Annotated in this window: 856 protein-coding genes, 3 tRNA genes, 3 rRNA genes, 10 pseudogenes, 2 CRISPR repeat arrays and 3 riboswitches (2 of these 877 only partly in view); of the genes and pseudogenes, 528 read left to right on the forward strand and 344 right to left on the reverse strand. The window is 67.7% G+C overall.

Going from position 1 to position 915,365, the window contains the following annotated elements:
* On the reverse strand, positions 1-327 hold the beginning of the coding sequence (locus tag H0264_RS16620; protein ID WP_181584801.1) for a UTP--glucose-1-phosphate uridylyltransferase. The gene continues 552 nt to the left of window position 1, outside the view; the window shows 327 of its 879 coding nt (coding positions 1-327); the start codon lies at positions 325-327; the stop codon falls past the left edge of the window.
* Positions 328-470: 143 nt separating this feature from the next.
* Here H0264_RS16620 and H0264_RS16625 point away from each other — a divergent pair, with 143 nt between their 5' ends.
* The 3 genes from H0264_RS16625 to H0264_RS16635 all read left to right on the forward strand — a co-directional run bounded on the left by H0264_RS16625 (position 471) and on the right by H0264_RS16635 (position 5,883).
* On the forward strand, positions 471-1,796 hold the full coding sequence (locus H0264_RS16625; protein ID WP_181585604.1) for a DNA polymerase IV: 1,326 nt from the start codon (positions 471-473) through the stop codon (positions 1,794-1,796).
* 197 nt (positions 1,797-1,993) lie between these two features.
* Positions 1,994-2,500 carry a WKL family lipoprotein gene (locus H0264_RS16630; RefSeq protein WP_181584802.1) on the forward strand — a complete coding sequence of 169 codons (507 nt, stop codon included), beginning with the start codon at positions 1,994-1,996 and terminating at the stop codon, positions 2,498-2,500.
* Positions 2,501-2,583: 83 nt separating this feature from the next.
* A complete protein-coding gene (locus H0264_RS16635) occupies positions 2,584-5,883 on the forward strand; it encodes an arabinosyltransferase domain-containing protein (RefSeq protein ID WP_181584803.1) in 3,300 nt (1,099 codons plus the stop codon).
* Positions 5,884-5,957: 74 nt separating this feature from the next.
* Here the strand turns inward: H0264_RS16635 and H0264_RS16640 are convergent, their stop codons facing one another.
* The 3 genes from H0264_RS16640 to H0264_RS16650 all read right to left on the reverse strand — a co-directional run bounded on the left by H0264_RS16640 (position 5,958) and on the right by H0264_RS16650 (position 8,137).
* Positions 5,958-6,428 (reverse strand): VOC family protein, encoded by a 471-nt coding sequence (locus H0264_RS16640; protein WP_181584804.1) that lies wholly within the window; start codon positions 6,426-6,428, stop codon positions 5,958-5,960.
* A 77-nt stretch (positions 6,429-6,505) separates the two neighbouring features.
* Positions 6,506-7,231 carry a hypothetical protein gene (locus H0264_RS16645; RefSeq protein ID WP_181584805.1) on the reverse strand — a complete coding sequence of 242 codons (726 nt, stop codon included), beginning with the start codon at positions 7,229-7,231 and terminating at the stop codon, positions 6,506-6,508.
* A gap of 15 nt (positions 7,232-7,246) precedes the next feature.
* On the reverse strand, positions 7,247-8,137 hold the full coding sequence (locus tag H0264_RS16650) for a hypothetical protein (protein WP_181584806.1): 891 nt from the start codon (positions 8,135-8,137) through the stop codon (positions 7,247-7,249).
* A 193-nt stretch (positions 8,138-8,330) separates the two neighbouring features.
* Between H0264_RS16650 and lspA the strand changes: the two genes are divergently transcribed.
* The 4 genes from lspA (at position 8,331) to H0264_RS16670 (ending at position 11,171) form a co-directional block, all read left to right on the forward strand.
* A complete protein-coding gene (gene lspA / locus H0264_RS16655; RefSeq protein WP_181584807.1) occupies positions 8,331-8,975 on the forward strand; it encodes a signal peptidase II in 645 nt (214 codons plus the stop codon).
* On the forward strand, positions 8,972-9,898 hold the full coding sequence (locus tag H0264_RS16660; protein WP_181584808.1) for an RluA family pseudouridine synthase: 927 nt from the start codon (positions 8,972-8,974) through the stop codon (positions 9,896-9,898). Before lspA ends, H0264_RS16660 begins: the two co-directional genes overlap by 4 nt.
* A 24-nt stretch (positions 9,899-9,922) precedes the next feature.
* Positions 9,923-10,570: a hypothetical protein gene (locus H0264_RS16665; RefSeq protein ID WP_181584809.1), complete on the forward strand. Its 648-nt coding sequence runs from the start codon at positions 9,923-9,925 to the stop codon at positions 10,568-10,570.
* Positions 10,571-10,661: 91 nt separating this feature from the next.
* A complete protein-coding gene (locus H0264_RS16670) occupies positions 10,662-11,171 on the forward strand; it encodes an SRPBCC family protein (protein ID WP_181584810.1) in 510 nt (169 codons plus the stop codon).
* Positions 11,172-11,175: 4 nt separating this feature from the next.
* On the opposite strand, the gene H0264_RS16675 is transcribed toward H0264_RS16670, so the two are convergent.
* Complete coding sequence (locus tag H0264_RS16675) at positions 11,176-11,751, reverse strand: winged helix-turn-helix transcriptional regulator (RefSeq protein WP_181584811.1); 576 nt, start codon at positions 11,749-11,751, stop codon at positions 11,176-11,178.
* 86 nt (positions 11,752-11,837) lie between these two features.
* Between H0264_RS16675 and H0264_RS16680 the strand changes: the two genes are divergently transcribed.
* The 4 genes from H0264_RS16680 (at position 11,838) to H0264_RS16695 (ending at position 16,138) form a co-directional block, all read left to right on the forward strand.
* Complete coding sequence (locus H0264_RS16680; protein ID WP_276313998.1) at positions 11,838-13,055, forward strand: pyridoxal phosphate-dependent aminotransferase; 1,218 nt, start codon at positions 11,838-11,840, stop codon at positions 13,053-13,055.
* A gap of 115 nt (positions 13,056-13,170) precedes the next feature.
* The gene (locus H0264_RS16685; RefSeq protein ID WP_181584812.1) at positions 13,171-14,082 is read left to right on the forward strand and encodes an ADP-ribosylglycohydrolase family protein; all 912 of its coding nucleotides are present in this window, start codon (positions 13,171-13,173) and stop codon (positions 14,080-14,082) included.
* Positions 14,083-14,096: 14 nt separating this feature from the next.
* Positions 14,097-14,975 carry an ABC transporter ATP-binding protein gene (locus H0264_RS16690; protein ID WP_181584813.1) on the forward strand — a complete coding sequence of 293 codons (879 nt, stop codon included), beginning with the start codon at positions 14,097-14,099 and terminating at the stop codon, positions 14,973-14,975.
* On the forward strand, positions 14,972-16,138 hold the full coding sequence (locus H0264_RS16695) for an ABC transporter permease (RefSeq protein ID WP_181584814.1): 1,167 nt from the start codon (positions 14,972-14,974) through the stop codon (positions 16,136-16,138). Before H0264_RS16690 ends, H0264_RS16695 begins: the two co-directional genes overlap by 4 nt.
* 17 nt (positions 16,139-16,155) lie before the next feature.
* Here H0264_RS16695 and H0264_RS16700 read toward each other — a convergent pair whose 3' ends face one another.
* Both H0264_RS16700 and H0264_RS16705 read right to left on the reverse strand, forming a co-directional pair.
* Complete coding sequence (locus H0264_RS16700) at positions 16,156-16,998, reverse strand: PhzF family phenazine biosynthesis protein (RefSeq protein WP_181584815.1); 843 nt, start codon at positions 16,996-16,998, stop codon at positions 16,156-16,158.
* A 149-nt stretch (positions 16,999-17,147) separates the two neighbouring features.
* Positions 17,148-19,586 (reverse strand): cation-translocating P-type ATPase, encoded by a 2,439-nt coding sequence (locus H0264_RS16705; protein ID WP_181584816.1) that lies wholly within the window; start codon positions 19,584-19,586, stop codon positions 17,148-17,150.
* A 231-nt stretch (positions 19,587-19,817) separates the two neighbouring features.
* Here H0264_RS16705 and rarD point away from each other — a divergent pair, with 231 nt between their 5' ends.
* Entirely contained in the window at positions 19,818-20,687 is an 870-nt protein-coding gene (gene rarD, locus H0264_RS16710) for an EamA family transporter RarD (RefSeq protein ID WP_181585606.1), read from the forward strand.
* A 24-nt stretch (positions 20,688-20,711) separates the two neighbouring features.
* Here the strand turns inward: rarD and H0264_RS16715 are convergent, their stop codons facing one another.
* From H0264_RS16715 to H0264_RS16725, 3 genes are read right to left on the reverse strand one after another with little or no spacing between them, the layout of a single operon-like run.
* Positions 20,712-21,764, reverse strand: coding sequence for an ABC transporter substrate-binding protein (locus H0264_RS16715; RefSeq protein WP_244976208.1), 1,053 nt, complete (start codon positions 21,762-21,764; stop codon positions 20,712-20,714).
* Positions 21,765-21,766: 2 nt separating this feature from the next.
* A complete protein-coding gene (locus H0264_RS16720) occupies positions 21,767-22,654 on the reverse strand; it encodes an ABC transporter permease (protein WP_181584818.1) in 888 nt (295 codons plus the stop codon).
* On the reverse strand, positions 22,644-23,486 hold the full coding sequence (locus H0264_RS16725; RefSeq protein WP_220139995.1) for an ABC transporter ATP-binding protein: 843 nt from the start codon (positions 23,484-23,486) through the stop codon (positions 22,644-22,646). Before H0264_RS16725 ends, H0264_RS16720 begins: the two co-directional genes overlap by 11 nt.
* Before the next feature lie 159 nt (positions 23,487-23,645).
* On the opposite strand from H0264_RS16725, the gene H0264_RS16730 reads away from it, so the two are divergent.
* From H0264_RS16730 to H0264_RS16745, 4 genes are all read left to right on the forward strand, one after another.
* The gene (locus H0264_RS16730; protein WP_244976209.1) at positions 23,646-25,475 is read left to right on the forward strand and encodes a sensor histidine kinase; all 1,830 of its coding nucleotides are present in this window, start codon (positions 23,646-23,648) and stop codon (positions 25,473-25,475) included.
* Entirely contained in the window at positions 25,457-26,143 is a 687-nt protein-coding gene (locus H0264_RS16735) for a response regulator (protein ID WP_181584821.1), read from the forward strand. Before H0264_RS16730 ends, H0264_RS16735 begins: the two co-directional genes overlap by 19 nt.
* 86 nt (positions 26,144-26,229) lie before the next feature.
* Positions 26,230-26,436 carry a hypothetical protein gene (locus H0264_RS16740; protein ID WP_181584822.1) on the forward strand — a complete coding sequence of 69 codons (207 nt, stop codon included), beginning with the start codon at positions 26,230-26,232 and terminating at the stop codon, positions 26,434-26,436.
* 149 nt (positions 26,437-26,585) lie between these two features.
* Positions 26,586-26,987, forward strand: a complete 402-nt coding sequence (locus H0264_RS16745; protein ID WP_181585607.1) for a VOC family protein — start codon at positions 26,586-26,588, stop codon at positions 26,985-26,987.
* A gap of 57 nt (positions 26,988-27,044) precedes the next feature.
* On the opposite strand, the gene H0264_RS16750 is transcribed toward H0264_RS16745, so the two are convergent.
* Both H0264_RS16750 and H0264_RS16755 read right to left on the reverse strand, forming a co-directional pair.
* A complete protein-coding gene (locus H0264_RS16750) occupies positions 27,045-27,662 on the reverse strand; it encodes a class I SAM-dependent methyltransferase (RefSeq protein WP_181584823.1) in 618 nt (205 codons plus the stop codon).
* 56 nt (positions 27,663-27,718) lie between these two features.
* Entirely contained in the window at positions 27,719-28,846 is a 1,128-nt protein-coding gene (locus H0264_RS16755) for an alpha/beta hydrolase family protein (RefSeq protein WP_181584824.1), read from the reverse strand.
* A 148-nt stretch (positions 28,847-28,994) separates the two neighbouring features.
* Between H0264_RS16755 and H0264_RS16760 the strand changes: the two genes are divergently transcribed.
* The 3 genes from H0264_RS16760 (at position 28,995) to H0264_RS16770 (ending at position 35,149) form a co-directional block, all read left to right on the forward strand.
* On the forward strand, positions 28,995-30,245 hold the full coding sequence (locus tag H0264_RS16760) for a serine hydrolase domain-containing protein (RefSeq protein WP_181584825.1): 1,251 nt from the start codon (positions 28,995-28,997) through the stop codon (positions 30,243-30,245).
* Positions 30,246-30,390: 145 nt separating this feature from the next.
* Positions 30,391-33,939, forward strand: coding sequence for a DNA polymerase III subunit alpha (dnaE, locus tag H0264_RS16765; RefSeq protein WP_181584826.1), 3,549 nt, complete (start codon positions 30,391-30,393; stop codon positions 33,937-33,939).
* A 46-nt stretch (positions 33,940-33,985) separates the two neighbouring features.
* On the forward strand, positions 33,986-35,149 hold the full coding sequence (locus H0264_RS16770; RefSeq protein ID WP_231086552.1) for a beta-mannosidase: 1,164 nt from the start codon (positions 33,986-33,988) through the stop codon (positions 35,147-35,149).
* Here H0264_RS16770 and H0264_RS16775 read toward each other — a convergent pair.
* The 6 genes from H0264_RS16775 to H0264_RS16800 form a co-directional block, all read right to left on the reverse strand.
* Positions 35,146-36,864 carry an ArnT family glycosyltransferase gene (locus H0264_RS16775; RefSeq protein ID WP_181584827.1) on the reverse strand — a complete coding sequence of 573 codons (1,719 nt, stop codon included), beginning with the start codon at positions 36,862-36,864 and terminating at the stop codon, positions 35,146-35,148. The two genes, H0264_RS16770 and H0264_RS16775, sit on opposite strands and share 4 nt — an antisense overlap.
* Positions 36,861-38,333 carry a glycosyltransferase gene (locus tag H0264_RS16780; protein ID WP_181584828.1) on the reverse strand — a complete coding sequence of 491 codons (1,473 nt, stop codon included), beginning with the start codon at positions 38,331-38,333 and terminating at the stop codon, positions 36,861-36,863. Before H0264_RS16780 ends, H0264_RS16775 begins: the two co-directional genes overlap by 4 nt.
* On the reverse strand, positions 38,330-39,835 hold the full coding sequence (locus H0264_RS16785) for a hypothetical protein (RefSeq protein WP_181584829.1): 1,506 nt from the start codon (positions 39,833-39,835) through the stop codon (positions 38,330-38,332). The genes H0264_RS16780 and H0264_RS16785 overlap by 4 nt, the downstream gene beginning before the upstream one ends.
* Positions 39,836-39,871: 36 nt before the next feature.
* The gene (locus tag H0264_RS16790; RefSeq protein ID WP_181584830.1) at positions 39,872-41,845 is read right to left on the reverse strand and encodes a hypothetical protein; all 1,974 of its coding nucleotides are present in this window, start codon (positions 41,843-41,845) and stop codon (positions 39,872-39,874) included.
* 40 nt (positions 41,846-41,885) lie between these two features.
* A complete protein-coding gene (locus H0264_RS16795; protein WP_231086547.1) occupies positions 41,886-42,500 on the reverse strand; it encodes an MspA family porin in 615 nt (204 codons plus the stop codon).
* Between the two features lie 68 nt (positions 42,501-42,568).
* Positions 42,569-42,784 (reverse strand): hypothetical protein, encoded by a 216-nt coding sequence (locus H0264_RS16800; protein WP_181584831.1) that lies wholly within the window; start codon positions 42,782-42,784, stop codon positions 42,569-42,571.
* A gap of 97 nt (positions 42,785-42,881) precedes the next feature.
* Between H0264_RS16800 and H0264_RS16805 the strand changes: the two genes are divergently transcribed.
* Positions 42,882-43,319, forward strand: a complete 438-nt coding sequence (locus H0264_RS16805; protein ID WP_181584832.1) for a nitroreductase family deazaflavin-dependent oxidoreductase — start codon at positions 42,882-42,884, stop codon at positions 43,317-43,319.
* A 67-nt stretch (positions 43,320-43,386) separates the two neighbouring features.
* On the opposite strand, the gene H0264_RS16810 is transcribed toward H0264_RS16805, so the two are convergent.
* Positions 43,387-43,752 (reverse strand): hypothetical protein, encoded by a 366-nt coding sequence (locus H0264_RS16810; protein ID WP_181584833.1) that lies wholly within the window; start codon positions 43,750-43,752, stop codon positions 43,387-43,389.
* A 220-nt stretch (positions 43,753-43,972) separates the two neighbouring features.
* Here H0264_RS16810 and ilvA (H0264_RS16815) point away from each other — a divergent pair, with 220 nt between their 5' ends.
* Positions 43,973-45,337 carry a threonine ammonia-lyase IlvA gene (gene ilvA, locus H0264_RS16815; RefSeq protein WP_181584834.1) on the forward strand — a complete coding sequence of 455 codons (1,365 nt, stop codon included), beginning with the start codon at positions 43,973-43,975 and terminating at the stop codon, positions 45,335-45,337.
* A 45-nt stretch (positions 45,338-45,382) separates the two neighbouring features.
* On the opposite strand, the gene H0264_RS16820 is transcribed toward ilvA (H0264_RS16815), so the two are convergent.
* Positions 45,383-46,060 carry a response regulator transcription factor gene (locus H0264_RS16820; protein ID WP_181584835.1) on the reverse strand — a complete coding sequence of 226 codons (678 nt, stop codon included), beginning with the start codon at positions 46,058-46,060 and terminating at the stop codon, positions 45,383-45,385.
* A gap of 188 nt (positions 46,061-46,248) precedes the next feature.
* Here H0264_RS16820 and H0264_RS16825 point away from each other — a divergent pair, with 188 nt between their 5' ends.
* Entirely contained in the window at positions 46,249-47,445 is a 1,197-nt protein-coding gene (locus tag H0264_RS16825) for a DUF2235 domain-containing protein (protein ID WP_181584836.1), read from the forward strand.
* Here the strand turns inward: H0264_RS16825 and treY are convergent.
* The 3 genes from treY to H0264_RS16840 are packed head-to-tail and all read right to left on the reverse strand — an operon-like array spanning position 47,442 to position 52,615.
* A complete protein-coding gene (treY, locus tag H0264_RS16830) occupies positions 47,442-49,850 on the reverse strand; it encodes a malto-oligosyltrehalose synthase (RefSeq protein ID WP_181585610.1) in 2,409 nt (802 codons plus the stop codon). The two genes, H0264_RS16825 and treY, sit on opposite strands and share 4 nt — an antisense overlap.
* Before the next feature lie 11 nt (positions 49,851-49,861).
* Complete coding sequence (gene glgX, locus H0264_RS16835) at positions 49,862-52,000, reverse strand: glycogen debranching protein GlgX (RefSeq protein ID WP_181584837.1); 2,139 nt, start codon at positions 51,998-52,000, stop codon at positions 49,862-49,864.
* Between the two features lie 48 nt (positions 52,001-52,048).
* Positions 52,049-52,615 (reverse strand): cupin domain-containing protein, encoded by a 567-nt coding sequence (locus tag H0264_RS16840; RefSeq protein ID WP_181584838.1) that lies wholly within the window; start codon positions 52,613-52,615, stop codon positions 52,049-52,051.
* Positions 52,616-52,644: 29 nt separating this feature from the next.
* Between H0264_RS16840 and H0264_RS16845 the strand changes: the two genes are divergently transcribed.
* Positions 52,645-53,124, forward strand: a complete 480-nt coding sequence (locus H0264_RS16845) for a MarR family winged helix-turn-helix transcriptional regulator (RefSeq protein WP_231086542.1) — start codon at positions 52,645-52,647, stop codon at positions 53,122-53,124.
* 149 nt (positions 53,125-53,273) lie between these two features.
* Here the strand turns inward: H0264_RS16845 and H0264_RS16850 are convergent, their stop codons facing one another.
* Positions 53,274-54,242, reverse strand: coding sequence for a bifunctional helix-turn-helix transcriptional regulator/GNAT family N-acetyltransferase (locus H0264_RS16850; protein WP_181584839.1), 969 nt, complete (start codon positions 54,240-54,242; stop codon positions 53,274-53,276).
* 228 nt (positions 54,243-54,470) lie between these two features.
* On the opposite strand from H0264_RS16850, the gene H0264_RS16855 reads away from it, so the two are divergent.
* The gene (locus H0264_RS16855) at positions 54,471-55,739 is read left to right on the forward strand and encodes an adenosylmethionine--8-amino-7-oxononanoate transaminase (protein WP_181584840.1); all 1,269 of its coding nucleotides are present in this window, start codon (positions 54,471-54,473) and stop codon (positions 55,737-55,739) included.
* A 39-nt stretch (positions 55,740-55,778) separates the two neighbouring features.
* Here H0264_RS16855 and H0264_RS16860 read toward each other — a convergent pair whose 3' ends face one another.
* Positions 55,779-56,093 carry a hypothetical protein gene (locus H0264_RS16860; protein WP_181584841.1) on the reverse strand — a complete coding sequence of 105 codons (315 nt, stop codon included), beginning with the start codon at positions 56,091-56,093 and terminating at the stop codon, positions 55,779-55,781.
* Between the two features lie 80 nt (positions 56,094-56,173).
* Here H0264_RS16860 and H0264_RS16865 point away from each other — a divergent pair, with 80 nt between their 5' ends.
* The 6 genes from H0264_RS16865 (at position 56,174) to H0264_RS16890 (ending at position 62,561) form a co-directional block, all read left to right on the forward strand.
* On the forward strand, positions 56,174-57,370 hold the full coding sequence (locus H0264_RS16865; RefSeq protein ID WP_181584842.1) for an 8-amino-7-oxononanoate synthase: 1,197 nt from the start codon (positions 56,174-56,176) through the stop codon (positions 57,368-57,370).
* The gene (bioD, locus tag H0264_RS16870; RefSeq protein WP_181584843.1) at positions 57,367-58,056 is read left to right on the forward strand and encodes a dethiobiotin synthase; all 690 of its coding nucleotides are present in this window, start codon (positions 57,367-57,369) and stop codon (positions 58,054-58,056) included. Before H0264_RS16865 ends, bioD begins: the two co-directional genes overlap by 4 nt.
* Before the next feature lie 205 nt (positions 58,057-58,261).
* Positions 58,262-59,482: a DUF1800 domain-containing protein gene (locus tag H0264_RS16875; protein ID WP_181584844.1), complete on the forward strand. Its 1,221-nt coding sequence runs from the start codon at positions 58,262-58,264 to the stop codon at positions 59,480-59,482.
* A 19-nt stretch (positions 59,483-59,501) separates the two neighbouring features.
* Positions 59,502-60,755, forward strand: a complete 1,254-nt coding sequence (locus H0264_RS16880; RefSeq protein ID WP_181584845.1) for a DUF1501 domain-containing protein — start codon at positions 59,502-59,504, stop codon at positions 60,753-60,755.
* A gap of 36 nt (positions 60,756-60,791) precedes the next feature.
* Complete coding sequence (locus H0264_RS16885) at positions 60,792-61,283, forward strand: SRPBCC domain-containing protein (RefSeq protein WP_181584846.1); 492 nt, start codon at positions 60,792-60,794, stop codon at positions 61,281-61,283.
* 117 nt (positions 61,284-61,400) lie between these two features.
* Entirely contained in the window at positions 61,401-62,561 is a 1,161-nt protein-coding gene (locus H0264_RS16890; protein ID WP_231086531.1) for an alpha/beta fold hydrolase, read from the forward strand.
* 21 nt (positions 62,562-62,582) lie between these two features.
* On the opposite strand, the gene H0264_RS16895 is transcribed toward H0264_RS16890, so the two are convergent.
* From H0264_RS16895 to H0264_RS16910, 4 genes are all read right to left on the reverse strand, one after another.
* Positions 62,583-63,617, reverse strand: coding sequence for an ABC transporter substrate-binding protein (locus H0264_RS16895; RefSeq protein WP_181584847.1), 1,035 nt, complete (start codon positions 63,615-63,617; stop codon positions 62,583-62,585).
* Entirely contained in the window at positions 63,614-64,324 is a 711-nt protein-coding gene (locus H0264_RS16900) for an ABC transporter ATP-binding protein (protein ID WP_244976211.1), read from the reverse strand. Before H0264_RS16900 ends, H0264_RS16895 begins: the two co-directional genes overlap by 4 nt.
* Before the next feature lie 71 nt (positions 64,325-64,395).
* Complete coding sequence (locus tag H0264_RS16905) at positions 64,396-65,427, reverse strand: FecCD family ABC transporter permease (protein WP_181584849.1); 1,032 nt, start codon at positions 65,425-65,427, stop codon at positions 64,396-64,398.
* A 34-nt stretch (positions 65,428-65,461) separates the two neighbouring features.
* Positions 65,462-65,587: riboswitch (cobalamin riboswitch) on the reverse strand.
* 91 nt (positions 65,588-65,678) lie between these two features.
* Positions 65,679-66,263: a TetR/AcrR family transcriptional regulator C-terminal domain-containing protein gene (locus H0264_RS16910; RefSeq protein ID WP_181584850.1), complete on the reverse strand. Its 585-nt coding sequence runs from the start codon at positions 66,261-66,263 to the stop codon at positions 65,679-65,681.
* 103 nt (positions 66,264-66,366) lie between these two features.
* Here H0264_RS16910 and bioB point away from each other — a divergent pair, with 103 nt between their 5' ends.
* The 4 genes from bioB (at position 66,367) to H0264_RS16930 (ending at position 68,655) form a co-directional block, all read left to right on the forward strand.
* Entirely contained in the window at positions 66,367-67,404 is a 1,038-nt protein-coding gene (bioB, locus tag H0264_RS16915; RefSeq protein WP_181584851.1) for a biotin synthase BioB, read from the forward strand.
* A 17-nt stretch (positions 67,405-67,421) separates the two neighbouring features.
* A complete protein-coding gene (bsaP, locus tag H0264_RS16920) occupies positions 67,422-67,649 on the forward strand; it encodes a biotin synthase auxiliary protein BsaP (protein WP_231086527.1) in 228 nt (75 codons plus the stop codon).
* Entirely contained in the window at positions 67,649-68,371 is a 723-nt protein-coding gene (locus H0264_RS16925; protein WP_231086525.1) for a DUF2567 domain-containing protein, read from the forward strand. Before bsaP ends, H0264_RS16925 begins: the two co-directional genes overlap by 1 nt.
* 101 nt (positions 68,372-68,472) lie before the next feature.
* The gene (locus tag H0264_RS16930; protein WP_181584852.1) at positions 68,473-68,655 is read left to right on the forward strand and encodes a hypothetical protein; all 183 of its coding nucleotides are present in this window, start codon (positions 68,473-68,475) and stop codon (positions 68,653-68,655) included.
* A 119-nt stretch (positions 68,656-68,774) separates the two neighbouring features.
* Here H0264_RS16930 and H0264_RS16935 read toward each other — a convergent pair whose 3' ends face one another.
* Both H0264_RS16935 and H0264_RS16940 read right to left on the reverse strand, forming a co-directional pair.
* Positions 68,775-68,978 carry a DUF5988 family protein gene (locus H0264_RS16935; protein ID WP_181584853.1) on the reverse strand — a complete coding sequence of 68 codons (204 nt, stop codon included), beginning with the start codon at positions 68,976-68,978 and terminating at the stop codon, positions 68,775-68,777.
* Between the two features lie 41 nt (positions 68,979-69,019).
* A complete protein-coding gene (locus H0264_RS16940) occupies positions 69,020-69,841 on the reverse strand; it encodes an NUDIX hydrolase (RefSeq protein ID WP_231086523.1) in 822 nt (273 codons plus the stop codon).
* 78 nt (positions 69,842-69,919) lie between these two features.
* Between H0264_RS16940 and nadA the strand changes: the two genes are divergently transcribed.
* The 3 genes from nadA to nadC all read left to right on the forward strand — a co-directional run bounded on the left by nadA (position 69,920) and on the right by nadC (position 73,560).
* Positions 69,920-70,957 (forward strand): quinolinate synthase NadA, encoded by a 1,038-nt coding sequence (gene nadA / locus H0264_RS16945; protein ID WP_181584854.1) that lies wholly within the window; start codon positions 69,920-69,922, stop codon positions 70,955-70,957.
* Positions 70,958-71,036: 79 nt separating this feature from the next.
* Positions 71,037-72,665: an L-aspartate oxidase gene (locus tag H0264_RS16950; protein WP_181584855.1), complete on the forward strand. Its 1,629-nt coding sequence runs from the start codon at positions 71,037-71,039 to the stop codon at positions 72,663-72,665.
* 34 nt (positions 72,666-72,699) lie between these two features.
* Positions 72,700-73,560 carry a carboxylating nicotinate-nucleotide diphosphorylase gene (nadC, locus tag H0264_RS16955; RefSeq protein WP_181584856.1) on the forward strand — a complete coding sequence of 287 codons (861 nt, stop codon included), beginning with the start codon at positions 72,700-72,702 and terminating at the stop codon, positions 73,558-73,560.
* 40 nt (positions 73,561-73,600) lie between these two features.
* Here the strand turns inward: nadC and H0264_RS16960 are convergent, their stop codons facing one another.
* From H0264_RS16960 to H0264_RS16980, 5 genes are all read right to left on the reverse strand, one after another.
* Positions 73,601-73,780, reverse strand: coding sequence for a hypothetical protein (locus H0264_RS16960; RefSeq protein ID WP_181584857.1), 180 nt, complete (start codon positions 73,778-73,780; stop codon positions 73,601-73,603).
* Positions 73,781-73,862: 82 nt separating this feature from the next.
* Positions 73,863-74,348, reverse strand: a complete 486-nt coding sequence (locus H0264_RS16965; protein ID WP_181584858.1) for a tellurite resistance TerB family protein — start codon at positions 74,346-74,348, stop codon at positions 73,863-73,865.
* Between the two features lie 134 nt (positions 74,349-74,482).
* Positions 74,483-74,776, reverse strand: coding sequence for a DUF2798 domain-containing protein (locus tag H0264_RS16970; RefSeq protein WP_181584859.1), 294 nt, complete (start codon positions 74,774-74,776; stop codon positions 74,483-74,485).
* A gap of 215 nt (positions 74,777-74,991) precedes the next feature.
* On the reverse strand, positions 74,992-76,170 hold the full coding sequence (locus tag H0264_RS16975; RefSeq protein ID WP_181584860.1) for a winged helix DNA-binding domain-containing protein: 1,179 nt from the start codon (positions 76,168-76,170) through the stop codon (positions 74,992-74,994).
* A gap of 88 nt (positions 76,171-76,258) precedes the next feature.
* The gene (locus H0264_RS16980) at positions 76,259-76,696 is read right to left on the reverse strand and encodes a MarR family winged helix-turn-helix transcriptional regulator (RefSeq protein ID WP_181584861.1); all 438 of its coding nucleotides are present in this window, start codon (positions 76,694-76,696) and stop codon (positions 76,259-76,261) included.
* A gap of 132 nt (positions 76,697-76,828) precedes the next feature.
* Here H0264_RS16980 and H0264_RS16985 point away from each other — a divergent pair, with 132 nt between their 5' ends.
* The gene (locus H0264_RS16985; RefSeq protein WP_181584862.1) at positions 76,829-78,232 is read left to right on the forward strand and encodes an MFS transporter; all 1,404 of its coding nucleotides are present in this window, start codon (positions 76,829-76,831) and stop codon (positions 78,230-78,232) included.
* Between the two features lie 4 nt (positions 78,233-78,236).
* Here the strand turns inward: H0264_RS16985 and H0264_RS16990 are convergent, their stop codons facing one another.
* Positions 78,237-80,726, reverse strand: a complete 2,490-nt coding sequence (locus H0264_RS16990) for an FtsX-like permease family protein (protein WP_181584863.1) — start codon at positions 80,724-80,726, stop codon at positions 78,237-78,239.
* A 105-nt stretch (positions 80,727-80,831) separates the two neighbouring features.
* On the opposite strand from H0264_RS16990, the gene H0264_RS16995 reads away from it, so the two are divergent.
* From H0264_RS16995 to H0264_RS17010, 4 genes are all read left to right on the forward strand, one after another.
* Complete coding sequence (locus H0264_RS16995; RefSeq protein ID WP_181584864.1) at positions 80,832-81,776, forward strand: NAD-dependent epimerase/dehydratase family protein; 945 nt, start codon at positions 80,832-80,834, stop codon at positions 81,774-81,776.
* 101 nt (positions 81,777-81,877) lie between these two features.
* Positions 81,878-82,750: an arylamine N-acetyltransferase family protein gene (locus tag H0264_RS17000; protein WP_181584865.1), complete on the forward strand. Its 873-nt coding sequence runs from the start codon at positions 81,878-81,880 to the stop codon at positions 82,748-82,750.
* 238 nt (positions 82,751-82,988) lie between these two features.
* A complete protein-coding gene (locus H0264_RS17005) occupies positions 82,989-84,596 on the forward strand; it encodes a serine/threonine-protein kinase (RefSeq protein WP_181584866.1) in 1,608 nt (535 codons plus the stop codon).
* A 71-nt stretch (positions 84,597-84,667) separates the two neighbouring features.
* Complete coding sequence (locus H0264_RS17010) at positions 84,668-85,270, forward strand: maleylpyruvate isomerase family mycothiol-dependent enzyme (protein WP_231086516.1); 603 nt, start codon at positions 84,668-84,670, stop codon at positions 85,268-85,270.
* 6 nt (positions 85,271-85,276) lie between these two features.
* Here H0264_RS17010 and H0264_RS17015 read toward each other — a convergent pair whose 3' ends face one another.
* Positions 85,277-86,128: a helix-turn-helix transcriptional regulator gene (locus H0264_RS17015; RefSeq protein WP_181584867.1), complete on the reverse strand. Its 852-nt coding sequence runs from the start codon at positions 86,126-86,128 to the stop codon at positions 85,277-85,279.
* A gap of 143 nt (positions 86,129-86,271) precedes the next feature.
* Here H0264_RS17015 and H0264_RS17020 point away from each other — a divergent pair, with 143 nt between their 5' ends.
* From H0264_RS17020 to yidC, 4 genes are all read left to right on the forward strand, one after another.
* Positions 86,272-87,306: an aldo/keto reductase gene (locus H0264_RS17020; RefSeq protein ID WP_181584868.1), complete on the forward strand. Its 1,035-nt coding sequence runs from the start codon at positions 86,272-86,274 to the stop codon at positions 87,304-87,306.
* Between the two features lie 37 nt (positions 87,307-87,343).
* Positions 87,344-87,631, forward strand: a complete 288-nt coding sequence (locus H0264_RS17025) for a putative quinol monooxygenase (RefSeq protein WP_181584869.1) — start codon at positions 87,344-87,346, stop codon at positions 87,629-87,631.
* A gap of 143 nt (positions 87,632-87,774) precedes the next feature.
* The gene (locus tag H0264_RS17030; protein WP_181585617.1) at positions 87,775-88,068 is read left to right on the forward strand and encodes a DUF6412 domain-containing protein; all 294 of its coding nucleotides are present in this window, start codon (positions 87,775-87,777) and stop codon (positions 88,066-88,068) included.
* Between the two features lie 88 nt (positions 88,069-88,156).
* Entirely contained in the window at positions 88,157-88,918 is a 762-nt protein-coding gene (yidC, locus tag H0264_RS17035) for a membrane protein insertase YidC (protein WP_181584870.1), read from the forward strand.
* Between the two features lie 34 nt (positions 88,919-88,952).
* On the opposite strand, the gene H0264_RS17040 is transcribed toward yidC, so the two are convergent.
* Both H0264_RS17040 and H0264_RS17045 read right to left on the reverse strand, forming a co-directional pair.
* On the reverse strand, positions 88,953-90,050 hold the full coding sequence (locus tag H0264_RS17040) for a BTAD domain-containing putative transcriptional regulator (RefSeq protein WP_181584871.1): 1,098 nt from the start codon (positions 90,048-90,050) through the stop codon (positions 88,953-88,955).
* A 127-nt stretch (positions 90,051-90,177) separates the two neighbouring features.
* Positions 90,178-91,329, reverse strand: a complete 1,152-nt coding sequence (locus H0264_RS17045) for a BTAD domain-containing putative transcriptional regulator (protein WP_220139996.1) — start codon at positions 91,327-91,329, stop codon at positions 90,178-90,180.
* A 204-nt stretch (positions 91,330-91,533) separates the two neighbouring features.
* Here H0264_RS17045 and H0264_RS17050 point away from each other — a divergent pair, with 204 nt between their 5' ends.
* Positions 91,534-92,562, forward strand: a complete 1,029-nt coding sequence (locus tag H0264_RS17050; RefSeq protein ID WP_181584873.1) for a helix-turn-helix transcriptional regulator — start codon at positions 91,534-91,536, stop codon at positions 92,560-92,562.
* A 28-nt stretch (positions 92,563-92,590) separates the two neighbouring features.
* On the opposite strand, the gene H0264_RS17055 is transcribed toward H0264_RS17050, so the two are convergent.
* On the reverse strand, positions 92,591-93,241 hold the full coding sequence (locus tag H0264_RS17055) for a chymotrypsin family serine protease (protein ID WP_181584874.1): 651 nt from the start codon (positions 93,239-93,241) through the stop codon (positions 92,591-92,593).
* Positions 93,242-93,319: 78 nt separating this feature from the next.
* Entirely contained in the window at positions 93,320-93,559 is a 240-nt protein-coding gene (locus H0264_RS17060; protein ID WP_181584875.1) for a hypothetical protein, read from the reverse strand.
* Positions 93,560-93,912: 353 nt separating this feature from the next.
* Here H0264_RS17060 and H0264_RS17065 point away from each other — a divergent pair, with 353 nt between their 5' ends.
* The 6 genes from H0264_RS17065 to H0264_RS17090 all read left to right on the forward strand — a co-directional run bounded on the left by H0264_RS17065 (position 93,913) and on the right by H0264_RS17090 (position 99,579).
* Entirely contained in the window at positions 93,913-95,208 is a 1,296-nt protein-coding gene (locus tag H0264_RS17065) for a serine/threonine-protein kinase (RefSeq protein ID WP_181584876.1), read from the forward strand.
* Positions 95,209-95,323: 115 nt separating this feature from the next.
* The gene (gene hisD, locus H0264_RS17070; RefSeq protein ID WP_181584877.1) at positions 95,324-96,661 is read left to right on the forward strand and encodes a histidinol dehydrogenase; all 1,338 of its coding nucleotides are present in this window, start codon (positions 95,324-95,326) and stop codon (positions 96,659-96,661) included.
* Positions 96,658-97,788 (forward strand): histidinol-phosphate transaminase, encoded by a 1,131-nt coding sequence (locus tag H0264_RS17075; RefSeq protein WP_181584878.1) that lies wholly within the window; start codon positions 96,658-96,660, stop codon positions 97,786-97,788. Before hisD ends, H0264_RS17075 begins: the two co-directional genes overlap by 4 nt.
* Positions 97,785-98,402 (forward strand): imidazoleglycerol-phosphate dehydratase HisB, encoded by a 618-nt coding sequence (hisB, locus tag H0264_RS17080; RefSeq protein WP_181584879.1) that lies wholly within the window; start codon positions 97,785-97,787, stop codon positions 98,400-98,402. The genes H0264_RS17075 and hisB overlap by 4 nt, the downstream gene beginning before the upstream one ends.
* Positions 98,399-99,037 carry an imidazole glycerol phosphate synthase subunit HisH gene (gene hisH / locus H0264_RS17085; protein WP_181584880.1) on the forward strand — a complete coding sequence of 213 codons (639 nt, stop codon included), beginning with the start codon at positions 98,399-98,401 and terminating at the stop codon, positions 99,035-99,037. The genes hisB and hisH overlap by 4 nt, the downstream gene beginning before the upstream one ends.
* Positions 99,038-99,129: 92 nt before the next feature.
* Complete coding sequence (locus H0264_RS17090; RefSeq protein WP_181584881.1) at positions 99,130-99,579, forward strand: MarR family winged helix-turn-helix transcriptional regulator; 450 nt, start codon at positions 99,130-99,132, stop codon at positions 99,577-99,579.
* Positions 99,580-99,584: 5 nt separating this feature from the next.
* Here H0264_RS17090 and H0264_RS17095 read toward each other — a convergent pair whose 3' ends face one another.
* From H0264_RS17095 to H0264_RS17130, 8 genes are all read right to left on the reverse strand, one after another.
* Complete coding sequence (locus H0264_RS17095) at positions 99,585-99,899, reverse strand: hypothetical protein (protein ID WP_181584882.1); 315 nt, start codon at positions 99,897-99,899, stop codon at positions 99,585-99,587.
* Positions 99,892-100,107 (reverse strand): hypothetical protein, encoded by a 216-nt coding sequence (locus tag H0264_RS17100; RefSeq protein WP_181584883.1) that lies wholly within the window; start codon positions 100,105-100,107, stop codon positions 99,892-99,894. Before H0264_RS17100 ends, H0264_RS17095 begins: the two co-directional genes overlap by 8 nt.
* Before the next feature lie 36 nt (positions 100,108-100,143).
* Positions 100,144-100,989, reverse strand: a complete 846-nt coding sequence (locus H0264_RS17105; RefSeq protein WP_181584884.1) for a cytochrome c biogenesis CcdA family protein — start codon at positions 100,987-100,989, stop codon at positions 100,144-100,146.
* The gene (locus tag H0264_RS17110; protein ID WP_181584885.1) at positions 100,989-101,771 is read right to left on the reverse strand and encodes a DsbA family protein; all 783 of its coding nucleotides are present in this window, start codon (positions 101,769-101,771) and stop codon (positions 100,989-100,991) included. Before H0264_RS17110 ends, H0264_RS17105 begins: the two co-directional genes overlap by 1 nt.
* A 119-nt stretch (positions 101,772-101,890) precedes the next feature.
* On the reverse strand, positions 101,891-102,313 hold the full coding sequence (locus H0264_RS17115; protein WP_181584886.1) for a hypothetical protein: 423 nt from the start codon (positions 102,311-102,313) through the stop codon (positions 101,891-101,893).
* 176 nt (positions 102,314-102,489) lie between these two features.
* Complete coding sequence (locus tag H0264_RS17120) at positions 102,490-103,023, reverse strand: hypothetical protein (protein WP_181584887.1); 534 nt, start codon at positions 103,021-103,023, stop codon at positions 102,490-102,492.
* Between the two features lie 32 nt (positions 103,024-103,055).
* Entirely contained in the window at positions 103,056-103,793 is a 738-nt protein-coding gene (locus H0264_RS17125) for a hypothetical protein (RefSeq protein ID WP_181584888.1), read from the reverse strand.
* 15 nt (positions 103,794-103,808) lie between these two features.
* Positions 103,809-104,165, reverse strand: coding sequence for a hypothetical protein (locus H0264_RS17130; protein WP_181584889.1), 357 nt, complete (start codon positions 104,163-104,165; stop codon positions 103,809-103,811).
* A 114-nt stretch (positions 104,166-104,279) separates the two neighbouring features.
* On the opposite strand from H0264_RS17130, the gene H0264_RS17135 reads away from it, so the two are divergent.
* Genes H0264_RS17135 through hisF form a run of 5 tightly spaced genes read left to right on the forward strand, consistent with a single transcriptional unit; the run spans position 104,280 to position 108,196 of the window.
* A complete protein-coding gene (locus H0264_RS17135; RefSeq protein ID WP_181584890.1) occupies positions 104,280-105,212 on the forward strand; it encodes a hypothetical protein in 933 nt (310 codons plus the stop codon).
* The gene (locus H0264_RS17140) at positions 105,205-105,822 is read left to right on the forward strand and encodes a hypothetical protein (protein WP_181584891.1); all 618 of its coding nucleotides are present in this window, start codon (positions 105,205-105,207) and stop codon (positions 105,820-105,822) included. Before H0264_RS17135 ends, H0264_RS17140 begins: the two co-directional genes overlap by 8 nt.
* 48 nt (positions 105,823-105,870) lie before the next feature.
* On the forward strand, positions 105,871-106,602 hold the full coding sequence (priA, locus tag H0264_RS17145; protein WP_181584892.1) for a bifunctional 1-(5-phosphoribosyl)-5-((5-phosphoribosylamino)methylideneamino)imidazole-4-carboxamide isomerase/phosphoribosylanthranilate isomerase PriA: 732 nt from the start codon (positions 105,871-105,873) through the stop codon (positions 106,600-106,602).
* Between the two features lie 5 nt (positions 106,603-106,607).
* The gene (locus tag H0264_RS17150) at positions 106,608-107,426 is read left to right on the forward strand and encodes an inositol monophosphatase family protein (RefSeq protein ID WP_181584893.1); all 819 of its coding nucleotides are present in this window, start codon (positions 106,608-106,610) and stop codon (positions 107,424-107,426) included.
* Positions 107,423-108,196, forward strand: a complete 774-nt coding sequence (gene hisF / locus H0264_RS17155; protein WP_181584894.1) for an imidazole glycerol phosphate synthase subunit HisF — start codon at positions 107,423-107,425, stop codon at positions 108,194-108,196. Before H0264_RS17150 ends, hisF begins: the two co-directional genes overlap by 4 nt.
* Position 108,197: 1 nt before the next feature.
* On the opposite strand, the gene mgtA is transcribed toward hisF, so the two are convergent.
* The 3 genes from mgtA to H0264_RS17170 form a co-directional block, all read right to left on the reverse strand.
* Complete coding sequence (mgtA, locus tag H0264_RS17160; RefSeq protein WP_244976212.1) at positions 108,198-110,942, reverse strand: magnesium-translocating P-type ATPase; 2,745 nt, start codon at positions 110,940-110,942, stop codon at positions 108,198-108,200.
* 10 nt (positions 110,943-110,952) lie between these two features.
* Entirely contained in the window at positions 110,953-111,735 is a 783-nt protein-coding gene (locus H0264_RS17165; RefSeq protein WP_181584895.1) for a DUF8020 domain-containing protein, read from the reverse strand.
* 89 nt (positions 111,736-111,824) lie between these two features.
* Positions 111,825-111,968 carry a hypothetical protein gene (locus H0264_RS17170; RefSeq protein WP_181584896.1) on the reverse strand — a complete coding sequence of 48 codons (144 nt, stop codon included), beginning with the start codon at positions 111,966-111,968 and terminating at the stop codon, positions 111,825-111,827.
* A 294-nt stretch (positions 111,969-112,262) separates the two neighbouring features.
* Positions 112,263-112,437, reverse strand: a riboswitch (M-box (ykoK) riboswitch).
* A gap of 64 nt (positions 112,438-112,501) precedes the next feature.
* On the opposite strand from H0264_RS17170, the gene hisI reads away from it, so the two are divergent.
* The gene (gene hisI, locus H0264_RS17175) at positions 112,502-112,849 is read left to right on the forward strand and encodes a phosphoribosyl-AMP cyclohydrolase (protein ID WP_181584897.1); all 348 of its coding nucleotides are present in this window, start codon (positions 112,502-112,504) and stop codon (positions 112,847-112,849) included.
* Positions 112,850-112,867: 18 nt separating this feature from the next.
* Here the strand turns inward: hisI and H0264_RS17180 are convergent, their stop codons facing one another.
* From H0264_RS17180 to H0264_RS17200, 5 genes are all read right to left on the reverse strand, one after another.
* Positions 112,868-113,314, reverse strand: coding sequence for a MarR family winged helix-turn-helix transcriptional regulator (locus H0264_RS17180; protein WP_181584898.1), 447 nt, complete (start codon positions 113,312-113,314; stop codon positions 112,868-112,870).
* 225 nt (positions 113,315-113,539) lie between these two features.
* The gene (locus tag H0264_RS17185) at positions 113,540-114,151 is read right to left on the reverse strand and encodes a permease (protein ID WP_231086504.1); all 612 of its coding nucleotides are present in this window, start codon (positions 114,149-114,151) and stop codon (positions 113,540-113,542) included.
* A gap of 59 nt (positions 114,152-114,210) precedes the next feature.
* Positions 114,211-114,501: a hypothetical protein gene (locus H0264_RS17190; protein WP_181584899.1), complete on the reverse strand. Its 291-nt coding sequence runs from the start codon at positions 114,499-114,501 to the stop codon at positions 114,211-114,213.
* Positions 114,501-114,959 (reverse strand): peroxiredoxin, encoded by a 459-nt coding sequence (locus H0264_RS17195; RefSeq protein WP_181584900.1) that lies wholly within the window; start codon positions 114,957-114,959, stop codon positions 114,501-114,503. The genes H0264_RS17190 and H0264_RS17195 overlap by 1 nt, the downstream gene beginning before the upstream one ends.
* A gap of 93 nt (positions 114,960-115,052) precedes the next feature.
* Complete coding sequence (locus H0264_RS17200) at positions 115,053-115,259, reverse strand: hypothetical protein (RefSeq protein WP_231086503.1); 207 nt, start codon at positions 115,257-115,259, stop codon at positions 115,053-115,055.
* Positions 115,260-115,532: 273 nt separating this feature from the next.
* On the opposite strand from H0264_RS17200, the gene H0264_RS17205 reads away from it, so the two are divergent.
* From H0264_RS17205 to H0264_RS17260, 12 genes are all read left to right on the forward strand, one after another.
* Positions 115,533-117,077: an anthranilate synthase component I gene (locus H0264_RS17205; RefSeq protein WP_181584902.1), complete on the forward strand. Its 1,545-nt coding sequence runs from the start codon at positions 115,533-115,535 to the stop codon at positions 117,075-117,077.
* Positions 117,074-118,096 carry a TIGR02234 family membrane protein gene (locus tag H0264_RS17210; protein ID WP_181584903.1) on the forward strand — a complete coding sequence of 341 codons (1,023 nt, stop codon included), beginning with the start codon at positions 117,074-117,076 and terminating at the stop codon, positions 118,094-118,096. Before H0264_RS17205 ends, H0264_RS17210 begins: the two co-directional genes overlap by 4 nt.
* 150 nt (positions 118,097-118,246) lie before the next feature.
* Positions 118,247-119,065, forward strand: a complete 819-nt coding sequence (gene trpC, locus H0264_RS17215; RefSeq protein WP_181584904.1) for an indole-3-glycerol phosphate synthase TrpC — start codon at positions 118,247-118,249, stop codon at positions 119,063-119,065.
* A gap of 8 nt (positions 119,066-119,073) precedes the next feature.
* Positions 119,074-120,357, forward strand: a complete 1,284-nt coding sequence (gene trpB, locus H0264_RS17220; RefSeq protein ID WP_420832070.1) for a tryptophan synthase subunit beta — start codon at positions 119,074-119,076, stop codon at positions 120,355-120,357.
* A complete protein-coding gene (trpA, locus tag H0264_RS17225; protein WP_181584905.1) occupies positions 120,354-121,154 on the forward strand; it encodes a tryptophan synthase subunit alpha in 801 nt (266 codons plus the stop codon). Before trpB ends, trpA begins: the two co-directional genes overlap by 4 nt.
* 61 nt (positions 121,155-121,215) lie before the next feature.
* Complete coding sequence (locus H0264_RS17230; RefSeq protein ID WP_181584906.1) at positions 121,216-121,422, forward strand: hypothetical protein; 207 nt, start codon at positions 121,216-121,218, stop codon at positions 121,420-121,422.
* A gap of 90 nt (positions 121,423-121,512) precedes the next feature.
* The gene (glpT, locus tag H0264_RS17235) at positions 121,513-122,907 is read left to right on the forward strand and encodes a glycerol-3-phosphate transporter (RefSeq protein ID WP_220139997.1); all 1,395 of its coding nucleotides are present in this window, start codon (positions 121,513-121,515) and stop codon (positions 122,905-122,907) included.
* A 26-nt stretch (positions 122,908-122,933) separates the two neighbouring features.
* Positions 122,934-124,094 carry a prolipoprotein diacylglyceryl transferase gene (gene lgt, locus H0264_RS17240; RefSeq protein ID WP_181584908.1) on the forward strand — a complete coding sequence of 387 codons (1,161 nt, stop codon included), beginning with the start codon at positions 122,934-122,936 and terminating at the stop codon, positions 124,092-124,094.
* 140 nt (positions 124,095-124,234) lie between these two features.
* Complete coding sequence (locus tag H0264_RS17245) at positions 124,235-124,990, forward strand: amino acid ABC transporter substrate-binding protein (RefSeq protein ID WP_181584909.1); 756 nt, start codon at positions 124,235-124,237, stop codon at positions 124,988-124,990.
* 7 nt (positions 124,991-124,997) lie between these two features.
* Complete coding sequence (locus tag H0264_RS17250) at positions 124,998-125,690, forward strand: amino acid ABC transporter permease (protein ID WP_181584910.1); 693 nt, start codon at positions 124,998-125,000, stop codon at positions 125,688-125,690.
* 90 nt (positions 125,691-125,780) lie between these two features.
* Entirely contained in the window at positions 125,781-127,202 is a 1,422-nt protein-coding gene (gene pyk / locus H0264_RS17255) for a pyruvate kinase (protein WP_181584911.1), read from the forward strand.
* 30 nt (positions 127,203-127,232) lie between these two features.
* Positions 127,233-128,144, forward strand: a complete 912-nt coding sequence (locus H0264_RS17260; RefSeq protein WP_231087043.1) for an acyl-CoA thioesterase — start codon at positions 127,233-127,235, stop codon at positions 128,142-128,144.
* Between the two features lie 56 nt (positions 128,145-128,200).
* On the opposite strand, the gene H0264_RS17265 is transcribed toward H0264_RS17260, so the two are convergent.
* From H0264_RS17265 to H0264_RS17275, 3 genes are all read right to left on the reverse strand, one after another.
* The gene (locus tag H0264_RS17265; RefSeq protein ID WP_181584913.1) at positions 128,201-128,602 is read right to left on the reverse strand and encodes a hypothetical protein; all 402 of its coding nucleotides are present in this window, start codon (positions 128,600-128,602) and stop codon (positions 128,201-128,203) included.
* A gap of 132 nt (positions 128,603-128,734) precedes the next feature.
* Entirely contained in the window at positions 128,735-129,421 is a 687-nt protein-coding gene (locus tag H0264_RS17270; RefSeq protein WP_181584914.1) for an arsenate reductase/protein-tyrosine-phosphatase family protein, read from the reverse strand.
* Between the two features lie 77 nt (positions 129,422-129,498).
* Entirely contained in the window at positions 129,499-130,137 is a 639-nt protein-coding gene (locus tag H0264_RS17275) for a monooxygenase family protein (RefSeq protein WP_181584915.1), read from the reverse strand.
* Positions 130,138-130,306: 169 nt separating this feature from the next.
* Here H0264_RS17275 and H0264_RS17280 point away from each other — a divergent pair, with 169 nt between their 5' ends.
* Positions 130,307-131,089, forward strand: a complete 783-nt coding sequence (locus H0264_RS17280; protein WP_220139998.1) for a ferritin-like domain-containing protein — start codon at positions 130,307-130,309, stop codon at positions 131,087-131,089.
* Positions 131,090-131,143: 54 nt separating this feature from the next.
* On the forward strand, positions 131,144-131,959 hold the full coding sequence (locus H0264_RS17285; protein ID WP_231086497.1) for a thioesterase family protein: 816 nt from the start codon (positions 131,144-131,146) through the stop codon (positions 131,957-131,959).
* A gap of 66 nt (positions 131,960-132,025) precedes the next feature.
* On the opposite strand, the gene H0264_RS17290 is transcribed toward H0264_RS17285, so the two are convergent.
* Positions 132,026-132,109, reverse strand: a tRNA-Leu gene (locus tag H0264_RS17290).
* A gap of 219 nt (positions 132,110-132,328) precedes the next feature.
* Here H0264_RS17290 and H0264_RS17295 point away from each other — a divergent pair.
* From H0264_RS17295 to H0264_RS17320, 6 genes are all read left to right on the forward strand, one after another.
* A complete protein-coding gene (locus tag H0264_RS17295) occupies positions 132,329-132,955 on the forward strand; it encodes an ANTAR domain-containing response regulator (protein WP_181584916.1) in 627 nt (208 codons plus the stop codon).
* A 221-nt stretch (positions 132,956-133,176) separates the two neighbouring features.
* On the forward strand, positions 133,177-134,397 hold the full coding sequence (locus tag H0264_RS17300; RefSeq protein WP_231086496.1) for a branched-chain amino acid ABC transporter substrate-binding protein: 1,221 nt from the start codon (positions 133,177-133,179) through the stop codon (positions 134,395-134,397).
* 92 nt (positions 134,398-134,489) lie between these two features.
* On the forward strand, positions 134,490-135,539 hold the full coding sequence (locus H0264_RS17305; protein ID WP_181584917.1) for a branched-chain amino acid ABC transporter permease: 1,050 nt from the start codon (positions 134,490-134,492) through the stop codon (positions 135,537-135,539).
* The gene (locus H0264_RS17310) at positions 135,536-136,774 is read left to right on the forward strand and encodes a branched-chain amino acid ABC transporter permease (RefSeq protein WP_181584918.1); all 1,239 of its coding nucleotides are present in this window, start codon (positions 135,536-135,538) and stop codon (positions 136,772-136,774) included. Before H0264_RS17305 ends, H0264_RS17310 begins: the two co-directional genes overlap by 4 nt.
* Positions 136,771-137,742: an ABC transporter ATP-binding protein gene (locus H0264_RS17315; protein ID WP_181584919.1), complete on the forward strand. Its 972-nt coding sequence runs from the start codon at positions 136,771-136,773 to the stop codon at positions 137,740-137,742. Before H0264_RS17310 ends, H0264_RS17315 begins: the two co-directional genes overlap by 4 nt.
* Positions 137,739-138,485: an ABC transporter ATP-binding protein gene (locus H0264_RS17320; RefSeq protein ID WP_181584920.1), complete on the forward strand. Its 747-nt coding sequence runs from the start codon at positions 137,739-137,741 to the stop codon at positions 138,483-138,485. Before H0264_RS17315 ends, H0264_RS17320 begins: the two co-directional genes overlap by 4 nt.
* A gap of 97 nt (positions 138,486-138,582) precedes the next feature.
* Here the strand turns inward: H0264_RS17320 and H0264_RS17325 are convergent, their stop codons facing one another.
* The 4 genes from H0264_RS17325 to H0264_RS17340 all read right to left on the reverse strand — a co-directional run bounded on the left by H0264_RS17325 (position 138,583) and on the right by H0264_RS17340 (position 141,859).
* Entirely contained in the window at positions 138,583-139,065 is a 483-nt protein-coding gene (locus H0264_RS17325; RefSeq protein WP_181584921.1) for a hypothetical protein, read from the reverse strand.
* A gap of 429 nt (positions 139,066-139,494) precedes the next feature.
* Positions 139,495-139,881: a RidA family protein gene (locus H0264_RS17330; protein WP_181584922.1), complete on the reverse strand. Its 387-nt coding sequence runs from the start codon at positions 139,879-139,881 to the stop codon at positions 139,495-139,497.
* Between the two features lie 121 nt (positions 139,882-140,002).
* Positions 140,003-140,075, reverse strand: a tRNA-Trp gene (locus tag H0264_RS17335).
* A gap of 122 nt (positions 140,076-140,197) precedes the next feature.
* Positions 140,198-141,859 (reverse strand): MAC/perforin domain-containing protein, encoded by a 1,662-nt coding sequence (locus tag H0264_RS17340; protein WP_181584923.1) that lies wholly within the window; start codon positions 141,857-141,859, stop codon positions 140,198-140,200.
* A gap of 192 nt (positions 141,860-142,051) precedes the next feature.
* Between H0264_RS17340 and polA the strand changes: the two genes are divergently transcribed.
* Positions 142,052-144,787, forward strand: a complete 2,736-nt coding sequence (polA, locus tag H0264_RS17345; protein WP_181584924.1) for a DNA polymerase I — start codon at positions 142,052-142,054, stop codon at positions 144,785-144,787.
* A gap of 157 nt (positions 144,788-144,944) precedes the next feature.
* Here the strand turns inward: polA and H0264_RS17350 are convergent, their stop codons facing one another.
* A complete protein-coding gene (locus H0264_RS17350; protein ID WP_181584925.1) occupies positions 144,945-145,277 on the reverse strand; it encodes a four-helix bundle copper-binding protein in 333 nt (110 codons plus the stop codon).
* A gap of 419 nt (positions 145,278-145,696) precedes the next feature.
* On the opposite strand from H0264_RS17350, the gene H0264_RS17355 reads away from it, so the two are divergent.
* Positions 145,697-146,119, forward strand: a complete 423-nt coding sequence (locus H0264_RS17355) for an alpha-isopropylmalate synthase regulatory domain-containing protein (RefSeq protein WP_181584926.1) — start codon at positions 145,697-145,699, stop codon at positions 146,117-146,119.
* Between the two features lie 61 nt (positions 146,120-146,180).
* On the opposite strand, the gene trxA is transcribed toward H0264_RS17355, so the two are convergent.
* Together trxA and H0264_RS17365 are read right to left on the reverse strand one after the other, a co-directional pair.
* Positions 146,181-146,546 carry a thioredoxin gene (trxA, locus tag H0264_RS17360; RefSeq protein ID WP_181584927.1) on the reverse strand — a complete coding sequence of 122 codons (366 nt, stop codon included), beginning with the start codon at positions 146,544-146,546 and terminating at the stop codon, positions 146,181-146,183.
* A 58-nt stretch (positions 146,547-146,604) separates the two neighbouring features.
* A complete protein-coding gene (locus H0264_RS17365; RefSeq protein WP_181584928.1) occupies positions 146,605-147,105 on the reverse strand; it encodes a 2'-5' RNA ligase family protein in 501 nt (166 codons plus the stop codon).
* A 123-nt stretch (positions 147,106-147,228) separates the two neighbouring features.
* Between H0264_RS17365 and H0264_RS17370 the strand changes: the two genes are divergently transcribed.
* From H0264_RS17370 to H0264_RS17385, 4 genes are all read left to right on the forward strand, one after another.
* Positions 147,229-148,314 (forward strand): isocitrate/isopropylmalate dehydrogenase family protein, encoded by a 1,086-nt coding sequence (locus tag H0264_RS17370; protein WP_181584929.1) that lies wholly within the window; start codon positions 147,229-147,231, stop codon positions 148,312-148,314.
* A gap of 168 nt (positions 148,315-148,482) precedes the next feature.
* Positions 148,483-149,364 (forward strand): ABC transporter substrate-binding protein, encoded by an 882-nt coding sequence (locus tag H0264_RS17375; protein WP_181585622.1) that lies wholly within the window; start codon positions 148,483-148,485, stop codon positions 149,362-149,364.
* 6 nt (positions 149,365-149,370) lie between these two features.
* A complete protein-coding gene (locus H0264_RS17380; protein WP_181584930.1) occupies positions 149,371-150,324 on the forward strand; it encodes an amino acid ABC transporter permease in 954 nt (317 codons plus the stop codon).
* Between the two features lie 41 nt (positions 150,325-150,365).
* Positions 150,366-151,118 carry an amino acid ABC transporter ATP-binding protein gene (locus H0264_RS17385; protein WP_181585623.1) on the forward strand — a complete coding sequence of 251 codons (753 nt, stop codon included), beginning with the start codon at positions 150,366-150,368 and terminating at the stop codon, positions 151,116-151,118.
* 12 nt (positions 151,119-151,130) lie between these two features.
* Here the strand turns inward: H0264_RS17385 and H0264_RS17390 are convergent, their stop codons facing one another.
* The 4 genes from H0264_RS17390 to H0264_RS17405 all read right to left on the reverse strand — a co-directional run bounded on the left by H0264_RS17390 (position 151,131) and on the right by H0264_RS17405 (position 155,385).
* Positions 151,131-152,552, reverse strand: coding sequence for a hypothetical protein (locus H0264_RS17390; RefSeq protein ID WP_181584931.1), 1,422 nt, complete (start codon positions 152,550-152,552; stop codon positions 151,131-151,133).
* A gap of 281 nt (positions 152,553-152,833) precedes the next feature.
* Complete coding sequence (locus H0264_RS17395; protein ID WP_181584932.1) at positions 152,834-154,051, reverse strand: DUF7937 domain-containing protein; 1,218 nt, start codon at positions 154,049-154,051, stop codon at positions 152,834-152,836.
* A gap of 66 nt (positions 154,052-154,117) precedes the next feature.
* The gene (locus tag H0264_RS17400; RefSeq protein WP_181584933.1) at positions 154,118-154,957 is read right to left on the reverse strand and encodes an alpha/beta fold hydrolase; all 840 of its coding nucleotides are present in this window, start codon (positions 154,955-154,957) and stop codon (positions 154,118-154,120) included.
* Positions 154,954-155,385: a helix-turn-helix domain-containing protein gene (locus H0264_RS17405; protein WP_181584934.1), complete on the reverse strand. Its 432-nt coding sequence runs from the start codon at positions 155,383-155,385 to the stop codon at positions 154,954-154,956. Before H0264_RS17405 ends, H0264_RS17400 begins: the two co-directional genes overlap by 4 nt.
* Positions 155,386-155,529: 144 nt before the next feature.
* Here H0264_RS17405 and H0264_RS17410 point away from each other — a divergent pair, with 144 nt between their 5' ends.
* The gene (locus H0264_RS17410) at positions 155,530-156,003 is read left to right on the forward strand and encodes a DUF4383 domain-containing protein (RefSeq protein ID WP_181584935.1); all 474 of its coding nucleotides are present in this window, start codon (positions 155,530-155,532) and stop codon (positions 156,001-156,003) included.
* A 10-nt stretch (positions 156,004-156,013) separates the two neighbouring features.
* On the opposite strand, the gene H0264_RS17415 is transcribed toward H0264_RS17410, so the two are convergent.
* Positions 156,014-156,925, reverse strand: a complete 912-nt coding sequence (locus tag H0264_RS17415; RefSeq protein ID WP_181584936.1) for a LysR family transcriptional regulator — start codon at positions 156,923-156,925, stop codon at positions 156,014-156,016.
* 71 nt (positions 156,926-156,996) lie between these two features.
* On the opposite strand from H0264_RS17415, the gene H0264_RS17420 reads away from it, so the two are divergent.
* From H0264_RS17420 to H0264_RS17430, 3 genes are all read left to right on the forward strand, one after another.
* A complete protein-coding gene (locus H0264_RS17420; RefSeq protein WP_181584937.1) occupies positions 156,997-158,367 on the forward strand; it encodes an FAD-binding oxidoreductase in 1,371 nt (456 codons plus the stop codon).
* 123 nt (positions 158,368-158,490) lie between these two features.
* Positions 158,491-159,375 (forward strand): SPFH domain-containing protein, encoded by an 885-nt coding sequence (locus tag H0264_RS17425; protein ID WP_181584938.1) that lies wholly within the window; start codon positions 158,491-158,493, stop codon positions 159,373-159,375.
* Complete coding sequence (locus tag H0264_RS17430; RefSeq protein WP_181584939.1) at positions 159,375-159,533, forward strand: type II toxin-antitoxin system antitoxin; 159 nt, start codon at positions 159,375-159,377, stop codon at positions 159,531-159,533. The genes H0264_RS17425 and H0264_RS17430 overlap by 1 nt, the downstream gene beginning before the upstream one ends.
* 141 nt (positions 159,534-159,674) lie before the next feature.
* Here H0264_RS17430 and H0264_RS17435 read toward each other — a convergent pair whose 3' ends face one another.
* Both H0264_RS17435 and H0264_RS17440 read right to left on the reverse strand, forming a co-directional pair.
* A complete protein-coding gene (locus H0264_RS17435) occupies positions 159,675-161,240 on the reverse strand; it encodes a serine/threonine-protein kinase (RefSeq protein WP_231086486.1) in 1,566 nt (521 codons plus the stop codon).
* 39 nt (positions 161,241-161,279) lie between these two features.
* The gene (locus H0264_RS17440) at positions 161,280-162,152 is read right to left on the reverse strand and encodes a class I SAM-dependent methyltransferase (RefSeq protein WP_181584940.1); all 873 of its coding nucleotides are present in this window, start codon (positions 162,150-162,152) and stop codon (positions 161,280-161,282) included.
* 284 nt (positions 162,153-162,436) lie between these two features.
* Between H0264_RS17440 and rpsA the strand changes: the two genes are divergently transcribed.
* The 3 genes from rpsA (at position 162,437) to H0264_RS17455 (ending at position 165,036) form a co-directional block, all read left to right on the forward strand.
* Positions 162,437-163,900 (forward strand): 30S ribosomal protein S1, encoded by a 1,464-nt coding sequence (rpsA, locus tag H0264_RS17445; protein WP_181584941.1) that lies wholly within the window; start codon positions 162,437-162,439, stop codon positions 163,898-163,900.
* Positions 163,901-164,007: 107 nt separating this feature from the next.
* On the forward strand, positions 164,008-164,376 hold the full coding sequence (locus H0264_RS17450) for a DUF5655 domain-containing protein (protein ID WP_181584942.1): 369 nt from the start codon (positions 164,008-164,010) through the stop codon (positions 164,374-164,376).
* Between the two features lie 27 nt (positions 164,377-164,403).
* On the forward strand, positions 164,404-165,036 hold the full coding sequence (locus H0264_RS17455; protein WP_181584943.1) for a TetR/AcrR family transcriptional regulator: 633 nt from the start codon (positions 164,404-164,406) through the stop codon (positions 165,034-165,036).
* Here the strand turns inward: H0264_RS17455 and H0264_RS17460 are convergent.
* Both H0264_RS17460 and H0264_RS17465 read right to left on the reverse strand, forming a co-directional pair.
* On the reverse strand, positions 164,982-167,246 hold the full coding sequence (locus H0264_RS17460) for an MMPL family transporter (protein ID WP_181584944.1): 2,265 nt from the start codon (positions 167,244-167,246) through the stop codon (positions 164,982-164,984). The genes H0264_RS17455 and H0264_RS17460 overlap by 55 nt on opposite strands.
* Positions 167,247-167,467: 221 nt before the next feature.
* On the reverse strand, positions 167,468-167,680 hold the full coding sequence (locus H0264_RS17465; protein WP_181584945.1) for a hypothetical protein: 213 nt from the start codon (positions 167,678-167,680) through the stop codon (positions 167,468-167,470).
* Positions 167,681-167,980: 300 nt separating this feature from the next.
* Here H0264_RS17465 and coaE point away from each other — a divergent pair.
* A pseudogene (gene coaE, locus H0264_RS17470) lies at positions 167,981-168,919 on the forward strand (dephospho-CoA kinase); the annotation flags it as partial.
* Between the two features lie 37 nt (positions 168,920-168,956).
* On the opposite strand, the gene H0264_RS17475 reads toward coaE, so the two are convergent.
* The gene (locus tag H0264_RS17475) at positions 168,957-169,481 is read right to left on the reverse strand and encodes a ribonuclease FAU-1 family protein (RefSeq protein ID WP_181584947.1); all 525 of its coding nucleotides are present in this window, start codon (positions 169,479-169,481) and stop codon (positions 168,957-168,959) included.
* A gap of 181 nt (positions 169,482-169,662) precedes the next feature.
* On the opposite strand from H0264_RS17475, the gene H0264_RS17480 reads away from it, so the two are divergent.
* Entirely contained in the window at positions 169,663-170,085 is a 423-nt protein-coding gene (locus H0264_RS17480; protein WP_181584948.1) for a hypothetical protein, read from the forward strand.
* An 87-nt stretch (positions 170,086-170,172) separates the two neighbouring features.
* On the opposite strand, the gene H0264_RS17485 is transcribed toward H0264_RS17480, so the two are convergent.
* The gene (locus H0264_RS17485) at positions 170,173-170,757 is read right to left on the reverse strand and encodes a ribonuclease FAU-1 family protein (protein ID WP_181584949.1); all 585 of its coding nucleotides are present in this window, start codon (positions 170,755-170,757) and stop codon (positions 170,173-170,175) included.
* A 320-nt stretch (positions 170,758-171,077) separates the two neighbouring features.
* Here H0264_RS17485 and uvrB point away from each other — a divergent pair, with 320 nt between their 5' ends.
* Entirely contained in the window at positions 171,078-173,243 is a 2,166-nt protein-coding gene (gene uvrB, locus H0264_RS17490; protein WP_181584950.1) for an excinuclease ABC subunit UvrB, read from the forward strand.
* A gap of 53 nt (positions 173,244-173,296) precedes the next feature.
* On the opposite strand, the gene H0264_RS17495 is transcribed toward uvrB, so the two are convergent.
* Positions 173,297-173,764 (reverse strand): VOC family protein, encoded by a 468-nt coding sequence (locus tag H0264_RS17495; protein ID WP_181584951.1) that lies wholly within the window; start codon positions 173,762-173,764, stop codon positions 173,297-173,299.
* 55 nt (positions 173,765-173,819) lie between these two features.
* Between H0264_RS17495 and H0264_RS17500 the strand changes: the two genes are divergently transcribed.
* Positions 173,820-174,686 carry a helix-turn-helix domain-containing protein gene (locus H0264_RS17500; RefSeq protein ID WP_181584952.1) on the forward strand — a complete coding sequence of 289 codons (867 nt, stop codon included), beginning with the start codon at positions 173,820-173,822 and terminating at the stop codon, positions 174,684-174,686.
* 332 nt (positions 174,687-175,018) lie between these two features.
* Positions 175,019-175,471 (forward strand): universal stress protein, encoded by a 453-nt coding sequence (locus tag H0264_RS17505; RefSeq protein WP_181584953.1) that lies wholly within the window; start codon positions 175,019-175,021, stop codon positions 175,469-175,471.
* A gap of 63 nt (positions 175,472-175,534) precedes the next feature.
* Here H0264_RS17505 and H0264_RS17510 read toward each other — a convergent pair whose 3' ends face one another.
* The 3 genes from H0264_RS17510 to H0264_RS17520 form a co-directional block, all read right to left on the reverse strand.
* Positions 175,535-175,768, reverse strand: a complete 234-nt coding sequence (locus H0264_RS17510) for a hypothetical protein (RefSeq protein ID WP_181584954.1) — start codon at positions 175,766-175,768, stop codon at positions 175,535-175,537.
* Between the two features lie 13 nt (positions 175,769-175,781).
* Positions 175,782-176,339 (reverse strand): dihydrofolate reductase family protein, encoded by a 558-nt coding sequence (locus H0264_RS17515; protein WP_181584955.1) that lies wholly within the window; start codon positions 176,337-176,339, stop codon positions 175,782-175,784.
* An 83-nt stretch (positions 176,340-176,422) separates the two neighbouring features.
* A complete protein-coding gene (locus H0264_RS17520) occupies positions 176,423-177,316 on the reverse strand; it encodes a LysR family transcriptional regulator (RefSeq protein ID WP_181584956.1) in 894 nt (297 codons plus the stop codon).
* A 108-nt stretch (positions 177,317-177,424) separates the two neighbouring features.
* Here H0264_RS17520 and H0264_RS17525 point away from each other — a divergent pair, with 108 nt between their 5' ends.
* A complete protein-coding gene (locus H0264_RS17525; protein WP_220139999.1) occupies positions 177,425-177,946 on the forward strand; it encodes a dihydrofolate reductase family protein in 522 nt (173 codons plus the stop codon).
* Here H0264_RS17525 and H0264_RS17530 read toward each other — a convergent pair.
* On the reverse strand, positions 177,939-180,230 hold the full coding sequence (locus tag H0264_RS17530; protein WP_244976263.1) for a HelD family protein: 2,292 nt from the start codon (positions 180,228-180,230) through the stop codon (positions 177,939-177,941). The genes H0264_RS17525 and H0264_RS17530 overlap by 8 nt on opposite strands.
* Positions 180,231-180,356: 126 nt before the next feature.
* Positions 180,357-181,694, reverse strand: a complete 1,338-nt coding sequence (locus H0264_RS17535; protein ID WP_244976213.1) for a diguanylate cyclase domain-containing protein — start codon at positions 181,692-181,694, stop codon at positions 180,357-180,359.
* A 213-nt stretch (positions 181,695-181,907) separates the two neighbouring features.
* On the opposite strand from H0264_RS17535, the gene H0264_RS17540 reads away from it, so the two are divergent.
* Entirely contained in the window at positions 181,908-183,053 is a 1,146-nt protein-coding gene (locus tag H0264_RS17540) for a beta-ketoacyl synthase N-terminal-like domain-containing protein (protein ID WP_181584959.1), read from the forward strand.
* 93 nt (positions 183,054-183,146) lie between these two features.
* On the opposite strand, the gene H0264_RS17545 is transcribed toward H0264_RS17540, so the two are convergent.
* A complete protein-coding gene (locus H0264_RS17545) occupies positions 183,147-184,877 on the reverse strand; it encodes a sensor histidine kinase (protein WP_181584960.1) in 1,731 nt (576 codons plus the stop codon).
* Positions 184,878-185,126: 249 nt separating this feature from the next.
* On the opposite strand from H0264_RS17545, the gene H0264_RS17550 reads away from it, so the two are divergent.
* Together H0264_RS17550 and uvrA are read left to right on the forward strand one after the other, a co-directional pair.
* A complete protein-coding gene (locus tag H0264_RS17550) occupies positions 185,127-185,954 on the forward strand; it encodes a sigma 54 modulation/S30EA ribosomal C-terminal domain-containing protein (RefSeq protein WP_181584961.1) in 828 nt (275 codons plus the stop codon).
* A 121-nt stretch (positions 185,955-186,075) separates the two neighbouring features.
* On the forward strand, positions 186,076-189,087 hold the full coding sequence (gene uvrA, locus H0264_RS17555) for an excinuclease ABC subunit UvrA (protein WP_181584962.1): 3,012 nt from the start codon (positions 186,076-186,078) through the stop codon (positions 189,085-189,087).
* A 75-nt stretch (positions 189,088-189,162) separates the two neighbouring features.
* On the opposite strand, the gene H0264_RS17560 is transcribed toward uvrA, so the two are convergent.
* Together H0264_RS17560 and H0264_RS17565 are read right to left on the reverse strand one after the other, a co-directional pair.
* Positions 189,163-189,378 (reverse strand): hypothetical protein, encoded by a 216-nt coding sequence (locus tag H0264_RS17560; protein ID WP_181584963.1) that lies wholly within the window; start codon positions 189,376-189,378, stop codon positions 189,163-189,165.
* A 42-nt stretch (positions 189,379-189,420) separates the two neighbouring features.
* Positions 189,421-190,020 (reverse strand): TetR/AcrR family transcriptional regulator, encoded by a 600-nt coding sequence (locus tag H0264_RS17565; protein WP_220140000.1) that lies wholly within the window; start codon positions 190,018-190,020, stop codon positions 189,421-189,423.
* Positions 190,021-190,136: 116 nt separating this feature from the next.
* Here H0264_RS17565 and H0264_RS17570 point away from each other — a divergent pair, with 116 nt between their 5' ends.
* Both H0264_RS17570 and H0264_RS17575 read left to right on the forward strand, forming a co-directional pair.
* Positions 190,137-190,913 carry an alpha/beta fold hydrolase gene (locus tag H0264_RS17570; RefSeq protein WP_181584964.1) on the forward strand — a complete coding sequence of 259 codons (777 nt, stop codon included), beginning with the start codon at positions 190,137-190,139 and terminating at the stop codon, positions 190,911-190,913.
* A 61-nt stretch (positions 190,914-190,974) separates the two neighbouring features.
* Positions 190,975-192,171: an MFS transporter gene (locus tag H0264_RS17575; protein WP_220140001.1), complete on the forward strand. Its 1,197-nt coding sequence runs from the start codon at positions 190,975-190,977 to the stop codon at positions 192,169-192,171.
* On the opposite strand, the gene H0264_RS17580 is transcribed toward H0264_RS17575, so the two are convergent.
* The 6 genes from H0264_RS17580 to H0264_RS17605 form a co-directional block, all read right to left on the reverse strand.
* Positions 192,125-192,904 (reverse strand): SDR family NAD(P)-dependent oxidoreductase, encoded by a 780-nt coding sequence (locus H0264_RS17580; RefSeq protein ID WP_181584966.1) that lies wholly within the window; start codon positions 192,902-192,904, stop codon positions 192,125-192,127. The two genes, H0264_RS17575 and H0264_RS17580, sit on opposite strands and share 47 nt — an antisense overlap.
* Positions 192,905-192,978: 74 nt before the next feature.
* A complete protein-coding gene (locus H0264_RS17585; RefSeq protein ID WP_231086465.1) occupies positions 192,979-193,830 on the reverse strand; it encodes a helix-turn-helix transcriptional regulator in 852 nt (283 codons plus the stop codon).
* A gap of 75 nt (positions 193,831-193,905) precedes the next feature.
* Positions 193,906-195,852 (reverse strand): ATP-binding cassette domain-containing protein, encoded by a 1,947-nt coding sequence (locus H0264_RS17590; RefSeq protein WP_181584968.1) that lies wholly within the window; start codon positions 195,850-195,852, stop codon positions 193,906-193,908.
* A 37-nt stretch (positions 195,853-195,889) separates the two neighbouring features.
* Complete coding sequence (locus H0264_RS17595) at positions 195,890-197,062, reverse strand: type III polyketide synthase (RefSeq protein ID WP_181585627.1); 1,173 nt, start codon at positions 197,060-197,062, stop codon at positions 195,890-195,892.
* 117 nt (positions 197,063-197,179) lie between these two features.
* Positions 197,180-198,646, reverse strand: coding sequence for a cytochrome b5 domain-containing protein (locus H0264_RS17600; RefSeq protein ID WP_181584969.1), 1,467 nt, complete (start codon positions 198,644-198,646; stop codon positions 197,180-197,182).
* Positions 198,647-198,906: 260 nt separating this feature from the next.
* Entirely contained in the window at positions 198,907-199,746 is an 840-nt protein-coding gene (locus tag H0264_RS17605) for an LppX_LprAFG lipoprotein (protein ID WP_181584970.1), read from the reverse strand.
* Positions 199,747-200,424: 678 nt separating this feature from the next.
* Here H0264_RS17605 and H0264_RS17610 point away from each other — a divergent pair.
* Together H0264_RS17610 and H0264_RS17615 are read left to right on the forward strand one after the other, a co-directional pair.
* On the forward strand, positions 200,425-201,804 hold the full coding sequence (locus H0264_RS17610; protein WP_181584971.1) for an SWIM zinc finger family protein: 1,380 nt from the start codon (positions 200,425-200,427) through the stop codon (positions 201,802-201,804).
* A gap of 198 nt (positions 201,805-202,002) precedes the next feature.
* Entirely contained in the window at positions 202,003-204,606 is a 2,604-nt protein-coding gene (locus tag H0264_RS17615) for a DUF7824 domain-containing protein (RefSeq protein ID WP_181584972.1), read from the forward strand.
* Positions 204,607-204,705: 99 nt separating this feature from the next.
* Here the strand turns inward: H0264_RS17615 and H0264_RS17620 are convergent, their stop codons facing one another.
* A complete protein-coding gene (locus tag H0264_RS17620) occupies positions 204,706-205,077 on the reverse strand; it encodes a DUF1844 domain-containing protein (RefSeq protein WP_181584973.1) in 372 nt (123 codons plus the stop codon).
* A 351-nt stretch (positions 205,078-205,428) separates the two neighbouring features.
* Here H0264_RS17620 and infC point away from each other — a divergent pair, with 351 nt between their 5' ends.
* From infC to H0264_RS17640, 4 genes are all read left to right on the forward strand, one after another.
* Positions 205,429-206,097: a translation initiation factor IF-3 gene (gene infC / locus H0264_RS17625; RefSeq protein ID WP_420832071.1), complete on the forward strand. Its 669-nt coding sequence runs from the start codon at positions 205,429-205,431 to the stop codon at positions 206,095-206,097.
* 64 nt (positions 206,098-206,161) lie between these two features.
* On the forward strand, positions 206,162-206,356 hold the full coding sequence (rpmI, locus tag H0264_RS17630; RefSeq protein ID WP_033090982.1) for a 50S ribosomal protein L35: 195 nt from the start codon (positions 206,162-206,164) through the stop codon (positions 206,354-206,356).
* Positions 206,357-206,453: 97 nt separating this feature from the next.
* A complete protein-coding gene (gene rplT, locus H0264_RS17635; RefSeq protein WP_181584975.1) occupies positions 206,454-206,834 on the forward strand; it encodes a 50S ribosomal protein L20 in 381 nt (126 codons plus the stop codon).
* Between the two features lie 34 nt (positions 206,835-206,868).
* Positions 206,869-207,666, forward strand: coding sequence for a TrmH family RNA methyltransferase (locus H0264_RS17640; protein ID WP_181584976.1), 798 nt, complete (start codon positions 206,869-206,871; stop codon positions 207,664-207,666).
* 122 nt (positions 207,667-207,788) lie between these two features.
* On the opposite strand, the gene H0264_RS17645 is transcribed toward H0264_RS17640, so the two are convergent.
* Entirely contained in the window at positions 207,789-208,361 is a 573-nt protein-coding gene (locus H0264_RS17645) for a TetR/AcrR family transcriptional regulator (protein ID WP_181584977.1), read from the reverse strand.
* A 100-nt stretch (positions 208,362-208,461) separates the two neighbouring features.
* On the opposite strand from H0264_RS17645, the gene H0264_RS17650 reads away from it, so the two are divergent.
* Complete coding sequence (locus H0264_RS17650) at positions 208,462-209,916, forward strand: DHA2 family efflux MFS transporter permease subunit (protein WP_181584978.1); 1,455 nt, start codon at positions 208,462-208,464, stop codon at positions 209,914-209,916.
* Positions 209,917-209,995: 79 nt separating this feature from the next.
* Positions 209,996-210,523, forward strand: coding sequence for a DoxX family protein (locus tag H0264_RS17655; RefSeq protein ID WP_220140002.1), 528 nt, complete (start codon positions 209,996-209,998; stop codon positions 210,521-210,523).
* A gap of 184 nt (positions 210,524-210,707) precedes the next feature.
* Here the strand turns inward: H0264_RS17655 and H0264_RS17660 are convergent, their stop codons facing one another.
* Positions 210,708-211,091: a winged helix-turn-helix transcriptional regulator gene (locus H0264_RS17660; RefSeq protein WP_181584979.1), complete on the reverse strand. Its 384-nt coding sequence runs from the start codon at positions 211,089-211,091 to the stop codon at positions 210,708-210,710.
* 69 nt (positions 211,092-211,160) lie between these two features.
* Between H0264_RS17660 and H0264_RS17665 the strand changes: the two genes are divergently transcribed.
* The 9 genes from H0264_RS17665 to H0264_RS17705 all read left to right on the forward strand — a co-directional run bounded on the left by H0264_RS17665 (position 211,161) and on the right by H0264_RS17705 (position 220,979).
* Complete coding sequence (locus H0264_RS17665; RefSeq protein WP_181584980.1) at positions 211,161-211,826, forward strand: nitroreductase family protein; 666 nt, start codon at positions 211,161-211,163, stop codon at positions 211,824-211,826.
* 153 nt (positions 211,827-211,979) lie between these two features.
* Positions 211,980-212,795, forward strand: coding sequence for a potassium channel family protein (locus tag H0264_RS17670; RefSeq protein WP_181584981.1), 816 nt, complete (start codon positions 211,980-211,982; stop codon positions 212,793-212,795).
* A 97-nt stretch (positions 212,796-212,892) separates the two neighbouring features.
* Positions 212,893-213,954 (forward strand): phenylalanine--tRNA ligase subunit alpha, encoded by a 1,062-nt coding sequence (gene pheS, locus H0264_RS17675; RefSeq protein ID WP_181584982.1) that lies wholly within the window; start codon positions 212,893-212,895, stop codon positions 213,952-213,954.
* A 35-nt stretch (positions 213,955-213,989) separates the two neighbouring features.
* Positions 213,990-216,491, forward strand: a complete 2,502-nt coding sequence (gene pheT, locus H0264_RS17680; protein ID WP_181584983.1) for a phenylalanine--tRNA ligase subunit beta — start codon at positions 213,990-213,992, stop codon at positions 216,489-216,491.
* Positions 216,492-216,951: 460 nt separating this feature from the next.
* Positions 216,952-217,683 carry an alpha/beta hydrolase gene (locus H0264_RS17685; protein ID WP_244976214.1) on the forward strand — a complete coding sequence of 244 codons (732 nt, stop codon included), beginning with the start codon at positions 216,952-216,954 and terminating at the stop codon, positions 217,681-217,683.
* Between the two features lie 54 nt (positions 217,684-217,737).
* A complete protein-coding gene (locus H0264_RS17690; RefSeq protein WP_181584985.1) occupies positions 217,738-218,247 on the forward strand; it encodes a PspA/IM30 family protein in 510 nt (169 codons plus the stop codon).
* A gap of 39 nt (positions 218,248-218,286) precedes the next feature.
* Positions 218,287-219,324, forward strand: a complete 1,038-nt coding sequence (locus tag H0264_RS17695; protein ID WP_181584986.1) for a hypothetical protein — start codon at positions 218,287-218,289, stop codon at positions 219,322-219,324.
* A 149-nt stretch (positions 219,325-219,473) separates the two neighbouring features.
* The gene (locus H0264_RS17700) at positions 219,474-219,839 is read left to right on the forward strand and encodes a DUF6188 family protein (RefSeq protein ID WP_181584987.1); all 366 of its coding nucleotides are present in this window, start codon (positions 219,474-219,476) and stop codon (positions 219,837-219,839) included.
* A gap of 420 nt (positions 219,840-220,259) precedes the next feature.
* A complete protein-coding gene (locus tag H0264_RS17705) occupies positions 220,260-220,979 on the forward strand; it encodes a helix-turn-helix domain-containing protein (protein ID WP_181584988.1) in 720 nt (239 codons plus the stop codon).
* A 4-nt stretch (positions 220,980-220,983) separates the two neighbouring features.
* Here the strand turns inward: H0264_RS17705 and H0264_RS17710 are convergent, their stop codons facing one another.
* Both H0264_RS17710 and H0264_RS17715 read right to left on the reverse strand, forming a co-directional pair.
* A complete protein-coding gene (locus H0264_RS17710) occupies positions 220,984-221,484 on the reverse strand; it encodes a nitroreductase/quinone reductase family protein (protein WP_181584989.1) in 501 nt (166 codons plus the stop codon).
* A gap of 88 nt (positions 221,485-221,572) precedes the next feature.
* Positions 221,573-223,171 carry an LCP family protein gene (locus tag H0264_RS17715; RefSeq protein WP_181584990.1) on the reverse strand — a complete coding sequence of 533 codons (1,599 nt, stop codon included), beginning with the start codon at positions 223,169-223,171 and terminating at the stop codon, positions 221,573-221,575.
* A gap of 154 nt (positions 223,172-223,325) precedes the next feature.
* On the opposite strand from H0264_RS17715, the gene argC reads away from it, so the two are divergent.
* The 6 genes from argC to H0264_RS17745 are packed head-to-tail and all read left to right on the forward strand — an operon-like array spanning position 223,326 to position 229,143.
* A complete protein-coding gene (argC, locus tag H0264_RS17720; RefSeq protein ID WP_181584991.1) occupies positions 223,326-224,384 on the forward strand; it encodes an N-acetyl-gamma-glutamyl-phosphate reductase in 1,059 nt (352 codons plus the stop codon).
* Positions 224,339-225,592 (forward strand): bifunctional glutamate N-acetyltransferase/amino-acid acetyltransferase ArgJ, encoded by a 1,254-nt coding sequence (argJ, locus tag H0264_RS17725; RefSeq protein WP_420832096.1) that lies wholly within the window; start codon positions 224,339-224,341, stop codon positions 225,590-225,592. Before argC ends, argJ begins: the two co-directional genes overlap by 46 nt.
* Positions 225,589-226,488 carry an acetylglutamate kinase gene (gene argB / locus H0264_RS17730; RefSeq protein WP_181584993.1) on the forward strand — a complete coding sequence of 300 codons (900 nt, stop codon included), beginning with the start codon at positions 225,589-225,591 and terminating at the stop codon, positions 226,486-226,488. Before argJ ends, argB begins: the two co-directional genes overlap by 4 nt.
* Positions 226,485-227,681 carry an acetylornithine transaminase gene (locus tag H0264_RS17735; RefSeq protein WP_181584994.1) on the forward strand — a complete coding sequence of 399 codons (1,197 nt, stop codon included), beginning with the start codon at positions 226,485-226,487 and terminating at the stop codon, positions 227,679-227,681. The genes argB and H0264_RS17735 overlap by 4 nt, the downstream gene beginning before the upstream one ends.
* Positions 227,678-228,622, forward strand: a complete 945-nt coding sequence (argF, locus tag H0264_RS17740) for an ornithine carbamoyltransferase (RefSeq protein WP_181584995.1) — start codon at positions 227,678-227,680, stop codon at positions 228,620-228,622. Before H0264_RS17735 ends, argF begins: the two co-directional genes overlap by 4 nt.
* Positions 228,619-229,143, forward strand: coding sequence for an arginine repressor (locus H0264_RS17745; protein ID WP_181584996.1), 525 nt, complete (start codon positions 228,619-228,621; stop codon positions 229,141-229,143). The genes argF and H0264_RS17745 overlap by 4 nt, the downstream gene beginning before the upstream one ends.
* 67 nt (positions 229,144-229,210) lie before the next feature.
* On the opposite strand, the gene H0264_RS17750 is transcribed toward H0264_RS17745, so the two are convergent.
* The gene (locus tag H0264_RS17750; protein WP_420832097.1) at positions 229,211-230,041 is read right to left on the reverse strand and encodes an HD domain-containing protein; all 831 of its coding nucleotides are present in this window, start codon (positions 230,039-230,041) and stop codon (positions 229,211-229,213) included.
* Between the two features lie 30 nt (positions 230,042-230,071).
* Here H0264_RS17750 and H0264_RS17755 point away from each other — a divergent pair, with 30 nt between their 5' ends.
* Both H0264_RS17755 and H0264_RS17760 read left to right on the forward strand, forming a co-directional pair.
* Positions 230,072-231,016, forward strand: a complete 945-nt coding sequence (locus H0264_RS17755; protein ID WP_181584998.1) for a GlxA family transcriptional regulator — start codon at positions 230,072-230,074, stop codon at positions 231,014-231,016.
* A gap of 303 nt (positions 231,017-231,319) precedes the next feature.
* Positions 231,320-232,000, forward strand: coding sequence for a hypothetical protein (locus H0264_RS17760; RefSeq protein ID WP_181584999.1), 681 nt, complete (start codon positions 231,320-231,322; stop codon positions 231,998-232,000).
* A gap of 77 nt (positions 232,001-232,077) precedes the next feature.
* On the opposite strand, the gene H0264_RS17765 is transcribed toward H0264_RS17760, so the two are convergent.
* A complete protein-coding gene (locus H0264_RS17765) occupies positions 232,078-232,908 on the reverse strand; it encodes an NAD(P)H-binding protein (RefSeq protein ID WP_181585000.1) in 831 nt (276 codons plus the stop codon).
* A 125-nt stretch (positions 232,909-233,033) separates the two neighbouring features.
* Here H0264_RS17765 and H0264_RS17770 point away from each other — a divergent pair, with 125 nt between their 5' ends.
* Positions 233,034-233,525, forward strand: a complete 492-nt coding sequence (locus H0264_RS17770; protein ID WP_181585001.1) for a GtrA family protein — start codon at positions 233,034-233,036, stop codon at positions 233,523-233,525.
* Here the strand turns inward: H0264_RS17770 and H0264_RS17775 are convergent.
* The 3 genes from H0264_RS17775 to H0264_RS17785 all read right to left on the reverse strand — a co-directional run bounded on the left by H0264_RS17775 (position 233,506) and on the right by H0264_RS17785 (position 235,228).
* Complete coding sequence (locus H0264_RS17775; RefSeq protein WP_181585002.1) at positions 233,506-234,150, reverse strand: disulfide bond formation protein B; 645 nt, start codon at positions 234,148-234,150, stop codon at positions 233,506-233,508. The two genes, H0264_RS17770 and H0264_RS17775, sit on opposite strands and share 20 nt — an antisense overlap.
* A 28-nt stretch (positions 234,151-234,178) precedes the next feature.
* A complete protein-coding gene (locus tag H0264_RS17780) occupies positions 234,179-234,340 on the reverse strand; it encodes a hypothetical protein (RefSeq protein ID WP_181585003.1) in 162 nt (53 codons plus the stop codon).
* A gap of 117 nt (positions 234,341-234,457) precedes the next feature.
* On the reverse strand, positions 234,458-235,228 hold the full coding sequence (locus H0264_RS17785; protein ID WP_181585004.1) for a helix-turn-helix transcriptional regulator: 771 nt from the start codon (positions 235,226-235,228) through the stop codon (positions 234,458-234,460).
* Positions 235,229-235,456: 228 nt separating this feature from the next.
* On the opposite strand from H0264_RS17785, the gene H0264_RS17790 reads away from it, so the two are divergent.
* The 4 genes from H0264_RS17790 (at position 235,457) to H0264_RS17805 (ending at position 239,421) form a co-directional block, all read left to right on the forward strand.
* Positions 235,457-236,656: an argininosuccinate synthase gene (locus H0264_RS17790; RefSeq protein ID WP_181585005.1), complete on the forward strand. Its 1,200-nt coding sequence runs from the start codon at positions 235,457-235,459 to the stop codon at positions 236,654-236,656.
* A gap of 36 nt (positions 236,657-236,692) precedes the next feature.
* Complete coding sequence (locus tag H0264_RS17795) at positions 236,693-237,604, forward strand: class I SAM-dependent methyltransferase (RefSeq protein ID WP_231086436.1); 912 nt, start codon at positions 236,693-236,695, stop codon at positions 237,602-237,604.
* On the forward strand, positions 237,601-239,022 hold the full coding sequence (argH, locus tag H0264_RS17800) for an argininosuccinate lyase (RefSeq protein ID WP_181585006.1): 1,422 nt from the start codon (positions 237,601-237,603) through the stop codon (positions 239,020-239,022). The genes H0264_RS17795 and argH overlap by 4 nt, the downstream gene beginning before the upstream one ends.
* 114 nt (positions 239,023-239,136) lie before the next feature.
* Positions 239,137-239,421 carry a putative quinol monooxygenase gene (locus H0264_RS17805; RefSeq protein ID WP_181585007.1) on the forward strand — a complete coding sequence of 95 codons (285 nt, stop codon included), beginning with the start codon at positions 239,137-239,139 and terminating at the stop codon, positions 239,419-239,421.
* Between the two features lie 93 nt (positions 239,422-239,514).
* On the opposite strand, the gene H0264_RS17810 is transcribed toward H0264_RS17805, so the two are convergent.
* Both H0264_RS17810 and H0264_RS17815 read right to left on the reverse strand, forming a co-directional pair.
* The gene (locus H0264_RS17810; RefSeq protein WP_181585008.1) at positions 239,515-240,432 is read right to left on the reverse strand and encodes a zinc-binding dehydrogenase; all 918 of its coding nucleotides are present in this window, start codon (positions 240,430-240,432) and stop codon (positions 239,515-239,517) included.
* Between the two features lie 47 nt (positions 240,433-240,479).
* On the reverse strand, positions 240,480-243,752 hold the full coding sequence (locus H0264_RS17815) for an ATP-binding protein (RefSeq protein ID WP_181585009.1): 3,273 nt from the start codon (positions 243,750-243,752) through the stop codon (positions 240,480-240,482).
* A 117-nt stretch (positions 243,753-243,869) separates the two neighbouring features.
* Between H0264_RS17815 and H0264_RS17820 the strand changes: the two genes are divergently transcribed.
* Positions 243,870-244,511, forward strand: a complete 642-nt coding sequence (locus H0264_RS17820; protein ID WP_181585010.1) for a hemerythrin domain-containing protein — start codon at positions 243,870-243,872, stop codon at positions 244,509-244,511.
* Positions 244,512-244,539: 28 nt separating this feature from the next.
* A complete protein-coding gene (locus H0264_RS17825; protein WP_181585011.1) occupies positions 244,540-244,917 on the forward strand; it encodes a DUF4267 domain-containing protein in 378 nt (125 codons plus the stop codon).
* Positions 244,918-245,144: 227 nt separating this feature from the next.
* On the opposite strand, the gene H0264_RS38295 is transcribed toward H0264_RS17825, so the two are convergent.
* Together H0264_RS38295 and H0264_RS17835 are read right to left on the reverse strand one after the other, a co-directional pair.
* Positions 245,145-245,399, reverse strand: coding sequence for a hypothetical protein (locus H0264_RS38295; protein ID WP_220140003.1), 255 nt, complete (start codon positions 245,397-245,399; stop codon positions 245,145-245,147).
* A gap of 34 nt (positions 245,400-245,433) precedes the next feature.
* On the reverse strand, positions 245,434-245,844 hold the full coding sequence (locus H0264_RS17835; RefSeq protein WP_181585012.1) for an SRPBCC family protein: 411 nt from the start codon (positions 245,842-245,844) through the stop codon (positions 245,434-245,436).
* A 633-nt stretch (positions 245,845-246,477) separates the two neighbouring features.
* Between H0264_RS17835 and H0264_RS17840 the strand changes: the two genes are divergently transcribed.
* Positions 246,478-247,086, forward strand: coding sequence for a hypothetical protein (locus H0264_RS17840; protein WP_181585013.1), 609 nt, complete (start codon positions 246,478-246,480; stop codon positions 247,084-247,086).
* 17 nt (positions 247,087-247,103) lie between these two features.
* Here the strand turns inward: H0264_RS17840 and H0264_RS17845 are convergent, their stop codons facing one another.
* On the reverse strand, positions 247,104-247,280 hold the full coding sequence (locus H0264_RS17845) for a hypothetical protein (protein WP_181585014.1): 177 nt from the start codon (positions 247,278-247,280) through the stop codon (positions 247,104-247,106).
* Positions 247,281-247,548: 268 nt separating this feature from the next.
* Between H0264_RS17845 and H0264_RS17850 the strand changes: the two genes are divergently transcribed.
* Positions 247,549-247,872: a DMT family transporter gene (locus tag H0264_RS17850; protein WP_181585015.1), complete on the forward strand. Its 324-nt coding sequence runs from the start codon at positions 247,549-247,551 to the stop codon at positions 247,870-247,872.
* Positions 247,873-247,889: 17 nt separating this feature from the next.
* Here H0264_RS17850 and ilvA (H0264_RS17855) read toward each other — a convergent pair whose 3' ends face one another.
* A complete protein-coding gene (gene ilvA / locus H0264_RS17855) occupies positions 247,890-249,113 on the reverse strand; it encodes a threonine ammonia-lyase (RefSeq protein WP_231086432.1) in 1,224 nt (407 codons plus the stop codon).
* 87 nt (positions 249,114-249,200) lie between these two features.
* Here ilvA (H0264_RS17855) and H0264_RS17860 point away from each other — a divergent pair, with 87 nt between their 5' ends.
* The 5 genes from H0264_RS17860 to H0264_RS17880 all read left to right on the forward strand — a co-directional run bounded on the left by H0264_RS17860 (position 249,201) and on the right by H0264_RS17880 (position 252,604).
* Entirely contained in the window at positions 249,201-249,695 is a 495-nt protein-coding gene (locus H0264_RS17860; RefSeq protein WP_181585016.1) for a pyridoxamine 5'-phosphate oxidase family protein, read from the forward strand.
* Positions 249,692-250,138, forward strand: coding sequence for a hypothetical protein (locus H0264_RS17865; protein ID WP_181585017.1), 447 nt, complete (start codon positions 249,692-249,694; stop codon positions 250,136-250,138). The genes H0264_RS17860 and H0264_RS17865 overlap by 4 nt, the downstream gene beginning before the upstream one ends.
* Before the next feature lie 158 nt (positions 250,139-250,296).
* Positions 250,297-250,773, forward strand: coding sequence for a hypothetical protein (locus H0264_RS17870; RefSeq protein ID WP_220140004.1), 477 nt, complete (start codon positions 250,297-250,299; stop codon positions 250,771-250,773).
* 136 nt (positions 250,774-250,909) lie between these two features.
* Positions 250,910-251,368: an RrF2 family transcriptional regulator gene (locus H0264_RS17875; protein ID WP_181585019.1), complete on the forward strand. Its 459-nt coding sequence runs from the start codon at positions 250,910-250,912 to the stop codon at positions 251,366-251,368.
* 9 nt (positions 251,369-251,377) lie between these two features.
* Complete coding sequence (locus H0264_RS17880; protein WP_181585020.1) at positions 251,378-252,604, forward strand: globin domain-containing protein; 1,227 nt, start codon at positions 251,378-251,380, stop codon at positions 252,602-252,604.
* A 111-nt stretch (positions 252,605-252,715) separates the two neighbouring features.
* Here H0264_RS17880 and idi read toward each other — a convergent pair whose 3' ends face one another.
* The 3 genes from idi to H0264_RS17895 all read right to left on the reverse strand — a co-directional run bounded on the left by idi (position 252,716) and on the right by H0264_RS17895 (position 255,837).
* Entirely contained in the window at positions 252,716-253,288 is a 573-nt protein-coding gene (gene idi, locus H0264_RS17885; RefSeq protein WP_231086428.1) for an isopentenyl-diphosphate Delta-isomerase, read from the reverse strand.
* Positions 253,285-254,157 (reverse strand): geranyl diphosphate 2-C-methyltransferase, encoded by an 873-nt coding sequence (locus H0264_RS17890; protein ID WP_181585021.1) that lies wholly within the window; start codon positions 254,155-254,157, stop codon positions 253,285-253,287. The genes idi and H0264_RS17890 overlap by 4 nt, the downstream gene beginning before the upstream one ends.
* A 273-nt stretch (positions 254,158-254,430) precedes the next feature.
* On the reverse strand, positions 254,431-255,837 hold the full coding sequence (locus tag H0264_RS17895) for a family 2B encapsulin nanocompartment shell protein (protein WP_181585022.1): 1,407 nt from the start codon (positions 255,835-255,837) through the stop codon (positions 254,431-254,433).
* A 503-nt stretch (positions 255,838-256,340) separates the two neighbouring features.
* Between H0264_RS17895 and H0264_RS17900 the strand changes: the two genes are divergently transcribed.
* A complete protein-coding gene (locus H0264_RS17900; RefSeq protein WP_276514546.1) occupies positions 256,341-259,286 on the forward strand; it encodes an acyl-CoA synthetase in 2,946 nt (981 codons plus the stop codon).
* A 94-nt stretch (positions 259,287-259,380) separates the two neighbouring features.
* Here the strand turns inward: H0264_RS17900 and rffA are convergent, their stop codons facing one another.
* Positions 259,381-260,520 (reverse strand): dTDP-4-amino-4,6-dideoxygalactose transaminase, encoded by a 1,140-nt coding sequence (gene rffA / locus H0264_RS17905; protein ID WP_181585024.1) that lies wholly within the window; start codon positions 260,518-260,520, stop codon positions 259,381-259,383.
* Positions 260,521-260,723: 203 nt separating this feature from the next.
* On the opposite strand from rffA, the gene H0264_RS17910 reads away from it, so the two are divergent.
* The 3 genes from H0264_RS17910 to H0264_RS17920 all read left to right on the forward strand — a co-directional run bounded on the left by H0264_RS17910 (position 260,724) and on the right by H0264_RS17920 (position 264,180).
* Positions 260,724-263,012 carry a hypothetical protein gene (locus H0264_RS17910; protein WP_244976265.1) on the forward strand — a complete coding sequence of 763 codons (2,289 nt, stop codon included), beginning with the start codon at positions 260,724-260,726 and terminating at the stop codon, positions 263,010-263,012.
* Positions 263,013-263,059: 47 nt separating this feature from the next.
* Entirely contained in the window at positions 263,060-263,491 is a 432-nt protein-coding gene (locus tag H0264_RS17915; protein WP_181585632.1) for a GtrA family protein, read from the forward strand.
* Positions 263,492-263,580: 89 nt separating this feature from the next.
* Complete coding sequence (locus H0264_RS17920; RefSeq protein ID WP_181585025.1) at positions 263,581-264,180, forward strand: class I SAM-dependent methyltransferase; 600 nt, start codon at positions 263,581-263,583, stop codon at positions 264,178-264,180.
* Here H0264_RS17920 and H0264_RS17925 read toward each other — a convergent pair.
* Positions 264,137-265,240 carry a glycosyltransferase gene (locus tag H0264_RS17925; protein ID WP_181585026.1) on the reverse strand — a complete coding sequence of 368 codons (1,104 nt, stop codon included), beginning with the start codon at positions 265,238-265,240 and terminating at the stop codon, positions 264,137-264,139. The genes H0264_RS17920 and H0264_RS17925 overlap by 44 nt on opposite strands.
* Before the next feature lie 279 nt (positions 265,241-265,519).
* Here H0264_RS17925 and H0264_RS17930 point away from each other — a divergent pair, with 279 nt between their 5' ends.
* A complete protein-coding gene (locus H0264_RS17930) occupies positions 265,520-267,736 on the forward strand; it encodes a hypothetical protein (protein ID WP_244976266.1) in 2,217 nt (738 codons plus the stop codon).
* Positions 267,737-267,789: 53 nt separating this feature from the next.
* Positions 267,790-268,011, forward strand: a complete 222-nt coding sequence (locus H0264_RS17935) for a Trm112 family protein (RefSeq protein WP_181585027.1) — start codon at positions 267,790-267,792, stop codon at positions 268,009-268,011.
* A 66-nt stretch (positions 268,012-268,077) separates the two neighbouring features.
* Here H0264_RS17935 and H0264_RS17940 read toward each other — a convergent pair whose 3' ends face one another.
* From H0264_RS17940 to H0264_RS17955, 4 genes are all read right to left on the reverse strand, one after another.
* Positions 268,078-268,677, reverse strand: a complete 600-nt coding sequence (locus H0264_RS17940; RefSeq protein ID WP_181585028.1) for a TetR/AcrR family transcriptional regulator — start codon at positions 268,675-268,677, stop codon at positions 268,078-268,080.
* Positions 268,674-269,465, reverse strand: a complete 792-nt coding sequence (locus tag H0264_RS17945) for an ABC transporter permease (protein WP_231086416.1) — start codon at positions 269,463-269,465, stop codon at positions 268,674-268,676. Before H0264_RS17945 ends, H0264_RS17940 begins: the two co-directional genes overlap by 4 nt.
* Positions 269,462-270,193: an ABC transporter ATP-binding protein gene (locus H0264_RS17950; RefSeq protein WP_181585029.1), complete on the reverse strand. Its 732-nt coding sequence runs from the start codon at positions 270,191-270,193 to the stop codon at positions 269,462-269,464. The genes H0264_RS17945 and H0264_RS17950 overlap by 4 nt, the downstream gene beginning before the upstream one ends.
* 113 nt (positions 270,194-270,306) lie before the next feature.
* Entirely contained in the window at positions 270,307-271,830 is a 1,524-nt protein-coding gene (locus tag H0264_RS17955) for a multicopper oxidase family protein (RefSeq protein WP_181585030.1), read from the reverse strand.
* 438 nt (positions 271,831-272,268) lie between these two features.
* Here H0264_RS17955 and H0264_RS17960 point away from each other — a divergent pair, with 438 nt between their 5' ends.
* Positions 272,269-273,327 (forward strand): NAD-dependent epimerase/dehydratase family protein, encoded by a 1,059-nt coding sequence (locus tag H0264_RS17960; protein WP_181585031.1) that lies wholly within the window; start codon positions 272,269-272,271, stop codon positions 273,325-273,327.
* Between the two features lie 24 nt (positions 273,328-273,351).
* Here the strand turns inward: H0264_RS17960 and H0264_RS17965 are convergent, their stop codons facing one another.
* The 3 genes and pseudogenes from H0264_RS17965 to H0264_RS17975 form a co-directional block, all read right to left on the reverse strand.
* The gene (locus H0264_RS17965) at positions 273,352-274,389 is read right to left on the reverse strand and encodes a sensor histidine kinase (protein ID WP_181585032.1); all 1,038 of its coding nucleotides are present in this window, start codon (positions 274,387-274,389) and stop codon (positions 273,352-273,354) included.
* Positions 274,379-275,077, reverse strand: a complete 699-nt coding sequence (locus H0264_RS17970) for a response regulator transcription factor (protein ID WP_181585033.1) — start codon at positions 275,075-275,077, stop codon at positions 274,379-274,381. The genes H0264_RS17965 and H0264_RS17970 overlap by 11 nt, the downstream gene beginning before the upstream one ends.
* 551 nt (positions 275,078-275,628) lie before the next feature.
* A pseudogene (locus tag H0264_RS17975) lies at positions 275,629-276,717 on the reverse strand (hypothetical protein); the annotation flags it as partial.
* A gap of 161 nt (positions 276,718-276,878) precedes the next feature.
* Here H0264_RS17975 and H0264_RS17980 point away from each other — a divergent pair.
* The 6 genes from H0264_RS17980 to H0264_RS18005 all read left to right on the forward strand — a co-directional run bounded on the left by H0264_RS17980 (position 276,879) and on the right by H0264_RS18005 (position 282,077).
* Positions 276,879-277,544: a glycosyltransferase family 2 protein gene (locus H0264_RS17980; protein ID WP_181585035.1), complete on the forward strand. Its 666-nt coding sequence runs from the start codon at positions 276,879-276,881 to the stop codon at positions 277,542-277,544.
* Between the two features lie 218 nt (positions 277,545-277,762).
* Complete coding sequence (locus H0264_RS17985) at positions 277,763-278,518, forward strand: TIGR04282 family arsenosugar biosynthesis glycosyltransferase (RefSeq protein WP_231086410.1); 756 nt, start codon at positions 277,763-277,765, stop codon at positions 278,516-278,518.
* Positions 278,515-279,705: a molybdopterin-dependent oxidoreductase gene (locus tag H0264_RS17990; RefSeq protein ID WP_181585037.1), complete on the forward strand. Its 1,191-nt coding sequence runs from the start codon at positions 278,515-278,517 to the stop codon at positions 279,703-279,705. The genes H0264_RS17985 and H0264_RS17990 overlap by 4 nt, the downstream gene beginning before the upstream one ends.
* Positions 279,702-280,130: a hypothetical protein gene (locus tag H0264_RS17995; RefSeq protein WP_181585038.1), complete on the forward strand. Its 429-nt coding sequence runs from the start codon at positions 279,702-279,704 to the stop codon at positions 280,128-280,130. The genes H0264_RS17990 and H0264_RS17995 overlap by 4 nt, the downstream gene beginning before the upstream one ends.
* A complete protein-coding gene (locus tag H0264_RS18000) occupies positions 280,130-280,834 on the forward strand; it encodes a flavodoxin family protein (protein ID WP_181585039.1) in 705 nt (234 codons plus the stop codon). Before H0264_RS17995 ends, H0264_RS18000 begins: the two co-directional genes overlap by 1 nt.
* 49 nt (positions 280,835-280,883) lie before the next feature.
* Complete coding sequence (locus H0264_RS18005; protein WP_181585040.1) at positions 280,884-282,077, forward strand: low temperature requirement protein A; 1,194 nt, start codon at positions 280,884-280,886, stop codon at positions 282,075-282,077.
* 22 nt (positions 282,078-282,099) lie between these two features.
* Here H0264_RS18005 and H0264_RS18010 read toward each other — a convergent pair whose 3' ends face one another.
* Positions 282,100-282,819: a DsbA family oxidoreductase gene (locus H0264_RS18010; protein WP_181585041.1), complete on the reverse strand. Its 720-nt coding sequence runs from the start codon at positions 282,817-282,819 to the stop codon at positions 282,100-282,102.
* A 176-nt stretch (positions 282,820-282,995) separates the two neighbouring features.
* Here H0264_RS18010 and H0264_RS18015 point away from each other — a divergent pair, with 176 nt between their 5' ends.
* From H0264_RS18015 to H0264_RS38635, 4 genes and pseudogenes are all read left to right on the forward strand, one after another.
* Positions 282,996-284,168, forward strand: coding sequence for an NAD(P)/FAD-dependent oxidoreductase (locus H0264_RS18015; protein ID WP_181585042.1), 1,173 nt, complete (start codon positions 282,996-282,998; stop codon positions 284,166-284,168).
* Between the two features lie 84 nt (positions 284,169-284,252).
* Positions 284,253-285,182, forward strand: coding sequence for an RNA polymerase sigma-70 factor (locus tag H0264_RS18020; RefSeq protein ID WP_181585043.1), 930 nt, complete (start codon positions 284,253-284,255; stop codon positions 285,180-285,182).
* A 33-nt stretch (positions 285,183-285,215) separates the two neighbouring features.
* A complete protein-coding gene (locus H0264_RS18025) occupies positions 285,216-285,839 on the forward strand; it encodes a DNA-3-methyladenine glycosylase (RefSeq protein ID WP_181585044.1) in 624 nt (207 codons plus the stop codon).
* 55 nt (positions 285,840-285,894) lie between these two features.
* A pseudogene (locus H0264_RS38635) lies at positions 285,895-286,344 on the forward strand (Clp protease N-terminal domain-containing protein); the annotation flags it as partial.
* Between the two features lie 26 nt (positions 286,345-286,370).
* Here the strand turns inward: H0264_RS38635 and H0264_RS18030 are convergent.
* Positions 286,371-287,825, reverse strand: coding sequence for a 2-isopropylmalate synthase (locus tag H0264_RS18030; RefSeq protein WP_244976215.1), 1,455 nt, complete (start codon positions 287,823-287,825; stop codon positions 286,371-286,373).
* A gap of 251 nt (positions 287,826-288,076) precedes the next feature.
* On the opposite strand from H0264_RS18030, the gene H0264_RS18035 reads away from it, so the two are divergent.
* Complete coding sequence (locus H0264_RS18035) at positions 288,077-288,748, forward strand: FadR/GntR family transcriptional regulator (RefSeq protein ID WP_181585046.1); 672 nt, start codon at positions 288,077-288,079, stop codon at positions 288,746-288,748.
* Between the two features lie 220 nt (positions 288,749-288,968).
* Here the strand turns inward: H0264_RS18035 and H0264_RS18040 are convergent, their stop codons facing one another.
* A complete protein-coding gene (locus H0264_RS18040) occupies positions 288,969-290,585 on the reverse strand; it encodes an immunity 49 family protein (protein WP_181585047.1) in 1,617 nt (538 codons plus the stop codon).
* 62 nt (positions 290,586-290,647) lie between these two features.
* Here H0264_RS18040 and tyrS point away from each other — a divergent pair, with 62 nt between their 5' ends.
* From tyrS to H0264_RS18075, 6 genes and pseudogenes are all read left to right on the forward strand, one after another.
* Positions 290,648-291,931: a tyrosine--tRNA ligase gene (gene tyrS / locus H0264_RS18045; protein WP_181585048.1), complete on the forward strand. Its 1,284-nt coding sequence runs from the start codon at positions 290,648-290,650 to the stop codon at positions 291,929-291,931.
* A 570-nt stretch (positions 291,932-292,501) separates the two neighbouring features.
* A 16S ribosomal RNA gene (locus H0264_RS18050) occupies positions 292,502-294,018 on the forward strand.
* 318 nt (positions 294,019-294,336) lie between these two features.
* A 23S ribosomal RNA gene (locus tag H0264_RS18055) occupies positions 294,337-297,442 on the forward strand.
* A gap of 149 nt (positions 297,443-297,591) precedes the next feature.
* Positions 297,592-297,708: ribosomal RNA gene (gene rrf, locus H0264_RS18060) — 5S ribosomal RNA — on the forward strand.
* The 16S, 23S and 5S rRNA genes sit together here, the layout of an rRNA operon.
* Before the next feature lie 932 nt (positions 297,709-298,640).
* Positions 298,641-299,615, forward strand: a pseudogene (locus tag H0264_RS18070) (tetratricopeptide repeat protein); the annotation flags it as partial.
* 235 nt (positions 299,616-299,850) lie between these two features.
* Positions 299,851-300,756, forward strand: coding sequence for an HAD-IIA family hydrolase (locus H0264_RS18075; protein WP_181585051.1), 906 nt, complete (start codon positions 299,851-299,853; stop codon positions 300,754-300,756).
* A gap of 13 nt (positions 300,757-300,769) precedes the next feature.
* Here H0264_RS18075 and H0264_RS18080 read toward each other — a convergent pair whose 3' ends face one another.
* Positions 300,770-301,525, reverse strand: a complete 756-nt coding sequence (locus tag H0264_RS18080; RefSeq protein WP_181585052.1) for a class I SAM-dependent methyltransferase — start codon at positions 301,523-301,525, stop codon at positions 300,770-300,772.
* A gap of 217 nt (positions 301,526-301,742) precedes the next feature.
* Here H0264_RS18080 and H0264_RS18085 point away from each other — a divergent pair, with 217 nt between their 5' ends.
* From H0264_RS18085 to recN, 4 genes are read left to right on the forward strand one after another with little or no spacing between them, the layout of a single operon-like run.
* On the forward strand, positions 301,743-301,949 hold the full coding sequence (locus H0264_RS18085; RefSeq protein ID WP_231086401.1) for a hypothetical protein: 207 nt from the start codon (positions 301,743-301,745) through the stop codon (positions 301,947-301,949).
* Between the two features lies 1 nt (position 301,950).
* Positions 301,951-302,808 carry a TlyA family RNA methyltransferase gene (locus tag H0264_RS18090; protein WP_181585054.1) on the forward strand — a complete coding sequence of 286 codons (858 nt, stop codon included), beginning with the start codon at positions 301,951-301,953 and terminating at the stop codon, positions 302,806-302,808.
* Positions 302,809-302,831: 23 nt separating this feature from the next.
* Complete coding sequence (locus H0264_RS18095; RefSeq protein ID WP_420832098.1) at positions 302,832-303,836, forward strand: NAD kinase; 1,005 nt, start codon at positions 302,832-302,834, stop codon at positions 303,834-303,836.
* Entirely contained in the window at positions 303,814-305,586 is a 1,773-nt protein-coding gene (gene recN / locus H0264_RS18100) for a DNA repair protein RecN (RefSeq protein WP_181585055.1), read from the forward strand. Before H0264_RS18095 ends, recN begins: the two co-directional genes overlap by 23 nt.
* Before the next feature lie 97 nt (positions 305,587-305,683).
* Here recN and H0264_RS18105 read toward each other — a convergent pair whose 3' ends face one another.
* Positions 305,684-306,340: a TetR/AcrR family transcriptional regulator gene (locus H0264_RS18105; RefSeq protein WP_181585056.1), complete on the reverse strand. Its 657-nt coding sequence runs from the start codon at positions 306,338-306,340 to the stop codon at positions 305,684-305,686.
* Positions 306,341-306,383: 43 nt separating this feature from the next.
* On the opposite strand from H0264_RS18105, the gene H0264_RS18110 reads away from it, so the two are divergent.
* On the forward strand, positions 306,384-306,800 hold the full coding sequence (locus H0264_RS18110) for an ester cyclase (RefSeq protein ID WP_181585057.1): 417 nt from the start codon (positions 306,384-306,386) through the stop codon (positions 306,798-306,800).
* A gap of 135 nt (positions 306,801-306,935) precedes the next feature.
* Positions 306,936-307,187, forward strand: a complete 252-nt coding sequence (locus H0264_RS18115; protein WP_181585058.1) for a hypothetical protein — start codon at positions 306,936-306,938, stop codon at positions 307,185-307,187.
* Positions 307,188-307,249: 62 nt separating this feature from the next.
* Here H0264_RS18115 and H0264_RS18120 read toward each other — a convergent pair whose 3' ends face one another.
* Positions 307,250-307,669 (reverse strand): SRPBCC family protein, encoded by a 420-nt coding sequence (locus H0264_RS18120; RefSeq protein ID WP_181585059.1) that lies wholly within the window; start codon positions 307,667-307,669, stop codon positions 307,250-307,252.
* 168 nt (positions 307,670-307,837) lie between these two features.
* Between H0264_RS18120 and steA the strand changes: the two genes are divergently transcribed.
* The 4 genes from steA (at position 307,838) to H0264_RS18140 (ending at position 312,469) form a co-directional block, all read left to right on the forward strand.
* Entirely contained in the window at positions 307,838-309,049 is a 1,212-nt protein-coding gene (gene steA / locus H0264_RS18125; RefSeq protein WP_181585060.1) for a putative cytokinetic ring protein SteA, read from the forward strand.
* Positions 309,050-309,055: 6 nt separating this feature from the next.
* Positions 309,056-309,976 (forward strand): copper transporter, encoded by a 921-nt coding sequence (locus tag H0264_RS18130; RefSeq protein WP_181585061.1) that lies wholly within the window; start codon positions 309,056-309,058, stop codon positions 309,974-309,976.
* A gap of 76 nt (positions 309,977-310,052) precedes the next feature.
* Entirely contained in the window at positions 310,053-311,780 is a 1,728-nt protein-coding gene (locus H0264_RS18135) for a CTP synthase (protein WP_181585062.1), read from the forward strand.
* A 50-nt stretch (positions 311,781-311,830) separates the two neighbouring features.
* Positions 311,831-312,469: an NUDIX domain-containing protein gene (locus tag H0264_RS18140; RefSeq protein ID WP_181585636.1), complete on the forward strand. Its 639-nt coding sequence runs from the start codon at positions 311,831-311,833 to the stop codon at positions 312,467-312,469.
* 75 nt (positions 312,470-312,544) lie between these two features.
* Here H0264_RS18140 and H0264_RS18145 read toward each other — a convergent pair whose 3' ends face one another.
* Positions 312,545-312,985: a pyridoxamine 5'-phosphate oxidase family protein gene (locus H0264_RS18145; RefSeq protein ID WP_181585063.1), complete on the reverse strand. Its 441-nt coding sequence runs from the start codon at positions 312,983-312,985 to the stop codon at positions 312,545-312,547.
* A gap of 149 nt (positions 312,986-313,134) precedes the next feature.
* Between H0264_RS18145 and xerD the strand changes: the two genes are divergently transcribed.
* The 9 genes from xerD to H0264_RS38640 all read left to right on the forward strand — a co-directional run bounded on the left by xerD (position 313,135) and on the right by H0264_RS38640 (position 325,580).
* Positions 313,135-314,055, forward strand: coding sequence for a site-specific tyrosine recombinase XerD (gene xerD / locus H0264_RS18150; RefSeq protein ID WP_181585637.1), 921 nt, complete (start codon positions 313,135-313,137; stop codon positions 314,053-314,055).
* Between the two features lie 190 nt (positions 314,056-314,245).
* Positions 314,246-315,142 carry a ParA family protein gene (locus H0264_RS18155; protein WP_244976267.1) on the forward strand — a complete coding sequence of 299 codons (897 nt, stop codon included), beginning with the start codon at positions 314,246-314,248 and terminating at the stop codon, positions 315,140-315,142.
* Positions 315,143-315,282: 140 nt separating this feature from the next.
* The gene (locus H0264_RS18160; protein WP_181585638.1) at positions 315,283-316,173 is read left to right on the forward strand and encodes a segregation and condensation protein A; all 891 of its coding nucleotides are present in this window, start codon (positions 315,283-315,285) and stop codon (positions 316,171-316,173) included.
* Positions 316,170-316,907, forward strand: a complete 738-nt coding sequence (gene scpB, locus H0264_RS18165) for an SMC-Scp complex subunit ScpB (RefSeq protein WP_181585065.1) — start codon at positions 316,170-316,172, stop codon at positions 316,905-316,907. Before H0264_RS18160 ends, scpB begins: the two co-directional genes overlap by 4 nt.
* Before the next feature lie 780 nt (positions 316,908-317,687).
* Complete coding sequence (locus H0264_RS18170) at positions 317,688-318,506, forward strand: pseudouridine synthase (protein ID WP_338040155.1); 819 nt, start codon at positions 317,688-317,690, stop codon at positions 318,504-318,506.
* Between the two features lie 65 nt (positions 318,507-318,571).
* On the forward strand, positions 318,572-319,240 hold the full coding sequence (cmk, locus tag H0264_RS18175) for a (d)CMP kinase (protein ID WP_181585640.1): 669 nt from the start codon (positions 318,572-318,574) through the stop codon (positions 319,238-319,240).
* A complete protein-coding gene (der, locus tag H0264_RS18180; protein ID WP_181585066.1) occupies positions 319,237-320,649 on the forward strand; it encodes a ribosome biogenesis GTPase Der in 1,413 nt (470 codons plus the stop codon). Before cmk ends, der begins: the two co-directional genes overlap by 4 nt.
* A 191-nt stretch (positions 320,650-320,840) precedes the next feature.
* On the forward strand, positions 320,841-323,078 hold the full coding sequence (locus H0264_RS18185) for a bifunctional serine/threonine-protein kinase/ABC transporter substrate-binding protein (protein WP_181585067.1): 2,238 nt from the start codon (positions 320,841-320,843) through the stop codon (positions 323,076-323,078).
* A gap of 120 nt (positions 323,079-323,198) precedes the next feature.
* Positions 323,199-325,580 carry a bifunctional serine/threonine-protein kinase/ABC transporter substrate-binding protein gene (locus H0264_RS38640; RefSeq protein WP_231086388.1) on the forward strand — a complete coding sequence of 794 codons (2,382 nt, stop codon included), beginning with the start codon at positions 323,199-323,201 and terminating at the stop codon, positions 325,578-325,580.
* A 7-nt stretch (positions 325,581-325,587) separates the two neighbouring features.
* Here the strand turns inward: H0264_RS38640 and H0264_RS18200 are convergent, their stop codons facing one another.
* Positions 325,588-326,319, reverse strand: a complete 732-nt coding sequence (locus tag H0264_RS18200; RefSeq protein WP_181585068.1) for a TetR/AcrR family transcriptional regulator — start codon at positions 326,317-326,319, stop codon at positions 325,588-325,590.
* A gap of 105 nt (positions 326,320-326,424) precedes the next feature.
* Here H0264_RS18200 and H0264_RS18205 point away from each other — a divergent pair, with 105 nt between their 5' ends.
* From H0264_RS18205 to H0264_RS18220, 4 genes are all read left to right on the forward strand, one after another.
* Complete coding sequence (locus tag H0264_RS18205) at positions 326,425-327,375, forward strand: ATP-binding cassette domain-containing protein (protein WP_181585069.1); 951 nt, start codon at positions 326,425-326,427, stop codon at positions 327,373-327,375.
* Complete coding sequence (locus H0264_RS18210) at positions 327,372-328,139, forward strand: ABC transporter permease (RefSeq protein WP_420832072.1); 768 nt, start codon at positions 327,372-327,374, stop codon at positions 328,137-328,139. Before H0264_RS18205 ends, H0264_RS18210 begins: the two co-directional genes overlap by 4 nt.
* Before the next feature lie 364 nt (positions 328,140-328,503).
* On the forward strand, positions 328,504-329,352 hold the full coding sequence (locus H0264_RS18215; RefSeq protein ID WP_181585070.1) for a lysophospholipid acyltransferase family protein: 849 nt from the start codon (positions 328,504-328,506) through the stop codon (positions 329,350-329,352).
* A 124-nt stretch (positions 329,353-329,476) separates the two neighbouring features.
* A complete protein-coding gene (locus tag H0264_RS18220) occupies positions 329,477-330,343 on the forward strand; it encodes a hypothetical protein (protein ID WP_181585071.1) in 867 nt (288 codons plus the stop codon).
* A gap of 39 nt (positions 330,344-330,382) precedes the next feature.
* On the opposite strand, the gene H0264_RS18225 is transcribed toward H0264_RS18220, so the two are convergent.
* Entirely contained in the window at positions 330,383-332,824 is a 2,442-nt protein-coding gene (locus H0264_RS18225) for a phosphoketolase family protein (protein WP_181585643.1), read from the reverse strand.
* 188 nt (positions 332,825-333,012) lie between these two features.
* On the opposite strand from H0264_RS18225, the gene H0264_RS18230 reads away from it, so the two are divergent.
* A complete protein-coding gene (locus tag H0264_RS18230; RefSeq protein WP_181585072.1) occupies positions 333,013-333,840 on the forward strand; it encodes an aldo/keto reductase in 828 nt (275 codons plus the stop codon).
* 6 nt (positions 333,841-333,846) lie between these two features.
* On the opposite strand, the gene H0264_RS18235 is transcribed toward H0264_RS18230, so the two are convergent.
* Entirely contained in the window at positions 333,847-334,491 is a 645-nt protein-coding gene (locus H0264_RS18235; RefSeq protein WP_181585073.1) for a pentapeptide repeat-containing protein, read from the reverse strand.
* A gap of 247 nt (positions 334,492-334,738) precedes the next feature.
* On the opposite strand from H0264_RS18235, the gene H0264_RS18240 reads away from it, so the two are divergent.
* From H0264_RS18240 to H0264_RS18345, 22 genes are all read left to right on the forward strand, one after another.
* A complete protein-coding gene (locus H0264_RS18240; RefSeq protein ID WP_181585074.1) occupies positions 334,739-334,978 on the forward strand; it encodes a hypothetical protein in 240 nt (79 codons plus the stop codon).
* 137 nt (positions 334,979-335,115) lie between these two features.
* Positions 335,116-336,750: a right-handed parallel beta-helix repeat-containing protein gene (locus H0264_RS18245; protein WP_181585075.1), complete on the forward strand. Its 1,635-nt coding sequence runs from the start codon at positions 335,116-335,118 to the stop codon at positions 336,748-336,750.
* Positions 336,747-338,708 (forward strand): molybdopterin-containing oxidoreductase family protein, encoded by a 1,962-nt coding sequence (locus tag H0264_RS18250; protein ID WP_181585076.1) that lies wholly within the window; start codon positions 336,747-336,749, stop codon positions 338,706-338,708. The genes H0264_RS18245 and H0264_RS18250 overlap by 4 nt, the downstream gene beginning before the upstream one ends.
* A 95-nt stretch (positions 338,709-338,803) precedes the next feature.
* A complete protein-coding gene (locus H0264_RS18255) occupies positions 338,804-339,145 on the forward strand; it encodes an NADH-quinone oxidoreductase subunit A (RefSeq protein ID WP_181585077.1) in 342 nt (113 codons plus the stop codon).
* Positions 339,136-340,383 (forward strand): hypothetical protein, encoded by a 1,248-nt coding sequence (locus tag H0264_RS18260; RefSeq protein ID WP_181585078.1) that lies wholly within the window; start codon positions 339,136-339,138, stop codon positions 340,381-340,383. The genes H0264_RS18255 and H0264_RS18260 overlap by 10 nt, the downstream gene beginning before the upstream one ends.
* Positions 340,376-341,323, forward strand: coding sequence for an NADH-quinone oxidoreductase subunit H (locus H0264_RS18265; protein WP_231086381.1), 948 nt, complete (start codon positions 340,376-340,378; stop codon positions 341,321-341,323). Before H0264_RS18260 ends, H0264_RS18265 begins: the two co-directional genes overlap by 8 nt.
* A 10-nt stretch (positions 341,324-341,333) precedes the next feature.
* Positions 341,334-341,897, forward strand: coding sequence for an NADH-quinone oxidoreductase subunit J (locus H0264_RS18270; protein ID WP_181585079.1), 564 nt, complete (start codon positions 341,334-341,336; stop codon positions 341,895-341,897).
* The gene (nuoK, locus tag H0264_RS18275; RefSeq protein ID WP_181585080.1) at positions 341,894-342,196 is read left to right on the forward strand and encodes an NADH-quinone oxidoreductase subunit NuoK; all 303 of its coding nucleotides are present in this window, start codon (positions 341,894-341,896) and stop codon (positions 342,194-342,196) included. The genes H0264_RS18270 and nuoK overlap by 4 nt, the downstream gene beginning before the upstream one ends.
* Before the next feature lie 16 nt (positions 342,197-342,212).
* Entirely contained in the window at positions 342,213-344,090 is a 1,878-nt protein-coding gene (locus tag H0264_RS18280; protein WP_220140005.1) for a proton-conducting transporter transmembrane domain-containing protein, read from the forward strand.
* A 31-nt stretch (positions 344,091-344,121) separates the two neighbouring features.
* A complete protein-coding gene (locus H0264_RS18285; RefSeq protein ID WP_181585645.1) occupies positions 344,122-345,615 on the forward strand; it encodes a complex I subunit 4 family protein in 1,494 nt (497 codons plus the stop codon).
* Position 345,616: 1 nt separating this feature from the next.
* A complete protein-coding gene (locus H0264_RS18290; RefSeq protein ID WP_244976217.1) occupies positions 345,617-347,059 on the forward strand; it encodes an NADH-quinone oxidoreductase subunit N in 1,443 nt (480 codons plus the stop codon).
* A 112-nt stretch (positions 347,060-347,171) separates the two neighbouring features.
* Positions 347,172-348,215, forward strand: coding sequence for a multicopper oxidase domain-containing protein (locus H0264_RS18295; RefSeq protein WP_181585082.1), 1,044 nt, complete (start codon positions 347,172-347,174; stop codon positions 348,213-348,215).
* Positions 348,215-349,405, forward strand: a complete 1,191-nt coding sequence (locus tag H0264_RS18300; protein ID WP_244976218.1) for a ZIP family metal transporter — start codon at positions 348,215-348,217, stop codon at positions 349,403-349,405. The genes H0264_RS18295 and H0264_RS18300 overlap by 1 nt, the downstream gene beginning before the upstream one ends.
* Positions 349,406-349,415: 10 nt before the next feature.
* Positions 349,416-349,808, forward strand: coding sequence for a Rieske (2Fe-2S) protein (locus H0264_RS18305; RefSeq protein ID WP_181585083.1), 393 nt, complete (start codon positions 349,416-349,418; stop codon positions 349,806-349,808).
* Between the two features lie 134 nt (positions 349,809-349,942).
* The gene (gene gvpJ / locus H0264_RS18310) at positions 349,943-350,455 is read left to right on the forward strand and encodes a gas vesicle protein GvpJ (protein WP_181585084.1); all 513 of its coding nucleotides are present in this window, start codon (positions 349,943-349,945) and stop codon (positions 350,453-350,455) included.
* Entirely contained in the window at positions 350,452-351,234 is a 783-nt protein-coding gene (locus tag H0264_RS18315; RefSeq protein WP_181585085.1) for a GvpL/GvpF family gas vesicle protein, read from the forward strand. Before gvpJ ends, H0264_RS18315 begins: the two co-directional genes overlap by 4 nt.
* Entirely contained in the window at positions 351,231-351,455 is a 225-nt protein-coding gene (locus H0264_RS18320) for a gas vesicle protein GvpG (RefSeq protein WP_181585086.1), read from the forward strand. The genes H0264_RS18315 and H0264_RS18320 overlap by 4 nt, the downstream gene beginning before the upstream one ends.
* 5 nt (positions 351,456-351,460) lie before the next feature.
* Positions 351,461-351,772, forward strand: coding sequence for a gas vesicle protein GvpO (gene gvpO, locus H0264_RS18325; protein WP_181585087.1), 312 nt, complete (start codon positions 351,461-351,463; stop codon positions 351,770-351,772).
* Positions 351,769-352,152: a gas vesicle protein gene (locus tag H0264_RS18330; RefSeq protein WP_181585088.1), complete on the forward strand. Its 384-nt coding sequence runs from the start codon at positions 351,769-351,771 to the stop codon at positions 352,150-352,152. The genes gvpO and H0264_RS18330 overlap by 4 nt, the downstream gene beginning before the upstream one ends.
* Positions 352,145-353,038 (forward strand): GvpL/GvpF family gas vesicle protein, encoded by an 894-nt coding sequence (locus H0264_RS18335; RefSeq protein ID WP_231086369.1) that lies wholly within the window; start codon positions 352,145-352,147, stop codon positions 353,036-353,038. Before H0264_RS18330 ends, H0264_RS18335 begins: the two co-directional genes overlap by 8 nt.
* Positions 353,035-353,316 carry a gas vesicle protein gene (locus tag H0264_RS18340; RefSeq protein ID WP_181585089.1) on the forward strand — a complete coding sequence of 94 codons (282 nt, stop codon included), beginning with the start codon at positions 353,035-353,037 and terminating at the stop codon, positions 353,314-353,316. Before H0264_RS18335 ends, H0264_RS18340 begins: the two co-directional genes overlap by 4 nt.
* A complete protein-coding gene (locus H0264_RS18345) occupies positions 353,282-353,587 on the forward strand; it encodes a gas vesicle protein K (protein ID WP_181585090.1) in 306 nt (101 codons plus the stop codon). Before H0264_RS18340 ends, H0264_RS18345 begins: the two co-directional genes overlap by 35 nt.
* A gap of 82 nt (positions 353,588-353,669) precedes the next feature.
* On the opposite strand, the gene H0264_RS18350 is transcribed toward H0264_RS18345, so the two are convergent.
* Entirely contained in the window at positions 353,670-354,062 is a 393-nt protein-coding gene (locus H0264_RS18350; RefSeq protein WP_181585091.1) for a phage holin family protein, read from the reverse strand.
* A gap of 129 nt (positions 354,063-354,191) precedes the next feature.
* Between H0264_RS18350 and H0264_RS18355 the strand changes: the two genes are divergently transcribed.
* Positions 354,192-354,845, forward strand: a complete 654-nt coding sequence (locus tag H0264_RS18355) for a hypothetical protein (RefSeq protein ID WP_181585092.1) — start codon at positions 354,192-354,194, stop codon at positions 354,843-354,845.
* A gap of 7 nt (positions 354,846-354,852) precedes the next feature.
* On the opposite strand, the gene H0264_RS18360 is transcribed toward H0264_RS18355, so the two are convergent.
* A complete protein-coding gene (locus H0264_RS18360; RefSeq protein WP_181585093.1) occupies positions 354,853-355,776 on the reverse strand; it encodes an oxygenase MpaB family protein in 924 nt (307 codons plus the stop codon).
* Between the two features lie 287 nt (positions 355,777-356,063).
* On the opposite strand from H0264_RS18360, the gene H0264_RS18365 reads away from it, so the two are divergent.
* From H0264_RS18365 to dnaN, 4 genes are all read left to right on the forward strand, one after another.
* Entirely contained in the window at positions 356,064-356,867 is an 804-nt protein-coding gene (locus tag H0264_RS18365; RefSeq protein WP_181585094.1) for a hypothetical protein, read from the forward strand.
* 129 nt (positions 356,868-356,996) lie between these two features.
* Positions 356,997-358,400: a lipase family protein gene (locus H0264_RS18370; RefSeq protein WP_244976219.1), complete on the forward strand. Its 1,404-nt coding sequence runs from the start codon at positions 356,997-356,999 to the stop codon at positions 358,398-358,400.
* Positions 358,401-358,462: 62 nt separating this feature from the next.
* Positions 358,463-358,831: a hypothetical protein gene (locus H0264_RS18375; RefSeq protein ID WP_181585095.1), complete on the forward strand. Its 369-nt coding sequence runs from the start codon at positions 358,463-358,465 to the stop codon at positions 358,829-358,831.
* The gene (dnaN, locus tag H0264_RS18380) at positions 358,831-359,949 is read left to right on the forward strand and encodes a DNA polymerase III subunit beta (protein ID WP_181585096.1); all 1,119 of its coding nucleotides are present in this window, start codon (positions 358,831-358,833) and stop codon (positions 359,947-359,949) included. The genes H0264_RS18375 and dnaN overlap by 1 nt, the downstream gene beginning before the upstream one ends.
* Before the next feature lie 4 nt (positions 359,950-359,953).
* On the opposite strand, the gene H0264_RS18385 is transcribed toward dnaN, so the two are convergent.
* Together H0264_RS18385 and H0264_RS18390 are read right to left on the reverse strand one after the other, a co-directional pair.
* Positions 359,954-361,231, reverse strand: coding sequence for a zinc-dependent alcohol dehydrogenase (locus tag H0264_RS18385; RefSeq protein WP_420832099.1), 1,278 nt, complete (start codon positions 361,229-361,231; stop codon positions 359,954-359,956).
* A 78-nt stretch (positions 361,232-361,309) separates the two neighbouring features.
* Positions 361,310-362,911, reverse strand: a complete 1,602-nt coding sequence (locus tag H0264_RS18390) for a lipase family protein (protein WP_181585097.1) — start codon at positions 362,909-362,911, stop codon at positions 361,310-361,312.
* Between the two features lie 279 nt (positions 362,912-363,190).
* Between H0264_RS18390 and H0264_RS18395 the strand changes: the two genes are divergently transcribed.
* Positions 363,191-364,309 (forward strand): epoxide hydrolase family protein, encoded by a 1,119-nt coding sequence (locus H0264_RS18395; protein WP_181585098.1) that lies wholly within the window; start codon positions 363,191-363,193, stop codon positions 364,307-364,309.
* A gap of 77 nt (positions 364,310-364,386) precedes the next feature.
* Here H0264_RS18395 and H0264_RS18400 read toward each other — a convergent pair whose 3' ends face one another.
* The 5 genes from H0264_RS18400 to H0264_RS38645 form a co-directional block, all read right to left on the reverse strand.
* Positions 364,387-364,932 carry an AMIN-like domain-containing (lipo)protein gene (locus H0264_RS18400; RefSeq protein WP_181585099.1) on the reverse strand — a complete coding sequence of 182 codons (546 nt, stop codon included), beginning with the start codon at positions 364,930-364,932 and terminating at the stop codon, positions 364,387-364,389.
* A gap of 296 nt (positions 364,933-365,228) precedes the next feature.
* Entirely contained in the window at positions 365,229-366,110 is an 882-nt protein-coding gene (locus H0264_RS18405; protein ID WP_181585100.1) for a hypothetical protein, read from the reverse strand.
* A complete protein-coding gene (locus tag H0264_RS18410) occupies positions 366,097-367,185 on the reverse strand; it encodes a hypothetical protein (protein ID WP_181585101.1) in 1,089 nt (362 codons plus the stop codon). Before H0264_RS18410 ends, H0264_RS18405 begins: the two co-directional genes overlap by 14 nt.
* A 2-nt stretch (positions 367,186-367,187) precedes the next feature.
* Positions 367,188-367,481, reverse strand: a complete 294-nt coding sequence (locus tag H0264_RS18415; RefSeq protein ID WP_181585102.1) for a hypothetical protein — start codon at positions 367,479-367,481, stop codon at positions 367,188-367,190.
* The gene (locus H0264_RS38645; protein ID WP_244976221.1) at positions 367,478-367,825 is read right to left on the reverse strand and encodes an SAV_915 family protein; all 348 of its coding nucleotides are present in this window, start codon (positions 367,823-367,825) and stop codon (positions 367,478-367,480) included. Before H0264_RS38645 ends, H0264_RS18415 begins: the two co-directional genes overlap by 4 nt.
* 806 nt (positions 367,826-368,631) lie before the next feature.
* On the opposite strand from H0264_RS38645, the gene H0264_RS18425 reads away from it, so the two are divergent.
* The gene (locus H0264_RS18425) at positions 368,632-369,042 is read left to right on the forward strand and encodes a hypothetical protein (RefSeq protein WP_220140006.1); all 411 of its coding nucleotides are present in this window, start codon (positions 368,632-368,634) and stop codon (positions 369,040-369,042) included.
* Positions 369,043-369,089: 47 nt separating this feature from the next.
* Here the strand turns inward: H0264_RS18425 and istB are convergent, their stop codons facing one another.
* Both istB and istA read right to left on the reverse strand, forming a co-directional pair.
* Positions 369,090-369,887, reverse strand: coding sequence for an IS21-like element helper ATPase IstB (istB, locus tag H0264_RS18430; RefSeq protein WP_181585104.1), 798 nt, complete (start codon positions 369,885-369,887; stop codon positions 369,090-369,092).
* Positions 369,887-371,116: pseudogene (gene istA, locus H0264_RS18435) on the reverse strand (IS21 family transposase). The gene istB and the pseudogene istA overlap by 1 nt, the downstream one beginning before the upstream one ends.
* 180 nt (positions 371,117-371,296) lie before the next feature.
* On the opposite strand from istA, the gene H0264_RS38650 reads away from it, so the two are divergent.
* From H0264_RS38650 to cas2, 9 genes are all read left to right on the forward strand, one after another.
* Positions 371,297-371,470 carry an HAD hydrolase-like protein gene (locus H0264_RS38650; protein WP_244976222.1) on the forward strand — a complete coding sequence of 58 codons (174 nt, stop codon included), beginning with the start codon at positions 371,297-371,299 and terminating at the stop codon, positions 371,468-371,470.
* A 1,316-nt stretch (positions 371,471-372,786) separates the two neighbouring features.
* Positions 372,787-375,024, forward strand: coding sequence for a CRISPR-associated helicase Cas3' (cas3, locus tag H0264_RS18445; RefSeq protein ID WP_181585105.1), 2,238 nt, complete (start codon positions 372,787-372,789; stop codon positions 375,022-375,024).
* A gap of 36 nt (positions 375,025-375,060) precedes the next feature.
* A protein-coding gene (locus H0264_RS18450; RefSeq protein ID WP_420831994.1) for an IS3 family transposase occupies positions 375,061-376,325 on the forward strand; the annotation gives its coding sequence in 2 pieces (ribosomal slippage) (positions 375,061-375,343 and positions 375,343-376,325; 1,266 coding nt in all).
* Positions 376,326-376,659: 334 nt separating this feature from the next.
* Positions 376,660-377,779: direct repeats of the CRISPR family, unit length 37 nt; unit sequence GCGGCGCCGGACCTCCGGGTCCGGCGAGAATCTCAAC.
* A 565-nt stretch (positions 377,780-378,344) separates the two neighbouring features.
* Positions 378,345-378,977, forward strand: a complete 633-nt coding sequence (gene cas5c, locus H0264_RS18455; protein ID WP_220140007.1) for a type I-C CRISPR-associated protein Cas5c — start codon at positions 378,345-378,347, stop codon at positions 378,975-378,977.
* Positions 378,978-380,849 carry a type I-C CRISPR-associated protein Cas8c/Csd1 gene (locus H0264_RS18460; protein ID WP_181585107.1) on the forward strand — a complete coding sequence of 624 codons (1,872 nt, stop codon included), beginning with the start codon at positions 378,978-378,980 and terminating at the stop codon, positions 380,847-380,849.
* 33 nt (positions 380,850-380,882) lie between these two features.
* Entirely contained in the window at positions 380,883-381,839 is a 957-nt protein-coding gene (gene cas7c, locus H0264_RS18465; protein WP_181585108.1) for a type I-C CRISPR-associated protein Cas7/Csd2, read from the forward strand.
* Between the two features lie 39 nt (positions 381,840-381,878).
* Positions 381,879-382,475 (forward strand): CRISPR-associated protein Cas4, encoded by a 597-nt coding sequence (cas4, locus tag H0264_RS18470; RefSeq protein ID WP_220140008.1) that lies wholly within the window; start codon positions 381,879-381,881, stop codon positions 382,473-382,475.
* Positions 382,472-383,488 (forward strand): type I-C CRISPR-associated endonuclease Cas1c, encoded by a 1,017-nt coding sequence (gene cas1c, locus H0264_RS18475; RefSeq protein WP_181585110.1) that lies wholly within the window; start codon positions 382,472-382,474, stop codon positions 383,486-383,488. The genes cas4 and cas1c overlap by 4 nt, the downstream gene beginning before the upstream one ends.
* Entirely contained in the window at positions 383,489-383,779 is a 291-nt protein-coding gene (gene cas2, locus H0264_RS18480) for a CRISPR-associated endonuclease Cas2 (RefSeq protein ID WP_181585111.1), read from the forward strand. It begins immediately after the preceding gene.
* A gap of 137 nt (positions 383,780-383,916) precedes the next feature.
* Positions 383,917-385,763: direct repeats of the CRISPR family, unit length 37 nt; unit sequence GCGGCGCCGGACCTCCGGGTCCGGCGAGAATCTCAAC.
* Between the two features lie 745 nt (positions 385,764-386,508).
* Here the strand turns inward: cas2 and H0264_RS18485 are convergent.
* Entirely contained in the window at positions 386,509-387,192 is a 684-nt protein-coding gene (locus tag H0264_RS18485) for a hypothetical protein (RefSeq protein ID WP_181585112.1), read from the reverse strand.
* A 280-nt stretch (positions 387,193-387,472) separates the two neighbouring features.
* Here H0264_RS18485 and H0264_RS18490 point away from each other — a divergent pair, with 280 nt between their 5' ends.
* The 4 genes from H0264_RS18490 to H0264_RS18505 all read left to right on the forward strand — a co-directional run bounded on the left by H0264_RS18490 (position 387,473) and on the right by H0264_RS18505 (position 391,663).
* Positions 387,473-388,615 (forward strand): competence protein CoiA family protein, encoded by a 1,143-nt coding sequence (locus H0264_RS18490; RefSeq protein WP_181585113.1) that lies wholly within the window; start codon positions 387,473-387,475, stop codon positions 388,613-388,615.
* 34 nt (positions 388,616-388,649) lie between these two features.
* Positions 388,650-388,832, forward strand: a complete 183-nt coding sequence (locus tag H0264_RS18495) for a hypothetical protein (protein ID WP_181585114.1) — start codon at positions 388,650-388,652, stop codon at positions 388,830-388,832.
* 63 nt (positions 388,833-388,895) lie between these two features.
* Positions 388,896-390,008, forward strand: a complete 1,113-nt coding sequence (locus tag H0264_RS18500; RefSeq protein ID WP_181585115.1) for an AcrVA2 family anti-CRISPR protein — start codon at positions 388,896-388,898, stop codon at positions 390,006-390,008.
* 356 nt (positions 390,009-390,364) lie between these two features.
* Positions 390,365-391,663 carry an NsdA family TPR-like regulatory protein gene (locus tag H0264_RS18505; protein ID WP_181585116.1) on the forward strand — a complete coding sequence of 433 codons (1,299 nt, stop codon included), beginning with the start codon at positions 390,365-390,367 and terminating at the stop codon, positions 391,661-391,663.
* On the opposite strand, the gene H0264_RS18510 is transcribed toward H0264_RS18505, so the two are convergent.
* Positions 391,656-392,258, reverse strand: a complete 603-nt coding sequence (locus H0264_RS18510; protein ID WP_181585117.1) for a 2'-5' RNA ligase family protein — start codon at positions 392,256-392,258, stop codon at positions 391,656-391,658. The two genes, H0264_RS18505 and H0264_RS18510, sit on opposite strands and share 8 nt — an antisense overlap.
* A gap of 283 nt (positions 392,259-392,541) precedes the next feature.
* Between H0264_RS18510 and H0264_RS18515 the strand changes: the two genes are divergently transcribed.
* The 26 genes from H0264_RS18515 to H0264_RS18640 all read left to right on the forward strand — a co-directional run bounded on the left by H0264_RS18515 (position 392,542) and on the right by H0264_RS18640 (position 413,587).
* On the forward strand, positions 392,542-392,751 hold the full coding sequence (locus H0264_RS18515) for a helix-turn-helix domain-containing protein (RefSeq protein ID WP_244976223.1): 210 nt from the start codon (positions 392,542-392,544) through the stop codon (positions 392,749-392,751).
* A gap of 235 nt (positions 392,752-392,986) precedes the next feature.
* The gene (locus tag H0264_RS18520) at positions 392,987-393,205 is read left to right on the forward strand and encodes a hypothetical protein (protein WP_220140009.1); all 219 of its coding nucleotides are present in this window, start codon (positions 392,987-392,989) and stop codon (positions 393,203-393,205) included.
* Entirely contained in the window at positions 393,202-393,549 is a 348-nt protein-coding gene (locus tag H0264_RS18525; RefSeq protein ID WP_181585119.1) for a hypothetical protein, read from the forward strand. The genes H0264_RS18520 and H0264_RS18525 overlap by 4 nt, the downstream gene beginning before the upstream one ends.
* On the forward strand, positions 393,546-394,235 hold the full coding sequence (locus H0264_RS18530; RefSeq protein ID WP_181585120.1) for a hypothetical protein: 690 nt from the start codon (positions 393,546-393,548) through the stop codon (positions 394,233-394,235). Before H0264_RS18525 ends, H0264_RS18530 begins: the two co-directional genes overlap by 4 nt.
* 4 nt (positions 394,236-394,239) lie before the next feature.
* Positions 394,240-395,082, forward strand: coding sequence for a hypothetical protein (locus H0264_RS18535; RefSeq protein ID WP_181585121.1), 843 nt, complete (start codon positions 394,240-394,242; stop codon positions 395,080-395,082).
* Complete coding sequence (locus H0264_RS18540; RefSeq protein ID WP_181585122.1) at positions 395,079-395,474, forward strand: hypothetical protein; 396 nt, start codon at positions 395,079-395,081, stop codon at positions 395,472-395,474. The genes H0264_RS18535 and H0264_RS18540 overlap by 4 nt, the downstream gene beginning before the upstream one ends.
* The gene (locus H0264_RS18545) at positions 395,471-395,911 is read left to right on the forward strand and encodes an RRQRL motif-containing zinc-binding protein (protein ID WP_181585123.1); all 441 of its coding nucleotides are present in this window, start codon (positions 395,471-395,473) and stop codon (positions 395,909-395,911) included. Before H0264_RS18540 ends, H0264_RS18545 begins: the two co-directional genes overlap by 4 nt.
* A complete protein-coding gene (locus H0264_RS18550) occupies positions 395,908-396,858 on the forward strand; it encodes a co-chaperone DjlA (protein WP_181585124.1) in 951 nt (316 codons plus the stop codon). The genes H0264_RS18545 and H0264_RS18550 overlap by 4 nt, the downstream gene beginning before the upstream one ends.
* Positions 396,855-397,937, forward strand: a complete 1,083-nt coding sequence (locus H0264_RS18555; protein WP_181585125.1) for a hypothetical protein — start codon at positions 396,855-396,857, stop codon at positions 397,935-397,937. The genes H0264_RS18550 and H0264_RS18555 overlap by 4 nt, the downstream gene beginning before the upstream one ends.
* The gene (locus tag H0264_RS18560; RefSeq protein WP_181585126.1) at positions 397,934-399,952 is read left to right on the forward strand and encodes a P-loop NTPase family protein; all 2,019 of its coding nucleotides are present in this window, start codon (positions 397,934-397,936) and stop codon (positions 399,950-399,952) included. The genes H0264_RS18555 and H0264_RS18560 overlap by 4 nt, the downstream gene beginning before the upstream one ends.
* 42 nt (positions 399,953-399,994) lie before the next feature.
* Positions 399,995-400,525, forward strand: coding sequence for a hypothetical protein (locus H0264_RS18565; RefSeq protein ID WP_181585127.1), 531 nt, complete (start codon positions 399,995-399,997; stop codon positions 400,523-400,525).
* Between the two features lie 34 nt (positions 400,526-400,559).
* Positions 400,560-401,168, forward strand: coding sequence for a hypothetical protein (locus H0264_RS18570; RefSeq protein WP_181585128.1), 609 nt, complete (start codon positions 400,560-400,562; stop codon positions 401,166-401,168).
* A 29-nt stretch (positions 401,169-401,197) separates the two neighbouring features.
* Positions 401,198-401,566, forward strand: a complete 369-nt coding sequence (locus tag H0264_RS18575) for a hypothetical protein (protein WP_181585129.1) — start codon at positions 401,198-401,200, stop codon at positions 401,564-401,566.
* 36 nt (positions 401,567-401,602) lie between these two features.
* Positions 401,603-402,046 carry a hypothetical protein gene (locus tag H0264_RS18580; protein WP_181585130.1) on the forward strand — a complete coding sequence of 148 codons (444 nt, stop codon included), beginning with the start codon at positions 401,603-401,605 and terminating at the stop codon, positions 402,044-402,046.
* Between the two features lie 37 nt (positions 402,047-402,083).
* On the forward strand, positions 402,084-403,613 hold the full coding sequence (locus tag H0264_RS18585; protein ID WP_181585131.1) for a hypothetical protein: 1,530 nt from the start codon (positions 402,084-402,086) through the stop codon (positions 403,611-403,613).
* Positions 403,610-403,999 (forward strand): hypothetical protein, encoded by a 390-nt coding sequence (locus H0264_RS18590; RefSeq protein WP_181585132.1) that lies wholly within the window; start codon positions 403,610-403,612, stop codon positions 403,997-403,999. The genes H0264_RS18585 and H0264_RS18590 overlap by 4 nt, the downstream gene beginning before the upstream one ends.
* 5 nt (positions 404,000-404,004) lie before the next feature.
* Positions 404,005-404,373: a hypothetical protein gene (locus H0264_RS18595; RefSeq protein ID WP_181585133.1), complete on the forward strand. Its 369-nt coding sequence runs from the start codon at positions 404,005-404,007 to the stop codon at positions 404,371-404,373.
* Between the two features lie 5 nt (positions 404,374-404,378).
* A complete protein-coding gene (locus H0264_RS18600; protein ID WP_181585134.1) occupies positions 404,379-405,386 on the forward strand; it encodes a hypothetical protein in 1,008 nt (335 codons plus the stop codon).
* Positions 405,387-405,426: 40 nt separating this feature from the next.
* On the forward strand, positions 405,427-405,840 hold the full coding sequence (locus tag H0264_RS18605; RefSeq protein WP_181585135.1) for a hypothetical protein: 414 nt from the start codon (positions 405,427-405,429) through the stop codon (positions 405,838-405,840).
* Positions 405,837-406,985 carry a helix-turn-helix domain-containing protein gene (locus tag H0264_RS18610; RefSeq protein WP_181585136.1) on the forward strand — a complete coding sequence of 383 codons (1,149 nt, stop codon included), beginning with the start codon at positions 405,837-405,839 and terminating at the stop codon, positions 406,983-406,985. The genes H0264_RS18605 and H0264_RS18610 overlap by 4 nt, the downstream gene beginning before the upstream one ends.
* The gene (locus H0264_RS18615; protein WP_181585137.1) at positions 406,982-408,601 is read left to right on the forward strand and encodes a DNA cytosine methyltransferase; all 1,620 of its coding nucleotides are present in this window, start codon (positions 406,982-406,984) and stop codon (positions 408,599-408,601) included. Before H0264_RS18610 ends, H0264_RS18615 begins: the two co-directional genes overlap by 4 nt.
* 70 nt (positions 408,602-408,671) lie before the next feature.
* A complete protein-coding gene (locus tag H0264_RS18620) occupies positions 408,672-409,190 on the forward strand; it encodes an ASCH domain-containing protein (protein ID WP_181585138.1) in 519 nt (172 codons plus the stop codon).
* A 14-nt stretch (positions 409,191-409,204) separates the two neighbouring features.
* Complete coding sequence (locus H0264_RS18625; RefSeq protein ID WP_181585139.1) at positions 409,205-409,414, forward strand: helix-turn-helix domain-containing protein; 210 nt, start codon at positions 409,205-409,207, stop codon at positions 409,412-409,414.
* The gene (locus H0264_RS18630; RefSeq protein WP_181585140.1) at positions 409,414-410,685 is read left to right on the forward strand and encodes a tyrosine-type recombinase/integrase; all 1,272 of its coding nucleotides are present in this window, start codon (positions 409,414-409,416) and stop codon (positions 410,683-410,685) included. Before H0264_RS18625 ends, H0264_RS18630 begins: the two co-directional genes overlap by 1 nt.
* A 629-nt stretch (positions 410,686-411,314) precedes the next feature.
* Positions 411,315-412,049, forward strand: a complete 735-nt coding sequence (locus H0264_RS18635) for a hypothetical protein (RefSeq protein ID WP_181585141.1) — start codon at positions 411,315-411,317, stop codon at positions 412,047-412,049.
* Entirely contained in the window at positions 412,046-413,587 is a 1,542-nt protein-coding gene (locus H0264_RS18640; RefSeq protein WP_181585142.1) for a hypothetical protein, read from the forward strand. Before H0264_RS18635 ends, H0264_RS18640 begins: the two co-directional genes overlap by 4 nt.
* A gap of 389 nt (positions 413,588-413,976) precedes the next feature.
* On the opposite strand, the gene H0264_RS18645 is transcribed toward H0264_RS18640, so the two are convergent.
* Positions 413,977-414,117, reverse strand: a complete 141-nt coding sequence (locus tag H0264_RS18645) for a hypothetical protein (RefSeq protein ID WP_181585143.1) — start codon at positions 414,115-414,117, stop codon at positions 413,977-413,979.
* A gap of 236 nt (positions 414,118-414,353) precedes the next feature.
* On the opposite strand from H0264_RS18645, the gene H0264_RS18650 reads away from it, so the two are divergent.
* On the forward strand, positions 414,354-414,554 hold the full coding sequence (locus H0264_RS18650) for a hypothetical protein (RefSeq protein ID WP_181585144.1): 201 nt from the start codon (positions 414,354-414,356) through the stop codon (positions 414,552-414,554).
* A 332-nt stretch (positions 414,555-414,886) separates the two neighbouring features.
* On the forward strand, positions 414,887-415,747 hold the full coding sequence (locus H0264_RS18655; RefSeq protein ID WP_181585145.1) for a pentapeptide repeat-containing protein: 861 nt from the start codon (positions 414,887-414,889) through the stop codon (positions 415,745-415,747).
* A gap of 201 nt (positions 415,748-415,948) precedes the next feature.
* Here the strand turns inward: H0264_RS18655 and H0264_RS18660 are convergent, their stop codons facing one another.
* Positions 415,949-416,527, reverse strand: a complete 579-nt coding sequence (locus H0264_RS18660; protein WP_181585146.1) for a hypothetical protein — start codon at positions 416,525-416,527, stop codon at positions 415,949-415,951.
* Positions 416,528-417,274: 747 nt separating this feature from the next.
* Here H0264_RS18660 and H0264_RS18665 point away from each other — a divergent pair.
* Entirely contained in the window at positions 417,275-418,459 is a 1,185-nt protein-coding gene (locus tag H0264_RS18665; protein WP_181585147.1) for an NsdA family TPR-like regulatory protein, read from the forward strand.
* Position 418,460: 1 nt separating this feature from the next.
* On the opposite strand, the gene H0264_RS18670 is transcribed toward H0264_RS18665, so the two are convergent.
* Positions 418,461-419,171 (reverse strand): creatininase family protein, encoded by a 711-nt coding sequence (locus tag H0264_RS18670; protein WP_231086342.1) that lies wholly within the window; start codon positions 419,169-419,171, stop codon positions 418,461-418,463.
* Positions 419,172-419,353: 182 nt separating this feature from the next.
* Here H0264_RS18670 and H0264_RS18675 point away from each other — a divergent pair, with 182 nt between their 5' ends.
* The 25 genes from H0264_RS18675 to H0264_RS18795 are packed head-to-tail and all read left to right on the forward strand — an operon-like array spanning position 419,354 to position 434,687.
* The gene (locus H0264_RS18675) at positions 419,354-419,596 is read left to right on the forward strand and encodes a helix-turn-helix domain-containing protein (RefSeq protein WP_244976224.1); all 243 of its coding nucleotides are present in this window, start codon (positions 419,354-419,356) and stop codon (positions 419,594-419,596) included.
* Positions 419,593-419,745, forward strand: a complete 153-nt coding sequence (locus H0264_RS18680) for a hypothetical protein (RefSeq protein ID WP_181585149.1) — start codon at positions 419,593-419,595, stop codon at positions 419,743-419,745. The genes H0264_RS18675 and H0264_RS18680 overlap by 4 nt, the downstream gene beginning before the upstream one ends.
* Positions 419,742-420,038 carry a hypothetical protein gene (locus H0264_RS18685; RefSeq protein ID WP_181585150.1) on the forward strand — a complete coding sequence of 99 codons (297 nt, stop codon included), beginning with the start codon at positions 419,742-419,744 and terminating at the stop codon, positions 420,036-420,038. Before H0264_RS18680 ends, H0264_RS18685 begins: the two co-directional genes overlap by 4 nt.
* Entirely contained in the window at positions 420,035-420,298 is a 264-nt protein-coding gene (locus H0264_RS18690; protein ID WP_181585151.1) for a hypothetical protein, read from the forward strand. Before H0264_RS18685 ends, H0264_RS18690 begins: the two co-directional genes overlap by 4 nt.
* Positions 420,295-420,627, forward strand: coding sequence for a hypothetical protein (locus tag H0264_RS18695; RefSeq protein ID WP_181585152.1), 333 nt, complete (start codon positions 420,295-420,297; stop codon positions 420,625-420,627). The genes H0264_RS18690 and H0264_RS18695 overlap by 4 nt, the downstream gene beginning before the upstream one ends.
* Positions 420,624-421,019: a hypothetical protein gene (locus H0264_RS18700; protein WP_181585153.1), complete on the forward strand. Its 396-nt coding sequence runs from the start codon at positions 420,624-420,626 to the stop codon at positions 421,017-421,019. Before H0264_RS18695 ends, H0264_RS18700 begins: the two co-directional genes overlap by 4 nt.
* Positions 421,016-421,504, forward strand: a complete 489-nt coding sequence (locus tag H0264_RS18705; protein ID WP_181585154.1) for a GIY-YIG nuclease family protein — start codon at positions 421,016-421,018, stop codon at positions 421,502-421,504. Before H0264_RS18700 ends, H0264_RS18705 begins: the two co-directional genes overlap by 4 nt.
* Positions 421,501-422,580, forward strand: coding sequence for a hypothetical protein (locus H0264_RS18710; protein WP_181585155.1), 1,080 nt, complete (start codon positions 421,501-421,503; stop codon positions 422,578-422,580). The genes H0264_RS18705 and H0264_RS18710 overlap by 4 nt, the downstream gene beginning before the upstream one ends.
* A complete protein-coding gene (locus H0264_RS18715) occupies positions 422,577-424,622 on the forward strand; it encodes a type IV secretory system conjugative DNA transfer family protein (protein ID WP_181585156.1) in 2,046 nt (681 codons plus the stop codon). Before H0264_RS18710 ends, H0264_RS18715 begins: the two co-directional genes overlap by 4 nt.
* 27 nt (positions 424,623-424,649) lie before the next feature.
* Entirely contained in the window at positions 424,650-425,246 is a 597-nt protein-coding gene (locus H0264_RS18720; protein ID WP_181585157.1) for a hypothetical protein, read from the forward strand.
* A gap of 26 nt (positions 425,247-425,272) precedes the next feature.
* The gene (locus H0264_RS18725; RefSeq protein ID WP_181585158.1) at positions 425,273-425,782 is read left to right on the forward strand and encodes a hypothetical protein; all 510 of its coding nucleotides are present in this window, start codon (positions 425,273-425,275) and stop codon (positions 425,780-425,782) included.
* Positions 425,779-426,294 carry a WhiB family transcriptional regulator gene (locus H0264_RS18730; protein ID WP_181585159.1) on the forward strand — a complete coding sequence of 172 codons (516 nt, stop codon included), beginning with the start codon at positions 425,779-425,781 and terminating at the stop codon, positions 426,292-426,294. The genes H0264_RS18725 and H0264_RS18730 overlap by 4 nt, the downstream gene beginning before the upstream one ends.
* Positions 426,294-426,545, forward strand: a complete 252-nt coding sequence (locus H0264_RS18735) for a hypothetical protein (RefSeq protein ID WP_181585160.1) — start codon at positions 426,294-426,296, stop codon at positions 426,543-426,545. Before H0264_RS18730 ends, H0264_RS18735 begins: the two co-directional genes overlap by 1 nt.
* On the forward strand, positions 426,542-426,895 hold the full coding sequence (locus tag H0264_RS18740) for a hypothetical protein (protein ID WP_181585161.1): 354 nt from the start codon (positions 426,542-426,544) through the stop codon (positions 426,893-426,895). The genes H0264_RS18735 and H0264_RS18740 overlap by 4 nt, the downstream gene beginning before the upstream one ends.
* The gene (locus tag H0264_RS18745) at positions 426,892-427,476 is read left to right on the forward strand and encodes a hypothetical protein (RefSeq protein WP_181585162.1); all 585 of its coding nucleotides are present in this window, start codon (positions 426,892-426,894) and stop codon (positions 427,474-427,476) included. Before H0264_RS18740 ends, H0264_RS18745 begins: the two co-directional genes overlap by 4 nt.
* 6 nt (positions 427,477-427,482) lie before the next feature.
* Positions 427,483-427,851 (forward strand): hypothetical protein, encoded by a 369-nt coding sequence (locus H0264_RS18750; protein ID WP_181585163.1) that lies wholly within the window; start codon positions 427,483-427,485, stop codon positions 427,849-427,851.
* 38 nt (positions 427,852-427,889) lie between these two features.
* Entirely contained in the window at positions 427,890-429,731 is a 1,842-nt protein-coding gene (locus H0264_RS18755) for a hypothetical protein (RefSeq protein ID WP_181585164.1), read from the forward strand.
* 7 nt (positions 429,732-429,738) lie between these two features.
* A complete protein-coding gene (locus tag H0264_RS18760) occupies positions 429,739-430,131 on the forward strand; it encodes a hypothetical protein (RefSeq protein ID WP_181585165.1) in 393 nt (130 codons plus the stop codon).
* Between the two features lie 3 nt (positions 430,132-430,134).
* Positions 430,135-430,587, forward strand: a complete 453-nt coding sequence (locus tag H0264_RS18765; protein WP_181585166.1) for a hypothetical protein — start codon at positions 430,135-430,137, stop codon at positions 430,585-430,587.
* A 6-nt stretch (positions 430,588-430,593) separates the two neighbouring features.
* The gene (locus tag H0264_RS18770; RefSeq protein ID WP_181585167.1) at positions 430,594-431,580 is read left to right on the forward strand and encodes a toprim domain-containing protein; all 987 of its coding nucleotides are present in this window, start codon (positions 430,594-430,596) and stop codon (positions 431,578-431,580) included.
* Positions 431,581-431,616: 36 nt separating this feature from the next.
* A complete protein-coding gene (locus H0264_RS18775) occupies positions 431,617-432,030 on the forward strand; it encodes a hypothetical protein (RefSeq protein ID WP_181585168.1) in 414 nt (137 codons plus the stop codon).
* A complete protein-coding gene (locus H0264_RS18780) occupies positions 432,030-432,266 on the forward strand; it encodes a hypothetical protein (protein ID WP_181585169.1) in 237 nt (78 codons plus the stop codon). Before H0264_RS18775 ends, H0264_RS18780 begins: the two co-directional genes overlap by 1 nt.
* A gap of 2 nt (positions 432,267-432,268) precedes the next feature.
* Entirely contained in the window at positions 432,269-433,204 is a 936-nt protein-coding gene (locus H0264_RS18785) for a DUF2637 domain-containing protein (RefSeq protein ID WP_181585170.1), read from the forward strand.
* Positions 433,192-433,416 (forward strand): helix-turn-helix domain-containing protein, encoded by a 225-nt coding sequence (locus H0264_RS18790; RefSeq protein WP_231086332.1) that lies wholly within the window; start codon positions 433,192-433,194, stop codon positions 433,414-433,416. The genes H0264_RS18785 and H0264_RS18790 overlap by 13 nt, the downstream gene beginning before the upstream one ends.
* Entirely contained in the window at positions 433,416-434,687 is a 1,272-nt protein-coding gene (locus H0264_RS18795; protein ID WP_181585171.1) for a tyrosine-type recombinase/integrase, read from the forward strand. The genes H0264_RS18790 and H0264_RS18795 overlap by 1 nt, the downstream gene beginning before the upstream one ends.
* 38 nt (positions 434,688-434,725) lie before the next feature.
* Here the strand turns inward: H0264_RS18795 and H0264_RS18800 are convergent.
* Together H0264_RS18800 and H0264_RS18805 are read right to left on the reverse strand one after the other, a co-directional pair.
* Positions 434,726-434,802, reverse strand: a tRNA-Pro gene (locus H0264_RS18800).
* Positions 434,803-434,915: 113 nt separating this feature from the next.
* A complete protein-coding gene (locus tag H0264_RS18805) occupies positions 434,916-436,364 on the reverse strand; it encodes a sugar porter family MFS transporter (RefSeq protein WP_244976225.1) in 1,449 nt (482 codons plus the stop codon).
* A 194-nt stretch (positions 436,365-436,558) separates the two neighbouring features.
* On the opposite strand from H0264_RS18805, the gene H0264_RS18810 reads away from it, so the two are divergent.
* Together H0264_RS18810 and H0264_RS18815 are read left to right on the forward strand one after the other, a co-directional pair.
* Entirely contained in the window at positions 436,559-436,996 is a 438-nt protein-coding gene (locus tag H0264_RS18810) for a DUF2505 domain-containing protein (protein ID WP_276514552.1), read from the forward strand.
* A 42-nt stretch (positions 436,997-437,038) separates the two neighbouring features.
* On the forward strand, positions 437,039-438,013 hold the full coding sequence (locus H0264_RS18815) for an NAD(P)H-dependent flavin oxidoreductase (RefSeq protein ID WP_181578748.1): 975 nt from the start codon (positions 437,039-437,041) through the stop codon (positions 438,011-438,013).
* Between the two features lie 41 nt (positions 438,014-438,054).
* On the opposite strand, the gene H0264_RS18820 is transcribed toward H0264_RS18815, so the two are convergent.
* On the reverse strand, positions 438,055-438,978 hold the full coding sequence (locus H0264_RS18820) for a LysR family transcriptional regulator (RefSeq protein ID WP_244975870.1): 924 nt from the start codon (positions 438,976-438,978) through the stop codon (positions 438,055-438,057).
* Positions 438,979-439,117: 139 nt separating this feature from the next.
* Between H0264_RS18820 and H0264_RS18825 the strand changes: the two genes are divergently transcribed.
* From H0264_RS18825 to H0264_RS18835, 3 genes are read left to right on the forward strand one after another with little or no spacing between them, the layout of a single operon-like run.
* Positions 439,118-440,509 carry an MFS transporter gene (locus tag H0264_RS18825; protein WP_181578750.1) on the forward strand — a complete coding sequence of 464 codons (1,392 nt, stop codon included), beginning with the start codon at positions 439,118-439,120 and terminating at the stop codon, positions 440,507-440,509.
* Complete coding sequence (locus H0264_RS18830) at positions 440,506-441,255, forward strand: 3-hydroxybutyrate dehydrogenase (protein ID WP_181578751.1); 750 nt, start codon at positions 440,506-440,508, stop codon at positions 441,253-441,255. The genes H0264_RS18825 and H0264_RS18830 overlap by 4 nt, the downstream gene beginning before the upstream one ends.
* Positions 441,252-443,219, forward strand: a complete 1,968-nt coding sequence (locus H0264_RS18835; protein ID WP_244975871.1) for an acetoacetate--CoA ligase — start codon at positions 441,252-441,254, stop codon at positions 443,217-443,219. The genes H0264_RS18830 and H0264_RS18835 overlap by 4 nt, the downstream gene beginning before the upstream one ends.
* Here H0264_RS18835 and H0264_RS18840 read toward each other — a convergent pair.
* On the reverse strand, positions 443,186-443,785 hold the full coding sequence (locus tag H0264_RS18840) for a TetR/AcrR family transcriptional regulator (RefSeq protein WP_181578753.1): 600 nt from the start codon (positions 443,783-443,785) through the stop codon (positions 443,186-443,188). The two genes, H0264_RS18835 and H0264_RS18840, sit on opposite strands and share 34 nt — an antisense overlap.
* A 148-nt stretch (positions 443,786-443,933) precedes the next feature.
* On the opposite strand from H0264_RS18840, the gene H0264_RS18845 reads away from it, so the two are divergent.
* The 3 genes from H0264_RS18845 (at position 443,934) to H0264_RS18855 (ending at position 448,479) form a co-directional block, all read left to right on the forward strand.
* Entirely contained in the window at positions 443,934-444,776 is an 843-nt protein-coding gene (locus H0264_RS18845; RefSeq protein ID WP_181578754.1) for an alpha/beta fold hydrolase, read from the forward strand.
* Positions 444,773-447,148 carry a glycoside hydrolase family 3 protein gene (locus tag H0264_RS18850; RefSeq protein WP_181578755.1) on the forward strand — a complete coding sequence of 792 codons (2,376 nt, stop codon included), beginning with the start codon at positions 444,773-444,775 and terminating at the stop codon, positions 447,146-447,148. Before H0264_RS18845 ends, H0264_RS18850 begins: the two co-directional genes overlap by 4 nt.
* Before the next feature lie 92 nt (positions 447,149-447,240).
* Positions 447,241-448,479 (forward strand): MFS transporter, encoded by a 1,239-nt coding sequence (locus tag H0264_RS18855; RefSeq protein ID WP_220139790.1) that lies wholly within the window; start codon positions 447,241-447,243, stop codon positions 448,477-448,479.
* Positions 448,480-448,483: 4 nt separating this feature from the next.
* Here the strand turns inward: H0264_RS18855 and H0264_RS18860 are convergent, their stop codons facing one another.
* The 4 genes from H0264_RS18860 to H0264_RS18875 form a co-directional block, all read right to left on the reverse strand.
* Positions 448,484-449,155, reverse strand: a complete 672-nt coding sequence (locus tag H0264_RS18860) for an FHA domain-containing protein (RefSeq protein WP_181578756.1) — start codon at positions 449,153-449,155, stop codon at positions 448,484-448,486.
* The gene (locus H0264_RS18865; RefSeq protein ID WP_231086312.1) at positions 449,155-450,513 is read right to left on the reverse strand and encodes a VWA domain-containing protein; all 1,359 of its coding nucleotides are present in this window, start codon (positions 450,511-450,513) and stop codon (positions 449,155-449,157) included. The genes H0264_RS18860 and H0264_RS18865 overlap by 1 nt, the downstream gene beginning before the upstream one ends.
* Positions 450,510-451,556, reverse strand: a complete 1,047-nt coding sequence (locus tag H0264_RS18870; RefSeq protein WP_181578757.1) for a PP2C family protein-serine/threonine phosphatase — start codon at positions 451,554-451,556, stop codon at positions 450,510-450,512. Before H0264_RS18870 ends, H0264_RS18865 begins: the two co-directional genes overlap by 4 nt.
* Positions 451,557-451,621: 65 nt before the next feature.
* A complete protein-coding gene (locus H0264_RS18875; RefSeq protein ID WP_420831977.1) occupies positions 451,622-453,661 on the reverse strand; it encodes a serine/threonine-protein kinase in 2,040 nt (679 codons plus the stop codon).
* Between H0264_RS18875 and H0264_RS38655 the strand changes: the two genes are divergently transcribed.
* Complete coding sequence (locus H0264_RS38655) at positions 453,642-454,010, forward strand: hypothetical protein (protein ID WP_244976321.1); 369 nt, start codon at positions 453,642-453,644, stop codon at positions 454,008-454,010. The genes H0264_RS18875 and H0264_RS38655 overlap by 20 nt on opposite strands.
* On the opposite strand, the gene H0264_RS18880 is transcribed toward H0264_RS38655, so the two are convergent.
* Genes H0264_RS18880 through H0264_RS18890 form a run of 3 tightly spaced genes read right to left on the reverse strand, consistent with a single transcriptional unit; the run spans position 453,979 to position 457,427 of the window.
* Entirely contained in the window at positions 453,979-455,160 is a 1,182-nt protein-coding gene (locus H0264_RS18880) for a hypothetical protein (protein WP_181578759.1), read from the reverse strand. The genes H0264_RS38655 and H0264_RS18880 overlap by 32 nt on opposite strands.
* A 6-nt stretch (positions 455,161-455,166) precedes the next feature.
* Positions 455,167-456,159: a glutamate ABC transporter substrate-binding protein gene (locus tag H0264_RS18885; RefSeq protein ID WP_231086308.1), complete on the reverse strand. Its 993-nt coding sequence runs from the start codon at positions 456,157-456,159 to the stop codon at positions 455,167-455,169.
* Positions 456,156-457,427 carry a hypothetical protein gene (locus H0264_RS18890; RefSeq protein ID WP_231086307.1) on the reverse strand — a complete coding sequence of 424 codons (1,272 nt, stop codon included), beginning with the start codon at positions 457,425-457,427 and terminating at the stop codon, positions 456,156-456,158. Before H0264_RS18890 ends, H0264_RS18885 begins: the two co-directional genes overlap by 4 nt.
* Before the next feature lie 562 nt (positions 457,428-457,989).
* Between H0264_RS18890 and H0264_RS18895 the strand changes: the two genes are divergently transcribed.
* A complete protein-coding gene (locus H0264_RS18895) occupies positions 457,990-458,457 on the forward strand; it encodes a helix-turn-helix domain-containing protein (RefSeq protein ID WP_181578760.1) in 468 nt (155 codons plus the stop codon).
* Positions 458,458-458,517: 60 nt separating this feature from the next.
* Here the strand turns inward: H0264_RS18895 and H0264_RS18900 are convergent, their stop codons facing one another.
* Positions 458,518-459,108 carry a hydrolase gene (locus H0264_RS18900; RefSeq protein WP_181578761.1) on the reverse strand — a complete coding sequence of 197 codons (591 nt, stop codon included), beginning with the start codon at positions 459,106-459,108 and terminating at the stop codon, positions 458,518-458,520.
* A gap of 34 nt (positions 459,109-459,142) precedes the next feature.
* Positions 459,143-459,595 (reverse strand): MarR family winged helix-turn-helix transcriptional regulator, encoded by a 453-nt coding sequence (locus tag H0264_RS18905; RefSeq protein WP_181578762.1) that lies wholly within the window; start codon positions 459,593-459,595, stop codon positions 459,143-459,145.
* 65 nt (positions 459,596-459,660) lie between these two features.
* Here H0264_RS18905 and H0264_RS38660 point away from each other — a divergent pair.
* From H0264_RS38660 to H0264_RS18925, 5 genes and pseudogenes are all read left to right on the forward strand, one after another.
* Positions 459,661-460,608, forward strand: a pseudogene (locus H0264_RS38660) (FUSC family protein); the annotation flags it as partial.
* Positions 460,609-460,643: 35 nt separating this feature from the next.
* A complete protein-coding gene (locus H0264_RS18910) occupies positions 460,644-461,201 on the forward strand; it encodes a sugar O-acetyltransferase (RefSeq protein WP_181578763.1) in 558 nt (185 codons plus the stop codon).
* A 49-nt stretch (positions 461,202-461,250) separates the two neighbouring features.
* Entirely contained in the window at positions 461,251-461,898 is a 648-nt protein-coding gene (locus H0264_RS18915) for a TetR/AcrR family transcriptional regulator (RefSeq protein ID WP_181578764.1), read from the forward strand.
* A 152-nt stretch (positions 461,899-462,050) separates the two neighbouring features.
* Positions 462,051-463,193 (forward strand): esterase/lipase family protein, encoded by a 1,143-nt coding sequence (locus H0264_RS18920; RefSeq protein WP_181578765.1) that lies wholly within the window; start codon positions 462,051-462,053, stop codon positions 463,191-463,193.
* A 25-nt stretch (positions 463,194-463,218) separates the two neighbouring features.
* Complete coding sequence (locus tag H0264_RS18925; RefSeq protein ID WP_244975872.1) at positions 463,219-464,541, forward strand: lipase family protein; 1,323 nt, start codon at positions 463,219-463,221, stop codon at positions 464,539-464,541.
* A 20-nt stretch (positions 464,542-464,561) separates the two neighbouring features.
* Here the strand turns inward: H0264_RS18925 and H0264_RS18930 are convergent.
* The 3 genes and pseudogenes from H0264_RS18930 to H0264_RS18940 all read right to left on the reverse strand — a co-directional run.
* Positions 464,562-465,752 (reverse strand): annotated as a pseudogene (locus H0264_RS18930) (PucR family transcriptional regulator); the annotation flags it as partial.
* A 166-nt stretch (positions 465,753-465,918) separates the two neighbouring features.
* Positions 465,919-466,368: a (4Fe-4S)-binding protein gene (locus H0264_RS18935; RefSeq protein ID WP_181578766.1), complete on the reverse strand. Its 450-nt coding sequence runs from the start codon at positions 466,366-466,368 to the stop codon at positions 465,919-465,921.
* A gap of 107 nt (positions 466,369-466,475) precedes the next feature.
* The gene (locus H0264_RS18940) at positions 466,476-467,636 is read right to left on the reverse strand and encodes an epoxide hydrolase family protein (protein WP_181578767.1); all 1,161 of its coding nucleotides are present in this window, start codon (positions 467,634-467,636) and stop codon (positions 466,476-466,478) included.
* 101 nt (positions 467,637-467,737) lie between these two features.
* Between H0264_RS18940 and H0264_RS18945 the strand changes: the two genes are divergently transcribed.
* Together H0264_RS18945 and H0264_RS18950 are read left to right on the forward strand one after the other, a co-directional pair.
* Positions 467,738-470,656: a helix-turn-helix transcriptional regulator gene (locus tag H0264_RS18945; protein WP_181578768.1), complete on the forward strand. Its 2,919-nt coding sequence runs from the start codon at positions 467,738-467,740 to the stop codon at positions 470,654-470,656.
* Positions 470,657-470,944: 288 nt separating this feature from the next.
* Complete coding sequence (locus H0264_RS18950; protein ID WP_181578769.1) at positions 470,945-472,318, forward strand: hypothetical protein; 1,374 nt, start codon at positions 470,945-470,947, stop codon at positions 472,316-472,318.
* 3 nt (positions 472,319-472,321) lie between these two features.
* Here H0264_RS18950 and H0264_RS18955 read toward each other — a convergent pair whose 3' ends face one another.
* Positions 472,322-473,323, reverse strand: coding sequence for a sigma-70 family RNA polymerase sigma factor (locus tag H0264_RS18955; RefSeq protein ID WP_420832100.1), 1,002 nt, complete (start codon positions 473,321-473,323; stop codon positions 472,322-472,324).
* Positions 473,324-473,389: 66 nt separating this feature from the next.
* Here H0264_RS18955 and H0264_RS18960 point away from each other — a divergent pair, with 66 nt between their 5' ends.
* Positions 473,390-473,794, forward strand: coding sequence for an SgcJ/EcaC family oxidoreductase (locus H0264_RS18960; protein WP_181578771.1), 405 nt, complete (start codon positions 473,390-473,392; stop codon positions 473,792-473,794).
* A gap of 54 nt (positions 473,795-473,848) precedes the next feature.
* Here the strand turns inward: H0264_RS18960 and H0264_RS18965 are convergent, their stop codons facing one another.
* The 4 genes from H0264_RS18965 to H0264_RS18980 all read right to left on the reverse strand — a co-directional run bounded on the left by H0264_RS18965 (position 473,849) and on the right by H0264_RS18980 (position 479,023).
* On the reverse strand, positions 473,849-474,358 hold the full coding sequence (locus H0264_RS18965) for a L,D-transpeptidase (RefSeq protein WP_181578772.1): 510 nt from the start codon (positions 474,356-474,358) through the stop codon (positions 473,849-473,851).
* 240 nt (positions 474,359-474,598) lie between these two features.
* Positions 474,599-475,768: an MCE family protein gene (locus H0264_RS18970; protein ID WP_231086294.1), complete on the reverse strand. Its 1,170-nt coding sequence runs from the start codon at positions 475,766-475,768 to the stop codon at positions 474,599-474,601.
* 110 nt (positions 475,769-475,878) lie between these two features.
* On the reverse strand, positions 475,879-476,073 hold the full coding sequence (locus tag H0264_RS18975; RefSeq protein ID WP_181578773.1) for a hypothetical protein: 195 nt from the start codon (positions 476,071-476,073) through the stop codon (positions 475,879-475,881).
* 79 nt (positions 476,074-476,152) lie between these two features.
* Positions 476,153-479,023: an AfsR/SARP family transcriptional regulator gene (locus H0264_RS18980; protein WP_181578774.1), complete on the reverse strand. Its 2,871-nt coding sequence runs from the start codon at positions 479,021-479,023 to the stop codon at positions 476,153-476,155.
* 137 nt (positions 479,024-479,160) lie between these two features.
* On the opposite strand from H0264_RS18980, the gene H0264_RS18985 reads away from it, so the two are divergent.
* The 8 genes from H0264_RS18985 to H0264_RS19015 all read left to right on the forward strand — a co-directional run bounded on the left by H0264_RS18985 (position 479,161) and on the right by H0264_RS19015 (position 486,263).
* A complete protein-coding gene (locus H0264_RS18985; RefSeq protein WP_181578775.1) occupies positions 479,161-480,567 on the forward strand; it encodes an MFS transporter in 1,407 nt (468 codons plus the stop codon).
* 36 nt (positions 480,568-480,603) lie between these two features.
* On the forward strand, positions 480,604-480,726 hold the full coding sequence (locus H0264_RS39035) for a hypothetical protein (protein WP_276313995.1): 123 nt from the start codon (positions 480,604-480,606) through the stop codon (positions 480,724-480,726).
* A 92-nt stretch (positions 480,727-480,818) separates the two neighbouring features.
* The gene (tuf, locus tag H0264_RS18990; protein WP_181578776.1) at positions 480,819-481,994 is read left to right on the forward strand and encodes an elongation factor Tu; all 1,176 of its coding nucleotides are present in this window, start codon (positions 480,819-480,821) and stop codon (positions 481,992-481,994) included.
* Positions 481,995-482,115: 121 nt separating this feature from the next.
* On the forward strand, positions 482,116-482,592 hold the full coding sequence (locus tag H0264_RS18995; protein ID WP_181578777.1) for a hypothetical protein: 477 nt from the start codon (positions 482,116-482,118) through the stop codon (positions 482,590-482,592).
* 122 nt (positions 482,593-482,714) lie between these two features.
* A complete protein-coding gene (locus tag H0264_RS19000; RefSeq protein WP_181578778.1) occupies positions 482,715-483,242 on the forward strand; it encodes an RNA polymerase sigma factor in 528 nt (175 codons plus the stop codon).
* Positions 483,239-483,982, forward strand: coding sequence for an FHA domain-containing protein (locus tag H0264_RS19005; protein ID WP_181578779.1), 744 nt, complete (start codon positions 483,239-483,241; stop codon positions 483,980-483,982). The genes H0264_RS19000 and H0264_RS19005 overlap by 4 nt, the downstream gene beginning before the upstream one ends.
* Before the next feature lie 114 nt (positions 483,983-484,096).
* Entirely contained in the window at positions 484,097-485,062 is a 966-nt protein-coding gene (locus tag H0264_RS19010) for a purine-nucleoside phosphorylase (protein ID WP_181578780.1), read from the forward strand.
* Positions 485,063-485,102: 40 nt separating this feature from the next.
* Positions 485,103-486,263, forward strand: coding sequence for an acyl-CoA dehydrogenase family protein (locus tag H0264_RS19015; RefSeq protein ID WP_181578781.1), 1,161 nt, complete (start codon positions 485,103-485,105; stop codon positions 486,261-486,263).
* On the opposite strand, the gene H0264_RS19020 is transcribed toward H0264_RS19015, so the two are convergent.
* The 9 genes from H0264_RS19020 to H0264_RS19060 are packed head-to-tail and all read right to left on the reverse strand — an operon-like array spanning position 486,256 to position 494,836.
* A complete protein-coding gene (locus tag H0264_RS19020; protein WP_244975873.1) occupies positions 486,256-486,882 on the reverse strand; it encodes a hypothetical protein in 627 nt (208 codons plus the stop codon). The genes H0264_RS19015 and H0264_RS19020 overlap by 8 nt on opposite strands.
* A 19-nt stretch (positions 486,883-486,901) precedes the next feature.
* Positions 486,902-487,876 carry an MlaD family protein gene (locus H0264_RS19025; RefSeq protein WP_181578782.1) on the reverse strand — a complete coding sequence of 325 codons (975 nt, stop codon included), beginning with the start codon at positions 487,874-487,876 and terminating at the stop codon, positions 486,902-486,904.
* On the reverse strand, positions 487,873-488,928 hold the full coding sequence (locus H0264_RS19030) for an MlaD family protein (protein WP_181578783.1): 1,056 nt from the start codon (positions 488,926-488,928) through the stop codon (positions 487,873-487,875). Before H0264_RS19030 ends, H0264_RS19025 begins: the two co-directional genes overlap by 4 nt.
* Positions 488,925-490,025 carry an MlaD family protein gene (locus H0264_RS19035; RefSeq protein ID WP_181578784.1) on the reverse strand — a complete coding sequence of 367 codons (1,101 nt, stop codon included), beginning with the start codon at positions 490,023-490,025 and terminating at the stop codon, positions 488,925-488,927. Before H0264_RS19035 ends, H0264_RS19030 begins: the two co-directional genes overlap by 4 nt.
* A 1-nt stretch (position 490,026) precedes the next feature.
* Positions 490,027-491,085 carry an MlaD family protein gene (locus H0264_RS19040; protein WP_181578785.1) on the reverse strand — a complete coding sequence of 353 codons (1,059 nt, stop codon included), beginning with the start codon at positions 491,083-491,085 and terminating at the stop codon, positions 490,027-490,029.
* Entirely contained in the window at positions 491,073-492,095 is a 1,023-nt protein-coding gene (locus H0264_RS19045; protein WP_231086285.1) for an MlaD family protein, read from the reverse strand. Before H0264_RS19045 ends, H0264_RS19040 begins: the two co-directional genes overlap by 13 nt.
* Positions 492,092-493,120, reverse strand: coding sequence for an MlaD family protein (locus H0264_RS19050; protein ID WP_181578786.1), 1,029 nt, complete (start codon positions 493,118-493,120; stop codon positions 492,092-492,094). The genes H0264_RS19045 and H0264_RS19050 overlap by 4 nt, the downstream gene beginning before the upstream one ends.
* Before the next feature lie 4 nt (positions 493,121-493,124).
* The gene (locus H0264_RS19055) at positions 493,125-493,991 is read right to left on the reverse strand and encodes an ABC transporter permease (protein WP_181578787.1); all 867 of its coding nucleotides are present in this window, start codon (positions 493,989-493,991) and stop codon (positions 493,125-493,127) included.
* On the reverse strand, positions 493,991-494,836 hold the full coding sequence (locus H0264_RS19060; RefSeq protein ID WP_181578788.1) for an MlaE family ABC transporter permease: 846 nt from the start codon (positions 494,834-494,836) through the stop codon (positions 493,991-493,993). Before H0264_RS19060 ends, H0264_RS19055 begins: the two co-directional genes overlap by 1 nt.
* Before the next feature lie 426 nt (positions 494,837-495,262).
* Between H0264_RS19060 and H0264_RS19065 the strand changes: the two genes are divergently transcribed.
* Both H0264_RS19065 and H0264_RS19070 read left to right on the forward strand, forming a co-directional pair.
* On the forward strand, positions 495,263-495,880 hold the full coding sequence (locus H0264_RS19065) for a TetR/AcrR family transcriptional regulator (protein ID WP_181578789.1): 618 nt from the start codon (positions 495,263-495,265) through the stop codon (positions 495,878-495,880).
* A gap of 3 nt (positions 495,881-495,883) precedes the next feature.
* The gene (locus H0264_RS19070) at positions 495,884-496,516 is read left to right on the forward strand and encodes a TetR/AcrR family transcriptional regulator (RefSeq protein ID WP_181578790.1); all 633 of its coding nucleotides are present in this window, start codon (positions 495,884-495,886) and stop codon (positions 496,514-496,516) included.
* Positions 496,517-496,534: 18 nt separating this feature from the next.
* Here the strand turns inward: H0264_RS19070 and H0264_RS19075 are convergent, their stop codons facing one another.
* The 3 genes from H0264_RS19075 to H0264_RS19085 form a co-directional block, all read right to left on the reverse strand.
* Positions 496,535-497,365, reverse strand: coding sequence for an SDR family oxidoreductase (locus H0264_RS19075; RefSeq protein ID WP_181578791.1), 831 nt, complete (start codon positions 497,363-497,365; stop codon positions 496,535-496,537).
* A 10-nt stretch (positions 497,366-497,375) separates the two neighbouring features.
* Entirely contained in the window at positions 497,376-497,555 is a 180-nt protein-coding gene (locus H0264_RS19080) for a hypothetical protein (RefSeq protein ID WP_181578792.1), read from the reverse strand.
* Between the two features lie 182 nt (positions 497,556-497,737).
* Entirely contained in the window at positions 497,738-498,577 is an 840-nt protein-coding gene (locus tag H0264_RS19085) for a hypothetical protein (protein ID WP_220139792.1), read from the reverse strand.
* Between the two features lie 199 nt (positions 498,578-498,776).
* On the opposite strand from H0264_RS19085, the gene H0264_RS19090 reads away from it, so the two are divergent.
* Entirely contained in the window at positions 498,777-499,820 is a 1,044-nt protein-coding gene (locus H0264_RS19090) for an AraC family transcriptional regulator (protein WP_181578793.1), read from the forward strand.
* On the opposite strand, the gene H0264_RS19095 is transcribed toward H0264_RS19090, so the two are convergent.
* The 3 genes from H0264_RS19095 to H0264_RS19105 form a co-directional block, all read right to left on the reverse strand.
* On the reverse strand, positions 499,817-500,647 hold the full coding sequence (locus H0264_RS19095) for an alpha/beta fold hydrolase (protein ID WP_181578794.1): 831 nt from the start codon (positions 500,645-500,647) through the stop codon (positions 499,817-499,819). The genes H0264_RS19090 and H0264_RS19095 overlap by 4 nt on opposite strands.
* 147 nt (positions 500,648-500,794) lie before the next feature.
* A complete protein-coding gene (locus tag H0264_RS19100) occupies positions 500,795-501,838 on the reverse strand; it encodes an NAD-dependent epimerase/dehydratase family protein (RefSeq protein ID WP_181578795.1) in 1,044 nt (347 codons plus the stop codon).
* Positions 501,835-503,514, reverse strand: coding sequence for a fatty acid CoA ligase family protein (locus H0264_RS19105; protein ID WP_181578796.1), 1,680 nt, complete (start codon positions 503,512-503,514; stop codon positions 501,835-501,837). Before H0264_RS19105 ends, H0264_RS19100 begins: the two co-directional genes overlap by 4 nt.
* Positions 503,515-503,977: 463 nt before the next feature.
* Between H0264_RS19105 and H0264_RS19110 the strand changes: the two genes are divergently transcribed.
* From H0264_RS19110 to H0264_RS19125, 4 genes are all read left to right on the forward strand, one after another.
* A complete protein-coding gene (locus tag H0264_RS19110) occupies positions 503,978-505,024 on the forward strand; it encodes a 3-oxoacyl-ACP synthase III family protein (RefSeq protein ID WP_181578797.1) in 1,047 nt (348 codons plus the stop codon).
* A gap of 4 nt (positions 505,025-505,028) precedes the next feature.
* Positions 505,029-505,970: a beta-ketoacyl-[acyl-carrier-protein] synthase family protein gene (locus H0264_RS19115; RefSeq protein ID WP_181578798.1), complete on the forward strand. Its 942-nt coding sequence runs from the start codon at positions 505,029-505,031 to the stop codon at positions 505,968-505,970.
* 245 nt (positions 505,971-506,215) lie between these two features.
* On the forward strand, positions 506,216-508,270 hold the full coding sequence (locus H0264_RS19120) for a helix-turn-helix transcriptional regulator (protein ID WP_181578799.1): 2,055 nt from the start codon (positions 506,216-506,218) through the stop codon (positions 508,268-508,270).
* A gap of 27 nt (positions 508,271-508,297) precedes the next feature.
* Complete coding sequence (locus H0264_RS19125; protein ID WP_181578800.1) at positions 508,298-509,644, forward strand: lipase family protein; 1,347 nt, start codon at positions 508,298-508,300, stop codon at positions 509,642-509,644.
* Here H0264_RS19125 and H0264_RS19130 read toward each other — a convergent pair.
* Both H0264_RS19130 and H0264_RS19135 read right to left on the reverse strand, forming a co-directional pair.
* Positions 509,628-510,998 (reverse strand): HAMP domain-containing sensor histidine kinase, encoded by a 1,371-nt coding sequence (locus H0264_RS19130; RefSeq protein WP_181578801.1) that lies wholly within the window; start codon positions 510,996-510,998, stop codon positions 509,628-509,630. The two genes, H0264_RS19125 and H0264_RS19130, sit on opposite strands and share 17 nt — an antisense overlap.
* Entirely contained in the window at positions 510,995-511,657 is a 663-nt protein-coding gene (locus H0264_RS19135; protein WP_244975874.1) for a response regulator transcription factor, read from the reverse strand. Before H0264_RS19135 ends, H0264_RS19130 begins: the two co-directional genes overlap by 4 nt.
* 75 nt (positions 511,658-511,732) lie before the next feature.
* On the opposite strand from H0264_RS19135, the gene H0264_RS19140 reads away from it, so the two are divergent.
* From H0264_RS19140 to H0264_RS19150, 3 genes are all read left to right on the forward strand, one after another.
* Positions 511,733-513,679: a glycoside hydrolase gene (locus H0264_RS19140; RefSeq protein WP_181578802.1), complete on the forward strand. Its 1,947-nt coding sequence runs from the start codon at positions 511,733-511,735 to the stop codon at positions 513,677-513,679.
* Positions 513,680-513,774: 95 nt separating this feature from the next.
* Complete coding sequence (locus H0264_RS19145; RefSeq protein ID WP_181578803.1) at positions 513,775-514,659, forward strand: endonuclease/exonuclease/phosphatase family protein; 885 nt, start codon at positions 513,775-513,777, stop codon at positions 514,657-514,659.
* Between the two features lie 114 nt (positions 514,660-514,773).
* A complete protein-coding gene (locus H0264_RS19150) occupies positions 514,774-516,954 on the forward strand; it encodes an MMPL family transporter (RefSeq protein ID WP_181578804.1) in 2,181 nt (726 codons plus the stop codon).
* Positions 516,955-517,113: 159 nt separating this feature from the next.
* On the opposite strand, the gene H0264_RS19155 is transcribed toward H0264_RS19150, so the two are convergent.
* The 3 genes from H0264_RS19155 to H0264_RS19165 form a co-directional block, all read right to left on the reverse strand.
* On the reverse strand, positions 517,114-518,565 hold the full coding sequence (locus tag H0264_RS19155) for an ABC1 kinase family protein (protein WP_181578805.1): 1,452 nt from the start codon (positions 518,563-518,565) through the stop codon (positions 517,114-517,116).
* Between the two features lie 128 nt (positions 518,566-518,693).
* Entirely contained in the window at positions 518,694-519,491 is a 798-nt protein-coding gene (locus H0264_RS19160; protein ID WP_181578806.1) for an ACT domain-containing protein, read from the reverse strand.
* Between the two features lie 165 nt (positions 519,492-519,656).
* Entirely contained in the window at positions 519,657-519,992 is a 336-nt protein-coding gene (locus H0264_RS19165) for a TfoX/Sxy family protein (protein ID WP_181578807.1), read from the reverse strand.
* A 114-nt stretch (positions 519,993-520,106) separates the two neighbouring features.
* Between H0264_RS19165 and H0264_RS19170 the strand changes: the two genes are divergently transcribed.
* Positions 520,107-521,207 carry a glutamate--cysteine ligase 2 gene (locus H0264_RS19170; protein ID WP_181578808.1) on the forward strand — a complete coding sequence of 367 codons (1,101 nt, stop codon included), beginning with the start codon at positions 520,107-520,109 and terminating at the stop codon, positions 521,205-521,207.
* A 9-nt stretch (positions 521,208-521,216) separates the two neighbouring features.
* On the opposite strand, the gene H0264_RS19175 is transcribed toward H0264_RS19170, so the two are convergent.
* From H0264_RS19175 to H0264_RS19200, 6 genes are all read right to left on the reverse strand, one after another.
* Positions 521,217-522,059 (reverse strand): LppU/SCO3897 family protein, encoded by an 843-nt coding sequence (locus H0264_RS19175; RefSeq protein ID WP_181578809.1) that lies wholly within the window; start codon positions 522,057-522,059, stop codon positions 521,217-521,219.
* Positions 522,060-522,130: 71 nt separating this feature from the next.
* Positions 522,131-523,150, reverse strand: a complete 1,020-nt coding sequence (locus H0264_RS19180; protein ID WP_181578810.1) for an alpha/beta hydrolase — start codon at positions 523,148-523,150, stop codon at positions 522,131-522,133.
* Positions 523,151-523,272: 122 nt separating this feature from the next.
* Positions 523,273-524,733 (reverse strand): hypothetical protein, encoded by a 1,461-nt coding sequence (locus H0264_RS19185; RefSeq protein ID WP_220139793.1) that lies wholly within the window; start codon positions 524,731-524,733, stop codon positions 523,273-523,275.
* 160 nt (positions 524,734-524,893) lie between these two features.
* The gene (locus H0264_RS19190) at positions 524,894-525,520 is read right to left on the reverse strand and encodes an MBL fold metallo-hydrolase (protein ID WP_181578812.1); all 627 of its coding nucleotides are present in this window, start codon (positions 525,518-525,520) and stop codon (positions 524,894-524,896) included.
* Positions 525,520-526,605: an S-(hydroxymethyl)mycothiol dehydrogenase gene (locus H0264_RS19195; RefSeq protein WP_181578813.1), complete on the reverse strand. Its 1,086-nt coding sequence runs from the start codon at positions 526,603-526,605 to the stop codon at positions 525,520-525,522. The genes H0264_RS19190 and H0264_RS19195 overlap by 1 nt, the downstream gene beginning before the upstream one ends.
* Positions 526,606-526,814: 209 nt before the next feature.
* The gene (locus H0264_RS19200) at positions 526,815-527,693 is read right to left on the reverse strand and encodes a LysR family transcriptional regulator ArgP (protein WP_181578814.1); all 879 of its coding nucleotides are present in this window, start codon (positions 527,691-527,693) and stop codon (positions 526,815-526,817) included.
* Positions 527,694-527,766: 73 nt separating this feature from the next.
* On the opposite strand from H0264_RS19200, the gene H0264_RS19205 reads away from it, so the two are divergent.
* Positions 527,767-528,384, forward strand: a complete 618-nt coding sequence (locus H0264_RS19205; RefSeq protein ID WP_181578815.1) for a LysE/ArgO family amino acid transporter — start codon at positions 527,767-527,769, stop codon at positions 528,382-528,384.
* A gap of 3 nt (positions 528,385-528,387) precedes the next feature.
* On the opposite strand, the gene H0264_RS19210 is transcribed toward H0264_RS19205, so the two are convergent.
* Both H0264_RS19210 and H0264_RS19215 read right to left on the reverse strand, forming a co-directional pair.
* Positions 528,388-529,398, reverse strand: a complete 1,011-nt coding sequence (locus tag H0264_RS19210) for a Gfo/Idh/MocA family protein (protein ID WP_181578816.1) — start codon at positions 529,396-529,398, stop codon at positions 528,388-528,390.
* 13 nt (positions 529,399-529,411) lie between these two features.
* Positions 529,412-530,416 (reverse strand): LacI family DNA-binding transcriptional regulator, encoded by a 1,005-nt coding sequence (locus H0264_RS19215; RefSeq protein WP_181578817.1) that lies wholly within the window; start codon positions 530,414-530,416, stop codon positions 529,412-529,414.
* Positions 530,417-530,697: 281 nt separating this feature from the next.
* On the opposite strand from H0264_RS19215, the gene H0264_RS19220 reads away from it, so the two are divergent.
* The 18 genes from H0264_RS19220 (at position 530,698) to H0264_RS19305 (ending at position 551,696) form a co-directional block, all read left to right on the forward strand.
* Entirely contained in the window at positions 530,698-531,591 is an 894-nt protein-coding gene (locus H0264_RS19220; protein WP_181578818.1) for a TIM barrel protein, read from the forward strand.
* 46 nt (positions 531,592-531,637) lie between these two features.
* Positions 531,638-532,627: a sugar ABC transporter substrate-binding protein gene (locus H0264_RS19225; protein ID WP_181578819.1), complete on the forward strand. Its 990-nt coding sequence runs from the start codon at positions 531,638-531,640 to the stop codon at positions 532,625-532,627.
* A 20-nt stretch (positions 532,628-532,647) separates the two neighbouring features.
* The gene (locus tag H0264_RS19230) at positions 532,648-533,697 is read left to right on the forward strand and encodes an ABC transporter permease (protein WP_181578820.1); all 1,050 of its coding nucleotides are present in this window, start codon (positions 532,648-532,650) and stop codon (positions 533,695-533,697) included.
* Positions 533,694-534,476 (forward strand): ATP-binding cassette domain-containing protein, encoded by a 783-nt coding sequence (locus H0264_RS19235; protein ID WP_181578821.1) that lies wholly within the window; start codon positions 533,694-533,696, stop codon positions 534,474-534,476. Before H0264_RS19230 ends, H0264_RS19235 begins: the two co-directional genes overlap by 4 nt.
* Complete coding sequence (gene iolC, locus H0264_RS19240) at positions 534,473-535,411, forward strand: 5-dehydro-2-deoxygluconokinase (RefSeq protein WP_181578822.1); 939 nt, start codon at positions 534,473-534,475, stop codon at positions 535,409-535,411. The genes H0264_RS19235 and iolC overlap by 4 nt, the downstream gene beginning before the upstream one ends.
* A complete protein-coding gene (locus H0264_RS19245) occupies positions 535,408-536,343 on the forward strand; it encodes a Cgl0159 family (beta/alpha)8-fold protein (RefSeq protein WP_181578823.1) in 936 nt (311 codons plus the stop codon). The genes iolC and H0264_RS19245 overlap by 4 nt, the downstream gene beginning before the upstream one ends.
* Positions 536,340-537,236, forward strand: coding sequence for a 5-deoxy-glucuronate isomerase (gene iolB, locus H0264_RS19250; protein WP_181578824.1), 897 nt, complete (start codon positions 536,340-536,342; stop codon positions 537,234-537,236). Before H0264_RS19245 ends, iolB begins: the two co-directional genes overlap by 4 nt.
* A complete protein-coding gene (gene iolD, locus H0264_RS19255; protein WP_181578825.1) occupies positions 537,227-539,074 on the forward strand; it encodes a 3D-(3,5/4)-trihydroxycyclohexane-1,2-dione acylhydrolase (decyclizing) in 1,848 nt (615 codons plus the stop codon). The genes iolB and iolD overlap by 10 nt, the downstream gene beginning before the upstream one ends.
* Before the next feature lie 8 nt (positions 539,075-539,082).
* Positions 539,083-539,241 carry a hypothetical protein gene (locus H0264_RS19260; protein ID WP_181578826.1) on the forward strand — a complete coding sequence of 53 codons (159 nt, stop codon included), beginning with the start codon at positions 539,083-539,085 and terminating at the stop codon, positions 539,239-539,241.
* Between the two features lie 39 nt (positions 539,242-539,280).
* Positions 539,281-540,102: a PCRF domain-containing protein gene (locus tag H0264_RS19265; protein WP_231087016.1), complete on the forward strand. Its 822-nt coding sequence runs from the start codon at positions 539,281-539,283 to the stop codon at positions 540,100-540,102.
* Positions 540,103-540,263: 161 nt separating this feature from the next.
* Positions 540,264-541,763: a hypothetical protein gene (locus H0264_RS19270; protein WP_181578828.1), complete on the forward strand. Its 1,500-nt coding sequence runs from the start codon at positions 540,264-540,266 to the stop codon at positions 541,761-541,763.
* A gap of 110 nt (positions 541,764-541,873) precedes the next feature.
* A complete protein-coding gene (locus H0264_RS19275; RefSeq protein ID WP_181578829.1) occupies positions 541,874-543,841 on the forward strand; it encodes an MFS transporter in 1,968 nt (655 codons plus the stop codon).
* Between the two features lie 56 nt (positions 543,842-543,897).
* Positions 543,898-544,854 (forward strand): winged helix-turn-helix transcriptional regulator, encoded by a 957-nt coding sequence (locus H0264_RS19280; RefSeq protein ID WP_244975875.1) that lies wholly within the window; start codon positions 543,898-543,900, stop codon positions 544,852-544,854.
* Positions 544,855-544,939: 85 nt separating this feature from the next.
* Positions 544,940-546,400 carry a carotenoid oxygenase family protein gene (locus H0264_RS19285; RefSeq protein WP_181578830.1) on the forward strand — a complete coding sequence of 487 codons (1,461 nt, stop codon included), beginning with the start codon at positions 544,940-544,942 and terminating at the stop codon, positions 546,398-546,400.
* Between the two features lie 14 nt (positions 546,401-546,414).
* Complete coding sequence (locus tag H0264_RS19290) at positions 546,415-547,497, forward strand: LLM class F420-dependent oxidoreductase (protein ID WP_244975876.1); 1,083 nt, start codon at positions 546,415-546,417, stop codon at positions 547,495-547,497.
* Positions 547,490-548,674: a thiolase family protein gene (locus H0264_RS19295; protein ID WP_181578831.1), complete on the forward strand. Its 1,185-nt coding sequence runs from the start codon at positions 547,490-547,492 to the stop codon at positions 548,672-548,674. Before H0264_RS19290 ends, H0264_RS19295 begins: the two co-directional genes overlap by 8 nt.
* 42 nt (positions 548,675-548,716) lie before the next feature.
* Positions 548,717-550,453, forward strand: coding sequence for a class I adenylate-forming enzyme family protein (locus H0264_RS19300; RefSeq protein WP_181578832.1), 1,737 nt, complete (start codon positions 548,717-548,719; stop codon positions 550,451-550,453).
* 22 nt (positions 550,454-550,475) lie between these two features.
* Positions 550,476-551,696, forward strand: coding sequence for an acetyl-CoA acetyltransferase (locus H0264_RS19305; RefSeq protein ID WP_181578833.1), 1,221 nt, complete (start codon positions 550,476-550,478; stop codon positions 551,694-551,696).
* Positions 551,697-551,728: 32 nt separating this feature from the next.
* Here H0264_RS19305 and H0264_RS19310 read toward each other — a convergent pair whose 3' ends face one another.
* The 3 genes from H0264_RS19310 to ilvD all read right to left on the reverse strand — a co-directional run bounded on the left by H0264_RS19310 (position 551,729) and on the right by ilvD (position 555,427).
* On the reverse strand, positions 551,729-552,493 hold the full coding sequence (locus H0264_RS19310) for a glucose 1-dehydrogenase (protein WP_181578834.1): 765 nt from the start codon (positions 552,491-552,493) through the stop codon (positions 551,729-551,731).
* 91 nt (positions 552,494-552,584) lie between these two features.
* On the reverse strand, positions 552,585-553,430 hold the full coding sequence (locus H0264_RS19315) for a helix-turn-helix transcriptional regulator (protein WP_181578835.1): 846 nt from the start codon (positions 553,428-553,430) through the stop codon (positions 552,585-552,587).
* Between the two features lie 143 nt (positions 553,431-553,573).
* Positions 553,574-555,427, reverse strand: a complete 1,854-nt coding sequence (gene ilvD, locus H0264_RS19320; RefSeq protein WP_181578836.1) for a dihydroxy-acid dehydratase — start codon at positions 555,425-555,427, stop codon at positions 553,574-553,576.
* Between the two features lie 109 nt (positions 555,428-555,536).
* Between ilvD and H0264_RS19325 the strand changes: the two genes are divergently transcribed.
* Complete coding sequence (locus H0264_RS19325; RefSeq protein ID WP_231086233.1) at positions 555,537-556,133, forward strand: TetR/AcrR family transcriptional regulator; 597 nt, start codon at positions 555,537-555,539, stop codon at positions 556,131-556,133.
* Positions 556,134-556,232: 99 nt separating this feature from the next.
* Here the strand turns inward: H0264_RS19325 and H0264_RS19330 are convergent, their stop codons facing one another.
* On the reverse strand, positions 556,233-557,081 hold the full coding sequence (locus H0264_RS19330; protein WP_181578837.1) for an NAD-dependent protein deacetylase: 849 nt from the start codon (positions 557,079-557,081) through the stop codon (positions 556,233-556,235).
* A 129-nt stretch (positions 557,082-557,210) separates the two neighbouring features.
* Between H0264_RS19330 and H0264_RS19335 the strand changes: the two genes are divergently transcribed.
* Positions 557,211-558,011 (forward strand): SDR family oxidoreductase, encoded by an 801-nt coding sequence (locus H0264_RS19335; protein WP_181578838.1) that lies wholly within the window; start codon positions 557,211-557,213, stop codon positions 558,009-558,011.
* Between the two features lie 3 nt (positions 558,012-558,014).
* Here the strand turns inward: H0264_RS19335 and H0264_RS19340 are convergent, their stop codons facing one another.
* Complete coding sequence (locus H0264_RS19340; protein ID WP_220139794.1) at positions 558,015-559,007, reverse strand: 1-aminocyclopropane-1-carboxylate deaminase/D-cysteine desulfhydrase; 993 nt, start codon at positions 559,005-559,007, stop codon at positions 558,015-558,017.
* Between the two features lie 67 nt (positions 559,008-559,074).
* Here H0264_RS19340 and H0264_RS19345 point away from each other — a divergent pair, with 67 nt between their 5' ends.
* From H0264_RS19345 to H0264_RS19355, 3 genes are all read left to right on the forward strand, one after another.
* The gene (locus H0264_RS19345) at positions 559,075-559,923 is read left to right on the forward strand and encodes a Gmad2 immunoglobulin-like domain-containing protein (RefSeq protein WP_244975877.1); all 849 of its coding nucleotides are present in this window, start codon (positions 559,075-559,077) and stop codon (positions 559,921-559,923) included.
* Positions 559,924-560,035: 112 nt separating this feature from the next.
* Positions 560,036-560,899, forward strand: a complete 864-nt coding sequence (locus H0264_RS19350) for an SDR family oxidoreductase (RefSeq protein WP_181578840.1) — start codon at positions 560,036-560,038, stop codon at positions 560,897-560,899.
* A 22-nt stretch (positions 560,900-560,921) separates the two neighbouring features.
* Positions 560,922-562,259: a phytoene desaturase family protein gene (locus H0264_RS19355; RefSeq protein ID WP_181578841.1), complete on the forward strand. Its 1,338-nt coding sequence runs from the start codon at positions 560,922-560,924 to the stop codon at positions 562,257-562,259.
* On the opposite strand, the gene H0264_RS19360 is transcribed toward H0264_RS19355, so the two are convergent.
* A complete protein-coding gene (locus tag H0264_RS19360) occupies positions 562,230-562,877 on the reverse strand; it encodes a TetR/AcrR family transcriptional regulator (RefSeq protein WP_181578842.1) in 648 nt (215 codons plus the stop codon). The genes H0264_RS19355 and H0264_RS19360 overlap by 30 nt on opposite strands.
* Positions 562,878-562,971: 94 nt before the next feature.
* On the opposite strand from H0264_RS19360, the gene H0264_RS19365 reads away from it, so the two are divergent.
* Positions 562,972-564,435: a cytochrome P450 gene (locus tag H0264_RS19365; protein WP_181578843.1), complete on the forward strand. Its 1,464-nt coding sequence runs from the start codon at positions 562,972-562,974 to the stop codon at positions 564,433-564,435.
* Here H0264_RS19365 and H0264_RS19370 read toward each other — a convergent pair whose 3' ends face one another.
* Positions 564,436-565,443 carry a TY-Chap domain-containing protein gene (locus H0264_RS19370; RefSeq protein WP_181578844.1) on the reverse strand — a complete coding sequence of 336 codons (1,008 nt, stop codon included), beginning with the start codon at positions 565,441-565,443 and terminating at the stop codon, positions 564,436-564,438.
* A gap of 123 nt (positions 565,444-565,566) precedes the next feature.
* Between H0264_RS19370 and H0264_RS19375 the strand changes: the two genes are divergently transcribed.
* Positions 565,567-566,358, forward strand: coding sequence for a phosphatidylethanolamine N-methyltransferase family domain-containing protein (locus H0264_RS19375; RefSeq protein WP_181578845.1), 792 nt, complete (start codon positions 565,567-565,569; stop codon positions 566,356-566,358).
* A 17-nt stretch (positions 566,359-566,375) separates the two neighbouring features.
* Here the strand turns inward: H0264_RS19375 and H0264_RS19380 are convergent, their stop codons facing one another.
* The 3 genes from H0264_RS19380 to H0264_RS19390 all read right to left on the reverse strand — a co-directional run bounded on the left by H0264_RS19380 (position 566,376) and on the right by H0264_RS19390 (position 569,427).
* Complete coding sequence (locus tag H0264_RS19380; protein ID WP_181578846.1) at positions 566,376-567,647, reverse strand: sensor domain-containing diguanylate cyclase; 1,272 nt, start codon at positions 567,645-567,647, stop codon at positions 566,376-566,378.
* Between the two features lie 31 nt (positions 567,648-567,678).
* Positions 567,679-568,488, reverse strand: coding sequence for an SAM-dependent methyltransferase (locus H0264_RS19385; RefSeq protein WP_181578847.1), 810 nt, complete (start codon positions 568,486-568,488; stop codon positions 567,679-567,681).
* Positions 568,489-568,650: 162 nt separating this feature from the next.
* Positions 568,651-569,427, reverse strand: a complete 777-nt coding sequence (locus H0264_RS19390) for a M50 family metallopeptidase (protein WP_231086221.1) — start codon at positions 569,425-569,427, stop codon at positions 568,651-568,653.
* A gap of 142 nt (positions 569,428-569,569) precedes the next feature.
* On the opposite strand from H0264_RS19390, the gene H0264_RS19395 reads away from it, so the two are divergent.
* Positions 569,570-570,172: an Rv1733c family protein gene (locus tag H0264_RS19395; RefSeq protein ID WP_181578848.1), complete on the forward strand. Its 603-nt coding sequence runs from the start codon at positions 569,570-569,572 to the stop codon at positions 570,170-570,172.
* Positions 570,173-570,290: 118 nt separating this feature from the next.
* On the opposite strand, the gene H0264_RS19400 is transcribed toward H0264_RS19395, so the two are convergent.
* The 3 genes from H0264_RS19400 to H0264_RS19410 form a co-directional block, all read right to left on the reverse strand.
* Positions 570,291-571,205: a 2-hydroxyacid dehydrogenase gene (locus H0264_RS19400; RefSeq protein WP_181578849.1), complete on the reverse strand. Its 915-nt coding sequence runs from the start codon at positions 571,203-571,205 to the stop codon at positions 570,291-570,293.
* Positions 571,206-571,271: 66 nt separating this feature from the next.
* Entirely contained in the window at positions 571,272-571,427 is a 156-nt protein-coding gene (locus H0264_RS19405; RefSeq protein ID WP_181578850.1) for a DUF6131 family protein, read from the reverse strand.
* Positions 571,428-571,491: 64 nt separating this feature from the next.
* The gene (locus tag H0264_RS19410) at positions 571,492-571,968 is read right to left on the reverse strand and encodes a hypothetical protein (RefSeq protein ID WP_181578851.1); all 477 of its coding nucleotides are present in this window, start codon (positions 571,966-571,968) and stop codon (positions 571,492-571,494) included.
* Between the two features lie 136 nt (positions 571,969-572,104).
* Here H0264_RS19410 and H0264_RS19415 point away from each other — a divergent pair, with 136 nt between their 5' ends.
* From H0264_RS19415 to H0264_RS19435, 5 genes are all read left to right on the forward strand, one after another.
* Positions 572,105-572,296: a hypothetical protein gene (locus H0264_RS19415; protein WP_181578852.1), complete on the forward strand. Its 192-nt coding sequence runs from the start codon at positions 572,105-572,107 to the stop codon at positions 572,294-572,296.
* Positions 572,297-572,463: 167 nt separating this feature from the next.
* On the forward strand, positions 572,464-573,441 hold the full coding sequence (gene ligD / locus H0264_RS19420; RefSeq protein ID WP_244975878.1) for a non-homologous end-joining DNA ligase: 978 nt from the start codon (positions 572,464-572,466) through the stop codon (positions 573,439-573,441).
* Between the two features lie 181 nt (positions 573,442-573,622).
* Positions 573,623-574,042 (forward strand): pyridoxamine 5'-phosphate oxidase family protein, encoded by a 420-nt coding sequence (locus H0264_RS19425; RefSeq protein ID WP_181578853.1) that lies wholly within the window; start codon positions 573,623-573,625, stop codon positions 574,040-574,042.
* 182 nt (positions 574,043-574,224) lie between these two features.
* Entirely contained in the window at positions 574,225-575,637 is a 1,413-nt protein-coding gene (locus H0264_RS19430; RefSeq protein WP_181578854.1) for an amino acid permease, read from the forward strand.
* 268 nt (positions 575,638-575,905) lie between these two features.
* Positions 575,906-577,282: a hydroxysqualene dehydroxylase gene (locus tag H0264_RS19435; protein WP_181578855.1), complete on the forward strand. Its 1,377-nt coding sequence runs from the start codon at positions 575,906-575,908 to the stop codon at positions 577,280-577,282.
* A gap of 33 nt (positions 577,283-577,315) precedes the next feature.
* On the opposite strand, the gene H0264_RS19440 is transcribed toward H0264_RS19435, so the two are convergent.
* On the reverse strand, positions 577,316-577,960 hold the full coding sequence (locus H0264_RS19440; protein ID WP_181578856.1) for a TetR/AcrR family transcriptional regulator: 645 nt from the start codon (positions 577,958-577,960) through the stop codon (positions 577,316-577,318).
* A gap of 194 nt (positions 577,961-578,154) precedes the next feature.
* On the opposite strand from H0264_RS19440, the gene H0264_RS19445 reads away from it, so the two are divergent.
* Positions 578,155-579,171 (forward strand): oxygenase MpaB family protein, encoded by a 1,017-nt coding sequence (locus H0264_RS19445; protein ID WP_181578857.1) that lies wholly within the window; start codon positions 578,155-578,157, stop codon positions 579,169-579,171.
* 5 nt (positions 579,172-579,176) lie between these two features.
* Positions 579,177-580,529 (forward strand): oxygenase MpaB family protein, encoded by a 1,353-nt coding sequence (locus H0264_RS19450; protein ID WP_181578858.1) that lies wholly within the window; start codon positions 579,177-579,179, stop codon positions 580,527-580,529.
* Positions 580,530-580,541: 12 nt separating this feature from the next.
* On the opposite strand, the gene H0264_RS19455 is transcribed toward H0264_RS19450, so the two are convergent.
* A complete protein-coding gene (locus H0264_RS19455) occupies positions 580,542-580,892 on the reverse strand; it encodes a hypothetical protein (protein WP_181578859.1) in 351 nt (116 codons plus the stop codon).
* Between the two features lie 154 nt (positions 580,893-581,046).
* Between H0264_RS19455 and H0264_RS19460 the strand changes: the two genes are divergently transcribed.
* Complete coding sequence (locus H0264_RS19460) at positions 581,047-581,688, forward strand: LysE family translocator (protein WP_181578860.1); 642 nt, start codon at positions 581,047-581,049, stop codon at positions 581,686-581,688.
* Between the two features lie 41 nt (positions 581,689-581,729).
* Here H0264_RS19460 and H0264_RS19465 read toward each other — a convergent pair whose 3' ends face one another.
* Positions 581,730-582,503: an SDR family oxidoreductase gene (locus H0264_RS19465; protein ID WP_181578861.1), complete on the reverse strand. Its 774-nt coding sequence runs from the start codon at positions 582,501-582,503 to the stop codon at positions 581,730-581,732.
* Between the two features lie 56 nt (positions 582,504-582,559).
* Between H0264_RS19465 and H0264_RS19470 the strand changes: the two genes are divergently transcribed.
* From H0264_RS19470 to H0264_RS19480, 3 genes are all read left to right on the forward strand, one after another.
* Positions 582,560-582,916: a winged helix-turn-helix transcriptional regulator gene (locus H0264_RS19470; protein ID WP_231086202.1), complete on the forward strand. Its 357-nt coding sequence runs from the start codon at positions 582,560-582,562 to the stop codon at positions 582,914-582,916.
* A gap of 7 nt (positions 582,917-582,923) precedes the next feature.
* A complete protein-coding gene (locus H0264_RS19475; RefSeq protein ID WP_181578862.1) occupies positions 582,924-583,646 on the forward strand; it encodes a polysaccharide deacetylase family protein in 723 nt (240 codons plus the stop codon).
* A gap of 92 nt (positions 583,647-583,738) precedes the next feature.
* Positions 583,739-584,515 carry a GntR family transcriptional regulator gene (locus tag H0264_RS19480; RefSeq protein WP_181578863.1) on the forward strand — a complete coding sequence of 259 codons (777 nt, stop codon included), beginning with the start codon at positions 583,739-583,741 and terminating at the stop codon, positions 584,513-584,515.
* A gap of 17 nt (positions 584,516-584,532) precedes the next feature.
* On the opposite strand, the gene H0264_RS19485 is transcribed toward H0264_RS19480, so the two are convergent.
* Together H0264_RS19485 and H0264_RS19490 are read right to left on the reverse strand one after the other, a co-directional pair.
* Entirely contained in the window at positions 584,533-584,820 is a 288-nt protein-coding gene (locus H0264_RS19485; RefSeq protein ID WP_181578864.1) for a hypothetical protein, read from the reverse strand.
* Positions 584,821-584,900: 80 nt separating this feature from the next.
* The gene (locus H0264_RS19490; protein WP_181586136.1) at positions 584,901-585,077 is read right to left on the reverse strand and encodes a hypothetical protein; all 177 of its coding nucleotides are present in this window, start codon (positions 585,075-585,077) and stop codon (positions 584,901-584,903) included.
* A gap of 498 nt (positions 585,078-585,575) precedes the next feature.
* On the opposite strand from H0264_RS19490, the gene H0264_RS19495 reads away from it, so the two are divergent.
* Together H0264_RS19495 and H0264_RS19500 are read left to right on the forward strand one after the other, a co-directional pair.
* Positions 585,576-585,806 carry a DUF397 domain-containing protein gene (locus tag H0264_RS19495; protein WP_181578865.1) on the forward strand — a complete coding sequence of 77 codons (231 nt, stop codon included), beginning with the start codon at positions 585,576-585,578 and terminating at the stop codon, positions 585,804-585,806.
* 89 nt (positions 585,807-585,895) lie between these two features.
* Positions 585,896-586,780, forward strand: coding sequence for a helix-turn-helix domain-containing protein (locus tag H0264_RS19500; RefSeq protein WP_181578866.1), 885 nt, complete (start codon positions 585,896-585,898; stop codon positions 586,778-586,780).
* A 175-nt stretch (positions 586,781-586,955) separates the two neighbouring features.
* On the opposite strand, the gene H0264_RS19505 is transcribed toward H0264_RS19500, so the two are convergent.
* The 7 genes from H0264_RS19505 to H0264_RS19535 all read right to left on the reverse strand — a co-directional run bounded on the left by H0264_RS19505 (position 586,956) and on the right by H0264_RS19535 (position 591,916).
* Entirely contained in the window at positions 586,956-587,204 is a 249-nt protein-coding gene (locus H0264_RS19505; RefSeq protein ID WP_181578867.1) for a hypothetical protein, read from the reverse strand.
* Between the two features lie 235 nt (positions 587,205-587,439).
* Entirely contained in the window at positions 587,440-587,775 is a 336-nt protein-coding gene (locus H0264_RS19510; protein WP_181578868.1) for a hypothetical protein, read from the reverse strand.
* 10 nt (positions 587,776-587,785) lie between these two features.
* The gene (locus H0264_RS19515; RefSeq protein ID WP_181578869.1) at positions 587,786-588,214 is read right to left on the reverse strand and encodes a hypothetical protein; all 429 of its coding nucleotides are present in this window, start codon (positions 588,212-588,214) and stop codon (positions 587,786-587,788) included.
* Entirely contained in the window at positions 588,201-588,536 is a 336-nt protein-coding gene (locus H0264_RS19520) for a hypothetical protein (protein WP_420831978.1), read from the reverse strand. The genes H0264_RS19515 and H0264_RS19520 overlap by 14 nt, the downstream gene beginning before the upstream one ends.
* Positions 588,537-588,634: 98 nt before the next feature.
* Positions 588,635-589,375, reverse strand: coding sequence for a metallophosphoesterase family protein (locus H0264_RS19525; protein WP_181585673.1), 741 nt, complete (start codon positions 589,373-589,375; stop codon positions 588,635-588,637).
* Positions 589,376-589,464: 89 nt separating this feature from the next.
* The gene (locus tag H0264_RS19530) at positions 589,465-590,307 is read right to left on the reverse strand and encodes a BON domain-containing protein (protein ID WP_181585674.1); all 843 of its coding nucleotides are present in this window, start codon (positions 590,305-590,307) and stop codon (positions 589,465-589,467) included.
* Positions 590,308-590,335: 28 nt separating this feature from the next.
* Positions 590,336-591,916, reverse strand: coding sequence for an FAD-dependent oxidoreductase (locus H0264_RS19535; RefSeq protein WP_181578871.1), 1,581 nt, complete (start codon positions 591,914-591,916; stop codon positions 590,336-590,338).
* 91 nt (positions 591,917-592,007) lie between these two features.
* On the opposite strand from H0264_RS19535, the gene H0264_RS19540 reads away from it, so the two are divergent.
* The 7 genes from H0264_RS19540 to H0264_RS19570 all read left to right on the forward strand — a co-directional run bounded on the left by H0264_RS19540 (position 592,008) and on the right by H0264_RS19570 (position 597,017).
* Positions 592,008-592,517: a DUF6328 family protein gene (locus tag H0264_RS19540; protein ID WP_231086185.1), complete on the forward strand. Its 510-nt coding sequence runs from the start codon at positions 592,008-592,010 to the stop codon at positions 592,515-592,517.
* A gap of 87 nt (positions 592,518-592,604) precedes the next feature.
* Positions 592,605-592,856, forward strand: coding sequence for a microaggregate-binding protein 1 (gene mbp1 / locus H0264_RS19545; RefSeq protein ID WP_181578873.1), 252 nt, complete (start codon positions 592,605-592,607; stop codon positions 592,854-592,856).
* A gap of 281 nt (positions 592,857-593,137) precedes the next feature.
* Complete coding sequence (locus H0264_RS19550) at positions 593,138-594,004, forward strand: acyl-CoA thioesterase domain-containing protein (protein ID WP_231086183.1); 867 nt, start codon at positions 593,138-593,140, stop codon at positions 594,002-594,004.
* Positions 594,005-594,494: 490 nt separating this feature from the next.
* Entirely contained in the window at positions 594,495-594,800 is a 306-nt protein-coding gene (locus tag H0264_RS19555; RefSeq protein ID WP_181578874.1) for an STAS domain-containing protein, read from the forward strand.
* Positions 594,801-594,886: 86 nt separating this feature from the next.
* Positions 594,887-595,564, forward strand: a complete 678-nt coding sequence (locus H0264_RS19560; protein WP_181578875.1) for a PAS and ANTAR domain-containing protein — start codon at positions 594,887-594,889, stop codon at positions 595,562-595,564.
* A 222-nt stretch (positions 595,565-595,786) separates the two neighbouring features.
* Positions 595,787-596,218, forward strand: coding sequence for an ATP-binding protein (locus H0264_RS19565; protein ID WP_181578876.1), 432 nt, complete (start codon positions 595,787-595,789; stop codon positions 596,216-596,218).
* On the forward strand, positions 596,208-597,017 hold the full coding sequence (locus H0264_RS19570) for a SigB/SigF/SigG family RNA polymerase sigma factor (protein ID WP_181578877.1): 810 nt from the start codon (positions 596,208-596,210) through the stop codon (positions 597,015-597,017). The genes H0264_RS19565 and H0264_RS19570 overlap by 11 nt, the downstream gene beginning before the upstream one ends.
* 345 nt (positions 597,018-597,362) lie before the next feature.
* On the opposite strand, the gene H0264_RS19575 is transcribed toward H0264_RS19570, so the two are convergent.
* Positions 597,363-598,427 carry a baeRF2 domain-containing protein gene (locus H0264_RS19575; protein WP_181578878.1) on the reverse strand — a complete coding sequence of 355 codons (1,065 nt, stop codon included), beginning with the start codon at positions 598,425-598,427 and terminating at the stop codon, positions 597,363-597,365.
* A 277-nt stretch (positions 598,428-598,704) separates the two neighbouring features.
* Between H0264_RS19575 and H0264_RS19580 the strand changes: the two genes are divergently transcribed.
* Positions 598,705-600,144 (forward strand): lipase family protein, encoded by a 1,440-nt coding sequence (locus H0264_RS19580; protein ID WP_244975879.1) that lies wholly within the window; start codon positions 598,705-598,707, stop codon positions 600,142-600,144.
* A 152-nt stretch (positions 600,145-600,296) separates the two neighbouring features.
* Here H0264_RS19580 and H0264_RS19585 read toward each other — a convergent pair whose 3' ends face one another.
* Positions 600,297-601,847 carry an acyl-CoA carboxylase subunit beta gene (locus tag H0264_RS19585; protein ID WP_181578879.1) on the reverse strand — a complete coding sequence of 517 codons (1,551 nt, stop codon included), beginning with the start codon at positions 601,845-601,847 and terminating at the stop codon, positions 600,297-600,299.
* 297 nt (positions 601,848-602,144) lie between these two features.
* On the opposite strand from H0264_RS19585, the gene H0264_RS19590 reads away from it, so the two are divergent.
* Positions 602,145-603,506: an ABC1 kinase family protein gene (locus H0264_RS19590; protein ID WP_181578880.1), complete on the forward strand. Its 1,362-nt coding sequence runs from the start codon at positions 602,145-602,147 to the stop codon at positions 603,504-603,506.
* 20 nt (positions 603,507-603,526) lie between these two features.
* Here the strand turns inward: H0264_RS19590 and H0264_RS19595 are convergent, their stop codons facing one another.
* The 3 genes from H0264_RS19595 to H0264_RS19605 all read right to left on the reverse strand — a co-directional run bounded on the left by H0264_RS19595 (position 603,527) and on the right by H0264_RS19605 (position 607,102).
* Positions 603,527-605,227, reverse strand: a complete 1,701-nt coding sequence (locus H0264_RS19595) for an FUSC family protein (RefSeq protein ID WP_181578881.1) — start codon at positions 605,225-605,227, stop codon at positions 603,527-603,529.
* Positions 605,228-605,282: 55 nt separating this feature from the next.
* Positions 605,283-606,377, reverse strand: coding sequence for a tellurite resistance/C4-dicarboxylate transporter family protein (locus H0264_RS19600; protein WP_338040083.1), 1,095 nt, complete (start codon positions 606,375-606,377; stop codon positions 605,283-605,285).
* Positions 606,378-606,484: 107 nt separating this feature from the next.
* On the reverse strand, positions 606,485-607,102 hold the full coding sequence (locus tag H0264_RS19605; RefSeq protein WP_181578883.1) for a TetR/AcrR family transcriptional regulator: 618 nt from the start codon (positions 607,100-607,102) through the stop codon (positions 606,485-606,487).
* A 219-nt stretch (positions 607,103-607,321) separates the two neighbouring features.
* Here H0264_RS19605 and H0264_RS19610 point away from each other — a divergent pair, with 219 nt between their 5' ends.
* From H0264_RS19610 to H0264_RS19665, 12 genes are all read left to right on the forward strand, one after another.
* Positions 607,322-608,488 (forward strand): lipase family protein, encoded by a 1,167-nt coding sequence (locus H0264_RS19610; RefSeq protein WP_181578884.1) that lies wholly within the window; start codon positions 607,322-607,324, stop codon positions 608,486-608,488.
* Between the two features lie 363 nt (positions 608,489-608,851).
* The gene (locus H0264_RS19615) at positions 608,852-609,730 is read left to right on the forward strand and encodes an MlaE family ABC transporter permease (RefSeq protein ID WP_420832101.1); all 879 of its coding nucleotides are present in this window, start codon (positions 608,852-608,854) and stop codon (positions 609,728-609,730) included.
* Entirely contained in the window at positions 609,730-610,599 is an 870-nt protein-coding gene (locus H0264_RS19620) for an MlaE family ABC transporter permease (protein WP_181578886.1), read from the forward strand. Before H0264_RS19615 ends, H0264_RS19620 begins: the two co-directional genes overlap by 1 nt.
* 3 nt (positions 610,600-610,602) lie before the next feature.
* Positions 610,603-611,646, forward strand: a complete 1,044-nt coding sequence (locus tag H0264_RS19625) for an MlaD family protein (RefSeq protein ID WP_181578887.1) — start codon at positions 610,603-610,605, stop codon at positions 611,644-611,646.
* Complete coding sequence (locus H0264_RS19630) at positions 611,643-612,650, forward strand: MlaD family protein (RefSeq protein WP_181578888.1); 1,008 nt, start codon at positions 611,643-611,645, stop codon at positions 612,648-612,650. Before H0264_RS19625 ends, H0264_RS19630 begins: the two co-directional genes overlap by 4 nt.
* Positions 612,647-613,660, forward strand: a complete 1,014-nt coding sequence (locus H0264_RS19635; RefSeq protein WP_181578889.1) for an MlaD family protein — start codon at positions 612,647-612,649, stop codon at positions 613,658-613,660. The genes H0264_RS19630 and H0264_RS19635 overlap by 4 nt, the downstream gene beginning before the upstream one ends.
* A complete protein-coding gene (locus tag H0264_RS19640; RefSeq protein WP_181578890.1) occupies positions 613,660-614,604 on the forward strand; it encodes an MCE family protein in 945 nt (314 codons plus the stop codon). The genes H0264_RS19635 and H0264_RS19640 overlap by 1 nt, the downstream gene beginning before the upstream one ends.
* Entirely contained in the window at positions 614,601-615,620 is a 1,020-nt protein-coding gene (locus H0264_RS19645; RefSeq protein WP_181578891.1) for an MlaD family protein, read from the forward strand. The genes H0264_RS19640 and H0264_RS19645 overlap by 4 nt, the downstream gene beginning before the upstream one ends.
* Positions 615,617-616,585 (forward strand): MlaD family protein, encoded by a 969-nt coding sequence (locus tag H0264_RS19650; RefSeq protein WP_181578892.1) that lies wholly within the window; start codon positions 615,617-615,619, stop codon positions 616,583-616,585. The genes H0264_RS19645 and H0264_RS19650 overlap by 4 nt, the downstream gene beginning before the upstream one ends.
* A gap of 236 nt (positions 616,586-616,821) precedes the next feature.
* On the forward strand, positions 616,822-617,358 hold the full coding sequence (locus tag H0264_RS19655; RefSeq protein ID WP_181578893.1) for a hypothetical protein: 537 nt from the start codon (positions 616,822-616,824) through the stop codon (positions 617,356-617,358).
* A 59-nt stretch (positions 617,359-617,417) separates the two neighbouring features.
* Positions 617,418-617,996, forward strand: a complete 579-nt coding sequence (locus H0264_RS19660; protein ID WP_276514554.1) for a TetR/AcrR family transcriptional regulator — start codon at positions 617,418-617,420, stop codon at positions 617,994-617,996.
* Positions 617,993-618,640: a TetR/AcrR family transcriptional regulator gene (locus H0264_RS19665; RefSeq protein WP_181578894.1), complete on the forward strand. Its 648-nt coding sequence runs from the start codon at positions 617,993-617,995 to the stop codon at positions 618,638-618,640. Before H0264_RS19660 ends, H0264_RS19665 begins: the two co-directional genes overlap by 4 nt.
* Here H0264_RS19665 and H0264_RS19670 read toward each other — a convergent pair.
* The 4 genes from H0264_RS19670 to H0264_RS19685 all read right to left on the reverse strand — a co-directional run bounded on the left by H0264_RS19670 (position 618,635) and on the right by H0264_RS19685 (position 622,646).
* Positions 618,635-620,140 carry a methionine--tRNA ligase gene (locus H0264_RS19670; protein ID WP_181578895.1) on the reverse strand — a complete coding sequence of 502 codons (1,506 nt, stop codon included), beginning with the start codon at positions 620,138-620,140 and terminating at the stop codon, positions 618,635-618,637. The genes H0264_RS19665 and H0264_RS19670 overlap by 6 nt on opposite strands.
* A gap of 165 nt (positions 620,141-620,305) precedes the next feature.
* A complete protein-coding gene (locus H0264_RS19675) occupies positions 620,306-621,304 on the reverse strand; it encodes a TIGR03557 family F420-dependent LLM class oxidoreductase (RefSeq protein WP_181585678.1) in 999 nt (332 codons plus the stop codon).
* An 83-nt stretch (positions 621,305-621,387) separates the two neighbouring features.
* Complete coding sequence (locus H0264_RS19680) at positions 621,388-621,720, reverse strand: hypothetical protein (protein ID WP_181578896.1); 333 nt, start codon at positions 621,718-621,720, stop codon at positions 621,388-621,390.
* Between the two features lie 32 nt (positions 621,721-621,752).
* Positions 621,753-622,646 carry a cyclopropane mycolic acid synthase family methyltransferase gene (locus H0264_RS19685; RefSeq protein ID WP_181578897.1) on the reverse strand — a complete coding sequence of 298 codons (894 nt, stop codon included), beginning with the start codon at positions 622,644-622,646 and terminating at the stop codon, positions 621,753-621,755.
* Between the two features lie 247 nt (positions 622,647-622,893).
* Here H0264_RS19685 and H0264_RS19690 point away from each other — a divergent pair, with 247 nt between their 5' ends.
* Both H0264_RS19690 and H0264_RS19695 read left to right on the forward strand, forming a co-directional pair.
* On the forward strand, positions 622,894-623,751 hold the full coding sequence (locus H0264_RS19690) for an expansin EXLX1 family cellulose-binding protein (RefSeq protein ID WP_181578898.1): 858 nt from the start codon (positions 622,894-622,896) through the stop codon (positions 623,749-623,751).
* 206 nt (positions 623,752-623,957) lie between these two features.
* The gene (locus H0264_RS19695) at positions 623,958-624,788 is read left to right on the forward strand and encodes an alpha/beta fold hydrolase (protein ID WP_231086164.1); all 831 of its coding nucleotides are present in this window, start codon (positions 623,958-623,960) and stop codon (positions 624,786-624,788) included.
* On the opposite strand, the gene H0264_RS19700 is transcribed toward H0264_RS19695, so the two are convergent.
* Positions 624,763-626,166 carry a WS/DGAT/MGAT family O-acyltransferase gene (locus tag H0264_RS19700; RefSeq protein WP_181578900.1) on the reverse strand — a complete coding sequence of 468 codons (1,404 nt, stop codon included), beginning with the start codon at positions 626,164-626,166 and terminating at the stop codon, positions 624,763-624,765. The two genes, H0264_RS19695 and H0264_RS19700, sit on opposite strands and share 26 nt — an antisense overlap.
* Positions 626,167-626,434: 268 nt before the next feature.
* Between H0264_RS19700 and H0264_RS19705 the strand changes: the two genes are divergently transcribed.
* A complete protein-coding gene (locus H0264_RS19705; RefSeq protein ID WP_181578901.1) occupies positions 626,435-627,109 on the forward strand; it encodes a cutinase family protein in 675 nt (224 codons plus the stop codon).
* On the opposite strand, the gene H0264_RS19710 is transcribed toward H0264_RS19705, so the two are convergent.
* From H0264_RS19710 to H0264_RS19720, 3 genes are all read right to left on the reverse strand, one after another.
* The gene (locus H0264_RS19710; RefSeq protein WP_181578902.1) at positions 627,058-627,945 is read right to left on the reverse strand and encodes a hypothetical protein; all 888 of its coding nucleotides are present in this window, start codon (positions 627,943-627,945) and stop codon (positions 627,058-627,060) included. The two genes, H0264_RS19705 and H0264_RS19710, sit on opposite strands and share 52 nt — an antisense overlap.
* A gap of 1,181 nt (positions 627,946-629,126) precedes the next feature.
* Positions 629,127-630,755: an HNH endonuclease signature motif containing protein gene (locus H0264_RS19715; protein ID WP_181578903.1), complete on the reverse strand. Its 1,629-nt coding sequence runs from the start codon at positions 630,753-630,755 to the stop codon at positions 629,127-629,129.
* A 513-nt stretch (positions 630,756-631,268) separates the two neighbouring features.
* Positions 631,269-633,326, reverse strand: coding sequence for an SDR family oxidoreductase (locus tag H0264_RS19720; RefSeq protein WP_181578904.1), 2,058 nt, complete (start codon positions 633,324-633,326; stop codon positions 631,269-631,271).
* Positions 633,327-633,696: 370 nt separating this feature from the next.
* Between H0264_RS19720 and H0264_RS19725 the strand changes: the two genes are divergently transcribed.
* Positions 633,697-634,248: a Uma2 family endonuclease gene (locus H0264_RS19725; protein ID WP_181578905.1), complete on the forward strand. Its 552-nt coding sequence runs from the start codon at positions 633,697-633,699 to the stop codon at positions 634,246-634,248.
* Between the two features lie 32 nt (positions 634,249-634,280).
* Here H0264_RS19725 and H0264_RS19730 read toward each other — a convergent pair whose 3' ends face one another.
* From H0264_RS19730 to H0264_RS19745, 4 genes are all read right to left on the reverse strand, one after another.
* Entirely contained in the window at positions 634,281-635,141 is an 861-nt protein-coding gene (locus H0264_RS19730; protein ID WP_181578906.1) for an amidohydrolase family protein, read from the reverse strand.
* A gap of 12 nt (positions 635,142-635,153) precedes the next feature.
* Entirely contained in the window at positions 635,154-635,939 is a 786-nt protein-coding gene (locus tag H0264_RS19735) for an SDR family NAD(P)-dependent oxidoreductase (RefSeq protein ID WP_220139795.1), read from the reverse strand.
* A gap of 116 nt (positions 635,940-636,055) precedes the next feature.
* A complete protein-coding gene (locus H0264_RS19740; protein ID WP_181578908.1) occupies positions 636,056-637,375 on the reverse strand; it encodes a glutamate-1-semialdehyde 2,1-aminomutase in 1,320 nt (439 codons plus the stop codon).
* A 30-nt stretch (positions 637,376-637,405) separates the two neighbouring features.
* Positions 637,406-638,599 (reverse strand): DUF7373 family lipoprotein, encoded by a 1,194-nt coding sequence (locus H0264_RS19745; RefSeq protein WP_181578909.1) that lies wholly within the window; start codon positions 638,597-638,599, stop codon positions 637,406-637,408.
* Between the two features lie 95 nt (positions 638,600-638,694).
* Here H0264_RS19745 and H0264_RS19750 point away from each other — a divergent pair, with 95 nt between their 5' ends.
* From H0264_RS19750 to H0264_RS19760, 3 genes are all read left to right on the forward strand, one after another.
* Positions 638,695-640,302 (forward strand): serine/threonine-protein kinase, encoded by a 1,608-nt coding sequence (locus H0264_RS19750; protein ID WP_181578910.1) that lies wholly within the window; start codon positions 638,695-638,697, stop codon positions 640,300-640,302.
* A gap of 181 nt (positions 640,303-640,483) precedes the next feature.
* The gene (locus tag H0264_RS19755) at positions 640,484-641,614 is read left to right on the forward strand and encodes a serine hydrolase domain-containing protein (RefSeq protein WP_181578911.1); all 1,131 of its coding nucleotides are present in this window, start codon (positions 640,484-640,486) and stop codon (positions 641,612-641,614) included.
* Positions 641,615-641,653: 39 nt separating this feature from the next.
* The gene (locus H0264_RS19760; RefSeq protein ID WP_181578912.1) at positions 641,654-642,451 is read left to right on the forward strand and encodes a glycosyltransferase family 2 protein; all 798 of its coding nucleotides are present in this window, start codon (positions 641,654-641,656) and stop codon (positions 642,449-642,451) included.
* On the opposite strand, the gene H0264_RS19765 is transcribed toward H0264_RS19760, so the two are convergent.
* Together H0264_RS19765 and H0264_RS19770 are read right to left on the reverse strand one after the other, a co-directional pair.
* A complete protein-coding gene (locus H0264_RS19765) occupies positions 642,423-643,049 on the reverse strand; it encodes an MspA family porin (RefSeq protein ID WP_231086150.1) in 627 nt (208 codons plus the stop codon). The two genes, H0264_RS19760 and H0264_RS19765, sit on opposite strands and share 29 nt — an antisense overlap.
* A gap of 265 nt (positions 643,050-643,314) precedes the next feature.
* Positions 643,315-644,454: a class I SAM-dependent methyltransferase gene (locus H0264_RS19770; protein ID WP_181578913.1), complete on the reverse strand. Its 1,140-nt coding sequence runs from the start codon at positions 644,452-644,454 to the stop codon at positions 643,315-643,317.
* A 14-nt stretch (positions 644,455-644,468) separates the two neighbouring features.
* On the opposite strand from H0264_RS19770, the gene H0264_RS19775 reads away from it, so the two are divergent.
* Positions 644,469-645,056, forward strand: a complete 588-nt coding sequence (locus tag H0264_RS19775; RefSeq protein WP_181578914.1) for a dTDP-4-dehydrorhamnose 3,5-epimerase family protein — start codon at positions 644,469-644,471, stop codon at positions 645,054-645,056.
* Here the strand turns inward: H0264_RS19775 and H0264_RS19780 are convergent.
* From H0264_RS19780 to H0264_RS19795, 4 genes are read right to left on the reverse strand one after another with little or no spacing between them, the layout of a single operon-like run.
* Positions 645,040-646,068: an NAD-dependent epimerase/dehydratase family protein gene (locus H0264_RS19780; RefSeq protein ID WP_181578915.1), complete on the reverse strand. Its 1,029-nt coding sequence runs from the start codon at positions 646,066-646,068 to the stop codon at positions 645,040-645,042. The genes H0264_RS19775 and H0264_RS19780 overlap by 17 nt on opposite strands.
* 42 nt (positions 646,069-646,110) lie before the next feature.
* Positions 646,111-646,761 (reverse strand): PIG-L deacetylase family protein, encoded by a 651-nt coding sequence (locus tag H0264_RS19785; RefSeq protein WP_181578916.1) that lies wholly within the window; start codon positions 646,759-646,761, stop codon positions 646,111-646,113.
* Between the two features lie 3 nt (positions 646,762-646,764).
* Positions 646,765-647,574, reverse strand: coding sequence for a sugar phosphate nucleotidyltransferase (locus tag H0264_RS19790; RefSeq protein ID WP_181578917.1), 810 nt, complete (start codon positions 647,572-647,574; stop codon positions 646,765-646,767).
* Positions 647,571-648,806 (reverse strand): class I SAM-dependent methyltransferase, encoded by a 1,236-nt coding sequence (locus tag H0264_RS19795; protein ID WP_181578918.1) that lies wholly within the window; start codon positions 648,804-648,806, stop codon positions 647,571-647,573. The genes H0264_RS19790 and H0264_RS19795 overlap by 4 nt, the downstream gene beginning before the upstream one ends.
* A 643-nt stretch (positions 648,807-649,449) precedes the next feature.
* Between H0264_RS19795 and H0264_RS19800 the strand changes: the two genes are divergently transcribed.
* Entirely contained in the window at positions 649,450-649,830 is a 381-nt protein-coding gene (locus H0264_RS19800; protein WP_181578919.1) for a sugar transferase, read from the forward strand.
* 52 nt (positions 649,831-649,882) lie between these two features.
* A complete protein-coding gene (locus H0264_RS19805) occupies positions 649,883-650,776 on the forward strand; it encodes an ATP-grasp domain-containing protein (RefSeq protein WP_181578920.1) in 894 nt (297 codons plus the stop codon).
* On the opposite strand, the gene H0264_RS19810 is transcribed toward H0264_RS19805, so the two are convergent.
* The 4 genes from H0264_RS19810 to H0264_RS19825 form a co-directional block, all read right to left on the reverse strand.
* Complete coding sequence (locus H0264_RS19810) at positions 650,745-651,578, reverse strand: polysaccharide lyase family 20 protein (RefSeq protein WP_181578921.1); 834 nt, start codon at positions 651,576-651,578, stop codon at positions 650,745-650,747. The genes H0264_RS19805 and H0264_RS19810 overlap by 32 nt on opposite strands.
* An 8-nt stretch (positions 651,579-651,586) precedes the next feature.
* Positions 651,587-652,582: an NAD-dependent epimerase/dehydratase family protein gene (locus H0264_RS19815; protein WP_181578922.1), complete on the reverse strand. Its 996-nt coding sequence runs from the start codon at positions 652,580-652,582 to the stop codon at positions 651,587-651,589.
* A 43-nt stretch (positions 652,583-652,625) separates the two neighbouring features.
* Complete coding sequence (locus tag H0264_RS19820; RefSeq protein ID WP_181578923.1) at positions 652,626-653,783, reverse strand: glycosyltransferase family 4 protein; 1,158 nt, start codon at positions 653,781-653,783, stop codon at positions 652,626-652,628.
* Between the two features lie 74 nt (positions 653,784-653,857).
* Positions 653,858-655,105: a GNAT family N-acetyltransferase gene (locus H0264_RS19825; protein WP_181578924.1), complete on the reverse strand. Its 1,248-nt coding sequence runs from the start codon at positions 655,103-655,105 to the stop codon at positions 653,858-653,860.
* A gap of 155 nt (positions 655,106-655,260) precedes the next feature.
* Between H0264_RS19825 and H0264_RS19830 the strand changes: the two genes are divergently transcribed.
* The 3 genes from H0264_RS19830 to H0264_RS19840 are packed head-to-tail and all read left to right on the forward strand — an operon-like array spanning position 655,261 to position 660,034.
* Positions 655,261-656,703, forward strand: coding sequence for a polysaccharide pyruvyl transferase family protein (locus tag H0264_RS19830; protein WP_181578925.1), 1,443 nt, complete (start codon positions 655,261-655,263; stop codon positions 656,701-656,703).
* Positions 656,704-656,747: 44 nt separating this feature from the next.
* Positions 656,748-658,616, forward strand: coding sequence for an oligosaccharide flippase family protein (locus H0264_RS19835; RefSeq protein ID WP_181578926.1), 1,869 nt, complete (start codon positions 656,748-656,750; stop codon positions 658,614-658,616).
* On the forward strand, positions 658,613-660,034 hold the full coding sequence (locus H0264_RS19840; RefSeq protein ID WP_181578927.1) for a P-loop NTPase family protein: 1,422 nt from the start codon (positions 658,613-658,615) through the stop codon (positions 660,032-660,034). The genes H0264_RS19835 and H0264_RS19840 overlap by 4 nt, the downstream gene beginning before the upstream one ends.
* Here H0264_RS19840 and H0264_RS19845 read toward each other — a convergent pair.
* Positions 660,025-660,639 (reverse strand): AMIN-like domain-containing (lipo)protein, encoded by a 615-nt coding sequence (locus H0264_RS19845; protein ID WP_181578928.1) that lies wholly within the window; start codon positions 660,637-660,639, stop codon positions 660,025-660,027. The genes H0264_RS19840 and H0264_RS19845 overlap by 10 nt on opposite strands.
* Positions 660,640-660,812: 173 nt before the next feature.
* On the opposite strand from H0264_RS19845, the gene H0264_RS19850 reads away from it, so the two are divergent.
* From H0264_RS19850 to H0264_RS19860, 3 genes are read left to right on the forward strand one after another with little or no spacing between them, the layout of a single operon-like run.
* Entirely contained in the window at positions 660,813-661,880 is a 1,068-nt protein-coding gene (locus H0264_RS19850; protein WP_181578929.1) for a glycosyltransferase family 4 protein, read from the forward strand.
* On the forward strand, positions 661,877-662,998 hold the full coding sequence (locus tag H0264_RS19855; protein ID WP_181578930.1) for a glycosyltransferase: 1,122 nt from the start codon (positions 661,877-661,879) through the stop codon (positions 662,996-662,998). The genes H0264_RS19850 and H0264_RS19855 overlap by 4 nt, the downstream gene beginning before the upstream one ends.
* Positions 662,995-664,197 (forward strand): glycosyltransferase family 4 protein, encoded by a 1,203-nt coding sequence (locus H0264_RS19860; protein ID WP_181578931.1) that lies wholly within the window; start codon positions 662,995-662,997, stop codon positions 664,195-664,197. Before H0264_RS19855 ends, H0264_RS19860 begins: the two co-directional genes overlap by 4 nt.
* Here the strand turns inward: H0264_RS19860 and H0264_RS19865 are convergent.
* Genes H0264_RS19865 through H0264_RS19875 form a run of 3 tightly spaced genes read right to left on the reverse strand, consistent with a single transcriptional unit; the run spans position 664,161 to position 668,565 of the window.
* Positions 664,161-665,729: an O-antigen ligase family protein gene (locus H0264_RS19865; RefSeq protein ID WP_181578932.1), complete on the reverse strand. Its 1,569-nt coding sequence runs from the start codon at positions 665,727-665,729 to the stop codon at positions 664,161-664,163. The genes H0264_RS19860 and H0264_RS19865 overlap by 37 nt on opposite strands.
* Positions 665,726-667,234 (reverse strand): P-loop NTPase family protein, encoded by a 1,509-nt coding sequence (locus tag H0264_RS19870; protein ID WP_181578933.1) that lies wholly within the window; start codon positions 667,232-667,234, stop codon positions 665,726-665,728. The genes H0264_RS19865 and H0264_RS19870 overlap by 4 nt, the downstream gene beginning before the upstream one ends.
* A complete protein-coding gene (locus H0264_RS19875) occupies positions 667,231-668,565 on the reverse strand; it encodes a phenylacetate--CoA ligase family protein (RefSeq protein WP_181578934.1) in 1,335 nt (444 codons plus the stop codon). The genes H0264_RS19870 and H0264_RS19875 overlap by 4 nt, the downstream gene beginning before the upstream one ends.
* Before the next feature lie 181 nt (positions 668,566-668,746).
* On the opposite strand from H0264_RS19875, the gene H0264_RS19880 reads away from it, so the two are divergent.
* From H0264_RS19880 to H0264_RS19895, 4 genes are read left to right on the forward strand one after another with little or no spacing between them, the layout of a single operon-like run.
* Positions 668,747-670,096, forward strand: a complete 1,350-nt coding sequence (locus tag H0264_RS19880) for a nucleotide sugar dehydrogenase (protein ID WP_244975881.1) — start codon at positions 668,747-668,749, stop codon at positions 670,094-670,096.
* An 8-nt stretch (positions 670,097-670,104) separates the two neighbouring features.
* Positions 670,105-671,124, forward strand: a complete 1,020-nt coding sequence (locus H0264_RS19885; RefSeq protein ID WP_181578935.1) for a glycosyltransferase family 2 protein — start codon at positions 670,105-670,107, stop codon at positions 671,122-671,124.
* A complete protein-coding gene (locus H0264_RS19890) occupies positions 671,121-672,653 on the forward strand; it encodes a lipopolysaccharide biosynthesis protein (RefSeq protein WP_181578936.1) in 1,533 nt (510 codons plus the stop codon). Before H0264_RS19885 ends, H0264_RS19890 begins: the two co-directional genes overlap by 4 nt.
* Positions 672,650-673,198 (forward strand): YdcF family protein, encoded by a 549-nt coding sequence (locus tag H0264_RS19895; protein ID WP_244975882.1) that lies wholly within the window; start codon positions 672,650-672,652, stop codon positions 673,196-673,198. The genes H0264_RS19890 and H0264_RS19895 overlap by 4 nt, the downstream gene beginning before the upstream one ends.
* On the opposite strand, the gene H0264_RS38665 is transcribed toward H0264_RS19895, so the two are convergent.
* Positions 673,167-675,515 carry a heparinase II/III family protein gene (locus tag H0264_RS38665; protein ID WP_244975883.1) on the reverse strand — a complete coding sequence of 783 codons (2,349 nt, stop codon included), beginning with the start codon at positions 675,513-675,515 and terminating at the stop codon, positions 673,167-673,169. The genes H0264_RS19895 and H0264_RS38665 overlap by 32 nt on opposite strands.
* Positions 675,516-675,666: 151 nt before the next feature.
* Here H0264_RS38665 and H0264_RS19905 point away from each other — a divergent pair, with 151 nt between their 5' ends.
* Positions 675,667-676,245 (forward strand): serine acetyltransferase, encoded by a 579-nt coding sequence (locus H0264_RS19905; protein WP_181578937.1) that lies wholly within the window; start codon positions 675,667-675,669, stop codon positions 676,243-676,245.
* Positions 676,246-676,335: 90 nt separating this feature from the next.
* The gene (gene asnB, locus H0264_RS19910; RefSeq protein ID WP_244975884.1) at positions 676,336-678,234 is read left to right on the forward strand and encodes an asparagine synthase (glutamine-hydrolyzing); all 1,899 of its coding nucleotides are present in this window, start codon (positions 676,336-676,338) and stop codon (positions 678,232-678,234) included.
* Here the strand turns inward: asnB and H0264_RS19915 are convergent.
* A complete protein-coding gene (locus tag H0264_RS19915; protein WP_181578938.1) occupies positions 678,202-679,713 on the reverse strand; it encodes a sugar transferase in 1,512 nt (503 codons plus the stop codon). The two genes, asnB and H0264_RS19915, sit on opposite strands and share 33 nt — an antisense overlap.
* Positions 679,714-680,051: 338 nt before the next feature.
* On the opposite strand from H0264_RS19915, the gene H0264_RS19920 reads away from it, so the two are divergent.
* On the forward strand, positions 680,052-681,287 hold the full coding sequence (locus H0264_RS19920; RefSeq protein WP_181578939.1) for a cytochrome P450: 1,236 nt from the start codon (positions 680,052-680,054) through the stop codon (positions 681,285-681,287).
* A 31-nt stretch (positions 681,288-681,318) separates the two neighbouring features.
* Entirely contained in the window at positions 681,319-682,047 is a 729-nt protein-coding gene (locus H0264_RS19925; RefSeq protein WP_181578940.1) for a TetR/AcrR family transcriptional regulator, read from the forward strand.
* A 7-nt stretch (positions 682,048-682,054) separates the two neighbouring features.
* Here H0264_RS19925 and H0264_RS38300 read toward each other — a convergent pair whose 3' ends face one another.
* Positions 682,055-682,687, reverse strand: coding sequence for a hypothetical protein (locus H0264_RS38300; RefSeq protein WP_220139797.1), 633 nt, complete (start codon positions 682,685-682,687; stop codon positions 682,055-682,057).
* Positions 682,688-682,871: 184 nt separating this feature from the next.
* On the opposite strand from H0264_RS38300, the gene H0264_RS19935 reads away from it, so the two are divergent.
* Both H0264_RS19935 and H0264_RS38670 read left to right on the forward strand, forming a co-directional pair.
* The gene (locus tag H0264_RS19935) at positions 682,872-683,813 is read left to right on the forward strand and encodes a helix-turn-helix domain-containing protein (RefSeq protein WP_181578942.1); all 942 of its coding nucleotides are present in this window, start codon (positions 682,872-682,874) and stop codon (positions 683,811-683,813) included.
* Positions 683,810-684,139 (forward strand): annotated as a pseudogene (locus H0264_RS38670) (hypothetical protein); the annotation flags it as partial. The gene H0264_RS19935 and the pseudogene H0264_RS38670, both read left to right, overlap by 4 nt.
* 45 nt (positions 684,140-684,184) lie before the next feature.
* Here the strand turns inward: H0264_RS38670 and H0264_RS19940 are convergent.
* Entirely contained in the window at positions 684,185-686,092 is a 1,908-nt protein-coding gene (locus H0264_RS19940; RefSeq protein WP_181578943.1) for an acyl-CoA dehydrogenase family protein, read from the reverse strand.
* Between the two features lie 134 nt (positions 686,093-686,226).
* Here H0264_RS19940 and H0264_RS19945 point away from each other — a divergent pair, with 134 nt between their 5' ends.
* Both H0264_RS19945 and H0264_RS19950 read left to right on the forward strand, forming a co-directional pair.
* A complete protein-coding gene (locus H0264_RS19945) occupies positions 686,227-687,618 on the forward strand; it encodes a threonine/serine exporter family protein (RefSeq protein ID WP_181585684.1) in 1,392 nt (463 codons plus the stop codon).
* Positions 687,615-688,259, forward strand: coding sequence for a phosphatase PAP2 family protein (locus H0264_RS19950; protein ID WP_181578944.1), 645 nt, complete (start codon positions 687,615-687,617; stop codon positions 688,257-688,259). The genes H0264_RS19945 and H0264_RS19950 overlap by 4 nt, the downstream gene beginning before the upstream one ends.
* On the opposite strand, the gene H0264_RS19955 is transcribed toward H0264_RS19950, so the two are convergent.
* The 3 genes from H0264_RS19955 to H0264_RS19965 form a co-directional block, all read right to left on the reverse strand.
* Positions 688,225-689,178: an NERD domain-containing protein gene (locus H0264_RS19955; RefSeq protein ID WP_231086098.1), complete on the reverse strand. Its 954-nt coding sequence runs from the start codon at positions 689,176-689,178 to the stop codon at positions 688,225-688,227. The genes H0264_RS19950 and H0264_RS19955 overlap by 35 nt on opposite strands.
* 61 nt (positions 689,179-689,239) lie before the next feature.
* Positions 689,240-690,565 carry a DUF2252 domain-containing protein gene (locus H0264_RS19960; RefSeq protein ID WP_181585686.1) on the reverse strand — a complete coding sequence of 442 codons (1,326 nt, stop codon included), beginning with the start codon at positions 690,563-690,565 and terminating at the stop codon, positions 689,240-689,242.
* Positions 690,566-690,666: 101 nt separating this feature from the next.
* Complete coding sequence (locus H0264_RS19965; RefSeq protein ID WP_181578945.1) at positions 690,667-692,373, reverse strand: GMC oxidoreductase; 1,707 nt, start codon at positions 692,371-692,373, stop codon at positions 690,667-690,669.
* Between the two features lie 154 nt (positions 692,374-692,527).
* Between H0264_RS19965 and H0264_RS19970 the strand changes: the two genes are divergently transcribed.
* The 7 genes from H0264_RS19970 (at position 692,528) to gcvP (ending at position 699,694) form a co-directional block, all read left to right on the forward strand.
* A complete protein-coding gene (locus tag H0264_RS19970) occupies positions 692,528-693,139 on the forward strand; it encodes a CDP-alcohol phosphatidyltransferase family protein (RefSeq protein WP_276514499.1) in 612 nt (203 codons plus the stop codon).
* A gap of 69 nt (positions 693,140-693,208) precedes the next feature.
* The gene (gene gcvH / locus H0264_RS19975) at positions 693,209-693,607 is read left to right on the forward strand and encodes a glycine cleavage system protein GcvH (protein WP_181578946.1); all 399 of its coding nucleotides are present in this window, start codon (positions 693,209-693,211) and stop codon (positions 693,605-693,607) included.
* Positions 693,608-693,752: 145 nt separating this feature from the next.
* Positions 693,753-694,220 (forward strand): oxoglutarate dehydrogenase inhibitor Odhl, encoded by a 468-nt coding sequence (odhI, locus tag H0264_RS19980; protein ID WP_181578947.1) that lies wholly within the window; start codon positions 693,753-693,755, stop codon positions 694,218-694,220.
* An 11-nt stretch (positions 694,221-694,231) separates the two neighbouring features.
* On the forward strand, positions 694,232-695,086 hold the full coding sequence (gene ftsR, locus H0264_RS19985; RefSeq protein ID WP_420831979.1) for a transcriptional regulator FtsR: 855 nt from the start codon (positions 694,232-694,234) through the stop codon (positions 695,084-695,086).
* A gap of 79 nt (positions 695,087-695,165) precedes the next feature.
* The gene (locus tag H0264_RS19990) at positions 695,166-695,639 is read left to right on the forward strand and encodes a bifunctional nuclease family protein (protein ID WP_181578948.1); all 474 of its coding nucleotides are present in this window, start codon (positions 695,166-695,168) and stop codon (positions 695,637-695,639) included.
* A 231-nt stretch (positions 695,640-695,870) separates the two neighbouring features.
* Positions 695,871-696,437 (forward strand): MerR family transcriptional regulator, encoded by a 567-nt coding sequence (locus H0264_RS19995; protein ID WP_181578949.1) that lies wholly within the window; start codon positions 695,871-695,873, stop codon positions 696,435-696,437.
* 258 nt (positions 696,438-696,695) lie between these two features.
* Positions 696,696-696,806: riboswitch (glycine riboswitch) on the forward strand.
* Positions 696,807-696,859: 53 nt separating this feature from the next.
* Positions 696,860-699,694, forward strand: a complete 2,835-nt coding sequence (gene gcvP, locus H0264_RS20000; RefSeq protein ID WP_420832102.1) for an aminomethyl-transferring glycine dehydrogenase — start codon at positions 696,860-696,862, stop codon at positions 699,692-699,694.
* Between the two features lie 83 nt (positions 699,695-699,777).
* Here gcvP and H0264_RS20005 read toward each other — a convergent pair whose 3' ends face one another.
* From H0264_RS20005 to H0264_RS20035, 7 genes are all read right to left on the reverse strand, one after another.
* On the reverse strand, positions 699,778-701,997 hold the full coding sequence (locus tag H0264_RS20005) for a WD40 repeat domain-containing serine/threonine protein kinase (RefSeq protein WP_276514500.1): 2,220 nt from the start codon (positions 701,995-701,997) through the stop codon (positions 699,778-699,780).
* A 177-nt stretch (positions 701,998-702,174) separates the two neighbouring features.
* Complete coding sequence (locus H0264_RS20010) at positions 702,175-702,591, reverse strand: DUF7144 family membrane protein (protein WP_181578952.1); 417 nt, start codon at positions 702,589-702,591, stop codon at positions 702,175-702,177.
* A 91-nt stretch (positions 702,592-702,682) separates the two neighbouring features.
* On the reverse strand, positions 702,683-704,356 hold the full coding sequence (locus tag H0264_RS20015; protein WP_181578953.1) for a VWA domain-containing protein: 1,674 nt from the start codon (positions 704,354-704,356) through the stop codon (positions 702,683-702,685).
* 100 nt (positions 704,357-704,456) lie between these two features.
* Positions 704,457-704,723, reverse strand: a complete 267-nt coding sequence (locus tag H0264_RS20020; protein WP_181578954.1) for a WhiB family transcriptional regulator — start codon at positions 704,721-704,723, stop codon at positions 704,457-704,459.
* Between the two features lie 34 nt (positions 704,724-704,757).
* A complete protein-coding gene (locus H0264_RS20025; protein ID WP_181578955.1) occupies positions 704,758-705,303 on the reverse strand; it encodes an HNH endonuclease in 546 nt (181 codons plus the stop codon).
* Between the two features lie 597 nt (positions 705,304-705,900).
* Complete coding sequence (locus tag H0264_RS20030) at positions 705,901-706,500, reverse strand: hypothetical protein (RefSeq protein WP_181578956.1); 600 nt, start codon at positions 706,498-706,500, stop codon at positions 705,901-705,903.
* 148 nt (positions 706,501-706,648) lie between these two features.
* Complete coding sequence (locus H0264_RS20035) at positions 706,649-708,847, reverse strand: malate synthase G (RefSeq protein ID WP_181578957.1); 2,199 nt, start codon at positions 708,845-708,847, stop codon at positions 706,649-706,651.
* Between the two features lie 194 nt (positions 708,848-709,041).
* On the opposite strand from H0264_RS20035, the gene H0264_RS20040 reads away from it, so the two are divergent.
* The 4 genes from H0264_RS20040 (at position 709,042) to H0264_RS20055 (ending at position 712,368) form a co-directional block, all read left to right on the forward strand.
* A complete protein-coding gene (locus tag H0264_RS20040) occupies positions 709,042-709,788 on the forward strand; it encodes an SDR family NAD(P)-dependent oxidoreductase (RefSeq protein ID WP_181578958.1) in 747 nt (248 codons plus the stop codon).
* On the forward strand, positions 709,785-710,414 hold the full coding sequence (locus tag H0264_RS20045; protein ID WP_231086089.1) for a TetR/AcrR family transcriptional regulator: 630 nt from the start codon (positions 709,785-709,787) through the stop codon (positions 710,412-710,414). The genes H0264_RS20040 and H0264_RS20045 overlap by 4 nt, the downstream gene beginning before the upstream one ends.
* 10 nt (positions 710,415-710,424) lie before the next feature.
* Positions 710,425-711,714, forward strand: a complete 1,290-nt coding sequence (locus H0264_RS20050; protein ID WP_181578959.1) for an acyl-CoA dehydrogenase family protein — start codon at positions 710,425-710,427, stop codon at positions 711,712-711,714.
* Positions 711,715-711,834: 120 nt separating this feature from the next.
* Entirely contained in the window at positions 711,835-712,368 is a 534-nt protein-coding gene (locus tag H0264_RS20055) for a DM13 domain-containing protein (protein WP_181578960.1), read from the forward strand.
* Here H0264_RS20055 and H0264_RS20060 read toward each other — a convergent pair.
* On the reverse strand, positions 712,365-713,318 hold the full coding sequence (locus H0264_RS20060; protein WP_181578961.1) for a GlxA family transcriptional regulator: 954 nt from the start codon (positions 713,316-713,318) through the stop codon (positions 712,365-712,367). The two genes, H0264_RS20055 and H0264_RS20060, sit on opposite strands and share 4 nt — an antisense overlap.
* 84 nt (positions 713,319-713,402) lie before the next feature.
* On the opposite strand from H0264_RS20060, the gene H0264_RS20065 reads away from it, so the two are divergent.
* Together H0264_RS20065 and H0264_RS20070 are read left to right on the forward strand one after the other, a co-directional pair.
* Positions 713,403-714,038 carry an HD domain-containing protein gene (locus tag H0264_RS20065; RefSeq protein ID WP_181578962.1) on the forward strand — a complete coding sequence of 212 codons (636 nt, stop codon included), beginning with the start codon at positions 713,403-713,405 and terminating at the stop codon, positions 714,036-714,038.
* 134 nt (positions 714,039-714,172) lie between these two features.
* Positions 714,173-715,396: an NAD(P)/FAD-dependent oxidoreductase gene (locus H0264_RS20070; RefSeq protein ID WP_276514555.1), complete on the forward strand. Its 1,224-nt coding sequence runs from the start codon at positions 714,173-714,175 to the stop codon at positions 715,394-715,396.
* A 4-nt stretch (positions 715,397-715,400) separates the two neighbouring features.
* Here the strand turns inward: H0264_RS20070 and H0264_RS20075 are convergent, their stop codons facing one another.
* The 5 genes from H0264_RS20075 to H0264_RS20095 form a co-directional block, all read right to left on the reverse strand.
* Positions 715,401-716,138, reverse strand: a complete 738-nt coding sequence (locus H0264_RS20075) for a PaaI family thioesterase (protein ID WP_181578964.1) — start codon at positions 716,136-716,138, stop codon at positions 715,401-715,403.
* Positions 716,139-716,348: 210 nt separating this feature from the next.
* Positions 716,349-717,179, reverse strand: coding sequence for a 3-methyladenine DNA glycosylase (locus H0264_RS20080; RefSeq protein WP_231086078.1), 831 nt, complete (start codon positions 717,177-717,179; stop codon positions 716,349-716,351).
* A 74-nt stretch (positions 717,180-717,253) separates the two neighbouring features.
* Positions 717,254-718,318: a hemolysin family protein gene (locus H0264_RS20085; protein WP_181578966.1), complete on the reverse strand. Its 1,065-nt coding sequence runs from the start codon at positions 718,316-718,318 to the stop codon at positions 717,254-717,256.
* Positions 718,311-719,681: a hemolysin family protein gene (locus tag H0264_RS20090; protein WP_181578967.1), complete on the reverse strand. Its 1,371-nt coding sequence runs from the start codon at positions 719,679-719,681 to the stop codon at positions 718,311-718,313. The genes H0264_RS20085 and H0264_RS20090 overlap by 8 nt, the downstream gene beginning before the upstream one ends.
* 277 nt (positions 719,682-719,958) lie before the next feature.
* Complete coding sequence (locus tag H0264_RS20095) at positions 719,959-721,395, reverse strand: GuaB1 family IMP dehydrogenase-related protein (protein WP_181578968.1); 1,437 nt, start codon at positions 721,393-721,395, stop codon at positions 719,959-719,961.
* 259 nt (positions 721,396-721,654) lie between these two features.
* On the opposite strand from H0264_RS20095, the gene H0264_RS20100 reads away from it, so the two are divergent.
* The 3 genes from H0264_RS20100 to H0264_RS20110 all read left to right on the forward strand — a co-directional run bounded on the left by H0264_RS20100 (position 721,655) and on the right by H0264_RS20110 (position 723,855).
* Entirely contained in the window at positions 721,655-722,095 is a 441-nt protein-coding gene (locus tag H0264_RS20100) for a nuclear transport factor 2 family protein (RefSeq protein WP_181578969.1), read from the forward strand.
* A 136-nt stretch (positions 722,096-722,231) separates the two neighbouring features.
* Entirely contained in the window at positions 722,232-722,999 is a 768-nt protein-coding gene (locus H0264_RS20105; protein WP_181578970.1) for a helix-turn-helix domain-containing protein, read from the forward strand.
* A gap of 100 nt (positions 723,000-723,099) precedes the next feature.
* Positions 723,100-723,855, forward strand: a complete 756-nt coding sequence (locus tag H0264_RS20110; RefSeq protein ID WP_181578971.1) for a helix-turn-helix domain-containing protein — start codon at positions 723,100-723,102, stop codon at positions 723,853-723,855.
* A gap of 273 nt (positions 723,856-724,128) precedes the next feature.
* On the opposite strand, the gene H0264_RS20115 is transcribed toward H0264_RS20110, so the two are convergent.
* From H0264_RS20115 to H0264_RS20140, 6 genes are all read right to left on the reverse strand, one after another.
* Positions 724,129-725,559, reverse strand: coding sequence for a DEAD/DEAH box helicase (locus H0264_RS20115; protein ID WP_181578972.1), 1,431 nt, complete (start codon positions 725,557-725,559; stop codon positions 724,129-724,131).
* Positions 725,552-726,493 carry a M56 family metallopeptidase gene (locus H0264_RS20120; protein ID WP_181578973.1) on the reverse strand — a complete coding sequence of 314 codons (942 nt, stop codon included), beginning with the start codon at positions 726,491-726,493 and terminating at the stop codon, positions 725,552-725,554. Before H0264_RS20120 ends, H0264_RS20115 begins: the two co-directional genes overlap by 8 nt.
* A gap of 43 nt (positions 726,494-726,536) precedes the next feature.
* Positions 726,537-726,938, reverse strand: a complete 402-nt coding sequence (locus H0264_RS20125) for a BlaI/MecI/CopY family transcriptional regulator (protein WP_181578974.1) — start codon at positions 726,936-726,938, stop codon at positions 726,537-726,539.
* Positions 726,939-727,045: 107 nt separating this feature from the next.
* A complete protein-coding gene (locus H0264_RS20130) occupies positions 727,046-727,882 on the reverse strand; it encodes an ABC transporter ATP-binding protein (protein ID WP_181578975.1) in 837 nt (278 codons plus the stop codon).
* Entirely contained in the window at positions 727,879-728,997 is a 1,119-nt protein-coding gene (locus tag H0264_RS20135) for a FecCD family ABC transporter permease (RefSeq protein WP_231086070.1), read from the reverse strand. Before H0264_RS20135 ends, H0264_RS20130 begins: the two co-directional genes overlap by 4 nt.
* Positions 728,994-730,031, reverse strand: a complete 1,038-nt coding sequence (locus tag H0264_RS20140) for a FecCD family ABC transporter permease (RefSeq protein ID WP_181578976.1) — start codon at positions 730,029-730,031, stop codon at positions 728,994-728,996. Before H0264_RS20140 ends, H0264_RS20135 begins: the two co-directional genes overlap by 4 nt.
* Before the next feature lie 217 nt (positions 730,032-730,248).
* Here H0264_RS20140 and H0264_RS20145 point away from each other — a divergent pair, with 217 nt between their 5' ends.
* From H0264_RS20145 to H0264_RS20180, 8 genes are all read left to right on the forward strand, one after another.
* Positions 730,249-730,839, forward strand: a complete 591-nt coding sequence (locus H0264_RS20145) for a hypothetical protein (RefSeq protein WP_231086068.1) — start codon at positions 730,249-730,251, stop codon at positions 730,837-730,839.
* Positions 730,840-730,983: 144 nt separating this feature from the next.
* On the forward strand, positions 730,984-731,430 hold the full coding sequence (locus H0264_RS20150; protein ID WP_181578978.1) for a PaaI family thioesterase: 447 nt from the start codon (positions 730,984-730,986) through the stop codon (positions 731,428-731,430).
* A 101-nt stretch (positions 731,431-731,531) separates the two neighbouring features.
* Positions 731,532-731,834, forward strand: a complete 303-nt coding sequence (locus tag H0264_RS20155; protein ID WP_181578979.1) for an urease subunit gamma — start codon at positions 731,532-731,534, stop codon at positions 731,832-731,834.
* 9 nt (positions 731,835-731,843) lie between these two features.
* Positions 731,844-732,179 carry an urease subunit beta gene (locus tag H0264_RS20160; protein ID WP_181578980.1) on the forward strand — a complete coding sequence of 112 codons (336 nt, stop codon included), beginning with the start codon at positions 731,844-731,846 and terminating at the stop codon, positions 732,177-732,179.
* Entirely contained in the window at positions 732,179-733,900 is a 1,722-nt protein-coding gene (locus tag H0264_RS20165) for an urease subunit alpha (RefSeq protein WP_181578981.1), read from the forward strand. Before H0264_RS20160 ends, H0264_RS20165 begins: the two co-directional genes overlap by 1 nt.
* A gap of 81 nt (positions 733,901-733,981) precedes the next feature.
* Positions 733,982-734,650: an O-methyltransferase gene (locus H0264_RS20170; RefSeq protein ID WP_181578982.1), complete on the forward strand. Its 669-nt coding sequence runs from the start codon at positions 733,982-733,984 to the stop codon at positions 734,648-734,650.
* A gap of 122 nt (positions 734,651-734,772) precedes the next feature.
* Entirely contained in the window at positions 734,773-735,030 is a 258-nt protein-coding gene (locus H0264_RS20175) for a hypothetical protein (RefSeq protein WP_181578983.1), read from the forward strand.
* Between the two features lie 16 nt (positions 735,031-735,046).
* Positions 735,047-735,457: a YchJ family protein gene (locus tag H0264_RS20180; protein WP_181578984.1), complete on the forward strand. Its 411-nt coding sequence runs from the start codon at positions 735,047-735,049 to the stop codon at positions 735,455-735,457.
* Positions 735,458-735,460: 3 nt separating this feature from the next.
* Here H0264_RS20180 and H0264_RS39040 read toward each other — a convergent pair whose 3' ends face one another.
* Together H0264_RS39040 and H0264_RS20190 are read right to left on the reverse strand one after the other, a co-directional pair.
* Positions 735,461-736,234, reverse strand: coding sequence for a VOC family protein (locus H0264_RS39040; RefSeq protein WP_181578985.1), 774 nt, complete (start codon positions 736,232-736,234; stop codon positions 735,461-735,463).
* 108 nt (positions 736,235-736,342) lie between these two features.
* Complete coding sequence (locus H0264_RS20190) at positions 736,343-737,011, reverse strand: TetR/AcrR family transcriptional regulator (protein WP_181578986.1); 669 nt, start codon at positions 737,009-737,011, stop codon at positions 736,343-736,345.
* Positions 737,012-737,142: 131 nt separating this feature from the next.
* Between H0264_RS20190 and H0264_RS20195 the strand changes: the two genes are divergently transcribed.
* Positions 737,143-738,642, forward strand: a complete 1,500-nt coding sequence (locus H0264_RS20195) for an MFS transporter (RefSeq protein ID WP_181578987.1) — start codon at positions 737,143-737,145, stop codon at positions 738,640-738,642.
* A 6-nt stretch (positions 738,643-738,648) separates the two neighbouring features.
* Here H0264_RS20195 and H0264_RS20200 read toward each other — a convergent pair whose 3' ends face one another.
* Entirely contained in the window at positions 738,649-739,668 is a 1,020-nt protein-coding gene (locus H0264_RS20200; RefSeq protein ID WP_181578988.1) for a hypothetical protein, read from the reverse strand.
* Positions 739,669-739,782: 114 nt separating this feature from the next.
* Here H0264_RS20200 and H0264_RS20205 point away from each other — a divergent pair, with 114 nt between their 5' ends.
* Positions 739,783-740,673 (forward strand): SDR family NAD(P)-dependent oxidoreductase, encoded by an 891-nt coding sequence (locus H0264_RS20205; protein WP_181578989.1) that lies wholly within the window; start codon positions 739,783-739,785, stop codon positions 740,671-740,673.
* Here H0264_RS20205 and H0264_RS20210 read toward each other — a convergent pair.
* A complete protein-coding gene (locus tag H0264_RS20210) occupies positions 740,648-741,664 on the reverse strand; it encodes a zinc-binding dehydrogenase (RefSeq protein WP_181578990.1) in 1,017 nt (338 codons plus the stop codon). The two genes, H0264_RS20205 and H0264_RS20210, sit on opposite strands and share 26 nt — an antisense overlap.
* A gap of 132 nt (positions 741,665-741,796) precedes the next feature.
* On the opposite strand from H0264_RS20210, the gene H0264_RS20215 reads away from it, so the two are divergent.
* The 3 genes from H0264_RS20215 to H0264_RS20225 all read left to right on the forward strand — a co-directional run bounded on the left by H0264_RS20215 (position 741,797) and on the right by H0264_RS20225 (position 744,179).
* Complete coding sequence (locus H0264_RS20215; protein ID WP_181578991.1) at positions 741,797-742,429, forward strand: urease accessory protein UreF; 633 nt, start codon at positions 741,797-741,799, stop codon at positions 742,427-742,429.
* A 341-nt stretch (positions 742,430-742,770) separates the two neighbouring features.
* Positions 742,771-743,490 (forward strand): urease accessory protein UreG, encoded by a 720-nt coding sequence (gene ureG, locus H0264_RS20220; protein WP_181578992.1) that lies wholly within the window; start codon positions 742,771-742,773, stop codon positions 743,488-743,490.
* A 38-nt stretch (positions 743,491-743,528) separates the two neighbouring features.
* Positions 743,529-744,179 (forward strand): urease accessory protein UreD, encoded by a 651-nt coding sequence (locus H0264_RS20225; RefSeq protein ID WP_181578993.1) that lies wholly within the window; start codon positions 743,529-743,531, stop codon positions 744,177-744,179.
* A 153-nt stretch (positions 744,180-744,332) separates the two neighbouring features.
* Here the strand turns inward: H0264_RS20225 and H0264_RS20230 are convergent, their stop codons facing one another.
* The 5 genes from H0264_RS20230 to H0264_RS20250 form a co-directional block, all read right to left on the reverse strand.
* The gene (locus H0264_RS20230) at positions 744,333-745,106 is read right to left on the reverse strand and encodes a hypothetical protein (RefSeq protein WP_231086049.1); all 774 of its coding nucleotides are present in this window, start codon (positions 745,104-745,106) and stop codon (positions 744,333-744,335) included.
* A gap of 253 nt (positions 745,107-745,359) precedes the next feature.
* The gene (locus H0264_RS20235; protein WP_181578994.1) at positions 745,360-746,373 is read right to left on the reverse strand and encodes a hypothetical protein; all 1,014 of its coding nucleotides are present in this window, start codon (positions 746,371-746,373) and stop codon (positions 745,360-745,362) included.
* A 110-nt stretch (positions 746,374-746,483) separates the two neighbouring features.
* Positions 746,484-747,911 carry an NAD(P)/FAD-dependent oxidoreductase gene (locus tag H0264_RS20240; protein WP_181578995.1) on the reverse strand — a complete coding sequence of 476 codons (1,428 nt, stop codon included), beginning with the start codon at positions 747,909-747,911 and terminating at the stop codon, positions 746,484-746,486.
* Positions 747,912-748,100: 189 nt separating this feature from the next.
* Positions 748,101-748,973: a serine hydrolase gene (locus H0264_RS20245; RefSeq protein ID WP_181585692.1), complete on the reverse strand. Its 873-nt coding sequence runs from the start codon at positions 748,971-748,973 to the stop codon at positions 748,101-748,103.
* A 145-nt stretch (positions 748,974-749,118) separates the two neighbouring features.
* The gene (locus H0264_RS20250; protein WP_181578996.1) at positions 749,119-749,325 is read right to left on the reverse strand and encodes a hypothetical protein; all 207 of its coding nucleotides are present in this window, start codon (positions 749,323-749,325) and stop codon (positions 749,119-749,121) included.
* A gap of 173 nt (positions 749,326-749,498) precedes the next feature.
* Between H0264_RS20250 and recC the strand changes: the two genes are divergently transcribed.
* From recC to recD, 3 genes are all read left to right on the forward strand, one after another.
* Positions 749,499-752,894 carry an exodeoxyribonuclease V subunit gamma gene (gene recC, locus H0264_RS20255; RefSeq protein WP_181585693.1) on the forward strand — a complete coding sequence of 1,132 codons (3,396 nt, stop codon included), beginning with the start codon at positions 749,499-749,501 and terminating at the stop codon, positions 752,892-752,894.
* A 43-nt stretch (positions 752,895-752,937) separates the two neighbouring features.
* Entirely contained in the window at positions 752,938-756,771 is a 3,834-nt protein-coding gene (locus tag H0264_RS20260) for a UvrD-helicase domain-containing protein (protein WP_244975886.1), read from the forward strand.
* 112 nt (positions 756,772-756,883) lie between these two features.
* Positions 756,884-758,791 carry an exodeoxyribonuclease V subunit alpha gene (gene recD / locus H0264_RS20265; protein WP_181578997.1) on the forward strand — a complete coding sequence of 636 codons (1,908 nt, stop codon included), beginning with the start codon at positions 756,884-756,886 and terminating at the stop codon, positions 758,789-758,791.
* Between the two features lie 4 nt (positions 758,792-758,795).
* On the opposite strand, the gene H0264_RS20270 is transcribed toward recD, so the two are convergent.
* Positions 758,796-759,005 (reverse strand): hypothetical protein, encoded by a 210-nt coding sequence (locus H0264_RS20270; protein ID WP_181578998.1) that lies wholly within the window; start codon positions 759,003-759,005, stop codon positions 758,796-758,798.
* An 81-nt stretch (positions 759,006-759,086) separates the two neighbouring features.
* Between H0264_RS20270 and H0264_RS20275 the strand changes: the two genes are divergently transcribed.
* Positions 759,087-759,932: an alpha/beta fold hydrolase gene (locus H0264_RS20275; protein ID WP_181578999.1), complete on the forward strand. Its 846-nt coding sequence runs from the start codon at positions 759,087-759,089 to the stop codon at positions 759,930-759,932.
* A 72-nt stretch (positions 759,933-760,004) separates the two neighbouring features.
* Complete coding sequence (locus H0264_RS20280) at positions 760,005-761,468, forward strand: flavin-containing monooxygenase (protein ID WP_181579000.1); 1,464 nt, start codon at positions 760,005-760,007, stop codon at positions 761,466-761,468.
* On the opposite strand, the gene hutC is transcribed toward H0264_RS20280, so the two are convergent.
* A complete protein-coding gene (gene hutC / locus H0264_RS20285) occupies positions 761,458-762,204 on the reverse strand; it encodes a histidine utilization repressor (RefSeq protein WP_181579001.1) in 747 nt (248 codons plus the stop codon). The two genes, H0264_RS20280 and hutC, sit on opposite strands and share 11 nt — an antisense overlap.
* A gap of 198 nt (positions 762,205-762,402) precedes the next feature.
* Between hutC and hutU the strand changes: the two genes are divergently transcribed.
* The 5 genes from hutU to H0264_RS20310 all read left to right on the forward strand — a co-directional run bounded on the left by hutU (position 762,403) and on the right by H0264_RS20310 (position 768,386).
* Positions 762,403-764,079, forward strand: coding sequence for a urocanate hydratase (gene hutU, locus H0264_RS20290; RefSeq protein WP_181585695.1), 1,677 nt, complete (start codon positions 762,403-762,405; stop codon positions 764,077-764,079).
* Positions 764,080-764,128: 49 nt separating this feature from the next.
* Entirely contained in the window at positions 764,129-765,559 is a 1,431-nt protein-coding gene (locus H0264_RS20295; protein WP_181579002.1) for a purine-cytosine permease family protein, read from the forward strand.
* Between the two features lie 11 nt (positions 765,560-765,570).
* Positions 765,571-766,746: an imidazolonepropionase gene (gene hutI, locus H0264_RS20300; protein ID WP_181579003.1), complete on the forward strand. Its 1,176-nt coding sequence runs from the start codon at positions 765,571-765,573 to the stop codon at positions 766,744-766,746.
* 319 nt (positions 766,747-767,065) lie between these two features.
* Positions 767,066-768,028 carry a formimidoylglutamase gene (hutG, locus tag H0264_RS20305; protein ID WP_181579004.1) on the forward strand — a complete coding sequence of 321 codons (963 nt, stop codon included), beginning with the start codon at positions 767,066-767,068 and terminating at the stop codon, positions 768,026-768,028.
* A 31-nt stretch (positions 768,029-768,059) separates the two neighbouring features.
* Positions 768,060-768,386 carry a hypothetical protein gene (locus H0264_RS20310; protein ID WP_181579005.1) on the forward strand — a complete coding sequence of 109 codons (327 nt, stop codon included), beginning with the start codon at positions 768,060-768,062 and terminating at the stop codon, positions 768,384-768,386.
* 16 nt (positions 768,387-768,402) lie between these two features.
* Here the strand turns inward: H0264_RS20310 and H0264_RS20315 are convergent, their stop codons facing one another.
* Positions 768,403-769,098 (reverse strand): TetR/AcrR family transcriptional regulator, encoded by a 696-nt coding sequence (locus H0264_RS20315; RefSeq protein ID WP_181579006.1) that lies wholly within the window; start codon positions 769,096-769,098, stop codon positions 768,403-768,405.
* A gap of 129 nt (positions 769,099-769,227) precedes the next feature.
* Here H0264_RS20315 and H0264_RS20320 point away from each other — a divergent pair, with 129 nt between their 5' ends.
* The 3 genes from H0264_RS20320 (at position 769,228) to H0264_RS20330 (ending at position 772,282) form a co-directional block, all read left to right on the forward strand.
* Positions 769,228-770,817 carry a succinic semialdehyde dehydrogenase gene (locus H0264_RS20320; RefSeq protein ID WP_181579007.1) on the forward strand — a complete coding sequence of 530 codons (1,590 nt, stop codon included), beginning with the start codon at positions 769,228-769,230 and terminating at the stop codon, positions 770,815-770,817.
* A gap of 40 nt (positions 770,818-770,857) precedes the next feature.
* On the forward strand, positions 770,858-771,682 hold the full coding sequence (locus tag H0264_RS20325) for an SDR family NAD(P)-dependent oxidoreductase (protein ID WP_181579008.1): 825 nt from the start codon (positions 770,858-770,860) through the stop codon (positions 771,680-771,682).
* A 138-nt stretch (positions 771,683-771,820) separates the two neighbouring features.
* Positions 771,821-772,282, forward strand: a complete 462-nt coding sequence (locus H0264_RS20330) for a hypothetical protein (RefSeq protein ID WP_181579009.1) — start codon at positions 771,821-771,823, stop codon at positions 772,280-772,282.
* On the opposite strand, the gene helR is transcribed toward H0264_RS20330, so the two are convergent.
* The 3 genes from helR to H0264_RS20345 all read right to left on the reverse strand — a co-directional run bounded on the left by helR (position 772,254) and on the right by H0264_RS20345 (position 776,129).
* Positions 772,254-774,443 carry an RNA polymerase recycling motor ATPase HelR gene (gene helR, locus H0264_RS20335; RefSeq protein ID WP_181579010.1) on the reverse strand — a complete coding sequence of 730 codons (2,190 nt, stop codon included), beginning with the start codon at positions 774,441-774,443 and terminating at the stop codon, positions 772,254-772,256. The two genes, H0264_RS20330 and helR, sit on opposite strands and share 29 nt — an antisense overlap.
* Positions 774,444-774,585: 142 nt before the next feature.
* Positions 774,586-775,284 (reverse strand): HAD family hydrolase, encoded by a 699-nt coding sequence (locus H0264_RS20340; RefSeq protein ID WP_181579011.1) that lies wholly within the window; start codon positions 775,282-775,284, stop codon positions 774,586-774,588.
* Between the two features lie 26 nt (positions 775,285-775,310).
* A complete protein-coding gene (locus tag H0264_RS20345; RefSeq protein WP_181579012.1) occupies positions 775,311-776,129 on the reverse strand; it encodes a putative protein N(5)-glutamine methyltransferase in 819 nt (272 codons plus the stop codon).
* 170 nt (positions 776,130-776,299) lie between these two features.
* Between H0264_RS20345 and H0264_RS20350 the strand changes: the two genes are divergently transcribed.
* Together H0264_RS20350 and H0264_RS20355 are read left to right on the forward strand one after the other, a co-directional pair.
* Positions 776,300-777,436, forward strand: a complete 1,137-nt coding sequence (locus tag H0264_RS20350; protein WP_181579013.1) for an agmatine deiminase family protein — start codon at positions 776,300-776,302, stop codon at positions 777,434-777,436.
* A gap of 18 nt (positions 777,437-777,454) precedes the next feature.
* Complete coding sequence (locus tag H0264_RS20355) at positions 777,455-778,033, forward strand: TetR/AcrR family transcriptional regulator (protein WP_181579014.1); 579 nt, start codon at positions 777,455-777,457, stop codon at positions 778,031-778,033.
* Between the two features lie 77 nt (positions 778,034-778,110).
* Here the strand turns inward: H0264_RS20355 and H0264_RS20360 are convergent, their stop codons facing one another.
* Positions 778,111-778,974, reverse strand: a complete 864-nt coding sequence (locus tag H0264_RS20360; protein ID WP_181579015.1) for a YdcF family protein — start codon at positions 778,972-778,974, stop codon at positions 778,111-778,113.
* Between the two features lie 223 nt (positions 778,975-779,197).
* Here H0264_RS20360 and H0264_RS20365 point away from each other — a divergent pair, with 223 nt between their 5' ends.
* Positions 779,198-780,049: a bifunctional 5,10-methylenetetrahydrofolate dehydrogenase/5,10-methenyltetrahydrofolate cyclohydrolase gene (locus H0264_RS20365; RefSeq protein WP_181579016.1), complete on the forward strand. Its 852-nt coding sequence runs from the start codon at positions 779,198-779,200 to the stop codon at positions 780,047-780,049.
* A gap of 203 nt (positions 780,050-780,252) precedes the next feature.
* Here H0264_RS20365 and H0264_RS20370 read toward each other — a convergent pair whose 3' ends face one another.
* Positions 780,253-781,002 carry a L,D-transpeptidase gene (locus tag H0264_RS20370; RefSeq protein ID WP_181579017.1) on the reverse strand — a complete coding sequence of 250 codons (750 nt, stop codon included), beginning with the start codon at positions 781,000-781,002 and terminating at the stop codon, positions 780,253-780,255.
* A 132-nt stretch (positions 781,003-781,134) separates the two neighbouring features.
* The gene (locus tag H0264_RS20375) at positions 781,135-781,785 is read right to left on the reverse strand and encodes a cyclodeaminase/cyclohydrolase family protein (protein WP_181579018.1); all 651 of its coding nucleotides are present in this window, start codon (positions 781,783-781,785) and stop codon (positions 781,135-781,137) included.
* A gap of 187 nt (positions 781,786-781,972) precedes the next feature.
* On the opposite strand from H0264_RS20375, the gene H0264_RS20380 reads away from it, so the two are divergent.
* Positions 781,973-783,013, forward strand: a complete 1,041-nt coding sequence (locus H0264_RS20380) for an LLM class F420-dependent oxidoreductase (protein ID WP_181579019.1) — start codon at positions 781,973-781,975, stop codon at positions 783,011-783,013.
* A gap of 138 nt (positions 783,014-783,151) precedes the next feature.
* On the opposite strand, the gene H0264_RS20385 is transcribed toward H0264_RS20380, so the two are convergent.
* From H0264_RS20385 to H0264_RS39335, 11 genes and pseudogenes are all read right to left on the reverse strand, one after another.
* On the reverse strand, positions 783,152-783,487 hold the full coding sequence (locus H0264_RS20385) for an STAS domain-containing protein (RefSeq protein ID WP_181585696.1): 336 nt from the start codon (positions 783,485-783,487) through the stop codon (positions 783,152-783,154).
* Between the two features lie 194 nt (positions 783,488-783,681).
* Positions 783,682-786,066 (reverse strand): SpoIIE family protein phosphatase, encoded by a 2,385-nt coding sequence (locus H0264_RS20390; RefSeq protein ID WP_181579020.1) that lies wholly within the window; start codon positions 786,064-786,066, stop codon positions 783,682-783,684.
* A complete protein-coding gene (locus H0264_RS39045) occupies positions 786,063-786,191 on the reverse strand; it encodes a hypothetical protein (RefSeq protein WP_276514501.1) in 129 nt (42 codons plus the stop codon). The genes H0264_RS20390 and H0264_RS39045 overlap by 4 nt, the downstream gene beginning before the upstream one ends.
* A 16-nt stretch (positions 786,192-786,207) precedes the next feature.
* Positions 786,208-786,864, reverse strand: a complete 657-nt coding sequence (locus tag H0264_RS20395) for a SpoIIE family protein phosphatase (RefSeq protein ID WP_181579021.1) — start codon at positions 786,862-786,864, stop codon at positions 786,208-786,210.
* On the reverse strand, positions 786,857-787,270 hold the full coding sequence (locus H0264_RS20400; protein ID WP_181579022.1) for an ATP-binding protein: 414 nt from the start codon (positions 787,268-787,270) through the stop codon (positions 786,857-786,859). Before H0264_RS20400 ends, H0264_RS20395 begins: the two co-directional genes overlap by 8 nt.
* On the reverse strand, positions 787,260-787,649 hold the full coding sequence (locus tag H0264_RS20405; RefSeq protein WP_181579023.1) for an STAS domain-containing protein: 390 nt from the start codon (positions 787,647-787,649) through the stop codon (positions 787,260-787,262). Before H0264_RS20405 ends, H0264_RS20400 begins: the two co-directional genes overlap by 11 nt.
* A 15-nt stretch (positions 787,650-787,664) precedes the next feature.
* The gene (locus H0264_RS20410) at positions 787,665-788,558 is read right to left on the reverse strand and encodes an STAS domain-containing protein (RefSeq protein ID WP_181579024.1); all 894 of its coding nucleotides are present in this window, start codon (positions 788,556-788,558) and stop codon (positions 787,665-787,667) included.
* Positions 788,559-788,751: 193 nt separating this feature from the next.
* Positions 788,752-789,228: a MarR family winged helix-turn-helix transcriptional regulator gene (locus H0264_RS20415; protein ID WP_181579025.1), complete on the reverse strand. Its 477-nt coding sequence runs from the start codon at positions 789,226-789,228 to the stop codon at positions 788,752-788,754.
* Positions 789,229-789,337: 109 nt separating this feature from the next.
* Positions 789,338-789,523: a hypothetical protein gene (locus tag H0264_RS20420; RefSeq protein ID WP_181579026.1), complete on the reverse strand. Its 186-nt coding sequence runs from the start codon at positions 789,521-789,523 to the stop codon at positions 789,338-789,340.
* Positions 789,524-789,546: 23 nt separating this feature from the next.
* Positions 789,547-790,164, reverse strand: a complete 618-nt coding sequence (locus H0264_RS20425; protein ID WP_231085995.1) for a DUF5753 domain-containing protein — start codon at positions 790,162-790,164, stop codon at positions 789,547-789,549.
* A gap of 90 nt (positions 790,165-790,254) precedes the next feature.
* Positions 790,255-790,446 (reverse strand): annotated as a pseudogene (locus tag H0264_RS39335) (helix-turn-helix domain-containing protein); the annotation flags it as partial.
* Between the two features lie 293 nt (positions 790,447-790,739).
* Between H0264_RS39335 and H0264_RS20430 the strand changes: the two are divergent.
* Positions 790,740-792,416 (forward strand): fumarate hydratase, encoded by a 1,677-nt coding sequence (locus H0264_RS20430; RefSeq protein WP_181579028.1) that lies wholly within the window; start codon positions 790,740-790,742, stop codon positions 792,414-792,416.
* Between the two features lie 16 nt (positions 792,417-792,432).
* Positions 792,433-793,083 (forward strand): M15 family metallopeptidase, encoded by a 651-nt coding sequence (locus H0264_RS20435; protein WP_338040085.1) that lies wholly within the window; start codon positions 792,433-792,435, stop codon positions 793,081-793,083.
* A 29-nt stretch (positions 793,084-793,112) separates the two neighbouring features.
* Here the strand turns inward: H0264_RS20435 and H0264_RS20440 are convergent, their stop codons facing one another.
* Positions 793,113-794,576: a serine/threonine-protein kinase gene (locus H0264_RS20440; RefSeq protein WP_181579029.1), complete on the reverse strand. Its 1,464-nt coding sequence runs from the start codon at positions 794,574-794,576 to the stop codon at positions 793,113-793,115.
* Positions 794,577-794,716: 140 nt separating this feature from the next.
* Positions 794,717-796,777, reverse strand: coding sequence for an MMPL family transporter (locus H0264_RS20445; RefSeq protein ID WP_220139798.1), 2,061 nt, complete (start codon positions 796,775-796,777; stop codon positions 794,717-794,719).
* Positions 796,778-796,916: 139 nt separating this feature from the next.
* Between H0264_RS20445 and H0264_RS20450 the strand changes: the two genes are divergently transcribed.
* From H0264_RS20450 to H0264_RS20470, 5 genes are all read left to right on the forward strand, one after another.
* Complete coding sequence (locus H0264_RS20450) at positions 796,917-798,095, forward strand: sensor histidine kinase (protein ID WP_181579031.1); 1,179 nt, start codon at positions 796,917-796,919, stop codon at positions 798,093-798,095.
* Positions 798,092-798,748, forward strand: a complete 657-nt coding sequence (locus H0264_RS20455) for a response regulator (protein WP_181579032.1) — start codon at positions 798,092-798,094, stop codon at positions 798,746-798,748. The genes H0264_RS20450 and H0264_RS20455 overlap by 4 nt, the downstream gene beginning before the upstream one ends.
* 225 nt (positions 798,749-798,973) lie before the next feature.
* Positions 798,974-799,240, forward strand: a complete 267-nt coding sequence (locus H0264_RS20460) for a hypothetical protein (protein ID WP_181579033.1) — start codon at positions 798,974-798,976, stop codon at positions 799,238-799,240.
* Between the two features lie 92 nt (positions 799,241-799,332).
* Positions 799,333-802,290: a tetratricopeptide repeat protein gene (locus H0264_RS20465; protein ID WP_181579034.1), complete on the forward strand. Its 2,958-nt coding sequence runs from the start codon at positions 799,333-799,335 to the stop codon at positions 802,288-802,290.
* A 418-nt stretch (positions 802,291-802,708) separates the two neighbouring features.
* The gene (locus H0264_RS20470; protein ID WP_181579035.1) at positions 802,709-805,765 is read left to right on the forward strand and encodes an ATP-binding protein; all 3,057 of its coding nucleotides are present in this window, start codon (positions 802,709-802,711) and stop codon (positions 805,763-805,765) included.
* 241 nt (positions 805,766-806,006) lie between these two features.
* Here H0264_RS20470 and H0264_RS20475 read toward each other — a convergent pair whose 3' ends face one another.
* The 6 genes from H0264_RS20475 to H0264_RS20500 all read right to left on the reverse strand — a co-directional run bounded on the left by H0264_RS20475 (position 806,007) and on the right by H0264_RS20500 (position 817,348).
* Entirely contained in the window at positions 806,007-807,227 is a 1,221-nt protein-coding gene (locus tag H0264_RS20475) for a hypothetical protein (RefSeq protein WP_181579036.1), read from the reverse strand.
* 173 nt (positions 807,228-807,400) lie between these two features.
* Positions 807,401-811,900: an SbcC/MukB-like Walker B domain-containing protein gene (locus H0264_RS20480; RefSeq protein WP_181579037.1), complete on the reverse strand. Its 4,500-nt coding sequence runs from the start codon at positions 811,898-811,900 to the stop codon at positions 807,401-807,403.
* Positions 811,900-813,309: a TIGR02678 family protein gene (locus H0264_RS20485; protein WP_181579038.1), complete on the reverse strand. Its 1,410-nt coding sequence runs from the start codon at positions 813,307-813,309 to the stop codon at positions 811,900-811,902. Before H0264_RS20485 ends, H0264_RS20480 begins: the two co-directional genes overlap by 1 nt.
* Positions 813,309-814,874, reverse strand: coding sequence for a TIGR02677 family protein (locus tag H0264_RS20490; protein WP_420832103.1), 1,566 nt, complete (start codon positions 814,872-814,874; stop codon positions 813,309-813,311). Before H0264_RS20490 ends, H0264_RS20485 begins: the two co-directional genes overlap by 1 nt.
* 307 nt (positions 814,875-815,181) lie before the next feature.
* Positions 815,182-815,955 carry a DUF2127 domain-containing protein gene (locus tag H0264_RS20495; RefSeq protein WP_181579040.1) on the reverse strand — a complete coding sequence of 258 codons (774 nt, stop codon included), beginning with the start codon at positions 815,953-815,955 and terminating at the stop codon, positions 815,182-815,184.
* A gap of 25 nt (positions 815,956-815,980) precedes the next feature.
* Positions 815,981-817,348, reverse strand: coding sequence for a helix-turn-helix domain-containing protein (locus H0264_RS20500; protein ID WP_338040086.1), 1,368 nt, complete (start codon positions 817,346-817,348; stop codon positions 815,981-815,983).
* Between the two features lie 16 nt (positions 817,349-817,364).
* Here H0264_RS20500 and H0264_RS20505 point away from each other — a divergent pair, with 16 nt between their 5' ends.
* Positions 817,365-817,670, forward strand: coding sequence for a hypothetical protein (locus H0264_RS20505; protein ID WP_181579041.1), 306 nt, complete (start codon positions 817,365-817,367; stop codon positions 817,668-817,670).
* On the opposite strand, the gene H0264_RS38690 is transcribed toward H0264_RS20505, so the two are convergent.
* Positions 817,572-820,370 (reverse strand): AMP-binding protein, encoded by a 2,799-nt coding sequence (locus H0264_RS38690; protein ID WP_244975887.1) that lies wholly within the window; start codon positions 820,368-820,370, stop codon positions 817,572-817,574. The genes H0264_RS20505 and H0264_RS38690 overlap by 99 nt on opposite strands.
* A gap of 71 nt (positions 820,371-820,441) precedes the next feature.
* Positions 820,442-821,335, reverse strand: a complete 894-nt coding sequence (locus H0264_RS20520) for a PAC2 family protein (RefSeq protein WP_181579042.1) — start codon at positions 821,333-821,335, stop codon at positions 820,442-820,444.
* A 217-nt stretch (positions 821,336-821,552) separates the two neighbouring features.
* On the opposite strand from H0264_RS20520, the gene metH reads away from it, so the two are divergent.
* From metH to H0264_RS20540, 4 genes are all read left to right on the forward strand, one after another.
* On the forward strand, positions 821,553-825,131 hold the full coding sequence (gene metH / locus H0264_RS20525) for a methionine synthase (RefSeq protein ID WP_181579043.1): 3,579 nt from the start codon (positions 821,553-821,555) through the stop codon (positions 825,129-825,131).
* A gap of 78 nt (positions 825,132-825,209) precedes the next feature.
* Positions 825,210-826,985: a serine/threonine-protein kinase gene (locus H0264_RS20530; RefSeq protein WP_181579044.1), complete on the forward strand. Its 1,776-nt coding sequence runs from the start codon at positions 825,210-825,212 to the stop codon at positions 826,983-826,985.
* Between the two features lie 81 nt (positions 826,986-827,066).
* Positions 827,067-827,750, forward strand: a complete 684-nt coding sequence (locus tag H0264_RS20535) for an HAD family hydrolase (RefSeq protein ID WP_276514502.1) — start codon at positions 827,067-827,069, stop codon at positions 827,748-827,750.
* Positions 827,751-827,767: 17 nt separating this feature from the next.
* The gene (locus H0264_RS20540) at positions 827,768-828,130 is read left to right on the forward strand and encodes an MmcQ/YjbR family DNA-binding protein (protein WP_181579045.1); all 363 of its coding nucleotides are present in this window, start codon (positions 827,768-827,770) and stop codon (positions 828,128-828,130) included.
* Here H0264_RS20540 and H0264_RS20545 read toward each other — a convergent pair.
* Complete coding sequence (locus tag H0264_RS20545) at positions 828,073-829,038, reverse strand: toprim domain-containing protein (RefSeq protein ID WP_181579046.1); 966 nt, start codon at positions 829,036-829,038, stop codon at positions 828,073-828,075. The two genes, H0264_RS20540 and H0264_RS20545, sit on opposite strands and share 58 nt — an antisense overlap.
* A 216-nt stretch (positions 829,039-829,254) precedes the next feature.
* On the opposite strand from H0264_RS20545, the gene H0264_RS20550 reads away from it, so the two are divergent.
* From H0264_RS20550 to H0264_RS20585, 8 genes are all read left to right on the forward strand, one after another.
* Entirely contained in the window at positions 829,255-830,157 is a 903-nt protein-coding gene (locus H0264_RS20550) for a HalD/BesD family halogenase (RefSeq protein ID WP_231085966.1), read from the forward strand.
* 117 nt (positions 830,158-830,274) lie between these two features.
* Positions 830,275-831,636, forward strand: coding sequence for an NAD(P)/FAD-dependent oxidoreductase (locus tag H0264_RS20555; protein WP_181579047.1), 1,362 nt, complete (start codon positions 830,275-830,277; stop codon positions 831,634-831,636).
* A gap of 198 nt (positions 831,637-831,834) precedes the next feature.
* Positions 831,835-832,659, forward strand: coding sequence for a class I SAM-dependent methyltransferase (locus tag H0264_RS20560; RefSeq protein WP_181579048.1), 825 nt, complete (start codon positions 831,835-831,837; stop codon positions 832,657-832,659).
* Positions 832,656-834,461 carry a choline/carnitine O-acyltransferase gene (locus tag H0264_RS20565; protein WP_181579049.1) on the forward strand — a complete coding sequence of 602 codons (1,806 nt, stop codon included), beginning with the start codon at positions 832,656-832,658 and terminating at the stop codon, positions 834,459-834,461. Before H0264_RS20560 ends, H0264_RS20565 begins: the two co-directional genes overlap by 4 nt.
* Before the next feature lie 199 nt (positions 834,462-834,660).
* Positions 834,661-835,242 carry a TerD family protein gene (locus tag H0264_RS20570; RefSeq protein ID WP_181579050.1) on the forward strand — a complete coding sequence of 194 codons (582 nt, stop codon included), beginning with the start codon at positions 834,661-834,663 and terminating at the stop codon, positions 835,240-835,242.
* A gap of 92 nt (positions 835,243-835,334) precedes the next feature.
* Positions 835,335-835,598: a phosphoribosyl-ATP diphosphatase gene (locus tag H0264_RS20575; RefSeq protein WP_181579051.1), complete on the forward strand. Its 264-nt coding sequence runs from the start codon at positions 835,335-835,337 to the stop codon at positions 835,596-835,598.
* A 96-nt stretch (positions 835,599-835,694) separates the two neighbouring features.
* Complete coding sequence (gene hisG, locus H0264_RS20580) at positions 835,695-836,546, forward strand: ATP phosphoribosyltransferase (RefSeq protein WP_181579052.1); 852 nt, start codon at positions 835,695-835,697, stop codon at positions 836,544-836,546.
* A 170-nt stretch (positions 836,547-836,716) separates the two neighbouring features.
* Complete coding sequence (locus H0264_RS20585; RefSeq protein ID WP_181579053.1) at positions 836,717-837,901, forward strand: hypothetical protein; 1,185 nt, start codon at positions 836,717-836,719, stop codon at positions 837,899-837,901.
* Positions 837,902-837,903: 2 nt separating this feature from the next.
* Here the strand turns inward: H0264_RS20585 and H0264_RS20590 are convergent, their stop codons facing one another.
* Together H0264_RS20590 and H0264_RS20595 are read right to left on the reverse strand one after the other, a co-directional pair.
* A complete protein-coding gene (locus tag H0264_RS20590; RefSeq protein ID WP_181579054.1) occupies positions 837,904-838,491 on the reverse strand; it encodes a TIGR03086 family metal-binding protein in 588 nt (195 codons plus the stop codon).
* Positions 838,492-838,557: 66 nt separating this feature from the next.
* Positions 838,558-839,433, reverse strand: coding sequence for a RecB family exonuclease (locus H0264_RS20595; protein WP_181579055.1), 876 nt, complete (start codon positions 839,431-839,433; stop codon positions 838,558-838,560).
* A gap of 90 nt (positions 839,434-839,523) precedes the next feature.
* On the opposite strand from H0264_RS20595, the gene H0264_RS20600 reads away from it, so the two are divergent.
* Positions 839,524-840,357, forward strand: a complete 834-nt coding sequence (locus H0264_RS20600; protein WP_181579056.1) for a tRNA (adenine-N1)-methyltransferase — start codon at positions 839,524-839,526, stop codon at positions 840,355-840,357.
* A 136-nt stretch (positions 840,358-840,493) separates the two neighbouring features.
* On the opposite strand, the gene H0264_RS20605 is transcribed toward H0264_RS20600, so the two are convergent.
* Entirely contained in the window at positions 840,494-840,961 is a 468-nt protein-coding gene (locus H0264_RS20605; RefSeq protein ID WP_231085949.1) for a WKL family lipoprotein, read from the reverse strand.
* 242 nt (positions 840,962-841,203) lie between these two features.
* On the opposite strand from H0264_RS20605, the gene arc reads away from it, so the two are divergent.
* From arc to H0264_RS20625, 4 genes are all read left to right on the forward strand, one after another.
* Positions 841,204-842,964, forward strand: a complete 1,761-nt coding sequence (arc, locus tag H0264_RS20610; RefSeq protein ID WP_181579058.1) for a proteasome ATPase — start codon at positions 841,204-841,206, stop codon at positions 842,962-842,964.
* Between the two features lie 133 nt (positions 842,965-843,097).
* Positions 843,098-844,618, forward strand: a complete 1,521-nt coding sequence (locus H0264_RS20615) for a serine/threonine-protein kinase (protein WP_181579059.1) — start codon at positions 843,098-843,100, stop codon at positions 844,616-844,618.
* 10 nt (positions 844,619-844,628) lie between these two features.
* Positions 844,629-845,870, forward strand: a complete 1,242-nt coding sequence (locus tag H0264_RS20620; protein WP_181579060.1) for a DUF7373 family lipoprotein — start codon at positions 844,629-844,631, stop codon at positions 845,868-845,870.
* Positions 845,867-847,372, forward strand: coding sequence for a serine/threonine-protein kinase (locus tag H0264_RS20625; RefSeq protein WP_244975888.1), 1,506 nt, complete (start codon positions 845,867-845,869; stop codon positions 847,370-847,372). Before H0264_RS20620 ends, H0264_RS20625 begins: the two co-directional genes overlap by 4 nt.
* A gap of 12 nt (positions 847,373-847,384) precedes the next feature.
* On the opposite strand, the gene H0264_RS20630 is transcribed toward H0264_RS20625, so the two are convergent.
* Together H0264_RS20630 and H0264_RS20635 are read right to left on the reverse strand one after the other, a co-directional pair.
* On the reverse strand, positions 847,385-847,585 hold the full coding sequence (locus H0264_RS20630) for a hypothetical protein (RefSeq protein WP_181579061.1): 201 nt from the start codon (positions 847,583-847,585) through the stop codon (positions 847,385-847,387).
* A gap of 44 nt (positions 847,586-847,629) precedes the next feature.
* Positions 847,630-848,064 carry a MarR family winged helix-turn-helix transcriptional regulator gene (locus H0264_RS20635; protein ID WP_181579062.1) on the reverse strand — a complete coding sequence of 145 codons (435 nt, stop codon included), beginning with the start codon at positions 848,062-848,064 and terminating at the stop codon, positions 847,630-847,632.
* An 86-nt stretch (positions 848,065-848,150) separates the two neighbouring features.
* On the opposite strand from H0264_RS20635, the gene H0264_RS20640 reads away from it, so the two are divergent.
* Entirely contained in the window at positions 848,151-849,911 is a 1,761-nt protein-coding gene (locus tag H0264_RS20640; protein ID WP_181579063.1) for an ABC transporter ATP-binding protein, read from the forward strand.
* Positions 849,912-849,918: 7 nt separating this feature from the next.
* Here the strand turns inward: H0264_RS20640 and H0264_RS20645 are convergent, their stop codons facing one another.
* Positions 849,919-850,323 (reverse strand): hypothetical protein, encoded by a 405-nt coding sequence (locus H0264_RS20645; RefSeq protein WP_181579064.1) that lies wholly within the window; start codon positions 850,321-850,323, stop codon positions 849,919-849,921.
* Positions 850,324-850,520: 197 nt separating this feature from the next.
* Positions 850,521-851,978 (reverse strand): aminotransferase-like domain-containing protein, encoded by a 1,458-nt coding sequence (locus tag H0264_RS20650; RefSeq protein WP_244975889.1) that lies wholly within the window; start codon positions 851,976-851,978, stop codon positions 850,521-850,523.
* Between the two features lie 122 nt (positions 851,979-852,100).
* Here H0264_RS20650 and H0264_RS20655 point away from each other — a divergent pair, with 122 nt between their 5' ends.
* The 8 genes from H0264_RS20655 to H0264_RS20690 all read left to right on the forward strand — a co-directional run bounded on the left by H0264_RS20655 (position 852,101) and on the right by H0264_RS20690 (position 860,053).
* A complete protein-coding gene (locus H0264_RS20655; protein ID WP_181579065.1) occupies positions 852,101-852,937 on the forward strand; it encodes a nitrilase-related carbon-nitrogen hydrolase in 837 nt (278 codons plus the stop codon).
* Entirely contained in the window at positions 852,934-854,355 is a 1,422-nt protein-coding gene (gene hydA, locus H0264_RS20660) for a dihydropyrimidinase (RefSeq protein WP_181579066.1), read from the forward strand. Before H0264_RS20655 ends, hydA begins: the two co-directional genes overlap by 4 nt.
* Positions 854,356-854,389: 34 nt before the next feature.
* A complete protein-coding gene (locus H0264_RS20665; RefSeq protein ID WP_181579067.1) occupies positions 854,390-855,427 on the forward strand; it encodes a TIGR03842 family LLM class F420-dependent oxidoreductase in 1,038 nt (345 codons plus the stop codon).
* Positions 855,428-855,510: 83 nt separating this feature from the next.
* Positions 855,511-856,407, forward strand: coding sequence for an ABC transporter permease (locus H0264_RS20670; protein ID WP_244975890.1), 897 nt, complete (start codon positions 855,511-855,513; stop codon positions 856,405-856,407).
* Positions 856,408-856,418: 11 nt separating this feature from the next.
* Complete coding sequence (locus H0264_RS20675; protein ID WP_244975891.1) at positions 856,419-857,360, forward strand: ABC transporter ATP-binding protein; 942 nt, start codon at positions 856,419-856,421, stop codon at positions 857,358-857,360.
* Entirely contained in the window at positions 857,357-858,130 is a 774-nt protein-coding gene (locus tag H0264_RS20680) for an ABC transporter permease (RefSeq protein ID WP_181579069.1), read from the forward strand. The genes H0264_RS20675 and H0264_RS20680 overlap by 4 nt, the downstream gene beginning before the upstream one ends.
* Entirely contained in the window at positions 858,127-859,263 is a 1,137-nt protein-coding gene (locus H0264_RS20685; protein ID WP_181579070.1) for an ABC transporter substrate-binding protein, read from the forward strand. Before H0264_RS20680 ends, H0264_RS20685 begins: the two co-directional genes overlap by 4 nt.
* A 109-nt stretch (positions 859,264-859,372) precedes the next feature.
* Complete coding sequence (locus H0264_RS20690; RefSeq protein WP_181579071.1) at positions 859,373-860,053, forward strand: TIGR00266 family protein; 681 nt, start codon at positions 859,373-859,375, stop codon at positions 860,051-860,053.
* Positions 860,054-860,390: 337 nt separating this feature from the next.
* Here H0264_RS20690 and H0264_RS20695 read toward each other — a convergent pair whose 3' ends face one another.
* Complete coding sequence (locus H0264_RS20695) at positions 860,391-860,909, reverse strand: NUDIX hydrolase (RefSeq protein ID WP_181579072.1); 519 nt, start codon at positions 860,907-860,909, stop codon at positions 860,391-860,393.
* 100 nt (positions 860,910-861,009) lie between these two features.
* On the opposite strand from H0264_RS20695, the gene H0264_RS20700 reads away from it, so the two are divergent.
* Positions 861,010-861,393, forward strand: coding sequence for a nitroreductase family deazaflavin-dependent oxidoreductase (locus H0264_RS20700; RefSeq protein ID WP_181579073.1), 384 nt, complete (start codon positions 861,010-861,012; stop codon positions 861,391-861,393).
* Here H0264_RS20700 and H0264_RS20705 read toward each other — a convergent pair.
* Positions 861,380-861,883: a nitroreductase/quinone reductase family protein gene (locus tag H0264_RS20705; RefSeq protein WP_181579074.1), complete on the reverse strand. Its 504-nt coding sequence runs from the start codon at positions 861,881-861,883 to the stop codon at positions 861,380-861,382. The genes H0264_RS20700 and H0264_RS20705 overlap by 14 nt on opposite strands.
* Before the next feature lie 249 nt (positions 861,884-862,132).
* Here H0264_RS20705 and H0264_RS20710 point away from each other — a divergent pair, with 249 nt between their 5' ends.
* Both H0264_RS20710 and H0264_RS20715 read left to right on the forward strand, forming a co-directional pair.
* Positions 862,133-863,011: a metal-dependent hydrolase gene (locus H0264_RS20710; RefSeq protein ID WP_181579075.1), complete on the forward strand. Its 879-nt coding sequence runs from the start codon at positions 862,133-862,135 to the stop codon at positions 863,009-863,011.
* Positions 863,008-864,153, forward strand: a pseudogene (locus H0264_RS20715) (PDR/VanB family oxidoreductase); the annotation flags it as partial. The gene H0264_RS20710 and the pseudogene H0264_RS20715, both read left to right, overlap by 4 nt.
* 83 nt (positions 864,154-864,236) lie before the next feature.
* On the opposite strand, the gene H0264_RS20720 reads toward H0264_RS20715, so the two are convergent.
* The 5 genes from H0264_RS20720 to H0264_RS20740 form a co-directional block, all read right to left on the reverse strand.
* Positions 864,237-866,015 (reverse strand): SDR family oxidoreductase, encoded by a 1,779-nt coding sequence (locus H0264_RS20720; RefSeq protein ID WP_181579076.1) that lies wholly within the window; start codon positions 866,013-866,015, stop codon positions 864,237-864,239.
* A gap of 111 nt (positions 866,016-866,126) precedes the next feature.
* Positions 866,127-868,184, reverse strand: coding sequence for a CocE/NonD family hydrolase (locus H0264_RS20725; protein ID WP_181579077.1), 2,058 nt, complete (start codon positions 868,182-868,184; stop codon positions 866,127-866,129).
* A gap of 222 nt (positions 868,185-868,406) precedes the next feature.
* Positions 868,407-869,612 carry a PucR family transcriptional regulator gene (locus H0264_RS20730; protein WP_181579078.1) on the reverse strand — a complete coding sequence of 402 codons (1,206 nt, stop codon included), beginning with the start codon at positions 869,610-869,612 and terminating at the stop codon, positions 868,407-868,409.
* A 10-nt stretch (positions 869,613-869,622) separates the two neighbouring features.
* Positions 869,623-871,419, reverse strand: coding sequence for an AMP-dependent synthetase/ligase (locus H0264_RS20735; RefSeq protein ID WP_244975892.1), 1,797 nt, complete (start codon positions 871,417-871,419; stop codon positions 869,623-869,625).
* An 83-nt stretch (positions 871,420-871,502) separates the two neighbouring features.
* Positions 871,503-873,053 carry an amino acid permease gene (locus H0264_RS20740; RefSeq protein WP_181579079.1) on the reverse strand — a complete coding sequence of 517 codons (1,551 nt, stop codon included), beginning with the start codon at positions 873,051-873,053 and terminating at the stop codon, positions 871,503-871,505.
* A 227-nt stretch (positions 873,054-873,280) separates the two neighbouring features.
* On the opposite strand from H0264_RS20740, the gene glnA reads away from it, so the two are divergent.
* On the forward strand, positions 873,281-874,717 hold the full coding sequence (glnA, locus tag H0264_RS20745; protein ID WP_181579080.1) for a type I glutamate--ammonia ligase: 1,437 nt from the start codon (positions 873,281-873,283) through the stop codon (positions 874,715-874,717).
* Here glnA and H0264_RS20750 read toward each other — a convergent pair whose 3' ends face one another.
* Entirely contained in the window at positions 874,718-875,536 is an 819-nt protein-coding gene (locus tag H0264_RS20750; RefSeq protein ID WP_181579081.1) for an alpha/beta fold hydrolase, read from the reverse strand.
* A 105-nt stretch (positions 875,537-875,641) separates the two neighbouring features.
* On the opposite strand from H0264_RS20750, the gene H0264_RS20755 reads away from it, so the two are divergent.
* On the forward strand, positions 875,642-876,466 hold the full coding sequence (locus tag H0264_RS20755) for a helix-turn-helix domain-containing protein (protein WP_244975893.1): 825 nt from the start codon (positions 875,642-875,644) through the stop codon (positions 876,464-876,466).
* Positions 876,467-876,499: 33 nt separating this feature from the next.
* Here H0264_RS20755 and H0264_RS20760 read toward each other — a convergent pair whose 3' ends face one another.
* Positions 876,500-876,706, reverse strand: coding sequence for a hypothetical protein (locus H0264_RS20760; RefSeq protein WP_181579082.1), 207 nt, complete (start codon positions 876,704-876,706; stop codon positions 876,500-876,502).
* A 136-nt stretch (positions 876,707-876,842) separates the two neighbouring features.
* Here H0264_RS20760 and H0264_RS20765 point away from each other — a divergent pair, with 136 nt between their 5' ends.
* The 3 genes from H0264_RS20765 (at position 876,843) to H0264_RS20775 (ending at position 880,070) form a co-directional block, all read left to right on the forward strand.
* Positions 876,843-877,739, forward strand: coding sequence for a bile acid:sodium symporter family protein (locus H0264_RS20765; RefSeq protein ID WP_244975894.1), 897 nt, complete (start codon positions 876,843-876,845; stop codon positions 877,737-877,739).
* Between the two features lie 57 nt (positions 877,740-877,796).
* Positions 877,797-878,156, forward strand: a complete 360-nt coding sequence (locus H0264_RS20770) for a nuclear transport factor 2 family protein (protein WP_181579083.1) — start codon at positions 877,797-877,799, stop codon at positions 878,154-878,156.
* 153 nt (positions 878,157-878,309) lie between these two features.
* Positions 878,310-880,070 (forward strand): hypothetical protein, encoded by a 1,761-nt coding sequence (locus H0264_RS20775; protein WP_181579084.1) that lies wholly within the window; start codon positions 878,310-878,312, stop codon positions 880,068-880,070.
* Here the strand turns inward: H0264_RS20775 and H0264_RS20780 are convergent.
* Positions 880,044-880,460 carry a MerR family transcriptional regulator gene (locus H0264_RS20780; RefSeq protein WP_181579085.1) on the reverse strand — a complete coding sequence of 139 codons (417 nt, stop codon included), beginning with the start codon at positions 880,458-880,460 and terminating at the stop codon, positions 880,044-880,046. The genes H0264_RS20775 and H0264_RS20780 overlap by 27 nt on opposite strands.
* 58 nt (positions 880,461-880,518) lie before the next feature.
* On the opposite strand from H0264_RS20780, the gene H0264_RS20785 reads away from it, so the two are divergent.
* Positions 880,519-881,709: an MFS transporter gene (locus H0264_RS20785; RefSeq protein WP_181579086.1), complete on the forward strand. Its 1,191-nt coding sequence runs from the start codon at positions 880,519-880,521 to the stop codon at positions 881,707-881,709.
* Positions 881,710-881,731: 22 nt separating this feature from the next.
* Positions 881,732-882,094 (forward strand): arsenate reductase family protein, encoded by a 363-nt coding sequence (locus H0264_RS20790; RefSeq protein WP_181579087.1) that lies wholly within the window; start codon positions 881,732-881,734, stop codon positions 882,092-882,094.
* A gap of 16 nt (positions 882,095-882,110) precedes the next feature.
* On the opposite strand, the gene H0264_RS20795 is transcribed toward H0264_RS20790, so the two are convergent.
* Positions 882,111-882,566, reverse strand: a complete 456-nt coding sequence (locus H0264_RS20795; RefSeq protein ID WP_181579088.1) for a nitroreductase family deazaflavin-dependent oxidoreductase — start codon at positions 882,564-882,566, stop codon at positions 882,111-882,113.
* A 125-nt stretch (positions 882,567-882,691) separates the two neighbouring features.
* Here H0264_RS20795 and H0264_RS20800 point away from each other — a divergent pair, with 125 nt between their 5' ends.
* Positions 882,692-883,381 carry a TetR/AcrR family transcriptional regulator gene (locus tag H0264_RS20800; protein ID WP_181579089.1) on the forward strand — a complete coding sequence of 230 codons (690 nt, stop codon included), beginning with the start codon at positions 882,692-882,694 and terminating at the stop codon, positions 883,379-883,381.
* Here the strand turns inward: H0264_RS20800 and H0264_RS20805 are convergent.
* Complete coding sequence (locus tag H0264_RS20805) at positions 883,378-883,731, reverse strand: DUF4873 domain-containing protein (RefSeq protein ID WP_231085924.1); 354 nt, start codon at positions 883,729-883,731, stop codon at positions 883,378-883,380. The genes H0264_RS20800 and H0264_RS20805 overlap by 4 nt on opposite strands.
* Entirely contained in the window at positions 883,728-884,627 is a 900-nt protein-coding gene (locus tag H0264_RS20810; protein WP_181579090.1) for an AurF N-oxygenase family protein, read from the reverse strand. Before H0264_RS20810 ends, H0264_RS20805 begins: the two co-directional genes overlap by 4 nt.
* Before the next feature lie 89 nt (positions 884,628-884,716).
* Between H0264_RS20810 and H0264_RS20815 the strand changes: the two genes are divergently transcribed.
* Together H0264_RS20815 and H0264_RS20820 are read left to right on the forward strand one after the other, a co-directional pair.
* On the forward strand, positions 884,717-885,433 hold the full coding sequence (locus H0264_RS20815; RefSeq protein WP_420831980.1) for a TetR/AcrR family transcriptional regulator: 717 nt from the start codon (positions 884,717-884,719) through the stop codon (positions 885,431-885,433).
* A 109-nt stretch (positions 885,434-885,542) separates the two neighbouring features.
* The gene (locus tag H0264_RS20820) at positions 885,543-886,814 is read left to right on the forward strand and encodes a hypothetical protein (protein WP_181579091.1); all 1,272 of its coding nucleotides are present in this window, start codon (positions 885,543-885,545) and stop codon (positions 886,812-886,814) included.
* A gap of 14 nt (positions 886,815-886,828) precedes the next feature.
* Here the strand turns inward: H0264_RS20820 and H0264_RS20825 are convergent, their stop codons facing one another.
* A complete protein-coding gene (locus tag H0264_RS20825; protein ID WP_181579092.1) occupies positions 886,829-888,094 on the reverse strand; it encodes a DUF418 domain-containing protein in 1,266 nt (421 codons plus the stop codon).
* Between the two features lie 143 nt (positions 888,095-888,237).
* Between H0264_RS20825 and dop the strand changes: the two genes are divergently transcribed.
* The 15 genes from dop to H0264_RS20900 all read left to right on the forward strand — a co-directional run bounded on the left by dop (position 888,238) and on the right by H0264_RS20900 (position 904,994).
* Positions 888,238-889,737: a depupylase/deamidase Dop gene (gene dop / locus H0264_RS20830; protein ID WP_181579093.1), complete on the forward strand. Its 1,500-nt coding sequence runs from the start codon at positions 888,238-888,240 to the stop codon at positions 889,735-889,737.
* A gap of 98 nt (positions 889,738-889,835) precedes the next feature.
* Positions 889,836-890,645 carry an AraC family transcriptional regulator gene (locus H0264_RS20835; protein WP_181579094.1) on the forward strand — a complete coding sequence of 270 codons (810 nt, stop codon included), beginning with the start codon at positions 889,836-889,838 and terminating at the stop codon, positions 890,643-890,645.
* Between the two features lie 315 nt (positions 890,646-890,960).
* A complete protein-coding gene (locus H0264_RS20840; RefSeq protein ID WP_181579095.1) occupies positions 890,961-892,502 on the forward strand; it encodes an L-lactate permease in 1,542 nt (513 codons plus the stop codon).
* Positions 892,503-892,693: 191 nt separating this feature from the next.
* Positions 892,694-892,888, forward strand: coding sequence for a ubiquitin-like protein Pup (locus H0264_RS20845; protein WP_067536347.1), 195 nt, complete (start codon positions 892,694-892,696; stop codon positions 892,886-892,888).
* Positions 892,889-892,914: 26 nt separating this feature from the next.
* Positions 892,915-893,733 (forward strand): proteasome subunit beta, encoded by an 819-nt coding sequence (gene prcB, locus H0264_RS20850; RefSeq protein ID WP_181585711.1) that lies wholly within the window; start codon positions 892,915-892,917, stop codon positions 893,731-893,733.
* Positions 893,730-894,503: a proteasome subunit alpha gene (gene prcA / locus H0264_RS20855; protein ID WP_181579096.1), complete on the forward strand. Its 774-nt coding sequence runs from the start codon at positions 893,730-893,732 to the stop codon at positions 894,501-894,503. The genes prcB and prcA overlap by 4 nt, the downstream gene beginning before the upstream one ends.
* Before the next feature lie 185 nt (positions 894,504-894,688).
* The gene (pafA, locus tag H0264_RS20860) at positions 894,689-896,047 is read left to right on the forward strand and encodes a Pup--protein ligase (RefSeq protein WP_181579097.1); all 1,359 of its coding nucleotides are present in this window, start codon (positions 894,689-894,691) and stop codon (positions 896,045-896,047) included.
* A gap of 258 nt (positions 896,048-896,305) precedes the next feature.
* Positions 896,306-897,298 carry a helix-turn-helix transcriptional regulator gene (locus H0264_RS20865; RefSeq protein ID WP_181579098.1) on the forward strand — a complete coding sequence of 331 codons (993 nt, stop codon included), beginning with the start codon at positions 896,306-896,308 and terminating at the stop codon, positions 897,296-897,298.
* 104 nt (positions 897,299-897,402) lie between these two features.
* On the forward strand, positions 897,403-898,377 hold the full coding sequence (locus tag H0264_RS20870) for a helix-turn-helix transcriptional regulator (protein ID WP_181585712.1): 975 nt from the start codon (positions 897,403-897,405) through the stop codon (positions 898,375-898,377).
* 29 nt (positions 898,378-898,406) lie between these two features.
* Positions 898,407-899,429, forward strand: a complete 1,023-nt coding sequence (locus H0264_RS20875; RefSeq protein ID WP_181585713.1) for a 2-dehydropantoate 2-reductase — start codon at positions 898,407-898,409, stop codon at positions 899,427-899,429.
* A gap of 86 nt (positions 899,430-899,515) precedes the next feature.
* Positions 899,516-899,779: a Sec-independent protein translocase subunit TatA gene (tatA, locus tag H0264_RS20880; RefSeq protein ID WP_181579099.1), complete on the forward strand. Its 264-nt coding sequence runs from the start codon at positions 899,516-899,518 to the stop codon at positions 899,777-899,779.
* 104 nt (positions 899,780-899,883) lie between these two features.
* On the forward strand, positions 899,884-900,873 hold the full coding sequence (gene tatC, locus H0264_RS20885) for a twin-arginine translocase subunit TatC (RefSeq protein ID WP_181585714.1): 990 nt from the start codon (positions 899,884-899,886) through the stop codon (positions 900,871-900,873).
* Positions 900,874-900,876: 3 nt separating this feature from the next.
* Positions 900,877-903,567 (forward strand): DEAD/DEAH box helicase, encoded by a 2,691-nt coding sequence (locus H0264_RS20890; protein ID WP_181579100.1) that lies wholly within the window; start codon positions 900,877-900,879, stop codon positions 903,565-903,567.
* 112 nt (positions 903,568-903,679) lie between these two features.
* Entirely contained in the window at positions 903,680-904,432 is a 753-nt protein-coding gene (locus tag H0264_RS20895) for a DUF4333 domain-containing protein (RefSeq protein WP_181579101.1), read from the forward strand.
* 199 nt (positions 904,433-904,631) lie between these two features.
* Positions 904,632-904,994, forward strand: a complete 363-nt coding sequence (locus H0264_RS20900; protein WP_181579102.1) for a hypothetical protein — start codon at positions 904,632-904,634, stop codon at positions 904,992-904,994.
* A 43-nt stretch (positions 904,995-905,037) separates the two neighbouring features.
* Here H0264_RS20900 and H0264_RS20905 read toward each other — a convergent pair whose 3' ends face one another.
* Entirely contained in the window at positions 905,038-906,012 is a 975-nt protein-coding gene (locus tag H0264_RS20905) for a 5'-3' exonuclease (protein WP_181579103.1), read from the reverse strand.
* A gap of 121 nt (positions 906,013-906,133) precedes the next feature.
* Between H0264_RS20905 and H0264_RS20910 the strand changes: the two genes are divergently transcribed.
* Positions 906,134-907,261: a M24 family metallopeptidase gene (locus H0264_RS20910; RefSeq protein ID WP_181579104.1), complete on the forward strand. Its 1,128-nt coding sequence runs from the start codon at positions 906,134-906,136 to the stop codon at positions 907,259-907,261.
* Here the strand turns inward: H0264_RS20910 and H0264_RS20915 are convergent.
* Both H0264_RS20915 and H0264_RS20920 read right to left on the reverse strand, forming a co-directional pair.
* On the reverse strand, positions 907,252-908,397 hold the full coding sequence (locus H0264_RS20915; RefSeq protein ID WP_181579105.1) for a serine hydrolase domain-containing protein: 1,146 nt from the start codon (positions 908,395-908,397) through the stop codon (positions 907,252-907,254). The genes H0264_RS20910 and H0264_RS20915 overlap by 10 nt on opposite strands.
* 119 nt (positions 908,398-908,516) lie before the next feature.
* Positions 908,517-908,939, reverse strand: a complete 423-nt coding sequence (locus H0264_RS20920) for a PPOX class F420-dependent oxidoreductase (RefSeq protein WP_181579106.1) — start codon at positions 908,937-908,939, stop codon at positions 908,517-908,519.
* Positions 908,940-909,038: 99 nt separating this feature from the next.
* Here H0264_RS20920 and H0264_RS20925 point away from each other — a divergent pair, with 99 nt between their 5' ends.
* The 7 genes from H0264_RS20925 to H0264_RS20955 form a co-directional block, all read left to right on the forward strand.
* On the forward strand, positions 909,039-909,800 hold the full coding sequence (locus H0264_RS20925; RefSeq protein WP_181579107.1) for a decaprenylphospho-beta-D-erythro-pentofuranosid-2-ulose 2-reductase: 762 nt from the start codon (positions 909,039-909,041) through the stop codon (positions 909,798-909,800).
* A gap of 74 nt (positions 909,801-909,874) precedes the next feature.
* Complete coding sequence (gene cbiE / locus H0264_RS20930) at positions 909,875-911,089, forward strand: precorrin-6y C5,15-methyltransferase (decarboxylating) subunit CbiE (protein ID WP_220140068.1); 1,215 nt, start codon at positions 909,875-909,877, stop codon at positions 911,087-911,089.
* Positions 911,090-911,243: 154 nt separating this feature from the next.
* The gene (locus tag H0264_RS20935; protein ID WP_181579109.1) at positions 911,244-911,852 is read left to right on the forward strand and encodes a DUF8020 domain-containing protein; all 609 of its coding nucleotides are present in this window, start codon (positions 911,244-911,246) and stop codon (positions 911,850-911,852) included.
* Entirely contained in the window at positions 911,849-912,583 is a 735-nt protein-coding gene (locus tag H0264_RS20940; RefSeq protein WP_181585715.1) for a cobalt-precorrin-6A reductase, read from the forward strand. The genes H0264_RS20935 and H0264_RS20940 overlap by 4 nt, the downstream gene beginning before the upstream one ends.
* 121 nt (positions 912,584-912,704) lie before the next feature.
* Positions 912,705-913,403, forward strand: a complete 699-nt coding sequence (locus H0264_RS20945; protein ID WP_181579110.1) for a DUF8020 domain-containing protein — start codon at positions 912,705-912,707, stop codon at positions 913,401-913,403.
* A gap of 30 nt (positions 913,404-913,433) precedes the next feature.
* A complete protein-coding gene (locus H0264_RS20950) occupies positions 913,434-914,339 on the forward strand; it encodes an ABC transporter ATP-binding protein (RefSeq protein ID WP_181579111.1) in 906 nt (301 codons plus the stop codon).
* Positions 914,336-915,365, forward strand: partial view of a FecCD family ABC transporter permease gene (locus tag H0264_RS20955; protein ID WP_244975895.1) — the 5' portion only. The gene runs 197 nt beyond the window's last position; only the first 1,030 of its 1,227 coding nucleotides appear in the window; it begins with the start codon at positions 914,336-914,338; its stop codon lies beyond the right edge, outside the window. Before H0264_RS20950 ends, H0264_RS20955 begins: the two co-directional genes overlap by 4 nt.

Consider the following 915,365-nt stretch of genomic DNA (forward strand, 5'->3'; position numbering starts at 1 on the left):
GGGGCCGTGCTGGTCGAGGTAGGTGATGTGGCCGAGGCGGCCCAGTTCGTAGACCTCTTCCACGGCGTCGGCGTAGGCGGCCTTGCCGTCGGCGCGCAGCTGCGCGACCAGTTGCGGATTGGGCCGGAAGTGGTCCTGGATCAAGGACTTTCCGGCGCTGACCACGATCGTGATATCGGTGATGCCGGAGGCGACCAGTTCGCGCACGGTGTGCTCGATGACCGGTTTGTCGCCGACCGGGAGCATCTCCTTGGGAATCGCCTTGGTCAGCGGCAGCAGCCGGGAGCCGATACCTGCGGCCGGGATCACGGCCTTGCGAATCGTCATGATCCGATCATCACATACCTCAACAGACGTACTTGTCGGTAGTCGCGCGTACATTGCCCACTGTGGACACCTCTGCCGATAGCAAAGTCGCTGGTCGCAGCGCTGTCGCCGGTGGCGGCGGGCGCTGGGTGATCCACATCGACATGGATGCTTTCTTCGCCTCGGTCGAGCAGCTGACCCGGCCGACCCTGCGCGGGCGGCCCGTCCTGGTGGGCGGCATGGGCGGGCGCGGCGTGGTGGCGGGGGCGAGTTACGAGGCGCGGGTGTTCGGGGCCCGCTCGGCCATGCCCATGCATCAGGCCAAACGCCTGGTGGGGGTGACCGGCGTGGTGATTCCGCCGCGCGGTGCGGTGTACTCCGAGCTCAGCGGGCAGGTCTTCGACACGCTGCGCGAGCGCATTCCGATCCTGGAGACGCTGTCGTTCGACGAAGCCTTCGGCGAGCCCGCGGAATTGGCCGGTGCGACACCCGAGCAGGTGCTGAGTTTCTGCGAGGCGCTGCGCCGCGCGGTGCGCGAGCGCACCGGCCTGGTGGCCTCGGTGGGTGCGGGCAGCGGCAAGCAGCTGGCCAAGATCGCCTCCGGTCTCGCCAAACCCGATGGGGTGCGGGTGATTTCGCGTGCCGAGCAGCAGGGTTTCCTGTCCGCGCTGCCGGTGCGCAAGCTCTGGGGCGTCGGCCCGGTCGCCGAAAGCCGTTTGCGCACACTGGGTATCGAGACCGTGGGGGCGTTCGCGGCGCTGCCCGAGTCCGAGGCGGCCTCGATTCTCGGCAGCAGCCTGGGCATCGCGCTGCACCGGCTGGCGCGCGGCATCGACGATCGGCCGGTCGCCGAACGCGCGGAGGCCAAGCAGATCAGCGCCGAGACCACCTACGAGACCGATATCGTCACCCTCGCCCAGCTGCGCCCGGCCATCGATGCCATGGCGGCCTCGGCGCACCGGCGGCTCACCCAGGACGGCCGGGCCGCCCGCACGGTGGTGCTCAAGCTGAAGAAAGCGGATATGAGCATCGTGACCCGCTCGTCCACGCTGCCGTACGCCACCGAGGATCTGACCACGCTCACCGCGGCGGCGCAGCGCTCGGCGCTGGATCCGGTCGAGCTGGGCCCGATTCGTCTGGTGGGCGTGGGTTTCGCGGGTTTGTCGGAGATTCGGCAGGAGTCGCTCTTTCCGGAACTGGACCAAACCGTCGAGGCCAACGAATCGGTCTCGGAGGAGCCGACTTTGGGGCTGGCGCTCGGCCCGGAACCGGTGGTGCCGCCGCCGACCCGCTCCTACACCACCCAGACCTGGTACCCGGGATTGGATGTCGCGCACCCGGAATTCGGGCACGGCTGGGTGCAGGGCTCGGGCCACGGGCGTGTCACCGTCCGCTTCGAGACCCGCAGCACCGGTCCCGGCCCCGCCCGCACCTTCGCGGCCGACGATCCGGGCCTGACCCGCGCGGATCCGCTCGACAGCCTGCGCTGAGATCCGGCCATGGCGCACCGGCGAATTGAGAAGCCCGTGCACGAATTATGAGGATTCGGACTGAAAGTGCGTCCGCGGCGGTTTCCGAGTCGGATTTCCGCGTATCTCGTTGGTAGTGTCGGGCACCGTGCAGCGCCGCCCCTCTGTGGCGCCTGTCTCGTAGTCCAGGGACCTACTCGAACGCAAAGGACGAGCAGTTGAAGCTTCAGAAGACCGGACGTATCGCGGTTGCCACGCTGGCCATCGTCACCGCCCTCGGGCTCTCCGCGTGTGGTGAGGGTGACAAGAAGGAAACGAAGCCGAAGGCCACCACCTCGAAGACCACCGCGGCCACCGCCCCGCAGGGCAACCTGCCGGCCGTGCCCACCGCGGCGGACCTCAACGCGGAACTGCAGAAGGCGCTGGATCCGAACGTTCCGAACGATCAGAAGCTGGACATGATGCAGGGCGTCTCCGCCGACCCCACCCTGCCGCAGCGGCTGACCGAGGCCTACCAGCAGAACAACGCCACCATCACGGTCACCGGCGTCACCGATCTGGGCAACGGCACCATCACCGCCGACGCCGACGCCTCCATCAACGGCGGCCAGCCGCAGAAGATGGTCGTGCCGTTCGTGGCCGAGGACGGCAAGTGGAAGGTCCAGAAGGAGTGGATCTGCAACACCCTCTCGCTGGCCAACCAGACCTCCCCGGCCTGCGCCTAGCAGACGCTCGCGGGCCCGTCATCCACCGCGGATGACGGGCCCCACAGGGTTTTGTCAGGTTTGCCCCCTTACTATCTCCCGTCGTGACCGACGTGTTGGAGAGGGCGGAGAACGAAGCCGCCGGAAGTGCCGAGCCGGACCCCGCGAGACCGCGCAACAGGGGATGGGAACGGCCGCTCGCCCTGTTCGCCGGTCTGATCGCCTTCCTGGCCGCGCTGGCGGTGCCCTTCCTGCCCGTCCGCATGGACCAGACCACCATTTCGTGGCCGCAGGGCGGGTCGGCGCAGAGCATCGAGGCGCCGCTGGTCTCCTACGCGCCGCTGAGCTTCGACGCCACCATCCCGTATTCGGCTGTGGCGCAGGTGGGTTCGCAAGGCGGGACGGTGCTGGCCAGCACACCCGACGGCGCGCCCGATCGCTGGCGCTACGGCTTCATGGCATGGGTCGAGCCGGAGAAGACCGCCGACGACGGCACGGTGCAGCCCGCTCGATTCGAGGCGGTGCTGCGGGACCAGTCGCTGGTCAGCGTGCCGCTGGCGGAACTGAGCCCGGAATCCACGCTGATCGTGCACGCGGGCATGACGCAGGCGACCGCGGAACTCACCGGCAGCACGGTCGCGCCGGTGACCCTCGACGGTGACTATCGGCCACAGTTGGTCGGCATCTACAGCGATCTGAAGTCCGCCGACGGGGCCACGGCCACCGCACAGGTCGACAGCCGCTTCTCCTCGACCCCGGCGCTGCTCAAGCGCATCGCCATCTGGACGGCGATCCTCGGCACGCTGATCGCGCTCTACGCGCTGTTCCGGCTCGATCGCCGCGACGGCCGCCGGACCCGCCGGTTCCTGCCGCGCCGGTGGTGGCGGCCGCAGCCGGTCGACGCCGTGGTGCTGGGCACGCTGGTGCTCTGGCATTTCATCGGGGCCACCACCGCCGACGACGGGTACCTCTTCGGCATGGGCCGCGCCTCGATTCCATCGGGCTACATGGCCAACTACTTCGCCTACTTCGGCGTGCCGGAGAACCCGGTCGGCCTGTACCACTCGCTGTTCGGGTACCTGGCGCTGATCACCCCGGCCAGCCCGTTCGTGCGACTGCCCGCGCTGCTGGCGGGCATCATCTCCTGGCTGGTGATCAGCCGCGAGGTGATTCCCCGTCTGGGAACGCGTATTTCGCGCAACCGCGTCGCGGTGTGGACCGGCGGCCTGGGCTTCCTGGCGGTGTGGCTGCCCTATAACAACGGCCTGCGACCCGAAGCGGCCGTGGCGATTTCGGTGCTGCTGACCTGGGTGTCGGTGGAGCGAGCCATTGCCACGCGACGGCTGCTGCCCTACGCGGTCGCGGCCATGATCGGCGGATTCGCCTGCACCGCAGGACCTTCGGGTCTGATCTGCCTCGCGCCGCTGCTGGCCGGCATCCGACCCATGTGGCGGATTCTGGACCAGCGGGCGAGCGCGCTGAGCAAGCCGGTGCCCGCGGACGCCGGATTCTGGACCGTGCTGCGCACCCGTTTCGGCGCGTACCTGACGCTGCTCGCCCCGGTGGCCGCGGCCGGAACCGTGGTGCTGGTGGCGGCCTTCGGCGATCAGACCCTCGCGGCCATGTTCGAGATGTCGCGCGTGCACGACATCGTCGGCCCGAATGTGAAGTGGTACGACGAATATCTGCGCTACCAGTACCTGTTCATGCCCACCATCGACGGCTCGGTGGCGCGGCGCTTCGGCATGTTCATGTTCTGGCTCGGCCTGGCGGTGTGCGCACTCGTGCTGCTGCGCAAGGGCGGTCGCATTCCGTTCACCGCCGCCGGGCCGGTGCGCCGCCTGCTGGGCACCAGCGTGGGCGTCATCCTGCTCATGATGACCACGCCCACCAAGTGGACCCACCACAATGGCGTCTACGCCGGGCTCGCCGGATGCGTCGCGGTGGTGGCCGCGGTGGCGGTCGGACCGCGGGTCATGCGGTCGCCGCGCAATCGCGCGCTGTTCGCCGCCATCGTGGCCTTCCTGCTGGCGATCACGTTCTCCAGCATCAATGGCTGGTGGTACGTGTCGAACTGGGGCATCCCGTGGAACGACAAGCCGGTCGTGCTGGCCGGATACGGTGTGAACAAGCTGCTGCTGGTGCTGGCGCTGGCCCTGCTCGCGCTGGCCGGATGGTTCCATGTGCGCGCGCCGGAACCCGGTACGCCGCACCGTATTTCCCGGGGCGGCTGGCGGCTGGTGGCCATTCCGCCGCTGACGGTGGTGGCCGCGTTCATGGTGCTGTTCGAGGTGGGCTCGCTCGCCAAGGGCGCGGTGTCGCAGTACCCCGGTTTCTCGCTGGCCAAGTCGAATGTCGACGCGGTGCTGGGCAAGCCGTGCGGTATCGCCAATGACGTGCTGGTCGAGACCGATCCGAACGCGGGCATGCTGGCCCCGTTGACCGGTGATGCCGCCGCCACCTTCGCCGCCGACGCCTCCGGTTTCGTGCCCGGCGGCGTGGCTCCGGATCTGAAGGCCGACGACGAGGTCGACAGCAGCGCCATCGTCTCCGCGCTCAACAGCGCCGAGAAGGACGAGTCGGCCGGAACCACCACGGCCGCACTGCCGTTCGGGCTGAACCCGGCCACCACGCCGGTGCTCGGCAGCTACGGCACGACCGAGTCGGCGGCGAGCCTCACCACCGGCTGGTACCGGCTGCCCGGGGCCGAGGGGCGCGACGGCATCATCGCGATCACCGCGGCCGGCCGGGTGCGCTCGGTCGATCCGCATGGTGCGGTCACTGCCGGCCAGTCCGTCGAGATCGAGTACGGCACAGTCGATTCCACGGGTGCGGTGCGGGAGCTGGGCAGCGTCGCGCCCATCGATATCGGCCCGTCTCCGACGTGGCGGAACCTGCGGGTGCCGTTCACCGATATCCCGGCCGAGGCCACGGTGATCCGCCTGGTGGCCATCGATCGCGATCAGAACCCCAAGCAGTGGGTGGCGCTCACCCCGCCGCGCGTCCCGCAGACCCGCACTCTGCAGCAGGTCGTCGGCTCCGACGCGCCCGTGCTGCTGGATTGGGCTGTGGGGCTACAGGTTCCGTGCCAGCGGCCGTACGAGCACCACGACGGCATCGCCGAGACGCCGCAGTGGCGCATCCTGCCCGACCGGGGCGGGGCCAAGGACACCAACCTGTGGCAGAACCACGACAGCGGCGGCCCGCTGGGCTGGAGTTCGCTGCTGCTGCGCCCGCAGACCGTGGCCACCTACCTGGACAAGTCCTGGCGCACGGATTGGGGTGAGCTGCAACGGTTCTCGCGCATCGACGATTCCGCCGTCCCGGCGCGCCCGACGGTGACCACCGAGGATCGCTCCGGGCTGTGGAGCCCGGGTCCGATCAACGTGCTCGGCTGGCGCTGACGGCGATCCGCACCCGTTTCGGCATTGAAGCGGGTGCGGAGGTTGTGGCGGCAGAACCGCTTACGCGGTACGGGTTACGCTGTGCCGCCCTGTAGTGCGGCCATGCGCTTGTCCATCTCCTCCGGGCTGACATCCTCGACGTGGGTGGCGACCGACCAGCGGTGGCCCCACGGGTCCTCGAAGGTGGCGACCCGGTCGCCGTAGAACTCGGTGGTCGGGGCCCGCAGATCCTTGGCTCCGGCCGCGACCGCGGCGGCGTGCACGGCGTCGCAGTCCTCGACGTAGGTGTAGAGGGTGACCGGGGTGCCGCCGACCCCCTTGGGGTCGAGGATGCCGAGCTCGGGCGCGGGTTCGCCGAGCATGAGCACGGAATCGCCGAACTGCAGTTCAGCGTGGATGACCTTGCCGTCCGGCCCCGGCATGCGGAATCTCTCGGCCGCGCCGAACACGCGCTTGTAGAAATCGATGGCGTGCGCGGCCCCGTCGATGGCGAGCGCCGTGCAGACGGTCGGGTAGCCCTCGGGAATGGGTTTGACATCGGACATCGGAAACCTCCGATCGAATGTGTCGGACGTCTCGAAACTACGCCGGGGGTCCGACAGCTGTGCGCCGATGTCCAGCCCTATGAACCGGTTGCGGCCCGCAGTTTCGCCACCTGTTCGGCGGTGAGCGCGCTCAGCCGCTGGGGATCGGGCTCCGTCGCGCCGGACATGGCGATCTGCACCACCGTGGACCCCACCATGGTCAGGCTGACCGCGGTGTAGAGCGTGAAGCCCTGACTCGAGGTCTGCACCCGGAACGCGGTCGAGGCGTCCCCGGCCTGCGGCTGCTCCAGCCCGCCCAGCCGGAAGTCCACGGCCACATTGTCGGCGTCCTTGCCGGAGAACGTCGTACACCCCTGCAACAGTGACTGCACCTGCGAAAACGCCTGTGCCGCCGCGCCGTTCGCATACGACGCGGCATCGATGTCGACACTCTCGAAATCCGGTCCGCTGAACTGCGCCACGGCCTGCGACACCGCGCCGGGAGCCTGTTCGCCCACGGGCGACAGCACTTTCGCGCACTGCGCCGGGTCGGTGGCCGCGCCCGCGCCGGTGACGGTGCCCGGCGGCGGATCGTTGAGCGCGATGTACCCGTCGGGCAGCTTGGTCTCGTCCAGCAGGCTGTTGCGCAGCGGGACATCGGTCAAGGGCACCGCATTCGCCAGCGTCGGCGGCCGCACGGTCGGTTGCAGCGCCGGCAGCGTCTCGGCGGGCTCGTCGGAGCCGCAGGCCGAGACGGTCACGGCCACCAGGCCGGCCAGTGCCGCGAGCGCGCCGCGGCCGGGAAGGGTTCTGCTCAGCGCCACATCAGGCACTGTAGTTCACGCCCCCCACTGCACCTGGGTGCGCAGCGTCTGGCGTAGCGTCACCGCGCTGTTGGGATCCCGGTAGGTCTGATTGCCGCCGACCTCTACCGAGCCCGAAACCGGCAGGGGCAGACCGAGATCGACGGTGATGTCGCCCTCACCGTGCATGAGGTAGTCGACGATCTCCAGCTGCCCGGCCTGATTGGGCAGCTGCCACACCGTGGTTTTCGGCGTCTGCACCACATTCAGGTGGATGGTCAGCAGGCTGCCCTCGCGATGGATCAGCGTGGCCGTGGTCACCTGATCCAGGGGCACACTGCCCGAGACCTGCTGGCGCACCGTCCACACCGCGCCCACCCCGACGGCCTCGTCCGGGAAGCAGATCGACTGGTACACCGCCTGATAGAAGGACTGCTCCAGGGCGGCGCGCGCGGCATCGGAGGTGGCGGGTTTGGGGGCGAGCCGCAGCGCGGTGATCGCGCCGAGTTCGCTGATGTCGAAGCCCGCGCGCGAACCGTCCAGTGGCAGCAGCGCTTTGGCCAGCGCCGGATCGGGGGAGGTGACGCTGCCCAGGGTCAGCTGCACATCGTCGTCACCGGCCTCGGCGGTGAGCGGGATGGTGATGCTCGGCGGTGAGAAGTCGCGCACCGCCTGCGCATTGATCTGCTGCTCGATGTGGTGGTCGGTGGTCAGCGTGACCTGCTGGGTGGTGCCCGGGGCCACCACGGGCCGCAGGGCCGTGCGCGGCGCCGCACCGCTGTCGAGGATCGTGGTGGTGACGGCCGAGATCGGCACCGTGACCCCTTCGCCCATCCCGACGAGGGGATCGGCGCCGTCGGCGTCGGTGGTCGAATCCGACCCGTCGCCGCAGCCGGCCCCGAACGCGGACAGGGCGACCGCCAGCATGACGAGCAGGACACTGGATCTCGCGCCGCGCGAGCCGGATCGCGATCGACCGGATGAACCGGTGCAGGGTGCGGTGGCGTTCGCCGAGCTGGGGGATGAAGACAACACCGTCACGTCGAACAGGTTACGGCCCGATCCTGATAATCAGCTGGGATGCGAGCGGTTCGCAGGCGCCGGATCGCGATAAGGAAAGATGTCCGGTGTGAGTACCGACCGGCCGCGCGAATCGGGCGCAGACGAACCAGCCGACCAGGCCCCAGCCGAGGAGGCGGCGCAGACCGATCCGCAGGCGGTCGAGCAGGTGGCCGAGGATCAGCCGCCGCGTCGTCTGCGGACGGTGTTGATCCTGGCCGCGGTGCTGCTGGGCCTGGATCTGCTGACCAAGTGCATCGTGGTCGCGACCATGACGCCGGGGCAGCCCATCTATCTGATCGGGCATTGGGCGCGCCTGAGCCTGGTGCGCAATCCCGGTGCGGCCTTCTCCATGGCGACCGGCATGACCTGGCTGCTGACGCTGATCGCGGCCGCGGTGGTGATCGGTGTCATCCGCATCGGCCGCACGCTGCGGTCGCTGCCGTGGGCGATCGGGCTGGGCATGGTGCTCGGCGGCGCGCTGGGCAATCTGATCGACCGGCTGTTCCGCGCGCCGGGACCGCTGCAGGGGCATGTGGTCGATTTCGTGGCGATCGGCTGGTGGCCGGTGTTCAATGTCGCCGATTCGGCGATCGTGTGCGGTGCGATTCTGCTGGTGGCGCTGACGCTGTTCGGGTTCGAACCCGACGGCACGCGGGCGCACAAGCATGAGGAGGACGAGACTTCGGAGGAGAAGACCAAATGAGGGAAACGCGCTCGATGCCGGTGCCGGACGGGCTCGACGGGATGCGGGTGGACGCGGGATTGTCGCGGCTGCTCGGACTTTCGCGAACCGCGGTGGCATCCATGGCGGAGGAGGGTTCGGTTCAGCTGGACGGGGTGGCCGCCGGGAAGTCCGATCGGCTGACCGCGGGTTCCTGGCTGGAGGTCGAATTCCCCGAGCCCAAGCGCGAACTCACCGTCGAGGCGACGCCCGTGGACGGGATGAAGATCCTGTACGCCGACGACGACATCGTGGCCGTGGACAAGCCGGTCGGCGTGGCCGCGCACACCGGCGTGGGCTGGACCGGGCCGACGGTGGTCGGCGGGCTGGCCGCCATGGGCTACCGCATCTCCACCTCCGGCGCGCACGAACGGCAGGGCATCGTGCACCGGCTGGACGTCGGCACCTCCGGTGTCATGGTGGTGGCGCAGTCCGAGCACGCGTACACCGTCCTCAAGCGGGCGTTCAAGCAGCGCACCGTGGACAAGCGGTATCACGCTCTGGTGCAAGGGCATCCGGATCCGAGCAGCGGCACCATCGACGCCCCGATCGGGCGGGCGCGCGGCAACGACTGGAAGTTCGCGGTGACCGCCGACGGGCGGCCCTCGGTCACGCACTACGACACCGTCGAGGCGTTCCAGGCGGCGAGCCTGCTCGACATCCACCTGGAAACCGGTCGCACACACCAGATTCGCGTGCACTTCTCCGCCATCCGGCATCCCTGCTGCGGTGACCTCACCTACGGCGCGGATCCGCGGCTGGCCGAACGGCTGGGCCTGGAACGGCAGTGGCTGCACGCCCGTCAGCTCGGGTTCAACCATCCGGCCGACGGCCGCTGGGTGGAGATAACCAGTGAGTACCCCGCCGATCTGGAGAACGCGCTCGACGTCCTGCGAGCGCACTGACCCTTGAACCTCCAATCGAAGAGTGTGCGCCGGGCCGGGATCGCGGTGGCCGCCGTGGTTTTCGCGGTTCTCGTCCTGGTGCTGGGCTGGGCGTTCCCGCCGAAGCCCGCGGTGATCTCCACGGATCGGCTGGGTCCGGAAAACGGTGAGCCCGTTGCCGACTACCTGACCTTCGCGCGGGAAACCCTGCAGGGCAGCGACTCCGGGAAGCACTGGGCGCTGATGTCGTTCGGCTCCGGCATCACCGCCGCGCGGATTCCGGAATTCACGGCCGGACTGCGGGTTTCGCGGGTGCTGTACCACGTGCCGCTGGATCGGGTGGCCACGCCGGTGATTACGGTCGTGGTGCCGTCGAATCCGGCGGTGGCGGCGGCCTCGCAGACGGCCGCCGCCGATATGGTCGCCGCCACGCAGGCGTTCAGCGAACGCTCGAACCGCACCAATGCCGTTGTCGCCGCACGGCTTCGCGGCAATTGCGCCTGCCTGGTCGGCCTGGTGCTGCACGGCACGCTCCCCGAACTCCGCTCGCTGGCCGCGCTTCCCGGTGTGCGCGCGGTCGAGGCGCTGCCCGCCGACGCGTCGGCCGGTGTGTTCGCGGTGGCTCCGCTGCTGCCCGAGCACGCGGAGTACGTGAAGCCCGGACCCGACGACGGACCGGTGCCGGACAACTGAAGCCGGGCCTTGACAGCCGGTGACCGCTGCGCCGATTCTGTCTCAGACGATACTGTGAAAAACGGTATGGCTGCCGGAATCGGGTTGTCGCATGCTCAGCAGAATCAAACGTCCCACCGCGGTGGTGCGCACGCACACGCCCGACGGGTTGCACGACGAGTACTCCCTGTTCATTTCGGCTCCGCCGGAACGGCTCTGGGACCTCGTCTCGGACATCACCCGCATGGGCCGCTGGAGCCCGGAGAATCGCGCCGGAGTCTGGCTCAGCCGATCCCGCACCCCGGTCCCGGGCGCGTGGTTCGTGGGCGTGAACCGCATCGGTCCGGTGGTGTGGGCGACCCCGTGCCAGATCACCGTCGTCGAGCCCGATCGCCATTTCGAATTCCAGGTGCACGGGATCGGCACCCGCTGGGGCTACCGGCTGCAACCGGCCTCGGGTGGCACGCTCGTCACCGAATATCGCCGATGGCCCGACACCGCACTGCTTCTCAAGCTCTTGAAGGTGTCGGGACCGCTCGGCAAGCCACGCGACAACCTCGCCCTGCACGGGTTACAGCAGTCACTGCACAGGCTGCGGGAGATCGCCGAGGCCCGGCCCTAGGAACTCATCGAGCGGTGGCGGCCTCGGCGAGGGGCCGGACGCCCGTGGCCACATCGATCGCGGCGGTGAGGTCGAGGTGCAGTTCCAGATCCGGTGCGGCGGCGGGGCCGTCGTAGTGCGTGATGCCGGTGTCGTTCACCACGTAGTGCAGCACGGTGTCGCCGATGTGGATGGTGGCGGTGCCCTCGGGAAGCACCTGCGCCACAGCGCGTCCCAGCGGCAGCGCGAACCAGTGGGCGCGCACGGCGTCGGTGGCGCGGCGCTCGCCGAGCAGGGGAGTGCCCCAGGTGGAGAGCGAGTCGAGGACCGGGCGCAGGGTCAGGCCGGTGGCGGTGAGCTCGTAGACCGCGGTGGCGGCGCGGGTGCCGGTGCGGCCGCGGGTCAGGATGCCTTCGCGTTCCAGGTCTTTGAGGCGGGCGGCGAGCATATCGGTGCTGATGCCGGGTAGGTCGGCGAACAGGTCGCTGTAACGGCGTGGACCGGAACACAATTCGCGCACCACCAGCAGGCTCCAGCGGTCGCCGACAATGTCGAGGGCCCGGCTGACGGCGCAGTAGTGGTCGTAGCTTCGACGTGGCACGATCCCACTGTAACGAATCGCTTGGAAATTCCAAGTGCAAACTTGGAAATTCCAAGTAGAGTGTGCGGCAACCGGAACGAGAAGGGATGGCCATGCAGGTCAAACAGTCCAGCAAGCTGGCGGGTGTGTCGTACGAGATCCGGGGACCGGTCGCGGAGCACGCCGCACGGCTGGAGGCCGAGGGCCATCACGTCGTCAAACTCAACACCGGCAACCCGCTGCCCTTCGGCTTCGAAGCGCCCGCGGAGATCCTGCAGGACATCATCCGCAATCTGCCGGCCTCGAGCGGCTACGGCCCGTCGAAGGGCCTGCTGTCGGCGCGGCGCGCGGTGGTGCAGTACTACCAGACCCTCGGGCTGACCGATGTGGACGTCGAGGAGGTCTTCATCGGCAACGGCGTCTCCGAACTCATCATGATGGCCATGACCGCGCTGCTGGAGAACGGCGACGAAGTCCTCGTTCCCGCACCGGATTTCCCGCTCTGGACGGCCGCGACCGCGCTCAACGGCGGCCGTCCGGTGCACTACATCTGCGACGAGTCCTCGGACTGGTATCCGGATGTGGCCGATATCGAGGCCAAGATCACCGACCGCACCCGCGCCATCGTGATCATCAACCCGAACAATCCCACCGGCGCGGTCTACCCGCCCGAGGTGCTGCGCCAGATTCTCGAGGTCGCCCGCCGGCACAGTCTCGTGGTGTTCTCCGACGAGATCTACGACAAGATCCGCTACGACGGCAGCGCCCACGTCGCCACGGCCTCGCTCGCGCCGGATCTGCTGTGCCTGACCTTCTCCGGGCTGTCCAAGGCGTACCGGTGCGCCGGGTTCCGGTCCGGCTGGCTGGTGGTGTCGGGGCCGACCCAGCACGCCGAGAACTACCTCGAGGGCCTGACCATGCTGGCCGGACTCCGGCTGAGCGCGAATGTGCCCGCGCAGCAGGCGATTCAGGCCGCGCTCGGCGGGCATCAGAGCATCTACGATCTGACCCTGCCCGGCGGCCGGCTGCGCGAGCAGCGCGACCGGGCGTGGGAGGCGCTCAATGCCATTCCGGGCGTCTCGTGCGTGAAGCCGCAGGGCGCGCTGTACGCCTTCCCGCGAATCGACCTGGACAAGTACAGGATTCACGACGACGAACAGTTCGTGCTGGATCTGCTGCTGCAGGAGAAGATCCACATCGTGCAGGGCACCGGCTTCAATTGGCCCCGCCCCGACCACTTCCGGATCGTGACGCTGCCGCACGCCGACGACCTGGAGGCCATCATCGAGCGGATCGGCCGCTTCCTGGCCACGTACCGGCAGTAGCAGCGGCCTCCGGCCGGTTTCCGCCCGCGACACCCCCGGGCGGGTACCGGACGTCCGCCCTGCTCGGAATGTGGAACAGTGGAGTCCGCAACTCATCGAGGAAAGGGCGGGATCGATGGATTTGAGCGCGGAGCAGGCCGACCGGGCGGCCGGGGTGCTGCTGGGCACGGCGGCGGGGGACGCGCTGGGCGCAGGGTACGAGTTCACGCATCCGCGTCCGGAGGTCGTCATCGACATGATCGGCGGGGGCGCGTTCAACTGGGCGCCGGGGGAGTGGACCGACGACACCGCCATGGCCATCGCCATCGCCCGCGCGGGGGCGGAAGCCGGAAATCTGCACGAGGAATCCGGATTGGACGCCGTCGCAGCGGAATTCGTGCGCTGGTGGGATTCCGAGCCGCCGGATGTGGGCAATCAGACCGCGCAGATCCTGCAGTGGCGCTCCACCTCCGGTCGCGAAATGCAGGTCCACGCCCACGAATTGGGCGGCCTCAAGGCCGGCAACGGCTCGCTCATGCGCACCGCGCCGGTGGCGCTGGCCTACCTCGGCGACGAAATGCTGTGCAAGAAGGCCGCCGCGCTGGTGAGTTCGCTGACGCACTACGACGAGCAGGCCATCGGCGCCTGCAAACTGTGGACCCTCGCCATCCGGCACGCCGTGCTGTACGGCACGTACGACGGTGTGCGGGAATCGCTTTCGCTGGTAGACGCCGGCTTCTGGGGCCCGCTGCTGGACCGGGCCGAGACCGGTTCGCCGGAGGACTTCCCCAAGAACGGCTGGGTGGTGCACGCCCTGCAGACCGCCTGGTGGGCCATTACGAACGCCGAAACACTGCCCGGGGCACTGGAACTGGCGGTGCGCGCGGGCGGCGACACCGACACCACGGCCGCCATCGCGGGCGGGCTGCTGGGCGCGCGCTGGGGCGCCTCGGCCATTCCGCAGCGCTGGCGCGACCTGCTGCACGGCTACCCGGGGTATCGCGCCGACGACCTGCTCGCTCTCACCGATCGACTGACCGCGCTCTGAGACAAGGGGTTTCGATGTTGGAAGTCGTTCATCTGACCCGCCGTTTCGGCGACAATATCGCCGTGAACGAGGTGTCGTTCACCGTCGCGCCGGGCGCGCTGACCGGATTCGTCGGCGGCAACGGCGCGGGCAAGACCACCACCATGCGCATGATCATGGGCGTGCTGGCCGTGCACGGCGGCGAGATCCACTGGGAGAACCGGCCGGTGACCTTCGAGGATCGGCGCACCTTCGGCTACATGCCCGAGGAACGCGGCCTGTATCCCAAGCAGCCGCTGCTCGACCAGCTCGTGTATCTGGCCCGGCTGCGCGGACTTTCGGCCGGTGACGCCCGCCGCCGGGCGAGCGAGTTGCTGGAGCGCTTCGATCTGGGCGACCGCGCCAAGGATAAGCTGGAGTCGCTGTCGCTGGGCAATCAGCAGCGGGTGCAGATCGCGGCCGCCGTGATCGCGCAGCCGTCGCTGCTGATTCTGGACGAGCCGTTCTCCGGCCTGGATCCCACCGCCATCGACGCCATGGCCGATCTGCTCAGAGAGTATGCGGGACAGGGTGTTCCGGTGCTGTTCTCCTCGCACCAGCTGGATCTGGTGGAGCGGCTCTGCGACGACCTGGTGATCCTGGCCAAGGGCCGGGTCGTCGCCAGCGGTGCGGTGAAGGAGCTGGCGGGTAATGGCCCGGCCCGCTATCGACTCGTCTTCGACGGCGATCCGGGCTGGCTGGCGGGCTTCGGCGGGGTGCGCGTCCTCGAGGTGGACGGCGCGAGCATTCTGCTGGAGCTGACCGGCGCGACCATCGACGACCTGCTCACCGCCGCGCTGGGGCACGGCTCGGTGCGGGAGTTCGCCCCGGTGCGGCAATCGGTTTCGGAAATCTACCGGGAGGTGACGGCATGACCGGCGCGTGGCGCATCGTCGCCGAACGCGAGATCTCGGTGAAGCTGCGCGACCGCAACTTCATCGTCTCCACGCTCATCACCATCGTGGCCATTGTGGCGTCGCTGGCCATCAGCGGCATCGTGGCGAACCGGACCGAGCACATCTCGGTCGCGGTCAGCGGCACCGATTCCGGCCAGGTGGTCATGACGGCCAATGACCTGGCCGAGCAGGCCCGCAAGAAGGTCGATTTCACCGCCATGGCGGCCGTCGACGAGGCCACCGTGGAGCAGCGGGTGCGCGACGGCGACGCCGACGTCGGCCTGGTCCCGGCCGCGGGCGGCTGGCGGCTGATCGGCAAGACCGGCGAGAACGAGAACGCCTCCACCTATCTGGGCGGCGCGGTGCGTCAGATTGCCCTGCAGCGCAATGCGACTGCCGCCGGCACCTCCCTCGACCAGCTGGCGAGCGGCTCCGCGGTCACCTACGACGTCCTCGACGAGGGCGCGGTCGACACTGGCCTGGCCAAGGTGGTGGCCTTCATCATCGCCTTCCTCTTCTACCTGGCCTCGCTGCTGTTCGGCATGTCCATCGCGCAGAGCGTCATCGAGGAGAAGCAGAACCGCATCGTGGAAATCCTGGCGAGCGCGATCCCCGTGCGCCAGTTGCTGATCGGCAAGGTGGTGGGCAACACCATCATGGCCTTCGCCCAGCTGGCCGCCTTCGTCTGCGCCGGCCTGATCGGCCTGGCGGCCACCGGAAAATCCGCGCAGCTCGGCCAGATCGGCAGCGCCGCAGCCTGGTTCATCATCTTCTTCGTGGTCGGCTTCCTGGCCCTGGCCAGCCTCTGGGCGGTGGCGGGCGCCCTGGCCACCCGCACCGAGGACCTGCAGTCCACCTCGACTCCGCTGTCCATCCTCATCATGGCCGTCCTCTTCGCGGGAATCTTCCTCTCCGGCAAGGCCCTGACCATCGCGTCGTACGTCCCCATCGTCTCCACCGTGGCCATGCCCAGCCGCATCGCCGAAGGCACGGCGGCCTGGTGGGAACCCATCCCGGCCCTGCTGATCACCGCGGCCTTCACCTACGCCGTCGTCATGATCGCCGAAAAGCTCTACCGCCGCTCCCTCATGCAGACCCAGTCCCGCCTCACCCTCCGCCAGGCCCTGGCGGTCGAGGACTGATCGGTGCGCCTGGCCGATCAGTCCTTCGGGGCCGGATCGGCCAGGCGCACAACGCCGTCCAGGTAGCGGCGGCAGCGGCCGGACAGCCGGACGCGGTCGCCGGACAGGGTGCAGCGCAACGCGCCGCCGCGTTTGGAGAGCTGGCGGGCGGTGAGGCTGGTGCGGCCGAGTTCGCGGCTCCACAGGGGCGTGAGCTGGGCGTGGGCGGAGCCGGTGACGGGGTCTTCGGGGATGCCCTGGCCGGGGGCGAAGAAGCGGGAGACGAAATCGCTGGATTCGCCTGCGGCGGTGAGGATGACGCCGCGGTGCAGGGTGGGGAAGGCACCGAAGTCGGGGCGGGCGTCGCGGACCTCGAGTTCGGAGGTGACCATGAGGACTATGTCGGTGCCGTCGTAGACGCGCAGCGGGCGGACGCCGAGGGCGTGCGCGAGGGTTTGCGGAATATCGTCGTGCACATCGATTTCCACCGAGGTGGCGGTGGGGAGGTCGAGGACGAGATTGTCGTGGTCGCGGTCCACCCGCAGCCAGCCGGAGCGGGTGTAGAAGTGCACGCGGTCGGCGCCGGGATGCATGTCGTCGAGGATTTGCGCGGCGGCGGCGAGGGTGGCGTGGCCGCACAGGTCGACCTCGACGGTGGGGGTGAACCAGCGCAGGTGGAAGGCGGGCGAGTTGTCCGGCGGCGCACCGGCGTCCGGTGGCAGGGCCGAGGTGTAGAAGGCGGTTTCGGCGAGGTTGTTCTCCTCGGCGAGGCGCTGCAGCAGGTCGTCCGGTAGCCAGGACAGGAGCGGCATGACCGCGGCGGGGTTTCCGGAGAACGGTTCGTCGGCGAACGCGTCGATCTGATGCAGGAGGACCTCCATGACGCTGAAGGTACCCGGCATTTCAATGTCTGCCCAGGACAAGACAGTTCACGGCGAGCCAAACCATGCGACCAGTTGGATTGTGCGAGAACGGCGGCCACACCCGAGGGGGTGCGACCGCCGTTTCAGAATTCCGTGTCAGGCGTGAATCAGACCTTTTCCAAGGGCTTTTCGCCCGGCGAGCTCGGCAGCAGATGTGGGGTCTCGCCCTGCATGCGCGCACTCACCCACCACGCCACCTCGACCAGCACAATGCCGATACCGCCCAGTATGAACGCGGTGGTGGTGAGCGCCACGTTCGACGGATCCAGCTTGAAGAACTCGCGGGTGAACGGCAGCGAGAACAGAATCAGGTATCCCGCAACGGAACCCGAGACCAGCAGGATCTTCCACCAGTTCCACGGCCGCGCCACGATCGCCAGCACCCACACCGCGATGATCAGCAGCGTGATGAGCGCGGTCGTGCCCGCCTGCACCTTCTCCGTCTGCGAGGCATCCGGACCCTCGTAGGCGAACAGGTAGGAGATGAAGGTCATGACACCGATGACCAAACCGGAAGGTATGGCCAAGCGCATGACGCGACCGACGAAACCGCTGCGCGCGCGTTCATTGTTCGGCGCCAGCGACAGGATGAACGCCGGAATGCCGATGGTGAACCAGGCCGCGATCGTCACGTGCCGTGGCAGGAACGGATAGCCGATGGCCTCGTAGTGGAAGATCTGCGAACCCACGCCGGCGATGCCGATCAGGAACGCCAGCACCACCGAGTACACGGTCTTGGTGAGGAACAGGTTGGAGACCCGCTCGATATTGCCGATCACCCGGCGGCCCTCGCCGACCACGTACGGCAGCGTCGCGAACTTGTTGTCCAGCAACACGATCTGCGCCACCGCGCGGGTGGCCGGGCTGCCCGAGCCCATGGCGACGCCGATATCGGCATCCTTGAGCGCGAGCACGTCGTTGACGCCGTCGCCGGTCATGGCGACGGTGTGACCGCGCGACTGCAGCGCTCCGACCATGGCCCGCTTCTGATCCGGGCGCACCCGGCCGAAGACGGTGTCGTGGTCGAGCACATCGGCGAGCTCGTTCTGATCGGTGGGCAGGGTGCGGGCGTCCACCGGATGGTCGCCGCCCGCCATGCCCAGCGAGGTCGCCACCGCGCCGACCGAGACGGCATTGTCGCCGGAGATGACCTTGGTCGAAACGCCCTGCGAGGCAAAGTATTCCAGGGTGCCCTTGGCGTCGGGGCGCACCTTCTGCTCCAGGATCACCAGCGCGGCCGGGGTGACGGTGCCGGGCGCATCGGCCGCGTCCACGGCGCGGTCGCTGCTGGCCAGCAGTAGCACGCGCAGGCCCTTGGAGCCGATTTCCTGTGCGAGAGCGGCGGTTTCGGAGGCCGGATCGAGCAGCACATCGGGCGCGCCGATGAGCCAGTTGCCGTGCTCGCCGAAGGAGAAGCCACTCCACTTCTTGGCCGAGGAGAACGGCGCGACCCCGGTCGGCTTCCAGCCGGGGGAGTCCGGCAGCGCCTCGGCAATGGCCGAGATGCTCGCATTGGGCCGCGGATCGTTGGCCGCCAGCGCCGCCAGAACCTGGTCCAGCGCAATACCATTGGTGTCGGCGATCGGCTTGATCTCGGACAGCCGCATGCCGTTCTCGGTGAGCGTGCCCGTCTTGTCGGCGCACACCACGTCCACGCGCGCCAGGCCCTCGATCGCGGGCAGTTCCTGCACCAGGCACTTGCGCTGCCCCAGCCGCACCACGCCCACCGCGAAGGCGATGGAGGTCATCAGCACCAGGCCCTCGGGCACCATGGGCACCAGCGCCGCCACCATGCCGTTGACGGCGGGCCGCCAGGACTCCTTGCTCGACACCAGCTGGTTGTAGATCGACAGCAGGCCCGCCGGAATCAGCAGGTAGGTAATGACTTTCAGAATGGTGTCGATGCCGTTGCGCAGCTCCGACTTCACCAGCGTGAACTTGCTGGCCTCGTCGGCGAGCTTGGCCGCGTAGGCGTCCTTGCCGACCTTGGTGGCCCGGTACGCGCCGCTGCCGGACACCACGAAGCTGCCCGACATGACCTGCGCCGCAATGCCTTTGTCGATGGGGTCGGCCTCACCGGTGAGCAGCGACTCGTCGACCTCGAGGAGTTCGGCCTCCACCACCTCGCCGTCGACCACGATCTGATCGCCGGGGCCGAGCTCGATGATGTCGTCGAGCACGACCTCCTGCGGCGCGACCGCGGTGGCCTTGCCCTCACGCCGCACCACCGGCTTGGCCTGGCCGACAATGGCGAGCTGGTCGAGGGTCCGCTTGGCCCGGACCTCCTGGATGATGCCCACCGCGCTGTTGGCGACGATCAGCAGCCCGAACATCCCGTCGATGATCGATCCGGTCGCCATGACGAGGATGAACAGCACGCCCAGAATCGCATTGATGCGGGTGAACACATTCGCGCGCACAATGTCGCGCACGGACCGGCTGGCCCGTTCCGGCACATCGTTGGTGAGACCGTCCCGGCGACGCTGCTCGACCTCGGCCGAGGTCAATCCGGTCGGTGGGCTCGCGGCCTGCGCGGTGATCGACATGACCGACAGCCTAGAGGGCGTGCGGGAAAATGCAGGTAGGCGACGCTAATCCGAGCTGCCGGTCCGCCGGATCCGGCCATAACGGCAAACTAGTTTCACCTGGTAACAATCTCACGCTACGGTTGGTCGGTGAGTGAGGCAGCTGCGAGTCCGGGTGGTGCGGGAGCGAACGCGGCGGCCGAAGCCGTCGGGGTCGCCGAGCCCCCGCCCGCCGCCAGGTCCGGACAGAATGTGGGCGTCGGATTCGGCGTCGGCGCGTACTTCATCTGGGGTTCCTTCCCCGCCTTCTTCGGCCTGCTGACCTTCGCCAGCCCGATCGAGGTGCTGGCCGAACGCATCCTGTGGACGCTGGTCGCCTCCCTGCTGGCCCTGCTCGTGGCCGGGCGGCTGCGCGAAATGCTGCGCATCGACTGGCGCACCTGGCGGCTGGCCGCCGCGGCCTCGCTGGCCATCGCCATCAACTGGGGCGTCTACGTCTACGCGGTGATGTCCGGCCACGTCGTGGAGGCCGCCCTCGGCTACTTCATCAACCCGCTGGTGACGGTCGCCTTCGGTGTCTTGATCTTTCGTGAGCGCCTGCGCCGATGGCAGTGGGCCGCACTCGGTTTGGGCGCGCTGGCGGTGGTGGTCCTCACCGTCGACTACGGTCGCCCGCCCTGGATCGCCTTGATCCTGGCCTGTTCCTTCGCCTCCTACGGCCTGATCAAGAAGGTGATCGGTCTGGACGCCCTGCCCGGCCTGGCCGCCGAGGGCATCTCCGCCGCGCCGTTCGCCGTGATCGCCGTGGTCGTGCTCGCCCTCACCGGCGACATCACCTTCGGCTCCAGCCTCGCGCACACCGCGCTGCTCATGTCCACCGGCCCGGTCACCCTGGTCCCGCTGGTGCTGTTCGCCCTGGCCGCACCCCGAGTCCCGCTGTCCACCATGGGAATCCTGCAGTACCTCACCCCGGCGCTACAGCTGTCCTGGGGCGTCTGGGTCGTGCACGAATACATGCCCGCCTCCCGCTGGGCCGGCTTCGGCCTGATCTGGCTGGCCCTGGCCGTCTTCACCTTCGACGCGCTGCGCCGGGCACGCCGAAGCCCGCGCACCCCCTCATGAGTGCGCGGGCTCCGGAATCGGTTGTTACTGCGCGGGCAGCCGCAGCGCCTGTTCGACGAACTGATTGGTGTAGGTGGCGTCCAGCTCGATGCGGTCGGCGACCGGTTTCACATTGCGGGAGTACTGGCCCAGGATGCGCAGAACATTCTCCGCGCCTTCGCGTTTCATGAGCCCGTCACCGTTGAACATGACGATCGAGTCGCGCACGGACTTGATGTAGAGGTCCGGATTGCCGCCCGCGTACTGCGAGGGCATCTTCGCGGCGATCTCCTCCGGGGTGTGCGACTTGATCCACTGGAGCGTCTGAACGAAGGCATTGGCCAGCTTCTGGACGATCTCCGGATGCGAATCGACTGTCTCGCAGCGCATGTAGAGCGAGGCGGCGGGGTAGAGGCCGCCCAGGGCCGCGCGGGTGCCCTGCTCGTTGCGCATATCGATGAGGACTTCGGCCTCACCCGAGGTCACCATTTTGGCGACGGTGGGGTCGGTGGTCATGCCCGCGTCGATGCCGTCGTGGTTCATGCCGGCGATGAAGGTCTGTCCCGCACCGACTTTCACGCGGGTGTAGTCGGAGGTGTTCAGGCCCGCCTGGCCGGCCAGCGCCTGGGTGAGGAAGTCGGTCGACGAACCCAGCGACGTGACACCGAGATTGCGGCCCTTGAAGTCGGCGGGGGACTTGATGGTGGCGGCATCCTGCTTGGACACCAGTTCCACCTCGCCCGGCACGTCCGCGAACTGCACCACCGTCTTGATGCACTGATCCTTGGCCTGCAGGTCGATGGTGTGGTCGTAGAAGCCGACCACGGCCTGGACATCGCCTGTCAGCAAGGCGGTTTCGGCGTTCGCGCCGGACTGTTCGCCCAGCAGCTTCACGTCGATGTCATTGGCTTCGAAGTTGCCGAGCTGCTGGGTGAGCATGGCGGGCAGGTAGATGACCTTCTCCAGGCCGCCGACCATGATGGTGATCTGCGGACGGCCGTCCTTGACCGGAATGCTGCGGGAATCACGACAGCCGGTGGCCAGCAGCAGCGAGCTCACGGCCAGCAGCACCACGGCAATGTGCTTGCGATACTTCACGATCACACCCCGTGATTCGAGCCGGCCTGCGACGGACGCCATTTCAGCAGCCGGTTCTCGGCCATGCCGATCAGCCACTCCGCCACCAGCGCCACCACGGTGATGATGATCATGCCCGCGTAGATGCCGGCCGCGTCGAAGGTGCCCTGCGCGTTCGAGATGAGCAGACCCAAACCCTTGCTGGCGCCGGCGTATTCGCCGACCACCGCGCCGATGAGCGCGAAACCGAAGGCGGTGTGCAGCGAGGACAGGATCCAGGTGGTGGCGCTCGGCAGCACGATGGAGGTCAGCACCTGCCGCCGCGACGCGCCCAGGATGCGCGCGTTGTTGATGACATTGCCGTCCACCTCGCGAGCGCCGGTGAAGGCATTGAAGAACACCGCGAAGAACACCAGCACCACCACGGTGGCGACCTTGGAACTCAGGCCCAGGCCGAACCAGATGATGAACAGCGAGGCCAGCACGATGCGCGGAACCGCGTTGAGCGCCTTGATGAACGGGGCCAGCACATCGGCCCAGTAGCGGCTGCGGCCCAGCAGCACGCCCAGCACGACACCGGCCACGGTGCCGATGGCGAAGCCCAGCACGGCCTCCTGCACGGTCGTGTAGAGCTGGAGCCAGATGGACCCGAATTGCGTTCCCTCGGTGAACCATTCGACCAGGCGCTGCCAGATGAGCGACGGCTTGGAGTAGAAGAACGGGTCGATCCACAGGCTGGCGGTGAGCTCCCAGGAGCCCAGCCACAGCGCCACCAGCAGCGCCCGCAGACCCCACGTCCGCGCCTTGGCCCTGCGCGCGTTGTTGCGCACCCGCGCGAGGATCTGCTCCTCGGTCTCCACCTCGAATTCCGGTGCGGCGGTGGCGATCTTGCTCATGGTGTCAAGCGACACGGGAGGCTCCCTTCTTGCGCGCCGCCTCGACCTCATCGCGCAGCGTTTCCCAGATTTCCTTGTAGAGATCGCGGAACTCCTCGGTGAGCCGGACCTCCTCGACATTGCGCGGGCGCTCCAGCGTGACGCGGAAATCACCGCACACGGTGGCCGGGCTCGCGGTCATGACCACCACGCGGTCGGCCAGCACAATGGCCTCCTCGAGATCGTGGGTCACGAAGATGACCGCGGCGTTCGTCCCGGACCACACGCGCAGCAGCTCGTCCTGCATGAGCTGGCGGGTCTGCACGTCGAGCGCGCTGAACGGCTCGTCCATGAGGATGATCTCGGGCTCGTTCACCAGGGTCTGGGCCAGCGCGACGCGTTTGCGCATACCGCCGGACAGCTGATGCGGGTAGTAGCCCTCGAATCCGCCGAGGCCGACCGTGCGCACCCAGCGCCCGGCGCGTTCGCGGGCCTCCTTCTTGCCGATGCCCCGGAAGTGCGGGCCCAGCGCGACATTGTCGAGGACCGTCTTCCACGGCAGCACGGCATCCTGCTGGAACATGTAGCCGATGCCGTCCGGGATGCCACGCACATCGCTGCCGCGCACCAGGGTGCGTCCGGCCGAGGCGGGTTCCAGGCCCGACACCAGCGACAGGGTGGTGGACTTGCCGCAGCCGGTCGGGCCGACCACGGCGACGAACTCGCCCGGGGCGACCGTGAAGTTCAGGTCGCGCACGGCGGTGTGGATGCCACCGTTCGTACCCGGGAAACGCTTTGTCGCACCGCGCAGTTCGATCAGCGGCGCACCGCCCGATTCGATCAACGGCGTGCCGTTGGGGTTGGTCATTGCTGCTCCTGTTTCCGTGCCGTTCATGCGGCGTTGGACAGAAGCTACGTGGCCCGGGTCACACTGCACCCCCTTGTGTGCGCTACCCGCACAAGCGGCAATTCCGACGTTTTGCTCGTTCTGCTCATGGGTTTGCGGGCGGGTGGCTACACTGTGGCCGTGCTTTCGCTCGGCCCCCGCTCCGTCCGGCTCCGGACCCAGATCGTGCTCCTGCAGATCGCCGTGGTGGGCCTGACCCTCGGATTGGCATTCGGGGTATTCGCGTATGTGGGCGGGCAGCGGCTGTCGGACGAGTACGGGCAGCGGGCACTGGCCATCGCACGCACCGTCGCCTCGGATCCGGATGTGCGGGCGCGGGTGACGCGGTATGCGGAGACGCCCTTGGTCGCCGGGCCGGAACTCCGGAACGAGCTGGCGAGCGGGGAACTCGCGGCCATCGCCGACGATGCCCGCATGCGCACCGGCGCACTATTCGTGGTGATCACCGACGATGCCGGCATCCGCCTGGCGCATCCGGACCATGCCCGGCTGGGGGAGAAGGTGAGCACCGACCCGTCCCGCGCGCTGGCCGGAGACGAGGTCATCATCCAGGAGCACGGCACCCTCGGTGAATCGGTCCGCGCGAAAGTCCCTGTGCTGGAACCGGCTACGCCCGGGGTGGACGATGCCCGGGTCGTGGGCGAGGTGAGCGTCGGCATCTCCACCACCGCGGTCCGCACCCAGCTCATGGGCGATCTGCGCCGCGCGGGCCTGCTGATCGGCGGCGCACTGCTTGCCGGTATCGCCGGGTCAGTGTTGCTGGCCCGTCGCTGGCATGGTTTGACCCTCGGCCTGGAGCCCTCCGAACTGGCCGAACTGGTCCGCGAGCAGGACGCCGTCCTGCACGGCATCGGCGAGGGCGTGGTCGCCGCAGACTCCGCCTGGCGGGTCACCGTGGTCAACGATGAGGCGCGCCGCCTGCTCGGCACAGACCCCGCTCCCGGCGCGCCGGTCGCCGAAATCGGTCTGACGCCAAGGATTCTGGAAGCCTTCCGCGCCGCCGACGGACACCCCGTCCAAGCCGCGGTAGGGGAGCGCATCGTCGTGGTAACCGCCCGCAGCGTCCACCGCGACGGCCGCCCCCTGGGTGCGGTCCTCAGCGTCCGCGACCGCACCGACGTGGAATCCCTGACCCGCCAACTGGATGCGGTCCAGTCCATGAGCACCGTCCTGCGCGCCCAGCGCCACGAATTCGCCAACCGCCTGCACCTGCTCAGCGGCTTGCTGCACACCGGCCGCCCCGACGAGGCCGCCCACTACCTCGGCGAACTCCTCGGCTCCGGCCCCCTTGGCGCGGCCCTGCCCGGCATCGACGCCATCCGCGACCCCTACCTGCAGGCCTTCCTGTCCGCCAAGGCCGCCCACGCCCGCGAACAGGGTGTACAGCTGCGGCTCGGCCCCAACACCTGGGTCGACGCGAATCTCGTTGCGCCGGTGGATGTCACGACCGTGCTCGGCAACCTCCTCGACAATGCAATCCACGCCGCGCGCACCGGTCGGCCGGGTTCGGGCGGCTCCGGGGTAGTCGGAATCGAGGAGGGTCCCGTGGGTGACGACGCGCAGCGGATGCCACACAGCGGGGCGGGAGCCGGCCCCGCTCGCCCCGCTTACCCCGCCGTCGCTGACGCGGTGGTCGAGCTGGAGATGGTGCAGGAGGCCGGAACGCTGCACATCGTGGTGCTCGACAGCGGGCCGGGTGTCGCTTCCGAGGTAGTGGATTCGCTGTTCACGGAAGGTGTTTCGACCAATCCGGGGCACGGTGTCCCGGGCGGGCGCGGGGTGGGGCTGGCGCTCACCCGGCAGGTGGCGCGGGCGCTGGGCGGTGAGGTGCGGCTGGCCGATCCGGGCGGGTCGGTCGGAGTCGAGAAGTCTTTGGCGGGAGCGGAATTCATCGCCGTCCTGCCCGATGTACTGACAGAGGGAGAACCGGCGTGGGCCGAGGAGATCTGAACGTTCTGGTGGTCGACGATGACTTCCGGGTGGCCAACCTGCACGCCGGAATCGTCTCGGCGCTACCGGGTTTCACGGTCGGGGCGACGGTGAACACGCTGGCCGCGGCCCGCGCCGCCATAGCGGAATCGGACTTCGATCTGGCTCTGGTGGACGTCTACCTGCCCGACGGCTCCGGGGTCGAGCTGGTCCGCGAGATCCGCTTCGACGCCATGATGCTCACCGCCGCAACCGAATCCGAGACGGTGCGGGCCGCGCTGTCGGCGGGTGCGCTCGGCTATCTGGTGAAGCCGTTCGACCACGCCGCCCTGGCCGCTCGCCTGGCGGGATACGCCCGTTACCGCCGCATTCTCGCCGACCCCGAGGTGAGTGCCGTCGACGTCGATGCCGCGCTGGCCGCCCTGCGCCCGGCGGCCAGCGCCACCGGCCCCTCCGCCCAGTCCGCGCCGCCGGTACAGTCGCCTACGAAAGACCTTGTCCTGCAAGCTGTCCGAGGTTCCCACGATCCCATGTCGGCGGCGCAGGTCTCGGCCGCCATCGGCATCTCCCGGGCCACCGCGCAGCGCTACCTGGCCGCCCTGGTGGGCGCGGGCAGCCTGCGCATGCAACTGCGCTACGGCAGCACGGGCCGCCCGGAACAGGAGTATTCGGCTGGTCCCGCCCGGTAACGCGGGCTTGTCTGAAATGTATTTAGTTCACTAAGTTGCGGTCGGGCGGTCGCACTGTCCCAACCGTCCGGGAAGGAATGACCCTCATGCGTAATCGTTTCCGTGCCGGTGTCCTCGCCGCCACCCTGCTCCTGGCCCCGCTCGCCGCCACCGCCACCGCCGCCGCCGCCGTCCCGCTGGAGCCCGCCGCCCCCGCCGAGCCCGTCGCCACCGTCTGCGTCCAGCAGTGGCCCGACAGCCTGATCTGCCTGCTGACCTCCTTCTCGGCCGACTCCGGCACCGCCAAGAAGTAGTCCCGAACGCCAACTCGCCTGTGGCACTTCACACATGCGGGTTGGCGAACCCCGCGGACTTTGGCTAACTTCGAAGGCGTGGCGATGCTCCTGTCGGCCGACTTGTACCGGTCCAGGGTCGGCGTCGTCACGACCACAGGAGAATTCCACTGTCCATCCAGTTCAACCACACCATCGTCGGATGCACCAACAACCAGGATTCCGCAAGATTCTGGGCAGACATCCTCGGGTTGGAGGTGGGAGATCAATGGGGTCCGTTCATTCCGATCACCGCCGCCAACGGCGTGACCTTCGATTTCGCGAACACCCCACCGGACCTCCCCGGCGGCATCCAACCCCAGCACTACGCCTTCCTGGTCTCGGAAGCCGAATTCGATGCGGCCCTGAAGAAGATCCAGGATTCCGGCCGAACCTACTGGGCCGACCCGCGCATGCAGGGCGTCAATGAAATCAACACCAACGACGGCGGCCGGGGCGTCTACTTCCAAGACCCCTCCGGCCACTTCATGGAGCTGATCACCGTCCCGTACGGTGGCTGGCCGCAAACGTAGTTCGCACGAAAGACATGTGCTCGGGGTCCATGGAGGCCCCGGGCACATGCCGCGCGATCAGGCCGAGACCGCGACGGCGACCGTCATGGCGGACCAGGGTTTGGGCGCGCCGGGCTGGTAGAACCGATCGGCCTCGCGGAGCTCGAATCCGGCCTCGCGGACCAGAGTCGGCATGTCGCGGTTGAGGTGGCAGCCGCCCGCCACGGCCTTCTGGACCGGGTTGATGCGGTGCTGCCAGGTCTGCACCTTCGGGTCGGGAGCCAGGCCGTGCTCCACGAAATGCAGGGTGCCGCCGGGAATCAGGACTCGGCGCAGTTCCCGCAGGGCCGCAGCGACATCCGGAATGGTGCACAGCGTCCAGGTGGACAGGGCCGAGTCGAAGGTGTCGTCGTCGAAGGGGAGGGCTTGGCCGTCCAGCCCGGCGCGTTCGATGGGGACGGTCGCGGTGGCGAGGCGGTCGGCGGCCATCTTCCAGCCGAGGCCGGCGGGGTCGATGGCGCTGACCGAGGTCACCGAGGCCGGATAGAAGGGGATATTGCGGCCCGAGCCGAAGCCGATCTCGACGACGCGGCCGTGCAGGTCGGTGCAGGCACGCCGGCGCAGCGGATCCATGATTCGGTTGCCGCAGGCCAGGTCGACCAGCCGGGGGAGGACGCGATCTTCGTAGATACCCACGCCCTCCACTGTCCCAACCCGGGCAGGCCGAGGCCAGTGTCAAATTCACAAATCGGTCAGCGCGTGGTGGGGAAGCGCTGGGTGAGCCAGGCCGTCACGTAGTCCAGCACCACCGGATCGATGGTGGTGTCGATGAAGGCGTACTCGGAGGGAACGCCCTTGTCGGCCGGTTGCAGCAGATGGTTGAGGCCGTCGAAGACGTGCACGTCGGCGTCCGGCCCGGCGGCCAGCAGGGTGCGCATGGGGCCTTCGCTCTGCTCGGCCGGGACCTGGAGATCCTTGCCGCCGTAGATGGCGAGGACCGGCACCCGCAGGGCCGAAAGCGCCGGGGCGGGATCGTAATTGACGAGTCCGGCCATATACGGGGAGGCCATGTCGTCGATGGTTTCGGCCGGGGCGCGCTGCTCCACCGGCAGGCTCTCGTTGTGTCCCTGCGCGTAGCTGCGCGCGCCCTCCAGGTCGCCGATGCGCAGCATATTGGTCAGGCCGGAGAGGAAGCCGATCTCGTCGGAGACCTCCTCGGGTGTCGCGCCCTCGGCCGCGAGGATCAGCTGGGTCTGCTCCAGCAGCACCTCCGAACCCGGAACCGCCGGTCCCGCAAGCAGAATCGTGAAGGCGACCCCGCTGTCGGCTCGCGAGGCGTAGAGCGGCGCGAGATACCCGCCCTCGCTGTGTCCCAGCAATCCGATGCGGTCGCCGTCGATCTCCGGGCGGCCGCGCAGGTAGGCGAGGCCCGCGCCGATATCGCTGCTCAGCTCCTGATAGCTGGAGTGCGCGAGGGTGCCGCCGGTGCCGCCGACCCCGCGATCATCGGTGCGCAGCACCGCGTATCCCGCGCGGGTCAGCGTGTCCGCGAGCAGCAGAAAAGGCTTGTGCCCCAGGATCTCCTCATTGCGGTCCTGTGGCCCGCTGCCTGTCACCAGCAGCACCGCCGGATGCTTTCCACCGGAGTCCGGCCGGGTCAGCGTGCCCGCGATGGTCAGATCGCCATTGTGAAAACTGACCTCCTCGGAGGTGTACGGCCACGGTGGTTTCGGCTCCTGCGGTCGTGGCGGCCACTGCTTCGGATTCTCGCTCTGGGTGGCGGCGGGCGGGGATGTCGTCGTCTCCTGCGGGGACTGTGAGCATCCCGAGACCAGGGCGACGGCGAACAGGATCGGCAGCAGCGATCGCGGCGCGCGCATATTCCCAGACTACGCATCACGATTGCGTGCGGGTCGCGTAACGTCGTCGTCACCGCCCGGCACCTTGTCATAACCACTCGGTCGGCGGTCATAACTCTGGGCACGCGTCCATTGCCGGGTGCGCGAATGCGCTCGTACCGTGGATTTCGTGAGCAAAGTCGCTTCCTCCCCGGCCCTCGCGGATCTGCCCACCGGAGTGGGTGGTTACGCCGCCGCCGAATTCGGCCCGCTGGTACGCACTTTCGCGCGGCGACTGGGGGGCCGGCCGGGCGCGGGAGCCGGGCTCACGGTACTTCGGCACGGGGAACCGCTGGTCGAGGTCTGGGCCGGTGAAGCCGGTCCGGCCCGGCCGTGGACGGCCGACACCGGTTCGGTGGTCTTCTCCGCCACCAAAGGCGTTGCGGCGACGGTCATTCACCGTCTGGCCAATCGCGGGCTTATCGACTACGACGCTCCGGTGGCCGCGTACTGGCCCGAATTCGGGGCGAACGGCAAGGCGAAAATCACCGTCCGCCAGATGCTTTCCCATCGTTCGGGTTTGTCAGGTTTGCCGGAGATCGCCGCCGGTCTCGACGAGGTGCTCGACCACCGCCTCATGGAGGAGCGTCTCGCCGCGGCGAAACCCGATCGCCTGCTGGGCGTTCCGGCCTATCACGCGCTCACCTACGGCTGGCTGCTGGCCGGTCTGGCGCGCGCCGTCACCGGCCGCGGCATGCGCGAACTGTTCCGCAGCGAGATCGCCGAACCGCTCGGCACCGACGGCATCCACCTGGGCCGCCCGCCCGCCGGCTCCAGCACCACCGCCGCCACCCTGCTCGGCAATCGCCTGGCCCTGGTCGGCACCGACTACGCCGCGCTGTTCCTCGGCCACTCCTACAGCCTGCCCGGCGCGCTCGGCGCGCTGGCGCGCTGCCTGTTCCTGCCCGGCCTCGAAATCCTCGTCGAGGGTGACGAACCCGCCGTCCTCGACACCGAGCTCCCCGCGGGCAATGGCGTCTGCACCGCCACCGGCCTGGCGACCATGTACGGCGCACTCGCCAATGGCGGCATGGCCGGCGGCCGCCGCTACCTGTCCGAGCAGACCCTCAGGTCCATGCGCCGCATCGAGACCTACCGCCTCGATCACTCCCTGCTCTACGCCCCGATGCTGTGGCACATGGGCTATCACTCGCTCCCGATTCCGGGCGCGCATGCGGGCTTCGGACATGTCGGGCTCGGCGGCTCCTTCGGCTGGGCCGAACCGCGCCTGGGCCTCTCGGTCGGGCTCGTCCACAATCGTTTGTCCATGACCGGCCTGGTCACGGATCAAATGGCGTCGGCGTGGGTGCTGCCGCTGGTGGTGCGGGGCGCCCGCGCGGCGCGTCGCACCACCACCCGCGCCGAGCAGCGCGCGGCCTAGGCGCGGGGAATCCGGCGCGCGAAATCCCATGCACAGCGGGCACTTCAGTGACCTTGGCCACGACACGCCCGACGCCACGCCGTGTCACCAGTTGCGACGCGTGGCGCGCGTAAAAGTGGTCGGTGGGGCCGCCTAGTATGGCTGGGTGTCGTCATCGGGATCATTCGTTCACCTGCACAATCACACCGAGTACTCGATGCTCGACGGCGCGGCGAAGATCACGCCTCTGTTCAAAGAGGCGAACCGGCTGGGCATGACCGCCGTCGGCATGACCGACCACGGCAATATGTACGGCGCCTCCGAGTTCTACAACTCCGCCAAGAAGAACGGCATCAAGCCGATCATCGGCATCGAGGCCTACATCGCGCCGGAATCGCGGTTCAACACCAAGCGTGTGCAGTGGGGCGACCCGTCGCAGAAGAGCGACGACGTGTCCGGTTCCGGTGCGTACACGCATATGACGATGGTGGCGGAGAACGCGACCGGTCTGCGCAACCTGTTCAAGCTGTCGTCGCTGGCGTCGATCGAGGGCCAGCTCGGCAAGTGGGCGCGTATGGACGCCGACATCATCGCCGAGCACGCCGCCGGCATCATCGCCACCACCGGCTGCCCCTCGGGCGAGGTGCAGACCCGCCTGCGCCTGGGCCACGAGCGCGAGGCCCTCGAAGCCGCGGCCAAGTGGCAGGAGATCTTCGGCCCGGAGAACTTCTTCCTCGAGATCATGGACCATGGCCTGTCCATCGAGCGCCGGGTGCGCGAGGGCCTGCTCGAGGTCGGCAAGAAGCTGGGCATTCCGCCGCTGGCCACCAACGACTGCCACTACGTGCACGAACACGACGCCGCCAATCACGAGGCGCTGCTGTGCATCCAGACCGGCAAGACCCTCTCGGATCCGACCCGCTTCAAGTTCGACGGCTCCGGCTACTACCTCAAATCCGCCGAGGAGATGCGCGCCATCTGGGACGCGGAGGTCCCCGGCGCGTGCGACAACACGGTCCTCATCGGCGAGCGCGTCCAGTCCTACGACGACGTCTGGGCGCACCGCGACCGCATGCCCATCTTCCCGGTCCCCGAGGGCGAGACGCAGGCCAGCTGGCTGCGCCACGAGGTGATGAAGGGCCTGGACCGCCGTTTCCCCAATGGCGTTCCGCCCGAATACATCACGCGCGCCGACTACGAGATCGACGTCGTCAACGAGATGGGCTTCCCGGCCTACTTCCTCATCGTCGCCGACCTCATCACCTACGCGCGTTCGGTCGGCATCAATGTCGGCCCGGGTCGAGGTTCGGCGGCCGGTTCGCTGGTCGCCTACGCCATGGGCATCACCAATATCGACCCGATCCCGCACGGCCTGCTGTTCGAGCGATTCCTCAATCCCGAGCGCGTGTCCATGCCCGATATCGATATCGACTTCGACGATCGCCGGCGCGGTGAAATGGTCCGCTACGCCACCGAGAAGTGGGGCAGCGATCGGGTCGCCCAGGTGATCACCTTCGGCACCATTAAAACCAAAGCGGCGCTGAAGGACTCGGCCCGCGTCCAGTTCGGCCAGCCCGGCTTCGCCATCGCCGATCAGATCTCCAAGGCGCTGCCGCCGCCGATCATGGCCAAGGACATTCCGCTGTCGGGCATCATGGATCCCGAGCACGAGCGGTACAAGGAAGCCGCCGAGGTCCGGGAGCTCATCAACACCAACCCGGACGTCAACAAGATCTACGAGACCGCGCGCGGCCTCGAGGGCCTGATCCGCAATGCCGGCGTGCACGCCTGCGCGGTCATCATGTCCTCCGAACCGCTCACCGACGCCATCCCGGTGTGGAAGCGGGCGCAGGACGGCGCCATCATCACCGGCTGGGACTACCCGAGCTGTGAGGCCATCGGCCTGTTGAAGATGGACTTCCTGGGTCTGCGCAACCTCACCGTCATCGGTGACTGCCTGCAGAACATGAAGGCCAACCGCGGCATCGACCTCGACCTCGACACGCTGCCGCTGGAGGACAAGGCCACCTACGAATTGCTCGCGCGCGGCGACACTCTCGGCGTGTTCCAGCTCGACGGTGGCGCCATGCGCGACCTGCTGCGCCGCATGCAGCCCACCGGGTTCGAGGACATCGTGGCCGTGCTCGCGCTGTACCGCCCCGGCCCCATGGGCATGAACGCCCACAATGACTACGCCGACCGCAAGAACGGGCGGCAAGAGGTCAAGCCCATCCACCCGGAGCTGGAAGAACCGCTCAAGGACATCCTGCGTGATACCTACGGCCTGATCGTGTATCAGGAGCAGATCATGCAGATCGCGCAGAAGGTGGCCGGGTACTCGCTCGGCCGAGCAGACATTCTGCGCCGCGCCATGGGTAAGAAGAAGGCCGAAGTCCTCGAGGCCGAATTCGAAGGCTTCGAGAAGGGCATGATGGAGAACGGCTTCTCCAAGCCCGCCATCAAGGCGCTGTGGGACACGATTCTTCCGTTCGCCGGATACGCGTTCAACAAGTCGCATGCCGCCGGCTACGGTCTGGTCTCCTTCTGGACCGCGTACCTCAAGGCCAACTATCCCGCCGAGTACATGGCCGGTCTGCTCACCTCCGTCGGTGACGACAAGGACAAGGCCGCCGTCTACCTGGCCGACTGCCGCCGCCTGGGTATCCAGGTGCTGCCCCCCGACGTCAACGAGTCCGAACTCGAATTCGCCTCCGTCGGCAACGACATTCGCTTCGGTATGGGCGCGGTGCGCAATGTCGGCGCGAACGTGGTGGCCTCGATCATCCAGGCGCGCAAGGAGAAGTCGAAGTTCACCGACTTCTCCGACTACCTGAACAAGATCGACGCCGTGGCCTGCTCCAAGAAGGTCGCCGAATCCCTCATCAAGGCAGGCGCTTTCGACTCGCTCGGGCATCCGCGCAAGGGCCTCATGCTGGTGCACTCCGACGCCATCGACGCGGTCATGTCGACCAAGAAGGCGGAGGCCATCGGCCAGTTCGACCTCTTCGGCGGCCTCGACGACGGCGACGATTCGGTGGCCAGCGTCTTCAATGTGAAGGTGCCCGACGAGGAATGGGACACCAAACACAAGCTCGCGCTCGAACGGGAAATGCTGGGCCTCTACGTGTCCGGGCATCCGCTGCACGGCGTCGAGCACGTGCTGTCCAACCAGTCCGACACCTCGATCCCGACCATTCTGGAAGGCGACGTCAAGGACGGCGCGCAGGTGACCGTCGGCGGCATCCTCTCCACGGTGACCCGGCGCATCAACAAGAACGGTCTGGCCTGGGCATCGTGTCAGCTGGAGGATCTGTCCGGCGGCATCGAGGTGCTGTTCTTCCCGCAGTCCTACTCGGTGTACGGCATGGATGTGGTCGAGGACGCCATCGTGCTGGTGAAGGCGCGCGTCAGCATGCGCGACGACCGCGTCTCGCTCATCGCCAATGACCTTGTGGTGCCGGATCTTTCGCATATCGGCGTGGAGAAGCCGGTATCGGTCACCATCCCGACCCGCCTGTGCACGCCGGACAAGATCGGCGCGCTCAAGCGCGTGCTGTCCAGCCATCCGGGCACCGCGAACGTGCACATCCGCCACGTCGGTTCGCGCGAGCGCACCACGGTATTGAAGGTGGCCGACAATCTGCGGGTGTCGCCGTCCTCGGCGCTCATGGGCGATTTGAAGGCGCTACTCGGCCCCGGCTGCATGGCGGGCTAGTCCGGCCTCCCCGGAATCCGCTGGTCACAGCGGTAGGGTGCTGATCATGGCGGCCCTACCGCGTGTGCGCAGTCTCGCCGTTCTGCTGGCCGTCACCGCGATGGTGGCGACGGCGTGTGCGGATCCGCCGCATTCGGTGCTCACCACCTCCGCCCGGCAGGCTCCGCCGATGGGCGGCCCGCCGTCCGCCGAGGCGGTGGTCAGCGCCTCAGCGGAGGGCCTGCGTCTGCGCGGGGAACCGTGGTGGCCTTCGGGATTCAACGGCCCGCAGCTGGCGACGGACTATTCGATCAACTTCGGCTGCGGCGCGGAGGTGGACCTCGACGCTTTCTTCAGCAAGGTGCCGCAGCATGCGCTGACCCGCTTCGCCCTGTTCCAGTCCTTCGTGGTCGACAAGAACACCGGCGAACTGAATTTCGCAGCCGCCGACCGGGTTTTCGCGGCGGCCGAGAAATACGGCCGGATCATTCTGCCGGTGCTGTCCGATCAGGCGGGACAGTGCGGCAACGAGATCTTCAAACAGCGCCAGTGGTACGTGGACGGCTGGCGCAAAACCGTCGAAGTGCCGGGGCGTTCGGTCATGAGCTTCGCGGACTGGGTGCGCACCGCCGTGCAACGCTGGCGTGGTTCCCCGGTGCTGGCGGGCTGGGAACTGGTCGGCGAACCCGAACCCAGCAACTGCACCGGCAGCAGTTGCGAACTGCGCCACCGCACCTGCCCGTCCGATGCCCCGCAGGTGCTGCGCACGTTCATGGACGACGCGGGAGCACTGGTCCGTGAGCTGGACCCGCATCGGCTCATCTACGCCGGATTCGTGGGCGGCAGCCAATGCGGGATCGCGCGCGACGCCTTCCGCTATGTCAGCGAGTCACCCGGGATCGACGTGGTGGAGTTCCACGACTATTCCGAGGACGGCAATCCGCTGCCCGGCGGCCCCAACAACGGCCTGGCCCGGCGCATCGCCCTGGCGAAGGAGATCGGAAAGCCGCTGCTGGTGGCCGAACTCGGCGAATACGGCGGTTCCTGCGAAACCTTGGACGATCGTCGCGACATCGTGGACCGCCGCATCACCGGCCAGCGCGAGGCGGGCACCGCGGGCGCGCTGATCTGGGCATTCGTCCCCGACCCCCGGCTCGACCAATGCACCTACGACGTCGGCCCGGAGGACCCGCTGTGGGGTCTGGTGGCCGCCAAGTCCACGCTGGGCTAGCTGCCGATCACCCGGTACAGCCGCCAGTTCGGCTGTCCGGCACCATCATTGGGGATCTCCAGAGCCAGAGTGGCGATCTGCGCACCGTTCTCGTAGATCGTCGGGTAGCGCCGATTGAGCGCATCGGAGGTGCCGCGCCCGGTATTGGGAACGGTGAGCAGATAGATCACCCCGTGTTCGGCGGGTGCGTTGAGGGTGCGCACGAAATCGCGATCGGAGGGAATGACGAAGCGCTGCGGGTGTTTCGAGGCGACCTGCACGGCGAAGCCGTACACGGTATCCATGACGATGGACCCCGGCGGCAGGTCCATGGCGTCGAGATGGTCGGCGATCCGGCGTTCGGTGGAGAACGTGGCGGCGATACGCGCCTGATCCAGATGCTTGTCGGAGACATTGTCCGGATCCGGGAACAGCACCTCGGTCACTGCGTACTCCTGCACGGCCAGCAGCTGATCGTCCATGCCGCGCGCGGTGATCGGCAGCGACGCCAGCAGCAGCACGCTCACGGCCACCGCGCTCGCCGCCGCACTCGGTGCGGTGCGTTCCCGCGTCATCGCCATGTGTTCGGCGTGTTCGCCGAGTCGTCGGGACGGAGGCAGGCCCCGCGCCGGAATCAGCAGGAACGCGAGGATCGCGGTCAACGGGATGGCCGCCACATAGAACCGCAGGAAGGCGAAGGTGGAGCCGCTCGCGTAACTCAGCGCCTGGAAGCCGAGCACCGATCCGCACAACAGCATCGGCACCAGCGGCACCGGATCACGGCGGCGCACCGCGAGCGCACCGGTGATCGGCAGCAGCAGCGGCAGCGTCGGCGCGAGGATCAGCGTGGCCGCGATCGAGTACTGCACCGCCTCGAACGGATGGCTCGGCGGCTGCGCCCCGGACTGCGCCAGGATCGCGGTATTGCCGTACTGCGAGGTGAACTGCTGGAATGCCTGCCCGGTGATGAGCCAGCTGGTGCCCGCCCACACCACGAACGCCAGCACCGACGGCGCGGCGACCAGCACCAGATCCATTGCCGCCCCGCTGAATCGATGCTCCTCGGCCCGCCGCCGCCGATAGCTCAGCACGAAGACGACGATCCCGGCGACCGCGGCCGGTGCGAGCGCGTCGTAGCGGGTCAGATACCCGAGACCGAGCGCGAGACCGCAGGCCACCAGATCGTGCACGCCGTCGGTGCGCACCCAGCGCATGAGCCGCCGCACCGCCCAGCACAGGCAGAACAGGAACAGCGCCTCGCTCATTCCGTTGCCGCCGTAGAAGATCACCATCGGATTCAGCGCGAACACCCCGGTCACCACGCCGCACAACCAGGCCGGCGCACCGCGATCGGTGCCGACACCCCAGATCATGACGACCGCGCCGGCCATGAACAGCGAGGTCATCAGCACACCCGATAGACCCCACCGGGTGATCCCCGGGAACCACGGCTCGAAGGCCACGAACGGCAGCTGCGCCAGCGAGGTGAGCGGGGTGAAGACGAATCCGATGGCAGACAGGTGCGGATCCCGGCTGAACAGCGCCGATTCCGTGGCCGACACCCGGCTCAGCGCGTCGCCCATGAGATACCCGCGCCCGGCGGTCAGGAATGTTCCGGTCGCCAGGTACAGCAGCGCGGAACCGGCGAAGATCCAGCGCGGCACCCTCGACCGACGCCGGTTCCCGGCCGCCACGGCGATGCCGGGCCGCTCCGCTTCGACTGTGCCGCTGGTCATTCCGCGCCCTCCGTGGCATTGCCCAGACCGTGGAAGGTCTTCTCCCAGTAGGACGGATTGCGCAGCAGCTGCCAGCATCCCTTGGCCGAGGCGATCGCCATGAGCAGCCAGTACAGCGGGGAGGTGAGGCAGGCCACCAGCAGATCGGGCCGTCCGTTCTCCCGGCAGGCGACCATGTTCATGTACACCGTCGCCGCGTTCCCCAGCACCAGGGCCAGCAGCGCGGGGAAGTAGACCGCGGCCGGGAACATCGCCTCGATCACGCGGGGCTGCCCCAGAATCCAGGCCAGCGTCACGAACCAGAACACCAGATTGAGGCAGGCGATGATCGGCGTCCCGGCCAGGATGAGCGTGAAGCGCAGGAAGCTCACCGCGCCGAGCTCACGCCACAGCGCGACCGGCCGGCGCACATGCACCAGCCAGCTCTGCAGATAGCCCTTGTACCACCGGGAGCGCTGCCGGATCCAGTTGATGGCGTCCGGGTTGGCCTCCTCGAGCGTGACGGAATCGATGACGGCCGTGGCATATCCGCGTGCCGCGATCCGCACGCCCAGATCCGCGTCCTCGGTGACATTGTGCGGATCCCAGGCCCCGATGGACACCAGCACGCTGCGCCGGAAGTGATTGGAGGTGCCGCCCAGCGGAATCGGTGCGTTGCTGCGCATCAGCCCCGGCAGCAAGAAGCTGAACCACAGCCCGTAGTCCATGGTGAACCAGGCGGTGAGCAGGTTCTGCCGGGCATTGTGGAAAGCCAGTTTGGCCTGTACACACACCACCGAGCGCGGCAATGTCGCGAAGGCCGCCACCACCCGGCGCAGCTGCAGCGGATCCGGAATGTCCTCGGCATCGTAGATGGTGACGAAATCACCGGTGGCGGCGTGCAATCCGTAGTTGCAGGCTTTGGGTTTGGTGCGCGGATCGGCGGCGGGCACCAGCACGATGGTGATGTGCTCACTGCCCGGTTCGCCGATGCCGGCCCGCCGGGCGGCTTCGATGGTGGGGGTGTCGTCCTCCTCGAGCAGCAGCAGCGCCTGCATCCTGTCGCGCGGATACTCCAGGCCGTTGAGGGCGGCGATGAGATCGCCCACCACTTCGGGTTCGCCGTAGGCCGGGACCAGGATGGTGTAGGCGGGCAGTTCGGATTCCGGTATGGCGCGGGCGGTCTCGTCGTCGATGGTCAGGATGGCGTCGCGGGCCATGCCGCGCGCGAAGATCACCACGCGGTCCACCATGACCGCGGTGTAGCCCAGGGTGCACACCGCCATCACCGCGATGAGCGTCGGCATGGGGAACACGACCGCGCACACCACGGTCAGCACTGCCACCGCGATCGCCGTATTCCGTTGCCAGGGCAGGAAAGCCACCGACGCCGAGGCCATGGGGTCGTGGTCGCGCAGTCCGCGCACCGCCGCACGCAGGGCGCGCTCACGTTCGCCGGGGGTGGCCAGGCCGGGGAGTTCGCTCGTCATCCGCCCGCTCCGATCCGCACGATCTCGCGTGCCACCGCGGTGAGCATGTCCTGGTCCTTGTGCTGGGTCCCCGGGTCGCCGGTGTCGCCCTCCGGGTCGAGGTCCACGGCGCTGCCGCGCAGGGTCTGGTGCAGCAGGTTCTCGAAGGTGCCGATCACCGAGGGTTCCGGTTGCGGGAACTTGGCGTCGGGCAGATGGTTGTCCGCGGCGATGAGGCTGATCCGCTCGATGCCACGGCTGCCGCGCCAGGTCCAGCTCAGCCAGGTCCAGCTCAGCAGCTGCCGATCGTCGAGCACGGTGTTGAGCCGGGCGCTCACCCCGTGGCCGAGGTCGATGCGCACCGGCGCGCTGATGCGCGGCTGGGCGAGCCGGTACATGACGAATTCCGGGTATCGGCCGATGGTTTCGGCGTCCTCGGAGCGCACGATGTCGACCATGATCCGGCGTCGCCGGGATTCCTTGTCCCAGGCCGGATTACCGCGCTGGGCCTGCCACTGCTGGCGCACCCACGAGGTGTTGTGGCCGAAATAGCGTGGTGCCCAAGGGTATGCGCGCTCATTGAGCATTCGCCAGCCGGGTGCGACGGCCGGGGACTCGGCGACGATCAGCCCCGGGACGTCGGCGACCGGCGTGATGTACTCGTGCGGCAGGTCGATCAGCATCACCGCCGCGGTCGCCGCCAGGACGGTCGCCACGGCGCTGCGGGACCGGGCAGCGGTCGCGGGATTGACCGGCCGGTCCAGCGGCTTCAGGGTGGACCAGTCGCGCTGGTAGAGGTACATGATCAGCGCCGAGCCCGTGATCGCCGAACAGGCCGGGACCATCTGGTAGGCGAACAGCGGTGCGTCGCGGAACCAGGTTCGGATCACCAGCAGCACCACACCGCCCACCGCCAGCGCGAGCAGCGCGGCGACCAGTCCGCGCCGCCAGGTGCGGCCCCCGGCGATCGCCGCCGCCCCGGCGGTGAACAACACCAGGCCCGCGCCGCTGGCGATCCGGTCGCCGCCCAGGGTGATGACCACCTCGAGGTTCAGCAGCGGAATGGATCCGATGAGGACCAGCAGCCAGGCCGGCCAGAACCGGAAGACCGGCCGCAGCCCGAACAGCAGCACGCAGAGGCTCATCAGGAACAGCGGCACCGCGACCAGATCCAGATGGAAAACCTCGTATTCGTAGCGGTAGCGCTGTACCAGCAGCCCCAGGATCGCCACCGAACTCGACAGCAGTAGCAGGCCGACGATGATGTCGGCCTGCCGGTCGTGGATGGGCAGTTCGTTGCGACGCCGCAGCGCGATGCCGATCGCCGCGAACCCGCCCAGCACCGGCATCAAGAAGATGTACCCGATGCCGGAGCCCTGTTGTACGTCCTCGATGAGCTCGTGCAACAGATTCCAGAACGCCGCGACCGTGCAGACCACCACCAGCACCGCGCGCAGGATGGTCAGCCACGGGATATGGCGTTCCGGCGCGCGGGGTTCCGCGACGGTGTCGGTATCGGTCACGGCCGGTTCACCTCCTCGGCGACGCGCAGCGCGGGATCAGTGGGAACGCCTGCGCTGCAACAGGATCGCGATCCCGGTGAGCACGCCGATGAGCAGGACCGCGCCGCCCACCAGGGCCACCGTGCGCGCCACGGGAATGCCGTCGTCCTGCGGGGCGGCCGCCGCGAGTCCCTCGGGACCGTCGGCCGGGTCGAAGAATTCCGGTTCGCGGTCCCCAGCCTGCAGCAGTACCGGACCGGTCAGCTGGAAGGACCGGTCCGGATCGGCGACCAGCCAGTCCAGCACACGGTCCAGATGTTCGGGGGCTCCGGTGGAGGTGGCCACCACGATCGTGCGCTGGTTGTTCCAGGTGGCCTGGAGCGAACCGAAGTTCAACGGCGGTGACAGGTCGATGGTGGTCTTCAGATAGGCGTCGTCACCGTAGATGGTTAGGGTGTCGCCGCTGCGCGCCAGTGGCAGGGTGATGGAGTCGGGTACCGCGCCGCCGGGGGCGATGAGCACCGCCGGGAGCGTCCCGCCCGCCGCGTCGCCGAAGGAGACCAGTTCGGGTCGCAGCGGGACCGCGGTCAGGCGCTGCAGGGCGATGAGAACCCGTGCGGCGCGGACGGTATCGGTGAAGTCCTGGGTCTGCAGGCCCACCTGGACCCGGGGCAGCAGCGCCTGCGGCAGCGCGCCCAGCCCGCCCGGCACCGGCGGTGCGGACAGCGTGCTCTGCACCTCGCCCTCGGGATCGATGGTCAGGGTGACAGGCTGTTCCAGTCCGCATCCGTGGGTGAGGCCCGCTTGCTGCAGGGTGACGGTGACCGTGGTGGTGCGGCTGAGCAGCTCGTTCGGAATGCTCACCCACTGAGCGAATTGCCCGGACGGATCCACCGGCCAGGCCGCGATCTGCCGGTCACCGACCGCCACGCTCAACTGCCCGTTCAAGGTTTCCGGCAGTGGAGTGTGGTTGCCGTACAGGTTGATTCGCACATTCTGTGACGGCCGCCCGAGCCGCGTCTGATCGATGGTGAAGGCCACCCGCACGTATCCGATGGCGGTGGCGCTGAGCTGGTTCTGTCCCAGCGCCCCCAGCGAGGTGGATTCCGGGGCCAGTTGCGGTGCGGCGGGCAGTCCGATGGCGGTGGCGTCGGTGCCGAGTGCGGCCCGCGCCAGATCGCTGGTGAGCAGCCGCATCTGGACCGGCATCGACTTCTCGTCCCCGGACACGGTCAGCAGCGGCGCGGGCCCACCGGCCAGCCGCAGCGCCGCGTCATCGGCTTCCTGGATCGCGATCTGCCGCTCCAGGAAGGCCGGGGGATGATCGGGAAGCGTTGCGCCGGAATCGAATCGGCGGATATCGATGGTGACCGCCCGATTCGCGTAGCGCGCGGTCACCGCCGTCACCAGTTGCAGTGCCGCCGCCGATTCGGTCTTCGACGGATTCGCGGGCAGGTACACGGTGAGCCGATCCAGCACCGCCGGAAGGAACTCCGCCACGGTGGTGGGCTGAGCCTCCTCGCCGAAATAGAGGACGGCCGCATCGGTGAGCGTCATGGGCTGCCCGGTCCAGTCCTCCGGGCAGATGCCTGGTTCCGGCAGTAGCGAGGAGCTCAGGGTGACCGCCACCGCGTCCCCCTTCACCTCTGCGCCGGCCAGGGAAATGCGCAGGGGTGCACGGGGATCCGACGGCAGATTCACCCGATCCAGCAGTCGCTGCCCGGACCGCGCCTCCAGCGTGCCGCGCGAGAGCGTCGGCGGCAGTTGGACGGTCCCGACGACGGCGGCCGGCGCCAGCCCCGGCAGGATCGGCAGCGTGAGCGTGACCTCGTGCACCCGCCCCGGGAACTGCAATGCGGTGCCCAGACCCAGACTCCGCAGCGACAGCGCGTGCTCGGCGGGCTCGGCCATGGCGGTGACCGGCGCGGTCACCGTGATGACGGCGGCCGCCAGCCCCAGCAGCGCCAGGCTCGGTCGGCGTCGGACGCCGTGGACGCGCGGTTTCAGCACACGCAGGGCGCGCAGGATCATCGCGGAGCTCCTGAGCTATGTCGGTGGGCGCGGATCCGCCCTACAGCCAAGTGGGTTCGCCGAACACCGCGCCGCTGTCGTCGACCGCGGGGGATTTCGTGAAGAGATAGGTGTAGTGCCGGATGGCCACCGGTCCGGTGCACTGATTGACGATGATGTGGAAGTCCCGGATGACGATCTGCCCCGCGCCGGAGACGATCTCCTTCTCGGCGACCGGCACCTCTTTCACCTCACCGGCGGTGAGGTTCAGTGTCGCAACGGGATTGGGGTTCGCGCCGAGGGCGAGATTGGGTGCGCCGTCACCCAGCGGGATGGTGGCGCCGAGCGTCAGGTCGGGGGTGACGCCGATGGTGCCGGCGCCGGTGTTGACCGCGCACCCCACGTGATAGCCGGTCTTGAGGGTGCCGGTGAAGGGTCCGGCGAGCTGTCCGTAGGCGATATTGCTGACCAGCGCCTCACGGGTGGTGCCCACCATATTGAGTGGCGCGAGCCGGTTGATGATCTCCTCGCGATGGCCGACCGTGAAACTGCCGTTCACCGTTTGATAGATGCGTTCGTGCGGTGGCAGGGGTTCGACTTCGGCATGCGCCGACGCGGGATACAGGAAGGTGGCCCCGGTAATGAACAGGCTGAAAATTCCGAGTTTGCTGTCCACCAGCAAAGGGTAGTAGCCGACACGTATCAATCATCGGAGGACACGCTGTGCTCGGAACGGGCGCGGATTCAGCCGCGGGCGAGGCCGATCATCCAGCGCAGGGTGGCCACGGTGGCGGCCGCCAGCACGGCGAGCTGCGCGGAACCGGTGACGAGGGCCAGGACGAGCAGGGTCGCGGTGGCCAGGCCGAGGGCTTCGAGTTTGAATACCGGCCAGGCGGTACCCGCGATATCGACAGCGCGCGGGGCGCTCCGAACCGTCTTCTGCGGGTGAACCAGGGCCATGCGGTAAGGCTACCCGCGCACGAGAAGTTCGGGCAACCGAACTCTGTGCCGCTGTGGTGCAGGGAACAAGATCGCAGCCGCCGGTGTTCACCCGGTCATGCCACTAACCGGAGAGTACGAACCCAGCACTACCGACTGGGCCCGTGAACAGGCCGAGAAGTTCGAGGCATCCAATGGTGCCGAGGCCAACACCATGCAGGGCAAGCCGATCATTCTGCTCACCACGCGCGGCGCCAAATCCGGCAAACTCCGCAAGACCCCCCTCATGCGGGTCGAGCACAATGGCGAATACGCGGTCGTCGCCTCCCTCGGCGGCGCCCCCAAGCACCCGGTCTGGTACTGGAACATCAAGGCCGACCCGCACGTCGACCTCCGCGACGGCGCCGTCGTCAAGGACTACGACGCCCGCGAGGTCACCGGCGACGAAAAGGCCCTCTGGTGGAAGCGCGCCGTCGAAGTCTGGCCCGCCTACGACGACTACACCAAGAAGACCACCCGAGAAATCCCGGTCTTCGTCCTCACTCCCCGCGACTGACCTACCCGTGAATACGAAAATGCCCCGGCTGCAAGGCAACCGGGGCATTTTCGTATTCACCCGTGGATCAGGGAAGGACCTGGGGGACGGCGTCGGGGGCGATCGCGCCGGTGGCGAGGCCGACGACGGTGCCGATGATGCCCCAGTTGATGGCGCCGGAGAGGGCCGCGGAGCCGACCGCCGCGGAACCGATGCCGGGGATGATGAGCAGCGGGGAGGTCATGAGCGCGCCTACGCCCGCACCGGCCGCGGCGCCGATGCCCGCACCCGCGGCGGCGCCGTTGGCCAGCGGGTCGTGGTTCTGGGCGTTCGGGTCGGTGGCAACCGGCTCCAGGTTCAGCGGAGCGGCGGAGGCGGTGGCAGCAGCGGCGCCGGCGCCGGTGGCCAGTGCGGCGGTCAGCAGCGTGATGGCCAGGGGCTTGCGAAACATCATGAAACGTCAGCTCTTTCGGATTTCGGATGCGAGGAACACCGACGCTAGCTGCGGATTTGCTGCTTGGGCAAAACGGAGGCGATCCCTCCCCAGCGCGCTTTAGGTCAGATGACCAGCTCGGGTGCGCACTGTGAAACCCGCCACGCGGGCCGCGCCGTGACCATCTCAGGCCCTGGGATAATCGGCGCTGCCGACAGGCGGTGACACGCCCCCGGCTAGCATGTACCGGGTGTCTGATCCGCTTGTTGTAGCTGAGAAAGTGTCCGGTCCGCTGCCTGAACTGAGCGCGGACGAGATCGACGCGGCCGCCAAGCGAATTTCCGACATTATCGAGCCGACGCCGTTGCAGCGGATCGCACGGCTGTCGGCGCTGACCGGGGCTGAGGTCTACCTCAAGCGGGAGGACCTCACCGCCGTGCGCAGCTACAAGTTGCGCGGGGCGTACAACCTCATCGTTCAGCTGACCGCCGCCGAGCGGGCCGCCGGCGTGGTGGCCGCCAGCGCCGGAAACCACGCACAGGGTGTGGCTTTCGCGTGCAAGGCCATGGGCATCACCGGCCGCATCTACGTGCCGACCACCACCCCGAAGCAGAAACGCGACCGAATCCGCGTGCACGGCGGCGAATTCGTGCAACTCATCGCCACCGGCGACACCTACGATGCCGCCGCCGCGGCCGCCGCCGCGGACGTGGAGCGCACCGGCGCGACCATGGTGCCGCCGTTCGACGATCCGCGCACCGCGGCCGGCCAGGGCACCATTGCCGCCGAATTCCTCGAACAGCTCGGCCGCGCGCCGGATCTGGTGATCGTGCCGGTGGGCGGCGGCGGCTGCCTGGCCGGTATCGGCACCTATCTGCGCGAGCGTTCGCCCGGCACCGCCATCCTCGGTGTGGAACCGGCGGGTGCGGCCTCCATGACGGCCGCGCTGGTCGCCGGGGGACCGGTGACGCTGCCGGAGATCGACCCGTTCGTGGATGGCGCGTCGGTCAAGCGCATCGGCGCGGTGCCGTATCAGGCGGTGTCGCGCTTCGGTGGCCAGGTGCGCTCGCACGCCTCGCTGCCTTTGCTGACCACCACCGAATCCGCTTCGGGTGCAGCCTCTTTCCGCATGATGCACGTCGACGAGGGCGCCATCTGCACCACCATGCTGGAGCTGTACCAGAACGAGGGCATCGTCGCCGAGCCCGCGGGTGCGCTGTCGGTGACGGCGCTGCACGAGCTCGAGATCGAACCCGGCTCGACCGTGGTGTGCCTGCTGTCCGGCGGCAACAACGATGTCTCCCGCTACGGCGAGGTCATCGAGCGCTCGCTGGTGCATCAGGGTCTGAAGCACTATTTCCTGGTGGACTTCCCGCAGGAGCCGGGTGCGCTGCGCCGCTTCCTGGACGAGGTGCTGGGCCCCGACGACGACATCACCGTGTTCGAATACGTCAAGCGCAACAACCGGGAAACCGGTGCGGCGCTGGTCGGTATCGAGCTGGGCACGCCGTCCGGTCTGGAGCCGCTGCTCAAGCGCATGGACCAGGCGCCGATCCAGTGCGAGCGGCTGGATCCGAATTCCCCGGCCTACCGCTATCTGACCTGAGCGTCGACGAACAGCGAAGGCCCCGAACCGAGTTCGGGGCCTTCGTCATGCCTGCAGCAGATAACCCTCGTCCGTGGCGTCGATGAGCCGGGGTGCGCCCAGCTTGCGTTCCAGCCGCGCCACCGTCTCCGCGATGGAGTCCGCCGGGGTGTGCGCCTCGGGGCAGTATTCGACCATCTCGGTGGCGCTGACCCGGGTGCCCACCCGGGTGGCCAGCAGTTCCAGCGCACAGAATTCTCGCGCCGACACGGTGAGCAGCACGCCGCCGCGCAGCACCCGCCGCCGCACCCGGTCCACCACCACATCGCCGACGGTGAGGATCGGGGAGGGCCGGGTGCGCCGCGTGCACAGCGCCCGCACCCGCGCCGACAGTTCGCTCAGCGAAAACGGTTTGGCCAGGAAGTCGTCCGCGCCGCTGAGGTAGCCGGCGGCGCGATCGGCCGGGCTGTCGCGCGCGGTGATGACCAGCGCGGGCGTCTGCCCGCCCGATTCCCGTTGCCGCCGAATGAGATCCAGCCCGTCGCCGTCGGGCAGCCCGCGATCGATGACCAGGCAGTCGTAGCGATGGCGGCCGAACCGCAGGCCCGCGTCGGCGAGGTTACGGGTGAGATCGACGGTGAATCCGGCGTCGCGCAGACCGATGGCGACCTGCTCGCCCAGCCGGTCGTCGTCCTCGCACACCAGCACCCAGACGCTGCGGGCGGTTGTTCCATCGTCGGACATGAGACCACACTGCCACAGCGATCATGAACGAATCATGAGCGATCGCGGATCGGCCGGCATGCGTTAACAGCCGCGGAATCGGTCCGATTCGCCGCGTTTCGCGGGTTAACGAATACGCGCGCCGCCGCCGATGATTCGAGTAGTCCACTACGCGTGAAACCGAACAGTCTGGGCGGGAGGCTCGTTTCATGAAAAGGCTGGTGGTGTGTTGCGACGGCACATGGAAAGCCGAATCCAGCAACACCGTATCGAATATCGTGAAAATCGCGCAGACGGTCTGCCTCACCGGCAAGGACCGCGACGGTAAAACCGTCGAGCAGCGTGTCTACTACATTTCCGGGCCCGGGGCCCGCGGGTTCACCACCGATCGGCTGCTGGGCGGGGCATTCGGACTGGGCCTCGAGGCCAATCTGTCCGCGGCGTACTGGCAACTGGCCCTGAACTGGGAACCCGGCGACGAGATCTTCATCTTCGGCTTCAGCCGCGGCGCGTACACCGCCCGCAGCCTGGCCGGAATGATCAATCGCCTCGGCATCCTCACCTACGACGCCTTCATCAAGGAGAAATATCCGGAGGCGCTGCAGATCTACCACACCAAGAAAAAAGATCCCGATGCGCCGGACCCGCCGGAATGGGCGGAATTCCGGAAGGCCAACTGCTATCCGGATCCGGTGAAAGTGAACTTCCTGGGAGTGTTCGACACGGTCGGTGCGATGGGCATTCCCGGGATCACCGCCTGGCGGCACCGTTTCCACGATGTGCGTCTTTCCCGCATCGTGCACTGTGCCCGCCAGGCGCTGGCTCTCGACGAGCGCCGCCGCAACTTCGAGCCCTGCCTGTGGGAGGTGCCGGTCGAGTTGCAGGAGAAGTACTACCGCACCGATCGCGTCAAGCAGGTCTGGTTCGAGGGCGTGCACAGCGATATCGGCGGCGGGTACCGCGAATGCGGGCTGTCGGATATCACCCTGCGCTGGATGGTCGCCGAAGCCGAGCGGGAGGGGCTGGCCTTCGATCATTCGCGGCTGGCGTCCCTGCTGGGCCTGTGCGAGCCGGAACCGAAGCACAGCAAGCGTCATGATTCGCTGAAGGTCGCGTTCCTGTGCCTCAACGCCATTCGCATGCTGCGCCATCCGCGCAACCCGCGTTTCCACTGGGATTCCTGGCGGCGGGTGTTCGCGAGCGGGGACCAGAACAGCTATCTGGCGTCCACGGCCGTGAAGGCCGAGAACTACCATCCGGCCAATCTGGTCCGGCTCGAGGGGCAGCCCATGCCGGTGTTCCGGATCGAGGACACGCACTTCCCGCCGCTGCACGCCGCGCCGGAGATCGTGCCGAGCCCGGAGCGCGGCGGGCGCCCGGAGGAGGACGACGAGACCGCGGCCTAGCGCACCAGCAGGGCGATGGGCAGGCGGGCGAACAGTTTCTCCAGCCGGGCGCGGCCGGAGAAGGTGTGGCCCGTCAGCCGATCGGTCCAATGTCCCTGCGGCAGATCGAGCACCGTGTCGCCCCAGCCGCCGGCCTCGTCCAGCCGGATCGAGTGCCGGGTGGCGGCGACGATCACCTCCGGGGTCTCCCCGGTGCGCCCGCGCGCGAAGGAGACCAGATGCTGGGCCTGGTCGCCCACGGCGAACAGCGGGGCGTAGCTGCCGCCGACGAAGCATTCGGGGCGTTCGCGGCGCAGCCACAGCGCATAGGCCACGATCCACATCTTCACCGCGCCGGACGAATCCAGATCCGGTGTGCCGGTGAGGGATTGCAGCAGCAGCGTGCGATGGGTGAAGTCGACCGGGCGGCGATTGTCGGGGTCGACGAGCGAGTCCTCCCACAGTTCGCAGCCCTGATAGATGTCGGGGATGCCGGGCCCGCACAGTTGCAGCAGCTTCTGCGCCAGCGAGTCGGACCAGGCGTGCGGTGCGAGATCGTCGACCAGTTCCGCCAATTCGGCGCCCACCGGCCCGTCGATAACGCTGTCGATCCAGCGGTGCACGGCCGTCTCGAAGTCGACATCCGGTTCCTCCCAGGAGGATCGGGTCCCGGCCTCGCGAACGGCCTTCTCCGCGAACAGGTGCAGGCGTTCCCGGAAGCCGGGCACGGTGGCGGCGGGCCGCCGGTCGGCGGGCCAGACGCCGAACATGTTCTGCAGCAGGAACAGTGTGGTCGCGCCGTCGGGGCCGGGCGCGATGTCGTTCCACGCGCTGACCGCCCGCGCCCAGATGTCGGGCACCTGGGAGAGGATGCCGATGCGGGCGCGCACATCCTCGCCGCGCTTGGTGTCGTGCGTGGACAGGGCGGTCATGGTGGCGGGCCAGCGGGTGGCGCGTTCGGCATTGGCGAGATGGAATTCGATGAGCGACAGGCCGAATCGGGCCGGGTCCGCGCCCATCTCCTGTAGCGACACCAGGCGGGCGGCGCGGTAGAACATGGTGTCCTCCACCGCTTTCGCGCTCATGGCCCCGCCGAGCTGGTGGAAGCGCACGGCCGCTTCACCATTGGCGGCGAGTGCGGTCACCAGCACCTGCAGCGGCGCGGTGAGTTCGCTATTGCGCCGCGCCACCTCCGCCACCACGGCGGCCACCATGCCCGCCAGCGGCGTGTAGTCGGTGCGGTACACCGGCAGGAACGACAGCACCTCGATGGTGGCGTTGGTGAGCGCCATGGAGTCGCAATTCTCCGCGCGCGCATCACGTTTCAGCGCCGCGACGAGTCTGCGCGTCTCCGGCACCAGCATGGTCTCGGCCACCGCGCGCTTGATGCGATGCTCGTGCTCGGTGAACCAGGCGCGGTCGCTGCCGTGCCCGGTGAACTGCCGCGACAGCTCGGTGAGCTGCTTCTCGCCGTCCGGATCGATGAGCACGCCACCGAGGTCGGCGAGGGCGTCGTAGCCGGTGGTGCCGTCGATGGGCAGGGTGGCGTCCAGGGGTTCGCGATTGGACAGCACCTTCTCGATGACCAGCAGCCGCTGTGGTCCGATGAGGGCGCGCAGCCGCGCGAGATACGCTGCGGGCCGGGCCAATCCGTCCGGATGGTCGACACGGACGCCGTCGATGAGATCGTGTTCGCACCACGCCGCGAGTTCGCGGTGGGTGATCTCGAAGACCTCGGATTCCTCCTGCCGCAGCGCGGCCAGCCCGCCGACGGTGAAGTAGCGCCGATATCCGCACAGCCCGGATTTCCAGTTCACCAGCCGATAGTGCTGTTTGTCGTGGATGCGCAGCGCGTTCTCGCCCTCGGTGCCGGGTGCGATGGGGAAGCGCATATCGTGCAGGGCCAGCATGGGTTCGGGCCCGCTGCGGTCCACGGTCAGCGCCGCCGGATCGTTCTCATTGGCCAGCACCGGCAGCGCGATGCGCCCGCCCGCGCCGTTGCCGGAACTCCAGTCGATATCGAAGAAGTGCGCGTACTGGGATTTGCGGCCCAGCCGCAGCACATCCCACCACCACGGGTTCTGCCGCGGATCGGCCACGCCCACATGATTGGGCACCAGATCCACGATCAATCCCATGCCGCGGCTGCGCACCTCGTCGGAGAGGGCCTTGAGCCCGGCCGGGCCGCCCAGTCCCGCCGACACGCTGGTCGGGTCGGTGATGTCGTAGCCGTGCGTGGACCCGCGCGCGGCGGTCAGCACCGGCGACAGGTACAGGTGCGAAATGCCCAGCTGCTGTAGATATTCGGCGATGGCGCGGGCATCGGCGAAGGTCAGCGCGTCGGGCCGCAGCTGCAATCGGTAGGTGCTGCGGACCGGCGTGGGCCGGGTGAGGGCGTCGGTGCGATGTTCGGGCGTGCTGGTCATGGCTTTCTCGATCATGCCGTACGCCGCAGGACGAGCAGGCAGCGTGCGGGGACTTCGATGGTGGCGGAGGCGGGGATGCGCAGGTCGGTGCCGTTCGGGTCGGGGGCCGGGCGGCCGGTGGGGGTGGAGCAGTCCAGCGCCGGCGTCCAGGCCGGGCCGTGCGCGGGGTCGGGCAGGGTGAACGCCAGGGCGGCGTCGTGGGCGTTGAAGCAGAGCAGGAACGAGTCGTCGGTGATGGTCTCGCCGCGCGGGCCGGGTTCGCGGATGCCGTCGCCATTGAGGAAGACGGTGAGCGAGCGGCCGAAGCCGGTTTCCCAGTCGGCGTCGGTCATGGCGGCGCCGCCGGGGGTGAACCAGGCGATGTCGTCGGGGTGGTCGTGGGTGGGGGCGGGGCAGCCGTCGAAGAAGCGGCGGCGGCGGAAGACCGGGTGCGCGGCGCGCAAAGCCACTGCGCGGGAGGTGAATTCGAGCAGGTCCGCATTGGTGTGCAGCAGTGACCAGTCCATCCAGGTGAGCGGGGAGTCCTGGCAGTAGGCATTGTTGTTGCCCCGCTGGGTGCGGCCCAGTTCGTCGCCGTGCAGCAGCATCGGGGTGCCCTGGGACAGCAGCAGGGTGGCGAGCAGATTGCGAGATTGCTTGGCGCGCAGGGCCAGTACGTCCGGGTCGGTGGTGGGGCCTTCCACGCCGCAGTTCCAGGAGCGGTTGTAGTTCTCCCCGTCGTGGCCGCCCTCGCCGTTGGCCTCGTTGTGTTTCTCGTTGTAGGACACCAGATCCGCGAGGGTGAAGCCGTCGTGCGCGGTCACGAAGTTGATGCTCGCCGAGGGCCGCCGTCCGGTGGCCTCGTACAGGTCCGAGGAGCCGGTGAGCCGGGAGGCGAACTCGCCCAGGGTGGCCGGTTGCCCGCGCCAGTAGTCCCGCACGGTGTCACGGTATTTCCCGTTCCATTCGGTCCAGGCGACCGGGAAGTTGCCCACCTGGTAGCCGCCCTCGCCCACATCCCACGGTTCGGCGATGAGTTTCACCTGGCTCACCACCGGATCCTGGTGCACCAGATCGAAGAAGGTGGCCAGCCGGTCGACATCGTGCAGTTCGCGGGCCAGGGTGGCGGCCAGATCGAAGCGGAAGCCGTCGACGTGCATGTCGAGCACCCAGTAGCGCAGCGAGTCCATGATCATCTGAAGCGTGTGCGGATGCTGCACATTGAGGCTGTTGCCGGTGCCGGTGTAGTCCATGTAGTGCTGCGGATCATTGTCCACCAGACGGTAATACGCGGCATTGTCGATGCCGCGGAAGTTCAGCGTCGGCCCGAACTCATTGCCCTCGGCGGTGTGGTTGTAGACCACGTCGAGGATCACCTCGATACCAGCGGCGTGGAAGGCGCGCACCATGGCCTTGAATTCGGTGACCGCCGCACCCGGCGTGCGGCTCGCCGCGTATTCGGCATGCGGCGCGAAATATCCGAAGCTGTTGTACCCCCAGTAGTTTCGCAGTCCGCGATCCAGCAGGATGCGGTCGTGCAGGAACTGGTGCACGGGCATGAGTTCGACGGCGGTCACGCCCAGGGTTCTCAGATGCCCGATGATGGCCGGGTGCGCCATGCCCGCGAAGGTGCCGCGTAGTTCCGGCGGCACGTCCGGGTGGGTCATGGTCATGCCCTTCACATGGGCCTCGTAGATGACCGTCTCGTGGTAGGGCCGCCGCGGCGCGCGATCGTCCGCCCAGTCGAAGAACGGATTGATCACCACCCCGGTCATGGTGTGGCCCAGGGTGTTCTGGCCGTAGTTGTACGGGGCCACATCGCTGCCGAACGATCCGGTGAAGGCTTTCCCGTACGGGTCCAGCAGCAGCTTGCTCGGATCGCAGCGCAGGCCGCGCGCCGGATCGAACGGCCCGTGCACCCGATACCCGTACCGCTGGCCCGGCCCGATCCCCGGCAGGTAGGCGTGCCACACATAGCCGTCCACCTCGTCGAGCGGAATGCGCGTCTCGCGCCAGTCCTCCTCGATCAGGCACAGTTCCACGCGCCGGGCCACTTCGGAGAACAGCGAGAAATTGGTGCCCGCGCCGTCGTAGCTCGCGCCCAGCGGGTACGCCGTTCCCGGCCAGACACCGAGCGGTGCCGGAGCCGGGGGCGTGGAGGGCGCAGCCATGCCAAGACCCTATCGGCCCCGCTGGCGACCCCGATGCGGTGGGCGGAGCTACCGGTTTCGCGCACCCGCCGGGGTCCGGCCGGAGTGCTCCGGTAACCAGCGGCGTTCGTATCCGAGGCGGCGGGCCAGGCGGGCGAGTCCGCCCAGGACCACGCGCTGCGCGCCGGCCGGCAGGCCGCCGAGGTAGCCGTCTTGGTAATCCCACAGCAGTGCCAGCGCCAGCGGATCACGCGGCACCCCGGCGCTCGTCGTCTTCCCGGCGGCGTCGAGGGCGTGCCAGAGCTCGAACATCTGCCAGTGCCGCAGTGGCGGGCGGACGGTGTGATCGATGATCGTGCCGGGTTTCTCGCTCCAGAACCCGTGCACCGTCCCGGCGGCGGCTTCGGCCGAATCGCCTGCGTGCACAACGGTTTCCACGCCATCGATGCGGAAGCGCAGGCGGCCCTTGCGCACCGTCCAGCGCTCGGCCAGCACCGGATGCCAGTGCGGCCCGGCCTGCCGCTGCGCGCGCGGCAGCACATGTTCGAGCCGCAGGTAGGGACCGGCCTCGTCGACCCCTTCCTCGACGAAGGTCACCCGGTGTCCGCTGTGGAAAGTCAGTGTGCGCCTGTGCATGCGTCAAATATGAAGGTAACCTTCCTATCGTGTCAATAACCCGTGAGACCGGTCCGGACGCCGGAGCCAGCCTGCTGAAATTGCTCGTCCAGACCACGCGCGCCGTCGAACTCGACCTCAACGAACGTCTGCGCGCCGAGCTGGACTCGAGCCTGCGCCCCGCCCACTACGCGGTGTTCCGCCACCTCGACCCCGCCGGTTCCCGCATCACCGCCCTCGCCGAAGCGGCGGGCATGACGCAGCAGTCCATGGGGGAGTTGGTGACTCACCTCGAGGGCTGCGGCTACGTCGAACGGCAGGTGGACCCGGCCGACAAGCGCGCCCGGCTGGTGATGCTCACCGAGCGGGGCCGGGAAGCGCTCGTGGTCGCCGCGGCCGGAGTCGCCGACATCGAGAGGCGGCTGAGCAGGGCACTGGGGCGCGAGGGCCTCACGGCGCTGCGCTCGCTCCTGGCCCGAGCCGGGAAAACCCTTACCGCCGAGGACGATCAGCCTCGTCGCTCGCGTTGACGCACAACCGCACTCGTCATTCCGGCGCGCTTTCGGCCGGAATCCACCACGACCAGGCGGCGACCACTGTGTGGATCCCGGCTGAAAGCATGCCGGGATGACGGGGGTGGTGGGATGACAGGGGTGGCGAGCCGATCACTGTTGCGGGATCAGGGCAACGCGCGCTGCCAGGTTTGGCCGACGAGGTCGACGCCGAAACTGTGGTGCGGGTTCGCGGCGGTGAGTTCGAAACCCGTGCGTTCGTAGATGCGGCGGGCGGAGGCGAGGACGTCGTTGGTCCACAGGACCATGCGCTGGTAGCCGGCCGCGGTGGCGAAGCGGAGGCATTCGTCCACCAGGGCGGTGCCGACGCCGAGGCCGCGGGCGGTCGGTTCGACCAGGAGCAGGCGCAGGCGGGCGGTGGTGTCGTCCTCGCGCACGCAGTAGACGCAGCCCACCGGTTCGCCCTGGTATTCGGCGATCCAGGCGCGTTCTCGTTGCGGGTCATGGGAATTCAGGAATTCGGCGACGATGTGGGCGACCAGGGCCTCGTAGTCGGCGTTCCAGCCGAACTCGGCGGCGTAGAGGGCGGCATTGCGCTGGATCACCCAGCCGTGCTCACCGGGGCGGGGCGCGCGCACGGTGACGCGGGCCGGATCCGGTTCGGGGGCGTCGAGGATCTGCTCGATGGTGCGCATGGCGCCGACGAGCCGGGTGCGGGTGTCGGGGGAGTGCGGGTCGAGCAGTTCGCCCACCTGTTCGTGGGAGCGGCGGTCGAGTTCGGCGAAGGCGTCGCGCCCCAGCTCGGTGAGGGCGACCAACTGCCGCCTGCCGTCGGTCTCGGAGCGGGTGCGCGTCACCAGGCCCTTGGTTTCGAAGCGGGTCAGGATGCGGCTGAGGTAACCCGCGTCCAGATCCAGATCGCGCCGCAGGCCCACGACTTCCGCGGCCCCGAAGTTGGCCAGTTCGAAGAGGATTCGCGCTTCGGTGAGCGTGTACTCGGTGCCGACCAGCCCGCCGCGCAGCACACCGATGACGCGGGTGTAGCGGCGGTTGAAATCGCGGACAGCCGCGATGTGGTCGATGTCGACCTCGGCGGCGGGTGCCGCGCCGGTGTCAGGGGTGGTGCTGGATGCCATGCCGGGCTCCCATCCTTCGACCGAATCCTTTGACTGAGTCAAAGGTTACCTCGCGGCGGCCGATCGCGGACCGCTTCGAAGGATTTCCCGCGTTCGGCCGGGATGACGGATCGGCAGCTCCGGTGATAACTTGAACGGCGTTCAAGCGCGCCCCGTAACGGGGGCCGGGGGCAGCGCCACCGATTCCGGGGGTCCGGGGGCGGAGCCCCTGGGAAAAAGGAGGACTCCGTGGCATTGAGCCCCGAGCAGATCAGCGCCATCGACGCGGCGCATGTGTGGCATCCCTACGGCGGGTTTCCCGCAACCACCGAGCCGCTGGTGGTGGCGTCGGCGTCGGGCACCCGGCTCACCCTGGCCGACGGGCGGGAGCTGATCGACGGGATGAGTTCGTGGTGGGCGGCCGTGCACGGATACCGGCATCCGGTGCTCGATGCGGCGCTGCTCGAGCAGTCGCAGCGGATGAGTCACGTGATGTTCGGCGGGCTCACCCACGAACCGGCCGCGCGGCTGGCGCAGCTGCTGGTGGAGCTCACGCCGGCCGGGCTGGAGAAGGTGTTCCTCTGCGACTCCGGATCGGTGTCGGTGGAGGTCGCGGTGAAGATGTGCCTGCAATACCAGCGCGCGGCGGGGCGGCCGGAGAAGCGGCGGCTGCTCACCTGGCGCGGCGGGTATCACGGCGACACGTTCACGCCCATGAGCGTGTGCGATCCCGAGGGCGGCATGCACTCGCTGTGGAACGACGTGCTGGCCGATCAGGTCTTCGTGCCCGCGCCGCCGAAAGACTATGAGCCGGAATATGTTTCGCAGCTGGAACAGGCCATGGCCGGGCATGCGGGGGAGTTGGCGGCCGTCATCGTCGAGCCCGTGGTGCAGGGGGCGGGCGGCATGCGCTTCCACGATCCGCGCTACCTGAGCGAGCTGCGCCGGCTCTGCGACGAGCATGACGTGCTACTGGTCTTCGACGAGATCGCCACCGGATTCGGGCGCACCGGAACGCTTTTCGCGGCCGAACAGGCCGGGGTGAGCCCGGATGTGATGTGTGTGGGCAAGGCGTTGACGGGTGGCTACATGACCCTGGCCGCCGCGCTGTGCACGCCGGTGATCGCCGAGACCATCAGCCGCGAGCACGGCGGGCTCATGCACGGGCCCACCTTCATGGGCAATCCGCTCGCCTGTGCCGTCGCGGTGGCCTCGATCGAACTGCTGCTCTCGCGCGACTGGCGGGGTGAAGTCGGGCGCATCGCAAGCGAACTCGCGGAGGGGCTGGCACCCGCGCGGGAACTGCCGGGCGTGACCGAGGTCCGGGTGTTCGGGGCCATCGGCGTCATCGAACTCGATCATCCGGTGGATATGCGCAAAACCACCCATGCCGCAGTCGAATCGGGCGTGTGGCTGCGGCCGTTCCGCAACCTCGTCTACTGCATGCCGCCGTTCATCAGCAGCAGTGACGATGTGCGGCGGATCGCCGCGGCCATGGTGGCGGCGGCCGCCGTGTGAGCTCGCCGTGGCGTGGACCCGGTTCCGGGAGCGCCGCGCTCAGCGGCTGGCGCGTTTGTCGCGCACCCGATCGGGGTGATTCTCGCTGTCCGACAGCACTTCCCAGACGCGGAACAGGCAGTGGTATTCGTCGGACCAGCCCTTGGCGATCAACATGAAGGTGTCGCCGTCGCGCAGCAGGGTGCGGCGGCTGATCAACTTCGGATGATCGGGAATGAATTTCGACACGAGGTCGGGCACCTTGGCCAAAGCCTGCTCGCGGGTGCCCATCACCTCGGTGAGAATTTTGGGGGACCAGGTTTTGCTGTCGCCGAAACCGGTCGTCTGCTCGACCACTATCGCCCACCGTGGCATCGCGCAGCCTCCCTTCCCTCTTCAGCATAATCCCGTCACACCAGTGCTTCCTGAACGCTGTTCAAGTATGCTGCTCGGCTGTGAGTGCTGATCCCTTGAGCTGGCTCGACGAGCGGGCCGCCGAACGCGTCGACGCCGGACTGCGCCGCCAACTGCGGGCGCGGACACCGGAATCGGCGAGCATCGACCTGGCATCCAACGACTACCTGGGGCTGGTCCGCCATCCCGAGGTCATCGCGGGTGCGGTCGAGGCGGTCACCAAGTGGGGTGCGGGGTCCACCGGCTCGCGCCTGGTCACCGGAACCACCACCGAACACGAACTCCTGGAAGCCGAACTCGCCGATTTCGTCGGCGCCGAAGCCGGGCTGGTGTTCGCTTCCGGCTATGCCGCGAATCTAGGGGCGGTGACAGCGCTCGTCGGCCGGGGCGGACTCGTGGTGTCGGACGCGGGCAGTCACGCCTCGCTCGTCGACGCCTGCCGCCTGTCGCGCGCCCGGGTGGAGGTGGCCCCGCATCAGGATGTGGCGGCCGTCGACCGCCTGCTCGGCGAGCGCACCGAGGAACGCGCCCTGGTCCTCACCGACTCGGTCTTCAGCGCCGACGGCGATCTCGCGCCGCTGGCAGAACTGCATCGAGTAACGCGGGCGCAGGGCGCGGTGCTGCTCGTCGACGAGGCGCACGGCCTCGGCGTGCGCGGCACCGGCGGCCGCGGTCTGGTCCAGGAGGCGGGCCTGGCCGGCGAACCCGACGTGGTCATCACCGCGACGCTCTCCAAAGCCTTTGCCGCCCAAGGCGGTGCGGTCCTCGCCAGCGAACGCGTCCGCGCCCACCTCATCGACGCCGCCCGCACCTTCATCTTCGACACCGGCCTGGCCCCCGCCGCCGTCGGGGCCGCCCGCGCCGCCCTCCGCCTGCTCCGCGCCGAACCCGACATGGCCGCCCGCGTCCTGGCCCGCGCCACCGACCTGGCCCGCATAGCCGGTGTCCCGCAACCGGATTCGGCGGTGGTCTCGGTGGTCCTCGGCGAAGCCCAGGTCGCCTACGACGCCGCCCAAGCCTGTCGCGCCCGCGGCCTGTCGGTCGGCTGCTTCCGCCCACCCTCGGTTCCCGAAGGCACCTCCCGCCTGCGCCTGACGGCCCGCGCCAACCTCACCGAGAACGAATTATCCACCATCGCAACGATTCTCACCGAAGTGCTGGCCGAGGCCCGTGGCGCGAACAGCAGCACACACGATGCGGCCGGCGCGCCCGGGACGCGGGAGGCGGCCGCGCGATGACCTTGCTCTTCATCACGGGTACGTCCACGGACGTCGGCAAGACGATCGTCACCGCCGCCCTCGCGGCGACGGCCCGCGCGATGGGGGCCGAGGTTGCCGTATGCAAACCCGCCCAAACCGGCATCGCCCCGGGCGAACCCGGCGATCTCGCGGTGATCGAGCGCCTCAGCGGCGTCACCCGCACTGTGGAGCTGGCCCGCTACCCCGACCCCCTCGCCCCCGACACGGCAGCCCGCCGCTGCGGCCAACCCCTCTTGACGCTCGCGGAGACCGCTGCGGCCATCGACGCGTGCGCCGACGCCGACCTCACCCTGGTCGAAGGCGCGGGCGGACTGCTCGTGCGCATGGGCGAATTCACCCTCCTCGACCTGGCCCAGAAAATGAATGCCCCGGTGCTGCTGGTCGCGGCGGCCGGACTCGGCACCCTCAACCACAGCGAACTCACCACGCGCGCCCTGCAATCCGCCGGCGTCCGCTGCGCTGGTCTTGTCATCGGCTCGTGGCCCGCACAGCCCGATCTCGCCTCCGAGTGCAACCGCACCGACCTCCCTGCCGTCACCGGCGTCGATCTGATCGGCAGTGTCCCCGCCGGTGCGGGCAGCCGGTCCCCGTCCGCCTTCGCCCAGGCCGCGACAGGATGGTTTTCGCCGGAGTGGGTGGCCGAATTCCTGCGCCCCGCATCGTGACTCCGCCCATGTGGCTGGTGGCGAGTTCGCCGAATCCGGCGGTCGTCACGACCCGGCGGACAATCGCGGCCGCTGCTGGAACGTGTGGCGCGACTCGGCGGATTCACCCTGGCGGTGGGCACGGTCTGCGGTGGGGTGACATTTTCTCGCATGGCGTATCGGTCGTGCGGGTGAAAAGCGGGCGGGGGCGTGCCACTCTAGTGGCATGAGCGAGCTTGCCGCTGTGGCGCATGTGCTGCGGCGCACGACTTTCGGGCCGTTTCCGGGGATGACGGAGGCGTTCGCGGGGCGGGAGATCGGGGGTGTCATCGATGCCGTGGTGGGGGCCGCGGCATTGGTGCCGGAGACGCCGGTCTTCGACGGGGATTACGGGGATCGGGCGGATGGGCCGGTGGCGCGGTGGCTGACGCTCATGCGCGATCCCAAGGCGGGGTTGCACGAGAAGATGGTGTGGTTCTGGCACGGGCATTTCGCCACCAGTTATTCGAAGGTGGACACCTGGGATCTGATGTGGCAGCAGCATCTGGTGCTGCGGCGGTACGCGCTGGGGAACTTCCGGGAATTCGCGCACGCCATGGTGATCGACGGGGCCATGCTGCAGTGGCTGGACGGGGCGGGTTCGGTCGCGGAGGCGCCCAATGAGAATCACGCGCGCGAGCTCATGGAGTTGTTCACCGTCGGGCGGGGGATCTACTCGCAGGAGGATGTGAAGCAGGCGGCGGTCGCCATGTCCGGCTGGGATGTGAGCGAGGACGGGGTGGTGCAGTTCTCCAAGGATGACGGGAATCAGCGTGCGGTGCAGTATCTCGGGAAGCCGGTGACCACCGCGCACGATGTGGTGGACGTGGTGTGCGATCGGCCCGAGTGCGCGCGTTTCATCGCCGCCAAGTTGCACCGATATCTGGTGGGGGACAAGCCTTCCGAGGAGCGGCTCACCGAATTGGCGGGCGTCTTCACGGCCGCGAAGCTGGAGATCAAGCCATTGGTGGAGGCGATCCTGCGGCATCCGAGCTTCGAGGCGTCCGTGCACGCCCGGCCCCGGTATCCGGTCGAATGGGTCACGGCCGCCATGGGTGTGGTCGGGGTCGACGATCCCATCGCCGCCTTCTACGCCATGACCGATCTCGGGCAGTCGCCGTTCTATCCGCCCAATGTGGCCGGGTGGCCGCCGGGTGGTGGCTGGCTCGACGCGGGTGCGGCGCTGGCGCGCGCCGGGCTGGTCGTGCACGCGCCCGCCATTCCGGAACTCGCCGCTGCCACCGATCCCGTGGCCGCCGCCTTCAAGCGCGCCGGGATCTACGCGCCGACCGCCGCCACCGAAACCGCCGCCCGCGACCTGGCTTTCGCGCTGCGCCACGAACCGTCGGTGGCGGCGACCGCGGTGCTCACCCTGATACTCACCGCCCCCGAGTTCACACTCGCCTGACGCCCCGAGGACAACCGAGATGGTCACTGTGAATCGACGCACCGCGTTGCGGGCCGGGCTGGGCGCGAGCGCGGTCGCCGTGGTCGCGGGCGTGGTGGCGCACGACCTGAGCAACGAGGAGGTGCCGCAACCCGGCCCGACGCCGCCGGCCCTGCGCGCCGCCGCCCCGGACAAACGCAAACTGCTCGTGATCGAAATGGCCGGTGGCAGTGACGGTTTGTCCATGACCGTGCCCTACACCGACTCCCGCTACCGGGATCTGCGGCCTGCCACCGCCATTGCCGCCAAGGACGTACACCCCATCGACGGCGCCCTCGGCTTCCACCCGAATCTCGCGCAGCTGGCGGCGGGCGGCGCGTCGGTGATTCCGGGCGTCGGCATCGCCAAACCCGATATGTCGCACTTCGAAATGCTGCACCGCTGGCAGACCGGTGACCCCGACGGCGGCGCCCGCACCACCACCGGCTTCCTGGGCCGCCTGTGCGACCAGCTCGGCGACGCCACCACGCCCGCCGTCGGCGTCGCGCTGGGCCTGGGTTCGGGTCAGGCGCTGGCCTGCGAACGCGTCACCACCCTGTCCGTGGATCCCGCGACGGACGGCCTGTTCCCGCTGTTCGAGGACGAGAACATTCGCGCCGCCTGGCTGGCCGCCCAGCGCGCCATGGCGCACCCGGACCGCGCCGACGCCCCGCTGTACGCCGCCTCCCGCGCGGGAAGCGCTGCGGCCCTGCGCTTCTCGGATGTGGCCGCCACCCTCTCGCCCGCCGCCGACGGCTACCCCACCAGTGACCTCGGCGTCCAATTGCGCTTGGCCGCACGCCTTCTCGCCGACGAGAACCACGGCCTGCGAGTCGTGCACGTCCCCATGGGCGCCGACTTCGACACCCACGACAAACACCCCACCCGCTATGTCGAACTCATGAAGGATCTCGACGCCTGCCTGGCCGCCTTCCGCGCCGACCTGGCCGCCCGCGGCATCGCCGACCGCGTACTCATCGCCGCCTACAGCGAATTCGGCCGCCGCGTCCCGGAGAACAACTCCGACGGCCTCGACCACGGTTCGGCCGGCACCGCACTGCTGCTCGGCCCCACCCATCCCGGCGTCTTCGGCGAACTGCCTTCGCTGCGTGATCTCGACGCCGACGACAATCTGCGCGCCACCGTCAATATGACCGAGTACTACGCCACCATCGCCGAGGAGTGGTTCGGCATTCCCGCGAGCGAGGTGCTGCTCGGCGCGCCACGCCCCATTTCGGGCATCGTCGCGGTATGACCGCCGTGCCGGTTCGCCCGGCGTAGTCTGGCGCACGTGACCACAACCCACGTCGAGTGGTTCGTGAGCACGTCCCGCCCGAATGTCTTTCGCGCCCTGCTGGATGCGCGCTCGGTGCGCACCTGGATGGTCCCCGACGGTATGACCAGCCGCATCCACGAGTTCGACCCCCGGGTGGGCGGACGCTTCCGAATCTCGCTCACATACGACCTGCCGGACCAGACCGGCAAGACCACCGCGCACACCGACACCTTCCACGGGCATTTCGTGCGCGTCGTCCCCGACACCGAGGTGGCGCAGGTCGTCGAATTCGAAACCGACGACCCGAATCTGCAGGGCGAGATGGCGATCACCTACTCGCTGTCGGATGCCCCCGGTGGCTGCCGGGTCGTCGCCCGCCACGAGAACCTGCCGCCCGGACTCTCCCCGGAAGACAACGAGACCGGCTTCCGCATGTCGCTGGCCAAACTCGCCGGGCTCGCGGAGAAGGCGGCCGCGCAGTCGGAGATGCGTCACAGCGGCGACTGAATTCACGCGGGCCGGGTAATTCACCGGGTACGTCCAGAACTCAGACGCTCTGCCGACCGCGGCCGCGCGTGCCCGTCCCGGAGCGGCACCCGGCCGGGCGCGGGAGGCGGACGGGAGGTGGGTCAGCCTGTGCTGCCGGAATATCCGAACCCCTCGGCCGTGTCCGAATACGACGACCGGCGGCGCGTGGCGCGACTGCGCGAGACCCGGGCCGGGCACGGCTGGGTGCGCGGGCGGAGAACCCGGTTGCTGCTGTTGCGCGGCAGCGTGATTCCGCTGGTGCTGCTGGTGCTGTTCGCGGTGTACCTGGGCGCTGATGTCGCGCCGGAGCGGGAGCGGCTGGCGCGCACCGAACCGGCGGTGGTGCCCGTCGCGGGGCCGTCGGATGCGCGGGCCGGTGATACCGCCGTCTTCGATCTGGTCGGGCTGGGGGTGCTCGATGCCACCGATACCGCGCGGGCGCTGCCCTCGCTCGCGCGGCTCGGGTCGGTGTGGGCGGTGCGCTACGACAATTCGGGTATCGACACCAAGGTGATCGCGGACCTCATCGTGAAGGTGACCGAGGCGGCCAAGGCCCCCAATGTGGTTCTGGCCGGGCACAGTATGGGCGGGGTGATCGCACTGGAGATCGCCGAGCACCTGCACGTGGAGAGCACGCGCAGGGTGGTCGGGGTGATCCTGGATTGCACACCGGTGGATCTGCACGCGGTGCGCGCCGAGAGCCGCGATCAAGGCGAGGAGTTACTGCGCTGGACCGGCTGGGTGCCGGGTGCGCGGGAGAGCCGGCTGCTGCGGCTGGCCGCGGAAACCTATGCGCGGCACGAGCGTTTCGTCGGCGGGCCGCACGGGGTGCGCTGGGATCGATTCCGGCAAGCCCTGAAAGAGGTGCTGCGGGACAAGATCCTGAACACCGACGCCGCCAGCAACGGTCTGATCGAGGCGCAGTTCAAGGCGATCGTCGCCGGTGGCGCGGTGGACGATCTGCGCACCCTGGCCAAACCGGTGAACGGGAAGCCGCGCCCCGCAATAGTTTTCATCCGACCCAGGGAGGCGACCCAGGATCCGATCGTGGATGTCGAGTACTCCCATCGCGCCCTGATCGAGCGGGTGGGCGGCGTGGACGGAACCCTGCTGGTGGTCACCACCCGGCACACCCGCCACGCCAACCCGATTCAGGAACCGCGCGAATACAACACGGTCATCGAACAGCAGATCGTGCCGTTCATCCGCCTGGTGCAACGGGATTCGGCCGCTCCGACCGCGACCGCCGGGCGCTGACGCGGACTGTCGCAGCAGCGCTCAGCGAACGGCATCGTCGAAGGCGGGACGGATGCCCGAGGCCGGCACCAGATTCCACTTCTCCAGCTGCACTCGAACCTGTTCCGCCGCATCGATATTGAGCGGCCCGCTGGTCCACAGCGCATACGGCAGGTTCAGGAACCGCCCCTCGGTCACGGCCCGCAGATTCGCGATCCCGGGCTTGCCGCGCAGCAGGTCGACCTTCTGCTGGAAGGTCTGCGGCGGATAGTCGACGAACACGATGGCATCCGGGTCGGCCGCCGCGAGCCGCTCCCACGACACCGCCGTCCAGGTGTCGTCCACATCCTCGAGTGCGTTGCGCGCTCCCGCCGCATCCAGAATCGCCTGTGGCGCACCGAATTTACCGCTGGAGAAAATGGTGTCCGAGCCGCTGTCGAACAGGAAGATCGTGGGTTTGCGCACCGGCTGCGGCGCGAGGCGCAGTGCGGTGACCCGATGGCCGATATCGTCGTTCACTGCCGCCGCCCGGTCGCCGCGCCCGGTAATGGCCCCCAGATCGGTGAGATCGGTCCGCAAGGCCGTCCAGGCATCGGTGATCCCTCGCTCCCCATCGGCCTGCCGGCAACTCTCGGTCAGCACATAGGGCGCGACTCCCGCCGCCCGCAGCGAATCCGGCGTCAGATTGGCGGCCTCGCTGTACCCGTAATTCCACCCCGCCACCATCACGTCCGGCCGCTGCGCCAGCACCGTCTCCCGCGAAGGATATTCCGGCGAAACAGAATTCAGCTCATCCACCACATCCCCGTAATGCCTGCGCAGCGTCTCCGCATCCCGCTTCACACTCGACACCGCCGCCACCTGATCCTGCGCCCCCAGCGCGAGCACCATGGAGATCAGATTCCCGTCATTGACGAACATCCGCTGCGCCGGCGACGGAAACTTCTGCTCCACACCACAATTGGCGATGGTCAGATCGCCCTTGGCGGCCTCGGTCGTGCCGCAGGCCGCCAAGGTGGTAACCGCGACCGCGGCGGCGAGGATCCGGGGTAGATGTCGCAAGTGCTTGCCTTTCATGTCAGAGCAGCGCTGATGAGCAGATGGGGAATGCCGGTGTCCGGATGCGGAACCCGCGCGGCGTGCACGCCGAACACCTCGGTGACGACTTCGGTCCGCAGGGCGATGCCGGGCGGCTCCAGCGGATTCGCCCGCCCGTCGTGCAGGACGAGCACCCGATCGCAGTAGCGGTCGGCCAGCGCCAGATCGTGCAGGTTCATGACGACCGTGCGATCGAGATCCCGTGCCAGCGTCAGCAATTCGAGCTGATGAGTAATGTCGAGATGATTGGTGGGCTCATCCAGGAGTAGCAGCGGCGTCTCCTGTACCAGCGCCCGTGCCAGCAGCACGCGCTGCCGTTCGCCGCCGGAGAGCCGATTCACCGGTCGTCCCGCGAACCCCGCCAGATCCACTGCGGCCAGCGCCGCTTCGACGGCCGCCCGCTCCTGCGCTCCGCCCGCGCCCCACGGCGGCAGGTACGGTGTCCGCCCCAGCGCCACGACCTCCCCAGCCAGCAGATCTGCCGGTGGCTGCTCGTCCTGCGTCACCAACGCGAGCGCCCGAGCGCGACGCCGAGCCGAAAGTCCGTGCACCGCCTGCCCGTTCACCAGAACCGCACCGGCCACCGGCCGAATCAACCCCGCGATCGTCCGCATGAGCGTGGTCTTCCCGCTCCCGTTCGGTCCGACGATCCCGATCGTCTCCCCGTGCCGCACAGTGAAATTCACTCCGCTGAGCACCGTTCGACGCCCGGCGGCGCAAACGAGTTCCCGCGCTTCGAGCGCTGCGTCCCGGCCGCTCATGCTGCTCCGAAGCGGTAGCGACGGCGGCCCATGAGGAGCAGGAAGGCGGGGGCGCCGATGAGGCCGGTGAGGACGCCTACCGGGATTTCGGTGGGGCGGACCAGGATTCGGGTGGCCGCGTCGGCGACGACCAGGAACAGAGCGCCGCACAGCGCGCAGGCCGGGAGGAGGCTGCGATGGCGCGGGCCGACCAGCAGCCGGGCGGCGTGGGGGACCACCAGGCCGACGAAGCCGATGCCGCCGGAGACGGCCACCAGCACGCCGACGAGTACCGCCAGCAGGATGAAGAGGGCGATTCGCAGCTCGCGCACCGGGATTCCGAGGGAGGCAGCGGTGTCCGCGCCGAGGCTGAGGGCGTCGAGCCAGCTTGCCGCCGCGAACAGGGCCACGGCGCTGAGCGCTACCACGGTGGCGGGCAGGGCGATTCGGGTCCAGTCCGCGCCCGCGAGGCTGCCGAGCAGCCAGAACAGGACGGACTGGGCGGCTGCGGGGTCGGTGCTGCGGAAGATCATGTAGCTGCTCAGGGCGGCGAACATGGAGCCGAGGACCGTGCCGGTGAGGACCAGGCGCAGCGGGGTCAGGCCGCCCTGGGCTACGGCGATGAGGAAGACCGCCGCCGCTGCCGCGAGGGCGCCGGTCAACGCTCCGGCCGAAAGGGCCCACAGCCCAGCGGAAGCGAAGGCGCCGGAGGTGATGACCGCTGCCGCGCCGACGCCCGCGCCGGAGGAGACGCCCAGCAGGTACGGGTCTGCGAGGGGGTTGCGGACCAGGGTCTGCATGGCGGCTCCGGCGACCGCGAGGCCCGCACCGACGATGGCCGCGAGCAGGGTGCGCGGGACGCGCAGCTGCCAGATGATGGTGTCGAGGCCGAGATTCTCGGGCGCGAGCCCGGTGGCGCGGCGGTACAGCACGTCCACGACCTGGTGCACCGGCACGGTTTCCGCGCCGAAGCCGGTGGCCGCCACCATGGCGGCAACCAGCAGTAGCCCGAGTACGGGCAGGGCGATCGATGTCCGGGTACGGCTCATCGATGGAGCTCCTTGGGCAAGTCGCGGCCTCTCCAGAGATCTTGCGCGGCAGGGGAGGTCTGACTCTCGGCTTCGACAAGCCGATCACAGTGGCGCGACCGTTCCGGATTCACACCGGATTCCCGCACCTGCCGAATTGACCTGCCGGACTCTACCGGTCGGTCTGTGCGGCAACACCAGGCCCTACCTTATTGAAAATGATCGTCAATAAGGTAGCAGTAGGTTGCCGTGTGATTGCGGGCTGGTCGCGCTCAGCGAATGCGCGATCCCAGCAGGTGCCGTACGCCGGACACGAACAGCTGCAACCCGAAGTCGAAGCGATCGCTCGTGTTCACGGTGTCGTAGAGCGGCGAATCCGCTTCCGCCAGTGCGCCCGCCGAATCCATCTGGATGCGCGACTGCTCGTCCACGGTCTGGCCGAGCACGTAGTACAGCAGGGTGAAGGCCGCCGAATCGGCTTCCTCCCTGGTCATTCCGGCCCGAATGGCCGCACTGGCCAGCCGCTCCCGGCCTTTCGAGGTGGTGAGCCGGGAAGCGTAAGTGGCGGAGACCAATTCGGCCCCGTCGCGGTAGGCGAGCAGGCATGAGCGCAGCCGATGCGCCAATTCGGTGATCTGCTTGGACCATTCGGTGGCGTCGATCGGATCCTCCATGGGCGCGAGAATGCGGTCGGCCACGGCGCCCAGCAGCGCCTGCTTGTTCGGGAAGTGCCAGTACAGTGCGCCCGGCTGCACGTGCAGGGAGGTGGCGAGGCGGCGCATGGTCAGGTCGGCGAGGCCGTACTGGTCGAGAATGGCGATGGCTCCGTCGACCACGTCCGTGCGGTGCAGTTGCACTTGAAAACCCGACCCTTCGTGTTCCGGCTCACTTGCTGCTAGCCTACCCTGAACACCGTTCAAGTTGCTCGGCCACGTCGGCCGGACGAAGGGATTCGTGGCAATGACCCAGGCAGCCGTGTCCACCGGGGCCGACATCCAAGCAGGCGGAGACATTCTGGCCATCGCTCGCGAGCAGGTGCTCGAGCGCGGTGTCGGACTGACCCAGGACCAGACCCTCGAGGTGCTGCGGCTCGGCGACGACCGGCTCGAGGAGCTGCTCGGCCTCGCCCACGACGTGCGCATGAAGTGGTGCGGTCCCGAGGTCGAGGTCGAGGGCATCATCTCGCTCAAGACCGGCGGCTGCCCGGAGGACTGCCACTTCTGTTCGCAGTCCGGTCTTTTCCAGTCGCCCGTGCGCGCCGCCTGGCTCGACATCCCCTCGCTGGTCGAGGCCGCCAAGCAGACCGCCAAGACCGGCGCCACCGAGTTCTGCATCGTGGCCGCCGTGCGCGGCCCGGACGAGCGCCTCATGGCGCAGGTCGCCGCGGGCGTGGAGGCCATCCGCAACGAGGTCGACATCCAGGTCGCCTGCTCGCTCGGCATGCTCAACCAGGAGCAGGTCGATCAGCTGGCCGCCATGGGCGTGCACCGCTACAACCACAATCTCGAGACCGCGCGCTCGCACTTCCCGAACGTGGTCACCACGCACACCTACGACGAGCGCTGGGACACCCTGCGCATGGTGCGCGAGGCCGGCATGGAGGTGTGCTCCGGCGGCATCCTCGGCATGGGCGAGTCGCTCGAGCAGCGCGCCGAATTCGCCGCCCAGCTGGCCGAATTGGAGCCCGACGAGGTTCCGCTGAACTTCCTCAATCCGCGCCCCGGCACCCCCTTCGGCGACCTCGAGGTGCTGCCGGCCGCCGACGCCCTGCGCGCCGTCGCCGCCTTCCGCCTGGCGCTGCCGCGCACCATCCTGCGCTTCGCCGGCGGTCGTGAGATCACCCTCGGCGACCTCGGCGCCAAGCAGGGCATCCTCGGCGGCATCAATGCCGTCATCGTCGGCAACTATCTGACCACCCTCGGCCGCCCCGCCGAAGCGGATCTCGATCTGCTGGGCGAGCTGAAGATGCCCATCAAGGCGCTCAACGAAACCCTGTGATGGGTACTGTGTTCGACATGAGCGAGCGGTTCGACATGAGCGAGCGCTACAACCCGTTCACGGGGAAGCGAGTGGTTGCCGGACTCGATGATCCGGTGCCGGCCGCCGCGGCGCTGGGGCTGGAGCCGCCGCGCTTCTGCGAACAGTGCGGGCGTCGCATGATCGTGCAGGTGAGCCCCGACGGCTGGTGGGCGAAATGCTCGCGGCACGGGGTGCTCGACTCCACGATGCTGGAACGGCGCTAGTGGCAAGCACCATGGCGCCCGCCGAACCGTCCGGACTACGTGAGGTGCTCGCCCGCGAACTGCGGGCGGGCGCCGTGGTTTTCGCCGTGCTCGGTGTGGTGAGCGCGCTCGCGGGGGTGGCGTGGGCGTATCTCGCCCCGGCCGAACGGCTGCTCGTGGTCGAACCCGATCGCGGGGCGGCCCTCACCGGGGAGAGCGCGCATCGATTCGATGCCGCAGCCATTTTCGTGCTCATCGGCCTGGTGACGGCCGTGCTCACCACCGCCGCGGCCTGGCGGTGGCGGCGGGTGCGCGGGCCCATCCTGCTGCTGTCGATGCTCGCCGGATCACTGGTGGGCGCGAACCTCATGCGATTGGTGGGGGAGGCGGTCGCCGAGCAACTCCACACGCGCCCGGAGCATCCGGCCGTGCACAGCATCGTGGAATTCGCGCCGACCATCGAAGGCTGGCCGTTCCTGCTGGTGCAGCCGCTGGTGGCCGCGCTGCTGGTGCTGATCCTGGCCTCGCTCAGCACCTCCGACGATCTCGGCACCGGGGAATACCTGCCGTTCGGCAAGATTCGCCCCGACCCGCCCGCCTGGGCGCCGCCGCCGTTCGAATCCCAGATCAGCTTCGGGCCGTACTACGGGCCGGGAGCCAATGGCGGAGCCCCGCAACCGGCCGGTCCGCGAGAACCGGTGGTGCCGTTCGAGAATCCGGTGCAGGAGCCCGGCGGGCGCTGAGCGCCGCCAGTGGTCCGGCGGGAAGAAATTCGGTGGCAGTGGCGCTGTAGCTGCTTGTACGGTGACGCGTCGACACACCGTGAAGCCCAGGGGGACCACCGATGAAAACCGCAGCACGAGGCGAGCGCGCCGCCGCTGCCGCAAACGCTGCGGCCGGCGAGCGCCCCGATCTCGCCGCCTGGCGGCAGCGCCACGAGCTACGCCGCTCCAATGCGGCGCAACCGATTCCGAGCGCGCGCAAATACCGCCGCACCACCAAACACCGCAAGCGCGAACAGGATTGAGCCCGCCCCCGTCATCCCGGCGCGCTTTTGGCCGGGATCGACACGGATAGCGTGCGTTGCTCTATGGATCCCGGCCAAAAGCATGCCGGGATGACGAGCGGGGTGGGGGCGCGCAGCCGCTATTCGGCGACCTTCGTCCGTCCGGACCACTCGTAGACGCGCAGCGTGCCCTGCGGTGTGTCTTCCTCCCGTGCCGTGGCCTGGAAATGCTCGTAGCCATTGCGATGGGAGATCTTGATCTCCGGTTCCGAAGTGATCGGGACTATGCGTTCGGGCAGATCATTGGGTCCACCCACCAGAATTGCCTTGGCTGTGAGTGCCATGCCCCGAGTATCCGCCGCGAAATCGTCGCTCCGGGCGGGAATCAGGTGGGAGGGCGGAGAGCCGCGAACTCGTCGGTGACGCGGATTTCGGAATCGGTGAAGCGGTAGACGGCGGCGGGCCGTCCGCCCGCGCGGCCGGGGGAGGCGGTGGCCCCGGTCGGGGTGATCACCTTGCGGCGGGACAGGACTCGTTGCAGGTTGGTGGTGTCCACGTCGTAACCCAGTGCGGCGCAGTAGATTTCCCGCAGCGTGGACATGGTGAAGCGTTCCGGCGCGAGGGCGAAGGCGATGTTCGTGTAGGACAGTTTCGCGGCCAGCCGGGTGCGGGCGTGCTCGACGATGCCGCCGTGGTCGAAGGACATGTGCGGCAGCGCCGAGACCGGATGCCAGCGGGTGTCCGGCGGCAGTTCCGGTTCGGCGGTGAGCGGCACCAGGCCCAGGTATGCCGAGGCGATGCGGCGTGGCGGGTCGGGCAGCCGGTGCGGGTCGCTGAACACCGAAAGCTGTTCCAGGTGTGTCAATTCGCGCACGTCGACCTTCTCCGCGAGCTGGCGCGCGGCCGAGGCGTCGAGGTCCTCGTCGTCGCGCAGCCGCCCGCCCGGCAGCGACCAGGTGCCGATCGCGGGTTCGAGCGCGCGCTCCCACAGCAGGACCGCCAATTCGGTGCGTTCCCCCGGCCCGGAGCGTCGGCCGAGATCATCGCGTCTGGCGGCCGCATTTTTCTGAGCTGAACCGGGATTCGCATGCCGTGTACCACTGTCCGAGGGGGTGAAAACGCTCTCACCTGCGGTGTAGGTGTCTGGGAAGCGTCGAACCTGGAACACCGCGGTGAGCGTTTCGTGGATGGTGCTACTATGGGCCACGTTTTCGATTCTAAGTCGAAAACCGGTTGTATGCGAATCGGCGATGTTGCCGGACCGCATGAGAGAAGGAGCCATGCCATGGCTGCACTAGGTGCGACGATGACCCTCGCGGAGCAGATCGCGGACGGGCCGTCGGGATACACGGGCGTCGAGGCCACCCCCGACTGGGCGGCCGAGATCAAGCGACTGGCGCGCGAACGCAATGCCACCATCCTGGCGCACAACTACCAGCTGCCGGAGATCCAGGACATCGCCGACCATGTGGGCGACTCCCTGGCCCTGTCCCGGATCGCCGCCGAAGCGCCCGAGGACACCATCGTGTTCTGCGGCGTGCACTTCATGGCCGAGACCGCCAAGATCCTCAGCCCCGAGAAGACGGTCCTGATCCCCGATCAGCGCGCCGGCTGCTCGCTGGCCGATTCCATCACCGCCGACGAACTGCGCGCCTGGAAGGACGAACACCCCGGCGCGCTCGTGGTCTCCTACGTGAACACCACCGCCGCGGTGAAGGCCCTCACCGACATCTGCTGCACCTCCTCCAATGCCGTCGACGTGGTCGCCTCCATCGACCCCGACCGCGAGGTGCTGTTCCTGCCGGACCAGTTCCTGGGCGCGCACGTCAAGCGCGTCACCGGCCGCGAGAACATGCACATCTGGATGGGCGAGTGCCACGTGCACGCCGGCATCAATGGCGACGAGCTCAACGAGCAGGCCCGCACCCACCCGGATGCCGAGCTGTTCGTGCACCCCGAATGCGGCTGCGCCACCTCGGCGCTGTACCTGGCCGGCGCGGGCGAGTTCCCGGCCGACCGCGTGCACATCCTGTCCACCGGCGGCATGATCGACGCCGCCAAGGCCGCGAAGTCCAAGGAAGTCCTGGTGGCCACCGAGGTCGGCATGCTCCACCAGCTCCGCAAGGCGGCCCCCGGCATCGACTTCCAGGCCGTCAACGACCGCGCCTCCTGCAAGTACATGAAGATGATCACCCCCGCCGCCCTGCTCCGCTGCCTGGTGGAGAACCGCGACGAGGTCCACGTCGATCTCGAAACCGCCGCCCTGGCCCGCAATTCGGTCCAGCGCATGATCGAGATCGGCAACCCGGGCGGCGGAGAATAACCCGCTTCCATCGGACCGACCCATTCGCGTCCCCGCCGCTGCCTCCAACCCGGGCAGTCCGCAGGGAGGGAGACAATCGATGAATATCTCGATCCAGTGGGAAGCCGAAGCCGATCTCGTGGTGATCGGTGGTGGGGTGGCCGGACTGACGGCAGCCCGGACCGCCTCGCTGCGCGGGCTGCGGGTGCTGACGCTGAGCAAGGGCGGGCCCACCGACACATCCACGCAGTACGCGCAGGGCGGGATCGCCGTCGTTGCGCCGCACGGGGATTCGGTGGAATCGCATGTGCAGGACACCGTGGTCGCGGGAGCCGGGCTCTGTGATGCGGAGGCGGTGCGGTCCATTGTCGAAGGTGGGGTCGAGGCTGTTGCGGCGTTGACCGATCTGGGGGCCGTGTTCGATCTCGGGCGGGACGGGGAGGTGTCGCGGACCCGGGAGGGCGGGCACAGTACTCGGCGGATCATCCATGCCGGTGGTGATGCCACGGGAGCCGAGGTGCAGCGGGCGTTGAATGCCGCCGGGCTGCCGGTGATCTTCGGGGCCGCGGTGGTGGAGATCGTGACCGGGCCCGATGGGGTGCGGGGCGTTGTCGCGGTGTCGGACAAGGGGTTCGGGGTCGTGCACGCGCCCGCCGTGCTGCTGGCCACCGGTGGGCTCGGGCAGTTGTACGCGTGCAGCACCAACCCGGCCGGGGCGACCGCGGACGGGGTGGCGCTGGCGCTGCGGGCCGGGGCCGTGGTCGCGGATCTGGAGTTCGTGCAGTTCCATCCGACCGTGCTGTTCTCGCCCGGCGGGGTGGGGCGGCGGCCGCTGATCAGTGAGGCCGTGCGCGGCGAGGGCGCGGTACTGGTGGATTCCCAGGGGAATTCGGTCACCGCCGGAGTGCACGAGCGTGGGGATCTCGCGCCTCGTGACATCGTCTCGCGTGCGATCCACGCCCGCATGGCACAGCTGGGCACCGATCACGTCTATCTGGACGCGCGGTCGATCGACGGGTTCGCGCAACGGTTTCCGACCATCACCGCGTCCTGCCTGGACGCGGGCCTCGACCCGACCTCGGCGCTCATTCCGGTCGCGCCCGCCGCGCACTATCAATGCGGTGGCGTCGTCACCGACACCCACGGCCGCACAACGGTTCCCGGCCTCTACGCGGCGGGGGAGGTGGCGCGCACCGGCCTGCACGGCGCGAATCGCCTCGCCTCCAACAGCCTGCTCGAAGGTCTCGTGGTCGGCGGGCGCGCCGGTGTCGCGGCGGCCGAACGACTCGGGGCCGCCGCCCGCATCACCGAGGCCGGTCCGATGCGTCTGCCGCGCGCCGACCGGAAACTCTTGCAGGAGCTCATGACCCGGCACGCGTCCGTGGTGCGCGACGGCGACGGCCTGCGCGGCGGCGTACTCCGCCTGATGGGCATGCTCACCGATGGCGAAGCCGACGCCGAGACCACACCGCGCACCGATGCGGCAGCGGTGATCCGCAATCTGGAGGACTCCGCGCTCACGCTGACCGCCCGCGCCCTGCTGGTCGCCGCGGCCGCGCGCACCGAAAGCCGTGGCTGCCATACACGTTCGGACCATCCGGAGCCGCGCGAGGACCAGCGGCGCAGCATCACCGTGCGCCTGGGTTCCGATGGCCGCCCCAAACTCGTCACCGATGGTTCGACGGTCACCGCGCCGTGGATCCGGACCACCTTGCGGTCCGCCTCGTGAACAACGCTTCCATGCTCACTGAAGGAGTGCAGTAGTGGCTCTCGATTCCAGTCTCGATCGCGACGAGGTGGTCGCGCTCATTCGTACCGCCCTCGACGAGGACCTGCGGTATGGGCCCGATATCACCACGGTCGCAACGGTTCCCGCGGATGCGACGGCCAAGGCCGCCATGGTGTCGCGGCAGCCGGGCACGGTCGCGGGTCTCGATGTGGGGCTGCTGGTGCTCGACGAGGTTGTCGGCGCGGGCAATTACGAGGTGACCGATCGGGTGGCCGACGGCACGCGGGTGCGGCCGGGTGACACCGTGCTCAGCGTGAACGCACCGACGCGCGAATTGCTCACGGCCGAGCGGACTCTGCTCAATATCGTCTGCCATCTGTCCGGGATCGCCACGGCGACCTCGGCGTGGGTGGACGCGGTGGAGGGCACCGAGTGCCGGATTCGGGACAGTCGCAAGACACTGCCGGGACTGCGGGCGTTGCAGAAGTACGCGGTGCGGGTCGGCGGCGGCGTGAATCACCGCATGGGACTCGGTGATGCGGCGCTCATCAAGGACAACCACGTGGTGGCCGCCGGGTCGGTGGTGGCGGCGCTGCGGGCGGTGCGGGAACTGAATCCGGAGATCGAATGCGAGGTCGAGGTGGACAGCCTCGAGCAGCTCGATGCCGTGCTTGCCGAGGATGTGCAGCTGGTGTTGCTCGACAATTTCCCGCTGTGGATGACGCAGGCCGCCGTGCAACGCCGCAATACTCGCTCGCCGGGAACGAAACTCGAATCCTCGGGCGGTCTTTCGCTCGATATGGCGGCGGATTATGCCCGCACCGGCGTCGACTACCTGGCCGTGGGCGCGCTCACCCATTCGGTCACGGTGCTCGATCTCGGATTGGATATGTGAGTTTCGTCCGGATTCAAGGGAATTCAGCGCACGTGGTGTTTCAGCGTTCGTAGTACGTCGGCTCGGCCACCCAGCCGGTGCCACCGCACGTCGAACACCACACCACGTTCCCGTTCACGAATCCCGCCGTGCCGGTGGCGTCGCAGAAGACGCAGTACCGCCACCCTCTATTCGGGGCATACGTGTCGAAAAGGATATTCAGGAACCCTTGAATTGCCATGACAGCACCCCTCGCTCGGACGCCAAACGAACCAAGGGTGCGTCACGAGCAGGGGTTATGTCCAGCGGCTGTTAGAGGGGGTTTACAACCCGAATTCCTGCGGATCCAGATGCAGCACCTGGCAGGCTTCCTTCACCGCGGCGATTTCCTGGGCGTCGAAATTGCCGTCGGCATTGCCGATCATGATGCCCATCTGCACGACAGCCCTTGCCTCCGTGGACTTTCCGGTCGCCTTGGCGATCTGCTGCATCACATAGGCGCGCCCGAAAGCCGGGTCCATGGTGATCCGATTGCAGTTGTCCTCGAACAGGGTTCGCAGCTCGTCGGTCGGGAAGTGCTGCAGCACCGGGTCGGCGCCGATGAGCTGCGCCACCCGCATGCGCTCCTGCGGATCGATCCCGCCGTCCGCCGCGGCCACCAGCGCGCAGATGCCCATGGTGGCATCCCGGAAGGTGCCGCCGCGCAGCTCGTTCCGCTTGGCCAGCAGCTGCTCACGCCACTTGGGCGCGCTCTCCAGCAACCGGCTGATCGACGTGGCATTGGAAATCAGGCGGTTGAGGAAGGCCATGACACACTCCGACTCGATATTTCGGACTGACAACCCCCGTGTCCGCGCCCGAACTGTGTTCTGTACGCCAGAACCCTAACAGCCTGCCGCCCGGTAGGGGCAGCGTATTCCCGCCCCTGCGCGGACAATCGGATTCACTGCTCCGGCGACGGCCGGGCACCCGGCATATCCACCAGTGCCGCGGTCAGCCGGCGCACCAGCGGCAGCATGAGCAACAGCGTGGGAAACGCGATCACCCAGGAGATGCCCCAGGCCCGCAACCACAGCGGCGGGAAATCGGCGTGGACCCCATTGCCGCTGATCGTGCTGATGCACGACACCACACAGGTCATGAGAATCGACAGCAGCAGCGGCAGGATCACCGGCGCGAAGCGGGCAGGCAGCTTGCGCGATCCGGCAGTGCGCGAGAACAGGATTCGAGAAGTCATGAGAACTCCGTAAGCGTATGCACGACAACCGATTCCGCGAATGCGAAACCAGGCGCGTTGAATGGCGTTAACGCTTACGGCGACAACGGTCGCAGCCCCGATGCTAGGCGACGGCGCGGAAACCGGGCAAGGGCCGGGCAATGCGACCCCTGCCACTGGCAGTGCTGGCACCGGCGGTCTCGCCGACGGTGCGGGGTCGGGGAGACGCGGTGGTTTCAGGCGGTGAGCTCGCGCTCGAGTGGGGTCCGGAAGCGGGGGATGGGGCGCACCTCGCCGTACCAGTCGGTCATGCGGGCGGCCTCGGCTTCGATGAGGGTCTCCGCGTCGGAGCCGACGTCTTCCAGTAGCCGCCAGGCGATCTCGCCGTCGGTGCGCTGGGCCCAGCCGCCGACGATGCGGCCGTTCCACCAGATGGTCGGGCCGACATTGCCATTGCGGTCGAACAGGGCGGGGGCGTGCGGGCCGAGGTACCAGTCGCGGGACTGCCAGCCCATCGGGGTGGGGTCGAGGGCGGGGAGCAGCGCGGCCCAGGGTTCGGGTGCGGCGACCGGTTCGAGGTCGTCGGCGAGCACGAGGCCCGTGGTGCCGTCCAGATCCACTTCGGCCACCTCGAGTTTCGCGAGGGTCTTCTTGACTTCGCCGAGCGTCCAGCCAGTCCACCATTTGATATCGCTGACCGGGGCGGGGCCGAAGGCGTACAGCCATTTCCGCACCAGCTCGGCCCGTGCGGCCTCGGCCGTCAGGGCCGGAATGCCGTCGGGCAGCCAGGATTCGATGGGGGACCAGGTGTACTGGCTGCTCGACCAGCTGCCATTGGGCCGGCCGCGCACGATCCGCCCCTCCGCGCCGAGCGTGACCAGCACCCACGTGGTGATATTGGTCGGTTTCGAATACGGCTTGCCCGGTGCGGTGTCCACCTGGGTGCGCAGCCGGGGCACGTCCTTGCTCAACTGCGCTCCGGTGGCACTGCCCCGCGCCAGCAGCGCATCGTGCGTCTCCCGCTCCACCTCGGCCAGCCAGGACTGGACATCCCCGTCGACCGCGCCGGCCTGTTCTATGTAGCGCCCGTAGGTCTTTCGCTGCTTCTCGGCCAGCGCGTCCGCGCACGATGCCTGAAGCGCCGGCACCAGCTCGATGGGGGCCACGAACATGGTGCGCCGCATGGCCAGCATGCGCAGCAGCGTCCGATCCTCGTACAGCGCCTTCTCCACGTGGCCGGGTTCGGTGGTGCGACTGCGCGCCGCGACCGACAGGAACACTGTGGCCGGATCGGTGGCGTGCAGCACCACGAGGGAGCGGACGATCTCGCCGACCTCGTCGCTGCGAGACTCGTACGCGAGCCGGTGTCGCAATGCCAGCCGGGCCCGTCGCTCCGCCACATCCATCGAACGCATGCGCGAATCCTAGCCCGCCGCTACGACACCGAACGATCTTTCACGGGCGTGCCCGCACATCGCGGATCCGGTGCGTCCGCTGCGGTGTTCAGCGTCGCCGGTTGTCGACATTGCTGGTCAGGGTGGTCAGCAAGGCGGGAAGTTCCGCCACGGTCCGGGCCGGCAGGCCGGCCACGGTCTCCTCGGCCAGATCGCACCACAGTTCTTTGACCCGCTCGGCCAGTTCCTTGCCGCTGTCGGTGAGTTCGACGATGCTGGCCCGTTTGTCGGTCGGGGCGGGGCTGCGGCGGATGTGGCCGGAGGCTTCGAGTTTGCGCGTCATGAGGGTGACGCTGGGGGGTTCGCAGCCGAGTGCTCCGCTGAGCTGCGCCTGGATCATCGGCCCGGTCCGGTCGAGCTCGAGCAGCAGCGCCTCCTGGCCGGTGTGCAGTCCGAGTGGCGCCAATAGTGCTGCGGCCCTTGCCCGGTGGCGCAGGCTCAGCAGCCGGATGGCCTGGTTGAGGGCGTCTGCTTGCGCGAAGTCCACATGCTCTCCTTGACAGATTAGTTACGCGCATAACATTATGCGGATAACTAATTCTAGCAATCCACGAGCCGCCCCGGGCGCATCGAACGGCCGCGCGCCGCCGATGTGCGCGCGGGACGGCAAGGAGCGAGCATGACCCGCATCAGCGCCGAGACTCCCCGGCACACAACACATTCCGGCCGTGCACGACTGGTTCTGGCGCTGGCCTGCGCCTGTCAGTTCATGGTCATCCTGGACTCGTCGATCGTGAACGTCGCGCTGCCCTCGGTGCAGCGCGACCTCGGGTTCACCGCCACGGGACTGGCCTGGGTGGTCGACGGATACCTGCTCACCTTCGCCGGCTTCATGCTGCTGGGCGGGCGGGCCGCCGACCTGTTCGGACACCGGCGCATGCTCATCGGCGGGCTGGCGGTGTTCTCGGCGGCCAGCCTCGTCGGCGGACTGGCCACCACCGCCGAGGTGCTGGTGGCGGCCCGCATCGTGCAGGGGATCGGAGCCGCGGTGCTGGCCCCGGCGACGCTGGCGGTGATCAATACCGGATTCACCGAAACCCTCGCGCGGGCAAAGGCATTCGGGGCGTGGTCGGCCGCCGGCGGGGTCGGCGGGATGGCCGGGGCCATCGCCGGTGGAGCCATCACGACCGGACTGTCGTGGCGCTGGGTGTTCCTGATCAATGTGCCGATCGGTGCGGTATTGATCGCGGTGGCCCTGCTGTCGCTGTCCGGCTCGGGGTCCGCTCGCTCGGAATCGCTCGATGTGCTCGGCGCGGTCACCGGAACCGCCGGGCTCGCCGCGCTCATCTTCGGCGTCATGCGGAGCGCCGAGTACGCCTGGACCTCGGCGCCGGTCGCAGGGCCGGTCGGTGCGGGAATTCTGCTGCTGGCCGGGTTCACCGTCGTGGAGGCCCGTTTCGCCGCCAGGCCGCTCATGCCGCTGCGGTTGTTCCGTATCCGGCGGGTGGCCGTCGGCAGCGCGATGCTGCTCGTGTTCGGCGGCATCGCCATCGCCATGTGGTACTTCACCTCGCTGTTCCTCCAGAATGTGCTGGGCTACAGCGCATTGCGCACCGGGCTGGGCCAAACCCCCGCGGCGATCACGTTCATGGCGGTCGCGCGGGTGTCCGCGGCCCTGTTGCCGCGCACCGGCGCTCGGCCACTGATCCTGGCCGGAAGTGCCTGTTTCCTCACGGGATTCGGCTGGCTCGCGCAGGCCGGGGCCGACAGTGGTTATCTCACCGGCATTCTCGGTCCCACCCTGCTGATCGCGATCGGCATCGGACTGACCTTCCCCACCCTCATGGCCGTGGCGACCGCCGACGCCCCGGCGGGCGATGCGGGCATTGTCGGTGGCATGGCCGGCACCGCCAATCAGGTTGGCGGGTCGATAGGTTTGGCGATTCTCGCGACGGTGGCCGGTGCGGCCGCAGACGCCGACGCGGCAGCCCTCGCCGATGGGTACGGCCTGGTCTTCACCCTGGCGGCCGCGCTCGCCGTGCTGATCGCACTGCTCGGCCTGCTGCTGCCGAGACGCGATTGACCGTCTAGTCGGCGCTCACCGCGTCCACGATCTCCAGGCGGGCGGCCCGCAGCGCCGGCGGGATCGAGCCGAGCAGACTCAAAACCAGTGCGGCGACGGTGAATACGAGCAGGATCGGCCCGGGCCGGGCGGTGATCTCGACGCCGAGCATATCGGTGGCGAGCAGGGTGTAGACGAACTCGTTGATCAACCCGAGCACCAGGCCCAGGGTCGCGCCGACCAGACCGATCCCGGCCGCCTCCAGCAGAATCATGCGCAGTGCGAACTTGCGGGAGGAGCCGACCGCCCGCAGGATGCCGAGTTCCCGGCGGCGTTCCAGCAGCGCCAGCATGAGGGTGTTGAGCAGGGCGGTGGCGGCGATGAACGCCACGATCACCATCATGGCGCGCGCCAGAGCCATGGCCTGCTTGATCGAGGAGCTGATGCCGTCGAGCGCCTGCTCGCCCGAGTACACGTGCAGGCCGGGCGGCAGCGCTTGCTCCAGCGCGCCCCGCAGCTGCCCGAGATCGGTGCCGGGCTGTGCGTGGATCTGCAAGGTCGTATTGCCGGAGCGCTCGAACCAGTCCCGCATGAGCGTGAGGCTCATGGCCACCGTGCCGCCCAGCGCCGAAAAGTACGGCACGATATCGACGACCTCGATCTGCTTGGCGCCCTTCGGCGTCTGCACCGTCACCCGGTCGCCGGTCGTCACCTGCATGTTCCGCGCCATATCGCGCGAGAACACCACCCCGTCACCGGCCGCCACCCGACGTGCCGACTCCGCGCTCAACGCCCGGTAGATGGGGACATTGCCGTCCGAAGTCACCCCGTAGACAAGGGCTTTGGTGCCGCCGAAGGTCGCCCACGCCATCTGGCCCTCGACCACCTTCGCCACCCCGGGCACCGCGGCGGCGCGTTCGAGCGCATCCGGCGGCAGGAGTTCGGTCGGGGTCATGTCGGCGGGGGTGGTGGCCACCCAGAAGTCATTGTCGGCCAGGCTCGCGAAGGTGTCGCGCGCACCGTGCACGGCATCGTCATTGGAGGCGGTGACGGTGACCGTCAGACTGACGGCGATGGTGATCGTCATGAGCGTGGCCCACACCCGCCGTGGCGCGCGTTCGATATTCACCGCCGCCAGCACGCCCGCCGCGCCGAAGCGCCGGGTCAGCGCGGCCGCGGCCCCGACCAGCAGACCGGTCGCGAGGAAGGCCAGGCAGATCTGCGCCCCGAGCGTGAAACCCAGGGCCACAGCGGAATACAGGCCGAGATCGGAGCGGGCGACGACCACCGCCGCGGCGATCATCGCGACCGCCCCCACCGCCGCCACGATGCGCAATCCGCGCGACACCGCATCGGCACGGGACACGCCCACCGGGGCCAGCGCCTCGACCGGCGAGACTCGATACACCTGGCGGGACGCCATCGCCGACGCCCCGACACTGGTCACCACCGACGCCACGATCGCCACGGGCACGGCGTACCAGGGCAGCAGGTATTCCAGTCGCGCGTCCACCATTTGGACGACCGCCGGCGGCAAGCCCTTGACCGCGTACTTGCCCACCTGAATGCCGATCAGCGCACCCACCGTGCCGCCCACCAGCCCCAGCAGCGCCGCCTCCGCCAGCACATCGCGCACGATGGTCTGCTTGCGCCCGCCGATGGCGCGCAGCATGGACACCACCGGACGGCGTTGCGCCAGCGACATACTCATGACGTTGTAGACCAGGAACGCCGCCACCGCGACGGCGATGGTGGCGCTCATGACCGACATGAACCGCATCATGGTGATCGAATTCCCGGACTGCGCGGCCCGTGCACTCGGATCGGCCACCAGCGCCCGCCCGGCCACCGCCGTGTTCACCGCCGAACGCAGTTGCGCCACATCGGTTCCCGGCGCGGCCACGATCAGGACGGAGTCGAGCTGCCCGGCGCGTCCGGCGATCTTCTGCGCCAGCGGCAGGGGAGCGGCCACGAACAGCCCGCCGTTGAGCCGGGCGGCGCGCTCGTCGTCGAGCACCGCGGCGACGGTCACCTCCACCTGCCCCAGTTGGAACACTTCCCCTTTCGCGCGGTCCACCCCCGGACCGACCAGGACCCCATTGCGCACCGACGTCAGCGCCGCCACGGCGTCGCCCTGGATGGAGCTCTGCAGCGAGCTGTCCAGGGCGGAGCCGGACGGGTCCACCCCGAGCACCAGCGTGCGATCCCGGCCCTGGCCCACGCTGGTGCGCAGCATGGGCACCGCCGTGGCCACACCCGGCACCTGCGCCACCTCCGCGCGCACGGTCTGCGGGAATCCGGCATCGGTGACGCCCGAAACCTCCAGGGCCGCAGTGCCCGCCAGCCCGGAGGTCAGCCGGTCCACGGACCCGGTGAGCGATCCGGAGAGCCCCAGCACGGCCACCGTCAACGCCGCGGCCACCGCGACCACCACCGTGGTCGCCGCTGTCCGCCCCCAATGCGTCGCGAATTCACGAACCGTGAACAGTCGCAGACGATCCCACAGCGCGATCATCTGTCGAGGCTATGTGTCTCGGACAGGCCCTGTCCACTATTCCGTGTAGTAGACATGCGCGCTACCCTCGGCATGGATCTGTACTGCGAAACGGGGTGGAACGCAATGAGGATCATCGTCGCGGGCGCGACCGGCGCCATCGGCCGGCCGCTGGTAGCGGCGCTGCGCCGCAATGGGCACGAGGTGCTCGCCCTCACGCGCGGCGGGCGCAGCGCGGAACTGGTGCGAGCGCTCGGGGGCACCCCGATCATCGCGAACGTGCTCGAGCGCGAGGACCTGCTGCGCGCCGCCGACGGTCTCGCCGCCGACGCGGTCATTCACGAGCTCACCGCGTACAGGCATTCCCCGCCCACGCACTACCGCAGCCCGGGTCTGTTGCGCACCAACGCATTGCGCGGCACCGGCAGCCGCAACCTCGTCGAGTTCGCCGTGAACGTCGGGGCGGCACGGTATCTCACGCAGTCGCTGATCGTCGGTTACGGAATCCGTGATCACGGACCGGAACTCGTCACCGAGCAGGAGGGATTCGGCCGCGCCCAGGGTGATGCCAACGACCCGTTCCTGTCGGCCCTGTACGAGGCCGAGGAGTGGGCCTGGCGGGCGGCCGGAATCGACGGGATCGCCTTGCGCTACGGGGTTTTCTACGGCCCCGGCGCTTCGGACATGTTCGTGCGGGCGCTGAAATTGCGCATGCTGCCCCTGCCCAGGATCGGCACCGGCAGTATCGGTGTCGTGCACATCGAGGATGCCGCGGCCGCCACCGTGGCCGCGCTCGAGAACGGCCGGGCCGGACAGGCTTACAACATCGTCGACGACGAGCCCGTCACCTGGGAGGCCCTGTTCGACGCCATGGCCGAGACGGTCGGCGCCCGCCGGCCCCTGCGCGTCCCCGCCCGCGTCCTGCGCCACGGCTCGCCGCTGGCCGCCGCACAGATGCTCGACATGTCGCTGCGCGTCTCCAATGTCAAGGCACGCGCCGAGCTCGGCTGGAAACCCCGCTATCCCAGCTATCGCGAAGGGCTCGCCACCCTGGCGTCCGCACCGCGCTGACCAGCGGGCATGCTGGGTCCGGAACATGTTGGCGCCGAGCCGGGTTGCCCGGAGCGGGAGCGAGCGGCGGCGCTCGCGGTGATCATGGAGCGGAGACAGTGATGACGACACCGGTGGACCCGTCCTACACCTGGAACGGCGGCGAGCTGGACCTGGACGCCTACCTCGCGCGGATCGGCTTCACCGGTGAGCGCACGCCCACCCTGGCCACCCTGCGCGCCCTGCAGTACGCACACGTCACCGAGCTCCCGTTCGAGAATCTGGAGATCATTCTCGGCCGCGGCATTCCGCTCGATCTGGAGTCCTTGCAGGACAAGATGATCCGGCGCCGGCGCGGCGGCTACTGCTACGAGAACGTGGGCTTGTTCGCCGCCGCGCTGGAGCGGCTCGGCTTCGGTGTGACCGGTCTGGCCGCGCGGGTCTCCATGGGAGCCACCGGACTTCGGCCCGCCACCCACGCCATCCTGCGCGTCACCACCGCCGACGACGACCGCGCCTGGCTGTGCGATGTGGGCTTCGGCGCGGGTCCGCTGGAACCCATCGAACTGGTCGCCTCGGACGGCGAATTCTCGCTCGGCGCATGGCGATACCGGCTCGAGCGCGGCACCGACGCGCTCGGCGCGGACCTCTGGACGCTGTACCAGTTCGGCCGTGACGGCTGGATCGACCGGCACAGCTTCCCGCTCACGCCGCAGTACCGCACCGATTACGTGGTGGGGAACCACTTCGTGTCCACTTCGCCCCGTTCGCCGTTCACGACACGCCCGTTCGTGCAGCGTTTTCTGCCGGAGGCGCACCACGTGCTCGACGGCACCACCTGGACCGTCGAATACCCGGACGGCGGCAGCGAGGTCCGCGAACTCGAGGCGGCCGAGCTGCCGAAGGTGCTCGCGGAGGTCTTCGACATCGATCTCGACGAGGCCGACGCGGCCGTCCTGGCGCGCGGAGGGTGGGTTGTGAGCAAGCCGAGCTAAGAAAACCCTTTGGTTTGTTTGCTGGCTAATAATCAGCCCTGACCAGCACATACCTCTGGGGTGTCACGTCAAGGTCACATAAATGGGGGCTGGATCTCACCGAGATCTCGCTCATATCTCACGCTGACGTCGGCGCGACGGCCGATGCCCGCTACACTCGTGCGGGGAAACACGCGGGCAACCGCGTCGTCACAGTCGTCTCGGAGAACTTCGGAGTAGTGCCATCGAAACCGGCCAAGTGATCGCAGGGCATTACCGCCTGGTCGAACGGATTGGTAGCGGCGGCACAGGTGTCGTCTGGCGAGCCGTCGATCAACGGCTCGAACGTTCCGTGGCGATCAAGCAGATCCTCACCCAGCCGAGCCTGTCGCCGGCCGATAAAGACATCGTCCGCCAGCGCGCAGCGCGCGAGGCGCGCAATGCCGCGCGCTTCCAGCACCCCAATGCCATCGTCGTGTTCGACATCACCGAACACGAGGGCGACCCGTGCCTGGTGATGGAATATCTGCCCTCGCAGAGCCTCGCGGTGGTGCTTTCCGCGCAAGGGACCTTGCCGCTGCCGCAGGTCGCGCGCATCGGCGAACAGGTCGCCTCGGCGCTGATCGCCGCGCACCGCGCCGGCATCGTGCATCGCGATGTGAAGCCGGGCAATATCCTGCTCGGCGACAACGGGGCGGTGAAGATCACCGACTTCGGCATCGCCAAATCCAAGGGCGATGTCACTCTCACGGCCACCGGACTCATCTCCGGCACCGCCGCCTACCTCGCCCCCGAGGTCGCGCGCGGCGCCGAACCCACCCCGGCCGCCGATGTCTTCGCCCTGGGCGCCACCCTCTTCCACGCGCTGGAAGGCGAACCGCCCTACGGCACCAACCCGAATCCGCTGGCCCTGCTCTACGCGGCGGCCAACGGTCAGATCAGCGAACCCCGCAATGCGGGCCCGCTGTCGGATCTGCTGCTCGGCCTGCTGGCCTTCGAACCCGAAGACCGCCCGAGCATGTACGACGTCCGCGACGCCATGGCCGAATTCGCCGAGGTCGGACCGGACGCCGAGGCCACCCGCGTGCTGGCCCACCGTCGCGCGGCCCCCGGTGGCCCGCGCACTCCGCAGCCCGCGCCGCCGCGTCCGGTCGCGCCGCAGCGTCAGGCCACCCGGCAGATGGAACGCCGCCCGGCGGAGAACATCGACATTCCCACCGGCGCCATGAGCGCGGCCATGCTGGAGACCCCGCCGCCGCAGCGCCCCGCGTCCAACCCGCCGACCCGGCACCATGCCCCGGCCCCCGACCTGGATGACGAGCCCGCTCCGCGCAGCCGCAAGTTCATCTGGATCGCGGTCGCGGCCGTCGCCGCCGTGATCGCCGGTGTCGCCATCGCGCTGTCCTCCTCGGGCGGTGGCTCGAACGACAATGGCGCACAAGGCGGTTCGACCACCTCGTCGTCCACCGGGTCCACCTCGACCACCAAGGGCAGCAATGCGGCGCTCGGCCAGACCAAGAGCGTCGGCGATGCCGATGTGCTGGGCGCGGCGAACATGATCGACAGCGATTTCTACGGTCAGCTGGTCAATCTCAACTTCTCCGCCGCCTGGGAACGGCTGACCCCGGCCGCACAGAAGGTGTACGGCAGCGAGCAGGCGTTCTCGGATTACTGGAAGGCCAACCGGATCACCGGCTACAGCACCATCGGCGGTGCGCGGGGCTCCGGCACCACCACCAATTCCGATGGCTCCGTGGACATGATGATCGGCAGCGTGACCGCGGGCAGCTCCTCGAAGAGCAATATTCAACTGCGCGTGGTGAACTCCGCCAGCGGCCTGCTCATCGACAGCGACACCAAGCTCTGAACGGATTTCGGCGGTAGGTGCGGGCTCTCCGCATCTACCGCGAAAACCGCTGGGGTGATTAGGTGTTTGGTATGAACGTGCGTCAGTTGCTGGGGGAGGAGCGCGCGGAGCTGGTCGAACTGCTTCGCTCGCTGAGTGACGAACAATGGGCGACGCCGTCGCTGTGCGCGGGGTGGAGTGTGCGGGATGTGGTGTGCCACCTGCAGACCGATACCGTCTCACTCGGTAGCTATGCGCTGCTGAGCCTGCGCAACCCATCGGTGGATCGCACCAACAAGGCTCTCGTCGAACAGTTCCGGCAGCAGCCGACCACCGTGCTGGTCGATCGGCTGGCCGCGGCGCACGGCTGGTTCACCCGGCTGCTGCCCGGAATCGCCCTGTCCGACATGTTCGTGCACCAGCAGGACATTCGCCGACCGCTCGGCCTCGAACGCAAGGTGCCCGCAGAGCGGCTGCTCGCCGTACTCGGCAACCCGGACCCGTTCGCTTTCCCGTGGCGCAATACCCGTGGATTGCGCTGGGAGGCAACGGATGTCGACTGGTCCAAGGGATCCGGCCCGCTGGTCCGGGGACCGGGTGAGGCGCTGGCGCTGGCCATGGTGGGCCGGCCCGTCGCGCTCGCGGACCTGACCGGCGACGGGGTTCCGGAGTTGCGCCGCCGCATCGGCGGCTGAGCGGAACTAGCCGACGGTCGTGGTGTCGGCCACCCAGCGGGCCAGCAGCTGAAGCGCTGTGGCGCTGGGGGATTCGGGCTCCACGGTGTGGGCGATCAGCGCCTGGTCGGGGTCGTCGGGGAGGCGGAGCGTTTCGAAGCCCAGGTCCAGGCGGCCCACGACCGGGTGGAGATAGACGTAGCGGCCGTGGGTCTTGTCCTTGAGTTCGTGGCGGTCCCACAGGCGGCGGAACTCCGGATCCCGCTGGTGCAGTTCGTCGATGAGCGCGGCAATGGCCTCGTCGGCGGGGTTGCGGGAGGCGTCCAGGCGCAGGTAGGCGACCACGTCGGCGGCCTTGGCGGGCCAGTCCTCGTAGAGTTCGCGCATCCCCTCGTCGAGGAAGATGAGGCGGGCCAGATTGCGGTCAGCGGGAGCCAGGGCGGCGAAATCGGTGATGAGCGCGGCGGCCAGGCGATTCCAGGCCAGCACGGTGGTGCCGCGGCCGACAATGTAGGACGGGACGTCCGAGGCGGAGTCCAACAGGCGGCGCAGGCCGGGGCGGACCTGCTGCTCGGCCGCCGGTTCCTCGCCGGTCCAGGGGCGGGCCAGGCGGTAGAGATGGTCGCGCTCGAGGGGATTCAGCCTGAGGGCGCGGGCCACCGCGTCCAGGACCGATTCCGAGAAGTGCAGGGTGCGGCCCTGTTCCAAGCGCACATAGTGGTCGACGCTCACCCCGGCCAGCAGCGCCAGCTCTTCGCGGCGCAACCCCGGAACGCGACGGCGGGCCCCGTGATCGACGAGCCCCACCTCCTGCGGGGACAGCCGGGCACGGCGGGAGCGCAGGAATTCACCGAGTTCGGCGCGACGGTCCAAGGTCATGTGACCAAGTATCCCGAACGGGTTCGACGCTCATCCTGGTCATGCCGTGCCCAGGCTCGCGCGGCACTGTTTACCCCGCTTGCGGACAGCGAAAGTAGTGGTCACAGCCGGAACCGATCCCGGCACCGGAACAGGAGTTTCGCATGACCACCACTCGTCCCTTCGGTGACACCGGCATGGACATCACCCCGCTCGGCCTCGGCACCTGGGTGATCGCCGGACAGGGCTGGGAGTACTCGTGGGGCGCCACCGAGGACGCCGAATCCATCGCCGCCATCCGGCACGCGGTGGACCGCGGGCTCAACTGGCTCGACACCGCGCCCGCCTACGGCCTCGGACACGCCGAGACACTCGTGGGCAAGGCACTGGCCGACATCCCGGACTCGGAGCGGCCCTACATCTTCACCAAGACCGGGCTCATCTGGGAGGACGGCGACGACCGGCAGGGCCCGCCGCGCCGCATCATGCGGCCGGAGGCGGTGCGCGCCGAACTCGAGGCGTCGCTGCGGCGGCTGCGGGTCGAGCAGGTAGACCTGCTGCAGGTGCACTGGCCCGACACCGGCGCCGTCTTCGTCTACCAGGAAGACGGCGAGGTCTCCGCCGAGGCCACCCCGCTGGAGGAATACTGGCAGGTCATGGCCGACCTGAAGAAGGAGGGCAAGGTGCGCGCCATCGGCCTGTCCAATCATGATGCGGCGCAACTGGAGATCGCCGAATCCATCGCCCACGTGGACGCGATTCAGCCGCCCTTCTCCGCCATCAACCGGGGCGCGGCGCCCGAAATCGCCTGGGCGCGTGCGCACGACACCGGCGTGATCGTGTACTCGCCGCTGCACTCGGGCCTGCTGTCGGGAGCCTTCACCGCCGACCGCGTCCTCGCCGCCGACGACTGGCGTTCCCGCACTGCCGATTTCACCACCGCCCTGCCCGCCAACCTGGCCCTGGTCGACGCCATCCGCCCGATCGCGGCCCGGCACGGCGTGAGCGTCGCCGAAGTCGTACTGGCCTGGACCACCTCCTGGTCGGGCATTACGGGAGCCATTGTGGGAGCCCGCAATCCGGGCCAGATCGACGGCTGGGCCGACGCGGGCACCCTCACCCTGACCGCCGCCGACCTGGACGAGATCGCCACCGCCATCACCACCACCGGCGCAGGCACCGGTCCCGTTCGCCCCTGATTCACCGAACGCCACTCAACCACAAGGATTTCCCTCCATGTCCTTGCACGTCGTCGCCGAACTCCGCGCCCGCCCCGGCCAGGAGGACCGCCTGCGCACCGCGCTGGAAGCCATGATCGAGCCCTCCCTGGCCGAACCCGGCTGCCTCTCCTACCAGCCCTTCACCAACCCCAACGACCCCACCCACATGGTGGTCGTCGAAGAGTGGACGGCCGCGCAAGCCCTCGAAGACCACTTCACCACCCCCCACTTCCGGCACATCGCCAAGGTCCTCGAAGACATCCTCGGTGAGCCCATGATCATCCGCCGCCTCGTCGCCGAATAACCCGGCGGTCCCACATCCCAACTCGCCACCCCACAGCACGGATCGAGGCTGTGGGGTGGCGATTCGGGATGTGCGGTCAGGGGATTCCGCGGGTTCGGCGCGAGCGCGGTGCGAGCGGGGGCGGTAGTGTCGTGGGCGTGATCATGCGGATGAATTCGGGTGCGCTGCCGGTGGCGGCGCTGCTCGTGTCCGTGTGGGGGCTCATTTTCCTGGCGGCGGAGCCCAATTCGCTGGTGGTGCTGGGGGCGACGATTCTGGTCGCGGTGACCGCTGCCACACTGCTCGCGCCGCGGGGGCGGTTGCTCGCGGTGGTGGCCGTCAATTCCGGGCCGCCGGAATCGGCCAGTCGGCGGCGGCGTGGGGATTATTTGCGGCAGAGCAATCCGGATACGGCGGGGCGGCCGCGGCCGCGAGCGCCCGGGGTGCTGCTCGCCTGATCTCGCGGTGGATTGCGGGGTTGGGCTGATGCTGCCCTGAATCCCTTTCGCCCGCCGCTGTGCGGGCGCCTCGCAGTGAGGTTCCCCCGTGCTCGATTTCGTTTATTACCCCGTGTCCGCTGTGCTGTGGGTGTGGCACACGGCTTTCGCGTCCATGCTCGGTGCGGCCAGCAGTCTGGCGTGGGTGCTGGCCATTGTTTTTCTCGTCATGACCTTGCGGGCACTGCTGTTGAAGCCGTTCCTCGCGACCGTGCGTTTTCAGCGCTCGCTCACGAAAATGCAGCCGCAGTTGCAGGAGATCAAGCGCAAGTATCCGAATGATCTGCAGCGGCAGAGCGTGGAAATGCAGAAGGTGCAGCGCGAACACGGGGTGAGCCTGCTGGGCGGGTGCCTGCCGCCGCTCGCGCAGGGACTCGTGTTCTTCGGGCTGTTCCATGTGCTGCGTTCGTTCAAGAGCGCCGATACCGCCAACTACGTGTTCTCCGCCGATCAGGTCCAGTCGTTCCTGCAGGCGAAACTGTTCGGCGCGCCCCTGGTGTCCACGCTGATCGATGCGGGCCTGTTCAGTTCGGTTGCCGCCGTGGCGATTCCACTGGCGGTGATCGCGGCCATCGCCACCCATTTCACCGCCCGCTTCTCGATCGCGCGCCAGCGGGAATCGGGAGCCGAGGAAACCCAGCAGGTGCGCATCATGAACACCCTGTCGCTGTGGATTTTCCCGATCGGCGCGCTCGTGTCCGGAGTCATCCTCCCGGTCGGCATCCTGCTGTACTTCGTCACCCAGAACGCCTGGACCTTCGCGCAACAGCACCTGGTCTACCGCCGCATGGATGAGAAAACCGCGGTGTGAGATCTTCCGGATCGACGAGCGCGTCGAGTACCGATCAGCCGGTCTTTTCGAAACGCAGTGTGGTGGAACCTATCCCGAGCAGGTCGCCATCGGTGAGGGCGGCATGTCCGAGGATCTGGCCGCCGTTGACGTACACCCCGTTCACCGATCCCAGATCGTGTATCACCACCCCGGCCGCGCGCACCACCAGCCGGGCGTGGGCGCGGCTGACGCGGGGATCGTCGAGCACCAGGTCATTGTTGCGGTCGCGGCCGATGCGCAGCCCGCGCGCGGGCACCTCGAGGACGCGACCGTCCGGAAGGCGCAGGGCCGCGGTGGAATCGGCGTCGGTGGCCGCGGTCTCGGTGCGGCCGGACGGTGGCCGGGGTGCGGCGGGCGGGCGCTGGTGCAGGATCGCGTCGCGCAGGGCGTCGGTCTCGGGGTCGGTGTCCAGGCCCAGGTCTTCGGCGAGCCGTCGCCGGATCAGGTGGTAGGCCTCGAGGGCTTCGCCGGGGCGGCCGGCCGCGTACAGCGCGCGGATGAGCCGCTGCCATACGCCCTCGTGCAACGGGTGCGCGGTTGCCGCCGCCGCCAGTTCGGCGGTGACGGAATCGCCTCGGCCGCAGGCTGTTTCCGCATCGGCGCGGGCCAGTACGACGGTCAGGCGGCGCTCGGTGAGATCGGCGGCGAGCCGGTCGGCGAAGCCGAGGCCGCGCAGTCCCGCGACCGGGTCGCCGTGCCATTCGTCGAGCGCCTCGGTGAAACAGCGGGACGCGGTCGCGTGGTCGCCCTGTGCGACGGCGGCCAGGCCGGCGGTCCGCGCGCGCTCGAATCGCCCGATATCGCAGTCCTCGTCGGCGATGTCGAGGAGATAGCAGCCATTGGCCACGGTTTGCAGGACGGTCGCGTCGTCGACTCCGGCGTTCCGCAGTTCCCGGCGTAGCACCGAGAGGTATCCGTGCAGTCCGCCCGCGGCATTGCCGGGCGGCTGCCCATCCCAGATGGCGTCGATGAGTACCCGAGCGGCCACTCCGCTGCGCCGGTTCACCGTCAAGATCGCCAGCAGCGCTTGTGGTTTCGGCCCGCCGGTGGACAGCGGACGGCCGTCCACGGCCAGCCGCACCGCTCCCAGGAGCTCGATATTCAATCCCACCCGAACCACCGCAACAGATTCCGCAGCCGATCGGACCCGATTCCGGACCGCAGCGCCGGATTCGCGCCCACGCTGATGATATCGGGCGTGCCGGGCCGGTACCTCGAGTCCGGGATCGGAGCGGCGCTCAGCAGGCGGCGTCGAATCGCGCCGCGGTGTGCCGCGTGCCGGCGCCGAGGCTCTCGACCCGAAGACAGGTGCCGCCGAGCGCGATCACATCCCCTTCGGAAACCCGTGCGCTGCCGGGGATCTGGTCGCCGTTGACATACACCCCGTTCGTCGAGGCCAGGTCGTGGATGACCAGTCCGGCGCAGCGCACTACGAGCCGGGCGTGGGTGCGGCTCACCCGGGTGTCGTCGAGCACCAGGTCATTGTCGGCGCCGCGCCCGATGCGCAGGCCGCGCTCGGTGATCTCGACGGTTCGCCCGTCCGGCCCCCGCAGCGCGGCGATCGGGGCGGAGCCGGAGCCGAGGGTCGCGGTGTGCCGGGACGCGGGCTGTGGTGGCAGCGGCGGTCGCCGGTGCACGATGGCGTCGCGCAGCGCATCGGTTTCCGGATCCGGGTCCGCGCCCAGTTCCTCGGCGAGATTACGGCGGATGCGGTGGTAGACGGCCAGTCCGTCGGCGTGCCGGCCGGACGCGTGCAGGGCCCGGATCAGACGCTGCCACAACCCTTCTCGCAGTGGATGCGCGGCGGCCAGCGCGGTGAGTTCGTCGAGCACCGACGTGGCGTGGCCGCGCGCGAATTCGGCGTCGGCGCGGGCGGTGACCACACTGAGCCGCCACTCTGTGACATCGACGGCGAAACGCTCGGCGAAGGCGATGCCGTGCAATCCGGCCAGCGGTTCACCGCTCCACTGCGCGAGCGCGGTGGTGAAGTCGGCGGTCGCCGCGGCGTGGTCGCCGCGGGCGGCGGCGACCATGCCCGCGCTGCGGGAGTGTTCGAATCTGCCGATATCGCACTGGTCGTCGGCGATATCGAGGCGGTAGCAGCCGGCCGCGACGGTGCGCAGCACGGTGCCCGGATCGGCTCCCGCGCTTCGCAGTTCGCGGCGCAGCGCCGCCACGTAGCCGTGCAGGCCGGCCATGGCGCGGCCGGGCGGCTCGTCGTCCCAGATGGTGTCCACCAGCAGCGGTGCGGACACCCCGCGCCGCCGGTTGATGGTCAGCATTGCCAGCAGTACCTGTGGTTTGCGTCCGCGCACGGGAACGGGCCGGCCGTTCACCGTCAACTGGACGGGGCCCAACAGTCGAATATCCAGGTCCGTCACGGTCACCACGCTCTAGTTCTAGGCATCTACAGGATGACACAAGCGTCGATGCCACGGGAGAGGCAGCGAAGCCCAGAAAATATCCACAGTTCCAGAATCGTCCCAGCGGACTTCAAGATTCGTGCTCTACGGTGAGGCGGCTCGGGGATGGAGGAAACTTCCGCGGAGGGAACCTGAGATGCTGCCGATACCCCTGCCCGTGGCCGGTGCGCGATGACCGCCACGCTGCAACGCTTTTCACTGCTGATCACCGCGATCCACGACGCCGGCACCGATCCCGGGCGCTGGGACGAGGTGATCGCCGACATCACAACCGCTTTCGGCACGGTGGCCGGATTCCTCGTCATTGCCGACCCGGCCGGTGGGCGACATTCGGTGCACGCCTGCGGAATCGGCGGGCAGGAACTCCGCGACCGGATCGACGGCCTGGCCGAGCGGATGGCCCGGCACCCGGTTCGCGGCCTCGCCGACGCTGAGTTCGAGACGCCGCCGACGCCGTCCGGCCCGCTGGCCGCCCGGCTCAGCGCTGACCCGCCCTGGTCCTGGATCTGCCTGGAATCGGTTGACTCGCAGTCCGATTCAGACGCCCGAACGCTGCTGAACGCCCTGGTTCCACACCTCGTGCAGGCGCTGCGCACCCGGTCGCGACTGGCCGAGCTGGCCTGGGAACGCACGCTCGCGCTGGCGACCCTGGAGAAGGCCCGCCACGGAATCCTGATCGTCGCCCCGGACACGGCGCTGATCTTCGCCAACTCCCGGGCCGCGGATCTCACCGCCGATCTGGACGGGCTGGCCGTCGACGCGTTCGGGCGCCTGCGCGCCACCTCGCCGGCCGCGCAGCCGCGACTGCACCGGCTGATCGCCGATGCCGCCGGTCCGGCGGGCATGAGTGGCAGTCTCGCGCTCACGCGCCCCTCGGTGAAGCGGCCCTTGACGATTCACGCCGGACCCCTCGACGGTCAGCCCCAGCATCGGGCGGTGCTGCTGCTGGTGTTCGATCCGGAGCACGATCCGGGACTGCCGCCCACGACCCTGCACGAGCTGTACGGATTGACCGAAACCGAGAGCCTGGTCGCCCGAGGGGTGTTGCGCGGCGACGGATTGCCCGCCGTCGCCGCACAGCTGTGCGTGTCCCTGAGCACCGCACGGACCCATCTACAGCACATCTTCGTCAAGACCGGCACTCACCGGCAGGCGGAGCTGGTGCGGTTACTGGCGACGGTCGCGCTTGCGGCACAGTAATTTTCGCGTTCCCGCGAAGTGCGTGAGGTCAGACCGGCCGGAACCCGGCTCCCACCCCGCCGCGAGCATCGACATCACCGACGACGGTGCTGAAATTGACACCCACCTCGGGGCCCAGGCACGGGGTCGAGAGGTAGCCGTTCACCATCCCCACCAGGGTCGTGCCGACCACCACCGGCCCGCCGGAGTCGCCGACGATCACGCAGATCTGGGTGAATGTCCATGTCTGCGTGGCGAACAGGTCGCCGTACACCAGGCCGCAGGTGTGCCCGGTGGTGCGGCCCTGTTTGCAAGCTATCGCCGGAAATTGCGCGGGCAGGCCATATCCGGAAATCGTGGTCGCGCCGATTCGATTCACCGGTGTCACCAGTTGCTCGTCGAATTCGATCACGGCGTAATCCAATTCGGGATTGGTGAAGGAAATGGCGCCGAGTGTGCCGGCCTCGCGGTCGGCCTCGGAGGCGATGCCGGCGCCCGGCGTCCCGCAGTGCGCGGCGGTGAAGCCGACCATTCGGCCGCGTGCGTCCCAGCCGATGGTGGTCAGCGTGCACAGCGCACCGTCGTCGAGGACGATGCCCGAGCCGCCGCCCAGCACCGCCGGGTCGGCCGCCCGCGCACTCCCGGCCGACGTCCACGCCATACCGATCGCCGCGATCAGCATCAGGAATCTGCCCACCATGACTGTCTCCAAAATGTGTGTGCGCCAAGAATTCCGGCGCACCCCACACCGGATGCGAGAGCGCGCCGGTCATATCGATCAGACCACACAGAGGGGGAACAGAATCGGGATTGTGAACAGTACTATCTGGCATGTATTGACCGCACCCGGAATGGTGAGGAACGGCGACAGCACCGCGGGCTCCACCTCGACACCCTGCACGGGCGCGACGGGCGCGGGTTCCGCCGCGGGCGCGGCGGCCGCGACTCCCGTGCCGACCGCGATCAGCGGTGCGCATGCCAGCGCCGCGACGGTCGCCCGGAACTTATTGTTGCTCATGACTTTCTCCTGACTGTTTGCGAATCACGCGATGCGGCCGGCCGCATCGGCCGGATTCCACACGAACAGCACAGCATCGGCGGGCCGGGAAAGTCCTCCCCCGAACACATGAAATACGGTTCCAGAAAAATTCGAGCGCACTTCGAGTTTCGCGCTCTACGGTTGCCGCCGGAGAAAGAACTTCGCGAGGACCGGCCGTCGCTGCAGGGCGACCGGCGCCGTATCGGGCCGGTGTCGGCAGGCCGGCCCGATACGGGTCGCGCGCGAAATCTTCGGCTACTCTCCGGATTTCGCGTACCACCACCCGCCTGCGGTCGGATTATCGATACAGGACCGCAGGAGGGGAGAGGCGTATGCCCGCGCGGGAACTGATCGCCGGAACCGTCTTCGCCGAGCACCTGATCACCGGCTTCCTCGGATCGGGCGGCATGGGCACGGTGTACACGGCCAGGCATCCGCGGCTGCCGCGCACGGTCGCACTCAAGATCCTGGATCCGGTGCTGAACGAAAACCAGCGCTTCTCCGCCCGTTTCGATCGCGAAGCGGATCTGGTCGCCCGCCTCGACCACCCGAATATCGTGGACGTCTACGACCGCGGCATCGAGGACGGCACGCCCTGGGTGTCCATGCGCTACGTCTCCGGCGGCGATGTCGGGCAGCTGCTGCGCCGGCATCGCGGCGGGCTGTCGGCCCAGCGCGCCGTGCACATTGTCGCCGAGGTCGCCAAGGGGCTCGATCACGCACACGAGCAGGGCATCGTGCACCGGGATGTGAAGCCCGCCAATATCTTCCTCGCCGAGGACGATCGGGTGCTGATCGGCGACTTCGGCATCGCCCGCAGCGCGGCGCGGGCGGTGACCCTCACCACCGGCCCGATCGCGCTGACGCCCGCGTACGCCGCGCCCGAACAGCTGGCCGGGGGCCAGGCCGATCGCCGGACCGACGTGTACGCGCTCGGGGTGACGCTGCACGAACTGCTCACCGGCAGCCTGATCGGTTCGGGCGTGCCGGCGACGCCGCCCTCCCCGCGCCTGGCGGCCGTCATCGCCACCGCCACCTCCTACGATCCGGCCATGCGATACGGCAGCTGCGGTGCGCTCGCGGCCGCCGCCACGGCCGCGCTGACGAAGGACCGCGCCCGGCGGATTCCGTGGCTCCCACTCGCCGCCGTCGTATTGGTGGTGGTGGCCGTTGCGGCCGGGGTGATCGCCCTGCCGCGCGGTGGTGACCCGCAGGCGCAGCCGGTGCCCTCGATCGTGCGGTTCGAGATCCCCACGAGCCTGCCGCTGCTGTGCCCGGTGCCCTATCTGAAATCCGATCGGGGAGCCGTCGCCTTCTGCACCCAATTCGACGACGCGGCCAACCTCGTCCGCTGGGGCAGCTATTTCCCGGTGACCGGGGAATGGTTCCCGCAGGGGCCCTACACACCGGTCGACCGCGCCGAACGGATCGAGCCGCAGCTCGACGGCACGCTGTTCGTCGGCGTCGGCTTCGTCCGCAATGAGGCGACCGGTCGGGTCGCGGGAGCGGGCCACCGCTACAGTGCCGCGCACGATGAGGGCGAGTTCGCGCTCGGCCACGTCAGCGACGGGCTGTCGACGGCGTCCCCGCGTATGGCGGTCTGCCCCGCCGACCTGTCCGAGTGCTGACCAGGTCTGACAGATAACCGCTGGCATCGACCCGATAGGCTGGTAGCCGGTCGCGGGCGTACTCATCGTTCGCCCGACCTCGACGAATCAGCACAGACAAGGACAACACAGCGCTATGACCAGCCGCATCGAGCTCGCCCGCGTGGATCTGCGCGGACGTACGCCCACTGCCGCCGAACTCCGGGCGGCGCTGCCGCGCGGCGGCGTCGACGTGGACTCGGTGCTGCATCACGTGCGGCCGGTCGTGGAGGCCATCCGCGATCGGGGCGTCGAGGCGGCGCAGGAATTCAGCCTGAAGTTCGACGGGGTGGCGCCGCAGAGCGTGCGCGTCCCGGCGGCCGAGCTGGACAAGGCTCTCGCCGAACTGGATCCGGCGGTGCGCGCCGCGCTCGAGGTCGCCATCGAACGCACCCGCAAGGTGCACGCGGATCAGCGGCGCACCGACAAGACCACCGAGGTGGTGCCCGGCGGCACCGTCACCGAGCGGTGGGTGCCGGTCGAGCGGGTCGGGCTGTACGTGCCGGGCGGCAATGCCGTCTACCCGTCCTCGGTTGTCATGAATGTGGTTCCGGCGCAGGCCGCGGGCGTGGAGTCGCTGGTGGTGGCCTCGCCGCCGCAGGCTCAGTTCGACGGACTGCCGCACCCGACGATTCTCGCGGCCGCCAAACTGCTCGGCGTCACCGAGGTGTGGGCGGTCGGCGGGGCGCAGGCCGTGGCGCTGCTGTCCTACGGCGGCACCGATACCGATGGCGCGCAACTGGAACCGGTCGACATGATCACCGGGCCCGGCAATATCTATGTGACGGCCGCGAAACGCTTGTGCCGCGGCCTGGTCGGCATCGACGCCGAGGCCGGGCCGACCGAGATCGCGATTCTGGCCGACGCCACCGCCGATCCGGCGCATGTGGCCGCCGACCTCATCTCGCAGGCCGAACACGATGTGCTGGCCGCCAGCGTGCTGGTGACCGACAGCGTGGAACTCGCCGACGCCGTGGATGCCGCGCTCAGCGCGCAGATGACGGTGGTCAAGCACCACGATCGCGTCGCGGAAGCCCTGTCCGGCAAGCAGTCCGGCACCGTGCTGGTGGACGATATCGATCAGGGACTGCGCGTGGTCAACGCCTACGCCGCCGAGCACCTGGAGATCCAGACCGCCGACGCCTCGGCCGTGGCCGCCCGAGTGCGCAGTGCCGGAGCGGTTTTCGTGGGCGCGTGGTCGCCGGTGTCGCTGGGCGACTACTGCGCGGGCTCCAATCACGTGCTGCCGACCGCCGGATGCGCCCGGCACTCCTCGGGGTTGAGCGTGCAGACCTTCCTGCGCGGCATCCACGTGGTCGACTACTCCGAGCAGGCGCTGCAGGATGTCGCCGGACACGTGGTGGCGCTGGCCAATGCCGAGGATCTGCCCGCGCACGGTCAGGCCGTGCAGGTGCGGTTCGGAGCGCTGTCGTGAACGCTGTGACAGTTCCGGGCTCGGCCATCTCGCTCGACGATCTGCCGCTGCGCGACAACCTGCGCGGCAAGAGCCCGTACGGCGCACCGCAATTGACGGTGCCCGTGCAGCTCAATACCAACGAGAATCCGCATCCGCCGAGCCGGGCCCTCGTCGACGATGTCGCCGAGTCCGTGCGCGCGGCGGCCGCCGACCTGCACCGCTACCCGGACCGCGATGCCGTGGCCCTGCGCAGCGATCTGGCCGCCTACCTCACCCGGCAGACCGGCGTGACGCTGGATGTGTCGAATGTGTGGGCCGCCAATGGATCCAACGAAATCCTGCAGCAACTGCTGCAGGCGTTCGGCGGACCCGGCCGCAGCGCACTGGGTTTCGTGCCGTCGTACTCGATGCACCCGATCATCTCCGAGGGCATCGACACCGAATGGATCGAAGCCAAGCGCAATGGCGACTTCTCCCTCGACGTCGACTACGCGGTAGCGGTGATCCACGAGCGCCGCCCCGACGTGGTGTTCGTGACCAGCCCCAATAACCCGACCGGCCACAGCATTCCGCTCGCCGATCTGGAACGCATCCTCGACGCCGCCCCCGGCATCGTGGTGGTCGACGAGGCGTACGGGGAGTTCTCGAACGCACCGAGCGCCATCGCGCTCATCGACCGGTACCCGGCGAAAGTCGTTGTCTCCCGCACCATGTCGAAGGCGTTCGCCTTCGCCGGCGGACGCCTCGGCTACCTGGCCGCCGCACCCGCCGTGATCGACGCGCTGCTGCTGGTGCGCCTGCCGTATCACCTGTCGGTGGTCACCCAGGCCGCCGCCCGCGCCGCCCTGCGGCACGCCGACGAAACCCTCGGTAGCGTCGCCGAACTCGCCGCCCAGCGCGATCGGGTGGCGGAAGCCCTGCGCGGCATGGGATTCCACGTGATTCCCTCCGACGCCAACTTCATCCTGTTCGGCCACTTCGAGAATTCCGGCCGGGCCTGGCAGCGGTATCTGGACGACGGCGTGCTCATTCGCGACGTCGGCATTCCCGGCTACCTGCGCGCCACCATCGGCCTGGCCGCCGAGAACGACGAATTCCTGCGCGTCAGCGCGACTTTGGCAGCCGAGGAGCTGATCGCTGCATGACCGACCGTATCGCCCGGGTGGAACGCACCACCAAGGAATCCAGCATCGTCGTCGAGATCAACCTCGACGGCACCGGCAAGACCGACATCTCCACCGGCGTGCCCTTCTACGACCACATGCTGACGGCCTTCGGCCAGCACGGCAGCTTCGACCTGACCGTGCAGGCCAAGGGCGACATCGAGATCGAAGCCCACCACACGGTCGAGGACACCGCCATCGTCATCGGTCAGGCGCTGGCGCAGGCGCTGGGCGACAAGAAGGGCATCCGCCGTTTCGGCGACTCCTTCATCCCCATGGACGAAACCCTCGCCCAGGCCATCGTCGACGTGTCCGGCCGCCCGTACTGCGTGCACACCGGCGAACCGGAGCACCTGCTGCACACCGTGATTCCCTCGGCCGGGCCGGGCGCGTCCTACTCGACCGTGCTCAATCGCCATGTGTTCGAGTCGATCGCGCTCAATGCCCGCATCGCCCTGCACGTGCGCGTGCTCTACGGCCGCGACCAGCACCACATCACCGAAGCCGAATTCAAGGCGGTGGCACGGGCTTTGCGCGCCGCCGTCGAACACGATCCGCGCGTGACCGGCGTGCCGTCCACCAAGGGGACGCTATGAGCAAGAAGATCGCCCTGCTGGACTACGGCTCCGGCAACCTGCACTCCGCCGCTCGTGCGCTGGCCCGCACCGGCGCGGATGTCACCGTCACCGCCGATCCCGAAATCGCTTTGAACGCCGACGGTCTCGTGGTCCCCGGCGTCGGCGCGTACGCCGCATGCATGGCCGGACTGAAGGCCGTGCGTGGTGACCGCATCATCGGCAAGCGGCTCTCCGGCGGCCGTCCCGTGCTCGGCATCTGCGTGGGCATGCAGATCCTGTTCGAGCGCGGCGTCGAATTCGGCGTCGAAACCGAAGGCTGTGCCGAATGGCCCGGCGTCGTCGAACGCCTGGATGCCCCCGTGCTGCCGCACATGGGCTGGAACACGGTGAAGGCGCCCGAGGACAGCGTCCTGTTCGCGGGCATGGATGCCGACACTCGCTTCTACTTCGTTCACTCCTACGCCGCGCAGACCTGGGCGTGGGAGCCGGACGGCGGCAGCCAGATCGCCCCGGCCAAGCTGACCTGGGCCGAACACGGCGTCCCGTTCCTGGCGGCCGTCGAGAACGGTCCCTTGAGCGCCACCCAGTTCCACCCGGAGAAGTCCGGCGACGCCGGCGCCCACCTGCTCCGCAACTGGGTCGAATCCCTCTGACGATCGCTTCCCTGCGCTCCGGATGTGATCCGGTCGTTCGCACAGTGAAACCCTCACCGCCGGTGGGGGTTTCACTCGTTTACAGTGCTCCCATGGAGTTCGCTCACACCGGAGCGTCCGGCAGACTGCGCGCCCTGCCCACCCGCCTCGTCGGCCAGGTCGCCCTCATCGCCCACCGCGCCACGGACAAAGCCTTGGCCGACACCGGTTCCCGCCGCTACCACTACGCCATCCTCGCCACCCTCGACGAAGCCGGCCCCCTCAGCCAAGCCGAGGTGGGCCGCCGCACCGGCATAGACCGCAGCGACATAGTCGCCGCAGTCAACGACCTGTCCACGCGCGGCCTGGCAGCCCGCACCCCCGACCCCACCGACCGCCGCCGCAATATCCTCACCCTCACCGCGGCCGGCCACACCCACCTCGACGACCTCGACGCCCGCCTGGAATCCGCCCAATCCGAATTCCTCCCCGGCTTCAGCCCCGCCGAACGCGCCACCCTCGTCCTCACCCTCACCCGCATCCTCGACGCCCACACCCCCTGAGGTCGTCAGAGGTCGAAGCGGGCGCGGAGGGCGATCTTGACTTCCTCCAGGGAGCCTTCGGCCAGGCGGGCCTGGCGGGCCACGAAGTACTCCTTGGGGAGGGCGGCCAGTTCGTGGATGGCTATGACGTAGTCGCCGGGGAGGCGGACGGTCAGGAGTTCCAGGGAGGGCGGGACGTCTCGGGCCTCGCGGACCAGGGCGCAGAGGACCGTGGGGCGGAGTCTGGTGACAGCGTCGGAGTCGACGATGATCACCGAGAACTCCTGCCCGGACGGGGTGCGGACGCGCCAGAGTTCGCCTTGGGCAGCGGGTTCAGTCATCGAGGTTCGGCAGCGATCCCTCGCGGGTGAACGAGGTGTCGGGGCCGCCGCGCTCGGCCTCGAAGGCGGCGAGCTTGCGCAGGTCGTCCTCGAGGATGCGCTGGCGGACCGCCCGAGCGATGTACTCGCTCTGTTTTCCCTCGCCGGCAACCTTTTTCAGCCGCACCGCGAGCTCGTCGGGCAGGAGGACGGTTACCTTCGTGGCCATACGTACGATCGTACGTCCATAGCCGGTGTCTCTCAATCAGTCTCGGGCACCGGCTTCGGTGCGATTTCCGCGCAGGAGCCGCACCGACACCCAGGCCAGCGCGACCACCCCGAGTAGCAGGAGCAGCGTGGTGTCGGGGATGGCGTCGCCGATGCTCAGAACCTTGGTCTCCAAGGTGAATTCGCGGTCGGTGCCGATCGAACCGAGCAGCGCCGAGGTGCTGTTCGAGGTCAGGAACAGCACGCCGAGGAGAATGAAGAACGCACCCGAGATGAGGCTGGTCGTATGCAGGTGCACGCGGCCGACGGTGATGGCCCGGCCGCGCAACCAGCGGCGACGGCCCAGATCGCAGCGATCCCACAGCAGGGCCAGCGCGAACAGCGGCATCGCCATGCCCAGCGCGTAGACGGCGAGCAGGGAAGCGCCGTGCAGCGGAGAACTGCTCAGGGCCGCCACGGTGAGAATCGAACCCAGGATCGGCCCGGTGCAGAAGCCGGACAGGCCGTAGACCATGCCCAGCAGGTAGACGCCCGCGGCATTCTCCGAGCGGCCGTGCCGCGCGGCCCAGCGTTGCGCGAAACCGAATTGGAAACCGCGGCCGAGGATTTGGAGCACACCCAGCGCAATGATGGTCCAGCCGCCGATGGTCACGATCAGTTCGCGGTGACGCGTGAGCACCGCGCCGATCAGCGATCCGGCCGCGCCCAGCGGCACCAGGGTGGTGCACAGGCCGAGATAGAACGCGCTGGTCCGGCTGACCAGTTTGCCGGGCGAATCGAAGGAGTATGCGAAGAAGCTGGGCAGCAGCAGGGCGCTGCACGGGCTCAGCAGCGCCAGCAGGCCGCCGAGAAACGCTGCGGTGTAACCGATTCCGGAGCCCATCACTTGCTCGCCGCCGACGCTTCCCGCAGCGCGGATTCGATGACGGCCGTCATCTGCTCCACCGGGCGCGCGCCCAGCACCGGGCGGCCGTTGATCAGGAACGCCGGAGTCGAGTTGACGCCGATGTTCATGGCCTCGTTGATATCGGTGGTCACCGCCGCGCGGGCCCGGTCCGAATTCATATCCGCCCGGAACTTCTCGATATCGGCGACTCCGGCCTGCCCGGCCCACTCCACCATGCGATCCACGGTGTACCCGCCGGTGTTCTTCTTGGCCGGCGCATTGGCGAACAGCAGATCGTGCATCTCCCAGAACCGGCCCTGCTGCCCGGCCGCCCAGGCCGCGCGCGCCGCCAGCTCCGACTCCTCACCGAACAGTGCGAGATTGCGCCACTCGATCCGCAATTGGCCGCTCGCAAGGTATTTCGACACCAGCTGCGGTTCGATGTGCTCGGCGAACTGCTTGCAGTACGGGCACTGGAAATCGGAGTACTCGACCATCACCACCGGCGCGTCGGCCGCACCCCGGCCCAGCGGATCGGCGGCATCGCGCCGCGCCAGCGCCGCCAGCTGCTTGATCACCTCATCCTGAGCGGAACTCGTCGCCCCGGCGGCCTGCGTGCTGTCGTCGGACTTCCCGCCCACCAGCTGCGAAATGGCGAACACGAGCAGCACCACCGCGGCGAACGCGGCCGCCACGGCCCCGGCCTTGCGGATCGGAAAACCGGTGGGAACCGGTGCGGGAGCGGACTTTCGGGTACGACGATTCGAACGATCGGACATCAGCGCGAATACTCCTGACTGGGCGCGCCACAGCGAAGGGTGGCGCGAATTGCGAACTGAGACATGACAGATCCCGGCCCGAACCCTCATCGGTGAGGGCGTCGGCGCCGAGAAGTCGTCTAAATCCGCAGAACCGTAGTCAGATCCAAGGCCGGAGCCGGTGGCCCCACCGTGCCCACCGGCACGAACAGCGCGGCCTGCGGGCACACCCCGATCACCGAACCGGGCGCGTCGAACACCGCGAACGACAGCCGCACATCGTCTCGATGCGGCACGGTCGCCTGCACCGGGCCCACCGGCGAATCCGGCGCCTTCCGGCAACTCGGCGCTTTCGCCGTCGGGGCCGTAACCAGGTCGGCATCCCCCGCGGCCATCGCGGTGGTGGAGGCGGGCGCCGACCCGAAACTCGCCGCTCGCTCGCCCACGGTGCACAGCACCACGAGCCCGGCGACCAGCCCGATGATCGCCAGCACCGCGCCCCCGAACAGCGTGTGTACACGCTGCGGCGACGGGCGGCGAAGCGACCCGGGTCGGAAATTCACGCCGCCGAGTGTACGGGACCGCCCCTACTCGGTCCGTCCACCCGCGCCCGAATCGGCACGCCCGTCCCACCTGCCGCGGGTGTCGGCCCACGGCTGAGTTCCGGTCGTCCCGGAGTCGACCCGAGTCGGGGAGCTCTTGCCGTCACGGGCCGACCGGTGACGGCAAGCCCGTGCTGTCACGGCGTCGACCAGCAGGCCGGCTCCGCGGCGGACGGATCGGACAGACAGAACTGGATGAGGTTGGGCAGTGACCCGGGACCGGCGGCAGGCAGCTTCCACGGCACGGCCGGGCTCGACACCGCGCCTGCCCGTGCGCACGAATTCTCGAATCCGGTCTGGCCCCAGGTGGCGGTCAGATAGCCGGATTCGGCTCGGGCCCAGAAGTATTGGGTGCCGTTCGCGTCCGCCGACCACACCCGGGCGCGGGCGGCGCCGGCGGTGAGATCGGTGATCGTCCAGCCGCCGGACAGCGGTTGGTCGATCACGGCCGGGTCGGTCAGCACACAACCGGAGGAGTCGACGGGCTGAGCGTCAGCCGACGACAATACGGCCGAGGTGGTTGCCGGTGCCGAATCGGTGGCCGGGGCAGTGGTGGCTGGGCTGGTGGTCACGACCTGTACGCCGTCCGGCAGCTGGTCCGTGGTGCACGCGGCGGTGACGATCGAGGCCGCCACCGCCACGGCGACGGTCAGCCCGCGATGCGCTGACATGTGTGAATCATGATGTGCGGTAGTGCTTTCTGTCAGTAGTGCGAGGGCGGATAGCCGCCCGGTTGGATGGGGGACAGGGACGGTTCCGGAATGATCCGGAACAGGTAGTCGGTGGTGTGCTCGGGCGCGAACCAGTCGCCGCTGCGCGGGTTGTAGACCGCGTGGTCCCGCCCGCAGTAGACGAGCGTCTCCCACACCTGGACGCGCAGGCCGGCGCGCCCGCGGGCCTCGATCTTGGATTGATCCGATGCGGTCGCCTCCTCGTCCAGATGGTCCGCGATGCGGCGCGAGAGCGGAACCCCGATGCCGCCCACCACCGCCGGGAAACACAGTGCGCCCAGGACGAATCCGAAGAATCCGTCCGCTACGAGCAGGCCCAGCAGCAGGCAGAGGGCGGTCAGCGCCCACGTACCCACGGTCAGCGGGGTGCTGAGCGGATGCCTGGTCAGATAGGCGTAGCGGCGGTCCAGGAACTCCACGTCACCCAGGGTCTCGGCGAGACCGGTGCTTTCGACGCCCTGCTGGGACATCGACCCCGACATGTGCGTCGAACTCGAGCCGCGCATGGTGGACGTGCCACTGGTGAAAGCGCCGGGCAGCAGGGAGCCGGAGCTCCGCACGCTGCCCGAGCTCTTGCCCTTCAGATCGAAACTCGTTGTCCCACCGAGGTGCAACTCCGAGACCGAACTGCTGTAGCGCACATCGTTCTGCAGGATGGCGCGAATGGTGCGGGCCTGATCGAGCAGCCCGCAGCGGGGGCAGGGATTCATCCGAGATGCCCGGCCTCACACGTGCTTCACGTCGGAGCAGTGGCTCTGGTCGTTGAACCAGCAGAGCTTCGCACCCCAGATGCGCGGATACTTGCGGCGGTCGTAGGTGAACTGGCGGGTCTCGCCGTCGGCCTTCTTGATCGACAACCACTCCGGATTGTCGCGGCCGTCCATGTAGAGGAGCAGGGACGCGCCGTCGGTGGTGCCGCGCGACACCCACGCCCACCCGGTGTCGGGATCGATATCGGCCCAGCGGCCACCGTCCCAGCCGAAGTCGGCGCGCGCCGAGGCGGGGCCGGCGCCGAGCGCGGTGCCCAGGAACGCGGAGGTGGCGAGGACGGTCAGCAGCAGCGGCCGGATGTGTTTTCTCATGCCGATGATGGAAGCAGCGCGGACTGGCCCGGACCTGTGCAGAACTCTGCCGATGCCCTATGGAAGTCGTTGCGGCCTGCGGTTTTTCGTGACCATGCCATAGGATTCCGAGCTGTGGTCGAAGGTTCGATTCCGCCGGAGCTGGCGCGGCTGTGCACCCAGGCCGAAGCCGTCGAGGATGTGCGCGGATTCGGGGAATTGCTCGCCGCGGCAGCGGATCTGGCCGATGTGTCCCGTGGCGACGCGGTCCGCGAACTGGGCGGCACCAGCAGCGTCTACCAATGGTTCCGCGGCGAGACCCTGCCCGGAAAACGCAAAACCGCCCACCTGCTCGCCGCCTATCTCGCCCGCGCCCTGGAGGACCGATTCCCCCACGCCGACACCGAGATCGGCGAACTGATCCTCGCCGCCTGGGACACCGCGCGGGCTGGCACGCGGCGTCGGCAGGCCGACCGCGGTCGTGCCCTCACCCGAGACCCGGCCACCCGGATCACGCCGGAGGCGGCACCGCCCCGCCGCGGACTCCGGCGGGCCGCGCTCGTCGTGGCGCTGGTTATCCTCGGCGCCGCAGTCGGATTCGCAGTGACCCGCGCGATGGTCGTGGTGACGCGTGGGCCCGTACCGCCCTGTGCGGAGGCCGTGGCGGCGCATCATTCCGGTGGCTTCGTGCAGTTGAACATCGGCTACGGCCCGCCGGGGGATCCGATGGCATCCCAGCGGGTCGAACTGCGCGTGCAGAAGATCGACGACCGATCGGATTGGGCCGATGCCGACTGGATCGCGTACGCCCATCTCGTGCAACAGGTTTCCGACCGCGACGAGGTCTGGATGGATTGGCGCGGCGACGAGGACGGCGACGGAACCGTCGAAACCTACCGCTGCCCGGCCGAACTGGTGAACCAGCGCTGGCAGACGCCCGGTATCCGCGCTCGCGACGCCTACGGCGAACGCCGCTGGTTCCGTGCCTGCGCCGCCGTGCCCGAGGAGCTCGCCGTGGCCGGCCGCTCACGCAACAACTGCACCGGGTGGGAGCGCCCCGATGACTGAGCACACCCCGCAGCGGCCGAACCTTGCTCAGCGTCTCCGGCTGCAAAACCTGAAGCGCCTGCGGCTCGCGGATCTGGAGCGCCTGCGGCTGGGGCGGCGGCACATCCTCGCCCTGCTGACCGGGATCCTGCTCGGCATTACCGGCGGTCTGGTCTGGGACTACCGTCCCACCGTCGACCACGTCCCGGCCGACTCGCCGCTCATGGCGTATCCGCAGTGCGGCGAGCAGCTCACGCCCGATCCGGCGATCACGCCGTCGATAGAACTGTTCTCCACCGCCTTCGGCACCCCCATCCGCGATCGTCGCGTCGAACTCCGCTCGCAGCGGCATCCCGTGCACGGCCCCATCGTGTGGGCCGAGGTGGTCGCCTCCACCAGTGACCTCGACCGGGTCTGGCTCGATTGGAGCTACGTCCGCGACGCCGAGGATCATTCGCTGTGGCAGGACTGCGCGCAGCCGATCACCATGGGCCGCGCCACCCCGGCCCTGAAGGTTTTCGACGACCGCGGCCGCTCCCGCTGGTTCCGGGCCTGCGGGCAGGTGCCGCCGCAGGATCGGGGCGCACGGCCCTCGGGCAGCTACTGCACCGAGTGGGGCCGGCCTTTCTGACATCGGGGCGAAAACGGATGACCTGCCGGTAACTACTAAGATGCTCCCGTGAGTCTTGTGCTGCTACCCGCCGTCGATGTCGCCAATGGTGAGGCCGTGCGCCTCGTGCAGGGAGAGGCGGGCAGCGAAACCAGTTACGGTTCGCCGCGGGACGCCGCCCTGGCCTGGCAGAACGCCGGGGCGGAGTGGGTGCATCTGGTGGATCTGGATGCCGCGTTCGGCAAGGGCTCCAATCGTGCACTGATCGAGCAGGTCGTCGGCGAACTCGATGTGAAAGTCGAGCTGTCGGGCGGTATCCGCGATGACGAGTCGCTGAAGGCGGCCCTCGCGACCGGCTGCGCGCGCGTGAACATCGGCACCGCGGCCATCGAGAATCCGGAGTGGTGCGCTCGCGCCATCGGCGAGTACGGCGAGCGCATCGCGGTCGGACTGGATGTGAAACTCATCGACGGTGAATGGCGGCTGCGGGGACGCGGCTGGGTCACCGACGGCGGCGACCTGTGGGAGGTCCTGGAACGCCTCGAGCGCGACGGCTGCTCCCGCTACGTGGTCACCGATGTGGGCAAGGACGGCACGCTGACCGGACCGAACCTGGATCTGCTGGCCCAGGTCGCCAATGCCGCCGAAGCGCCGGTCATCGCCTCCGGCGGCGTCTCCACCCTCGACGACCTGCGCGCCATCTCGACCCTCGTCGACGAGGGCGTGGAGGGCGCGATCATCGGCAAGGCGCTGTACGCGGGACGGTTCACGCTGCCCGAGGCGCTCGCGGCGGTGCGATAGCCCTGATGGCCGCCGAACTCGCCGAGCTGCTCGACATCGCCAAGGACGTACTCGACGGCGCCGCACCACGTTTCGTGGAAGGCATCGGCGCGCCGAGTGCGGTTCAGAAGGGGCGCAACGACTTCGCCACCGAACTGGATCTCGAACTCGAGCGGACCATCTCGCAGCAGCTGCGCGAGCGCACCGGATTCCCGGTACACGGCGAGGAATTCGGCGGCCCCCAGCTCACCACCGGCACCGCGTGGGTGCTCGATCCCATCGACGGAACCTTCAACTACTCCGCGGGACACCCGCTGTCGGGCATGCTGCTGGCGCTGGTACGCGAGGGCGTGCCGGTGATCGGACTGACCTGGCTGCCCGCGCTCAACCAGCGCTACTCGGCCACCGTCGAGGGCCCGGTGTACTTGAACGGGCAGCCGCTGCCGCGCCTGGAGCAGGCCAAGCTGGGCAACTCCATGATCGGCTTCGGCTCCTTCAATATCGATGGCGCGGGCCGTATTCCGGGCATCTTCCGCTTCAATCTGCTGGGTGCGCTCAGCCGCCTGTCGGGCCGGGTGCGCATGCACGGCTCCACCGGAATCGATCTGGCGTTCACCGCATCCGGCGTCCTGGGTGGCGCCGTGGTGTTCGGCCATCACCCGTGGGACAACGCCGCCGGGGTCGCGCTGGTGCGGGCCGCGGGCGGCGTCGTCACCGACCTGCTGGGCCGCGACTGGACCATCGAATCCGGTTCGGTGCTGGCCGCCGCGCCCGGCGTGCACGAGGAACTACTGGACCTGATCGGCGAGACCGCCGACCACGTCCGAGGAGAGGTAGAGCAATGACACTGGCAGTGCGCGTGATCCCGTGCCTGGATGTCGACGCCGGCCGCGTGGTCAAGGGCGTCAACTTCGAAAACCTCAGGGACGCGGGCGATCCCGTCGAACTGGCCGCCACCTACGACGCGCAGGGCGCCGATGAGCTCACCTTCCTCGATGTCACCGCCTCCACCGGCGACCGCGGCACCATGATCGACGTGGTGACCCGCACCGCCGAACAGATCTTCATCCCGCTCACCGTCGGCGGCGGCGTGCGCACCGTCGAGGACGTGGACCGGCTGCTGCGCGCGGGCGCGGACAAGGTGTCGGTGAACACCGCCGCCATCGCCCGCCCGGAGGTGCTGCGCGAAATGTCGGAGCGCTTCGGCTCGCAGTGCATTGTGCTCTCGGTCGACGCCCGCACCGTGCCCGAGGGCCAGGAACCCACGCCGTCCGGCTGGGAGGTCACCACGCACGGCGGCAAGCGCGGCACCGGCATCGACGCCGTCGAATGGGCCGTGCGCGGCGCCGAACTGGGTGTCGGCGAGATCCTGCTCAACTCCATGGACGCCGACGGCACCAAGGCCGGCTTCGACCTCACCATGATCCGCGCGGTGCGGGCCGCCGTCACCGTGCCGGTCATCGCCTCGGGCGGCGCGGGCAAAGTCGGCGACTTCGCCCCCGCCGTCCAGGCCGGCGCCGACGCGGTGCTGGCGGCCAGCGTCTTCCACTTCGGTGATCTCACCATCGGTCAGGTCAAGGACGCCATGCGGACCGAGGGCATCACCGTCCGCTGATTCACAGCCACCGGTGGAACTTGCGGATGTAGAGCGTCTTCGCCAGCTGCGCCACACAGCAGTAGCTGAGCAGTGTCAGCACCAGCCACGGGAAGTAGGTCAGCGGCAGCGCCTGCATCTGCAAGGTGCTCGCCAGCGGCGAGAACGGCAGCCAGATGCCGATGGCCATGATCGTGCCGGTGGTGAGCATGACCGGCATGGCCGCCCGCGACTGGATGAACGGGATCTTCTGCGTCCGGATCATGTGCACGATCAAGGTCTGCGACAGCAAACCCTCGATGAACCAACCGGATTGGAACAGCGTCTGATGTTCCGGGCTGTTGGCCTGGAACACGAACCACATGAGCGCGAAGGTCGTCATATCGAAGATCGAGCTGGTCGGCCCGATGCACACCATGAACCGGCCCAGATCCCTGGCATTCCACTTCTGCGGCTTGCGCAGATACTCCGGATCCATCCGATCCCACGGAATCGTGAGCTGTGAGATGTCGTAGAGCAGGTTCTGCACCAGCAGGTGCACCGCCAGCATGGGCTGAAACGGCAGGAACGCCGAGGCCACCAGCACCGAGAACACATTGCCGAAATTCGACGACGCGGTCATCTTGATGTACTTCATGGTGTTGCCGAAGGTCTGACGGCCCATGAGCACACCGCGCTCGAGGACCATGAGGTCCTTCTCCAGCAGAATGATGTCGGCCGATTCCTTGGCGATGTCCACGGCCGTGTCCACGGAGATGCCCACATCGGCGTCCCGCAGCGCCGCGGCATCATTGATACCGTCGCCGAGGAAACCCACTGTGCGGCCCTGTGATTGCAGCGCCCGCACGATGCGCGCCTTCTGCACCGGATTGATCTTCGCGAAAAGCGTTGTCCGCGCGACCAGTTCGGGCAGATCCTCATCGGCGGTCAGATCCAGCACGGTGCCGGTCACCACCTCGCCGACATCGATGCCGACATCCGCGCACACCCGCGCCGCCACCAGATCGTTGTCACCGGTGACCACCTTCACCGCAACGCCATTGTCCGCCAGCGCTTTCAACGCCGACGCCGCGTCCTGCTTGGGCGGATCGAGGAAGGCGAGGAAGCCGATCAGCGTCATCTCGGACTCGTCGGTGACGGCGTAGGTATCCCGCACCGGCACCGCCTTGGTGGCCACCGCGAGCACGCGCAGGCCCTCCCGATTATTGGCCTCCGCGATGCCGATGACCTTCTCGCGCATTTCCGGGGTGAGCGGAATCGGCATATCGCGGTCGAGGGCGTACCCGCACAGTGCGATGACCTCCTCCACCGCGCCCTTGCAGATCAGCTGATTCTCGTTCTCGTGCCCGAGATTGTCGCTGACCACCACCGACATGCGCCGTCGCACGAAATCGAACGGGATCTCGTCGACCAGCCGGAAGCGGCTCTCGATCACCACCTCCTCGGCCTCGTCCACCCGGTCCATGACCGCGCGATCCATGAGATTGCGCAGACCGGTCTGGAAGTGGCTGTTCAGGTAGGCGCACTGGAGCACCTCGTCATCGAGCCGGCCGTGAATATCCAGGTACCGGTCCAACACGATGCGGTCCTCGGTGAGCGTGCCGGTCTTGTCCGTGCACAGCACATCCATGCCGCCCAGATTCTGAATGGCATTGAGCCGCTTGACCACAACCTTGCGCTTCGACATGGCCATCGCGCCCTTGGCCAGATTCGCGGTCACCACCACCGGCAGCATCTCCGGGGTCAGACCCACCGCCACGGCCACCGCGAACAGGAACGCCGAGGCCCAATCGCCCTGATTGAGGCCATTGATGACGAAGACGATCGGGACCATCACCATCATGAAGCGGATCAGCAGGAAGCTGACCTTCTTCACCCCGGTGTCGAACGCGGTCTCCGGATTCGCGCCCACAATTCCGTCGGCCATGGACCCGAAATAGGTTTCGGACCCGGTCGCCACGACCACGCCGATACCGGTGCCGGAGGTCACCGAGGTGCCCATCAGCACCATATTGTCGGCCTCGGCGGGATTGCCGCGCACCACGCCGGCGCCGTCGCCGGAGACGGTGTCGGCCTTCTCCACCGGCAGTGATTCACCGGTGAGGGCGGCCTGGCTGAGCATCAGATCCTTGGCCGCGATGAGCCGCATATCCGCCGGCACCATATCTCCGGCCGCCAGCTGCACGATATCGCCCGGGACCACCCCGGTCATGGGGATCTCCGTTGCCGGACAGCGGGGTTCGGTCTCATTGCGCCGGAAGACGGCGGCCGTGGTGGTGACCAGCTTGGCGAGCGCCTCGGCGGCCTTGGTGGAGCGGAACTCCTGCCAGAATCGGATCACCGTGCTGATGGTGATCATGGTGGTGATGGTGATGACGCCCTCGAGATCCTCGGTCAGATAGAGGACCACATCCAGGAACAGCAGCACCAGGATGAACGGATTCCAGAATGCCTTGGCCAGCTGCACGATCCAGTGCGGCACCTGCTCGTGCGCGATCTGATTCTTGCCGTACTGCAGCAGCCGCAGTGCGGCCTCCTCGTGCGTGAGGCCCTCGCGCACCGTATCCAGGTCGCGCAGCACCTGTTTGGCGGGCTGCACGCTGATACCGGTGAGCTTGGTCCCCACCGCGCGGGTCTGTGATTCGAGTTCGGCGGCCTTGCGGTCCCGGCGGCTGGGCCGCTTGCCCTCAGGGGGCAGCCCCGGCGGTGGCGCCAGGGGCAGGGGAGTGGACATGGTCATGAGGTACTCCTCGCGAAGGGTGCGCATGACGGGCTCATCAGGCGACGGCGGTCAGGTCGGTGGGTGCGGCCGGAACCGCCTCGGGCGCAGGAGGATTCGCCATGGTCGTGAAGAACTTGACAGCGGCGGCGAGGGCCACCGGACCGCCCACGGCGATGGTGCCCGCGATGACGCCGAGCCCGGCCCCGGCCACGATCCCCGCCAGGCAACCCCCTGCGGCCCCTGGAAGGAAGATCGGCGGCATGAGTGCGGCCCCGACGACCGCACCTGCCACACACCCGATGCCGGCGCCGATGATCGACCCGATCAGGCTGCCGATCATGGTCCCGAGCGTCAGTTCATTGACCGCCGCCTGGACGGCCGAGTCGAAATTCTCGGTCGCCGGATCGGCGATCTGCGCGGCGGCGGGAACCGCGGCGCCCGGGTCGGCATCGGACGCGGCCGCGGGCAGCGCGGTCGCCGCCTCCGTGCCCGGCGTCAGAATCGCTGTGTCGCCGTCGATTCGAGCGGCGATCGGGAAGATCTTGTCGTCGAGCCCATACCGTAGGGCGACCGCTGAAACGATGGTGCCGTGGTCGTCGAGGACCTGCAGCATGCCGTCGCGGACGGTCAGCGACCCGGCCGCGGTGCGCAGGATCACCGAGCCGTCCCGGATCTGCGCGGTGAACGGTATTCCGGGCGAGTTGTTCTGTGCCGCAGTGAGTTCCGGTCCGAACAAGGGTGCGGCTGAGGCGTCGGGTCCGGTGTTCACCAGGACGGTTGCGGTGAACGCGGCGATACCGAGACAGGCGAGCCTGGTCTTCGGGCTGATCGTGAACATGATTGGTACTTCCTGTTTTCCGGCGGATCGCGCCGTGCGCATGCAGAAGCGGGCCGTCGTGCGGCCGTGGAAATGTCGTTCGGGGCGCGCTACCGGTGCGTGTGCACGCCCAGCGAGGCGCTGATGATGGCCGGTGGGGTGTGGCTCGCCAGCAGGTTGGCGCGCTCTTCCGGCGTCAGATTCCGGCGGGCCCAGAGGCGGCCGATGAAGCGGGTTGCGATCGTGTAGGTCATGAGAAAACCTCCGAATTCACGCCGCGACCTACCGGCCGAATACGTTTCGAAGCGAAATTGCGCACGACTCGACGGACAAGTGCCGTGAATTCGGCAATTGCCATGGAGAATTGCGCCGACGCGAAAACGATTCAGCGGGAATGCAGGCCGCGGCACGGCGAGAGAATGCAGTCGAATGCACTCGGATAGGGACTGTCACCGGTCTTCAACTGTGGTACTCACCTCCTGGCGGCCAGGGCGCACGGGGACGCCGGCATGCTGCACACAGGGGTTGGACCACGGCAAAGAGCCTGGTGGGCACCCCTCTCGTCAGAGTTTCGGCACTACACGACGTGTCCCGGCCGGGGCCGGGAAGCCACTTTGGGTTATCCCTTAATCCGGGAAAACCTGTCCTAACCTTGGGCGTCTCTCGACGTCGTCAGATCAGTGGCCTGTGTTCGTGTAGGAGCCTCACCTATCGAGGTGCTTGGAACGGAATCGATAATGCTGCACCCGCGCGGATAAGTCAAGAAAGAACCCTGTATAACAGAAGTATGAGCCTGGACCCCGCAATCTCCGCCCGCCTCAAGCGCAATGCGGACGGCCTCTTCGCCGCCGTCGCGCAGGAGAAGAGCACCGGGGATGTGCTCATGATGGCCTGGATGGACGACGAAGCCCTCGCGCGCACCCTCGAAACCCGCAAGGGCACATACTATTCGCGCTCGCGGCAGCAGTACTGGGTCAAGGGCGAGACCTCCGGCCACACCCAGTATGTGCATGAGGTCCGTCTCGACTGCGACGGCGACACGGTGCTGTTGATCGTCGATCAGGAGGGCGCGGCCTGCCACACCGGCACCCACACCTGCTTCGACACGGATGTGCTGCTCGCCGAAACGGACTGAGCCGCAAGCACTCCGGCGCTAGCTGAGCCCGTCGTGGGAGATGGGCCGGCTGGAACGCCCGTTCCCCCGGGAGATTCCGCGTTCCATCTGCGCCACCATGGTCTCGCCGAGCTCGAGCAGCTGCTTGGTCTGCTCCTTGTCGAGCCCGTCGAAGACGAGGTTGCGCACGCACTCGAGGTAGCCGGGCTGCGCCTCGGTCACCTTCCGGAATCCGGTCTCGGTGAGCACGGCCTGTGCCCCGCGCCGCCCCGGGATGGTGACGCGTTGCGCCCACCCCAGTCGTTCCAGCTTCGACACCACATGCGAAAGCCGCGATAGCGATGCGTTTGCCTTTTTGGCAAGCTCGCTCAGTTGCAACCGGTGCCCTGGTTCTTCGGACAGCAGAGTCATCACGAAGAATTCGAAATGGGTAATCCCGGACTCCCGTTGGAGTTGGGTATCCAGGGCAGCTGGAAGTCGTGTCATCAGCGCGATGACGGTACGCCAAGCTCGCTGTTCAATCGGATTCAACCACTTGGTCACCGTGCGCGCCCTCTCGTAGCAGCCGGGTGACAGGTTGTGCTCGCCGGTTCGGCGTGCGGCGGAACATCAACAACGAGTCACCCGCAAAACAAAGTTTGCCACGATTTCGCTCGGCCGTCACGATGTTGCTGAATGACGTGACATCGATCACGCGTGTCGTGTGGCGTTTCAGTACGCGCCGGGGTCCTGTGACGGCTCGGGCTTTTCCGTTGCCACGCGCTGCTTTTCCTGTTCCATGCGCTGTTTCGCGGCACGATGTTTGCGGAATCGCCTGCGCACCAACAGAAATGCGACCAGGAGGAACAGGACGGCGGAGACGATGGCCCCGGTCAGCACCGCGCCGCGAAATGCCGGTGCGTCGACATCGAGAATGCGCTCACCCGCGTGCGCGGCATTGCTGTTCCCGGCCACGATGGCCAGGGTCAACAAATTCGGCACTGCCGCAACAACTGCCAGCACCACGGCGGCGCCCGCAATAAACGGACCGCCCCGTTTCCGCCAGGTCATTCCGGCCAGCAGTAGCAGCAAAAGTGGCACAAGCGTACAGAGCACGCCCATCACGAGCCCGTACCAAATGCCCTTGGAAAAACTGCCCGAGACCATTTCGGCGATGCGCTGCGCCCACCATCGCGGCAGGAATGCGGCCAGAATCAGATACGTCACCCACAAAATCACTGCCAGCAACACCAGGGCAATGATCCGATTGCGCCACGTGACGAATGTCGACCGCTTCTGCTCCGGCACGTCCGCGCCGGGCGTGATGTCGCTGGGCGTAGTCATTCGCCCAGCGTAGGCCCGCGCCCGCGGCACCACGGTGTGCGCCACTCCGGACGTTCCGGTTACGAACCAGCGATCAGCAGATCCGCGGCGTCGAAATCGGTCACCCGCGGCGGTTGCGGGAAGCCGCCGCCACCCAGGCTCGCCACGGCGGGGAAGAACACCGCCTGGTTGAAGGCATCGAGCTGATCCTTGCGCTCCCACACCTGCACGACCTGCCAGCCACCCTCGACGGGCCCGGCCGTGAACAGGATTCGCCCCGCTGGCGGGGCGTACTCCCCGAGCGCATCGCCGATCGCCCGATAGTGGGCCTCGGTCCCGCCCGGGAAGAACGCCAGTCGCACGAAGGTCATCAGCCGCGGTTCTTCAGGAATTCGAGGGCGTCGTCGGCGTGCACGGCGGCGCGCATCTCGCTCGAAATGACCTTGGCGACGGTGCGATCCGGGTCGATCACGAAGGTGGTGCGCTTGACCGGGACGATCGCGCCCAGCAGGCCGCGCTTCACCCCGAACTCGGCGGCCACCTTCGCGCCGGGATCGGACAGCACCGGATAGTTCAGCCCCTGCTTCTCGGCGAAGCCGGACTGCGTGTCCACCGAGTCGGCGCTGATGCCCACGCAGCTCGCACCCAGGGCCTTGAATTCGCTTGCCAGATCCCGGAAGTGGCACGCCTCGGCGGTGCACACGGGGGTATTGGCGGCGGGGTAGAAGAACAGCACCACGGGGCCGTCGGCGAGCAGGGAATCGAGGGTGCGCTTGGTGCCGGTCTGGTCGGCGAGCTCGAAGTTGGGAGCGATCTGGCCAGGCTTCATACAGCGCACAGTACGGGACGGTCTCGATCAGTGAATCGTCCCGTGGGCGGACACGGCGGTCCGCCCACGGGACGATCGAGCCACAACACCGGATCAGACGCCGATGAGCGCGGCGACCTCCGGGTTCTTGATCTCCATGACATCGAGGATGCCGTGCGCCCGCAGGAACGGCTTCAGCTCCCGGATGCGATCGGTGTGCTCGGCGTACTCATCCGGGAAGCTGCGCGGATCGAGCGCTTCCAGGGCCTTGACATAGGTGACGAACGAGGCGATGGCGCTGTACTTGCTGCCGGCGTTCATATTCATCATCCGCGGCGGCTGGCCGGGGTGGCTCCCCGGGGCGACCTGCGGAGCTGCGTGCCGTGGACCCTCCGGTGCGACCGGTTGCGAGGGGTACATCTGTGTAGAACTCCTCTCGTATCGGGATACCGCGTGCGACCTCTCCTGCACTGCCGAGAGGCAGATTGCCGCGAGTGTAGTGATGACCGCATCGTCTATTCGCAGCAGAGGGGGGTTCGGCTGGGGGAGGAGAGCGATTTAGATACCGAGAGTCCGGCCTGGAATGATGGGTGGATGCACGGCGCATCCACTACCTCCACCACCTCCCGCGAACAGTTCCGTGTACTCGCGGCCGATCACCGGGTCGTGCCGGTGATTCGAAAGGTGTTGGCGGACTCGGAGACTCCCCTGTCGGCCTACCGCAAGCTGGCCGCGGACCGGGCGGGAACCTTCCTGCTGGAATCCGCGGAAAACGGGCGGTCATGGTCGCGATGGTCGTTCATCGGGGCCGGGGCGCCCAGTGCGCTCACGGTCGTCGACGGTGAGGCGGCCTGGCTGGGACAGACGCCGGCCGACGCGCCATCGGGTGGCGACCCGCTGCTCGCACTGCGCGAGACGTTGCAGGTGCTGCGCACCGAGCGGCTGCCCGGATTGCCGCCCTTGACCGGTGGCATGGTCGGGTATCTCGGGTACGACGCGGTGCGGCGCATGGAACGGCTGCCGTCGATCGCCGCCGATGATCTCGAGCTGCCGGAGATGGTGCTGCTGCTGGCCACCGATCTCGCGGCCTTCGATCACCACGAGGGCGCGATCACGCTCATCGCCAATGCCGTCAACTGGAACGGCACCGATGAACATGTGGACGCGGCGTACGACGACGCGGTGGCGCGGCTCGACCGGATGACCGAGGCGCTCGCCGCGCCGGCCGACTCGACGGTGTCGGTGTTCGATCGGCCCGAACCCAACTTCCGCCGCCAGCGCACCTCCGAGGAATTCGGGGCGGGCGTGCGGCGGCTGGTCAAGGAGATCGAGGCGGGCGAGGCCTTCCAGGTGGTGCTGTCGCAGCGCTTCGAAATGGAATACGGCGGAACGGCTCTCGATCTCTACCGCATGCTGCGCGCCTCGAATCCGAGCCCGTACATGTACCTCATGCACATTCCGGACGGGTCCGGCGGCACCGCGTTCTCCATCGTCGGCTCCAGCCCGGAATCCCTGGTGACGGTGAAGGACGGCGTGGCCACCACGCATCCCATCGCGGGCACCCGCTGGCGCGGGGCCACCGAGGAGGACGATCTGCTCCTCGAGAAGGGCCTGCTCGCCGACGAGAAGGAGAACGCCGAGCACCTCATGCTCGTCGACCTCGGCCGCAACGACCTCGGCCGGGTGTGTGAGCCCGGCACCGTGCGCGTCACCGAATACCGGCACATCGAGCGCTACAGCCACGTCATGCACCTGGTCTCCACGGTGTCGGGCCGCCTCGCCCCCGGCAAGGTCGCCCTCGACGCCGTGCAGGCGTGCTTCCCGGCGGGCACGCTCTCGGGTGCGCCCAAGGTCCGCGCCATGGAGTTGATCGAGGAACTCGAACCCACTCGCCGCGGCATCTACGGCGGCGTGGTCGGTTATCTCGACTTCGCCGGCGACGCCGACACGGCGATCTGCATCCGCACCGCGCTGCTCAAGAACGGCACCGCCTACGTGCAGGCGGGTGCGGGCGTGGTTGCCGACTCCGACCCGGACTACGAGGACGTCGAATCCCGCAACAAGGCCATGGCGGTGCTCAAGGCCGTGGCCGCCGCGGAAACGGTGCGCGCCTTCCGGCCCAACGGTGACGGGCAATGAGCGAGAGCGACCCGGATCGGCCCCCGAAAACCGCTGCGGCGCAGCACAACCCCGACGACTCCGGGAGCGCCGCCGGGGGCGCAGCGGATACCGCGCGCGTCACCCCGGCAGCCGTCGACCGCGAGCGGGAAACCGTTGCCGCACAGATCGATACCGATGTCGAATCCGGCCCCGAGGGGATCCGGCAGCGTGCGTTGGAAGCCGACCTGCGGGAGGCGGAGGCCAATGCCGCGCAGGCCGAGGCCGACGCGGCGGCCGCCGAAATCGACGCCGCCGGGGCGCGCCGCAGGCCGGTGGTGGCGGCGTTGCTGCTGGCCGTCGCGGCAGGATTGCTGTGGGTGTCCTCGCGGATGACGTGGGTGAGCTTCGACGTCGTCGGCGAGGTCGGCGACGCGCGGACGATGCGCGACGAAACACTCGATGGCGGCGAGTGGTTCGGGGCGCTGACGCCGCTGGCATTGGCCTTGCTGGCGACGGTCGCGGCGGTATTCGCCACCCGCGGCTGGTTCCGGCGACTCGTCGGCGTGATCGTCGGGGTGCTGGCCGCGGTGGCGGCGGTCCCGGCATACGCGCTCCTCAGAGGTGAGGGACGGACCGCCGAACGCGCCGCGACACTGGCCGATCTCAGATCGTGGGAAGTCGCCGAGAAGATCCAGACCTCGGCCTTCCCGGCGTGGCTGTCCATCGCCGGTGCGCTGGCGGCGTTCGCGGCGGCGCTGCTGCTGGTGCGCATGCCCGTGGAGGCCGTCAAGGCCCCCGGCAAGTACGACAATCCGGCGGCCCGGAAGGCGGCTGCGACGGACGCCGTGGCCGCCGCAGCGGCCGATCGCGGTACCGAAGCTCACGCGGAGGCGCGGGACACGATCTCCGGGTCACAGCGTGGCTCACGAGACCAGTTGTCCGGCCGGGTGCTGTGGGACGCCCTCGACGAAGGTGTCGATCCGACCGACGATGAAACCAATCGCGGTGCCGCACACGATGATCCAGGTAGCGGGGGAGTGGGCGACCGAGCCCGCTGAACAGGGGTCGCGGCCGACGCCGCTCGCGGTTCCGCCCCCGCCGTCACAGGCGGGAACATAGCCATTTACTCTTTATCAGCATCGGTGAGACAGCACCTGGGGGGACTCTCAGGTAGCAAGTCACGTCTCCCCAGAAAGGATTCGAGCCAGATGACGGTACTCGACTCGATTCTCGACGGGGTCCGCGCGGATGTGGCCGCACGGGAAGCCCTCCTGGATTTCCAGGCAGTCAAGAAGGCCGCGGCGGCGGCCCCTTCGCCGCGTGACGGCAAGGCGGCCCTGCACTCGGACGGCATCGGCGTCATCGCCGAGGTGAAGCGGGCCAGCCCGTCCAAGGGCTCCCTGGCCGACATTCCGGACCCGGCCGTCCTGGCCCGTGCGTACGAGGACGGCGGCGCGCGCATCATCAGCGTGCTCACCGAGGAGCGGCGCTTCAAGGGCTCGCTCGCGGATCTCGACGCGGTGCGCAAGGTCGTGGACATCCCGATCCTGCGCAAGGACTTCATTGTCGGCCCGTACCAGATCCACGAGGCCCGCGCGCACGGCGCGGACGTGATCCTGCTGATCGTGGCCGCCCTGGATCAGGACACGCTGTCGGCGCTCATCGACCGCACCGAATCGCTCGGCATGACCGCACTCGTCGAGGTGCACACCGAGGAGGAGGCCGACCGCGCCCTCGAGGCCGGCGCCACCGTGATCGGCGTGAACGCCCGCAATCTCAAGACCCTCGAGGTGGATCGGGATGTGTTCGCGCGCATCGCTCCCGGCCTGCCGTCGGACGTGATCCGCGTGGCCGAATCCGGCATTCGCGGCACCGCCGACCTGCTGGCCTACGCCGGCGCCGGCGCGGACGCCGTGCTCGTCGGCGAGGGCCTGGTGACCAGTGGAGACCCGCGCGCCGCGGTGGCCGAACTGGTGACCGCCGGAACCCATCCGTCCTGCCCCAAGCCGGTGCGCCGGGGTCGGTGAAAGAACTGATGACGCAGACCAAGGACGCCCTCGGCAAGAACGCTTCGCTCCCGCGGATGAGCGAGGGCATCGCGAACAAATCGCACGAACCCGACCTCGGCGGCCACTTCGGCGTCTACGGCGGACGGCACGTGCCCGAGGCGCTCATGGCCGTGATCGAAGAGGTCACCGCCGAATACGACAAGTGCCGGGTCGACCCGAACTTCCTGGACGAGCTGGACCGCCTGCAGCGTGACTACACCGGGCGTCCCTCGCCGGTGTTCGAATGCAAGAACCTGGCCCAGCACGCCGGTGGCGCGCGCATCTTCCTCAAGCGGGAAGACCTGAACCACACCGGTTCTCACAAAATCAACAATGTGCTCGGGCAGGTGCTGCTGGCCAAGCGCATGGGCAAGACCCGCGTGATCGCGGAAACCGGTGCGGGACAGCACGGTGTCGCCACGGCCACCGCGTGCGCGCTGCTCGGCATCGAGTGCGTGATCTACATGGGCGCGGTCGACACCGCGCGGCAGGCGCTGAACGTGGCCCGCATGCGGCTGCTCGGCGCCGAAGTCGTCAGTGTGACAACGGGTTCGCAGACGCTGAAGGACGCCATCAACGAGGCGCTGCGCGACTGGGTCACCAATGCCGACCGCACCTACTACTGCTTCGGCACCGCTGCGGGCCCGCATCCGTTCCCGCTCATGGTGCGCGACTTCCAGCGTGTGGTGGGGCTGGAGGCGCGGGTGCAGATCCAGGCGCACGCCGGGCGGCTGCCCGACGCCGTAACCGCCTGTGTCGGTGGCGGGTCCAATGCCATCGGCATCTTCCACGCCTTCATCGACGATCCGGGCGTGCGGCTCATCGGTTACGAGGCCGCGGGCGACGGTGTCGAAACCGGTCGCCACGCCGCCACTTTCACCGGTGGCACGCCGGGCGCGTTCCAGGGCGCGTACTCGTACCTGCTGCAGGACGAGGACGGGCAGACCATCGAATCCCATTCCATCTCCGCGGGATTGGACTACCCGGGCGTCGGCCCGGAGCACGCCTACCTCAAGGACACCGGGCGGGCCGAGTACTACCCGATCACCGACACCGAGGCCATGGACGCGCTCATGCTGCTCTCGCGCGCCGAGGGCATCATCCCGGCCATCGAGTCGGCGCACGCGGTCGCGGGTGCGGTCAAGCTGGGTAAGGAATTGGGCGAGGGCGCAATCATTCTGGTGAGCCTGTCCGGTCGCGGCGACAAGGACATGGACACCGCCGCCCGCTGGTTCGGGCTGTTCGACAAGCCGGAGGAGCAAGCCCAGTGAGCCAGCAGTCCCGACTCGCCAACACCTTCGCGGCCTGCCGCGAGGAGAACCGCGCCGCGCTCATCGGCTACCTGCCCGCCGGCTACCCGGATGTGCAGGGCTCCATCGACGTCTGCCGCACCATGGTCGAAAATGGTTGCGACATCATCGAAGTCGGCATCGCCTACTCCGATCCGGTGATGGACGGCCCCACCATCCAGCACGCCACCGAGCAGGCGCTCGCGAACGGCGTGCGGGTGCGCGACGTGTTCAAGGTCGTGGAGGCCATCTCCCAGGCCGGCGGCAAGGCCGTCGTCATGACCTACTGGAACCCGGTGCTCAAGTACGGCGTCGACAGCTTCTCGCGTGACCTCGCGGCGGCGGGCGGCCTCGGACTCATCACCCCGAACCTGATCCCGGAAGAGGCCGACGACTGGTTCGTGGCGTCCTCCACGCACAACCTGGACCGCATCTTCCTGGTGGCTCCCTCCTCCACCGAAGAGCGTCTGGTGAAGACCCTCGAGGCCAGCCGCGGCTTCGTCTACGCGGCCTCCACCATGGGCGTCACCGGTGCACGCGATCAGGTGTCCTCGCTGGCCCCGGCCCTGTGCGCCCGCGTCCGCGCGCACTCCGACATCCCGATCGGCGTCGGCCTGGGTGTGCGCAGCGGCGCGCAGGCAGCCGAAATCGCCTCCTACGCAGACGGTGTCATCGTCGGCTCCGCCCTGGTGACCGCCGCAGGCGAGGGCCTGGGCGCGGTGGCCCAGCTGACCGAGGAACTCGCGCTGGGCGTGCGCTCGGCGACCGTCGCTTCCTGATTAGCTGAAAAGGTAAGGGCGCGCATCGAACTCGATGCGCGCCCGTACCGTATGCCCCGGTATGCGTAGCAATCTCTCCACCGCTCTCGCGATCGTGGCCGGTCTCGCGATCGTTGCGGGCTTCTACTTCCTGGGTCGGCTGCTGTCGATCAACCTGATCGGCATCATCGGGATCCTCTATGCGCTGACGATGGTGGGCGGGGGCATCCTGCGCTGGCGGCGCGGCCGTAAGGCAACCGATGGGCTAACGAACAGTTCGCCGCAGTAAAACCGCTTGTAGAGCGGTATTAGGCGTCATAGCGACGCGGTTTGCGCATTCAGGCAATTCTCAGTTACGGTCGGGAACCGGCCCTCGACGATGAGGTCCCTCGACTGGGAGGCCGGAATGCTCAGCATCCTCGCGCCCGCGCCCCACCGGGAGCGGTTGCCCGAGAAGGACATCGACCCGCTCTACAGGCGGCTGCGGTGGCAGATCTTCATCGGCATCTTCTTCGGCTATGCCGCCTACTATCTGGTCCGCAAGAACTTCGCGCTGGCCATCCCGTATCTGACGGGCGCGGAGGGTGATTCCGGGTACCACTACTCGAACGGCCAGATGGGCCTTGTGCTTTCGGCCATCTCGCTGGCGTACGGCATCTCCAAGTTCGTCATGGGCTCGGTGTCGGACCGCGCCAATCCGCGCGTGTTCCTGCCGCTGGGCCTGGTGCTGTCGGCGGCGGTCATGCTGTTCATGGGCTTCGTGGACTGGTCGACCTCGAGCGTGCTCGTCATGTGGCTGCTGCTGTTCGCGTGTGGCTGGTTCCAGGGCATGGGCTGGCCGCCCTCGGGTCGCACCATGGTGCACTGGTGGTCGCAGAAGGAGCGCGGCACCATCGTGTCGGTCTGGAACACCGCGCACAATGTCGGCGGTGGCCTGCCGCCGCTGCTGTTCCTGCTCGGCATGGCCTGGTTCCACGACTGGCGTTCGGCCTTCTACATGCCGGCGTTCTGCGCGATCGTGGTGGCCGTCATCGCCTACCTCCTCATGCGCGACACCCCGCAGTCGGTGGGCCTGCCGCCGGTCGAGGAGTACAAGAACGACTACCCGCCGGACTATTCGGCCAAGGACGAGATCGAGCTGACGGCGAAGGAGATCTTCACCCGCTACATCCTGCCGAACAAGCTGCTCTGGTTCATCGCGCTCGCGAACGTCTTCGTCTACCTCGTGCGCTACGGCGTGCTGGACTGGTCGCCGACCTTCCTGCGCGTGGAGAAGGGCTTCAGCCTCGACAAGTCCTCGTGGTCGTATTTCCTCTACGAGTACGCCGGCATCCCCGGCACGCTGCTCGCAGGATGGATGTCGGACAAGGTGTTTCGCGGTAATCGCGGCGCCACGGGTGTGTTCTTCATGATCCTGGTGACCATCGCCGTCGGACTGTTCTGGTGGACCACCAGCCCCGGCCTGATCATGATCTGCATGATCACGATCGGCTTCCTCATCTACGGCCCGGTCATGCTGATCGGCCTGCACGCGCTCGAATTGGTCTCGAAGAAGGCCGCGGGCACCGCCGCCGGCTTCACCGGACTGTTCGGCTACCTGCTCGGTTCGGTCGCCGCCAGCGCCGTCATCGGCTACATCGTCGACCACCTCGGCTGGAACTGGGGCTTCGGGCTGCTGTTCGCGGGATCCATCGCCGCGGTGCTGCTTCTGCTGCTCACCACGGTCACCGAGAACAAACACAAGGAGCAACTGGAGTTGGCCGAAGCCAAGTAGCCGCGGACTTCCGCTAAGTTGGCACCGTGACCAACGTGCTGGCCTACATTCCCAGTCCACCTCGCGGCGTCTGGTACATCGGGGGATTCCCGTTGCGCGCCTACGCCCTGTTCATCATTCTCGGCATCATCGCCGCCATCTGGTGGGGCGAGAAGCGGTGGCAGCAGCGCGGCGGGCAGTCCGGCATGGTGCTCGACGTGGCCATGTTCGCGGTGCCGTTCGGGTTGATCGGTGGCCGGCTGTATCACGTGGCCACCGACTGGCAGAAGTACTTCGGCGCGAACGCCAAGCCGGATGCGCACTGGTGGGCCATCTGGGAGGGCGGCCTCGGCATCTGGGGCGCGGTGCTGCTGGGTGCGGTGGGCGCCTGGATCGGCTGCCGGGTGTATCGAATTCCCTTGCCTGCCTTCGGTGATGCCATTGCGCCGGGCATTCTGCTGGCGCAGGGCATCGGGCGGCTGGGCAACTACTTCAATCAGGAGTTGTACGGGCGCGAGACCACGCTGCCGTGGGGTCTGGAGATCTACACCCGCGTCGATCCGGGCACCGGGCGGCCTTCGCCGATGAACGGCGTGTCCAATGACGTGGTCGAGAAGATCGTGCAGCCGACCTTCCTGTACGAGCTGCTGTGGAACCTGCTGGGCGTGGCGATCCTGATCTACGTGGACCGCAAGTTCCGCATCGGGCACGGGCGGTTGTTCGCGCTGTACGTGGCCATCTACTGCTTCGGCCGGTTCTTCGTGGAGCTGCTGCGCGACGACGAGGCCACGCAGATCGCGGGCATCCGGATCAACTCGTTCACCTCGGCGATCGTATTCCTGGGCGCTGTCGCCTATTTCCTGTTCGCGACCAAGGGGCGGGAGACCGCCGAGCAGGTGCGGGCGGGCGTCGAGCGGCCGTGGCCGTGGCAGTTCGCGCAGCTGCGCGCCTACGGTGCGGCGGGAAGCGCTGCGGCCGTGGCGGAATCGGCCTCGGCCACCACCGAGACCGACGGCGACGAGACAGAAGCGGCGGATCCGGACGAGACGAAGGCCGCGGACGACGAGGACTCGGATGCCGAGGATCCGAAGCCCGGCGACGCGAAGTCCGGGGCCGCCAAGGCCGACGAGGCGAAGGCCGCCGACGAGTCGGAGCCCGCAGCGCTGACCAAGTCCGACTCCGGCGAGTCGGGTAAAGCCGAGTCCTGACGTTCCGCCTATCATCACGTCGCGGTCAGCACAAGATTTGCGCGCGACGTGATGATTGCTGTCCTGTCCAGTTTGTTTACGGCGTACCCTGTACCGGTTGTCTGTCGCGTGGCCGGTCCACGCTCGAGGAGAGGTGTTCCGTGCGTCGTCGTAAGCTTTTCGCCGCCGTGCTCGCTGTGGCTGCCACCGTCGGACTGGCCGCCTGCGGCAGCAATGACGACCCCAATGTCCTGAAGGTCGGCACCGAGGGCACCTACTCGCCGTACTCCTACCAGGACAACGGCCAGCTCACCGGCTACGACGTCGAGGTCATCAAGGCCGTCGGCGACAAGATCGGCCGCAAGGTCGAATTCGTGCAGACCCCGTGGGACGCCATCTTCGCCGGGCTCGAGTCCAAGCGCTTCGATCTGGTCGCCAACCAGGTGACCATCAATCCCGAACGCGAGCAGAAGTATTCGCTGTCGCAGCCGTACACCACCTCCGAGGGTGTCATCATCACCAAGACCGGCAATACCGCCATCAAGACGCTGGCCGATCTGAGCGGCAAGACCTGCGCCCAGTCCACCACCAGCAACTGGTCGAAGGTCGCCTCCGGCGCGGGCTGCAAGGTCGAGGGCGTCGAAGGTTTCGTGCAGGCCATCCAGCTGCTCAAGACCGGTCGCGTGGACGCCTCGGTCAATGATTCGCTCGCGGTCGCCGACTACACCACCAAGAACGGCCAGGGTGATGTGCAGGTCGCCGGCAAGACCGGTGAGACCAGCAAGATGGCCTTCGCCGCCCGCAAGGATTCGCAGGCGCTGACCGACCAGATCAACAAGGCCCTCGACGAACTGCGCGCCGACGGCACCCTGGCGCGGATCTCCGAGAAGTACTTCGGATACGACGTCAGCAAGTGATCTCCGGATGCTGAACGCCATCCAGGACTTCTTCCACGGCCCCACCTGGGAGCTCATCGAGCGCAATCTCGTGCCCATGCTGCGGGCCACCGTGGAGATGACGCTGCCGCTCACCGCGATCAGCTTCGCCATCGGATTGGTCATCGCGCTGTTCGTCGCGCTGGCCCGCATGTCGAAGCTGTGGCCGGTGTCGGCGGCGGCACGGTTCTACATCTCGATCATTCGCGGCACCCCTTTGCTGGTGCAGCTGTTCATCGTGTTCTATGCGCTGCCGCAGTTCCAGATCGTCATCGATCCGTTCCCGGCCGCCGTCATCGCCTTCAGCCTCAATGTGGGCGGCTATGCGGCGGAAGTCATTCGCGCGGCGATTCTTTCGGTGGCGCACGGGCAGTGGGAAGCCTCGTACGCGGTCGGCATGAGCTACGCGCAAACCCTGCGGTTGATCATTCTCCCGCAGGCGTCGCGCATTGCTGTTCCGCCGCTGTCGAATACGTTGATCTCGCTCGTGAAGGACACCTCACTGGCGTCCACGATCCTCGTGACGGAGTTGCTGCGCACCGCCCAGCTGGCCGCCGCACCCACATTCGACTTCTTCGCGCTCTACGGCGTCGCGGCGATCTACTACTGGGTGATCTGCCTGATCCTGGGCTTCGGGCAAACCCGGCTGGAGACCCGCCTGGCCCGCCACGTCGCCCGCTGACCGGCTGTTTGTTGAACGGAATGTGTATATCTTTCCGAAGTGCGTGTGCCCGTTCAGCGGGACATATGTCACAGGTCTAGGGTTGTCCACGTGATGCGACGGACGAAGATTGTGTGCACTCTCGGACCAGCTGTGTCGTCCGAGGACCGAATTCGTGAACTCGTCGAGAGCGGTATGGACGTGGCGCGGCTGAACTTCAGCCACGGCGAGCACTCCGACCACGCGGAGAATTACAAGAAGGTGCGCGCGGCCAGTGATCATCTGGGTCGCGCCGTCGGCATTCTGGCCGATCTGCAGGGCCCCAAGATCCGGCTCGGCCGGTTCATCGAGGGCAAGACCGTATGGGCGACGGGTGAGGAAATCCGCATCACCGTCGACGACGTCGAAGGCACCCACGACCGCGTCTCGACCACCTACAAGGAACTGGCCAAGGACGCCAAGGCCGGCGACCGGCTGCTCGTCGACGACGGCAAGGTCGGGCTGACCGTGATCCGCGTCGACGGCAACGATGTCGTGTGCCGCGTGACCGAGGGCGGCCCGGTCTCCAACAACAAGGGCGTTTCGCTGCCGGGCATGGACGTGTCCGTTCCGGCCCTGTCCGACAAGGACATCGAAGACCTGAAGTTCGCGCTCGCACTGGGCGTCGACTTCATCGCGCTGTCGTTCGTGCGCTCGCCGTCGGATGTCGAGCTGGTGCACGAGATCATGGATCAGGCCGGGCGACGCGTGCCGGTGATCGGCAAGCTCGAAAAGCCGGAAGCCATCGACAATCTGGAGGCCATCGTGCTGGCCTTCGACGCGGTCATGGTGGCGCGTGGCGACCTGGGTGTGGAACTTCCCCTCGAGCAGGTGCCGCTGGTGCAGAAGCGCGCGATCCAGATGGCGCGCGAGAACGCCAAGCCGGTCATCGTGGCCACCCAGATGCTGGAATCCATGATCACCAACTCGCGCCCGACCCGCGCCGAGGCCTCCGACGTGGCGAACGCGGTGCTCGACGGCGCGGACGCGGTCATGCTCTCGGGTGAGACCTCCGTCGGCGAATACCCGATCGAGGCCGTGCGCACCATGGCCCGCATCGTGCACGCCGTGGAATCCGAATCCTCCACGCGGGTACCGCCTTTGACCCACGTGCCGCGCACCAAGCGCGGCGTCATCTCCTACGCCGCCCGCGATATCGGCGAGCGGCTCAATGCCAAGGCGCTGGTCGCGTTCACGCAGTCCGGTGACACGGTGCGCCGCCTGGCGCGGCTGCACACCCCGCTGCCGCTGCTGGCCTTCACACCGCAGGCGGAGATCCGCAGCCAGCTCGCATTGACCTGGGGCACCGAGACTTTCATCGTGCCGCCGGTCAAGGACACCGACGAGATGATCCATCAGGTCGACAATGCGCTGCTGTCCATCGGGCGCTACAACAAAGGCGACCTCGTGGTCATCGTGGCCGGCTCGCCGCCGGGTACTGTCGGTTCCACCAATCTGATCCACGTGCACCGGATCGGCGAAGAGGACCACTAGAACGAGGAGGACCACCGGGTGAGTGCGTCTCTGGAGACGGAATCGGCGGCAGGACCCGTCGATCCCGAGGGTGTCGGGCTATCCGACGATCTGCGGGTGCTGCTGCGCCTGCTCGATCTCGAGGAGCACGGTCCCGATATCTTCATCGGCCACCACCCGGACAAGGTCTGGTCCAGAACCTTCGGCGGGCAGCTCGTCGCGCAGGCCATCATCGCGGCCGGGCGCACGGTCGGCCCGGGGCGTCCGGTGCATGCGGTCAACGCGCATTTCGTGCGCGGCGGCGACACCAAGAAGCCGATCGAATACCACGTCGACCGGCATCGGGACGGGCGCTCGTTCGCCAATCGCACGGTGACCGCGTATCAGGACGGGCAGGAGCTGTTCGTCATGCTCGCGGCCTTCCAGGACTACGGCAAGGGCCTCGAGCACGGCGTGCCGCTGCCCGATGTGCCGGATCCGGAGGGGCTGCCGCGGGTGGAGGAATCCTTCGCCGGGCTCGAGGACAAGCTCGAAATGTTCGTCAAGGCACCGCATCCCATCGACATGCGGTACACGAACGATCCCGCCTGGATCCTCAAGGACAAGGGCGGCACGCTCGACTACAACCGGGTGTGGATGCGCACCGACGGGCCGCTGCCCGAGGACCCGATGATTCACGTTGCGGCGCTGGCGTATTCGTCGGACACCACGGTGCTGGATTCGATCATCACCACGCACGGGCTGTCGTGGGGGCACGATCGGATTCTCGCGGCGACGGTGAACCACTCCATCTGGTTCCACCGGCCGTTCCGGTTCGACGAGTGGGCGCTGTACGCGACCGAGTCGCCGGTGGCGTCCGGTTCGCGTGGTCTGGCGCGCGGGCATTTCTATTCGCGCACCGGTGAACTGCTCGCGACCACGGTGCAGGAAGGCGTGATCCGGCACTTCCCGGCGCGCGGCTGACCAAGACTTCACTCCAGGCCGTACCCCGCGTGGGTGCGGCCTGCGGTGTCTCCGCCTCAGATCAGTTCGCGGTTCTCTTCGAGTTCGAAGTTCTCGCGCTGCAGGGCGTGCACGATGTAGGGGATCGGCTCGCCCGCGCCGAGCTCGAGTACGAGGCGCTGCTCCAGCCGGGCGATACCGGCCTTCGTCAGCTGCCGCGACTCGCCGACCAGGCTGAGTGCGATCTCGAAGGTGCGTCGTTCGCCCGGATCGACGGCTGGATGATCCAGCCGCCACTGGGTTTCGAGCACGGTGTGCGCGGGATCGTCCACTTCGACCGGAAGCGTGAACCGCCACGCGAAGATATCGCGATCGGCCACGTACTCGTCGACCACGCGGCATACGGTGCGCACGACGCGATCGAGGGTCTGCGGTGTCCCGAAAACATGGAGCGAAACATCCGAAATCCGTTTCGGCATGTCTGAGTCCTGTTCGTGTGTCGAACCACGGCGGTGTGTTGTCCGTCCGCGGGGAGTGTAATCCCTTACCGGACCAAGCGGGCAGACAGTGGCATTGACACGCGGTGTTCGCTTCGGCGCGGCGGCGCGAATTCAGCCCGCCGACGACTCGGGCCGAGGCGCCGACTTGCGCTCCGGCCGAGGCGATTCCGCGGCATGAGCGGCGGATTCCGCACGGCCGCCGGGCAGTACGAGCAGGGCGGGACGCCGGTCGCCGGCCTCATCGGCGGCGGGGCGAGGGTGGATGGTGGCCTGCGGATGCTGATGCGCGTGCAGGGCCAGCAGCAGCGGGACGAGCGCCTCGGCGATGCGGTCGCCGACCTCGCAGAAGGCGTGCGGGGACAGGCCCACCGGATCGGAGATGTTCTCCCGGCCCACATACGCGAGATCGTCACGGGCGGCGTGCAACCCGACCACCGAGCGCGCACCGCTCACCTTCGCGATGCGGTACGCCTCGAGCAGCGTGAAGGTGCGGGGGAGGGCCTCGGGCACGAGATCGCGCACCTGGTCGCGGATCTGCTCGGTCATGGCCAGCACCAGATCGGCGCGGTGCACCATATCCGGTTTCAGGCGGCGGGCCCGGAAGTCGTCGGCATTGCCGCCCAGGCCCTCGATCGTCTGTGCCGCAAGGGGTTCCACCGGAAAGCCCACCAGTGCGCGCACACCCGCGCTTTCGGCGGTGAGCTCCTGTAGTCCGTGGTCAGCGGCTACCGCGAGCGTGAGGCGCTCGGCAATGACAGATCGGCAAACATTCCCGCTGCACACGAACAGCACATGCATGGGCACAACATAGGGCTTGGAATTGCTCGCCGAAATACTTCTGTGACCGAATCACAGGTTTGGAACGGGATGTTCATTCACTGGTTCGGAACCGGTCGCCTGTCGTTCGCTCCCGGGTCCGCGAGCGCGGACTCGCAGCAGGTCAAGGCCCCTGGAATATGCGCATGCTGTTGCGGCGCCGCATGATTCATATTCGCCGGGGGTTGGTCATTGCTTTCCTCATAGTAAGTGGATTCGTCTATTACCGGAGCGAATTCCGGTGTGGCGCCGCGCACTCGGCCGCGCGTGGAGAACAACCGCCCGCGCGCGGGAACGGTCGGCGCGAAGCGCGCCAATCCGGCCGTCGGCCCCATATCGTCGTACACCGAATCGATGCCGCCGCGCGCGAAATACGCTTCGTGCCAGAATCCGGTGCCGCCGGAATCGCGCAGAAAATCCCGCCACCAGATGCGGTGCGGTTCCGACCGCGTCCACCGTTCGAGCGAATCGAGATCGCGCCAATACTGCCGGGCGCCCCAGTGCGGCGGGAACATCGACCACACCACGTCCTCGTGCAGCAGCAGCCCGTCGGGTTTGTCGGCATGCGATCGGTACAGTTTCGGCCCAACCCCGAGCAGGCGCAGGATGCCGCGCGGCTTGCGCACCCGCATACCCAGCAGAATGACGACCAGGTCCGGATATTCGGACAGGTCGGCGGTCAGCCTGTTCACCCGCATTCCAGCCTCCGCGTGATGTGCTCGTTCTGAGCGGATGTACGAGTCAGCCTACGCCGCGGTTCGGATTCACACGGAATCTCCACAATGGCCGCCACTGCCGTCCACACTCCGTTCCTAGGCTCGGACCGGATGCCGGGACCGACCGGCCGGGGTGGAGCAGGAGGCCGCAGTGCACGAAACCGTCGAATTCTCGCGATGGACAACCGAATTCGAGGCCAAGGTGGCGGCCCGCGCGGCCACGGGAGACCCGGATTGGGCGTGCGGGGCGAGGCTGGATCCCGCGGTGGTCCGCAGTGTGCAGCGATTCCAGGTGGGGGAGTCCGGCGATGGGGCCAACCTGATGGCCAAGGCCGAACAGGCCGGTGACCCCGTCTACGCGGCGGCGGTGCGACTGTTCATCGCCGAGGAACGCAACCACGCCCGGCTGCTGGCCTGCCTGCTCGAGGCGGCGGGTGAGCCCACCATCGCGGCCCACTGGGTCGACGCCGTCTTCGTCCGCCTGCGCCGCGCCCTGGGCCTGCGCCTGGAACTCATGGTCCTCACCATCGCCGAGGTCGTCGCCCTGCGCTACTACCGCGCCCTGCGCGACGGCACATCCGATCCGCTCACCACCCGCGTGGCGGCCCTCATCCTGGACGACGAACGCCGCCACGTCCCCTTCCACTGCCAGCGCCTGCGCGCCGCCTTCGCCACAACCCCGCGCCCCGCCCGGGTTGCCGCGGGCCTGGCCTGGTGGGTGATCCTGCTCGGCGCGGTTCTGGTGGTCGCCGCCGACCACGGCCCCGCCCTGCGCGTATTGGGCGTCTCCCGAACGGTTTTCGCGCGCGATGTGATCGGCCTGTTCCGCGGTGTGCGCCGCAGCGTCACTCGAAGCCGGCGGCGGCATACGACCGGGCCGCTGCGTCGGTGGGCCGCCGGCGGCCATCGGCCGGACCCGGCCCTTCCGCAGTGAACTGAAACGTGTTCTACTTTTCACTGATCTTGAACCGAGAGAAGTGAGACGGTCGTGGCATTCTTCACGCTGGTCGACGGACAGTACATGGCAACCGATTTCGCGGTGAGCGCCTGGTCCCGCAGCCAAATCGCCGGTACTTCGGTGTGCGCGTTGCTCGCCCGCGGCCTGGAAACCCACACCCCCGGACCGGGTTTCATTCCCGCCCGCTTCACCACCGACCTGTTCCGCCCGGTCCTCACCGACCCCATCGAGCTGCGCACCGCGGTGGTCCGCGACGGCAACCGAGTCCGCGTCGTCGACGCCGAGATCATCCAGCACGGCGAGATCCGCTCCCGCGCCACCGTCATGTACCTGGCCGTGGCCGACCAGCCCCCGGGCGAAGTCTGGCAGCCCACCCACACCCTCCCGGTCCCCGACCGCCGCCTCGACTCGCCCGAGGGAAACCCGCCCCTGTTCAAATCCGGCGACCTCGAATGGACAGGCGACTTCGCCTCCGGCGTCAACAGCGAACGAAAATGCGCCTGGCACAACGTCCCACCCGTCGTAGCGGGCGACCCCGTAACCCCCTTCCAGCGCGCCGCCTTCGTAGGCGACACCACCAACCTGGTCTGCAACTGGGGAACCGCGGGCGTCGGCTACATCAACAGCGACGTCACCGTCACCCTCACCCGCCTGCCCGAAGGCCCGGAACTGGGCATCCAGGCCCGAGACCACTTCTCCGCCAACGGCATAGCGACAGCGAGCGCCACCCTCTACGACCGCACCGGCCCCCTGGGAACGAGCCTCGTCAACGGCATCTCCAATGCCCGCCGCCAGGTGGACCTCGCCGCCTTCGCTGAAGAACGCTCCTTCGCCACCCAGCGCTGATACGGCCGACCGGCCGCCGAAACAACAATGGCGGGCATGATCTTCCGATCATGCCCGCCATTTCAGTGCCGAGTGTGGGACTTGAACCCACACGTCCTTTCGGACAACGGTTTTTGAGACCGTCGCGTCTGCCTGTTCCGCCAACTCGGCGCACCGGGTTCGAATCATAGCGGGTGTTGGGCGCTGGAACTAAATCGAGGGGCCGGGACGCGACACGGGTTGTGATACTGGTCGGTTTGCGCTGGGTAGATGGGTTGTGAGCGCGGGTGGACGGTACTCTTTGGTTACTCGGGTGCGTGCCGATCCGTCGAGGGTGGCTTCGGACCGGGATGCGTCGGGTGTTGGTATCGGAGCGACAGGGGTTCATCTATGGGAACGACAGCAGGGGGCGGTTCTAAGCGGGATGCCGCGGCGTCCGCCCCCAAGCGGGTGGTGGTTGCCGAGGACGAGGCGCTCATCCGGATGGATCTGGTGGAGATGCTCTCCGAAGAGGGGTATCTGGTGGTGGGTGAGGCGGGCGACGGTCAGCAGGCCGTGGACCTCGCCGAGGAGTTGCGTCCGGATCTGGTGATCATGGACGTGAAGATGCCGCGCCGGGACGGGATCGACGCCGCCGCCGAGATCGCGTCGAAACGCCTTGCGCCGGTGGTCATTCTGACCGCTTTCAGTCAGCGGGATCTGGTCGAGCGGGCGCGCGACGCGGGGGCGATGGCGTACCTGGTGAAGCCGTTCACGAAATCGGATCTGGTGCCGGCCATCGAATTGGCGGCCAGCCGATTCCACGAGATCACCGCCCTCGAAGGTGAAGTCGCGAATCTTTCCGAGCGGCTCGAAACCCGCAAGCTGGTCGAGCGTGCCAAGGGTGTGCTGATGCAGACTCAGGGTCTCTCGGAACCGCAGGCGTTCAAGTGGATTCAGCGCACCGCCATGGATCGCCGCACGACGATGAAGGCCGTCGCGGAGGTTGTATTGGAGAATCTGGCTCCCAAGTCCTGATAGCCGGATTCGATAACCGAATCGTTGCCCAGTGTGGGTTCGGTGGGTTAACTCCACCGAAACACGCTGGGCAAATTCGTTTGTTGCGATGTCACATGAATGATGCGAATGTGATGCGGAGCTAACGTTGCAGGGATATGTTCTGGTCGGGCCGATAGATGAGGCGGCCTCCCCGGCTGGCCGGGGAGCACAGAACATAGAGGTGAATCGTGCTTGGTTCAATGACGCGCACGACCCTGCGGCAGTCCCGCACGGCGCGAGCGATGGTCATCGGCGCGGCAGCGGCAATCGTGCTGGCGGGTTGTAGCAGCAAGTCCGACGACGACAAGGGTTCGGGCAGCAACCTGAACATCAAGCCGGTGGTGCAGATCGACACGTCCGGCAAGGAGGTGCCCGCCGGCACCACCAGCACCGCGGCCGACCCCGCGGGTGACGGCAAGGCCACCTGCAAGCCCCAGACCATTGCCATGGCGGGCCCGCTCACCGGCCCGAACTCCGCACTCGGCATCAACATCATCATGGGTGTCGAGCTGGCGCTGAAGCAGCACAACACGGCCAACCCCAACTGCCAGGTGACCGTCAAGCGCTTCGACACCGAGGGCAACCCGCAGAAGGCCACCCAGGTCATCCCGACGATCATCAACGATCAGTCGATCTCCGCCCTGATCGGCCCCACCTTCTCCGGTGAGACCAAGGCGACCGGCCAGATCCTCAGCGATGCCGGCCTGCCCACGCTGACCGCGTCGGCCACCAACGCCACCCTCACCACCAATGGCTGGAAGACCTTCTTCCGCGGCCTGGCCAATGACGACCTGCAGGGTCCGGCCGTGGCCAAGTACCTGACCGGTGCGGCCGGCTTCAAGAAGATCTGCGTCGCCCAGGACAACACCGAATACGGCACCGGCCTGGCCCGCGCCGTCACCGAGGGCCTCGGCGCGGCCGCCGACCCGGCCTGCTCGGTGCAGGTGAAGGAGGGCGACAAGGACTTCGCCGCCGCCGTCTCCAAGCTGAAGGGCGCCGCCCCCGACGCCATCTTCTACGCCGGCTACTACGCCGAGGCCGCCCCGTTCGTGAACCAGCTGCGCTCCAGCGGCGTCACCGCGACCTTCGTCTCTGCGGACGGCACCAATGATCCGCAGTTCGTGCGACAGGGTGGCGACGCCACCAAGGACGCGCTGCTGTCCTGCCCGTGTGGTCCGGCTCCGGAGAAGTTCACCGCCGACTACGAGGCGCTCAACGGCCAGGCTCCCGGCGTGTACTCGGTCGAGGGCTACGACCTCACCACCATCGTGCTGAAGGCCATCGACTCCGGAAAGACCTCGCGCGCCGACATTCTCGACTTCGTCCGCAGCTACGACGGAGCCGGGCTGGCACGCCAGTACAAGTGGAGCGAGAGCGGTGAACTCACCTCTGCTCTGATCTGGATGTACAAGGTCCAGTAGGACAACGGAATTCGCGAGCAGCGTGCGCTGCCGGGCGCGGAGACCCCGCCGCCCGCCGGCGCACGCTGCTGGCTCGATGGCGAGAGTAACGAATGACTGTAACCGCGCTGGCCGACTCGGCCGTGCTCGCCGGTTCGATCGGGTTCGACGTACAGGGACTCTTCGACCGGTTCTGGGATCTGACCGTGGAGGGATTGACCTACGGGTCGATCTACGCGCTGGTGGCCGTCGGCTACACGCTGGTCTACGGTGTGCTGCGACTGATCAACTTCGCGCATTCGGAAATCTTCATGCTGGGATTGTTCGGCCAGTATGTGGGATTGATGCTGCTCGGATTCGATCCCCGCGGCAATGCCTACAACCAGGGCATGTTCCTGACCATCCTGTATCTCGGCCTGGCCATGCTGATCGGCATGGCGATATCGGGCGGCGCCGCATTGGGATTGGAGCGCGTGGCCTATCGGCCGCTGCGCAAACGCGGAGCCAGACCGCTCAGCTTCCTGATCACCGCGATCGGCATGTCGTTCGTCATCCAGGAATTCGTGCACTACGTGCTGCCGGAGATCAGTGACGCGCTGGGACTCGCGCGCCTGGGCGGCAACAACGCGCAGGAGAAGATCAAGCTGGTGGAGGCCAAGGAACAGTTCAATCTGTTCGGCGCCTCGGTCACCAATGTCACGCTGATCATCATCTTCGCCGCGGTGGTTCTCGCCGCGACCACCGAAATCCTCATCAACAGAACGAAATTCGGGCGTGGCATTCGCGCAGTCGCGCAGGACCCGGACACCGCCACGCTGATGGGCGTCTCGCGCGAGAAGGTCATCATGCTGACCTTCCTCATCGGCGGCGTGCTGGCCGGTGCGGCCGCGCTGCTGTTCAGCCTGCGGGTGCCCGAGGGCATCATGTACACGAGCGGATTCGTGCTCGGCATCAAGGCTTTCAGTGCCGCCGTGCTCGGCGGTATCGGCAATCTGCGCGGTGCGCTGCTGGGCGGGCTGCTGCTGGGCGTCGCGGAAATGTACGGCCAGGCCCTGTTCGGTGAGGCCTGGCGCGATGTGGTCGCCTTCGTGCTGCTGGTCGCGGTTCTCATGATCCGGCCCACCGGCATTCTGGGGGAGAGCCTCGGAAAGGCGCGGGTATGACGACGACACAGGACAAATGGCCGGCCAAACCCACTGCGCCGCAACGCGATATGCGCGGCGTGGGGGATGCGATCCGCAGTTGGTGGGACGGGCTGTCGCGGCCCATGCAGTGGGCCGTGGGCGTGCCCGCGCTGATCGTGCTGGCGCTGCTGCCGCTGTACCCGCCGCCCGGACTCGACACTCCCGGATACAGTTTCGGGCTGGTCATGGCGCAGTTCGCCATGTTCGCGCTGATCGCGCTGGGCTTGAATGTCGTTGTGGGGCAGGCGGGTCTGCTCGACCTCGGGTATGTCGGCTTCTACGCGGTCGGCGCGTACACGGTCGGTCTGCTCACCAGCCCGGAGAGCCCGTGGCACAAGACCGACGGCGTGTTCTCCTCGGAGTGGGCGTGGCTGGCGTGCGTGCCCTTGGCGGTGGCGCTCACCGCGTTCTCCGGATTGATTCTCGGTACCCCCACCCTGCGTCTGCGCGGTGACTATCTGGCCATCGTGACATTGGGTTTCGGTGAGATCGTGCGCCTGCTCGCCGACAATCTCGGCGAGGTCACCAATGGCAGCCTCGGGCTGTCGGGCATCGCCTACCCGCGGCTCGGCGAATCCGAGGAGCTGCCGGGCGGATACTTCTCCTCCGGCCATTTCGGTGACCCCGAGAGCTCGAACCTGTTGGACAAGGCCAACAATGGCGTGTGGTGGTACTGGCTGGCCTTCGTGCTGGTGATCCTGGTGCTGCTGATCGTCGGCAATCTGGAGCGCAGCCGCGTCGGCCGCGCCTGGGTCGCCATTCGCGAGGACGAGGACGCCGCCGAGATCATGGGCGTGCCCACCTTCAAGTTCAAGCTGTGGGCGTTCATGATCGGCGCGGGCATCGGCGGGCTGTCGGGTGCGATCTACGCCGGGCAGGTGCAGTTCGTGAATCCGCCGGTGTTCAACATCATCAACTCGATGCTGTTCCTGTGTGCGGTCGTCATCGGCGGCTCCGGCAACAAGCTCGGTGTCATCATGGGCGCGTTCCTGATCGCCTGGCTGCCCATCCGGCTGCGCTCGGTGGAGGTCGCCGGGACGTCCCTCGGCGACTACAAATATCTGATGTTCGGCATCGTGCTGGTCGTCATGATGATCTTCCGGCCGCAGGGTTTGTTCCCGGTCCGGCAGAAACTGCTCACTTACGGCCGGCAGATCACCCGCGCGGTGCGCAGGCCGGGCCAAGACGCGGGGACGACAGGAGCTCAGCAATGACCGGGCCGGGCGCGGGTGGCGCGCTGTTCGACAACGAAGACATGCGGGCCGGGTACACCGCCCCGCCGGAAGAGGAAACCAGCGCGGGCACGGTCGACGTGACCGAGGTGCTGCCGGTGCTCTCCGATGCGTCCGTGGTCGCGGATGTCGTTGCGCCGCACCGGGAAATCGAGACCGCCGTCGGCGAGCCCCTGCTGCGCACCGACGGACTGACGGTGAAATTCGGTGGTCTCACCGCCCTGGACGATGTGACCTTCGAGATCCGCCGCGGCGAGATCCTCGGGCTCATCGGCCCCAACGGCGCGGGCAAGACCACCTGCTTCAACGCCATCACCGGCGTGTACCGGCCGGCGGCGGGCACCGTCTACTTCGACGGCAAACCGCTCACCACCTTCAAACGCAATCAGATCACCCGGCTCGGCATTGCCCGCACCTTCCAGAACATTCGCTTGTTCGGGGAGATGACGGCGCTCGAGAACGTGGTCGTCGGCACCGACGCCCGGCACAAGACCTCGGTTCCCGGCGCGGTGTTCCGCACCGCCCGGCATCGCCGCGAGGAACACGACGCCATCGAAAGAGGCATGGCGCTGCTGGAATTCGTCGGAATCGCCCCGCGCGCGGTGGAGAAGGCCCGCAACCTCTCCTACGGCGATCAGCGCCGCCTGGAGATCGCCCGCGCGCTCGCCACCGAACCGAAACTGCTGTGCCTGGACGAACCCGCCGCGGGCTTCAACCCCAGCGAGAAGTCCGCCCTCATGGATCTGATCCGCAAGATCCGCGACGACGGCTTCACCGTGCTGCTCATCGAACACGACATGCGCCTGGTCATGGGTGTCACCGACCGCATCGTCGTGCTCGAGTTCGGCCGCAAGATCGCCGACGGCCTCCCCACCGAGATCCGCGAGAACCCGAAGGTCATCGCCGCCTACCTGGGCGTCCCCGACGAGGAAGAGGGTGAAGCCCCATGACATCACTCGAGAAGAAGTCGTCCACCCCCCTCCTCGAAGTCGAGGACATGGTGGTCAACTACGGCAGAATCCAAGCCCTGCACGGCATTTCCCTGTCGGTCAGCGAAGGTGAACTGGTAACCCTGCTCGGCGCCAACGGCGCCGGCAAAACCACCACCATGCGCGCCCTCTCCGGCCTCCTCCCCCTGAGCGGCGGCCGAATCCTCTTCCAGGGCAAAGACATAACCCGCGTGAAAGCCCACGACCGAGTAACCCTGGGCCTGATCCAGGCCCCGGAAGGCCGAGGCATCTTCCCGGGTATGACAGTCCAGGAAAACCTCGACATGGGCTGCTACGCCCGCACCTTCAAACAGAAATCCGAATACAAGGAAACCCTCGACTGGGTCCTCTCCCTCTTCCCCCGAGTAGCCGAACGCCGCACCCAGGTGGGCGGCACCCTCTCCGGCGGCGAACAACAAATGGTGGCCATCGCCCGCTCCCTCATGGCCCGCCCCAAACTCCTCCTGCTGGACGAGCCGTCAATGGGCCTGGCCCCCATGGTGATTCAACAGATCTTCCGAATCATCGCCGACATCAACGCCCAGGGCACCACAGTCCTGCTCGTAGAACAGAACGCCCAACAGGCCCTGACCCGCAGCCACCGTGCCTACATCCTGGAAACAGGCGAGGTAACCAAAACCGGCCCCGGCCGAGAACTCCTCCACGACCCCGCCGTCAAATCCGCCTACCTCGGCGTCGGCTGACCCACCGGCCTGAGCCCACACTTTCGTTCATTTTTCTGCCAATCCGGCCAGAAATCCCCGAATAGTGTTGGCCCAGGCCGGATCCGGTGCGCAACCCTCAACGTTCGGCCAGCCATGCCTCGACGACCCCGGCAGTCTCTCTGGACCAGAATCCGGTGAACGGCCGACTGCCGTCGAGATCGCACAGATGAAGGAACGCGCTCTCGGTATCGAGCCCGGCCCACTGATCGAGGAACGGGCCCAGATCAACTCCGGTGACGGCGATCGAGCACAGCACTGTCTCGATTCCCACTTGTGCCGGGTACGTGGCGAGCGTGTGCAGCCACCAGGAGTACAGAAACTCGGTCACAGCCTGCTTCTCGAGAGAGTATTGGAATTCGTCCACGCCACCCCAGGTGGTCATGGCCTTCGCCGCGTACCGGGCAAGCTGATCGGGAGCCAGTTCGCTGACCGGCACCGCCGGCAGACAGCTGTCCGCACCGGGTTCGACGCAGTGCGGGCAACCATCCACGACGGCAGGACGCGGCACTCGCGCGAAAACCTCGTACAGGCGCTGCTGAGCGTCCGTGTGGACCGTCATCTGCTGACCGTAACCGGACCCTGGTATTCCTCCGCTTTCCACCACCGGTGAATACCATTCGCACAGAGGGCCCTGGCGGAATCCCCCGTGTCGTTCAGCCCCGTAATGCTGAGCCAGACCAAGGCGCCCTGCGCGCGGCAGTCTCCCGAGATCCTGCGTTCCCTCTCGTCGATATCCTCGCCCTCGATCCGGTACGGGGAGAACCCGGTCACCCGGTAGTCCGCAGTCGCCGAGACGCAGGGCACGATCCAGAATTGTGCCGCTTTCTCACCTGGCGCAACGCCTACACAGTCTCCGGCCCCTACGCTGGAAATCGGCTTCCCGCTGTACATTCCGCAATCCACGCGTAGTGCGAAAACCGCGGTCGCAGCCAGGATGAGCACCGTCCCGATCGTCACCACGCGACCTCGCGTATTCCGGTCTTCCTCGTCAGGCGGCCGCGATAGCCTCGATCTCGACCAGCCAGTCATTGTCCAATGTCGCGGCCACGATCGAGGTGGTGGGGATGACACGCCCATTCAAGGCGGCTACGCGGGCCTCGGCATTGGTTTCGGCGTAGGCGGCGTCTCGGAGGTATGCGGTGGTGCGGACGATATTGTCGACGGTCATGTCCGCGGCGGCGAGGATCCGCCGGATGTTGGACCAGATCAGGTCGAGTTGGTCTTCCAGTGTCGCGCCCGGCCGACCGGTGGGGTCCAGGCCCATGGTGCCGGAGATGAACAGGAATCGGCTGGCATCGCGCACCTCGTGGGCATGGATGTAGTCGCCGGTGGCGGGGTAGACGCCGTCGGTGGGGTTGTGCGGTATCAGGTCCATCCCGTCGATCCTGCCATGATCGATTGAGCCGCAGCAGATTTCGCTGTCTTCGGGGAGGCGCCCGCTGGAAAGACTGCGGGCCGGGCGCTCGGTGATCGAGTGCCCGGCCCGGAGCCGTTTGCAGGGGCGACAGGACTTGAACCTGCAACCTGCGGTTTTGGAGACCGCTGCTCTGCCAGTTGAGCTACGCCCCTTGGCGTGGCGTCACGCTACCAGGTGACGGCGCGGGAGCGAAATCCGTTTTCCGGCAAGGCGTTGGGGTCCGGCGTCGAGCGGGGCGAATGCACTGATCAACGCCGGGTTTGCCCGAGCGGGGTCAGGGGCGGCGCTTCGGGGCGTGCTCCTTGTCGCGGCCGCGCGGCGGCTTGTGGCCGTGTCCCGGGTGCTGTGGTTGTTCGGGAGGCATGGGTTCGGCTTCGGCGATGGAGCCGATGGTGTGCTCCTTGCTGATCGCGTTGGCGGTGCGCGCGTAGGTGAGGGCGACCACCGAGGCGTTCATGTTGAAGTAGTAGGGCTCGTTGAGCCAGTCATTGGGGGAGTAGACGGCCTGGAGTAGTTCGAGTGCCATTCCCGGTGCCGCGCCCTGTCTGCCCACGACGACATAGCAGGCCGAGCCGGCCTTGTCGGGGTAGCCGATGAATTTCTTCCAGCCGGCCATGGTGGCTCCGATGCTGAGCAGCCAGTGCTGGAAATCCTGGGACGGATAGTTCAGGAGGTCGATGGCGAAACCGCTCACGGCCGCCACATAGCCGCGAGCGGTGACGGCATTCAGATCGTTCATCATCGTGGTATAGATGGACGGGTCGGGGGACAGCGAATTCGGTTCGTAGGTCTGGTAATACAGGTGGGACATGATCGGTTCGAAGGTCAGTTGATCGAACAACGCCAGCTGATATCCGCCGACCGGTGCCGCCTGTCCGGGAGCCACCACGGTGGGCGGCGGCGGGGTCACCGGCGGGTTCGGTACCGCCACATTGCCATTGGCGAGAATGCCCCACCCCGTGAGCACATTGCCGCCGCCCGGCGCTTTGCCCTGCGCGTAATCGGTGGAGGCGTAGGTGAAGATCGCGCCATTGGTGTAGGCCTCCAGGGCTTCTGACACCGCCGACGCCTGATCGCCGGAGAACAATACGTTCAGCGGCCGCAGTTCGTACTCGACGGCGGCGGGATTCTTCATCAACTCTTTGGACCAGGCATCGAATTGGACCGAGTCCGAGGAGCCGTAGCCGGGGGTCAGCGAGTTCAGCAGGCTGATGTCACCCCCGGTGGCATTGACCGTGACGATCCGGCTGTCGGCCCACGTCTTGCCCAGGGTGTCCCACTCGGTCTGCGATTCGGCCTTGCTGGAGACGAAGACGGCGTTGTACTCCAGCGTCACGTTCGCCCGCACGGTTTCCTCGTTGGAGGAGTACAGGGTTTGCACGGCCTCGTAGTAGTCGAGGCTGCCACCCACGGTCACCTGTGTCACCAGATGTGTTCCCCACTTGCGGAATACGGTGAAGAACTTCTCCTGATTCTGCGGCGTGAAGGTGGCGGGCAGGTTCGCCACATCCGGGTCGTTCTTGAAATCCGAGCTGACCCATTGCGACGAGGTGTGGTTGACATTCAGCTTCCACGCCGTGAAGTCGGCTTCGAAAATGCAGTAGTAGTACGACTGGTCGGTTGTTTCCGTCTTTTTGTAGGCAAGATCGAATTGCGCGCTGCATCCGCCGTAGGACGCCTGCACCCCCGCCTTCTGTGAAAAGTGCGATTGGAACTGTTCGATCGTGTTGTACACGTAGGAGGAACCCGTGGTGTGCGTGAACTCCACCGGCCCGGCATTGTCCGGAACCGAATAGACGGTCCCGGTCGGCGGGTATTCCCAGGTCCTGGTATCGGGACCGAGATCGATTATCTGGTCCATCAACGAGTTGGCGCTGTACTCACCGAGAATATTGAATCCGCGTCCGATGGCGGTCGCGCCGGGTATCAACGACATGGTGTGTTCCTTCCGTTGCCGTCCCCACGGAAAGGGTACGGCTGCGCCGCCGAGACCTGTTGCGCTATAAATGATTTCGGAAAGTTTTCATGATTAACCGAAAAGTGGATCCAGGTTCGCCGGAGGAGGTCCGGCGGCGAGCCCGCGCGCCCGGTGCGCGCGGTTGTCGGTGGTCGTGGCTAGGCTCTGTGCGTGACCTCAGCCTCTACCGATCAGCGTCCGAGTGTCCTGTCTGCCTCCGGCTCCGGTGAGCAGCCCACGTTGCTGCTGCTGGACGGGCATTCGCTGGCCTACCGCGCGTTCTACGCGCTGCCGGCGGAGAACTTCAAGACCGCGGGCGGCCAGACCACCAACGCGGTGTACGGGTTCACCGCGATGTTGATCAACCTGCTGCGCGACGAGAAGCCCACCCATGTGGCCGCGGCGTTCGATGTGAGCCGCAAGACCTTCCGCACCGAGGCGTACCCGGAGTACAAGGCCAACCGCATCACCACGCCGGACGAGTTCCGCGGTCAGGTGGAGATCACCCAGGAAGTGCTGGGGGCACTGGGCATTCCGGTCATGGCCATCGACGGCTACGAGGCCGACGACGTCATCGCCACCCTCACCACGCAGGCCGTGCCAGAGGGCTTCCGGGTCCTGATCGTCACCGGCGACCGCGACTCCCTGCAGTTGGTCAATGACAACGTCACCGTGCTGTACCCGAAGAAGGGCGTCTCCGAGCTCACCCGCTTCACCCCCGCCGCGGTCGAGGAGAAGTACGGCCTGACCCCGCAGCAGTACCCCGATTTCGCGGCCCTGCGCGGCGACCCGTCCGACAACCTGCCCGGCATCCCCGGCGTGGGGGAGAAGACCGCCGCCAAATGGGTCCGCGAGTACGGCAGCCTCGAAACGCTCGTCGATCAGGTCGACAAGGTCAAGGGCAAGGTCGGAGATGCCTTGCGCGCCAACCTGTCCAGCGTCGTGCTGAACCGTCAGCTCACCGAGATGGTGAAGGACGTCCCGCTCCCGTACACGCCCGAGCAACTGGGCGTGCAGCCGTGGAACCGCGAGAAGATCCACTCCCTGTTCGACGAGCTGGAGTTCCGTGTCCTGCGTGACCGCCTCTTCGACACCCTCGCCCCCGTGGAGCCCGAAGCCGAGTCCGGCTTCGAGATCAGCGGCAGCGCCCTGGCCGCCGGCACGGTAGCCGACTGGCTGGCCGAACACGCCAAATCCGGTGTGCGCCATGGCGTCTCCGTGGTCGGCGTCGGCTCGCCCGTCCACGGCGACGTGCAGGCCATCGCCCTGGCCGCCGCCGACGGTGAGGGCGCCTATATCGACGTCCACACCCTGACCCCCGAGGACGAGAAGGCGCTCGGCGCCTGGCTCGCCGACCCCGAGACCGCGAAAGCCTTGCACGAGGCCAAGTCCGCCATGCACGCCCTGCGTGGCCGCGGCTGGGTCCTCGGCGGCCTCACCAGCGACACCGCCCTCGCCGCCTATCTGATCCTCCCCGGCCAGCGCACCTTCAACCTCGAAGACCTCTCCCTGCGCTACCTGAGCCGCGAGTTGCGCGTGGACAATGCCGGCGAGACCCAGCTGTCCCTGCTCGACGACGAAGACCAGGTCGACGCCGAGGTCGCGAATGCCCAGATGTTGCGCGCCCGAGCCGTTTTCGATCTCGCCGACGCCTTCGACACCGAACTCGACCGCATCGAATCCACCGCCCTGCTCGGCGATATGGAACTCCCGCTCCTGAGCGTCCTCGCCGACCTGGAGCACGCCGGCATCGCCGTCGACGCCGCGCAGCTCGAGGAACTCCAGCGCCAGTTCGCCGACCGCGTGGCCGATGCCGCCAATTCCGCGTACGGCGTGATCGGCAAACAGATCAATCTCGGCTCGCCCAAACAGCTCCAGGTGGTCCTGTTCGATGAACTCGACATGCCGAAAACCAAGCGCACCAAAACCGGCTACACCACCGACGCCGACGCGCTGGAGAGCCTCTACGAGAAGACTCAGCACCCGTTCCTGCAGCACCTGCTGGAACACCGCGACGCCACCCGCCTGAAGGTCACCGTCGACGGCCTGCTGAAGTCGGTGGCCGACGACGGCCGCATCCACACCACCTTCAACCAGACGGTCGCAGCCACCGGCCGCCTCTCCTCGACCGAGCCGAATCTCCAGAACATCCCGATCCGCACCGACACCGGCCGCCGCATCCGTGACACCTTCGTGGTCGGCCCCGGCTACGAGTCGCTCATGACCGCCGACTACAGCCAGATCGAAATGCGGATCATGGCCCACCTGTCGAAGGACGAGGGCCTGATCGAGGCTTTCAATTCCGGCGAGGACCTGCACAACTTCGTGGCCTCCAAGGCCTTCGACATCCCCATCGCCGACGTCGACCCCGAACTGCGCCGCCGCATCAAGGCCATGTCGTACGGTCTCGCCTACGGCCTGTCCGCCTACGGCCTGTCCCAGCAGTTGAAGATCAGCGCCGACGAGGCGAAGGTCCAAATGGACATCTACTTCAACCGCTTCGGCGCCATCCGCGACTACCTCCAAGACGCCGTGGACAAGGCCCGCAAAACCGGCTACACCGAAACCCTCTTTGGCCGCCGCCGCTACCTGCCCGACCTCGACTCGTCCAACCGCCAACGCCGCGAGGCGGCCGAACGCATGGCCCTCAACGCCCCCATCCAGGGCACGGCCGCCGACATCATCAAGGTCGCCATGATCGACACCCAGCGCGCCATCCGCGACGCGGGCCTCGAGTCCCGCATGCTCCTCCAAATCCACGACGAACTCGTCTTCGAGGTAGCCCCCGGCGAACGCGAAGCCCTGGAATCCCTTGCCCGAGAACACATGTCCAACGCCATAGAACTCTCCGTCCCCTTGGAGGTCTCGGTAGGCGTAGGCCGCAGCTGGGACGCCGCAGCCCACTAACAACAAGATCACCAGGACCTGATGGCGGGTAGCTCTCGCGAAATGCCGCCACCAGGTCCTGCTGATCTCTGTTCGTGATCTCGAGAACGGAACCACAGCCAGTCTTCCCGCCGGAACGGGACTTTTCCGCCCGCCCACCAGAGCTCCATGATCTTGCTCAGCGCGCGAATTGCCCCACGAGGTCGGCGCTGAGGTCTGCGGCGGCGCGGCAGGCGTTGGCGCAGGCCACCTCTCCCAGGCGTTCGCAGGTATCGGCGGTGCGCGAGCACACTTCCGCGGCCAATTCGCACAGACTGGAAGTCCACGTCGAATGCCGGTCGAGCATGTCGCCGGCGAGTCGGCAGACGTCGGCGCAATCCATCAGGGCGGTGATATGGGTTCGGGCGGCGTGATTTCCGCCCTTGTCGATGGATTCGCCCACTTGCCGGATGCAGCTGCGGTGGCAGCCGAGCAATGCGTTGATGGTGCTCTGAAGCTTCGGATCGGTCATCGCGATACTCCTCGGACAGTCCGGATGGTCCGGTATTCACTGAGAGTTGGCGCGAGCGTCTGGCAGCGGTGTTCATTGTGTCATCCCGGCGTGGCGTGGGCTCCGCCACACGGTAGGTGACCTGCGGCGAAGTTACTCGTGGGTCGATTGCGAATATGGTTGCCAATGCGTGGGTCTGCCCCTATGCTCGGTGCCGTGCCGAATCCCGCCCACAGCCGCAGCGCAGTGCTTCGTGTCGCCGACCGCGACCGCGCCGCGCTCATTCCGCTTACCGCGATGGTGGCTGCTGTGCGAGTACTCGTAGTTCTCCGCCGTAGCGGGGTCTGATTCGGACCGGCCCCTCGCTGCGGCCGTTTGAACTCTTTTTGCGCTGGTCCCCTCTGCCAAATTCTGGGAAGAAGTCGGGAAGACCTAGTTCAATGACCATCACACTCGATACACACACGTTCATCGCCGCTGCCCCCAAGAGCCTGAAGGCCGAAAGCACCGGCATGACCCCCGCCGAGTTCTACGACCGGTACTGCGGACACGCGGGCCCGATCAAACTCGGCGAATACACCCACCGCCGCGCCGCCGAATTCACCGCGACCCTCGAATTCGCCGGCCACCTCCGCACGGTGACCGCCACCGGAAGCCCCGTCGCGGCCCTGACCTCGGCCCTCTACGACGAGGGCTATCCGGTCGAAATCCTCCAGTTCCACCAGCGCCGCACCGAATCCGGCATGGCCACCTTCGTCCAGTGCGAATTCAACGGCCGCCGCGGCTGGGGCGCCGCCATCGCCGACGACAGCGCGGAATCCACTGTCCGCGCCATGATCGCCGGTATCAACTCGCTCGGCTGACCCAAAACGAATGCGCCGCAACCCTTCTGGGTCGCGGCGCATTCGGTGTGCGCGGGAGCGCTCAGGCCTGCTGCTGCTCGGCGAGCTGCTTGCGGACGTCGTCCATGTCGAGGGCCTTCACCTGGGTGATGAGGTCTTCGAGGGCGGCGGGCGGAAGGGCGCCGGGCTGGGCGAAGACGAGGACGCCCTCGCGGAAGGCCATGATGGTCGGGATCGAGCGAATGTTCGCGGCGGCGGCGAGTCCCTGCTGGTCCTCGGTGTCGACCTTGCCGTGCACCACATCGGGGTGCTTGTCCGAGGAGGCTTCGAAGGTGGGGGCGAAGGAGCGGCAGGGGCCGCACCACGAGGCCCAGAAGTCGACCAGTACGACGTCGTTGCTGGTGACCGTTTCGTCGAAGTTCTGCTCGGTCAGGGTCTGGGTGGCCATGGCATCCTCTCGTGTCGTCTTGTGCCCGGTCCAACACCGGGCGGTTCGGTTGTGTTCCCTAGGCGACCGGCCACTCGAGCCGCCGATCTCCGTCCCACCGCCGGATACCCACAACCGTAGCCCGGTAGTCCCGATCGGACCCGACCGCGTCCAGTGCGGCCTGCAACTGTCCCTCCCGCAAACGACGAGCAAGCGTCACATGCGGGGTCCAGGCATCGGGACGCAGATTGGTGGGGATTCCCGGGCAGGCCGCGATCACCTCGAAGATCTTGTGCTGCAAGGTCAATAGCTCGGCGGAGGGCACCACCGCGCGCACCAGGATCGGCGAGCGCGCGCCGAACACCAGCAGGCCGCCCAGTCGAAGCGGGAATGGCTGAAATCCCTGTTGCCCCAAGGTTTTATCGAGTCGAGGCCAGATCTCCTGGGCGACCGCCACGGTGATGTGCGGCCGATGGGCCGGTGACGGCGCGTGCAATCCGGCCGCCGCCAGCGTCTGCCACTGACGGTGAATCTCCGCCTCGCTCGTCTCGTCGAGGATCAGTTCGACCGACTGCACCACCGCCGCAAACCTCCCGAATCACCCATAACGGGCATTGTCCCGAGTCGCCACCCAGGTCTCGAATTGTGCTCCGGAGTGTGCCGCCGTGTTGCGGACAGCGCCCGATACGCGAGGATATCCGGCATGAGCAACACCGAGACCCGGCTTCGGCTGGGCCTGATCGAAGGCGACGGCATCGGGCCGGAGATAGTGCGAGCCACCCGCGACGTGGTGGACGAGGCACTGAAGGTATTGGAGCTGCCGCCCGTCGAATGGGTGCCGCTCCTCATCGGCCACGCCGCCATCGCCGAGTTCGGCGACCCCATGCCCGAGCAGACCCTGAAGGCCCTCGCCGGCCTCGACGCCTGGATCATGGGCCCGCACGACAATGCCTCCTACGCCCCCGAGTATCGCGCCGGACTGCCGCCCGCCGGCGCGGTCCGCAAACGCTTCGGCCTCTACGCGAACATCCGCTGGGCGCGCACACATCCGGATGTGCGGTCGGTGGCCGACGAGATGGATCTGATCATCGTCCGGGAGAACAGCGAGGGCCTCTACGCCGACCGAAACATGTTCGCCGGCTCCGGGGAGTTCCAGCCGACCGCCGACACCGCGCTCGCCGTAGGCGTTTTCACCCATGGGGCCATCGAACGCATTGCGCACCAGGCGTTCCGGATCGCGACCCGGCGCCGCAAGAAGGTCACCATCGTGCACAAGGCGAACGTGCTGCCCATGACCATGGGCATGTTCCGAGACGTGTGCTACGAAGTGGCCGAACAGTATCCGGACGTGGAAACCCGCGACGAGCACGTGGACGCCATGACCGCCCTGCTGGTCCGCAATCCGGCCGACTTCGACGTCATCGTGACCGAGAACCTGTTCGGCGACATCCTCTCCGATCTGGCCGGCGAACTGAGCGGTTCGCTCGGCATGGCCGCCTCCCTCAACAGCTCGGACACCCAGGCCATGGCCCAGGCCGTGCACGGTGCGGCCCCTACGCTCGCCGGCCACAATCGCGCCAATCCGGTGGCCATGCTGCTGTCGGCGGTGGGCATGCTGCGCTGGCTCGGCACCCGTGACGTGCACAGTGCGCTCTACCGTCTGGCGGACCGAATTGAACACGCAGTAGCGGAGACGTTGCGGGCTGGTGTAGCTACGTCGGATTTGGGTGGGTTAGCATCTACGACCGAATTCACCGAGCAGGTGCGGGCACGGCTGCACCGCTGGTGAGCGCACTTCCGGGTCCGGGCGTGTATCGGCGTTGCTGCAAGGTATCGCCGATTAATGTTCGGTAACCGGCCCGCATGGACCGACCGACTCGCCTACATTTCAAACGGCGGGCGGCATCCGGATGTCGCGCACCCGAACTGTGGAGGACCTGTGTCTGTTCGTATTTCAATGCGCGGGCGTGCCGCGCGCGCCCTGTGTGTGATCGCCGGCGGCGCGCTCGCGCTGACCGCGTGTACCAGCAACACCGAGGGCGGCGACGATGTCGCCAAGGTCGAGGTCGCGAAGGTCGAAACCATCGCGGCCAAGGTCCCGGACGCCATCAAGCAGTCCGGCAAGCTGGTCGTCGGCGTGAACGTGCCGTATCAGCCGAACGAGTTCAAGAACGCGGACGGCAAGATCGTCGGCTTCGACGTGGACCTGATGGACGCGGTCGCCAAGGTGCTCGGCCTGACGGCCGACTACCGTGAATCCGACTTCGAGAAGATCATTCCGTCCATCGAGACGGGCACCTACAACGTCGGCATGTCCTCGTTCACCGACACCAAGGAACGCGAGAAGACCGTCGACTTCGTGACCTACTTCCAGGTCGGCACCCAGTGGGCGCAGCAGAAGGGCAAGGCGGTCGATCCGGACAATGCCTGCGGTAAGCGAGTCGCGGTGCAGCGCACCACCGTTCAGGACACCGACGAGATCCCGGCCAAGAGCGCCAAGTGCGTCGCCGAGGGCAAGCCGGAGATCGTGAAGGTCGCCTACGACGAGCAGTCCCAGGCCGCGACCGCGCTGGTGCAGGGACAGGTCGACGCCATGTCCGCCGACCTGCCGGTGACCATCTACGCCGTGGACCAGAACAAGGACACCATCGAGACCACCGGCAAGATGTTCGACTCCGCGCCGTACGGCTGGCCGGTGCAGAAGGGCTCCGCGCTCGGACCGGTGCTGCAGGAGGCCGTCCAGTATCTGATGGACAACGGCCAGGCCCGCAAGATCGCCGAGAACTGGAACGTCGCGGCCGGCGTGATCACCAAGTCCGTCATCAACGGAGCGCAGTAACCGCACATGTCGCAAGACGAGACCAAGCCCGCGGCTTCCACCCCCGCGGTCGCGACCGAATCCGAGCCCGAGCCGATCAAAGCGATTCCGCTGCGACGGCCGGGCCGGTGGATCGCGGCCGCGGTGATCCTGGTGCTGCTGGGGCTGTTCCTGTGGGGCGCCAAGACCAACCCGGCCTACCACTGGGACACCTACTGGAAGTATCTGCGCGACGCGCGAATCGCCAAGGGCGCGTTGGTGACCCTGGAACTGACCGTGCTCGCCATGACCATCGGCGTGGTGCTGGGCGTGGTGCTGGCGGTCATGCGGCTGTCGCCGAATCCGGTGCTGCGGTCGGTGTCGTGGGCGTACCTGTGGATCTTCCGCGGGACGCCGGTCTACGTGCAGTTGGTGTTCTGGGGCCTGTTCCCGTCGCTGTACAAGACGATCACCGTCGGTGTGCCGTTCGGCCCGTCGCTGGCGGATTTCGATGTGCAGGGCTGGCAGGCTCCGTTCTTCTTCGCCATGCTCGGCCTCGGTCTGAACGAGGCCGCGTACATGGCCGAAATCGTCCGTGCCGGAATCAATTCCGTGGGTGAGGGGCAGCGGGAGGCGTCGACCGCGCTGGGCATGTCGTGGGCGCAGACCATGCGGCGCACCGTGCTGCCGCAGGCCATGCGGGTGATCATCCCGCCGACCGGCAACGAACTCATCTCCATGCTGAAGACGACCTCGCTGGTGACCGCCATCCCGCTCACCACCGACCTGTACGGGCGGGCGCGCGACATCTACAGCGTGAACTTCCAGCCGATCCCGCTGCTGCTGGTGGCCGCCACCTGGTACCTGGCCATCACCAGCGTGCTCATGGTCGGCCAGTTCTACCTGGAGCGGTACTACTCGCGCGGTATGTCGAAGAAGCTGACCGGCAAGCAGCTCAAGGCCATGGCTTCGATGCAGCGCTCGGCGTTGGGAGACCAGTGAGCATCGAAACAAGCAAGGCCGCAATGGTTTCGGATACGCCGATGGTGCGCGCCGACAAGGTGTGCAAGAACTTCGGCTCGGTCAAGGTGCTCAAGGGCATCACGCTGGAGGTGAAGCGCGGCGAGGTGCTGTGCCTGATCGGCCCCTCCGGTTCGGGCAAGTCCACCTTCCTGCGCTGCATCAATCACCTGGAGCAGGTGAACGCCGGACGGCTGTACGTGGACGGTGAGCTCGTCGGCTACCGCGAGAAGGGCGACAAGCTCTACGAACTGCATCCGCGCGAGGCGGCTCGGCAGCGTCGCGATATCGGCATGGTGTTCCAGCACTTCAACCTCTTCCCGCACCGGACGGTCCTCGAGAACATCATCGAGGCGCCCACCCAGGTGAAGAAGATCAAGAAGGCCGACGCCGTGACCCGCGCCAAGGAGCTGCTGGCGCGAGTCGGGTTGGCGGACAAGGCCGATGCGTATCCGGCGCAGCTGTCCGGCGGGCAGCAGCAGCGGGTCGCCATCGCGCGGGCGCTGGCCATGGATCCCAAACTCATGCTCTTCGACGAGCCGACCTCCGCGCTGGATCCGGAGCTCGTCGGCGAGGTGCTCGGCGTCATGCGGGAACTCGCGCAGTCGGGCATGACCATGGTGGTCGTGACGCACGAAATGGGCTTCGCCCGCGAGGTGGCCGATCAGCTGGTGTTCATGGACGGCGGCGTCGTGGTCGAATCCGGGAATCCGCGCGAAGTGCTGGCCAACCCGCAGCACGATCGCACCAAAGCGTTCCTGTCGCGAATTCTCTAGCCGGTCAACGGCTTACGCCTCCGGCCCCGCCGTCTGCTGCCAGGGTTCCTCCTGGACCAGCTGCGGCGGGGCCGGAGGCGTCTGCGGCGGAGCGGCGTAGGTCTGTGGTGCGGGGTGGGCCGGATACTGTTGCGGCGCCGGGTAATACGGCTGCCCGGCGGCGGGAGGCCAGGTGGTGGCGGGAATCTCCAGCTCGCGCTGGGCGGCGAGGCTGGAAATGGCTGCGGCCCAGGCTGTCACGGTGGCGACCGTGAGCACCCAGAAGCCGGGACCCAGTGACTCGGTGAGCAGGTCTGCCAGGCTCAGGTTTACCGATTCCGTGTCGCAGACGACGGCGAGCGGTGCGCCGACCGCCAGGCCCGACACGAACACGGCGAGCCCCCGTACCTGGCGGAATTTGACGGGAAGCCTGGAGAACAGTGCGAACGCCATTGCGATCGAGAGGGTTGCGGTGAGGGTCAGGACCGGTCCCTGCCAGGTGAGGGCCGACTCGTCCTCGCCGGTGAAGCCCCAGGCGTTGCTCTTTTCCAGCAGGTCCAGCAGCGAGCCGGTGATTGTCAGTGCTGCCGCCAGTAGTAGCAGTACGCCCGTCACACCATCCGCTGCCCGACCCGGCCGCGGCATCCCGATCGCTCGGCGGTGGGCGAGCAATAGGATCGGCAAGGTGATCGCCGCCAGGACGGCCATGCAGACCAGTAGCCAGAATCCGGGCCCCACGGTGCTCTCGAACAGGAACTCTTCGTCCATTTCCGCGCTGTCGTAGGACTTCACGTAGACGACAAGTGCGGCCACCAGTGCCAGCGTCACGCCCAGGGTGATCCCGGCGGCCAGATACCCGATACCGCGGGCGCCCGCCCGCCGCCCGCCCCCGGCCGCCAGCATCACCCCGCCCATCAGCGCGACCACCGCGGCCAGGGTGATCGCCACCCCGATCACCTGCGGGGTGTCATCGGCCCCGCCGCCGAAATGCCACGCACTCCAGGTCAGCGACATCTGTATATCCAGGAACGCCTCGTCGAACTCCACCAGCGGCAGGAAGGACGCGGGCACACCGAGCGCCGCGATCGACAGCAGCAGCGCCCCGGCCAGCCGGCCCAGAGCTGCACTGCCCGGCGAATTGCCCGGCGTCCCTTGGCCGATCGGCGCAACCTGGCCCGCCGGCAGGCCCGGCATCCCGGGGTGACTCGGCGGGCCCGGATTGATCCCACCCGGCGAATAGCCCGCGCCCGGCGTGCCGGAGGGTGCGGGTCCGCCCGGAAACGAATTGCCGCCGGTCGATCCGGGCGCCGCTGCGGGACCGGGCGGGTAGGGCGGACCGGGTTGATATGAGCCGCCCGGATAGGGGCCGGGCGCAGGGCCGGGCCGGGGACCGTCGGCAGGCCGGAGCGGTTCGTACGGATGCGGGTACGTTCCGGGGCCTTCCATCTCGCTCACACTGCGACCCTAGCCGGGATGTGCACCCGACAGGTCCATCCCGGTGTCCCGGTGATTCGCTTCGCGATCGTGGGGAGCGTGCGTGACGGCGCGCCGTCCGGAGTTCGCGACGTGACAGCTCCGGAAACCGGGAGTGGTTGCGTCACTGGCTGATTCGACACCTCACCGCAGGGCGACCAGCGGTCGAGGGCGAGCCGGATACCCGGACTTCCCCTCGGAACAGTTGTGGCGCTCGGCGGTTCGGCCGGGAGCTCCACCCGCCTGCGATGGGTTTCGAGACTTCAGTGCGCGGGACCGCCGGTGGGTGGCGGATAGCCGCCCTGCTGACCCGGGAACTGTTGTGGAGCCTGATATCCGGGTTGCGGTTGTCCGGGGTAGGACTGCTGCTGGACCGGAAAGTGCTGCTGCTGAGCCGGATACGGATGTGGTTGAGCGGAGAGCTGCTGGTACGGCCGGCCGGAGTTGGGGTGGTGCGGTGAGAACGGTTGCCCGCCAGGGATTTGCGGTGTCGGGGGATCGGTGGGAGCGGGGATGGCCAGGACGGCGGTGAAGGTGGCGGCCAGCGACAGCAGGGTGGCGATGATGAGGACCCAGTAGCCGGGGCCGAGGTCGCTCTTCTCGGCCGAGTCGGCGAAGAGGTCGCTGGAGGTGTCCAGGACAACGGTGAGGGTGGTGCCGATGCTGAGGGCGGCGGCTGCTACCGCCAGGCGGTGGAGCAGGGCGGTGCGGGCGGCCAGGGGAGTGAGCAGGAGCAGGGCGATCGGTGCGGCCACCAGGGTGCTCGCGGCGAGGGCCGCGCCTTGCCAGCTGTTGTTTTCCTGGTCCAGGTACTTGGTTCCCCAGGTGGTGACCTCGATGACGCCGCCGCCGGTCAGTTTCAGGAAGGAGCCGGTGATCGCCACGATGGCCGACAGGAGCAGCAGGGTGCCCGCGATCGCGTCCCGGGAACGGTCGGGCGGGCCGGGGACGGCGCGGTCGGCGGCCAGGCCGGTTGCCAGTGCGGCCAGGGCGACCACCATCGCGAAGACCGACAGCCAGTAGCCGGCGCCGTGGGTGGCCTCCATGTTGGAGACCTCGGGGGCGGTGCTGCTCAGGACGGTGGTGAGGGCGACGCCGGAACCCAGTGCCGCGGAAAAGGTTCCGAGAATCCGTACCGCACGGCTGCGGGCCGCGAAACCGGCGAGCAGCAGGACGCCCGCGATCAGCGCGGTGATGGCGGCGAGGGTGAGGGCGACGCCGAGCCACTGCAGAACCGTGGTGGCGCCGGTGGTGCCGGAGAGTTTCATCTGCCAGGCCGTGGTGCGGGTCGAGAACTCGGTGCCCAGCAGGGTTTGGGACTGGATCTGCAGTGGCAGCAGCGTGGCCGCGAGCAACAGCGATCCGGTCAGTGCCAGCAGTCCCCCCGACACCCGGCTCAGCGCCGAGTGCCTCGGACCACCGGGCGGCTGACCGGAACCGTACGGGTTCGAAAACGGATCAGGGCCAGGAAAATTGGTCACCTGTCGCACCCTAGGGGATCGGTGACGCCGGTGCGTGCGCCCCGGCCACGGCCCCGGGCGTACGGCTCATGAGCGCAGGAACTTCTCCACGGTTGCGGTCTGCCCGAGCACGGCATGACCGACCTCGGGAAGCAGTTCGACGGTGGCGTCCGGAACGGATTCGGTTATGCGACGGGCAGTTTCGGCGGAGTCGAGCATGACGTCGCGGCCGCCGACGAGCACCAGCACCGGCATGGCCAGCGTGCGCAGCCGGGCGTCGGAGAAGATCGGCAGGCGTTCGGTGCGCGGCTTGAAATGCGTGAACGTCAGCACCACCTCGTCGAGGATCGGCTCCAGATGCTCGGCATCGAGGCCGGTGACCAGCCGGGTGGTGCGGCGCAGGTGGTCGCGGCCGGTGAGGCGCATGAGCAGGGCCTTGAACAGCCAGCCGTAGCGCTGTCTGCCGACGCCGCCGGGGCACAGCAGGGCCAGCCGGGTGATGCGGCCGGGGCGGCGGATGGCGTAATCCAGTGCGTGCCAGCCGCCCAGCGACATGCCGACCAGGGCGGTCTCCGAAATTCCCAGGCCCGCAAGGACATCGTCGAGCCACAGCGCGATGGCATCGGTGCCCAGCGTGGGGCGCGACGGGGCGCTGCCACCGGGCTCGCCGACGATATCCACCGAGTAGGTGCGGAAATGCCGTGCCCAGGAAGCGATGTCGCCCATCCAGTTGGTCGAGTTCGCGCCCGAACCGTGCAGCAGCACCAGCGGCGGTGCGTCCTGCGGTCCGGAGATCAGGACGAAGGTGTCGCCCTCCCGGGTGGGGATATGTCGTTCCTCCGCGGGAACGGGCCAGTGGCGCAGCATTTCCCGGTAGTGCTGTCGCACCGCCTGCGCGCCGGCCTCCGATTTGTAGATCGTGCTCATGACGCGAGCACCCCCTCCACGTATTCGAGCAGCCGGGCCGTATCGCCCACACCGCCGACGACAATGACCTTCAGCCGCGCGCGTTCGCGATCGTGCATGGTCTGGATGCGCAGCGGCTGATCCTCCGGGTCGCGATTGTGGGCCGCGCCGGTCAGCAGGGTGGTGATCCGATCGGCGGTCGCGGGATCGATGGCGTCGATCTCGATGATGCTCGACACCTCCGAAAAGCGTTCCCGGGCAGTGGATTCGCGTGCGGAGTCCGGTACCGGCAGGCCGGTGAAGGCTTCCAGGTCCGCCTGTGCGATGCGGTACTGCTTGCCGATGCGCACGGCCGCGAGTTTGCCATCGCGCACGTAACCGCGGACGGTCCGGACGTGCAGGCCGAGGCGTTCGGCTACTTCCTCCACTGAATACAGTCGATCACTCACGCAAACTACCGTAAACGACTCTATTGAGGCACTGCAATAGGTAACGATAGGGAAGTTTGAGTGACCATACTCATGGCCTTCCGCTTGATCTTCGTATCAACTACATTGCGTAGTAGAAATACCGAACAGGTGGGAGGTGTCGCGATGAGCGCACATTCGGTAGCCCGGCGTCGAATCACGCCGGCGCAGTGGAGTTTTCTGCAGTGGGCCGTTCTGGTCGTGGGGGTGGTCCACATCGTCTGGGCCATTGTCGGCTGGATCGCCGAACCCAGCTTCGGGATCGGCGAGCACGCACACGCCACCCCGGTGGCCGGCATGGACTACAACGGCTGGCACGCGGTGGCCGGCCTGCTGCTGTTCACCCCGGCCTTGCTCGCCGCGACCCGGAAATCCTGGTCGGCGTGGTACTGCCTCGCGGCCGGCCTCGGCGGCGGACTGGTGGTCGGCGTGTGGGCATTGTTCTCGGAGCGAGTGCTGATCTTCACCTTCCCGAACCACACCACCGACGCGATCATGCACCTGCTCACCGGCGCGCTGCTGCTGGCGCTGGTCGCGGTTCAGGTGGCCCGGGACGGCGATCTGCGAGAGACGCTGGGGCTGCGGGCCGCTGCCGTCTGAATCCGCGAGTTCACCTGGCGGCGGGTGTCTTCCAGCGCGTGAACGCGATGCGCATCTGCCCCAGAAGCACTTTCGCGGCCGGTGAGCTCGGGCGGTCGGTGCGCCAGATGAGCGCGAGCCGGCCGCGCAGCTCCGGCTCGATGTCGATGGTCCGGACACCGAAGGACGTCGCGTCCGCGGGTGGGAGCGCCGGGACGATGGCGACACCCAGTCCGCGCGCCGCCAGTTGCAGCAGCAGGGTGGGGGCTCCGGCCTCGTAGGCGATATCCGGCACGGATCCGGCTGCGGTGCAGGCGCTTTCGAAGCGTCCGCGAATACCGGTCCCGGCCGGGAGGCAGATGAGCGGATACTCGCACAATTCGGCGACGGTGGTTGTGGCGCCGAAGCGATCGTCGTCCAGGGCCACCGCGGCCACCACATGGGTGTCGAGCACGACCTCGACGCCGAAGCCGGGATCGACCGTCTCGGTGGCCAGGCCGACCAGTGCGACATCCAGATCGCCGCGCGTCAGCGCCGCCAGCATGTGCTCGGAGGTGTCCTCGGTGAGGCTGATGCCGACCTGCGGATGGTCGTCGTGGAAGTCCGCGAGCACGGACGCGATATCGAAATTGTCGACCGCCGCGCCGGTGATGAGCCCGACCCGGACCTGACCGCGCAGCAGGCCGGTGAACTCGTCCACGGTGTGGGTGATCCGTTCGGCGGCGGCCAGGGCGGCGCGGGCGTGCGGGAGGACCGCCTCGCCGACCGGCGTCAGCGTGACCGACCGGGTCGAGCGATCCAGGAGTGGTTGTCCCAGTTCGCGTTCCAGCTGACGGATCTGGGCGCTGAGACCGGGCTGAGCCAGATGCAGGCGGGCGGCCGCGCGGGTGAAATTGGCCTCCTCGGCGACGGTGACGAAGTATCGCAGCTGACGCAGCTCCATAACTATTGATTCTAGAACCAATAAAAACTATCTGTTGGAGTTCTCAATCCGAGCGCGGCAGAGTCGTAGACATGACGACGACAGCGCACACGAACATCGAACTTCCCGCCACCACCGGCCCGGTCTTCCGGCCCGGCGACGCCGGGTACGACAGCGAAATCGCCGGATTCCAAACCGCTTACACGCATCGGCCCGCGCTGGTCGTGGCCGCGGCGCACGCCGAGGATGTGCGGTCCGCCGTGGAATACGCGGCGCGGCACGGACTTCCGGTCGCCGTGCAGGCCACCGGGCACGGGCTCGCGGTGGCGGCCGACGGCGGCGTTCTCGTCAATACCCGTCGTATGACCGACATTCGGATCGATCCGGTCGCTCGCACCGCCCGCGTCGCCGCCGGCGTGCAGGCGGGCGCGCTCATCGACGCCGCCGTCGCACACGGACTCGCGCCGCTCAACGGATCCTCGAACTCGGTCGGCGTGGTCGGCTACACCCTCGGCGGCGGTCTGGGCCTGCTCGCCCGCGAATTCGGTTATGCCGCAGACCATGTGCGCGCCATCGAGCTCGTCACCGCCGACGGCCGGCTGCGCCGGCTGGTGCCCGGCGACGAACTGTTCGGCGCGGTCCTGGGCACCGGAGGCAACTTCGGCGTGGTGACCGCGCTCGAACTGGACCTGGTTCCGGTCACCCACGTCTACGGTGGGCAGCTCACCTTCGACACCCGCCTGGTCGAACCGGCCATGGAGGCGTGGCGACTGTGGACCCAGGACCTGCCCGACGAGATGACCTCGGCTTTCTCCACCATCCAGATGCCGGATCTGCCGCAGCTGCCGCCGCATCTGCGCGGCCGATACACCGCGACCGTCAATATCGCCTACACCGGTTCCGAGGCCGAGGGCGAACGCCTGGTCGCTCCGCTGCGGGCCGTCGGCGAGCGCATGAACGACGACCTGCGCGTCATGCCGTACGCGGAAACCCATGCCATCTACCGGGATCCGGCCGATCCGCACCCGTACACCGCCACCAACGCCCTGCTGCGCGAACTGCCCGCCGATGCCAGCGACGCCTTCCTGGAGATCACCGGCCCGAACTCCGGCAGCCCGGTCGTGGCCGGATTCCGGCACCTCGGCGGCGCACTGCGCCGCCCCGGTCCGGCCGGTGTCGCCGTGGACCACCGCGCGGCCGAATACGTGGCCCGCGCCATCACCCTGCCCGGCCCGGCCAGCCCCGCGCAGGTGCGCGAGCGCCTCGCCGGGATCCAGGAAGCTCTGTCCCCGTGGACCATCGGCCACAGCCTGAACTTCCTCTACGGCGGCGGCCAGTTCGCCGATGAAGCCCAGACCCGGGCGATCTACGCCCCGGAAACCTACGACCGGCTCGGCGCATTGAAGTCGAAGTACGACGCACGCAACATGTTCCGCTTCAACCGCAATATCCGCCCGAACTGACCCGCCGCCCTGTCTCGAGGGGTTCGGGCGCAGCCCCTGAGAGCCCCACCGAGAGTGGGTGCTCCCCGCGAGAGTCGGAGTCTGCTATCGTAGTGATATCACTTCAATATCGGGAGGATAGTCATGGAGCTTCGTCCGGCCTATCGGAAGAACGGGTTCCTCATGCTGTTGACCCTGTTCGCGCTGATCGTCATCGCGGGCGCGGCGGCGGCATTCGGCATCGGCCAGGCGTCGGATACCGGCAATGCCGCCTACGGCGTGCTGGTGGCCGTGGCCGTCGTGGTGGGTGTGGCCGCCCTGCTGGGCCTGAGCGGCCTGGTGGTCGTCAACCCGAACGAGGCGCGGGTGATCCAGTTCTTCGGCCGCTACATCGGATCGGTGAGCGATCCCGGGTTCTTCTGGGTGGTGCCGCTCACCGACCGGCGTCGAATCTCGTTGCGGGTGCGCAACTTCGAGACCCAGAAGCTGAAGGTCAACGACGCCGACGGCAATCCGGTGGAGATCGCCGCGGTGGTCGTCTACAAGGTGGTCGACAGCTACAACGCCGCCTTCGCCGTGGACGACTACGAGCAGTACGTGGAAACCCAATCCGAGGCCGCCGTAAGGCATCTGGCCACCGTGCACCCCTACGACGCACACGACGCCGGCCGCACCAGCCTGCGCGACGGCGCCGAGATCGCCGAGGAGCTCACCACCGAACTGCGCGAGCGCACCGCCATGGCGGGCATCGACGTGGTCGAGGCGCGCATCACCCACCTGGCCTACGCCCCGGAGATCGCCCAGGCCATGCTGGTTCGCCAGCAGGCCGCGCAGGTGGTGGCCGCCCGCACCAAGATCGTCGAGGGTGCGGTGGGTATGGTCGGCCTGGCCCTGGAACGCCTCGCGGCGGAGGGCATGGTCGAACTGGACGAGGAGCGTAAGGCGGCGATGGTGTCCAACCTGCTGGTCGTGCTGTGTGGTGATCGCCCCACCCAGCCCGTGGTCAACGCCGGATCGCTGTACTCGTAATGGTCAAGCGCGAGCCGAAGAAGGTGCTGCTGCGGCTCGACCCGGCCGTCCACGAAGCGCTCGCCAAATGGGCGGCCGACGATCTTCGCAGCATCAATGCGCAAATCGAATTCGCACTCCGCCTGGCGCTGAAACAGGCCGGTAGAGAACCGAAATAGGCAACCACCGCGCCGGAATGACGACCCCCTCGTCATTCCGGCGCGCTTTTGGCCGGAATCCACGCGGTGGGTGTGGATCCCGGCCAAAAGCATGCCGGGATGACGGAAGATGATCTCAGGCCGGGATGACGGCGCTGATGCTCAGGACGTCAGTTCGGCGCTGTCGATCAGGAAGGTGTCTCCGCTGCGGACCAGTTGGGCGCGGCGGGTTTCGGTGCCGGTGCGGCCGTCCTTGTACTTGAAGTCCAGCCGGTAGGTGACCGTCAGGGTGGCGGGATCGGCCACCGTCTCGGAGATGTTTACGGAATCGACTGTCTTCCAGAATGATTCGTAGCCGGCGTAACCGCCGACGTAATTCTGGTAGCGCGGGGTCAGTCGGTCCCAGGCGGCGGCCGTGCCGCCCGGCAGCAGGCTGTAGTGCCCCTTCACGAAGGTCACCATCTCGTTCGCCGAGGGTGGAGCGGTGGTCGTCGTGGTGGGTGGCTTGCTGGTCGTGGTCGGCGGCGTGCTGCCGGGTGTGCCGGTCGGTCCCGGGTTCACCGGGCCGCTGGTGCCGGGAGCGGTCGGCGGCGCGGTGCTCCCGGGGGCCGCCGAATGCGGCGGCTGGGCCGCTGTGTCGCCGTTCTGCGTCGATTTCGTGTTCAGGACCAGCGACACCGCCGCAACCGCGACGACGAGCACCGCGACCGCGGTGGCCGCGGCCCACATGAGCGCGTTCAGTGAGCGTTTCGCCGGATCCGGCCCGGGGTGCGGCGGGGGAGCGGATTCCCGGCCGATGGTGGTGTTGCCGGTCCAGCCCGCTGGGCGCGACGGTCGCGGCGTGTGCGCGGACGGTACCGGAATGCGTTGGGTGGCAGCGGTTCCCGGATACTCCGGGGCGGCGCCCGCGGATCCGGGATGCAGGGCGTGGCGGGCGGCGGCGGCCAGGGCGCCCGCGGTGGGGTAGCGCTCCTCCGGCTTCTTCGCCATGCCGCGCGCGATCACCTCGTCGAAGGCCGCGGGCACCGTTCCGGTGGTGAAGGACGGGCGCGGCGGCGGGGCCGACAGGTGCGCCGCGATCTGCCGCTCGACGCTGGTGCCCGGGAACGGTTTCGAGCCGGTCATGCACTCGTAGAGCACGCAGGCCAGCGAATACACATCGGCGCGGGCGTCGTAGGAGCCGTGCTCGAGGCGTTCGGGCGCCATGTAGGCGAAGGTGCCGATGGCTGCGCCCGAGGTGGTGAGTCCCGCGTCGCCGTCGCCCAGCGCGATGCCGAAGTCGATGAGGTACGCGAAACCGTTTGCGGTGGTGAGGATATTGGACGGTTTCACATCCCGGTGCACCAGCCCCGCCTGATGTGCGGCGTCCAGTGCGGCGGCGATCTGCGCGGTGTAGTCCACCGACATCGCGGGCGAGAGCGCCCCGTGTTCGGTGAGCACCGTGCCGAGATCGGTGCCCTCGACCAGGCGCATGTCGAGGAACAGGCGCCCGTCGATCTCCCCGTACCCGTGGATGGGAATGATGTGCGGTTCGTTCAACCGCGCCGCGGCCTGCGCCTCCCGCCGGAATCGCTCCCGGTAGGTGGGGTCGTGCGCCAGTTCCGGGGGCAGCACTTTGAGCGCGACGATCCGGTCGGTGCCGGTGTCGTACGCGCGATAGACCTGCCCCATACCGCCCGCCCCGAGCAGTCCGAGCAATCGGTAGCGGCCGAACGGACTTCCCTCCACCCCTGTAGCCCTATCACAGGACAGGGCGCGACGTCAGGGTCAGTTCGGTTTCTCGGTGACGAAAATCGCTGTACCGGGGAAGATTTCGCCGCGCAGCGGACTCCACTGGCCCCATTCGCGATCCAGCCATTCCGGCCAGTCCGGTTCGATGACATCGGTCAGCACCAGTCCGGCGCTCACGATCTCGCGCACCCGGTCCCCGATGGTGCGGTGGTGTTCCACATAGGTGGCCTCGCCGTCGCCGTCCAGCTCCACATACGGCGTGCGGTCGAAGTAGGGGATGGTCGCGCGCAGTCCCTCCGGTCCCGGATCGTCGGGAAAGATCCACCGCATCGGATGATTCACCGAGAACACCCAGCGACCACCCGGCTTGAGCACGCGTGCCACCTCGCGCATCACCTGCGCCGAGTCGGCCACGAACGGCACCGCACCGAAGGCCGAACACGCCAGATCGAAGGATTCGTCCGCGAACGGCAACTCCTCGGCGCCGGCCTGCACCAGCGGCACCCGCGGCCCGCCGGCGTCCATGGCCGCGAGGCCGCGCTCGAGCATCTGCCTCGACAGATCCAATCCGACCGGATGCGCGCCGTGCGCCGCCAGCCACCGCGAGCACGGCGCCGAACCGCAGCCGATCTCCAGGATCACCTTGTCCTCGATATCGCCCAGCAAATGCCAGTCGCCCTCGTGCAATCCCTCCGGGCACCAGATGAACTCGCCCGCGGGCGAATCCACGCCGAGGAAGTCGGCGTGCGTCTCGTGGTAGGCGGCGGCGTCCGCGTCCCACCACTTGCGGCTGGCCCGCTGACTGGCCTGCGAATCGACCTTGGTACGGGCCACTCCCACGGTTCCGAGCAGGGCGTTCGCCTCAGCATGGCGGGTATCGTCGGAGGTGGCGCGCTGATCTTCGGACATGGCGTCACCCTATCGACCCGCACGGGGGGACCCGTGTTTGCTTGGTACAACACACGTCGCGTACGCTGTTTTCCGCGAGTGTCTTCTGTACTCGGTTTCTTGCAAGCCGGTTAGAGCAGACAATCGTGCTGTGAGTCCCGCATGCTTACCAGGGCAGCGTTGTGCTCCGTCGCAGCGATGTGCTGTTGCATGGCCAACGTTAGTTCCATCGCTGTGAGTTCGCAGCAATACCGAAAGTCCACATGTCCACTACCGACCACAATCCGTCCGGAGCCTCCCAACACATGCCCACCACCGTGACCTCGCCGCAGGTAGCCGTCAACGACATCGGCTCTGCCGAGGACTTCCTCGCCGCCATCGACAAGACCATCAAGTACTTCAACGACGGCGACATCGTCGAAGGAACCATCGTCAAGGTCGATCGGGACGAGGTCCTTCTCGACATCGGTTACAAGACCGAAGGCGTCATCCCGTCTCGCGAACTGTCCATCAAGCACGATGTCGACCCGGCCGAGGTCGTTTCCGTGGGCGATGAGGTCGAGGCCCTCGTTCTCACCAAGGAGGACAAGGAAGGCCGCCTGATCCTGTCGAAGAAGCGTGCTCAGTACGAGCGGGCTTGGGGCACGATCGAGGAGCTCAAGGAGCGTGACGAGGCCGTCAAGGGCACCGTCATCGAGGTCGTCAAGGGCGGCCTGATCCTGGACATCGGTCTGCGCGGCTTCCTCCCGGCTTCGCTGGTCGAGATGCGCCGTGTCCGCGACCTCCAGCCGTACGTCGGCAAGGAGATCGAGGCCAAGATCATCGAGCTCGACAAGAACCGCAACAACGTGGTGCTGTCGCGTCGCGCCTGGCTCGAGCAGACCCAGTCCGAGGTCCGCAGCGAGTTCCTGCACCAGCTGCAGAAGGGCCAGGTCCGCAAGGGTGTGGTCTCCTCCATCGTCAACTTCGGTGCCTTCGTGGACCTGGGTGGCGTGGACGGTCTGGTGCACGTCTCCGAGCTGTCCTGGAAGCACATCGACCACCCGTCCGAGGTTGTCGAGGTCGGCAACGAGGTCACCGTCGAGGTTCTCGACGTCGATCTCGACCGCGAGCGTGTCTCCCTGTCGCTCAAGGCGACCCAGGAAGACCCGTGGCGTCAGTTCGCCCGCACCCACGCCATCGGCCAGATCGTGCCCGGTAAGGTCACCAAGCTGGTTCCGTTCGGTGCGTTCGTGCGCGTCGAAGAGGGCATCGAGGGCCTCGTCCACATCTCCGAGCTGGCCGAGCGCCACGTCGAGGTGCCGGACCAGGTCGTGGCCGTCGGCGACGACGCCATGGTCAAGGTCATCGACATCGACCTCGAGCGTCGCCGCATCTCGCTGTCGCTGAAGCAGGCGAACGAGGACTACACCTCCGAGTTCGACCCGTCGAAGTACGGCATGGCCGACAGCTACGACGACCAGGGCAACTACATCTTCCCCGAGGGCTTCGACTCCGAGACCAACGAATGGCTCGAGGGCTTCGAGAAGCAGCGTGAAGAGTGGGAGACCCGGTACGCCGAGGCCGAGCGTCGCCACAAGATGCACACCGCTCAGATGGAGAAGATGGCGGCCGACGCCGCGGCCGAGGCTGCCAACGGCGGCCCGTCCAACTACTCCTCGGAGAGCGGCTCGCAGGCTGCGGCCTCGTCCTCCGAGCCGGCCGGTGGCTCGCTCGCGAGCGACGCCCAGCTGGCCGCGCTGCGCGAGAAGCTGTCGGGCAACGCCTGATTCGCTGCTCCCGCGGTAACGCGTAAGCGATAGAAAAGCCCCCGGGTCCGGATGGACCCGGGGGCTTTTCCGTTCTTCCCGGGGTCGTGCGGCGTACCGTGACAACCATGGCCGATGTCGCGCAGACGGTGGACGAGTTCTTCGCCGGGTCCGCCGCCGGGATCGCCATCGCCGAGGCGGTGCGCGGGGCAATCGACGCTATCGGACCGGCGGATATGCGAATCACCAAGAGCCAGATCGGATTTCGGCGAAAGCGGGCGTTCGCGCAGCTCTGGAAACCCGGGCAGTACCTGAAGTCCGAGGTACCCGCTGTGCTCACGCTGGAGCTACCGCACGAACTGGATTCGAAACGGTTCAAGGAAGTCGCACACCCCGCCGACCGGCACTGGACCCACCACCTCGAACTGGTCGCGGCGGGCGAGGTGGACGACGAGGTGCGCGGCTGGCTCGCGGAAGCCTATGCCGCGGCCGGGTGAATCGTCCCCGGTATTCTCGAAGCTGATATGTCCCAGTCCTCCGTGAAATCCCCGGTCTCCCTGTGGGAGAAACGCAAGGTCGAGGCCATGAGCCGTATCCAGCGGGTGGCGTTGGAACTGTTCGATCGGCACGGGTACCGCGAGGTCACCGTGGAGCGGGTCGCCGCAGCGGCGGGCGTGTCGCCGAGTTCGATCTACCGGTACTTCGGGACCAAGGAGATGCTGGTCCTCTACGACGAAGTCGATCCCGAAGTCCTGGAGGTGCTCCGCGAGGCGGGCAACGGCGAAACGCTGGAGCTCGGCGAACTGATCGCGATCGCGCGCGCCCTGGCTCCGGTCGTCGCCGACAGCATCATCACCGCGGATGTCGAGCGGCGCACCCGGCAGCGGATGCAGTATGTGCGGGCCATCCCCGAGGTGCGGGACCGGCAGGTGCTGCAGATGCGTGCCATGGAGGAACAGTTCCAGCTGCTGTTCGCCCAGCGCAGCGGCCGCGACGCCAATGATCTGGTGATCCGGGTCGCGGCCGCCACCGCCATCTGGGGCTGCATGGCGGCGCTGGACCATTGGGCGGGAACGGATTTCGAGCGCCCGCTGCGTGCGGTCTACGGCGAGGTGCTGGAATCCGTGGTCGCGGCGCTCACCGCCATCGTCGGCTGAGTTCGGCGCGCGCCGAGCTTCGGCAGCCACCAGTTCCAGCGGCCGAAGAGCTGCATGAAGGCGGGCACCAGGATCAGTCGCACGATGATCGCGTCGATGGCCACGGCCACCCCGAGCGCGAAACCGATCTGCTTCAGCTCGAGGACGTCGGCGGTGAGGAAGCTCGCGAACACCGCCACCATGATGGCCGCCGCGGCGGTGATGGGACGGGCGGTGCGCTGCAAGCCTTCTGCCACCGCAGCGGCATTGTCCGGATCGCGATCCCACGCCTCCTTCATGCGTCGCACCAGGAACACCTCGTAATCCATGGAGAGGCCGAACAATACGGCGAACACCAGCATCGGCAGGTACACCTGCAGGAAGCCCGAGGAGTGGATGCCGAGCAGTGAACCGCCGACGCCGTGCTGGAAGACCGCGACCGTGAGGCCGAGGGCCGCACCGGTGGCCAGCAGGTTCATCACGATCGCCTTGAGCGCCAGCACGATACTGCGGAACGCGAACACCAGGAAAATGAGCGAGACCGCGAGCACCAGCGCGATCACCCAGGGGAAGCGGTCGGTGATGCGCTCGGAGATGTCGGCGAAGCTGGCCGGCACGCCGCCCACCGATACTTCGGCGGACTCGACACCGCTTGCGGTGGAACGAATGTCGGCGGTCAGGTCGGCGGCGGCGGTGGAATCGAAGGAGTCCTTCGGGATGACCATGGCCAGCATGCGGCCGTCCAGCTGCTGCGGCACCACCTGTGCGATGCGCGGATCCCGCGACAGTTCGGCGACGAAACGGTTCGCCTCCACGAAACCGTTGCCGGACAACGGCGTATCCTCCGGCCCGGTGACCACCACCTGGATGGGCGAGAGCAGACCCGGCCCGAAATTGTCGCGCACCAGCTGGGTCGCCTGCCCGGACGGGCGGTCCGCCAGCGAGCCCAGGCCCATGTCGATGCCGTAGCGGATGCCGCCGATCGGCAGCGCCGCCAGCACCAGCAGCAGCACCCCGAGGCCGCCGAACAGCACCGGCCGGCCCATGACGGTGTGCGCCCAGCGGGTCCAGCCGCTGCTCACGGTGGCGGGCTGGGTTTCGGCCGGCCGCCAGCGCGCGGGCAGCGCACCGCGATTGATCGCCGGGCCCAGCGCCGCCAGGATCGCGGGCAGCAGGGTGAAGGCCGCGGTGAGGGTGGCGACGGCCGCGGTCACCACGCCGATGGCGATGCCGTTGAGCATGGGGATGCCGACGGTCACCAGCGCGCACAGCGAGATCATCACAATGAGCCCGGAGACCAGGATGGTGCGCCCGGTGGTGTTCATGGTCGTGCCGACGGCGGCATGAATCTCGGTGCGCGCCTTGCGGTCCCGGACTCCGCGCCGGGTGAGCTCCTCATTGAACCGGCTCACCAGGAACATGCCGTAGTCGATGGCGGCGCCGGTGCAGATCATGGTGGCGATGGACAGCACCAGCGAATCGAAGGTCAGGAACGCGGTCAGCCCGAACAGCAATCCGATCGCCACCGCCAGCCCGGCGACGGTCACCGCCATGGGAATGGTGGCCGCCAGCACCGCGCCGAGTGCCATCACCAGCACGACCGCCGCGATGGGCAGGCCGATGCTCTCACCGCGCTGCAGGTCGGCGGTCTCGGTCTGCATGAGATCGGATTGGATGGCGGAGAATCCGGTGGCGGCGGCACTCACACCCGAATCGGTGGCGGCGGCCAGCGCCTGCTGCAGCCGGTCGGCCACCGCGACCCGGTCGGACATGGACCCGTCCAGTCCGACGATGCCGAACGCGGTGTGGCGGTCGGCCGAGATCTGCAGGGCCGCATTGCCTTCGAACGGCCCGATGGCTCCGGCGACGCCCTCGGTGCCGCGCGCGGCGGTGAGCGCGCTGTCGACGGCGGCGCGGAATTCGGGGGAGTCCGCCGTGTACTGCGCGGAATGGAAGACGATGAGATCCTGCTCCGCCCCGAACTGTGAGAAGTGTTCGGCCACCAGCTGTTCCACGCGACTCGAGTCGGAACCCGCAATGGTGTAGTCAGGTGCGCCGAGCCGGTCGTGCAGAGCCGGGAACGCGGCCGCGCACACCGCCACCAGAACCAGCCACAGCCCGATGACGAGCCGATGATGTCGCGCCATGACGACGCCGCAGCGCCCGAGCGCCCCTAGGCGTTCGGGCGCTTGTGCTGCTTCGGGCCGCTCGGGCACCGCGGATCGTGTCATCGTCCCCTCCGAGGTCGAATACCTGATAGTGACTTTCAGGTATTGCCGCCCAGCCTAGGAGTCGCCGCATACACCTGCAAGGGACTGTCAGGAATCCGCCGGAGCGCAGGGTTCGACCGCCGATCCGGACCTGGTCCGTTCGGCCGGTTACGGCATCGTCTGACCGCACACAACAATGGCCCGGTCCGGACGGACCGAGCCACGGGGGCGGTGCAGGCGGATCAGCTTGCGGTGGCGGGCACCCAGTGGACGGCGGCAGCGGCGGAGCGTTTTCGCATGGCCGCGAAGCTGTGCCGGGCGGGGCTGATGAGGGTGGTGAACCATGAACGGCGGTGCTCGGCCAGCGCCGCCGCGACGGCGGGAATCTCGATGCAATGCACCGTGCCCGCCAGGCCCAGACGGTGCCGACCCGTCTGGATGTTTCTGGTGCCCAATGAACTTCCTTCTCTTGCGTGATACCGGCCTAGGATCGCCTGCGGCGAACCTTAGCCGAACAAAAGTGTGCGACACCGTATTTTGCGCGACATTCGCCCTGGCGTGTCGGAATGTTGCCGACATGCGGTCCGTATTGGCGGAAAAAGTTGCGGAAAGGTCTCGTGAAAATCACGGAATGAGAAAGGTGATCGGCTGGGAGGTGAATTCGCCTGTGCGAGTGGGTAATCAGACTTTTCCGCCGTTGAGCTCTTGTCATGGCCCCTGTGCAAGCCACGAATCCGGTTTGCGAGACTGTGGGAATGTTGCGAGTTGGTCTCACCGGAGGCATGGGAGCGGGCAAATCCACCGTGGCGCGGATTCTGTCCGAACGGGGTGCCGTCCTGGTGGATAGCGATGTCATCGCCCGCGAGGTGGTGGCCCCCGGAACCGAGGGACTGGCCGCGCTCGTGGCCGCCTTCGGCGCGGAGATCCTGGCCGCGGACGGCAGCCTCGACCGGCCGGCGCTGGCCGCCCGGGCCTTCGCCAGTGACGAGGCGCGCGCCACGCTCAATGGCATCACGCATCCGCTGGTCGGCCAGCGCACCGCCGAGCTCATCGCGGCCGCCCCCGCGGAGGCCATTGTGGTGCAGGACATTCCGCTGCTGGTGGAGAACGGCCTGGGACCGTTCATGAATCTGGTGGTGATCGTGGACGCCGCCGAGGAGACCCGCGTCGCGCGGCTGGTGGAGTTCCGCGGCATCGACGAGGCCGACGCGCGCGCCCGCATCGCCGCGCAGGCGACCGATGAGCAACGCCGGGCCGCCGCCGATGTCCTGCTCGACAACAATGGCGCAAACGGGACGATCGACGCCGAGGTGCACCGGCTGTGGGAGGAGCGGCTCATTCCCTTCGAACGCAATCTGCGCACCCGCACGCCCGCCGCCCGGCCCGCCGAACTGCCGGTGGTGGACGCGAATCCGGAGTGGCCCGCACAGGCGCGCCGATTGATCGCGCGGCTCCAGGTGGCCTGCGGCGCGGACGCGCAGCGCATCGAGCACATCGGCCCGACTTCCGTCGGCGGCAAGCCCACCGAGGACGTCCTCGACATCCAGATCGTCGTGGCCGACGCCGCCACCGCCGAGGGCCTGCGAGATCGCCTGGCGGACGCCGGTTTTCCGCGCGTCACCGCGGCGGGGGAGCCGGGCCTGGAATGGCGGCACGCCAATGCCGATCCGGGCCGGGCCGTGAATGTGATTGTGGTGGCGGCGGACTGAGCCCGCCGCGTCCTCTCCGGCGCTAGCGCCAGGTCAGCTTGATGCCGTGCGCGGCCAGCCACGCCTCGAGGCTGTGGCCGTGTGCCGCAAGGCCGTCGATGGTGGCGGTGGCGGTTTCGATGGCCCGCTGCGCCTGCGGCAGCTCCAGGTAACCGGCGGCGTGGGCGGCGAGAAGTTCGTCCACATCCAGTAATTCGACGTCGCGGCCGGTGCGCACCACCAGATCGAGGTAGTGGTCCACGGACCGCCAGGTCGTGGCGTCGACCTGTGCGAACTCGCCGATGTCGAGGTAGTAGTCCTGATCGCGCAGGTCCGCCGGCGTGAAGTGGAAGACCGTGACGCGCAGCGACAGGCTTGGCAGCAGCCAGGATTCGATGTAGTGGAATTCCGGGTGATCCGACTGCCGGGCCATGTACAGGCCCCACGGTTCGACCTGATAGTGCTCGACCTCGCGCACGAAGCCCTTGGGATCGACATTGGTCAGCTTGTCGACATGGAAGTACTCCACCTTGGGCGGGTGCAGGTGCACCGCGGGCGCCTGAGTCATGTTCTCAGCATCGCTGTTCGGGCGGCAGTCGTCCAGCGAACTGTGGCCGAGTCGGCAGGCAGAGCGCACGCTGAATATTTGCCGGAGGAATCTTCGTCAAAACCGCAATGTGAAACATAGGCTTCCGTTACGGTGCGGCTATCCACAGTTGCGTGGGTGGCACAACTAAGGGAAGTACAGGATGAAGGTACAGAAGGCCCGCGCCAGCCGGGTCGGGATCGGCGTGACGACCTTCGGCGCGATGGCCGCGACCATCGTGCTCGCGGCGCCGCAGGCCGGTGCGTGGGTCGGAAACCTCGAGGTGTCCGGCTCCGGTCACAAGGCCGGCTGCCAGTACACGATCACCGCCTCCGTCGAGGTCGACCGGCTCTCCACGGTGAAGTTCACCGACAATGGCGTCGACATTCCGGGCAGCCCGGTCAGCCCCTCGCTGCTGAGCAACAAGGTGACCATCAAGTGGACCCCGTCCACCGCGGGCGCCCACAAGATCGAGGCCCGGCAGATCCTGATCAGCGACTCCATCACCGTGCAGGTGGCGGAGAACACCAGCTCGGGCAGCAGCTCCTGCGGACTGGGCGGCCTGATCCCCAGCCTCTCCGGCTAGGACGGAAGGTCCTTCGGGACGGCGAAAGCCGCTCGGCCCGTGCGCAAGTGGGCCGAGCGGCTTTTTCGATTCCAGGGGTGGTCGGGCTCAGAGCCAGGTGAGCTGGACGCCCTGCAGCGCCAGCCAGCGATCCACATCGTGGTCGCAGCCGGCGATGCCGTCCACCACGGCCGCGGCGCGTTCGATGGCGCGATGGGTCTGCACGGTGTCGAAGTGCCCGGCGGCATGGGCGGCGAGCAGTTCGTCGATGCCGAGCAGTTCGGGCGCCTGGCCGGGGCGGGCCACCACATGCAGATAGTGCGCCTCGGCGCGCCACTTCTTGGACTCGACCGGACCGAACTCGCCGATATCGAGGTAGTAGGTCTGCCCGCGGTCGTGGCCGGGGCGCAGGTGGTAGACCGTCACCCGCAGCGAAAGTGCGGGCAGGAGCCAGGATTCGATGTAGTGGAAGCGTGGATTATCCACTTTGCGTTCCATGTACAGGCCCCACGACTCGGCGTGCAACCGCTCGACCGGATGCAGGTAGCCGTGGTGGTCGGTCCAGGACAGTTCGGCCAGATTGAAGAATTCGAGTCTGGGCTTGTGCGGGGCCGACGGATGCGAATTGCCTTTGATTCTGCCCGGATCCACTCCATTGAGGGAATTCCGCTGCGGCGCATGGAGACCTGTCATCACCCTCGCCCTTCTCGACTTTGTCCGACCGCCGAAGTCAGGTTACACCCGGTATCGGGGTTGTGAACCCTCGTGAGCGAACCGGAATTCGAGTGTCGCCCGGTGGACATTCGCATCAAGATCATTGCAAGAAAGGGTGTTTCATACGACCGACCAGAATGTAAAAGAGATCATCGTTCGACGATGCCCGCCACCGGGGGTGCGGGCCCGTGCGGCGGCCGGGTGCGGGAACCACGCGGAGTGCATCTCGCCGACCGCGCACGGGAGACCTCGCGGACGGCGCACGGAATCTGTCGGTGGTGCGGCCTAGGCTGTCGAACATGGCTTTCGCAACCGAGATCCCCGGCGAGCTGCCGCTGGCGCATTCCGAGTTCCGGCCCATCGGCGCGGTCGAGCGGGTCGAGGGACAGTTCCAGGTGGTCAGCGAGCACGTTCCCGCGGGTGACCAGCCGGCCGCCATCGAGGAGCTGGAACGGCGCATCCGCGCGGGCGAGAAGGATGTGGTGCTGCTCGGCGCCACCGGTACCGGCAAGTCGGCCACCACGGCCTGGCTCATCGAACGGTTGCAGCGCCCCACGCTGGTGATGGCCCCCAACAAGACCCTCGCCGCGCAGCTGGCCAACGAGCTGCGGGAGATGTTGCCCAACAATGCCGTCGAGTACTTCGTCTCGTACTACGACTACTACCAGCCCGAGGCGTACATCGCGCAGACCGATACCTATATCGAGAAGGACAGCTCGATCAACGACGATGTCGAGCGGCTGCGCCATTCGGCCACGTCGAGCCTGCTCTCGCGGCGCGATGTCGTGGTGGTGGCGTCGGTGTCGTGCATCTACGGTCTCGGCACGCCGCAGTCCTATCTCGACCGTTCGGTCCAGCTCGAGGTGGGCGCCGAGGTGGAGCGCGACAAGCTGCTGCGGTTGCTGGTGGATGTGCAGTACACCCGCAACGACATGTCCTTCACGCGCGGCACCTTCCGGGTGCGCGGCGACACCGTGGAGATCATCCCCTCCTACGAGGAGCTGGCGATCCGCATCGAATTCTTCGGTGACGAGATCGAGGCGCTGTATTACCTGCATCCGCTCACCGGCGATGTGGTGCGCCAGGTGGATATGCTCCGCATTTTCCCGGCGACCCACTATGTGGCGGGCCCGGAGCGAATGGAACGCGCGGTCGGCGATATCGAGGCCGAACTCGAGGCGCGGCTCGCGGAACTGGAAAAGCAGGGCAAATTGCTGGAGGCGCAACGTCTTCGCATGCGCACCCAATACGACCTGGAAATGATCAAACAGGTCGGCTTCTGCTCGGGTATCGAGAATTACTCGCGCCATATCGACGGGCGCCCGGCCGGTTCCGCGCCGGCCACCCTGCTCGATTACTTCCCCGAGGATTTCCTGCTCGTCATCGACGAATCGCATGTGACCGTGCCGCAGATCGGCGGCATGTACGAGGGCGATATGTCGCGCAAGCGGAATCTGGTGGAGTACGGCTTCCGGCTGCCCTCGGCGGTCGACAACCGGCCGCTCACCTGGGAGGAGTTCGCCGAGCGCATCGGGCAGGCGGTGTACCTGTCGGCCACCCCCGGTCCGTACGAATTGGGCCGGGCCCAAGGCGAATTCGTGGAACAGGTCATCCGCCCCACCGGTCTGGTGGATCCGCACGTGGTGGTCAAGCCGACCAAGGGACAGATCGACGATCTGGTGCACGAGATCCGTCAGCGGGCCGAACGCGACGAACGCGTCCTGGTCACCACGCTGACCAAGAAGATGGCCGAGGATCTCACCGACTATCTGCTCGGCCTGGGTATTCGGGTGCGGTACCTGCATTCCGAGATCGACACGCTGCGTCGCGTGGAACTGCTGCGGCAGTTGCGCCTGGGCGAGTTCGATGTGCTCATCGGCATCAACCTGCTGCGTGAGGGTCTGGACCTGCCCGAGGTGTCGCTGGTCGCCATTCTCGATGCCGACAAGGAGGGCTTCCTGCGCAGCAGCACCAGCCTCATCCAGACCATCGGCCGTGCCGCGCGGAATGTGTCCGGTGAGGTCCACATGTACGCGGACAAGATCACCGACTCCATGCGCCAGGCCATCGACGAGACCGAGCGCCGCCGGGCCAAGCAGGTCGCCTACAACGAAGAGCGCGGCATCGATCCGAAACCCTTGCGCAAGAAGATCGCCGACATTCTCGACCAGGTGTATCGCGAGGCCGAGGATTCCGAGGTCGAGGTGGGCGGTTCCGGCCGCAATGCCAGCCGTGGCCGCCGCGCCCAGGGCGAGCCGGGCCGCGCGGTCAGCGCCGGGGTGTACGAGGGCCGGGATGTGAAGTCCATGCCGCGCGCCGAACTCGCCGACCTGGTCAAGGACATGACCGAGCAGATGATGAACGCGGCGCGCGAGTTGCAGTTCGAGCTCGCCGGGCGGCTACGCGACGAGATCGCGGACCTCAAGAAGGAACTGCGCGGCATGGACGCGGCCGGGCTGTCGTGAGAACGGGCCGGAGGGGTGTGCGGCCGGGTCGCGCACCCCTTCCGTCCGAGCGCTCAGTTCTGCCCTGCCATCCACTCGTTCACTCGTCGCTCGGCCTCCTCGCGGGGGACGTCCTCGACGCGGGTCATGATCACCCAGCGGTGTCCGAACGGGTCGATGACCACGCCGTAGCGGTCGCCGGTGACGAAGGTGGCCGGTTCCTCGACGGTTTGCGCGCCGTGTTCGAGGGCGCGGGCGGCGACCGCGTCCACGTCGGGGCAGTAGTGCACGATGCTGGCGGTGACGAAGCCGTCGGGGGAGCGCAGGCCCTTTTCGGGCAGTTCCAGGCCGGTTTGGATGGTGGAGTCGCCGATCAGCAGTTCGGCATGCGCCGCCTGGCCGTCGGGCAGGTCGTTGCGGCTGATCACCTTCGCCTCGAAGACGGCCGAGTAGAAGTCGATGGCCCGGTTGGCGTCGGCGACCGGCAGGAAGCAGGTGATGGAGTGGTAGTTCTCGGGGATCGGGTTCACGTCTGTGCTCATGCCGAATACTCTGCTCGCCCCGGCCTTTTCGGTCTTGTAAGAAAGCGACAGCCGCATGCCGGACAGTGATGCCACCCCCGATTTCGGCCCGCGGCCGGTGCCGCCGCCGGAGACGGCCAAGGGCATTCTGCGCCCCCGCGATCAGATCCGGGTCAGCAATCACGGCCGCCTGCCCGCCGGGGAGGCGGTGAGCCGCTATGTCGAGTGGTACTGGTTCGTGAGCTGGGATCGGCGCGGTATGCCGCCCTTCTCGGCCGAGGTGCTGCCGTATCCGTGCGTGAACCTCACCTTCGAGCGCTCGCACGATCGCAGCGGCGGCTTCCTCACCGGCGTGTGGACCACGAAGTACACCCGCGAATTGGCCGGGGAGGGTGAGACCTTCGGCGTGAAGTTCCGCGCGGGCGGCTTCGGCGCCTTCACCGGTCTGGATGTGGGCGCGTTCCGCGACGCCTCGGTCCCGCTCACCGAGGTGCTACCCGAGGCCGACGGACTCGCGGATCGTGTTCTGGCGACCCGGGATTCGCAGCAGCGGCGGGCGCTGGTGGAGGAGGCGCTGGTCGCGGCCGCACCGGATCGCGCGGTCGCCGACGACACCGCCTACCGGCAGGTGCTCGCGATTGTCGAAGCGATGGAACAGGATCCGGACCTGCTGCGCGTGGATCAGGTGACCGAGCGCTTCGATATCCCGGTGCGCACCCTGCAACGCCTGTTCCGTCGCTATGTCGGCGCGGGCCCCAAGTGGGTGCTGCGCCGCTACCGCCTGCAGGACGGCGCGCATCTGCTGGCCGAGGGCCGCACCACCGATCTGGCCGCGCTCGCCCTGGAACTGGGCTACTTCGACCAGGCGCACTTCTCCAACGAGTTCACCAAGGAGATCGGCATGGCGCCGCTGGAGTACGCCCGGCTCGCACTCGGTTCGTGAGCATTGCCCATTGCGCTCGCGACCCATTACGGTCGCGCTTTTTCGCCCGCGCCGCCACTGCGGAAATTGTGAATTGTGACGAATGTCCCAGCGGTGCAACAGGGTTGACGATTTCCGCCGTCCCCCCGCGGCGCCGGGAAATTCGCTGGTAATCAGTGTTGTTCCGGCTCACACCGGCGAATGTGTGCCGGTGCCCGCGCGCGACGCGGATGTGATGTGTTGCGATATCGAAAATTCCCGCCAGATATGCCGCTATTGTCAGGCGAAGTTGCCGCTGTTGCCTCCGGACCCACGTGGGCGCATCGGCCCCGACCCTTGTACTTGGAGGAGAAATGACCGCCTACCGGACGATCGTCGTCGGTACCGATGGCTCGGACTCGTCGTACGTCGCCGTCGAGCGGGCCGCGGCTCTGGCCGGCGACGAGGGCGCCACGCTGTACATCGCCTGCGCGTACTACCCGACCGACGACCGCGATGTCGCCGCGGCCGCCGACGTCCTGAAGGACGAGGCCTACCAGGTCCGCGGCTCCGCACCGACCAGCGAGATCCTGCGCGTGGCCCATGACAAGGCCACCGCCGCGGGCGCTTTGAACGTGGTCGAGAAGGCCGTCGTCGGCGAGCCCGTCGAATCCCTGCTCACCCTGATGAAGGAGATCGACGCCGACCTCCTCGTCGTCGGCAACCGTGGCCTCAACACCCTCGCCGGCCGCCTGCTCGGCTCCGTCCCCTCGGACGTGGCCCGCAAGTCCCGCGCCGACGTGCTCATCGTGCACACCGTGCGCTGACGCACCAGCGACAATGAAGCGGCCGCGTCCGGGAGGGCGCGGCCGCTTCGTGGTTCGAGGCTGTCAATCCCCGGCGAGCAGGTGCCGCAGCGTCACCACCTCGTCGCCGTAGGTGCGCTCCTCGATCAGGCGCAATCCGAGACGCCGTCGCACGCTGGTGAAGCCGCTCCGGCCGCCGAGTTCCGCCGCTCCGCTCCGAGTGCGGCCGGAAACCTCATCGGGCCAGGAGAATTCGCCGTTCGGTTCCTCGGTGTAACCGTCCATCGACCGGTGTGCGACGCGTATGACCTCTCCCATGCTGCGCGGGTGTCTAGTTGCCGTCGGCGAGTTCGTGGCGCATCAGCACGACCTGTCCGCCGTAGGTGCGCGATTCCACCAGGCGCAGGCCGGCGCGCAGCTTCACATCGGTGAAGACGGTCCGGCCGCCGCCGAGCAGCACGGGATGGACGTAGACGCGGTATTCGTCGATGAGCCCGCGCCGGGTGAGTTCGGAGGCGAGTTCGGTGCCGCCGAACAGCAGCAGGGTCTTGTCTCGCTTGATCTCGGCCAGTTCGGCCGGATCGGCGATCACCGTCGAATTCCATTCGTCCGTCCGCAGGGTGCGCGAGACGACGTACTTCGGCTTGGCCCGCCAGACCGGCGCGAAGGCCAGGTCGTGCGGATGCTCCGACATCTGCTCGGCGCGCGGCCAGAAGTATGACATCAGCCCCCATACACCGCGCCCGTAGAGGAAGGCGTCGGCTTCTTCGGCGAGTGTGTTGGTGTCGATGGAGAGCTCGGAATCCATGACAGGCCAGTCGAATTCGCCGTCGGGCCCTTCGATGTAGCCGTCCAGCGACTGGTGCACGATATGAATGATCTTTCCCATGCGAGCCAGCCTGTCGGCGCCTGCGGAATCCAACAATGGGCGATTCGGGCACGTTTTGTTGAGTGCGGCTCAACGGTGGCGGGTCAGGCCGGGGTGGCGGCCTCCTGGACGAGGTCGAGGAATGGGCGTACGAGGGGGTTCTTGGTGTCGGTCGGCCACATGAGGCCGTAGTCGATGGGTGGGGCGTCGCGGAAGGGGACGAAGACCATGCCGGGGCCGGAGTGGAACTGTTCGGCGCGGGCGGAGACGGTGCTGACGCCGACGCCCGCATTGACGTGGACCAGGACCTCGGGCCAGAAGTTCGTGGCCGGGCCCTGCGGGACCGGCCGGCCGGCCGGGGTCCGGCGCGGGAAGTAGTAGTCCATCCAGTAGCGCGGGATCAGCTCATCGTTGAGGGTGATCAGGATGGCGTCGCCGAGATCTTCGAGGTCCACCGAATCGCGCTGTGCGAATGGGTGATCCACGGGGACCAGCAGGGATCGCGGTTCGGAGAACAGGATCGGGCCGGTGGTGATGTCGGGTTCGGAGATGGGGAATTCGGTGAGCTGCAGATCGACCGCGCCCGAGCGCATTCGGCCCAGCGGGTCGGTGAGCTGGATTTCCTCCACATTGACGATGCTGTCGGGGTAGCGGATGCGCATGAGGTCGGCGGCCCGGACCATGAGGTTGCCGCACCACGGTGCGGAGAATCCGACGGTCAGCACTTTCCGTGCGGTGCTGCCCAGGCTGGCCGCATTGAGTCCGGCGCTGATCTGGCGGTAGGCGGGTAGCAGGTCGTCGCGCAGCTGCTTGCCCACGGGGGTGAGGGTGACCGTGCGGCTGGTGCGTTCGAAAAGTTGTGCGCCCAAACGGCGTTCCAGGGCCCGGATGGTCTGACTGATCCGGCCCGTGGACACGTGCAGGCGTTCCGCGGTTCTGCCGAAGTGCAATTCCTCGGCGAGGGTGAGAAAGGCTTCGAGCTCCAGCCGTTCCAGCATGTCCAGTCCTTCGATCGTGCAGCGTGACTAAACGTAGCGTGTAGGCATTCGCGATTGGCGACCGCGGTGCGTGTCGGCCAGTCTGGAACGGTGAGCAATGTCGTTGTCGTGAGGCACATGTCGATCGACGGCGTCGTGGCGGGGCAGAACTGGACCGGCCCGTTCCGCGACGCCCAGCACGCCAGGTTCCAGCACGGGCGGCTGCGGGACAGTCGGGCCCTGCTGCTGGGGCGCGCCAGTTTCGAGGAGCTGGCGCGGGCGTGGCGGTCGGCCGACCGCACCGACCCGTTGACCGCGTGCATGGACCGCATACCCAAGTACGTGGTGACCCGGACGCTGGAACGGCCGCATTGGAATTCGATCGTGCTGGACGGTGACGTCCCCGAGCAGGTGGCGAAGCTGCGCGCGGAGCCGGGGCGGGATCTGCTGGTGCACGCCGGCGATCGGCTGGTGGACGAACTGCTCGCGCATGATCTGGTGGATGAGATGCAGATCCTCATCCACCCGATCACGCTCGGAGCCGGGCGTCGTCACACCGGCATGCCGCAGGGGCGGTGGCAGCTGAGCGCGACCCAGATCTTCGCTTCGGGCACGGTGGCGCTGGAGTACCGGCCCGTCCGGATCAGCTGAGCCGCTGCAGCACGCGCGGCAGATCCTCGGTGTGCGCGACGGTCAGGCGCTGGGTGGAACGGGTGAGCGCCACGTACAGATCGTTGAGCCCGCGCGGGGATTCGCCGAGCATGCGATGCGGTTCGGCGAGGATCACCGCGTCGAATTCCAGGCCCTTCACATCGTGCACGGTGAGCACGCGCACCGAATCCCCGTTCAGGTGGGCGAGTTCGGCGACCAGATCGTGCGGGACGATGACGGCGGTGGTGCCGGGATGGTCGTTCTCCTCGGCGACCAGCCGGCCCAGCTCGGTGGCCAGCTCGCCGGCGGCCACCTTGTGCGCCGTCGGCGCGAAACCGGATTCGCGGACCGAGCGCGGTGCGGGGGCCGCCGGATCGATCTCGGCGAGCACATCGGCCGCCACCGCCATGATCTCGGCGGGGGTGCGGTAGTTCACCGTCAGCTCGGTGAGCTTCCAGCGTTGCGCCACATAGGGTTCCAGCACCTGCTGCCAGGACGAAGCCCCCGCCGGGTCGCCGGTCTGGGCGACATCGCCGACGGCGGTGATCCAGCGATTCGGGATGCGGCGCATGACCATTCGCCACGCCATCTGCGAAAGTTCCTGCGCCTCATCGACAATGACGTGCCCGTAGGTCCAGGTGCGGTCCCCGGCGGCGCGTTCGGCGGTGGTCTGGCTGGTGCGGACCTGCTGGCGCTCGGCCAGCTGGGAGGCGTCGATGAGGTCGTAGGCCATGAGCAGTTCCGGATCGAGGTCGTCCTCGAGATCCTGTGGGGCCGAACCGGTCAGGATGTCGAGGGCGTCCTGGGCCTCGGCCAGCTGGGCGCGCCAGCGGCGACGGGCGCGCTCGCGCTCCTCGGTGTCGTCGACGCCGAGGAGTTCGGCCAGCTCGTCCAGCAGCGGGGCATCGGCGTCACTGAACTCGCCGCTGTCGGAGCGGTACAGTTCGGCGCGGTCGGTCTCGCTCAGCTGCGCCGCGGCGGTGGCCAATCGCTTGGGATCGGCCCACAGCCCGCCCAGCACGTCCTGCGGGGTCAGCAGCGGCCACAGCCCGGCGATGGCGCGCTGAATGTCGGCGTCGGCGCGCATCTCGTCGCGGATCTCGGTGAGATCGGTCTGGCTCAACAGGTTTCGCCCGCCCAGCGGATTGGCGCCGATGGCCTGGGCCAGCTGATCGGTGAGCGCGTCCACCACGGCGGCGGCGAAGATCGGGCGGGCCAGATTGTGCGGGCGGCGCGAGGACCGCGCCCGGCCGCGCGCCTTGGTGACGACCTTGCGGTCCAGGATCAGGTCGTGCCCGTCGAAGTGCAGCCGCACCGGTTCGCGCGGGATCTCCTGCCAGTCCCGCACCGCCTTCTTGAGCACCTCCAGCATGTCCAGCGAACCCTTGAGCTCGCCCGCGCGCAGCGAATCCTCCAGGGTCGCTTGCACACCCGGATACAGATTGCCGACGGTGGACAGCAGCACGCCGGTCTCGCCGAGTGAGGGCAGCACCTGGCCGATGTAGTCGAGGAAGGTCGAGTTCGGGCCGATGATCAGGACGCCGGCCTTGGCCAGCTGCTGCCGGTAGGTGTAGAGCAGATACGCCGCACGATGCAGCGCCACAGCGGTTTTGCCGGTGCCGGGCCCGCCCTGCACCACGAGCACGCTCTTGTGCTCGGAGCGGATGATGGCGTCCTGTTCGCTCTGGATGGTTTCGACGATGTCGTTCATGTGCCCGGTGCGGGCGGCATTGAGCGCGGCCAGCAGCGCGCTCTCACTGCCGACGCCCCCGTCGCCGTCGATGACCCCGGCCTCGCGGGCGAAATCGAGATCCAGGTATTCGTCGTTGAGCGCGGTGACCTTGCGATTGCGCGAGCGGATATGGCGGCGGCGCGTCACCCCGTCGGGCGCGGCCGTGGTGGCCAGATAGAACGGACGGGCCAGCGGCGCACGCCAATCCAGCAGCAGCGTCTCGTAGTCGCGGGCCTCGTCGAGAATGCCGATGCGGCCGATGTAGCGGTGTGACTCGCCGTCGCCGTTCTCGGATAGGTCGATGCGCCCGAAGCACAGACCGTGTTCGGCGGCATCGTATTTGGCGAGATCCTCGGAGTAGAGCTGGGTGAAGGACTCGCGTTCACTGCGGGCCTGCGGGGTGCCGCCGGTCTCCAGCAGCACGGTGCGCAGGCGGCGCTGCGCGTATTCGCGCATGCCGTCGAGCCGTTCGTAGAGCACATCGAGGTACTGCTGTTCCCGGTCCTGGTCCGCGGTCGCGGCATCGGGCTCCGCGGTGGCGGCATCGGGCACGGAACGATCCTCAGTCAGATCGGGCAAAGCGGAACTCCTTGTCACCACGCCTGGCACACACGCGAACCATCGAGAACAGAGTTGTCGAGTCTAATCGGTTCCGCGTCGACATGTTGTGTGCGCAGGTCAGGAGGCGTGCGTCGAGTCCGACCGCCGGGTCAGCGCGGACTCGCGCGGGTTGGCCGGCTTGGCCCGGTACATGGCCAGATCGGCATCGTGCAGCACCTGCTCCGGGCTGCGCGCGTCCCCGGGGTGCAGCGGCGTGACGCCGATGGACGCATTGACCTGGATGCGATGCCCGCGCGCGATGATGGGCTCGGCCATGGTCTGGCACAGGCGGGTGATCAGGCCGTCCAGATCCTCGCCGAGGGTGCGGCCGGACAGCAGCACCAGGAATTCGTCGCCGCCGATCCGGCCCACCACGTCGTCGGCGCGCAGCCCGCGCTGCAGGCGTTGAGCGACGATCTGCAGCACGGTATCGCCGATGGCGTGCCCGAGGGTGTCGTTGATCGATTTGAAGCCGTCCAGGTCGATGAAGAGCACCGTCGACACCGGCAGATCCTCGGCGGTCCCCAGCGCCGCGGCCAGCCGCGACAGCACCAGCGCCCGATTGGCCAGCCCGGTGAGCGGGTCGTGGGTGGCCTGGTACTCCAATTGCCTTCGGCTGGCCCGGAATTCGGTGATGTCGTTGAACGACGACACCGCGGGGGAGTCCGGATCCCCGGGCGTGAGCAGCCGGCTGCTGCACGAGAGCCAGCGGCGTTGCCCGTCCGGCCGGTCCACGCCGAACACGAAGCGCGTCACGGTCTCCCCGGTGGCCATGGTGCGCGCGACCGGATACCAGGACGGCGGCATGGGCTGGGCGTTCGCGTCGAGCAGGGTGAGCGGGAGTTCGTCGATGCGGGTGCCGATGAGGTCGTCGGCGTCGTAGCCGAAGATGCGGCGCGCGGCCGGGTTGGCGGATTCGATGCGCCCCTCCCGGTCGATCACCACCACGCCCTCCTCCAACTGCGAGACCACGGTGGTGAAGAACTGTTCGGCCCGCCGCTGCGCGGCCTCGGCCAGGCGCTGCGGCGTGAGGTCGTGCAGCACAACCTGATACGCCAGCCGGTCGTGCCAGCGGGTGAGCACGGACACGGTTTCGACGTCCACGGAGCCGCCGTCGCAGCGGCGCAGGGTCATCTCCGCCGGTTCGGAGGCGGTGCCGGCAATGGTGAGCCGGCGGATGCGCTCGAGCATGGGCCCGACGGACGCGGGTTCCACGAATCTGGTCAGGGGCTGGCCGACGATGTCGTCGACAGACGTGGCGCGCAGCAGTCGCACGGTGGCCGGGTTGGCGTAGACCACGCTGCCGCGTTCGTGCACGACGACGCCGTCCGGGCTGAACTCCACCAGAGACCGGTATCGCTGGGCCAGCTGTTCGGCATCGGTCGGGGTGTTTGCCCGATCGTTACCAACTTCCACCTCATGCACCCCCTGGTCGTCGTTGAAATACGTCGCTGGAGCACGGCACCATTCTGGTATCGGCAAGGTTGCTGTGACACTGCGCAGAGCTATTGAATCGATCACAGTCCCGCACAGCATCGGGCTGCGCCATGTAGTCATTACAGGCACCGGCTTTGAAAGGGCGATGCTATGACCGGCACCAATCCGCGAAAACACCGGCACCAAGATCATATGACCATCGCCGGGATCGGCGCGGTCACCGGTTACGGCTGGGGTCGTGACACCCTCTGGGAGGGTTTGCTGAGCGGCAAGTCCGCGGCCCGGCTGTATCCAGGGTACGGCCTCGAGCGGGACCGCCAAGGCTGGGTCGCGCGTGTCCCCGAGGGCGGCGATCCGGGTGTCGGGCTCAGTCGCTACGGGCGGGCCGTGCAGGAGGCGGCCCGCGAAGCGGTGGCCGACGCGCACACCCGCGGCTGGAAGCCGGGACGCACGGTGGGCGTGCTGCAGGCGATCGTGCTCGGCGACGTGTACGACTGGCGTGACTTCTATCTCGTGGACGGCGGCCGGCGGCGCAATCGCGACTTCATCCGGTTGCTGCCGTCCACGCCCATCTCGATGTTGACGCAGGAGTTCGGATTTCACGGTCCGACCATGGATGTGGTGTCGGCGTGCAGCTCCGCCAATGTCGCTCTGATCACCGCGAAACTGTGGCTGGACAACGGTTTCGCCGACGACGTGCTGGTGGTGGCCTCGGACCTGTCGGCCATGCCGGATCTGGTGGAGCCGTTCGTGCAGGCGGGCGCGGCGGTCACCGACATCGAGCCGCTGCAGGCCTGCCGCCCGTTCCAGGAGGGCAGCCGGGGCTTCGGATTCGGGGAGGCGGCAACGGCATTCGTGGTGACCCGCGCCGCGGACGATCCGTACGCGGCGGTGCTGGGCGGGGCCATGTCCAATGACGGATATCACGTGCTGTCGGTGGAGCCCTCGCACGAGCACATCTTCGACTGCGTGCGCAGGGCGCTCGACCATTCGGGGGTGCCCGCCGGCCGGGTCGACTATCTGAACTCGCACGGCTCCGGCACCAAACAGTGCGACGACGCCGAAACCGCGCTGCTGGAACGGATTTTCGACGGCCGTCCGCAGGTGACCGCGCTCAAACCGCTTGCGGGACACTGTCAGGCGGCAGCCGCGGGGGTGGAGATCGCGGCGGCGGCCATCGGCTACGAGCAGGGTCTGGTGGTGGCCGCGCCGCATGTGGCGGCCGCGCACGCCAACCTGCTCGACGGGCCGGCCGCGATGACCGGTGAGATCACCATCAAGACGGCATTGGGCATGGGCGGCAACAACTCCGCGGTGGTGCTGGGCCCGGCGGACTGACCCCGCCGTCGTCCCGGCCGTGCCGATCCGCCCGTCGTCCCGGCCGTGCCGATCCGCCCGTCATCCCGGCGTGCTTGTGGCCGGGATCCACATCTAGTGCAGCGGCACCGACCAGTGCAGCTTGGTCCCGGTCTCCTCGCCCTCGGGGTCGCGACGCGGATACACCGCCAGCCGTCCGCCCGACTCCTCTGCCCGCCGTGCGAGATTGGTGAGCCCGCTGGGTGTGATGCCGTCCGGGATTCCGCAGCCATTGTCGGCCACCACGATGGTCAGATCGTCGGCCACCCCGATGTCGATGGTGATGGTGTCGGCCCCCGAATGCCGCACCGCGTTCGAAACCGCCTCGCGCACCACGGCTTCCGCATGATCGGCCAGACCCGGTTCCACCACCGACAGCGGCCCGGCCACATGCATGAGCGCCCGGATCTCGGTATTGGCGGTCTGCTGTTTGACGGCGCGTTCGATGCGCTGGCGCAGCCGCGTGGAGTGCCCGTTGCCGCCGTGCAGATCGAAGATCGAGGTGCGGATCTCCTCCACCACGTCCTGCAGATCATTGATGGTGTCGGTAAGTCGTTGCCGCACTTCGGGAACCCGCGCCCGCGGCACCGTGCCCTGCAGTGAGAGCCCGATGGCGAACAGCCGCTGGATGACATGGTCGTGCAGATCGCGCGCGATGCGGTCGCGGTCGGTGAGGATGTCGAGTTCGCGCATGCGCCGCTGCGCCACCGCCAACTGCATGGCCAGCGCGGCCTGGTCGGTGAACGCGGCGATGAGTTCCAGTAATTCGTCGGTGTAGGGCGCGGATTCGGCCGATCGCAGGATGATCAGCACGCCCAGGGTGGAGTCGGGGGTGTGTAGTGGCAGCACCAGCGCGGGGCCGATTTCGGGCAGTGGCGTACCGAGGTCTACCTGCCGAATATCGTCGAAGCGCAAGGGAGTTCGGGTGGTGAGCGCCTCGCCCACGGCCGTGCCGGTGGTGCGCACCAGGCTGTCGGCCGGGGCCTTGCCCTTGCCGGACCATTGCGCCACAACGAGTTCGGTGATCTCCTCCGGCGCGGCGTCCGGATCGGGCACCACCGCGAGCAGCGCGCGTTCGGAGCCGGTGAGCTCGCGCGCGTGCTCGACCACGTGCGCCAGCACCTGGGTCGGATCGGTGTCGGCGAGGAATTCGGTGGCGATATCGCGGGTCGCCTCGATCCACGCCTGCCGGGTGCGCGCGGCCTCGTAGAGCCGGGCATTGTCGACGGCGATGCCGGCGGCCGCGGCGAGGGCCTGGAGCAGCACCTCGTCGTCCTCGGTGAAGGGGTGCCCGCCGGATTTCTCGGTGAGATAGAGGTTTCCGAACACCTCGCCGCGAATCCGCACCGGCACCCCGAGGAAGGTGCGCATGGGCGGATGGTTCGGCGGGAAGCCGACCGAGGCCGGATGCCGGGCCAGATCCTCGAGTCGCAGGGGTTCGGGGCGGGTGAGCAGCACGCCCAGCACGCCGTGCCCCTCGGGCAGATCGCCGATCATGGCTCGGGTCTGCTCGTCGATGCCGTGGACGATGAATCGGGTGAGCTGTTCGTCGTGCCCGCGAACACCGAGCGCTCCGTAGCGCGCGTCGACCAGTCCGGTCGCGGCGCGCACGATTGTCCGCAATGTCTGATCCAGGTCGAGGCCGTTGGTCACCGCGAGCATGGCCTCGACCAACCCGTCGATGCGATCGCGGGCGTCGATGATCTGCTCCACGCGGTCTTTCACCTCGGAAAGCAATTCGCGTAATCGCAACTGCGACAGCGTTTCACGCACCGAGTACGGACCGGTGCGATGGGCGTCGTGCATGGTTGACCTGCTGTCTCGCGGCTGTGCACTCGGCATGCGGGATTTTACGCGCGGGTACGTTGCCGGCTGGTTGGTACGCCGAACGTGACTATCCCGCATATCGTTTCGCGCTTCGCGGCGGCGCGCGGTTATTTCCCGGAAACATTTCCCAGAAAGTGGTCCGGATTGGGACTTTCGGCACTGTCGAGGCGGTGGGGCGGCGTGTTGCCATGAATCCGGGTTGCCGGGTCGGACGGGAAGAGGGCGGCTATGGGTGCGGTCGACGTGTGGACGAGTGGAATCGATCCGGATTTCGTGGTGACCACATGCGGACCGGTCCCTTCCGCCGAAGTGACCCGCGTGGTGCGCGGACTCGGCCGGATTCTGCGCCGCCACGGGGTGGAAGGGCCGGTGCGGGCGCGCCTGCACTGGCCCGACACCGCCGCCGGTCCGGACGATCACGACGAATCCGCCGTGGTGCAGGTGGCTACTCGGGCGTTGGGGAAGGCGTACCGGGTGCAGGTCACCGGTCCGGGCCGGTTCGCGTCGACCTTCGCGCTGGAGCGCCTCGATCTGCGCTTGAGCTGCCCGCCCGACGAATTGTCGCGCAGCTGGCCGGATCCCGCGCGGCCGGTGCTGGCGCGGGTGAGCCCGCAGCGACCGATCGTGCGGCGCAAGGACTGTCACCTGCAGGTGGCCACGCCCGCCGCGGCGGCACGCGTGCTCGACAGCATGGATTACGACGCGCACCTTTTCATCGACGCCGATACCGGGGCGGACGCGGTGGTGTGCTGGACCGGACCGCTCGGCGTGCGCACGGTGCGCCAGCAGCGCGACGCGGTGCCGGCGCTGCTGGACGACGAGGCCGCCGAACGACTGTGCCGGGGCGGGCTGCCGTATCTGTTCTTCACCGATCCCGACACTCGCCGCGGGCGACTGCTCTACCGTCGCGTCGACGGTGACCTCACCCTGGTCACCGCGTCCGGTTCCGAGGAGCGCATGCGGGAGCGGGAACGCGGGCTACAACCGCGGGTGATCGCCGCGTGCGTGCGCCGCGCCCTGCCCAGCGGTGTCGGCGTGGTCGAGAAACTCGCCTGAACCGTATTCCTGAAATCGCCTGTGACCAGCGTCTTAGGCTGGGTGGTCAAACTTGTCGGTGGGTCCGCCTAGCATGGCGTCGGGGGTAACTCTGGATGCCGAAACGTTGGAAGGATGGCCGGTGGCGGATCGCCTGACGGTGCGTGGCGCGCGCGAGCACAACCTCAAAGGGGTCGATCTCGACCTACCCCGCGACAGCCTCATCGTTTTCACCGGGTTGTCCGGGTCGGGGAAGTCCTCGCTGGCGTTCGACACCATCTTCGCCGAAGGCCAGCGGCGCTATGTGGAATCGCTGTCGGCGTACGCGCGCCAATTCCTCGGGCAGATGGACAAGCCCGATGTGGACTTCATCGAGGGGCTGTCGCCCGCGGTGTCCATCGACCAGAAGTCGACCAACCGCAATCCGCGCTCGACCGTGGGCACCATCACCGAGGTCTACGACTATCTGCGGCTGCTCTTCGCGCGCGCGGGCACCCCGCACTGCCCGGTCTGCGGTGAGCTCATCGCCAAGCAGACCCCGCAGCAGATCGTGGATCAGGTGCTGGCCATGCAGGAGGGCACCAAGTTCCAGGTGCTCGCGCCCGTGGTGCGCACCCGCAAGGGCGAATTCGTGGATCTGTTCGAGTCGCTGAACTCGCAGGGCTACTCCCGTGTCCGGGTCGACGGCGTGGTGTATCCGCTGACCGATCCGCCCAAACTGAAGAAACAGGAGAAGCACGACGTCGAGGTGGTGGTGGACCGCCTCGCCGTGAAGCCGAGTTCCAAACAGCGCCTGACGGATTCGATCGAGACCGCGCTGCGGCTGGCCGACGGCATCGTGGTGCTGGACTTCGTGGATCGCGACGAGCACGCCCACGATCGGGAGCGGCGCTTCTCCGAGCGGCTGGCCTGCCCGAACGGGCACCCCCTCGATATCGAGGATCTGGAACCGCGCTCGTTCTCCTTCAACTCGCCCTACGGCGCCTGCCCGGATTGCACCGGCCTCGGTATCCGCAAGGAAGTGGATCCGGATCTCGTTGTGCCCGATCCGGAATTGAGCCTCGCCGACGGCGCCATCGCGCCGTGGTCGCGCGGGCAGACCGCCGAATACTTCACCCGGCTGCTGTCGGGTCTGGCCGACGCCATGGGCTTCTCCATGGACACCGCCTGGCAGGACCTGCCCGTCAAGGCGCGAAAGGCCGTGCTGGAGGGCAGTTCCGAGCAGGTGCACGTCTCGTATGTGAACCGGTACGGCCGCAAGCGTTCGTACTACGCCGATTTCGAAGGTGTGATGCCGTTCCTGCAGCGGCGCATGGACAACACCGAATCGGAGTCGGCCAAGGAGTACTACGACGGGTACATGCGCGACATCCCGTGCCCGGTGTGCAACGGCGCCCGCCTGCGTCCCGAGATCCTCGCGGTCACGCTGCCGGCCGACGGCGAGCACCGCTCGATCGCCGAGATCTCGGACCTGTCCATCGGTGATGCGGCGAAGTTCCTGAACTCGCTCACCCTCGATGAGCGGCAGGCCGCCATTGCCGCCCAGGTGATCAAGGAAATCCAGGCGCGCCTTGGCTTCCTGCTCGACGTGGGTCTGCAATACCTGACCCTGTCGCGCGCCGCCGCCACCCTCTCCGGTGGTGAGGCGCAGCGCATTCGCCTGGCCACGCAGATCGGTTCCGGGCTCGTCGGCGTGCTCTACGTCCTCGACGAACCGTCCATCGGCCTGCACCAGCGCGACAACCGTCGTCTCATCGAAACTCTCACGCGCCTCAAGAGTCTCGGCAACACCCTGATCGTGGTCGAGCACGACGAGGACACCATCCACGCCTCGGACTGGGTGGTCGATATCGGCCCGCTGGCCGGTGAGCACGGCGGCCAGGTCGTGTACTCGGGTCCGTACAAGGGCCTGCTGGAAGACAAGCGATCCCTCACGGGCGCATACCTTTCCGGCCGCGAGCGCATCGAAGTGCCGATGGTCCGCCGCCCGATCGACAAGAAGAAGCAGCTCACCGTGGTGGGCGCGGTCGAGCACAATCTGAAGAACATCGACGTGCAGTTCCCGCTCGGTGTCCTCACCTCGATCACCGGCGTCTCGGGTTCCGGAAAGTCCACGCTGGTCAATGACATCCTGGCCACCGTCCTCGCCAACAAGCTGAACGGCGCGCGTCAGGTGCCCGGCCGCCACACCCGCGTGAACGGTCTCGACCATCTGGACAAGCTGGTCCAGGTCGACCAGTCGCCGATCGGCCGCACGCCGCGCTCGAACCCGGCCACCTACACGGGTGTGTTCGACAAGATCCGCACCCTTTTCGCCGCCACCACCGAGGCGAAGGTGCGCGGCTACCAGCCCGGCCGTTTCTCCTTCAATGTGAAGGGCGGCCGCTGCGAGGCGTGCTCGGGTGACGGCACCCTGAAGATCGAAATGAACTTCCTCCCGGACGTTTACGTCCCCTGCGAGGTGTGCGGCGGAGCCCGCTACAACCGCGAAACCCTCGAGGTGCACTACAAGGGCAAGACCATCGCCGAGGTCCTGGACATGCCCATCGAAGAGGCCGCCGACTTCTTCGAACCGGTCACCTCCATCCACCGCTACCTCAAGACCCTGGTGGACGTCGGTCTCGGCTATGTCCGCCTCGGCCAGTCCGCCCCCACCCTCTCCGGTGGCGAGGCTCAGCGCGTCAAACTGGCCGCCGAACTCCAGAAGCGCTCCACCGGCCGCACCATCTACATCCTCGACGAGCCCACCACCGGCCTGCACTTCGAAGACATCCGCAAACTGCTCACCGTGATCAACGGCCTTGTCGACAAGGGCAATTCGGTCATCGTCATCGAGCACAACCTGGACGTCATCAAAACCTCCGACTGGGTCATCGACATGGGCCCCGAAGGCGGTTCCGGCGGCGGCATGGTCATCGCCCAGGGCACCCCCGAGGACGTGGCCGCGGTCCCGGAAAGCTACACCGGTCAATTCCTGAAAGACGTCCTCGCCGCAGCCGACGCCCCGGCCACCCCCGCCGCGAAAAAGGCTGCCCCGGTGAAGAAGTCGACCACGGCCAAGAAAACCGTGGCCAAGAAGTCCACCGCCAAGGCCGCCGAACCCGACGCGAAGAAGGCCGCCGCCGCCCGCCGCAAGGCCGCCGCCCTGCGCTGACAACGGTTGATGCCCGAACACCCACAGGGGAGTTCGGGCATCTCCGTCGAACGTCTCAGCGGTGGCCCGGCCCGGTCACAGGTCGCGTTCCTGGTCCTCCATGAACGCCTCTTCGATGGGTGGATCGGCTCCGCCCTCGGCTGCTTCGGCTGCGGCGATCAATTCCACGTCCAGGCGTAGCAATTCTCGACGAATCGCGCGAGCGACGAACTCGGATTGCTTTCGAACCCCCGCGTGGCGCTTCACCGCCTCGATGAGGTCCTGCGGGATGACGTACGTGGCCTTGCCCACGGAACAGGATTGTACGGCGATCGCTTGTTCCGGCGAGGTTGTTCAGGGCAGGGCGGGGCCGCGGAAGCCGACTTCGAAGACTGTGCGCAGCAACAGGTCTACGTAGGTTTCGGTGAGCCTTTCGGGGGTCAGGAGGAAGACGAAGTAGAGGGGGCCGTAGAGGACGGCGACGGCGGCGTCGAGGTCCAGGTCGGCGGGGAGTTGGCCTGTCTGCCTTGCTTTTTCGAGGCGGTCGACGGTGCGGGCGGCCTGGGGGGCGATGAAGCGGTCGTAGAGGGTTCGGGCTACGGCGGGGTCGTGCTGGGCTTCGCCTACCAGGGAGGCGTAGAGGCGGTCGTAGGGCGGGCTGGCCAGCAGGCGGATGGCTGAGATCATCTGCTCGCGCAGGTCGGCGATGATGTCGCCGGTTTCGGCGTAGCCGATATTCGGTTCCACCGTGGAGAGCAGGGCGTCGAGGAAGATCGCGCCCTTGGAGGACCAGCGGCGGTAGACGGTGTGCTTGCCGACGCCCGCGCGGGAGGCGATGGCCTCGATGCTGAGTTTGGCGTAGCCGACCTCTTCGGCGAGTTCGAGGGTCGCCTTCATGATGGCGGCGGTGCGGTCGCCGGTCGGGGGGTCGTTCTTCGCGGGCGGGGGAGTCACGGTGCCACTGTAGCGGCACGGCACGTGCCGTGTTGACAAAGGGGGGCGCGAGTTCGCAGAATCTGTCAGCGGCACGGCACGTGCCGTTTCATTCCTGGACCGGAAAGGTCGTTCTCATGCCCTTTGTTTCGCTTCCCGGCACCGTCGTGGATTACGCCATCGACGGGGACGGGCCCGCACTCGTGCTGGTGCACGGGGTCGGTGGTGATGCCGATCGCGCCTTCGGAAATGTGGTCGCGCCCTTCGCCGAATCACGAACCGTCGTTCGGCCGAATCTGTCCGGCAGCGGTGCGACCACCGATGACGGCGGGCCGGTCACGGTCGACCACCTGGTCGCGCAGGTGGCGGGCACCATTCGGGCTACCGCGTCCGAACCCGTTGACCTGCTGGGTTTCTCGCTGGGCGCAGCGGTCGCGGCGGCCACCGCCGCCACCCATCCGGAACTCGTCCGCAGGCTCATACTGGTCGGCGGGCTGGTGCACACGGCCGGGCCGCGTGATCGGTTCACCTTCGAGTTCTGGCTCGATCTGCACGACGCGGACTTCGAGCTGTTCAAGCGGTTCGCCGCCATCCAGGGATTCAGCCCGGCGCTGCTGGACGCCTTCGGGCACGAGGGACTGGCGGCCTCGCTGAAAGACGCATGGCCGCACGGGCTTCGGCGGCAGATCGAGGCGGCGACCCGGCTGGATGTGCGGGAGCACCTGCCCGCCGTCGCCGCGCCGACCCTGGTCATCGGGTTCACCGGCGATCAGGTCGCGCCCATCGCGGGCTCGCGCGCACTGCACGCGGGGATCGCCGGAAGCCGCCTGGTCGAGATCGCCGATGAGGGGCACATGGACTGGTTCGCCGATCCGAGCCGAATCGTGGCGCTCACCAAGGAATTTCTGTCCTGATCTCGTTGCCGAGCCGGGTCGGGTATTCGGCCCCGCTCGCGGACCTTCTCGGAGTTGTGTTGTGACTACCTCTTTTTCGGCCCCGCCGGTGGAACGCGCGAGCGGGCGGGAGTGGGCCGCGGTGCTGTCGGTGGCGCTGGGCATCTTCACCCTGGTGACCGCGGAAATGCTGCCCATCGGGCTGCTGTCCCCGATGGGATCCGCGCTCGGCGTGAGCGAGGGCACGGTCGGCCTGCTGGTGACCGTGCCCGGTGTGGTGGCCGCGGTGAGCGCCCCGCTCATTACCGTGCTGGCCCGTGACCTCGATCGAAAACTGCTGCTGTGCGGTCTGATCGGTGCGCTGACCGTCGCCAATCTGGCCACCGCGCTGGCCCCGAATTTCGCGGTGGCGCTGATCGCCCGGATCGCCATCGGCGTCGGCATGGGCGGATTCTGGGCGCTGGCGGGCGGATTGGCGATGCGGCTGGTCCCCGCACCCCAGGTGGGCCGGGCGACCTCATGGATCTTCTCGGGCATTGCCGCCGCCTCGGTGCTCGGCGTACCCGCCGCCACGCTCATCGGTGACGCGAGTTCCTGGCGCACAGCCTGTTTCGCGGTGAGCGGCCTGGGGTTCGCGGTGCTGATCGCCTTGGTGCTGTGCCTGCCGAGCCTGCCCGCGCAACGGGCCGTGCGGCCGCGGGAACTGGGTGTGCTGGTGCGCCGCAATCGTGGCATCGCGGCGGGGCTGGTCTTGATTCTGTTGCTGGTCACCGGTCATTTCGCGGCGTACACGTTCGTGCGCCCGATGCTGGAGGAGCTGCACGGCATCGGAGCCGGCGGGCTGAGCGCCCTGCTGCTGGGCTACGGCGTCGCCGGCATCACCGGCACGTTCCTGGTGGGCAATCGGGATCCACGCCGCAGTCTGCTGGTCATCACCATTGTCATCGCGGCGGTCACGGCCGCACTGGCGCTCACCGATGGTCCGGTGATCGCGGTGGCGCTCATGCTGATCTGGGGTCTGGCCTACGGCGGTGTCTCGGTGAGCATTCAGAAGGTGCTGCTCGGCTCCGCACCCGACCAGGCCGAAGCGGCCTCTTCGGTCTTCGTCGCGATGTTCAATCTGGCGATCGCGGCGGGCGCGCTGATCGGCGGTCGTGCCGTCGACCTGATCAGCTTGCCCGCCACGCTCTGGATCGCCTGCGCCGCAACCGCTCTCGCGGCGGTCGTGGTGCTCACATCAGTGCGGCCGGCACCGCCGCGACCAGACCACCGTCGATGATCAGGTCCTGGCCGTTGATGTAGGACGCCTCGTGCGAGGCGAGGAAGGCCACCGCATTGGCGACGTCGTCCGCCGTACCCAGGCGGGCGGCGGGGACGGTGGTGAGCACCTCGGCGTGCGCCTCGGCGGAGACATTCGCGTGGAACATCGGGGTCTCGATGTAGCCGGGGCTGACCGAGTTCACGCGAATTCGCCTGGGGGCCAGGTCGGCGACGAGGGTGTGCGCGAGATTGTGGACGGCGGCCTTGTTGGCGGCGTAGAGGCTCGCACCCGGAATGCCGCGGTGCAGGGTCCAGGACGCATTGATGACAATCGACGAGCCGTCGGCCAGCAGGGGGAGGGCACGCTGAATGGTGAAGTAGACGCCCTTGAAGTTGATATCCACGACACGATCGAATTCGTCGAAGGTGACCTCGTCCACCGGCTGGAAGGACCCGATTCCGGCATTGGCGAACACCACGTCCAAGCGCCCGAACCGGTTTCGGATGGTGTCGAACAGGGTGTTCAGGTCGTTCTCGTTCGATACATCGCCGGGCACGGCCAGAATGCGGTCTGCCGCAGCGGATTCCGCGAGTTCATCGGCGACCGCGTCGAGCCGGGTCTTGTCGCGGCCGGTGATGATCACGTCCGCGCCCTCGGCGAGCAGCCGGGCGGCGGCGGCCAGGCCCATGCCGCTGGTGCCGCCGGTGATGAGGGCGATCTTGCCGGTGAAGCGGGATGCGTTGTTCGTCATGGGATCCAGCTTCGTGACGGCGCGGATTCCCAAACAGGGTGAGATCAACCTGGGTGCGACAGCACCAGGTTGATTCAGGCCGACGCGAGCTGCGATCCGCGCATGAGGTGCGCGAGGCGTTCGGCCGTGCCCGTGCCCGGTTGCGGGTTGTAGAACTCCAGATACCAGTCCGGCTGGTCGATCACCGCCATGGTGGTCTTGTCGAAGATCAGATCACCGGCCTCGCGGTGGTGCACGGCCTTCACCGCCTGGGTGGGCGCGGCCACATCGTGGCGGGCCCACAGTTCGGCGAATTCCGGACTGACCGTGGTGAGTTCGCTGATCACCCGCTCGAATGCCGGATCGCCCGGCGCGTGTGCGGCATCGGCGCGGTAGGCGGCCACCACCTCGGGCGCGATGGCCGACCATTCGGTGTGCAGGTCGCGATACTGCGCATTGGTGAAGAAGGAGATCAGGCAGTTGTGGTCGCCGTCGTCGTAGCCGAAGGCCGCGCGGGTGCCGTCATTGATGGCGAGCAGATTCCAGTACCGGTCGCGCAGAATGGCTGGATGCGGCGACCAGCTGTCGAGCAGGCGGCGCAGTTCCGGGGCGACGGTCGCGGTCGGAAGACCGTGCGGCCGTGGGGGTCTGAGCCCTGCGAGCACGAACAGGTGGGCGCGTTCGGGTTCGCTGAGTTGCAGCGCCCGGCTCACCGCCTCGAGCACGTCGTCGGACACATTGATATCGCGGCCCTGCTCGAGCCAGGTGTACCAGGAGACGCCGACCCCGGCCAGTTGCGCGACCTCCTCGCGGCGCAGGCCGGGGGTGCGGCGGGTACCGGTGGAGATCAACCCGAGTTCCTGCGGCGTGCGCCGGGCCCGCCGGGTGCGCAGGAAGTCGCGGAGTTGCTCGCGCCGTAGCTGTTTCGCTGCCGCTGATTCGCTCACCATATGCAGGGTAACGCGCACGGACCCGTCGCTACTCCGGAGTGGAGCGGCGACGGGTCCGTGCGAAGGCGACTGCTATTCGGCGGCCACCGGCTGGGCCTGGTTGACCTCGGCCACGCGGCCGAAGTCGAGCTTGACCAGCTGATCGGCGAGCCCGAAATACCGGTCGTCGTGGGTGATGACGATGACCGTCTTCCCGCGCGCCTTGAGGTCGGCCAGGATCTCCCGGTAGAAGACCTCGCGGAAACGCGGATCCTGATCGGCGGCCCACTCGTCGAACAGCAGGATCGACCGGTCCTCCAGCAGCGCGGTCAGCAGGGCGAGGCGTTTGCGCTGGCCCTGGGACAGGTTGATGGTGGACAGCTTGCCGTTCTCCACCGTCACCTTGTCGGCGATCTGCAACTCCTGCAGATACTTCCGCACCTCGCCGTCGAGGTCGGGCCGGTTGAACCCGAGGTAGTCCTCGAACAGGTGGAAGTCGGTGAAGATGGCCGAGGAGTTCTGGCGGAACCACTCGATATTGTCGTGGCCGATGCGTTCGCCGTTCAGCGTCAGGTGGCCGTCACGCGGGACGTAGAGGCCCGTGATCAGTTTGGCCAGCGTCGATTTGCCGCTGCCGTTGCCGCCGACGATGAAGGTGATCTGACCGGGCTCGAAGGTGAGGTCGATCGGGCCCAGGTTGAAGCCGGTGCCGTCGCCGCCGGGCGGCGGACCCAGCGGCGTGGGCGGGTGGCCCGCGCCGCTGAAGAACCTGTGGCCGTTGACATCCGGGCGCAGCACATTCGGCCCGCCCTCACCCGGCGGCATGCCGGGATGCTGCGGATGCCCACCCTGCGGGTGTCCGCCCTGCGGATGCCCACCCTGCGGGTGCGCCGGATGCCCGCCCGGGCCGTGACCCGGCTGCCCGTTATTGCCTTGTCCCGGACCACCATTCGGCCCCGGTCCCGGATGCATCCCCGCGCCCGGCGGGCCTTCACCCGGTCCGGGCGGGAACGGTGACGGCGGCTCCGACATATACCCGTAGCTCACGCCGGTCAGCTGCAACCGCGCCGAGGTCGCGGCCGGACGCTCCACGTACGGCAGCGCGGCCTCATTGTGCAGCGTCGACATGGACAGGTTCATGGCCTGGATCTTGGACAGCGCCACGTCACCGCGCAGCAGGTCCGGAATCCGGTGCATGAAGTTCTGCATCGGCATGGACAGGAAGGTTGTGACCAGCACATAGCTGAACATGACGTCCTGCGGCAGCTTCAGCGCCTTGGCGAGCACGAACAGGATCAGGCCCATGGTGAGCAGCTGCAGCGTCTGCCCCAGCCCCTGTCCCAGCGTGAATTTCGAGCCCGCCTCGGTGTTCTGCCGCTTCAGCGTGTCGGCGGTGCCGAGCAGGTGCTTGTCCATGAAGTCCTGCCGGCGGCCGCGGTGCAGCTTGAGCTCCTTGATGCCGAGCGTCACCGCTTGGAACGAGTGCAGCAGCGCGTCCTCGTTCTCGCGGGCCTCGCGCATGAGCCTGCGCACCCGCTTCAAGAACAGTTCCACACAGGCGATTCCGAGCAGGGTGCCCGCCACCGTGATGGTGAAGACGGTGCCCGACACCACCGCCAGCCACACGAAGCAGCCGATGATGGTGGCCACGTCGACCACGATGCTCGGAATGGCGGTCACCGCCTGCGACAGCGACCGCACATCTTCGGTGAGCGTGGCCATGAGCCGATGCATGCCGAGCCGTTCCAGGTGCTCGAGCGGCGCCGAGACGATGCCCGAGCTCAGCTGCGCGCGCAGCCGGAAGATGGCCTCCTGCGCGAGGCGGATCAGCAGCACCTGCGACAGCACGCCGCCGGCCAGGATGATCGCACCCGTCACGGCGAAGGCCTGCCAGGTGACGCCGGGATGGGGTTCCGGCGACACCACACCTCTGATGAGAGTCACCAGGTAGGTGTTCGCGACGCCGGTGATGAGACCGGCGGCGACGACGGCGGCGATCCGCGTCCAGGAGATCGAGACGAGGAATCTGATGAGTTGCATTGGTCAGCTGCTCTCTGAAACGGCTTGTCCGGCAGCCTTACTGGCGAACAATGTCGAAGACGATGCCCTCGAGCGTGACGCCCGGCGCGAAGGAGAAGGCGATGCCGGTGGACAGCGGCTTGTCGCTCTCCGCCTGCGCGATCATCTGCTCCAGCACGAAGATCAGCGAGACGCTCAGCATATTGCCGTGCTGGGCCAGGATGTCCCAGCTCGGGCCCGCGACCTCGGGGGAGAGCCCCAGCGACGCGATGGAGGATTCGATGATCTTCGGACCACCCGGGTGGATGGCCCACAGGTCGATATCCGACTTCTGCAAACCGTTGTGCGCCAGCACATCCGAGATCGCCGGGTCGACACCGTTCAGAATGTACTGCGGCAGGCTCTCGGCCAGGTCGCAGGTGATGCCATTGTCGTTGACGCCGAGCACGATGCCGTCCTCCGCGCCGTCGAACAGCATGGAGAAGCTGTCCCGGATCACGATCTTGCCCGCGTCCAGGGGCTGCTGCGGCTGGCCGGCGCCGATGACGACCGCGCCGCAGCCGTCGCCGAAGAGGCTGTGGATGATGACGTCATTGATGTCATCGGCGAAAACGGCGTTCACCGAGCTGATTTCGATGGCGACGACCAGCGACTTCTTGTCCGGGTGCGCCCGCACGTAGTCGGTGGCGGTGCGAATGCCGTTCATGGCCGCGGCGCAGCCCATGAAGTTGATGATCACCCGGTTGACGGTGGGGGACAGGCCGAGCTGCTTGATCACGGCCACGTCCACGCCCGGGGCGATGAAGCCGGTGCTGGTGACGAACACCAGCTGGCCGATCTCCTCGCGCGGGTTCTCCAGCCCGGCGACGGCGCGGCCGGCCACGTCGACCGCCAGCGGCGTCGCGTGCTCGAAGAACAGGTTCATGCGGTCGCGGATGGTGCCGCGCTCGCCGCTGAACTTCATGAACTCCGGCTCCATCGGATCGATGGCCAGGCGGCGGGTGTCGATGCGGGTCTTCTGGTAGACCCGCGGGATGCGCGCCTGCTGCGCGGGATCGTCGAACAGCGCGGCCACCTGCGCAGCGGCCTCGGACTGGTCGTAGATCCGGACCGGCGAACCGGTCGCAATGGACTCGATGACGGCAACGGTGGTCGGCGGCGTGGGCGGCAGCACGGTCTCGGCGAAGCCGTAACCCCGTTCGGCGCCAGCGGTGTTCAGCGCGGCCGGCATGGGCGCGAAGCCCCCCTCGTCGAATGTGATAGACACGAAATCTCCCCTTCTTTCGAAAAGCGGTGATCGAGCGTTTGCGGATGGCTCGATCACCTGTCGATCAACTAACTGGAACGGCTAGACCGTTCCGATTCCGGTGAATCCCTGGGCCGTGTAGACGACACAGGTTTTGAGTGCCAATGGCGAGAAGTGCTCCTTGAAGAAGCCCCAGTTCCGTTCCTTCGCATCATCCGAGGGCGCCAGGATGTACGTCTGGATCTGCTTCGGGAAACGGTCGGTGAAGAAACTCTTCGCCGGATGCCATTCGACGCCGAATTTCGCTGCCTCTTCGCGCAATACATCCTCGGTGGCGATATTGGCGAAGCCGCTGCGCTGATACGGCAGCACGTGGTGGACGCGGTGCGAGCTCAAGCCGGCCGACAGGAAGCAGTCGACGTACTTGTTGCCGACCACCTTCAGGTCGTAGGCCTGCTCGATCTGGTTGATGGCCCAGTCGTCGGTATTGGACTCCAGCTCCTCGGTGTGCACCTCGAAGTCGTGCGAGGCCACCACCAGGAACGTCGACACCCACAGGGTGGCGACGAATTGCAGTGCCCAGGCCCAGAAGTCGCCCATCACGGTGAAGACGATGAGCTCGCCCAGCAGCAGGAAGCGCACGCCGAACGATCCGATGAAGTGCGGCAGTGCGCCACCCCAGGTGCCGTACATGTCCTTGATGCCCACCTTGCGGGTGAGGCGGCAGACATCCAGCAGGCGCATGATCATGCCGGTGACCGTGTGCCCGAACTTGTGCGCGGTGTGCACGGGAATCCGGAACAGGCGCGGAATGCGCATCATCATGGTGAAGACGTTCTTCTTGATGTCGACTTCACTCTGGGTGTGCGGGTGGTGCAGCAGCGCGTGGCCGTCGGCGGTGACGAAAGACAGTGCGACGTAATTGAAGTCGAACGCGTTCGTCCAGATCTTGTTCCAGCCCTTCTGCGCCCGGTGGATGCCGTAGTGGCCGAAGCCGGCCAGCGAGGAACGCAGCAGCACCATCAGAATCACGAAGAGCGGCAACGGCATCCAGCTGGTGTCCCACAGTCGCAGGCCCTGCACCGCGAAGTACGCGATGGCCAGGGTGATGGTCACGATATTGAAGATCGTGTCCATCTTGCGGATGCGGGCGGCCAGCTCGGGATCCTTGAGCCGGGCCTTCACCTTGTGGAGCAGATCTTCCTTGTCCGTGGTGAAGGAGTACTTGGGGGTGTCGCGCCAGCTGTCGAAGCCTTCCTTGAACAGGAAGTCCGGCGCGTTCGCCTTGGGGTGGATGTCCTCGGGCAGGGCCTGACGGTCCAGCGAGTACTTCTTGATGATCTTCTCGATCGCCTCCGGGTTCTTGTGGTACGAACCGATAATGGAGGTGATGTCCCGGTTTTTCGTTCGGCCGATGAAGAACTCGCCGCCGGGATGCTTGGAGATCCAGTCGCTGAGGTCGTAGGCTTTGCCGTTGTACACCCATACGTTGGAGAGCGGAGGCGGACCCGATGGATCGGGAGGCGGCCGACGGAACTCCTCTTCCACTTCGGGGTGTTCGGTCGTCATTTCATCCCTCCGGCATTCACCATCGTGTTCGAGCTGTTGGACTGTAGAGTCCGTGCAACGCCTTGCATTTCACTGAACAATCTCTTAAACAGATAACTTCGTTAGCGTCATTCGGCGTGCCCCGAATGACGGGGGCAGCGCCGTAACCGCGCCGGTCAGGGCGCAAAAAAGGCAGAGCCGGTCCAGGGAAGCAGGCGACAAGTGTTGCCGCCCTTGAGTTTTCCCCGGACCGGCTCGATGGCCGAACGCCAGGCTGGGGTTTACCCCGCGGGCTTGACCGCCTTGACTTCCTTGCCCCAGTCGGACAGCGTCACCTTGATGGTGCCGGTGTCCTTGGTGACCACGGCCTGAACCAGGTTCGGGCCGTCGCCCGGGGAAGCGGCCTCGGACGGCAGAGTGGTGCCCGAACCGCTCGCCGGCGGAGCGACATCCTTGATGTACAGGGTGATCGGGAGGCTGGTGCTGCCCTCGCCGGCCTTGGGGACGATCGGGTCGATGACCGACGCGTCGATGGTGCCGGTGACCTTCACGACGTCGACGCCGTTGATCTTCTCGCGGCCCTCGGCCTTCGGGTTCTGGACCTTCGCGATGAGATTGGCCAGACCACGGTCCTTGTCCAGGATGACGCCCGGATCGTAGACCTTCTCCGCCGGGCCGACCTCGGCGTAGTTCGAGTTGCCGCCGATCTTGGCGTACAGCTTCTTGTCGGTGACGATGAACTTCGTGTCGGTGAAGTCCTTGCCCTCTTCCAGGCGGACCTTCGCCTCACCGATGGCGTAACCGACGCCCTGGGGCTGGTTGGTCACGTCGGCCTTGACGGTCTCCACCGGAAGGTTGCTCACATTGGAGACGGCCAGGTCCAGGTGCACGGCCTGCAGGGTCTGCGTGGTGCGCGAGGACTCCTGGATGAGCTGCGAGCCCTCCGGCAGGGCCGTACCGGCCGGCACTCCGGTGGAGGTGGTGCCGCCATCCTTGGAATCATCACTGCTGCACCCGGATACGAGTGCGGCGAACAGCGAAACCGCAGCCACAGCCGCGATGCCCGCACGCTTGGTGCGCGACCCGCCCGTGACCCGCTTTCGCGAAATCAAGTCATTCATCTACAACCCCCGTTGAGAGTGGTTCGACCCATGGTGAGGAACGGCGGTCACCGCTCCGCGTCGTAGTATGCAGCACTTTTGGCCAGCGCGGCAGCTACCGGCGATGATCATAAGCGGCGCAACCAAATCCGCGCGCGGTGCCCTCCGATCAGCGAGAAACGTACTCGCGCAGTGTTATACGCCACCACGGAATAAACCGTTAACGTTATTCGGCAAATTCTTGGCAAAACTTTGCGAAGCGTGCGGCAATGTGTGAGCGCTATAGAAACTTCCGCGCCGCGGCCGTTCTTCTCTGCTGCCGCTGCCGAGTTGACGGGTCGGTCGCGCGGGGGCCGATGCGACCCGGCTCATGCGACCGCCCGAATCCGGATTCGGCGTGCAACTGAACGGCTACCCCCGTGGCGAAGCTCATGGGTCAGAGCATGGCACGACCCACCGACAAGGACGGCCTCCTCGCCACAGCGGTCCGACTCTCCACCACACCGTCCTCCCGGTCGTGCCGGTCGGCGTCGCCGGGCGATGGATTCGGGGCCCGCGTACTGCCGCGCACTCGTGTCCTGCGTGTTCCGGCAGCTGCCGAGACGTGTCGGTGGCATGGGTTATGGGGTGGGTTGTCCGGGGCTGCAAGGGATTTCGGGCGCGTGGAGGTTGTCGGTGGGGGGTTCTACGGTCCTCGCCATGACGATTACCGAGCAGGGCTACCGGTACGCCCGTTCTTCTGGTTTGTGGTCCGGGCGTTTGGGTTTGGCCACTTCGGGCGGGGTGACCACGAGCGGGCCCGAGGCGCATCCGCATTTCTTCAGTGGGCTGCTGACACAGGCCGGTCCGGCCGCGGCGGGGCTGCTGGCGCTGGCGGATGTGGCGCAGGCGAGCTATCCGAATCCGACGCCGCCGATGTGGGCTCGGGATCCGGTGATCACGTGTGCGGGGGATCGGCTGCAGTTGGAGTCGTTCTCGTCGTGCTGCGGGGTGTACGCGCGGTTGACGGTCCTGGGGAATGCGCTGGACGGGGAGATCGTCACGCACGGGACCACCAATGTGGATGTGAACGGGCCACTGCGGGAGGCGCTGGCCCGGGTCGGCGGGAACGATCCGCTGCATTTCGCGGTGGGGGATGACGAACTGGCGGTGACCACCGGGGATGGGGCGGTGGTGGAGAAGAAGGTGCCGCTCCCGGATCGGTGGCTGCGCGGCTTCGCCGAAGTGCAGGTGGCCGCCGTCGGCTTCGATCTGCGGGCGGAACTGCCCGCGACGGAGGCGATCCGGTTTCTGCGGTCGCTGCCGAAGGGCAGCCGGGACGTGATGTGGGCGGTGCCCGCCGGGCGGGGGCTGCGGGTGTCGCCGCGGCCGCAGGTGGGGGCGGTGTGCCTGAGCGGCAGCCGGCGGTTGGGCACCATGCTGCCGCTGCTGCGGTTCGCGAAGGCGCTGCGGGTGTACGGCCCCGTGGTGGGTGCGGGGTCGCAGCCGGTCGCGAGTGCGTGGGAGCTGGAGCTGCCCGGCATGCGCTATGTGCTCACGCTGTCGCCGGAGGTATGGAGGGGATTCTCCGGAGAGGGCGGCGTGCTCGAGGACCTGGCGTCCGAGGAAGCGGCCGGAGACGCCGAATTGCTCGGCGCCCTCCTGGATTTCGAGCCCAGGCTGGAACCCGATCTGCTCGCCGACCGCTCCGGCCTGGATGCGGCGCGAGTGCGCTCGGCCCTGGTGCAACTGGGCACGGCGGGCCGGGTCGGCTACGACGTCACCGAGGCGGCGTACTTCCACCGCGAGTTGCCCTACGACGCGAGCCGCGTCGCCGAACTGAACCCGCGCCTGCGCTCGGCCCGGAAACTGGTCGCCGAGAACCGCGTCCAGCTCACCGGCCCCGACACCGCCATCGTCACAGCCAGCGAAACCCCCAGGCAGGTCCAGTTCTCCGGCGACACCGCCACCTGCACCTGCCCCTGGTGGCTGGACACCCGCGGCGGCCGCGGCCCCTGCAAACACGTCCTCGCCGTCCGCATGATCCGCGCCGAAAGCTGCGGTGCGCCAGCCGAGAGCCGTGGCCTCCACCTGCGCTGAGAAGGGCGCTCATCAAGGATTCCGGGAACCGCGCACTCCGTGCCGGGGTGTTGCGGTCCGGAATGGCTTGCCGTCCATCCCCTTCGGGCTGGAAATCGTTGTCACTGGAAAGAAGTCGTGATCCGCACGGTCTGTGCGGGTACGCGTGTAGTCATCGGATCGAACGCGGGGACCGGGTGGTTCGCGCTGGGGAGCATCATGAATTGGGATGAACTGAGCCGGCTCATCAGGCGGGATGACGCGGCGGCGGTCGTCGCCGCCGTGCAGGGCCTCGACGAGGCCACGCGCAAGGAGGCCGCGGGCAAGCTGGCCGGGCTTATTCGCCGCTGGGACGACATTCGGGACTGGGAAGCGTGGCAGCGTACCAACCAGAACCTGCTCATCGCCGGAGCCGCCTGTCTCAGCGGTCCGGCTGCGGCCGCCACCTGGCTGATGCGGTCGAATCTCGAGCTCCGCTGGAATATCGATGTCGCGAAGGTGGCCGGGATGGTGTTCGAAGCCACCACATTCCGGGGAACCGAATGGCAGCTCGAGGTCGCGCGCCGGATGGCGGCGAAGCTTCGGGGCACGGCGAATCGGGCCGACACCGAACTCCGGCACTGGCGTATCGCGGCGGAGATCTTCATCCGCACGAATACCGAGCCGCCCACTGACGACGGCTTCGTGCTGGTGTGGGTCCGCTCGAATGCCTGGCCGCAGCTGAGTGCCGACCCGTTCCGGAACACGCTGGCCCCCAGGCTCTTCGAGGTCGACGGCGTCGGTCCGCTGCTGCAGTGGGAGCGCAAGGGCGACGCACCGCGCGCCGTCGCACTGCGTGCGGCCGCGGCAGCGGGCGAGCTGGATCGCGCCGCCCTGCTCGACGGCTGCGTGCGCCGGCTGCTGCGCGGCGGCACCGCCCAGCAGTTGCGCTGGTATGTCCTGGTGCACGACCTGTTCGCCCCCGCCGTCGACGAGCTCCGCCCGCACGAGCGCGACTACCTGCGGCTGCTGCCGACCGCGCCATCGACCGTGGCGGACTTGGCATTTCGCCAGCTGAAGACGCTCGACGACGCCAAGGGCCTGGACCGGACCGTGGTGGAGGAAGCCGCGACCAGCCTGCTGTTCCGCACCGAGAAGAAGCTGCTCAATGGCACCCTCACCTGGCTGGACCGCACCGCCCGCCGCCGCGACCGCGTCGATATGACGGTGTGCGTCGTATGCGCGCTGTTCTCCCACGAATCCCTCGACCTGGTGGACCGCGCGACGGCCATCGCGGCCAAGCACGTCGACCGGGTGAGTCCCGAAGTGCGCGAGGAGGTCCGGGCCGCCGCTGCCACGCTGCCCGCTTTCCTGGCCGAGCGCATGATCGCGGCCTACGGCGCGGAGATCCTCGACGCCGATGCCCTGCCCGCCCTGACCGACGAGTTCGTGGTGGACCAGGTGCGCGCCATCACGACCCTCGAGCAGCTGGCCGACGCGCTGACCGCCTCCGACCGCTCGCGGGAATACGGCAGCGGTGACATCGAACAGCAGCTGGCCGGTCTGGTCGAACTGTCCCACCATGATCGGGAGCGCACGAAAACCGTCCTCGCACAGGCGCTTCCCCACGTTCAATACGCCGAGACCGGCGTGCAGTCGGTGGTGCGCACGCTGCTGAACCCGAGGTCTCGTCCGCAGCCGGGCCGCCGCAACGACTACGAGACGATTCCCGCGCGCGTGCTCTCCGATCGGATCGACGAAATCGCCTGCGGCGTAGCCGAGAACAGGCTGCCGCTGCTGCTCGCCACCCCGACCCGAGTAGATGGCCTGATCGACCCGGACATACTGCTGGCCCGGGTGCAACGCTATGAGGAGCTCGGCCTCGAGCCCGGCCCCTTGGACCTGAAACAAGCTCTGCTCCGCCTGCCTCGCGACACCACGCCCACCGATATCGAGGCCGGCGCAGCGCCTCTCACGTCGAACGCCGGCCGCGCTCTCGCGGAATGGTTGTCCGGCCCCGCGGGACCCGATCCCGAAATCGACTGCGGCCCGGTCACTCCCGCTCGCAAGTCCAAGCCCTGGCACTTCTACAACCGCTTCTCCGGCTACTACTACCACCGGCAGCCCGAGACGCGGGTGCTCGCCAGGGTCCGCACACCGGAGCTCGAGCCCGCGCGCAGCCGCTGGTCTCGCCTACTGCATCGCGACCGTGTCGACAGCCTCGACGAACTGTTCTCGCTGCCGGGCACGAACGGCAGCGCCCTCCCCGGAGGCTGGTATCAGAGCGACTGCGCCCAGTGGCCCAGCCTGCTGCCCTCGCATCCGGAGGTGATCGCCGCCCACCTGCTCGCCGGACATGGCGATATGTCCGCGGCGCTCCCGGGTCTGGCCCTGGCAGCCGGTCCGTACGGCGCGGCCACCGCGACGGTGCTCGCCCACGGCTTGACGAGCTCCACCCTGGAGCAGCGCGCGGTCTCCGTGGACGCCCTGCTCACCTTCATCGCGCGCGACCGGCTCCCGGCCGTCGCGCTGGGGACCGCGATTCGCCTTCTCGCCCAGCATGATTCGGACTTCAAGCTCGGCCGTCTCGCCACCTCGCTGTCCGACGCCACGCGCGCCGGGGCGGCGGCCGCGCTCTGGCCGGTTTTCGCGGTCGCCCTCCCGGCGCTGATCCCGGCCGCGCGTCCGGGCCTGCCCGATCTGATCGCCCTGGCCACCCAGTCCGCCGCGGCGGCCGGGGCCTGGCAGCCCATCCCGGAGATCACCGAACTCGCCGGCCGCCCCGGATCGAGTCGGATCGTGCGCGAGGCGAAGCGACTGCACGCGCAACTCGAGGCCCGATAGCGCAGCGGGACAGGCTCGACAGCGCGGTGGAGAAACGAGCGTGGCGGCGAACCCTGTTCGCCGCCACCTCTTCGTTCGTATTCAGCTGTACAGCGATCCTCAGTAGACCGGACCCGTGTACTTCTCGCCCGGTCCCTGTCCCGGAGCGTCCGGATGCGCCGACGCTTCACGGAACGCGCGCTGCAGCGACTGCAGTCCATCACGAATAGGCCCGGCATGCGGTCCGAGGTACTCGACCGACGCCGTGACCAGACCGGCCAGCGCGGTGATCACCCGGCGGGCCTCGTCCAGATCCAGGTGCGGGCTGCTCGACGGGTCCGCTTCGCCCAGTCCGAGCTTCTCGGCGGCCGAACTCATGAGCATGACGGCGGCCCGGCTGATGACCTCGACGGCCGGGATCTCGGCCAGTTCGCGTACGGTGGCCTCACCCTCGATGAGTCCCGAATCCTGGTTCGTAGTCGCCTCGCTCATGGGGAAAAGCATGGCACCGACGGGGTTGTCCCTGGTCGTGTGGGTGCCCGATTCGGAGTTATGTGCGAGGGCTGTTAGACTGACCTGCGACGACCGCCCCAGGTAGGTTCCTGTAACTCAGCTCGGGGCATCAAGTGGAGCCCGACTCCCACCGTCTACCGGTACTACACCAGGTTCGACGGTCCGGTCGCCCATCTTTTACCGGATGGGTTGTTCATGTGGGTTCGTCCTGCGTGAGGTGCGTTGCGATTCGTTCGCGCCGCAGATCGGTCGACTCGGGCCCTGTGTTGGTGAAATACCAATGCAGGGCTTTCGTGTTGAAATTGGGGTTGCAGTTATTGCTTGCGGTCGTTGGACGAACCGCTTGACCTAGGAGGCCCCATCAGCACTGAGACCCGCATCAACGATCGCATCCGCGTACCCGAGGTCCGTCTTATCGGACCGGGCGGTGAACAGGTTGGGATCGTGCGTGTTGAAGATGCACTACGTGTCGCCCAGGAGGCGGACCTCGATCTCGTCGAGGTCGCACCGGACGCACGCCCGCCGGTCTGCAAGATCATGGACTACGGCAAGTTCAAGTACGAGACCGCCCAGAAGGCGCGGGAATCTCGGAAGAACCAGGTCCAGACCGTGATCAAGGAGCAGAAGCTCCGCCCGAAGATCGACGATCACGACTACGAGACCAAGAAGGGTCACGTCCTGCGCTTCCTGCAGGCGGGCTCGAAGGTCAAGGTCACGATCATGTTCCGTGGTCGTGAGCAGTCGCGTCCGGAGCTCGGTTTCCGGTTGCTGCAGCGGCTGGCCTCCGACGTCGCCGAGTTCGGTTTCGTCGAAACGTCGGCCAAGCAGGACGGCCGGAACATGACCATGGTCCTCGCGCCGCACAAGGGCGCGAAGACGCGGGTGAAGGCTCAGAACGACGCGAGCTCGACGCCGCAGCGCAGCAGTGCGCCGGCGCCGGCCGCGGCTGATGCCCCGGTTGCCGAAGCTGCCGCTCCGGCCGCCGACCCGCAGCAGTAATAACGAACAGCATTGGCGGAGGCGCGTTTTCGGCGCGCCTCCGGCACGAGAGATTGGTGAATCCATGCCGAAGATGAAGAGCCACAGCGGCGCCTCGAAGCGATTCAAGGTGTCGGGCAGCGGCAAGCTGCTGCGTCAGCAGGCGAACCGCCGCCACCTGCTCGAGCACAAGCCGACCACCCGGACTCGTCGTCTGGACGGCGTGGAGGTCGTCGCGAAGGCGGACGTCGCGCGCGTCAAGAAGCTGCTCGCCAAGTAAATACAGGCTGAGCCAGCCGTACGCGCTCCGTCCGCGGAACGCAACTACCAACCTCCGGGCGCAACCGCAGCGCCCCCTATCGATCAAGGACTGAAAAGTGGCACGCGTCAAAAGGGCCGTCAACGCTCAGAAGAAGCGCCGTTCCGTTCTCGAGGCCTCCAAGGGCTACCGCGGTCAGCGGTCGCGCCTGTACCGCAAGGCCAAGGAACAGCAGCTGCACTCGCTCACCTACGCCTACCGCGACCGTCGCGCGCGCAAGGGTGACTTCCGTCAGCTGTGGATCACTCGTATCAACGCCGCCGCGCGTCTGAACGACATGACCTACAACCGCTTCATGCAGGGCCTCAAGGCCGCCGGCATCGAGGTGGACCGCAAGAACCTCGCCGAGCTCGCCGTCTCCGACGCCGACGCTTTCGCGGCCCTCGTGGCTGCGGCGAAGGCCGCCCTGCCGGCCGACGTCAACGCCCCGGCCGCCTGATTCGGCCTGCGTGACAACGCATTCGGAACGACCCGTGGAAGCGCTCTCCGAGCGCAATCCGCGGGTCGTTTCTTTCGTCAAGCTGCATCGCGGGCAGCAGCGCCGCAAGACCGGGTTGTTCCTGGCCGAGGGCGCGAATTCCGTGGAGTCCGCGTTGGACACCGGGCGGATCGAGGAGTTGTTCTACTCCTCGCGCGCGGCCGAACGCGAGCACGAGCTCGTGGCGGGGGCCGTCGCGCAGGGGGTGCGCGCCACGCTGGTGAGCGATCGGGCCGCGGAGATGCTGGGGGAGACGGTGACTCCGCCCGGTCTGGTCGCGGTCTGCCGTCAGGTGGATGTGCCGCTCGCCGAGGTGCTCGAGGCCGGGCCGCGCATGCTCGCCGTACCCGTCGAAATCGCCGATCCCGGTAATGCGGGCACGCTGATCCGGGTGGCCGACGCGGTGGGCGCGGATGGTGTCGTGCTGGCCGGTGATTCGGTCGATCCGCACAATGGCAAATGCGTACGCGCCTGTGCCGGAAGCCTTTTCCATGTGCCGGTGGCGCGCTCCCGCGATATCGACGGCACCCTGGACGCGCTCGAGGCGGCGGGGATCGCGATCCTGGCGACCACCGCGCGCGGTGAGGTCGACCTCGACGACGCCGACGAAATCCTTGCCGGCCCCGTCGCGTGGCTGTTCGGCAATGAGGCGCACGGCCTGGATCGCGCGGTCGCCCAGCGCGCCACGCACCGGGTGCGGATTCCCATTCACGGGCGCGCCGAAAGCCTCAATCTGGCTGCCGCCGCGTCGATCTGCCTCTACGCGAGTTCTCGCGTCCAGCACGCGAAGTAGCCGCTCACGATCCGCGGCGAAATCCCCGTCATCCCGGCGCGCTTTTGGCCGGGATCCACACAATCAGCGCGCGCCTGCCGGTGTGGATTCCGGCTGAAGGCATGCCGGAATGACGGGGGTGCTCAGCATCCTTCGGTTTCCTCGAGGTTGTCCATGATCTCCTGCGCCCAGTCGGCGGGGACGGCGTCGGGGCCGATGACGCGCATGGCGGCCATCATGGTGAGCAGCATGCCGGTGGCCATGAAATTGCGCGCCTGCAATGGGGACGCGCCCGTCAGTTCGCGGATGAGGAAGTACATGCGGCCGTAGCGTTCGCGCACGGCATCGCCGATGACCGGGTCGTTGCTGGCGGCCATGCCGTGCATGAGGACCACGGGCAGATCGCGTTCGGTGAGGAAGACGCGGTAGCCGTCGCCCATGGCATCGAGTTTGGCGTGGGTGTCGGCGTCGGGGGCGGCGGCCGCGACGCTGGTGCGGAAGATGTCCTCGATGCGGCCGCACACGTGCAGGGTGGCCGCCAGGAACAGCTGCTGCTTGGAGCCGAAGAGGCGGATCACGTACGGCTGGGAGACGCCGGAGCGGCGCGCGATCTCATCGGTTTTGGTTGCGGCGTAACCGGATTCGGCGAAGGCGCTGACGGCGGCGTCGAGCACCTGTTCGCCGCGCTCGCTCGCTGTCATCCGGGTCCTGGTCATGGGATGCGCTCCTTCGGTTCGATGGGCTGTTGACATGTTATCAGTCAATGCATACTCTTCGGGGCATAAGTTATCAGTGGATAACAACAAAGGACTTGGCATGACTTCCACCCTCACCGCCGACGGCCCCGGGGCGGGCCTGGCGAAACCGAAACCGCTCGCGGCCGTCATTGCGGCCGTGGGAATTCCGATGTTCATGGTGACGCTCGACAACCTCGTGGTGACGAACGCGCTGCCGATCATCCGGACCGAGCTGAACGCTTCCCTGACCGACCTGCAGTGGTTCGTGAACGCCTACACGCTGGCCTTCGCGTCCATGCTGCTCACGGCGGCGGCGCTGGGCGACCGGCTCGGGCGGCGGCGGGTTTTCCTCGCCGGCATCGCGCTGTTCACCGTGGCATCGGCGGCCTGCGCCCTGGCCACCGAACCGTGGCAGCTCATCGCGGCGCGGGCCGTGCAGGGCTTCGGCGGGGCGGCGGTGCTGCCACTGTCCCTGACGCTGCTGTCGGCGGCCGTGCCGGAGAAGATGCGCAGCGCCGCCATCGGCATCTGGGGCGGCATCACCGGCCTCGGCGTGGCGCTCGGGCCGGTGGTCGGCGGCGCGGTCGTCGAGGGCCTGAGCTGGCAGTGGATCTTCTGGCTGAACGTGCCGATCGGCATCCTCGCGGTACCGTTCGCCGCCCGCATGTTGAGCGAATCCTTCGGCGGCGTACGGCGATTGGACCTGCCCGGCCTGCTGCTGTCCTCCGGCGGCGTGCTCGCGGTGGTCTGGGGCGTCGTGCACGGCGCCGACGACGGCTGGACCTCCGGCAAGGTGCTCGGCGGATTGATCGGCGGCGCAGTGCTTCTCGCCGCCTTCATCGCCTGGGAACTGCGCAACCCCGAACCCATGCTGCCCCTGCGGCTGTTCCGCTCCCGCGGCTTCAGCGTGATCAACACGATCATCCTCACCTTCTCGGTGGGTGTATTCGGTGCGATCTTCCTGCTGGCCCAGTTCTTCCAGGTGGTGCAGGGCTATTCGCCGCTCGAGGCCGGAGTGCGGACGCTGCCGTGGACCATGGCCCCCATGGTGGTCGCCCCCATCGCCGGCCTGATCGTCGACAAGGTCGGACCGCGCATCCTGGTCGGAGTCGGACAGTTCTTCCTGGCCGTGGCGCTGGGCTGGATGGCCCTGGTCACCAGCGTCGACATGGCCTACAGCTCGCTGCTCCTCCCGTTCGTCCTGGGCGGTGTCGGCATGGGCCTGACCTTCGCCCCGAGCGCCACCGTCGTCATGGCCAGCGCCGCCCCCGACGACCGCGCCATGGCCTCCGGCGTCAACAGCACCCTGCGCGAAGTCGGTGTGGCCCTGGGCATTGCGGTCCTCGCCTCCGTCTTCGCCTCCCACGGCTCCTACGTCAGCCCGCAGTCCTACGTGGACGGGCTCGTTCCCGCCGTGTGGGTGGGCGCGGCAGTGGTCGCGGTGGGCGCGGTCATCTCGCTGTTCCTCCCCGGCCGCCGAGCCATCACGGCGGCAACCGAAACAACGGGCGACACACCAGCATTCGCCCACTGACCAGCATCGGCACCGGCCCCCACCGGTGCCGATTTCCTTTTCACCACCGCTTCACCCCCGAAATCCCCGGAGCCCCAGCATGTTCGAGACCCTGCTCCTGTTGATCGTTCCCACCCTGGCCTTCCGCCTGCTCGGCGCCCTCGGCGTCACTCGCTTCACCACCTGGCGCGTATCGGCGGCGCACGGCCTGGCCGTCATGCTCCTCATGACCGGCAGCTCCCACTTCGCCCCCGACTCACAAACATTCATGCCCAGCCACACCGACCTCACCGCCATGGTCCCGTCCTTCGCCCCCGCCCCGGGCGCGATGGTCTACCTCACCGGCGTGCTGGAACTCCTGGGCGCCCTCGGCCTCGTCCTCACCGCTACCCGTGCCTACGCCGGAATCGCCCTGGCCCTCCTGTTCGTCCTCCTGCTGCCCGCGAATATCTTTGCGGCCGTGGATGATGTGCCGCTCAACGGCGACCCGGCCACGCCGCTCTGGTTCCGGATTCCCGAGCAGATCATCTACATCGCGGTCGCCCTGTGGGCCGCCCTCGGCACCGCCGAAGCCCGCGCGGCGCTACTGCGCGAGCGGTCGGACCACTCCGATGCACAGGTGCAGTAGCTCGCGGCGCGGGGGCAGGGACATCAATTGCATGGTGACGCTGACCGGTCCGCGCGCTCCAGCTTCTGGATGGTGCGAGCGGCGAGAAAAGCCTTCTACCCCAGTGCCTCCCGGGTCAGCCCCAGCCGCTTGCGATGGAATTCGATGTAGTCGCCGAGACTGGGCAGCGGCAGCGTCGGCTCGTTCATGCCCCGGCCGCGGCCTTACGTGCGGCCTCGATCTCATTGATGTGCTCCTCGGTCCACATCCGCAGTGCGCGAATGGGTCCGGCGAGGCTGTGGCCCAGCGGTGTGAGGGTGTACTCGACGCGCGGGGGAATGGTGGGATGCACTGTGCGCGTGAGGAATCCGTCGGTTTCCAGGCTGCGCAGGGTCTGCGTGAGCATTTTCTGTGAGACCCCGCCGATGCGACGGGAGAGCTCGGTGTAGCGCATGGTGCCCGCGTCGAGGAGGGCGTCGATGACGAGGACCGTCCACTTGCCGGCAATGTGGTCGAGCACCTGGCGGGTGGGGCATTTGGGAGAGAACACATCGGCGGGCAGGCCGGAGGATTCGACGAGCGTTGACACTCTGAAGAGAGTAACGCACTAATTAGTGCCTTCTTCCCAAAGGATCGCCACTCTCCAATAGTTAGTGAAATGAAAACGAACTCGCCTGCACCCCACACCCTTTCGGTCGCCGAAGCCATTCGCACCCGCCGCACCGTCCGGCACTACCTGCCGGATCCTGTCCCCGCCGAGCACCTCGGGACGCTCACGGAACTGGCCATGGAAGCTCCCTCGAGCTGGAACCTGCAAGATCGCTCACTTGTCGTCGTCACCGATCCCGAAGTGCGAGAAGGACTTACCGGGGCCACCGGTGGGCAGCCGCAGCCTCAGGAGGCTCCGGTGATGCTCGTCTTCGTCGCCGAACCGCAAGCCTGGCGGGAGGATCGTGCCGATGTCTACGAACTCGCCCGCCGCAACGACGCCTGGAAGGAAGACTTCATCACCTTCTTCTCGGCGGCCTCGGAAGAGTTCCAGCAGAGCCTCGCCGCCCGCGGCCTGCTGCGCGAATACGCGGTCAAGGACGCCATGATCGCGGCCTCCTACGTCATGCTCGCCGCCACCGAACTCGGCCTGGCCACCTCGCCGATGAACGGCTGGGACGAGGACAGGGTGAAGAAGGTCATCGGCATCGAGGACCGGGACGATCTGGCCATCGCCCTGCTCATGTCCGTCGGGTACGCGGCGGAACAGCGCCTGCACCCGGGGCGCAGACCGCTGGGGCGGACCGTGCACCGCGATCGTTATGCGCGGGCCTGAGCCGCGGCGTACCGGCCCGGGATGTAGCAAGCGGGCTGGTTGATTCCGATTGACGAGCACAGGGCGTGGGACCTGCGGGTATCGTCCGACCTTCGAAACCCGCACATTTCCGCAGCGCCTCAGGTCAGCCGGAATCGACCCAGGTGAATATAGATGTCTTCCACCGAAACTCCGCAGGCGTCCGACGCCGCAGCCGCCACCGCGTCGCCGGGCGCCCGTCTCGCCGTGTGGGAACGGGCCAGTTCGATACCGCTGGCCGGGCTGGCCCTCGTCTTTCTGGTGGCGTACGCGTGGCATGTGCTCGACGCCGGGCGGCATCCGGAGTTGGACGTGTGGCTGACCGGGGTGGACGTCGCGGTGTGGGTGATCTTCGTCGCGGACTATCTGACTCGGCTGTGGCTGGCGGATGATCGGCGGCGGTTCGTGCTGGGCAATCCGGTCGACCTGGTGATCGTGCTGCTGCCGCCGCTGCGGCCGCTGCGATTGCTGCGCGCCGCGCTGCTGGTGATCGAGGCGATCGACCGGCACACCCGGTTCCGGGCGCGGGCGCGGATGTCGGTCATGGTCGGGCTGAGTTCGATTCTGCTGATCGTGCTGTGCAGCCTGGCCATGTACGACGCGGAACGTGGTGCGCCGGAGAGCAATATCGAGAACTTCGGGGACGCGGCGTGGTGGTCGGTGGTGTCGGTGACCACGGTCGGATACGGGGATCGGTATCCGGTGACGGTGGAGGGGCGGCTGGTGGCGTTGGCGCTCATGACGTTCGGGATCGGGTTGATCTCGTTCGCCATCGGCACCACGACCAGCTGGGTGATGGACAAGTTGAAGACGGTGGAGGTGTCGGCCGAGCGCACGGATCGGGAGATCGGGGTGCTGGTCGAGGAGATTCGCTCGCTGCGTGCTGAGGTCAGCGCCTTGCGCACCGAACGGGCCGATTCCGGGGAAGCCACGGTCGACGTGCGGAAATGAATGTGAACCGGGCTGGGTACATCCCCTACGATTCGACCAGGAAGAATGTGGGCGGGCAATCAGCCCGGACTCGTACCAGCAGGGAGAGACGACCATCGTGGCCGATGACATCGACCGTGCCGAGCAGACTGCGGCCTTGAGCGAGGAATCGCTCGCCGCCGCCGCGGAAGCCGCCGAGAAGGCGTTTGCCGCAGCGTCCGATCTGGACGAGCTCGCGGCTGCGAAAACCGAGTTCATGGGCGGTAAGTCGCCGATCTCGCTGGCGCAGCGGTCGCTGGGCACCCTGCCCAAGGAAGAGAAGGCCGAGGCCGGCAAGCGCGTGAACGTGGCGCGCGGCCGGGTGTCGACGGCGTTCGAGGCGCGCCAGCAGGAGCTGCTCGCCGAGCGCGACGCGGCCGTGCTGGTCGCCGAGGCCATCGATGTGACGGCTCCCGCGCGGCGCGGTCCGGTGGGTGCGCGCCATCCCATCGCGGTGCTGAGCGAGCGCGTCGCGGACGTGTTCGTGGCCATGGGCTGGGAGGTTGCCGAAGGCCCCGAGGTCGAGACCGAGCACTTCAATTTCGACGCGCTCAACTTCCTGCCCGATCATCCGGCGCGCACCATGCAGGACACCTTCCACATCGCGCCGGAGGGCTCGCGGCAGGTGCTGCGCACGCACACCTCGCCGGTTCAGGTGCGGTCCATGCTGTCTCGCGAACTGCCGATCTATGTGGTGTGCCCGGGGCGGACCTTCCGCACCGACGAGCTCGACGCCACGCACACCCCGGTGTTCTCGCAGGTCGAGGGTCTGGCCATCGACAAGGGGCTGACCATGGCGCACCTCAAGGGCACCCTGGACGGTTTCGCGCGGGCGCTGTTCGGCCCGAACACCACCACCCGTATGCGGCCGTCGTTCTTCCCGTTCACCGAGCCGTCGGCCGAGGTCGACGTGTGGTTCGAGGACAAGAAGGGCGGGCCCGGCTGGGTCGAGTGGGGCGGCTGCGGCATGGTCAACCCGAAGGTGCTCATCGCCTCCGGCATCGACCCGCAGGTGTACAGCGGTTTCGCGTTCGGCATGGGTCTGGAGCGGACCCTGCAGTTCCGCAACGGCCTGTCCGATATGCGCGACATCGTCGAAGGCGATGTGCGCTTCACGCTGCCGTTCGGCATCCAGTCCTGACCTGACCCCTTCGATACGAGGAAGCGAAACGTCAAGTGCGAGTAGCGCAATCCTGGCTGACGGAAATCCTGCGGCGGACCACTCCCGAGTGGTCGGTCACCGCGGAGGAGCTCGATGCCGGTTTCGTCCGGGTCGGGCTGGAGGTCGAAGAGGTCGATCCGCTGCAGCGGGTCGAAGGTGACATCGAGAAGCCCCTCGTGGTGGGCCGGGTCGCCGAGATCACCGAGCTGACCGAGTTCAAGAAGCCGATCCGCTTCTGCAAGGTCGATGTCGGCAATCCCGAGCTGCAGGAGATCGTCTGTGGCGCACGGAATTTCGTCGTCGGCGATCTGGTGGTCGTGGTGCTGCCGGGCGGCGTGCTGCCCGGCGGCTTCAAGATCACCTCACGGAAGACCTACGGGCACACCAGCAATGGCATGATCTGCTCGGTCGCCGAACTCGGCATCGGCAAGGATCACAATGGCATCCTGGTGCTCGAGCCCGGCACCGCCGAACCCGGCACCGACGCCAATGAACTGCTGGGCCTGGACGATACGGTCATCGAACTGGCCATCACCCCCGACCGCGGCTACGCCTTCTCCGCGCGCGGCCTGGCACGGGAGCTCGCCTGCGGATTCGACCTGGAATACAGCGATCCCGCCATCCGGACCCTGCCCGACTCCGAAACACAGGCGTGGGCGGTGAAGATCGAGCCGGAGTCGCTGTGCACCCGCTTCGCGGTGCGCCGCGTCACCGGCATCGATCCCAAGGCCGTCAGCCCCTGGTGGCTGCAGCGCCGGCTGCTGCTGTCGGGTGTGCGCCCGATCTCCCCGGCCGTCGACGTCACCAACTACGTGATGCTCGAACTCGGCCAGCCGCTGCACGCCTTCGACGCCGCGAAGGTGCACGGCGGCTTCGTGGTTCGCCGCGCCAACAAGGGTGAGACCCTGCGCACCCTCGACGACGCCGAGCGCACCCTCGACGCCGAAGACGTGGTGATCGCCGACGATTCCGGCGTCATCTCCCTCGCCGGCGTCATGGGCGGCGCGAGCACCGAGGTCGGCGACAACTCCACCGACATCCTGCTCGAGGCCGCGACCTGGAACCCGGTCGCCATCGCCCGCACCACGCGTCGGCACAAGCTCGGCTCCGAGGCCAGCCGCCGCTTCGAACGCGTCGTCGACCCCGAGGTCAATATCGCCGCGCTCGACCGCGCCGCCACCCTGCTGGCCGAAATCGCCGGTGGCACAGTCGAACCCGTGCTCACCGACGTGCGCGTGCCGGTTCCGGCCGTCGCGCCGATCAGCATGAACATCGACCTCGCCGACCGCACCGCGGGCGTGCAGTACGCCCCCGGCACCTCCAGCCGTCGCCTGCAGCAGGTCGGCTGCGCGGTGGATGTCGGCGTCAGCGACGCCGGGCACGCCCAGTTGGTCGTCACCCCGCCGAGCTGGCGGCCCGACCTCACCCAGCCCGCCGACCTGGTGGAGGAGGTGCTGCGCCTGGAGGGCCTCGACAAGATCCCGTCCGTGCTGCCCACCGCCCCCGCCGGCCGCGGCCTGACCCCCGAGCAGCGCCGCCGCCGCGCCGTCAGCAAGGCCCTGGCCTTCTCCGGCGCGGTCGAGGTGCCCTCGCCGGTCTTCATGTCCGCCACCGTGTTCGACACCTGGGGCCTGGACGCCGACGACCCGCGCCGCAAGACGCTGAAGGTGCTCAACCCGCTCGACGCGGAGCGCCCCGACCTGTCCTCGACCCTGCTGCCGGGGCTGCTGGAAGTGGCCGCACGCAATATCTCGCGCGGCGAGCGCGACATCGCGATCTACGGCATCGGTCAGGTCGTCCTGCCCACTGCCGAGACCACGGCCGTCGAGCCGCTCCCGGTGGACCGTCGCCCCACCGAGGACGAGATCGGCGTGCTGCTGAAGTCGTTGCCCGCCCAGCCGATTCACATCGGCGCGGTGCTCACCGGCCGCCGCGAGCCGCGTGGTCCGTGGGGTCCGGGTCGTCCCGTCGAGGCTTCGGACGCCTTCGCCCTCGTCGACGCCATCGCCGACGCGGCCGGAGTCAGCATCGAGCGCCGCAGTGCCGCGCACCTGCCCTGGCATCCGGGCCGCTGCGCCGAACTGCTCGTCGACGGCGTGGTCGTCGGCCACGCGGGCGAACTGCACCCGGCCGTCCTGGAGCGTTCGGGCCTGCCCCCGCGCACCTGCGCCGTCGAGCTCGACCTGGATGCTCTGCCGCTGCGCGAAATCCGTCCCGCCCCTGTGGTTTCCGCCTTCCCGGCGGTCCTGCAGGACGTGTCGGTCAGCGTCGAGAAGGCCACCCCCGCCGCCGCCGTCGAATCCGCCCTCCGCACGGGCGCAGGCGAACTGCTGGAAAGCATTTCGCTCTTCGACGTCTACGAAGGCGCGCAGGCCGGCGAGGGCCGCAAGTCCCTCACCTACGCCCTGCGCTTCCGCGCCATCGACCGCACCCTCACCGAGGATGAGGCCAGCGCGGCCCGCGATGCCGCGGTGGCCAATGCCGCGGCCACTGTGGGAGCGGTACTGCGCGGGTAGTTTCCGCTGATAGCGGCCCGTCGTGCGACACACCGAGAACGGTGCCACGGCGGGCCGCTTTCGCGTACGATCAGGGCATCACTTCGGTGATGGGTTGATAAGGAACGAGTGCCGGATGCGACCCGACGCCCGCCCGTTGCAGGTTACCTAGCCCTGTAAATCAACCGGACCAGGTACAGGATCCCGGCGACTGTGGCAGCGCCTATCGCAAACGACGCCCAGTCGACCGGGGTTTCCTGTTTCATGGAATGCTTCCCCATGATCCCGCCTCACCTCCTCTCCTTTCTCAGGGGCGGCGTGGACCAGGTCCATTCGCCGCCACCCCCCGCTCTAGAGGAAGCTGCAGTCACGATACTTGTCCGCTATGGATTTGCGGGTTGCTTTGGCGCGTCTCGCTTTTCGATACCCAGCGGTCGGGTAGGAAAGGGATATGCGGCATCCGGCTACGCCTATTTTGAATGTGCTGACTTACCTGCCTGATCGGCGGATCGTGTCGACGCCTGCCATGTTCGGGGTCGAGTACGAGGATCTGTCGCTGGCTACGGCCGATGGGGAGACGGTCAATGCCTGGTTTGTGCGGGCGGTGGGGAAACCGGTGGGGCACTTGCTGTTCGCGCATGGGAATGCGGGGAATATCGGGGATCGGTCGCCGGTGTTGGCCATGCTCGCCGCGGTCGGGTTCGATGTGCTGATTTTCGACTATCGGGGGTATGGGCGGAGTTCGGGGCGGCCTACTGAGCGAGGGACCTATCTGGATGCTCGGGCTGCTCGGGAGGCGCTGCTCGCACAGGCTGGAGTGGACGCGAATCGAGTTGTGTACCTGGGGAAGTCGCTCGGCGGGGGTGTGATGGTGGAGCTGGCTACGGCGTATCCGCCTGCGGCGCTGGTGCTCATGTCCACGTTCACCGGGCTCAGGGATGCGGCGGCGGCTGTATATCCGTTCCTGCCGAAGATTTTCGTGCCGGGGGCGTATCCGAGTTTGCGGCGGGTCCGCGATCTGCGGTGTCCGGTGCTGATCATGCACGGGGACAATGACGAGCTGTTGCCGGTGTGGATGGGGCGGGCGCTGTTCGAGGCGGCGGCGGAGCCGAAGGAGCTCGTCATCTATCCGGGTGGCGGGCACAACGATCTGATCGGGGTGCCGGGGTGGGCGGAGACCGTGGCGAGCTGGGTGCGGCGCACGCTGGGATAGGGCGAAATGTCCGGGTTCAGCTCATGCTCAGGTGGAGCTGCGTAGCCTGGCTGCATGAACGATTCCACGGGTTTGGCGGGGGAGTTGGCGAAATTGCCGGACGCCGAGCTGGCGGCCGTGGTCGAGGCGGCCACGGACGGGCGGGCAGGGCTGGCGGCGCTGCACGCGGTGGCGGCGTCGGTGGCCGCCACCGTCGGTCATGCGCCCATCGCGGTGAATGTGAGCACTGACACGCCTATTGATGCGGAGCTCGTGCCACACGAGACGCCGGGCACATTCGAGCAGGTCGGAGCCACACCGGGAGTGTCTGGGATACCGGTACCGCCGGCCGGTATGCCGTCGGGGACGGTTGGTGGCGGGTATACGACATCCGGCGTCCCTACTTTCGAGTCAGTTCGCGATAAGGTCGAGCAGCGCTACGGCACAGCGCAGGGGATGGGCGACCTCGATCGGCAGACACCGGCAGGCCGTAGCGCCGAGGAACAGTGGGATGCGCGGGCGAAAGCCGCGCGGGAGCGCCTGGAACAGATCCGGAAATCGGTGCACGGCAACGACAACGGCTGACGATCCGGGCGGTCCGTCTTATCGATGGGTGGAATACCTGTGACCGAACCGCGCGAGATCGCCGAACGGCTGCTCGACCTGCAAGTCGACTTCATCGTCGCCGAGGTGACCGGCGAGCGCTTCGCCGAAGTCATCGCCCGCGACACCGATGCGGTGATCGGCGTCGCCGACACCATCATCTTCCGCGATGTGGTGGAGATCGATCAGGCCAAGCAGACGGTCGCGAATGTGATCGACCTGATCGGCGGCAGTCCGGTGCTGCGCGAATCGGTCGGCACCTTCGCCGACTCGATCTACGACAATATCGCCGAGAACAACCAGTACACCCTCGGCGACGTGGTCGAGCGGGAGCCGGTCGAGCAGCTGCTGGAAAAGATCTTCGGCATGCACCAGGCGCAGGAGCGCATCCTGGAGCGCCTCACCGACAGCCCGCTCGTGGCCACCGTGGCCTCGAAGTTCGTCGATCACCTGATCTCCGACTTCATGGAGACCAACAAGCAGATCGCGGGCAAGATCCCGGGCGTCTCCTCGCTGGTGTCGCTGGGCACCTCGGCCGCCAAGCAGGCCCGCAAGGCCGCCGAGAAGGCCGCCGGCGAGGGCAGCTTCCTGGGCGAAATGGCCGGCAAGGGCGCGGTTTTCGCGCTCAAGCGGACCAATAACGCCATCCGCGACATGCTGCGCAATGCCCCCGTGCACGATGCCGCCATGGAGTTCTGGGACCTGCATGCCGGGGAGCCGGTGAGCGGCCTGAAGGAATACCTGTCCCAGAAGGACCTGCAGGAACTGGCGCTCATCATCTACCAGATCGCCGTCACCACACGGGAAAAGGAGTACTTCTCCGTGCTCGTGGACGAGTGCGTGGAGGTGTTCTTCACCAAGTACGGCGATCACACCCTCGCCGCCATGCTGCCCGAACTGGGCCTGTCCAATGAGACCATCGCCGCCGAGATCCTGCGCTACGGTCCCGTCGTGGTGGAGGCCGCCAAGCGAAACGGTGTGCTGGCCAAGCTGATTCGCGAGCGCCTGGAGCCCTTCTTCCTCTCCGAGCCGGTGCTCGCGGTTCTCGCCGGCAACTGAACGCCGAAACCTCGATCGTCATGGCGAATCCGGGCCGGGCACCGATCTGGTGTCCGGCCCGTGTCGTGCGCGCACTGCTGCGACTCGGCGGGCGCGTGCTGTCCGGTTGGGGCACAGTGGTATCAGGTCGTGCCGAAGGGAGGACCACGGTGGAGCTGCCGATCATCGGAGAGCATCTCACGGTCCGGTCGTCCGATCCGCTGCTGATCATCGAGGCGGGCGAGTACGAGCTGCACATCGAAGGTGAACTGGCCGTGCACGATCCGAGTGCGCAGACCCTGCACCGCATCCCCGGGGAACCGCACACCGACGAGCTGGTGCAGGCCCTCGATGGCGAGATCACCTATGCCGCAGCCACATCCGACGGGCAGCTGCGCATCGACCTGGACAGCGGGCAACGGCTGGTGGTCGAACCGGACCGCTTCTTCGAAGCCTGGACGGTCACCGCACCCGGCCGCTACCTGGTGGTGTGCATGCCCGGCGGTGAGCTCGCGGTGTGGTCGCAGGAGTCCTGAGCGGGATCGCCGCCGGAGGTCCGGGTGTGCCCTGTGCCACCGCGGCCGATGAGCGTCAGGTGTGCGCTCACCGGCCACGGGGCCGGCGTTTCCACGAGGTACCGGTGCCGTCGCCGACTCGCCGTGTCGGCAACCCCTCGGCGCGTGCCCCGGATCGCCGTCGAACGATGACGGTGGCCCGGGTTCGTGCCGTCCCCTCCCGGGCACCCGCGGTGGCCGTACTGCATCGCACGGCGTCGAAAGCATCCCGGCTGGCGCGGGTGGCCGTCAAGCTGGAGTCCTGTCCCATTTTGTCCCTGTTTAGGGTTGGCTCAGAATTTGCTGAATCGGGCGATATGGGTTACCGGATGCGCGCGACACCGTGGGGCGCGGTAGTTTTGCAGCGATATCACTGGTACGTACCTGTTCAGGAGGTAAGGCATGACCGCCCGCTCGGCGATTGCCGGTTATCTGCGCGCCCGTCGCGAAGCGACCGGGCTCACACGCGCTGAACTGGCGAAGCGGGCCGGGGTCTCCGAGGCGCTGATCCAGAAGATCGAGCAGGGCACCCGTGCGCCGACCTCCACCGCCCTGGGCGTGCTCTTCGATGCCCTCGAGGTGCCGGTGCAGTTCCGCGAACACGCTGCCAACATCCTGCAATCCGAACTGACCAAACTCGGATCCGATTGGGGCGCACCCGAACCCGCGGAGATGGACTTCCTGGACGGGTTGCCGCACCCGGCGTGCTATCAGGCCATGCCGGGTATGGACGTGGTCGCCGCCAACGAGGCGTACCTGCGGGCGTTCCCGGGACTCGAGCCCGGCGGCAACATCATCGTGTGGATGCTGACGAATCCCGTTGCGCGCGAAGTGATCGACGATTGGGAGCGGGAGGCGCACCTGCAGGTGCACGCCTTCCGGCACATGGCCCCGGGCCTGGTGCCGGGTGAGCGCATCGCGGAGGTATCCGCGCTGTGCGCCACCTCCCCGGACTGGGATCGGCTGTGGCACACCGATATTCCGCCGGAGGATGTGCCGCGCAAGCCCATGCGGGTGCGTGATCCGGACACCGGCGAGTGGGTGACCATGCACATTCAGGTGTTCCGCTTCGAGATGCCGCGCCGCCCGTGGTGGATGTACTCGCTGGTGCCGATGCGCTGAGGGCTCAGCGATTCCCGGCCGCGCGGCTCAGCACGGCCATCGGGAACCGGCGTGAGCTCAGCGCCCGGTAGGTGGCGAAGTCCGGGTAGCCGGCGACCAGTGTGCGCCAGTGCTTTTCGTACTCGGCCTCGTCGGTGACCACGCGGACGTCCACCGGCCAGGTGTCGCGGCCGACCTGTACCGCCGGTGCGGCGGTGGTGAGCAGGTTCTTCCACCAGTTGGGGACGCCGGGATGGCCGCCATTGGAACCGCATACGAGCAGATCGTCGCCGTCGCGCACGAGCATGAGCATGACCGGGCGCGGTTCGCCGGACTTGCGGCCGGTGAGCAGCAGCCGGAAGACCGGCTTGCCCTGCAGCGTGGTGAAGCGGCTGCCGCCGAAGCGCGCGTAGAGGCGACTGTGCAGGCGGGCGTAGAAGTGCGCCAGCGGGGCCAGATAGGTGCTGGAGTAGTGGTTGAACCGCCCGCTCAGCGTGAGATCGGTCCCGGAAGTGTTGGCAGACATACGCATCCCTGTCCGTGTGCGGGGTTGTCGCGCCTCACAATACAGAGTGTCAGTGAACAATTCGGGGCGACCAGTGACATCCCGCCGGTCAGTTCACGCAGGGGATGCCCGAGCCGATCGTCGTGGTGACCGGCTTGCCGGCATCGGGCGCGTTACTGGTGGTGGTCGCCGAGTTCGAGGTGGTGGTCGTGGTGCTCGAGGTCGACGCGGCCGGGTCCAGGGCGTCCGGGAGGCTGAAATCGCTGCCCAGCACCAGTTGTACGTGACCGGCCTCGACATCGGTGGACTGTTTGACCGGGATGCCGCCGAGCATGTCGGACAGCTGCTCGGCGTCGGTCTGCGAGCCGCTGCCGTAGTAGACCGTCGACGCCGTGTAGTCGTAGGTGCTGCCCGTGCCGATCGTGCCCGCGGTGAATCCCTTGGCGGCCAAGATCTTCGAGACCTTCGACGCCATGCCCGACTCGCTGCCCGCGTTCACCACATCGAGGGTGCTGACCGGGGTGACGGTCGGACCGGTGGGCGTCGTGGGCGCGGTGACCCCGAACGCCGCCCGCACCTCCCGCTTGATGGCCGCCGGATCCACGATATTCACGTCCTGGCCATTGATGTTGTCGTAGCGCAGCACCGGCAGCGTGCGGAATTCCACCTGCGGTGAGGCGGCGCGGCCCAGGTCGGTGACGAAGTCGGTGAGGTTCCAGCCCTTCGACAGCACGATGTCCTTGTGCGCCACATCCATGAGCTGCTTGAGCCGCACGGGATTGGTGAAGGTGCCGGAACTCTTCAGCGAGTTGGCGACCGAGGTGAGGAACGCCTGCTGCCGATGCGTGCGATCCAGATCGCCATTGGGCAGTCCGTGCCGCTGCCGCACGAAGGCGAGGGCCTGTGCGGCGTCGAGATGCTGTCTGCCCGCGGGGAATACGGCCCCGGAGTAATAGCTGTCGTCTACCGCATTGTTCAGGCAGACGTCCACGCCGCCGAGCGTGTCGGCCAGATCGTAGAACCCGGCGAGGGAGACCTCCGCGAACCGGTTGACGGTGACGCCGGTCAGCTCCTCCACCGTTTGCTTGATCGATGCTCGTCCGGCGTCGCGGCCCTGGCGCTCGAGCTCGACCTTGTCGGTCACGCCCTTGGCCTCGAGCTTCTCCTCCTCGCTCCACTTCTTCAGGCCGTACGCCTCTTTGATCTTGATGTTGGTATAGCCGGGGATGCCGCTCACCCGCACGTAGTCGTCACGCGGAATGGAGAACGCGACGATCTTCTTCATGTCCTTCGGAATGTGGATCAGAATGAGCGAATTGGCGTTGTAACCGCCCTCGGAGCCGTCGCCCGCGTGCAGCTGATCCAGGATCTCCTTGGGCAGGTCGTTGCCGTTCAGATCCTTGCGGGTGTCCAGGCCGATCAGCAGCATATTGATATCGCCGTCGAGGCTGGCCACGGTTTCCACGTCCGAGCGGGTGAAGCCGCTGTCGAAACTGCCCTCGCCGTACCAGACGACACCGGTGACCGTCACGACCGTGACCGCGGCCAGGGTCATGAACCCGCGCCCGGCCACCCGTAGCCACCGGGTCTGCCCGCCGGGCTTGCGATGCGAGCCGCGGCGGCGCCGCGGGGCGGGAGACTCGGATGCTCGGGGATTGCCGGCGCGGCCGCGCACAATCGGGAGTTCTTCGGTCTTGTCGTCGTACATGGCCCTGTCGAGTGTGCCGGAGCGACGGCCCGCTGTCAGATTCTCTTTTGGTCACCCGAACGGTTTGCCCCCGCGCACGGACACGCGTAGTGGCTGATGTCACTCGGCAGCACCCGCTTGTGTATGAGCTTGCACAGTCGTGCATAATCATCACATGGCGGATACCTCTGGTGGGCCCACGGTGCGGGTCGCGGTGGCTGGTGCGAGCGGATACGCGGGCGGTGAGGTCCTGCGACTGCTGTTGGCGCATCCAGCCTATCGAAGCGGGCGTCTCGAGATCGGGGCGCTGACCGCCGGGTCCAATGCGGGAACCACGCTGGGCTCCCTGCAGCCGCATCTGCTGCCGCTGGCGGACCGGGTGCTCGCGCCGACCACCGTCGAGGAGCTGGCCGGACACGACGTGGTGTTCCTGGGACTGCCGCACGGCCAGTCCGCGGCCATCGCGCAGGCGCTGCCGGAATCGACCGTCATCATCGACTGCGGGGCCGACTTCCGGCTCTCCGACGGCGCGGCCTGGGAGAAGTACTACGGCACCCCGCACGCGGGCAGCTGGCCGTACGGGCTGCCGGAGCTGCCGGGCGGGCGGGCGAAGCTGACGGGGGCGACGCGGATCGCCGTCCCCGGCTGCTATCCGACCGTCGCGAGCCTGGCGCTGGCCCCGGCCATCGCGGCCGGAATCATCGAGCCGACGGTGAATGTGGTTGCGGTGAGCGGCACTTCGGGCGCGGGCCGCAAACTCGACGTGGGCCTGCTCGGCTCCGAGGTGATGGGGTCCATGCGGGCCTACAACATCGCGGGCGCGCACCGGCACACCCCGGAGATCTCCCAGAACCTGAAGGCGGCCGGCGGCGTCGACGTGGCGGTGTCCTTCACGCCCGTGCTCGCGCCGCTGCCGCGCGGCATTCTCGCCACCTGCACCGCGCCGGTGAAGGTGGATGCCGCCCAAGCCCGCGCCGTCTACGAAAAAGCCTATGCCGACGAGCCTTTCGTGCACCTGCTGCCCGAAGGCGTGCTGCCGCAGACCGGTTCGGTGCTCGGTTCCAATGCCGTCACCCTGCAGGTGGCCGTGGACGCCGACGCCGGGCTGCTGGTGGTCATCGGCGCGATCGACAACCTGACCAAGGGCACCGCGGGCGCTGCGGTGCAATCGATGAACCTGGCCCTCGGATTCGACGAGACCGCAGGACTTTCCACCGTAGGAGTGGCACCGTGACAACGAGCAACGATGGCAAGCTGGTCCGGTCCCAGGGCGTCACCGCGCCGCTGGGCTTCCGTGCCGCGGGTATCGCGGCCGGCATCAAGAAGAACGGAAAGCCGGACCTGGCACTGGTTTTCAACGAAGGACCCGACTACTCGGCGGCCGGTGTGTTCACCCGCAACAAGGTGAAGGCCGCGCCGGTGCTGTGGTCGCAGCAGGTGCTCACCGGCGGGCGGCTGCGCGCGGTCATCCTGAATTCCGGTGGGGCCAACGCCTGTACCGGTCCGGGCGGCTTCCAGGACACGCACGCCACCGCCGAGGAACTGGCGAAGGCGCTGAGCAACTGGGGAACCGAGACCGGCGCGGGTGAGATCGCGGTCTGCTCAACGGGTCTCATCGGTGATCGGCTGCCCATGGACAAGCTCATTCCGGGCATCACCGAGATCGTGCACGAGATGGGCGGCGGCCTCTCCGGCGGCGCGGAGGCCGCGCGGGCCATCATGACCACCGACACCGTGCCGAAAGAGGCCGCCTTCCACCACCGGGACAAGTGGAATGTGGGCGGGATGGGCAAGGGCGCGGGCATGCTCGCACCGTCGCTGGCCACCATGCTCATCGTGCTCACCACCGACGCCGTGGCCACGCCGCAGCAGCTGGATACCGCGCTGCGCAATGCCACCCGCCTCACCTTCGACCGCCTCGATGTGGACGGCTCCACCTCCACCAATGACACGGTGCTGCTGCTGGCCAATGGCGCCAGCGGCGTCGCGCCCAGCCAGGACGAGCTGAACGCGGCCGTGTACGCGGTGTGCGACGACATCGCCGAGCAGCTCATGTTCGACGCGGAGGGCGTCACCAAGCGGGTGCACATCACCGTCACCGGCGCTCTCGACGAGGAGCAGGCGCTGATCGGTGCACGCGCCATCTCGCGCGACAGCCTGGTCAAGACCGCGTTCTTCGGCTCCGACCCGAACTGGGGCCGGGTGCTGGCGTCCATCGGCATCGCGCCCATCGAACTGGATCCGAATCGGATCTCGGTGTCGTTCAACGGGTCTCCGGTGTGCGTCGACGGCGTCGGCGCGCCCGGCGCGCGGGAGGTGGATCTGTCCGGGCCCGACATCCAGGTGCTCGTCGAGCTCAACCTCGGCGACGGCCAGGCCACCATCCGCACCACCGACCTCTCGCACGGGTACGTCGAAGAGAATTCGGCCTACAGCTCATGAGCGCCGACATCTCCGGGCTCACGGCCCTCGACAAGGCGCACGTTCTCGCCGACGCGCTGCCGTGGCTGCAGAAGTTCCGCGACAAGATCGTGGTCGTGAAGTACGGCGGCAACGCCATGATCGACGACGAGCTCAAGCGGGCCTTCGCCGCCGACATGGCCTTCCTGCGCACCGTCGGCGTGCACCCGGTGGTGGTGCACGGCGGCGGCCCGCAGATCAGCGCCATGCTGAAAAAGCTCGGCCTGCAAGGCGAATTCCGCGGCGGCTTCCGCGTCACCACACCCGAGGTCATGGATGTGGTGCGCATGGTGCTGTTCGGTCAGGTCGGCCGGGAACTGGTGGGGCTCATCAATGCCCACGGCCCGTACGCGGTCGGCATCTCCGGTGAGGACGCGCGGCTGTTCACCGCCACCCGCCGCACCGTGAACGTGGACGGGTTGCCCACCGATATCGGCCTGGTCGGCGACGTCACCGAGGTCAATCCCGACGCGGTGCTGGATCTCATTGCGGCGGGCCGCATTCCGGTGGTCTCCACCATCGCCCCGGATGCGGACGGCGTGGTGCACAACATCAATGCCGACACCGCCGCGGCCGCTCTGGCCGAGGGCATCGGTGCGGAGAAATTGGTCATTCTCACGGATGTGGAAGGGCTGTACACGAATTGGCCGGACCGGTCCTCGCTGACCACCCGCATCGACACCGATGATCTTGCCAAGTTGCTGCCCAGCCTGGATGCGGGCATGGTGCCCAAGATGGAAGCCTGCCTGCGCGCCGTGGAAGGCGGAGTCCCCACCGCGCACGTGATCGACGGTCGCGTGCCGCATTCGGTCCTGCTCGAACTGTTCACCGGGGAGGGCATCGGCACGATGGTCACCCCCGCTCAGGAGATCTCATGAGTACAGCCGACATTCAGGTGCGGTGGTCGGCCGCACTGATGAACAACTACGGCACCCCGAAGGTGGCGCTGGTGCGCGGCGCGGGCGCGGTCGTCTACGACGCCGACGGCAAGCGCTACGTGGACCTCCTCGGTGGCATCGCCGTGAACAGCCTGGGGCATGCGCATCCGGCCATTCTGGAGGCCGTCACGCAGCAGCTCGGCACCCTCGGCCACGTGTCGAATCTGTATGCGAGCGAACCGGTTGTCGAACTGGCCGAGCGGCTGCTCGCGCACTTCGGGGACGGGCACGGCAAGGCGTTCTTCTGCAACTCCGGCACCGAGGCCAATGAGGCCGCGTTCAAGATGGCGCGCCTCACCGGCAAGACCAAGATCGTCGCCTGCGAGGAGGCGTTCCACGGACGCACCATGGGCGCACTGGCTTTGACCGGTCAGCCCGCCAAGCGAGCGCCGTTCGAGCCCATGCCCGCGGGCGTGGTGCACGTGCCCTACGGTGACGCCGCCGCGCTGGAGGCCGCCGTCGACGACCAGACCGCCGCGGTGTTCCTCGAACCCATGATGGGGGAGAGCGGCGTGGTGGTGCCGCCGGCCGACTATCTGGCCAAGGCGCGGGCGATCACCAAAGACCATGGGGCACTGCTGATTCTGGACGAGGTGCAGACCGGTATCGGGCGCACCGGGGCGTTCTACGCGCACCAGGCGGCGGGCATCGTGCCCGATGTGATCACCCTGGCCAAGGGGCTGGGCGGCGGGCTGCCGATCGGTGCGGTGCTGGCGCAGGGGCCGGCCGCGGAGCTGTTGCAGCCGGGCATGCACGGGACCACGTTCGGCGGCAATCCCGTCTGTGCCGCAGCGGCTTTGGCGGTGCTGCGCACCATCGACGAGGAAGGGCTGCTGGCGCACGTCGAATCCGTCGGCAAGATCATTGCCGGGGGCGTCGAGGAACTGGATCACCCGCTGGTCGACCACGTGCGCGGCGCGGGCCTGCTCATCGGCATTCAGCTGACCGAGAATGTTTCCGCCCAGGTGGAAGAGGCCGCGCGGGAGGCGGGGTACCTCGTGAATCCCGCCAAGCCCAATGTCATTCGGCTCGCGCCGCCGCTGGTGCTGACCGAGACCCAGGCCGAGAATTTCGTGTCCGACCTGCCGAGCATTCTGGATGCCGCGCAGGCCAAGGCGGAGGAGAGCAAGTGAGCATCCGGCATTTCCTGCGTGACGACGATGTCACCCCGGCCGAGCAGGCTGAAATCCTCTCGCTGGCCGCGGAATTGAAGAAGGCTCCGCTGTCCCGCCGCCCGCTCGATGGTCCGCGCGGCATCGCGGTCATGTTCGAGAAGAACTCCACGCGTACGCGTTTCTCCTTCGAGATGGGCATCGCGCAGCTCGGCGGGCACGCCGTCGTGGTGGACGGCCGCGACACCCAGCTGGGCCGCGAGGAGACCCTCGCCGACACCGGCCGCGTGCTGTCCCGCTATGTCGACGCCATTGTGTGGCGCACCTTCGAACAGGTTCGTCTCGACGAAATGGCGGGCGCGGCAACGGTTCCCGTGGTGAACGCGCTGTCCAACGAGTTCCACCCCTGCCAGGTGCTGGCCGACCTGCAGACGCTGCGGGAACGCAAGGGCGACGACCTCACCGGCCGCAACCTCACCTATCTGGGCGACGGCGCGAACAATATGGCGCACTCGCTCATGCTGGGCGGCGTCACCGCCGGTCTGAACGTAACCATTGCCGCCCCAGCGGGTTTCGAGCCGCTGCCGTGGATCGTGGAACTGGCCCAGAAGCGGGCCGCCGAAACCGGTGCGAAAATCACCATCACCAATGATCCCCTCGCGGCGGCCGACGGCGCGGACGCGCTCGTCACCGACACCTGGATGTCCATGGGCCAGGAGAACGACGGCCGCGACCGCGTCGCCCCCTTCCGGCCCTTCCAGGTGAACGCGGCGCTGCTGGCCCGCGCCGCCGCGGATGTGACCGTGCTGCACTGCCTTCCGGCGCACCGCAACGAGGAGATCACCGACGAGGTCATCGACGGCCCGCACAGTGCGGTCTGGGACGAGGCGGAGAACCGCCTGCACGCCCAGAAGGCGCTACTGGTGTGGCTGCTGGAGAAACACCTCGGCGGCGCGTCATGAGCAGCGGTGAGCGACGCGAGCGATCGTCGGCCAAATCCGGCCCGGCGATCGCTCGCACCCGCGCCGGCCGCCAGGCCCGGATCATCGCGATTCTGTCCCAGCACGAGGTCCGCAGCCAGACCGAACTGGCCGCCCTGCTGTCCGCCGAAGGCATCGAAACCACCCAGGCCACGCTCTCCCGTGACCTGGACGAACTCGGCGCGGTGAAACTCCGCGCCGCCGACGGCGGGGCCGGGGTCTACGTGGTGCCCGAGGACGGCAGCCCCGTCCGCGGCGTCACCGGCGGCACCGAACGCCTCTCCAAACTCCTCGGCGACCTGCTGGTGTCCACCGACGCCAGCGGCAGCATCGCCGTCCTGCGCACACCCCCGGGCGCGGCGCACTTCCTGGCCAGCGCCCTGGACCGGGCGGCGCTGCCCGAAATCGTCGGCACCATCGCCGGTGACGACACCATCGCCGTCATCGCCCGCGAACCCATGACCGGCGCAGAGCTCGCCGCGAAAATCGAACAACTGGCCTGAGCCGCGAAACCTGTTCGGGCGGGGCAGATGCCGGGCGCAACCCTGCCACCCGGCCTGCGTCGCAGCGCTATTCGGGGAATGGGGCCATGCGGATGAGCTGACGGAAGGCAGCGGTGGTCATGAGCCAGTGGCCGCGGCCGTGGGGGACCGCGGCGGCTTCGGTGGTGACCGCGGCCGTCATGTGGCGTTTGAAGTCGTAGCGGGGGTGGCGCGCAAGGAGATCGGTCACCCAGGCGGGGTCGAGGTCCCACATTCTGCCGCCGAAGACGTCGACCGCCGCGCCCGCGGAGACGAAGCCCAGATCGCCCAGGTCGTCGGCGACGCCGACGGTGAGGTGGGCGGCAATGGCCTTGCCGATGATGTCGGCCTGGTCCTGGGTCGCGCCCGAGGCGAGCGCGAAGTCCATGGCGCGTTCGGCTCCCGTGACCGCGAAACACCGTCCGGGGGTGGGATGTTCGAGGTTCAGGTCGTGCAGCAGGCAGGAGACGTAGGCCAGTTCGTCGTCGTAGGGGACGCCGTCCAGCTCCGAGAGGGCGCGGCCGAAGAAGTAACTGCGGTAGGAATGTTCGAGCACATGCGGCGTAAGGCATTCGCGCGCTTCGGTTTCCGCGGCCTTGGCCAGTTTCGAATCCGGTAGGCGCAGGTCGGTGAAATCCACCCGGCCCGGACCGCGGCGGCCGAGCGCGAGCTTGACCTGACCGGTGAGCATGCGGGGGAGCGCGGAAATCAGTGTGCCGGTGAGCTGGCGGCGTTGCCGCGCGCTCAGGGTGCCGCCCGTCGTGATCGCCCACTCCCAATCGATGCCCTTCGGCGCGCTCATGTCGACCTCCCACGTTGTTCCGGTGCTGCTGTCAGTACATCGGCTGCTCGGGTGGCCGACGAGTGGCATGAATGCCAGTGATGCTCGGATTTCTGCCAAAATGGCGGTGTGCGAAAGGTTGTGGCGCTCGCCCTGGACGGACTCATCACCTACGACCTGACCTGTGTCGTGCAGGCGTTCCGCTGGTGTCCCGGCAAGGACGGCGAACCGCTCGCCTTCCGGCTCGACACCTGTGGCGTGCGACCGGGCCGGGTCGAAACGCCCGACGGCTTCGCGATCCACGTCGACCACGGGCTCGAGGCGCTCACCGATGCCGACATCGTGGTGGTGCCGGGCCGCCTCCCCGGCCCCGTGCCCAGCGAGGTGCTCGACGCGCTGCGGGCGGCGTCCGCGCGCGGCGCGACCATGGTGAGCATCTGCATCGGGGCATTCGTGCTGGCCGAGGCCGGGATCCTGGATGGCCGGCCCGCCACCACCCACTGGGCCTTCTGCGCCGACTTCGCCCGCGCCTACCCGGCCGTCCGATTGGATTCCGGCGCACTGTATGTCGACGACGGCGACGTCCTCACCTCGGCGGGCCTGTCCGCCGGCTGGGACCTGTGCCTGCACATCGTCCGCCGCGAACTCGGCGCGTCCATCGCCGCAGACGTGGCCCGCTGGAATGTCCGCCCGCCCCACCGCGAGGGCGGCCAAGCCCAATACATCCCGAACCCAGTGCGCAACAACGGCATGCGCGGCCGCCTCGCCGCCACCCTGGACTGGGCCGCCGCCGACCCCGCCCCCGAGCTGGCAGTCCCCGCCCTGGCCGAACACGCCCTCATGAGCGAGCGCACCTTCATCCGCACCTTCAAATCCGAAGTCGGCACCACCCCCCGCCGCTGGCTCGACGCCCAGCGCACCGCCCGCGCCCGCGAACTCCTCGAAACCACCGAACTCCCGGTCGAAGTCGTCGCCTCCCAAGCCGGTTTCGGCAGCGTCACCGCCATGCGCGTCCACCTCCGCGCCGCCACCGGCACCACTCCGGCCGAGTACCGGCGCACACTGCGCCGATAGACCAGGCCGGTGCGCGATCGGAGGGCGGCGCTGGTTCTGGCAAGTCCCCTGGACCGTGCAGCGTGCTTCGAGGTGCGCACTGTCGGGGCTCGGGCCGGGGGCGTGGCCGTGGTGATCGGCGAGCCCGGGACCGGCGCAGAGGTGGCTGACAAGATCGAAGGGGCGGCGTGGATCCTGCTGTACGGCAGCAGAATTCCTGGATTGCGGCAGGGCTGTGGGTTTCCTGTGTAGTCGGCGGCGCGCCGGGACGGGTGCCGGTGCGGGCGTACTCTCGGACGCAGTCGACCCATAGCGAGGTACGCCATGTGCGAAGGCGGCAGACATATCGCGGCGTTCGAGGCCGGGACCAGCGAGTACCCGGCGGTCCCGGATGTCGTCTCGCGGAGTCTGCGGCGGACCGACGACGGGATGTGGGTGGTCTGGGCGTTCAAGGTGGCGCGGCTCGCGGAGGGGAATCTGTTCGTGCCGCTGCGCGGGTATCCGATCTATCCGGCCGATGCGGTCGCCGAATGCGGGCGCGGGCGCAGCCATCCCGCGCCGGATCTCGACTGCACCTGCGGGTTCCATGCGGCGTCGGAACCGTTGGAGCACATGTTCGGTGGTGCGCTGCGGCATCTCGAGGTGGCGTTGACGGGGCGGGTGCTGGTTTTCGACTGGTACGGCAATGGGATGCTGTTCCGGGCGGAGCGGCAGACCGTCATGGTGGTGGGGGAGACGCCGGTGCCGGTGCCGTACCTGCCTCCCGAGCCGCCCCCGCCCCCGCCGTCCGAGCCCAGCGGGCGTACCGCGCGATTGCGCCCACCGGATCCCGTCGACCGCGACCGGGTCCGGCTGCGGCTGCCCGTCGAGCCGCCGCCCCGCATCCGCCTGCGTGACGATGCCGGATACTGCCTTGTCGATCGAACCGCGCATGCCGGGGAAATGGCACCGGCGGAACAGGATTCGTATGCGCGACGCGGCCGTGTGGTCGCGGCGCTGAGCTGACCGCGACGCACGCCGGTCTACGGCAGTGTGCTGACCGACCTGTGCGGACGGTGCCCGGCCGTCGGATTCGTGTCCTGTCAGGCGTCGAGAGTCGGTCGCGGGCCGATCGTCGCTGCCGCGTTCGTGGCGGCCCACTCGGCGAAAGTGGTTGCGGGGCGGCCGGTTACCTGTTCGACGACGCGGTTCGGGGCGGGAGTCTGGGCGGCGAGGCCGCCGAGCACACTGTCGACGTACCACTCGGCGGTCTCACCCATGGCGGGGGTGAAAACGGCGACGGCCTCGTCGCGGGAGACCGGGACGAACGGGATGTCGTAGCCGAGGGCGGCGGCGAGTTGGGCTACCAGCTCTCTGCGGGTCAGGGCTTCGGGGCCGGTGAGGGGGTAGGTCTTGCCCGCGTGACCGTCCTCGAACAGTGCGGCGGCGGCCACGGCGGCGATGTCGTCCATGGCGATAGGGGTGCTCGCGGCATCCGGATGCGGTTCGCGGATCGTGCCCGTCGTGTGGATCTGCTGCGCCCAGATGCCGACGTTTTCGAAGAAGTCGCCCGGCCACAGGTGGGTCCACTCCAGCCCACTGTTCTCGACCGCCGAGGTGACTGTGCCCCACCAGCTTTCGGGCTCTCCGTCCAGCGCCACCACATGCCGGACCCCGGCCTTGTGCGCGAGCGCGAGCACGTCGGCGGTGGTGTCGGGACTGGGCGCCAGATACATGCGGTCCACCCCGTCGAACGCTCCGGCCAGGGTCTCCGGCCGACCGATGAAGCCCCGGACCGCCTCCACTTCGGTGGGCAGCGCCGCCTTGGCCGGGTTGGTGGTGAGAGCGCGAATATCCTTCGCGCCCAGGGAAAGTAGGTGGTCGACGACCTTGCGGCCGATATTCGCTGTCGCTCCGGTGACGAGGATCCGCATGGTTTCGATGCTGCCGCAGCGCAGGTCGATCGCGCATATGATTTGTGACCGGCATCTCACTCGGCGGAGCGGACCTGTTGGTCTGCGCTAACCCGCAGGTCACTTGGCAGTGCGACGGTGAGCGGATGCAGCAGATCACCGGTTCCGATCGCATCCAGGCGGTTCGCTGGTTCCACGCTGTCTGCGCGGCGATCGCCGCCCGGCTGCCCTTCGGGCTCGAGCGCTGGATTCCGGCCACGTTCGTGGGCTACCTCCTGGTCAGCGCCGCCATGTTCGGGGTGGACCTGCTCGTGCTGACCGTGCTGCACGGCACCTTCGGCGCGGGGCTGGGGATCGCGGTCACCGTGGGCTATGTGACGGCCTTCGGCGCGAGCTACGTCCTGAACCGGGTGCTCAATTTCTCCTCGCACGCCCCGGTGGGCCCGCAGGTGGCCCGCTACATCGTCGTGGTCGTCATCAACTATCTGGTGTTCATCCTCGGCGCGACCACCTGGCTGTCCGCCCTGGGCCTGGAATATCACCTGGCCCGGACACTGGCCGGGCTGGGTGAAGCTCTCTACATGTATGCCGCGCTGCGGTGGCTGGTCTTCCGCGACCTCACAACCCGAGATCGGTGAAGAACTGGTAGCTGGTGGGATCGCCGCTCATCTTCCAGTGCAGGCCCTGCAGGAAGAAGCAGGCCACGAAGTTGGTGGCGGCGAAAGTCACCAGGACGGTGAGGCTTACGGTGGCGGCCCGGCGCAGCGCGGCGGAAGTGGCTGCGACAGCGCCCGGTTCGGCGAACTGGGTGAGGAACAGGGCCACCCCGGCGGTGAAAGCCGCTGCGATGAAGGTGATCAGGGCCCAGGTGTAGAGGTGCAAGCCGAACAGCGCGCCGGCGTATCCGGGATCCGGGGGCACGATGTGCATGAGCACCTGCGAGGCCGACACGATGCCGCCGAGCAGCGCCGACATGATGGCCCAGCCCCAGCCGGAGGCGTACTCGCGGGTGGTCACCATCCCGGTGCGCGAGCGGGCGATGATGCAGGCCGGTCCGATCGCACTGAGCAGGAAGAACATTCGCTGCAGCAGGCACATGGGGCAGGGGTACTCGCCCAGGGCGAACTGGAACGTGTAGGCGCCGGCGAGGGTGCCGCAGATGCCGATGACGTAGGCGTGAGCGAACCAGAGTCCGAGCTTGTGGCTCAATCCGCTTGTCACGCTGGTGGTTCCGGTGGGAACGGGTGCGGTGATGGTGGTCATGACGGTGATTTCCTTGGGGGAGTGAGGCTTACAGTTCGATGCCGAACGGACGGCCGACGACGTGCGGCAGGAAGGCCAGCACGGTCAGCGCCAGGGTCGCCGAGCACAGGGCCATGGCGTACCCGCGCGGCCAGTTACGGATCACTGCCACCACGCACAGGAGGATGAGGAGGAACAGGAGGGTGTACATGGGGTCGGTCCTTGCCTTGTCAGTGAAATCGTTCCGATCTCACTGTCGTCCCCGGAGTTCCCCGCAGGTAGCGGGCGCGTGTCGATGCACCCATAGAACGGGGCTATGGGATGGCGGTCAGTTCAGCGGGGTGCCGATGATCAGGTGGATGTGATCGGCGTGCCCGCCGGAGGTGGCGTGAAAGGTCTTGAAGTGGAGCTGCTTCAGCTCACCGGTGTCCGGGCAGCAATGCTCGATCCGCTTTCCCCACAGAAAGGAGACGGTCCCCTTGTCCCAGAACCGGCGGAAATCCGGATAGGCGCAGAACTCCTCGATCAGCCCGGGCAGCCAGGCGGCACGGCTGTGTCTGCCCAGCCAGCCGCGGATCCATGCGACCGTGAGCTCCGCGTGCTCTTCCCAGTCCGTCAGCAGCTCCTTGGCTGCCGGGTTCGTGAACAGCCACTGCAGTAGATTGCTGTCCTGCTCCAAGCCGGGGTGGGCGTCGATGAAGGACTGATTGCAGGCCAGCACCTGCCAATTGCTGCCGATATATGCCATCAGGTTCGCGTCCTGCATGGCGAGCTCAGCGAGCATGTCCTCGGTCAGCTCGGCTCGCAGCTCCGCAGGCGACGGGGGTTTGTCGTCGAACACTTCCGCGAGATTCATCAGGTGGCGACGCTCGGTCCGGGTGAGTGGCCGCACCTGGCTCATGCAGCGCATGAGTGCGTCCAGGACCGCGAACGCGGGCCGATCGCGGACGCCGCTCTCGAGATGGGTGATGTAACTGGCGCTCACTCCTGCCGCGAACCCGAGCTTCTCGCGTGACAGACGTCGGTCACTGCGCAGCCGCCGCAACATTCCGCCGAGTGTCGGCAGCTCCGGGGCGTGGGTATCGATGCGTCGGTCCATGGTCTCGAGCTCAGCGTAACAGCAGTTCAGGGCGCGATTTGAACGGGCCGCGACCGGGGTGTCCGGTGCCGAGCGCGCTTGACCTACCCCCGGTTATGAATGGGATTGCATCGTCATGCATAATCATTTGCAGGACGACGGCTGCGGACCGCCCGGTTGCGCGGCAGCCAGGATTACCGGCCGGTCGGGACCAGACTTCATACGCACTATTCGAGGAGCACACGGACTATGACCAAGCGGGTCGTACTCGCCTACTCCGGCGGGCTGGACACCTCCGTTGCCATCAGCTGGATCGGCAAGGAGACCGGTGCCGAGGTGATCGCCGTCGCGATCGATCTCGGCCAGGGCGGCGAGGACATGAACGATGTGCGCCAGCGCGCACTCGACTGCGGCGCCGTCGAATCCATCGTGGTCGATGCCCGCGACGAATTCGCCAACGAGTACTGCCTGCCCACCATTCAGGCCAACGCGCTCTACATGGGCCGCTACCCGCTGGTGTCGGCCATCTCCCGCCCGCTCATCGTCAAGCACCTCGTCGAAGCCGCCGAATACCATGGCGCCGACACGGTTTCGCACGGCTGCACCGGCAAGGGCAACGACCAGGTCCGCTTCGAGGTCGGCATCGGCGCACTCGCGCCCGACCTGAAGGTCATCGCGCCGGTCCGCGACTACGCCTGGACCCGTGAGAAGGCCATCGAATTCGCGGGTGAGAACAACCTGCCGATCAATGTGTCCAAGAAGTCGCCGTTCTCCATCGACCAGAACCTCTGGGGCCGCGCCGTCGAAACCGGCTTCCTCGAGGACCTGTGGAACGCGCCCACCAAGGACGTCTACGACTACACCGTCGACCCGACCGTCAACTTCGAAGCGCCCGACGAGCTCATCGTCACCTTCGACAAGGGTGTGCCGGTCGCCATCGACGGCCGCCCCGTCACCATGCTCGAGGCCATCACCGAACTGAACAAGCGCGCCGGACGCCAGGGCGTCGGCCGCCTCGACATGGTCGAGGACCGGCTCGTCGGCATCAAGTCGCGGGAGATCTACGAGGCGCCGGGCGCCATCGCGCTCATCACCGCGCACCAGGAAATGGAAGCCGTCACCGTCGAGCGTGAGCTCGGCCGGTACAAGCGGCAGGTCGAGCAGCGCTGGGGCGAGCTGGTCTACGACGGCCTGTGGTTCTCGCCGCTCAAGCGCGCGCTGGACGCCTTCGTCGCCGAGACCCAGCAGCACGTGTCGGGTGATGTCCGGATGGTCCTGCACGGCGGTAACGTGGTCGTCAACGGTCGCCGCTCCGACGAGTCGCTGTACGACTTCAACCTGGCCACCTACGACGCGGGCGACACCTTCGACCAGTCCATGGCCAAGGGCTTCGTGCAGATCCACGGCCTGTCCTCGAAGGTCGCGGCGCGCCGGGATCTGAAGAAGTAAGGCCGATCGTCGCGGTCGGCCGGAGCGGAGAGCATCGTGCGGACCGACGACGACAGCTGGGACATCACCGAGAGCGTGGGCGCTACCGCGCTCGGGGTCGCGTGCATGCGGGCGGCGGAAACCCGTCGCCCGGATGCACTGTTCACCGATCCGTATGCGGAAGTCCTTGTCACGGCGGTGGATTCGCCGGTCTGGCAGCAGATGGGGCGCGGCGACTACGACGAGTCGGTCGCCGCGGTCTATCAGCAGCTGAACGATTTCATGGTGGCGCGGACGCTGTATTTCGACGAATACCTGCGGGCTGCCGTCGCATCCGGGATACGGCAGATCGTGATCGTGGCGTCCGGGTTGGATGCGCGAGCGTATCGGCTCGAATGGCCCTCCGGCACCGTGATTTACGAGATCGACCTGCCGAAAGTGCTGGATTTCAAGGCGAAAGCCCTCGCCGGTCGCGAGGGAGAGTTGCGCGTCGAACGGCGCACGGTGGCGGTGGATTTGCGACATGACTGGCCGGAAGCGTTGCGGGACAGCGGCTTCGATCCCGCTGCGCCGACCGCATGGCTGGCCGAAGGGCTGCTCCGATATCTGCCCGCCGACGCCCAGGACCAACTGCTCGGCAATATCGTGTCGCTCAGCGCGTCCGGCAGCCGGGTGGCGCTGAACATGTCCGGCGAACGTTCCGCCCAGGCATACCGCCTCGACGAAGAACGCACCCGCTTCATGGCCGAACAGGGCGTCCACGTCGACGTGAACCAGCTGTGGTATCCCTTCGAGGGCCGCAACCACCCGGTCGACTGGTTCCGGCAGCAGGGCTGGACCGTGACCCCCGCCGATCCGCAGGCCATCCTCGCCGCCCACGGGCGTGCGGTGTCCGAGCAGACGGCGGAGGAGATGGCCAGGCACATACTCATGACCGCAATCCGACCCGGAGGAGACAGCACACGATGACCGAGCAGCACGGCACCAACGAGGGCGCGCTCTGGGGCGGTCGCTTCGCATCCGGTCCCGCCGCGGCCATGGCGGCCCTGAGCAAGTCCACCCACTTCGACTGGGTGCTCGCCCCGTACGACATCCGCGCTTCGAAAGCCCATGCGCGCGTGCTGCACAAGGCCGGCCTGCTGTCCGCCGACGACCTCACCGCCATGCTGGCCGGGCTGGATCAGCTTGCCGCCGACGTGAATTCGGGCGCGTACGCCCCCGCCGACTCCGACGAGGACGTGCACGGCGCGCTGGAGCGCGGCCTCATCGAACGCGTCGGCACCGAACTCGGCGGCCGCCTGCGCGCGGGCCGCTCCCGCAACGACCAGGTCGCCACCCTGTTCCGCATGTGGCTGCGCGACGCCGTCCGCCGGGTCGCCGCAGGCGTCCTGGACGTGGTCGACGCGCTCGTGGAACAGGCTGCCGCGCACCCGGATGCGGTGATGCCCGGCAAGACCCACCTGCAGGCCGCCCAGCCCGTGCTGCTGGCCCACCACCTGCTCGCCCATGCGCACCCGCTGCTGCGTGACATCGACCGCCTGCGCGACTTCGACAAGCGCGCCGCCATCTCCCCGTACGGCTCGGGCGCACTGGCCGGTTCCTCGCTCGGCCTGGACCCGGAGGCGATCGCCGCCGACCTGGATTTCGATGCGGCAGCGGCCAATTCGATCGACGCCACCTCCTCCCGCGACTTCGCCGCCGAGGCCGCCTTCGTCCTGGCCATGACCGCCGTCGACCTCTCCCGCATGGCGGAGGAGGTGATCATCTGGAGCACACCGGAATTCGGCTACATCACCCTCGCCGACGCCTGGTCCACCGGTTCCTCGATCATGCCGCAGAAGAAGAACCCGGACGTCTCGGAGTTGACCCGAGGCAAGGCCGGCCGCCTGATCGGCAACCTCACCGGTCTGCTCGCCACCCTGAAGGCACAGCCCCTGGCTTACAACCGTGACCTCCAGGAAGACAAGGAACCGGTCTTCGACTCGGTAGCCCAGCTGGAGCTCCTGCTGCCCGCCATCGCCGGCCTGGTCTCCACGTTGACCTTCCACACCGACCGCATGGCCGAGCTGGCTCCGGCCGGCTTCACCCTCGCCACCGACATCGCCGAATGGCTTGTCCGCCAGGGCGTCCCGTTCCGCGTCGCCCACGAGGCGGCGGGCGGCTGCGTCCGCGCCGCCGAAGCCCGCGGCGTCGGCCTCGACGAACTCACCGACGAAGAATTCGCCGCCGTCGACCCGGCCCTCACCCCCGCCGTGCGCGAAGTCCTCACCGTCCAAGGCTCCATCGCCTCCCGCAACGCCCGCGGCGGCACCGCAGGCGTCCAGGTCGCCAAGCAACTCGAGGAAGTCCGCAGCGCCGCCACCGAACAGCGCGCCTGGCTGAACTGAGGTCGCCTCCGGGCTTCCGGTCTTCCAGCCCCGCACCCCAGGCGACCCGTTCGGCCGCTGCGGCAGGGTCTTCGGGCGGGGAATGCCGGCTGCGGTTGTGCGGTTGTGCGGCGGGTGACTCTTACCGCTGTATCCACACTGCAGGCCCGCGCGGGCAAGGAAGACCTGGTGCGGGAGCAGGCGCTGGCCCTGATCGAGCCGACGCTGGCCGAGCCGGGCTGCGTGAGCTATCAGCCCTATCAGCATCCGACTCGGCCGGGGGAGTGGGTGGTGGTCGAAAGCTGGGAATCGCGTGCGGCCTTCGAGGCGCACCTGACCAGCCCACACCTGCTCGCGGCCTTCGAGGCCGGGGTGGACCTGCTGGCAGGGCCGCCGGTGGAGCGCGTCTTCGAGAGCTGACTACGCTCACCGGCCGTCGCGGTATCGGAAGATCAACGGGGACAGGCCATTCCGCGTCGGCCTCACGGCGCGGGGGTACATCGGCCCGGTCGATCAGGGTTCGAGCACGTAGCGGCCGCGGGTTCCGCCGTTCGCCATGGCGTGGTGGGCGGTGGCGGCCTCGGCCAGCGGCAGCACCGCGTGCACGCGGGCGGGCAGCCGGCCGGCGGCGGCGTGCGCCAGCAGCTGCGCCAGGCGTCGTCCGTCCGACTGCACCATCAGGATTTTCACCGTGATTCCGCGCTCGGCCGCGGGCGTCAGGTTCGGCCGGACGCCGACGAAGATTCCGCCGTCGCGGACCGGGGTCAGGCTCCATGTCTGCTGTGCGGTGGTGTCGACGACCGCGTCCCAGCCCGGCTCGGCTTCGGTGCGGAAGCCGGCACCGAGAGCGCGGACGAAGGATTCGTCTTCGGCGCGGGCCAGTCCGGTCACCTGCCAGCCGCGGTCGGGGGCGAGTGCGGCCACATTGGCGCCGACCGCACCGGCCGCGCCCGTCACCAGCAGCCGGTTGCCGTCGGCGGGCGCGTCGCCGAGCAGGTCGACGATCTGCGCCGCACTCGAGCCGCTGAGCGGGACCGTCGACGCCGCGACCAGGTCGAGGTCGTCGGGCACCACGGCGAGATCGGCGGCGGGCACGACGAGTTGTTCTGCGTAAGTGCCGAAGTCGCGGTCGAAACCGAGGACCATGCCGGCCACTCGCGTTCCGGCGGCCAAGTCCACGCCCGGGCCGGTGGCGAGTACGGTGCCGGCGAAGTCCCAGCCCAGACCGGTGTGCGAGGGCTGGTTGATCATGCCCATCCGGTGGAAGAACCCGCCCGCGACTCCGAGGTCGGTGGGGTTGACCGGGGCGGCCGCGACCGCGACGCGGACCTCACCGGGGCCGGGCTCGGCGACCGGCACATCGATGATCTCGATCGAGTCGGGTCCGCTCGGGGTGCGGACGACCGCGGCACGGAAGGTCGGGTTGTTCATTGTCGTTGCCTCCATCAGCTCGTTTCTGATGGGTTCGACACTGCGCCTCAGGTTTTGGAAGGAACTTGGAGCGGACTTGGAACCTGATCGGCGCGGGCTCTGGCATCCGCGGACCAGGCGGAAGCGTTCCACCGGCCGGCGATGGCGGCGGCCCGGGTGAAGTGCGCGGCGGCCGCATCGGTGCGGCCCAGGAACAGGGCGAGCTCGCCGAGCGTATGGGCGACCGGACGCAGGGCCAGCGACACGCTTTCCGCGCCCGCCGGGGGACCGTCCCGATGCGGAAGCAGATCCGCATAGCTCTGCTCGGCGGCGTCGCGGTCGTTCGCCGCAATGGCCGCCAGGGCGCGCAGGCTGGTCAGGAAGGTGAAGAAGAAGTCGGGCCGGATCGGGGCCGGTGCGGTGCGCACCCGATCCGCCTCGTCGCCGCGGCCCGCGTCGTAGAGCGCGAGGGTGAGCAGGTCGGCCGCCATCGGGCCGAGCGCCGCATGCAGCGCGCGCACATCGTCGAGGTGCGCGCCCAGCGTGCCGTCATTGATCCAGATGGCCGCGAGCGCGAACCGCAGGAAGCCCGCGGCGTGCACCGACCCGGCGCGTTCCATGCGTTCGGTGGCGGCGAGGTAGAGGCGCTCGGCGTCGGCGAGACGGCCTTCGATGAGCAGCAGGGTCGCCAGCGAGATCTCGGTGGCGCCAATGGCTTCCGGCATCCGGTAGGCGCGGGCGAGGCCGAGCGCCTCCTCGGTGACGCGGCGCACGGTCGCCGGATCGTTGGCGGCGGCCGCGTGCGCGGCCTGCTCGAGCAGCCCGGTCACGCGGTAGACGGGCAGGTCGTGCGCGACGCCGATCTCCACCAGCTCGCGGGAGTGCTCGGCCCGCCCGGACTCGCGCGCGAACACCAGCAGCGCCGCGGCCCGGAGATGGGGTGTGGCGGCGAGTTCGAGCGCTTCCCGCGCCGCCGCCATGACGGTCGGATCGTTCTCGCCCACCAGTTCGTGGGCGTAGGCGACGAGCAGATGGCAGCGCGTCTCGGCGGCGAGATCGGCCCGCCCGAGCAGACCGCGGAGACGGTCGACGACGGGGCGGTCGACCGTGCCGTAGGCGCGGGCCTGCCAGGGGGTGGGTTCGGTCCAGGCGGTGAACGCGGCGATCATCAGGTCCTCGCGTCCGAACGACTCGGCGTACTCCACGGCCTGTTCGCGGGTGCGTCTGGCTGCGGCGAAGGCCCCGGCTCTGACCTGCGCGCGCAGCAACCTGCCGAGCAGGCCGACCCGCTCGTCCGGATCACTGGAATTGGCGACGGCGTCGCCGAGCAGCGCGGCCGCCACATCGTGGGCGTAGCGCGCCTCGGCCAGCTCCGCGGCCCGCGCGCAATAACCCACGGCCTTCGGCGAACCCGCGCGCGCATGATGGTGGGCCAGGGCCGCGATATCGCCGGAACCCTCCAGCGCAGCGGCGATGCGGGCGTGCATCCTGGTGATCCGCATCCGGCTGACACCGGTCATGAGCGTGTCGCGGACCAGCGCGTGCACGAATCGGACCCGCCCGGGTCCGGGCTCCTCGAGCAGTCCGGCGATGACACCGGCGTCCAGCGCGTCCAGCACGCCGTCCTCGTCGGTGTCGGCGGCCCGCACGAGCACGTCCACCGAGCTTTCCCGGCCCGCCACGGCAGCCAGCCGCAGGACCGACACACCGCTCTCGGGCAGCCGGGCGAACCTGCGCCGCAACACATCCCGGACACCCTCGGGAACCTCGGAGAGCGCGACGAGCGCGCCCTCGCCGTGCAGCAGCCGTGCGGTCTCCCGCACGTAGAACGGGTTGCCTCCGGTCCGCTCGGCGATCCCGGCCACCGTCGCGTCATCGGCCTCGCACTCGGTGCGGACCAGCTCCGCGATCGCGTCGCGATCGAGTCCGGGCAGGTCCAGCCGGAGCGGCGCGGTGCGGGCGAGGGAGGCGAGGGTCGCGGCCAGGCGCTCGCTCTCGTCCGCGCGGTACGCCGCGACGATCAGGATCGGATCCCGGGTGCCGACGCCGCCGAGCAGTTCCAGCGTGGCGGCGTCGGCCCGATGCAGGTCGTCCAGCAGTACGGCAACCGGACGGTCCGCGGCGATCGCCGACAGCCACGCCCACACGGCCCGCCGCAAGCGGAAACGACCGGCCGCCGCGTCCCCGTTCACGGTCACTGAGTCCGACAGCAAGGGCGCGAGATCGTCGGCGAAGTCGCCGGGCGGCACGCTGCCGGCCAGACTGCGCAGCACCTCGACCCAGGCCCAGGCGGGCGGCGCGCTGTCCACGTCGGGACAGCGTCCGGCGGCCACCAGCCAGCCCTGCCGTGCCAGCCGGGTGCCGAACTGCTCGAGCAGTTTCGATTTGCCGAGTCCGGCTTCTCCGGTGACGAGCGCGACGCGCACGCTCGCGCGGACGGTTTCCCCGGCGGCCGCCAGCAGCGCCGCCAGCTCGCTGTCCCTGCCCACGAACGGTACGGTGCAAGGCTTTTCGGTGGGAGGAGGCGGCGGCACGATCGCCGCGGACCGGGGTGCGTCCGTCGCGGCCGGCGGGACGGCGGCGCGCAGGATGTCCGTGCGCTGGGTGAGGATCGCCTCCTCCAGCGCCACCAGATCCGGCCCGGGGTCCAGGCCCAGTTCCTCGGCGAGGGTGGCGCGGGCGCGGCGGAGCGCGGCGAGCGAATCGGCTTGGCGGCCACTGCTCCACAGCGCGAGGGCGTGCAGTCGCCAGCCTTCCTCGCGCAGCGGATGGTCGCGGGTGAAGGTTTCCGTATCGGGCACCACCGTCGCGGGGTCGCCGAGCCGCAGTCCGGTCGCGATGTGCAGTTCGCGGGCGACCAGGCGCAGCTCGTCGAGCCGCGCGGTCTCCGCGGCGACCCACGGCTCGTCGGCGACCTCGGCGTACGCGGGCCCCCGCCACAAGGCCAGCGCCTCGGCCAGCCGTGCGCGAGCTGCGCGCGGATCGGCGAGGGTGCGGGCCGCATCGAGCAGTTCCTCGAAACGCCAGGCGTCCACCGCTTCCCGCGGCAGCCGCAGGGCGTAGCCGGGCGAGGCGCTCACCAGCACGCGGGCCGGCGCGCGCGGCGGGCGGCCGGGTTCGAGCAGGCGTCGCAGATTGGACACATACGCCTGCAGGGACGCCAGGGCGCGCGCCGGTGGTTCGCCGCGCCACAGATCCTCGATCATCCGGTCGACCGGCACCACCTGCCCGCGCGCGGCCACCAGCAGCGCCAATACGCCGCGCTGGCGCGGCCCGCCGAGTGGCAGCGACTCGCTATCCACCTCTGCCGCAAACGAACCCAGCACCCGCACGAACACCATGACGCGTCACATCGTACGCGTGCGGGGAGATTTCGAGCGCTCCAAGCCGGTTCCCAGTCGTTTCCAAACCTTCGCGAGCAGGCTTCCGGCAGTCGAAACACTTGGAGGACAGGAACAATGAGCGTCGATACCCAGGATATGAGAATCGTCCACCGCGCATTCCGCCGCGAGTCCCGGCTGCTGATCGAACTCGTCGCCGCGGTCGCTCCGGGTGACATCACGCGCGCCGCGGTCCTCGCCGGCCACTACCGGGACTACCGGCTCGGGCTGCAGAACCACCACGAGGGCGAAGACGAGTTGCTGTGGCCGCCACTGCTTTCCCGGGTCGACCCCGGCACCGACATCATCCTGCGCATGCAGGCCCAGCACGAACGCATCGAGACCGTCCTGACCAAACTGGACGCCGCGGTCCCGGCATGGGAGAGCACCGCCGGAGCAGATGAACGCGACACCGTCGTGGCGCTCCTCGTCGACCACCGCGCGGTCCTGCTCGAACACCTCGACGATGAAGAAGCAGCACTGCTCCCGCTGGCGGCCGACTACATCACCGAAAAGGAATGGGCTTCCCTGGGCGAACACATGGTGGCCAACACCCCCAAGCTCACCCTGCTCACTCTCCTCGGGCTCGTCCTCGAGGACGCCGACCGAGCCGAACGCGCCACCCTCCTCGGCGGGCTCCCCACCCCGGTCCGCGCCATCTGGCATGTCCTCGGCCACCCCCGATACACCCGCCACATCCGCCGCGTCCGCGCGGCCTGACCTCACCTACCGGACAAAGGATTTCATCATGCTGTCGATCATCGGCACCTCCCTCGCCGCCCTCATCGCCCTCGCGGTCTTCATCATGGGCACCAGCTTCTTCTGGGCGCCCCAGGGCGCGACCGGCTTCGGCATCCCGAACACCCCGATCCAGGACCCAGCCTTCCGCGCCTGGCTCCGCGTCAAGGGCGTCCGCGACATGGTCTGCGCCATAACCATTCTCATCCTGCTCGCCGCCGGAAACACCACACTGCTCGGCGCTCTCCTGCTGGCCCTGGCCCTCATACCCCTCGGCGACGCGACCATCGTGCTGCTCACCAAGGGCCCGAAGTCGGCCGCCTACGGCGTTCACGCCACCACCGCGGCCATCGTGCTGACAGCAGCAACGCTCCTGCTGATCGCCTGAACCTCCGCTTGGCCTTTGGGTGGCTGCGGTTCGCGCTGCCGCGAAAAGGAGGTAGCGCTGAAAACTCCGGATCGAGACGAATGGTCCGCGCGATCTGCGCCATCCTCTGCCGCAATCGAGTCAGGGGATGGTCGGGGAACTCCGCATCCCACCGCTGTTCATCCGCGCGGTTGAAAGGCAGAACACCTTGGACGTGCGGAGCGTAGGGATGCGGTGTGATGACGTTTTCAAACGACGGCGATCACCGATGCTTCGATGAGACTGCCACTGGCCGAGTGGAATTCGGTGAGTCGTCGGCGCAATGTATCGAGGTCTTCGAGTGGCGCCGGTAGATCGGGCGCGAGTTCGTAGTATTGGAGAACAGCCAGGTCGCCGGTGTCGGGATCGACCCAGGTGTTGTCGGACTCGGTTTGAAAACCGGTGGTGTCGAATGAGATTGGCACCAGCTCACGGTATCCGGCCTGAACGGTGAGGTGTTGCAATGACCGCCTGAATCCACACCGAATTGAGTGCGATTCAGCGTGGTGCCGAGGCTTCGATCGCCTGTTTCATCTCTGTGATGCCGAATTCGGTACGGATGCGGATCTCCGGCGCGGCGGTTTCGGGCAGGATATCGGTGATCCACACCAGCCGCCCTTGCCCGCCCTCGTCGTGAACCTCGAACGAGGCATGGTGGTAATCCAGTGCAGGCCGGGCACCTTCCACGACGGCGTAAGCCAATCGACGTGACCGGTCGTCGATGGTGATGATCAGTTCCCGGATCACATGTCCATCGGGGAAGGTCAGGAATCGGTGGGCTCCGTCCACCCGGGTGTCGGTGACTCGACCGGGAAGTAGGCGTTCGTGTACGGCGGCGACGTCGCGTATGACATCCCAAGTGTGTTGTGGCGAAGCATTGATCAGGATTTCGTGGCGGACGGATGCCATCGCGGCGAGAGCTCCACTCGTGTCGGGGCAGGGCATGGCCAACATATCCGCACGCACTCACATGCCGCGTTGCGGGCTGAGCGGCCGGTGCGGGCCTGGGGAATATCGGCGGGGCGGGTTACTCGGACGCGTGGTGATCAGATCAGGCGTAGAGTTGATGACCCGCGGCGACAGGAGTTGAAAATGTCCCTACGCGCCAGACCAGCGATAGTCCGGACTGCTGCGGTCGCTGTGGTTGCGGGTGTCGGCACGCTCTTCGGCACGGTCGGTCCAGCGTTCGCCGACGTCGAACCCGGTGATTACACGTCCACGACGTGGTCGGCCGGCATTGTGCTCCTGCAACGGGACGCGCGCGTCGAGGGCGGGGAGCTGGTTTTGATCGGGCGTTACCCCATTCATTCGACGCCCGACGGGGGTTATGTAGATCTATTTCCCGGCCACCGAGTCGTGCTGATCAGCGACGGACACGGTGGGTACGCGGGCCCGGCGTATTTCGGTGGAGTGGAGATCGGCGCCATCACGTTGACCCCGCGACGTTGATCGATCGACCACGCGATCGCTGATGAGGGTCGGGCCGTTCGACCGGGCAACTCGGGCTGGTCCGAATGCACTGACCTGCCGGGTGGAGCGCGAATGGTTGTGGTGGAACGTAGCCTGCCCGGTGAGCGGCGGAACGGTGATGCTCGACGGGGAGGAAAACGACAGTTGGCCGAATCGACACAGACCGCGGTCACGATCGAGCAAGCGTGGCAAGCGCTTCCGCAGTGGGTCGCCGAGTGCCTGGACAGTGCGGCCGCTATGGCTGCGGCCCTGGGCGCGGATGCCGAGGACTACGGTTCGGATCCCCTTACTGCATTCGGGGCTTGGCAGGACTATCTCGACAGTCTTCCTCTCGACGAGTTCGAGCACAGCGACTGGGTGACACTCAAAGCTGACGTGGTCGCCTTTGTGTCCAGTGTTCTGTTGCGGCGCTTCGATTGCGAATGGCATATCGTCGCGGACGAATCCGAGAAGAGGGGGTATCACTACGTCATCGCCTCGACCTCTGACGACGGTCTGCTCCGGCTTCTCGACCTGTTCGGACTGGTATTCCACGCACTCGACAGCGGTGAAACGCAGTTGCTGAACCTGCTCACGGAGGCACTGGCTCAACTCGGAATTCCGGCGATACTGCGAGTGGTCGGCATGCCTCGGGCCGCGGGCGAAATCGACCCGAGGTCTGTGGTGCCCACGCATTCGTGAGCACCACAGGTTTTCGGTCAACCGCGCCGGTAGTTCTGGTGTTTGGCGGCGGGGACGGCGGTGCGGCCGGGGCCGTGTACCTTGCCGGTGAAGGCCGGCTGTTTGTCAGTTTTGCCGCGACGTTCCTTGCGGGAGAGGGGGCGGTCGGCGGGGTTGAGGGCTTGTGGGGCCGGGGATTGGGGATGGGTTCGCATGCTGTCCTCCCAGGGATGCGTGACCGACTCACCGGGGCGAGGCCGGTCGGAATCGGAATGCCATGCGCGGCAAGGGGTATTGCCTTGCCGGGTGGCGGTGAGAAACGGTGCTCCGGGCCGGGGACGGCACACGGGCGAGCACGGGCTCAGGAGAACAGCTGGATCCACATGTCAGCCACCATATCCAGACGGGCGGGGATCGTGCATCCTATTTTTTTTCGGGGCGTGTGTGCGGGGACACGGGGGATGGGTTGGCTACGCTCCGGCAATGACTCTGCTGCTCTTGGGTTTGGCCATTGCGTGCGAGGTGACGGCGACGGTGTCGTTGAAGCTGTCGGAGGGGTTCAGCAAGCTGCTGCCGTCGGTTGTGGTGGTGTTCGGGTACGGGTTCGCGTTCTTCTTTCTGTCGCAGGCGTTGAAGCGGGGGATGCCGGTGGGTGTGGCGTACGGGATCTGGTCGGCCATCGGGGTTGTGGCGGTGGCGATCATCGGGGCGCTGTTCCTCGACGAGCATGTGACGCCTGTTCAGATCGGGGGGATCGGGCTGGTGATTGCCGGAGTGCTGGCGCTGGAACTCGGTGGGGCGCACTGACACTCCGGCGGAGCAGGTCAATCCTGGACGCGCACAAGGTATCCGGCGTCGGCGAGGGTGGTGAGGACGTCGTCGCGGTGGGCGGGGCCTCGGGTTTCGAGGGTGAGAAGAACTTCTACCTCGTCGATGGCGAGCCAGGCGCCGGTGCGGGAGTGGGCTACGTCGAGGACGCTGGCGCCGGTGCGGCCGAGTTCGGCGAGGAGAGCGCCGAGGCTGCCAGGGCGGTCGGAGATGGTGACGCGGGCCGCCAGGTAGCGGCCCGCGGCGCTGAGGCCGTGGCCGATGACCCGGGTCAGGAGGAGAGGGTCGATATTGCCGCCGGAGAGGACGGCGCAGACGGGGCCGCGCAGGCCCAGTTCGGTTGGGGTGCAGGACATCAGGGCGGCCACGGCGGCGGCGCCCGCGGGTTCGACGATGAGTTTGGCGCGTTCCATGCACAACAGCAGGGCCTTGGACAACGACTCCTCGTCCACGGTGAGGATCGTGGGGGTGAGGTCCGCGATATGGCCGAAGGGCACTTCGCCGGGGAGGCCGACCGCGATGCCGTCGGCCATGGTCGACATGCGTTCCAGGCGAACCGGTTTCCCGGCCGACAGGGACTCCGGCCAGGCCGCGGCATCGGCCGCCTGCACGCCGATCACTCGCACGTGCGGGGCGCGTTCCCGCAGTGCCACCGCGATTCCGGCGAGCAGCCCACCGCCGCCGGTCGGCACCAGCACCGTGCCGACATCCGGTATCTGGTCGAGGATTTCGAGGGCCACGGTGGCCTGGCCGGCCACGATATCGGGGTGATCGAACGGGTGCACCAGGGTGGCCCCGGTCTGATCGGCGAATTCCCGTGCAGCGGCCAGCGATTCGTCGATGGTCTCGCCGACCTGATGCACGGTCGCGCCATAGGCCTTGGTGGCCACCAGCTTCGGCAGGGCCGCGCCCACCGGCATGAAGACCGTGGACTCGATCCCCAGTGAGGTCGCCGACCACGCCACGCCCTGAGCGTGATTGCCGGCGCTGGCCGCCACCACGCCGCGCGCCCGATCGGCGTCGGGCAGATTGGCGATGCGGTTGTACGCGCCGCGCGGCTTGAACGACCCGGTTCGCTGCAGGTTCTCGCATTTGAGCCACACGTCGTGGCCGGTGCGGTCGGCCAGTACCCGTGAGGCCACCACCGGGGTCCGGCGAATCACCGGTGCCAGCAGGGCTGCCGCGGAATCGATCTGCGCCATGACGTCCATGGCGGTCATGCTGCCAGGAGTTCGCTGGCCTGTCTCGTGCCACTCCGCATCGAACTGGACTGTTGCGTGGCGCCGGGGATGGGGCAATCGTGGGTCATGACCACTCCCAGCGCATTGCCCGCGGAGGTCACCGGCGTCCTGGACCGGTACTTCACCGCGGAGCTGTCCACCCACGCCCGCGACCACACGCCGGTGACCGTGCCGGTCGCGCCGCTCTGGCTGCCCGAACGCGGGCAGATCCTGGTGACCACTGGAATCGGCGTCCCGCACAAGGCTTTTCGTGCCCGCCGCGATCCCCGGGTGGCGCTGCTGTATTCGAATCCGGTGGCCAGCGGCCTCGACGATCCGCCCGCCGTGCTGGTGCAGGGCAATGCCTCGGTCTCCGAAATCGTCACGTGGGACGACGAATTGGCGCGGCAGTTCCACAAGGTGTGGACCGCGCAACCCAAGGGCGTGGGCGCCGACCCGATCACCAAGCGACTGTTCTGGTGGTACTACATGCGCCTCGAGATCCACATTCGGCCGGTGCGCATCCGCTGGTGGCCGGGCCGCGATATGACGGCCGCGCCGCACGAGGAGGTCCTGCTGTGATCACCAACCTGGCCGAACAGCTCGATACCGCGCTGCGGCGCTTTCCCGACGGCGCCGTGCTCATCGCCAATGATCCCGACGGATATCCGGTGAGCCTGCGCTGCGAACCGCGGCTCGAGGGCCGCGCCCTGGTCGTGGACCGGCCCACATGGTTCGCCGCGGTCGACGGCGTCGCCGCGCTGCTGGGCCACAGCCACGACGAGCAGGGCTGGAAACTGCAATCCGTGACCTCCCGGGGCACACTCGAAACCCGCGACGGCACACTGGTTTTCACCCCGAAGACGGTGACGGACAATACCGGCTCACCCGGTCAGCTGATCGCCATGGTGCGCAACGGTCACCGCGCCGCCACGGCCTACCTGCGCCGCCGCAACCTTCCGCGACCCGCCATCCCGTGGGACACGATCAAAGCGGCGCGTGCCGCGGTTTCCGGACAAAAGTGATTTAAGGTCTTCCCAAGTCGCGCCGCAGCCGGATCCGTGGCAGCGGCGTCGTGCCGTCGTGCTCTGCCTCCACCATCGCGGAAGTGAGGAAAGCTGTGCCGAACGCAGGGAAAGTCGCTCTATCGCTCGTCTTTTCGACTGTTTTCGGCCTGGCGGCCATGATGACCGTGCCTGTCGGCGGCCAGCGCGCGACCGCCGAGCCGCCCACCCTGGGCGCCTGCAATGCCGGTGACTTCCGCTGGACCGCCGTCGACGGCGGCATCACCATGACCTCGCGGCTCATGACCTTCACCTCCGTCGGCCGGCTCTGGGACTGCTGGGGCGTGCCCGGCGTCACCGGCGGCACCTTCACCGGAGTCCATGTGGCGGTATCGGATTGCATGCATCCGGCCGACGGCCCGCTCACCGTCGACATCACCTGGTCCAATGGCGAGACCAGCCGGCTGTGGGGGCCGTGGCCGGTCGGCATGATGCAGCCGACCGTCGGCCCGCTGGAAGTGGTCGCCGGTTTCGGGCAGGGTGGCCGGGTCCGGGTCACCGCCTGGTACGAGATGATGACGATGGAGCAGATCAACGGCTGCATGGGCTCCGGAATCACCACCGGCACAGGGCGAATGACCGCGGCAATGGAGTGAGGCAGAGTCGCTCGGTGATAGCCAGGGACAAATGTCAGGTCCCTGATGTGGCGTGCAAAACCCTTTGAAAATTGTGTATTTAAGCCCACCGGTCCAAATCTGCTTTTCCGAGTCGGAAATACGTACGGTGGATGACATGCAGCTCTCCCGGTTCACCGACCTCGGTTTGCGGGCGCTCATGCGGTTGGCTGTCAGCGACGGCGCTGAGGAGCGCGTCACCACCAAACTCATTGCGCGCCAAGTCAATGCCTCCGAGAACTATGTCGCGAAGGCAGTGTCGAGGCTCGCCGAACTGGGGTACGTGGAATCGCAGCGCGGTCGCTCCGGCGGGGTCTTCCTCACCGAAGCCGGGCGCACGGTCACGGTCGGCACCATTGTCCGGCGACTCGAAGGTGAATGCGAAGTCATCGACTGCGTCGGTGACAACCCCTGCCCGCTCGCGGGTGCCTGCCGTTTGCGGGGCATCCTCGCCGGCGCGCAGGAAGCCTTCTATCGCGAACTCGACCGCTATGTGCTCGCCGATCTGGTGACGCCCAGAACCGTGGAGCTGCTGTATCAGCCGGTGTTCCCGGCGAGAGAACTTGTCAACGATTAGGAGCAGGCCATGACGATCGCACCGGATTCCGCGCTGCACACCGTTCCCGAACTGGAACCCGAGCACGCCGAATTGATCCGGGCGACGCTGCCGCTGGTCGCGGCGCGCATCGACGACATCACCCCGCTGTTCTACCGCAAGATGTTCACCGCCCATCCGGAGCTGATCCGGGACCGCTTCAATCGCGGCAATCAGGCCCAGGGCGCCCAGCAGCGGGCCCTGGCCGCCTCCATCGCCACCTATGCCACGCATCTGGTCGACCCGGCGCTGCCGCATCCGCGGGAACTGCTCTCGCGCATCGGCCACAAGCACGCCTCGCTCGGCGTCACCCCCGCCGAGTACCACCTGGTGCACAAGTACCTGTTCGAGGCGATCGTCGAGGTGCTGGGCGCGGACGTGGTGACCGCACCCATCGCCGCCGCCTGGGATCGGGTGTACTGGCTGATGGCCACCACCCTCATCGATTTCGAGGGCGAACTCTACGACGCCGCCGGGGTGGAGCCCGGTGACGTGTTCCGCGAGACCACGGTGCTCGAGCGCATCGACGACCCCTCCGGTGTCGCCACCTTCGTGCTGGCCTCCGCGGATCCGGCCCGTCCGCTGCCGGATTTCGCTCCCGGCCAATACATTTCGGTGGGTGCGGATCTGCCGGACGGCGCCCGGCAGCTGCGGCAGTACAGCCTGGTGAACCGTCCGGGTGCGGGGCGGCTGGCGTTCGCGGTGCGCCGGGTGACCGGGGACGCCCAGTCTCCGGCCGGTGAAGTCTCGAACTGGTTGCACGACACCGTGAATGCGGGAGACCGGCTCCAGATCACGCTGCCCTTCGGCGATCTCGTCATCGATACCGCCGCCACCAACCCGCTGGTGCTCATCTCCGCCGGCATCGGCGTGACCCCCATGGCGGGCATTCTCGAATACCTTGTGGCACAGACCCCGCAGCGGCCGGTGACCATTCTGCACGCCGATCGCTCCGCGGCCACGCATCCGCTGCGCGAGCAGATCGTCGATTCGGTCGGCGCGCTGGAGAATGCCTGCTACAAGGTCTGGTACGAGACGGCCGGCGGCCGCATGAACCTGGGCGAGGTCGACCTCCCCGCCGACGCCGACTACTACCTGTGCGGCGGCAACGGCTTCCTGCAGTCGGTCCGCGCCCAGCTGTTCGCTGCCGGAATCCCCGGCGAGCAGGTGCATTTCGAGCTCTTCTCGCCCAACGACTGGCTGCTCGACGCGGAGTAGCATCCGTCATCCCGGCGCGCTTTTGGCCGGGATCCACACCGTTGGTGCTTCAACGGTTTTCGTGGATTCCGGCCAAAAGCATGCCGGAATGACGAGGAGAGGCAGTCCTTCTCAGCTGTTGCGACCGCGCTCCGCGAGTTCGAGCACCTGCGCGAACCACGGCGTGTACCCGCTGGGATCGGCGGTCATCCCCGCCCGCAGCTCCCCGACGGGCATCCACGCGATGTCCTCCACCTCCGCCGGATCCGGCCGCAGCGAGCCACCGTCGAGCCGCCCGATCAGCACGTGATCGAATTCGTGCTCGACCCGCCCGGTGCCGGGATCGGCGGCCTGATAGCGGAAGGTGCCGACCTCGGTCAGTTCGGCCTCCACGCCCAGCTCCTCCCGCAAGCGGGTCGCCGCGGCCTCGGCCACGGGCTGTCCGGGCGCGGGATGACCACAGCAGCTGTTGGTCCACAGCAGCGGGAAGCGGGTCTTCACCGCGGCGCGCTGCTGCATGAGCACCCGGCCCGCCTCGTCGAAGAGCAGGACCGAGAAGGCCCGATGCAGCTGTCCGGGCGCGGTGTGCGCCGCGGCCACCGATTGCGATCCGGCCGGGCGGCCCTGCTCGTCCACCAGCTCGACGAGCAGCGCCTCACGGTCGGGAGCCTGCGGAGTGTTGGATGCGTCGAGGGTGCCGGTCACCTCCCCACCTTATCGGCGGTGATCATGAGGTATTGGAAGCTGCCCTCCTTGTACGAGGTCAGGAAGGGCTTCTCGACGCCGGTGGCGAGTTCCGAATGAGTCCGCAGCTCCCAGTACGGAATGGTGGCGGGGGTCAGATCGGTGACCGCGACGGGCACCAGATTATTGGCCGCCATGGCCTTGAAGTACTCGCTGCGCGGATGGATATTGCAGCCGTAGTGCGCGTCGATCCAGCTCACGGACGCCGACCGCGCACCGAACACGTCATTGCTGCACCCGGTGATGACCACGTACCGGCCGCCCGGTTCCAGCAGTCGTGAGAATTCCGCGAACAGCTCGAAAAGGTCCACGTACATGGTGGTTTCATTGGTCCAGATGCCGCGCATGCAGCCCGCGTCGAAACCGGTGTCGAGCATGTTCTTGAAATGGAAGGTCACCTTGTCGGTGACGCCGCGCTCCTTGGCCTGATCATTGGCGAAACCGGCCTGGTATTCGGAGATGGTGACCCCGTCCACCCGGCAGCCGAAACGCTGATTGGCCATGAAACTCGTGCCGCCGCGCCCGGACCCGCCGTCCATGAGCCGATCGCCGGGCCGGACATCGCCGAGCTGGTCGAGCAGCAGATCGGCCTGGGCGGTCTCGAGCCGGTGCAGTTCCTTCACCAGCCGCTCCTGCCGGGTCTCCTCCGGCCCCTCCAGCACCGACAGATCGGGCTCGCCGATGCCGTAGTGATGGTGGTACAGCCCGTCCACCTCACCGAGTTTCGTATTGACCCGATCGTCGTTGGGGTTGTTGTTCCAGTAGGCGGCCACCGACTTCTGGTAGTCGGTGCGCAGCACGCCGTCGGCATCGGGATGGAGCACGGTCATGGCAGATCATCCTCTCGATACGGAAGTAATGCGGGAGAAGCCGCTGGAAGGCACCCGCGCGCTACGAGGTCGTGCGGCTGGAACGCACCACCCGGGCGGACCGCGAACCGAGCCCGGTCGGGCCGGAGGGAATCCGGGGCCGCGCGGGCAGCGCCGCAGGGGCCGGTTCGGGTTCGCTCACTCGTGAATCATCAAGGGCTGCTGGGGATCCCGATGGGGGAGATTCCGAGCAGCCCTCCGGAAAGGGTCGTGCCGGCACGGTCGTGCTGCCGGTCAGTCGGACTGCCGGGCGACCAGCACATTGTCGAGAATGCCGAGCGCGTCGGGGACCAGGACGGCCGCGCTGTAGTAGCAGCTGACCAGGTAGGAGATGATCGATTGGTCGTCGATTCCCTTGAAGCGGACATTCAGGCTGGGCTCGTACTCGTCCGGAATTCCGGTCTGGTGCAGGCCGATCACGCCCTGATCCTTCTCGCCGGTGCGCATGGCCAGGATCGAGGTGGTCTGGGTGTCGCTGACCGGGATCTTGCCGCACGGGTAGATGGGCACGCCGCGCCAGGCGGGCACGCGATGGCCGTCCACGTCCACCGGATCCGGATAGATGCCGCGCTTGCTGCACTCGCGCATGAGCGCCGCGATCGCCTTGGGGTGGGCCAGGAACAGTTTGGTGCTGCGCCGCATGGACAGCAGCTCGTCCATGTCGTCCGGGGTGGGCGGGCCGGACTCGGTGTAGATGCGCTGCTTGAGATCGCAGTTGTGCAGCAGGCCGAAGTCGGGATTGTTCACCAGGTCGTATTCGCGCCGCTCGTAGAGGGCCTCGATGGTCAGGCGCAGCTGCTGTTCGATCTGATCGTGCGGATCGTTGAACAGGTCCGCGACGCGGGTGTGCACCCGCAGCACCGACTGGCCGATGCTGAGCTCGTATTCGCGCGGCCGGTCGTCGTAGTCGACGAAGGTGCCGTCGAGCAGCGGCTCGCCGGAATGACCCGAGGAGATGAGGATCTCGGCCTCGCCGTACTTGTTCTGCGGCTTGCTCGGCTGTGCGGCAACGGCTTCCAGGTGGTTGGCCAGCGTCGGAATATTGTCCTTGAGCTCGTTGAGGGTGGGCCGCGTCAGCACCAGCACGGTGGTGGGCGTGACGGTCTTCACCGTGACCGGCCAGAACGCGTCCTGAGCGGTGAGCAATTCGTCGCCGAAATAGTCACCGCCGGACAGCATTCCGAGTTTGGTGGTCTCGCCGTATTCGCCGGTGCCGATCTTGGTGAGCTTGCCGTGCACGATGAGCAGCACCTCGTCGACACTGTTGCCGAATTCGGCGACCACCGTTCCCGGCGGTAGATCGCGCTGCTCGAAGCGACCGGCGATGGTGCTCAATGCCTCTTCGTCGTCGAATCCACGCAGTTGCGGCAGTTCCTGCAGTTCGACCGGGATAACCCGGGCTTGGGAACCGTCGATGATGAATTCCACCTCGCCATTGCCGAGGGTGTGGGTGAGCCGGCGGTTCACCCGGTAGATGCCGCCTTTGACCTGGATCCACGGCAGGCTGCGGGTCAGCCAGCGGGAGCTGATCCCTTGCATCTGGGGTTCGGATTTGGTGGTGTGGGCCAGCTGGTGAGCGGCAGCGGTGCTGAGGCTCCTGCGGGCGCCGTTCTGGGTCTCGATGGGCAATTCGATGGTCATGCTGCGGTCCTCAACTCGAATGGGCCACCGCGAGTAGGCGAGCGGTGGATTCCACGGCGATGTGTGCAGGTTCCGAAATGAACCTACACAAACTAGACAATTGAGTGAAAAGACAAGCGCGACAGTGCGTTCCAGCGCCCTCGATGGTAGGCGCAGGCCGCATGCGGGCGCAGCGAAATGCATAAACATGATTTCTCGCTCATGGCTATAGCGGGGGTAAGGATGTTTGCGTCATCGCATTTCCGTATGAACCGCTGTCGAACTGGTCGTCACGGAAAACGGCTCGACCGGCGCGGGGTGGGGTGGGTGTGTCGGCATTCGCAGAATTCGCATTCGGCACCGGGACCGGTGCATAAAAACTGGCCGGTTGGTTGGCATCATTGGCGCGCATGGTGCTGGTCACAAGGTCAGCGCAGTAGGCTGGCCGTATGGCAAGCTCGTCGGGACCGGTCAGCAGGGGAGACGCAGGTCACGAGCAGCTGGGTACGTCTGGGAGTGGAGCCGTGAAATTCAATAGGAAGTCCGTCGTCGGGCCGATGCAGCGCCTCGTGGCGACCGCCCAGAACGGGCTCGAGGTGATCCGCTTCGGGGGATTGGTGCACGATATCGAGTCGTCGCCGTACGAAGTGGTCGAGCGCAAGCGCATGTACCGGCTGCGGCACTACTTCCCGGACGACACCACCTCGAACCGGCCGGTCGTGGTGCTCGTGCCGCCCATCATGGTCACCGCCGAGATCTGGGACGTGAACGGCGAGGACGGCGCGGTCGGCATTCTGCACCAGGGCGGAATCGATTGCTGGGTGGTCGATTTCGGCTCGCCCGCCACCGAAGAGGGCGGCTGGGACCGGGATCTGGCCGACCACGTGCTCGCGGTCAGCAGCGCCATCGACACCGTCAACGAATTGACCGGCCGCAGTGTGCATCTCATGGGCTACTCGCAGGGCGGGCTGTTCGCCTACCAGGCCAGCGCCTACCGCTACGGCAAGGGCATCGAGTCCATCGTCACCTTCGGCAGCCCCGTGGACGTGGTGGCGGGCATGCCGTTCGGGCTGCCGCACGGACTGGCCGCCGATGTCGCCGACTTCCTGTCCGACCATGTGCTGCCGCGCCTGCCCATCACCGACTCCATGGTGAAACTCGGCTTCCAGGCCCTGGATCCGGTCAAGACCGCCAAGGCGCGGCTGGACTTCCTGCGCCAGCTGCACGACCGGGAAGCATTGCTGCCCAAGGAACGTCAGCGCCGCTTCCTCGAAGGCGACGGCTGGCTGGGCTATCCCGGCCCGGCGCTCACCGACCTGCTCGACCAGTTCGTCAAGCACAATCGAATGATGCTGGGCGGCTTCGTCATTCGCGATCAGCCGATCTCGCTGGCGGAGATCAAGTCGCCGATCCTGGCCTTCGTGGGCGAGGTCGACGACATCGGCCAGCCCGGCGCCGTGCGCGGCATCGTGCGCGCCGCGCCCAATGCCGACGTGTACGAAGCCAGCGTGGTGGCAGGGCATTTCGGTCTCGTCTCCGGTTCGGTGGCCACCCGCCAGACCTGGCCTGTCGTCCGCGACTGGGTGAACTGGCTGGGCGGGCGCGGCGAACTGCCCGCCGGGGTCGAGCGCATGACCGAACACGTGAAGAGCAAGCGGCCCAGCTCGCCGCTCACCCGCGTGGTGCACGCCGTGGGCAGCCTGGCCGAGGCCGGCACCGGACTGGGCAAGACCATCGAGGGCGTCACCGCGCAAACCCTGCGCGGCACCGTGGAACTCACCGGCGAGGCCGCCCGCGCGCTGCCGCGTCTCACCCGGCTCGGCATGATCCAGCCGCACACCCGAGTCTCGCTGGGCCGCTTGCTCGCCGAGCAGGCCCGCCGCGCGCCGTCGCGGGAACTGTTCCTGTTCGACGACCGCGTGCACACCACCCAGGCGGTCAACCAGCGCATCGACAATGTGGTGCGCGGGCTCATCTCGGTGGGCGTGCGCCCGGCCACCCGCGTCGGCGTGGTCATGGAGACCCGGCCCAGCGCCATGGCCGCCATCGCCGCGCTCTCGCGGCTGGGCGCGGTCGCGGTGCTGCTCGCCCCGGGCAGTGAACTGTCCCAGGTCATCGAGTTGACCGGCACCAAACTGCTCATCACCGACCCGGAGAACCTGCACGCGGCGGCCGCCACCGGCGCCCGGGTGCTGGTGCTCGGCGGCGGCGAGTCGCGCGGGCTGGACATTCCGCCGGGCTGCGACGTCGTCGACATGGAGCAGATCGATCCGGCGCAGGTGCAGCTGCCCGCCTGGTATCGGCCGAACCCGGGCCTGGCGCGCGAGCTGGCATTCATCCTCGTCACCGGCACCGGGGACAAGTTCGACGTCAAGTACGTGACCAACCACCGCTGGGCGCTGTCCGCCTTCGGCACCGCCTCGGCCGCCGACCTGGGCCGCCGCGACACCGTGTACTGCCTTGCGCCGCTGCATCATTCGTCCGGACTGCTGGTGAGCCTGGGCGGCGCCATCGCCGGCGGCAGCCGCATCGCGCTGGCGCGCTCGCTGGATCCGGCGCGCTTCGCCGAGGAGGTGCACCGCTACGGCGTCACCGTGGTCACCTACACCTGGACCATGCTGCGCGACATCCTCGACGCCGACACCTTCCCGAACGGGCACCCGCACCCCATCCGGCTGTTCATCGGCTCCGGCATGCCCGCGGGCCTGTGGCGGCGCACCCAGGAACGCTTCGAACCCGCACGGGTGCTGGAGTTCTACGCCTCCATCGAGGGAGATGTGGTGCTGGCCAACGTATCCGGCGCCAAGATCGGCTCCAAGGGCCGCCCGGTACCCGGCACCGCCAAGGTCGAACTCATCGGCTACGACCCGGTCACCGACGAAATCCTCACCGAGGAATCGGGTTTCGCGCGCCGCTGCGCCGACAACGAGGTGGGGCTGCTCATCGGCACCATCTCCGGCACCGTGGACGTGTCGGCGGGCGGGCTGCGCGGCGTCTTCGCCCCCGGCGACGCCTGGATGCCCACCGAGAACCTCTTCCGCCGCGACAGCGACGGCGACTACTGGCTGATGGATCGGCGCGACACCGTCATCCACACTCCGCGCGGGCCGGTGTTCACCCAGCCCATCGTGGACGTGCTCAACGACATCACCGCCATCGACATGGAGGTGGCGTACGGGCTGCCGGCCGGTGACCGCGTGCTCGCGGTCGCCGCGGTCAGTGTGCGCGCCGGATTCCGTTTGGAGGCAAAGGATGTCAGCGAAGCCGTGCGCGCACTGGCCCCGGATCAGCGGCCCGATATCGTCTACCTGATCGACGACATCCCGCGCAGCTCCACCTTCCGGCCCTCCACCCGCGCCGTGCAGGCCGCCGGTCGCCCGGAGCCGGGGGAGCGGACCTGGTGGTACAACCGGCAGACCGAAGCCTACGAGGCGCTCACTGCCGAACTCGCGGCGCAGCTGTTCCTCTGACACGGGCTCACTTTTCGCAACGAGAAGGCCCCCGGTGCGTACGCACCGGGGGCCTTCTCGTAAGTCGGGGCGGCGGGTCCGGGAACCGGCCGTGTCAGACGGTGAAGCTGGTGACGCCGTCGATGACGCGGGCGATCTGCTCGTCGGTGAGTCCCGGCCACAGCGGCAGGCGCACAACGGTTCCGGAGAACTCGGCGCTGCGCACGCAGGGCACCGGGGTGCGGCCCAGCTTCAACCCGGCCGGGCTGGAGTCGAGCGGGATGTAGTGGAACGGGGCTACGATGCCCCGCTGCGCCAGGTGCGCGATGAGGTCGTCGCGCCGGTGCTCGGTGGGCACGCGCAGGTAGTACAGGTGCGCGGTGTGCTCGCGGTCCGCCGGCACCGTCATGAGCCGGATGTCGTTGCGCGCGGCCCACTCCGGCAGCGCCGCGGCGTAGGAGTTCCACACCCGGTGCCGGTTCTGCTGGATGGTGTCGAACTCGGCCAGCTGCGCGTCCAGCACGGCGGCGTTCAATTCACTGGGCAGATAGGAGGATCCGATGTCCTGCCACGAGTACTTGTCCACCGCGCCGCGCAGGAACCGCGCCCGGTCGGTGCCCTTCTCGCGGATGATTTCCGCACGGCCCATGAGGATTTCGTCGGTGAGCAGGATCGCCCCGCCCTCACCGCAGTGAATGTTCTTGGTGTCGTGGAAACTCAGCGCGCCCACGGTCCCGATGGTGCCGAGCGGCCTGCCGCGCCACGAACCGCCCAGCCCGTGCGCATTGTCCTCGATGATGGCGAAACCGTGTGTATCCGCCAGCGCCCGTAGACCTTCCATATCCGCGCCCACGCCGCCGTAGTGGATCACCACCACGGCCTTGGTGCGCTCGGTGATCGCGGTCGCCACCGACTCCGGATCGAGATTGCCGGTCGCCGGGTCGATATCGGCGAACACGACCGTCGACCCGCGCAGCGCCATGGATGTGGCGGTGGAGGTGAACGCGAAACTCGGGACGATCACCTCGTCCTCGGGCCCGAGTTCCAAGAGCAGCCCGGCCATTTCGAGCGCGGAGGTGCACGAGGTGGTCAGCAGGGCGTGCGGCGCCGCGGTGATGGCCTTCAGCTTCGCGGTGGCCGCGGCGGTGAACTGTCCGTCGCCATGACTGTGGTCGGAGTCCAGCACGGTCTTCAGATTGCCCAGTTCGCGCGCCGCGCGATAGGGACGGCTGAAGATGATGCGGTCCGTGCTCACCGGAATCGGTCCCCTCACGGCGGTAGGTAGCCAGTTCTGGCTCGTTGCCTTTGCCGGATGGCAGAGCCCGAGCGGTCGAACTCTAACACGGTGCGAACTGCCGTCCGACTTGCCTGTAGGGTCTGGAACTCGTGGTCGACGTTGCAGGTACCGATAATCGGCGCGCGGTGTTGCGGTGGGGAGGCATCACGGCGCTCGGCGTGATGCTCGGCTATGCGGCAGTGCTGCTGGCCGATATCCGGCACTTCTATACCGACGACACCGAATCCCAGTACGCGCCCATGTGGGTGATGCTCGGCCGCGCGCTGCGCGAGGGCCGGTTCCCGGTGCTGGTGCCCGAACAGTGGATGTCGGGCAACTACACCATGGAGGAGGCGGGCCTGTTCAACCCGCCGCAGCTGCTGATCGACCTGATCGCGCCCTCGGTGCCGAACCTGGCCGTCTACGCCACCATCGTCAAACTGCTGTTCTCCATTCTGGCCGGGCTCGGCGTGTACCGGGTGTGCCTGGCCTACGGCGCGCGCCCCGAGTGGTCGGCGGTCGCGGGCGTGGCCTTCCCGTTCTCCGGGTTCTTCCTCTTCTTCGACACCGCCAGCTGGATGACCGCGCTCACCGGCACCGCCTACATGCTGCACGCGTGGGCGTCGTCGGTGCGCTACGTGCGCGGCCCCGGCGGGAGCGACGGGCCCGGAGGCGGCAGCCTGCGTAACCACGGAGGGACCCGTGGACGCCGACATGGATACGGCGGGCCTATTCCGGTCTTCGTCTTTCTCTACCTTGCGATTTCGGTGCAGTACATCTTCCCGGCGGTGGAGTCGGTGCTCATGCTGGCGGCCGTGGCCGTCGGCGAGATGGTGCTGAGCGGCCGGGCCTCGGGCGGCTCGTGGAAGTCGTGGGCCGCGTGGCGCTTCTGGCTGCTGTCGTGGGCGCCGGTCGGGCGGCTGGCCGCCGTCGCGCTGTGTGCGGGCCTGGCCGGGCTGCTGACCTTCCTGCCGTCCATGCTGTCGGCCAAGGTGAGCTGGCGCGGCACCGCGCAGATCAATAACGACCAGTTCCTCACGGTGCCGTGGTCGGAATCGCTGAACGCCAGCCTGCCGTCGGCCATGCCGGCGTTCAGTTCCTGGTGGGGTTATGTGCAGCCGCTGCCCATGACCTATATCGCCTGGTTCCTGATTCCGGCGCTGGCCTTCGTGGATTGGCGTCGGGCGCGCGAACATTGGAAGGAGTTCATCTCCATCGCACTGTTCGCGATCATGGCCCTCATGTGGACCGCCGGGCCCGGCACCATCGGGCCGCTGCGCTGGCCCGCCCGCGTGCTGCCCATGGTGGCCATCGGCCTGCTGGTGTTGGTGTGCGTGCTGCTGGGCCGCTTCGGCACGGTGCGCGAGTGGCGCAATCGCGCGGTCGCGGCGGGCGTGCTGATCCTGCTGCTGTGGGTGCGGACCTTCTCCGCCGACCCGCACGACGTGATCGAACATGTGATCGCCGCGCTCGTGGTCGCCGGGCTCACCGCCGGCGTCGTGTGGCTGGCCCGCACGCGCGGCAGCGCCGCGGCCGCGCTCATGACGCTGGCCGCGGTCTTCCCGATCGCCTGGTACCAGGTGCACAACATCCAGCCCAACCTCATGCAGTGGCATCTGCCCGCCGATCGTCAGGAGGCCATGGCGGCCTTCCCGAAGTTCGAGGGCACCACCCTGCAGCTGGGCGATCGCGGTCTGCTGCAGCGTGGCGACGATTCCCTCGACCGCGCCTACGGCTCCCTGGTCTTCGGCAACTACGCCAAGGATCTGGAACTGCAGTACGTGCAGGGCTACACCCCCAACGGGCACTTCTACTTCGGTGAAATGCTGTGCATGCGCTGGGACGGCAGCACCTGCCCGGACGCCTACCGCCGCCTGTTCGCACCGGACCCGGCCACCGGCCGCACCGTCGCCGATCTCATGTTGCTGGATCGAATCGTTCTGCAGCGCGCCATGTTCCCCGACGCGCGCAACCAGCCCGCACCGGACGGCTGGCACTGGGCCGACTATCCGGGCCACGAGCAGTGGATCTCGGTGCTGGAACGCGACAACGGCTTCATCTCCACCGTGAACGGCCGCGTCTCCGACACGCAGGGTGTGACCGCCACTTCGCTCGGTGAGACCGCCACCAGCAGCAAGGTCCGGGTGTCCGCCGCGGACGGCGGCCGCGTGGTCTTCGCCCGCCTGGGCTGGCCCGGCTACCGCGCCACCCTCAACGGCAAGCCGATCCCGATCGACACGGTGTCGAGAGTCTTTGTCTCCGTGAACATTCCCGCCGGCACCAGCAATGCCGAACTGGAGCTGACCTGGCGTCCGCCGGGCTGGAAGATCGGCGTCGCCACCGGCGCGGCCGGCCTCGCGGGCCTGGCGCTGCTGCAGTGGTTCTACGTGCGCTCCCGGCGCGCGGACGACGACGAAAACGGCGAGGAGCCCACCGCATCGGAACCCGCACTGGCAGAATCCCTCTCGTGAGCACCGCCGACATCTCACCGCAGGCGGCCACCGACGAGGCGGCCGCGATGGAGGAACCCGGACTGCTGCTACGCCTGGTGCGGCGGCAGGAGATCGCCTTCGCCCTGGTCGGCGGGTTCAATACGGCACTGGGCATGGTGCTCACGGTCTTCTGGCTGACCGTGCTCGACGGTCACGTCTCCGAGCATCTCGCCGTGGCGCTGGCGCCCGCGCTGGCCTACGCGGTCAGCATCGTGGTCGCCTTCGTCCTGCACCGCACGCTGGTGTTCCGGGTGCGCGGCCACGTGCTGCGCGACTTCGTGGCCTTCGTGGGCGTGAATTCCGGTGGGCTGCTGCTGAATCTGATCCTGCTGCAGGTCGCCGTGTCACTGCTGCACGCGCCCGCCAAACCCGCCGCGGTGGTCGTCATGGGCCTGGTCGCCATCGTGAGCTTCTTCGGCCACCGCCACATCTCCTTCCGCCGCACCCACGAGCGGTGAGATCCACGCCACACGGGCAGCGGGCCGGCTGAGATCCTGGCATAGTTCGAGACAGCGGAAGCCGTTGTCCCACAACTACGCAGGAAATCGTGAGTACCAGCTTCATCTATCGGCACGGGTCCATCTACGAGTTGCTGATGCGAGGCTTGTACGGGCGTCACTACGACGCCCGTTTCCGGGCCATCGCGGATCTGATTCCGGACGAGGCCGAGGTGCTCGACCTGTGCTGCGGACCGGCCACCCTCTACACCCGGCATCTGCGCCGGAAATCGGTGCGCTACACCGGACTCGACATCAACGAGGGCTTCATCGCCGGTCTCACCGCGGCCGGCGGGCACGGGCAGGTCTGGAATCTGCATGGAGAGCAACCGCTTCCGGCCGCCGACTACGTGCTCATGCAGGCCAGCCTCTACCACTTCCTGCCCGACCCCGAACCGGTGCTCGACCGCATGCTGGCGGCGGCACGCGCCCGGGTGATCATCGCCGAACCGGTGCGCAATCTGACCACCAGCCGCAATCGCGTGATCACCAGGCTGGGTGGGCGTTTCACCAATCCGGGCGATGGCGAGCAGCCGCGGCGCTTCACCGAGGAAACCCTCGACGAGCTCTTCCGCGGCTATCCCGAACAGGTCGAACAGCGCACCCTCATCGCGGGTGGGCGGGAGAAGCTGTACGTGCTGAAGGCGTGACGCCCTCGTCGGCCCGCGCGGCGCGCTCCCGCCGCGGCGTCGGCGAATCCACGGTCATGTACAGCGGTTTGCCCACCAGAATGTGCAGCGCCACACCGAGATACTCGGCGATCAGCCCGAGCGAGAACAGCATCGCGCCCGAACACAGCAGCAGCACCACGATGGTCGAGGTCCAGCCCTCGGGCGCCCAATCGTCCAGGGTCAGCGCCTCGTACACGATGAACGCCGCCAGCGCCGCACCCGCCAGCGCGAGCGTGCCGCCCAGCAGGCTCACCAGGCGCAGGCCGCGAGTTCCGCTGCACAGCACCATCTTCCAGAACAGCGAGAACAGCCGCCGATAGTTGTAGCCGGACTCTTCCCGGCCCTCGGCGCGCAGTGTCACCGGCACCTGCGCGACGGTGTCCACCACCCAGGTGAGCGCCACATCCAGGTACACGCCATTGGAGGCGACCTCGGCCAGCTGGCGGCCGATATCGCCGCGAATCAACCGGAAGCTCTCGAACCGGGTGGAATCCGGGAAGGCGAACACCGTGGCCAGCACGATCTTCGCGCCGCGCGAGGTGAGATTGCGCAGGAAGCCGTGCGGACGGGTATTGGTCGGCTTCGAATAGATCAGATCGGCGCGCTGTTCCAGCGCCGCGTCCAGGAACCGGCCGATGAACACCGGATCGTGCTGACCGTCCTCGTCCATGGTGACGATCCAGTCGCCGCGCGCCGCCGACATGCCCGCGATGGTCGCCGCGTCCTGCCCGAAATTGCGGCTCAGCCACACCGTGCGCACCTCGCCGAAGGACTGCTCCAGCTCCTGCAGCACCACATCGGAGCGATCCGGCCCGTGATCGTGCACGAGCAGGATCTCCGACACCACGAATTCGGCGCCGCCCGGCGTCTCGGTGACATCGGTCAGCTTGTGCAGTTCGGCGACGAGATCGCCGATGGTGTGCTCACCGCGATAGACGGGCACCACCACCGAGACCGCATGCGGTCGATCGATCCCGGCCCGGGACGGTGGCCCGGACAGGTCGTCGGCGTGGTAGGTGCGTCGGGAGGGAATCGGCATCAGCTGGATCGACTTTCGATGACGGTGCGTGCCGGTGCGTCCTGCGGAAATGCGGAGCCCGAACCGCGTGAACTCTAGCACGACAGCGTATTCGGTCCCGGTCGCGGTGCTCGTCATGAACCCGTCACGGCGCGTTCACCCGCCCCGTGACGGCGCTGCCGAACCGGGAATCGCGCTGTAGGTTGGGGACTCGTGACGGACAGTGCACTATCGACGCCGTCGGCCGGAGTCGCTCCGGTCCGGGAGGTCGCCGCGACGGAATCGGATTCGCGACGGGACGTGATCCGGTGGGGAGCGGTCACCGTGGCCGGAGTGCTGCTCGGATACGCGGCGGTGTTGCTGGCCAACCTGCGGCACTTCTACACCGACGACACCGAATCCCAGTACACCGGACTGTGGGTGGCCATGGGCCGGGCACTGCGGGCGGGGGAGTTCCCGGTGCTGTGGCCCGAGCAGTGGATGTCGGGCAACAACACCATGGACGATGCGGGCCTGTTCAATCCGGCCCAGCTGCTCATCGATCTCATCGCCCCGTCCTTCGACAATATGGCCGTGTACGCGACGCTGGTGAAGCTCGTGTTCTCGATCATCGCGGCGCTGGGCGTGTACCGGATCTGCCTGGCGTACGGCGGCCGTCCGGCCTGGTCGGCGGTGGCCGGGGTGGCGTTCCCGCTGTCCGGGTTCTTCCTGTTCTTCGACGAGGCCAGCTGGATGACGGCGCTCACCGGCACCGCCTGGCTGGTGCACGCGTGGGCGTCGTCGGTGCGGTACGTGCGCGGCCGGGGCGGGCCGATTCCGGTGTTCGTCTTTCTCTACCTGACGATTTCGACGCAGTACATCTTCCCCGCCATCGAGGCGGCGATCATGCTGTTCGCGGTCGCGGTCGGGGAGATGGTGTTCACCGGCCGTGCCGGCGGCGGCTCGTGGAAGTCGTGGGCGCCGGTCGGGCGGCTGGCCGCCGTCGCCGCGTGCGCGGGACTCGCGGGGCTGCTGACCTTCCTGCCGTCCATGCTGTCGGCCAAGGTGACCTGGCGCGGGACCGCGCAGATCAATAACGACCAGTTCCTGACGATTCCGTGGTCGGAATCGCTCAATGCCAGCTTGCCGTCCACACTGCCCGCCTTCACCTCCTGGTGGGGGTATGTGCAGCCATTGCCGGTCACCTATATCGCCTGGTTCCTGATTCCGGCGCTGGCCTTCATCGACTGGGATCGGGCGCGCTCGGCGTGGAAGGAACTGAGCGCGGTCGGCATCTTCGCCGTCGTCATGCTCATGTGGTCGGCCGGGCCCGGATCCATCGGACCCCTGCGCTGGCCCGCGCGGCTGCTGCCCATGCTCGCCATCGCGCTGCTGGTGCTGGTGTGCGTGCTGCTCGGGCGGTTCGGCACCCTCCGCAATCCGCGCGGTCGCGGCATCGCCGCACTGGTGCTGATCCTGGCGCTGTGGGTGCGGTCGTTCTCCGCCGATCCACACAATGTGATCCGGCATGTGCTGGCCGCGGCGCTGCTCATCGGCGTGGGCGCGGGCGTGCTGTGGCTGACCCGCACCCGGGGCGTGGCCGCCGCGTGCGCGCTCGCGATCGTCGCGATGTTCCCCATCGCGTTCTGGCAGGTCGAGGCCGCGCAGCCGACGCCCATGAGCTACAACATGCCGACGAACCGGTCCGAGGCCGCCCGCGCCTTCCCCGATTTTCCGGGCACCACCATTCAGCTGGCCGACCGCGGGCTGTTGCAGCCCGGCGACAAGAGCCTCGACGGGGCTTACCGCGCACTGGTTTTCGGCAACTACGCGAAATCCCTGGAACTGGACTATGTGAACGGCTACACCCCGACCGGGCACTTCTACTTCGGTGAATTGCTGTGCATGCGTTGGGATTCGAGTGTATGCCCGGACGCCTACAAGCGCCTGTTCACGCCCGAGGCGAGTACCGGCCGCCCGCTGGTGGACCTGATGAAACTGGATCGCGTGGTGCTGCAACGCGCGCTGTTCCCGGATGTGCGTGACCAGCCTGCCCCCGACGGCTGGAAGTGGGTGGATCAGCCTGCCGCGCAGAGCCGCTACATCTTCGTGCTCGAACGCGAGAACGGCCTGGTCTCCACGGTGAACGGCCGCGTCTCGGCCGAGAAGAACGCCACCGCCACCTCGCTGTCGGAGACCGGCACCACCAGCCGGGTCCGCGTGTCCTCGGCCTCGGGCGGCCAGGTCGTCTTCGCCCGCCTGGGCTGGCCGGGCTACCGCGCCACCCTGAACGGGAATCCGGTCCCGATCAAGACCGTCGCGAAATCCTTCGTGGCCGTGGACATTCCAGCCGGAACCCAGAACGCCGAACTGGTGCTCACCTGGCGTCCGCCGGGCTGGAAGATCGGCCTGGCCACCGGCGCGGCCGGGCTGGCCGGACTCGCCGTACTCCAGTGGCTCTACATTCGCTCGCGGCGTACCCGCGCCGAGGAGACCGCCGCCGCGCCGGAACGCGAACCTGTGGGCACGGTTTCGTGAGTGTCGCCGAGGTGGCGCGCGGGCCGGTGACGCGGACCGGTAGGTTGTGAGCCATGTCGGAGGAAATCCTGGACGCCACCCTGCTCAGCCTGCTCGCCTGCCCGCAGGACAAGGGCCCGCTGCTGCTGGTCCGCGACGACAAGGGCGACAGCGTGCTCTACAACCCCCGCCTGCGCCGCGCCTACCCGATCGACAATGGCATCCCGGTGCTGCTGGCCGACGAGTCGCGCGAGGTCTCCGACGAAGAGCACACCGGCTTCCTCACCCAGAACTGAGACCCGCCGGGCGACGCAGCGCCTTCCGTCATCCCCGCGTGCTTTTGGCGGGGATCCACGGCATCCTCAGAGCTCGCCGGTCAGATAGTGCTGCAGCGTCGGCCCGACCGTCGCGACGAGTTCGTCGATGGGCAGCGACGCCAGCGGTTCCAGCTGCACGATCTTGCGCATCACGAGCAGTCCCGCCAGCTGCGACGCGGCCAGCGTGACGCGTTTCCCGCCGGTTCCGGGCGGCGAATCCACCCGTGCGCGAACATCTTTCAGCACGATCTCGAGCATGAACGCCCGCGCCAGGGCCGGATCGCCGCTGCCCAGCAGCGTCCGGAACGCGGCAATGGCCTGCACACCGTGCGGGGAGTCCCACACCGTCAGCACCGCGCGAACAATGGTCTCGCCCAGGCGATCCAGCGGCGCGGCCGCGATCTGCGAGGTCACCACCGTCGGATCGATCGGCAATTCCAGTGCGGCGGTGAACAATTCCTGTTTGGTGCCGAAATAGTGATGCACCAGCGCCGGATCCACGCTCGCCGCCGTGGCGATGGAGCGGATCGACGCCTTGTCGAACCCCACCTCGGCGAAGCGCACCCGGGCGGCGTCCAGAATCGCCTCCCGGGTGCCGGAGCGGCCGGGTCGCCGGCCGCTGCGGATTCCGTTGCTGTCCGTCACGCGGTCCGCCGCCGTAGCGTCGCCGCGCCCAAAGCCAATGCCACAAGGGCGAATCCTGCCACGATCGCCAGATCCCGCCACATCGCCCCGGTCACGCCGCTGTGCTGGGCCACCTGCTGCAGCGCGTCCACCGCGTAGCTGAGCGGCAGCACATTGCTGATCGCCTCCAGCCAGCCCGGCAGCTGCCCGCGCGGCACCAGCAGCCCGCACAGGAAGAACTGCGGCAGCACGATCACCGGCATGAACTGCACGGCCTGAAACTCGGTGCGCGCGAACGCACTTGCCAGCAGTCCGAGAGCCACGCCCAGCACGGCGTCCACCACCGCGATCAGCACCACCAGCAGGGGACTGCCCGCCGAATCCAGGTCCAGCAGCCAGAACGCCACCACGCAGGCGATGACGGCCTGCCCCATGGCCGCCGCCGAGAACGCCGTCCCGTATCCGGCCAGCAGATCGAATTTCGACAGCGGCGTGGTCATGAGCCGCTCCAGCGTGCCCGAAACTCGTTCGCGCTGCATGGCAATCGCGGTGATGAGGAACATGACCACGAACGGCAGCACCCCGAGCATGGTGATGCCGACCCGGTCGAACAGCCGCGGCTGCCCCGGCATGGTGGGGTAGTTCTGGTACACGAAATACAGCAGCGTCATGAGCAGCGCGGGCACCACCAGAATCATGGCGACGGTGCGATGGTCGGCGCGCAGCTGGCGCAGAATGCGCACGGTGGTGGCGGTGTAGCAGCGCAGCGGCTGCGGCCCGGCCGGCCGGGCGAGGGTCGTGGCGGTCACAGCTTTTCTCCCTTACGGATCAGGGCGAGGAAGGCGTTCTCGAGGCTGGATTCGCCGGTGTCGGAACGCAATTGGCCGGGGCTGAGCTGGGCCAGCAGGTGGCCGTCGCGCATGAGCAGCAGCCGGTCGCAGTGTTCGGCCTCGTCCATGACGTGACTGGACACCAGCAGGGTGCGGCCCTGCGCGGCCAGGGCGTGGAACTGCTCCCACAGATCCGCGCGCAGCACCGGATCCAATCCGACGGTGGGCTCGTCGAGCACCAGCAGCTCCGGATCGGCCACCAGCGCGCAGGCCAGCGAGACTCGGGTGCGCTGCCCGCCCGACAGCTCGTCGCCGCGCTGCCCGGCATGACCGCTCAAACCGACCGCGGCAATGGCGGTTTCGACATCGTCGGCCGAACATCCGTACAGCGCACCGAAATACGAGACATTGGCGTGCACGGTGAGGTCGTCGTAGATGCTCGCGGCCTGGGTCATATAGCCGACCTGCCGTCGCAGCCCGGGTGATCCGGCCTCCTCGCCGAGCACCGTCACGGTGCCGGACGCGGTGATCTGCGTGCCCACGATGCTGCGCATGAGCGTGGTCTTGCCGCAGCCTGACGGGCCCAGCAGCCCGGTGATGCTGCCGCGCGGCACGCTCAGCGAGATGTCGTGCAGCACCTGCCGCCCGCCGCGGCGGACCTCCAGATGGTCGATGGCGATGGCGGGCGGGGAAGCGGACGCCGTCATGGTCCCCTCAATTCATCGAGTGTTGAATTCACTACGTGATGAATTCTGCGCCGCGGGGTGGCGAGAACGCAAGACCCCGGCGTGAGACACGCCGGGGTCCCGGTGGGGAGTGCTCAGTGATGGCCGCTGTGTTCCGGCGGTTTACCCGCCTGACCACCTGGTTCGATGACCACGAACTGACCCATCATGCCGAGGTCCTCGTGCCAGAGCAGGTGGCAGTGGAACATGTAGGGCGTGTCGGGGTCGGCCGGGCCGTCGAAGCGCACGGCCAGTTTCATCTCGGTGCCCGGTGGCAGGAACACGGTGTCCTTGGCTCCGCTCAGAGCTGTCGCCGGTGGCTTCCCGTTCACCTCCGCCACCGCGAACTGCAGATCGTGAATGTGGAAGTTGTGCGGCATGCCGTCGCTGTTGCGCACGGTCCACAGTTCGGTCTCGCCCCGGGTGACGGTCTCGTCGATCCGGCTCATATCCATCTCGCGCCCATTGATTTTCGCGAACTCGAGGTCGAAAGTCCGCTCCCGCACGGCATCTCGCGCGTTCGGCAACTGCGGCTCGACCAGCGTGGCGGGCAAGGCGGCCGAGGGCCGCAAGGTCGGTGCGGCCCGCAGCTGGAGGATGTCGAAGGTGTCGTCCCCGCCGGTGAAGCGCTGACCCCAGAAATCCAGTCCGGCATCGACCTTGTTGCCCCGCAACACCACTCGCTCCCCGGCCTGCATGCGCACCACGATCTCGGCGCGCTCACCCGGCGAGAGCTGAATGCGATCCAACTGCGCGGGCCGCGCCAGCAATCCGCCGTCGGTGCCGATGAGCGCGAACCGACGGTCATCGGAGAACCCGAAGTTGTAGGTGCGCGCGGTGGAGGCATTGACCAGCCGCAACCGCACCAGCTCGTCCCGCACCTCCCGATAGGGCGCGAGCACCCCGTTCACCATGGTCAGATCGCCGAGCACCCCGACATCGGAGAACATGCCGCGCGCGGTGTCGAACTCGCTGCCGCGAAACTTCAAGTCCTGCACGATGATCGGCAGATCGTCCACCCCGTAGGTGTGCGGCAGTGCCAGCCCGTCAGCGGCGGCATCATCGAGAACGAACATCCCCGCCAGCCCGCGCCGCACATGAGATTCGGTGGCCCCGTGCGGATGTGGGTGATACCAGAGCGTCGCCGCGGGCTGATCCACCGTCCACTCCGGTGTCCACGTCCCGCCCGCGTCCACCATCTGATGCGGCCCGCCGTCCATCTCCGCCGGCACATGCATCCCGTGCCAGTGCACCGACGACGCCTCATCGAGGGTGTTGCGCACCCGCACCCGCACCGTCTCCCCGCGCCGCGCCCGCAGCGTCGGCCCCAGGTAATCCCCGTTGAACCCCCACGTCGAGGTCGCCTGCCCGTCCCGGAATTCCCGCTGCCCCGAACGCATTTCGAGATCGAACACCCGCGTACCGTCCGCCTCGACCCGTGATTCGGCCAGCGGCGGCACCGGCATCTCCCGATCGAAACCCACCGCCCCCACCGTGGACACATCCGTCGTCGAGTACACCCAGAAGAACCCGCCACCCACCAGCAGCGCCCCGGCCGCCAGAAAAGCGCCGAGCCAGACCAGGATTCGCCGCGCCCGCGACCTTCGCCCATTTCCCATGCGCCGACGGTAGAGAAACCCCACCCCCACCCACATCCGGCACCGCCCCCACTTCCCACCCCAACCTCCGCCCCGCCGAGTCGGGGATTACCACGAGACGGCCCGGATCCCAGAGCCGCGCCGCCGCCTCCGCCCGCCGCTATCGAGCGTGAAGCGGCGATGTTCCCTCTCCCGTCACTCCGTCACCCCGTCATCCCCGCGTGCTTTTGGCGGGGATCCACACAGTCTGCGGCAGAACCGATTTCGGTGGATCCCGGCCAAAAGCGCGCCGGGATGACGAATGCGTGTGCACTGTCGGGGTACGTGGAAATCACGGTGGCCAGTCATGACAAATCTCTGACGCGTCGCGTTTCGACGGCCTGTCGGCGGTCGTGGTCGTGCCGGGCCGACGACAATCGCGTTCATGACAGCCCCCGCATTCGCCCAGGCAGGCCGGCCATGCGCGTATTGCTGACCGGCGCGGCCGGATTCATCGGCTCGCACATTCGCGACGCCCTGGTCACGGCAGGGCACGAGGTCGTGGCCGTGGACCTGATGCTCGCCGCCGCGCACGGCCCGGACGCCACCGCACCTGCCGGTATCGACCAGGTCGATGTGCGCGATCCCGCGGCCCTGGACGGCTGCCTGCGCGGCATCGACGCGGTGTGTCACCAGGCCGCCGTGGTGGGTGCGGGCGTCAGCGCCCAGGACGCTCCCGCGTACGCCAGCCACAATGATCTCGGCACCGCTGTCCTGCTGGCCGCCATGGAGCGCGCGAAATGCCGGCGGCTGGTTCTCGCCTCGTCCATGGTGGTCTACGGCGAAGGCCGATACCTCGACTCCCGGGGTGTGGAAGTGGTGCCCGGCCCCCGCGGCGCCGACGATCTCCAAGCGGGCCGCTTCGATCATCGAGATCCCGCGGGCGCGCCGCTGACGTGGGCTGCGATCGACGAGGACGCCCCGCTGCGCCCGCGCAGCCTCTACGCGGCGAGCAAAGCCGCACAGGAGCATTACGCCGCCGCGTGGGTCGCCGCGACCGGCGGCACCGTCACGGCCCTGCGCTACCACAATGTCTACGGCGATGACATGCCCAAGGACACACCCTATTCCGGGGTGGCGGCGATATTCCGGTCCGCGCTGGAGGCAGGCGAATCGCCGCGCGTCTTCGAGGACGGCTGCCAGGCAAGGGATTTCGTTCATGTGCGAGATATCGCCGCCGCCAATCTCGCCGCGCTCGAACAACCGCTCTCCGGATTTGTGCCGCTGAATATCGCCTCCGGTCACCCCATCACGGTGGGTGAGGTCGCGTCTGTGCTGGCCGCCGCCCACGACGGAAAGCAGCCCGTCGTGACCGGTGAGTATCGCTCGGGCGATGTCCGCCACATCGTAGCCAGCCCGGAAAGAGCCCACCGCACATTGGGTTTCGCCGCAGCCATCGAACCTCGCGACGGCCTGGCCGCATTCGCGTTCGCCCCGCTGCGGGCTACCGCCGGCGGTGACGCTCCGGCCTGGCGCTGAGCGTGTCGGGCCGATCGGGGCACGTTACGCGGAGACCTGCTGAGCAGGCGGCAGCGGCAGGGTGATTTCGAATCGTGCTCCCGCGGTGTGGTTCTCGACGCGGATGTCGCCGCTGTGGGCTGCGATCAGCCCGGCGGCGATGGCCAGGCCCATGCCGCTGCTGCTGCCCAGCTCGGCCGCGCCGGGGGAGCGGGCCGAGCTGCCGCGGTAGGCGACTTCGAAGATGCGGGGGAGGTCCTTGGCGGCGACGCCGGGTCCGGTGTCGTCGACGCGGGCCCAGGCGTGGCCGTCGGTGATTCCGGAGGAGATGTCGATGCGGCCGCCCGGCGGGGTGTGGGCGATGGCGTTGACGACCAGGTTGGTGAGGACTCGGCCGAGGGCACGGTCATTGCCCGCCACCATGATTCGATTCTCGGGCTGCTGGGCGGTGAGGGTGATGCGGGCGCGCAGGGCGGTGGGCTGGTTGGCGGCGAGCACCTCGTCGACGAGTTCGCGCAGATCCAGTGGTTCCAGTTCCAGCCGCAACGCGCCGGAGTTGATCTTCGACATCTCGAAGAGGTCGTCCACCATGGCCGAGAGCCGATGCGTATCGCGCACAATGCCATCCGCGTACCGCTTCACATCCCGGGGCTGATCCACCACCCCGTCCGCGAGCGCCTCCGCCATGGCGCGAATGCCGGCCAGGGGAGTGCGCAGGTCGTGGCTCACCCAGGCCACCAGTTCGCGCCGGGATTGTTCGGCGGCGCGCTCCTTGTCGCGCATCTGCCGCTCCCACACCGTGGCCCGCGCCTGTTCGCGACCGAGCAGGATCGCGGCGGGCACCGTCACCGCGGTCACCACCGCCAGCACGACGGCGGTGCGCTCGAATTCGTCGCCGAACATGAGACCGCTCACCGCGACCACCCCGGCCAGCGTCGCCAGCGTCGGAATCAATACCAGCACAGCCATACTCGTGGTCATGGCCCGGCCGCGGGTGTAGCGCAGCAGCAGCGCGCCGACCAGCACCACCGGCACCGATCCCGCCAGCGCGTACCCGACCAGCCCGGTGGTGTCAGTCGGCACCGTCGTCTCCCGTCGTGGACTCCACTCGGCCCCAGGCGTACCCGCGCCCCCAGACGGTTTCGATCCGGTGGGCCGCGCCCAGTTTGGCGCGCAACCGCTTGATGTGCACGGTCACCGTGGACAGATCCCCGAAACTCCACCCCCACACCTCGGCCAGCAGTTCGGTGCGGCTGAACACCCGCCGCTGGTGCGCGAGCAGGAAGGCGAGCAGATCGAATTCGCGCGCCGTCAACTCCACCGGTGTTCCCGCGACCAGCACCGCACGTGCCGCCTTCCGCAATTCCACGTCATCGCCGCGCAGCACCTCCTCCACGGCGGGTGCGGGCCGGGCCCGCCGCAGCACCGACGCCACCCGCAGGGCCAGTTCCCGTGGGCTGAACGGCTTGGTCACGTAATCGTCGGCCCCCGACTGCAATCCGATGACCCGATCGTCCTCCTCGCCGAGCGCCGTGAGCAGAATGATCGGCATATCCGCGTGTGGCCCCGACCGCACCTGCCGGCACAGTTCGATCCCGTCCGGCGCGGGCATCATCACATCCAGGATCGCCAGCGCGATCTCATTGCGCGCCAGCACTTCCGCCGTCGCGGGCCCGTCCGCGGTCTCCACCACGGTCAACCCGTCCCGCTCCAGATACCGGCGCACCACCTCGCGGACCACCGGATCGTCATCGGCCACCAGAATGCGCATGGTCCTCACCAATTCGTCAGAACAAAATGATTGATCAACAGTGCCCCCGCGGCCTGCACCCCCAGCCACACCCGCGCGTCCCCGCGCGTGAGCAGCCCGGTGCCCGCCGCCACCCACACCCCGAACGGCAGCCAAATCCGTTCCGTCTCAGCCTTACTCAAGCCACTGGCATCTGCGAGCAGAATCGCCCCCACCCCCGCCGCCGCGAGCAACGCCGCCGGATCCACCACCGCCCGCCACCGCGCGAGACCGTCCCGGCCCGCCTCGACCATGCGTTGACCGCCGCTTGCCGAGGGGTTCTTCGTCGCGGAGGGCTGCGATTCGGTGGACGCTTCGTGCGTCGATGTGGCGGTGACGACGGCGCGCCGATCATACGAGACCGCGTCGGCGGCAACGGCATTCGGGGTTTTCGGCTCGTCCGGGGCGGCGCGGGCCGTGCGGGCGTGCGGCTCGGGGGACGTGTCCTCGGCCGTGATCGTGTGCGAGGGGGTGTCGGCACTGTATGCATCGCGGTAGGCGTCGGCGGTGTCGCGCGGGCGCGGCGGTGACCACAATGCCGTGAGATGGAGACCGCGTAGCACGCGGGGCAGGGCGGCCGCGCCGGCGAGGCCGACCGCGCACACGGTCGCGGCGAGGTTCGCCCAGACCCAGTAGGAGTACGGGCGCTCGCTGGCGATGCCCTGGTAATACCGTTGCACTACAAGGTGATAGCCGTCCAGCCACCAGAACCCGGCGAATGCGAAGAGGGCGACCACCGCAAGCGCGCCGAGCACGGCGGGCAGCAGTGGGCGGAAGCTGCGGGCCGTCAGGACCGCGAGTGCGGGGACCGCCATCAGCACCATGCCGTAGCTCAGAAACAGCCCGAAGCCGAACGCGATGCCCGCGGCGACGGCCGCGAGCACCCACCCCTCCCATTGCCGGGTCGCGACGGCCAGTGCGGCCACAGCCCAGGCCGTGACGCCGGTGAACAGGGCGTCCGCCGACACCGCCAGCCAGATCGCGGCCGGGGTGAGGGCGAGGAAAGGCGCTGCGGCGCGGGCGGTTTCCACCGCGCCCAGCGCGCGCAAGGTCACGAGCACGGCCGCGGCGGCGCTGCTGCCGCCGAGCAGGCAGAGCAGTCCGGCCCATGCGCCGCCGCCGAGTCCGAGGCGGTCCAGCAGCACGAACGCCAGCAGCGCGCCCGGAGGGTGTCCGGAGACGTGGGTGGTCCAGGAATCCGGCTGGAAATCCAGGATGCGGCCGGAGAATCCGCGCACCATGGCCCCGATGTCGTGGACGACGCCGACCTCGTGGAGGTATTCGTCGCGGGTGGTGAGCCGTCCGGCGAAGCCGCGCTGCCAGCCGTCCACCATGGCCAGGGCGAACGCCCACGCCGCCGCCGTCAGCCAGGTCGCGCCCAGTAGTTGCCGCCACGGCAGGCGGCGCGCGGCGATCGGACCGCAGGCGACGACCGCGACCGCGATCCCGAGAGCCGGGCCGGTGCCCCAGCCGATATGCGGCAGCCAGGTCCCGAACAGCGGCGCGGCCCCCGCGTACAACCGGCTGCGCCACGGTTCGCCCATTATTCGCGGAACAGTGACGGCCAGCGCGACCAGCAGGACCGCGCCCGCGGCCCAGCGCACCTCGGCCCGGCGCGTCAGGCCACGCGCCTCGAGAGTCGGGAGAGTGTTCCGCACGAATCCCAACACTAGGCCGCCGCCCCGCGTTTTCCCCCTGAACTGGGCGTCCGCACCGCGCCCGTCATACTTTCGTCATCCGTGTCGGGGGTTCCGAACAGGCTCATCGGCCCTACGGTCGAGCCGTGACCGAATCGAACGAGGAATCCGGCGTCACGGTCGTGATCCCGTGTCGCGATGAAGCCGGCGCCCTGCCGGGCGTACTTTCGGCAATCCCCTCCGGCTATCGGGTGATCGTGGTGGACAACGGTTCCACCGACAGCACCGCCGCCGTCGCTCGCGCCGCCGGCGCCACCGTCGTCCCCGAACCCGTGCCCGGCTACGGCAGCGCGGTGCACACCGGAATTCTGGCCGCCCGCACCGGGATCGTCGCCGTCCTGGACGGTGACGGCTCCATGGACCCGCGCGAACTCCCCACTCTCGTAGCCGAATTGGCCCCGGACATCGACATGGTCGTCGGCCGCCGCCGCCCCGCCGCGTCCTCCGCCTGGCCCTGGCACGCCCGCCTCGGCAACCTGCTCGTCGCCCTGCGCCTGCGCCGCCGCTACGGCCTGCCCGTCCACGATGTCGCTGCCATGCGTGTCACCCACCGCGACCGTCTGCTGGCCCTCGGCCCCCTGCACCCCCGCTCCGGCTACCCCCTCGCCCTCCTGGTCGCCGCCGCCGGCGCGGGCTGGCGCCTGATCGAACGCGACATCACCTACCGCCCGAGAACCCATGGCGCATCCAAGGTTTCCGGCTCACTGCGCGGCACGCTCCGCGCCGCCAAGGACTTCTGGAGTGTCCGATGACCCAGCATCCTGGCACCGACTCCGCCGCCGCGCCGCACCTCGCGGCCGCCGTGACACCGCTCGCCCTGCAGGCGCCGCTCGCCGGGCCAGCGCACGCCCCACAGCAGGGCGTTGGCGCGAGGCGGACTTCGCCGGTCAACGCCCACCACTCAGAGTGTCTTCCTGCGGGCGCTGTCGATGACGCCAGGCGATCAGCGGATCCCGCCGTACGGTCCGTCGTGGACGTGACCCTGGTCGTGATCGCCAAGGCGCCCATTGCCGGTTTCGCCAAAACTCGCCTGACACCACCCTTTTCGCCGAGCGAGGCCGCTGAACTGGCCGCCGCAGCGCTGCTCGATACGCTGGATTCGGTCCGTGCGGCCCCGGTCCGGAACCGGGTGGTGGCATGGACCGGAGATCTCGCGCACGCCGCGAAGTCCGAGGAAATCGCCACGGCGCTACGGGATTTCGTGGTGATCCCGCAACGCGGCGACGACTTCGCCCGGCGGCTGGTCCAGGCGCACGCGGACGCGGGCGCACTGGGTTGCCCGATTCTCCAGATCGGCATGGACACACCGCAGTTGACGGCCGCCGACCTCACCGCTGCGGCGAGTCGCCTGGTGCGAACCGGCGACACTGTTCTCGGCCCCGCCGCGGACGGCGGCTGGTGGGCGCTGGGTGTGACCGACCCGCACGCGGCCCGGGTGCTCGCGGATGTACCCATGTCTACCCCGAGGACCGGTGTACTGACTCGGGAAGCCTTGCGCGCCAGCGGATATCGCGTCCACAACCTGTCGGTCCACACCGATGTCGACACGTATCCCGACGCACTCGAGGTGGCAGCGAAGGCGACCGGTCGTTTCGCTGACCTCGTGCGGCGTCACACCGCCGAAGGGCGGCATCCGAACGGAAGCGGACCGGCGGATCGCCCGCGTCCGGCGCTCGCGTCATACGGTGCCCGCACGCCGGAACCTGAACCAGTGAGTCGAGCATGAGCAATAGAACTGGTGGCGAACAGATTTCGGCGGACCAGAGCGAGCCGGAACCGGCCTACCTGCTTCCGGGAGCCATATCGCGGCGCATCTCCTCCGCGCGTGGCCCAGCGGTGGCGGCCCGAGCCGGAATCGTTCTGGGCATCGCCGTCACGGTCTGCTTCCTGACCGGTTTGATCAGCCATTGGATCCAGCACCCGCCGGGATGGTTCGCCTGGCCCGCGCATCCGGTCTGGCTGTACCGTGTCACCCAGGGCGCGCATGTCATCACCGGGGTGGTGGCCATCCCACTGCTGCTGGTGAAGCTCTGGTCGGTGTATCCACGCCTGTTCGCGCGACCCTTGCTCGGTAATCCCTTCCACCTGCTGGAGCGCGGATCCATTGCACTGCTTGTAGGTTCGGTCATCTTCCAGCTGTTCACCGGGCTCCTCAATATCGCCCAGGTCTACCCCTGGAAGTTCTTCTTCACCACCACCCACTACGCCGTGGCCTACCTTGCGGCAGGCGCGCTGGCCGTGCATCTGGCGGTGAAGCTGCCCGTGGTGCGCTCGGCGCTGTCTCGTCGCTGCGACGAAGCGGAAACCTCCGAGCGCGCGGGCGCGTCGCGACGGACGGTGCTGTTCGCCGGGGGAGCGGCCGCCCTCGTCGCGGGCCTGTCGGTGGCGGGGCAGACCGTCCCGTTCCTGCGCGGTCTGGCCGTGCTGGCCCCGCGCAGTGGTGAAGGGCCACAAGGTGTTCCGGTCAACCGCACGGCCGCGGCCGCAGGGGTGGCCGGGCGGGCCACCGCGGCTGATTACGCCCTGACGGTCACGGCCGGCGACCGCACGCGCGCCTTCACCCGTGCCGACCTCGAATCCCTGCCACAGCACGCGGCCGACCTGCCGATCGCGTGCGTGGAGGGCTGGAGCGCCTCGGCCCGCTGGTCGGGTGTGCGCCTGCGCGACCTGCTCGCGGCCGTCGGCGAATACCGCGGCGGCGCGGTGCGATTCAGCTCGCTGGAGGGCGGCGGCATCTATCGCACCTCGACCCTGCCGCACACGCACGTCATTGCCGCCGACACCCTGATCGCCCTGCGCCTCAACGGCGCGGATCTGAATCTCGACCACGGATATCCGTGCCGCCTTATCGCCCCGAACCGTCCGGGAGTCCTGCAGACTAAATGGCTGTCGACCATCGAGGAGCTGCCGTGATCGCCGCCCGGGTCCTGCTCGCCCTCGCCGGGGTCTGGCTCGCCGCGTACGGCATCTCCGAACTGCTGGATTTCCCTCCGGCCGACCTGAAGTCGGCGGCCCTGTGGTTCGCGGGCGGAATCCTCGTGCACGACGGCATTTTCGCGCCCCTGTGCGCGGCTGCCGGTGTCACCGCCCGCCGATTCCTGCCGCCCCGCCTGTGGGCGCCCCTGGCCTGCGGTGCGGTCTGCACGGTCACGCTGCTCCTGCTCGCGGTCCCGGTGACGAGCCTCGACGGTGCGATTTCCGGCAACCCGACACTGCGCGACCGCCCGTACGCGCTCGGACTCGCGCTGGCCCTGCTCGCGATCTGGTTGCTGGTGGCCGCCGTAATTCTGCTGCGGCACAGAGTATTCCGTCAGAGAACCCTGAAAGGTGAAGAGTAATGCCCGATTTCGCCGACCTGCGTGCCCTGTTCATCAACTGCACGCTGAAACGCTCTCCCGCGCGCAGCAATACGCAGGGCCTGATCGATCTCAGCGCCCGCATAATGGCGAAGAACGGCGTCACCGTCTCGCATATCCGCCCCGTCGACCACGATATCGCCACCGGCGTCTGGCCGGATATGACCGAGCACGGCTGGGAAACCGACGAGTGGCCCGCCCTGCAGCGCCAGGTCATGGACGCCCACATCCTGGTGCTGGCGGGCCCGATCTGGCTGGGCGACAACAGTTCGGTCATGAAGCAGGTGATCGAGCGCCTGTACGCCAACTCCAGCGTGCTCAACGAGGCCGGCCAGTACGCCTACTACGGCCGGGTCGGCGGCTGCCTCATCACCGGCAACGAGGACGGCATCAAACACTGCGCCATGAACGTCCTCTACAGCCTGCAGCACATCGGCTATGCCATTCCGCCGCAGGCGGATGCGGGCTGGATCGGCGAGGCGGGTCCGGGCCCGTCCTATCTCGACCCCGGTTCCGGCGGCCCGGAGAACGATTTCACCAACCGCAACACCACCTTCATGACCTGGAACCTCATGCATCTGGCCCGCCTGCTGGTGGACGCGGGCGGATTTCCCGCACACGGCAACCAGCGCAGCGAGTGGGACGCGGGCTGTCGCTTCGATTTCGAGAATCCGGAATACCGTTGAACAGACTGTCTGGTCGGCAATTGCCCTCGGGAGGCACTACGATCTGCCGGTGACCAGCAACAACCCCCATACGGCCGCGGAGGCTGCCGAGGACGCCGCCGAAGGTGGTCAGCTCAAAGCCTCCACCCTGGAACTGTTCTTCGATCTCGTCTTCGTCTTCACCATCACCCAGCTGACCCACGCCTTCACCCACCATCCGGGCTGGCAGGCCGTCGGTCAGATCGCCATCATGTTCGGCGTCATCTGGTGGATGTACGACGGCTACGTCTGGCTCACCAACGAGGTGGCCCCCAACAGCTCCAATCGCCGCACCTTCCTGCTGGTCGGCATGTTCGGCTTCTTCGTGCTGGCGCTGGCGATTCCGGACGCTTTCACCGGTTCCGGCCTCGCCTTCGGGCTGGCCTACGTGCTCGTGAACACCGTGCACACCGGGCTTTTCGCGGTCTCCGGCGGCAAGGCGGCGCTCGCGGCCGTCCTGCGACTGGCTCCGCTCAACGCGGTCTCCGCGGGCCTGGTACTGGGCGGCGGCCTCATCCACGGCTGGCCGCGCTACCTGCTCTGGACGCTGGCGCTGGTGGTGCAGATCGTCAGCCCGTATCTCATGGATCCGGGCGGCTTCACCATTCGCGCCAGCCACTTCTGCGAACGGCACGGCCTGGTAGTCATTGTGGCGCTGGGCGAGTCGGTCGTGGCGATGGGCGTGGGCCTGGCGGGCATGGACATCACCGTCGGGCTGATCGCCATGGTCGCGATTTCACTGACTCTCGGATACGTCCTGTGGTGGGCGTACTTCGGCCTCGACGACGAACGCGGCGAACACGCGCTCAGCGCCCTGCCCGGTCCCGAACGCGCCCGCCCGGCCGTGCTCGCCTACGGCTACTCGCTGTACCTGCTCATGCTCGGCATCATTCTGACCGCCGCCGGGATCAAGATGACCATCGCGCACGGCAACGAGCCCGCCTCGGCCGCCGCCGCGCTGGCGCTGTCCGGCGGCGTGGCGCTGTTCTTCCTGGGGCAGTGCACTTTCCGGCTCACTCTGAAACTGCCGCGCGCCTGGTTCCGGCTGCTCGGCGCGGTGGCGGTGCTCGCCACCGCGGCCGTCGGCACCCTCTGGGTGGCCTGGGGTCAGCTGGTGGTGCTGGTGGTCGTCGCGTACGGCTTCGTCATCGCGGACGACATCTTCAGCATTCGCTCCGGTGACCGCAGCTCCTACACCCAGCGGACCAGTTTCGGGCAGCACTGAGCCGCTCGATTCCGTTCCGGCCTCAATTCCGTTCCGGCACAGCGCAACCGTCGGGTCCGCAGGCGTCCGCGCCGCCCACGATCTCGAGCTCCGGCGCGTGATCGCTCCACGCCTGTTCCAGGGCCTGGGTGAACACCTCCGGCGGCTGCGCGCCCGACACGCCGTACTTGCGATCGAGCACGAAGAACGGCACGCCGCGCGCACCGAGCCGGGCGGCCTCGGCCTCGTCGGCGCGCACCGCGTCGGCGTAGGCGGTCGGATCGTCGAGCACCGCGCGCACGCCCGCCTCGTCGAATCCGGCCTCGACGGCGACGCGGACCAGGCGCTCGGCATCACCGAACAGCGGCTGCTCGGAAGCGAAATTGGCGGCGTACAGGGCGTCGATCATGGCGTCCTGCCTGCCCAATTCCAGGGCGTGATGCAGCAGCCGGTGCATGTCGAAGCTGTTGCCGAAGTCGCGGCCCTCGGTCCGGTAGGTCAGCCCCACGGCCTCGGCCTGCGCGGCGATACCGCGTTCGTTCGCGGCGGCCTGCGCCTCGCTGATCCCGTACTTCTCCGCGATATGCGGCACGACGGCGTCGCTGTGATCCTTGGCCAGCGTCGGATCCAACTCGAAGGACCGGTGCACGACCCGCACGCTGTCGCGATGCGGGAACGCCTCCAGAGCCTCCTCGAACCGCCGCTTCCCCAGGTAGCAGAACGGGCAGTTGATATCGGTCCAGATTTCGACCTCGACAGCCATCACACCTCATTCGTCGAACGTTTGCGCTGGCCAGGGATCCGGCCGCCGGATTCTGCAACCACCGTGACGGCCGCGAGATTCCCAGTGGCGCAGGTCACACCGAGCAGTTGTCACGTCCCGGGCGGCTGTCCTGTCCCATAGCCGACCCCAACGAACGAGCCACCCGGGAGCACGCCATGAACACCCACGAGATCGTCATCCTCGGCGCCGGCTACACCGGCCTGATCGCCGCCGCGCGCCTGGCCCGCAACACCCGCAAGCTGAACACCCGCATCACCCTGGTGAACCCGTCGCCGCGCTTCACCGAACGCCTGCGCATGCACCAGGTCGCCGCCGGGCAGGAACTCACCGACTACCGGATCCCGGAACTCCTGGACGGCACCGGCGTCGAATTCCGCCAGGCCGCCGCCACCGCCATCGATCCCACCGCGCGCCGGGTCACCCTCGACGACGGCGCGATCCTGACCTACGACACCCTGGTCTACGCCCTCGGCAGTGCCACCGACACCAGCATCGTGCCCGGCGCGGCCGACCATGCGTGGACCCTGAACGATCCCCGTGCGGCACACCACTTCTCGCGACGCCTGCCCGAAATCGCCGCTGCCGGAGGCACAGTCACCGTCTGCGGTGGTGGGCTCACCGGCATCGAAGCGGCCGCCGAAATCGCCGAAGCGCACCCCGGTCTCACCGTGAACCTGGTCAGCGCAACCGAACTCGGCGCGATGATGGGCGACAAGGCCCGCGCCCACCTGAACAAGGTCCTGGACCGCCTGGGCGTGGTGCGCACGATCGGCGTCAAGGTCACCAAGGTGCTGCCCGACGCCGTGCGCCTGGACACCGGCGAACTCCTCGCCTCGGACCTGACCCTGTGGACCACCGGCGTCAAGGTCTCGCCGCTGGCCGCGCAGGCCGGAATCGCCACCGACGCACGGGGTCTCGTCCTCACCGACCCCACCCTGCGCTCGGTCTCGCACCCCGACATCCACGCCATCGGCGACGCCGCCCTGGTGCGTCAGGCCTGGGGTCAGATCCACGGCACCTGCCAGAGCGGCGTGGTCACCGCCGACTACACCGCCACCGTCATCGCCCGGCTGCTGCGCGGAAAGGCCGTGCGGCCCTTGCGTTTCGGCTACTTCCACCAGCCGGTCAGCCTGGGCCGCAAGGACGGCGTCATCCAGTTCACCAAGGCCGACGACACACCGAACCGGTGGTACCTCAAGGGCAAGGCCGCGGTGATCTACAAGGAGCAGGTCAGCAGCACCCCGCCGGTGGCCGCGAAAATGACCCGCTACGTGAAACTCCCGGTGCAGCTGTCGAAGGGCGGCCGCGCCACCCGCAAGGCCGCGTGACGATCCACGGCATGGGCCGGAGCGCCGCCGGGTAATCCGGCCCCATGTGGACGTCCCCGACTCCAGACCGGTAGGTATGAGTCCATGCAGGACCACAGCACCGACACGCCGAGCGAGACCGCGCCCGCGCGCGATGCGACGATCGACCCGTTCGTCGAACACCGCCGGCTGCTCTTCGGCACCGCCTATCGCATGCTGGGCAGCGTCGCCGACGCCGAGGACATCCTGCAGGACACCTGGCTGAAATGGAATGCGGTGGACCGGAATTCGGTGGAACACCCGAAGTCCTACCTGGTGCGCACCGTCACCAACCTCTCGCTCAACCGTCTCACCTCCGCCCGCGCCACCCGCGAGACCTACGTCGGCCCGTGGCTACCCGAACCCCTGCTCACCACGACCGCCGACGCCGCAGAGGAGACCGAGATGGCCGACACCGTGTCGACCGCCATGCTCGTCGTCCTCGAAACGCTCAACCCGACCGAGCGCGCCGTCTTCGTGCTGCGCGAGGTCTTCGGCTACTCCTACGCCGAGATCGGCGGCTTCCTCGACCGGCCCGAGGCCACCGTGCGCCAGATCTCGCACCGCGCCCGCTCGCATGTGCACTCCCGCCGCCCACGCTTCGACGCCGATGACGCCGCGCGCCAGGAGATCACCGAGAAGTTCATGGCCGCCTGCCACGGCGGCGACCTCAATGCGCTCATGTCGCTGCTGGCTCCCGAGGTCACGCTGTGGAACGACGGTGGCGGCCTCATCACCGCGGCCCGCCGCCCGCTGCACGGACCGGATCATGTGGCGCGCTGGATGCTCGGCGTCATGGCCAAGCCGGCGTCCGCGGGCATCCGCCTCGAATCCGCCGTCGTCAATGGCGAATTGAGCATTATCGGCAGCATCGGCGACTATCGCCTGGGCGCGCTCACCTACGACATACGTGAGGGCCGCATCGAGAACCTGCGCTTCCAGGTGAACCCGCAGAAGCTGAGCGGCATTCAGGCGGCGGGGGAGCCCACCGCCTGAGGGCCCCGGGACGGTGGGAGAGAATCGGTAACCGTGTCAGCCGAGGAACTCGCCGTCGAACCCCTGAGCGCGGCCCGGCGACTGCTCGGCGCGACCCTGTGGTCTGGTGCGATCGGCCTGCGCATCGTGGAGGTCGAGGCCTATGGCGGCGACCCGGCCGGACCGTGGCCCGACCCGGCCGCGCACTCCTATCCCGGCCCGACCGCCCGCAATGCCGTCATGTTCGGCCCGCCCGGAATGCTCTACGTCTACCTCAGCTACGGCATGCACACCTGCGTGAACGTCACCACCGGACCCGACGGCACCGCCAGTGCCGTGCTGCTGCGCGCGGGCGAGATCATCGAGGGCCACGAGATCGTCCGCACCCGCCGGCGCGCCGCTCGCAAGGACGCCGACTTGGCAAGGGGGCCCGGCAATCTCGGCAGCGCGCTCGGAATCACCCTGGACGACTACGGAACTCCGCTGTTCGCCCCGGATTCGTCCATCCGTCTGCAGCTCGGCCCCGAAATCACCGACCCCGCAGGCATTTCCGTCGGTCCTCGGGTGGGCGTGAGTGTGGCCGCCGACGTGCCGTGGCGACTGTGGCTGCCGGACTCCCCGGCGGTGTCGGCCTACCGCCGCAGCCCGCGCGCCCCGCGCCTCGAACGCCCCGCATGATCATGCCCTTTTCCCTTACTGTGGATGGATATACCGCGCTGTCCCAGGGGGTTTCATGTTCGAACGCTTCACCGACCGCGCCCGCCGCACCGTCGTGCTGGCGCAGGAGGAGGCCCGCGCCCTCGACCACAACTACATCGGCACCGAGCACCTGCTGCTCGGCCTGATCGCCGAGCGGGAAGGGCTGGCCGCGCGGGCGCTGAACGAACTCGGCATCGAGGGCGAGGCAGTGCGCGACCGGATCGAAGCGATCATCGGCAGGGGCAACACGCCGCCCAGCGGGCATGTGCCGTTCACGCCGCGATCGAAGACGGTGCTGGAGCTGTCGCTGCGCGAGGCACTCCAGGTGGGGGACAACCACATCGGCACCGAGCACCTGCTGCTGGCCCTGGTCACCGAGGGCGAGGGCATCGCCGCGCAGGTGCTCACCAAAATGGGCGCCGACCGGGACCGGTTGCGCGACAAGCTCTTTCAGCTCATCGGCACCCGGCCCGCGCCCACCGGTCAGGACGAGCCCCCGCCGCCTGCGGGTTACGTCAGGGTGTCCGTGGCCGAAGTCCTGCAGCGGCTCGCGTCGGTGGAACGCCGTGTCGCCGAACTCGAGTCGCGGCTCGGCCCGGAAGATGCCGACGGAGCGGACGCGTCCACCGGCACCTCGTAGAACTCGGCGAACAGCTCCCGTAGCCGCTGCGCCGGCACCTCCGTCCCGGTCTCATCGGTGTAGCGCTGGACGTACCGAGCGAACTCGACCTGCTGCTGCCGGGACAGTGCCAGCCCGTACTCCTGCTCCAGCAGATACGCGATACCGCCCTTGCCGGACTGCGAATTGACCCGGATCACCGCATCATAGGAGCGCCCCACATCGGCCGGGTCGATCGGCAGATACGGTATACGCCAGTCGATTTCGCGCTCGGATACCCCCAGCCGATCGGCGCGCGCCCGATGCTCGGCGAAACCCTTCTTGATCGCGTCCTGATGCGTCCCCGAGAAGGCCGTGTACACCAGATCGCCCGCGTACGGATGCCGCTCGGGCACCGGCAGCCGCGTGCAGTGCTCAACGGTCCGGCGCACCCCGTCGATATCGGAGAAGTCGATCATCGGATCAACCCCCTGTGCGTGCAGATTCAGCGCCAGCGTCGCCAGATCCACATTTCCGGTGCGCTCACCATTGCCGAACACGCAGCCCTCCACCCGCTGCGCGCCCGCCAGCATCGCCAATTCCGCACAGGCCACCCCGGTTCCGCGATCATTGTGCGGATGCACCGACAGGATCACGCTGTCCCGCCGCGCCAGATTCCGGTGCATGTACTCGATCTGATCGGCGTACACATTCGGCGTCGCCACCTCGACCGTGGTCGGCAGATTCAGGGTCACCGGCCGCTGCGGCGTGGCCTGCCACAGCGTAGTCATCCGATCGCACACCTCCAGTGCGTAATCCGGCTCGGTCAGCATGAAAACCTCGGGGGAGAACTGGAATCGCACATTCGGCAGGCCCCCGGCCAGCTCCAGAATCCGGCGGCCACCCGCGACGATGATGTCGGTCAGCTCGTCCCGCGACGCCCCCAGCACCACCTCCCGCCACACCGGCGCGGTCGCGGTGTACATGTGGATGACCACCCGATTGGACAGTCCCCGAACGGATTCCACGCTGCGCTCGATCAGGTCCGCACGCGCCGGGGTGAACACCACGATGGTGACATCCTCCGGCGCGAGACTCTCCGTGCCGATCAGTCGCACGAAATCGAAATCGGTCTGCGAGGCGCTCGGATACCCGACCTCGATCTCCTTGTAGCCCATGGCCACCAACATCTCGAAGAACCGCCGCTTGCGCGCCGGATCCATGGGCTCGGCCAGCGCCTGATTGCCGTCGCGCAGATCGACCGGCACCCACAGAGGTGCGGCGGTGATCCGGTTGGAGGGCCAGGTGCGTTCCGTCAGCGGCACCGAAACCCGTTGATACACATCGCGATACCGATGCGACGGCATTACGGACGGCTGCTGGGCATTCCAGTTCGCGGGAGCGGAGACGGAACTCGGGGGAGTGGTAACAGAAGAGATGTTCACTGCGTGCTCTTTCGCGTCGATTCTCGTGACCGGCGCAGCACAACAGCCCCGCATACGGGGTGCCGGTCGATCAGACCCCGCCGCGGCAGCGAAGGAGGAGAAGGGCACCCGAAAGCATGTGGCCTAGACTAGAAGACAATCACTCCTCAGACAAGTAGAGAGGCCGGAGACCGATGGCCCAGGTACAACGGCATCCCCTCGCCGCACAGGCCGCCGAGGTACTGCTCACCCGCATACGCGCCGGGGAATGGGAACTCGGCCACCGCCTGCCCGGCGAGACCACCCTCGCCGCCCAGCTCGGCGTCGGCCGCTCCACCCTGCGCGAGGCCATCCGCGAACTCGCCGGCCAGGGGGTGCTCGAAAGCCGCCAGGGCGCAGGCGTTTTCCTCACCGCCCTCGATGTCACCGAGGACTGGGACACCATCCTGCGCCGCGCCGACATCGTCACCGTCATCGAGGCCCGCATCGCCATCGAGGCCGAAGCCGCCGCCCTGGCCGCCCGCCGCCGCACCCCCGCCGACCTGCGCACCATGCTCAAGGCCCTGAACCTGCGCGCCGAATCCGGCCCGGAGATCCCCACCCTCGTCGACGCCGACACCGCGTTCCACCGCACGGTCATCGCCGCCTCCCACAACGACATCCTGCTGGAGATGTTCAACGCCTTCGTCCCGCGCTCGAGGCACGCCATGATCGACATGCTCCGCATCCACCCCGTCCCCGATGCCCGCGCCGACCACGACGCCCACGAAACCCTCTACGACGCCATCCGCGCCCGCGACCCCGAAGCCGCCGCCACCGCCAGCCGCGTCCACCTCACCGCCCTGAAGACTGCCTTCGACCGCTAGCCCGCCGCCTTCGCCCAGGTTCGTGAAGCGCTGCCCCACAACACAATCCCCTCCGCAGTCGATGACGATCGGCGGCGGGCGTGCTCGACAGCACTCCCCGCTCACCGCCGGGGCATGAGCCATGCGCCCTCGACCACACGCCATTTCGGGCAAGCAGGTAGTCGGCTTCGGCCGTGATCGCCACCCACCGTCCGCCTGACCGATCAGGCGGACGCCCGGTTCACCGCGTCGACGTGAGCCACGCGCCTTCGATCACCCTGCGCGGCAGATAGTCGGATTCGACGGTGATCGGGAAGCCTTGATCGGCGGCGCGGCACGCCAGGCCGAGCACCTCGAAGTTCAGCTGCCCATCGAACTGGTCGCTCCTGGATCCGGAGCTGTAGAAGGTGCTGTACCGGGTCAATGCCTCGGCAAGGGCGGAATCGAATCCCGCGTGGTCGCCCGCTACCAGCCGTTCCAGCAGCCGCGTCCGTGGCTGTTCCACATACTGCGCATAGTCGCCCGAGCCGGGCGCTTCCAATGCCGCCCGCAGCGCATCGCGGGGGTCCCCGCCCTGCACGAGTGCCCGAATCGCCTGTGCGAAACCGGTTGGCGGCTCCTCGCTCTCGCGCCGGAATCGGCGAACGCTCGCGAGGATGTCGAGAGCCGCCGCCGATCGAGTCGTCCATGCCAGCGCGACCGCATGGGTATAGGCGCTGCCGGAGGCGTAGCTGTCATCCACCTCGCCGGCGGGGAGTTCGGTGGTCCGGCCCTCGACGGTCACCGCGATCATGCTGCCGGGCGGAGCGGTCACCAGCTTGAAGGCCTGAGCTGCTGCCTCGGTTGCCCGCGTGAGGACCTCCCAGCTGCGCGGATCCTCGAACCGGGGATCGAGCACGGACCGGTAGCCCTGTTCCGCGCGAAGATCGGACGCGATGCAGTACACGACGTTGAACCACCCCGACAGACTGCCGTCGAACCGCTGGATGGCGTCGATCCTGCGCTGCGCCACGCGCGGATTCCGGTCCAGCCACTCGGCGGCGACTTCGGCTGCGCACTCGGGCCGGGCGATCGGTCCTCCGTCGGCCCGGGGTACCACCGGCCCCGCTCCGGTGACCAGCCGCACCGGCAGGTACCCGGATTCGACCCCGATCGGCATTCCAGCCATATGCGCGAGCGCCGCCAACCCGACCGCCTCCCACGAGATCAGATCCTTGGCCAGCTGCCGATACCCGCCCTCGCGCATGTCCCGGACCCGGGCACTCGCCGCGTCCCGATGCCGCCGCAACACCCTGATCAGCGCATCATCGAACAGGTCCGCATCGCGGCGCTCGATCGCCCGCAGAGCCGGCCCGACATGCCCGTCCAGCGTCCGCGTATCCATGTCCTGCCCCGACCAAAGCGCCACCAGCGCTTGCCCTTCCGCATGGTCGTCCGGGCAGAGCTCCGCCAGCTGCTCGAGCACCGCGTCGAATCGCAGACCGAGCGCCGGCCACCAGGCCGCGTCCCACTCTCGGACCGTCAGCGCCTCGTCACCCTTCGTGAAGCGGAAGTAGTGCGAGGCGTACCCCGCATTGGCGAAGCAGTCGGAGTGCTTCGGCGCGGCCTGACCTTCGACGAAGTCCCGGAACAGCACGACCGCGCTCCGCAGGGCCAGCCAGGTCTCCCGCTCTTCGACCTCCGGATCGAGCTCGACCGTCCGCGCACCGACATACTCGAGCAGCACCTCGCCGAGCCACCGCACCCCCGACAGTCCGCCCGCCTCCGCCGCCCGCGCCTGCTCGGCATACCTGGTGCGCACAAATTCGATTGCGGCGGAAGGGGTTTGCTCGGGCACACTGTGTCGATCGACGCGCATGGGACGCGATGCTATTGCCCGGTGCGCGAGTCCACCATCGAGGTACGGAAAGATAGGGAGCCGTGACCGGCGACATCATTGACGAACTGACCTGGCGCGGACTGATCGCGCAGTCCACCGATCTGGACGCCCTGCGCGCGGATCTGGCCAAAGGCCCGTTGACGCTCTATGCCGGCTTCGACCCCACCGCGGCCTCCCTGCATGCCGGGCACCTGGTCCCGCTGCTGGCGCTGAAGCGCTTCCAGGCCGCGGGCCATCGCCCGATCGTGCTCGCGGGCGGCGCGACCGGCATGATCGGCGACCCCCGCGATGTCGGCGAGCGCACCATGAACTCCTCCGACACGGTGGCCGAGTGGGCGGGCCGCATCCGCTCCCAGCTCGAGCGTTTCGTCGACCTCGACGATTCCCCGACCGGCGCGATCATCGCCAACAATATGGACTGGACCGGCTCGCTGAGCACTGTCGACTTCCTGCGTGACATCGGCAAGCACTTCTCGGTGAACGTCATGCTGGCTCGCGACACGGTGAAGCGCCGCCTGGAGTCCGACGGCATCTCCTACACCGAGTTCTCCTACATGCTGCTACAGGCCAACGACTTCGTGCAGCTGCGCCGCACGCACGGCTGCCGCCTGCAGGTCGGCGGCTCGGATCAGTGGGGCAACATCATCGCCGGCGTGGAGCTCAATCGCCGCGTCGACGGCGAACACGTGCACGCCCTGACCGTCCCCCTGGTGACCTCGGCCGACGGCAAGAAGTTCGGCAAGTCCACCGGCGGCGGCAGCCTCTGGCTCGACCCGGAGATGACCAGCCCCTACGCCTGGTACCAGTACTTCGTGAACACGGCCGACGTCGATGTGGTCCGCTACCTGCGCTGGTTCACCTTCCTGTCCCGCGAGGAACTGGACGAGCTCGAGCAGGCCACGACCGAGCGCCCGCACGCCCGCGAGGCCCAGCGCCGGCTCGCCGCCGAAATGACGACCCTCGTGCACGGCGAGGAGCACACCCGCTCGGTGCAGCTGGCCAGCCAGGCCCTGTTCGGTCGCGGCGAACTCCGCGAGCTGAACGAGTCCACGCTGTCCGCGGCGCTGACCGAGGCGGCGGTCGACGGCAAGGTCGCCGAGGCCAAGCCCGGCGACACCATCGTCGACCTGCTGGTGGCCTCCGGCCTGTCGGAGAGCCGGGGCGCGGCCCGCCGCGCTGTCAATGAGGGTGGCGCATCGGTGAACAACGAGAAGATCTCCGATCTGGAGTGGACCCCGTCGGACGCCGACTACCTGCACGGAAGCTGGCTGGTCCTGCGCCGCGGCAAGAAGAACTTCGCCGGCGTGCGCCGAGCGGGTCAGTAGGGACGAACCGGACGGAAGGTCCGAAAAGCCCGATACGAAAACAAGATCGCCGAGAGCTGGGTCACAAAACAGTGCCCCGACCCGGCGATCTTGTCGTTTCGGGGGTCCGCGACCTGCGCAGACACCGCCGTCACCAGGCGATTTGCATCTGCGTTTTCCTGGGCGTAACTTAGTCCAGGTCAGAGCGACACGGACACCGACCGGATGCCAGACGCCCAGCTCAGAGGCTGGAAACGCGGGCCCGGAAACGAGGTTGTACGAGGAGCGCCTGACAATGAACACCCAGCCGAGATCTCGAACTTGACTCTGTTGAGTCTCGCGGTTAGGCTGGAAAAGTTGCCCGGTTGGACATCTGATCAGTTTAGATAGAAGACCTGTGCGTGTGTTCTTTGAGAACTCAATAGTGTGTCGATGAATGTCAGTGCCAATAATTTATTGGTTTCGGCATCCGCCCCCCGTGTGGGTGTCGAACATTTAGTCAGCTTAATTTCCGAGCTGGCGTTTATTTTGCTGGGTTTTCGGACTCACGTTTACTTCTGATTGCCTCCTTCGGGAGGGAATTGAGAGTCTTCAACGGAGAGTTTGATCCTGGCTCAGGACGAACGCTGGCGGCGTGCTTAACACATGCAAGTCGAGCGGTAAGGCCCTTCGGGGTACACGAGCGGCGAACGGGTGAGTAACACGTGGGTGATCTGCCTCGCACTCTGGGATAAGCCTGGGAAACTGGGTCTAATACCGGATATGAGCAGCCTCTGCATGGGGGTTGTTGGAAAGGTTTACTGGTGCGAGATGGGCCCGCGGCCTATCAGCTTGTTGGTGGGGTAATGGCCTACCAAGGCGACGACGGGTAGCCGGCCTGAGAGGGCGACCGGCCACACTGGGACTGAGACACGGCCCAGACTCCTACGGGAGGCAGCAGTGGGGAATATTGCACAATGGGCGAAAGCCTGATGCAGCGACGCCGCGTGAGGGATGACGGCCTTCGGGTTGTAAACCTCTTTCGACAGGGACGAAGCGCAAGTGACGGTACCTGTAGAAGAAGCACCGGCCAACTACGTGCCAGCAGCCGCGGTAATACGTAGGGTGCGAGCGTTGTCCGGAATTACTGGGCGTAAAGAGCTTGTAGGCGGTCTGTCACGTCGATTGTGAAAACTCGCGGCTCAACCGCGAGCCTGCAGTCGATACGGGCAGACTAGAGTACTTCAGGGGAGACTGGAATTCCTGGTGTAGCGGTGAAATGCGCAGATATCAGGAGGAACACCGGTGGCGAAGGCGGGTCTCTGGGAAGTAACTGACGCTGAGAAGCGAAAGCGTGGGTAGCGAACAGGATTAGATACCCTGGTAGTCCACGCCGTAAACGGTGGGTACTAGGTGTGGGTTTCCTTCCACGGGATCCGTGCCGTAGCTAACGCATTAAGTACCCCGCCTGGGGAGTACGGCCGCAAGGCTAAAACTCAAAGGAATTGACGGGGGCCCGCACAAGCGGCGGAGCATGTGGATTAATTCGATGCAACGCGAAGAACCTTACCTGGGTTTGACATACACCGGAAAGCCATAGAGATATGGCCCCCCTTGTGGTCGGTGTACAGGTGGTGCATGGCTGTCGTCAGCTCGTGTCGTGAGATGTTGGGTTAAGTCCCGCAACGAGCGCAACCCTTATCTTATGTTGCCAGCGCGTAATGGCGGGGACTCGTGAGAGACTGCCGGGGTCAACTCGGAGGAAGGTGGGGACGACGTCAAGTCATCATGCCCCTTATGTCCAGGGCTTCACACATGCTACAATGGCCGGTACAGAGGGCTGCGATACCGTGAGGTGGAGCGAATCCCTTAAAGCCGGTCTCAGTTCGGATCGGGGTCTGCAACTCGACCCCGTGAAGTTGGAGTCGCTAGTAATCGCAGATCAGCAACGCTGCGGTGAATACGTTCCCGGGCCTTGTACACACCGCCCGTCACGTCATGAAAGTCGGTAACACCCGAAGCCAGTGGCCTAACCCTTGTGGAGGGAGCTGTCGAAGGTGGGATTGGCGATTGGGACGAAGTCGTAACAAGGTAGCCGTACCGGAAGGTGCGGCTGGATCACCTCCTTTCTAAGGAGCATCTAGCGCATGTCACCTCGAACAGTCGAGAGAGACTGCGCCAGAGCCGTTTCGGACTCACACGTAGTCCGGCGGAGCTCATGGGTGGAACACTGACAACCTCTTTCCATCAAGTTCGGTCCCATGTGGCCGGCAGGGAAGATATATCGGCACACTGTTGGGTCCTGAAAGAACAGACGTTCTTTCCAGGCAAAAAACGACGAGACTGGCTTTCAGTCATACCGCGGGGAATTGCTCCGGCTGGTGCTGAGTCAAGAGTTGGTCTTGTGTGTTGTTTGAGAACTGCACAGTGGACGCGAGCATCTTTGTTAGTAAGTGTGTAAGAGCGTACGGTGGATGCCTTGGCACCAGGAGCCGATGAAGGACGTAGGAGGCTGCGATAAGCCTCGGGGAGCTGTCAACCGAGCTGAGATCCGAGGATTTCCGAATGGGGAAACCCAGCACGAGTGATGTCGTGTTACCCGCGCCTGAATATATAGGGCGTGTGGAGGGAACGTGGGGAAGTGAAACATCTCAGTACCCACAGGAAGAGAAAACAACAGTGATTCCGTGAGTAGTGGCGAGCGAAAGCGGAAGAGGCTAAACCAGGAGCGCGTGATAGCCGGCAGGCGTTTCGTTCTTGGGGTTGTGGGACCTATCTTCCTAGTTCTGCCGAACTAGGCAACAGTAAGAAACCAGAGCGTTAGTCGAATTGGTCTGGGACGGCCAACCGTAGAGGGTGAGAGTCCTGTAGACGAAAACGATCTGGCTGTTGTGATGGGCACCCGAGTAGCAGCGGGCCCGTGAAATCTGCTGTGAATCTGTCGGGACCACCCGATAAGCCTGAATACTACCTGGTGACCGATAGCGGACTAGTACCGTGAGGGAAAGGTGAAAAGTACCCCGGGAGGGGAGTGAAATAGTACCTGAAACCGTGCGCTTACAATCCGTCAGAGCCCTCATTGTGGGGTGATGGCGTGCCTTTTGAAGAATGAGCCTGCGAGTCATCGGTGTGTGGCGAGGTTAACCCGTGTGGGGGAGCCGTAGCGAAAGCGAGTCCGAATAGGGCGAGTGAGTCGCACACTATGGACCCGAAGCGGAGTGATCTACCCATGGCCAGGGTGAAGCGACGGTAAGACGTCGTGGAGGCCCGAACCCACTTAGGTTGAAAACTGAGGGGATGAGCTGTGGGTAGGGGTGAAAGGCCAATCAAACTCCGTGATAGCTGGTTCTCCCCGAAATGCATTTAGGTGCAGCGTCGCGTGTTTCTCACCGGAGGTAGAGCTACTGGATGGCCTAGGGGGCCCACAAGCTTACCGAAGTCAGCCAAACTCCGAATGCCGGTGAGTGAGAGCGCGGCAGTGAGACTGTGGGGGATAAGCTTCATAGTCGAGAGGGAAACAGCCCAGATCGCCGGCTAAGGCCCCTAAGCGTGTACTAAGTGGAAAAGGATGTGGGGTCGCGAAGACAACCAGGAGGTTGGCTTAGAAGCAGCCACCCTTGAAAGAGTGCGTAATAGCTCACTGGTCAAGTGATCCTGCGCCGACAATGTAGCGGGGCTCAAGTACACCGCCGAAGCCGCGGCATTCACACATTATCCCGCCTTCGGGCCAGGAGTGTGGATGGGTAGGGGAGCGTCGTGTAGCCAGGGAAGCGGCGGAGTGATCCAGCCGTGGAGGCTGCGCGAGTGAGAATGCAGGCATGAGTAGCGAAAGACGAGTGAGAAACTCGTCCGCCGAATGACCAAGGGTTCCTGGGCCAGGTTAATCCGCCCAGGGTGAGTCGGGACCTAAGGCGAGGCCGACAGGCGTAGTCGATGGACAACGGGTTGATATTCCCGTACCCGTGTATCCGCGCCCAATGGCGAATCAGTTGTGCTAAGTATCCAAAAGCGGATGGACCTCCTTCGGGAGGCCGGAAGTGGCTGCATACGACCCTGGCTGTAGTAGTCAAGCGATGGGGTGACGCAGGAAGGTAGCTGGGCCAGGTGATGGAATACCTGGTGTAAGCCTGTAGGGCGTGGTGTAGGCAAATCCGCACCGCATACAGCCTGAGAGGTGATGCGTAGCCGATTGAGGCGAATTCAGTGATCCTATGCTGCCGAGAAAAGCCTCTAGTGAGTTGATACACGGCCCGTACCCCAAACCGACACAGGTGGTCAGGTAGAGAATACCAAGGCGATCGAGATAACTGTGGTTAAGGAACTCGGCAAAATGCCCCCGTAACTTCGGGAGAAGGGGGACCTTGCTTGGTGACATCCCTTGCGGATCGAGCTGAGTGAGGTCGCAGAGACCAGAGAGAAGCGACTGTTTACTAAAAACACAGGTCCGTGCGAAGTCGTAAGACGATGTATACGGACTGACGCCTGCCCGGTGCCGGAAGGTTAAGAGGACCGGTTAGCGCTTCGGCGCGAAGCTGAGAATTTAAGCCCCGGTAAACGGCGGTGGTAACTATAACCATCCTAAGGTAGCGAAATTCCTTGTCGGGTAAGTTCCGACCTGCACGAATGGCGTAACGACTTCTCTGCTGTCTCAACCACAGACTCGGCGAAATTGCAGTACGAGTAAAGATGCTCGTTACGCGCGGCAGGACGAAAAGACCCCGGGACCTTCACTATAGCTTGGTATTGGTGTTCGGTACGGTTTGTGTAGGATAGGTGGGAGACTGTGAAGCAGACACGCCAGTGTTTGTGGAGTCGTCGTTGAAATACCACTCTGATCGTATTGGACCTCTAACCTCGGACCCTGATCGGGTTCAGGGACAGTGCCTGGTGGGTAGTTTAACTGGGGCGGTTGCCTCCCAAAATGTAACGGAGGCGCCCAAAGGTTCCCTCAGCCTGGTTGGCAATCAGGTGTCGAGTGCAAGTGCACAAGGGAGCTTGACTGTGAGACCGACAGGTCGAGCAGGGACGAAAGTCGGGACTAGTGATCCGGCACCGGCAAGTGGAAGCGGTGTCGCTCAACGGATAAAAGGTACCCCGGGGATAACAGGCTGATCTTCCCCAAGAGTCCATATCGACGGGATGGTTTGGCACCTCGATGTCGGCTCGTCGCATCCTGGGGCTGGAGTAGGTCCCAAGGGTTGGGCTGTTCGCCCATTAAAGCGGCACGCGAGCTGGGTTTAGAACGTCGTGAGACAGTTCGGTCTCTATCCGCCGCGCGCGTCAGAAACTTGAGGAAGGCTGTCCCTAGTACGAGAGGACCGGGACGGACGAACCTCTGGTGTGCCAGTTGTTCCGCCAGGAGCACGGCTGGTTTGCTACGTTCGGAAGGGATAACCGCTGAAAGCATCTAAGCGGGAAGCCTGTTCCAAGATGAGGTTTCTCACCACCTTGAGTGGGTAAGGCCCCCGACAGACCATCGGGTTGATAGGCCGGAACTGGAAGCCAGGTAACTGGTGCAGGTGACCGGTACTAATAGGCCGAGGACTTACCAACAAAGAAGCTACGCGTCCACTGTGCGGTATCTGAAACAACACACACTGTGTTGGCGGATACGAAAGGGGCTGCGCCCCTTTCCATCCCCGATACGGGAGGAGGTCGGGGGCTAAGCCCCCGAACCCCCTTATGTGACAGTTTCATAGAGTTACGGCGGCTATAGCGGTGGGGAAACGCCCGGTCCCATTCCGAACCCGGAAGCTAAGGCCACCTGCGCCGATGGTACTGCACTCGACAGGGTGTGGGAGAGTAGGACACCGCCGGAACATCCTTCGCAAAAGGGGACCCAGATCTGGGTCCCCTTTTCGCGTTTTACCACCTGGTACCGCGTGGACGCTCCATGGTTCGCGCGTGATTGAATTTATGTCGGCGGGAACGTCCCGCCGGCCCTCACGCGCGCCAGCGCCGCGGCCGGGTACGGCAGCAGAGCTACTTACAGAGAGGGATCACCGTGGCGGAGCAGAACGACGGCCGCAAACCCTTCCGCCGTAACAGCGGCGGATCCGGCCAGGGCGGCTTCGACCGTCCCCGGCGTGACAGCAACGAGGGCGGCCGAGGCGGCTTCGGCGGCGACCGGGACCGGGATCGCGGCGGATACCGCGGCGGTTCCGAGGGCGGCAGCCGCGGTGGTTTCAACCGCTCGCGCGACGACCGTGACGGTAATCGCGGCGGCGGCTTCAATCGCTCCGGCGAGGGTCGTGACGACCGCGGTGGTTTCAACCGTTCCCGTGATGACCGCGAGGGCGGCCGGGGTGGCTTCAACCGCTCGGGTGACAACCGTGGCGGCTTCAATCGTTCCCGCGATGACCGCGGTGAGCGCGGTGGCTTCAATCGCTCCGGTGAGGGTCGCGACGATCGCGGCGGGTTCAACCGCTCCGGCGGTCGTGACGACCGTGGCGGCTTCAACCGTTCCCGTGACGATCGCGGTGAGCGCGGTGGCTTCAATCGCTCCGGCGAGGGCCGTGATGATCGCGGTGGGTTCAACCGTTCGCGTGACGACCGCGGTGAGCGCGGTGGATTCAACCGTGCCGGTGGTCGCGACGACCGTGGTGATCGGGGCGGTTTCAACCGCTCCGGCGGCCGTGACGAGCGGGGTGGGTTCAATCGCTCGGGTGGTCGCGATGATCGTGGTGACCGGGGCGGGTTCAACCGTTCGGGCGAGGGCCGTGGTGACAACCGGGGTGGATTCAATCGTTCCCGTGACGACCGCGAGGGTGGTCGTGGCGGTTTCAACCGCGACGGCGGCGGCCGCGACTTCGGACGCGATCGCGCCGATCGTGGCGACCGTGATGATCGGAAGAGCTTCGGCCGCAGCGGTTTCGGCGACAAGCGTGAGAACTCCCGCGGTGGCTTCGACCGCAATGACCGTCCGGACCGCGATCGTGGCGAGCGCGCGGATCGGGAGCGCAGTGAGCGTCCCGAGCGGTCGTTCGGTGACTCGGAGCGGCGGCGTGGCGGTGAGGGCGCGCGGGCCGGTGGCGGCGAGCGTCGCTCCGGTCGTCCGGATGAGCCGACGCTGCCGGACGATGTGCAGGCCGCGGATCTGGAACCGGCTGTGCGCCGGGATCTGCTGAGCCTGGACAAGAGCAATGCCGAGTCGGTCGCCCGCCATCTGGTGATGGTGGCGCAGCTGCTCGACGAGGATCCGGAGCTGGCGCTGGCGCATGCGCGGGCGGCCCGGCAGCGGGCCGGTCGGATCGCCGTGGTGCGCGAGACCGCCGGTGTCGCGGCCTACCACGCCGGTGAGTGGGCCGAGGCGCTGTCGGAGCTGCGGACCGCGCGGCGCATGTCGGGTGGTTCCGGGCTGCTGGCCGTCATGGCCGACTGCGAACGCGGTCTGGGTCGTCCCGAGCGCGCCATCGAACTGGGCCGCTCCGATGAGGCGCGGGCGCTGACCGGTGACGAAGCCACCGAGCTGCGCATCGTGGTCGCGGGCGCGCGCATGGATCTGGGCCAGTACGACCAGGCCGTGGTGACGCTGCAGACCGCCGAGCTGGATCCGCAGCGGACCGGTTCGGCCGCCGCCCGGTTGTTCTACGCCTACGCGGAGGCGCTGCTGGCCGCCGGTCGTAGCGAGGAAGCCTTGAGCTGGTTCATGAATGCCGCGTCCGCTGACCTGGATGGCGAGACCGACGCCGAGGATCGCGCCGCCGATCTGGCGGAAGGCGGTGACGGCCAAGCGTTCTCGTACGACGAGGACGATGCGGACGACGCCGGCCAGGACGAGGACGAGGACGAGGACACCGACGAAGGTGCCGCCGCCACGGATGACGGCACTCGGCCCGCAAAGTCGGCGGACACCACCGAGAACTGAGTAACATCGTGAAATCGACCGCGCAGCCCTCCTTTCCGGGAAGGCTGCGCGGTCGAGTCGTCTATGGCAGAGATGATGTGAGAGGGGCGGCGTAATGCGGCTAAGGGATCGGTTCGGCGCACTGCTACTGGATCTGGACGGCACCCTGTTCCGAGGTCATGAGGTGATTCCCGGTGCGCCCGAGGCGCTTTCGGCGTCCGCCGACGGCCAGCGGCTGCTGTATGTCACCAACAATGCCAGCCGTTCGGCGACCGGTGTCGCCGGTCATCTGCGCGAACTCGGTTTCGCCGCAACCGAGGACGAGGTGGTGACCAGCGCCCAGGCCGCCGCCCATCTCCTCGCCTCCCGCCTGTCGCCCGGTGCGACGGTTCTCGTCGTCGGCACCGACGATCTGGTGGCCGAGATCGAAGCCGTTGGCCTGCAAGCGATCCGCCGGTTCAATGGCATCGCCCCCGCCGGTGTCGTCCAGGGCCACAATCCCAATACGGCCTGGGCGGATCTGGCCGAGGCCGCCTACGCCCTGCGCGCCGGAGCTTTCTGGGTGGCCGCGAATACCGATGCCACCCTTCCGAACGAACGCGGCCTGGCTCCCGGCAACGGTTCCATGGTCGCCGCCCTGCGCACCGCTTCCGACCGTGATCCGATCGTGGCGGGAAAACCGTTCGCCCCCTTGATGGAAGACGCCTTGACCCGCGCCGCCACTCGCGACGCCCTGGTGGTCGGCGACCGTCTGAACACCGACATCGACGGCGCGCACACGGTCGGCCTGGAGTCCCTCATGGTCCTCACCGGGGTCAGCACGCTGGCGGATCTGCGCGCCCAGCCCGCGGATCGGCTGCCCACCTATGTCGCGGAATCCCTGGACGCCCTGAATCATCCGGTCGCCGACACCGCCCCGATCCCGTCCGGCGCCGATATCGCCGACGAGATCACCGCGCGCCTGCGCGCGCATCCGGGTCGCGCCGTTCCGGTTTCGCCCCCGCCCGCCGCACGGGACTGACCCGCTTGCGGCGCTACGGCTTCCGGGCTTCGAACAGGCTCCGGCTGGAATAGGCGACGAACGGGCCGTTGGCGCGAATCTCGCGGTCCAGGTCGCGCAGCCGGTCGAGGTACTGCTCGACGGTGAACCCGGGAACCATCCAGATCACCTTGCGCAAGAAGTACACGACCGCCCCGATGTCGTGGAATTCCATCCGCAGTCGCTCGGACCGGGCTTGCACGATCTCCAGCCCGGCCGTGCGCGCCTCGGCGGCTTCGGCGCCGGGATCACGTTTCGTGCGGGCCTCGGGTTGCGGTCCGAGGAAGTACTCCACCAGTTCGAAGACGCTGGCGGGCCCGACATGCTGTGCGAAGTAGATCCCGCCGGGTTCGAGCACCCGGGCGATCTCTTCCCACCACACGGTCGCGGGATGCCGGCTCGTCACCAGATCGAAGGCCCCGTCGGCGAACGGCAGTGGCGGTTCGTCCGGATCGGCGACGACCACCGCTCCGCGCGGATGCAGCAGCCGGGTCGCCTTCTGAATATTGGGCGGCCACGATTCGGTGGCGACCATGGTCGGCGGCAAGACCTCGGCCTCGGCGAGCACCTCACCCCCGCCGGTCTGAATATCGAGCGCCGCCCGGGCGCCGGCCAGGCGCTGCGCCTGCCGGCGCTGATATCCCCACGAGGGTCGCTGCTCGGTGGCGCGGCCGTCCAGCCAGGAGAAGTCCCATCCGTCCACGGAGACCGACGCCGCTTCGGCCACCAGCTCATCGAAGTTGCGGTCCATTTGCTTGATGCTGGCACACCGCCGCAACTTCTTTTCCGCCAACACGGCGCGATCTTCGGGTGACCGACGGTGGGATTGCTATCCGGGACGGTACGTGTGTTCGAATGGGAGTTCGGGTAGCGTTGTCGCCACCATGACTATGCCGACGCCTCGCCCGCCTATGCCTGGACAGTCCGTCCAGGGACAGCCCGAGCCGGGACCCCGTCCGGGGGTTCCGATGCCCGGGCAGCATCTCGCGGGCGCGAATCAGGAGTTCGCCGACCCGGAGCGGGTCAGGGCGGATGTCGACGCATTGCTGGCCGAATTGGCCGCGGGCGCGCGGGATTCGGTGACCGAGGGCACGGATATCGTGCGGCGGGCCCGGATTCTGGAGCAGGCGCACGATGTGCTGGTGCAGGCCCTGGCCACGGTGGACAAGATCTGAGGTGGCCAGACGCGCACGGGTGGACGCGGAACTGGTTCGCCGCGGATTGGCGCGATCGCGGGAACACGCGGTCGAGCTGATCAATGCGGGCCGCGTCCTGATCAATGGAAGTGTCGCCACCAAACCGGCAACGGGGGTGGAGGCGGGGACGCCGCTGCTGGTGCGGGACGAACCCGATGAGGTGCAGTGGGCCTCGCGTGGAGCGCACAAGCTGCTGGGGGCGCTGGAGGCGTTCGGATCGCAGGGTGTGACGGTCGAGGGCAAGCGCTGCCTGGATGCCGGCGCGTCCACCGGCGGGTTCACCGATGTGCTGCTCTCGCGTGGCGCGAAAGAGGTCGTGGCCGCGGATGTCGGTTACGGGCAACTGATCTGGCGACTACAGAACGATGATCGTGTGCGCGTGCACGATCGGACGAACGTGCGGGCGCTGACACCCGAACTCATCGGCGGCACAGTCGAATTGGTGGTCGCGGATCTGTCGTTCATCGGGCTGGGCCTGGTGCTGCCCGCGCTGGCGGCCTGCTGCGAGCCGGAGGCGGATCTGCTGCCGATGGTGAAGCCGCAGTTCGAGGTCGGCAAGGAACGGCTGGGATCCGGTGGGGTGGTGCGGGATCCGGCGCTGCGAGCCGAGGCGGTGCGTGAGGTCGCCGCCGCCGCAGCGCGTCAGGGGTTGCGCACCCTCGGTGTGGTCGCCAGCCCGCTGCCCGGGCCCTCCGGAAATGTCGAGTACTTCCTGTGGCTGCGCAAGGTCGCCGATCCGGCGACCGGTGAATCTGTCACCGGCTACGCCTACGATGCGAGTGAACAGGAACGGGTGACGGCGCTGATCGAACGCGCGGTGGAGGAGGGTCCGCAGTGAACTCGCCGGAGAGTGAGTGGGCTGTGCCGCAAGGCGCGTCCACGGAGCGGCGTGCGCGGGAAATTCACACCGAGCGGCGTGCGCGGGAAATCCTGCTGGTCGCCCATCCGGGGCGGTCGGAGCTCACCGAGACCGCGCATCGTGTCGCCAAGATCTTCGATGCGGCCGGTATCGGGTTGCGGGTGCTCGAGGACGAGGCCTACAGCACCCGTTTCGATCTGGACGATGCAGGCGAAGCGGACGGCTATCCGGTTCGTGTCATGGAGCACGGGCCGGCCGCGGCCATCGGCTGCGAGATGGTGCTCGCCCTGGGCGGCGACGGCACGTTCCTGCGCGCGGCGGAGCTGGCGCGTGAGGCGTCGGTGCCGGTGCTGGGAATCAATCTGGGGCGCATCGGATTTCTCACCGAGGCCGAGGCCGAGCATCTGGACGAGGCGCTATCCCAGGTGGTGCGCCGCGACTACACGCTCGAAGAGCGCATGACCATCGATGTCACCGTGCAGATCGACGATGTGGTGGTCGAGCGCGGCTGGGCGCTCAACGAGGCCAGTATCGAGAACGCCACGCGCATGGGCGTTCTCGAGGTGGTGCTGGAGGTCGACGGCCGTCCGGTGTCGTCGTTCGGGTGCGACGGTGTGCTGATCGCCACTCCCACCGGTTCCACCGCATATGCCTTCTCGGCGGGCGGTCCGGTGGTGTGGCCGGAACTCGAAGCGCTGCTGGTGATTCCGAGCAATGCCCACGCCCTGTTCGCGCGACCCCTGGTGACCAGCCCGGATTCGCTGATCGCGGTGGAAACCGTTGCGACGGGCCATGATGCGATAGTTTTCCTCGATGGCCGGCGCACCCTCGCATTGCCGCGGGGCGGCCGGGTCGAGGCGGTCCGCGGGGCCGAACCGGTGCGGTGGGTGCGGCTGGATTCCGCGCCGTTCGCCGATCGGATGGTGCGCAAATTCCAATTGCCCGTGACAGGCTGGCGGGGCCGACGGCGGACGGAGAGCACGAGTGCTGACAGAGATCAGGATTGACGGGCTGGGCGTAATTTCCACCGCCACCGCGCAATTCCATGAGGGTTTGACCGTTTTGACCGGTGAGACCGGTGCGGGCAAGACCATGGTGGTGACGAGCCTGCACCTCCTCAGCGGTGCGCGCGCCGATGCGGGCCGGGTGCGGCTCGGCGCGTCGCGAGCGGTGGTGGAGGGGCGCTTCACCGTCGACGAAGTCCACGACAGCGCACGGTCGGAAGCTCAGGAGGTGCTCGAATCCTCCGGGGCCGAACCTGATGACGACGGCAGCATCATCGCGGTGCGCACCGTCGGCAGCGACGGGCGGTCCCGCGCGCATCTGGGCGGACGCAGCGTGCCCGCCTCGGTGCTGGGCGATTTCACGACGCCGCTGCTCACCGTGCACGGTCAGAACGATCAGCTGCGGTTGCAGCGGCCGGATCAGCAGTTGCACGCGCTGGACCAATTCGCTTCGGACACCGTCGATTCGCTGCTGCGCAAGTATCAGAAGGCCCGCAAGACCTGGCTGGACGCGCGCAATCAGCTGCTCGAGCGCACCGCCAAGAGCCGCGAACTCGCGCTCGAGGCCGATCATCTCACCCAGTCGCTCAATGAGATCGACGCCGTCGCACCGGAACCCGGTGAGGATGTGCACCTGGTGGCGGAGGTGCGGCGGCTCTCGGATCTGGATTCGCTGCGGGAGGCGGCGTCCACCGCGCACGATGCGCTGGCCGGCCCGGCCGACAGCCCGGGTGAGGACGCGGGTGCGCTGGATCTGCTGGGCACCGCGCGCGCTCGCATCGAAGCCTCCGACGATCCGGCGCTGGCCGGGCTCGGACCGCGTCTGGGCGAGGCGATTTCGGTCGTGGTCGATCTGGCCACCGAGCTCAGCTCGTACCTGTCGGATCTGCCGTCCGATCCGGGTGCGCTGGAGTCCATGCTCACCCGCCAGGCCGAATTGAAGACGCTCACCAGGAAATACGCCCCGGATATCGACGGCGTCATCAAGTGGGCCGATGAGGCGCGCACCCGGCTGTCCTCCCTCGACGTGTCCGAGGAAGCCCTGGCCGCCCTGGCCGCCGAGGTGGAGACCGCCGCCGAGAAGGTTCGCGAAACCGCCCGCAAGCTGACCGCCGCGCGCACCAAGGCGGCGGGCAAGCTGGCCGCGGCCGTGAGCACCGAACTGGGCGGCCTGGCCATGGGCCGGGCGCGGCTCGAGGTGGCGGTGGGCCCCATGCTCGCGGGCGTGCAGGATTCCGCGCCGCTGGTCATCGACGGCAAGGAACTGCACGCCGGTTCGACCGGTGTCGACGAGGTGGAGTTCCGTCTGGCCGCGCATTCGGGAGCGCACCCACTTCCCTTGAGCAAGAGCGCGTCCGGCGGTGAGCTCTCCCGCATCATGCTCGCGCTCGAGGTGGTGCTGGCCAGTTCCGAGCACGGCACCACCATGGTCTTCGACGAGGTCGACGCCGGTGTCGGTGGTCGCGCCGCCGTCGAGATCGGCCGCCGCCTGGCCCGGCTGGCCCGCACCCACCAGGTCATTGTGGTGACGCACCTGCCGCAGGTGGCGGCCTTCGCCGACACCCATCTGGTGGTGGACAAGGTCGACGACGGCAAGGGCGTGAAGTCCGGTGTCCGCGCCCTCACCCAGGATGAGCGCGTGGTCGAACTGGCCCGCATGCTCGCCGGTCTGGGCGACACCGAAACCGGCCGCGCTCACGCGTGGGAGCTGCTCACCACCGCGCACGCCGAAAAGGTCACCGCCGCAAGCTGATCGGAAGAGATGAGGCGGACTCCCGGGGAATCCGCCGGCACTCGGTCGGCGGCGGGATGCGCGACCTGCCGGAAGGAGACGTGATCGGCCGTCGCGCTCAGGATTTCGCGACGTCCTCGGTTTCGGCGAGTGCGCCGCGGATGAGGGCGCGGGCCGCCCAGCGCATGGTTTCGGTGGTGGCTTCGGTGTCCAGCCCGCAGGTGTCGCGGGCGGTGACGACGGCCTCCATGCCGTAGACCATGGTGAGCGCGTTGGCGAGGCGGTCGAGCTGCTCGGGGGTGAGGCGATCGGCCAAGGGGGCGATGGCGATTCGGGCCATTTCCAGGCGGGTGGTGCCGCGTACGGGGACGCGGTCGGCCTCGGGGATCTCCAGCTGGTCGAACCAGCGGTCCAGGGCGGCGCGCAGGACCGTGCGCCAGACGGTTTCATCGGCGAGCTGCATTTCGGCGGTGGAGCGGACGACGGTGTCCATGCGCTCTTCCGCTGTGCCGGAGAGGGATTCGAGTATTCCCGGATAGTCGCGGGCCTGGGTGTGCTGGCGGCTGGCGACATCGGCCCACAGGGAGGCGGTGTTCGGGAAGTAGCGGTAGGCGGTGGCGGGGGAGACACGGGCGGTTTCGGCGACCTCGGCGATGGAGGGGGAGCGGCCGTCGCGGGCGAGTTCGACCGCTGCGTCGAGGAGAGCCTCACGAGTTCGCTGCTTCTGATTCTGCCGACCACTCGTGAGAAATTTCTCTTGACGTGAGACACTCATCTCACGAAGATAGCACTGTCTCGTGAAAAAGGAGGAAGTCATCATGACTAGGGACGAGATAGACGCATTGTTCGCACGGCACGCCGCGGCCGAGCACGAGAAGGATGTGGACGCCATCATGGACACCCTCGCCGAGGGTGTCGAGCACGAGGTGGTCGGTGACCCGCGGGGGGTGCTCACCGACCGGGAAGCCATCGTGCAGCGGTACCTCGAGCTGTTCGACGGGCTCACCGAGGACAAGCTGGAGTCGACCCGGCGGTACTACGGGGACGACTTCTTCGTCGACGAATCCCATTGGTACGGACGGGCAACCGGCATGTTCATGGGTATCCCGGGCGGTAACCGGCCCGTCGATTTCCGCATCCTGCACGTCTGCGATCTGCGTGACGGCCGCATGTCCCGCGAGCAGGTGTGGCTGGATATGGCCGCCATCATGCAGCAACTCGCACCGGCACAGTGAACCGATGGCCCCGGGGCATGCGCTCCGGGGCCTCGCTTATCGGCCGACTACTCCGAACCTATTGGGCGGCTGTACCTTCACGCCGCCGAGAACGAGCTGTATCCGACTGAAAGTAGAGCCTTGACCATGATTCGTATGCGTTCACTTGCCGCCGCCGTGGCCATTGCCGGGGGCCTCGCCGCCGGTTTCGCCGGAAACTCCGTCGCGGCTCCGGCGCTGGTGGCGGGCACCGGCAGTGCGGCCGTCGGTCAGCCGTCGACCCAGCACGGGCCGTACGAGCAGCTCAGCGCCTGCGAGAGCCGTGGCAACCAGGGCATCGAGAACGGTGAGTGGAACGATTACGACTGCGTCGGTGGCCCCGGCGCGTGGTACGTGCAGCCCAAGTAGGGGCAATGCGGAGCGGGCCGGTCGCGATTGTCGCGACCGGCCCGCTTCCGTTGCGGGAGAGGCTACTTGGTGGCCTTGCGGACGCCGCTGATGAAGGTGTTGATCAGGCTCTTGAGGCCGAGTTCGAGGACCTTGGCCGGCACGGGCAGGCTGGGCTCGGACTCCATGGTGTAGACGAGCTTGGTGCCGCCGGGGGCGTCGGCGAAGGTGACGGTGCCGACATGCCGCTTCACCGGGGCGCCGGCGACGATGCGGTAGACGAAGCGTTCATTGGGGACCAGTTCGGTGGTCTCCTCGGTGACGCCGAGACCGGCCAGGCCGAGGTGGTACTGCGCACCCACGCCGGAGGGGATGCCGGCGCCCGGCTTCTTCAGCTTGATCTGGACGGGCAGGTTGCCATTGAGGCTGTCGCGCTCGGTGAAGAGCTTGTACACGACCTCGCGCGGGGCGGAGATGACTGTTTCGACCGTGGTGCTGGGCATGACCGGAGCATATCCTTACCGCGCGGTAAGGACCTAGTGCTAGAACGGTCGTCTCGTTGACTCACAATGGACATCCGGGGTGCAATCTGGCATCACTGTGACGAATGGGGAGGATGTTGCGGCGCGCCTCAACCATTGGTTGAGACTTTGCGGTAATCATCGATCGTTATGAAGATGCTGGCCCTGCTGTCGCGCACTACCGAAACGATGCCCGGAATCAGCGGGCTGGCCCGGGTCGACCGCAATACCCGGCGTCTGCTGCAGCGCGTCGGACCCGGTGATGTGGTGGTCCTGGACGAGATGGACTTGGATCGGCTCACCGCCGACCGGCTCGTGGAGGCCGGGGTCGCGGTGGTGGTCAACGCCTCGCCCTCGATTTCCGGGCGGTATCCGAATCTCGGGCCGGAAGTGCTGGTGGCCAATGGGATTCTGCTGCTGGACGCGGTCAGCTCCGATGTTTTCACCAAGATCAAGGACGGGCAGAAGGTCCGGGTGGACGAGGGCATCGTCTACGCCGACAAGCTGTCGAAGAAGGAACCCGAGGCGCTGGTCGAGGGCATCGAGCTCACCGAGGCCGGCATCGCCGAGCGCATGATCGAGGCCCGCAACGGGCTGGCCGATCATCTGGAAGCCTTCGCGGGCAACACGATCGAGTTCATCCGCACCGAAAGTTCCTTGCTCATCGACGGAATCGGCGTGCCGGACGTGGTGCTCGATATGAAGAAGAGACATGTCGTGATCGTGGCCGACGCACCCGATCACGCCGAGGATCTGAAGCGGATCAAGCCGTTCATCAAGGAGTACGCGCCGATTCTGATCGGCGTGGGGCGGGGCGCGGATACGTTGACGCGCAATGGATATCGGCCCGATCTGATCGTCGGCGATCCGGAGGAGATCACCGCCACCACGCTCAAGTGCGGGGCCGAGGTGATCCTGCCGGCCGATACCGACGGGCACGCAAAGGGTTTGGAGCGCATCCAGGATCTCGGGATCGGCGCGACCACCTTCCCGTCCTCGGGCGCGCCCGCGGATCTGGCGCTGCTGCTGGCCGATCACCACGGGGCCGCGCTCATCGTGACCGTCGGCGCCGCAGCATCTCTCGACGATTTCTTCGATCGCGGCCGCCGCGATTCGAATCCGGCGACCTTCCTGACCCGGTTGAAGATGGGCACCAAGCTCATGGACGCGAAAGCCGTTGCGTCCCTGTACCGGCACCGCGGCAACGGGTGGGCGGTGGCCTTGGTGGTGCTGGCCGCGCTGGTGGCCTTGATTGTCGCGCTACTGGCCACACACATGGGCGGTGAACTGGTCACCTCCACGGCCGACACCTGGGATCGGTTCTCGGCCTGGGTTCAGGGATTCTTCGACCAGCACAGGTAGGGACGCATGATTTCCATTCGCCAGCACGCGATTTCGCTTGCGGCCGTATTTCTGGCGCTCGCGGTCGGCGTGGTGCTCGGGACCCGCACGCACGGTGACGGGTTGTTCCCGGGGACGGGGGAGACCGCGAAGATCGACCAGCTGACCGCCGAAAATGCCCGGCTCTCAGAGCAAGTCAAGGCGGCGGACTCGTTCCTGGCGGGTGCGGCGGGCAAACTGCTCACCGGGAGCCTCGCCAATCGCACTGTGCTGGTGTTCACCACGCCCGATGTGGATACCGCGGACGCGGATGCCGTCACCGCGGCGCTCACCACCGCGGGGGCCACGGTCACCGGGCGGGTGGGGCTGACGGGCGCCTTCACCGATTCCTCAGAGGCCGATCGGCTCCGGACGACCCTGCTGAATATCGTCCCGGCGGGCGCGGTGCTGAAACCCGATGCCGCCGATCAGGGCAGTCTGGCCGGGGATCTGCTCGGACAGGCGCTGCTGGCCGATCCGGTCAGCGGGCAGCCGCGCGGTACCGACCAGGAACGCGGGCTGGCGCTGGAGACCCTGCGCGGCGGCGGGTTCCTGACCTTCGGTGACGTCAAGCCCGCGCAACTGGCCGTCGTGGTCACCGGCGACGGGGCCAAAGCCGACGAGAACAACCGCGGGACGATCGCCGCGCGCTTCGCCGGCGGACTGCGGGCGCACAGTGCCGGTGTGGTGCTGACGGGTCGCCACGGCGCCGCCGAAGGGGCCGGGCCGATCGCCGTGGTGCGCTCGGAGGCCGCGCTGGCAACGGTCACCACCGTCGACAATGTGGATCACGAGATCGGGCGGATCACCACCGTGCTCGGTCTCACCGAGCAGTTGAACGGTGGTACCGGGCGATACGGGACGGGTGCCAAGGCGACCTCGCTCACAGTCGCGGCCATGCCGCGCTGACAATCCAGCCATTCATCCGCAACCACATGTGCGTGGCGTCCGTGGGCCTCCCGGATCCGTGTTACTGTGAAGACCCGTGGGTAATTCACGGATTCCGGCGCGCGCGGCCACGAAACACATCTTCGTCAGCGGCGGTGTCGCCTCTTCACTCGGTAAGGGTTTGACCGCCTCCAGCCTCGGTCAGCTGCTTACGTCGCGCGGTTTGCGCGTCACGATGCAGAAGCTGGATCCGTACCTGAACGTCGATCCCGGCACCATGAACCCCTTCCAGCACGGTGAGGTGTTCGTGACCGAGGACGGCGCGGAGACGGACCTCGATGTGGGTCACTACGAACGCTTCCTCGACCGCGATCTGTCGGGGGACGCGAATGTGACCACCGGCCAGGTGTATTCGAAGGTGATCGCCAAGGAGCGGCGCGGCGAGTACCTCGGTGACACCGTGCAGGTGATTCCGCACATCACCGATGAGATCAAGTACCGGATTCTCGCCATGGCGGGGCCCGATCTGCACGGGCAGACTCCGGATGTGGTGATCACCGAAATCGGTGGCACCGTGGGCGATATCGAGTCGCAGCCGTTCCTGGAGGCGGCGCGGCAGATCCGCCACGAGGTCGGGCGTGACAACTGCTTCTTCCTGCATGTCACGCTGGTGCCGTTCCTCGGCCCGTCGGGCGAGCTCAAGACCAAGCCGACCCAGCACTCGGTGGCGGCGCTGCGCAATATCGGCATCCAGCCCGACGCGCTGATCCTGCGCTGCGACCGCGAGGTGCCGCAGCCGCTCAAGAACAAGATCGCGCTCATGTGCGACGTGGATGTGGACGCCTGCATCTCCACACCGGACGCGCCGTCGATCTACGACATTCCGAAGGTGCTGCACCGCGAGGGGCTCGACGCCTATGTCGTGCGCCGTCTGGGCCTGCCGTTCCGCGATGTGGACTGGACCGTGTGGGGCGACCTGCTGGACCGCGTGCACAACCCGCGCGAGCAGGTCACCATCGCGCTGGTCGGCAAGTACGTCGACCTGCCGGACGCCTACCTATCGGTCACCGAGGCGCTGCGCGCGGGTGGTTTCGCCGCGCGGGCCAAGGTGAACATCCGCTGGGTGCAGTCCGACGAGTGCGAGACCGAAGCCGGTGCGCAGCAGCATCTTTCGGATGTGGACGGCATCCTCATCCCGGGTGGCTTCGGCATTCGCGGCATCGAGGGCAAGGTGGGCGCGATCCGCTACGCCCGCAAGCGCGGCATTCCGCTGCTGGGCCTGTGCCTGGGCCTGCAGTGCGTGGTGATCGAGGCGGCGCGTTCGGCCGGTCTCAAGGACGCCAACTCGACCGAGTTCGAGCCGGACTGCAAGTACCCGGTCATCTCCACCATGGCCGATCAGGAGCAGGCCGTCGCCGGTGAAGCCGATCTGGGCGGCACCATGCGTCTGGGCGCCTACCCGGCCGTTCTGGAGAAGGGTTCGGTCGTCGCGCAGGCGTACGGCGCCACCGAGGTGTCCGAACGTCACCGCCACCGCTTCGAGGTGAACAACACCTACCGCGACAAGATCGCCAAGAGCGGCCTGAAGTTCTCCGGCACCTCCCCGGACGGCCACCTGGTCGAGTTCGTGGAGTACCCGCAGGACAAGCACCCCTTCCTGGTCGCCACCCAGGCGCACCCGGAGCTCAAGTCCCGCCCGACCCGCCCGCACCCGCTGTTCGCGGCACTGGTCAACGCCTCGCTGAATTACAAGGCCGCCGAACGGCTTCCGGTCGAGATCCCGAATGAGGTTCCGGCGGACGAGGGTGAGAAAGTTTCGAAGTGACTTCCACTTCCGGTGACCTGGCCGCTGATTCGAACAACGCCTCCGGCGAAATCGGATCAGCGCCCGGGACACACGAGTTCGACACCGTTTCCAGTCGCACGGTCTACTCCGGGGCGATTCTCGCCCTGCGGCTGGATCAGGTGGCCATGCCCGGCGGGCGGGTCGCCGAACGCGAGGTGATCGAACACCACGCCGCGGTCGCGGTGGCGGCGCTGGATGCGGACGACAATCTGGTGCTGATCAACCAGTACCGGCATCCGATCGGGCGGCGACTGCTGGAGTTGCCCGCCGGGCTGCTCGACAAGCAGGGCGAGGACCCCCTCGAAGCCGCCAAGCGTGAGCTGGCCGAGGAGACCGGGCTGGCGGCGCGGGAGTGGTCGGTGCTGGTGGATGTGGCGCTCTCGCCGGGGTTCACCGATGAGGCGCTGCGGGTCTACCTGGCCACCGGCCTCTACGAAACCGATCGTCCCGACCCGGAATTGGAAGAAGCCGACATCGAGATCCGGCGGGTGCCGCTGTCCGAAGCGGTGCGCGCGGCGTTGGCGGGGGAAATCACCAATGCGACGGCGGTCGCCGGTGTTCTGGCTCTCAATACCGCTCGCGCTACCGGCGCGACATTGCGCCCTGCCGACGCGCCTTGGCCCGGCATGCCCACCGCCTTTCTCGACCGGAAAGCCTCCGACTCGTAAATCGGCCCACTCGGCGCGCCATGGCCTGCCTTCCCGGAACGCCAAGCACGCCAGGCGTAATCGTGTTCGAACGGGTCAACGCCGCTTCGTGACGGTGACTCCTCGACCGGGACGCCAGTGCTGGATGACCAGCAGTTCGGCGTCCTGGTCCACGGAGGTGAGTACCGCGTCGGTGAGGTCGAGGCGGAAATCGTGTATGCCGGGATCCGAGCCCAGGGGTTCCTTGGCGGCTCCGGTGATTTCGACCGCCACTCCCATGACCTTGGCGTCGCCCTCGCCGGGGTGGGCGTGGATGGCGCAGCGGCCGTCGCGCTGTAGGTCAATGGCTTTGCGGGCCGCGGGCATGGAGCCGAACATGAGGTCGGGGCCGAGGAAGGTGACCTCGGAGCCGCTGACTCTCGGTGCGCCGTCGTGGCGCAGTGTTGCCAGGATGTGGGTTTTGTGCGCTTCGAAGCGGTGGCGTATGTGTGCCGCCAGTTCCGGTGCTTCGCTCTCGAATTCGAGCCACGTCGCCATGTATTGAGGATGCCAGTGGGCACCGACACATTCGGGTGTCGTCGATCATGGGCGGGGTTGGTATTCGATCTTGATGCGGCGCGCTGGGTTTCGCTCGGGGTGATGTCGGTGGGGGCTGCCATGATGTGACGCGTGCATGGGAGCGCGAGGTGCTGAGGCGGCAGATCGACGCCTATCTCGACCATTTGGCGGTCGAGCGCGGAGCCGCGCGCAATACGCTGGAGGCGTACAAGCGGGATCTGGAGCGGTATCGGGCGTTTCTGGGGGAGCGGGGGATCGAGACGCTCGCGCGGGTGGCGGAGACGGATATCGGGGATTTCATGGTGGCCCTGCGGGCGGGGGATGCCGATCATCCTGCGCTGGCGGCCAGTTCGGCGGCGCGGGCGCTGGTCGCGGTGCGGGGGTTGCATCGGTTCGCCACGGCCGAGGGGATCGCGGACGCGGATGTGGCGCATCCGGTGAAGCCACCCACGCCGGCGCGCAGGTTGCCGAAAGCTCTACCGTACGAACAGGTTTCGCGATTGTTGGAGGCGGCGGGCGGGGAGGCCGCGGACGGGCCGCGCGGGCTGCGGGATCGGGCGCTGCTGGAGTTGCTGTATTCGACGGGGGCGCGGATTTCGGAGCTGGTGGGGCTGGATGTCGACGATATCGACACCGGCGAACGCGCAGTGGTGTTGCGCGGCAAGGGCGGTAAGCAACGCATGGTGCCCATCGGGCGGCCCGCGCTGGCGGCGTTGGACGCGTATCTGGTGCGCGGGCGGCCCGCGCTGTCCACGCGCGGCCGGGGCAACAGCGCACTGTTCCTGAATCATCGCGGCGGGCGGCTATCGCGTCAGAGTGCTTGGCAGACCCTGCAATCCGCCGCCGAACGGGCCGGAATCGCTGCTCAGGTGTCCCCGCACACGCTGCGGCATTCGTTCGCCACACATCTGCTGGACGGTGGCGCGGATGTGCGTGTGGTGCAGGAGTTACTCGGTCATGCCTCGGTGACCACCACGCAGATCTACACTCTGGTGACTGTCGGGACACTGCACGAGGTCTGGGCCACGGCCCATCCACGTGCCCGCTGACAGGTCTGAAGTGCAGGTTTACAGTGCGTGTCCGAGCGTTGGTCTTGCGCGAACAGGCGGTAGCGTCTAATGGGACCGGACCGCACGCGCGGTCGGGCGCGTCGTTCGCCGGCACCACCGGCGGGCGAGTAAGGGCAGGAACGTCGAAGGAGCAGCGGACGTGACGACAGCCGGTGGTGCGGGCCAGCGGATCGAAACCGCCGCGCAAACACTGTGGGAAGCACCCGATGTGGTGGCCGACAGCGCGGAACTCGGTCCGACCGGGCGTCCGCTGCGGGAGATTCCGGAGCCTCCGCAGGCCGATCGCACGGGTGATGCGCTCATCGTGGCCATGTGTAATCAGAAGGGTGGGGTCGGGAAAACCACCTCGACCATCAATCTCGGTGCGGCGCTGGCGGAATACGGGCGCAAGGTGCTGCTGGTGGATCTCGATCCGCAGGGGGCGCTGTCGGCGGGACTCGGTGTGGCGCACCATGATCTCGATCAGACCGTGCACAACCTGCTGACCGGCAACGGGCGGGTGTCGGTCGACGATGTGCTGATCAGTACCAAGGTCGACGGAATGGATCTGCTGCCCAGCAATATCGACCTGTCGGCGGCCGAGATCCAGCTCGTCAACGAGGTGGGCCGCGAGCAGACGCTGGGGCGGGCGCTGGCGCCACTACGCAATCGGTACGACTACATCCTCATCGACTGCCAGCCTTCGCTGGGCCTGCTCACCGTGAACGCGCTGGCCTGCGCGGACGGCGTCATCATTCCCATGGAATGCGAGTATTTCTCGCTGCGCGGGCTGGCCCTGCTCAACGACACCGTGGAGAAGGTGCGGGACCGGTTGAATCCGGCGCTGACCCTGTACGGCATCGTGGTCACCATGTTCGATGCCCGTCTGCTGCATTCGCGTCAGGTCATGACGCGCGTGGTCGAGGTGTTCGGCGACCTCGTGTACGACACCGTCATCGCGCGCACCGTCCGTTTCCCGGACGCCAGTGTCGCGGGTGAGCCGATCACCACCTGGGCGCCGAAATCCGGTGGCGCGGAAGCCTATCGGGCCATGGCGCGGGAAGTCATCCACCGGTCGGGCCGTTGAGCGATTCCCCCGAGACAGCGCCCGCGCTCGATACGGCGGGTGCGGATACCGGCGCGCCGGGAGGCAGCGCCACACCGGCCTCGAGCGGAGTCCTGGCGGATATCGCCGCGTCCGACGCGACGTCGGCGGTGGTCGGGGACATGGTCGCGGCCGCACCGGCGCCCCCTCTGCCGACCTACACTGCGGCATCGGAAGATCCGGACAAGTCGGGCAAATTCCACCTGCGGCTGGCCAACTTCGAGGGGCCGTTCGATCTGCTGCTGCAGCTGATCAGCTCGCGGCGGCTCGACGTCACCGAGATCGCGCTGCACAAGGTGACCGACGAATTCATCGCCCACACCAAGGCATTGACCGCGAGTCTGTCCGAAGAGCAGGGATTGCGGGCCGACAAGATTCTCGACCTGACCACCGAATTCCTGGTCGTCGCAGCGACTCTGCTGGATTTGAAGGCGGCGCGACTGCTGCCCTCGGGCGAGGTCACCGACGAGGAGGATCTGGAACTCCTGGAAGCGCGCGACCTGCTGTTCGCGCGGCTGCTGCAGTACCGGGCATTCAAACAGGTCGCGGAACTGCTCGGCGAACTCGAAGCGGCGGCGCTACAGCGGTATCCGCGCGCGGTCTCCCTGGAAGATCGCTACCTGGAACTTTTGCCCGAGGTTACGCTGGGTATGGACGCAGCAGGCTTCGCCCAGGTCGCCGCCGCTGCCTTCCGGCCCCGTCCGGCACCCCGGGTCGGGCTGGATCACATTCACCAGCACGCCATTTCGGTGGCCGAACAGGCCGCCCTCGTACTGGAGATGCTGAAGAGTCGCGGCGCCGGCGGCTGGACGACCTTCAAGGAACTGGTCGCCGACTGCGACGTCCCGGTCCAGATCGTCGCCCGCTTCCTGGCGCTGCTCGAGCTGTATCGCGGCAAGACGATCGAATTCGACCAGCCCGACCCCCTCGGTCCACTGTCGGTCAGTTGGATCGGGGAGCTGGAAGACCAACCGGCCGCCACGCCGGTGACCATCGAGGAGGACTACGGATGACCGACTCGCCTGAGAGCTCCCGCACGCTCAGCGAGGACGAGAACGATTCGCTCGAGCCAGAGGAGGCCGACTCCGCTGAGAGCTTGCTCACCGAGGAGGACGAGCTCGAGGAGTTGAGCGAGGAGGAGTTCCGGTCGGCGTTGGAGGCGATGCTGCTCGTGGTGGATGCGCCCGCGCCGGCGCCGATGCTGGCGTCGGCCCTGCAAGTGCATCCGATTCGGGTGGAGACGGCGCTGCGGGAGATGTCGGAGGAGCTGACCGCGCGGCGCAGTGGCATGGATCTCAGGTTCGTGGGGGATGGGTGGCGTTACTACACGCGGACGGAATACGCGCCCTACGTGGAACGTATGCTGTTGGACGGCGCACGTTCGAAGCTCACCCGCGCTGCTTTGGAAACCCTGGCGGTGATCGCCTATCGTCAACCGGTTACCCGAGCCCGAGTGAGTGCGGTGCGCGGTGTGAATGTGGATGGCGTGATCCGGACCCTGCTGGCGCGGGGGCTGATCGCGGAGGCCGGAACGGACCCGGAGACCAACGGCACTTTGTACTCCACGACCGAACTGTTCCTGGAACGGATCGGCCTTGCGTCATTGACGGACCTTCCGCCATTGGCGCCGCTGCTCCCGGGCGTCGACCTGATCGACGAGATCAATGAAAGCCTGGACACGGACCCCAGGTACACCAGGCTGAAAAAGCCTGCCGAGGCCGGCATCGACCTCGGCACCGAGGATTGAAACTAGGACAACGTGAATACACCCGCTCGCCGAGATGGCACACCGGAACGTAGACAACGTGGAGGCGAACCGCCCAGGGGCGGTTCCCGCACCGCACGCGACCGGACCGACAGGTCCGACCGAGCGCGTGGCGGCAATTCATATGGGGGCTCGAGGGACGACTCGTACGGCTCGCGCGGAGGCGCTGGAGCCTACGGATCCCGTGGCACGGGCTCGCGCGGCGGCTCCGATTCGCGTGGCGGATCTCGCGGAAACAGCGGATCGTACGGCGGGTCGCGCAGCGGCGGTGACTCCTACGGCAGCTCGCGGAGCGGTTCCGGATCGTATGGTGAATCGCGGGGCGGCTCGCGGAGCGGTTCGGGTTCGTACGGCGGCTCGCGAGGCGGGTCTGATTCGTACGGTTCGCGTGGCGGCTCCGGCTCCTACAGCGGTTCGCGCGGCAATGCCGGTCCCTCGCGTGGCGGATCGCAGTCGCGGGGCGGCAGCGGATTCGGTGGTTCGCGTGGAGGTTCGGATTCGAATGGCGCGCGTGGGGGTTCGGACTCCTACGGTTCGCGCGGTGGTTCCGATTCGCGTGGGCAGGGTCGCGGTGCGGTCGGCGCGCGCGGTGGAGATGCGCGAAACACTCAGGGGCGCACGGGCTTCGGGCCGGATCGCGCCGGGTTCGGGCGTGATCGCAATGCCGATCGCGGCCGGATCGGCGGTGGGCGCCCGTTCGCGTCGAGCGCGCCCAAGGGCAAGAAGCAGCAGCCGAAGCCGGATCGCAACGCTCCCGCGTCGGTGCTGCTGAGCAATGCCAAGCCGGCCCGTCGCCAGAACGTGGAGGTGCCCGAGGCCAAGGAGCTGCAGAAGCTGCCGTGGGGCGAGGGCGAGCGGCTGCAGAAGGTGCTGGCCAAGGCCGGTGTGGCCTCGCGCCGCGCGGCCGAGGAGATGATCGATGCCGGGCGCATCGAGGTCGACGGCGTGATCGTGCAGGAGCAGGGTTTGCGCATCGATCCGCAGACCGCGGTCATCCGCGTCGACGGCGTGCGCGTGGTGGTGCGCGACGAGCAGGTGTACCTGGCGTTGAACAAGCCCAAGGGCTGGCAGTCCACCATGTCCGACGAGATGGGCCGCCCCTGTGTGGGCGACATTGTGGCGGAACGGGTTTCGGCCGGGCAGCGGCTGTTCCACGTGGGGCGTCTGGACGCCGACACCGAGGGCCTGCTGCTGCTCACCAATGACGGCGAGCTGGCGCACCGCCTCATGCACCCGTCGTTCGAGGTGCCCAAGACCTACCTGGCCACGGTCAACGGCGAGGTCAATCACCGTGTGGTCGGCAAGCAGCTCAAGGACGGCATCGAGCTCGAGGACGGTCCCGCCAAGGTGGACAAGTTCGTGGTGCTCGAGGTCGGCAATGGCAAGTCGCTGGTGAAGGTGGTGCTGCACGAGGGCCGCAAGCACATCGTGCGCCGCCTGCTCGCCGGGGTCGGCCATCCGGTGACCGCGCTGGTTCGTACTCATATCGGTTCGATCGCACTGGGCGATCAGCGGCCGGGCACCCTGCGGGTGCTGGGCCGGGACGAAATCGGGAAGCTCTACGAGGCGGTGTCGTTGTGAACGGTGTGGGAAGTCTGATCGACGCGACCGGCGCGCTGACCGGCAGTGCGTCGCTGGTCGTCGCCATGGACGGCCCGTCGGGCACCGGCAAGTCGAGCGTGTCGCGCCAGCTGGCGACCCGGCTCGAGGCCCGCTACCTCGACACCGGCGCGATGTACCGGGTGGCGACGCTGCGCGTGCTGCGCAGCGGCGTGGACCTCGACGATGCCGCCGCCATCGCGGTGGCGGTGAAGGAACTGCCGCTGACCATCGGGACCGATCCGAGCCGGGAAGTGATCCAGCTCGACGGTGAGGATGTGTCCTCGGAGATTCGCGGCAATGCGGTCACCAAGGCCGTGTCCGCGGTGTCGGCCGTGCCGGAGGTGCGCGAGCAGCTCGTCGCCCTGCAGCGGGAGATCGCCGCGACCGCGGGCCGGATCGTGGTCGAGGGCCGCGATATCGGCACCGTCGTGCTCACCGGCGCGGATGTGAAGATCTATCTGACCGCGTCCGCGGAGGCTCGGGCGTCGCGCCGCAATGCGCAGAACATCGCCGAGGGTCGCGGCGACGATTACGAAGCGGTGCTGGCCGATGTGCAGCGTCGCGACAACCTCGATTCCACGCGCGCGGTGTCCCCGCTGCGTCCGGCCGCGGACGCGATTCTGGTGGACACCAGCGACCTGAACAAGGACGAGGTCATCGACGAGCTGTACCGGGTTGTGGCACAGCAGATTTCGGCAGGAGGCGCGCAGTGACGGACACCTTCGCCGGTGACGGCATCTGGTCGGACGAAACCGATTGGGAGATCGCCGAATTCGAGGGTGAGCAGGATGCCGAGCATGTCGCCATGCCGACGCTCGCCATCGTCGGCCGCCCGAATGTCGGCAAATCGACTCTGGTGAACCGGATTCTGGGCCGCCGTGAAGCGGTGGTCGAGGACATCCCGGGCGTGACCCGGGACCGCATTTCCTACGAGGCCACCTGGGCCGGTCGCCGATTCCTGGTGCAGGACACCGGCGGCTGGGAGCCCGACGCCAAGGGCCTGCAGCAGTCGGTGGCCCGCCAGGCCGAGGTCGCCATGCGCACCGCGGACGCGATCCTGGTGGTCGTGGACGCGACCGTGGGCGCGACCTCCACCGATGAAGCGGTGGCGAAGGTGTTGCGCCGCTCCAAGACTCCGGTGATCCTGGTCGCCAACAAGGTCGACAACCAGAAGCTCGAAGCCGACGCCGCCGAGCTGTGGTCGCTGGGTCTCGGTGAGCCGCGCATGGTGTCGGCCGCGCACGGCCGTGGCACCGGCGATCTGCTCGACGATGTGCTGTCGGTGCTGCCCGAGACGCCGCGTGAGGATTCCGGCATTCACGGCGGACCGCGTCGCGTGGCGCTGGTGGGCAAGCCGAATGTCGGCAAGTCCAGCCTGATCAACAAGCTCTCCGGTGAAGAGCGCTCGGTCGTGCACAATGTCGCCGGCACCACCGTCGACCCGGTCGACTCGCTGGTCGAATTGGGCGGCAAGCCCTGGAAATTCGTGGACACCGCCGGTCTGCGCCGCAAGGTCGGCAATGCCAGCGGCCACGAGTTCTACGCCTCGCTGCGCACCAAGTCGGCCATCGAGGCCGCCGAGGTGGCTGTCATGCTCATCGACGCCTCCGAGCCGATCACCGAGCAGGATCTGCGCGTGATCAGCATGGTCGCCGAGACCGGCCGCGCCCTCGTGATCGCCTACAACAAGTGGGATCTGGTCGACGAGGACCGGCGCGAAATGCTCGAGCGTGAGATCGACCGCGAAATGGTCCAGGTGCGCTGGGCGCAACGGGTGAACATCTCCGCGCACACCGGCCGTGCGGTCCAGAAGCTGGTTCCGGCAATGGAAACCGCGCTGGAGTCCTGGGACAAGCGCATTTCCACCGGCCGCCTGAACAACTGGCTCAAAGAGGTCATCGCGGCCACGCCGCCGCCCATGCGGGGCGGTCGCCTGCCGCGCGTGCTCTTCGCCACCCAGGCGTCCACCCGCCCGCCGACGTTCGTGCTCTTCACGACGGGCTTCCTGGAGGCCGGTTACCGCCGCTTCATCGAGCGAAAGCTGCGCGAGGAGTTCAACTTCGACGGTTCGCCGGTGCGCGTGAACGTGCGCGTGCGCGAGAAGCGGGAACGCAAGAAGTAGACGCGAGCGGTACGGCGGCCCGGGTGCGGTGTGAACCGCACCCGGGCCGCTTGTTTTCTGCGGCCTTCCGGCTCGCTCCTGCGCAGTTGCGGTGAATGTGCCCGCGATCCGATTCCACCCTCGCCGAACCGGAGCACCGGAGGTTCGGATCGGAGTACCGTGCGAAAGATCCGCCGACTGTTGGGGGCCGAATGCTGCGCGCTGGAGAGGTTTTCGCGGGGTACGTCATCGAGCGCTGGCTCGGTGACGGCGATCTGGGTGAGTCGTATCTGGCTCGGCACATGCGATTGCCACGACATGTCGTGATCCAGCTGCTGCACCCGGAATTCGGTGCGGATGCGCAGGTCCGGGCCCGCTTCGAGCAGGAGGCCGAGCAGGCGGCGCGGCTGGATCATCCGAATGTGGTGCCGGTGCCGGACTGCGGGTTCGAGGGTGACCGGTTGTGGATCGTCTCCCCGTACATCGATGGGGCGGACGCGTCGAGTGCGGTCGCCATGCTGCCGCCCGTGGGGGCCGTGCACATTGTCGCGGAGGTGGCGGCGGCGCTCGACTACGCGCATGCGGCCGGTGTGCTGCACCGCGATGTGCGACCGGCGACCATCGTGCTGGCGCGGCCGGCACCCGGATACGGGGCGCGAATCCTGCTGTCGAACTTCGGCATCGGGTTCCTGCGCGGGGAGACGACGGCGCTGCCGTGGAGCGGGATGCGGACCGGCGCGCTGGGTTGCGTGTCGCCGGAACAATTGTCGGGGCAGGGGGCCGAGCCGCGGTCGGATCAGTACTCCCTCGCATGCTGTCTGTACTGGCTGTTGAGTGGGTCGGCGCCGTTCGAGGGGGTGCATGCCGCCGAGGTGATCGACGGGCACCTGCACCGCCCGCCGCCCTCGGTGAGTGCCCGGCGGTCGATGGTGCCCGCGGCCATGGACGAGGTGCTGGCGCGCGCCCTGGCCAAGGATCCGGCCGAAAGATTCGGGTCCTGTGCGGAATTCGCCGCCGAGGCGGCGCGAGTATTGACCGAAGCCCCGGCAGCGGTCGCCAAGGCATCGTCCGGGCCGGTGGCGGCGAATGTGGAAAAGCGCCTGGCGCAGGTGAATTCGAAGTACATGCAGGCGCGGGCGGCCGCGCGCCGGGCAATGCCCGAGCCGGATCGTCAGGGCCGGGGACGGCTGGTGGCGGGGGCGATCGTGCTGGTCGTGCTGCTCGGCGCGGTGGTTGGAATCGCCTGGCTGGATGAGGATTCGGGGACGAACGCCCCGGCCGAATCGGGTACGGTCGCGGCCACGCCGACCTCCGGCGGCGCGCCGCGCGGCGCGAGCCTCGAGGCGATGCCCCCCGATTCCGGCTTCACGCCGCTGTCGCTGATCGATCCCCGGGGGCAGGCGGTGCCGGATGTGACCGCCGGACCGTATCCGGCCGACTTCGGCACGGGAGCGACCTGCGCTCCGGCGAGCATCGCCATGGCGGGTGCGCTCGCGGGCGAATACCAGCTGTCGGGACGCAGTGTGCTCGGCGGGATTCGGCTGGCGCTCGATCACTTCACCCGCGCGAATCCGGGCTGCCCCGTGTCGATCCGGGAGTTCGACACCGGCGGAATGCCCGCCACCGCCGCGCAGATCGTGCCGAACCTGGCGGCGGACCCCTCCACGCTGGCGGTGATCGGCCCGGTCTTCTCCGCCGAAACCCTGGCCGCCGGAACCACTCTCAACGATGCCGGGCTGCCGTTCCTGACACCATCGGCGGGCGGCTCGGCGCTGACCACGGCGGGCTGGCACGGCTTCCTCCGCGGCACGGCGAGCACCGATGTGCAGGCGTCCGCGCTGGGCGGCTATCTGACCACGACCGCACACTACGGCCGGGTGTGCGTGCTGTCGGACGGAACGGAATCCGGACTGTCACTGGCACAGGGCATTACATCCGCAGCGGGTGGGATTGTCGACCAGTCCTGTTCGGCCGCACTGCCGCCCGGCGCGGACCCCGCCGCCCTGATCGCTACGATCGCCGCCGCGGCCCCCGACGCCATCGTCTACGGCGGCTACGCGAGTGCCGCCGCCCCGATGCTGCTGAGCCTGCGCGCGGCGGGCATCACCGCGCCGTTCCTCGCCGGTGACGACGCCTTCGACCCGGCGTTCACCCACGCGGTCGGCGATGCGGGCAAGGGGTCGGTCCTGGCGTGCGCGTGCGCTCCCGTCACCGCCGGTTTCCGCGCCGACTATACGGCCGCGACCGGCGAATCCCCCGGCATCTACGCCGCGGAAGCCTACGATCTGACCGCGATCGTGCTGCGCGGCATCGCCTCCGGTCATACCACGCGCGCCGACCTGCTCACCTACCTGCGGGCCTACCGGGGAACCGGCATCGCCCACTCCTACGGCTGGACCGAGACGGGCGAACCAGCCGACCCTCGAATCTGGTTGTACCGGGCCGGATAGCGCCGCAGACCGGTGCGCGATACGAGCGTGTCCGAATCCCGCCGCCGTTGCCCCGGATCGACGGCCGAGTGCGAGCGGATCGGAGTACCGTGCAGAGGTCCGCGGATTCGAGGGGGCACGATGTTGCGCGCTGGGGACGTCTTCGCCGGGTACCTCATTCAACGCCGGCTGGGCAGCGGCGGCATGGGGGAGGTGTATCTGGCCAAGCATCCGCGCCTGCCCCGCTCGGTGGCCGTGAAGTTGCTGAATCGGGATTTCGTGGCGGACGACGAGATCCGCGGGCGGTTCGAGCGCGAGGCGGATCTCATTGCCCGGCTGGACCATCCGAATATCGTGTCGGTGCTGGATCGGGGTGTCGAGGACGATCGGCTGTGGATCTCCATGCAGTACGTCGACGGCGCGGACGCTTCGACGCTCACCCCGGCCACCCTGCCGCCGGAACAGGCGGTGCACATCGTCGCCGAGGTGGCGAAGGCGCTCGACTACGCACATTCGGTAGGTGTCCTGCACCGCGATGTCAAACCCGCGAACATCATGCTGGCCCAGCACGCCCCCGGATACGGGGAACGAGTGCTGCTGGCCGACTTCGGCATAGCCCGCCTGCTGGGCGCGACCAACAATCTGACCCGCACCGGATCGCTCACCGTCACGCTGGCCTACGCCTCACCCGAGCAACTGTCGGGCGTGACCCTGGATGCCCGATCCGACCAGTATTCGCTGGCCTGCACCCTGTTCTGGCTGCTGTGCGGCTCGACCCCGTTCGAATCCGCCGAGCCCACCGCGGTGATCACCGGCCACCTGCACTTCCCGCCGCCACCGGTGAGCGCGCGCCGGGCGGGCTTGCCCGCGACCATCGACGCGGTGCTGATCCGCGCGCTCGGAAAACGACCCGACGACCGCTTCGGATCGTGCACCGAATTCGCCACGGCCGCCGGACAGGCACTCGCGTTCTCGGCGGGAACACCGGATTCCGCTGCCGCGCAGGCAAATCCGGCGGGTGAGCCGCCGGAGTCCGCGGTGACAGTGGGGTATCCCTCGGGGATCCCCCCTACCTTGTCGGATCCTGCCGCAGCACACCGGAATCCAGTGGACCAGGGAAGATGGCGGGATCCGGCGGCGCAACCGGTGGTACCGCAACAGGGTTGGATGCCCCCACAGCCCTCTGGGAATTCCGGGCCGGGGTACGCCATTCCGGGCGGCCCGCCGCCCCCGGCAAGCTCGCCGCCGTCCGGTCCGCCGCACTCGAGCGGAAGCCGCGCCAAGTGGTGGCTCGCGGCCGGTGCGGCCGCGGTGGTCGTGGTGATCGCCGTGACCGTAGGCATTCTGCGCTGGGGCGCAAAGGATTCCGGATCGCAGGACAATGCGGCCGCCGCGGGCTCTGCGGTGAGCACGGTGCAACCGGTGCCGCTGATCTCCGGCATCGAGCCGATCGGACGGCTCGACGCACAGGGCAATCTCGAATCCTCTTTCGGTGCAGGCCCCTACCCGGCCGAAACGACATCGGCGACCTGCACGCCGCAGACCATTGCGATCGCGGGCCCGCTGTCGGGCCCGAACGCGCCGCTGGGCCGCAATGTGCTCGGCGGGCTGCGGCTGGCGGTGGATCAGTTCACCAAGCGAAATCCGGACTGCTCGATCACCGTGCGGGAATTCGACACGCTGGGCCAGCCGCAGACGTCGGCGCAAGTGATACCACAGATCGTGAACGACCCGTCGGTGATCGCCCTGATCGGCCCGGTGTTCTCCGGTGAGACGAAGGCCAATGGCAAGGTCCTCAGTGATGCGGGCCTGCCGTTCCTGACGCCCTCCGCGACCAATGCGACACTCTCCCAACAGGGTTGGCGCACCTTCTTCCGCGGGCTGGCGAGCGATGACATCCAGGGTCCGGCGCTGGGCCGCTATCTGGCCGGCAGCGTTGGTGTCACTCGCGCGTGCGTCATCTCGGACGACACCGAATACGGTGTCGGTATTGCCGCGGCCATGACTACCGAGCTGGGAACCGCTGCGCTGCCGTCTTGTTCCGGCACCATTCCACTGGGCAAGGACGCGAGCGACATGGTCGGCAAGATTGCGGCGGCGGCGCCGGACGCGGTGTATTACGGCGGCTACTACTCCGAATCCGCGCCGATTCTGAAGCAGTTGCGCAAGGCGGGGGTGTTCGCCCAGTTCTACTCCGGCGACGGCAGTTTCGATCCGGAGTTCGTCAGTGGTGCGGGTTCCGACGGGTCCGGCACCACGCTCACGTGTGCGTGCGGCCCGGCCGCGTCCGGCTTCGACACCGATTACCGGTCGCTGATCGGATCGGCGCCCGGCGTGTACTCCGTGGAGGCGTACGACCTCGCCACGATCGTGCTGGGCGGCATCGCATCCGGTAAGACCTCGCGCGCCGACCTGCTCGCCTACCTGAAGGGTTTCGATGGCGTGGGTCTGGCCGGTTATTACCGCTGGGCCGACAACGGTGAACCGGCCGAACCGCGCGTGTGGCTGTATCAGGTGAGCTGACGATGCGTCAGGCCCCGGCTGTGCCCCCGATGAAGACTTCGTAGCCGTCCAGGAGCCGGTCCAGGAAGAAGGCGAAATCGGCTTCGTCCCAGTCGATGTCGTCGCTGTCGAAGGCGCGGTGGGAGATGGCGCTGTGGACGGCGGGGTAGCGGGTGGGGTCGACCACCCGCAGGAGCATCTCCTGATAGTCGATCTCGTGGGATCTGCTGACCATGTCGCGGAGGAAGCGGGTGCGGCCGATGACGGACAGCGAAAGATTCAGCAGGAGTTGGAGTTTCAATGGCTCGGCGACGGGTACGGCGGCCAGTGTGGACATGCCGGCTTCCAGCCAGGCCATATTGTTGGGGCCCAGCGGGGGTGAGTTCATGGGGATGTCGAGCCACCACGGGTGGGCTCGGATCGCCCGGTGTTCGGCCCAGGCCCAGGCTTCCAGGCCGGTCCGCCAGCCCGCCTCGCGGGGGATTGCCGGTGGTTCGCCGATGGCGCGATCCAGTAGCAGATCGACGAGTGTGTCCTTGCTGTCGACGTAGCGGTAGAGGGACATGGTGGTGAAGCCGAGTTCTTTGGCGACGCGGGCCATGGAGAGCGCGGCGTAGCCCTCGGCGTCGGCGACGGTAATGGCGGCCTGGACGATCTGATCCAGCGACAGGCCGCGTTTGGGCCCGCGGCTGCCCGTGCCGGTGTGGTCCCACAGCAGTTCCATGGACTTGGGGAGTGGGGCCCGGTCGGGCGTGTGCATGCGGCCTCCTGTCGTGGGTTCCTCTCACATCTTGCGCCATGCCCGAAACTGTGTAGCCTGTACACATCGAGTGTATGTCATACACAGTTTTTGATCGGGGTTCTCATGGCCACTCCCACACGGCCCGTCATCGAGGTGTCCGGGCTCGTCAAATCCTTCGGAAAACAGCGGGTGCTGCGTGGCATCGACGCGAATGTGCCTGCCGGAAGCGTGTTTTCGCTACTCGGCCCGAACGGGGCGGGTAAGACCACCATGGTGCGCATCCTCACCACGCTGGGGCGGCCCGATGGGGGACAGGTGCGCGTGGCCGGGCTCGATCCGGTGCGCGAACCCGACGCCGTGCGCGCCGTCATCGGGGTGACGGGGCAGAACACCGCCGTGGACGGAACGCTCACCGGCGCGGAGAATCTGCGGCTGGTCGGCAGGCTGTTGCATCTCGGATCGGGTGAAACATCCAAGCGCACAGCGCGATTGCTCGAGCAGTTCGGGCTGGCGGAGGCCGCGCACAAGCGGGTCGGCTCCTACTCCGGCGGCATGCGGCGACGGCTGGATCTGGCGATGAGTCTCATGGGCGACCCGCGGATCGTCTTCCTGGACGAGCCCACCACCGGCCTCGATCCGCGCAGCCGCCGGGAATTGTGGCAGGTGATCAGGGGTTTGGTCGCCGACGGTGTGACGGTTTTCCTCACCACCCAGTATCTGGAGGAGGCCGATCAGCTGGCCGACCGCATCGCGGTGCTGGACGACGGCCGCATTGTCGCCGAGGGGACCGCCGAGGAACTCAAGCAGCTGGTGCCCGGCGGGCACATCCGGCTGAGTTTCGCCGACGAGGACGGCCTCGCCGCGGCGGCGCGGGCGGTCCCGGTGGCCGAGGTCGACGCGGAACAGCTTGTGCTGCAAGTCCCTTCGGACGGCAGCGTCGGCGATATCCGCAAACTCCTCGACCACTTCGACGATCACGCCGTCACCATCGACCGCCTGGACATCCACACCCCCGATCTCGACGACGTCTTCTTCGCGCTCACCGGCGCCACCACGAAAGGTGCACAGTCGTGACGACTCTCGTTCGCGGAGCCCAGGATTCGGCCGCCATGGTGGGCCGCAACCTGCGGCACAGCCTGCGCAGCCCGGACACCATGATCATGACGATCGCGGTGCCGGTCATGATCCTGCTCATGTTCACCTACGTCTTCGGTGGCGCGATGAACGTCGGCGGCGACTACCTCGATTATGTGGTGCCCGGAATCATCCTGCTGTGCGCGGGATTCGGCTCGGCCGGCACCGCGGTGAGCGTGTCCACCGATATGCAGGACGGCATCATCGACCGCTTCCGCACCATGGCGGTATCCCGCACCTCGGTGCTCGCCGGGCATGTCCTGGAGAGCCTGCTGCGCAATCTGCTCACCACCGGCCTGGTCATACTCATCGCGGTGGCACTGGGTTTCCGCCCCACCGCGGACCCGATCCGCTGGCTGGGCGTGCTCGGCGTGTTGTCGCTGTTCATCCTGGCGCTGTCCTGGCTGGCCGCCGCGTTCGGATTGCTCGCCCGGAATCCGGAGGCCGCCAATGGTTTCACCTTCTTCTTCATGTTCCTGCCCTATGTGAGCAGCGCTTTCGTGCCGCTGCACACGCTGCCGAGCTGGCTGCGCGGGTTCGGCGAGTATCAGCCCGCGACGCCCGTCGCCGAGGCGGTGCGCGGCCTGCTCATGGGGACGCCGGTGGGGAACAATGGCGTGCTGGCCGTGATCTGGTGTGCCGGAATCGGTTTCGCCGGCTACCTGGCGGCGGGGGTGCTCTATCGGCGGCGCGGCGTGAGCTGACATCGCCCTACGCCGATATGCGCATCTGAGCATGTATCTCGCGCATGTCGCGAAGCGGCCCATCCTATGTCGGCCCCGGTGAATTCGCCGGGGCCACAACGCCATTGTTGGGTATCGCACACTCCCTCCCAAGCAAGCGCTTGGGTTGATAACGTCGAAAGGGCAGGAGGACGGTGACGGGCATCGGTCGTCGAGGATCGACAAGCGCTCGCACACACTAAGGGGACCGCGCTGGAACGCGGCCCGTTCTGGGCTATCAATGGGGATGTGACCGGGGGCAATTCATTTGTGCCGACGTCGTTTTCGGCGTCCGTGTGTGTTTGCCGCGCCCGTCTCCGGCAAAGCAATACCCAAAGGACGGCTCATGACTGAAACACTGCGCACACCCGATGCGAACCACCCGCTGCTCCCCTTGGCGCGGGCGTACACGAACTACTTCACGCCCGAAGTCAGTGGCCTGGAGAATCTTCCGGCCTCGGGGCCCGCGCTGGTCATCGGCAATCACTCGTCGATCTACTGGGCGCCGGAGGTGTGGATCACCTTCATGGCCATGATGGACCGCCGTCCGGACGAGCCGACCTTCGGTGTCGCGCACGAAATCCTTTTGCGCGCACCGCTTCTCGGTGAGAGCCTGCGGCAGTTCGGCGTGATCGCGGCCTCGCAGGAGGCGGCGAGCGCGGGGCTGAAGGACGGCGGCGCGGTCATGGTGTACCCGGGCGGTGACTGGGAGGCGTGCCGGCCGTGGACCGAGCGCGACAAGATCGACTTCGCCGGGCGCAAGGGCTTCATCCGGCTCGCGCTCAAGCTGGGCGTGCCGGTGATCCCGGCGGTCGCCAATGGCGGCCACGATTCCATCTTCATCGTCAGCCGCGGTGAGCGCACCGCGCGACTGCTCCAGCTGGACAAGCTGTTCCGGGCCAAGGTGTTCCCGTACACCGTCGGCCTGCCCTTCGGCGTGGCCCCGATCCTGCCGCAGATTCCGCTGCCCGCCTCGGTGCACGTGAGTTTCCTGCCGGCCCTGGACTGGTCGACGCAGGTGGGCGATCCGGATGACGAGGCGCTGGTGGACTCGTACTACGAGCAGACGGTGGCGACCATGCAGACCGAACTCGACCGGCTGCGCGCCGAGGATCCGAATCCGGTGGCGACCGGAATCAAGAAGCATGTGGCCGGTTTGCCCGGCCCGCTGTCGGGTCTGGCGAATCTGCTGTAACCCGCGATCGGGGTGCGGGGCGACTCTCGGGTGTGGTGGGCCCGGGAGCCGTCCCGTTGGTTATCGCAACCCGGCGCGTGCCGCTCACCAGCACCTAGCTAATTGGACGCTAGCGTAGTTCCACATGAGTGAGGGCCAGCCGTTCCGGGACGCGCGTGCGGACGAGCACGCGCGTCAGCTCGAGGAACAGCGTCTGCAAGCGTGGAGCAACTATCTGAAGGCGAGTGCGGGCATCGCCGACAGCCGCATCCAGGCCAACCTCACCGGCTGGAAGCGCTGGCTGCATCACCTGCCGGGCGCGTCCATCGACAAGGCCACCGCTCGGCGCGACGCGCTGCGGCGGGAGCTGTCCGAGCACGGGGTCGGGGCCGACGATCGGCTCTGGGGCGTGCTGTCGGGGGCGCGGGTGCGCAGTCTGGGGACGTCGGTCTGCCTCGAGACCACCATCGCGGACCTCGTGCGGGAGTACGAGCCGACCGCGCCGCACTGGACGCGGCAGCTGGAGCGGGTCGCGCAGGCGGCCGGGGAGGCGCGACCGCTGGCCGCCACCGGGGACCGGGCGGTGGTGGCGGAGGTGATCGAACAGCTGCTGCCCGTCACCCGCATCGCGCCGGACGAGCAGGCGCGGCAGCGGCTCACCGATCATCTGCCGGGCACGCTGCGGCCCGTTCCCGCCGACATCACCACCCTGCGGCGCAGTGACACACTCGTGGAGGTGGTGTTCGACATCTACGCCGACACCATCAAACTCGACAACATCACCGTCAATCCCGAACTGCGCGGGACGGGATTGGGGAGTGCGGTGCTGGCGCACCTGTGCCGGTCCGCCGACGCGCATCACCTCTATATCGTCGGGCAGCTGGTGCCGACCTTCCGTGACGATGATTCGGCGGTGCCGCGGCTCGCGGATTGGTGCCGCCGCCACGGGTTTTCGGTCAACGAGCGGCTCGGCGGGCGGATCGTGCGCAGCCCGGCCAGCGTCGGCGCCTGATCGGCCGGGTGCGGTCGGCGGCGCGGGTATCGCCGTGCGTCATGACCACTTCCACTCGGCGACGACGGGAATGTCCTCGCCGTGTTCGCGGGTCCAGGCGCGGGCCTGCCAGCGCGCGTCCTCCATCTCCTGACGCAGTCCCGCGGCCTTCTCGCGCAGCTCCGGCACGCGGTCGATGACATCCATGACCAGGTGGTAGCGGTCCAGGTCATTGAGCATCACCATGTCGAAAGGCGTTGTGGTGGTGCCCTTTTCCTTGTAGCCGCGGACGTGCAGGCCGTCGTGGTTGGTGCGCCGGTAGGTGAGACGGTGCACCAGCCACGGGTAGCCGTGGAAGGCGAAGACGATCGGGCGATCCCGGGTGAACAGGGTGTCGAACTCGCGGTCGGGGAGCCCGTGCGGATGCTCGTCCTGCGGCAGCAGTCGCATGAGGTCGACCACGTTCACCACCCGCACCCGCAACTCCGGTAGCTGTTCGCGCAGAATCGACACTGCCGCAAGGGTTTCCAAGGTCGGGACGTCTCCCGCGCAGGCGAGTACCACATCGGGGGACATGCCCTCGTCGTCATTGTTGCCGGCCCAGTCCCAGATGCCGATGCCGCGGGCGCAGTGCGTCGCGGCGTCCGCCACCGACAGCCAGCTCTCCTGCGGTTGTTTGCCCGCCACAACGACATTCACGTAGTGGCGGGAACGCAGGCAGTGATCGTAGGTGGAGAGCAGGGTATTGGCGTCCGGCGGCAGATACACCCGCACGATCTCCGGGCTCTTGTTGAGCACCACGTCCAGGAATCCCGGGTCCTGATGGGTGAATCCATTGTGGTCCTGCCGCCAAACATGCGAGGAGAGCAGGTAATTGAGGCTGGCGATGGGTCGCCGCCAGGGAATCGCCGCGCTGGCGTCGAGCCATTTGGCGTGCTGGTTGAACATGGCGTCGACAATGTGGATGAACGCCTCGTAGCAGGTGAAGACGCCGTGCCGGCCGGTCAGAAGATAGCCCTCGAGCAGGCCCTGGCACATGTGCTCGGACAGCACTTCGACCGCGCGGCCGGTGCGGTCGAGTTTCACGTCGTGTTCGGCGATCTCGGCCTGCCAGTCGCGGCCGGTGACCTCGAGAATGTCCTGTAGCCGGTTGCTGGCCAGTTCGTCGGGGGCGAAGGTGAGGAAGTTGTCCGGGTTGAGCCGGGTGACCTCGCGCAGCCAGCCGCCGAGCACTCGCGTCGCCTCGTGTTTGACCGCGCCGGGGGACGGCACGTCGACGCCGGAGTCGCGCCAGTCGGGTAGGCGCAGATCCCGCAGCAGCACCCCGCCATTGCTCACCGGATTGGCGCTCATGCGGCGGCCGCCGGACGGATTCAATTCCAGCAGTGCGGCATGGGGGCGGCCGTCGGCGTCGAACAGTTCCTCCGGGCGATAGGACTTCAGCCACTGCTCCAGCACCTCGCGATGCCGCGGATTGCCGCGCGCCGCGGCGAGGGGCACCTGATGGGCGCGGAAGGTGCCCTCGACCTGTTCGCCGTCCACGATCGGCGGGCAGGTCCAGCCCTTCGGGGTGCGCAGGATGATCATGGGCCAGGCGGGCCGGGCATCGGAGCCGCGTTCCCGGGCGGCGGTCTGAATGGCCGCGATGCGGTCCAGGCATTCGTCGATGGCGCTCGCCATGGCCTGATGCACCGTGCCCGGATCGTCGCCGGTCACCGGAATCGGGTGGTAGCCGTAGCCGCGCAGCAGGCTGAGCAGTTCCGATTCCGGAATGCGCGCCAGGATGGTCGGATTGGCGATCTTGTACTCATTGAGCGCGAGAATGGGCACGACCGCGCCGTCGCGTCCGGCATTGAGGAATTTGTTCGCGTGCCAGCTGCCCGCGAGCGGACCGGTCTCGGCCTCGCCGTCGCCGATCACGCAGAACACCGTCAGATCCGGATTGTCGAGCGCGGCGCCGTAGGCGTGCAGCAGCGAATACCCCAGCTCGCCGCCCTCGTGGAAGGAGCCCGGCGTGTCGGGTGCGCAGTGGCTGGGCACGCCGCCCGGAAAGGAGAACTGGGCGAACAGCGCGCGCATGCCCTCCGCGTCCTGCGGAATGTGGCTGTAGAGCTCGGAATAGGTGCCCTCGAGCCAGGCGCACGCATTGGGTCCGGGCCCGCCGTGACCCGGCCCGGCCACGAACACCGCGTCCAGATCCCGTTCCCGGATGGCCCGATTGGCATGCACCCACACCAGATTCAGTCCCGGCACGGTGCCGAAGTGGCCGAGCAATCGTGGCTTGATGTGCTCGGGCAGCAACGGTTCGCGTACCAGCGGGTTGTGCAGGAGGTAGATCTGTCCCACCGAGAGGTAGTTGGCGGCCCGCCACCAGGCGTCGAGGGCCTCGAGCTCGGCGCGGGTGAGGGGGCCGGGTGCGTCGGTGAGCCGATAGGCGACGGGCGCGAGGGTTTCTCCGCTGCTCGAGGTGTCATTGTCGCCCGCCGTGTCGGCGACGTCGATCGAGGTTCCCGGCGTCAATGAGCGTTCGCTGCTGGATGTCACGGTGCGCCTTTCGCAGGGGGACGGGCGGCTACCTCTCCAACTTCGGATGCTACCGGTGGTTTCGTCGGGTTCGGGAATACCGTGGACGATGGCACCGCTGAGGATTCGGAAACCGACCGTGTGACCTACTACCGAGAGGTACCGCCTTGCAGGAAGTCACCCTCAATAACGGCAGCACCGTTCCGCAGCTCGGGTTCGGCGTGTGGCAGGTCGAGGACGACCAGGCCTACAGCGCCGTGACCACGGCCTTCGAGGCCGGATACCGGCATATCGACACCGCCCGCATCTACGAGAACGAGACCGGTGTCGGCCGCGCCATCCGGGATTCCGGACTGCCGCGGGGCGAGGTGTTCCTCACCACCAAACTCTGGAACAGCGATCAGGGTTACGACGCGGCGCTGACGGCGTTCGACGCGAGCCTGGATCGGCTGGGCACCGACTATGTCGACCTGTATCTGATCCACTGGCCCACCCCCGAGCACGATCGCTATGTCGACACCTGGCGGGCACTGGAGAAGATCTACGCCGATGGGCGCGCCAAGGCCATCGGCGTCTCGAACTTCACCGAGGCCACGTTGAAGCGGCTGGTGGACGAGACCGATATCGTGCCCGTGCTCAACCAGATCGAGCTGCACCCGTACTTCCAGCAGCGCGAGATGCGTTCGGTCGCAGGCTCTCTCGGCATCGCCACCGAGGCGTGGAGCCCGCTCGGCCAGGGTGGCGCGCTGTTGTCGGAACCGGTGCTGGCGCGCCTCGCCGAGCAGTACGGCAAGACGCCCGCGCAGATCGTGCTGCGCTGGCATCTGCAGATCGGCAATATTGTGATTCCGAAATCGGTGACGCCGTCCCGTATTTCGGAGAACATCGACGTTTTCGACTTCGCGCTGTCGGAGGCCGATCTGGCCCTGATCGACGATCTCGATAATCCGGGCGGGCGCATCGGACCGAATCCGGATACCTTCAATCTGGCGTGAGACCGATCAGTTTTCTACGGTGATGCCGAGGGCGGCGGCGAAAGTCGGCGCCAGCGACAGCAATTGACGGGGATTGATCTTCGCGCCCTTCATGCCGTCGATGCCCTCGGCGATATCGATTTCCACCGCGCCCCGGAAATCGGTTTTCGCCAGCCGTGCGCGATTCATGACGAGGCGGTTGATGGTGGAGCCGTCGAAACTGACGCCGGTCAGGCGGGCATCACCGAAATCGACGTGGCGCAGCACGCAGTCGACGAAACTGACCTGCTGCAGGGTGGCGGTGCGGAAGTTGACCGAATCGAGTTTGCAGCCTTCGAACCGCACCCGGCGCAGGTCGGCGCCGCCGAGGTCGAGGCCGGACATGGCGCCGGCCACGAATTCGGCGTCGCGCCAAGAGGTGTCGCCCGCATCGGTGCCGACCCAGCGCACATTGTGCAGCCACACGTCGTTGAAGGCGCTGTGACGCAGGCTGCCGTGGTCGATGGTGAGCGAGGTGAAGGCGGTTTCGGCGAAGCGGGCCGACTGGATGATCTGCTCGTCGAGGTGCTGACCGTCGAAGTGGGCGCAGTCGTATTCGCCGCCGGTGCGGGGGAGGTCGGTGCTGGGTTCGAGGTGCCGGGCGTAAGGGAGGTCTGCCAGTTCGCGCGCCATGGTGGTCCACCGTAGTGGAGTCCGCCGACAAGCTCGGGTGTGGGGGTTTTGTCTGAATCTAATATTCAGGGTGATGTCCCGATTGCGCGAATTCTTCTATTTATCGCGATATTTCGCGGAAATAGCCTCTCGCTATCGGTGTGGTGCGGGCGTAGTGTGTTCTCCGGTCGTCATTCATCCACTCACCGAATTGAGATTGAGGATTAGGCCGTTGCCTTCCACTTCAGGTTATTGCTGGGATACCTCTGTGCAAAACCCGGATCCCAGTGCTCCTGCGGGAACTCTGATCGTCAATGCCGACGGCTCCGACGCCGTCATCGTCCGGGAACTCGACTGTGCGATGCTCACCATCGCCAGCATCGCGGTGCTGTCCATCGCGCTGGCGCTGATGGTGCTCATCAGCAATGCCGACTTCGGCGACGGCCAGCAGCCGACGCCCGGCCCGGCCGGAAACTGCCAGCCGTTCTGCCCGGTGACCGGGGGCTGACGCGCGCTGCCCGGCGAATACGCCTTGTGCATACTGCCGGGCGCGCACCATGATTCCTGGAATTCTGCCGGGGTCGCGGCCGGGAACGAGATGGCAGATTGCTTCTCATTCTCGGCGCATCGACACCCCGGAGCCTCATGTACCCCAGGACCCCTGCCCGGCGCGCCGCCCTGCGCGCGTCGGCGTCCCTGCTCGCCCTGCTGGCCTGCGCCGCGTCGACGGCCGGAACAGCTGCGGCGCAGCCGGATTCGCGCACCTGGTATGTGAGCGGCGGTGCGCCGTCGGGGGGCACCGGCGCGGCGGACTCGCCGTTCGAATCGCTCGCCCGCGCGGAGACGGCGTCCGGGGCCGGGGACACCATCGTGGTGCAGCCGTCGATGGCGGTGCTGGACGGCGGAATCGCGCTCAAGGCCGGTCAGAAGCTGGTCGGCGCTGGTGATTCCGTGGTCGGCGCGGCCAATGGTGTTGCGCTGCCCCGGATTACGAATACGACCGGCAACCACGACGGCGATGCGGTGCGCTTGGCTCCCGGGGCCGAGGTGCGCAATCTGGTGGTCGACGGGGCGCGTCGCGGCGGGATCTACGGCCGGGACGCCGCGGATGTGGTGATCGCCGGCAATGTGGTCACCGGCACCAATCGGAATTGCGCGGACGGGTTCATCATCGGGCCGTTCACGCTGCCGCCGACCATTCCGATCGGTGTGAGCGCGGACCCGCTGCCGAATTTCATCACCCTCAACAATGGGTGGGCGGCGATCATGACCGACTTCACGACGGCCGCCGGAAATGTCGCGATCGACGGGAACCTGGTACACAACACCGCCTGCGGCGACGGCATCGACGTGCGGGCGCACGGCACCAGCCGGGTGCACGCCGACCTCACCGGCAACGCGCTGCGCGATATCAACCTCGGGCTCGCCAAGCTGTCCGTGCTGGCCATGGGCCTGCAGGCCGGGGACTCCGCGCAACTCGACGCGAACCTGATCGGCAATTCGCAGATCGGCATCGCCCCGCTCGAGACCTCCCCGCTCAACCACCTGGCCGACAGCGAAGGCGTCTTCATCAACGCCCTGGGCCGCGCCCGCCTCGACGTGATCATGGACCGCAATGAATTCCGCGACGGCCACGGCAACTTCTCGGCCAACGGCCTCGAGTACGTCACCACCAGCGGCACCCCCGACAGCCGGGTGACGGTCACCAACAGCACCTTCGACACCGTGCGCGGCGACATCATCGAGAACTACAACCTCAGCGCCGACGGTGCCCGCCAGTCCCTCACCCTCGACAATGTCCGCGCCCACCGTTCCAGCTTCCCCGCCGGCGCCCTCAACCCGATCATCCCCGCCAACCTCGGAAGCTGCCTGGTCGCAACGAATTTCGGCCGCACCGGCCACACCGACCTGACCGTCACCAATTCCTCCTTCGGCGATTGCAGCGCCGACGGCGTCGGCCTGATCGCCTACACCCCGACCGGTTCCGGTCCCGCCACCGCCGAACTCGTCTTCGACATCCGTGACACCACCATCGCGGGAACGGCCGCCAATGGCCTCAACATCATCAATATCGGCGACACCGCCACTCTGCGCGGCACCGTCGAGCGCACCGACATCTCCGCGGCCCAGGGCTCGCTGATACGGACCCGCAATAGCGGCGGCACCAATGTCGCCGTCGAATTCGGCCCCGGAACCCTCGAGGGAGCGGCCGTGCCCTGCCTCGCTTCCACGCACCCGCGCATCGATATGGCCGATTCGGTCATACGATCATGTCCATGAAGGTTCTCGGTGCGTGCCCGCTGGATTGCCCGGATGCTTGCTCCTGGGAAGTGACCGTCGAGGACGGCGTCGCGGTGGGGTTGCGGGGGAACAAGGCACATCCCGTCACCCGCGGGGCGCTGTGCGTGAAGGTGAACCGGTACCTCGAACAGGTGGGGTCGCCGGGACGGATCCGGTATCCGATGCGGCGGGTCGGGGCCAAGGGGGAGGGGAAGTTCGAGCGGATCAGCTGGGACGAGGCCCTCGAGGAGATCGCGCGGCGGGTCGGCGGGGTCGTCGAGGAGTACGGGGGCGAGGCGGTCTGGCCGTTTCACGGGACCGGGAGCCTGGGGTACATCCAGGGGCTGGAAGGGTTCGTGGGGCGGCGGTTCTTCAATGTGCTCGGTGCGAGCCTGATGAAGGGGACCATCTGCTCGATCGCGGGGACGATGGGGCTGAAGTACACGCTCGGGACGTCCGGGGGGATGGATCCGGAGGATTTCGCCAAGTCGCAGTTGATTCTGCTGTGGGGGACGAACCCGATGACCTCCGGACATCACCTGTGGAAGTTCATTCAGGACAGCGGGGCCCACACCGTGGCCATCGATCCGGTGCGGACGAAGACGGCCGAACGGTGCGATGAGCATCTCGCGCCGCTGCCGGGGACCGACGCGGCGCTGGCGCTGGGGTTGCTGCATGTGATCGTGTCGCTGGGGGCGCAGGATGAGCAGTTCATTGCCGAGCAGACGGTGGGCTGGCCCGAATTCCGCGCACGCATAGCGGAATACCCGCCGGAGCGGGTCGCGGCGATCACCGGGCTGCCGGTGGAGCAGATCGTGGCGCTGGGGGAGCGGATCGCGCGGACGCGGCCGACCGCCATCCGGGCCTCGCAGGGAATGCAGCGGCATGCCGGTGGCGGGATGGCGCTGCGCCTGCTGGCCTGCCTGCCGGGCGTGACCGGGGACTGGGCGATTCCCGGTGGGGGACTGCACTATTCGACCAGCGGGCACTTCCGGCTCGACGACGCCGAACTGCTGCGCATGGATCTGCTGCCGCATCCGGTGCGGACGCTGTCGCAGACGCGTGTGGGAGACGCGTTGCTGGACAATGACGGTACGCCGGTCAAGGCGATGTTCGTGATCGCCGCCAACCCGGTCGGATCCAATCCCGACCAGCGGCGGGTGATCGAGGGGCTGTCGCGGGAAGACCTGTTCACTGTTGTGCTGGAACACTTCTCGACCGACACCGTGGACTACGCCGACATCGTGCTGCCCGCCACCATGCAGCCCGAACATCTCGATGTGATCGCCGGATACGGGCACCTGTACCTGCTCTGGAACGAGCCCGCCGTCGCGCCGCCCGGCGAATGTCTGCCCACCACAGAGATTTTCCGGCGGCTGGCGCGGCGCATGGGATTGACCGAGCCCGCGCTCTACGACTCGGACGAGGATCTGGCTCGGCAGCTGCTGAAGGGCTACGACGTGGAACGGCTTCGCGCCGAAGGGTTCCTGAAAATCGACAAGCCGCCGGTGCCCGCGGGCAAACTGCAATTCGTCTCCGAGCGGGCCGCGCTCGACGGCCACGATCCGATGCCGGACTACACCGCGCCCGCCGACCCCGGTGACGGGCTGGTGCTCATCTCGGCCGCCTCGCACTACTTCCTCAACAGCAGTTTCGGCTCGAACCCCGAATTGGTGCGCCGCGCAGGCGAATCCCGCGTCACCCTGCATCCCGATGACGCGGCCGTCCGCGGAATCACCGATGGCGCACCGATTCTGGTGTCCAATGACCGCGGCTCCTTCGAGGCGGTGGCCGAGGTGTCCGACCACGTCCGTCCCGGCGTGGCGGCGACCACCAAGGGCCGGTGGGCCAAGCACAACAGGGGTGCCACGGTGAACGCCACCATCGCCGAACGCGATTCGGATTACGGTGGCGGCGCCGTTTTCCACGACAACCGGGTGCGCATCACCCCGCGATAACCCCGCACACGGTCGGACACCCCGGCGATTCGGTCCCCGGAACTACGTAGTTCCCTAGTAGGATCAGGCCCGGGGCGCACCGGAGGTGTTCGACCGTGACCAACCTGCTCGTGATCCTGACGGCGGTGACGTTATCGCTCGCCGTGCTCTACGCGGCCGCTCGCGCCGTGCGCCCCGCCCCCGCCGACACCACGCAGCTGCCGTTCCTCTCCGGCCATGCCGCCCGCGAACACGCGGTCTCCCGCTACCACGTCCGCTGGTACACGATCACCATGATCTTCCTGGCCTTCGACATGGAAATGGCCTTCATGTACCTGTGGGCCGTGGTCGTCGCCGATATCGGCGCCAGCGCGGTGATCGAAATGTTCGGCTTCCTGGCCGTGCTGTTGATCGGAGTCCTCTACGCCTGGCGCGAAGGCGCACTGCGATGGACCTGAAAGCCTGGCTCCTGCGCCGCGCCGCCATCACCCCGTACGTGGTGACAGCGCCCGGCGGCACCGCCACCCGCCTGGCCGTGGAGGCGGCCTGCCGCGCCGCGGACTGGACTCCCGCTCACAGCCCTGCCGCCGCAAACCTCCTGGTCGTAGCCGGTCGATTCGAAGAACCCTTCGCCGCATACGCACACCGCATTCACAACTCGATGCCCCGACCCCGACTCCGCGTCGACATTCCCGGCCCCGACACCGCCGCAGACGCCCTCGCCGCCGCAGCCGAACGCCTGCGCTCGGGCGACAGCGACCACCCTGAACCCGAGCCGGCCGTGCACCACGGCGGCGACAGCCATGCCGGGCACACCGGACATGACGCTCACGAAGATCACATGGGCGGCATGCATGATCACGGTGGCCATGGGATGGGGATGGCGTTGCCGGGCGGGTTGGCCATGGCGGATCGGGCCGAGGATCGGGACGGGCTGCGGCTGGATGTGCTGAATGTGCCGCTCGGGCCGGTACTGGCGTGGTGGCCTGCCGGGCTGGTGGTGGATACCCGGCTGCAGGGTGACATCGTATCCGGCGCAACGGTTTCCGTGCTGGAGCCCGCTGTCGACACCGAGTCGTTCTGGCTGGGTCCGTGGCTGCGGGCCGCACGCGGCGAACAGGTGTCGACGGGGGAGGCCGGGCGGTGGTTGGTAGCCCGGCGCCTGGATTCGGCGGCGGATCTGCTGGCGGTCGCGGGATGGGCGGACGAGGCTCGCGCGGCGCAAAGGATGCGGGACGACGCGCTGAGCGGTGAACTGTGGCCGCAACCCCGCAACCGCCGGCCGCTGTCCGGACAGGACGGCGCGGGTGCCGCGGCGGCATCGCGTGCGGATTTCGATGTGCGCCTGGACCGGTGGGCACGGCGGGTGTCGAGATCTCGGCTGTTGCGCTGGTCCCTGCGGGGTATCGGGCGGATTCCGGATGCGCGGGGCGTGCCGAGCGGGTTGGCGGGGGATGCGCACGACCGCCTGCGGTGGTTGATCGACGGGCTTGTCGGTGTCGATCTGCGGGGTGAACTGCCTTTGGAGCCGGGTGGATTCGTGGCCGCTCAGATGCGCAGGACGGACTGGATCATCGAGGCACTGCCCGCGCTGCTGACGGGAGCGGAGCTCGGGGAGGCGCGTCTGATCGTGGCGAGTCTCGGCCCGGATCAACAAGCCCGCACACGGACGACGGTGGAGGCGGCCGATGGCTGAAATGTCGGGGCAGAGCATGATTCAGGTCGCGCCGTGGTGGGTGGCGGTGCTGGCGCCGGTCGTCGTCTTCGTCGCGGTGGGTGCGGTCGAGACGGCGGACACGGTAGCGCGAGCACGAGCCGCGGGCGGCTCGGTGGCGGTAGCGCTGGGAGCGCCCGCCCGCCGGTGTGCGCTGCTGCTGGTGCAGCAGCGGCGATCCGTCGTGGGGGCTGACGTATTGCTCTGGCGGGCAGCGGGTTTCGTGCTGCTGATCGCGGCGGTGGCGGCAGCGGCGCTGGTGCCGTTCGGTGCGTGGGTGGTGCTGGACGGTGGGGTGACACTGGCCTGGTTCAATGCGCTCGAGGTCGTGGCCTGGGCGGCGGTATGGATGGCCGGGTGGGGTGCGGATTCGGTCTTTTCGCTGGTGGGTGGGTATCGGTTCGTCGCACAGGGGTTGGCCTACGAGCTGCCGCACATGTTCGCGCTGACCTGTGCGGCCATTGGGGCCGGGTCGTTGAGTGTCGCCGATATTGTTGCCGCGCAGCAGGATCGGTGGTTCGTGGTGATCATGCCGGTGGCGTTCGTGGTGTATCTGCTGTCGGTGCCCGCGATGTCGTTCTGTGCGCCGTTCGGGACGGCGGCGGGCGGGGATATCGCGGGCGGGGTGCTCGAGCAGACGTCCGGGGTGGACCGGCTGGTGCTGGTGGTGGCGCGGCGGGCGCTGTTCGTGGCGGCGGCGGCGATGGCGGTGCCGCTGTTTCTCGGAGGCGGGGCGGGGCCGTGGTTGCCGGGGTGGGCGTGGTCGCTGGTGAAGACGGTGGCGGTGCTGGGAGTGCTGGTGTGGATGGGGCGGCGGTGGCCGGCCATCCGGATGTCGCGATACATGGAGATCGCCTGGATCGTGCTGTTGCCGCTGATTCTGGTTCAGGCGCTGGTGGTTTCGCTCGTGGTGATCCGGTGAGGAGGGCATCGTGGCGGCACAGGTGATGTTCTGGATCTGCGCGGTCGGTGCGGTCGCGGCCGGGATCGCGGTGTTCCGGGTCGATTCCATGGCGCGGGCCACCTTCGCGCTGCTGGTGTCGTTCCTGTTTACGGCGGGCACCGTATTCCTGGTCGAGCTGGCCTATCTCGGCGTGCTGGTGGTGCTCATGATGATCATGGAGATGGTCGTCATGGTGGTCTTCATGGTCATGTACATGATGAATCCGGCCGGGCTCATGCCGATGACCATGGTGCACAACAGCAGAGCCGCCGCAGCCATCTCGGCTGCGGTGTTCCTGGCGCTGACGGCCGTTGCGCTGCTGGTGGATTGGCCGGAGCGCGACGGTGAACGATCGGCCGATCCGACGGCCGCCCTGGGCGAGGCCATCATGGGCTCGAAGATGCTGGTGATGATCGTCGTCGGCCTGGTGCTGTTCGCCACCATCGTGGCCACGGTGGTGCTGGCCACCCATCGTGGCCGCTACGACCGATACGGCGACGGTCTCGACCGGCGACCGGCCGACGATCCGGTGGAAGGCGGTGTGGGGCAGTGAATCTCCCCGAATTCCTGATCCTGGCGGCGGCGCTGTTCAGCGTCGGCCTCTACGGCGTGCTGTCCCAGCAGTCCATCGTCATGGTCATGATGGGCCTGGAGCTCATGATCAACGGCGTGATCGTGGCGGCGGCGGCCTTCTGGTATTTCGTGCGCCCCGCCGCCGACGCACAGGTGTTGATCCTGGTGGCCGTCACCGCCATGGCCGTGGAGATGGCCGCCGGATTCGCCGTCACCACAGCGATTTTCCGATCCCGCGATATCGACGTGGTCGATGCGGCCGCGGACCTGAAGGGCTGAGGCCGTGCTCTGGTGGATGATCGCGCTACCGGCCGTGGCGGGTGCGGCGCTGCTGCTGTGCGGTCGTCGCGCCGATCGGCTCGCGCCCGCGGCGGCGATCACGGTGGCGGCCGCGACGACCGTGCTGGCCGTACTCAATGTCGTTGACCGGCAGAGTGTTTCGGCCACCTTCCTGCACGGCATCCCGGTGGCCCTGCGCGTCGACGGCCTGTCGGCCGTCATGATCGTCACCGTCGCCGCGATCGTCACCGCCGTATTGCTGTTCGCCGCAGGCGATCTCCGCCGCGACGAGCCTGCCGCCCGCTTCCACGGCCTCATGCTGCTGTTCGCGGCCGCCATGCTGACCACGGTGACCGCCGAGAACCTGCTCACCCTGCTGTTCGCCTGGGAACTCATGGGCGCGGCCTCCTACGCCCTCATCGGTTTCCACTGGCGCGACGAACACCGCGCCGCCTCCGGCCTGGTGGCCTTCTTGACCACGCGCACAGCCGATCTCGGCCTGTACCTCGCCGCCGCGGCCGCCTTCGCGGGCGGCGCGTCCGCCCTCACCCTGGACCACCTCGCCCGCCTCGACAATGGCTGGCGCGACGCCGTCGCCGCCGGACTCCTGCTGGCCGCCTTGGGAAAATCCGCCCAGCTCCCCTTCAGCTTCTGGCTCTCGCGCGCCATGGCGGGCCCGAGTCCGGTGTCGGCCCTGCTGCATTCGGCCACCATGGTCGCCGCCGGCGCCTACCTCCTGCTCCGCCTGGCGCCACTGCTGGATGCCACCGGCTGGGCCGCCCCGGCCGCGGCGTGGATCGGCGCGCTCACCGCTCTCGCCCTGGGCGCGGTGGCGGTCTGCCAATCCGACCTCAAACAACTCCTGGCCGCCTCGACCTGCTCCCAGGTCGGCCTGATGGTGCTGGCCGCGGGCGCGGGCGGGGTGGCTGCGGGCACCGGCCAGCTGGTCGCCCATGCGGTCACCAAGAGCCTGCTGTTCCTGGGCGCGGGCGCCTGGCTCACCGCCCTCGGCACCAAGAACCTCACCGGCCTGCGGGGTGCCGCACGGGCCTATCCCGTTGTGGGCGTGACCTTCACGATCGGCGCGCTGAGCCTGGCCGGGGTACCGCCGTTCGCGCTGTGGCCCGCCAAGGACGCGGTCCTGGCCACCGCGCGCGACTTCTCCACCGCCCTGTACCTGGTCGGCTTCGCGGCCGCGATCCTCAGCGCCGTCTACGCCGGGCGGGCACTCACACTGGTGTGGGCAGCCGCCACCTCCGAGCGAGCAGCCCCGAGCTCCAGCGGTACGGCGACGAGCGCAAGCCACTGGGACGAGGAGCAGGCCGGAACTCGCCGGGTGAGCGTCGCGGCCGCGACGGCGCTGGCGGTGCCGGCGATCGGTACGCTCGCCGCCGGGGCGGGCGTGGTCCCGGCGGTACGCGACGGATTCGTCGATCTCGTCGACGCTGGTTCGGCGGTGGCGACCACCGGATGGGAGCTCGGGATTTCCGGGGCGGTTGCGGTGTGCGCGGTCGTACTGGTGGCCATGGTGATTCGCAGGCGGGGCGATCTGCCCGCCCCGGCGTTGCCGGCGGGCTGGTTCGGGCTCGAGCGAGTGGTCGATCGTTGCGTTGTCCGGCCGGTATTCGCGATTGCTCGTGGCGCGGCCGGTCTCGACGATCGGGTGCTCGATCGTGGTGTGCGGGTGGCATCGCGGCTGACGGTGGACTCGGCTCGCGAGATCGACCGCCGGGTCGAGCGCGCCGTCGACGGTGCGGTACGGGGAATCGGCACTGCCGCACGGGATCTCGGGCGGTGGGCGCGGCGGCCGGAGACCGGGCTGGTGCATCAGTACTACGCGCAGGCGATTGTCGGGATCGTGGTGCTGGCCGTGCTGCTGCTGGTGGCGCGATGAGTCGTCGGTTGCGAGGAGAGTCGAGGTGAGCGTGCTCAGCGTGCTGGTATTCCTGCCGTTGGCGGCGGCGGTCGTCCTGCTGACCGTGCCGCGGCTCGGTGATGGCGCGGTGCGATGGCTGTGGGTCGCGGTGAGCGCGGTCGAACTGGCCCTCACGGTCGCGCTGTGGCTGCGGTATCGCGAGAACTCCCCTGCCGCTGGGGCATTCGCCTTCGAGGAGCAGGTCGACTGGATTCCGAGCCTCGGCGCCAGCTATCACATCGGGGTGGACGGGCTCAGCCTGCCGCTGATCGCCATGACCGCCCTGCTGTTCCTGGCCTGTGCGGTGTACTCGCTGCGGCAGACTCGGCGGGTTCGGCTGTACGCGGCGCTGTTCCTGTTCCTGGAGACCGTCTGCCTGGGCGTGTTCGTCTCCCTGGATCTGGTGCTGTTCTTCGTCTTCTTCGATCTGTCGATCGTCGGGATGTACTTCGTCATCAATGGCTGGGGGCACGCGCGGGCCCGGCAGGCGGCGCTGCAATTCTTCCTGTACACCTTCATCGGGTCGCTGGCGCTGCTGCTGGGCTTCATCGTGCTGTATCTGGCCGCGGAGCCGCACACCTTCGACCTGGTGGAGCTGGCAAGGGCGAATCCGCTGGCGGGCAATGCCGTTCGAGGCGGGATCGCACTGGCGGCGATCGTGGCGGGGCTGGCGATCAAGACGCCGACGGTGCCGTTCCACACCTGGCTGCCGCCCGCGCACACCGAAGCGCCCGCCGCCGGGTCGGCCATTCTCGCGGGCGTACTGCTGAAGCTCGGCACCTACGGTTTCGTGCGGATCGCCATGCCGCTGCTGCCTGATTCGTGGCGGCGGTACGCGCTGGTGATCGTGATCGTCGGCGTGATCAGCGTGCTCTACGGCGCGCTGGTCGCCCTGGCGCAGCACAACTTCAAGCGCATGATCGCCTTCACCTCGGTCAACCACATGGGCTACATCGTGCTCGCCGTCGGCGCGGCCGGACTGGTGGCGGGCAATAGCGAGGACGCCCGCACGCTGGCCATCACCGGTGCGGTCACCCAGATGGTGAGCCACGGATTGATCACCGGCGCACTGTTTCTGCTCGCGGGCGTGCTCTACGAGCGCCGGAACACCTACGACATCAACGCCTTCGGGGGCTTGGCGGGTCAGGCCCCGATCTTCGCCGCGGCCACCGCCGCAGCCGCCTTCGCCTCGCTGGGCCTGCCCGGTTTCTCGGGGTTCATTGCCGAATTCCAGATCTTCCTGGGCTCTTTCGCGCCCGCACCGGTGCTCACCGCACTGGCCTTCCCCGGCATCCTGATCACGGCGGCCCTGCTGCTGCGCGCCTACCAGAAGATCTTCCTCGGGCAGCCCGGCACCGGAGAATTCGCGGATCTCGCACCGCGAGAGGCATTTTCGATCATCCCGCTGCTGGTGGCCTCGCTTGCGATCGGCGTCTTCCCGCGCTTGCTGCTCGACATCATCGAACCCGCGTCGCACACGCTGGGCCTGCTGGTGGTGCGCTGACATGGGCGGCATGGAGCAGATGACCGAAGAGGCCATGGCGCGCGACCTGCTCGCCCTGGCCCCCGAGGGCGCGCTCGCCCTCGCGGCAATCCTGGGTCTGCTGCTCGGCTCGTTCCTACCACGCCGAAAACAGTGGATGGTGCGGATACTCGCGGCCGGCGGGGCCATCGCCGTATTCGCGACCACCCTGCCGGTGTGGCACGACGAGTCCACGCTCTTCGACGACAGCTACGCCATCGACACCGCCACCAACACCGTGCGTGTCGTGGTGGCGGCCGCGATCCTGCTGCTGCTCGCGCTGTCGGTCCCCGAAACCCGCGGGCACGCACGCGAATCCGAGTACATCGTGCTGCTGGTGCTGGCCGGGCTGGGCGCGATCCTGCTGGCGGGCGCGAACGATCTGCTCGTCCTGATCGTCGCCTACCTGCTCGCCGGCATCCCGCTCTACGCACTCACCGCCTTCGGCAAGGACGCCTCCGGCACCGAGGCCGCACTCAAGTACTACCTGTTCGGCGCACTGTCGGGAACCATCATGTTGTTCGGCGCCGCACTGGTTTTCGGCGCGGGCCGCGCCACCGCCTACCCCATGCTCGCCGAAGCGGCCCCGACCGCGCCCAGCGCCGCCCTTGCGCTCGGCACGGTCGCCGTCCTCACCGGGCTGCTGTTCAAAGCCGGTGCGGTGCCCCTGCACTTCTGGGTACCCGACGTCACCCAGGGCACCCGCCCGGAAGTCGCCGCGCTGGTGACCACGGTCCCGAAACTCGGTGCGGTGGTGGCGATCTACCGTCTGGCCACCACCGTCCTCGAACCGAGCGCACTGGACTGGCGGCTGCTGCTCGCCGTGCCGGCCGCCCTCACCATGACCCTCGGCAATTTCGCCGCCTTCTTCCAAACCGATGTGCGCCGCCTGCTCGGCTACTCGACAATCAGCCAGGTCGGCTATCTGCTCGTCGGTGTCGCCGCCGGGCCCGGCCCACTCGCACTGTCGGGCGTACTGCTCTACCTCGCCGCCTACGCCGTCACGAATCTCGGCGCCTTCGCGGTCGTCTGCGCCCTGCCGCGTCTGCGCGCCCTCACCGACTACGCGGGCCTGCTGCGTCGGCGCCCGGCCCTGACCATCGCCCTGATCGTGTGCCTGCTCGGCCTGGTGGGCACGCCGCCCACGGGCATTTTCGTCGGCAAGCTGGCCGTCTTCACCGCCGCGATGGACGCTGGCCTCGGCTGGCTCGTGGTCCTGGCCCTGCTCAATACGGTCGCGAGTGTCTTCTACTACCTGCGCTGGATCACCCCGGCCCTGCGTGGCCGCGCCACCGGCGAATCCGGCGATCCGGCCCTGGCCGTTCCCCGCGTGATCGCCTACCTGGCCGCGACGGTGTCGGTCCTCGCCGGCGTGTTCGCCGGGCCGATCCTGAACGCCGTCGAGGGCGCCACGCCCATTCGCTGACCACGGCAGCGACCCGGCAACCGGAACCTTTGTGCCGCAATCCCTTGTGGTATCGGGTCGTGGAGAAATAAAGTTAGGTATATCAAACTTTGCTGTTTGGTAAGGCGGTACAATGGTTGCTCCATCGCGGCGGCAATTCCTGGCAGGCGGCGCACTGCTCGGAGCAGCGGGCGCTGCTGCCGTGCCCGCCATCGCGGCCTCGGGGCAGGGGACCGGGCAGGGGCCGCGGCACAGCAAGACCTCGGACATGAGTCACGGTGGGGGAGTGGAGGGTCCGACCTTCCGGCTCGGAACCACGGTCGACCACCAGGCCAACGGCTTCCACCCCACCGAGATCCTGCGCGACTTCGACTACGGCCGGGTATCGACGCTGCCCGACGGCCGCACCCTGCGCACCTACGAAATCGCCAGCAGCGATGAGGAATTGGAGATCGCACCCGGCGTGCGCTTCCCGGCGTGGACGTTCAACGGCCGCATTCCCGGCCCGACCCTGCGCTGCACCGAGGGCGACGAACTGCGCTTCAACTTCACCAACGGCTCGGACCATCCGCACACCATCCACTTCCACGGCCTGCACCCCGCCGACATGGACGGCGTCCCCGGCGCCGGGCCCGGTGTCATCGAACCGGGGCAGAGTTTCACCTACGCCTTCGACGCCCGGCCCTTCGGCCTGCACCTCTATCACTGCCATGTGAGCCCGCTGGCCGAGCACATCGCGCGCGGGCTGTACGGCACCTTCATCATCGACCCGCCCACCCCGCGTGCGCCCGCCGACGAACTGGTGATGGTGATGCACGGCTTCAACACCACCTTCGACGGCGAGGGCAATCAGCTGTACGCGGTGAACGGCATCCCGTTCCACTACGTACACGAGCCGGTGCGCGTGAAACGCAATGAGCTGGTGCGCATCTACCTGGTGAACGCCCTGGAATACGATCCCATCAACAGTTTTCACATCCACGGCAATTTCTTCGAGTACTTCCCGACCGGAACCCGTTTGGAACCAGCGGAATTCACCGACACCATCATGCAGGCGCAGGGTCAGCGCGGCATCTGTGAACTGCGATTCCCGTTCACCGGCACATTCATGTTCCACGCCCACAAGACCGAATTCGCCGAATTGGGCTGGATGGGCTTCTTCGAAGTGGTGGAATGATGGCCGAACACACTGGAGCGCAATCGGATTCCCGTACTCCGGCCTGGCTGTCCTGGGTCGGCGTGGTGGGAATCATCGCGATCGTGCTCACCACGCTGGGGTTGCTCGGCGGGCGGGCGCTGCCCGATCGGGTCGGCCCGCCCGTCGAGGAGGTCGCCGTCGAGCACGCGGTGCTCACCGACGGGAGAATCGCGGTGACCGTGCGGAATACGGGCCCGGATCCGGTGACCATCGCGCAGGTGTTCGTCAACGACGCCTATGTCGACTTCGCGGGCGGCGAGGACGCGATCGGCCGAATGCGCAGCGCCACCCTGGATCTGGACTATCCGTGGCAGGAGGGCCAGCCGTATCTGATCTCCATGCTCACCTCCACGGGTGTGGTGCTCGAGCACGAGATCGCGGTGGCGGTGACCACGCCCCGCCCGGGGGCCTCGTTCTACGGGCTGATGGCCCTGCTGGGCGTCTACGTCGGCGTGATCCCCGTCCTGCTGGGCATGCTGCTGCTGCCGGTGCTGCGCCGCTCGGGCTCGGGTGCGCTGCGGCTGCTGCTGGCGCTCACGGTCGGTCTGCTCGCCTTCCTGGCCGTCGACGGCACCACCGAGGGGTTGGAGCTGGCGCAGGAGTCGGGCGCGGCGTTCGGCGGCGTGCAGTTGGTCGTGTTCGGCGCGGCGGCGGCGTTCCTCGCGCTCATGGCGGTCGATCGCTTCCTGAAGGCGCGACGGGCGCGGGAAGCGGATGGCACCGGCCCGCGCTTGGCGCTGATGATCGCCATCGGCATCGGCCTGCACAATCTGGGTGAGGGCCTGGCCATCGGATCTGCCTATGCGGTAGGCGAATTGGCGCTCGGCGCCTTCCTGGTGCTCGGTTTCGCCATCCACAACACCACCGAGGGTGTGGCCATTGTGGCGCCGCTGGTGCGGCAGCGGCCCTCGGTCGTGCGGCTGCTGCTGCTCGGCCTGATCGCGGGCGGACCGGCCATCATCGGTGCGGTGGTGGGCGCGAGTGTGAACAATGCCGAACTGTCCGCGCTGCTGCTGGGCATCGGGGTCGGCGCCATCGCCCAGGTCATCGTGCAGATCGCGCCCGCTCTGCGCGCTCCCGGCCGGGATCGCGCCGACGGCGCCGTGCTGGGCGGCGTGCTGGCCGGAATTCTGGTCATGTATGTGACCGGCTTGCTGGTGAGCGCCTGAAAGGCCGGCCATGACAGACCCGCCGGGCATTCCACGCCGCACCGTCCTCGGGTGCGCCGCCGCCTGCGCGCTGGCCGCCAGCGCGGGGTGCAGTGCGGGCCGCGCCGAAGATCCGGCCCCCTTCACCGCCGCCGCCACCGACATCCCGGTGGGCGGCGGCGTCGTGTACGCCGAGCGCTCGACGATCATCACGCAGCCGAATCCCGGTGAGTTCCAGGCATTCTCGACGGCCTGCCCGCATCAGGGCTGCGCGGTCACCGAGATCCGCGACGGGCAGCTCGTCTGCCCCTGTCACGGCAGTCGCTTCCGGCTCGCCGATGGTTCCGTCGAGCGCGGTCCTGCCCGGGATGCACTGTCCCGCCGCGCAATCCAGGTCAGTGGAACCGATCTGCGCATCACCTGACCGGGCGCGGGCGGTCCGCGGCGCTCGCGGCGTCAAGCCGGGTGGCTTCTCCTATTTGCCCACCTCTGTTCACGAATGTTCGGGCCGGAACCGGGTAGGCGGCCAGGAGAAGCAACGACAAGGAGTTATTCCCCATGACTACTGCACTACAGCCACGCGGCGGTGGTGGCGGCGTCGGGCGGCCGAATGCCAGCAGTCTGGCCGAGGTGCTCGACACCATCCTCGACAAGGGCCTCGTGATCGACGCGTACGTGCGCGTGTCGCTGGTCGGGATCGAGATCCTGACCATCGACGCCCGGGTGGTGGTCGCCAGCGTCGACACCTACCTGCGTTTCGCCGAAGCCGTCAACCGCCTCGATATCGCGAGCCAGGACCAGAAACCCGGCCTGCCCGATGTCGTGAAGGACGTGGCCTCCGGGGGCAAGTCGTCCGCCACCAAGGACGCCATCCAGTCCGCGACCGAGCAACTGGGCAAGGCCCTGTCCGACGACAAGGGCGACAAGGGCGATGCCAAGCAACTGCTCGAGAACGCCGGCCAGCAGATTCTCGGCATGCTGACGCAGGACAAGGACAAAGACAAGGACAAGGAAGAAGAACCAGCCAAGCCCACCAGGCAGACCAGCTCGCGCCGGAAGACCCAGTCATGACCACCGCGGAAACCTCAGGAACACAGGAAGTTTCGAACACCGCCCTGCTGATCTACGGCATCGTGCGCGCCGACGCCGAGCCGAAAGCCGAAGGCATCGGCAAGAATCCGGCCCCCGTGCAGACGATCAAGCACGGCAAGATCGCCGCGCTCGTCAGCGAGGTGCCGGTGGATCAGCCGCTGGAGCGCGCGGAGGACCTGCAGGCGTTCTCCCGCGTCGTCGACGGTCTGGTCGCCGACATGCCGGTCATCCCCATTCGTTTCGGTGCCGCGCTGGCCGATCCGGCCGCGGTGGAGGAGGGCCTGCTGGAACCGAACGCCGATCGCTTCGAGGCCGCGCTCGACGAATTGGCCGGGCACGCCGAGTATCTGGTGAAGGGCCAGTACGTCGAGCAGACCGTGCTGCGGGAAATCCTGCAGGAGAACGAACATGCCGCCGCCCTGCGCGAGACGCTGCGCGACGCACCCCTGGACGTGGGTCGCGACGAACGCATCGCCCTCGGCGAAATGATCAACTCCGCACTGGAATACAAGCGTCAGGTCGACGGATCCACCATCGTGGAGGCGCTGCGGCAGCTCACCGAACATCTCGCGCTGCGCCCGCCCACCCACGAGGAGGAGGTCGCCGACATCGCCGTGCTGCTGCCCCTCGACAAGGAGGAGGAACTGGTCCGCGTCGTCAACGACATCGGCGCGCAGTGGACCAACCGGGTCGACATGCGCGTCGTAGGACCCTTGGCCGCCTGGGATTTCGTCGCCGCCGAGGCGCCGGAACAATGATCGGCACGCTGCTCACGCTCCCGCTGCTACCCGTCAAGGGGGTGCTGGCGCTGGCGGAGGTCATCGCCGAAGAGGTCGACAAGGAGCTCTACGGCATGCCCGCCATCCGCCGCCGCCTCGACGAACTACAGCGCCTGCGTGCGGCCGGGCAGATCGAGGAAGACGACTACCGGCAGGCCGAACAGGAGCTGATCGGCCGCATGCTGCACCGGGGAGGGTGACCATCGTGACCGATGAGCAGCGTTCTCGCACCGGGAAATCCGCCGCCGGCGACCGCCTCTCCGCGAGCCAGACGGCGGCGGCCGGCACCCGGCACATCGCCGAGCTGACCGGCAAGGAGGTGGTCGGCGCGACCGGCGTCCGGCCGCGCGACGACGGCTGGACCGTCGAGGTGGAGGTGCTCGAGGACGCGCACATCCCGTCCTCCGCCGATGTGCTCGCCCTCTACGAACTGGAACTCGACGAGAACGGAGAGCTCCTGTCGTACCGCCGTATTCGGCGCGGGCGGCGCTGCGCGATCGGGGACGATCGGTCATGACCCTGTCCTCCGGCGCGTACTCGGCGCGGCCCGCCCGCAGCGGCTCCGAACCCGCCAACCTCGGTGACATCCTCGAGCGCGTGCTCGACAAGGGCCTGGTCATCGCGGGCGACATTCGGGTGAACCTGCTCGACATCGAATTGCTCACCATCAAACTGCGATTGGTGGTCGCCTCGCTGGAAACCGCACGCGAGGTGGGCATCGACTGGTGGGAGCGTGACCCCTGGCTGCGGGGTGACCGGGCGCTGGCCCGGGACCCCGACGGCGAACGCGCCATCGCGGCCAACCAGCCCCGTGGCCTCGCGTCCGCCGACGAATTGCGTTCGGAGAACGACAGATTGCGACAGCGCATCGCAGAATTGGAGGGCCGAGATGGCTGACGTAGAGGTATCCCAGCTCCCCGGGCGGCTGCCCGGAACACCGACCACCCTGCCCGGCATGCCGGAGGCGACCACCTCCGAGGAGCCGATGGGACCGACCGCTGTGTGGATCTACGCCGTGCACCACAGCGCCGACACCGGTCCCATCGGTATCGGGGAGAACCGCACCGGCGTGCGCAGCAATCGCGCCGTCACCGGCGTGAGCGGGGAGGAGGTGCGCGTGGTGGAGGCCGACGGCCTGGCCGCCGTGGTCGGCTCGGTCCCGCTGACCGACTTCGCCCCGGATGCGTTGCAGCGCAACCTGAACGACCTGGACTGGCTGGCCGGCACCGCGCAAGCGCACAATGCCGTCATCGAATCCGTCGCCGCCGGGCGAACGGTCGTGCCGGTGCGCCTGGCGGTGCTGTGCCATGACGACGACGGGGTGCGCGCCATGCTGGCCGAGCGGCACGACGACTTCACCGAGGCACTGAGCCTGGTGGAAGGCCGCGCGGAGTGGGGCGTGAAGGTCTTCGCGCACCCCGAGCCCGCCGAGGAGCCCGGTCAGCGCCCCGCCTCCGGGGCCGACTATCTGCGTGGCCGTCGAGATGCCCTGCACCGCAACGAGACCGAGCGTGACGAGGCCGCCCGCGCCGCCGACGAACTGTTCCAGGCGCTGTGCCCGTACGCGGTGGCGTCGCGGCATCGTCCGCTCACCGATTCGTCGCTGGCGGGCCGGGAGACCCCGATGCTGCTCAATGCCGCCTACCTGGTGGACGAAGCCCGCGCTGACGAATTCCGCACGGCGCTGGACGAATTCACCGATCATCCGCTGCTGGAAGTGGAACCCACCGGCCCCTGGCTGCCCTACTCCTTCGTGGGCGCCATCGGAGACGGCAACCCATGACGCGAACGCGCCCGCCCGCCCTCACCCCGGAGCGGGCCGCGTCGCGCCACCCCGCCGCTCCACGAAACCCGTACGCCGACCGCGAGATCGCGCTCATCGACCTGATCGATCGGGTGCTGGCGGGCGGCGTGGTCATCTCCGGCGACATTGTGCTGTCCATCGCCGGAGTCGACCTGGTGCACATCTCGCTGCGCACCCTCATCTCCTCCGTCGCCTCTCTCCTGGATGCCCGAGCCACACCTGATGACCGAGAATCTCCGCGCCAAGAACGCCAGTGACAGAATCGAACTCGACCCGACCACCGTGGAACGCGGCCTGGCCACGCTGGTGCTCACCATTGTCGAACTGCTGCGCCAGCTGATGGAGCGACAGGCCGTGCGCCGCATGGAGGCGGGCGATCTCACCGACCGTCAGATCGAGGAAGTGGGCGTGACGCTCATGCGCCTCGACGACGCCATGAACGACCTGCGCGCCCACTTCGACCTCAGCCCGGAGGATCTGAATATCGACCTCGGGCCCCTGGGGCCGCTGCTTCCGCGAAACCTCTGAGCCATAGCCGAACTCGTGTGGCTCGGCCGATAGCGTTGAGCCACTGATGGTTTCAGCAGTGTTGGTTTCCGCAGTGTTGGTGTCAGCCGCCCAGTGTTCCGAGCGGGCCGCTGCCCGATCCGAGCGGACCGGCGTTGTGCGCCGGGTTCGTCTTGGACTTGGCCATCGCCCGGGTGACAGCCGCCGCCACCAGTAGCACGACCCCGACGATGAGGGCCGCCACCCATGCGGGTGTCGCCAGTGCGATCAGCAGCACCACCGCCGCGACCAGTCCGCCCCCGCCGTACAGCGCCAGAACCCCCGCCGCCGCAGTCAATTTGGCGCGGGCCCCGACCTGCGGCATGCGCCCGACGGTCTCGTTGATCGCCACCTGAACCTGTTCGCGCACCAGCTCGGCCAGCTGATCGGTTCCCAGCCCCGTCACATCCGAGAGCGGGAACCCGCCCTGTCCACGCCCGCCAGGCATCTCCACCATGTCCGTATTCCTCCTCACGACAGCGACTCCTACTCAGCGCCTACCCGAATGCCACCCCGCTATGCGCCGACACACGGTCGCGCCCGACATTGCGCTGTTCTGTCGCCCGCCACCGCTACTCTGCCCGACATGGTCAAACCGGAGTCGGCCCTGCGCCGCCTGATGCGGGATACGGGAAAGCTCCTGCAGCCCTACGGGTTCGAAGGTGACGAGCCCACCTGGGTGCGCGTCGAGGACGACGGGGTGGCCGCGGTCGGCCGCACCCGGGTGCAGCGCACCTGGACGGGCGGCGCGCAGGTCATGCGATTCGGGTTGACCTTGAACGCCACTCCGGTGGCCTGGTGGGAGTTCTGCAACTGGCGCGCCGCCCGCCACGGCGCGGCGCCGGTCGAGCTCGCGGCGGCCACCGGTCCGGGGCTGCTGACCGAGGCCGGGCTCCCGGAGGCCATGACCACGCTCTGGTCCATGAGCCCGGATGCCGCCGGACATGTGTCGCAGGCCGAGATCGACACCATCCGGGCCGAACTGCCCCGCCGCGTGCACGCCTACGCCCGCCGGGCGCTGCGACTACTGGAGCCTGGCTGTTACCTGGAAGAGCTTGTCGCGCTGCCGGATCCGCGCTTCGCGACCTGGGAGGCGATCGTGGTGCTGCTGGCCGGCGACGGGCCCGGCGCACGACTCGAGGACGCCTGCGAGCAACTGCGGCGGTGCTGCGCGGAACCGGATCGGGCCTACGTGGAGGACGTGATCGGTTACGCGCAGCACCGGACCGCTCTCGTCTGAGCGCGGATCAGACGAGGGCCTTCTGCTTGCGGATTCGGCGCCGCACATCGCCCATCATGGATTTGGTGCCGGCGAATCGCAGGAAGCGGGGAATGAAGCGGTTCACGAAACCCACAAAGAGGAAAAGGTTTTCGAAGCGGCGCTGATCGGTGGCACTCCACGGCACGCCCATCTGCTCCCGGAAATACGGCGGCAGGAATCCGGCGGTGAGGAAGCGCAGCAGGCCGCCGAACACCAGGCGCAGATACCAGTGGATCATGCGCAGGTGCAGCAGGTCGTCGACGTAGGCGCGGAAGGCGTCGTCGACGATCACCTGCTCGCACGCCGCGAGCCAGTACTCGTCGAAATCGGCGCGGGTGGCGGGCCACAGCTCCGGCGGCACCTGCAGCGTGGTGCCGAAGGTCTCCCCGCCCTGGTAGAACGCCTCCTTCTGCTCGGCGTTCATCTTGCCGTGGATGAGCTGATGGGAGTCCTCGAAACCGATGTAGATGCAGGCCGCCACATACAGCTGCAGCTTGCGGTCGAAGGCGTTGTACTTGACCTTGGCGCCCGGCTTCGAAACCACCTGCCGGTGCGCCACATTCACCGCCTCGCGGAATTCGGCCTTCTCCTCGTCACTCCCGAGAATCGCCACCGCGAGGTAGGAAGCGGTGGTGCGCAAGCGTTTCCACGGATGCACCATCAGCGCGCCGGATTCGACCGTGCTCTCCATGACACCGGCCGCCACCGCGGGATGGGCGAACTGCATGGCCACATTGGCGGCGGCGCCCGCGAACATCCAGAAGTCGAGTGCGTCGCCGAGCTGCGCCGGGCGCTTGCGCTGCGAGCGGTGGATCTCCGGGATGCGGATGCGGACCTGCTCGAGGGTCAGCGGTGAATGAGGCTGCGGGTCATCGTAATTCGGTTCCCAAGGCTGCGCTGCCGTGGTCATGGGAGCCCCTTTCTGGGTAGAGCTGTACGCACGACTCCGCCCATTATGTTACTGAGAATTCTCGCTGATGGAACCGGTTCTCCGGAAGAATTTTCCAGCAAATAAGGCACTCGGACGCATCTAAGTCGCTTATGGTTCTCTAGAGGTGGAGGAAAGTCGGGGCCGGTGAACCGCAAATCCGACTGGCGTGCAAGGGGTTCCGAGTAAGATCGGCGAGCAGCGTGATCACCGCAGGTTCGGGTCCGCTCCCGAGAGGCTCGACGGTGCTCCGCCGGATCGGGGACCGCATGTCCGTCTCTCGCGCACTCACCGTCCTATCAGTCCTTCCAGCCCTGTTCGTCGCAGGTCAGGGCATTGCCGCAGCCGCGCCGGAGAATCTCGAACCAGAGCAGGCGCGGGATCCGCACGTGCTGCGCCTCGGCACCGACACGGTACCGCTGCCCGAGTTCGTCGACACCCGGACTCGCGAGACCGCACAGGCCGCCATCGATCAGGCCGCGCGGCAGATCTCCGACGCCTACGACAGTGTGGGATTCTCCGAATCGCCGGCCGACCGCCGGATCGCGACCACGGTGGCCGGGGGAGCCATCGGCCTCTATGTCGGCAAGGCGATCGTGACCTTCCCGATCGCTGTCGCGGGATGCGGCGTGGGGATGGTCGTCGGCGGGATCGCGGGCGGCATTGCCGGCGGCGTGCCCTCCGTCGGAGTCGGCGCGCCGCTGGGGGCGGCGATCGGCGGGCTGGCCGGATGTGTGATCGGCGGCGTGGCGGCCACGGTGCCCGCGGAAGTGGTCGGGATGACCGGCGGCGCGGTCATCGGTGGCGCCATCGGCAATGCGCTCGGCGCGGGAACCGATGAGCCGCAACCCGATTCCAACCCCGCGCCGGTCGCCCAGCCGAATCTCGCGCCGGTCGCGCAGCCCGATCCGCCGCTGCTCGATGCCGTCGCTGCCGTGCATCCGGAGGCCGAGGCCGCCGTCACCTCCCTGCGCGGTGCCATCGCGGCCGTGCCCCCGCTGGATCCCGCGGCCTTCGGACCGTTCGCCGATTCGGCCAATGCGCTGCTGAGCGCGGTGCGGGCAGCCGTGTAACCCGGGTCGCACAACCGGTTCCGCCAATCTTCTCGCCGGGCTTTGCGAGCCCGGTCACACCTGTGCGATAGTGAGCCGAACTATTGAAACTGTCCGGTCTCACAATGGGCCGGAGATAGGGGTCGGTCGATGAGGACCAGCCGTTCGCGCGGGCGGGTGCTGCGGTTCGGAACCGCCGTGGCCTGCGCTGTCGTCGCAGCCATGACCATTGGCGCGCCGGTGCAGGCCGCACCGGAGGAAGCGTCGCCACTGCCCATCGAGCCGGTGAAGGTCCTGCCGCTGCCGCCGGAACTGGATCCCGCCTTCTACAACCCGTCGGCGGCCGTGCTCGCCGCGACCGCGCCCGGCGGCATCATCGCGGCCCGGCAGGTCAATGTCGCCAACTTCGGCCTGATCCCGCTCAATGTCGACGCGTGGCAGGTGTCCTACCGCTCCAACAACTCTCGCGACGAGGCCGTCGCCGCGGTGGCCACCCTGCTCAAGCCGCGCGGTACCGCCGCGCAGCCGCGCAAGCTGCTCTCGGTGCAGATCGCCGAGGACTCGACCGCCGGCTACTGCAGTCCCTCCTATGCGCTGCAACACCTTTCGGCCGCGCCGTTCCTCGGGCAGATCGTCGCGCCCGCCGAATTCCTGTTCGCCCAGGCGGTGCTGCAACAGGGCATGGCCGTGGTGATCCCGGATCATCAGGGGCCCAACAACGCGTACGCGGCGGGCCCGCTCGGCGCGCGCATCACCCTCGACGGCATTCGGGCCGCGACCTCCTTCGCGCCGCTCGAAGTCGGCGAGGGCGCACCGGTGGGCCTCTACGGCTACTCCGGCGGTTCGATGCCGACCGCACACGCCGCCGAGATCCGCAAAACCTATGCGCCGGAACTGAATATCGTCGGTGCTGCCGCCGGCGGCGTGGGCGCGGACCTGGGTGCGACCCTGCTGATGGCGAACAATCAGGCCACCGCCGGTCTGGTGCTCGGCGCGGTCATGGGCCTGGCCAACGAGTACCCCGACTTCGACGCCATGCTGGATCAGAAACTCAACCTGCTCGGGCAGGCGCTGCGGGTGATCAAGTCGCCGCTGTGCGTCCAGTACCACTCGTCGGTGCTGCCGTTCCTCAATATCACCGGTCTGATCGACAGCCCGGACCCGCTGCGGGAACCGGCGGTCGCGGCCATGCTCGAGGACACCCGCCTGGGTAAATCCGTCCCGGACATGCCGATGTTCATCTGGCATTCACGCTGGGACGAGATCCTGCCGCTGCCGTCCACCAACCAGCTCGTCGACACCTACTGCGCCGACCCGGGCGCACAGGTGACCTACACCCGCGACTGGGCCAGCGAGCACGTCATCGCCGAGGTGACCGGCGGTCCGGCCGCGCTCATGTGGCTGTTCGATCGGCTCAATGGCGTTCCGGCGCAAGCGGGTTGCAGCACCACCGACGTGAGCTCCATGCTCGGCACCCCCGGTGAGCTGGAGATGATGGGCGGCGTCATCGGGGAGACCCTGGCCTCGTTCTTCGGCAAGGCCATCGGAACCTAGCAGTTTCCGCCGGTCACCAGCCCGTCAAAAATCTTTTGACGGGCTCGTGTACTGTTCGGGCCATGCACGATCCCGGACACCTCGATGCGGCCATGCTGCGCGACTGGCTGCAGTCCGCACCGCCGCCCCCGGCCGCGGAACCCGAAGCCGCACAGGCGAATCTGATCCGTGCGGTGCTCGACAAGCAGGCGAGCGGGGAACCCCTGCCCACCGGTGTCCTCTATGCCTGCGTGCTCGCGCTGACCGCGGCCCGCAGCGAACTGGACCGGCTCGAACTGGATCTCATGCGGGCCGCCGCCGACAGCGGGCACAGCTGGGCCGTCATCGCCGAAGCCTTCGGCTACCGCTCGAAACAGGCCGCGCACGCGCGCGCCAGCGCCCTGCATCATCGGCTCGAATACCGTGCCGCGAGTCCGGACCGGGAGCAGTGATGCGGCTTCGCATCGAACGTGACGCTCTCACACGGGGTTTGGCGATGGTGGGATCCAGCGTCCCCATCAGGCCACCGGTGCCCGCGCTCGGCGGCGTACTGCTGGAGGCCGCCGCCGACGGTCTGTTCCTCTCCGGGTTCGACTACGAGGTCTCCTCCCGGGCGACCCTGGAGTCCGTCTCGACCGGCGACACCGGATCGGTGCTCGTCTCGGGGCGGCTGCTCGCCGAGATCGCCAAGGTGCTCCCCGGCGGACCGGTCGACCTCATCCGCGACGGCGCCCGGCTGCGCATCGCCAGCGGGCAGACACGATTCGCGTTGCCGCTCATGCCCGTCGAGGACTATCCCGCATTGCCCGCACTGCCCGCGCCCACCGGCATCGCCGATCGTGCCGAGTTCGCCGACGCGGTCGCCCGGGTGGCGGTGGCCGCCGGTAGGGACGACACGCTGCCCATGCTCACCGGTATCAACGTCGAATTTCATCCGGGCTTCCTGCGGCTGGTGAGCACCGACAGATTCCGGATCGTCATCCGTGAACTGCCTTGGACGCCAACGGAACCGGCCGCCGAAACCGCCGCGACGCTCGTTCCCGCCCGCAGTCTCGCCGCCGCGGCCAAGGCGATTCCCGGCGATCACATCGAGATCGCCTGCGACCCAGGGCAATCCATTCTGGGTGTGCGCTCGGGCGGCAGCCATCACACGATGCGTCTGCTCGATACCCCGTATGCGCCCTATCAGCGCTACCTCACCGAAACCTGCACGGCCACAGCGACAATCAGTACTCCGGCACTGATCGAGGCCATCAAGCGCGTCTCGCTCATGGCACCGCGCGGGGCGCAGATCCGCATGACCTTCTTCCCGTCCACCGTGCTGCTGGACGCCGGTGACGACACTGCCGGTGCGGCAGAGGAAACCATCCCCTGCGACTTCGACGGCGATCCCCTCGCCATCGCCTTCAACCCCCGCTATCTTCTCGACGGCCTGAACACCCTGCACGCCCCGTTGGTCGAAATCGCCACGAACGGCCCGATTCGCGCCGCGGCCCTGCGTGATCCGGCCGCAGGTGAGTACGAGCTGCGTCAGCGGTACATCCTCATGCCGGTGCGCCCACCCGCGTGAGCGTTCACGGCCGGAAGACCGCGCGAATACAGCCGTCGCGCTTGTGCTTGAAGATCTCGTACCCGTGCACCGCCTCGTCCAAGGGCATGTCGTGGGTGATGAGGTACGAGGGGTCCAGGTCGCCCTGCTGGACATAGTCGAGCATGCGGGGCACATAGCGCTGGCCCTGCTGCTGTGAGGTGCGAATGGTCAGGCCCTTGTTGGTGAGGACGCCCATCGGGAATTTGTCTGTCACACCGTAGATTCCGAGCACCGCGACCGTTCCGCCCTTGCGGCAGGCCAGAATCGCCTCGCGCAGGGCCGTGGCGCGGTCGGTGTGCAGGCGCAGCGCCTGTTTGGTGCGATCGTAGAGATGCTGCACGCCGGTGCCGTGTCCCTCCATGCCGACGGCGTCGACGCAGGCGTCGGGCCCGCGTCCGCCGGTGCGGTCGCGCAGCGTGTCCAGCACGCTGTCGACGGCGGTGTAGTCGATTGTCTCCGCGCCGAACTGTTTGTGCGCCAGGGCAAGTCGTTCCGGACGGCGGTCGATCATGATCACCCGCTCCGCGCCGAGGAGGTGGGCGGCGTGCCCGGCCATGAGACCGACGCCGCCGCTGCCCCACACCGCCACCGTGTCGCCGGGGGAGATGTCGCAGAACTCCGCGCCCATCAGCCCGGTCGGCACCGCGTCGGACAGGAACAGGGCCTGCTCGTCGGTGACGTTCTCGGGCACCGGGAAGCAGTTGACGTCGCCGAACGGCACCCGCACGAGCTCGGCATGCGAGCCCTGGTAGCCGCCGAACGGGTGCGTGTACCCGTAGATCCCGCCGGTCGGATAGCCCAGAATCGGTTGCTGCAGTGCGGCATTCGGATTACTGGTGTCGCACAGCGAGGGCAGGTCGTGGTGGCAGTACCAGCACGCTCCACACGAGATGAACGACGGAACCACCACGCGCTCACCGACGCTGCGGTGGGTGACCTCGGAGCCGACCTCGGCGATCTCGCCCATGAATTCGTGGCCGATCAGAATTCCTCGACCCGGTGCCGCGGTGCGTCGATGGTCACCGTCTGCCCGCGGTCGCCACGAGGAGCTGACGAGATGACTTTTCTGACCAGGTCCGAGACCGTCGACCGGGCCTTGTCCCTGGCCTCCGCAATGTGAATCACGCGCGTTCCCTTCGAATGTCGGGCGTCGGCGGGTTCCTTGCCTACACGAGCTACCGCCATGCCTCGCCATTGAGGCGCCGTCGCCGTTGACGGGCGGGTTTCGGAACCGGACCGAATATTCAGGCATTCCTCGCATACCCCGCCGGTTCGATGCCAAGCAGACGATCCAGCGCCGCGGCCCGGTTCGCCCGGCGCAGCTCTCCCCGCTCTGCGATCAGTGCACTCGGCCGAACAGCCAGTAGCCCGGTGACAGGTGGTTCTCGCCCACGAGGAATTCGACGACACCGGCGGTGAGTTCTTCCTCGTCGATCCGGCCGTTGCCATCGGTGTCGGTGTGGTCGAAGATGTCGTCGGCCTCCTCCGGCCCGATGCCCAAACCCTGCGCCACCGAACGGAATTGTGCTCGGGTGAGGGTGGATTCAGGGGTGTCGAGCAAGCCCATGATGGCGTGCACGAGGGTGGCGGCGCCGGCGGTGAGCCGGTCGGTGTCGCGCTCGGCGCCGACGGCGAGGAACTCGTGCAGATCGATGCTGCCGTCGCCGTCCTGGTCGTAGTAGCGGATGAGGTCTCGTGCCAGCCGCTCGTAACCGTCGCGGACCTGGACGGCGACGGGATGGCCGAGGGGGCGTCCGAAGCTCTGGATCAATCGGAGGGCGTGCGCGCGGAAATCGTCCAGCTCGATCCGGCCGTTGCGGGTGGCGTCCAGGACCCGGAAGCGGTGCGCCTTTTCCAGGACGCGCGGGTCGTCGGTGCGGGGGCCGGCGCCGTCGGTCGAGACGAGGTCGGCGGCCCAGCGGGTAGCGGTTCGCGCGGCGGGCTCGAGCAGCGCCAGATGGTCGAACGTCTCGAAATCATGGAATGTGACGCTGGTGCCGCGATCCGACAGTGCGGTGGCGAAGTCCCTGCCCCGGGCCGTGCTGAGCACCGGGTCGGCGCCGCCGGTGCAGAGGAAGATCGGGCGGTCATAGGACGTGGCCGGGGGACTGGTCGATTCCAGCACTTCGATGAGCGGCTGCCATGCCGCGATGCCGGTGATCCCCGATTCGTCATAGGTCGTCTCGCGGCACAGCGCATTGAGCTGTCTCATGGACGAACTCTTGGCGGCGGCGACCAGTTCCCGGCCCTTCGGCGCGAGCCGCACGTCGGGCGCGAACTCCGGCCGCCGAGTTTGCAGGCCGGCCAGAATCGTGGGCAGCAGGGCATGAACCGGTTGTTGCCCGTTCGCCGTGGCGGCCTGGACGAAGTCGAGGAATCGCACCGGCGGCGCCAGGGCTACGGTGCCGCGCAGATCCAGGTGCGGAGCGTAGGCCGTGCACAACGCGGCCGCGAACAGCGACCCGTGCCCGCCCTGGGAGAACCCGCCGATCACGGTGCGCTGGTCGACGGCCAGATCCATGGCGTGCACGGCCAGCGCGATATCGATGATGTCGTCCGCGATGGCCTCACCGTCGAGATACGGATGTGGCTCGGGGGTGCCGATTCCCTCGTAATCGGTTGCGGCGACGACGAATCCGGCCTGCAGCCACTGCGCGACATGGTTCTTCTCCGCCCTGATCAACCCCACCCGCGACGGGGCATTGTGCTCGTTGATCCCGACCGTGCAGTGCGCCCAGGTCAGCACCGGAGCCGTCGCCTCCGTGCGCTTCGGGACGAAGACCGACCCGCTCACCGCGCGCATCTCGCCCGAATAGTTCGGCGCCGCATAGTCGATGCGATACGCCTGCTCGGCGCCTTCGGGCCACAGCGATCCCTCGAGCGGTTCCACTTCGAGCAGCGTGCCGTGAGTTGTTCCGGAGCAGTCGATTACAGCTGTCACGTCGAACCTCCACGGATGTCGCGGGGCGGAACTTGGCAACCTCTGAGACGCGCGGTCAGCTTCCACGAGGTGAAGAATGGCCGTGAACAGTACGTCAACGCTGGAGATCAGGATAGCTGGAAGCTATATCCGCAGTTGGATGCGCTGCCCCCGGCGCTGTCCGGGCCGCGCCGAAAGTTTGCTGAAGAAAGTTCGAGAAAAGACTGGAACGGAATGATTCGTTCCGCTAGAGTATTGATCAGAACAAAGCATTCCGTTCTGGAACACGAGGAGAACCTGATGTCCGACATCCGCCCCTTCCGCATTGAGATCCCGCAGGCCGACCTCGACGACCTGAACTACCGTCTGACCCACACCCGCTTCGCCGCCGAGCTACCCGCCGAGACGTTCGCGGGCAAGGTGGATCTGGGCATTCCGGTCCCGCCCGGCTGGGAGTACGGCGTCCCGGGTGCGTTCGTGCAGCCGTTGATCCAGCGGTGGCGTGACGAATTCGACTGGCGCGCAGTCGAAAAGAAGCTCAACGCGTACCCGCACTACCTGACCGAGATCGATGGGCAGACCATCCACTTCATCCATGTCCCCTCGGCGAATCCGGATGCGACACCGCTGATGCTGACCCATGGCTGGCCCAGCTCCTTCGTGGAGTACCTCGGCCTGATCGACAGGCTCACCGACGAATTCCACCTGGTCATCCCGTCCTACCCCGGCTTCACGTTCTCCGGCCCGACCCGCGACATCGGCTGGACGCCCGAGCGCATGGCTGCCGCCTACGTCGAGCTCATGCGCCGCCTCGGCTACGAGCGCTACGGCGTGCACGGCAATGACGGCGGCGCCATCGTCTCCCCCGAAATGGGCCGTCTCGCACCGGAAAACGTGATCGGCGTGCACGTCAACCAGATCTTCTCCTTCCCCAAGGGTGAGCCCGGCGAATTCGACGGCCTCAGCGAGCAGGAGCTGGCCTTCATCCAGTTCGGCCAGAAGTTCCTGGAACACTCCATCCACGACTTCGCCCAGCGCGCCCAGCCCAGCACCCTCGCGCACGGCCTGTCGGATTCCCCCGCCGGCCAGCTCGCCTGGAGCGGCCAGCTGCTGGGCACCCTCGACCCCGACGACATCCTCACCAACGTCGCCCTCTACTGGTTCACCAACACCTCGGCCTCCTCGGCCCGCTTCTACTACGAGAACGCCCGCGGCGCACACGCCACCGAACCCACCACCGTCCCCATCGGCCTGGCCTCCTTCGGCTACGACTTCAAGCCGCCCCGCAAGTTCGCCGACCGCGACCACGCCAATATCGTCCAGTGGAACGAGTACAGCGAAGGCGGCCACTGGGCCGCCTACGAGGTCCCCGAGATCCTGGCCGCCGACATCCGCGGCTTCTTCGCAAAACTGAAGTAGCGCAGCACAACCCGCCGCGCCCCGATCGAATCATCGATCGGGGCGCACTTGACTGGGGGTCAAATGGCGACCGGGTGTCACCAACGGTGGGCGACGTCGACGACCACGCGAGAGCCACTGCCCGGCCCATCGAGCGTGAAGACCCGGAACGGGAGGCGTGCGCGCACACCCAGCCCGACGGTGGTCTGACCCTCGAAGGACCCCGCCCACGCAACCTGGCGGAAGGTGTCATAGCCGGTCACATCGGTCAGCTCATTGCGATTGCCAGGCTCATAGGTCGAGTTGCCATCGCTGTCGTAGGCCGGGGCGTACACAACCACCTGCAGAAAAGCGCCACCACGCAACGCAACCGGCGCCCCCGACGCATCCATATACACCTGATCGACATAACTGACGAGATAGCCCGTAACCGGCCCCGCGACGTCGACAACCATGCGATCGAAGCAGTCGTGCCGACCGGACCGAATACCCGTCATCGGAGCCGTGGAGTGATTCGAACTCGACTTCTCGAGCGAACCCCACACCAGCCCGCAGTACGGTGCCGCACTCGCCCGGCCAACCGGAACCAGCAAGGTCAGCACCAGCGCAGAGAGCGCGATCAGAATCGAGAGTATGCGACGCATGCCGCGACCAGCCTTCAGCAGAGAGTCTTCAGTTACCCGATAAATCGGGTGAACCGAAGCGGCCGTTAGACACGGGAGCGTCGCTTCTGGATCTCGAAGCAGCCAGCAGCTCGTCTCGGCCGGTCACCGTTCGATCGTGTAGCAGTGACACTTTCGCGCACGAAGAGTGTGCACGAGGCCGCAAGCTGCGCACCACGATCCCCGAGCAGAAGTCTCCCGACACTCCGGGGCGGTTCAAATCTCGCAAGCGACGTGTTCTCCGACGGCGGTGGCGGCTGATTTCGCCGCGCGGAGCTTCAGCGGTGAGCGTCGGCTCCGAAAGTGTGCCATCGGTGGGTTGCGGAAGGTGTTCCGAGTTCTGTTCTTGCGGTGGGGTTTTCGGTGTAGAACGTGAGGTAGCGGTAGAGCGTGTCCCTGTTGACTGCGAAGCGAGGGCATTCGAGCACTACCCGGCCGGGCAATGGCGGCAGTGGATCGAGCCGCCACGGCCGCACCGGCTTGCCGCCGAGCGTCAGGCCGGGTGCGGTCTCGTGATAGGTCCATCCCGCGCTGTGGGTCTCACCGGTCACTTCGATGATCGGGAATCGGTGGCAGCCACGACGTATCAGGCGAACGTCGTTCCAGCTGAGGGTGGTTCGGGAACTCCAGTCGTCGTGGATGATCTCGCTACGGGTCAGGATGAGTTTGCTGGGTCGGAGCCGCCGGGTGAGGGTTAGCGCGGGTTCCGCGGCGGACAGCACGCCCAGCGCCGAGAAGATCAACGCCAGGGGCCAGTGTGTCCCCCATGCGGCAGCTGTGGTCTGGCCCGCGGCGAGGAAGAATATCGCCGCGAAGCACAGCCACATCGCCTGGCGCAGACCGAAGTACGCGGCCGAACCGGGCACGATGGTCGCCGCAACTCCGTGCTCGCGGTCATTGGTGACCGAGGATCGCGCAGCGACGCGCGGATCCGCCCAGACACCGGCCACCACCAGAACCACCATCGCGAGCCCGAACAACCCGACGTAGGTCGCAGCCGCCTGTGCGGTGCTGTTGTCGCTGCGCCACATCGCCACGGCAATGACGATGCACAGCACTGTCAGGCCGGCGGTGGCGAGCGTCGCGACGACGCGCCTGCGCACCAGCTGGGGAGGTTCGGGCCATGGACCCGGGTCTTCGTAGTTGTCAGAAGATCGCATTCCACGCCTTCGAGATTCCGCCTCCGATGGCGCTTCCGGCGCTCTCCAGCGCGTCCACGCCACCGTTCACCGCAGCACCCACGCTCAACCCGTCCGTGTACAGGGCATCAACCGCACCCGAGGTGAACAGACCCGCCGCAGCGCCTACGAGTGTTCCAGCGACAGCACCAGCCACGGTTCCCGGGCCCGGCACGATTGAGCCGACAAACGCGCCCGCAGCGGCACCCGCCGCGACCGAGGCGCCGAAGCCAGCCGCGCCGGAGACGACCGCTTGCTCGACGGGTTTGCCGTTGTAGATGTCGTAGGCAATGCCTGCGACTGCGAGCGCGCCACCGGCCCCCAACCCGATTTTCACGCCTCGGGCTTTGGCGGTCTGCGCGGTTTCCAGTGCTTCGCCCGCTTTGAGCAGCTGTGCCCGTTGCCAGTCCACATCCCGATACAGTGTCGCGCGTGGTGTGCCTGCCGGAGCGTTCTTGGCTTCGATCAGAGTTTTCAGGGCGTCGCTCGACAGTAGGGCAGCATTGGCCAGCAGCAACGAGGAGTGCTTGGCGATCAGAGCACCGACTGCGCCGTTGATCATGTCGCCGACAACGAGGAACCACTTGTCCTTGAGGTCGTTCACCACATTCTGCAGCATTCTGACCCAGAAGGACTCCTTCTGGCGGACCTGATTGGCTGCCGTGACGGCCGTGTCGTACGCGGCCACCTTCTCGGAGTCACCGTCGGTAGGTTCCTCGATGACCTGTTCCTTGACCACCAATCCCGCAGTGGTCGCGTTGGTTCGAATGGTCGCCATCTCGGCCTGCGCCTGCTCTATGTCGCCGGCGAGAGTGTCGAATTGGGTGGCGTATCCCTGGACCTGGATGACGAAGTCGTCGACCTTGACGCAGGTGTTGCGTGCGTTTTCGGCGAAACCGTCGCCGGCCTTTCCCTCCCAACCCGACTCCGCGAGGTTCTTCACCTTGGCCAGATCATCCGCGGCTGTTGTCAATTGGCAGGCCAGGCTGTCCCGCAGCCACGTTCCGACCGCGCGGACGCTTGCCGGGTCACCATCGATCTTGGTATCGATTCCCACCGTCACCCCTGCTGTGCCCAGGTCTGACGCAGAATCTCATCGGCGGTCGTATCGTCCTGTTCCTTGTACTGCTTGGCAGCCTCGGTAACGGCATCCGCGCTGGCAGCCATCCCGACAACGAGCTGTCCGGCACTGTCGAGCAATACCGACAGCAACGCCAGCACCGACGGAGTCGCCACACCGGCGTCCACCGTCTCGGGCGACTTGCTGGCCGTGCTGTCGAGTTCTGTGCTGGAGGTCGCCAGCGTGGTCGCAATCGTCACCATCGAGTTCTGATCGATGAAGAGCTCACTCATGCCTGGCTGGTCCCCCGTAGTTCTTCGGGAATGTAGAGATCGAGGAGGAGCAGATCGAACGGCCGGACCTCCTGCAGCGCGTCCAGCGCGACCGTCGGAGTCCACATCCACGGCTGATCCGCCCCGCAACACTCGAGCAGTCGATCCAAAGCCGAGTAGGCCAGACAGGCAATCCGCCCATCCCGGGTCTGCCGCAACATGATCTGCGCGTCCTCGACCCGCTCAACCTCCTGCAAAACCGGTAGATACACCACAGGGGGGAAGTTCTTCGGCAACGGCTGCGGAGCAGACCGGGACGCCGAGGCCTGCCCCCCGAAACGATCAAGGCCCTCGAAATCGGTCACACGCTGGACGCTACCAGGTTGCTACTGAACTCTGTCGACAAGCTTCTCAGCACCAACACCGCCGAGCCGGACGAGACCACGATCCACGTCGAATCGTCAAGTGTCTCTTGAGAATAAGCCGACAAGGTTGTCCTGAGTCGTCGTCGCATTGACAGCGGCTTTGCCTCGCATACGAGGCGCTTGCCAGGCTGCGACGACACCATGCTTGGCAACTCTGAATATGCAGGAGGATTTGTGGGGCCCATTACCTCGCCCTTAAGTTGGCGCTCGTTGGATTGCCGTCGGAGTGCGGGCTCTTGAAGAACGTGTCGATCATGAGGATTGGCGAGTTGTTGCCGCTCGCATCGGACGTGATCGTGGTGTGGGAGCTACCGTCATGGAACCTGTCCTCGGTCACAGCAGCGGGACGGCGCGGGTCGACGCCCAGCTGACGCAGCTGCGTGGAGCAACAGGTTTGGCGCCATGGCCGACTGCCGCAATCGACTGGATCAGGGGGGAAGAGCAGTTCCGCACGTGGTGGGGCCCTGACGCAATCGCCGGTACCGACGACGATCCCGAGCGCTCTGCCCCCCAGGGACGGCAATGGGAATCGAGACCGTGATGACGATGGCGAGAGCTGGTTCTTGTCAACTCCGGCCCAAGCCTGACCCAGTGATTCCGTTCGAAAGTTGACCCCTGGAGCTACGACACCATCGGCTCCTAGCCGATGAACGACGTTCCCCCCAGCGTGCCACCGAACCGGCTTGAGACGCGGGGTAGATACTCATCTGATGCACGTCGGAAGACTCCTCGACAATGCTCGATTCGTGGGTGTGGCCACGACGTGCTCCGCAGTCGGCCTTCTACTGCTCGGCTGTACTGGCGTCGACACGACAGGATTCGATGCCGCGCTGACCGATGAGGAACTCATCCTGGGGACTGTTCAGGCCGTATACCAGCGGATGAACAATGGCGGGACCGACACACTCGACCATCTGGTCTGCGCACAGAACCTGCCATCGACGGTCGGTGCGGCGGGCGCCGGGCCACTCGAACGGCTCCGCGGAATGAAGTTGGACAGTGTCGGTGACATCGTGATCGAGGATGACCCGGCAACTGCGATTGTCGGTGATTCAGCGACCGCGGTGATCCATCAGCACTCGTTGACCGATCCACGGGAAATCTCGACCTACACGGCGCAGTTCAAACGTGAGGGCATACAGTGGACGTGGTGTTGACCCGCTTCGCCTGAACGCACGCTGCTACCGCACAGTGCGCGGATTGTTCAGTCGTTGGTCTTGGCCGCGGGGACGCGGCCGAGGTCGCGGTCCTTGAGCCGATAGCTGTCGCCTTTGAGGGAGATGACTTCGGCGTGGTGGACCAGCCGGTCGATCATGGCAGCGGCGACGATGTCGTCGCCGAACACCTCTCCCCAGCGGCCGAAGGGTTTGTTGCTGGTGACTATCAGACTCGCCCGTTCATAGCGGGAAGAGACGAGTTGGAAGAACAGGTTGGCGGCCTCGGACTCGAAAGGGATATAGCCGACTTCGTCGACCACGAGCAGCGGAATCCGGCCCAGCTTGATCAGCTCTGCCTGCAGTTTTCCGGCTTGATGGGACTCGGCCAGCCTGGCGACCCATTCCGCGGCGGTCGCGAACGCGACCCGATGCCCGGCCTGACAGGCGCGGATGGACAGCCCGATCGACAGGTGGGTTTTGCCGGTTCCGGGCGGGCCCAGGAACACCACGTTCTCCTTGGCGGTGATGAAGTCCAGGGTTCCCAGATGGGTGATGGTGTCTCGCTTCAATGACCGTTGGTGGTCGAAGTCGAACTCTTCCAGGGATTTCCGGGACGGGAACCGGGCGGCGCGGATGCGTCCTTCACCGCCGTGAGCCTCACGGGCGGCGACCTCGCGCTGCAGACAGGCCGCCAGGAATTCCTCGTGACTCCAGCTTTCCGCGCGGGCGCGTTCGGCGAGCCGGTCGACCGCGCCGGCGAGCGTTGGAGCTTTGAGAGCTCTGGCCAGATAGGCGATTTCGGAGCCGACGTTGCGGGCACCGTTGGGGGAGGTTTTGGTGGCCATCAGGCGATCCCTTCGCTGTCGAGGTCGAACAACCGGTCGTAATCGGACAGGCGGCGATGCTCGACGCTGGTGTCGAACACCGGCACCGCCGCCAGGCGCCGCGCCCGCCGCATCTCGGCCGCCGCGGCGACATGCGCGGGATCGCTGAGGGTCTGATGCGCCGCCCAGCACCGCCGATGCCGGCCGACTTCGCTGCCACCGCAGGTGATCACCACCTGCTGCAGATTTGCGCGGATATCGACGTTGCGGCCGATCACCGAGGGATGGACCGAATAGTCGTTGGAATCCAGGCGCACATAGTGATCACGCGGCAGCCGCGTCGATAGTCGCCACCCGACGACCGGGTCGACCGGCGGCAACTCGAGCATTGCACTGCGATCAGCGACCCAGCGGTCGACCGGGCGGCACCCGAGGCGGCGATGCTGACGCTGGTTGGCCTTGTCGAGCCAGTCGAGGAGTTGGGTGTTGAAATCGGTTGGGCCAGTGAAGGTTCGGCCGGGCAGGAACGAGGTTTCCAGATAACCGTTGGCCCGCTCGACCAGGCCCTTGGCTTCGGGATCGCCTGGTCGGCACTGGATCACCTTGACGCCCAGGGTTCCGCGGAAGGCGTTCATCGCATCGGTCAGCTGGGGCTTGCCTCCACGCCATTGACCGACTGCAGATTCGTTGTCCCACACCAATACTCGCGGCACTCGACCCCACCGGGAGATCAGTTCCCAATGACCGGCCAGCAGATCCGGGCTTTAGCGCGTCGGGATCATCACCGCCGCGATCATCCGTGAATACCCGGTCACCATGACCAGCACCGGAGGCCGACCTGCATGCCCGAACCCGAGCGGGACATCGGCGGGCGGGAACCAGAGGTCGCATTGAGCGAGTTCACCGGCCTGATACTCGGTCCGCGAGGCCGGATCGGGTGGTTTGAACAGTGGCCGCAGCTGCGCGACCCGGTCGAAGAACACCGTCTTGCCGTGCTGCCAGCCGACCCGTTCCATGATCACCGTTGTCGGCATGGTCGGGAACTCGGCCAGCAGCATCCGGATCTGCGGCTCGAACGCGTCGACGGCCGAGCCTTTCGGCGCGCGTTGATATTTCGGCGGTTCGTGGGAGGCCAAGGCCTTCTTCACGGTGTTCTTCGACACTTGCAGATGCCGGGCTATCGCCCGGATCGGCATGCCCTCAGCGCGATGCAGCCTGCGGATCTCCGCCCAATCCTCCACGTTCAACACCTCGTGATTCGCCACAGGGTGGTGGGTCAGCCTTCACCCGGAACCAGAGGTTCAGTATTGAGCCGGAAGCGACAGTTCTGTCGCCAAAAGTGGTGGTGCTGAACCAAATGTTCGGTCGGGTCGCATTTGCGGAGCTTGGATCTCCCGACGGATTTCATCGCGACCTCAGACGATTGGGGTATGGAGAAGCCGTCGGTGGAGTTCTTCGAGCAGGTCGTCGAGGCCGCGCCCTGCGCTGCCGATGAGATCGGCTATGTCGGTGATCGAATCGACAATGATGTAGCGCCAGCGAAGAAGGTGGGCCGCCTACCTCCAGCGTGGGCCTTGGGGCTGGATTCTTCGCGAATCACCTGAGGTCGCGGATCTGTCTGATTTCAAGATCCGCGACTTCGCCGAGCTTCCGAATATCGTTGCGGCTGAGAACGATTCAGTTGGCCGATCAGAGAGTTGACGGTGGTGTGCCAGTTGTAGAGGCGGTCGTCGAGGCTGCGCACGGCCGGAAGTGAGTCCCACTTCCGAAGGGATTGCCGAACGGCTTTGAGTGCGGCCGAGGTCAGGGAGCGAAGCAGGCGGGGCAGATCGGCCCGGTCAAGCTACAGGGAAAGCTCAGTGGCCCCAGATTGGCCCCAAATCTCCGAGCGGTGGACTAACATGTAAACCCCTTCCGACCGAGGTCGGAAGGGGTTTACTATCTGTCGGGCTGACAGGATTTGAACCTGCGACCACTTGACCCCCAGATTCGCACCTGCGCCATTCGCGCACGTCACACCCGTTGAGCATGTTGCCTACGACCCCAACGACCAAGCGACGTGTGCTGTTGCGCGGGCTGTGCGGCCACCGTTTGGCCACCACGATCTTGTTGAGAAGACCCAGCGTAGACCGTGAGCGCCTTGTCGACTCCGAACCAACCGAGACCACTCGCGCGTTATCAATCCGGGTGGGGGCTGCGGCAGGGCGAGCTCCGGATTGCACCACGGTCGACCGTGCGGTGCCCCCTGCCGCCGGTCGACTGCCGCTGGACGAACAGCGCCGATGGCTGGAAAAGATCGACAGACCCGGTCGCCGCCTGCATCTCGATCCGCACTATGTATTTCTTTGGACAGAACAGCATCGGTAGAAGTTCGGAACCTCTAGTGCTGTTGCAAAATCAGGTAGGTTCCGAAGTAGCGGCCTGCGAAGGTACGGCTGGACCGACTACCAACAGCGGCATCGGACTGGTGTGTTCCCGCAAGTTCGCAGGTCATCCAGGGGCGGCGCCGGACCTCCGCGTCCGGCGAGAATCTCAACGGCCCTTGATCCTCGGCGGGAGCGCCGGTGGTAAAGGCGGCGCCGGACCTCCGCGTCCGGCGAGAATCTCAACGATCAGCCGTTGCAGCACCCGTTCGCGCACGGTGGCGGCGCCGGACCTCCGGGTCCGGCGAGAATCCCAACCTGTTTCGGAACACACGCGGCCGCGCCATCGGCACGAGGCGGCGCCGGACGTCCGGGTTTGTCGGCGAGAATCTCAGCGCCGCGCGGAAGCCGAGTTTGTGGGCGGAAATGCAGGATCGGCGCCGGACCTCCGGGTACGGCCAGAGTCTCAACTTTGGTGTGGCCATGCTGAAACATGTTGGGGTGTGAGGTTATTCGGAGTTGGGTTGATTGTCAGAGGGTAAGGCTACGTTGGACGGGTGGTTCTTTGGGCGCACAGTGCACGTCAGTCGGTCAACGCGAATGGTGTTCTATCGCTGGGGCCTCGACATGAACTGAGTGATCATTGCCGGTCGACTGCGGAGTGGGCGGCGCGCTTTGCCTCCGTCTTCGGTGCTGGGGAGCTCGCCTATGTACTAGGGCTGTTCCACGATGCAGGGAAGGCAGCGTGCGCCTGGCAGCAGCGTCTTCTTGAGGTCGAGGGGACCGACGACCGAGTCGGGATCGGACATAAGGAGCTCGGTGCGCGTCGGGTCTTTCCGGTCGCAGGGTTGGCGTCGATGGCGATCCTGGGTCACCACGGTGGGCTCACGAGCGTCGCCGATCTAGCCCAGCTTTTGACGTCTCAGGAGGACCGAACGGAGGCTGACTCGATCAGCCGGTTCCTGTCGGCGATACCGGAAGCGACCGTCGCTCCGCACGGTCCGGAACTGTTTCCGAAGCGGTTTCGATTCGGTGCGGACAACCTCACGATGGAGATGCGATTGCGGATGGTGTTTTCGGCGCTGGTTGATGCCGATCATCTCGATACTGCCGCCCATCGCCGCGGCTGGCGCGGTCCTCGGGTTGCCGCGCCGGTCGACATGGCGATCTTGGCGGAGCGTTTCGAGCGGAGGCGTGCGGCACGGATCGCCGGGCATGATGACAGCGGGATCGGGTTCCTCCGCTCGCAGGTGTACAAGGCCGCAGTCGATGCATCGAGTTGGGAGCCAGGGCTTTTCCGGCTGGCTGCGCCGACTGGGCTAGGAAAGACCTACGCGCAAGGAGCGTTCGCGCTGCACCACGCGGCGCGCTGGGGCAAGCGGCGCGTCGTGGTGGCTGTCCCGTTCATTACGATCACCGAACAGAACGCTGGCGTGTATCGGCAGATGCTCGATGACGTCGATCAGTGCATGGTGCTCGAGCATCATTCCAACGTTCGGTTCGACGAAGGTGAAGACGGATCGAAGCAGACCAGTGCGCAGCGGTGGGCTCGGCTGGCTGCCGACAACTGGGATGCCCCTTTCGTCGTGACGACCACGGTTCAACTGTTCGAGTCACTGTTCGGTAGGAAGCCCTCGCAGATCCGCAAGTTGCATCGACTCGCCGGTGCGGTCGTGGTTCTCGATGAGGTTCAGGCGCTGCCGAACCGGCTGCTCCTGCCAATCTTGAGCGGACTTCGGACCCTGACAGAACAATTCGGTACCACGGTCCTGCTGACGTCGGCGACCCAGCCACAGTTCCAAGCGTTGTCGGTGTGGAAGGCCGGTGAGAGTAGCGACGGCGTACAGATCAGGGAGGTCATCGACGACCCTCAACCATTGTTCGAGCAGGCTCGTCGCGTCCGATACCAGTGGCGATTCGACCCCCAGCCAACCTGGGACGAGATCGCTGACGAGCTCATCCAACAACGCCAGGCCATGGTGATCGTCAACTCGGTCCGTGACGCACGGAACCTGTATCGACTGATGTCACAGGAGCGCGACCACGTCTGGCATCTGTCCACACGAATGTGTCCCCAGCACCGCCGCGCAGTCCTGAAGGTTGTGACCGACCGACTCAGGGAAGGACTGCCCACCCTGGTGGTCGCGACACAACTGGTGGAGGCCGGAGTGGACCTGTCGTTTCCGGTGGTATGGCGGGCCCTGGCACCGGCCGATTCCATTCAACAGGCGGGTGGGCGCGCCAATCGCAGCGGTGAATTCGCTTCCGGTGGAACAGTTGTCGTGTTCGATCCGGCAGACGGACGTCGGCCGGCGGACTACGAACTCGCCTGCGCGCTGACCGTCAAGTACTTCGGTCCCGGCGGTGCCGAGCTCGACGACCAAGGGGCATTGGGGCGTTACTACCGGGAGCTCTACAGCGATCTTCAACTCGACCATTGTCCGTTGGATCGTTCAAAAGCCCCTGCCGGGCAGGTGATTCAGCAGCACCGTGAGAAGCTGGACTACCTCGCGGTGAGCGAAGGCCCCCTCCTCGATCCCGGACGTTCCGCGAAACGCGATGCCAAACTGGCCTTTCGGATGATCCCCGACGACTCAGCGCCAGTGGTTGTCGTGGATCACGAGGAAGCCGAACATGTGGAATCGCTGTTGGCCGAGTTGGTGGCAGGCACGATCAAGGCCGGAGCAGCACTTCGGCAGTTGCAGCCGTGGATCGTTCAGCTGCGCAACACAATTGCGAGCAAGCCGGAAGTAGCGGCGTTGATGGATGACGTAGTCGGTGAATCGCCCCGGTGAGTCCAGGGACTTCGTCATCTGTGAAGGATGGAAGTCGTGTCGTCGAGGAAGAAGTACCCGGTCGAGCTGCGTGAGCGAGCGATCCGGATGTTCGTGGAGATCCAGGATCAACACGAGTCGGAGTGGGCCGCGATGAAAGCGGTCGCCGATCTGCTCGGCGTGGGGACCCCGGAAACGGTCCGCAAGTGGGTGCGTCAGGGCCAGATCGACGGTGGAACCCGTCCCGGGGTGAGCACCGATGAGTCCGCGGAGTTGAAGCGGTTGCGGCGTGAGAACGCAGAACTCAAGCGCGCCAACGGAATTCTGAAAGCCGCGTCGGTTTTCTTCGCGGCCGAACTGGACCGGCCCCAACGCTGACCGTCAGGTTCATCAGCGAACATCAAGGCCGTCGCGAACACGGCGGCCTGCGATGGGGTGTCGAGTCGATCTGCGCCGCGCTCACCGAGCTCGGCGTCAAGATCGCCCCATCGACCTACTACGAACATCGCAACCGGACCCCGACCCAGCGCGAACAGCGTGACCAGGAATTGAATGTGCAGATCACGCGCGTGCACAACGAGAACTACCGGGTCTACGGGGCCCGGAAAGTGTGGCTGCAGCTCAACCGCGAGGGCATCGGCGTCGCCCGTTGCCGGGTGGAACGGCTGATGCGTGGTCTCGGATTACGAGGTGCGGTGCGCGGCAAGGTCAAACGGACCACGATCGCGGACCCGGCCGCGCCGCGGTCGGCGGATCTGGTGCGACGCAAGTTCTCTCCTGCGGCACCGAATCGGTTGTGGGTAGCCGATTTCACCTACGTCTCGACGTGGTCGGGATGGGTATATGTCGCGTTCGTCGTGGACGCCTACGCCCGTCGGATCATCGGCTGGCGCACCTCCACGTCGATGACGACCGGGTTGGTGCTCGACGCGATCGAGCATGCCATCTGGACTCGGAACCGCGATGGATGGGATGTGAAAGATGTTGTCCACCACAATGATAGGGGATCTCAATATACCTCGATCGCGTTCACCGAACGCCTCGCCGAGGCCGGGATCCAACCCTCTGTAGGGGCGGTCGGCTCCTCTTATGACAACGCACTCGCCGAGACGATCAACGGTCTCTACAAGACCGAACTGATCAAACCTCGAGGCCCGTGGCGCACGGTCGATCACGTCGAGTTGGCCACCGCCGAATGGGTCGACTGGTTCAATCACCGTCGCCTCTACCGCAATTGCGGTGACATGCCACCTGCCGAACTGGAAGCCGCCTACTACGCTCAACAACCAGCCCAGCAACTCGCTGAGCTGTCACACCAATAAGTCTCCGGACACACCGGGACGATTCACGGGGATCTTCGTCGCTGGAAAGGGCTCTACGACTGGGATCCGACGACTTGCCGTGGTGTCGGCCTCGATGAAGGCCAGATGGAAACCATCTTCTAACCCGTTGAAGAACCGCGTGCTCGGCTGGAATCGAGTCGCGTGATACGGGGGACCGCAGTTAGATTGTCATCGGGTCGGTAGGTTCGGAACCTGTAGTGCTGCAACAAACCCAGAAAGGTTCCGAAGTAGCGATCTGGGGAAATGCGACAGGGCTGAGCCTCCAACGGTGTTCCTGAGCCCGTGTGGGCGCACTTATCGCAGGTCATCCAGGGCGGCGCCGGACCTCCGGGTCCGGCGAGAATCTCAACGACACGGGGAGTTCTCCAGCTCGTAGAGCAGCGACGCGGCGCCGGACCTCCGGGTCCGGCGAGAATCTCAACCGATTCTCCCCCGATCAGCGGGCGGTGGTGCGGCGCGGCGCCGGACCTCCGGGTCCGGCGAGAATCTCAACTCTTTCCATGTGCCCGAATACATCCCGGGCCCAAAGCGGCGCCGGACCTCCGGGTCCGGCGAGAATCTCAACACCTGGGAAGAAACCACCAAGGGTCACATCCGGGTGGCGGCGCCGGACCTCCGGGTCCGGCGAGAATCTCAACCTTGCCGCGTGCGTCCATTTCCAGGGTTCGGCCCTGCGGCGCCGGACCTCCGGGTCCGGCGAGAATCTCAACGATCCGATGAGCGGACTTCGCGACGGCTGCCCGTTGCGGCGCCGGACCTCCGGGTCCGGCGAGAATCTCAACACTGACGCGCACGGCTATTGCTGGCCGGGCCTGGAGCGGCGCCGGACCTCCGGGTCCGGCGAGAATCTCAACTTCCCGATCGAGGCCAAAAACCTCGTCACCGCACTGGCGGCGCCGGACCTCCGGGTCCGGCGAGAATCTCAACCGGCACCTGCTTGACCTACCAGGCCGGCCCGAAGAGCGGCGCCGGACCTCCGGGTCCGGCGAGAATCTCAACGGTTGGAGCATCAGCAAGGTTGGACGACTCGAACGGCGGCGCCGGACCTCCGGGTCCGGCGAGAATCTCAACTCGCTGGTGACCTGTGCGATGCGGGCGCGTCGTTGCGGCGCCGGACCTCCGGGTCCGGCGAGAATCTCAACCGGTACGACCGCTTGCGTGAGGTCACGTTCTGGACGCGGCGCCGGACCTCCGGGTCCGGCGAGAATCTCAACATCACCTGGTCGAGCAGCTTGATACCGTCCCACCGCAGCGGCGCCGGACCTCCGGGTCCGGCGAGAATCTCAACGGCTACAACCCCGCCGCCCGGAAATGGCGTGTGATGCGGCGCCGGACCTCCGGGTCCGGCGAGTATCTCAATAGATGGGATGTGATGTGATGAGCGAGGAACCAAGCATCGGCGTCGGGCCTCCGGGTTCGGCGAGAATCTCAACACATGGTTAGACCTTCCGAAGGTTGCACGTGCCGAGGCTCATTTGGTGGATTCCCTTGGCATCCACCAAATGAGCCCGAATCGCTTTCATAGGGCCGCGGATAGATCGGGTCCTTGAGACCTCAAATTCATACCATCCAGCTGGTATTTCTGATCGAAAGCGTCTGCTGGGAAACGCTTTTGCCTCCTTTCGGGTTCCGGTCAGGCTAAAGTCCAGTGGCTGGAAGTTCCAATCATGTGAAGGGGATCGAATGGGGGGAAGTCGCAACCAAAGATGCTGGCGGTGAGGATGCTGCCAGGGAAACGCATAAGGCTTCAGCGGGGCAGGTCAAACGGTTCGCGTGGCTGACAGCGGAGCAGGTCTTCGTCAAGGCACTGGTTGCAGGTTGTTTTTGGGTGGTAGAGAAGATTCTGAGTCGTTGATCGGAGCACTCGCCAGGTGCGCCGGGTATGTCTGTTTGGCACATCTCCAAACCTGTCGGTGCTGTAGTGCATGATTCGCAGGGTGAGTGCAGGGGATCTTGAATGTGCCTAGTTAGCAATCATTTTCGTTGGAAGGGGGCTGTGTGCCCGTCGTAGTTCAGGTTCGTGGGCCTGGCGCGTTGTTCACGCGACCAGGGTTAACCGCGGAACGGATGACCTATTCGGTGATGACGCCGACAGCTGCTACCGGTGTGCTCACCGCTATTTTCTGGAAACCGGAGATTCGGTACCGAATTCAGCGTATCGAGGTGCTCAACCCGGTGAAGACATTCACGTTGCGGCGCAACGAGACTACCGACCTTCCCTCTCTCGGGGACGCGGTGTCGCGTGGCCGGACCGTGGACACGGCCGCGAATCGGGTGCAGCGGAATGCGTTGTGTCTCAAGGATGTCGAGTATCGAATCCATGCGCACATCGAGGTGCAGGCTGGGGCTGGCAAGAACGAGGCGGCGTACCGGGATCAGTTGCGGCGCAGGGTAGAGAGGGGCAGCTGCTTCAGCCAGCCGTATCTCGGGACGCGTGAGTTTCCGGCGGAGTTCGGTGTCGCCGATGATCGGAAGCCGATTGCCTTGTCGGGAGATTTGGGAGTGATGCTGCACAGCATCGACTACTCCACGACTCCCCGGCAGTCCCGATGGTTCCGGGCGAAACTCCGAGACGGTGTCATGGAGGTCCCCCGCGACGGTATCGGCGACGACGCGTTACCGGAGGCGTGAATGCTGCTGGAGCGCTTGGTGTCCTACGCGCGGGAGCATCGTGGAACCGTGCCAGCGTTTCATCGTGACCGCGAGTTCCGTTGGAAGTTGGATGTTTCCGCGACGGCTCGGGGTATCGACTCGGTACCGACATTGGTGCCGCTGAAGGATCCGGACAAACCGCGCAGGGGAATCGTTCACACGACTCCTTCATCGACCCGCACCGTCGGGGTCTCGCCGAACTTAGCTGCCGACGACGCCCAGTACGTTTTTGGGTGGATCGACGACAACACCGACCAGGCCCGAGCGCAACAGTGCCACGAGGCATTCGTGCAGTTGATCCACGAATGGGCCGAATCGGTGCCGACCGAGATCGATCCGGTTCCCCACACGTTGTCCGCGCTGTTCCGATCGGGGCTGTTGGCGAGTCTCGAACAACCGGAAGAGTTACGAGCCAAGGACGGCGTGCTCATCACCGTGAACGGGGTCCCCGCCTACCGCAGTGTCTCCGCAGCCGACTACTGGCGCACCCATGTCGGTACGAAGAAGGGGACCGGACGTACCGGTGCCTGCATGATCTGTCAACAGGTCCGGCCGTTGGCCAATACCATTCCCGGAAAGGTACCTGCCCCTCTGGTGCCGGGCGCTAGCAATGACGCGGCACTGGTCAGTATCAACGAGCGCGTGTTCGGCTACGACCTGGAAGCCCAGCTCACCCATACACCGATCTGTATGGGCTGCGCCGATGACTTGATGGTCGGGCTGACCACGGTGCTGTCCTCGAGTAGCAGCCTCACACTCTCCGGACAGGACACCCGGCTGGCATGGTGGGTCTCCGGCAGCGACGAATCCGATTGGATGGATCTGCTGCTCGAACCCGACCCTGACCAGGTCAATCAGCTGTTCCTCGACGTGCACCGAGGCAGGGAGCGCACCAGCCGGCTGACCGGTCGATTCTGTTGGATGGCGGTGGGCGGCAACATCTCCCGGATCATGGTCAGGCAATGGGTTGATATCGCTCTCACCTGTGCCGATGACAGCGCTGTCAGTCACGACGAGAACGTGCTGGCCTGGTTTCGCGACCACAAGAACACTCCGCGGCGCACCGCGCCTATCCGGCGCTCGGATGGCACGGAGATCCCTGCGGGACAGTGGATTCACAGCCCCGGACGGTTTGCCGCCTGTTTGGGGCGATGGGATGGGGCCACCAAGCAGTATCGCCCCTTTGGTGCCAAGAACGCCGACCGCCCGGAACAGGCTCTGCTGCAACTGCTTCGGGTCGCAGTCCTCAACGAACCGGTACCCGTCGCGATTCAAACCCATCTGATCCACCGCATCCGCAACGACGGCCGGGTCGATGACTGTCGCGCCTCTCTGATCCGTCTCGCCCTCACCCGTAGCCCCGCCCGACCGAAGGACACCTCCATACCGATGGCCCTCGATGAAACCTGCACCGACCCCGCCTATCTCGCCGGACGCCTCTTTGCTGTCCTTGAACAAACTCAGCGCGCCGCTCACCGTGCGCCTAGAGCAAGGTCCGCCGACTCCGGCTCTTTGAACTCTGGGGACGATGGTCAGCCGGAGAACTCGAACCGTTCCCCGGTAAACAGCACCTACGGGGACCGCTATTTCCGCCGCGCGATCGAGACGCCGCAACCTGTTGTGCTGCAAGGGATCAAGCAGTCACAAGCCTGGCTGACCAAGATCCGCCGCCGAGACGGGGAGGCGCGTTCCCAGTGGTACTCCAACCGAATTCGCGCGATCGTGGATCCGATGACACCGTCGGCGTGGATTCCCCTGCGGAACAACCTGTGGCAGCAGGGCCAGTTCGTCCTCGGCTATAACCACCAACTCGCCCACCGGACCATGGGCGAGAACGCCGAAACGGTTTAACCACAGCGCTATTCACCCTTGGAAGGATTCATTATGTCCACGACCCTTGCTGCTCATCTCAACCCCGACGTTCGCCATGACATGGTCTTCTACTTCGATGTCACCGACGGCAATCCCAACGGTGACCCCGACGCCGGCAACCAACCAAGAACCGACCTCGAAACCGGACACGGACTGGTGACCGACGTATGCCTGAAACGCAAAATCCGCGACACCTTTCCCCTGATCGCCGCAGGGAACTCCCGCTACGGCATCTTCGTTGAGGCCGGGCACGCCCTCAACACTCGCCTCAAGGAATCCTTGACCGCGAACGGATTCGATGCCGCGCCCGCAAAAGAAGCCAAGGACGGTACCGGCAAGGCCAAATCCGGCAAGACCAAAGCGAAGCTGACCCCCGAACAGGTCGCCACGGCACGAGCGTGGCTGTGCGACCGATACGCCGACATCCGGTTGTTCGGCGCAGTGCTGTCCACCGGCGAGACAAACGCGCTCGGCAGTATCCGTGGCCCCTTGCAGTTCGGGATGGCACGGTCGATCGACCCGATCATTCCCACCGAGCACGCCATCACCCGCGTCACCCAGACCCGCCAGGAAGACATCGACCAGGGCGAGTCCACCGAGATGGGCTCGAAATGGACAGTGCCCTACGGTCTCTACCGCGTGGAGGTCACCTACTCGGCGGCGCGCGCCGCCCAAACAGGGGTCGATTCGAAAGATCTCGAACTGCTCTACCAGATTCTGGAGATGATGTTCGATCACGACAGTGCGGCGACCCGCGGTCGTATGACTGCTCGCGGCCTGCATGTGTTCAGCCACGACAACGCCTTCGGCAATGCGCCCGCCGCTACCCTGCTCGAACGGGTCCGCGTCGATGCTGGTGTCCGTCCGGTAGGCCACCCGGGTCCGCGTCGATTCACCGACTACACCGTCGATGTCGCCGATACCGAAGTCCTCCCGACAGGGGTCATCTATACCCGTGTGTTCGGCTGATCAATGGATGACCCGGCTTCCGGCGACGCACGGTGGAGCGTGCCGATCTCGGCTATCGAGCACTACGCCTACTGCCCAAGACAGGCGGTATTGATCTGGCAGGAGGCGTATTTCGAGTCCAACGCCGATACTGTCCGAGGCGATATAGCCCATGCGGCGGTCGATCGTGGCGGTACGCTCACCGGGCGTCGCGGAGCACGGGTGTGGCGGTCCCTGCCCGTTTACAGCAATATTCTGGCCATCCACGGCGTCTGCGACACCGTCGAGTGGACCGATGCCGGGCCGATACCGGTCGAACACAAATCCGGCCGATACGCACCCGGTGGCCCCGCCGACCTCCAAGTGGCAGCTCAAGTGCTCTGCCTGCGTGAGATGCTCGAGCAACCAGTTCCCCACGGACTGGTATTCGCCGGGAAGAGTCGCCGCCGGTACGAAGTTCAGGTGAACGAGGCGCTCGTCGCCTCGACGACCGAGACCATCGAGGCACTCCGGCACCAGATGATGGTGCCGATCCCACCCCCTCCGGTCAACGATCACCGGTGCAAGCGATGTTCACTCCGCCCCGGTTGCATGCCGGAAATCTCATCGAGTGGAGAGATCGACCTCTTCACCCCTCGCCGACCCAGAGACCTATGACTGAACTGCTGAAAACCCTGTTCGTCACCACCCCCGGCACCAGTTTGCATTTGGACGGTGACGCCCTGCGCGTGTACCACCCTGACAAGCCAGGGCGTCATCTCCTGCCACTCATCCGCCTGCACGACATCGTCGTCTTCAACGGTGTGACGGTGAGTAACGACCTGATGCATCGCTGCGCTGCCGACGGTCGCAGCCTGACCTGGCTGACCCGCAACGGCAAGTTCCTCGCTCGTGTCGCCGGGCCGGTCCCAGGCAACCCGCACCTGCGCATCCAACAGCTACACGCCCACATCGACACGGGCCACCAACTGCGCCTGGCACAAGCCATGGTCGCCGGCAAGCTGCACAACTACCGACAACTCCTACTGCGAACCGCACGAGACGCTACCGGCCGGCGTCAGGTCAGCCTGCGTGAAGTCGCGGAAAGCCATTCCGCCGCATTGCAATCGCTCCGCACCGCAACATCGCTCGACGAAGTCCGAGGTATCGAAGGCCGCGCTGCACGGGACTATTTCCAAAGCCTCCCCGACCTGGCCCCTGGTGCCTCGGTCGGACGCAATCGGCGACCACCCACCGATCCGATCAACTGCCTGCTGTCGTTCGGATACGGCCTTCTGCGCTCAGCGGTCCACGGCGCGCTCGAACAGGTCGGTCTCGACCCTTACATCGGATATCTCCACGGCATCCGCCCGGCCAAACCTGCTCTCGCACTGGATCTTATGGAAGAATTTCGGCCACTGCTTGTGGACCGACTAGTTCTCACCCTGTTCAACCGCGGCCAAATCAAGAACACCCACACCGAAACGTTCCCCGGTGGTCAGGTGCAGCTGACCACCGACGGACGCAAACTGTTCCTCGAACAATGGTCGATCGCACGCGAGAAGCCCTGGCCACATGTCCATCTCGATCGAGAAGTCCCAGCAGCCCTACTCCCGTTGGCCCAGGCGCGGTTACTGGCTCGGCACCTTCGCGACAGAACCGATACCTACGTACCGTGGACGGTGTCCTAAATGGAGCTACTCATCACCTACGACGTAGAAACCACGACACCTCAAGGCGCGCAGCGTCTTCGGCGTGTGGCCAAGATCTGCGAAGGCTACGGTCATCGAGTCCAGAAATCGGTCTTCGAAGTCACCTGCACACCTGTCACTCGACTCCGGCTCGAAGCAGATCTGGTCAACACCATTGATCCCGCTCGTGACAGCATCCGCATATACCATCTCGACCGCGGGACCTTCGATACCGCAAGACATCTCGGCGCAGCCATAGACCCACCCCACAGCGCACCACTGATCCTGTGACCACAGGACCTCGGAACCCCAAGTGCGACCCAAAATCCGGGCAGGTTCCGAACCGGCGGCCAGGACAAACGCCTACAGAATGCTCTTAAGCTGCTTGCATTTCGCCCCTACTAAGCGAAAAGGGCAGGTCATCCAGGGCGGCGCCGGACCTCCGGGTCCGGCGAGAATCTCAACTTCGCGAACCCGGTCCGATCGTTCACTTCGGACTGGCGGCGCCGGACCTCCGGGTCCGGCGAGAATCTCAACACCTCGCTGGCGATGCTGGGGTTGATGGGCGGCTGCGGCGCCGGACCTCCGGGTCCGGCGAGAATCTCAACCCCTGGCACATCACCGAAGAAGGCCCGACGCTGGCCGCGGCGCCGGACCTCCGGGTCCGGCGAGAATCTCAACTACGTGATCGCCCGCGAGGACCATTCCGGCCCCGAGCGGCGCCGGACCTCCGGGTCCGGCGAGAATCTCAACGACCTGCAGCAGCCTGAACAAGCCAGGCCCAGCTTCGCGGCGCCGGACCTCCGGGTCCGGCGAGAATCTCAACTGCAGGGATTGGATGGCGGACAGGCCGAGCTCGGCACCGCGGCGCCGGACCTCCGGGTCCGGCGAGAATCTCAACCATTCGGGCGCGGTGCTACGGTCCCAGGACAAAGCGGCGCCGGACCTCCGGGTCCGGCGAGAATCTCAACTATTTCATCAAACGCGGCGGTGTGATCAGCGGCGAGCGGCGCCGGACCTCCGGGTCCGGCGAGAATCTCAACAACGATCGCCGCCGGTAATCAGCACTGGGACAGCAGCGGCGCCGGACCTCCGGGTCCGGCGAGTATCTCAACACCTTCCCGAGTGGCGCAACGCCGCCGGCCGTCTGGCGGCGCCGGACCTCCGGGTCCGGCGAGAATCTCAACGGCGTCAGCGGAGGCTGGAACGTCACGCCACGGCAGCGGGCGGCGCCGGACCTCCGGGTCCGGCGAGAATCTCAACGAGCGAGTCGTATTCCAGCGCTTCGGCAGGCCCGGCCGCGGCGCCGGACCTCCGGGTCCGGCGAGAATCTCAACTCCGTGGGGCGGCTGCCGTCCCTGGTGCCTTCGAGCGGCGCCGGACCTCCGGGTCCGGCGAGAATCTCAACTACGCAAGGCAGAGCCCCCCGAGAAAAGAGATTGAGCGGCGCCGGACCTCCGGGTCCGGCGAGAATCTCAACGTTCTGGGTGCCGAGCAGGATCGCGGCCTCGGCGGGCGGCGCCGGACCTCCGGGTCCGGCGAGAATCTCAACTTCGCCGTGTTCAGCGCGTTCTGCGCACTGAGGTAGGTGCGGCGCCGGACCTCCGGGTCCGGCGAGAATCTCAACTGCCAGCTCCTTTCCACCAGAGGGCCGGTTTATTGCGGCGCCGGACCTCCGGGTCCGGCGAGAATCTCAACGTCGGGACTGGCGTCGCTAGCGCGGCCGAGACCGGGAGCGGCGCCGGACCTCCGGGTCCGGCGAGAATCTCAACCACAACAAGAAGGCCAGCGTCCAGGTGAGCAGGCGCGGCGCCGGACCTCCGGGTCCGGCGAGAATCTCAACCGGCACTGCAGCGTCAATAAGGGCCACACCGAAAAGTGGCGCCGGACCTCCGGGTCCGGCGAGAATCTCAACATCGGCAGCGGGGTCGGGTTGCTGGCGATGACCGTGCGCGGCGCCGGACCTCCGGGTCCGGCGAGAATCTCAACCCGGGCGATGGACTGCACGGGCAGCGGTGGCGTCGCGGCGCCGGACCTCCAGGGCCGGCGAGAATCTCAACAAACTCCACAGCAGCACCTCGTCCGGAACCCACTGCGGCGCCGGACCTCCGAGTCCGGCGAGAATCTCAACGAACTCGGGTTGCCTGAGTGGAAGTCAGGTATGTGCGGCGCCGGGCCTCCGGGTCCGGCGAGAATCTCAACGTAGGCATACCGCGGGTCGTCGTCGGCGGGGATCGGGCGGCGCCGGACCTCCGGGTCCGGCGAGAATCTCAACATGCTGAGCCAGCCACCATTTCGGCCGACGCTGTAGGCGGCGCCGGGCTCCGGGTCCGGCGAGAATCTCAGCTGGACCGTGTCGCTGTGTTGCTGGCCCCAGGATGCTGTGCTGCGCGAACCTCGGTGCTGTTCCGCTGTGGTGCAGCAGTTTTCGATTCAGAACGAATGCGGAATGAATGCACATTGGATGCACAATGAATGCACACAACTTCTGCGATTAAAGTGCGATGAAAAATCGCTTCTACCAGTGGGTTTGGTGGTGGTCCGTCTCTCGCTCGACCCCCACTCTCTCCCGCTTCGCTGAAGAGAGTGGGGGTCGAGCGAGAGACAAACCACCACCAAACAAGTAAGCAGAAGATCAAGAAGGGAAAGAAGGTAGTGGGGGAGAAGGGTAACCACAAGGAGGGGGACCACAAGGGGAGGACCACAACGGGAGGGCTTGGCATGGCACGGTGCGGTGGGGGCCGAGTTGCGTTGGGAGTCGGAACCACAAGGGGGAGGGTTGCGTACGCGATGTCACGTCGAACACGGGGAGCAGTTCAACCCAGGACCACAACGAAGGGGTCGCCTCTTACGCGGGGACCGCAGCGTCGCCTCTTACGCGGGGACCGCAGCGTCGCCTCTTACGCGGGGACCGCAGCGTCGCCTCTTACGCGGGGACCGCAGCGTCGCCTCTTACGCGGGGACCGCAGCGTCGCCTCTTACGCGGGGAGATTTTCCGGTGACCACAACGAGGGAATTCGTTAGGGGCGGAAGGGTTCCTGGCAGACGCCGCAGAGGATTGGTCCGGCGGCGATGATCTTTTTGTGTGCCCGGATCCGTCGGGGTGGTTGGCACTGGCAGGTCAGGGGCTGGCCGTTGCGATCAGGTTCGCCGACGGCGGTGTCGTCGGTGTCGTCGTCCTCGGTCTCGTCGGCCGCGGTGGCGGCGTCGGTGTCGTCGGTGGTGTGTTCGGGTCGGCGGTGGGCGACGATCGCGCGGTCGAGGATCGTGATTTCGCGCTGGTATTCGGTCGAGGTGGTGTCGGGCAGGGTGGTCAGCGACCATCCGGCGTGAGGGTGGCGGGCGGTGGTGAGGCCGATTTCCTCGGCGAGTTGTTTGAACTTCTTGTTGTGATAGCGGCCGTTGTCGCTGGCGGCGTTGATATCTCGGGTGAGCGCGATGCCGTGGACGGCTTCGTGGAGCAGGGTGGCGAGTACGTCGCGGGCGCCGCCGGCGAGTCCTTCGGCGCCGATGAACAGCTCCGGCAGCCACTGGCCGCGGTGCTCCCAGCGGTCGGGCCCGAAGTGTCCGCGCCGCACGCTGCGCCCGCGGCCGGTCGAGCCCGACGCGATGGACACGACTGCTTCGGGGACGTCGGGGTGGCGGGCGCGGATGCTGTCCCACACCTGGTCGATTGCTGTGGCCAAGGGGCCGCCGATGGGCATCTGAGCCTCCGGAGGGAAGGGGATTCTCCGCATAAGAGGGGACCGGGAAACCGGTCGCGGGAGATGCTTCCATTCTATCGCGAACTAACCGCTTAAGCGGGTGAAAAGTATTGCAGCAAAGCAACATTCAGGGGTTTCGCAGTGTTGCTACATCGGTTGCTTGCTGATGAAAGTGCAAGTGCAACAGTCAATTACGCCGATTTCGGAACATTCGCGAGTTTGTCGGTGGTCGCGTTTACCGTTGTGCAGGTCAGTATTTCGCGAGTGTCGGGGTCGGGGCATGAACGAATCCAGCACTGCTGGGCAGTGTTTCGCGTCGGAGATGACGGCGGCGCTCGGTCGCTATGACGAGTTCATCGACATTGCGGTCGAGGAGACCTTCCGCACCTGGCACAACACCTCGGGCCTGCGGTGTCTTGTGTGCCGGCATCCGGTCGTGGTCTACCGCTCGCGGGGCAAGAACCCCTACGTCCGCCACAGCAAGGGCCACGGTGTCACCGTGAGCGCCAAGGACCGCAGGTCCGCCGGCGAGACCTTCCAGCATCTGCGGTTCAAGTACTGGGTCCGCGACGAACTCCGCGCCCGCGGTGTCGCTGCTGAGATCGAGGTGTGGCAGGACGGGCGCCGCCCGGACGTGTTCGGCACACGCGAGGGCCGCGGCTACGCCGTCGAAATCCAATGGTCGCCACTGACTGTCGAGGAAGCCCGTACGCGTACCGAGCACCACCGAGCGGCCGGCGCCGAGGTGCTGTGGCTGACCCGTTCGTGCAACTGGGTCGAGCAACTTCCTGCGCTCGGGATCAAGTCCTTCACGCCGACTGCGGGCGGGCACTACTTCGCCCACACCGGATTCCTGCACCGCAGCCGCCGCGCCACGCTGCGCGTCGAGCCGATCGCCGTGCGCGAGTTCCTCGACGCCTGGATCGGCGGCGACCTCGCGTGGGGACACCGAGAGACCATGAAAGCAGGGTGGGCCACCGTGACCGACTGGACCGAATACACCGCCGAGCAGGCCAAGGACCTCACCCAGATGCGCCGCAAGGTCGAGGCCGCCGACACCCGCGCCGCCCAACAGGCCGAGGCGATCTGCAAGCAGAACAAGCGAATCGACGAACTCACCGCTGACATTGCCCGGCACCGGCGCGACCTCGCGTCCTGCGCCGCCGAACGCGACACAGCCACCGCCGATCTCGCGGCCGCCAACGCCGATCTGGCCGAAGCCAACCAGATCATCGCCGGACTTGACGCCACCCTGCAGGAGACGCGGAAGAACCTCGACACCGCCCAAGTGGACGCCGCTGATCAGGAACAGAGATACCGCAGCGCCGCAAAGGGGCTCACGTCTCGGACCCGCTGGATCCAGGTCATGTTGCTGGTCGCGTTCGTCTTCGCCCTGGCGGCCATCGCGGGATGGACCCAATGACCACAGCACGCCAACACCCCACAACCGAGGAGAGATGATGCGCCGCAACCGCTACCCAGGCACCTGCGCCGACTGCAAACAACCCATCGGGGTGAAGCAGGGATACCTGTTCGGCAGCAGTAATGCCGTCGTGTGTGAGGACTGCGTCTACGACTTCTACGGCCTGGAGCACAAGTACTTCGTTCGCATCGAGAACCCGGACACCGGCACCTCGTAACCCCGATGCGTCGTCCACCGGATCCGCAGGCGGCGTTCCGAATTCACCGACAGGAGGTCCACCATGGCGAAGGGCCGCAAGAACAAGAACGCGGCACCGCGACTGCAGACGGCCGCACAGGCCGTCGCGGTCGCCGAGGCGTACGAAATGGACACGCTGGAAATGCTCGCCCATCTCAACGGCAGTCCCGACCTCTCGAAAATCCTCGCCCAGATCGCACCCTGGTTGCAGGACGGCCGATTCACCGGTCGCGACAAGCAGAGGCTTATCCGCTCCCTCGGCCCCAACGGGCACACAGTCGTCAACACGCTGCAGGAAGTACTGCTGGACGCGGACCGGATCTTCCTTTGGCTGCAGCATCGCGTGGTGTATCGCGTGTATCCGGAGCTGGCAGAAAGCCTGCTTGGTACCGATACAGGAACGTCGATCCCGTGTGAGGTTCTGCGCCGGATTCCGCATCCGGACCCGTTCATCGCTTTTCCGACACCGATCCCCGGTCCGCCGCCGTTAATCGACCGGCCACTGGCGAAGCCGCCGGTCTACGTCGGAATGTTGGTGACCGGACTGACCAATGAACTCACCCTCTGCTCGACCGCCGACCCCCGCCTGCACATGCTGACGGTGGCCCTGGTCGGCCGCGTGTCATTCGTCGGGGCCGGCGAACCGCGCTACCCGTCCTTCGGCATCGAAATCCCCTGCATGGCACAGCGGTTCACCATCGACGAGATGATCGAAGCTCACCTCGCGATCAGGAGCTCGGCCGGCGACGCCACCGAACTTGAGCTCAGTGCCTACCGACTCGCAGTGAGCCTACTGTTGTACATATGCAGCGACCGCCGCGATATGAGTGGCGGCGCCGAAGTGCTCGGACGACGCACGAAGCATCACACGCCACAGGCCCCCAGCACCGTCGTCGATGTCGGATTCGACATCGGGCCCAAGCTCTTCGCTGCACGTACGCACGCATCCGAGGGCTCCACGGGATCCGGCAAACGGGTCCGGCCGCATATCCGGCGCGCGCACTGGCACACCTACTGGACCGGTCCGCGTGACCAATCCACCCCCGAGGTGCGCTGGTTACACCCCATCCTGGTCCATCCCTCCGAACGTGACGCCTCACGGTCGATCGTCATCGAAGACGGGCAGGACGTACAGATGGACGAGGGTCAGGATTGACATCACCCTCGTGAGACACCGCACCTTGGCTCGGGTCTGAGATTCCATGTGCAGAGCGACTTGCGCTCATGGATGTCTCCGGAAGTCCACGGATGTGCCACCTGTCCAACGAGATTGGGCACGTATTGGGCACGCGAGCACTTTACTGGTGAATCCGCACTGGTCAGAGTGTGCCCTCGGCAGGATTCGAACCTGCAGTGCATCACCATTGCCTCGTCGGTTCCCGAGCATCGATCCTATCGAGATTTTGTCCCCTATGGGACGCTGAAACTCACGAAAAACGGTGCGTAAGTGGACATTTGGGCACGTATACTGGCATGAAGAACCATTCGTGGTGGGGATCGAGGTGTCCGTCGATGACGCAAGTCGTACAGCCGAACCGGAAGCTGATCGCGGTCATGAAAGAGGCTGGCGTCCAGAACCATGGGCTCGCGGACAGGATGCAGGCGGCCAGCCGGATCGACGGAGGCAAGGCGGTGAAGACTTCGAACACAAATATCGCGAAGTACAAGGACGGCAGGACCGCGCAGCCCACTGTGCGCGTGTGTGAGGTCATGCTGAAAGTGCTGGGGGAGTTGGTCAAGCGGGACCTAACTCCTTCGGATATTGGGTTCCCGGATGTAAAAGTTGATGTGAAGTCGAATTTGGCAGTAGTCGAGTCGTTTGAAGACCCCCTGTTGATTGCTGAGCGACTACAGCGTATCGGTGAAATCGATGTAGACGACAGCGTTTTGGATATCGTGGAATTCGCGGTTGATGACATCATTGATCGCTACGAAGTGGAAGGCCCTGCAAGGCTTTCTCCAGCAGTCATTTCCATTCGTCGGCGGGTTGATGAATTGACTCGGCAAAGGCGGCATCCGAAACAGCTTCAGCATTTATATGAGCTGGCGGCGAAGTTATCTGGAATGTTGAGTTACATGGCGGTGAATCGGGGTCGGTTCCCTCTGGCGAGGGCCTATGCCAAGGAAGCATTCTATGTATCTGATCTTATTGACGACTCCCAGCTGAAGGCATGGATTAAGGGAACCGAGAGTTTTTGTGCCTACTACATGGGCAAGTATGCAATGGCGGCGGCCTTGGCTGAGGAGGGGATCCGGTACGCGCCAAACAGCCCGCAGGCAATTCGCTTATTATCCAATGGGCTGGCGCGAGCGCTAGGCAAAATGGGCGATCTCAAGGGGGTTCACGTCGCTATCGACCGAGCGGGCGCACTTGCGGAAGCCTTGGCGGTGCCTGATGGATTGACGCCGGCATTGACTTTCGATCCGTATGGTCACGCAAGACTGGCGGCGAACGCGGCGACAGCCTACCTCGCGGCGGGGGACCTTGAGCGGACATTGCAGTTTGGTCATCAGGTCGAGTCGCTTGTGGATGAATCAGACTCGGTATGGAGTCGATCATTGGTTCGTTTAGACATTGCCACAGCGTTGGTCAAGTTGGCTAGTCCAGACATCGAGCAAGCTGCCCACCTGGGCGCTGAGGCGCTCACGTTCTCCGAGGAACGGCCCATTCGATCCGTGTGGCAACGTGCTCATGAATTCGGTGCCGCGACCGAATCTTTCGATTCTTCCGAGGCTCGGGAATATCACGCTGTACTTCGTGCCTGGGCGGAACGTGCTCGGGACTTCTCGGCATCTGCGAAGGCTAGCTAGGATCAAAGTCTAACGTGGCTACGTCGTTCCATCGATAAGCCTTCGATTCTCGTCGAAGGCGAACTAGTTTGATGCTGCTGACCTCAATGGTTACGGGTGTGATATCCCGCGTTTGGAGAACCTTTTCGATTATCGAATCTGCGGACTGTTGGCAGTTACTGTAGCCAACGCCCAAATGTGGCCGGAAATTATCTGTATCAGTGAGCATGAGTTCGGGAAGCGCTTGCAATGTGGATTCTCTGACGATCTGATGCAACTTGAATAGCTCAGTCCAAGGGGAGACAGTAAACCGGACGGCTCCCTGTGAGCCTGACAGAGGACCAACGGTTATCCTGAAGGTGCTCACTTCGCTAATTCTCTTTTTTGCACAGTCGACGATGGCCTGGATGCTGGCCTCTGTAATATCCGCCGAACTTGCAATCCGTAGTACCGTGATATGGAGACCGTTCAGTGGGACTAAGTCTATACCCGCGACCTTGAGTTGAGCCTGGCAATTCGCCGCCATTTCAACCAGTTCGGGATCTTCGAAGGTCAGATACCAGAAGTACTTCTCATGGCCGGCGGGCCATTCATTGCGGCCCCAGTGGTTAACCATCTGCTCGATGTTTCGAAATGCGTTCCAATCGTTTTCGCGGATGGCCCGGTGATCTGACAGGGACCTCGGAAGCGATGCTGGGAACGCCCCTGATCTGGCATCTCTGATCATCCGTAGTGGCTCCTGTCCGTTCGGCACAACCCCAGCCTACTTGTGTCCCCGGAGTCAGATGTGCCGGTCGATGTGCCGTGTTCTGAGCACTCCTTCGCGAGTTTCCTGATGTGGCAAGGCATTTCAGGCCATGTCAGACCACGGAGGCACTTTCATGACACAGAGACGCAGTATGGACACACGCGTCCCGACGGGTCAGCTGATGAGCCTGCGCGACGCCGCTGCGCTCGCCCAGGTAGATATCAAGACCGTTCGCCGCTGGATCAATGGCGGGCATCTCAACGGTTACCGAATGGGGCCGCGGCTGCTGCGGGTGGAGCGGAGCGAGCTGCTCGCCATCGCAAAGCCCATCCCCACGGCATCTTCCGGTGGTGCGTCATGATGCGAGCACTGCTGATCGCTTTCGCGCTGATCCTGCTGGGCGCCCTGGTTCCTGGGCTTGCATCCACGTTGTTCGTCCTCATGATTTTGCTAGGCATCGGGTGGGTGGGCGCGAGGCACATGAAGGCGTCCTGTGCGCGGTGGCTGCAGGGCGGCCGGCGATGAAACCCCTGGACTTTTGCCGCCATTACACCGGGTTGTCAGCGTTGTCGGGTCGCGAGTACGACCCCGCTAACATGATCGCCCCGGATGCCTATGTCGCGTCGCTGCGGTGGCGGCTGGTGTTCGCTGCGGTGGCGGTGGTGTTCGGTGCCGGCGTCGTGGTCGGGGTGATGCTCGCCCAGGACGGAATCCGTGAGGTTTCACCGAATGTGTGTCGCGCGGATGAGGTTTCGCGCATCGACTGCGTGCGGGTGAGCTCGGCTGTGCCCACCTCCCTCGGGGTGTGGCGATGAACTGGACTGCCTTGTTCGGGCCGAAAGCCGTTTTGGAAGCCGAGAACGATCGACTGCGCCGCACGCTCGCCGAGCGGGACGCCCGCATCAGTGAGCTGTCGGCGGCGTTGGACGATGCCCTGGATCGCGAGCAGTTGCATTCGCTGTCGGCGCCCCACGAGCGGCTGACCCCGGCCGCGGTGCTGGATCGATTCGGCCACCACCGCGCCGAGCACCTCCCACAGCCGGGAGCGTCGTCGGAGCGAGGAACCGCGACGCAGGCGAGTGCCCGGCCCTGGATGACTCTGTTGGAGTCCACCGTCGCGGGTGTTCCGGTCGCACAAGATCGGAGGCGGTCGCGGTGAGCGCCTACGGGACTGCGGCCGTGCCGCAGCAGGATTCGGTGATCACCGCCGAGGCGGCGCGGGAGCTGACCGACACCATCCGCGCCCGGGCGGGGCAACTGTGGGAGTTGATCGAGCAGGCGTACCTCACCCGTGCTTGGGTCGCGCTGGACTACGACAGCTGGGACGCCTACTGTGCGGCCGAGTTCGACGGCGCCCGCCTGCGCATCCCCCGCGAGGAACGCTCGGAAATCGTTGCCTCCCTTCGCGAAATCGGAATGAGCACCCGTGCAATTGCTGCCGCGACAGGTCTCGGACAGGGGACCGTGCACCGCGAAATCGAGGGTCTGCGTACAGCTGTTCCAAATGGAACACCTGACTCGGTGGTCGGTTTGGACGGCAAGGGCTACCTGCCCGAACCGGTTGAGCGCGAACCGTTCCCCATCGATCAGGACGATGACCGCGACGCGGGGCGAGGTCCGGCCCCGCGTCGGCGTCGTCCGATCACCGAGTCGTTCGATACCGCCCGCTCGGAGTTGGTGACCAAGACCAACACCCTGGTCCGGCTGATCGACGATGACCGGTTCGACCGGTACGCCGCGCAGATCTCGCACGGGAACCTCGGCGATCTGCAGCGCGCCCGCGACGCCCTGGAACAGGTCATCGACCGTCTCTCCGAATCTTTCGACCATCCCGAGGAGGGATAACACTATGCATCTGATCGACCCCGACAACACGCCCGTGACCAGCCAGGTCATGGAGGTCGACAGCGCGCTCGCGCGGCGCTGGCTCGAACGCAACCCGCACAACCGGCCGATCCGCCAGGCCCGGGTGCAGCAGTACTACGAGGACATGATCTCGGGCCGTTGGCGACTCAACGGTGAGGCTATCAAGTTCGGTCCCGACGGCGAACTGCTCGACGGCCAGCACCGGCTGCAGGCGGTGGCGCGCACCACGGGCATGCGCTTCCCGATGCTGATCGTGCGCGGCCTGGCCCCCGACACCCAGGTCACCATGGATCAAGGTGCGCGGCGCACGCCCGGTGATCAGCTGACCTTGACCGGGATCGCCAGCCACAACATGACGATGGTCGCCGCCGCGCTGCGCGTCTACATGGTGTGGATGGAGGGCAACCTCTTCGGCGAGTTGGGGCGCGGGGGAGGGGTGTCGACCACGCGGGTGGTCGAATTCGCCTCCGCCTACCCGGAATTGGTAGCCATCGCCGACCGGTACACCGGTGTCGCCAAACGGTTGAAGGCGCGTCCGGCGGTGGCGTGCGCGGTCGCGATGCGGCTCACGGAGATCGACGCGTATGCCGCAACCGAATTCGTGCGGTTGTGGGACTCCGGTGCCGGATTGGCCGCCAATTCTCCGATCCTGGCGTTGCGTGAGCGGCTGGATTGGGCGCGGGTCAACAAGGTCCGGCTCAGTGACCGCGACCAGATCGGCACGATCGTCACCGCCTGGAACCTGTGGCGGCGCGGGCGCACGGTGACAAAACTGCAGCGCCCTAAGGGCGGATTCACTGCCGAGAACTTCCCGGAGCCGAGATGAACACCCCGCGCCGGGACCCGGCAGAACTGGCCGCGCTGCTCGCCGAACGCGACCACTTCGGCACTGTGGACGACGTCTTGAGCGACATGTTCGACGCCGCCTTCGAGGTGACACAGCAGAAGAGCTATCGCGACTGCGCCGCCGAGGACGCCAAGCGCAGGGTCTGGGAGGACCACCACAAGCCCGTGATGGCGGGATATTTCGCCGCCGCCGACGCCTACCGCGAGGAGCGATTCGGTAGCGAATACGCCGAGGATTCCCGTACACGCCTCGATGGCGTCTATGCCCATGACCCGGAAATGCGGGCACTGCTCGACAAGGCCCGTGCGGATCTGGCGGCCCGGCGCAAGGCGCGCACCCCGGCTGAACGAGATCGGCGGCGATCGCGATGAGCGGATTCATCGGGCCCGTCCCGCGCGATTACCGGGACTTTCATCCGGACCCGACCGGCCAGACCTACGGGATTCCCACCTATTTCTGGAAGACCGCCCCCGATCACCTGGTGACTCGCCGCCAGCTCAGTGCGGAAGGGCTGAACCCGGGTGGACAGGACATCGCCGCGCAGGTGGTCATCCTGCGGCGGCATCGCCAACCCCTGGTGGCGCACCTGTTCGACATCAACGGTGCCCAGCTGAAGCGGGAACCGACTCCGGCGCAACTGGATTCGCTACGCATCGCCCGCTGGGTGCGCTCCGCGGATGCGTGCGAGCGCCACGGCGTGGACCCGTCGGACCTGCGGGAAATGATCGCGAAGGCCCGCGCCGATCTGGCCGCCCGCCGTCAAGCCCAGCGTCCGGCAGTCGAGCGTGATCGGAGGCGGTCACGGTGAGCTGCGCGTGCGGAACCGAGCAGGCCAAGGGTCGCGGCATGTGCGCGACGCACTATGCGGCCTTCCGGAGACGTCAGATCGCCTATGGGCGCTGGCAGCCTCGGGTTCCGGCGGACGCGGTGCGCGCGCACGTGGAGGCGATGGGCGCGGCCGGGGTGAACCCGAATCAGCTGGCCAAGCTGACCGGAGTCGGCCAGCCCACGCTGTCGCGGATCATGGCCGCGGGCCCGGACAAGAAGATCGCGGCCTGGGTGGAACAAGCCGTGCTCGCGGTCCCGGTGCCCGAGCGGGCGGCCGAGGTGACCACCAACAGCGCGCTGGTGCCGATTCTCGGTGCCCGCCGGCGCTTTCAAGCCTTGGTGGCGTCGGGGTATCCGGCGGCGCAGCTGGCGCGGGAGCTGGGCATGACCCGCAACCACCGCACCATTCATTCGCTGATGGGTCATCGGGCCGACAGCGACGGCCGCATCACCCAGGAGATCGCGGCCGAGCGAGAACGCGCGGTCAAAGCCCTGTTCGACCGGTTACAGCTGGTTCCGGGCTCGTCGGCGCAGGCACGCGCGCTGGGGGAGCGGCGCGGGTGGCCGCTGCCGATCGAGTGGGACGAGAACGCCCTCGACGACCCGCACGCCCAACCGGTGCGGGCCCGCTGGACACCGGCGTCCGCGCGGGCTGAACGGCGCGAACAGGTCGCCGCGCTGACTGGATGCGGGCTGACCAAAGCCCAGATCGCGCAGCAGTTGGGCATCAACACCCGGCTGGTCGACCGCGACCGCCACCACCTGCGCACCCACGACACCAGCGACAGGCCGGCGGGCGGGTTCGCGGCCGAGGTTGCCGACATGGCCGCAGTCGCGGTGCAGGCCCGCCTCGACATCGACCGCCGGCGCACGCAAGGCGCGGCCGGATCGGGCGGCGCACCCCGTGATCGGAGGCGAACGCGATGAACCACAACGAAGGAACCAACCCGTACGCGGTGCTGGAACGGCGCCACCGCGTCCAGGTCATCGACGGCCTGCGCGCGAACGGCCTGACCTACACCGAGATCCGGGAACTGCTGGGTGTCACGCTGCGGCAGATCGAAACCGTCCTCGGTGAAGCAGAAGTGCTGCGGGCGAAGGGTTTTCGCACCAAGGAGATCGCCGCCGAAATTGGCGTGCCGCCCGGCTCATTGGGCCGGGTGCTGGCATCGCGGCGGCGTGGCACGCTGACCGCCCGCCAGGACGAGGCGGTCTCGGCGATCGTGCACATGCGCGGCATGCAGGTCGATGTCCTCGCCGAATACCTGAACGTGCTGGAGTCCAGCGCCTACGCGTTGCTTCGGGAACTGATCGCCAAAGGGCTTGTGTGTGAACTGAAGAAGGTCCAGCGCGGGCGGGCGTGGGCCTACGTGCCACCGAAGGTCGAGCACCGGTACCTGGGGTGGCGGACCAAGGACTGGTCCCCGCCGCTGAAGTTCGCCGAGCACTACCGGGCCGTCGCACAAGCCAGGATCATGCTCGTCGGCAGCGACCCGCGCGCGTTCATCTCCGAACGTGTTCTGCGCCAGGCCGCCGCCCGCGCCGCCCAGATCGCCGCCGAAAAGCGGCACGGCACACCGGTTCTGGAGTTCTCCAGCAGCTTGGAGCCGATGCCGGGCCGCCCGCACATCCACGACGGCCGGTTCCTGGGCGTGGTGCGCGGCACCTACGGCTGGTGGGCGCTGGAGGTCGAACTGTCGGTCAAAGACAACGCCTACATGGACATCGCCTTGCAGGGCGCGATCCGCGCCGCGGCCGACGCGCACCCCTACACGATGGTCGGCCTGCTGTATCTGTGCCGCAGCAAAGCGGTCAAGGACAACGTCGAGGCCGCCAGCGAACGGCTTCCGGCCGATCTGCAGGAATTGCCGCTGGATTTGGAGATCCAGGACTTCGACAAGCGGTGGGCCGAGTTCGTCAAGAACCGCATGGAGGCCCGCGCCGCCGCCCGCGAGGCAAAACGCCTGCGCCGCAACCTCATCGACATCACCCAGGAAGCATCATGAGCCCCACCTGCGTCCCCCTGATCACCCCCGAGGACTGCGGTCCCACCGCCGCGACCGCCGCCCCCGCGCCCTCTCCCGTCATCGACTTCACCCCGACTGACGGGCCGATGCCGCACATCACCGCCGAGGCCCCGCCCGGCACCCCGGAAGTCGTCCGCCAGGTCACCGACCCGGTCACCCAGCTCTCGGGCCCGGACCTCGCCCACACCGGCGACGTCGCACAGACCGCGCTGGTGTGCGGGGCGGTCCTGACCGCGATGCTCATCCTCATCGTGGCCGTGGCCGCGACCCGTCCGCTGGATCCGCATCGGCTGCGGAACTTCGCCGCTGCCGCGTGGGCGCTGCCGTTGTGTTCGGTGCTGGCGGGTGGGTCGTGGTCGACGCCGCTGAGCCTGCTGTGGGACGGCGCCACCCAGCTAGCGGCCGGCGATCTGGGCGGGCTGTCGATGATGGCGATCCTCGGGCTGCCCGCGACCATGGTGGCGGCGTCGCTGTGGTGGGCACACTTCTTGATCAAGACCGAGACCGTCGGGCTGAAGTCGTTGCGCCGCACCAAACGTGTGCAGGACTCCCTGACCGCGCGCCGCCACGCCGCGGCGGCGCGAGCGGCGAAGAAGGGCGCACCCCCGCACCGCGGCCACGACATCGTGCTCGGCACCCTCGCCGAGACAGTCAGCATCAAATCGCCGGGGTTGTGGCGCTCGCTGACCAAGCGGCATCAGCCGTGGTTGAGCATCCCGTACGCCGATGCCAAGAAGCCGCAGGGGCTGTTCGGTACCAGCGGCAGCGGCAAAACCGAGCTGATGCTGGAGTACGCCTCGGCCCGGTTCGACTACGAGTGGCGAGCCTGGCAGAAATGGTCCGGCGTGCCGGGGATGACCGGCACACACCTGCGCCCGCTACTGGTGATGATCTCGTGCAAGGGCGGGCAAGACGACCGCGAACTCGGGCTGAGCTTGCGGGACACCATGCGCGCCAAGGGGATTGACCCGAAGCGGATCGCGTTGATCGTGCCGGAGATGGACACCCTCGACATCTGGGACAAGACCCCGGCGCGGGATCTGCGGGCCATGCTCGCGGCCCTGCTCGCCGCGACCGCGGAGGCCACCACCGCCGAGGGCCAGCATTTCGAGAGCATGCAGACCCGCATCGCCGCGTTGGTCGTGGACAACCCCAGCGGCAAGCCGCGTAACCACCGCGAGTTCCTGGACCTGCTGGTGGAGGACAACCTCAAGAAGGCATGGCACTACGCTCCCGATGTGGTGCGCCAGATCGACGCCTTGCAGGCGGAGAAGGTGCCCCAGCTCGACGACGCGCTGATCAAGTGCACCAACCTGTTCGAAGACCTCAACGGACGGGTGGTGTTCGACGGCGGGCGCGACCTCGATGACCTCGACGTGCTGTTCATGACCGTGCCCGCCCTGGACAAGGACGCCGCCCGCGCCCAGGTCGCCACCACCCTGCGGTTGCTGCTGCAACGCGCCGGCCGCACCGCGAAAGCGCTGCGGCGCAGCGTGATCCTGTTCATCGACGAACTGTCCGCGTTGACCACCAAGCAAGGGACCATCGGGGTCGAGGACATCACCGAACGCGGCCGATCCCAGCGCATCTCGACGGTGTTCTGCGGCCAATCCCCGGAATCGGTCGCCTCCGACGCGTGGGCGCTGGGGCGGCTGTTGAAGACCTGCTCGGGCGGAATTCTGTTGGGCTACATGGAGAACGCGGGCGATCTGTGCAAACACGCCGGATCGATCCCGGTCATGCTGCCGTCGCGGCATCTGATCAAAGGCCAGCGCCACGGCGACGAAGGCCAAGTCTCCGTTGGCGAGAAGTGGCTGGTCGATCCCGCCCGGGTCAGCCAGTTCGGCACCGGCGACTTCGTGTTCTTCAAGAAGGGACACGCCCGCTACGGCCGCGTCGTGCTGCGCGCCCGGACCGACCAGGCCCGCCTGCCCGGCACCACACCCGCACCCGTCCGCAGCACAGGCGACGATCCGGCCCCCGCCACCTCATAACCCGCACTATCCGTGTCCGAAACCCAGTGGAGTACAACAACTATGCGTATCTTCCGTGACCACGACGACGACCCCGACCCCGACGAGGAACCACAGCGGCCCGGCAAGGGCTTCGGCCCGGACGAGGTCGCCGCCCAAGCCGACCTACTCGCCGACGAGATCGCCGACCATCTGGCCGACGTCGCCGCAGCCGCCGACGCCACCACTGCCGGCACCGACCAGCCCGCACCGGCCAAACCCACGCTGCGCCTCGTGCCACCCCTGGCGGCCCCGGCAGCAACCGACACCAGCGACACGGCAAAACACCCTGAGCCCGAGTCCGTTTCATCTGCAGCACCGCCGAGCTGGGGCCGAGTGTGGCGCGCCAGCGCGGCCGGTTCCTCGGTCGTGGTCGGTATCGCCGCAACCACGGCGTGGGGACAGCCCGCCGAGGTCGGCATCCCCGTCACCGTCTACGGGCTGGGCTGGATCGCCTACCTGCTCTGGGACACCGCCCACCGCCCCTCCCCGTCACTGGCCCTGGCCGCGTTCACCGAACGCCGCGCCGCCCGCGCCCAGCGCGACACCCCCTGACCCCCGCACCCCGCGGGACCAAGAAAGGAAACCCATGCCCTCCACCACTTCCCGAGCGATCGCCCTCGGCATCCCCATCGGGGTCATCGCCGGGATCGCGACCGTCGCGACGATCATCGCCGTCGACACCTGGAACCTCGACACCCGCATCTGCGACGCCGTCACCCGCTGGCGGATGACCCCGGACGACCGTGCCGCCCTCGACGCCACCCAGGCGTTGCTGGACTACCAGGCCCGCCAACGCGAACGTCAACGCGAACAGGTCGCGGCGCACAAACGGTCGAAGTTCCAGCCGGAGCTGTGCACCGGCGTTCCGGGGCGCCTGTCGGAGTTGCCGTTGTCGGCGCTGATCACCGAAATCCTCTACGCCCGTGGACGACTCGCCACCATATGGGGCACTTGGGGCGCGGACCCGGACACCGGCCGCCGCGACTACACCGCGATCACCCAGTGGACCGGCCACCTCGACGCTTTGCGCGCCGAGTTCGACCACCGCCGCCACGACCCGGCCGACGGAAAAACTCTGTCCCGGCTAGACCGCATGCGATGGCAGGCCGCCCATAGCGCCGTCCACGCCTACGACGAAATCCCCAGCCCCGCACCGATCCCGGCAGTCGACACCACCCCCGTCGCGCAGTCCTGACGAAAACCGCTCGCCCAGAAAGGAATCCGATGTTCGACAACCGGAACGAACCGATTCTGCCCATCCCCAGCGACCTCTACGACGAGATCGGCCACCTCGGCGACCGCGTGCAGGCCCTGCGCGCCGATATCACTCGGATCCGCCACCGGTACGCCGAGCTCGCGCAATCGCCGAAGTCGCTGCGCGTGGACGAACTCGGCCGGCCGATCGACCCGCGCGAGGCCGTGATCCTCACCCACCAGGCGCTGCGCGTGATCGACCGCGACCTGGAAACCGTCGAGAACGGCCTCCGCTACGCCCACGGCCCCGCCAGCCGGATCAGCCTCACCGACACCGCCGCCGAGCACCGCAACCAGCAGCTCGCCGCGCAACATCCGCCCGTCCACCGCACCCGATAGCCGAAAGCCCCAGAGATGAAAAGGAATCGAACACCCATGACGACCGAGATCGATCCCGTCGAGAAGCTGGTCGACGAGTTCACGACCTTCGTCACCGAGCTGGCCGACATGACGGTCAAGGAACGCCGCGCCTTCGCCCTGGATCTGCTCGACCCGGTAGTCCCGGTCGAGTTCTCCGACGGCGCGCTGCGCGGCCTGTGGCTCGCGCTGATGTTCCTCACGCGGCGGGCACCGGGCTCCGAGGCCGCGCTGGGCCGGCGACTGCTGGCCGTCGATCAGCAGCTGCCCGAGCACCTGCGCTGGCTCACCGCCGACCGCGACGACCTCACCGGCCCGGTCGCCGCAATACCCGACGACACCGCGGCCGAGGCATACCAGCGCTGTGCCGAGTTCGACCCATCCGCCCGCACCCACGCCTGCTTGGCCACGGTCAACCGAGTCATCGACCGTGCCGAAAACCTCGACCGATCCCTGATCTGACCCAAACCCGTTATCTCTGAAAGGAATTCACCCTCTCATGTCCGAAATGGATGAGATCTCCCGCGACACCGGCCGCACCTTCCGCGACGTGCTCACCGTGGCCGGGCAATGGCTACGCACCCTGCGCGAGCGCGACCACCACGCCGGCCGGCTGACCCGCAAGCAGCGCCGGGAGCTGGCCGAGCACATCACCGCCCAGATCGGGGCCCAGCGCATCGATGCCGCCTGGTACACCAAACGCGTCACCGACTACCGCGACGCGTACGCCACCGCCCGCTACCGGCACGCCACCGACCCGTTCTACACCGACCAGGACGCCGCGCACGACCGGGAACGGTTGTCCGCGATGCGGTTCGGGATCGAGGAAACGCTGTTGTCGAGTTCGCTGGAAACCGTGCAGCGCGGCCAGGTGGTCCTGGCCCTCGATCACGCCCAACGCCACCCGCAGCGCGGCACCCCGACCGTCGCAGGGATCTTCCAGGCCGTCGACGAGCGGAGCGCTCGCGAAGCCCGGTACGCGGCAGTCGAATCCGAGCAATGGGTCGAAGCCGGGCACCGGGAGATGGAACAGATGGCCGCCTCCATGACCATCGCCCAGCCCCGCCCGTCGGCTCCCGCCCCGCAACAGGCGCCGGCGAATACCGAAGCCGCGCAGCCGCAATCGCCCGTCGAGCGCGACGCCGCGATCGATCGTGACATCGCCCGCGCCAACGCGGCGCAGACCATCCGACACGTGGAATACACGCGGCTGCGGGATCAGGCCAGCGGTCGCCGTCCCGACCCCTACGGGCAGATCGCGCGCCGCGACGCCGCCGAGCAGGCCCGACGCGCGGGCATGACGACCGAGGAAATCCGGTGGGAATTCGCCAACGCCGAAACCAACTCCCGCTGCCAGGTGGCCGTGGTCGCCAGCGCGCGTGACGGGTCGCAGCAGGGGACGCGCGGCTACTTCGCGACCGAGGCCGACGCCGCGGCCTGGACCCGCGACGCGGTGCACACCCACGCGTGGGCGCCGGGCTCGGTCCTGAGCGTGCGCGCCCGCGAGTCCGGGCGCCGGCACCCGTTCTACCAGGCCGAGGGCAGCCCGATGGAGGTCGGCCGCAGCCTCGACGCCTGGAACCAGGAGATCGGCCGCGAGCACACCGACCCTCCCGACCAGGACAGAACCCGCGAAAAGGCCGCTCCGGCAGCTGGTTCGGAGGATCTGGAGCGACGGGTGCTGATGTTGCAGCGCGGCCTGGACGCGGTCACCGCCGACCGCGACACCCACAAGCAGCAGGCCGAGACGATGCGCGCGGAGCTGGACACGTTGAAGAACACCCAGCTGCGCACCAACCACGACCTGCGCGAGCTACGTGAACAACTCGACACCGCCCATGCCGACCGCGACCGCTACCGCGGCGAACGCGACGAAGCGGTCCGCAAACTGGCCCGCAACACCCCCGAGCAGGACCGCTACGGCAGCAGCGAACGCGTCGCCCGCGAACAGGCCGACACCGGCACCACAATGCCGCCGCCCAGCAACGGCGCGGGCCAGCCCCGTCCGCGCCCAGAGCGGAGCCGGTGACCATGCATATCGAGCACGAAGAAGCGATGCGCGCGGACTTCCACGACCGCTTCGCCGAAACCCTGAAAACATTGCTGCCCAACATCTCCGACGCTCAGCGCGCGCAGTGCGCGGCCCGGATCGCCGAGTATGAGCAGCGGTGGCATGCGGGTCCGTACGCCCAGGAGTGGGAGTTCCTGCACGCCGCCTACGCCGACTTCCGTGACCACCCGCAGGAAATGGCGCGCTTCGCCGCCGACCTGGACGCCAACCGCGAACTGTGGAAGGGCAACGGCTTGACCGATGTCATGCGGCGCAGCGTGGACCAGGCCCGCACCATCGCCGCCGAGGAACGCAGCGCCCTGGCCGTCCTGCGCGAGCAGCAGCCGATCCGGCGGGAGCGGTGAGCGCGATGGAACGAGAGCACGAAGAAGCCATGCGCGCCGACTTCCGGGAACGGACCGCGTTGCAGCTGTCCGGCTATCAACCTGGAGTGACCGAGGACCAGATCGACCAGATCTACGGCAAGGTCCGCCAGATCGACGACCGTTGGACCGCCGGCCCCCACGCGAGCCGGTGGCAGTACCTCTCCGACGCCTACGACGACTTCAGCGACCGTCCCGAGACCATGGACCGGTTCCTTGACAACATCGAGTTCAACCGCGCCCAGGGCTGGGACGGCGGCCTGGACGAGGTGCAACGCCGCAGCCTGTATCAGGCCAAGGAGCTGACCGAACCGCAGCGGGTGCGCCCGCGCGGGCGGGTGCAGCGGGAGCGCTGATCGGCATGAATCACGATCCGGCACACGGGCGTTCGTGGCAGCTGATCACCGCTGCCCTGACCGCGAAGATGGGGCCGGGCCGGGACCGGGCACGCTGGACATTGTTCCTGTGCCCGGTCCACGAGGCCGACGGCCAACCCCACACCCCCTCCCTCGGCGTCCGCTACGACCCACAACAAGAGAAAACGATCGTCCGCTGCTTCGCCCACTGCGACGACGAAGACGTCCTCGACAAACTCGGGCTCCGCGTACGCGACATGTGGGACCGGCTGCCTGACCGCAACCCCAGCCAGGCCCAGCAGTGCGGGCAACGCCGCCCGCCCGCAGCGGGGCAGCGTCAGCATCAGCAGCGGATGTCGTTGGCGGACAAGGCCATCGACTACACCCAACTGCCGCCGCCGTCCAGACCCGATCTCGGAGCAGCGATCGGGCCGACCGAGAACGTGTGCGCCTACCTTTACCGGCGCGCCGACGGCCGCGAGGAAGGCGTGGTGGTGCGCAGGACCACCCCGCACGAACGCGGCGACCAGAAGTCGTTCACCCAAGCGCGCTGGACCGGAACCGCCTGGGAACCCACCGGTTTCGCGTCGATCCCGTACCGGCTGCCGGAGGTGGTCGACGGCGTGCGGGCCGGTCGTGACATCTACGTGGTCGAAGGCGAGAAGGACGTGCAACGCGCCATGGACGCCGGGCTGGTCGCCACCTGCAACGCCCAGGGCGCCGGCAACTGGACCGAGCAGCACGCCAGGTGGCTGCACGGCGCGGGGCGGGTGATCGTGGTCGCCGACCGCGACCGCCCCGGCTACCGGCACGCCGCCAAGGTCGCCGACACCCTGCACGGCCACGTCGGTGAAGTCCGGGTGTTCGAGCCCGCGGTGGGCAAGGACCTGTCCGACCACCTCGACGCCGGCCACCGCATCGAGGACCTGGCCATGGTGCCCTACCTCGACCGCCACTACCGCCAACCCCGACCCGGCCCGCAACAACAGCGGCAGACCACCCGCAGCCGCTGATCACCCTCTAACCCCTTTGATCACACAGGAGAAAACCGTCATGACCCGAACCAACTTCGGCCAGCGCTTCACCCAGGCCGCCGCGAAGATCCCCTCGGCGTTCGGCAAGAACAGCACCCCCGGCACCACCGTGTACGGGCGCATCACCAACATCGGTGAACAGCCCAAACTCAAATACGGGGGCGCGCCCGGCGAGATCGACACCGACGAGCACGGCAACACCGTCATGCAGCTGTTCATCACCCTCGACACCCCCACCGGGGCGAAGAATCTCTACCCGACCAGCCGCATGGAACAGGCCATCGGGCAGGCGATGAACACCGCCGGCGCAACCAGTTTCGACGTCGGCGCCACGCTGTCGGTCACCTACACCGGCCCCGACCCGGACAACGTCAAGGCCCGCCTCTACACCGCCGTCTACACCCCCGCAGCTGCGAACGGCGGTGGCAGGTGACCGGCAACGACGCCGGATCGATCGTGGGGCGCACCAATGCCGTTGCGCCCCACGGCGAACACCGCGTCGCATCCGTCGCACCACTGGCTACCAGCCAGCACGGCCGCGACACCAGCCCCGCCACCCCCATTTCGCGGGAAGGAAACGTTCCCGCGGCACCCGGAGAGGAGACGATCATGCCCGCGATCCGCGACACCCGCGACAACATCACGCGACGGTCGCGCGACAGCCGTCGTGAACGCGACACCGACGCGACGAACCGCGGCGGCAAGGTCGTCGCGTGGGCGGGATTCGTCTTCGGGTCGGTGCTGTCGATCCTGATGAACTGGCTACACACCTGGTTGCCCGCCGAGACGATGCCGCCCGGCTGGAGCCCGGGAGTATGGCCCCAAATCGGTTCCGCTGTCTGGCCGGTGGCCCTGCTGCTGGCCGTCGAGGCCCTGGCACGCGTAAGATGGCGGCCCGGTCTGGCCTGGGCGTTGGCCCGCTACGGCGGTGTCGGAACCGTCGCCGCCGGCTCCGCGCTCATCTCCTACGGCCACGTCCACGACGTGCTGCAAAGCTGGGACTATGGCGCCCTCGGCTCCGCAGTGGGCCCCCTGGTCCTGGACGGGCTGATGGTCGCCAGCGGCTTCGCGCTGCTCTCAGAATCCGAACGGCCCCAACGCTTCACGGCCACCATGCCCTCCGGTGCGGACCGCCCGACGCTGTCGGCTCCGGTTGTGGTCGCGAGCATCTCCGATATTCCGTTGGCCGCAACCGGGAACGGTCCCGACGAGCGAGTAGCCGACACGGCAAGTCCTCCTGACAGTCCCACAGCGGTTGCCGAAGTGATGCCAGGAGCAGAATCGGTTGCGCGACAACAGGATGCGACACCGCGACAGACGGACACCGTCGATGCGACATCCAGCGACAGCAGTGCGACGCACCGCGACAGCGGCGCCCCGGCCTCGCGCGACGAACGGATTCTGCACCTGCACGACGCTGGTCTCACGACCCGGGATATCGCTGAGGAAATCGGCATTCACCACTCCACCGTCGCGCGGGTTGTCGCGCGGCATCGCGACAGCGACAGCGCCCGCGACACCTCCTCGGCCCTACGACTGATCCCGACTTCCGCGAACGGTGAGGAAACCGCATCATGACCGCCCTCAAAACGGCGACGAGCCAGACCGCCACCCACCGGCCCGCTTTGCGGCAGCGCCGATTCCGGCACGACGACACGATCGCGGTCGATCTGTTCAGCGGCTTCGGCGGCCTCACCGAAGGCATCGAACGGGCCGGATTCACCACGATCATGGCCGCCAACCACAACCCCTACAAGATCGAGATCCACGAGGCCAACCACGGCCACGTCGAACACTGGATCGCCGACCTGGTCGACCCCGAATCGGCCGACTACCACGACGTGCGCGACCTGCCCGCCGCCGATCTCCTCGCCGCCGGCATCTCGTGCGTGAACCACTCACAGGCGAACACGAAAAAGGCGTACCAGCAGGGTCTTTCTCTGTTCGACCTGGACGATCCGGACTTCGACGCCCGCGTCACCCGCTCCGAACGCGACCGGGCCACCGCCAGCTGTGTTTTGCACTACGCCGCCCGGCATCACCCGCGGTTGATCCTGATCGAATGCACCACCGAGCTCACGTCGTGGGGGACGGCGCTACCCGGGCGCCCCAAGGTCGGCGACGGATCGACCTACCGATGGTGGCTCAAGCAATTCGAGAACGAGGGCTACCGGTGGAAGGTGCTGTATCTGAACTCGCAGTTCTTCGGCACACCCCAGTCCCGCAACCGCCTCTACCTCGCGATGTGGGACCGCCGGCTACCCGCGCCCGATCTCGACCACCGCCCACTCTCCTGGTGTGGGCGCTGCGACCAGACCGTCGAGGCAGTCTGGAGCTGGCGCACCGGGATCCCGGCGTCCGGGTCGGTCAACTACCGCCGCCAATACGACTACCGGTGCCCGCGCTGCCGCCGCGAGGTCATCCCGCCGATGACCCCATCCCTCCATGCCCTGGACCTCTCCAGGTTGGGAGTCAGGATCGGCGACCGCACAAGGCCGTTGGCGGCGACCACGATGGCGCGCGCTGAGCGCTGCCGGCAGCGGTTCGCGGAGTTCCCCGCAATTCTCATGCCCGCCAAGGGCGTTCACGGGAGCGAGCGGCATCCCTGGCAGCCGATGGCGACCCAGACCAGCCAGCAGGGGACCGCGCTGTTGTCGACCGGGTACATCTTCGCCGCGCACCGCCACAACGGCGACGGCAAGCACTGGTCGCAGCCGATGGACACAGTCACCACGACCGAGGAGAAGGCACTGCTGTCGGCAGCGATCGACAACTACCAGGGCGCACCCCGTGGCCTGGGGCAACCCCTGCCGACCGCGGTCGCATCCGAGACGCTCGGACTAATTGCTGGTGTCGTGCCGTTCCGCAAGAACACCGTGCCAACCCTCGGACCAGAACCGATGCCGACCGTGACTTCCGACCAGATCCCGGGCTTGCTCACCGCCGACTATGCCGCAGCGCTGGCGGCGATACCGTTGGAGGACTGCCACTTCCGGATGCTGGGTCCGCACGAGATCGGCAGGGGCTGCGGTTTCGACACCACCTTCCCCGGGCACCCGGGCAAGTTCATCGTGTGGGGGTCCGCACGGGATCAATGCGACGGATTCGGCAACGCGGTATCGCCCTCGATCGGCGCATGGATCGGAGCGCGGCTACGCGCAGTGCTGCACACTCCGGAGGCGGTGACCGCATGACCACTATCGAACGGACCGACGGCCGGACCGGGGACCAGCTGCTCGAAGAGGTGTCGTGATGGCGTGTCTGATGTCGGCGTCACTGACCGAAGCGCAGGTCCGCGAGCGCAGCAAGACCGTCATACGGCGCATTGGCTGGCGCATGGTGGCCGTCGGTGACCGGCTGACCCTTCGTCGAAAAGTGATGGGACGCAAGCCCGGAGAACCGCTGATACGGATCACCGAGGCCGAAATCGTCGCCATCGATCGTGAACCGTTGGACACGATAAGTTCCGAAGACCTTGCTGCGGAGGGGTTCCCACAGATGACCCCTTGCGAGTTCGTCAAGGTCTTTTGCAACTCCCACAAAGGATGCCGCCCCGACAGCACCGTCACCCGCATCCAATGGCGCTATCTCGACGACGAACCGGCTACCCGAAGGATTGCGTCCGTCGCGAAGCCGGCGGCGGACCACGAGCTCGACGAGGCACACGGACGCACCGTGAAATACAACGGCCACCTCGACGGCGAGATTGGGGACCAGCACCCCGGCCGTCTGCCCCTGGCCAACATGAACGACGCCGAAACACAGACGGGACAAGAGTTATGAAGGGCGCAGTACCGATGCCGGATTTCGAGGCGTCGAAGTGGTACACGACCGAGGAAGTTGCGACATTCCTGCAAGTCGATCCGTCGAGCTTGAGGCGCTGGCGTACTGCGAGACCTCCGCAGGGCCCACCTTTCGTTCAAATCTCTGGCCGGGTCACTCGCTATAACGGTGCGGACCTGATTGCCTACCTGACGAAGCGGCGCATCGATCCGGCGGTGGCGTAATGGGCAATCAGGTGAGCTTGATGCCACTCGGAATACAGATCCGCGGCAATATCGAGGAACGGAAGCGCAGTAAGCCGTTTCTGGCGCGTGTCCGGTGGACGAATCCCGCGACCAAAAGGCGGGACAGCAAGTCTCAAGCTTTCGAAGATCGAGCGGAAGCAGAAGCATGGATCGAACGGATCCAGCAGGCTGCCTCGCGCGGGGTTGACCCAGCAATGGCCACCGCAACCCTGAAGGACTACGGGGATACGAACTGGGACATCGCGATGCGCGGAGTCGAGGCCAAAACCCTCGACCCGTATCGAGCCGGATGGCGCCGGCGCGTAGTCCCCACCCTCGGGCACCTCCCAATCACCATGATCACCGCCGGAATCGCTGATCGGGCCGTCGGCATGTGGATCGCCGAGGGGCACAGCAAGTCCACGATCAAGAACACCTTGGCGGCCCTGGGGCGGGTCATGGATCAAGCCGTGCGCGACGAGGTGATCGATCGCAATCGCGTCGATGTCTCCGGATGGCAGCGACAATACGCACGCCACGAGGACGAGCTGACTAATCCTCGTGCGCTGGCACTCCCGGACTGGCAAACGCTCACCGAGCTGGCGGACGCCCTGGTCTCGGCTTCGGCGAACCGGTTCCGCGGGTGGGGCGACGTCGTGCTCTTCACAGCCTGCACGGCAGCGCGCATAGGCGAGGTCGCTGGCTGCCGCGTCGGCGATATCGACACAAACAGCTGGCTGTGGACCTTGCGGCGTCAAACCACGCCGGGCCCGGGAGGTTTGAAAGACAAGGGGACCAAAGGCAAACGCGCCCGGACAGTTCCGATCATCCATGAACTTCGCCCGCTGGTGGTGTCGAGGATCGCCATGGCGCGCGCTCGGGTGGCATCGGTCCCCGGATACGAGCGGCTCGACGAAGCGGCCCGCCGCACGGCGCACGCCAATGCTCGACTGTTCGTCGGGCCCCGCAACGGTCGAATCCAGATCACTGTTCTGCGCCGCGCCACGAATTGGGATGCGGTGGTCGCCGAGCTCGGGTACGAGCATCTCCGGCGCCATAGCCTCCGGCATACCGGACTGACCTGGTTCGCCGACGCCGGCGTGAGTGAGCACCTACTGCAGGACATTGCGGGTCACTCGGATCCCCGGGTCACCAAGCTCTACCTTCATCCGGGCGCCGCCGCGTTCCAACAAGCAGGGAATCTACTGTCACTGCACCTGGCAGCGCCGAAGCGGCCACCAAATGGCCACCATCTCCGCTTGGTCAAGTAAACAGAAATCCCTCCGACCGAGGTCGGAGGGATTTTCTTGGTCGGGCTGACAGGATTTGAACCTGCGACCACTTGACCCCCAGAAATTCTGCTCGGGCGTTATCGCACGTCATACACGGTTCGCCCGACATCGCGACGTCTTCGCCGCCCGGGTATGTTCGGTGCCGAGCATCACGTGTGGTCCCAACTTGGTCCCAAGCTTTGCCGACTCCTCAGGGCGCGGATCGTTATGTAACACCGGCCTTGATGGTCGGCGATCGCCCTCCGGGGAGCGGGTTTCGACAAGCGGGGTGCTGTTCTTAGCCAAGTGGCCTGGGAGCTGTTCAGCCATGGGTGCGGCGTGTGGTCCCGTTGCGACAGCTTCAGAGTCGACCGCTGATTGGGGGATGGTCGCAATCTCGACGGTTCATGTCGGTGGCAGAAGTTACTCTCGCGCAATGGATTTCGTCTCATCATCCTTGCTGCAGCCGACTGTGGTGAGGGGAGGGTCCAACGAACGGTTAGGCAGTAGTGGGAAGGCTACCGCGCTGGCTCTATTTCCATGTTGATGCCTTCGGCCATCGAGGACGGCAGGGAACGCGACCTCGGCTGCGTGTGGATTGAACGGCGGTGTGGAGGGAGCATGCGGCGGTGGCTATGACATGGTGTGCCAATCTTCAGGAAACCTGCGGGTTCAGTTTGACGAAGTCGGGCGGCACCGTAGCCTTCTATGCATGGTGCTGTGTGCATGGTGGGGTCGGTGAGCTAGTGGGTGAAACCGAGCAGGCGAAGGGGCGCGAGGGAGCGCTTCTTGCGAAGCGATGGCTTGACCGGAGCACCCGAGTGTGCGCGGATCTTGTCAATCCGGATCGCCTTGCGGCAAAGAAGCTGACCCTGAAGAAGGCACACTATGAGGACTCTCAGTCGGTATTTTCGTTCGATCTTGGCGGACGATTGAGAGGCGGAGATCTCGAAGGTCAGTATTTTCTCGCTGAGTGCAAGAATTATGAAAAGGCGAGTGATCTAGGCACGCATTATCGGGCATTCTTGGCTCATTGCTATCGCGCAGTGGTGTTGGATCACATAATGGCTGATAACTTCTTTTGGATTGCGTTTGCGCCTCATGGCACCACCAAATGGGACAGCCTCACAACCGTCGATGAGGTGAAGTTCGCGGTGCTGAACAAGAATGTTGTGGACGTAAATTTCACGCCAGACCAGGATCCTGCTTCTTTCTTTTGTATGGATACGGCGAAAGCTGTCTCTGACAGGTTGTGGCTTATAATTCTTTCGGAGAAGCAGATTGAGCATCTGACGCTCTCCAGGGAACACCATGGTGTAATTGAGAAGTTCATCATCGAGAACGCGAGCGAGAGTGTGCGATGACTTCGTATGAAGACCTTCAGGAGGCCGCTCAGATATCCGACTACGATGAGTCGATCAGAAGAATCAAGCAACTGGCCGCCCAGGCAATATCTGGTGCGGATAGAGGTGCTCAGCTTCTCTTCACGGACAACTTCAATCATTCATATCTTCCGGATTTCGTTCTTCGCTGGAATGATCGGCCTGACCGCTTGGTATTTCTACGGGCAAGTTCCTATGCGCAAGAAATCGAGGAGGATGTTGTCAACCTTGCTGACAAGCAGCCCATATTTGTACAGTTGAGTGAGTTTCGGCCGTACGGCGATAGAGTTACGCCGCGCGATGCCCTTGATTCGCTTGGGCGATCGGCAAGTGCGACGAAAAGTCTGGTTACCAGTGTCCCTGCAATTGGTCTACTCGACGGGCCTAGGTCTCAGCGTACGGGCCGTATTTTCTCTTCCTACGTGATGCGTGGCGGCCGCGGACTAGTCGAGGACTCCGTGGCGCCGGCCATTGCGGAACGGGTTGAGACAGGGTTCACTGGCGCTCTCGAAGCAGATCGCGCACGGACTGCTGACGCACTCCAAGTTGTAGAGGATCTTCTGGACCCACGGTCAAGTGCTGAGTTTAGCCATCTCTTGGAGGCGGCGTGGATAAGTGGCGGCGCTGCGGTAATGGATTTTCCGGGAGCCGTTAGCTCCATCGGAGAAAGCCTTTCGTCTTCGCTGCTGCGTCAACTTCTCGATATTGTCCCCGAGGATGCTGATGACGCCGAGGAATTCTGGACTCAGGTTGGCAATGCAATCTCGCTCGAATCGTTCCAGGGATTGAATCTCGTCGGAACGCAGTCGAGGCTTCAGCTGATGATGGGAGTGGCGACTGAGAAGCTGATGGCGAGCCGATGCAGTATTCGCAAGACTGTTCGTTCGGACCTGCATGTTGATCCCCTAATATGGCAGGTCGAAAATGGAATCTTGTCACTCCGCGGTGGTGGATATCAAGGTTGGGTTGGAAAGGCTCCCTCAAGCTCGGAGGAAGAGCGTTGGTTGGATGAGCCGCCAACCTTGGCGAAGGTGTATACGCGTGCTGAGAACGCGAAACTCACCTTGACAGAGATCGGCGTTCGTGACGATCAGGGCATGGCAGTGAGGTTTTCTTCTAGCGATGGAACCGATATTGCTACTAGCGATCTAGTGCATCGAGTAAGTGAAACTCTGGGAACGTCGGTTCGTGTCGATAGTGCTTTCGCTCGGGTAAGTGGAAAATCGGTCAAGATCGATCTCATCGACGGCATAGCTTCAGGGCGTACAAACGCGCGTATCGGACTTTCGGAGCTAATGTGGAATGCGTGGAACATAATTGCGGGAATCGAGAGCGAGGATTTTAGGGAAGAGCTGAAGCGAACGCTTTCTATCGACGAGCTTGACGAAGGCTCCGCAGATACTCCAGAGTTGCGGCCCCCGTTCCCTATTCTTAAGGCGGAACTTCCGCCGAATTGGGTCTTCCCGGAGCTGGAATCAGGTAGGGCCGGTGACGATGACGACGGTCCGGGCTACAACTAGCCGGAGACCGAGTATGTTGCTCTGGCTGAAGCGAGTTCGCGCACCGCGGAGATGTGTTTACGAAGTCGGGGAGGTCTCGCCGCGCACCGCCTGGGCCTCACCAGACTCACGCCACGCGCTGCCGACGAAGACCTGGTGTCAAGGTCGAAATCTGGCTGTATGAGCCGAGGCTGGTGATTTTGTCGAGGCAGGGGCCAGCCCGGAAGCCGACGCACGGTGACTTCGCTGCGGTCACCCGTCGCTTCCATACCGCCGCTGAGCGCAAGCCTGTTTGGCGCGGCCTGCGGCTGCATGCGAGGTGGATGAGTTCGTAGCCGCCGTAAGGTCCCTGCCATGCCTACGGCGGTCACGGCTTTGAACAGTTTGAAGCCGGGATGCGAACGGGGCGTTCATGATTCGCCGAACAGTAGATCCATGCCGTAGCAGCGCAACAGATCTGACACCCATTGCTGGTCTGCGTGCGTGGCCGGGTCATCCGGATCGACACCTTCGTCGAAAAGGGCTTGACGTTCGTCTTCGTCGAAATCCATGCCAGTGATCCGCAGCAGCCGTTGGCCGCGGTTCGCCCGGCGAAGTGAATCGCCGCTACTCCGCCGGATTCGGTATGAGCATGTAAGGATCTGTCCTGTTCCGTTTCTCGATCTGTGCCCTGCACTCGGGCGCATCATGCCGCCGGCACCGGGTGCCCTCTTGTCGCAAATCCGACACGAGTGTGCTTCGTCCGCCACATCGTTAGCATGAGAAGCCGCTCATCTCCCATTCGCGCATGCGTTCGAATTGGCGGCCGCATGTCTGGTTCTGGCATCCGGACGGCCGAGCGATCGACAACGACGATCTCCTGCGTGCCGAGCGTGGCTGCGTCTTTCCGCCGCCGATCTTCTGCCCTGAAGGTTACGTGCTCTGCGAGAGCGGAGGAACCTTCGGGCGGATGGCATACCTCCTCAACGGCGCTGCCAGCCAATGCTGAGGCCACATCCTTCACGCCTGCGGCGCGTGCGTGGCGCTGTTCCAGCCTGCTCTGGCATCGGACCGTGGTCCTGTGGTTTTCAATGGACTGGATTGCCGCAATGGTTACCGATGACATGAGCTCCTCAGGCGGCAGTGAACCCCCATGAAAGATTGGGCAGTGCAAGGATTTTGGTGGATCATCAACCGGTGACATCAAGAACGGGGGCGACCGGTCCACGGCGCCGGTTGAATCGAATCCACTCCTTGACACCGCCGGCCACTCGCCGAACGCAAGTGAAGCGTGTGAGTCGGGAATTCTTCGGGTGGGGAGGCTGGGCGAAGTTGGCGTCGATGGTTACGACGATCGCAGCTCTGGCGGCACTGTGGTTTACGAACCAGTCGCTGCGAGCGACCAGTGACCAGGCTGGGTTGGCTCGGCAAACCGCCATCACCGACAGGTTCGCGAAGGCGATCGAACAGCTCGGTGACGAGAAACTGGATGTTCGATTGGGTGGTATCTACCTGCTTGAGCGGCTCGCGAGTGACTCGCCGAACGACCGCACGTCGATCGTTGAGGTGCTGAGCGCCTTCGTACGGACCCACGCTCCGAATGGACGCGAATGCGGTGTAAACCCTCAAGACGAGCCGCCAACGGACGTGCAAGCCGTTCTGACCGTCATCGGTCGGCGCGACCCGGATCGTACGGAGTTCGTCGACCTGTCGAATACCTGTTTAGCGAATGCCGAACTGGAAGGTGCCAACCTGGTGGGTGCCGAGTTATCCAAGGCGAACCTGACGAAGGCTGTGCTCGACCGCGCCAACCTTGCCGGAGCGACGATGAGGTACGTCGCGCTGAAGGAGTCGCATTTAATCGAAACCAACCTGGCATCTGCGCACCTGGATCATGCGAACCTGCAGGGCTCATATCTAATGTGGGCCAACCTCAGGAATGCCATCCTTGCAACTGCTGACCTACGGCATTCATTCTTGCTCGACGCGACGATGGAAGGGACGACTCTGATGTGGGCCGATGCTCGCGGCGCCAAGTTCAGCGAGCCAACCGGAGCTAGTTCAGGTTTTGAGTCAGTTGGTCCTGATGGAGGTTCACCTGTTGAACAACGGACTGCGAAGGGAGCGTTCTATCGGGACTGCAACTTCAGTGAAGTTCGGTTCGACGAATGGACGAGGTGGCCCGTGGATTTCAGGCCATAGGTTACCGATATTGACAGAGACCGAGGTGGCGGCCGCTGCGGCCTCGATGGCTGCGGCCCGGTAGCGGCAACTCAGGTATGGCTGTCCTTCATCACACTCGACTACCGTCCGCACGTCATCTGCGGGTCGCAGGCATGATCGATGACTGTCTGACTTCTGAGTGTGGGGCCGCCATCGGGGCAGAAGGCCGCGTAGATGGAATCAGCTAACCGGGGGCGTCTGTGTTCGCTCTCGCACGTTGGCCAGGTGATTTCGGGGTGTCCATTCATCAAGCCATTCAGGTTTGGGAAGGCTGTGGCCTGTGACGCCGAGGTCCAAGCGTGCTGCGGTACCGAAGTCCTTGCGCAATCGATAAGCCTCACGGTTGATCAGATTCCAATCGCTGACACTATTCAGCTTGTCTTGAGCGAACCACTCCAAAGTCCAGGTGCACCTATTGAGTTCGTCTCCGACCTCGATGGCATGGGTGCTTCCCAGCAATTGGACCTCCTGCCATCGCTGGATGCGCTCAAGCTCCAACTCGGCAAGCTGCGCAAGTTCGGCCTCATGTGTTGCCGCAGGCGCCAGCGTGCTTCTTCTCGACGAAACCAGTTGCCCTGCAAGGGCATGCATCTTCCTGGTGACGATCAGGTAGTCCGCGTAGGCAAGTAGCCGGCGCTCATCCCATCGCGCAGCCTGGGCGCGGTTCCATTTCGACCGTTCGTTGACGTACGACGCCAGGAAAGTGAGTGCGCCGCCGATGATCACGCCACTCAAGGTGCCGAGTAACTGAGAGAACACGATCAAATCGTATCCATTGCAATGGATCTCGTCACCACGCGAGACTTTGGGGGCGGTTCTTCCCGATGTGCCGTTGCACTCGGGTGCGCTGGACCGCCGCCAGATGACCTTGTCGGGGAGGGGTCGCCGCTACCAGCATGCGGAACGCATGCGGAATCAATGCGGAGTCGATTCGGAAGGCATGCAAATGAGATTCCGAAGACGCTAGGGTTGCTAGATGGCTTTGACCTGCACCTTCGGTGCGTGGTTGCTCGCTCGCTCGGCCGACACTCTCTCCCGCTTCGCTGAAGAGAGTGTCGGCCGAGCGAGCGAGCAACCACGAATGCTGTTGGGAGCCAATCAAGCTGAAGGTATGAGGAAGGAGGTGGTGACCAAAAGGGAGGGAACCACAAAGAGATGACCACAAATCGGGGACCACAAGGCGGGGGTTCAGGTGCGGACCTTGCGTTCCACGCATGGGCAATCTGCGATCGGACCACAAGCGGGAGGTCGGGCAGCAGCCGAGTAGCCCCTTGCGTCAGAGTGTCATTGAAGTTTGGGGGACCGTAAATGGAGGATGTTCCTCAGTGGTCGCTGTTCTCTGAAGGCTGTCGGTGCTGTGCGCTACGATGTTCGAAACTGGTGGAAATACCAGTCATTTGGAGAATTCCTATGGCAGACACCGGCATTCGCCCAAACGGGTGGCAAGTGCTACAGCCCCCACGTTCCGGCCCTTCAGGCATTGCACAGTCGAACGACCGTCTGAAGGTGCTGCTCGCGGAGTTGGGCATCCAACCCACGGGTCTTGCAAAGAGGATGAAGGTCTACAGCTCTCAGGACAACGGACCTGTTGTATCGCTGAAGAGTGCCAACATTCTCCGGTATCTATCAGGCGGAAATCGCCCGAAGCAGCGAACCATTGACGTGATGGTGGCCGTGCTCAGCATCGCTTCCGGCCGTGCGCTAACCGCTGCGGATATCGGGTATTCCGACCAGCCGGCGGGCGGCATCGACGCCGAGGTGGAGATGCCGAAGGCACGTCAAGATCCCTTCTCGCTGCCGTTCGAGACCGTCGATCCGGCGTTCATCGAGCACCTCACGGCGCTCCTGGATGCGCATGCCAGGATGGATGCGCTATCGGGGCCGCGGTATGTCCTGGGCACGCTCGATGGCGAACTTCAGTTGGTTCAGGATCTTTGCGGCAAGGCCCGCGGTGAGATGAGGCCCGCGCTGCTGCAAGTCGGCACGCGGTTCTGCGAGTTCGCTGGCTGGCTCTACCAAGATTCTGGGGATCTGCGGTGCGCGCTCTACTGGACGAACCGAGCGATGGACTACGCCGAGGAGCTGTACGATCCGCACCTCAGATCCTATGTCCTGCAACGGCGAAGCAACATCGCTACCGAGAGTGGTTATGCCCAGCAGGGATTGGGATTGGGTAATGCGGCTCTGCGTGAGTGGGATGCGATCCCGCCGGAGTTACGAGCTGTGGCGCTTCGGCAGCTGGCGAACGCCTACGCGATGACCGGCGAAGCGGATGAGTGCCGAAAGGCGCTGGACCAGGCCATGGAGCAAGTCTTATCTGTCGATGCTGCGGGGCCGAGCTCGTTGGCGCTGTACTGCACACCCTCCTATATCGAAATGGAGGCGGCGCAAAGCTGGGTTCGACTTGGGCAGCCTGAACGTGCGATCGAGACCTACACTATGGCGCTCAGCGACTGGCCGAAAGCACAGCGCCGTGATCAGGGACTGTGCACCGTACGGCTCGCGTCGGCGTGCATTGATGCCGGCCAGTTCGAGGCTGGTGCGCAGGCTGGCATTCAAGCTGCGTCAGTGATCCGTTCTGCCCCTTCGGCGAGAGCGCTCGGAGTCTTGAAGCACCTTGCACAGCGTGTCCGGCCTGTACAGGGCGATGCTATCCGCGAATTCGAGTCCGCAGTAACGGATTTGGTGTGACCTAGGGGGACAGCCGCTGGAGGTGCTCCTTGAAGGAGCGCGACAGCGATGCAAGTGCGCGCTCGCCCTTCTCGGATGTGCCGAGCGATGGGAAGCCGATAACGCCTGTCTCGGTGTACTCCTGCATCCCGGAGACAAGCAAGAAGGGGCGCTCGTCGGCGCGCCAATCGGCATCCTCGTAGCCAGGGCGCAACATCTGCGGCGCAACGTGAAGAAGGATCGACGTTTCCAGCTCGCCAGCGTGCATGTCTTCGTGGCCGTTGGTCTGCATCGCCGCTTCGCCGCGGGCCGCGTCCCAGTCCGTCCTGCCGGGGAAGAGCGTCATTGTTGGGTTGCCGGCATTGGCCTCTTGGACGACGTTTTGCAGCACGTAGTTTCCGCCATGGCCATTGACGATGACCAATTTGTCGACGCCGGAGGCCGTCAGTGAGTTGGCGATGTCCTGAATCATCGCGATGAGGGTGGAGGCACTGATGCTCACGGTGCCGGCGAACGCGGTGTGCTCGTGCGAGCACGAGAAGGTGATTGGGGGGAGCAGGAAGAGGCTGTAATCACCTGCGATCCGATCCGCGATGGCGGAGGCGATCACCGTGTCCGTGATTAACGGATGGAATCCGCCGTGCTGCTCGAAGCTGCCAACCGGCAGGACGGCGATGCGGGTACTGAGGCTCTGAACCTCTGTGGACGTCGCGGTCGTCAGCAGATCCTTCACCCGACCAACATACGCTTTCCGGGCAATCTTGATCATCGTTCACGTCCGGCGCTCGCGATGGCGCTCGGCTCGAAGGCGCGAGCGCCACCCGAGCGCTCAAGCTCCCGTGAGCAGTCTGCGCAAGGTGCCTACCTGCGAGTTCTCCTGGTTACCAACAGTTTTCGTCAGTTGGTATCGAAGGAGTGACCACAGTGACCCGTTCTAGAAAATCCCTGAAATCACCTGTACGACCGACGACGGCCAGCGAAGTGATGCTGACCGTCCAAGAGGCCGCAAAAGCGATCAAGGTGACCGATCGCACGATCCTGAATTGGATCAACGACGGCCTCCTGACTGGCTATCGCTTCGGCCCGAAGATCATTCGAATCGACCGCGCAGAGCTGCTGGAACTTGGCATTCCGTTCGGTGGCAGGGGCGTGGCATGAGGGCCCGCACCGCGCTTCTCGTGTTCGCCGCTATGTCGTTGGCTTTCGCGCTGATCGTGGCTCCCGAGGTCATCCTGGTTCCCGCGTTTCTGATCGGCCTGTACATCCTCGTACGTCCGCGCCGCAGCTGGCGGGGTGGTCGGCGATGAACAGTCAAGAGTACGCGCGCCGTCAGATCGGGTTGTCGCCCTATGGGCGGCCCGAGTACGACCCGAATGGGTTGCTGGAGGCGGGTTTTCAGGCCGCGCCGCTGCGGTGGCGGTTGCCGATTTTCGTCGGTCTGGTGCTGTTCGCGGCCGGGATCGTGGTCGGCATCCAGTTGGAGCAGCAGACCCCGACCATGCCGGCGTCGGTGAACGTCTGCCGCGCCGATGAGGCCAGCCGTATCGACTGCGTGCATGTCGACCGGCAGGCTCCGCTCACATCGGGGGTGACCCGATGACCAAGAGAAATCAGGCCGTCCGTGTCGGGCAGTGGTATCGGGACGCACTGCCTGGTCGCAGTGATATCCGCACGTTGCGGGTCGAGCAGGTCGGGCAGCCCAGCACCGACTCCAACGGGCGTACGCGGTGCGCGGTCGTGTGCACCGTCGTACGGAAGGAATCCGCCGGCGGTGTGGTGACCACGCCGATGCGGACGCTGACCATCGACGCGGCTCGGTTGAGTTCCAAGCTGTTCGAGCTGGTCCTGGAGGAGCGATGACCCCGCAGGACCGGCAGCCGGATCTGGCCGCGTTGCGCGCCGAAGAGCACCGCATGCGGGTGGTCGACGAGGTCATCGACGACATGCTCACCGCTGCCATCGAGTCGATGGAGCGCAAGGACTTTTGCGATTGCGGCAGCGAGCGGGCCAAGCAGCGGCACTGGGACGAGATCCACGAATCGGTGTGGACGGACTATGACGCCGCAAAGGATGCGGTGAACGAAGCCGTGTTCGGGCGCGCGTTCGTCGAGAAGCTCCAGGCGCAACGGGCAGCGCAGCTGGCGGCACGGCCGCAGATGCCTCGCGGTGGAATCGAGCGGTCGCGATGAACGCCCGGTTTCACGACCCCGCGGGGGAGCGGTACGGAATCCCCACCTATCCGTGGCGGGCAGCGCCGCAACACCTGCGCACGAAACGTCAACTGGCGCAGGAGAATCTACGTCCCGTCGATGAGTACGAGGCGCAGGTGCTGCGGAACAGTCGCTACGGACTGCTGCGGGCCTACCTGTACGACAGCGAGGCCGCGGTGCCTAAGCGGGAACCGACGCCGGCGCAACTGGAGTCGCTGCGGATCGCCCGCTGGGTGCGCTCGGTCGATGCGTGCGAGCGCCGCGGTGTGGACGCCAGCGACATGCGCGAGCTAATCGTGCAGGCTCGCGCCGACCTGGCCGCTCGCCGCGCCACGCAGGCGCCGGATCGCAGGGCGGAGCGCAGCCGATGAACCGCGAAAAGCCCAAGGGCACTGTGTATCTGCTGCACTTCGACCGACCGTATCGGCACGCCCGCCACTACACCGGTTGGACCGCTGATCTGGACGCGCGGCTGGCCGAGCATCGCGACGGGCGCGGTGCCCGGTTGATGGCCGTGATCCGCAACGCGGGCATCGGATTCCAGCTGGCGCGCACGTGGGACGGCACTCGCGGCCGCGAACGGCAGCTCAAACGGGAAGGCGGAGCGTCGCGCCGCTGCCCGATGTGCGGAGTGACACCGCGCCGCGAATCCGACCCCGAAGACCTGCGGGCGGTCGTGCTCCGGGCCCGCCGCGACATCGCCGCGCGCCATGCCGATCGCCCGCGCACCGGGCAGTGGGGACCGCCCTTGCCGAACTGGGCTCGGTCGCTGCCCGCGGCCGAACTCGATCGACGGCTCGACCAGGTCGAAGCCGCCTGGACCGACAAATCCAGCGATCGGAGGCGAACCCGATGAACCACAACAAGAAGGCGGACCGGTACACGGCATTGGAGCGACGTCACCGCGCCCAGATTATCGGTGGCCTGCGCGACAACGGACTGTCCTACGGGCAGATCCGCGAGCTGCTCGGCATCACCCTGCGGCAGGTGGAGAACTGCCTGGGTGAGGCAACTGCATTGCGGGAGCAGGGGTTTCGCATCAGCGAGATCGCCGCGGAGCTGGGGGTGCCGGCCGGGTCGATGGGCCGGGTGCTGCCGGGGCCGCGCAAGGGCAAGCTCACCGAGCGCCAGTCCGAGACCTTGACCGCGCTGATTCACATGCACGGCATGCAGATCGATGTGCTGGCCGAGTTCCTCAATGTCTACGAGTCCACGGCCTACGCGATCGTGCACGCGCTGATCGACTACGGGGCGGTGCATCCGCTGATGCAGGCCCAGCGCGGGCGGGCGTGGGCGGTCCCGAAACGCGATCCCGCCGGCCGGGTGCTGGGGTGGCGCCCCTCGGACTGGCAGCCCTCGCTGATGTTCGCCAACCATTACCGCGCGGTCGCGCAGGCCCGGATCATGCTGGTCGGCTCCGACCCGGATCTGTGGGTGTCGGAACGAATTCTGCGCCACGAAGCCGAGAAACACGCCCGCGTCGAGGCCGAACGGCAGCACACGCGACCAGTTCTGGAGTTCAGTAGCAGCCGCGAACCGATGCCGGGCCGCCCGCACGTGCATGACGGCTGGTTCCTCGGCGTGGTCGACGGCACCCACGGCTGGTGGGCGGTCGAGGTCGAACTCAGCAAGAAGGACCCCAGCTCCCTGGATACCGCCCTGCAGGGCGCGATCCGCGCCGCGCGAGAAGCGCAGCCGCACAAGCTGATCGGCCTCCTCTACCTGTGCCGCACGAAGGCGGTCATCAATGCCGTCGAGGCCGCGCACACCCGGCTGCCGGCGGAACTGGCCCGGATCAAGCTCCTGTTCGCCGTCGGCGACTTCGACGAGGACTGGGACGCCTTCGTCACCCGCCGCCGCGAGCTGCGCGCGGTGAAGAAGGCAAATCGGCTCCGCCGCAAGGCAACTCACCTTTCCCAGGAAGCATCATGAGCAGCGAATGCAAACCCCTGATCACCCCGCAGGACTGCGACCACGCCGACCCGCCGGTGATCTTCGACATCTCACCCACCACCACGACCACCCCCGCACCGCGCGGGAACGGTCTGGACCAGATCGGCCCGGAGACCCCGCCCGGCATGCCGGAGATCGTGCCCACGGGCTGGAGCGCCCCTGATCTGTCGCAGGCCGCCCACGTCACCGGCGTCTCACTGACCGCCGGGCTGGTGGTGGTCGCCATGTTGATCCTGATCATGGCGGTCGCCTACTGGTGGCCGCTGGAGCCGAACCGGTTGCGCAACTTCGCCTTCGGGGCGCTGGTGCTGCCGCTGCTGTCCGCGGTGGCCGGCGGCTCGTGGTCGAGCCCGTTCACCCTGTTCTGGACCGGCGCATGCGAGGTCGCGGCCGGGAACTGGGCGGGCGCGCGGATGATGCTCGCGCTGGGTGCGCCGGTCGCGATGCTGGCCGCCACCTACTGGTGGGCGAACCTGGTGCTCAAGACCAACACCCGAGGGTTGAAGGATCTCGAACGCACCGAACGGGTCAAGGAAGCCCTGGCCGCGCGCAAGTTCCGTGCCGCGGCCCGTGCGGCGAAGCTGGGCGCGCCCTACAGCGCCGGCGCCGCGATCGTGCTCGGCACCCTCGCCGACCGTGCCACCGCGCGTCCGCCGGGTCTGTGGCGCGAACTCACCCAGCCGCACCAGCATTGGCTGACCGTGCCGCACCGGGAGGTCAAGCGGCATCGCGGCATCGTGGCCGGTACCGGTGCCGGTAAGACCGAGCTGATCAAGCGCGACGCCATCGCGGTGTTCGACTACGAGTGGCGGGCCTGGCAGCGGTGGAAGGACGTGCCCGGCATGGCCGCCCGCCACCCGAAACCGCAGCTGGTGATCATCACCTGCAAGGGCGGCGAAGACGACAAGAACCTCGGCCTGGAAATCCTGTCCATCGCCATTGCGCTCGGCATTCCACGCGAGGAGATCGGCATGGTGATGCCGGGCGGGGACCGCCTGGATATCTGGGACAAGCAGACCATGCCCGCCCGCGACATGCGCGCCATCGTGGGTGATCTGCTCAACGCCGGCGAGGCCACCACCAGCGAGGGCCAGCACTTCGACGAGATGCGGCGCCGCGTAATCGATTTGGTCATCTGCGCCCCGATCGGCACCCCCGACGGACCGGCCGAGATTCTGCGGCGAATGAATCCCGATGTCATCAAAGACATGTGGGGCCACGCCCCCGACGTGGTGCGGCAAGTGGACGCCCTGCAGGCGGAGAGGGTGCCGCAGATCGACGACGCGCTCATCAAGTGCACCAACCTGTTCGAGCAGCTCACCGACGAGGCCGGGCAGATGGTGTTCGACCGGGGCGGCAAACGCATCGACGAGCTGACGGTGCTGTTCATGACCGTGCCCGCCCTGGACAAGGACGCCGCCCGCGCCCAAGTCGCGGCGTCCTTGCGGCTGGTCATGCAGCGCGCCGGCCGCACCAAGAAGCACCTGCGCCGCTCGGTCACCTGCTACCTCGACGAAGCCTCCGCCCTGACCACGAAGAAGGGATCGATCGGGCTGGAGGAAGTCGGCGAACGCGGCCGCTCCCAAGGGGTTTCGATGGTCTTCGCCGTCCAATCCCCCGAGGGCGCCGCTGCCGACAAGTGGTCGCTGGATCGGCTGTTGAAGGCGTGCGCGGGCGGGCTGCTGATCGGCTACGGCGAAAACCTCGGTGAGCTGTGCAAGCACTTCGGCTCGGTGCGCACCATCCTGCCCTCGCGGCACCTGATCAAAGGCCAGCGCACCGGCGACGAGGGCCAGGTGCAGGTGGGCGAGCGGTGGCTGGTGGATCCCGACCGGGTGCGCCGCTTCCAGACCGGCGAATTCGTCTACGCCAAGGCGGGCCGCGCCTGGTTCGGCCACATCGTCCCCATCGTGCTGGCCGAACTGTCCCCGCTGCCCGGCACCGCGGCCGCCGAAGCGCTGCGCCGCGCCAGCGCCACCGGCGACGCCGTCGACGGCGACCCCGCCCCGTCCGCTTCCTGACCTGAAATCGATTGGAGCACAACAACTATGCGCATCATCCGCAACTACGGCCACGATGACGACCACGAACACGATGACCATGACCCCCGCGAGGACCGCGAGTCCCGCGACCCGAAGGTGATGGGGGAGATCCTCGCCGATGAGGTCAGCGACTTCCTCGCCGCCGCCGCCCACGCCGCCGGCGCACCGTTTCCCCTCGGCCACGACGCCCCCACCGAACCCACGCCGGGCAAGCCCGTCCTGCGGCTGGTCACCACCGACGACACCCCCGGCGAACAGCCGATGCTCGGCGCGGGGCCGGGGGCCGGGTTGCGGCCGCGGTTGCTGCAAACCGGTATCGGCGGATCGGCACTGGTTCTCGCCGCTGTCGTGTTCGTCGTGTGGGGCCAGGCCGCCGTGGTCGCGGTCCCGCTGGCCGGCTACGGGCTGGGCTGGATCGCCTACCTGTGGTGGAACGCCGCCCTGCGCCCACCCATCCCACAGGTTCTGGCCGTGCTCGTCACCGCCGTCACTCGCAGCATCGCCGCCATCATCCGCGGCCTGTGCCGGGCGGTCAGCCGCCGCGTAGCCCGTCTCGCCGCCGCCCGTGCATGCCACGAATCCGCCCGCACCACCACCGCCTGACCAACATGGCAGAGGAGTGAAAGACCATGACCCACAACGCAACCCACACCATCCACCCCGCACCGATGATCACGGCCGACGAGATCACCGAATGGCTCGACGAGCTCGTCGCGCTGTACTTGGAACAGGCCGTCCGCTTCGCCTGCGAGGACCATGCCCGCTCGCTGGGACTGTTCGAGCGCGAGGACTCCACCGAGAGCTGGCAGTTCGGGCTGGTGCGCGGCATGTGGTACCAGCTGGCCACCGCCATCGTCCGCGCCCCGATCCCGCCCGCGGACAAGGGCCGGCTGTTCCTCGGCATCGAGGCCGAAACCCCTGCGGTGTTCCGAATGACCGACCCGGACCCCGACCACGTCCCGCCGTCCGACAGCGACACCTACGCCGAAACCGTCTACGCGCAGTACGCCCGCATCCTGCAGGCCAGCGACGCGCAGTCCTACATCGACTGGCAGTTCAGCAAACAGCTCCTCGGCCTGGACCCCGACGACGACACCGCCGACAGCATCGACGAATCCGGCTGCGAGGAGCGGGAATGAACGCCTTCGACTTCTTCGGTAGCTCTAGCTCTGCCGTCCCTGGGGTGGTGTGGACCGAAAAAGCCTGTGCCACTGTCTATCCCGACACCTTCTTCCCTTCCAGCCTGCGTGGGGTACATGCCGCCCAGCGGATCTGCGCGGGCTGCCCGGTACTGGCCGAGTGCGCGGAACTGGCGCTGCGCACGGACCTGGTGGAATGCGTAGTCGCCTCGGTGTGGATCCCGAACCCACACAACCGCCCGGAGATCGCCGACATCGCGCGCAGGCAGCTCGCCGATGTCGCCGCGAGTGGCGAGCCGGCCGCCCCGGTGAGCAAGGAACGGGGCCCGCAGGACAGGACTCAGCGGTGGAATGATCCCGACTTCCAGTCCCGAGTGAACGCCCTGCTCGATGCCCGGATGACCTGGGAGCGGATCGCGGTCAGGCTGGACTGCTCGGTCGAGACCGCCCGCAACGCCTACAAGGCCGCACAGGCGATCAAATCCTCCGCCCAGTCAGAAGCGGCGGCGTGATGTCCACCTTCATCACTTCCCAAGTCGCTGACCTGCACCTGCGCAAGGTCGAGTACCGGCACTCGCCCACGGGGTCGTCGGTGTGGGCCACGTTCGACAGTGGCGATCCGCGCGGGTTCGCCCCGATCATCACAGTCTTCTTGGAGATCGAGACCGCCCGGGAGCTGCTGACCGGTTTGGCGGTTGCGCTCGGTGAGCACGAGACCGCGTGCCGCGCCCTCGCCGCCCGCATCGAGGCGGTGCAGCCGTGAAACTGTTCCCGCATCACGCGATTGCCGCGGCCCGTGACGACCGGTTCGACACCTGCACCGGCAGCGACCTCGCCGCCCTGGTCCGCGACTACATCGACGCCGAATTCACTGGCCCGTTCGACCAGTGGATCAGCCCGGACGGTTTGGGCTTCTACGCCTGCGAATCGTGGTCCCAGGGCGCGACTCTGTCGGCCATCGCCCACGAGTTCAACCACGTCCCGACCTACGTGGTCGCAGCGTGGCTGATCGAGCACCGCATCCGCGAACGCCGCGACTGCTCATGGTGCTCACCCGCGTCGCTGCCCGACGCATCCCACCATCCCCTCACCGAAGGAACCGAAAACCTATGAACCAGCACACTGTTCGAGGCATCGCCATCGGCGTCGGCGCGGGAATCGCCGCCGGAGCCGTCGTGCTCGGCGGACTCGTCGCCGTCGTCGAATACGAGCTGCCCGACAAGGTCCGCGACGGCATCGCGCGCCGACGACTCGCACCGGGCGACCGCGCCGAACTCGATCGCCTGCGCGCCGCGCGGACCGCTGGCCGCCTCGCCGCCACCCGCACCGACCGTGAGCGGCACGCGAGGATCCGCGCGAAGTACGCGCCCCAGCTGCTGGCGACCGAGCACCGCCGTCACAGCCTGCAGTCACTGCCGGTGCCGGCGTTGATCGCCGAGATCGAGGCCGCCAGCGTCATCTGCCAGGACCCCACCAGCGCCTGGCAGGACCACAACACCTGGTGGGACCACCGCGCCGCACTGTTCGACGAGTTCGAGCGCCGCCGCCGCTGGGACGTGAAATGCGACCTCCCGGAACTGGATCGACTGCGCCTGGATGCCGCCGAGCACCTCATCTCCCTGCGCTACACCGCTGCGATGCCCGCGAACCGCTTGGCCCCGGTCACGACCGACCGCACCGCAAACGAGGAGTGAACACCCATGTCCCACAACGGTAATGACCCGATCCTGCCCGTTCCGTCCGATCTCTACAACGACATCGGCGGTATCGAGGACCGGGTGCGTCAGCTGCGCCGCGACATCCGCGTCATCCGCAATCAGTACGCCGAACTGCGGCAGTCCCCGGACGCGTTGCGCGTGGACGAGCTGGGCGAGCCGATCGCGCCCACCGACGCCATCGGCAGCGCCGAACACCCGCTGCAGTGGGCCGAATACCACCTCCAGGACACCAGCGAGGCCATTGATTCCGCCCACCAGTCCGCATCCCGGCTCAGCCTCACCGAGGCCGCCTGCGAGCACCGCGAACAGCAGCTCGAACAGCGGCAGACCCTGATCCAGCGCAGCCGTTAGCCCGAAACCCCTTATTACCGAAAGGAATTCACACTCTCATGTCCGAGATGGATGACATCACCCGCGAGACCAGCCGATTCGGTACCTCGATCGCGCACCTGCTCCAGCAGCTGGCCCACGCCACCGGCTGGCTCGACCGCCGGCGCATCAAGAAGAACATCAACCAGCTCGTGCGCGAGCAAACCCGCGAAGCCGAGCAGGCCCGCGCCATGGAGCTGCGGCGCACCACCCACGCCATCGAAGGCTACCGGCGTCACGCCGCGCAGGTCAGCGACCGCGCTGCCGACACCGGCCGCAGCACCGAAGACCGCACCCGCGACCGCAATTCGCTGGCGCAGCACTACGGCCACGTGCAGGAGCGGGTACTGCGGTCGGAGTTCCTGCGCCCGGTCGAGCGGGGCATCGCGTTGGACGGGCTGGCCGCGGCCACGACCTTCCCGGAATACGAGCTGGGCAACCTGTTCGGCAAGGCCCGCAAAGTCACCGGTATCGACGCCCTGCGCTACCGCGCCCAGGCCGCCCGCGCCTATACCGAGACCGGCATCGCCCGCCCGCCCGCCTACACCCGTCCCGCCCGCCGGGACCGTGCCACCGCAGTGCAGGACATCCGGCGCGCAGTCTGGGTGACCGGACACGGGGCGGACCGCGACGAACGAGAGGCCACCCGCGCGGCCGCGGCGCGGCGCGCCCACGATGCCGGGCTGACCGACCACGAGATCAACCGCGAGTTCGCCACCGCCGCCGACAACGCGCGGTTCGAGGTCCGGATGCAGACCCGCGACCGAGAGGGGCACGCCCACAACATGTTCGGGCTGCACCCGACCGAAGCCGCGGCCGCGGAATGGGCGCAGCGGCAAGCCGAATCGCCGCACTTCCGAGACGCCCACCACCTGGGGGTCGGTATCTCCGCCCGCGGTCAGCGCGAGCAACTGTTCACCGCGGCCGGCTCGCCCGGATTCGTCACCGACGAACTGAGCGCCTACCGCGACCAGCTGCGCCGCGACCGCGGACCCACCTCCACGCAGCCGGCCACCGCGCCCACCCCGGCGCCGACGCCGGAGTCCGATGGGAAGCGGCTGGCCGAGGTCGAACGCCAGCTCGCCGAACTGCGCAGCGACCGCGACAAGCTCGCCCGCGACGTGGGTGTGCTGCAGCGTGGCATGGACGCGATGACCGCGGACCGCGACGGTTACGCACGCCGACTTGGCGAGGCCGACGCGGTGATCACGACGTTGAAGAACGCCAACACTCGCCAGGGCGCCGAATTGAAGGACCTGCGCGAGAAGGTGATTCAGACCGGTGTCGAGCGCGACAAGTTCAAGACCGAACGCGACCAGGCCGTGCAGAAACTCGCCAAGCGCACCCCCGAACACCAGCGGTACGGCAGCAGCGAACGCATCGCTGCCGAGAAGTTCCGGCGCGGACACGAGACCGGACCAGCTTCGGCGTCGGCCGCCACAGCAGCGGAGCAGTCCGGACCGGCCAAACGCTATTCCGTCTACGTCGGCCGGGTCGATGTCGCCGAGCTGATGCGCCAGCACGGGGTGGCCTATCCCGACGACCTGCCGGACGATATCCGGCCTGGGAGCAGGGATTTCGACAGTGAGCACGATGCACAGCAGTGGGCCCGCCGATACGTCGCAGCCATGGACACCGGCGGCGCGGACATCGAGGTCGGGGTTCTGGATATGCACAAGGAGGTCGGGTCCCGGCTTCGCAACGAGACCCGCGGCACCCGTGACGGCGTGCTGAAGACCGTCGACGGATGGTCCGCCGGCCGCGTCGACCACCACGACACCACCAAGCTCACCCAGGAAGGCCACACCCCGCCGGTCAATGGCGCCGGCCAGCAGCGCCCGCGCCCAGAGCGGAGCCGGTGAACCCCTCATGCAACCCGAACACGAAGAACTCATGCGCAGCGACTTCCAGGACCGAACCGCACTCACCTGGCAGGCATACAAGCCCGACGCCACCGAGCAGACCCTGTTCGACATCTCGCGCCGCACCGCCGAATACGACCAGCGGTGGCTGAGCGGCCCGCACGCCGAGCACTGGCAGTTCCTCACCGACGCCTACTCCGACTGGCGGGCCCGCCCCGACACCATGGGCCGGTTCCTGGACAACCTCGAACACAACCGCCGCACCTACGGCGACACGGGCGGGTTCACCGAAACCCAACGCCAGAGCCTCATCCAAGCCGGCAACCTCGCCCGCGAAGAGCAAGCGTGTCAGCGGCTCTACCAGCAACAGCCCCAGCGCGATGTCGAGCGGTGGCGGTGAGCCATGGAACCCGAACACGAGGAAGCCATGCGCGCCGACTTCGCCGAGTGTGTCCGGCTGACCGACGAGATCTACCACGCCGAACACCTCGGCGCGACCAACCAGGAGCTCGACCAGTACGAACGCAGCATCAACCGGCTCGGCACCGCCTGGACACAAGGGCCGCACCACGAGGAGTGGCACTACCTGCGCCGTGCCTTCGCCGCCTGGACTAGCGACCCCGATGCAGCGCGTCGGCACCTGGAGTGGGCGCGCTACTGCCGCGACGAGGTCGGCCAGGATCAGCTCACCGCGGTGCAGTGGCGCAGCATCGAGCAGGCCCAAGAGCTGTCGGGCAACACCTTCGCCGTCGACTACGAGCGCAACGCACCCGATGTCTACCGGTGTGCGCCCGGCACACCGATCCCGAAATTCGGTGCCGACCGCGATCGTGCTCCGATCGAGCGAAGCCGGTGAGCAGCCATGGAACCGCAAGCCTCACACGGCCGTTCGTGGCAGCTGATCACCTCCGCGCTGACCGCCCGCATGGGACCAGGCAAGCCCGGAACTCGATGGACGCTGTATCTGTGCCCGGTCCACGAGGCCGACGGCCAGCACCACAATCCCTCGCTCGGTGTCCGCTACGACCCCGCCCAGGCCAAGACCATCGTGCGCTGCTTCGCCCACTGCGACGACGTGGACGTACTGGCCAGCCTGGATCTGCAGGTGCGCGACATGTGGGACCGGCTGCCCGACCGCAACCCGAACCAACCGAATCGGCGGCAGGAGACCCGCACTCCGCCGTCGCGGACTGCCGGAATGTCGTTGGCGGACAAGGCCATCGACTACGCCGCATTTCCGCGACCGGAGAAACCCGACCTCGGGGCACCGGTTGGGCCGGCGGAGAATGTCGAAGCCTACGTCTACCGCTGGGCCAACGGCAGCGTCGAAGGTGCGGTCACCCGCACCCGCACCCCGCACGAACGCGGCGAGGCCAAAGGGTTCTGGCAGGCCCGCTGGACCGGAACCAACTGGGAACGCACCGGTTTCGCACCGATCCCGTTCCGGCTCCCGGAAGTCGTCGACGCCGTCAACCAGGGCCGAGACATCTACGTGGTCGAGGGCGAGAAGGACGTGCAACGCGCCCACGCTGCGGGGCTGGTCGCCACCTGCAACGCGATGGGCGCGGGCAGCTGGACCCGTGAGCACGCCGCCTGGCTGGCCGGCGCCACTCGGGTGATTGTGGTCGCTGACTACGACCGGCCCGGCTACCGCCACGCCGACAAGGTCGCCCAGAGCCTGCACGGCCAGGTCGGCGAAGTCCGGGTGCTGCAGGCCGCGGTCGGCAAGGACCTGTCCGATCACCTCGACGCCGGCCTCGGCGTCGACGACCTGGCAATGGTGCCGTACCTGGATCGCCACTACCGCCAACCCATCACCCAGCAGCGGCCCGTAACCCGCAGCCGCTGAACCTATTTCCGATTGATCCCAAAGGAGAACAACCTCATGAGCAGCATCGACTTCGGGCAGCGGTTCAAGCAGGCCGCCGCCAAACCGCCGACCGCGTTCGGTAAGAACGCCACCCCCGGCACCACCGTCTACGGCCGCATCGCCGAAATCGGGGAACAGCCGCGGCTGAAGTTCAACGGCGCCCCCGGCGAGGTCCAGAAGGACAAGCAAGGCAACCCGGTGATGCAGGTGTACATCACCCTCGATACGCCCGCCGGACTGCGCAACCTCTACCCGACCTCGCGCATGGAACGCGCCATCGGCACCGCCATGGCCAAGGCCGGCGCCGACCAGTTCGCTGTCGGCGCGGGTCTGTCGGTGACCTATACCGGTACCGACCCCAGCGACGAACGCGCCCGCCTCTACACCGCCGTCTACACCCCGGTGGCCGCCCCGCAGGCAGGTGCGTGATGCCCAAGCTCACCATGCGCCCGCGCAGAGACGCCTACGCCATCGAGGCTCGATACTTCACGGCGCTGCCCGCCGACGAGTATTGCGAGGCCGTTCCCCCGCGGATCGAGATCGAATGGTCCGGCGAGTTCCTGATGGACCTCACCCTCAGCATCGGGGAAGCCCGAACCATCGTCGGTGAACTCACCCGCGCACTCGCCGAACACGACCGCACGCGTACCACCCGGCAGGAGTGAACGTGACCGGCAACGACGCCGGTGCGAACGCGGTGCGCAGCAACGACGCTGCGCACCGCAACGCACCAACCGACAAACACGCCGGTGCGCAGGCCCTCCCACGCACCGAAGCCGAAACCGCGGCCGTCCGATTCTTCTGGGGCGAGCTGATCCTCGTCGCGCTCATGTCGATCGCCGGCAATGCCGTCCACGCCGTGCTCAACGCACCGCCCGGACTGGCCGTGGTCGCGGCATTCGTGGCGATGTTCCCGCCCGTGGCGCTGCTGACCGCCACCCACGGCGTCGGCTTGCTGGTACGGGCGCGGGCGAACGCGACGCTGGCTTATTGGTCTGTTGTGGTCCTCACCAGCGCCATCGCCGCCATCGCGTTCCGGCTCTCGTTCGATGCCCTGCGCGATTTGGCCATCCAGGTCGGAATGACCGCCGATCTGGCATGGCTGGTTCCGTTGATCATCGACGGCGCGATCGGACAGGCCACCGTCGCCCTGCTCGTCCTCGCCCGCACCCCACGCACCGACAACACCCCGCCGAATCCGGCGGTGCGCAACGAGACCGAACCGGTGCGCACCCCCGACACCGTACGCACCGTGTCGGTGCGCGAGGTCCACACCGAAACCCGCTCCACCGCCACCGAACTCGGCCCTCCGTACTCCATGGCCGAGCTGGAAGCGGCGCACCCGAACGCCATTGAGATGGACAGTGCGCACGATCGGTGGACCGAAATCGCCGAATCGGTGTGCCATGCCGACCCCGCCGGCCGCCGCGACCCGGAGAAGGTCGCCGCCATCCTGCGGCTGAAATTCGAACAGAACTGGTCACATTCGCGAATCGCCGAGCATGTTGAACTCAGCTCGTCTGCGGTTACCCGCACCCTCACGGCGGCTCGGGAGCATATCGGCGGCGGAACGGAAGGAGGAGCCCTGCAATGGACGGAATGAGCCCAACGGGGATCCGTGAAACTGGCTGGTATACAACCGAAGAGGTTGCAGCCCTGCTGAAGGTCGACCCGTCCAGTCTGCGACGCTGGCGAACTGGTGAGCCACGGCAAGGCCCGCCGTTCGTTCAGATCTCGGGCAGGGTGACCCGGTACTACGGTGCAGATGTCATGGCCTACTTGAAGGGCAAGCGAATCGATCCGGCGGTCGCGTGATGGTGAACGGCAAGGTCCAGATCCCGCTCGGTGTCACGGTCACCGGCGACATAGAGGAGCGCGGCAAGGTGTCTTCCTTCCGCGCTCGGGTGCGCTGGAAGCATCCGGTCACCAAGAAGCGCGCTTCGAAGTCCGAGTCATTCGGCACCCGCGAGGAGGCTGAGGAGTGGATCGAGAAGATCAAGCAAGCGGCCGAGCGAGGCGTAGATCCGAAGACCGCCACGGCGACGCTCAAAGAGTACGGAAGTACGAACTGGGACATCGCAATGCGTGGAATCGAGCCCAAAACGTTGGACCCCTACCGAGCCGGCTGGCGGGTTCGGATAGTCCCGACGCTCGGGCACCTCCAGGTCACCATGATCACCGCAGGTGTCGCCGACCGTGCAGTGACACAGTGGATCTCCGAAGGGTGCAGTCGGTCCACGGTCAAGAACACCCTGGCAGCGCTGGGCAGGGTAATTGACCAAGCCGTTCGCGACGAATTGATCGATCGCAACCGAGTGGAAGTCAATGGGTGGCAGAAGCAATACAAGCGCTACGAGGACGAACTGGAGAATCCGCGGGAGCTGGCCCTGCCGAACTGGGAGGCGCTGACAACGCTCGCGGACGCACTGGTCGACTCCTCATCGGACCACTACTACGGATGGGGTGATGTGGTCACGTTCATGGCGTGCACCGCCACCCGCATCGGTGAAGTGTCCGGATGCCGAGTGCGCGACATCGACACCGACAAGTGGATCTGGAATCTGCGGCGCCAGACAACCCCAGGCCCGGGCGGGATGCAGGACAAGGGCACCAAAGGCAAACGCTCCCGATCGATTCCGATCATCGAGGAGGTACGGCCACTCGTGCAAAGAACGATTGCCCGCGCTCACGCCCGGATCGAATCCGATCCCGCGCTGAGGAATTCGGACGAAACCACGCGGCGTGAGGCTCTCCGGAACGCACGATTGTTCATCGGTCCCCGCGGAGGACGGATAGAGACCGGAGTGCTGCGCCGCGCCACGGATTGGGACAGGGTCGTCACCGAACTTGGGTATGAGCATCTTCGTCGTCACGATCTCCGGCACACCGGTCTGACATGGCTCGCTGATGCCGGCGTCCTGCCGCACCGCCTTCAACGGATCGCGGGGCACAGCGATCCGGCAATCACACAGCGGTATCTGCACCCCGACATCGAAGCCATACAGAACGACGGGGACAAGCTGTCTCTGCACCTCCGAGGCCGAGATGGTCCCAAGTTGGTCCCAAGGCTCCGCATCGTGAAATGAAGAAATCCCTCCTGACCGCTGGTCAGGAGGGATTTTCTTGGTCGGGCTGACAGGATTTGAACCTGCGACCACTTGACCCCCAGTCAAGTGCGCTACCAAGCTGCGCCACAGCCCGTTGCACTCGCTTGCGCTTTGTGCTCGATGAGATTACCCCACGACCCCCCTGTTGCTCCAAATCGGCTGGATTTCGGGCATTTCCGGGGGTGTCGGGGGACTGTGGGCCGGGGGTCAGCCCATGGATTCGAGGGTGCGGCCCTTGGTTTCTCGGATGAGGTAGTGGACGAAGGGGATGGAGAGGAGGGCGGCCAGGGCGTAGAGGGCGTAGGCGCCTGCGAGGGACCAGGAGGAGAGGGAGGGGAAGGAGACTGTGATGAGCCAGTTGGTGAGCCATTGGGCGCTGGCGGCTACCGAGAGGGCTATGGCTCGGATGTGGGAGGGGAACATTTCGCCGAGGAGGACCCAGACGACTACGCCCCAGGAGAGGGCGAAGAACAGGACGTACATGTTGGCTGAGATGAGGGCTATGACGCCTTGGGTCTGGGGCATGGTGGGGTCGTCTTCGGTGCCGGCGACGTAGGTGAACATCCAGGCGCAGAGGGCCAGCGCCAGGAACATGCCGGTGGAGCCGATGAGGAGCAGGGGTTTGCGGCCTATGCGGTCCACCAGGGCCATGGCTATGACTGTGCCGAGGATATTGATGATGGAGGAGATCATCGATACCAGAAGGGAATTGGAGGTGTCGATGCCCACCTGCTGCCAGAGCAGGGAGGAGTAGTAGAAGATGACGTTGATGCCCACCAGCTGCTGGAAGGCGGACAGGCCGATGCCTATCCAGACGATGGGGAGCAGGATGCTGCGCGAGTGGCTGAGCAGATCTGTTGGGCGGGAACGGACTTCGCCTGCCATGGCGGCGTGGATCTCGGCTACTCGCTCGTCGAGGTGGGCGGGGTCGTTCTCGACTTCGGCGAGGACTTTGCGGGCTTCGGCTTCGCGGCCGGTGGCGATGAGGTGGCGGGGGGATTCGGGGATGAGGAAGGCCATGGCGCCGTAGACGAGGGCGGGGATGACCTCGGCGCCGAGCATCCAGCGCCAGGCCGACAGGCCGGCCAGTTCGGCGCTGTTGGAGCCGCCTGCCGCCTGGGCGATGAGGTAGTTGACCACGGCGGAGAAGGCGATGCCGAGGACGATGGCCAGCTGCTGGAAGCTTGCCAGGCGGCCGCGGTAGCTGGGTGGGGAGATCTCGGCGATGTAGGCGGGGGCCACCACCGAGGCGATGCCGATGGCGACGCCGCCGACGAAACGCCAGATGGTGAGGTCGACGTCGCTGAAGGCGAACATGCTGCCGATGCCGCTGACGGCGAAGAGGAAGGCGCCGATCTGCATGACGCGCACGCGGCCGAGACGGTCGGCGAGCCAGCCCGCGATGAGGGCGCCGACGGCCGCGCCGGGGAGGGCGGCGGCGACGATGAAGCCGGTGGTGCCGGTGGAGACGCCGAAATCGTCGCGGATGCCGGTGACCGCGCCGTTGATGACGGCGGAGTCGTAGCCGAAGAGGAACCCGCCCAGGGCTGCCGCGGCGGCGACGAAGATGACGTGGGGGGCTATGTCGCCGGGCATCGCGATGGAGTCCGGGTGGGGTCGTCGACGGTTGGGGCCGTCCGCCTGGGTGCCGGTCACCGGTCGAGTACAGCACAGGCGGTCGCTCGTGGTTTGCTGGACGCGCCGTGCCGGGTCGGCGGATGATCGCCGGTCGCCGCCCGCACCGGGCGAGATACGCTCGATGACAGCAGGATTGGGCAGGGAGCGCGCATGAGCAGAAGCTTCGCCGGGGAGTACACCTTCCGGCATCCGGTCGAGGTGGTGCACGGGGGCTGTGCGACCGCCTGCACTGGGAGCAGCGGGTGGCGGAACTCGGGGAGCGGCGGGCCACGCTCACCAGGTTCAGCGCGGGACATGGTGTCACCACCGCGGAGGTGACCAATGTGGTCGCACCCCACCTGCTGCCGAAGGCGGCGGCGCGGTACGGGGACATCACGGTGCAGATCGAGGAGCACTGGCACGAGCTGGTCGGCGACGTGGCGCGAGGCGTGATGCACGGCCGGGTCGCGGCGGCGCGGTTGCAGGTGGAGGGATCGTTTCGATTGCGGGCAAGCGGATCTGCGGCCTGTGTGCTGTCCCTGGACGGGACGGTGGCATCGGCGCTTCCGCTAGTCGGCCGGGCGGTCGAAGCCGGTCTCGCCAAGGAAATACCCGAAGGCTTCACTCGCAATTGCGAGTTCATCCGACAATGGGTGGAACGGCAGTCCTAGCAGTGAGATTCACGCGGTGCCGCGTGGGAACGGTTGACGGCCATGGCATTACGGACCGAATTCACGGAACTGTTGGCAATCGAACATCCCATTGCGTCGGCGCCGATGGGTGGGTCGGCGGGCGGCGAGCTGGCCGCCGCGGTCTCCAATGCCGGTGGGCTGGGCCTGCTGGGCGCGGGGCGTTGTGATCTCGACTGGATCGAGCGGGAATTGGCGATCCTCGACGAGCACACCGACAGGCCGTGGGGGATCGGGTTCCAGTCCTGGGCCACCGAACCGGCCAAGCTGGAGCGTGCGCTGGAGTTTCGGCCGCACGCGGTGATGCTCGCCTTCGGCGATCCGACGCCGCTCATCGCACCGGTTCGCGCCGCCGGTGCGCTGCTCCTCATGCAGGTCACCGATATGGCCGAGGCGGAGCAGGCGGTCGCTGCGGGCGCGGACGTCATCATCGCCCAGGGCACCGAATGCGGTGGGCACGGCGCCCGGCGTGGGCGGTCCACCCTGACCTTCGTGCCGGTGGTCGCGGACCTGGCCGCGCCGACACCGGTGCTCGCGGCGGGCGGAATCGCCGATGGACGCGGACTGGCGGCCGCCTTGACGTTGGGAGCAGCCGGCGCGCTGGTCGGAACCAGGTTCCAGGCGGCTACCGAGGCGCTGGTCGCGATGGAGACCAGCACGGCGATCATCAAGGGGCGCGGGCAGGACACCGAGCGCAGTGCGGTGCTCGATATCGTCCGCGAGGTGCCGTGGCCGGCCGAATACACCGCCCGCACCCTCGCCCACCCATTCCTCGAGCAGTGGCGGGATCGAGAGGCCGAGCTCGCGCAGGACGCGGACGCCCGGCGCGGCTACCGTGCGGCCGTGGCGCGCGGTGACCTCCCGCCGAGCCCGGTATGGGCAAGTGAGGCAATCGATTTGATCGACGACGTGCGCCCGGCCGCAGAACTCGTCGGCGCGCTCGTCGCCGAGGCGGAGGCGGCGTTCGGGCGGGCGCTGGGAGTGTCCGGGCGCGGATGATGCCGGCGGTGGACGTCTGCGGGCTTGGCTGTGGGGGCGGGTCAGCCCGTGTGGGTCGAGCCGGTGCCCAGCAGCATGTCGCGGCGCGAATGCACTTCGGCGCGTAGCGATTCCACGATGGCCGCCACCTCGGGGCGGCGCAGGGTTTCGCGGCGGGCGACGAGCCAGTAGGTGAGGCGGACGGCGACCTGATCGGGGAGGACGCGGATCAGGTCGGGGTGGCGGTCGGCCATGAAGCAGGGGAGCAGGCCGAGGCCGGCTGCGGCGCGGGTGGCTTCGACGTGGACGAAAACGTTTGTGGAGGTGATGGATTCGCGCATCAGGGGTGCGAAGGCGGGGGCCAGGTCGAGGTCGTCCACCTGGAGCATGGAGTCGATGAAATAGACCAGGGGATGGTCGGAGAGGTCGTCGATGGATTCGGGGAGCCCGCGGGTCGCGGCGTAGGAGCGGGCGGCGTAGAGGCCCAGGGTGTAGTCGCCGAGGGACACGGCTTCGGCCCGGCGGACCTGTGGTTTGCCCACGACCACTTCGAGATCCATGCTCGAGCGCTGCGGTGAGGCGCGGCGGGTGGCGGTGATGATCTCGACCGCGAGTTTGGGGTGGGTGCGCTGGACGGCGGCGACGGCGGGCGCGGCCAGGTAGGCGCTGAAGCCGTCGGTGGCGGACATGCGGACCATGCCCTCCAGTGAGGTGGTGCTGGAAGTCAAGGAGCGCACGGCGGATTCGATCGCCTCCGCGGCCGTCAAGGCTTCGCGGCCCAGATCGGTGAGCTCCCAGCCGCTCGCCCCGCGGGTGAGCACCCGCCCGCCCAGCGCCTGCTCCAGCGCCGCGATCCGCCGCGAGATCGTCGTGTGGTTGAGGCCCAGTTCGTCGGCCGCGGACACGTACCGCCCGCTGCGTCCCACGGCGAGCAGGACGAGCAGGTCGTCGGGGTTGGGGCGGGAAGTGGCGGAGGTCACGGCCATTTCTGCATCTTTGCAGATTGCCCATGCGGTTTTGGGCATTGTGGCGCAGTCCGTGTGCACGAATACTCGTTTGCGATCGGATTTGTGGGCCGCATCACAGATGAGGGGTGATGCGGCCGATCGTGAAGGAGTGAGCACGATGAGCGTGCGCGAGACGGAGCCCACGGGCGCGTCACTGGCCGGGCTGCGGCGAGTGGTGGCGGCGTCCATGGCCGGGACCGTGGTCGAATGGTACGAGTTCTTTCTCTATGGCACGGCGGCGACGCTGGTGTTCAACAAGGTGTTCTTCGCCAAGGGGACCAGTGATCTGGATGCCATCCTCGCGGCATTCGTCACCTACGCGGTGGGTTTCGCGGCGCGGCCGCTGGGCGGCATCGTCTTCGGGCACTTCGGCGACAAGTACGGGCGCAAGAAGCTGCTGCAGCTGAGCCTGCTGCTGGTGGGTGCGGCGACCTTCCTCATGGGCTGTCTGCCGACCTTCGCGCAGGTGGGGTATTGGGCCCCGGCGCTGCTGGTGGCGCTGCGGTTCATTCAGGGTTTCGCGGTCGGCGGTGAATGGGGCGGCGCGGTTCTGCTTGTGGCCGAACACAGTCCGAGTCGCAGTCGCGCGTTCTGGGCGTCGTGGCCGCAGGCGGCGGTGCCGGTGGGCAATATGCTCGCCACCGTCGTGCTGCTGGCGCTGACCTCCACGCTGTCGGATGCCGCCTTCCTCTCGTGGGGCTGGCGCGTGGCGTTCTGGCTGTCGGCGGTGGTGGTGCTGATCGGCTACTACGTGCGCACCAAGATCACCGATGCGCCCATCTTCGTGGCCGCGCAGCAGCTGGCCGAGCAGGAGAAGGCCGCCTCGTTCAGCGCCGTCGAGGTGCTGAAGCGTTATCCGCGTGGGGTTTTCACCGCCATGGGCCTGCGGCTCGGCGAGAACATCTTCTACTACCTGGTGGTCACGTTCTCCATCACCTACCTGAAGGTGCACGTCGGGGCGAACACCAAGACGATTCTGTGGTGGCTGCTGGCCGCGCACGCCGTGCACTTCGCGGTCATTCCGGTGGCGGGGCGGCTCAGCGACCGGTTCGGGCGGCGGCCCATCTATCTGATCGGTGCGCTCACCGCCGGCAGCTGGGGTTTCTTCGCCTTCCCCATGATGGATTCCAAACACAATGCGGTGATTCTGACCGCGATCATCATCGGCCTGGTGTTCCACGCGTTCATGTACTCGGCGCAGCCGGCCATCATGGCCGAGATGTTCCCCACCCGCATGCGGTATTCCGGTGTGTCCCTGGGCTATCAGGTGACCTCCATCGTGGCCGGATCGCTCGCGCCGATCATCGCGGTGAAGCTGCTCGACAGGTTCGGGTCCTCGGTGCCCATCGCCGTGTATCTCGCGGCGGCGTGTGCGATCACGGTGGTCGCGGTGCTGTTCGCCCGGGAGACCAGGGGCGCGAACCTGGAGGATCTGGATCGCGCCGATGCGGAAGCGCTGGCCGCGCAGGCTGATTCGACCATCGCCCCGGCCAAGGCGGTGACGGCGTGAGCGACGGTCTGGCAGGCCGCACCGCGCTGGTCACCGGCGGCGCGAGCGGTATCGGAGCCGCCTGCGCCCGGGAGCTGGCCGCGCGCGGCGTGACGGTCACCGTCGCCGATATCGACGGCGCCGGTGCGAAGGAGGTGGCCGCCGAAATCGGCGGCCACGCCTGGGAAGTCGACCTGCTCGAGGTCGCGGCGCTGGAGGAACTGCGGCTCGAGGTGGACATCCTGGTGAACAACGCGGGTGTGCAGACCGTCAGCCCGATCGTCGACTTTCCGCCCGACCGCTTCCGGATGATGCTGGCGCTCATGGTCGAAGCGCCGTTCCTGCTCACCCGCGCGGCGCTGCCGCACATGTACGCGCAGGGGCACGGGCGCATCGTGAATCTCTCGTCCGTGCACGGAATCCGGGCCTCCGCCTTCAAATCCGCGTACGTCACCGCCAAGCACGCCCTGGAGGGGCTGTCCAAGGTGACGGCGCTCGAGGGCGGGCCGCACGGGGTCACCAGCAATTGCGTGAACCCCGGCTATGTGCGAACACCGCTGGTGGACAGGCAGATCGCCGATCAGGCCGCCGCGCACGGCATTGCCGAACAGGATGTGGTGGAGCGAATCATGTTGACCGAGAACGCCATCAAGCGACTCGTCGAACCCGAGGAGGTCGCCTCGCTGGTGGCCTGGTTGGCCTCGGACGCGGCGCGCATGGTGACCGGTGCGTCCTACACCATGGACGGCGGATGGAGCGCCCGATGATGCTGACCGGGAAATCGACCGCACCACAGTGGATTCCGAGCGCGGACGACATCGCCGAGGCGCGCGTCACCGACTTCGCGCGGTTCGTGGCGCTGAAATTCGGTGTGCGCACCGAGGGCTACCGGGAACTCTGGGAATGGTCGATCGCGGATATGGCCGGATTCTGGCGGGCGGTGTGGGAGTACTTCGATCTCGGCGAGATCGCCGGCGCGGTGCTCGCGGACGACGCCATGCCGGGAGCCCAGTGGTTCCCGGGGACGCGGCTCAACTATGTCGATCGCGTCGTCCGGCAGGCGCAGCTCGACCGCCCGGCGATCATCGCGCTGTGTGAGGACCGTCCGGTGCGGGAGCTGTCCTGGGACGAAATGCTGTCCCGCACCGCCGCATTCGCCCGCGCTCTGTCCGAACTCGGGGTGCGGCCCGGCGATCGGGTGGCCGGCTACCTGCCGAACATCCCGGAGGCGGTCATCGCCTTTCTGGCCACGGCGAGCCTGGGCGCGGTGTGGAGCGCCTGCGGGCAGGACTACACCGCCAAGGCCGCCCTGGATCGGCTCGGCCAGCTGGAGCCGGTCGTGCTCGTCACCGCCGACGGCTACCGGTACGGCGGGAAAGCCCACGACAAGCGTGCGGAGATCGACGCGCTGCGGGCGGGCCTGCCGGGATTGCGTGCGACGGTGCTGGTTTCGGCGCTCGGGCATTCGGTCCCGAGCGCGCTGGACTGGGATGCGGTCACCACCAGCGCCGAACCGATCGAACTGCGCACGGCTCCGGTCGATTTCGACCATCCGCTGTGGGTGCTGTACTCCTCCGGCACCACCGGCAAGCCGAAGGGCATCGTGCACGGCCACGGCGGGGTGCTGCTGGAACATCTGAAAGCCATTGCGCTGCAGTCCGATATCGGCTCGGAGGACACCTTCCTCTGGTACACCAGCCCCAGCTGGATGATGTGGAACTTCCAGATCGCCGGACTGCTTACCGGTGCGACCATCGTCTGCTACGACGGCAGCCCCGCCTACCCGCGCCCGGACAGCCTGTGGGAGTTGGCCTCTCGCACGCGCGCCACCGTGCTCGGCACCAGCCCCGGCTATGTCCTCTCCTGTGAGAAGGCCGAAGCCATCCCGTCCCGCGACCACGACCTGTCGGCCCTGCGTCTGATCGGCATCACCGGCTCGGCCATGCCCGCCTCGTCCGCCCTGTGGTTGCGCGACAATGTCGGCGCCGATGTCCCGGTCGCCTCCATCAGCGGCGGCACCGACGTGGTGTCGGCCTTCGTGGGCGGCGCGCGCACCGTCCCGGTCTGGCCGGGCGAGCTGTCGGTCCCGTATCTCGGTGTGGCCCTGGAGGCTTGGGACGAGAACGGCCGCCCGGTGCGCGAGGCCGTGGGCGAACTGGTGATCACCAAGCCCATGCCCTCCATGCCGGTCGCCTTCTGGAACGACCCGGACGGATCCCGCTACCGCGACGCCTATTTCGACATGTACCCCGGCGTCTGGCGGCACGGCGACTGGATCACCATCACCGATCACGACAGCGTCATCGTGCACGGCCGCTCGGATTCCACCTTGAACCGCAATGGCATTCGCATGGGCAGCGCCGATATCCATCAAACCGTCGAGGCGCTGCCGGAAGTCGCCGAAGCCCTGGTGCTCGGCATCGAACAACCCGGCGGCTGCTACTGGATGCCCCTGTTCGTAGTCCCCACGGCGGGAACGACTCTCACCGACGCGCTGCAGGACCGCATCAGGGCGGCCATCCGCACCGGCCTGTCGCCTCGCCACGTCCCCGACGACATCATCGAAGCCCCCGGTATTCCGCACACCCGCACCGGCAAGAAGCTCGAGGTCCCCCTGAAACGCCTTCTGCAAGGCGCGGATCCGAGCGTCGTGCTGGACCCCAATGCCGTCGACGCCCCGGAACTGCTCACCTGGTTTCAGGAGATGTCGGCGATGAGGTCGTCGATGTAGGCGCGGAAGAGCGCGGGCATGTCGACGCGGTCGGGGTCGATGAGCCATTGCAGTTGGAGCCCGTCCATCATGGCGGTGATCTGGCGGGCCAGGCTGCGGGTGTCGATGCCGGGGCGGAGGCTGCCCTCGGCGATCCCGGCGTCGAGGGTTTCGGTGAGGATGGTCTCGAGGGTGCGGTAGCGGTTGACGACCCAGGCGTGCGCGGGGTGATCGAGTGTGACGGCCTCGCTGGTCAGGACGGTGAACAGGCGGACCAGGCCGGGGACGTGCGAGTTGTATTCGACCAGCTGGGCCAGGCGCAGCAGGGCGTCCTTGCCGTGCAGTTGCGGGCCGAAGCCCATGCGGTCGGCGTCGAGGCGGTCGCGCTGGGCGAGGACGGCGGCGAGCAGGGCGGCCTTGTTGGGGAAGTAGTGCAGCAGGCCGGGCTGGGACAGGCCGCAGCGCTCGGCGATCTCGGCGATGGAGGTATTGCGATAGCCGTTGTCGGCGAAGGCTTTCAGCGCCTCGTCGATGATCTGTTCGCGGCGCGCGTCACCCCGGGTACGGCGCTGTGGGTGCGGGGTCATGAGCAGTGACGGTAGTCGGATTGCGCGGACCTGCGGAAATCACTCGAGATAACAGAACGATAACGGAACCGAGTGGGCGCTCGGTAAAGTGGTGATCCGGTGGCACACTCGTGCCAGTCGTACAGGGCTGTACGAGGAAGGATTGTCGATGAGGCAGGCCATCCCACCCATCAAGCCGATCACCCTGCGCGGGTCCGCCGGGACACTCGCCGCCTGGGAGGCGAAACCCGCGGGCACGCCCCGGGGCACCGTCGTGCTGGTGCCGGGTTTCACCGGTTCCAAAGAGGACTTCGAGGGCATGCTGCCGCTGCTCACCCAGGCCGGCTATCGCGCCGTCGCTTACGACCAGCGTGGGCAGTGGGAGTCCGAGGGGCCCGACGACATCGCGGGCTACACCATGGACGATTTCCGCGGCGATCTGCTGGGCGTGATCGATCAGGTGTCGCCGGATGAGCCGGTGCACCTGGTCGGGCACTCCTTCGGCGGGTACGTCTCCCGGGTTGCCGTCATCGCCGAGCCGAAGAAGTTCCGCAGCCTCACCCTGCTGGCGTCGGGCCCCTCGTCCATCGAGGACATCAATTTCCCGCCGCCGCGGCTGGTCGCCCAGATGGTGGAAGCCGGTGGGGCCGAGGTGCTCTGGCAGCAGCTCAGCGCCGCCATGCAAGCCATGCCGACCCCGCCCACGCCGCAGCGCCTGGAGTTCCTGCACAACCGGATCCTGCGCACCCGGCAGGCGAATATCCTCGGCATTCTGAAGGTGATGGAGGCGCCGCCGGTGGCGGACCCGGCCGTGCTGCGCGAGGCCGGGGTGCCGATTCTGGTGGCGTTCGGCGACACGAACGATCTGTGGGATCCCGCGGTGCATCGCAGGTTCGCGGCGCAGCTCGACGCGCGGACAGCGGAGTATCCGGGCAGCGGGCACGTGCCCAATGAGGATGTCCCCGAACGGGTGTGCGCGGATCTGGTGAACTTCTGGAGGGAGACGGCGTGAACGACCTCATCGATGACCTGCTCGGCAAGCTGGACCTGGCGGCCAAGATCAAGCTGATCTCGGGGTCGGGGGTGTTCCGGTTCGCGGGCGACCCGAATATCGGACTGGCCGAGATGCCGGTCTCGGACGGCCCGTCCGGTGTGCGCGGCGAAATGTGGGACGAGCGCGATCCGTCGGTGAGCCTGCCGTCGGGCACCGCGCTGGCCGCCACCTGGGATCGGGAGCTGCTCGCCGAGATCGGTGCGCTGATCGCCGCCGAGGCCCGCCGCAAGCAGGTGTACGCGGTGCTGGGCCCGACCATCAATCTGCACCGATCCCCGCTCGGCGGAAGGCATTTCGAATGCTTCTCCGAGGATCCCATGCTGACCGGCGAGATGGCCGACGCCTATGTGCGGGCTGTGCAGGCGCACGGGGTGAGCGCGTGCCCCAAGCACTATGTGGCCAATGACTCCGAGACCGAGCGCTTCACCGCGAATGTGCTCGCGGACGAGCGCACGCTGCGGGAGCTGTACCTGTACCCGTTCGAGCGGTCGGTCGCGGCCGGCGCCTGGATGGTCATGGCGGCCTACAACTCCGTCAACGGCGCCACCATGACCGAAAACCCGTTGCTGGACGAGCCTTTGAAGGGTGAGTGGGGCTTCGACGGCGTGGTCGTGTCCGACTGGACCGCGGTGCGCTCCACCGTCGGTGCGGCGCACGGCAACGACATCGCCATGCCCGGTCCGGCGGAGCTGTGGGGTGCGCCGCTGGAGGAAGCCGTGCGCACCGGCGCGGTGCCGGAGTCGGCCATCGACGAAAAGGTTCGGCGCATACTGCGATTCGCCATCCGCGTCGGTGCGCTGAACGGAACTCCGCAGCAGGTGCCGGCTTTCACCGACGAGGCCGCGCAGCGGCTGGTGCGCGAGGCCGCCGCCAAGGCCATGGTGCTGGTGTCCAATGACGGCACGCTGCCGCTGGGCGAGCCCGCCCGGGTGGCGCTGCTCGGCGCGGCCGCCGCCGAACCGCGATTCATGGGCGGCGGCAGCGCGACTGTCATTCCCGCGCATACGACTTCGCCGGTGGAAGGGCTGTCGGAGGTGCTGCCGGTGACCTACACGCCGGGCGTGCACCTCACCGATCACCTGATTCCGGTGCCCATGGCGCTGGTCACCGATCCGGAGACCGGGGAGCAGGGTCTGTCGCTGCGCTACCTCGACGACGGCGCGGTCCTGGCCGCCGAACATCGCACCGCCGGTGCCCTCATGCTGTTCGGCAATCCGAATGCCATGCGCGCCAAGAGCATCGAACTGCGCGGCCGCCTGCGCGCGGACGCGGCGGGGGAGTGGCGCATCGGCTTCGCCGCCGTCGGCACCGTGCGCCTGGAGATCGACGGCGAGACCGTGCTCACCGACACCGTGCTGCCCGAGGGCACCGATCCGGTGGAGATGCTGCTCAATCCGCCACAGCGCTTCGTGACCCGTACCCTCGCCGCGGGCGACGAGGTGGACGTGCGCATCGAACTGGTGCCCGCGCCGGGGCTGCCCGCCATGGGCATCACCTACGCGGTGGGCCGCCCGCGCCGCGCCGCCGACGAAGAGTTCGCCGCCGCAGTGGAATTGGCGCGCACCTCGGAGGTGGCGGTGGTCGTCGTCGGCACCACCGAGCAGATCGAATCCGAGGGCTTCGACCGCAAGACCCTGCGCCTGCCCGGCCGCCAGGACGAACTCGTCGCCGCCGTCGCCGCCGTGAACCCGCGCACCGTCGTGGTGGTGAATTCCGGTGCGCCGGTGGAGATGCCGTGGCGCGACGACGTGGCGGCCGTGCTGCTGACCTGGTTCCCCGGGCAGGAGTTCGGCGCGGCGCTGGCCGATGTTCTCACCGGTGCGGCCGAGCCGGGCGGGCGGCTGCCCACCACCTGGCCCAGGACCATGGGCGACGTGCCGGTGCTCGACACCAAACCGCACGCCGACAATGCCCTGCCTTATGCCGAGGGCATCCACATCGGCTACCGGGCCTGGCTGAAATCCGGTGTGGCCCCGGCCTATCCGTTCGGTCACGGCCTCGGCTACACCACCTGGGACCTCACCGACCTGAAGGTCGACGGTCGCACCGCCACCGTGTCGGTCACCAATACCGGCACCCGCGCGGGCCGGCAGGTGGTGCAGGCGTACCTGTCACGGGACAACAGCGCGGTGGACCGCCCGATGCGCTGGCTGTCCGCCTTCGCCGCCGTCGAAGCCGCTCCGGGTGAAACCCGCACCGTGACCCTCGAATTGCCGCAGCGCTCGTTCGAGCACTGGGTCGATGGCGGCTGGGCAACCGAACCCGGTGCCTTCACCCTGCACGTCGGCACCTCGGTGACGGCGCTGCCCCTCACCGCCGACATCGCCTGACCGGCAACCGGATCGCCGCGACCCCGTCCGCACAGCAGACGGGGTCGCGCCGCCTCCAGCACTCTCTTTCCCTGCGACACACTGGATTTCCCGTGGCTCATCCTGAAGCCGGTCTCGTCTCGGGCGAGGACTCCGGCGCGGCCGCGCCCACGCGCGGGCTGCTCCCGCTGCTGTTCGCCGGCAATGCCGCCATGTGCGCGCTCTACGTGGGCGTGGCATCGGTCCTGCTGCCCTTGCAGATCGAGCGCCTCGATCCGGCGTCGAAGGTGGCCAATCTCGGGCTGGTCGCGGGCGTCGCCGCGATCTTCGCGACCGTGTTCAACCCGGTGGCGGGCGCCCTGTCGGATAGGTCGGGGCGGCGCAATCCGTGGATTCTGGGCGGCGGGCTGGCCGCGATCGCGGCCATGGCGCTGCTCGGCGCCATGAACACCGTGCTGCTGGTGGCCATCGCCTGGTGCCTGGGGCAGGCGGTGATGAACATCTATCAGGCCGCCATCACGTCGGTTGTGCCGGACCGGGTTCCGTTCACCCGGCGCGGGGTGGCCTCGGCCGCGGTGGGCCTGGGATTGCCGGTCGGGTCGATCATCGGCGTGCTGGTGGCGTCCGGCCTCTCCGATCACCCGCGGGCCGGATACTTCGTCCTCGGTGTGCTGGTGGCGGTGGCCGCCGTGGTGTTCACCGCGGGTGCGCGTGAGCGGCGGATGCCGCCGAGACAGCCTGTGCCGCTGCGGGATCAGGCGGCGGCGTTCCTGAGTGTGTTGCGCGAGCGCGATTTCCGGTGGGCGTTCATCGGCCGGGCGTTGCTGGTGCTGGGGTACTTCGCCGTCACCGGCTATCAGCTCTACATTCTCCAGGACCACATCCGGCTGCCGGAAAGTCTGGAACCCGAAGACGCCGTGGCGATTCTGACCCCGATCGGCGCGCTCACCATGGCCGTGTCGACGGTGATCGGCGGCGTGCTCTCCGACCGGTTGAACCGCCGGAAGCCGTTCGTGGCGATCTCGTCCCTGCTGGCGGCCGTCGCCCTGCTGATTCCACTGATCACTCCCACCTGGCCGGGCATGCTGGCCTTCGCCGCGGTGAACGGTGTGGCTTTCGGCTGTTTCATGGCGGTGGACACCGCGCTGGTGACCATGGTGCTGCCGCGCGCCGAGGACGCCGCCCGCGATATGGGCGTGCTGAACGTGGCCAATGCCGGCCCGCAGATTCTGGGACCGTTCGTGGCCTCGGCGGTGGTGAGCGTCGGCGGGTATCCGCCGCTGTTCCTGGTCGGTGGTCTGCTCGCCATTCTGGGCGCGGCGGCGGTCGCCCCGATTCGCTCGGTGCGCTGACGGCTCAGATCGGTTCGAGGGTCACGGTGATGGTGGTCCAGCCGCCCACGTGAATGCGGTCGCCATTGCGCAGCGGCACCGGAGTATTGGCGGGGATGGGGCGTGAGCCGCCGTTGACGCAGGTGCCGTTGGTGGAACCCAGATCGGTGATGGTGAGGGTGCGGCCGGTGGTGTGCAGGATCGCGTGCGAGCGTGAGACGGCGATATCGGCCGGTGCGATGGACAGGTCGATGTGCGGGTACAAACCCTGTGATTCGCTGCGCTTGCCGATCAGGATGTCGGTGCCGTTCAACATGATTCGGCGCTCCGGATAGAAGTCCGGAAACTCCACCAGGTCCAGGTCGGGGCCCTGCTGTGCGCGCATGCGGGCGAAGTGCGCGCGATCGGCGGTGATGGTGGCCACCCAGCGTTCCCCGGGCGGGGGCGGGCCGATGGTGATGCCGGTGATCGGATTCGGTTCGTCGGGAACCGGTTTCGGTGGTGACACGGGTTCGGGACGCGGCACCGGGCGCGGGAGCACGGTGTCGAATCCGCAGTCCTCACAGAAGCGGCCCACCAGCGGCGCCGAACATTCCGGGCACTGCGCGCTCGGTGCGGCGGCCTGCGCCATGGGCCACCCGCAGACATCGCAGTAGTCGGTGGCTTCCGACTGATGACCTTTGGCGCAGACCGGCATCAGGCACCCGCCTCCTTGCGCACGCGGGCGGTGGCGTCCACCGCGTCGGCCCGCACCTTGGCGGTCACGGCGGCGGCGTCCTCCTTGCGCACCCGCGCCGTGGTGCCCGATCGCATGTCCAGCGCCCGCTCGTCGGCCGGGTCCACGTGGGTGCGGATGCGCACGGTGCCGTGCTCGTCCACCTCGACGACCGCGCTGAGCAGTTTCGCCGTGGCGTCGTTGCCGGATTCGGCGGCCAGTTGCATGGCGCGCTGGAGTTTGGCTGTGGCCGTGGGAATGTCGCCCTTCTTGCGGGCGGCCAGGCCCTCCTGCACCGCCTGCGCCAGTTCGGCCTGCCCGGTGTAGTGCGCGACCCGGCGGCTGATGCGGGCGGACAGATCGGTGTCGGTGGTCCACACCGCCTTCACCAGCCCCTGCCCGATGATCTCGGTGCCCGCCACGACACTGATTCGGGCGGCGAGCTTTTCGCTCCCGGCCGGGGCGGGCTGCACCTGGATCTGCACGTGGTAGTCGCGATCCTCGGCGCCCCACGACCCGAGCGGATACTCCCCGATCTGCGCCGAGAGCTCACTGCGCCGCCCGGTGAGGTCCTCGATGCTGGGCGCGACCTGTTTGACGAAGGTCACCCGATCACTCTGCGGCGTCCACACCCGCAGCGTGAGATCCGGAATCGCCTTGGCCATGGAGGTTTCCATCATGGCCGCGAAATCCTCGGCCAGCAGATCCGGGGTGCGCACCATATCCGCGGTGCCCAGCAGCCCCGAGGCGACCGCACGCAATTCCGCCGGCTCCCAATCGGTTCCGACGCCACGGCAGTCGCAGGTGAAAACGCCTTCGGAGGCCCGGATCTCGGCGGCGAGCCGCTCCGGCTTCTCGTGCTCGTTGCGCCCGTCGGTGAGCAGAATGGCGTGCACCATCGCCCCCGGATGCTTCTTGGCGATCTTGCGCGACAACCCCAGCCAGGTGCCGATGGCGGTGCCGCCGTGCGGGCGCAGGGTGTCGAGGGTCTTGCGTGCCGCCGCCCGCGAATACGCGTCGGCCGCGGCGGTGGTGCCGTCGAGAGGGAAGACCACCTTGGCCTTGTCGGTGCCCTCCACGATGGCGAAGCGGGTCCCGTCGGGCAGCACGTCCAGCGCGGCGAGGGTGGCCCGCCGCGCGCCGGCGAACTTGTCCCCGGTGCCCATGGACCCGGAGCAGTCGATGATGAGGATCTCCACCCGCTCCTGCTGCGGCACCGCCACCGTGAGCGCCTCGGTGATCTCCACGGTCACGATGGCGTCGACCGTGCGCGCGCCCTCGGCGAGGTATTCGTTCTGGTCGACGGCCACCGAAATCCCGGTGTCTGCAACGGCACTCACTGTGTTTCCCCCTGTGGCTCCCGGACCGGCACCGGCACCAGTGCCACCGTGATGTTGTCCTTGCCGCCCGCGAGCAGCGCGTAGTCGGCGAGCGCGCGGGCCGCCGACAGTGGTGCGGGCCCGGTGGCGATGCGCGCCAGGCCCTCGGCGTCGGGCAGGTAGTTCCACAGCCCGTCGGTGCACAGCAGCAGTACGCCCGGTTCGGTGGCGTCCCAGTGCCGCACGCAGTCCGAGCCCCACGGCGGATTCTCCCCGTCCGCGCCCAGCCAGCGCGTCAGCACGTGGGCGTGCGGTGCGTCCATCGCGTTCTCCTCGCTCATGACTCCGGTCTCGACCAGGGCCTGGGCGAGCGAGTCGTCGAGGGTGAGGCGACGCGAGCCACCCGAGTCGAGTTGCAGCCAATATGCCCGGCTGTCACCGACATTCGCGACCGTGATTCGGGCTGCGCCGAACTCGTCGTAGCGCACCACCGCCGAGACGTAGGTGCAGGAGGGCGAGCGCCCGTCCGGCGTGCCGACCGCGCGCACGGCCTGTGCGGCGGCGGCGAGTCCGGCCATGACCGACTGCTCCGCGGATTCGCCCGCACCGAGGGCGGTGAGCGCGGCGTCCACCCCGGCGCGCGCCGCCGCACCGGAGGCGGCCTGCGGGTCCTCGGAGGTGGACACGCCGTCGCACACCGCTATCACGACCGCCGCCGGAACGCCGGGCCGATCCCCGTCGAGCACGGCCGCGCCCACCGCGTCCTCGTTGCGGGCGTGCGCGATTCCGCGATCGGTGACCAGGCACACCGGTCCGAGGACGGCGTCGAACCGATCCTGCTGCTGTCCGAGCTGCCCGCATCCCACGCAGTAGCCGTCGCCGTCGAAATGCGTGCCGTGGCAGGACTCGCACGCCGCGGGCGCCTGCGGATCGTAGGAGAGTGTGGTGCCGGTGTAGGGCGGGCGCAGCGTCGTACTGCGGCTGGTGCCCACCGGCGCGCCCACCTCCGCGATATCGTCGGCGTGCTGGGGTGGCAGCGCGACGCGCTTGGTGATCAGTTTCATTCCACAGGCCTCACAGAAGCGGTCGGTCGGGGCGGCGGCGGTTCCGCAGCCCACGCAGCGGGCGGTCACAGGGTCGTCCTCGGGCGCACGGCATTGGCCTGTTCGACGAGTGCGATGCGCTCCCAGATGTCGTCGGTCTCGCGGGCCAGGTCGCGATAGCAGCGCTCCAGCCCGGTGCGCACGCCGTCCTGGTCGAGGGGGACGTCCAGCAGGGGTGCGTGCTCCACGGGTACCCGCCCCAGGCGCAGCCATTGCAGGGCGGCGTCGAGTACCCGCAGGCGCGCCTGCGCGGCCCGGCGTTTGGAGTCGATGGTGAGGGCGGCGATGCGGGTGCCCGCGTCGCGCAGCAGCGGTTCGGTGAGTTCGCCCTGGCGTTCCACGGCCAGCAGGGTGTCCACGGCCGCGACTCCGGCCTCGGTGTAGACCGCCGACGCCGGATCGACCTGATCGAGGATCGCCACCGCGCCCTTGCGGTCGGCGGCCGCGCGCCGCAGCCGGGCGGCGCCGAAGGCCGCGCTGGTGAAGGAACGGTCTGTGCGCCAGACCATTTCGTAGTAGCGGGCGGCCTCCTGGCGCGCGGGTTCCGGGTCGGTGCCGTCCGCGTGGCAGGCCATGAGTTCGGCGGTGACGGCCAGGGCGAGCTTCGGCGCGGGTTCGCCGGGCAGCGCCGTGTACAGCGTGTCGAACTCCGCTGCCGCTGCGGGCCAATCCCTTTCGAGCAGCCGGGCCTGTCCGCGATACCAGGTGAGCCGCCAGTCGCCGGCCAGCAGCTCGTCGGCGTCGGCGGCGTCGAGCCGCCGCAGCACCTCGGCGGCATCACCGAATTCCAGTGCGGCGCGGATCAATCGGAGCGGAATCTCCATGGACTCGGCCCGTCCGGTGACCACCGACTGCATGCCCGCCGACAGCTCGCGCTCGAGATCGGCGAGGGTGACCGCGCTGGTGCTGGCCAGCAGGGTGGCGCCGGTGTCGTACGGGTCCACCAGCGGCACCGGCAGCGCCGTGATGAGCGCGGCCGGATCGTCCGGCACCGCGTCGCCGACGCCGAAGGTCCTGCGCGGCGGGCCGAATCGCGTGGACTGTCCCGGATGCGGCCGTGACTCCTGCACCGACAGCACCTCGCGCAGCACCCCGGTCAGCTGATCGGCCAGCTCCGCCATGGAGGAGAATCGGGCCTCCGGGTCGGGATGGGTGGCGCGCACCAGCAGCCGGTGCAGCGAATCGTGCCGGGCCAGCAGCGGTTCGGTGTCCGGGCCGGGCAGCTTGCCGAGCCGGCCGTCTTCGGCGGGCACCCGCATCATGAGCACGGCCAGGGTGCGGCCGACGGTGTACACCTCCGAGGCGACGGTCGGCCCGGTCTCGGCGATCTCGGGCGCCTGATAGCCGGGCGTGCCGAACACATCGCTCTTCTGATCGGCCATGGAGATGACCGCGCCCAGGTCGATGAGCTTGAGCTGCTCCTCGGTCTGCATCACGTTGTCGGGCTTGAAATCACAGAACGCGAGCCCGCGGGAGTGCAGATAGCCCAGGGCCGGAAGCATTTCCAGGATGTAGGCGATGGCCTGCTCCGGTGGCAGGTACGTGCCCTCCGCGTCCCGGTGCCGGCGCAGCAGCTGTTTGAGCGAGGTGCCGCCGACGTACTCCATGACGATGTAGCCGACCGGAACGCCGTCCGCCCCAGGGTGTTCGGTGAAATTGTGGATGCGGACGATATTCGGGTGATCGACCAGCGACAGGAAGCGGCGCTCGGCCACCGCCGCCTGGATGGCGCTGGTGTCGCCCTCGTTCAGCAGGCCCTTGAGCACCACCGGCTTGTCTTCCAGTTTGTGGTCGACGGCCAGGTACAGCCAGCCCAGCCCGCCGTGCGCCAGCGGCCCGAGCACCTCGTACTGCCCGCCCAGCAGATCGCCCGCCCGCAGTTTGGGGGTGAAGGAATAGCGCGTCCCGCAATGCACGCAGTAGCCCTCGGGGCGGCCGGGCTGCCCGTCGCGCCCGCGCCCGACCGGCCGGCCGCACTTGCTGTTGCCGCAGTACCGTTGGTGTTCAGGAACTTTCGGATCCTTCAGCACCGCTTCGGAGGGATCGATGCGGGGGATGCGCGGCATGTTCACCATGCCCGCGCCCAGCCGCCCGCGGGTGGAACCCGACGGCGTGGAACTGCCGGTGCGCACCGACCGCGACGACGAGCGCGCCGAGGCGCTGCCGTGCGACACCGCCGACACCTTCGACGGCGCCTGCGTCACCGGCTGCGGCCCGGCGGGGGTTCCGCACAGCGTGCACCGCCCGTCGATGATGGCCCCGGTGCAGCCGGGCTGCGGGCACACGATCGGCGTCGCCACGGTCGGTCCGGGCGGGAAGCCGCAGATATCGCAGTACCCGTCCTCGGCGATGGTCCCCGGGCAGCCCGGGGTCGCGGTGCACTTCATGGTCGCCTTCCCGACTTCTGCGCGATGAGCTGCCGATAATCTGTGATGGCCCGGGTGACGGCCGCGAGATCGCAGGGCGTGCGCGACAGCAGCCCGGCGGCGATTCGCCAGGCGGCCAGCACATCCCGGTCCTCGGCGACCCCGAGCCGCGCGGCCTTGGCGCGGTAGGCCGACAGCCGGCCGCGCAGCTCACCGCGCCGGTCGAGCAGCCCCTGGGCGAGTTCTTCGGAGTGCGCGGCGGCGGTCTGGGCGGCATCGAGGCGGCGGCGCAGATCCCACAGCGCGGCCGGAGCGGGCGGATTCGCTTCCAGCGCGGTCAGTTCGGCGCTGAAGGCGGTGCTGTCGTCGAGCCGCTGCGGCAGCGCGCCCGCCAGGATGGTGCGTTCCACCTCGATTCGCGCGCGGTGCGCCCGCTCATGGGTTTTGCGCAGGTTGTCCACCCGGTGCCGCAGCCCGGAGGTGGCCCGGTCCCAATCCGCTGCCATGGCGGCCAATTCCGCGAGCAGGGTCGCGGCCGATCGCATGCGCGTGGCCAGTTCACCGGCCCGCAGGTCGATCTCGGCCGGGGTCAGCGACAGCGGATCCACGGCCGCATGGGTCGTGAGCGCGGCGATGTCCTCGGCGAGCGAACGCAATTCGGGATGCGTCGGCCCCGCGCGCTCGATCTCGGTTTGCAGCGGCGACAGCGCCGACATGACCCGGCTGTTCACCGCCTCCACCGCGTCGAGCAGTTCGGTGATGGTCGGGAAGACCGCCTGCATGCGCGCCACCGTGTCGGCCAGCCCCACCCGCACCACCTGTTCCCGCGGCCCGGTGAGGCTGCGCTGCGCGAGCGGAATCGTAGTGCGCGCCACCTCGAGTGGCTGTCCGCGCAGCAGCCGGGTGAGCTCCTCGCGGTCGAGGGCGTCCAGCCGCCAGCGGGTGCGGGCCGCGCGCGCCTGCTCCAGGATGGTGCGCAGCCGGCCGAGGTCCTCCCACATCAGATCGAGTGACTCCTGCACCGGCGCCCAGCGTTGCGCGGTCACCCCGGTGGGCTGGTAGCGGCGCAGCAGCAGAAGCCCCGGATGCTTGTCCAGCTCGACCAGGGTCGAACCGATCGCGTCGATTTCGTGCTGCCGCGCGCCGAGTTCGCGATCGATCTCGGCGACGGTGAGAACAGGCCCCGAATTCCCGTGCACGGCGGCTCAATCCGAATACTTCGGGGTGGGGGGACCGGCGGGGCCGAGAATGCTCAGCCGGGCGTTGTAGAGCCGCTGCCAGGTGCCGTCGGTGCGAATGCGCTCCAGCACGCCGTTGACGAAGCGCACCAGATCGGTGTGCTGTTTGGGCACGCCGACCGAGTAGTCGTCCGGGGCCATATCGCCGCCGACGATCTCGAGATTCGGGTCCTGGGCGATGAGCCCGGCCAGGATCGGAGTGTCGGTGCTGACCGCGTCCACCTCGCCCTGCTGGAGCAGGGTGAGGCAGTCCAGCCAGTTGGGCATTGCGATGATGGTGGGCGGGTTCGGCAGGGCCAGCAGCGTGTCCAGGGTGGTGGTGCGCGGCAGTTCGCACACCGTCCGGCCGCCCAGGTCGTCCGCGGACCGGATGCCGGAACCCTTCACCGCCAGAATGCGCTGTGTCGCAGCGAAATAGGTGGTGGAGAAGGCGATCTGGGTGGCGCGCTCGCAGGTGGCCGACAGCGTCTGCACCACCAGATCGACCTCACCGTTCGTCAGCGCCGGAATGCGTTGCGCGGATTCGATGGGATGCAGTTCCACCTTGGTCGGATCACCGAACAGGTCGCGGGCGATCTCGTAGGCGATATCGATGTCGAAGCCCTCGATCTGGCCCGTCGCCGGATTGCGATAGCCCATCGGATACAGGTTCTGGTCCACGCCGATGCGGACCTTGCCATTGGCCACGATGCGCGCCATGGTCGATCCGGCCGGCATATTGCCCGGCGCGGGCTGCGCACCCGGCCGCAGACTGGCCGTCGCATTGCAGGTGTCGGGGCCGCGCTGCGGCGGATTGGTGGTGATGAGCGTGGCGCCCGGCGGCAATCCGTCGCCGGGCGGCAGGGTCAGTGGCGGATCGGGGTCGGGGGCCGAACCGCAGGCCACGAGGACGGTCGCCGCCAGCACGGTGGCCAGCAGCGCGGCGGTCGCGCTGAGCAGCAGCCGGATTCGCGTGTTCACAGGAACTCCTTGAGCCGCGGCCACAATCCGGCGCCGACCGCGCCCGCGGCGGCGAACAGCAGGACCAGCGTGCCGAAGGGGCTGAGGATGAGGGCGTCGCCGCCGGCGTCCACGCCGTCGCGCAGCAGGGTGCGCTCGTCCTCGAATTCGGCGGCCAGCGCGTCGTCGAGGCCGGCGAAGGCGGTGGCGGAGGTGCCCGCGCCGGTGCCGATCGACTGCGCCACCGCGGCGCGATAGTCGTTGCCGCGGTAGGCGGTCACCTGGGTCCGGTGGCCATCGGTCCAGTTCGTGATGGCCTGCGCCGCCGGTGAATCCGATCCGATCACGCTCTTCAGTGTGTCGCGTAGCTCGGTCGTGCGGTCGCCGAACCGGGTATCGCTTTCGTCGATATTGCTGCGGGTGATGAGTTGCAGCGTCTCCTCGGTGCGGGCCTGCTGGGCCAGAATGCGGGACTGGGCCAGCGCTTCGAAGCGCGCGGTGGCCCCGTCGCGGCCGGTGTCGATGGCGGTGGTGGCGGCGAGGGTGGCGCCCGCGATCCACAGCAGGGCCAGCAGGCTCGCACCGGCCGCGAAGCCGACACCCAGATTGAACCGGCGATTGGTGCGCCGCAGCAGCACCAGCGACGCGTACCCGCAGCCGGCCAGGGTGAGCAGCAGCAGCGTCACGCTCAGCAGCGGCGTCGATTCGATGGCGCGTTGCTCGTCGCGCAGCTGGTCGATGCGAATGGTCTGCAGCTCACCGGCATTGGGCAGCACCGTGTTCTGCATGAGCGCCGAGGCCTGCCGCAGATAGGCGGCGCCGACCGGCAGGTTCTGCCGGTTGTTGGCGCGGGCGGCCTCCACCAGGCCCGCATAGGTGGGCAGCTCGGCGGAGATCGTGGCCAGGATTTCGCGGGTTCTGCTGTCGGTGGCTCCCGTGGTGGCCTCGGCTAGTGCGGCCGCGGCCGCGGTCAGCGACTCCTCGTAGCGGGTGCGGACATCCTTGGATTCGATTCCGCCGGAAAGGAATGCGGTGGTCGCCGCGGCGTCGGCCGTCGACAGGGCGACGTAGAGTCGTTGCGCCGCATAGGCGAGCGGTTCGGTGTGCTCGAGGACGGTATCGCGCCGCGTCTGCTTGGTACTGAGCTGATTGGCGCATATGAGGCCGGAAAGAATGCATAAAGCCATGAGTGCGACGCCCACCGCGCCGATCGCTCCGGGCGCTGTGCGCGCGAATCGCCGCACCCACTCCGTCGCGTCGTGGATGGCCGCCGGTAGCCGACTCCTCACGCCTTTCCCCCGTTCCACCGGCCCTACTCCCCGTAGGGCGATCGTACGGGAGACCTCTCCCTGTGTCGACGTCATTCCAACCGGTTGGAATTGATTGGTAGACCTCATAATTCGAGCACCCGTTCCCCAAATTCTTTGGGTCACCCTACGTCAGCAAGACCGAACGGTAGAGAAATTCGGTCTCAGCAGAAATTGCGTGCGGAGTTCGAATTCGGCGGCCGTGCGGCACATGGTCCATGGATCCGGTTGCCCCGCGATTGCGTGCTGCGCCTGCGTGATCCCCGCCGTCACCGCCGCCGCCGGCCGCCCGCTGCCCACCCCGCGCCGGGCCGGATGCGCGCCGACTACTACGGGTCGACGGGGCGACAGTGAGTGCCACGGTGTGACTCCGAGTGCCTATCTTGGCCCGGAAGGGCGTTTGCGCGAATGTCGCTGTTCCCTCGGCGCGGCGCGCGTCGCTACCGTGCCCGTAGCTCCATAGCACTTCTCGTCACCGCTGCTCCGGATATGTGTCCGTTTCCGCATACCCCCGAAAGGCTCGGAGAACAACGAGATGACCTGTGTGAACACTGCCTCCGACGACATCGACCTGCTGCCCGTCCAGCGTCAGCGCAGAACCCGGTTCGCGGCGCGCCTGGACTGGCTGCTGCTGCATACCAAGCCGTCGAGACCGCTCAGCCATCTGCAGGTGGTGAGAGGTCTTGCGGCTCACGGCTACACCGTTTCCCCGGCGTACCTGTCGCAGCTGCGCACAGGCGTCCGCTCGACCCCGTCCAATGCGCTGGTCACCGTGCTGGCCCGCTATTTCGGGGTCGACGTCGAATACTTCTATGCCCCGCCACGAACCCCGGGAACGACTGCCATGCAACATGATTCACGAGTCATCGACCGTCTCGGCAACCCGCACCTGCGCCGGCTGCTGCTGACCGCGCACGAACTGCCCGCCGAATCGCAGGAGCTGCTCGCCGATGTGGCGGCCCGGCTCTACGCCGGGGAACACGACAGCGACACCACCGCCGCCACCGCGTGAGAATCCTCCTCGGCTCGCCGGAATCGGTTCGCCGCCACACAAAGTGGTGCGCGAGCCGATTCAGGCGGGTGTCGCCGCCCGCCGGGTGAGCTCACCGAGGAGCTCATCGGTGGTGGCGGTGACGCCGAGGCGGGGGAAGATCCGCTCGACGGAATGCCGGTGTGACGCCGGGTCGCGGTCGCCCATGGCATCGGTGGCCAGGACCACGTGATAGCCGTGCTCGTGCGCGGCGCGGGCGGTGGACTCGACGCCGATGCTGGTGGCGATACCGGCCAGCACGATGCCGGTGATGCCGCGGCGGCGCAGTTGCAGATCCAGTTCCGTGCCGTGGAACGCGCCCCACTGGCGTTTGGTGATGCGAATGTCGCCGGGCTGGGCATCGAGTGCGGGGACCAGTTCGTCCCAGCCCTCGGGGAATGCGCCGGGCACGGGCTGCATGGTGCGGCCGGGAGGGGCATCGGCGCCGCTGTCGGAGAACGAAACACGCACCAGCACAACGGGAAGACCGTGGGCGCGGAAGGCGCGGGCCAGCTCCGCGCCGCGCCGGACGATCTCGTCCGCGCTGTGCGGGACGGTGGGAACGCCGACTATGCCGCGCTGGAGATCGATGAGGACCAGGGCGGTGCGGTCTTCCAGGAGGGGGTGTGTCACGGCGCGAATTCCTTTCTGCCGGAGGGGGAGTGGATCAGGACTCGGCGAGGCGGCCGAGCAGGGGGAGGGCGGCGAGCAGGGAATCCTGCTCGGCGGGGGTGAGCCGGGTGGCCATGGCGGCGGCGAGCCAATCCTCCTTGGCGTCGTGGGCGAGCCGGAGCACCTGCTCGCCCGCTGCGCTGAGGGACATGAGGACCTGCCGCTGATCGGTCGGATGCGGAGAGCGCTCGACCAGTCCGCGTTCCTCGAGCGCGGCGATGGTGGTGCGCATGGACTGCGGGCGCACCTTCTCGGCGCGGGCGAGTTCCGCGATGGTGCACGGGCTGTCCGAGCCGATGCGGCTCAGGGCGACGGCCTGCGACGGGGTCAGATCCATCTTCGCTCGGGCGGTGCGCAGGTGCCGCAGCAGTCTGCTGGTGACCACCCGCAATTCGGTCGCGGCGGTCGCGAGATCCTCGGCTGACCTGCCCTTGCTCTGCGCGCTCATGTCTCCAGTGTGAATCAAGACAGGAAAACTTGCAAGTTTGCCTGTCGAAAATCTAGCGTGGAGGCATGACCACCGCACTCGGGACGCACAGCCGCCGGGCGGTCGCCCTCTACCTGTCCAGGCCGTCGGGTGGCCGCTTCGACTGGCGGCTCGGACTCGGTGGTGGGCTCGCCGTCGGCCTGCCGCTGCTCGTGGGGGTGCTGATCGGGCGGGCGGACTGGGGAGTGCTCGCGGGGATCGGGGGATGGCTGGTGTATCTCGCGGAACCGGTGGGCGACACCAGAACCCGGGTGATCGCGTCGGTGCGGCGGATCGCGCTCACTGCCACCGCAACGGGGCTCGGCGCCGTGAGTGCCGGAAACCTGTGGGCGGGTATCGCTTTGGTGGTCCTGTTCGCGCTGCTCGCCGTGCGCCCGGCGGTGGGGGTCACGCCGCTGCTGTGTGTGGCCATTGCGGCGACCGCCGGGGCGGCGGCCTCGCCTGCCGCGCACACGCTGCTCTTTCTCGCGGGAGCGGGGTGGTCCGCAGGGCTGCTCCTGATCCCGTTCTTCGGTGGCAGACACACACGACCCGACGAAACCGCCACGCCCGCAGGAGAAACCGCGTCGGCCCTGCCACATGCGACTCGCCTCGCGGTCTGCTGTGCCCTGCTGTTCGCCGTCGTCGATGTCACGGCCCTGCCGCACGGGGCGTGGGCGCTGACCGGCGTCGTCACCACCTTGCGGCCCAGCCGGGCGGCCACCGCCGAACGCATTGTCAAACGGCTGGGCGGGCACCTCGCCGGTGTGCTGCTCGCGGCACTGGCCCTCAGCGTCCTGGGCCTGCTCGCACCCGTGTATTCCGTTGTCGCCGTGGCGTTCTTCGGTGCGCTCGCCCGCCCGCTGCGCCGGGTGAACTACGGTTTCTGGCCGATCTTCGCGGTTCCCACCATGCTGCTGCTGGCCGGGACCGGCACCCAGCTCGGCTGGATCGACGCCGTCGAACGCCTGGGCGACAATGCCCTCGGCGCGGCCCTGGCCGCCCTCGCGATTCAGGCAAGATCGATTTCATGGAATCGCAGAAGGAACGCATGCTCACCGGACAGCTCTACCGCGACAACGATCCCGAACTCGTCGCCGAACGTCGGCACTGCCAGCACCTGCTCGACCGTTTCAATGCCACCCGCTCCGGCGACGACGCCGAACGCCGCGAAATCCTGGAGAAGCTGCTCGGCGCCCTCGGTGCCGGCTCCTGGATCATGCCCCGCTTCCAATGCGACTACGGGCATCTGATTCGCCTGGGCCGCAACAGCTTTCTCAACTACGACGCCATCCTCATGGACTGTGCCCCCATCACCATCGGCGACGACGTCTCCATCGGCCCGCGCGCCCAGCTGCTCACCGCCCTGCACCCCATGGAGGATCACGAACTGCGGCGGCAGCGCTGGGAAACCGCCGCCCCCATCACCATTGGCGACAATGTCTGGCTCGGCGCCGGTGTCATCGTCTGCCCCGGCGTGACGATCGGCTCCGACACCGTCGTGGGCGCGGGCAGCGTGGTCACCCGTGATCTGCCCGAGCGGGTCTTCGCCGCCGGCAACCCGTGCCGGGTGATCCGCTCACTGTGACGCCGGTGGCGGAGTGAGTGGCTCAGACACGGGGCCATATTCTGGGGGTGTGAGTGTTGAAGAAGCCGGGCCACTGCCGCGGGGGCGGCATGGGTTGAGCCGGGAGCAGGTGGTGACGTCGCAGTATCGGCGACTGTGCGCCGCCGTGCTCGAGGCGGTGGGGGAGCTGGGGTACGCGGGGACGACCGTGGCCGATATCGTCACCCGGGCGCAGGTGGCCCGGCGCACCTTCTACGCGGTGTTCGGGAGCAAGGACGAATGCTTCGCCGCCGCCTACGACCTGGCGGTGGGGAACGCACTCGATCAACTACAGGACACCGTCACCGGCATGCAGGGGGTGAATTTCCAGGACCGCGTGCGGATTTCGTTCGAGATCTATCTCGCGTTCCTGGCCATGCAGCCGGGAGCGGCGCGGGCGCTGTACGTCGAGACCATGGCGGCCGGTCCGGCCCTGGTGGCGCACCGGGCGCGGGTGCACGAGCGCTTCGCCGACTACATCATGGCGGTGGCGGCCATCGGAGTGCGGGAGGGCGATCTGGCGGCGCATCCGGATCGCCGGTTCATCGACATGCTGCTCGGCGGCATCGACGATCGGGTGCGCGCCTGCCTGCATCAGCAGGGCGCGCAGGCGCTGCCGGAATTGGCGCCGCTGTTCACGCGCACGGCCATCGCACTCGCCGGGCTGCCCGGCGAATAGGGTGCTGTCTGCCACCACAACTCGCGATATCCCCAGGGTAGGGGTGTTTGTCATCTGACACAGAGGCGGTGACAGCGCGGCGGCCGCAGACCTACGGTCACTAGGGAATTCGACACAGAGGTCGGATTCGGGTGGGCGGTAGGAGAGATTTCATGAGGCCGAAGATTCGAGCGCTCGGTGGTGCCGCATGCGCGGGCGCGACGGCCCTGGCATTGGTTTTCTCCGGTGGGGTGGCCGGCGCCGAACCGGAGAATCCGGCGACCGCCGACACCTTGGCGAGCCTCATCGACGCGGGATTGCTGCCGGCCGCCGACGGGCGCACCCCGAAATCGATCGTGGACACCGGCAGTGGTTCCGGGTCGGCGGGAATTTCCAGTACCGCCTCGGATGCCGTGGGGGAGGGCCCGGAAATGTCGGCCTATCTGGCCGCATTCGCCTACGGCCTGGTCAATCCGGATGCCGCGCCGCCCGGTTCGAACGATTGGAATTGCAGACCGTCCGCGGAGCACCCGCATCCGGTGGTGCTGGTGCACGGCACCTGGCTCAATGCCTATGACACCTACTCCTATATGTCCCCGCGCATCGCGCGCGCCGGATTCTGCGTATTCTCCTTCAATTTCGGCAAACTCGGCGTCTTGCAGGGTGGCGGTCTGGGACCGATCCTGCCCGGCCGCAATGGCGTCGGGCCCATGGAGGAATCGGCGAGACAATTGGGCGCCTTCGTGGATCGGGTCCTCGCGGCCACCGGCGCGCCCGCCGTCGATGTGGTCGGGCATTCCCAGGGCGGGCCGGTGACCAGCTACTTCATGAAATTCGAAGGTGGCGCGGGGAAAGTCGGCAAGCTCATCACCTTCGGGGCCACCAATCACGGCACCTCGCTCATGGGCATCGCGACCCTGGGCCGGATCATCAACAATCTCGGCGTCAATATTCTCGGCTTCTACGAACCGCTCATCGGCACGGCCAATATTCAGCAGGCCGTGGGATCGTCCTTCTACGCCGAGCTGAATGCCGACGGCGACACCGTTCCGGGCGTCGACTACACCCTGGTCGGCTCCCGGCACGACGAAATCTCGAATCCCTACGAGTGGACGTTCATGACCGCTGGACCCGGCGCGACAGTGAACAATATTGCCCTGCAACAGGACTGCGAACAGGATCTGTCCGATCACCTCACCGTCATGTACTCGCCGCGCGCGGTCTCCATTGTCCTGCGCGCTCTGGATCCGGTAGCGAATCCCACGCTGGAATGCACGTTCAATCCCTGGATGATCGGTGGCGGCGGCAAACTCTAGCCGGCCGCCCGGAGAAAGGATCGCGATGACCGTCGGCGACGCATTCGAGATTGTCAGTCCCAGAGCTGATTTCGGATCGCCCGGCCGTCCGTTACTGCCGGACGAGGACCCCTTCTATCAGACCGCGACCGATCTCACCGGCGTCGCCCCGGGCACCGTGCTGCGCACCCGACGGGTGCGCACCGCGCTGTTCGGGCGCATTCCGCAGAAGGTGCGCGCCTGGCAGCTGCTGTATCGCAGCAGCGACAGGCACGGTGCGCCCGAGGCGGCGGTCACCACCGTGCTGCTGCCCTGGGGCGCGGATCCGGCCCAGTCGCGGCCGCTGGTGTCGTTCCAGTGCGCCATCGACGCCGTGGCCCCGAAATGCTTCCCCTCCTACGCTTTACAGCATCGCGCCCGGGCGCTCGGCTCCATTCCGCAGCTGGAGCTGCCGCTCATCGCCGCCGCGCTGGAACGCGGATGGGCGGTCTCGGTGCCGGATCACGAAGGGCTGGGCGGGCATTTCGGGGCCGCCCGCGAACCCGGGTTCCGGGCGCTGGACGGAATCCGTGCGGCACTGAGCTTTTCGCCGCTCGGATTGGACAGCTCGACGCGCATCGGATTGTGGGGTTACTCCGGTGGCGGCCTGGCCACCGCCTGGGCGGCCGAAGAAGCCGCCGACTACGCCCCGGAACTGAATATCGTCGGCGCGGTCGCCGGTTCGCCCGTGGGTGATCCCGCCATGGCCTTCGTGCGCCTGAACGGTTCGCCCTTCGCGGGCTTCGCCATGGTCTTCACCGCGGGCCTGCGCCGTGCCTACCCGGGCGTGGAGAAGGTGTTGCGCACCAAGGTATCCGCCGACTATCTGGCCCTGCTGGCGCGCGCGGAGTACACCGCGACCCTGCCGTTGCTGGCCCGCTTCGCCGGGCGCAATGCGCAGCGGCACATCACCGGCGGGGTGGGGGCGCTGCTCACGCATCCCGACATGCGCGCGGTGCTCGACGAGATCCGGCCCGGCGCAAAGGCTCCCGCCATGCCGATGTTCGTGCTACAGGGGGTGAACGACGAGGTGATCGCCGTCGCGGACGTGGACGCGCACGTGCAGCGCTACCGGGACCGCGACGTTCACATCCGGTACGTCCGTGACCGTCTCAGCGCTCATCTGCCCTTGCAGTTCATCGGCGTCCCCGCCATGGTCGACTGGCTCGACGATCGCTTCGCCGTGCGCCCGCTCGGCGCGGCCGGGGTCGAGACGGTGTGGTCGGTGGCCCTGTCCGGCAAGGCGCTGTCGGAGTATCGGGCATTCGCGGCCCTCTTCGCGAAAATGGTGTCCGGACGGCCGATCCGGGCCCGCTCGGCGCCGCGGTAGCTGCGGGCCACCAGCGCCGAACGCAGGTACCAGAGTCCGGAGGATTGCGAGGGATCGAAGCCGGTGAGCTGGCCGATCCGCTTGAGCCGGTAGTCGACGGTATTGGTGTGCACACCCAGCAGCCGTGCCGTCCGCTGCCGGCTCAGATCGTTGCCGATATGGCGGCGCAGGGTTTCCAGCAGCTCCGGGTACTCGTCCAGCGGGTCCAGCAGCGCGCCGAGGTATTCGCGTCCCGGGCCGGGGCGGGTGAGCTGGTATTCCATTGCCAGATCATCGAATCGATAGAGCCCGGGCGCGCACTGTAGTCGGTGCACCATGTCCAGCAGCTCGTGGGCGCGGTCGGCGGCCTCCGGAATCCGTTCCGTCTCCGCGTGAATGACGGTGGCGGTGATGGAAACCTGTGCGGCGGAGGAGAGTGTGGTGATGAGGCCGTCCAGCGCCTCGGCGGTCATCGCGCCCGCGGGCAGCAGAATGGTGCCGCCGTTCGCGCCGAGCAGCGAAAGCGCGTGGCCGCCACAGTAATCCGCGAGAGCGGACTGCACGCGGCGCAGTTTGCGCCGGGCCACCACCTCGGTGTCGGTGCTGGCATCGGATTCCCCCGGATGCGGCGGAATGCTCACCGGCAGCACGTAATACGACTCGTCGATCTCGACGCCGCCCGCGCGCGCCATGGTGGAGGCGGGATGTCCGGCCAGCAGCGCCGAGACCACGGTGTGCACCGCCGTATGGTGCTCGGCCACCACCGCGCGGTGCTCGCGCACATAGGCGACGGCGAAGGCCGAGTTCACCACGGCCTGCACCTCGAGCAGACGCCGCGCGGTGACGGCCAGGCGCTCGTAATCCTCGGGCGTCGCCACATCCAGGATGAGCTCGAGGCCGAGCGCGAAGCCGTCGTGCACCGCGCGGTGAATGGTGCCGATCGGAATGCCCTCGCGTGCCCAGTCCTCGCCGGCGCGCTGTAGCCGCTCGATCTTGCCGCTCACATCGCGCTCCTCCAGCACCGCGGCGGTGAGTTCGAGACAGGTGCGGGTGACGGTGGTGACATCGCCGCGCAGCGCGTCCCCGGGCAGGGTGCCGCACGGGGCCACATTGTCGGCGAAGTGCGTGACCAGTCGCTGCGAGAGCGCCCGGATATCCTGCAGGGGAGTGGAAATGGCCGCTACCGCACCCGTGGTGTCGCTGGTTGCCGATTCCGGATCAGGTCTCATCATCTGCGACTCCACACAGTAGGGCTATATGGGAACTCTAGCGTTCCTATTGATTGGCCACTGTAGTGGCGGTCACGCCGCAGAGCAACCAGACATCACCGCAGCGCAATCGCAGGTCCCGGTGATCGGGATGAAAACCCCTGATTACCAAGGGATTACGACAGGTGACTCACTTGTGCAGATCGCAACTGCCGTCGCAGAAGGGAACATTGGCGGTGCGCCCGCAGCGGCAGGCCGCCATGCGGGTCTCGGCGACCACGGCCGGGCCGTCGGTCTCGCCGGGCCTCGGGACGGTGATGCTCAGCGGCCCACGCAGCAGCAGCGGGCCGCCGGGGAGCGGCACCACGGAGGTGATCGGCTCGGCGGTTTCGGCCGGGCCGTCGGGGAGCAGGTAGTGCAGGGCGCCGCTCGGGCAGCGGCGGATCACCTCGGCGACTTCCTCGGCGGTGGCCCGGCCGGGCTGGATCCAGGGGCGGGCGGCGGTGTCGAAGACCTGCGGCAGGCCGCGCACGCACTCGGCGAAGTGCACGCAGCGGGCGGCCTCGTAGTAGACGGTGACATCGGGGGCGGTGTAAGCGCGGCCCGGGGGCACCTCGGATACAGACTGGTCAGCATCCATGCGATTCACCGTACGCCGCGGGTTCGCCGAACCTCGGCAGGGTTGCGCGCCGGAAGCCCGGCGCCGTTCGGGCGCCGGGCTTCGCGGTCTCCGCGTTCGGGTCGAAATCAGCTGGTCAGGCCACCGAAGAAGGCGCGGATATCGCCGGTGAGCAGCTCGGGAACCTCCAGCGCCGGGAAGTGCCCGCCCGCATAGAACTCCGACCAGTGCACGATATTGTGCGCTTTCTCGGCGAACCGCCGGATGGCGAAATCGGCGGTGGTGAACACCGCGACCCCGGTGGGCACGGTGCCCTTCGGTTTGGGCGCGAACATGCTCGGATCGGTGAACCGCTCGTAGTAGTAATTGGCCACGCTGCGGGCGGTATCGGTGAGCCAGTAGATGCTCACCGTGGTCAGGATCCGGTCCCGGTCGATGGCCTGCTCGGGCAATTCGTGCGCCTGATCGGTCCACTCCTTGTACTTCTCCACGATCCAACCCAACTGTCCCGCAGGGGAATCCGCGAGCAGCTGGGCCAGCGTGTGCGGGCGCGAACCGGCCAGGCTCATATAGGCCGAGCCATTGTCCTGGAACTTCTTCATGGCGCCCAGGCGCTGCTTCTCGGCGTCGGTGAGGGCCGCCATATCGGCCGGATCCCCGGTCGGGAAGGTGACCAGCGCATTGGCGTGCACACCCAGCACGTGCTCGGCGTGCTCACGGCCCAGGCGCGGCGCGATGAACGCCCCGTGATCGCCGCCGTGCACGCCGTAGCGCCGGTAGCCCAGCCGGGCCATGAGCTCGGCCAACGCCGCCGCGACTCGCCCGTCGTGCCAACCGGATTCGGTGAGCGGACCGGAGAAGCCGTGGCCGGGCAGGGTCGGGATCACCAGGTGGAAGGCCGGGGCCTCGGGGTCGCCGTGCGCGGCCGGATCGGTCAGCGGGCCGATCAGGTCCAGGAAATCGGCGGGGGTGCCGGGCCAGCCGTGCACCAGCAGCAGCGGGGTGGCGTCCTCGCGTTCGGACCGCACGTGCACGAAGTGCAGGTTCTGCCCGTCGACGGTGGTGGTGAACTGCGGGAAGGCATTGAGGCGGGCCTCGATCGCCCGCCAGTCGAACTTCTCCGCCCAGTACGCGGCCAGATCGCGCAGGTAGGAGGTCGGCACACCGCGCTCCCAGCCGGTGCCGGGGGCCTCGTCGATCCAGCGGGTGCGGAGGAGGCGGTCGCGCAGATCGTCGAGGTCGGCCTGCGGGATGTCGATGCGGAAGGGGCGGATGTCCGTGCTGCTCATGAGATAAATACTTCCGGTAAAGACCCCGGGCCCACATCATGAATCCTCATTATTTCGGCCGGTATTCGGCTCTTCACCGGCCCGCACGGCATGATCGGACCGTGGTGAAGTTCCCCGGCAGCAGTGCCCTGATCGGCCGCGCCGCCGAAGTATCGGTCCTGCTGGACGCTCTCGGCGACGCGAACATCCAGACCGTGCTGGTCGCGGGCGAGGCCGGCCTCGGAAAGTCCCGCCTGATGGGCGAGTTCACCGAGCGCGTCGCGCGTGACGCCCTGACCCTCGTCGGCCGCTGCCCCGAACTGGGCACCGACGGCATCGCCTTCGCTCCCTTCCTGGCCGTCCTGCGCGCCGTCCTCCGCGAGCTCGGCCCGAAACCCCTGGCCGCCCTGCTCCCCCCACAGCCCGCCCTCGCGAACTGGCTGCCGCAGCTGGCCGTGCACACCGGCCCCGCCGCCCCCGGCAGCGACCGCACCCGCCTGTTCGGCGAAATCCTCACCGTCCTGGAACAACTGGCCGCCACCAGACCCCTGGTCCTCATCCTCGAGGACCTGCACTGGTCCGACGACGCCACCCGAGAACTCCTCACCTTCCTCACCACCAATATCGCCGACGGCGAGTGCCTCATGGTCGGCACCTACCGCCCCGGCGCGGGCCCCCTCCGCCCGCTTCTGGCCGAACTCCGCCGCAACCCCGCGGTCCGCCTCCTGGACCTGCCACCCCTGACCCGCCACGAAGTCGGCCGCCAACTGGCCGCCCTGCTGGGCCGTGAACCCGAATCGACGCTCATCACAACGGTTTTCGAACGCAGCGGCGGCAACCCCCTCTTCGTCGAGGCCCTCGGCCACACCCCCGACCACCTCTCGGCCGACCTCAACGAACTGCTCCTCGGCTTCCAATCCGGCCTCACGCCCGAAGCCCGCGTGGCACTCCGGACCGCAGCAGTCATCGGCTCGCCCATCCGCCACGAACTCCTCACCGCCACAGCGGATCTCCCATCGCCCACACTGAACCGAGCCCTCCGCGAACTGATCGACCGCCACCTCCTGCTGGTCGCCGACACCGCCTACGACTTCCGCCACGTCCTCATCCGCCGAGCCGTCTACGAAGACCTCCTCCCCGCCGAACGCACCCACCTACACGCGAACGTCGTTGCCGCCCTGCGCGAAACCTCAGATCCGGCGAAGGTCGACCACACCGCGGAACTGGCCCACCACGCCGCGGCCGCCGGTGACTTCCGCACGGCTCTGACCGCAGCTTGGGCACTATCCGAAAATCCCACCACCCCACCGCTGGAGCGACTGCGCCAGCTCGAACGAACAGCGGCGCACTGGAATCGGGTACCCGACGCGGCCCGGCTCCTGGGCACGACGAAACTGGCCGTGCTGGAACGGACTGTCGACCAGGCCATCGCCTGCGACGCCACAGAACGCGGCATCGTCGCGGCGAGCGCGGCCCTCGCCCTGGCGGACCCGACTCCGCAATGGACCGACGCTGACGCGTCGGGTGCAGCGGCCCCGGGCGGGGCCGCCCTGCCCGGTGCGATGAATGATGCGGTCAGGTCGGCGCGCATCGCGCGCCTCGCTCTGAGCCGGGCGTACCTGAACAGCCGCGGCGGGGCCGGGCCGGGCGCGGATCTGGACCGGGCGCTGCGGCTGCTGTCGGATGCGCCCGCGACCCGGGAGCGGGCGGAGGCCTTGGCGCAGTCGGCCATCACCAAGCTTTTCGGCGGTGATGCGGTAGGTGCCGAGGTCGACGCGCGGGAAGCGGCCGACATTGCCGAAAAGCTCGGCGCCACAGCGGTGATCGCGCGGGCGCAGGCGTATCTGGGGCTGGCCGCCGCCGCGGATGCCACCACGGCGCTGGCGCATTTCGCCCAGGCGCGGACGGCGGCTGATGCCTCGGGCGATACGCGGGTGCTGCTCGATGTGGCCACCTGGGAGTCGGCGGTGCTGGTGGCGTCCGGGCGGTCGCGGGAGGCGATCGGCGTCATTCAGCAGGGGCTGCGGATTGCCCATGAGGCGTTCAGGTTTCATGAGGCCGCGCCGATACTGCTCGTCAAGTGGGCGCAGGCGTTGACGGCGCTGGGGCGGTGGGCCGAGGCGCGGGAACTGGTGGACGAGACCCAGTTCGATCGGATGCCGGCGTTGAGCCGGGCCGCGGTGCTGCTGTGCTACGCGGACATTGCTGTGGCGCAGGGGGATATGGATCGGGCTCGCGGTGACGTGGGCGCGGCGGGGGCGTTGCTGGGAGAGGGGAGGTGGACGCTGCCGTATCGGCTGCGGGCACAGGCCGTGCGGTGCCGGATCTCTCTGGCCGAAGGTGATCAATCCAGTGCCGCAGAGGTTCTCGCCGAGGTGGCCACCAGAGCGGGCGATGTGACAGCCCTGACCGGGCATCCACAAGAAGTGTGGCCGCTGGTCGTGCTCGCGGCACAGGTGCCTGCCGCGTCCGCGGATCTGCGGGCCCTCTCCGGCGCACTGCCCGCAAACCCTGCTCTGTACGGCGCATACTCCGCGCTGTACGCCGCCCATGTCTCCGGTTCCAGTGTGTCCTGGGAACAGGCTGCCGCCGCCTGGAGTGCGGTCGAGCAACCGTACGAGGCGGCGCAGAGCCTGCTGGCCGCCGCGGAATCCCATGTGGCCGAAGGCGATAGGGAAACCGCCGCGGTCCGCCTGCGCGCCGCTTCCGCGCAGGCTCTGACACTGGGTGCGGCTCCGCTGGCCGAGGCCGCCGTCGCGCTGTCGCGTCGCGCCCGCATCCCGCTCGGCGATTCGGCCGCCCCCGCGTCCGCGTCCGTCGGTGGATCCAGCGAATTCGGCTTAACCGCAAGGGAACTGGACGTGCTACGGCTCGTGGCCAAGGGGCTGAGCAATCGAGCGCTCGCCGCCGAACTCTTCATCAGCGCCAATACCGCAGGGGTGCACGTCTCTCGCATCCTCACCAAACTGGGTGTTGCCAGCCGAACCGAAGCCGCGGCCTTCGCACACGCCAACGGCCTGCTGTCCGGCCCGCCGTCATGATCTCTGACCACCGCTCGGGCTTCGCGTGCTTGCCGATGTGGCTCGGTTGCGCCGGAGGGCGGGACCTGTCATCCTCGTGGCCATGATCTTCCATGGAAAGGGCGTGCTGCGCCCGGGCCGATGAGCCCCCACGAGGCCACCTTCGTGGCCCACGCACTGTCTCTCACCGCTCTGCACGGTCCCGGCCCCTGGCCGGATGACGGATATCCGCTCCCGGATGAAAAACCGCGTGAGCCAGGTGAATTCGTTTTTCCCAGCATTGTTCGCGACGGTGTCGGCACCCACCACATGAGTGCCGAAGCGAATCCGGTGACGGACCTGGCCGACCACGTTGTCGCGCACCTCGAAGATCCGAGCCCGCTGCTTGGGCTGCTGTCCGGCGTGGAAGCCCTGCGGGTAGCGGACAACCTGGTGCAGGAAATGCTGTCTCGCCGGGTTCCGCGCGAAAAGCTCAGGAATGCTGCACGATTCGTGGCCGAGAATGCCACCGAGCGGGAAGTGGCCAAGCTCGGGATCATCCTATTGGGCGTCAGCGGGGACGAGCGCGACGCTGAATTGCTGGATCTGCTGGGGAGTCTCGAAGAGTTCTCGCTGTTCGCCGTTGTCGCGCTGAAGAATACGCAGCCCGATGCGCAGCGCAAGATATTCGATCTGGCGCAGCGCCTGAACGGGTGGGGGCGCATCCACGCGGTCGAGCGATTGCGCGGCAGCACCGATCCGGAAGTCCGAGCGTGGCTGTTGCGCAGCGGGTTTCGCAATGGCGTGATGAACGAGTACCTCGCTCACCTCGCTGCCACCACCGGTGGTCTGCACGAGGCATTGCTCGCGGATGCGGTCGATGACGAGCTGCTGGACGGGGCGGCCGACATCCTGGTGGCGCTCGCTCCCGGCGGTCCGGCGGGGAATCTGAACCACTACGACGATGCGATACCCGTCCTGGAGAGGTTCGCGGATCTGATTGCCGGGGCCGAACCCACCATCGGGCGGCTGCAGGCCGTTCTCGGCATCGGAAGCATTGTCAGGGATCAGGGTCTGTGCCTGGCCGAGGACGAGCGGGTGCGACTGAGCACCCGATACGCGGCGCTGGCGGAACCACTCCGCTGGCAGGACATCGTGTGGGCGGCGCTCGAATCGCCCGTCGAATCCGATGACGCCGCACCAGAATCGGGGAGGCTTGGGCAGTTCCGGTTCAATGCGGCGCTGTCCTGCGCCGGACAGCTCGGAATGGACGGAATGCCAAGTGCTCTCGAAAGATTGCGCGAGGACCCATACAACGCCTACGTCTGGCAGTGGGCCGTACAGCACGCCAACGCGACGACCATCGACCAGGTCGTAGGACTCGCCGAGGAGATCCTCCCGCTGCGGCAGTTGGGTTCCGGGCCAACCGAATCGCTGGGGTTGGGCCGTGAGTATCAGGTGGACAGAGCCTTCGAGGTGGTTGTATGGGGGTTGAAGGAGCATCCCGGACGGGGTGGGGCACTGTTGGCGGTAGCGCTCACCAACCGGGTGATCCGGTCCCGGCGCGGCGCGCTCAATGCCCTGGAAGCCTGGCCGCCGGCGGCTCGTCCACCCGGGACGGCCGAGTGGGTCGCCGCAGCGGCCGAGCGTGAACCCAACTCGGATCTCCGGGCGGACATGAGGACATTCCTCGATCGGTTGTAGCCGTCAGTCCAGTTGTGGTGCGAGGCCGAAGGTCTCGAATACCTCGGCATCCTGGAAGACGGTGACGTGGCTGATCCGCCCGCCGGTGAGCGTGAACACCTGGACGCTGTGCAGCGTGTACCCGTCCGGGCCGTGGTTGTAGGCGGCGCGGGCGGGCTGGCCGTTCGCTCCGATCGGCAGCATCCGCCAGTCGGAGCCGCGCAGGGCGAACACGCGGGCGAGGAAGTCGAGGTAGGAGGTGCGGCCGCGGTACCAGTTCAGGTACGGCGGCATCTCGAGCTCGATATCGTCGGTGAGAAGCTTTTCGAGCTCGGCCAGATCGGCTGTGCGGAAGGCTTCCACATAGCGGTCGACCACCGCCCCGCGGTCGCCGGCCTCGGAGACGTCGTCCTCGTGAATACCGTGCTCGCTCAATGTTTTTCGGGCGCGTTGCAGGGCGCTGTTGACCGCTGCGGGGGACATCTCCAGGGTGTGGGCGATATCGGCGGCGGGCCAGTCGAGGGCCTCGCGCAGGACCAGGACGGCGCGCTGGCGGGCGGGCAGGTGCTGCATGGCGGCCACCAGGGCCAGGCGCAGGCTGCCCTGGGCCACAACGGCTTCGGCGGGGTCGCTGATCAGGGCATCCGGGATGGGTTGCAGCCAGGGGATTTCGGTGCCGGGTAGCAGGGGCGACCACGGGTCGTCGCCGGGCGGGCCGCCCAATCCGGCGGGGAGCGGGCGTTTTCCGCGTTGTTCCAGCGCGGTGAGGCAGGCGTTGGTGGCGATGCGGTACAGCCAGGTGCGCAGGGAAGCCTTGCCGGCGTCGTAGCTGTCTCGTGCGCGCCAGGCCCGCAGCAGGGTTTCCTGCACCAGGTCCTCGGCGTCGTGCACGGAGCCGAGCATGCGGTAGCAATACGCCAGCAACTCCCGTCGGTACGGGTCGGTGCGGGCCGCGAAGTCCTCGCTCACCATGGCTGCGCTCCTCGATTCGTCCCTGCCGAACAGTTTTACGCGCCACCGATGAATCCGGCATCCCGCGCCGGTAGGTACTCGTGAGCCGCCATCCGGCGGTCACCGGACGAGGAGATCACCATGACCAACGCAGTGCGCACCACCACCGACCGCGACGCCGTGCTCGACGTCATCGCGGAGCTGTACCGGGCGTGGGCCGACAATGACGCCGACGCCCTGGCCGACCTGTATCTCGAGGACGCCACCTCGATCGTGCGCGGCGCGCTCAACGACAGCCGCGAGCAGGTCCGCGCCAATATGGCACAGAATTTCGCCGGCCCGCTCAAAGGCTCACGGGTAGTGGACGAACCGGCGTTCGTGCGCTTCCCGGCCCCGGACACCGCGGTCGCGGTCGGGCGCGCCGCCATCCGGTTCGCGGGGGAGGAGCAGGTCCCCGCCGATCGCTGGGTCATCGCCACCTGGGTCCTGGTGCGCCGCGACGCCGGCTGGCGGATCGCCGCCTACCACAACGGTCCGGTGGCCTGAACCGGCGAAACCCCCTCCCGCACAGGCCGGGAGGGGGTTTCGCGGTACTGCGACCTACGGTACGACCTCGACCACGTCACCGGGGTTGAGGTAATTGAAGAACTCCCGCGCGCCGTCCGGGGTCATTCGAATGCAGCCGTGCGACTGCTTCTCGATCGGACCGATGTGGAAGGCGATGTCTCCGTTGAAGAAGATGGCGTATTCCATGGGCGCGTTGTGCATGGTGCTCCAATGGAAGGGCTTCTTGAACGCCACCTTGAACATGCCCGGGGGTGTCTCGTATCCGGGCATGCCGTGGGAGATGGGAGTGGGGCCGAACACGACCTTGCCGCCGTCCATCAGCCACCCCTCATTGGACGACAGGCGCAGGCATGCGCGTGCCGTCTCGCCGCAGGGGGCTGTCACCGGGGCCGGAGCACCCGGAACAATGGCCGGCACGCCCGGAATATCCGGACCTCCCGGCCACAGTGGTTCGGCCTGGGCCGGGACCGCCGCGAGTCCGGCGGTTGCGACACCGACGAAGACCGCGGAGCGGGCCGCAAAACCCAGTGAACGCTTGCTCATCATCGAGTTTCTGACCTCTCTAGCCTTGATCCTGCCACCCTGGTGAATGCCGCCTGTCAGGGCGAAAGGACATCTCGTTGGCAAAGCATGGGACCACCTGGAGGTACCAGCGAACATTGTGACCCGAGTATTCGGAGAATCACGGCATAAACCCGCGACAGGCCGACACATGGGTGAATGTCGGCGTGCCGCACGGTATGCCGGGCCGCCACGGCGCGCGGAACACGCGAGCGAACCGGCTCAGCGCACCGGTGGCAACGTCCGTTCGTTCGGGTCGGCTCCGGCGGGGATGTGCGCCCCGTTATCGGGCACATTCGGGCGCGGCGCATTGCTGGATCCGCGAATCTGCTGATCCGCAGGCGGATTGACACAGTAGTTCCAGCGCGAGAAGGTCCCGTCCTGCACCGCGTACGGCGAACCCGGTTTGGTGGAGTACAGGCACCAGGGCCGCAGCCAGATATCGATGATGGTGTGAAATTCATTGCCGTGTGCCGGAACGCCCATGGCGTAGGTGCCCGGACCGAGGGTGGGGAACAGCGCCCGCAGCGCCGGAGTGCGCAATTGCGCGGCCCGCACGATCCGCGTCAGATTGTCGAGCAGCGCCTGAATGGGATCCATATTCCGGTCCAGCGTCCGGTCTGTGAGCGCGATCTGTTCCGGCGCTCGGTCCAGCAGCTGCCGCAGTTCCGCATTGGCGGCATTCACCTGCGCCATGAGCGTGCTCGAATTGCGGGTCAGCGTCCCGAGATCGGGCTGCGCCATAGAGGTGGTGCTGCTGATCGAGCGCAGATTGTCGATGAGGCCGATGGTCTGCGGCAGCAGGTTGTCCAGGCCCGCCACGGCCAGCGACGCCCCGTCGATCGTGGCCTTCAGCTGTTCCTTGCCACCGCTGAGCGCGATATCGAGCTGGTTGAGAATGACCTCGAACTTGGCCGGATCGATCTGTGCGAAAAGGTCATCCGAGTGCACCAGCGCTTCCCAGATCGGCGTGGGCGTGCCGATTCGCGCCGGATCGAACGCGATCACATCCCCATTGGCCAGATATGGGCCCGCATTCGTGCGCGGCCGGAAATCGATGTACTGCTCACCGGCCCCGGACAGGGCCTGCACCTTGATGTCGGTGTCGGCGGGAATCCGGTACTTCTCGTCGATGTCCGCGACGGCCGCGATTCCCGCACCGCCGTCGGTGATTTCGACCTTCCGCACCGAGCCGACCCGATATCCGCGCCAGGTGACATCATTGCCGGCCTGTATCCCGCCGGAGCGGTCCAGGTGCACGGTGACCGCGTACGTCGACCCCGGCAACCGCACCCGCGCGGTATCGACCAGCAGATAGGCCGAACCGGCCACCATCAGACCCACCAGGGCGACATTCGACACCAGCGTCTTATGCTCCCGCACAAAGCTCACAGACCCGCCTCCACCGCCGACAACGGAAAAGCATTAGGTGAACAGCAAACTCATGGCGAAACTGCGGGACATCCTAGCCACGGTCGGCGGCGTGCGGTGGGAGCGGGTGCTTATTCGAGCAGCCGGTCGGTGGCGAGCCGGGTGCACCAGGCGGTGCGGGCGCGCAGCAGGGTGACCTGATCGGAGACGGCGCCCCAGTGGTCGGCGGCGGTCTCGGTGACGTGGCCCGAGGTGATGCGGGCGTGCATGTACCGCGTGCGCACCCCTCGGACGAACGCGGACATGACATGGTCTATCGCCGGCACCGTTGACCTCCCTTTCGCCGGTGTGGCGTTGACGAGGGAACAGTGCCAGGGTCCGATAAATAGCGAATAGTTGTTCGCTTTAGCGGTTCTCGGGGGTGGGGCTGAACAGGGTGGCCAGCGTCGGCGGCGGCAGTCCGGCCCGGCGGAAGATCTCGGCGGACTCCCGGAATTCGCGCTCGGCGGAGACGGTGTCGCCGCGCGCGGCCCGTGCCGTGGCGCGCAGGACGATGGCGCGGGCGCGGTCCACCGGGTCGGCGGCCTTGGCCAGCAGATGCAGCGCCTGGGTGGCCTCGGCCTCGGCCTCACAGGTGCGATCGGCGCGCAGGTGGATCTGGGCCAGGCGGGTGCGCGCCCAGCCCTCCCAGAGCCGCACGCCATTGCGCTGGGTGATGCGCACGGCCTCCTCGCCGAGTTCACGGGCGTGCGGATGGTCGCCGAGCATGGACCTGGTGGCGGCCAGTTCGTGGGTGGCCCAGCCCAGCGCGATCGGATTGGAGGCTTCCCGCGCCAATTCGATGGCGCGTCCGGCCACCGCCTCGGCCTCCGCGTATTGCCCCGATTCGCACAGGGTGCGGGTGGCGAGGGCGAGAATCCAGGCTTCCATGGACCGGTCGCCGAGCTCGCGGGTGAGCGCGGTGGCATTGACGAAGTGGCGGTGCGAATCCTTGGTGTTGCCGAGCCTGCGGTCGGCCACGCCGAGCAGGATCTCGGCCAGCACCTGGAGCCGGCGATCGGCGTCGTCGGTGGGCGCGGACACGCTGCGCAGATACTCCAGGCTGGCCTCCACCTCGCCCAGGCCGACCTGCAGGATGGCGCCCAGGGCGACCCGCAGGCGGCGCTCGCTCGCCGCGTCCCCTTCGCGAATAGCGGTGTGCAGCAAGGCTTTCAATGCTTCGGCGAGTTCGCGGGCGCGGGTGCCGGCATCGGTGAGCTCGCCCATGACCCACGCCAGATCCGCGGCCACCGCCAGCGCCTGACCGCCCAGCCGCGCCGCCTGCCGATGCAGTGCGATGACCACCGGGCGCTCGATATCGTTCCAGCACTGGCCGTCCGCTCCACCGGAGAACAGATGGCCCGGCACCCGGGTGGGCACGAGCAGGCGGGTGGTATTGCTGTAATCGATTGCGCTGAGCAGGTTTTTGGTGCTCGCCAGGTAGTAGTCGAGCACGCGCACCAGCACCTCGGATTCGGGCTCGCCGGGCAGCCGGCGCGCGAACAGGCGCAGCAGATCGTGGAAGCGATAGCGCCCGGCCGCGGTGGTTTCCAGCAGGCTCAGATCCACCAGGGATTCGCAGAGGTATTCGGCGTGCGCGATCGTCGTATCCAGGACGGCCGCGGCCGCGTCGGCGGGGAAGTCCGGGACGTCGGCGCGGGCCAGTGCGCGAAAAGCTCTGGCCTGCTCGGGATTCAGATGACCGTAGCCGAGCTGGAAGGCGGCGTCGACGGTGAGCTCACCGGTCTGCAGCACATCCAGGCGCTGTGATTCGTCGGCGAGCCGGGCGGCCAGCGAGGCGATGGTCCACTGCGGGCGCACCGCCAGACGTGCGCCGACGATGCGGACCGCCAGCGGCAGGCAGGCGCACTGTTCGATAATGGCCAGCGCCGAATCACGTTCGGCCGCAACCCGTTCGGCGCCGAGAATGCGGGTCAGCAGGGTCAGCGCCTCCGCGGTTTCCAGCACGTCGAGCCGGGTGCGCCGGACCGCAGGCAGTTCGGTGAGCGAGGAGCGGCTGGTGATGAGCACCGCGGTGCCGGGCGTACCGGGCAGCAGGGCCGCGATGTGCGCGCTGTCGCGGGCATTGTCGAGCACAATGAGAATGCGCTTGCCGGACACCAGGGTTCGCAGTTGCGCGGCGCGGTCGGCCACGGTCGGCGGGATATCGCCCTCCGCGACACCGAGCCCGCGCAGGAAGCCGCCGAGGGCGTCGCCGGGCGGCACCGGTTCGGCGTCCACGCCGCGCAGGTTCACATACAGCTGCCCGTCGGGGAAGCGCTCGCGCACCCGGTGCGCGACATGCAGGGCCAGCGTCGTCTTGCCGATGCCGCCCATACCGCCGACCGCCGAGATGGCGACCGTGCTGCCGTCCTCGGTGAGCTGTGCGGCGATCTCCTCGGCCAGTTGCGAGCGACCGGTGAAATCGGCGATGTCGGGCGGCAATTGGGCCGGGGTCTGGATGGGCCGGACCGGCCGCTGCACCGGCGGCAGGTCGCCGCGCAGGATCCGGGTGTGCACGGCCGCGAGCTCCGGACCGGGCTCCACGCCGATCCCGTCGACCAGTGCGCGGCGGGCACGCGCGTACTCCTCGAGCGCGTCGGCCTGGCGTCCGCAGTGGTAGAGCGCGGTCATGAGCAGGGCGCGGAATCGCTCCCGCAGTGGATGCTCTTGAATCAGCGGCCCGAGTTCGGTGACCGCCTCGGTGGTGCGGCCGGTTTCGATATCCAGGGCGAGCCGGTCCTCGAGGATCGCCAGCCGCCACTGTTCGATGCGGGCGCGCTGGCGTTCGGCATAGGGTCCGGGCAGTCCGCCCAGCGCCGCGCCCTGCCAGTGCCCGAGCGCGGTGACCAGGGTGTCGCGCGCCTTGACCGGGTCGTCGAGGCGCAGGCGCGCGGCCTCGGCCACGTGGTCGGCCACGGTGTCGATATCGGTGCAACCCGGCGGGACTCGCAGCGCGTAGCCGTCGCCGATGGACACCAGCAGTGCGGACGGGCCGCGCATGGTGCGCTCGGGTTCGAGTTCGCGGCGCAGCTTGGCCACGTGGGTGCGCAGGGCCGGAATGGCGCGCAGTACCGGATCCTCACCCCAGATGCCCTCGACGAGTTCGGCGGCCGTGACGGCTTTGCCCTCGCGCAGCAGCAGCGCGGCCAGCACCGCGCGCCGTTGCGGTGGGCCCAGATCCAGGGGTGTGTCCCCACGCCAGGCGCGCACCTCACCCAGTACCGAAAATCTCAACAAACCGACCTCCCCGTCCGGCAGTGTAGAGGGGTGTCGAATGCGTTGATTCGGCGACTATTCACCACCGATCCCCGCCCTCCATCGTGGAATATCGGCCCGGCTCCGGGCCGGTCGCACACTCCGGGGGAGGGGATATGTCTCATCGGGCATCCGACGAGGTCGCGCATGGTGGCACGGGACCGGTGCTGCTGATTGTCTGCGCGGCATCATTTCTCACATTTTTGGACGTTTCAGTCGTCAATATCGCCTTTCCCAGCATTTCGGAATCCTTTTCGGCCACACCCGAATCGATGCTCACCTGGGTGGTCAGTGGATACAGCGTCACATTCGCGGCCGGACTGGCACCCGCCGGACGGCTGGCCGATGTTATCGGCCGCGGACGGCTTTTCCTGCTGGGGCTCGCCGCGTTCGTGCTGACTTCGCTGGCGTGCGCGGTCGCGCCGACCGCGGAACTGCTCATCGGGGCGCGGCTGCTGCAGGGGATCGCGGCGGCGGTCGTGGTGCCGGCGTCCATCGGACTGCTGCTGGGGGCCATCGAACCGGCCAAACGTGCCGGGGCGATCGGGACCTGGACGGCCACCAACGGTCTGGGCGCGGTGCTCGGGCCGGTGCTGGGCGGGCTGCTGGTCGATCAGTTCGGCTGGCGGGCCATCTTCGCGATCAATATTCCGGTGGGAATCGCCTTGGTGGCGGCCGCCTTCCGGCTGATTCCGCAGGATCGGCCGGCGGTGCGCGGGCCGCTGCCGGACGCGGTGGGCGCGCTCTGTTTCGCGACCGCGACCGGTGCCATCGTGGCCGCCGTGACGCGCGGGCAGGACTGGGGCTGGAGCTCGCCGCTGACCACGAGCCTGCTGCTCGGCGGGCTGGCGCTGCTGCTGTACTCGCTGCTGCGGGCGCGCACGCATCGCAGCCCGGCGGTAGATCTACAGCTGTGGCGGGTCGGGCTGTTCGCGCGCACCAGCCTCGCCTCGGCGATCATTGGGCTCGCCCTGTTCGCGCACATGCTCATGGGGCCGATCTTCCTGGCAACCATCTGGCACTACTCGGTCATCAAGGCCTCCTTCGTGCTGACCATCGCGGCGGTGGCGGCCATGATCACCTCGGTGATCGTCGGCAAGATCGGCACACCCGACAATGCGGGACGCCTATCCGCGGTGGGCGCACTGCTTTTCGCGGGCGGGGCGGCGGTGCTGGGCACCAATGCGCTCACCGAGACCGAACGCCTGTGGACCGTCTGGGCGCCCGCGGCCGCCGTCATCGGCTTCGGAATCGGTTTGGCCTTCGCGTCTCTCGGCATCTGCGCCTCGGCGGCCATCCCCGAGGAGAAGTTCGCGGCCGGGCTCGGCATGAACTTCACCGTGCGGCAGGTCGGCGGGGGACTGGGCATCGCGATTCTCGCGGCCATCGTCTCCGCCAATGGCGTGCATCTCATGGACGCGGTGCACGAGCTGTACCGGGTCGAGGCCGTGGTGCTGCTGCTGGCGGCGCCGCTGTGCCTGACGCTCAAGCCCGCCAAGGCAATTCAGCAGGTGCCCGCCTGACGCTCCGGCGGCGCATTCGAAAAAATGGGTGGCGCGGTGATCATTCGACCCGGCACCATGTCACCCATGTTCCCGCAGCCCATCGCCGCACAGCCCGCAGTCGCGGGTGCGATGGCCGCTGCGCTGGTGGTCTCCGCATTCGACGGCGCACGACGCTGACCTTCTCCGGGACGTCCCGGGACCTCAGACGGGGAAGGTCGGCTCGCTGCTGAGGTCCCCTCGAATCACGACTCCCAGACGGAGAATTCATCATGGCCAAGCAGGCCTACGTCCGCACCAAGCCGCACCTCAACATCGGCACCATGGGGCACGTCGACCACGGCAAGACCACCCTGACCGCCGCGATCACCAAGGTGCTCGCCGAGCGGGGCGGCTCCGCCTTCACGCCCTTCGACAAGATCGACCGGGCGCCGGAGGAGATCGAGCGCGGCATCACCATCAATATCGCGCACGTCGAATACGAAACCGCCACACGGCATTACGCCCACGTGGACATGCCGGGCCACGCCGACTTCGTGAAGAACATGATCACCGGCGCGGCTCAGCTGGACGGGGCGATCCTGGTGATCTCCGCCCTCGACGGGGTCATGCCGCAAACCTCCGAGCACGTGCTGCTGGCCAAGCAGATCGGCGTGCGGCACATTGTCGTCGCCCTCAACAAGGCCGACGCCGCCGACGCCGAACTGCTCGAGCTGGTGGAGCTGGAGGTGCGAGACCTGTTGTCCGCCAACGGGTATGACGGCGCGGAGGTGCCGGTGATCCCGGTCTCCGGGCTGCGCGCCCTCGACGGTGACCCGCACTGGTCGGCGCAGGCGCTCGCGCTGCTCGACGCCGTGGACGAGTACATCCCCGTGCCCGTCCGCTACACCGACGCGCCGTTCCTCATGCCGGTCGAGAATGTCCTCACCATCACCGGCCGGGGCACGGTCGTGACCGGGGCGGTCGAACGGGGCATGGTCCGCATGGGCGACAAGGTGACCGTGCTCGGCTTCGACACCACCCTCGAATCCGTGGTGACCGGCGTCGAAACCTTCGGCCGCACCATGGAATCGGCGGAGGCGGGCGACAATGTGGCGCTGCTGCTGCGCGGCGTCCAGCGTGGTCAGGTTCGCCGCGGCCAGGTGGTGGCGGCGGTCGGCAGCATCGCGGTGCACCGGGCCTTCACCGCGCGCGTGCACCTGCTCTCGCACGCGCAGGGTGGACGCCGCACCCCGATCACCACCGGCTACCGGCCGCAGTTCTACCTGCGCACCGGTGACGTGGTGGGCGACGTGGTGCTGCCCGAGGGACGTGCGATGCCGGGGGACACCGTCGATATGACGGTGACGCTCGGCAGCCCGGTTCCGCTCGAGCCGGGCCTGGGCTTCGCCGTCCGCGAGGGCGGTCGCACGGTGGCCGCTGGCACGGTGCTCACGGTGGACGACTAGGCGCGCCGACAGGCTTCCCTGCTCCGGGGTGATACTCCGGAGCAGGGAAACTTCCCCTGGTGACAGCCCTGATCCCGACCGCCCGTGCCCACCCCGCTCCCGAATAGGGGAGAATGCGGACGTGAGTGACGCAAGGGGCCCGGGCGAAAACAGATTCGACGCGGTGGAACGGCTACGCCGAAAACTGGAAGGCACGAAGCCCTCCGACCCCACCACCCCCGACTCCGCCGACCGCGCCGCCAAAGTCACCCGCCTGCCCCGCCGCCCCCGCCGCGTCACCGAAACCCCCGCCGAGCGCCCCCGCCGCACCTGGCACCCCGACAATGTCTCCGCCTACGACCCCGCCCCCACCCGCCCGGTCACCCGCGCCGAACTGCAACGCGAAACCGGCTGGTGGCAAGCCACCCCCGAAGCCCCCACACCCCCTTCGAACGACGCGCCCCGGCAGGAAGCCGACGTCATCGACTTCGGCTCCCTCCGCCGCAAACCGCCGGCCCCCGGCGACACCGCCCCCACCGGCTTCCGCCGCATAGCCAAACCCCGCCGAATCACCCCCACCACCGACACCCCCGGCCCCGGGGACTCCGACCGCGCCTGACTCGAATCGGGCAGCGCCAACCACCCGCACCCTGACGGTCGTCAGGTTACGGCGGGGCGGGGGTGGGGGTGATCGTTGAACGCGTCAGCAGAAGCTACGTGGGCCGGAGGGCTGAGGCGGCTATGAGCGTCAACGAAGAAGTGTTCGAGCGGGTGTGCGGGGAGATCGGGCCGGTACTGGTGCGGTCGCTGGCTCGGCGGGTGGGGAATCGTTGTGACGCTGAGGATTTGGTGCAGACGGTGTTCGTGCGGGTGTGGGCGGCGGGGCCGGAGATCGATGACGATCTGGAACTGCGGAAGTACATGTGGCGGGCGGCGGGGAATCTTGTTGCGACGGTGGGGAAGCGGCGGGCTCGGGAGGGCTGGGTGGTCGCGCTGGGCGGGGAGGTGATCGCGGGGGTGGCGGATCCGGGGGCGGGCGGGTTCGACGAGCGGGTGGCGGCGCGGATCGTGGTGTGGGAGGCGTTGGGAGCGTTGCCGGCTCGTGAGCGGGAGGCAATCGACCTGCGGTGTCTGCGGGGGTTCACCTACGCTGAGACTGCGGCCGTGATGGGGCTGGCCACGGGGACCGTGAAGGGGTACGTGAGTTCGGCCAAGCAGCGGCTGCGGGCACGGCTGGCAGGAACGGAACAGGCGGGGGTGGCCGCGTGAGGAATGCGAACGATACCTGGTCGGTGCTGGTGCATGTGCCCGCCGAAGAGGGCGGGGTGCGGCAGCCAGGATTGAATCTGTGGCCGGGAGAGGCCGTGACCTTCGGGCGGGGGGCCGCGGATCTGCGGGTGGACATCCGGTTGGATCGGCCCGCTGTCTCGCGATTGGCCGGGCGCATCGAAGCCGTCGACTTCTATTGGCTGCTCAGCAATTTGAGCACTCGGCCGAACGCGTCCTATGTGGTGCACAACGACGAAGGGCGGGGCGAGCACTTCACGATCCGGCCGGGGGAGCGATTGCCGGTGCCGTTCACCGCTTCCCGGGTGCAGTTGCTCGGCGGCGATTCGAAGGTGGTGGAGTTCAAGGTCTTCGCCATGCGGCGCGGCGCGGTGGCCCCGCCCGCCCTGCCGACCACGACGCAGACGGTGGAACCGTTTCGCCCGCTGTCGGTGGATGCCAAGCACTTTCTGATTCTGGTGGCGCTGTGTGAACCGCGACTGGTGTACGGGTCGGCGGCCATCCCGTCGATTCCGGACCTGCTGCGGCGGGTGCAGCGGACGGCGGCGGGCCGGGATCTGGAGACCACGTCGGCGGTGAACTTCCATATCGAATACCTCATCGACCGGCTCGGATTGCGCGGATACGAGGGGCTGGAGGATCGGCGGGCCGCGCTGATCAACCGGGCGCTGTGGTTCGGGATCGTGGGGGAGCAGCACCTGGAACTGCTGGCGGAGGTGTGAGTATGCCGGGCACGGTCACGTCGGTGGCGACGACGGGTCCGGCCGCGGAGCGACGCGCCTTCCGCAACGCTTCATAGCGCCGGAATTGCGCGGTAGGTCGCATATGGTGACCGCATGACCTCCCGTTGCCAAAAGTTAGCTGTAGCGCTGGGTGTGGCCGTGCTCGCGGCGACCGGCTGCTCCGACTCCACCGGCGACTCGGGCAAATTCGAGGTGGGGGTGCTGGTCGTCACCATGTTCGACCCCGAACACGAGGTCTGGCTGAAGAACGAGGACCTGTCCGTCAAGGTCGACGTGCCGGGCGCGTTCGCACCCGTGCAGTGCAATCGGGACCGCCTGTGCGTGGCCGAAACCGGCCAGGGCAAAGCCAATGCCGCCACCACCATGATGGCCATCCTCGGCAGCGACGAACTCGACCTGTCCAAAGCCTGGTTCCTCACCGCCGGCATCGCGGGCACCCCACCCGACCAGGGCACCCTCGGCGGAGCCGCGTGGGCCCGCTGGATCGTCGACTTCGACCTGGGCAATCACCTCGACCCCGCCGAAGCCCCCGGCGTGCCCTTCGGCTTCCGCCCGGTCGAGGACTACAACACCGCCGCCTACCACCTCGACGAGGGCCTGGTCGACCGCGCCTACGCCCTCAGTCGCGACCTGAAACTGGCCGACAGCCCCGAGGCCGCCGCCGAACGCGCCATGTACCCCGGCCAGCAGGGCCGCACCCCCGCAGTCACCAAGTGCGACACCATGACCGGCGACGACTTCTTCTCCGGCAAGCAGCTTTCCGACACCGCCCGCTACATCATGGAGGTCCGCACCAAGGGCCAGGGCGTGTACTGCAGCACCCAGATGGAGGACAACGCCACCGCCACCGCCCTCAACGCCCACGGCTACCTCAACCGCTACCTGTCGCTGCGCACCCTCAGCAATTTCGATCAGCCGTATCCGGGCCAGTCGGTGATCGACCACCTCGATCACTCCACGGCCGGTTTCCAGCTGGCGCTCGACAACCAGTACACCCTGGGCAAGGAGGTGGCCATGGATCTGCTGAAGAACCCGCCCGAGAACGGATCTGGCCGCTGATCTCTGGTCCGCACCCGCGGGCATCGCGGACCATGAACACATGGAACGCAGGCATTACGACGCCGATCACCTGGCCTTCGCGGAACTGGCGCGCGGCTTCGCGCGCAAAGAGGTCGCGCCGCAGTACTTGGAATGGGAGGCGGCGGGCATTGTGCCGCGCCGGGTATTCGAGCGCGCAGGGGAATTGGGGCTGCTCGGCTTCGCGGTGCCGCAACAGTACGGGGGTTCGGGGACCGCGGACTTCCGGTTCAATCAGATTCTCATCGAGGAGTTCATGGCGGCCGACTGCGCCGGCGTCGGCCTGAACTTCGCGCTGCACAACGATATTTGCACCCCGTACCTGGTGAACCTGACCACCGAGGAACAGCGGGAGCGCTGGCTGCCCGGCTTCGTGGCGGGCACGCTCATCGCCGCCATCGGCATGACCGAACCCGGGGCCGGCTCGGATGTGGCCGGATTGCGCACGGCCGCAGTGGATATGGGCGACCACTATGTGGTGAACGGCGCAAAGACGTTCATTACCAATGGCATCAACGCCGATCTGGTGATCGCGGCCGTGCGCACCTCACCCGAGCGGCATCGCGGCCTCACGCTGCTGGTGATCGAGCGCGGCATGGCGGGCTTCGAACGCGGCCGCAACCTGGACAAGCTGGGCCTGCACTCCCAGGACACCGCGGAGCTGAGCTTCACCGATGTCGTTGTCCCCAAGGCGAATACGCTCGGCGAGCCTGGACGCGGCTTCGAATACCTGATGGGCAATCTGCCGCAGGAACGCATGCAGATCGCCGTGGCCTGCCTGGCCCGCGCCCGCACCGGTCTGCACGCGACCATCGAATACGTCGGCAGCAGACAGGCCTTCGGTCAGTCCATCGGCTCCTTCCAGAACACCAAGTTCACCCTCGCCGATGTGGCGACGGAAGTCGCTGTGGCGGAAGCCTTCATCGACAAGTGCGTCATCGAGCTGAATGCCGGACGGCTCACCCCCGCCGATGCCGCCAAGGCGAAACTGTGGGCCTCGGAAATGGAATTCCGCTGCCTGGACCGCTGTCAGCAGCTTTTCGGCGGCTACGGCTACATGCGCGAATACCCGATCGCCCGCGCCGCCGCCGACGCCCGGGTCACTCGCGTGTACGGCGGCACCTCGGAGATCATGCGCGAAATCATCGGCAGGGACCTGAAACTCACGCAGCGGCTCACTTGAGCGGCAGCGCACCGTCCATGCCGCCCACATCGGTGATCTTCCAGTCGGCATTGCGGTCCACGGTCACGCTGTAGGTGACCGTGGTCTGCCCGCCCTCCGGATTCTGCGCATTGGTGGAGGTGACATTGACGAAGACGTTCACCTTGTACACCCCATCGGTCTCCGACACCACCTTCGCCGAGATCGGGCTCGCGGTGGACGACCACTTCAGCGGGTCCAGGATCTGCTGCAGGCTGGACGCGGTGGAATCGAACTTATTGGCAAGCGCGGGAGCGGTATTGGCCTTCAACCGGCCCACCCAGGAGGCGAAGTCGGCATAGTTGACCGTGGCCGCGCCGACCGCGTAATCACTGGCCACCTGTTCGGCATGCAGATGGTCGGCGGCCAGGGCGTCGCGGTCGGAGATCTCACCGCGCGCGTTCAGCAGCAGCACACCGAGCACAATGGCGATGACGGTCACCGCCGCCAGCGCCACCGACCAGGCGAGGGTCGACACCGGAATCGACACGGTGCGGGTGGCCGGAGCGGCAGCGGCGCTACCGGATCGGTTGGGCGTGCCGGATTCGGCGGCCGTGCCGGAATCCTCGGCGTCGCTGGACTTTTCGAGATCTACCTGCATGGTGCCTCCGTCTGGTCGGCTATTTGACGGTGATCTGCATGCGCAGCGTGCCGTCGGGAGTCGTGGCGTTCAGCGCCTGGGAAATGAGGCTGCTCAGATCCAGCCGCCCCACCAGCGGCGGCACCAGATCCAGCACCGGTTGCAAGACCGGAATCAGCGGCGACAGTTCGGGTCCCATGGCATCGATGCGCGCGGTGACCTCCCGCAGCATGGGCACGAGACCGAGCTCCCCGCCCGGGTCGTCCATCAGGAACGAGTCCGGCACATTCCCCGCCCGGATGACCCGTGCGATGGAGGCCGCCACATCCACCACCCGCGGCCCGAAGCTGGCCCACGGTACGGCGGCATCGCTCAACGCCGGCCCGGCCCACCACATGTCGGTGGCATTGGCCTGCAGCGCGATCAGCATCTGCCGGATGACATCGGTGCGTGACAGCAGCGTCGCCGCCAGCAGATCCGTGGACCGCGACAGCTGCGGAACCACCGTCTCGGTTCCCGCCAGCGCCGCGCTGAAGGTATCGACGATCGAGGCCAGCGCTTCGGGATCCAGCTGCTTCAACAGCTCGGTGGTGGTCCGCGCGATATCCGGAATCGACACCGGCGCACTGATTTTCGTGGCCTGCACGGTCTGCCCGTCGCGCAGGTACGGTCCCTCGCCGGACGGCGGCTCGAACTCCAGATACGCCTCCCCGAGCCCGGACAGCCCCTCGATGCGCACCGCGCTGGCGGTGGGGATCGCATACTTCTCCGACACCCGGAACCGCACCCGCACCCCGGCCGGCACATGCTCCACCTCGGTGATCTGCCCGACCTCCACCCCGGACAGCAGCACCTTCGAACGCGGCAGCAGCCCACCGGACTCCGGCACCAGCATGGTGGCGGTGATCTCGTCCCGGAACCAATTCACCCGGACGACGCCGAAGGCCAGATACGCGCTCCCGACGATCAGGATGGCGAGGATACCGGCCAGCGACAGCAGGGTATTCGGCCTCATCGGACCACTCCGATCATGCGCAGCGCCCGCACGATGGCGTCGACCTGCTCCTCGCGGGAGACCGGTGTCGCCGCACCCACGGTCACCGCGGTGACATTGAACTTCATGCCGCGCTCCGCGAACGGAATTATCTTGTCCCGCAACAGCGCGACCAGGCGGTTCAGATTCGACGGCGCGTCCAGATCCAGGGGGTTCGCCGCGAACAGTAGGGGCACGAACGCTTTCGCGGCACCATCGGTGGCCCACAGGAGCGGCGACGCCCATTCGATGGAACGTCCGATCTTGCCGAGCGACCCGACGATCCCGAGCGTGTACACCAGCGACTGCACATCGGCCGGAATATCGCGTGCGCCCTGCTCACTCAGCAGGGTCGCGAGCTCGGACGGGTTGGCGAGCACGGCCTGCATATCGGTCTGGAAGGCGGCGAGGAAGCGATCCACGATCTCGAGATTGGCCGCCAGATCCTCCACATCGGCGCCGAGCTGGTTCACGATGCGCGCGGTCTCCGAAGGCTGCGCGGGCAGCACCCCGTTGGCCTGGTTGATGATCTCCTGAATCCGTTGCGGCGCACCACCGCCGACGAAGGTGGACAGCCCGGCGAGCAGATCCTCCACCTGGAGTGCGGGTTTCGTCTGCGCCAGCGGAATGACCCCGCCCGGCGGAATGGTGCTGCCGAAATCCCCGGCGGGCGTGGTGAGTCCGATGAACACATCACCGAGCAGCGTGTTCTGCCGCAACTGCGCGGTGGTGGTGACCGGCAGCCGCACCGATTCGGAGATCTCCAGCACCGCGTCGATGCGCCCGGCTCCGGATGACGAAGGATCCACCACCCGAACCGATTTCAAGCTGCCGACCTTCGCGCCATTGGCGACCACCTTGGCCTGGGCGGGCAGGTTCAGCGCATTGGTGAACTCGACATGGATGTCATAGGTGGGCCCGGACACCGTCGCCCCGGGCACCGGCACGGACGCCGGATTGAACCCGCATGCCGCGGGCAGCGCCGCCGCGAACGCCACGACCAGCACCCGCCCCGCGCGGCCCGTGAATCTCATTGCGCACCTGCCAATCCGAGGACGAGCGGAACCAGGTCCACCGTTGCCAGCCCGCCGTCGGCGTTCCGGCATCGCCCCGGCGCCGCGATGTTCACCACCGTGCACACCTGATCGGCGATCTCCTGCGGCAGCGCGACCTTCGGCCCCGCATAGGTGATTCGCGCCTGCCCGGTCGCCGGATCGAGCAGTTCCTCGAAGGCGGTGACGATCGGCGGAATCATCTCGATCAATTGCTTCAGCGTGCCGATATTCGCCGACACCAGCGCGAGTTTCGGAATGAGCGCATCGAGCCCATTGAGAATCGAGCGCCCGTACTTGTGCGAGATCCGGTCGAACCAGGGCAGGATGACCAGCAGCGAATCCACGATCTGCACGGTGCGATCCCACATCTGATTGACGAAGTCGAACCCCTCACCGGCCTGGGTCAAGGCGAGCTTGATGTCGCCCCAGTTGTAGGCCACGCTCTGCGCGATCGAGCTGAACGCGTCGATGAGCTCCCCGAGATTCACGATCCCGGCATCGGGTTGCTTCAGTGCGCGGGCCAGATCCTTGATGAGGTCATTGAGCCGCTGCCCGGTGCCCACGGTCGCCTGATCGAACACCACCACGCTATTGCGCAGCCGCTCCTGTTCGGCCGGATCGCCGTGGCCGGTGAGTTCTTCGGCGAGGGTGGAGAAGGCTTCCAGGGTCTGGCTGATGCTCTTGGGCGTGAAGGTCTTGGTGATACAGCTGTTCCGGTCCCACTGGGTTCCGGAGTCGTTGTCGCCCAGCACTTCCAGATCCCGGTCGGCGAGAATGGTGTCCGAGACCGTGGTGGCGGTGACCTCCCCGCGCAGCGGATACTCGGCCTGCACCTCGAATTCGACTCGCACCTTGCCGTTTTCGGGTGTGACGCTATCGACCGTCCCGACGGGCAGCCCGAGCATGGTGACATCGTTGCCCGGATACAGGCCGATGGAATCGGGCATGATCGCGCAGTATCCGAGGGTCTTCTTCGCCGGATCGAACGCGATCACATAGGCGGCGAGCGCGACCAGCGCCACCGCGAGCACCCCCATCATGGTGATGAAACCCTGTGATCCGAGAAAGCGTTTCATCTCAGCACGCCGTCCCCGGCAGTGGAATGCAGACCGCGCTGACCGTCACCGCCGACTGATCGAGGGTCACCCCGTCGGCGGGAGTCACCGAGGCCCGCAGCCGCTCCGCCAGCTCCGCGAACCCGGTCAGCGACCGATCCAGCCGCCGCCCCAGATCCTCGAGCGCCGGAACCGCCTCCATCAGCTTGTCGGCGAGCGGTTCCAGCGATTCCGCCCACGCGGGCTCGATGGCGGCAATGCGCGAGAGCAGCTGACTGGTCACCAGCAGCGCCTCGGCGATCTCGGCTTTCTTTGCCAGCCCGCGGGTTTCGAGCTCCCCGATCTTGCGCAGGAAGGTCCCCAGCAGTGACACATTGGCGGAGATGGCGGTGAGGTACTCATTGGTCACGGTGAGCGCCTGCGAGATATCGGAGTTCTGTTTGTCGAGAATCCCGACCAGGCTCTCCACCGCATTCCCCATGCGCCGCAGCGCATCCGGGCTGTTGCTCAGCGAATCCTGGAGCGCCGCGAAGTTCTTGCGCAGGGTGTCGCCGTCCACCTCCGCGATCGGTGTGGCGGCATCCTGCAGGGTGCGAATCAGGCTGTAGGGCAGGCGCACCCGATCGGCGGGAATGATCGCGTCCCCGAGGGGTTTGTCGCCCGCCGGGAACGCGGCGATGTAGTGTCCGCCGACCACGGTGAGCATCCGCACCTCGAGGGTGGTGAGATCGCCCAGCGTCACGTCGTCGTTCACCGTGAAGGTCATCCGCACCCGATCCGGCATGAGCTTCAGCGATTTCACCGTGCCCACATGAATGCCCGCGATGCGCACCTCGTTCCCGACCCGCACCGACCGCGCCTCACTGAGATCCGCGGTGTAGGTGGTCTTCCCGATCGGCAGCACATAGATCAGCCCGGTCACGAACAGCACCGCCGCCAGCGCCATGGCCCCGAACAGGCCGAACCCGAGCTCGCGTCGCATGAGCGTGGACTCGTGCCGGTTCGGATGCCAGGTCAGTGCCGCCAGCCGGGCGCGAATACCCTTGGGCCGCTGCGGTTCCGGCGCGTTCAGCTCTTGCATATCGAGATCCTCTGACCGGCGATGAGCACCGCGAACGGGGTCGGCACCTCGGCCTCGCCCTTGGAACACCCCAGATCGATGCGGGCCGACGTCGAATTCGCCGGCGGCAGCAGATTGGCCAGCGACTGCACCAGGCCGGGCAGCCGGCCCAGCACCTCCAGGGTCTGCTGCTGATCAGGGAACAGCAGCCGCAGATCCTCTTCCAGATTCGGATTGGTCCTCTCGGTGAATCCGAGCGTCTTCAGCAGGCTGTTGAGCGGCCCCAGCGCGGACGGTGCGGAATCGGAGAATTCGAGCAGCCCATCGAGTTCGATGCTGAGGGCGACGACCACATCGGAGAGCCCGCGCAGCAAGGTCACCAGATGCGGTGATTTCCCGCCGATCTGCGCCGAGATGTTCTGCAGATTGGCCACGATCAGCGACAGCACCGCCTGCCGGTCGGTCACATAGCGGCTCAGCGATTCGAAGGCGTCGAGGGTAGGGCCGATGCCGCTGCCATTGCCCTCGATCACCGCGAGCACGCTCTCGGCGAATTGATTGAGCGCCCCCGGCGAGAATTCGCGCAGCACCGGCTGTAAACCATTGAACAGCTGGGTGATATCGAACGACGGAATGGTCTTGTCCACCCCGATCGTGGCCCCCGGCTGCAAGGGCGCGCCGGGTTCTTCTGGTTGCCGCACATCGACATAGCGCTGCCCGGTGAGCGTCTGATAGCGGATGGCCAGCCCGCTGGTGGCGTACAGCGGCCGATCCCGCTGCACGCTGAAACTCACGATCGCCCGCGTCCCATCGAGTTCGATGCCGGTCACCTTGCCCACCTGCACCCCGTACATGCGCACGTCGTCACCGTTCTTCAGCCCGCTGACATCGGTGAATTCCGCACGGAAACCCCGGGTCTCGCCGCTGACCGGCCGCAGGATCGCGCTGATGACGACGAACAGCAGCGCCATCATGGCGGCGGCGAACAGGCACAGCCGCACGAGCACGCCGGCCGTCGAGGTCTGCTTCACCGCGCCCCTCCCGTCAGGGCGCTGAGCAGCGGCACCGCCACCCCCGGAATTCCTTGCAGCGCCACTTCGACATTCACCACGGGCCCATCGGGAGTGTCGGCGAAGATGCGGTGCAGCCGCTCCAGCATCTCGGTCAGCTCGGCCGCGGATCGTTCCGGATCGGGCACCGTGGCGGTCACGGCATTCAGCGTCGGCGTGAGCGCGGGAACGAGCCCGTTGAAATGTGTTCTCAGCATGGAGAACAAATCCGCCGCCCCCAGCAGCACGCCATTGCGGATCACCCCGATCGACACGTTGTACCGGTCCCGTTCGGTCTGGAAGATCTCGATCCCCAGCAGGGCCGCCGCGAGTTTGAAAGTGGCGGAGGTGAAGTCGCCGAATCCCTCCAGGAACGACGAATACTGATCGATCAGGAACGATGACGGATACCGCTGCGTATCGGCAATGGCCCGGCTGACGCTGATCACCGCCTGCAGAATCGGCGTGAAGGCTCGCAGATCGGTATTGAACTGCGTAATGAGCTCTGACAATTTGGGTGTCAGCACCTCCGTGGCCGTCTGCGTAATGGTGCGCAGCAGTGCCCCCATGGTCACATCCTCGGCCCGCCCGGTCAGATCGATGACCTGCCCGTCCTGTAGCGGCATCCCTCCGGCCGCCGCCCGCAGGGCCACGGTGCTGATGCCGAACAGGTTTTCCGGCGCGTAGTCGACCGTGAAAGCGTCTGTGAGACCGGCGGTTTGGGATCGGTCCAGATCCAGGGTGAGCAGCTGGCGCCCCTGTCCGATGGCCTCCACCCCGGTGATCCGCCCGACCGCGACCCCGTCGTAGCGCACGGTGGTGCCGGTGACGATGCCCTCGCCCGTCTGCTCGGTGCGCAATTGAATGCTGAGGCGGTCCGGCAGTTCCCGCCCGGTGTAGGCCCGCCACGACAGCGTCGCCAGCACCGCCAGCACCACCGTGAGCACGCCCAGCGCGAGTGAGATCCGCCTGGTCAGGCGCACTCCGGGAATCGCGTAGTTGGGCATCGGCTCACCCCGGGAACTCGATCGAGGAATTGACGCCCCACAGCAGCAGCGTCAGCACCATGTCCAGGCCGACTATGGCGACGAAGCTGGCCCGCACGGCCCGCCCGGAGGCGATGCCCACCCCTTCCGGCCCGCCGGAGGCGAAGAATCCGTAGTAACAGTGGATCAGGATCACCGCCACGCCGAACACCAGGATCTTCACCACCGCCGCGAAAACGTCGTAGCCGCTGGTGAATTGGAAGAAGTAGTGGTTGTACACCCCGTCGGCCTGACCGTGCAGCAGCACGATCACCGCCGAGCACGACAGGTACGACAGGATCAGCGCGATGAGGAAGGTCGGCACGATGGCGACCGCGCCCGCGATCACCCGTGTGGTCACCACGAACGGAATCGACCGCAGCCCGAAGGATTCGATGGCGTCGATCTCCTCGGCAATACGCATGGACCCGATCTCCGCGGTCATCCGGCACCCGGCCTGCGCCGCGAAACCGACGGCCGCCGCGATGGGCGCGAGTTCCCGGGTATTCGCGAACGCCGACACCACCCCGGACACCGACCCCAGCCCGAGCAGGTCCAGCGCCGCGAAGGTCTGGATGCCCACCCCCGCGCCGATCGAGATGCCCAGCACCATCAGCATCGGCACCGTCCCGCCGCCCACGATGAACGACCCGCGGCCCCAGGTCATATCGGTGATGGTGCGCATGGTCTGATTGCGATACCGCCGCAGCGCCAAGGGAATTCCGCCCAGCGCCAGCGCGGTGAATCCGAGCATGAACCCGGCGTTCTCCAGCGGCGAGAGCGCCCGCTCGCGGCGCTGATACAGCCGGTTCGCCCAGCCGAGCCCGCGCGGGGAAAACGGTGCGGCGGTCATCATGCCACCCGCATGGGCAGGAACATGGTGACCACCTGCGTGATCACCAGATTCACCACGATGATGGCCGCCACCGACAGCACCACCGCGGCATTCACCCCGTCGGCCACCCCGCGCGGCCCGCCGCGCGCCTCCAACCCGCGCTGACAGGCGACGATCACCACGATGAATCCGAAGAGAACGGATTTGGCCAGTGAGATCCAGACATCGGCGAGCACGGTGAACGCCCCGAAGGTCGCCCAGTAACTGCCCGGCGTCACATTCTGCGCGCCGATCGCCACCACATAGCCGGCGACGATGCCCACGAAGATGATGAGCACATTCAGCAGCGGCGCGACCAGCACCATGGCCACCACGCGCGGAATCACCAGGCGGTGCACCGGCGAAATCCCCATGACCCGCAGCGCGTCGATCTCGTCGCGGACCGTGCGCGCCCCCAGATCCGAGGCGATGGCCGAGGCGCCCGCCCCGCCGAGCAGCAGTCCGGTGGCGATGGGTGCGCCCTGCTGGATGACGCCGAGCCCACCGGCCGCGCCGATGAGCGAATCGGCGCCCAGCTGATGGATGAGATTGCCCACCTGAACGGAGACGACCACCCCGAACGGGACGGCCATGAGAATCGCGGGCAGGGCCGTAACGGTGATGAAATACCAAGCCTGATGCAACATTTCGCGCCACGGGAATTTGCCCGCGGGCACATCGGTGACCACTCCGCGCACCGAATCCCAGGCCAGTTCGACGGTTCTGCCGAAGGTGCGCAGACTCGATATGGCGGTGTCGGAGAAGTTCTTTCGGACGATGTGCAGGGCGGTGTCGTCGCGTGGGGTCGGCAATGCGGGCTGCATCGGCGATTCCTCCCGTGTCAGCCAATGGCCTCGCAGTTTCAGCCGCAGATGGATGGTGCGGAGAGGAGACAGTCGTGAGGGCGGGTGGCGATCGGTGCTCGCGGGTTTCGCCCGGGGGTGTGGGCGACCTCGCACGAGTGAGCCTCGGCCGCGTCGGCGGGACCGACCCGCCGGCCGGGGCGGCGTCGAGGCTGGCTGTCGCCATCACCGGCGCCGGGCGGGTGCACCCTATCGAGGCTAACCGACCCGTCCCAGACATATCGGTGGATTACCCAATCATTTTCGGCCGCAGCATTTCTCGAACCGCCCGGCGGACGCGCCGAAACCCGTGATCGATGCGCGCGCCGATCGCCGGCCGCAGGCCACTGCGTACACTGACCGCACCGGGCGTCCAGCGCGGTGCGGGCGACAGCCGGAAGGAGTGAGGTGACCGAGCGACGCGAGCGGATTCTCGACGCCGCGCGGAGCCTCATCGTGCGCGACGGTTACGCGGGTGCGAGCATGCACGCCATAGCCCGCGCGGCCGAAGTGACCCGGCCCGCCCTCTACGCCGAATTCGCCGACCGCGACGAATTGATCGAAGCGCTGATCGATCGCGAGGAGGAACGGGTGCTGGCCATGTCCGCGGCCGCCACCCCCGAGTTGTCGCTGGTCGCGGACCCGGCGCGCATTGCCGAGCAGTCGGTGGACGTCTTCCTGAACCTGGTGCAGGCCGCGCCCGAGACCTGGCGGCTGGTGTTCATGCGCGGCGACGGCATGCCGCCGGCCACCCACGCGCGCATCGAACGCGGACGCGACAGCGTCCGGCAGCAGACCCATCTGCTGCTCGGCCTGCTCGCCTCCCGGAGCGAGCGGCAGATCGACACCGAACTGCTCAGTCATGGCGTCATCAGCGTCAGCGAGACCGCCGCCCGCATGCTGGTGAGCGATCCGAGCATGGATCGTGATCGGGTGTCGAGCACCCTGCGCTGGCTGGTGCGGCACAGCGTCGCCCGGGCGGGCATCGCTGTCGCCGCGGATACGGACGAGGCGGGGAAGGACTGAGCCATGCCGAAGGTGCAGGGCGCCACCGCCAAACGGCGCTACGCCAAACGCCTCTCGCCCGCCGACCGTCGCGAACAGCTGCTGGACACGGCGCTGAGCATTGTGGCCGACAGCGGATTCACCGCGGTGTCCATCGCCGCGGTGGCCGAACGCAGCGAAGTGACCCGGCCGGTGGTGTACGACCTGTTCGGCAGTCGCGACGACATTCTGCGCGAGCTCATCGATCGCGAATCCGCGCGCATGCGCGCCGCCGTCGAACGCTCGCTGGCCGCGGTCTCGACCGAAACGACGGTGGCCGAGGCCGTTTCGGTGGGACTGGGGGAGTTCCTGGCCGAGGTGCGGTCCATGCCGGCCACCTGGCGGCTGGTGTACTTCCCGATCGACGGGGTGCCGCCGCTGCTGCGCGAGCGGGTCGGGCGGGCCCGCGACGAACTGCGAACCCCGTTGCGGCACTTGTTCGCCGACTGGCTGTCCGAGCACCCGGCCGCCGCGGCGGAGGTCGATCCCGATGTACTGGTGCAGCTGCTGCAGGGCGTGATCCAGACCCTTGCCCGGCTGGTCCTGGACGACCCGGAGCGCTACGACTCCGAGCGCGTCCTGGCCCTGATCGCGCCCCTGCTCACCGGACCGTCCTGAACGGTCGCCGGAGTCGTCTCAGCGGCGAAGTCCGTAGGAGGCGGCAATGATTCGCTCCAGGATCGTGCGCGGCAGCAGCCGTTTCACCGCGAACAGCACCGGCGCGTTGCTGCCCACGGCATAGAGTGGTCCGGGCCGGTCCGCCTCGGCGGCGGCCACGATGGTGCGCGCAACCCGTTCCGGGGTAATGCCTTTGGCCTGCTTGTCGTCGAGCACCGCCATGAACTTGGTGAAATCCGCTGTGTGCGGCGACCCTTCGTTCAGGTACTTGGTGCGGCGCTCGCGCAGGCCGGTATCGATCTGACCCGGCTCCACCGTGGTCAGCCACACCCCGAACGGCGACTCCTCGAACCGCGCCGCGGTCGCGAATTCGCGCAGCGCCGCCTTGGTGGCGACATACGACGAGCGGTACGGCATGGGGAAGCTGCCCAGCATGGACCCGATCATGACGATGCGTCCGTACCCGCGCTCACGCATACCGGGCAGCACCGCCTGAGTCAGTGCCACCGCGCCGAACACATTGAGCTGGAACAGTCTTTCCACGGCCTCGCCCGGCAATTCGGCCAGCGGCCCGGCCTGGCTCTCGCCCGCATTGTTGATCAGCACGTCGACCGCGCCGAGTTCGTTCACGCCGAGTCCGTTCACGAAATGCGCGATCGACGCCCGATCGGTGAGATCCAGGGCCCGGTATTCGATGCCGGGCACCCGGTCGGCCTCGGGAATCGTGTCGGGATTGCGGCTGGTGCCGATCACCTTGTGACCCCGGGCCGCGAAGGCCGCCGCGGTGGCCCGGCCGATGCCCGAGGATGCGCCGGTGACCACCACGGTGCGAGTCGAAGTGCTGCTCATGGCAGCAACGCTAGCGGGCGCGGACCGGATGCCACCAGGAACCGGGCCGCCGCCGGGGTGACCTTTCCGGCCCGATCCGCTCGGGTGCGGGCGGCGGCTCCTCGGCGCCGCAGCGCACGCCGAGCCACACACCTAGTCCGAAAGCTCCTGCGGCCAGGGCGGGCGCGAGCAGGATTGCCGGTGTGCTCATGGTGCAGGATCCCTCGATCACTCGTACCCGGCCCGGAACGGCACGGGTGTGAGATCAATCGCAGAGCTGCGGCTTTCGTTACGTGACGATTCGCGGATACGCGCGAAAAATCTTGATGGACAGGGGAGTCCGCGAACCGGTCGGCACTGTCCGCCGGCGAAACCGTCCGCCGGTGAAGGGCGTCACCAGCTTCCGGTGAACAGGGCCGCCAGGGCGGGCGCAGGATCGGCCGCGGTGGTGATATTCGCGGTGACCACGACGAGCGCTGCCAGTGCGAGCACCGCGGCCAGGGTGGCGTACCCGCCCAGCAGGCGTCTGGTGCGGCGCTCGCGCGAGCGTGCGAACCGCCGCCACAGGACCGTGCTCCCCACGGCGAGCACGACCGCCACGAGCGCGGCGATGATCGCCATGGCCGCGTGGTACACCGCGAAGTCGTCGATCATCACCGCGAGCGCGGGCGGGCGCGCCTGCCCGGATTCGGCCAGCCCCTGCTCGACCCCGTCGATCGTCGTGGCCAGCTCGCCCTGGGCGGGCTCGTCCAGCAGCATCGGCAGGAGCGAGGCGAAAGGCGCCACCGCCCCTTGGATATTCGCCATGACCACCACCAGCGCGAAGAGTCCGAGCGCGGTGACGCCGCCGCCCGCCGACCCGAGCAGCGCCCGCCTGCCGGTGGCGGAATCCCCGGCCGCCAGATACGCCCGCCACAGCCGCAGGCCCAGCATCGCCAGCACGACCAGCAGCGCCGCGGCGATCACGCCCTTGGCCACGTGGTAGCGGAACCAGTAGTCGACCACCTGCGCCAGATCCGGCGACAGCTCGCGAGCGCCGGCACTCCAGTATCCGATGAAGGACTCGCTGAAGGCTTTTCGCAGTTGGTCTTCCGTGCCGAGTCCGTCACTCGCGGCGAGTTCGGCCGGCGCCACGACGAACGCGATGGTGAGGACCACGGCGGCCAGGCCGAGTCCGGCGGACAGCCGACCGGATAGGCCGGTGGGTGCGGTGGGAAATGCGTGACCGGACAAGAGATTCCTCGCTTCGCGACGCACTGGGGCATATTGCACTGGCTTCCAGTGCCGCACAGTACCCTTCGGCGCGCCCGCAACTGTCTGTGACTGTGGGCGCCTCCAAGATCCGCGTTGCGCCACGCGGCACAGTGCCCAATTGGTATGTTTCGCCCAGCCGATGGGGGTACGCCACGGCATTCGCGAAGGTCATGGGGTCATGTTCGACTGGGATCTGCTGAGGAACACCTCCAGCGTGCACGTGCTGACGCGGCTGGCCGAAGAGCGGGGAATGACCGCTGCCGAGTGCCTGACTGGGACAGGCTTGTCGCCCGAGACGGTGATCGATCCGAAGGCCGAGGTCACCGCACGCGAAGAGCTGACCGTGGTGCGCAATCTGCTCGGCCGGTGCGGGGACGAGCCGGGCCTCGGGGTGGAGGCGGGCAGCCGATACCACGTATCGCTGTACGGCCCGTGGGGGCTGGCGCTGCTCAGCAGCCGGACGCTGCGCGATGCCGTCGAGGTGGCGCTGCACTACATCGAGCTCGCATTCGTGTTCGGGCAGTTGACATTTCAGGAATCCGGGGGTGAGGCGCGACTGGTGTTCGAGGACGGCGAGGCGCCCCACGATGTACGGGCCTTCCTCGCCGAACGGGTCATGACCGGCATCCAGATGGTCGGCAAGGACCTGTACTCCGCCGGAATTCCGGTGTCGCGCATCGGCTTCCGGCACGATCGGCCCCGGGACACCGCCAGGCACCGGGCGGCCTTCGGGATCGAACCCGAATTCGGCGCACCCGCCAATGAAATCGTCTTCGACGCCGCCTATCTCGATATCGCGCTGCCGCAGGCCAACGAATGGGCGCGCAGCACCTGCGAACAGCTGTGCCGCGACATTCTCGCGAAACGCCAGGCGCGCACCGGGGTCGCGGGCGCGGTTCGCGACCTGCTCGTGCGCGATCTCACCGAGATGTCCGATCAGGTGGCGGCCGCGGCCCAGCTCTTCATGAGCCCCCGCACCCTGTCCCGCCGTCTCCACGACGAGGGCACCTCATTCCGGGCCCTACTGGACGAGGTCCGGCAACTCATCTCCGAGGAACTGCTCGACCACACCGCCATGACCACCGAACAGGTGGCCGCCCGCCTCGGCTACGCCGAAGCGGCCTCCTTCATCCGCGCCTTCCGCCGCTGGAAGGGTTGTCCGCCACAGGAATACCGCAGCCGCCACGCCCGACCCGCCCCGCACTCCCCGGCTCTGGCCTAGCTGGCGATGGCGGTGGTGGCGGCGGAACGGATTGCGGCGGTGACGGTGTCGGGATCCTCGAGCATGAGCAGGTGGCCGCAGTCGGGGAGCAGAATCGACCGATGCGGGTTCAGCGTCGTATTGAGGCGTGCGCCGCAGGACGCGGACAGAATGCGGTTCTTCGCGCCCCAGATGACGGTGATGGGCGGGAATCCCGGGCCGGGGCGGAAGGTGTCGAGCTCGGCCAGCCGGTGCAGGTCGCGCGCGATGGCGGCGGGCGGCAGCAGGCGGCGCGGTTCGGCCCAGCGGCTGCGGAAAATGTCGAAAGTATCCGGATCCAGGGCGCGACCGCGCGGTCCGAGCTGCTCGTTGACCACCCAGTTGGCGGCCAGGCGGGGGATGCGGGTGGTGCCGAGGAGGCGGTCGAGGGTGAGGTGGCGGGCGGCGCGGGCGGTCCAGCCGGTGGGGGTGGGACGCACGGTGGCGGCGGTGAGCGGGCTGCACAGCACCAGCGCGCGCACGCGCGCGGCGCTGCGACGGGTGTAGAGCAGCGACAGTGCGCTGCCGAAGCAGTTGCCCACCAGCGTCACATTGGTGAGGTTGTGCGTCTCGAGGAACGCCTCCACCAGATCCACGTAGTTCTGCACGGTGTAGCCGGAATCCGGGGTGTCGGAGTCGCCGTAACCGAACAGGTCCAGGGCGAACACGCTGTTGGTGGCGCTGAGCGTGGCGAGCTGATTACGCCAGATGCGACGGTCGCCGCCGATATTGTGCAGAAAGACGACAGGGTCGCCCGCACCGGCGTGGTCGTAGGTGACGGATACGCCGTGGAAATCGAACACCGGCATCGGGCGCTCTCCTCATTGAGTAGCGGTGCTGCACTGCATCTCCCGCCGAAGGCTGTCCTCTGCGACATACCCTGCGCACGGTAATGCAACCCATACTAGCCGGTACTCGGCGTAACACAAGTTTGGGTGAGAGCGCCCGATGGCTGGTCAGTGGGCTATTCCGGTGTTCACCGCCCCGGATTTCAGCCAGTCCTGCAATTCGGCCATGCCGGTGTCACGATCGATCACGGGAACGTAGCCGAAATCGCGGGCGGCGGCCCCGGTGTCGTAGGTGCCCGAGCGGGTCATGACCGCCACCGAGTAGCGAGACAGCGGCGGACTCCAGCGCGCCGCGATATACGGTGCGCGCCTGAGGGTTTCGATCACCTCCACCAGAAGGTTCACCAGCCGCGGATCGATTCTGCGGCGCGGCGGCGCGTAACCGAGATCGGAGGCCACCCGGGAGAGGAACGGCCACACGTTGGTGCGCTCGGCATCGGCGATGAAATACGGCCTGCCGCCCACCTTTTCGGAGGCAGCGGCCTTGACGCAGGCCGCGACGATATTCTCCACATGGCAGAGCGAGGCGTAGACGTCGCGGCCCGCCGACAGGTCGGGCAGCGTGCCCGCGGCGGCGCGGTCGAGCAGGCGCACGATCGGGCCGGACCGGTCACCCGCGCCCCAGATGGCGCGCGGACGCAGCGCCGTGGTGCTGAAACCGGGGGCATTCGCTTGCAGCACAAGGCGTTCGGCGGCGGCCTTGGTCTCGCAGTAGTGATTGAGGTAGCGGCGCGGATAGGGCACCGACTCGTCGATATCGAGCTGATCCCCGCCATCGCGGTCCATGAGCGCACTGGGACTGGAGATGAACACGAACCGGCTCGCCCCGCCCGCCTTCGCCGCGGCCAGCAGCCGGGCGGTGGCGGTCACGTTCTCCCGCCAAAACTGCTCGCGGCTGCCGCGCTCGTCCACCCGTGCGGCACTGTGGAATACGACGTCCACGCCCTCGGCGGCCCGCTCCAGCGAGGCGGCGTCCGTGAGATCGCCGGTGACGACCCGGACTTCGTCGATCACCTCGATCAGATCGCGCAGATTGCTGCTGCCGCGCACCAGAATCGACACGTCAAAGTCGCCGTCACGCACCAGCCGGCGCGTGAGCGCACCGCCGAGGAAGCCCGAGGCTCCCGTCACCAGGGCCCTGCGGTTCGTCATCGGGACACCTGCGATTCGAGTTGCTTGGCGGCCCAGACGGTCAGCTTCTCGCGGCCGATCTTGGCATTGTGGCGGATGTCGACCGGGAAGCCGGGGTGGAAGAGGAATCCGGTGACCGGCTCGGTGACCTCGAATTCCGTACGGCGCTCGCGCAATCGGGTTTCGACGGTGCTGCGGTCGGCCCCGGCCTCGAGCTCCACGCACAGTACCGGCCGCTGCGCGCCGCGTTCGCCGATGCCCACCAGCGCGGTGCGCGCGACGCCCGGCACGGTATTGAACACCTGCTCGACCTGCACCGTGAACATGGGCCCGTCGGCGGTCAGCACATACTGACTCTTGCGGCCGCAGAAGCGGATTCGACCCTCGTCGTCGATCCAGGCCAGATCGCCGGTGCGATGCCACACCGTCGCGCCGTCCACGATCTTGCCGGACCGGTTGGCCGATTCGGGCCAGAAGTAGCGGGTGCTCACATTCGGCCCCGACACCACCAGTTCGCCGATGCCGCGCGACTTCGCCAGATCCGCCGCGCGCGCTTCGGCATCGGCCCAGGTGGGCAGGGCGTCCTCGGTGATGGCGACAATGCGGGCCCGCACATCCTGTGCCGGTCGCCCGACGCAGACGCCGTGCCCGCGATGCGCCTCGGCCGCCAAACCGCCCAGCAGTTCCCGGGATTCGATGGTGGCCATGGGCAGCGCCTCGGTCGCGCCGTACCCCGAGTACACCTTCGCGTCGTCGGGCAGCACCTTGCGCAGCTGCTCGATGCACCAATCCGGTACGGGCGCACCGCCGGAGTAGATGCTCTGAATCGTATCCAGCTGCGCCCCATGCTCTTCCACATGCTTCAGCAGCGGGATGAGCACGGCGGGGGAGGCGAACATGGTGCGCACGCCGAAACGGGCGACCGCGTCCACCACATGCGCCGGATCGGTCGCGCCGACCTTGGAGGGAATCAGCGGCGGTAGTACGCAGCGGGATCCGAGCAGCAGCTCCAGAATGCCCGCCACGGCCGTGGTGATCAGCGAGGTGCCCGGCGGGACGTGCTCGCGCGCCGCGTCCACCTGATCGATCATGGCGGCCAGATTGCCGTGCGTGAGCACCACCGCCTTGGCCGGTCCGGTGCTGCCGGTGGTGTAGGCGATCAGCAGTGGATCGTCATCGGGCGCGGGCGTCCGATCCGGCAGTGGCGCAGCGGGTTTGCGCCCCCAGGACTCCAGGGTCGGACCCGGCCAGAACGACGGCCCGTTGACCGTGATGGCCACCTTCACCTTGCGGAAGTAGGCGCGGAACACCATGCGCACGCCCTGCGCCTCCGGCACCCCGATGAACGCGCCGGCGTCGGCGGCCTGCAGGCAGCGCAGCATCTTGAACAGCCCCATGCCGGGGTCGATCACCACCGGCACCGCGCCGATCTTGAACAATCCGTACAGCACCGCGTACAGCTCGGGTCCGGGGCGCACCAGCACGATGGTGCGCAGGCCGGGCGAAATGCCGGCCGCGAGAGCCTTTTCCGCGATGGCGTCGGACCAGTCGTCGAGTTCGGCGTAGCTGAGCCGCGTGTAATCGGGCAGGCCCGCGGCGGTCTTGCCGACCGGATGGATCACCGCCTCCCGATCGGGATGGTCGGCGACGACGGCACGGAAACGATCTAGCGCACGCCAGTAGATTGCGGTGGTCAAGACATCACCTCGATGAAATTCGAGCGCATGGAATTCGGTCTGCGATTCAGGAATTGTCGCGAAAACAGATCTGCGGTACGGCGAGGCTACCGCACGGGCTGCGGGTTGGCCACCGCGAGCGTGCCGGAAACCAGTTGTGACACAATCAGTTTGGTGTGTCGTCCGGTACCGCAACGCGTTTCGCCCCTACCCCTACCGGCACCCCTACCTCGCAAACCGCAACTGATCTGCGAATACCGCGTTCTACCTTGACGTTCGGTGTGAGTCGGGGTGAAATGATCTTGTGATCGGGGTGATTGGTGAGACGTATGAGGCCGCCGGTTACCACTGAGTACTGCTACCGTTCGAATCGGCATCGGTGCTACTGGGTAACGACGGCGCCGGCATCGTGAGCATCTCCGATTGCCATTCGCCGCACCAGAATTCGACCGAACTCGGAAATCAATCCAGAGAGTAGGGGGCCATGCGTACACGTTTCGAATCGATCGGTGCATACACACCCGAAACCGTCCGCTCCACCGACGACGTGATCGACAGCCTTTCGGTGCCGAGAGCATTGGATCTCGAGCGCATCACCGGAATCAAGAATCGGCGCGTCTACAATTCCGATCCGGAAAACTATGAATCGTCGTTCGAACTCGCGCGGAAGGCGATCGACGACTGCCTCGCGCATTCCGACTACCGCGCCGAAGATATGGACGCCATCATCTCGGTGTCCATCACACGCTTCCGCGACGCCGGACAGTACAGTTACGCACCGTCTTTCGCGCTGACGCTGCGCAATGCCATCGGCGCGGACAAGGCGCTGCACTTCGATCTCTCCAATGCCTGCGCCGGCATGATCACCGGCGTGCTGGTGCTGGACCGCCTCATCAAGGCCGGGGTCGTGCGGCGCGGGCTGGTGGTCAGCGGCGAGCAGATCACGCCCATCGCCGAAACCGCCACGCGGGAGATCAGCCAGCCCTACGACCCCCAGTTCGCGGCGCTCACCGTCGGCGACGCGGCGGTGGCCGTCATCGTCGACGACAAGGGCGACGACAATGACGAGATCCACTACATCGAGCTCATGACCACCTCGGCCGGCGCCGAACACTGCATCGGCATGCCGAGCGAGAAGACCACCGGCATCGCCATGTACACCGACAACCGGGCGCTGGCCAGCGAATCCCGCTTCCTGCAGGGGATTTCGCGCATGGCCGACTACCTGTCGGAGCACGGGCGCACCTGGGAGAGCGAGAAGTACGACTACTGGGTGCACCACCAGTTCAGCGGCCCGGCCATCGACTACATCAGCCAGCTCACCGAACGGCATTTCAACACCCCGATGCCGCAGCAGCTCAATGTGTACGACGAATTCGGCAATACCGCCTCGACCTCGCATTTCCTGGTGCTGCACGAAAGCCTGGCGCAGCAGAAGATCCCGAAGGGCTCCAAGGTGCTGCTGATCCCCGAGGCATCCGGCGTCGTTTCCGGGCACCTCGCCGCGACCGTCACCCGATTGGAGGCCTGACAGTATGAGCACCGCAATCGTTTCCGCGGCCGTCAGCACCGACGCCGACACCGGCAGCTACTTCGAGCTGGCCGCCCGCGCCGGGCGCAGCGCACTCGAACAGGCCGGCGTCACGCCCGATCGGATCGGGCTGGTGATCAATGCCGGGGTGTACCGGGACAGCAATATCGCCGAACCGGCCGTCGCGGCACTGCTGCAGAAACGACTGGAAGTGGGCCTGGAGTACCGGACCGGGGTCCTGCCGGCCTTCTCCTTCGACCTGCTCAACGGCGGCACCGGAGTGCTGCAGGCGCTCACCGCCGCGCAATCCTTCATCACCGCAGGGGATTTGGAGTACGCCCTGATTCTGGCGGGCGACACCCATCCGTCCATGCAGCGCGACCGGGAGGACTTCCCCTACACGGCCACCGGGGCGGCTCTGCTGCTGCGGGCATCGACGGAAACCGGCGGTTTCGGCGGCCTGCACACCCTCGGCAGCACCGACACGGCCCAGCCCACCGGATGGGCCGACCTGACGGCGGCGGGCACCGACGGGCGCAATGCGCTCACCGTGCGCACCGGTTCGGGTGAGCCGCTCGAAGCGGCCGAACGGGTGGTGCGGTCCGCGCTCGCCGAGGCGGGCATCGGCAGCAACGATTTCGCCACCGGGCGGGCGGTGCTGCTCGCGCCCGCGCCGGTCCCCGGCTTCCGGGAACGGCTGGCCTACCGGCTCGGGGTGCCGTCCGTCGCGGTGGCGGGCGTGGATCCGGCGGTGGGCGACCCGTACAGCGCGGCCCCGGTGTTCGCGTATCTCAGCGCTGCCGCCGAGGGCCTGCTGGAGCAGGCGGAAGCCGTGGTGTTCGTGGGCGCCGACGACGGTTCCGCGGCCAGTCTGATCTATCGGCCGCGGCCCCTGGAGCTATCCGGTGCCGCCGCTGCCGTGCGAGTCAAACATATTGGAGTGTAAGGTATTTCAACCGGACGGTCGCCGTCGGCTGGTGTGGGCGTACGCCGGCGGCCGCTGGAAAACCCTGTGACCCGGCTGATCCGGACGCCACGCGGCGTCCACCCGCTGCAATGATGCCGCCAGCACAGCAAGTTCTCCGTGCCCCCTCAGTCGGGCTCAGCCGTTCGAGGAAAGGGACGCCGAGAATGCAGCGGCCGGTCGCTCGGGACCGAAAACACATATCGATCGTCGGCGGTGCGCGCCCCGTGCGCGGGACGCGACCGGCCGACGAGGACGAGGCACGAGCGGAGGTACTGCGCGGCCGGGACAACTCCCTGCTGCGCACGGCCCGCGCACTGGCGGTGCTGGGGGGCGCCGCCAGCGTCGAGCTGGCGGCCGGGCTCCTCGACGTGGACGACGACGAAATACACGAGGCCGTCACCGAATTGGCGGCGGTGGGAGTGGTGCAGCAGCTGCGGGTCGCCTACCCGGGCATGGCGGCGCGGATTCTGCGCGACGTACCCGCCGAGGAGTACCGGGAACTGCAGGGGCGGGCGGCGGAACTGTTGCACCGCATCGGGACTCCGCCGGTCGAGGTGGCCGACCATCTGCTCGAGGCCGGGGACGTGCGCGGGTCCTGGGCGGCCCACGTGCTGCTGGACGCCGCCGAATCGGCCCTCGGTGAGGATGAACTGGACCGGGCCGCACAGTGTCTGGAACTGGCGTACCGGGCCAGCCGGCGGGTGGGGGAGCGGGCCGCCATCGCCACCCGGCTGGTCTCGGTCGAGTGGCGGATCAACCCCTCCACCCGGACCCGGAACTTCGGGCGGCTCAAGGCGGCCCTGCGCACCGGGCGGGTGCCGTACTCGGAGCTACCCGCGACCGCGCTGCACATGCTGTGGCACGGGTACGCGCTGCACGCCGATCACGCACTGGGACGGCTGGATCGCGGCCTCGAAGGGGCGCCCGCCCTCGACGCCCGGATCGATTTCCTGTGCGCGTGGCTGCGCTACACCCATCCCTCGCACGCCGAACGGCACCGCCGGCTGTGCACCCCACCGGATCCGGATTATGTGCCGTCGGAACGGCATTCACCGCATCGGCAGGCCGGCGCGCTGCTCGACGCGCTGACCACGCAGCAGCCGCCCGAGGCCATCGCCGCCGCGGCCCAGCGCATTCTGGCCGGGCACCGGCTGACCTTCGGCACCTGCGAGACCCTGGTGGCCGCGGTGGACTGCCTCATCCACACCGATCGGCTCGACACCGCCGACGCCTGGTGCGCCTCCCTGCTGGCCGAGGCCCAGGCGCGCAGCGCACCCACCTGGCGCGCCATCTTCGCGGCGGCGCGGGCCGAAACACTCTTGCGCAAGGGCAATCTCACCGAGGCCGCCGAGTGCGCCGTGCTGGCGCTGAACCTCATCCCCGCCGACAATCTCGGCGTGTGGGCGGGCCGCCCGATCGCGGTGCTGGTGCGGGCGCTCACCGCGCAGGGCAAACACAGCGAGGCTGCCGCGCAGCTGCGCCGGCCGGTGCCCCGCGCCATGTTCGAATCCCGGTTCGCCCTGGCCTATCTCAGCGCGCACGGCGAGCACTGTCTGGCCACCGGGCGGCCCGAGGAGGCGCTGCGGCACTTCCGGCAGTGCGGAAACCTCATGCGCCAGTGGAACATGGACTTCGCCTGGCTGGTGCCGTGGCGCAATGACATGGCGGCGGCGTTCCTGGCCGCGGGGCATCAGCGGCAGGCCCAGGAGTTCGCCACCATGCACCTGGACATGGTGGGCGGGGCGGATCGCCACCACACCGGCGGGGTGTCGCTGCGGCTGCTCGCCGCCACCAGCGATCCGCACCGCCGCGTCATGCTGTTGCGCCGGGCCGTCGCCGTCGCGCGGGCGGGGCACAGCGATTTCGAATTGGCCGCCGCCCTCACCGATCTGGGCCGGGCCTACCGCGGAATCGGTGACGCGGACAAGGCGCGGCCGCTGCTGCGCGAGGCGAGTCGGCTCGCGGAAACCTGTGGCGCGGAACAACTGTTGCGCCGCCTGCGGGTCGACCGGACCGCGCCGCTGCCCGCAGCGCCCGCACGAGTTCGCCTGATACCCAATAGTTTGGACACCTTGAGCCCGGCCGAGCGCCGGGTCGCGGAACTGGCCGCACACGGCAAACGCAATCGCGAGATCGCCGCCGAACTGGCCATCACCACCAGCACGGTGGAACAGCACCTCACCAAGGTGTACCGGAAACTCGCGGTGGCCCGCCGCAGTGAACTGCGGTTCGTCGTGACCGCCTATACGGAGGCCGCCGCTCGATCAGCCGTCGGATAGCCGTTGTTCGTCGCGAAAGGGGTTGGCATGAGCGCGCATCCAGCCGGTGAACTGTCACCGGAGATCGATCCCGCACCCACCGGGCCACTGCGCCCGGAGGACGATCCGTTCTATCGGCCGCCCCGGGGACTGGCGGGCCGGAAGCCGGGGGTGATCCTGCGCTCGCGCCCGGTGGAACTCGCGCTGCTGGGGGTGGTGCCCCAGCGAATCACGGCCTGGCAGTTGCTGTTCCGCACCACCGATATGGACGGCGAACCCGAGGCCGCCGTCACCACCGTGCTGCTGCCCTGGGGCGCGGATCCGGCCGCACCCCGGCCGGTCGTCTCCTACCAGTGCGCCATCGACGCCGTGGCCTCGAACTGCCTGCCCTCCTACGCTTTCCGGCGTGGCGCCCACGCGTTCGGGGCGGTCCCGCAGTACGAACTGCTGCTCATCGCCAAGGCGCTCGAGCGCGGCTGGGCCATCTCCGTGCCCGATCACGTCGGCACCGCGGGCCGTTTCGGCACGCCCCGCGAGCCCGGCTACCGCACCCTCGACGGCCTGCGCGCCACCCTGGCCCTGCTCGGCCTGCCGCGCGAAACGCCGGTGGCTCTGTGGGGTTACTCGGGCGGCGGGCTGGCCACCGTGTGGGCGGCCGAGACCGCCGCCTCCTACGCACCCGACCTGAACATCATCGCGGCCGCCGCGGGCTCACCGGTCGGTGACCTGGAGGCAACCTTCTTCCGCCTCAACGGATCTCACTTCGGCGGCCTGGCCACGCTGTGCCTGGCGGGGCTGCGCCGCGCCTACCCGGACCTGAATCGCGCCCTGCGCGAGCACCTGGACGCACCCTCCCTGGCGCTGCTCGATCGCGCCGAAACCAGCACCACGGTCCCGATCCTGTTGCGCAGCGGCCGATCCCGCATCGACGATCACAAAGGTGAGGCGCTCGCCGCCCTGCGCACCCTCCCGCACGTGCGCGCCGTGCTCACCGACCTGCAGCCCGGCGACAACCCACCCGCGTTCCCCGTCCTCACCGTGCAGGCCGTCCACGACCTGATCATCTCCACCGGCAATGTGGACCGCCTCATCGACCGCTACCGCGCCGCCGGAACCCACGTCCACTACGTCCGCGACATCGCCGGCGGCCACATCAGCCTCGGCATCCTCGCCGCGCCCCTGCTGGAGAACTGGCTGGCCGCCCGCTTCGCCAACCGCCCCCTGCCGCCGCCGTGCACCAAAACCGTGCTGTCCCTGGCATTTTCCACCCCGGCGCTCACCGGCTACCTGGGATTGGCCCGCACCCTGCTCCGCGCGCTGCGCGGCGCTCCGATGCGCGGTCGGCCCCGCAACCTGCGGTCGGGAACCGACGTAGAGGTCATTCCGGGAAGGTGAGCCGGAAGACGGATCCGCGGCCGGGTTCGGAGTCGACTGTTATTCGCGCGCCGTGCAATTCGGCTACCTGTGCCACGATCGCCAGGCCGAGGCCGTGGCCGGGGGTGGTGCGGGCGGTGGGGGAGCGGTAGAAGCGGTCGAAGAGGTGGGGAAGGTCTTCGGGGGCGATGCCGGGGCCTTCGTCGGCGACCGTGAGGTGGTGATCGTGCACTCGGACATGGACGGTCGCGGCGGGCGGGCTGAACTTGGCGGCGTTGTCGAGGAGGTTGGTGACGGCGCGGGCGAGGCGGGCGGGGGCGGCCTGGACGGTGACGGGGTCGAGGGTGGCGTCGAAGGTTATTGCGGGACAGTGCCTTCGGGCGGCGTCGAGGCGGTCGGCCACCAGGGTGTCGAGGCGGAGATCTTCCAGGGTTTCGCGCGGGGCGGTCGGGTCGTCGGCGCGGGCGAGGTCGATGAGGTCGGTGACCAGGCCCTGGAGTTCCTCGGCTTGGACGCGCAGGGCGGCGGCGGTGTCGTCGAGTTGGCTGGGAGACAGACGGGTCGCGCGGCGCAGCAGGTCGATATTGGTGCGCAGGGCGGTCAGCGGGGTGCGCAGCTCGTGGGAGGCGTCGGCGATCAGACGTTGTTGTGCGGCACGGGAATCGCGTTCGGCGGTGAGGGCGGCATCGAGTTCGTCCAGCATGGTGTTGACACTCGTGGCCAGGCGGGACAGTTCATCGGCGCCGGTCACGGCGATGTGGGCGCGCGGGTCGCGGGTGCGGGCCACGCGTTCGGCGGCCCGGGTGAGCGTGACCACCGGGGCGAGAGCGCGACGGGCCAGGACAATGCCGATCACGGCCGCCAGCAGTGTTCCGGCGAGGGCGGTGACGAGGACAGCGAGGCCGACGCGGCGCAGGCTGGTGTCCACGGGGTCGGAACGCTGCGCCACCTGCACCGCGCTGCCGGGGCGCAGGGGAGCGGTGTACATGCGCATCGGGTAGCCGGCCAGTTCGATATCGCTGAAGTAGGCGTCGGCGGAACCCGCTGCCACGGAGCGGGTTTCGGCGGTGACCGGCAGGATCTGGCCGGGCAGATTCTCCGATTCGATCCGGCCGTCGGCGGCCACCACCTGCACACAGCCCGGCGCGGAGAGATATTCACAGGGGCCGGAGATGGCCGCCACATCCGGTTCGGCGGGATACTGCCGTTCGATGCGGGTGGCCTGGCGGCGCAGATTCAAATCGAGCGCCGCGTTCAATTCGTGCCCGACCACCGCGTACGCGGCCGCGGCCATGCCCGCCACGGCCAAGGTCATGGCGAGGACGAAGAACACGGCTATGCGACCGCGCAGGCCGAGGCGGCGGGATCGGCTCATGACGGTCCCAGCCGGTAGCCGACGCCCCGAACGGTGTGGATGAGCGGCGGCTCGCCCTCGGATTCGATCTTGCGGCGCAGGTAGCGGATATAGACCTCCAGGGCGTTCGAGGACTGGCGGCCCCACACCCGGTCGATGAGCGTCTCGCGCGGCAGCGACTGTCCGGCATTGCGCAACAGCACCTCCAGCAGCGCGAATTCGGTTCTGCTGAGCTCGATCTCACGACCGCCACGACGGACGGTGTGCGCGGTGGTGTCCATCACGAGATCGGCGGCCGACAGCACCGCGCCGTCCTCCGGGTAGGTGCGGCGCACCAAAGCCCGTACCCGCGCGAGCAATTCGTCGAGATCGAAGGGTTTCACCAGATAGTCGTCGGCCCCGGCATCCAAGCCCTCGATGCGATCGGCCACCGCGTCGCGGGCGGTGAGCATGAGAATCGGCGTGCGGTCACCCCGCCCCCGCAGCGTCCGGCACATGGTCAGCCCATCCATGAACGGCATGGCCACATCCAGCACCACGACCTCCGGCTGCCACCGGGCTACCTCGCTCAGCGCGTTCGCGCCGTCCCCCGCCGAACGCGTTTCGTAGCCCTCGCTGTCGAGGGCGCGCACCAGGGCGTCCCGCACCGCGGCTTCGTCGTCGACCACCAGAACACGCACCTCACGGATCATACGGATCGATGTCACCTGCGAGTTCTCATCGGACTCTCATCTGGGGCCAGCACCGTGAGGGGCATGAGACGTCGGAGACCGTATCGCGTGCCCGCCGCGATCCTCATTGCGAGCCTCACCGCGGCGGGCCTGGCGGCCTGCGGAAGCAGCGCCGGAAAGGCCATGCCGCGGCTTGATGGCAACCAGGTAGTTATCGACATTGGCGGCGGCGCCGCACAGATCGACACCACCACGCTGGCGGTCACCGCCAACTCCGGCGGGCACCGCCTCGAGCTGTCCGCACCGGCCGAGGGCAGCCTCGGAGCGCCCGGGCCGGTCGGCCTCGACGGCGGTTCCGCGCGCTGGAGGTACCCGGACCGGGCCTTGACCGTCACCGCCACGGCCCGCGACGGCCGCCTCGAGATCAGCGTGCACAGCGACCGCGACGGCACCCTCGTCTGGCCGGTCACCGGTACCGATCAGGCGAAGTCCCTGCAGATCCCGCGCGGCGAGGGCCTGTCACTGCCGGTGCGCGACGCCTTCTGGAACGGACCCGGCACCGGTCTGGTCGGCGAACCGCTCAGCCTGACCTCCGGTCTGACCATGCCGTTCTGGGGCTACCGGATGGACGGCCGGGGCGTGAGCTACCTGGTTCCCACCGATATCGGCAGCACCCTCACCGTGCGCTCGGACAATGGCAGCCTGCGCGCCGAGGCCGCGCACGCCTTCGCCCGGCAGGCCGACACCGGCGAGTACACGGTGACTTTCGCGCTCACCGACGATTCCCCGGTGGCGGCGGCCAAGGATTACCGTGACTGGCTGCTTCAGCACGGCGAATTCCGTTCGCTCCGAGACAAAATCGCGGGCAACCCCGCGAACGGCCGACTGCTCGGCGCATTCCACGCCTACCTGTGGGGTGACGGCCGCGACCCCGAAACCATCCGGCAGATGCGGGATCTCGGCCTGACCCGCATGTGGCTCGGCTACGACGCCGACGAACACCCCATGACACCGGAAGCCGTCGCGGCGGCCAAGGACGCCGGATACCTTGCGGGACCCTACGATTCGTGGGCCAACGCCCAGGACCCGGCCATCGCCGACAATCCGTCGTCGCAGTGGCCCGGTCTGTGGCCCGACGGCTGCGTCCACGACGCGAACGGCACGCCCGAAACCGGCTTCGGCGGCCGCGGCTGCTACCTGAGTTCCCAGGCCCTCGAACAGAATCCGCGGCTCTACCAGGACCGCTACGCGCGCATGACCGCCAACGGCGCCGACACCTACTTCCTCGACGTGGACGCGGCGGGGGAGTTCTTCGACGACCAGAGCCCCGCACACCCCATGACCCAGCGGCAGGACCGCGACAACCGCCTGAAGCGCATGCGCTGGCTCGCCGACGACCGCGAGCAGGTACTCGGCTCCGAATCCGCCGGTGCGTGGGCCGCCCCCGCCCTCGCCTTCGATCACGGTGCGCAGACCCCGATTTCGGACCGGCTGTGGAAGCTCCAGCGCGACCGGCAAACCTGGGGCGGCTACTCCCCGGCCGGTGCGCCGAAGCTCTACTTCCAGCCCGTGGACCTGCCCGCCGACCTGGCCACCGCCATGTTCGACCCGGTCTACCGCGTGCCGCTCTACGAAACCGCCCTGCACGACTCCCTCGTCAACCTGGACCGCTGGGAACTCTCGTACTACAAACTGCCGCAACAGCAGACGATGCGCGCCCTCACCGCCATCCTGAACAACACCCCGCTGAACTTCGTCCTCGACCGCGAAACCCTCACCGCGCACGGCCCGGAAATCGCCCGCCTGCAACAGTTCTTCGCCCCACTCCACGAGGCCGCCGGCGCCCTGCCCATGACCGACTACCGCTGGCTCACCGACGATCACCTGGTGCAGCGCACGGTCTTCGGCGACGGCACCCTCACCGTGACAGCGAATTTCGGCACAACCGACCACAACGGCCTGCCCGGAGGCTGCGTAGACGCCCAGTTACAGGGCGACAGCACCCCGCGGCGACTGTGCCCGGCGCAATGACCGGCCGGCCGTTCACAGCGGGGACCCGAACTGTGCCCCGGGAGAGGCGGACACGGGCCAGGTCGCACAGAGCGTGGGTATTCGCCACCGCCGCAGTGCTTCTGGCCGTAGCGATAGGCGGCCACCAGCTCGTCCCCGATGTCTTCGGCCTCGGCGTGGCGGCCGACACCGCCGCGCCATGGCTCGGTCTGCTGATCCCCGTGCTGGCCGTGCTCGCCATCCTGTGCCGCAGCCCGCTGGGCGCGCTCACCGCCGTGCTGCCACTGCTGGTGTGGGCCTATAGTTTCGGCTCCTGGTGGGCTCCGCTCCCGCGCTCCCACGCCCCGGCCGGAGCGGGCAGCATCACCGTCGTCTCCCAGAACCTCTTCGCGGACAATGGTTCTCCGATCGCCACCGCCCGCGTCCTGGCGGGCGCCGAGGCCGATGTGGTGGCGGTGCAGGAGCTCGCCGGGACCAATCGCGCGGCGGTCGAACACGTTCTGGACGCCGCCTACCCCTATAACGAGGTGGTCGGCACGGTCGCCCTGTGGAGCCGGTACCCCACCTCGAACACCACGGTCGCCGACGTCGGCCTGCCCTGGGAACGCGGCCTGCGCACCCACATCACCACGCCACGCGGAGAACTCGTCGTCTACGTCGTGCACCTGCCCTCGATCCGGCCCGGCGACACCAGCACCCGCAATCACGGCCTGGCCCAACTGTCCCGGGAACTCACCGCCGACCCGGCCGAACACGTCCTGGTGGCAGGCGATTTCAACACCCCGAGCACCGACCGCCACTGGTCCGCCTTCGCCCCCGGCTACCGCGACACCCAGCGTGCCGCTGGTTCCGGACCCGGCCTGACCTGGCCTTCGACCTTTCCGATCGCCCGCCGCGACCACCTGCTCGCCCGCGGGCTGACCACCTCCGCCGCAGGTGTCCTGGACACTCCGGGCACCGACCATCGCGGCATTACCGCGACCGTCGGTTTCGCTGACTGAGACCGGGCATTGATACCTCGGCCGTCCTCGATGTGACGGCTGCCGCAGCGGCACAATCCATTACTCGTCGGTACTTTGGTTGGGAGTTTCGTGGAGTGATCGGGAGGTCATCTGATGTTCGCCTGGTGGGGTGACCTGGTCAGTCGCTTGCGATTCGCCGTCATCGGCGTGATGGTGGCGGCCCTGCTGGGTTTGGGCGCTTACGGATTGGGCCTCGACAGCCATCTCAGCGGCGGCGGCATCTTCGACCCGAACTCCGAATCCTCGGAGGCGGGCCGCATTGTCGGCACCACCTTCGAGCGCGGCAAAGAGGGCGACGTGGTCGTCATGTACACCGCACCCTCCGGCACAACCGTCGACGATCCGGAATTCAGCGCCACCGTCGTCGACAGCCTGAAGTCGGTGCGCGACAACTACACCGACCAGATCAGCGCCGTCGCGGGCTACTGGCCGCTCGAACCGGGCCAGGCCAAGACGAAACTCGCGGCGACCGAGGACAAGACGCGCGCCGTCGTCTCCGTCGGCCTGAACGGCAACAGCGATGCCGCCCTGCAGGCCAACTATCGAACCATCAAGGACGCCTTCGCCATTCCGGGCGTGGACGTCCAGGTCGGCGGTTTGCAACCGGTCACGGGCGCGCTCAACGACACCGTCGCCGAGGACCTGCACCGCATGGAACTGCTGGCCATCCCACTGGTCGGGGTGCTGCTGTTCTTCATCTTCGGCGGCGTCGTCGCGGCCGCGCTGCCGCTGATCATCGGCCTGCTCACCATTTTCGGCGCCTTCGGCATCGTCCGCTTCGTCACCAACTTCACCGAGGTGAATTCCTTCGTCTCCCCGGTGGTTTCGATGATCGGGCTCGGCCTCGCCATCGACTACGGGCTCTTCATCGTCAGCCGCTTCCGGGAGGAAGTGGCCGCCGGCTACGACACCCGCACGGCCGTCAGACGTTCGGTGATGACGGCCGGACGCACCGTGGTCTTCTCCGCCACCATGATCGCCGCGAGCCTCGGCGGGCTGCTGCTGTTCCCGCAGGGCTTCCTGAAATCCATTGCCTACGGGGCGATGGCGACCGTCGCCATGGCCGCGCTCACCGCCATCACCATCCTGCCCGCCATGCTGGCCGTGCTCGGCCCGCGTGTGGACATGCTGGGGCTCAAGCGATTCCGCCGCCCCAAGTCCGCCGCCGAGGTGGACAACGGCTTCCTGGGCCGCGTGGTGCGCTTGGTCATGCGCTACCCGCTGCGCATCGCCGTCCCGGTGACGCTCGGCCTGATCCTGCTCATCCTGCCCATGCAGAACCTGGTCTTCGGCGGCTACAGCGAAAAGTACCTGCCGCCGGACCATCCCGTGCGCGTCGCCCAGGCGCAGATCGACCGGCACTTCCCGCTGCGCAAGACCGACCCCATCGAACTGGTCATCATCACCGGCGATTCCAAGGCCGTCGGCTCGGTCTGGGATCAGGCCAATGCCGCGCCCGGCCTGATCGGCAAGTTCGAGGCCCCGGCGCGTTCGACCATCGACCCGGATGTGCGGCGCACCAAGGCCACCGTCGTCGACATCAACGATGCCGGCGAGACCATCGACTACCTGCGCTCGCTGGATCTTCCGGAGGGCACCCGGGTGCTGGTCGGCGGCGTGCCCGCGCTGCAGAAGGACAGCATCGACGCGCTGCTGGTGCGGATTCCGTTCATGATCGCGCTGGTGCTGCTGGTCAGCACGCTGCTCATGTTCCTGACCTTCGGCTCGCTGGTGCTGCCGATCAAGGCCGCGCTCATGAGCGGCCTCGGGCTGGGCTCCACGCTGGGCATCGTGACCTGGATCTTCGTCGAGGGGCACGGCGCGGAACTGCTCAACTTCACCCCGCAACCGGGGCAGGTGCTGATGCTCGTGGTGATCATCGCCGTCGTGTACGGGCTGTCCATCGACTACGAGGTATTCCTGTTGTCCCGCATGGTCGAAGCCCGCGCCCGCGGCGCGAGCACCGAAGAGGCCATCCGGGTCGGCACGGTGCAGACCGGGCGCATCATCACCGCGGCCGCCCTCATCCTGCTCGTGGTCACCGGCGCGTTCGCCTTCTCCGATCTGGTCATGATGCAGTACATCGCCTACGGCATGATCGCGGCCCTGATCATCGACGCCACCATTCTGCGCATGGTGCTGGTGCCGGCGGTCATGAAACTGCTGGGCGAGCGCTGCTGGTGGGCGCCCGCGTGGATGCGGCGCGTGCAGAACCGGATCGGGCTCGGCGAGATCACCCTCGAGGACGAGGAGCGCTTCGCCGCCGCCCGCTGACCCGCGCCGGCCCGCCGCTCACCCGGACGTGTGCGGCGCGATGATGATGAGCACCGCCGTGGCACTGAGCACGACGCTGGTGGCGAGCACGGGAACAGTCCAGGGGCGCATGGTGATTCAGTACCTTGCCGAGTGTGATCCGTTGGGAAGGCGCACCGTTCAGCCCACCGCCGCGTCTCGATCGGTGGCGGCGGCGCGGCGCAATCGGGCCGCGCGCAGATCGGCCGGTCCGCCGGTGCGCTCCCGATAGCGCGCCAGGACCGCGGTCAATTCCGGTGACCAGCGCAGGATTTCATCGCGGATCGGGCCGGTGGTGCCCAATTGTGCTGCCAGCCCGACCATTCCGATGAAGCTGCGCCAGAAGGGCACATAGTCGGTGGGCATGGTGAGCTGGCGGCCGACATTGTCCAGACGCGGATCCATGGCGGCGAGCACGATTCGGCGCAGCCAGGCGTTGTCCACGTGCGCGATATCGTGCCTGAGCAATTCCGCGTACGGGTGAATGTGCTCGAGCAGCGCCTCGACATCGAAGTTCAGGTGCGGCGGCACGAATCCGTGCCGGTGCGCCGCGGCCCGCAGCTCCGCCGGGGTGCCGTTGAACACGGCGTCGGCCACGTCGTAGAGCAGCGGCCCGAAGGAGGGCGGCGGCCACGGCAGGCAGGCCCCGAAATCGACCACACCGAGGCGGCCGTCCGGGAGCGCCAGGAAGTTCCCGGGATGCGGGTCGCCGTACAGGCGCCCGGTGCGGGTGGCCGCACCCCAGACGAACCGCAGGCTGAGAATGCCCAGCCGGGCCCGCTCGACCTCCGCGCCCGCGGTGATCATGCGGGTCAAGGGAATACCGTCCAGCCATTCGCTGACGATCACGTCGCCGCGCTGCGCCAGCACCCGCGGCACCCGGAAATCCGGATCATCGGCATAGGCGAGGGCGAAGCCGCGCTGGCTCTCCGCTTCGGCCGCATAGTCGAGTTCGCTGCGCACCGACAGGGCCAACTGATTCACCATCGCTCGCACATCGGTGTTCGGAACGAACACCGAGGCCAGCGGCGCGATGCGGCGCAACTGGTCCAGATCGCTGTCCACGGCGGCGCGCGCCCCCGGGTACATGATCTTCACGGCCACCGCGCGGCCGTCGTGCCACACCGCGCGATGCACCTGGCCGATGGTCGCCGAGGCCGTGCGGCGGTCGTCGAACTCCCGGAAGTTGCCGCGCCAGTCCGGCCCGAACGCCTCCGCGAGCACCCCGTGCACCGTGGCCGGCAGCATGGGCGGCATGGCATTCTGCAAGCGGCTCAGCGCATTCCGATACGGTTCGGCCAGTTCCGGCGGCAGCGCCAGCTCGTAGACGCCGAGCACCTGCCCGAGTTTGGCCGCGCAGCCCTTCAATTCGCCGAGCACCTCGAAAATGTGCTGGGCGGTGCGCAATTGGATCTCGCGATCCACCTCCGCCGACGATCGCCCGAGGGCCCGCTTGCCCGCCCCCGCCATCTGACGGCCCGCGAAAGCGACCGGCAGGGCGGCGAGCTTGGCATTGCGAACCAGCTTGCGGGCAGGGGGATTTCCGCCGGTGTCGGCGGTCCTGCGCCGCACGCCGATACGTCGAACAGTCATCGATCATCCCCTTCGGCGCACTCGTCACCGGTCCGCCGGATACAGCATGCCATAGTTGAACCGGTCGGTTTCGGTTTCATAACAGACTGCGGCACAGGGGGTGCCGGACCGCGACGCCCGCGCCCGGATCAGGGCTGCCGGGCAGCCAATCGCGCCAGATCCGAAAGGCGATGGGCGCGAGCGATTTCAGCGGGCGTGAACGGCTCACCGGTGCGCACGAAGGTCATGTCCTCGGCCTCGACCGCGGGAATCCGCAGCACGGGCCCGGCCGGTTCCGCGGCGGTCATGGACACGAATTGGGCGCCGAGCAATTCCGCGACCGCCAGCGGCAGTTCGGCCGGATCGGCGGTGACGCGCGCGGCCAGGCCCAGCGCCCGGGTCTGACCGTCCACCAGTGTCAAGGCCGAGGCGTGCCAGATCCCCACCGCGGTCCCGCCCGCCCGATCCACGGCCCGGGTCAGACGCTGCGGCCCGACCTCCGCGGGTGCCGACACCACCAGTTCGTCCAGCACCCCGTCCTCGAGATGGTGCACGTGCATGGTGAGGATATTGGCGTGCCGCGAGGCCAGCTGCTTGGCCAGCGATTCCAGCATCCCTGGACTGTCGTCGAGCCGCACCCGAATGCGCCACAGCTGCTCGGCGCTGTCGAGCCGATCGCGGTGCCGCAGTTCCGGACCGTGCAGCCAGCGCGCCAGATACCGCATGGCGCCGGGTTCGACCACCCAGATGACGAGCACGGTGGTGCTGATCGTCAGCACCGCCACGGTGATCAGATAACTCAGCTCGAGATGGACGACGAGCGCGTGCAGCGCGAGCTCCACCGGAAAGACCGCGGCCAATTTCGCCAAGGTCAGCCGGGTTCGACGGGGATGGGGCAGGCGACCGCACACTTCGCATGCCAATGCATGTACCTCGGTTTGCCTCATGATCACCAGAGTGTCCGGCTGACATTTCCGGACAGTGCCCCGATGTAAAGACTCGATGAAGCTACAACAGAAAATGCTTGTGCCACCAGCATTTTCGGTGAAGCGACGCACAGCCGACGTCGCGATGTGCCACAGCGCACATCATTTGCGAGAAGGTATCGACCGCTACTTGGGCGGCAGCGTCCGCGCGAAGGCCACGCCGCGATCGACCCATTCGTCCAGCGTCGCGTCGTCGGCCACGGTGTCGGCGGTGACGCGTAGCCAGCCGCGCATGTCCCGGCCACCCATGACCATGGTCTCCACCGCCGGCGGGCGCAGCAGCTCGTCGGTGTGTTCGGGATCCACCCGCACCAGCAGCCCGCCCTTGCCGCTCGCCGCGACCGCCATATTGCCGCCGACCAGGAAGGCCAGGCCGCCGAACATCTTCTTCTCGACCACATCCACCACGGCAGGACCCAGGGCATCCCGAATCCGCTCGGCCAACTTTTCGTCATATGCCATAGCAGGCATTGTGCGCCAGGTCACCGACAGGAAACCGGTGCGCCGGGTCGATGCGGAGGCAAACAAACCGCTCCGGCAGGTGTCGAGCGCGCCGATCTGAGGTACACAGGACTAGTGGACGCCCCACCGACGGTAGGTGTCGAAGAGGAGTTCCTCCTCGTTGACCCGCGCACCGGCGCGCCCGTCGGCAGAAATGCCGACGTCGCGCGTACAGCAGCGGATTTCGGCATGGACATGCAGTTGGAAATCACCCGGTGTCAGGTGGAAACCAGCACCGGCGTGCACACGAATACGGCCGATCTCCTGCGTGAGCTGCGTGAACTGCGCCGTGGCGCAGCCGCTTCCGCCGAGAAGAACGACGCCCTGCTGCTCGCGGTCGCGGTGCCGCCCACAGCCCCCTCCGAACTGCCGATCACCGGCACGCCGCGCTACCACCGCATCGCCGAGAGCTTCGGGCGGCTCGCACACGAGCAGGGCCTGTGCGGTTGCCATGTCCACGTCGCCGTCCCGAATCGCGAAGTGGCACTTCAGGTCAGCAACTTCCTGCGCCCGTGGCTGCCGCTGCTGCTGGCCCTGACCGCCAATTCCGCCATCTATCGCGGCGACGAAACCGGTTACGCCAGTTGGCGAAACATTCTGTGGCGGCGCTGGCCCAGCGCCGGCCCGCCGCCGCATTTCGAATCCCTGCGCGAATACGAATCCCGCGTCGAATCCATGCTCTCCCTGGGAGTCATCCTGGACCGCAAGATGATCTACTGGGATGTGCGGCCATCCATGAGCTTTCCCACCGTCGAGGTCCGCGTCAGCGACGTGCCCGCCACGGTCGAGGAAACCGCGCTGCTGGCCACCCTGGTGCGCGCCGCCGTCATGACCGCGCGCCGGGCCGCCGTGGACGGCACCGAGATTCCGCTCATGACCCAGGACACGCTGCGTGCCGCCTACTGGAAGGCCGCGCACGAGGGCATCGACGGGGACGCGGTGGATCCCTTGCGCGGCGGCACGATTCGCGTTCCCGACCTATTGGCCGACCTCATCGAACGCATCGAACCCGCCCTGGAGGAATTGGGCGACCGCGCCTTCGTCACCGACGCCGCCACCGCCCTGCTCGCGCGCGGCAACGGGGCCCGCCGCCAGCTCAACGCATTCCGGGTGCGACGCCAAATGTCGGACGTGGTAGGCGAATTGGCGGAAGCCACCGTGCACTCCTGCCGCTGATCGCCTGCCTCAGAACAACTTCAGGCACAGCGTGTAGCTCTGGATGCGGGCCAGGGCGCTGCCGGTGACGGTCCACGTATAGACCATGTCCGTCTCCGGATACTTGTCGCACGCGAATTCGCTGAGGCCGAGGCTCATGCTGTCCCGGAACAGCACCTCCGCCTGCGCTCCCGGATCATCGCAGGGCACCACCTCGAGTTTCGGATCCGGGTTGCTCTCGTCGAGCACCCCGGACAGCTCCCGCACACAGCTGCCCTTGACCGGCTCCTTGGCCGTCGTGGCCGGAACGGAGGGAATTGAGGGAACATACGGCAGCACCGGCGCCGTATACGTGCTCGGATAACTCGGATACGTCGGATATCCCGAATTCCGGGTCGATTTCGAATCCGACGAGTCATTGGCGATCGCGGTGATCAGCGAAACCACCGCCAGCACCGGTAGGACCAGCCCGAGCAGGTGCCACCGCCGCGTCAGCGGCTTGCCCGGATCCATCGGCAGCTGCGATGCGCCCGGAATCGGCGGCGGCAGCTTCGAAACCTGCGACCGCTCACCGAGATTCATCATCAGGGTGAACGGCGTGATGAAGAACGACTTGAACCCCCACCACCCCTGCACCATGGTGTCCCCGGTGAACTGCCGGAACGTGGCCAGCCCGCAGTCCCGGCAGTACGCGCCCGGCAGCTTCCACGACTGATACATGACCAGCAGCCCGCGATGCTTGCGGAAAGTGGCGTCCACCGCGGGCGTCGAGCCACAGAACTGGCAGTAGATCCCATTGGCGGTGTCATAGGAGTTGTCGTAAGGCTCGTACTCGAAAGCCTCTGACTCCGACGATGTTTCGAACGTAGACAAAAAAGTGGATCCCCCGGATAGCGCTTGAACCGGATGATTCAAGCACACCGGGGGATCTTTGCCCTAATGAATCAGGCGGGAATGTTCATTCCATTGGCGAGCATCGGCCAGGACTCGTGCAGCGCCTGCTCCCAGTACGGCCAGTAGTGCGTGCCGACCGCATTGAAGTTGAAGGTCGCCGGAATGCCCAGCGAATCCAGCTTGGTCTTCAGATTGGCGGTGCAGGCATTGACCGCGCCCTCGATGAGCACGCCGAGGGTCAGGTTGACCGCGCCATTGATGCCGGGCGCGCTGTTCAGGTAGTACTGCACGTCCTGGATCATCGGAATGCCGCTGCCGCTGAAGACGTAGAGCTGGGTGCCGCGCAGCTTCTCGGCATTGAGGACCGGGTCGTTCGCCGCCCACGCCGGATCGTTGTCGGGGCCGTACATGTTCTCGGTGTCGCCGCCGCCCCAGGTCTCGACGGAGAACTTCACGAACTGCTTGCCCAGCGGGTCGGCGATCTGCGCACAACCGCTGTAGGCGGCGACGGACTTCCACAGACCCGGCTTGGCCTCAGCCAGCTGCAGCACCGAGGTACCCGAGGTGGACAGACCGGCCAGCGAATTGAGACCGGTGGAACCCAGCTGCTCATCGAGCAGCGGCGGCAGTTCCTCGGTGAAGAAGGTGGTCCACTTGTTCAGGCCCAGCTTGGGGTCGGCCTGCTTCCAGTCGGCGTAGTAGGAGGCGAAGCCGCCGATCGGCTGGATCACATTGACCTGCTTGGTGGACAGGAAGTCCAGCGCGTCGGTCTGCGCCTTCCAGCTGGCGGTGCCCAGGCCGCCGTCGAGGCCGTTGAGCATCCACAGGTTCGGGGCGGGCTGCGATTCGTCGACCGGGCGCTGCACGTCGACCGTGATCTCCTGCGCCATGGCCTCCGAGTACACCCGCAGATGCCAGGTGCGGCCCTCCTTGGTGACGGAGGTGATCTTGGAGGGCTTCTCCGGTACGGCCGAGGCGGCGGTGCCGAGCAGCGAAACCGCGACAGCGGTGGTCAGCGCGACAGCCGAGGCCCGCAGGACAGCGACATTGCGTAGTGCAGAGAACTTCATCGAACAGCCGGTTCCATTCCACGGGCCGCGGTCGGCCACGTCATCATTCGCAGTGATCTTGCCAGCGGGTACGTCTCCCGTCGAGGCCGAGGTGTTACTTACCGGGCAATCCGCGAGCGGGATCAGAGGTGCACCAGACCCGGTTCGAGGCGCGTGACCGACCACCACAGCAGTGCGGTGACGACCGCGCCGGGTACCACGGCGATGACGAAGATCCCGAGATCACGGAGGATCAGCGACAGCGCGAGGGATACCGCGAGGTACGTCAGGACCAGCACCATGAGCACGCCGACCATGGCCCACATGGCCTGCGACTGATGGGTGAACCGGCCGAGCGTCCAGCCGAAAAGCAGCGCCGCGGGCAGCACGATGATCAGCCAGAGAATGCCGTAGGCGAACATATTGAGCGCGTGATCCGCCCGATCGGTCTCGGCCACGCCGTCCACGAGTTCCGCTGGCACACGCTGGATTCGGCTCAGCTGCACGATGGCGAACCCGACGCCCGCGACGGCGCAGGCGGCCAGCAGCCGGTGATAGCCGGCCGACACATCCTCGACGGTGTCGATCGGCGTACGCCAGACCCACGCCAGCGGCATCCAGCCCGCATGCAGCATGAGCACGAGCGCGAATATCGTTTCCGGTCGCGCCCGCAGCCTGTCGCGCAGGTATCCGGGCGGCAGCGCGCGACGCTTGGGGCCGAACAGCCACATGACCGTCCACACCGGCACGACCCCGGTGATCGGGGTCAGCCAACGCCACTGCGCCGGTGCGAGGAACATCGAGGCAACCGCGAGGATCAGGCACATCAGCCCGACCATGACCGCGGGCCGGGCGACCGCCGCCCAGAACGCGTCGGCCTGCTCGAGGCGCGGATCCTTCGGCGGCGGTTCATTGTCCGGCACCGGGCTCGCGGTGGTCGCGGCGTACGGCGAATTCGCGGCCCACCACTCGGCCAGCAATTCCTTCGATGGCGGCTCCCAGCCCTCGCCGTGGAGTGAACCGGGGCAGATCACCGGGCTGTCGTCGTGCTCGTAGTAGTACTCCGGATCGACCTCGCCCTCGTAGCGCATCTCCTGCATGCGCATGGTGATGGCGAGCCCGTGCCAGGGCTCATCGCAATACGGGTTGGGGCAGTCCGGGAAATCAGGGTCGGTGTGGTGGTAGCGGGCCGTGAATTCGCCACCGGCCATGCGCTCGTCGACGAGCAGGTCGATCTCGTCGATCAGCCGCTGGAAAGGGTCGGCGGTACTCGGGAGTATCGGGGTCGAGGGCACGGGCGTGGGAGCGGCGGCGGCCGGCGGCTCCCACTCGTCGACGGGAGCGACCACCGCGGGCCGTCGCCAGGCGGGCCGCAACCACAGCCGTCGCGTCGCGAGCGCATGCCAGGTGCCGCCGAGCATGAGCACGCACCAGGCGATATCGAACACCAGGTCGCGCCGTGCGATCGACAACAGCGCCACGACGGCCGCACTCAGATAGCCGAGCGCGGCGAGCGCGAGTTTCCCCGACCGCGCCCGGATCGCCAGCACGAGGAAGTACAGCGGCGTGAGGAAACCGAACGACAGCAGCGGGACGAACGCCACGACCCAGCTCAGTCCGACGAGAATTCTCGACCGATCCGACTCGGCCCCGCCCCACCCATGCACGGGGCACATCGTAGGCGGGGTGCGCGATACCCCGCCTACGAGTTTTCGTCAGTGCTCCTGCGACGCCACGCGTCGGTGCCTCCTGCGACGCCACGCGTCAGTGCCCGCGCCGCCGCCATTCGTCGAGCTGCGGAGCTTCGTCGCCGATGGTGGTCGAATCACCGTGCCCGGTGAGCACTCTGGTGTCGGCGGGCAGCGTGAGCAGCCGATCGGCGATCGAAGTGACGATGGTGCCGAAATCGGAGAACGACCGACCCGTCGCACCCGGACCGCCCTGGAACAGGGTGTCACCGGTGAACACCGCGTCCAGCTCGGGCGCATGGAAACAGCACGCACCCGGCGCGTGACCGGGGGTGTGCAGCACGTGCAGCGCCGTGCCCGCCACCTCGATGACCTGCTTGTCGGCGAGCTCGGCAGCGGGATCCACATCCGGATGCGTGAGCCGCCACACCACCAGATCATCCGGATGCAGCAGCACGGGAGCGCCTGTGGCGGCGGCCAATTCGGGTGCGACGCGAATGTGATCGTCGTGGGCGTGCGTGGCGAGAATGGCCTTCACCCGCCGATCGCCGACCACTGCCAGGATCGCCGCCACATCATGCGGGGCGTCGATGATCACGCACTCGCTGTCGTCGCCCACGACCCACACATTGTTGTCGACGTCGAAGGTCTGCCCGTCCAGGCTGAACGTGCCCGAGGTGACCGTGTGGTCGATGCGCGCCACTACAGCACCACCACCGAGCGCAGCACCTCGCCGTGATGCATCTTGGTGAAGGCGGCCTCCACGTCGGTCAGCGAAATCGTCTCGGTGACAAAGGCGTCCAGGTCGAAGCGGCCCTGCTGGTACAGCTCGATCAGGTAGGGGAAGTCGCGCGAGGGCAGGCAGTCGCCGTACCACGAGGACTTCAGAGCCCCACCGCGCGAGAAGAAGTCGATGAGCGGCATCTCGAGCTTCATGTCCGGGGTGGGGACGCCGACCAGCACCACCGTGCCCGCCAGATCGCGGCCGTAGAAAGCCTGCTTCCAGGTCTCCGGGCGACCCACCGCGTCGATCACCACATCCGCGCCGAAGCCGTCGGTGAGCTCCTGAATCCGCTCCACCGCATCATCTTTGGATGCGTTCACGGTGTGGGTGGCGCCGAAGCCGGTGGCCCACTCCAGCTTCCGCTCGTCGATATCGACGGCGATGATGGTGGTCGCACCGGCCAGCTTCGCACCTGCGATGGCCGCGTTTCCCACACCGCCGCAACCGATTACGGCGACACTGTCACCGCGGCTCACCCCGCCGGTGTTCACCGCCGCGCCGAGTCCGGCCATGATGCCGCAGCCCAGCAGGCCCGCCGCGGCGGGCGAGGCGGTCGGGTCCACCTTGGTGCACTGCCCGGCGTGCACGAGGGTCTTCTCCGCGAACGCGCCGATGCCCAGTGCCGGGGTCAGCGGGGTGCCGTCGGTGAGCGTCATCGGTTGGGCCGCATTGAAAGTCGAGAAGCAGTACCACGGCTTGCCCTTGCGGCAGGCGCGACACGAACCGCACACGGCTCGCCAGTTCAGAATGACGAAATCGCCCGGCTCCACATCGGTGACGCCCTCGCCGACTGTCTCCACGATGCCCGCGGCCTCATGCCCCAGCAGGAACGGGAACTCGTCGTTGATCCCGCCCTCGCGGTAGTGCAGATCGGTGTGGCAGACGCCGCACGCCTGCACCCGCACCACGGCCTCACCCGGCCCGGGATCGGGGATGACGATCTCGGTGACCTCGACGGGAGCGTTCTTCGAGCGTGCGATGACGCCGCGCACAATCTGGGACAACGTGGATACCTTCCCTAGGACTCAGAATCCCCTCGACTATGGCAGATCACCCACTCTCGGTGGAGCTCTCAGGGGCTTCGCCCCTGAAACCCCAGACGCGGAACCCAGGCGCTGCGCCCGGAACCCCTGGGCGGCGTGGGCCTGTGGGGCTGCGCGTCGAACCCCCGGCGTGGGCTCAGGCAGCTGCGACCCGAACCCCCGGCGTGGGCTCAGAGCAAGGCGGCGGCTGCCGCTTCGGCGATGGTTGTGGCGACGCGGCTGAGGGTGGGGGAGTCGAGTTTCCACTGCTGCCAGTAGAGGGGGACGTCGATGAAGGTTGTGTCGTCCAAGGGGATCAGGGTGTCGTCGGGGCGGCGTTGCAGGTCCGGGACCATGCCCCAGCCGAGGCCGAGGCGGATGGCCTCGACGAAGCCGGAGGAGGACGGGATGTAGTGGCGGGGCTGGTCGAGGGGTTTGCGGGTGAACCGGCGCATGAGGCGGAACTGGAGATCGTCTTTGCGGTCGAACAGGATTACCGGGGCGAGCGCGAAGGATTTGGCGGTGGGGCCGTCCGGGAACCAGGTGCGGGCGAAGTCGGGGTCGGCCATGGGGCGGTAGCGCATGGCGCCGAGGCGGCGCACCGAACAGCCCTGCACCGGTGCGGCCGTGGAGGTGATGGCCGCCATGACCGTTCCGTCCCGCAGCAGCTGGGTGGTGTGTTCTTCGTCTTCGCGGTGGATCTCGTAGTTCACCCCGGCCGAGGCGCGACCCAGTGCCGCCATGACCCAGGTTTGCAGCGAGTCGGCGTTCACCGCGATGGGGATGCGCACCGGCCGGTCGGTGGGATTGTGTGCGTCGCCGAGTTCCCGCGCGGTATCGCCGCTGAGCAGAGCGATCTGCCGGGCCAGCCGCAGCACCGCCAGCCCGGAGTCGGTCGGCTGCACCGGTTTGGTGCGCTGCACCAGAATCCGCCCGGCCGCGTCTTCGAGGGCTTTGATCCGCTGGCTCACCGCCGACGGCGTGACGCTCAACCGTCGCGCCGCGGCCTCGAAGGTCCCCTCGGAGATGGCGGCGTCCAGCGCGCGAAGCTGATCGAGCTGCAGGTCCATATTAAGCAATGCTAATGCTGCCTCAGAATGATTAGCTTGTCTGGTCCTGGTCAACCGCCCTAGTTTCGATGGAGTGAACGCATCATCGGCGGCCCTGGCGGCCATTTCAGGACTCGGCTTCGGACTCTCCCTCATTGTGGCGATCGGCGCGCAAAACGCCTTCGTGCTGCGCCAGGGCATCCGACGCGAGCATGTGCTGCCGGTGGTCGCGGTCTGCGCCTTCTCCGATATCGCGCTCATCACCATCGGCGTCGCCGGCTTCGGCGCGATCACCCGCACCGCACCCATGGTCATGACCATCGCCAAGTACGCGGGCGTGGCCTTCCTGCTCGGCTACGCCTTCCTCGCCGCCAAGCGCGCCTTCGCCGCCACCGCCCTGACCGCGGGCGGCGGCGCTCCGATCGCGCTCGGCGCGGCCATCGCCACCTGTGTCGGCGTTACCTGGCTCAACCCGCACGCCTATCTCGACACCATGGTCCTGCTGGGTTCCTTCGCCAGCACCTACGCCACGCCCGACCGCTGGTTCCTGGCCGCGGGAGCCATGCTGGGCAGCATCCTCTGGTTCGTGGCCCTGGGTTTCGGCGCACGCCTGCTCGCCCCGCTGTTCGCCCGCCCGATGGCCTGGCGCGTCCTGGATTCCGTCATCGCCCTGATCATGACCGGTCTGGCGGTCGGCCTGCTGCTGAGCTGAGCCTCAGCGCCGAACTTCCGAGACCCGCACCGGCCGGCCCTCGTGGCGTGAAAGTTCGCACGCCTCAGCGATATAGAACGCTTCGAGGGCCTCGCCGGGCGGGCACGGATTCGCCATCTGACCGCCCGCCACGCCGACGAAGGTGGCCAGCTCCTCGATGTACGCGCCGTGGAATCGGTCCAGGAATCCCGGATACGCGGGCAGCGGCGAGGGCGCACACTCGGGTTCCACCGAGCGCAGCGGGGCCCGATCATCCAGTCCCACAACGGCATTGCCATTGGACCCGAGCACTTCCAGGCGCACATCGTAGCCCGCGCCGTTGTAGCGGGTGAGCGAAACCGTCGCCAGCGCACCGTCATCCAGGCGCAGCACCACCGCGGCGGTGTCCACATCGTCGGCGTCGGCGAAGAACTTCTCGCCGCGATTGGCTCCCGTGGCGTACACCTCGGTGACCTCACGCCCGGTGACCCAGCGAATGATGTCGAAATCGTGCACGCCGCAATCGCGGAACAGCCCACCGGAGCGCGGAATGTACTCGGCGGGCGGCGGAGCCGGATCGAGAGTGGTGGCGCGCAGGGTGTGCACCCAGCCCAGTTCCCCGGACGCCACCGCCTGCCGCGCGGCGCGATACCCGGCGTCGAACCGGCGCTGGAAGCCGATCTGTACGGGCACAGCGGATTTCGCGACATGCCGGACCACCTCGAGGGTGCCCGCCACATCGGCCGCGATGGGCTTCTCGCAGAACACCGGAATGCCGCGATCCACCGCGGCGGTGATCAACTCCGGATGTGAATCCGTGGCGGTGGTGACCACCAGCGCGGTGATGCCGGAGGCGAACAGCACCCCCAGATCCGGAGCGAATTCCACATCGAGTTTGTCGGCGGTGGCGCGCGCCCGCGCCACATCGGCGTCGGTGACGATCACCGAATCCACCCAGGGCAGGGATTTGAGGGTCTCGGCGTGGAAACCGCCGATGCGGCCCGTGCCGGCGAGGCCCACTCTGATCGCGTTCATGCTCACTCCTGGCTCAATCACGGGGTGCGGCCGTCGTCGAGCGGACGACCAGGGAAGGTTCCAATCGTTTGCGCACCGGATCGGTGCGGCCGTCGCGCAGCCGCTCGGTGAGCGCCTCCACGGCGAGCCGGCCGATCCGGTTGCGGGGTTGATCGATGGTGGTGAGGGATACGTGGCGCAGCGCAGCCAGCGAGGTGTTGTCGTAGCCGACGACCGAAACATCTTCGGGGACACGCAATCCCGCCTCGTCGAGCGCGGACAGCGCACCGACGGCGGCGAAGTCGTTGCCGCACACCAGGGCGGTGGGAAAATTGCTGGGGGAGAAGAGGTTCAGCAGCTTGCGCACCGCCGCCGCGCCCGCCTCGTCGGTGTGCTCACAGGCCACCACCATGGGCTCGAGTCCGTGCCGGACCATGGCCGCGGTGTAGCCCTTGCGACGCGGCCCGGCCGCGAACGCCGCCCCGCCGTCGAGATGCACGATGCGCCGATGTCCCAGGGACACAAGATGATCCACCGCGAGGGCGGCGCCGAGCTCGCCGTCGTCATTGACGGTGTCCGCCCCCGCGACCGTGGTGGCCCGGGACACCAGCACCAGCGGACAGCGTTGCGCCGCTTCGCGAATCGCGGTGGCGGGCAGGACGGGGGAGAGCAGGATGATGCCGCCGGGCCGGAAGGCCAGCAGGCTGGTGAGTGCGGTGCGTTCGCGGGCGGCGCTGCGGCGGCCGGTATTGAGCACCAGCTCCAAGCCCGCCTCCTGCGCGGCCTCGTCCATGCCCTCCACCACATCGGCGAAGAAGGTGTTGCGCAGGTCCGACACCATGACGCCGACAATGTTGGAGGTGCGGCTGGCCAGCGACCGGGCCATGAGATGCGGCTGATACCCGAGTTCCTCGGCGGCCTGTTGCACCGCACGGCGGCGATGCTCGCTGACCTTGGGGGAATTGCGCATCACCAGGGAGACCAGGGCGCGGGAGACGCCCGCGCGGGCGGCGACATCCTCCATGGTGGGTCGCGACATGGTGCCTCCCATCGGATTTCGAGCGGTGTGCGTCGCACGCTACAGCGTCACCGTTGCGCGATCAATAGAGCGCTCTAATCAGACCTTTCGGAATGCTGAGCACCTGGCCATTCACCCTGGGAGAGGCCAAATTGCGAGGTCATAGCCATGTTTATGCAATCATGACCACCCCTTGACACTTCGTGATCCGGATTACATAGTTGGAGCGCTCCAAAGAGTCGGGCTTCGTCGCCGCCAGGGCGCTGCGCTCGACGACCACCTCGACGGGTCTGGAAGTGCCGATGACTGAATCACTGCGAATCGCCGCCGCGCCGATCTCCTGGGGAGTCTGCGAAGTTCCGGGATGGGGGCACGTTCTCGATTCGGGGACAGTGCTTTCCGAGATGGCCGCACTGGGGATCGCCGCGACCGAATTCGGCCCACCCGGCTATCTGCCCGACGAGCGCGGGGCACTGCGCGCGGTCCTGGATCCGCACGGCATGACGGTGATCGGTGGATTCCTCGCCGTCGCACTGCATCGCGATCAGGCCGAGGTGCTGGCCCGGGCCCGGGAAACGCTCGCGCACTTCGCCTCCGCCGGAGCCGAAGTCCTGGTGCTGGCCGCCGCGACCGGGCAGGACGGCTACGACACGCGACCGGCCCTCAGCGACGACGAATGGCGAACCCTGATCGAGACCACGGGCCTGATCCGCGACGCCGCGCGAGAGCACGGCCTGCGCGCGACCGTGCACCCGCACGTCGGCACCCATGTCGAGACGGCCGCCGAGGTCGAGCGCTTCCTCACCGACTCCGACGTGGAGCTGTGTCTCGATACCGGCCATCTGCTCATCGGCGGCACCGATCCGGTCGCCCTGGCCGGCAAGTACGCCGACCGCATCGGCCACATTCATCTCAAAGACGTGCGTCCGGCCCTGGCCGAAGAAGTCCGCAGCGGCCGGCTCGAATACAGCGAGGCCGTGCGCCGCGGACTCTACGTCCCGCTCGGTGACGGCGACGTCGACATTGCGGCCTTGGTGCGCGCCGTGGACGCCGCGGGGTATCGCGGCTGGTACGTCATCGAACAGGACACCGCCCTGAACCCGGGCGACACCGCCGCCGGTCCCACCCGCGATGCGGAACGAAGTTTGCGACACCTGTCCGAAATTGGGGCCATTGTCGCCTCCGCTCGGATGTAGTGGAGAGGTGACAACGATGTCTGAACCGAGGATGTCTGAGCCGAGAATGTCCGAACCGAACCGATTCCGGCGCTGGCGCCGGCTCGTCCCCTGGGCGGCCGCCGCGGCGGTGCTCGCCGCGTGCAGCGGGCCCGGTGCGGACGTGTCGAGTACGACCAATGCGCCCGTCGCCGTCGGCGACCTTCGGAAAGTGGCGGTGGTGACGCACGGTTCGCCCGGTGACGCCTTCTGGAACGTGGTGAAGAACGGCTCCGAGGCCGCGGGCAAGGACCTGGGCGTGACCATCGAATACAACTCCTCGGGCGATCCCGGCCAGCAGGCGCGGCTCATCGACAATGCCGTGACCCAGCGGGTCGACGGGCTGGTGGTGTCCATGGCGAATCCGGACGCGCTGCTGCCGTCCATCCGCAAGGCCATCGCGGCGGGAATTCCGGTGGTGACCATCAACTCCGGTGAGGGTAGGAGCGCCGAGGCCGGCGCCATCGGCCATGTCGGGCAGAGCGAGAAGCTGGCCGGTGAAGCCGCCGGTAAACGCCTGGCCGACGCCGGAAAACGCAAGCTGCTGTGCGTGATTCACGAGGCGGGCAATGTCGGGGCCAGTGATCGCTGTGCCGGTGCGACACAGGGCTTCGGCAACACGGTGACCATTCAGGTCGATATCAACAATCCGGTCGATATTCAGGCGCGCATCAAGGGCGCCCTGGAGGCCGATCCCGCCATCGACGCCGTGCTGGCCTTGAACTCGCAGGTGGCGGCGCGTGCGGTGGGTGGTGCGCAGGATGCGCGTTCGACGGCCACCGTCGCCACCTTCGACCTGAATACCGATGTGGTGGCGGCGATCCGGGCGGGCTCACTGCTGTTCGCGGTGGATCAGCAGCAGTACGAGCAGGGCTATCTGCCGGTGGTCATGTTGAAGCTGTACAAGTCCAACCTCAATACCGTCGGCGGCGGTCGTCCGGTGCAGACGGGACCGGCCTTCGTGGACCGGGACAATGTCGACGCCGTGGCCGAGCTGGTCGGCCAGGGCACCCGGTGAGCGGGTCGGGAGTGAATGAAATGACAACTGCGACACAGACATCCGCCACCCCGGCGCTACCGGAGGACCGGATTCCGATCCTCAACCGGCTGGTGCAGCGGCCCGAGATCGGCGCGCTGCTGGGCGCGCTGGTGGTGCTGGTCTTCTTCTCCATCGTCGCCGACAACTTCCTGACCGCGTCCGGAATCGCGGGCTGGCTCGACGATTCCGCCACGCTGGGCATCATGGCGGTGGCGGTGGCCATGCTCATGATCGGCGGTGAGTTCGACCTCTCGGCCGGTGTCATGACCGCCTCCACGGCCCTGGTCACCGCGGCGCTGGCGGTCGAGGCGGGCTGGAATCTGTGGCCGGCCCTGCTGGTTTCGCTGATTTTCGCGCTGGCGGTGGGTGCGCTCAACGGCTGGCTGGTCATGCGCACCGGGCTGCCCAGCTTCATCGTCACCCTCGGGACCTTCCTGGCATTGCAGGGCTTGAATCTCGGTGTGACCCGGTTGATCACGGACGGGGTGCAGATCTCGGGGGTGCGCAGCGCCTCCGGCTACGAGTCGGCGGGCTGGGTGTTCGCCTCCACCACCGATATCGGCGACGCGCACATTCAGGCGTCGGTGGTGTGGTGGATCGTGTTCACCCTGGTGGCGGCAATCATCCTGATGCGCACCAGGTTCGGCAACTGGGTCTTCGCCGTCGGCGGTTCGCTGCCGAGCGCTCGCGCGGTCGGTGTGCCGGCCACGCGCACCAAGATCCTGCTGTTCATGGGCACCGCCTTCGCGGGCTGGGTGGTCGGCGCGTGCAATCTCATGCGCTTCGCGACCGTGCAGGCGAATCAGGGTGTGGGACTGGAGTTCCAGTACATCATCGCGGCGGTGATCGGCGGCTGCCTGCTGACCGGCGGCTTCGGATCGGTGGTGGGTGCGGCGCTGGGCGCGCTCATCTTCGGCATGGCGCGGCAGGGGATCGTGGCGGCGGGCTGGAACAGCGACTGGTTCATGCTCTTCCTCGGCATCCTGCTGATGGCCGCCGTGCTGGTCAACAATGAATTCAAGAAGCGGGCGGAAAGGGTACGGCGATGACCTCACTCATCGAAACCGTCGGCATCGGAAAGCGTTACGGCGGTGTGGTGGCCCTCGAGGGCGTGTCCACGGTGGTGAATCCGGGCGAGGTCACCTGCGTGCTCGGCGACAATGGCGCGGGCAAGTCGACGCTCATCAAGATCCTGTCCGGGGTGCATCAGCATGATGCGGGCGAGCTGAGGATCGAGGGCGAATCGGTCCGATTGGCCTCGCCGCGTGCGGCTTTGGATCGCGGCATCGCCACCGTGTACCAGGATCTGGCCGTGGTGCCGCTCATGAGCGTGTGGCGCAACTTCGTGCTCGGCTCCGAACCGGTCAAGAAGTACGGCCCGATTCCACTGCTGGACCGCACCACTGCCCGGGACATCACCCGGAAAGCCTTGACGGACATGGGAATCGAAATCCGCGATCTGGAGCAGCCGGTCGGCACCCTGTCCGGCGGCCAGCGCCAGTGCGTCGCGATCGCGCGGGCCGTGCACTACGGCGCGAAGGTGCTGATTCTCGACGAGCCCACGGCCGCACTGGGTGTCAAGCAGGCCGGTGTGGTGCTGCGCTATGTCGTGCAGGCGCGCGATCGGGGTCTGGGCGTCGTGCTCATCACCCACAATCCGCATCACGCCTATCCGGTGGGCGATCGCTTCCTGCTGCTCAAACGCGGTGCGGCCCTGGGCAGTTACGAGAAGGACCAGATCGATCTGCCCGAGCTGACCCGGCAGATGGCCGGCGGCGCGGAACTCGAAGCGCTGCAACACGAACTGGAACGGGTGGTGCAGCCGTGAACGGGCCGGAGGTCCTCACCATCGGCCGGGTGGGGGTGGACCTCTACCCGCAGCAGAGCTGCGTGCCGCTCGCCGAGGTGCGGACCTTCGCCAAGTTCCTGGGCGGCACCGCCACCAATGTCGCGGTGGCGGCGGCCCGGCTGGGCCGCCGCACGGCGGTGCTCACCAAGGTCGGGCCGGACGGTTTCGGCGACTACGTGCGAAAAGCGCTGGCGGACTTCGGTGTATCGGCGGACTACATCGGTACGTCCAAGGAGCTCCAAACTCCGGTGGTGTTCTGTGAATTGAACCCGCCGGCCGATCCGCCGCTGCTGTTCTATCGCGCGCCCATCGCTCCCGACCTGACTCTCACCGAGGACGAGATCCCCTGGGATGCGGTGGATTCCGTACCACTGCTGTGGGTTACGGGCACCGGGGTCAGCGCGGAGCCGGGTCGCTCGACCCAGCGTGCCGTTCTCGAGCGGCGGGCCCGGCGCGGCCACACCGTCCTCGACCTCGACTACCGCCCCATGTTCTGGCCGGATGTGCACACCGCCCGCGCCGAGATCGGCTGGATGCTCGATCACGTGAATGTGGTGGTGGGCAATAGAACCGAGGCCGAGGTGGCCGTCGGCACCGCCGATCCCGACCGGGCCGCCGACCGGCTGCTGGCCCGCGGCGTCCGGCTCGCCGTCATCAAACGCGGAGCCGAAGGCGTACTCATCGCCACCGCCTCCGGCCGCTGGACCGTCCCGCCCTGCCCGGTGGAGGTCGTGTGCGGCCTGGGCGCGGGCGACGCGTTCGGCGGTGCGCTGGCCCACGGCCTGCTCGCGGACTGGGAGCCGCAGCGTCTCGCCACCTACGCCAATGCCGCGGGGGCACTGGTGGCTTCCCGCCTGGCCTGTGCCGATGCCATGCCGACCGCCGCCGAGATCGAGGAGCTGCTCTGCGCATGACCGATGAGATCCCCGCGCACCCGAACGAGGAGACAGCCGTGCGCCTGACCGATGAAGCCTGGCAGGAACTGCTGCGCGTGCGCGCCACCGACCCGGAGGCCGTGCGGCGGGCCTACGCGGACCGGCGGCGACGGCCGAACCTGCTGTCGGACAGGGGCACCCTGTTCCTGGTGGCCGCTGACCATCCGGCGCGTGGCGCACTCGGGGTGGGCGCGGACCGGACCGCCATGGGGGATCGGCGCATGCTGCTCGAGCGGCTGCTCATCGCATTGGACAATCCCGCCGTGGACGGCGTGCTGGGTTCCCCCGATATCGTCGAGGAGCTCCTGCTGCTGGACGCGGTGCACGACAAGATCGTCATCGGCTCCATGAACCGGGGCGGATTGGCCGGAGCCGATTGGGAAATCGACGATCGTTTCACCGGCTACGACGCGGAGTCGCTGGTGAAGTTCCGCCTGGACGGCGGGAAAATGCTGCTGCGCCTGGTGGATTCGGATCGCGGCACGGTGCCGACGCTGGAAGCCTGCGCCCGCGCGGTCTCGGAACTGGCCGAGCACGGCCTGATGGCCATGGTCGAGCCCCTGCCGTACCATCGCGACGAGGGCGGGACGCTGGTCATGCAGAAGGACTCCGCCGCCCTGCAACGCGCCATCACCGTGGCCTCCGGGCTCGGTGTCACCTCGGCCTACACGTGGTTGAAAATCCCTGCGCCCGATGATGTTTCGGCTCTGGATGCGACAACCCTGCCGGTGGTCGTGTTGGGTGGCGCGCCGTCCGGCGATCCGGAGACCGATCTCGCCTCCTGGGGTCAGGCCCTGCGCCACGATGTGGCCCGGGGCCTCGTGGTCGGGCGCAGCCTGCTCTACCCGCCCGACGGTGATGTGGCGGGTGCGGTCGACGCGGCCGCCCGGGTGTTGAAGGCGGCGAGATGAAGCACCTGCACCGCCCCGACGGCGCCCTGCGCGACGGCTCGGATCCCGTCCTGCTGACGCCCGAAGATGCCGGCTGGACCTACACCGGCCTGCGGGTGCTGCGGCTGGCCGCCGGGGAGACGCGGGTGGTGAACACCGGTGATTTCGAAGCCTTCGTGCTCCCGCTGTCCGGGGCCTGCACCGTGCGCGTCGACGGCCACACCTTCGAAATCATCGGCCGTGACACGGTTTTCACCCGCGTCACCGATTTCGCGTACGTTCCGCGCGACGCCGTCGTCGAGATCTCCAGCGCGACCGGCATCGAACTCGCCCTGCCCATGGCGCGCTGCGAACGCCGGCTCGACCCGAAATACGGCCCGGCCGAGCAGGTCCCGGTGGAGGTGCGCGGCGCAGGTCAGGCCACCCGCCAGGTCACCAACTTCGGTACGCCGGGCGTCTGGGAGCACGCCGACAAACTGAATGCCTGCGAGTTGATCACACCGGACGGCAACTGGTCCTCGTATCCTCCACATAAGCACGACGAGGCGGGGGAGTGTGAAGTGATCAACGAGGAGGTCTACTACTTCCGCATCGCGGGCAGCGATGGAATCACCCCTTCCCGCACCGGATTCGGCCTGCACCGCACCTACACCGCCGACGGGGCCCTGGACGAGAATGTCGCGGTCCGCGACGGTGACGTCTTCCTGGTTCCGCACGGCTACCACGGCCCGTGCATCGCCGCACCCGGCTATCCCATGTACTACCTGAATGTCCTGGCCGGGCCCGCGCCCGAACGATCCATGGCCTTCTGTGACGATCCCGCGCACGCCTGGGTGCGGTCGCGCTGGCCCGGCGAGCCCCTGGATCCGCGCTGTCCGGTCACCAGTCACGAAGGACGAAGGCTATGGAACTGACGACCGCGCAAGCCCTGGTGGCCTGGCTCATCGCACAGCACTCGGAAACCCTGGAGGGTCGCGAAGTACCGCTGTTCCCAGCGGTTTTCGCCATTTTCGGGCACGGCAACGTACTCGGCCTCGGCACCGCCCTGGAAGAACGCCGCGACATTCTGCCGGTGTGGCGCGGGCACACCGAGGAGGGCATGGCCCTGGCCGCGGTCGGCTTGGCCAAGGCCACCCAGCGCCGTCAGGTCGGCGTGGCCACCTCCTCCATCGGCCCCGGCGCGTTGAACATGGTGACGGCAGCCGGTGTGGCACACGCGAATCGGCTGCCCCTGCTGCTGCTCCCCGGCGACACCTTCACCAGCCGCGCCCCGGATCCGGTGCTGCAGCAGGTCGAGCATTTCGGCGATCCCACCGTCACCGTGAACGACGCCTTCCGTCCCGTGAGCCGCTACTTCGATCGAATCACCCGCCCGGAGCAGTTGATCGCCACACTGCCGCAGGTGGCGCGCGTACTGACGGATCCGGCGCAGGCCGGCCCGGTCGTGCTCGCCCTCCCGCAGGACGTGCAGGCCGAAACCTTCGATTTCCCCGAGGCCCTCTTCGAGCCGGTGGTGCACCGCATCACCCGCCAGCGTCCCGACACCCGCGAAATCGCCTCCGCCGCAGAACTATTGCGCACCGCGGAACGGCCCCTGCTGATCCTCGGCGGTGGCGTCCGCTACTCCGGCGCCTCCGAGCGCGCCTTGGATCTCGCAGTGCGCCATGGCATCCCGGTGACGGAAACCACCGCCGGGCGCACCCTCGTCCCGCACGATCACCCCCTCTACACCGGCCCGCTCGGCATCACCGGTTCCGCCTCCGCGAATGTGATGGCCGCCCAAGCCGATGTGGTCCTGGCGGTGGGCACCCGCCTGCAGGATTTCACCACCGCCTCCTGGACGGTCTTCCATCCCGACATCCGCCTGATCCACATCAACACAGCAGGATTCGACGCCGTCAAACACGGAGCCCTGGCCGTGGTCGGCGACGCCGACGCCGCCCTCCGGGACCTCGCCCCCGAGCTGGCCGACTGGAAAGCCGAACCGGGCTGGACCAAACACGCCGCCACGGTGCGCGCCGAATGGGACGCCCACATCGACAAACTCCGCGCCCCCGCCGAAGGCGCCCCCACCTACGCCCAAATCGTCGGCGTGGTAAACGATCTCAGCACCCCCGCCGACTACGTCATGACCGCCTCCGGCGGCCTCCCCGGCGAACTCGTCGGCGGGTGGCGGGCCTCCGGCGGCACCCCCACCATGGACGTCGAATACGGTTTCTCCTGCATGGGCTACGAACTCGCGGGCGCGTGGGGTGCGGCCATGGCCCACACCCACGGTCTGGTCACCACTCTCCTCGGCGACGGCTCCTACCTCATGCTCAACTCCGAACTCTTCTCCGCCGCCTTCGCGGGCCACCCCCTGGTAGCCGTGGTCTGCGACAACGACGGCTACGCCGTCATCGCCCGCCTCCAGGAATCCCAAGGCGGCACCCCCTACAACAACTTCTACCCGCACTGCCGCACCAATCACCCTCGCCCGCCCCGCGTGGACTTCGCCGCCCACGCCCACTCCCTCGGCTGCATAGTCTTCACCCCCAAGGACCTCAACGACTTCCGCGACGCCTACCCTCGAGCCCGCACCGCTGCCACCACCGAACGCCGCCCCGCCGTCATTGTCATCCGCACCCAACCCACCAGCTGGACCGAATCCGGCGCCTGGTGGGAAGTGGGCGTCCCCCAGCACCTCTCCGGTCGCGACGCGTACGAAGAAATGAAACCCCAGCAACTCCGCTATCTCCCGAGCCCGGAATGAGCAATCCCGTGAACCGCAGTGAATCCCCGATACGCGAATTCCTCACCGAATATCACACATTGGAATCCCGGCTGGCCGACCGAACCCTCTACGAAAATCCGGCCGAGCTCCGCCGCGTAAGCGAACGCCTGACCGACCTGCAGCCCGCCATGTCGGCATACACCTGACTGCGAGACGCACAGGCGGAGCTCGCCGGTGCGATCGAACTGGCCGGCGAGGAACCATCTTTCGCCACGGAGCTCCCCGAACTGAAGCGCCGGGTCGAGGACCTGACCGCCCAGCTCGTCGCCCTGCTCGTCCCGGCCGATCCGCATCGCCGCGACAATACGTTCGTCGATATCTGGTCGGACCGGGATAGTGAGGATTCCGCGCGGTTCGCCGGCGACCTGGTGACCCACTATCGCCGCTACGCGGAGCACCGCGGTTGGACTGCCGACATGCTCGACTGGGCCGAAAGTGAGTTCTTCGGATATGAGCGCGTCACACTGTCGATCTCCGGGCGCGGAGGTACCTGGCCGGCATTTCGTTTCGAGAGCGGGCTGCACCGCACGCTCTTCTACTCGATGACCGGGCCGCTGGGGTCGCCGGCAACCGCTGTCGCGGAGGTACTCGCCTATCCCGAGCCCGCCTGGCGAGACCGGGTCACGGTGAACGACGCCGACATTCGAATCGACACCTACTGCCCCGGACTCAGCTGCTTCGGTAATCGAAATCCCACCACCTACCTGACCCATCTCCCCACCGGCATCACCGCCTCCAGCTCCGCCGCTCCGAGCCAGTACTCGAACAAGCGCCGTGCGCTGCAGCTCCTGGCATCCCGGCTCGACGCCCTTGCCGAAAATCGCTGTACCACCGCGACGTTCGGCCGGGCTCGCCCGCAGTGCCGGACCGAACCCATCCGGACCTACGACTATTTCACGAATCGGATCACCGACCACCGCATCGATCTCACCGTCCCGAGGGTCTTCGAGCCCGGCGCACTCGACGCCCTTGTCGCGGCCCTGCGTCGTGCCGATCCCGGTGCGTGAGGGGCGTTCGGCGCGGCGTGCATTCACGCGCCGCAGGAATTCGGGCATACCGGCGTAGAGGTGACCACGGGTGGTGATCTGTGGCAGACTCGGCGCAAACGCACGTTTCGATTGCAGGGTGGGGTCGGCGTGCACGGTGATGCGGGAGTTTGAAGGTCGCAATGGATCTCAGTGCCATCGAGCGCCGGGTGGCGGCGGACCGGGAGGCCGCGCGGGATCGGTCGGCCGAGGGTGAATTGCGGTTGGCGGGGTCGTTGTGTGAGCTGGCCAAGGCGCTGATCGCGACGAAAACCGATGGGTCGCGGGATCGGTCCCCGGCGGCATTGGAGCCGGCGCAGGAGGCTGCGCTCATTCGGCTGCGGTGGTTGACCGCCGGGCATGTGACCGCCGTGTTCGCCAATGAGGTGCAGGAGGCGCTGCGGCTGTTCGAGCTCGCGGCGCGCACCATCGGGCATCGGGAGCTGGCCACCCACACCATTCGCAATGCCTGTCACGCGTATCGGCAAGTGGCGCAGACGTATCCGAACGCGGCGGCGGTGTGCGCGGACGCGCTGTCCAAGTGCGGGGTGTGGTTGTGCCGATTGGATCCGAATGCCGCGGTCGCCGCGTGTGAGGATGCGGTGCGGATTCGGGCGGCGCTGTTCGCGGCGGATCCGCAGCAGGCGAATCGCTATCTGGCGAGCCTGAATACACTGTTGCGCACGCTCATGGTAGGACGCCAGCGCAAGCAGGCGCTGTCGATGTACCGCGACACGTACGCGGCGGTCACCTCACCGGCCATGACGCAGCGGTTGCGGGAGATCCGGGTCGAGGACATCGGTTTCACCAGCAAGACCAGCACCGCGCTGCTGAAACTGGATTGCGCGACGCTCGAGCGCGCGGGCTACCTGACGCAGCAGCAGATCCTGTATCAAACCTCCGGCGACCTGGCCACCATCGAAGAGGTCAACTGGCAGCTCGCGCTGGTGGGGTTGCGGCCGCTCGCCGCGGGGGCGCTCGCGGATCCGCCGTCCAAGCCGGTGGAGATCAGCACGTCCTTCGGCGCGCTGAGTGTGCGCTGCTCCTCGCGCAATGCCGTCACCCTGGTGCGCGCCGCCATCCTCGCCGCCTACACCGCCGACGGCGCGCAGACCGTGCCCAGCTCCGCCTATCTCGGCGTGGACGAAAAGCACTGGAGCACTTTCGAACCCGAGGTCAACACGGTCGAGCGCCTGGGCGAGGACGTGGTCCTCATCGAGAAGGTGTCCGAGCACTGGGTCTCGGTCAAGAGCCTGAACTGGGAGCTCGCCCCCGTCGGCAAACATCCACTGGCACTGCGGCTTTCGCACGAGTGGCCGGTGGTCTCGGTCACCACCACCGAGCACATGGCCTATGAGCTGTGCTGGTACGAGGGCGGCTCCGCCACCCAGTACGCCGCGCTGGGTATGCCGGCTGGGCAGATCGCTCTGGAAAAGCCGCTCGCCCCATTGGATTTCGCGGCGTTGTCGGACTACGGCGCGGACTATGCCTCCGAGACCCAGGTGCGCGCCGCCTTCGGCAATACGGCAATGTTCGCCAAACTCACGAAACTTCCGGCGAGCGGTATTCGCCAGGCCGCCGAATCCGGTCCGCTCGCCGCGCACGCCGCGAATATCTTGTATTTCCGCAATGGCGGCGAATAACGGTCGAAACTCGCAACCAGAACAGTAACCTGTTCTCACCCTGGCCGTGAGCGCTGCCGCACGAAGGAACTGGTCAGCCGCACGGCCGTGGGCAGAAAGGTTTCCCGGCCATGAGTTCCGCTCCGACCGCACAGCCACCCGCACGGGATCTGGCAGCGCCCACCCTGCTCACCGGACTGTGGCAGCGCAAGCTGCCGCACTATCCGGATACCCCCGCCCGTTCCTGGTATCTGGCGATCGTGGTGATCATCTCGGTCGCCCTCTACTACCAGCTCTTCATCGCGGGCGCGGTCGGCAATGAGCTGATTGCCGACTTCAACCTCACCTTCCGATACTTCGTCGGAATCTTCATCGTCGGTGCGGCCGTCGGTGCGGCCGCCTCGGTCGCGGCGGGCCTGCTGGACCGGTGGGGACGCGCCAATATCGTCGCCTACGGCACGGTGATCACCGCACTGCTCACCCTGTTCGCGGTGCCGGCCACCACCACCAAGGAGTCCTACCTGGTGGTCTACTGCCTGGTCAGCATTGTGGAGGGCGCGGTGCTGGTGGCCACCCCCGCCATCGTGCGCGACTTCTCGCCGCAGCTGGGCCGCGCCTCGGCCATGGGCTTCTGGACGCTGGGCCCGGTGCTCGGCGCGCTGGTGACCACCGAGATCTCCGCAAATACCCTGGACGCCCACCCGGATTGGCAGTTCCACTACCGGCTGTGCGGCATCATCTCCCTCGCCATCTCGATTCTGGGCCTGCTGTTCCTGCGGGAGCTCAGCCCCGCGCTGCGCGATCAGATCATGGTGAGTCTGCGCGACAAGGCCCTCGTCGAGGCCCGTGCGCGCGGGCTGAACGTGAGCGAGCTGGAACGCGATCAGTGGAAGCAGATGCTGAAGCTCAATATCGTCGGCTCCGCCTTCGCCATCTCGATCTTCCTGGCGTTCTTCTACACCATCGTGTCGTTCCTGCCGGTCTACATGGCGACCAACTTCGACTTCACCGCGGCGCAGGCCAATGCCATGGGCAACTGGTACTGGATATCCAATGCGGTGGCGCTGGTGCTGACCGGCATCGTGTCGGACTATCTGAAGGTCCGAAAACCGTTCATGGTCTTCGGCGCGATCATCAGCATCATCGGCGTGTTCATCTTCCTCGGCTACACCGATCGGCCGGGCACCGACTACTACACCTTCGCGATCGTACTGAGCTTCATCGCGATCGGCACCGGCATCGCCTACTCCTGCTGGATGGCCAGCTTCACCGAGACGGTCGAGAACCGCAATCCGGCGGCGACGGCGGTCGGGCTCGCGGTGTGGGGCGGGACGCTGCGCACCATCGTCACCTTCGTGCTGCTGGGGTTGCTGTTCGTGGTGACCGCGGCCGGCACGCTGGTGAATTACGGTCCGCGCCTGCAGGAAATCGCGGTCAAGTACCACTCCGAGCTCACCACCATTCAGAAGGTCGGCGCGGAGAATATGGCGAAGCTGGGGGAGAACCCGGGCGATACGGCGGTACAGGCGACCGCGCTGGCCAAGCTCACCGGCGAATCCGAGGCCGATATCAAGACGGTGCTGTCGCTCAACGCCAAGTACGGGCCGGAGCTCGCCGCCCTGCAAGCGGTCGATTCGCAGACCGTCACCGCGCTGTTCACGAATCCGAACGATCAGGCGGCCGCGGCCAAGGCGGTCGGGCAGATCTCGCAGAAGCTCAATATCCCCGCCGACCAAGCGGCGGCCAGACTGGCCGGGGCACAACAGATTCCGGTGACCGAGCTGGCGGTGGCCTCGAAGATCGGCGCACAGGTGACCGCGGCCGGCGCGCAATTGCAGGCCGTCGCGGCCATTCCGGCCGAGGACCGGCAGTACCTGTCCGACCATGCCACCGAGGTGCAGCAGGCGCGCGCGGATTCGCCCGAGCAGTGGAAGACCTGGTGGTGGATCTGCCTGATCGCGCAGGTGGCCTTCATCCCGTTCGTCTTCCTCATGTCCGGGCACTGGAGCCCGCGCAAGGCGGAAGAGGCTGCGGCGCAACACGAGGCGGCGGTGGATCGCGAACTCGCCGGCCTGCCGCGGGAAGAATTCGCGCGGTGAATGCGAGGGGGACTCGAGGATGGGATCGGGTCCCCCACGCTAGTACAGTTACTGAAGTGCAATCGATCGAGGCGGACAGCGCGCCGCGTCCTACCGTGCGCGGCGTGCCGAATCCGGTGTCCGCCACCTTCGACCTGCTCGGCGACCGGCTGACGCTGACCATCCTGCGGCACGCCTTCGCCGATCACGCACGGCGGTTCACCCAGTTCGCCGAGCGGACCGGCGCACCGCCGGCCGTGCTCACCGCGCGGCTGGCGGCCCTGGTGGACGCGGGCGTGCTGCACCGGTCACCGCAGCCGGGGGAGCGGTTCGAATACCGGCTCACCCCTTTGGGATTGGCGACCTGGGAGATCCTGGTCTGCGTCTGGTCCTGGCAGCGCGAATGGACCGCCGAATGGGTGCTGCTGCCGGAATTCCTGCACACCGACTGCGGGCATCGCGGGCCGCCGGTGCTGCTGTGCCGGGAGTGCGGGCGCACCGTCACCGCCTTCGACACCGAGGTCGAGCTGGACCGGGATGCGCTGTGGCACATCACCTCCGGGCGGCGACGGTCGGCGCGGCCGATCGCGCCCACCTCGGGCGATGCGGCATTCGGCGAGATCATGGAGGCCATCGGGGATCGATGGAGTGCCTCGATCACCGGATTGGCCTTGGCGGGCGTGCGACGGTTCACCGAATTCCGTGCGGCGCTCAACATGTCGCCGACCACCCTGACCGAGCGGCTCACCCGGCTGGTGTCGGCGGGCATCCTGCGGCGCTCGGAAGACGGTGGGCGCGAATACCGGCTGACGCCGCGCGGCCGAGCCCTGTTCGGCGTCTTCGCCTTTCTGCTGGCCTGGGCGGAACAGGCGTATCCGCGGCAGGACGCGCCGGGCCTGCGCATCCGGCACCGGGAGTGCGGCGCGGTGCTGCGCCCCGCCCTGCGCTGCCGGGGCTGCGAAGCCGAAATCGGCCGCGCCGATGTGGGATTCGAATCGATCGAGGCGGGCGGGGGTGGGCCGGACAAGCCTTGACACCCCTCGATGAGACGCGTATCACTTCAGTAACTGTACTGAAGAAGCCGGGCTGCTGCCGGTCCGGTCGCAGGAGGCGCTGCTCATGCCGCTCAATGAAGAACTCATCGCACCCGCCGCCGAGGCGCTGACCAACCCCTACCTGGAAGGTCCCTACGCGCCGCGCGCCGACGAAATCACCGCCACCGCACTGGAAGTGCTCTCCGGCGAGCTGCCGCCGGACCTCGACGGCGTGTACGTGCGCAACGGCCCGAACCCGCAGTTCGCGCCCATGGGCCGCTACCACTGGTTCGACGGCGACGGCATGCTGCACGCGGTGCACTTCGAGAACGGGCGCGCCACCTACCGCAATCGCTATGTGCGCACCGCCGAATTCGAGGCCGAGCGCGCGGCGGGCACCGCCCTGTGGCGCGGCGTGATCGAGCCCTGGGACGGCAACCCGCCCGGTGACCGCCGCGAACGCAACTCCGCCAATACCGATCTGCTCTACCACCACGGCAATCTGCTGGCCCTCTGGTATCGCGCGGGCAAGCCGTACGCCCTCGATCCGGTCAGTCTCGAAACCCGTGGCGTGGACACCTTCAACGGCACACTGCCGGGCGAGGTTTCGGCCCACGCCAAGGTCGACGAGCGCACCGAGGAACTGCTGTTCTTCGACTACGGCATCAATGCCCCGTACCTGCGCTACGGTGTCGCCGACCCGGCCGGCACCGTCACCCACTTCACCGGCCTGGAGTTGCCCGGCCCGCGCCTGCCCCACGATATGGCGATCACCGAGAACCACTCCATCCTCATGGATCTGCCGCTCTACAACGATCCCCGGGCCGCGGCCGCCGGCCGATTCAAGATCTTCTTCGACCGCGCCCTCCCCAGCCGCTTCGCCGTGCTCCCGCGTTACGGCCAAGGGACACAGGCGAAATGGTTCGAAGCCGAGCCCGGCTACATTTATCACACCGTCAACTCCTGGGAGGAGGGTGACGAGATCGTCCTGGTCGTCTGCCGGGTCACCGAACCCAGCCCCGTCTCCGACCGAGCCCACCCCCTCGCGCAGCTGCTGGCCTATCTGCGCCCCGAGGCGAAGCTGCACGAGTACCGCTTCAACCTGCGCACCGGCGTCACCACCGAAACCGCCATGGACGACGTGAACACCGAATTCCCCGCCATCGCACAGCAATTCACCGGCCACCGGAGCCGCTACTCCTACCAGATGCGCCTCTCGGTCGACCGCACCATGATCTTCGACGCCCTCATCAAATACGACATCCGCACCGGCGCAAAGGAAACCGCCCCCTTCGGCGACGGCATCCATGGCAGCGAACTCGCCGTGGTCCCGCGCCCCGGCGCCACCGCCGAAGACGACGCCTGGTTGACGATGTTCGCCCACAACAACCACACCGGCCTGGCCGAACTCTGGATCTACGACGCCGCCGCCGTCACCGCCGGCCCGGTCTGCCGCCTCGCCATCCCCACCCGAGTCCCCCTCGGCTTCCACGCCACCTGGGTCAGCGGCGACCGCATGCGCGCCGCCGCCCGCCCCCTCGCCTGAAACGGATTGCGCGAGTGCCCATTCCCCACCTCAGTGTCAGCCTCCCCTACTGGCAGGACCGAGACCCCCGCGACGCCCTGCTGGTTGCCGACGCCGCCGCCCGCCTCGGCTACGACCGCCTCTGGATCGGCGAAATGGCCACCTACGACGCCTTCGCCCTGGCCACCGCCATCGGTCTCGCCCCCGGCGACCTCCCGCTGTGCCTCGGCCCCCTCGCCGTGAGCATCCGCACCCCCGCCACCATCGCCATGGGCGTGGCCAGCGTCGCGGCCCTCACCGGCCGCCGCACGGACATCGCCCTCGGCACCTCCAGCACGGTGGTCGTCGAAGACTGGCACGGTCGCGAAAGACGCAGAACCGCCGCCCACCTCGAAGATTCGGTGCACATCGTGCGCGCTCTCCTGCACGGCGGCAGAACCGACTTCGACGGCACGGCGGAACACTCCCACGGCTATCGCCTCCGGCTACCGGCCCCGCACACGTCGCCCGCGTCTGCCGCCGGTGCTGGAAGTCCTGCGCCCCCCTGGGCCGGTGGCGAGGTGGCGGTTGCCGCCTTCGGTGAGCGGGCGCTGTCGGTGGCCGGGCGCGTCGCCGATCGAGCCGTCCTGAACCTGGTCACACCGGCGCAAGTGCAGCAATGCGCCTCGGTGATAAGGGAATTCGCCGCTCGGGCGGGCCGTCCCGCACCGCCGATCTCGGTCTGGGTGACGGCCGCGGCCGACCCCACGGCGGACCTGCTGGCCACTGTCCGACGCGGCGTGGTCGGCTACCTGAACGCCCCCGGCTATGACGCCATGTTCCGGGCGGCCGGCTTCGACGACGTGGTCCGGCTGGCGCACAGCGGCAGTCACCCCCGCGAGGTGCTCGCGGCAGTGCCGGACGAACTGCTCGCCGCAGTGGGAATGTTCGGAGACATCGCGACGCTCGCCGATCGACTGGCCGCCTACCGCGCCGCAGGCGCGGACGAGGTGGTCGTGGTGCCCGCGACCTCCGCCGACGACCCCGCCGGCGCCCATACGCTCGAAGCCTTGGCAACACTCAGGGCTGCAACGGGATTCGACCTGGATCGCGTCGAAGTGGGGAACGCTCATGGGTGACGCCTACATTTTCGATGCGGTGCGATTGCCTCGGGGCCGGGTTCGCAAGGGCGGCGGGACGTTGGCGGAGGTGCCGCCCTACGAATTGTTCGGGCAGTTGTTGACCGCGTTGGAGGCGCGGGGTTGTCCCGCGGAATCCGTGGATGACGTCCTGGTCGGGGTCAGCACGGTGAGCGGGGAACAGGGCGGGGATATCGCGCGGGCGGCTGCTTTGTGGGCGGGGTGGCCGGATTCGGTTCCGGGTGGGGTGGTTTCACGGCTGTGCTGTTCGGGGCTCGATGCTGTCGAGAGTGGGGCGGCCCGGGTGGGGGCGGGCATCGCGGGGGTGATCGTGGCGGGTGGGGTGGAGTCCATGTCGCGGGTGCCGATGCTCTCGGATCGGCCCGCGATCGCGGTGGACAATGATCTGGGGGAGCGGAGCGGGTTCGTGACCATCGGGGTGTCCGCGGATTTGACGGCGGCCGCCTACGGGATCATGCGGCCGCAGCTGGACGCGTACGCGGTGGAGTCGCATCGGAGGGCTTGCGCCGCACTGGGTTCCGATGCGCTGATCCCCGTGCGCAAGGGCGGGACGGTGCTGCTCGCGGTCGATGAAGGGGCGCGGGTGGACGCGAGCCCGGACGGGTTCGCGCGGTTGCCCGCGCTGTTCGGTTCCGATCCCGCCTGGGCTCGGGTCGCGCGGCGGTTGCCGGGTGCGCCGCGTCCCATGTACGGGCTGCACACGGTGGCCACGGCACCGCAGCTCGCCGATGGAGCCTCCGCGCTGGTGCTGGGAAACCGCAGTGCGGCCGGGACGCTCGGGCGCGCGCCGGTGGCGGTCATCGCGGGGATGGCGCAGGCGGCCGTGCGGTCGCCACTGCTGACGGCCCCCGTGCACGCGGCACAGACCGCGCTGCGGCGGGCCGGGATCGGGGCGGCCGAGCTGGATGTGGTGGAGGTGAACGAATCCTTCGCTGTCACACCGCTGCTGCTCATGCGCGAACTCGGACTCGATCCCGCGCGGGTGAACCCGTCGGGTGGGGCGCTGGCGGTGGGGCATCCGCTCGGCGCGACGGGCGGAATCCTCATCGCCCAGGCACTGGACGCGCTCGTGCGCTGCGACGGCGAGCACGCGCTGGTGACCATTCCGGCCGCCCTCGGTCTCGGCTCGGCGCTCGTCCTGCGCCGCCTGTCGTGAAACTCAGCCTGCCGCAACAGAACTACGAACACAGGGAATTCGATGACCGAACCATCCACCTGTCATCCCGAGCACACCGTGCGCGAATACCTCGAGCGCGGCTGGTGGACCACCGACACACTGCCGGGCATATTCCGAGGCCGGGTGAAGTCGCAACCCGACGCGCCCGCGATCACCGATCCCGCGAATCTGGCCGCCCTCACCGGCGCGCTGCCGCGCACATTGACCTGGCGGGAGCTCGACGAGCACGTCACCGATATTGCGGCAGTGCTGTTCTCGCACGGCGTGCGCCAGGGCGACACCGTCGCCGTCCAGGTACCCAATTCGATAGCGCTCACCGCCGCGTATCTGGCGCTGTGGCGATTGGGTGCGGTCGCCACGCCCATGCCGGTGTCGTATCGGCGACACGAACTTTCCGGCATCGTGGCGGTGACCGGTGCGACGGCGATCATCACCGTGGCGCAGCTCGCCGAGCGAGAGCTCGCACGCGAGGCGCTGTCCGTGGACGGCGAGCGGACGGTCTTCGCCTTCGGACCCGGCGTTCCCGCCGGTGCGGTGGTGCTCGGCGAGACCCATGGCACCAACCTTCCCGGAAGTGCGGGGCCGCACGCCGCTACCGACACAGATCTCGTGCGCGACCGCGACTCTCTGCTCGACTACGAATCGGCGCTCACCGTGACCGTGAACGATCGTGTCACCGTCTGCTGGACCAGCGGCACCGAAGCCGCACCCAAGGGCGTCCCGCGCTGCCACGCCGACTGGCTGGCGGTGGCGCGCGGCGTGCAGGACGGCCTGGGGATCACCCCGGATTCGGTGGTGCTCAACCCTTTCCCGATGGTGAACATGGCGGGCTTCGCCGGTGCGTTCCTGCCCTGGCTGCTCGCGGGCGGACACTTGATCCAGCATCATCCGCTGGACCTCCCGGTGTTCTTCGGCCAGATCGCCGAACACGGCGTGACCCACACCAGCATGCCGCCCGCCCTGCTCACCATGCTGCTGCACAACGAAACCCTGCGCGCCCGAGCGGATCTGAGCTCGCTCCGCACCGTCGGCTCGGGCGGTGCACCGCTGCCCCCGCCCGTGGTGCGCCGCTGGCAGGAAGAACTCGGCATCCAGGTGCTCAATTTCTTCGGCTCCAATGAGGGCGTGAGCCTGCTGGGCGCACCCGCCGACATCCCGGATCCGACTGTGCGCGCCCAGCATCTGCCCAACTACAGCGCACCCGGCGTGCGCTGGTCCACCGGGCTGGCCGCCAGCACCGCGGTCAAACTCGTGGACGTCAGCACCGGCGAGACCGTGACGGAACTCGGTGGGCGAGGCGAACTCCGGATGCGCGGTCCCGCGGTCTTCGGCGGCTATCTGCCCGGCACCGCCGGCACCGACCCCTTCGACGCCGACGGATATCTCCGCAGCGGAGACGTTTTCGAGCTCTGCGGAGCGGACGGCCGCTATCTGCGCTTCGTGGATCGGCTGAAGGAGATCATCATTCGCGGCGGCATGAATATCGCCCCCGCCGAAATCGAGGGTCTGCTCGCCGACCATCCGGCCGTGGCGGATGTCGCCGTCATCGGCTACCCGGACGAGGTGCTGGGCGAACGATGCTGTGCCGTAGTCGTTCCCGCGCCCGGCACGACCGTCACCCTCGACGACCTGATCGCCCACCTGCGCGCCCGCGAGGTCGCCTCTTTCAAACTGCCCGAACGCCTCGAACTCGCCGAATCCCTGCCCCGCAATCCGGTCGGCAAACTGCTGCGCCGGGAACTGCGCGAGCGCCTCTGACCCCGACTCCAAGGAGTTCCGCATGCCCGTACACATTCTGGGCGGCAGCCAATCCGATTTCGCCGTCAACTGGCATCGTGCCGGACTCGGCTTCGACGCCCTCATCGGATCGGTGGTCGAGCAGACCCTCGAAGCAGCTCGCGTCGACCCGGCCGATATCGGAGTCATCCACGTGGGCAACGCCTTCGGGCAGTTGTTCACCGGCCAGGGGCACCTCGGCGGCATGCCCGCCACCGTCCACCCCGGCCTGTGGGGCGTCCCCGCCACCCGGCACGAGGCCGCCTGCGCCTCCGGCAGCATGGCGGTGCTCGCCGCCATGGCGGACCTCGAATCCGGCCGCTACGACTGCGCCCTGGTGCTCGGCGCGGAGCTCGAGAAAACCGTCCCCGGTGGTACTGCGGCGAAATTCATGGGGGCCGCCGCCTGGACCGGGCACGAAGCGCAGGACACCGATCTGGTCTGGCCGACCCAATTCGCCACCATCGCAGCCGAATACGACCGGCGCTACGGCCTGGACCCCGCCCACCTGCGCGCCATCAGCGAACTGAATATCACCGCCGCCCGCCTGAATCCCCTGGCGCAAACCCGTGATTGGACCTACACGCCAGACAGTTTCACCGCCGACGACACCGCCAACCCGCCGGTGGCGGGCCCGCTGCGCCGACAGGATTGCAGCCAGATGACCGACGGGGCGGCCGCCGTCATCCTCGTCTCGCATCGATTCCTCCAGCACCGCAACGGGTTACGCGCCGACACCGGTGCAGTGATCACCGGCTGGGGCCACCGCACGGTCGGCCTGCCCCTCGACCGGAAACTGGCCGCCTCCGCCACCGACCCCTACGTCTTCCCCCACGTCCGCCGTACCGTCCTCGACGCCCTGGCCCGCGCCGGCCTGCCCGACATCACCGCCGTCGACGGAGCCGAGGTCCACGACTGCTTCTCCATGTCCGAGTACCTGGCCATCGACCATCTCGGCCTCACCGCCCCCGGAGAAAGCTGGAAAGCCATAGAGTCCGGCGACATAACCCGCACCGGCGCCCTCCCCATCAACCCCGGCGGCGGCCTGATCGGCATAGGCCACCCGGTAGGCGCCACCGGCGTCCGCATGCTCCTCGACGCCTGCAAACAGGTGACAGGCCAGGCCGGTGAATGCCAGCTCACCAACCCCCGCCGCATGGCAACCCTCAATATCGGCGGCAGCACCACAACCGCGGCGAGCTTCATCGTCGAAAGCGTCGAGTAGACGCGACCCGTGCTGAGGTGGCCGGCCTGCGTCTAGAGCGAGGTGGCCGGGCTGGCGAAGATCAGTCCGCCGTCCACGAGGAGGTCCTGCGCGTTGACGTACGACGCTTCCGGCGAGGCGAGGTACGCGACCGCGGCGGCGACTTCGTCGGCGGTGCCGACGCGCCCCGCTGCCACGGATGCGCCCGCCGCGGCCTTGCCCTCCTCGGTGATCTCGGCCCGGAACGCCGGGGTATCGATGAATCCCGGGCTCACCGAGTTGACCCGAATCCCCCTGGGCGACAACTCCGCCGCCAGCGACCGCGCCAGGTTGTGCACTGCCGCCTTGGACGCCGAGTACAGCGCCGACCCCGGCACTCCGCGCCGCGGCGCGAACGAGGCGTTGATCACGATGGCCGCCCCGTCCGGCAGCAGCGGCAGGGTCTTCTGAATCGTGAAGAACACGCTCTTGAAGTTGGTGTCCAGCACGCGATGAAACTCTGCCTCGGTCACCGCCTCGATCGACTGGAACGCCCCGATCCCCGCATTGGCGAACACCACATCCAGCCGCCCGAACTGCTCCCGAACGGTCTCGGCCAGCGCATCGAGATCCGCGAGATCGCCCGCGTCCCCGGCGATTCCAACCACACCCGCGCCCAGCTCGGCAACCGCCGCGTCGAGCCGCACCTTGTCCCGCCCGGTGATGACCACCCGCGCGCCCTCGGCCAGCAGCCGCCGCGCGGTGGCCAACCCCATCCCGCTGCTGCCGCCCGTGATGAGAGCGATCTTGCCGTCGAATCGGAAACTGTTCTGCGTCATGGGAACAGCGTGCCGCCGCCGGCCACGGGCAAACAGTGCGCGTTTATCCTGGGCCTGCCACCACCCGGATACCCGGAAGGAGAGTCGCGGCTCAGGCGGGGGCCGCGAGGCGCAGGGTGCTCAGGCGGCGGAGGCGAACGGCGGTGTCGGTGCCGGGCTTCGGGTTGTAGAGGACGAGCGACCATTCGGGGCGGTCGGTCACTGTCAGAGTCGTGGCGTCGAAGTACAGTTCACCGGCCTCGGGGTGGTGCAGGGCGTTCACGGCCTGGACTGGTACGCCGACTTCGTGGCGCGCCCACAGGTCGGCGAAATCGGGGCTGGCTGCGCTCAGATCCTTGACCACGCGGTCGAATTCGGGGTCGCCGGGGGCGTGTGCGGCATCGGCTCGGTAGGCGGCGGCCACGGCGGGGGCGGCTTCGGTCCAGATGTCCCGCATGGCGAGGTAGCGGGGGTTGGTGAAGAAGGTGATGAGGCAGTTGCGCGGGGTGCCGTCGAAGCCCATGACCGCGCGGGCGGAGTCGTTGTAGGCCAGTACATTCCAGTAGCGGTCGCGCAGCAGTGCGGGGCGTTCGGCCCAGGCGTCCAGGAGTTGCCGCATTTCGGGGGTGACCTCGCCGCCGCCGACTCCGCCCAGGGGCGGCGGGTTGAGGCCGGCGAGCAGGTACAGGTGGGCGCGTTCGGGTTCACGCAGGCGCAGCGCACCCGCCACGGCATCCAGTACTTCCGCCGAGACCGTGATGTCGCGGCCCTGTTCGAGCCAGGTGTACCAGGACACCCCGACTCCGGCCAGCACCGCGACTTCCTCTCGGCGCAGTCCGGGAGTGCGCCGCCGTCCCGCCGCGGGCAGGCCCACATCGGCGGGGTTGAGCCGCTCCCGGCGACTGCGCAGGAAGTCTCGGAGCTGGTCGCGCCGGTGCTGCGTGGATTCGCTGCTCATACGCCAGGCTAACAAGGAGGCGGACGGGGGCGTTCCCGCGGTCTCCTCGAGATAACGCCCGGATGAATTCCGAGTGCCGCCGAAGTCGCTGTGCCGCAATCCGACTCCACCGTTAGTTTGCCGAGCTACGGTGTTCCGCAGCCCTAGTCCGCGAGTTTCGCGGGATCGCGCACCGCACCCCGATCGGCCGAGGTGGCCAGCAGGGCATAGGTGCGCAGGGCGAGGGAGACCTGCCGGTCGCGGTTGCGCGGCCGGTAGCCGCCGCCGGCTTCCACGCTCGCGCGGCGCTCGGCGATCTCTTCCTCATCGACCTGGAAAGTCAGGGTTCGTGAGGGGATGTCGATGGAGATCGGATCGCCGTCGCGCACCAGGGCGAGCGGACCGCCGGCGGCGGCCTCGGGGGAGATGTGGCCGATGGACAGGCCCGAGGAGCCACCGGAGAAACGGCCGTCGGTGACCACCGCGCACTGCCCGGCCAGGCCGCGGCCCTTGAGATAGGCGGTGGGATACAGCATTTCCTGCATGCCCGGCCCGCCGCGCGGACCCTCGTAGCGGATGACCAGCACGTCGCCGGGGCGCAGGCGGCCGGACAGAATGGCCTCCACGGCCTCCTCCTGGGAATCCACCGCCACGGCCGGTCCGGTGAAGGTGTGCATGGACGGGTCGACGCCGGCCGATTTCACCACCGCGCCGTCCGGGGAGAGATTGCCGCGCAACACCGCCAGACCGCCGTCGCGGGAAAACGCGTGCGCGACATCGTGAATGCAGCCCTCGGCGGCGTCCAGGTCGAGGGTGTGCCAGCGCTCGGACTGGGAGAACGCGGTCGCGGAACGCTTTCCGCCCGGCGCGGCATGGAACAGCTCGACCGCTGCCGCGGAGGGGTCGGAACCGCGCACATCCCACGCCGTCAGCCATTCGGTGAGCGAATCGGCATGCACCGCACGCACATCCCGGTGCAGCAGCCCGGCGCGATCCAATTCCCCGAGCAGTGCCGGGATTCCGCCCGCGCGATGCACATCCTCCATGAGGTAGCTGCCATTGGGCGCGACTTTGCACAGGCACGGCACCTGCAACGACATCTTCTCGATATCGGTGAGCGTGTAGTCCAGGCCCGCCTCCTGCGCGGCCGCCAGCAGGTGCAGCACCGTGTTGGTGGACCCGCCCATCGCCAGATCCAGCGCCATCGCATTGTCGAAAGCCTTGGCCGAGGCGATGTTTCGCGGCAGCACACCGGCATCGTCCAGGTCGTAGTAGCGTCGCGTCACCGCCATGACGGTGCGTCCGGCCGCTTCGTACAGCTCGCGGCGCGCGGTGTGGGTGGCCAATGTGGTGCCATTGCCCGGCAGCGCCAGTCCCAGCGCCTCGGTCAGGCAGTTCATCGAGTTGGCGGTGAACATGCCCGCGCAGGAACCGCAAGTGGGACAGGCGTTTTCCTCGATCAGCGCCATATCCTCGTCGGACACGTCCGGGGAGACCGCGTCGGCCATGGTGGTGATCAGGTCGAGCCGGCTGCGCACCGTGCCGTCCACCAGGGTCGCGGTGCCGCCCTCCATCGGTCCGCCGGAGACGAACACCGTGGGGATATTGAGCCGCATGGCGGCCATCAGCATGCCCGGAGTGATCTTGTCGCAGTTGGAGATGCACACCAGCGCGTCCGCGCAGTGCGCGTTCACCATGTACTCGATCGAATCCGCGATGAGATCCCGTGAGGGCAGCGAATACAGCATTCCGCTGTGTCCCATGGCGATTCCGTCGTCGATGGCGATGGTATTGAATTCGCGCGGGATGCCACCGGCCGCGCGGACGGCCTCGGAGACGATGCGGCCGACCGGCTGCAAATGGGTGTGACCCGGCACGAACTCCGTGAAGCTGTTGGCGATGGCAATGACCGGCTTGCGGCCGATATCCGCCGACGGAACGCCGCTGGCGCGCATGAGCGCGCGGGCCCCCGCCATATTCCGACCGTGCGTGACCGTGCGTGAGCGCAACTCGGGCACGATGCCACCTCCCTGTTCGCCAATACTCCAACCGTGCGGTTGCAACCGCACGGTTGGAGTTTGCCACACGCCACCACCCAACCGCAACCAACCGGTTGGAGATGGTTGGATGGTGGCCATGGCGTGGGACACCGAGGGAACCAAACGGCGACTGCTCGAAGCAGCCGTGCACGAATTCGCCGAACGCGGACCCGACGGCGCCCGCGTGGCCGCCATCGCCACCCGCGCCGGCATCAACAAGGAACGCATCTACCAGTACTTCGGCGACAAACGCGGCCTGTTCGAGGCCGTCCTCACCGACCAGCTCGAACAGCTCGCCGCCGCCAGCCCGCTCGCCGCCGACCACGCCGGGGACCTGGCCGACTACGCCGGGCACGTCTTCGACTACCACCGCACCCATCCCCAGTTCCTGCGGCTGCTGCACTGGGAGGGACTACAGCAGCAGGAGGGCGCGCTGCCCGCCGAATCCGCGCGAGCCTCGCACTACGCGGAGAAGGTGGCGGCCCTGGCCGCCGCCCAGCGCGCGGGCGCACTGGCCGACGATGTCGCGCCCGGCTACCTGCTGTACGCGGTGGCCGCCCTGGCCGCCTGGTTCTTCGCGGTGCCGCAGGTGGTCCGGATGCTCCTCGGCGCGGACGCCGACGACCCCGACGCGCTGCGCGCCGCGCTGGTCGCGCTGGTCCGGCGGCTCGAGATTCGCGACTGACGCGTGCGGCGCAGCTCGTCGGAGAAACCGCGCATCCGGCGGCTGCTCGACCAATGCAGACGGTGATCCCAGCAGACAGTGATCCCAGCGGGCGCTGATCTAAGCCAGCGCGGCGGCCAGTGCCGGGAGGAGGTCGGAGCAGCCCGCGTCGAGCTTCAGCGTGGCCAGTTCGTCGCCGCGGGTGCGGCCGCGATTCAGGATCACCAGCGGCCGACCGGTTTTGGCGGCGCGGCGGGCGAAGCGCAGGCCGGACATGACCGTGAGGGAGGAACCGGCCACGAGCAGAACCTCGCAGGAATCGATCAGGTCGAAGGCGGCGGTGACGCGGGCCTTGGGGACGGTCTCGCCGAAGTAGACGATGTCGGGCTTGAGCATGCCGCCGCAGCGTTCGCAGGCGACCATGCGGAAGTTCTCGGTGTCGGTCACCACCGCGTCGGCGTCGGGAGCGACTTCCAGGCCGTCGAGCACCATCGTGTCGGCGAAGCCGGGGTTGGCCGCTTCCAGGCGGGTGGCCAGGGTCATGCGCGAGATGAGTGCATCGCAGGTCAGGCAGCGCACGCGCGCGTACACGCCGTGCAGGTCGAGCACCGCGCGCTGGCCGGCCTTGGTGTGCAGCAGATCCACGTTCTGGGTGATGAGCCCGGTGACCGACCCCGCCCGCTCGAGCGCGGCCAGCGCACGGTGTCCCGCGTTCGGCCGGGCGGCATCCATGAGCCGCCACCCGACGCGATTGCGGGCCCAATACCGTTGCCGGAACACCGGATCGCCCACGAACTGCTGGTAGGTCATCGGCGTCCGCACCGGCGCGCCCGGACTGCGATAGTCGGGTATGCCGCTGTCGGTGGAGATCCCCGCACCCGTCAGCACCGCCACCCGTCGCCCGGACAGCAGCTCGAGGAGCTGGTCCAGACCCGTGCGGGGGAGTGCGGTCACCGCGGTATCCGACATGCGAACAGCGTACGAGCCCGTCGCGGATGTGGGCTCGGTCACGCCGTGTCACATCTCGCGGGGTCCGCGTCGTCACCCTGGCAGAGCGCCACGAACGCGGCGCCGACAGCGATACGAGGAGTGATCATCATGGCGAAGACGGTTCTGGTCACCGGCGGCACGGGCACACTGGGCAAGCAGGTGACACCGCTGCTGCGGGCCGCGGGCGTCACGGTGCGGGTGCTGAGCCGCACCGCCCGCCAGGGCACGGACGGCATCGACTACGTGGCCGGGGATCTGGAGACCGGCGAGGGCATCGCCGCCGCCGTGGCCGGTGTGGACACCGTGCTGCACCTGGCCGGTGCGACCACGGGCGACGGCGACAAGGCCCGCACCCTGGTCGAAGCCATCCGCGCGGCCGGCCTGGCCCCGCACCTGGTCTACATCTCGGTGGTCGGCGCGGACCGCGTCCCGGTGCGCAGCGGCATCGACCGGAAGCTCATGGGCTACATGGCCTCGAAGCGGGAAGCCGAACTGGTGGTGGAGAATTCGGGTCTGCCCTACACCACCCTGCGCGCCGCCCAGTTCCACGATCTGCTGTTCACCATGGTGAGCGCCATGGCGAAGCTGCCGGTGGTGCCCGCCTTCGATTTCCGTTTCCAGCCCATCGATTCGGGTGAGGTCGCGGCCCGGCTGGTCGAGCTGGCGCTCGGCGCGCCCGCCGGACTGGTGCCCGATATCGCGGGCCCGACGGTGTACACCATGAAGGAGCTGATCCGAAGCTACCTGGATGCCACCGGTCGTCGTCGCCCCATTCTCACGATCAAGGCGCCGGGCAAGGCGGCCAGGGCCTACGCCGCGGGCGGCAATCTCGCGCTGGATCGCGCTGTGGGCGAGCGCACCTGGGAGGAATTCCTGGCCGCGAAGCTCGCCGCCCCGGCCGCGGTCTGAGCGTCAGCGCGGGCCATTGGTGTTCAGGAACACCACCGGATCGTCGCCGAAGCGGCCATGGGCGTTCATATCCAGCAGCGCGGCCATGGCCTTGGCGGTGTACACCGGCTCCAGGGCCATGTGCTCCAGATCCGACGAAAGGCGCTGTGCGGTAACGGCTTCCGGAGTCTCGTGACCGTACCCCGGCCCCAGCCAGTCGGTTGCCATCTCCAGATTGTCCAGCGGGGACAGCTGAAGTCGCGCACCCCGCTCCCGCAGCACCCGCGCCGCCCGCTGCGCGAGCCCGTCGATGGCCGAATGATCCAGGCGCAGAGTGTCATTGACGACGACGCCGATCACCCGCGTGCGCAGTCCGGCCAGCCGCAGCCCCAGTGACAGTCCCGCCACCGTCCCACCGGATCCGACCGGCGTGACGACATATCCGGGCTCGGGCAGTTCCCCCGCCCGCACCTGCGCCGCCAATTCCAGTGCGGCCTCGACATATCCGAGCGCGCCGACCGGTGAGGACCCGCCCGCGGGCAGCAGATACGGCGGCCGGAACCCGGTGAAATGCCGCGCCAGAATCCACGGCGCGCGCAGGATCGTCCGCCCCTTGGTCCGGGTGAAGATCAGTTCGGCGCCGGAGGCCCGCAATCGCTCCAACTGTGCCCGCACATGCTCGTCCATCGGCTGATCGACCAGCGCCAGCACGGTTTTCACCCCGTGCTCGCGCCCGTACAGCGCGGTGGCCAGCCCCCAGTTGGTGCCCAGTCCGCCCACCGTCACAATGGTCGCGCGCCCGCGCCGCAGTGCGTCCGGCAGCAACCATTCGAGTTTGCGGACCTTGTTGCCGCCCCAGCCGCCGTCCCCGAAGACGCTGTCGTCCTTGACCCAGATGTCCGCGCCCCGCGTATCGAGATGGGTCAGCCGCCGCACCGGGGTCGGGCCGGTGCCCAGTCGCAGATGCGGGAGCGAGTCCGCGAGTTCGGGATGGAGCTGATGCAGATGCGGCGTCACAGCCACGAGAGTATCCACTGTCCAGTTCGTAACGAGCGCGGGAGCCGGAACAGGCGCATTCTGGAACATGAGCAACAATTCCGACGCGCCCGGCCGCCGCACCGGGCCGGTGATCACGCTGGTATTGGCCGCGGTCGCGGTGCTGCTGGCGGTGGCGTCACTGGCCATCGCCCTGACCCGCGATCGGGACGACGGCCGCCCGCACGCCACGGTCACCCTCACTCAGGCCGTGCCCGCCACGACCGGGCCGGGCATGTCCGCCCCCACCACCCGGGACCCCTCCGCCACTTCCGGCCCCACCACCGTGCCGAATCGCTTCACCTATCAACCGCTCTGGCCGTTCGCGAACGAATCCGAGGCCGCCGCCTGGCAGCGGGCCTACCGCGAGGGCGGCCATCAGCCCTGGCATCTCGACCCTGCCGCGGTCGCCGCCGACTTCACCCGGAACTACCTGGGTTTCGCGACCATCGACAAGATCGTGCTCGTCACCACCGAGGACGAAGAAGCCTGGGTCACAGTCGGTTACGACAATCCCAATGGTGTCCCGGCGCCGGCAGCCATGCTGCATCTGGTACGCCTGGGCAGCGGTGACGACGCGCCCTGGGAGGTCGTCGGCAGCGAGGATCGCACCCTGACCATCACCACGCCTCGCTATGGCGCACAGGTCGGTTCGCCGTTCACCGTGGGCGGGCGGATCACCGGGGTCGACGAGAGCCTCGACATCCGCCTGCTGCAACTTCCGAATACCCAACCCGTCGGCGAGGTCGGGCAGATTCCCGCGGGCGGCACCGACAGCCCGTGGACGGCGACGGTCCCGTTCGCCGCGTCCTGCCCCGGTACGCTCACCCTCGTGGTGGCGACCGGCGGACATGTGGCCGAGGTCGAGAAGTTCGCCATCACGGCCGTGCGGTGCTGACTCGCTCGAGTTTATTGTGCCCCTTGGTTATTCGTCCTGACGGTCGCCCGGCCGGAGTACGGTTGGAGGGAGCGGCGGCCGCGGTGACCGCCGTGCCCCACGAGGAGATTTCATGCCTGGTGTGACCGATCGAGTCGTCATCGTCACCGGAGCGGGCGGAGGGCTGGGCCGCGAGTACGCGCGGCTGCTCGCCAGAGAAGGCGCCCTGGTTGTCGTCAATGATCTCGGCAGTGCCCGCGACGGCACCGGATTCGGAACGGCCATGGCGGACAAGGTCGTCGGGGAGATCCGCGCCGAGGGCGGCGCCGCCGTCGCCAATTACGACAGCGTCGCCACCGGGGACGGCGCGCGTTCCCTCATCGACACCGCCGTCCGCGAATTCGGCGCGGTACACGGCATTGTCAACAATGCGGGAATCCTGCGCGACGGTAGTTTCGCCAAAATGGACGAGGAGAATTGGGACGCCGTTCTTCGGGTGCATCTGTCCGGCGCCTACCACGTCACCTCTGCCGCCTGGTCGCATTTCCGGGAGCAGGGGTTCGGCCGGATCGTCATGGCCACTTCCACCTCCGGCCTGTTCGGCAATTTCGGTCAGGCCAATTACGGTGCGGCCAAACTCGGTTTGGTCGGGCTCATGAACACCCTCGCCATCGAGGGCCGAAAATACGACATCACCGTGAATGCGGTGGCTCCCATGGCCGCGACCCGCATGACCGCCGATATCGCACCCGCAGATCTGTTGCAGAAACTGCCGCCCGCCCATGTCGCCCCGGTGGTCGGCTATCTGGTGAGTGACGAGTGCGACGACACCGGCCTGGTGCTCATCGTCGGCGGCGGCTCGGTGCAGCGCGTGCAGCTGTTCGCCAATAAGCCGGTGCTGTTCCCGGAGGTGCCGACAGTCGACGAGGTGCGGGAGAATTGGAGCCGCATCACCGATATGTCCGACGCTCAGCCCGGCGTCAACCCTGCCGGCTGAGCCCCTTTCGAGGAGCCTCGCCATGAGCGAGAACCAATGGGACGCACTGGTTGTCGGCGCTGGGGCGGGCGGGCTGTGCACCGCCGCCCGATTGTCGCACCACGGCTACCGCACCCTGGTGGCCGAACGTCTGGACCGGGTCGGGGGACGCGCCTCCACCGACGATATGGACGGTTTCACACTCAATCGGGGCGCGGTCGTCATCGAACTCGGCGGGATCACCGAGCAGACTTTCGCGGAGGTGGGAGCGAAATTCGAAGTGCGGCCGGTGAATCCGGCCGTTCTGTATCGAATCGGCGGGCGCGATGTGGACGTCAGCACGGGCGGCTGGGGCCTGCTGTTGTCGCAGCTGACCCGGCACGGCGCCCGGCTCGTTCACAATCTCGGCACCGCCACGGAGGGCGCGGAAGCGCCGGATCGGGAAATGTCCACCGCCGAATGGGTGCGCCGATTCACCGAAAATGAAGCGGTACAGGGAATATTCCGCAGTATGTGCGGGATGATCTTCGCCGTGGGCTCCGAGGAACTGCCGGCGCGGGTGTTCCTCACCTATTTCACCCGGCGAAACGCGTTCCAGCGATTCGGATTCTGTCCCGAGGGCACCATCGGACTCTGGCGGGCCTTGGCGGAAGTGGTGGAACGCAATGGGGGAGCGGTCTGGCTGGACAGCGAGGTGACCGGTCTCGACGTCCAGGATGGTCGCGTCGCCGGCGCTCGGATCTCGCGCGGCGGTGAAACAGTCGACGTCACCTGCGATGTCGTGGTCAGCGATATCGGGCCGTCGGCGACGCTCGACCTGATCGGGGCCGAACATCTGCCCGCGGACTATGTCGGCAGGGTGCTACAGGGCGATCTGCCCTGCGCCACCATCTCGGTGAATTTCGCGAGCCGTCAGCCGCTGCTCACCGCGCCCGGTGTATTGAGCTTCGCGCGCACCCGAAGGCTCTGCTACGTAGTCAATTTCACCGCCACCTGCCCGAAGATGGCGCCGCCGGGCTGGCATCTGTACGTGGGCACCGGGGTGCCGAAACCCTCGGTCGGCGACTTCGACGCCGATGCCGAGACCGCCCTCGTCCTCCAGGATCTGCGCGAGGAGATACCCGGATTCGACTCCGCGCGAGTACTTTCCATCGCCGTCGCCCGCGACGAGTGGCCGCCGCAACGCACCGTCTCCGGCTACGATCTGCCCCGCGACACCCCGATCCCGAATCTCTGGAATGTCGGCGACGCGGTGAACGAGTACGCCGACGTCGGCACCACTGCCTGCGCCGAAACCGCGAAAACGGTGGTGGAGCAGATCATTTCGAGCGGGGTGCTGCGTGCCGTCCGATCAGCCGAGTTTCCCGGCCATGTCCGGTAGCCGGTCCACCATGGCCACCACGTAGTCGGCGACGATCTCGATCAGCACCGGCCGCTCCACCTTGAGGCCGCCGTCGAGCCACACCAGAATCAGTTCGGCCGCACCGCCATTGATCAATTGCGCCAGGGCGATGAGCGCCTTGTCGTCGCCCGCGGGCAGATCCAGCCACAGCCGGGCCTGCTCCATGATCAACTGCGCGGTGTCGCGCATCCCGGCGAAGCGCTGCCGTATGAGCGCGGGACTGCCGTACGTCTGCGCGAAGGCGATATTGGCGCGGCGCGGATCGTCGGTGACCGCCACGATCAGCGCCGCCACGCCCGCGCGAATCTTGTCGGCCGGGTCACCGGGGGTATCCAGCATGGTGGTGCGGGTCTGCTCCAGCACCTCCCGCTGCACCTCGGACAGCAGCGTGGCCGCGAGCGCGTCCAGATCGGGGAAGGATTCGTAGAAGAACCGCGGCCCCACTCGGGCCTGCTCGCACACCCCGCGCACGGTCAGCGCCGAAAGACCCTGCGTGCCGACGATATCCAGCGCCGCGTCCAGCAGCCTGCGCCGCCGCTGTTCCCGGCGTTCGTCGGTGGTGGTTCCGCGATAGGTACCGCTGAAGGCGCGCGTCACCCAGCCAGCTTGGCACAGAAGTCCGGAAACAACCATTTACGGAAACATCGGTTTCCGATACCGTGGAAGACGGTATCCGGAGGGAGAACCAGTGATGAATCTCCTTGTTCCCAGCGAGCTTCCGATCGCCGGAACGTTGCGCGCCCACCACGCGCGCGCACTGCTCAACCTGCGCATTCGAGCTGCCGCCGCGCGGCTGTCGCAGCGGTATCCCTCGTCGGCCCGGCCACTGGCCGAACCACCGCCCGGCAGCGGGCTGAAACCGATCATGGGCGATTACGGTCTGCCCGGCATCGGCCATCTGTTCAGCTCGCTCGGCGATTCGCTCGACTTCTCCCTGGAGCGGTTCGAGCGCTACGGCCCGGTCAGCTGGTTCGGCATCTTCGGGCGGCCCGTCGTCGGCATCGGCAGCCCCGAGGCGGCGGAGGTGGTGCTGCTCGACCGCAAGCACGTGTTCTCCGCGCAACTCGGCTACGAATACCTCATCGGTCCGTTCTTCCACGGCGGAATCCTGTTGCGCGACTTCGACGAACACCTGCATCACCGGCGCATCCTGCAGCAGGTGTTCGGGCGGCCCAGCCTGGTCGGCTACCTCGATCTCACCACGCCGCACCTCGAGTCCGGGATGGCGCAGTGGCGGCCGGGCCGGGATTTCCGGCTCTACGACCACGTGCGGCAACTGCTGCTGGAACAGGCCACGACCGTATTCGCCGGCGCCCGACTCGGACCCGAGGGCACCCGCCTGTCGCACGCGTTCGAAGCGGCGGTGCGCGGCGGGCAGGCCATGATTCGCGCCGATGTGCCCGGCGGCATCTGGCGGAAGGGCTTGCGTGGAAGGCGGCTGCTCGAGAACTACTTCTACCGTGAACTGCCCGCCAAACGCGCGGGCGACGGCGCGGATCTGTTCAGCGTGCTGTGCCGGGCCGCCGCGCGAGAGGACGACTTCACCGACGCGGACATCGTCTCGCACATGATCTTCGTCATGATGGCGGCGCACGACACCAGCACCATCGCCATCTCCATGCTGGCCTACGAGCTGGCCCGGCATACCGAATGGCAGGAGCGGCTGCGGGCGGAATCGCTTGCGCTGCCGGAGGATTGCCTGACCTACGACGATCTGGACCGGCTGCCCGGACTGGACCTGGCCTTCCGGGAGACACTGCGCATGCACGCGCCGGTCGGGCAGGAGGTCCGGGAAGCCATCGCCGACACCGAGATTCTCGGCTATCACGTGCCGCGCGGCACGCTGGTCATGATCGGCACCGGGCCGCTCATGCGCCATGACGAATACTGGTCGGAGCCGGATGTTTTCGATCCGGAACGGTTCACTGCCGCACGGCAGGAGGACAAGTCGCACCGGTACGCGTGGTCGCCGTTCGGCGGCGGCGCGCACAAGTGCATCGGCATGTATTTCGGCGGCATGACCGTGAAGTCGGTGCTGCACCGCATGCTGCGGCACTACCGCTGGACGGTGCCGCCCGGTTACCGGGTGCCGCTGACCTTCGGCACCGGACCGCTGCCGGCCGACGGGCTGCCCATCCGATTGCTGCCGCTCTGATCACCTGACATCGCGCGGAACGCCGAGTTCGACGTCCAGGTAACGCAATTCGGGGTCGCGGCGGCGGCCGTTGCGGAAGGCGCGGAAGACCAGATCCTGAGGGTGCCTGACCGCGAACACCTCTCGGAAGGTCGCCACCGTACGCCGTGGCGCGCCTTGCAGATCCGGATTGTATCCGGCGCGCGCCACCGGGCCCTCCCAGATGAGCGCCGCCCCGCCGGGCGCGCTGTGCGGGGCGAACGACCATCCGAGATCGCCCATGCGCCGGTCGAATTCGGCCGGGCCGAGGCCGGCCACATCCCATCCGCTGGCCTCGTTGTAGAGCCGCCGCCCGTGCAGGAATTGCACGAAGCACGGGTCCGGGCCCGGATGCGGGGTGCTGAGATTGATCACCCCGTCCCACGGCAGGGTGGTGAGCGCCCACGCCAGCCGGGATTCGAAATCCGCCCAGTCGTCGCATTCGGTGGGTGCGTAGCGCTCACTGGGCCGCTCCGCCGCCAGCCCGAAGGTTCCGCTGCCCGGCGCGTCCAGGCTCCAGGTGGTGAAGCGCAGCCGTTCCGGCCTGGCCCCCAAGCCTTTTCGCAGCACCTCCACCACCGAGGCCGCGACCTGTCGTCGGTAGTCGACGGGCGATCCGCGCCGCCAGCCGGTGTTCCACGCGCGCGCCAGTTCCGGCCGCCGCCGCACCCGCTGCACCGCCTGCCAGTGCGGATCCGGCGCTTCCAGATCGGATTCCAGCGGCAGCGGGCACGGCTCCCAGAATCCGTCCGGCTGCGCCTGCAGCACCGACAGCAGATGTTCGGCGTCCGCGGCGTCGTCGGGCACCGCGATCACCACTTCGACATCGTTCCCCTGTTGCGCGAAATGCACCTTCCGGCCGGTACTTTCGTCGCGGACCTGAATGAACCGGGGGTTCCAGCCCAGCCCCGACTCCTCGTCCGCGTCCTCATCCTCCTCGAGGAAGAACGGCATGCAATTGAGCAGTACATCCCAACCCTCGACACCCATAAGCCCTCCCTCCGGGTCGTCGTCAACCTACCCGCCGGTCACCACCGTCGCGGGTCATTGGGTACCCGCGGACCCGCGCGCCGTGGTAGAACGTGTTCTAGTTTTTTCAGTGAAGGACCACGTATGAACTGGTACACCGGCAACACCACCTACGACACCGTCTTGACGATCGCCTTCGGCTTCGCCGCCTTCGTGCTGATAGGCGGCTTGTTCGGCCAAAGCCCGTACGGCCGGTTCGCCACCGCCAAACTGGGCCTCAACCTCAACCCGAAGCTCGGCTGGTGGCTGATGGAAATCCCGGCCACCGTGGTGTTCGCCATCGCCTACCTGTCCGGCCCCAACCGCTTCGAACCCACATCCCTGGTCCTGGCGGCCATCTGGATTCTCCACTATGGCAACCGCGGCTGGTTCTTCCCCCTCAACATTCGCCAAGTCCCCGGCAAAACAAGCAGTTTCAACATCTCCGTCCTGGCCATGGGCATGTTCGTCACCGCACTGCACGGCTACCTCAACGGCGCCCTCTTCAGCCACGACTACCTCGGCCAGTACGGTACCGACTGGCTCACCGACCCGCGCTTCCTGCTCGGCCTGGCCGTCTACCTCTGCGGCTTCACCCTCCTGGTGACCTCCGAACGCATAGTCCGCAACCTCCGCGACAAGCACAATCCCGGCGCCACCGAATACAAGATCCCCCACGGCCTCGGCTTCAACTACGTCACCAGCCCCACCTACCTGGGCGAGTTGATCGCCTGGGCCGGCTTCGCCCTGCTGACCTGGGCACTGCCCGGCGTGGTCATCTTCCTCATCACCTTCGGCAACCTCGTCCCCCGGGCCTTCGCCACCCACCGTTGGTACCGCGAGAAGTTCACCGACTACCCCGCCAACCGAAAAGCCCTGGTGCCCTACGTGATCTGAGCACGAGAGCCGCTGCGTCAGCGGCGGTGGCGGGTGGCCTTGTTGCGGTACATCGCGGTGTCCACCACGTGCATGAGTTCGTCGATGGCGGTGGAGCGGGTGTCCACCAGTGCGGTGCCGATGCTGGCGCCCACGGGGAGCGAGAGTCCTGCTACTTCGAAGGGAGCGGAGAGGGATTCCAGCAGGGTGTCCGATAGGGCAGCCAATTCCTCCTCGCTGGAACAGTTTTCGAGGAGGATGATGAACTCGTCGCCGCCCAGGCGAGCGGCGGTGCCGGTCGGGGGGAGGGCGGCGCGGAGGCGGTGGGCCACGTCTCGCAGGACCTGGTCGCCCGCGGTGTGGCCACGCTGGTCGTTGATTTCCTTGAATCCGTCCAGGTCCAGGTAGCAGACACCCACCTGGCCGGTGGCCGCGGTGAGGCGGTTGAAGAACAGCAGGCGGTTGGGCAGGCCCGTCAGGGAGTCGTGGTGGGCGTCGTGCCAGAGGCGGTCGGCCAGCTGTTTGCGTTCGGTGACGTCCACGGTGACGCCCACCAGGAAGCGGGGGTGGCCGGTGGTGTCTCGCACCACCGTCATGGACAGGTCCACGACGGTGGTGCTCTGGTCGGGGCGAGTGTGCAGGGTCTCCATGCGGAAGCGGTCGATCTCGCCCGATAGCAGGCGTTGGAAATGGTCGAACGCCGCGCCCATATTGGCGGGGCCGAGAATGTCGGCGACGGTGCGGCCGGGCATGGAATCGGCTGGGACGCCGAGTGCTTCGGCCATGGCATTGTTCACGTCCACCACCCGGCCGGTGGTGATGTCGACGGTGCCGATGCCCACCGACGCGCCTTCGAAGATGGCACGGAAGCGGGCCTCGGACAGCTGCCGGCGGGCCTCCGCGTCGCGGGCCGCGGTGATGGCGGCCGAGATGGTCGCTTCCTGTTCGGCGAGCGCCGTCGTGCGCAGGCCCGCGGTGAAGGTCGCGGCGAACTCGGCTGCCACCTCGATGGCGCGGTCGCGGACGGGCCCGTAGTCGGGGCACCCGGGATCGGCGCAGACGGCCTCCACCAGATCCCGGCACAACACCAGCACGGAGCGGTGCACGGCCAGCGGGTCGCGGTAGTTCGCGGCCAGCAGCGCCCTGGCGGCGCCGCGGGCGGCCGCCGGGTCGCCGGTGCCGCGAACGGCCGCAATGAGATCGGCGCTGACGGGCGTCAGCAGCCGCTCGACCTCGGCGCGGGTGAGGGTGGGCGCGACGGAACCGTCGAGCATGGCTGCCCAGCGCCGCGCCAGCTCCGCTGCACCCACCTCTACCCCCTCCTCGGAATGCCCTGCCGGATCAGCCCTTCCGGGCGACGCCCGCCAAACCCAGTGAACGGCCTTGCGTTTCGTAGGTGTCGTCGCCGGTCTCCGGACGCCACGACGGCAACTCGACCACACCCGGCTCCACCAGATCCCAGCCGTCGAAGAAGGCGGTGATCGCGTCCTGGGCGCGGAAGTGAATACCGATCTTGCTTTCATTGGCGGCGTTCGCGCCGAGCTTCGCCGCATCCTCCGGACGCGTGGAGGAGGTCAGATGCGACAGCGCGAGCCAGCTGCCCGACGGCACCGCCGCGTGCAGGGCCGACACGACCTCGCCGGGCCGGTCCTCGTCACCGAGCAGATGCAGCACCGCGAACATCAGCACGCCGACCGGTTGCTCGAAATCGATGAGCCCGGTCTCGCGCACCCGCTCCAGCAGATCGGCGGGCTTGCGCAGATCGGCCTCCACCGCGGTGGCCCGGTCGTTGCCGGCCAGGATGGCCCGCGCGTGCGCGACCGCCACCGGATCGATATCCACGTAGAGCACCCGGATCGACGGATCGATCTCCTGCGCCACCTCGTGCACATTCCCCGCGGTCGGAATGCCCGATCCCACATCGAGGAACTGCCGCACGCCCGCGTCCGCCAGGAACCGCACCGCCCGCCGCAGGAACGCCCGATTGCTCAACGCCACCCGCGGCAGGTCAGGGACCAGGGACTTCCCCATTTCCGCTGCCCGCCGGTCGATCTCGAAATTGTGCGAGCCGCCCAGCAGCGCGTCGTACATGCGCGCCGGGCTCGCCTGGGTCATATCCACGCCCTCGGGTGCCCACGCCGGTCTGTCCATCCCAAACCCCTCAACTTCTCATTGATCGAACACCGCACTGATCGAACAGCGCACTTCTCGGCCCCGGATGTCCGCGTGTTCCCGATCACCCGGACGGTGCAGTGCGAATGTTAGCGGGGGTTCGCCAGAAGGGTTGCAGCGACTCACATCTCGGGTTCGCACTCACGGTGTGGACGGCGCGCACGTGCTGTGCGTCAGCGGCGGCACGCACACCCCCGTCACATCCGCCAGCAGCAGCCGCGCCCCGAACACCAGCGCGCACAGTGCGATCGCCCCGAACAACAGCACCCACAGCAATCCCGGAATCCGCGTGAGCCGAGCCAGCTGATCGGCATCCGAATTCGGTTCGTGCGCCCGATTGCGCTGCAACTCCAGCACCGGCCGCACCGCCGCCAGCAACAGGAACCACGCCGCCAGATACGCCAGCGCCGACTGCGCGGTATCGGTGCCGAACCACGACACCGCGAAGATCACGCCCCCGATCACGAACACCGACAGCAACCCGTACAGATTGCGCACCTTCAGCAGCAGCGCCGCCAGCAGCAGAATCGTCAACCACAGCATGAGCGTGATCCGATGCGCCCCCAGCAGCGCCGCATACCCCAGCCCCAGCAGCGCCGGCGCCGGATAACCCGCCGCCATGGTCAGAATCATGCCCAGCCCATACGGTTTCCCACTCGACACCGTGAGACCGGAAGTGTCCGAATGCAATCGGATGCTGTTGAGACGCCGCCCCGTCAGCAGCGCCGTGAACGCATGCCCGCCCTCGTGCGCGACCGTCACCGCATTGCGCAGAATCCGCCACGTCGGCCGGAACACCACCAGTAGCAGCGCGAGCACACCCGTCCCCACCACCAGCTCCCACGGCGGCGGCGTCTGCGTGGTGGTCAGCCTCTCCATGATGGTGCTGCCGCGGTCGACGATCTCAGCGGTATTCACCGCCGCACCATAGCGCGCGAACCGGCGGCAGGGTCGGCACGATTCGATAAGCGCTGGACATACCGCTTTTCGATACGCAACGGAGTGGGTACTGCTACCGATGTAATCTGTGCCAGCGGCGCCGTGGAGAGAGGCGGTCCAGGTGTCGACGAGTTCTTCCCTGCTGATGCGCCTGTGGCGGGTGCGTCCGTGGAATCCCAATCCGTTGATGCGTGTCTCGGATCGATGCGAGGTGCTGGTGCGGGCACTGGCGGTGACGGCGGTGGCCGTCGCGGTGCCGGTGTCGGGGGCGCTGGGCACCGTCAGTTACACGGGGGCGGCGGCGCGCATCGCCGCCGAGGACACCGGGAAGGCGCGGGTCGTCGCGACCGTATCGGCGGAGACCGAGAAATTGCTGGAGGCCGGGCGGTACGGGGTCGACCAGGACCGGTATCAGGCTGCGGTGCAATGGAATCACGACGGGCACAGCGGCACCGCCACCATCGATGTCACCGGGCCGCAGCAGGTGGGCGCCGAGGTGGCGCTGTGGATCGGGCACGACGGTCAGCCCACCACCGCCCCCGCCCGGCCGGGGGCCGCGGCCTCCGAGGGCATCGGCACCGGACTGGCGGTGCTGGTCGAAACCTGGTGTGCCGCCGCGGCCACGGTGTGGCTGACCGGAGCGGTCCTCGACGCCCGCCGCAATGCGCGCTGGGATCGCGAATGGCGGCTGATGAACCGGCCGATCGGCAAGGACACGCTCTGATTTGAACCCCAGGGGCTCCGCCCCCGGACCCCCGAAGGGGACCGGCAGCGGCTTCGGCCACGGACCGTCGGAGTGCTTGGCAGGGTCCCTGCACTCGGACCCGGAGCTGTTGGGGCGCTCAGTATTCGCCGTGCACGATATTGCGTGGCTGCTCGTCGCCCAGATACCGCTCGATTTCGGAGATGGCCACGGTCCAGGCGCGTTCCAGGCTGCCGCGACTGCTGCCGCCGACATGCGGGGTGAGCAGCAGGCCGGGGGCATCCCAGAGCGGATGATCGGCAGGCAGCGGTTCGGGATCGGTGACATCGAGGATCGCGCGCAGCCGGCCCCTGGTGAGTTCGGCCAGCAGATCATCGGTGCGCACGATCGGCCCGCGCGCGGCATTCACCAGGATCGCGCCGTCGGCCATGCGCGAGAGGAACTCCGCATCGACCAGGCCGACCGTCTGTGAGGTCACCGGCACCATGAGGATCACCGCATCGAAATCGCCCAGCAGCGTGGGCAGTTCGCCGATGCCGCGGATATCCCCGCGCGCATGCGTGCCGACCACGACCACCTCGGTGTCGAACGGCTCGAGCATGCGCCGCGTCTGCGCCGCCAGATCACCCGCGCCGACGATCAGAATCCGCTTGCCCTGCAATGTATCCGTCTGATGCTGCGTCCAGCGGTGCTCCCGCTGCGCCACCGCGAAACCGGTGAACTCGCGATACACGCTCAGCAATCCGGTCACCGCCCACTCGGCGGTGCTGGCCCCGTGCGCACCCCGCGCGATGGACAGCAGCACCCCTTCGGGCACCCTGCCCACCCAGTGCTCGGCCCCCGCGGTGAGCAACTGGATGTACCGCAATTTCGGCAGCGCCCAGGTCATTTCGACCGCGTGCGGTCCCACCAGGAACCCCGGCACGAGAATCTCGGCCTCGTCCGCCCCGGCGGGCAACGGCTCACCCAGGGTGAACCGCAGCGCCCGCGCCCCCTCGACACGCGAGACCGCCGCGACACCGTACTCATCCGGAACAAGCACCGTCACCGTCATACGGGCGACGCTATCGGACGCGGTGCCGGGCGGTCACGCTGCCTGGGAGGGCGTCGGCGGTAACCGTCAGTAGTAGTGCCGTCGGCCGCCGATCGGGCGCCCGGCGTAGCCGAGCAGCAGGAAGATCAGGCCGATGACGAGCACGATGATGCCGAGGGTGGTGAGCAGCGGGATGCCGAGCAGCCAGCCGACGACGAGCAGGATCAAACCGAGAACGATCATGACTAATTCCTTGTAGAGCGGTTTTCAGTAGTGCTGGTAGGGGACGGGGCTGAGGGAAACAGGGCTATTTGGCGACCTTTTCGGCCTGCGGGCCCGAGGGCTTGTGCAGGAATCGGTTGAACGACCAGGTGGGCTTCTGTGCAGCCGCCTTGGGGGCCTCCGCCTTGGGTGGATCCGCCTTCTTCGACGTCGCCGCTGGTGCGGCGTGTTTGGGCGGCGCTGTGGCGGCCGGGGCGGGTTTGGCGAGTTCCTTTCTCGCCGCGGCCATCTCACGCCGCGACTGCTTCAGCTCGCGGCGGGCGACGACGCCCCGCCGCGAGGTGGTCCACGCTCCCGCGAGCAGCATGATGAGCCCGCAGGTGCCGATGGCCCCGACCAGGATTCCGTAGGCGAACAACGTGCCCGACGACCCGTGATAGGTGTGGTCGAACACGGTGAAGCCGTTGGTCAATGCGTTGCTGTCCCCGGTGTTGGCCTGAACTCCGGCCACCCCCACGGCCACAGCCACGAGAAGAGCGATGAGCCCGATGATGGTGAACATAGGGTGGCGATTCCCGGAGTTCGAACCGCCAAACCCGCAGGACGGCGGGTCGCGACCGGCTCACGGCGAGTCTGGTGCGGGTGATGCTGCCGGGTCGCCGGTGTTTGGGAGGCCGGCCGCGGTGTATTGCGGCGGTATGTCGACCTACACGTTCGAATTGCCCAATTTCTCCAGTGAATCCGATATCGCCGAGCGCGCGCTGCGCGGTATGGATTCGGTCAGCGGCGTCTCCGTGGACAAGGGTTCGGAGACCATCACCGTGACATCGGAACTCACCCACGGCGAAATGCTCGACGTCATTCGTCAGCAGGGCGTCTCCGCCAAGTAGCGCGGAGGCGGTACCCGGCCCCGCGGTATCCCACCGGGGTTCCGTCGGGGCGCGGGCAATAACGACTCCGTTGCCTGCGGCGAGCCTCCTGCCCATGCTGGCAATCGATCGGCAAACTCCGGGGCGTGTCCCCATTGCCCGATTGTCGGCACGGGTAGCGGCCCGCCGTGGCCGCCGCCCGCCGCCCCGTTCCGGCGCCCATGCTGGCGGTCGCCGGAGCGCCGCCGGACGGGCCGGGCTGGGCGGTGGAGATGAAATGGGACGGGGTGCGCGTCATCGCTGTGCGCGAGGGCGGCGAGTGTGCGCTCTACGGCCGCAGCGGCAAGCCTGCGGGGCCCTCCTATCCGGAGCTGGTGCAGGCGCTGAAGGTATTGCCGGGCAAGGGATCTCTGATTCTCGACGGTGAGATCGTGGCGCTCGACGAGCACAGCGCGCCCTCCTTCGGGCTGTTGCAGCGCCGCATGCATGTGGCCCGTCCCGGCGCGGGGTTGATCGCCGAGGTGCCGGTGCGCATGTTCGCCTTCGATCTGCTCGTACAGGACGATCGCGACATCATGGCCGAGCCGTATCTCGAAAGGCGGCGGCGGCTGGCCGAGCTCGCCTTCGAATCCCCGATCTCGGCCCCGCCGCACTGGATCGGGGTGGAAGCTGAAAAGTTGCTGAAGGTCGCGGCGGATCATCACCTGGAAGGCATCGTTTCCAAACGAACCGATTCGCTGTACCTGCCCGGCCGCCGCTCCCCGGCCTGGATCAAAACGCCCCTGCGCGCCAATACCGAAGCCGTCGTCGCGGGCTGGACCCCCGGCGCCGGCGGCTTCGGAGCCACCTTCGGCTCCCTGGTCCTCGGCGCACACGACGAGACCGGCGGCTTCGTCTTCATCGGCCTGGCGGGCACCGGCTTCACCCAGGCCGCACGCCGTGCCATCCGCGCCGCCCTCGACGAAATCGAAACCTCGGCAAGCCCTTTCGCCGACCCGCCGGTCGAAGCCGCAGCGGCGGGCTGGCACTGGGTGCAGCCGATCCTGGTCGGAGAGATCGAGTATCGCGAATTCGCCGGTGCGCGCCTGCGCATGCCCAGCTGGAAAGGATTGCGTACAGACAAGATTCCTGCGGAAGTGCAAGTGCCGCCGACCCGTGGAGCCTGACGGAGCCATGCCCACCGGGGACACGCCCCGTAACGGGGGCCGGGGGCAGCGCCCCGATTCTGGGGGTCCGGGGGCGGAGCCCCTGGGAGTAGCAGAGCCCCTGGGAATAGCAGAGCCCCTGGGAGAAGCAGAGCTGCAACACAATTGGCTTATTCCGAACAGATCGACCACAATCGGAGGAATGGGCGGCGATGGGGCACGAAAGCTGCGCGCGCTTTCTGCTGTCGATTCACTGAAGCGACTCGCGAGCGCCCACTATGGCCGAATCGTGTACTCGCGCCGCGGACTTCCCATCATCCGGCCGGTCAATCACATTGTCGACGACGACACCGTGGTGGTGCGCGCCCACCTCGGCGCCGGTCTGCTGCGCGGCGACGGACAGGTCGTCGCCTACGAGGCCGACAGCTTCGACGAGCACACCCGGCGCGGCTGGAGCGTCATCGTCACCGGCGTCGCGCGCGTGGTCACCGACCTCGAACAGGTGCGCCGCTACGACTCCCTGCTGGACCCCTGGATCACCCTCGCCACCGACCACGTCATCCGCATCGAAACCGATGTCGTCACCGGGCTGGAACTGGTCGACGACGGCACCGATCGCTAGCCCGCCGGTTGCCGTGTGACGCAACAGGTGCGGCTGCCACTGTGACCGCCGCTACGTCTCCGGTAGCGTGACACGCCGTTGGCTCGAGCTCGGCAACCCGCCGGCAAGCTCGGCGCGGCTCGCGCACCTCCGCCCACGACGGCCGGACGCGTGAGCCACACGCACGTGAGAGGAACACTTGCATGACAGCCTCTGAAAGGCAGGCACCGGCGACGCCGGGCGCGGCACCCGTGGACGAGGGCTACTCCCGGGGACTGTCGCCGCGCACCATCCAGATGATCGCCATCGGCGGCGCCATCGGCACCGGGCTGTTCTACGGCGCGGGCGGCGCCATCGAACAGGCGGGCCCGGCGCTCATCCTGGCCTATCTCGCGGCCGGTCTGGCCATCTTCGTCATCATGCGGGCGCTGGGTGAACTGCTCACCTATCGCCCGGTGACCGGCAGCTTCGCTGAATACGCCAATGAGTTCCTGGGCCGCTTCGCAGGCTTCGCGACCGGCTGGACGTACTGGGCGGTGTGGGTGAGCACCTGCATGGCCGAGATCACCGTGGCCGGCAAGTACGTGCAGTACTGGTTCGACATCCCGCAGTGGGTGACCGCGCTCGTGGTGCTGGGCATCATGTTCGTGGCCAACCTGGTGTCGGTGAAGCTCTTCGGCGAGGGCGAGTTCTGGTTCTCGGCCATCAAGGTGGTCGCGATCCTGGCCATGATCGTCATCGGCCTGGGCGTGCTCATCTTCCACTTCGGGCACGCCACCAACCCGACCGTCACCAACCTGTGGGCCGACGGCGGCGTCTTCCCCAACGGCTTCGGGCAGGCGCTCATGGCGCTGCAGATCGTGGTGTTCGCCTACGTCGGCGTGGAGCTGGTCGGCGTCACCGCGGGCGAGGCCCGCGACCCCAAGAACACCCTGCGCAAGGCGATCAACACCCTGCCCTTCCGCATCGGCCTGTTCTACGTGGGCGCGCTCATCGTCATCATGTCGGTGTCGAGCTGGCGGAACTTCCACGCCGGGCGCAGCCCCTTCGTGGAGGTGTTCGAGCAGATCGGCATTCCGGGCGCGGCGGCCATCATCAACTTCGTGCTGCTGACGGCGGCGCTGTCCTCCTGCAACTCCGGCATCTACTCCACCGGCCGCATGCTGCGCAGCCTCGCCCAGCGCGACGAGGCGCCCGCCGCCCTGGGTTCCATGAGCAGCCGGCACGTCCCCGCCACCGGCATCGCGGTGTCCGCGGCCGTCATGGTGATCGGCGTGGCGGTCAACTACTTCTCCCCGGAGAAGGCGTTCAACTACGTCACCTCGGTCTCCACCATGGGCATCATCTTCGTGTGGGGCGTGATCCTGGTGTGCCACATGCTCTACCGCGCCCGCGTCAAGGCCGGGCAGCTCCCCGCCAGCGACTACCGCCTCCCCGGCGCGCCGGTGACCAGCGTCCTGGCCCTGGCCTTCCTGGCCCTGGTCGTCGTGCTGCTGTTCTTCACCGAGGGCGGCCGCACAGCCCTCGTGGTCGGCCTGGTCTGGGGCGTCCTGGTCTGCGCGGGCTACCCGCTGCTGGCCCGCAAACATGCCACGGCGGCCGAAAAGGTCTCGTAGAAACGGCAGTTCGCACACCCACGCGGTGGTGGTCGCCTGTCTGGCGGCCGCCACCGCGTTTTGCATTCGGCGACCCAGACCTGAGGTGCGGATTGCGATTTCGCGAGGCGGCCCCGGCGCTGCTGCCTCATCGGTGGGCAGCGGGCTGTGCGTGCTGCTTCCCTCCGTGGCAGGACCGCGCGAATCCTGCTCGGTTTCAGTGGAATCGGGGACGCGGGGGATCGGGCGCGATACCTTGCCAGATGTAGGTCACGGCTGGGAGCGCGCTATGAGAGACCCGCGACGGTATGTGGTGATCGGTGGTGGGCTTGCGGGCCTGGCGTCGGCGGTGTGGCTGGCCGAGGCAGGGAAGCAGGTGACGCTGCTGGAGCGGCGGGGGCGGCTCGGCGGGCGCACGCACGCGCTGGAAGTGCCTCCGCTGCATGATCTTCCGGACAACGGGCAGCACGTGATCGCCAGCGGGTACGACCACCTGTTCCGGTATCTGACCAGCGTGGGCACCCGGCAGTATGTGGCCTTCCCGCATCGCGGGGTGCTGCGGTGGCCGGGCGGGCGCACAACGATCATGGGCACCAAGGGGTTCGGTGCGCTGCGTGCCCTGGTGGGTGCGCATCCGGAGGCGAGCGCCGCCGACCGGGTGCGGGCCGCCGTCGCCACCGTGCGCATGGGGTGGGAGTGTTTGAACCAGCCCGCCGATCTGCCCGAGCTCACCACCGAGCAGTGGTTCCAGCGGCTCGGCATGCCCGCGAAAGCGCGTGAGGCGCTGTGGGATTGGCTGGCGCTCGGTATCGCCGCCGAACCGGTGCGCCAGGAGTCGGCCAAGGTGTTCGCCGATGTGATGGCGACCGGAATTCGCCTGGGCGTCAAGCATTTGCGGCCGGTCACCATCGGCTATCCCACCACCGATCTCGACACCCTGTTCGTCAGCGGTGCGCAGAAAGTGTTCGACCGCTGCGGGGTTCGGGTGGAACACCGGGCGGTGGCGCGGCGCATCCTCATCACCGATGGCGCCGTTACCGGTGTGCTGTTGGCCGACGGTGCTGTGGTGCCCGCCGACGCGGTGGTGTGCGCGGTGCCGAACTCGAATATCGGCGGCCTGCTCGACGAACTGCCCGAGCATGACGAGATTTATTCGGCCGCGGACAAATTGGGTTACACGCCGATCGTCAGCACCAACCTGTACCTGGACCGTCCGCTCGGCACCGAGGGCGCCATGGAGGCCCTCATCGGCGGCGCCGGCGTCATCGACGAGGTCTTCGATCGGCAGCGCATGCACGGTCGCCGCACCGAGAACGGCTGGCTCTACTGCCTCACCACCAGCGGCGCCTACGACCAGATCCACAAGCCCGGCCACGAGGTCGTCGATGAGCAGATGGCCCTGCTGCGCCGCTACTATCCGGCCGCGCGCGACGCGAAAGTGGTGCACGCCCAGGTGGTTCCGATGCCGCGCGCCACCTTCTCCCAGGTGGTCGGCACCGACGGTCTGCGCCCCGGACAGCGCACCTCGATACCCACCCTGGTGCTGGCGGGCGACTGGACCCGCACCGATTGGTCGGCCACCATGGAGAGCGCCGCCCAGAGCGCGGCGCGCGCCGTCGACCTGCTGCTAGCTTTGCCCGCCCGGCCGGCCGCCGCGATCTCGTGACCCGCCCGGCCCGATATCGACCAACCGGTCAGACTATTCGCGTTCGGCTCGCGTCGGCGGTTCCCGGAAGTAATTGAGCACCAACCGGCTGATATCGGCGACAAAGCGTTCACGCGGAATGGGCGGCCCGTCCAGCAGATACCGGATGGTGAGATGCTCGACCACCCGCACCAGCATCCACGAGGCAGACTCGAAATCCACCCCCGCCCCGTAACGGGGGCCGGGGGCAGCGCCCCCGATTCCCGGGGTCCGGGGGCGGAGCCCCTGGGAAAAATACAGCCCCGCGCGCATGGTCAAGGCCACCAGCGCCAGCTCGCCGATCTGCTGTTCGAAGGCGAGCACCGTCGTCCCGGCGGACAGCCGCGGCGTCTGCTCCACCACCGCGCGCAGCAGCTCGCGGTCATTGCCGAGAGCATCCAGGAGTTCCGAAATGGTCTCCGGCACCGCCACTTCCGGATCCCTCGCCAGATTCGCCAGCACCCGCGCGCGCACCCGGTCCGCCACCTCGCCGGTGTAGCGCTCGATCACCGCCGCCACCACGGCGTCCTTGTTCGGGAAATACTGGTACAGCGAGCCGGGGCTGATACCCGCCGCTTCGGCGATCCGATTGGTGGAAGCGCCGTCGTACCCGTGCGTTATGAGCACCCGCTGCCCCGCGTCCACGATTCGCGCCACCATGGCGCGCGACCGCTCCTGCCGGGGCGTGCGACGCAGGGGCTGCGGTGCGGTCGCGGCTTTGCGAGGTGCGGTGGCAGCCGTTTTCCGGGCTGGGACAGCCGTTTTCGGGGTCTGTCGTTTCGATGGCATATCGGTCCCGCCGCACTCTCGAACGCGAATTGAACGCGAGTAAATATTCGTGTCAGCCTGAGGTCATGGTGTCATACAGCGCAACGGCGCGCGAGCCCCATGCGGAACCGGTGCCGCTCGGCCCGGATTCCCTGACGTGGAAAATATTCGGGTCCCTCTATTTCGCCCCGACCGGATTGTTCCTGGGCATGGTGCAGAACATGCATCCCGGGCTCGGGGCGGGGGTGGAATTCCACTCCGAGATCAAAGACGAGTTCTATCAACGCGTTCTGCGGTCGGCGTATCCGATTGTCGGGGTGATCTTCGACGGCCCGCGCGCCCGGCAGACCGCGCGCGAGATCGTGGGCTACCACCGCACCATCAAAGGCGTGGACGCGCAGGGCCGGCGGTATTCCGCACTGGATCCCGGCACGTTCTATTGGGCGCATGCCGTGTTCTTCGTGCAAACCCTGCGTGCGGCCGAGCTTTTCATGGGCGGGCTGAGCGCGGCCGAACGCGAGCAGCTGTGGCGCGAGCACTACCAGTGGTACGAGATGTACGGCGTGAGCATGCGGGTGGTGCCGGGCAGCTGGCCCGAATTCCGGCGCTACTGGCGCGATATGTGCCGCACGCTCGAGCCCACCACCGCCGCCTGGGATGTCTACCACCTCACCGACACCGCGCCGGTGCCGCCGTTCCCGGTGCTGCGCCGCATTCCGGAGCCGCTGTGGGAGTGGATGATCCGGCCCGCGGGCGCGCGCTTCTACAAGTTCGTCACCATCGGACTGTGCGATCCCGTCATCCGCGAGACCATGGGTTTCACCTGGACCGGCCGTGATCAATGGCTGTTCGACCGCCTGTGCCGGACCCTGTCGGCTATGAATCGCGTGACCCCCGATGAGGTCAAATACTTCTTCCCGCGCATCCGCGCCGGCCGCCGCCGCGCCGCCGGGAAACGGGCCGACTGGATGCCGCCGCCAGAAGCGCCCGAATTGCTCTGGCCCGCACCGGAACACCGCGACGAACCCAAACACTACTGCCCGGTCCACGCCGATCCCGGCGCGGACGCGGTCACCAAATTCCGCCAACTGACAGGTTTCTGACAGTCATGCAGCCACTCACCGAGAACACCGCCACCGGCAGGCATCCGTACGACTATTACTACCGTCCCGGCATGCCGCTGCGCCCGCCGCCACCGCGCGCCGTTCCCTCCGAACTCTGGTTCGAACCCCGAAAAGCCATGCTGGGCCCATGGATCGACGTGCGGCTCGAACCCGTCGACACCCCGCGCACCCGGCTCATGGCCGACCACCTGTGGCAGGGCGATGAACCCATGGACGCGGTGGTCGAATCCTTCCAGCGCATCGGCGTGACCAAGGGCCGCCGCCAGCTGAACGAGGCTCTCGCACACGGCATCGACAGCGTCACCGACCCGACCCCGGAACTGGTGAATCTCTGCACCCACCTGGACAATCCACCCGATTGGCTGGATCCGGACCTGTGGGAGTACGGCCGCCGCCGCTGGATCAATGTCTCCACCGCGGGCAAGCTCGCCATGGGCATCCAGGACTTCATGGGCACTTTCGTCGGCGCGGAGGTCGCCTCCGCCACCGGCGCGACCGGCCGGTTCGTCGACGACCCCTACCGCCGCAATCTCGAGACCACCGCCTGGTTCCGCAATGTCACCGCCCCTCGAGCCCTCGAACGCCGGAACCCGATCTTCGCCGACACCATTCGCGTGCGCCTCATGCACGCCCAGGTCCGCGCCATGCTCCGCCGCCGCTGGGGCGCAGCCCATTTCGCCGTGCACGGCAACCCCATCTCCAATGCCACCACCATGGGCGCCGCCGTCACCTTCGCCCTCAACCCCATCTGCTTCGACTATGTGCACGGCCGCCGCTGCGGCACCGCCGACCTCGACGCCGTCATGCACTACTGGTCGGGCATCGCCCACTACTTCGGCGTCGCCCCCGAACTCATTCCGCGTTCCGCTCGCGAGGGCATGGAGATGGCCGACTACATGGTCGCCACCGCCGGCGTCGCCCCCGAATGGACGGCCACCATGGCCACCGCCGCCACCCGCCGCTTCACCGACCGCACCGCCCTGGGCCGCCTGCAAATCGCGGCCACCGCACCGTTGTTCGCCGCCATGGCGTACTACAGCAGCGAGCCCCTGGTGCGCAGCCTGCTCACCGATACGCCACTGCGTGCGGTTCCGCTCCGCCCGCTGGTGCCATTGGTCGGTATCGCAGCGACCGCCGGAGTGCACCTGAGAGCCCTCGACGATCGACTACCGGGCGCCGCCCGCCGCATGAATCGCCGTGCCCGCCACATGGATCCGTTCGAACAGCGTGCCACCGCCGTAGCCGAATTCCTCGCAGCCCGCGTCGGCATCCGCGGCACCCCCTACGACCACCACGACAATTCCGCCGAGGACGCGGCGCGCTGCCCGGTGCGATGAACCCGGCAGCCGCTATCCCGTGCCGCCCGCCACCGCCAGATACATCACCATCAACGTGAACAGAAACCACCCGGCCCCCTGCCAGATCGGCCACGGCTTGCCGCCGCGCCACTGGCGGAAAGTGATCACGAACGCGACGATCCCGCCGCCCAGCAAGACCAATGCGGGCCCCAGCCCGACCACCAGCCGCGACGCGGTATCGCACCGCATGTTCTCGGCATCCAGGCACTCCTGCCGCGACGCCGCCCATACCAGCGCCGCAGCCATCACGATCCCGGTGAGCGCGATGACAGCAATGACGTACCGCGCGGCCCGCCGAAACGTGGGCGGATCGTTCCACCGTTTCTCGACATCATCGACCATCGACCGGCCCTCCTCGCCGCGGAAGTACCCACTCGAGCGGATACAAACATCATGATCGGTGTGCGAGGCCGGGGGTTCCAGGGGCAGCCCCGGTCGGCGGCTGGGTGAAGATATTGCCTGGTTGGGGGGTTGGCGTGCGTGAGAGCATCGGGGCATGCCGCACGTCGTATCCGTCCTGCCCGCATTCATGCTCGCGTGTCTCGTGCTGGCCGCGATTCCCGGTCCGGCCACCGCGTTGTTCCTGCAGCGGTCGGTGCGGGATGGCCGCGCGGCGGGGCTGGCGGCCGTGGCGGGGAACGAGATCGGCGTGTTCGGGTGGACGCTCGCGGGCGGAGCGGGGCTGTCCGCGCTGCTGGTGGCCAACCGGGTGCTGAGTGTGGGCGTGCACATTCTCGGCGCGGCGGTGCTGATCTGGCTGGGTGTGCAGGCGTGGCGTGGAGCGCGCGGTGACGACGGATTCGGGGCGGCGCTGACCTCGGTGCTGCCGAGTGGGCGGACGCCGGGGTCGGCCTTCCGAGCGTCGCTGGTGTCCATCGCGGCCAACCCCAAGGCGGCGGTGTTCGGGCTGACGATCCTTCCGCAGTTCCTGCCGTCGGAGGGCCCGGTGCTGATGACGGTGGTCGTGCTCGCCGCGGTGCAGCTCGTGATCGATACCGCCTGGTGCGTGGGCGTCGTGCTGGCGGCCGACCGGGCCGGGAACTGGCTGCGGCGCACCGGCATTCGTCAGCGAATCGAACGCGTATTGGCGGCAGTGCTGGTCGGACTCGGTATCGGTCTCGCGGCCGAAGCTCGCTGAGCCGGCGTGCAGCCTCGCGCACGGTACCGATTCGGCGTGGGTTAGGAAACTGCGCTCGTGTGTTCGGAAGTGGTGAGGAAGTCCGCGCCGCCCACATAGACGGTGTGGCCGGGTTCGGTGGGGAGGGTGGTGGCGTCGGCGACGGCGGTGGCGAACTCCTCGACCGTGGGCAGCGTGCCCTGGTCGCGGCGGCCTGCCACGGCGTCGGGGTCGCGGCGTTCCAGCAGGCGCACGATGATGGTGCCGTCGATCATGTCGCCGGAGACGACGGTGAAATTGACTGCGCGGTCGGTGAATTCGGGGATCAGCGCGCGCAGGGCATCCTCGCCCGCGCGCTTGCTGGCCGCGATGGGTTCGTAGCCGGCGGGAGCCGGGCGCACGGGGGAGAAGTGCGCCTGGTGACTGGTGACGAAGACGATGCGGCCACCCGCGGGTAGGTGGGGGAGCGCCAGCCGGGCCAGGCGGGTCTGCGCGTCGCGGTTGAGGAGCATGGCGTAGTCGGGGGCGGCATCGCGTTCCAGGCCGCCGGAAGCGTTGAGCACCAGGACATCCAGGCGGCCGAACTCAGCGACAACCGTGTCCACGAGCGCGTGGGCACTGCCGGGATCGGAGATGTCGGCCCCGGCGATGGAGGCGCTGCCACCGGCGGCCCGGATCTCGGCCATCAATACCTCGGCGCGCTTGCGCTTCTCGCGGAAGTTGATGACGACGTGGTCGCCGCGCGCCGCGAGCACCCGGGCGGTGTCCGCGCCGATGCCGCGAGAAGCGCCGGTGATCAACACGATTCGTGATGGCGTGCGGGAGTCGTTGGTCATACGGGATCTCCACCCTCCTGAGTGCTTCTGATTTAGAACCAATATGGTGGTTCGAAATGAGAAGTGCAAACCGGCCGTCGACGGGTCGCGCGGATGCGGCGACCGCCCCGAAGCTCGCCACCATGGAGCTGCTCGGGCAGCGCTGGATGCTGCGGATCGTGTGGGAGCTCGAGCCGGGTCCGCTCGGCTTCCTGGAATTGCGCCGCCGAATGGGCAACTGTTCATCGAGCATGCTGTCGGTGCGGCTGCAACGTCTGGTCGAGACAGGGGTCTTGACCAAGAAACCCGACAAGTCATATGAAATGACCACGGCCGGAAGGGAACTCGCCCTCGCCCTGGCGCCCGTATGGCAGTGGTCGGAACGCTGGGCCGCCGACCTCGAACGCGCCGGCTCGGACGGGGACGACGCGTAGGAACGATATGAAACGCAAGCTCAGCGGCCGCAGGCTGCTCATCGGCACCGCGCTTGCCGTGGTGGTGGCCATCCTGACCTGCTGGGGCCTGTACGTGCTGATGAATTCGCGCACCTATCAGGTCGCCGGGCGAATCGTCGCGCGCGTCGAGACCACCGAGAAGGTGGTGGCGCTGACCCTCGACGACGGTCCCACCGAGCGCACCCCGCAGATCTTGCAGGCGCTGGCCGACGCCGGCATTCCCGCCACCTTCTATCTCATCGGCAGTGAGCTGGCCGCCCACCCCGAACAGGGCGCCGCCATCGCCCGCGCCGGGCACGAGATCGGCAATCACACCTACAACCATCGCCGCATGGTCCTGGTCGGTCCCGCCACCGTACGGGACGAAGTCGAGCGCACCGACGCCGAGATCGCCGAGACCGGCTATCGGGGCCCGATCACCTTCCGCCCGCCGAACGGCAAGAAGCTCTTCGCCCTGCCTCGATATCTGTCCGACCACGACCGGACCACCGTCATGTGGGATGTGGAACCCGATTCGGGAAAGTCCGCCACCGCCGACGAGATCGTGGCCGAGACACTGGCGCGAGTGCGCCCCGGATCGATCATTCTGCTGCACGCCATGTATCCCGCCGGCGACCCGTCGCTGGCGGCGATTCCCCGCATAGCGGCCGGATTACGGGCCGAAGGCTATCGCTTCGTCACCGTCTCGCGTTTACTCGCCGACAAGTGAGAATGACCGCATGACCCGAGACTTGTGCGGTTGATCCAACAACCACATACACTGTCTGGGACGTAGTACAAATTCTGTGGAGAGGTGCCGTGATGGGAGACCGGACGGTCGTCGCCGACGTTGCCGATGAACTGGCGCGTCGTGTGGCATCCGGGCAGTACGCGCCCGGTGGACTGATGCCGTCCGTTCGCCAGGTCGCGGACGAGTTCGAGCTCAATCGCGCTACGGCGCAATTGATTCTGGGCCGGCTGGAGTCCTACGGCTTCGTGGACGCCTACCGCGGCAAGGGCTTCGTGATCCGCGATGTGCGCGCCGAGGGCGGCGTGGATGTGTACCGCCGGCTGTTCCGGCTGTCCATGCCGGCGCCCGAGCTCGCGATGGAGATGTTCTCCAATATCGTCGACGAGGAGCGCGGCATCGCACTCGAGGCGCTGCTGGCCTATACCGCCGGTGAGCGCGGCGCCGAAGTCTCGGAGCTCAAGTCGGACATCGACGAGCTGGAGGCCCTCGCGCGTGGCGCGAGCCCGGACCCGTCGGCCATGCTCCGCATCGAACTGGGCCTGCTGCGCAAACTGCTGACCGCCCTGGGACATTCGGTGCAGCGCGCGGTGCTCAACTCCATCGGCGAGATGGTCCTCGAGGTGCCGGAGGCGGTCGAATCGTATTTCGCGGCCTCGCCGGATCTGCACGTGCTGGTGTGGCGGACGCTGGCCGCGGTGTGGGAATCCGACGGCGGACCGAGCCAGGCGCAGCTGGCGCTGTTCGAGGATCTGTTCGGCATGTACCACCAGAAGGTGGTCGCGCGCTTCGGCGAACTCATCGGCCTCGAGGAACTCGGCGAGGCGGCGCCGCACGCCGCCACCGCCTAGCTGAGCCCTGCCGAAAGCTATAGGCCGATGGCCGCATTCATGATGGTGCCCGCACTCGTCGCGATGATTCCGCCCACGAGTGCGCCGGCCACCTGCTTGGGAGCTTGCAGTGCGCTACCGCTCCACTTCTCCCAGGCGAAGCGGCCGCCCGCGTAGGTGATGGCAAGGACGCCCGAGAGCAGCACGAACCAGGTGAAATAGCGGACCAGCCGCAGGAGCTTGTCCGCTACCGGGGGCGTCTCGGGATCCGGGTTGAAGACCTGTGCCAGGAAGTCTGTCGTGCTGATGGCTGTAGTAATAAGCATCTCGGCGCTCTTCCGCAGGAGGGGGTTCCTCTTCCGGGGTACCCGCCTCATGCGCTGGCGCGCAAGGAATTTTGCCCCGGCTAATCGACGTCGTTGTCGGCGGACAGGTACGCGATGGCGGCTAGATACTGCCGGCAGGCGAAGTGCTGATCGTGTGCGTGCAGGATGGCCCGGGCACTGCGATAGGTGAGGCCGCGTGGTTCGACGGCGCAATCGTCACCGGAAGTATCGGTGCGGGGGGCGAGCATCTGTGTCATGGGATGCCTCTGGCCGGGGGTGGATGGTGAGTGCACCGAGTTTATGGCCGTGAATCGTGCAGATGCAAGTGCATCTGCACGGTCGATACGACGTGTCGGCCGGAGAATTTCCCCGTGTCGAGGAGGGTTTCGTCCTTTTCGGGGCGATTGTGACACCAGAGGCGCTGCCCCTGTGACGCCAGGGGTGTGTGTGCCGGTCACGTGACGCTACCTGATTCGCTCATAGTTGGCTCCGGGATGGGTATATCCCATGGTCGCTATCGGCAAAGAAGACCTACCGGTACGAAATGTCCGGTAATGTTTGCACATTCGCAGTGGTGATCAGCGCACCAAGATCAATGCTGTTGTGTTGCAAAGGATATGCAGGATAACTGCCATCGATGCGGGGCTACCTACGTGCTATCGTTCATGTTGCGGTTGCAACTGTAAGAACATCTGCAGGAACATTTGCAAGTACCTGGACCACCGTCTGCGGGCGGTACTGGCAAGGAGTCTGAAATGACTGACACATCGGCAACCCGGATCGACCGCTCGGAACTGTCTTGGCGCAAGAGCACTTTCAGTAACCCCAGTGGTAACTGCGTGGAAGTGGCGGAGCTCGCGAACGGCCACGTGGCCATGCGCAACTCGCGGGATCCGGAAGGTTCGGTCCTCATCTACACCCGCCCTGAGATCGATGCATTCCTGCGCGGCGCGAAGTCCGGAGAGTTCGACGACTTGGCACGCTGAGCGGTAGCATTGGCAATCGGCGCGGTGGTTCGCGACGTGCGGTTGTTGTGGTCCACTGCCGGCAAACCGAGCATCGGAGTGGACCCCTCATGATCGCAGACCCTGTTGCCCACGGTCGGGCGGATCTTGCTGTCGCCGAACGTGGCCCGACTGCCCTGCGGATCGCAGTAGGCAGCCAGCTACGAAAGTTGCGGGAAGAACGGAATATCACCAGGGAAGCCGCAGGTGAACACATCCGCGGTTCCCATGCCAAGATCAGTCGCCTGGAACTCGGGCGCACCGGATTCAAGGAGCGCGATATCCGGGATCTGTTGACGCTGTACGGCGTTGACGATCCCGGCGAGCGCGACAAGATTCTCGAACTCGTGCGCCGAGCTAATCAACCCGGCTGGTGGCATCAGTTCAGCGACCTGCTGCCGCAATGGTTCGAGACCTACCTGGGGCTCGAGCACGCGGCCAAATCCATTCGCACCTATGAGGGCCAGCTCATTCCGGGCCTGCTGCAGACAGTCGACTACGCACGGTCCATTGTCGCGTTGGGGCACGACGCGGACAGTGAGCGGCGGGTGTCGCTCCGGCGGCGCCGGCAGGAATTGCTGACTCGCGAAGGCGCACCGAGCTTCTGGGCCGTGCTCGACGAAGCCGTGCTGCACCGGCCGATCGGCGGCGCGACCGTATTGCGTGCGCAGATCATGCATTTGATCGACATGTCCCTGCTGCCCAATGTCACCATTCAGGTGCTGCCCTATGCGGCGGGCGGGCACGCGGCGGCCGGAAGTTCGTTCACCATGCTGCGTTTCGCGGAGCCCGAGCTGCCCGACATCGTGTACCTGGAGCAGCTGACGAGTGCGCTGTACCTGGATCGCCGCCAGGACCTGGAACTGTATCGACAGGTGATGGATCAGCTGAGTGTGCAGGCGGAGCCGCCGGAGCGTTCCCGCGCCAAGCTGAAGGAAATCGCCGACGCGTTGTGATTCGCGGTGGGAGCCCTGCGGGGCTCCGCCGCGTCTCGCATGTGCTGCGTGAAATTAACAGTGCTGCATGAAATGCGCACGGAGGCAACGCAGCTGGGAACCGCGAGCCCCGAACACCGAAATGGCCGCCGCGATCAACGGCGGCCTTCGGTATGTGAACCTCAGGTTCGGATACCTACTGCCGAATGAAGCTGGAGGCGATTCGCCAGAACGCCTCGGGCTGCATCATGTGTAGATCCCAATCGTTCACCATGGCATGCGCTGTGGTGACGATCCTTTCGATATCGAAATCGTACCGAGTGGCCGCTCCAGTGGATTCGACCTGGCGGATTACGAAAGCGGTTGCCGTCTCTCGCGAATAGGTTTGGTCCGGCTGGTTTCTGTCGGCAAACCCGAGTCGGCTGAGGTTGATTGGCTGGTTCATTCGAACGCCCCTGACGCCAGGCCGACGGCAAACCGACGGCGTGGAATCGCCGGTGATTCACCGCACGGCTCTCTGGTTGTCCCCTATTGGTGCCTTGCACGATGAGTCTATGACCGTGCTGTGCGCAGATGCAAGTACATCTGCAACCTCGAATATGTAGGGGGACCAGGGTTTTCGGGATGCCAAAAGTTTGCACGGCACCTCCGTAAGAGACGCCGTGCCGGATCCGCCGGAGCTATTTCGGAACCAGAATCCCGGTGAGATCCGCCTCCTTGATCGGCGTTTCGGGATTGGCCTGCGCTTCACACATGAGTCCGATGGTCAGGATGGCCGCGTCGACGGTATCGGCGCCGGGCTCGGTGGTGGTGTTCTGCTCCTGTTCCAGGAATTTGCGGACAGTTATCTTCTGCTTTTCGGAGTCCTGCTGACGGAATTCACTACAGGGAGTGTCGCCACCCTTGTTCACGATCTCCTCGGCCTTGTCGCAGCCGGAGAGCACGCCGAGCGCGAGCGCGAAGGCCGCCGCTGCCGCGAACGACCGCGCCGCCGCGAGACACTGAACTCTGCGCATGGTTCTCACCTCAGAATCCGGCCAGGGCGTCGGCCAGGCTGTCGATCTGCAGGGCCTGCAGGGCCTCCTGGCGGACGTCCGGGCACTGGATGGTGGTCACCTGGTCCACAACCTCCTTGTCGCGCAGAATGGCGGCATTGATGCCGTTGTTGCGGGCGGCCCAGTTCTGCACCGTGCCGTTGAACGCGACCTTGCCCAGGGCCACCCCCTGATCGCGCCAGGTGGTGATCTCCGGGCGCATCATGTCGCACAGTTGCGCCGCGGCGCCGGCGGAGATGGTCGGTGCGCCCGGGGAGGTCAGGATGCCGCCGCCGTCGGTGGGAGTTGTTCCGGGAACCGTGGTTTCGGTGCTGGTGTTGCAGGCCGCCGCGGCGGCGATGAGCCCGGCGGCGAGCAGCGCGCGGGCGGTGTTCTTGGCGGTCCGGTTACGAACGGTCATGGGATTCCTCGCCTTCGAGGGCCTTGATGCGTCGGTGTTCGATCACCATGAGCGCCGCGCCGATGCCCAGGCACAGCACGCTGACGATCGCTCCGAGTACGGCCCAGCCCTCGAACCCGTACCCCGCGGCGGTCAAAGTCAGCGCCACCATGATGATTCCAATGCCGGCGAGCACCAGACCGGGCCAATTGCGGGTGTCCTCGAGGGACTCTCCGGCGTGTGGTCTGGTGGTGCGGGTGGAATCGGGGCGGTAGTCCGGCGACCCGTCCCGATTCGAATGAACTGGTGTGCCGGAGGATTCATGCCGCGCGGCAGCCATCATCGGTGTCCTTTCTCCGTGGTCGGGCAGCTGATAACAAGCGGATACCCGGCGGTTCACAGGTGAATCACGAGCGCTGGTGAATCACGAGCGCTGGTGAATCACGAGGGGACGGGCTCCCGGTCCGTGCGCACCGGGTGAATGTCGTAGACCGCGTAGGCCGCGTGAATGACCGGCTGGGCCACATTGCGCACCCGGATACCGCCCGGGGTGGTCCCGCATTCGGTGCCGTGATGCGCGTGCCCGTGCACCGCCAGCTGCGCCGGGGAGGAGTCGATGGCCTCGCCCAGCAGATACGAGCCGAGGAACGGGTAGATCTCGCGCGGCTCCCCGTGCAGAGTGTCGCTGACGGGGGAGTAGTGCGTCATCGCGACCGTCACATCGGTATCCAGGCCCTCCAGCGCGGTACGCAGCGCGGCGGCGAGATCGACGGTGTGCGAGGCGAATTCGCGCATCTGCCGCTCGCCGAACACGCTGGCGCACTTACCGGCGAACCCGCCGCCGAAACCCTTGGTGCCGGCCACCCCGAGCGTGAGATCGCCGACGCTGAGCGTGCGGGCGGTGCCTTCCAGCACGGTGATGCCGTGGTCGGTGAGCAGGTCCGTGATGCCCTCGGCGGCATCACCGTGGTGGTCGTGATTGCCGAGGACGGCCAGCACCGGCACTTCCAGATCGCCGAATTCCCTTGCCACGACGGCAGCTTCGTCGAGGGTGCCGTGCCGGGTGAGGTCCCCCGCCAGCAGCAGCACGTCCGCGCGATCGGCGAGGCCGGTGAGCGCGGGCCGCAGCACCCCGGCCGAATCGGCGCCCAGGTGCACGTCTCCCACGGCCGCGATGCGCACATGCGCGTCTGCCTCGGCCGCGGTGGGCGCGGTCGGCGTCTCAGGCGTCCACACGCCCGCGGCGCGGGGGCCGCGGGGCTCCCGGGTATTCAGCGCAGCTCCTCGGGCGCGGCGGGCGGATCGGGTGGCGTGACCCGAATATCGTTGTGCACCCGCAGTTTCGGGACCTGTTCGCGCACCACGGTCTCCAGCTGTTCGCGCCGTGCGCTGCTGGCGACCTCGCCGCTGAGCACCACCACATCGCCGCGCAGCGTGACCTGCACGCCGAGTTCGGCGGTGCGCGGGTCCTCGGCGAAGGCGCGGCGCAGGTTGGCGACCAGATACTGGGGGAGGATCTCCGCGCTGCGGTCGCCGGGATTGCCGTTCATGGAATCCGGCCTCCTGTCGTCACTGATTCCGAGATCGTCGAGCAGGCCCAGGAAGGCCCGCGCGTACGGGGACATCTCCGTCTCCTCGCGCACCCGCACCCAGTCCACCTGCTCACGCAGATCCCGTGCGATGTGCAGCAGTTTGGTGAAGTCCAGCCGATGCGGATCCAGCACCATGAGCTTGTCCACCATGAGGTCGGTGCCGCTGACCACCGGCGCCGCGGTGGGCCCGATCCGCATCCAGCTGGCCCGCCCGAGCAGTTCGTCGGTGACGGTGCGATAGTTCGGCCGGAAGATCAGATCCACCAGCGTCTCACCGTCGTACACCTTCGTCAGCCAGTCCTCCGCCGGGTCCACCGGACGCAGCCCGGAGTTCGCGAGCACCGCCCGCGCCTGCGCCGCGTCAGCAGGCTTGACGAAAATATCCACGTCATGATCCGACGCCGGCCCGCCCCGCGCGTACACCGCGCACCCGCCACCGACCGCGAACGGAATCCTGTTGTCCAGCAGGGTGTTGACCACCCGCGTCAGGGTGTCGAGCAGCCGGTCGATGGTGCGGACCATAGCTGGGGCGTACCCGCCGCCGGACGCGCTAATCACGGCGCGCCGCACCTTCGCCGCCACCCGCCACCGGGGTGTGATTGCCGGGCGAATTCGTGGAATCGCGGGCGGGGGAGTCCGGCGAGCGAGTGGCCAGCGAACGGGTCGCCGGGCCCTCGAGGAGGCGTCCGTCGTGGGTGAAGCGAGACCCGTGTAGCGGACAGTCCCAGGACTTTTCGGCGTCGTTCCAGCGCAGGATGCCGCCGAGATGGGGGCAGACCGCGGAGACCGCGCAGGTTTCGCCGTCGACGGTGCAGACGGCGGTCGGCTCCAGGCGATGCAGTTCCACGCGGCCGCGGCCCTCGGCGGGCGGCCCGGAGCGGCGCAGCGCGTTGCTCAGGCTCAGGCCCAGCCAGCCGGTCGAAAGGTGCAGTGCCACGGGGGCATTGGTGCGGAGGGCGGAGAAGGCGGCGGACAGTTCGCGGGGGTTCCACGGGTCGAAGGCTTCCGCGTATTCCGTTGGCTTGCCGGTGATCTGGCCCACCAGGGTGTGTGCGGCCGCAACCGCTGTCGCCAGCCCCCACTTGGCGTAGCCGGTGGCGACCAGGACCTGGCGCCGGCGGGGCAGTAGCGGTCCGGCGTAAGGCATTTCGCCTATGGGGTGGTAGTCCTGGGCGGACCAGCGCAGGACCGGTCGAGCGCCCGGGAACATCTGCCGGGTCCACTCGATCAACTCGTCGGCGCACTGTCCGGGGTGGCTGGTGCGGCCCACCTCGTGCCCGTTGCCCCCGACCAGCAGGAGATCGCCGGCGGCGCTGGGCGCGTAGCGCAGCGAGCGGGTCGGCGGGTCGGCGCTGATGTACATGCCGCGCGGAAACGGTTCGGGCACAGTGAAAGCCGCGGCGTACGAGCGTTCTGCGGTGAGCCGGGCGAAGAAGCCGCCGCGGTCGAAGATGGGGGTTCCGGTCGCGAGGATCACCGTGCCCGCCGCGACCTCGCCGTGCTCGGTCTCGAGAACGCGGTCCGCGCCGCCCTGATGCGTGCGGCGCACACGGGTGTTCTCGAAGATCGGCACGCCGCGCGCATCCAGATCCCGGGCCAGCGCGGCGATCACGTCCATGGAGTTCAGCTGCGCCTGATCCGCCAGCCGCACCGCACCGAAATTCGGGAACGGGACCTCCAATTCGGCGATGAGTTCGGTGGGCAGTCCCGCCGCGTGCGTCGCCTCGAGCTCCTCGTGCAGTGTGGCGACCGCCTGTTCGGTCTGCGCGTAGGTGTAGGCGGCCTCCCGCTGCACCGGGATGTCGTGTTCGGCGCAGTAGCGCAGCAGCCACTGCTGCCCGTCCCGATTGGCCTCCACATACTCGCGCAGCACATTCTCGTTGTGCCGCTTAAGAATTCGGGAAGCGCGCGTGCCTTGCAGCAGGCTCACCTTGCCGGTGGTGTTGCCGGTGGTGCCGCCGCCGAGCCGCGCGGCCTCGACCACCGCCACCCCGGCCCCCTGCTCGGCCAGCAGCAGCGCCGTCACCAGTCCGGTGAGTCCGCCGCCGACCACGACGATGTCGAAACGCAGGCCCGGCGGCAGCGGCGGCCGGGCGGTGGGCTGGGATTCGCGTAACCAGAGTGACGTCATAGGTTCGAATTGCCGCAGTGCCCAGCGGCAAACCCGCCGATTGGACGGTGTGATCGGGGGTATGGCGAGTTACACGCGAGGAGGTGCGCCCATGATGGAGGACCATACCCGGCACGAGACCGAAGCCGAACGGCTGGACCGCAATTGGGCGAGCCTCATCCAGGAGACGCGGGTGGTGCAGACCGGTGTGCAACTGCTCACCGGATTCCTGCTGATCCTGCCGTTCCAACCGAGATTCGAGCAGCTCGCCGATTCCATGCGCGTGCTGTACCTCGCGACCGTGGGCGCCTCCATCAGCGCCACGGTCTTCCTGGTCGGGCCGGTGTCCGCGCATCGAATCCTGTTCCGCCGGCATCGTCTCGACGACGTCGTGCAGACCGCGCACCGCTTCGCGAGCGTGGGTCTGGTGCTGCTGGGCGTCGCGCTGGTCGGTGTGGCGGTGCTCATATTCGATGTGGTCGCCGGGGGGCTTGCCGCCGCGGTCGCCGGGGCGTGCTTCGCGGTGCTGTTCGCGCTGGTGTGGGTGGTGTATCCGTGGCGGCAGCGTACCGGTGCCGCGGATGCGGACAGAGGGCGAGCCGATGCCGAAGAGCCGCAATGAGATTCGAGTGCCCCGTGTTTCGGTTCGCGGACCCTGGGTACCGCCGTGATGTCAGTTGAATGTACCGACACCGTGGAGGTGAATCTCTTGTCCGAACACGATAAGGGCGGATTCCGTGAAGGTGTAGAAGGCACCGTGGAAGGCGTCAAGGGCAAGGCCAAGGAAGCCGCCGGCACCGTCTTCGGCAGCGATGACTTGCGCGGGGAGGGCCGGGCGCAGCAGAGCCGGGCCGAAGACCAGCGCCAGGCTGCCAAGCACGAGGCGGAGGCCGAGAAGGAACGCGCCAAGGCCGAAACCGAAGAGCAGAGTCAGCGCGCATACCAGCGCGGTGACCGCTGACGCTGTGACATGAACAGCGGTGACATGCACAGCGGCGACATGCACCGCTGAGAAAAGAACAGGGCGTCGCCCGGCGAGATCTTCGCCGGGCGACGCCCGGCGTGTGGAGCCGGGCCGGCACCGACGGCCGCACCGGCGCCGGTGGTCTTCGCCTGCCACGGCTGCCCCTGGCTCAATCGATCAGCTCACCTGTGACCGGGCTGTGGGATATGCCACCGCCCGCCCATCGAGCCCTGTATTGAAACGGGTTCTACAGGTGTGTTACGTCTGGGAACAGTGCATTGATCAGCTGGACTGGACAGGAGCCGTGGGCCGTGGTGGACGAGATTCCGGCGTATTTCGATGTGGTGGACGGCGGGTACTACCCGACCGGTTTCGCGGCCAGCCAATGGTCCGCCGCGCAGGTGGTGGGCCCGGCGCTGTGCGGGCTCATGGCACGGGAACTGGAACGCGAACACGCCGCCGACGGATTCGTGCCGGTGCGGCTCACCGTGGACATGTTCAGCGCCGCACGGTTCGAACACACGGCTACGCCGACCGTGCGGGTGCGCGACGGCAAGCGGATTCGCGTCGCCGACGTGACGGTCGTGCAGGGCGGGGCCGTGGCCGCGCGCGCCTCGGCAGTCCTGCTGCAACCCTCCGAGCAACCGCCGGGCGAGCTGTGGCAGCGTGAGCGGGAACCCTCGCCGCCGCCCGTCGACATCGCGCCGCCGTCGCAGTTGCCGCGCGTACCCTACTTCGAGAGCGACGCCTCGCAGTCCTGGTCGCAGCTGCCCACCGATCACGAGAACGGCGCGCGCAAACGCACCTGGCAGCATCCGATCCACGTGGTGACCGGCGAGGAGCCCTCGCCGTTCGTGCGCGCGGCCCTGGTGGGCGAGGCCACCAGCATGATGACCAACTGGGGCGACAAGGGCATCGGCTTCATCAATACCGATATGACCCTGGCCCTGGCGCGCCTGCCCGAGGGGCTCGAGATCGGCGTCGAGGCCGACAGCCACTTCAGCGATCGCGGCCTGGCCGTCGGGGTGGCCACCCTGTTCGACCGGCGCGGATCCTTCGGCAGCTGCATGGTGACCTCGGTGTCCAATGCCGGGCGGCAGATCAGCAATGCCCAGCTGGACATGGTGATGCGCAGGCGGACCTGACCGGCCGCATGCCGGATACCGGCGCGCCGGCCGAAAGCCAAGGGCCACTGCGCATTTCGGACAGCATCGGGAACGTCTGTGACAGATCCCCGGAATCGTGACACAATGTGACCAGGTTGAGACTACAGCCGACCCGGTTCGCGCCCGGGGCCGTTCGCAGAGACGGCGACGAGTACGTAGTATCGCCTTTTCGTTTCAGCCATCCTGGATCAGGCGTTGTGAGCAAGCAGCTGTGATATCGCAGCTCGATATCGCAGCTTCGATATCACAGAGCGCCGTTCGCAATGGTGCACAGCTCGCAACAGATTGCCTGCTCGTCCCGCTCGATCAAAAGCGTCGGCCCCCCTGTGGGAACTGGAAATTTCCCTTTGGGAGGTTAGTCATGTCCGCAATTGCTGTTCTCCAGCGTGGTGTCGATGCCGACACCCACTCGGCGGGTTCCGGCCCCGGGGACCGAAGTCACCATCCCCCCGCGACACGTGATCCAGCGATGGGTTGCACCATTGTGCGTGTCGAAGGGGAGCTGGATGCCGCCGTCTACCCCGAGTTCACCAGGGCGCTGGACGAGGCGGTGACTTCCAGTTCGCGTGCCGTGGTCATCGATTTCCGCCAGACCAGGTTCCTCAGTATCGGCACCGCGCTCGCGCTGCCCGCTGCCAGGGAAGCCGCCGCGGCTGTCGGAGTGGATCTGCGGGTGGTCGCCACCCGCCGTGAGGTCGAGCGCGTCCTCGACGTGACCGGGGTGCGACCGCTGTTCCGCCACTACCGGTCCATTCAGGCCGCGCTGGAAGCCTGATCTCCGCCGCCACTGGGTGGGGCCGAGATCAGTTCGGCCCCACCGATCCGCTTCCGAGACAACGGTTCACAGCGGATACTCGTGAGGTGACAACCGGAGGAGAAGTTTCCTCGAGCGACGCGCTGGATCAGGTGATCGGCCCGGGACGCTCCCAAACCGTCGGCAGCTTCCGATTCTGGCTAGCCGACCAACGCTGGGAGTGGTCGGACGAGGTGGCAGTCATGCACGGCTACGCCCCCGGGACCGTGGAACCGACCACCGAACTACTGCTGGCGCACAAGCATCCCGACGATCGCGCACAGGTCGCCACCTCTCTTGCCCGGACGGTGGAGAACGGGGAACCGTTCAGCAGCCGGCACCGCATCATCGATACCGACGGTGTGGTGCGCCACGTGATCGTGGTGGGTGACCTCATGGTCGACGACAAGGATTCGGTGGTCGGAACCTCCGGCTACTACATCGACGTAACCGACACCCTCGCCGAGCATCGGCAGGAGACGCTCGACGACACCCTGCCCGAGCTGTACCGGGCGCGGGCGACGATCGAACAGGCCAAGGGCGCACTCATGCTCGTCTACGGCATCAACTCCGAACAGGCTTTCCGGGTGCTGACCTGGCGCTCGCAGGAGACCAACATCAAACTACGCACGCTGGCCCAGCAGTTGGTCGCCGAGATCGCCATCATGGGTGGCGCCGCGGTCGAACTGCGGACCAGATTCGATCATTTGCTGCTGACCGTGCACGAGCGCTTGCGGTCGGATTAGCCAGCGCAGCATAAATATTCGTCCAGTCTGTTTCGACGGTATCGGCCCGGGTACGCGTCCAGTACACAGCCGGGTGCCGCCATCTGGCACGACGCTCCCGCGATGGGTATCCGCGGAGGAACTGGATGCCGGAGAATGATGCAACGGACGAATGGATCGGACAACGGCCGGGCGCGGCGCATTCCGTCTCTGTGGCTCGGCGACAGATGGGCGGAGATACGCATGAGTGAGTGGCTTTCCAAACCGATGACGGACACCAGCACGGTAGGGATCCGGGTACCGGCCGATCTCGCGCAGCTGACCATGCTGCGCGCGCTCGCCGAAACCGTAGCGCTCATTGCCGATTTCGCCCTCGACGAGGTGACCGATATCCGGGTCGCCCTGGACGAGGTGGCGACCTCGCTCATCGTCGCGGCGGCGCCGGGCTCGGATATCGAATGCGAATTCGACTTCGACGACGAACAGATGAGCGTGCGCGTGTCGGCGTTCACCGCCGAAGAAGACGCCTTGGATCAAGACGGCTTCGGATGGCATGTGCTGCAAACCATTACCGAAACCATCACCGCGCGGCGAAGGCCGTTCGATGAGCTCGCCGGCGGGTACCCCACGGTCATCGAATTCAGTCGCTTGCGAGGTGAAGTCGATGACGGATGATTCGAAACAGCGCCCGCCCGGGCGTTCTCGTAGCCGCGGTGACAGCTACGACAATATCGAGCCGATGTTCAAGGAACTGGCCGCGCTCGATCCCGCCGATCCGCAATGGGAAGGGGTGCGGGAGCGGCTGATCGGGCGGTGCATGCCCCTGGCCGACCACATTGCCCGGCGCTTCGCCGGACGCGGGGAATCCTTCGACGATCTCCTACAGGTAGCCCGGGTCGGCCTGGTGCAGGCCGTCGACCGCTTCGACGTGACCCGCGGCTCCTCGTTCCTGTCCTTCGCGGTGCCCACCATCATGGGTGAGGTGCGCCGCCACTTCCGCGATAACACCTGGGCGGTGCGAGTTCCCCGCCGCACCAAGGAGATTCAGCTCAATATCGGCGGTGCTATCGACAAGCTCGCCCAGCGCCTGGGCCGGATGCCCAAGGCCCGTGAGATCGCCGCCGAACTCGACGTGGACCTGGTCGAGGTGACTCAGGCCCTGATAGCGGGCAACGCCTACCAGCTGGCCTCCCTCGACGCGGTCACCGGCGACGACAGCGAGAACACCCCCTTGTCGCTCATGGAAGTCCTCGGCGATGTGGAACCCCGCTACGACCGAGTCGACGAATTCCTGGCCGTCAAACCCCTCATCGCCGAGCTGCCCGACCGCGAACAACGGGTCCTGGTCATGCGCTTCTTCGAGGCCCGCACCCAGACCCAGATCGCCGAACAGCTCGGCATCTCCCAGATGCACGTCTCCCGCATCCTGTCGAAAACCCTCGCCTACCTCCGCGAACAGGCCCTGCGCGACTGACGCGCCGGGCAGCCGCGCAATCGGAGCAGCCTGCCCGCAGGCCCTCAGATGGGATTGGGCGGTGGCGGTGGCGGCTGGGGGACCGGCGGCCCGGGTTCTGGTTGCGGGTACGGCTCGGGTTGCGGATACGGCGGGATCGGCTCCGGAACGGGTTGCGGCGGTACGGGTTCCGGCGGACGTGTGGGATCCGGCGCCGGCGGTCGTGCCGGGTCGGGCAGCGGCGGCTGGGTTGCCGCGGGTGGCGACGACGGGAGCGTCGGTTGCGGTATTGCCTTCTGCAACATGGCTTCTCCTAACTCGGACTGCTCCTGGTGACTCGGACTGCTCCTGGGCGCGGCCATACCGTCACACCCGGCGGAGCAGTGCGCCCACGCCGTCGGGGAGCAGCATTCGGCCGCCGATGGGCACGATTTCGGAGTTGCCCGCGAGGGCGGCGGCGGGGAGGGCTTCGTCGGCGCGGCGGATTTCGGGGTGGCCCGTCAGTTCCTTTGCGGTGGTGGCTATTTCGGTGTGCCGGTCGCCCACGAGAACCTGGTGTTCGTCCAGCGCGGAGCCGTCTATGAGAAGTTGCGCGACGAATCTGTCGCGCAGGGCGGCCGTGGTTTCGGCCAGTCCGCTGGCGGTGGCGCCCCAGGGGCGCTCGCGCTCGGCGCGATAGCGGTTGAGGATGAGCCGGCAGTGGGCTTCGGCGGCCTCGGCGACGGTCTTGCGGACCAGGTCGCGCAGGGCTTCGCGGTCGGCGCCGTCGATTTCGACTATGCGCCGGACGTTTTCGGGGGAGTCGGCGGTGCCGTCGCCGGTGTAGCGGGCGTCGAGCGCATTGTGCAGGGCCGCGCGGGCGGGCGCATCGCCGATGAGAATGAGCAGGACCGCGGCGACCCGATCGGCCAGCCGGCACATCTGGTCCGCCACCTCGTCGATGCGGCGGTGCATGCGGTCCCGGGCATGGCGGCGGGTCTGGCGCTGACCTCGGCTGCCACGCAGCGGATTCACCGGATCCACCGACCAGGTCATCGGATCGCCGTGCCGGTCCATGGCGTAGAGCCTGGCCCCGGCCGGATGCAGCAGGGCCACGACGTGCGGGACCCGTGGCGCGCGTTGCTCGAGCAGCGGCAGGATGCACGGCAGCGGGGACACCCGCACCAGTTCGCGCGGCGGCGGGGCCGGTAGCTGTTCGTCAACCAGCACGGTGCGACAGTCGGCGATGAGCGCCCGGCCCGAACGGCCCGCGGCAGGTGGACCCGCCGCCACCGCGATGCCGATCGCCCCGATCACGTCCGCGGAAGCGCCTGCGGCGGAGAGCTTTTCCCGGATGGTGCGCTGGTTGAGCTCGAATTGCCGGTCGGCGTCCTCGGTGTCGTGGGAGCTGTCGAAGTACACCGATGCGAACGGCCCGGTACGGTCGATCAATTCTCGGAGACTCGTTCTGACCACGTATCAGGGGTACCCGTGCATCCCGGCCGCAATCACCGGGACCTCGGCGCGGGCCGTGTGCGCAGGCTGCGGCGTGGTCTCGATGTGGCGTCGAACCGACTTCGGCGACCCGAGATACCGGGCTGGACGGTAGGTCGGCGTTAGCATCGGGTGCGCCCGAGATGAGGGGAGCTCGCGTCACCACCCGTGCCACTGATTCCGTGGGGGTTTTGTGCTCTGTGCTGTCGGAACCAACTGCTCGAGAATCACCCGCGTGCTGCTGCTGTGCTCGCGAATCCTGCTCGCCGCCTTGCTGATCGGTTGCACGGCCGCGCTGAACGGGGCCGCCGGGATCGCGCACGCCCAGCCGGACGACGCTGCTCACTCGGACGATCCCGCTCAGCCGGGGGACGTCTCGGGCACGATCCCCGCCAACCTGCCCGGCCTCGATCTGCCCGGCCTGCAGCGCTGGATCGAGGAACTCGTGCCACCGCCGAACCTCCCGCCCGCCCCCGACACGCCGCTGGTCGACGGCGCGGACCTGCCGCCGGAACTGGCATCGCTGCGCGCGGCCGTCATGCCCTCGGCCATCGGTGACGGTTTCGTCGACGACTGGCCCGAGGATCTGGCCGATTTCGCACCGGGACAACTCATCACCTGGCGCGATATCACCCAGACGGCATCCGGTGTGCTGTTCGTGCCGGTGCGGCAGGTGGTGCAGCTCAAATACCGGACCACCGATTCGCACGGCCTGCCCTCCTACGCCGTCTCGACCCTGGTGGTGCCGACCGGCGTCTGGGCGGGCGAGGGGCAGCGGCCGGTGGTGGTCAACAACCTGCCCATCAACTCGCTGGGCCGCGACTGCAATCCGGGTCATACACTGGCGCACGGGTTTTCCCGCAAGACCAACCTCGCCGACTACATTCCGCCCACCACCCAGCTGGCGCTGCTGCGCGGCTATGCGGTGCTCATCCCCGATCACGAAGGCCCGCGCATGGCCTATGCCGAACCGTTCGTGGCCGGGCACGCGGTGCTCGACGGCATCCGTTCGGTGCGCGAGTCGGTGCCGGACGAGTTCGGCGCCAGCAGGTTCGGGCTCATCGGCTATTCCGGCGGAGCCATCGCCACCAATGGCGCGGTGCGTCTGATGTCCGACTACGCGCCCGAGCTCATCGATGTGGTGGCGGGTGCGGCCATGGGCGGGGTGCCCGCCGATTACGAGATCCTCGCGCGCAGCATGAACGCGAATCTGGCGTCAGGGGTGTTCATGGCCGCCACCTTCGCCATCGGCCGCGAACGCCCGGAGATCCTGGAACGGATGAACTCCCTGGCCCAGTGGGCGGCGGTCTCGGTCATGAAGGACACCTGCATGGATACCTTCGCGCTGTTCGGCCTGCTGCTCCTGCCCATCGACATCGCCGCCAATATTCTCGATCCGCTTCAGAGCGAACTGGCCCGCGACATCTACTCGGCCACCCGCATGGAAGGGCGGAAATCGCCTGTGCCGCTGTACATCTACCACGGCGAGCAGGAATTCTGGGTGCCTCCCGAAGGTGCGAAGAACCTCTACGCCGAACAGTGCGCCCTCGGCGCGAACGCCGTCTACCGCAGCGTCCTGGGTGAACACATCATCGCCGCGTTCACCGGCTACCCGGAGGCTCTCATCTGGCTGGACGCGCGGCTGCGTGGGGAGGCGGCGATCAGCGAGTGCTGACGCCCGGTGAAAGCCGAAGGCGCACAGTGCTCCGGAGCGGCACGGTCATTCCGGACGGCACAGCTCTGACCGAACGACCGTGCCCCCGGTCCGCCGGACCGGGGGCACGATTCATCCTGTGGCACAGGGGCTTTGCGTAACGGGGTGCAGCGTCACATCGGGAACAGGCTGTGCTTGCGCGGGTTGTGCTTGCGCACCGCGCCCTTGTCGCGCAGCAGCTGCAGCGCCTTGCGGATTTCCAGGCGGGTGGCCGATGGTTCGATGACCGCGTCGATGTACCCGCGCTCGGCGGCCGTCCACGGGGTGGCGACGGTCGCGTTGTAGAAGTCGATCATGTTCTGCCGCAGCGCGGGCCGCTGTTCCTCCGGTGCGGCGGCCAGCTGCTTGCGACCCACGATGCTGACCATGGACTCCGCGCCCATGACCGCGAGCCGCGCGGTCGGCCAGGCCAGGGCGATATCCGCGCCCAGCTGCTTGCAGCCCATCACCGCGTAGCCGCCGCCGTACGCCTTGCGGGTCACGATGGTGACGATCGGGACGGTCGCCTCCAGCAGCGCCCGGAACATGCGCCCGCCACGCTTGATGACGTGGTTGTTCTCCTCCTCGACGCCGGGCAGCACGCCCGGGGTGTCGACGACGTAGATGATCGGGATGTTGTAGGCGTTGCACAGCCGGATGAAGTACGCGCCCTTGTCCGAGCAGGCCGCGTCCAGCGCGCCGCCGAGGGCCATCGGCTGATTGGCGACCACGCCGACCGGCCGGCCGTCCACCCGCGCGAAGCCGGTGATCAGGTTCGGTGAGGTGTTCGGGCTGATCTCGTGGAAGGCGCCGTCGTCGAAGATGCGCAGCAGCACCTCGTGCATGTCGTAGCCGACCTTGTCGGAGTCCGGAATGATCTTGTCCAGCTCGCGGTCGGAGTCGGTGATCTCCGGTTCCAGGCCCGGGTTCACGATCGGCGGCTGCTCGAGGCAGCTCGACGGCAGATACGACAGGTATTCGCGGACCCAGGTGTAGGCGTCCTGCTCGGTGCGGGCCACATGGTGGACGGTGCCGAGGCGCTCGAGGGTCTTCGCGCCGCCGAGTTCTTCCGCGGAGATCGACTCGCCGGTGACGGCCTTGATGACCTCGGGACCGGTGACGAACATGTACGAATCATCGGTCGCGACCAGAATGTCCATATTGATGGGCCCGTACACGGAACCGGCCGCGCACTTGCCGAGCATGACGGCCACCATCGGCACATACCCCGAAAGGTCCTCCTGCAGGGTCACCATATTGGCGTACCAGGCCAGGGAGGTCACACCATCCTGAATGCGCGCGCCGCCGGAGTCGTTGATGACCACTACCGGGCAGGCATTGGTGTAGGCGAATTCCATGGCCGCGCGGGCCTTGCGGGCGAACACCTCGGAGACCGAGCCGCCGTAGACGGTCTGATCGTGCGAGATCACCACCACCGGACGGCCGTCGATATAGCCGCGGCCGGTGACCACACCGTCGCCGTAGATGGCATTCGTGTTGCCGGACTGACGCATGAGCGCGCCTAGTTCGACGAAGGTGCCCGGGTCCAGGAGCATGCGCGCCCGTTCTCGTGCGCTGGGAATGCCCTTCTTGCGACGCTTCTCGATCGCGGCCTCACCGGCCGGTTCTTCGGCGATCTCCAGGAGCTTGCGCAGTTCGGCGAGCTTCTCCTGTGTGCCCGTCATACCTCGGTCTTGCCTTTCCACCATCAGGGGTTGTGACCGGTGCCGGTCACGCGTCGGTAACTGGATCGCAGCACCGACCCGCCACGCTACAGGGCAGAACCCTCACCGAACCACCTAACGTCCGGAGAGATCGCGCGCGAACGGCCCACCAACCGGTCGGAAGCACCCGCCCGGTCGTACACTTCGCTTCGAACCTCCAGGTGCGCGCGGCGGACCTGGTCCGACGAGCAGACAGGGGCGGCTACGACGGTGAGTGCGGTAATGGCTGGTGATCAAGAGGTCGGCAGGGGAATTGTGATGCGGGACGCGGCCCGCGAGGTGATCCGGCCCAACCTCGATACCTTCGGCTTCGCCGAGATCAAGCGTACCGCCATCATCGGCACCGTCCTGAGCGGCTCCATCGCCAAACGCGTGGTGAGCCAGGGCCTGCGCCCGTCCAAGCGCCGGCGTGCCATGGCCGACGGCATGGTCGACGGCTTCGAGCATCTGGGCCCGCTGTTCGTGAAGCTGGGTCAGCTCATCGCCTCCTCACCGGGGGCCTTCCCGCGCGAGTTCGCCGACGCCTGCCTGCGCTGCCTCGACGATGTGAAGCCGTTCCCGGCCGCCGCGGCCAAGGCCATCATCGAGGCCGATCTCGGCAAGCCGATCTCGGAGCTGTTCCTGTCCTTCGATGACGAGCCGCTGTCGGCGGCGTCGATGGCGCAGGTGCACGGCTGCGTGCTGGCCGACGGCCGTCCCGCCGTGGTGAAGGTGCAGCGGCCCGATATCGCCCGCCGCATGATCGTGGATCTGCGGGCGGCCCTGCGTCTGGCGCAGTCCCTCGAAAAGCGTTCCGAGAACGCCCGGGTCGCCAATGCCCAGGCCGTGGTGCGCGACCTCTACGAGGCGACGGTCGCCGAATTGAACTTCCTCATCGAGGCCGACAACCAGTCGCGCGCCCGCGAGAACCTCACCGCCTTCGGCGACAACACCAATGTCGCTGTCCCCGAGGTGTATTGGGACTACTGCGCGCCCCGCGTGCTGTGCATGGAACGGATGCGCGGCATGCCCCTGGACCGCTTCGACGACATTCGCGCCGCCCACCCCGAACCCGAACTGCTCATCCGCCGCCTGGTGAAGGCGTGGATGGAAAGCGTTGCGGTACACGGCCTCTTCCACGGCGACGTGCACGCCGGCAACCTGTGGCTGCTCGATGACGGCCGTGTGGCCATGCTCGACTTCGGCATCGTCGGCCGCATGGAAACCGAGTGGCGCGAATTCGTCCGCGCCCTGTTCTACGCCTCGGCCATCGACAACGATTTCCGCCCCGTGGCCCGTGCCCTGCGCAAACTCGACCTGGTCGCCGACGACAGCGGCGACGACGCCACCATCGGCCGCCAGCTCGCCGTGGCCCTGGGCCCGGTCCTGTCCGGCAGCCTCGACAAACTCGACCTGGGCGTCGTCTCGGCCCGCCTGCTCGAATTCGGCAAGCGCCGCGGCGCTTCCGGTCCGCAGCAGCTCATCCTCATGGGCAAGCAACTCGGCTACTTCGAGCGCTACGCCGTGGCCCTGGCCCCCGGCTGGAAACTCGGCCGCGACCTGTTCCTGTTCCGCAATGTCTTCCCCGCCGAGGTGGCCGCCAAGCTCGCCACCGACGGCGGCGAACTCCCCGCCGACTGACCGGACACGTCCGGGACAGGCTATTCCGGTGCCCGGAATAGCCTGTCCCACTTGCCGATATCGGGGAGGCGGGCGCCGTTGGGCACGGTCCAGCAGGCGCCGAGGAAGTCGTAGCCGTCGCGGATCAGGGCGGCATGTGGTGGCCAGCGTGGTTGTGTCCACCGTGGGTCGTTGTGCAGGGAGTCCAGGCCCGCGCGCATGCCGCCGGTGAGTTCGTACTGGAGGTCGCGGCGTAGTTCGGTGGTGCTCGCGTCTATCGGGCGGGTGCGCAGGATGTCGATGAGAGTGTGTGCGGCGGAACGGATTCGGTGCTCCGACCAGGAGAAGGTGCGGCGGTGGGCGTGGGTGAGGACGAAGTGCAGCGCGAGCACCGCGACGATGACGCCCACCGCGGTCTCGATCAGGCGGTCGCTCATGACGGTGGCCAGGAGCTCGCCGGACGTGCTCGCGCCACCTGCCAGCAATGCGATGGGCGTGATGAAAACGGCTGCGACGGCGTAGTTTCCGGCGACGAAGAGCTCGATCCCGAAGAGCAGCACGGCGAATACCGCGACGAGTGCGTAGCCGGTCAGCGACAACTGCATGAGGATCGCGAAGACCCCCAGTCCCACAGCGGTTCCCGCCAACCGCTGGATCGCGCGCACCTGCCCGCGAATCCGGTCCGGCCCGGCCTGCAGCACGATGAGCGCGGCAAGCAACGCCCAGTGCGGCCGCGTCGACCCGAGCACTCCGCCGACGAGTGCCGCCGCCGCACAGGCGATCCCAACCCGCACCGCAGTGATCACCGCATGCGAATCCAGCGACAACGGCCGCCGCAATCGATACCAGACAGTCGGCCGAGCCAACGGAATCCGTTCCCCCGCAGCCAGTTCCGCCGGATCCCGCTGCGCCGCCACCGACAGGGTGTGATGCGCCGCCAGCAATTCGTCCACCAGCCGCATACGCGGCGTGTGCCCGGGATCGCCACCTGATCGGGTGCGTGGCGCTGCCGGGGCGATCGGACCCGAATCGTAAACGGCCGCCCAGGCATTCGCGATAGCCTCACCTGCGGTGTGCCGGGCCATGGTGTCGGCTCGGCCTTGCTGTTGAGCTTGCGCGTAGGCGTCCACCGCTCGCACCGCCGTCTCGACTGCTATCCGTTCCGGTCGGCCGGGATCGGAAAGCACGCCCGCCATCGATGCCAGCAGCGAGCCACCTACTCCGAGCAGTGTGGCCACCAGAATCGCCGCGCCCGATACTCCGCCCGCTACCGCGCCGGCCGCGCCCGCGCACACCAGCACGAAGAACAGCGCCCCCGGCGGCCCCAGCCGCGTCGCGTCGATCACGTATACGGCGGCCATCGCCAGGAGGATCAGCACTGCGAACTCGATGCCACGGGCGAAGAATCCGGACCCCAGCATGTCGCCCAGCAACACTCCGATGGCTGCCGAAGCCAGCAGTGCGGCACCTGCGGTGAGCACCACCGCCCAGCGCACCCGGTACGGCCGCCCCTCCCCGTAGAGCACCGCGAACGCCCCGAACGATGCGAACAGCGCGGTCCCGGAATGGCCCGTGACCAGCAGTGCCACCGCGGGAATCAGGAATGCGGCGACCGACCGCACCCCGGCGTCCCACCGCGCGCCGATCGGTCCCATTCCGAACAGCAGGGTCCGCACCCGCGCGATCTGTGGAACCTCTTCGCGGTGCTCACCACCCGATGAACTCTCGATTCGCTCCGACACAGTTACCTGATCTTGCCACCGGCGGCCGTGCGCCTTCGGCCGGGCGCTGGGCGGTTCACCGGTTCTCGATCGGGAAGCGGGTGGCCACGAGCTCGGCGGCCACCAGCGCCCACACCGCGATCGCGACGATCAGTAGATACTTCCCGGCGGTGTGCAGCGCCGGAATATCGGTCACGGCGCCGGTGGACATGGCGGCCACGGCCGTCATCCCCAGCGGGAATACGGTGGCCCAGCGGCGCACGTTGTACCCGGGCCGGAAGCGCACGATCTCCGCGATCACCAGCACCGCGTAGCAGAGCAGATTGACGGCGACGAGCGCCAGGGTGACCACCCGCAGCACGGTGTGCGGGACACCCGTCCACTCCTGCGACGCAACGAGTTTCGACCCGGCGAGCGCCGAAATCGCCAGGGCGCCGGTGAAAACCCACTGATCTCCTTCACCCCGCCAGATCTGCGCAGGATCGAACCGGACAAGCGCCGCCAGATACAGCGCGAGCCCGAGCACGAAGAACAGCAGCGCCACCACTGCCGGCCAGTCGGCCTCGGCTTCGAGAGCCAGCGTGGCCGTCAACACCGAGATGCCCTGCGTGGCAACACAAACCAGAAAGGCCGCCCCGGGCATGTGCCGATGCCAGTGCCGGATCACCAGCGTGAGCAGCACTGGCCAGACGAGCACCGCCACCACCAGCAGCCCCACCGCCACGGCATGCCATCCGAGCAGCGCGAACCGTGTACCGAGCACCGTGGTCGCGGCGACAGCGGTGAGCGCCGGCGGAGTATCGGCTTCCGACTCCCACCGCGAGCGATCCCACAGCAGCCCGTAGGCGAAGTCCGCCGCGAGCACGATCCAGATGACGACCGCCAACACCAGCGCAATCCGCGACAGCCCTTCGTTGCCGGTGAGATGCAGGCCGACGGAGATAATCCCGGTCGCCATGACATATGCGCCCACCGCAGGCGAGAGACCCCGCCACCACCGCTGCACCATGCAGTCATCACATCGCGCCCTCCCATACGCGTCAAGCAACTCGCTGGCAACTATGATGGTGTGTGAATGGGGCGGCTGTGGATATGTGCCCGCCGTGCATCCCGGACTCGAACGAGCCGAGCGTCCGATAGCGGGCCGGAAAAGCCGTGCCGCGCGAGTCATGCACTGCGGCAACCGTTTTCACCTCGCGGTCGGCCACTCGCCAGGCGTGATCCACGGAGTCGCGCCCTACCGCGGCCCCAGCCGATGCGTGACGATCAACCTGCCGCTCAGAAGTCGATGCCGTGTTGCAGGGAAGCGACTGTGCTGTCGAGGGTTTCGTAGAGAGCTTTCAAGGAGCGGTCCGCGCTGAGGATCCATTGGTCCAGGCCCACGCCGAGGGCGGCGAAGCAGGCCGCCGCCGCCAGTTGGGGTCGCAGGTCGTCGATGGGGAGGCCGGCGCGGTGGGCGAAGCGCTGGGCCAGCACGTGCTGGCGGGTGACGGCGCCGGTGAAGTTCTCTTGGCGGAGTTCAGGATTGGTGACCAGCAGGTGGCGGGCGCGGCGGGCGGTGTCGGCTTGGGTGCGGCGCGTTTCGGGGTCGGTTTCGTCGAGGACGAAGTCGCGCAGGGCGGCTCGCAGGGCGGTGAGGGCGGATTCGCCGGGTGGGCGGCGGTCGAGGGCGGCCAGGAGGTAGGCGATCAGGTCTTCCTCGTGGCTGAAGATGACGGCGGCCTTGGAGGGGAAGTGGCGGTGGAAGGTGCGGCGGGAGACGTGGGCGGCGTCGGCGATCTGCTGGACGGTGGTGTGGTCATAGCCCTGCCGTTCGAACAGCCGCAGTGCGGTGTCGATGAGTTGGCGGCGGACCCGGGCCTTCTCCCGTACGCGTAGCCCCACATCCTGGGTCATGCCCCACCCTCCGTCGTCCATGTCACCCGGCGTCGTTCGAGTCGGGCTGCGCCCAATTTTTACAAGGCGCGGAATCCCTATGAGACCGAGTCACCCAATTTGGTGTCTCAAAGTGACACTTTTCAGGTTAGTCTGGCTGAACTGTCACAGTGTGACACCAACGCTGTGAGGTCGACACCGTGACATCAAAACCGTGACATCAAGAGCTTGTGAGGACGCATGACCCGCCGCAGCCGTTCGAAGAAGAGCAGTCGTTCGACGAGGAATACCGTGATCACCCTGGTCGCGACCGCCCTGCTGGCCGGTGGCCCGCTGGCGGGTTCCGCCCTCGCGGATCCGACCGGCGGCGCGGCACCCGGCACGGTGGTGTCGAACGAGGCTCTGCCCGAGCAGCTGTGGGTGACCGGCACCGCCTCGGCCCGCCGCCTGACCTACTGGACCCAGGATTCCGACGGCCGTCCCGCGCTGTCCACGGGGGCGATCTTCATCCCGGCCGGAACGCCTCCGCCGGGCGGCTGGCCGGTCGTCTCCTGGGAGCACGGCACGGTCGGCGTCGGCGACGACTGCGCACCCTCCACGGCTGGCCGCTCCCAGCGCGACATGGACTATCTCGCCACCTGGCTGCGGCAGGGCTACGCGATCGTTGCCACCGACTACATCGGTCTCGGCACCCCGGGCGTGCACACCTACCTCGACGGCCGGGCCGAGGCGCACGCCGCAATCGACATGGTCCGCGCGGCCCGTGCCGTCGATGACTCCCTCGCCTCGAAGTGGGTGGCCATCGGCCAGTCCCAGGGCGGCGGCGCGGCCGTGTTCACCGCCTCCCTCGCCACCGGCTACGCCCCCGAGCTGGACTATCGCGGCGCCGTCGCCACCGGTCCCGCTTCCAATGTGGTGGAAGCGTTTTCGCTGATCGGCCCGCAGGGCCCGGCCGTCTCACAGGCCCATCTGACCGCCTACGCCACCTATGTCCTCAATGGCCTGCAGGCGGCGCGCCCCGGCCTGGACCTGGACAGCTATCTCACCCCGCTCGGCAAGGACCTGATGACCGCCGCGCAGACCCTGTGCTTCACCCCGATGGCGCAGCGCGCCGCGGGCATCCCGCTGAATCAGCTGTTCTCGCGGCCACTTTCGGACGGCGACCTGATGGCCACCGCGCGCCCGGTCCTGGATGTCCCCATGACCGGCTACGACCGCCCGCTTTTCCTCGGCCAGGGCACCAACGACCTCGATGTCCCGATCCCCTTGACCACCAAGCTGATCGCGGATCTGGAACTGCATGGCGTCCGCCCCGAGGTGCACATCTACCCGGGCAAGGACCACAGCGCCACCATGGCGGCGTCCCTGCCGGACAGCATGCCGTTCGTGGCGAGGCTGTTCGCCTGACACTTCGCGGGCTCGATGCCCACCCGGCCCGGGAGCGGCTGTCTCGTCTGAGCCGCCTGTCCGGGTTGGGTTCGTCCTGAACGGGACACGATTCCCGGCGTCGAGGGGGCCGGCCGTCGGATCGGCGTCGAATGGCGGATCGGCTGCTGGGCAGCCGGAGCAGACGCGACTAAATGCTCCTGCACGGTGACGTGTGCCAGACAGTAGCCCGGCTCTTGGGGTCGCCAGAGAGTTGCTACTGCCCGATGCGGTGCCCCACGCCGCAAACCAGACCGAGCATCCTTCATGAAACTGGCTGGATGGTCAAGGGTTTGGGTGAATCAAGTGAAGACTGACACGTCAGTCGGAAAAGTGTATTAACGTCTGGGACGGCCGGTACGGGCCAGGCAGTGGGGCAGTGGGGTACAAGCATTGGTCGATAAAGTCATTCGGGGGCCGGAACCGCTCGTGCGGAACGTCACCGAGTTCGTTCTCTCGGGGTTGCGCACGTTCGGGCGCACCCTGCAACTGGCGGTAGCGGCCTTCCGCTACCTGATCACCGACATTGTCGGACTCAAACATCCGTGGCGGGACACGCTGCAGCAGGGCTGGTTCATCGTCTCCGTGACGGCGATTCCGGCGGTGCTGGTGGCGGTTCCGTTCGGCGTCATCGTGGCGGTCCAGGTCGGCAGTCTGACCCAGCAGGTCGGCGCGAGTTCGGTGTCCGGCGCGGCCGGCGGGCTCGGCGTGATCCGGCAGGGCGCGCCCATGGTGACGGCATTGCTGCTGGGCGGCGCGGCCGGTTCGGCCATCGCCGCCGATCTGGGCGCCCGCACCATCCGCGATGAGGTGGACGCCCTGCGGACCATGGGCATCGACCCGGTGCGCCGGCTGGTGGCGCCGCGACTGGCGGCCATGATCGCGCTCACGCCGCTGCTGTGCATGCTCATCATTTTCATGGGCGTGTTCACCGGATACGTGATTGCCGTTGGCTTCCAAGGGGTTACGCCGGGCAGCTACCTGCAGGCGTTCTCCGCCTTCGCCGAGATGAGCGATCTCGTCGTCGCCATCGTGAAGTCGATCCTGTTCGGCATCATCGTGCTCATCGTGTCGTGTCAGCGCGGCCTGGAGGCCATGAACGGGCCCAAGGGCGTCGCCAATGCCGTGAACGCGGCGGTGGTGATCGGCGTGATCTCCGCCTTCGGGGTGAATCTCGTTATCACCCAGTTGGTTTCGATGTTCCTACCAACTCGGGTGGGTTGATGACTCAGGTACCAGCCCGCTATCAGCCGCTCGGGGCAGCGGGCCGAGTGGTCGCACGCTCGGCCGACGCCCCGATGACGGTTCTCGAAACGCTCGGGCATCAAGCAACTTTCGTCTACGAGGTGCTGGCCGCCATTCCGCACACGCTGCGCGTGTACCGGCGCCAGACCATGATCATTCTTTCCGACATCACCTGGGGCAGTGGCGCGATCATCGTCGGCGGCGGCACCGTGGCGGTGCTGGCCTTCCTCGGCATCGCGGTCGGCGGCTCCATCGGCGTGGAGGGTTTCACCGCGCTGAACATGGTCGGCATGGGCCCGCTCACCGGGTTCGTCTCCGCCTACGCCAATACCCGCGAGATGGCGCCCATGGTGGCGGCCATCGGCTTTGCGGCACAGGCCGGTTGCCGCATGACCGCCGAGATAGGTTCCATGCGCATCTCCGAGGAGATCGACGCGCTCGAGGCCATCGGCATCCGCCCGATGTCGTTCGTGGTGACCACCCGCGTCATCGCCGGCGTGATCACCATCGTGCCGCTGCACCTGCTCACGCTGATCCTGTCGTACCTGTCGTGCGCCACGGTCGTGAACGTGCTGCACGGGCAGTCCTCGGGCACCTACTACCACTACTTCGACGCCTTCCTGCAACCCGGAGATGTGATCGCATCCCTGGTCAAGGCAACGATTTTCGTGGTCACCATCATTCTCATCCACGGCTACCAGGGCTTCTACGCCACCGGCGGACCGGAGGGCGTGGGCCGGGCCTCGGGTCGCGCGATCCGCGCGAGCCTGGTGCTCGTGGTCATCCTGGACATGATCCTCACGATCGTGATCTGGGGCCTGGATGTCGGCATCAGGATTTCGGGGTAGGCCATGGGCGTCTTTCAGGATCATTCCGGGCGCGCCGCCAAACCGTGGGCGCTGCGCCTGCGCGGCCTCGTTCTCGCGATCGTCATCGTCGTCGTGACGATGCTCGTAAGTTCCTACGCACGTGGCGGTTTCGCCGACAGGTTCGCCTTGACCGTCGACGCCGCCACGCTCGGTGAGGGTCTCGCGCCGGGCGCGGAGGTGAAGTTCCGCGGCTTCGCCATCGGCACGGTGAAGGCGGTGGACACCGTCGGCTACGGCCATCAGCGCATCGAATTGGAGATCGACCGCAAGCAGGCCGGCGCGCTCACCGACGACGTGACCGCGCGCTTCACCTCGTCCAATGTCTTCGGTTCCAGCGCAATCGAATTGGTGGCCGGTGACGGCGGCGAACCGCTGCGCGAGGGCGCGGTGCTGCAGATCGGCGAGAACGCCACCAATGCCACCGTCGCCGGAGTCTTCCGGCGTGCGGCCCGGCTCACCCAGGTGCTCGACTCCGCGACCGTGCACCGGCTGTTCGATCTCATGCTCGACAATGCCGACAGTCTCGGCCCGGTGCTGCAGTCGTTCTTCGAGACGGCGCGCCTGCTCGCCGACGGTCAGCAGGCGCCGCTGGCGCACTATCTGACCATCGGCAAGGACATGACCGGCGCACTCGCCGACCTCACGCCGTCGGCGGGCCGCGCCATTCTCGCGGTGCTCGAACAGGCCGCCTACTTCGGCGACCCCGACAATCGGGCTCGCACCAACAAGGCCACCGACGGCGTGGATCAGACTGTGCTGGTCGGCATTTCGGACCTGCTGCAGACGAACAACCCGGATCTGGAGGCCCTGCTCAGCACGGTGCTGGATCTCGCGGTGCCGATCAGCGCCTCCATCGGCACGGTCGCCCCGGCCTACAACCGGGTCCCGAACCTGCTGCGCGCCATGGACGGCGCCTTCCCGGTGGTGGACGGCCGCGTGCAGCTGCAATTGGAGCTGATCGCGAAAACCATGCCGTACCTTGCCGATTCACTGAATGCCGATTCGCGGAACGGGGGTACGCGATGAACGACATCGGCAAAGCCGCAGCCAAACTGGTGGTCTTCCTGCTCGTCGTGGGCGCCTGCTCGGTCTTCATCGTGACCGCGCTGCGCACCCCGATTCCCGGCGAGAAGGTCACCTACGACGCCGTGTTCACCGACGTCTCCGGCCTGTTCCCGGGTGACTCGGTGCGGATGTCCGGCGTCGCCGTGGGCAAGGTGGAAGCGGTGTCGCTGGACGGCACCCAGGCTCGCGTGCACTTCACCGTGGACCAGAGCCGCCCCGTCTACGACAACACCAAAGCCGCTGTGCGCTACCAGAACCTGATCGGCCAGCGCTACGTGGAACTGCTCACCGACGGGCCGAGTGGCACGAAACTCGCTGTCGGCTCGACCATTCCGGTGGATCGGACCATCCCCAGCTTCGATGTGTCCAAGCTGTTCAACGGTTTCAAACCCATGTTCGAAACCCTGGATCCGGCCCAGCTCAATCAGTTCGGCGACAATCTGCTGCGCGTGCTGCAGGGCGACGGTGCCGGTATCGGCCCGGTGCTGGCGGATCTGGACTCGCTCACCAAGAACGCTCGCAGCAGTGAAGCGGTCATCGTGCTGCTGATCCGCAACCTCGGCCTGGTGTCGGCGGAGATCGGTGGAAAGTCCCAGGCGGTGGGCGATCTGGTGCGGCAGCTCTCGGCGATCCTGAGCCAGTTCACCACCAAAACGCAGACCATCCTGACCGCCATCGACAATGCGAATGCGGCGCTCGTTCCGCTCATTCCGATTCTGGAGCAGGGGCAGGCCGCCTACGACCAGGCCTACGGTCCGGTGGACGGCCTGCTGCGCCGGCTGGTGCCGCAGACCGATCAGCTCACCGATCTGCTCGCGCTGACCCCGCAGCTCGTCACCGGCCTCAATCAGGCGGTGCCGGGAGACGGTGTGCGGCCGCGCATTACATGCTCCAACGGGGAGGCGGCCGTGCCCGCCGTCGCTGCCGCGATCCTCGCCAACCAGAACCTGGTGGTGTGCAAATGACGGGACTGATCCAGTATTTCGGCGCGCTCATCCGTGAAATCCTCACGGGGCGCGGCGACCGGCCCAAGCAATTGCGCTGGGGCATAGCGGGTGTCACGGTGTGCGCGGTCGCGCTGCTGGCGGCCGGGACACTGTATGTGATCCCGTTCGGGCAGCGCACCTACGTGGCCGACTTCAAGATCTCCGGCGGTGCGCATCCCGGTGACGAGGTCCGGGTGGCCGGTATCAATGTCGGCAAGGTCCGCTCGGTGGACCTGGTGGGCGATCACGTGGAGATCGCCTTCACGGTGAATCGCGATGTGCACGTGGGTGATCGGTCCGCGGTGGAGATCAAGATGCTCACCCCCATCGGCGGGCACTACCTGGCGTTGAGCCCGGCCGGTGACAAGGCGCTGGGGGAGGGCCACATTCCGCCGGAGCGCACCACCACGCCCTTCGAGCTGAGCGACATTCTCGACCGCGGCACACCGGTGTTCGGTCAGGTGGACGGCACCACCCTGCGTGACACCTTCGGTGAACTGAATTCCGCCCTGGCAGGCCAGCCGGACGCGCTGCGCAATGTGATCGGCAATGCCAATGAGCTGACGGGCCTGCTCTCGCAGCGCACCCAGCAACTCGACACCGCACTACAGGTGTCGGACGAATACATTGCCGCCGTCGCCACCGACAAGGCCATGCTGACCGATTTCGTCCGGCAGCTCGGCGCGGTCGCCGATCAGCTGGGCAATCGCAAGGACGACATCATCTCGGTGTTCAACCTGGTGAAACGGCTGCTGCTGGTGCTGCACCGGCCGATCATGGCCTACGGCGACAATGTCGAGCCGACCGTCACGCAATTCGAGCAGCTGTTCTCGAAGGCATTCGAGGATCCGAGCCGGATCGACACCGTGATCAACGGCCTGCGCGATGTCATCACCAAGCTGAACGGGTTGGTGGGCACCGACGTGCAGGTCGCGGACCCGGCCGCCGGCGTGCAGCTCTGCATCCCCTATGAAGGCAAGGCGTGCTGATGCTGAGTAATGGAAAACCGTGGCGAAAAGCCGCACTGGCCGCCGGCGTCACCGCAGCGGTGGTCGCCACCGGCGTGGCAGGCGTCACCTGGGCGAATTCCGCCAGTGCGGCCGACCAACAGGTCTGCGCCGAATTCAAGGACACCGTGGGCCTCTACGAGGGCAACAGCGTCACCATGCTCGGCGTCGATATCGGCACCGTCTCCAAAATCGAAGCCCTCGGTGACCGCATGCGCGTCACCATGAGCATCGCGAGCAAATACACGCTGCCCGCCGACGTCACCGCCGTCACCATGTCCAGCTCCATCGTGACCGACCGGCATGTGGAATTGGCCAACCCCTACACCGGCGGCGATCGTTTCGACACCGCGAAATGCATTCCGCTGGAACGCACCAAGACGCCGATCGGCATCAGCGAGGCGCTCGACGCCATGGGTGTGCTGGCCGAGGATCTGACCGTCGGCGGCGGCGCGAACGGTCAGCCCGACCTGCTGCTGGACAGCACGCTCACCGCGGCCAACCAGGCCATGAGCGGCACCGGACAGCAGTTCAACCAACTGCTGCAACGACTTTCGGCGGTGGTCGGCGACCCGTCGCAGCGGGATGTGGTGTTCCGGCGGCTGGTGGACAATCTCGACCAGCTGACCACCATGTTCGTGAGCAATTGGCCGGATATGCAGCTGGTGCTGGACAATCTGCGCGTCGGACTGCAGTTGATCGGTGAATTCTCCATGGAGTTCGCCGGCGCGGTCGATATCGCGGTGGAGTTCCTGCCGGTGATCGCCCGCAATGCCGGGAAATACGACCAGCGGGTATTCGAACTGCTGGATCAGATACTGCCGCAGGCGAAACAGGTGCTCGAAACACATCAGGGTTCCATCAGCGACCTGCTCGCCCAGCTGCCGCCGCTGGTGAACCAGCTCCCGCAGGGTGGTGCGCGATGACACGAGTGCGTAAACGCCGCCTCGCCAAGCTGATTCCCACGATCGGCGCCGTAGCGCTGCTGGCCAGTGGCTGTGGGCTCAAGGCCACCGATATCCCGATTCCCGGCACCTACATCAGCGGTGACACCTACACGGTGCGCATCGAATTCGGTTCGGTGCTGAACCTGCCCGACAAGGCCAAGGTCATCGCCGACGGCGTGGAAATCGGCATGCTCGAGCGGATCGACCTGTACGGCAATACCGCCGTGGCCACGGTCCAGCTGCGTCAGGATGCCAAGCTGCCCAAGACCACCACGGCGGAATTGCGGCAGAGCACCATCCTCGGCGACATTCACATCGCCCTCGAAGCGCCCAAGAAGTCCGAGACCGGATTCCTGGTCGACGGGGACGTGATCCCGGTGTCGCAGACCGTGCCCGCCACCAATGTGGAGGACATTCTGCGGGCGCTGTCGAATATCATCACCGGTGGCCGCTGGGCCGATGTGCAACAGCTGGTGGTGGACATCAATTCGGCGTTCCCCGCCGATCCGGCCGAACTGGATCGGATCAATGCCGCCGGGCGCGCCGCGCTCAGCGACATGGCCTCGCACAGCGATGAGCTGAACGCCATTCTGGCTTCGGCGCAACAGATCACGGGCAAACTGGAATCCGGTCGCGCCGCCATGGACACCATCCTCACCGTCGGTCCGGACCGGGCCGCGGGTCTGTCGGATGTGCTCTTCAATGTGGTGAAGCTGATCATCAGCGGCGGCGGGCTGGCCCGCAATGCCGCTGATCTGCTGGTGCCGCATGTCGGTGACTTCCAGACCATCGTGTCGGTGCTCGCGCCGACCGCGGTCACCGTCGGCTATGCCGACATCACCCTGGCCGAGAATCTGGAAACCTTCCGGACCCTGTTGCGGGAGAAGCTGATTCCGTTCCTCACCGCACCGGATGTGCGGGTGCAGCGGGTCAGCGCCGACATCCAGGCCGATCAGCTCATCACCACACTGCGCTCGATTGGGATGGTGCCATGAAACTCTCACTGTCCGGACCGGTTTCGCTGGCGCTGCTGGCGGTGATGACGCTGCTGTGCAGCACCTACATGGCCGTCGGCGTGCTCAACCTGGACCCGCGTCGCGAAACCAATACCGTCACCGTGCTTTTGGACAGCTCGGGCGGGCTCATGAAGACCTCCGAGGTGACCTTGCGCGGCCTGCCCATCGGCAAGGTGCGTGAGGTCAGCGCCACCGTGCGCGGGCTGGCGGTCAAGGTGGAGTACGACGCCAAATACCGTATCCCCCTGGACAGTCCGGTGCAGATCGCCAATCTGTCCGCGGCGGGGGAGCAGTTCCTCGATTTCCGTCCCGAGGGCACCGCGGGCCCGTACCTGAGCAATGGCAGCATCGTGCCGCAGCGTCAGGTCCGCACCGCCACCACCGTCGGTGACGCCCTCGCAAAGCTGGATGCGCTGACCGCGCAACTGGATCCGGCGAAACTGGCGCAACTCGCGGGCACCGTCGCCGAGGGTTTCGAGGGCCGTGACGCCGATATCGCCAACCTGACCCAGGCCCTGATCGGCACCGCGAATCTGTTGCGGGACAAGCGCGATGCCATCGCCCGCCTGTACTCCAATGTGCAGAACCTGGGTGACCGCTTCAACGGCCGCGCCCCCGCCCTGAGCGCCGCCGCCACCGATATCGACACCGGGTTGCCGGAGCTGCTGCACATCATCGCGGCCTTCCAGAACTACTCCACGGTGGGCGAATTCATGTTCGACGATCCCATCGGCCCCCTGGTCGAAAAGATCGACTCCTATATCCAGCTGCTCGGCCCGGACCTGGGGCACATCGCCACCGCCCTGAAGCCCTCGACCAGCGTGATCAAACCCTTGCGCGTGGACGCCGGCTCGATCGTCGACCTGCTCGCCACCGTTTTCCCCGGCGACGGCACCGCCCACATCGGCGTAGAGCTGCCCCAGCCGCAACCACAACCGCGATAGCGAGAAATCTCATGAGTGATATCGACAAGACCACCGTGACGGACACTGACAAGACCATCGTGAGCGATACCGACAAAACAGCGGAAACCGCTGTGCTGCTGAACAAGTCGGAGCCCGAAGCTGCGGAGGCGGCGCCGCCGTCGGCTACGGTGGAGGCTGTGCCGGTGGGGAACACGATGTCTATGGGTAACCCTGTGTCTGTGGCTAACCCCGTGCCTGTCGGGAGCCCGGCGCCCGTGGGCAGTGCCCTGCGCGAGCGCCTGATCCCCGTGATGGCGGGCGCGCTCGCCGTACTGGCGGTGCTGGGTGTGGTTCTCGGCCTCCAATGGCGCAGCGCCGCAAACGATCTGCAGTCGCTCCAGAACAGCAATGCCGATCGTGACCGCGCCGCCGAAGTGGCTCGCGACTACACCCTGCGTTCGCTCACCTACGACTACAAGAACGTCCCCGCCTTCTTCGACGGCGTGCAGCGCGGCACTTCCGACGCCCTGCGCACCCGCTACACCGAAGTCCACGACACCCTCTCCAAGATCATGACCGAGGCGCAGGTGGTCGCCACCGGCCAGGTGGTCGGCACCTCGGTGGAGGCCAAGGGCAACGACCAGTACTCGGTCACCGTCTACGCCACCCAGCGCACCCAGAACATCCAGCAGCAGGACCCCGCCACCGTGCCCAACCTGCTCGTGGTCACCGTCGCCAAGAACGACGGCGACTGGCTGGTGGTCGACTACGGCCCGAAGGATGTCGCCGCGACGAACGGGGCCGCGAAATAGCCCGACGCACCGGCCGTCCGCCGCAGCGGGAGCTTCCGCTGCGGCGGCGCGCACAGATCATCGAAGCCGCCTACGAGGTCTTCACCGCCAAAGGCTATGCGAGCGCCACGATCTCGGACGTGGCGGCCAAGGCCGGCATAGGCCAGGGCACCGTCTACCGCTACTTCGGCAGCAAACGCGAAATCGTCGACCACGTCATAGATTTCGGCATCGAGAAGATCATCGATGCTGTGGACCTGTCCACCCTGGCAGGCGACACCGACAGTGCCGAAGCTTTGGTGGACGCCCTCCGCGCCATAGTCGGCCGCCTCTACGACCTGGTGGACCGGGAACCTCAGGTCCTGCGCCTGCTCCTGGTGGAAGCCGGCGCCATCGACGCCGAACTGGCCGAAAGATTGATCGGCCTGGAAGGTTTCGCCGCCTCGGTCCTCGCCGCGGAACTCGCCCGCGGCGTCCGCGCCGGCTGGATCCGCCCCGAACTCGACCCGGAGGTGATAGCCCACACCATCCTGACCTTGGTTTGGCCCTGGATCCTGCGCGAACTGCACGGCGGCGGCAGCCCGCAGGCCCGTGAACACAGCACCGAAGGTGTGCTGCGCATACTCGAGAAGGTCCTGCACATGCGGAGCGCATCATGAGCGGTGCTGACACACAAGCGGGGCGCGCCACCCGCCGGGCGGCGCGCGCAGAGCAGCGGCGGACCGCGCTGGTGCTGGCGGCCTACGATCTGGTCATCACTCGTGGCTTTCGCACCATCGGGGTCGACGACATCGCCGCTGCGGCGCAGGTCAGTCATGGCACGTTCTACAACTACTTCGAGAACAAGCGGGACATTCTCGACGCCGTCATCGACCACTGCTTCGATCTGCTGCGGGACTACCTGCTCGGGCCGGAGGGCGACGATCTCCCCGAATCCCTGGACGAGTTCTGCGCTCGGTACTCCCGTGTCATCGACCGCTCCTTCCACCTGGTCGACACCGAACCAGGTTTGGTGAATTTCTTTCTGCTGGAAGCCTCTTCGATCGATGCCCGGGTCATCGACCGCTGTCTGCTCAATGCCCGCCGCTATGGCGAGGAAGCCGTGGCCAAGGTCTCGTACGGCATAGACCGCGGCTACCTCGATTCCAGTCTGGATGTCGATATCGCCGGTGAGGTCCTGCTGTCGGTGCTCGTCTCGGCGCTGCTCGCCGCATTGCGCGGCAGCTCGGAGGGCATGACCCGCGACCGCGTCCGAGCCCAGCTCATCACCTTCCTGGCGACCGCGCTGGGCGCGGAGTCATGAGCGGTGTCGCGGCTGCACCGGCGTCGCGGCCGGCAGCCTGCCGTCGTGAACGGTGCAGCTCGCGGCAATCCGCCCGGCCAGATCAGGCAGAAACTGCCGGAGCTGATCGCCGAGGGCCTTGCACGCGTCCAGCAGCGTGCCCAGTACCGCATCCAGCGCAGCCTCCGCGCTCGCGTCGCCCGCGCCCTCGGCGGCGGCCAGCTCCCACGGCCGAATCTCGTTGATGTACCGATTGGCCTCGTCGGCAATAGCGCACACCGCCGCTGTCGCCGCGCGGAAATCGTATGCGGCAAGCGCGGATACGATGCGATCGTCCGCCCGCCGGATGGCGTCTCGCAATGCATCCGCCTGTGGCGCAGCCTGTTCGGTGCGCGGCGGCCTGCCCTGCCGGTACCGGTGAATCGCCCCGACCGTGCGATTCACGAGATTGCCTATGCCATTGGCCAATTCGTCATCGGCGCGATGTACGAGCCGGGCAATCGTGAAGTCGGCGTCGCCTACTCTGGGCGGCTCGCGTAACAGCCACCAGCGCACCGCGTCGGTGCCGTAGGCATCCACCAACTCGACCGGATCGACGCTGACCCCTGACGACTTGCTGATCTTGCGGCCATCGACCGTGATGTAGTCGTGTACCAGAATCCGGGTCGGCAGCGGCTGTCCCGCGGAGAGCAGAATCGCGAGCCAGTACACCGCGTGGAATCGCAGAACACCCTTGCCCACCAGATGAATTCGCTGATCCGCCGCAGTCCACCAGCGTTGCAGGGCCGGGCCGTCGGTCCCGTAGTCGAGGGCGGTCAGGTAGTTGCCGAGCGCATCCCACCACACGTACACCACCTGATCCGGATCCCCGGGAACCGGTATGCCCCAGCCCCGCGCCCGCGCGGCGGATCTGGAAATCGAGATATCCGCCAGCCCGGCATCGAGGAAGGCGAGCACCTCATTCCGCCGTTCGATCGGGTCGATCCGAACCGCGCCGGTGCCGATCGCCTCCCGCAACTGCTGCGCATATCGTGACAGCCGGAAGAACCAGTTCTGCTCCGCCACCCGCTGCGGCTCGATGCCGTGATCCGGGCACAGCCCCTCGGTCAGTTCCCCGGCCGTGTAGAACTGTTCGCACCCAACGCAATACAGCCCCTCATAATGTTTGCGATACAGATCCCCGGCGGCGGCAGCCGCCCGCCAGAACCTCTCGACTCCGACCCGATGCCGGGGATCGCGGCTGGTGTGAATCACATCGTCGACCGAGATCGACAGCGGCCCGCTCAATGCCGTGAACGCGGAAGCGTTGGCGTCCACGAACTCTCGCACCTCGAGGCCCGCAGCCTCGGCCGCGAGCACGTTCTTGAGCGAATTGTCGTCCGTGCCGCACTGCAATCGCACCTGCGCGCCGCGCCCGCGATGATGTCGCGCCAGCACGTCGGCTTGGACGAGTTCGAGCGCGAATCCCAAGTGCGGCTTGGCATTCACGTAGGGGAGTGTGGTGGTGACGTAGATGTTCATCGGAATCCTCCAGGAGTCATCTGGGGGCCCGGCCGCAGACATGGATCGAGGCCCCGTGGTCAGGGCCTCGAATCGTCGAGCGGCGAATCATGGATCCGCGCAGCGCTAATGGCCCCGGGAGCGGGGCATCATCACAGAGCGCGCGGAGAGGGTCATGCGAAAAGGCTATACCGGCCGCACATCGGCGTCACGCAGTTTTGCCAGCAGCTGCACCGCCGTCTTGGCCAGGAACTCCTCCTGGTGCTCGTCGCCCACCTGCACGACCGCGATATCGGTGAATCCGGCCTTCCGATACGGCTGTACGGCCTCGACGATCGCGTCGAGGTCGGGTCCGCACGGGATATGCCCGGCCACATCCTCCGGCCGCACGAACTGCGCGGCCGCGTCGAACGCGGCGGGCGTCGGCAGATCGGTATTGACCTCCCACCCGCCGGCCGACCACCGGAACTGTTCGTGTGCGCGCCGAATCGCGGTGTCCCGGTCGGGATCCCAGCAGATCGGCACCTGCCCGGTCACCCGGCACGGTTCGGCGACACCGAGTTCCCGCGCCCGCACGCCGTGCCACGCCTCGATGATCTCCCCTGTGGGCGCGTTCGACACCATCTCGTCGGCCAGCGGCGCGAACTGCTCCACCGAGCGTTCCCCGGACACCGCGATGGCAAGCGGCACAGGCGCTTCCGGAAGATCCCACAGCTTGGCCGTATCCACCTGGAACCATTTCCCGTGCCGGGTCACGGTTTCCCCGCCGAACAGCGCCCGAATGATCTCCGTCGCTTCGGCCAGCCGTTCGTGTCGCTCCCGCACCCCCGGCCAGCGCTGTCCCACCACGTGCTCGTTCAGGTTCTCGCCGCTGCCCAGCCCCAGCGTGAATCGTCCGTCCGCCAGAATCTGCAGGGTCGCCGCCTGCTGTGCCACGACCACCGGGTGATAGCGCATGGTCGGACACGTCACGAAGGTCATCAACCCCATCCGCCGGGTGGCCGACGCGACGGCCCCCAGCGTCACCCACGCATTGGGCGCGTGCCCCTGCTCGCGCAGCCACGGCGAATAGTGGTCACTGATCACCGCGAAATCGAACCCGGCCTCCTCGGCCGCCATCGCATACCGCACCAATTCCCGCGGCCCGCTCTGCTCGGTCATCAACGTGTACCCGAACCTGGTCACCATGCTCTCCGATCCGCTCGACACCGGTGGATATCGAGGGCCTACCCGCTGCCGCCGCAACTATTGCGCGAAGCGGCGGTTTCTCAGAAGCAGAACGACCACGGGTGCGTGAGCAGGAAGACCACGGCCACTGCCGCCACGACGATCGGGATGCCGGTGAGGATCAGGGTCAGCCGGTTGCGGAAGATCAGCAGCAGAACGAGGAAGGGTGCGATCCAGACGAGCCCGTAGCCGAGCACCCAGGAAACGCCCTCCGCGTCGATTCGCGGGGTGCGCGTGAATTCCCCGCATCGCGTATCGGCCGTCGCGAAGTTCGCGAGGACGAAGAGGTACGCGCCGACCGCCGCCCACCCCGCGAACGCGAGCGCCCCCAGTACCGGCCCGACGACCCTGACGATCGAAAGTTTCCCACCCACGCCCTGATCATCGTGGGCGTGCGCGCAGGTGTTTACGGCTGCTTCACGAGCGTGAACTGCATGACATCCAGATGCCCGGTGCGGAAGTAGTGCGCGCAGCCGTTGAGGTACTTCATGTACCGCGCGTACACCTCCTCCGAGGTGAGGCCCACGGCGTCGTCGCGGTGGGCCCGCAGCGCCTCCGCCCACAGATCCAGGGTGTGCGCGTAATGCGGGCGCAGCGCGTGAATGCGCGCGGTGTCGAATCCGGCCGCGCCGGCCATGCGCGTGATGACTTCCGGCTGCGGCAGCTGCCCGCCGGGGAAGATCTCACGCTTGATGAAAATGTGGAAGAGCGCGTCCGCCCGGGTCACGGGAACATTCCGGGCCCGCAGCTCGGCGAGCGTATGCCCGATGATGGTGTGCAACAGCATTCGCCCGTCCTCGGGCAGCATGCGATGGCAGCGTGCGAAGAAGTCGGCGTATCGCGCCTTCCGGAAGTGCTCGAACGCCCCGATGCTGACGATCCGGTCGGGTGAGCCGTCGTATTCTTCCCAACCCTGTAGGCGCACTTCGGCATTCGCGATGCCGAGGGTCTCGATGCGGGCGCGCGCATACTCGTACTGATTGCGGCTGAGCGTGAGTCCGACGACCCGGACGCCGTATTCCTTGGCCGCGCGCAGCATGGTCGCGCCCCACCCGCAACCGATGTCGAGCAACGTCATGCCGGGTTCGAGGCCGAGCTTGCCGAGTGCCAGATCGATCTTGGCCTCCTGAGCCTGTTCCAGGCTCATGCCCTCCCGGGGGAAGTACGCGCAGCTGTAGGTCATCGACGGGTCGAGGAACAGCGCGTAGAACTCGTCGGAGAGGTCGTAATGCGCTTGGACCTGTTCGTAGAAGGGTGTGAGATCGGGCGGGGCTGTTTCGGGCGGTGCTGTTTCGGGCATGGCGGGCGCTCCTGGGGTGGGTACGGACACCAGGACATACGGCTGGGCCTGGCAGGTCGTTCAGATCCAGGACACGCCGGTGACACGCCGAGCCTTTCGTTACGAGTTTCCGATTCGAGCCATACGAGACCATCGCTGCTGCTTTTCTGAAAGGGGTTCAGCATCGTTGCAGCAAACATGATTCGGAGGCTGGGGAGCGGCCATGCACCGCACGGGGTTTGAAGAAGTTCGCAACGGAAGACCATGGATGTGGACGGCGCTCACGGGGGCGGTCGTGGTGGGGGCGGTGACCTGGATGATGTGGCCGCAGCCGGCGGCCTGCCGTACCGCCGCACCGCGCACCACCGTGGTTACCGTCCCGGCACCCACTCCCAGTTCGGTTACTGCGCAGCAGCTTCCGGTCACCGAATCGGTCGCGGCCACCGAACGCGGCGAGGCGCGGTTCTACTCCTTCACCCCCGGCGTGGCCTGTTCCCTGCCGGATCTGCCGCTGGACGGCTACTACGTCGGCGTGCCTACCAGCGAATACGCGGGTTCGGACCCGTGCGGCTCCTACATCGATATCGACGGCCCGCGCGGCAGCGTGCGCGCCCAGATCGTGGACCGCTGCCCGGGCTGCGCCCCGCACCAATACGACCTCAGCAGAGCGGCTTTCGAGGCGATCGCCAACCCGACCGACGGCGTGGCGCAGATCCGCTTCACCCGCGTGCGCGACCCCAACCCCGCCCCGGAACTGTTCTACCGCGTGCAGCCGGGATCCAATGCCGACTGGATGGGCCTGCTGGTCGGTGGCAGCGGAAACCCCATCGGTCAGGTCTCCTTGCTTCCTGCTTCCGGCGGCGATCCCATCCCACTGCGCCGCGGTTACGACAATGTGTGGTCGGTGTCGGGTGCGGGCGCGGGCCCGTTCACCGTCGTCGTCACCGACAATTTCGGCCACATCGCCTGGCTCCCGGACCTGACGATCGAACCAGGGGCGTTGCGCTACACCGGAATTCGCCTCTACGAGATACCCGCCCCCGAGGCCGTCGCCGCCCCGCCCACCACCCCGGCGCCCGTGGTCATCACGACTGTCGTCCCCGCGCCCGCTGTCTGCGAGGACTGACGCGTCGCATCGGGTCAACCTCTGCCGTATATGGCATCATCGACTGGAACGTGTTTCATTTCCGCTCGCGGGGGCGGCGCGCCGGGAGGCATTCGATGACGAACTCCAGTTGGGATACACGGACCGGGACCAGTAGCGGCGAGAACCGTCGCGGCCGTCGGCTATCACAGCGTATTTCCAGGTTGACCGAGGTGCCGGCCGGTTCGATGGTCGAGTTGCCGGGGCGCGGGCGGACCTATGTGGTGGACCTGCCCGGCCCGGCGCCGGACGCGCCGGTCCTGTTCCTGCTGCACGGCTCGGCCACCACCGGCATGCTGAACTGGTTCCCGATGTTGAAGGAGCTGCAGGAGAACTACCGGGTGGTGGTCTTCGATCAGCGCTGGCACGGGCACGGAATCCGTTCGGAGCGTTTCGATCTCGACGATCTGGCCGATGACGCGGTGGCGCTGGCCGATGTGCTCGGCGTCGAAAAGCCCATCTACGCGGGGTATTCCATGGGCGGCATCGTCGCGCAGCTCATCGCGCGCCGGCATCCCGATCGTGTGGGCGGGCTGGTGCTGGCCGCCACCACCTACAGCTTCCAGGACAAGTGGCGCGAACGCGCCTTTCATCGTTCCTGGAGCGCCGTCATGACGAGCGTGGCGCAATTGTCCTTCCGCCGCGCGGAACTGTATGCCGCGCGCCTGCCGGAACTGCCGGCGACGTCCTGGCCGGTGGGCCGGATGAATCAGTGGGCCATGACGCAGTGGCGCAGCACCAGCGGCTGGGCCATCTCGCAGGCGGTGGCGGTGCTGGGTAGATTCGATTCGTCGCCCTGGCTGGCGACCATCAAGGCGCCGACGGCCGTGGTGATCACCACGCGAGACCGGGCACTGCCCGTCTATCGTCAGCTGGAAATGGCGAAAATGATTCCGGGAGCGGAGATCTTCCTCGCGAAGGCCGGACACGCGGCCTGCGCACTCGAGGCGGACGTCTTTGTCCCCGTATTCCTCGAGGCCGTGCAATCTGTGGCTAGTGCTTCTCGCGCGCTGCCTTGAGCAGCTCGGTGATCACTTCCGGCACGGCGTCGGCGATCTTCTCCACATCGGGCACCAGCTCCCGGCAGGCGATGAAGCCGAAATCGAGATTTCCATTGGTGGAGATGACCGTTGCGGTCAATCCCGCGCCGTGGAAGACCGGCCCGAAGGGATACATCGAGGACACTCGCACGCCCAGGAAGTACATGGGGAAGTTGGGTCCGGGCACATTCGACACCACCAGGTTGTGCACCACCGGATGCCGCTCGGCCAGCTTCAGTGACGAGTAAGCCCGCGCCGCGAGCTGAAAAGTGTTGGGCGGCGCGTACTTCGCCCAATCCTGCAGGAAATCGGCGCCGATGAGGTTGTGCTCCTCCTTGGCCCCGCGATTGTCCTCGGCGATGGCGAGCAGCCGCGCCACCGGATCGGCGATCTCGGTGTGCAGGCGCGCGAAGATGGTGGACACCTTGTTGGTGCCCTCCTCGTGGCGTGAGGTCTCGTGCGTGGACACGGGAACCGAGGCCATGAGCGAGGTTTCGGGCAGGCTGTCGTGCAGTTCGAGGTAGCTGCGCAGCGCCCCGCCGACCACGGCCAGCACCACATCATTGACCTTGATGCCGAAGGCGGTCTTTATCTCCTTGATATCGGCCAGGTCGGTCTGCACGAACGACACCGCGCGATGCGGGGTGATTGCCCGATTGAACATCGTGCGCGGCGCGGTGAACGGCAGCGGCATGCCGCGGGTGCCACCGGCATTACGCCGTCGTTGCACCAGACCGCCCAGAATGCCAATGGTTTTGGGCACCATGCCGACCAACCCGAGCTTGCCGGGCAGCTTCAGCAAGGCTTCCCCGGCGAGCAGGAGATCATTCGGTTCGTCTGGCGTGCTGGTGGTTTCGGCCGGAGGCGGGTAGCTCACGCCGGGCTCCAGATCACACAGATGCATCATCATGTTCGTGCCGGTGATGCCGTCCACGATCGCATGGTGGTACTTGGAGATCACCGCGACCTTGCCGTGCGGCAGCCCCTCGACCACCCACATCTCCCACAGCGGATGCCGTCTGTCCAGCGGCCGGCCCGCGATTTCGGCTGTCACATCGGCCAGTTCCCGCCGCCCGCCCGGCTCAGGCAGGGTGGTGCGCCGGACGTGGTATCCGAGATCGAAATCCGGGTCCTGCTGCCACACCGGATGATCGAGGTTGAAAGGCACATTGTGCAGCCGCCGCGTCATGGCGGGGATCAGGTGCAGTCGCCGCCCGAGCTCGTCCTTGAAAGTATCGAAGTCGAATTCCACGCCGTCTGCGGCCGGGTCGACTATGAGCAGTGCACACACGTGCAGGAGTTGAGTGTCTGTTTCGAGATAGAGGAAGCTCGCATCGAGCCCTGTAAGTCGTTCCATATCAACACACTATGGGAACGGGTTCCACTTTGCGCGCCGTTCGCGGTCTGCCTCCGGACCGGTTCGATGCCACTTCGTTGCCTCAAAGTAGCTTGTAGATAACAAGTTTCGCGCCGCTACGGTTGGGCACCTATTAAGTAACTCTCCAGTAGCATTCGTTGCCGCACTCCGGTGATCTCCCTACCTTGGCTGACATAGCCGGGTGAAGCGTCACTTGTCACTGACAAGAGTCATCCGGCTTCTCACAATGGCGTGAGGGGTGAGGGAAATGAGCAACCGAAGGGTTCTGCTGCCTGGCTATCGGCCGGTATTCGAAAGACTGCGCACGGCTTGGATTTTCGCCGTAATGGCCATGGTCGCCACAAGTTTGTTCTTCCCACTGCGACAGCCCGTGGCGCACGCCGACTGGTGTGCCGACATCGATGTGGTCGTGGCTCGCGGCACCGGCGAATCCGGTTGGCTCGGTGACGCGGTCGGCAACCCGCTCTACGGCATGCTGCAGGACCGCCTCCCCGCCTCCACGACCGCCTACCCCGTCAACTATCCCGCCGACTACTCCTTCAACCTCGGTGCGGGCAGCGCGGATCTGGTGGGCCACTTGGCTTCTCAAGCCGCCGCCTGTCCCGGCCAGCGCTTCGTTCTGGTCGGCTACTCCCAGGGCGCCGCGGCGATCCATGCCGCCCTCGGCACCGGTGCTGTCGCCTGGGTCGCGGGCCGCGTCCAACTCCCCGGTGACCTCGGCGACCGCGTGGCGGCGGTCCTGCTCTTCGGTGACCCCATGCGCGCAATCGGCTGGAACGTCCCCGACGCCTATCTCTGGCGCACCGGAAACTACTGTGCGGGAGGCGATCCCGTTTGCGGTGGTGGCGCCAACGCCGCCTCCCACGTGGCCTACGGCGACAGTTTCGTAGCGGCAGCCAACTTCGCCGCCGACCGCATCTGATCCGCGGCGGCACGCCTGTTGTCCTGGTCCTCGGTCGGGTCGTTCACGATCCGGCCGAGCCGCTCGCGCACAACAGCTTTCGACAAGTCGGCATGTGCGATGCCGATAGCGCGAGTCCTGCTCTCGCAATCATCGAGGCATTCGATCGCACGCCCGGTGGCGAAATCCTCTGCCAGACCGCTCAATGCGCTGGCGCATTTGGTGCGCAGATACGAGTACACGGTGTTGTCGAAGATCTCGTCGACGGTCTCAACGGCCGGCAGGTAGCGTCCTCGAGCAATCCCGTCGACGAGTGAGCACTGGTGATACATGTAGTCGTCGCCCCGTTCCATCGCTGCACTGAGAAGCTCGAACAGCATTGGCCCATCAGCGGGTTCGCTGAGATCGGCCAGCAGTGACAGGGCCGCATCTCCGACCGGGCTATCGAGATCCGCATGATCCTTGGCCCACACTCGTGCGGATGGTGAGCGCAGCTGACGTATACATCTCCGTACGGCGATGCGCAGCACGAGCGGGAAATCTTCGCCGCGCAGAAAGGTCGGCGCGCACTGCAAAAGCACTCTCTCCCATTGGGCGTCGTCCAATTCGTCGATCGAAACGGATGCTTTGAGATTCGTTTTCGCTGCTGCGCTCAGCACTCGGACCCGTGCCTGTCTGTCCCGGTCGGCTCGGGTAATCCTTGGTGCGGCCGGAACCCCTGTGCGATCGGCTGTTTCGGCGCTGGCGAAGTCCAGGAGGTCTGTGCGGATCTCCTCGGCCTCGGGGTGGTCGATGTGTGGCAGGAGTGCGGACATGGCCTGGTTGACGTCGCGTCCGGTGCGGAGGTAATACCGCAACTCGCTGACGCTGCCTTCGACGCCTTTGGTGGCGAGGAGGCCGAGAACCGCTGTGACAAGCCAGGCGTCGGTATCGCCGCATGGATCCGCGGGGGTGTCGTAGGCGGCGCGGAGTCTCGGTAGTTCGATTCGGAGGTTGGTGATCAGGGTGGCGTAGAGCCACGCGCGTTCCTCGACCTGGTGGTCCCAGCGGGGGTCGTGGGTGATGCAGTCGATGGTGAACTCGGTTGCTGCTTGGGGTTCTTGGGTTGCTCGGGCGAGGGTTCTGCCGTGACCGCGTTGCATCATCCCGAGGAGGGTGTCGGGGGGTGCGTGCATGTCGACAAGGTAGCGGAGTGGGTTTGGGCGTGCACGGGGATTGTTCTCGGGGCCTACGTAGCCGGGTCCGTCGCATCCGCTTCTGTCCCAGCGGGGTTCGGGAGGACAAGAATAAACACGCAGTGCTGGTCACTTCGCCTGCCCTACCGGACTTTGGCTCCCCCATTGGGAGCCGTATCCTCACCCTCCCGTACGTGGGGCCTGGCCCTGGTCACCTTCAGGGACAAAACCTCAAGAACCGAAACATCAAGAACCAAACGCCAAGAACCCCAAAACGCCAAGAACCAAACCCCAAAAGCGCCCGGACGGGAAGAACCCGCCCCCCGAGAGTGAAACATCAACCCGGGAAATCCTCACCCGGAAGACCTCCCTTTCATGATCAGGGAGCTCTGATGGCGGGGAATCGGACAAATTCCCGCCACCAGAACTCCCTGATCATGAAACGCCCGGCTTCCCGCGTTTGCGTTTCACTTTTGGGCTCATGTTCTTGGTTGTTTCTGGTCCTGGCGCCCTTGTTCTGGCGCCCTTGTCCTTTGGGGCGCTGGTTTGGTGTTTTGGTTCTGGGGCTTTTGTCTCTGAAGGTAACCAGGGCCAGGCCCCACGAGGGGAAGGTGAGGATGCGGCTCCCAATGGGGGAGCGAAAGTCCGGTAGGGCAGGCGAGGTGACCCCACTGCTTGGTCTTGGCTTGTCCTCCCGAACGCCGCTGGAGCAGAAGGATTTCGCGCCTGACTCGGCGACGTGGGCCCCGTGTACCTGCCCTTTGATCCACCGAGGATGTGTGCGCGGGTTCCGAGTGCGGGGCATGGGTCAGCCCTGCGAGACCCGGTGATCGCCGGGCCTGCAGGGTTTCGGTGCTGTTCGCCTATTCGATGCGCGGTGCAGGTGGGACACCGTCGGCCGGTGGGGTGCCTGCTGTTGGTGGTGGGGTGGCCGGCGCGGGTGGGGTGCCCGGCGCGGGATCTGTGCCCGGCGCGGGTGTGTCTGGTGGGGAGGTGGTCTCGGGGCGGTTGCAGCGCAGGCGGTTCCGGCGGTCACGTGCGACCTGTTCGGTGTGGGCGGCGACGCGGGTGCGGGCTTGGGCGAGCAGTTCGTCGGCGTGGTGGCGGTGATTGACTCTGGGGGTTCGGGTGGGGTCGATGTGGGCGGGTGCGATCCAGCCGGTGCGGCCCGGGTAGTCCGAATGCTCCGGCATGACAACCGTTTTCCAGCCGTCGGGACCGTCGTGGACCAAGGCGTGGCAGCGGTCGCAGGCCAGGGTGAGGTTGGGGAGGTCGGTGAGTCCGCCTTTGGCCCATTCCTGGATGTGGTGGACTGCGGTCAGGGAAGCGGGGGCGTCGCAGCCGGGGCGGGTGCAGCCGCGTTCGGCGGCGATCAACGCCAATCTTTGGGTGGGGGTGGCCAGTCGCTTGCCGCGCTCGAGGTGCAGCGGCATCCCGGCGGTGTGGTCGAACAACGCCAGTATGGGAGTCGAGCGTTCGGCCATTTTCAATGCTTCCGGAATCGACACTGTGCCACCGGTAGCGGTGGTGGCCACGCCCGCGCGTTCTTCGAGCTGGTCGAGGGTCATGGTGATAATCGCCTGTACCGGCAGGCCGCGATGGCGGCCCAGGTCATCGAGGCGGGTGGCCGGGGCGAACAGGGCGACGAGGGCGTCGTGGTTGCGTTGCCCGACGGTACGGGTGTCGCGGGCCGCGGCCTCGCGCACCACATCGGTGTCGGGTTCTTCGCCGGTGGTGGGGCTGTGGGGGTCGTCGGGGTTGCACATGCCGGGGCGGGCGTATTTCTGCAGGAACGCCGCGAGGTAGGCGCGCAGGGTCGGGTCGATCTCACCCGTCAAGCTGGACATGCCGTCGGCGCGCTGGTGGCCCAAGGTGACGGTGCGCATGCGAGCCTGGTCCTCGAGGTCGGTGAGGGTGCCGTCGGGATCCAGGCGCGCCAGGATCGCATTGCCGATGATGGTGAGCCGATCAGGGGAGCCTGCCGTGGCGTACTCGGCCAGGATCTGTTCGGCCTGTTCGCGTTTGGCCGCGTCCACCCGGTCGGGGATGCGGTTCATGACGGTGGCGATGTTGCGGATGTGGTCGACCGAGATCAGGCCCTCGGCGTGGGCGGCGGCGGTGTGCGCCAGCCGGACCGGGCGCGGGCTGCCGTCGGCGGCCAGCAGTTGCCCGCAGTCGGCGGCGCGGTGAGCACGCGCGTAGGCGTCGGCGCTGGACAGGTGCAGGGCCTCTTTGAGGAACAGCGGCATCGAGCCGACTCCGGCCTTCTTGTCGACACCGCGTTCGGCCAGATCCACGAATTGCGGGGTCTGGAACGCGACCAGCTTGCGGGTCGCCAGTTCGGTGGCACGCAGCAGGTCCATTGCCTTGGCATCGCTGTGGGCGGCGAGGGGCAGTTCGCGCAGGGTGTCGACGGCGTCGAGCAGGGCCGCGACCGCCGCGCCGACCTGCTGGTCGGCGGCGGCGGTGTCGAGCCCTTCGATCGAACGCATGTGCTAATTCTAGAGCCCGCCGATCATGACACGCCAGACGAAACATGCCGTGAACTGCAGGTTTTCAGAATCTGACTTGTCCTGATTGGCAGTTCTGGGTGCCTCCTTACTGGTCTCAGCCTGCCGAACCCCTGACGCGGCCCGAGCCAGGGCTCCACCTACACCTGCCTGCCTGAGCCCTGACTTGCCCCGAACCTGTCTCGAGCGAGCATGATGTGGCCAAAGCCGATGTAGCCGAACCTGTCGCGTCCGAACCTTGCGCGCTTGAATCCGGTGCGGCCGAGGCTGATGTGGTCGAACTTGATGTGGCCATGACTGATGCGGCTCAGGCTGGCAGGGCTGAGGCTGGCAGGGCTGAGGCTGGCGTGACCGTGGCTGACGTTCTGCTTCGAAGCTGGTTGGGGCGTAGCCGGATTCGTTGAACCCGGCTACGCCCTGTGGATCTCGCGCTACAGCTGGGGACTTCTGCTGTGGTGGCTTCGAGATTCCGATGGTCCGCTCTGGGGTGGGCGGTTACCAGTGCAGGCCGGGGATTCGGTTGACGATTCGGGCGGCTGGGGTCGGCAAGCCCATGAGGGGCTGGACGATTGGGGCCAGGGCGAGGAGGGGGCTGCGACCTCCGGGCTGGGTGGGGGTGTCCTGCGCCGTGGCGTCCTCGGCTGTGGTGTCCTGCGGGAGGGTGCTGGACTTGGCGGCCTTGGATTCGCCGAACATGCGGTAACCCTGGTGGAGGATGGCGCGTTTCACCGACGGCATGACGGTGTCGACGAATTGGGCGAAGGTGCCGATGGGGGTGTCGATGCGGCTGGGGCGGTGTTCCAGGGCCCGGACCACGATGTCGGCGGCTTGTTCGGGGGTGTGGACGGGGATGGACTTGTAGAGGTCGGTGGGGGCGATCATGGGGGTGCGGACGAGGGGCATGCGGACGGAGGTGAAAGTGATTCCGGCGTCGGCGTTTTCGACTGCGGCGATTTCGCTGAAGTTGTCCAGGGCGGATTTGCTGGCCACGTAGGCGGCGAAGCGGGGAACCTTGGTCTGGACGGCGATGGAGGAGATGTTGACGAAGTGGCCGAAGCGGCGTTCGCGCATGGAGGGGAGCAGGGCCAGGATGAGGCGGACGGCGCCGAAGTAGTTGACCGCCATGGTCCGTTCGAAGTCGTGCATGCGGTCGGTGGAGTTGACCACCGAGCGGCGGATGGAGCGGCCCGCGTTGTTGACGACGAAGTCGACGTGACCGTGGTCGGCCAGCACCTGCTTCACGAGCAGCTCGACCGACTTCTCGTCGGTGATGTCGCACGTATATGCCTGTGCCGCACCGCTTTCGGCGCGCACCTGGGCGGCGGCGGCCTCCAGGTCCTCGGGGGTGCGGGCGACCATCAGCACGGTGGCTCCGCGTCGCGCGACGGCGTGCGCGGTGGCCAGGCCGATGCCGGAGGAGGCGCCGGTGATGAGAACGATGCGGCCGTCGAGGGGTTCACCGTCGCCGCGGCGGGCGCGATCGGGGTCGAGGTGCTCGTGCCAGTAGTCCCACAGAATCCCGGCGTAGGTGTCGAACGCGGGCACCTCGATGCCCGCTCCGCGCAGCAGCGCCTGGGTGGATTCGGAGACGAACTCCGATTCGAAGGCGGTGTGCGGCGCGACCTCGGCGGGAATCCCGAAGCGCTCCAACAGGAAATCGCGCACCGCGGGCACACCCGGCAGGCCACCGAGCGCGTGCAGCGCCACATTGCTGCCGGGCACGGTGCCGATGCCGCTGGGTGCGCCGGCGGCGCGGGCCAGGGCGGCGTACACCTCGGAGAACGGCTGCGGCTCCGGGTTGGTGAGGTGGAAGGTGCGGCCGAGCAGTCCAGGCTTGCGGATCAGCTCGACCATGGCGGCGGACACGTAGTCGACCGGAACGATATTGGTGGCGCCGAGATCGGGCAGCGGCACCGGCAGTTCCGACGGCAGCGCCGCGAGCCCGGCGATGGCGGGGAAGAAGTAGTACGGCCCGTCGATCTTGTCCATCTCACCGGTGCGGGAATCGCCGACGACGATGGCCGGACGGTACACCCGCCACCGCAGGCCCTGCGTTTCGCGCACCAGCTTTTCGGCTTCGAACTTGGTGCGGTGATACGGCGAGGTCAGCCGCTGTCCGAGGTCGAAGTCGTCCTCGAAGAACTTGCCCTTGTGATCGCCCGCGACGGCGACCGACGACACATGGTGCAGCACAGCGCCCGTGGTCAGCGCCAGCTCCACGACCGCGCGCGTCCCCTGCACGTTGGCGGCGTAGGTGGTGTCCTCGTCGGCGGTCATGTCGTAGATCGCGCCGAGGTGGATGACGTGATCGGCCTTCGGCGCGTCGTCGACCAGCCCGAGGCCGGGTGCGGTGAGGTCGCCGATCAGCGGGAAGACGCGATCGTCGGCGCCCCAGCCTTCGGCCATCTCGCGCAGTTTGGCGACCGACGCCTCGCGGACCAGCGCGTGGATCACGGCGTCCGGGTCGCGGCGCAGCAGGTCGGCGATGACGCGCCGCCCCAGGAATCCGGTTCCGCCCGTGACGATGTAGGCCGTGCCCTTGTAGGAATCCATCGTCCCCTCCTTTTCATACGAACTTGTTGGTGCCCAACGTTGTTCGTCCGACATGCGTCGGTGGATGCGGACGTGAGTGAGTGGCCCCCTTAGCAGAAGTCGGGCCGAGGTAGGAACACCTTCGTGCCTAACTAGTCGGTAACTTTACCGGGTAGTCAAAACTGCTATCAACCGAATCGGGCCCTCGGCGGTGTGTGACTGGTCACCACCGGGCTACATCAGTTGTTGTGTGTGACAACAGTTTTCGTGTAACCGCGTGACGCACATGGCTAACCTTCAGTTACTGGACGAGTGTCTTGCCGGGCGAGCGCCCAGTCTGAGGTTATGGTGTTCCAGTCTTGTCCGGCCTCGGAATCGCAGGGGAGAGTCGTTGACCACACAGCTCGACCTACCGATGACCGGAGTGCGGACGCGCGCCGAATTCGAAGCCCTGCCGCAGGTTCCGCGCGGCTGGGCGTGGGAGCTACGAGCCGGTCGATTGGAGCTGACACTCATGCCCGTCACGTTCTGGTATTCCCGGATCGTGTTCAGCGTGCTCGAGTTCTGGCGCAGAAACGGATACGAGATCGCCGGCGACCAGTACGTCGCCGACAGCGGCTTCGCGCGCGGGGATACCGGGCACCACAATTTCGTGGCCGACGGGGTGGTGTTCCAGCCCGGACATCGGCCGGACAAGCACAGCACCACGCATGATCCGGCGCATCTGCTCGCCGTGGTGGAGGCGGTGTGGCAGGACGGGCAGGTGCGCGAGGCCATCGACAAGCTGCGCGTGTACGCCATGCTCGGAATCCCGCACTACTGGATCGTGCGCGGCGACACGGCCGCCGATGATCTGGATGGATTCATCAGCATGTACGAGCTGATCGGCTCGGAGTACCGGCTGACCGGCAGCCGCCTGGTCTCGCAGCTGAGTCTGGCCTAGCGCATGATTCTGGCCCAGCGCATGAGTCTGGCCTAGCGCAGGCTGTAGGTCTCCGCGGCGTTTGCCGCGTAGAAGAACTCGGCCTCCTGGTCGGTGGCGTCGGCGGCCACCATGCGATCGATCGTCTCCAAGAGTTCCGCGTAGCTCCCCGCCATGGTGTCGACCGGCATGTTGGAGCCGAAGAGCAGCCGCCGCCAGCCCCACAGGTCGGCGGTGGTCTCGAGCCAGAAGGCGAGGGACTCCCAGGACAGGTCGGGGCAGATCATGCCGAGGCCGGAGACCTTGCAGCGCCAGTCGGTTTCCTTGGCCGCCAAGGTGAGTGACTTCTGCCAGGCGAGGCGTTCGTCCGCGCCGGTGCCCTCGGGCAGGCCGAGATGTTCGAGGACGACGCGCAGATTCGGATAACCGGCGAGGAAGTCGATCCAGTCGGCGGTCTCGGCGGGGGTGGTGACGAGGTCGAAGACGGCGTCGCGTTCCTGTAGCCAGGCGGCGATGGTCTCGGCGGCGGGCGTGTTGGGCGCGAGCCGCCGGTAGACGCGGATGCCTCGGAAATGCGGGCTGCGGGACTGCTGTTCGAGGTGGTCGGCCAGTTCGGCCGTGGGCAGGGCCGGATCGACCGAGCCGATGATGGCCACCGGGCGGTTTGCTTGTCCAGCGAGCTCGGTGACCCAGCGGGTTTCGGCGAGGTAGGCGTGCGGCGCGGTGGTGGCGGAGACGTGCACGAGTCCGGCGACGGCGGTGGATCCGGCCGCGCGCTCGTAGTCGGCGAGCAGGAAGTTGTCCGCCAGTTCGGGTTTGCCCGCACCGGCGGCGAATTGGGCCAGTTGCGGATACCAGCCGTGGCCGGTGTCCCACAGGTGCAAGTGACCGTCGACTATGGGGATGGTGGGCATGGGATCCGCTCCTCACTGCATGGTGATGCCGCCGCTGACGCTGATCAGCTGGCCGGTGATGTAGCCGGCCGCCGGGCTCGCCAGCCATGCGATGAGCGCGGCGACCTCCTCCGGCCGGCCGAGACGTTTCATGGGGATGGCCTTTTCCAGCGCGGCGAGCGCGCCGGGGTGATCGGCCATGGTGCGGGCCACCATCTGCCCTTCGATCGGGCCGGGGCACACGACGTTCACGGTCACCTGATGCCGGGCGACCTCACGCGCCAGGGATTTGGCGAAGCCGAACAGGCCGGATTTGGAGGCTGCGTACGCGGCCTCGCCACCGGCTCCGGCGCGGGCTCCGTCGGAGGAGACGAAAACGATTCGGGCGGAGTGGGTTTCGAGCAGACCGGGGAGCAGCGCCTGGGTCAGGAGCATGGGACCGCGCAGATTCACCTCGTGCATGGCATCCCAGTGCGCCACGGAACTGGTCAGGAAGGGTTCGACGATCGCGAGGCCGGCGCAGTGCACCAGCGCCGAGATCGATCCGTGTACGGCCTGCGCTGTGCTTGCGATGCTGTCGGCGTTCGCCAGATCCAGCTGTACCGCAGTAGCTTTCGGTCCGAGCTCGCAGGCGGCCTGCGCTGCGGCGTCGAGGTCGATGTCGGCGATGACCACGTCGCGGCCGGCGGCCACCAGCACTTCGGCTACCGCGCGGCCGATATCTCCGGCCGCGCCGGTAATGAGCGCCGCCCCGCGCCGGTGCTCACGCGCTGCGTCATCATGACGTTCCCCGGCCGTGCCGTTCTCACCCACTGCCACACTCGCATTCGCAGATACGATTCGCATTCACGATTCACTGCGGAGCGCGTGAACGCAGCATTCACGAATACAGCAGTCATGAATACCGCATTCATAAATACAGCATCGGGCGCGTTTCAGTCGGGGAGTCTGCGGGGGAAGGCACTCCTGCGCAGTGCGGGGGCGACCGGTCGGCCGGTGAGCAGGCCCTCGACGGTGCCGTTTTCGAGGGCTTTGCGGTAGATGACGGCGGCCTCGCGGCAGGCGTCGATGGTGTGGTCGATGTCGGCGTCGGTGTGGGCGGCGGAGGTGACGAAGGATTGGCCGAGTACGCCGCGTTCGAGGAGTTCCTGGAGGAAGAGGGTTCGGAAGGGTTGGGAGGCAACGCCTTCGGGGTCCTTGGTGCGGAAGATCAGGCAGGAGGGGCGACCGGTCACCTGGAGGTGGCCGGCTATGCCGAGTTCGGCGGCGACGGCATTGACACCGGCGGCGAGGCGGCTGCCCGCCGCCGACATGCGCGCGACCGGGTCGGTGTCACGGTAAGCCTGGACGACGGCCCGGAAGGCCGCCAGCCCAGCGGTTTCCGGGCCGTGCGTGGTGGACAGCAGGAAGACGCGGTCGGCGTCGGTGCGCAGGCCGCCCAATTCCATGTATTCGCGCTTGCCCGCCAGCGCGGAGATGGGGAAGCCGTTGCCCATGGCCTTGCCCCAGCAGGACAGGTCCGGGCGCACGCCGTAGATCTGCTGCGCGCCGCCGGCGGCCCAGCGGAAGCCGGTGATCATCTCGTCGAACACCAGTAGCGCACCGTGCCGATCACACAGTGCGCGAACGCCTTCCAGGAATCCGGGTGCGGGTTCGGCCAGTGCGGTGGCCTGTTCCATGATCACGCAGGCCACCCGGTGCGCGGTCAGGGCGGCGTCCAGGGAGTCGAGGTCGTTGTAGCGGAAGCGCACGGTGTCGGTGGCGGGGATGCCGGCGTTCATGTCGGTGGTGCCGATGAACCAGTCGTCCACCGAGAAGAACGGCTGATCGCAGATGGCCACCGTTTCGCGGCCGGTGACCGCGCGGGCCAGGCGGACGGCCGCGGTGGTGGCGTCGGAGCCGTTCTTGGCGAACTTCACCATGTCCGCGCCGGGCACCAGGCTCAGGAAGTCCTGTGCCGCAAGCAGTTCCAGTTCGGTGGGCCGGGAGAAGCTGACGCCGTCGGCGATGGTGCGCGTCACGGCGTCGAGGACCGGCGCGTAACCGTGTCCGAGCGTCACCGCGCGCAAGCCCATCCCGTATTCGACGTATTCGTTGCCGTCGCGATCCCATACCCGGGCTCCGCTGCCGCGCACCAGGATCGGGGCCATGGCCTCCGGATACTGATCCGATCCCCGCGCGTAGGTGTGCGCCCCGCCGGGGACCAGATCGTGCAGCCGAGCCTGAATCTCATTGCTACGAGCGAAATCCCGCATACGTGTACATCCCCCTCTCCCCGCTGGACGCTACATGCTGTTGGCCAGCAGCGCGTACTGGGCGGCGACCTTCTGTTTGACGTCGTCCTCGGTCTCGGCGCTGACGATCGCGGCATACCGGCGATAGGGGACATAGCAGCGGTAGGCGGCGTCGCTGGAGCCGCCACCGGTGCGGTGGAAGCATTTCACGCCGGGTACCGAGCCGGGGCCCTTGATGGGATCGAAGGCCGAACCGAGGTTATTGGCGATGCCGGTGATCAGGTCGGCCGCCGTCCCGGTGTCGCGGGTGCGAATGATCGCGGCCGAGTCGTCGATGCCGATCCGATCGGCTCCATTGTCGGCGAGCAGCTTTCGGACCAGGGTCTGGTCGAAGGCATTGTGGGTGTAGAAGGACGGGCCGTAGACGCCGAAGCTCGCCGGATCGGGCGCTCGGCTGCCGCGGTGCGCGGTGAGGACGCGATCGAGAACGCCGTCGGGATCGATGGGCAGGTCGTCGATCTTCTCGGTCGGCGTGGGCTGGAAGGTGTCGAGCAGCGCTACCTGTGCGTCCAGGGTCTTGCGCACCCAGTCGAGCAGGTCGGCGGAGTCGGCGCGGGGCCGCTGGATCAGCAGCGAGATGACGAACTGCCGGTACGCCATGAACGTTCCGATATCCGCGATCCCCGGCCGCCAGTGAATATAGGCGTCCGGATATTCGGACAGTCCGAGCCGCTTGTTCTGATCGGCGGCGTGCGCGAAATCCACGTCCTCGAGTTCGCGGGCCGCGAGTTTGGCGTCGGATTCGCTCGGGAAGCGCATGACGAGGCTGATCACCCCGGTGCCGGGCGGATCGGGCAGGTAGGCGCCCTCGGCCGCGGGAGTGTCGGAGCTGATGGAGGCGTAGCCGACGATCATGTTCCGAGTGCGCAGCACGTCGGCGGAATACCCGGCGAGGTACTCCTCCTCGGCGAATTCCGCGTCGTTCACGACCTCGCCGCGCAATCCCACCGACAGCGTCGAGTCGATGGGCGGGCCGGTGGTGACGGCTTCGGACATGCGCATACCCTCCACGAGAGCGCCTGCGCCCCTGGAATCTTGATCATGATGGAACTTGTCCACCGGGTAGGCGCCCACATCCAGGGTGCGCACATCGATTTCCGCGGGCACCGCCGTGCCCTCGACCCCGCATCCCGCCAGGAACAGCAGCATGGCGAGCATCGCGAGCACAGGAGTATTGCGCGCCATGGCTGCACCTCGATTCGCGGCCGGCCTGGGAACCGCCGTCAAACCATTGTGCGATAAGGTGATCGGCAGCACGCGGCACTCGGAGGAGTGAGATCTTGGGGAGGAAGCTGGCTCAGGGCCAGGTATTCGCGGGCTATCGGATCGAACGGCTGCTCGGCGTCGGCGGCATGGGCGAGGTGTACCTCGCGCACGATCGCGATCTGCCGCGGTTCGTGGCCCTCAAACTGCTGAGCACCGCCGGCGGCGATGACGCCGAAGTGCGGGCGCGGTTCTTGCGCGAGGCCGATACCGCGGCGCGGCTGTCGCATCCCAATATCGTGGCCGTGTACGCGCGCGGCACGACCGACGAGCGGCTGTGGATGGCCATGCAATTCGTCGAGGGCACGGATGTGGCGGCGGTGCTGGCGCAGGGGGCGCTGCGGGCCGACTACGCGGTGCGGATTCTGCGGGAGACGGCGCGGGCACTGGATCACGCGCATCGGGCGGGTGTGCTGCACCGGGATGTGAAGCCGGGCAATATCCTGCTGGAGTGGGGGCCGGAGCAGCGAGTTTTCCTGGCGGACTTCGGGATTGCGAAGGCGCTGGATCAGACCAGCGCGCTGACGCGCACCGGGGAGATGTACGCGAGCTTCCAGTACGCGTCGCCGGAGCAGTTCGAGCTACGAGCCGATATGGATCAGCGCGCTGATGTGTACGCGCTGGGATGCACGTTCTTTCACATGCTGACCGGTGAGCTGCCGTATCCGGGCGGGACCACCGCGCAGCTGGTGAACGGGCACCTCAATGGCCGGATTCCACGGCCGAGCGCCCGGAATGCGGACGTGTCGGCGACTTTCGACGCGGTGATCGAACGGGCGCTGGCCAAGGATCCGAACCGGCGATTCAACAGTTGCGGCGAACTGGCGGCGGCGGCCGAGCAGGCGCTGGCGGCGCCGTTCGTGCGGGGTGAGGCGACGGCGCCGCCACAGTTCGGGACCACGCGCGGCGCGGCATTGACGACCCAGCCGGGCGGGGCGCCCACCGGGCCCGCCGCGCAGCCGATTTCTCCGTTGAGCTATCCGACTGCGTCGGGTACGTACTCACCGCAGCAGGGTCCTGATCCACAGGACGCGATGCCGACCATGCACGCGGGCGCGTCCGGCTCGGCCGCACCGCAGGCGCGCTCGCGCCGCAGCCGGAAGACGGCCGTTCTGCTGTTTCTCGTGGCGCTGGTGGTGGTGGCCGCGGCAGGCATCGGATTCGGCAGTGGCGCGCTGCATTTCCGCATCGGGGCGGGGGACACCGGGGGCAGCAGCGATATCGCGGGCACGGGGGACTCGGCGGCGAACCAGGCGGCGGCCACCGCGGTGGCCTGTGAGTACGCGAAGCTCATGACCACCTACGACTACAGCGACGGCAGTGGCTGGCAGGCGAAGGTGATCGACGGGGCGACCGGTACCTGGAAGACCGACGCGCAGAATCTGCTGCCCACCATCGCTTTGATCCTGGAACAGGATTCGGAGCACACGCGGGCCACTGCTGCCACGTGCACCATCACCTCGGGGAACTCGACGCATTACGAGTTCGCGGCGGAGGTGCAGCTGGTGAATTCCACCAAGGGACAGGCCGATACCACCGAGAGCAAGACCATCTCCATGTCCATGGACTATGTGGACGGCCGGTGGCTGTGCAGCAAGTGGAGTCTGCCGCTGGGTTCGATCTGACGCCGCGTTCAATCTGACGCCGCGTTCGATCTGACGCCGCGCGGGCCGATTTCGCCGGGTTCAGGTCACAGATGAGCCGCGGTCGAACCGCGCTCCTGCCCTGCGCGTATGACATGCTGGCCGGTTCCCCTCGCCGGCCACTCTCTTTGGAGGACATATGCGCCGCGGTGCCGCACTCTCGATGGCAGCCAAGACATTCGGAATCATGCTGGTTGCCGCGACGGCGGCCTTCGCGACGGCGGGAACGCCCGCCGCCGACGCTGATGAGCTCACCGGCCTGCTACAGGCGGATCTGGATGCCATTGTCACCGGGATGGATGTGCCGGGTGCGCAGCTCGTCCTGCGGGACGGCGAGCGAAATCGGCTGGTAGCCAGCGGGGTCGGCGATATCGCCACCGGCGCGGGGTTCCCCGACAATGCGCAGTTCCGGATCGCGAGCAATACCAAGACCTTTGTGGCCGTCGTGGTGCTGCAGCTGGTGGGTGAGGGGCGGGTCGAGCTGGACGCGCCCATCGAACGGTATCTGCCCGGCGTGGTGCGCGGGCCGGGCGGGGACGGGAATGCGATCACGGTGCGGCAGCTGTTGCAGCACACCAGTGGGATTCCGGACTATCTGCCGATGCTCGAGCTGGAATCGGTGGCGGCATTGCGGCAGTGGAAGACCGCCGACGATCTGATCGCGCTGGGGCTGGGCGAGCAGGCGCAGTATCGGCCGGGCGAACGGGCGGTGTATTCGAATACCAACTATCTGCTGGCCGGGAAGCTGGTGGAGCAGGTGACGGGTGCGCCGGTGGGGGTGGAGGTGACGCGGCGGATTCTCATGCCGTTGCAGCTCGTGGACACCTATTGGCCGGTGTTCCCGGCGGAGAACACGATTCGCGGGCCGCACGCGCAGGCTTATCACGAATTCGGCGGCAACCGAGTCGATGTCACCGATATCGATCCCGGCTGGGGGCTGTCGGACGGGGCCATGGTGTCCACCAGTGCGGATCTGAGCCGGTTCTACGCGGCGCTGGTCTCGGGTGCGGTGCTGGGGCCCGATCAGCTGGCGGAGATGCGGAAGACCGTGCCCAGCGGTGACTTCCGGCGGTCGGAGGAATTCGGGCTGGGGCTGTTCCACTGGGTGACCTCGTGTGGGGCCGACGCGTGGGGCCACGGTGGGACCATGCACGGCAGTTTCGTCTACGGCGGTGCGACCACCGGCCGGTCGGTGACCGTGAGCATGAACCAGATTCCCGATATCTTCGGCGGCACCCAGCAGCGCGTGGATATGCATCAGGTGGTGGACGACGCCCTGTGCGCTAACGGATGATGTGTCGATCGGGTCGACGGCGTGGTGCAGGGGGAGTGGATGGCAATTCTGTCGGTGTGTGTTCCGGTGCAGGACGCAGACGGTGGACTGGAACAAACGCTGCGCTCGATTCTGGAGCAGGACACCGAGGTCGAGGTGATCGTGCTGGACAATGCCGGCGGCGGGGATGCGGCGGCGGTCGTGACCTCCTGTGCGGACGCGCGGGTGCGGCTGGTGCGCAACGAGGTTCCGCTGCCGGTGGGGGAGAGCTGGAACAAGGCGGTGTCGCTGTCCACGAGGCGGCTGGTGAAGGTGGTCGACGCGGGGGAGATCCTGCTGCCGGGGGCGCTGGATCGGCAGATCACCGTCATGGGCGACAATGGAATCGCGGTGTGCTGCGCGAAGTTCCAGTTGCTCGATGCATCGGGGCAGGTGCTGGCGAACGCGGTGGGGCTGCCGAATCTGCTGGGGCAGCGTGATATTCGATCACTGATGCGCACGATCGTGCGGCGCGGTCCGGCGGAATTCGGGCCGGTCGCGGCCACGGTGTTCCGGCGCGCGGATTTCGATCGGGTGGGCGGGTTCCGCGGTGATCCGGACTATCCCGTGCACGTGGATCTGATCGCGCGGATGAGTGCCTTCGGATCGTTCTACGGTTTGCCGGAAACCCTTGCGGCATGGCGTGATCCGGGTGTCGGGTCGCTGGCCGAGGAGTGGCGGATGCAGCACCGGCTGAACGCCGAGCATCCGGGCGTGGTGGGCCGGGGCGCACGCCTGGCGGGCGATCTGCGGCTGGCACGGGCCGCCGCAGATCGCCTGCGCACGCGGATCAGATCTGCCAGAGCGGCCCGTAGGTGATGACGGTGTCACCGTTGCTGGTGACGATCTTCACCCAGGGACGGATCGAAACCTGGCCCAGCACACCGGTTACCGTGCCGTGGAAGCCCGACATCTGAATGAAACCGTCCGTGCCGGAGATGTCGCCGCTGGCGGCCTCGATGGTCTCGATGCCGGGGCCGAAGCCCACCTCGACCTCGACGCCCGCGCGCGGAATCAGATCACCGATATTCACGCTGGGGTCGCCGTCGAGCTCCAGGCCGAGGCTGGGGGTCGACCATTGGAAGCGGAGCTTGCCGTTCAGGGTGGCGGGGAAGCCGACCTGGTAGCCGACGGTGATGGTGCCCGACCAGTCGTCGGCCTTGGGGCCGGAGACCTTGAAACAGGCTTTGCCATTGTGGAACCACTCGCGGGTCAACGGATTTCCGTCGAGCGGCGCGACGAACTGGAAGTTGGTGTCCATCTGGATGGCCTCGACCGTGCGGCCCTGCCGATCCACGATGGAGTTGGCGGAGTCGATGCCGGCCAGCGAGGAGCCGGTGTTCATGGCCAGGCCGATGGTGAGTGCGGCGGCGACGGCCATGGTGCGCGCGGCGGCGCGCTGAGTGGTGCGCTTCATGATTGATCCCATTCCCTCATCAGGTGCAGCGTGCGCGTAAGAAGCACGCGCGCAATTGATTTCCCCAAGTGACATCGGGGCCCAGGGCATTGCTCGCCTTGCGGCCGGTGCGTTGCCCGTCTTCCCCCATGGTCGTGATCGACCTCACGCTGAGACTATCCCACCGGACCGACCGGTGTGTCAGTGCATTCGCATGATCGCCATCACAAACCGTGCGTTCGTTGCCTGATACGCGACCGTGCGTGCCAAGCTATCCGGTTGCGCCTCACGGCGGTTCGGGAAGTTGTACCACCCACCTCCCGTCGAGTTCGGGCAGCCGCGACCTGACCTCCTGCAACAGGTCGGGCAGCGTGAGGAAGACTCGATCCGGATGCGCGGCAACGAGTTCCGCCGGATCGATGATCGGGATGTCGGTGCCGGGCATGCGCCGGCCCTGCTTGGCCGGGGACGCGTCGGCGACCGCGGTGAGCAGGCCGCGGTGCGCGCCCGCCAGGTGCAGCAGCGCGACCGCGCGCGAGGCCGCGCCGTAGGCGTAAACCCGGTGACCGGCAACGGCTTCCGACTCCAGCCAGGAGCGCAGCGCGTGCGCCTGTTCGTCGGCGGCGTGCTGCAGGTCCGGAAGTAGTTCCTCCACATCGGATTCCGCCGCGAGAATGCGCTGGACCGTTGCGTCGGGCGGGACGTCGCCGTGCACGGCGGCCACCAGAATCGTTCCGCCGTAGAGGCCGAACTCCCAGGCGGTGACCACGCTCATGCCCGCATCGGCCAGCAGGCGGCGCAGGGATGCGAGGGTGTAGTAGGCGAAATGACCGTGGCGCAGGGCATTCCATTGGCCGTGCGTGACTATGGCGTGCAGCGAATGGAATTGGAGCAGCAGCACGCCGTCGGGTGCGGTGGCGGCGGCGCGGACCGCGAAGGCCGCGCGTTGATCGGGCACGTGCATGATGCCGAAGCAGTCGATGACGACGTCTGCGGCGTCGGCGGTTTCGATGAATCCGCGCGCGGTGAGCAGGGGCAGCCAGCTGCCGCCGTGCGGGCTGCCGAATTCCCGGACGGTGCTGCCGTGCTTCTCGGGCTCGCTTGCCGCCGTGCTGCCGCCAGGCGGCCGAGATCCACGCAGCCACCCGGCGGCCGAGACGCGGGCCAGGGCGTCGGCGGCTTGATCTCGCAGGGCCTGCGGTTCGACCCCGCGTGGTTCGGCGGTGACGGTGTCGTCCTCGGCCAGCTGGGCGAGACCGCAGGCGAGGCAGTAGTCCATGGCCAGGGGGTGCGCCGACTCGATCTCGGTTTCGGCGGCATCCAGAGCCGGAAAGTCGTCTGCCGCAGGCATTTTGCCGAGATCGAGGACCCGGGTCAGGGGCCCGGCTCCGCATCCGCGACACCCGCGCGCCGGTTCGCCGCTCATGGCACGATGTCCTGGTGCGTATCGAACCGACCGAGCTCGCCGACGTCCTGGTGCTGACGCCGCAACCTTTCCGCGACGGTCGCGGGTTCTTCACCCGGACCTTCGACGCCGCCGAGTTCGACGAATACCTGGGTGCGCCCGGGTATTCCGCGTCCTTCGTGCAGGATTCGCAGTCGCGGTCGTTCCGGGGCGTGGTGCGCGGGATGCACGGGCGCGCCGGGCGCGGGGAGGCGAAGCTGGTGCGGTGCGCGCACGGGGCCGTGCACGATGTGCTGGTGGATATCCGGCCGGATTCGCCGACGTTCGGCGTGCGGCAGGCATTCCTGTTGGACGACAGCGACTTCCGGCATCTGTACGTGCCGCCCGGATTTCTGCACGGGTTCCAGGCGCTGACCCCGGTGGCCGATGTGTGCTACCGCATCGACCGGCCGCACGACCCGGCCGAGGATCTCGGCGTGGCCTATGACGACGCGGATCTGGCCATCGCCTGGCCGCAGCCGGTGACCGTGGTCTCCGACCGCGACGCGGGCGCGGGCTCCTGGCATGCTCTGCTCGATCGACTGAGGCTGGATGTGCTCGGGCAAGTCAGGCCCCGATCCTGACCCGGCGCAGGTCGTCGTCGAGGATGCCGGCTTGCTTGAGCGACTTCAGATGCGCGAGCCGGGTGAAGCGCGCGAAGAAGGCGTCGGCGGTCAGGCCGCGGGCCACGTATTCACGGTGCAGCTCGGCCGCGCCCTCGGGGATGCTCCACTGCGCTTCGAAGCCGAGTTCCTTTCGGGCGTAGGAGAAGTCGACGCGATAGGAGCGCGGGTCGGCGCCGCTCTCGCCGGTGATGACCAGGGTCGAGCCGGGGACGGCCTCGACCACCGACTGCGCGATCTCGGCGACGGTGAGATTGTTGGCCTCGGTGCCGACGTTGTAGGCCCGGCAGTGGATGGCTTCGATCGGGGCCTCCAGGCAGGTGGCGAAGGCGGCGGCGATGTCGCGCGCGTGCACCAGCGGCCGCCATGGCGTGCCGTCGGAGAGCACCCGCACCTCGCCGGTGAGCACCGCGTAGCCGACCAGATTGTTGAGCACGATATCGGCGCGCAGGCGCGGGGAGAAGCCGAAGGCGGTGGCATTGCGCAGGAATACGGGGGAGAAGCCGGAGTCGGCGATGGCCGCCACATCGTCCTCCACCTTCACCTTGCTCTCCGCGTACGGCGTGAGGGGACGCAGCGGGGCGTCCTCGGTGACCAGGCCCGCGCCGGCGGCGCCGTAGACCGAACAGGTGGAGGCGTAGAGGAAGCGGCGGACACCGGCTTGTTTGGCCAGCCGGGCCAGGCGCACCGACGCGTGATGGTTGATGTCGTAGGTGATCTGCGGGGCCAGTGCGCCGAGCGGATCGTTGGACAGCGCCGCCAGATGCACGACGGCGTCGAAGCCGGATAGCTGATCGGCGGTCACGTCGCGGAGATCCACGCTGAGGGTGGGCGGCGCCGCGGGGGCCTCCCCGAGGACGCATTCGGCGAAATAGCCACTGTCCAAACCGGTTACATCATGTCCGGCGGCCTGCAGGACAGGGACCATGACGGTGCCCAGGTAGCCCTGATGGCCGGTGACCAGGACGCGCATGGTTACAGCCTTCCCGTTGTGCTGGAGTCGTGCACGCGCATGTCATGCACCTCCGAAGGTGATGGTGGCCTTGTCGAGCAGGAAGCCCTCGGCGTGCTGGGCGCGGCACTGGACGCCGCGCAGCCGGGACAGGCCGAGGAAGGACTGTTCGTCGAACCAGTCCCGATCCCGTTGCGAGGGATAATGTTTCATCAGCAGCGCGGCCTTGAGTTCGGCGAAGCCCGCGGGCAGCGGATGGAAGATCGTGGGCTGCGGAGTGTCGTTCTCCCACTTGAGTATTTCGTACCCGAGCACGAGATGATCGCGAAATTCGGTGGGAGCCAATTCGGCCAGCAGCCGGTGATCCTGATGGGCGTCCTTGCGCTGCGGCGCGAAGACCACCTCGGCGCGACTGCCGCGGCGCAGGGCCGCCACGGCGTCCTTGACCCGCTCCCAGTGGGCGGGGGCGTAGCCGTCGGGGATGTCGAGGATGCGCAGATCGAGATCGGCTCCGGGACAAAAGGCTTCGAGGGCCGCCTGTTCCTCGAGCGCGCGGTCGGTGCCCGCACCGGAGAGCACGAGTGCGCGCACCCGGAGGCCGGGCACCGTGTGCGCCAGCGCCAGCAGGGTGCCGCCGAGGCCGATGGCCAGATCATCGCAATGCGCTGCCAGCAGGGCGATTTCACGGACGGAGCCGGTGTCGAGTCGGATCATGGCTCAGCCCCTGGAAACGGATGGGGCCCCGGCGACGCCGGGCTGCTCCCAGACCATCCACGGACGGTCGCCCTGCTGGTAACCGGCATCGAGTTCGGCGCGTTCCTTGAAGGTGTCGGCCGGTTTCCAGAAGCCGTGGTGCTGGTAGCCGAACAGGCGGCCCTGGGCGGCCAGCGCGCCGCAGGCGTCCTCCACGAGGTCGCCATTGGGCGGCAGGTGGTCGAACACCTCCTGGGTGAGCACGAAGTAGCCGCCGTTCTCCCAGATGGGCAGGCGCGAGACCGGGGTGATGTTCTTGACCTCACCGGAGCCGTTCACATCCACGCAGTGGAACGACGACTGCGGCGGCACGATCATCATCGAGGCCGCCGCGCCCGAATCCTGGAACTTGGTGATCATCTCGTCCAGGGGCGCGTCGGTGAGCACGTCGGCGTAGTTGGCCAGGAAGTAGCGTTCGCCGTCGAGGTGCGTGCGCACGCGGCGCAGGCGTTCGCCGATGGGCGATTCCGGGCCGGTGTCGACGAAGGTGATGGTCCAGTCGCTGATATCGGATTGCAGCAGCTCGACCTTGCCGCCGCGGATGACGAAGTCGTTGGAGACCGACTCCTGGTAGGTGAGGAAGAAGTTCTTGATGTGCGCGGCGCCGTAGCCCAGGCACAGGATGAAGTCCTTGTGACCGTAGTGCGCGTAGTAGCGCATGACATGCCAGATGAGCGGGCGCGGGCCGACCATCTGCATGGGCTTGGGGACCACGTCCTCGGTGCCGTTGCGCATCCGCATGCCGTAGCCGCCGCAGAACAGCACGACCTTCATCGGAGTTCCTCTCGCTGAGCAGAGTGCAGGGTGGGGAGGGGGTAGACGATCTCGCCGCCCCACTCGGCGATGTGACGCAGTTGTGCAGTGATCTCGGCTTCGAGATTCCAGGGCAGGACCACCACCACGTCGGGGCGATCGGCGTCGATGCGTTCCGGGGCGTGGATGGGAATGCGGGTGCCGGGGGTGAATCTGCCGTGTTTGTACGGGTTTCGGTCGACCGTGTACTCGAGCAGATCGGTGCGGATGCCGCAGTAGTTGAGCAGGGTGTTGCCCTTGCCGGGCGCGCCGTAGCCGACCACGCGTTTGCCGGATGCCTTGGCGTCCAGGAGGTATCGGAGCAGATCCTGGCGGACCCGTTCGGTGCGCGGGCGCAGGTCGAGGTAGCCGGCGACCTCGTGCAGACCGGCCTCGGCCTCCAGGGCCAGCACCTCGGCGACGCGGGGGCCGGGTTCGGCGACCGCGTCGGGGCGGGCCCACAGCCGCAGCGAACCACCGTGTGTGGCAAGCAGTTCCACGTCGACGACGGTGAGCCCGGCGGTTGCCAGGGCGCGCTGGGCGGCCAGCACGGTGTAGTACTGGAAGTGCTCGTGGTAGATAGTGTCGAACTGGCCCAGCGTCACCAGGTTCAGCGCGTGGTGCACCTCGACCGACAGCCAGCCGTCCTCGGCCAGCAGGCCGCGCAGGGCCTTGGTGAAACCGAGCAGATCCGGGATGTGGGCGTAGACATTGTTGGCCACAACGAGATTCGCGGGGCCGTGCTCGGCGCGCACCCGGGCCGCGAGCTGCTCGTCGAGGAAGGCGGTGAGGGTGGGCACGCCCTTCTCCCGTGCGGCCGCGCCGACGTTCACCGAGGGTTCGATGCCCAGGCAGCCGATGCCGGCCGCGACCGCGTGCTGCAGGAGATAGCCGTCATTGCTGGCCACCTCGACCACGAAGGAGCCGTCGGTCAAGCCCGCGCGCTCGATCGCCTGCTCCACGAAGAGTTTCGCGTGCCGCACCCAGCTGTCGGAATACGAGGAGAAATAGGCGTATTCGGTGAAAGTCTCCTCCGGTGTGATGAGGGCCGGAATCTGTAACAGCAGGCAGTTCTCGCACAGCCGCAGATGTAAGGGGTAGGTGGGTTCGGGGAGGTCGAGCTCGTCGGCGGTGAGGAATTTCTCGCACGGCGGCGTCGCACCAAGATCGAGAACACTGACCAGACGGTCGGATTCACACAGACGGCAATACACGCAGACTCCCCACCTCTCACCGAGCCGGACCGGCTAGCGAAGCCGGTTGACCTGAGGTCGGCCCGATCCGGCCTTACGTTACAACAGGATTGACGGCCGCCGCCCGCCTCTGTCCGTTATGTGACGGTGATTGGCGGCTGTAATTCTGCGGCCCGCAGAACCGGGCGTTCGGTTGGCAAACTCTCGAGTCATGCAAATCAAGGGTTACGCCGAGGTCAGCCCGGTTGTCGAGAGTTCGGCGAGCTGCGAAGTTGCGAATAGGGGAAAGAGGGGGAAACCAATGGGAAACCGGTCTCGATCCTTCCCGCTATTTTCGGGACACTATGGGGGGTCGCAGTTTTCGGAAACCGCAGTTCCGGAAACACCGTCCACCCGGGTGTGTAACATTCGGGCTCTGGCAGCCGAAAGTACCGGCGGCCCCCATCGGTTGGCCATGGCCGAAAAGCCGGTCATGCTCTAAAGCGCTGGGGAACCGGCATCAGCCCGATCCGAGGAACTGATCATCGGAGATCGGAACCGAGTTCTCCCGTGGGGGAGGTGCGTTCGTTTCATGAGTTTCGAGATTTCGGACGGTCGTCTGCGGCCGCCGCGCAGGAAGAGCGCTGCGCGCGGTAGAGCCGATATGCGAACAGCGGGCGATCGTGTGCGCCCTACCCATCGCGTAATCGACTGTGTTCTGGCCGTGCTGGCCCTGCTGCTCGTCGCGCCGGTGCTGGCTGCGATCGCGCTGGCGGTCAAGGTGTCCAGCCGCGGGCCCATCTTCGAACCGACCGACCAGATCGGTCCGGGGGGTTTCCCTTTTCGCATGCTCGAGTTCCGCAGCATGTATACCGAGGTGGACCCGCACCTGGAGGCCCTGTGCGCCAGTGACGGCGGCAACCGCCCGCTACCGATGCGCGACGACCCGCGAATCACGCCGGTGGGCAGGATGATTCGCTCCTACGGTTTGCAGCGACTACCGCACTTCGTCAATGTGCTGCGCGGCGAGATGAGCATCCTGGGCCACTGGCCCGGAGCCGTTTGAATACCGGAGCTGCTCGAAGACCGCTCGGTAATCAGGCTGGCATGATGGCCTGATGCCAACCCTGCTGTCGTGCGCCGATCCACTCGACCAGCGGCGCACCGATTCTCACTTCGCAGCCGAAACCGCCGCCGCTCGGGAGCACGGCGCGGGCGTGGGGCTCATTGACCACGAGCTGCTGCTGGGCGGTGCGGCCGAAGCGGCGGTGCGCCGGGTTCCGCGCGATCTCGGGCCGGCCTGGTATCGCGGGTGGATGATTCCGTCGACGGCGTATGCGGCGCTGGCCGAGGCGCTGGCGGCGCGGGGGACGCCGTTGATCGTGGACGCGGCGGCATATCGGTCGGCGCATGAGCTGCCCGGGTGGTACGAGACGTTCGCGAGTGTCACGCCGGCCAGCGCGTGGGTGGCGAGCGCGCCGGGCGAAGTTCCGGATGCGGCAACGCTTTCCAGGCTTGCGAAGGAGCTCGGCGCGGGGCCCGGGATGGTCAAGGATTATGTGAAGTCGGCCAAGCATGCGTGGGAGACCGCCTGCTACATCCCGGATTTGAGTGATGTGGCGAAGGTGGGGCGGGTCGTGGCGGCCTTTGTGGCCGAGCAGGATTCGTATCTGGCCGGGGGAATCGTATTGCGGGCGTTCGAGTCTTTCGGCAGTGCGGGGCGTGCGGCCACCGAGGCCAGGGTGTGGTGGCTGGATGGTGAGCCGGTGTTCGCCGGGGCGCATCCCGATACGCCGGACCAGCGGCCGGAACCGGTGCTGGACGGTGTCGCGGAGTGCGTGCGGCGCTTGGGCGCTCGGTTCGTGACCACCGATCTGGCCCGGCGCGAGGACGGGTTGTGGCGGGTGGTGGAAGTCGGCGACGGCCAGGTGTCGGATCTGCCCGCGGGGACCGACCCGAAACTGATCGTAGGAGCGCTGCTCAGCTCAGTGGCTCGAGGCCCGCTTCGGTAGCGGATTGGGAGAAGCCGTCGTGGTAGACGATGCCTTCGCCGGGGATGCCGGGGTCTCGGTAGTAGCCCTGCTTGAAGTAGACGCCGCCGCCGTCGGGCATGAGAGTGCGGACGGCACAGCGAATTTCGCCCGTACAGGGCGCGGCGTCGAAGGTTTGGCGGCGGCCGTCGACCCAGAGCTCGAGGTAGCCGTCGGAGTCCCGCGCCGACCATTTCACATGGAGTTTGATGTCGTTCCAGACATCGCGCGTGATCTCGCGGCTCCAGGGGGTGTACGTGGGGCCGGGGTCGCCGGGGCCATTCCAGGTGGAAATGACGACGCCCCAGTGGTTTTCGCTGACATTGGTGGGTCCGGCGGCAATGGCCAGCGGCGGGGAGCCGTCCTCGTTGGCATGCCACTGGGAGACGACGCTCCAGCCGGTGCCGGCCGGGAAGACCGTGTCGAATCGGGTGCTCCACTGGTACCAGCGCTCGTCGCCCTCATCGGCCTGCGTGGCGTCCTCGCCGCTCACCTCGGCGCGGTCGCCGCAGCACAGGCGGCCGGGGGTGTCGCCCTGGTCGACTTCGAAGCGGGCGGCGTAATGGCCTTGGCGGACAATGTCGGTCACGATCGACATGCTGTCGGCGTTTGTGTAGTCGGCGCAGGGTCCGCTGGTGACTACGATGTTCTGGCAGTAGGCCCACTGGTTGAAATTGCCGGTCTCGTAGTCGCCGACGAAGGTGCGCGGGCTGGGAGGCGGGCCGGGCGAGCAGGCCACCAGGAGCGACGCGAACAGGGCGCCGATCGTGGTGGTCGTGCTCACGCGGCTCCTCACTGCCAGGTGGCTCCGGTCAGGGTCTCGTACCATGCGACAGTGTTCGCCAGGCCCTGTTCGAATTCGACGCTGGGCCGGTAGCCGATCTCCCGCAGCTTCGAGATGTCGACCACGAGCTTTTCCGGGTCGCCGGGACGGTTGGCGCCACTGTAGTCCAGCAGCGGGGTCAAACCTGTGATGCTGCACAGGGATTTGGCGAGCTGGTCGATGGTGTACTCGTGACCGGCGCCGACGTTGTACGCCTCGCCGCGCAGGGGCGCGTGCTCGGCCACGATCATGGCCGAGCGGGCGGCGTCGGCGACATAGAGGAAGTCGCGGACCTGGGTGCCGTCGCCGTGGATGAACAGGCGTTCATGGTCGCGGTCGAGCTTGGCGAGCAGGTCGAAGACGACCTGTTTGCGCTGGCGCGGGCCGAAGGCGGAGAAGAAGCGGACCGAGGCCAGGTTGAGGTCGTAGAGGTCGGCGAAGACGGCGAGGTAGCGCTCGGCGGCGAGTTTGCCAACGCCGTACGGGGAGATGGGGACCGTGGGGTCGTCCTCGCGGATGGGGATGCGGACCGAATTGCCGTAGACGGCGGCGCTGGAGGCGAAGACGAGACGGCCGGGCCACCGCAGCACGCGCAGGGCTTCGAGGAGCCGGAAGGTGGTGTTGAAATTGAGTTCACAGTCGACGGCGGGCGTCTCCACCGAGGGCGGCACGTAGGCATTGGCCGCGAGATGGAAGACGACGTCGACGGGGTCGGCGGTGAGGTACTCCGCCCAGTCCAGGTCGCGAATGTCTGTTTCGCGCAAGGTGATCGCGTCGGCGACGGCGGTGAGATTGTCGCGGCTGCCGGAGGCGAAGGTGTCCAGGACGGTGACCCGGGCACCGGCCTCGACGAGCAGCTCGACCAGGTGCGAGCCGATGAAACCGGCGCCGCCGGTCACCAGCACCGAGGTATCTTGCCAGTTCAGCGCATTTCCGGACAGGGTCTGCTGGTCGGGCAATGTCATGCGGTGTCCCCCTGCATTCTTTGCTTGAGTCAGAGCTAGGTTGTCAGTACTTCGCGGCGACCTGGAGATACGTTTCGACTGTCTGCCGTGCGACCGCGTCCGGTTCGAACTTCTCGCGGGCCATGGCATGCCCGCGTGCGCCGAGTTCGGCGGCGAGTTCGGGGTTTTCGAGGACGGTGACCATGCGCTGCGCGAGCGCGCCGGCGTCCTGCGGTTCGACGAGGTAGCCGTTCTCGCCGTCGGTGATCATCTCCGGGATGCCGCCGACGCGGGAGGACAACACCGGCTTCCCGGCGGCCATGGCCTGCGCGAGGATGGTCGGCGACGTCTCCTCGTGCGAGAACATCACCACCGCGCGGGCCAGTGCGATCTCCTCGCGCAGCCGATCATTGTCGACCAGGCCGACGAATTCGACGTGCTCGTCGAGGCCCAGTTCGGTGGCGCGAGCGCGAATGGCGCGCGCGTAGCCGGCATTCGGCTGCGGGCCGGCCACGATCAGCCGTGCCTTCGGAACCTGCTGCACGGCAAGCGAAAACGCGTGCAGCAGTCCTTCGAGGTTCTTGCGTTCGGTGAGCACGCCGGCGAACAGCAGCCGCTGCTCGGTGGGGCCGGACGGGGCGAGCGCGAAGAACTCCGCGGCCGTCGGATTGGCGATGTTCACGTGGGTGCCGCGCACCATGCCCGCGACCGCTTTCGCGTCGTAGCCGGAAATGGAGATGACCACCTCGGCCTTGCGCAGCACTCGCCGCACCATGGCCTCGACCAGGTGGTACCGCACGCGTTCCTTGAGCCGGCACCGCGCCTGGAGTTTCGTCTCCAGGTGGACGAGCCCGTGCACCGTCACGACCGCGCGCGGGAAGACCTGGGTGGCGATATCGCCGCGCGAACCGATCTCCTGCGCGTGCACCACATCCGGGCGCAATTCGCGAATGATCTTGCGCGCCTGGCGCACATCCAGGAACGAGCGGGTCGCCACCGCCAGCCGGTCCTGCCCGCGCAGGTACCGGACCTCGACCTTGGGACCCTCCCGGCGCGTGTGCACGGTGGTCTCCCCGGTGTGGAAGCGCAGCACGGTGATGCGGTCGATCTCCGCGCGGGCGGCCAGGGCGGGCACGAGAGTGGCTGTGACGGACTCGATCCCGCCGACAATGCGGCCCGGCTCGAGCGGATAGGTCGCGATCATGACCACGTTCAGGCCCACGGTACTCCTCGATTGTCCCAGGGCTCCCAGATGTGCCCCCGGCCCAGCGCCCCCCTTGGCCTGGCACGGCGACTCTACCCCTCCGGACCCGTCTGCGCGCTGTGGTTGTCGTCGGTCAGACCCCACACCTCGACATCGTGAATGGTTCCGGCGGAATCGATTCGGGCTCCGGTGAGCACTCCTTCGCGCAGCAGCCCGCCCGCCGAGGCGAGCGCGGTGACCGCCGCGTCGGACGGGTCGACCACGGTCTCGAGCCGTTCGATGCCGAGCCGGCCGAAGGCGTAGTCGACGACGCGGCGCAGGGCGGTGGCGGATTCGGCGGACCGCTGGCCGTCGAGTTCGATGGCGAGCCCGACATTCTGCCCACGACAGTCGAGACCGATCCAGCCGAGCGCGTCGTCGGCGGCGAAGGCGTCGTAGCGCACCCGACCGGTGAAGCGGAATTGCCAGGGAGGGGTGCGTTTTCGCAAGATCACCGGCGGTCCGCCGCCCTCGCGGACGGTGAGTCGCGGGGGCAGGGCGACCGCTGCGCTGCCGGTCTCGTGCGGCCGGAACGGTGCGCCCAGGTAGTACCAGGCTGTCACCGCCAGCACCGTCGCGGGTGAGGCGGCCACCGCGTCGTGCCAGCGTTCGGCCCAGGAGGTGCGGGTGGACCCACCGGTGTCGCTGGGGATCTGCGCGCCCACGCCCGCGGCGATCAGGGCGGCCAGGTAGCCGCCGGCCGGGGCGCGGTCGGCGGTGACGGCCCAGAGTTCATGATCGCGCCGCTGCCCGTTCACGCTGATGGCGCGAATCATGGTGGCCTCGTGCGACATTCCGGCGAGCTTCACCTGATGCCGGGCGGCCCGATTGCCCACGCAGACCGGCGCGGTAATGCGATGCAGCCCCAGATCCCGGAAGGCGTAATCGCCGATGAGCGCACCCGCGACCGCACCCACCCCGTGTCCGGCATGCCGGGAATCCAGCCAGATGCCCAGTTCGGCGGAGCGATTGCGCGGATCGATGGGCGAGAGATTGCACTGGCCCGCGAATTCCCCGTCCACCAGCACGCTCAGGGCCAGCGAGCGGTGCATGGCACGCGCCCGCCGCTGGCGTAGGTACTCCCGGATCCACCAGGCCCGGGTATGTCGCTGCTCCCAGCTGAGCGCGGACGTGGTCCAGTACGGTTCGATGAATTTGCGGTCACGCAAGCGGATTCGGCGCCATTGGTCGAAATCCGACAATCGGGTGTTGCGAAGGGCAACCTGATGCCCGTCGACGACTACTGGGCCGAGTCGAACCCGGCGAAGGCCCCCACTGGTGACCGCGTTGTGCTGCGGCATAACCCAAAAGCTACCGGACACCGGGCGGGGCTGCGTCCAGGTCGGGGATAACTTGCAAAGACTCTGCGGGTGTGGCTAATTGAGATACCGTTGGCAGGCAAGGTAGGCCAACAGCAAGATGCGGGGATCCGTTGCCGTGACCGGGGGAGGTCGAGATGGAAGCCGGACTGCCGTGCGGTGGTGCCGGGCACCGCATCCTGATCGAGAACAGTGAATATTGGCTTCGCAACTACGGCGACCTCGCCATGCTCGACGTCACGGTCCGGCGGTTGCGGGAGCGGTGGCCGCACGCGCGCATCGGCATCATGACCGAGTCGCCGGCGCTGGTCGCGGCCTACTACCCGGACGCGATCGGCATCACTGTGCACGACACCGACCCGTGGGGGCGGCGGCGACTCGCACACCCGGTGTTCGCGGCCCTGGGTCCGGCCGTGGTCGGCCCGCCGGTGCTGGCCTGGCTGCGATCCCGGGCTTGGCTTCGGAGACAAGGGATTCGAGCCAAGGACGTGGTGAAGAAGAGGCTCGGCCGGGCTGCTCCCGAAGGCGCGGGCGCAGCCGTGGCGGCCGCTGCATCGGACACCGCCGCACAGACACTCGGCACTGCCGCGGAGACTTCCGGTGCTACCTCGCACGCTTCGAGCACCGCCCAGCGGGTCGAAGCGGATCGGCCGGGCGCCGCGCGGGCGGCGCGTGAGGCGTCGCTGGTGCTCGCGCTCGGCGGGGGGTACATCACCGACGCCGATCTGCCGCAGGCCGGTCGGGCGCTGGATCTGCTCGAATATGCCTGGGACGCAGGGGTGTTCGCTGCCATGGTGGGGCAGGGGCTGGGGCCCATGCGCAATCCCGGACTGCGGCGGCGGGCCGGGCAGGTGTGTGTGAAGCTGCCGTTGATCGCGCTGCGGGAGCGGCGGCGCGGGCCGGGGCTGCTGGATTCGCTCGGGGTGCCCTCGAGTGTGGTGACCGTGACCGGTGACGATGCCATCGAGCTGGCTGTCGACGCGCGAAAAGATCAGTTGGGCAACGCGATCGGCGTCTGTTTGCGGGTGGCCGGGTATTCGCCGGTGTCGGCGGGGGCGCAGTCGGCGGTGGGGGTGGCGGTGCGGGCGGCGGCCACCGAGAAGAGCGTGCCGTTGATTCCGCTCATCATTGCCGAGACGCCGGGCTCGCCCGATCGGGCGACGACGGTGCCGCTGGTGCGTGACAGCAAACATGCGGAGCGACCGGTTGGTCGATTCATCCGGGCGAGCGAGGTCGCCGAGCAGGTGGCGCGGTGCCGCGTTCTCGTCACCGGTGCCTACCATCTCGCGGTTTTCGCGCTGAGCCAAGGGATTCCGGTCGTCGGGCTCACCTCGACCGAATATTACGACGACAAGTTCCTCGGCCTGGACGACATGTTCAAAGGCGGCGTCCGGCTGATCCACCTCAATGATCCGGAGCTGGCGCAGCGGCTGCCGCTGGCCATTCGCGAGGCGTGGGACGAGGCCGAGGTGCTCCGCGACGGACTGCGCGCGCGGGCCGACGAGCAGGCCGCCGCCAGCCGGCAGGCGTTCGAGCGCCTGTTCGAGCTGGTGGAACAGAGACACGCCGAACATGCTTAGGGCGTTGGGCATACCGGCGATGCTGGGCAGGCACAGGGCACGGCATGCATAGGTTCGACGGGAATCCTCCGGATCGAGCCACGGTCCGGGCCTACGATCTGATCTGGCGGCACATCCACGATGCGCCGACCGAACAGCTGCCGATCATCGACGGGCCGCTACCGTCGGGGCTGGGGCGGGTGCGTTCGCGCGCGGCCGAGATCGCGCGCTCGGATACGGGGGAGTTCACGCCGGTCGGGGGACAGGGGGTGGCGGAATCCGTTGCGGTAGCGACGGGTATGCCTGGGGCGGAACAGGATCCGTCAGCCGAACGAAGTTTGCCGGGGGACCGGGACCTGTCCCGGAGTGCGGCCCATCCTGCCGAAAAGAATCTGACTCAGCGGATCGGTAGTGTTGCGGCGGCCTCGGCGGTCGCGCTGGTGGTGGGAGAGGTTGTCACGCTCGGGCAGACCGTGGCCCTCGCTCGGCTGCTGAGTCCCGCCGAGGTGGGCATGTTCGCGGCCGGGACCGTGCTCACCATGCTGCTGACGACTTTCGTCGAGGGCGGTCTGCGGGCCGGGCTGGTGCAGCGCGCCGACCGGGTCGAGGACGCGGCCGAGACGGTGTTCCGTGCCTCGTTCGTCAATGGAATCGTCATGACGCTCGGTGCTGTGGCGGCCGCACCGCTGATCGGGCTGGTGTTCCACAATCACACCGTCGGCCTGATCGCCGCGAGCACCTCCGGGTTCCTGCTCATCTTCTCGCTCACCAATGTGCCGGAGGGCCTGCTGCAGCGGGAGTTCAGTGTGAAGCGCCGGATCATCGTGGGACCCGCGGTGTCGGTGAGCTTCGCGGTGGTTGCTATCACCATGGCGGCCTTGGGATTCGGCGTGTGGAGCATGGTCGCGGGCACCTATGTGTCCTATGTGGTGTGGGTCGCCCTGACCTGGTGGCTGGCCAAATGGCGGCCCGGGCGCGGGCGCGCGTCGTGGCGGCTGTGGCGCGAACTCGCCCGCTACGGATCGCCGGTGGTGGTGAACCTGCTGGGCGCTCGCGCGCAGGGCATGATCGAGGCCGCCGTGGTCGGTCGCGGGCTCAGTTCCGCGGCACTCGGGCACTTCCGGTACGGGCAGCGCATCGCGCAGATCCCGGTTCGCTTCATTGTGGAAGTCGGTGCGTTCTCGCTGTTTCCGGCCTTCTCCCGGATCGCCGAGGATCCGGACAGGAGCCGGCTGGCGGGCGCGTACCTGCGGGCCATCCGGCTGGCCACGGTCGGCGCGGCGGCGCTGAGCGGACTGGTCATCGCGCTCGGGCAGCCCGCGGTGGTGCTGGTCTTCGGCGAGCCGTGGCGCGAGGCCGGTGCGGTCGTGATGGCCATGGCCGGGCTGGGGCTGGGCAAGGCGTGGATGAGCGTGAGCGAGGAAGCCATCAAGGGCGCGGGCCGCACCGGCCTGCTGAACTGGCAGACCGCGGTCGAACTCGTCCTCGGAATCAGTCTGCTGCTGGCCGGAATCCACTTCTTCGGGCTCATCGGTGTCGGCCTGGCCACCTCGGTGACAGTGCTCCTTGTCGCCGTGGTCGTCACCGGCATGGCGCGCTCGGTGATCGGCGTCCCGCTGCTGGCCTTCCTGCGCGCCGCCGTGCCGCCGCTGCCCGCGGGCGCCATCGCGCTGGCGGTGTGCTGGTGGCTCGAACATCAAGTCCTGCAGGCGGATACGCGATCCATCGCGCTCGGCATCGGCGTCCTGTTCGTGGACGTCGCGGCCTTCGCCGTGGTGTATCTGCTGGCCCTGTCCGTGCTCGCTCCGAGTGTCGTACGCGGGTTCGCCCGCTTGGTCATCCGGTTGGCAAGCCGCCTTATCGCACGTAACGGCAAGTCCGGGAATCCGATAACCGTGAACGCCGAACCCCGAATCTCGAGGGAGACGAATTGAACAGCGCGGTACGAGTTCACGTCAACCGGGTCTGGCGCCTCAAATGGCTCGTCCTCGCGATCGCCGTCGCGGCGCTCGCGCTGGGGTTCTATACGGTGCGGGACCTGGCGCCGATGTACACCAGCCGGGTGGCGCTCACGATCGGGTCGCCGAACCGGGCGCCGGAGCAGGACGCGGTGCTGTCCGTGGGATACGCGCAGTACTTCGAGGATCCGGCGTATCAGTCGAAAATCAAAGAGACAGCGGGCTTTCCGGACGGTGTGACGCTGGCGGCGCGCACCGTCGCCTCGAGCCCGATCCTGTACGTCGAAGCGACCGCCGAGACCGAGGCCACCGCCAAGGACGCGGCGGCCAAGGCGGGCAAGGCGTTCAAGGACGACATCAATGCCCGGCTGCGCGCCGCCCAGGAGGCGTCGATCGCGGCGGTGCGCAAGCCCTTCGACGATGCGCGCGCGGCCAACGCGCCGCTGTCGGAGATCAGCGAGACGCAGATGTGGGATCAGGTCAACCGCATCAATGCCGACACCTCCAACAAGCTCATCGACCTGCAGCAGGCCGACGAGGTGGTGCGCAAGGAGCCATCCTGGATTCCCGCGCTGGTGGCCTACGGGACCGGCGGGCTGGTGCTGGGATGCCTTGTGGCCCTGGGCATCGGGGCGGCCTCGCGGCGGCTGCGCACCGCCGACGACGTCGAGATCAAGGCCGAGGTGGCCGCGCTGGCGGTGGTGCCGGGGTCCTCCGGCAAGGAGGCCGCCGGGCGGGACCGCGCCCTCAAGCAGGTGGTCACAGCGGTCGGGCTGGCCACGCCGGTGCAGGACGCGGCGGTGACGGTCACCTCGCCGAGTTCGAGTGCCGGGGTCGAGACCGTTGCCCGTTCGATCGCGGAAGAGCGTGCGCGCCAAGGGGTTCGCACGATTCTGCTGCACGCCGATCTGCGCCGGCCGCGCGGGACCGGGGTCGGCGAACTGCTGGCCGGGCGCGCGGAACTGGAATCGGTGCTCGTGCCGACCTCGCTGAGCAATCTGCGGGAACTGCTGCCCGGCAGCACCGGCGAGGATCCGTTCACGGCGCTGAGCCGGGAACGCTTCACCCGGCTGCTGGCGGCGCTGCACGATCGCGCGGACCTCGTGGTCGTCGTCGCCCCGCCCGTGCTGGAGGCCGTGGAAGCCCAAGTCGTCGCGGCCGCAACGGGTTTGACGGTGCTGGTGTTCGAACAGGGCGTCACGAGAGCCGACCGGGCGCGGCGCGCGCACCGGGTGCTCGGCACGGTCGAGGCGAAGGTGCTGGGCGCGGTGCTCATCGAGAGCGCGGATACGGCCGGAGCCGAACCCGCGCCGCCCGCCCCGGCGCGCACGCCGCTACACGACGACGCGGTCTTCAGCGCCCGCGGTGCCGAGGCGAATACCCGTCAGCGGTGATCGATCTGGACGACGACGCGTGGGGGACCGGTGAGCGCCTGCACCTGGAACCCCACCTGGCTGCCCAGGCCGATGAACGCCTGGGTGATGCCGCGCCCGGTGGTGGCGTAGCGGACCTCGGTGACCAGCTTCATGGCCGGGTCGGTGAGCGTCTCGGGGCCGGTGTAGGTCTGCGTGGAGCGGAAGGGGCCGGCCGCCTCGCGAATCAGCACCTCGATGATGGACTGGCCCGCGATGGGCAGCACCGTGGGCTTGGAATCCGGGGCGGCGTCGGCATTGCGAATGGCCTCGGTGACGTAGTGCACCGCCCAGCCGGGCACCGCGGAGCCGGAGAACTCGAATATCACCTGATCGCCGGAAGGCGTTGCGGCGAGCGAGATCTTGGTCAGGACGATGGTCATCGCGTCCGGATCGGGCGTGCGGTTCTTGGCGGCGAACGGGTCGGCGGTCGCGGTGGTCGTTACCGGGGTGGGCTGCGGCGCTGTCTTGGCCGGCTCGCCGCACGCGGACACTCCGGCCGCGAGCACCAGCGCGCCCAGCACTGCCGCCGGTCTCGTCCAGCGCACCCGCTCGGCTGTGCGCGCGTAGCGCAGAAGAGCCACCATTTTCACCCCGTCGCCATCCTCGCCCCCGGTCGCGGCGGCGCAGGTAACGCCGCTGCTCGCACCGCAGATGATACCGAACGAATCGCGTAACACATTGGTATAAAACTAATTAGCGGTTTCAACGATGCACGGCGGGGTGCAGGGTGGACGTGGGATCGAATGAGGGGAAAAGCATGAAGCAGCAACGAGCCCTGTGGGTTTCGACCAGTAAATCCACACCGGGTGGCGTGGCGACCTATGTCCGCGACATGGAGCAGACGCCGCTGTGGAAGAACTGGGACATCCACCACGTGGCCACCCATCGCAAGGGCGGGACGGCCACCAAGATCGCGGCCTATGTGGCCTCGTTCCCGGTCTACTTCTATCAGCTGGTCGTATTCCGGCCCACCGTCGTGCACATTCACGTGTCCTCGTACGGCAGCTTCGTGCGCAAATACATCTTCGAGCTGATCGCGCGGGCGCTGCGCAGACCCGTTGTGCTGCATGTGCACGGCTCCGATTTCCGGGTTTTCTACGATCGCGGGTCCACGCTGCTACAGGCCGCCATGCGGGATTCGCTGCGCGGTGCGAAGGCGGTGATCGCGCTGGGCAATCCGTGGGGCGAGGCACTGCGTGGCATCACCGCCGACGCGCGGATCCTGGTGATCCCCAATGCGGTGGAACTGTCGACCAAGGTTAACCAGTTCCCCGAGGGCGAGGTGCAGGTGCTGTTCCTCGGCGAGATCGGCGAGCGCAAGGGCACTTTCACACTCCTCGATGCCTGGAAGCGCATGGTCGACGCCGCCGACGGGCCGGTGCGCGCCCGGCTCACCATCGTCGGGCACGGTGATTCCGATCGTGCCCGCAAACAGGTCGCGGATCTCGGCATCGGGGACACCGTCGAGGTGCTCGGCTGGGTGACCATGGAGCAGCGCGCCGAGATCGTGAACAACTCGCAGATTCTCACCCTGCCCTCGCTGCGGGAAGGTCAGCCCATGGCCATCCTGGAGGCGATGGCCAAGGGGATGTGCGTCATCAGCTGCCCCGTCGGCGGTATCCCGGACCAGATCCCCGAGGGCTGCGGGTTGCTCGTGACGCCGGGTGCGGTCGAGCCGCTGGCCGAGGCGCTGACCAGCGTGCTGCGCGACGACCAGCTGCGCGCGCGGCTGGGAACCGGTGCGTGGGAACGGGTTCGGGACGAATTCGACATCGATGTCATCTGGCGGCGATTCGACGCGCTCTACCGTGAGGTCGCCCGGTGACCCGACCGATCCGGCTGCTCTACGTGGTCCCGGATCTCGGCGTCGGCGGGGCCGAACGGCATGTGACGACCCTGCTGCCGAATCTCGATCGGGCCCGGTTCGATCCGTCGGTGATCTGCATCGGCGAGGAAGGCGCGCTGTTCGGTGACCTCGTCTCCGCCGGGGTGCCCGCGTTCGCCCTGCATCGCACGAAACGTCAAGCGGCAGCGGCACTGTGGGGCCTGGTGCGGGCCATGCGCAAGCAACGGCCGGATGTGGTGATCACCCGCGGATACAATGCGGAGGCGCTGGGGCGGATCGCGGCCTGGTTCGCGCGGGTGCCGAAAGCCATTGTGTGGGTGCATAATTACGGCGACAACGAGCCGCGCGGGCGGTTTCGCAAGACGGTGGACCGGGTGCTGGACCGGCGCACCTCGGCCTACTTCGGGGTGGCGCGGGCGCAGGCCCGGTATATGACCGACGATCTCGGCTATCCGGAATCCAAGATCACCATCATCTACAACGGCGTCGACGCGACGCCGTTCGAGACCTCCGACAATCGCGGTGCCGCAGCCGATCTCGGCATCACGCCGGAGGATCTGGTGGTCGGCATCGTGGCCACGCTGCGGCCGGAGAAGGACCACGCGACGCTGCTGCGGGCGGCCCGGCAGGTCGTCGATGCGCTGCCTGCCGCGAAGTTCCTGCTGGTCGGCGACGGGGAAACACGCGGCGCCATCGAAGCCCTGGTGCGTGAACTGGATCTGGGCGACCGCGTCGTGCTGGCCGGGATCCGCTCGGACATCCCCGCGCTGCTACGGGCCATGGATGTGGTCACGCTCAGCTCGCAGACCGTCGAGTGCTTCCCGATCGCGCTGCTCGAGGCCATGGCCGCCGGACGGCCGGCCGTGTGCACCGCGGTGGGCGGGATTCCGGAAATGCTCGTCGAAGGCGAGACGGGATACCTGGTGCCGCCGCGTGATCCGAGCCAACTGGCCCAGCGTCTGATCGAACTGCTCTCGGACGCGCCGACCCGCCAGCGCATGGGCAAGGCCGCCCGCGTCCGGGTCGAAACCCATTTCAGCCTGGCGGCGTCCACCGCGGCCGCCGAACAGGCGCTCGAGGAGGTCGTGCACCGGTGACCGGACACATCCTGATTCTGGTGGAAAATCTATCGGTGCCCTTCGATAGGAGGGTCTGGCAGGAAAGCCGGGCGCTCGTCGAGGCCGGGTACCGCGTCACGGTCATCTGCCCCATGGGGACCAAGCAGGACCGTGCCGCCGAGGTGACCCTGGAGGGCGTGCGGATACTGCGGTATCCGCTGCGTGCCGCCACGGGCGGACCGGCGGGGTACGTGCGCGAATACTCGCTGGCGCTGTGGCACACACTGCGATTGGCGCTGCGGGTGCGCCGCGAAGGCCCGGTCCACGTGGTGCACGCGTGCAACCCGCCGGATCTGCTCTTCCTCATCGCGCTGGTGCTGCGCATCGGTGGCACACGTTTCGTGTTCGACCACCACGACCTGGTGCCCGAGCTGTTCCAGTCCCGCTTCGAGGGCGGTCCCGGACTGCTGTACCGGGTGTCGATTCTCCTGGAGCGCTTGACATTCTTCTTCGCCGACAGCGTGATCTCCACGAACGAGAGCTATCGCCGGGTCGCCATCGAACGCGGGCGGATGGATCCTGAACGCGTCACCGTGGTGCGCAGCGCGCCGGATCTCTCGAGGTTCGTTCCGCGTGATCCGGACCCGGCCCTGCGGCGCGGAAAGACCTATCTGGCCGCGTATCTCGGTGTCATGGGCCCCCAGGACGGCGTCGACTACGCCCTGCGGGCCATCGCGCACTATCGAGATACCCTGCACCGCAACGACTGCCACTTCATCTTCATGGGATCGGGCGACGCCTACGACGATATGGTGGCGCTGGCGACGAAGCTGGGCATCGACGATATCGTCGAGTTCACCGGCAGAGTCCCCGACGAATTCGTCCAAACCTGCTTGTCCACCGCGGATATCTGCCTGTCGCCGGATCCACGCAACCCGCTCAATGACGTCTCGACCATGAACAAGGTCGTCGAATACATGGCCATGTCCCGGCCGCTGGTCTCCTTCGAGCTCATCGAGGCGCGAGTCTCCGCGGGCGAGGCCGCGATCTACGTCCCGGCCGATGACGAGGCCGCCTTCGCCGCAGCCATGGCCGAACTGCTCGACGATCCCATTCGCCGCAAGCACATGGGCGAACTGGGCCGGGATCGGGTGGAGCGCGAATTGTCCTGGGACACTTCGCGACAGCACCTGATCGCCTTCTACGAGCGGGTCTTCCGCCGGATCTCCGCGCGGTGAGCCCGGCCCGCTTCCAGCGGGTCCACACGAGGACGGTGGGTGGCACGTTCGGCGGCGCCCACCGTCGCTCCGGCCAGGGCGAAGACCATGGTGTTGGGATAGTCGAACAGGCGCAGATCCACGAACAGACCCGCCATGGTGAGCGACAGGAAGGCCGTGCCGGCAATGAAAGCCAATGGGCGGCCGAGGATTCCGTCGGCGGGCAGCTGCCGGTAGGCGAGGATCAGGCGCCGGGCGATGAGCACCACCACGGTGAGCCACAGCGCCAGGCCGATGATCCCGAGCTCGGCCAGAATGCCGAGCTCGTTCTCGTGTGAGGGGATGCCCAGCCCGCGCGTCCACGGGGTGTCGGGATCCCACTGCTGGTGGTGGTAGGTGTTGACCGAGACGAATCGGCCCAGACCCCAACCGCTCCAGGGCTTCTCGAGGAAGGCCCACCAGGCGGTGACGTCGGCATTGAGGCGGTCGTGGATCTCGTTCTTCGACCCGATGCCGCCGGATTTGCGATCGGAGCTGGTGAAGGCGCTCCAGTTCATCGCGATCGCCACCACCGCGGTGCCGGCGGTGACCACGAAACCGGTGCGATAGCCCTTGGCCAGCACCATGCCGAGGATGACGACCACCGCGAAGTTCAGCCAGATGGACCGGGTGTGCGTCAGGTAGATCGAATAGGCGCTGGCCGCAGCGATGGCGATCAGGCCCAGCTGCTGCCAGCGCGGACGCCGCTCGATCCCGAGCAGCACCAGCGACAGCACGAATCCGACAATGAGGATGAGGCCGTTGACCTCCGGCTGATTCGGCAGCCCGCACGCGCGATCCGGCCAGTTCGGGGCCAGCGCAATGTATTTCGGCCAGATCAGCGCCTCGGGCGCGTGGAACTGGGCGATGCTCACCCACGCCGAGTACGCGCCGCACACCAGCAGGGTGGTGACCATGAATCGCATGGATTCGCGGGTGCCGAAGATCATCCGCGACACCAGATAGGTGGCGAACGGGATGCCGGTGCCGATGATCAGGTAGCGCCACAGGTCCAGGTGCGCACCGGTGAGCGGGCTCAGCAGGGGCGTGAACTCGTGCGGCTGCAGAATCGAATTCAAATTCCACAGCAGGTAGAGCACCATGGCGAGTTCGATGGCGCCCAGCGAGACTCGGCGTTCGGGATGCCCGCGCACCCACACCAGCGCCGAGATGATCAGGCCGCCGAAGGCCAGGATGAACGGGTCCGACGTCGGCAGGATCTTGGGAATCGCGGGCCGCAGGAAGGTGGCCACCACCAGGAAGACGAACGCCCAGCGCGGATCACGCAAACCGATGACCACACAGACGGCCGCGAATCCGGCTGCGGCCGCCGCGGTTCCGACGCCGCCCGGCGCCTTGTCCGAGACCATGAGCAGGGCCACCACACCCACCGCGAGGCAGGTCGCGATGGTGGCGACATAGCCGGCGCGACTCGCGAGCGGTGCGACCCGGTGCGCGATCGGGGCCACCCGCTCACCGAGCGAAGGCGACGGGGCCGGTGCAGGAGCCGTCATGGGGTGATCCGGGCGGTGGCCAGCGGATCGTGCACAACCGGTTCCGGGCGGGAACGGTGCGGCAGGCGTAGCCATCCGCGCCGGTTCGAGGTGTCGACCAGCACGGCGCCCAGCACCTCGGCGCCGACCTGATTGATCGCCTTGACCGCCTCGTGCACCTGATCGGAGGTCGTGACGCCGCGCTCGATCACCAGCACGGTGAGGTCCGCGAGGTCCGCGACGATCTGCGCTTCGGGTGCGGTGCTCATGGGCGGCAGCCCGATGACGACCAGATCGGCGTCCTGTCCGGCGGCAGCGAGCAAGGCGCGCACGCGATCTCGATCGAACAGGCCGTACGGGTCGGCTCCGGCCGCGCCGGGCGCGATCTCGGAGAAGCCGTCCGGACCGCGCGCCGACCGCAGCGCCCGCATATCGCGAATGGCCCCGCGCAGGAATTCGGCCACGCCCGGCGCGGGGGCGGTGGGCCAGCCGCTGCGCAGATCGGCATTGACGAAGACTGTGCGCGCACCCTGCGCCGCGCGTTGCTCGGCAATGCCGCGCGCCAGGCTGTCGCCACTCGGACCCGACGAAACCGGGGCCACCGCAAGGGAAGTCGGCGAACCGGTGCTGGACTTCGCGATCAGGTTGGCCACGTGTCGCAGCGCCACCTGCCGTTTGCCGTCCCGGGCCGGGGTGCCGCCGGGCGGAATCACGTCGAAGGTCTTGACGCCGGTCTTCTCCACCACGTCGTAGTCGGTGTACAGCCGCCGCGTCGCCGCCCCGGCCATGAGGGCAACCACGCAGCCGAGCACGAGCCCGCCGACCAGCCCGGTGGCGAGCGTGCGTTTGCTGCCCGTGCCGTTCGCGGTCGCGCCCGCCCCGGCCTGCATGATGGTCAGCCGGTTCGAGCCGTCGGCATTGAGTTCGTCGATGGCCTGCTGCAATTGGATCTGCGCGGTGAAGGCATTCGGGTCCTGCGCATTGAGCCGGTCGTTCCAGGCCGCGCGCATGGCCGAGGTCATCTCGGCGGCGGTGGCGGCGCGGTTGGCGTCGAGACGGCCGTTGATGTCGTCGGCGTACAGCTGCGCGATCTTCGGTGCGGCGGCCTTGGCGGCCTCCGGGGTGTCCGCCACGACCTGGATGTAGAACAGCGGACTGGCCACCACGAAGGTGGCCGAGAAATTCGAGACGCCGGTGGGGAATTCACGCGACTGCTTCAGATTCGACTGATACGTCGGATCGTTCAGATAGTAGGTGTAGCCCTGCGCCAGAATCGCGTCCTCGGTCGGCGGCCGCGAGGTGGAGCCCGCCGAGACGAGCACCCGGCTGGTGTAGGTGGTGGCCTGACCGCTCACCGACAGGTACGCGCCGGCGAACACGGCCACACCGATGACAGCGACCAGGAGCCGGCGCCGCCAGATCCGGTCGATCAGGACTTGAAACGTATTCGTCGTCAACGGTCCCCCGCCCAGCTGTGCACTGCGGCATCCCTTCGGTTCACGGTTGTCGGTGAAATCGCTGCTCACTCCAGCGTTATTACGTCACCGGACTCGACAACCGCCGACTTCAGCTTGCCACTCGGCGACCGCGGCAGGGAGTCGACCACGCGAATATCCACCCGCTGCCCCGGACCGAACAGGCGGGTCACGGCGGCGCGCACCTCCGCGGCGCACTCGTGCTCCGAAAAGCCGTCGCCGGGAACGAATCTCACCTCGAAGACACCCGGGGCGCGCTGGGCGATCTGGGCCTCGCGCAGGCCGGTCAGATCATCGAGCACGGTGGAGCCCAGCGGGAGCGGACGGCCGTCGGCGGAGGTGAAGATATCGTCCACGCGACCGTCGACGGTGCCGAGCAGGGGGAAGGCACGGCCGCACGGGCAGTTCCGCCCGGGTTCGGGCGGGCGCACCTCGTCGCCGGTGCGGTAGCGGAACAGTGGGAATCCCGTGTTGTGCAAGGGGGTTCCGACGATCTCCCAGCGGTCCTCGCAGCCTTCGAGCGGGACGAGTTCGACGATGCCGTAGTCCGGGAACGCGTGATAGCCCCCTTCCTCACAGGTTCCGGCCAGGGCGACCCGTTCGGTCTGGCCGTAGTGGTCCACGATCGGGGCGGTGTAGACCTCGCGCATGAGAGCCTGCTGGCCGGGTGTCATCATCTCCGAGGACGTAATGATCGCGCGCACCGGGATTTTCACGCCGCGATCACGCAGCAATGCCGCCAGCAGCGCGATGCTGGAGGGCCAGCCCTCGATGGCGTGCGGGTCGAAACGCTGAATATCCTCGATGATGGCGTCGATGCGCTCGGGCGTCAGATAGAAACTCGACACCAGCAACTGGCCCGCACCCGGCAGCAGCAGGGTGGGGCGGTCCGCGCCGCCCGAGGCGAAACCATTGCCGCGCAACACAACCCGGCGCGAATCCGCGGGCACGCCGAACCAGCTCCACTGCCGTTCCAGCGCGGTCAGCTCGAGCACCGAGGAAGTCATGGTCCGGTAGACCTGAACCGGGCGGCCCGACGAGCCACTCGACATGGCCGGCCACATCAGCCGGCGCGGGCGGGTGCGGAAGCGATCGGCCCGGCCCACCAGATCCGCTCGCGAAATCAGCGGCAGCCGTGGGAGATCGGCGAGCGTGCGGATCGAGGACGGGTCGATGCCGTGGTCGCGGAACCACTCGCGGTAGAAGGGGGAGCGCGCGGCGGCGATACCCACCAGTTTGCGCAGACGCTGCTCCTGGAAGGCCCGGATGGTCGCGGCATCGGCCCGATCCAGGGTGGCGAGTGTGCGGCGCAGTGCGCCGCGGCGCGGATGAACACGCCTGAGCCGGTGTTTGAAGCTCAGGCTCGAGTCTTGATATGTCATTGTTCAGCAGCCCCCAGCCGGCATCCCCGCGGACGTCCCCGGCATCTGTTCTTGTCTCACCCCGACAGCGACGTCCACGGTAACGCCGCGTATTGCACGGCACGATGATAACTCCGACGAATCACGTAACACATTGGTATAAAGCTAATCAGCGGTACAACGATGCGTGGTGGGGTGCAGAGTGGACGTACAAGACCGTACGGGCCTGGAATTGACCGTCAGTGTTTTCGGACTCGGATACGTGGGCTGTGTTTCGGCCGCCTGCCTGGCCGCCCGGGGGAACGCCGTCATCGGCGTGGACGTGAATCCGCAGAAAACGGAGTTCATCCGGCAGGGGAAAACGCCGGTCGTGGAGGAGCGCATCGGCGAGCTCATCGCCGGGGTGGTGGCCTCCGGTCGGCTGACCGTCACCGAGGACGTGGCGAAAGCGGTTGCCGCCAGCGATATTTCGATCGTATGCGTGGGCACGCCGTCCGCACCGGGCGGTGGGCTCTCGACGGCCTATCTCGAGCGGGTGAGCGAGGAGATCGGGGCCGCGCTGGCGGACAAGGACGGCCGGCATGTGGTCGCCTATCGCAGCACCATGGTGCCGGGCACCTGCGAGAGCACGCTGATCCCGCTGCTCGAGAAGTCCTCCGGCAAGCGCGCCGGAATCGATTTCGGGGTGTGCGTGAACCCGGAGTTCCTGCGGGAGGGCAGCAGTGTCCGCGATTTCGAGAATCCACCGAAAACCGTTGTGGGCGAGACCGATACCCGGTCCGGGGCCGCTCTGATGAGCCTCTACGACGGCCTGCCCGGCCCGCGCTTCCGGGTGCCCATCGCGGTCGCCGAGATGACCAAATACGTGGACAACAGCTTCCACGCGCTGAAAGTGACCTTCGGCAACGAGATCGGCGCGCTGTGCTCCGAACTGGGCCTGGACTCGCACGCCGTCATGGACATCTTCCTCGCCGACACCAAACTCAATATCAGCTCCGCCTACCTGCGGCCCGGCTTCGCCTTCGGCGGCTCCTGCCTGCCCAAGGACGTGCGCGCACTGAATCACACTGCGCGCCAGCATGATCTGGAATTGCCGGTGCTGCAGAACGTGCTCGTCTCCAATGAGGCGCAACTGCGCCGGGCGGTCGACCTGGTCATCGCGCTGGGGCGGCGCAAGGTCGGCATCTTCGGGCTGTCCTTCAAGGCCGGCACCGATGATCTGCGCGAAAGCCCCATGGTGGAGTTCGCCGAACGACTCCTCGGCAAGGGCTACGACGTGCGCATCTACGATGCCAATGTGGCGCTGTCGCGGCTCATGGGGGCCAATCGCGCCTTCATCGAGGAACGTCTGCCGCATATCGGCGAACTCCTCACCGACGATATCGAAACCGTTGTCGCACACGGCGAAATCTTCATCGCGGGCACCGCCGAACCGGAGGTGGTGGCCGCGGTGGACCGCCTCGCGCCGGAGCAGACCGTCATCGACCTCGTCCGGCTGCCCGGCGCCGCCGAACGCCGCAACCGCCCCGGCTACCTGGGCATCGGATGGTAGGCGAATCCATGGGAACCCAGCCGCCTCCGGCATTCAGCTTCCTGACCACCGCCTACAAGACCGAAGACTACCTGCGCGACACCATCGATTCGGTTGTCGCCCAGACGATCCCGGACTGGGAGCTGGTGGTCGTCGACAATGGCATGTCCGACGAGATCGCCGCCATCGTGGGCGAGTACGCGGCATCGGACCGGCGCATCCGCCTGGTCCGCCAGGAGAACAAGGGCTACGACGGTGGCGTCATGGCTGCCGCCGCGGCCGCCACCGGCCGGTACTTCGTGGTGCTCGACAGCGACGACCAGGTCCTGCCCGGCTACTGCGAGACCATCCAGCGGGCCTTCGACGCCGAACCGGACATTGCCGCAGTCGGTTGCGACGCCGTGCGATTCGACGACACCGGCGCTGATCTCCCGGTCGGCTACTACCGCTCCACCAATGTGAAGCAGAAACCCGACCCCACCAAGCGACTACGCCTCGCCGACCTCCTGGGCGGTCTGGTCCCGTACTACACCGCCGCGGTCCGCCGTGAGGCGTGGGAAGCGGTGGGCGGCTACGACCGCGGCGGCCAGGAACTCCACGAATCGGTCGCCATCTGGATCCGCATGGTCCGCGACTACGACATTCGCGTCCTCCCACAGCGGCTGGCCCGCTTCCGCATCCGCAGCGACTCCATGTCCCGAGACCCCGCCAAGGTCGAAGCCTTCATGGCCGAACTCGAACGCTCCTTCGCCTGGGCCGCACCGGAGGACCCGGAAGCACAAGCCGCACTGGACAAAACACTGCGGACATTCCGCTACCACGTGCTCCTGCGCCGCGCCCAGCTCGCCTTCCTCGACCGCGACGACAAGGCGGCCGCCCAGGCAGCGAAAGACGCATTCGGACAGCGCAAGACCGTGCGCGCGGCGGCCATCGTCGCGGCAGTCAGCCTGTTCCCCGGTGCACTGCGGCGGGTGCATCCCGTCAAACAGGAGATCTCCGGCCGTGTCGCTCGGGTGGCGGGCCGGGTCGTCTCCGCCGTGCAACGGTGACACAAGCGGACAAGTCGCCGACAGCGGGCGTTCCGCAGGAAGCGGAGGGCGCTTCGGCGGCGGGATCGTCGCAGGGCGGGCTGCTGGGCATCCTCAAGCGCGGCGCGGTGATGTCTGCGGTGGGCGTCGGCGCGGTTCAGATCATCGGCCTGGTGCAGACGTTGGTGCTGGCGCATCTGTTGTCGCCCAGCGAGGTCGGGGTGTTCGCGGCGGGGACATTTCTTACCGCGTTCGTGGTGGTGTTCTCGCACAGTTCGCTGAGCCATGCGTTGATTCAGCGGCGCGAGGATGTGGAAGACGCGGCGGAGACGGTGTTCTGGGCGACTCTGGTGTCGGGGGTGCTGATCGCCGCAGTGCTGGTGGCAACGGCTCCGGTGCTGTCCAGGGTGTTCGGGAATTCGCAGGTGGGGGCCGTGGCGGCGGTATGTGCCGGAACCGTGGTGTTCACCTCGCTGCTGGCTGTGCCGGATGCCATGATGCAGCGTAGTTTTCAGTTCAAGCGGCGGATCGTTGTCGATCCGGTGAATGCTGTCGCGTTCGCGGGGACGTCGATTGTGCTGGCGGCCAGTGGGTTCGGGGTCTGGTCGATGGTGGCGGGGTATTACGCGGCGGTCGTGGTGTCGGTGGTGGCCTCCTGGTGGCTGGCCGGTTGGCGACCGCTGCGGGGACGGTTCCGGTTCGGACTGTGGCGAGAGCTGGCGGGGTTCTCGCTGCCATTGCTGATCGAAAGCATTGTGGAGCGGGCGGTGGAGGCGGCCGAGGTGGTGCTGGTCGGGCATCGGTTGCAGACCGCGGCGCTCGGCAACTATCGGAACGGTCGGCGGCTGGCCTTCGTGCCGGTGATGGCGATTCTGCAGATCTGTTCGTATGTCTTATTTCCGGCGTTCGCCGCTATTGCCGGGGAGCCGGAGCGGTTCAAGCGCGGATTCATGACCGCGCTGCGGTGGATGTGGCTGGCGGTGGTGCCGGTGTCGGCGCTGCTCGGGGCCGTGGGGGAGCCTGCGGTGGTGTTGTTGCTCGGGCGGGAGTGGCGGGGTGCGGGGCAGCTGGTGTCGGTGATGTGCGGGGTGGGAATCGGATTCGCGCTCATGTCGGTGAGCGCGGAGGCGTTGAAGGGTGCGGGGCGGCCGCAGCTGATCAACTGGATGACGGTGGTCGGGGCGGTGTCGGTGCTCGGGTTGGTGGCAGCGCTGTTGCCGCTGGGTTTGCCGGGGGTGGGGCTGGCGCTGTCTGTTGCCATGCTGCTCACGGGACTCACCGGTCTGTTTCTTTCGCGTAGCGTAGTCGGGGTGACTCGTGGCGAACTCGCGCGCTGCCTGATACCTCCCGTCATCGCCGGCGTGCTCGCGGCGGTGGCCATCGGCCTGCTCGAACTGACGGTGCTGCACGCGGGTGATCGCGGGGTGGCCCCGGGGCTCGGGCTTGTGGTGCTGGAGGCGCTCGGCTTCGCGGGCCTGTATGTGGTTGTGCTGTCGGTGATTTCGCCTTCGACGCTGGCGCCGGTGTGGTCGGCGCTGCGGCGGAAGTGAGGCGGTCGCTGCGCCGCACGATCCTGACGGCACTGATCGTGATCATGGCGCTGGGTGGCGCCGGGGTGCCGGTGTACGTGCGGCCACAGGTCGATCCACTGCGCCGCGCCGACGCCATTCTGGTGCTCGGCGGCAACGGCGTGGACAGGTATCTGTTGGGACTGGAGCTGGCGCGCCAGGGGTATGCGGAGAATGTGCTGTACTCCAACCCGTTCGGCGCCGACACCGAACTCGACGAGGTGCGCGAACCCTGCCGGAGTCAGTACACCGAATTCACCCTGCGATGCTTCGCCCCCGATCCGCCCACCACGGTGGGGGAGGGCCGGGCGCTGCGCCGCATCGCGAGCGAAAAAGGCTGGCGCACCATCATTGTGGTGACGATGGTGCCGCACCTGTCGCGGGCGCGATACATCCTGGAACAGTGCTTCGACGGTGAGCTGATCATGACACCCAGCGATGAGAACCTGTCGGCGGGATACATGGCGTGGCAGTACGTATATCAGACCGCGGGCTTCATGCGGGCGTTCCTCCAACGCGGCTGCTGAGCTCGACCGTGCCGTCCCGGGTGGTGTCGATGAACAGTGCGCGAGCGGAGTCGCCGTCGCGCCAGGTCACGTGGATCTCTGTGCCGCGCTGCTCGATTCGAACATCCCGAGTCGGCTGTGCGCCGTCGTGCAATGGCGTGAGAACGGTGGCCACGGCGAAAGGTGCTGTGCCGCAGGCCCGCGCGCCGATCAGCCAGGACGGTTCCCGTGACTCCAGTAGCCCCGCCCACCATCCCAGTGCGGTGTCCTCTTCGCCGCGTAGCTGATTCGGCTCGAGCGGCGCCGTCGCGGCGTACGTCACCGCGAGCACCGCCGTGCCGTCCCGGAGCACCAGCTGCCCACTCTCGGTCGCCTCGGCCGCCAGCGCTGGATGCAGCGGCCAAGACACTTGCGCCGCATGGCTTTCCATGCCCGACAGCAGATCGACGACCACCACCGCCGACGCGTCCGGCGGCGCGACGAGCCATCGCCGGTGGGTCACCGGATCACGCAGCCGCCGATACCCGCCGTGCTCGGCGTCCACCACACCGCGCACGAGATCCACCGCCCGCACCCGCACCTCGGCATGCTCCGTCCAGAGGAACGGCCCGCCGATCACCGACTGATCCAGATCATCCACACACACGGTCGCATGCGCGCGAGTGCTGCGGCACGCCGCCCGCCACTCCGGATGGCCGTAATAGCTCGGCGTCCCCGGATCTCCGATCAGATCCTGCCCGTCGACAGCGAGCGTGACCGCCAGCGCATCGGCGTGCCCGTGCGCGGCGATCGACAGAAATCCCAGCGGCCCGACATCCATGAGCACGCGCAGGTCGCCCGGCCGCAGCACCACCACACCGCCGTCGGGCGCATAGGCGCTGCGGGACAGCAGGGTTGGTTCCGCGTGCCCGGCGCCCGGCCGTTCGCCGGCCCCGGCTCGCGATATGGCTCGCCCCGGGGTGGACCCCAGCAGGCCGCGGGCGCGCACGATTGTGCCCGGCCCAGCCCCTCGTGGATCGCGTCCGCACCCGTCTCCCTGGGCGACCCTGTGAACCTGCGGGTCGCTGTCCCCGGGCGCGTCGGTGTCACCGTCGTCCGGGCAGCTTTGTGCCCGACCGGCGATTGCTCGCGAGACACTCACTGCCGCAGCCGTGTTCGTGCTGAGCGCGGTCCTCGACCAGGCCGCCGATATGGTTGTGGCAGCGACGCTGGAGTCGGTGTGCGGGGGGAGAATCGCGGCTGTGATGCCCAGGTGCTCGCGAACCGTCCGGACGTTCTCGGGGCCGAGCCGCAGGGCGAATCCCCCGTCGTCGTCGCCGTATCGGGGTGCCGGGTCGTGCTCGCCGACGAGCGTGGCGAGGTAGTGGGAGCTGCGTTCGATCGTCGCGCCGATCTCGTGGGGCGGTTCGCCGCGCAGGGACAGCAGCGCGTAGACGATGGCCAGCAGTTCGGCGGTGAACAGCTGGTAGCCGACGGCCTGTTCGGCTCCCGCGCCATCGGGGAGGATCTGTCGCTCACCGTGGTGGATGAGCAGCGCCAGCGCGTCGCGTTCCCATCGTGCGGCGGAAGGCAATTCGGGCAGCAGGATCGCGACCGCGGCCAGGCCCGCCAGTTCGCCGATCAGGTGGTTGTTGGCGGAGCTGAACAGTGAGCGTTCCGCCCAGCAGCGCCGGGCGCTCTCACCGAGGAGCGTGACGATTTTCGCGAATCGCTCGGGGGTCAGGCCGGGTGCGTCCCGTAAGCCTTGGACCCCGATCGCCACCGAGATCGCGCGGATGCCGCATTCGAACGCGCCGCGCCAGGCAATGCCCATGCCGGGTGGATTCTGTTCGAGCCAACTGTCCAGGTGCTCGAATGCCTTGTCCGCGAAGCGATCTTCGCCGGTGAACAGGTACGCCTGGGCCAGCCAGGGCAGATGCTGGAGGCGGTTGAGCTCCCAGATCCATTTGGGGTCACCGGCGGCGGTGCGGTGGTCGATGCGTTCGGAAGGGACGCGGGGCCAGTGTGTTCCGGACAGCGGATCGAAATTCCAGTCGATGTCGGTGCCGATGTCGATGGGCGGATACCCGAAATACCGCACTTTTCCGGCGAGGATCTGCTCGGCCGCCGCGATCACCGCTTCGGCTTCGGCGGGATACTCGGCCGCGATGCGCAGGGCCCGTGCGCGATCAAGCAGTACCGGTCGGTCGGCACCTTCACGGAAGCGCCGCAGCAGGACATTCCAGTCCGGCTCCTCCCGCCCGAACAATCCCGCGCGCGCGGACTCCCACGTCACCCGCCGCCGAGCCACGCGATGGCGCAATCGCCCTGCCCGCCACAGGATCTCCCGCCCGCTCATCGACCGCAGCCGACGCGCGTACCAGCCGACACGCCCCACTGAAACCCTCCCTACGAGGCGATCCTCACCCACGCTGTATCGCCCTCGCAGAGCACGACGATACAGCCTGCGACGGTTGAAAACCTGTCGAGTCGTGGGGGAGGATCAGGCCGTGATCGACTCCAAGGAGAGTCTTCGGCACTACCTCGCCGAGGATCTGGCCGCGCACGGTCTGACCCGGTGGCGGGCGCATTATCGCCTCACCCAGCGCATCCCGTACTTCCAGCGGCTGCTGCGCAAGTCCGAGTACTGGGCGAATGTGCGCACCGATCCGATCGGGCGGGTGGTGTTCACCTGGTATCAGCTGCGCACCAAACTCCTCGGCGAGCGCATGGGATTCACGGTGCCGCGCAATGTATTCGGGCCGGGGCTCTCCATCGCGCACGTGGGACTGCTGTGCGTGAACAGCGGTGCGCGGGTGGGTGCGCGCTGTCGTATCCATCAGGGCGTGACGCTGGGCAATGCGGGCGAGGGACGCTGGCCCGTCATCGGGGATGACGTCTTCATCGGCCCCAATGCCGTCGTCCTGGGGGCGACCGTCGGCAATCGGGTGGAGATCCGCGCGGGAGCCGTTGTGCTGCGCGATATTCCGGACGGCGCACACGTCGCCGGGGTGCCCGCCAAGATCATCAGCCGGACCGGTGAATCACCTGTCGCCGAGGCGTCGCTCCCCGCCCCGTCGCAGCCGTAAACCTCGAATTCGCAAACACGCCAGTCTTTTTCATCACGTGAACCGTGACCGAATCGCGACTACCCTGGCGTTCGAGGCCCCGGGTACGCCGTGACCGTCGACAGCGAGACGGAGGGCAACGTGTGCGGAATTGCCGGTGTACGCCGATTCGACGGCATCCCGGTCGACAGCGCGATACTGGCCGCGATGGGCAAGTGCCTGCGCCATCGCGGACCCGACGACGAAGGTCTGTGGTGCGCCGGTCCGGTCGGCTTCGCGCATTCGCGGCTGTCCATCATCGACCCCGGCGGATCCGCGCAACCCATGACGGGTTCCAGTGGCATGACCCATATCTCGTTCAATGGCGAGATTCTGAATTACCGCCAGCTCCGCCGCGAACTGCCGTACCCCTTCACCACCCGCGGTGATACCGAGGTGCTGCTCGCCGTCTACGAAACCTACGGCGCGGCCGGCGTCCGCAAGCTTCGCGGCCAATTCGCCTACGCCCTGCACGACTACCGCACGAACGAAACCCATCTGTTCCGGGACCGGCTGGGCATCGTCCCGCTGTACTACTACCGCACCGACACCGTCTTCGCCTTCGCCTCCGAGATCAAAGCCCTGCTGCCGCTGATCGGTTCACCGACCGTGGACACCGCGAGCCTGCACGACTTCCTCGCGCACCGGTCGGTGCCGGCTCCGCACACCTTCATCGAAGGTGTCCGCAAGGTCCCGCAGGGCCATCATCTTGTCGTGCGCGCCGACGGCTCCCTGCACACCGAGGCTTTCTGGAAACTGCCCTCCGACAACGAGATTCTCGATATTCCGCCCGCCGAGGCGGTCCACCTGCTCGACGAAGCCCTGCGGGCTGCGGTCCGTGACGCCCTCGTGGCGGACGTCCCCGTGGGCGCCTACCTGTCCGGCGGCGTGGACAGCAGTCTCCTCTGCGCCCTCGCCGTCCAGCAGCGCGGCAACACCGACCTGCACACCTTCACCGCCGGCTTCGGCGACCCCCGCGTCGACGAAACCGATTGGGCCCGCCGCGCCGCCGGCATCGTCGGCAGCACCCACCACGAAACCCTGGTCACCCCACAGGATTTCCATCACGACTGGGCGCACCTGAGCTGGCAACGCGACTCCCCGCTGTCCGAACCCGCCGATGTGGCCGTCTACCATCTGGCCCGCCTGGCCGCCGACCACGTCAAGGTCGTCCTCTCCGGCGAGGGCAGTGACGAACTCTTCGCCGGCTACCCCAAATACCGCTTCGCCCGCACCACCCGCATCCCCGGCGTCCCGCGCTCGGCCCTGCGCCGCCTGGAAGCCGCGCTCCCCGCCCGCCGCGCCCGCCTCACCGTGGCCCTGCGCGCCATCTCCGAACCCACCTACCCCGAACGCATGCGAGGCTGGTTCGCCCCCTTCACCTCCGCCGAACGCACCCACCTGCTCGGCGGCCCACCCACGCGCACCACCCTGACCCCCTACCGCTCCGCCACCGGCGACTCCCTGCGCCGCATGCTCTACGCCGACACCCACACCTGGCTGGCCGACAACCTCCTCGAACGCGGCGACCGCATGTCCATGGCCGCCTCCATCGAACTCCGCCCACCGTTCCTCGACCACCGCGTGGTCGAACTGGCCTTCCGCATGCCCAGCCACCTGAAGATCCGCCACGGCACCACCAAATGGGTAGTGAAAGAACTAGCCCGCCAACACTTCCCGCCCGACCTCGTCTACCGCCCCAAAATAGGCTTCCGAGTCCCCTTGGACGAATGGTTCCGAGGCCACCTGCGCGCCCCCGCCCACGACCTCCTCACCGGCCCTTCGTCTTTCGTGGGCGCCACCTTCGACCGCCCCATGGTCCGCCGCCTTCTCGACGACCACGCCTCCGGCGCCCGCGACGAACAATCCCGCCTCTGGACCCTGTTGTCCCTGGAGATCTGGCACCGAGAACTCCAGCGCCATATCCGCAGTCCGGCCTCAGTAGGCCCCTTCGCTCCGAGTGACGGCTGAGATCGTCTTCTTGATGATCAGCAAATCCTGGACCATGGACCAGTTTTCGACGTAGGAGAGGTCCAGGCGGACTGATTCCTCCCAGGAGAGGTTGGAGCGGCCGGAGACTTGCCAGAGGCCGGTTACACCCGGCTTGACGAGCAGGCGGCGGAGCATCTTTCGGTCATACTGTTCGACCTCGGTGCGCAGCGGCGGGCGGGGGCCCACTACGCACATTTCACCTCGGATCACATTGATGAACTGGGGGAGTTCGTCGAGGCTGTATTTGCGGAGGATGCGGCCTATGGGGGTTACCCGCGGGTCGTCTCGGAGTTTGAAGAGGGGGCCGGCGGCCTCGTTGGCGGAGAGGAGGGTGTCTCGGATCTGGTCGGCGTTCACGTACATGGTGCGGAACTTGATCATTCGGAAGGGGTCGCCATTGAGACCGATTCGTTCCGAGCGGTAGAAGATGGGGCCTCGGCTGGTCAGTTTGATCGCTACCGCCAGGGTGAGCATGACGGGGGAGACGGCCAGCAGGGCCGCGGTGGCGAAGAAGAAGTCGAAGGCCGCCTTGCCGAACGATTTGGCTCGGTCGTACTGGGGCTTTTCTATGTGCAGGAGAGGGAGATTCGCCACGGGGGTGATGGATAGGCGCTGGTCTGCCACGTCCACCACGCCGGGGGTGACGACCAGTTCTACGCCCAGGGGCTTGAGTTTCCAGAGAAGGTCGTTGATGCCACGGGTGCCCAGATGCTCGGTGGCGGCTATGACGACGGTGTCGGCTCCGGTGGAGCGGACCGCGTCCACCACAGAGGATTCCGTGATCTGGGTCGGGAGATCGGTTTCCGCCAAGGGGAACTCGTTCTCCTCGACGAAGTCGTAGGGGGTGTAGACGCCGACCACCGAGTAACCTACTGCCGGGTCGCGCTCGAAGCAGCGCATGATCTCGCCGGCCGAATCACGGCGGCCCACAACGAGAACCGAGGTCAGATACCGACCGGCCCGTCGTTGACGGGTCGCGTACTTGCGCCAGAAGAGGCGGTTGAGCATGAGACCGACCAGGCCCACGGGCAGGGCGATGGCCAGGTAGCCGCGCGCGAAATCTATTCGGAGCAGCAGGGATACGATCGCGATGAGGCCGAACAGGCGCATGGTGGCGGCGACCAGGCGGCGGTATTCCTCGGGGCCGGTGCCGAGTACGGTCGGCGACCAGGTGTTGCCGATCGCGAGGAAGCCGACCCAGATGCAGGCGAGCACGATGGAGATGGCCGCGTAGCCGACGCGGTCGTGATCGCCGGTCCAGTCCACGCGCGCACTGTTGTTGAGCCCGCCGAAGCGGATGAGCTGCGCCAAAGCTACTGCCGCGGCAACGACGAGCGTGTCGGTGAGACGCAGGCGGCGGCGATATTCGGCCTGCCAGCGCTGTTTGCCCGACGGCTCGGATGGCTCCAGGAGTGGTGGCGACGCGAGAATCTGTTCCTGGTCGATCTGTAAGGCCATCCCGATGCTCCGTCCCCGCACACTAAGCCTCATGGCTGTCCCCCCGTTGGACGCCAAGGAGAAATATTACTGGTTCCGGCGACCGGGCGGAAAGCAATGATCGGAAACCTAAAGGTATGTACCTCAACGGGTTTGGATCATGCGTCCAGGCGTGCCCGGTGGGCCGGTACCCCGCATGTCGCGACGGTGCCGCGCGTCGTTACGACGGCCGTCAGGGGCGCTTGCGCGCTCGCCGCGGCCTCGCTGACACATCAAGTGAACACGATTTACTAAAACGTGTTCACAAATGGGGGTGTGGTGTGGTTCACTCATCGCGACGTGTTCCAAAGGAGGTACCCGTGTCAGCCCCGTCCATCCCCACCGGGTTCGACTTCACCGATCCCGACCTGCTCGCCAACCGACTTCCCGTCGAGGAATTCGCCGAACTGCGCCGCACCGCGCCCGTCACGTGGGTGCCGCAGAAGGACAGCGGATTCAAGGACGACGGCTACTGGGCCGTCACCCAGCTCGAGGACATCAAGGAGATCTCCAAGACTCCCGATGTGTACTCCTCGGAAGAGAACACCGCGGTCATCCGCTTCTACGGCGACATCCTGCGCGAGGAGATCGAGGTCCAGCGCTTCCTGCTGCTGAACCAGGACCCGCCGCGCCACACCAAGCTGCGCCGCATCATCTCCAAGGGCTTCACCCCGCGCGCCGTCGAATCGCTGCGCAACGCGCTGCGCGATCGTGCCGAGCGAATCGTGCACGAGGCCAAGAAGACCGGCTCCGGCGACTTCGTCGAGCAGGTCGCCTGCGAGCTGCCGCTGCAGGCCATCGCCGAACTCATCGGCATCCCGCAGGAAGATCGCCGCAAGATCTTCGACTGGACCAACCAGATGATCTCCTACGACGACCCGTCCTTCGAGGGCGATCACAAGGTCGCCACCGCCGAGGTCATGGGCTACTCGTGGAACCTGGCCGAAGGCAAGAAGGGCTGCCCGGTCGACCTGAACGGCGCCGAGGACATCATGTCCACGCTGCTCAACGCCGACGTCGACGGCGAAGCCCTCAACTCCGAGGAATTCGCCTGGTTCGTCATCCTGCTGGCCGTCGCCGGCAACGAGACCACCCGCAATGCCATCACCCACGGCATGAAGGCCTTCGTCGACCACCCCGACCAGTGGGAGCTCTACCGCGAGCAGCGCCCCCGCACCGCGCCCGACGAGATCGTGCGCTGGGCGACCCCCGTCATCGCCTTCCAGCGCACCGTCATGCAGGACACCGTCCTCGGCGGCCAGGAGTTGAAGGCCGGCCAGCGCGTCGGAATGTTCTACAGCGCCGCCAACTTCGACGAGAAGCACTTCGAGAACCCGTACCAGTTCAATGTTCTGCGCAACCCGAATCCGCATGTCGGCTTCGGCGGCACCGGAACCCACTACTGTGTGGGTGCGAACCTCGCGCGCCTCGAGATCGACCTCATGTTCAACGCCATCGCCGACGTGATGCCGAACCTGCGCCAGATCTCCGAGCCGGTGCGCCTGCGTTCGGGCTGGCTCAACGGCATCAAGAGCTGGCAAGTCGCCTACGAGTGACACCCGGCAGCAAGTAGATAGAGCGATACCCATGACAGAGACCAAGCGACGCGGCCGCAATCCGGCCGTCAGCGACACCGACATCCGCCGCGTCGCAAGGTCTTTGCTGGTATCCCAGGGCCCCGACGCCGTCACCCTGCGCGCCATAGCCCGCGACCTCGGCGTCACCGCCCCCGCCCTCTACCGCTACTACGAATCCCGCGACGACCTCATCGCCGCCGTCCGCACCGACGTCTGCACCGACCTCGCCCTGCACATGGCCGCCGCCCTGGAAGGCCAGCCCGACGACGCCATGCTCCGCTTCTTCGCCGTCTGCCGCGGCTTCCGCACCTGGGCCCTGACCCACTCCCGCGAGTTCTCCCTGGTCTTCGCCTCCCCGGCCACCGTCGGAACCGCAAGCGCCATGCGCCAATTCGGCGAACCGGTCGGCCGCCTCTTCCTCGAAGCCGCCGGCCGCCTGCTGAGCGACTACGCCGTGGTGACCCCACCCCTGGAATCCATCCCGGTAAGCCTGCAAGACGACCTCATCCGCTTCCAAACCGACCTCCTTGCCGTCCTCGCCGAATCCGGCCAGAAGTTCCCAGCCGAAAAACTGGACCTCGGCGTCAGCTACGTCATGATCCAGTTCTGGGCCCGCCTCTACGGCCACGTAACCCTCGAGGCGTTCGGCAACTACCCCATCCACATCTCCGATCCCGACGCGCTGTTCAATGCCACCCTGGCCGACATCGGCCGCAGCATAGGACTTTTCGCGAACTGACGCCTGGTCACATCGCGGAGAGCGCCAGACTCGTGGTGATGGCAATGCTGGCTATGACGATGGGCCAGACTGCCACGTAGCGGTTCCGCCGCAGCGACCCGGTCCGGATATTGGTCAGGCCCCAGACCGACAGCCGACCGCTGCGCGTGATCCAGCCATCGGTGAACACCGGATCGCTCGCACGCAACTCCATGGCGCGCACCGGCAGGAAGCGCGTCTCCCACCTGCGGCCTTCATCGTCCACGAAGCGCAGCAGCATCCCTTCTCTCCGGGACATGGGCGACATCCGCCGAAAGACTCGCGCCACCAACCGACGTCGGCTGCGCGCCAATCTCCATTGCAGCCCGGCCGCGACCATGACCACCGCGAGGGTGGGCAGCACCGAGACCGGCAGTAACGGTTGCTCGATCAGCATGAGGATCATTGGCAGTAGGAACCAAAGTGGTTGCGGCACAACCATTGTGATGAGGTCGGGCGGTCCGGTGACCGTCCCGGAGATCGAGCCCCATCGCAGCAGTGCCGGCGTCGGGGAAGCGCTCACATTCTCGACTGAAGGAGTCGGGATGGCATGGCGGCGCAACGGTTTCGACTCGAGTGGATTTCCGCACTGCGGACAGTGCTGGACGGCGTCGTATGTCATAACGAGACTTCTTTGGCTTGGATCAGCGAGCCGGATCCGGCAGGGCCGATAGGCTGGTCCTGATCCTTTTAAGGCTGAGGCTGATTCGCCCGTGAGTCAAGTAACGCTTAAGGTACAGTGCGCGATGGATAAGTAGCACTTGACGCGACAGCGGACGACCAGTCTGTGGCCTGGAGAGGCATCGATGCGTGAGATCAAGCTAGCAGCCACGCTTAAACACCTCATCGAAGACGGTGAGTACAGCGGCAATAGAAGGCTGGTCAGTTCTGATCTTGGAATTACCCCGGCCGCGCTTACCCAATACCTCAAGGGTCAAACCAAACCCAGTGTGGACAAACTGGTTACGATGGCTGATCTCTTCGGGGTCTCGGTGGACTACCTGTTGTTCGGTGAAGACAACGTCGCGGCCTCGAGCGGGACGCTGGACTACGGTCCGCTGGCTCGCTACATGGAAGCCGGTCTTGCTTCCGCCCGAGCCGATGGCGCCGTGCAGTCGGCCTTCGTCGCCAAGATCGGTGCCATCCTTGCCGACCAGGTTGCCGCGGCTGCTCAGGCCGCCGCGCGGCGCCCGGCCACCTTCACCGGAATGCTCGACCACTACCAAGCCCTGGAGCTGGAGCGGTACAGCCTCGAGAGCTCGATTGCCGCGATGGACCTCGATGAGAATGTGGTCGATGTCGAAGGCGATATCGAGCAGGGCGTGGCGGCCGGGCGCTTTCTCACGGTCGTCGCCGAGAATCTCTCCAGGAAACGCAGCTACCACTTCATCCTGGCGCCGGACATGCGCGATAGGGACTCTCGCGTCCGGCAATTCCGGGCGCTGTTGCGACAGCATCAGCTGACTCAGGCGGACGTGGACCGTTGCAAGTTCAGCGTCGCCGCTGATACTTTCTACGTCGGCTTCTGCATCTTCAAACTCGACGTCACCGCCCTACGCAAGCACAGCCCCGTACTGCATCAATATGTCGAGCCCTTTATCGGCGGCGACGATCGCATCGGATTCACCGAGCCTGCATCGTCGAGTCACTACGGGGTATCGCTCATGGATGCAAGCCATCGACGGTTGGCTGCGCTCACCCTGGAACGGTTGAACCCGGCAAACCGGAAGAAAGGTATCCGTGAATGAGTGTTTCGCCTTGTGCGGAAGACGGTTTTCGGATTTTTCGGGATGAACCACTAACGCGCGGTGTCGTGGTCGCACGGATCCTGGAAGTGCGCCCGCACCCGAATGCCCAGAAGATCAGGCTGGCCGTCATCGACATCGGCGATGGGGCCAAGCATCAGGTCGTGTTCGGCGGGTATCTCGAGCTGGTCCCCGGCGATCTGGTGCCGGCAGCTCCGCCGCGCGCATGGGTGCCCTTCAAGGGGAAGATGCGGCGGCGGAACTACCGGGGTCAGTCCTCCTACGGAATGCTGTGCAGTTCAGACGAACTCGGCTGGACCATGGATGGCATAGACGAGGTCGCCCTGCTTGTTCCTACGCTCGAGGTCGGCCGGTCACTCGACGATGACGGCGTGCAGCATCTTCTCCGGTACTCCGAGACCTTCGATGAGGGTCAGCGCGTTCGGACGCAGGCGGTCTACGAGCTCATTGACTCCACGCCGAACGGCCTTTGCACGCTCAACTGACATGAAGCGGTGCATGATGAACCACGCCTGGTTCTCTTCGATTGTGGTGTAGACGAACAGATCGCAGACGTCCTCTGCCAGGGCTCGGGCTTCGGGGTTGTCGATGCCGGCGAGACCTTCGATGAAGGCTTCCAGGACCAGGCGGTCGATATGCGCGGCGCCGGCGGCGAGGATGTGGTCCTGTGCGTTGTTGAAGGCTTCGAAGGGGTTGGTTTCGGCGGCTCGGGCGCGGAGGCGGTGGGCGGCCGTGCGGACCAGGTAGTCCTCTCGGTCGGCGAACAGTTGGAGTTGGACGGAGCGGCGGGAGAGGTCGCCGTCGTCCACGGATTGGTCGGAGCGGTCGCGGAGGCGCTGGATCAGTTGGCGGACGCCGGTGCGGTCGCGGACCACATCGCGGGTCATGGTGGCGGCGAAGCGGACCCAGCCGAGAGCGTCGAGGTCGCGGACTTCGTCGGCGTAGGCGGTCAGCAATTCCTTGGCCACCAGTTGGGTGAGGACTACGTTGTCACCCTCGAAGGTGGTGAAGACGTCGGTGTCGGCCTTCAAGGTGACCAGGCGGTTTTCGGTGAGATAGCCTGCGCCGCCGCAGGCTTCGCGGCATTCCTGGATGGCCCGGGTGGCGTGGCGGGTCTGGGCCACCTTGAAGCCTGCCGCGCGCTTCTCGAGGGCGCGCTGGGCGGCCGGGTCGAGGTCCTGACCGGTCTGCACCAGGTGCATGCGGCGGACGAGGTCGTTCTGGGCGAAAGCCAGTGCGTAGGAACGGGCTACCAGGGGGAGCAAGCGGCGCTGGTGGCTGCGGTAGTCGAGGAGGACGGTTTCTTCGCCGGTGTCGGGGTCGGCGAATTGACGGCGCTTCTCGGCGTAGCGCACGGCGATGCTCAGGGCTACGCGGGCTCCGGCCGCCGCCGCGCCACCGACGCTGACACGGCCGCGCACCAGGGTGCCCAGGGTAGTGAAGAAGCGGCGGCTCGGGTTCTCGATCTCCGAGCTGTACGTGCCGTCCTCGGCCACATCGGCGTAGCGGTTCAGGAGGTTCTCACGCGGAATTCGCACCTGGTCGAACAGGATTCGGCCATTGTCGACGCCGGGGAGACCGCCCTTCAACCCGCAGTCGGAAGTGGTGACGCCGGGCAGGTCGTTGCCCTGGTCGTCGCGGATGGGGACCACGAAGCAGTGCACGCCCTGGCTCTTGCCCTCGGTGATCAACTGGGCGAAAACCGCTGCCACCCGGGCATGTTCGGCCGCGCCGCCGATGTAGTCCTTGCGGGCGGACGGGGTCGGGCTGTGGATCACGAACTCTCGGGTGGCGGGGTCGTAGGTGGCGGTGGTCTCCAGGTTGGCCACGTCACTGCCGTGCCCGGTCTCGGTCATGGCGAAACAGCCGAGCAGGTCCAGGGGCAACAGCTGGGCGATGTAGTCCTTATGCCTTGCGGTGCCGAGGTTTTCGACCGCGCCGCCGAAAAGTCCCCACTGCACACCGCATTTCACCCAGAGGGACAGATCGGTGTAGGCGAGCATCTCCAGGGCGGTCACGGCCGCGCCCGGATCACCGCCGCCGCCGTTCTCGACCCGGAATCCCTTTTCGGCCCAGCCGAATTGCGACACCAGGCGCATTTGTTCCAGCACCCGGGCGCGGGCGGCGTGGAAATCGAGGTAGGGGTCACCGTAGAGGCGTTCGTCGTCGAGGTGCTCACGGGCCTTTTCGCGGACGTGCCCCCAGGGGCCGTCCAGGGCCGCGCGTAGTACTTCCGCTATCGGATCGCTGCCGGTCTCCATACTTGAAAACACTACTGCCATAGATATGCTCGACTGGGTGATCTCCCGCACCCGTGTAGGTTTTGCCTGTGAGCAACGATCTCGCTACCGCTGACGGTGCCGTGGGTAGGGCACCGGGCCGCTGGCGCACCGTGCTGGCCCGCGCCACCGACCGCGTCGTCGCCGACCGCGCCGCCACCGTGGACGCGGTGGTCGAGGCCCCGGCCCCGGTCCAGCCGATCGACCTCTCCGACGACGCCACCGTCACCCAGGTCCTCGACCTGGCCGAGCGGGTGGGCGAGGTGGTGCTGGCCTCGGGGACCGCGGTCACCGACACCCAGCAGCAGATCGAATTCATCGCCTCCACCTACGGCCTCACCAAATGCGATATCGACGTCACCTACAACTCGATTCGCATCTCCGCCGATCGCGGGCCCAAGATGCCGCCCGCCTCCACGCTGCGGGTCGTGCAGTACCGGTCGCTCGACTTCACGCGGCTGGCCGCGGTCGACCGGCTGACCCGGCGCATCCGGCGGGAACTGGTGCCGCCGGAGGAAGCCCTCGAGGCCCTCGACGAAATAACCTCGGCGCCGCACCCGTACAACCGGTGGGTCGCCACCTTCGGCTGGGCGCTGCTGGCCGCGGGCGTGGCGCTGCTGCTCAACGGCGGGCTCGCCATCGCCGCGCTGAGCTTCGCCACCACCGTGCTCATCGACCGCACCAACCGGGTGCTCAACCGGCGCGGGCTGCCGTTCTTCTTCCAGCACATGGCGGGCGGCGCCATCGCGACCGTGCCCGCGGTGCTGGTCTCGACCTACGCGGGCGGGCTGCATCTGCATCCGGGCCTGGTGATCGCGGCCGGAATCACCGTGCTGCTGGCCGGATTACAGCTGGTCGGCGGCATCGAGGACGCCATCACCGGCGCACCCATCACCGCCGCCGCACGCATGCTCGAGGTCATCATGATGACCGGCGGCATCATCGCCGGCATCGTGCTGGTGCTGCGCGCGGCCGAACTGCTCGACCTCACCGTGCCCTCGGTGGATATGACCTCCGCGCGCGACCTCACCAACCTGCCGGTCAAGGTGCTCGCGGGTGCGGTGACCTCGCTGGCCTTCGCGCTGGCCTGCTACGCCGAACGCCGGGCGCTGGCCGCGGCCGCCTTCTCCGGCGCGGCGGCCACCGTCGTGTATCTGCTGGTGCAGAACGCCGGGTTCGGTCCCGTCGTGTCGTCGGGTGTGGCCGCGACGGTCGTGGGTCTGGCCGGTGGTCTGCTGGCTCGCCGCGCGCTGACCCCGCCGCTGGTCGTCGCGGTCGCCGGCATCACGCCGCTGCTGCCGGGTCTGCGCGTCTACCGGGGTCTGTACGCGCTGCTCAATGACGAACTGGTGCTGGGGCTCAATCACATGTTCGGTGCGTTCGCGGTCGGCTGCGCGCTCGCGGCCGGTGTCACGCTCGGCGAATGGATCGCCCGAGACCTGCGCCGCCCGCGAATCATGCAGCGGTTCGGCACCATTCGCCGCCCCCGCCTGCGCACGGTGAAGTGAGAGCACGCAGCGCGAGCGCGGACCGGTTCGGGTACGCGGCGCTGATCGCGGTCTCCGCGGTGGTGATGATCGTTGTGCCGCAGTTCTTTCCGGCCGACGGCGGACCCACCGGATGGGATCGCTCGGCGGGGGAGCATGTGCACTCCTCCCTGGACGGGCACATGTGGGTGTATCGGGTGCTGGTGTTCCCGAGCAACTGGTACGTCGTCGTGCCGCTGCTGCTGGGCGGGGCCGCCTGGTTCGCGTACCGGAAGCTCTGGTGGCAAGCGGGATTCGTGCTGCTCGCCCCCGAGATCGCCATGCTGGTCAACAGCCTGGCGCTGAAACCGCTCTGGGATCGGCCGCTGCACGACTACCTGGCCTATCCGAGCGGGCACACCGTGCATCTGGTCGCGGTGGTGACCGCCGTCGCACTGGCGAGCGAGTCGGCGCGCGTACGGGTTTCGGCGGTCGCGGCCCTGGCGGTGGTGCTGCCCGTGGTCACGATCGGCATGGTCGGACTCGGCTACCACTATCCGACCGACATCCTCGGCGGCGCCGCGGCCGCCATCGCACTCGTGACCGCGCTGTACCTCCCGGTGCGGACCTATGCGCGCGGGCCCGCGATCACAGCGGCCCGTACTGAATCGCCGCGGCGATGACGAACCAGATCACCCACAGCGCCGCGATGAGCATGCCGATGGTGAGCATGACGCGCATGAAGCCACGGCCGAAGCTGACATCGCCGTGCTCGCGCGGGTACAGCTTGGACGGGGCGAACCACGGGGTATTGAAATGCATCGGCCGCGCCGCCAGGGCGGCCTCCTCCTCCAGACGGGCCTGCTCCTCGGCCCACGCCTCGGCCTGCGCCTGCTGCGGGCCGCCGTGCCAGAGGGTGATGTCGACCGGACCGAGGAAGCCCTCGTTCAGCAGGTCGCCCGGCGCGGGCAGGTAGGGGAGCAGGTTCATGCCGCGGAAGGCGAAGGCCACGTCATTGGCCGACCACTGCGGGCGGCCGCGCGAGGACAGCGTGTCGAAGTATTCGCGCAGGCGGCGCGGATCATCGCCGAGACAGACCTCGAAACTCGGGTCACTCCACATCTGCCGCACCTGAATCCGCGAATTCGGCGGCGGCACCACCAGCACCACACCGTGCACGACACGCTGACCCAGCCCGCGGTGCGCCAGCCAGTCCTGCATGGCGTAGGTGTGCTCGCGGGACTTGTCCAGGGGGGTGCGCCTGTCACCGCCCTCGAAGCTGATCAGCTTGTCGCCGACCCGCCACGGACCGTTGAGCGGCACCTCGAGCTCCCCGTCCAGGCGCTCGACCAGCGCCTCCGCCTCCACCACCACGCAGCTGGTGGGCGTCCACACCACGGCGTCGAAGGAGTGCAGCTTGTCGCCGTGGAACACACTGCAATTCACGGTGGCCACCCCGTGCGGATCGGCGCTGCCCTTCCAGGTGCGCAGCCAGTCGATGAGCACCTTCTCGGCATGGGTGCCGGCGGGGTTCTGCACGCGGACGAGCATCGGCTCCGCACCTTCCTCGTCGGGGTCGAGTCCCTGTGTGGCTGTTGGCAAAAGAAATGGTACGGAGCGAGCGCACCCTCGGCACAGATTTGCCGACCGGCCGAGTGTCGGCTCAGGCGGTTTCGGCGGGTAGTCGACCGTCCTTCACCGCGGCCACCAGCTCGGCGTGATCGGCCTCGGTGCGGTCGGCGTAGCGCACGGCGAAGCGGGCCACCGCCTCGTCGAACTCTTCGCCGTCCTCCAGGTAGCCCGCCAGCAGGCGCGCGTCCAGCGAGCGGGAGTGCGCCCGCGCCAGCAGGGCGCCGGCCAGCCGGCCGTAGTCGTCGAGCTGATCGGGTGCCAGTTCGGCGGGATCGATGCCGCCCTTGAGATTTCGGAACTGGCGCACGATGAACGGCAGCTGCTGCCCGTCCAGGCGCAGCGTCGTCCAGCCCAGCAGGATGTCGGTCTCGGCTTGAACGGTCCTGGCGCCCTGCACGATTCGCTCACCCTCGTGCCGCGCGGGGACCGGCGGCAGGTACGGGGTGAGCGCGGACGGGCGGGCCTGCTTGATCTGTAGCACCAGCACCTCATCGTCGCCATTGCCGTGCATGAGCGCCAGATAGCTGTGCAGGCCCACACTTCCGGTGCCGACGATCCGGAAAGCGATGTCCGACACTCGATATCGCGTGATCAGGTTGCGTCGAGACTCGCGCAGCGTCCCCACGTATTCGGTGAGGCCGTCGATCACCGCGTCGGCGACCGCGTCCTCGACACCGGTCAGAATGGGCGGGTCGGCGATGAATCTGCGCTTGCCGTAACCGGCTTCGTGATCGTCGAGGTGTTCGGTCCACTTGCGCGCCACCTTGGCGCTGGTGTTCTTGCGTGCCTTCTTGGCGGCCTTGTGGAAGTCGCTGTCCAGTCCGCCGGCGTTCACCGTGCCGAGCACCGACTCGTCCGGCAGCGCATTCCAGGACTGCAGAAACGGTTGTCCGGCAAGGGCTGTCGCGGCCAGCCGATAGGTGCGGGCGGCATCGCGGGCGGCGGCGGAGCACTCGTCCTCCGACGCCCCGGCCTCCCGGCCCGCCAGCACCAGACTGGCCGCCAGGCGCTCCAGATCCCACTCCCACGGTCCCGGGATGGTCTCGTCGAAATCATTGATGTCCATGACGATGTCGCCGCGCGGCGACCCGTAGAGCCCGAAGTTGGCGGCATGCGCGTCACCGCACAGCTGCGCACGCAGCCCGGAGGTCGGCGAGTCCGCCAGATCCGCCGCCATCAGCCCGGCCGCGCCCCGGAAGAACGAGAAGGGCGAGGCCGCCATCCGCCCGATGCGCAGCGGCACCAGATGCGGCAGCCGCCCCTGATTGCTCGACCCGAGAAATTCCAGCACACCCGGCCGGCCCGCCCCTTGCGCGGCACGATCCCGCGCCCGGAACGGCGTTCCCTCCCGCAGCATCGCACCGCGGGCCCGCACCTGCTCCGGTGACACCGGAGAGCGGAAGTCGATCACATTGGAGCACACGACAATCCAACTTACCGTCGGGCCGGGGGATCCGCTCAGTGGGCCGGAAACACCGGATCAGCAGGGCGTTCGGCCGGGAAGATGGGCAGTCGCAGCGCGCCGGTGGCGGTCTCCGGCACGGCCGGCCGATTGGGCCGCACCGGCGCTACGCGCACATAGTCCGCACCCAGTTCCGGTCGCGGATCGGCCTCGTTCCGGTTGGGCCAGAACGCCATCGCGCGCTCGGCCTGCGCCGTGATGGTCAGCGACGGGTTCACGCCCAGGTTGGCCGTCACCGCCGAGCCGTCGGCCACGTGCAGGCCCGGATGCCCGAACACCCGCTGGTACGGGTCCACCACACCGGATTCCGGTCCCTCGCCGATCACACAGCCGCCGATGTAGTGCGCGGTGGCCGGGATATTGAACACGTCCATGACCAGCCCGTGCACGTCGCCGTTGACCTTCTGCCCGAAGCGCCGCCCCACATCGTGTGCGAGCGGAATCCAGGTCGGATTGGGCTTGCCCGTGCCCTGCTTGGTCTTGAGTTGCCCCCAGCGCCGGTAGGAGGTCAGCGAATTGTCCAGCGACTGCATGACCAGCAGGATCACCGACTTCTCCGAGGCCCGATGCGCATTGAGGCTGCGCAGGAACACCATCGGATGCAGCAGGATGGCCAGCAGGAACCGCAGCACCCGGAACGCGCCGCCGTCCACGATCGGCACCGACATGGGGAACAGCGCGTTCTGGCCCTTGCCGTAGTGGCACACCTCGATATGGGTGTCGGGCTCCGGGTGAATCGAGGAGGTGATGGCGATGCCCTCCGCGAAATCGGTGCGGTCGCGGCTCACCACATTCAGGATGGCCTCGGAGTTGGAGCGGGTCAGCTCACCCAGGCGCGGCGACAGATTGGTCAGCACGCCCTCGTCGCGCATCTTGTGCAGCAGCTTCTGGGTGCCCAGCGCGGCCGCCGCGAACACCACCTGCTCGGCGGTGAAGGTCTTGCGCTCCTTGCGAATCCAGCGATCCGAGCGCTCGGTCTCGAGCGCGTACCCGCCGCCGGTCATGGGGCGCACGCTGGTGACGGTGGTCAGCTCGAAGACCTTCGCGCCGCCCTGCTCGGCCAGATACAGGTAGTTGGTCGGGGTGGTGTTCTTGGCATTGTGCGGGCAGCCGGTGAAGCAGCGCGCGCAGTGGATGCAGCCGCTGCGGCGCGGTCCGGCTCCGCCGAAGTACGGGTCGGCCACTTCCTCGCCCGGCGCGTCCTCGTTGAAGAACACGCCCACATTGGTGGCGTGGAAGGTGTCGGCGACGCCGAGATCCTCGGCGACCGAACGGATCACCTCATCGGCGGGTGTCATGCGCGGATTGGGGGCGACGCCGAGCATGCGCTGCGCCTGGTCGTAGTAGGGCGCGAGCTCGGACTTCCAGTCGGTGATGTGCGACCACTGCTTGTCGGTGTAGAAGTTCGGCAGCGGCTCGTAGAGGGTGTTGCCGTAGATCAGCGATCCGCCGCCCACCCCGGAGGCGGAGAACACCGCGCACTTGCCGAGCACACTGATGCGCTGTGGCCCGGTCAAGCCCAGCCGGGGCGCCCAGATCGACTTGCGCACATTCCAATTCGATGACGGGATGTCCTCGGCATTCCAGCGGCGACCGGATTCCAGCACGGCCACCCGGTAGCCCTTCTCGGTCAGGCGCAGCGCACTCACGCTCCCCCCGAACCCGGAACCGATCACAACGACGTCGTAGTCGAAGTCGGGCATGGTCTTTCCTCTCGCACACCGGAAACAGATGAGAAGGATGTCGACTCATTCTGTCACTCCCCTGATATGGCGGAGACCATATCGGTTCCGCGTGAACTCGGCCAAGCGGCGTGCCCGGATGGTGACGCGGGAGTGATTGCGGTAAGACCGGAGCGTGACCACCGAGCGCAACACCGAACCGGTGTACAGCGACCGCATCTTCACCGTGCCCAATGTGCTGAGCATGGTGCGGCTCATCGGCGTCCCCGTCTTCCTCTGGCTGCTGCTGGTGCGTGAGGCCGACGGCTGGGCGTTCGCGCTGCTGATCCTCAGCGGTATCACCGACTACGCGGACGGCAAGCTCGCACGGCTCCTGGATCAGTCGTCCAAACTCGGCGCGATCCTGGACCCGCTGGTGGATCGGCTGTATCTGGTGGCGACGTTGGGCGGCTTCCTGATTCGCGGCATCCTGCCCTGGTGGGTGGTGGCCATCCTGGTCGGCCGCGACCTTGTTCTGACGGTGACCCTGGGCATCTACAAGCGCCGCGATCTGCCCCCGCCGGACGTCATCTACCTGGGCAAGGCCGCCACTTTCGCGCTCATGTCCGCGTTCCCCTGGTGGCTGGCCGGCCAGATGGATTGGGCCGCCGCGGGTTTCAGTCGGGCCTTCGGTGGTGCATTCTTGGTCTGGGGTACGGCGGTGTACGTCTGGACCGGCATTCTCTACCTCGGCAAAGCCATTGCCGTGGCCCGGACCATACCGGCCGTGCCGCACCATGATCGGTAGCCGATAGGGTATTGCCACGCATCGACGCGGATGCCGCGAGAGGACCGCCCCTGTGAAAGGACACTGCCTGTGACCGACCTACCCGAGGACCTGCGCTACACCGAAGAACACGAATGGGTGCGCAAAGTGGGACCTACCCGCGTTCGGGTGGGCATCACCGACTACGCGCAGTCACAGCTGGGTGACGTCGTCTTCGTGCAGCTGCCCGAGGTGGACAAGGACGCCTCCGCCGGCGAGAGCATCGCCGAGGTGGAGTCGACCAAGTCCGTATCCGATATCTACATTCCGCTGACCGCGAAAGTCGTTGCGGTGAACGAGGATCTGACCGCCAGCCCGGAGACCGTCAACACCGATCCCTACGGTGACGGGTGGATCTTCGAACTCGAGGTCGCCGACGCCGATGCCCTCGACGCCGAGCTCGGAAAGCTGCTCGACGCCGCAGGTTATCAAGGAGTTATCGGAGGCTGAAGGAGCCTTCACAGTTCTACCTGCACGGGTACGTCCCGGCAGGGTACGGTCATTGCCAACAGATGTGTCTGCGCGGCCGGAGCGCCGCATCGCTGAAGGCATCAACTGCTTGCATGGATTATTCGGTTCGAGGAGGAGAGCAAGGGTGAGCGAGAACAAAGACCCGGGTTACCAGGAGACAGCAGCCGAGACCACATCGGTGTTCCGCGCTGATTTCCTGAACGAGGTCGACACGTCGCGCACCGAGCAGACCGGTGAACAGCCGGTGCAAGGGGTCGAGGGCCTGCCCGCGGGCGCGGCCCTGCTGGTGGTCAAGCGCGGCCCGAATGCCGGATCGCGTTTCCTGCTCGACCAGCCCACCACCTCCGCGGGGCGCCACCCCGACAGCGACATCTTCCTGGACGATGTCACCGTCAGCCGTCGCCACGCCGAGTTCCGCCAGGACGACGACACCTTCCAGGTCGTCGATGTGGGCAGCCTGAACGGCACCTACGTGAACCGGGAGCCGGTGGATTCCTCGGAGCTGCAGAACGGCGACGAGGTGCAGATCGGCAAGTTCCGTCTCGTATTCCTGACCGGCCCTCGCCCCGCAGAGGCGTCGGGCACGCTATAGGACCCACGGGAATGACTGGCGCAGCGCAGCAGTGGACGCGCGGAGGCATGTCGATCGGCTCCGTGCTGGATTTGCTGCGTCCGGACTTTCCAGACATCACCATCTCGAAGATTCGGTTTCTCGAATCCGAGGGATTGATCAGCCCGGAGCGAACCCCCTCGGGGTACCGCAGGTTTCACGTCGCCGACGTCGAACGCCTGCGGTTCGTGCTCACGGCACAGCGGGATCAGTACCTGCCCTTGAAGGTGATCAAGGAGCAGCTCGAAGCGATCGACAGCGGAGCCGCGACGCTCGGTGTACGGGAAGCCCGTGCCCGAGCGGCCGTGGGGGGAGACGGTCCGCGTCCCGACCACGACGCGGCCCGCGACAACGGCGGTGTCTCTACAGGCGGTGTCTCTACAGGAAATGCCATGGCGCCCAATGGTGATGGTCGCTTACGGCGGCTCGGGGTCGTGCCCGGCGAGGTCTCGCCCGAGGAACTCCGGTTCGATCACGAAATCCGGATCACCCGGGCGGACCTGCTCAGCCAGGCCGGTATCGATGAGAAGTTCCTGACCGAGCTCATCCGCGCCAATCTGATCACCCCCGGCGCCGCCGGATTCTTCGACGCCGACGCGGTCACGCTCGCGCGCACCGCCAAGGCCCTGAGTGAATTCGGTTTGGAGGCACGGCATCTGCGCGCCTTCAAGCTGGCCGCGGACCGCGAGGCGGCGATGGTCGCGCAGATCGCCGCACCGATCGCGAAAAGCCGGGACGCGGATGCCCGCGCCCGTGCCGAAGAGACCGTGCGCGAGTTGGCGGCACTGTCGCTGACCCTGCACACATGCCTGGTGAAGACCTCAGTGCGCGCTTCCCTCGGGGGCTGAAATCTTCGCCTAGACTCGGTGATACGGCCGACTTCGTGATGGCAGGGCTGGCGGCCGGCGAGTATTGGGAGGCAGTGCGATGAGCGAAATGCGTGTTATCGGCATCCGTGTCGAACAGCCACAGAACCAGCCCGTGCTGTTGCTGCGTGAGGCCAATGGTGATCGGTATCTACCGATTTGGATCGGCCAGGCCGAAGCCACCGCCATCGTGCTCGAACAGGAGGGCGTCACGCCCATCCGGCCGCTCACTCACGATCTGATCAAGATTCTGATCAAGGAGCTCGGGCACACCCTCAAAGAGGTCCGCATCGTGGACCTGCAGGAGGGCACCTTCTACGCCGATCTCGTCTTCGACAACGACCTACGCGTCTCCGCGCGCCCCTCGGATTCGGTCGCCATCGCCTTGCGCGTCGGCTGCCCGATCTACGCCGAGGAACCCGTTCTCGAGGAAGCCGGCCTGGTCATGCCGGACGAGAAGGAAGACGAAGTCGAGAAGTTCAAGGAGTTCCTGGAATCGGTCTCGCCCGACGATTTCAAGGCCACCGACAGCTGATCTTCAGGGCCGCTCGCACGCGATCATGGCGACGGTGCAATTATTGTCTCGACCTGTACTTAAGGTCTAGAAACACGCCGCCCATCACGCTTGGTTCGATGCCGATACTCCCGAGACAATCAGGAGAGTAGCCTCGATAGTTAGGCCACGCTCCGAGCGTCGATGCAGTGTTCACCGATTGCAGTGTTCACGAACACGAGCCCTGACAGGCAAGCAGTAAGGGAGTAGTCAGTGGGAGATCAACCGCAACCGCAGGATGTGGTGCAGCCAGGGCTGTTCCCCGACGACACGGTGCCGGACGAACTCGTCGGCTACCGGGTGCCCAGCGCCTGCCAGGTCGCCGGGATCACCTACCGCCAGCTCGACTACTGGGCTCGCACCGGGCTCGTCGTGCCGTCCATCCGCTCCGCCACGGGATCGGGCAGCCAGCGTCTGTACTCGTTCAAGGACATCCTGGTCCTCAAGATCGTCAAGCGGCTGCTCGACGCCGGCATCTCGCTGCAGAACATCCGCATCGCAGTGGATCATCTGCGCAGCCGCGGCGTCGAGGATCTGGCCGGGATCACGCTGTTCTCCGACGGGGCCACCGTGTACGAATGCTCGTCGCCGGAGGAGGTCGTCGATTTACTGCAGGGCGGCCAAGGCGTCTTCGGCATCGCCGTCAGCGGCGCGATGCGCGAGCTCACCGGGGCCATCGCCAACTTCCCGGCCGAACGCGCCGAGACCGGCAGCGCCAGCGACCGTCCGGAAGACGAACTGGCATTCCGCCGCAAGGCGCGCATGAGCAAGACCGGCTAGCAGCAGACTTCTCTCGTCATCCCGGCCAAAAGCGCGCCGGGAGGACGGCGGTTCTGTGTGCCGGGATGACGACCGTCGGGTATGTGATCCCGGCCCGGGCAACACGGCTGTAACTTGCGGCCCTCTAGACTTGGCAGTGCGTCGCAGCCGTGCGGGAGAGTTCCGGGGCTGGTTCATCGGATTCGGTGGGCTGGACCAGGACGCCGAAGGAGCAGCACCTCCCCGTCAATCTCTCAGGCACAAGGGACCGTGCGGAGTTTCGACGCCTCTGGAAAGCGGTGGTCGCGAGCCACCCGCCCATGGTGAAAGGGACACGGCCCCAAAGCCGCTGCCCCGAATCTCTCAGGCGCCCAGGACAGAGGGGGAGGGACGACTGGTCGACCCCGATGGTCGACTCCGCCCGACCCCATGGAGCTGCCGTGATTACCCGTTCCTTCGCCGACCGCCATATCGGACCCGATCCGGGCGAACTCGACCGCATTCTGAAGGTCGTCGGCGTCGAATCGCTCGACGAACTCGCGGCCAAGGCCGTGCCCGCCAGCATTCTCGACGCGGCCACCGGCAATGGCCTCGCCGCACTGCCGCCCGCACTGTCCGAGCACGAGGCGCTGGCCGAGCTGGCCGCGCTGGCCGGTTCCAACACCGTGGCCACCAGCATGGTCGGGCTGGGCTACTACGACACCCTCACGCCGCCGGTGCTGGTGCGCAATCTCATCGAGAACCCGGCCTGGTACACCGCCTACACGCCCTACCAGCCCGAGATCAGCCAGGGCCGCCTCGAGGCGCTGCTCAACTTCCAGACCATGGTGTCGGACCTGACCGGCATGGAGGTCGCCAACGCGTCCATGCTCGACGAGGCCACCGCGGCCGCCGAGGCCATGACGCTGCTGCAGCGCGCCAATCGGGGCAGCAAGTCGCAGCGGCTGCTGATCGATACCGATTTGTTCCCGCAGACCCGGACGCTGCTGTTCACGCGCGCCGAGCCGCTCGGGATCGAGATCGTCGAGGCCGATCTGTCCGGTGGCGAACTGCCCGAGGGCGAGTTCTTCGGCGTGATCGTGCAGCAGCCCGGCGCTTCCGGCAAGATCGTCGACTGGACGCCGCTCATCGAAGCCGCCCATGCGCGTAAGGCTTTGGTCGCCGTGGGCGCGGATCTGCTTGCCATGACCATGATCACGCCGCCCGGTGAGCAGGGCGCGGACGTATGTTTCGGCACCACACAGCGATTCGGGGTGCCGCTCGGCTTCGGCGGCCCGCACGCCGGATATCTGGCCGTGCGCAACGCGCACGCGCGGCAGCTGCCCGGCCGTCTGGTCGGCGTCTCCGTGGACGCGGACGGCAATACCGCCTACCGCCTCGCGCTGCAGACCCGGGAACAGCACATTCGCCGGGAGAAGGCGACCTCGAACATTTGCACCGCGCAGGTGCTGCTGGCCATCGTGGCCGCCATGTACGCCTCCTACCACGGTGCGGACGGGCTGCGGAACATCGCGCGCCGGGTGCACGGGCACGCGCAGTGGCTGGCCGCCGGACTCGGCGATGCCGTTGTGCACCAGCGCTTCTTCGACACCGTGCTGGTGAACGTGCCCGGCGGGGCGGAGGCCATCGTGGCCAAGGCCAAGGGCGCGGGGATCAACCTGCGACTGGTCGACGCCGATCACGTCGGCATCGCCTGCGACGAGGCCACAACCGACGCGCACGTGGTCGCCATCCTGGACTGCTTCGGCGCGGAGGTGCCCGTCGGGCCCGAAGGCGCGCTGTTCCACGGCCGGCCGCGTCCGCACCTCGAGGATCGGACCTCGGAGTTCCTGACCCATCCGGCGTTCACCCGGTACCGCACCGAGACCGCCATGCTGCGCTACCTGCGTGCGCTGTCCGACAAGGACATCGCCCTGGACCGCAGCATGATTCCGCTCGGCTCCTGCACCATGAAGCTGAACGCGGCCGCGGAGATGGAATCCATCACCTGGCCCGGGTTCAACCGGGTGCACCCGTACGCGCCGGTCGAGGACGCGCCGGGGCTCATCCGCCTGATCGAGGACCTGGAAGGCTGGCTGTGCGCCGTCACCGGGTACGACCGGGTCTCCCTGCAGCCCAATGCCGGATCGCAGGGCGAGTACGCCGGACTGCTGGCCATCCGCCGCTACCACCTGGATCGTGGTGACTCGCACCGGGATACGTGCCTCATCCCGTCCTCCGCGCACGGCACCAATGCCGCCTCGGCCGCCATGGTCGGCATGCGCGTCGAGGTCGTGAAGACCCGCCCCAACGGCGACGTCGACCTGGACGACCTGCGCGCCAAGATCGCCGACCACGCCGACCGGCTGGCCTGCATCATGATCACCTACCCGTCCACGCACGGCGTGTACGAGCACGAGGTCGCCGAACTCTGCGCCCTGGTGCACGACGCCGGCGGTCAGGTGTACGTGGACGGCGCCAACCTGAATGCCCTTGTCGGCCTGGCCCGTCCGGGCAAGTTCGGCGGCGACGTCAGCCACCTGAACCTGCACAAGACCTTCTGCATTCCGCACGGCGGCGGTGGCCCCGGCGTCGGCCCGGTGGCCGTCCGCGAACACTTGGCAAAGTACCTGCCGGGCGATCCCCTGGAGGCGGGCTCGCACGCCGTCTCGGCCGCCAAGTACGGCTCCGCGTCCATCCTCCCCATCACGTGGTCCTACATCCGCATGATGGGCGCCGACGGCCTGCGCCGCGCCACCCTCACCGCCATCGCCTCGGCCAATTACATTGCCCGACGCCTGGATCCGCACTTCCCCGTGCTCTACACCGGCGACAACGGCATGGTCGCGCACGAGTGCATCCTCGACCTGCGCGAGATCACCAAGCGCACCGGCGTCACCGTCGACGATGTGGCCAAGCGCCTGGCCGACTACGGCTTCCACGCCCCCACCATGAGCTTCCCGGTCGCGGGCACCCTCATGGTCGAGCCGACCGAATCCGAAAACCTCGAAGAGATCGACGCTTTCATCGACGCGATGATCGCCATCAAGGGTGAGATCGACCAGGTCGAAGCCGGCGTCTGGCCCGTCGAGGACAACCCGCTGCGCGGTGCCCCGCACACCGCCGAATGCCTGGTCGGCGAGTGGAACCACCCGTACTCCCGCGAAACCGCCGTCTACCCGCGGGGTTTGGGTTCGGCCCGCGCCAAGGTGTGGCCGTCCGTCCGCCGCATCGACGGCGCGTACGGCGACCGCAACCTGGTCTGCTCCTGCCCGCCGCTGGACGCCTACGCCGAGTAGTCTCCGCCTCGAAAGTTCACGAATGCTACTGCGCCCCATCGGGTTCCGTCACCGGTGGGGCGCAGTGCGATCTTTCGAGGTGGCTATCGGCTGACCGTCCACAAGCGAATCGTCTTGTCGCTGCTGGTGGTTGCGAGCAGGGAGCCGTCGGGGCTGAACGCGGCGGCGTAGACCGCGTCGGTGTGGCCGGTGAGCGGTTCGCCGATCTGGGCGCGTGATTCGATGTCCCACAGCCGGGCGGTCCGGTCATCGCTGGTGGTCACGAGGGTGCGACCGTCCGGGCTGAACGCTACCGAGCGGATGCCGGCGGTGTGGCCGGTGATGGGTTCGCCCAATTGCTTTCGGGTGCGGACGTCCCAGAGGCGGGCGGTGGCGTCGGCGCTGTTGGTGGCCAGCAGGGTGCCGTCGGAGTTGAAGGCGATGGTGCGGACCCGGTCGGTGTGCCCGGTGAGGGGATCGCTGATGGACTGGCGGGTGCGCAGGTCCCACAGGCGGAGGGTGGTGTCGAAGCTGGCGGTGGCCACGGTGGTGCCGTCGGGGGAGAAGGCTACGGCGGCCACCGCGCCATTGTGGCCGGTGAGGGAATTGCCGGAGGCGGTACGGGTTTTCGCGCTGCGGAAATGGACGGTGCTGTCGCTGGCGGCAATGGCGAGCAGGGTGCCGTCGGGGCTGAACGCTATGCCGTTGATGGACACCGAGCCCTCGGTGAGGGTGTCGCCGGACTGGTAACCGGTGCTGACCTCCCAGATGCGCGCGGTGGTATCGGCGCTGGTGGTGGCCAGCAGCGTGCCGTCGGGGGAGAAGGCGACCGAGCGGACCCGGTCGGAATGGCCGGTGAGAGGCTCGCCCTGCTGTGCTTGGGCCTCGACATTCCACAGGCGGGCCGTATTGTCGAAACTCGCGGTGGCAAGGGTCTTTCCATCAGGGCTGAATGCCACCGCGTGGACCAGGCCGGTATGGCCGGACAGCACCGCGCGCAGGCGGGCACCCTGCGGCCCGCTGGAACCGTCCCGCCCGGCGAGTAGCGGAATGGAACCGGCAGCCGCAGCCACCGGCACGGCGATGGCCGCCCCGATGAGGAAGCGCCGCCGCGAGAGCATGCGCGGCTTTGGCGGTGCGGACGTATCCGCTGGGGGCGGCTGGGTGTTCGGGTCCGACAGGATCGGATACGGCTGGGGCCGGGATGAATACGGCTGCGGGAGCCGTGGCTGCGGTTGGGAGGGGTTGGTGTGCGGGCGTGCCGGATACTGCTGGTGTACAGCGGGATTCATTTGCGTCGGTGCCACGCGGGGCTGGTGGACGGCCGGATTCAGCTGTGTGGGAGCGGGATTCGGCTGGGGTATTGGTGGGACGCGCTGTTGCGGCCAGGAGGGGTGTGACGGTGGGCGGGCGTCCCGCGAGGATTGGGTGTCCGGTTGCGGGCCGGGTTCGATCGGGCGGGTCGGTGGGGCCCACTGCTGTCCGCTGCCGGGGCCGAATTGTTGCAGCGCGGAGTGTGCGGCGTGGGCGAGGGCCAGGCAGGTGGGGTAGCGGTCGGCCGGGTCCTTGGCCATGGCGATGGCGATCACCTGGTCGATGCGGGGCGGCAGGTCCGAGCGCACGGCGGTCGGTTGCGGCGGCGGCTGGGTGAGGTGGGCGTGCAGGATCGCGGCGAGCGTGTCGCGCGGGTACGGGACGGTATTGGTGAGCAGCCGGTACAGGGTCGCGCCGAGGGCGTAGATGTCGGCGCGATGGTCGAGGACGCCGCCGGTGAGCAGTTCGGGGGCCGCGTAGGCGAAGGTGGCGCGCACCGAGGCGGTCACCGTGGTCGGATCATCGGCCGTGCGCGCGATACCGAAATCCGTGAGGTACACGTGGTTTCGCCCCGCACCCATTGTGGTGAGCAGGTTGGCGGGCTTCACGTCCCGATGCAGCACTCCCTGCCGGTGCGCGTGATCGAGCCCCTGCGCCGCCTGCCCGATGATCTCCAGTGTCCGCTGCGGCGGCAAAGGACCGCTGCGCAGCAGTTGCGCGATATCGGGCCCGTTCACATAATCCATGGCGATCCACAGATGATCGCCCTCCGCGCCCCGATCGTGTACCCGCACGATATGCGGATGTTGCAGGCGCGCAACGATATCCGCCTCACGATGGAAGTAGGCCCGAGCCTCGTCGTCGCGCCCCAGCTCCGGCAGCAGGATCTTCAACGCCACGTTCATCGGCAACCGCGGATGGCGTGCGAGATACACCGAACCCATCCCTCCGGCGCCAATCAAACGTTGGATGGTGTATCCGGCGAATACGGCGCCCGGCTGCAAGCTCACCCGGCCCCGTCACTCTTCGATCGGCTGCTCTGACCCATACACCCGCCTTCGCTCGTGCACGATGCCCGTGCAAAGCATTATCGCCGCAGCCGGCTCCGGCGGTAACGCTGATGGCGAACAGCGCTGCGCCCCAACAGCTGCGATGGCTGCCGGGGCGCAGGGCGGATGGGGCTCGGGTCAGGCGTTGCTGGGCTTCCAGGTGGCGATGGCCCAGATGACCACCACGTCCAGGGCGATGATCAGCAGCGACCAGGCCGGGTAGTAGGGGAGCCAGAGGAAGTTGGCGACGATGGAGACCGCCGCGAGGACCATGGCCATGGCGCGGCCCCAGGTGGTGCCGGCCAGCAGGCCGACGGCGGAGATGACCACCAGGCCGCCGATGATCAGGTGGGTCCAGCCCCAGCCGGTGGTGTTGAAACGGTAGATGTAGTCGTTGACGTTCACGATGAGCAGGTCGTCGGAGGCGATGGCGGAGATGCCCTCCAGGATCGACAGCGCACCGATGACCAGCATGAGGATGGCCGCCGCGATCGAGGTGCCGGCCGCGAAACCCTGCTTGACCGGGTGATCGTCGGTGGTCGTGCTGTGCGCCATGCGTGTACCCCTTCGATGGAGAAATGGCTGACTTTGCTCGAATCTCCCACGAGTTAGCTGAGAGATTGCGAAGACATGCCGTAGGGGTATCTCAGGGGGTGGTGAGGGCCTGCGACACCGCCGTGCCGAAGGCGAGATCGTTGGTGGTGGCGACCTTGGTGTAGGTGCCGCCGGTGCGCTGGGCGAGGGTCTGCAGGGTCTGGGTGCCGGTGCCGCCGATCACGATGACATCCACGCGCACCGGCTTGGCCGGATCGGTGGCCGCGGCGATATCGGCGAGCAGCTGATCGCCGGTGACCGAGGAATCGTCGTCGGGGCCGTCGGTGATGAGCAGGATCGAATTGGTGCGCGCCGCGGCGTAACCGGCGAGGGCGCTGCGGTAGGCGGCCTGCAGGGTGGGGTAGGTGCGGTCGGTCTTGGAGGTGGAAGCGGTTGCCGCACCCAGGGATTGGGTGAGGGCGGTGCGCTGCTCGACGGTCAGCGGGGCGGTCGGGGTGAGGACGCGGTAGGGCGTGGTGCCGTCGAGGTTCTTGGCGTAGGCCCACGCGCCCATGCCGAAGTCGGGTGGCATGACGGTCATCGTGGACAGCAGGGCCGCAATGGAATTCGCGAGCCGGGTGAGGCCGCCGTCCTGGGTGGACATGGACGCGGAGGTGTCGAGCAGCACGGTCGACCGCACGCCGAGCACCGGATGCGCGAGGGTCTGGTTCAGCTGCTCCAGCACCGCGCGGGCCGGGACGGCGGCGGTGGCCTGCGGGGCCGCGCCGAAACCATTGTCGGTGAACAACTTCGACTGTTCGGGGGCGTGCAGGAAGTCGGTGAAGAGTCCGGCCACCTGATTCTGCGTCTGATCCACCCACGAGCCGGAGATCTGCGCGGCCGGATAGTCGGCCTGCGGGCCGTTGCCGGTGGGCCGGAAGGCGGTGAGCCCGTTGCGGCCTCGGATCTGCTGCTCGGTCGCGGCCACCGCGTGCACGGGCGATCCGGCCGCATCGGCGGCGGTGCCGATGGTGGTCAGCGCCGACTCGACGTCTTCGACCGCGGGCGCACCGGCGGCCAGCACCGACACCGCCGAGCTCACCTGACCGGATTTCACGGCGTTCTCATCGAGCGGATCGGTGCCCGAAACACCCGAGCCGACCGCCGCCGCCACACCCAGTGCGGGATCCCCGGCGGGCATGGCCAATCGCAGGCCGCCCCACGGCGCGAGGCCGACGTCGGCGAGCGAACCCTGTTGCAGCTTGGGCAGATCCGCCCAGGCCACCTGCTTGGCCTCGAGGGCCTGCCGCAGTTCGGCCGGCATCGCCAGCGCGATCGGGCTGACCGCGACCGGCGCGGGCGTGCCCTGAATCAGCCCGGGCACGCGCATGAGTTCGATCGACCGCGCCGAATCCGGAATCCACAGCCCCGGTTGCGCACCCAGCGCCGCATCCCACTTGTTCGAGGTGAAGGCCGCCACCACGGCCGCCGACGGCTGCGGGTTCACCACCACCTGCGCACAGTGATCGCGCACCACGGGTTTCGTCGCGTTGTACCGTTCCGCCGCCGCTTTGACCGGCGCCGCGATGGACGGATCCACGGTGACATTCAGCGTCGTGGTCCCCTCCACGCACGCCGCGGCGGCCGCGCTGTCGCTCTTGTTCGAGCGATCCTGCAACCAGATCCAGCCGACCACGGCCAAGACCAGCACGATCACCGCTGCGACTGCGATGACCGGTCCCTTGGCGACACCTCGTGACCGGCTCGCGGCGCGATGAGTACCCACGATCTTCAGTGTAAGTTGACGCGATATTTGCCACCTGTACCAGGCGGTAACGCGAAAAGCCGACCGGCATGGTATTGCCGGTCGGCTCGTTCGGATCAGCTCAGTCTCTGATCAGCTTGCCGCGGTCGTACTCGTGCCCGCCCCAGACGCCGGACTGGCCGGTGCGGGTGGCGAACTCGCCGCACTCGCGGCGGATCGGGCAGCCGGCGCAGATCTTTCGCGCGTAGTCGAAGTCCTGCGACGGATACGGGAACCACGCCTCATGGTTGGGGTCACCCTGGCAGGCGGCGTGCTGCCAGTAGTCCTTGGAATCGGAGATGGGGAGCAGATCCGCCAGGGTCGGCTCCGCCAGTGCAGTTTTCGTCATCGGATCTAGCTCCTTTCTCGTCCGATCACGCGATTCACGACGCGGCCAGTTCCTTCCAGATCTGCCGCTGCTTTCTCTCCATGTCTCTGGGCGCCTTGGGCTCCCACAGCAGTCGCATTCCGGCCTCCTCGGGAGTCCGGTCCGCCTTGTAGGTGTTGCAGGGTCCGCACGCGGCGATCAGGTTGGCCCAGGTGTTCGGGCCGCCCTTGGAACGCGGGCGGATGTGGTCCACGGTGCGGGCCCACCCGGCGCAGTACCCGCACCGGTAGGCGTCACGCCGCAGGATCGCGGCGAGGGTGGCGCGGCTGTTGTCGTCGTGTACGAGTACCCGGTGCTCGAGATATACGTATCGGGTCAGCCGGATGGTTTCCGGCAGCGCGATCTCGACATGCTGCGAGCGGATGGGGAAGTGCGGCTGCTTGTCGGCGACCGTTTCGGCGGCGCCGCTGAGCAGCAGCACCACGGCGCGTTCGGCGCGGATCTCGTGCAGCGCCTCGTAGGAGGCGTTCAGCAGCAGCACCCCGTGGTGTATCCAGTTGTCTGAGGTTATCTCCGGGTCTTCGGCATGACGGGACAGCATGGGGCTCACCATGTTTCGTGGAATCGGTAGCGAAGTGGCAGGAAAGGGGAAGGGCTCAGGCGAGCACGGGGAGGCGATCGGAACCGTGGCTACCGCGCTGGGTGCACTCGGTATCGTGCGCCGCGAGGGCTCGTCCGCCTGTCGACATCGGATTCTGTTCGGGCAAAACCGGGTTCATCTGTCGCCTCCTCCTTCCTGCTGGTAGCGGCCGACGCTGGAGTGCGCCGAGCCGGTGATCATCGTCGAAACATATGGTGACACAACGGTCGTACCGTCGTCGCGTGGTTTTTTCGCCCCTGGGACCGGAGCCGTTACACTGTCGGGCCCTCGGTCGTGCTGGTTCAACGACCGGGGTTCCCGATTTGTTCCACGGCCTCGCCGACCGGGCCGGACGCGGCGAACCCCTCCACCGCGGGGCGGCGAAGGGGTTCGCGAATCTGCTTGGGGGACGCCGGATTACAGCGGGATGGGGCCCGACGAGCCGGTCGAGGCCCAGACCCAGGCGGCGTTGACGCGCGAGACGAGCAGGTTGACGATGTCGAGAACGGTGCTACCCATGAAGAACCTTCTGGTCGGAGAAAACTTTCGCCGGGCAGCCTAGTCGTTGTTGCTGTAGTCCGACACGTAGACGTAGGTGTGCCACTGGCCGTCGTGCTCGGCGTACCGGTACGCATTGCGCTTGCCGGGCGCGGGTTCGGGCGGGCCGCTGGGCAAACGGACGAATCCGTCGATATTGCTGAGGAATCCGGCGTCGGCCAGATCGAATCGGCACCCGTCGGCCAGCCGCTGCACCCGGTCGAAGGTGTAGACGCCGATGCGAATCGCACCGGTGGACTCGGTGCAGCTGGCCGCCGCCTGATCCAGCGCCGACCGCGACGCCATCCATCCGAGCTTGCCCGGCACGCCCAGCCACAGCACGACCAGCGTGGTCGCCAGCACCAGCGGCAATCCGATGCTCGGCCAGTAGATGCGATAGCTGACCCCGCCGACGACCGCCAGCGTCAGCCAGATGGCGAACAGGCCCGCCATCGGCATGAATCCGGTCAGCATGGCATCGAGGGTGTCGCCCGAGGACGCCGAGATCCACATCAGCCACAGGCAGCCCGCGGCCCCGAGGCCCAGGATCACGACCATCGCGAGCCACCAGCCGACCGGGGTTCCCCGCCGGGGCGCCGAAGGAACCGGATACGCAGTCACGGTCGCTCATCATGCCCCATGCCCGCACACCCGCGAGCCCGGATCCGGCGACTCGTCCCACCTACGCCACGCGAGCATGGCCGAATACGGAAAACCCCCCGGCCGTCCGTGGACGACCGGGGATTTCCGATGCTGTGCGCCTGCGGGATTACGCGCCGAACTTGGCGTTGTACTCCTTGGCCTCACGGCGACGGCGGTGCAGGATCGGCTCGGTGTAGCCGTTGGGCTGCTTGGTGCCCTCGAGCACCAGCTCCTTGGCCGCCTGGAAGGCGATGGACCCGGCGAAGTCCGGGGCCATCGGGCGGTAGGAGGAGTCACCGGCGTTCTGGCGGTCGACGATCGGCGCCATACGCTCGAGCGAGGCGAGCACCTCGGCCTCGGTGACCACGCCGTGGCGCAGCCAGTTGGCCACCAGCTGCGACGAGATGCGCAGGGTCGCACGGTCTTCCATCAGGCCGACATCCTTGATGTCGGGCACCTTGGAGCAGCCGACGCCCTGGTCGATCCAGCGCACCACGTAGCCGAGAATGCCCTGGGAGTTGTTGTCCAGCTCCTGCTGCTTCTCCTCGGCGGACCAGTTGGTGTCCTGCGCCAGGGGGATTTCCAGGATCTGATCGACGGTGGCGCGCGGGCCGCCCTTGGCGATCTCGGCCTGCCGCTTGAACACGTCCACCAGGTGGTAGTGGGTGGCGTGCAGGGTGGCGGCGGTCGGGGACGGCACCCACGCGGTGTTGGCGCCGGCCTTCGGGTGGCCGATCTTCTGCTTGAGCATTTCGGCCATCAGGTCGGGCATGGCCCACATGCCCTTGCCGATCTGCGCCTTGCCGGGCAGGCCGGTGGCGATGCCGGTGTCGACGTTCCAGTCCTCGTAGGACAGGATCCACTGCTGGGTCTTCATCTCGGCCTTGCGGACCATCGGCCCGGCCTCCATGGAGGTGTGGATCTCGTCGCCGGTGCGGTCCAGGAAGCCGGTGTTGATGAAGACCACGCGGTCCTTGGCGGCGTGGATGGACGCCTTGAGGTTGACCGTGGTGCGGCGCTCCTCGTCCATGATGCCGACCTTGAGCGTATTGCGCGGCAGGTCGAGGGCGTCCTCGATGCGGCCGAACAGCTCGTTGGTGAAGGCGACCTCGTCCGGGCCGTGCATCTTCGGCTTCACGATGTAGATCGAGCCGGTGCGGGTGTTCTTCAGCCCGCCATTGCCATTGGCGGCATTGAGGGCGTGCTTGGCGATCAGGACGGTGATGAGGCCGTCCATGATGCCCTCGGGGATCTCGTTGCCGTCCTTGTCGATGATGGCGTCGGAGGTCATGAGGTGGCCGACATTGCGCACGAACAGCAGCGAACGGCCGTGCAGCACAAGCTCACTGCCGTCGAGCGCGGTGTACACGCGGTCGGGGTTCATGGTGCGGGTGAAGGTCTTGCCGCCCTTGGACACCGCCTCGGCCAGATCGCCCTTCATCAGGCCCAGCCAGTTGTGGTAGCACAGGACCTTGTCCTCGGCGTCCACGGCCGCGACCGAGTCCTCGAAGTCCATGATGGTGGTGACCGCGGACTCCAGCACCAGGTCCTTGACACCGGCGGTGTCGGTGGAGCCGATGGGGGATTCCGGGTCGATCTGGATCTCGATGTGCAGGCCGTTGTGCTTCAACAGGATCGAGGTCGGGTTGGCCGGATCGCCCAGGTAGCCGACGAGGGCGTCGTTGTCGGCCAGGCCGATGTCGGTGCCGTCCTCGAGGCCGACGACGAGCTCGCCGTCCTCGATGGAGTACTTGGTGGAGCCGACGTGCGAGCCGGTGATCAGCGGCACCGCGTCGTCGAGGAAGTTGCGGGCCCACTCGATGACCTTGTCACCGCGGACCTTGTTGTAGCCGGTGCCCTTTTCCGCGCCGTTCTCCTCGGAGATGGCGTCGGTGCCGTACAGGGCGTCATACAGCGAGCCCCAGCGCGCGTTCGCCGCGTTGATGGCGAAGCGGGCGTTCATCACCGGCACCACGAGCTGCGGGCCCGCGGTCACAGCGATTTCGGCGTCCACGTTCTCGGTGCCGATCTGGAAGTCGGCCGGTTCGGGACGGAGGTAGCCGATCTCGGTGAGGAACTGCTTGTAGGCAGCCTTGTCGTAGCCGGCGCCGGGGTTGGCGCGGTGCCACTCGTCGATCTTGGCCTGGATGTCGTCGCGTTCCGCCAGCAGTGCGCGGTTACGGGGAGCGAGGTCGTTGATGACGGCCTCGGCACCCGACCAGAACGCGGCGGAATCTACGCCGGTACCGGGAAGAGCCTCGTTCTCCACAAACTCGTGAAGGACGCGCGCGACCTGGAGCCCGCCGACCTGAATCCGCTCTGTCATCTAGATGCCTCATTTCGAGAAGCCGGGTGAAAAAGTACGCCCGTCATGTTACTCGCGGGTACCGCGTGGCCTGTCACGGCACCCTCCCCGGAGTGACCTATCCCATGCGGTCACAAACCCTTGAATGTTCCGGGCGGTACATTTAATGTACTGCGCAGAACATTTCTGATTCTCGGGACGCGAAGGTGCGATTCATGGGAGATGCGTTGTCCGGCAAGGTCGTTGTGGTCACCGGCGGTAGCCGCGGGCTCGGGCGCGAAATGGTGCTGGCCTTCGCAGGGGCCGGGGCGGACGTCGTGATCGCCAGCCGGAAGCTCGAGGCGTGTGACGAACTAGCCACTGCGGTGCGCGAGAAGCACGGGGTGCGGGCGCTCGCTGTCGCCTGCAATGTCGGGGTGTGGGAGCAGTGCGACGCCCTCGCCGACGCGGCCTACGCGGAATTCGGGCGGGTCGACGTGCTGGTGAACAACGCGGGCATGTCACTGCTGTACCCGAGCCTGGATCAGGTCACCGAGTCCATGTTCGACAAGATCATCGCCACCAATCTCAAAGGGGCGTTCCGGCTGTCGGCGGTGATCGGGGCGCGCATGGCCGCGGCGGGCCGCGGGTCGATCGTCAATATCTCGTCCATGGAGGCGACACATCCCGAGCCGATGGCGGTGCCGTACGCGGCAGCCAAAGCGGGGCTGGAGACACTCGGAGCCGGGATCGCACAAACCTACGGACCGGCGGTGCGGGTCAATACGATTCGCTGCGGGGCCTTCGACACCGATATCGCCAAGGCGTGGCCGCCAGAGATGCGGGACTACATGGTGCAGCACACCGCGCTGGGCCGCATCGGGGTGCCCGCCGATATCGTCGGGGCCGCACTGTTTTTCGCCTCCGATGCCTCGGCCTTCTGCACGGGGGCGACCCTGGCGCTGGACGGTGGCTGGCGGTGAGCGCGCAACCGGTGCGCCGGCGCGGGCGGCCACCCGCCTCGGAGGTGAATCCGGGACAGACGCGGGAGCGGATCGTGCGCGCGGCCATGGAGCTGTTCGCGGAGAAGGGGTTTCACGCCACCAGCGTCGCCGAGATCGGCGACCGGGCCGGGATTCAGCGGGGTGCGCTGTACTACCACATCGGGTCCAAGGAAGAGCTGCTCTTCCAGATCCGGCGGGGGTACACGCAGACCATGTTCGAGGCCGCGGCGGCCATCGCCGATAGTGAGCTCGATCCGATGAGTAAGCTGCGCAACCTGATTCGCAGCCATGTGCGGCTGATCATCGAGCATCAGTACGAGGTGGCCATCGCGCTGCGCGACGCCGGGGCGCTGACCGCCGAACGTGAAGCGGACCTCCAGCAATTGCGCGACGGCATCCAACGCTGCTGGCAGCGCGTCATCGACGAGGGCCATGCGGCGGGCGTGCTGCGCACCAACGATCACGTCGTCGGCAACAGCCTCGTGGCCATGCTGAACATGGTGAGCCGCTGGTATCGCCCCGACGGCGCGCACACCCCCGAACAGATCGCCGACATTCTCATCACCACCATCCTCGACGGCGTCGCCACGACCCGGAGCAACTGAAAGGCTGACCATGGCTTGGGATTTCGAGACCGATCCGGAATACCAGAAGAAGCTGGACTGGGTCGCGGAGTTCGTCCGCACCGAGGTCGAACCCCTCGACCTGATCTACCCGGAGCCCTACGACCGGCAGAACCCGGAGATCCGGGCGCTCATGAAACCGTTGCAGGACAAGGTGAAAGAGCAGGGCCTGTGGGCCTGCCACCTCGGCCCCGAGCTCGGCGGGCCCGGCTACGGGCAGGTCAAGCTGGCGCTGCTCAACGAGGTCATCGGCACCTCCAAGTGGGCTCCGCTGGTATTCGGTTGTCAGGCACCGGATTCCGGCAATGCCGAGATTCTCGCCCACTTCGGGACACCGGAGCAGAAGGCGAAGTACCTGCAGCCCCTGCTCGACGGTGAGATCGGCTCCTGCTACGTCATGACCGAACCCACCGGCGGCTCCGACCCGACCGCGTTCAAGACCCTCGCCGTGCGCGACGGCGACGAATGGGTCATCAACGGCGAGAAGTGGTTCAACTCGGCGGCCGAATTCGCCAGCTTCCACATCGTCATGGTGGTCACCGACCCGGAGGCCGAACCACACAAGCGGCTGTCCATGTTCATCGTCCCCGCCGACACCCCGGGCCTGGAGATCGTCCGCAACTTCACCGTCCCCGGCTTCTCGGAAAACGAAGGGCACCTGCGGTTCACGAATGTGCGCGTGCCCGCCGACGCGCTGCTCGGCGCGGAAGGGCTCGGCTTCATCGTCGCCCAGACCCGGCTCGGCGGCGGCCGGGTGCATCACGCCATGCGCACGGTCGCCATGGTGCGCAAGGCGTTCGACATGATGTGCGAGCGCGCCGTCTCCCGGCCCATGCGCAAGGGCGTGCTCGGCGGCCTCCAGATGACCCAGGAGAAGATCGCCGAAGCCTGGATCGAAATGGAACAGTTCCGGCTGCTGGTGCTGCGCACCGCCTGGCGCATCGACAAGGAGCAGGACTACCGCAAGGTTCGCCACGACATCGCCGCCATCAAGGTCGCCATGCCGAAGGTGATGCACGACATCGCCCAGCGCGCCATGCACCTGCACGGGGCCATCGGCGTCAGCACCGACCTGCCGTTCGTCGACATGATGAACTACGCCCAGGTCATGGCCATCGCGGACGGGCCCACCGAGGTCCACAAGATCACCCTGGCCAAGGAGGTCCTCAAGACCTACGCACCGGGAGATCCGGTGTACCCCAGCGGTTTCCGGCCCGCCCTGCGGGAGAAAGCGCGCGAGCTGGTGGCGCAGCGGCTCGAACACACCGTCGGGAACCTCTGAGCAGGCCCGTCGCAGGTGATGACGGAACGCTGACATCTGCCCCGAAGCGCTGGTGCAACGCCTGGCGGTGCTGTTCTATCGGCTGGTCAGGTCATCCGCGGCGGCTTCGGGAGGCAGCACATGTCGAGGGTTGGGACCATTGTTCGATCGCCGATCACCTGGGTGGTGACGGGCGTGCTGGTCGTGGCGCTCGCGGTCGGGACGGTGTACTTCGCCCCGTGGAAGCTGTTCACCAGCACCACCGTGGTGGAAGCCGTGCCCACGGCCGCCGCGCCCGCTGTCTCCGGCGCGGCGGTGGAACCGCGCACGCTCTACACCGGCACACTCATCTCGCACGAGCACGACACCAGCGGCACCGTCGCCGTGCTGCAACTCGCGGACGGGCGGCGGGTGCTGAGGCTGGAGAATCTCGACACCAGCGACGGCCCGGACCTGCACGTGTGGCTCAGTGACGCCGCCGTGCTGGAGGGGCGCGACGGCTGGGGCGTCTTCGACGACGGCGACCACACCGACCTCGGAAAGCTCAAGGGCAACAAGGGAAGTCAGAACTACGACATCCCCGCCGAGGTGGATCTCGCCAAGCTGGGCAGTGTCACGGTCTGGTGCGTCCGCTTCCACGTCTCCTTCGGCGCCGCCGAATTGCGGGCGGCCTAGCGGCTGGCGGTGCGGAAGCGGGCGCGGTAGGCGGAGGGGGTTACGCCGAAGTGGCGGAGGAAGATTCGGCGGAGCGACTCGTCGCTGCCCAGGCCGGAGCGACGGGCGGCCGAGGTGATGGATTCGCCGGATTCCAGCATGGATTGGGCGGCTTCCAGACGGACGGATTCCACGAAGGCGGCGGGGGTGGTGTGCAGGTGTTCGTGGAACAGGCGGGTGAGGTGGCGGACGCTCAGAGCGGCGCGAGAAGCCATGGCGGACAAGGAATGATCGGCCGCCGGGTCGGCGAGGATGCTGTCGAGGAGCGCGCGGAGCGGATCGTGGCGGGGGCGCGGGAGGCGCGAGGCGACCGAGAACTGGGATTGGCCGCCGGGACGTTGCAGGAAGACGACCAGGTCTCGGGCCACCTCCCGGGCGAGGTCCGCGCCTTCGTCCTCCTCGATGAGGGCCAGGGCCAGGTCGATGCCCGCGCTGACGCCCGCCGAGGTGAAGACGCTGCCGTCGCGGACGTAGATGGCGTCCGGTTCCACCGTGATGCGCGGGTGCACACGGGCCAGCATCGCGGTGTGCCGCCAGTGCGTGGTGGCGCGGCGGCCGTCGAGGACGCCGGCCTGGGCGAGGGCGAAGGCGCCGGTGCAGACCGAGGCGATGCGGCGGGCGGAGGCGGCGAAATCCGGTATGGCGTCGAGTAGTTCGCGCGGGACGGGGGAGTGCGGCAGGCCCGAGGAACCCGGGACCAGGACGGTGTGGGCATCGCGAACCTCGGCGAAACTCGCGTTCACGGTCAGGCTGGTGCCGGCGGAGGTGGTGACCGGGCCGCCGGTGGGGGAACAGAGGATCAGTTCGTACGCGCCGCCCAGATCCGTTGCGGTACTGAATACTTCGAGAGGTGCGGTGGCGTCGAGGAGGCGGACGCCCTCGTAGGCCAGGACGGCGATCTTGCGGGTCACCCACCCAGACTAATGGCCAGATCTGTGGGGTTCGTGGCCGGATGGCCATGGTGGCGGGAACCCCGCGGCGGCGAGGCTCTAGGCATGACAACGATCGCTGATATCCGGATCCCCGACAGCCGCCTCGCCGCCGAAGCCACCGAGCTGGTCCGCGACACCGCCTCCGAACTGATCTTCAACCATTCCCGCCGGGTGTACCTGTTCGGCGCCCTGCAGGGGCGGCGCCGCCTGCTCGACTTCGACGCCGAACTGCTCTACGTCGGCGCCATGTTCCACGATCTCGGTCTCACCGAACGGCATCGAAACAGTATGCGGCGCTTCGAGATCGACGGGGCCGACGATGCGCGCGACTTCCTGCGCGGGCACGGAATCGCGGCAGGCGACGCCGATACGGTGTGGACGGCCATCGCCCTGCACACCACCCCGGAGATCCCGGCGCACATGGCCCCCGAGATCGCGCTGGTGACCGCGGGCGTCGAAATGGATGTGCTCGGAATCGGATTCGACGATATTCCGGCCGAGGTGCGGGAGGCCGTGGTGGCGGCGCATCCGCGTCCGGACTTCAAGAAGCGAATCCTGGCCGCCTTCACCGAGGGCAACGCGCATCGTCCGGGCTCGACCTTCGGCAATGTCAAAGCCGATGTACTGGAGCGCTTCTCGCCCGGTTACGTCCGGGAGAACTTCGTGGAGGTGATCGAGAATTCGAAGTGGGCCGAATGAGAGCCGCTCGGGCGCACGAAAATTTCCATATGCGAGCAGCCGGACGGGCTGGTTAGGGTCGGAATCGTCCCGAGGGCCCCGGGGTCGAAATCACTCGCTCTCTCAGTGGAGGAACAGTGTCAGACCATTCCGACGTGGTTGTCATCGGTGGCGGAATCTTCGGGTGCACAATGGCTTTGCACCTGATCGAAGCCGGGGCGGGAAGCGTCCGGCTGCTCGAACGCGACGGGCTTTTTCAAGGCACCAGCGCGGCCGGTGCGGGATTCCTGGGAAGCTGGACGCCCTTCGAGGCCGAACAGGCGGTGACCCGGTACGGCCTCGATTACTATGCCGGTCTCCAGGATCGAGGCCACGATATCGATCTGCGGAGCAATGGCATCCTGTGGCTGGACGCTCGCGCGACCTCGCTGCGGGAGATCGGCGAAAGCGGTTGGCAGAACAGCGAATCGGCCACGGTGCTGGACGCGGCCGCGGTCGCGGAACTGACCCACGGCCTGGTGGCGGGACCAGCGGTGACCGGGGGTGTGTTCGAACCCGGCGGTGCCCAGGTCTTCGCACCGAAGGTCGGGGCCGCACTCGCCGAGAGGTTGCACCGGCATCCGGGGGTGGTCGACTCGCGGCGGCCGGTGACGGCCCTGCGCACCCGCGGCGGCCGGATCGTCGGTGTCGACACCGCGACGGGACCGATCGACTGCGATGCCGTCGTCCTCGCCGCGGGGGCCTGGAGCAACGAATTGCTTTCTCCCCTCGGTGTTTTCCTGCCCAGCGCACCCCGGATCACCTCACGGATCATCACCGGCGATCTCGGACTGCCCGGCACTGTGCCCGCACTGTTCCTGTCCGGGCTGGTACCCGAGGATCCCGACGGCGGAACGCTGCTGTGGGCGCGGCGGCACGACGGCGGACTGCTCTGGGGCGGAATGTACGAAGTGTTCCCGCGCCACATCCTGCTGGACGCACCGATGCCGGAACGGTTCGACGACATCCCGTACGACGGTGTGCGAGAACTACTTCGAGTGGCTGCCCGGGCCGATACCGTCATGCCGGTCCTGGCCCGGCAGTCGAGCATCAGGGTCAAGCACGGGGCACCCTGCTACACCCCGGATTGGCGGGCGCTGGTCGGGCGGGTCTCCGCCGTCGGAGGTCTGCATGTGCTGACCGGAGACAACGAAGCCGGGCTCACCCACGGTCCCGGCTACGCGAAGTTCCTCACCGACCTGCTGCTGCGGGGAACCAGTGAGCTGGCCCCCGCCGACGCCTGGAACCCCGATCGCTTCGGCGACCGGTACACCACCCAGGCCGAGGTCGTCGCGGCCTTCCTCGAATACCAGGGTTCGTTCACCGGATATTCGGGGTAGACGGTCAGGACTCGCGTGGCTCGATCCACAGCGCTTCGGCCAGTGCGCACAGCTCGCCGTCCGCCGTGGAAAGAGCCACGCCCACAGTGTGTTTGCGGCCGTCACGATCGATCGGCCAGGCGTAGGCGATGTGCTCGGCGCCGGAGAGGACGGGACGCAGCTGGGTGGCGGTCAGGGCGGCGGTGAACGCGCCCTGCCGCATCTTGGTGAACACCCATGCGGCGATGCCGCCGGGGCAATCCAGGGCGGACCACACATTCCCCGGAGTCAGCTCACCGTTCTCGTCGGCCAGCCCGGCGTCGGGCGTCCAGGCCGCGGCCATGAGACGCTCATCCGGCGTCGCCCAGGGGAACAGGCGCAGTCCGCGACCGGGCTCGCACAGGACTCCGCAGCCGTAGCAGTCGGTCACCACACGCTTGGGGGAGGAGAGCGCGTTCTCCGTGGCGGTCTTGGCATCCGCCCACGATGGCGCGGGCGGCGGCGTGAGATCCAGGGTGGAGGGGGCGGCCTCGACGAGCACGGTGCCGTCGGCCGCGGTCAGCGTCGCCCGGCCCTCCCGTGGCGCGGGCAGCAGCAGCGGCGCGCCGACCGCCACCGACCGGCGGAAGTCCACCCGAATCGGCGTCGTCCCGAGACCAGCGTTGCTGTGCGCGGCGAGCAGGCCCGCGACATATCCACCGAACGCCACCTGCGGGTAGCCGTGGATGTGGTCCGGTATTTCGAGCTGTCGCGCGCCGATCATGCTGTCGATCAACCTCTCCCGGCCTGTCGGCCGCCTTCGAGATCGACCATACCGAGCGCTGACAACCGGCCGCGACCGGGACTGCGGCACTTCTGCTGTGTCCGGTCTCGCTGAGGGGTGCGAGATCGAACGCGACAGACGGTAGCCGGAATCGCCCCAAGTGAAACGCCGTCATTTATGTGGGCGGGGGTTATGGGGGCGCGCCGCTGGTCAGGGATTCCCGGTGGGGATGGGCTGCCGCAGCAGAGTTCGGCAGGAGTCGAGCAGCCGGGCGCGCAGCGGAGCGGCCAGCTCTGCGACCTCGGCCTGTCGGCGGACGTATTCCGCACGGCCCGAAGGTGTTTCGATGCGGATCGGTTCGTAGCCGTACTCGGCCAGGTCGTAGGGGCTGGCCTTCATGTCGAGTTCGCGTGCGGTGCAGGCGAGTTCGAAACAATCCAGGAGCAGGCCGGAGTCGATGAGCGGGGTGAGCTTGAAGGCCCACTTGTAGAGGTCCATGTTCGCGTGCAGGCAGCCGGGCTGTTCGCGGTGGATCTGGTCCTCGCGGGTGAGGACTTCGATATTGAGCGGGGCCGCGGCGGGGGTGAAGAAGCGGAAGGCGTCGAAGTGGCTGCAGCGCAATTGCATCGACTCGACCACGGCGTCGGTGCCCGCACTGCCCAGGCGCAGGGGGACCTGCTGATGGCGCACGTCGTCGGTGTGGTAGACCATGGCCCACTCGTGCAGGCCGAAGCAGGACAGCTGGGTGGGGCGGGTGGCGGTGGACGCCAGCAGGTTCGCCACGAATTCGATGGTGTCGCGGCGCTTTTCGAGGAAGGCCGGGTCCGCGGTCCAGGCGGCGTCGCCGGAGGGCAGCGAGATCCGGTGGTAGCCGCGGAAATCCGTGTACTCGCGGGCATCGGCGAGGGCGACACCGAAACCCGGATGCCAGCGCTTGAGCTGGGCGGGCTTGTGCCCGTAGTAGGTGAACAGGAAGTCGATCACCGGATGTTTGGAACCGGCCGCGCGCCGCTCCAGATACGGGCCGACGAGGGCGTCCACGCGGGCGCGGTGGTCAGCGGCCCGGGCCCGCCAGTGCGGGCCCGGGAGTGCCTGTGGTGCGGGGGCGTTCACGGCTACTCGGCGATGCGGTGGGTGGCGTCACGGACGGTGCCGACGAACTCCTCCACCAGGTCCTCGAGGGCGACGATGCCGACGGTATTGCCGCGGCTGTCGACCACGCGGCCGAGATGGGAGTTGGTGCGGCGCAGGCGGGCCAGAGCCTCGAAGAGGGTGGTGCCCATGCTCACCGTCGGCAGGGGGCGGATATCGGTGCGCGGGATGGGGGTGCCCGGGCCGGCGTCGTCGTCGGCGACCAGGTCCAGGACATCCTTGACGTGCAGGTAGCCGACCAGTGAACCGTCCTCGGCGCGCACCGGATAGCGGGAGAAACCCGTTTCGGCGACCGCGGATTCGATATCGCCGAGCGTGGTGCCGTCGCCGCGCAGCGGCACCGAGCGGGTCTTGTCCAGGGGCACCATGACATCGGCGACGATGCGGTCGCTGGAGCCGAGCGCCTGGGTGAGGCGGCGGTGTTCTTCCTTGTCCAGCAACCCTTCCGAATGCGATTCGCCGAACATCTCGGCCAGTTCCACCTCGGACACGGTCGAATCCAGTTCGTCCTTGGGTTCGATGCGCAGCGCCCGCAGCGTCAGGTTCGCCGCCAGGTTGTAGACGAAGATGAGCGGGCGGGCCAGCCGCAGCCAGGCCAGATGCAGCGGAACCAACAGCAGCGCAGTGCGTTCCGGTCCGGCGAGCGCGATGTTCTTCGGGATCATCTCGCCCAGCAGGATGTGCAGGATCACCACGATGGTCAGCGCCACTGCGAAGGAGATCGGGTGCAGCAGCGAATCGGGAATGCCGACCAGGTCGAACGGACCCTCCAGCAGATGCGCCACCGCCGGTTCGCCGACGCGGCCCAGCAGGATGGAGCAGATGGTGATGCCCAGCTGTGCGGCCGCCAGCATCATGGACAGATTCTGGCCCGCCTCGATGACGGTGTTGGCGCTGCGTTTGCCCTGTGCGGCAAGCGCTTCCAGCCGGTCGCGCCGTGCCGAGATGAGCGCGAACTCCGCGCCCACGAAGAAGGCGTTGCCCAGCAGCAGGACCACGGTCAGCAGGATCGCGTAGATGTCACCCATGGCTGTGCTCCCAGGTCGCGATGGCCTCGGCGTCGACCGGCCGCAGCAGCACCCGGTCGATGCGGCGGCCGTCCATGCGCTCCACCTTGGCCAGCCAGCCGCCGTCGGAGTGGTCGTGTTCGCGGTGGCCCGCCAGCGGCAGCAGCACCTCGTCGCCGGTCTCCGGAATGCGGCCCAGGCGTTCGAGCACCAGGCCGCCCAGGGTTTCGTATTCGCCCTCGGGGGCGTCGTAACCCGTTGTGCGCGAGACCTCGTCGATGCGCAGCAGGCCCGAGCAGTTCCAGCCCGCGGCGGTGCGGCGCACGTCGAGTTCTTCCTCGTCGTGCTCGTCGCGGACGTCGCCGAGGATCTCCTCGATGATGTCCTCCATGGTGACGATGCCCGCGGTGCCGCCGTATTCGTCGACGACCAGGGCCACCTGCATGCCGTCGCGGCGCACGCGCTCGAGCACCTCGTCCCCGTCCAGGCTGGCGGGCACGATCGGCACCGGTTGCGCGATGTCCTTCAGCTTGACCGTGCGACGCGCCGAAATCGGGTGCAGGAAAGCCTGTTTGATGTGTACGACGCCGATTGTGTTGTCGAGATCGCCCTCGATGACCGGGAATCGGGAGAAGCCGGTGTCGTGTGCGGCCTCGATGAGGTCGGCGAGGGTGGCGTCGCGGTCCAGGGAGGTGATCTTCACGCGCGGGGTCATGAGTTCCTCCGCGCTGCGATCACCGAATTGCAGTGAGCGGTCCACCAATTGGGCGGTGCGCTGATCGAGCGCGCCGTGCAGCGCCGAGGTGCGCACCAGCGAGCCCAGCTCCTGCGGGGAACGCGCGGAACGCAATTCCTCCGCGGGCTCGATGCCCAGCCGGCGCACGGCCCAGTTCGCGGTCCCGTTCAGGAAATTGATCATCAGCCGGAAGACGGCGGAGAAGCCGATCATCGGCCCGGCGGTGAGCCGGGCGGTGGACAGCGGCGCGGCGATGGCGATGTTCTTGGGCACCAGCTCGCCGTAGATCATGGACAGCGAGGTCGCCAGGATCAAGGCCAGCGCCAGCGAAATGCCGTGCGCGGCACCACTGCTCACACCGAGTGCGGTGAACAGCGGCTCCAGCAGCCGGGCCAGCACGGGCTCGGCGATATAGCCGGTGATCAGCGTGGTGATGGTGATGCCCAGCTGCGCGCCGGAGAGCTGGAAGGAGAGGGTGCGATGCGCCTGACGCACCTGCCGGGCGCGCATATCGCCTTCGCGGGCGTGCGCTTCCACGGTGCTGCGTTCCAGGGCGGTGAGCGAGAATTCGGCCGCGACGAACAGGGCGGTGCCCGCGGTCAACGCGATGAAGCCGAGCAGACTTGCGATGGTGAGAAGGACTGACACGGTCAGCACCACCCGGCTATTCGAGGCGGTGTGTCGACGGTGGCGCCGGGTTTGTCACCCGGCTCGGTAGAGGAGCCCTCCTGTGCGGCGCCCTCGGACGCGGGTGACAACTGGTTCCTTTCGCAGGGTGACATGATGCTCGGCCGCTGACACGGGTGGTCAGGGTCCGGTAGCGCCCATGCTACCGGCAACTGTCCAGATCGCGTGCGACCGGCCCGGGCGTGCGAAACCCGGCGGGTCCGCGAGGGATCCGCCGGGTTCGGGGTGTGCGATCAGGTCACCAGCCGGACGGCAGCGGGCGGCCCTCGGCGAAGCCGGCGGCCGACTGCACACCGAGGATGGCGCGCTCGTTGAACTCCGCCAGGGTGCGCGCGCCCGCGTAGGTGCAGGAGCTGCGCACACCGGAGGTGATGTGGTCGAGCAGGTCCTCGACACCCGGGCGCTCGGGGTCCAGGCGCATGCGCGAGGAGGAGATGCCCTCCTCGAACAGGGCCTTGCGGGCGCGGTCGATGGCGGAGTCGGTGGCGGTGCGGGCGGCCACGGCGCGCTTGGACGCCATGCCGAAGGACTCCTTGTAGCGGTTGCCGTCGCGGTCGATGCGCAGGTCGCCGGGCGACTCGTAGGTGCCCGCGAACCAGGAGCCGACCATCACGTTGGACGCGCCCACCGCGAGGGCCAGTGCCACGTCGCGCGGGTGGCGGACACCGCCGTCGGCCCACACGTGCTTGCCGAATTCCTTGGCGGCGGCGGCGCATTCGGCCACGGCGGACAGCTGCGGGCGGCCCACACCGGTCATCATGCGGGTGGTGCACATGGCGCCGGGGCCGACACCCACCTTGATGATGTCCGCGCCGGCCTCGATCAGATCGCGGGTGCCCGCGGCCGAGACCACATTGCCCGCGACCAGCGGCACACCCAGATCCAGGGCGGCGACCGAGCGCAGCGCCTCGATCATCTTGGACTGATGCCCGTGCGCGGTGTCCATGACCAGCACGTCGGCGCCCGCGTCGACCAGGGCCTTGGCCTTGGCCGGGACGTCGCCGTTGATGCCGACCGCGGCGGCGATGCGCAGCTTGCCCTGCGCGTCGACGGCCGGCTGGTAGATGCCCGCGCGGACCGCGCCGGTGCGGGTCATGACGCCCGCCAGGGTGCCGTCGGCGTTCACCAGCACGGCCAGGTTCGCGTGGCCGGCGTGCAGCATGCCGAAGATCTCGCGCGGCTCGGCATCGGCCGGGGCGGTGACGAAGTTGGGGTCGGCGACGGTGCTCAGCCGGGCGAAGCGATCCACGTCGGCGCAGGCCTGCTCGGTCACGACACCGACCGGCTTACCGTCCTCGACCACGATGACCGCGCCGTGCGCGCGCTTGTGGATGAGCGCCAGCGCATCCGACACCGACTGCTCGGGATCGAGGGTGACCGGGGTGTCGGCGGTGAGCGAGCGGCTCTTGACGAACGCGATGGTGTCCGCGGCCGCCGGAATCGGCAGGTCCTGCGGCAGCACCACGATGCCGCCGCGGCGCGCCACCGTCTCGGCCATGCGACGGCCGGAGACGGCGGTCATGTTCGCGACCACGATCGGAATGGTGGTGCCGGTCCCGTCGGCGGTGGCGAGATCGACGTCGAACCGGGACGTCACATCCGTCCGGCTGGGGACGAGGAAGACGTCGTCGTAGGTGAGGTCGTAGGGCGGGTTCTGCCCAGGAAGAAACTGCACGGTGGTCGCCGCTCCATAGGTTGACGTGGGGTTCTCGTGTTCTCCATGCTCCGATAGCAGGTATATGGCACGAATCAACCCGAAGGTCTTCCATGGGCCCGATTGCCCTTCGTGCGCTACCTGGTGTCACACATGCAACGCACCAGTGTAGTCGGTCAAATTGCGGACCGGTCGGAACGTAGTGGCCGCGAGGGCGTCCGAGGGCCTCGCGGGCCCCGTCGGGTTGTCGGTGCCCCCGGGGTGCCCTACGTTCGGAACAGTGACTGACACAACGGTTTTGGCCGACCGCATCGAGATCGGCGACACCATCACCAAGCTCTTCGTCTACTGTGACCAGTTTCGCTGGGACGAGATGCTGACCACGGTCCTGGCCGAGGAACTCTGGTTCGACAACGGCTTCGGCGATCCCGCCGGTCCGCGCACCGCCACCGATATCGTCAAGACCTGGGCCGAGGGACTCGGCGCGCTGGACGCGGTCCACCACCAGGCCGGCAATCACCTGATCGACCTCACCGGTGACACCGCGCTCGCACACGCCGATTCCATTGCCGTGCACGTGAAGAACGACGCCGCACACGGCAGGACGCGCACCTTCGTCGGCAGCTACGTCCTCGGTTTGCGGCGTACGACCGCGGGCTGGCGCATCGACCGCTTCGAATACAAGCTCAAGACCATCGAAGGCAACGCCGACCTGACGTGATCGCGGACACTCCTCCCGGCCCGCGACTCACGATGTGACCTGCCATAACGGATCCGGCTATTCCCATGCAAACCAGTTGGTTCTGTGTGAGGATGCCCAGATCGCATAGGTCGGGATCGCTGGGAGGAGATCCGCCATGAAAGCCGAAATCGCCCTCGACGCCCCTGTGAGCGAACCCCCGGCCTTCGGGCACATGCTCCGGCGGCTACGCGATTCGCGCGGCGTGTCCCGGGAACGGCTGGCCTTCAACGCCGGTGTCAGCAGCAGCTACATCACGCATTTGGAGAAGGGGTCGCGGACGCATCCGACCGATCAGGTGGTCGACGCCTTCCTTCGCTATCTGGACCGCATCGAGCGCATCTCGGGCGCCGACCGTCGCCAATTGCGCGACCTCGCCGGACTTCCCGCGACCGCCAGCCCGACCATTACGGAACTGCGGGCGGCGATCACGCCCGATATGCGACGCACCCTCGAGTTGAATACCGCGGCCGCGGTGGTCGCCCTCGGCGGCAACCTGCTGCTGCGCAATGCGGGCTGGGAACACGCCTTCCCCGGAATGACGGAGAGCGGCAACGAGTTCCGATGGTTGTTCAGCCACGAGATGGCGCGGCGCGTACTGGTGGACTGGGAGCAGGAGTGCGCGCTGTCGGTGCACGCCTTCCGGCTGGCCATGGGCGGTCCCAATGCCGAACCCTTCGTCGACCTGCTCGACGAAATGCTGACCTACCCCATCTTCCGGCGCAACTGGGCCGACGCGCAGGTCGCCGAGATCTCCCCGGCCTGGCGAATCCGCCTGCGCGACAGCCGGACCGGTGAGCCGCGCAGCGCGCTGGTGCAGACCGGTCAGCTGTTCTCGGGCGCTCATCCCGGGTGGCTGATCTCCCAGTTCCTGCTGCCGGTCTAGGCCGGTGGCACAGAATGGGTCAGACAAACCGGTTGGTTTCATGTGAAAATCGGGATCTCGCTCGACATTCGGGCCACGCTCTACTTTTTCAGGAACCGCCATGACCGACCTTGCACGAGAACTTCCGGTGCCGACCTTCGGGCAACTCTTGCGGCGGCTGCGGGACACACGCGGGGTTTCCCGGGAACGACTGGCCTTCAACACCGGCGTGAGCAGCAGCTACATCACGCATCTGGAGAAGGGCTCCCGCGCACACCCCACCGATCAGGTCGTCGCCGCCTTCCTGCGCTATCTGGATCGCGTCGAACAGATATCCGGTTCCGACCGCCGCCAACTGCTGGACCTGGCCGGCCTGACCTCCACCGCGTATCCGACCGATGCGGAGCTAGCCGCCGAGATCACTCCCGACATGCGCCGCATCCTCGATTGCACCCGGCCGGCTGTCATCGTGGCGGCGGGCGGCAACCTGCTGCTCCGCAATGCGGGCTGGGAGCAGGCGTTCCCAGGAGTCACGGAGAGCGGCAACGGGTTCCGCTGGCTGTTCGGACATGAGCTCGCGCCGTGCGTGCTGCCCGACTGGGACCGGGAATGCGCACTGTCCGTGCGCACCTTCCGCCTGGCCATGGGCGGCCCCTGGGGCGCCCCCTTCGCCGACCTGCTCGAAGAGATGCTCACCTACCCGGCCTTCCGGCTCGGCTGGGCCGATGCGAATGTCGGCGCGATACCCCCGGCCTGGCGAATGCGGCTGCGCGACTTGAACACCGGCGAGGAGCGCACGGTCCTCGTCCAGACCGGGCAGCTGTCCTCGGGCGCCTACCCGGGCTGGCTCATCTCCCAGCTCCTGCTGCCCATCTAGGCACAAGATGGCTCCGCGCTGGTCGCCGGAGAACTCCCGGCCGCCGTGGGGTCGGTACGAAGCCGCCCGATCTGTCCTGCACGGCGAATCCGCCTGTGCCACATACGAACCGGCGGGTCCGGCGGTGCTCGTGCAGACCGGCGGGGTTGGGTGCGCACCGCACCCCGCAAGGCGATAGCTGCCCGATTGCCGTGGCGGCGGGCATGTCACGGCCGAGTGTGATTCGCCACGAATCGGCGGCGTGTCACCGACTCCGGGCGCGGCGGGGCGGATTCAGCGGGTTGGGCGCGGCGGCTTGGCCTTCGCGCCTGGCTTGCGCTTCTTGTTGTGGGGGCGGCTTTCGCCGCGCGGGATGGGGCGGCCCCGAGCGGGGGCGGCCGGTGAATCCTTTTCGGGCGCAACGTAAGCGGCGGGGTCGGAGACCTGGCGGCCGGAGGGGCGGCGGGCGCCGGTGATCTCGAACAGGCGGCGATCGCTCGGGCGGACGTCGAGGTCGGTGGCGGTGATGCTCGCCTGCCGCATCACGTGGGTGACCTCGTCGCGGTCGTCGGGAGTGGCGACGGTGACCACGGTGCCGGTGGCTCCGGCGCGCGCGGTGCGGCCGGTGCGGTGCAGGTAGTCCTTGGGGTCGGCGGGCGGATCCACGTGTACGACAAGGGAGATGTCGTCGACGTGGATGCCGCGGGCGGCGATGTCGGTGGCCACCAGGACGGGCGCGGTGCCGTCGGCGAAGGCGGCCAGGGTGCGATTGCGCTGGTTCTGGGCCTTGCCGCCATGCAGGGCCACGGCCGCCACGCCCGCCTCGCGCAGACGGGTGGCGAGTTTCTCCGCGGCGTACTGGGTGCGGACGAAGAGCAGCGTGCGGCCTTGGCGCGCGGCGATTTCGGTGACGATGGTGCGTTTGTCGGTGCGGCGCACGTGCAGGACGTAGTGCTCGATCGTGGGGACGGACGTCGCATGTTCCGCGCCCTGCGAGAGGCCGTTGCCTGCCGTATCCGCGTGGTTCGCCGTGGTTTCGGGATCGGCCCCCGGGGAGTCGGTCCCGCTCGGCGCGGCCGGTTTCCCGACCGAATGCTCGATCGGGGTGCGCAGGTAGCGCTCGACCACGCCCGTGACGGTCTCGTCCAAAGTCGCTGAGAACAGCAGCTTCTGGGCTTCGGCGGGGACTCGGTTGAGGACGGCCGTGAGCTGGGGGAGGAAGCCGAGTTCGGACATGTGGTCGGCCTCGTCGATCGTGATGACCCGCACGTTCGACAGGTCGGCGGCGCGGCGGCCGATGAGGTCGGTGAGGCGGCCGGGGGTGGCGATGAGGACGTCCACGCCGCGGGCCAGGCGCTCCTCCTGCTTCTTGATGGGCAGGCCGCCGACGGCGGTGGCGACCCGCAGGCCCAGGGCGAGGGACGGCTCGTCCAAGACCGATTCGATCTGGATGGCCAGTTCGCGGGTCGGCGCGAGGATCACACCGCCCGGTTTGCCGGGGGCGGAGGGTGAGCCCTTGAGCCGCATCAGCATCGGCAATCCGAAGGCGAGGGTCTTGCCCGAACCCGTTGCGGCCCGGCCCAATACATCGTGACCGGCCAGGATGTCGGGGATGACGGCGGCCTGGATGGGGAAGGGCCTGTCGATGCCGTCGCGGCGCAGGGCGTGGACCAGCACCGGCGGCAGGCCGAGATCGGCGAAGCGTACCGCGGGGGCGTCAGGCACGGCTCAGCAGCCTGCTCAGCTCGACCAGCCAGGGGATGGCGACCGCGAGGGTGGGGACGACCAGGATCGCGGCGGCGGCCAGGTAGGCGGCGACGGCGATGCGCAGGCCGCCGATCGGGCCGGCCAGGCGCTGGATGCGGATCAGGGTGGTGGGACCGCCGACGGCCATCGCGCCTTGCGGGGCAGGGGAATTGGAGCAGGCGACGAGGGCGCGGGCCAGCGGAGTGGGCCCGGTGACCTTGACCGCGGAGTCGTCGGCGAGCAGTTCGATGAGCAGTTTCACCGAATCCAGCGCGGATTTCGATCGCACGACGCGCGGGAACGCCTCGTGGGCGGCGGTGAACGCCTCCAGCACCAGGTCGTGGCGGGCGCGCAGGTGCGAGCGCTCGTGGCTGACGATCGCGGTCAACTCCTCATCGGACAGATTGGTGACGGTGCCCTGGCTGAGCACCACGCGCCGGCGCAGGCCGGGCAGGCAGTAGGCGATGGGCTCGGTGGCGGCCAGCACCCGGATGTCGTTGGATTTGCGTTCCACCCCGGTCTGATCCAGCAGGTCGACCAGCATGCGGTGGTGCGCGCGGCGGCGGCGGGTGTGGATGCCGACCCGGATCACCGACCAGATCAGGCGCGCGCCGATGAGCAGGGTCAGCGCGAAGACGGTGACGTAGGCCAGCCACAGCGGCAGGCCCAGCGCGTCGATCTCCTGGCTCGGGGTGGTGGTGGGCCGACCGTCCTCGCCGGGGACCAGCAGCCGGCTCGCGATGGCCAAGCCGGATCCGAATGCCGACAGCACCGCCGCGAGCGCGATGGCCTGCCAAAGCACCAGGGCGGCACGGGGACTGCGGTACGGCCACTTGGCTCGCGCGAGCAGCGCCGGAGCCGGTCCCGCCAGAAACAAGGCGAGACCGGCGAAAACCGGTGCTGTTACGTCCATTCCTCAGCTCACTGCGTTGTGGCGGTCAGGGCCGAGGGTACAGCTACTTGGGTTCTTTCGAATCCTTGCGCGCCGCCTCGGTGGCTTCGAGCTTAGCGAGTGCGTCGCGCAGAGCGGCAGCCTCATCGGCTCCTACCTGTTCCACGAAGTGCACGAGCGCGGCCCGGCGGCTGCCGACTTCGTCGGCCTGCTGCAGCGCGTCCACCATGAGCGAGGCCACGAGTTCGTCGCGGGTGTGCACGGGGGCGTAGCGGTGGGCGCGATCGTCGCGCTGCTGCACGACCAGATTCTTCTTCGCGAGACGCTGCAGAACGGTCATCACCGTGGTGTAGGCGAGCTCGCGGCGTTCGGCGAGAGCCTCATGGACCTGCCGGACCGTTTGCGGTTCGTCGGCCGACCACAACTGGTCCATGACCGCTTTTTCGAGTTCACCAAGACCTGCCATCCCACAAGTTTACGGAGACAACGACAGGAATGCGTACTACAAGCCGTCGTAACCGGGTGGTTGCTGGTGTGGGATTGGTCATAGGCCCTGCGACCGGGGCATGAAGATCAGAGATCCGCGTGCACATGCCGGGTGCCGATGGGCACGATCATGGGTCGCCCGGAGACCGGGTCTTCCAGCACGGAAGCGCGCAGTCCGAAAACTTCGTGCAACAACTCGGCGGTGATGATGTCGCCGGGACGGCCCTGGGCGATGATGCGGCCGGCGCACATGACGATCAGTTGATCGCTGTAGCGGATGGCGAGGTTCAGATCGTGCAGCACCATGACGACCGTGCGGCCGTAATCGTCGTGCAGGCGGTCGACCAGATCGAGCACCTCGAGCGAGTGCGCGAGATCCAGATACGTGGTCGGTTCGTCCAGCAGCAGGATGTCCGTTCCCTGCGCGAGGGCCATGGAGATCCACGCGCGCTGCCGCTGCCCGCCGGAGAGTTCGTCGAGGGTGCGATCGGCCAGATCCCCGATGCCGGTCTGCTCGAGCGCGGTGGCCACCTCGGATTCGTCATCGGCCGACCACTGGCGCAGCCACGACTGATGCGGATGCCGTCCGCGCGCAACCAGATCCGCGACGGTGAGCCCCTCCGGCGCGACCGGCGTCTGCGGCAGCATGCCGACGATGCGGGCCACATCCTTGGTCTTCATGGACGAAATGGCCTTGCCGTCCAGCACAACCTGCCCGTCGCGCGGGCGCAGCAGCCGGCCCAGCGAGCGCAGCAGGGTGGACTTGCCACAGCCGTTGGGGCCGATCACCGTGGTGATCACACCGGGTTCGATGTCGACACTCAGTCCATCGACGATGACGCGATCGCCGTAGCCGAGGGTGACGTTCTCGGCTCCCAACCGGTGGTCGGCGGCCGAATGCTGATGGTCCGCAGCGAGAGTCATAGGGTCGCCTTCCGATTGGCACGTACAAGCAAGTAGAGCAGGAACGGTCCACCGCATGCCGCGGTGACCACACCGACGGGCAGATCGATGGGAAAGACGGTGCGCGCGGCCAGATCCGCGCCGAGCACGGCGATCGCGCCCACCAGCGCCGAGCCGATGATCGGCTCGCCCGGGGTGCCCAGCAGGCGGCGCGCGATCTGCGGTGCGGCCAGGCCGATGAAGGCCAGCGGGCCGACGGTGGACACGGCCAGAGCGGTTGCGGCGCAGGCGGCTCCGAGCAGGATGGCCTGCTGGGTTTGCAGGCGCACGCCGAGGACGCGCACGGTGTCGGTGCCCAGGCGCAGGGCCGCGAGGGTGCGGGCCGAGGCGGCGGTGACGGTCAGCGCGATGCCCAGGCCGATGGCGGCGGGCACCAGGGTGGACCAGTCGGAGGCATTGAGCGAGCCGGTGATCCAGTGCTGGGCGTGCGAGGCGTCGGCCAGGGAGGCGCGGGCCATCAGCCAGGTGACCACCGACATGAGCACCGCGTTCACGCCGATGCCGATGAGCACCAGGCGAAATCCCATGGCTCCGGCGTCGGCGGTGCGGCCGCGTCCCCACGCCAGCGCATAGATGAGCACGGCGGTGAGCAGGCCGCCCGCGAGCGCTGCGAGCGGAACGCCCAGCGCGGCAACCACACCGGTGGCGGTCCCGCCCGCGCCGACGATCACCGCGACCGCGCCGACACTGGCCCCGGCGGTGATGCCGAGCATGTCCGGGCTGGCCAGGGGATTGTGCAGAATCGATTGCGCCACAGCGCCGGCCATGCCGAGCGCCGCGCCCACCACGATGGCGGTGAGCGCGCGCGGCAGCCGCGCATCCATGATCACGAAGCGCTGGGCGCGAGTTCCGCCGCCGCCCAGGACATCCAGGACCTTGCCGAGCGGAATATTGAACTCGCCCACCGCGATATCCAGCGCGAACAGGCCCAGCAGGATCGCGATGAACGCGATGATGGTGAGCAGCATGCGGATTCGCAGGACCGCCGAGAACCTGCCCAGGCGAACCGCCGGACGGGTCGCGCGCAGCCCGGTCCGGTCTTGCGGCGGATTGGACTGGGTTTCCGGGATGCTCACAGGCTCACCAGCTTCCGGCGGCGGACCAGCAGAATGAAGAAGGGCGCGCCGATGACGGCGAGGGTGAAGCCGGCCTGGAGTTCGCCGGGGCGGGCGATCAAGCGGCCCAGGGTGTCGGCGATGAGCAGGGTGACCGCGCCGATGATTCCCGAATAGGGAAGCAGCCAGCGATAATCCGGCCCGGTCAGTGCCCGTGCGAGATGCGGCACGATCAAACCGAGGAAGGCGATCGGCCCCACCGCGGCGGTCGCGGCGCCGGTGAGCAGCACGATGGCCAGCAGTCCCAGCGCCCGGCTGCGGCCGAGGTTCACGCCGAGCCCGCGCGCCACATCGTCGCCGAGGGCCAGCAGGTTCAGGCCCGGGGTGGCCATGACGGCGAGCACCGCGCCGATGGCCAGGAATGGCAGCACCTGCCAGATCACCGAGGCGTCGTGCCCGGCGATATCGCCGACCACCCAGTACCGGTAGGTGTTCAGCGCGGTCCCGTCCAGCAGCACCACGATATTGGTCATGGCCTGCAGGAACGCCGTGACGGCCGCACCCGCGAGCACCAGGCTCAGCGGGCTCGCCTTCCCGCCGCCGAGCGAGGACACCCCGAACACCACCAGCCCCGCGATCAGCGCCCCGAGGAACGCGAACCAGATGTATTGCGAGGGCGCGGTGAACGCGAACAAATGAATGCTCAGCGCCGCGAGGAAGGCCGCGCCCGCGTTGAGCCCCAGCAATCCTGCGTCCGCGAGCGGATTGCGGGTATAGCCCTGGATGAGCGCGCCGGCCATGCCCAGGGCCAGACCGGTGATGAGGGCGAGCCCGGTTCTGGGCAGGCGCAATTCGCGCACGATCTGTTCTTCGGCCCCGTCGGTGGGGCAGCTGAGCGGCAGTCCGCCCGGACAGGTGAGGGCGTCGTACACGGTTCCCAGCCCGATGGCGCGGGAGCCGAGCGCGATGCTGGCCGCGAGGGCGCACAGCAGTAATGCGGCCAGAAGGAGGAGTCCGAGCAGACGTCGCCGTCTGGTGGTGACTACGGCGGGCACGGTGACGAACTACTCCTGATCGAATTATTGCTGGTTTAAGTCTGGTAAGCCTAACCTATCTTCGATTTCGTGCCGAAAAGCCGATGAATGAGGAGGTTCGATGCGCGAACCCGTAACTGTTTGCCCGCCTCGCGATTCCAGGATCGCCTTCGGCAGGACATGCGGCAGGCTGCGTGCCCTGCAACCCGAGCACCCGCGTGTGTACGCCTGCGCCGCCATGGCTGAACAGGGAAAACGTCGCTGGTGGCGGCTGGCCGATGGAATTCGGGAGGGCCGGATCGAGCTCATGTACCGGCGGCACGCGGCCGAGATGAGCAATGCCGAGATCGCCGCCGAGGTGGTGGCGACCGCACTCATCCACGCGGTGATCGGCCGGGTCATGGCGCTGCTGGTCTCCGAGGGCCGGGCCTGGGATCCGGGCCTGGAGAATCTGTGGATCCACACCGACAACGACGGCGGCATCGACTGGGCCGGCTTGGCCGACACCACGATTCGCGTGGTCGACGGCGACGTGCTCACCGGCGAGGCGGGGGTGGTGGCGCTACCGTGCGAGCCCGCGCTCTATGTCTGGCTGGCCCATCGCTGCGATCCGGCGCTCACGCTCATCCAGGAGGCCATGGCCCGCTGTGCCGGACTGGGCGCGCGACGCTTCTGGGCACTGGTCGGCGAGTCGATCGTCGGTGCGGCGACCTATGTTCCGGCGCTCTCGCGCACCAATTCCGCCGAGGGCGCGCGCCGCGGTCAGGCTATGCTCGCGGCCCTCGAGGATCGTGGATTGCCGGTGCGCCGGGCTTGCTTTGTTAGGTAAGCCTGACCTACACTTGGACTCGGCGCGAGGATCGAGCGAGAGTCCCGAGGGCTGCGGTGACCCCCGATCCACTGCCGGCGGCGGGCTCCCTTCACGGGGAGCCCGCCGCCTTTGCTTTTCCCGGCGCATGCCACTGTGGAGGGCATGACAGAGCCTGATTTCTCGTCGATCCGCTCCATGGCCGACGTGACCCCGGAACTGATGACGAAGTTCAGCGAAGGCACCTTCACCGATCTCATCGGGCTGAAGTTCACCGAACTCACCGCCGACCGGGTCGCCGCGGAATGGGTGGTGACGCCGCAGCAGTTCCAGCCGGCCGGGATCGTCAACGGCGGCGTGTACTGCACTGTCATCGAAACCCTCGCCAGTGTGGCGGGCAGCGCGTGGCTGGGGGAGAAGGGCACCGTCGTCGGCGTCAACAACAACACCGACTTCCTGCGGGCCGTGCGCGAAGGCGTGCTGCGCGGCGAGGCGACCCCGATCCACCGGGGACGCTCACAGCAACTGTGGGTCGTGGTGATCACCGACGAGCAGAATCGGACCGTGGCGCGCGGGCAGGTGCGACTGCAGAACATGTACGCGCAGAACTGACCTCGCGCGAAACATGCGGGTAATACCGATCGTGCCAGAATGACCGACGGCTCCTGTTGCCGGAGCCGCGGACCGTCCCGTCACCTCGATCAGGAGCCCGAATGCGTCTGTCGCCGCATGAGCAGGAACGCCTGCTGCTGAGCTACGCGGCCGAACTGGCCCGGCGCCGGCAGGCCCGCGGATTGAAGCTGAATCATCCGGAGTCGGTGGCCGTCATTACCGATCACGTGCTCGAGGGAGCGCGGGACGGGCGGACCGTCGCCGAGCTCATGGCCTCGGGGCGCACGGTGCTCTCGCGCGCGGATGTCATGGACGGCGTGCCGGAGATGATCCACGACGTCCAGGTGGAGGCCACCTTCCCGGACGGCACCAAACTCGTCACCGTCCACCACCCGATCGGCTGAGACGCGCAGATGTCGAATCCCACGCAGCCTCCGCTCGTTCCCGGCGAATACCTCTGTGCCGAAGGCACTATCGAGATCAACCCCGGCGCCGATCGCATCGAACTCGATGTGGTGAACACCGGTGACCGGCCGGTGCAGGTCGGCTCACACGTGCACTTCCCGCAGGCCAACTCGGCCCTCGACTTCGATCGCGCGGCCGCGCACGGCCGCCGCCTCGACATTCCCGCCGGCACCGCCGTGCGCTTCGAACCCGGTCTGGGGCAGCGGGTTTCGCTGGTGCCGCTGGGCGGGACGCGCGAAGTGCACGGAATCAGCCTCACCCCACCCGGAAAGCTGGATGCCTGATGGCCGAACTGTCCCGCGCCCGCTACGCCGAACTGTTCGGGCCCACCGTCGGCGACCGGATTCGCCTGGCGGACACCGACCTGCTCATCGAGATCACCGAAGACCGCAGCGGCGGACCGGGATTGGCCGGTGACGAAGCCGTCTTCGGTGGCGGCAAGGTGCTGCGCGAATCCATGGGGCAGGCGCGCGCCACCCGGGCGCAGGGCACCCCGGACACCGTGATCACCGGTGTGGTGATCGTGGATCACTGGGGAATCATCAAGGCCGACATCGGTATTCGCGACGGGCGGATCTGCGCCATCGGCAAGGCCGGAAACCCGGACACCATGGACGGGGTGCACCCGGATCTGGTGGTGGGGCCGTCGACGGAGATCATCGCGGGCAACGGTCGCATCGTCACGGCGGGCGCCATCGACTGCCACGTGCACTTCATCTGCCCGCAGCTGCTGGAAGAGGCCATGGGCGGCGGCATTACGACGCTCGTCGGCGGCGGCACCGGACCGGCCGAGGGGTCCAAGGCCACCACGGTCACGCCCGGCTCCTGGCATGTGGGGCGCATGCTCGAGGCTCTCGACTCCTGGCCGGTGAACATCGTGCTGCTCGGCAAGGGCAATACGGTGTCGCAGGATGCGCTGTGGGAGCAATTGCGCGGCGGCGTAGGCGGATTCAAGCTGCACGAGGACTGGGGCACCACGCCCGCGGCCATCGACGCCTGCCTCACCGTGGCCGATGCGGCCGGGGTCCAGGTGGCCTTGCACTCGGACACCTTGAACGAGGCCGGGTTCGTGGAGGACACCCTCGCGGCCATCGCGGGGCGGGCCATCCACTCGTATCACACCGAGGGTGCCGGTGGCGGGCACGCGCCCGACATCATCACTGTCGCTTCGCATCTCAATGTGCTGCCCAGTTCCACCAATCCGACGCGGCCGCACACGGTCAATACCCTCGACGAGCATTTGGACATGCTCATGGTGTGCCATCACCTGAGCCCGTCCATTCCCGAGGATCTGGCGTTCGCGGAGAGCCGGATTCGGCCCTCGACCATCGCGGCGGAGGATCTGCTGCACGATATGGGCGCGATCTCCATGATCGGCAGCGACTCGCAGGCCATGGGGCGCATCGGTGAGGTGGTCATGCGCACCTGGCAGACCGCGCATGTCATGAAGCGGCGGCGCGGGCCGCTGCCGGGTGACGGTGCCGCCGACAACAATCGGGTCCAGCGCTACGTCGCGAAGTACACCATCTGCCCGGCCGTCGCCCACGGGCTCGACCACGAGATCGGCTCGATCGAGGTCGGCAAGCTGGCGGACCTGGTGCTGTGGGAACCGGCGTTCTTCGGTGTCCGGCCGCACGCGGTATTGAAGGGCGGCGTCATCGCGTGGGCGGCCATGGGTGATGCCAATGCTTCCATTCCGACGCCGCAGCCGGTGCTGCCGCGTCCCATGTTCGGTGCGTCGCCGATCGTGGCGGCGGGCACCTCCCTGCACTTCGTCTCCGAGCAGGCCATCGAGGACGGTTTGGCGAACCGCCTGCGCGTGAATCGGAAACTGGTGCCGGTGGCCAATGTTCGCAAGCGCACAAAGGCGCACATGCCGAACAACGACGCCATGCCGCGCATCGAGGTGGACCCCGACACCTTCACCGTGCGCATCGACGGCGAGGTGTGGGCCGAGGAACCCGCCACCGAACTGCCCATGGCCCAGCGGTACTTCCTGTTCTGATCATCCCGATTTCCGGGTCCGGAACAGGCCGAACGGTTCGGGCGCACCGGTGTGCCCGCAACCGCGTGGCAGACTGCGGGTATGACGAGCTTCGACTGGGCCGATGTTGATCGCTATCTCGTGGAAACCGTGGTCGGAGACCAGGATTCGGAGACGCTGCGTGCGAACGCCGCGGCCGGGTTGCCTGCCATCGATGTGTCGCCGCCGCAGGGGAAGTTCCTGTACCTGATCGCGAAATCCGTGCGGGCCCGGCGGGCGTTGGAGATCGGGACACTCGGCGGATACAGCACGACGTGGCTGGCGCGCGCGGTCGGCAAGGACGGGCAGGTCGTCACCTTCGAGAACGAGCCCAAGCATGCGGAGGTGGCGCGCGGGAACCTGGATCGGGCCGGGGTGGGTGAGCGCGTCGAGATCCGAGTGGGCGCGGCACTCGATGGTCTGCCGGTGTTGGCGCAGGAGAATCCGGAGCCGTTCGATCTGGTGTTCATCGATGCCGACAAGGTCAACAATGCGAACTACGTGCGGTGGGCGCTGCGGTTGACCCGGCCCGGATCGGTGATCATCGTCGACAATGTGGTGCGCAATGGCGGGGTCGCGGATGCCGGCAGCACCGATGCGGCCATTCGCGCCAGCCGGGAGGTCATCGAATTGGTCGCGGCCGAACCGCGATTGGACGGCACCGTGTTGCAGACCGTCGGCAGCAAGGGCTGGGACGGGTTCATCTATGCCGTGGTTAATGGCGACGACTGAAACGTGTTGGATCTCACGCCCATCGGGTGACCTGGTGATTCATTGCCTGGATTACCCGATTCGGCGGTGGCCTGTGGTGTCGCGTTTGTTGCACAGCAAACCTTCCGCATACGGTCGGTCCAATGAGCGACCCGTACGGACCCCACTTCCCGCCACCGGATTTCATGGCACCGCGGGCCGCGGAGCCGAAACCGAGTCTGCTCGACCGGCTGCCGGCCGTCAGCGTCAGCATCCCGGTGCTGGCCATTCTCGCCACCGTGGGCATGCTCGCGGTCGTCATGTTCCAGGCCGAACGGCCCGCCGCGCATCACGTCGACGGGAAGCCGGCGCCCGCCACCTCCGCCTCCGTGCACCCCACCCCGCAACACACCGCGTCGTAACCCGCAGAATGGGCGCATGTCGAAGCGCCGCAAGACCCCGCCGGTTCCGCGGGAATGCCCATGCGGGCTGCCCGCGAACTACACCGACTGCTGCGGTCGCCTGCACAGCGGCGCGGCGCAGGCGACCACCGCCGAGCAGCTCATGCGATCCCGCTTCAGCGCCTTCGCGATGCACGACGAGGCGTACCTGCTGCGCAGCTGGGACCCGGCCACCCGGCCCGCCGATGTCGACTTCGATCCCGCCCTGCGCTGGGAGCGGCTCGAGATTCTCGGGTCCAGCGGCGGCGGGCCCTTCCACACCGAGGGCACCGTGGAATTCCGGGCGCACTATCGCGTCGGTGGCGCGGCGGGAGAACTGCACGAGAACAGTCGATTCCGCCGCGACAACGGCGCGTGGGTCTATTCGGACGGTGTGATCGAGAACTGAGTCTCAGCCGACGGACATGACGGCGAACCCGGCTCCTGCGGGATCGGCCAGGACCGCCAGGCGGGACGGGCCGGGGAGATCCACGGCTTCCTGCAAGAGTTTTCCGCCCAGCGAGAGCGCGCGCTCGACCATCTCGTCGACGTCGGCGACGTGAATGTTCATGGCCCAGAACGGCGCCGGTTCACCGGGCGCCGCGCGGTGGACGCCGCCGAACTCGCGGTCGCCGGGGGCGGCCGACAGCGCCTGGTACGGATTCTCGGTGGCGGTCTCCCATGCGGCATTGGTGTAGTGCCAGCCGAAAACCCTGGCGTAGTGGGTCATCGCGTCCGAGGGCGTGCGAGCGGCGGAGTATTCGACCCAGCACGGGTTGCCGATCCCGCCCCAGTCCTCGGTGCCCGGATGCTCGATCAGCTGCGTGATGCCGTAGGGCGCGCCATCGGGATCGGTGAGGATGGCGAAGACGAGCCCGGGTACCTCGGTCGGCCCGACGAAGACGCCCGCGCCCGCGTCGACCGCGGTCGCGGTGCTCGCCGCGGCGTCGGCGACCGAGAAGTACGGCAGCCACAGTGCCGGCTTGGCCGTCCCGTCGGGTGCGGTGGCGGCGGTCAGGCCCGCGACGCGGCGGCCGTCCTGTAGCAGCAGGGTGTAGTGGTTGGTCTCGGGTCCGGTGTCCTCGGCGGTCCAGCCGAACAGGCCGGTGTAGAACTCGGCGGCGGCCGGGACATCGGGGGCGGTGACGTCGAACCAGCAGGGCGCGCCGGGGGTGAAGGCGGGCATGGTCTCTCCTCGTCGTTCGGAACGTGTGCACGCGCGCGAAGGAACGGGCTCGCAACCCGTGCCATCGAATAGACGGTGCGCGGCAGGAGAATTCATCGCGCCCCGCGTTCAGACCCGGGCGCGGGCCTCGAATCCGTCGCAGAGCGCGGTCAATCCGCTCTCCAGCAGGCTGGCCGGGTCGAGCAGGTCGTGGCCGCCGGTGCCCTCGAGGCCGGCCAGTGCGGGCGGCGGCGGCCAGTGCGGGTCGCCGTCGAGCAGGGCGGTGAAGCCGGAGCGTTCCTCGGCGTCGGGGTCCTTGTTGGGCAGCAGGCGGGCGCTGACCTCCTGTAGTGCGACGCCGGCGATATAGCTCCACACCGACAGCGACATGCGGGTGGCCTCGCGGGTGTCGACGCCGAGTTCGGCGAAACCCTCCACCAGCCAGGCCAGCACGATGAGGCTGTGCTCGCCGAAGTTGTAGCGCGGCACCGCGAAGGTGAACAGCACCCACGGATGTTCTTGGTAGAGCCGCCAATCGATGTCGGCGGCAATGCGCACGCGGTCGCGCCAGGTCCAGTTCCGGCCGTCGGTGGGCGGATAGGGGTTGCGGCGGGAGACCTCGTCGGTCATGGCGGCGAGCAGGGCGTCCTTGTTGGGGATGTGCCGGTACAGCGACATGGCGCCGACACTCATGCGGTCGGCGATGCGGCGCATGGACAGTGCGTCCAGTCCGGACTCGTCGGCCAGGCTGATGGCGGTGGTGACAATGGCGTCCCGGGTGAGCTTGGCCTCGGTCATCGGATGAATTCTTCCTTTCCCGCGCCCAGTATGCGTACACTGTACCCGTCTAGCGCGTACGCCGTACGCGCATTCCTCTTTTCGACCTCTGAGCATTCGATCGACCCCGCAATCAGCCCGAAGGATAGGTGATGACGAGCACTCTGGCGCGTACCCCCGCGACGACTCCGCGCCGCGCCTGGGCCGGGCTGGCGGTCCTGCTGCTGCCGGTGCTGCTGGTGTCCATGGACATGTCGGTGCTGTACCTGGCCATGCCGACGCTCACCGAACATCTGGATCCCTCCGCCACGCAGCAGCTCTGGATACTCGACATCTACGGGTTCATGATCGCCGGATTGCTCATCACCATGGGCAATCTCGGCGATCGGATCGGGCGGCGCAATATTCTGCTCGTGGGCGCGACGGTGTTCGGGCTCGCCTCGATTCTGGCGGCGTTCGCGCCGAGCGCCGGAGTGCTGATCGCGGCGCGGGCGCTCATGGGCGTGGGCGGCGCGACGCTGCTGCCGTCCAGCCTGGCGTTGATCTCCACGCTGTTCCCGGAGGCGAAGGCGCGGGCCACGGCCATCGGCGTGTGGACGGCGTTCTTCGCGGGCGGGTCGGCGGTCGGGCCGATCATCGGCGGCGTGCTGCTGCACCACTTCTGGTGGGGCTCGGTCTTCTTGATCAATACGCCGGTGCTGCTGGTGCTGCTGGTCTTCGGGCCGCTGCTGCTGCCGGAGCATCGCGCGGCGGGGCGCGGGCCGCTGGATCTGCCGAGTGTGGCGCTGTCCATCGGCGGCATCCTGCCCATCGTGTACGCCATCAAGCATTGCGCCACCGAGGGATTCGACGCGCCGGCCATCGGCATCGGGCTCATCGGCGTGCTGCTGCTGACGCTGTTCATCCGGCGGCAGCGGACGCTGTCCGAACCGCTGCTGGATCTGAGCCTGTTCCGGCGCGGACTGTTCTCGGTGGCCATCGGCTCCAGCACGGTCGGCATGCTGGCGCTGGCCGGCATGAGCTATCTGACCAGCATGTATCTGCAGTCGGTGACCGGCCGTGACGCCTTGCAGGCGGCGCTGCTGGGGATTCCGATGGCGGTCGTGGTGTTCGGGTTCTCCATGAGCGGGGCGCGCATCGGTCACCGGCTGGGCACCCGGCTCACCTTCGTGCTGGCGCTGAGCATGGCGGCGGCGGGCAATCTCATGCTGCTCGGGGTCGGCGTGCACGGCGGAATCGGCTGGTACATCGCCGGATCCGTGATCGCCGGTGCGGGGTTCGGCACCGCGTTCACGCTGGTGTCGGAGGTGGCGGTGTCCTCGGTGCCGGCCGAACGGGCCGGGTCCGCGGTCGGCATCTCGGAGACCAGTTTCGAACTGGGCAATGGTCTGGGGCTGGCGCTGCTGGGTTCGCTTGCGGCACTGGTGTTCCGGTCGGGCGGGGACTTCTCGCCGACCCTGGGGGAGACCATCGTGCACTCGGGTGGCAATGCCGCGCTGATCGAATCCGCGCGCGAATCCTTCGTCACCGGAATGCATGTCGCCACGACGACGGGTGCGGTGCTGCTGGCGCTCATGGCCGTGATCGCGGCCGTGGCCAAGACCGGCCCGGCAGCGAAAACCGCTGCCGTGGCAGCCGATCGGGCACACTGAGCCCGCTCAGCGGCCGAACACCATCGCGATCGCGTCGGCGGCCCACTTGTTCATGGGCGTGATCACCCTCCGGTAGGTCCAGCGAATGGGCCGCTGCACCATGGCTTCCCACGCGCGGGCGAGCAGGATTCCGGTGGGGCGCAGCACGGTGCGGTAGAGGTAGCGGCAGGGAGTCACCACCAGCACGCGCACGACGTAGGTGGCTCCCCGCCAGCCGATCACGGCGGTCGCTACCAGCAGGAGCAGCAACGGGCGAACTATCCAGCGCCACAACTGCTGTAGTGGCCACACGACTAGCCAGATGCCAAGGAAGGTCAGTGCCGCGACGACGGCGCGGGCAGTGGCCTGGACGCCGCGCACGAGCGGGTGCACGATCCAGCGCACGAACCACCGGCCGCTCGGCGCGAGCACGACGGTGTAGATCCAGCTGCTCGCGGGCCGGATCACGGTGCGCCACAGGGTCTGCACCGGCCAGATGAGAACCCAGGTGATCAGGAATTTCACCGCCCAGGCGATTGCCCCGACCACCCAGAGGACCGCGAGCCCGATCGGCCGCAGCAGCCAACGCCAGATCGCATCCGCGACGGCCGGGAGCGCCTTGGTGAAGAACCAGGCGAAGGCTGGACGCAAGATCTTGCGCCACAGCCAGTCCTCGACCGCGCGCCGAAGCGGCCGCAGCAGGAAGTCGAGCAGGAACGCACCGATCGGGGTGAGGATCATGCCCCACAGCAACTGCTGGATCAGCAGGCCCCACAGGTAGTCCTTGACGAAGAACCAGGCGGGGCGGATCACCCAGTACCAGAACAGTTTCCCGGCGGGCACCAGCAGCCGATCGCGAAGGTAGCGCAGCCCAGCCACGATCATCCGCCCGGTGAACACCACCGCCCGCCACAGTGCCTTCAACCCCTCCCACAGCAGCCGCGGCGGCAGGAAGATCAAGACCGCGACCGCGCGGGCAATCCAGCCCGCGATCGAAACCTCTTCCCGCGCCTGATCATCCGGCCGCGCGGGTGTCTGCGTCGACATATCCAATCCTTCCCCCGGAACACCGCCCTCCATCCTCGATGGGCAAGCCGCTCGCGCCCAGCGTATTTCCACTCACTCTCGATCATCTGCCCGGTGCGCGGTTACAGTCGAAGCGTGGGTGAGAATTCGGCACCGGACCATGAGCAGTCGACCGAAAACAACGGCCGCCCCTTCGCCGAGCGCGTAGCGACCAAGTTCTTCTATCCGACCTCCCGGCCCAGTGAGAAAGCCCTGCGCAGCGCGGTTTCCGATCAGGTCGTGCTGATCACCGGCGCGTCGCACGGCATCGGCAAGGCGGCGTCGAAGAAGCTGGCGGCGGCCGGCGCGACCGTGCTGCTGGTGGCGCGCAGCCAGGATGACCTGGACAAGGTGGCCGCCGAAATCCGTGAGGCAGGGGGCACCGCGCACGTCTACCCCGCCGACCTGACCGATATGGACGCCGTCGCGAAACTGGGCGAGGCCCTGCTCGCCGAGCACGGCCACGTCGACGTGGTCGTCAACAACGCGGGCAAATCCATCCGCCGCCCGCTCTCCCAGTCCTACGACCGTTTCCACGATTTCACCCGCACCATGGACGTGAACTATCTCGGTCCGGTCCGACTCCTGCTGGTCCTCATCCCACCCATGCGCGAACGCCGCCACGGCCACATCATCAACATCTCCACCTGGGGCCTGCGCATGCCCCCCGCGCCGCGCTGGGCCGCCTACGGCGCCTCGAAGGGTGCCTTCGACATCTGGTTACGCACTGTCGCAACGGAAATCATCCACGACAACGTCACCACCACATCGATCTACATGCCCCTCGTCCACACCCGCATGAGTGCCCCCACCGACTTCTCCGGCGTCCCCGGCCTCACCGCCGCCGAGGCCGCCGACCTCATCTGCCACGCCGTGGTCTCGAAACCGGTCGATATCACCCCGTGGTGGACCGGTCCCGTCCAAGCCCTCTCCGATATGCGCCGAGCCGCCGCCCAACGCTTCATGCAACGCAACTACCGCCGCTGAGGGTTCGTGCCTCTCCGGGGATGAGAACGACTTTGCCTGTGGTGGCGCGGGTTTCGAGGGCGTGGTGGGCTGCGGCGGCCTCGGACAGCGGGAAGTTTCGGATGGCGGGGCGGAGGCGGCCTGCCGCGGCTTCGGTGAGGGCGCGGGTTTCGAGGTTGCGCTGACCGCCCGCGCGTTCGAACATTTGCGGGCCGAGGACACTGCGGGAGGTGATGCCGCGGTCGGCCATTTCGGCCTCGGTGTATTCGGCGGGGCCGCCTTGGAAGCCGTAGACCAGGCGTTGACCGCCCTTGGCGAGGAGATCGAGGGCGGCGCGGCCGGTATCGCCGCCGACTCCGCCGAGGAGCAGGGTGGCGGGGCGGTCGCCGTATTCGGCGCGGACGCGGTCGGGCCAGTCCGGGCGGAGGTAGTCGACGGCCAGGTGAGCGCCATTGCGGGAGACCAGGTCCACCTTGTCGGGGCCGCCGGCCAGGCCGATGACGGTGGCTCCGGCGTTGCGGAGGTACTGGACGAGCAAGGTGCCGATGCCGCCGGCTGCTGCCATGACTATCGCCACGGTGTCGGTGTCCATGTCGGCGAATTGCAGGATGCCCAAGGCGGTTCGGCCGGTGCCGATCATGGCGACGGCTTCGGCGGGGGAGAGGTTCGGTGGAATCTCCTGGAGGCGTTCGACTTCGGTGAGGGTGAGCTCGGCGTAGCCGCCGGGGGCCGCGCCGATGTGTGCGACAACGCTTCGGCCGAGCCAGGTTTCGTCCACGTCCGGGCCGACGCGATCAACGGTGCCCGCGACTTCGCGACCGGGGATGGTGGGGAGTTCGGGCAGCGGGAGCGGACCGGCGGGCACGCCCGAACGCAGGGTGGTGTCGATGACGTGCACGCCCGACGCTGCGACCACGATACGGACCTGTCCGGGACCGGGCACCGGGTCGGCGATGGATTCGTAGCGTAGGTTCTCGGCGGGGCCGAAGGCGTGAAGACGGATGGCGTGCACGGGTTACTCCTGGTCCGAGCGGATGATCTCGGCGTCCAGCCTGCAACCTCAACGAGGGTTGGGGTCAAGGCCGCCCAGCGGCTGCGGGCGGGTCGCTTAGGATCGAGCGATGCGAAACCCGGAAGTGCGCCGATGAGTCTGGCGATGCTGCTCAATCTCGCCGACTCACGGCTGCCCATCGGCGGGCATGTGCACTCCGGTGGGGTGGAGGAGGCGGTGAGCTCCGGGGTCGTGCGCGACGTGGCCACGGTGGAGCTGTACCTGCGGCGGCGTATCAGGACGTCCGGTCTGGTGACGGCGTCGCTGGCCGCGGCGGTGTGCGCGGGCACGCTCGACCCCGCCCGCGCCGAGGCCGAAGCGGACGCGCGCACTCCGTCCCCCGCCGCGCGCACCGCCTCCCGCGCCCAGGGGCGTGGTCTGCTGCGACTGGCGAAACAGGTATGGCCGCAGGCGGATTGGCGAGCGCTGGGTGCGCGTCCCCACCTGTCCACCGTCTTCGGCGTGGTGGGCGCGGTCGCCGGCGTCTCCCCGGAAGAGGTTGCGGGCGTGGTCGTTTACACCGCCATGACCGGTGCGGCCACGGCCGCCCAGCGTCTGCTCGCTCTGGATCCCGCAGCGGTGGCGGCCTGCACCATTCGGCTCTCCGAGACCTGCGACCGCACCGCCCGCGAGGCCACCAAGGAGCTTGCGGCGCTGTCCGATCCGCTCCAGGACGTGCTCGCGGAACGGCACGTCGGCCGCGATATGCCACTGTTCGCCTCCTGATCCGAAAAGCATGCGCGCGCCGGGCTCGGCGGCGTCGGAGCTCAGTGCCTGGTCCATGGTGGTGAACCAGGGGCGGGAGGCGTCGGTGTCGACGAGGCCGAGGCAGGCGGCATTGATCAGGATGGCGCGGCCCGGTGGGAGGTCGTGGGCGGCGATGCGGGTGGCTGCTACCTGGCCGATCTTGGACGGATTATTGATCCGGTCGGGCCGGCCTTCGGTCGCGGCGCTGTTCTGTTCGACGGCGATTCCCGGATCGCGCGGGGAGGGGCGCGCCCGGAGGTAGGTAACACCCGGTTTACGTGCGTCGGCAAGGATGGGGGTCGGAAAGGAGCACACAACCTATGCCCCCTCATCTCATCGATGGTGAACCGCACGACCACAGCCATGACCGCCCGAAACGGGTGCGGACGCCGGGGGAGCCGGTGCGCATCGGGGTGGGCGGGCCGGTCGGTTCGGGTAAGACGGCGCTGGTCGCGGCGCTGTGCCGGCAGTTGCGGGAGGAGCTGTCGCTGGCGGTGCTGACCAATGACATCTACACCACCGAGGATGCCGACTTCCTGCGCCGCAATGCCGTGCTGCCGGACGAGCGCATCACCGCCGTGCAGACCGGCGGCTGCCCGCACACCGCGATCCGGGACGACATCACCGCGAACCTGGACGCCATCGACGACCTCATCGAGGCCAATCCGCCGCTGGATCTGATCCTGGTGGAGTCGGGCGGCGACAATCTCACCGCCACCTTCTCCTCGGGTCTCATCGACGCTCAGATCTTCGTGGTCGATGTGGCCGGTGGCGACAAGGTGCCGCGCAAGGGCGGGCCGGGCGTGACCTGGTCGGACCTGCTGGTCATCAACAAGACCGATCTCGCGCCCATGGTGGGCGCGGATCTGACTGTCATGGATCGGGATTCGACCAAGGTCCGCGAAGGCCGCCCGTTCGTGTTCACCTCGCTCACCGAGGACCCGGCCGCCACCCCGGTACTGAACTGGGTGCGTGAGCAGCTGCGGCACGCCGCCGAACACGATGCGGCAGAAGGTGTTTCGCACTCGCATGCGCACTGAGTTCGTTCCGGTCGCAGTTCGCACCGAGTCGGTGACCGGTGCGCACTGAGCTGCGGATCGTCGCGACCGCTGGCGCCCGGCCGCATGTGCATGCGGTCGGGGGTCTGGCGGCGCGGCACACCGCCGCCGACACGGTGCACCTGATCGGCACCGCCGCAACACCATTGGGCGGTGACGAGCTGGACATCTCGATCATTGTCGGCGCGGGTGCCCGTCTGCTGGTGCGGTCGGTGGCGGCGACCATCGCCCTGCCCGGTCGCGAAACCCGGAAGTCCGTGGCGCACTGGCATTTCGAGGTCGGCGCGGGTGGTGAACTCGACTTCGACCCGGAGCCGACCGTCGTCGCGGGCGGTGCCGAGCACGAGACGCTGACCACCGTCCTGCTGGCGGACGAGGCCCGCCTGCGCCTGCGCGAACGCGTCCAGATCGGCCGCACCGGTGAGGATTTCGGCCATTGGAGTGGCGAACTGCACGCCGACGTCGGCGATCTGCCGCTGCTGCGGCACCGGCTGGAGCTCGGCGGCGACGCCGTCACCGACGATGCGCTGTCCGGCCCGCGCGCCCTGGAGAGCGTGCTCACCTATCCGGACGACCGCCCGGCCGACACCGCGGGCCTGGACGCCGCGCTGCTACCGCTCGCCGCAGGCGGCACCCTATTCACCCGGACGGCGGATCTGCTGCGCGTCTAGGGCTGTGGCTCCGCCGAAGTCGTAGTAGCGCAAGGTGTTCTGCGGCATTGCCGTCGCGTGACTCCGGCGCCCCGCACGTCGAGGCGGGAACCGGACCTCACCCCCGGTTCCCGCCTCACGCGGTATTGCTGGCTGGTCGAACGACCCGAGAGATCAGTCGCCGACGACGCGCGGTGGTGCGTTGTACGAATTCACCGCGCCGATCACCGCACCCACCGCGGCGCCCGCCGCGGCTGCCGGAACGATGATCATAGCGGCGCCCGCCGCGGCGCCGAGGGCCGGACCACCGACCAGGCCGAGCGGGAACAAGGGCAGGCCGACCACGAGTCCGGCCGCCGCGCCGACGGTCGCCGACGTGAGCGCGAACGGGGCCGCCGAGGCGGCTCCGGCCGCCGCTCCCATGGCCGCGGTGCCGACGGTCTGGCCGGCGATGCGGTCGGAACGGCTGCGCTCCATGCCGATCGAATCGAGGAAGGTGGCGAGATTGGCCTCGATCTGAGCGGCATTGTCATTGATCTGGATCGCCTGCTCGGAGTCGATCCAGGTCGGTGCGTCGACGACCACGTCACCGAACCGGAACTTCCCGGGCGGCGGAGCGATCGGCGGCACCGGGGCCACGGGGACGGGTGCGTGCAGCACGCCGACCGGGGCCAGGTACTTCTTGTCGGGGGCCGGACGAGACCACTGGATGGAGCTCTTGGTGTCGTCGGGAATCTGCAGGCCCTCGTACGGCATCACATTGGGGGCGTCCGCCGCGGGCCACTGGGGCGCGTCGTCGTGCTGCGCCACCGGGTTCACCTCAGCGGGTGCGGCATTGGCGACGCCGGATCCGACGATCGCCAAGACTAGCGGTACCGCTCCCGCCGCCACCACGTTGCCGACCTTGTTGCGATGCGGGTTGAGAGCTCTGTGCTTACCTGCGGCCATGCACGACCTTTCTTCCGGGGAACATCGACGCCCGACATTCGGACCCGTCGGTCACCTGGATTGGTCCTGCGCCGGATGTCCGAAAAGCCTTGTCCTAGCCGAGAATTAACCGGAAGGGCTGGCCGCGACGCGAAAGAGGCCGGAATCCCTGGTGAAGGATTCCGGCCTCCGGCAAATCGGAAATCACTTGGCCGTTGCTGCCTCGTGGCGGAGGTGTGGTCGCGACCGTGACCGCAGCGACGACCGGAACGGGTTACTCCTCGACGGCAACCTCATCGGTGACCGCCGCCGCCTCGGTGCCGGCCTCGTCGGCGACCGGCGCACCCTCGGTGGCCGGGGCCATGTAGCCGTTCACCGCGCCCACCGCGGCGCCGATTCCGGCGCCGATGGTCGCCGCGGGCACCGCGATCAGTGCGACGGCGGCTGTCGCGCCCACGGCGGGCCCGAACACCCAGCCCGCGGGAGCGAACGGCGTGCCCGCCATCGCGCCGATGAACCCGCCCATGACCGCACCGGCCACCTCGAGCGGCGCGGCCACGGCCACACCCACGCCCGCGCCGACGGCAGCGGTGCCGACGGTCTGAGCGGCGATGCGGTCGGAGCGGCTGGGCTCGAAGCCGGCCGAGTCGAGGGTGCGGGCGAGATCCGCTTCCGCCTCTCCGACAAGGGAATTCACCGTGGCCGCCTGCTCGGCGTTCATCCACTCCGGAATGACGAGCACGGTGTCGCCGAAGCGGAGCATGCCGTCGGGCGCGGCAATGGGGGCCACATCGGGGGCCGCCATCGGGTCCGGTGCGCGCAACTGCTGCACGTCGACCGCGGCGAGCGGGCCATTGGGGATGGCGCGCACTCCGGTGGCCGAATTGCGGTCGACCAGAACGGGTGCCGCCGCCACGGCGGGCTCGACCCCCTCGGCAGCGGCCTCCACGCCCTCGGCCGCCGGCTCGACGCCCTCGGCGACGGCCGCGCTGTCGGTCGCCTCGGCCTCGGCCGCGGCCGGTGCGGGGCCGAGCAGGCCGCGCATGCCCTCCGCCAGTTCCGGCGGCACCGCGACTTCACCGAACGGCGAATCGACCGTCACATTGGGGTCGGCCGGATCGACGGGAGCGACGGCGGCCGGTGCCGAGTCCTCACCCGGAACCGGGTCCGCCGAGGCGGTTCCGGCCACGGCCAGCGCGGTGACCAGCGGCAGCGCACCGGCTACGGCGATGGAACCAAGACGCCGGCGGCGCGGCGAAATCTGATCAACCTGTTGGCGTTTGCCCATGGATGACCTTTCTCACGAATGTCAACAGATGTATGACATTCGCTCCGGCGCACCCGCCGGATAGGTCAAGGCGTCAGCCCGGTCGCGACAGGGGTGATCGTGTCGCGAAATCAGGCCGCGGGACCGGCTTTCGTGTTCGCCACGGATTTGCCGTTCCCCGAAGAGTTTTCGGTTCCGAGCTGTTTGGCGAGCTCGCGGGCGTCCTCCGGCGAATCCAGGGCTTCCAGCGCGAGCCGCGCGAACACCCACTGCTCGGTGGCGGCCATCTGCCCGCGGTGGCGGCCCAGGAAGGAGACCGCCCATTCGAGCACGGTGACGAACCGGCTGCGGAATCCGATCAGATACCACAGGTGCAGTCCCAGCCACGCCAGCCAGGCGATGAAGCCGCTGAACTCCAGCTTGCCGACCTGGCACACCGCGTTGAAGCGCGACACGGTGGCCATGGAGCCCTTGTCGAAGTACTTGAAAGGCTTACGCTCCGCGGGCTTTTCGCCCTTGAGCTCGGCCTTGATGGCCTTGGCCGCGTAGGTGCCGCCCTGAATCGCGCCCTGCGCCTGTCCCGGCACGCCCGGCACGGACATGAGGTCGCCGACCACGAACACGTTCGGGTGGCCCTTGATGGTGAGGTCCGGTTCGACGATCACGCGGCCCGCGCGATCGACCTCGGTGCCGTCGGACTTTTCGGCGAGCAGCTTGCCCAGCTCGCTGGCCTGCACACCGGCCGACCACACCTTGCACGCCGACTCGATGCGCCGCACGCCGTCGCCGTCCTTGATGGTGACCCCGCGCGCGTCCACATCGGTGACCAGCGCGTTGAGCTGGATCTCGACGCCCATCTTCTCGAGCCGCTTGTGCGCCTTCATGCCGAGCTTGGGGCCCATGGGCTTGAGCACGGCGTCCGCGCCCTCGACCAGGATGACGCGGGTGTCGCGCGGATCGATGTTGCGGAAGGATCCTTCCAGGGTGCGATCGGCGAGTTCGGCGATCTGCCCGGCCAATTCGACGCCGGTCGGGCCCGCGCCGACCACGACGAAGGTCATGAACCGGTCGCGCGTCTCCTGATCGGTGGCCAGTTCGGCCTCCTCGAACGACCCGAGGATGCGTGCGCGCAGTTCGAGCGCGTCGTCGATGGTCTTCATGCCGGGCGCGTAGGTGGCGAAGTGATCGTTGCCGAAGTAGGACTGCTGCGCGCCGGTCGCCACGATGAGGCTGTCGAACGCGGTGACGGTGTCCTGGTTCAGCAGCCGCGAGGTCACGGTGTTGTTCACCAGGTCCACATCGTGCACGTCGCCCATGATGACGCCGACGTTCTTCTGCTTGCGCAGCACGATGCGGGTGGCGGGCGCGATCTCGCCGACGGACAGAATGCCGGTCGCGACCTGGTACAGCAGCGGCTGGAACAGGTGCGTGGAGGTCTTGGAGATCAGCGTGATGTCGACGTCGGCCTTCCGCAGGTGCTTGCAAGCGAAGAGCCCACCGAACCCGGATCCGATAACCACCACCCGATGGCGCTGGTCAACCTGTGCGTCGGCGTTCATCTAAGTCCCTGCTCCTGCCCTACGGTGAAATTACGACACTTCACGCACAACCGTATCGCGGCGTGAGGTGCAACGACCAATCAGGACCAATCGGAAAACGGACCATCGCGACATCCCACTCGAAAATACAATATGGGCGGTCGCGCAGGGGGCAATGGCGCGCTTCCGATTGATCCGTCGTCGCCTGCCTCAGCGGCCGGCGAACAGGAGCTGGGCCACCTTGGTGGTGGTCTCCGCGCCGTCGGTGTATCCGCCCTGATCACCCTGATCGGTCATGATCGCGAGGGTGTAGCGCTCACCGGGCCCGGCGAAACCGACCGAGTTGACCACCCAGCCGCCCTGTTCGGCGGACCAGCCGTTCTTGAGACCGGGGCGCATGGCCGCGCCCGCGCCCCACACGCCCCAGTGCTGGTTGGCGTCGACCTGGCGCATGCGGTCGATGAGGTAGGCGCGGTCGTCGGGGTGCATGCGGGTGAGGACGTCGTCCATCAGGCGGTCCAGGTCCGCGGGGGTGCACTGCTGAAAACCCCAGTCGGGGAAGAGCTTGAACTGCTCGACGGCGGTGGTGGGCGGGAAGGGGACCAGCCCGGTCATGCCGTTGGAGCGGAAGGCGTTCTGGAAGGACATGCGGTCGATGCCGGCGTACTTGTTCCAGAGGATGTCGGCGGCATTGTCGTTCGAGGTTGCCAGCATGGATTCGAGCAGGGCGCGATCGCCGCCGTCGAGGGTGATGGCGCCGACGCGGGCGCGGTTCAGCAGATCCTCCGCGATCGCCAGTTTGATGGTGGAGGCGGTCCAGAACATGGTGTCGGCATTGGCATTCCGATAAACGCCGCCCGTAACCCGGTCGCGCACCACGTATCCCGTCACGCCGGGACGGGTGCGCAAATAGTTGTCCACGGCGGTGATGCGATTGGACATATCGCAGTCGAAGCCACCGGCGCAGGTCTGCGTGGCGACCGGCCACGCGCCCGCGGTGGGCACTATGAGGGGCGCGGCCGGAATCAGCGCGGCGGCGGCGAGAACGGAAGCGGAGGCGGCCACGCGGTTGCGCCGGGCCATCGGAGAACGCACGGTGCAAAACAATAGACACCACAATGCCCGGTTTGCACGTCTTGAGCTCCGCCGCTGCGTGTGCTAGCGAAATGTCGCTGGCACAAAGGTTTTCGAGACGCGGTCGGCGCGTCCGGCGGGACGGCTGCGGACTTCAGCGGAATGCCGCGCGTAGTTCCTCGATGCTGCGTCCATTGAGGCGATAGCAATGCTCGAACGCCTCGGTGTGGTGATCGCGTGCCCAGGACTGCAGCACGACGGTGCGGCCGTAGAACCGTGAGTTGATCAGCTCCCAGCGGTCGCCTACCCGTCGAACCGTGAACCCGGCTCTGGGAACCAGTGGAATCACCGATGCAGACATCGACCCGAACCAGCCTTTCCTCACCACGCGCGACTCCCCGAAAAGCACTGTCGCATACCACACTCGAATTTCGGAGTGACGCGCCCTAGCAAATCGAAGGCATGTGGCGGGTGCCACACGGCGAGCCGGACGGGCCGGTGTTTGCATGTCGTTCGCCGACTGTATAGACACACCTGGTGCACATTCATCGTGCCGAGCGTGCGGACACGCTCGCCGACGCGCTGGCCGAGCTGCTCGCCGAACCGCTCGGCGATCCGTTCACCCCGGAAGTGGTCGCGGTCCCGGCCAAGGGGATCGAGCGCTGGCTCGAGCAGCGGCTCGGCACCGTGCTCGGCAGCGGTGCGGTGGCCGACGGGATTTCGGCCAATATCGACTTCGCGGATCCGGCCGGGCTGGTCGCGGCGGTGCTGTCGGAGGCGACCGGCATGGTGCCCGAGGAGGATCCGTGGGCGCCGGAGCGGCTGGTGTGGACACTGCTGCCGGTGGTCGACGAGGTGCTGTCCGAGCCGTGGGCGGCGGTGGTGGCGCGCCATCTGGGACATGGGAATCCGGCCGGGTACCGGGTGGGGCGGCGGTATGCGACGGCGGCGCGGATCGCGGAACTGTTCGCCTCGTATGGGACGCAGCGGCCCGCGCTCATCACGGACTGGGCGGCCGGTATCGACAGTGATGGGGCCGGGAACCCGCTGCCCGAGGATCTGCTGTGGCAGCCGCAGCTGTGGCGGCGGCTGCGTGCTGCCGTGGGCGTGCCGAGTCCGGCCGAGCGGCTCGAATCCGCTTGTGCGCGACTGCGAGACGAGCCGGGCGTGGTGTCGCTGCCGGAGCGCATCTCACTGTTCGGCGTAACCCGATTGGCGACCGACCAGTTGGAAGTGCTGTCGGCGCTGTCCCACGGACGACAGGTCCACCTGTGGCTGGTGCACCCCAGCCCGGCCCTGTGGACCAAACTCGCCGACGCCGAGGTCATCCCCAATCCCGGTGTGCGCGTGCGGCATCCACTGCTCGCCGCGCTGGGACGGGACGTGCGCGAGCTGCAACAGCGCCTGTCGGCCTACGACCACATCGACACCTACCACCCGCAGCCTGCGGCCAGGACAGCTGCCGACAGCGGGCCGAGTGAAACGTCCGGCCGGGATTCGCGGCTTGCCGCGGTAGGCTCGCGCACCCTGCTGACGGAGTTGCAGGCGGCCATCCGGCAGGACCGATGGTCGTTGCTGCCGGATCCGGCGCTGGCGGACGGCAGTATCACCGTGCATTCGTGTCACGGGCCGGCGCGGCAGGTGGAGGTGCTGCGGGACGCGCTGCTCGGAATCTTCGGGGCGGACCCGACTTTGGAGCCGCGCGATGTGATCGTCATGTGCCCGGACGTGGAGAGTTATGCGCCGCTGGTGCGGGCGGCATTCGGCCAGTGGTCTCTCGATGGGGCCGAGCCGGGACATCCGGCGCACGGGCTGCGGGTGCGGCTGGCCGATCGGGCGCAGCGGGCGGTGAATCCGCTGCTGGGGGTGATCGGGACGCTGCTGGAGTTGGCGGACGGGCGGGTCACCGCCACCGAGGTGCTGGATCTCGCCGCGGCGGAACCGGTTCGGCTGCGATGCGGGTTCGACGACGACGACATCGAGCGGCTGCGGGAATGGGCGACCGAGACCGGGGCGCGCTGGGGGATCGGGCAGCGGCAGCGGCAGGCGTTCGGGCTCGGGGATTTCGCGCAGAACACGGTGAACGCCGCGGTGGACCGGATTCTGCTGGGGGTGGCCGCGGGCGAATCCAGTGAGGACTGGCTGGATTTGGTGCTGCCGCTCGACGATGTCGACAGCAATGACATCGATCTGGCCGGGCGGTTCGCGGAGTTCGTGGATCGGCTGGCGGTGTGCCTGCGGGATCTGCGCGGGTCCACGGTGGACGAACCGGCCGGGTCGGCGCGGCCCGCGGCGGAATGGGCGATGGTGCTGGGACGGGCGCTGGATCTGCTCACCGATGTCCCGCGCGGGCAGGCGTGGATGGGGGTGCAGGCACGGCGGGAGCTGAGTGCGGCGCTCGAGCACGCGGGACGGATTCCCTTGCGGCTCACCGATATCGGCGCACTGTTGAATTCCCGGCTGGCGGGGCGGCCGTCGCGGGCGAACTTCCGCACCGGGGAGCTGACCGTGTGCACCATGGTGCCCATGCGGTCGGTGCCGCACCGGGTGGTGGTGCTGCTCGGACTGGACGACGAGGTGTTCCCGCGCACCGGCGGCGTGGACGGCGACGATGTGCTGGCGCGGCACCGCTGCCCGGGGGACCGGGACCCGCGCAGTGAGGACCGGCAGCTGCTGCTGGACGCCATCACGGCGGCCGGGGAGCGACTTGTCTTGCTGCACACCGGATCCGATCCGGTCAGCGGTGCGCATCGCCCCCCTGCCATACCGCTGGCCGAGGTCCTCGACACCGTGCGGGCCCACGTCGGTGCGGACGCCATGGATCGGGTGATCACCCGGCATCCCCTGCAGCCCTTCGATAGTCGCAACTTCCAGGCGGACGCGCCCTTCAGCTTCGACACGGTGGCGCTGGCCGGTGCGCTGGCTGCCGCGCAGCCGCCCGCGCCGCGCGCGCCCTTCCTCGCCGGCGCCTTGCCCGGCTCCGAACGCACGGACGTCGAACTGGCCGACCTGGTGGCCTTCGCCGAACATCCGGTGCGCGCCTTCCTGTGGCAGCGCCTCGGCATTCGCGTGCCCGAGGAAGAGGAGGAGATCGCCGACCGCCTGCCCATCGAACTCGACGGGCTCACCAAATGGAATATGGGCGAGCGCATGCTGTCCGCGCGGCTCACCGGCGTCGATCCCGCGATCCTGCGTGCGGCCGAGTGGCGGCGCGGCACCCTGCCGCCCTTCGCGCTCGGCGCGGCCGTGCTCGACGAGGTGGAGTCCACCGTCGACCGCCTGGTCCGGGTGGCGCGACCGCTGCACGAAATCCCGTCCCGCACCATCGATATCGCCGTCGATCTGGGTGACGGCCGCCGCCTCACCGGCACCGTCCCCGACGTCCACGACGACGCGGTGCTGCGCACCACCTACTCCCGCCTGGCGGCCAAACACCGCATGGCCGCCTGGGTCCGGCTGCTCGCCCTCGCCGCCACCGGCGACCACCAGTCGTGGCGGGCCATCACCATCGGCCGGGGCAAAATGTCCCGCCCCGCCTGGCAATCCACCCTCACCGCCCCCAACGCGCCCCTGGCCCGCACCCTGCTGCGCGATCTGGTCCACCTGCGCGACGAGGGGCTCGCCGAACCCCTTCCCATCATCCCCGCCACCTCGGCCACCTACGCCGAGCGCCGCTGCCAGGGCTCGTCCCCCGAGGACGCCCTGCTGGCCGCCGAACAAGAATTCGACGGCGGCAAGGACGGTCCCGGCCGCTACGGCGAACACACCGACCGCTACCTGCGCTACATCCTCGGCCCCGCCCCGCGCTTCCACCTGCTCACCGAACGTATCGACCCCGCCACCCCCGACGCGGAACCCACCCGCTTCGGCACCCTGGCGCGCCGCCTCTGGAATCCGTTGCTCGCCAACGAGAATCAGGGACAGCCATGACAGCCCGTAACCTCCGGCCCGGCCCGGCTCTCGAAAGGCGCGGATGACCGACGAACTCTTCTCGCTCACCGACCCGGACCTCGAGCCCCGTCCCGCCGCCCGTTCCCGACGCCGTGGCGACACCTCCGGCGGTGAGCGCCGCCCCCGCCGTGACCCGGAACCTGCTGCCGCGGAAGACCTTTTCGGCGGCGCACCATCCGCGCCGGGCGACAGCACCGCGGCCGGCCCGGCCGAAACGAGCCAGAACCCCGGTGGCACAGGCGTGACGGCCGGATCGACCGCGGAGGCGGAGCTGTTCTCGCTGGACGCCGCGGTCACTGACGATGTGGCCGTGGGCGACGTCCCCGATCGGGCGGCGGCCGGTGCGATGACGCGCGAGTCGGTCTCGGGCACATTGTTCCCGGATGACGTATCCGGGGCGTCGCTCGCCCACGACCCGGTGGATGTGGAAGCAGGTCTGTGGGTGACGCCCGAGGATTCGGTGAGTATTGCCGCAGGTTCCGGGAATGCGCCCGGCGCACAGCATGTTTCCGATGCGGCCGAGGTGGCCGCGGGAGCGGCCGAGAACCGGTTCGAGTTGACCGGGCCGTTGCCGACCGGGACGACGGTGCTGGAAGCCAGTGCGGGGACCGGGAAGACGTATGCCATTGTCGGGCTGGCGGTGCGGTTCGTGGCCGAGGCGGGGGTGGACGTCTCGCAGTTGCTGCTGGTGACCTTCAGCCGGGCAGCCACGCAGGAGTTGCGCGAGCGCACCCGGGATCGGTTCGTGAGTGTGGCTGTGGCGCTGGGGGATCCGGAGCGGGCGCGGGCGCACACAGATGAGCTGGTGCGGCATCTGGCGCAGGCCAATCCGGCGGAGGTGGCGGCGCGACGGGAGCGGCTGCTGGCGGCGCTGTCGGATTTCGACGCTGGAACGATCGCGACCACCCACAGTTTCTGTCAGCGGATGCTGGATGAGCTGGGCTTGGCGGGGGAGCAGGAGCCGGGGGTCCGGCTCGTGGAGGGGATCGAGGATGTCGTGTCCACGGTCGCCGATGATCTGTATTTGAGCCGGTATGCCCGTACGACAGCGCCTTTCGCGCCCGCGGAGGCGCAACGACTGGCGTCGGCGGCGGTGGGGGATCGGCAGGCCGTGCTGGTGCCGGAGGCCGAGGGCGAGGACGATCCGGCGGCGGAGCGGGTGGCCTTCGCGGCGGCCGCGCGGGTGGAAACGCAACGGCGGAAACGGCTTTCGGGGCTGCGGGACTTCGATGATCTGCTGGTGCTGCTGCACGAGGTGCTCGCCGATCCGGAGCACGGGCAGCGGGCGTGCCAGCGCATCCGGGATCGGTTCCGGGTGGCGCTGGTGGACGAGTTCCAGGACACCGATCCGCTGCAGTGGGACATTCTGCGGCGGGCCTTCCACGGGCACGCCACCCTGGTGCTGGTGGGCGACCCCAAGCAGGCGATCTACGCCTTCCGGGGCGCGGAGGTGCTGAGCTATCTGGACGCGGTCGCGCACGCCGGCAGTCGTCGTGAGCTCACCACCAATCGGCGCAGTGATGCCGGATTGCTGGCGGCGCTCGAGCACCTGCAGGGTGGTGCGGCGCTGGGGCACAAGGAGATCACCGTGCACCGGGTGGCCCCCACGCGGTCTTTCACCCGGCTTTCCGGTCCGGCCGAGCAGATTGTCCCGTTGCGGCTCAGGTGTTTTCCGCGCACGGGAGCCGGGGCGCTGAATCGCTCCGGCTATCCGACGGTGGGGCGGCAGCGGGAGCGGATCGCGGTGGATGTGGTCGCCGATATCGTGCGGCTGCTGGAATCCGGGACGCGCATCGACGCCGGGACCGAGCACGAAAGGCCGATCGGGCCGGGCGATATCGCGGTGCTGGTGCGCAACCACAAGCAGCTCGACCTGGTGCGCCGGGAACTGGAGCGGGCCGGGGTGGCGGCCGTACTCACCAGCGGGGCCAGCGTTTTCAGCACCCCGGCCGCCGGAGAATGGCTGTGGGTGCTGCACGCCCTGGAACAGCCGCACCGCGCCGACCGGGTGCGGCTGGCGGCCGGGACGACCCTGCTCGGGCTGTCCGCCGACGAGATCGATTCCGGCGGAGCCGATCTGGTGGGACGGCTCAGTGCCGAACTGCGTGATGCCGGACGGCTGTTCGCCCGTGCGGGTTTCGCGGCCGTGTTCGAGAAGATGAGCGCCGCAACCCGATTGGCGCCCCGGCTGCTGGCCCTCGAAGGCGGTGAACGCCGGCTCACCGACCTGCGGCAGATCGCGCAGCTGCTCGACGAGGCCGCGCTGCGCGAGGGCCTCGGCCTGACCGCGCTCACCCGCTGGCTGGCCGACCACGTGCGCGACCCCGCCGCGGGCAGTGTCGCCAATCGCAGCCGCCGCCTGGACCGGGATGCCGCGGCCGTGCAGCTGGCCACCGTGCATGCCAGCAAGGGTCTCGAATTCCCGGTCGTCTATCTGCCTTTCGCCTGGGACGCCGCCAAACTGCGCAACCCGCCGACGCTGCTGTTCCACGACGAGCAGGGCCGCCGCGTGCTGGATGTGGGCGGGCCGGAGGCCATCGGCTACAACAACCGCAAGGTGCGGGCCGAGGCCGAGGAGGCAGCCGAGGAGCTGCGCCTGCTGTATGTCGCGCTGACCCGCGCCGGTGCGCAGGTGGTGGCCTGGTGGGCGCCCGCCTTCGACACCCAGACCTCTCCGCTGCATCGCATGCTGCTGGGGCGCGAGCCGGGCAGCCCCGCGGTGGCAGACAAGGCGCCGGTGCCCTCGGATCCCGTTGTGCTGGAGCGTTTCACGGAGTGGGCGGCTACCGCCGAACCGGGCGTGATCGCCATCGAACCGGTGCGCGCCGCCACCCCCGCCCGCCTGCGCCGCGACGCCACCAGCACCGCCACCGCCGACCTGCGCGCCGCCCACTTCGACCGCACCCTGGACCAGGATTGGCGGCGCACCTCCTACTCGGCGCTCACCGCCGGCGCACACGACGCCCCACCCTCCGGTGATCAGCCCGACGGCCGCGGGATCGCCGACGAACCGGCCGCACCCGCCGAAATCGTCGCCGAGGCGGACGCTTTCGCGGGGGCCGCACCGTCGCTGATGAACGAGCTGCCCTACGGCGCGGAATTCGGCACCCTGGTGCACGAGGTCCTCGAATACGTCGACACCGATGCCGCCGACCTGGCGAGCGAAATCCGCGCCCGCTGCGAGCACGCCGTGGCCGAGCAGATGTTCGACGCCGACCCCGACATCCTCGCGGGCTCCCTGCTGGCCGTCATGCACACTCCGATCGGAATCGGTTGCCTGGCGGACATTCCCACCCGCGACCGGCTCAGCGAACTCGACTTCGAACTCCCCCTCGCGGGCGGTGACACCCCCACCGCCACCCGCGTGACGGTCCCGCAGATCGCCGTCCTGCTGCGCCGCCACCTGCCCGCCGACGACATCCTCGCCCCCTACGCCGATCAGCTCGCGCACCTCGACGACACCCCGCTGCGCGGCTTCCTCACCGGCAGTATCGACGCCGTACTCCGCACGGCGGGACCGCGTTTCGTCGTCGTCGACTACAAGACCAACCGTCTCGGCACCGGCGACCTGACCGTCGCCCACTACACGCGCGACCACATGGCCGCCGAGATGATGCGCTCCCACTATCCGCTGCAGGCCATCCTGTATTCCGTTGCCCTGCACCGTTACCTGCGCTGGCGTCTGCCCGGCTACGACCCGGCCGTCCACCTCGGCGGCATCAAGTACCTGTTCGTCCGCGGCATGGTCGGCCCCGAAACCCCCGACGGCTGCGGCGTATTCGACTGGCACCCGCCCGCCGCGCTGGTGGAGGATCTCTCGGCCCTGCTCGCCGGAGATACGGAGGTGATCCGATGACGGCGCGTGCTTGGGCGGCAACGCCGCGGCTCGGTGTGAGCGGAGCGACTTGCCCTCGCGGTGCCGATCATCTGCCCGGACACAGCTCGGGCGTCGGCGGCGAGGAGGCACAGTGACGTCGATTCAGTTGGCGCAGCGCGGGACCGGCGTCTTGCAGACCTTCAATGCGGCGGGCGTGCTGTCGGCGGCGGATCTGCATGTGGCGCTGCGGCTCGGGCGGCTCGGCGGCGAGCAGTCGGTGGCGGCGCTGTTCGCCACCGCGCTGGCCGTGCGCGCGGTGCGGTCCGGATCGGTGTGCCTGGAGTTGCGGCGCATGCACGAGATCGGTGTGGACGCCGAAGACGGTGAGAGCGCCATCGATCCGGCGACGCTGCCGTGGCCGGATGTGGACATGGTGATCGCGGCGCTGCGGGTGAGCCCGCTGGTGTGCGGCAGTCCGAGCGGACCGTTGCGGCCGCTGCGGCTCATCGATCCGCCCGCTGGGTCGGATTCGGGGCCGCTGCTGTACCTGGACCGGTATTACCGGCAGGAGCAGACGATCCGCGAGGTGCTGACCGCACGCGCCGCCACCCATCCCATGGTGGACGCGAAACTCATTCGGCGCGAACTGGATCGGCTGTTCCCCGACCAGTGCGCGCCGGACGGCGCCGGACCCGCGACCGCCGAGGAGCCCCTCGACCGGCAGCGCCTCGCCGCCGCCCTGGCCGCCACCCAGTGGACCACCGTGATCGCCGGCGGCCCGGGCACCGGCAAGACCCACACCATCGCCCGGGTGCTGGCGCTGCTGGTGGCCCATCAGGAAGCGATCCCGGGTGCGCCCGCACTGCGTATCGCCCTGGCCGCCCCCACTGGCAAAGCCGCTGCGCGCCTTCAGGAATCGGTGCGCGAACAGGCGGGCGATATCGGTCTGCCCGAACTCACCGCCGCCACCCTGCACCGGCTGCTCGGCTGGCAGCGCGGCGGTGCGGGCCGCTTCCGCCACAATGAGTTCAATCGCCTGCCCTATGACGTGATCGTGGTCGACGAGACCTCCATGGTGTCGCTGACCATGATGAGCCGTCTGCTGCCCGCCGTCCGCCCCGACGCCCGCCTGGTCCTGGTCGGCGACCCCGACCAGCTGGCCTCCGTGGACGCGGGCGCGGTCCTCGCCGACCTGGTCGCGGGACCCGTTCCGGGCAGGGCGAATCCGGTCCTCGACACTATTCTCGGCGGCGAATTGCAGTCCGCCGCAATCCATCCGGGTGGCCTCTCGGCGCGTGAGCGGGATCGCCTCACCGGCGGCATCGTCCGCCTGACCCGCGGCCGCCGCTTCGGTGGCCGCATCGCCGACCTGGCGGTGGCGGTTCGCAACGGCGACGCCGACACCGCCGTCGAGCTGCTGCGCGCGGGCGGAACCGAACTCTCCCTGCATGATCCGGACGATGTGGACGACGTCCGCGCGAACGTCTTGCGCGCCGCCCGCGCCGCCACCGATGCCGCCCTCGCGGGCGCGGCCACCGAGGCCCTGACCGCTCTCGAATCGCACCGCCTGCTCTGCGCCCATCGGCAAGGGCCCTATGGCGTGGAACGCTGGGACCGCCTGGCCGCCGGCTGGGTCCACTCCGCCGGCATCAGCTCCGATCCGGGCCCCGGCCACTGGTACCCGGGCCAGCCGCTGCTGGTCACCGCCAACGACCACGAGGCCCGCATCTACAACGGCGACACCGGCGTCATCGTCAAATCCCCCGACGGCACCCTGCGCGCCGCCCTGCAGCGCGGCACCGACCCCTATCTCGTCCACCCCACCCAATTCCCCGGCGTCACCACGGTCTACGCCATGACCATCCACCGCAGTCAGGGCAGCCAGTACGACACCGTCTCGGTGGTGCTGCCCGGCCCCGAATCCACCCTGCTCACCCGGGAACTCCTCTACACCGCCATCACCCGAGCCCGTGCACACGTCCGCATCCTCGGCACGGAGGAGGCCATTCGCTCCGGCATAGCCCGCCGGGTCCTTCGAGCCAGCGGGCTGCGCACCTGATCGGTTAGGTATTGCGGCAGGGCGCACTGGCCGAAATCGTCTGCAGCGTGCAGACAATCCCGTTGAGCGCCCCCGAGGACCCGGTTTCGGGTACCAGACCCGCGACGGGATCGGCGCCGGGCTGTAGTTCCAGCGGTACGGCCAGGGCGGGGGCGGCGCCCAGACCGACGGTGATGACAGCAGCGGCACAAGCTTTCAGAACAAGAGATTTCATGCTGTGAACCGTACATGTTTCAGATAAAATCTGAACGGCTTCCGGCGCGCCGGAAGCGCGGAGTCCGTAGCCTGGATTGTCATGGGGTCGGAATCCGATGCCGAATTCCTCGGCGACACAGTCATTTCCGCGGACGGAACCCGGATCGCCTATGCGACGGCCGGCAGTGGGCCGGGGGTGATCGTGGTGCCGGGGGTGCTCTCGGTGGCCAGTGGGTTCGCGCGGTTCGCGCAAGCGCTCGGGCAGGGGTTCACCGTGCACCTCATGGAACGGCGCGGTCGGGGGCAGAGCGGGCCGCAGGGGACGGGCTACAGCATCGCCAAGGATTGCGAAGACCTGCGGGCGCTGCAGGACAAGACCGGGGCGGCCATGATCGTCGGGCACAGCTACGGCGGGCTGATCGCGCTCGAATCCGCCCGCGGCAATCCGGGTATCACGCGGCTGGCACTCTACGAGCCCGGTGTTTCCATCGCCGGGTCGGTGCCCTCGGGGTGGATGCCCGCCTACGAGAAATACCTGGAGCAGGGCAAACCCTTCGACGCGTTCGTGGAATTCGTGCGCGATATGGGACCGGAGAACATGCGCAAGGTGCCGCGCTGGATGTTCCGGCGCATGATGCCGCTGTTCATGAAGGCGCCCGAGAAGGAGATGGTGGTCGGGCAGCTGGCCGAGAACCTGCGCGAGCATCGGGAGATCGTGCGATTGACCGACACCTATCCGAACTACCGCGAGGTCACCGCCGCGGTGCTGCTCATGGCCGGGGACAAGGACGTGCAGCAGCGCACCGCACCCGATCATCGGCGGCTGGCCGAGGTGATACCGGTGTGTGAGCTGCGCACCGTGCCCGGCCTCGATCACTTCGGCATCGACAAGGGCGCACCCGAGCGGGTGGCCGGTATCGTCGGCGAATTCTTCTCGCATCGGTAGGGTTTCCCGCCCCTGCGGTGACTGCGCGGTGGATACGCTGGGAGCACTACCGGCGAGTCGAAGGGGATTTCGATGAGCAGCACGCCCGAGCACGTCGATGTGCTCATTGTGGGGGCCGGACTGTCGGGGGTGGGGGCGGCCTACCACCTGCAGCAGGCGTTCCCGTGGCGGACCTACACGATTCTGGAGATGCGCGACGCCATCGGCGGGACGTGGGATCTGTTCCGGTATCCGGGGATTCGATCCGACTCCGATATGTTCACCCTCGGATACCGGTTCCGGCCGTGGCTGGGGGACAAGGCCATCGCCGACGGGGACTCGATTCTCGCCTACGTGCGGGAGACGGCCGCCGACAACGGGATCGACAAGCACATTCGCTACCGGCACAAGGTGGTGCGGGCGGAATGGTCATCGGCGGACAATCGGTGGACGGTGACCGCGGACCACGACGGGGAACCGGTGACCATCACCGCGAGCTTCCTGTTCAGCTGCTCGGGGTACTACCGCTACGACGCCGGGTACACGCCGGATTTTCCAGGGACGGAACGCTTTTCCGGTCCCATCGTGCACCCGCAGCACTGGCCCGAACAGCTCGAGGTGGCCGGTAAGCAGGTGGTGATCGTCGGTTCCGGGGCCACCGCGGTGACACTCGGACCGGCGCTGGCCGAACAGGGTGCGCAGGTGACCATGCTGCAACGCTCACCGTCCTACATCATCTCCATGCCCGCCCGGGACGCCGTCGCCGACCGTTTGCGCAAGATACTGCCCGCGCGTGCCGCCTACACCCTCGCGCGCGCCAAGAATGTCGCGCTCAGCACCGCCATGTATCAGATCTCGCAACGCTATCCGAAGCGCATGCGCGCCTGGATTCGCGGCTTGCAGCAGCGGTGGCTGCCGCCGGGCTACGACATCGACACGCATTTCAATCCGACCTACAACCCGTGGGATCAACGACTGTGCCTGGTGCCCAACAATGATCTGTTCCGCGCCATCCGGCACGGCACGCTGGAGATCGTCACCGACCGGATCGACACCTTCACCGAATCCGGGCTGCACCTGGCATCCGGGCGGGATCTCGACGCCGACATCATCATCACCGCGACGGGTTTGAACCTCGCGGTGTTCGGCAACGTGGAGATCGTCGTCGACGGCAGCAAGATCGACATGCCGAAGGCCATGGCCTACAAGGCGATGATGCTGTCCGACGTCCCCAACTTCGCGTTCATCATCGGCTACACCAATGCCTCCTGGACGCTGAAGGCGGATCTGGTGTGCGAGTACGTGGTCCGGCTGCTGCGCCACATGGATTCGCACGGTTATGTGAAGGCCACGCCGGTGCGCGACGAATCCGTCGGCACCGCACCGTTCCTCAACTTCGAGCCCGGATACGTGTTGCGCGCCTTGGACATCCTGCCCAAGCAGGGCGACCGCGCCCCCTGGAAACTGCACATGAACTACCTGCGCGATCTGCCGAAACTGCGCTACGGCAAGGTGACCGACCCGGCCATGCGCTTCGAACGCGCCGTCAACGGCTGAACATACCCTCGAGGCGATTGCGCGAGCCCGGATGCACCAGCCGGGCCGCGCTCACCAAACCGTCCTCGGACCAGGTGCGACGGCGAATGAGCAGGCACGGTTCGGCGCGATCGATGCGCAGTAGCCGGCATTCCTCGGCGCTGCCCAGCACCGCCTCCACCACGTGCTCGCCGCGCACCAGCGGCGCCACCCGGCTCAGATAGTCGTTGGGGGTCGTGGTGGTGAAGTCCTGCGCCAGATAGTCCGGCGCGGCACCGGGATTCACATACCGGTCCTCGACCTGGATCGGCACATCGTCCTCGAAGTGCACCAGCACCGAGTGGAAAGCCTTGCCGCCGAACGACTCCCGCAGGAACGCCTGATCGGCGGCAATGGCCTCCTGTCGCACCAGCACCACCTCGGTGCGATGCCGGTGCCCGCGCTGCTGGATCTCGTCGGCGATATTGCGCACCTCGAACAGCGGTGAGGACTTCTTCGTGCCGGCCACGAAGGTGCCCACGCCCATCATGCGCACGATCGCGCCCTCGGCGGCCAGCTCGCGCAGCGCGCGGTTGATGGTCATACGGGAAAGCCCCAGTGCCGCCACGAACTGATGTTCCGAGGGCAGCTGATCGCCCTCGGCCCAGCGGCCCGTGCGGATCTGCGTGGTCACCAGATTCTTGACCCGCTCGTAGGCCGGCCGCGAATCCGCCCCGCCGAACAGTGCGGCGAGTTCCGCCTCGTCGACCGTCGCCATCTCCGTTGAACCCCGCTCCTCGCCCACGCCGCTACCGGACATGCAGCCTACCGGCCCGAATGCCGCGGCCTTGACAGTTGTATAGACAGGACTATACAACTGAGGCGGAATGAGAGCCAGCACACAGTGACCGCCCGGATGCCACGCACATCACCGGGCCCGGTGCCGGACATCAGGGACGACTTCGAGGACAAGGCGATGGATATCTCCACTCCCGGGCACGAACCCCGGACCGTGCGCGCACCCCGCGGCGCCGAGCTCACCACCCAGGGCTGGCAGCAGGAGGGCGCGCTGCGCATGCTCATGAACAACCTCGACCCGGACGTGGCCGAACACCCGGACGCACTGGTCGTCTACGGCGGTACCGGGCGCGCGGCGCGCAGCTGGGCGGCCTTCGACGCCATGGTCGCCACACTGAAGACGCTGCGCGACGACGAGACCATGCTGGTGCAGTCGGGCAAGCCGGTCGGAGTGTTCCGCACCAGCGAGTGGGCGCCGCGGGTGCTCATCGCGAACTCGAATCTCGTTGGCGACTGGGCCAATTGGGAGGAGTTCCGGCGGCTCGAGGAACTCGGGCTCACCATGTACGGGCAGATGACCGCGGGGTCCTGGATCTACATCGGCACCCAGGGGATTCTGCAGGGGACCTACGAAACCTTCGGGGCGGTCGCGCGCAAGCGGTTCGGCGGCACGCTGGCCGGAACCATCACGCTCACCGCCGGTCTCGGCGGCATGGGCGGCGCGCAGCCCCTGGCAGTCACCATGAACGAGGGCGTGGCCCTCTGTGTGGACTGCGATGTCACCCGCATCGATCGGCGCATCGCGCACAAGTACCTGGATGTGAAGGCCGAGAACCTCGACCACGCACTGGAATTGGCGATCGCGGCGCGGGACGAGCGGCGGCCGCTGTCCATCGGCGTCGAAGGCAATGCGGCGGAGGTCTTTCCGCTGCTGCTCGAACGCGACGCGCCCATCGATATCGTCACCGACCAGACCTCCGCCCACGATCCGCTCGCGTATCTGCCGCTGGGCGTGGACTTCTCGGATATGAAGACCATGTCGGAGAAGGATCCGATCTGGTTCACCGAGCAGGCGCAGCAGTCCATGGCGGCGCATGTGGCGGCCATGGTCGGATTCCAGGATCGCGGGGCGGAGGTCTTCGACTACGGCAACTCCATTCGCGACGAAGCCCGCAAGGGCGGGTTCGAGCGCGCCTTCGACTTCCCGGGCTTCGTGCCCGCCTACATCCGGCCGCTGTTCGAAGAAGGACTCGGCCCGTTCCGCTGGGCCGCGCTGTCCGGCGATCCGGCCGATATCGCCGCCACCGACCGCGCCATTCTCGAATTGTTCCCGGACAATGAGCATTTGCGGCGCTGGATCACGATGGCGGGGGAGAAGGTCGCCTTCGAGGGACTGCCCGCGCGCATCTGCTGGCTCGGCTACGGCGACCGGCATCGCGCCGGGCTCAGGTTCAACGAGATGGTGGCGAGCGGAGAACTGAAGGCCCCCATCGCCATCGGGCGCGATCACCTCGACTCCGGTTCGGTCGCATCGCCCTACCGCGAGACCGAGTCCATGCGCGACGGTTCCGACGCGATCGCCGACTGGCCGCTGCTCAATGCCCTCGTCAATACCGCCTCCGGCGCGTCGTGGGTGTCCATCCACCACGGCGGCGGCGTGGGCATGGGGCGGTCCATCCACGCCGGACAGGTGTGCATCGCCGACGGCACCGAACTCGCCGCTCGCAAGATCGAAGCCGTGCTCACCAACGATCCGGGCATGGGCGTCATCCGGCACGCCGACGCCGGATACGAGCACGCCATCGACACCGCCCGCGAACGCGGCGTGCGCATCCCCATGAACGAACAGCAGTAACAGAACGTCCGAGATCCCCAGGGACACAGCAAGAAAGAAGGCCGAGACCATGACGCACGACGGTCCCGCCGACGTCGTTCTCACCCCCGAACGGCACACCATCGACGTCGTCCCCGACGCCGAACGCCACGGCAGCCCGCGCAGTCAGTTCACCCTCTGGTTCGGCGCGAACATGCAGATCACCGCGATAGTCGATGGTGCGCTGGCGGTCATCTTCGGCGCGGACGCGCTGTGGGCCATCATCGGCCTGCTGATCGGCAATGTGGCCGGCGGCGCGGTCATGGCGCTGCACTCCGCGCAGGGACCGAAACTCGGTCTGCCGCAGATGATTTCCTCCCGCGCGCAATTCGGGGTGCGGGGCGCGGTGGTACCGCTGCTGCTGGCGATTCTCATGTACCTGGGGTTCGCGGCCACCGGCACCGTGCTGGCGGGGCAGGCCATCGCCAAGATCCTGCACATCGACAGCCCGCAACTCGGCATGGTCATCTTCGGGCTGCTGACCGCGTTCATCGCGGTCACCGGCTACAAACTGATCCACGTCGTGGGCCGGGTGGCCACGGTGGTGGGGATCGTCGGATTCACGTATCTGGCCATCCGGTTGTTCTCCGAATACGACGTGCCCGCGCATCTCGGCGTCCAGGGCTTCGAGATGGCCACCATCCTGCTGGCCATCGGATTGAGCGCCGGCTGGCAGCTGACCTTCGGACCGTATGTCGCCGACTACTCGCGGTACCTGCCGCGCTCCACCAGTGACCGCGCCACCTTCTGGTCCACGTTCTGCGGCACCGTGATCGGCTCGCAGTGGTCGATGACCTTCGGCGCGCTGATCGCCGCCGTGGCGGGCAAGGCGTTCATGAAGGATCAGGTCGGCTTCATCGGTGATCTGGCCGGACCGGCCGCCGTGGCCGTTCTCATCTACCTGGTGATAGTGATCGGCAAGCTCACGGTGAACGTGCTCAATGCCTACGGCGGCTTCATGTCCGTGCTCACCACGGTGACGGCCTTCGGTGGCGTACAACGTATTTCGACCCTCGCCCGCACCGCCTACATTCTCGGCTTCACCACCGCGGCGACCCTGGTGGCGGTGGCGGCCAGCGCCGACTTCCTGAACAACTTCAAGAACTTCGTGCTCTGCCTGCTCATGGTGTTCACGCCCTGGAGTGCGATCAACCTGATCGACTACTACCTGATCTCCAAGGAGCGCTTCGACATTCCCGCGCTCTACGACATCTCCGGCCGCTACGGGGCCTGGAACGCGCCCGCCCTGGGCTGCTACGCCATCGGCGTACTCGCCCAGATCCCGTTCCTGGCCACCAAGTTCTACACCGGACCGATCACCGAGAAACTGGGCGGCGCGGACATCTCCTGGATCGTGGGCATCGTCCTCACCGCGGCCCTGTACTACCCGCTCGCCAAACGCCTGAACAACCCGCCGCCGCACATGATCTACCCGGCGGACACCGAGATCGCCCGAGCCTGAGAGGAATTCGCGTGGCGACGTACGCAGTCACCGATATCGGAACGCTGGTCACCAACGACCCGGCCCTGGGCGACGGCCCACTCGGTGTACGCCGGGACGCCGCAATGGTTTTCGAGGACGGTCGGGTCGCCTGGGTCGGCGACAGCCGCGACGCTCCCGCCGCGGATTCCGGCCGCTCGCTGCACGGTCGGGCCCTGCTCCCGGGGTTCGTGGAAAGCCACTCGCACCTGGTGTTCGCCGGCGACCGGGCCGAGGAGTTCGCGGCCCGCATGACCGGAAAGCCCTACACCGCAGGCGGAATCCGCACCACCATCGCCGCCACCCGGGCCGCCTCCGACGAGCAGCTGGAAGCGAATATGCGCCGGCTGCTGGCCGAGGCCCGCCGCTCCGGCAGCACCACGGTCGAATGCAAGTCCGGCTACGGCCAAACCGCCCACGACGAACTCCGCAGCGTCCGCGTCGCCGAACGCATGACCGACGAGGTAACCCTCCTCGCCGCCCACGTTCCCCCACCCGAGTACGCCGGCCGCGCCGACGATTACGTCGCCATGGTCATCGCCGACATGATCGAACCCTGTGCCGCGCACGCGAAGTGGATCGACGTCTTCTGTGAACGCGGCGCCTTCGACGCGGATCAATCCCGCGCGGTGCTGAAAGCCGGTGTGGCACAGGGGCTCGTGCCCAGGGTGCACGGCAACCAGCTCGGCCCCGGCCCGGGTGTGCGCCTCGCGGTCGACCTGGAAGCCGCCTCGGTCGACCACGTCACCTACACGACACCCGCCGATATCGACGCTCTCGCAGGTAGTTCCACGGTCGCCACCCTGCTGCCCGGCGCGGAATTCTCCACCCGCCACCCCTACCCGGACGCCCGCGCCCTCATCGACGCCGGTGTCACCGTAGCCCTCGGCGCGGACTGCAACCCCGGCACCAGCTACACCACCAGCCTCCCCTTCTGTATCGCCCTCGCAGTCCGCGAAATGCGCATGACCCCCGAAGAAGCGGTCTGGGCGGTCACCGCGGGTGGCGCGAAAGCCCTGCGCCGCACCGACATCGGCCACCTCGGCCTCGGAGCCCGCGCCGACGCCATCGCCCTCGACGCCCCTTCCTACCTCCACCTGGCGTACCGCCCCGGCGTGCCCTTGATCCGCGAGGTCTGGAAGGACGGCGTGCTGAGCGTCGGCAGTTAAGGGCCAGGCGTGCGCACCCGTGGCGCTCACCTATGGCAACAACCGGCGCCGAAGGGCTGACCTGGGGAGCCGGCAACCCGGCCGACCCCGGCTGACCCCGGCGCGTCGGTCCGCCCCCACCCCGTCATTCCGGCATGCTTTCAGCCGGAATCCACCACATTCGGCGCTGTTATGCGGGTGTGGATCCCGGCTGAAAGCGCGCCGGGATGACGGGTGCGCCGGGTTGACGGGGTGCGGTGGGATGACCGGGTGCGCCGGGGACGGCGGCGGCTCGGTAGTGGCGGCCCGTCCGCGCAGGATCGATCAGTAGGAGATTCGCATGAGTATCGAAGTGGACACCGCGCCCGCACCGTGGACCGGGCGGTCGGATGGGGCGACGCCGGAGCATCTGCGGTGGCATCAGGCGGTGCGGCCCTACGACCCGGCCACGACGGACAGCCGGTGCGTGCTCATCGGTTTCGCCAGTGATGAGGGCGTTGGCCGGAACAAGGGGCGGGCCGGGGCCGTGGCGGGGCCGGACGCGTTGCGCGGCGCGCTGTCGTCCCTGGCGCTGGCCGATCCGATCATCGTCGAGGACGCCGGAACAATCGCGGTCGCCGACGCGAACCTGGAAGGGGGACAGGCCCGGCTCGGCCGCGCCGTCACGGCAGCCATCGACGCCGGCCGACTTCCGGTGGTGCTCGGCGGTGGACACGAGGTCGCGTTCGGTACCTATCAGGGCGTGTCCGCGGCAGGTATCCGCACCGGCCTTCCCCGCCTCGGAATCCTCAATCTGGACGCGCATTTCGACCTGCGAGCCGATGCGGTCCCCAGCTCCGGCACCCCGTTCCGGCAGATCCTCGAGGCCGAAACGGCCGCCGAAACCTCCTGCCGCTACGACGTTCTCGGGATCAGCCAGCCCAGCAATACCCGGGCGCTGTTCGAAACCGCACGTCGGCTCGGGGTGCGCTACCTCGTCGACGACCGTTGCGGTGTCACCGATTCCGAGCAGGTCGATGTCTTCGTGGACGCGCTGCTCGATGCCGTCGATCTCGTCTACCTGACCATCGACCTGGATGTGCTGCCCGCGGCGGTGGCTCCCGGTGTGAGCGCGCCCGCGGCCTATGGTGTTCCGCTCGAGATCGTTCAGCGCGTCTGTGATCGCGTGACCGCCAGCGGCAAACTGATCGCCGTCGATGTGGCGGAACTGAATCCGGCCTTCGATATCGACAACCGCACCGCGCGCACGGCAGCCCGCCTCATTCACCGCATCGTCACCCGCCACCGCCCGGTAACCCCGTGAATCCGGTCCGGGCGCGCGTAGGCTCGCGCGGGTGACCGAACAGGGGCAGTACGCCCGGTATCGCGAGGATTCGACAGTGCTTGCGGCCATAGGCGACTCGATCGCGCCGGAGGTCCGCCTGGTCTGCGTGCGGCTGCCGGTGGCGCTGGCCGAGGCGGCCGTGGCTGCCTGGAATCGGGACGAGACCGGTGAACTCGGTGCGGAAAGTCCTGAGCAGTACGCATTGCGGGACCGGGCCGCGGAATTGGCGCTGATCGGGTTGGCGGTCTCGGAGCGCGGGCGGCGCGAAGGGGACGTGGTGGTGGTCGAGTTGCCCGTCGAGTCGGTGGCGGCGGCGATTCAGGCGGCGGGCCGCTGATCCCGCGGTACGCGAATCACGGTGTGCCCGCGTCGAAGAAGCCCGGGAGGGCCAGGGCGTATTCGACGTCTTCACGGCGGCCCAGCATGGCCAGCACGCCGCGGATCATGGTGGTGCGAGCCTCGGCGATGGTCGTCGGATCGGGTTCGGCGTCTGGGGCGCCCGCGGAGATGCGGTAGACGACGAATTCGCAGATCTGCATGGCGGTTTCGAGGGCCAGGTCGGTGGGGGCCGGACGGCCGATCTCGGCGAATTTGCGGTGCACCAGGTCGCGGATCTGGGACAGGGCGGCGTCACGGTAGCCGAACACAGGGGAGGCCTGGTCGTGTAGTTCGGCGAAGAGGGGGGCCAGCATCGGGCCGTGGCCGCGTGCCCAGTAGAGGTACGCCTCGATCATGTTGATGCCCAGCTGGACCGGTTCGATGGTGTCCTCCAGCGCCCGGCCGATACCGCTCACCAGGTCCTCGTTGGAGGTGGCCATGATCGCGTGCAGGGGTTCGGTGGCATTGGCGAAGTAGCGGTAGAAGGTGGGGCGGGCCAGCCCGGCCCGTTCGATGATGCGGGCCACGCTCAGGCCGCGCGAGCCCTGTTCGGCGAAGACGACGGCGGTGGCCAGCACGATGCGGGCGCGGACCTGGTCGGCCTGTTCCTCGGTCTGCGGGGGACGGCCACGCCGAGGAGTGCCAACGGCGGCCGCCGCTGCTTGTGTCATCTCCCAGTCCTTCCGATCGCGCTTGACACGAGGTGCGTGCCGTCCATTAATCTAACACCAGTGTTCATGTAACACCGGTGTTCAGTAAATGCCTCACTGCCGGTCCTAGTTCTCTGAGAGGGCGCATCAATGACGACTGCCCCGCAGCTCGCTGCCGCCGACGCGCTGCCCTTCGATCCAGCGCTGCCCCACGACCTCGTGCAGCGGCTGCTCAGCCATGCCGTCGCGGGCGGCGCGCCCGGAGTCGAGGTGTTCGCGCCCGCCACCGGACGCAAGATCGCCGATCTGCCGCAGTCCTCGGTCGCCGACGTGGAGACCGCCTTCGCCACCGCGCGCGCGGCCCAGCGGCAGTGGGCCGAGGTGCCCGTGGCCGAACGCGCCGCGCTGCTGCGGCGCATCCACGACCTGGTGCTGGCCGAGCAGGACACCATCCTCGACATCATTCAGCTCGAGACCGGCAAGTCGCGGGTGCACGCCTTCGACGAGGTCTCCGATGTCGCGGTGAACACCCGCTACTACGCCGCCGAGGGCAAAAGGCTGCTGGCCCACCGCAAGCCGCGCGGCGTCATGCCGGTGCTCACCCAGGTCGAGGTGCGCAATCGGCCCAAGGGTGTCGTTGCCGTCATCTCGCCGTGGAACTACCCGCTCGCGCTGGGCGCCTCCGACGCGCTGCCCGCGCTGCTGGCCGGCAATGCCGTCATCGGCCGCCCGGACAATCAGACCGCGCTGACCCTGCTGTGGGCCATCGACATCGCCGAGCGCGCGGGCCTGCCCAAGGGCCTGTGGCAGGCGGTGCTCGGACGCGGCGCGGTGGTCGGCACCGAGGTCATCGCCCGCGCCGACTACGTCGACTACACCGGTTCCAGCGCCACCGGCCGCACCATCGCCCAGCAGGCGGGGGAGCGGCTCATCGGCTACTCGCTCGAATTGGGCGGCAAGAACCCGCTGCTCGTGCTCGCCGACGCCGATGTCTCCGCCGCCGCGAAGATCGCGGTGCGCGCCTGCTTCGCCTCGGCCGGGCAGCTGTGCGAGTCCATCGAGCGAATCTATGTGCACGACAATGTCTATGCGCAGTTCGTCGCCGAATTCGTCGAGCACACGAAGAAACTCACGCTCGGCAAGACCCTCGACTTCGACTACGAGATCGGGTCGCTGACCTTCCCGCGCCAGATCGACACCGTGAGCAAGCATGTCGACGATGCGGTCGCCAAGGGTGCGAAGGTGCTCGCGGGCGGCAAGGCCCGCCCGGACCTCGGCCCGTACTTCTACGAGCCGACCATCCTCGAGGGCGTGCGCGAGGGCATGACCGTCTACCGCGAGGAGACCTTCGGCCCGGTGGTCTCGGTCTACCGCGTCGGCAGTGACGACGAAGCCGTCGCGCAGGCCAATGACACCGCCTACGGCCTCAATGCCAGTGTGTGGAGCCGCGATACCGATCGCGCCCGCGAGGTCGCCGCGCGGGTGAACGCCGGTTCGGTGAACGTGAACGAGGGCTTCATCGCCGCGTGGGGTTCGGTGGCCGCGCCGTCGGGCGGACTCGGCATTTCCGGCACCGGTCGCCGCCACGGACCGGAAGGTCTGCTGAAATACGTCGACACCCAGACCATCGCCGTGCAGCGGGTGCTGCCGATCGCCCCGCTGCCCGGCATGTCCGAGCAGTTGTGGGCCAAGACCATGACCCTCTACCTGGGCGTCATGAAGACCTTGCGGCAGAAGTGATCTTCCGACCTACACGATCGAGACAGGGGTACACGAGGGTATGAAGACGGTAGCGGGCAAGAAGGTCCTGGTCACCGGTGCGGCCATGGGCCTGGGCAAGTCGTTCGCCCAGCGCGCGGTCCGCGAACGCGCCGCCGACGTGGTGCTGTGGGACATCAACGCGGAAGCCCTCAAGGAAACCGCGGCCGAGCTCGCCGCCGAGGGCGGCAGTCGCATTCACCACTACGTGGTCGACGTATCCGACCGCGACGCCATCGCCGAGTCCGGTGCGGCCGTGCGCGATCAGGTCGGCGACATCGACGTGCTGGTCAACAATGCCGGCATCGTGCGCGGCAACGGCTACTTCTGGGAGACCACGAACAAGGCCGACATCGACAAGACCATGGCCATCAATTCCCTTGCGCCCATGTACATCACGCTGGAGTTCCTGCCCGCCATGGTGGCGGGCGGCCGGGAGTCGCGGGTGCTGAACATCGCCTCCTCGGCGGGCCTGGTGGCCAACCCGCGCATGAGCGTGTACGCGGCCTCGAAGTGGGCGGCGCTGGGCTGGTCGGATTCGGTGCGCCTGGAACTCGAGCAGTCCGGCAACGAGCACATCAAGTTCACCACCGTGTGCCCGACCTACATCAATACCGGAATGTTCGACGGCGCCAAGGGATTCTGGTTCACGCCGATTCTGGAGCAGGAGGCCGTCGTCGACACCTCCTGGGACGAGATGAAGAAGGGCGGCCCGCTGGTGGTGCTGCCCTGGACCTCGCGGCTCAACCGCGCCATCTCCGGGCTCCTACCCCTGAAGGTGCGCGACTTCTACCTCAATACGGTGGGCGTCTACCACTCGATGGACGAATTCACCGGCCGCAAGTAGGGATTCGAGCGGCAGGGCCCGCACGGGTGTGCGTGAGCGCACCGTGTGGGCCCTTTGTCGCTTGTGCGCCAACGGCTTTCGAGCGCAAATAGAACGAGTTACATTTCCGGCGGGAGCAACGAGGCACCGAGGAGCAGCATGATCCACACCGACACCCTGGCCGCGACGACGATCGAGCTGGGTATCGACACCCGAATCACCCTGGCGGCAGCGGGATTGCTGTTCGTGCTGGCGCTGCTGCTCGGCGTGTGGAAGTACCAGCAGATCCGCACCTCTCCCGACGCCACCGCGCACGTCTACGTCGACATCGCGCATCGGGCCACCCTGCTGTACTCCTTCGCCACCCTGCTGCTCGCGGTGTTCACCGAACTCAGCGCCTGGCCGACGGCGGTGAATCTCATTGCCGACGTGGTGATTCTGATCTTCTTCGTCGCCGCCATCGCGGCCTACATCGTGCACGGCTGGTTGCGCGACACCACCAACCAATTCCACGGCCAGACCGACAAGGCCGGCACGCATATCTCCATGGTCAGCCTGATCGTGGGAGAGGTCGGCGGGTTCCTGGTGCTGTTCAGCGGGTTCGTCGCGGGGCAGTTCTGAGCTCGAGCCCGGACAGGGCCTGCGGCAGCGGGCCCTCGTGCAGGATGCCCAGGCGCTGGGTGGCGCGGGTCAGCGCCACATAGAGCTCGGCCGCGCCGCGCGGGCTCTCCGCCTGGATGCGTTCGGGATCCACCACCAGCACCGCGTCGTACTCGAGGCCCTTGGTCTCCGACGCGGGCACCGTGCCGGGGACGCCGTGCGGGCCGATCACAATGCTCGTGCCCTCCCGTCCGGCTTCCTCGCGCACGAATTCCTCGATGGCGGCAGGCAATTCGCTGACGGTCAGCTGCCGCGCCCACGGCTGGACGCCGCACGCGCGCACCGATTCCGGCGGCCACACGGTGGGTGCGAATTCGGCCAGCACCGCCGCGGCGATCGACATGATCTCCGCCGGGGTGCGGTAGTTCACCGTCAGCGAGCGGTACTTCCAGCGACCGGGCACATAGGTGTCGAGCATCGCACCCCACGAGGTCGCCCCGGCGGCCGAACTGCGCTGCGCGAGATCGCCCACGACCGTGAAGGATTTGCCCGGACAGCGCCGCATGAGCACCCGCCAGTCCATGGCCGACAGCTCCTGCGCCTCGTCGACCACAATGTGCCGGTAGGTCCAATCCCGGTCCGCCGCAGCACGATCCACGAGATCTCGGGTATCGCGTTCGACGAAACGCTCGGCCAGATCCTCGGCGTAGAGCAGGTCGGTGGCGAACAGGTGGTCCTCGTCGTCCATGTGATCCTCACGGTTGACCATGAGTTCCAGGACGCCCGCGGCGTATTCGGCCTGCGCCTTGCGTTCGCGTTCGGCGGCGGCTTCCTCGGCGGTGCTGTCGTGCCCCAGCAGATCCACCAGCTCGTCGAGCAGCGGGACGTCCGACACCGTCCAGGCGTCGCCGTGCTCGCGGTACAGCGCTTCGGGCGCGCCCGCCGCCTCGAGGCGTTCTGTCGATGAATACAGCTCCGACAGCACGGTTTCCGGGGTGATGGTCGGCCAGAGGTCGTCGAGTGCGGTGGTGAACGCGTCGTTCTCCGCGAGCTCGCCGATCAGGTCCCGGCGCATCTGCTCCCACGCCTCGCGATCATCGCGGGTGAGCCAGCCCTTGCCGATGCGGCCGATCGCCCGCTCGGTGAGCACATAGGTGACGATCTCGGTGAAGGTCGCGCGCGCCTCATTGTGCGGGCGTCCGCTGCCGCGCGCCTCCTCCCGCGCCCACTCGGCGGTCGCGGCATCGATGCGCACGGTGACGTCCGACAGTTCGACGAGGATCGGGTCTTCCGGCACCCGTTGATAATTCGCGACCGCCCTGGCCAGTACGTCCAGAATCTTCAGCGACCCCTTGTGCCGCGCGGCCTCCTGGGTGTCCTCGGCGGTGACCTGAAGACCGGGCACGAAGTCGCCCGTTGTCATGAACACCACATTGGTCTCACCCAGCGACGGCAGCACCCGGCCGATGTGGTTCAGGAAGGCCGGATTCGGGCCCACGACGAGCACGCCGTGCCGTTCCATCTGCTCGCGCTGCGTGTACAGCAGGTAGGCGACGCGGTGCAGCGCCACCACGGTCTTGCCGGTGCCCGGACCGCCCTCGATCACCAGCACGCCCGGATGATCCAGGCGAATGATCTCGTCCTGCTCGGCCTGAATCGTGGCGACGATGTCGCGCATGCCCTCGCCGCGCGGCGCGTTCACCGCCGCCAGCAGCGCCGCGTCACCGCGCTCGTGCTCGCCGGGACGGCCCAGCACCTCATCGGTGAAATCCACCACGTCGCGCCCACGCGAGTGGAATTGCCTGCGCCGCCGCATGTTCTCCGGATTCGCGGCGGTCGCCACATAGAACGCCCGCGAAGCCGGTGCGCGCCAATCCATCAGCAGCGGCTCGAACTCGTTGGCCTCGTCGTAGATGCCGATGCGCCCGATGTAGGAGTGTTCGCCGGTCACCGTGTCCAGACGGCCGAAGCACAGCCCGTTGTCGGCCACATCCAGGCGCTTGACCTCCTTGGCCAGCGCCCGCACCTCGACATCCCGGTCCACCAGGGTGCCGCCCTTGCTGCGCAGCGCCGCGCTGTAGTTGCCCCGCACTCGCGCACGCTCGGCATCGAGCCGCGCGTACAGCTCCGCCACGTAACCCTGCTCGGATCGCAGTTCGTCTCGATACGCCTCAGTCGGCACTTGCCCTCCATTCCCGCAGGTTCTTGGCCTCGGCGGACGATTGTGCGCCATGATGGGGGCCTTGCCGCAAGTCCCCGTATGCGTTATATGTTGATAGTGGAAGAGAGTTGCGGCTCGCTTCTATTCTTTTTTCCACCGCCGTTCAGCGCCCGCTCGTGGTGAGCAGCTCGGCCAGTGAGTGAATCACAGTGACACCGATATCGGGTGTGCTGCCCGCCTGTGCGCGGTCCAGCCAATGTGCTTGCAGCCCCGCGTCTCTCGCGCCCAGGGCATCCACGTCGTAGCGGTCGCCCACATAGGCGACCTCGGCCGCAGGCAGTCCGAGCAGCTCGCAGCCGGCCAGGAAGATGCTCGGATCCGGTTTGGCGACACCGTATTCCGAGGAACACACGATGGCCTCGCCGAAATGGGGGAGCAGGCCGACCGCGCGCAGCTTGCCCACCTGATAGTCGCGCGAGGAATTCGAGACGACGCCGAGCGCGAGGGTGCTCGCCAGCGTCTGGAGGGTCGGCGCGACATCCGCGAACGCCTGCCAGGTGGTGTCGCGCAGGGCCGCATAGGCGTCGAACCAGGCGGCCGGATCGTGCCCGACGGCGCCGGCCTGGGCCAGCAACCGTTCGGTGCGCAGCAGTTGCTGACCCCGGAAGGTGAGTTCACCGGCCAGGTAGCGCGGGTACAGCTCCTCCTCGAGGTCGCGCCAGAGCGTTGCCGCGGCCTCCGGCGACTCGAAGCGCTCAAGCAGCTGATCGGCGGCCAGCTGCCGCAGGACCGCGGTGCGCGCCGAGGCCGCGTAGTCGATGAGCGTGTCGTCGATGTCGAAGAGGATGCCGCGAATCGTCACCAATCCACGCTACCGGGCGGTCTGATTCACGCCGTGGGCGTATGGGTGCCGATGACCACGGTCGCGCCGAGCTCCTCGTCCTCGGCGATGCGCGGGGTGAGGCCGTGCCGGGCCATGATCTCGGCGGCCCGCGGGGCCTGCTCCTCGCTCTCCTCCACGAGCAGTTGCCCGCCGGGCGCGAGCCACTCGGTGGCCACCGCGGCAATGCGGCGCAGGATGTCGAGGCCGTCCGAACCGCCGTCGAGGGCGCGGCGGGGTTCGTGATCGCGGGCCTCCGGCGGCATGTGCGCGATCTCGGCGGAGGGCACATACGGGGTATTGGCCAGCAGAATGTCCACGCCCGCACGGAGTTCGGCGGGAACCGGGGCGAACAGATCACCCTCGAAGACCCGCGCGCCGAGCGCAGCCAGATTGCGGCGTGCGCAGACCACGGCGGCCGGTTCGACATCAGAGGCGGTGAGCCGCACCGGAATGCCCTGCGCGCGTAGCTCGATCGTCAGAGCCATCCCCAATGCGCCACAGCCGCAGCACATGTCGAGGGCGGTCACGCTCTGTCCCGGCGCGCGGGCCAGGTCGCGGCCGAGTGCCACCGCCTGCTCGACCAGGAAGCCGGTGCGCCGGCGCGGCACGAACACCCCCGGCGCCACCGCCACCCGCAGCCCCCGGAATTCGGCCCAGCCCAGCAGATGCTCCAGCGGGAAACCGGAAATGCGCTGGGCGACAAGGGCCTCCAGTCGCGCGGGATCGGTCGTGGCGGCCAGCAGCAGTGCGGCCTCCTCCTCCGCGAAGACGCACCCGGCCGCGCGCAGCCGGGCAACCAGGGTGTCGATGTCGAGCGAACTCACCGGGCAATTGTGCACGCCGCACGCGCGGCGACCGGCCGTCGTGGGGCCGGGCGTGCGCTGGGTCACGCTGCGGCCACCATTCTTGACTGAAATTTCAGTCAAGAGCTAGGGTCGTGATTGCCGGATGATCGCTCGCTGCTGAAGGCGAGGCCGGGACAAGGGAGTAAGCAATGCGACGGCGCACGTTCGTACAGACGAGCCTGGCTGCGATCGGCAGTTTCCTGCTCGCGGGGTGCGACGACTCGTCGCGGCCGCAGGTCGTGGGCAGCCGCAGCAATGGCAGTTCCGAGGACGACGGGAGAACCTGGATGATGCCCGAGGAAGGGCAACCGCACGCGCGGACCTGGATGGCCTTCGGGGCCAGCGAACGCATCGCCGGTTCCCGTCTGGTCCCGGTCATGCAGCGGAACCTGGCCGACATCGCCATCGCCATCGCGCGCTTCGAACCGGTGTCCATGCTGGTGCGCCCGGGCGAGATGGGTCTGGCGCAGAGCCTCATGGGTGGCTCGAATGTCGAACTGGTCCCCGCCGAGATCGACGATCTGTGGATGCGCGACACCGGGCCGGTCTTCGTCAAGAGCGGCGGAAGCACCATGGCCGGTGTGGATTTCAACTTCAACGGCTGGGGCGGCAAGCAGGAGCATCGCCGCGACGCCGAGGTCGCCCGGATCGTGACCGGTCGCGCCGGGGTGGAGACCCTGGAGACCGATCTCGTGCTCGAGGGCGGCGGCATCGAGGTCGACGGCGAGGGCACCGCGATCATCACCGAGAGCTGCGTGCTCAACAACAACCGCAATCCCGGCTGGCGCAAGGGCGACGTCGAGGAGGAGCTGGCCTACCTGCTCGGCATCGAGAAGGTGATCTGGCTGCCCGGCATCGCCGGCGAGGACATCACCGACGGGCACACCGACTTCTACGCCCGCTTCACCAGCCCGGGTGTGGTGGTCGCCGGACTCGACAACGACCCGGACTCCTACGACTACGACGTCACCCGACGTCACCTCGACATCCTGCACTCGGCCACCGATGTGCACGGGCGTCCGCTGCGGGTCGAGATTCTCGAGGGGCCGTCCACCGTGCGCGAGGACTACGCCGACGACGATTTCGCCGCCGGGTACATCAACTTCTACGTGTGCAACGGCGCGGTCATCGCACCCGAATTCGGTGACCCGCGAACCGATCCCGCCACCAGGGCCGCCCTGCAGCGGCTGTTCCCGGACCGCGAGATCGTGCAGCTGAATATCGACGGTATCGCGGCCGGTGGCGGTGGCATCCACTGCACCACCCAGCAGGAACCCGCCGCCTGACCCCTACTGTGAGGACCTGTGTCGCAGCGTCGTACCCAGATTTTGGAAGCCGCAGTCCGTGTCATCGCCCAAGACGGCGTGCGCGGGCTGCGGGTCGAGAAGCTCGCCGCGGCGGCGGGCGTGTCCACGGCCCTGATCTACTACCACTTCAAGGACCGTGCCGGAATTCTGCACGCGGCGCTCGAACACATCAATCACCGGGCGCAGGAGTACACCGAAGCCGGGTATGCCGGGGGCGAGAGCCCGCGCGAGCAGCTCGAACATTTGCTGTTGCTCGAATTGCAGGACGACGACGAGGCGCGGGTCAACAGCATCGCGTGGGGCGAACTGCGAGCCAGCGCGGTGTTCAATCCCGAACTGCGCGAACCCCTGGACAGCACCACCCGGGCCTGGAACGCCGATATCGAAACCCTCATCGCCCAGGCCCGGGACGAGGGAACCATTGCCGCACAGGTGGATCCGGCGGTCTCGGCCGAACATCTGACGGCGCTGGTGGAAGGACTCAGCGAGCGCTGGCACAGCGGCTCGATCACCCTCGATCGGGCCAAGCAGGTGCTGACGCACGCGCTCGGACTCGAATTCGGAGACCCCCGCTGAATTCTCGGTCCGTGAGACGCGGAAACCGCCGGTGTGCAAGCACATCGGCGGTTTCCACAGTGAAAGCGACTGTGCCGCTAGCGTTCCGTCGGCAGCAGCAGGGTGCGGGTGGCGTCGAGGTAGATGCCGCGCTGACCGCTGCGGGCCGGCGGCGGCAACTGGGAGACCAGCTGCTCCAGTGAGGTGGTCGCGCCCACCACCGGCATCCCGGCCACGATGAAATCGGCGACCGCGCGGCGAATGTGGTTGGGGGAGGTCACCACAATGGCGCTGGTCGCGCCCGCCTCGCGCAGCAGCCGGCTGCCGAACAGCGCGTTCTGCACGGTGGATCCGGCGCGATGATCGGCCACGATGCGGCTGGCCGGAATGCCGCGCCCGATCAGCCAGCCCTCCATGGCCGCCGCCTCGGTAATGCCGTTCTGCGGGTTGCCGCCCGACACCAGAATGGGGGACAGCGGTGAGGCGATGGCCTGCAACCAGGCCGCCTGCAAGCGATTCACCAGTTCGGGGCGCATGCTGCCGTCGGGCAGCAGACCGTACCCGCAGACGGCGATACCGGTCTGCGGCCCGGCAATGGCCGGAATCGGATTCGGCAGGGTGCCGACGGCGGAACCGATGGCGTGGAACACATTTCGCGTCCCGTCCGCCAGCTTCGGATCGACGGCGCTGAGCCGGTTGAGCGCGACCTCGCGGGTGATCAGGTCACCGGAGTAGTCCGACCAGATGGCCTGCAACGACAGCGCTTGCGCGTCGTCGGGGGATTCGGCGAGCAGGGCGCGCAGGTCGGCCAGACCCGCGGCTTCGTCACCGTCGGTGAAATTGTCCTGCGCGGAGTTGTAGAGCGGTCCGGGATCCGCGTGTGCGGCGCCCGGGGCGAAGAGAGTGAGTGCGGCGGCTGCCGCGGCGAGCACGGTGGTGGGGAAACGCCTGGCGATCTGCACTGCTGTCGACACCTTTCTGGGGGTCCCGCATGCTTTGCTGGCTATCTGTGTCCTTTGCTGACAATTGGCTCGGTACCGAATGGGGACACGATACGACTGGACAGCGTTCGTGTCGGGGATTTGCCAAAGTGATTTCACCGGTTTGAACGGGACCGCTGCTGGGAACGCGTGCGCGACGCGCCGCGCGCGGGCGCGAAAGACCCGCCCGATAAGCTGTCACCCCGTGGATACGACTTCGCTTCCCGGCAAGGAACTCGCCGCCGCCATCAATGCCGACACCAAGCAGCGCGCCGCCGCGCTCGCCGAGCAGGGCGCCGCTCCGCGCCTGGCCCTGGTGGTCGCGAACGACGATCCCGCCAGCGCCTGGTACGTGAAGTCGCTCAACCGCGCCGCCGAACGCAATGGAATCACCTGCGAGAACGTCGATCTCGGCGTAGACGCCACCATCGAGCAGATCCGCGCCAAGCTCACCGAGCTCTCCGAGGACGCGTCCGTCGACGCCATCATGCTCCAGACCCCCCTCCCCAAGGGCGTCAACCTCGACGACGTCAGCTCCGCCATCGCGGCCACCAAGGACGTGGACGGCGTCAGCCCCCTCTCCCTCGGCCTCCTCGCCAGCGGTCTGCCCACCTTCCCGCCCGCCACCGCCGAAGCCGTAGTCGAACTGGCCAAGTTCCACGCCATCCCCCTGGCAGGCCGCCACGTGGCGGTCGTCGGCCGCTCCAATATCGTCGGCAAGCCCCTGGCCCAACTCCTCCTCGCCGAAAACGCGACAGTGACGGTCTGCCACTCCCGCACCACCGACCTCCCCGCGGTCACCTCAGCAGCCGACGTGGTCGTAGCCGCGGTAGGCCGCGCCGGCCTCATCAAGGCCGCTCACGTCCGCGACGGCGCCACCGTCATCGACGTGGGCACCAACGAAGACGACAACGGCAACATCACCGGCGACGTAGACGCCCCCTCCGTCACCGGCAAGGCCGCCGCCCTCAGCCCCGTCCCCGGCGGCGTAGGCCCCGTCACCACCGCCCTCCTCATGCGCCACGTCGTCGACGCAGCCCAATCCGCCCGAGCCTGAACAACTTCCAGCCCTGCGGAACGGGCAAGTCTCGTCTTCTGTGCAGCGCTGTCCCGGGGATGGGAGCTGCACCGACCCATCGGGTCGTTCGCTGACGCGTTGGGGTCGTCCGCTCTTGCGGTGGGGCCGGGCTCGGCTCCGCGTGGGGGTTTGGGGGCTCCGCCCCCCAATCTCCTTTTCCCGCTGGGCCAGCGGGTCACCGCTTACCAGTGGAGGGTCACCGGGTCTCCGATGCTGACCTCGTTGTAGAACCACTCGGCGTCAGCGGGGGAGAGGTTGATGCAGCCGTGGCTCACATTGGCATTGCCCTGCGAATCCACCGACCACGGGGCGGAGTGGACGAAGACGCCGCCGGAGGTCAGGCGCTCGGCGAACTCGCCCTGGATCAGGTATCCCTCGGGCGAGTTGCGGGGGATGCCGATCGTGGCGGAGTCGAAGGTGACGTAGCGTTCGCGCGACATCACCGGGAACGTCCCCGACGGCGTCTCCCAGCCGGGTTTGCCGTAGGAGGCGGGCATGGTGCGCACCGGCACGCCGCCGATGAACACCGTGAACGTGTGGTTGGACATGTCGCCGTCGGCGCTCACGCCACCATTGGTTTCGAATTGGGTGTGCAGGCGGCCCGCAGACACCGAGATCGGTGACGAGGCGGGAAGGTATCCGGCCGGAGTCCATTGCAGCTGCCGGTCGTTCACCCAGGAGAAGTGCCCGGTCAACGGGTCGTGGGCGCGGATATCGACAGATTGCTCGGCGCGAGCCCTGTCGGCCACCGGTTCCGCGAACCGCACCGTGACCGGTGCGGTGATGCCGACCTTTTCGCCGGGCCCCGGCGTAATCGCCTGCACCGCCGGGAGACCGGGGGCCACGAGCGCTCCGCTCGCGGCTCCGAACCCCAATGCGGCGGCCGTCGCCACCAAGGCTGCGACGACGAGGAAACGAAGCGCGTTCCGCATGGTTCCATCCCTTCGAGAGGGTGTGGGTCCTGAGTCCTCAGCCTATGACTTGATGATCAGTCCCATCCGGAAATGTTCTCGCTTCGTGACCTACCCGTCGGCGTGGGAACTATGCGTCCCGGTACGTGTCCGCTACTTGGTGATGGCGGCGACGACGTCGTCGTGCAGTGCGTCGGCGCGGGCGATGACCTCGTCGATCTGGGTGAGCACGGGCGCGAACTCGGATTCGGAGCCGCTGCCGAGGGAGGCCACATTGATGGCGATGTTCAGTTGCGAACTGGCCGCGGCGGACCGCGCGCAATCGGCGGCGGCGCCGATGTCGGTGACCACGTTCGGATTCCCGATGGGCAGCAGTTCGGTTGCGAGCGAGACGATTTCGTCGGCCACCGCGACCACGGCGGCCGGCACCCGGGCCGCGCCCAGCAGTGCGGCGGTAATGGCCTCGTTGCGGGCGGCGAGCTGCTCGTCGCCGTCCTTGGGCAGCTTGTAGGCATTGCCGACGGCGGTGAAGGCGGCGGCATCGGCGTCGGCCAGCGTGAGCGACTTCGCCCGCGCGGCATCGGCGGCGGCGATGATGCGCTCGATGACCGGCTGGTGCTCGGCGTCCTTGGCGCGGGTGGTGTAGCGCGCCACCATGGCGACCAGGGCCGCGCCCTGCGCCGCGTGCAGCGCCGCGACCGCGCCGCCGCCGGGGGCGGGCACCTTGGCGGCCAGTTGATCCAGGTACTCCTGCAGTGTCGACTCACCGAAGGTGGTGCTGGCCTGCGCGGTGTCCTGAGTCATGATCGATGGCCTCCCGTGATCGCGTGCGAAGTATGCGGTGTTCGGCGAACACGCTACCGGCTCACCGGCTCTCGATTACCCGCAGGTCCGGTGCGGCACACGCCGATCGGCGGTCGCATCGGTCGCCTCGGACCGCACGCTGCGGCCGCTGCGCGTTGGCGCAGGGCCAGTAGGTAAGGTCCCGGTCATGCGTATCGGATTGTCGATCAACTACACCGACGGCTTCAAAGAGGTGGCCGCCGAGGTCGCGGACCTGGAACGGGCCGGTCTCGACATCGTGTTCGTGCCGGAGGCGTACTCGTTCGACGCTCCCAGCGCGCTGGGCTACCTGGCCGCCAAGACCGAACGGGTGCAGCTGGCTTCGGGCATCATGCAGCTCTACACCCGCACGCCCACGCTGACCGCCATGACGGCCGCGGGCCTGGACTACGTCTCCGACGGCCGCTTCATCCTCGGCCTGGGCGCCTCCGGCCCGCAGGTGATCGAGGGCTTCCACGGCGTCAAGTACGACGCCCCCATCGGCCGCACCCGCGAGGTGCTCGAGATCTGCCGCAAGGTGTGGCGTCGCGAACGCCTGGAGTACCAGGGCAAGCACTACACCGTTCCGCTGCCCGAGGGTGAGGGCACCGGTCTGGGCAAGGCTCTCAAGCTCATCAATCATCCTGTGCGCGAGAACATTCCGGTGTTGCTGGCCGCGCTCGGCCCGAAGAACGTGGAGCTGGCCGCCGAACTCGCCGAGGGCTGGCAGCCCATCTTCTTCCTGCCGGAGAAGGCCGATTCGGTGTGGGGCGAGTCGGTGAAAGCCGGTCTGGCCAAACGTGATCCGAAGCTCGGTGACCTCGAGGTGTATGCCGGTCCGGCGCTGGCCATCGGCGACAATGTCGAGCCGCTGCGCGAATTCGTGAAGCCGCACCTGGCGCTCTACATCGGCGGCATGGGCGCCAAAGGCAAGAACTTCTACCACACCCTGGCCACCAAGTACGGCTACGGCGCGGAGGCCGACCGCATCCAGGAGCTGTTCCTGGCGGGCAAGAAGGAAGAAGCCGCCAAGGCCGTGCCGGACGACCTGGTGCGCGATGTCTGCCTGATCGGCTCGGCCGGCTTCGTGAAGGAGCGGGTGGCGGCCTTCCGCGAGGCCGGCGTCACCGCGCTGAACGTGGTTCCGCTGGCGGGCACCGCCGCCGAGCGGGTGCAGCTCATCGAGCAGCTGCGCGCCATCTGCGACTGAGCGCGAACTGGTCTGAGTACCCTCTTCATTCCGGCGCGCTTTTCGGCCGGAATCCATGCTGTCCGTGTGGATCCCGGCCAAAAGCATGCCGGGATGACGGGGGTCGGCATGCCGGGATGACGGGCTGGCCTGCCGGGGTCAGTTGGCTTGCAGGGCAGCTATGGCGTCGTCCAGCGCGGCGTGCAGGCTGAAGACCTGGTCCAGGTTGGTCATCTTGAGCTGGCGGCTGGTGGCGGGGCCATCGGCCACGACGGCGATCTTGGTGCCGCCGGCCCGCTGATGGGCCGCGACCAGGGCCGCCATTCCCGCCGAGGCGAGGAAGCTGACCTTGGACAGGTCGATGACGAAGGCCGCGGGTTGGCCGCTGAGCACCGCATCGATCGCATTCTCCAGCGCGGGGGCGGTGGCCAGATCGACCTCGCCGCTGACGCCGAGCACCGTGACACCGTCGGACACCGTGACCGTGGTGGTCATGGCGTCGGCGAGGGGGTACGCGTCTCCGGAAGTGTTGGTCACATCAGAACAATCTGCCACGATCCGTCCCTTCTCGCTGCATCCTCGGCCAATCCGGTCTCGCGACGGTCTCGGCTGCTTTCATGAAAACACCAGGTACCGTTGCGTTTCCGGACAATATGAAAGTTTCATGTCGATATCTTGCGGCGGGTCGGCTACATGCGGGTGGCCGCCGAGAAGGTGACCGCGGGCAGCCGCACCGACATGCGCACCCGGGTGCCGGGGCCGACGTGGTCGATATCGAGCTGGTCGGTGAGCGCCCGCATCATGGCGATGCCGCGCCCGCGATGCCCGGGATCGACCGGTAGCGGCCGCCAGATGCCCGCGTCGGAGACCTCGATGGTGAGGGTGTCCAGATCGCAGGAGGCGCTCAGGACGACCTGTCCGCGATCACTCTGCAGATACGCGTGCTCGATGCTGTTGGTGCAGGCCTCGTTGGCGGCTGCGATGAGGTCGATGGCCATATCGTGCGGCACCGCCGCGCCCGCCAGCCAGGAGCGCAGTTCCCGGCGGATGCGGGACAGCTGCTGGGCCTCGGCGCGCACCTCGACCCGCAGCGGGCCGGGCGGTTGCCGGTAGACCACCATGGCGACATCGTCGTCGTAGCCGCCCTCGGGTCGCAGCCGCGACAGCACCGCGTCGGCGACCTCGCGCGGCAATTGCCCTGCCATGCCGGACAATTCGTCGGCCAGCTCGATGAATCGCTCATTGATGTCGACGCCGCGCTGCTCGACCAGGCCGTCGGTGAACAGCACCAACGTGGAGCCGGGCGCCATGGCGGTGGTGGCCTCCGGGCGGCGTGGCAGTTCGAAGGTGGCCAGCGGCACCGCGCGCCCGCCTTCCAGCAATCTGCCCTGTTTCCCGGGCTCGGCGAGAATGGGCGGCATGTGCCCGGCGCTGGAGTAGCGCACCAGCCCGCGCACGGGATCCAGGATGGCCGCGCACACGGTGGTGCACATGGCTCCCGGAATCCGCGCCGCGACCGTGTCCAGTTCGGCGAGCAGCTGGGCGGGTCCGGCGCCGCGCAGCAGCAATGCCCGTGCGGCGGTACGCAATTGGCCCATGACCACGGCGGCCGAGAGCCCGCGCCCGACGCAGTCGCCGACCACCACGCCGATGGTGCCATTGGCCAGCCGCACCACGTCGTACCAGTCGCCGCCGATCTCCAGGGGCGGCAGCGCCGGTTCGTAGTGCACCGAGAACCGCGGCGGCAGTTCGATGGGACCGAGCATGGCGCGCTGCAGGGTCAGGGAGGTCGAGCGCGCCTGATCGAAATTGCGCGCCCGCTGCACGGCCAGGCTCAAATGCCCGACCAGCAGGGAGAACAGCGCCCAGTCGCCGGGGGTGATGGCGCGCGGCGCGGCGAAGCGCAGCCACAGCGCCGAATCCCCGGCCTCGCCCAGCGGCGCGACAATGCCCTCGGAGCTCGAATCCCCTTCGGGGATGGCGAACATGGTGCGTCCGGGCCGCAGTCGCGCGCGATCCAGCAGCGCGCGAGCGCGCGCGTCGAGCACCTGCCGGGTCTCCGCGCCCGCCGGGATGCCCGATGCCCCGCCGTGCACGCTGGCCGGTCCGGTCGCGGATTGCCGTGTGCGCCTGATGGGTTCGGTGTAGGCGGTGTCGTCATCCGAACGGCGGGAACCGGTTTCGTGATGCACCGGTTCGAACCAGACCTCGTCCGGTTTCGGGATGTCCTCGGAGACATACAGTTCCGGCCCGGTGTGCCGGTTCGGCCACACCGAGACCACGGCCGCCTCCGCCCCGACCGCGCGCCGCAGCTCCTCGAGCCCGACGGTGAGCACCTCCACCACGCTGGTGGCCGCGCCGACGGCGGTGGCCAGCCGCGAGACCGCCTGATCCCGCGCCTGCGCATCGTGTTCGGCGGTGACGTCGCGGATGGTGCCGACGAAAATGCGTTCGCCGTTCTCGGGTTTCACCAGTGAGCTGGTGCTGACCGCGAGCCACAGCTGCCGGCCGTCGCGATGGCGGATGGGCATGACGAAGCGCGCGGCATCGGTGCCCAGTTCCGGATAGCGCGGCGCTTCGGGGAGGGTCCAGGGGTGCGGCAGCGCGTACGGGACACCATCGGGGCCGTAGCCGGTGAGCGCCCCGAATGCCGAGTTCACCTCGACGAGCGTGCCCGCCGCGTCGACGACGAAGAATCCGTCCTGCAGCGATTCGACCAGCGCGGTGCGGAAGGCGTCGCGGCCCGCGAGATCGTCTGCGCGCGAACGTTGTTGCTCGTACCGGCGGGTGCCGTCGAGGAAGCCGCGAGTGGCCACATCCAGCGCGGCCATGGTCTGCAGCAGGAATTCCAGCGCCGCCTCGGAGCGGTCGGTGCTGCCGGGGGAGGGGTGCAGCCCCTCCCATTCCAGAATCCGGAAGTGGTGCTCGGTCAGATCCAGAATGCTGACGCCCTCGACGAGCGCCCGCCGCCCCAGCTCGTACCCTTCGGCCAGGGTGTTCTGATTCGGCGAGTGCAGGTGCGCCCGCAGCGCGGCGGTGTACGCCTCGCGGAAGGCCGCCAGCACCGCGCTCATGCCGTGCCCTCCCCGTACCCGCGCCGAATGGTGTGCGCCGCATCGGTATTGCGGACGGCGCGGGGTCGCGCCTCCGGGCCGTTGCTGCCGGAGCCCTCGTCATTGAGGACGAACCGGAGGTTCATGCCAAGCCCCAGCCCTTCATGCCGGATCCGAATGTGCGGGTAGCGCATGGGAACTGGAGTGCCCACGATGACGGGCCGCCAAAACAAGAGCGTCGTCGGTGTCCTTGGCGTGCTTGGCCAGAATGTCCGCCGTGATCTCGGAGGTCGGTTTGGCCAGGTCGATGCCGTCGGCGAAATCGCTGGTGATGCCGTCGGTCGACATGAGCAGCAGATCACCCGGCCGCACCGGCACCGTCTGCGGTTGCAGATTGGGCGGCAGCAGGTAGCCGACGATGCCGCCGGACAGCAGGGCGGCCGACCGCACGGCAGGCTTGCCGGGGGCCGCGGCCACCACGCGGGAGTCCACATTGCCGACGCCGAGCCAGTGCAGTTTCTCGCCGGAGTCGAAGAGCGCCAGGGTGACTGCCGCACCGCGGGTGTCGGCCATGGCGCGATGACACAGCAGGATCAGCACATCCAGGGGTTCGGCGCGGTTCTCCGAAAGCACCTGCGCCGCACGGTCGGACGCGTCGGCGGCGGCGGCCCCGTGGCCGAGTCCGTCCAGCACCGCGAACAGCACCGAGCCCCCGCCCGCGTCAAGAATGACCGATCGGTCGCCCGACACGCGCTGCCCGGGTAGCGCGCGTCCGGCCACGGCCCATTCGACCGCGCCGATGTATCCGTCCTCACGCACTGGCGGGCACCCACTTCCACATTTCGACGAGTGTGCCGTGGCCCGGCGTGGATTTGATGATGAGGCCGTCCATGAGGCGGCGTGCGCCGGGCAGGCCCAATCCGAGGCCGCGTCCGGTGGAGTAGCCGTCTTCGAGTGCCCGGTCGATGTCGAGGATTCCGGGGCCCTGATCCTGGGCCTGCACCACCATGGAGCGGCGGCCCTCGCGGTCCTGGATCATGAGCCGGATCTCCCCGGTGCCCGCGTAACTCGTGATATTGCGTGCCACTTCGGAAATGGCGGTGGCGATCATGGTGCGATCGGACAGCGAGAAACCGAGTTTGGCTGCCAACTCGAGCCCCGCCTGCCGTGCGGTCACGATGTCATTGGACACCTTCACCGCGATCACCACGTTCTCAGCGGCCACGATCACGACCGTCTCGTCGACTGCGGTCGGGGACTTGCCGGTTGAGCCAGGCCAATCCTTCCTCGAGATCGAGGGCGGTGTGCATGTCCTCGAAGGTCAGACCGAGTTGGACCATGGCGAACGCGACTTCGGGTTGCAGGCCCACGATGACCGTTTCCGCGCCGCGCAGCTTGGTCATGTGGGCGATGGTACGCAGCGATCTGGCGGCGAAGGAGTCCATTACGTCGATTGCCGTGAGGTCCACGACAATTCCCTGCGCGCGGTACTTGCTGACGTACTTCATCAGATCGTCCTGCAAGCGTTCGGTATCGGCGTCGGTGAGCGCTGCCTGCACCGACGCGATGAGATAGGTGCCCTGTTTGAGGATGGGTACCGGCATCAGCCCTGCCCCGGCTTACCTTCCGTCGCGGTCGGTGACACGCGACACCTCGTAGCCGAGCAGTCGCTCCGCCTCTTCGATACCACCCTGGAGGTCACCGACGGCGTTCATCTTGGACAGGTCCAGGCCGATGGTGACGAGGGTGAGGGCGATCTCGGAGGACAGGCCGGTGATGATGACGCTGGCGCCCATGAGGCCGGACGCGTCGACGGTCTGCACCAGGTGGTTGGCCACGGTGGAGTCGATGGCCGGCACACCGGTGATGTCGATGACGACGACCTTGGCGCGGTTGGCGCGAATGGCGCGCAGCAACTGTTCGGTGAGCTGCCGGGCGCGTTGCGAATCCAGCACGCCGATGATGGGGAGGATCAGCAGCTGCTCGCGCACCTGGAGCACGGGCGTCGACAGCTCGCGAATCGCCTCCTGCTGCTGGCGGATAACGCGCTCGCGTTCCTGAACGAACGACACGCCTACGGTATTCGCGATGCGGTTGGCGGCGGGTTCGTAGGCGTCCAGAACCTGGTTCAGCAGTTCGAAATTCGTCTGGTACTTCTCGAACAGCGAGCGCGCCAGCACATCTCGGAGGAGGAGCACGATGCCGAGGACCTCGTCGGTCTCGACGCCTCGGGGGATGATGCGTTCGGACAGGTCGCGGGCGTAGGCCTGCAGGGCTTCGACGCTACCGGTTTCGAGCACCTCGACGTAGTTGTCGAAGATCGAGGTGGCTTCGGAGAAGATTTCCTCCGGGGTCATGGCGGTCAGGAGCTGGGCGTCGGTAATGCGACGGGCCCATTCCTCGCGCAGTTCGGTGCGATTCTGCCGCAGGTGCTCGACCAGCTGCGGGAGCAGATTGTCGAGGTTGCCCGCGGGCAGCGCATCTCGCGAGAGGCCGATTGACACGTCGGACATGGAAACTCCTGCCCCTTTCGCTAAGGCCAGGTCGGGTGCTCACTTCTGTGGCCGGCTTCCGGAACGCCCGAAGTAGCCGACCGTGTGCTCGGTGCCGACCGCCGTCGCAAGCCGGTCCCGAGCCTAGTCTTACCCAGTACCCGATGTCTGCCAAACCAAACGCCGGTGCGATGAGATTTCAAATGAGATTGCATCAGGTGGGATTTCGGGTCGCCGGTCTTCGGTGATGCGCCAGCAAGGTGTCGTAGATGTCGGCCAGCGCCGCCAGCTGCCCCCGATCGAGCACGTCGATCATGTGCCTGCGCACGCTGTCCACATGCATGGGCGCCGCCCCCGCTAGCACCTGTTCCCCCTTGTCGGTGAGACATGCGGCGGTGCGCCGGGCATCGTCGGGCACGGACTCCCGCGCGACCAGTCCGCGCTTCTCCATCCGGGTGATCTGGTGCGAGAGCCGGCTCTGCGACCACTCCAGCACCGAGGCGAGTTCGGCGAAGCTGCGCCGATGGTCGGGAGCGTCCGCGAGCCGCGCCAGCACGGTGTATTCGACATAGGTGAGGTTGGATTCGCGCAGAGAATCACGTCCGACCGCGGCGGCGATGAGGTCGCGGGTGAATACGAATCCCAGCCACGCACGCGTCTCGACATCGTCGAGCCAACGGGGTTCGGTCACGGTTCCACTCCCGGGTTCTGCTGCCATGCTAGTTCCTCCCCGCCGCCGACAAGCACATCCTCACAGGTAACACCCCGTGGGTTGAAGGTGCAACCTGTACCTCTTCGACTCATCGGTCCCGCGGACCGTTCCAGATTCGCAGCGTGCTCACGATCACACCACCCGTCGCGGTCAGCACGGCCGCACCGGCCTGACCGAAAATGACCAGTACGACGATGGCGCTCACGACCACCACGAGAGCGCACAGATCGATCCATCGCCGGGGTCCGGGACGATCGGTCGCGCGTTGCGGCATGAGAATTCCTCCTGCATCAGTGTTTACGAACCGAGCACGGTGTGTCGCAGCGCGGTGAGGTGTGCGATGGATTCGGTGGGTCGCATCGCCAGGCATGCGAGTGGCACGAAAGTCTCGCGGTAGCGCTCGGTTTCGTGGGGCTGGTCGTGGCAATGCGTGCCCGTCAGTAGTCGAACGCACGCCAGATCGGGAAGGCGGCGGTCCTGAAAGCGGAAGTAAGTGAACGAGTGATCGATCTGGGCCGGTCCGCAGCTGCCGTGGGTCAGAATCTGGACGACGATGTTCGGGCGCTGGGCCACGCGGATGAGATGGTCGAGTTGTTCGCCCCACACCGTGGATTCGACGATCGGTCGCAGGAGGGCAGCCTCCTCGATCAGTATCCACAGCGTGGGGCCGTCCTTCGCCAGAATGGACCGCTGCGTTCGTAGTCGAGTGTCGATCTCCTGCTCGACGTCGATGCCGGATCGGTCGCTGTGGGTTCCGGACAGGGTCGCGCGGGCGTATGCGCGGGTTTGCAGAAGATCGGGGATCACGCTGTTGGCGTACCGGCGGATCTGCTGGGGGCGGGCCAGATCGAGCAGCGATTGCAACCCGGCGACCTGTGCGGCGCCGCAGGTGTCCGGCCACCATGAATGGCTCACGCGCTCTGCCCATGCCAGGTATCGCGGATGATCGCGGTCCGGAACTCGGTACAGGTGGAGGAGTTTGCGGACGTCGCCGTCCTGCCAGCCGAGCTGTCCGGATTCGAGCTTGCTGATCTTGGAATGATCGAAGTGGATGACTTCGCTCGCGTGTCGCTGTGTTATTCCCTGCGCTTCTCGAAGTCTGCGGAATTCTCCGCCGAGGATTGCTGGCAAAGCCCTTGGCTTGCTGGACTTTTGGAGCGGTATCGGCGGTGTGATCCGGCTTCGTGGGTTGTTCACGGGGGTGAGTCTGGCACGTTGCCGGTGCCCTCCGGAATAGTTTTCATGCGTGCAAATGCAATTGCAAATGCGATGTCGTTTACGTGAAAAGAGAATGATCCGACATATAAATGGTGACTGGTCGGTTTCTGGGATGTGGAGATGCCCTGCACCCTCGATGCGAGCGGTCCCGGCGGGATGTGAGCGTGCCCTTAGGTCTGCCTGGTCTCAGGAGACTGCGCGGCGGTCGATAGAGTCACTCTGCTTGAACCGTTGGCTGACCAGCCCCCAGCCCTGCTCGAGGAGTGCGAAACGTGTCCGCGCCTGACTTTCTGTATTCGGACCTGCTGCCCACCGGTGCCGATGACACGCCCTACCGGCTGATCACCACCGAGGGTGTCAGCACGTTCGAGGCGAACGGGCGGACCTTTCTGCAGGTCGAGCCCGAGGCGCTGCGGCTGCTGACCGCGGAGGCGATGCACGACATCAGCCACTACCTGCGGCCGGCGCATCTGGCGCAGCTGCGGAAGATCATCGACGATCCGGAGTCGAGCGGCAACGACCGGTTCGTGGCGCTGGATCTGCTGAAGAACGTGAACATCTCGGCGGGTGGGATCCTGCCGATGTGCCAGGACACCGGCACGGCCATCGTCATGGGCAAGAAGTCCGAGGGTGTGCTCACCGGTGTCGATGACGCCGAGTGGATTTCGCGCGGTGTGTTCGATGCCTACACCAAGCTGAACCTGCGGTACTCGCAGCTGGCGCCGGTGACCATGTGGGACGAGAAGAACACCGGGAACAATCTGCCGGCGCAGATCGAGTTGTACTCCGACGCGGGCGATCCCGCGCATCCGGCGTACAAGTTCCTGTTCATGGCCAAGGGTGGCGGGTCGGCCAACAAGTCGTTCCTGTACCAGGAGACCAAGGCGATCCTGAACCCGGATCGCATGCTGGAGTTCCTGGACGAGAAGATCCGCTCGCTGGGCACCGCGGCCTGCCCGCCGTATCACCTGGCGGTCGTGATCGGCGGCACCAGTGCCGAATTCGCTTTGAAGACAGCGAAATACGCCTCGGCGCACTACCTGGACAATATGCCGACCGAGGGTTCCATGGCCGCGCACGGCTTCCGGGATCTGGAGCTCGAGGAGCAGGTGTTCAAGCTCACCCAGGAGTTCGGCATCGGGGCGCAGTTCGGCGGCAAGTACTTCTGCCACGATGTGCGCGTCATCCGCCTGCCCCGGCACGGCGCGAGCTGCCCGGTGGCCATCGCGGTGTCGTGCTCGGCCGACCGGCAGGCGCGCGCCAAGATCACCCCGGAGGGCATCTTCCTGGAGCAGCTCGAGCGCGAGCCCGCCCAGTACCTGCCCGAGCAGACCGACGAGATCCTCGGCGGCGACGTGGTGAAGATCGATCTCAACCGGCCCATGTCCGAGATCCGTGCGGAGTTGTCGAAATACCCGGTGAAGACCCGGCTTTCGCTGTCCGGCCCGCTGGTCGTGGCCCGCGACATCGCGCACGCCAAGATCAAGGACCTGCTGGACGCGGGCGAGCCCATGCCGCAGTACCTGCGCGATATGGCCGTCTACTACGCCGGTCCCGCCAAAACCCCGGACGGCTACGCCTCGGGTTCCTTCGGCCCCACCACCGCGGGCCGCATGGACTCCTATGTCGACCAGTTCCAGGCCGCGGGCGGCTCGTTCGTCATGCTGGCCAAGGGCAATCGCTCGGCGCAGGTGACCAAGGCGTGCAAGGAGCACGGCGGCTTCTACCTCGGCTCCATCGGCGGACCCGCCGCGCGACTCGCCCTGGACTGCATCAAGTCCGTCGAAGTTCTCGAATACCCTGAACTCGGCATGGAAGCGGTGTGGAAGATCGAGGTCGAGGACTTCCCGGCCTTCATCGTCGTCGACGACAAGGGCAACGACTTCTTCGCCGAGACCCAGAAGCCGATCGCGCTGCGCGTGCGCACGCGGTCGAAGGAACGAGTCTGAGCCGGAAGGGTATTCGATGCGTGTGCAACGCCGGGCGGCCGCGATCATGCTGGCCGCGAGTGCGGGTCTGACCGGAGCGGTACTGCCCGCCACCCTCGCCGCACCGGCGGCGCACGCGACACCCGAAGGCGCTCCGGCGGTGCCCGGCATCGGGGTGATTCCGGCCGCCACCGCCATCGCCGACACCGACGGGCTGGATCCGGCGCTGGCCGCGGCGTATTCGTCGGCCGCGGCGGCCGCGCAGGCCGAAGGCGTGTCCATGTACATCAACTCCGGATACCGCTCGCCGGGGGAGCAGCAGGTGCTGTGGGAGCAGGGATTGGCCACCTACGGCAGTCCCGACGAAACCCGCAAATGGGTGCTGCCGCCGGAGGAATCGACCCACGTCTCGGGCAAGGCCATCGATGTGGGGCCGCGTTCGGGCGCGCAGTGGCTGGAGGACAACGGCTACCGCTGGGGCCTGTGCCGCACCTTCGACAATGAGTGGTGGCATTTCGAGCGGGTCGGGGCGCCGGGTGCGGCGTGCCCGGCGCGGGTGCCCGACGCCAGTCAGCGCGGTGTGCCCGCACCGCAGCCGGACAATCGCACTGTCGTTGTGCCGCCGGGACTTCCGCCCGAACTGCAGGCGCTGCTCGAGCAGCTGCTCAGCGGCGGCAGCGTGCGCTGACGGACCGCCGGTGCGTGCGGCTTCGCGGGTCAGTTGTTGCGGCCGCGCGGGCGACGCCCGTGGCGGTGCGGTTCCAGCTCCTCGAGGGCGCTGGTGGCCGGTTTGTGCCCGGCCTCAGCGGATTTCAGGTACACGCGCTTGGCCTCATCGGTGCGGCCGAGTGACTTCCATTGGTCTCCGAGGGCTTTGAGAGCCACCTTGTCGCCGTCCTGTTCGACCTCGCGGTAGAGGATCTCGGCGCGATAGTCGCCCTGGGCCTCGTACACCGCTGCGAGATAGACCTTTCCGATGATGTGGCCGTGATCGATGTACCGGCGATACCAGTACGCGGCCTGGCCCAGATCGCCGCTCTTCATGAACATGTCGCCGAGGGTCAGCATGGATACGGTCTCCCCGCTCTCGGCGGCCTTGCGATACCAGCGCTCGGCTTCGCCGCGCGCACCGCGATTCTCGAGCGCGCGGGCCAGGAAGTACATGGACAGCGCGTCCTCGGTGTCGGCGGCCTGGCGGAGCAGTCGTTCGGCTTCACCGCGGTCGCCGCGCCGCTGCTGCTCGCGGGCCTGCGCCAGCAGCCGGTTGACCTCCCCGCGCCGGCGCGCGGCGCTGCTGGACCGCGAATTCTTGCCTGACGTGGCGGACTTCTGCACGGGCGCAGTGGATTTCGCGGTGCGGTGCGGTCGCGCGGCGAGCAACTGCGTGGCGGCGGGGATGGACGGCCGCGCGCCGGGCTCCCGGTCCATGAGCCGGGTGATGAGTTCGGCGAGCTGCCCCGCTCGCGCCGGGGCGGGCGCGCTGCTGAAGATCACCGCCTTCATGGTCCCCTGAATGGTGTTGCGGCGGAACGGGGATACGCCCTCCACCGCGTGATAGAGCGTGACGCCGAGCGAGTACAGGTCCCCGGCCGGGGTGTCGTCACCGTCGATGCGTTCGGGCGCCATGTACTCGAAGGAACCGATGATGCTGTCCTTGGCGGTGAGCGTGTGATCCGAATGATGCCGGGCGGTACCGAAATCCGTGAGCAGCACCTCACCCGCACCGGTGAGCAGAATATTGCCGGGTTTGATATCGCGGTGCACGATACCCAGTTCGTGTGCCGCGCGTAGCGCCTCCAGCAGCGCCGCGGCGACCCCGGTGGCCTCCTCGACGCTCACCGGCCCGTCGGCGTCGAGTCGCTGTTTGAGTGAGCGTCCCGTCACCAGCCCCATGACGATCCACGGCACACCGCTCTCGGTGACGACATCGTGAACCGACACGATATTCGGATGATGGCGCAGCCGTGCGGCATTGCGAGCCTCACGTTCGGCGCGGGCGACCCGTTCGGCGTGCTGCTCCGCCGATTCGGACTGCGGCAGCAGCACCTCCTTGACGGCCACGTCCACGCGCAGCTGCTCGTCATGGGCCCGCCAGACCGTCCCGAAGCCTCCACTCCCCAGCTGCTCGATCAAGCGATACCGTCCGGCGAGTATCCACCCCGGCCGCCTCTGCCCCGACATGCAGGCTCCCAACGGTTCTCCCTGTCCCGGCGACTTTCGGAACGAGTCAACGGTACTCGAAGCGGTCGGGTGCGGGCTCCGGGTGGTGATCGCACGCCCACTGATGCGGCCCCCGCGCGGGCAGGGGCCGCATCAGGTGGTCAGATCCGTGCCGGTTCCGGTGCGGGTTCGACCGGCTCGGGCGGTTGCGCGGCCCGCCGCGACAGCGCGGAGGGCCACCACACCCGGTCACCCGCGAGCAGCGTGAGCGCGGGCACCAGGATCGACCGCACCAGCAACGTGTCGAGCAGTACGCCGAAGGCGACCGTGAACCCGATCTGCGCCAGGGACACCAGCGGCAGTGTCACCAGTACGGCGAAGGTGGCGGCGAGGACGATGCCCGCCGAGGTGATCACGCCGCCGGTCACCGACAGGCTGCGCAGGATGCCGGCGCGGGTGCCGGCCTGCAGCGCTTCCTCGCGGGCGCGGCTCATGAGGAAGATGTTGTAGTCCACGCCGAGCGCGACCAGGAACAGGAAGGCCAGCAGTACCAGGCCGGGGTCCAGGCCGTTGAAGGCGAAGACGTGCTCGAACAGGAAAATGCTTGCGCCCAGGGCGGATCCGAAGGACAGCACCACGGTCAGCACCAGTCCGATCGGGGCGGCCAGGGAGCGCAGCAGCAACCCGAGCACGGCGGTGACGACCAGCAGCACCAGCGGCAGCACCACGGTGCGGTCGCGGGATGACGCCTCGGCGATATCGAGTTCGGCCGCGCTGGGGCCGCCGACAACCGTGCCGGGAGCCACCTGTGCGAGACCGGTGCGCAGCCGTTCGATGGTGGCGTGCTCGCCGGCCGAATCGGCGGGGTCCACCGGAATCGCGGTGATCTCACCGAATTCCGGTCCGGTGCGGCCCAATTCGGCCGCGCCGATCCCGGGATCGGCTTCGATCGCGCGCAGTACCGCGTCGCGGGATTCATTGCGCGCCATGACCGTCAGCGGTGTGCCGGCGCGCTCCGGGAAGTGCTCGGTCAGCACCGCCTGTCCCGCAACCGATTCCGGAGTCCGCACGAACTGATCCGCCCGCGACAGGGCCGCAGTGTTGCCGAGCAGGCCCAGGGTGAGCAGCCCCAGCACCACGATCGAGGAGGCGGCCGCGGCGATCGGCCGGCGAGCGATGGTCGCCCCCACTCGATCCCAGACCCCGGTGTGCGCGATCGCCACGGTGTCCACGCGCGGGATACGCGGCCAGAAGATCCAGCGCCCGCACACCACCAGCAGTGCCGGGAACAGCGTCACCATGACCGCCAGCGTGCACACGATGCCCGCCGCACCCACCGGCCCCATCCCGGCGGCATTATTCATATCCGCGGCCAGCAGGCAGAGCAGGCCGATGCTCACGGTGGCGGCCGACGCGGCGATGGCCGGGACCGAATTGCGCAGCGCCGCCAGCATGGCCGTGCCGACATTCGAATGGTGATGCAGCTCTTCGCGATAGCGCGCCACGATGAGCAGCGCGTAGTCGGTGCCGACGCCGAACACCAGAATGGTGAGCACCGCCGCGCTCTGATCGTTGACGGTGATGTCGAAGGCTTTCACCAGGCCGTACACCGCCGCCATGGACGCGATATTCGCCCCCGCCACCGAGATGAGCGGGATGAGCCACAGCAGCGGACTGCGGTAGGTGAGCAGCAGAATGACCGCCACCACCAGCACCGTCGCCAGCAGCAGCTGTTCGTCGATGCCCTCGAACGCGCCCTCGAAATCGGCTTGCAGGCCGCCGGGTCCGGTGACCTGCACCGACAGCCCGTCCGGGTGCTCGGTGAGCCGGGAGCGGAAGTCCTCGATGTATTCGGCTGCCTCACCGTGTGATTGGTCCACGAGCACCGGGTACATGAGCGCTTTTCCGTCGGCGGAGGCGAGTGGCCGGTCCGGGCCGGCGCCGTTGCCGTATGCGGCCGTCAAGGTGTCGAATTGCTGTGTGGCCGTGGCTTTGTCGGCATCGGTGAGCCCGGAGTCGCGCTCGTACACCACGATGAACACATTCGATGTCCCGCCTGGCAGCAATGCCTCCAGTTCGGCCACCATGGTCGATTGGGCGGACGCGGGCAGGTAGTCGGTTTCCTTGTCGGACTTCACATCATCGAGCGATCCGGCCCACGGTGTGAGCGCGGCCAGCACCGCGATCCACAGGCCGATCAGCAGCCAAGCTCTTCGTTTCACCTTCCTGTCTCCCCTCGGAACGGGCGATCCCGGTAAGCCTCGCGAGATCCGGCGGCGATTGCGTCCGCCCGGGGAGGGCTGTTCGGCGTACTCCGCGCGGAGTACGCGCGGCCGATCCGATTCCCGCACAATGACTGGAATGCGAAGACAGTGGCTGGCGGACGGGTTGCTGACGGCCGTGCTGCTGCTCGGCGGGCTGTGCGCTTCGGCAGGGCTGTCCGGACCGCCCGGGCCCGTCGACATTCTGGAGTCACCGCGCCCGTTCGGCCTGCTGGGCGCACTGCTGCTGGCCGCCGCGACGCTGCCGCTGGTGGCGCGCCGGCGGGCGCCCCTGGCGGTGCTGGCCGCGCATCTGGTGGCGGCGATTCCGTACCACGCCCTGGAGTTCCAGCACGAGGTCGTGGTTCCGGCGACGATCGTGGCGCTGTACACCGCCGCCCGCTACGGCAACCGGCGGCGCACCCTGCTCATCATCACCGGGGTCGTCACCTTCGGCCTTCTCGGCATCCTGACCTCACGGCGCGGCGGTGAGAATGTCGCGCTCGAAGCGTTCGGGGCCATCGGCTGGATCGTGCTCGCCTGCGTGGCGGGGGAGGCCGTACGCCTGCAACGGGCCTACGTCGCCGAAGCCCTCGATCGTGCCGAGCGGGCCGAACGCAGCCGCGACGAGGAAGCGCGCCGCCAGGTCGCCGAGGAACGCCTGCGCATCGCCCGCGATCTGCACGACCTGCTCGCGCACACCATCACCGTGATCCAGGTGCAGGCCGGCGTGGCCTCGCACCTGGTGTCCGAGGGGCAGTCCGATCGCGAAACCCTCACGGCCGCACTGGATACCATTGCCGACGCCTGCTCGGACGCGCGGGCGGAGCTGACCGCTACCGTCGGGGTCCTGCGTGCGCCCACGGACGAGCCGCGCGGGCCGCTGCCCTCCCTCGCGCAGCTGCCGAACCTCGCGGAGCCGGCCGAAGTCGCCGGAGTCACTGTGGAATTCACCATCACGGGGGCGGTCCGACCGCTGCCGCCGACCGTCGAGCTGGTGGGCTACCGCATCGTTCAGGAGGCGCTGACCAATATCGCCAAGCACGCCAAGGCATCTCGAGCCGAAGTCGCACTCGACTATCGGGCGGATCGCCTGGTGGTCCGGGTGGCCGACGACGGCCCGGACGCCGCCGCGGTCGACCGGAAGGCGCACGGCCGGGGGTTCGGCGTCCGCGGCATGATCGAACGCGCCGAGGCGGTCGGCGGCCGAGTGGAGATCGCTTCCGGTGCAACGGGGTTCACGGTCCGTGCACACCTGCCGGTCACGGGTGCGGCATGATCCGAGTGCTGCTGGCCGATGATCAGGCGCTGGTTCGCGGCGCCTTCGCGCTCCTGGTCGCCTCGGCCCCCGATATGGAGGTGGTGGGGGAGGCCGCCACGGGGCGGGAAGCCGTTGCGCTGGCGCGTAGTTCGCGCGCCGATGTGGTGGTCATGGATATCCGCATGCCCGATCTGGACGGCATCGCGGCCACCGCCCTGATCGCCGAGGACGAGAATCTCGCCGGGGTGCGGGTATTGGTGCTCACCACCTACGACACCGACGACAATGTGCTGGCCGCGCTGCGGGCCGGTGCGAGCGGGTTCCTCATCAAGGACACCAAACCGGCCGCGCTGCTGGAGGCCATCCGTACGGTGGCCGCGGGGGAGGCACTGCTGTCGCCGAGCGCCACCGCGGCTGTGATCGCCCGTGTCCGTGCCACTCCCGATCCGGCGCCGCGCCCGGCGCTGGACGCGCTCACCGATCGCGAACTGGACGTTCTCGTCCGCATTGCCCGGGGGCTCACCAATGCCGAGATCGCCGAGAACCTCACGGTCAGCCCGCTCACGGTGAAGACGCATGTCAGTCGAATCCTCGCGAAACTCCTTGCCCGCGACCGGGTCCAGCTGGTCATCGCGGCCTACGAGGCAGGGCTGATCACACCGACCGGTTGACATCTCAACCCATATTTTCGGCCGATCCGCCGAATCCGCACCGCATCTCGTTTACCCTGGTCGCGCACGGAACGTGTTGTGCGTCAGCACAACCCGGCAGACCGTGCCGCGCACCCTGATGAACGGATGGCACCGGACACCTCGATGTCCCCTCATTCACCGCTGCGCAGAGTTCACTGGTTCGGCATTCTTGAGCACGGCACACTTCTAGCAACGGAGGCATTGGTGGGCAGGCAGGCCAGGAAACCGCAACGCGCCGGATACGGCACCCTCGCCCGCCAACGACCGCCCATTCGCCGCATCGCCCGCCCCGCACCACCGCGCGACGATGTCTGCAATCCCGCCTGGCTGCTCCTCGAACTGCCCACCGCGCTGCTGCTGGCCGTCTTCGTCGGCACCGGCTGGCTCGGCTACATCCAGACCTCGGGCACCCCGGCCCAGCCGCGCCCGGCGGTCGTGGTGCCGGTGGAGGAGCATCCCGAAGGGCGCTGAGGCGGCGTCTCGCGCCACGGTGAACCGGCCGGGATGTTCCACTAATCGGGTGCCCGGCTGGCGCATAACGCGGTCCGCGAGATCATGGACGCGTGAACGGTGGAGTGACGCGTGATGACAACCAGCAGGGGAATTCCGCACGAGTGGATTTCGCGGCCGGAGTGGTCGCACTGTTCGCGGCTGCCGGCAATCCCACGCTGCAGCGCGTCGCCACCGCCTCGGAACGCCACCTGCGGCTCACTCGCGGCGCGGGGCGCAAGACCACCAATCTGGTTCCGCGGATCAGTGATTGGCGGGCCGGGCGGAATCTGCCGTCGCGCTTCGAAACGTTCCATCCGGTGCTGCTGACGCTGCTCGAGCTCGCTCGCGCCAATGGCGGCGCGGTTGCCGTCGAATTGGCCGATGTGGCCGCGTGGCATCGGCTCTGGACCGATGCGCAGAACGAGGGCGCGCCGCGGGCGGCCGTGGTGAACACGCTGCGCCGCGATATCGGGACCTTCGTCGGACGCGACGGGGAGCTGAGCCGGCTGCTCGCGTCGGCGCTGCCGGGGCGTGTGGTGTCCATTCACACCATCGACGGGATGGCGGGTGTCGGCAAGACGGCGCTGGCCACCCGTGCGGCGCATCTGCTGGCCGATCGGTTCCCGGACGGCCAGTACTTCGTCGAGCTGCACGCCCACACGCCCGGTCAGACGCCCGCCGACCCGGCCGACGTGCTCGGCACGCTACTGGTCGACTTCGGTGTGGATCCGCGGAACCTGCCCGAAACCCTTGCCGCGCGCCGGAATCTGTGGCGCGACCACCTCGCCGGTCGGCGCGTGCTGCTGGTGCTGGACGACGCCCGCGACCACGATCAGATCGAACCTCTGCTGCCCGGCGGCGGTGACTGCCTCACCCTGGTCACCAGCCGCCGCCGGCTCGTCGCCCTCGACGGCGCGGCCCCGATGGCGCTCGGCGTGCTGGACCCGGCGGCGGCGGTGGAGCTGTTCTCCACCCTGTCCGGGCACGATGCCGCCGACACGACCCGGGCGATCGTCGACCTGTGTGGATATCTGCCGCTTGCCATTTCGCTGCTGGCGGGGCGGGTGGCACATCATCCGAACTGGACGCTGGACGACGTCGTGGTCGAATTCGCCGCCGCGCGTGCGCGATTGGACGAGCTCGACAGCGGGCATCGCGCGGTGCGCGCGGCCTTCACGACATCCTATGAGCGGCTGCCCGAGAACCGCCGTCGGCTGTTCCGGCGGCTGGGCGCGCATCCCGGACTGGATATCGACGCGTACGCCGTTGCGGCCCTCGATGATACGACCGTGGTGCAGGCGCGCCGCGAACTCGAGGCGCTGTATGCCGAACACCTCATCGACGAGACCTCCTACGGCCGCTACCGCATGCACGACCTGATCCGCGCGTACGCCCAGGAGCTCATCGCGCGGGAGCCGGGGGATCGCGACGCCGCGCTGGACCGGCTCATGGACTACTACCAGCACACCGCATTGCGCGTGGTGCATCGCGACACGCGACCGGCTGTCGCCCAGCGGGTTCCGGAACATCCGGACCTGTCCGCCTTCGACGCCGCGCTGTCCTGGATCCGGGTCGAGCGCGCCAACCTGCTGGCGTGCCTGACCCACGCGGCGGCGGACGGCAGGCTGAGCAGGGCCGTCGACCTCACCGCGGCCCTGGTCGCCGAGCTCGAATTGCACGGCGCCACAGCACAGGCCGTGGCCATGCATGAGCGGATGAACGAACTGGGACCCACGGTGAGCCCGCAGAACGCCGAGGTGCTCGCGCTGAAGGATCTGGGTGCGGCGGGCTACCTCGCCGAGGACTATCCGGCCATCGCGGCCCTGCTGTTCGAGGCGCTGAAAAGGAATGCGCCGGAGGGCGATCCATTCTTGACCGCGAAAGCCCTGCGCATGCTGTCCAGAGTCCGGATATTGGCGAAGGACTTCCACACCGCCGTCGACGATCTGCGGCAGGCCCGGGAGACGCTGCGCACCGTCGGGGATCGTCACGGCGAAGCCGCCGTGCTCAAGGAGCTCGGCTGGGCCAGCCACATCGTCGGCGACTACGCGGGCGCGGCCGGTGAACTGCGGGATTCGCTGAGCCTGTTCGAACACCTGGGCGCCAGGCCGGGGGCGGCGGCCGCGCGTCGCGCCCTGGCGTGGGTCGAGTGGCTGCGCGATGATCGCCGCGCCGCCGTGGAGCTGATCAGCGAGGCGGCGCGCATCCACCGCGAGCTCGGCCGGCGCGCCGACGAAGCCGTCGATCTCAGCATGCTGGCCTGGTTCCATCACCTGTCCGGCGACTACCCCCGCTGCGCGGCACTGCTGCGGCAATCCCTGATCATCCACCGGGACACCGGAAATCGATCCGCCGAGGCGTTCGTGCTGAGCAGCCTCGCCTCCGTCGACTACACCACGGGAGATTACGCCACCGCCGTGGACCTCGCGCAACAGGCGCACGCGCACTATCGCGCCCTCGCCAACCCGGCGGGCGAGGCTTCGATGCTCACCATCCTCGGCCGAATCCGCTGCGCCCAGGGCGAATACGACAGCGCCGACGCGTCGACCCGCGAAGCCCTCGAGATCTACACCCGCCTCGGCACCATCACCACCGGCCGCGCCGAAGCCCTGAGCAGCCTCGGCCGAATCCGCCACCGCACCGGCGATCACGACGCGGCCGCCGACCTCCTCCACCAGGCCCTGGCCCTCTACGGCACGATCGGCCACCTCCCCGGCGAAACCGAGACCCGCAACCGCCTCGCCGCCCTCCAAGCCGAATCCGATCCCGCCCAAGCCTTCTCCACCTACCAGCAGGCCCTGCGCCTGGCCGAGGCCATCCGCAACCCGCTCGAACAAGCCCGCGCCCACGAAGGCCTGGCCCACCTCCACCTGCGCTCGGGCGAAGAGCGGCAAGCGATTTCGGCCCTCACCATCGCCGTGGACCTCTACACCCGCCTCGGCGCCGCCGAAACCGCCTCGGCCACCGCGTTTCTACGGCGGCTGCGCCCGGAAAAGGGGACGGAGCCGGCCCGAGCGCTACCATCCTGACCAGCCGCCGAGGGACCACGATGCCATCCGCCGGTAAAGGCCGGCGTGCTGTCCTTTCCCCGCGGGTCAAGCGCCCGAGTCGATTTCGGCGCGCAACGCGGCCGGAGCTTCTCGGCACTGCCTCGATGCGGGCGGAACCCGGTTCGGCCGCAGCCCTTCCGTAGCGTCCGCAGTTGCATGACGAGGGCGGGACCGCACGAACCCAGCCGACGTAACCAGGCCGACAGTCGTTCGGACCGGAATGCGATGTGGTGCCGCCGGTATCTGCCCGCCCGGCGCACGGCGATCTCCTCGCTGGTCGGGGCCCGCAACGGTGCTCGGACTGCGGACCGCCGTGGACCTGCCTCGGCCCGGGCGCCGGGATACCTATCGCTCGGGGCCCGCTGGCACGCAACGACGTTCGCGAGATCATGGGCGGGTGAGAGATGACGCTGTAGGCGAGGAGAACCAGTTGCCGGGGAATTCCGCGAGATCGGAGTTCGCGGCGGGTCTCGTCGCCCTCTTCGCGGCCGCCGGCAACCCTACGTTGCAGCGCGTCGCGACCGCCGCCGAGCGACGTCTTCGGCTGACGCGCGGTGGCGGGCAGCGGACCACCAAACTGGTGCCGCGGATCAGTGATTGGCGGGCCGGGCGGAATCTGCCGTCGCGCTTCGAGACCTTTCAGCCGGTGTTGCTGACGCTGATCGAGCTCGCCCGCGCAGGCGGTGGGCAGGTCGCCGCGGCCTCGAACCGCGCGGAGTCGGCCGGCGCCGCCGAGCCGACCGCGACCGGAGCGGCCCCTGCCGCCTCGAAGGCCACCGGTGCAGCCGTTGCCGGTGTGGCCTTCGAACTGCTGGATGTGGCTGCCTGGCATCGACTGTGGACGGCCGCGCAGGACGAGGGGGTGGCGCGGGCGGCGGTGGTGAACACCTTGCGGCGCGATCTCGGCACCTTCGTCGGACGGGACGCGGAGCTGGGGCGGATCCTCGCGGCGGCGGAGCCGGGGCGGGTGCTGTCCATTCACACGATCGACGGGATGGCCGGGGTCGGCAAGACCGCCCTGGCGACCCGCGCCGCGCATCTGCTGGCCGAACGGTTTCCGGACGGGCAGTACTTCGTCGAACTGCACGCGCATACGCCGGGGCAGGTGGCCGCCGATCCCGCCGATGTGCTGGGCACGCTGCTGCTCGACCTCGGGGTGGATTCCCGCAGTCTGCCCGAAAGCCTGGCCGCGCGGCGGAATATGTGGCGCGACCAGGTATCCGGCCGGCGGGTGCTGCTGGTGCTCGACGATGCTCGCGACCACGATCAAATCGAACCGCTCCTGCCCGCCGGGGACGGTTGCCTCACCCTGGTCACCAGTCGCCGCCGGCTCATCGCCTTGGACGGGGCGTCGCCGGTGACGCTCGAGGTGCTCGATGCGCCCGACGCCGTCGAGCTGTTCGCCGCCCTGTCCGGGCGTCCCGCGACGCGCGAGACGGCGGCGATCGTCGAACTGTGTGGCCGTCTGCCGCTGGCGATTTCGCTGCTCGCGGGGCGGCTGGCGCATCATCCGCGCTGGACGCTGGGCGAGCTGATCGCCGAATTCACGGCCACCCGTGCGCGATTGGACGAGTTCGACGACGGCGGGCATCGGGCGGTGCGGGCCGCCTTCACCACGTCGTACGCCCGCCTGCCCGCGGATCGGCAGCGGCTGTTCCGCCGGCTCGGCGCGCACCCCGGGCTCGATATCGACGTGTATGCCGTTGCCGCACTGGACGACAGCACCGTCGCGGAAGCTCGCCGCGCGATGGAGGCGCTGTATCTCGAGCACCTCATCGACGAGACGTCCTACGGCCGCTATCGCCTGCACGACCTGATTCGGGCGTACGCGCGGGAACTCATCGACGAGGATCCGATCGACCGCGAGGAGAGCATTCAGCGGGTGCTGGACTACTACCAGTACACGGCCTTGCGGTTGGTGCACCCCAGGCGCGGGCTGTCCGCGCCTGCGCATGTTCCCCGGCGGCCGGACCTGTCCACCCCTGCGGCCACGGTCAACTGGATCCGGGTGGAACGCGCGAACCTGCTGGCCGGCCTGGCCGCTGTGGCCGCGCGCGGGCAGCTGGCCCGGGCCGTCGACCTGGCCACGGCGCTGGTGGGTGAGATCCGCCTGCACAGCACCTGGCCGCAGGCGGTGGCCATGCAGCAGCGCCTGGCCGTCTCCGGCGACACCATCAACCCGCACGACTCCGAAACCCTGGCCTTGAAGGATCTGGGCGGCGCGGGCTATCTGGCCGAGGATTACGGCACGATCTGCGCACTGCTGATCAACGCCATGAAAACCACTGCCGGGGAATCCGATCCGGCCCTGCACGCGGAAGCCTGGGCGATCCTGGCCCGCACCCGCATGCTGACCGGCGACTACCGTGCCGCCATCGCCGACGTCGGCCGGGCGCGCGAGCTCTACCGCACCATCGGCGACCGGTACAGCGAGGCGCGCATGCTCAAGAATCTGGGCTGGGCCTGCCATCTCACCGGCGACTACGCCACCGCCGCTGCCGCCCTGCGGGATTCGCTGACCCTGTACGGCGCGCTGGGGGATCGCGCCAACGAGGCGTCGATCCTCGGCAGCCTGGGCTGGGTGGAATGCCTGTCCGGCGATCGCGCGGCCGCCACCGAGCCGGTGCGGGCCGCGGCGGCCATCTATCGCGAGCTGGGCCGCCGATCCGACGAGGCCTTCCACTACTCGCTGCTGGCCTGGCTGCACCACCTGAACGGCGAATACGACGGCGCGGTGGAGCGATTGCGGCAGGCGCTGGCACTCTACCGCGAGACCGGCGACAGCTCGGCTCAGGCTTTTGTCCTCACACACCTCGCGTACGTGCACGAGATGCGCGGGGAGTACCCGCTGGCGTTGCGGGAGGGTGAGCAGGCCCGGGAGGTCTACCGGGTCGCCGGCAATGCGGCAGGGGAGGCGTCCGTACGCAATATTCTCGGCAGAACACTGTGCTACACAGGCGAATATCACCGCGCCGAGGAATCGATCCAGCAGGCGCTGGCTCTCTACAGCAGACTCGGCAATACGATCGGTGAGGCCGACGCCCGCGGCAATCTCGGCCTGCTGCACCGGTTCCGCGGCGAGGACAGCAGCTCCGGAGACCTGCTCGCCCAGGCGCTACAGCTCTACCGCAAGGTCGGCCACCGCACCGGCGAGGCCGAAACCCTCAATCGCCTGGGCGTCCTGTACGCCGAATCCGATGCCACACAATCCCTGTCGACCTTCCAGGAAGCCCTGCGGCTGGCCCGCGAGATCCGCAGCCTGCTCGAGGAAGCCCGCGCCCTGGAAGGCATCGCACACCACCGCATCCGCTCCGGCGAACCCGGCGAGGCGCTCGCCGACCTGGACCGCGCCGTAGCCCTCTACACCCGCCTGGGCGCGGCCGAAACCGCCTCCGCCGAGGAATCGCTACGCCGTCTGCGGTCTTCGGTTTCCGGTCCGGAAAATCCGAAATAGCCCACTATCAGCCCGAACGCTCCGATCTCGCCCGCAGCGAGTGTCGTTGCCGCACAACGGCACATAGCGTGTTCGGCGTACCGGATGGGACCCGGCGGAAGTCATCGAGGGGAGGGTCTCATCCGGCACAAGACTTTCGGCGGGCAAGACTTTTCAGCGGCAGCCCGCGAACGGATCGCGTTGCATGGGGCTCACGCGTCCGTGATGCCCCGGCGCGGGTGAATCGCGCCGGGGCACAGGATCAGTCGACGGTGGCGCCGTTGCGGGCGCGGGAGGCGGCGCGGGCGCGGCGGCGGGCGGCCTGGAGTTCGGCGAGTTCCTGCTCGAGGGTTTCGGCGATGCGGAACTGGCCGGTGTCGTAGACGTTGAGCGGGGGAACCGGGTCGGTGAGGTCGGCGAGGGGGGATTTCTCGACCGTGTCGTCGATCTCGGTGACCTTGCGCGCCTTGGCGGTTGCCGAGGTGCGGCGTTCCTTCTCGGCGGTCTTCGGGGTGTCGGCGGCGGGGCGCTCCGGTTTGGTCTCCGGGACGCTGTCGACCACGGTGGCGTCGGAGTACTTCTCGGATTCGGCGGGTGCGGCGGGCAGGGCCGGGGTGGGGACCGGCATGGGGGCCGGGCTGCGGGTCGGCCAGCTCACCACGGGCGGCTGCATGGTGCGTCGTAGCTGTTCGGCCGGATCCGGCAGATCGCGGATCTGATCGGTGGCGCGGACGATGGCCAGGCCGTAGCGCGCGGCGGCCGAATTGTGGATGAGCAGCGCCACGCCGATCATGACCGGCGCGATGGCGTGCACGGCCACCTCGTACCAGGCCCCGGTCTTCAGGTACGGGTACGTGTTGAGTGTGACGGTCAGGGCCAGCAGCGCGAATTCGGCGACCACGACCTGTTTGCGGCTGTCGATCACACCCCACTCGGCAACCTTGTTGGTGCCGATCATGATGATCACGAGGCAGACACTGATCATGCCCTCGAGCAGATAGCTGAACCAGAACAGCGGATCGCTCGCACCGCCCGGAGCGATGTTCTGCTGGACATTGACCGCGGACCAGAGCATTCCGGCCGCGACCACGCCCGCCAGGGCGCGCTGTGACCACGCCCGATGCTTGTACAGCGACGCCAGTTTGGCGTGCGGGCTGGATTCTCGCCGTTGGGCGGCAATGGCTTTGCGAGCGACCATAAGGTCTTTGATGTCCGCTTTCTCAATTTCTTCGGTGGTCTGACGGGCTCGGTCGGCGGCGCTCGCAGCCGCCTCGGCGTGTTTCCAGCGCTGTTGGCGATCCTGTTCGCGGATGCGTTCGGCTAGCTCGCGTTCGGCCTGGAGTTCGTGCTCGGCCAGGGCCTCGGTGAGCGAGGGGTCGAACTGGTACGCCAGCCGGCCACGGGCCTTCTCCACCCGCCGCGCAAGCTGACCTACCTCGTCGTCCGCGGGGTGGTCCCGGGTGTTGTCGAGTTCGTTGGTCACTTGGACCTCCGTCCATGGAGTTCCGATGGCTGGCAGGTGATCTCGGTACGGATCGGCACGGAGAACATTTTTAGTCGATGAACCGCCATTGGCGAAACTGTTGATTTGCCGATGCGCCAATCGTTACGGCGTGGCGCGCCGCGACACGCAGAATTGGCTAACCCGAAACACGACTACGACGTGAGTTCCAGCTCCGCGTCCAGGGGGATTGCACCTTCGAGACCATGCGGCAGACGGCGGCGATTCGGCGATCCGAGGGCCGAGGCGAGATCCGAGCCGTCGTGCTCGGCCAGCAAATCCGCGGAATCCCACACGAGCAGCGTTGCGCTGACCGTGTTCTCGGCCGCCGAGTGCGCCAGATCGTAGTGCGCGCAGCCCGGCACATGCGGGTAGGTGATCCACAGGTCGTATCCGGTCATGAACAGATCCAGGTCGAATTGCACTGAGAGTCCGAGAAGTTCGCTTCGCCCGTTGTCGTCGACGCCGGCGAAGGCTTCGTCCAGGGCCAGCAGGCGCGGGGCCTGCGGATCGGCCGAATCCAGCATCACGTGCGCGGCCGCGAACAGCGGCAGGTGCAGCGACACCGACTGCTCACCACCGGACAGGGCGCTGTGCCGGGCGACCGTGAGCCGGTCCTCCGTGCCGTCGGCGGTGATGATGGTGAACGAGAATACGCGCCACGCACGGTAATCCAGGGTGGTTGCCAGGATCTCCGGGAAGGAGCGTTCCGGATGCGCGGCGCGGGCCGCGCGGATCTCCGCGGCGAAATGCGCGCGAATAGTGGACAAATCGTCCGCGCTGAGTTCGGTGGCGCCGCGATCGAGCAGCTTGCACACCGCGCGCGCCGGTTCGGGGAGCGTGTCGGCGAGCACCCAGTGCACGCCGATGGTGTTGCCCGAGGACATGTGCCGCTGCTTCATCTCGTGACCCATGCGGGAGATGAGTTCGCGTGCGTCGCAGGTGCGTTCGTAGATCTGCTGGGCGAGGCCGGTGAGCAGCGCGTCCTCCAGGATGCGGCGCTCGGAATCGGTGAGCAGCAGTTCCTGATCCCGGCGCGCGGCCGCGATGCGTTCGGCGAAATCGGCCACGGCGGACAAACCGTGCTCGTCGTGCACCTGCACCACGGTGAGTCCGTCGGCCGCGTCCCAGTGCAGCCGGTAATCCTGCCGCGAAGCCGCCAGTGCCGCATCGAACTCCTGCAAAGCGGTGGTGACAGCGGTCCGCGTCGACTTGCGCGCCGCCTCACCCGCCCGCACCGAAGCCGTTGCGGCGGCCAGATTCTCGAACAGCGTCGCCACCTCGTCGGGCAGCACCTTCAACTCCTGCTCCGGATCGGAGTTCTCGATCCGATACAGCAGCTGCTCCGGCGTGGACCACGCCGCATCGCTGCTCGGCCACCGGCTGTCCACGGGCGCGCCGAGCAGGCTCAGCAGATCCGCCCGCGCATAAGGCGCCAAATGCCGCACATCAGCCAGCAATTCGGTCAAAGCGGTCCCCAAGGCCGCATGCGCCGCCCGATGCGCCCCCTCTGCCGCACCGACGCCCTCGATAGCCTCGTGCGCCGCCTTCCGCGCCGCCTTCTGCTCGGCCCGCGCCGCATCGATCTTCTCCCGAGCGGTCTCCAACTCCCGATCGATATCGGCGGCCCCCGCCCCGAGCGCCTCCCGCAAGGTCTCCAGCTTCCGCAGCTGCTCCTCATACCCCGCCTTGGCCGCTTCCGCTTCCTCCGCAAAGGCTTCCGCGAGATCCCGCGCCTCCAGGAGCCGATCACTCGCCTCCCGAGCCCGCTCGTTCTCCCGCAGGTGATCTCCGCGCAATCGCAACAGCGCGGTCCCGGCATTCTCGAAATGCCGTACAGCGGCAGCCAGCGCATCCAGCTCGGCAGGATCCCTGGGCGCGCGATGATCCGCGGCGATAGCCCGAACCTTCTTGTCCGCGGCCGTATATTCCGCCACGGCCTGATCGAGATCCCGCTCCGCCTGCGCCGCGGCCTCCGACCGCGACCGCAACATGCCCGCCGCCTCGGACACCGCCCGCAGCGCCGCAGTCACGGCGGTGGTCCGCGGAAGCGCCTTGGCCGCAGCCGAAATCCGCGCCAGCTCCTCGGTCGCCGCCTGCTCCTCGGCCCGCGCATCCCCGGCAGCGGCCTCCGCCGCCTCGATCGCGGCCGCCAGCTCGGCCAGCCGCAACTCACGCCGCCGCGCCCGCGCGGTAGTGCCGATGAACTCCGCATCAGCCTTGACATGCCGACCGACCTGCACACCCTGCCGGTAACGCCCATCGGTCGCGACAGCGATTCCGGCTGCGGCCTCGAGCGCGGAAAGCGGCTGCACAGCAGCCATGTCCGGCGCCGTGGCGGTGGAGCCGCTCGTGCCACTGTCTGAAATTGCTGTGTGTGACTGCGATTTCTTCGCCTGGCGAGCGGAACCGCCCGGAGCGGTGGTGATGTCGTGCAGCGCGATGGACGAGAGGACGTCGGCGACAACCTGCCGGGGAACGGTCAGCGCGTCGGAATCGTCCTCCACGACAAGTACGTCGGCCAGAGTGGGACCGGTCGGGCGTTCCTTCGCGGGCAGCGGCACCAGGAACTGATCCGAGACATGGTCGGGCAGTTCATCCGTGGCGCACACCCAGGCGTCGAGGAGGTTCGCTGCCTGCAGTGCGGCTTCGATGCCTGCGGCGGCCTCGGGCGTCACATTGTCGGCGAATCGGACCAAACGCCAGAGCGGCGCGCCGGGCAGGTCGGCGCGCGCATCCTTGCGGGCCGCGAAAGCGGGTGGCGCGTCGTCCCGTTCGGCCGCGACCTGTTTCTGCTCGGCGCGCAGTTCGGCGGCCCGGTCAAGGGCGGCAGCCGTGCGGCTGCGCGCCTCCTGGCGGCGGGTGCGGATCTCCTCGGTGAGCGGCTCTGTCCGCTCCGCCAACACCTCGGCGGGGGTGGCGGTGACTCCAGCCGAGCCGGCACCGGATGCGCCGGGATCGCCTGCCTGCATCGCGGCCCGGGAATCGTTCTCGGTGGGCGCGCCTGCACCTGAGACGGTGTCGGTTGCTGCGGCGGAGCGCTTGCCGCCCTTGGTCTTCGCCATCGCGGCATGGGCGGTTGGGGCCGTGCTGTGCTCGGTACCGGCGGTGGCCAGAGCATTGTCGAGGGCTTCGAACAGGCCGTCGCGGATGGGGGTGTAGACGTCGCGGTGGGTCTCCCACCAGTCGCGCAGGGAGGCGGCGGTTTCGGAGCGGGCGAGGGTGACTTTCGCTTCGGCCTGGGCGAGTTCGGCGGCGGCGGCTTCGCGGAGTTCGGTGGCGCGCTGGGTGGCTCGTTCGGCGCGGGTGCGTTCGGTGACGGCGGCGTCGACGAGGGTGAGGGCGCGGCGGACGGCGCGCACGTCGGCGTCGCGTTCCTCGGCGTGCGAGCGGACGGTGGTGGTGAGCTGGTCGGCGCGGGCCTGTTCGGGCAGGGCGGACCAGTTGATGCCGGCTTCCTCGGCGGCGGAACGCAGTTCGTCTTCGCCGCGGGCCAGGGCGGAGGCGGCGTGGGTGATGGTGGCCTGGGCGCGTTCGGATTCCTCGGCGCGCTGGTCCACGGTTTGACCGGCCTTGGTGGCTTTGTCGCGGTGCACGGCGGCGGAGGCTTCCAGGCGTTTCACCGCGTCGGCGAGGTCGTCGAGCTGCTGTTTGCCTTCGTAGGCGCTGGAACGCTGGAGGGTTTCGCGATCGGAGAGAGCCTGCTCGTAGGCGCGGTCGGCGTCCTCGGCGCGGGTCTCGGCGGCCGAGCGTTCGGTGTCGCGGCGCTTGCGCAGCGCGGCGGCCGCATGCAGGGCGGTGCCGGCGTGGGTGACCGCGTCGAGCCGGGTGCGGACCTGGTCGACATCGGTCTTTGCTTGCACCGCAAGGTATTTGCGATAGACGCCGACGAAGGCGCGGGTGGCGGTGTCGGCCTGCACCAGGCCCTCGAGGGTGCGGCCGACCTCCTCCATATCGCTGAAGGAGCGGGCGGCGTCGAGGATCAGCTGTTCATCGAGGGGCCGCAGACCGTCGGTGAGCGCCTGCGAAAGTCCGCGCGGGTCCAGGTTTTTCGCCAGCTGCGGGCGGCGCAGCGTGAGGATCAGGTTGATGAGCTGGTCGTAGCGCTGCTGTCCGAGCCCGAACATGCGCGCGTCGATGGCATTGCGGTACTCCACCGGCCGGTCCACGATGGCGTCGCCGCCGATCTGCTCGGCCAGCTGCTTGCGGGTGAGCGGCCGATCGTCGGGGCCGAGCAGCGAGAAGTCCACGCCCACCCGCCCGTCGGCGACGAAATACCAGCGGGTCACCTTGTCGGAGGAGCGGGTGGCGCGCATGCCGATGCCGATGGTCACCGTCTCCGGGTCGCTCCAGCTGCCGCGCGCGAACTCCATCCACACATACGAGTAGGCCGATTCCTGCTTGCGGTACAGCAGGTTCGACTTCATGGTGCGCTCTTCACCGGCGAACGGGTTGAGCCGCCGTGGTTCGATGCGCCCGTCGAACACGAACGGGAACAGCACTTCGAGGGCCTTGGTCTTGCCGGAACCGTTGGGTCCGCGCAGCACCAGTCGCCCGTCGGCGAAGCAGAACTCCTGGTCCCGGTAGTCCCACAGGTTGATGATGCCCGCGCGGGTGGGGACGAAGCGGACTCCACCGTGAATGAGGTCTGCCATCAGTTCCCGGATCCCTTCTCCGTGGAATTCGCGTCCGAGACGCCGACTTCCGTTGCTGAGACGAACAGTTCGGTTTCCGCGCGGGTGCGGATGGTGACAATGGCCCCGCGATAGCGGGCCAGCACCGGGAGGATCAGCAGCCCGCCGTCCACCAGCTCGACCAGGCGCAGCTTCTCCAGCAGCGACACCACCTCGGCGGTCAGGCCGGGTACATCGGCCTGCCACTGTGCGGCGAAGGTATTGCCGTAGCGGCCGGTGAGCATCTGCACGGTGTCACGCACCCAGGACGATTCGACGAATGGATAGTCCGGAATCTCCGGTTCCTCCGTCTCGTCCTCGGAATCCTCGTGCGGGGCGAAGATATCCACCGGATCGGCGAGTGGCGCGAACACGGTCCCGGACGGGATGGCGCTGTCGAGCTGCTCCACGAGATCGGTGAACGGCCGCTCCGGACGCTCCCGCCGCGCCACCGGATTGTCCAGATCCATCACCAGATCGGCGATCTCACCGGCCAGCAGCAGCGCCACCTGCGCGAGCGTCCCCGTCCCCGGGAACCGCATATCGGACAAGCGTCCCGAACTGTCGATGAGCGCGACCCCTTCGGCCCGCCGCTCCCCACGCAGCCCGGTGATCAACTCGACCTCGCTGACCAGCTTCTCCTGTTGCAACAGCGCACGTTCGGCGGCCTCGAGCTCATCGGCGTAGACGACCGGCAGCTCCACCAGTGCGCGGCGCACCTTGCGCGCCGCCAATGCCTGTGCGGGGGAGCGGGTATCGGCCCCACCGGCCTCCTCACCGAGCAACCCGGTGACGCTGTGCAGATGCTGTAGCGCCCGCGGCGGCCGGAACAGCGCGAACACCACCGACCTGTCGATGTCGTAGAGCGCCTCGCCCGCCTCCGGATCGCTGGCCCACCCACCGGCATCACCATCGGCGAGGGTCACCGCCCCGCGCGCCGCCAGCCAGCCGATGGCGTCCACGAACGCATCCCGATCCCCGGCCCGATCCGGCGCCAGCTCCAGCCCGTCCACCCGCTCGGTGTACGCGGCCACCTGATCGGCCAACTCCGACAAGGTGATCTGATCCCCGGCCCGCCCCAGCGCGGCCAGCGCCAAGGCCAGATACGCGTACCGCCGCCGATCGAACACCCGATCCCCGACGGTCCGCGCGGGCCGCCCCGAATCCAGCTGATCGAGCACCGGGAACAGTCGCGCGGTCGTCTCGGTGACCTCCAGCCGATACCCGAACAGCTCGGCCAGGTCCTCGCGCAACTCCGTCGCCCACCGCCGAATCAACGGCAGCGCAATACGATCCGGATACGTGCGCGTGATGAGGTGGTTGGCCAGGACGACACGCGCCGCGCGCTGATAACTGTCGAGCGCCAGCGAATCGATGGACCGCGCGTGCATCAGCCCACCCCCGCCGCGTCGCCGATGGCCGAATCGCCGGGCGGTGCCGTAGTGGCCGCCTTCGGTCGTCCCGCGCTCGCTGCTTTCGCCGCGCTCGAACCCCTGCGCGCGGAAGTGTTCTCGCGCACGGTGAGCTTGCGGCCATTGAGGTGCAGCAGGCCCCGCGCGGTGCGGATGACCGTGGAGCCCTCGCATTCGGAGACGGTGAGGGTGACGCCATTGTCGGTGCCCGACGTGCCGGGGACCCGTCCGCTGACGGGCACCCAGGCGGTGGAGGCGGCGTCGATGAGCTTGAGCAGCACCTCGGTCTCGCCCTCGTTGAGGACGCGGTCGTAGACATCGTCGGCGGCAAGGGATCTGGCCGCCTCAGCGCGGGCGCGCTGCACATCCAGCTGGGCTTGGCGCAGGCGGCGGATACCGGCGTCATTGCGCTGCAATCGGGCGGGCGCGCCCGGTGTGGGTGGTCGCCCGGTTTCGGCGAGGGTGCGCGCGATCTCCAAAGGCGGTGCGTCCCACCAGGATCGAATCGCCGGGATCACATCGGCGTCCGGATGCTGCATGGCCAGGTGTCGCGGCCGCCCCAGCCCGAACACCGCGTCGTAGAGCGCGTGCGCGGCATCCGCCGTGGGAGCCGCCGTGAACCAGCCCGCCAGATGCCGCAGCGCGGATTCCCGGCTCACCCCGCCCTTGCGGGTCTCGGTGACGCGCCGCAGCAGCGACAGCACGGCGGCGATGGCGCTCATGGTCGCCTCGCGCAGCCGCTCGCATTCGGTGAGCCCGGTGTCCCCGTCGGCCACGAACCAGGCCCGCAACCCCTGCCAGCGGGCCCGCCAATCGGCTTCCCGCTCGGCATGATTCAGCAGCACCCGCTCGTCGACGCGGGCCGCCCGGTCGATGAGGTCGTCGACGCCGGTGTCCTCCACCTCGAGAATCGCGGTGGCCAGGCGCGGCGCGAACCGCGCCAGATCCATCGAGAACTCGCGCATATGCGCCAGCAGCGCATCCTTGTGCGCCAGAAACGCTTCCGGCGTCGCCTCGGTGGTCCGCACCAGATCACCGAGTGTCAGATAGAAGTGCGCGGCCCGTTCCGCCAGATCCGACAGGGCGCGATCGAGGCGGTTGAGCACGCGATACACGCGCGGCGCATCCCCGGTCCGATTGGCCTCGGCGAGCGTGTGCAGATCCGCCAGCAGCTCCGGCAGCACGAGCCGCGACAGCGCGGCCTCGTCCAGCCGTGCCTCCAGCACATCCGACACCGCCCGATACGCCTGATACCCCGCCTGCGAGAACTGGTACACGAAATGCCGATTCCGATACTCGGCCAGCGTCGCCGCCCGCGTCCCGTCATAACTGCGCTCGAGCACCCCCCACTGATGCAACTGCTCCAACAGCGGTCCCACCTCGGTAGGCGTCAACCCCGGCGCCCCCGGGCAACGATTGAGCGTCTCCACCACGTCAGAGGCGTGCAGCAACACCACATAGGCGGCCCGCGCCGTATCGAAAGCCCGCAACACCCACAGGTAATCCCCCCGTTTCTCGGCCGTGGCGAACGAGAACAGCCGCAGCCGATCGGCATGCGGGATCTCCTCGGCACCGCCCCCGTCGGGGTCGGGCAGCAATCCGTCAGCGGACTCGGTCACCGGGGAGAGATTAGTACTGCCTCCCGACCGGTTCGGAATTGCGCCGGGTGTCGGCGCGCCAGACCCGGAACATTCACGCGATTCCGGCATGAATCCTGGTCGGCTGTGGCCCACGGCACCACCTCGCGTGGGCAGCGCGGCCGCGGCTGTCCTCGCCGCCCCGGCGATCACTGCGATTGTGGCGTGATCGAGCGGTAGGTCGTTGCCCAGCAAACTCGTTGCGAGAGTCGATTCAATGGAGCTGTGCCGAATCGGCCGCCGCGGCGGCGCGTTCCACGGTGAGCAGGCTCTCCGTGTGGTGCTCGGCATGGTAGGCCCGCGCGCCGCCGTTGAGGCCGAACAGGCGCTTGGACCAGAGCAGCCAGAGGATGGCGGCCAGGTTCACCACGAGGGCGCCCACGCGCAGGACGGTGATCTTCTCGGTGAGTTCGTAGATCTCCAAGGGCAGGAAGATGCTGGTGGCGATGACCGCGAAGTATTCGCCCCAGCGTTTCACCAGCCAGAGGCCGGTCGCCTCGATGATCTGGATTGCGGCGTAGGCGAACAGGGCTGCGGCGACCCAGGCCAGGGTGGTGGGGGAGAAGCTGAAGGCCTTGTCGATCCATTGGATGATCTTGGAATGGTCTGGGTTCCAGCCTATTTGGTCGGCGAGCTGTTTGATGAGCGGGAACTCTTCCTCCCACTTGCCTTTCCAGCGGTCCTGGGAGCCGCGCAGTTTCAGGACGCCGAAGGCGAGCAGGATCAGGACCAGGGCGCGGAGCAGGCGTTCGGCGGCGAGCAGGCGCATGATGAAGCGGTCGCGGAGCAGGCGGCCGCGAGGGACTTCGGGGGCATTGTCGGCGGGGCCGTGGCCGCGGGGTGCGCCGAGGACGAAGTCGCCGCAGCGCAGGCAGCGCCAGGTGTCGCCGGCGGGTGTGGTGACGTGCAGGCGGGCGGCCAGCTCCGGTTCGTCCGGGGCGTAGGTCTCGTGGCCGCTCGCAGCACATTTCCACAGACTGAAGTCCATGAACCGGAGAGTAGCTGGCGGGACGCTATCCGGCGGCGAGGGCGCGCAGCTGGTCGAGATAGCTGCGCGTGCGGGGGTCGCCGGGGAAGCGTTCGATCATTTCGCGGGCCGTCTCGCCGGCGATCCACATGAGCGAGGGCAGCGAGCGGCGTTTGCCGGCAAACGCGCGCAGGCCCTCGTCGAGGGCGAGTTCCAGATTGCGTTCGCGGACCGCGACCACCGCGAGAGTGAGGTGCGCTTCGGAGACGCGCATAGGTTTGCGAATGGAGCCGTCCGGTCGGGTTGCGCTCAGGATTACTTGGCGCGCATAGTTTTCCGCTTCACGATCATCTCCGGCAACCCTGCAGCAGTCCATGGCGTAGAAGTCGAACTTCTGCGGATCGACCACGAAATGATTGTCCACATTGGCCGGATGGTCCAATTTGTCCAAGATCGAACGGCCTTGGGAGAGTGCCTTTTCCACTTCGCGGCGATCACCCAGGCGTGCCCACGCCTTGGCTCGTTGCGCGGCCAACTGGACGCCCACGCCCAGATTGCCGGTGCTGGCGTATGCCCCCTCGGCGGCCTCTATGGCCCCGCGGTAGTTGGCCTGTGTGAGAGCGAACCAAGCGGCCATTTCGGCACCCCAGCCGATGATTTCGGCATGTTCGGCCTCCTGGCCCAGCGACAGTGCCGCCCGGCGGGTCGCCTCGGCCGCCGTGCGCCAGCCCAGGTCGTAATCAACGCAACCGACCAGTAGGGCAACCCAACCCGCAAGGACCAGTACCTCTCGGTGCTGCGCCAGCGTAAGTCGGCCGTCCAGTAGGGAAGTGATGCGCCGCAACCACGCGGTGCCCTCGGCATGCAATTCGTGCGGGTCACAGCACGGATACTCCGAGCACAACCGATCCGCGGTGATGCGAATGGCGTCGAGCGTCGCCGAGGACACATCGGACATCCGCAAGCGGCCGATGAATTCGAGCGTGTCCATCCCTGTGGCCGAGAGCAACTCGTCGTCCCGATTGGGCCTGGCCTTGGGAAAGAAGGCCGCGGTCACGGTGTCGAAGGCCGCCGCGATGATCGGCGCGTAGAAATCGTCGGGGCGCGATTCGCCCGATTCCCAACGGCGCCAGTTGCGTAGCAGCGTGCTGTCCGTCGGCAGATTGTGGCTGGATTTCCCCCGCATGGCGCGTACCGCGTCGGCTTGTGACCACCCCCGAGCGTCGCGTTCGGAGCGCATTCGGACAGCCCAGACGGGTCGATCGTCACTACCGGACACGCTCTGTAGTATCTCACCAGTTAACGCCGGATGGACCCGGATAGGGCACGCGGATGTCAGTGGGTTGACATCTGCAATTGCATCTTCGATTTCGTCAAGCTTGAGATGGGCACACTTCAGAACAGCGATCCCCAATCCAACGGAGGTTCGGGTGGAAGCGTTGATCTATGGGTACGTGCGTGACGATCTGGCCGATGGCCGCAGCGAAGAGCTGGAGAACGCCATGACCAGCCTGGCCCAATCCGCTGGATTGTGCTTCGCCGCCACGTTCCATGAGTCGACCCCTGGCGATGGCACCGCGTTTGCGGAGCTGACCGCCGAACTCAAGCGTGCCGATGCTCACCATGTGGTGGTGCCGTCACTCGATCACCTTGCCGGCCAGACGATTCCGCGAGATATCCTGATCGCGAAACTGGCGCACGAGGCGGCCGCGCAAGTCTGGGCCGTGGAGCACTGAGCCTTCCGGCCGCGCGCGTGCCGGTCGCCATCCTCGCAGTTCCCGCTTATCCCGCGCCGTAACGGCACCCCGTGTCAGCGCCATGAGTCGCGCGGCCGTGACCCCGGCCGCCAGCGACGCCACCAGCGCGAGCACCCGGTGGTCCCCGAACAGCGGATACACCTGCCAGTGCAGCAGGTAGGCGAACAGCGAGGCATCGGCGAGCACCGCCGCCATCCCGGCCAGCAGTGCGGGCACCCGCACCGACGGCAACCAGATGAGCAGCAGCAGACCCGCGAGAATCATTCGCTCCCGGTCGGTTTCGCCGAAATAGCCGGGCACGGTCAGCAGCGCGACAGCGCTCAGCACCGCGCGCTGCCCGGTGGTCGTGGCCTTGGCCGCTGCCCAGCCGAGCAGAAAGAACCACACGGTCAGCGGCGAGAACGGCACATCGTGCGCGGTGTACAGGTCGAAGCTGCGATACCGGAAAATCAGCGCCGCCCCCAGCAACCCGAGCGCGAACCAGAACGGCGCACGTCGTTCCAGCATGTCCGCGAACGGAATTCGCAGCAGCAGCGCACCCGCCAGCATGAAATACACGGCCACCTCGATGAACCAGAGGTGCCCGGCCGTCGGTGAATCGTGCGGCCCGAGAATCTTGTTGAGCAGCAGGACATTCTGCCACCCGTAGTAGTCGGTGAAGGCGAGGGTGCCCAGCACCCAGGCCGCCGTCGGCGCGGCGATGAGACCGACCGTTCGCAAGGTATTCCGCATGCGCTGCGGAGCGGGCGCCGCCGTCACCCCGAACCGGGCGAAGTTGAACCCCGCCACCGCCAGCAACACATGCGCCCCACCCCACAGCACGAAAAGCCCGATATGCGAACCGAGTACGGCAATGATCCCCAGTGCCCGCAGCAGCGTAGAGGTATCCAGCGACCGCCCGAACCGCCTGCGGCGCCGCGGCAACCCCTCCAATTCCGCCACCGGCATGGTCTGCCAATTCGAAGGCAGTTGCCCCAGCGCACGATCCAGCCGCACCGACAGCGCCACATAGGTCAGCGAATCCCCGCCGAGATCCGCGAAACTCCGCCGCGGATCGATCGCCCCGACAGGTAACCCGAGCGCGCTCGCGAACAGCGCTCGAACACCGGCGGGGGATTCGGCAGCCGCACCGCGCAGTCTCCGAATGGCCGAATAATCCGGTTTCCCGCTGGGAAGGCGGGGGATTTCACGCACCATGCACACGCGCACGGCGGATTCGGGCAGTCCCGCGAATCTCGCAGCCAGCTGGGCTATCTCGGCTGGGCCTGTCATCCCGGCATGTTCTTGGCCGGGATCCACACCGGCGGAGGAATCGTCGGCCAGTGTGGATCCCGGCCAAAAGCGCGCCGGGATGACGGGGCTCGCCTTTTCCCGGCGGGTGTCGTGCCGAATCCCCGGCGTTGTGATCGGGCCGGAGGCATTTCGCTGTACCGCGACGACCAGGGTTTCGGCGTCGTCGGTGCAGTGGGCGGTGAATCCGGCTGCGGCGAGGCCGGATTCGATGCGTTGCAGGTCGATGCGGAGGCCGAAGATCTTGGCGAAGCGGCTGCGGCGGCCGATCACTCGGTAGAGGCCGTCTTCGGTGCGGCAGGCGAGGTCGCCGGTGCGGAGGGCGGTCAGGGTGGGGCCGAGTGAAAGATCTTCGGGGGATTCGGCGTAGCCCATCATGATGTTGGGACCGTGGTAGACGAGTTCGTTGCCTTCGTCGACCGGTTCGAGGGTGAAAGAGCCGCCAGGGACCGGGATTCCGATGCAGTCGGGGTGCGCGGCGGCCAGATGCGGTGGGAGGTAGGCCATTCGGGCGGTGGCCTCGGTTTGGCCGTACATGACGTAGAAGCGGCGGCCGGCCTGCTCGGCGAGGCGGGCTTGGTGGCGGACCTTCTCGGGGGCGAGTTTGCCGCCGGCCTGGGTGATGTAGCGCAGGTTCGGCAGGGGCAAGCGCTCGAAGTCGACGCGGTCGAGCAGGTCGAAGGTGTAGGGGACGGCGGCGAAAGACGTTGCGCGGTGGTCGCGGAACGCAGCCCAGAACTCCGGCTCCAGGACCGAGCGGCCGGTGAGCAGCAGGCTCGCGCCGCGCAGCAGATGACTGTGGACGACCGAGAGGCCGTAGCAGTAGAACATGGGCAGGGTGGTGGCCGCGCGCTCGGTGTCGTCGAGGCCGAGGTATTCGGCAATGGACGCGGCATTGGCCAGCAGGTTCCGGTACGACAGCCGCACCAGTTTCGGCGACCCCGTCGAACCCGAGGTGCTCAGCAGCAGAGCCAGTTCCGGATGCAGGGTGTGCGCGGATCCGGTGCGGCGCAGCAGGGGTTCGGGGATCGCCGCATCGTCGCGGGGTTCGACGACGATATCCGGGTCGTAGGCGCGCAGCAGGTCGTCGCTGATCGAATTCGTCAGCAGCACCACGCAACCCGCTTCGAGCGTGCCGAGATAGGCGACGAGTGAGCCGATCTCGTTGCGGGCAGCGAGGACCGCCAGTCGGCGCACCGGCGACGGCTCGGTCGCCCCCGATTCGCCGCCGGTCCCGAGCGTCGAAATCCGTTCGGCCGCGAGCCCCTTCGCGAACTGCTCGACGAGGGCCGCGAGCTGCGCGTACGTCAGCTCGCGGCCGTCGTCACCGATTACCGCCGTGCGGTCGCCGAATGTGTGCAGATGCGCGACGATCCCAGGCGAAGTCATTGAGGGTATCCTAACAACGGTGGTCGCCGGATACCTCTGGGACGCCTGGACGAAACCTTTCGGCGAGTCGGTTACAGCCCGAAGCCCCCGCGCCCACGCCGGCGCAGATACTTCTCGAATTCGGCGGCGATGGCATCCCCGTCGATCTTGGCCATGGCGTCGTTGAGATCGATCTCGGCGTCGCCGCGCTCCTCGAGCGAGCGCACGTACTCCGCGATCTCCTCATCGCCCGTGGTCATCTCGTTGACGGTGGACTCCCACTCCTCGGCCTGTTCCGGCAGACCGCCGAGCGGAACCTCGACATCGAGCACGTCTTCCACGCGATGCAGCAGCGCGATGACCGCCTTCGGGTTCGGCGGCTGCGACACGTAGTGCGGCACCGCGGCCCAGAAGGAAATGGCCGGCACACCCGCGCGCACGCAGGCATCCTGCAGCACGCCGGTAATACCGGTCGGTCCCTCGTAGCGGGTCTGCTCCAGGTTGAACCGCTCGGCCGCTTCCTTGCTGTAGGCGGTCCCGGTCACCGGCACGGGCCGGGTGTGCGGGGTGTCGGCGAGCAGCGCACCCAGGATGACCACGGTGGACACCCCGAGCTGTTCGACGAATTCGAGCAGGTCATTGCAGAAACTGCGCCACCGCATATTCGGTTCGACACCGCGCAGCAGCACCACATCGCGATCGGATCCGGGCGGCGAGCACACCGAGAGCATGGTCGAGGGCCACTGGATCTCACGCGTGACCCCGTCCACCTGACGCACGGTGGGCCGGTTCACCTGATAGTCGTAGTAGTCCTCGGAGTCGAGTTCGGCCAGCGGTTGCGAGTCCCAGATCAGCTCCAGATGTTCGACCGCTCCGCTGGCGGCATCGGCCGCGTCGTTCCACCCTTCGAAGGCGGCGACGAGCACCGGATCCCGCAGCGTAGGCAGGTCCGAATCGGGTGGCACCGGGGATTCACTGGCGTTCACCCGGTCAGCCTACGGTGTGCGGGGCCCAATTGCCCTACGCTTCGCTCCGGGCGGTTCGCGGCCCCCGAAGTCTCGATTCTTCCCTCCTCCGCTCCTCCGCTTCGCTCCCCCGCTCCGTCAGTCCAGAATCGAGACGGGCCGCGAACTTGGTGGTTGCTGGAGTGCCGGAGGTAGTCCGAGGGCTGGATTGTCCGGCGTTCCCTTTACTCTTGAGTACATGTCTGTACGCAGCCGCGCCGAATTCGACACCACCCTTTTGGACACGCTCAGACGGCGTGTCGTGATCGGGGACGGTGCGATGGGCACGATGCTACAGGCCGCGGATCTGTCGCTCGATGATTTCCGCGGCCTCGAAGGCTGCAATGAGATTCTCAATGAAACCCGCCCTGACGTGCTGCGACACATTCATCGCGCGTACTTCGAGGCGGGCGCGGACGCCGTCGAGACCAATACCTTCGGCTGCAATCTGCCCAACCTCGCCGACTACGACATCGCCGACCGCATCCGCGATCTGTCCGAACGCGGCACCCGCCTGGCCCGTGAGGTCGCCGACGAGATGGGACCGTCGGCCGACGGCACCCCGCGCTATGTGCTGGGCTCGATGGGCCCCGGCACCAAGCTGCCGACGCTGGGCCACGCGCCCTTCGACGCCCTGCGCGACGCCTACACCGAGGCCGCGCTCGGCATGCTCGACGGCGGCGCGGACGCCATCCTCGTGGAGACCTGCCAGGACCTGCTGCAGGTGAAGGCCGCCGTCATCGGCAGCCACCATGCCATGGCGCGGGCCGGCCGCCGGATTCCGATCATCACGCACGTGACCATGGAGACCACCGGCACCATGCTGGTCGGCTCCGAGATCGGCGCGGCGCTCACCGCGCTGGAGAACCTCGGCATCGACATGATCGGGCTCAACTGCGCCACCGGCCCGGACGAGATGAGCGAGCACCTACGGCACCTGTCCAAGCACGCGAACCTGCCGGTATCGGTCATGCCGAACGCCGGTCTGCCGATTCTCGGTGCGAACGGGGCCGAATACCCGCTCACGCCAGAGGAATTGGCCGTGGCCATGACCCAGTTCGTGTCCGAGTTCGGGCTCTCGCTGGTGGGCGGCTGCTGTGGCACCACGCCCGAGCACATCCGGCAGGTGGCCGAGGCCGTGCGCGAGGTCACTCCGGCCACCCGCGCGCCCCAGCACGAGCCGAGTGTGTCCTCCATCTACTCCTCGGTCCCGTTCGAGCAGGACGCCTCGATCCTCATGATCGGTGAGCGCACCAATGCCAACGGCTCCAAGGCTTTCCGTGAGGCCATGCTGGCCGGCGACTGGCAGAAGTGCATCGACATCGCCAAGGACCAGACCCGCGACGGCGCGCACATGCTGGACCTGTGCGTGGACTACGTGGGCCGCGACGGCACCGCCGATATGGCCGAGCTGGCCTCGCGCCTGGCCACCGCCTCCACCCTGCCGATCATGCTGGACTCCACCGAAACCCCGGTGCTGAAGGCCGGTTTGGAGCACCTGGGCGGCCGCTGCGCCATCAACTCGGTCAACTACGAGGACGGTGACGGCCCGGACTCGCGCTTCCAGCAGACCATGGCCCTGGTCGCCGAACACGGTGCGGCCGTGGTGGCGCTGACCATCGACGAAGAGGGCCAGGCGCGCACCGCCGAGAAGAAGGTGGAGATCGCCGAACGCCTCATCGCCGACATCACCGGCAACTGGGGGCTGGCCGAGTCCGACATCATCATCGACACCCTGACCTTCACCCTGGGCACCGGTCAGGAGGAGTCGCGCCGCGACGGCATCGAAACCATCGAGGCCATCCGGCTGTTGAAGCAGAAGCATCCGGATGTGCAGACCACCCTGGGTCTTTCGAACATCTCCTTCGGTCTCAACGCCGCCGCGCGGCAGGTGCTGAACTCGGTGTTCATGCACGAATGCGTGCAGGCCGGACTGGATTCGGCGATCGTGCACGCCTCCAAGATCCTGCCCATGTCGCGGATTCCCGAGGAACAGCGTCAGGTCGCCCTCGATCTGGTCTACGACCGCCGCACCGAGGACTACGACCCGCTGGGCAAGCTCATGGAGTTGTTCGAGGGCGTGTCCGCGGCCTCGTCCAAGGCTTCGCGCGCCGAGGAGCTGGCGGCGCTGCCGCTGTTCGAGCGCCTCGCGCGCCGCATTGTCGACGGTGACCGCAACGGTCTCGAGGCCGACCTCGACGAGGCCATGAAAGAGGTTCCGCCGCTGCAGATCATCAATGAGACGCTGCTGTCGGGCATGAAGACCGTCGGTGAGCTGTTCGGCTCCGGCCAGATGCAGCTGCCGTTCGTGCTCCAATCGGCCGAGGTGATGAAAACCGCTGTGGCGCACCTGGAACCGCATATGGAGGCCACCGACGACTCGGGCAAGGGCCGCATCGTGCTGGCCACCGTCAAGGGCGATGTGCACGACATCGGCAAGAACCTGGTCGACATCATCCTGTCCAACAATGGCTACGAGGTCGTGAATATCGGTATCAAGCAACCGATTTCGGCCATCCTGGATGCCGCGGTGGACAAGAAGGCCGATGTGGTCGGCATGTCCGGCCTGCTGGTGAAGTCCACCGTGATCATGAAGGAAAACCTCGAGGAGATGAACTCCCGCGGTGTCGCGGAACAGTTCCCGGTGCTCCTCGGTGGTGCGGCGCTGACTCGCGCGTACGTGGAGGACGATCTCACCGCGGTCTACGACGGCGATGTGCACTACGCGCGCGACGCTTTCGAGGGCCTGCGACTCATGGACGAGATCATGACCCGCAAGCGCGGCGGCGGCGCGGATCCGGATTCTCCGGAGGCCATCGCCGAACGCGAGGCGGCCGCCGAACGTAAGGCCAGGCGTGAGCGCTCCAAGCGAATCGCCGCGCAGCGCAAGGCCGCCGAGACGCCGGTCGAGGTGCCGGCGCGCTCCGACGTCGCCGCGGACCTGCCGGTCGCCGTCCCGCCGTTCTGGGGGACCCGCATCGTGAAGGGGCTGTCGGTCAGCGAGTACTCGCACACCCTGGACGAGCGGGCACTGTTCCTCGGCCAGTGGGGTCTGCGCGGTCAGCGCGGCGGCGACGGGCCCTCCTACGAGGAGCTGGTGGAGACCGAAGGCCGTCCGCGCCTGCGGTATTGGCTGGACCGGCTCACCGCCGAGGGCGTGCTCCAGCACGCCGCCGTGGTCTACGGCTACTTCCCGGCGGTCTCCGAGGGCGACGATGTGATTGTTCTCACCGAGCCCAAACCCGATGCGCCGGAACGCTATCGGTTCACCTTCCCGCGTCAGCAACGCGACCGGTTCCTCTGCATCGCGGACTTCATCCGCTCCCGGGAACAGGCGCAGCAGACCGGTCAGGTGGATGTGCTGCCGTTCCAGCTGGTCACCATGGGTCAACCGATTGCCGACTTCGCCAATGTGCTGTTCGCGGAGGATAATTACCGCGATTACCTCGAGGTGCACGGCATCGGCGTGCAGCTCACCGAAGCACTGGCGGAGTTTTGGCACCGGCGAATCCGGGAAGAACTGACGTTGGAGGGTCATGCCGTCGCCGAGGAGGACCCCGCCGACGTGCTGGACTACTTCAAACTCGGTTACCGTGGCGCACGGTACTCGTTCGGATACGGGGCCTGTCCCGATCTGGAGGATCGCGCGAAACTCGTTGACCTGCTGGACGCGGGCCGGATCGGAGTGATGCTGTCGGAGGAGTTGCAACTGCATCCGGAGCAGTCGACGGATGCCTTCGTTCTGCTGCACCCGGAAGCGAAGTACTTCAACGCTTAGGATTTTCAAGAGTTTTCCGGGCTTTCGCGCAGAGTTGCAGGGTGCTCGGCGAAAGTGCAGCAGGAGGGGCACAACCACATGACTTCAGACCGGCTGATTGCGGGGCGGTACCGACTAACGGATCCGATCGGCACGGGTGCGATGGGGGTCGTGTGGCGCGCGACCGATGTTCGGTTGCGGCGCACCGTGGCCGTGAAGCAGTTGCTGCTGGGGCCGGGCCTGTCCCGGTCCCAGGCGCTGGAAGCCAAGATGCGGGCGATGCGGGAGGGGCGCATCGCCGCACGGCTGCATCATCCGAACGCCGTCACGGTGTTCGACGTCGCCGAAGAGGACGGCCAGCCCTGGCTGGTCATGGAATACGTGGACGCCGTCTCGCTGGCGGCGCTCATGCGGGAGAAAGGCCAGCTGACACCGGCCGAAGTGGCCCGCATCGGCGCGAAAGTCGCTGCGGCCCTTACCGCCGCGCACAAGGCCGGCATCGTGCACCGCGATGTGAAGCCCGCCAATATCCTCGTCGCCGATGACGGCACCGTGAAGATCACCGACTTCGGCATCTCGCGCGCCATCGGCGACGTGACCGTCACCTCCACCGGATTCCTCGCGGGTACCCCCGCCTACCTCTCGCCGGAGGTCGCGCGGGGCGAGAATCCGGAGCCCGCCTCGGACGTATTCGCGCTGGGTTCAACGCTTTACGCGGCGGTCGAAGGGCAGCCGCCGTTCGGTGAGGGCGACAACCCCCTGGCCGTGCTGCACTCGGTGGCGCGGGCCCGGGTGCCCGAGCCGACGCACGCGGCCGCGCTGGGGCCCGTGCTCATGGATCTGCTGGCCGCCGAGGCGGGCGACCGGCCCACCATGGCGCAGGCCACCGATCGGTTGCAGGCCGTGGCCGACGGCCGCGTGCCCGCACCGCATCAGCCGACCAAGGTGCTGCCCGCGGTCGGGGCCGACGCGGCGGCGAAATCCGGGACGAATCCGAAAGCCGCTGCGGCCGTGGACACCTCGGATGCCACCACGGTGCTGTCCACCTCCCGCGCGGGCGCGTCCACCGGCAATGCCGCCGACCCGACCGAGCACATCGATATGGGCGGCCGCAGGCCGCCGCGGGACAGCTCCATCCCGCCCGGACTCCAGCCCATGGTGCCCTTCAACGCCAAACCCGCTGGGGGAGATGGCAATCGGCGTCAACTGGCGCTGGTCGCCGTCGGCGTCGTCGGGGCGCTGCTGCTGGCCGCCCTGGTGGCGACGGTGATCAGCCGCAATGACGACGGCAGGGGCCCGATCGCCATCGAAACCAGCACGATCACCGTGCCGGCGAATCCGCCCAGCGGGTCCGCGGCCGACGCCCAGGACCCGAACAGCAACGGCGGCAACAGTTCCGGCGGCGGCAACACTGCCGGCAGCGAGCCGACCCGCACCGCCGCGGGCCAGGTCACCCCGCCGCCGACCACCACCACGGCCCCTCCCAGCACCACCTCGGGCAAGCCGAGCACGACCACCACCACGACCACGACCACGACGACCCCGCCCACCACGACCCCGGCCGGACCGCCGAACGCGGCCGCGCAGGCGTCGTTCGTGCAGGGGTACTACGGCATGCTGCCCGGCAATGTGAACGGCGCCTGGTCCATGCTCTCGCCGAGCTACCAGGTTTCCGCGGGCGGATTCGACAGCTACTCCCGCTTCTTCGGACAGTTCAGCTCGGTCACCATCTCCGGGCTGACCCAGAACGGCGACACCGTCGTCGGCACCCTCACCTACGTCTACAAGAACGGCCGCTCCGAATCCGAACGTCGCTGGTTCCGCGTCGGCTCGGACAATGGCCGCCTGGTCATCGTCGACTCCCAGATCGGCTGACCGGCCCCGCTATCCTCGACCACGGGTTCGCCTTCGCGGGCGGACCCGTTGTCGTTTTCTCGTGAAGGGAGTTTCGAACCGGTGACGCGCGTGGATGCGGTGCTGTGGGACATGGACGGAACGCTGCTCGACTCCGAGAAGCTGTGGGATATCGCGGTCCGCGAACTGGCCGGTGAGCTGGGGCGCGAGATGACCGACGAGATCCGGCACGCCCTCATCGGCGCGTCCGGGCCCAACGCCCTGCGCATCATGTTCGAGGGTCTGGCGCTGGATCCCACGCCGGAGGCCATCGCGGACGCCGGGCACTGGCTCGAGGCCCGGGTGACCGAGCTGTTCCACGGCCCGATTCCGTGGCGGCCGGGGGCGCAGGACGCGCTCGACATTGTTCGCTCGGCGGGTATCCCTATGGCCTTGGTCACCAATACCAAGCGCTCGTTGACCGAATACGCGCTGAACACCCTGAGCCGGGACTACTTCAGTGCGACCGTCTGCGGCGACGAGGTGTCGCACGGCAAACCAGCACCCGACATCTATCTGCGCGCCGCCGAACTGCTCGAGGTGAGCCCGGACCGCTGTGCCGCCATCGAGGATTCACCCACGGGCGTCCTCGCCGCCGAAACCGCCGGCTGCCTGGTCCTGTGCGTCCCCTGCGAGATCCCCGTGCCCGCCGGACCAGGCCGCACCTTCCGGGAATCCCTGCTCGGACTCGCCATCACCGATCTGCACCGGCTCGCTTCTCATTCGTCCAAGCGGCAGGGGTCGTGATCGCTTAGCGTTCGGGTATGGCGGACGCGGTGGAAACGGTGCGGGCCCTGTGCATGGCATTGCCCAAGGTGACGGAGAAGCTCAGTCACGGCGAGCCCGCGTGGTTCGCGGGACAGAGAATGTTCGTCATGTTCGCCGACCACCATCACGACGGGCGCGTGGGATTCTGGTGTGCGGCGCCGGTGGGGGCGCAGGAGGAATTGGTGGGGGCCGAACCGGAGCGGTTTTTCCGGCCGCCGTACGTGGGGCATCGCGGATGGCTGGGGGTGTACCTGGATGTCGAGGTGGACTGGGGCGAGGTCGGCGAGATCGTGCAGGATGCCTACCGTTCGGTGGCGTCCAAACGACTTGTGGCGGAGCTGGATTCGGGGCCGCTGTAGTAGGCGTCGAGGAGGGGGACCGGGTCCAGTTCGGTGATGTGGTGGCCGGCATTGCAGTGATCGGTGAGGTCCTTGCCGTCGCGGGCCTGGACCACGCGCAGGTGCGGGACCGTATTGCGCAGCGAGTGGGCGACTTTCGCGGCGTGCCGGTAGCCGGGGGCATCCCGATCGGCGACGATCCAGACCCGGTGCGCGCCGGCCAGCCAGGTGGCGTGGTCGTAGTGCCAGTTGGTGGCGCCGCCCGCATTGCAGGTTGCGGTGAGACCGGCGTGGGCGGCGGTGAGAACATCGGATTCGCCCTCGCAGACGACGATGTCGCGGGACAGTTCGATGGCCAGCAGCACCTCGGGCAGCCGGAACGGCAGGCGCGGGAAACCGCCCGGCTGCCAGCCGGATTCGGTGGGCCGGGCCTGGCTGAAGGATTTGACGTAGCCGTATTCGCAGGCCGTGCGATAGCGGATCACCTTGCCCGCCGGGCGGCCGTCGGGCCAGCGGTAGATGTAGGCGGCAGCCTGACGGGGGCGCGCCACCGGGCGGCCGCGATCCTGCTTGTGCACTTCCAAGGGGAGTCCGGCGGCCAGCAGCGCGCGGTCGGCCAGCGCGAGTTCGCTGGGCGGGCCGTGGCGCCGGACGGGGGAGCGACGGTCCGGGGGCGGGCGGTCGAACAGGTCGCGGACCTGCAGGCCCAGGCGGTCCAGCACGGCCTCGTCGGGGCAGCCCGCGAAGCACTTGATGACGGTCCGCTGCTTCTGATGGTTGTAGACCACACCGAGCGAGGGATGATGCCGGCGGCCGTCGGCCTCGTGGACGGGGCAGAGGTAGGTGGTCCAGTCGCCGCCGCGCCGGCCGGGACCGGAAATGCGGGCGAGCGCACCGGTAATGGCGTCCCAGGAACGATTCGTACTCATGTTCGATCCTCTCCCTTCCGGTGTACCCGGTTCCGCAGGGCTGTCAAACCGGGTGAATGCGGTTGCGGCGCAGCGTGGAACCGGCGCTTCACCAGCGACTGCCGGGCAGCGTGCGGAAGCTCTCGCCAGGAAACCTCCGGTGAACGGCAATCGTGCACACCGATTTCACAACGCATCCCGGGCGTGTCGAACTCTGCTGCAGCCAGAATGTTCGGCATGGCTGAAACAGGGGTCCGGTTGGATGTGCACGCGGCGAATGACGATGGGGGACAAGGGGAACCCCTACCCGGCGTGGATACCACCCGGTATCCCCTGGATGCCCCCGGCAGCGATCGCTGGGCAGCCGCGGTGCGGGCCGCGCGCGCCGATCTCGCGGCGGACGGCTGCTGCGTGCTGCGCGGCTTCATCCGGCCCGAGCAGGTGCACACCCTGCGCACCGAGGGCATCGCCCTGGCTCCGCATGCCTACTACACCGTCGAACGGGTCAACGCCTACAACATCCCCCTCGACGCCGACCTGCCCGCCGATCATCCCGGCCGCCACGTCCTGCGGCGCGGAAACGCCTTCGTCGCAAGGGATCTCATTCCCCGCGACGCGCTGATCCACCGCCTCTACACCGACCTCCGCTTCCAGCGTTTCATCGCCGACTGCTTCGATCTCCCCGAACTCCACGAATACCCCGACCCGCTGGCCGGTCTCACCCTCAATGTGGTCGCCCCGGGCATGTCGCACCCCTGGCATTTCGACACCAATGAATTCACCGTCAGCATGCTCACCCAGGAGCCGGAGTGTGGCGGCGTCTTCGAATACTGCCCCAATATCCGCACCCGCACCGCCGAGAATTTCGCCGACGTGAACGCCGTCCTCACCGATCACGGCGACCACCTCATCAGCCGCCTCGACCTGAAACCCGGTGACCTGCAACTGTTCCAGGGCCGCTTCTCGCTGCACCGCGTCGCCCCGGTCGGCGGCACCGTCCAGCGCCACTCCGCGATCTTCGCCTACACCGACACCCCCGGGCTGATCGGCACCCCCGAACGCACCCGCCAGCTGTTCGGCCGCACCCTCCCCGCCCACCACGCGACCGACAACCAGCGCGGCGATCAACTCCTGGACTGAGCCGCGCCCGGGAGGCCGATCGCAGGCCCGGACACCCCGCCGCAGCCGCCCGAATCCACCGGGGCGAGTGCGCTCGCCTTGCCCCGCGCACGCCGATTCGATTGCTACGGTGGGCTGATGGGGCCAGCGAAGATAGTGATCGTCGGTGGCGGTTTCGCCGGCGTGGAATGTGCGCGGTATCTCGAGCGGCATCTGCGGCCGGAGGAAGCCTTCGTGCAGCTGGTCGCGCCCAGCGCCAGCCTGCTCTATCTGCCGCTGCTGCCACAGGTGGCCTCCGGGGTGCTGAGCCCGCGCGCGGTCGCGGTATCCATGCGCCGCGTTCTGCGCCGCACCGAATACGTGCCCGGCATGGTGGTCGGGGTGGATCCCAAGGCGCGGCAGTGCGTGGTGCGCCGCGCCTCGGGCGTCGAACTCGGGCTGGACTACGACCATCTGGTGCTCACCCCCGGCAGCATCACCCGCATCATGGACGTTCCGGGCCTGCGGGAGCACGGATTCGGGATGAAGACCCTCGCCGAGGCGCTGTATCTGCGCGACCACGTGCTGCGGCAGCTCGATGTGGCGGCCGTGCGCGGGGACGAGGAAGAGGATCGGGAACGGCTCAACTTCGTCACCATCGGCGCGGGATACGCGGGCACCGAGACCGCGGCGGTGCTGAACCGGCTCACCCGGGCCGCGGCCAAACGCTATTTCCCGCGCCTGGATCCGAGCATGGTGCGCTGGCGGCTGGTCACCCACGGCGATCGGCTCATGCCCGAACTCGGTGAGCGCCTGGGGGCGGACGCCAAGGAGATTCTCGCCAAACGCGGCGTCGAATTCGTGCCCGGGCTGTCGGCGGCCGAAGTCACCGCGCGCAGCGTGACCCTCACCAATGGCGAAGTGATCCCCACGCGCACCGTGGTGTGGACCGCGGGGGTGGCGCCGAGCCCGCTGGCGGGGCATCTCGGCGCGGACACCGTCAAGGGGCGCATAGTCGCCGCCGCCGATCTCACCGTGCCCGGACTGCCCGGTGTGTGGGCGTGCGGCGATGCCGCGGCCGTACCGGATCTGACCAAGGGCGGCGATGTGAAGTGCGCGCCCACCGCGCAGCACGCCATGCGCCAGGGCAAGCATCTCGGGGCGAATCTGGTCGCCACCCTGCGCGGTAAAACGTGCAAACAGTACAAGCATCGCGATCTGGGCATGGTCGTGGACCTCGGGCGCTGGGATGCCCTCGCGCGCCCGCTGGGTCTCGGATTGAGCGGCGCCCCAGCGCAATTGGTGACGCGCGGCTACCACCTGATGGCCTTGCGCACCTTCGCGGCGCGCGCCCGCACCGTCTTCGACTGGAGCATGCACGGCGTGACCGGCGACGACTTCATGCGCATCGGTTACTCCGACTTCCTGACCGAGACCATCGGCGGTTTCGAGCGCACCTCGGACTATCTGACCGCCGACGAGGTCGCCAAGTCGCTGGTCAACGATCCCGGACTCGCATGAATTCTGTTGTAGCGCAGTAAAACAGTCCTGCGCTGACCCATTGTGAATCTCCACGAAACCGAGCAATCCCGCCGCGTCCTGGTCAGAATGGTCGCTGTACTGCGACCGGGGGCTGGGTACACGCGTGCGCCTCGGTGGCCGGCGGCGCGGACCCCACGGTGCGCGGCGCTCGACCGCTGGATTGAGAGGGGACGTACCTTGCCGGTTTCGTTGCACAGCACCGGAAAAGCCTCGTTCGACGAGATATACGAACGGCCCGACCCGCGCGAGTACTACGCGCGCATGAGCGAATTGGACTACCGCATACCGGAATTGGCGAAACCGTACTTCCAGCGGTTCATTCGCGAAGCCCGGGCCGCGCGCGGCGGCAGCGGGCTCACGGTGCTCGATATCGGCTGCTCGTACGGGGTGAACGCGGCACTGCTGCGCTGGGACACCGGCATTGCCGACCTGGCCGAGCATTATCGTTCCCGCACAGGCGATCTCATCTCCCGCGACCGCGCCCGGCTGGCCGCTGGCGACCAGCAGCCGGGGGTGCGCTTCGTCGGCATGGACGCCTCGCGCCCGGCGCTCGACTACGCCCGCGCCACCGGCCTGCTGCACGACACCGTGCACGCCGATCTGGAGGCGACCGAACCCACCGAAGCCCAGCGCCGCGTGCTCGGCGACGCCGACCTGGTCATCTCCACCGGATGCGTCGGCTACGTCACCGAGAAGACCCTGCTGCGAGTGGCCCGGTGTAGCGAAAACCCGCCCTGGATGGCACATTTCGTCTTGCGCATGTTCGCCTTCGAACCCATCGCGGCCGAACTACGCGCGCTCGGCTACCGCACCCAGCGGCTTCCGGGAGCCTTCCGGCAGCGCCGTTTCGCATCCCCTGCGGAACAGACACAGGTGCTGAATACTCTGGAGGCCAACGGCATCGACCCGGCCGGCTGCGAATCCGACGGCTGGCTGTACGCACAGCTCTACCTGTCCCGCCCTGCCCAGCATCTACCCACCGATCACGAGGACATCCCTTGAGCGAACGGACCTTCGCCTACGACGATCAGCTCCCTCGCGTCCCCCTGCCCACCCTGGAGGAGAGCGGAACCCGCTTCCTGCACTGGTGCGCCCCGCTGCTGACCGACGACGAATACGCCGCCACCGCCGCGGCCGTCGAAGATCTGCTGCGCCCCGACGGCCCGGCCCGCACCCTGCACGCGGACCTGCAACGCTTCGACGCCGAACCGGGCGTGGGGAGCTGGCTGGACGAATTCTGGCCATCCCGCTACCTCGGCCGGCGTGACCGAATTGCCTTGAATGCCAACTTCTTCTTCCTGTTCCGCGACGACACGGCCCTGGCCACGTCGACCACCGCGGACCAGGCGGAGCGGGCCGCCGCGCTCATCGCCGCCTCGGTGAACTACAAGCTGCGTCTGGATGCCGAGGAGATCCCGCCGGTCACCCAGCGCGGGCAGCGGCTGAACATGGCGCAGAACAAATTCCTGTTCTCCGAGACCCGGATTCCGGGCGTGCCGCAGGACAGCGTGCGGGTGCCCTACAGCGAGGACTGGCCGGGGCCGTCGCAGGCGCGGCACATCCTGGTGTTCTTCCGCGGCAATATGTTCCGCATGGATGTGCTCGGGCCGGAGGGTGCGCCCTACGCACCGGAGGATCTGGCCGCCGGGCTGCGCTCGGTCATGAAGGCGGGCGCGCGGCGCGCGGCCACCAACTCGGCGGTCGGGCATCTCACCACGCTCGCCCGCGTGGACTGGGCGCCGGTGTACGAGCAACTGCACGCGGCGAACTCCGCCGCGTTCGAGACCATCGAGACGGCGCTGTTCTGCATCTGCCTGGAGGACTTCGCACCCCGCGACGTCCTGCACGCGTGCGATCAACTGCTGCACGGCGACAGCGGCAACCGCTGGTTCGACAAGGCGGTGTCGTTCATCGTCTTCGCCGACGGCACGGCGGGCATCAATGTCGAGCACTGCGGGCTCGACGGCACCACCATCCTGTCCTTCGTGGACGCCCTGCTGGAAGCACCGGTCGACGCGCACGCCGCGCAGGCCGGGGCGCAACCGCAGGGCCTGCCCGCCACCGAGCCCGTGGAATTCGTGCTCGACGCCGCGCAGAAGTCTGTGATCGCCGGTGCGGCAGCATCATTCGCGCAGTACGCGGCCGACAATGCCACCAGCACGGTGTCGTTCGACTTCGGCACCAACCGCGCCAAGCAGTTGAAGATCTCACCGGACGCCTTCGCTCAGCTGAGTTACCAACTGGCGCACAAGCGTTCGAAGGGCATCACGGGCGCGACCTACGAGTCCATCGCCACCCGCCAGTACCGCAACGGCCGCACCGAGGCCATGCGCGTGGTCACGCCCGAGATCCTCGAATTCGTTGCGGTCATGGAGGATCCGGCGTCCACGACCGAGGCCAAGCTGGCCGCGGTCCGCGCCGCCGCCGACGCCCACGTGCGACGGGCCCAGGAATGCCAGCGCGGCGAAGCCCCCGAACAGCATCTCTGGGAACTGCAATGGATTCAGCGCCGCCGAGGTGAACAACTCGGCGCCACCGAGCCCATGCCGTTCTTCGACAGTCCCGGCTGGATCATCGCCCGTGACGACTACCTCAGCACCAGCTCCGCCCCGTCGGTGAACATCCAGTTCTTCGGCTTCGGCTCCACCAGCCCCAAGTGCATCGGCATCGCCTACGTCCTGCTGCCCGACCGCTGGAACCTGTATCTGGCCACCCCCAAATCGGTTGCGGCCCAGATGCACACCTTCGCCGACAACCTGCGCGGCGCGGTGGAGGAACTGGCGGGACTGCTCGGGTCCGCCTGACCGCGATCCGCTGCCCGGCCGGCGCGCCGGGCAGCGGTCGTCAGGCATATCCCCGGAGTCCACGGCCGGGCGATCGCCGGTGGCACAGTTCGGTCGGCGGCCCGGATGCGACATCCTCGCGGGAAGTTCCAGCACCGTGCGGGTGAACGGATTTCCGCGCGGCCCACCGGGATCCGGAATCGTCGGTAGTGTGAATCGCGTGATTACGCTTCGAAAGGAAGACGGCGCAGCCGATCTCGCCGGCATCACCAAAATGAGCGTCGGCGTCTCCTGGGATCCCTCCGCCGGCACCAGTGGCGGACTGCTCGGTATCGCGCGGCGCAAGAAGGGTGTGGACCTGGATCTGGTCGCCATCCTCATGCAGGGTGCGGAGCCGGTGCGGTTCGCGGGGCTGGACTCGCTCGACCCGCTGGGCAACGGCTCGATCGTGCACACCGGCGACGAGCAGACCGGCGCGGCCTCCGGCGACGACGAGACCGTGCATGTGACATTCGGCAACGTACCCACCGCCATCGACTCGATCATCTTCGTGGCGGCCGCGTTCAAGAAGGGCACGTCCTTCGAGAAGGCCAACAACATCTCGTTCAAGATCTACGACGCCAGCGGCGGCAATACCCAGCAGGTCGCCGACATCTGGCCGTCGCTGCTGGGCGCCGACAATGCCAACGCCATCGCGCGCGCCTTCCGCAACGGCCCGAACTGGCAGCTCGAGGTGCTCGATCGCAAGGGCAAGATCAAGCAGGGCGATATGCAGGCCCTGCTGCGCTTCGCCATGGCGTAGCGCACGGTTCGAAGCGTAGGAATCCGCGCACGCGAACCCGATATACCAGGCAATTGCGGGTAGTGTGCGCGGGTCTGCGAGAATCAGTCACCGTGAAATCTTTCGAGGCCCTGTTCGCCGAGCTGCAGGATCGTGCCGTCAACCGACCCGAGGGGTCCGGTACCGTCGCCGCCCTGGAGGCCGGTGTGCATGCGCAGGGCAAGAAGGTGCTCGAAGAGGCCGGTGAAGTGTGGCTGGCCGCCGAACACGAGAGCGACGAATCCCTCGCCGAGGAAATCTCCCAGCTGCTGTATTGGGTGCAGGTGCTGATGGTGGGCCGCGGACTGCGGCTCGAGGACGTGTACCGACATCTGTGACGAAACGACGCTGTACCGCACAACCCGTGCGGCCCGCCCCGTCCCGTCCACCGATGTCTTCCTCGCGTCCCCCATCCCGTCCCGAAAGGACACCCTATGCTCCGCGTCGCCGTACCCAATAAGGGCTCGCTGTCCGAAGCGGCCGTCAACATCCTCGCCGAGGCCGGTTACCGCGGCCGCAAGGACGCCCGCGATCTGAGCGTCCTCGACCCGGCCAACCAGGTGGAGTTCTTCTTCCTGCGGCCCAAGGACATTGCCATCTACGTCGGCTCCGGTGAGCTGGATCTCGGCATCACCGGCCGCGACCTCGCGCTGGATTCCGGTGCGCCCGTGCAGGAACGCCTGTCGCTGGGCTTCGGCCGCTCCACCTTCCGCTACGCCGCCCCCGCCGGGCCGGACTGGAAGGTCGAGGACCTCTACGACAAGCGCATCGCGACCTCCTACCCGAACCTGGTGCTCTCGGATCTGCAGCGCCGCGGCATCCAGGCCGAGGTGATCCGCCTCGACGGCGCGGTCGAGATCTCCATTCAGCTCGGCGTGGCCGATGCCATCGCCGACGTGGTCGGCTCCGGCCGCACCCTGCGCCAGCACAACCTGGTCCCCTTCGGCGAATCCCTGTGCGACAGCGAGGGAGTCCTCATCGAGGCCAAGGGCGCCGACCAGAAGGACAAGGCCCGCAATCAGCTGGTCGCCCGCGTCCAGGGCGTGGTCTTCGCCCAGCAGTACCTCATGCTGGACTACGACTGCCCCAAGTCGCTGCTCGAAGAGGCGATCAAGATCACGCCCGGTCTGGAGTCGCCGACCGTCTCCCCGCTCACCGATCCCGAGTGGGTGGCCATCCGCGCCCTGGTGCCGCGCAAGAACGGCAACGAGCTCATGGACCAGCTCGCCGACCTCGGCGCGAAAGCCATCCTGGCCACCGACATCCGGTCCTGCCGCGCGTTCTGACCCAGGCGCACTGCATAACCTCGACTCGCCGCCGCACAGCCTGAATTCCCGGCCGTGTGGCGGCGAATTGCGTTGTGCGGTCCGGCGACCGCGCTGCGGCGGGCGGGCTGGTGGGGAGCGGTGGTGGTGTTCGGATACGCTTCCGGCTGGTTTCGAGAAGAAAGTTCGATATGAGTGAATTGCGGGGGGAGCGCGGGGTCATGCCCGCGGCATCCGACGTGCAGCACCGGCCGGGGACGCCTCGAGGTGTAAAGCTGTGGCGGCGTATCGGTTTGGCTGTTGCGATGGTGGCCGTCGTGGCAGGCGTCGTGGTCGCGGTGTCGGTGGGCAAGGACGAGGCGGCCGAGACCGCGCCGCAGACGGCCGTCAGCACCACTTCCGCTGCCCCGGTGATCTCGCCGCTGGACTCCTTCGCCTGGGATCCGTGCGGGTATTTCAGCCCGGAGATGTATTCCGATGTGGCCGATACGGATCCGGCCACCGGCAAGCCGCGCGTGCAGATCAACCCGAATGGATTCGACGACTGCGAAGTCCACATCGCTCTGCCAGGCGAGCGCTACAGCGAACTGCTCGTCTCCTCGCACAACAACCAGACCCCGCCGCCGTCGGACACTTACGCGAACGCCGAACGGTTTTCCATTGTCGCCGAAGGTGATTGGTCGGTGGTCACGCAACGCGAGCCGTTGCAGGGCAGTTGTCTGCGCGCGGTGTACTCGGCACGCAGTTTGATCTGGATCCAGACCTCGTTGTCGCGGGATCAGCAAGGGCTCGACATCGATGTCTGCGAGCTGGTCGAGCGTGCCTCGAATACGCTGCGGTCCGCGCTGCGCACGGCGACGGTGCCGCAACTGGCGCTGCCGTCCGGGTCGCTCGGACGGGTGGACATGTGCTCGGTCCTGACTGATGCCGAGGTGACCAATACGGTCGCATTACCGGGCTGGACCCCACCGGCCAACCGGTATCGCGGGCATTCCTGTTTCTGGAAGGCGACCGTGTCGACCGCGCCCGCCGATCGGCCCGCGGCCTTGCAGATGTTCTCCTACGACTACGCCATGGTGTCGGTGATCCCACGCCTGGGTAAGACGCCACCGACCGCCACCACGAACGACGTGACGGTGGATATCAACGGACGGCCCACCATCCTCCGACTCGAAGGGGGTGCGTGCACGGCCACCGTCGCCGGAAAGACCTGGCAGCCCTGGCCCGGCAAACAGGTGTACCAGGCGCGATACCCGCAGCCGGACAGCCTCGTCGAATCGGTGACGCTGGCGGTGATCCTGCCCGACGGCAGCACGGACGACACCTGCAATGCTGTCCGCGCCTTGGCGGCGCGAGCCTGGCCGCGGCTGAGCTGAGCTCAGGGCTGCCTGCCGCCGAATGCGGCCAGGCGGTCGTACAGTGACGCGTCCTCGCTCACGGTGACCGCCTGTGCGATGTGGAATCCGCCGGATTCGTCGCCCCGGATCTGCGGGACCATATTCTGCCGCGCCCAGTCCATCGCGAGCTCGCCGAGTTCCGGATCCAGATCGGTGGACTGACCGGTGGCCTTCGCGATATCCCAGGCATGGATCGCGAACTCCGTGGCCTGCTGCCCGATCGCCCAGGCCGCGGGCACCTCGCCACCGGGGAACCGGTGCACGCGGTCCACCGCGCCGGGGCTCTGCCACGCCGCGCGCAGCGACTCGGCGGCCTGGTCGAAGGCCGAAACCCAGTCTCCGGTCAGATGATCCCCGTCGCTCGGGCCGCGGCTTCCGGTGGCCGTCGACTCGGCGAACCGATACGTCTCGTCGACGACGTGGTTGACCAGATCGTGCACATTCCACGAGGCGCAGGGCGTCGGATCCGCGGCCTGCTCGGGTCGCACTCTCGCGACGAGCGTGCCGATCTGGTCGATAGCGCGGAACAGGTGGTCCAGGTTCATGGCATCCTCCGAAGGTCTACTCACCGGGTAGACGGCACCCGGCGACGAGACTCATCGGTCGGACCAGCAGCCTGCGACCGTCCCCGAGGCTCAGGGGTGTTCGGTGACGAGGGAGAGCTGGACCGCGCGGTCGGCGCCGTCGGACGGGTAAGGCGGTGGGGTGCCGCCGAATTCGGGGCAGAGGGCTTTGAAATCGCAGAACTGGCACATCCAGGAGCGGCTGGGTGGGAAGTCGCCGGTGACGGCGGCGGTGCTGATGGCCTCCCAGAGGGCGGAGACTATGCGCTCGAAGCGGCGCAACTCTTCGGCATCCGGTTCGTAGGTGAGAGTTTCGCCGCCGGTGAGGTAGAGCAGGCGTAGTTGCGCGGGCGGTGCGCCGAGCTTGTACATGAGGACCAGGGCATAGAACTTGAGCTGGAAGAGGGCTCGGGTTTCGTAGTCCGGGCCGGGGGCGCGGCCGGTTTTGTAGTCGATGACGTGCAGATCTCCGGCGGGGGAGCGGTCTATGCGGTCGACGAAGCCGCGCAGCGGGACGCCGTCGGGCAGCTCGGCCTCGATGAATTCCTCGCAGGACTGCGGGTCGAAGGCGGACGGGTCCTCGAGCCCGAAGTACACCTGCACCAGGCCGCGCGCCTCGGCGAAGAAGGCTTCCAGCTCATCGACGGCTATCAGGTCGGCCAATTCCGGGCGGGCGGCGCTGAGCCGCACCCACGCGGGGGCGATCAGCGTGGCGGCGCGGTCGAGATCTCGCTCACTGGCGGGCAGACCGAACAGATCCTCGAGCACCGCGTGCACGAGCGTGCCGCGCACCGCCATGCGCGAGGGCGGCTCCGGAATCCGATCGATGGCGCGCAACCGGTACTTCAACGGGCACTGCTTGAAATCGATTGCCCTGGAAGGAGACAACGCGAGTTTGCGCGGAGCGGTGCCCGCAGACTCTGGGGCAGTGAACGCGGGTACCGACATACCTGACAAGCTAAACGGTGGCACCGACAAGGTGCGCCCACGATTCAGCGGCAATCATGCGGCGAAGCAGACAACACAGGACGGAGTTCCATGACGGCCAGACGGACCGGCCCTTTCCAGATCGGTGACCGGGTACAGCTGACCGACGCCAAGGCGCGCAAGTTCACGGTGATCCTGGAGGCGGGCAAGGAGTTCCACACCCACGCCGGGCACATCGCGCACGACGATCTGATCGGCGCGGACGAGGGCTGTGTCGTGACCTCCGCCAAGGGCACTCCCTACCTGGCACTGCGCCCGCTGCTCACCGACTACGTGCTGTCCATGCCGCGCGGTGCGGCGGTCATCTACCCCAAGGACGCCGCCCAGATCGTGCACGAGGGCGATATCTTCCCCGGCGCGAAGGTCCTCGAGGCCGGCGCGGGCTCGGGCGCGCTCACCTGCTCGCTGCTGCGCGCGGTCGGCCCCGAGGGCAAGGTCATCTCCTGGGAGATCCGCGAGGACCACGCCGAACACGCGGTCAAGAATGTCGAGCGATTCTTCGGCGAACGCCCCGACAACTGGGAACTCACCCTCGGCGATGTCGCCGAATACTCCGGCGAGCAGGTCGACCGCGTCATTCTCGACATGCTCAAGCCGTGGGACACCCTCGACGCCGTCTCCAAGGCCCTGATCCCCGGCGGCGTCCTCATGGTCTACGTGGCCACCACCACCCAGATGTCCGAGGTCACCGAGCATCTGCGCCGCCAGGGCTGCTGGACCGAACCCCGCGCCTGGGAATCCATGGTCCGCGGCTGGCACGTCGTCGGCCTGGCCGTGCGTCCCGAACATCGCATGCAGGGCCACACGGCGTTCCTGGTGAGCGCCCGCCGCCTGGCCGACGGTGTCACCGCCCCCAAGCCGCAGCGCCGCCCCTCCAAGGGCTGAGCCTGCGGAAAGGCTTGTCACACAAGCGGACAGGTCCCCGCAAGGGGTCCTCTGAACGAGCGAACCCCCTCCGGAATCCGGAGGGGGTTCGTGCCTATCCGTCCAGCCTCAGCGAGGACCCGGCCCCGCGGCGGGATTACGGCTGGCAGGCGGCGCGGGCCATGCCGAGGATGCTGCACGCCCCGGCGTCGGAGAGCTTCCACTCGCCGCCGGCGTACTGGAAGGACATGGGCACGTCGGGCATGGTGCCGTGCGGGGAGGTGACGGCGACCTTGGCGGTGGCCTTGTCGTGCCCGTCGGCGGTGATATCGCCGACGGCGAACGTGACCGTGTAATTGGCCAGGCCCTTGTTCATGGTCTCGATGAGCGCCTTGCGCTTATCCCCGTCGACCACGAGTTTCGCCTTGTCGTCGGCGGACAGGGTGGGGTCGGCGAACTTGGTCAGCAGAGCCTGCAGCTGATCCTTGGTCGGCGCCGGCGCGGCGGAATGATCTTGTGAAGTGGTGGTCGCGGCGGCCGACGTGGTGGTAGAGCTGTTCTTGTCGTCGGAACCGCAGCCCGCGAGGGTGGCGGTAACGGCGAGCGCGGCGGCGACGGTAGCCACGGAAACACGAAGCGTCCGCGTGACGTTGCCCGATAGACGGGTACGACCTTCGGGAAGGAGCACAGCGGCACCCTTTCGGCTCGGCCGGCGATTAACTCGCCGGAAACAGGTTAGGGCAGGCTAACATGCCCGCGTGGCCTGCCTGCCGCAGCCTAGATGTGATCACGACGAAACCATGTCGGAAAGCGGGAACGGTTGGAGCCCGGTAGCGTTGATAGACCGGGACTGGGAGGAGCAGCATCATGAGCCCCATCGAACATTCGGATTCGGCAGCCTGGAGGGAACTCGAGGCGGTACGTGCCGAGGCGGCTGCACTCCGGAGGCAACTCGCCGACTCGCCGGATCGGTCAAGGGAATTGGAAGCGCGCATCGATTCGCTGACAATTCGCAACACCAAACTGATGGACACCTTGAAGGAAGCCCGCCAGCAACTGGTGGCGCTTCGTGAGGAAGTGGATCGCCTCGGCCAGCCACCTTCCGGCTACGGTGTGCTGATCGGGGTGTACGACGATCAGACGGTCGATGTGTTCACTTCCGGGCGCAAAATGCGGCTGACGTGTTCGCCGAATATCGACACCAGCACACTCACCTACGGTCAGACCGTGCGACTCAACGAGGCGCTGACCGTCGTGGAGGCCGGGCTGTTCGAGTCGATCGGCGAAATCGGCACGCTGCGTGAGATTCTCGACGACGGACGCCGCGCCCTGGTGGTCGGCCACGCCGACGAGGAGCGCGTGGTCTGGCTGGCCGGCCCGCTGGCCGAGCTCGTCGACGCCGACATCATGGACGATCCCGATCAGCCGATTCGCAAACTGCGCCCGGGTGATTCGCTGCTCGTCGACACCAAGGCCGGTTTCGCGTTCGAGCGCATCCCCAAGGCCGAGGTCGAGGATCTCGTGCTCGAAGAGGTGCCGGATGTCGACTACCACGACATCGGTGGCCTCTCGCGCCAGATCGAGCAGATCCGCGACGCGGTGGAACTGCCGTTCCTGCACAAGGATCTGTTCCGCGAGTACGCGCTGCGCCCGCCCAAGGGTGTGCTGCTCTACGGTCCTCCCGGTTGCGGTAAGACGTTGATCGCCAAGGCCGTTGCCAACTCCCTCGCCAAGAAGATCGCCGAGGCGCGCGGTGAGGATGCCAAGGAAGCCAAATCGTTCTTCCTGAACATCAAGGGCCCCGAGCTGCTGAACAAGTTCGTGGGTGAGACCGAGCGCCACATCCGGATCATCTTCCAGCGGGCTCGCGAGAAGGCGTCCGAGGGCACCCCCGTGATCGTGTTCTTCGACGAGATGGACTCGATCTTCCGCACCCGTGGTTCCGGCGTCTCCTCCGATGTGGAGACCACCGTTGTTCCGCAGCTGCTTTCGGAGATCGACGGCGTCGAGGGCCTGGAGAACGTCATCGTCATCGGCGCCTCCAACCGCGAGGACATGATCGACCCGGCCATCCTGCGGCCCGGCCGCTTGGACGTGAAGATCAAGATCGAGCGCCCGGATGCCGAAGCCGCACAGGACATCTTCTCGAAGTACCTGATCGAGACGCTGCCCCTGCACTCGGAGGATCTCGGCGAGTTCGACGGCGACCACGCCAAGTGCGTGCAGGCCATGATCGAGAAGGTCGTGGAGCGCATGTACGCCGAAAGCGAGGACAACCGCTTCCTGGAGGTCACCTACGCCAACGGTGACAAGGAAGTCCTGTACTTCAAGGACTTCAACTCCGGCGCCATGATCCAGAACATCGTGGACCGGGCCAAGAAGTACGCCATCAAGTCGGTGCTCGAAACCGGTAACCCCGGCCTGCGCATCCAGCATCTGTTCGATTCCATCGTGGACGAGTTCTCCGAGAACGAGGACCTGCCCAACACCACGAATCCCGATGACTGGGCCCGCATCTCCGGCAAGAAGGGCGAGCGGATCGTCTACATCCGCACCCTGGTCACCGGCAAGAACGCCTCGGCCAGCCGGGCGATCGACACCGAATCGAACACGGGCCAGTACCTGTAACAGACAACCGAACAACAACCGAATACCGCTGGAACCGCGCCTCTCCGGGGCGCGGTTCCCTGCTGTTGCGATACAAACCAGTCGGGTGTCGTAGGCTGTGTGCGGTGTAAAAGCGTGTCGGGGAGGGTGTTTCATGGAACTCGCCGAGGGCATGGTGTTCGCGGGCTACCGCATCGAACGGAAACTGGGAGCGGGGAGCTCAGGAACGGTCTACCTGGCCCAGCACCCCCGGCTGCCCCGCAAGGACGCGCTGAAAATCCTGTTCGAGGGGTCCGGGGTGGTCGCGGACCTGCCCGGAAAGTTCCTGCGGGACGCGGATCTGGCCGCCCGGCTGAATCATCCGAACCTGGTGGCGGTGCGGGACCGGGGTGTCGAGGGCGGACGCCTGTGGATCGCCATGCAGTACGTGCACGGTCCGGACCTGGCTGAGCTGATTCGCTGGGCGGGGGGTGGTCTCGACCCCGCCCGTGTGGTCGCGATCATCGCCGAGGCGGCGCAGGGTATCGATGAGATTCACAGCGCCGGGCTGCTGCATCGAGATGTGAAGCCGGCCAACATTCTGGTGGCGGCGGAGCCCGGCGCCACGGAACGGGTGTATATCACCGACTACGGAATAGGTGCGGCGCTGGCCGATTCGGTGCATGGCATCGCGCCGGCCGAGGCGGCGACTCCGGCATACGCGGCCCCGGAGCGGATCCGGGCGGAGACCATCGACCACCGCGCGGATGTGTACGCATTGGGCTGCACGCTGTTTCACGCCCTCACCGGCACCGCGCCTTTCCCGCGCGACAACACCGCCGCGATCATGTACGCGCACCTGCACGAGGCTCCGCCCCGGGTATCGGATCGGAAGCCAGGCGTGGCACCGGGGTTCGATTCGGTGGTCGCCAGGGCCATGGCCAAGGATCCGCGGGATCGATACGCGAGTTGCGGAGAGCTCGCCGCGGCGGCAGTGGCCGCGCTGACCGCGAGTGTGCCTGATTCCGCTGGTAGCGGACATGCCGGACCCGGAGCGGGACAACGAAATCGGCGGCGGTATCGGTTACCGATCGCACTGGGTGCGGCGGTGATTCTCCTTGCCTCGGTGATCGGTCTCGCGGTGGCCTTCGGCGCGGGAGAGTCCGGCCGCGGGGTCGAATCGCGCGTGGCCGTACCCGTCACCGGGACAACAGAAGCCCGGGAATGGGGTGAGGTGGGGTATATCGTCACGGCTTTTCCGGACGTGCTGCCGCCACTCCCGGGTGGCGCCGGTTATCAGGATGTGACGACCTGCTTCGCGGCGAAGCCGGGAGGGGAGCGAGTACTTCTGACCACGAAACTTCCGGTCGCGGAACTGAATTGCGTCGGAGATCTGAATCCCGTCTGGAATATGACGATCACCTGCAATGCCGATCGAACGCCGATCCTGCCTGACGAACTCCTGGCGGAGGTGGAAGGCCATGAGTCATGGCGCCGGGGCTCCGGCAGCGGAAACATCTTCTGGGGCAGGGGCGTCTTTCCGGAGATGAATGCCGCGACCAGTGGGAAGGCAGCCTCGATCCTCGACGTGTACTTCGACGACCCGTCCCGGAACTTCTGTCGCATGCGGGTTTTCGGGGATCTGGCCAGCGGCAGTGAGTTGCGCACCCGCTGGTGGCTGGGCGCACCGGTGTAGGGGGCACGAGATGACGAGAATATGGCGGCGTGCCCGTGCGCTGCTGGTGGTGAGTGTCGCAGTGGCGATAGTGACCGGCTGTGTGGTGCAGGGACATCCGACGGCGCAGTATCCGGATCCGGCCGCGCTGGAGCTCGGGTCCTACGGCGTGCGGCCGCTGGAAGCGCCCAGCGGCACCACTGAGTACGGCCGCGTCGTGGAATCCGTGCGCATGGCCGAGACCCTGATCGACCCGGTCGAGGTGGATTCCGGATTGCGGTACTCCGCAAACACCTACGGCGTCATGCCGTTGCCGACACCCGGCAAGGCAAGAATGATGCTGGCCGATCCGGTTCGGGCCGTGCTCGAACGCGAGGGCATGGTGGCCGGATGCGCTGTCGGCGGGACCGATCGCGAGCTGGGCGCCAAACGTCCCGAGGTGGGCGCGGCCCGCGTGCTGACCGCCATCGTGCTCCGCTTCCCGGACTCGGAGGCGGCGGGGCGCGCGGCTCGGGATATCGATGCCGTCGATGCCGCGGTAAGCACCGCCAACCAAGCCCTGGCCATCCCGGAATATCCACAGGCGCATGCGCATTGGCGGCCCGGAGTGGCGAGCATGGCGGCTACCGTCGCCAGCGGTGACTATGTGGTGACCCTGCTGATCGGCGACTTGACCCCGGATGCGGGGGCCATGACCGCCATGGCGCGCAAGGCCTTCGACGCGCAGGTGAACCGACTGCGGGAGTTCGTGCCCACCGCGCGGGAGCGCCTGGCCGAGCTGTCCCTCGACCCGGAAGGCATGATTCGGCGCATGGTGCCCCCGGCCCCCGGCCGGTGGCTGTATCCGGCAGTGGTGTCCAGCACGGGCGCTCAGAACGCGGGCTGGGATGCGCGGATTCTGAGCGTTGGGGTGGTGTACGGCTCACGCGGCGCGCGGCTGTGGATGCGTGGCGGCGTCACCGAATCGGTGGAGCTCGTCGCCGTGAATGTGCAGAACGTACTGAACCGCTATTCGACGGCCGCGGCCGCGCGGCAAGTGTATTCCGGCGCGACGCGCAAGGATGCCGAAGCGAAGGGCGTGGTGGCTGTGCCGGTGCCCGGCGACAGTCCCGATATCCGCTGTCAGGAGGACTCGAACGTCGGTGTGGAAACGCCGAGGTTCGTGTGCCGCATCGTGTATGGACGCTATTACGCCGTCATTGTGTCGCGCGACCGTGCGACAGTCGTGGAGAAGGCAGCGGCCCAGTACGGCCTGCTGATCAACGCCGGATGAGTACCGACGCCGATCTGCGGCCGGGCACCATCTTCGCCGGATATCGCATCCTGCGGATCCTCGGCAAGGGCGGGATGGGCACGGTGTACCTGGCGCGTCATCCGCGCATTGGTCGCGACGACGCGCTCAAGCTGCTGTCGCCGGTGCTGAGCGCCGATCCGGAATACCGGGCGCGCTTCCATCGGGAAGCGGAACTGGCCGCGCGCCTTGACCATCCGAACACCGTCGCGGTCTGGGATCGCGGCATGGACGAGGGGCGGCTGTGGATCGCCATGCAGTATGTCGACGGCAGTGACGCCGGCGACCTGCTGGCCCGCCATCCACGCGGTGTGGAGGTCGACACCGCCTTGCATATCATCGGCGCGGCCGCGCGAGGACTGGATGCCGCGCACCGGGCGGGCATGCTGCACCGGGATGTGAAACCGGAAAACCTGCTGCTGCAACACACGCCCGGACGGCCGGACCGCGTGTACGTATCCGATTTCGGCATCGCCAAAGCGGTGGGCGAGACCGCCATGCTGACCTCGCCGGGCATTGTGGTGGCGACGCTCGCCTACGCCTCGCCGGAACAGATCGAAGCCGATGCACTGGATCATCGCACCGATGTCTACGCCCTCGGCTGCACATTGTTCGAACTGCTCACCGGCACAACGCCGTTCACGGGACGGTCGGGTGCCGAGATCATGACGGCACACCTGGTGGCCGAAGTGCCTCGGGTCAGCGAGCGGAAGCCCGGTCTGCCGCCTGCGCTCGACGCGGTCTTCGAACGGGCCCTGTCCAAGGATCCGGCGCGGCGATTCGCATCCTGCGGCGCGCTGGCGGCGGCGGCATTGCACGCCTGTCATCCGGACGAATTTGCCGCGGTGCCAGAGGAATCGCCGGTTCGGGGACAGCGTTCGACACGACGTCTGCTCGCTGCGGGCGTGACGGCGGCGGTAGTGCTGGCTGCTGCGCTGGTCGCGAAAGTCACTGTGGGAGAGAAGGAATCCGAGTCGCCGTCGGCTCCGCCATCCGTGACCTCCGCGGTGGCCACCTCGACTTCCGCGGTGACCTGGGGGTCCTATGACTATATGGCGCAAGCCTTCCCGTCCCTGCTGCCCTCCACACCGTTCTCGGCGGGTTACCAGGGCATCAGGTGCGCGACCGTTGATGACGATCAGGAATCGGTGGTACCCGCCGATCCGCCGTCGGCCGTGACCCGGTTGATGTGCCGGGGAGATGGGAATCCGTTGCGGTACCTGCTTGTCCAATGCCGGTCGGATCGCAGCCTGAACGTCGTCGCCGCGGACCGGGAGAGTGCGATCCAGGGCGACGAGCGCTGGTCGCGTGCGTCCGGCAGTGGTCGGATCATTTGGGGCACAGGCGAGTTCGACGGTATTACGAGCGGAGTCGTCCAGCTTGGATTCGACGACTCCGCGCGCAACTTCTGTCAGCTCTACGCGGTCGGCGGTGCGACCGGGCAGCAGCTGAAGGACGAGTGGTGGCCGCAAGCCCCGATCTGATCTACGTCCGGACTAGCGGGTGAATGCGTCTGCGTTCAGATTGTCCTGGTCGGTGGTCTTCTGCTGACCTTCCTTCACCGCATCGGTCGTCCGCTCGATGATGGTGGTGTTCGGGTCGGTCACTTCGGGTTGCGCGTGCGCCACGCCCGTGCCGAGGGTGACCGCACCTGCGATGAGCGCGATGCTTCCGAAGGTCTTCCATTTGCTGCTCACGATTCCCCCTTTTGAAACGTCAAGTGCGACAACAGTATACAGACCTACACGGCGTCATCGGATCGATCCAGCTCCGCCAGGATCTCGCGGAGAGTTTCGCGGCGTTCCGGGGAGAGGGTGGCGAAGAGGTCTTGGGCGGCTCGGCGGCGGGCGTCGGACATGCGGGTCAGGACGGTGCGGCCGTGGTCGGTGAGGGTTACCAGGGTGGCGCGGCGGTTGGTGGGGTTGGGGGTGCGGGTGATGAGGGCGGCGGATTCGAGGGCGTCTACGACTGTGGTGGCGGAGCGGGGGACTATGCCGAGGTGGGTGGCGAGGGTGGACATGTTGAGGGGGGCGTCGGCGCGGGCGAGGATGCGGAGGGCTCGGGCTTGGGCGGGGGTGAGGCCGAGGGGGGCCAGGTGGGATTGCTGGTTGCGGCGGATGCGGCGGGCGGTGCGGAGGAAGAGGTCGGGGAGGTCGCTGTCGGAGGTCTCCGTCATATTTGTGAGCTTAGATCATTGTTTGATGGAACAATTATGAGTATGGCTCAGTTATAGCCTGTGTTCTCGCAGGAAGGAGGGTGCCTATGGCTGCCCGATCCGAACTTCGCCGGATTGTCCGGCTCTTTCATCCCTATCGTGGGCGGCTCGCTGTCGTGGGGCTGCTCGTCGCGCTGTCCTCGGTGGTGGGGTTGGCGTCGCCGTTCATGTTGCGGGCCGTGCTGGATCAAGCGCTGCCGCAGGGTCGCACGGGGCTTTTGACGGTGCTGGCGCTGGGCATGGTCGCGGTGTCGGCGTCGACCGCTGTGTTCGGCGTGTGGCAGACGTATCTGTCGACCGCTGTCGGGCAGGAGGTGATGCACGATCTGCGGACCGCTGTGTACGCGCGGTTGCAGTCCATGCCGCTGGCGTTCTTCACCGCCACGCGCACGGGGGAGGTGCAGTCGCGGATCGCCAATGACATCGGGGGGATGCAGTCCACGGTCACGTCGACGGCCACCTCGCTGATCGCGAATTTCACCTCGGTGGTGGCGGCGGTCATCGCCATGTTCGCGCTGGATTGGCGGTTGACGCTGGTGTCGCTGGCCATGCTGCCGCTGTTCGTGTGGATCAGCCGGCGGGTGGGCGCGGAGCGCCGTCGCATCACGGGGGAGCGACAGAAGCAGTTGGCGTCCATGTCGGCGATCGTGGAGGAATCGCTGTCGGTCAGTGGAATCCTGTTGGGGCGCACCATGGGTCGTTCACCGGCGCTGGTCGGCGACTTCGCGCGGGAATCGCGGGGGCTGGTGGATCTGGAGATCCGCTCGAATATGGCGGGGCGGTGGCGGCAGTCGACCATCACCATCGTCATGGCGGCCATGCCGGCCGTAATCTATTGGGCCGCAGGGATGACCAGCGCTTCGGGGCATCCGCTGGTGTCCATCGGCACGCTGGTGGCGTTCACCACCCTGCAGGCCGGGCTGTTGCGGCCCGCGGTCATGCTGCTGTCCACCGGTGTGGAGGTGCAGAGTTCACTGGCGCTGTTCGCCCGCATCTTCGAATACCTCGATCTGACACCGGATATCGCGGAGCCCGCGAAGCCGGTGGCGCTGCCCGTCGCGGGTGTCACCGGTGCGGTGCGCTTCGAGAACGTCGGCTTCTCCTATGGTGATGCCGACCGGAAGGTGCTGCGCGACATCGATATCGACGTCCCCGCCGGAACGAGCCTGGCCATTGTCGGCGAAACCGGTGCGGGGAAGACGACTCTCGGCTATCTGGTGGCGCGCCTCTACGACGTGAGCTCCGGCCGCGTCACCGTCGACGGAATCGATGTGCGCGAGCTGAGTTTCGCTGACCTGTCCGCCACCGTCGGCGTGGTCTCCCAGGAGACCTACCTCTTCCACGCGTCCGTGGCCGACAATCTGCGTTTCGCCAAACCCGATGCGACAGAAGAGGAGTTGATCGCCGCCGCCCGCGCCGCGCGGATCCACGACCACATCGCGTCCCTGCCCGACGGCTACGACACCCTGGTCGGCGAACGCGGCTACCGCTTCTCTGGCGGCGAGAAACAACGCCTGGCCGTGGCGCGCGCCATTCTGCGCAATCCGCCGATCCTGGTGCTGGACGAGGCCACCAGCGCCCTGGATACCCGCACCGAGCGCGAGGTGCAGGACGCCATCGACACCCTGTCCCGCGGCCGCACCACCATCACCATCGCGCACCGCCTGTCCACCATTCGCGACGCCGACCAGATCGTGGTCCTCGAGCACGGCCGCGTCGCCGAACGCGGCACGCACGCCGAACTGCTCGCCCGCGACGGCTACTACGCGGCCCTGCTGGCGCGCGACACGGTCCCCGTCGCAGCCTGATTCGGGCTCAGCTCAGCCCGGGAATGAAGCCCGGGTACACGTAGTGCGTGCCGCCCGCGATATTGCCGGACCCGGTGAAATTGGGGAAGTTGATCGGCAGCGCCGAGAGCTTGTGCGGATTGCCGTCCGCGTCGGCTTGGAAGCACTCCATGGTCCTGCCGTGGAAGGAGGTGCACACCACGCGCGTGCTGTTGCCGTACGGCGAGGTCAGTCGGCTGCGCATATCGAAGGGATTCCAGAAATTGGGGTCGTCCGGAGTGAGGAAGTGCACCTCGCCGACGGTGATCGGGCTGTTGGGCTGCTGCACGGGCCATTCATCGGCGGCAGCGGTTCCGGTGGCGAGGATCGCGGCGGCTCCGGCCGCGGCGGCGACGGCGGCGACCCGGGTCGCGGTGCGCGTGGTCGTGTTCATGTGCCCTCCATCTTTCGTCGATCGATTGATGTACAGCGTCGGTCTACGCATCGGCGAGGGCTCGGTCCGCCGTTACTCGAGTGTCCAGAAAGCGTTGTCCCGCCGCTGAGCATTCCGGACGCTGTGCTGGCGATGTGCGGTGGCGGGGCGGGCAGGCAGCGTGATGTAGCTCACGTGCGAAGTGGGGTGACGGCCCCTCAGGTGCGGCGGATGCGGCGGTAGGTGGGAAGGGCCGTGGTGGCTGCTGCGAGATGGGCTGCGATATCGGGGATGTCGGTGCGGTGGAGGGCGGCGACGGTGAGGCGGATGTGGTCGGTGTGAGGGTGGTCGGTGACTTCGAAAGGGGCGCCGGGAGCCACCTTGATGCCGGCGGCGGCCAGGGAGATCATGGCGGAGGTTTCGTCGGCCACCGGGAGCCAGATATTGATGCCGTCGGTGTGGGGGAGGTGAATGTTGTGGCAGGACAAGGATTTTCGGAGGATTTCGGTGCGAGTGCGGTATTCGGTGCGGGCGGTGGAAACAGTGTGGCGGGCTTCGGGGGCGGTGAGCATGTGGGCGAGGACTCGTTGCAGGAGGTGGCTGGACCAGCCGGGGCCCAGCATGCGGCGTTCGATCACGGGGTCGAGGTAGTCGGCGGGGCCGCCGACTATTGCCAGGCGGAGGTCGGCGCCGTGGGACTTGGAGTAGGAACGGATGTGGACGGTGCGGGTGGGGGCTTTCGCGCCGAGGGAGCGCAGGGGTGCGTGGGCTATGCCGTCGGAGTGGTCGTCTTCGATGATCAGAAGACGATCATGTGCCAGTACACTCCACAGTTCGCGCACGCGGCGGGCGGAAAGGGAAGCGCCGGTGGGGTTTTGGGCGCGGGACTGGTAGAGCAGGGCGGTGGGGGTGTGGCGCCGGAGGGCTTCGGCGAGGTCTGCGGGGAGCAGGCCGGACTCGTCCATGGAGACCGGGACCGGGCGGGCTCCGGCGCGCGCGAGTAGGTCGAGAAACGGTGGGAAGCAGGGGTTTTCGACCAACACGCGGTCGCCGAGGCGGACGTGTGCGGCGAGCAGGCGGTCCACGGCGTCGAGGGCGCCGTCGAGGACGGTGAAACGTTCGGCGCGCATCGGCCAGTCGGCGCGCACGATTTCCAGCAGGGCGGGCAGGGCGGCGTCACCGAGATAGGTGGCCGACAGGTCGTCGATGGCCTCGTCGGCTGCCAGGACGCGCAGGGCGGAGGTGAGGTCGGGCAGCAGCGCCGGATCGGGTGTGCCGCGGGACAGGTCGATGCGGAAGGCGCTGTCGGATTGCGGGTGCAGGCGCTGATAGCGACTCGCCGGTCGGCCCGGCCCGGACGGTGGCGGTTGGCCCACGAACGTGCCCGCTCGGCCGCGCGCCACAATGGCCCCGGTATTGGCGAGGGCGCGCCAGGCCTGGTTCACGGTGGCGGGGGAGACCTTCAATTCGCGGGCGATGGCGCGCACCGTGGGCAGGCGGGTGCCGGATGCCAGCGTGCCCGACCGGATCCCGCGGCTGACGGCGGCCGCGATACCCGCGGCGGTGCGCTCGTCGACGGCGGCGAAGAGCGCGGCGGCGGGGGTGTCGCCGTTCGTGATCCCGTCCGGCGCCGTCGTGGCGGTTTCGCCGTCGGGTGGACCGAGTTCGGTTGTCACAACGTCATTTTGCGGGGGAAGGCGGGCGGCTGACCGCACCGTCGCAAAGATTTACGGTCACGAAACTGTTTCCGCCTACTCGTAACACAACAAATTCCGTTTCCCGTGCAGTATCACAGAGTATGGCGATCGTTCGAGCTGCACTGGTTCAGACGAACTGGACCGGTGACAAAGAGTCCATGATCAAGGCCCACGAGGAGTACGCGCGGCAGGCCGCGGCGGCGGGGGCAAAAGTGATCTGCTTCCAGGAGCTGTTCTACGGACCGTATTTCTGCCAGGTGCAGGACACGAAGTTCTATGAATACGCCGAATCGGTGCCGGGGCCGACCACCGAGCGGTTCGCGGCGCTGGCGCGCGAACTCGGGCTGGTGATGGTGCTGCCGGTGTACGAGCGGGAACAGGAGGGATTCCTGTACAACACGGCGGGCGTCATCGACGCCGACGGGAGTTATCTCGGGAAATACCGCAAGCACCATATTCCGCAGGTGAACGGGTTCTGGGAGAAGTTCTACTTCCGGCCCGGAAATCTGGGGTGGCCGGTGTTCGATACGGCGGTCGGGAAGGTCGGCGTGTACATCTGCTACGACCGGCATTTCCCGGAGGGGTGGCGGGCGCTCGGGCTGGCGGGGGCGCAGATCGTGTTCAATCCATCCGCTACCTCGCGGGGGTTGTCGAGCTATCTGTGGAAGCTGGAGCAGCCGGCGTCGGCGGTGGCCAACGAGTACTACATCGGGGCGATCAATCGGGTGGGGATCGAGCCGCTCGGGGACGACGACTTCTACGGCACAAGCTATTTCGTGGATCCGGAGGGGAAGTTCGTCGGGGAGGTCGCCTCCGATACCGCGCCGGAGCTGGTGGTGCGGGATCTGGACATGGATCTGATCAAGGTGGTGCGGGATCGGTGGGCCTTCTACCGTGACCGGCGACCGGACGCCTACGGACCGCTGGTGACGCCATGAGCCGCACCTTCATTCACGGCGGGACGGTGGTGTCGGCCACCGGGTCGCAGCTGCTCGATGTGCTCATCGACGGCGAAACCATCGCCGCCGTAGTGCAACCCGGGTCCACCGCGCTCGGCGCCGACCTGGCCGCGACGGCGGACACGGTCATCGACGCCACCGGGAAGTACGTGATTCCCGGTGGGGTGGACGGGCATACGCACATGCAGCTGCCGTTCGGCGGCACCGAAGCCTCGGACACCTTCGAGACCGGCACGCGCGCCGCCGCCTGGGGCGGCACCACGACGATCGTCGACTTCGCCGTGCAGAAGCCGGGGGAGCGGGTGCAGGACAGCCTGGCCGCCTGGCATCGCAAGGCCGACGGGCAGTGCGCCATCGACTACGGATTCCATCAGATCGTCGGGGACGTGAATGCCGAATCCCTCAAGGGGATGGCGGAATTGGTGTCCGAGGGCGTCACCAGTTTCAAGCTGTTCATGGCGTATCCGGGAGTGTTCTACTCCGACGACGGGCAGATCCTGCGCGCCATGCAGACCGCCGGTGAGCTCGGCGCGCTGCTGATGATGCACGCGGAGAACGGGATCGCCATCGACGTGCTCATCGCGCAGACGCTGGCGCGCGGTCAGACCGACCCCTACTTCCACGGCACCAGCCGCCCTTGGCAATTGGAGGAGGAGGCCACCCATCGGGCCATCATGCTGGCGCAGGTGACCGGTGCGGCGCTGTATGTCGTGCACGTGTCCGCCAAGCAGGCGCTCGAGCAGATCGCGCAGGCCCGGGGCAAGGGGCAGAACGTGTTCGGGGAAACCTGCCCGCAGTATCTGTACCTGTCGCTCGAAGAGCAGTTGGGCGCACCGGGTTTCGAGGGCGCGAAGTGGGTGTGCTCGACGCCGCTGCGCGCCCGGGCCGAGGGGCATCAGGACGAGCTGTGGCGCTACATCCGCACCGGTGACGTCACCACCGTCGCCACCGATCACTGCCCGTTCTGCATGAAGGATCAGAAAGAGCTGGGGCTGGGCGATTTCAGCAAGATCCCCAACGGTATCGGCGGTGTCGAACACCGGATGGATCTCATGTTCCAGGGCGTCAAGGACGGTCGGCTCTCGCTCGAGAAATGGGTGGAGGTGTGCTGCACCGCGCCCGCGCGCATGTTCGGCATGTACCCGCGCAAGGGCGTGATCAGTCCGGGCGCGGACGCCGATGTGGTGATCTACGACCCCAACGGGCACACCAGCATCGGGCTCGGCAAGACCCATCACATGAATATGGATCACTCGGCGTACGAGGGGTTCGAGGTGGACGGGCACGTGGACACCGTGCTGTCGCGCGGGCGCTTGATCGTCGACGGCGGGCGGTATCTGGGCAGCGCCGGGCACGGGCGGTTCGTGAAACGCGGGCTCTCACAGAACCTCATCTGATTCGCAGCGACGACAATCGATCGGAGTGTGCCGCATGGACATCGGTGTGGTGCTGCAATGCACACCGCCCGCCTCCCGGGTCGTGGAATTGGCGAGAGTGGCGGAGACGCACGGGTTCTCGCACGTGTGGACGTTCGATTCGCATCTGCTGTGGCAGGAGCCGTACGTCATCTACAGCCAGATCCTCGCCGCCACCCGCAAAGTCGTGGTCGGTCCGATGGTGACCAATCCGTCCACCCGCGATTGGACGGTGACGGCATCGACCTTCGCGACGCTCAACGACATGTTCGGCAACCGCACCATCTGCGGGATCGGGCGCGGGGATTCGGCGGTGCGGACCCTCGGCGGGAAGCCGGCGACGCTGGCGACCTTGAAGGAATCCATCGGCGTCATCAGGGAATTGGGCAATGGGCGCAGTGCGCGGGTCGGCGACACCGTCATCCGGTTCCCGTGGGCGGCCGGTTCCCGACTGCCGGTGTGGGTGGCCGGATACGGTCCGCGCGCACTGGATCTCACCGGTGAGGTGGCCGACGGGTTCATTCTGCAACTCGCCGATCCGGACATCACCGCGTGGACCATTGCCCGGGTGCGGGCCGCGGCCGAGCGCGCCGGGCGGGATCCGCGGGAGGTGACCATCTGTGTGGCCGCGCCCGCCTACGTCACCGACGGCACCGTGGCCGGGCTGAAACACGCACGGGAGCAATGCCGTTGGTTCGGCGGCATGGTCGGCAACCATGTGGCCGATATCGTCGCCCGCTACGGTTCGTCGAGTGACGTGCCGGCCGCGCTCACCGAGTACATCGCGGGACGGCAGGGGTACGACTACAACCAGCACGGCCGGGCGGGCAATACGCACGCCGATTTCGTGCCCGACGCCATCGTGGACCGGTTCTGCCTGATCGGCACGCCCGACGAGCAATTGGCGCGATTGCGGGAGCTCGAGGAGCTGGGCGTCGACCAGTTCGCGGTGTATCTGCAACACGATGCCAAGACCGCGACGCTGGAGGCTTACGGCGAATCGGTGCTGCCGCGACTGGCGGGACCGGCCACGGCGACGGCGCGGGCGACATGAGCACGCGGGTGGCGTCCCCGGATCGCGTGCCGGAGCCGGGGCGCGGTCCCGATGCCGGGCGGGGCAGTGACGCGGAACCGCCTGTGCGTGAACCGCTTCCATGGCTGCGCTGGATCGTGCTCGGCCTGGCGCGTAGCAAGGGTCTGCTGTATCCGGCCGCCGCGTTCGCGCTGCTGATCGTGGTGTGGGAGGCGGTCAAACTGCTGGTGCCCGCCGATGGCGTGAGCATCGGGGATCAGCGCGTGCTGCCGCGCACCTCCGACGGCGCGCTGCCGCACGTGTGGACGGTGCTCACCGTGCTCGGGGAGCCCGACGGGAAATCCACCGTCGGCGGAACCCTGTTGCGCACCGGCGGATTCACCCTCGAGCTCGCACTGCTGGCGCTCACCCTGGGCACCGTGGTCGGGATCGCGCTGGCCGTGCTCATGCAGCGGTTCGCCTGGGTGGAGCGTGGCCTGCTGCCGTATGTCATTGTCTCCCAGACCATTCCGCTCATCGCCCTCGCCCCGCTGGTGGCGGGCTGGGGCGGCAAGATCCATCTCGGCAGCCAGCCGTGGAAACCGTGGATGAGCATTGTGGTCATCGCGGCCTACCTGGTGTTCTTCCCCGTCGCCGTCGGCATGCTGCGCGGACTGCAATCCCCGGCCAAGGCGTCGGTGGAACTCATGCACAGCTGCGCCGCCGGATGGTGGGGCACCCTGCTGCATCTGCGCCTGCCCGCCGCGGTCCCGCACCTGCTGCCCGCGCTGCGCCTCGGCGCTGCCGCCGCGGTGATCGGCGCGGTCGTCGCCGAGATATCCACCGGCACCGCGGGCGGCATCGGACGGCAGATCATCGTGTTCTCCCAGCAGTCCACCGGCAATGCGGCGCGGCTGTACGCGGCCGTGCTGGCGGCGGCCCTGCTGGGCGTCGTGCTCACCACATTGGTGGGCCTGGCCGAGATCGTCCTGCGCCGGTACAACCGGCCCGGCCGCGTGTGAAAGAGGTTTTCGTGACCGCCGAGCTATCCGCCCCCGGGACCCCGACGGGCCCGACGCCCACCGGCAATCCCGACTCCGAATCGGCCGCCTCGGTGCAGCGTCCGGCCGCAAGCGCTTCGCCGTCGGCGGCGCGGCAGTATCCGGCCGATTCCATTCCCGCCGTGGAGCTGCGCGGCGTCGGCAAGATCTTCACGGCCGGGGCGGTGACCGCGCTGACCGAGGTGACGCTGAGTGTCGCTGCGGGAGAATTCGTTTCGCTGATCGGGCCGTCCGGGTGCGGGAAGTCCACGCTTTTGCGCATCATCGCGGATCTGGAGACCCCGACCACCGGAACCGTTGTGGTGCACGGTAAGACGGCCCGGCGCGCGCGGCTCGATCAGGACTACGGCATCGCCTTTCAGCAGGCCGGGCTGCTCGACTGGCGCAGTGTGCAGGAGAACGTGGAACTCCCGCTGCAACTGCACGGCATGGGCAAGCGCGAACGTCGCGCGCGCAGCGCCGAACTCCTCCGGATCACCGGGCTCACCGATTTCGCGCGCCGCTATCCGGCGGAGCTTTCCGGCGGCATGCAGCAGCGCGTCGCCATCGCCCGCGCGCTCGCGCGCAAACCGCCGCTGCTGCTCATGGACGAACCGTTCGGCGCGCTCGATGAGATGACGCGTGAGCGCATGCAGGGCGAATTGCTGCGCATTGCCGAAGAGACCGGGGCCGCGGTTGTTTTCGTCACGCATTCGATTCCGGAGGCGGTGTTCCTGTCGAATCGGGTGGTGGTGATGTCGCCACGACCCGGTCGCATCACCGCCATTGTCGACACCGGCGGCTGGGGGCGCGACGGCGGCGGGGACGTGCGCTCCAGCGAGGCGTTCTTCGGTTCGGTCGCGGCCGTGCGTGCCGCATTGCGCCAAGGACACGACAGTCCTCCGGAAAACCCTGGGGGAGTTGATATGCGATGACTCGTTACGTCCGGAGCGGGCTGCCGCCGGTGGTGTTCGGGGTGGCGCTGCTGGCGCTGTGGCAGGTGGTCACGGTGGCCGGAGGCGTGCCGTCGTTCCTGCTGCCCGCGCCGGCCGCCATCGCGAAAGCGTTCGGGGACAACACCGATGCCATTGTCGACGCGGCCGTGGCGACGGGGACCAATGCCTTCATCGGCCTGCTCGTGGGTGCGGTGCTGGGCATTGCCGCCGCCGTGCTGGCCGTGCGTTTCCACGTCGTCGACGGGGTGCTCGGTGCGCTGGCCGCCGGTGCCGCGGCCGTGCCCATTGTCGCGCTCGCGCCGCTGCTGAACTCCATGTACTCCACCACCACCGACCTGCCCCGCCGCCTGGTGGCCGCCATCGTGGTGTTCTTCCCGGTATTCGTCAGCACCGCAAAGGGTTTGCGGCAGGTGCCGCGCGTGCACGCCGACCTCATGACCGCCTACGCCGCCACCGGCTGGCAGATCACCCGCACCGTGCGGCTGCCCGCCGCGCTCCCGCACCTGTTCACCGGATTGCGGATCGCCGCCCCGGGCGCGGTGATCGCCGCCATCATCGCCGAATACTTCGGCGGGTTGCAGCACGGCCTGGGCAGCCGGATCACCTCCGCCGCCGCCAATACCGCCTACCCCCGCGCCTGGGCCTACGTCGCCGCCGCCATGGTGCTCGGCCTGGTGTTCCTGGCCGCCGTGCTGGTGCTCGAACAGCTCACCCGACGACCCCGCACCACCCTCTGGAGATCGAAATGAGAAGTACCACAACCCGTCTCAAAGCCTGCGTGGTCGCCGCCACCCTGGCCCTGGCGGCGCTCACCGGCTGCAGCGCCAGCGACAGCGACACCACCGCCGACGGGCTCGCCAAGGTGAAGCTGCAGTTGCAGTGGTTCAAACAGGGCCAGTTCGCCGGGTATCTGGCCGCCGTGTCCCAGGGCTTCTATCGGGAGCAGGGCTTGGAGGTCGAAATCCTGGACGGCGGAACGGATATCGTCCCGCAAACCGTGCTCGCGCAGGGCCAGGCCGACTACGCCATCGCCTGGGTGCCCAAGGCCCTCGCCTCGCGGGAAGCCGGGGCCGGAATCACGAACGTGGCCCAGATCTTCCAGCGTTCGGGCACCAAACAGGTGTCGTTCAAGTCGGCCGGCATCTCCGGCCCCGCTCAACTGCGCGGCAAGAAGGTCGGAAACTGGGGCTACGGCAATGAATTCGAGCTCTTCGCGGGCATGACCCAGGCGGGCCTGAACCCGGCCGAGGATGTCACGCTGGTGCAGCAGCAGTTCGATATGAACGCCTTCCTCTCCCGCGATATCGATGCCGCACAGGCCATGTCGTACAACGAGTACGCGCAGCTGCTGGAAACCAAGAACCCGGCCACCGGAAAGCTGTACACCGCAGACGATTTCACCACCATCGACTGGAACGACCAGGGCGTGGCCATGCTGCAGGACGCCATCTGGGCCAATACCGAGAAGCTGCAGGATTCGGCCTACGCCGATCGGACCGTGAAATTCATCGCCGCCTCGCTGAAGGGCTGGGCCTTCTGCCGCGACAATGTGGCCGCCTGCCGCGACCTCACCGTATCCGCGGGCTCCACGCTCGGCGCCAGCCACCAGGAGTGGCAGATCACCGAGGTGAACAAGCTGATCTGGCCGTCCCCCAACGGAATCGGCGTCGTCGACAAGACCGCCTGGGATCGCACCGTCTCCATCGCCAAGACCACCCGCAATCAGGAGGGCGCGACCGTCCTCACCAAGGACCCGGACGCCACGGCCTACACCGGCGACTACGTCACCAAGGCCCTCGACCTGCTGAGATCCCAGGGCGTCGACGTGGTGGGAGCCGGATACTCCCCGCAGCCCGTGACCCTCGCCGAGGGCGGGAAGTAGCCGGCCCGCGAGACCGGGCGATGGGCTGCCCGATCGCCTCATCGCCCGGCCGCCCCCGGGCTCGAAATCCCAGTACAGCAGCCTGAATTCACTGCTAGATTCGGCGGATATGAAGGTGCAACTGCGGCACAATCCCGCCTCTGCGATTGCCCGCTGCTTCCTCGCCGGAAATGAACCCATGCGGGTCGAGAGCGGAGCCATGGTGGCCCACTCGGCCGGAGTCACGTTGCAGGCCAAGGCGGAAGGCGGCATCCTCGCCGGCCTCAAACGCTCCGTCCTGGCAGGCGAATCCTTCTTCGTCTCCACCTTCACCGCCCCACCCCAGGGCGGGTGGGTGGACGTGGCCCCCGCCCTCCCCGGCGACATGCTCAACCTCCCCATCACCCCCGACCGCCCGTTCTTCATCAGTCGCGGCGGCTGGATAGCCAACTCCCACAACGTCACCATCGAAGCCAAGTGGGGCGGCGTGGCCAACCTCTTCGGCGGTGAGGGCGGCTTCGGCCTGCGCGCCCACGGCGACGGCGAGGTGGTGCTGGGCGTCTTCGGCGCCATCGATGTCATCGACCTGGCCCCGGGCGAACCCGTCACCATCGACACCGGCCACGTGGTCGCCTACGACCTCGCCATGAACTTCACCATTCGCCGCGCCGTGTCCGGCCGCTCGTTGCAATCCCTCAAATCCGGTGAGGGTTTCGTCTTCGACTTCATCGGCCCCGGTCGCGTCCTGCTGCAGACCCGCAACCCCGGCGCGTTCGCCGCCTGGGCCGGCTCGCACGCCTCCTCCGGCTGATTTGGTGTGACATACAACACAGTCCCACTCAATGGGCATAACCCCAGCTGAAACCGGTTCTATCGTGAAATCCTCATCCGGCCCGGCGATCTTTTCCGTCGAAAAGCCACGCCCGGGAATCTGAATCGTGCATGCTTCACATGCCCGACATGTTGTTACACAGATGAGGAGTCTCTCGTGTCCGGTTCTGCTTCGGATCTGCTCGCCGACGTTCTGATCAAGACCATCCAGGGTCTGTTCACCGGCAGCAGCAAGTAAGCCACGCCGAAAGGCCACAGCCCATCGAGTCGCGCGGGACTCGGTGGGCTGTTTTGTGTTCTCGGCGGATCCCGGTGGTTCAGCGGAGGAGATCGGCGATGAGGACTCGGGTATCGGGGACGAAGGGCCAGGCGGGGTCCGCCAGGTGGGAGCGGAGTTCAGCATCGGTCCACCACCAGCCGTCGGCGATTTCCTCGGGTTGATGGGTGACCGGGCCGTCGTGACGGAGTTCGTAGGCGAAGAGGTGGCAGCGCATGGGGCGGCCCTGCCACTCGCCGTCCCAGGAGGCGGTGGCCAGCGGGAGCGGCTTGTCGTCGGTGGGGGACAGGGTGATTCCGAGTTCTTCGGCGAGTTCCCGGATGGCGGCTTCGGCGGGATCTTCGCCGGGGGCGAGGACGCCGCCGGCCAGGCAGTCGTGCATGCCCGCGAAGACCATTTTGGTGTCGGTGCGGCGGTGCACGTACAGGCGTTCGGTATCGCGGGACCGGACGAGAACGCCTGCGCTGGCGTGCCAGAGGCCCTCGGCGTACACGGTGGCGCGGTCTTCGGCGCCTGTTTGGCGGCCCGCGGCGTCGTAGACCGCGATCTGCTCCGGCATGTGGTGCCCCTTCCTGTCCAATGTGCACAGTAGCGGGCACGGGCGAGGAGTCCGGCGTAGCGTCTGGGGCGCAAGCTGTTTCGTCGGAAAGGACCCGATCATGCCGCTACCGAAGGCGTTGGCCAGGATCAATCGGCGGGTGAGCAATCCGGTGCTGGGGATCGGGGCGCGCATCCTGCCCGGGTTCGGAATCGTGGTGCACGCGGGGCGCAAGTCGGGGCGGATCTATCGGACGCCGGTCATGGTGTTCGGGCGCGACGGCGGCTACCGGTTCGCGCTCACCTATGGCCGGGATGTGGACTGGGTCAAGAATATTCGGGCGGCGGGGAAGTTCGAGTTCGAACATCTGGGACGCACGGTGACGGTGACGGATCCGGTGGTGGGGCGGGACGCGTCGGCGTCGTGGGCGCCGCCGGTGGTGCGGCAGGTGCTGGTGGCGTTGCGGGCCGAGTATTTCGTGCAAGCCCGGATCAGTGCGGTGTGAGGCGCAGGACCACGCCGCCCTGCTGCCAGGTCTGGTAGACGTCGGCCTGGTGCGGGGAGCCGTCGGGATCGAAACCTATGCCGTTGAATTCGGCCCAGTTCTTGTTGTGGCGGGCGATGACATCGAAGAGGGGCATGACCGATTCGGCGTCGGTGAGAACCTCGGCGCGGGCGGTGCGCTGCGGGCCGCCCAGCGATAGCCGGACCGGCACGTCCCCACGGATATTGCGGACCCACGAGTATTTCGCCGTGCCCACGAGCAGGTCCTTGCCGTGGCGGGTGTACGCCAGCGGAATGTCGTAGACCTTGCCGGACTTGCGGCCGGTGACCCGCAGGATGAGCAGATAGCGACCGATGAAACCGGAGATCACGGGCACTCGCAACAGCGTGCGCATCACCTTGTTGACGATGCTCTGGTAGGAACGAATGGGCTGCGGGCCGGAGGTGGTCGGCGTGCCAAAGGGATTGCTGCCCGGTGATTGCTCTGTCATGTCGCTCTCCTTCGCTGAAATATGTTGCGCGACAGGTGCATACAGGAGCGAGTATAGGCTTGCCGGGGCGGCTGGCCCGAGCTCACGGCGCCGTCACCGCCGCCTACGCGGCGGCACCGCCCCAGGAGTGGGCGGACCTGTGACTCACGGTTGCGGAGGAACTGTCTGAGACGGATGATGTGGGTATGACGCGTCGGTGGATCGCGGCGGCAACGGGGCTGTCCGGTCGCCGACCCGAAGGTGATGATCATGAACGACAAGGTCGGCGCGGTCGCCCTGCGCCCCCGTGATGTCCGATTCGACTTCTCCGGATCTCCCCTGCACTGGATACCCGGCGAACCTGTTGCCTCGCATGCCATTTCCGGACTCAACCTGATACTCCCGCTTGCCGAACGCGGCTTCGTCGAAATGTTCCGGCGCGCCCTGCCGTACGTCGCGGATGCCGAATTGCGTGAGCAGATGGTCGGATTCATGGGCCAGGAGAGCATGCACGCCGAATCCCACAACCAGGCCACCTGGGAGTTCCTGCAACGCCACGGCATCGACCCCGAACCCATCCTGACCGAGGCCGAATACCTCTTCGACCGTGCCATCGCACGGTTGGACACCCTGCCCGAAACGCTGCGACACCGCGTGGTCGTGCAGATGCTCGCCGGAATCGCCGGCATCGAACACTTCACCGCCATCGGGGGAGACTGGCTGCTCAACCAGGATTTCGACGCGCTCGGCGCGGACCCGGCCCTGACCGACCTGTTCCGCTGGCACGGCGCCGAGGAGGTCGAACACCGCAGTGTGGCCTGGAATGTGGCCCGCTACTTCGGCGCCCGTCGGCCCCGCCTGCTGGCCTTCTACCTCGCCACCAGCGTGGGCCTGCCGGTGTCGCTGATCGCGATCGCGTGGTGGTTGATTCGCCAGGATCCGACCATGGCGAACATGTCGCCCCCGGCCGTGGTCGTCCACGTCAACCGCGGCATGCGCCGCGGCGTGCTGCCGCGCTGGCGGCTGATCGGGCGCGGGTTCGCGCAGTTCGTGCGACCGGATTTCGACCCCGAGGAGATCGGCGACACCGCCCAGGCCGTCGCCTATCTGGCCAAGTCGCCGGCGGCCAAACTGGCGCACGCCTCATGAGCCGAGCGTCCGAACCGCGGACCGTCGACGGTCGCATCGCCGAAATGCGCAGGCGCGGAGTGCCGCCCGCGTTCTGGGCGCCCCTGCGCCGCGATCCGCTGCTCATGGTCGCCGACAAGCTCATCGCGCCCGGCGCGCGGGTGCTGGCCTGGTTCTCGCCTGCGGGCACACCGCGCGCGGAGGTCGAGCGCGCACGGCGTGACCGGACGCGGGAACTGGTGCTGGTGGACCGGCAGGTGGTCGCCGCCGACGAAGACGTGGTGAGTTTCGTCTTCGCGGACCCGCGCGGCGCCGCCCTGCGCTCGTGGCGGCCGGGCGCGCATCTGGATGTGCTGCTGCCGTCGGGCCGGATGCGGCAGTACTCGCTGTGTGGTGACCCGGACGATCCGCTGCACTATCGGATCGCGGTGCGCCGCATAGCGAACGGCGGCGGCTCGATCGAGTTGCACGACCGGCTGCGGGTGGGGGATCGGGTGGGGATTCGCGGGCCGCGCAATGCGTTCCCGCTCGCCCTGCCCGGCAGCCCGCACCGGTTGCGGTTCGTGGCGGGCGGCATCGGCATCACACCCATCCTGGGCATGATGCGCGCCGCCGACCGGGCGGGTGCGGACTGGTCGATGATCTACACCGGGCGGCATCGGGATTCGCTGCCGTTCCTGGACGAGATCGCGCACTACGGCGACCGGGTGACGATACGCACCGACGATGTCGCCGGATTGCCCACGGGTGCGGACCTCGTGCCCGATCTCGCCCCGAATCTCGCCGTGTACGTGTGCGGTCCGCCGCCGCTGCTCGAGGTGGTCGGCGCACGGGTGGCGCGGGCTCCGGACGTGGAGCTGCATCAGGAGCGCTTCAGCCCGCCGCCGATCCGCGACGGAGCGCCGTTCACCGTCCAATTGGGCTGGGGCGGGCCGGTTCTCGATGTTCCGGCGGATCGCACGGTGCTCGACGTCGTGGCGCAGGCGCAACCGGCGGTGTCGTACTCGTGCCGGCAGGGGTTCTGCACCACCTGCAAGGTGCGGGTGCTGTCCGGTGCCGTCGATCACCGCGACACCGTGCTCAATGACGCGCAGCGGGCCCAGGGTGATGCGCTGATCTGTGTCTCGCGGGCGGCGCGCGGGGAACGACTGGTGCTGGATGTGGCGGCCGCCGCCCCGGAACCCGCTGCGGTGGAACGGGATCCGCTGCGGCGCCGGGTAGGATTCGCGCCGGCGCCGCACCGAGCTCAGCGCGCCAGGCTCGCGCGCGCCATCCCGAAACGCATCAGGCTGGGCGGGGTCAGCCGGGTGCCGTAGTAGGCGGCCCACGCCTCCGGGGTGACGGGGACGACGGCCCGATTGTGTTCCACCGCACGGACTATCGCCTTCGCCACCTTGGACGGCGGGTAGCGGCGCAGCCGGTAGGCGGTGTCGAACAGCCGCTGCCGGAACTTCTCCTGCTCACTGGACAGGCCCGAGAACTCGGTCGTGCGAACGATATTGGTGTGCACGATCCCCGGGCACACGGTGCTGACCCCGATCCCGGCGGACGCGAGTTCGGCGCGCAGGCAGTCGGAGAAGGTGAACACCGCGGACTTGCTCGTCGAATACGCGCTGAAACCCTGCTGTGGGGTGTAGGCGGCCATGCTCGACACGTTCACGATATGACCGCCGAATCCCCGGTCCGCCATGAGTTTCCCGAAGGCGCGCGAACCGTGCACGACCCCGAAGAAGTTGATGTCGAGCACCCGCCGGAAGCTCTCGCTGGGTGTGCGCAGGAATGGCGCGGCCTGGGCGACCCCGGCATTGTTGACCACCACATCCGGCACCCCGTGGCGTCGCGCCACCTCCTCGGCGTGCGCCTGCACGGCCTGCTCATCGGACACGTCGAGCTGATACGGGTAGGCGGTGCCGCCGAGGTCGGCGATCATGGCGGCCGTTGCACCGGCGGCGTCGGCGTCGATATCGGAGACCACCACTTCGGCTCCGGCGCGGGCGAAGGCGAGCGCGGTCTCGCGGCCGATGCCCGAACCCGCACCCGTCACCACCACCAGATGATCGTCGAACCGGCGGCCGCGCGGCCGGCCCACCTCGGCGCGGCGCAGTTCGCGGGCGGGTTCCTGTCCCGACACCGCGTCGATGAGCTGAATGGTCGCGTACGCCACGGCTTCCGGATGCGAATACGGCACCCAGTGCCCGGCGTCGAGGTCCCGCCGCCACAGCTGCTCGGTCCACCGGTGCTCGTCGTCGAAGACCGAAGGCCGCACGGCCGGATCGTATTTCGCGACCAGTAGCTGCACCGGCACCTTGGTGTGCCGTTCCCGTGCCCGGAACACCTTGCCCACCACCAGATTCGCGCGATAGATGCGCAGGCCGTTGGCGGCATCCTCGGTGAAGGTGTCCGAGAGCGTGACCCGATCACCGGGAGTGCCCTGCGCCAGGCGTAATCCGAGCCGGAAACCCTGCTCGCGGAACGCCATTCGCATGGCGGCCGCCGGCAGCACCGGCGTCATGAAGGCGAACTGGTACACCACCGACGCCAGCTGGGCCAGCGGCGCGGCCAGATTCCCGGGTGTCGGACGCATGAAGCGCTCTCGCGCCCACTTGCCCGCATGATCGAGATTCGGCCCGGACACCGAGGTGAACGAGGCGATGCGCTGCTCGGCATCGGGCTCGCACACGGCGTCCCAGGCGGTCACCGATCCCCAGTCGTGCGCGAGCACATGCACCCGCTCACCCGGGCTCACCGCGTCGATCACCGCGAACAGATCCGAGGCCAGCTCCGAGATCCGGAAGGCGCGATAGTCGCTCGGATTGGTGGTGCGCCCGTGCCCGCGGGTGTCGTAGGAGACGACGTGGAAGCGGTCGCGCAGATGCGGAATCACGTTGTCCCACAGGTGATGTGTATCCGGCCAGCCGTGCACCAGCACAATGGTCGGGCCGTCGGGTTTCCCCTGCTCGTAGACGGCGATATCGATCTCGCCATTGCGTACGTAGCGTTCGCGGGTGTCGGTCTGCGGCGTCATTGCTGCTCTCCCTGTGGAACGGATCCTTGAGAGAGATTGTCTCAGACAATTCGAGCGGATGGTACGGCCGCAGCGACCGGCCGTACCATCCGATCCCGGAACCCCCCGGGTCTAGTGGGTGAACGCACCCGCCGGAGCCAGCGGCAGCACCAGGCTCGACGGCCACACCGCATTGCGCTGAATCAGCTGCGAGGTGCCCAGCAGGCGCGGCAGATCCGTCGGAATCGGCATGGTGGACGGGAAGGTGCCGGTCGAAATCCGCACGCGCAGTGCATGTCCCGGTTCCAGGCGATGGAACGCGGGCCGCAGCTTGATCTCCAGCTTCACGACCTCGCCCGGTGTCAGCAGCTGCTCGGTCTCCTTGGTGAGTACGTGCTCGGGCGCGTAGACGGTGCCGTCGGCCGCACGCCAGGTCTTCTCGTCGTTCAGCGTGCGCTGACTCGCCAATTGCGAACCGCCCGTAATGTTCACGGCCGTGCCGTCCGGCGCGACATCGTCGAGCCACACCTGGAAGGCGGCATCGGTGCCGGTCGACGAGGCGTACAGGGTGAGGCTCGACGGCCCGGCCAGCACGGTCGGCTCGGTCACCGGATCCATGGTGTAGCGCGGCCCGGCCGTCGGCTCCTGCACCACTTCCGTGCACGGGTTGTAGGCGGTGAACACACGGAACAAGAAGTCCAGCAGACCACCGGTGTACTGCGCCATCGTCTGCCGGTTGCACAGATTGTCGATGCCGCTGTAGCTGATCTGATCCGCGCCGTCGGTGGCGGCGGGCCGCTGGGCCGACAGGCGGTCACCGTCGAACCAGCGCTCGGTCACCGTCGCCTGCTCGAACGGGTAGCGCGCGGTATCCGCGGCATTGTTGTTCGCATCGATGACATGCAACGGCTTCTCGGTCTCGTCGATGCCATTGCGAATGTCCTTGAGCCAGCGGTCGAACCACGCCAGCGTGATCATATTCGTATCCAGCCGCGATCCCGGGCCGACGCCCAACCCGACGTGATACCAAGGGCCCATGAGCAATTGGTACCGCCCGTCGGCCTGCTGATCGGAAGCCATGGGCGCGAACTGATCCCGCCCGGCGGCGAGATTCTGCAGCTGCGAGTAATTGCGCAGCGGCCCTTCCTGATACAGATCCCAGAAGCCGCCCACCTGGTACATGGCGATTCCCTTGTCCACCAGATTGTTCAGGTCGGTTTCGAAACGCCGCTCCTGCCACCATGAGGTGTCGTAGGCCAGCGGACCGCCCAGGTACGCCTCGATGAGCAGTTTGATGGTGCTGTCCGAGGACACCAGCGCCTGCAGGTGATCCACCAGCGATTGCACGAAGGTCTGCGGCGACACCACGGCGGTCATGAACGGCCCGATGAGGCTCATGTACGGCACCATGAGCGAGATGGCGGTGAGCAGGATCGGGCTCATCAGGCCGTCGTGGCCGAGCACCTCGTTGAAGATATTGTTCGGCATCGCCATGGGCACAATGGCTTTCAGCGGCGAATCCGGGCCGACCGATTCGGCGGTGCGCAGTGCGGTCAGCGCCGGGAACGAATACCCGTACATGCCGACCTTGCCGCTGGAGCCGGGCAGCTTGGCCGCCCAGTCCACCAGTTGCACGCCGTCGAGGCCGTCCTGCCGGGAGGCCGGATTCCACGCGCCCGTGGAGCCGCCGGTGCCGCGAATGTCGGCGATGACCTCGATATAGCCGTGCCGCACCAGCATGTCCTGGGCGCTGGTGGCCTGATTGATCACGCGCCGAACATCTTTGAGCTGATCCGGCAGCGGGATGTGCAGTTCGTCGATGACGCTGGTGAGGGCGGCGGTCAGGGCGCTGGACAGGGCCCCGTAGGTGGTGAAGTTGACGACCACCGGGAACTCGCCGGCCGCGCGCTGCCCGGTGGCGGGATCGGTCGGGTACCGCACCTCGGCCTGGATCTGGGTGCCGTCCGAGAGCGGAACCACATGCCCCAGTTCATAACCCACGCCGTACTGCTCGGGGCTCGGCTGATAGTCGGCGGGCAGGCCGAAGTTCACGGGCGCGCTCGGCACCGGTCCGGCGGCGGGCACCGCGCTCGCGGGTGTGGTGTGGGAAACGATCACCGTGAGCGCGGACAGCCCCGCGATGGCGAGCGGGGTGAGGCGGCCGCGGCGCGGCCGGGACTTGCTTCTCAACGATCTACCTCTGCGGATGGTCGGGAGGCCGCGCACGGCGCAGCGCCGCGGGTGACCTCTTCGTCGGAATTCAGCACACCGCACAGCGGGGTGGCTCGGGTACCGGCAATCGCCTGGATCGAGGAGGCCCGGCTTGTGCAGTCGACCAAGATCGCGGCCAGGGCGTGGACGAGCGCGACGGCTCGGCCGATGCCGGGCCGAGCCGTCGTGGAGATTGCCGGATTACGGTGCGAAGCAGGCCGATTCGAGACGCCGGGCGATGCGGGCCGCCGACAGCGTCATGGCATCGGTGGGCCGATGCGGGTCCAGGCCGGTGAGCTCGTGCACCCGGGTCAGCCGGTAGGTTACCGTATTGCGGTGGATGTTCAGCAGCCGTGCCGTGGCCAGCTGGTTGAACCCGCTGTCCACGAACACCTCCAGCGTCTCCGCCAGCAAGGGCTGGGGATCCAGCGGTGCGAGCACGGCCGCCAGCCCGGTGCGGGCCGCGCCACCCGCGGCGACGGTGTACTCGAACATGAGATCCGCGCGCCGGCACACCGGCTGTGAGCGGGCCAGACAGCGCCCGAGCTCGGACAGGATGCGCGCCTCGGCGAACAGCGCCGGGATATCCGCGTGCGAGGGCGCGACGGCCACGCCCACCCAGAACGGCGCGGGCGGGGTGCTCCGGGTGACCGGCTTGGCGGCCTCGGCCGCGTGCTGTGGCAGCCGGGCGGTCAGCGCCGCGACGGTCGCCGTGCCGTCGTCGCCGGGTTGCAGCGGCACCAGCGCGGTCCAGCCGCCGCTGTCCAGGCGCAGGAACACCCCCGGAATCGATTCGATCCGATGCCGCAGTTCGCCGGTGTCGGCGCCGCGGGAGGCCCCGAGCCGGAAGACCGCCACCACGAACGATTCCGGCACCGCGATGGCCGGCTCGTCCGCCCATTCGATCGGATCGCGGCCCGTGAGCAGCGCATCCGCGATGGCGCGGCGGCGTTCGAGGAGCTCCCAGCGCGGATCGTGCGCCCGCTGCACACAGGCCGTGGCCACCCGGGTGGTGATCAGGCTGATGTAGTTGAGCAGCGGCATCGCCGAATCGGTGAGCAGTTCGCGTTCGGCGTCGTCGGCCGCGGCGCGCAGCCGCGACCAGATGTAGTCCGCGCCGATCCGGTAGCGGTCGAGCACTTCCTCGAGCGGCTCGCCGTCGCGAACCCGGCCGAGCGCGATCTCCACCACCTCGCGGGTGGCTTCCTCGGTGGGCAGTGCGCCCGTGCGCAGGTAGTCGAAGATCAGATCCAGATTGAGCTTCGCCCCGCGTTCGAAACCGCTGGCCACCAGGTTGTGCGGCAGATTTCGATACGGTGGCAGCGCGGTGCTGGTGAACTCCTCCCGGACCACGACGGCACGGCGATACAGCTCTTCGATCGCCCGGTCTCGGGTTCGCGCCTGCATGACTCTCCTACTACACGTACAGCTCGTCGATGGTAGCCGCATAGGCGGTTGCTATCGGTTTGCGCCTCAGTTTGCCGGTTGCCGTCAGGCATTCGCTACCCGGAGTCCACACTTCCGGCAGAATTGTGAACTTCTTGATCTGTTCCACCCGGGAGAGCTTGGAATTCGCCAGATCGATGCCCTCCTGCACGGCCTGCAGGACGACCGGGTCGGCGGCCAGCCCGGCCAGGCTCCGATCCGATAGCTGGTGGCGCTCGGCGAAGGCCGCGGCGAGATCGGGATCCAGGCAGATGAGGGCGGTGTTGTAATGCCGGCCCTCTCCGATGGCCACCACGACGCCGGCCAGCGGGCAGCTCTCGGTGATGGTGTTCTCGATGTTCGTGGGCGACATGTTCTTGCCGGCCGCGCTGATGATCAGCTCTTTCTTGCGGTCGACGATCTTCAGGAAGCCCTCGGAGTCGAGTTCGCCGATATCGCCGGTGTGCAGCCAGCCGTCTTCGTCGATGGTCTCGGCGGTCTTCTCCGGGGCGTTGCGGTAGCCGCGCATGAGCATGCGGCCGCGAATGAGCACCTCGCCGTCGTCGGCGATCTTCACCTCGGTGCCCGGGACGGCCGTGCCCACCGTGCCGATCTTGATGCGCTCGGGGCGGCTCACGGTCGCTGCGGCGGTGCACTCGGTCATGCCGTAGCCCTCGCACAGCGGCAGGCCCAAGCCGAGGAAGAACTCGTGGGTGTCGCGGGGGATCGGCGCGGAACCGGTGACCGCGATGCGCACCTGGTCCAGCCCCAGACGGCCCCGGATGGTGGACAGCACCAGGCGATCGGCGAGCCGGAACTGCGCCGCCTGGAGCACGTTCTGGGTGCGGCCGTCCGAGACCGCGCGGGCGCGGGCGCGGCCGACGCCGATCGCCCAGTGCGCCAGGGCGCGCCGGATGGGGCTGGGTTCGGCGGAGAGCTTCTCCTCCAGTGCCGCTTTGACTTTCACCCACACGCGCGGAACGCCCAGGAAGACGGTCGGGCGCACCTCGATGAGGGCCTCGGCGACCTTCTTCAGATCCGGCACGGTGGTGATCTGCCCGCCGGTGAGCAGCGAAAGATAGTGCGCGAACCAGCGATTGGCGGCGTGCGCGTCGGGCAGGTAGGAGACCACCTTGTCCTCGGGGCCGCCGCCACCGAATTCCTCGACCACGCGGGCGTTCTCGATGAAATTGGTGTGCGTGAGCTCGACACCCTTGGGCGGGCCGGTGGTGCCGGAGGTGTAGACGATGGTGAGCAGATCCTCGGGATCGACCGCGCGCCAGACCTTGTCGAAGTCGAAGCCCTCGGCCGGGCGGGCGGCCACGTCCGACAGCGCGATGGTGCCCTCCGGCGCGCCGTCCACGCAGATCACGTGCTCGACGGTAATGCCCTGCGCGGCAGCCTTTTCCACGGCCGCCAGCACCTGGGGCGCGAACTGCTCCTCACAGATGACGGCCTTGTTGCCCGCATTGCCGAACTGGTAGACCAGCAGATCCACCGGGTTGGTGTTGTACACCGAGAACGGGGTGGCGCCGGTGTGCAGGACGGCGGTGTCGCAGATATGGAACTCGGGGCGATTGGTCATCATGAGCGCGACCGTGTCGCCGTGCCCGATGCCGAGCGAGGCCAGGCCGGTGGCCAGATCGCGCACCCGCTGCCCGTATTCCTGCCAGGTGATCGTCACCGTGCCGCCCAGTGTGCGCAGGGCGACCTCGCGCGGGAATCGTGCCACTTTGTCCTGGAACGCCTCGCACAGAGTGCGCGGTCCCACCGCCGTTGTAGAACTCACAGCTACAGCACACCGCACAAAGGCGGCTCCAGGACAGTGTCAATCACGAAGACATCGGACTGCGGGTTTGTGCATCTGACCAATCACGCGGTGACGGGGGTATCGGCCGCCGGGGGCTCGCCGACGGTGCGCCTGGGCCCGGTGAACCAGCGGCGCGCCGAGACGAACCACCAGATCGTGATCGCGCCCACCACGCCCACCAGCGTGATCGGGGCGTAATTGACTGTGGTCCAGGTGAATTCGTCGTTCCACGGATAGCCGCGATCATCGGTCGGGAGGATGAACAGCAGGCTGATCAGCACGATCCAGAGCAGTGCGACCATGCCGATCGGGCGATACCAGCGGCCCAGCTGCCAAGGGCCGGTGCGGAATCGGCTGCCGTGCAGTTGGCGCAGCAGGATCGGGATGCCGTAGGCGATGTACAGGCCGATGGTGGCCACCGAGGTCGCGGCGGCGTACGCGGTCGGCGCGTTCTCGGCCGGCACCAGCATCGACGGAATCAGCAGGACGAAGGCGAAGAACGAGATGAACAGCACCGCGTGCACCGGGACCTTGCGGGCCGAGAGTTTCCGCCACAGCGCCGAACCCGGCACCGCGCCGTCGCGCGAGAAGGCGAACAGCATGCGCGAGGCCGAGGTGACCGAGGCGTACCCGCAGAACAGCTGGGCGATGGCGGCAATGATCAGCAGCAGGCCGGACCAGAAGGAATTCAGCGAATTCTCCAGGATGTAGATCACCGGGTAGCCGCTGTTCTTCGCGGGGTCCAGGGCGTCGTCCAGATTCGGGATCGCGAAGGTGACCGCCAGGATGAGCAGATAACCCGCGACCGCCGAGACGATGATCGTATTGATGATCCCCTTGGCCGCCATGCGGGAGGCGTCGTGCGTTTCCTCCGACATATGCGCCGAGGCGTCGTAGCCGGTGAAGGTGTACTGCGCGTGCAACAGGCCGAGCAGGAAACTGAAAGCGACGCCGCCGAATCCGACCGCGCTGTTGTCCACCGTCTCGGTGAAGACGAATCCGACGCTCTGATGATGATTCGCGCCGATGCCCAGCACCAGCACGAAGACGGCCACACCGCCCACATGCCACCAGGCGGAAATATTGTTGATCACCGCCGACAGGTGCGGGCCGATCGCATTCAGGACGGCGTGCAGGACGAGAATGGCTGCGAACACCAGAAAGATTGCGGTGCGGTCGGTTCCGATGTCGATGCCGATCACATTCAGCACCACGGTGGTGAAAATCGCCGCGCCGTAGTCGATGGCGGCGGTGACCGCGATCTGGCCGATCAGATTGAACCAGCCGGTGAACCAGCCCCAGACCGGGCCGCCCAGTTCCGCGGCCCACCAGTAGAGGCCGCCGGAAGTCGGGTAGGCCGAGGCCAGTTCGGCCATGGCCAGGCCCACGAACAACACCATGATCGAGACCAGTGGCCAGCCCCACGCCATGGTGATGGGCCCGCCGTTGGCCAAGCCGATGCCGTAGCTGGCGAGCCCGCCGGTCAGGATCGAGACAATGGTGAAGCTGATGGCGAAATTGGAGAAGCCCGACCAGGATCGGGCCAATTCTTGTTTGTAGCCGAGTTCGGCCAGGCGGCGTTCGTCGTCGGATCGGGGCTGTGTATCGGTCATGCGTCGCTCCCGCGTGAAAACGCTGCCCTCACACAGCGTTTGCCAGGAGATCAGTGTGAAGTACGGCTCGGTCAACCGTGCGGCGAACTGGCAATGATCTTGGTAGACAACGCGATTCGCAATCTTTCCGGTCGATGATCGGCGTATCGTGTTAGCACGACGAGGACCGCCGGATCCCGACCGGGCCGTCCGATCGGGTAGTGGCGCGGGCGTGCGAGGAGCCAGCGGTGATCACACCGACTACCAGCGGAGTTCTGGACTACATCAGAGCAGAGGGCATCGAATACGTCGACATCCGCTTCTGCGATGTCCCCGGTATTCAGCAACATTTTTCCGTTCCGGCCACCATGTTCGGTGACGATCTCGTGGACAACGGCATCGCCTTCGACGGTTCGTCGGTGCGCGGCTTCCAGGCCATCCACGAATCCGACATGCTGCTGCTGCCGGATCTGAACACCTGCCGGGTGGATCCCTTCCGCGCGGCCAAAACCCTCAATATCAACTGTTTCGTGCACGACCCGCACACCCGCGAGGCCTACAGCCGCGACCCTCGCAATGTGGCGCGCAAGGCCGAGGAATACCTGCGCAGCACCGCCATCGCCGACACCGCGTACTTCGGCCCCGAAGCCGAGTTCTACATCTTCGACGCGGTCCGCTACGACACCAGCATGAATCGCGCCTTCTACGAAGTGGATTCGGACTCCGCGGACTGGAACACCGGCGCGAAACGCAACGCCGACGGCACCCGCAACCGCGGCTACAAGGTCCGCCCCAAAGGCGGCTATTTCCCGGTGGCCCCCTACGACGCCGAAGTCGACCTGCGCGACACCATGTGCACGCATCTCCAGCACGCGGGCTTCGAACTGGAAAAGGGCCACCACGAGGTGGGCACCGCCGGGCAGGCCGAAATCAACTACAAATTCAACACCCTGCTGTCGGCCGCGGATGATCTCCAGCTCTACAAATACATCATCAAGAACACCGCCTGGGCCAATGGCAAAACCGTCACTTTCATGCCCAAGCCCCTCTTCGGCGACAACGGTTCGGGAATGCACGTCCACCAGTCGCTCTGGAAGGACGGTTCACCCCTGTTCTACGACGAGCAGGGCTACGCGGGCCTGTCGGACCTGGCTCGCCACTACATCGGCGGCCTCCTCCACCACGCGCCCTCCCTGCTGGCCTTCACCAACCCCACGGTGAACTCCTACAAGCGCCTCGTCCCGGGCTTCGAAGCCCCCGTGAATCTCGTCTACAGCCAACGGAACCGCTCCGCGGCCGTCCGAATCCCCGTGACAGGCACCAACCCCCACGCCAAGCGTCTCGAATTCCGTTGCCCCGACAGCTCCGGCAACCCGTACCTCTCCTTCGCCGCCATGATGATGGCCGGCCTCGACGGCATCACCAACAAGATCGAACCCGCCCTCCCCATAGACAAGGACCTCTACGAGTTGACCCCGGAGGAATCCGCCGAGGTCACCCAAACCCCGCCCAGCCTGGAAGCCGTCATCAACCGGCTGGAAGCCGACCACGACTACCTGACCCAGGGCGGCGTCTTCACCGAAGACCTCCTCGAAACCTGGATCCGTCTCAAGCGCGACACCGAGATAGCCGAAATCAACGCCCGCCCTCACCCCTACGAATTCGACCTCTACTTCGACGTGTGACTATTCGAGTGCGCGGGTGAGGCTCAGGGCGAGCGCATCGCAGTCCTCGAGCATTGCGATGTGCCCGACTCCGCGGAGGTATTCCAGCGTGGCGCCCGGCACCGTCGCGTACTGGTGCGCCGACTCCGGGTCCCAGCGCGGGTCGGAGTCTCCGAAGATCACGTGGACGGGCTTTCCGGCGTCGATGAGGCGCTGCGGCACCGACCGGGTGGATATGTAGTTGATGTTGGCGGCGAGAATCGCACGGAAAGCTCGGTAGGAGGTCCTGCGCATGTCGGCGACCACCTCGTCGGGCACCGTGATCGGGGCCGCCGCGGTCGCCGCCAGTCCGCGGCGGATCATCGAGCCGGTACGGATCGGCCAGATGAGCGGCCCGATCGGCGGCGCGGCGAACGCCCGGATGATGGCCGGTTCGGGGAGCAGGGCCGCAAGGCTGGGCCCGGTGCTGACCAGGATCAATGTGTCGACCAGGTCGGGGCGACGCTCCACGAGGGCGGTGCCGACATAGCCTCCGCTGGAGTGACCGACGACGTTCGGATTTCGGATGCCGAGCTCGTCCAATACGGCGGCTATCCGATCCGCCTGCTGCGCAACGTCATACGTCGAGACCGGCTCGGACCGGCCGCATCCGGGAAGGTCGATCGTGATCACCCGATGATCCCTGGCCAGCGCCGGCACCACCCCCGCCCAGGAGGAACCGGTCGCGCCCGAGCCGTGGATGAGCAACAGCGGCTGCGCCGCCGGGTTCCCGTCGAGGACGATGTGCAACCCGCGCACTGTCGTCGAGCGTCGGGCCTGCGCTGGAGTCGATTTGGTCATACTCGACAGCGTTGTCGCAGGCCGTCACGCCGTATTGGACGAATGTCACGCCTCGGCTCCGCTCGCCCGCCCGCCGATGCCCGGAACACGGTCTAACCTGGGTGCATGACCGCGACCGACCAATTGGATTGGAGCCGGGTGGATGTCGTGGTTCCGGTCCGGCGACCGGCTGCGGGAGTCTGGATGGCGGGTTTCCGATACCACAGCAGTGCCTCGGTCGACATCACGATGATTCCGCACCCGATGGTGACGCTCCTGTTCGATCTCAGCGAGCAGATAGTCGTCTATGACCGGCTCGGGCGCTCGGTCACCGGTGACACGATCGTCGGCCTCGATGCGGGCGGTGTGCGCGTCGCGGGCGCGGGCGCCGGCGACATCCTGCAGATCCGCGTGTCTCCTGTTGTCGCCGCGGCGATTCTGTGTGACACCGACATCATCGGCGGGACCGTGACACCGCTGCGGGAACTGTGGGGCAGCTCCGCTGCCGCCCTGACCGAGCGGCTGCGCGCGACGCCGTCCTGGGACGATCGGTTCGCCCTCGCCGCAGAGTTCCTGCGCGGCCGGGTAACCCGCAGATTCGGCGTCGCGCCCGAGATCGCGTACGCCTGGAATCAGACCGTCCGCACCCGGGGGCTGCTCCGCGTCGAGGACCTCGCCGTGGAGACCGGCTGGACGCGCCAGCGCCTGTGGTCTCGCTTCCGGACTCATCTCGGAGTTTCGCCGAAGCGCGCGAGCGAACTCGTACGCTTCGATCATGCCGCCCATCTCCTTGCGGCCGGGCGCCCGCCCGCGGAAGTGGCCGCCGAGGCCGGCTACGCCGACCAATCCCATCTGCACCGTCGAATCAAGTCGATCGTCGATCTGACCCCCAACGGGGTGGCCAAAGCGTCATGGCTTGCGATCGACGAAGTCGCCTGGCCGGCAATCTGATTCCCGCGGACCAGCGAACACGAGCCGGTTCGGTCAAACCGTTCCGCTCGGCGCCGGCAACGCCCCGATCGCACGTATCGCCGCCGCGGTCTCCCGCTGGGCTTCCGCCTGAGCGAGGGCGGCGTGCGCCTGCGCCTGCGCGATCACGTTCCGTCGCTCCGCTTCGCTGACTTCCTCTGCGGCGGTGAGCTCCGCGAGCAGCGCCTCGGCCCGCTGCTTGTGGGTGGTGTAGTCGTCCATCGGGCGATTCTCGCATCCTTCTCGCGGTTCGAGACATCGGCCGGCCGATGGAGCGCGGTCCATCCGCTGTCCGGACTGGCGAGGGTGTGGGGCAACCGATAACGTCGAAATGCTGTGTCCGGCACAGGTGTTCGAGGTGAGGGAGATCTACGTGGGTTCGATGTTCACGGTGTTCATACCGTTGGCGCTTGCTGTGGTGATGTTCGGGCTCGGACTGACCTTGACGGTGGGGGATTTCGCCCGGGTGCTGCGCTATCCGAAGGCGGTGGTGATCGCGCTGCTGTGCCAGATGGTGCTGCTTCCGGTGATCTGTTTCGGGCTCATTCACCTGTTCGGGCTCGACGGCGTACTGGCGGTCGGGATGATGCTGCTGGTCGCGGCGCCCGGCGGGCCTTCGGCAAACCTGTTCAGCCACATCGCCGGTGGTGACGTGGCGCTCAATATCTCGCTGACCGCGATCAATTCGATCCTGGCCATGTTCACCCTGCCGTTGGTCGTGGCGTTGGCCTATGACCAATTCCTCGATGGGGAAGCCAATCTCGGGTTGCGTCCGGACAAATTCATCCAGGTGTTCGCGATCGTGCTGGTGCCCGCCGCGATCGGCATGTGGGTGCATCGGCGATTCACCGACTGGTCCGAACGCATGCGCGGCAAGGTGAAGATCGCGTCGATGGTGGTGCTGGCCGTGGTCGTGGCGGGTGCGATCGCGAAACAGATCGATACTTTCACCGACAATATCGGCAAGCTGGCGGCCATCTCCCTGCTGCTGTCCACGCTCAGTTTCGCCATCGGCTACTACGTTCCCCGGCTGTTCGCCATCGACCCGCGCCAGGCTGTCGCGTCGGCGATGGAAATCGGAATCCACAACGGGGCCATCGCGATCGCGGTGGCGACCTCGGTGCTGCACAACGACGACATGGCGGTGCCGGGTGCGACATACGGTGTGCTGATGAACATTCCGGCGGTGGCCGCCGCCTACCTGCTGGGTCGTCAGCTCCGGCGATCCACGCCGGAGCCCGCACCGATCGCCTGACGGAGCATTACCCGACGCGTAATCGACTCTGCGCGGTGCCTCGAGGAAACTCGAGACATGAGCGAATACGAGAGCATCGCACAGCGGTACATCGACAGCTGGAACGAGAAGGACGCGGGTAAACGGCGGGCATTGATCGACGAGTTGTACACGGCGGACGTGGTATTCACCGATCCGCTGGTGGATCTGGTCGGGACCGATGCCCTCGATGGAATGGTCGCGGGAGCCCAGGAGCAGTTCGCGGGACTGGAATTCGGGCTCGGGCCGGTGGACGGGCATCACGATATCGCGCGGTTCACCTGGACCCTCGGTGCGCCCGGGGCCGACGAACCCATTGTGGTCGGGTTCGATGTGATCACCTTGGTGGACGGACGGATCGGGCGCGTGCAGGGATTCCTGGACAAGGTCCCGGGCTGAGTGAAGTGGATTGTGCGGCAAGGCAGGTCGTGCACAGTGCACGAACGGTCATGTCGCAAGGATTCAAACTATGACCTTCCCCTCACTGCCCGCGAAGGGTGGGCAGGTCGCCATACGATCCAGGGTTGGCGTATGTAGGAAGGCGAATTGCCCATGGATCGAAACGCGTTCGTCCACGTGATGAACGAGGCGAGCGGCATGCTCGAGGCGGGGGACGCGGCAGGAGCTCTGGCGCGATTGACCGCCTTCGATGATGCGCTGGGGGAGCAGCCTGATCCACAGGACTACGGGTGGATCGTGTCGTATCGGTTCCGATCCGCTTTCGGGGCGGGGGATTACGCGCAGGCGCTGCATATCGCGGAGAACGGGCCGGCCCGATTCGCGGCCGACATTCCGTCGGGCAGCATGGCGACGATGTACTCCATGGCGGTCGAGGCCGCCACCCAGCTCGGGCGGGCCGAATCGGCGGTTGCCATGGCGGACAAGTGCATCGCGCTGCGGCGGCAGGTCGGGACGCACGACGAAGTCCTGATGGGGGCCATGACGGCCTGCACGCTGCTGGGGGACCTCGAACGATTCGATCTCGCCACGCGGTACGCGCTGCTGCTCATCGCCGAGGGCGAGGGGGCCGAGAAATACCGGGCCTACGGGTATTACGCGCTGTGCGCCGCGCTCGAGCACAAGGTCGGGGACGGGGTGTTCGCCACACTGTGGAGTGGGCGGGACTGGCTCGGGAGCGTCGACAATGAATTCGCCCGGGAGGCACGGGCTTACCTCGACAACTCGCTGACGGTCCGGGACCTGCTCGCACAGCAGCAGCCCGCGGCCGGGGCCCAGTTCCCGCCTCCGGCCGGGGCAGCGGGCGGGCTGCCGCTACCCCCGCCGACGAGTCCTGCCGCTGGAGGTGTGCCGCTACCTCCGCCGGGTGGTCCCGCCACAGGAGGGGTGCCCCTACCTCCGCCGATGGGACAGGGGGACAGCGGAATTCCGCTGCTGCCGCCGAATCCTGGTGGCAGCGCACCGATTTCGCTGCCGCCGCCCGGACCGGCCAGCGTCCCGATACCCCTGCCGCCGCCGGATGGTGTGGCCGCGGTGCCACTACCTCCGCCGCCCGCGCAACCGAATCCGTTCGGGGGGCCGGTGCCCGGGCTGGAGCCCGCGGATCCGCCCGCGCCGCAACCGTTTCCCATGGACGCGCCGACGCAGTACCTGCCTGTTTCCGGAACCTTCACCGTGCCTGCGGATCTCGAATCGCAGCCGGCTCCCCGGGAGGCGCTGCTCGACGCACTGCACGGGGCCGGGCACGGCACGAATCTCGTGCACGGGCAGCCGCCCGCGGATCAGTGCGCGGGCGGGGAGACCGCGGACGCCTTGCTGGCGGCGGGACGGCCCGGGGTGGCCGCGGCCGCGTACCGGGCGCTCATCGATGAAGCCATCGACAGCGGACATCCGGATCTACTGATCATGGGCAAAGCCGTGCTGGGCCTCATGATGGCGCTCATCTTCGACAATCGCGTCGGTGAGGCGCATGCCGTGTGGATCGATGAGAGCGGGGCCACCGCCATCGGAATCCAGGCGCTCGAGCACGGACAGACCTCGGTGCACGATCTGCACGGGTACCGGCTGCTCGAGGCGTATTTCCATGCGCTGGCGGTCACCGATCGCGACAGTGCGCTGCACGCGGTGAACACGATCATGAACTCGTGTGTGGACTACGCGTTCGAACGCGAGCGCGAGGTCGTGCCGGGGATGATCAACAACTGGCGGCGGCACCTGTACGAACTGTTCGACGACAACCCGCCTCCGGACATCTTCGGTCCGGTCGAGGCCGCGGAAGCCCGCTGGGGGCAACCGGTTCCGCTGGGACCGCTGTACTGGTCGCGCCCCTCACCATGGGTCGTCGACTGGCTGTGAACCGGCCACGCCGGGCCCGCGCGAGCGGCGGTCGGCCGCCAGCACCGTCTCCAGGTAGGCGGCGATGGCGTCGCGATTGCGGATCATCACCTCGATGTGGCCGGTCATCCGATCGCGTTCGCGTTCCAGGGTTTCGATCATCTCCGGTGTCGGATCGGCGAAGTGGATGACCCGGGGTGTGTTCAGGCAGGGCAGGATCTTCCTGATGATGCGGGTGGGCAGGCCCGCATCGAGCAGCCCCCGGATCTGCGCCACGCGATCGACCAGCGCTTCGTCATAGGACCGGTAGCCGTTGCCGCAGCGACTGGAGACGATCAGACCCTGTTCCTCGTAGTAGCGCAGCAGCCGAGGCGTGGTGCCGCTGCGTTTGGCCAGCTCTCCGATGCGCATATGAGGTACCTCACGAGACTTGACCTTCACACTGGTGTGAGGGTTCGAGCATTCGTGCATGATCAATCGCACTGCCGAGCAGAACATTCCGGACCGAACCGAAAACCCTCCGCGACTACCGATCTCACCGCTGCTGGCGCTGGGCACGGCGGCCTTCCTGACCGTGCTCACCGAGGCGCTGCCCGCGGGCGTGCTACCGGGAATGAGCGCCGATCTGCGCGTCGGCGAGGCCGCGACCGGACAGCTCGTCACCGTCTACGCGATCGGCACCGCGCTGTCGGCGATTCCGCTGCTGGCCGCGACGGCGGGCTGGCGGCGCAAACGCCTGCTGCTCGCCGGGATGAGCGGATTCCTGGTGGCGAACACCGTGACCGCGATGTCGACCGTGTTCACCGTGACCCTGGTCGCGCGGTTGCTGGCTGGTATCGCCGCCGGCGTGGTGTGGGCGCTGCTGGCCGGCTACGCGCGGCGCATGGTGCCGGAATCATTGCAGGGCAGGGCCATTGCCATGGTGATGGCGGGCATTCCGCTCGCGCTGTCGCTGGGCATTCCGGCCGGCACTTTCCTGGGCGAGGCCCTGAACTGGCAGGTCACCTTCGGCCTGATGTCGATCCTGGCGGTGGTGCTCATCGGATGGATGGTGGCCGCGGTGCCCGACTTCCCGGGACAGGCGTCGGCGACCGGCCTGCCGATCGCCGCGACCGCGGCCCGGCCGGGCGTGGCGGTGATCCTGTTCGTGACGCTGACTTTCGTTCTCGCGCACAATATTCTGTACACCTACATCGCCACCTTCCTCGCCGAGGTCGGCCTGCACGGCCAGGTCGGAGCCGTCCTGCTGGTGTTCGGCATCGCGTCGATGGCGAGCATCTGGTTCACCGGTGTCCACATCGACCGCCGGCTGCGCGGATTGATCATCGCCGCAACGGTTCTCGTCGCCGTGGCGGCGGCGATCCTCGCATTCCGCTCCGGCAGTGCGCCTCTCGTGTACGTCGCAGCGGCGCTGTGGGGTCTGGGCTGGGGTGGCGTGCCGACCCTGCTGCAGACCGCGGCCGCCAAAACCGGTGGGGACGTGGCCGATACCGCGCAGGCCATGCTGGTGACGCTGTGGAATGTCGCCATGGCCGGCGGCGGGGTGGCCGGTGGTGCGCTGCTGGACGCGTTCGGCCCCCGCGTCTTCCCCTGGGCGGTGCTGGCACTGCTCGCCCCGACGGCCCTGGCGATCGGCGTGGCGCGCACCGCCTGGCGCTGAGGGCGGCACCTAGACTGGCGGCATGGCAGAGGTCGAGATCTGGCACAACCCGAAATGCTCGAAGAGCCGCGCCGCCAAGTCGGTGCTCGACGACACCGGCGCCGAGTACACCGAGCGCCGCTATCTCGACAATCCGCCCAGCGCCGCCGAAATCCGGGATGTGCTGGGCAAACTCGGGCTCGAGCCGTGGGATATCACCCGCACCGCGGAGGCCGAGGCCAAGGAGCTCGGCGTCTCCGGGTGGGGGCGCACGGCCGCTGATCGGAACCGCTGGATCGAGGCGCTCGCCGCGCATCCGCGACTGATCCAGCGGCCCATCGTGTTCACCGCGGACGGGCGGGCCATTCTCGCCCGCGACGAGGACGCCCTCGGCGAACTGCGCTGAGGCCCTGCCGCGGCTCTCACGCGATCCGGAATACCGGGAAACCCGGTGCGATATCGGCCAATTCGGCGTCGGTGGCGTTCTTGGTGATGCCCTCGAAGAACTGGCCCACCTCCCAGCCCCAGCGCTTCAGGTACTCGCGCAGCACCGGGGTCTTGTCGGCATCGGCCACCTCGACGGCGGTGAACGGTTCGGCCTTGCGGCCCAGGCGCAGTTCACCGGCGCCGGCGACGCGCAGGTTCTTCACCCACTGGGTCTGCCCGCGCGGGGCCACCAGGTAGCGGGTGCCGTCCTCGGTGACCATCAGGTTGACCATGGTGGTGCGCCATTCGCCGCTCTTGCGTCCGCGCACGGCCAGCAGGCGCGAGCCCATGATGCTGATGCCGAGCTTGGGCAGCATATTGAAGAAGCGGTTCATCAGCGGCTCGATGCCCTTCGGGGCGATGTAGCGGGTGGCGGCGGTGTGCTGGTCCATGAGGCTTTCCTTCCCTTCGAGAGCGGTGCTCTCTGTTGAGATCAGTGTGCACCCATATCCGGTGCTCAGTCAAGAGCAGTGCTCTCGAAAAGTTTCGACGCTCTCGAATGTGGCAGACTGTTCCCATGAGCGTCGCCAAGACCGCCCGCGAACGGGCCCGCGCCGAGATCACCCGGGAGATCACCGATGCCGCGCGCCGGCAACTCGCCGAGAGCGGCGCGGCCGCCCTGTCGCTGCGCGCCATCGCCCGTGAGATGGGCATGGTGTCCTCGGCCATCTACCGGTACTTCCCGAGCCGCGACGAACTGCTGACCGCGCTCATCATCGAGGCGTACGACGCCATCGGCGCGGCGGTCGAAAAGGGCGTCGCCACTGCCGAGAATCCCCGCGCGCGATGGCGTGGGGCGGCGAATGCGGTGCGCGCGTGGGCGATCGCGCATCCCCATGAATACGCGCTGCTGTACGGCTCGCCGGTGCCGGGCTATCGCGCGCCGGAGGCCACCATCGCGCCCGCCTCCCGCGTGCCGATCGCGGTGCTGGGCGCGGTCCATCGGGCGTGGGAGAGTGGAACTCTCGCCGAGCACGGCGACACCCTCGACCCGGAACTGGCCGCGCAGGCGGCCGGGATCGCCGCGCAGTTCGCGCCCGGCCTGCCGGAGGCCGTCGTGGTCCGGACGGTGATCGCCTGGACGCAGGTGTTCGGCGCGGTGAGCTTCGAGCTCACCGGCCAGTACGCCAACACCCTGGACCCGGCCGGGCCGCTGTTCGACTACAGCGTGAACGCCATGGCCGACCTCATCGGTCTGCGGGATTAGCCGGTAGCGCTGGGCTCCAAGGGAAATGGCGGCGCGCCGATCCCGACGATGCGCAGATCACCCCACGGATCGCGCTCCTGGAGCACGCCCGCGGTGGGATGTCCGCCGGGCACGGTGAGGAACACCTGCCCGCGCCCCGGCTCGGGCAGCTCCGCACCGTCGGTCGTGGAAACTCGCCCGTACCAATGGAATCGGCCGTCGATGGGATCCAGGTGGCCGTTCAGACGCACGGCCACGAGCACCTCGCAGCCCGGCGCGTCCAGCATGGCCGGACCCGAATACTCCGGCGCCGGTTCGGGTTCCGGCGCCGCCGCATCGTCGTAGCGGAACTTGCGGCGCCCGCGCCTCACAGCAGCCCCTGCCGCCGCCAGATGCGCTTGCCCATCGGCCCGATCAAGCCCTGCTTGTCCAGGAACGCACCGAGATTCGCCGCGCCGAGCCCCAGTGCACGCCGGGAATGCGGGTTGGCCCGTGCGGCCCGGCGTGCGGCCCGGCCGTCCTCGAGGCCCGCGCGAACATACATGTGCCAGTTCGTCATCAGATGCACGAACAGCGGCGCGGCGATCGCGACACACAGTTTCGTATACGCCAGTTCGGATTTCGACATCTCCGGCACCCGCCGCGCCAGCGCGTCCCGCGCGAAACCGATGTGCCGCGCCTCCTCGGTGACATGAATCCGCATGGCGCGCGCCACGATCGGCTGCAATTCCGGATCATCGAGGGTGCGCCGCTGAATGGCGTCGAAGATCTCCTCGCCGACCAGCGCGCCCACCCACACCATGGGCCCGCGCAGGAACTGCTGCAGTGAGCTGATCACCAGCCGCTCATAGCGATTGGGCCAGTACGGCCGCGCCTCGATGCGCTCGATGAGCCGCCCGAACATCATCATGTGCCGGCATTCGTCACCCATTTCGGTGAGCGTGTAGTGCGAATGCCGCGAGGTGGGATCACCGGCCATGAGCTCGCGCAACAGCAGCCGATTGAGCAGATTCTCGAACCAGATGCCCACCGACAGCACATTCGCGAGCTCCTGCCGGGACAGTTCCCGGCGCTGCTCGGCGGTCATGGCCTCCCAGAGGTCCGTGCCGTACAGCGACACCACCTCGGGCGGCAGAAAGAGTTTCTCCGGATCCAGCGGTGCGTCCCAGTCCAGATCGACCACCGGGTCGTAGGACTTCTTGACCGATCCGGTCAGCAAACGCTGCGCGAAGGATTCGCGGGGGAGCAGTGTGGCCTCGTCGCCCATGACGGCTCCTGTCTCAAATAACTGATACAAGGCGTTACACTCAGATTAGTGGTACATGCTGTATCGGTCAACGGGAAATGAGTATCGTGATGCGAGTGACCGGAACCAGCTCGAGACGACAATCCACGGCCGCCGACGGCCGGAGCACTCGCTGGAACGGCCACAAGGCCCAGCGTCGCGTCGCCATGCTCGACGCCGCCCTCGCCGTGATCGAGGACAACGGCATCGAGATCTCCGTGCAGCAGATCGCCGACCGCCTGCACGTGCCCCGCCCCGTCGTCTACCGCCACTTCGACGGCCGCGCCGACCTCGACGAGCAGATCCGCCGCCACATTCTGGATTCGCTACTGGCCGAACTGCTTCCGCGCCTGCGACCCGACGGCACCGTCCGCGATGCGGTGCGCGGCGCGGTCGGCACCTATGTGAGCTGGGTCGAGCAGCATCCGAACCTGCACCGCTTCCTGACCGCCGCCGCACCCCAGGGCGAATCCTCGAATGTGCTCGCCGGCGCCCGGGATCGCATCGGCGGCCAGCTGGCCGACACCTTCGCCGACACCCTGGCCCGCTTCGGCATCGACCGGAACCGCGCCCGCCCTATGGCTTTCGGCACGGTCGGCTTCGTCGACGGCGTCGTCAACAGCTGGCGCGCCGCGCCCACCCTCACCTCCGAACAGGTCGAGGGCATCCTCACCGAATCAGTGCTCTCCCTGCTCGAGGGCAATGCCCGCAGCCTCGACGTGCCACTGACCCGCGACACCCTCGTCGCCGAGGTCTTCGACCGCGCCCAGGCCCAGCGCATCAGCTGACCGCAGCGCCGGTCATGCGCGCGGCCGGGCCGATGTGGCCTTGCCCGCACTGTCCCCGCGAATCCGGTGTGCGGCATACGATCCGGGTCAGTACCAGGGGAGGGGCACGATGACCGAGGATCATGGCGAATTCGTCGCCCTCATGCGGGACACGACCCGCATGCTGCAGGGCGGGGACTTCCGCGAGGCGCTGGCGCGGGTCACCGCCTACGACGAATCGCTCACCGCGCCACCGGATCCCGCGAACTACGGCTGGATCGCCTACTACCGCTTCCGCGCGGCCTTCGAATCCGGTGACCACGCGCAGGCGCTGCGGCTGATCGAACACGGACCACGCTTCCCCGCGGAGTATCCCGGCGACGTCTACGGAACCATGTGCTCGGAGGCGGTCCAATCGGCGGTCGAGCTCGGGAAACCGGATACGGCCGTGGAATTCGCGGAACGGTGCCTGGCCTACCGGCGGGCCAACGGCACGCACCGGGAGGTGCTCATGACCGCCATGAGCGCGAGCACGCTGCTCTGGCGCATCGAACGCCACGACCTCGCGCTGCCCTACGCCAGGCTCCTCATCGACGAGGGCGCGGGTTTCGACCAATACCGGGCGCACGGGTATTTCATTCTCTCCAGGGCGCATCAGCACGGTATCGACGACGACTCGGTGTTCGAGACCCTGTGGGCGGGCCGCGACTGGCTCGGCGGCTGCGGGCAGGCCGTGGCGCTCGCGGTGCGCAAGTATCTCGACTCCACCGTGGAAGCCGTTGAACGACTCACTGATTCGGTATCGCTCACGGGGGCCGCTCAGCCCCCCGCCGCACAGTGCACCGCCGGGGAGGCAGCCGACGCGCTGCTGGCCGAGCGCCGGCTCTACGACGCCGAGTCCGCCTACCGCGCCCTGCTGGACGAGGCGCTGGCCGACCCGGCTCCGCATCCGCTGATCCTGGCCAAAGCGATGCTGGGCCTGCTCATGTCGCTCATCATGAACGACCGGGCGGATGTGGCGTACCGCATCTGGTCCGGCGCGGAACAAGCCTTCGCGCCGGCTGTGGCGGCCCTCGAACGAGGGCAGGTCGGCGAGCACGACCGAATTGCCTACGCGCTGGTCGGGGCATTTTTCCAAGCGGGTCGGCCGGGTGATCGGGACCGCGCCGGGCAGGCGGTCGACGGCCTCATGACGCACTGTCTGGACTACGCCCGCCGCGCCGCGCCGGGCATCGTGCCCCGCATGATCAACAATTGGCGTCGCTGTCTGACCCAAGTCTTCGACGGCACTCCGCCGCCTCGTGCGCGGGAACGGCTCGAGGCGGCGGAACAGCTTTGGGGACAACCGATTCCGGAGGACAACCTGCTCTGGCTGCAACCGTCGGCCTGGATCGCCGAATAGCCCGCGGCGGCGTGTCAGCGCTGCCGCGTGAGCGCGCGATAGCTGAGGTTCCACATCCACTCGACGGGTCCACGCTCGAAGCGGCGCAACCAGAGGTGGGCGAAGAGCAGCATGATCGCGGCCACGACCACGTAGACCCCGACGGTGAAGGGCACCCGGGAGTTGGGGGAGACGAGTTCGGCCAGGCCCAGACCCCAGCCGTAGCAGATCGCGCCCGCCACGAGGTTCTGCAGGATGTAGCAGCTCAACGCCATTCGCCCGACCTCGGAGAAACGGCGGCCGATCAAGCCCGGGGCGGGGCGGTGCAGGTAGAACTGCGCCACCAGCGCCAGGATGCCCATGGCGACGAACGGTGCGAGGCCGTAGCGGGTGAACAGGATCAGGTCGCCGCCGCCGAAGACGCCCAGCGCGAAGTCCAGGGGCGCGGCGACGCCGAAGCCGATGATCATGAGCCGCTTGCGGATTCGCGCACCTTCGGGCAGGAAGACCCCGGCCCGGAACAGGCGCGCGCCCAGCAGGAACAGAGCTACCGACATGGGGAAGATGACGATCGCCTCGAGGCGGAAGACGAGCAGGTTGTCCCAGCGGTAGACGACCAGATCCCAGAACGAGCCGTCCGCGTACGGGGTCGGTTCCACGGTTTTCGGCTCGCTCGAATCCGGTTGTCCCGCAGCCAGAATCATGCCCACGGCGGCCAGGGTGAGCATGGCGGTGTGGATGCTCGCGGCAATGATGAGCCAGCGTCGCTGCGCCTTCGGGCTCGTCGCGAGCACGAAGGCCACCACCAGCCCGGTCACCGCGTACCCCATGAGCACGTCGAATTCGGCGACCAGGAAGAAGTTGAGCAGGCCGTCCAGAAACAACAGTCCGGCCCGGATCGGATAGCCGCCCGGCCAGGCCCGCCCGCCGCGCACCGCGGACGCCTGCTGAATGGCCAGCCCGATGCCGAACATGATGGTCAGCAATCCGAGGAATTTGCCCTGCGCCAACTGCTGCAGCACCGCCTCGGCCCAGTACCACGCACCCGACGGCTGCTCATCGCCCGCGATGTAGCCGACCAGCCCCGAGGTGTTGGTGAAGATCCAGATATTGGTGCCGAGCGTGCCGAGAATGGCGATGCCGCGCAGCACGTCCAGTGCCGCCAGCCGGGCCGAGCGCGCTCCCGCCGATGCCGTCGCGGTGCTCACCGCCGCGCTATCCGCCGCTGCCGAAACAGGATTCGGCGCGGTGACGGTGGCGGCCGGAGGCCGGGACGCTGGGGTGGAGACCGGTTCGACCATGCCGATGATTCTTCCGTCCGACCAGGTCAGTGCGGATCACCCGCGAGGACGATCGGGGGTCCGACCAAGGAATGACACCATTTCCCGGGGCGCTCGGCCCCCGGTCGCGCCCGATTCGCCGCGTCGTCGCCTAGGCTCGGGGCATGCAGCGCATTATCGGAATCGAGGTCGAGTACGGCATTTCCACGCCGGCCGAGCCGACGGCCAACCCGATTCTCACGTCCACCCAAGCCGTGCTCGCCTATGCCGCGGCGGAGGGCGTGCCGCGAGCCAAACGCACGCGATGGGATTACGAGGTCGAATCGCCGCTGCGCGACGCGCGCGGATTCGACCTCGGGCGGCTCAACGGCCCCGCCCCGGTGATCGACGCCGACGAGGTCGGCGCGGCGAACATGATCCTCACCAACGGCGCCCGGCTGTACGTGGACCACGCCCACCCCGAATACTCCGCACCCGAGGTCACCGACCCCCTGGACGCGGTCATCTGGGACAAGGCGGGGGAGCGGGTCATGGAGGCCGCCGCACGGTACGCCTCCAGCGTGCCGGGAGCCCCGCGCATGCAGCTGTACAAGAACAATGTCGACGGCAAGGGCGCCTCCTACGGCACCCACGAGAACTACCTCATGAGCCGCGAAACACCGTTCAACCAGATCATTCTGGGGCTCACGCCGTTCTTCGTGTCGCGGCAGGTGGTCTGTGGCTCCGGCCGTGTGGGCATCGGGCAGTCCGGGGATCAGCCCGGCTTCCAGCTGTCGCAGCGCGCCGACTACATCGAGGTCGAGGTCGGCCTGGAGACCACGCTCAAGCGCGGCATCATCAACACCCGCGACGAACCGCACGCCGACGCCGACAAGTACCGTCGCCTGCACGTCATCATCGGCGACGCCAACCTGGCCGAATGGTCCACCTACCTCAAGGTCGGCACCACCGCCCTGGTGCTGGACCTGATCGAGGCCGGCGAGGACCTCTCGGATCTGCAACTGGCCCGCCCGGTCACCGCCGTGCACACCATCAGCCACGACCCGACCCTGCGCGCCACCGTCGCCCTGGCCGACGGCCGCGAGCTGACCGGCCTTGCGCTGCAACGCATCTACCTCGACCGCGTCGAGAAGTACATGGACCGCATCGGCAATGACGACCCGCGCGTGCAGGACGTCATCGAGAAGTGGGCGCACGTGCTCGACCTGCTCGAGCGCGACCCCATGGAAACCGCCGACCTGCTCGACTGGACCGCGAAACTCCGTCTGCTGGAAGGCATGCGCAATCGCGAGGGCCTGACCTGGGCCGCCCCCAAGCTGCACCTGGTCGACCTGCAGTACTCCGACGTGCGCCTCGACAAGGGCCTCTACAACCGTCTCGTGGCGCGCGGCTCCATGCAGCGCCTGGTCACCGAACAGCAGATCCTCGACGCCATGACCAACCCGCCCACCGACACCCGCGCCTACTTCCGCGGCGAATGCCTGCGCCGCTTCGGCGCGGATATCGCTGCGGCGAGCTGGGATTCGGTGATCTTCGACCTGGGCGGCGATTCGCTGGTGCGCATCCCCACCCTGGAACCGCGTCGCGGCACCAAACAGCACGTCGGCAAACTGCTCGACGGTGTGCACACCGCGGCGCAGCTGGTGGAGCAGCTCACCCACTGACCACCCGGGCCGGTTCGCCCGTCGAAAGGTGAACCGGCCCTGCATACTTCCCCGCTGTGAGCAGGCAAGACACCGAAACCGTTTGCTAGCATGCGCGAATGGGAACCGGGGAACACGCACGCCTGTGGACCTCGGCGGCCAGCCCCCAGGTGGACCTGCTCGCCGCCCGCTTCGAAACCTTCGAATTCGACAAGCACAGCCACGAGCAACTCTCGGTCGGCATGATCGAACAGGGCGCCGAGGGGCTGCACATGGCGGGCGGCAAGGTGGTCATACCGGCGGGCCGGCTGGTGATCATCAACCCGGGACAGGTACACACCGGATTCGCCGCCGTCGAATCCGGCTGGCGCTACCGCATGTTCTACTTCGACACCGCGCTCGTCGAGGAGCTGGCGAGGGAGCGGCTCGGCTCGCGTGAGGTCTGGTTCCCCGAAACCGCCGTCCGCGACGACGCCCTCTTCGCCCGGCTGCGTCGCGCACATCAGGAGCAGGAACAGCCCACCGATCCGCTCACCGCCGAATCCCTCCTGGTCACCGGACTCGGTGCGGTCCTCACCCGGCATGCGCTCCGCGGCCCCTCCCGCATCCCCTCCACTCTGCCTCGCCGGGGTCTGGAAGCCGCCCGCCAACTCCTGCACGACCGTTGGACCGAACCCGTCACCGTCGCCGAACTCACTGCGGCCGTGGGCATCCCACGCGCCACCCTGATCAGCGCCTTCCGCGCGACCTACGGCCTCCCACCCCACGCCTACCTGCTGCGCCTGCGCGCCAATCGCGCCCGCCGCCTCCTGCTCTCCGGCGGCCTGCCCGCCGAGGTAGCCGCCGCCACCGGCTTCGCCGATCAAGCCCACCTGACCCGAATCTGCAAGCGCTACTTCGGCGTCACCCCCGGTGCCATCCGCACCTGACTCGAAGACGCCGACGTACCGGTGAATCCGGCTCGGTTGGTGAATCGAGATGTGCCAGTTCATCGTTCGCGCACGAACGGCTGGCAGCGATAGCCAAGCTTCGTCCACGCCGCCGTCGGCGTGTGCAGCGTTCCGGCAACCGGACTCGGCCCGATGCTGCCGCTCGGAGCGGGGTCGAGGCCCTCGGGGGCGATCTCGAAGGTGGCTCGTGCGGTGGGCGAGATTTTCGTTCAAGACCGCGCCTGGTCCGGATTGCCAGGCTGAGTCGCAGTTGGTGTGCGACGAAAGGCTGTGTGAGAAGCGATGATCTGGACGATGGCGGTGCTACCACTGGTGGTGGTGCTGGGACTGATCACCGGGCTGCGGCGACCGGCGCACTGGGCCGCGCTGGCGGGTGTGGCGACAGCGGTGGCGCTGATTGCGTGGCGGCCCGAATTCACTGTAACGGGTGCGGTTCTCGGATCCGGGGCCGCAGCGGCCGGGCTGCTCGTGCTCAATGCGGCGGCGGTGATGCTGCCGGGGGTGTATCTCAGCCAGGTGCTCACGCGCAGGGGAGTGCACGATTCGCTGCGTGACTGGGTACGGGCGCTGCCCCTGCCCGGACCTGCGAAGATCGCGCTGGTGGTGGCGGGGATCGCGCCGATGGTGGAGGCGCTCACCGGGTTCGGGGTTTCACTGCTGGTCACCGTGCCCGTGCTACTCGCGCTCGCGCCGCCCGCGACGGCGCTGCGGCAGGCCATGCTCGGTATGAACATCATGCCGTGGGGCACCCTCGGCCTGGCCACCGTCATCGGGGCCTCGCTCACCGCCCTGCCGGTCGGCACGCTGGGCACGGCCACCGCGCTGACCAGCGCCCTGATCTTCCCGGTGGTAGCGGTCTGGGCCGCCCTGCTGGCCCGTCCGCGGCATCGGACGCGCGCCATCCTGGTGGCCGCGAGCGCGGGCCTGACCTGCTCCGCCGGACTGCTGCTATGGAACCGCCTCGGCGTGGTCGCGCCGGCCGGTGTTCTGGCCGGGTTGTTCACCACCGCAGCCGGATTGGCGCTCTCCGCGCTGTGGCGCGCCCGCTCCTCCCGCGTGGAGCCGGATGTGAATGTGTCCGCACACGCGACATCAGCCCCGCGATCCGCCGCGGTGAACGCGTTGGAGCACAAGGCAATCGGAGTCGCGGAGCGGACGGAGTCCGCGGGCGGGCTGATGCCGCCCGCCTCGGTGCTGCGGGCCTATGGGCTGGTGCTCGGCGGAATCGCGGTGCTGCGCGCGGCGACCGCGGCCGGGGCGCCGTCGCTCGCGGTCCATGCGGGTGGGGCGAGTTTCGCGCTGCTGACCTCGCCGGGATTGCCGTTGCTGGCCGCTGCGCTGCTCTTGGACCGGGGACGGCCGAGTGTCGGTGACGCGCGGGCCGCGCTCACCCGGGTGGCCCGGCCGCTGTTCGCGCTCAGCGGATTCGTAATCCTGGGTCGGCTGATGGCCGACAGCGGGATGATCGCGCGGGTGGGGGCGGCGGTGGCCGAGGCTCCGGAGGTGGTGGTGGCGCTGGCCACGCCCGCGCTCGGCATGGTGAGCGGGTTCGTGACCGGGTCGAATGTGGGCGGCAATGTGCTGATGATGCCGTTGCAGCAGCAGCTCGCGCCCGAGGGGCTCGGGGTCTGGTTCGCGGCCCTGCAGAACAGTGGTGCGGGGCATGCGGTCTTCACCTCGCTGCCGATGATCATGCTGATCCTCGCCGTGTCCGGTGAGCGGGCGCGCGCGGCAGGCATTTCCGAGCACACCCTGCTGCGCTTCGGGATGCGGGTTGCCGTGGCGATCTATGCGGTTCTCGCATCGGCTGCCCTGCTGGCCCTGGCGCTCGGCTGACCTCCACGAGGTCAGCGGCCACGGGTACTGGAGGTTTGCCGCGGTGCGGTCGCCGCAGGCTTCCGGGAGATCACGGGCAACCCACATTGCGGCTTAATCCGGCATCTTCCGCCCGCTCGTGGGTAGTGTTGTGTCACGAGCTTCGGATCTTCTCCGAGGCTCGCCGATGATCACAGAGGAGGTCGGCTGCTATGGCACAAGAGCAGACCAAGCGCGCCGGTGGTGGCGACGAGGACGAGGGCCCCGTCGGGGACGGTGCTGCGGGGCAGGAGCGTCGCGAGAAACTGGCTGAGGAAACCGACGACCTGCTCGACGAGATCGACGACGTTCTGGAGGAGAACGCGGAGGACTTCGTGCGTGCGTACGTTCAGAAGGGCGGCCAGTGACACCAGGTGACCCCCTGCGTCTCCAGATGGGGTACGCCCTCTCCTCCTTCTCCGAGTACTTGCGGCTCTACGCGCCGGAACTGTTGCCGGGCAACGGTTTCGGCACCGACGGCACCCCGGTGCCGTCGGATCTCGCCCCGCACGGCACCACCATCGTCGCGGTCAGCTTCCGCGGCGGCGTGCTGATCGCGGGCGATCGCCGGGCCACCCAGGGCAATCTGCTGGCCAGCCGCGACATCGAGAAGGTGTACATCACCGACACCTACTCGGCGGCCGGTATCGCGGGCACCGCGGGCATGGCGATCGAGATGATCCGCCTGTTCGCGGTGGAGCTCGAGTACTACGAGAAGATCGAGGGCGTACCGCTGACCTTCGACGGCAAGGCCAACAAGCTGTCGAAGATGGTGCGAGACAATCTGTCGGCCGCATTGCAGGGGCTGGCTGTCGTTCCACTGCTCGTCGGTTTCGACCCCGACGCGCAGGACCCGGACAAATCCGGCCGCATCATCTCGTATGACGTGGTCGGCGGCCGCAGTGAAGAGCGTTTCGGCTACACCGCGGTGGGGTCCGGTTCGCTGTTCGCCAAGTCGTCGCTGAAGAAGACCTATCGCCGCGGCATCGATCAGGACCAGGCGCTGCGCATCGCGGTGGAGTCCCTGTTCGACGCCGCCGATGACGACACCGCCACCGGTGGCCCGGACACCATGCGCCGGATCTACCCGACCGCGGTCGCCATCGACGCCGAGGGTGCGGTGGAGGTCGCCGACGAGCGGCTCGAGGAGATCACGCGCGGAATCGTCGAAGATCGTTCCGCGCTGGCGGCTGAAGGGAGCGGCGAAGCATGACCCTGCCGTATTACGCGTCGGCCGAACAGATCATGCGCGACAAGACCGAACTTGCGCGCAAGGGCATCGCACGGGGCCGCTCCGTCGTGGTCCTGGTGTACGACAAGGGCGTGGTGTTCGTGGCCGAGAACCCTTCGGCCACACTGCACAAGGTGAGCGAGTTGTACGACCGTGTCGGTTTCGCCGCGGTCGGCAAGTACAACGAGTTCGAGAGCCTGCGCCGCGGCGGCATTCTGCAGGCGGATCTGCGCGGGTACCAGTTCGACCGTCGCGACGTGACGGGCCGATTCCTGGCGAACCTGTACGCGCAGAGCCTCGGCACCATCTTCACCGACCAGCTCAAGCCTTTCGAGGTGGAGATCTGCGTCGCCGAGGTGGGATACCCGGAGCAAGAGGCCAATTCGGTCCTGTACCGGATCAACTTCGACGGATCCATTGTCGACGAACGGGAATTCGTGGTGATGGGCGGCAATACCGACCCGATCGTCACGGCGCTCAAGGGTTCCTACAAGCCCGGCATGGATCTGCACTCCGCCATCACCGTGGCCATGGCGGCGTTGCAGAAGGCGGCGCCCGAGGGTGACAAGGACAAACGCACCGTCGGCGTCGCCTCGCTCGAGGTGGCAACCCTGGAGCAGGCCCGCCCCCGGCGCGCCTTCCGCCGCATCCAGGGCTCGGCGCTGCAGCAGATCATCACCGGCAAGGCCGGCACCGCCAAGTCGGCCGCCGAAGCCGACAAGCCGTCGGCGGGCGATCCGTCGAATCCGTAAGGCGGATCCCGATATTCGGGACGAGGCCCCTTTGCACTCCGCATAGGAGAGTGCGAAGGGGCCTTCCTTTTGGCTGGCTACACGGGGTGCGGCGTTGCATCCCGTGCTAAATCGTTGCCAATACGTTTGCACGAGCTGGCCTCATGCGCCGATATAGGGCACTTCAGCGCTGTAATGTCGAAAGGGTGCAGCGACGAATCATGGGGATCGAGACCGAATTCGGGGTGACGTGCACGTTCCACGGTCACCGTCGGTTGAGCCCTGACGAGGTGGCCCGGTATCTTTTCCGCCGGGTGGTTTCCTGGGGCCGTAGTTCGAACGTGTTCCTCCGCAACGGTGCCCGGCTCTACCTCGATGTCGGGTCGCACCCGGAGTACGCTACGGCCGAATGTGACAGCTTGGTGCAGCTTGTCACGCATGATAGAGCGGGTGAGCGGGTCCTGGAGGATTTGCTCATAGACGCCGAGCAACGGTTGGCCGAAGAGGGTATCGGCGGCGATATCTACCTCTTCAAGAACAACACCGACTCGGCCGGAAACTCCTACGGTTGCCACGAGAATTTCCTCGTGGTGCGGGCCGGGGAGTTCTCGCGAATTTCCGATGTGCTTCTACCCTTCCTGGTTACGCGGCAGCTCATCTGCGGCGCGGGCAAGGTGCTGCAGACGCCGAAGGCCGCCACCTTCTGCCTGTCGCAGCGGGCCGAGCACATCTGGGAGGGCGTCTCCTCGGCGACCACGCGCTCGCGGCCGATCATCAATACCCGTGACGAGCCGCATGCCGACGCCGAGAAGTACCGGCGCCTGCACGTGATCGTGGGCGACTCGAACATGGCCGAGCCGACCACCATGCTCAAGGTGGGCACCGCCTCGCTGGTGCTGGAGATGATCGAGGCCGGCGTCGCGTTCCGAGACTTCGCTCTGGACAACCCGATTCGCGCCATTCGCGAGGTGTCGCACGATCTCACCGGGCGGCGTCCGGTGCGGCTGGCGGGCGGGCGGCAGGCGTCCGCGCTCGACATCCAGCGCGAGTACTACGCGCGCGCGGTCGAGCATCTGCGCAATCGCGATCGCGATCCGCAGGTGGACGCGGTGGTGGACCTGTGGGGCCGCACCCTCGACGCCGTCGAGGCGCAGGACTTCGCCAAGGTCGACACCGAGATCGACTGGGTCATCAAGCGCAAGCTGTTCCAGCGGTACCAGGACCGGTACAACATGGAGCTGTCCGATCCCAAGATCGCCCAGCTGGATCTGGCCTACCACGACATCAAGCGCGGCCGCGGCGTCTTCGACCTGCTGCAGCGCAAGGGGCTGGCCAAGCGGGTCACCGAGGACGAGGCCGTGGATGCCGCGGTCACCACTCCGCCGCAGACCACGCGCGCCAAACTGCGCGGCGATTTCATCACCGCCGCCCAGGAGGCCGGTCGCGACTTCACCGTGGACTGGGTCCACCTGAAGCTCAACGATCAGGCGCAGCGCACGGTGCTCTGCAAGGATCCGTTCCGCTCGGTCGACGAGCGCGTGGACCGGCTCATCGCCTCGATGTGAAAGAGAGCCTGTGAGAGCTACGTGAGTGCTCTCGGAACGCTCGAGTGGCTTCGTCTCCGAACCTCCCGGGACGTGGGGGCGGGGTTGCTCGTTCCGCGAGTACGGGCCACGGACCCTGCGGTTCGTGGCCCGTTCGCTGCGTCAGGGACGAAACTGGGCCCGTCTGGCCGCGGTTCGTATCGCGGCCGGGGCCATGCCCGGTGAGGGTTGGGCCGGGTCACGCCGCGTCGGCTTGCGAGGCGCACTACTCTCTAACGGGTGGCGATATCCAAGGTCGAGCGGTTGATGAATCTGGTTATCGCGCTGCTGTCCACCCGCCAATTCCTGACCGCCGAGCGGATCCGGGACAGTGTGGCGGGGTACGAGGAGTCCGCGAGCGATGAGGCGTTCAGCCGCATGTTCGAACGGGACAAGAACGAGCTGCGCGATCTGGGCATTCCTCTGGAAATCGGTCCGGTCAGCCGGTATTCGGGCACCGAGGGCTACCGGATCAACCGGGATGCCTACGAACTGCCGGATATCGATCTGACCAGTGAGGAAGCGGCGGCCGTCGCGGTGGCGGTGCAGCTGTGGGAGTCCCCGGAGCTGGCCGCGGCCGCCGAGGGCGGGCTGATGAAGTTGAAGGCGGCCGGAATTCACGTGGAGCCCGAGGCCGCGGTGGCGTCGGTGCCCGCGGTGCCGGCGCGCACGCGCGGTTCGGAACCGGTGCTGGGCAAGCTCCTCACCGCGATCGATGCCGGACGGTCGGTGCGCTTCCAGCATCGGCAATCCCACGGCGATCCCGTCGAACGCGATGTGCAGCCGTGGGGTGTGGTCACCCATTACGGCCGCTGGTATCTGGTCGGACACGACAATGCCCGCGCTGCCACCCGCGTCTTCCGCATCTCCCGCATCGGCGAGGACGTCACCGAATACGGCCCGGCCAATGCGGTGCACAAGCCCGAGGACGTCGATCTGCGCGCCCTGGTCGCCGAGGTGACCTCGCAGTCGCCGATCACCGGCTCGGCCACGGTGTGGGTCGCCGAGGGCCGCGGCCAGGAGATCCGCCGGCTCGGAGCGACCATGGAGGACAGGGAGATCGGCGGCCGCACGGGGTCGATCGTGGAAGTGCCGGTGCGCTCGCGGGATTGGCTCGCGCGGCTCATCACCGGCCTCGGCGCGGACGCGCTCGTCCTCGCGCCGGAAGAACTGCGCGACAACGTGATTGCCCGGCTCGAGTCGGTGCTGGAGCGGACGGAGGTTTCAGCGTGAGCAAGCAGGGCGACGGGGCCAGGGCGTCCGACGGGTCCAAGGACCGGCGCGGCGCGGCGGCGGCCAACAGCCGGTTGTCGACGCGGTTGGCGCGACTGCTGAACATGGTGCCGTACTTCCAGGCGAACCCGGGCATCAGTGCCGCCGAGGCCGCCGCCGAACTCGGTGTGACCACCAAGCAGCTCATGACCGATCTCAACCAGCTGTGGATGTGCGGCCTGCCCGGTTACGGCCCGGGTGATCTCATCGACCTGTCCTTCTCCGAAGAGAGCATCGAGGTCACCTTCTCCGCGGGCATCGACCGCCCGCTGCGCCTGACCGCCACCGAGGCCACGGCCCTGCTGGTGGCGCTACGCTCGATCGCCGACCTACCCGGCATGGTCGATCCCAGCGCCGCGCACGCCGCCATCGCCAAAATCGAATCCGCCATCTCCGGACGGGAATTCACCGGCCCGGTCGCCCCCGCCCCGGTCGAGGCCCCCGCCGTCGCCACGGTCCGTTCCGCGCTCGAGCGTGACCACGCGCTGCGCCTGGTCTACTATTCGGCCAGCCGCGATGTGGTCTCCGAACGGGTGGTGGATCCGATCCGAATCGTGCTGGTGGACAACAACAGCTACCTGCAGGCGTGGTGCCGGCAGGCCGAGGGCGTGCGCCTGTTCCGCCTCGACCGCATCGAGGAGGCCACCGAACTGGACGAGCCCGCGCGCCCGCCCGCCGAGGCCGCCCTCGACCAGACCGCCGCCCTGGACCTGTTCGTCGACGATCCCGCGGTCCCGTTGGCGCGCTTGCTGATTCGCGCCGACTACGCCTGGGTTCTGGAGCAGTACCCGATGCACAAGGTCACCGTGCACCCCGACGGCGATGTCGAGGCCACCATGCGCTTCGCCACCCTCGACTGGATGGCCCGGCTGCTGCTCGGCTTCGGCTCCGGCGTCACCGTGCTCGGCCCGCCGGAACTGGTGACCGCGGTGCGCGAGCGCTCCGGCGCCGCGCTGGCGGCCTACAGCGCCCTCGCCGCCGAATCCGGTGGCGGAGCGCGCCTTCCCGTGAACGGTCTCGAGGAGGTCGGTCCCGCTTGACCTTTCGTTCCACTTCGGCATCGAATGCGATGCCGCGCGTACTGGTGCTCGGCGCGGGCAGTATCGGGGTGTACGTGGGCGGCAAACTCGCCGCCGCGGGCGCGGAGGTCACCTTCGTGGGCCGTCCGCGCATCCTGAACGAGATCGCCGCGCACGGCCTGCGGCTCACCGATCTCGACGGCAATGACGACCGGGTCGAGCCCGCGGCCTTCCGCACGGCCACCGATGCCGCCGGCGCGGCCGCTGCGGATCTGGTGCTGATCACCGTGAAATCCGCCGACACCGGTACCGCCACAGCGGAATTGGCGGGCAAACTGAAACCCGGAACGGTGGTGCTGAGCCTGCAGAACGGGATCGGCAACGATGCGGTGATCCGCGAAATCCTGCCCGCCTGTGTGGTTTTGGCGGGCATGGTGATGTTCAACGTGGTGCAGCACCCGGGCGGGCGCTTCCATCGCGGCACCGCGGGCGGCGTCGAAGTCGCCGACGATCCCGCGCTCGACCGGTTCGCGCCGCTGCTGCGCGACTGCGGCCTGAGTGTGCGGCGGCATGCCGATCTGCTGCCCATCCAGTGGGCGAAGCTGCTGCTCAACCTGAACAATCCCATCAATGCCCTGTCCGGGCGGCCGCTGCGCGAGGAGCTGTCCAATCGCGACTATCGCCGCTGCCTGGCCCTGACCCAGCGCGAGGCCCTCGACGCCATGTCGCGCGCCCGCATCCGCCCGGCCCGGCTCACCGTGCTGCCGCCCGAGGCCATGGCGCGCCTGCTCACCGTGCCGGACGGGCTGTTCCGGCGCATCGCGGGCAAAGTGCTGGCGATCGATCCGGTGGCGCGCTCGTCCATGGCCGACGACCTGGCGGCGGGCCGCAAGACCGAGATCGCTTGGCTCTGTGGTGAAATCGTGAGCCTGGGCGCGATGGTCGGCGTGCCCACGCCGGTGAACCGCCGCCTGATCGAACTCGTGACAGCGGCGGAGAACGGTGACCGTCGCACCTGGTCCGGCGCGGAACTGCGGGATCAGCTGGAAACCGCGGCCCGTTCCGGCCAGTGAACGACCGGCTAACGGCGGTTGACAAATAGTTCGGGGTATGCGAGTCCGGTAGCATCGGATGCGACCACAGTCTTTGGAGGTTTTCGATGGGTTCACTCAGTGCGACGCACTGGATCATCATTGCGGTGCTGTTCTTGGTGCTGTTCGGGGCCAAGCGGCTACCCGACGCCGCCCGGGGACTCGGCCGTTCGATGCGCATTCTCAAGAGCGAGATGAACGAGATGCACACCGACGACAAGCCCGCCGCCGCGCCCGCACAGCAGGCTCCGGCCGCGCAGCAGCTGCCCGCCGCCCAGCCGGCCGCGCCGGTCACCCCGCAGCAGCCGAACGTCGACACGACCAAGGCCTGACACCGCCGCGGTATCCGGGGTGAGCGCGAGCCTCACCCCGGTTGATGCGTGTCATCCAGGTCCGGGGCGTTCACTCGCAGCGAGGCAGTCACACACCCATGCGTATTCGCATTCCGTTCGATCCCCGGCGCAGCCGGCGGCGAACCAATCCCGACGGCACCATGTCGCTGGTGGAGCACCTGCACGAGCTCCGCAAACGCATGCTCATCTCGATCGCTGCCGTCGCGGTCACCACCGTGGTCGGGTTCATCTGGTACTCGCATTCCTTCTTCGGCCTGCCGAGCCTCGGTGAGGTGCTGACCGGGCCGTACTGTGAGCTGCCCGCCTCGGCCCGTGCGCAATTGAGCGCCGACGGCGCCTGCCGGCTGCTGGCCACCGCGCCGTTCGAGCAGTTCATGCTGCGGTTGAAGGTGGGCATCACCGCGGGTGTGGTCATGGCCTGCCCGGTGTGGATGTATCAGCTGTGGGCGTTCATCACGCCCGGCCTGTACGCCAAGGAGCGCAAGTACGCGCTGTCGTTCGTCATCGCGGGATCGACCCTGTTCGTGGCCGGCGCCGTGCTGGCCTACGTGATCGTGGCGCACGCGCTGAGCTTCCTGCTCACGGTCGGCTCCAATGCGCAGATCACCGCGCTCAGCGGTGCCGAGTACTTCAGCTTCATCATCAGCCTGCTGGTCATCTTCGGCGTCAGCTTCGAAACCCCTTTGCTGGTCGTCGGTTTGAATGCCGTGGGTGTGCTGACCTACGAGAAGCTCGTGAAATGGCGCCGCGGCCTGATCTTCGGCATGTTCGTCTTCGCCGCCATCGTCACCCCGCAGGATCCGTTCTCCATGCTCGCCCTCGCTCTGGCCCTCACGGTCCTGTTCGAGCTGGCCGTGCAGATCGCGCGGCTCAATGACAAGCGCAAGGCCCGCAATGCCGAGAACTGGGCGAATCTTTCGGACGAGGAAGCCTCCCCGATCGGCGGACCCGACGGCGTCGGCGGCGTGACTCCGGTCGAGGCCGCGAGCCCGGTTGCCGCGGCGCAGCCGATCGGCGCGACACCGCCGGAAAAAACAACGCGAGCCGTGTCGGATTACTCCGATACCCTCTGACGAGTGACATCAAGGTCGCTTACTGGCGAACTGGCGGCATTCGCCGCCGAGCTGAAATTCGAGCTGGATCCGTTCCAGCGGCAGTCGTGCGAGGCGCTGGAAGGCGGGCACTCCGTTCTGGTGTGCGCGCCCACCGGCGCCGGTAAGACCGTGGTCGGTGAATTCGCGGTGCACCTGGCGCTGCGATCGGGCGGCAAAGCCTTCTACACGACGCCCATCAAGGCGCTGTCGAACCAGAAATTCGCGGACCTCACCGCGCGCTACGGACGTGACGCGGTGGGGCTGCTCACCGGGGACCAGTCCATCAATCCGGATGCCTCCGTCGTGGTCATGACGACCGAGGTGCTGCGCAATATGCTGTACGCGGGTTCGGATGCGCTGCAGGGGCTTTCGTATGTGGTGATGGACGAGGTCCACTACCTGGCCGACCGGTTCCGCGGGGCGGTGTGGGAGGAGGTCATCCTGCACCTGCCGCCCGAGGTGCGCCTGGTCAGCCTATCGGCGACGGTCTCCAATGCCGAGGAGTTCGGCGCGTGGATGGAGACCGTGCGCGGCGACACCGCGGTCATCGTGGACGAGACCCGGCCGGTGCCGCTGTGGCAGCACGTCATGGTCGGGCGGCGCATGTTCGATCTGTTCGACTCCAAGTCGAGCGATCAGCGGGTGCTGGTGGACGAGGACCTGGTGCGCTACATCAAGCACAAGGAATCCACCGATCGCATGGACGGCTGGGCGGTGCCCGGCCGGCGCGGCGGCCCCCGGCGCATGTTCCGGCCCATGCCGCGACCGGAAGTGATCGCGCGCCTCGACGAGGAAGGGCTGCTGCCCGCCATCACCTTCATCTTCAGCCGCGCGGGCTGCGATGGGGCGCTGGCGCAGTGCGTGCGCTCGCGGCTGGACCTCTCGCGCGACGAGGACCGCGAGCAGATCGACGCCATCATCGACAAGCACACCGGCGATCTGCCGCGCAGCGATCTCGAGGTGCTCGGGTACTGGGAGTGGCGCGAGGCGCTGCACCGCGGCTTCGCCGCGCACCACGCGGGCATGCTGCCGGCCTTCCGCCACACCGTGGAGGAACTGTTCGTGCGCGGCCTGGTGCGGGCCGTATTCGCCACCGAGACACTGGCATTGGGCATCAATATGCCCGCGCGCACGGTCGTGCTCGAGCGCCTGGTGAAGTTCAATGGCGAAACCCACGCCGAACTCACGCCGGGGGAGTACACGCAGCTCACCGGGCGTGCGGGGCGGCGCGGCATCGATGTCGAGGGTCATGCGGTGGTGCTGTGGCATCCGGATGTGGACACCAGCGCGGTGGCCGGTCTGGCCTCCACGCGCACCTATCCGCTGCGCTCGTCGTTCCGGCCCGGCTACAACATGTCCATCAACCTCATCGATCGCATGGGGGCGGCGGATTCGCGGGCGCTGCTGGAGCGGTCCTTCGCACAGTTCCAGGCCGACCGCTCGGTCGTGGGTCTGGTGCGCGGCATCGAACGCAATGAGGGCCAGCTGCGAAAGTTGCGCTCCCAGTTGGGCGATGACGACTTCCTCGAGTACTTCGGGCTGCGCGAACGCATCCGGGACCGTGAACGGCACCTGGAACGCCAGGGCCGCACCGATCGCCGTCAGGCGTCGGTCGCCGCGCTCGGCGCCCTGCGGCGCGGTGACGTGGTGGCGATCCCCAGCGGCCGTCGGCAGGGGCTGGCGGTGGTGCTGGAACCCGATGCGACACCGGGTGATCCGCGTCCGCTGGTGCTCACCATGGACAAGTGGGCGGGCCGGGTGTCGGCCGCGGACTTCCCGACGCCCGCAGAGGCGCTGGGCCACATGCGGCTGCCGCGGCACGTCGATCACCGCACCGCGCGGGTGCGCCGGGATCTGGCGTCCTCGCTGCGCAATCTGGGCATCCATCCGCCCGGCCGCAATCGGCAGGGCAAGCGCGCCAAGGCCGCCGACGATCACGAATTGCAGAGCCTGCGGCGGGCATTGCGCAACCATCCGGCACACTCGCGGCCGGATCGGGAACAGTTGGCGCGCATCGGCGAACGCTACAACCGGGTGCAGCGTGAAACCGAGTCCATGCGCCAGCAGGTCGCCGCCACCACCAACTCGCTCGCCCGCACCTTCGACCGCATCCTCGCACTGCTCGAGGAGCGCGGTTACGTGAACGACGGAGAGGTGACCGCCGACGGCCGCCGCCTGGCCCGCATCTACGCCGAGGCCGATCTGGTGGTGGCCGAGAGCCTGCGGCAAGGTCTGTGGAAGGGGCTCGGTCCCGCCGAACTCGCGTCGGTGGTCTCGATCCTGGTGTACGAATCCCGCCAGGAGGGTGGCTATCTCGGGGCCTCCGGACCGACCGCCCCGATTCGGCGGGCGGTCGATGCCACCATCGGCGTGTGGTCGCAATTGCGCACCGACGAGTCCCGGCATCGCCTGCAACCCACCCGCGAACCCGACCTCGGATTCCTGTCCGGCATCCACTCCTGGGCCCGCGGCGACGACCTCGCCGACGCCCTGCTGGCCAGTGGCGATCGTGGAAACTCGCTGTCGGCGGGCGATTTCGTGCGCTGGTGCCGGCAGGTCATCGACCTGCTCGACCAAATCCACAGCACCGCCGACGATGTGGAGGTCGCGGCCACCGCCGCCAAGGCGGTGCGGGCCATCCGGCGGGGTGTCGTCGCGGTGGACGCCGCGTAGTCATATCGACTGTGCTTTGATTCTTGAACGTACCGACCGCGGTGGGTTCACGAGCGTGTTCCCTCTCGGGGGTCTAGCGTAGGTACAACGGATTGCGAGTGGAGGCAAGCAGATGAGCGGCCCGTACGGACCGAACGACGCCCCAGGGACTGGGGAGGGACGCAACGATCCGACGCAGCAGTGGGGCGGCGGTCAGCCCGCGCCCGGTGGCGCCGGACCGACTCAGAATTGGGGTGGCCAGCCGGATCCGGCGGCGCCCACCGCGCAGTGGGGTGGGCAGCAGCCCGGTCAGCCGCAGCCGTGGGGGCAGAGCCAGCCGCAGCAGCCACAGCCGCAGCAGTGGGGCCAGAGTCAGCCGCAGTGGCCGACCCAGGGTCAGCCCGCGCAGCCGGGTCAGCCCGATTGGGGTCAGCAGTCGCAGCCGCAGCAGCCGGTGCAGCAGCCCGGTCAGCAGTGGGGGCAGAGTCAGCCGCAGTGGCCCACTCAGGGGCAGCCGGATTGGACCGGGCAGCAGCCGGGTCAGCAGTGGCCGCAGCCGCAGCAGCAGCCCGCCAAGAAGAAGACGGGTCTGATCGTCGCTGTCGCGCTGGCGTCGGTGGTGGTGCTGGCCGCGGTCATCGGTGGCGTGCTGTGGCTGACGGCCAAGGATCAGCTGGACAACAAGGCCGTGCAGACCGGTGTGCAGAAGGTGCTCAAGGATTCCTACGGCATCGAGGATGTCCAGGACGTGAGCTGCCCGTCGGGTCAGAAGGTCGAGGTGGACAAGACCTTCGACTGCACGCTCAAGGTGGGCGGGGAGGCCAAGAAGGTGACCATCAAGATCACCAAGGATGACGGGACCTACGAGGTCGGCCGGCCCAGCTGATTCCGCGCTGAGCCGAATGCCTGAGCGGCGGCGTCCTTTCGAGGGCGCCGCCGCTGCGTTTTGCCCGCTCGCGGACGCTTTTCGAGTGTTGCCCGCACGATGCTGCGTCGAGGGCGTAGCGTGGTGATGAGTCTGTTTCAGCGAGTGCTGGGGGTGCGAGATGAATACCGTTGCCCGCGAAGTCGTTTGGGGATCGATCTTGGCATTCGGCGTGGCGACCACCGTCGCGTCGGCCCCCATGGCCGTGGCGGCGATCGATCCGGTGGTCACGAACTGCGCCACCTATCCGTACGAGAAGGTCGTCCGCCCGGACCGATTGCTGCTGGCTTGCGGTGATGCCGGGCTGTGGGTCAAGGACATCACCTGGACCAGCTGGGGTCCCGACACCGCCGAGGGCGAGGGGACACAGCTGCGCAAGACCTGTCGGCCCGACTGCGCCACCGGCGGAGTAGCGAGCGGGCCGACCCACATCACGCTGCGCAAGGTCGTGCAGCCGGAGAACCGGTACACCGAGGCCGCGATCACCGACCTGAACGGCAAGGCCGAGACCTGGCCGCTGTGAGCGCGGTTCGCGCGCTGTGGACCGGGTGCGGCGGTTGTTCGGATCAGCGCTTGGCCAGGGCTGTCACGAGTCGCTTGATCGGGCTCTCGGCGTTGTAGGCGGCGGCGAGAGCCTGTAGGCGCTCCGGATCGGCGGGCGTATACGGCAGCAGATCCGGGCCCGACAGTTCCACGTTCGCGTCCTGCACCACGCGCACCACCGGTGCGGCAGCCTTCAAATAATCGTCGGCGGCAACGAGTTTGGCGCGCACACCCTTGGCCAGATCCGATTCCGGATCCGCCGCGGCCGCGCGCAGCGCCTCGACCGAACCGAATTTGGAGATGAGCTGTGCGGCCGACTTGTCGCCGATGCCGGCCACGCCGGGCAGCCCGTCGGAGGCGTCACCGCGCAGGGCCGCCATATCCGCGTAGGCCGGGCCCGCATTCTGTTCGGGCACACCGTATTTGGCCGCCACCTCGGCGGGCCCCCACAGCTCCGCCTTGGACAGCCCGCGGCCGACGTAGAAGACCTGCACGGGCGGTTCGGGTGTATCCCGCACCAGCTGCAGCAGATCCCGGTCGCCGCTGACCACGATGACCGGGGAGTCCCGCTCGATCGTGGCGAGGGTGCCGATCACGTCGTCGGCCTCGAGCCCCTCGGCCCCGCCGGTGGCGATACCGGCCGCCGCCAGCACCTCCATGATCATGTCCACCTGCGGCGTGAGGGTGTCGGGCACCTCTTCGGCCTCGAATCCGCCTGTCTCCGCACCGGATTCGGTGACCTCGGCCACCCGATGCGCCTTGTACGAGGGAATCAGATCCACCCGGAACTGCGGCCGCCAATCCAGATCCAGGCACACCACCAGCCGGCTCGGCGAATGCTGTTTGACGAGCGCCGCGACCATATCGGTGAACCCGCGCAGGGCGTTCACCGGCCGCCCGTCGGGTGCGGTGATCTTCTCCGGAATGGCGTAGAAGGCGCGAAACCACAGGCTGGCTCCGTCGAGCAGCAGCAGCGGACCGGCGGCGGGAGTGCTCATGAGCCCAGACGCTACCGGTCCCGGCCGACAACCGCGCGCACCCCGGGCCGACATGCGGGAATGCGGATCGCGGTCCGGGTCGGTCGATAGCCGGGCGCTCGCCGAGGTAACGTCGATGGACATGAGCTCTCATGACGAGTCACGGTTCGCGGCGGAGGTCTACGGGGCGCGATTGGAGCGGGCGGCGGAGCTGGCGCGCACCGCGCACCTCGATGCCCTGCTCATCACGCCGGGCGCGGATCTGCGGTATCTGATCGGGTCGCGGGCGCAATCCTTCGAGCGACTCACCTGCCTGGTGATCCCGGCCAGCGGCGAGACCCCGTCGGTGGTGATCCCCAAACTGGAGCTGGCCTCGCTCAAGGATTCGGCGGCGGGGGAGCTGGGTTTGCAGATCGTGGACTGGGTCGACGGCGTGGACCCGTACCGGCTGGTGCGCAATGTGCTCAATGCCGGTGCGCGCGCGGCCGTCGACGACGCCATGCCCGCCCTGCACCTGCTGCCCATCGCGGATCAGCTGGGGGCGCTGCCGGTTTCGGCGACGCCGGTGCTGCGGCAGCTGCGAATGCTCAAGGACCCCAGCGAGATCGACGCCCTGCGCCGGGCCGGTGCGGCCATCGACCGGGTGCACGCCCGGGTCGGGCAGTGGCTGCGGGCCGGGCGCACCGAGGCCGAGGTGGCGGCCGATATCGCGGCGGCCATCATCGAAGAGGGCCACACCGCAGCGGCTTTCGTGATCGTCGGCAGCGGCCCGCACGGCGCGGACCCGCATCACGAGGTCTCCGATCGCGTGATCGAGGACGGTGATGTGGTGGTCGTCGATATCGGCGGCCCGGTCGAGCCCGGCTACTACTCCGACTCGACCCGCACCTACGTGCTCGGGCAGCCGAGCCCCGAAATCGCCGAGCACTTCGCGGTTCTGGAGCGTGCGCAGGCGGCCTCCGTGGCCGCGGTGCGCCCCGGCGTGACCGCCGAATCGGTGGACGCCGCGGCGCGAGATCTGTTGACCGAAGCCGGAATCGGCGAATACTTCGTGCATCGCACCGGCCACGGCATCGGCCTGTCGGTACACGAGGAGCCCTACATCGTGTCCGGCAACGACATCGTGCTCGAGCCGGGCATGGCCTTCAGTATCGAACCGGGCGTGTACTTCCCGGGCGAATGGGGCGCCCGCATCGAGGACATCGTCGTGGTCACCGAGGACGGCTGCGAGTCCATGAACAAGCGGCCGCACGGACTCACTCAGCTCTGAGCGGCGAACCGCCAGAACTCCTCCAGCCACTCGGCGGGCACCGGACTGTCCACCGCCACCTGCGTGAGCACGACGTCGATCGCGCCGGTGGCGGGGACGTGATAGGCGGAGGTGCCGGTGCCGCCGACCCAGCCGTAGCGGCCGGGCGCATTCCACGGTCCGCGCACGGCGATATCGACCGACCCGCCACAACCCCAGCCCTGGCCGTCCAGGAAGAACCCGGCCAGGGCGCGGGAGGCGGGCGTGGTGTGATCGGTGTGCATGAGCCGTACGGATTCGGTTGACAGCAAACGCTTCCCGTCCGCGCCGACGCCGTCCGCGAGCAGCATGCGATGGAACTTCAGCACATCATCGGCGGTGCCGACCAGACCGCCGTGCCCGAGTGGCAGCGGTGGCTCGCCGGCCCACTGCCCGTCCGGGCCGTCGGCGAGCTCGAAACCCTCGGGAGTGTTCCGGTAGTAGCTCGTGAACCGTTCCCGCTTCCCCTGTGCGACAGTGAATCCGGAATCGTCCATGCCGAGCGGCTCGAAAATGCGCTGCGCGAGGAACTCCGGCAGCGACTGCCCGCAGACGCGGGTGACGAGAATCCCCTGCACCGTGGAACACGTGTCGTAGAGCCAATATTCGCCGGGCTGCCCCAACAGCGGCAGCTGTCCCAGTTCCGCCATCCACTCATCGGCCGACGGATAGCTCAGCGGTTCGCGCCCATCCCGCTGGATCGGGAAAAGCGCCCGCACAAAAGGCAATTCGGAATCGGCCGCCCAGCCCAGCCCGGCCTGCGAGGTGAGCAGATCGAACACGGTGATCGGCCGCACCGCCGCCACCACCTCGTCGAGCGGACTCGCAGGTGTCCGCAATACCCGCCGATCCGCCAGCTCCGGCAGCCACCCGTCCACCGGCTGATCCAGCGCCACCCGCCCGTCATCGACCAGCATGAGCAGCGCCGCCGCGGTAACCGGCTTGGTGAGCGAGGCGAGCCGGAAAATGGAATCCCGCCGCATGGGAGCAGAGCCGTCGGCGTGGGCCGACCCGGCGACCGCCACCTCGAGGCGATCACCACGGGCCAGCACCGCGACCGCCCCCGGCAGCACGCCCTTGCGGACGTACGCGTCCAGAAACTCTTGCAATCCGGGCATGGCCGATCCCTCCGTTGGTCATCCGGTTACTGGATAGACGTTCGGGCGCGGCCGAATTCATCGCATCGGATGCCCCGGGGAGAGGCGTTGCGTGCGGGACTCCTCAGTCACTCACTCGCTCAGTGGCCCGCGGCTGCGGGGTCCGCGCCGTCCTTCAGGGTGCTGCTGGCCAGCACCCGGCCGACCTTGATGGCGATGACCACCCGGGTCGGGTTCTCCCGCGGCTGCCGGTAGCGCCCGGCATACCGCTGCACGGCATCGGCCACCGAATCCGCGTCGTCGAGCACCTCGGCCGGCCCTTCGAGGGTGAGCCAGCGGATCCCGTCGACCTGGCTCACCGCGGCGTACCCGGATCGCCGCACATTGCGCACCTTCACCGATCCGTCATTGGTGATGATGCGGGCGATCCCCGCTTCCGGATCCCAGGTGAACCCGACCGCCACCACATGCGGGGTGCCGTTCGCGCGCAGGGTGGTGAGCGTGGCCAGATGCCGCTCGGCGACGAATTCGAGGGCGGCGGGCGAGAGTTCGGTGCTCGTCATGCCCACGACGCTAGCAATGCGCCGGGACAGGCTGCTCGGTACGTTGCGGCGGCGGGACAGCGCACATCGTGCGGACCGCCGAATGGCAGGATGTCGGGCATGGGATTGGGATCGCGGGATGTCGACGCGGGCGTTGTGCTGCTGCTCGGTGGGCGCAGTGAGATCGGGCTGGAAGTCGTGCGGCGGCTCGCGGCCGGACGGGTGGTGATCCTGGCGGCGCGGCGCAGCGGGGACCTCGCTGCGCAGCGGGCGGAGCTCGAGGCGGCCGGGGCGAGCGCGGTGCACGCCGTCGAGTTCGACGCGGATGATCTCGCGGCGCATCAGCCGATGCTGGAGAAGATCGTCGCCGAGCACGGGCGGATCGGGGTGGCGGTGCTCGCGTTCGGGGTGCTGGGCGATCAGGCGCGGGCGGAACAGGATCCGGCGCATGCGGTGGCCGTGGTGCAGACCGACTATGTGGCGCAGGTGAATGTGCTGACCAGCCTGGCGAATCTGCTGCGCGCGCAGGGGGACGGGCAGATCGTGGTGTTCAGTTCCATTGCGGGCGTGCGGGTTCGGCGCGCCAACTACGTGTACGGGTCCGCCAAGGCCGGGTTGGACGGCTTCGCGTCCGGCTTGCAGGATGCGTTGCACGGCAGTGGCGTTCACCTGCTGCTGGTGCGGTCCGGATTCGTCATCGGCCGCATGACCGAGGGCATGGATCCGGCCCCGCTGTCGAGCACGCCCGGTCAGGTCGCCGACGGTGTGGTGTCCGGTCTGCGGCGACGTACCCGGGTGGTGGTGGTGCCGGGCGCGCTGCGGCTGATGTTCATTGCCATGCGGCTTGTACCGCAACCGATTTGGCGTCGGATGCCGCGATGACCGACGCGCCGGGCGGCACGGCGGGCCCGAGCCCGGAGGTGGCGCAGGACGCCGCGCATCCGGTCCGCTGGCCTGTGGATTCGCCGATTGCCGTGATCGGCATCGGCGCGGACGGCTGGGACGGGCTCGGCGGCCCGGCCCGGCGCGAGCTCGGGGCCGCCGAGGTGCTGCTCGGCTCCGGTCGGCAATTGGCTCTCGTGCCCGTGCCCGAGTGTGGTGCGGAGCGCGTGTCCTGGCCGTCCCCGCTGGTCCCCGCCCTCCGCGGCCTGCTGGAAGACTTCCGGGGCAAGCGAATTGCCGTCCTGGCCAGCGGCGACCCCATGTTCTTCGGCATCGGCGCGACCCTGGCCCGACTGGTGGGCGCGCCGGCGCTGCGCGTCCTGCCGCAGCCGTCGTCGGCTTCGCTGGCCTGTGCTCGGCTGGGCTGGCCGCTGGCCGAGACGCCGGTGGTGAGCGCGGTGGGGCGGCGACTGGAAACCGTGCTGCCCGAATTGTCGGACGGGCGGCGTCTTCTCGTGCTGAGCGAGGATGAGCACACCCCCGCCCGGCTGTCGGATCTCTTGGTGCGCAATGGCTTCGGGGACTCCGCCATGACCGTGCTGGAGCAGCTGGGCGGCCCGGCCGAGCGGGTCGCGGCGGGTGTGGCGGCCGGCTGGAATCTGCCGCCCGGCGATGCGCTCAATATCGTCGCCCTGGACTGCGTCGCCGATCCGGATGCTCGCCGTCTGACCCGTCTGCCGGGCCTCCCGGACGCGGCCTACACCGGTGACGGTCAGCTCACCAAGTACGAGATCCGCACCCTCACGGTCGCCGCGCTGGCCCCCGCCCCCGGTGAACTGCTGTGGGATGTGGGCGGCGGTTCCGGCACCATCGCCATCGAATGGTGCCGCACCCATTCGGCCTGCCGTGCGGTCACATTCGAACGGCTCGAATCCCGCCGCTTGCAGATCACGGCGAATGCGACGGCCCTCGGTGTGCCGGGAATCGATGTGCGCGGCGCCGCTCCCGGCGCATTCGGCGATCTTCCCGCCCCCGATGCGATATTCATCGGCGGTGGCCTTACCCAGCACGCGATGTTCGAATCCTGTTGGGCGCGATTGCGCCACGGCGGCCGGTTGGTCGCCAATGCCGTCACCGCCGAATCGGAGGCCCTGCTGACCGCGCTGGCCGCCGATCACGGCGGTACGCTGCGCCGATACCAGATCTACCGGGCCGAACCGCTGGGCGGATTCACCTCGTGGCGGCCGCAATTGCCGGTGACGCAATGGGTGGTCGTGAAATCGCGGTGATTAGACCGGTCGGCCCGATGTGTTTTCGGGCCTTTCCTCGTGAAAGGCTCGAATGCGCCGCCCCCTCACAGTGAAACACGCATACGTCAACAGGTAGGGTCTGGACCCATCCTGGCTGCTGCCGGGTTTGTTTACTAGCTGTATTGGGAGATCCATGAGGTACACGAAGTTCGCGTCCACCGCCTTCCTCGCCGCCGCCGCGACCAGCATTGCCGCGGGCACCGCGAATGCCGCGCCGGTGGAGCAGGCTCCGGCCGGTCAGGTCGCGCCGCAGGTGCAGGGACAGGATCGGGGCGTCGGCTACTCGGTGAAGCTGGCCGAGGCGGGCGATGCCATTGTCACGCAGGTCACCGGCGGCGCGTTCAGCCTGAATGCCGACGGTAAGGGCGTCACCCTGACCAATGACGCCGGGCAGGTCGTGGCCGAGGTGCCGCTGCTCGGTCAGACCGCCCAGGCGGGTGCGCGGGAAGTCGCCCTCACCGCCACCATCGGCGAGGATGGCCGGCAGTTGGCGCTGGCGCCCGCGGCCAGCGAGGTGTCGGGCGCGCAGGCCATCTCGTCGCAGCAGTGGTTCTTCGCCGAGTTGCAGCGGGCGTCGCTGGGTGCGGCGGTCGGCGCGGTCATCGGTGGCGCGATCGGGCTGCTCGGGTTCATCGTCTCCGCGGTTCCGGGCGCGATCATCGGGGCGGGCATCGGCCTGCTGGTGGCCGGTGGGCAGCCGCTGATCGACTCGGGTATCGCCTACTTCAGTGGGCAGCCCTGAAGATTCTGATTCTCGGCGGCACCCGGGAAGCCCGGAACCTCGCCGATATCGCTTCCGGCGAGCGAGGATTCGACATCGTCTCCTCGCTCGCCGGTCGTGTGCGCGAACCCGTGCTGCCGGTTGGCGAGGTCCGGATCGGGGGCTTCGGGGGAGTGTCCGGATTGCGGGATTGGCTGGCGGACAATGGGATCGACGTCGTGATCGATGCCACCCATCCCTTCGCCGGAGGCATCAGCGCCAATGCCGCGGCAGCCGCGGCACGGTCAGGGCTGCCGGTGCTGCACGTGCGCCGGCCCGGGTGGACCGAGCGGGCGGGAGACCGCTGGATCCGCGTGCCGGATCTGGCCGCGGCGGCGGAACGGCTTGCCGGACTGGGAGATCGGGTCTTCCTCACCATCGGCCGTCAAGGGGTGGCCGCCTTCGCGGCATCGGATGCCTGGTTCCTGATCCGCGCCATCGACCCGCCCGCGGCCGCGATGCCCGCGCGTGCCGAATTGCTGCTGGCGCGTGGGCCTTTCAGTGTCGCCGAGGAATCGGCCCTGCTCGCCGGCCGCCGCATCGACGTGCTGGTGACCAAGGACAGCGGGGGAGCGCTGACCGAGGCCAAACTGACCGCCGCGCGGGCTCTCGCGCTGCCGGTGGTCATGATCGACCGCCCGCCCCTGCCGGAGGGTGCGGAAGTCGTGGATTCTGTTGCCGCAGCCATGATTTGGCTGCGCTCGCACATCTGACATCCTCTCTGTCCCGTCCTGGGGCACATCCATGTTAATCGTTAATGAAAACGATTTGCAATAATCTGGCGCTCGATCGTATGCTCTGGCCCCCAGCCGTTCTCGATTGAGGTTCACAAGCATGTCGATGAGGAAATCCGCTACCGTCGCCGCCCTGACCCTGTCCGCGGTGTGCGCCGCCTCGGGCGCGCTCGCCCACGCGCAGCCGGCGGGCGATGCGCCGATCAACTACGCCGCGACCGTCTCGGAGCGGTCGCTGACCATTCGCACCGATGCGGGATCGCTGGTGTCGGAGAACGGCGTGTTCACCATCCGGGCGGCCGACGGCACCGTGCTCGGCGGCACCGAATTGTCCTTCCGCGTCGACGATTTCGTCTTCCCCATCGCCGCGGAGATCTCCGGCAACACCGCCACCCTGACCCCGCAGCTCGACCCCGCCCACGCGGTGTACCGGCCGGTGGCGCTGCCGTACGAGAATCAGGCCCCCTGGAAGTCGGAGTACGACCGCGAGGTCGCCGCGTGGAGCCGCATGACCAGCACCATCAGCATGGGCGCGAGCATCGGCACCCTGGTCGGCGGGATCGGCGGGGCGGCCGTCGGCTGCCTGATCGGCGGAGCCACCCTCGGGGCGGTGACCGGAACCCTCACCGCCATGTTCGGCGCGCTGGGCGGCGCGGCGGTGGGCTGCATCGTCGGCATGAGCGTCGTCGGCTTCCTCGGCACCCTGGCCGGGCAGATCTTCGTGACCGCACCGGTGGCCGTGCTGGCCGCCGCGCAGTACTTCACCACCATCAATTCCCCCATGCCGCAGACGAAGTGAGGGCCGAGCGGCCGAGGGACGGGTAGCACCATGATCACAGTGCACGATGTCGGCTTCGACTACGACGGCAAGGCCGTCCTCGCCGAGATCGGACTGCTGGCGGAAAACGGTACGACCGTGGGGCTCATCGGCCCGAACGGTTCCGGCAAATCGACGCTGCTGCGCGTGATCCACCGCGCACTGCGTCCACGGGCCGGATCGGTGCTCATCGACGACACCCCGGTCACCGAGCTGCGTGGCCGCCGCCTGGCGGCCCACCTGGCGGTGGTGACCCAGGACGCGCCGACGGACGCCCCGATCACCGTCACCGATATGGTGCTGCTCGGCCGCTCACCCTGGGCGAGTGCCTTCCAGGGCTACTCACACGCCGACTACACCACGGCCGCAACGGCTTTGGCTCGCGTCGGCGCGCGGCATCTCGCCGACCGCCCGTTCGCCGCCCTCTCGGGCGGCGAACGCCAGCGGGTCCTCATCGCGCGCGCCCTCGCCCAGCAGGCCGCCCACCTGCTGCTCGACGAGCCCACCAACCACCTCGACATCCACTATCAGCACGAACTCCTGAGCCTGGTGCGCGGGCTCGACGTCACCACGCTCGTCGTCCTGCACGACCTGAATCTCGCTGCCCGCTACTGCGATTCACTGATCCTGCTCGACGGCGGGCGCATTGCGGCCGCGGGCAGCGTCGCCGAGGTCCTCACCCCCGAGGTTCTCGAACCCGTCTACCGCGTCCGCGTCGAACGGCATCACGCGCTCGGCGCATTGCATCTGATATTCGGGCCCAAGGGAATTCAGGGCCGTGACACCGGAGATCCGTCCCCGGTGAGCCTGGACGGACGGGCGGTGACCGGCGGCCCGGCGGTCGTCCCCGACCCGCTCGTACCCGATGGTCCCGGGAACCTGTCCCCGGCCATGCCCGAAAGGCCAGTGCACCCATGACAATCGCGCGAAAGCAGGCCGGGCACGTCGATCACCTGCGCGCCGCGTCGACGTCCGGTGAGTTCCCGGCGGCGGTCGTGCGGTCGCCGGTCGGGGAGCCCGGAGAGCATCCTGGCACCGTGGGGCCGCCCGGGAGTAGGACGGAGGCCACTGGCGAATCCGCGGGCACGGCAGCCGATGACTTGAACCGTGGCAGAACCCGCCGGGCCACCGTGCTGGCGATGTGCGGACTGGGTGCCGCGCTGTTCGCGGTGATCATCGCCGCGACGGGGCTCGGTCCGGTGCTGGTGCCGCCGATGACGGTGGCGCGCATCATCTCTCACCATGTGCTCGGGTTGCCCGCCGCGCCGGAGTGGTCCGCCGCGCAGGAGGCCATCGTGTGGCGGGTGCGGGTGCCGCGCGTGCTGCTGGGCGCGCTGGTGGGGGCGACGCTGGCGGTGGCCGGGGCGGTGCTGCAGACCGTGGTGCGCAATGTGCTGGCCGACCCGCACCTCATCGGCGTCACCTCGGGCGCATCGACCGGAGCGGCGGTCTCGCTGTTGTTCGGGGTCGGTGCGGGCGGAATGCTCACGGCGAGTGCGTTTCTCGGCGGGCTCGCGGCCACCGCGCTGGTGTTCGTCATCGCCCGGCTCAATGGCCGGTTGACCGCGCTGCGGCTGCTGCTGGGCGGCGTGACCATCGGCTACCTGTTCTCGGCCGCGACCAGCTTCCTGATCTTCGCCTCCGATTCGCCGGAAGGCGCTCGGGCCGTGCTGTTCTGGCTGCTGGGTTCGCTCGGTTCGGCGGCCTGGCCGGCGGTGGCGTCGACCGCGCTGGTGTCGCTGGGCTGTCTGGTGGTGCTGTTCCTGCTGGCCACCCGCCTCGACGCGCTCGCGGTCGGCGACGACACCGCGCGCACCCTGGGTGTGGATCCCATGCGGCTGCGCGCACTGACCCTGGCCCTGGTGGCGCTGGCGGTCGACGCGGCGGTGGCGGTGGCGGGTGCGATCGGGTTCGTCGGCCTGATCGTCCCGCACGTGGCGCGGC

Source organism: Nocardia huaxiensis, assembly GCF_013744875.1.
GTDB lineage: Bacteria > Actinomycetota > Actinomycetes > Mycobacteriales > Mycobacteriaceae > Nocardia > Nocardia huaxiensis.

Excerpts from the sequence above, each read along its gene's own strand:
- H0264_RS16625 (WP_181585604.1), top strand. The coding sequence starts at position 471 with ATGGATGCTTTCTTCGCCTCGGTCGAGCAGCTGACCCGGCCGACCCTG.
- H0264_RS16640 (WP_181584804.1), bottom strand. The coding sequence starts at position 6,428 with ATGTCCGATGTCAAACCCATTCCCGAGGGCTACCCGACCGTCTGCACG.
- H0264_RS16650 (WP_181584806.1), bottom strand. The coding sequence starts at position 8,137 with ATGCTGGCGGTCGCCCTGTCCGCGTTCGGGGCCGGCTGCGGCGACGGG.
- lspA (WP_181584807.1), top strand. The coding sequence starts at position 8,331 with ATGTCCGGTGTGAGTACCGACCGGCCGCGCGAATCGGGCGCAGACGAA.
- H0264_RS16660 (WP_181584808.1), top strand. The coding sequence starts at position 8,972 with ATGAGGGAAACGCGCTCGATGCCGGTGCCGGACGGGCTCGACGGGATG.
- H0264_RS16670 (WP_181584810.1), top strand. The coding sequence starts at position 10,662 with ATGCTCAGCAGAATCAAACGTCCCACCGCGGTGGTGCGCACGCACACG.
- H0264_RS16680 (WP_276313998.1), top strand. The coding sequence starts at position 11,838 with ATGGCCATGCAGGTCAAACAGTCCAGCAAGCTGGCGGGTGTGTCGTAC.
- H0264_RS16685 (WP_181584812.1), top strand. The coding sequence starts at position 13,171 with ATGGATTTGAGCGCGGAGCAGGCCGACCGGGCGGCCGGGGTGCTGCTG.
- H0264_RS16690 (WP_181584813.1), top strand. The coding sequence starts at position 14,097 with ATGTTGGAAGTCGTTCATCTGACCCGCCGTTTCGGCGACAATATCGCC.
- H0264_RS16695 (WP_181584814.1), top strand. The coding sequence starts at position 14,972 with ATGACCGGCGCGTGGCGCATCGTCGCCGAACGCGAGATCTCGGTGAAG.
- H0264_RS16700 (WP_181584815.1), bottom strand. The coding sequence starts at position 16,998 with ATGGAGGTCCTCCTGCATCAGATCGACGCGTTCGCCGACGAACCGTTC.
- H0264_RS16705 (WP_181584816.1), bottom strand. The coding sequence starts at position 19,586 with ATGTCGATCACCGCGCAGGCCGCGAGCCCACCGACCGGATTGACCTCG.
- H0264_RS16725 (WP_220139995.1), bottom strand. The coding sequence starts at position 23,486 with ATGACCAACCCCAACGGCACGCCGTTGATCGAATCGGGCGGTGCGCCG.
- H0264_RS16740 (WP_181584822.1), top strand. The coding sequence starts at position 26,230 with ATGCGTAATCGTTTCCGTGCCGGTGTCCTCGCCGCCACCCTGCTCCTG.
- H0264_RS16755 (WP_181584824.1), bottom strand. The coding sequence starts at position 28,846 with ATGCGCGCGCCGCGATCGCTGCTGCCGATCCTGTTCGCCGTCGCCCTG.
- H0264_RS16770 (WP_231086552.1), top strand. The coding sequence starts at position 33,986 with ATGGCGGCCCTACCGCGTGTGCGCAGTCTCGCCGTTCTGCTGGCCGTC.
- H0264_RS16775 (WP_181584827.1), bottom strand. The coding sequence starts at position 36,864 with ATGACCAGCGGCACAGTCGAAGCGGAGCGGCCCGGCATCGCCGTGGCG.
- H0264_RS16780 (WP_181584828.1), bottom strand. The coding sequence starts at position 38,333 with ATGACGAGCGAACTCCCCGGCCTGGCCACCCCCGGCGAACGTGAGCGC.
- H0264_RS16790 (WP_181584830.1), bottom strand. The coding sequence starts at position 41,845 with ATGATCCTGCGCGCCCTGCGTGTGCTGAAACCGCGCGTCCACGGCGTC.
- H0264_RS16800 (WP_181584831.1), bottom strand. The coding sequence starts at position 42,784 with ATGGCCCTGGTTCACCCGCAGAAGACGGTTCGGAGCGCCCCGCGCGCT.
- H0264_RS16805 (WP_181584832.1), top strand. The coding sequence starts at position 42,882 with ATGCCACTAACCGGAGAGTACGAACCCAGCACTACCGACTGGGCCCGT.
- H0264_RS16810 (WP_181584833.1), bottom strand. The coding sequence starts at position 43,752 with ATGATGTTTCGCAAGCCCCTGGCCATCACGCTGCTGACCGCCGCACTG.
- ilvA (WP_181584834.1), top strand. The coding sequence starts at position 43,973 with ATGTACCGGGTGTCTGATCCGCTTGTTGTAGCTGAGAAAGTGTCCGGT.
- H0264_RS16820 (WP_181584835.1), bottom strand. The coding sequence starts at position 46,060 with ATGTCCGACGATGGAACAACCGCCCGCAGCGTCTGGGTGCTGGTGTGC.
- H0264_RS16825 (WP_181584836.1), top strand. The coding sequence starts at position 46,249 with ATGAAAAGGCTGGTGGTGTGTTGCGACGGCACATGGAAAGCCGAATCC.
- treY (WP_181585610.1), bottom strand. The coding sequence starts at position 49,850 with ATGACCAGCACGCCCGAACATCGCACCGACGCCCTCACCCGGCCCACG.
- glgX (WP_181584837.1), bottom strand. The coding sequence starts at position 52,000 with ATGGCTGCGCCCTCCACGCCCCCGGCTCCGGCACCGCTCGGTGTCTGG.
- H0264_RS16840 (WP_181584838.1), bottom strand. The coding sequence starts at position 52,615 with ATGCACAGGCGCACACTGACTTTCCACAGCGGACACCGGGTGACCTTC.
- H0264_RS16850 (WP_181584839.1), bottom strand. The coding sequence starts at position 54,242 with ATGGCATCCAGCACCACCCCTGACACCGGCGCGGCACCCGCCGCCGAG.
- H0264_RS16860 (WP_181584841.1), bottom strand. The coding sequence starts at position 56,093 with ATGCCACGGTGGGCGATAGTGGTCGAGCAGACGACCGGTTTCGGCGAC.
- bioD (WP_181584843.1), top strand. The coding sequence starts at position 57,367 with ATGACCTTGCTCTTCATCACGGGTACGTCCACGGACGTCGGCAAGACG.
- H0264_RS16875 (WP_181584844.1), top strand. The coding sequence starts at position 58,262 with ATGAGCGAGCTTGCCGCTGTGGCGCATGTGCTGCGGCGCACGACTTTC.
- H0264_RS16880 (WP_181584845.1), top strand. The coding sequence starts at position 59,502 with ATGGTCACTGTGAATCGACGCACCGCGTTGCGGGCCGGGCTGGGCGCG.
- H0264_RS16895 (WP_181584847.1), bottom strand. The coding sequence starts at position 63,617 with ATGAAAGGCAAGCACTTGCGACATCTACCCCGGATCCTCGCCGCCGCG.
- H0264_RS16905 (WP_181584849.1), bottom strand. The coding sequence starts at position 65,427 with ATGAGCCGTACCCGGACATCGATCGCCCTGCCCGTACTCGGGCTACTG.
- bioB (WP_181584851.1), top strand. The coding sequence starts at position 66,367 with ATGACCCAGGCAGCCGTGTCCACCGGGGCCGACATCCAAGCAGGCGGA.
- bsaP (WP_231086527.1), top strand. The coding sequence starts at position 67,422 with ATGAGCGAGCGGTTCGACATGAGCGAGCGCTACAACCCGTTCACGGGG.
- H0264_RS16930 (WP_181584852.1), top strand. The coding sequence starts at position 68,473 with ATGAAAACCGCAGCACGAGGCGAGCGCGCCGCCGCTGCCGCAAACGCT.
- H0264_RS16935 (WP_181584853.1), bottom strand. The coding sequence starts at position 68,978 with ATGGCACTCACAGCCAAGGCAATTCTGGTGGGTGGACCCAATGATCTG.
- nadA (WP_181584854.1), top strand. The coding sequence starts at position 69,920 with ATGGCTGCACTAGGTGCGACGATGACCCTCGCGGAGCAGATCGCGGAC.
- H0264_RS16950 (WP_181584855.1), top strand. The coding sequence starts at position 71,037 with ATGAATATCTCGATCCAGTGGGAAGCCGAAGCCGATCTCGTGGTGATC.
- H0264_RS16960 (WP_181584857.1), bottom strand. The coding sequence starts at position 73,780 with ATGGCAATTCAAGGGTTCCTGAATATCCTTTTCGACACGTATGCCCCG.
- H0264_RS16965 (WP_181584858.1), bottom strand. The coding sequence starts at position 74,348 with ATGGCCTTCCTCAACCGCCTGATTTCCAATGCCACGTCGATCAGCCGG.
- H0264_RS16970 (WP_181584859.1), bottom strand. The coding sequence starts at position 74,776 with ATGACTTCTCGAATCCTGTTCTCGCGCACTGCCGGATCGCGCAAGCTG.
- H0264_RS16975 (WP_181584860.1), bottom strand. The coding sequence starts at position 76,170 with ATGCGTTCGATGGATGTGGCGGAGCGACGGGCCCGGCTGGCATTGCGA.
- H0264_RS16985 (WP_181584862.1), top strand. The coding sequence starts at position 76,829 with ATGACCCGCATCAGCGCCGAGACTCCCCGGCACACAACACATTCCGGC.
- H0264_RS16990 (WP_181584863.1), bottom strand. The coding sequence starts at position 80,726 with ATGATCGCGCTGTGGGATCGTCTGCGACTGTTCACGGTTCGTGAATTC.
- H0264_RS16995 (WP_181584864.1), top strand. The coding sequence starts at position 80,832 with ATGAGGATCATCGTCGCGGGCGCGACCGGCGCCATCGGCCGGCCGCTG.
- H0264_RS17000 (WP_181584865.1), top strand. The coding sequence starts at position 81,878 with ATGACGACACCGGTGGACCCGTCCTACACCTGGAACGGCGGCGAGCTG.
- H0264_RS17010 (WP_231086516.1), top strand. The coding sequence starts at position 84,668 with ATGAACGTGCGTCAGTTGCTGGGGGAGGAGCGCGCGGAGCTGGTCGAA.
- H0264_RS17015 (WP_181584867.1), bottom strand. The coding sequence starts at position 86,128 with ATGACCTTGGACCGTCGCGCCGAACTCGGTGAATTCCTGCGCTCCCGC.
- H0264_RS17020 (WP_181584868.1), top strand. The coding sequence starts at position 86,272 with ATGACCACCACTCGTCCCTTCGGTGACACCGGCATGGACATCACCCCG.
- H0264_RS17025 (WP_181584869.1), top strand. The coding sequence starts at position 87,344 with ATGTCCTTGCACGTCGTCGCCGAACTCCGCGCCCGCCCCGGCCAGGAG.
- H0264_RS17030 (WP_181585617.1), top strand. The coding sequence starts at position 87,775 with ATGCGGATGAATTCGGGTGCGCTGCCGGTGGCGGCGCTGCTCGTGTCC.
- H0264_RS17050 (WP_181584873.1), top strand. The coding sequence starts at position 91,534 with ATGACCGCCACGCTGCAACGCTTTTCACTGCTGATCACCGCGATCCAC.
- H0264_RS17055 (WP_181584874.1), bottom strand. The coding sequence starts at position 93,241 with ATGGTGGGCAGATTCCTGATGCTGATCGCGGCGATCGGTATGGCGTGG.
- H0264_RS17060 (WP_181584875.1), bottom strand. The coding sequence starts at position 93,559 with ATGAGCAACAATAAGTTCCGGGCGACCGTCGCGGCGCTGGCATGCGCA.
- H0264_RS17065 (WP_181584876.1), top strand. The coding sequence starts at position 93,913 with ATGCCCGCGCGGGAACTGATCGCCGGAACCGTCTTCGCCGAGCACCTG.
- hisD (WP_181584877.1), top strand. The coding sequence starts at position 95,324 with ATGACCAGCCGCATCGAGCTCGCCCGCGTGGATCTGCGCGGACGTACG.
- hisB (WP_181584879.1), top strand. The coding sequence starts at position 97,785 with ATGACCGACCGTATCGCCCGGGTGGAACGCACCACCAAGGAATCCAGC.
- hisH (WP_181584880.1), top strand. The coding sequence starts at position 98,399 with ATGAGCAAGAAGATCGCCCTGCTGGACTACGGCTCCGGCAACCTGCAC.
- H0264_RS17090 (WP_181584881.1), top strand. The coding sequence starts at position 99,130 with ATGGAGTTCGCTCACACCGGAGCGTCCGGCAGACTGCGCGCCCTGCCC.
- H0264_RS17095 (WP_181584882.1), bottom strand. The coding sequence starts at position 99,899 with ATGACTGAACCCGCTGCCCAAGGCGAACTCTGGCGCGTCCGCACCCCG.
- H0264_RS17100 (WP_181584883.1), bottom strand. The coding sequence starts at position 100,107 with ATGGCCACGAAGGTAACCGTCCTCCTGCCCGACGAGCTCGCGGTGCGG.
- H0264_RS17105 (WP_181584884.1), bottom strand. The coding sequence starts at position 100,989 with ATGGGCTCCGGAATCGGTTACACCGCAGCGTTTCTCGGCGGCCTGCTG.
- H0264_RS17110 (WP_181584885.1), bottom strand. The coding sequence starts at position 101,771 with ATGTCCGATCGTTCGAATCGTCGTACCCGAAAGTCCGCTCCCGCACCG.
- H0264_RS17120 (WP_181584887.1), bottom strand. The coding sequence starts at position 103,023 with ATGTCAGCGCATCGCGGGCTGACCGTCGCCGTGGCGGTGGCGGCCTCG.
- H0264_RS17125 (WP_181584888.1), bottom strand. The coding sequence starts at position 103,793 with ATGAATCCCTGCCCCCGCTGCGGGCTGCTCGATCAGGCCCGCACCATT.
- H0264_RS17130 (WP_181584889.1), bottom strand. The coding sequence starts at position 104,165 with ATGAGAAAACACATCCGGCCGCTGCTGCTGACCGTCCTCGCCACCTCC.
- H0264_RS17140 (WP_181584891.1), top strand. The coding sequence starts at position 105,205 with ATGACTGAGCACACCCCGCAGCGGCCGAACCTTGCTCAGCGTCTCCGG.
- H0264_RS17150 (WP_181584893.1), top strand. The coding sequence starts at position 106,608 with ATGGCCGCCGAACTCGCCGAGCTGCTCGACATCGCCAAGGACGTACTC.
- hisF (WP_181584894.1), top strand. The coding sequence starts at position 107,423 with ATGACACTGGCAGTGCGCGTGATCCCGTGCCTGGATGTCGACGCCGGC.
- mgtA (WP_244976212.1), bottom strand. The coding sequence starts at position 110,942 with ATGCGCACCCTTCGCGAGGAGTACCTCATGACCATGTCCACTCCCCTG.
- H0264_RS17165 (WP_181584895.1), bottom strand. The coding sequence starts at position 111,735 with ATGTTCACGATCAGCCCGAAGACCAGGCTCGCCTGTCTCGGTATCGCC.
- H0264_RS17170 (WP_181584896.1), bottom strand. The coding sequence starts at position 111,968 with ATGACCTACACGATCGCAACCCGCTTCATCGGCCGCCTCTGGGCCCGC.
- hisI (WP_181584897.1), top strand. The coding sequence starts at position 112,502 with ATGAGCCTGGACCCCGCAATCTCCGCCCGCCTCAAGCGCAATGCGGAC.
- H0264_RS17180 (WP_181584898.1), bottom strand. The coding sequence starts at position 113,314 with ATGACACGACTTCCAGCTGCCCTGGATACCCAACTCCAACGGGAGTCC.
- H0264_RS17185 (WP_231086504.1), bottom strand. The coding sequence starts at position 114,151 with ATGACTACGCCCAGCGACATCACGCCCGGCGCGGACGTGCCGGAGCAG.
- H0264_RS17190 (WP_181584899.1), bottom strand. The coding sequence starts at position 114,501 with ATGACCTTCGTGCGACTGGCGTTCTTCCCGGGCGGGACCGAGGCCCAC.
- H0264_RS17195 (WP_181584900.1), bottom strand. The coding sequence starts at position 114,959 with ATGAAGCCTGGCCAGATCGCTCCCAACTTCGAGCTCGCCGACCAGACC.
- H0264_RS17200 (WP_231086503.1), bottom strand. The coding sequence starts at position 115,259 with ATGAACGCCGGCAGCAAGTACAGCGCCATCGCCTCGTTCGTCACCTAT.
- H0264_RS17205 (WP_181584902.1), top strand. The coding sequence starts at position 115,533 with ATGCACGGCGCATCCACTACCTCCACCACCTCCCGCGAACAGTTCCGT.
- H0264_RS17210 (WP_181584903.1), top strand. The coding sequence starts at position 117,074 with ATGAGCGAGAGCGACCCGGATCGGCCCCCGAAAACCGCTGCGGCGCAG.
- trpC (WP_181584904.1), top strand. The coding sequence starts at position 118,247 with ATGACGGTACTCGACTCGATTCTCGACGGGGTCCGCGCGGATGTGGCC.
- trpB (WP_420832070.1), top strand. The coding sequence starts at position 119,074 with ATGACGCAGACCAAGGACGCCCTCGGCAAGAACGCTTCGCTCCCGCGG.
- H0264_RS17230 (WP_181584906.1), top strand. The coding sequence starts at position 121,216 with ATGCGTAGCAATCTCTCCACCGCTCTCGCGATCGTGGCCGGTCTCGCG.
- glpT (WP_220139997.1), top strand. The coding sequence starts at position 121,513 with ATGAGGTCCCTCGACTGGGAGGCCGGAATGCTCAGCATCCTCGCGCCC.
- H0264_RS17250 (WP_181584910.1), top strand. The coding sequence starts at position 124,998 with ATGCTGAACGCCATCCAGGACTTCTTCCACGGCCCCACCTGGGAGCTC.
- H0264_RS17265 (WP_181584913.1), bottom strand. The coding sequence starts at position 128,602 with ATGCCGAAACGGATTTCGGATGTTTCGCTCCATGTTTTCGGGACACCG.
- H0264_RS17270 (WP_181584914.1), bottom strand. The coding sequence starts at position 129,421 with ATGCATGTGCTGTTCGTGTGCAGCGGGAATGTTTGCCGATCTGTCATT.
- H0264_RS17275 (WP_181584915.1), bottom strand. The coding sequence starts at position 130,137 with ATGCGGGTGAACAGGCTGACCGCCGACCTGTCCGAATATCCGGACCTG.
- H0264_RS17295 (WP_181584916.1), top strand. The coding sequence starts at position 132,329 with ATGGGAACGACAGCAGGGGGCGGTTCTAAGCGGGATGCCGCGGCGTCC.
- H0264_RS17300 (WP_231086496.1), top strand. The coding sequence starts at position 133,177 with ATGACGCGCACGACCCTGCGGCAGTCCCGCACGGCGCGAGCGATGGTC.
- H0264_RS17305 (WP_181584917.1), top strand. The coding sequence starts at position 134,490 with ATGACTGTAACCGCGCTGGCCGACTCGGCCGTGCTCGCCGGTTCGATC.
- H0264_RS17310 (WP_181584918.1), top strand. The coding sequence starts at position 135,536 with ATGACGACGACACAGGACAAATGGCCGGCCAAACCCACTGCGCCGCAA.
- H0264_RS17315 (WP_181584919.1), top strand. The coding sequence starts at position 136,771 with ATGACCGGGCCGGGCGCGGGTGGCGCGCTGTTCGACAACGAAGACATG.
- H0264_RS17320 (WP_181584920.1), top strand. The coding sequence starts at position 137,739 with ATGACATCACTCGAGAAGAAGTCGTCCACCCCCCTCCTCGAAGTCGAG.
- H0264_RS17325 (WP_181584921.1), bottom strand. The coding sequence starts at position 139,065 with ATGACGGTCCACACGGACGCTCAGCAGCGCCTGTACGAGGTTTTCGCG.
- H0264_RS17330 (WP_181584922.1), bottom strand. The coding sequence starts at position 139,881 with ATGGACCTGATACCGCACAACCCCACCGACGGCGTCTACCCCGCCACC.
- H0264_RS17340 (WP_181584923.1), bottom strand. The coding sequence starts at position 141,859 with ATGTCGTTGATACCCGGCGCGACCGCCATCGGACGCGGATTCAATATT.
- H0264_RS17350 (WP_181584925.1), bottom strand. The coding sequence starts at position 145,277 with ATGACCGATCCGAAGCTTCAGAGCACCATCAACGCATTGCTCGGCTGC.
- H0264_RS17355 (WP_181584926.1), top strand. The coding sequence starts at position 145,697 with ATGACCATCACACTCGATACACACACGTTCATCGCCGCTGCCCCCAAG.
- trxA (WP_181584927.1), bottom strand. The coding sequence starts at position 146,546 with ATGGCCACCCAGACCCTGACCGAGCAGAACTTCGACGAAACGGTCACC.
- H0264_RS17370 (WP_181584929.1), top strand. The coding sequence starts at position 147,229 with ATGAGCAACACCGAGACCCGGCTTCGGCTGGGCCTGATCGAAGGCGAC.
- H0264_RS17375 (WP_181585622.1), top strand. The coding sequence starts at position 148,483 with ATGCGCGGGCGTGCCGCGCGCGCCCTGTGTGTGATCGCCGGCGGCGCG.
- H0264_RS17380 (WP_181584930.1), top strand. The coding sequence starts at position 149,371 with ATGTCGCAAGACGAGACCAAGCCCGCGGCTTCCACCCCCGCGGTCGCG.
- H0264_RS17385 (WP_181585623.1), top strand. The coding sequence starts at position 150,366 with ATGGTGCGCGCCGACAAGGTGTGCAAGAACTTCGGCTCGGTCAAGGTG.
- H0264_RS17400 (WP_181584933.1), bottom strand. The coding sequence starts at position 154,957 with ATGAGCACGATCTACAAATCGGAGGCCGGCGCGCAGGCGGTGCGACAG.
- H0264_RS17410 (WP_181584935.1), top strand. The coding sequence starts at position 155,530 with ATGAGCGCACATTCGGTAGCCCGGCGTCGAATCACGCCGGCGCAGTGG.
- H0264_RS17415 (WP_181584936.1), bottom strand. The coding sequence starts at position 156,925 with ATGGAGCTGCGTCAGCTGCGATACTTCGTCACCGTCGCCGAGGAGGCC.
- H0264_RS17420 (WP_181584937.1), top strand. The coding sequence starts at position 156,997 with ATGACGACGACAGCGCACACGAACATCGAACTTCCCGCCACCACCGGC.
- H0264_RS17425 (WP_181584938.1), top strand. The coding sequence starts at position 158,491 with ATGGAGCTTCGTCCGGCCTATCGGAAGAACGGGTTCCTCATGCTGTTG.
- H0264_RS17430 (WP_181584939.1), top strand. The coding sequence starts at position 159,375 with ATGGTCAAGCGCGAGCCGAAGAAGGTGCTGCTGCGGCTCGACCCGGCC.
- H0264_RS17440 (WP_181584940.1), bottom strand. The coding sequence starts at position 162,152 with ATGTCCGAAGATCAGCGCGCCACCTCCGACGATACCCGCCATGCTGAG.
- rpsA (WP_181584941.1), top strand. The coding sequence starts at position 162,437 with ATGCCCACCACCGTGACCTCGCCGCAGGTAGCCGTCAACGACATCGGC.
- H0264_RS17450 (WP_181584942.1), top strand. The coding sequence starts at position 164,008 with ATGGCCGATGTCGCGCAGACGGTGGACGAGTTCTTCGCCGGGTCCGCC.
- H0264_RS17455 (WP_181584943.1), top strand. The coding sequence starts at position 164,404 with ATGTCCCAGTCCTCCGTGAAATCCCCGGTCTCCCTGTGGGAGAAACGC.
- H0264_RS17460 (WP_181584944.1), bottom strand. The coding sequence starts at position 167,246 with ATGACACGATCCGCGGTGCCCGAGCGGCCCGAAGCAGCACAAGCGCCC.
- H0264_RS17475 (WP_181584947.1), bottom strand. The coding sequence starts at position 169,481 with ATGACTCAGGCGCCCGCGGTGCACCTGCACCCGCCCAAGGTGGAGTAC.
- H0264_RS17480 (WP_181584948.1), top strand. The coding sequence starts at position 169,663 with ATGAAGGTACAGAAGGCCCGCGCCAGCCGGGTCGGGATCGGCGTGACG.
- H0264_RS17485 (WP_181584949.1), bottom strand. The coding sequence starts at position 170,757 with ATGACAGGTCTCCATGCGCCGCAGCGGAATTCCCTCAATGGAGTGGAT.
- uvrB (WP_181584950.1), top strand. The coding sequence starts at position 171,078 with ATGGCTTTCGCAACCGAGATCCCCGGCGAGCTGCCGCTGGCGCATTCC.
- H0264_RS17495 (WP_181584951.1), bottom strand. The coding sequence starts at position 173,764 with ATGAGCACAGACGTGAACCCGATCCCCGAGAACTACCACTCCATCACC.
- H0264_RS17500 (WP_181584952.1), top strand. The coding sequence starts at position 173,820 with ATGCCGGACAGTGATGCCACCCCCGATTTCGGCCCGCGGCCGGTGCCG.
- H0264_RS17505 (WP_181584953.1), top strand. The coding sequence starts at position 175,019 with ATGACCGCCTACCGGACGATCGTCGTCGGTACCGATGGCTCGGACTCG.
- H0264_RS17510 (WP_181584954.1), bottom strand. The coding sequence starts at position 175,768 with ATGGGAGAGGTCATACGCGTCGCACACCGGTCGATGGACGGTTACACC.
- H0264_RS17515 (WP_181584955.1), bottom strand. The coding sequence starts at position 176,339 with ATGGGAAAGATCATTCATATCGTGCACCAGTCGCTGGACGGCTACATC.
- H0264_RS17520 (WP_181584956.1), bottom strand. The coding sequence starts at position 177,316 with ATGCTGGAACGGCTGGAGCTCGAAGCCTTTCTCACCCTCGCCGAGGAA.
- H0264_RS17540 (WP_181584959.1), top strand. The coding sequence starts at position 181,908 with ATGACCATCGCCGGGATCGGCGCGGTCACCGGTTACGGCTGGGGTCGT.
- H0264_RS17545 (WP_181584960.1), bottom strand. The coding sequence starts at position 184,877 with ATGCACGACGCCCATCGCACCGGTCCGTACTCGGTGCGTGAAACGCTG.
- H0264_RS17550 (WP_181584961.1), top strand. The coding sequence starts at position 185,127 with ATGGGTGCGGTCGACGTGTGGACGAGTGGAATCGATCCGGATTTCGTG.
- H0264_RS17570 (WP_181584964.1), top strand. The coding sequence starts at position 190,137 with ATGCCCTTTGTTTCGCTTCCCGGCACCGTCGTGGATTACGCCATCGAC.
- H0264_RS17580 (WP_181584966.1), bottom strand. The coding sequence starts at position 192,904 with ATGACGAACAACGCATCCCGCTTCACCGGCAAGATCGCCCTCATCACC.
- H0264_RS17590 (WP_181584968.1), bottom strand. The coding sequence starts at position 195,852 with ATGCAACTCATCAGATTCCTCGTCTCGATCTCCTGGACGCGGATCGCC.
- H0264_RS17595 (WP_181585627.1), bottom strand. The coding sequence starts at position 197,062 with ATGCCGGCCGCGCTGAACACCGCTGGCGCCGAACGGGGTTACGGCTTC.
- H0264_RS17600 (WP_181584969.1), bottom strand. The coding sequence starts at position 198,646 with ATGACGACCGAACACCCCGAAGTGGAAGAGGAGTTCCGTCGGCCGCCT.
- H0264_RS17605 (WP_181584970.1), bottom strand. The coding sequence starts at position 199,746 with ATGAATGACTTGATTTCGCGAAAGCGGGTCACGGGCGGGTCGCGCACC.
- H0264_RS17610 (WP_181584971.1), top strand. The coding sequence starts at position 200,425 with ATGACGATTACCGAGCAGGGCTACCGGTACGCCCGTTCTTCTGGTTTG.
- H0264_RS17615 (WP_181584972.1), top strand. The coding sequence starts at position 202,003 with ATGAATTGGGATGAACTGAGCCGGCTCATCAGGCGGGATGACGCGGCG.
- H0264_RS17620 (WP_181584973.1), bottom strand. The coding sequence starts at position 205,077 with ATGAGCGAGGCGACTACGAACCAGGATTCGGGACTCATCGAGGGTGAG.
- rpmI (WP_033090982.1), top strand. The coding sequence starts at position 206,162 with ATGCCGAAGATGAAGAGCCACAGCGGCGCCTCGAAGCGATTCAAGGTG.
- H0264_RS17645 (WP_181584977.1), bottom strand. The coding sequence starts at position 208,361 with ATGACCAGGACCCGGATGACAGCGAGCGAGCGCGGCGAACAGGTGCTC.
- H0264_RS17650 (WP_181584978.1), top strand. The coding sequence starts at position 208,462 with ATGACTTCCACCCTCACCGCCGACGGCCCCGGGGCGGGCCTGGCGAAA.
- H0264_RS17655 (WP_220140002.1), top strand. The coding sequence starts at position 209,996 with ATGTTCGAGACCCTGCTCCTGTTGATCGTTCCCACCCTGGCCTTCCGC.
- H0264_RS17665 (WP_181584980.1), top strand. The coding sequence starts at position 211,161 with ATGAAAACGAACTCGCCTGCACCCCACACCCTTTCGGTCGCCGAAGCC.
- H0264_RS17670 (WP_181584981.1), top strand. The coding sequence starts at position 211,980 with ATGTCTTCCACCGAAACTCCGCAGGCGTCCGACGCCGCAGCCGCCACC.
- H0264_RS17690 (WP_181584985.1), top strand. The coding sequence starts at position 217,738 with ATGAACGATTCCACGGGTTTGGCGGGGGAGTTGGCGAAATTGCCGGAC.
- H0264_RS17705 (WP_181584988.1), top strand. The coding sequence starts at position 220,260 with ATGACCGCCCGCTCGGCGATTGCCGGTTATCTGCGCGCCCGTCGCGAA.
- H0264_RS17710 (WP_181584989.1), bottom strand. The coding sequence starts at position 221,484 with ATGTCTGCCAACACTTCCGGGACCGATCTCACGCTGAGCGGGCGGTTC.
- H0264_RS17715 (WP_181584990.1), bottom strand. The coding sequence starts at position 223,171 with ATGTACGACGACAAGACCGAAGAACTCCCGATTGTGCGCGGCCGCGCC.
- argC (WP_181584991.1), top strand. The coding sequence starts at position 223,326 with ATGGCGGATACCTCTGGTGGGCCCACGGTGCGGGTCGCGGTGGCTGGT.
- argB (WP_181584993.1), top strand. The coding sequence starts at position 225,589 with ATGAGCGCCGACATCTCCGGGCTCACGGCCCTCGACAAGGCGCACGTT.
- H0264_RS17735 (WP_181584994.1), top strand. The coding sequence starts at position 226,485 with ATGAGTACAGCCGACATTCAGGTGCGGTGGTCGGCCGCACTGATGAAC.
- H0264_RS17745 (WP_181584996.1), top strand. The coding sequence starts at position 228,619 with ATGAGCAGCGGTGAGCGACGCGAGCGATCGTCGGCCAAATCCGGCCCG.
- H0264_RS17760 (WP_181584999.1), top strand. The coding sequence starts at position 231,320 with ATGTGCGAAGGCGGCAGACATATCGCGGCGTTCGAGGCCGGGACCAGC.
- H0264_RS17765 (WP_181585000.1), bottom strand. The coding sequence starts at position 232,908 with ATGCGGATCCTCGTCACCGGAGCGACAGCGAATATCGGCCGCAAGGTC.
- H0264_RS17770 (WP_181585001.1), top strand. The coding sequence starts at position 233,034 with ATGCAGCAGATCACCGGTTCCGATCGCATCCAGGCGGTTCGCTGGTTC.
- H0264_RS17775 (WP_181585002.1), bottom strand. The coding sequence starts at position 234,150 with ATGACCACCATCACCGCACCCGTTCCCACCGGAACCACCAGCGTGACA.
- H0264_RS17780 (WP_181585003.1), bottom strand. The coding sequence starts at position 234,340 with ATGTACACCCTCCTGTTCCTCCTCATCCTCCTGTGCGTGGTGGCAGTG.
- H0264_RS17785 (WP_181585004.1), bottom strand. The coding sequence starts at position 235,228 with ATGGACCGACGCATCGATACCCACGCCCCGGAGCTGCCGACACTCGGC.
- H0264_RS17790 (WP_181585005.1), top strand. The coding sequence starts at position 235,457 with ATGACCAAGCGGGTCGTACTCGCCTACTCCGGCGGGCTGGACACCTCC.
- argH (WP_181585006.1), top strand. The coding sequence starts at position 237,601 with ATGACCGAGCAGCACGGCACCAACGAGGGCGCGCTCTGGGGCGGTCGC.
- H0264_RS17810 (WP_181585008.1), bottom strand. The coding sequence starts at position 240,432 with ATGAACAACCCGACCTTCCGTGCCGCGGTCGTCCGCACCCCGAGCGGA.
- H0264_RS17815 (WP_181585009.1), bottom strand. The coding sequence starts at position 243,752 with ATGGTGTTCGTGCGGGTGCTGGGTTCGTTTGCGGCAGAGGTGGATAGC.
- H0264_RS17820 (WP_181585010.1), top strand. The coding sequence starts at position 243,870 with ATGAGCGTCGATACCCAGGATATGAGAATCGTCCACCGCGCATTCCGC.
- H0264_RS17825 (WP_181585011.1), top strand. The coding sequence starts at position 244,540 with ATGCTGTCGATCATCGGCACCTCCCTCGCCGCCCTCATCGCCCTCGCG.
- H0264_RS17835 (WP_181585012.1), bottom strand. The coding sequence starts at position 245,844 with ATGGCATCCGTCCGCCACGAAATCCTGATCAATGCTTCGCCACAACAC.
- H0264_RS17840 (WP_181585013.1), top strand. The coding sequence starts at position 246,478 with ATGGTTGTGGTGGAACGTAGCCTGCCCGGTGAGCGGCGGAACGGTGAT.
- H0264_RS17845 (WP_181585014.1), bottom strand. The coding sequence starts at position 247,280 with ATGCGAACCCATCCCCAATCCCCGGCCCCACAAGCCCTCAACCCCGCC.
- H0264_RS17850 (WP_181585015.1), top strand. The coding sequence starts at position 247,549 with ATGACTCTGCTGCTCTTGGGTTTGGCCATTGCGTGCGAGGTGACGGCG.
- ilvA (WP_231086432.1), bottom strand. The coding sequence starts at position 249,113 with ATGACCGCCATGGACGTCATGGCGCAGATCGATTCCGCGGCAGCCCTG.
- H0264_RS17860 (WP_181585016.1), top strand. The coding sequence starts at position 249,201 with ATGACCACTCCCAGCGCATTGCCCGCGGAGGTCACCGGCGTCCTGGAC.
- H0264_RS17870 (WP_220140004.1), top strand. The coding sequence starts at position 250,297 with ATGATGACCGTGCCTGTCGGCGGCCAGCGCGCGACCGCCGAGCCGCCC.
- H0264_RS17875 (WP_181585019.1), top strand. The coding sequence starts at position 250,910 with ATGCAGCTCTCCCGGTTCACCGACCTCGGTTTGCGGGCGCTCATGCGG.
- H0264_RS17880 (WP_181585020.1), top strand. The coding sequence starts at position 251,378 with ATGACGATCGCACCGGATTCCGCGCTGCACACCGTTCCCGAACTGGAA.
- H0264_RS17890 (WP_181585021.1), bottom strand. The coding sequence starts at position 254,157 with ATGACCGTGCTCCATCCCGATGCCGACGGCGTGCTGCGCACCGACTAC.
- H0264_RS17895 (WP_181585022.1), bottom strand. The coding sequence starts at position 255,837 with ATGACCATCGAATTGCCCATCGAGACCCAGAACGGCGCCCGCAGGAGC.
- H0264_RS17910 (WP_244976265.1), top strand. The coding sequence starts at position 260,724 with ATGCTCGGCTATGCGGCAGTGCTGCTGGCCGATATCCGGCACTTCTAT.
- H0264_RS17915 (WP_181585632.1), top strand. The coding sequence starts at position 263,060 with ATGGAGGAACCCGGACTGCTGCTACGCCTGGTGCGGCGGCAGGAGATC.
- H0264_RS17925 (WP_181585026.1), bottom strand. The coding sequence starts at position 265,240 with ATGCCGATTCCCTCCCGACGCACCTACCACGCCGACGACCTGTCCGGG.
- H0264_RS17935 (WP_181585027.1), top strand. The coding sequence starts at position 267,790 with ATGTCGGAGGAAATCCTGGACGCCACCCTGCTCAGCCTGCTCGCCTGC.
- H0264_RS17950 (WP_181585029.1), bottom strand. The coding sequence starts at position 270,193 with ATGACGGCGTCCGCTTCCCCGCCCGCCATCGCCATCGACCATCTGGAG.
- H0264_RS17955 (WP_181585030.1), bottom strand. The coding sequence starts at position 271,830 with ATGGGAAATGGGCGAAGGTCGCGGGCGCGGCGAATCCTGGTCTGGCTC.
- H0264_RS17960 (WP_181585031.1), top strand. The coding sequence starts at position 272,269 with ATGCGCGTATTGCTGACCGGCGCGGCCGGATTCATCGGCTCGCACATT.
- H0264_RS17970 (WP_181585033.1), bottom strand. The coding sequence starts at position 275,077 with ATGCGCATTCTGGTGGCCGATGACGATCCGGTGGTCCGCGAGGTGGTG.
- H0264_RS17990 (WP_181585037.1), top strand. The coding sequence starts at position 278,515 with ATGAGCAATAGAACTGGTGGCGAACAGATTTCGGCGGACCAGAGCGAG.
- H0264_RS18000 (WP_181585039.1), top strand. The coding sequence starts at position 280,130 with ATGCCCGATTTCGCCGACCTGCGTGCCCTGTTCATCAACTGCACGCTG.
- H0264_RS18010 (WP_181585041.1), bottom strand. The coding sequence starts at position 282,819 with ATGGCTGTCGAGGTCGAAATCTGGACCGATATCAACTGCCCGTTCTGC.
- H0264_RS18015 (WP_181585042.1), top strand. The coding sequence starts at position 282,996 with ATGAACACCCACGAGATCGTCATCCTCGGCGCCGGCTACACCGGCCTG.
- H0264_RS18020 (WP_181585043.1), top strand. The coding sequence starts at position 284,253 with ATGCAGGACCACAGCACCGACACGCCGAGCGAGACCGCGCCCGCGCGC.
- H0264_RS18030 (WP_244976215.1), bottom strand. The coding sequence starts at position 287,825 with ATGCCGTCGCATCGGTATCGCGATGTGTATCAACGGGTTTCGGTGCCG.
- H0264_RS18035 (WP_181585046.1), top strand. The coding sequence starts at position 288,077 with ATGGCCCAGGTACAACGGCATCCCCTCGCCGCACAGGCCGCCGAGGTA.
- H0264_RS18040 (WP_181585047.1), bottom strand. The coding sequence starts at position 290,585 with ATGCGCGTCGATCGACACAGTGTGCCCGAGCAAACCCCTTCCGCCGCA.
- H0264_RS18075 (WP_181585051.1), top strand. The coding sequence starts at position 299,851 with ATGCGGCTAAGGGATCGGTTCGGCGCACTGCTACTGGATCTGGACGGC.
- H0264_RS18080 (WP_181585052.1), bottom strand. The coding sequence starts at position 301,525 with ATGGACCGCAACTTCGATGAGCTGGTGGCCGAAGCGGCGTCGGTCTCC.
- H0264_RS18085 (WP_231086401.1), top strand. The coding sequence starts at position 301,743 with ATGCCCGGGCAGCATCTCGCGGGCGCGAATCAGGAGTTCGCCGACCCG.
- H0264_RS18105 (WP_181585056.1), bottom strand. The coding sequence starts at position 306,340 with ATGAGTGTCTCACGTCAAGAGAAATTTCTCACGAGTGGTCGGCAGAAT.
- H0264_RS18110 (WP_181585057.1), top strand. The coding sequence starts at position 306,384 with ATGACTAGGGACGAGATAGACGCATTGTTCGCACGGCACGCCGCGGCC.
- H0264_RS18115 (WP_181585058.1), top strand. The coding sequence starts at position 306,936 with ATGCGTTCACTTGCCGCCGCCGTGGCCATTGCCGGGGGCCTCGCCGCC.
- H0264_RS18120 (WP_181585059.1), bottom strand. The coding sequence starts at position 307,669 with ATGCCCAGCACCACGGTCGAAACAGTCATCTCCGCCCCGCGCGAGGTC.
- steA (WP_181585060.1), top strand. The coding sequence starts at position 307,838 with ATGAAGATGCTGGCCCTGCTGTCGCGCACTACCGAAACGATGCCCGGA.
- H0264_RS18130 (WP_181585061.1), top strand. The coding sequence starts at position 309,056 with ATGATTTCCATTCGCCAGCACGCGATTTCGCTTGCGGCCGTATTTCTG.
- H0264_RS18145 (WP_181585063.1), bottom strand. The coding sequence starts at position 312,985 with ATGGCGACGTGGCTCGAATTCGAGAGCGAAGCACCGGAACTGGCGGCA.
- H0264_RS18160 (WP_181585638.1), top strand. The coding sequence starts at position 315,283 with ATGGTCGCGGCCGCACCGGCGCCCCCTCTGCCGACCTACACTGCGGCA.
- scpB (WP_181585065.1), top strand. The coding sequence starts at position 316,170 with ATGACCGACTCGCCTGAGAGCTCCCGCACGCTCAGCGAGGACGAGAAC.
- cmk (WP_181585640.1), top strand. The coding sequence starts at position 318,572 with ATGGACGGCCCGTCGGGCACCGGCAAGTCGAGCGTGTCGCGCCAGCTG.
- H0264_RS18185 (WP_181585067.1), top strand. The coding sequence starts at position 320,841 with ATGCTGCGCGCTGGAGAGGTTTTCGCGGGGTACGTCATCGAGCGCTGG.
- H0264_RS38640 (WP_231086388.1), top strand. The coding sequence starts at position 323,199 with ATGTTGCGCGCTGGGGACGTCTTCGCCGGGTACCTCATTCAACGCCGG.
- H0264_RS18200 (WP_181585068.1), bottom strand. The coding sequence starts at position 326,319 with ATGCACACGCCCGACCGGGCCCCACTCCCCAAGTCCATGGAACTGCTG.
- H0264_RS18205 (WP_181585069.1), top strand. The coding sequence starts at position 326,425 with ATGGCCACTCCCACACGGCCCGTCATCGAGGTGTCCGGGCTCGTCAAA.
- H0264_RS18215 (WP_181585070.1), top strand. The coding sequence starts at position 328,504 with ATGACTGAAACACTGCGCACACCCGATGCGAACCACCCGCTGCTCCCC.
- H0264_RS18220 (WP_181585071.1), top strand. The coding sequence starts at position 329,477 with ATGAGTGAGGGCCAGCCGTTCCGGGACGCGCGTGCGGACGAGCACGCG.
- H0264_RS18235 (WP_181585073.1), bottom strand. The coding sequence starts at position 334,491 with ATGGCGCGCGAACTGGCAGACCTCCCTTACGCCCGGCACCTCGAACCC.
- H0264_RS18245 (WP_181585075.1), top strand. The coding sequence starts at position 335,116 with ATGTACCCCAGGACCCCTGCCCGGCGCGCCGCCCTGCGCGCGTCGGCG.
- H0264_RS18250 (WP_181585076.1), top strand. The coding sequence starts at position 336,747 with ATGAAGGTTCTCGGTGCGTGCCCGCTGGATTGCCCGGATGCTTGCTCC.
- H0264_RS18260 (WP_181585078.1), top strand. The coding sequence starts at position 339,136 with ATGGACCTGAAAGCCTGGCTCCTGCGCCGCGCCGCCATCACCCCGTAC.
- H0264_RS18265 (WP_231086381.1), top strand. The coding sequence starts at position 340,376 with ATGGCTGAAATGTCGGGGCAGAGCATGATTCAGGTCGCGCCGTGGTGG.
- H0264_RS18280 (WP_220140005.1), top strand. The coding sequence starts at position 342,213 with ATGATCGCGCTACCGGCCGTGGCGGGTGCGGCGCTGCTGCTGTGCGGT.
- H0264_RS18290 (WP_244976217.1), top strand. The coding sequence starts at position 345,617 with ATGGGCGGCATGGAGCAGATGACCGAAGAGGCCATGGCGCGCGACCTG.
- H0264_RS18295 (WP_181585082.1), top strand. The coding sequence starts at position 347,172 with ATGGTTGCTCCATCGCGGCGGCAATTCCTGGCAGGCGGCGCACTGCTC.
- H0264_RS18300 (WP_244976218.1), top strand. The coding sequence starts at position 348,215 with ATGGCCGAACACACTGGAGCGCAATCGGATTCCCGTACTCCGGCCTGG.
- H0264_RS18305 (WP_181585083.1), top strand. The coding sequence starts at position 349,416 with ATGACAGACCCGCCGGGCATTCCACGCCGCACCGTCCTCGGGTGCGCC.
- gvpJ (WP_181585084.1), top strand. The coding sequence starts at position 349,943 with ATGACTACTGCACTACAGCCACGCGGCGGTGGTGGCGGCGTCGGGCGG.
- H0264_RS18315 (WP_181585085.1), top strand. The coding sequence starts at position 350,452 with ATGACCACCGCGGAAACCTCAGGAACACAGGAAGTTTCGAACACCGCC.
- H0264_RS18320 (WP_181585086.1), top strand. The coding sequence starts at position 351,231 with ATGATCGGCACGCTGCTCACGCTCCCGCTGCTACCCGTCAAGGGGGTG.
- H0264_RS18330 (WP_181585088.1), top strand. The coding sequence starts at position 351,769 with ATGACCCTGTCCTCCGGCGCGTACTCGGCGCGGCCCGCCCGCAGCGGC.
- H0264_RS18335 (WP_231086369.1), top strand. The coding sequence starts at position 352,145 with ATGGCTGACGTAGAGGTATCCCAGCTCCCCGGGCGGCTGCCCGGAACA.
- H0264_RS18340 (WP_181585089.1), top strand. The coding sequence starts at position 353,035 with ATGACGCGAACGCGCCCGCCCGCCCTCACCCCGGAGCGGGCCGCGTCG.
- H0264_RS18345 (WP_181585090.1), top strand. The coding sequence starts at position 353,282 with ATGACCGAGAATCTCCGCGCCAAGAACGCCAGTGACAGAATCGAACTC.
- H0264_RS18350 (WP_181585091.1), bottom strand. The coding sequence starts at position 354,062 with ATGGTGGAGATGCCTGGCGGGCGTGGACAGGGCGGGTTCCCGCTCTCG.
- H0264_RS18355 (WP_181585092.1), top strand. The coding sequence starts at position 354,192 with ATGGTCAAACCGGAGTCGGCCCTGCGCCGCCTGATGCGGGATACGGGA.
- H0264_RS18360 (WP_181585093.1), bottom strand. The coding sequence starts at position 355,776 with ATGACCACGGCAGCGCAGCCTTGGGAACCGAATTACGATGACCCGCAG.
- H0264_RS18365 (WP_181585094.1), top strand. The coding sequence starts at position 356,064 with ATGTCCGTCTCTCGCGCACTCACCGTCCTATCAGTCCTTCCAGCCCTG.
- H0264_RS18370 (WP_244976219.1), top strand. The coding sequence starts at position 356,997 with ATGAGGACCAGCCGTTCGCGCGGGCGGGTGCTGCGGTTCGGAACCGCC.
- H0264_RS18375 (WP_181585095.1), top strand. The coding sequence starts at position 358,463 with ATGCACGATCCCGGACACCTCGATGCGGCCATGCTGCGCGACTGGCTG.
- dnaN (WP_181585096.1), top strand. The coding sequence starts at position 358,831 with ATGCGGCTTCGCATCGAACGTGACGCTCTCACACGGGGTTTGGCGATG.
- H0264_RS18385 (WP_420832099.1), bottom strand. The coding sequence starts at position 361,231 with ATGCGAGGAATGCCTGAATATTCGGTCCGGTTCCGAAACCCGCCCGTC.
- H0264_RS18395 (WP_181585098.1), top strand. The coding sequence starts at position 363,191 with ATGTCCGACATCCGCCCCTTCCGCATTGAGATCCCGCAGGCCGACCTC.
- H0264_RS18400 (WP_181585099.1), bottom strand. The coding sequence starts at position 364,932 with ATGCGTCGCATACTCTCGATTCTGATCGCGCTCTCTGCGCTGGTGCTG.
- H0264_RS18405 (WP_181585100.1), bottom strand. The coding sequence starts at position 366,110 with ATGCGATCTTCTGACAACTACGAAGACCCGGGTCCATGGCCCGAACCT.
- H0264_RS18415 (WP_181585102.1), bottom strand. The coding sequence starts at position 367,481 with ATGAGTGAGCTCTTCATCGATCAGAACTCGATGGTGACGATTGCGACC.
- istB (WP_181585104.1), bottom strand. The coding sequence starts at position 369,887 with ATGGCCACCAAAACCTCCCCCAACGGTGCCCGCAACGTCGGCTCCGAA.
- H0264_RS38650 (WP_244976222.1), top strand. The coding sequence starts at position 371,297 with ATGGAGAAGCCGTCGGTGGAGTTCTTCGAGCAGGTCGTCGAGGCCGCG.
- H0264_RS18460 (WP_181585107.1), top strand. The coding sequence starts at position 378,978 with ATGCTGCTGGAGCGCTTGGTGTCCTACGCGCGGGAGCATCGTGGAACC.
- cas7c (WP_181585108.1), top strand. The coding sequence starts at position 380,883 with ATGTCCACGACCCTTGCTGCTCATCTCAACCCCGACGTTCGCCATGAC.
- cas1c (WP_181585110.1), top strand. The coding sequence starts at position 382,472 with ATGACTGAACTGCTGAAAACCCTGTTCGTCACCACCCCCGGCACCAGT.
- cas2 (WP_181585111.1), top strand. The coding sequence starts at position 383,489 with ATGGAGCTACTCATCACCTACGACGTAGAAACCACGACACCTCAAGGC.
- H0264_RS18485 (WP_181585112.1), bottom strand. The coding sequence starts at position 387,192 with ATGCCCATCGGCGGCCCCTTGGCCACAGCAATCGACCAGGTGTGGGAC.
- H0264_RS18490 (WP_181585113.1), top strand. The coding sequence starts at position 387,473 with ATGAACGAATCCAGCACTGCTGGGCAGTGTTTCGCGTCGGAGATGACG.
- H0264_RS18495 (WP_181585114.1), top strand. The coding sequence starts at position 388,650 with ATGATGCGCCGCAACCGCTACCCAGGCACCTGCGCCGACTGCAAACAA.
- H0264_RS18500 (WP_181585115.1), top strand. The coding sequence starts at position 388,896 with ATGGCGAAGGGCCGCAAGAACAAGAACGCGGCACCGCGACTGCAGACG.
- H0264_RS18505 (WP_181585116.1), top strand. The coding sequence starts at position 390,365 with ATGACGCAAGTCGTACAGCCGAACCGGAAGCTGATCGCGGTCATGAAA.
- H0264_RS18510 (WP_181585117.1), bottom strand. The coding sequence starts at position 392,258 with ATGGTTAACCACTGGGGCCGCAATGAATGGCCCGCCGGCCATGAGAAG.
- H0264_RS18515 (WP_244976223.1), top strand. The coding sequence starts at position 392,542 with ATGGACACACGCGTCCCGACGGGTCAGCTGATGAGCCTGCGCGACGCC.
- H0264_RS18520 (WP_220140009.1), top strand. The coding sequence starts at position 392,987 with ATGATCGCCCCGGATGCCTATGTCGCGTCGCTGCGGTGGCGGCTGGTG.
- H0264_RS18525 (WP_181585119.1), top strand. The coding sequence starts at position 393,202 with ATGAACTGGACTGCCTTGTTCGGGCCGAAAGCCGTTTTGGAAGCCGAG.
- H0264_RS18535 (WP_181585121.1), top strand. The coding sequence starts at position 394,240 with ATGCATCTGATCGACCCCGACAACACGCCCGTGACCAGCCAGGTCATG.
- H0264_RS18540 (WP_181585122.1), top strand. The coding sequence starts at position 395,079 with ATGAACACCCCGCGCCGGGACCCGGCAGAACTGGCCGCGCTGCTCGCC.
- H0264_RS18545 (WP_181585123.1), top strand. The coding sequence starts at position 395,471 with ATGAGCGGATTCATCGGGCCCGTCCCGCGCGATTACCGGGACTTTCAT.
- H0264_RS18555 (WP_181585125.1), top strand. The coding sequence starts at position 396,855 with ATGAACCACAACGAAGGAACCAACCCGTACGCGGTGCTGGAACGGCGC.
- H0264_RS18560 (WP_181585126.1), top strand. The coding sequence starts at position 397,934 with ATGAGCCCCACCTGCGTCCCCCTGATCACCCCCGAGGACTGCGGTCCC.
- H0264_RS18565 (WP_181585127.1), top strand. The coding sequence starts at position 399,995 with ATGCGTATCTTCCGTGACCACGACGACGACCCCGACCCCGACGAGGAA.
- H0264_RS18570 (WP_181585128.1), top strand. The coding sequence starts at position 400,560 with ATGCCCTCCACCACTTCCCGAGCGATCGCCCTCGGCATCCCCATCGGG.
- H0264_RS18575 (WP_181585129.1), top strand. The coding sequence starts at position 401,198 with ATGTTCGACAACCGGAACGAACCGATTCTGCCCATCCCCAGCGACCTC.
- H0264_RS18580 (WP_181585130.1), top strand. The coding sequence starts at position 401,603 with ATGACGACCGAGATCGATCCCGTCGAGAAGCTGGTCGACGAGTTCACG.
- H0264_RS18585 (WP_181585131.1), top strand. The coding sequence starts at position 402,084 with ATGTCCGAAATGGATGAGATCTCCCGCGACACCGGCCGCACCTTCCGC.
- H0264_RS18595 (WP_181585133.1), top strand. The coding sequence starts at position 404,005 with ATGGAACGAGAGCACGAAGAAGCCATGCGCGCCGACTTCCGGGAACGG.
- H0264_RS18600 (WP_181585134.1), top strand. The coding sequence starts at position 404,379 with ATGAATCACGATCCGGCACACGGGCGTTCGTGGCAGCTGATCACCGCT.
- H0264_RS18605 (WP_181585135.1), top strand. The coding sequence starts at position 405,427 with ATGACCCGAACCAACTTCGGCCAGCGCTTCACCCAGGCCGCCGCGAAG.
- H0264_RS18615 (WP_181585137.1), top strand. The coding sequence starts at position 406,982 with ATGACCGCCCTCAAAACGGCGACGAGCCAGACCGCCACCCACCGGCCC.
- H0264_RS18620 (WP_181585138.1), top strand. The coding sequence starts at position 408,672 with ATGTCGGCGTCACTGACCGAAGCGCAGGTCCGCGAGCGCAGCAAGACC.
- H0264_RS18625 (WP_181585139.1), top strand. The coding sequence starts at position 409,205 with ATGCCGGATTTCGAGGCGTCGAAGTGGTACACGACCGAGGAAGTTGCG.
- H0264_RS18630 (WP_181585140.1), top strand. The coding sequence starts at position 409,414 with ATGGGCAATCAGGTGAGCTTGATGCCACTCGGAATACAGATCCGCGGC.
- H0264_RS18640 (WP_181585142.1), top strand. The coding sequence starts at position 412,046 with ATGACTTCGTATGAAGACCTTCAGGAGGCCGCTCAGATATCCGACTAC.
- H0264_RS18645 (WP_181585143.1), bottom strand. The coding sequence starts at position 414,117 with ATGGATTTCGACGAAGACGAACGTCAAGCCCTTTTCGACGAAGGTGTC.
- H0264_RS18650 (WP_181585144.1), top strand. The coding sequence starts at position 414,354 with ATGCGTTCGAATTGGCGGCCGCATGTCTGGTTCTGGCATCCGGACGGC.
- H0264_RS18655 (WP_181585145.1), top strand. The coding sequence starts at position 414,887 with ATGGTTACGACGATCGCAGCTCTGGCGGCACTGTGGTTTACGAACCAG.
- H0264_RS18680 (WP_181585149.1), top strand. The coding sequence starts at position 419,593 with ATGAGGGCCCGCACCGCGCTTCTCGTGTTCGCCGCTATGTCGTTGGCT.
- H0264_RS18685 (WP_181585150.1), top strand. The coding sequence starts at position 419,742 with ATGAACAGTCAAGAGTACGCGCGCCGTCAGATCGGGTTGTCGCCCTAT.
- H0264_RS18690 (WP_181585151.1), top strand. The coding sequence starts at position 420,035 with ATGACCAAGAGAAATCAGGCCGTCCGTGTCGGGCAGTGGTATCGGGAC.
- H0264_RS18695 (WP_181585152.1), top strand. The coding sequence starts at position 420,295 with ATGACCCCGCAGGACCGGCAGCCGGATCTGGCCGCGTTGCGCGCCGAA.
- H0264_RS18700 (WP_181585153.1), top strand. The coding sequence starts at position 420,624 with ATGAACGCCCGGTTTCACGACCCCGCGGGGGAGCGGTACGGAATCCCC.
- H0264_RS18705 (WP_181585154.1), top strand. The coding sequence starts at position 421,016 with ATGAACCGCGAAAAGCCCAAGGGCACTGTGTATCTGCTGCACTTCGAC.
- H0264_RS18710 (WP_181585155.1), top strand. The coding sequence starts at position 421,501 with ATGAACCACAACAAGAAGGCGGACCGGTACACGGCATTGGAGCGACGT.
- H0264_RS18715 (WP_181585156.1), top strand. The coding sequence starts at position 422,577 with ATGAGCAGCGAATGCAAACCCCTGATCACCCCGCAGGACTGCGACCAC.
- H0264_RS18720 (WP_181585157.1), top strand. The coding sequence starts at position 424,650 with ATGCGCATCATCCGCAACTACGGCCACGATGACGACCACGAACACGAT.
- H0264_RS18725 (WP_181585158.1), top strand. The coding sequence starts at position 425,273 with ATGACCCACAACGCAACCCACACCATCCACCCCGCACCGATGATCACG.
- H0264_RS18730 (WP_181585159.1), top strand. The coding sequence starts at position 425,779 with ATGAACGCCTTCGACTTCTTCGGTAGCTCTAGCTCTGCCGTCCCTGGG.
- H0264_RS18735 (WP_181585160.1), top strand. The coding sequence starts at position 426,294 with ATGTCCACCTTCATCACTTCCCAAGTCGCTGACCTGCACCTGCGCAAG.
- H0264_RS18745 (WP_181585162.1), top strand. The coding sequence starts at position 426,892 with ATGAACCAGCACACTGTTCGAGGCATCGCCATCGGCGTCGGCGCGGGA.
- H0264_RS18750 (WP_181585163.1), top strand. The coding sequence starts at position 427,483 with ATGTCCCACAACGGTAATGACCCGATCCTGCCCGTTCCGTCCGATCTC.
- H0264_RS18755 (WP_181585164.1), top strand. The coding sequence starts at position 427,890 with ATGTCCGAGATGGATGACATCACCCGCGAGACCAGCCGATTCGGTACC.
- H0264_RS18760 (WP_181585165.1), top strand. The coding sequence starts at position 429,739 with ATGCAACCCGAACACGAAGAACTCATGCGCAGCGACTTCCAGGACCGA.
- H0264_RS18765 (WP_181585166.1), top strand. The coding sequence starts at position 430,135 with ATGGAACCCGAACACGAGGAAGCCATGCGCGCCGACTTCGCCGAGTGT.
- H0264_RS18770 (WP_181585167.1), top strand. The coding sequence starts at position 430,594 with ATGGAACCGCAAGCCTCACACGGCCGTTCGTGGCAGCTGATCACCTCC.
- H0264_RS18775 (WP_181585168.1), top strand. The coding sequence starts at position 431,617 with ATGAGCAGCATCGACTTCGGGCAGCGGTTCAAGCAGGCCGCCGCCAAA.
- H0264_RS18780 (WP_181585169.1), top strand. The coding sequence starts at position 432,030 with ATGCCCAAGCTCACCATGCGCCCGCGCAGAGACGCCTACGCCATCGAG.
- H0264_RS18790 (WP_231086332.1), top strand. The coding sequence starts at position 433,192 with ATGGACGGAATGAGCCCAACGGGGATCCGTGAAACTGGCTGGTATACA.
- H0264_RS18795 (WP_181585171.1), top strand. The coding sequence starts at position 433,416 with ATGGTGAACGGCAAGGTCCAGATCCCGCTCGGTGTCACGGTCACCGGC.
- H0264_RS18815 (WP_181578748.1), top strand. The coding sequence starts at position 437,039 with ATGGCATTACGGACCGAATTCACGGAACTGTTGGCAATCGAACATCCC.
- H0264_RS18820 (WP_244975870.1), bottom strand. The coding sequence starts at position 438,978 with ATGGCCGTGACCTCCGCCACTTCCCGCCCCAACCCCGACGACCTGCTC.
- H0264_RS18825 (WP_181578750.1), top strand. The coding sequence starts at position 439,118 with ATGAGCGTGCGCGAGACGGAGCCCACGGGCGCGTCACTGGCCGGGCTG.
- H0264_RS18835 (WP_244975871.1), top strand. The coding sequence starts at position 441,252 with ATGATGCTGACCGGGAAATCGACCGCACCACAGTGGATTCCGAGCGCG.
- H0264_RS18840 (WP_181578753.1), bottom strand. The coding sequence starts at position 443,785 with ATGACCCCGCACCCACAGCGCCGTACCCGGGGTGACGCGCGCCGCGAA.
- H0264_RS18845 (WP_181578754.1), top strand. The coding sequence starts at position 443,934 with ATGAGGCAGGCCATCCCACCCATCAAGCCGATCACCCTGCGCGGGTCC.
- H0264_RS18860 (WP_181578756.1), bottom strand. The coding sequence starts at position 449,155 with ATGCCGGTCTGCGCCAAAGGTCATCAGTCGGAAGCCACCGACTACTGC.
- H0264_RS18870 (WP_181578757.1), bottom strand. The coding sequence starts at position 451,556 with ATGAAACTGATCACCAAGCGCGTCGCGCTGCCACCCCAGCACGCCGAC.
- H0264_RS38655 (WP_244976321.1), top strand. The coding sequence starts at position 453,642 with ATGCGGGGGATGCGCGGCATGTTCACCATGCCCGCGCCCAGCCGCCCG.
- H0264_RS18875 (WP_420831977.1), bottom strand. The coding sequence starts at position 453,661 with ATGCCGCGCATCCCCCGCATCGATCCCTCCGAAGCGGTGCTGAAGGAT.
- H0264_RS18905 (WP_181578762.1), bottom strand. The coding sequence starts at position 459,595 with ATGAGCGCGCAGAGCAAGGGCAGGTCAGCCGAGGATCTCGCGACCGCC.
- H0264_RS18910 (WP_181578763.1), top strand. The coding sequence starts at position 460,644 with ATGGAATCGCAGAAGGAACGCATGCTCACCGGACAGCTCTACCGCGAC.
- H0264_RS18920 (WP_181578765.1), top strand. The coding sequence starts at position 462,051 with ATGAGGCCGAAGATTCGAGCGCTCGGTGGTGCCGCATGCGCGGGCGCG.
- H0264_RS18925 (WP_244975872.1), top strand. The coding sequence starts at position 463,219 with ATGACCGTCGGCGACGCATTCGAGATTGTCAGTCCCAGAGCTGATTTC.
- H0264_RS18935 (WP_181578766.1), bottom strand. The coding sequence starts at position 466,368 with ATGGATGCTGACCAGTCTGTATCCGAGGTGCCCCCGGGCCGCGCTTAC.
- H0264_RS18940 (WP_181578767.1), bottom strand. The coding sequence starts at position 467,636 with ATGAGCAGCACGGACATCCGCCCCTTCCGCATCGACATCCCGCAGGCC.
- H0264_RS18950 (WP_181578769.1), top strand. The coding sequence starts at position 470,945 with ATGAGTGCCGAAGCGAATCCGGTGACGGACCTGGCCGACCACGTTGTC.
- H0264_RS18960 (WP_181578771.1), top strand. The coding sequence starts at position 473,390 with ATGACCAACGCAGTGCGCACCACCACCGACCGCGACGCCGTGCTCGAC.
- H0264_RS18965 (WP_181578772.1), bottom strand. The coding sequence starts at position 474,358 with ATGAGCAAGCGTTCACTGGGTTTTGCGGCCCGCTCCGCGGTCTTCGTC.
- H0264_RS18985 (WP_181578775.1), top strand. The coding sequence starts at position 479,161 with ATGTCTCATCGGGCATCCGACGAGGTCGCGCATGGTGGCACGGGACCG.
- tuf (WP_181578776.1), top strand. The coding sequence starts at position 480,819 with ATGGCCAAGCAGGCCTACGTCCGCACCAAGCCGCACCTCAACATCGGC.
- H0264_RS19000 (WP_181578778.1), top strand. The coding sequence starts at position 482,715 with ATGAGCGTCAACGAAGAAGTGTTCGAGCGGGTGTGCGGGGAGATCGGG.
- H0264_RS19010 (WP_181578780.1), top strand. The coding sequence starts at position 484,097 with ATGACCTCCCGTTGCCAAAAGTTAGCTGTAGCGCTGGGTGTGGCCGTG.
- H0264_RS19015 (WP_181578781.1), top strand. The coding sequence starts at position 485,103 with ATGGAACGCAGGCATTACGACGCCGATCACCTGGCCTTCGCGGAACTG.
- H0264_RS19020 (WP_244975873.1), bottom strand. The coding sequence starts at position 486,882 with ATGCAGGTAGATCTCGAAAAGTCCAGCGACGCCGAGGATTCCGGCACG.
- H0264_RS19025 (WP_181578782.1), bottom strand. The coding sequence starts at position 487,876 with ATGAGGCCGAATACCCTGCTGTCGCTGGCCGGTATCCTCGCCATCCTG.
- H0264_RS19030 (WP_181578783.1), bottom strand. The coding sequence starts at position 488,928 with ATGAGATTCACGGGCCGCGCGGGGCGGGTGCTGGTCGTGGCGTTCGCG.
- H0264_RS19035 (WP_181578784.1), bottom strand. The coding sequence starts at position 490,025 with ATGAAACGCTTTCTCGGATCACAGGGTTTCATCACCATGATGGGGGTG.
- H0264_RS19040 (WP_181578785.1), bottom strand. The coding sequence starts at position 491,085 with ATGCAAGAGCTGAACGCGCCGGAACCGCAGCGGCCCAAGGGTATTCGC.
- H0264_RS19050 (WP_181578786.1), bottom strand. The coding sequence starts at position 493,120 with ATGCCCAACTACGCGATTCCCGGAGTGCGCCTGACCAGGCGGATCTCA.
- H0264_RS19055 (WP_181578787.1), bottom strand. The coding sequence starts at position 493,991 with ATGACCGCCGCACCGTTTTCCCCGCGCGGGCTCGGCTGGGCGAACCGG.
- H0264_RS19060 (WP_181578788.1), bottom strand. The coding sequence starts at position 494,836 with ATGCAGCCCGCATTGCCGACCCCACGCGACGACACCGCCCTGCACATC.
- H0264_RS19070 (WP_181578790.1), top strand. The coding sequence starts at position 495,884 with ATGCCGAAGGTGCAGGGCGCCACCGCCAAACGGCGCTACGCCAAACGC.
- H0264_RS19075 (WP_181578791.1), bottom strand. The coding sequence starts at position 497,365 with ATGAGCAGCACTTCGACTCGCACCGTGGTGGTCACCGGCGCATCCTCG.
- H0264_RS19080 (WP_181578792.1), bottom strand. The coding sequence starts at position 497,555 with ATGAGCACACCGGCAATCCTGCTCGCGCCCGCCCTGGCCGCAGGAGCT.
- H0264_RS19090 (WP_181578793.1), top strand. The coding sequence starts at position 498,777 with ATGTTCGACTGGGATCTGCTGAGGAACACCTCCAGCGTGCACGTGCTG.
- H0264_RS19095 (WP_181578794.1), bottom strand. The coding sequence starts at position 500,647 with ATGCCGGTGTTCGATTTCCACGGCGTATCCGTCACCTACGACCACGCC.
- H0264_RS19100 (WP_181578795.1), bottom strand. The coding sequence starts at position 501,838 with ATGACGAACCGCAGGGCCCTGGTGACGGGAGCCTCGGGCTTCCTCGGC.
- H0264_RS19110 (WP_181578797.1), top strand. The coding sequence starts at position 503,978 with ATGCGTACACGTTTCGAATCGATCGGTGCATACACACCCGAAACCGTC.
- H0264_RS19115 (WP_181578798.1), top strand. The coding sequence starts at position 505,029 with ATGAGCACCGCAATCGTTTCCGCGGCCGTCAGCACCGACGCCGACACC.
- H0264_RS19125 (WP_181578800.1), top strand. The coding sequence starts at position 508,298 with ATGAGCGCGCATCCAGCCGGTGAACTGTCACCGGAGATCGATCCCGCA.
- H0264_RS19130 (WP_181578801.1), bottom strand. The coding sequence starts at position 510,998 with ATGAGCCGATCCCGCCGCCTCGGCCTGCGCGGTCGCATAGCCGTGTTC.
- H0264_RS19140 (WP_181578802.1), top strand. The coding sequence starts at position 511,733 with ATGAGACGTCGGAGACCGTATCGCGTGCCCGCCGCGATCCTCATTGCG.
- H0264_RS19150 (WP_181578804.1), top strand. The coding sequence starts at position 514,774 with ATGTTCGCCTGGTGGGGTGACCTGGTCAGTCGCTTGCGATTCGCCGTC.
- H0264_RS19155 (WP_181578805.1), bottom strand. The coding sequence starts at position 518,565 with ATGACTGTTCGACGTATCGGCGTGCGGCGCAGGACCGCCGACACCGGC.
- H0264_RS19160 (WP_181578806.1), bottom strand. The coding sequence starts at position 519,491 with ATGAGGCAAACCGAGGTACATGCATTGGCATGCGAAGTGTGCGGTCGC.
- H0264_RS19165 (WP_181578807.1), bottom strand. The coding sequence starts at position 519,992 with ATGGCATATGACGAAAAGTTGGCCGAGCGGATTCGGGATGCCCTGGGT.
- H0264_RS19180 (WP_181578810.1), bottom strand. The coding sequence starts at position 523,150 with ATGAAGTTCTCTGCACTACGCAATGTCGCTGTCCTGCGGGCCTCGGCT.
- H0264_RS19200 (WP_181578814.1), bottom strand. The coding sequence starts at position 527,693 with ATGGACCTGCAGCTCGATCAGCTTCGCGCGCTGGACGCCGCCATCTCC.
- H0264_RS19210 (WP_181578816.1), bottom strand. The coding sequence starts at position 529,398 with ATGAACGCGATCAGAGTGGGCCTCGCCGGCACGGGCCGCATCGGCGGT.
- H0264_RS19215 (WP_181578817.1), bottom strand. The coding sequence starts at position 530,416 with ATGTCGCGACCCACCATGGAGGATGTCGCCGCCCGCGCGGGCGTCTCC.
- H0264_RS19220 (WP_181578818.1), top strand. The coding sequence starts at position 530,698 with ATGACTGAATCACTGCGAATCGCCGCCGCGCCGATCTCCTGGGGAGTC.
- H0264_RS19225 (WP_181578819.1), top strand. The coding sequence starts at position 531,638 with ATGTCCGAACCGAACCGATTCCGGCGCTGGCGCCGGCTCGTCCCCTGG.
- H0264_RS19230 (WP_181578820.1), top strand. The coding sequence starts at position 532,648 with ATGACAACTGCGACACAGACATCCGCCACCCCGGCGCTACCGGAGGAC.
- H0264_RS19235 (WP_181578821.1), top strand. The coding sequence starts at position 533,694 with ATGACCTCACTCATCGAAACCGTCGGCATCGGAAAGCGTTACGGCGGT.
- H0264_RS19245 (WP_181578823.1), top strand. The coding sequence starts at position 535,408 with ATGACCGATGAGATCCCCGCGCACCCGAACGAGGAGACAGCCGTGCGC.
- iolB (WP_181578824.1), top strand. The coding sequence starts at position 536,340 with ATGAAGCACCTGCACCGCCCCGACGGCGCCCTGCGCGACGGCTCGGAT.
- iolD (WP_181578825.1), top strand. The coding sequence starts at position 537,227 with ATGGAACTGACGACCGCGCAAGCCCTGGTGGCCTGGCTCATCGCACAG.
- H0264_RS19270 (WP_181578828.1), top strand. The coding sequence starts at position 540,264 with ATGGATCTCAGTGCCATCGAGCGCCGGGTGGCGGCGGACCGGGAGGCC.
- H0264_RS19275 (WP_181578829.1), top strand. The coding sequence starts at position 541,874 with ATGAGTTCCGCTCCGACCGCACAGCCACCCGCACGGGATCTGGCAGCG.
- H0264_RS19285 (WP_181578830.1), top strand. The coding sequence starts at position 544,940 with ATGCCGCTCAATGAAGAACTCATCGCACCCGCCGCCGAGGCGCTGACC.
- H0264_RS19295 (WP_181578831.1), top strand. The coding sequence starts at position 547,490 with ATGGGTGACGCCTACATTTTCGATGCGGTGCGATTGCCTCGGGGCCGG.
- H0264_RS19300 (WP_181578832.1), top strand. The coding sequence starts at position 548,717 with ATGACCGAACCATCCACCTGTCATCCCGAGCACACCGTGCGCGAATAC.
- H0264_RS19305 (WP_181578833.1), top strand. The coding sequence starts at position 550,476 with ATGCCCGTACACATTCTGGGCGGCAGCCAATCCGATTTCGCCGTCAAC.
- H0264_RS19310 (WP_181578834.1), bottom strand. The coding sequence starts at position 552,493 with ATGACGCAGAACAGTTTCCGATTCGACGGCAAGATCGCTCTCATCACG.
- H0264_RS19315 (WP_181578835.1), bottom strand. The coding sequence starts at position 553,430 with ATGAGCAGCGAATCCACGCAGCACCGGCGCGACCAGCTCCGAGACTTC.
- H0264_RS19325 (WP_231086233.1), top strand. The coding sequence starts at position 555,537 with ATGGTGGCCATGGCGTGGGACACCGAGGGAACCAAACGGCGACTGCTC.
- H0264_RS19330 (WP_181578837.1), bottom strand. The coding sequence starts at position 557,081 with ATGTCGGATACCGCGGTGACCGCACTCCCCCGCACGGGTCTGGACCAG.
- H0264_RS19335 (WP_181578838.1), top strand. The coding sequence starts at position 557,211 with ATGGCGAAGACGGTTCTGGTCACCGGCGGCACGGGCACACTGGGCAAG.
- H0264_RS19345 (WP_244975877.1), top strand. The coding sequence starts at position 559,075 with ATGAGCAACAATTCCGACGCGCCCGGCCGCCGCACCGGGCCGGTGATC.
- H0264_RS19350 (WP_181578840.1), top strand. The coding sequence starts at position 560,036 with ATGCCTGGTGTGACCGATCGAGTCGTCATCGTCACCGGAGCGGGCGGA.
- H0264_RS19355 (WP_181578841.1), top strand. The coding sequence starts at position 560,922 with ATGAGCGAGAACCAATGGGACGCACTGGTTGTCGGCGCTGGGGCGGGC.
- H0264_RS19365 (WP_181578843.1), top strand. The coding sequence starts at position 562,972 with ATGAATCTCCTTGTTCCCAGCGAGCTTCCGATCGCCGGAACGTTGCGC.
- H0264_RS19370 (WP_181578844.1), bottom strand. The coding sequence starts at position 565,443 with ATGGGTGTCGAGGGTTGGGATGTACTGCTCAATTGCATGCCGTTCTTC.
- H0264_RS19375 (WP_181578845.1), top strand. The coding sequence starts at position 565,567 with ATGAACTGGTACACCGGCAACACCACCTACGACACCGTCTTGACGATC.
- H0264_RS19385 (WP_181578847.1), bottom strand. The coding sequence starts at position 568,488 with ATGGACAGACCGGCGTGGGCACCCGAGGGCGTGGATATGACCCAGGCG.
- H0264_RS19400 (WP_181578849.1), bottom strand. The coding sequence starts at position 571,205 with ATGACGGTGACGGTGCTTGTTCCGGATGAGTACGGTGTCGCGGCGGTC.
- H0264_RS19405 (WP_181578850.1), bottom strand. The coding sequence starts at position 571,427 with ATGATCGTTCTCGGTTTGATCCTGCTCGTCGTCGGCTGGCTGCTCGGC.
- H0264_RS19410 (WP_181578851.1), bottom strand. The coding sequence starts at position 571,968 with ATGTTCACCATCATCGGGCTCATCGCTCTTCTCGTGGCTGTGGCCGTG.
- H0264_RS19415 (WP_181578852.1), top strand. The coding sequence starts at position 572,105 with ATGTCGACCTACACGTTCGAATTGCCCAATTTCTCCAGTGAATCCGAT.
- H0264_RS19425 (WP_181578853.1), top strand. The coding sequence starts at position 573,623 with ATGGGCGGCGATGGGGCACGAAAGCTGCGCGCGCTTTCTGCTGTCGAT.
- H0264_RS19430 (WP_181578854.1), top strand. The coding sequence starts at position 574,225 with ATGACAGCCTCTGAAAGGCAGGCACCGGCGACGCCGGGCGCGGCACCC.
- H0264_RS19435 (WP_181578855.1), top strand. The coding sequence starts at position 575,906 with ATGAGAGACCCGCGACGGTATGTGGTGATCGGTGGTGGGCTTGCGGGC.
- H0264_RS19440 (WP_181578856.1), bottom strand. The coding sequence starts at position 577,960 with ATGGTGGCGCGAATCGTGGACGCGGGGCAGCGGGTGCTCATAACGCAC.
- H0264_RS19445 (WP_181578857.1), top strand. The coding sequence starts at position 578,155 with ATGGTGTCATACAGCGCAACGGCGCGCGAGCCCCATGCGGAACCGGTG.
- H0264_RS19450 (WP_181578858.1), top strand. The coding sequence starts at position 579,177 with ATGCAGCCACTCACCGAGAACACCGCCACCGGCAGGCATCCGTACGAC.
- H0264_RS19455 (WP_181578859.1), bottom strand. The coding sequence starts at position 580,892 with ATGGTCGATGATGTCGAGAAACGGTGGAACGATCCGCCCACGTTTCGG.
- H0264_RS19460 (WP_181578860.1), top strand. The coding sequence starts at position 581,047 with ATGCCGCACGTCGTATCCGTCCTGCCCGCATTCATGCTCGCGTGTCTC.
- H0264_RS19465 (WP_181578861.1), bottom strand. The coding sequence starts at position 582,503 with ATGACCAACGACTCCCGCACGCCATCACGAATCGTGTTGATCACCGGC.
- H0264_RS19470 (WP_231086202.1), top strand. The coding sequence starts at position 582,560 with ATGAGAAGTGCAAACCGGCCGTCGACGGGTCGCGCGGATGCGGCGACC.
- H0264_RS19475 (WP_181578862.1), top strand. The coding sequence starts at position 582,924 with ATGAAACGCAAGCTCAGCGGCCGCAGGCTGCTCATCGGCACCGCGCTT.
- H0264_RS19480 (WP_181578863.1), top strand. The coding sequence starts at position 583,739 with ATGGGAGACCGGACGGTCGTCGCCGACGTTGCCGATGAACTGGCGCGT.
- H0264_RS19485 (WP_181578864.1), bottom strand. The coding sequence starts at position 584,820 with ATGCTTATTACTACAGCCATCAGCACGACAGACTTCCTGGCACAGGTC.
- H0264_RS19490 (WP_181586136.1), bottom strand. The coding sequence starts at position 585,077 with ATGACACAGATGCTCGCCCCCCGCACCGATACTTCCGGTGACGATTGC.
- H0264_RS19495 (WP_181578865.1), top strand. The coding sequence starts at position 585,576 with ATGACTGACACATCGGCAACCCGGATCGACCGCTCGGAACTGTCTTGG.
- H0264_RS19500 (WP_181578866.1), top strand. The coding sequence starts at position 585,896 with ATGATCGCAGACCCTGTTGCCCACGGTCGGGCGGATCTTGCTGTCGCC.
- H0264_RS19505 (WP_181578867.1), bottom strand. The coding sequence starts at position 587,204 with ATGAACCAGCCAATCAACCTCAGCCGACTCGGGTTTGCCGACAGAAAC.
- H0264_RS19510 (WP_181578868.1), bottom strand. The coding sequence starts at position 587,775 with ATGCGCAGAGTTCAGTGTCTCGCGGCGGCGCGGTCGTTCGCGGCAGCG.
- H0264_RS19515 (WP_181578869.1), bottom strand. The coding sequence starts at position 588,214 with ATGACCGTTCGTAACCGGACCGCCAAGAACACCGCCCGCGCGCTGCTC.
- H0264_RS19520 (WP_420831978.1), bottom strand. The coding sequence starts at position 588,536 with ATGATGGCTGCCGCGCGGCATGAATCCTCCGGCACACCAGTTCATTCG.
- H0264_RS19530 (WP_181585674.1), bottom strand. The coding sequence starts at position 590,307 with ATGGTCCGCACCATCGACCGGCTGCTCGACACCCTGACGCGGGTGGTC.
- H0264_RS19535 (WP_181578871.1), bottom strand. The coding sequence starts at position 591,916 with ATGACGTCACTCTGGTTACGCGAATCCCAGCCCACCGCCCGGCCGCCG.
- H0264_RS19540 (WP_231086185.1), top strand. The coding sequence starts at position 592,008 with ATGATGGAGGACCATACCCGGCACGAGACCGAAGCCGAACGGCTGGAC.
- H0264_RS19555 (WP_181578874.1), top strand. The coding sequence starts at position 594,495 with ATGGGTTGCACCATTGTGCGTGTCGAAGGGGAGCTGGATGCCGCCGTC.
- H0264_RS19565 (WP_181578876.1), top strand. The coding sequence starts at position 595,787 with ATGAGTGAGTGGCTTTCCAAACCGATGACGGACACCAGCACGGTAGGG.
- H0264_RS19570 (WP_181578877.1), top strand. The coding sequence starts at position 596,208 with ATGACGGATGATTCGAAACAGCGCCCGCCCGGGCGTTCTCGTAGCCGC.
- H0264_RS19585 (WP_181578879.1), bottom strand. The coding sequence starts at position 601,847 with ATGACGGGCACACAGGAGAAGCTCGCCGAACTGCGCAAGCTCCTGGAG.
- H0264_RS19590 (WP_181578880.1), top strand. The coding sequence starts at position 602,145 with ATGCGGGACGCGGCCCGCGAGGTGATCCGGCCCAACCTCGATACCTTC.
- H0264_RS19600 (WP_338040083.1), bottom strand. The coding sequence starts at position 606,377 with ATGACTCGCGCGGCACGGCTTTTCCGGCCCGCTATCGGACGCTCGGCT.
- H0264_RS19605 (WP_181578883.1), bottom strand. The coding sequence starts at position 607,102 with ATGACCCAGGATGTGGGGCTACGCGTACGGGAGAAGGCCCGGGTCCGC.
- H0264_RS19610 (WP_181578884.1), top strand. The coding sequence starts at position 607,322 with ATGACCCGCCGCAGCCGTTCGAAGAAGAGCAGTCGTTCGACGAGGAAT.
- H0264_RS19620 (WP_181578886.1), top strand. The coding sequence starts at position 609,730 with ATGACTCAGGTACCAGCCCGCTATCAGCCGCTCGGGGCAGCGGGCCGA.
- H0264_RS19625 (WP_181578887.1), top strand. The coding sequence starts at position 610,603 with ATGGGCGTCTTTCAGGATCATTCCGGGCGCGCCGCCAAACCGTGGGCG.
- H0264_RS19630 (WP_181578888.1), top strand. The coding sequence starts at position 611,643 with ATGAACGACATCGGCAAAGCCGCAGCCAAACTGGTGGTCTTCCTGCTC.
- H0264_RS19635 (WP_181578889.1), top strand. The coding sequence starts at position 612,647 with ATGACGGGACTGATCCAGTATTTCGGCGCGCTCATCCGTGAAATCCTC.
- H0264_RS19640 (WP_181578890.1), top strand. The coding sequence starts at position 613,660 with ATGCTGAGTAATGGAAAACCGTGGCGAAAAGCCGCACTGGCCGCCGGC.
- H0264_RS19645 (WP_181578891.1), top strand. The coding sequence starts at position 614,601 with ATGACACGAGTGCGTAAACGCCGCCTCGCCAAGCTGATTCCCACGATC.
- H0264_RS19650 (WP_181578892.1), top strand. The coding sequence starts at position 615,617 with ATGAAACTCTCACTGTCCGGACCGGTTTCGCTGGCGCTGCTGGCGGTG.
- H0264_RS19665 (WP_181578894.1), top strand. The coding sequence starts at position 617,993 with ATGAGCGGTGCTGACACACAAGCGGGGCGCGCCACCCGCCGGGCGGCG.
- H0264_RS19670 (WP_181578895.1), bottom strand. The coding sequence starts at position 620,140 with ATGAACATCTACGTCACCACCACACTCCCCTACGTGAATGCCAAGCCG.
- H0264_RS19685 (WP_181578897.1), bottom strand. The coding sequence starts at position 622,646 with ATGCCCGAAACAGCACCGCCCGAAACAGCCCCGCCCGATCTCACACCC.
- H0264_RS19690 (WP_181578898.1), top strand. The coding sequence starts at position 622,894 with ATGTGGACGGCGCTCACGGGGGCGGTCGTGGTGGGGGCGGTGACCTGG.
- H0264_RS19695 (WP_231086164.1), top strand. The coding sequence starts at position 623,958 with ATGGTCGAGTTGCCGGGGCGCGGGCGGACCTATGTGGTGGACCTGCCC.
- H0264_RS19700 (WP_181578900.1), bottom strand. The coding sequence starts at position 626,166 with ATGGAACGACTTACAGGGCTCGATGCGAGCTTCCTCTATCTCGAAACA.
- H0264_RS19705 (WP_181578901.1), top strand. The coding sequence starts at position 626,435 with ATGAGCAACCGAAGGGTTCTGCTGCCTGGCTATCGGCCGGTATTCGAA.
- H0264_RS19715 (WP_181578903.1), bottom strand. The coding sequence starts at position 630,755 with ATGCGTTCGATCGAAGGGCTCGACACCGCCGCCGCCGACCAGCAGGTC.
- H0264_RS19720 (WP_181578904.1), bottom strand. The coding sequence starts at position 633,326 with ATGGATTCCTACAAGGGCACGGCCTACATCGTCACGGGCGGAACCGGA.
- H0264_RS19730 (WP_181578906.1), bottom strand. The coding sequence starts at position 635,141 with ATGCCCACCATCCCCATAGTCGACGGTCACTTGCACCTGTGGGACACC.
- H0264_RS19740 (WP_181578908.1), bottom strand. The coding sequence starts at position 637,375 with ATGCGGGATTTCGCTCGTAGCAATGAGATTCAGGCTCGGCTGCACGAT.
- H0264_RS19745 (WP_181578909.1), bottom strand. The coding sequence starts at position 638,599 with ATGGCGCGCAATACTCCTGTGCTCGCGATGCTCGCCATGCTGCTGTTC.
- H0264_RS19755 (WP_181578911.1), top strand. The coding sequence starts at position 640,484 with ATGGCAGCCAAGACATTCGGAATCATGCTGGTTGCCGCGACGGCGGCC.
- H0264_RS19760 (WP_181578912.1), top strand. The coding sequence starts at position 641,654 with ATGGCAATTCTGTCGGTGTGTGTTCCGGTGCAGGACGCAGACGGTGGA.
- H0264_RS19765 (WP_231086150.1), bottom strand. The coding sequence starts at position 643,049 with ATGAAGCGCACCACTCAGCGCGCCGCCGCGCGCACCATGGCCGTCGCC.
- H0264_RS19770 (WP_181578913.1), bottom strand. The coding sequence starts at position 644,454 with ATGAGCGGCGAACCGGCGCGCGGGTGTCGCGGATGCGGAGCCGGGCCC.
- H0264_RS19780 (WP_181578915.1), bottom strand. The coding sequence starts at position 646,068 with ATGCGCGTCCTGGTCACCGGCCATCAGGGCTACCTGGGCACCGTCATG.
- H0264_RS19785 (WP_181578916.1), bottom strand. The coding sequence starts at position 646,761 with ATGATCCGACTCGACACCGGCTCCGTCCGTGAAATCGCCCTGCTGGCA.
- H0264_RS19790 (WP_181578917.1), bottom strand. The coding sequence starts at position 647,574 with ATGAAGGTCGTGCTGTTCTGCGGCGGCTACGGCATGCGGATGCGCAAC.
- H0264_RS19805 (WP_181578920.1), top strand. The coding sequence starts at position 649,883 with ATGCCAACCCTGCTGTCGTGCGCCGATCCACTCGACCAGCGGCGCACC.
- H0264_RS19815 (WP_181578922.1), bottom strand. The coding sequence starts at position 652,582 with ATGACATTGCCCGACCAGCAGACCCTGTCCGGAAATGCGCTGAACTGG.
- H0264_RS19825 (WP_181578924.1), bottom strand. The coding sequence starts at position 655,105 with ATGCCGCAGCACAACGCGGTCACCAGTGGGGGCCTTCGCCGGGTTCGA.
- H0264_RS19830 (WP_181578925.1), top strand. The coding sequence starts at position 655,261 with ATGGAAGCCGGACTGCCGTGCGGTGGTGCCGGGCACCGCATCCTGATC.
- H0264_RS19835 (WP_181578926.1), top strand. The coding sequence starts at position 656,748 with ATGCATAGGTTCGACGGGAATCCTCCGGATCGAGCCACGGTCCGGGCC.
- H0264_RS19845 (WP_181578928.1), bottom strand. The coding sequence starts at position 660,639 with ATGGTGGCTCTTCTGCGCTACGCGCGCACAGCCGAGCGGGTGCGCTGG.
- H0264_RS19850 (WP_181578929.1), top strand. The coding sequence starts at position 660,813 with ATGAAGCAGCAACGAGCCCTGTGGGTTTCGACCAGTAAATCCACACCG.
- H0264_RS19865 (WP_181578932.1), bottom strand. The coding sequence starts at position 665,729 with ATGACGGCTCCTGCACCGGCCCCGTCGCCTTCGCTCGGTGAGCGGGTG.
- H0264_RS19875 (WP_181578934.1), bottom strand. The coding sequence starts at position 668,565 with ATGACATATCAAGACTCGAGCCTGAGCTTCAAACACCGGCTCAGGCGT.
- H0264_RS19885 (WP_181578935.1), top strand. The coding sequence starts at position 670,105 with ATGGGAACCCAGCCGCCTCCGGCATTCAGCTTCCTGACCACCGCCTAC.
- H0264_RS38665 (WP_244975883.1), bottom strand. The coding sequence starts at position 675,515 with ATGAGCGGGCGGGAGATCCTGTGGCGGGCAGGGCGATTGCGCCATCGC.
- H0264_RS19915 (WP_181578938.1), bottom strand. The coding sequence starts at position 679,713 with ATGGCCTTACAGATCGACCAGGAACAGATTCTCGCGTCGCCACCACTC.
- H0264_RS19925 (WP_181578940.1), top strand. The coding sequence starts at position 681,319 with ATGACAGAGACCAAGCGACGCGGCCGCAATCCGGCCGTCAGCGACACC.
- H0264_RS38300 (WP_220139797.1), bottom strand. The coding sequence starts at position 682,687 with ATGACATACGACGCCGTCCAGCACTGTCCGCAGTGCGGAAATCCACTC.
- H0264_RS19935 (WP_181578942.1), top strand. The coding sequence starts at position 682,872 with ATGCGTGAGATCAAGCTAGCAGCCACGCTTAAACACCTCATCGAAGAC.
- H0264_RS19940 (WP_181578943.1), bottom strand. The coding sequence starts at position 686,092 with ATGGAGACCGGCAGCGATCCGATAGCGGAAGTACTACGCGCGGCCCTG.
- H0264_RS19960 (WP_181585686.1), bottom strand. The coding sequence starts at position 690,565 with ATGCTGCGGGAGGGAACGCCGTTCCGGGCGCGGGATCGTGCCGCGCAA.
- H0264_RS19965 (WP_181578945.1), bottom strand. The coding sequence starts at position 692,373 with ATGCCCGACTTCGACTACGACGTCGTTGTGATCGGTTCCGGGTTCGGG.
- ftsR (WP_420831979.1), top strand. The coding sequence starts at position 694,232 with ATGACTGGCGCAGCGCAGCAGTGGACGCGCGGAGGCATGTCGATCGGC.
- H0264_RS19990 (WP_181578948.1), top strand. The coding sequence starts at position 695,166 with ATGAGCGAAATGCGTGTTATCGGCATCCGTGTCGAACAGCCACAGAAC.
- H0264_RS20010 (WP_181578952.1), bottom strand. The coding sequence starts at position 702,591 with ATGGCGCACAGCACGACCACCGACGATCACCCGGTCAAGCAGGGTTTC.
- H0264_RS20020 (WP_181578954.1), bottom strand. The coding sequence starts at position 704,723 with ATGACGAAAACTGCACTGGCGGAGCCGACCCTGGCGGATCTGCTCCCC.
- H0264_RS20025 (WP_181578955.1), bottom strand. The coding sequence starts at position 705,303 with ATGCTGTCCCGTCATGCCGAAGACCCGGAGATAACCTCAGACAACTGG.
- H0264_RS20035 (WP_181578957.1), bottom strand. The coding sequence starts at position 708,847 with ATGACAGAGCGGATTCAGGTCGGCGGGCTCCAGGTCGCGCGCGTCCTT.
- H0264_RS20040 (WP_181578958.1), top strand. The coding sequence starts at position 709,042 with ATGGGAGATGCGTTGTCCGGCAAGGTCGTTGTGGTCACCGGCGGTAGC.
- H0264_RS20050 (WP_181578959.1), top strand. The coding sequence starts at position 710,425 with ATGGCTTGGGATTTCGAGACCGATCCGGAATACCAGAAGAAGCTGGAC.
- H0264_RS20055 (WP_181578960.1), top strand. The coding sequence starts at position 711,835 with ATGTCGAGGGTTGGGACCATTGTTCGATCGCCGATCACCTGGGTGGTG.
- H0264_RS20065 (WP_181578962.1), top strand. The coding sequence starts at position 713,403 with ATGACAACGATCGCTGATATCCGGATCCCCGACAGCCGCCTCGCCGCC.
- H0264_RS20075 (WP_181578964.1), bottom strand. The coding sequence starts at position 716,138 with ATGATCGGCGCGCGACAGCTCGAAATACCGGACCACATCCACGGCTAC.
- H0264_RS20085 (WP_181578966.1), bottom strand. The coding sequence starts at position 718,318 with ATGGGTGACATCTACGCGATCCTGCTGACCGTGGTCCTGCTGCTGGGC.
- H0264_RS20105 (WP_181578970.1), top strand. The coding sequence starts at position 722,232 with ATGAAAGCCGAAATCGCCCTCGACGCCCCTGTGAGCGAACCCCCGGCC.
- H0264_RS20110 (WP_181578971.1), top strand. The coding sequence starts at position 723,100 with ATGACCGACCTTGCACGAGAACTTCCGGTGCCGACCTTCGGGCAACTC.
- H0264_RS20120 (WP_181578973.1), bottom strand. The coding sequence starts at position 726,493 with ATGGACGTAACAGCACCGGTTTTCGCCGGTCTCGCCTTGTTTCTGGCG.
- H0264_RS20125 (WP_181578974.1), bottom strand. The coding sequence starts at position 726,938 with ATGGCAGGTCTTGGTGAACTCGAAAAAGCGGTCATGGACCAGTTGTGG.
- H0264_RS20130 (WP_181578975.1), bottom strand. The coding sequence starts at position 727,882 with ATGACTCTCGCTGCGGACCATCAGCATTCGGCCGCCGACCACCGGTTG.
- H0264_RS20145 (WP_231086068.1), top strand. The coding sequence starts at position 730,249 with ATGGCTGAACAGGGAAAACGTCGCTGGTGGCGGCTGGCCGATGGAATT.
- H0264_RS20150 (WP_181578978.1), top strand. The coding sequence starts at position 730,984 with ATGACAGAGCCTGATTTCTCGTCGATCCGCTCCATGGCCGACGTGACC.
- H0264_RS20155 (WP_181578979.1), top strand. The coding sequence starts at position 731,532 with ATGCGTCTGTCGCCGCATGAGCAGGAACGCCTGCTGCTGAGCTACGCG.
- H0264_RS20160 (WP_181578980.1), top strand. The coding sequence starts at position 731,844 with ATGTCGAATCCCACGCAGCCTCCGCTCGTTCCCGGCGAATACCTCTGT.
- H0264_RS20165 (WP_181578981.1), top strand. The coding sequence starts at position 732,179 with ATGGCCGAACTGTCCCGCGCCCGCTACGCCGAACTGTTCGGGCCCACC.
- H0264_RS20170 (WP_181578982.1), top strand. The coding sequence starts at position 733,982 with ATGACGAGCTTCGACTGGGCCGATGTTGATCGCTATCTCGTGGAAACC.
- H0264_RS20175 (WP_181578983.1), top strand. The coding sequence starts at position 734,773 with ATGAGCGACCCGTACGGACCCCACTTCCCGCCACCGGATTTCATGGCA.
- H0264_RS20180 (WP_181578984.1), top strand. The coding sequence starts at position 735,047 with ATGTCGAAGCGCCGCAAGACCCCGCCGGTTCCGCGGGAATGCCCATGC.
- H0264_RS39040 (WP_181578985.1), bottom strand. The coding sequence starts at position 736,234 with ATGCCCGCCTTCACCCCCGGCGCGCCCTGCTGGTTCGACGTCACCGCC.
- H0264_RS20190 (WP_181578986.1), bottom strand. The coding sequence starts at position 737,011 with ATGACCGAGGCCAAGCTCACCCGGGACGCCATTGTCACCACCGCCATC.
- H0264_RS20195 (WP_181578987.1), top strand. The coding sequence starts at position 737,143 with ATGACGAGCACTCTGGCGCGTACCCCCGCGACGACTCCGCGCCGCGCC.
- H0264_RS20200 (WP_181578988.1), bottom strand. The coding sequence starts at position 739,668 with ATGTCGACGCAGACACCCGCGCGGCCGGATGATCAGGCGCGGGAAGAG.
- H0264_RS20215 (WP_181578991.1), top strand. The coding sequence starts at position 741,797 with ATGAGTCTGGCGATGCTGCTCAATCTCGCCGACTCACGGCTGCCCATC.
- ureG (WP_181578992.1), top strand. The coding sequence starts at position 742,771 with ATGCCCCCTCATCTCATCGATGGTGAACCGCACGACCACAGCCATGAC.
- H0264_RS20230 (WP_231086049.1), bottom strand. The coding sequence starts at position 745,106 with ATGGCCGCAGGTAAGCACAGAGCTCTCAACCCGCATCGCAACAAGGTC.
- H0264_RS20235 (WP_181578994.1), bottom strand. The coding sequence starts at position 746,373 with ATGGGCAAACGCCAACAGGTTGATCAGATTTCGCCGCGCCGCCGGCGT.
- H0264_RS20240 (WP_181578995.1), bottom strand. The coding sequence starts at position 747,911 with ATGAACGCCGACGCACAGGTTGACCAGCGCCATCGGGTGGTGGTTATC.
- H0264_RS20245 (WP_181585692.1), bottom strand. The coding sequence starts at position 748,973 with ATGGCCCGGCGCAACCGCGTGGCCGCCTCCGCTTCCGTTCTCGCCGCC.
- H0264_RS20250 (WP_181578996.1), bottom strand. The coding sequence starts at position 749,325 with ATGTCTGCATCGGTGATTCCACTGGTTCCCAGAGCCGGGTTCACGGTT.
- H0264_RS20260 (WP_244975886.1), top strand. The coding sequence starts at position 752,938 with ATGACCGACGAACTCTTCTCGCTCACCGACCCGGACCTCGAGCCCCGT.
- H0264_RS20270 (WP_181578998.1), bottom strand. The coding sequence starts at position 759,005 with ATGAAATCTCTTGTTCTGAAAGCTTGTGCCGCTGCTGTCATCACCGTC.
- H0264_RS20275 (WP_181578999.1), top strand. The coding sequence starts at position 759,087 with ATGGGGTCGGAATCCGATGCCGAATTCCTCGGCGACACAGTCATTTCC.
- H0264_RS20280 (WP_181579000.1), top strand. The coding sequence starts at position 760,005 with ATGAGCAGCACGCCCGAGCACGTCGATGTGCTCATTGTGGGGGCCGGA.
- hutC (WP_181579001.1), bottom strand. The coding sequence starts at position 762,204 with ATGGCGACGGTCGACGAGGCGGAACTCGCCGCACTGTTCGGCGGGGCG.
- hutU (WP_181585695.1), top strand. The coding sequence starts at position 762,403 with ATGGATATCTCCACTCCCGGGCACGAACCCCGGACCGTGCGCGCACCC.
- H0264_RS20295 (WP_181579002.1), top strand. The coding sequence starts at position 764,129 with ATGACGCACGACGGTCCCGCCGACGTCGTTCTCACCCCCGAACGGCAC.
- hutG (WP_181579004.1), top strand. The coding sequence starts at position 767,066 with ATGAGTATCGAAGTGGACACCGCGCCCGCACCGTGGACCGGGCGGTCG.
- H0264_RS20315 (WP_181579006.1), bottom strand. The coding sequence starts at position 769,098 with ATGACACAAGCAGCGGCGGCCGCCGTTGGCACTCCTCGGCGTGGCCGT.
- H0264_RS20320 (WP_181579007.1), top strand. The coding sequence starts at position 769,228 with ATGACGACTGCCCCGCAGCTCGCTGCCGCCGACGCGCTGCCCTTCGAT.
- H0264_RS20325 (WP_181579008.1), top strand. The coding sequence starts at position 770,858 with ATGAAGACGGTAGCGGGCAAGAAGGTCCTGGTCACCGGTGCGGCCATG.
- H0264_RS20330 (WP_181579009.1), top strand. The coding sequence starts at position 771,821 with ATGATCCACACCGACACCCTGGCCGCGACGACGATCGAGCTGGGTATC.
- H0264_RS20350 (WP_181579013.1), top strand. The coding sequence starts at position 776,300 with ATGCGACGGCGCACGTTCGTACAGACGAGCCTGGCTGCGATCGGCAGT.
- H0264_RS20370 (WP_181579017.1), bottom strand. The coding sequence starts at position 781,002 with ATGCGGAACGCGCTTCGTTTCCTCGTCGTCGCAGCCTTGGTGGCGACG.
- H0264_RS20375 (WP_181579018.1), bottom strand. The coding sequence starts at position 781,785 with ATGACTCAGGACACCGCGCAGGCCAGCACCACCTTCGGTGAGTCGACA.
- H0264_RS20380 (WP_181579019.1), top strand. The coding sequence starts at position 781,973 with ATGCGTATCGGATTGTCGATCAACTACACCGACGGCTTCAAAGAGGTG.
- H0264_RS20385 (WP_181585696.1), bottom strand. The coding sequence starts at position 783,487 with ATGACCACCACGGTCACGGTGTCCGACGGTGTCACGGTGCTCGGCGTC.
- H0264_RS20390 (WP_181579020.1), bottom strand. The coding sequence starts at position 786,066 with ATGAGCGCGGTGCTGGCGGCCTTCCGCGAGGCGTACACCGCCGCGCTG.
- H0264_RS39045 (WP_276514501.1), bottom strand. The coding sequence starts at position 786,191 with ATGAACCTCCGGTTCGTCCTCAATGACGAGGGCTCCGGCAGCAACGGC.
- H0264_RS20405 (WP_181579023.1), bottom strand. The coding sequence starts at position 787,649 with ATGCCGGTACCCATCCTCAAACAGGGCACCTATCTCATCGCGTCGGTG.
- H0264_RS20410 (WP_181579024.1), bottom strand. The coding sequence starts at position 788,558 with ATGTCCGACGTGTCAATCGGCCTCTCGCGAGATGCGCTGCCCGCGGGC.
- H0264_RS20420 (WP_181579026.1), bottom strand. The coding sequence starts at position 789,523 with ATGCCGCAACGCGCGACCGATCGTCCCGGACCCCGGCGATGGATCGAT.
- H0264_RS20435 (WP_338040085.1), top strand. The coding sequence starts at position 792,433 with ATGCGTGTGCAACGCCGGGCGGCCGCGATCATGCTGGCCGCGAGTGCG.
- H0264_RS20440 (WP_181579029.1), bottom strand. The coding sequence starts at position 794,576 with ATGTCGGGGCAGAGGCGGCCGGGGTGGATACTCGCCGGACGGTATCGC.
- H0264_RS20450 (WP_181579031.1), top strand. The coding sequence starts at position 796,917 with ATGCGAAGACAGTGGCTGGCGGACGGGTTGCTGACGGCCGTGCTGCTG.
- H0264_RS20455 (WP_181579032.1), top strand. The coding sequence starts at position 798,092 with ATGATCCGAGTGCTGCTGGCCGATGATCAGGCGCTGGTTCGCGGCGCC.
- H0264_RS20480 (WP_181579037.1), bottom strand. The coding sequence starts at position 811,900 with ATGGCAGACCTCATTCACGGTGGAGTCCGCTTCGTCCCCACCCGCGCG.
- H0264_RS20485 (WP_181579038.1), bottom strand. The coding sequence starts at position 813,309 with ATGCACGCGCGGTCCATCGATTCGCTGGCGCTCGACAGTTATCAGCGC.
- H0264_RS20495 (WP_181579040.1), bottom strand. The coding sequence starts at position 815,955 with ATGGACTTCAGTCTGTGGAAATGTGCTGCGAGCGGCCACGAGACCTAC.
- H0264_RS38690 (WP_244975887.1), bottom strand. The coding sequence starts at position 820,370 with ATGACTTCGCCTGGGATCGTCGCGCATCTGCACACATTCGGCGACCGC.
- metH (WP_181579043.1), top strand. The coding sequence starts at position 821,553 with ATGTCTGTACGCAGCCGCGCCGAATTCGACACCACCCTTTTGGACACG.
- H0264_RS20530 (WP_181579044.1), top strand. The coding sequence starts at position 825,210 with ATGACTTCAGACCGGCTGATTGCGGGGCGGTACCGACTAACGGATCCG.
- H0264_RS20540 (WP_181579045.1), top strand. The coding sequence starts at position 827,768 with ATGGCGGACGCGGTGGAAACGGTGCGGGCCCTGTGCATGGCATTGCCC.
- H0264_RS20545 (WP_181579046.1), bottom strand. The coding sequence starts at position 829,038 with ATGAGTACGAATCGTTCCTGGGACGCCATTACCGGTGCGCTCGCCCGC.
- H0264_RS20550 (WP_231085966.1), top strand. The coding sequence starts at position 829,255 with ATGGCTGAAACAGGGGTCCGGTTGGATGTGCACGCGGCGAATGACGAT.
- H0264_RS20555 (WP_181579047.1), top strand. The coding sequence starts at position 830,275 with ATGGGGCCAGCGAAGATAGTGATCGTCGGTGGCGGTTTCGCCGGCGTG.
- hisG (WP_181579052.1), top strand. The coding sequence starts at position 835,695 with ATGCTCCGCGTCGCCGTACCCAATAAGGGCTCGCTGTCCGAAGCGGCC.
- H0264_RS20585 (WP_181579053.1), top strand. The coding sequence starts at position 836,717 with ATGAGTGAATTGCGGGGGGAGCGCGGGGTCATGCCCGCGGCATCCGAC.
- H0264_RS20595 (WP_181579055.1), bottom strand. The coding sequence starts at position 839,433 with ATGTCGGTACCCGCGTTCACTGCCCCAGAGTCTGCGGGCACCGCTCCG.
- H0264_RS20600 (WP_181579056.1), top strand. The coding sequence starts at position 839,524 with ATGACGGCCAGACGGACCGGCCCTTTCCAGATCGGTGACCGGGTACAG.
- arc (WP_181579058.1), top strand. The coding sequence starts at position 841,204 with ATGAGCCCCATCGAACATTCGGATTCGGCAGCCTGGAGGGAACTCGAG.
- H0264_RS20615 (WP_181579059.1), top strand. The coding sequence starts at position 843,098 with ATGGAACTCGCCGAGGGCATGGTGTTCGCGGGCTACCGCATCGAACGG.
- H0264_RS20620 (WP_181579060.1), top strand. The coding sequence starts at position 844,629 with ATGACGAGAATATGGCGGCGTGCCCGTGCGCTGCTGGTGGTGAGTGTC.
- H0264_RS20625 (WP_244975888.1), top strand. The coding sequence starts at position 845,867 with ATGAGTACCGACGCCGATCTGCGGCCGGGCACCATCTTCGCCGGATAT.
- H0264_RS20635 (WP_181579062.1), bottom strand. The coding sequence starts at position 848,064 with ATGACGGAGACCTCCGACAGCGACCTCCCCGACCTCTTCCTCCGCACC.
- H0264_RS20640 (WP_181579063.1), top strand. The coding sequence starts at position 848,151 with ATGGCTGCCCGATCCGAACTTCGCCGGATTGTCCGGCTCTTTCATCCC.
- H0264_RS20645 (WP_181579064.1), bottom strand. The coding sequence starts at position 850,323 with ATGAACACGACCACGCGCACCGCGACCCGGGTCGCCGCCGTCGCCGCC.
- H0264_RS20655 (WP_181579065.1), top strand. The coding sequence starts at position 852,101 with ATGGCGATCGTTCGAGCTGCACTGGTTCAGACGAACTGGACCGGTGAC.
- hydA (WP_181579066.1), top strand. The coding sequence starts at position 852,934 with ATGAGCCGCACCTTCATTCACGGCGGGACGGTGGTGTCGGCCACCGGG.
- H0264_RS20665 (WP_181579067.1), top strand. The coding sequence starts at position 854,390 with ATGGACATCGGTGTGGTGCTGCAATGCACACCGCCCGCCTCCCGGGTC.
- H0264_RS20680 (WP_181579069.1), top strand. The coding sequence starts at position 857,357 with ATGACTCGTTACGTCCGGAGCGGGCTGCCGCCGGTGGTGTTCGGGGTG.
- H0264_RS20685 (WP_181579070.1), top strand. The coding sequence starts at position 858,127 with ATGAGAAGTACCACAACCCGTCTCAAAGCCTGCGTGGTCGCCGCCACC.
- H0264_RS20690 (WP_181579071.1), top strand. The coding sequence starts at position 859,373 with ATGAAGGTGCAACTGCGGCACAATCCCGCCTCTGCGATTGCCCGCTGC.
- H0264_RS20695 (WP_181579072.1), bottom strand. The coding sequence starts at position 860,909 with ATGCCGGAGCAGATCGCGGTCTACGACGCCGCGGGCCGCCAAACAGGC.
- H0264_RS20700 (WP_181579073.1), top strand. The coding sequence starts at position 861,010 with ATGCCGCTACCGAAGGCGTTGGCCAGGATCAATCGGCGGGTGAGCAAT.
- H0264_RS20705 (WP_181579074.1), bottom strand. The coding sequence starts at position 861,883 with ATGACAGAGCAATCACCGGGCAGCAATCCCTTTGGCACGCCGACCACC.
- H0264_RS20710 (WP_181579075.1), top strand. The coding sequence starts at position 862,133 with ATGAACGACAAGGTCGGCGCGGTCGCCCTGCGCCCCCGTGATGTCCGA.
- H0264_RS20720 (WP_181579076.1), bottom strand. The coding sequence starts at position 866,015 with ATGACGCCGCAGACCGACACCCGCGAACGCTACGTACGCAATGGCGAG.
- H0264_RS20730 (WP_181579078.1), bottom strand. The coding sequence starts at position 869,612 with ATGCAGGCGCGAACCCGAGACCGGGCGATCGAAGAGCTGTATCGCCGT.
- H0264_RS20740 (WP_181579079.1), bottom strand. The coding sequence starts at position 873,053 with ATGACCGATACACAGCCCCGATCCGACGACGAACGCCGCCTGGCCGAA.
- H0264_RS20750 (WP_181579081.1), bottom strand. The coding sequence starts at position 875,536 with ATGACCAAATCGACTCCAGCGCAGGCCCGACGCTCGACGACAGTGCGC.
- H0264_RS20755 (WP_244975893.1), top strand. The coding sequence starts at position 875,642 with ATGACCGCGACCGACCAATTGGATTGGAGCCGGGTGGATGTCGTGGTT.
- H0264_RS20760 (WP_181579082.1), bottom strand. The coding sequence starts at position 876,706 with ATGGACGACTACACCACCCACAAGCAGCGGGCCGAGGCGCTGCTCGCG.
- H0264_RS20770 (WP_181579083.1), top strand. The coding sequence starts at position 877,797 with ATGAGCGAATACGAGAGCATCGCACAGCGGTACATCGACAGCTGGAAC.
- H0264_RS20775 (WP_181579084.1), top strand. The coding sequence starts at position 878,310 with ATGGATCGAAACGCGTTCGTCCACGTGATGAACGAGGCGAGCGGCATG.
- H0264_RS20780 (WP_181579085.1), bottom strand. The coding sequence starts at position 880,460 with ATGCGCATCGGAGAGCTGGCCAAACGCAGCGGCACCACGCCTCGGCTG.
- H0264_RS20785 (WP_181579086.1), top strand. The coding sequence starts at position 880,519 with ATGATCAATCGCACTGCCGAGCAGAACATTCCGGACCGAACCGAAAAC.
- H0264_RS20790 (WP_181579087.1), top strand. The coding sequence starts at position 881,732 with ATGGCAGAGGTCGAGATCTGGCACAACCCGAAATGCTCGAAGAGCCGC.
- H0264_RS20795 (WP_181579088.1), bottom strand. The coding sequence starts at position 882,566 with ATGGACCAGCACACCGCCGCCACCCGCTACATCGCCCCGAAGGGCATC.
- H0264_RS20800 (WP_181579089.1), top strand. The coding sequence starts at position 882,692 with ATGAGCGTCGCCAAGACCGCCCGCGAACGGGCCCGCGCCGAGATCACC.
- H0264_RS20810 (WP_181579090.1), bottom strand. The coding sequence starts at position 884,627 with ATGGGCGACGAGGCCACACTGCTCCCCCGCGAATCCTTCGCGCAGCGT.
- H0264_RS20815 (WP_420831980.1), top strand. The coding sequence starts at position 884,717 with ATGCGAGTGACCGGAACCAGCTCGAGACGACAATCCACGGCCGCCGAC.
- H0264_RS20820 (WP_181579091.1), top strand. The coding sequence starts at position 885,543 with ATGACCGAGGATCATGGCGAATTCGTCGCCCTCATGCGGGACACGACC.
- H0264_RS20825 (WP_181579092.1), bottom strand. The coding sequence starts at position 888,094 with ATGGTCGAACCGGTCTCCACCCCAGCGTCCCGGCCTCCGGCCGCCACC.
- dop (WP_181579093.1), top strand. The coding sequence starts at position 888,238 with ATGCAGCGCATTATCGGAATCGAGGTCGAGTACGGCATTTCCACGCCG.
- H0264_RS20835 (WP_181579094.1), top strand. The coding sequence starts at position 889,836 with ATGGGAACCGGGGAACACGCACGCCTGTGGACCTCGGCGGCCAGCCCC.
- H0264_RS20840 (WP_181579095.1), top strand. The coding sequence starts at position 890,961 with ATGGCGGTGCTACCACTGGTGGTGGTGCTGGGACTGATCACCGGGCTG.
- H0264_RS20845 (WP_067536347.1), top strand. The coding sequence starts at position 892,694 with ATGGCACAAGAGCAGACCAAGCGCGCCGGTGGTGGCGACGAGGACGAG.
- prcB (WP_181585711.1), top strand. The coding sequence starts at position 892,915 with ATGGGGTACGCCCTCTCCTCCTTCTCCGAGTACTTGCGGCTCTACGCG.
- prcA (WP_181579096.1), top strand. The coding sequence starts at position 893,730 with ATGACCCTGCCGTATTACGCGTCGGCCGAACAGATCATGCGCGACAAG.
- H0264_RS20870 (WP_181585712.1), top strand. The coding sequence starts at position 897,403 with ATGGTGCCGTACTTCCAGGCGAACCCGGGCATCAGTGCCGCCGAGGCC.
- H0264_RS20875 (WP_181585713.1), top strand. The coding sequence starts at position 898,407 with ATGCCGCGCGTACTGGTGCTCGGCGCGGGCAGTATCGGGGTGTACGTG.
- tatA (WP_181579099.1), top strand. The coding sequence starts at position 899,516 with ATGGGTTCACTCAGTGCGACGCACTGGATCATCATTGCGGTGCTGTTC.
- H0264_RS20895 (WP_181579101.1), top strand. The coding sequence starts at position 903,680 with ATGAGCGGCCCGTACGGACCGAACGACGCCCCAGGGACTGGGGAGGGA.
- H0264_RS20905 (WP_181579103.1), bottom strand. The coding sequence starts at position 906,012 with ATGAGCACTCCCGCCGCCGGTCCGCTGCTGCTGCTCGACGGAGCCAGC.
- H0264_RS20910 (WP_181579104.1), top strand. The coding sequence starts at position 906,134 with ATGAGCTCTCATGACGAGTCACGGTTCGCGGCGGAGGTCTACGGGGCG.
- H0264_RS20915 (WP_181579105.1), bottom strand. The coding sequence starts at position 908,397 with ATGCCCGGATTGCAAGAGTTTCTGGACGCGTACGTCCGCAAGGGCGTG.
- H0264_RS20920 (WP_181579106.1), bottom strand. The coding sequence starts at position 908,939 with ATGACGAGCACCGAACTCTCGCCCGCCGCCCTCGAATTCGTCGCCGAG.
- H0264_RS20925 (WP_181579107.1), top strand. The coding sequence starts at position 909,039 with ATGGGATTGGGATCGCGGGATGTCGACGCGGGCGTTGTGCTGCTGCTC.
- H0264_RS20935 (WP_181579109.1), top strand. The coding sequence starts at position 911,244 with ATGAGGTACACGAAGTTCGCGTCCACCGCCTTCCTCGCCGCCGCCGCG.
- H0264_RS20945 (WP_181579110.1), top strand. The coding sequence starts at position 912,705 with ATGTCGATGAGGAAATCCGCTACCGTCGCCGCCCTGACCCTGTCCGCG.
- H0264_RS20950 (WP_181579111.1), top strand. The coding sequence starts at position 913,434 with ATGATCACAGTGCACGATGTCGGCTTCGACTACGACGGCAAGGCCGTC.